Raw genomic sequence first — 727,365 nt, forward strand, 5'->3', positions numbered from 1 at the left:
GTATCCTGCACCCCTTGAAATTGAGACCACCTTCACGACATGGTCCTGAGCGGACCGAGGAGGTGGCGAGATGGCAACAGACACAACCGAACCGATTGAACGGTGGACGGCCAAACGGCGCGTGGCGCTGGTGGTCAGTCTCCTGAAGGGAGAGACGTCGGTGGCCGAAGCAGCCCGGCTGCATGGGCTGACGGTGGCCGAGATCGACGACTGGCGGGAGAAGTTTCTGGTGGGAGCGGAGAACGCGCTTCGGACTCGGCCACGGGACGAAGAGGCGCTTAAGGACGAGCAGATCAAGAAGTTGAAACAGAAGATCGGCGATCTGGTCCTGGACAACGACATCTTACGGGAGGCCTTGAAACCCTACCCTTTGGACCGGAAGACATCCGACGCGTGAGAGGCACGGTGTCGGGTGTCTCGGAGCGGCGGAGTTGCCAGGTACTCGGTGTCAGCCGCGCGGGCCTGCATCGGACGGCAGGGAGCGACCGGCGACGCTCTGTGGCGGATCCGCCGTGGACGGAGCGATTGCGGCAGCTGATCCAACAGTATCCAACGTTCGGATATCGGCGGCTGTGGGTGCTCTTGCGATTCGGGGACGGACTCCGCATCAATCGGAAGGCCGTCTATCGTGTGCTGAAACAGAAACGGTGGTTGGTGCATCAACGCGTCTCCACCCCACGTCCTCGCGTGCAAGGCTGGACGAGTCGGGCGGATCGCAGCAACGAACGTTGGGCCATGGATGTGACGCATATTGATTGTGGACAAGATGGCTGGGCGCATCTGGCGGCGGTGATTGATTGTCATGATCGGGAAGTGATGGGCTACGAGTTTGCCTTGCGCAGTCGGGCGAAGGAGGCTGAACGGGCGGTCGAAGCGGCGTGCCTACAGCGATTTGGGACCTTGCGTCCGGTGGGCGCACCGGTCCTCCGCAGCGACAATGGCCTGATCTTTCAGAGCCGTCGGTTCCGGCAAGCCTGTCGAGACTATCGGCTGCAGCAGGAGTTCATCACGCCGTACACGCCGGAACAGAATGGGATCATCGAACGGTTCTTTCGGAGTCTCAAAGAGGAATGTGTCTGGCAGCACGCGTTCCAGACGTTTGAGGAGGCGCGGCGGGTCATTCGAGACTGGCTGCGGTGGTACAACGAAGAGCGCCCGCATCAAGCGCTGGGCTATCGAAGCCCCGTCCAATATCGGGCCCAACAATCAACTCAGGTGGCTTGATTTTAGGGGAGCACTACACTGGGTCGCTCGCCTTGCCAGGCAACAATTCCTTGATCCGCTTCCATTGGCCGTCGCGGAGCTCGCGTCTCGCCATTCCTCCCCCTGGGTTTTGACCTGTACTGCGCCCAGTACAAGACAGCGGAGGCCTGAATGTCAACAGATCCTAGGGCATGAAGAGAATTATTATCGCGACGGTTTCTGCAGAAACGACCTAATCAATTGATGCTCACGCTCCGCGGTGCGTTGGGAGATTTGAGATCTGAACCACCTCCTTCATATGCGCCGATATCATGAGTTACTCCCTGCGGCCTAGGAACATTTTTAATGTCCACACGGACCTCGTCTAGGGCTACCCCAGCATCCATCGCAGGGCTGAAGGCCTGAATCCTGAAATCACGGGCAGTGGCATTGACGAACTTTGGATCGTCGATGACATTATGATCGATAACAGAGCCAACTCCCTTATTGATGATTTCGCCGGAAGTGTTTGCGAATACGATGTTATTTTGCACAATCGTATTAACTGGCATTCCATTGAGTCCAATCTGGATATTGACACCCCAGCCTTTGTTCCCATAGACCGTATTGTTCCAAACCTTTACATTCGCGGCGCCATTGGACACGAAAATACCACCCGCACCATTGCCATATACGATGTTATTGTAGAGATGCACGCCATCGATGATGGCCGTTCCATCATAATAGTCAGTATCCTCGAAAACCAAAATGCCTGGCACGGTAGATTCTGAAGAGGAGTTATTGTCATAGACCCTATTCCCTCTAATGATCGCATTCCGTATGGGCCCGGGAAATGCATGAATGCCGCCGCCATTATTACGGTAAATCTCATTCCCGTCAAGAATGACATTATCCCCATAAGCAAAGTAAATTCCGTACTTACGCGACTTGATACCTGGAGGCGGTTGATTGTCGTGGATCTTGCAGTTGAGCACGTGAATGTCACTGCCTTTGATGTGCAATCCGCTACTTTTGAAGTTCTTAATTTCAAGATTGCGAAGAATGAAATGATGATTACCATCACGCAGATTCCACGCGGTGCCGTTGCTACTATTAGTCCCATCCAGAATCAAGTTTTCAAACACAAAGTACGCCAGGTTACCTCGTGCTTTTATGGGGCCATAGCTATTGTCGACAGGATCAGTCCGCAGCAGTGTGACCGCTTCACCAGGATACCCAGCAATTGTTAGCCAGGCGTTCGCTATGCCAGTTTTGGGGGGATCTTGAAAATTCATCTGTTCAGTATATGTTCCACCACGGATATAGAGTGTATCTCCTGGCTGCAACTTGTTGATCGCTTGCTTGAAGGTTCCAAACGGCTGAGCTAACGTGCCTGGGTTGGAGTCATTTCCCGTCGTCGCGACATAGTAGGTAGCGCCCTGCACTTCGGTGGTCCCGAGCAGTGCAGCTATGAGCCACAGACCATACAGTTGAATCAGTCTTGTAGATGAAACTATTCTCCAAGAATTTTCCATATTTAGTCCCCATATCAATACGATTGTCATTATCCCAAGTATTGTGCCGCCGAAACAACTGGATCGAAAGACTTGAGCATGAGCAACTAATTTGAGCATATCCCATGCCGTAAGTTAGTCTCCTAAACTATTGACTTTAGGCATGACTTCTTGCCCTATTAGATAATAGACTTCACCGAAGGTTCAAAATTGTACAGTTGATGGGGCTGAACCGATTGAGGGGGTGATCCTGAAATTCTGACAGTATGATTAAGTGAGTGTCTGAGTGCACCGCAGCCTGGAGGCGAACCAAAGGAGCGGGGGGGGGGGGGGGGGTGAAAGGAAGGAGAGGGAATCACGGGGCAACCTTTAAGGGGGGGGGGGGGGGGGGGGGTGATGAAAGGAACGAGACGGAATCACGGGGCAACCTTTAAGACACAAGTGGCCCTGTCCCGATTGACTGCGGCCCAGGCCACCCACGAGGTGCCACTTACGAGCCCAGAGATTCTGCCCAGAGCAGTGTAACGCTCTCTAACTTCGCCGGCCCATCCGTATCGTGACCCCTTCGACTAACAGCCGCTGGATGAGATACTAGATGTGCCTGCACTCGAAGCGTTCCAGGGGAAGAGGGACTCTCAATGCTGAAAGGTGAGTAGTGATCTGACTACCCTCCGATACAGCACAGACGCCGATAAGTCGCAGGAGCGGGGGCATTCAAAGACAGGATTCTGCAATCGGATTCTATCACACAGGTAGGTCTTCTTTAGGAAGTCTGCAGATCACAATCCGAAACTTTCCACTTGGTCCCCGAGGAATCTCAGTCATTGGCTGCATAACTACCTCTATATCTCCCATTCTTTCTTTTAATCGCTGTACAATCACACGTTCATGATCTGAGTTAAAAGCCGGGGTGGGTACAAAGTTCACCCGTATACAGTCGAGCGTTTCCTGCACGATTTGCGCCTCCCGTAGGCCAAGATCGCCGTTAAATACTGCACCAAACCTACTAACCTGCCTTCCGTCCTTTGTATAAAGAACATCCCCTGTCCTTCCCTCCACCGACCCAAGAACCGGTAAGGTTCGTCCGCATTGGCACACCTCAGCACTATCGATAAGTCTCCCTCGATCACCAACACGATACCGGATCAGAGGCATATCAGGATTCAACAGGCCGGTGCATATCAGTTCGCCTGATGTACCGTTCGATACGGACTGCCCGTCTTGGATTACCTCCACCATTCCGATTTCAGGCCATAGGTGCAACCAGCCAAACGCACATTCGCTCGCCATAGCAACCATCTCTGCCATTCCATAGGTTTCACGAACCGGGCAGTTGAACGCTTCAGCAATGGCTGCTCGCTGATAATCATATACTGGTTCGGCGCTCGTGATTGCGACTGCCATTCGCACTTCCTTTCTACCTAACCCTAACCCCGCCTGAGCCAATGCATATAAAGACGAGGGATAGCCACTAAGATAAGTAACCCGATAGCGAGAGATTGCCTCCAGGTAAGAGCCAATGAGATCCGGCGCAAGGTGATAGGAGGACATATAGAGCTGATTCAACCCCTGATTCCACACCCAAAAGGGGGGCTTCCGCTGACTCACAGGAGTAACTAACCGGCCAGCGACCATCGCCAAGCGGTTGTGGCGCGAGAGTCCATTCCAACGGAGAGTCCTGGCCTCGTTCAACGCATACAACTCGCGAATCGTCTTTCGACTCTGCCACAAACTCAGCGGCTTGCCCGTGCTCCCACTCGTATGTTCCTGAAACATTTGCGTCACATCACAGTCATCTGCAACAAATGCGCGAGGGTTCTCTCTGAGCGATTCTTTTTCCAAGATTGGCCAGTTTTCCAGGTATTCCCAAGATGCCTTATCTCCTGCACGACGTCGTGCCACCCATTGCTCTCTATAGTATGGTACCTGTGTGGCTGCACGACAAAGCACATACCGCAGTCGCTCTTCTTGCGACACTTTCCACTGGTCAGGAGCCCAGCTTTCGCGGGTAAGCGCTTCTTGTACAAGGCGATCAGTCTCTGGGCCATAGCGCCAGGACTGGAGGTAGAAACCGCGAAGGCTCGCCGCTACTGACCGCAGTGGCGTAGGTAGAGCATGATAAGCTTTGAGGAGTGCCCCCTTCACGTTCGACCTTCTGCGGCGACCTTGGTTAAAAGTTTTTCCCATCTTGGGAGAATATGTGACCAGCCAAACTCCTCCACTTTTCTACGCCCGTTATGAGAAAGGCGCTGAGCCAATTCACCTTCAGTTACGATGCGCCGGATTGCAGCGGCCATCGCTGCTTCATCACCAGCAGGGACAATGAGCGCATCCCACTCGTCCTTGAGTAAATAGGGGATGCCTCCCACATTCGTACTCACAACGCATAACCCACAAGCCATGGCTTCGATTACGCTGACAGGTGTATTATCAACCTTCGCCGTGTTTAAAAAGATATCACCCTGCTGAAGCCAATGAGCAGTTGCACTCTTAGGAACCTTGCCAGGGCAGGTCACTCGATCATGAACTCCGAGTTCCCGAGCCAAACTCATCATCTTGTCACGACTTCCATCCCCCTTATCGGGGCCGATCATCTGTAGCCTCACCGATGAAAAATCTTTGGCCAGTAGCGAGACAACCTTCACAGCAAGAGAAGGGTCATAGATATCGTGAAAGGCCCTGAGCCACATTAAGTTTAATGTTGGGTGTGCGCGATGCTTAAAAGAGTAGTTTGTCAACTCTAATGAATTTGGTAAGAGCACGATGTCCTGCCGATAGGTGCACATCTGCTCCAAGAGATACCCTGAAGGAGCGGTGACTACAGAAGCACTTTGCAACAAGTGCGGAACTCGTTTCCCCGAGCGTTTTGCAAAGGCAGGAAGATTTCCGCCGTGAAGTGTCAACACATATGGCTTCTTCACGATTCTCAAGGCCAAACAAACCAATTCAGCCCACAGGAAGGCCGGCCCACTGAATACATCGACCTGCGCGACTTGATATCGGTTTCGATACCGCCACACAGTCAGCAGAAAGTCGACTAAACGTGCAAATCGACCAGGCCGCGAGGACGTCGTGGTGACTGACCAACCGGCAGCCTTGAGCCCCTGGGCAAGATCTTCACACACACCCCGCACACCTTTACTCGCAGATAGAAAATTTCCGACCAGTAATACCGATGGCCGGCTCTGTTTTTCAGAAGTCATGCACTACTCCAAAAATGATAAATCACTTATCTTCTGATTTTCCGATTAGTGTAACCCGACATTTATTTCATCCAGAGCATGGAGCAAGATTACCGGATGCTGACGGTTGGTGTACGTGGCTCAGCTCTCACCGGAGATAAGACTTAAGCGGAAACGGATTGTCAGCATACCCAAGCTTAGACTGGTCCTCCAGCTGCCACATGAACAGAAAGAAGGAAGACTATCCGTTGAGCTAGCGCCTCTCGCGACAAACCATCACTGAAAGAACCGTTGCAGAATGCCTTAACCATCGGCTCATAGCCATCCTGTTGAAAAAACTCCGGGAGCGGGCTGGATGGGCTCAGCAGGGATTCCCTGACTTGAGACCTAAATTCACCGTTCACCCACCGATCTAGCGGAACTCCGAAACCATGCTTAGGCTTCCTGGCAACACTGGATGGGAGCTGCCGAGCAGCAACTTCTCGAAGCACCAACTTGCACTCACGGGCTTTTACCTTGAGCTTATGTGGCAAGGAGAGTCCGAATGAGAACAGCTCCTCGTCCAACATTGGAACTCGCACCTCCAGACCTTCCCTCATACTGGCGATATCCACCTTAAATAAGAAGGCACTTGCCAATGTCACACGTGCGTTAGCTTCAGTTGCCAATGCAGACAATCGCTCAGTTCGATCTACATTGTGAGGCAGTCGGTGTTCCCATTGTTGTTCAAACAATCGGCGAATCGGCATCATTTTCTCATGGTCCAGACATAAACGGTGCAGTTCGTCCCTATGGATCCAGGTGAACAGATCCTGAACAACCTGCACATCATCCGCTTGAGCAACCTCCCGTAATCGACTAGGTATATGGGCTGGCACAATTGCTGGGTTTACTAAGGGGCCAAGCGCGAGAGCAATCGTTTCCCACACAACACCAGGTAATCGCTGCATCCGCGCAATTCTCGCCAGCTGCCAATAGACATCATACCCACCGAATCCCTCATCTCCACCATCTCCCGAAAGCGCTACAGTAACATGGCCACGCATCACACGGGATACGGCATTCACAGCAAAAATGGAAAGGTCAGCAAACGGCTGACCAACGTGCTTGAGCAAGCCTAAAACCTGTTCCCAGGTCCCCCGGCCCTCCTCCATATCAAGAGTGGTATGACGACTTCCGATATGCTTGGCCACAGCCAATGCAGCCGGCGTCTCATCGTACTTCTGGACCGAGAATCGAACATTGAAAGTTCTCAGCGTTCCTGCAAGCAGCCGTTGAGCAGCTGTGCTAACCAATGAAGAATCGATCCCGCCGCTCAGCAAGGCGCCAAGGGGAACGTCGCTTTCCAATTGGCGTCGGACCGCTGCTGTGATCAACTCCTCGACCTGATCAACAGCCTCCGATAACGATCTCCTTTGATCAGGTGCAATAACCCCCTTCCAATACTGACGCGTCTTCCAGGCGACCTCACCATCTTGCACCAGGTGAGCCTCAAGGATCTCTCCAGCTTGGACTGCGCGAATACCGCGATAGAAGGTCTCGGGAGCGGGAATATAGAGCAGGGAGGTGGAGTCATAGACTGCCTGCCGGTCAGGTCTTGTATCGATTCCTGGCACGCAAAGCAAGGCTCTAAGCTCACTCGCAAAAGCCAGCCACGCCTTCGAAGGAGCGTAAAAGATCGGTTTTATCCCAAAGCGATCGCGAGTGATAAAGAGTGTTCTGGTGCGACCATCGTAAATCGCAATCGCAAACATTCCTCTCAAACGCTCAACAAAACTGGCACCTAGCTCTTCGTACAAATGTGGGATAACCTCTGAGTCTGAATGTCCTTTGAAGGTGTGCCCTTTCCCCTCCAGATCTTTCCGTAACTCTCGATGGTTATAGATCTCACCGTTACAAATACTCCAGATTGTGCCGTTCTCATTTCCCATCGGCTGGGCGCCAGATTCCGATAGGTCAATAATGGAGAGACGCGTATGGACCAGAGTAGCAGACGGAAAAGACCTAATACCGTAACCGTCTGGCCCCCTGTGATGCAGCGCCTGCCGTATGCAGTCGGCAACTTTTTCGCCTCCTTCCTGATAACCGATCCACCCACCAATTCCGCACATCCTACTTGTCCTTCCAGCCTTCGGCCTGATAGGCCGCAAAGGTCTCAGACCTCAGGCGATCAATCCCAAACGCTTGCTCAGCCCTGACTCGACCGGCATCTCCCATTCGCTGACATAACTCGCGGTCCGCAGCAAGGATCGCAATACGGTCGGCAAGGGCACCCCCATCTTCCCTTGGCACTACAAATCCGGTCTTACCGTTGTCGATAAGATAGGGAACATCACCGGCATCTGTCGCAACAACGGCACGGCCGCAGGCCAGTGCCTCCATGACGACATTGGGACAGCCTTCATCCTCAGAGGTATGCGCCAGAAATGCCGCGCCAGCGAGTAAATCTGAAATATCTCGCCGAGCCCCCAAAAACCTGAACAGATGTTCCACATGAAGGTTCCTGGCCATTGCCTTCAGTTCATCGCTTAACGGGCCCGCTCCGACATGCACCACCTCTGGGCAAAGCCCCCTGGAAACAAGAGCAGCAACGGCTCGGATCAATCGGTCCCATCGCTTCCGTGCATACATATTCCCCACTGCCAGTATATATCCCCGTTCAGGATGAGGCCGAGGAGAGAAGTGATCCAGATCAACAGCGTTCCGAATGACGTAGATTCGACTTGAGCGAAAGAGTGTCGTCGTTTGCCGCGCATTCTGTTCCGCAGTGACACTGTTGAAAATCTGAGCAGACGGCCAGCGCCCACAGAGTCGCCCCAACACTCTCCCAGTTTGTCGACGGTCTAGAATGAAGTTGTTCCGAACCGACCCGATCGGTATGGCTCCCGTGCCTCGAGCTGCCCACCAGGCCACAATGTTTGTATAAAACGTGCAAGAATGAATCATCTCCGGTCGAACGGCAGATACCAGGCTACACAGCTCCCGCAGCTTAGCTGATCGTGTCACGCTTTCCCCTAGACGCAGCACCGGGACATCAAGCTCACAGAGTGCCCGAGCATACTGATCATCAGGGGAGTTGCCCCATACGGCTACAATCGGTTTGTAACGACATCGATCCATCGATCGAATGAGATAGAAAAGCTGGCGCTCTAATCCACCTAAACCCAACTGGCCTACCAGGTAAAGGAGGCGGCATCTCATCTGTCTGAGCTGATCTGGGGCCACCACGGATACAGCCGAGCTTGGCACAGCTTCCCACATCACCATACTCATCACTCTGTAGTTTCTAAAAAGAACGGCCCTGTGTTCTGCACACACTGCGCTTAGGCAGTTATCGATCTTCGACTGCCTTCAGCCTGGATTGCCCCGGCAGCCAATGCAAATATGACGACTGTCCACGGCGACATGAATGTGTAATCAAGTATCATTATTTCGAACAACGCGAACGCAACCAATGGAGGAACAAGTGCAGCTTCTCCTGCCTGGACTCTCTCCATAATACGCAGAGAGCCGATTGCTACCCTCGCCAAGTACCCCAGAAAGCAGATCAAGGGGATAATTCCTGCACCTAATGAAATATGAAGAAGTCCATTATGGGGATTCTTAAGCTGTTTCCCCGCTCCCCGGTAAATTTGGATTTCACCCAAACCGACACCGATCCAGGGTGAGTCGATTATCCTTTCTATGGCCACAGCAAATAGTGTTTCTCGCCCCGTCTTTTCCGCTCCTCGATTAGTGTAATAGGTGATCTCATCATCGAACACGCCGGACACATAAATCAGACTGATTAAGAGGACTAGAAACAAAACAGGGACAAAGCTACGCTTCAGTGCTGAACGAAATCCAACGACACAGGCTAAGGCAATAGCCAACACTGGCGCCCGACTAACCGTGATTGCAACAATATAGAAGCAGCCGAGTGCTGTAGCCCAGGAGGCAGCTCGCAGGATTGGCTTCTGAGATTGAAGCCCCGCAAATATAAAATGCACTGTGCAGAAACCAAACCACATCCCTAGCCCATTTGCGTTCATGCCTGTCCCCACAGCCGTAGCTCGCATAATTCCACCATCGGCCTTCAAGGATATAAACGGCAAGCAAGTGATACCTATTGCCAAAGCGAGTAGTGCAAACCGCTGCAAAAACCCAGGGCGCCGAGATAGAGGTTGAGCGGCAATCAGCATGGCCAGCCATTGGACAATAAATATACTTTCGGCCGATGCGCGCTGACTCCATTCATGGAAAACCAATTGTATTATTCCCATGAGGATGCCGGTACTGAGAGCCAATGCAACCGGTCTATAGACTCGCAATGAGTGACTCCCCGTGCTCAGAAAGCAACCCGCTGCCACAAGCACTAATGTCCCTGTGCCTAGTAGCGGGATGACAATACCTAAAGCCCCACCAAGCATTGCGTAGAAAACGCTCAGATACCAGGCATACTCCCAAAAAGCCGGAGGATATGATCCTGTTTCATAGGCACTCTGCTTAGCAATCTCCCCCTCATCATTTTGCAAATTACTTGTCGTAACCATCACACACCCACCAACACGACCACTAGCAGCATAGAGGTTGAAGCACTCCGCGATCGTCCATCTTGCATCACAGCGGCTTAAAACTCCCAGTCTTCTCAGCGACTCGTCGCTCTACGATGGCCAGATCAGAATCAAAGCTATACCCAAGAGCATGCGCATCGGCCAGTTCCTGCTTTGCCCGATCCAACTGGCCACCATGTATGAAGTACATAACTTTCGCTGCGTGGACATTCGCTCGCTTTTCGCAGCTCACGATTTCCATCGAATAGGCGAATGCCTTGTCAACCTCCTCGTCTGAGAACTGCGCCACGGACCACTCCTGTTTCAGTAATTCCTGCGGTAGCGCCCGACTTAGCCGAAATATCATGCTGCCGGATAAGGGTACGTCATACACCGGTTCGAAATAGTCTCTGAACCGATAGTGAATCGGGTGAATCCAGGAAGTGAACCAATGCGCAAAGTCTTGATGCATAATGAGGCTAACCTCAGGTATGAGAGCTGGGAAAAAATTCTGCACTACCCCAGTTGCTGCGCCCCAAGATTTCATCGCATCAATCAGAAGGAACTCGATCGGAGTTCCATACCACTCCCCCTTGGCAAGATCACCGGGACACGGCACGACATATCTGCGCCACTGCGCAGTCCTGCGTTCATATTCGTCCAGGAAAGAATCACCAGTCTGATACTTTCCTTCTAACTTTGTGCCTTTCACTCCGCTATCCATATAAGAACGCCAAATGAACTCATCATAACCGTAAATAGATGTCTTGAACGGAGCACGAGGATTATGTTCCACTCCCATTGCAAGCGAAATTGTCGTGCTGCCGAGCCAGCAACCAAGATCTACGATATGCCCCCTTCCGGTAAAAATGTGCTTGCCGTACCAGTACAAATATGCTCGCTCGCTTAACGCAATCATGCCCTGTAGCTGACGAAGCCTTGGTGAAAGGACCATCGCTTGAGAAGCGGCCTGCATAGCCACAGAACTACTAGTTGAATGGCGAAACACATGACTTAAATAGCTTATGCAACCACGAGCGAAAATTGCCACAACCTTTGCGCGTGACTTGAATCTCTTCATGAAGGGAGCAGTCACCGGTCGATCCGAAACGGTAGCCATCTGTACCTCCTCACACCTTCTGCAAATTTAAGCTCTCTCCGTTGAGAAGCGACGCCTCTCTCCTGCCATAGAGACGCTTGCGACCGCAGCTTCGAATGCTTGGACCGCGGAGGTGGGACTATGTGTTTCTTCCACGTGGAGTCGGGATCGCACCGCCATCTCCTGACGACGCTCTGGGGAAAGTATAAGGGCCTGCACCACCGCAGCGGCTTCCTCAACCGTCTCAGTCACCTTTCCCAGCTCACAGTTTCGAATCTTGTGATCGGGGTCGATGCGTATGCTCACCACCGGCGTTCCGGCAGCCCAAGCTTCTAAGAACACACTGGGAAACCCCTCTCCCTCCGACGTCGAAAGAAGCAGACTTGCATCCCCAATAGCCTTAAGAGTCTGGTCTGGAGCTACGTGGCCGCGATAATCCACATTTGGGAGAGATCGCAACTGTGTAAGGATTCCCTCAATCGTATTGGCATCCCACAAATGCAGCGTTGGTGCACCACATATGGCAAAGCGAATCGTCGGCAGCCGGCGCGCAATTTCGAGCAGGAGATCAGGGCGTTTAACCGGCCTGATGACAGCCGCCCAGACTACAGTTCCACTACGTTCTGAATGAGGCGTCACAGTGGGTGGAAGAGACACAATCCCCGGAAGAATATATGCCCTCTGCTTCCAGCGCAGAGGCAAATACTCTCGCTGCCCGGAATGTTGAATAAAAATGATATTGGAACGCTGAAGCCCCCACATATATATCGGCCACCAGTTCTTACGTCGCCATAACGCCCGTTGCGGCTGCACATCCAGATCATGCATTACTGAAAAAGCCGTCCGAACTCCTAGCCATCGAGCAACTTCCGCAGCTGGTCCCCATAGTGCATCGGCACACTGCCAAAAACACCAGTCCGGTCGTTCAATTCTGAGAAGTCTGTACCAAGTCAGCAGGGAATGCGTATGGCAGCCAAGGCCGAGAAATTTCACACCATCAACGACTCGCACCTCTCCATCTTGCAATGCAGATGACACTCCCACCGTGACTGACCAGCCTGCATGTGCCAACGCACGCATCAGATGCCACCCGTAACGCTCGGCTCCGCCGCACACAGAAGGATCTCCTGTCGCGTACCCATATACGGGATTGTTTAGATAGACGATCTTCATCTTACAACCTCCGACTGCCAACCTGAGGCAAAGTAGAGGGCTCTACATTCAATACCCGTTCGGGTGACGTACCACTTAAGGCGGCAATAAGATTTGAAATTTGTTGACTGCTCGAGTAGCCCTGACAGGCCGCACGATTTGGAACGAACCGTTCGAGGGTCCTGCTCGACCATGCATCGAGAAGCTGCTCAAAGACAGTGGCCACCTCCTCAGGAGCATCTGCATCCGCAATCAGCACGCTCCCAACTTGGTTAAGAATGCGGCGTGTTTCATCATGAGGCACAACTCCAATAATTGGCCGTCCTGCCTGGAGATAGCCGAATAGCTTTGCGCCCGCCACAAGTTCATGTCCTGTCCTCTGCGGGTATCGTCCCAATATCAAAAGCGCGTGTGCTTCTTGTTGGAGCCGACGAACTTCCGCGCTTGAAGTCGGAGGAAGAATCTCAACAACATTACGTAGACCTAGCCTCTCAACACGCTCTGACAGTTCCCGAAGTCCCTCACCAACAAACCGAAGCTTCAACCGAGCGGCACTCCCTCGATCTTTATGCCTTAGCTGGACAAGTCCTTCGAGGAGAGTGTCATAGCGATAACTGCTTAGCATGCCAGCATAGAGAACTATACACCGCTCACTCGGTACGTGAGTAAATGCTTCGACCTCTCCTTCGAAACCGTTTGGAATAATATGAATCTTGGTTTTGTCTAATGCACCCGGAAACGCCTGCAAATAGGACTCTGCGATGGATTCAAACAGAAACACGACAGCTTGAGCCTGCTTGAACATACTAGAAATGAACTGGTCGTCAATTCTCTTAGCCCACCCTGGGCGCTTGCGCTCTTCCGGATAATACCCAAGACCCCAGGGATCACGGAAGTCCAGGACATAGGGAATTCCCGTCGCAATCGATGCTCGATACGCAACCACACCAGACGAGAGCGGTCCGATAGTGGCCCATATAACGTCTGGCCGATTTCGCTGGCAGGCTGCTATAGCTTCTCGAGTTGTAGGTCCTATCCAGGGCATGGCCAGATCAGGGCGATACACGCAAGCCTCCAGCAACCTCACTCCCTCACGAAGCCTCGTGCGCCAGGAGGCATGATGTCCCGCAACAAGCTTCCGGGATTCTTCGACCGATGAACTAGCAAGCTTGCTCACAAGACGCACTTCGCGCCAGGACTGCATGGCTCGCCAGGGATCTCGCCCTTTGACTCGAATAATCGGAGTCAGTGGTGGCACCTGGCTCAAGAGCGTCGGATCATGCCGTTCATACTTGTACGGCTCACTGGAGATAACTGTGGCGCGCCAGCCTTGACCTACCAACGCCTTCAAGAATCGAAGAGGACGATACACTGCAGCATTCCCCTCCGGAGGGAAATAGTATGCGATCATGACAAGAGATTTGAAATCCATAAATATTAGAAACAGTGGGGCATGTGGCAACCAACAGGGGAACGGAAACGGCACCTATAGATACTCCAACGACACGTCCCATTTCTTTCCCAATTCGACATCCCATCTGCCAGGCTGCATCTTCATCATTCCAGCGGTAGGAGTAAAGGTCAACTCTCCGAAATAGATACGCCCGGCAAGGTTGTAGAGATCAACCCGAACGAACCCAAAACCAATGGACAGCCGGGTTGCGAGGGAAATCATCTCCTCCAGATGATCCGGTCTAGGCCTGTCTGGCCTGGACTTCCCAACGGAATACGAAAGATCCAACGCGTTCCATGACGTATCGTAGAACGAATGACTATCACGCGCGAAATTAATCACCTGAATCAGCTCCGGCACACCATTAAAGCACCAAATCTTATAGTCGAGCGGCAGGTTCCCATCATGATCCCGCAGACATTCTTCTAGCATTATCTGGGGTTGAATATTCAAATACTGGCCTTCCCGGGATACCCAGTAGAAATTGCCACCGATCCACTTCCTGCAGGTTGCAATGATCGCATCATGGTCAACTGGCTCCCTGGCCACGATCACCTGTCGGCTCGCATGATTTGATTTAACCACGTACTCAATCGGTAAGGCATTGAAGGGAATCAAGGCAGGATTTTGACCGTGCCAGAGAAGCAGTGGTAAGTACTTATTTCCAACCTTACTTGCCACATACTCCCTGGCAGAGAGCTTATCGGCTAACTGTACAAAGATGGGAGGCACGACTCGATTCCAGGCAAGCATCCTCCAATAGAGCTTTTCCGTGAAAGTCTGTGGATTCATATCGGTGAGAGGTCTCCCATGTACACAAAGATAGCGCTGCTTCAAAATGGCTTCACCATCCGATTGACGAGTCAACTGCTGCTTAATGCTTCGCAATCGGTTAAAGATAGCGTAGACCCAGGTACCGTGCAGACTGTCTCGAAAAGTAGAAGCTTCTATTGTCTTGAAGGAATGTGCCATCTTGAATGCTCTCTTCCGAAGTTCTAGCTAACCGCCAGCCAATCTCTTTCTCCAGGGGAAGCCCCCTTCGGGAAGGCGACTATTTCACTGTTAAATATCCCTGCAGTCATTCTCGGCTGAGGAAGAGAGTTTAATAGCTCTCAAGAACTCTTCCCATGCCCATTATTCTCCAAGCGTGGTTTCGGCACACCCTCAGCGGAATGAGACAACTTCCCCGCAATCCTCTTGAAGGTGTGTAGCGGATTCAATATCACATCAAGCACCTCAAGGATCACAGCCCTGATGACCCTTGCCATGTTCAGCGACTGGCCGATTCTACCCAGAGCAGTCTTCTGATATTCCCAAAACCCGTTCTCTTTATTTCGGAAGACCCGATCGCCGAGAAATGCGTAATACTCATCTCTCCGTCTTTTAAGCATGACCGTAAGTTCTTTCTCGCTCAAGTATTCCTGCCCATATTTCGTCACATGCTCAAATCTCCCGAATGGGGTGAACCCATACCGGCTACCACGACTGCTCTCCGATTGAGGATGCGAGCGTTCAAACGTCAACATCTGATGCACGAAACCGAAATCCCGCTCACGGAGGATATCGAGACACACCTCCATATCACAGTGAGGATTGGCCACATTATAGAAGTGTGGTCGTTTCCTCACCTCATCAGCATGAATCAGCATCGCCGATGGTGATCCAAAAACAGACGGCAGGCCAAGAAGCGTCATGCGGCAGATATCTCGACCAGAGATAACACGACTTGTATAGGGCAACGCCTGCACCGTTATACGTATGTTTGTCAGGCGATAGGAACTGACAATTGCAATGGTGGGGTGCGCCTCCGCCAGCTTCACCATTTCCATGAGACATTCCGGAAACATCCAATCGTCCGCTTGAACAACCTTGCAATACTTACTGCCCGGCGAGATCTGCTGAAAAGCAATGTTTCCATTTTCATCGCAGCCGACGAATTCTGAGTTGTTATGGATTCGAATCCGTTTATCTTTTTTGGCATAGGCTTTGGCGATCTCGAGAGTTCGGTCCGTACTACAATTGTTGACGATGCAATATTCCCAGTTCTGATAGGTCTGCCCCAGCACACTTTCAATGCATTCGGCCAAATATTCTCCTCCATTATAGACCGGTGTCACTACGCTCACTACCGGCTGGGATTCGGAGTTCATATTGATCAACGAATAGTTTATCATCAAATCATCAACGTCATGGAACACGCTCACAATCGAATGGGTACGCGCATTGCAGTGCTTTAGATGCCGAATCAGAATCTTTGATGAGTATCGACACTTAGCAGATTAGACTGAATGCTCTCGGAACCTACAAGAGTACTCCATTCTAGGAGCGGCCTTACCACACCTCGGAGCTTTCCTGCAAAATCACCACGCGCCGAGTCACCCTCACAGGTATCAACCACGGAGAAGGCCACCACTTGGCGTTCATAGAATTGCATCACCAGGGGATCTAAGGTCTCCAAGGCCACGCTCAGAAACATCGTCCCCTCAGTAAGGAAATTACCAGGAATCCAGGCCGTGCTTCGGTAGCGACCAGGCGGCCTGACACGCCCTCGCCACGCTGGATCAGTCTCAGGAGTGTCGAGTAGACACACCCCTTCCTCATTCCACAACATGATGGAAGGCATAAGTTTGTAGCCCGGCTTGAGCACGTCATATTCCATCTCAAGACCCACCGGCTTTCGGATATCAAACTTCTCCGCAGAGTGACCATCCTTGGTGCGAACCCGTACCGCTCGTAGCATAGCCACCTCACCTTTGGGAGCTTTAAGCGGGTCCAGCCATTCACGGGAGGACATGGTGCCAAGTTCCGAGTGCAAATACGCGTTGACCACTTCGTGAGAACTTCCATCTCGACACAGTTTCCCTTCTTCCAACAAGATTCCACGCTCACATAACCGTGTCACCGCGGGCATATTATGACTGACAAAAAAAATCGTACGCCCTTCTTTGGCCACTCCCTCCATCTTGCCCAAACATTTCTTCTGGAAGGCAGCGTCACCGACTGCCAACACCTCATCGACGATCAGAATCTCTGATTCCAAATGGGCCGCCACGGCAAACCCTAATCGCATGGCCATTCCACTGGAATACCGTTTTACCGGTGTATCGATAAACTGCTCTATTTCAGCGAACGCCACAATTTCATCGAACTTTCTGCTTATCTCAGCCCGCTTCATCCCAAGAATGGTTCCGTTTAAGTATATATTCTCCCGTCCAGTCAGCTCACTATGAAACCCTGTCCCAACCTCTAGAAGTGCTGACACACGACTATCAAGTTCGATCCGACCATCAGTTGGTTCCGTGATACGTGAGAGCAGCTTCAGTAAGGTACTCTTTCCAGCACCATTTCGGCCGATGATTCCCACCGCTTCACCACGTCTCACCTCAAACGATACATTCTGTAGAGCCCAGAAGAAGTCTGCATCACGCAGTGACTCAGAGGATTCACCGCATCCAGCACTTTTTCCTCCAAGATCGTTTCGATTCAGTAAGGACTTGAGGCCTGACATCAGATGATCACGCAAGGTGCCATGACCCTTTTGTCGTGCCCCCAGCCTATACCGTTTCGAGAGTCCATCGACGCGGACAGCGATATCACTCATTAGAATTTAAACTCTTGTTCAAATAATATCAGCAAACTGTCTCTCCATCTTCCTGAAATACACTAAACCTGATATCACCACAAGCAGAAGTACGATAACGCTCTCCACTATCAAGGTCCAGTCCGGAGCAGTCCGCCCTAACAAGGCCCAGCGGAAGCCTTCAATGACTCCCGTCATGGGATTGAGACCATAGAGCCATCTCCACTGTTCCGGAACGAGGCTGACCGGGTACACAATCGGCGAGAGATACATCCAGATCTGAATGACAAAGGGAATCGCATGCCCAACATCCCGATATTTGACATTCATAGCGGCAGTAAATAGGCTCAGACCAAGGGCGGTCAGCATCGCAAGCACTATAAAAGCCGGCAATGTGACCACTTTCCAGCTAAGCGGAATGCCTGCATAGAGGAGCAGCCCAAACAACAGCACCATGGACAGCGCGAAATCAATGAGTGGCGAAACAACCATAGCAAGGGGAAGCCATAAGCGTGGGAAGTAAATCTTGCTGACTATTTTTGCATTGGTAACGACGCTTTCACCCGCACGAGTCACCGCTTGCGCAAAATAGGTCCACGGGAGCAGAGCTGTGAGTGAAAAAACAGGGTACCAAACTCCATCGGAAGGCACCTTGGCTAACATGCCAAATATCGCCGTAAAGATCAGCATGGTGATCAACGGCTGCAGAATGACCCAGGCCACTCCAATCGCTGTTTGCTTATAGCGGACCGTGACGTCTCGCCAGATGAGGATGTACCCCAACTCTCGGTACTCCCAGAGAGCAGACCAGTCGATATCCAAGAGTCCGCTTCTCTTTTGTATGATCAACTTCCGCCTAGGAAGGCTTAGTCCTGCGTCCACGTGAACATTGCTCTCCATATTAGTCCCGCCTACTATTTCCACTCCGCAGTCAGAAAGAACCCAACCATATGGCGAGAGAATTGGTATTGAATAGAAGATGCGTCACTCTTGACATAGTTAAAGGTATACGAGATATCCGCAGTGATGTCTCTCGTCAGCTTATAGGTAAGACGCGGTGTTCCAGAAAAATTCTGAAACGTCGAATTAGTACTAATGGTCGGTTGGAAGAATTCGTTGTACCCAAAGGCAGCCTCTCCCTCAAGAGTGAGCCGTTCATATATTCGGTGACTGATGCCGACCTGCCCAACATTGCTAAGAACGGCGCCACCCACGAGAAACACTGATGGCCTAGCCTCCCGAAAAACTACCACCCGAAGTACCGTATCCCGCTCAATGTGGTTGCTGACTTGCATGCTGCCCGTAGGGAAAGTCCCACTACCTGGTTCGACAAAGGTCACTCCGGCTTCAACCTTGAACTCCCATTCCTGGATTTTCTTTTCGTAGTTCCCTGCCAAGGTAATTATGTTGGTAGCAAATGACCTACCACCGGATCGCGACTGGAGTATGAAACTCTGTCGATACACGGCTGCAATACTGTCGTTTTTCGAAAGCTGATACCGAGGCCCTCCAAACCAGGTATTGCTCGTAGTATTGAAGAATCTGACATCAGTATTACCATCTCCTCCCACAATACTGCCAAACCTTCTTATGCCTAATGTATAGCCTCCCTCCAATGCAAAGTCTCTCGATATTGGATATGAGCCAGTCACAGCCGTTGTGTTAGTGAAGGTATTCGCTCGAAACGCCTGGAGACCGGTAAAAAATGTATTATCCTGGGCAATTGCCTGCCTCACGCCGGTCACAAAACCAGGAGATTGCGGGGTATATCTAAAGTTTTCCGTGACGCGCAACCTGCCCCCCCTGACATACTGATCGACCCATCGATCCAATCCAATAGTGCCGTTGACCTTTGCATTAAAAAAATTCAGACTGGTATTTTCCATATACGCATTGAAGTCTCCTCCAAGCTTCAGCTTAGCATCAATATCCCGAGTCTCGTGCAACAATTCCACCGCTCCGCCAACGGCGGTCACATAGTCGTCCAGACGCGTACCTGATGGCAAGAACCCTGCTGGTCGTGACCATATATTCGTGTCGTAATACCCCGAGACGTGCGCGGATGGGATAACCGTTGTTTGTGCATATCCATCGCTTACCTGGAACAGCCCAGAGACAAGCATTGTAATGGCTATTGGTCTAAACAACCAATTCAGTTGAACATGGCTACGACAGAAAAATAACTTCACTAGTTTTCCTTTCAGAATTGGTCGTGAACTTACCAGGAACTAGGCGGTATATCTGTCGATATTACCCGCTAGATAGATCACAGAGGCATGGGAGTGGCTCATAATCCAACCATCACCCAGCAATGATCATGGCACAACCAGAGTATCACCAGACGCCAACACGATGTTCCCCGGCTCGCCACGACCACTCACGAGATCGTCGTAACGGAGTGGAATATGGATTTCTTGACGTTTATGGCCTGGGCTTTCAATCACTCGCACAACCTGCAGCCTATTCTTACTGGCATAATTTGTAAACCCTCCAGCCATAGAAATGGCCTGGAGCACCGTTACATACGACTTCAGTTGATACTTTCCAGGCTTTGTGACTTCACCCAACACAAACACTGAATAGCTATTAAGTTCCTTCACGTTGACCGAGACCGAAGGGTTTTGGATATAGCCTTTCAAGCGTTCCGTGATCTGGGCTGCAAGCGCATCAGCCGTAAGTCCCGCAGCCTGGATATCTCCAATAATAGGCATCGACACATACCCATCCGGCCGTATCAAGGTGACACGTGACAAATCCGGGTTCTTCCAGACATTAATCTCAATTTGGTCTTCAGAACCCAGGAGGAATTCTGTCGGTACGTCGGATGCCTTGTACTCCCTTGATGTAACTGGCCCGAGACAACCAACTTGAGCCACCATTGAACACACCACAAGGCCGATTGACAAAGCTCTTGGCAAAAGAAGAAGCGATCTTGCTGTCCTTCCTGCTCGCGCATAATAGTCCACTGTCGCCATCCTTTCTGGTAGTCTCTATCGACCAGGAAACACCACCATCGACTCACTGGGAACAACAAGAGTATCGCCAGGCTTCAGCTCAAAGTTGTCACTGATACCACTACGAAGCACAATGTCATCATAACTCGCGGTGAATCGCTTCATGCCCGGAGCTGTCTCAGTAAACCGGAAAATGACGATCTGATTTCTTGCGGCCGTTTCCTTAAATCCCCCTGCCATTGTAATTCCTTGCAAGAGCGTTGTCCTGCTCTTGAGTGGGTATTTACCAGGATGGGCGACTTCACCCAGGAGAAAAATATTGGAGCTATTGACCTCCTTCAAGGTCACTGCAACGACCGGGTTTTGAACATACTCCTTCAGCTTGTTCGTCATTTCCTCAGCCAATTTGGTGGGAGTCTTCCCTACAGCCACGACATCACGAATGATCGGCATTGAAATTCGTCCATCCGGGCGCACTTGCACCTGCCTTGACAAATCAACGTTCCGCCATACAGTAACATCCAACACATCTTCAGCGCCGATGACATATTCTGTACCAACCGCATTCGACAGCTTATCCATCGTGACCTGACTACTTGCTTTCTCGGTCTGCCCTGTGGTCGATGGCAAGAGGGGAACATCTGTTGGAATCTTTCCGCCATCAGGTTTGGGTAAACCCGATTCACTGAATGCGGTGCTAGAGGTGAATGCCACCGCTCCCAATAGAATCATATACCACAAGGCATATTTCATAACCTTGGTCCTCCTTGAATCAGACTTGCTAGGCATAGCGACGAAACACGGGCTTTACTGGACGACCAACAAGATACCTATCGAGCCCCTCATCCAGTGCTTTTCGGTAAACCTGCAACGCTTTGTCAATCACCTCAATCGTCCTATCGATATCGGTATCCGTGTGACTACTACTCACAACAAACGAAGGAGCGAGAACCCCTCCCTTGATTGTCTCCTGAAGAAAAAGAGTTCTGAACGCCTGAGATGGAGTCTTCTCGCCGTCTAGAGTGGCATAGATTTGACAACACGGCTTTCCCAATACCTTGAAGTATTCCTGCAAGTGATGCTCGCCTATTGACTTCCGTACTCCTCTTTCCAATCTCTCACCCGCCCGCCACATCGTTTCAATGACAGGTTCCCGTTTATATGTCCGAATGACCTCCATAGCAGCCGCCAGACTATGAGTTTCAGCACCGTGTGTCAGCGATAGTAAAAACACCCGCTCATGCTCATGATCCAATCCTCCAAGTCTCATGATCTCTCTTTTTCCGACTAGTGCCGAAACCGAGAAGCCGTTGGCTAAGGCTTTGCCAAATGTCGACAAGTCAGGGATGATCCGGTGATATCCTTGGCCACCGCCATTGTGCCATCGAAAACCACAAATCATTTCATCAAGGATAAAGACCGACCCATTCTTCCTACAAAGCTCCTGCACTTTCATAAGAAAGCCATCCACGGGCGCCGTCTCTTTCTCCGGCTCCAAAATGAGACACGCAATTCGTCCGGGATACTGCTGAAACAGCGCTTGAACACTTTCTATAGAGTTATAAGAAAACTTGACCGTGAGTTCTTGAGTCACCTTCGGAATACCAGTAGAAATCGGAGTGGATCCGATAAACCAATCATCCCCAGAAAAAAATGGATGGTCAGCACAAACAGCCACCAGGTCTCGTCCCGTGTATGCACGGGACAGTCGTATGGCAGCACTTGTGACATCCGAGCCGTTTTTCCCGAACTTCACCATTTCAGCCCCTTCTATAAGGCTGAGCATTTCCTCCGCACATTCAACCTCTATCGGCGAAGGTCTTGTAAAGCTACTGCCCTCCTGCATGTACTTGCGGGCAGCACCGAGGATACGCTCATCTGCATACCCCAAGGTCACGGACCGAAGCCCCATGTTGTATTCGATAAACTCATTGCCGTCGACGTCCCAGACATGACATCCACGCCCTTTGATGAGAAACCCTGGAGCTTGCTCAGGGTACTGATCATCACCCCTGGCATAGGTGTGACACCCTCCTGGAATGAGAGCATGCGCCCGATCTTGCAATGCCTTCGACTTATCAAATCTCATAGTCTGACTTCTACCCTACAATTGCCTACAACGTTAACAATACCACCATCACATCGAATATGGCCCAATAGGTCGGTCCCCGTACAGAGCAATACACTGATTTCCGCGCGCTCTCCGTTCCCCCAGTTATCCCCAAATACCAAATACTTATTCCAAATTCAGAAAACAACAGAGTCTACGCGGCACATCGTCAGACATATCTCAATAAATACTCCTTGAGTTTTGAGCTAGCAATCGACATCGCGACAACATCAACCATGTCCATCGTCTTAGCACCACATGTGGAGGGGGGACACTAGCTCAATGTCCGTCATCTGGCTCTTCAATAACATTATCAGTGTATCAAACCATCCGACGAGACCAAACAAAATGTTCTGAAGGCGACCAACAGCGAACTTCTCCGGCGCGAACAAGTAGCCTCAATCTGCTCCGTCACGTACGGTTGCCGCGATACAACCTCAGTGATCCTGCTTCTCCTCGACTGCGTAGACAAGCTTTCCTTCACCAACCGTTTCATCATCATAGAGTGCAACGAGTTCATCAGAAATGTGAGCCAAATCAGTCGCCCGCAAATAGTCCCTCATTGTGGTCCCAGAGCACTCTTCATCTACCCGAGGAGCGCCTTTCCGTTGCGCCACATCATCAAGGCTGACTACACGAAAGTCGATACTAAACCTCGTTTTCCCTGATGTATTGGGGACGCTCGAGTGCATCTGTGCTGCAGAAAACAGCACAATACCTCCCGCTGGCACGATCAAACGGACCTGCGGCTCCATCGAAAGAGGTTCTGTCGGCCTTGGCAAAGGCCGAGGATCCTCTTTCAAGAACTTTGCGACATGAGCCCCTCGATTTTGTTGATTCCATAAATAGTAGTTGTACCCTTTGGAACTGTTTTTTACAGGCGTATTCCAGTACTGGGGGTGAAACGCCATGGCGTTGGTCGACTGAATATCATAGATTGGAATCCACCAATTGATCTGACATGGGGGCGCCGAATACCACGTGTCCCGATGGGGATGCCACGCATACGCAATTCCAGTCGTCAAATAGTTATCGCTGGTGGAGCTTCGCATCTTCGGGACATCAAAGTATGTCTTTTCGAGATTACAACCCATCTCCTCAAAAATGTTCCGCATGAGCATCTTGGATTCAGGGTGATGGATAAAGCTTGGTTTGAGCTTTCCAAGAATGTCGGCATACTGCTCGACTGATAAATGGAATTGAGCCGTCTCCGGGTCATACGGGGCAAACGCCTCCCTGATCATTTTCCGAGCAAATTCAATAAACGCGAGGCTGCTCTTGCGCGGTGAATATACCAGCAGTTGACCATGATAGAGTTCGTCTCGACGTCGTTCATCTGAAAATGAAGGGTCATAATACACTGTGTTCATAGGTACTTCTCCCTTAGGCGTCGCCCGACCTTCGATACTCTTTCAACAGTCCAACTTCTACCAACGCTTCGGCCGCAGATTGAATCTGCCCGAATGGAAGATCCGCACGGCCTGCAATGTCTAGCAGCGCATGCCGCCCATCGGACATATTCAATACCCAAAGAAGCGCGAGCTCTCTGGACTGGTATTCTTGCTGCCCCGCAATGGTACGATACAGACCCCTCCGTCCCAATTGTGGTTCACATCGTGGGTTCTGATTCACATACACTCGATTCCCCTCCAGCAACTCGAAGACCGTTAGGCAATGCGTATAGGACTGAGTAAGGGACTTAGGCCGTATGAGGCTCAGATTGTCCGCAGACGAGTGATACTCCGGGTATTGGCTATGTGGTGTCCGCATAAAACATCCAACAGGCAAATTAAAGCCCGGAGAGCAATACTGCCGCTCATCATAGCCGTACGGGGAAAAGTCAATGATGGCATGCGTCTCCCCAGAATGTTTCAAGACATGCATCATCGCCCGATCGATCTCCGTATTGCCCTGACGACTTTTTTTATAGGTGACATTTCCCGCATCGCCCACCCCCGTCAACACAAGCCCATGCCGAATGCGAGACACCGCCTGCTCATTCTGAGCCAGCCATGTAATCGATCCAATAGTTCCTGGGACAAAGAGAAACCGGTATGAATATCGCCTTGAGCGAGCAGCCAGGGTTTCCGCGAGCTTCACGGCGACTGCAATGCCAGACAAATTGTCATTGCACAATGATGGATGGCACACATGGCATGACACGAGAATTTCATCGGAAACTTCACCCGGCAAGTAGAACTCGCCGTACGTCAGTGAACCAGAATGAAGTGTCGAATCAATGACGACATCGTACTCGCCATCAGAAAGCCTCTCAAAATCAGCGTGCCGAATGCAAAATCCCCAATTCTCCTTGTAATAGGACGTCCGATATGGAATCCACTCAGGATAAGCCGGCAGGCTGAACAGATGCGGACGCAATTCCTCGAGGGTCATCTTTTTTCGAACCGGCACGCTGTAACCCATGAGATGCAAATTGTGTGATTGAAAATCGATGACTCGTTTACCTGCCCCGTTCATCACATAAGCATCAGATACATTCCACTCCAAAGGAACCGTCCAATCAAATACCTTTGTCCCGCTAGGAACTTCCCGCATTTCCAGCGAAATACGTTGCCCAATTATCCGAAGAGTTTCTCGAACACCATTACCAGTAATACTCCGGCAAATTGGGTAGAGCTCTTTTATCAAACCAACTAGAGAGCAATCGGCTTCCACGTCACATCACCCGTTCAAATGAAACTGTGGCCACATTTGATCCTTCTCTGAGACAATCACGATAGGCTCGGGCCACTCAATGTGCAACAGCGGGTCATCCCATCGAATGCCACGCGCAGTAGAAGGCGCATGGAACTCCGACATGTGATAGGAGACTTCGGAGTTGTCTTGCAGCGTGAGAAATCCATGGGCAAATTGTCTTGGGATATAAAGAGATCGATAATTATCTGCGGTCAACAGTAGGCCAACATGCTGCCCATAGGTTGGTGATGCTGGTCGCAAGTCTACAATGACATCATAGATCGCACCTGCAGTACAGCGGACTAATTTCACTTCCTCGCTCGGGGCAGTTTGGTAATGCATTCCCCGCAGGGTCCCTTTGCGACGGTTTACGGAAACGCTCGATTGAACCCACCTGGAGAAAAGTCCATGCATCTCGAACTCTTTTTGGCACCAGACCCTTGCAAACATTCCCCGTTCATCAGACACAGGCTCAGGGTCAAGAACAAAAGCACCCTTGAGAGAAGTTTCGGCAAAAATCATGAATACACTTGCACCTCAGGGATTGGGACAACGAATTTTCCTCCCCACTCACGAATGTAGCTCATCTGGTGCATCACCTCCACCCGAATATTCCAGGGCAAGATCAGGAGATAGTCGGGCTTCGTGGCACGCACTTGTTCTGGATCATAAATCGGAATATGGACACCAGGAAGAAAATGGCCTTGCTTATGTGGACTCCGATCTACGGTGTAGTCGACGAAGTCAGTACGAATGCCGCAATAGTTCAGGAGTGTGTTGCCCTTAGCCGGAGCTCCATAACCCACGACACGTTTCCCCTCATGCTTAGCGGCAATAAGAAAAGATAGCAACTTTCTCTTTGTGGCCTCCACTTGTTGACCAAACGAACGATAATGACTAAGGTTACCAAATCCGATCGCTTCTTCTCGTGACTTCAGCTCCTTTGCCCGCGTCTCAGTCGGCTTCGATGTATCACTTTCATGGCAGGCATAGATTCTCAACGATCCCCCGTGTGTTGGTAGCTCTTCTACATCAAACAGTTTCATTCCATGGCGAGAAAATACCCGCTCAACCGCGATGAAGGAAAAGTAAGAGAAATGCTCATGATAGATCGTATCAAACTGATTTTGTTCCACGAGTTGAAGAAGGTGAGGGAACTCCATGGTAATAAGACCTGTTGGCTTTAAGAGCACTTTCAGTCCACTCACAAAATCGTTCAAATCTGGAACATGCGCCAATACATTGTTTCCAATTATCAGATCTGCGGCCCATCCATCGTCCACCAGCCCACCCGCCGTCTTCTCACCAAAGAACGCCACCTTCGTATTGATCCCTTTCTCCCTCGCGACCTCGGCCACATTTGCCGCAGGTTCTACCCCGAGCACAGGGATGCCACGCGAGACAAAGTTCTTCAGAAGATAACCATCATTACTGGCGATCTCTACCACTCTGGAGTTTTGATTAAATCTGAATCGATCGACAATCATATCAACATAGGTCCGCGCATGAGCGAGCCATGAATCAGAAAATGAGGAAAAGTATGCATAGTCTGAGAAAATGTCTTGCGGAGTTGAAAACTGTTCCAGCTGAACCAGCAAGCACTTTTCACACACATACACATGTAAAGGATAGAAAGGTTCCATCCGATTGGTTTGTTCTGGCTTGATATAAGAATTAGCCAATGGAGACATACCAAGATCAACGAATGTGCGTTCTAGACATGCTCCGCATGAGCGACACGCCGATGGCTTCATGCCGAGATCTCCTTCCTTCCTTTAAAGATTAAGGTAATACTGAGGTCTCACTGGCCTGCCAGTTCTTTCCATGCAAGCTGATCCGTCAGATGCCCACTCTCTCTTAGTCGCTTCAACGTGACTAAGCGTATCAACTCCCCCTTCCGAAACTCAGGATCGTGAAAGCTCATCGACATGAGCCCGTCACGAAGATCCTTCACGGCACTCTGAAGATCGACAACCGGAAGAAATCCCTGTGCAAGCTTGGAGAACTTATCGAAATTAACCCGGTAGGATCGCTTATCAGGCTGCGCGTCTCTATTAATTAAAACTTCGACACCTGGGACAAGTTGAGTGACCGCCATGGCTAAATCCTTCACCTGATAATTCCACGTATCGCTTCCCACATTGACCGTCAAAAACGCGCCGCCATCTCGACGGTCTCTCTGCACCGCCCAATCAATGGCTCTCGCCATATCCCTCACGTGAATTAATGGCCGCCATGGCGTTCCATCACTGAGGATATTGATTTGCTTCGACACAAGTGCGCCAGCCACAAAATCATTCAACACAAGATCCAACCGTAACCGATCACTCATCCCGCACGCTGTTGCAAACCGGAGACAGGTTACCGCAAACGATTCGGATGCGAGCGACGCCAAATCTCGTTCAGTACCGACTTTCGACTTTGCATAAGCTGTGAGGGGATTAAGCTCATCTTCTTCCCGACGAGGCCCTCCTTCTGCAAAGCCATAGACACTGCAGCTCGATGCGAACACAAACGCCTTGACCCCGGCTCGTTTTGCCTTGGCAGCAAGATCAATACTTGCTCGATAGTTGATATCAAGGGTAATGTCCTCAAAAATGGCTCCCATCGGATCATTTGAGATCGCACAGAGATGCACAATCGCATCAGCTCCCTGGAGGATCTTTTCAGGCACCTGCCTGATGTCCCCGAAATACTGGATATCAGCTCGGCTTTCAGGAAACCGCGCTGGACCAGTTAAGCAATGAGCAAAGTACCCAATATCGTATCCTATTAAGGTCGAGTCTGGATGCGACTCTCGTAGTCGACGTAGAACCAAGGGCCCAACATAGCCCATATTTCCTGTGATCAAAATTCGCATATTCATTCCTTGGTCTAAATATTAACCGAATTTGGTGACTCCCTGGGGTTACTTAGGCCGACGCAAGCAGAAGCGCAAGATTTAGAGATCACAAGTCTCATCTGCTGAAAGACTCACCCTACCATATCTTCCAAGGGGCCCGTGATGATTGCCAAAGATTCTCTAAATAGGTTTTTTCGCGCAGGGTATCCATACAGGACCAGAAGCGATCATGTCGGTACCCCATCAATTGACCATCTTTCGTGAGTTGTTCGATCGGTTCCCGCTCCCACGCAATTTCATCCCCTGTAATGTAATCAATGGCCTTATGCTCCAAAACATAGAACCCGCCGTTGATCCAACCTTCCTCAGCGCGCGGCTTCTCTTTGAAATCAACGATATGGTCCCGCTCAAACACCAGTCGTCCGAATCTGGCAGGAGGTAAGACCGACGTTACGGTAGCTAGTTTCCCGTGTGACTTGTGAAACCGTATTGCAGCCTGAATATCGACGTCTGAAACCCCATCTCCATAAGTAAAAAGAAATGTTTTGTCGTCCCCGATCCACCTTTTCAACTGCTTGAGCCGACCACCCGTCTGAGTGTGCAGACCAGTATCAACAAGATGGACCTTCCAATCCTCATGCTGCTTACCGTCATGAATCGTCGTTTTCCCACTTCCAAGGTCGACGGAAATATCTTTATTGAAGGCATAGAAGTTCAGAAAGTATTCCTTGATCATTTCCCCTTTGTACCCAAGCGCTATGATGAACTCCTTTATACCGTGAGCAGCGTAAATCTTCATGATATGCCACAGGATAGGTTTCCCACCAATTTCAACCATTGGCTTCGGTCGCAAAATGGTCTCTTCCGCAAGTCGAGTCCCCATCCCCCCAGCAAGAATGACGGCTTTCACGCTTGTTTCCTCCTATTCATGAACAAGATATACAGTGAACCCTCGAGCTCATTTCCTCTATCATCCTGAGGAAAAACAAAAGGCATCCGGGCCTACGCTGCAAAACCGATGGTAGTCTGATCCATGTCGATTACAGCACGAGATTGAATAGCCACCGCACGAAGGGGCAACATCGCTCGCTACCTCCCTGACATTCTCCACATAAACACCGCGGCTAATCTAGCCAAGGGACCATCCTGTGATTCGAACTAGCTGACCAGATTCCGCTTTCTTTGATTGTTCAATAGAATTAGGCCTTGGGCTTTGATATTCGATTCTTGGTCCCATCAAGTATCATGGAGCCAACTACTGCATTGCTGGGTCCGAATGTGACTAGCTCCCGAACCCCTCTCGTATAAGCCAGCACTCGGTACTGTTTCATGAGGTTCGCTCGAGCGAACAAAACCCTGGAAAGAGAGGAGTAATGACGAGCTTTGATTGATAATTAATGACCCGTTTTTCATCCAACAACGAAAAAAACACTCTATTCCAATACGTTCAAATTGTTGAGCTACCAGCCCCTCAAGTTTGGTTTTTGTGTTCAGTGCATACCAATGCACCCCGAGTGATTCCGTTCCCGTTATCCCCTCACCCCTCATGCCTAGCTTCATAAGTATAATCGGATCCAAAATATAAGCTACCCCCCCCCCGGTAGCCAGTGGCTTCCTAATCTAAATGGAGGCCACAATCGAATCTGGCTCTCTGAATCCTAAATCCCTGTATTGCGAATATTATTGGCTTACCAAGCTTTTACAGCACAAAGCGCTCTGATCTAAACCCTGGGCCCACGACAGACTCACAGTCCTAGACTTAAGCCCTAAAACAACGCACAGATCAAACTTTTCCATGAGTGAGCAATCATTCCCAGCCACAGTTATAATACTACCAGACTTAACATTTTTTGTTACCGACATCATAACAGGCTGATTCTCATTTTCTTTGCCTTGTAGTTATATACAACATATCTCTTCACACCTATACAAGCTCGATCCAAGATCGAGACAGTGCAGTGACGCGAGCCATTAAACTTCCCACCTAATTCTAAGCAAACGCTTTTACTAAGAACCGTCTGATTAATTCGGAGTTTCGATTGGAAACCAGTAGAGTCTCCAATGTTTTGAGTAGTGTTCGCCCAAGAATCTGAACTAATCAGCCTCCTTAGCCAAATCTAGGGCACACACTCATTTATTGAACTGTCAGCTGCCTAATCATTCAGCCATCGCACGAGTAAAAGGGGGTTACCTAACCGTGAAGATCGTCAAAGCATGTAAGTTTTTCTGCCTGAATACCCTGCATACTCAGTTTTGGAACCACACGTACCGATAAAGCAGACACGGCAACAACCGGTGGATCATCAGCGACCTCGCTCATGTGCTGTAATCTGGCGACCTCTAGAGAAAATCTTATTATAGCCAAGCCTATAATCTGACCCTCCCCTAATTCCGTGGACACCGGGTTACGCGACCGCCACTCTCGCTTCGTACTCGGCTGGGGAGTGATAGCCGAGGGTCGAGTGGCGGCGTTGCCGATTATAAAATACCTCAATGTATTCGAAGATGTCCTGGATCGCTTCGCTCCGCGTCCTGTACTGCCGCTGGTAGACGAGCTCGCGCTTCAGGGTCCCAAAGAAGCTCTCCACACAGGCGTTATCCCAGCAGTTCCCTTTGCGGCTCATGCTGGGGATGAGGCCGTACGCATCAAGCAAACGCTGATAGCTGGTAGCGGCATACTGACTGCCGCGGTCCGAGTGGTGCAGGAGCCCTGCCGTGGGAGTTCGGTTCGTCAACGCCATCGTGAGGGCCTGCTGGGCCAAAGCAACAGTTAACTGCTGTCCCATGGCCCATCCGACCACTCGGCGTGAGTACAGATCCAGCAGGACGACCAGATAGAGCCAGCCCTCCAGCGTCCAGACGTAGGTCAAGTCCCCGGCCCACACCTGATTGGGCGCCGCGACAGTGAAGGTCCGATCCAGGGTATTCGCGGCCACCGGGAACCGATGCTGGGACTGGGTGGTGGCACGCCACTTCGTCACGGTCTTCGCCCGAATCCCTGCCCCACGCATGAGCCGAGCCAGCGAGGGCGCGGCACATCAGGCGGATTGGATAGCGACGGTCGTATTCCCTGATCACTCGGTATCTCATCGAGATTCCTTCGCGAAGAACGCCGCCGCACGTCGTAAAAAATCCCGCTCCTGCTTCAAGACAGCATTTTCACGCCGGAGCTGGGTATTGCCGATCATCTCCTCTACCGGTGGAGAGCGGAGCAGCAACAGGCCGAGGTGCGTGGGCAGACCCGGCAATCCCTCCGAGTCGAGCAGGCGGAACTGGCCCAGATCCCGCGCCACCTGGGCCACGGGATGCTCGGACTCTCTGACCAAGCGCACCGCTTCTTCCTTGAATGTTTCCGTATACGACCGTCGTGTCGTCGTGCTCATCCTGTCCTCCAATTTCCGCATGCTCCCACTTATGAAGGTGTCAGTGAAATCGGGGGAAGGTCAATCACTGATAGCCTCATGGGTGGAACTCTGTCAGAATGAGGAGCATGAGATGTTCATTGGATTTGCCACAAGCGGGTAGTTGATTGTGTTCAGGATGGTGGAAGCAAGGCGGAAGCCGCCCAGCATTTTGGAGTCTCGCGCCATTGCATCTGGAACGCGCTGCACAAGATGGGATGGCCCCGGAAAAGAACGACAGGCGACAAAGAGCGCAGCCCAAGGCAACGAAGACGGTTCCTCCGCCGTCGGGCGCGGTACGTTGAGCGCGGTCTGCAGCCCGTCCATATCGATGAATGCGGCTTCGCGCCTTCTGTGAGTTGCCGCTATGGGTATGCGCCCAAGGGACAGCGCGTACCTCGCTGATCGCCACCCGCATCGGGCAGGATTGTGCAGAACCCTTCCTGTTCGAAGGCACCTGCGATACGGAGGGGTTCAACTCCTGGCTCAAAACCAGGCTGTGCCTGCACCTCACCCACGATCACCTGGGCATTATGGACAACGCCGCCTTTCACAAATCACCGGAAACGGTCCAGCTCATTGAGGGAACCGGTGCGACACTGCTCTTCCTCCCGCCGTATTCCCCCACCCTCAACCCCATCGAGCACGACTTCGCTGCGATCAAGAACAACAGGGAGTACGATGAAACTGCTTCCATTGACGAGATCGTAAGCGCATATCAATGATTAAGGGCTGAGCTATAATTCAACTTTTTAACCAACCAGCTCTCAAAACACTGGAGATTCGACTGGCCTGTGATCGAAATTTAGAATAAACCCGGATTCCGCAGTAGCGCTGTGCTTAAGGGGAGGCTCTTGGCGCGTGGGGTGACGGTTGGACTGTCGACACCGGGACATTCGCGGCGTAAACAGAGGTCTGATTCGTCTCATTCGTTTCGTTGAGATCCCACTCCAACTGCGCCGCAATCGGGAGCCCCTCGGAGAGTGTGCGGAGGCGCTGGAGAAACTCGGGTCGCTCCTCCGGGGGGACGGCGAATCGGATGCGCAGCCGTCGCGCATCGGGGATCAGATCGGCCCCGACGAGAAAGATCAGATCCCGGACGGCACGCAGCCGCCGTTCAAACCAGCACGACGGGAGCACGGTTTCCCGAAATCCCATCAGCAGATTGTACAGGACGCAGCCGGTCCGGAAGGCCGCATCGGTCGCGTCGAAGGACTGGAGGCCGAATGTATCGAGACTCAGGTCCTCCTTGAGTTCCTTGATGCGGTTCTCACAGTCGGCCCGGCCGGCATACATCCGGGTGACCAATTCGGCAGCAAAGGGGACCGTGGTGATGAACACCCGGTAGGTGTAGCCAGGACACTCGATCAAGCGCCGCCCACTGGCGGCGGGCCGCTCCGTCAAGGTCTGACGCCGACAGACAAACCGGCGAGCCTGGCCCCGCCAGGCCGGAAGTGTTGCCATCAGGTCCGCGACCGCAATCCCTCGCGTGACGGGCTGCCACTCCACTTCGGGGATGCGGTGGATGACCAGCTTCCGGACCAGCGGAGTGAGCTGAGCCACAATGATGTAGGGAAGTTCGCAGGATTCCAGGGCGGTGAAAAACGCCGTCACACAGAAGCCGGCATCGGCTCGTCCCAAACCGATCCGGTGTCCCGCAGGCAACATGGTGAGCGCCTGGGCCAAAAATTCCCGTACTCCGTTGGCCGCGTCCCAGCATGCCCCGCCCGTAAGGTCGCCCACAAGAGCCGCCGGCGTTCACTCAGCCAGGCCACCAACGGATGATGGGAAGGCCGCCCATGTTTGATCGGATTATGTCCCTTCAGACTGCCGTCTTGCTCGCCATAGCGACAGAACACGGTGGAATCCAGATCCAGGGTATGGCCCATCAGCGTCGGACGCAGGCTCCTCAACGACAGCCGCATCAGGGCCTCTGACACTTCAGTCGTGTGGCGATAGGTGAACCGCCCGAAGAATCGCCGCACCGTATCGGGCGAGGGAAACCGCGGCAGCCCCAGCAGCCGGGGCAGCAGCGGATCACGCCGATAGCGGGTCAGATGTTCAAACCGTTCGGCGCCCAGCGCCAGTCCGTACCACCAGGCCAGCAGGACGTCGACGACGGGAATCTGATGGTTGGAGGTCTTGGCCATCGGCGTCAGCACACTGGTGAGAGCGGTGCGAAGGTTCAGGAATTCGATGTACAACCGGAGCAGAATCACCCCCGCCCACACGGTGATCGAATGATCCGTAAACGCAAAGCGGAGCTTCGGGTAGAGCGGTGAGGCCGATGGCTGACGGGTGCGCATGCCAACCTCCTGGGTGACCAAGAGAAGATGGCTGCCCAGTCTACCTCAATGCACATCAACTGCGGAATCCTGGCTAAATCAGACTTTCCCTATGGTCTATTGACATTCAGCTCTCTCCTGGCCATTGGCGTGGCATTGTTCGACACCCACAGGAGGGGAAATGGCAAGACGCGAGCTACAGGATGATCAATGGAAGCAGATTGAGGAGTTGTTGCCTGGTAAGGCAAGCGATCCCGGGCGGACCGCCACCAATAACCAAAAATTCGTGGATACCGTACTGTGGATTGCACAAATCGGTGCACACTGGCAGGAACTGCCAGAATAGCTTAGCACCTGGAACAGCGTATTCCAACGATATAACCGGTGGGCCAATACAGACGTCTGGCAGCACGTGTTCCAGGCCCTGTCCGGCGATCCCGACTTTGAATATGTGAGGATTGACTCGACGATTGTTCGCGCCCACCAACACGCTGCGGGCATAAAAAGGGGCTCAAGAGACGGAAGCCCTTGGCCGCTCGAGGGGTGGGCTAACCACCAAAATCCACACCACAGTCGATGGCTTGGACAATCCATTACGCTTTATCCTGACACCAGAGCAGGCATCTGACTATACACAGGTGGAGCCGTTGCTGGCAGGATGGTCAGCGCACTACGTGATCGCTGACAGGGGGTACGACCGTCACGCGATCGTAGAAGTGATTGAACGTTCCGGAGCAACAACCGTGATTCCCTCGCGTGCCTGCGTCAATAAGCCGTGCGAGACGGATTTTGCCTTGTACACCGAGCGCTACCGTGTTGAGTGTTTCTTCAACCGGCTCAAACACTACCGAGCCGTTGCAACTCGCTACGCCAAACGCGCCCGCAACTTCGCCAGCCTCGTCTATCTTGCCGCAGCCATGCTCTGGATAAAATGAAGTCAACAGACCCTAGTAACAAATGCTCCTCTGAACCCAAATTCCGCAGTCCTATAGAGGCCCCCGTCTTGAGTAGCAGCCACGTTTAGAGTCCGGGTGTTACTGTAGCCGATTTTCTGGCCAATTGCCTCGCATAGACAGCTGGCGGCAGCCCGCCTAATCATTTTTTGGGTTGTTCCCCATTGTACTCACGCCGCCACGCTTCAATGACGGCTTGGGCATGCGCGAGGTTCAGGAACCAATGCTCATTCAGGCACACATCACGTAGGCGCCCGTTAAATGACTCGATTATAGGCATTCTGGCTGGGCTTGCCCGGTTCAATGAGGTGCAGTGTCACGGTGTGCGCATAGGCCATGGTCGAGCATGCGTTCTTGATGATTAAGCGCATCGTCGGCTAGGCCAAAGTGCGGTATCTGAGGTTGGCAAAAAACACACACTGGCTCCAGATCAGCGGCGGATTGGCAAATTTGTACGTGTCGCGGCGACATCTGTTGGCAGGAGTCTAGCAAACATGGTTCCGGACAGCCCGACAGCGGGCGCCACCCGATGATGACACTCTCAGTCCAGTGAGTTTCTAGCAGAAGGCCTGTATCGATCCATTTCAGAAACAGAGAACCTGGTGTAAACGGGAATTAATCAGACCTTCCTTAGAACATGAACCGGACTCCTACAAGATGGGCGGTAGAACTATTTGATCTTCCAAATGGAAGCATCCGACTCCAACGAACCTCTGCAAGGGTTGGGGTTTCAGCGATAGTGACAGGTGTCGGTACGTAGATCTTGAGAACCTGCTCAACCTTTGGTGCTTGTTCCATAAGAATCAACATACCACCACTGCTGATATTCAAAGACAGTGCCTTCCCCTTCTTGGCAAGGCTACCGCCTCCGCCTTCTTGAACCATGATTTCATACAATATTGGTCTCAGCAACGCAGCTCTCTCTCTGTGGCTTTCATGATTGTCCTGAATCGGCCACTCCCATTCCATTGGTGTCACCTCAATATCCTTCTACGCATATGACAATATTTCTCAATTCCCATTTCACCTTTGTTTCCCTAACCTGTGCCCTTGCTCAACAGCCAATGCCGACTCTAATCTAGATAGATCCATCACACACTCGATTACCCAAACCATTTCAGCCACTTATTACAATCAACCTGGGAGATCCTATGCACGGGTATCCAAATCGGCAATACCAATTTTGTAGGCTGCATTCTCAAAGGTATATGTTGACTCCCTCGAAAGGGTTAGGTACTATTCCGGTAACATGTGGCAAGACTCAGGCACTGGGTTACATCCAATATTCACTCCGTCTCAGGCTTAGAACAATTGATCTAGCTCTTTATGGCTGAATCACCAAAAGGGACTGAACAAACCGATGTTCTTGCCGACCAGAGAGCAGGCTCTGGAATTGTCGTCCTATCGACATCCATGCAACTACTTCACATGAATCGACAGGCTACCGAGCTCGCTAAAAAGATCACAGCAGTGGAACATGGAGGCAGTACAACTGTTTCAGCACGCGGAATACTCCCAACAGCCCTGACTGAGCTTTGCACAGAGATCATCAAAGCCCTCCACATACGGACAGAAGCTAAAGATTGGGAACAGTTTGAACTCAAGCGCGTCACGGGCGACCCCAATCAACCGATTCTACTAAGAGGCTTTGGCTTACCCGATCGAGGCGGGATTCAACATGCCCGACTTGTTGTAACCATGGAAGAGCTAGGGCGAAAACAGAACCTGAATGCGGAACATGCGCGAGAACGCTTCCAACTCACCAACCGAGAGCAATCCGTAGTGGAACACCTCTCAAAAGGCTGGACAAATAAAGAGATTGCTAACGCTCTACAAATTACCGAACAAACTGTCAAAGAGCATATCAAGCACATCATGCGCAAAACGAATTCCACCACCAGGACTGGCATCCTCGTCCAAATATTTAACGCTTAACCACCCTCTTCGCACAGCGTCCCCTTGTCACCCTTTCCCACTGTCACGCAAATAACACAGTGCGTCTAAATTACCACGGTCTAGTCAGGCCGTGTAGCAATTTTTATTTTTATTTTCAATGGCTTTCAAGATATAACAAACGGCCCGCGATTTGCAATTTGCTTCTCAAATTCTATCGGAGGTGACGGCTCAATGCGATCTAGATCTAATGGGAACCTGACAGTTCTGATGCTTGGATTATTTAGCTCAGCTTTCCTCTTCGCTGGATGCACAACTACACCTTCATCCCACACGAACGAATCGAGGGACCGTGGTTTCACCTCATTGTGGAATGCCTACGGCGACTGCAAATCGACAGCAGACCTATCTAAAGCGACAGCAAACTTGGACCACCTCCGATCGGCCAGTCTGCTTGGTCATGAACAAAATGGGTTCATATTGCCACTGCCAAATCGAATTGCTCATCTGGTTTCAACCCCAACCAGCCGGGCGGCAGTGGATGTTAAGGCTATGACCTCAGCCTGCGCTCTTCACACCGGGGAACTCGCGTTGAACCAGGGATACCTTGAAGTTGCACGGGATCTTTTTGTTTCAATTATCAGACTTCATGAAGGGCAACACTCCTACTACGCTGTAAAAGCAAGAACCTTGTTGGCAAAACTCGAGCAAGGACTCACCATTTCACTCAATGCTCGGTAGCCAGGCTCGCCTCACATCCTATCTCGCAACCGGCGATATAAATCCACATAGGCCCTTGCCGATTGACCCCACGATAGATCCGCATTCATTCCCGCAGTGACCAATGAGTGCCAAACCTCCTGTTCCTCATAAACATGAAGCGCGAGTAGAATCGAGGAGAGCAGGGCATCGGGAGAGGGATCAATAAAATGAAAACCTGTTGCGCATCTGGATTTGACCGTTGACGGACGAAAGGGAATAACAGTATCAGCAAGTCCACCTGTACGCCGCACGATAGGAACCGTACCGTATCGCAAGCTATATAGCTGACTTAATCCGCACGGCTCGTAACGAGACGGCATGATCAGCATGTCCGAACCCGCCTCAATCCGATGAGCTCGCCCCTCATCAAAACCAAGAGTAAGACCGATTGTCTGAGGATGCTTCTCCTTCGCGGCAAGGAATTGCTGTTCCAAATGAGTATCGCCAGTACCCAATACAACCAGTTGGAGATCGAGAGCCATAAGCTCTGGAAGAATATCAAGCAAAAGATCAAATCCCTTTTGGAACGTCAATCGGCCAATGACTGCCAGCAGTGGCACATTAAGAATCGGTAATCCTAGCTCCTGCTGCAACGCTCGCTTACACGCCTGTTTCCCTGATAGGTCGTTGGCGTGGTACTGAACCGGCAAGTAGGCATCGTGCGCGGGATCCCATGCAGTCTCATCAATTCCGTTTGCGATACCACTGACACCATTTGTACGGTTTGCCAATACGCCTTCAAGTCCACACCCATATTCCGCAGTTAAAATCTCCCTCGCATAGGTAGGACTTACCGTGGAAACAGCGTCGGAGAAGATGATGCCCCCCTTCAAACAATTAACTGCTCCGTAGAACTCAAGCCCACCCAGTGAGAAGAGCGATGAAGGAAGACCGGTTTTTATGAATTCCTCACCTGGGAATATCCCCTGGTAACCGAGGTTGTGCACAGTCAACAAGGTCTTGATCGACTGAAGACTATTATGCTCATGCGGTAGCACCTTGAGATAGACCGCGCACAATGCCGCCTGCCAATCGTGAAGGTGCAGGACATCAATCTTCTCCCGCTGTACGTCTACTAAGACATGCATCGCTTGAATAACTGCACGACAGAACAAAGTGAATCGGTCAAGGTTGTCCGGATAGTCGCGATGATCCTGCTGATAGAGTCCCGAACGATTGAAGTACGGATCGTGACACACGAACAACACTCTTACCTGATGCAATCCACCGATCACCGGCACATATTCTTCTTCAATGGACACATCCGCCGACGTCCCTTCCATAGGTACAGAGAATTGCATAGTGACCCGACGGTCCTTCTGAGCCAACCGAGTCCGATAGCCAGGCAGCAACAAGGTCACCCGATGGCCTAATTTCGTAAGGGCCATGGACAAGGCCCCCACAACATCCGCAAGCCCACCCGTTTTTGCGTATGGAACCGCCTCAGAGGCGACCATTACAATGTGCAAGCTATTATCTGAGATTTTTGACACCATGCAGGGCAACCAAGGCCAACTTATGGACGTGAAACTTCGTCAATCCCGGTCTTGAATCGAGCTTCATATACCCAGGTTTTTGCCAATGTTCGTAACTCATTGGGTTGGAGCTTTTCTCGATAGACAAGGTGCTCATCAAAAAACACCAACAACCAGCCTCGATCGGGGTAGGCAAAGTAGACGCCTTCGCCTGCGTGAACCCCACCTCTCCATCCCTTCGGCACCTCACCTGAGGCTACCCGGGATCGAGGGATAAGGCTCAAATCTGGCATCACAAAAAAATAGGCGAACTCGCTATGGTAAAAAGGAGGCCCTCCCCAGGCATTCACAACGGCTCTACTGGTGATTTGATCCAGCACAAGATTTTCACTTTGAACCAGCTGCTCTTGCTGCTCCAATGTCGGCATACTTTTGCAGCCGAGCAATAGCATGAATCCCACGAACACACTCAGCGTGGTGTTCATTAGACTGTTAGCGATGTGTCCCATGTCGTAGTCTCCCCTCACAAAAGTCGCCTGGACTTGACTTCAATTGGTTTAACCGGTTGACAGACATCACACTGACACAACCCCCGCAACAAAGTGTAGGAATAAATTCCCGTATCATGGCCATCGCTCCATTTGAATTGAAACGCATAGCGCCCAACTGGTTGAATATCCTGTAGCATGATCAACAACGGAACATCATCGGCCTGAAGGCGACGTGCTCCCGTCCATTCATCAACGCAGGCCGCACAGGGACAATGCTGTCGAAGCGAGCGGACTGGATAAACTGCCCGATGACCGTCGCTCCATTGAATTCCCAATACGCCCTTCTCAAGCCACTCTATATCCCGAGGCTCTAATGCAGCGGCTGTCATACTCACCCCTCTCTCCTGTGATCACGTCTTACGACACAGTAATCGACAAAAAATTCGCGGATGGGAGCCTCCTACCGGCCACAACCGTCACATACCCTTCAATCGCCGCCTCCACTTCTCCCCGCACTTGTCCACTGGCTCGTAATCGTGTCACGAGAATGGGATCAAGACGAATGGCCTGTTGGAGAAATGAGAGGCTGCCGCGTGATAGCGCGACACAGCGAACTCGCTGGTGCGCAACGCATGGTACACACACAAGCCCTCCTGCAACCGGAGAAAAGTGAGGTTCACCTACAAAATGTGTCTTCCCACATGAAGCACAATGGTCGGTCTGTGGACGAAATCCGGTGACACCCAGCAATCTGATTTGAAAAAGGAGCGCCGTAAAGGTTGGGTCTTCACTCTCGTGAAGCGATGCAAGCCCCTGCTCGAGCGTATCAAACAAAAGTGGATCCGGATCTCCATCCGGAGTAATCGCAGCCACCACGTTGACCATCCGTGCCGCCGAATCTATGAGACTGAGAGATTCCCGCAACTTTTGGGAAGACCTGACAAGATCAACGTGTGAAATCCGATATAGCGAGTCGCCGATTTTTTCGAAGAGATTCAACCGGCACAGACTGAACGGCTCAAGTGCCGCGCCAAAACGGCTCTTAGGCCGACGCGCACCACGAGCTACCCCTCGAATCTTGCCTTTCTCTTTTGCGTAAAATGTGACAATTCGATCGGCATCGCCCCACTTGCGACTTCGCAAAACGAGCGCTGTCGCCTTTACGAGTGGCACATCGCCCTCTCATCCCTGGCCCAACAATCTCCTGATGACCTGCTGAATTGTGTCATCGGAGATACTCCAAGAATATCGTGGCCAACGTTAAATAAATCGAAATCCCGGTGATATCATTCGCCGTGGTCACAAAGGGGCCGGCCGCGACGGCAGGATCTACTCCTAGGCGCTTCAACAGGATTGGCATAATCGTCGCCATACTGGTCGAGACAAAAAAGGCGATGATCAGAGAAACGCCCACGACCATCCCCAGAAACCCTTGATGCAAGACCCACGCAACCAGCGTCAACGTTACTCCGCACGCCAGCCCCATCACTAACCCGACCTTTGCCTCACGGAAAAACACCGGCCAGACATGGCTGAGCTCAACGGACCCGGTGGCCAATCCACGAATAATCAACGTTGATGATTGCAAGCCGACATTACCACCCATCGCGGCAATGACGGGAATAAAACTCACAATTGCCACAACTTCTTGAACTGTATAGCGGAAATACCAGAGGATTGCCCCGGACAGTAGACTCCCTACAAGGTTAGTAAATAGCCATGGCAATCGGAGTCTGGCTGACGCGATGCTTGATGACTTTGAAGCCGTATCTTCTTCAATGGCACCGGCCATCTTGAGCATATCCTCGGTCGCTTCTTCACGGATGACATCGACCACGTCATCAACCGTGATAATCCCCACAAGCTTCCCGTCTCGCTCCACGACCGGAATGGCCAACAAGTTATAATTGGCCACTTGCCTCGCCACCTCTTCTTGATCCATATCAATACTGACGCTCATCGCCTCCCGCGTCATGATGTTCTTCAGCGGAGTCGTGGGAGGCACCGTGAGAAGTTGCCGAAGCGAAAGCACGCCAACCAGGCGATCATCCTTATCCGTCACATAGATATAGAACACCATTTCCGCATCAGTGGCCTGTTGCAACCGGCGGATGGCCTCCTGCGCCGTGGCGTCCTCCGGGAGGGAAAAGAATTCCGTGGTCATGATGGCGCCGGCCGTATCTTTGGGGTATCGGAGAATGTCGGCCACTTCAGTCGAATCCTCCGTCTTCATCAGCGCTAACACTTCCTTACTCCGTTCTTCCGGGAGGAACCCAAGAATATAGGCAACATCGTCAGGGCCTAGATCCTTCAGGAGCCAGGCAATATCGGAGTGAAGCAGATCGGCGAGCACCTGTTGAATACTCTCCCCGTCCAGCTCGCTCAGCACCTGTCCGCGCTTTCGTTCGCCACGAACCAGCTCGAAAATTTCCCGTTTTTCCTTCGGCGAGGAGAGATGGGTCACTGCCTTAGCAATATCCGCTGGGTGCATACGCCCTAACATTTTTGACAGGTTCGTGATGGCTCCCCGACGCAGGAGCTTCTGCACGGATTGAATGACGATATCTGATTTTGTCTGCCCTCGTTCGGTCTGATCACGAAGGACTTCGCGCAGGATATCACGATCAGCGGGACGAGGACGTTGTTCCGGAAGGCGTGGTTCCGTTGGTCGGTCGGTTGGCTGCATGATTGTTGCGCGGGATCTTGAGACTTGCTCCGGTGGCGCCGCATGGAGCAGGCCAACCGCTCACTGGACGACACAGAGCAGATACTTCGTCTTCACTACCTACGGCCTTATTGGGAAGGCTGCTTGAACTGCTGCGGCATAGGGATGCCATCCGCTTTCTGTTACGAGTGCGTACCGGAAATCATCAATATCAAGTTCCCACCAACGATTAGTAGCCCAACTCCACAAGAGCCTGCTCATCCTCGCGCCAGTCTTTTCTGACTTTCACCCACAGCTCAAGAAACACTTTCATTCCAAAAATCTTTTCCATGTCCAATCGGGCTTGGGTCCCGATTGTTTTCAACCGCTCCCCGTGCTTTCCGATCAAAATGCCTTTCTGTGTCTCGCGTTCAACCATAATCGACGCCCGAATCTTCGCGAGTCTTCCCTCTTCAACAAATTCATCGATCTCGACCGCCGTCGCATATGGGACTTCATCCTCGGTCGCCTGGATGACCTTCTCCCGAATCATTTCGGCCGCCAACGTCCTCATCGTCTGATCTGTCACAACATCCTCGCCGTACAGTCCTTCCCCTGACGGAAGGTACGGAACCGTCACGGCAAGCAATCGCTCCACATTATCGTTGCCCTGAGCAGACACCGGCACCACTTCCGTCCAGGCAAACAGCTTGGCATATTGGTCAAGAACGGGAAGCATCTTATGCTTATTCACCAGATCGATTTTGGTCAGGACTAAGATCACCGGCCTCGGCTGCTTTGCCAAGGCCTCTTTCATGTATTTAATGGCAGACAAATCTCCTGGGCCTGGACGGCTTGTCGCCTCCATCAGCATGTACAACACATCCGCATCGTCTAGCGTTTCCATCGCCGCGCGAACCATCCGTCGATTCAACAAATGGTCAGGCTTATGCAATCCCGGTGTGTCGAGAAAGGCGATTTGCGCCCCTTCCGCGTGCACAATACCCATCACCCGAGTCCTGGTCGTTTGCGGCTTACTCGAGACAATCGCAATTTTTTCGCCGAGCAGACGATTCAGTAGAGTCGATTTGCCTACGTTGGATCGCCCGATGATGGCAACCGTTCCGAACTTCATGGCTTTGAGGAAGGCTCCTGTTGTTTCTCTGAACCTGGAATGAATTGATACACTGTCTCACCTTTCCGCACATAGCCTAACTGCTCACGGGCTAATTGTTCGATCTTGGTTGGATCATGCTGGAGACGCAGAATATCGTGCTGCAAGGTGACATTTTCTTTGCGTAATACCGACAGCTCTTCTTCCAAATTCTTGGCGTAATCCCGCATCGTGAGATACCGTGAAAGCCCCATTTCTCCATAGAAGAGTGCGACCCCCAGCCAAAGAACCCCAATCACTCCGCCCACCTGGGCAAGAGTGAACAGACGTCGCTGCCACTCCAGCCAGTCCCGACCACGATTTTGCTTAATAACCATTATTAATTAATCCTGACCATGGTTACAGAACAGGCTAACTCCGCACAGGCACGGCCTCTCGACCACGGTAGATTGCCGCAGCTCCCAACTCTTCCTCAATTCGCAGCAGCTGATTGTATTTCGCCACACGATCCGTTCGAGAAAGAGACCCGGTCTTGATCAACCCACTGTTCGTCGCGACGGCCACGTCCGCAATGGTCGTGTCCTCTGTTTCCCCAGAACGGTGCGAAATGATGGCCGTATAACCCGATCGCTTCGCGAGTTCAATGGCATCCAACGTCTCCGTCAATGTTCCGATCTGATTCAGCTTAATCAGGATTGAATTTCCAATCCCCTCCTTAATGCCCTTTGAAAAGATCTCAACATTCGTCACAAAGATATCGTCGCCGACGAGTTGGACCCGCTTCCCGAGCTTTTCCGTGAGCAATTTCCAGCCCTTCCAGTCCAGCTCACTCAACCCATCTTCGATGGAGAGAATGGGATAGCGATCGAGCAGTTTGCCATAGTAACTGACCATGTCTTCCGATGAACGTTCCGGATTCTTTTCTGCTTCAAGAATGTACCGTCCCTTCTCGTAGAGTTCACTGGCGGCACAGTCTAACGCCAGAGCAATATCCCGCCCGACCTGATAGCCTGCCGCTTCAATCGCCTCCGATATGAGGCTCAATGCTTCTTCGTTCGATTGCAGATCGGGAGCAAATCCTCCTTCATCTCCGACGGCCGTATTGAGGCCCTTCTTCTTCAAGAGCGCCTTCAATGAATGAAAGACCTCGGTGGCCATGCGAAGGGCCTCGCTGAATCGGTTGGCCCCCACCGGCATGATCATGAACTCTTGAAGGTCCAGCCGATTGTCGGCATGGGCTCCCCCGTTGATGATGTTCATAAGCGGAACCGGAAGTACGCGCGCATTCGTCCCACCCAAGTACCGGTAGAGAGGTTGCCCGGTTTCAATCGCCGACGCTTTCGCCACGGCTAAGGACACACCCAAGATCGCATTCGCGCCCAGCTTGCCCTTGGTCTTCGTCCCATCCAACCCAATCATGGCTCGGTCAATCCCGGCTTGATCGAATGCGTCCTTTCCCAGCAGTTCAGGAGCAATGACCTTGCTAATATTTGCAACCGCTTTGGAGACACCCTTTCCCATCCATCGCTTCTTGTCCCCATCTCTCAGCTCAATCGCCTCTTTTTCGCCTGTCGAAGCGCCGGAGGGAACGGCCGCTCGCCCAACCGCTCCACTTTCAAGCCTGACTTCGACCTCAACCGTCGGATTACCACGTGAATCGATAATCTGCCTGCCCCTGATTTCTCTGATGTCGCTCATACCGCTTGCCCCTCTCTCCAGTTAGACAATCAGCTTGTTTTTCAACAACGCATTCACCTTGCCGGGATTCGCCTTCCCCCCACTTGCCTTCATCACCTGACCAACAAGAAATCCTAAGACCTGCGGCTTCCCTTCCTTGAACTGCCCAACCTGCACCGGATTCTTACTCAAAACCTCGTCGATGATCTTCTGTAGCGCCCCTTCATCTGAGACCTGCGTCAACCCTTTTTCCTGCACAATCTGTTGCGGGGTCTTGCCGCTACGATAGAGCTCGGGAAAAATCTCACGAGCGACTTTTAAGCTGATCACCCCTTTATCCACCATCGTCAACAGATCGATAAGTCGATCAGGCGAGACCGGCGACACGGCGATATCGGTCCCCGAGTTATTCAATTCTCGGGTTAATTCCCCCATCACCCAATTACTCACGGTTTTAGGGTCTTTGAACAGCTTCAGGCAGGACTCAAAGTAATCCGCCATGCCTTTCGATGTCGTGATCACGCCCGCATCGTACTCTGGAAGACCATACTCGGTGATAAATCGATGGGTACGCACGGCTGGCAATTCCGGTAATGACGATCGAAATCCCTCGATCCAGTCCTCGTTCAACTGCAGCGGTACCAAATCCGGATCAGGGAAGTATCGATAGTCATGGGCCTCCTCTTTAGAGCGCATCACTGCCGTTTCACCCCGATCAATGTTCCAAAGTCTGGTCTCCTGATAGATCTTGCCTCCCTCATTCAGGACCTTGGTCTGCCGTTTGATTTCATACTCGACCGCATCCTTCACATATTTGAAGGAATTGATATTCTTGAGCTCAACCTTCGTCCCGAACTCCCGTTGGCCAACCGGACGCAATGACAAGTTTGGCTCACAACGGAAACTCCCTTCTTCCATGTTCCCATCGCACACATCCAGATACATCAGCACATCGCGCAACCCTTTCAGATAGGCTACCACCTCATCCGCTGAACTCATGTCCGGTTCCGTCACGATCTCCAGCAGCGGTGTGCCCGCACGATTCAAATCCACACGGCTTCCCGCCGTCCCAGCTCCGTGTACGTTTTTCCCCGCGTCTTCTTCCAAGTGCGCTCGCCGAACTCGAACTCGTTTTGCAACCGTCCCGACAACGACCTCAATCCAGCCATGCTGGCAGATCGGATCCTCGTATTGAGAAATCTGGTACCCCTTGGGCAAATCCGGGTAGAAATAGTTCTTTCTTGCGAATCGATTGTTTGCCGTGATCGTACAGTTCAACGCCAATCCGGCACGAACCGCCATTTCGATCGCCGTTCGATTGATCACGGGCAAGCTGCCTGGGAGACCAAGACAGACAGGACAAGTCTGGCTGTTCGCGGAGAGCCCGAAGGTCGTACCGCACCCGCAGAACATTTTGGAGTTGGTCCGCAGTTGTGCATGGACCTCCACCCCGATCACCGCCTCAAACATCATCCGCGCTCCGCTCCCTCATCTTGGACGTGTCCTCGTTCGCGTTTCATCGCCTCACGTCCGGCATCGAAGGCATCCCGCAGCACCGACCGTTTCGACTCGACGAACTCCCTGCCCTGATCGACGGCTTCTTCAAACACCTCACCAGCCCGACCAGCGAGATCTCGCAAATCGGTTTCCGCACGACGAGCATACCCTCGCAGTCGGTCACGCGACTCACTGCCCGTTTGGGGGGCCAGCAATAGTCCCATCACCGCACCCATGGCCGCACCGCTGAGAAACGCCAACAACACCGCCGTTGAAGCTCCCCGTTCATCCGCCATTGTGTGTCCCTCCCTCATGTTTCATGCGTTCCCGTACGACGTGCGTTGCGGCCTTGACGCCGGCAACCATACTCGCCACATTGCTCAATAGCGTTCCGCCTGAACCGCAGACAACAGTATGTACTTGCCGCACCGATTCACCAACCTCGCCTACGGCGTGCAGCAAGACCGATGCATGCTCGACACCCTCACGGGCCTGACTCGTCACGTCATTGAGGTTCTGGCTCACCGCACGCAATTCAGCCACAAGAGCCGGCAACTCCGTATTCATCTTCGCCAACAGTTGTTCGGACTCGGCAACAGTCTTTCGAATCTGCATCAAAACAGGCACGAGATATCCAACCAGCACTGCAAATACGACGGCGACGAGGAGTGCCGCAATTTCAACGATCGTCATAGTTGCCTCTCCTCCTGGTCAGTCATTGCATTCATCTCACTCATGACCCCATTTCTTTTTATCACCTTCGTCTTACCGTAGATTTGGCTTCTGGCGATGCCAGGCTGTGGATTGCTCATAGGCGTGTGCGGCGCGGAGCATCAGATCTTCCTCAAACGCCCGCCCAATCAGTTGGAGCCCGATCGGAAGCCCTGCCTTGGTGAATCCACAAGGCAGCGCGATCGCCGGCAACCCTGCCAGATTCACCGAGATCGTGAAAATATCTGACAGATACATCTGCAACGGATCTTCGCTTTTCTCGCCAAGCTTGAAGGCCGGTGTCGGCGTTGCCGGAGTGATAATGAGGTCTACCTCCTTAAATGCGGCGTCGAAATCCTGACAGACTAACGTGCGCACAGCCTGCGCCTTCCCATAGTAGGCGTCATAATATCCTGCGCTGAGCACATACGTACCAAGCATAATTCGACGTTTGACTTCCGACCCGAACCCTTCCTGCCTCGTTTTCAGATACAGTTCCAGCAGGTCTTTCGTTTCCTTGGCACGGAACCCAAATTTCACGCCGTCGAACCGGGCAAGATTTGAGCTAGCCTCCGCTGTTGCAATCACGTAATAAACCGCCACTGCAGCGTCAGTTCTGGGTAGACGGATCTCCTTGATCTCGGCACCAAGGTGCTTCAATTCCCCGATGGCGGCTCGGACGGCCTGCTCGACCTCCGGATCAAGTCCCTCGGTGAAAAATTCCACCGGCACACCGACCTTTAGGTTTTTGAGGTCACGCTTCTGTAACGCTTTCACGTAGTCCGGCACCGGACGATCAACCGAGGTGGAATCCATCGGATCATGGCCGGCAATGGCTTGGAGAAGAAACGCCGCATCAGGCACATTGCGTGTGATCGGCCCAATCTGATCGAGCGACGAGGCAAACGCCACAAGACCATACCGTGACACACGTCCGTACGTCGGCTTCACCCCCACCACGCCGCAGAATGCGGCCGGCTGCCTGATCGACCCCCCGGTGTCGGACCCAAGTGCCGCCACACATTCTTCCGCGGCCACCGCCGCTGCCGATCCTCCACTCGATCCGCCCGGCACACAGTGAAGATTCCACGGATTTCGGCTGGGGCCAAATGCAGAGTTCTCTGTCGATGACCCCATGGCGAACTCATCCAGATTGGTCTTGCCCACCAAGATGTACTCCTCCGAGCGCAGCCTCGAAACGACCGTCGCATCGTATGGTGGAACAAAACTTTGTAACATTCGAGAGCTACAGGTCGTAGGCACACCATCTGTGCAGATGTTATCCTTCACTGCGAGCGGCATCCCTGTCAGCGGATGAGTCTTTCTCCACACTTTGAGCTTTTGATCCAAACACTCCGCCTGCTGATAGGCAGCCTCTTTCGTTTGAGTGACAAAGGCCTTCACCTTCGGTTCCACCTGACTGATTCGGAGAAAATAGGCGCGCACGATCTCCGTCGCGGTCACTTCCCCTGCCGTGAATTTCTTATGAAGCTCAACGAGACCTAGTTTTTGGAGAGACATGACATGCTCATGACCAACGGGTATTCGCACAACAAACCGACACCGGCATCCAGTGCCGGGGTTGGGTCGGTTAGCTCCCCGTCACAATTCGATTTTTCTCATTCACGCGCACGATCTTGGGCACGTGCTTCTTGATTTCTTCTTCACCATAATACTCGTAACAAAAGATGATGATTTGGTCCCCGACTGCCGCTTTCCTGGCTGTGGGGCCGTTGAGAATAATTTCTCCCTTTCCTCGCGCCCCGTTAATGGCATAGGTCATGAATCGTTCGCCGTTATTCAGGTTTGAGCAGACAATAGCCTCGTATGGCAGAATGCCTGCCGCCTCCATCAAGTCTTGATCGATCGTCAAACTTCCTTCGTACTCGAGGTGGGCTCCAGTCACCGTCGCACGGTGAATCTTCGAACGTAACATTTGTCGAAACATGTATTGCCTCGTCCTCCGTCGATTGTCAGAATCTCATCCAGAATGGTTACGGATGAGACGGTCATGGACGGTTAACGTTCCTCTATGATTTTGGGAACGACAAATCCATCCGATTCACGTTCCGGCGCATTAGCCAACGCTTTTTCCACCGGCAACGAGAGACGCACAAGATCCTCTCTGAACACATTCAGTTGCCCGGTAACGGTCGCCGTCGGTTCAATGCCGGTGGTGTCATACTGCTTCAACTTGTCGACATGGGTAAGAATTTGAGTCAACTGTTTGGCGAATGTTTCCTTTTCAGCAGCCGTCACGGCTAACCTGGCTAGCTGCGCCACTTTTTCAACATCCTGCTGCGTGATCTCCATCCGTCTCTCTTCTTTAGAAGATGTTCAACATGGTCTTCCAGCAAGGCCGCTGGAAGCCATTTTCAACATCCGTTTATTCCACCGTCACACTTTTCGCAAGATTCCTCGGCTGATCCACATCCGCACCTCGCAACACGGCAATATGGTACGCCAGGAGCTGAAGCGGAATCGTAAACAACATCGGAGAGATCAGTGCATGGGTATCCGGCACCGTAAACACCGCATCCGCGATCTTCCCGAGTTCTCGCTCTCCTTCAGCCACGAATGCGATCACGGGGGCATGTCGCGCCTTGACCTCCATGAGATTACTCACTGTTTTGTCATACAGTCGATCGCGAGGCGCCAACACCACAACCGGCATATCCTTGTCGATCAATGCGATCGGGCCATGCTTCATCTCCCCTGCCGCATAGCCTTCGGCATGAATGTAGGAAATTTCTTTGAGTTTTAGTGCGCCTTCCAGCGCGATCGGATAATTGATTCCGCGCCCCAAGAAGAGAAAATTCCGTTTCTTGTAGTAGCGCTTGGCAATCGCCACGATTTCAGCTTCCCGCTGTAGCACACTCTCAACCAGGACCGGCAACCGCACGAGCCGATCAAGCCAGGCCTGACCATCCGCTACCTTCATCACATTCCGAACTCGCGCGAAATGCAAGGCCAGGAGATAGAGCGCCGTGAGCTGCGCAGTGAACGCCTTCGTCGAGGCCACGCCGATCTCCGGCCCGCAATGGGTATACAGAACTCCATCCGACTCACGGGCCAACGTACTCCCAACCACGTTCACAATGGACACGACACGCGCCCCCTTGGCCTTGGCCTCTCGTGCAGCGGCAAGCGTATCGGCCGTCTCACCGGATTGGGAGATTGTAATAAACAAATCCTTCTTACCGACAAGCGGATCACGATAGCGAAACTCGCTGCCAATATCCACCTGAACCGGCGTCCGGACCATTTCCTCAAACAGATACTTCCCGACCTGACCGGCATGCCAGGACGTTCCACAAGCCACGATCCAGATCCGCTCCAAAGACGCGAATTCTTTCGGTGTCAACCCAATGTCCGGGAGATCCGCCTCTCCCGTTTCATAGGAATACCGCCCTCGCATGGTATCCAAAATGGTCTGCGGCTGTTCATGAATCTCTTTCAGCATGAAGTGCGGATAGCCGCTCTTCTCGGCTGCAGACGCATCCCATGTGATCTTCGACGCCTTTCGCGAGACAGTCTGCCCATCAAAATCGGTCAGTTGCACATCGCCTTGGGTAACGACCGCCACGTCCCCTTCTTCGAGATAGGTCACTTCCCGCGTATGCGCCAGCATAGCCATGACATCCGAGGCGATATAGGATGCATGCGCCGTCCGACCGACGACCAACGGACAGCCTGACCGTGCAGCAATCAAGGTTCCCGGCTCCCGCTCCGACATCACCGCCAGCGCGTAACTGCCTTTCACGTCTTTTGTCGCCAAACGCACAGCATCGGCTAGCTTATTGCCTTTCTGAAGATATTTATCGATCAAATGGGCAACGACCTCCGTATCGGTCTCTGAGACAAACTTATAGCCGTCCTTCTCGAGCTGCTGTTTCAGCTGCTGGTAGTTTTCAATAATTCCGTTGTGCACCAACACACAGCCCTTAGATCGATGCGGATGGGCATTCTGCTCCGAGGGCTTGCCGTGCGTCGCCCACCGAGTATGGCCGATACCGACCGTTCCCGTGAGCCCATTGGCCTTGAGAGCGTTCTGAAGATTCACTAGCTTGCCGACACTCCGCTTGACGGCGATTTTCTCTCCCTGTAATACGGCTACACCCGATGAATCATAGCCGCGGTACTCTAACTTGGATAATCCTCCTATAAGAATCGGCACGGCTTCCTGGTTGCCGACATATCCAATGATTCCACACATGACAATACCTCGGCTTAAAATGGTTGGCAGACAACTACGCGCCGCTATCGTTCCGCGATCAGCCCTTCGATGACCGCCCAGCCCTTTTCTTGGACTTCGCCGCAGTGTTCTGTTTTTTTACCCTTACATGCTTCGCAGGGATCTTGACGGAAGCTACACTGGGTGCAGTCCTTTCCAACAAGGCCCGTCGTTTGGCCACCCATCCCATTCGATTGGTCTGAGGAACCCGGGCGATCGCCAGTGAATCGGCCGGCACATTCTGTGTGACGGTCGTCCCTGCGGCGATCACTGCGCCCTCCCCGATCGTCACCGGCGCAACAAGCTGAGTATCACTCCCCAGAAATACATTCTTCCCAATCACCGTGTGATACTTTTTCTGGCCATCATAGTTACAGGTGATCGTACCAGCACCGATATTCACTCCTTCAGCAATCGTGGCGTCCCCCAAGTAACTGAGATGATTGGCTTTGGACCCCTCGCCCAACTCGGTCTTTTTCATTTCGACAAAATTTCCGACTTTCGCTCGTCGCCTCACCACCACGCCAGGACGAAGATGAACAAACGGTCCCACATGTGCCTCGTCATCAACACGCGATTGACTGAGAACAGAGGAATCTAACAGCTCAACATGATTGCCGATTCTACAATCGGTGATCCGAACCCCTGAGCGAATCGTAGTCTCCTCACCAATCACCGTGTTCCCTTCGAGTACGACGTGGGGATACAGAACCGTATCCTTGCCGATCGTGACGTCTGCATCAATCCACACGGAACCTGGGTCTCGCATTGTCACGCCGGCATCCAGCCAACGTTCACGAATCTGATGCCGAACGACCTGCTCTGCCGCTGCCAGCTGCTGTCTGGTATTGACCCCTAACCCTTCATCGGGGTTCCGAAGCGTCACCGCAGACACACGCTGCCCTTGTGAAACTGCCATCCGCACGATATCCGTCAGGTAGTATTCACCCTGTGCATTGTCGGGCTCCAGCTTATCGAGCGCCTCAAAGAGAAACGCGCCGGACACCACATATGTACCCACATTGATTTCCTTGGTCGCACGCTCTGTCGGAGTGGCATCGCGATCTTCGACAATCTTCAGCACGTCCAAGGACGAATGCGCTTGCTCCCCCTGGTCTGCTTGACGACGAATCACCCGCCCGTAGCCACTGGGATCATCCAAGATCGCCGTCAGAATGGTGACGGTTGCCCCCTCTCGTTGATGAACAGTGAGAAGCTCGCGCACGGTGGATTCCTTCAACAAGGGGGTATCACCGTTTAGAATAAGATAGTGTACAGGACCCGCTGTACCATCTTGAGAGAACACGGAACGGCTTTGCATGACCGCATGGCCGGTCCCCAGCTGTTGCGCCTGTTCGACGATACGCACCGCCTGTGCTCCCGGCGTGCCGGTGATCCCCGCCTCAATGATCCGCCGAACCTTTTCCGCTTGATGCCCAACGACGACCGCGATTCGCTGACCTGCCACTCGAAGCGCCACATCCACCGCGTACTGCACCATCGGCTTCCCTGCAACCTGATGCAACACTTTGACATGGTTGGACTTCATTCGCTTACCCAACCCAGCTGCCATCACGATCACCCCAAGACCGGCAATAGGGGAATCCATTGCCTGCTGATCAGCCATTGATGTCATGCGCTGCATACTCCTCATAATGAGCGTTTCTCAAAGGAATCATCGGGGAATTCGATTTATCCGATCGGCACGCCAACATCCGGCTGTTTAATCTGACTCCACTTCGCCTCCGCCAACGCTGAGGCCATGGCACCGGTCGGTGTGTACAACCCCCCCGATACAATCAGCTTCATCGCCTCTTCAATACTGATGTCAACCGACGTGACCTCCCGTTCCGGCACCAGCAGAAAATAGCCCGACGTGGGGTTGGGAGAAGTCGGCACATACACATGGATCAATGTATCTTCCCCCAAAGCCGTCGTCTCACCTTTCGTCATGCCCGTCACGAAGGCAAAACAATAATGACCATTCTTGGGAAACTGGATCAAGACCACACGCCGGTATGACCCTCGCTCCGAAAATGAGAGAATATCCATCATGGACTTCAAGGTCGAATAAATTCCTCGGACCAGGGGTAACCGATTGAGCCAATCCTCCCAGTGACTGACGATCTGGCGTCCTATGAAATTGGCCGCAAACAACCCAACCAAGAAAATCAGCAACACCAATGTCACGATCCCGAGCCCGGGAATGTAGTGATCGGGCACCAGCTCAGCCATCGCATCGCCCAAAATACCGTCCAGTGCTACAAACAGAGTTTTCAGAACGAGAATCGTACCCCAAATAGGGGTGACAAGCAGGAGTCCTGTCAGGAAATATCGCCTCAAAGCCGTCTTAAGCATAAGAAAATCAGCCCATCCTCATGGGAGAACGATCCGTGATTCATCTTACAGAGTACCGAACAAACGTCGCAAGCGTTTTCTTGTTAATTTCAATGGGTTATACACACAAACGAGAAGGATCCCTGAATAGGTTCCATCTTGCTATTCCCCGCAACCTGACTTAGGATCCGCTTTCAAAAACGCGTGCGAAGAAAAACATTGATGAGTCCTGCCACACAAAAACCATCCGGTATCTTCATCACGCTGGAAGGCGGCGAAGGAAGCGGCAAAACAACCCAGGCCCGCAGGCTTTGTGACTGGTTGATAGCGCAGGGCCAGCGCGTCCTCCACACCCGAGAGCCGGGAGGAACACTTCTCGCTGAACGATTACGCAGCCTCCTCCTCGACCATTCCTCAGAAACCATTGCCCCGGAAACCGAGGCGTGGCTCATCCTTGCGGCCAGGCGCCAACATGTCGATCATGTGATCAAGCCGGCGCTCCAACAGGGCATGATCGTCGTGTGCGACCGCTTCTCGGACTCGACCATGGCCTATCAAGGCTATGGGCGTGGATTGGACCTCCGAACCTTGCGTACCATGAACAAGTGGGCAACCGGAAAACTTGTTCCGCATCTGACGCTGCTCTTCGACGTGCCGGTCCGTATCGGACTGACGCGACGCCGAAGCCAACGCTCTTCCCAGAATCGTCTTGATCGAGAAGTGACACAATTCCACGAGAAGGTACGAGCTGGATTTCGGACCCTCGCCCGGAAAGAGCCCCGGCGTATGATTGTCTTTGATGCCTCTCTTCCTCTAGAGTCCGTCCAGCAGAACGTGGAGGAAGTCATCACACGTTGGCTCAACACTCGCCGCACACAACAGTTGCGGCGGCGATAGTCTATGCCATTTACAGATATCACAGGCCACGAGCAATCCATCTCCTTACTCCAGGCCAGTCTCACCAATAAGAGACTCGCTCATGCCTACCTCTTTCACGGCGATGCCCACATTGGCAAACGGATGACCGCCGTGAGGCTGGCGCAGGTCCTGAATTGTGACCGCCCAGCTCTCACAGAGACCCCGGACAGTTGCGGTCAATGCCGCTCTTGCTTGCAGGTCGCGGCTCACACGCATCCCGATTATTTCGTCATCGAACCCGATGCGGAGGCGGCGACACCACAAATCAAAATTGAGCAGATCCGAGAACTCGAACAGCAGTTCATCTACCGACCCCTCGTCGGCGAGCAGAAGATCTGCCTGATTGACGATGCGGATCGAATGACCATCGGTGCGGCCAATGCCCTGCTCAAAACATTAGAGGAACCTCCAGGCCATAGTCTCTTTATCCTGGTCACCAGTCGGCTCCACGCACTCCCCATCACCATTCGGTCACGCTGCCAGGCGCTTCGCTTTACCTCACCGGCTCGAACACAAGTGGAGGCTGCACTGATTCTTAAGCGGGAGCTTCCACCCGATGACGCTCGATTCCTGGCGCTGCTCACCGACAGCCGCATCGGAGAAGCACTCACCACGAACGTGACAGAGGTTCGCGCGCGCCAACAAGAGTGCCTGACATTGGTGAAACCCGAATCATTGACCTCCAGCACCACCATCCTCTCTGCGTCGGAAACCTTGGCCAAATCAGACCGAGGAACGGAGACCTTGAGCTGGTTGACGCGATGGATCCGCGACCTAATGATTGTCCTCGTGGATGGAGATCGAGACCAGATCCTTCATCTCGATCAACTCCCCCAATTGCAGCGATTCGCCGACCGAGCGAACATTGACCTCCTCCTGACTCTCTTGAACGACATTGAGAAACACGCACAGCAAGCCACGCGGCACTTGAACGTACAAATGGCATTAGAGACAACGTTTCTTCGCCTCCGTGAGGCACTCGGGCTTGTCCCAGTCGGTTCACCGACCTAGCCAAAGACGGCGCCAACCTGATATCTTGCCTTGCTTATGTCGAAAAGCGATAGATTCTACCTCACCACCCCAATTTACTACGTCAATGACGTCCCGCATATCGGGCATGCCTATACCACCGTTGCGGCTGACGTCCTGGCGCGCTACTGGCGACTACGCGGGCGGGAAGTCTTCTTTCTCACCGGGCTCGATGAACATGGGCAGAAAGTGCAACAGGCCGCTGCGAAAGCCGGCATTGACCCGCAAACGCACTGCGACAAATTGGCGCCGCAATTTGAGAACCTCTGGAAGAAGCTGAATATCTCGAATGACGCGTTCATCAGAACGACCGACACGCAGCATAAGCAAGTCGTCCAACGATACCTTCAAGAGCTCTTCAACAAGCAACTGATCTATAAAGCCGACTACTCAGGCTGGTATTGCACATTCGATGAGCGGTTCTGGACGGAAAAGGATGTTGCTGACGGTCTCTGTCCAGACTGCAAACGCCCCGTCGAAAAGCTCAGCGAGCACAATTATTTTTTCAAAATGGGGCAATATCAGGACCGTCTCATCGAGCATATCAAGAAACACGATCGGTTCATTCGTCCTGAATCGCGACGGAATGAAGTCCTGGGATTCTTGCAAACCCAGAAACTCAGCGACCTGTCGATCTCCAGACCAAAGGCCAGGCTTTCGTGGGGCATCGAACTCCCCTTCGATACGGACTACGTGACCTACGTCTGGTTCGATGCACTGGTCAATTACGTTTCTGCGTTGGAGTATCTGCCTCGTGAGAAATCGGTTGGTCATGGTTTTTGGCCGGCCAATGTCCATCTCGTTGGAAAAGACATTCTCACCACTCATGCCGTCTATTGGTCCACCATGCTGATGGCGCTAAATCTTCCGTTACCGGAAACCATCTTTGCTCACGGCTGGTGGACCGTTGACGGCGAGAAGATGTCCAAGAGCCGTGGCAACGTCGTCGATCCGAATACGATGGTCGAGACCTATGGCGTGGATGCCTTCCGCTACTTCCTGCTTCGCGAAGTGCCGTTCGGGCAGGACGGAGACTTCTCGCAGGCCGCCATGGTCACCAGCATCAACAGCGATCTGGCCAACGGCATCGGCAATCTACTCAGCCGCACACTCACGATGATCGAACGGTTCGCGGACGGCAAAATCCCGGCCGGCGGCCCGCCCGCGCTGCCGGAACTCGAAGAGAAGATCGCCCAAGCCGCCACGCAATTGCCGACGACATTGGAACGAGGCTTCAGCACGCTGACCTTCCGCGACAACCTACAGGCGATCGGCGAACTAGTCAGCCTCTGCGACGAATACATCGACAAAGCTGCCCCCTGGAAGCTGGCCAAGCATCCGGAGGATGCGCCGAAACTGAAGACGGTCCTCAACCACTCCGCCCGCGCCCTGCGGCTGCTGGCTGTCTCGCTCTATCCCATCATGCCGCAGACGATGGAACGGCTGACAGGACAACTCGGGTACCACGCGGACTTCTCCAAAGCCCTTCCGGCCTCCGCCTATGAATGGGACAGCCCCGTGGCCAATCTCCCCATTGCCAAAGGCGCCCCGCTGTTCCCACGTATTGAGCCCCTCAGTGAACCGCACCGCAGCGAAGGTGAACTTAGAACAAAACTGATAAAAGGAGCCAAACCAGTGAGCGACACACCAGTACCCCCACAGCCGGTTCCCACGATAACCACAACAACTCCACCAACGACACCGGCAAGTGCGCCAACTCCAACAGCCGCTCCAACCCCTCCCGCTTCGCCACAGATCACCATCGACGACTTCATGAAGATTCAGCTCAAGACTGCGAAGGTGCTTTCCGCAGAACGAGTACCGAAATCGGAGAAGTTGATCAAGCTTCAAGTATCACTCGGCGTTGAACAGCGTCAGATTGTGGCCGGCATCGGCAAGAAGTATGAGCCGGATGCCCTTGTCGGCAAGACCATCGTCATCGTGGCTAACCTAAAGCCGGCAAAGCTGATGGGCATTGAATCCCAAGGCATGGTACTGGCGGCAGGGGATACGGACGTGCGTGGACTGCTCACCATCCACGAAGAAGTGGACCCTGGCACGAAGGTGAAATGACGCGATTTCCCCTCGTCTCAGGTAAACGAATCGTTTTACTCAGTCTGCTTTCTTGTCTCTCAATTCCAACTCCAGCCCAAAGCCAAACCCTTCCCAGCACCCCGCTCAACGGTCCTCAACCAACGACCGTGCTGGTTCGAGTCGTCGCACAGGGAGCCATGGTGCTAGGTCGTGAAGTCGGTGGCGCTCGAATCACGATCACCGAGGTAACCACCGGCCAGGTTCTGGCGACAGGAGTGCAGCAGGGCGAAGCCGGCGATCAAAATCAAATCATGCGCACACCCCGCATGATGGAAGAACCGATCTATAGCACGCGTCCTTCCGCTGCCCTCACGACCACATTATACATTCAGCAACCAACCCTCGTTGAAATCTCTGCCGAAGGACCACTGGCCTATCCCGGCGCAATCCAGAAGACGAGTCAGACTCTACTCCTGATCCCTGGACAGGGCCTGACACAAGACGGCATCGTGCTACACCTCCACGGATACCTGGTCCAAATTGAACGGCCCAAGCCATCCGAAGCATTGATCGCACGCGATGATGTAAAACTCCGCGCCTCAGTCAGAACACTTTCCGGTTCCTTGGTTCGCCCCCATGGAGATTGGGACTCACGGAAAATTCGTATTTACGGAGAGATCCTCATCGGTGACCGAACCATTGAACGACTCCAGATGTTTTATGATGAGGGGAGTCGCACTTTCGAAGCTCCGTTCTTTGTCCCGTCATTGAAGGACGTTCCCGATGGAGTCAGCTTGCGAGTGATCGCAACCGATCTTGCAACCGGCAACAGCGGGATGGATCAGGTCCACTATCCGGTCCTGAGCGAGCGCCTCTCCCTCAAGCCCGCTCACTAGCCTGCCACGGGTTTTCTCCAAACCTGCCGCAAGGCTTGCCGCATCACGTAGCCCGTGCGAAACTGTCATTCATGACGGCACTGGCTTCATACGCACATCTCCGATCTCGGCTCCAACTGGCCTTGGCTGTCAATGCCGTGATCATTGCTGCGGAATTCATCGGCGGCTGGATGCTGAATAGCACCGGCCTCATGGGCGATGCCAGCCACAACCTCGTCGACCAAGGGTCGCTCTTTCTCGCCCTCTATGCCCATATCCTCACGGCACGGCCCGCATCGGAGAACCGAACATTCGGCTACCACCGAGCCGGCATCATTGCCGCCTTTCTGAACAGTTTCATTCTCTTGTTGACCGCATGTGGTATTGCGCTCGTTGGCCTCAAGCGACTCCTACAACCGGTTCCAGTCGACGGTGGGTGGGTGATGGCTGTTGCCGCCGTCAGCTTTGTGGCGAACCTCGGGATCGCCCTCCTGCTTCAGCACGGAGCAAAAGACGATCTGAATATTCGAAGCGCGTTCTGGCATATGGTCGGAGATGCTTGGGTATCACTTGGCGTCATTATCAGTGGAGGTGCGATTCTCCTGACAGGGTGGACCATCCTGGATCCGCTTGTCAGCCTCCTGATCGTTGGCGTCATTCTTCGAGGAGCCTGGCCCATCTTTAAAGAATCGATGGAGGTCCTCCTAGAATCGACGCCACCTGGCATCAGCGCCTCTCGGGTTGCCGCTACGATGGAAGCCATCCCAGGCATCACAAACGTGCATGATCTGCACATTTGGGCAGTCGAGCCTCGGCTAATCATGCTCACCAGCCACGTGATGATCGAACAGCAGTGCAACCAACTAGAGTTATTGCGGCTGCTTCAGGATCGCATCACAACGGAGTTCAGCATCAAGCACATGACGATTCAACTCGAAACCGAGTGTTGCGATCCCAACGACATCCACTGCGACCTTCGGAAACTGACCGATCAGCATCAAGAAGCCCAGGCCTTTGCACACCATCACTGAGCGTGTATTTCTCTCTCTTAATCAAGCGACCATTCAATATGAGTAGGGTTACGAACTACATTGCACCCTCGCTCAACCCATTGCGAGACCTCTGTTAGCTCCCCAAATTGAGGCCTGACAAACGCTCACGTGTTTCTGGTATCCTGCTCCGGTTTCTTCGTCACCGGGATTTATTTCTCATAGCCTAAAGACCGTGCGAATCCACGAACCTCACGACCTGTGACTTTCTAAAGGGGGAAAGCGAATGTTTCCCAAATTGATCGGCAAGTCTCTCATAGTCATACCCTTGGTGCTATCCTTGGCGAGTTGCACCGCGCTCAATAATCCTATTGTTCATCCACCTGCGCCGAAACTCCTACCCGCAATACCGAACCCACCTTCGCCGGCTCAAGAATCCAGCATCAGCGTTCCTGTCCATGTCGATCTGTCACCGTTTCTTGCTGCTGCCAACGATGAGAGCGTAATCCCAAAGAAATTCGACCATTGGGGGAGCTACATCAGACATTCCAAGGGCACTGAATACAAATACTATGCGGAGCGAGACGATTTCGCGCTGGCGCCTTCCGGCGCCCACCAAGCCAACGGCTCACAGTCGGGACTGTCTCTGCATGATTGGTGGAAAGGGATCGAACTTTCCAGTTCCCACATATTTATCGGCACTGCCCTTCGGTATAAAATCGGAGCCCCCTCGCTTCATTGTGGCGATGGCAATGACTGGCCACGAAGAGGCACCGTGCACGGGAGTATCGCAACCGAACTGACTCCGACGTACGGGTTGTCTGCATCGGTCGCCAGCGTGGCCGTGAACCCCAGTGATCCCTGCCAAATACGAGTCGCGGATCTTGATGTGGCGCAGGAAGTCAGACAGAGACTAACAGACCTCGTTCGAGGAGGACTCAGCCGCACGGTCTCCCGTATCAATACGCTGACAGTGAAGTCTCACGTAGAAGATGCTTGGAATACATTGCGCAGCCCTATCAAGTTGGAACCGGATGCCTGGCTCCAGTTTAATATCGACAAAGTCCGCCACAGTGGCTTTTCGGGAGCCGGCCCCATGGTCAATGACACGATCCACATTACGGCAAAACCGGTCATCATCTTCGGCCAAGAACCACCTGCTGGAGGTGCAGCCCTTCCCCCACTTGATACTCCACCGACTTCTACGGGATTCCATGGCGCCGCCGACGCCCAGCTCTATAGTACGCTTCCCGCAACACTTGCGAATCGGCTCACTCCAACGGGATTCCACGTCTTCGCAGATATCCCCTTGGACTACGCCTCACTCTCCAAGAGTCTTGCGAACCGGCTCACGGGGAAACAGGTCGCGAAGAAAGGGTATTTCATTGCCATTACCAATGCTGCGGTCTTTGGCAATGGCGGCAACCAAGTGGTGGTGCGAATTGATTTCTCGGGAGACGCAGTCGGTCACGTGTATTTTGTCGGAAAACCAGAAATGAGTTCCCTCACACAGACGGTGTCGATCAGCGGCCTCCGTTATGACAGCGAAACAGAGGCGATCTTACAGGAAACGGCCACATGGCTAGACTTCTCGACGTTTCGAGACCTAGTCGCCAGCGAATCCATTCTCGGAGTGACGACAGCCACTGACCGTGTGCGAAGCTTACTGGCCACCACACTGAATCGAACACTCAGTTCATCCGTCTCGATACACGGAACCGTGGAGTCCGTCCAAGGCATCGGAGTGTTTGCGGATGTCAAGGCATTGCATGTCCGCACAATGAGCGATGGGACGCTTACGCTGACTGTCACCGATAAACCGTAATTCATCTCGGTCAAGCCCCCATACCTCGGTGTATGGGAATGGTTGGAGATCGAACAGAGGGGACCTATCGCAGAAACACAAACCAGAGGTAGACTGCACTGAGAGCCACCGATCCCATCATGACCGGACAGCCATACTTAAAGAACTGCCAAAAGGTAATCCGATACCCGGCCTTCCGAGCAAGATCCACAACCACGACGTTGGCACTCGCCCCGATGATCGTACCGTTACCTCCTAAGCACGCACCCAAGGCCAACGCCCACCAGAGTGGGATGATGTCTGCGTGATGAACCAATGTCGCATAATCGGTGATCTCCGGATGCAATGATCTGGCGAGGTCGACGATCAACGGATTCATCGCAGCCACATAGGGAATATTGTCCACCGCGGCGGACAGCAACGCCGATCCCCACAACACCGCCATGGTGGATCCTGCGAGGTTTCCCCTTGTCACGGATACCAATTGATCAGCAAGATATCGGATCACTCCGACCTTGACCAATCCTCCCACCAGAACGAATAGTCCTATAAAAAAGAAAATGGTCTTCCACTCTACTTCCGCCAGATACGTCAACTCCTCCGCATCTTCTTCGTGTCGACGCCTGGCATGTCCCATCACCATGAACAGACTCGCACCGAGCAATGCGATCGTGGCAGGTTCGAGATGAACAAGAGAGTGGAAGCAGAATGCCACATTGACGATCATGAGTAAAAACAGACAGCGACGCAAAAACGCCTTATCCGGTACCGCCTCCTGCGAACTCAACCTAAGAACCGACTCTCTCAGATGCGGGGCGACCGTCATCTTTCGCCCAAAGACGACCCACAGCACCGCGAGAAACAGCCCCATAATGACGACGACGATCGGCCCCATAAGGATGAGAAAATCGAGATAGCTGAGCTCCGCCTTGCTGGCAATCATGATATTGGGTGGATCGCCGACGAGTGTGGCTGTCCCACCGATATTGGAGGCCAATGCCTCTGTGATCAGAAATGTGATAGGGTTCAACTCCAAGCGCTTGGTGATCGCAAGTGTGACGGGCGCCATCAACAAGACCGTGGTGACGTTATCCAGCATGGCAGACAATACCGCCGTGAGCACTGCCAACAAAACCAGGAGACGGAACGGCTTCGCGTCCGCCCGCTGCGCGGCCCAAATAGCCAATACCTCGAACAATCCTGTCTCCCGTACGATATTCACGATGACCATCATACCAATCAACAAAAAGACCACGTTGTAATCGACTCCAAACTCGTGGGAGTAGAACGCCTCCTCTTGTGACACCACGCCCAAACTGATCATCACTGCGGCACCGAACAGCGCCACAATCGTCTTGTGGAGCCGCTCGGTCATGATGAGCAGGTAACACAGACCAAAGATGAGAAGAGCGAGGGTCAAAGAAGACATCTGGTACCTCGTGATGGCTTACAACCAATCGTCCAAGCCCCCGCATTATCCGGGGACGGCAGACACAATGCAATCAGAGTTGTCTGTGAGGCGCTTCCTGTCATCCTCAGAGAATCACATTTTCTCCTTCCTAATCGGCGTCGCCGTCAGTAGGATAGGCCTATGTCGAATGAGCCAACAGTTCAACAGGGTGATATCGATCGCCTCAGAACCGGGACACATTGGGATCCACACTCGGTTCTCGGCCCCCACGTAATCTCGATCAACGACCGCCCGCACCTTGCGATCCGAGCCTGGCAGCCGGGCGTCAAGGAGGTTGCGCTCCTCTCCAACTCCGTCTTGTGGCGCATGACACGCATTTTCGAAGAAGGCCTCTATGAGGCGCTGCTTCCGGATACGACATCCATCCCCTCATACCGACTTCGCATTACACAGCCTGACGGTGCGGTCACGGAGACATCCGACCCCTATGCCATTCCTCCGCTGTTGACGGATTTCGAATTGCACCTGTTTGCAGAGGGAACGCTGCTCAAAGCCTATGAGCACTTCGGAGCCCATATCCGCACCATCGCAGGCATCAGCGGTGTCCACTTTGTGGTATGGGCCCCGAATGCCACCCGTGTCAGCGTCATCGGAGACTTCAATGGCTGGAATGGACTCCTTCATCCCATGGCCAGCCGCGGAGAGACCGGAGTCTGGGAACTCTTCATTCCGGATCTCCCGGAAGGAACCCTCTACAAGTACGAGATTCGTCCGCAGGGGCCCAACGCGCTCTTGCTCAAAGCCGACCCCTATGCATTCGCCAGTGAGCTTCGTCCAAGAACGGCCTCAGTGGTGCGTGAGATATCCACCTATACGTGGCAGGATGAAACCTGGATGACGGCACGATCGACAAGAGATCCTCTCACGGCTCCGCTCTCGATCTATGAAGTGCATGTAGGGTCCTGGATGCGCGTGCCGGAGGAGAACAATCGGTGGCTGACGTACCAAGAATTAGCTGAGAAACTCATCCCCTATGCCAAAGATCTCGGATACACCCATCTCGAGCTGCTCCCCATCACAGAGCACCCCTTCGATGGATCATGGGGTTATCAAGCCACGGGCTATTTTGCCGCCACCAGTCGGTATGGAGAGCCACAAGGCTTTATGGCGTTCGTAGATCGCGCTCACCAAGCTGGCCTCGGCGTCATTATTGACTGGGCCCCGGCACACTTTCCGGATGATCCACATGGGCTCGCGCTGTTTGATGGAACGTACCTCTATGACCATGCCGACCCACGCCGCGGCTATCATCCCGATTGGCATAGCCGGATCTTCAACTACGATCGTGTCGAGGTGCGAACCTTTCTTCTGAACAGCGCCCTCTTCTGGCTGGACAAGTATCACATCGATGGATTGCGCGTCGATGCTGTCGCGTCGATGCTGTACCTCGACTACGGGCGAAAGGATGGTGAATGGGTTCCGAACGAGTTCGGCGGAAAGGAAAACCTTGGTGCGGTCTCGTTACTCAAGGAGCTGAATATCCTCGTCCATCGAGACTTTCCTGGGGCCATCACCATTGCCGAAGAATCGACGTCGTGGCCGGGCGTCTCGCGCCCCACCTACACAGGAGGGCTGGGCTTTACGTTCAAATGGAACATGGGATGGATGCATGACATGTTGGCATTTTTTCAGTACAACCCCATCTATCGCCGGTTTCATCAGAACCAAATCACATTCGGCTTGCTCTATGCTTTTAGTGAGAATTTCATTCTTGCCTTGTCTCATGACGAAGTGGTCTACGGCAAACGAACCCTGCTCGACAAGATGCCCGGCGATGTGTGGCAACGCTTCGCCAACCTCCGACTGCTCTATGGATACATGTACAGCCATCCCGGGAAGAAAATGCTGTTCATGGGTAGTGAGTTCGGGCAGTGGCAGGAATGGAACCATGATACCAGCCTCGACTGGCATCTCTGTGAGTACGAGCCCCATCGCGGATTGCAACGGCTCACTCGCGATCTCAACCGTCTCTATCGTCAAGAGCCTGCGTTACACGAGATCGACTTTGATTGGGATGGATTTCAATGGATCGACTTCAGTGACTCCAACAACTCCATCATCGCGTACATTCGCAAGGCAAGAAAGGCGAGGGAAGCGATCGTCTGCGTCTGCAACTTCACACCCGTGCCCCGGTACCGCTACCGCATTGGAGTCCCGGAGGGAGGGTGGTATCGGGAGCTAATCAATACTGATGGTATCGCCTACGGCGGCAGTAATCTCGGAAACGGCGGAGGGCTGCATGCTGAGGAGACTTCAAGCCACGGATTTCCTTACTCCCTGACGATGACGCTCCCTCCCCTCTCTGCTCTTTGGCTAAAGCGCCATAGCTAGGAGACCACTATTCAGGAGCCGAAGCTTTTTGATATCCAGAAAAAGCCGGTAACCTCACGATCCTGGTTCCGTTCCGATCTTCGGCATCCTTTCTCCGATAGTGAGTGTTTCCTTCCAGGAAATCTTTGAACGATATCCTCAGTGCACTCTTCAGGAGCACAGGCAACCGCGTATCCCTTGAGGGTTTAGCAATCTATAGAAAAGGTGGCCCCCGCAGAGCAAGTGCCACCCCTCGGTGAAGTTGGGAGTGCTAGTGATACCAGGATCGGAAAGGCCCCGAGTCTAAATGCACATAGGTTGAATTTCTATATGAACCGACTCCGCCATACTTCAATTGGAGTGCGGCCTCGCGAAGCTTCTTCAGTGGGATACCCGGAATGCTGAGGTCGATCGCCTGACCCTGTACATGCAGGCTGTTTCTGGCGGCTTGCTGCCCCGTTCGCACCAAGAGATCGTTGTATTCCGGAGACCGAAACCCTGAGATGATATGGATCTCCTGCTGCGTGCCAAGCTTTTTCTGCACCAAGTTGACGTGCTCTAGCACCCGCACATCGATCGCACCGATCTCCCCGGTCTTGTGGCAACGCAGGAGATAATTCACATCATCGAGCGCCGCCAGATCATAGCTACCGGAATCATCTCGATAGGTCACATCCAACCGCTCATCTGTCCAGATGTTGACCAACGTCAACCTACCTTCGGGAAGCTCGCGAGCTTGAACGGGCTGCGGACCAATCAACCGCCCACTTAGCAAGAGAGTCCCGACCAGAGAAACCTGAAGAAATGCTCGACGGGTCCAAGTCCATGTAGACTGATCGGCTCTATTCACGGACGCACCTTCCTACCTAATGTCCAAAAAATGAACAACTATCGTTTCAAAGCTTCAGGCTTGTAACAAAAAACAAAAGCTCGGTCAACCAATTATTTCAGCGGATTAATGGGTGGAATCTCCGGCAAAGTAGGTGGAGAGTGAACGCGAGATTGAATGTCGATACACTGCGGCGTGTCAGTCATCGGGTCAGGACAGGGATACTACTGAACTGATTGGCCCTCCCTCATCTATCCCATTTGCACCTAACCATCTAGTATCCTTTTATTTCTAGACAGTCCCACGCCCCCCAGGTAAGATCCAATCATAATAACGAGAGCAACTATGGCCACTATCCTAGTCATCGATGATGAGCAATCAATCAGAGGGTTGCTCAAAGGCGTTCTGGAAAAAGCCGGGCACCGTGTGCTTGAAGCAGAGGATGGCCGCAAGGGACTCACCCTCTACCAGAAGGAACACGTTGATCTTGTCATTATGGACCTTTTGATGCCGGAGACTGACGGTCTTGAAGCCACGCTTCAACTCACCCGCGAATACCTCGACGCCAAAGTGATTGCCATTACAGGAGCCCAAGGCGACCACAATTTCCTCAGTGTGGCAAAACTCTTCGGCGCTCGCCAAGCATTTGAAAAACCTTTTGACATCAATAAACTGCTTGATGCCGTGAAAGAGGAACTGGCCGCCTGATCGACTACAGGCTCTCTTCCCCTCAGTTACGACTCCTGATCTTCCTTCCGATTCGACATCATGCTGTTTCCCTTGTGGGCTGAACGCAGCTCAACACATCCCGACCCTAATCTGACCATTTTGTTCATCGTGTATACTTGTGACTCTGAATAGCTGATCTGATCCGTCAATGTCCTATGGGTAGCGAAGCATCCTCCCCAAACACGTTTCACACACGGTCGACTCTGAAGACCGGAACCATTTGGCTCTTACTCGTTCTGTTGGCAATTGCGCCTCTCTTCCCTTTGAACAATTTCGTTGGCCACCCACACTGGGAAAAGATTCGTTGGATTCCCTTTCAGGATTTCTCGCTCTCCTGGAATAAGCTCTTCGACGTCACAGGTAACACACTTTGGTTCGTCGTATTTGGATACTTGCTTCATGATCAACTAAGTCGGAATGCACACTCTCGTTGGACCCTTGTTACGACTATTGCCATCGCAGGCGGTGTCTCGCTTTCGGCTGAACTCTTCCAAGTCTTCTGCCACAACCGCATCTCCTCTATCACTGATGTAATATGCAATGTATTCGGCGCTGGCCTTGGTGGGTACGCGGCTGCGAACCAGTCCGCGACAACGTCAATAGAACTCTGGCTCGCTAGATGGCTGACATCAGTACTAGGTCCACAACGTTTTCATAAAACTGCCGGCATTTGCAGACACGATCCCCCGCTCGAGTAGCCTCGCGACGTTGATCACGGTCATGCCCGCAGTGTTTTTCGCGCTAACCCTCGCATCATCGCCGGATCGGCGTACCCAACTTCACTGAGAGCGTCCATCAGGTGTAAGCCCTTCGAGGATACCAAGTCCTTTGCCTTCGCATAATTCATTGCACTAAACCTCGCGACAGCCGGCTGACCGTTGACAATCTGACAGGCCAGCACCTCACCATCCACCTCAAGCGTCCCACCCTGCTGAATCAGCTCTCGGGCTTGAGCGACGGCAATGCCATGGAGCTGCGCGAATTCTTCAATCCCCCCAGTCTCAACCAGTCGTCCATCCGGCATGATACAGAGCCGCCTAAAATGCGGTGACCAGTCTTTCCGAAAATCGATGTACTTGATATCGCCACCTTTGGCGACGGCCCGATCCAACGTTCGGTAATCCAAGCCCAAATTTTTCTGCTCCAGTTTCACCCGTAGTTCAGCAGGCAGCCCCTTCCCAAACACCTCCCAGGCCGCCTCGACGAGTGCTTGCTGTCTGGATCGAGCCAAGTGCTCTGCTTCGGCAAACTGCACGAGATCAAAGGTCCAGGTGTATTTTATCCTCTCCCCCGTTAAATCAATCCTGCACGCGAACAATCCGCGCGTGAGGATACCGCCGATGTGTGGATAGACATAGGTCCCACCGGTCGTCAGCAAGGTGGTCATAGTTTCAAGAGGAACATCGTAGCTTTCGGCCAGGATCTTGGCATGGGCCTGCAGGTCCTCCTGCTCCGTCATGGCACAAACCGTCACATTGCCCGGCGCGTCAAACTCCGAGTAGTCCTCCACGATGTTATAGAGCACCGTCCGCTTCGGCTTGTCTGCCTTCCGCTTGATCTTGAACATCTCTCTTTAATCTCCTCCCCTCACACCTCACCCCTTATTCCTGACCAGATGTTCATAGGCTGGCAACATCTGCAATCGTCGGTCTTCCACCGGCGCACCGATCGTAAAATGATACAGCGACTGCATGGCTAAACTCTGGATTCCGACGATTTCATGAACCGGATCATCGAAAAAGCAGCCAATTCCCGTCGCCCGCATCCCTGCTGCTTCCGCTTCCAAATACATGATCTGCCCGAGCAAACCTGCTTCCCAAAAGAAACGTGGATACCACCAGGCGCCGCGCTCCCGCAAGGCTCCCTCAAACTCGGCCACCATGCCAAACGAGAAGGCACTGTCGCCCGCGATGTCCTGATGGCAACTGACCTGCACCGCCAATCGTTTTGAGTCGCCTTCAAGAAGCCAATACAGTAGAAGTCCATCCGGGCAACCAGGCGCGATCGTCCAGTCGAGCTCGGGGTTCATGGCTTGCTGAATGAGCGATAGCTTTCTGCTATCCCTCACAAGAAAATAGAGCCCGGGAGTCAGGCCATCAACACGATGGACGAAGATCAAGAGATGAATGGCTGGATCGTATGGCCAGACATCCCACGGCATCGACCGTTCTAACTGCGAACGTTCGGCCCAGGGCATGACCCGTTGCAGCATGTGAAAAAATGTCTCGGCAGAAATCGACGTCTTCCCATCATACGCGACGGCGCTTCGGCGTTGGTGAATGATCTGGCCAGCCGTCGGACCAGCGTCACTCGTCGTTCGTGAAGCGTGAAACATATCGGATGGGGGAAAGGTTTTTGCTTGAAGGCTAATTGCCGGCTTTTCAGCTTGTGCTTTCCATGACGCCTTGGCGGCTTCGTCGATGATGTCCCAATGGACTCCATGTTCACGACTCAAGCGATTGGCTTTCCCATACCATGTTCCACTAGCCACTTCCTTTACCATCGCTACATCGAGAAACAACGGCACTGTTGAATGCTCGCACTTCACGAACGACGCTCCATCCTCCACATTTTCAGAGGGCCAGATCACCGCCAGACAGTCCGGATGCTCCAGCTCAGCCTCGCCAAAGTCTTCCGTACGATCTGTTCCGAGCAAGGTCGCCACCGTATCCTGATCCATCCCGTCCAGCAGCACCATGTTCCAACCCAGCGTCGCCGCTGCAACCCTCGCAGTACCAATCGCATGGCCGACGTCATGATTGCAGTAGCGAAAGGCTCGTTCACCATATTTCCAGGCTTCCCTCCAATGCACCGATGTCAGCCCAAGAAGGAAGGCATTGGAAGGAAAGGCAGCCATGAGTCGAGCAACTGCGTCGGCTTGTAAATCGGCTCTCCGTTCCAATCCATGCTCTCTGGGTGCATAGTGAGACAGTCCCGACACCAGATCCAGTCCTTCAATCCGTGGCAAGACCACATATCCTTCCGTCGGATGGAGATTGCCGGACGACGGATTACTCCGCAACGCCCATTCCGACTCGCCGGCTTTCTTCCAGGCTGATAAGGCAAGAGCGAGCTCGAAAAAGCGAGAGAGGGTTCGCAAGTTGACAGGCTGACTGGGGACAGCGCCCCGTTCGTATATCGCGGCGTAGGCCGGCGACAGCGGCTCCTCATCAGGCTTGAGTAACGGAAGAGGGATCAGCTGTGCCCCTTCGAACCGTCTGAACGGATCAGGCTGGTTTGCCCAATCAAGATATCCCAATGAGCGGGCATAACGGTTGAAATGGTGCTTGGTCTGGACGTGATAGCGAATAACCCGGTTGACGTGATCATCCTGCGCAGTATGACAAGGTCGTTGAGGATTCATTTCCGGCTACAGCCAGTCTAACGAGGCACCGCAAGGAAAGCAAAATGCTTTGTGAGGCAACAAGTTGGATGCTAGCGTAGCACTCATCCTTCAACAAGTCTGACAATATAGGATTAATAAGAATGAATAATTACGTGGAAAATTTCTGACGAATTCTGTTTCCTAGCGAACCACCTCCCAAAGCACTGGAGGATCGATTGGCTTCCGCACAAAACTCTAATTCACTCAGAATTTTCCTCGACCGCGAAGCCATCGTTCGAGTACTGAGCGGAATAACTTTACTCCTGCTCATTACCAGTGTTGCCGGACAACTCATCAAGTATGTAGTTGGGTACGATGTTGCGCTTGGATTCGTCCGTCTCTTCTATTTGGATGCTGAAGCCAATATTCCAACACTCTTTTCCACAATTCTCTTACTCCTTGCCTCGCTCCTGCTCGCGCTGATCGCCATTTTCAAAACAACCTGTCAGGATACCTATCGCCGCCACTGGGTTTTTCTTTCGCTCATCTTGCTCTATATGGCAATCGACGAAGCCAGCGAGATCCACGAGATGCTCAACAAACTTGGCTGGTGGATAACAGGCCAAAAACGTACCGGAGGGATCTTCCACTATGGGTGGGTTATGTTCGGAATGGCCATGGCCATGGCCATAGCGGTTGCACTTTCATACCTGAAATTCTTTCTGCACCTCCCTAGTCATACCAAAATACAATTCGTTACAGCTGCAGCAACTTTCCTGAGCGGAGCACTTGGTGTGGAAATTCTAGAAGGTCTCTACGCCTCGTCGCATGGTGGGGAGAACACTTTTCAATACTCCATGTTCGTGACGATTGAGGAAGGCCTCGAAATGGCCGGTGTCATCATTCTCATCAACGCCCTACTCGCATACATTCGTACGTGCCAGATAGATGTACGGTTGAGATTCGATAAATCCACGGACAATCCGCTCGTTCTTCCTACGCAGAAGCATGCCGCCTAATAGCCTAAAGCCCTATTTTAAGATTTGTTGACCTGCTTACTTCTCCCGGCCTAGACTGCAAGCGTCTACTCTGAAGGGAATTCATGCGCTTTGATCCAGCCCTTGCGGCGCAAGAAGCTTTTGGCCAAGCTGAAGCCGAACTCGGCACAAACTGGGATACGGCAGTGGAACTGGAGAACACATTTTCCTACAATGCCGGAGCAACAGCACGCGAAGCCTATGAAGGTTTGCTCGCCCTGGCTCAGCAATACCCCAATGCCCATTCGTTTCAGGCCTTCTGCATTTACATCACCTGGCAGCAGGTAACGGAGGAGACTATTGCACGGCATTTCGAGACAGGACTGAGCTTGTCCGAAGCTTATCTTGCCTCTCCAGCAGATAAAAATCCGCGTGACATCGAGTGCGTCACTGAGCTCCATGGCTCGTTCAGGGCTGGATTGGGCCTGGGGGAACAGGATGAGCTGCAGATTGAATACAAACGAGACACGCCCAAAGGGGGCGATTAGCAATATACATATCTCGTGAAACGCCGTTCCCATCTTGCATCGAACATAGTCCGCTCTTGCGTTTCACACTTCACCAAATAACACTTCATGATCTCATGGCTGAGGATCATAAACATCGCGCCAGGATCTTTCTCCATCGCGGTGATCTGCTCCAGGCTCGCACGGCATGGGAATCGGCCGTCGCTGATGATCGAACTGCCGCCAATCCACAAGCACTCTCGGCTTCTCTCGGAAACCTTGGCAATACCTGCGCGCTGATGAATGAGCTTACCCGCGCAGAACAATGTTATCGGGAAGTACTCCAGATCCAACGAACCGAACGAAATCTCACTGCCGTGGCTCATACCTTGGTGAACCTCGGCAACCTCCATATTGCCTCCGACTGTTCAGAGAAAGCACGTCCCTACTATCTTGAAGCGCTAGACCTCCTGCGCGAGTTACAAGACGCTCGCGGGCTCGGCATCCTCTATACAAATCTTGCGCTGCAAGAGGCCCGCGCCGGTCAGTGGGATCAGGCCGTCACGTCATTCAAGCAAGCGCTCGATCATCATCGAATAGTCGGCAACGAGGAAGGGCTCGCCGTGACGTATAGCCAACTCGGCAAATGTTATCTCGACCAAGGTGATCTTCTGCAAGCTGAACGCTGCCTCAACAACGCCTCGGAACACTACATCAAACTCGGCAACGAACCAGCTGAGGCTGCGGTGCTTCGCTATCTGGCAGGCCTGTATGAAGCACGACGCGACTGGACGTCAGCCTTACGCTGTCTTGATCGAGTCGTATCTTTGGATCAACGCTATATGCTCCCTGAGCTACAGACCGACTTGAACCACCTCGCCCAACTGAAGCAAGCCGAATAGCACCACCTCAATCCTCTCAAATATTCGCTTACTTCGGAGCGTCGCCTCCTCTACGACCACCTGGACAGAACTCCATCTTCTGCCACCTCAAAACACGGCTCATCGAATCGCCTATCCATTAAGTTTTTGCCCACAGACTCCGACAGGATAGTGACAAGGAGAGAATATGGCCTGGTTCGCTCGCATCATACTGACGGCAATCTTGGGAGCGACACTGACGGTTTCTCGTGCACTGGCCTCGGATGTCTCGCCTGTGATCACCGTCGGGACACAGGAAGTCGGACTCACCGCTGGCTATATGTTCTCGCACCGACTGACCCACCTTCATACGACCAAACAGCACGGACCGGCATTGATGCCCTCCTGGATGATGACGATCACCGATCCCATCGGCGATAGTTGGTATCGGGGACAAGTCTCGCTCGGTGCGGAAATGGTCTATCTCGAGTTCCGAGAACCATTACTGACGCATGGCGTCGGATTCACGCCGAGAATCAAGTACACGTTCGTCGCCTTAGGTCGGTTTCGCCCCTATGTGGAATTTGCCGGTGGGCCGTTCTGGACGGATCTCGGCGGACGTATTCGTGAAGAAGCCAATCAGTTCAACTTCGTGCTGACGGGAGGGGTGGGCGTTTCATGGTTCGTCACGCCGCAACTCGCCTTCAACGCCGGCTACCGCTTTCATCACATTTCTAATGCCGGCACAGCGTTTCCGAATCTTGGTCTGAACGCGAGTCTGCCCTTCGGTGGATTTTCCTTTTATTTCTGAGGAGACGGTTATCATGACGAGACATGCTGCTCACTGGTCGCTCGTGGGTTTCGTCGGACTTCTGTTGTACATGAATACCGGATGCACGCGATCCATCGAATTGAAGCCTGCTTCGGCACATTCACAGTCGGCCGATACCCACTTGCTTGCCAACGATGAGCGGGTCCCGCTGGTGATGGACTCATTTCACCTATCACGAAACGGCGCACCACAAAATCCCTCGACTGAAGCCGAACGGCGGATTCTCAATAGGGTACAGGAGACTCACCTCTTTTCGACCTTGATTCCTCTTGGAGCACAGTCGGATTCCCTTGGCGACAAAACCGTGTCCGCACGTATCACACTGGACGAAACCATCGAACCTCACTCCTGGCTGTCAGCCTTCAAGGGTATTATCCTTGGCGGTTCCATGTTCCTTCTTTCGCCCTTCGTCGACTTTGAGTACGACTATGCGGCCAAGGTCGGTCTTGAACTAGAGCGCTGGGATGGACAGGTCAAGCGGTACGAAGGCATCTCATCCGGCACCGTTCAGTACAAATTATTCGGTGCAACACCGGTCATGATCGATGAGCTGAAGGGACATGTGACAGAAGCCTGCCTGGCAGAACTGACGACCCAACTTGTCCGCGACACAACGCTCTATATGGCCAGCAGCGCCCCGACCTCCGCCTCTGGTGTTCGTACAGTGACCGTGAGAGCCAAAAGGCCGACGACCACCTTTCCCACGCGCTCGACTATTCCTGCATCGCCCCCCTCACTCCCATGAAGGGTACCTGATCCCTTTCTCCCAACCGTGTTTCTCGTATGGCTGATTCTCCCACTCTAGTGCTATAGTACAAGTCCAATTTAAATCGTAGGCACTATGGACATTGATGCGTTCCGTCAGATGGTGGTCAAGAATCCCAAAGGATTCCTCGGCCGCTACGGGCTCGGCAACAAGATACTGCAAGAAAATGGGAGCCTGGAGGAAGCCGTTGAGCATCTGACGGTGGCCACACAGCTGGACCCAACCCACGCTGCTTCTCATCTGGCTTTAGGACGGACCTTGATCCGACTGGGAAGAAACGCCGAGGCCAAGCCCGTGCTCACAACTGGCATTGAGGCGGTTCTTTCTGGGCGTTCCAACGGCGGAAAGGATCTGGTCCCCGAGATGCAGGAATTACTACGCACGCTGTCATGACTGTGCTGCGACCATACAGGGAGGAAACTGTCCGTGACCCTCGACGATGCTAGGAAACGAATTGACTCAGCTGTTGCGCAATATGGTCAGCATGCCGCACCCGCCATTGATTTGGTCATGGCGGAGGTTCGCTCCGACCTCGGAGCCCGAGCCTTCAATGAACTCGTCGACGAGTTTGACCTTGAGTTGACGTACAACATCGCCCCCATGGAATCGGACCACTCCAATAGTTGAGCTCGTCCGTCTTCACTGGACGTCTCTCCTGACGCGCGCGCACCCTCTTTTATGCCGCTAATCTGGGCCGCCATCTCCGCACACGGATTCGGTCACGCCGCCCAGGTCGTGCCGGTGCTCAACGCATTAGGTTGTCTTGTTCCAGATCTCCGAGTGCTCCTACGCACCACGGTTCCTGCAGCATTCTTCGTCGATCGTCTCAAAATCCCATGGGAAATCAGTCCCGTCCAACAAGATGTCGGCTGCGTTCAACAGGGTCCCATGACCATCAATATCGAAGCGACCTGGCGTGAGCACCACCAATTCCACAGCACATGGAAGGAGCGACTGCAGACCGAAATTGAATCTATGCGAACGGCGAAACCAGATCTGGTTCTCGCCGACACCCCGTACCTCGCATTGGCGGCGGGAAAGGCCGCTTCGATTCCGACCATTGCACTCGCCAGTTTTACCTGGGACCTGATTCTGTCTGAGTACCAGGCTCCTCCTTGGATCGACACCCAACCAATCTTACAGTCCATCCGTCAGGCCTATAGGCAAGCCGATCTTGCTCTCCGAATTACTCCCTCCCCAGTATTGGATTGCTTTCAGCACCTACACATTATTCACCCGGTTGCAGAGCCGGCTTTGGCCGCCCGTGCGCAACTAGCCGAGTTTCTGTCCCTGAGGCCGGGGAACCGAACGGTTCTGATCGGATTTGGAGGAATTCCGCTGACGTCACTCCCCTTCGAGACCCTTGAATCACTTCATGGCTACCAATTTCTTTTGGACGGCTCAACTCCTCCGGAGAGTACGCGATGCACCTCCATCAGATCCCTACCGTTTTCGTTTAAGACCCTGCTCGCCTCGGTCGATGTCGTCATGACCAAACCAGGGTATGGCACTCTGGTCGAAGCCGTCGCCTTACAAGTCCCGATCGTGTACGTTCGTCGATACAACTTCGGGGACGAACAATCTCTCGTGGAGTACCTGCACCGCTACGGGAGGGGGATCGAGCTTTCCATGGACGACTTCATGAAGGGCCAATGGGCGACAACGCTGGAGCGAGCGATCAACCTCCCCGCTACAACTCCACCTCCAGAACCCAATGGCGCAAGCGAAGCGGCAACCATGCTCGTGCCATATTTCAAACGCAATCGAAGCTGACGCTGGGGTTGTCAGCCTCGCACGCTGACACCTTTCTCACAAGACTGCTCGTGTGGGCCGTCGCTTTCTCACCCCAGCACTCGCCGTATCGGCTTTGGGGTCTGATCGTGCCAAGAGCCCCTTTGCACTGACGGATCTGTCGTGCGATAGGCACTACTGAAAATCAACAACTATTCCATTTTTGAGCTTGCAAGAGTCGACATTCTTTTGCACGATTTCTTCTTGCAGCAGATTCGGGATGCTATAGTTGTGACCGGTTGATAGATCGTCTCCCTACTCCAGACCCTTATCATTCTATGGACACTGCCGCTCAATACGCCGCGTCAACGATTGACCCAAAAGTCGCCAGTCGAGCCGGCAAGGGAGACAACCATGCCTTCACCCAACTCTATGATCAATCAAGCACCATCCTCTTCAGCTTGGCATTGCGGATACTCGGTAGTCGAGAGGAAGCCGCTGACATCCTGCAGGCTATTTATGTTGATATCTGGAAACGAGCAGTTCGTTATGACGTCGGGCGTGGTACACCGATCGCCTGGCTCATCACGCTAACCCGCAGTCGAGCCATCGACCGACTACGAGCCTCCGATCCTCCACTGCGTCGTCAAACGGTGCCGACCGATGGCACCGAGTCTTCCGCCCTGCCCGGGCGATTTGAGGGTCCAGCCGACCAAGCACTACGGACGGTGATCAGCAAGGCACTCAGCGATCTGCCGAAGACGCATCGACAGGCAATTGAATTGGCATACTACGAGGGCCTGCCTCCAGCAGAGATTGCCACGCGACTCGACCAGCCGCTCGACGCGGTAATCACTCGCCTCAAGCTCGGCATGGCGCAACTACATGCGACCCTACACACGTACTGGGAGCAAGATCTCTCGGCATGACACATCAAGATCTTGAAGACACTGTCCCGTTCTATGCGATCGGCGCGCTTGAGAAAATTGAGCGACAAGCTCTGGAGGCCCATCTGCTTTCTGGATGTGTCCCATGCCGTACCATCTTGAAGGAGTACCAGTCGGTCGCGGTGGCGCTTCCCTTTGAACTCACGCTCGTCCCTCCACCCCGTCATCTTAAAGCAAAGATCATGGGGGCCCGCACTCTCCCTCAATCAGCAGAGGAGGCTGCCAATTCATCCGCCACTGCCAGCCTTGAGCCCGGAGAATGGATGAATCACCTCTTCCTACCATCTAGAACCTCCGCGCCGTCCTTTGGGAAAGGACTCAGTCTGGTGCTCCTCGTTATCCTCGGTATCTTGGCATTCGTGAGTTGGAATTCCTCTCCCCAAGAAACAGCCACCGCAAGTGGGATCACTGAACTGCAGGCACAAGTGGACGAGGTACATGCCAAACTAGCCACTCTCCAACAACAGCTTAAGGAGCGGGACGAGTCTCTTGCCCAAACGCAGGAAGAACTGCAGCGGAAGATTACGGAACTGGCGGAGGTGAAAGATCAACTGATCCAGCGCGAAGCCGAGTTGGATGACCTGAAAAACCATCTCCCTCCACAGGGCAGAAAATCACCCCCCCTACCATGAGAAGTATCAAATAGCGTTCGCTCACGAATTCTCCGCTCGCCTGTCGCTCTTCCCAGTTCCTATGCTAGCATGCACTGTGACTGTCACAGGCCTCGCAATATCGCCATCAAGCCAACCCGACAGCCATGATGGCCAGTTCATGGAGCTGGCGCTTCAACAAGCCCGACTGGCTCCCCTCGTCGGAGAAGTCCCGATTGGCGCCGTGTTGGTGTCAGACAACCACGTGATCGCGGCTGCTCATAACTATCGGGAGATCTTGCAGGATCCAACGGCGCATGCCGAGATCATCATCATCAGACAAGCCGCAGAGCAGTTGAAGACATGGCGCCTCACCGGCACCACACTCTATGTCACACTGGAGCCCTGTCCGATGTGTGCGGGAGCCATTGTGCAAGCACGTATCGCAAGGCTCGTCTTCGGCGCCTGGGATCCCAAGGCCGGAGCCTGTGGTTCAATCCTCGATATTCCTTCTGAGCGCCGTTTCAACCATCAAGTACAGGTGACCGGAGGGCTACGCGAGGAGGAAAGCCGAGGACTCTTGCAGGAGTTTTTCCGAACCAAGAGAGCGGCTCTTTCCGAACAGCGCAGGCTCTCAACGTCAGTCTCCCAAGGAGGGAGGTCTGATTGATTCTGATTTCGGTCAACCAGCTTTCACAGTACTGCAGAATAGAACGGCGTCCCCCCAAGCCGGTCAATTGATCAGAACTTCCAGCGATGTGGCGACCCTGCATCTACAATTCGACGACAGCCAATGAGCGGTCGTCGAACATTCTGCAATATATCAGCAGACACATTGCCCATGGACAGCTATATCGGAGGTGTGAAAAATGAGGTTTGGAGAACACAGAACATCAATGAGAGTTCTCAAATTGAGCACCATGGCCCTCGCTTGTGTATTTCTCGCAGGTTGCTTGCTGAAAGAATCACCAGCAGAAAGAACATCTTCTCCACCCTCTATTCCAACTCAGGTACCAAGTACAGCCGTGTACAGCGACGGTCACTACATAGAAACATGCCGTACGAACGGCGTCCCAATTCCGCCTGACTGGAACCGATCCTCATCGGAATGGAAGAGTCACGGCAATCTCAAAACCATACTCCTCACACCAAATAGTCTGGAACAGACTCCAGTTGATGAGACTTCCTTCGCAAGCGTCTGGTCCTATGCACCATCTCGAGGAAGGGGCGCCTGCATCGCACTCGGGAGGAATGGAGGATCATTTCAAATCATCTGCCAAAGCGCCACGACCGGACACGCTTGCTTTTGGGGTAACGACCCAACCTCTCCACACACAAACTGGAAACCAGAGACAACCGACGTTCCCATCACCTCACTCCGAGACCCTGTCCAGGGGTTTTCTCCGGGCACCGTCGCCTGTACCGAATGCCATCGTGGCAATAATGCCTTCCTCTATGCCCCTGACGATCCCACCTGGGCTACGGTATTGAGACCGGAGCATCCTCGACCAACATTTACCACTCGCGTTGAGCAATCCGCCCATCAGGGGCAACTCACGTTCGGCTCAACAGCCATCACGTATCCCCGTTTTATCCCTGTCGGGGGGAACTCCATGATCCTGAACAATCCCCTGACAACCACAACTGGGTGTTCGGGATCCTGTCACGAACTGCACATTGAAATACTGAAAAAGAATCATACTATGGAAGGGTACGTACGAGTTCCGCGACCCATGGGACCCAGCTGCGCGGCAAACTCGCCAGCGGATGACCCAACCAGGAACTGCTATCAGTAGTACGGGCGCCAGGTCCGACGTGTGAATACCGAGTTCAGATTAATAGAGTACGTCCATCAAAGAAAGCTTGCTTCAAGACCATAGCTTACGACGTACCTCCCCTGGTTATCGTGACAGGACAGGGGAACCAGGAACTTGCAAGGATCCATCGTTCGAGGGTCCACATTGGATGTGAACGCCCCACGACTGGCTGAATCAGACGCCACCTATTTCGTATCACGTCCCATGCCAGCCGATTATGGTACACCTGTGGCAACCTACCACCTTGAATTTGTAACGGACATAACTACGGACTAGCAGTTGATTGGTCTGTATTGTTTTGCGGTTATCTTTGGAAGTAACGAAGGTATAAACCTCCAGATTCAAGCCATCTCTTTTCCCTAGAACTTCGCAAGCAATTGAAACACCAAGCATTCCATCTACCTCCTTTGGGCACATATGTTGCTCCAACTCTCATTTTAAAGAGGAAGGTAGAGAGGAAGCTTGGGCCATTTCGTATACCTTCACCTCACCGATTTCATAGGGCCAAAATGAATATTAGAAGAACTTCAGAGGTTGCATCATGATGATAGAAACAGAGGTACGTCCAGCCATAGAGAATGATCATCCCACCATTCAACGTTTTGAGGATGCTCTCATCCCTGGGAAATTAGGCACATACTTTCACCGAGGTTCCAAGGCCATTCTCCTGGATGATCCTCGCGCAGCTTGGATTTGGAAGCAGATGATAGACCTTGCGCCACCAAGCCATACGTTAGGCTCAGAAATTCTCTCGCCTACGACTGATTTTCTCTTTCGAATCGCCCGCAATCACATAGCTGGAAATCTCAGAGCCGGTGATATGTTACGGTTCATTCCTGGCGGGATAGGACATGTTGCACGAAAAATTGTCATCAACCGTAAGGAGAATGGGCAGTTCGAAACACTCCCCAGACATTTCTCAGGTAGCACTATTCCCAATAACCTTCAGGATACAGCATGGAACCTCATGACGGACATCTTACGCAGCACATTTCCTGTACAGGCCGCCCTCCCTGCATATAAAGTAAGTATCGAACTATTGAAGTATCCTCACTCCTTCGAAGAGATTGAACACGTGGACAGTTTGCTCAGAGATAGTTGTGGTGAATGGGCCAGAATCGGAGTGGCAATGGACACCTGGAAAGCGCAGGCCGCCGGGCTATTTGATGTTAAATTTATTCGAGATTGCACTGCTTTCGCGTCACTACTCCCAGGCCTAAACAGGATTCTCTACACTACCAATAGATGGATGATCCCCTATAGCAAAAAGTCAATCCCCCCAGGAACCTCTATTATTGGAGCGCCTCATTGCGACGGCGGGAAGATAATAACAGCTTTACTCAGCGAGCGTGCAACACTGACCACGGAAGTATATACAGGGAATAAGTGGGAAACATTGCCATTAACCTCAGACCTTCTAGCGATTTTGCCTTCAGCACAACTCGATCCCCAGCTCGAAATATCCCCAACCTTGCACCGCATTTTGATCAAAGACCGTTTAAACGGTGAGCGCCCGGTCAAACCAAATATTACACTCCTCCTCACCGCCAGCTTGCAGGGATGAGGACCCCTGTCTCTTACACTGGGCCAAGATTTTCAATGGTATCGGCCTTTCCTCAAGAATGGCAGCTGAGCGCTGTCATCGCACGGTCGGTTGGGATCATTGCCATCGCACTCGGGTTCGTGATCGGAATGTATGGGCTGGATCATCCTGAATCGCACTGGCTTCGGACCTCACTTGGATTGCTCGTGACCGGAATGATCGCCCAAGGCTATGCTCTCTGCTGTTCGATCAAACGGGTACGACATCTGAACGCCTGAACCAAATCCTTCACCCTCGCCCTGCAAGCTGACACAACCATGTTCGCGACGAACTGGCCCAGACCTGGTGCACGGCCATACGGATAGCCTGTCCACCTGAGCAATCTGTGATCAGCCGAAATAGATATCGTCCGGGATATCCTCATGTGCCACAAATAACAGCGAACGAGTACGAATCCCTGAAGCGAGCGTCAGACCAAGCAGTACCTACTGGCGGTCACGCCTCTTGTAATTTTTACACGCCCTAAGCCATAGTATGACATCACGATATACTAAGTATTTTTATAACACCAACCCCTTCCATCAAGGCAGACCTCGATTATGGCCGCTCGGATCGTTCCATTTGGACTGTACGCATTATTTTTATTAATAGGCCAAATAGTCGGATGGCTGGGACAGGTTGCCGGATGGCCAGCACTGTCGGGAGATGCCGTTCTCTTATGGCTTTACCCGATCAAGACACTGGTCGTTGCCGCTGCACTAGCCTGGTTCTGGCGTCAGTATGATGAACTCCAGTGGCCACCCAAACTGCCAGTCCGACATCTGATGTTAACTACGGCCGCTGGAGTCCTGGTTTATGCAGCCTGGGTTCGGATGGACTGGGCATGGGCAATGCAGGGAGCACCTTCGTCAGGATACAACCCATTTACAGTTGACGGGCCGGCCAGCTATCTACTGACCGCGTTTCGCCTCTGTGGGGCAGCGATTGTCGTTCCGATTATGGAAGAATTGTTCTGGCGGTCATTTGTACTGAGGTACCTGATCTCATCCCGTTTTGAGGCGATCCCTATCGGAACCTTCACACCGATCTCATTCGTCGCGGTCGTCGCACTCTTTGGAGTAGAACATGATCTTTGGCTGGCAGGGATGATGGCCGGAACCGTCTATGGACTCCTACTGGTACAGACCAGGAATCTCTGGGCCTGCATTGGCGCACATGCCATCACCAACTTCGCTCTTGGGATACATGTCTTAGTGACCAGGCAGTGGTCTTGGTGGTAACGGCCAGGCTTGTTCTGCACACAAGCCTGATGCGCCCATTTCAGTCAGGCAAATCCTCACACTTCAACTCCATCTTGGTTCAAGACTCCCACCACCTATTCTCTTCCAATCTTTCTGGTTGGTCGCACCAGAAATTGAAGTAATTGGCCGTCTGTTGTTTTCGTCATCACAGAAACGGACCCAGGCATGGGATGACGGCGGATCTTCCATTCTCGGTACAAGACAACTCCGGCCACCATTACTACGAGCCCGCCAAGCAGCCACCAGGTGATCATGTGTCCTCCAAGATTGTCAGACTCAAAGCGCCTCTCGCCCTCGAGCAGAGTCACAGATGTGTTTTAGCACAAAACAGCAGATCAACCTTGCCATACCCTCTCATTGAGAAGGCATAACCCACCAGATACGATCGCGCCCCTCTTTTCTACCATAGTCGCATAGAATTGCATAACATCTGATGCAGCGGGACTCACCTTCAGCATGTCGGCGGATCATGGCACCGGCTATGTGCAAGTCGCGCCTCTCACGTACTGCGAACGGAAATCACTTGCACAATGGACGGATTTCTTTTAAGCCGCGTCAATCGATACGGCGCATGGTATGATTGCGTGTAACGGCCAGCTGCTGCAACACCTGACCGTTATCTAACACCATCCGTCTCCAGATCATGGCTTTGACTATGATTCAGTTGTAATGACATCCCCCCCCCTCGCACAGAGACAGTCTTCACTGCACCCGACAGCCATGTCGTCATTTACTGAGGCATGATGTCGACTGCAAAGCCACGCGTCTTGATTCTGGGTGGGGGATTCGGCGGGATGTATGCCGCGCTGGAATTCGAACGGGCACTTGAGCGGGGTGCGAACCTCGACGTCACCCTTGTCAACCACGACAACTTTTTCCTCTTCACCCCGATGCTGCACGAAGTGGCCGCAAGTGACATCGATGTCACCAATATCGTGAGCCCTATCCGCAAGTTGCTGTGTAAAGTGACGTTCTTTCATGGTGAAGTCGAATCTATCGACCTGGAGCAGAAGCGCGTTGGCCTGTCACATGGGCATGATAAACATTGCCATGCGCTGCCGTACGACCATCTCGTGCTGGCACTTGGTGCCTCCACGAATTTTTTCGATATTCCGGGCTTAGCCCCTCGTGCCTTTACTATGAAAACGCTCAGTGACGCGATTGCCCTGCGCAATCATCTCATCGCAAATCTAGAAGAGGCCGACTTTGAGTGTGGAGCCTCGCTCCGTACCGGCCTCATGAATTTCGTGGTGGCTGGAGGTGGGTTTGCAGGAGTCGAAACCATTGCGGCCATGAACGACTTTCTTCGAGAAGCAGTGCGGTTCTTTGCGCATCTGCGGGAAGATATGCTGCGAGTCATTCTGGTCAGTGCTGGGCCGGTCATCTTGCCGGAGCTCGGAGAGAAGCTCGGGACCTACGCACAGCGCAAACTGACCGAGCAGAAGGTGGAAATCCATGCGAACTGCAAAGTCACCGCCGTGACGGACCACGACATCACCCTCAGTGACGGAACGACGGTCACGACGAATACACTGGTCTGGACCGCCGGCATCAGCCCTCACGCGCTTTTGGGCACATTGCCCTGCCCAAAAACCAAGGATCGGATCCTTGTGAACGAGTACCTGGAGGTTCCTGGATGGTCAGGAGTCTGGGCCTTGGGCGACTGCGCGATGGTGCCAGACCGAAAAACGGGTGCATTTCACCCTCCGACCGCACAACACGCACTACGCGAAGGGCGGGTGGCAGCACAGAATATCCTGGCGACGGTTCAACAGGGATGGAAACGACCATTTGTCTACTCCACGATCGGGCTGCTCGCTCCGATCGGCAAACGGACCGGTGTCGCAAACATTCTGGGCATCAATTTTTCAGGCTTCATTGCTTGGTGGCTATGGCGAACGATCTACCTGCTAAAGCTCCCTCGCTTTGAAAAGAAAGTGCTCGTAGCCTTGGACTGGACCTTGGATGTGCTCTTTTCCAAAGATCTGGTCCACTTTCGAACCACACGCTCCCTCTCCTCACCACCGTCAACAAAGCCCTGAAAACCGAGCCGACTCCTATGACATCGCATCAGAAGGCCTGATCGGGGATCGGACGAGGCTCCACAAACCATGCCGTGGTACTCCCTCACCCAATTACAACGACAATACGATAGCGCCATACATCCTGTGCGAGCTCCAGCGACGACATCATCCATTGAGCACGGAACGTCTAGCAGTCTGCTGAAAAACTTAACATGTGTGCTTCGACAAGCTCAGCACGAACGGGAAACCCTAATAGTTTCAATGCTCTTCTCGCTCATCCTGAGGCTCTCAAAGGATGAGCAGAGGGTTTTTCAGCAGACTGCTAGTGCGCTTGTATGAGAACCACCCCGAAAGACCTTCAGAAAGGGCGGCAGCCATTACGAATGATACCTATATACAAGCATTCATAATATTTCCGACTAGAGAGGTCTCATCGCTCCCCCCCCGGTGGAGTTGGCCTATCATTACTCGCCTAAATGGCAGTAAACTATACAGAATGGTGATATATTAAGCGTCACGGTGAACTCTTTTTCCTACACCTCATACAGATCCGCCGTGAGTGCCCGTGCCATTCTAAAGTCTAAGCGATTGCAATCATGAGTCTTGTGCAATGCTGTTGATGGCACCCCTCATGCAGTAGCTCTTATGCCCTTACAGCGAGTACATCAGGTCAAAATGCTCACCGAGTCGTAATACCTCTCATGAGTAACGATATAACTACCCCTAACGCTTCTGCAAAGAGTTCCGACTGTCGACCATCAGCTTTTCGTACAGATATTGAGGGGCTGCGCGGCGTCGCCATCCTACTGGTCGTCCTATTCCATTGCGACATGCCTGGGTTCTTAGGCGGCTTTGTTGGAGTCGATGTCTTTTTTGTTCTGTCTGGTTTTCTAATTACGGGAATCTTGGTTCACGAGATTCAGACAACGTCAGGGCTCAATCTCGTGGAGTTTTATGCTCGCCGCGCGCGACGATTGCTCCCAGCGTTCGCCGTCACATTAGCCGCGACGCTACTGATTGGGACCTTCATCCTGACACCCCAGGAGTTGGACCTGGCTGGGCGTGCCGCTCGATCAGCTGCTCTTCATATGAGTAATGTGTTCTTCGACAAGAATAGTGGGGATTACTTCAGTCCAAACGTGCAATCCAACCCCTTATTACACACCTGGTCGTTAGCCGTTGAAGAACAGTTCTACCTATTTTGGCCCTTGTTGATCTTGCTCAGCGTACGATGGTGGCGCTCGATGGATGCGCTTCTCACTCTACTCGCCGGGCTGACACTGATCTCGCTGGGAATCGGAATCGGGTTCACCCTCAAAGGAGGAACATTTGCCTTTTACGAGCTGCCTGCCAGGGCCTGGGAGTTCGGTATCGGAGGACTCGCCCTATTCTTATCGCGCAAGAACCAACGCGCGTTCTCATCTTGGAGGCCCGCCATGGGCTGGCTCGGTTTTCTAGCGATTCTTGGTACCGCACACTTCCTCTCAGTTACGAGTGCCACGAGCTTCCCAGGGTGGGTTGCGCTCATCCCCACACTGGGCACTGCCGCAATACTGATTACGGGGACGGAGCAGCCGTATCGTGGAATTGGAGTCCTCCTGGCCTCTTCACCCCTGCAGCGGCTCGGAACACTGTCCTACTCCTGGTATCTCTGGCATTGGCCATTTCTGGTATTCAGCGCTGTACTTCTTCCATCCCTGTCTGCTCCTGGGAAAGTGGGTGTCGCCGCGATATCATTAGCAGTGGCGGCCGTCAGTCACCACTTTATTGAACGCCCGATTCGGTTCCATCGAGTCTTGCTCCATCGTCCGGCCTTGTCAGTAGGTCTTGCCGCAGCCGTTATGGTGTGCTCAATGGGTGCCGCATTGCTCTCCATGAAATTCGCTGAAGACATAGGGAACGAGCCAAGGATGCGCGCTATTACAATGGCAACTCAAACCACCACCAAACTGTTGACGGAACAGAATTGTTACCCGCCACTCGATTCACCGGAAGTCAGACGATGTGACTTTGGCCATCAGACGGCGAAAGTCCACATGGTCCTATTCGGAGACTCTCATGCCATGCAGTGGTTCAGCCCACTGAAACGAATGGCGGAACTGAACGGTTGGAAGTTGACCACGGTCGTAAAACCCTCATGCCCTGCCTTCGATATTAGACCCAGCACGTTTCAGTCCCAGGAGATCCAGCAAATAGAGACATCTACTAGCGCCTGTGCTCAATGGCGTGCGCAAGCTCTGGCTCTCATCAAAAATCTGCATCCTACGCTGGTACTCCTTGGGAATGCGACCAGTCACCTGGGGCAAAGCTATGACCACCTCTTTGCTATGGGATCCCAACCGTCGCTGGGTGAGTTGCGTAATGGGGCACGGCAGACCTTCTTGGCATTGAAGAACCACGCTGTGGTCGTCATGCGTGATAGCCCGCATTTTCCGTATCATGTTCCGACCTGTCTCGCCAGATCTATCCGTCAGGATCGAGATCCTCAGGCCTCATGTACCGCCGATCAATCAATCGTGCTCAGTCCGGATGTCTATGAGTCTGAGCGGGCCGGAGCCCACAACCTCTCACACGTCCACTTTATCGACTTGACTGATCTTCTCTGCCAGATGGGAACTTGCAAACCCGTTCAAGGGGACACCATCGTCTACAAAGACTTTGACCACCTGACGAGTGATTTTACAGGTTCGCTCATGACCGGACTGACGACCGCATTGCAGACGATTTTAGAGATGAACTCCTCTCCGAGCTAACTAGCAGTGTGTGGACAAACCCAAGAACGAGCTCGGAAATGGAGCCCTGCCTGAGGTCACGAACGTCTGGAGAATACCGCACAGGCTGTTCAGAAAGGCCATCCAGCAAGGCCGCAGCGAGCGAAGAGGCGGAATCGTACTCTCTGCCGTACGGTGAGCCTCTGAGCGAGGCGAGAACGCCGCTGGTGGACTTTGTCAACAGCCTGCTAGCGGAGCAACCCGCTGTGCCGTCAAGAAGCAGTCCGAGCGAGTCGTGGAATCACGCCACCCCGTCTCGCTCTCACGGTGAACGCCCATGAGTACACCGATCCACTTTCCGTCCTCTCTCAATCCCGGTACAATGGTCTCTGCTTAAACACAACTAAGCATGACCTTACATGCCCATCCCCTTCTACATCCTCTGCGGCTCACTCGGTGCCGGTAAGACAACGCTCCTGATGCGGCTATTGGGGCATTGGAAGGTCAATGGTCAGCGAGCCGGCGTCCTGATGAACGAAGCCGGGACCGTCAGCATCGATGGCCCTCGGGCCGGCACGCTCGCTGAACAGGTCATGAACCTTGCCGGCGGTTGTGTCTGCTGTGACACGAAGGAAGATCTTTCCTGGGGGATTGCGCAGCTGGTGCGGGACTATGCCTCGGATCTGTTGATTCTAGAATGTTCAGGGCTGGCCGATCCGGCTGAAGTGATCGACGCGGTGACGGATGCCTATACGGCGCGGTTGGCATCTCTTGAACGAGTCATCGCACTCGTCCATCCTGTCTCGACGGAAGAGAGCCATTCCAGTGCCTATGTGACAACGCAAGCGATCCGCTGTGCCGACGAACTCATCCTGAACAAGCGAGACCTCTATGTCCCTGGCCACTGGGAAGGATTCCGGGCTGGGATCCTCGAACAAAACCCCTATGCCCGCCTGTGGGAAACGTCGCATGCCAGGATTGATGTACCAAATCTCTTGGCGACCCATCCGTCAACCCACCAGCCGGCACTCACCAATGTTCTGTTTGATAAATCTCGACCGCACCATACGCAGCATGCAGCCTACCATCCTATCGCCACAACAATCCGATTGCCCGGGCCACTCAATCGCCAGCGATTCCTGGCGTGGACTAAAACGATCCCGAAACAACTGGAGCGTGCGAAAGGATATTTCCGATTTGCAAAAGAACCAGAGTTACAGGAGTTTCAATATGCGTTGCCAGGACAGGCTACGATCTCTCCGCTCACGCTGCTGGATGAACCAGAACCGGCACTCGTACTGATCGGACGGGGATATGATGTCGATCGCCTACGGGCTGATCTCTTAGCGACAGTGGAAAACCAACCGAGGACCTCGTGAAGATCAGGACTCGATTCCCGCTTCCTTAACGGGATTGGCGACCGACTCGAACCTCTTCCTGAACCGGGGCCATTGCAACAAGAACCAGGCCGTACCTCCGCCGATAACCCCTCCAAGCATCCACCCCCCAAGGACGTCCGTCACATAATGGGCGCCAATAAACACACGGGAGAATCCGACCACTGCCACGATCGGCCATGTGATCCAGCCTGACTTGGGGTACAAGACCTGGAGAAATGCTGCGAGTGTTGCAGTGTTGGCCGCATGGTTCGACGGAAAGCTGAACAACCCTCCGCAACCACTCGGCTCAATTTTCACCGCTTCGCTCATGGCCCGGCAGGGCCTCACTCGTTCAAACACCCACTTCAGCTGCCCTCCGCAGAAATCGGTTAGTCCGACCGATGCTCCCAAGACCGGGCCTCCCACGAAGGCCTCCCGAGGGTTGCGCCAAATCCAATAGGCGATCGCGCAGGCACCCGGAACGTAGAGCGTGCTGCGGTTCCCCAGTTGCAAGAAAAAGTAATCGGCAACCGCCGACTGACCAGCCAAGCCGTTGATAGCAAGGAAGAGAGTCTCGTCCCAGGTCATAATAGGTCAACAGTCACAAGTCATTGGTCATTGAAAGAAACATTATCAGGACTTTGTTCACTCCTGTCCAATGACCTTTGACTAATGACCAGTGACTGCTCTACCTGGTTCGAAAATGAATGCGAACCGTCAGCTCACCATCGATCGGATCATCGCCCTGCATTTGAGGATCGAATGTCCACCGACCAAGTGCCTTGACCCCAGCCGTCGTCAGTTCACGATGCTTACAAGGTTCCAGTACCACAACGGTGACCTTCGCTTGCTTGGAGACCAACAGGCGAGCCTTCATCCAATCATCGATTTCCTGCCCGTTGAGCGAGGTGGGAATAGCAGGCCAGGGAGTGGACTTAGCCACAGGACCCAACTGCTGATCTTTATTGAGAGAGAGGCCGTGCACATGCACTTCGGGTAGTTCAAGGACATCCTCCTCGTGGTCGCGCTCATGCGTAGCCTCGTCGCCAACCACGGCATAGGACAGAGCTGGCCACGCCAGGAGAACGGAAAAGAGTGTTCGAACAATCATTCCCATACATTCCATTCTACGCCATCAATAACCGCAGGCTCAAACAGGCGCATTGTTGCCGTAAATATCCGACAGTCCAGAGTAGACTCTGGACATGGACACAAGAACTCGGATCATTCTTGCAGCGGAACTGGCGACTCAAGGGCTCTCCGTTTCCGCGATCGCGGGCCAACTTGAGCGCCATCGAGAAACCATAGGACTCTGGCTGAAGGCGGTTCGAATCGAAGGACTCTCTGTCTTTCTGGATCGCTATGCTGCGGCCAAGACGGGGCCACGTCCGGCACGACAGGTCCCGGGAGCGGTCAAACGCCTTGTCTGGGCGATTCGCGCCCGTGAATACGACTGCTGTGGGCAGAAGATTCAGTACTTTCTGGCTCATGAACAGCATATCCATCTCTCTGTTCCCAAGATCTATGAAATCTTGGCTGAACGATACGTCTTACGGCCTCGGGGCCGGACCAATCAGCCACGCGGCGTTGTGCCGATTGCCACGGCTCCCCGCGCGGTCATTCAGATGGATACCGTGGTTTTTGGCGAGGTCTTCGCCTTTACCGGGGTGGACATCTATACGAAGGAAGCGGATGTCGTTCTGCGGACCGGACTAACAAGCGAGGATGGGGCCATGTTTTTGCGCACAGCCATGACTCGCCGCTTTACCGGGCCTGTGCAGATCATCCAGACCGATGGGGGCTCAGAGTTCAAAGGCGTGTTTGCCCAACAGGTGCTCCAGTATTGTACACGACATCGCATCGCCCGTCCCTATAAGAAGAACGAGCAGGCGTATATTGAGAGCTTCAATCGAACCCTGCGCAAGGAATGCTTGGGGTGGATCTCCTATCGAGTAGAAGAACTGCCCACACTCCAGGGCGAGGTGCGTGCATTTCTGGACCGGTATCACTATCATCGGCCGCATCTTGGATTCACCCCGATGCGACCGCCGTTATCGCCAAGCCGTGAAGGACCTGACGGACTGTCGGATATTTACGGAGAATAGTGCGACAGGCCACTCAACAAGGCCGCAGGCAATGTGCGAACCGGAGGCGTACCCTCTGGGGTACGTTGAGGATTCGCAACAAGCCGAGAACGCAGTCGATGGCCCGTTTCAGCATCCGACTAGAAGAACCATTGTCCGCGGAAAAAGAAAGATCGCGGCATACCGGCATGGGATACCCCAAGACCGATACTGCCTTCGCCCTGGTTGATGAAATACTTTTGGTCCAACGCATTGACGATATCAAACCCGATCAAGAACTTCTGTCCGTGCCAGGGCAATGGAATGACATGGCTAATCGAAAAGTTGTAGATCGTATAAGTGGGGCTATGGCTCGAGTTAGTCTTTGCACCTTCTTCTGCAGCCCGCAATCCCGATGCAAAGAGAACCTGCCCAGTGAAGGTTGTCCGATCGAATAACTGGTAACTCAGGATCCCCGATGCCGTCAGCGTCTGCTGATGATCGCAATGGACGCCGCTGCGAGAATTGATGTCCGCAATTTCTTCGAAATGCACCAGGTTATGCCCGGACTGCAAGCCATAGCCCTTACACTGTCCCCACGCGATGTTGCCGCGACCCGTCAGATTCTCCATGAGCCAGACCTTGAGCGCGGCATCGGCTCCCCTGGTCCATCCCCGCTCAAAAGCAATATAGTTCAGCAAGGGAGTCGTACCTAACTGGTGTGCGTCCGAAAGATAATTGGCGAGTTTATAATACCCCGTGAGCTGGAGAGTCGCCCAATCCGTGAGGGCATGCACGCTGCCGATTTGGAAATAATGGGCACGCTCGGCGCGCGGCTGATTATCGGTGGCATCTTCCGGAGCCGCCTTAGTTCCTTCTGTATTCAAACTGGTAAAAGCCACCCGCTCGAGATTCGGAGGGGTAAACATTCGCCCATAGAACGCATGGAAGGCATGGGCGGGGTTGTACCGATACGTCACTCCGATCCGTGGGCTGATCTGTCCTTCGCTCCGCTGATATTGGACCACATCACCACGGATCCCCATGTTAACGGTCCAGTGCTCATTCGGGCTCCATTGATCTTGAATCCAGAACTCTTGCCGCCACCCGATGAGCCGGTTGTCGCCACCGGCGTTGATCACCGGCCCGGTCGGGCCCGACTCTGGATTGTTCGGATTCAGTAGATTAAAGGTAGACAGTCTCGTCTTGTTGATCGCTTGGGTCCGATCGACTTGAAACCCAGCTTTGATCAAGTGTTCCTTGCTGTGAACATACGTGTAGTCCAAACGCACGCCACCGGAATAGCCCGTGCGGTCTTGACTCCCGGCCGAGAAAGGCTCCCCTACTTCTTCTTCCGGCACATAAGCGAGGACATTCAACGGATCTGTTCGAAAGGTGGCTCTGGTACGACGAAAATACCCGGCCAAGCTGAAAAAGTTTCTGGTGTTGATATCGCGCCGCCACACCAGATGGCCGTACTGGTTGTTCTCCTTTTGATTCTCATCAATCATTTCCGACGGCACTGGGGTAAATCCTCCGGGCAGCAGACCGAGAATAGTCGGGCTCGCCTCCAGTCCGGGGGTCGTCGGGATCTGATATTTCGCGATAGAGTTCAAGAACAAGAACGTAAAATTGTTGTTATTATCCAACTGATAGTCGCCACGGAACATCGTCTGGTTCCGCTCACTCTGGCCGTGAAAGATCGAATGACCAACTGTGGGCGGCTCGATGCCTCGATTCGTCGCCGTATGGGTGTTCAAGAAATAGTAGCGGAACTTCTCACCGATCGTGCCTCCATACTCAAATGAGGGGTTAATCGTTTTATTCGAGCCGCCGAACATCTGAACCGATCCGAATCCAGGCTTCGTGCCGCTCTTCGTCGTAATATCGATGAGAGCAGCCGTCTTGTTTCCCACATTGGCTTCCATCCCGCCCAGCACGATATCGGCCCGCTCCCAAGCCCGTGGTGTGATGACATCGGAAAAGGTCGAGGAGACCGTATCAGGAATGGGAACTCCGTCGATCCTGAGTTGCAGATTCGCATGGTCCTGCCTGATATGGACCTGTTTGAGCGACCCATAGGCCGCACCCGGGATGCTCAGTAACACGTCGTGCAGGTCATTGTTGTTCCCCCGCGGAAGGATATCGATTTCCTTTCGGCTGAGTGAATAGGTTTCGCTGGACGCCTTGGTTTGAATAGGCGGTAAGGGTGACACCACCTCCAGCGAGACTTCCTTGGTCTGTGAGAGGGTCAGGGTGACCGGTTTCAGGGATTCTTCTCCCACCGTCAGCACCACATATTCGCTCCGATACGTTTCTTGCACGGCACTGACGGAATAGGTACCGCCTTCAGGCAAGGTCACTTTGAACTCGCCGGCGTCATTCGACACTCCGGACGAGATGATGTCTCCTTCTTGATTCTTGATTTCGATGACCGCTTGCGGCACTCGCCGAAGGTCCTGATTTTGGACAACCCCATTGATCGTCTTGATCGGCTCTTGATCCTCAGCATAACTGATCGAAAACGTTCCACAAATGGCTGCGATGACTGTCAATTGAACCGTCACATTCAACGCATGTCTCACAAACGAATACATCCTGTCCCTCCTCGCTCACAAACCTACTCGTGAGAAACAGAAGTGGCAGAAAGGCGTACGCAGACCGCATAGCCCATCACCCCATCCTGTCTATTAGAATATGATCGCTCAGCTATACTTGCGGAGGAGCGCGGGAAGGACCGACGAACGAGAGCGTAGACGAGAGAACAATGGATTCAGAAGGAAGTTCCTGTTGTCGAACCACGTCACAGATAGCCAATCGAGGAACATCCAGATCAACCGACCCGGCAATGTGGTGCTGAACCCACTGACAGATGTCGGTGTCCGAATGTTCATGGCCATCCGTATCGGCAGCAGCCAATTCATGGTGGACGTCCTGGGCCACGGCAAACGGAGCCAGACCTAGGATGATACAGACCATCCCTAAGGCCACTCCGAATCGGAGTAACAATGAGAGGTCGCTGAGTCGTCTCACACACATGGCGGTACAATAAGCATCCAGTGCTCAGAATTGCAAGAACCCCTGAATTTAGGGTCGTCAGATGGCCCGATCCGGCCCACCCAGGAATCGATATGGACTTTTGCGGCGTAATTCGTTAGAGTGCTACCCCCTCAAGACCAAGGCGATTTAGACCGCTCGCAAGGACATGAGCATGTATGAATAGACCCATCGACAATCAACACATTATCGAGATCAAGGCACTGCCCTCTCCACGCGCCATCAAGACCAAACTCCCGATTACGGATCAGGCAGCGGCACTCGTCGTGGAAACCAGAGAGGCTATTCGCCGCATTCTTCATGGAGCGGACCGTGACCGACTCCTGGTCATCGTGGGCCCCTGCTCGATTCACGACCCTAATGCCGCGTATGAATATGCCGCCAAGCTGAAACCTGTCGCTGATACCCTGCGTGACCGCCTCCTGATCGTGATGCGAACTTATTTTGAAAAACCCAGAACGACGATCGGCTGGAAGGGTCTCATCAACGACCCTCATCTCGACGGAACCTGCGATATCGCAACGGGAGTGGAGTTGGCCAGAGCTATTCTCCTCAAGATCAATCAATTGGGCCTTCCTTGCGGGACAGAGCTGCTGGATCCTATCAGCCCGCAGTACGTTGCCGACCTCATCAGCTGGGCGGCCATCGGAGCCCGCACGACCGAAAGCCAAACCCATCGAGAAATGGCCAGCGGGGTATCGATGCCGGTTGGTTTTAAGAACGGCACTGAAGGCAGTCTCCATGTCGCCGTCAATGCCATGACATCCGCCCGCACATCACACAATTTTGTCGGTATCAACGCCGATGGCCAGACCGCGATCATCAGAACCATGGGTAACCCCGACCGCCATATCGTGCTCCGTGGCGGAGGCGGAAAAACCAACTACGAAGCAGAACAGGTCGCCAAGGCCGAAGCCGCCGTCGCCGGAGAAGGCATTGCCCGTCCCATCATGATCGATTGTTCGCATGACAACTCGAAGAAAGATCATACTCGCCAAGGATTCGTTGCCCAAGAGGTGCTGCGACAGTTCCGCGAAGGCCGCCAGACCATTATGGGGCTCATGCTCGAAAGCAACCTGAACCCCGGCAAACAGGCCTGGAAAGAAGGTGTGGCCCTCCAGCATGGTGTCTCCATTACCGATGCCTGTCTGGGCTGGAGTGAAACCGAACAACTGCTGCATGAACTGGCCGCTGCGATCACTCCCAAGCCGGTCTCCTGAGTGCTTTCCTCTCTCATCCCCTCACACAAATATATCGGTCACCCAACTCCCTCGTGGTAGGATCTATAAATGCTGATTGACACTCACACGCATCTGGATGATGCCCGCTACAACGACGATCGGGAGGCCATGATCGCCCGTGCACGGAAAGTGGGTGTAGAAGCTTTCCTCACCATTGGGTGCGATCTGGCAACCAGCCATGCGGCCGTGCGACTCGCAGACCAGTATCCGTTTGTTTATGCCTCAATCGGGGTCCATCCGCACGAAGTCAAGCACATCGGCGACGGTTGGTATGACGAGTTCCGTCAGCTCGCCCCCAATAAAAATGTTGTGGCGTACGGAGAGATCGGGTTGGACTATCACTACAACCACTCCTCGCCGAAAGAACAGCGCGAGCGGTTTCGTGAGCAAATTCAGCTCGCCCGGGAACTCAGGCTCCCCGTTATCATCCACACGAGAGAAGCTCAGGAGGATACGGTCGCGATTTTAAGAGAAGAGAAGGCGTCAGAAATCGGCGGGGTCTTTCACTGCTTCTCCGGTGATGCCTGGCTGGCCAAGGATGCGTTGGATCTTGGATTCTACCTGTCCTTTTCTGGCATCCTCACGTTCCCAAACGCCACCATGCTGCGCGACATCGCCAAAAACACGCCGCTGGACCGCGTGTTGATCGAAACAGACTGTCCATACCTCACCCCTGTTCCCTACCGGGGGAAACGCAACGAACCGGCGTACGTCTCACAAGTCGCTCAACAGTTAGCCTCCATCCACGGATTGCCACTAGATGACGTGGCCGACCAGACGAGCAAGAACGCAAAACGACTGTTCAAAATCGCTTGAGATGCCGGTCTCGCTGTCGTTGAGACTTCGGAAGCTTTCTCGGGTTCCCTTTTTTCTCAGGCCCGCGACGGGTCGCGAAGTCTTCTCCTGTATCCAGTTCTTTGTAGGGCACCCTCCCGCTTGGTGCCGATGATGTCCATAGCTTGGAGGCAAACTCCTGAGCGTTCATAACAAAGGCTCCATGGGCCCGAGCCGCATTCACGATTTCACGGTCTGAGCTGACCACTGCACAGTCGGGACCATACTCCCGCGCAAGTCGTTGGATGACCTGATCAGCCCGCTCTCCCCGCTTGGAATAAATGACCTGTACTCCAGCCCGATGTTCTCGTTGTTCGGTGAGTTGGCCCTGCTGCCACCCATCAAACACGACAGTGAGATGATGATTTTTGCGATGTCGGTAACTCGCTAAATCACGCAGCAATTGCTCACGAGCGGCTTCAAGGTGCCCGGAAAGTGCTCTCCCTCCTGACAGGAGGTTATACCCATCAATGATCAGGTATGTCGGCATACTTCACGCTACCACAGCCTTCGACCGAGCGTCACCGGGGATCTCATCGATCCAACTCGCGTAGTTCTTGACAAGGGGACAGACATCTGAGAATAGTTTCCCATTATCTACTACTGAAAAGGGGCCATACAGGTTCCATGCAAGAACGAGAGCCCCGGCTGTTTTCACTCAAGCCTCTCACGCTCATCGCGGCTGGTGTCCTCTTCTCTCTCTCCGCTGGGCTGGTTCCCCAAGCCGTGGCGTGGTCATCCGACAAACCACGGACACTATCGATACAGGGGTCGAAACAGAGTCATGTCAGGGGGACCACCGCTTCCCTCGCTCCGGTGACTATCCGTAATGTCCGCGCGACGACCAGTCCTGAGAAGATTAGGCTCGTTCTAGATCTTGATCGTCATGCCACAGTTATCGAACAGCGGGCAGTAAATGCCAGCCAGGTGGTCATTGCCCTTCCTGATGCCTGGCTCAGCCAAGCCGCACAGAGCAGGACACTGGACGGAACGATCCCCTCGCCCTTCATGGTGACTCAAATCACACCTCACGCGGTGGCCGTTTCCCTGCCAAGGACCTCGTTCCAATCATATAAGCACTTCCTTTTAACCGATCCTCCACGCTTGGTCATTGATGTCACCCTTCCCGCAGAGCAAGGCCTGAGCTCCACAGGTACGCCTCAAGAGGCTCCGAAACGTGTGGCCCCAACAGCTCCGCAGCCTTTTGCCCCACGAACAAAGGGTTACACCACCATTGTGATCGATCCAGGCCATGGAGGGAAAGATCCGGGTGCACGGGGAGTCAGAAAAACCGAGGAGAAAGACATTACGCTCAAAGTAGGGCTGCAACTCCGAAAACTCCTGAGCAAACACCCCGGAGTGCGAGTATTGATGACCCGCGACCATGATGTCTTTGTTGAGTTGGAGGAGCGGGCGAGGTTTGCCAACAGCAACGAAGCCGATCTCTTCGTCTCCATCCATGTCAACTCCCACCCCTCACGGACAGTCAAAGGGATCGAAATCTATCACTTTGGAGAGGCTAAGGACCAACGGGCGCTCGAGGTAGCGGCTCGAGAAAACGGGACCCCTATCAGCAACACCGGCGTTGGGTGGGAATACCTGGTGGCAGATCTCTTAACGACGAAGAAGATTGAGGAATCGCTGGAGCTCGCATGGAATGCCAAAGCCGCCATGGTGGCTCAGATGAACGGCCACTATGAAATCGACGATCATGGCGTCAAGACTGCCCCTTTCTATGTCTTGAGATTCACGAGCATGCCCAGTATTCTGGCAGAAATTGCCTATATTTCGAATCCCTTGGAAGAAGAGCTGCTTCATAAACCGGTGTTCGTCCAGGATGTTGCCCAATCACTCTACCAGGGTATTGTCGCCTTCCTCTCAGCAGGCAAGTCTGAGATACGCTAAGTCCATCCCGGTCAACCGTTTGCTTCATCGCTTAGTCCGAACATGCCCACCATAAAGCTCACCCTCGAATATGACGGCACAGCCTATGCCGGCTGGCAACGTCAGCCCGACCAGCCGACTATTCAGGCGGCCGTTGAAACTGCCATTTTCGGCGTCACGCAGATCACCGTACCGGTCATTGGTGCCGGACGGACGGATTCCGGAGTGCATGCCCTGGGCCAGGTTGTCAGCTTCCGCATCAATCGTGAGATGACTCCACGCGCATGGACGAGAGCCTTGAATGCGCACCTTCCTGAGGATATCGTGGTCAGATCGGTTGAGCTCATGCCGGACTCATTCCATGCAAGACATTCGGCCAAGGGCAAACTGTATGAATACCACATCCTCAATCGGCCAGGCCGTCCAGCAATTGAGCGAGCCTATTGGTGGCACGTCCACCAGCCCCTTGACGACGCGGCCATGAGTACCGCCGGAATCACCTTAGTTGGGACCCATGACTTTTCTTCGTTCCAGACACAGCCGACGGACAACGATGATCCTATCTGTCATCTTCAGCAATTCATGGTTTTTCTGGAAGGCGACCGACTACGGATTGCAGTGTATGCAGATCGTTTTTTAAAACAGATGATCCGCTCCATCGTCGGAACACTCGTGGAGGTCGGAATGAACAAACGCGCCCCGGGAAGCCTCACTGACATCATCAATGCACGAAACCGCTCGGCTGCCGGGAAAACAGCGCCGCCACAGGGACTGTTTTTAATGCGAGTTGATTATGACTGAACCGAACACGGTCAAGAAGTAACAGTGCGAGTGAGGAGTCCCCGATGACACACCCTGATAGAGGATTTACCCCTGAGACCTGACAAAATCCATGAATGCCTGCTTATTCTGGATCGGAGTCGTGGCCGGTCGACCCAAATCTTTTCTGGCCCCCCGGCGAACACGAATCTCCAGTAGACTAGGGCCGCTCGAGCGTTTGAGGTCTGTGAGACCGCTCGCAAGCTCCTGCTTCGTCTGAGCTCGTAAGACTTGTCTGTAACCGGATGCGCGAGCAATGCTGAGAAAGTCGATTGCCAACCCCACAGTCGGTTGACCACCTACCGAATCATGTGCCCCATTGTTCAGAATAATATGCTTGAAGTTTTTTGCTTTCAATGTTCCATTGAGAGAAAGTGCTCCCATATGCATCAGCGTCGCGCCATCTCCATCCAAACAATACACCGAACGGTCTGGCTGTTGAAGCGCAATACCGAGTGCAATGTGGGAAGCATGCCCCATGCCGCCTACGGTTAAAAAATCACGGTGATGGCCGCTCCCCTTTTTGCGCCTGTAGTCATAAACCTCACGGGAAGGCATGCCGGTGGTCGACACAATCACATCACGATCATCCAGTCCCTCGATCACCTGATGAATGGCCTCCTCACGCGACAGTGGGAACGACGGGCTCTCCGGCTGAAAAGCCGTAAACGGTTTGAATGTGTCCTTTTTGACAACAAGCGCGTAGGGAGTACTGGACGTTCGTGCATGTGCCACGGCATCTTTCAGGGTTGTATCCGCACGATCAAGTTCCGGACTCAACAGGGAGAATGGAATTTCCATCGCATCCAGCATGGGCAACATCACACGTCCCTGTTTCTTGTGTTGCGGCTCATCGTGGACGCCTGGTTCTCCCCGCCATCCGATCACAAGCAACATCGGAATAGCATAGACCTCCTGATCGGCCAAGGAGAGGAGCGGATTGATACTGTTGCCTAAACCAGAGTTTTGGAAGTAGACCAACGGAATATTTCCTGTCGCCAAGTGATATCCCAACGCCAGCGCAACAGCACCACCTTCGTTGGCGGCAACAATATGTTGATCCGCAGAACTTTCTTGTGCGATGCAGGAGCACAACTCTTTCAGGAGGGAATCAGGTACCCCGCTGAAAAACCCAACGCCATTCGCCCTCAGGCACGCAACAAATTCTTGTGGATCGATCATGCGTTCTTATCCATTCTTTTTTCAACCGCCTGTAGCTGACGCTTATTCGACCTGCACCACGCGAGGTCCCAGAGAGACGAAGGATCAGAAGTTCCCCGCCTGAACCAGATCATCGAGACTGTTGATATCGAGCCAGTGCCCCACGGTATACAACACACGAATTGGCAGTTGTCGCTTTAACAGTTCCTGCAAGAGATGAGGGATTCCGGCCTTGCGATTCGCAGGATCGGTCATCATCGTCGAAAGGAGGGCCTGAAGCTGGGTCGCCCCGGCCGGGGAAACTTTCAGAAACCCCATCCAGACTCCATGGGTCTGCTCTCTCTTGACCGTATTCCCAAGCTGCTTCAAATAGACTTTGGCATTAAACGCCTTCTTCGAATTCGGCAAGGAGCATTCGACAAACCCACCGAGGCGCACATAACTGCTTTGGTTCTGCCAATCGCTATCCACGAAGATCACAAAATCCTCGTTCTCCTGACAGAGCGCTTGCGGGATGTATTTATTGAACAGTACATCTCCATAAGAAATGATCAAGTCCTTCGATGGGCTTTTCAGCATGCTGAAGGCCTTCCGTAGTGAATCCAACTCACCGGTGTCGGCAAAGTCATCGTTATCCAAATACCTCAGGTTGGGCAGATTGACCGATTCCTTCTTATACCCACGGACGACCGTAATGTCCTTAATCCCTACAGCGTTGTAGGCGTCCACGATATGGGCGAGAATCGGTGTCCCCTGAATCTTGACCATCGTCTTCGGCTGATGCTCAGTCAATTCCCGGAGTTCCTCGCCACGCGAAGCTGCCAAGACGATGGCCCCGGTGTTTTCTGCTCCTCGAGGAAGGTACCGGTCTTCGGCATCCTGCAATTCCGCCGCATTCTGCAAGCGAAAGATCTCGGCAACAGGAGCCACTTTGTCCTCAATAGAGAGTAGATGCTCCTGTTCTTTCAACGTCGCGGCTGTTTTCTGCATGGCCGTGACGGCGGCCCGGAGCAGGTGATTGGCCCAAATGACGATCGAAAATCCATGCTGTCGAAACACCTCGGTCGGGGTCGCATAATACTTCGTCGGCACAATCACGACGGGGCCTCGATTCCCCCACTCCTGCTTGAACGACAGGATTTCATCAGGCACCGACAGCGCGCTATGGATGAGAATCCCGTCTGCTCCGGCCTGACGATACGCCTCGGCTCGGCGAAGCGCCTCCGCCAGCCCCCAGCCGCAGATGAAGGCTTCCACTCTGGCGATAATGCAAAAGTCAGCGTCAGTTTGTGCGTCTTTCCCCGCTTTGATCTTGCCGCAAAACTCCTGCATGTCCGCCATCGGTTGTGCATCCCCCTTGATAAAACTATTCGTCTTGGGGAACAACTTGTCTTCGATACATACGGCAGCAATACGCCGCTGCTCCAGTTTACGAACCAGCCGCTGCATGTTATTGAAATTGCCGTATCCCGTATCACCATCGAGCAGGATAGGAACCGTGGTCGCATCGGACATGAACTCCAGATTGTCCAAAACCTGAGTCCAGCTGGCTTCATTGTTATCACGAACCCCAAATTGAGCCGAGATCGAGAGACCACTGGCCCAAATACCTTTGAAGCCTGCCTCTTGAACGATTTTTGCACTGAGACCGTTGTGCGCTTCACAAATAAATTCCAACTGGTCCGACAAGAGAAGCTTTCGAAACTGATGCGCTGGTGTGACACCTGGGGTTGAGCTCATAACCGACCTTTCCGCTTATCGTCAAAGCAATCTGCGACAGACTGCAGGGGTAGAACTATACTGTGGTTTTTGGTCGGACAGCATATCCTTTTCTCAAAGAGAAATCATCTTTCTCCCCTCTGGTCACATCACCAATAATCCCTGGCATCACGTACGGGATTACGCTCCAACATATTACGTGTGAGGCTCACCTTGCCGATACTCCCCCCCATGACACGTAGGTATTTCTTTGCTATGATACACGCCAGTTGAGCACCTCACCTCTTATTCTACATAAGGAGATCCAACATGCGGAGAGTTCTATGCCCCCTCGCTCTGACATTCTTTGCGCTCACCCTTGGGGTGACTCCGTTTGCTCTGGCTGCACCTGAGCAACAGAACAAAATGAAGGCCTGCAACGAACAGGCAAACGTGAAAGGGTTTGGCGAGGGAAAAGGCGATGAACGGAAGGCGTTTATGAAGGAATGCCTTTCCGCCAAATCGGGGAAAGGTGGAGGCGGCAAGGAGACTCAGCAGAATAAAATGAAGACGTGCAATAAGGAAGCCGGCGATAAACAACTGAAGGGCGACGAGCGGAAGAAGTTCATGAGCGACTGCCTATCTGCATAAGCTGGAGTTACCCGGCGCGGCATCATGCCGCGCCGAGCTGACTCCATCCAACATACAAACTGACTGTACAATCTTCTATTGGCGGCGCGGTTCACCGTGATTTTCGAGCTTCTTCCGAAGCTCAATCAATTCCTGCTCTAATGCGATGAAGCGGTCACTGATGGGGTCCGGGAGATCAACTTGATCCATTGTGGCATCGGGCAAGCGCTCGCCCTGGGATTTGATGACGCGGCCTGGAACACCGATCACCGTTGAATTGGCCGCAACATTCTTCAAGACAACCGAATTGGCTCCAATCTTAACATTGTCTCCGATCGTAATCCCCCCAAGGATCTTGGCCCCTGCACCCACCACTACATGATTACCAAGCGTCGGATGCCGCTTACCACGTTCTTTTCCTGTTCCTCCCAGCGTGACCCCTTGAAAGAGCGTCACATAGTCACCAATTTCTGCCGTTTCCCCGATCACCACGCCCATGCCATGGTCGATGAAAAACCCCGTCCCGATCTTGGCGGAAGGATGGATCTCAACGCCGGTGAGCCAACGAGCCAACTGAGAAATCGCTCGTGGCAAGAAAGGAACGCCGATGGACCTGAGCCGGTGAGAAATACGATAGGCGAGCAAGGCATGAAAGCCTGCGTACGTGAGAATGACCTCCAGCTTACTGGTCGCTGCCGGATCTCGATCAAAGACCGCCTGAAGGTCCTGTTTGATGTGCGTCAACATCGGCGGTACATCCGACGGCACTAGGCCGGCTCGATCAAACAGACTGCGTGGGCGATCATCCCCTCCTCATGCCCTACTGCGTCTAATCCTTCTCCGCTCTTCACCTTCACATTCACTAGTCCAGGAGCAACACCGGCAGCTGCGGCGATAGACTCCTGCATCGTCGAGAGATGCGGTCCGAGCCTTGGCGCTTGAGCCACAATCACCGTATCAATATTTCCTACTCGATAGCCTTTCGTTGTCAGCTTTGACATCACGTCTTCCAATAACTTGAGGCTCGAGATGCCTTTGTACCTGAGATCAGAACTGGGGTAATGCCGCCCCAGATCTCCCTCTCCCATTGCTCCCAATAAGGCATCGCAGATGGCATGGACCAGCACATCGGAATCAGAATGACCGAGCAGGCCTTTGCCATGAGGGATTTCAACACCGCCAAGAATCAGCTTGCGCCCAGGTCCCAATGGATGGACATCATACCCATATCCGATACGGAATCCCTTGCTCATCTTGTCCCTTTCCTAATCCCCCAACTGACGAGAAGCGAAGATGGCCTCACCGATCACCATATCTTCAGGCCGTGTCACCTTGATATTCTCTCCACTCCCTTCCACCACCACAACCGGGTGCCCAGCCCACTCGAACAGGAATGCGTCATCGGTGGCATGCACTCCTTCCGCATGGGCTTTGCGATGGGCGTTCAACAACCAATCGCGTCTGAAGGCCTGCGGCGTCTGAGCCAGCCAGAGGGGTTTCCTATCAATCGTCCGTTCAATCCGATGCTCTATTCCAACCTGCTTGACGGTATCACGCATCGGCAATGCGATGATCGCTCCTCCTTCTCGGCGCGCCGCGTCAACCACCTCACTCACCATATGCTCCGTCAGAAACGGGCGTACCGCATCATGCACTACCACAAGCTGCGTGTCCTCCGGCACATGTTCCAGCGCATGTCGAACTGAATCCTGCCGCTCCTTTCCACCGGCCACCACCCGTCTGATTTTTGAAAATCCAAATCGTACGGCAAGATCATTCAGACAATAATCGAGATCGGCCTGCGGCACAGCCAAGATGATTTGATCGATGACAGGAGAGCGCTGAAGTACCCGAAGCGAGTGCACGACCAAGGGTTCACCGCCCAAAGCCAAAAACTGCTTGGGAACGGCGCCACCCATACGAAGGCCGCGTCCGGCGGCAGGAACAATGGCCACGGCTAACTGGGTCTGACGAGAAAGCGGGTCTGTCTGGTCCATCTGGTTTGCCGGTTCATGCGGGTGGCATCATGCAACCAAACCCACGAGATAGAGCAGATAGATCATCTGAACCTGCGCAGATCATGGACGAAGCGTAAGATAAATCGTCCGCCCCTGCCGTTTGAGCAACAGCAGCACCGCTTGATCTTTTGGCAGCTTGTTGGCAATCCGTTCAAACACCTTCACTGAGGTGACCGTTTGACGGTTCACCTCAAGCACGATATCACCTTCACGCACACCTAATTCTTCAGCTGTACTGCCTGGCTTCACTCGAACGATCACCGCTCCACGCTCGCTCGACTTCAATCCATAGCGACTGGCCAACTCTTCGTTCAGGTCACGTACGTCAAGGCTGGACAGTATTCCCGTCGGCGTCGCTGAATCTCCCCCATCTTCTTCGCTGCTTTGCGACATCGACTTTGGCTGCTCGACGATGGTGAGGTCGATGGTCTTGGCCTTCTTGTCCCTGATAATCTTGACGACTACCTTTTTCCCAACCGGTGTCTGTGCCACGGCATTACGCAAATGCGTCGGCGAATCCATCGGCTTCCCGTCATACTCAACAATGACATCGGCTCGCTCGAAACCGGCTTTCTTGGCCGGACTGTCATCCATGACATCACTGACGAGCACACCCTTCGTTTCAGTAATTCCAAACTGCGACGCCAATTCCGGCGTCAACTCCTGGATCGAGACTCCCAACCACCCACGTACAACTTTCCCGGTCTGTACAAGTTGCCCCATAATCGACTGAGCCATATTGCTCGGCACGGCAAATCCGATCCCCATATTGCCGCCGCTCTGACTGAATATGGCCGTATTGATCCCTACCAGTTCACCCCGGACATTCACCAGGGCTCCCCCGGAGTTTCCAGGATTGATCGCGGCATCGGTCTGGATGAAATCCTCATACTCAGCAATACCAGCAGCTCGTCCAAGTGCACTGACGATCCCCAGCGTGACAGTCTGTGTGAGTCCGAATGGATTGCCGACGGCCAGGACGAACTCTCCCACTTCTAACTTGTCCGAATCGGCCCACGGGACGCTCGGAAGCCCCGTGGCTTCGATCTTCACGACCGCCACATCCGTCTTCGGGTCGGTGCCGATCAACTTAGCTTTAAACTCACGTTTGTCCGAAAGGGTCACGCGGATCTCATCCGCCTTGCCGACGACATGGTTATTCGTAATGATCAACCCGCTCGACTCGACAATCACGCCAGACCCTAATCCTCGCTCTTTCTTCTCCTTGGGATGTTCGAACTTCCGAAAAAACTCGTCACCGAAAAACTTTCGAAATAGCGGATCGTCGAACGGGGTGGCACCAGACCCTTCCCCACGCCCACTCTTCGTCGCATAGATGTTGACCACCGCCGGCTTCACCGACTTGGCAATGTCCACGAATGTTTGGTTGCCCCCGCCCAGGATGGGCTGCGGAGCCGTCGAGACCGGTCTGACGACAGGAGGCGGTGGAGGCGCAATAGACGATGAATCAGGCACGGCATGACCATTTGATAACCATCCAAGGTCTGAGGCTATGACAAACCCAATGATGATCCCAGCCGTCAACAACGCCGCTGTCACAACCCAGCTTTTCTTTCCCTGTGGGGGCTTGGGACTGGACTCGAATTGATTCATAGTATTCATTCGATTTTATCCGTAACCGTGGGAACACTCACTGAATCGCGCCGCTGTAAATTCCCATGATCGTCTGGAGAAATTTAATGGCCTCTGCTTTAGGCCGTTGGAACGAGTTTCGACCGATGATGCTGCCAAACCCTCCCCCATCCCGAATCCCTCGAGCCTCTTCGAATACATTCTTATCTTCGCTCTTGGCTCCACCGGAGAAGATCACGATCCGACGCCCGTCGAATGAACTCTGCACCACATGCTTAACCCGCTCCGCCAGCGTCTTGATTGGAACTTGCGTGGACTCGTACACTTTCTTCGCCGCCGCCTGTTCCAAATGTGCAGTCGGTAACTTCACCTTGATAATGTGTGCACCTAGTTGTGCCGCGATCTGTGCCGCATAGGCCACGACATCCATCGCCGTCTCACCTTCCTTACTCAGTGCTGACCCTCGCGGATAAGACCACACCACGACAGCCAGGCCACTGGCCTTGGCCTCTTCTGCAATGGCTTGCAGTTGCTCGTACATCGCGCTGCAATGGGCGGACCCGGGATAGATCGTGAAACCGACGGCCGAACACCCTAACCGAAGAGCATCGTTCACACTGCCTGTGACAGACGGCAGCGGATCCTTGTCGTCATGCAACACATCATGATTATTGAGCTTGAGAATGAGGGGAATCTGCCCCGCAAACTCACTCGCTCCTGCTTCCAAAAACCCGAGCGGTGCCGCATAGGCATTGCAACCAGCATCGATGGCGAGTTGAAAGTGATAGTGGGGGTTGTATCCGGATGGATTCGGTGCAAAACTCCGAGCCGGACCATGCTCAAATCCTTGATCCACCGGGAGAATGACTAGCTTGCCGGTCCCAGCCAATTTCCCGGAACGCAGCATGCGGGCGATATTCGTCTTTGTTCCGGCATTGTCGCTACCATACCAACTGAGAATCTCTTGAACCCGATCTCCCATAATTCCCTCCAGACAGCTCCCACAGGTCAAAATGATGCGTGATTAGGCTTTCCCATGAATGTACGCCTCAGCCTGCTCGACATCGAGACGACTCCCGATGATCAGCGACACGCGCTGGTGTAATTTTTTAGCTTCAACGTCCAAAATTCTCGTCGTGCCGGTTGAGGCCTTCCCCCCAGCCTGCTCAACGACCCACGCCAGTGGATTCGCCTCGTAGAGCAGTCGCAGCTTCCCTTCAGGCCTATCGACTTCCCCTGGATAGAGATAGATTCCCCCTCCAAGCAACAGGCGGTGCACATCGGCCACCAAACATCCGGAATACCGCGCACTGTAGGGGCGCCCCGTCGCCTTATCAGTGACTTTAAGCGAATCCAAATACTTTCTTATTCCATCAGGCCACTTGTTATAATTCCCTTCATTGGCGGCATAGACCTTGCCCTTTTCAGGAATCCTCATTCGCTCGTGCGACAATAAATACTCACCGATATCAGGATCCAAGGTAAATCCATAGACGCCTTGTCCAACGGTGTACACCAACATCGTGCTCGACCCATACAGGAGATAGCCAGCTGCAACTTGTTCAGTTCCTCGGCGGATCAAATCGGCTTCTGTCGGTAATCGATCCGTTCGGCCGTACTTGAGCACGGAAAAAATGGCCCCGAGCGGCATGTTGTTGTCCGTATTGGACGATCCGTCCAGGGGATCGAAGAGCAGCATATACTTGCCATGCGGCCAATTATTCGGCAGCGAGAGCGGATTTTCCATTTCTTCCGAGGCCAGAGCGCAGACATGTTCGCTAGCTTGAAAGACCTTGACGAAGTCGTCGTTCGCGATGGCATCCAGCTTCTTGACGGTCTCTCCCTGGACATTGGTCTCACCGGTCGTCCCAAGGATATTGATCAACCCTGCACGCCGAAGATCTTGAGAAATCAGTTTACCGACCAGGCCGATTTGGGTTAACAGACTGGAAAACTCTCCAGTCGCACCTGGATACGATGCCTGACTCCGAATGATAAACTGACTCAATGTGGTGGGAAATTGTCTCATCCTGCGGCTCAGTATAACGGGTTTATCCTGCGTGAACAACAACCTCCTGTTCAAGACCCCGGCTTCACACTGCCGACTCTGGACCAACCATCAACGAGGTCGGCGACAATGGCCCCAAGCACGACTTTCGCTTTCATCCGAACCGGAGTCTTTCGTTCATCATTGGTGACCCAGACATGAATATCCCCTTTATTCATGAAAAGACCGTGAAACGGCATAATCACTCGCACTCGTACCGTCTCCACCCTTCCCCAGCCCCCTTCAAGGGTCTCGATTCCTTCCACCCGGACCTCAACCGGCCGGTTTTTCTTATCATGATACACATTCATCTTGAGTGAGGCTCCCGGCTTGGGTGGCAACATCGCACGTGTATAATAGAGACAGGATATGATGTCGTGAGTCCCGGTTGGAATGGACAGTGATTCGGTCGTTCCCCCTCTGACGGCGGTAACCGTTCCTTCCTTTTGGTGAAACGTGTATTCGATATCTTCTTTCTTTTTTCCTTCGCGCCGACGAAAGGTCAGATGCCCCGGCGTGAGCGTGTCCAAATCCAGTTCCGACTCCACTCGATTGTCCACCGGAAAGAACTTCGTGATGATTGGCGTGGACTGCGCCGTCCCAATCAACTTGGCGGTGGAGGAGGTACTCCCTCTCTCTTCCGTAGAAACCACCTCCATCACGGCGATGGCAGCAGTCAGATTGAGCCAGGAAACCTCGTAGGTCAGCCGTTCTCCAACGATGAAGGGACGCGCTGGTTCACCCAATCCTTCGGCGGCAGTTGTCTCAAGGGGAACCAAGAGAGTCAACAAAACGGCCCCTATAGCGGCAGGACAACCGATGCTGGTACGGAGACGAGCAAGACTAATCCACGTAGAGAGGGATTTCAGCACGCAAACGATCGTTTGGCCTCCCTCAGCTCCTCTTCGATGAGCACTCGAATGGCATTGAGTTGGTCGGAAGAGGTCGCTTCAAATCTCAGCACTAAGGCCGGTTGAGTATTGGACGCCCTGATGAGGCCCCATCCATCATCGAATATCGCACGGACCCCGTCGATCGTGATCAGATTTCTCAGTGCCAGTTTCTTCGGGCCAAGCCCCTGTTTGGTCTTCAGGTATTCCGTGAATTTGTTACGAACCCGCTCCACCACATCAAACTTGATCGTGTCTGGAAGATCCACTCGGATCTCAGGCGTGACGACCGACTGGGGCAGATCAGACACTAACGCTGAAAGCGGCTGCTGAGCTTTCGCCAAGATTTCCACAAGTCGACAGGACGCATACACGGCATCGTCATACCCAAAATACCGATCCGCAAAAAACATGTGCCCCGACATTTCACCAGCTAAGACGGCCGACTCCTCCTTCATCTTCGATTTGATCAACGAATGACCGGTCTTCCACATGATGGCACGCCCACCCCGCTTGGCAATGTCGTCATACAGGCTCTGTGACGCTTTCACTTCGGAGATGATCGTGCTTCCTGGTTTGAGCGCAAGAATGTCCCTCGCATAGAGCACCAATAAGCGATCGCCCCACAACACATTCCCCTGCTCATCAACGGCGCCAATTCGGTCTGCATCCCCATCGTAGCCGATCCCCACATCCGCTCGATGATCCTTCACTGCTTGCATCAGATCGGACAGATTCTCAAGCACCGTGGGATCCGGATGATGGTTGGGAAAATGCCCGTCCAGATCGCAATAGAGTCCTGTGACCTTGCACCCCAGTAATTCAAGCGCTTGCTTGGCGACAAGAGATGCCGCGCCGTTCCCGCAATCGATCACGACGTGGAGTTTCTGTGCCTTAACGTGCGGGAAACTTTTCTCAATGTACTTCAGATAATCCGGAATAATGGGGTGCTCAGAAAGATGCCCATTCCCCGTGCTGAACACACCCTGTTCCATGACTCGCCGAAGCTCTTGAATCTCTTCTCCATGGATCGCCGTTTTCCCAAGACAGATCTTAAAGCCATTGTACTCCGCCGCATTGTGACTCCCGGTGATCATGATGCCTCCGCCGACCGGAAGGGTAAATAACGAGAAATACACCAGCGGAGAAGAGCATATTCCGATATCAATGACATCCAGCCCTCCGGCTAACAGCCCGTGAAGCAACGCTTTCCGCAACGCGGGGGAACTGAGACGACCGTCACGGCCGACACTGATCGTCTTGACTCCTCGTTTGCCTGCATAGGTGGCGTACGCAAGCCCCACCCGCTCAGCTAACTCCTCTGTCAGTTCAGTGCCGACAATTCCCCGAAGGTCATATTCGCGAAAGAGTGCCATGGGCCTCCTAGGATAATGTTCAAGTCAGAAGGTCATCAAGTCCGAAGTTTTTGGATGTAGCGGTGACACCTTGAGGGCGATCCAACTTCCGAGTGTCAGTGATTTGTCCGGCCGTAATCATCCTTGAAGCGGACGATATCATCCTCGCCAAGATACGGACCATTCTGTACCTCGATGATATGCACGGTCTCACGCCCTGGATTCTCCAGGCGATGCCGCGTCTTCACCGGAATCGCCGTACTCTGCCCGACCTGCAAGTCAAAAATTTCTTCCCCTCTGGTCACGCGTGCAGTTCCAGCGATCACCACCCAATGTTCACTGCGCTGATGATGCATTTGGAGTGAGAGCCGCCCACCCGGGTTAACGGTGACTCGCTTGACCTTGAACCCCGAACCTTCTTCCAGCACCGTATACGTTCCCCATGGCCGCTGAACCGTCAGATGCTCGAGATGCTCGGGTGCTTTCTGCTGTTTCAGAATATCGACAATTTTCTTCACATCCTGCGCCCGCGACTTCGGACAGACCAACGTCGCATCCGGCGTATCCACCACGACCATATCTTGTAATCCGATCGTCGCAACAACCCGCCTGTCGGCATAGACAATCGAACGGCGACTTTCTAGGTCGACCACTCGCCCCGTCGTCACATTCCCGGCCTTATCTCTCGAGGCCACTTCATCCAAACTTCCCCAGCTCCCGACATCCGACCATTTGAACGCCACCGGAATCACAGCCGCCTTTGGCGACCGTTCCATCACACCATTGTCGATGGAAACCGGTTTGATGGATCGATAGAGGTCTTCAATGTCTGACTTCGGCGCTTGATTCACCCGAAGTTTCTGAATTCGAACCATGGCTCTGGCAATGGCAGGCTGGTGACGACGAATCTCTTCCAAAATCGTCGCGGCCCTCCAGATAAACATCCCGCTGTTCCAATAATAGTTGCCGGCCTTAAGATACTGCACCGCCTTAGCAAGGTTAGGCTTTTCCACAAATTGGTGAACCGAGAAACCCCGCAACTTCCCGCGTTTCCCCAGCACAACCTTGTCATTGGGCTTGATATATCCATAACCGGTTTCCGGGCGAATCGGCTTAATCCCGAAGGTCACCAAGAAGCCCGCTGCTGCTAATTGACAGGCCAGTTGAACCGCCGCTTCGAAATCTCGCTGACCGGTGACCACGTGATCGGCAGGAACAACCAACATCATCGCGTCAGGATCGCGCCGCTGTGCTTCCAGCGCAGCCAAGGCAATAGCGGGGGCCGTATTCCGGCCTTCCGGTTCCAGCACAAACCCGTCGGCAAGATCCTCTTTCCAATCGGCCAATTGCACACGAATAAGATCGGCCTGTGCCGCGTTGGTCGAAATCAAGACGTTGGCTGCCGGAGCACAGCCAAGCACACGCCGCATGGTCTGTTGAATCAACGTATATTCGCCGCCAATTCGCAGAAGTTGCTTAGGGAACAGGTGGCGACTCAATGGCCAAAATCTCGTTCCGCTCCCTCCGGCCATAATCACTGGGAATAGCGAGCTAGTCGTCTCCATACGTTCTCCTCAGCGTCGACGGTTACTGGGTTTCAGCTTGTCACGAGACAGTAGAATCATCTCCACAAGCTCTCGTACCGCCCCTTCGCCACCCTTCTGCCGGCAGATGTAATCGACGACCTTCAACACCTGGGGAAGGCCGTCTGCAGGAGCTGCTGAAAATCCAACCGCTTTCAAGGCTTCGATATCATTGACGTCGTCACCAATGTACGCCACTTGTTGAAGCGAGAGACTGTGTCGTGCAGCCATCTCTCGGATCACCGAGAGCTTATCCAGCACGCCCTGATGGAGCTCAGGGATGGCAAGCTTTTCCGCCCGCCTGGCCACCAATCGCGTTCGCTCTTGAGTCACAATGGCCGTAATGAGCCCTGCCTTCTGCAAGAGTTTGATTCCCATCCCATCGCGGGTGTTAAATTTTTTCCATTCGTCGCCCGACTCGGAATAGTACATACCAGCATCGGTGAGAACTCCGTCCACATCGGTAGCAAAAAGACGAATCCCTTTGAGGACGTCGGGAGACGGCCGCCGCCTTGAAGACTTGCCTGTTGTGGGTTTACTCGCCAAATCGAAGAGGCCTGCTTAGGTGGACTTCTATTGAACCTATCATACCCGACGGGCAGAACATTGCAAAACAAAAACACTGCCCACCGATCCTGCGTAACATAAGGCTCGTTCAGAGACTTCGGCCTCATACGTGCGAACAACTCCGACCAGGACCTCAGCTGGAACAATCACGTCGGCACATCTCCCCGTGAAAGCTGAAAAGGCCTTGGTGAAAAAGCTAGGTCTCGTGCGGCATCGCCATGATCAAATACCAAGTCACGGTTCATGCGTTCGGCCATTTCCGCCGTCCAATTGCGGTATCGCGGCAGCCGACGAAGTACCGTCACCGCCAGACGGAAGAGCCATCGGGGAATTGTTACGGCCTGCGGGCGTTTACCAATAGCGGCAAAGATTCGACAGACCATCTCCCGGTAGGACAAAGTTTCGCCGCCTGAGAGATTATATGCCCGATTCCCAGCCACAGGCACCGTGAGGGCTGACACGCAGGCCATTGCAACATCCTCCACATGCACCGGCTGACGCAAGCCATCAGCCTGTCCCAACAACGGGAAAAATCCCCATCGATGTGCAAAACAGGCAATCTCCGTCACATTCTTGTCCCGCCCAAACCCATAGATCAACGTCGGGCGTAAAATCACCCACTCAACTCCGTGAGCCTCTGCCCACGTACGCAGCGCCTGCTCACCGGCCTGCAGTCCTCGCACCAGCGCCTGTTCGTCCTCATCTGGCGAAGCCTTCTTTGCGAGAAGGCTCGTCGATGACAGGGCCACCACTCGACGAGCACCGCTCGACCCTATGAGCGGAAAATACTCCGGCAGCACCCAAATCGGAGCGACACATACCCATTCCGTGATGGATGGAACTTCACGAGAGGCAACCACAGAAGGCGAGAGCTGCAACCACGTCACCGTTGACTCAGCGTTGCCAGCATGTGCAGACCTGGAGAAGGCAACGATCTGGCGGCCACTTTCCCTCAGCTGCCGAATCGCGCATTCACCGACAAAACTCTGTGCCCCGAGCACACCGATCTTGGACGATTCATCCACGTTGAATCCCAAGATACCGCAAGGTGGACAATGCGAAGTGATATGAGGCGATGATACCAAAGCGCAGCCAGATGCCTAACGCCACCAGCCACATCAATGGGCCTGGGTACTGATGTTGAAAAAACTTGCGATAAAACCGCATCATCCCACGATGCTTATGCCATTCGACAAATATAGGTCGAGAACGGCTGCACACCCCTTGATCATGCACGACTCTCGCATCGGGCACGAACATGATTTTCCACCCCTTGCGCCGTAACTCCATGCACAAGTCAAGATCTTCACAGTGCAGGAAATAGCCTTCATCCCAGGATCCGACATCTCGCATCGCCTCACGACGAACCAACATACAGGCACCGGATATTGCCTCGACCTCAATAGGCTGAATCGGCAACGGTTGCTTATGCAGGTGAAAATCAAGAAACAAGCGTGGCCATCGAGCTGCCAAACGAGACAACCCAAATGCTCGCACAAGAGATCGCCAAGGCGTGGGAATAGCCCGCCGCCCCCCCACTTGTTCCGATCCATCGGGATTCATTAGTAAAGCACCCACCATTCCCACATCTGGATTATCGTCTAGCACCCGCATCAGATGCTTCACTGAGTCCGGTGTCAGCATACAATCGGGGTTAAGAAAGAACAGGCGACTGCTAATGGAATGTTCAGCCCCGATATTGCAAGCCGCTGCAAATCCAAGATTTTCTCGATTACGAATAATCTTTAACCTTTGATCACCAGGAAACGCTGTTGCAAGCTTTGCTAAACTATCGTCGCTTGAAGCATTATCGACCACAACCACTTCATCCACCTGACTCAAGGCAGATGAGGCGCAGGCCCCAAGAAAGTCACCCGCATTATAATTTACGGTTATCAATGATACGGTATTGGACATTGATCGTGTCTTAAGATTGCTTGCTCCGCATGGTGATGCGGGGAATGACCCGCCAGAACTCAGCCTGGTCAGCATCTTGGTTTCTCAGCAAACCCCGCTAGACCTTTGATTAAGACCTAGAACACGCTAGGCCTACGCACGTAACCAGCAGGCTGGCGTGTAAAGACTATACAGGGGAACTAGGGGGAGAACTACTTTTCACTTCAGGGTATGACGATGATTCCACTTGTGCTCTTCAGCTTGGTTTGTTTACTCAGCGACCAACTGCGTTGCAGTTAGCCTTTGCACCTTAGCCACATACTCCAAATTAACAAACCCATAACATCCAGGCGTGTCGGTAAATTTCAGTTTAGCAAGAGCGCGCCGCACATCCAGGAAGGTCTTCTCCCCAGCCTGTACATGGTGGCAACCGATGTTGAGGAAATACTCTCCGCCAACGACGTGTGAGCGCCAATGCAGCCGCACGAGCACGCATTCGCCGGCCGCTGCGGTCAGGTAAGGGCCTTCTGCCATTTCCGAGTTGGTTCCCGCAATGTAGGTTCCGTCCACCGATACCAGCGCGAAACCAAAGGAGACTCGCTCTAGGCTCTCTCGAAAATGCAGTTTTACCAGCAACTCGACCTCCGCATGCTTGGGGATCTCAGGCGGATCGATCATGTCGCCGACCACAATCTCAAAATCAACCAGCCCGACCGCTCCGCTGCCCATTCTCGTTTCATGCGGGTTGTACGCAGCCCTACTCGCCGTGTAATCCGTCGGGTCCGATGTCAGAATGTGCCGCTGTCCGACTACGACACGGCTCTTCACTTCAGCCGGTTGCTCAAGCGAATCGACCGTTTCCTGGCGAGGCACCTGATTACCGAACAGCAGTGCATGATAGTGCGTGACAGCCTCGGAGATGGGACCGACATGCACCACCCTCCCTGCATCAATGACCACTCCGCGGTGGCAGATTCGGAGCAGCGTATCAGTTGCATGTGAAACGACCAGAATGGTCTTTCCCTGCTCCATATATGCCCGGATCTTTTGATAGCACCGATGCTGAAATCGCGAGTCGCCGACACTCAGCGCTTCATCAACAATCAGTATTTCAGGATCGACGTGAATCGCTGCAGCAAAGGCGACACGAACATACATGCCAGACGAGTATGTTTTAACCGGCTGATCAAAGAACTCCCCGATATCCGCAAACGCCTCGATCTCCTGCATACGCCGAAGCATCTCGCCACGCGCAATCCCCATGATGGCACCGTTGAGAACCACGTTCTCTCGCCCGGTAAATTCTGGATTGAAGCCGGCCCCCAACTCAAGAAGAGCAGAAATGCGTCCATTCACGACAACCTCACCATGAGTTGGTTGCATCACCGAGCAAATGATCTGCAATAAGGTCGATTTTCCCGATCCGTTGCGCCCAAGGATGCCGACGATCTCCCCGCGACAAATATCGAAACTCACGCCCTGCAGGGCCAAGAACTCTCGATGATACTGCTTCCGAAATGGGTGTAGTGCTTCGATGAGCCGCTCTTTGGGGGAGGAGAATAGCCGAAATTTCTTCGTGACACCCCGAACGGAAATAGCAATTTTGCTCTTCACAAATAGCAGCTCACATCACGTCCGGGAATTCAGGCTTCAGGCGGCGGAATGTATAGCTGCCTATCATAACGACCACTGAGCCAACCAACCAAAAGTAGATGGTTTCCCCAATGCCAGGCCATGTAGTGGTGTCAAAACTCAACAGCCCTCGATACCCCTCAACGATGTAGTAAAGCGGGTTGAATGCCAATAGCTTTCGATACTGTTCCGGCATAATCTCAGGCGACCAGACAATCGGTGTGATCCAGAACCACATGTTAAGAATGATGGCCAGCCCGTGACCAATATCGCGATAAAATACCTGAAGCGCAGCGAGCAACCATCCCAGACCCAACAGCAAAACACAACTGCAGAAAAAGAAATACAGAACCGCTAGCTGCTCGACGCGAAATGAAATCCCGTAGAAGATAAGCAGACCTGCCAAGATGAACAGGAAAATGGCATGAGGCACCACCCCCGAGACAAGGTACACAAACGGCAGTATTTCCGTTGGGAACACTGTTTTTTTGACGAGATGTGAATTACTGGTGATCGACTTCGTGATCGCCTGCAGCGTTTCGTTGAAGAAGAACCATGGAACTAATCCGCAGACAAACCAGAGTATAAACGGAGCGTTCTCCGGACCTTGCGCCCGGAAACCGATCGCAAAGACAAAATAAAAAATAACGACGATCGCGACTGGGTGGACAAATGCCCATAATATGCCCCCCATAGTTCCAGCATAGCGAGTCTCTAGATCTCGCAGGGCCAACGCCCAGATCATTGAGAGGTGACGGCTAACAACATTGCAGGACAGATGGGAAGATAAAGACCTGAAACTCATTTGCCGTTCGCATTGCTCGGCACTGCCCTAGGATGGACGCTTTCTACAAGCGCTGTGGTGACACCGCTAAAACCTAATTCTTCGCAAAGGGCATCTAACCTAGGTGCAAATATCACCTTGATCTGATTAATCATGTGATAGTGCCACGACTTCAGCACATTGACGTGATCCCCTGGGCTCCCTTTGCGAAAATGCTTTCCTGTTCCCACCGCCGATATCCTCGCCTCACGCATTGAATTCAGACTTGAACTGTCAACAAGGCCACCAAGTAACTCATCAGTAAGCTCTACATTCAGAAAAGCAGCCAGCCGTTGGATTTCGCGGTGCTTGTTTTGAACGAGACTGTCATAAACCATAATATGACAAGGGTATTCTTTGGAAAATTGAAGAATCTCCTGAGTCTGGCGCAGATAGTACCCGAACCCGTGCCAATTGAAATGTTCCGATGTTGCCCCGGACAGCAAGAGGGCGATCCCCTCATCTTGGCCCATTTGCGAAAAGTAACCTGCCGTATGTGTAGCATAACCGATTTCGGCATCCACATCATGAGCAAAATGAAAATACTGGGATACTGCCAAGTCATAGATATTTCGAATCAGGAAAATGGGCCGAGCATGGGCCTCAATCAATCGCGTCTTGACAGTGTGGCTTGGCACATTGTGCCAGATAAAGAATTTTCCGCACTCGAAAACAATCGGGCCTGCGCTTTCGTAATCAGAACCAGCCGACATAGTCGGAGCGTTTATTTCAAGACCCGTGAGTTTTGCGACGATATGCTCCAACAATTTCGTCCCGGACTTGAATACCGTAGCGACAAATACGGGTCGTACATCCTGCCATCCGGGAAAGAGCGTCGGCAACGCGACGTTTAACGGAACGTCACGACACTCCAGTATATCCCGGCCATTTTTAGCAGGGCTTATTGGGACAAGTCGTTCTAAAGTCTGCGCCATTTTCAGCTCAATCATGTGACGCTGCGAGGCCAGCGCAGATGCCGTGGCCTGGGCCATTTCCGCCATGCTCTGCTCGACAACGGAACGCTGTGCCTCGAGCTCAAATGTCATAGTCTTGGTCGCAGCCTTGATATGCCTCGTTAATCTCCATACCAGTGCCATGAGGGCAAGAACCCCCGCTAGGAAGAGTAGCTCAATCGTTCCGCTCACAATTTGTACCCTAACTGCCGGAAGCTATCTTGGGCCTCCTGACTTACCAATTTTTCAAAAGCCTCAACTTTCCAGTCTGGCCATTCAGCCCTTAGGACTTGAGGCAACACGCGAAGCTTCATCTCCCCTCGAAACGGCGTCCAGACCCAATCATAGATCAAGTCCAGCAAGCGTTCATCGTATTTGATACGCCCGTGGGTGATGTAGTCGATGATCTTGCAAAATACTCCGCGATCCGTCACCACCTGTTCGATGGGAATCTGCTGGATTGGCATTTTCGAGTCACTCGCAACGTCATTCATCTTCCACATACCCTGATATGTGGTCCAGATTTCGATATCCTCTTTCTCGTAACGTCTGAGTTTAAGCCGCTTGAAAAGTTCGTGATCGCAGCCGTGAATCCATTCATGATCGAGCGGCCCCCCCTCCCCTCCCAACATTCGCATATTTGTAGTGCGCCAGCGCACGTGGAAAAATAACCACGCATATGGATGGCGGGTAAGCTGTACAACCCGTACGATATCCGGCCAGGCATCCAGCAATGCATGCATCATAGTCGGCCGGTAGGAATAGCAGTCTCCGATAGCAGTGTACGTCATACCTACATCAGCCATAAAACGCGTAAACTTAATGAGGTCTGGACGCTGCGCTCGTGATCGCTCTTCCGGAAAGTATTTTGGACGAGAGCCTTCATTGGCCAAATATGCCATGATTTCAGGGTTAGCATTGAGTGCCTTAACAAACCAGGCAAACCAGTGATCCGCACCATAGCCCCAGGATGTCACGTAAAAGACATGACTAAGAGCATCCTGAACCGCATCTTGAGTAATGGGCTTTAGCATCCTGTCGCTCCAGTATTTGCATAACATGAATGTTCAGCGTGGCAGGGCCATCGCGTAGCGTCCCCGGGCACGCAGCAGATCCTTCTCGCCTTCCGGATCTAGGGCATCAGCCCCACGAGGCCCTCGCAGTTCGAGCCAGGTGAGAACATCTTGGGCCGTAACAGCCAGCGGCCTAAAGCATAGACCTGTGGCAACCGCATGTGTATTGTCTATCGAATAGAGGTGCGCCATGGATGGGGATAGATCACTCCATTCGGCAAGATCCAACCAGCGCTTACCGGCTGAACTCGTGCGCAGGAATTCTGCATCCACCCAAATTGTGCGGGCATCGCTCCCAGCGGAAGACGTCAATTGCTGCATTAACTGGCTGGCTGATATAGGCTGTTCGGGCCCGACAACATTGAAAATCCCTGCGCGCTCTTCTTCAAGCATGCGGACGATCCACTCCGCTGCATCGCGAACATCTATGATCTGCCACACCTGATCGGGAGAGCCAGGGACCAGCATCGCCCCACCTGCAGCTGTCCGCCTCACCCAATATGTGAACCGATGCGCCTGATCATAGGGTCCCACTAGACAACCGGGACGCACGATCAGCGCACGATTGCCGTAAATCTCTTGGACGGCCTTTTCACAGGTGGCTTTGAGAGGGCCATACGTTTCCGGCGTCAATGGCGGATCAGATTGCGCGGCTTGAAAGATGGTTGCAGCACTAGAATAGCGCTCATTAACACCTCTGACACTAAAGTCCGCATACTGGTTGACACTCGAAATGAAGGCGTAGAGGGGAGTATGTGGATATAATACTTTCGCCGACGCTGTCACTTGCCGAGGGAAATAACCGCAGGTATCAACCACAGCATCCCAGGCCCTACCCCGCAGAGGCAATAGATTGAGATTACGGTCGCCGCGCAATTTCTCAACTTCTGGAAACAACCGCGTATTGCTCAGGCCACGGTTATAATGAGTAACGTGATGACCTCGCGATAAAAACACCTCCGTAAGGTGCCTACCCAAAAAAACCGTGCCGCCCAGAATCAGTATTTTCATACAACGCTTTGTGGTTCGGCCATGGAGTACCATCATCATTGATGGCCAGCTGAGCCCCGCGAATGGTCGCCTCGCACACAGAGGTTACAGCGAAAGCTGCATAACCCCATGAGTTGCGCAAACGGCGTCAGTGAAAACCGGCACGAACAATCCTGACTCCGCGAGTATGCCTTGCTGTTACCTACACGGATCAAACCACTACCCAACTTTCACCAGGGGAATTATCTTCGCATCATTTACCTGGCTGATCTCCTCAGATCCACATTTTGGGATCGCTCGTCTCAGAGGAGGGGGGTCGTCGCACCACGACCGGAAATATACAGAAGTAGACCCGTCAAAAGCGTGCTGGCCCTGTATCGATTCACGAAGCTCTATTGCCGGAATATAGCCAGGATGTAGTACGAGAGCCTGCTCCAAGTGCAGCAATGCTCCGCCGTTGCAACCTATCCGATGTAACGCACGCGCGTAATTAAAATGCAAATCAGGCCTGAATGGATCAAACGTAACTGCCGCCCCGTACGATCTGACCATATGCTCTTCAGGCCCATGAGTCTCATAAAAACGCGCGAGGAAGAGTCTCGCCTCTACACAGTTTTCGTGTTGACCAAGCACCTGATTGGCCAGATTATGGGCTTCGGCATATAACCCGATATCGAAATAAAATTGAGCCTGCCGAAGGGACGCAAAGGCCTCCCCTGGTATCGTTTTGGAGAATACACTTTCTCTGTATGGGGCATTGCAAATGTCAAACCGCTCCCTACATGAACGGCATGTCATTCTAATACTATTCTTGCAATCTTGAGGGATAATGAAATTCTTATAGTGGTTTAGATGACCGCAGCTAGCACACGCCCATTCACAGTCGTAAACAGGACCTCGGATGGATGTCGAGGCTTGTTCAAACCTGACAACCTTTGCTATACGTAACAAACTCTCAAAATACACATAGACCATGAATCGAACCATATCCATATCAAAATTATTCATCGAGGATATGTTCAAATTTGTAGGAATATCCTTGATGTAATCGACTCGATCCTTTTGGTCAATTAAGCCATCTCTTAAAGCTGCCATATAATCAGGGCTTCCGGGGAAAACGATTAGCGGTGTAAGATTAATTTGATACCGACGATTATGAGCCCACCAATCCATGGATTCATTCGCCGTCTCAATGGTTTCAGCAGAGTCGCCAAATAACAAGTTCCCTTGAATGCCTATCTTGTAATGATTTGTTAAGCGCAAGGCTTCCTCGACACGAGCTTTCTTCGACTTCTTTTGCATGGAGTCAAGAACGGATTGCGACATGCTCTCAATACCGTAACTGATATAGACACACCCGGAGTCAGCCATGGCCCTGAGAGTTTCATCGGACGCGCTGTTCACATGGAGTTGGACCATCCAGGCGATGTTATAGGGCTTGATCCTCTTGCAGAACTCAAGAAGGCGACTTCTACTGAGCGAGAAGAGTTCATCAACGATCCCAATCATATTTATGGAGAACCGTTCCTTTACCGACTCCAGCTCCCTAAAAAAATCATCTAGATCCCGCTCTCGATAGGTCTTCCCTGTAGGATGAAAGCAGAACGTACACTTAAAGGGGCATGATCGACTCGAGATCATATCGAGGGACCGAGGGTTATCATCAGGGGCAACGTGAAAAAAATATGAATCCAGGACTCGCTGATTCTCGATACTCTTCTGCAGATCCAAGATCTCATAGTTCGGCCAGCGTATGTTTTCAAGATCTTCCCGTTGAGGACGCTCACCGTTCCTGCGAATCCTACCCCTACTTGTTCTAACCACAACTCCTTTAATCTCACTTAAGTCTTCGCCTGCTCTCAGTTTATTAAGTATTTCGACAATCGTTTCTTCACCTTCATTGATAACCCCGATATCAGCGTCTATTGCCTTCAGAATTACATCCGGTTCCCCGCTAACAACTCCCCCCCCCAAGATCGTGAATATGCTTGGATTCGACTCCTTGGCGGATCGAATAATCTCATTAATCTGGTCGATGAAGACTGAGAGGCCTCCGGTTGCCAATACGTCGGGATGCAAGTCTTTGACCTTCATCCTGACGAGATCAGAAACAGATCCCTCACAATGGTTTAAATTCAGTCCATCAACCTTGTATCCGGCACTCTGCGCTGCCGCCGCAATATAGGCGAGGCCCAACGGGACTTGATAAAAATCACCAAAATTCCCGTAGCGTGGTACGACCATGAGCATAGTTTTTAGTTCAGACATAGATCCTCCAAAAGCTCACTGGCTCGGTGCTTCCATGAATGTTTCTGGAATACGTACTTTTGAGCCTCGGTCCCTATTTGATGTCGACACTTGCTATCGTCGAGATAGGCTTTAGCCACGTCTTTCAGGTTATCTAAGCCATTGTAGCCTATGTAATGCACACCCTCCTCGAATGCCGACTCAAGACTACCGTGAATCTTTTCCCTAGACCTGTGGTGAAGCAAGAAACCGCCCGCTGCCATAACGGCCAAGTTTCGGGAATGCAAACCAAGTCCATGGGTATTGTTACCGAGATTCACCCTACTATTCGCATAGACATTGGCCAGCGACTCTTCCGAATGCAAGGTGCCTTTATAATACCGCGAGCTAAAATCATGCCGATCCATACAATTGCCGTAGATATGAATGTTATCTGACACTTTGGCCACAGCTTCTATCAGCAGTCTTCTTTCGTAAATTCGAGGATATGTTTGACTCATCCAGTTCAGCAACCCTAAAAAATAAGCATCGAAATTATTGGGAGAACCAGATCCATAGCCGTACAACTTCTCCAAACTCTCCTCACCAACGACAGCCTTCAAGCATCGCTTGGGAACCAACCTGATCATAAACCATAAAATGTCATCGGCAATTCTGGCATTGTTAAAGAATGGCACAATCTCCGCCCGAAGCGCTTTTTCGATTTCGTGAATATCCAGAGATCCTTCTAAGGGTCTATAGACCTGCTCTGTAAGAGCTTTCATCCTCTTGATGATTTCTTGGTTGTAGTTTAGTCCGAAGAAATTCCTCTTCTTTGCCGCCAAAATAAGCTTCTGGAATAAGACGAACAGTACGGAATGTGAAATTCTTGACTGACAAAATCTAGATGGCTGACTCGGCAAATCCAATGGTAACCCAGCGCACAACGAAAAATCACACACTTCTGACGATTTACTCGCGCGATTCGTTTCATTGATGCCTGTATAAAACGGCTTGGTCATATACTTTTGCGTCTCAAGTCGCAGACCAAGCTGCTTCGGGGTTCCTAAGGTGTAAAGGATATCGTCGTCATGCAGGTTAACCTCACCCGAGGTATCTAAGAATACATCCTGATACCAGGATACGTATCTGGCATGATGTTTCGTCTTGTAATCTCTTGGTCGAGATTTATTCACTGCCAGGACGACATCAATTTTGACCTCATCGATCAATGGCACATACGCGTGCTCAGAACTGCGAGCCACAATATATTCATGGCCAAAACCTTTGAGCTCCTCACCTAGCGATCGCAGCATCCTAATATCATAGGGATTATCAACACTCGGCACGAGCAGAAATTTGTTTGATTTCATGAAAAATTACCTCACCTAAATATGAGGGCGTAGGATTCGCTGATTAATCCATCTTCAGCGTCCAAGTTTAACTAGCCAGATCTATTCACTACCCACCGGCACAAGGATCCGTTCGCCTCCGTCAAAACCTACGCTGTATCCCCGAACACAGGTTACCCTGAATGCCACAGTTATATTTCAAGGAAGATCCATGCCCCTATCAACACGGGCACACGCTCAAATTCTTCAGCAGGTGCCTAGACCTTTGAAGCCCTAGCAATATCCGGAGCCATACGCTCGCCATATGGAGTACCAGCTCTCGAGACGATCCATACCAACCCGCTTGCTCTCACTCGCCTTCTCTTCCCGACCGATCATTTCGAGATGTGCGGCCTTGCTCCTAGCGATTTCAGACTATGCCCCATTACCCATAACATGCCGAATAGCCTGTACTTCACAAAGGCGGCTGCATCGAATGGACGAAGAAGAATAAAAGCCAGCACCACCGCCAATCTCGATTTGGCGCCAAGTAGCGAGTTTGCAGCATGCACTAGTCGATACTGCACTCCGGACCAATTCCTATGGACCGTGATACACGATGCGCGCAAAGCAGCAAAGCGGATACGAAGCCTGGTTCGACTACAAAACTGATTGGTATAAAGCTTGGGAGAAAGCCCAAAGCCCCTAACTTCGATTTTTTCGAGTATCGCCTCAAGATTGTCGAGATCAGTCAGTGTTTTCCAGAGATATCCCCCCGAATGCATGCGCATGACTCCAAGTGGCTGGGGACAAAAAACCGCACCTCTGAGGCTCGACACCGTCAACGCAGCAAACAAATCGGCCAGACCGCGATATTCCGCATCAAATCCTCCGATATATTGGAGTGATTCACGGTGAAAAACCAGTGTCGTTCCAGTAAACCAGTTGCCAAGTTTCAACGCCAGACAAATGCATTCCTCCGGGCTGAAATAACTCTCCTTCAGTGCGATAACCGGTGACGGATAAATATACCTACACTGACCGTGTTCATCCGCTGCCCAAACCATGGCAGACCATACACCAGGCCATCCAAACTTAGCTATGGACGATTGGGCTTGCTCAATCATCCCATCCATAAGACTATCGTTGGAGGCTAAAAAAACCACATAGTCACAAGTCACCTGCTTCAGACCTTCATTGAGGGTCTTCATGGTGCCAAGACAAGAAGCATTCGCGAGAACTATGCCTCCCTCAACGCCATCGAGTTTGGCTCTCGCTTTGGCCAGACTGTCATCCAATGACTGGTCATCGACAAAAATAATTTGGTTCGGTCGAACGCTTTGCTTAAGTACTGATTCAAGGCAGGTAGTCAGGAAAGCAGAATCATTGCGATTGGGTATAACGACTGCGATGGTTGGCGTCGGCGAAACAGATCCCATCACCTACGCAGCCTCTTTAGATGGTTCATATAGCCTCCAAGACTGGTGCTCCATCCGGCATGGTGACAATCAAACAAGATACGTGAGAGCCATAAGTATTCAGGATGCTAAAAGTAGATCTAAGCGAAGAAGCAAGATCACGCTGCGAATGTTTTCCACATGAGCTATAAGAAGTTGTGATGCAACGGTTTACGTCCGCCTCCAGGTTGGATTCGGGCGATCCCCTTGGCGTGGTTGTCCAACGCGACACTGACATAATGCTGAATCGGAAGGGTACCCATCATCGTTTGCGCATCGAACGCCGGTGATGCCAGATAATCCATGGCGCGCCAGTACCGCGTCGACTTCCAGATATCCTTAAACCGCTCTTCGGTGAAGTTCCCGATGTGCAGCTTGGAGTAGCGCGCGTTAAAAAACATGCCGGATGGTGCCACCAGGCCGCTCCCGCTGATCTGCAACAGAAACTGCGGCCCATAGAACCGCTGATAACTTGGCTTGTCGCCATCCTTGATCTTCGTCCACTTGACGATCACCTTCGTCTGTTCATTGCTCATGGCCTCGGCTTGCTCCAAGAGGTCGTGCAGACTCTCGTACTGGCTGTAATCGATCCCGAGCGTGCCCTGCTCATCATCCGAGCAATGTTTAATGACAGCGTAATCCGCTCCGAGATCAAGCCCGAGCTGGGCGAACGGAATGATTTCGTCCTTTAGGTGCGGCATCAGGACCATCTGAATGCCGAGTGTGACGGGCAAATCCATTCGCCGCTTAAAATCAATGGCATGGCGGATATGTTCAATAGCACGATCAAATACCTGCGTATGTTCCGGCCCCTTGTACATGATACTCGCGTAACTCTCAGGGCGACCCGCCGCCACTGTGAACCGTACCCACGTCAAGAAGGGGAGGACCTGTTCAATCTTCTCGGGTCCCCACTCCCATGCATTCGTCGCATTCCCCACGTCGATGCCGAGCTTCGCCGCGTGTTGGATGAACGGCACGTACGCTTTCGACAACGTGCTCTCACCATCGGACACAAGCGAGACACTTCGAATGCCGATGTCAGCAAAATCGTCGAGAAGGTTCAACGCATGCTGCGTACTGATGCTGCTGCGCGCCTGGGACTCCTGCATCATTGCGTAACAGAATGAGCACATTGAACCGCAAGCACGAGTGAGAGACATGTCGACGCTGACAGGAGCGATTCTTGAACCGGCCTCCCATGCTTCAACGCGATCGTAATGATAGGACAGTTTGTGCGAGTCGAGAATCAGAGCCCCTGCTCTGGTTTGAACAGCAGTCGTCATGCTTTCACCTCGATTCCGCGAAGATTGCGGAGTGAATTTCTATCCCCTAGCGCTTCAACCCATACGGTCAACCCGCCATCCACGGCCGATTTGATATAGGCCTCGAAATCCAATAGCACGGTTCCTCGATCACCCGCCGAGAGAGGCTCGTTGAGTTGTACGATGACCTGACCATCATCTTTAGCCGCAACGATCACCAGCAACCTCCGGAACTGTTCCTTACCGGCGACCATCGCTTTCTCCAAACTGGACAGACGCTCTGCTTCGGACCGTATCACCCATTCGGGAGCAGGCATAGGGGTCTCGACATTGGCATGGAGCAGATTACCTCCCATGGATTCCCCCCTTGTTGGACAGACACGGTTAAAACGGACCGGAGAACTCGCGATTGGGAGCATCGTGCGGTCCTTTGCGAACCAGCCCGGCAGACATTCTCCCGTAACCATCCGCCTCTTTTGTTTTGCCCATAAGGTCGAGAGCTGCATCGGCAATTGTTTGAGGGCCTGGGTAGTAATCCTCGGCCATAAAAGCAGACGTCGGGGTCGGAAAGTCTGGGGAAGCGATCCGGACCGGAGGCGCCTTCAGAAACGAGAACGCCTGCTCGACAACCTGGCTGATCAGTTCACCGGCGATGCTGCCGGTCCGAAATGCCGTATCCGCAACAATGAGACGGCCCGTTTTTCGAACCGAAGTGAGTACGCTTTCCACATCGAGCGGGCGTACGGTCCGCATGTCGATGACATCCAACCCAATTCCCATTTCCATCGACATTGATTTCGCCGCAATCAATGCTTCAAGCGCCATGTACGAAAACGCTGCTACCGTCACATCGGATCCCTCATGCAGGGTCCGCGCTTGACCGATAGGAACCCGATAGTAGTAGTCCGGCACATTATCCGAGACGTGATGAAGCCATCGATGTTCGATGAACAGAACCGGATTGTCGTCTTCAATAGCGGCAATCATCATGCCTTTTGCGTCATGAGCCGTGGTCGGCATGACAACCTTAAGTCCCGGTACCATCGCAAACATGGCTTGCAGGCTCTGAGAATGCTGAGGCCCCTGCCCCCACCCTCGTCCCACAATCATCCGAACCACCATCGGAACCGACGCTTTTCCATTAAACATGTAGTGCCATTTGGCGGCGTTGTTGACAAGCTGGTCCATGGCCAACAAAGCGAAATCAATGCGCTGATGGATCATGACCGGCCGGATACCAGACAATGCCGCACCGATACAGGCCCCGGTAAGCCCGTTTTCCGACAGCGGCATATCGAACACCCGACGCGCTCCATACTTTTGACGCAACCCGGACGTGGTGTTGAAAATCGCTTTCGGATCAGGAACCCCCTCACCGATCACGATGACGCGCGAATCCTTCTCCATCACCTGATCCAGGCTTTCGCGTATGGCTTCAGCAAACGTCAGTTGACGCTCCGCGACATCACGCATACACCTTCTCCCAGGCATCCTTGATAGTCGGTTTGCTGCTCGCCAGGGCAAATTCGAATGCGGCGGATACTTCTTCCCGAATCTGAGCCTCGATCCCAGTACAGGCTTGCTGATCGAGACAGCCGCTCTGCATTAAGACTTTCTTGTACCGATCAATCGGGCAATTATTCAGACCCGATTCAATTTCCTGTACAGATCGGTACTTGAGATGGTCATCGAAATCAGGCCCGCAGTGTTCTCGCCATCGGTAGGCATCAAACTCCAAGAACTGCGGTCCGCGCCCATTGCGAGCATTTTCTACTGCTGTCCGTACGAGCGAGCTAACCATCTCCACATCATTGCCGTCTGCCGCGACAGCGGGCATGCCGTGGGCCTCGGCAATCCGATAGATGGGACGATTGGGCTGGCGTTCGTCGCGGCGGGTATATACGGAAAAATCGTTGTTCTCGCAGACAAAAACGATCGGCAACCGGTGTAATGCCGAGAAATTCAGCGATTCATGCACCACACCTTCCTCAAAACACCCATCACCCAAGAAGCTCACCGTAACATCAGGAGTTCCTTTGAGCGAGGCGGCCCACGCGGAACCAACTGCTAACGGAACCGTCCCACCGACAATCGGCGTGGCGCCCATAAATCCGACATCCAAATCAACGAGATGCATGGAGCCTCCCCGGCCTCCACAGCAACCTGTCACACGGCCATACAGCTCAGCGACCATCGCACTGAGATCACCACCTTTGGCCAGGTAGTGACCATGCGCGCGATGATTGCTGAACACTTTATCCTCTTTGCGCAGGGCGGCACACACACCGACGGCAATAGCTTCTTGTCCGATACACAAGTGCATCGGGCACCGCATCATCTGTTCGGCATAACGAGTCGCCAGCGCTTCCTCGACCCGCCTGATACGGAGCATGGCATTGAACAAGCTCCTCCTGGTATGGTCATACATCGGCAACCGTCCCCTCAATTATTTCAGCAAGGTCGATACGTATTTTTTTAGCGCAACGGGATCAATCGGTTCACGATTACACACGATTTGCACATCCATCGCCGCTGCCACGCTTCCCACAAAGGCGGCGACTTCGCTTGGAAACCCTCTGCCGAGGCAGAGCGACGTTAAAGAAAGGAGAGCATCCCCCGCACCGATACGGTCAATCACTCGGGATGACAGAGCCGGCACTTTGTGAAACACGTTTTCCTTGGCGTCAAACATCATCATCCCTTTGGTCCCACGCGTGATCGCCAAATGACCGGCACTGATATTCGCGGCGATGGATTCAGCGACCTTCTCCAATGGATCATGCCTATTGTGTGCCGCCAACCGCAGCTCCGGCTCGTTCAGCGACGCAAAACTTGCTGAAGGGTACCGATTGATGACGTGATAACCCCTATTCCCACTATTGATCTGCGTATTGACCGCAAGAAACCGCGACTTGGCACACAGCAATCGAACCATATCGTTGGAAATAAACCCATTGCCGAAATCGGCAACTACAACGACATCAAATTTTGCAAGATGGTCGGTCAACCACTGGTGAATGTACGCTCCGGAATCCTCCAACATCGGCTCGTCATGAAAAAAGTACACCTCGAAGAGCTTTGAGAGATCACTGTCGACAAACCGTCTTTTGGTGACTGTCGGCGCATTCTTGAAATACGAAAAGATCGGTGTAATGTTCTGATGCAACTTCTCTCGGATGAACCCCTCATGACTCTGGGTGTCACCCAACCCCGCAACCAAGGTCACCGATTTGGCAAATCGAGCGATATGGTTGGCAACCGCCATCGAGCCACCCGCAAATTGCTCCTCGGTGTCATACTGCACGGCCAGCACATTGCCCTTCCCGGTCTGTCCCAATGGGGACACATAATGATACTGATCGATGATGGCGTCACCGACAACCAATACATTGAGCGTATCAAGGACCTCGACCATACGGTGGATTTCACGATCAGGCCACTTCTCACGAAACCGATCAAGATAGTCCTTGGTATCGGGACTGAACACCCCGAAATGTTCGTTCAGCAGACTGCTGGAGCTAAATGTGATCTCATCGGTGTAAAAGATTTCACCGCCATGTGCCTGCACGGCCTCCTGCTCATGAATGATGTTTCCCGTCACATCATTGCCATGAGAGCGATACTCGCTTCCCTTGGCGTAGACGCTCGGCTTGATTTGATGCAGGGCGTCGACAGCAGTCACGGCATGGTTGATCGCGACGAAATCAACGCACTCCAATGCCGCGAGATTTTCGGCCCGTAGCAGTTCGTTAAAGATCGGACGACCAGGCCCCTTGTTGACGTATGCATCCGCGGTCACCGTCACAAGGAGGACATCGCCTTCTTTTTTCGCGCGTTGCAGATAGCGAATATGTCCGGTATGCATGAGGTCGAAGGTGCCATGACATAGAACGACACGTTTACCCTGCTCCCTGAATTCGTGGGATTGGCCTGCGAGTTCATCTAGGCTGAGAATCTTTCTACTCGACATACCGTATCAACCCACCAGACCTGCCCCGAACCTGTCGGAGAGATTGTGCAACAAGAACTGATGACCGACTTCCACCAATCCATAATCCGCCGAATTGATCCAGAGATTCAGATCACCGAGAAAGCGGAGCGGGTTGTCCTGCGCAAACCCACTGAAGGTCACAACGTAACCTCCCGCAATGGTCGCCTCCGTCACGGCATTCCTGATATTCATGGACTTCCCCGAACTACTGATGGCAATCACCACATCACCCGCTTTGACCAGTTGCTTGACCATTCGCCCGAGTGCGTTCTCGTACCCGAAATCATTCGACATGCAGGTCATCAGAGAACTTTCGTGCAACGTTGTCGCTCTCAACTTGGCAACGTTGAAGAAGTCGGTGACGGCATGGCTCGCCACGGCGGCGCTTCCTCCATTACCGATCACATAGAGATGCCCCCCATCATTACGGAGTTGATTCAATCGGCGCCAGAGATCCTCCATTCCCGCTTCAAGGAACAGAGCCGACCCATCCCTGTGGGTTACTTCACAACGAGTGATGAGATCAGAAAATTCAACCACCCGAGCAGCAAGAGCAATCTCTTGGATCACTATTCTTCTCCTTAGACACCCAAGTGCTGAAACCACGCTTGGGTTGCCTGGCTGATACTTGAAGGATCCCATACTGGCGCATCCTTCCAGTCGTTGATATTCCTCAACATCATTTCCACCCCGGCTTCAAACGTAACCTTCGCCTTCCAGCTCAGGAGGGTTTCAATTTTTTCGACGGATGCAAACGTGCAATCAGGTTCACCCGGACGCTTGGGGATATGCACGACCGATCCTCCCAAGAGTTCGACCAAACGATTGACGCTGTAGTGATTGCCGCTGCCCACGTTCATCGCGACACCCGTGACCGAGGACTCAGCCGCGGCAAGAAACGCGCCGGCAACGTCCGTCACGTAGGTGAAGTCACGGGTTTGCTTGCCATCGCCGACGACGGTATAGGGATGCCCGTTTAGCTTCTGTGCCAGAAATACACCGAAGACGGCCCCATAGGCCCCGCTTGTTCGAGAACGTGTTCCGTAGACATTGAAGAGCCGCAATGAAAGCGCGGGAAGTTTATAGACCTGAGCCCAATGCAGTACCAGCTCCTCGCCCAGATACTTCGTCAGCGCATAGGGATATTGCGGTTTGATCGGAGATGATTCTGGCGTCGGATAGATATCCGGAATACCGTAGCTTGACGAGGAGGCTGCGTAGACGAACCGCCTTGCACCGCACATCCGCGCACACTCAAGCACATTGAACGTGCCGGTGACGTTCGTGCTGTAATACTGTGCCGGCATTTCGATTGAGGGGACGATATCCGCAAGCCCCGCAAGGTGAAAAACCCAGTCCACTTCTCGAAAAGCCGGCTGCAAAGACGGGAGATCGCGAATGTCCGCCTGAACGAAGGTACAGCGTGGATTGCTGGTCGCAGCTTTCAGATTGCTCATCCGACCGGATGTGAGGTTATCCACAACGATGACATCATGCCCCTTGTGGAGCAAAAGTTCGGATAAATGACTTCCTATGAATCCTGCCCCTCCCGTGACCACACACTTCATACTTCGTTGTTCCTCATGAATGACTGGCGTAGCCGCATGGCTCAAATGAAATTAACGTGCTCGATTTTCTCTTCTCGCAGAGTGAATAAATATCGATTCACCTCATCCATCCGGCAATTCTTGCGACAGTCTTTAATATTCAATTCATGCCGCACATAATGAAAATTGGCTTTCCGTTCAGGGCCTTCCCAAATCGACTGAAACGTCCGCTCGTTAATGTTTCCATACGCGAAACGCTCATCGAGCAGATACGCACTACAGCCGTACACCGCGCCATCGGCCATGATATACGCCCAAAAGAACGGAGTGGCATTGCATTTGGTATAGCGCTCACTCTCATCTTGAGTGTATTTCCTCATCGTATTTTCCCGAAACACCACATGGAAGCTCTCGGTATTGAGAATCCGAAGCGCATCGGCCAGCGCCAGATAGTTGCTGTAGTTGATATCCTCGTACATGTGCGTCTCACTGAACAAGTGCTGAGAATATGGCTTGACAACAAGATAATCAAGACCGATTTCATCTCGGCAAATCTTCGCAAGGAGCTCCATCTCGTGTGCATTCTCGGGCAACAAAATCGCTTGTGCTCCCAACGCACACCGCAATCCGGCCCGTCTCTTGGCTAAGACCGCATGCTTAAGATTGGCGATTACTCGATCGAAGTCTCGCTCTTTGGTGCAATGAATCTTGGCATAATTCGCTGCCGTCCCCGCATTCAGCGACGTCTTGATCCACGAAGTCAGCGGAAGAGACCGCTCGATGAACGCCTCGTTCAGCGCCGTGGCATTGGTCGTAAACGAGATATCGATACCGGCAGTGCTGGTGGCACTGACGAGCTCATTGATGTTCCGATGAAGGAGCGGCTCGCCTTCCCCGGCAAACATGATGCTCTTGACTCCCAAACGCCCCATTTCAGCAACGCGCTCTGAGAACATCTCGACATCCAGCATTCGACTTTTGTAACCGATGTAATCAACGGCGCAGAACGTACATCGATGGTTACAGGCACCCACAGGGGACACCTCGATATAAATTGGGTAGACAGCCTTTGCCCTTTCCCAATCATCGCCTGCATCCAAAAACTGCGTGACACGTTGCGGATGATAGATAAGTTTATGGCTATCAATTCCAAATTTATCCATTTTAGCGCCCTTTTTATTAAGTACACCACAAGCGACACGTGGGAATTATACAAACCATCATTCCCCAATCCCAACTCTGCAGACTGAACTTTATCCACTTCTGTAAACGAATGGTGGGACTCTACCAAATCAGACCCCATTGGGCAAACAAGCCGAAGACTTGCTCCCCTTATCTCCAAAGGACATCCCTGATATATTCACAATTTCAGAAGGTGCTTACCACACGCCGTGTATCTTGATCGGCAACTGTTCAAAATATCGGATTACCGAAACTGTGCGAATGAGGCACTATCGCCATCAAATGCCCCGCCTGTACTATAAAGGCTTGGCCACCTTGGCACTACGACAACCACACTTCACGACACCTAAGAAAGTCTGATTATATAATTTGGAGCTTAAAACGAAACTAGTTGAATCTCCAGTATTGTGAGATGAGGGCAAGCAAAAGCAGGATTACCCAGACCGGCTTTAGACTGAAGCACCTGGAGCAGATACAGCTGCACCGGTTGAGATCTTCACAATGAGTACCGATACCGCTCATCGTTTGTTCTCGCTGTCTTGCGCAATCTTCGTAGACGAGACAAAACCACGTCGCATCAATTCGTCGATTACCCGTCTCGCACAGATCTCAAGAGATTCGGCTCCCGTCCTGACAATAAGTTCAGGTGTTTCCGGCGCTTCATAGGGAGAACCGATTCCGGTGAATTGGGAGATTTGTCCGGCTCTGGCCTTTTTGTATATACCTTTCACATCGCGTGATTCGCAAATTGTGATAGGTGCATCGCAATAAATCTCGATAAAGTCTCCTTGCGCAACCATGCCGCGCACCCGTGCTCGGTCGGCACAGTACGGCGAGATGAATGCGGTGAGAACGATCACTCCCGCTTCCATAAACAGCTTCGCCACTTCCCCAATGCGTCGGATATTTTCATGGCGGTCGTGAGGTGAAAATCCCAAATCACCACAAAGCCCATGGCGCACATTATCTCCATCAAGCACAAACGTTTGGCACCCAGCTTGATGGAGGATCGCTTCGACCGCGTGTGCCAACGTCGATTTCCCTGCCCCCGACAACCCGGTAAACCAGATAATTCCACCACGATGGCCGTTTTGCGCTTCTCGGAGTGTGCGTGTCACTGTGGCATAGTGCCAGACAACATCTGATGATGTTGGGTGAGAGGACCTACCGCTCATGAACGAATATTCCAGCAGGATTTGAGAACCGCACGTGACCTATCTAGGCAACGACACTTGAACTCTTTGCGATCGCTAGATGAAACGCGGCAACGGGTTAGGCATTCAATCAATCACATTCCCGTGATCGCTCGTAAAAGATATTGCCCATACCCACTGTTAATCAATGGTTGTGCAAGCTTTTCCAGTCGCTCCGCATCAATCCATTGCTGTCGATATGCAATTTCTTCTGGACAGGCTACTTTCAGTCCTTGGCGGCTTTCCAGGGTCGCAATGAATTGGCCAGCATCGAGGAGCGACTCATGCGTGCCGGTATCCAGCCAGGCATACCCTCGTCCCATGATCTTGACATTCAACGTGCCCTGCTCCAGATACAACCGATTCAAATCCGTAATTTCCAGTTCGCCACGGGTCGAAGGCATTAGACTCTTGGCCAACTCGACAACCTGTCGGTCATAGAAATAGAGACCGGTCACAGCATAGCTGGATTTTGGCTGCCTTGGTTTTTCCTCAAGCGAAAGTACCTTCCCCTCTTCATCAAATTCGACCACTCCGTATCGCTCCGGATCTTGAACATGGTAGGCAAAGATTGTCGAACCATTGACACGCGTCATGGCATTGGTGAGTAGATCATGAAAGTCATGACCATAAAAAATATTATCTCCAAGAACTAAGGTACAGGGATCATTGGCAATGAATGATTCTCCGATGATAAAAGCTTGCGCTAATCCTTCGGGCGAAGGCTGCACGGCATACCGAAGATTGACTCCCCATTGATGGCCATTCCCCAATAGCTGTTCAAAGCGAGGAGTGTCCTGGGGAGTAGAGATGATGAGGATGTCCCGAATGCCCGCCAACATCAATGTGCTCAACGGGTAATAAATCATTGGCTTATCGAAGACTGGTAGGAGCTGCTTACTGATGGCTAACGTAGCCGGATAAAGCCGACTACCTGAGCCACCGGCGAGGATGATGCCTTTTCTTTGGTGAGTGGCCAGTGGTGAGTGGTCGGTCCTGAGTTGAGTCATGTGGTTTACCTTTTACTACTTACAACTTGCGACCCACCATCATCCAGAATCTGTTGCAGCACATGCTGTACCCCATTCTGCCAATCAGGCAACTCGAAACCAAAAATCCTACGCAACTTGTCGGTATCCAACCGCGAATTAGCTGGGCGCTTAGCGGCGGTGGGATATTCTGATGAGCGAATCCCTCGAATGGCCTCCGGCACGAGCTTGAGTGGTTTTCCAGCGGCCAGGGCTTCCGAGACGACAAACCTCGCATACTCACACCACGTTGTATCGCCGCCTGCAACCAGATGGTACAAACCGTAAGAGAAACGATCCGCCCCCTCTCTCTGCCTTTGCCGGACCAATTGAGCCGTCACATCCGCCAGCAAGGCTGCCGATGTTGGAGCTCCAAATTGATCGGCCACCACATTCAACTGTTCTCGCTCAAGAGCCAATCGCAGAATCGTTTTCGCAAAATTGTTTCCATGGACTCCAACTACCCAGCTCGTCCGGAGGGTAAGATATCGCGCTCCGCTTTGCTGTAAGGCTATCTCACCATCTCGTTTGGTACGCCCGTAAACACTCAGCGGGTTCGTGAGATCTTCTTCGGTGTAGGTGCCCAGCTTGAGACCATCAAATACATAGTCAGTGGAATAATGCACAACCCATGCCCCTAACTTCACAGATTCTTCCCCAAGAATCCCAGGTGTAACAGCATTCACAGCGTGCGCCAGTGCGAGTTCTGACTCTGCATTGTCTACTGCGGTGTAGGCTGCAGCATTCACAATCAGATCTGGGTGGCATGATCTAACGAGGGCACGAATAGCGGATGCATCAGCCAAATCGCATTCTGCGGAATCCACAGCACGGACCGTGCCCAATGGAGCCAGCGCACGTTGAAGCTCAAATCCGACCTGGCCATGCTTTCCTGTTAACAAGATCCGCATTACGCTCCGGCACCGTACTGTTGATCGATCCACGTACGATAGGCCCCGCTGGTCACGTTGGCGATCCAACGTGGATTTTGGAGATACCAGGTCACAGTTTTACGCAGACCGGATTCGAATGTTTCGAGAGGCTTCCAGCCTAGCTCGCGCTCGATTTTACTGGCATCCATGGCATAACGGCGATCGTGCCCTGGGCGATCCTTCACAAAGGTGATCAGAGAACGGCAAGTGGCAGGTGGCAGGTGGCAGGTGGCAGGTGGGGCAAGCCCATCTAGAGTATCGCAGAGGGTCTGCACAACATCTAAGTTCGTCTTTTCGTTCCAGCCGCCGATGTTATACGTTTCTCCCACAAGACCGCCTTGAAGCACGAGGCTGATGGCTCGGCAGTGATCGTTCACGTACAACCAGTCCCGCACTTGCAATCCATCCCCATAGATCGGAAGTGGTTTCCCAGCTAATGCATTCAAGATGCAGAGTGGGATCAGTTTCTCTGGAAATTGGTAGGGACCATAATTATTCGAACAATTGGTGGTCAGAACCGGCAGGCCATAGGTATGGTGATAGGCGCGGACGAGATGATCGCTGGCCGCCTTGCTGGCCGAGTAAGGGCTATTGGGCTCATAGCGGTTCATTTCACTGAAAGCTGGCGCGTCATGTGTCAATGAGCCGTACACCTCATCCGTAGAGACATGCAGAAACCGGAAACGCTGTTTGGCTTCGCCTGCTAATGCACCCCAATACGCACGCACCGATTCAAGCAAGTGAAAGGTACCGACGATGTTCGTCTGGATAAACTCACCAGGTCCATGAATAGATCGATCAACGTGACTTTCAGCGGCGAAATTAATAACCGCTCTCGGACCATGCTCCTTCAATAGTTTATCGACAAGCGCGGCATCGCCGATATCACCCCGCACAAAGATATGCCGCTCATCGTTTCCGAGACTAACGAGACTCTCCAGATTGCCTGCGTACGTGAGCTTGTCGAGATTGACCACAGACTCATCATGCTGTGTCAACCAGTCGAGCACAAAATTGGCCCCAATAAACCCCGCTCCACCGGTGACCAGGATACTCATCTCTTTATAACCCGTTTATGGACCGCACCGAATCACACCACACGTATTGCACACAGGCGCCATACGGTCTCATCACGACACACGCTGGGGGATGGCAGGTTGAAAGCTCGGCACCAGGCGCTTGAGATCTTGAAGCAGCTCGTCTTCATCACAACGAGGGAGATTCGTTTGCAACATCTCCAGCCATTGATCCAGCTCGCCGACGGAAACCGGAGCACCACTCGCTCGATTGATTTTCGCATGAACCGTGCGTTCGGCCTGTTCCTGCTCCTCAAAGAGTTCTTCATACATCTTTTCTCCAGGCCTCAAACCGGTATAGACAATGTCAATGTCTTTCCCTGGAACCAATCCAGCCAATACAATCATATTCCTGGCCAAATCAGCCACCTTGATCTGCTCTCCCATATCGAGGACAAAGACTTCCCCTCCCCGCCCCATCGCACTCGCCTGGAGTACGAGTTGCACTGCTTCCGGAATGGTCATGAAAAACCGCTTGATCTCTGGATGGGTGACCGTCACCGGCCCTCCTTTGCGGATCTGTTCAGTAAACAGAGGGACCACACTCCCGTTGCTGCCCAGCACATTCCCGAACCGCACCACCGTGAACTTTGTGAGACCGGGACTATTGAACTCCTGCATCATATGCTCGGCAATTCTCTTCGTCACACCCATCACACTTGAAGGATTGACAGCCTTGTCTGTGGAAATCAGGACAAATCGGCCGACGCCTGCCTTGACAGCGGCCTCGGCAACAATACGGGTGCCTAGAATATTGTTGCGGATGGCTTCTTTCGGATTCAGTTCCATCAGCGGAACATGCTTGTGCGCAGCGGCATGAAACACAATGTCAGGGCAGGTCTGGCGAAACACTTCCGTCACACGATCCGGCACGGTCACATCTCCGATGATGGGGAGAATTTTCACCGTCGGAAAGGCTGCGTGTAACTCCAGCAATAGCGAATGGAGCGTATTTTCGTAACGCTCAAACAAGATCAAGGCCTTGGGCTTGTGCTGGGCAATCTGTCGGCAAAGTTCGGATCCGATCGATCCTCCTGCTCCCGTTACGAGGAGCGTTTTCCCGCTGATGTGAGGAGACAACTCTTGGGAATCCGTCCGAATCGGCTCACGCTGGAGCAGATCGTCGACGCTCATTGGTCGCACTTGTTGCAGTGAGACAGGATCACCGAGCAATTGCTTGACATCGGGTAACGTCTTGATCGGCACCGAACAGCCTTCTGAGGCTGCAAGAATCTTCTGTTTCACCGTTGTGGAGCCGGAAGGGATAGCCACAATGATCTCGTCGACCTTCAACCGTTCGGCGGCTCTCTTGATGTCTGCAATGACTCCTACGACAGGAACTCCATGAATGTTCATCTTGCGCTTGATCGGATCATCATCCACGAACCCCACCGGATAGCAGTGGTAATTCGCATCATACAGCATGTCCCTGACTAAGAGCTCGCCCGCATGCCCTGCACCGACGATCAAGACACGTCGCGCACTCGGATCAAATACCTGAATCCACTCCCGGAACCCTCGCACAGCCAATCGACTGCCTGCCAAATAGAGCGCCGTCAACAGGCCTGTTAGGATGATCACGGATCGGGGATATTGTGCCACGCCGCCGAATTGATGGATCACCCCATAAAACACCGCGGCGCTGCTCACCGAGGCCAGCAGGATTCTCCAAAGATCGCGAAGGTCAACATATCTCCAGAGCCCTCGCTGAATCCCGAACACCCACAAGCCGATACCGTACACCAGCAACACGGCAGGCATGAAATCCCACATGATCTTCCGATACGCGCGAGGGAGACTCGCATCGAATCGCAGCGCAAATGCCGTCAGGTTGGCCGCGAAAATCAGCAGCAGTTGCGTACTCAGGACGAGAATCGACCGGTACTCAAGGACCCGGCCTCCAAATCTCCCTGCGAGGAAATGGAATAGCTTTGCCGTTGACTGTTTCATACGCCAGTTGGCACTGCGCCGTTGTTTTCTTGTTCTCTGAGCAAGGCCTCAGCAGCCTGGATAACCCGATGCACGGATAATTGCTGGAGGCAATCACTCAGACTATTCACGTGACGATCACATCCTTCGGCAAGACAAGGCACGCAGTCTCCGTCGCCTTGAAGCAACCACACATTCCCTTGCCGCTGCGATCCCTGCCTCTGCCATGGGCTTTGTGCGGTTGAAGGAAAGTCCTTCGGCCAAGGCCCCCACTTCACCGGATTGGAGGGACCAAATAGAACGACGGAGGACACTCCAACGGCAGCGGCCATATGACTGACCGCTGTATCCGTTCCAACATACAACGCAGCGCGACTTAATAAATAACCAAGGGTCGGCAAGGTCACTCGGCCGATCAAATTGACGGCCTTGGGTAGCCCCTGAATGATCTGATCACAATACGACTGCTCAGCCGTTTCGATCCCCGTCACAGCGACGATGAGCCCACGATCAATCAACCACCGTCCAAGCGCCACCCACGCATCGACGGTCCACGTTTTGTAGGCAAACTTTGGTGACACATGCAGCACGGCGTAGGACTGAGCATTCCTGACATCAGGGAACAGGATGCTAACAGATCGTGCATCCTCATCCGTCCAGCTCACTACAGGAGTACCGAGTGGTGTAATACCCAACGGGGTAAGTAGCCTGAGATTCATGGCAACCGTATGTGTAAGAAGATTGTCAAACGGGACCCACTGATTCAACATCTTCCGCTTCCACCAGGATTTCTTGTCGGGCAACAACGTCCCAATGCAATACTGTCCTGCGACCCAGGCATGAAACGTCGGACGATCGCCTGCAAGAGCCGATATTGCTACGTCGTAGCGCCGCCACAGCGAGCACAGCAAGGCGAGATGGGGACGAATCGCCGGACGCTCGGCGATGGTCCAGACTCGGCGGATATCCGCATTGCCGGAGAGAATATCCTGCGTCCCTTCGAATACAAGCATGTCGATCATCACGTTTGGCAACGCGGCCTTGAGCGAGCGAATGACCGGCGTGGCTAGGAGCACATCCCCAATTCGACGCGTACATACGACTAACACACTGCGGGGATCGCACTTCATGGTGTTGCTCGTCGCGGCGAAGCGGACTGATAATCAAGCAACGTTGCATGGTATTGATCAAGTCCAGCGACGGCTCGAACTGCCGATGAACGAAGAAGGTCATTCAGGCGTTTCTGATTATCGGGCAATCTCATGCGATCCTGCTCTGGATGCCATAAATGAAACACCGTTGCGGCGAAGCGCGCGCTCTTATGCTTCACTCCGGCATGGAGCAGTCGAATGACCAAGTCAGAATCCTCGAGCCCCCATCCTTCATACGATTCGTCCAGCCCATTTACACGGATGAGGTCGGCACGCCATACAGAAAAGTTGCAAGTCTTGATGCCTTCCCAGCGGTAAGACCTCCATTTTCGAAACGGACCATCCGGCAATTCCATCAGCGGGAGCACGCGATTGACGTCTCGCTTCGACCAGGACAGGATCCAATCGAATACGCGCCAGGTATGAATCGGCACCTGTTGGGACAGAACACGATTCGTCAATCCAGCCGAGAGCAACACACGATTGGCTCCGAGGAAATAGCCCTGTTCAGCCAGCTGTTTATGGACACGCACGAAATGACGTGAGGGAACGCAGTCCCCATCCGTGAACACAATATAGTCGGCCCCAGACGACGCAACGGCACGATTGCGAATGGCAGCGGCTCGAAACCCCCGGTCCTCATGCCAGACATGTGTCAGCCGGAACGGTGCACGCTGTGCAAATTGCTGCACAACCTCCGCCGTGTCCTCCTTCGAACCATCATCGGCAACCACGAGGTCAAAATCTTGATCGCTTTGACGACAATACCCTTCCAGCACCGCTCCCAACGCATCCGGACGATTGTAGGTCGTCACGATCAGGGCTGTTTTCATTTGGAATGTGAATCGCCGGGGCGACGAAGAGGCGCATGCGTCGGGAGCGGCCAGAGCTCCTGTTGTTCAAACCGTTTGGCATACCGATAGAATGTGCCCTCAAAATTTCCGAAGGCGATGACAAATCCCGGCCAGCCATCGAGGAACCCCCGCTTCGCCAGATAGTGCTTGAGGAACGACCATACGCCGTGCCCCAGGGCCGCTCCCATCGACACTCGACGATCGGCGAGCTTGAGCGCACCCAGCGAGGAATAGCGATTGGCCTTTTTCACAACCTCTTCAAAGTCTCTGAACGGAACCTGCCAAATTGCCTGCTCCAAGCGGCCAACGGGCTTGCTTGTCAGCAATTCATATCCCTCGTGAACAGGCGACTCCGCGTACTTCATGGCCCCTTTTCGAAATAATTGTGGTTGGCGAAAATTGGGATACCAGCCGGAATGTTTGATCCAACGCCCCATGAAGTAATTCCGCCTGGGCACAAGATAGGCGTCGTGCGCGGGAGTTCCAGACAAAATCGCTAGGACTTCGTCCCTGACCTCCGACGTACATTGCTCGTCTGTATCGATGCTGAGCACCCAGTCGTGGGTGCACGCCTGGACCGCGCGATTCCGCAGATGGCCGAACCCTTCGAATGGAATCTGAACTACTCTCGCCCCCAACTCTCGCGCAATCCGGTCAGTCCCATCTGTACTGTTGGAATCGGCCACCACGATCTCGTCCGCCCATAGGACACTGTTCACCGCATCGGCAATTTTCCCGGCCTCGTTGTAGGCGATTATATAGGCTGAAATTTTCAGCATACTCGCTCCCCAACCATAAGCTCCCCCCATCCAGCAGGCACTATCGATGGAGAACTTTCACCTCCAAATTTGACCCAAAAAATGGCTGGAGCCCCAGGGCTTGACGCGGTTGGCCTTATCAAGAAGCCGCTCCTGATAGGTGGGCTTATATCTGAATGTGACACAGGTCTGTTGAAGTGTACGGGCGCCATCCTCATCCGCGATGGGTTGCCTGTAGCACATCATGAGCGGTTAATAAATCGCACTTTCCCATACGGTAACAGCCTTTATTTCCAAGAAAATCGACCATTCTCTCTTCCTCCATGCATCGACATGCCAAAATGGCGAGTCTCTTGAGCGCACCACGACTGTATTTGGCGAAGTTTTTTGATTTTCTTCAATTTTCGCTCCAGCCAGCCTTGTTGCAACAATCGGTAATTGCGGCGGTTGCCCAGACCGTCTTTTTCCGATAGTCCTCGTTCCTGCTTCAGAGCTGATTGAGTAATAGAGCCGTAGTGATGCAGCCAAGATCTACCGGTCATCCCGATAGGAATTCTAGCCTTATCCACTTCATGGAAAAACATGGTATCCTCATAACCCAGCAATTTTGGTATCGGCTGAAAATAACCGATCTCCAGCCAAACAGACTCATGAACAGCAAGACACACAGCATGCCGACCGCCTATTCGGAGAGCATCTTTCATTTTCGCCATAGCATCTTCTGCGAATGCATCAAAATCGTAGTCCAGCGGCCCCTCAATCAATGCCGGCGAAATGATTTTTAAACCATTTGCTTCGGCAACATCGATCAGGTTTTCGACCCACCCACGAGATACAAGCACATCGTTGTTCATGATAATTGTCCATTCGGATTGAAGCGCCAACGCGCCCTGGTTCCATGCAACACCACAGCCCAAGTTGGACTTATTAAATATCCGCCCACCCAATGGCAGAGTATTCAAATAGTTTTTTGTGTCGTCGCTTGACCCATTATCGACAACCACCAAGCGACTCACATCAAGTCCGTGCTTAATCATGCTGTCAATACAGTGCCGAGTGTAATTCACCTGATTGTAGCAAGCAAACGTGATCGAATATTTAAGTGGATTCATTTTTCTCACTACCCTGGCCTACAGCATGATGAACAAGCAACGAACTTATGAAACACGTAAACATGAGGGCATGGAAGGTGGCCGTGAATTTCAAATTGAACACCTCGGTGGTCATGCCGCTAATGAAGGTGCACACTAAATAACTAAGCGCAAGCAAAGCAATTCTCTTGATTTGCGGGGAAGGCGCACACAAACTTCGGATAAAAAACAGCGCAGGCATTAGAAAAAGCGCGCTACTCGACAGCAAGCCCCAAACCCCTGAACGAACCATATTGGTTGCAATTTCATTATGAAAACCGGAGTGCAGTGCAAATTCTTGAGTTTGTTGAAGCGCGTAACGATTCAAGTCAGGGCTGTTGATAAACGTCGCAAATCCATGATCACCAAAGCCTGACCATGGATTCTGAGCGAACAAAAAAACCGCCATGCGCAAAAAAGATAATCGATCTCCCACCGATGTCTGCGGGTTCAGCGAATCCCAGTGATAGGAGATTATTTCTTGCACAGCCACGTCCAACCGCTGCTGCAAGGTGGCGGATAAATAGTAACTCCCACTCGCCAGCAAAAGTATGCTTATGAACACTGGAGCTCGATAACGAGTCAGTCTCAAATGTGACCACATGTATAGAACTAGAGGAAGCGCCAGCCACCCGGTGCGACTGCCTGATAAAATTGACAAATACACGCCCACAATAAAGCCTGTGGTCTTATAAACTCTCACTCCCCAGTCATCGCGCCCATACAAATCAATTGATAATAAACAACACAGCCCCAAGGTCATATTCAAACTGCCAAATGTCAAAGGGTCGACAAAATACGTTGATGCGCGAAAATGAGCCGGATCGTTCAGATGCCCCCATGGGTTTTCAGGATTTAAAGTCACAACAATGCATGTAATAAATATGGCTCCAGGCATTACATAAATCATCGACTTGAGCACATCAAAACGATGCTGAAACAGAACCAACAGTATCGGTATGGATAAAACAAATCTTGAAGGACTGTCATAATCGCGCCCGCTGTAATCCTGCCGCCCTGTCTGCCCTAAAAAAATGGCTGCCACCGGCACAATAAATAGAATGATATAACACCATAACCAGTTATTGTTCCTCAGAAAGCTTGGCGAATGGCGCGCGTAGTCCACACACAACATGAAAACTGCTAACGCACTACTGGCAAAGAGAATCCCGCTTATCCAACCTTTTATTGTCAAGACAAACAATGGCGATACGGCCAGCAACGTTTGCAGCCCACAGGAGAGCTTGATCATCATCCAGCACTTTACCTCTCTGCTTGTTCGACCCAGTCGGCGAATTATTCAAATATTCAGTGCGGCTTACGGATGACGCTCTCAACCTTCATTGGAAGATCTGCTTACTTCTTGATTCCGGTCGTGAACCTCATCCGGGCTTTTCCTTCTTCGGCTGAGACCTTTCCGGTTCCCGCGCCTTCTGGCGATACTTCGTCGAACTGGCTAACCTTATGAATTCCTTCGAGACTTCTGGAAATCGCATTGCTGAATCCCAAGGCCTCGATTACCTGGCCACTGTGTGCGCGGATCTGTACGCCCTCAAACGAGGCCATGCCTATCGTACGGCTAGCGCAATCAGGGTTGCGGGCGCCCATCTCCGACAACATGCCTCCTGGTCGCAATACACGCTTGATCACCCAAACCGCTGGGAGAGGGAGACCGTGAGAACTCTTCTAACACCGAACGACAACCCACAGCATTGAACAAGTCGTCTGAACAAAGAATGACATCGGCCTCCACAACCGAGATCGGAAAGGCAATCCTCTTCACATATATTTCTGGGTACTCAGCAGCCTGATCTCGAATATCACGTAAATGGATAGCGAGGCGTATGGCCTCACTCTTTGTCTTCGGTTGGCACGATGTGAAATCGAGTCCGGTCAAGCTATGTATTGACTGTCACTCTGGAGGAGTCCTCGGCCGGCATAGCCTGTACCTTTTTCTTACTACCTGCCACCTGAGAATCCTGAACCGGGCAAGAGGTTGCCATCTTCAGTTCAAGCATATGCACGAGCATCGCCAATAGGACGAACATTCCCGCCCACACACCAAGGATGATGACTCGCACGTTGTCTGTTGAGTGATGATATGAAACGGCTAGCCCTCCGCACAGAATCATGACTCCGTACTCTGCAAGCACAGTCCGACGATGGCTCCACCCGCTCAGCACTACCCGCTGGTAATAATGCTCCCGGTGCGCTTCCCAGACCCTTTTCCCATGTAGAACCCGTTTGACCAATGTCACGGTCGCATCCACAATGAAGGGAGAGAAAATCATAATCGGGACCCATATCTCGAACAATCTGTCTCGAACCCCAAGAATCATCAATGTGCCTGCCAAAAACCCAACGGTGATGCTTCCCGCATCGCCCATAAAGATACGCGCGGGCGGAAAGTTATGCATGAGAAACCCCAGCGCACCCATCGCAACAAATGTGGAAATGATCAGCATGACCGGGAACTGTGCCTGCCATCCCAAATAGGCAAGAAACCCGAAGCCCCAAAACGTCATTCCACCGGCGAAGCCGTCCATACCGTCCATAAAGTTGTAGAGGTTGGCCATCCAAACCAGCAACAAGGCACTCACGGGGACTGCCGCCAGCCCGAGTTGAATGGTAGGCCCTCCAGGAATAGGGATAGCTGACACGGTTAACCCAACACCGGCGATAACGATACAGGCGGCGGCAACCTGCACGCTCAACCGGAGCGTGGCGGGAAGCCCAATACAGTCGTCGATGAATGACACCACGAAGACGAGTAACATCGATAGAATGATCCACAAACTGCCTGACGCCACTCCTTTCGGCAACACGGACTTCGAGGGTTGCGTAATGGCCAATAGACTCGCAACCAGAATAAGTCCGATCACGACGCTGCCGATCACTGCTAACCCTCCAGTCTGGGGAGTCGGCATGGCGTGTAAGGTTCGCTCGTTGGGATGGGCAAGAATAGACAGGAAAGATTTCGGTGAACAGAGTCGCTTCGTGATCCACCATGCGACCACAAACGCAACCAGAGCTGGAAAAGCCATCAACATCATCGCCCCATGGTACTCCGTGTTTGTGTCCTTGTCAGCATGTGAGCGTGCTGAGTGCGGATGATTCCCAAAATCATGGATGCGGTATCCACAGGGCGCGGCTGAACTGAGTCACGGGGCAATGCTCCATCTCAACCGCCGCCCTGTGTCATGCAACCATTACCCGTTTGGCCGCATGCGCACGGAACCAGTCGGCGGTCTCCGCAAGACCTTGATCGACGCAAAATGGAGGATGCCAGTCCAACTCTTGCCTGATTTTCGATGGGTTGACCTGGAGAGACTCAACCAGACGCTCAACCACCATCTGCTTTCCAACAACTTGCCCCAACCTACGGAGTATCGGGATAGGCAATGGCCAAAGACGTGCCCGTAATCCCAATGCCGCGCCGAGTCGCCGAATCAAGTCTGGAGTAGACAGATCCTCTCCGTCACTCACCAAATAGGTCCGACCTGCCGCTCTATCGTCCTCGACGGATCGGATGAGCGCATCAACCAGGTTCCCCTGGTAGATAAGACTGCGTCGGTTTTCTACTAGAGCAAACGGCAGCGGAATTCCCTTTTGGACAATCTTTAGAAGTTGCAGAAAATTGCCTCCCACACCGGGACCATACACAAGCGGCGACCGAATCACGACGATCTCAAGACTCGTTTGGGATGAGACCATTGCTAGGCCCCGCTCTGCTTCCCACTTTGAAACACCATACGGATCCTGCGGACTTGGGGAATCCTCTTCCGTAAACGGCGCGCTGCTCTTCTCGCCATGTACTTTGATCGAGCTCATGTACACGAACCGACGGACTCCTTGTGCCCCTGCGGCCCGGGCAAGCCGTTCGGTCCAGTCTGCGTTGATTCGAGTAAATTCGTGACGTCGATCGGACTCGTGGCCAGCCATAACGTGGACCCGCGCCGCCAAGTGGATGACCACATGCACCCCCTTGAGCACTTGTTGCAGTTCGGCCGCCGTCGATTGATCGTGTAAGACCACCCAGTTGAGACCACCGGGATGAGAACGTTCTTGCAGTGGTGTTTTGCTTGGATTTCGTATCGTCCCCCGCACCTCATACCCGGCCCTCAGAAGATTCAGACGTAACGCTCTCCCGATGAACCCCGTTGCCCCGGTAACGAGTATCTGTTGCCCCATCTTAACTCGGACATGCCAGGTCAGCCTGGTCGAATTGAGGCACTTCGGTATGATGAGAACTTTGCCCACCTGCCCACCGGCTGCGCAGGTCGACCAAATCGCCAAGACTGCAGATTCGGCTCTTCACTTCACCAGAAACTCCAATAACTTGGCGGGGTATTTCGAGGAAATCTTCAAGATGTTCGTGTGGATCCCGTTCTCGCGACAGGCGCGTAAGACTTCTCGATTGAGCAAGAGCGTACTGCGCCAACCGCCGGTGCTAATGCCGCCAACCCGCATCCGCACCAGCGTTTCCGGAAGATTGCGGTAGACCAACCTCTTCTCGTGAAAGATTCGTGCGCAATACTCAAAATCGCCGGCGATGCGGTAGTCTGTGCGAAACAGCCCGAATCGCTCATATACCTGTCGTCTGAGAAAAAGCGCCGGATGGGCCGGCATCCACCCCCATGCAATTCGGTCAGGTGTAAACCGTGCGGATCGATATCGGCGAACGGTACGCGCGGGATGCTCCGGCCGGAAAAACTCCACATCCCCCAACAGAGCATCCAGTCGTTCAGCTTCCATAACCGTCATCACGCGGGAGAGCACCGCCGGCCCAGCATAGACATCATCAGCATTCAGAAAGCCGATTACATCGCCGGATGCGAGCATCAGCCCCTTATTCATCGCGTCATACACCCCCAGATCCGGCTCAGACACCAGTCTCGAAATCCGCCCCGACGATTGCCGCGCGATCTCCACGGTCTTATCCTGTGAAGCGCCGTCAATAACAATGTGCTCAAGATCGGAATACGTCTGTACCGCGACCGAATGGATCGTACTCGCGACAGTCGACGCGGCATTGTAGGCAACTGTGACAATGGTGATCTTCATGACACGACATTCAACATGGGACAGTGACCGCCTTGTCCTGTCCGATCCAACACATTCAAATACAGCGCCCTATAACGCTCAGCGACGTCCCTGAGATCGAACTCAGCTTCGACCTTTTCACGTGCCCGTTTCGACAACGCACACCAGCGCTCTTTATTTTCCAAGACCCACTGCATGCCATGAGCCAGATCAAGCGACTCAAACGATCTCGCCAGATAACCGTTCTGTCTATGTTCGATCAAATCCGGCATCCCTCCGATATCGAACGCCACACAGGGCGTGCCGCACGCAAGCGCTTCCATCACAGTATTGGACAAGTTCTCTTGGAGTGACGGTACCACCACGACATCAACAGCTGAGGCCAACAGAGCCAGGGTCACGTCATCGTTCAAAATACCCATATAGTTGACCGGCAGACCAAAATCCGGCGGAGAGATCGGCCGTGATGCCCCTACGATAACAACTTCGCAGTCGTTTTGATGGTCCTGAGCCTTGCGAAATGTCTGCAGGGCTTCCTTCAGCTCTTGAGACCCTTTACGGTGGCCCATATTGGCATTGAGCGTGCCAAACAAGATCAGTCGCTTCCCAGTCGGAAGTCCGAGCAGTTCCCTCGCTCTCTGTTTATCAACCGCCCGAAATCGCGTGATATCCAGCCCGTTGGGAATAACCTCGATGCGCTTGTCGAAAAACAGTGCACTCTTTCGTGCGCACTCGGCAAGCCATCGGCTGGGGGTCACAACGGTCAGCGAAACCTCAGCCCATTTCCTCCGTTTCTGTTGCCACACCAATCGTGACAAGTCCGTCTCTCGAGAAGAGCCAAGCTCTGGGCACTTCCCACATGTTCCGATATACCGCCCACAGTTATTGTCATAGTGGCACCCACCTGTAAACGCCCACATATCATGCAGCGTCCACACGACAGGCGCTCCGAAATCGGTGAGAGCCGACGGATTCAGAAACCCCCCTGCCACCCAGTGCAGATGGACAATGTCAGGCTTCATCCGTCGCACACGCTTCACATAATTCCCAGGAAGCAGCCCCGGGTAATACACACCACTCCCACGCCTAGGGTAGAAATACGTCGGTAAAATATCGAATTGCGGCCTCATGACCCCCAACAAAGTCTCGAAACGGCTGCGCGGACCATCTACGTAGGGATCATCGCTGCTCTTTGACTGCACAAGCATCTGGGACTCGATGCCTGCCGCTCGAAGGCCACAGTGAAGCCGATACGCCGCTCGCGCCGCTCCGCCACGAATATCATACGTGTTCATCAGCAGCGGTCTCATGAATCGAACGTGTCGACTCCTAATCTGAAACCGTTCACAAGAAGGAACAACCCGCTTAACACAATATCACCCATTGAGCGCTCTCCATATCGGTCTCACCAATGCCTTGATTGGTTCGACGATGGGATGCACAACACGCGACCAGCTTTTCGAGAGCCGCTCCTGCCGACGCGCTTTCTCCCAGTTTGGCTCAGAATCGGTTTTCCGAAAAATCTGCGCATGCCTGACACCAGGAATGGTGCCGACATATGTGCAGCCAAGCGAAGGAACGATATGGCGGAACGCATACCGTAGATGGAAGGTTTGAGGAAGATGGCATTTAATGTCCGGGTAAAAGCAATTCGCCGTCACGATATATCCTCCCACATGGACATGATGGAGCAGGTGTCCGAAGACGTCTAATGGATCGACGATGTGCTCCAATACGTCTTGCGCGACAATGCAGTCCGCACGCCCTGACAATGCCGCGACAAAGGTCAGATTCGTAAAACTTCTGGAGACAGCGAGGGCAAGTTTTCGCGGGAATGGCTCAACAACCATCACTTGTGAATTTGGACAGAGGGCAGCAATCTTTCTGGCAAGGGAACCATACCCGCCTCCATAGTCATAAATCACCGCAAAGGCATGCCCAGCGAGCCACGCAGCAATCCGGTCCCGATGCCGCTTCGAATCTTGGTCACATTCCGTGAAAAGGCCATTGAGCAACCATACGGGTGACTCATAGAACTTTGAAACCGCCTCCTGGTCAGTCTCCGAATATCCGGCCCCAGCATTCTCCCATTCACAATCCATCAACTCCCATATTTTCGCCAGATCAAGCTCACTCCCTTGCAGGCGAGAGAGATACGCCAACTCGTCACCAGCCAACTCATGATCGGGGATATCAATCTGAAGAATACGCATCGCGCTAGTCGGCAGCGTACAGCAGCCTACCTTATCGAAACACCTGTTGACGATTAGCCCGTCCCGGAAGCTAAGTACCTCCGCGCCCATCGAAACATCGCACCCAACTGACCTCCCGTTTGCCTGAATAAAGCTTTCTTCACCAGCGCATAGTCGTGATCCACAACTTGTCTCAAACGCGGAAACGACACCGGCTCATCCGAGATCGGCTGTCGCGCCAAGGTCCATCGCAACACTCTCGACCCATGCGTGCCGCTTGCAAAACCGATGTTTCGCACAAGAGAACGTGGCGGAAAGAGCGCCATCCCGCCTCTCGAGAACACACTCAGATACCAGCGAATTGCCCACGAATCGATCTTTCCATCCAGCTGCATCTGCATCATCGTCGCATAGTCGAAATAATCGTCCAGATTGAAGCGCTTCCTCAATGTACGATCATCGCGAATCTTCTCCCATCCTTGCGCCGATGGATCGAACTGCTTCCACGCCCTTTCCCAAGTACCCCATCCCCAGGATGTGACAAACGGCACAAACAGCGCTTCCGTCCGCCTGGAAAATTCTGGCACATGGGCAATATGGCCTGAGATCTGCATAACACGGGCATCGTGCTCATAGACTGTCAGCGCATCGTTCATATAGGACAAAAACCTTGAAGACGTCACCAAATCATCTTCTACCACGATGACACAGCCATACCTCTCGCACAGACCGGTGACTCCATCGATTATGGAACGAGCCAACCCGTAGTTGATAGGACGCTCGATGAGCGTGACAGACTGGAACCCGCTGATGGTTCGGATATAGGATCGGACTTCCTCAACTGGCTGCCGTGGCGTTTCATCTGTTGGCGCGTCGGAAAACACGTAAAGCGGAGTCTCAACGGCAAGCGTATTGGCTGCTAATGCTTCTACGGTTTGCCGAGTGTGATCGGGACGGTTGTAGACAAATAAAGCAACGGGCGCGCGGAACACTACTGACCCTTCTGCGGCAACAAGACCGATTTGAACCAAAAGAGAATATAGGGCGCCAACCAAGCCAGGAACCACAAGGGGCCCTTATGCCGATAGGTAAACACCCCCCAGGCCTTGATTGGGAACCCCTTCGGCCCGAGCAGTTGTTTCCATCGCGTGGAAAGCGGCGTCTGACCGCCTGCATATGGACGCGGTTGGTCGTTGCTTGCGCACGTCCCGCAGTACCCAGGAGCAATGTAGATGCGACATCCATGCTTGACAGCTCGCAAGCCATAGTCGAGATCTCCCATCGTGTGCACGAAGGCCACATCGAGGTTTCCAATTCGCTCGACGACGGATCTTGGGATCAACACAATGTTGCCGTTCATCGTATCGCACGCGAGCGGTGTCTCCATATGCGGAGGTGTTTTTTTCCATGAGATCACGCCCGTTGGCTTAAGATATCGGCGCCACCCACCATACGTAAACTGGCCCGTCTTGGGATCACGGGTGCTGCCGACAACGATGGTTGCCTCACACGCATCGCGAGCAACTTTCCGGTAGGTATCGAACATTCTCACCAACGCACCCTGATCAAGAAGTGTGTCATCGTTAAGCCACAGGTAGAAATCGTAGTTCCGGTTGATGGCTTCCTCAAACGCCCAGCGGACACCTCCACACCAAAACAAGTTTCCATCCCCAGTGAGGATCGTGGCGTGAGGAACAAGATCGCAGACTGCTTGCGCCGTGCCGTCGCTTGACCCATCATCCACAAGAAACAGATCGACCGACGCATCTGGAATAGCCTGAGACTTCAAGAAACGGACGCTTTCAGTGGTGGATGCGACTCTGTTATGGCAGGCCATGAGGGCCGCAATGCGAACCATGGAAACACCTTGTCCGTGGTGCCCGCCGCCATCGCCCATAACGCTTATCGTTTCCTAAACTGTAGGACTAAACAGTCCTTTTCACGAAACGGAGATTCGATCACGCGCAACAGGAACATCAATAGGTAACGCATCGACGCTGCATCCAACCAATTTCGGTGCCAATCCAATCGGAATTCCTTTGAATAGAGAGCCGCCTTAAGATTCAGTCGGAACCACGATTCCGGTGTCCGGCTCCACGCCAGGAGCAGATCAAACCCATACTGGTTCGCCAACTTCTTCATTGCGTCACGCGTGTAATGAAAGAGATGAAATGGCGCAAACCATCCACTGACCCAATTGCATCCGAATACTTTTCGCCATATGCTGGCGGCATTGGGCATGGCAAGATACAGCATCCCGCCATTTCTCAAGATCCTCGAAAGTTCCTGAAAAAACCCATGAGGGTCACGAAGATGCTCAAATACCTGCATGAGGTAGACGATATCGAACTCACCCGATGGAAACGGAATATGAGAAAAGTCTTCCACCTTCTTCACATCGTAGCCATGTTTCCGACATGCTTCGACCGTATACGCCGCGATCTCTGCTCCCGAGATTGCCACTCCGCGATGATGGAAATCACTCAGGTATCCGGCATGACCGCACCCATAATCAAGGACTCGCGCCCCCGAAGGAACCTCTACGAAATCCCGTGGGTCCACATCGCCACTGACCCAATGAAACAGCTTTCTGAGGTTCGGATAGCGTGACCCCGCCCTCTGCGAGAAATCGATTTGGTTATCTTGTGAATAGGCATGGTAATACGAGGCCAATTGGTCGTCCGTCGGGAGTGGCACCATAGAAATGACCGTGCACTTTTGACACTCGGCAACTCGCCACACCCCAGGCAACCCCTTCCGTCTATCGCTCAGAAGAACCCCTCCGGTACTATCCAGTGCCTTTTCATAACAAACGGGGCAGCCAAGACCGATAGGAGGCATCTGGATGGAACCCGCTTGCCCTGCTTGTGTTTCAGAAACAATCACGTGGTGAATTTACCCGTATCGCGTAAGGAAAAGCACAACACTAATCGCCTACTTTCATTAGGATAATCAGGGCATGATCAGGGAATCGTGATGGCAACCCATTATATTTCTTCAGCGTCACCATCCTTTTAAAATGACTCAGCAGCGTCCTGTAGAAAGGATAGTTATACGCAGCAGCCGCATGGGTTGGAACCCAATTTTCAAGCTTGAAGTTAGATAGACTCTCGAAAAACAATCTGGACGGGAAAACAATATGCTCAGGATACTGGACATACCACCAATGAGCACCGGACGCCCTTGCACTCACGGACTGAATGTCGCCCGTCAGTACAATCAACTTGCCCCCCTTAACCAGCTTGTCATGGCAGTTACTCAGAAAGGTTGGAATGTCGTAGAGATGTTCAATCAAATCAAATGCCGTGATGATTTCAAACTGATCCGATATCTCGTCAAAAGCTTGATAGGGTGTATGCCCTTTGCCGCGTATGACCGCGCGACTGTCATCGGAATATTCCAATCCTGACGTTACACACCCGAATGTTCCAGCGAAGTCGAGTAGCTCACCGGTATTGCAGCCGACATCCAAGACCCGCCCTTTGTCTTTAAAGACTAGGGACATGGCATGCACAACCTCCGAGGTTTTTGACTGGTCAAATGGAATTCTTGACCAACGATCGCCAGCTCGGGACATCGAATATAAGGTTGTGGTTGTCGTCTCCGGAATAATATTTTGAACGAATCCAGAAGAACATTGCCCGCAAACCCAAATCTCAGGCTGGTGATTCAACCTGATCTCCAGGGAAGAAAAATTTACTGTTCCGCCATAGTCGGCAGAATCTACCTTGTGGACATTACTTGAATGGCATAGCGGACAGCCATTTCGCCTAAAACTATTATCGACTAGCGTGATATTCATCGTTCACAATCACGCGATAACCAGGGTTCTATTACGTCCCTTCCCCATATATTGCTAAATCCTCTGCGCTATCCACTTCGCCCCACTCTCCTGCGTACGGCAATGCACGGACTTTGACTCCATACCCTATGATCAGCCGTTGTAACATCCCTGTCATATCCAGCTTATCGCACAGTGTCGAAACCAGTCCTGCACGCAACGATTCGACTTGTCGCCACGAGCCTGGAGTGAATCGCAACAGCCCCATATATTGGCCTTGGACATCCTCGATATGCTTAGGCTTCTGTCCTATTTCAAGCAGATCACCATTGTCATCTATTCGGAAGGTTTCCGCATCTGATAGCGGATCTTCAAAACGGTCCTCCCATAACGCGCGCCAATTCCGATCATAGGTTATTGCCAATTCGGCATTCGCATCCATCAACATTCGTACGGCACTGGCATCATAAAAAATGTCCGAATAGCTCACCACACAGGGTACGCTTTTCAACCATTCCTGCGCACAGGCGAGGGAACTAACCATGTTAGTCTCAGCCCAGCGCGGGTTGTCGAATGGCGTGAGGGCAAACCCTTCGAGCATTTCTTTGCGATACCCCCGTACAATGCCAATTTCAGTAATTCCAGCTCCCTGCAGTGCCGAAATTTGCCATTGCAGTAGCGTCTTTCCGCGTAGCTCCACCATGCATTTGGGGCGTTCGTCCGTTAAGTATTTCATGCGGCTGCCCCGACCGGCAGCGAGAATAATGGCTCTCATCACAATTCCATCTCAAGTGAGAGGACGCTGGTCACAGAAGCAGCGGACAGTGCCATGTTCGGGTCCCTGTCAAAACGGTTCAGACCCTCTCGAGTCCACGCCACACTGCACGCCGAGCAAGCCCGGGCATTTCCAGCTACCACCTACCCCTGAATCAATGCTTGAAATCTGTTCATATCTGGGGGTGAAAAGGTGCTTTCACGTTCGGGATGCCACATCCAGCCTTCCCATGGCAGGACCTCATGACGCATAGCCTCAATCGTCCCGTCTTCAGCGCGGGCCATTACCACAAACCCCGGCGGGCAATCGGCCAAAGCAACATTATGGAAACTATTCACCTCGTCCGGCCACTCACCAGAGATTGCTACTATTTGCAAGTGATGACGGGTACGCACATGACCACTCACCGATATGAGGCTGCCATTCGCCCACACCGCCATCATCTGCATTCCCCGGCAGATTCCCAACGTAGGCAACCTTTGGTCCTTAGCATAGGCCAGCAAACAATGCTCGGTGCTGTCACGCTCAGGAACTTCACCGATATCATTGCCGCCTGAAAGCAACACGGCATCTGGATTTATGGCAAATAACCAATCTTGTAACCCCATCCTGTTATCATCGCGTTTAGCCCTTGGCATGAAGATATTGGGTACTGGTACTGGGATACAGCCGCTAGCCGTCAGCCACTGACACAACCGCTGATCCACTGCATCGCGCCGCTCGCCCCGCTCTGCCCATACATCAACCCTCTGGCTCACAGCCACTTTCAACCCCGTGCTCAAGCCAGTACCTCCACCCGGCGCCCGGCGCAATCCACGTGCAGACGAGTAGCCTGTGACCAACGCCGATATAGCATCTCTCCAGCACCGATGACGGCGGGTAAGCCCATTTCACCGGCACGGATTGCCATATGTGAATTAGCTCCACCCCAAGCCGTAATCAGCCCGGCTATGGGACAAGCAAATAACCAGTCGAACCCAGGATCGGCATTAGGGATACAGACAATCGCACCGACCAGTTTCTCGCGCACATTACATCCCGCAATTGGAGCCGTGACCTGCTTTTGAGTTATGAAATTGGGCGACGCTTCCGGCAATTCAAATGCCCACACATCTTCCGGTTGCGCGATTACAGGGGGCAGGGAAAGAGCAAGCGTCTCGCTGTAGCGAGCCGCTCCTTCCTCAATGGAGCGAGCAAGGAGGCCCTTTGGATCAGCAGCCGCCACATGGAGTTCCCTGAATACCGCAATGTCGCAGTAAGCAAGACTCTCCTTCGAAAATCCCCATTCCGCTCCACAACTGGACACCAAGGCGAGAACATCGGACAGGTTACGGGTGAAATGAAACTTTGCCAATTCTCTCAATTCAATTCCAGCTTGCAGGAAATTGAACAATTCAACAGGATTTGACTGCAGACCGTGGGCTTCCAACAGTTGTACTATCTCGCGCATCTGCGGCAATGTCATTGAGAAAGGTTCAGCGGTCTCTTCCAATGAGGGACGTTGATCCCAGTCAAAATACAACTCTGGCGCCTCATCATAGCGAGGCGACAAAATGTCATAGGTCCCAGGTCGTAAATGTCCGTAGCGCGCCAGAAAGGTGGCTTTGTCTAGGATTGCCCGGTCTCTGCCCAATTGGCTACTGACAGTGGACACACTCGCCATAAACGAATCGTAATCGGATTGTGCAAGTATCCCGACCGTAACCAACGATTTGAGCATTTGTATGGCGACAAAGCCTGCCCGCGCTAACCCGGCAAATGGCAAGGTCCCGTAACGTTTGGCGTCTTCCAGCAACCAATAGATTCGCTCCAGTGGGTCCGAGCTAGAAGAGAGTAGTTGCTCTCGGCGTTGTTTGAGAATATCCAATTTGGCAGCATCGGATCGCCACAAACCATCTTGCGGATGTACGATGCGGTTCGTGAGGGTTCGAAGGCTATCGGCAATGGTCTTTTGTTCCTCGGCTGAGAATCTCGCTTCCGTTAGGCGCTCAAGACGTGCCGGCAGATCCAATGTGTAGCATGAAAACACAATCTCGAACTCCACCTTGTCATGCAGAGTGGGCTCGTCTAACAATCGGTCGATGTAATAATCCACCAGACGTCCGGCCAGTTTCTCGTCCAAATCCGCCGGAATGAATGAATTGAAGGACAGCCTCACATCGATGTAGGGCAACCCGAAGAAGTGCGGCATCAGCGGGAAGCTACGCAGGTTCCGGTAACCATAGTTATTCCGCTGATATGCCCAAATGGCATCTGTCACTAGCTCGCGGTACAGTGACAACGCAAGCGGCTTAGGACGCACTCCGATAATTTCGGCAGGGTTCCAATCCGGCATCACACCATAGACTGTGCGCCGCCCCATCAGAAAAGGATGCGGACGCATCCCGCGTGCTACTTTGTCGGCGATCAATGTAATCCTCTGCGCCTGCACTTCAGGCAACTGACCGGCTGCTGGCATGACCAATGGACGCACCTGCAAGAGCCATAGGGTATCCGTATCATTTTTATGGGTGACAGCAAACTCGCAATCCAGCGGTACACCGTCAAACAGCGTCAGCAATTCATCCAACAAAGCCACCGTGCCACCCAATTCACGTGGAGGCGGAAACGGGGACAAAGCCGCACCCTGCCATATTCTTCCGTTATACCCTCCCGTCACCCTGGCAGTATCTGATCCTTCGGTCCAGTTCACCACTCGATAGGATGCGCACGTATTAGGATCATGGGAAAACGCCACCCCAGATCGGACAACGTGTTGCAACATGGGCTGTATCAGCACTTCATCGGCATCGACGGCTGCCCCATACGAGGCAATCACTTGCTCGATCGCGCGCTCCAGCCCTTCCGCCGGCACGTCCCGCAAGGTCAGATAAGCCCCGGCATTGGATCTGCTCGTACCGTCTTCCAGTTGGCAACTAGAGCGCACAATCCATGGAGCAGCACCCAGCGAAGCAGAAACCTGTGCGAGACAACTTCCGCGATCCCGCCGCCAGTCGGCCACGGTGAACTGCACAAGTCGTGCGATACGGGCAGACTTCAGTCTATGCTGTACCTGCGCCAACGTTCCAGCTTTGGTGGTGAATGTGAGGATCCTGGATGCCATATGCTTGCCTTACACTAATTGAGCAACCCAAATGTTGGTGGAGTACGGAATGCGGATGGTAGCTTGACCCAGCCCTCTTAGGTACTCCTCAATGGCCTGAACAACCTTTGGGAAATTTGCGCCAGCCTGGCGTGCTAAGGTTGCATGGGATCGCCACGCCTCCACACATTCCTCGATGGATTGCTCGTGTACCACACTGGCATCCACATGCACCACTGGGCCAAACAAACCGCTTTCCTCAATCACCGTTGTCTGATTTTCCCGGCGTGTACCATAGCCATAACCCGCCACCAACGCTTTGATAATGGATTCGATACGGTCCTGAATCGGATCATCCAATTGACGATGGTTCCACATACACGCAAACCAGCCATTCTGCTTGAGGATACGGGCAGTTTCCTTAAGAGCCAACTGACGATCACATACATTGAATGAACTGCCAAAGGTGACCATATGGAACGACTGGTCTGTTTGGCCCGTCTGTTCACCCGTGCCCTCAAACCAGCGTACATTGGGTAACAATGCGGTGCGCTTGATTCCGTTAGCACGCATCGCGTTATTGGGTTCCACTGCTGTGACATCAAATCCTCGAACCGCTAGCATCAACGTCAGATGAGCCACTCCAGCCCCGACGTCACAGATCGCACCCGACTTGAGACTGGCAATGGACAACATGGCATTTATAGCTGGATCCGCATAATCTGGGCGCTTGAGATAGGCATTCGCCAACGTGGTGTAATCCCATTCAGTTTTCATCGAAAGTTTTCCCTCTTGAGATGTTTCATAAACTCTTCCGCCACTGCATCAACCGATTTCGATGGGTCAAATTCAAGAACCCAATCTGCCGATTCAGGCTCATCGATGGGCAAGTCCAGTCCAGCCACATCTGAAAGTTCACCGGCATCGAAACGCCGGTATATACCTTTAGGGTCACGGCGACGAAGTTCTTCCACCGGCACTTTTAGATATACCTCAAAATAGCCAGGCAGGTTTGCCCGATTCCAAACATGGATTTCACGGAACAGGGAGATAGTGGCAATCACCACCGTCACCCCTTGTCCAGCGATGATTCGGCACAAATGTGCATACTGAAAGGCCAGGGCCAACCGTCCTTCTCGTCCATGGTTCTTGGCATTGGCCGCCGTCGCGCCAAATACATCGCGTAACTCATCTCCATCTAAAAATACAACCACTTCTCCACTGACACGCAGCTGCGCAACAATCTTGCCTGCCAGCGTTGTTTTCCCGGCTCCTGAAAGTCCCGTGATCCAATATACTGCCGCCTGCTTCACACGTTGTACCAACCATTAACCTCTTAAGTTCTAGCTCCAAGTGCAACGCTGCCAGCCCCTCATGGGCTATGGTGTTGCCATGCGAACACGATGCTCTCAACAGCTGAACGTGCAACCGTCAGTCTAGGGCTCGCCCAAGGGCATTCGCTCCGAACCCTGGCGCGGATTTGGGGACGGGCCCCGAGCCCTGTGAGCCGCGAGGTCGCTCGGAACCCGATACCCGACTGTCCCTCCCGGGCCTGTACGACGCAGCACCACGCAGATATTCGAGCTCACCGCCCACGGCGCCTTCGCAAACTCCGTGACCCATGGTTGTGGCCGTCTGTCTGGACGCACCTGACGGCGGGCTGCTCATCTGAGCAGATTGCGGGACGTCTGCATCGCCGGTATCCTGACGACATGAGCAAGTCGCTGTCTGCTGAAACCATCTAGGCAGGACTGTAGGTGCTGCCACGTGGCGCCTTGCGGACTAAATGGTTGACAGCCCTGCGCCAGGTGCGTAAGACCCGTCGACCTCGGGCGCGTAGGAAGGACCGACGCGGCCACTCGTGCAGTGCCGTGGCACTGGGAGGGCGACCGCCTCAAGGGAGCGCAGAGTGGTTCGACCGTGGGCACCCTGGTGGAACGGACGCCCCTCCTGATCCTACTGGCTCGCATGGACGGGACGGCTGCCACGAGAGCTTACCAGGGCTTCACGAAGATGCTTTGGCATGTCCCTACCCCACTGCGGAAAATGCTGACCTATGATCGGGGGGAAAGAGATGGCGGAGCCTGAGCGGGTAGCGAACCGCCTCTCGCTCCAGGTGTACGCTGCCGATCCGCACAGCCCCGGCAACACGGGCCCAACGAGACGACCAATGGCTTGCTGCGCCAATACTTGCCAAGGGCACTCCTCTCTCCACATCCACCCAGAGTGACCTGACCGCCATCGTGCATCAGCTCAATACGCGCCCACGAAAATGTTTGAACTTTGCGACGCCTCTGGAGGTTGACGCGCAGTGGCGTCAGTATTCACTCGTTGCACTTGGAACTTGATACCCCCTCCTTTTTAAAAGATTCCTGCACCGCCTCAGAGAGCCCCTCACACTTGAAGGAAGCTGGATATCATGTTTTTCCATAGCACGAACGATTCTCCACCAGGGCTTGACGGTATGCCGCCTGACCAGTCCTTGGATTTTTCGAATACCATCACCTTCTTTAATCCCGAGCATCAACTCTTCTAACCCCTTCAATAGCACAAATGTTTCATATCCGGATAAGCCGGATCTTTTGAGCATATCCTCGTCCAGCGACAAAACAAACTGGAGGGCTTGAGTTCTATTTGCCGAAATATCCGCGCCATCGCTTTCAGCGCGCCAAAAGTTTGGCGCAACCGGAAGGTGCTTATAAAAGCCAAGCACACTGGCATGAGGCATGTAATTTTTCTTGGCGACTTCCATCTGTTGCTCATAGCCAAAATATGCAAGCAATCTACCTGCACCTTCGGCAATTCTCGTGATATTCGCCGTCTCATCCGAAGATTGCCACGTACCGACTTGACTGGCCCGATTGATCAACTCCGTATCTTCAGGATGCTGCTCCCGATATTTCTTTTCAGCAGTGGCAGCTTTCTCAAACGTAGAGTTTTCCAGCGCATCCACAATTTCACGGTCTTCGGCTTGAATTCCCACAAAGTGCAGGACATCCCTGATCGTACGATCGGCGTCCCGTTTGTAATCTTCGAAGCGAAAACGCCTGACATTTGACTGCTGTAGCCAGACTTCGTTGAACAGACACCATGTATCGATCTTATTGCGCAAGGTGTATGGATCCGGAAAATCTAGAAACTCGCCGAAATCCATTTCCGGCAATTCGCGACGATAACGGGACAACAGCGCGTCACGCGGATCACGCACGAAATATATGATCCGATGCGCTTGATGCCTAGCGGTCGGCCATTGATGTGCCCACTCAATCTCGATATCTTTGCGGAAATTAAACGTATGTCGTGAGCTAAGAATCGGAAGCCATTTTTTCAATCTGACTTCAGCTGGGTTAAGCGTATAGCCTTCCGACTTGAAACGTTCCCACATGACACCCATAGTCTCTCGGTATGTCTTTATGCCAAGTTCAAGAAAGCAATTGATTAACCATGTGGCCCCTGACGGCTCACGCGGGGAAATGAGGTACAGTTTTTCCGGCTTCATCTGTCCTCACCTACTTTTCATCAAGAACTATGGCCAAGCCAACCCGTGGAAACTCTCATGATACGAATCGACAACGGTTCCAACATAAGCCAGCACAGAAATATTGCAGCAATCACGCTCTCCACAATCAGAACACCTGTGAGATCAGTAATGAAGTAACCAACGAGCGCAGCACACACGGAAACTGTGAGCAGTAATGTAGCACGCACCGCCACTCTTTGAATTTCCTGTTTGAATCCCACAATACCACCAATCATTTGGACAAACCGATGGTATTCAGCCCACGCGTTGTAGGCTGTGGTTAGCGATAACCCGATCCCTGCACCCCAAAGACCCAAAAATGGAATCAAGGTCAATGATACGATACAGTTGAGCACCGCTAGATTCAGATGCATCCGAAAGATAAAGCCTAGATCACGAATTCCAATCAGAGCGCTGTATAGAGGGCCGGCGAAGATGATCCCGATGCTGGACGGAATGAGAGTGACGTAGAAGACTGGTAGATAGTCCATTTCACCTCTCAGCCAATACCGTGAAACGAACACCATTAATACGCAGCCAATACCATGCATCAAGATGGCGGGGATTAGTCCGTAATGCACCACCTTGAGGTAGTCGTTGCCCCCCTCAATACTCAACTTACTCGACAATTGCAGAAACGTACGACATGCCCCTCCAAAGAGTCCTCGGATGCCCACAACTATTTTCATGGCAACTTCATAGGTGGAAACACTTGTCGGCCCAACAAATCGGTTAAGCAAGAATTTATTGAACGGGTCGAAGAATATGTTGACCAGATTCGCCCCCTGCAACGCGACGCCCTGATTCAATAAACCAGGAAATAATCTAATTGTTTCGGCTGATGGCTTGAATGAGCTCAGATGTTTCATCCTCAAGCGCACCCAAGTGGCCAGCAACAAGTCGATTACGCCACCTGCCAGCATAAATTTCCCAATACCAACGATGTTCAGCTTATGGGAAGAGTAAGAGCTAAACACAATCAAAGTAAAAACTGCTGGCGGGCCGAATAGTTGCGCCTGGGCCGCAAGGTCGAACCGGCCTAAACTCTCAATGACAGCCACATGACCGGCTCCTAGTATCTGACAAATCGCGATAAGCACGACGATCACAAGCAACTGTGAAAGTTGACTTTCGACTAGAATATCGCCCCCCCAGTAAATAAAGGTATGCAGGAAAGGCTGTCCGAGGAGGAACGCGGCGGAACCAAGAATGGCCACGCCTACTAGCGTCACCGTCCACACAGCAGAAAATAGGATGTCTAAACCGTGCCCTGAGTCGGGCTGACGCTGTAACTCGGCAGCATGCGTAACAGCAATGGTATGTATGCTGTTGAGTAAGGCCACATAAAACGCCGTGATTGACAGCATGAGGGTCAAGTAACCATATGAAACCGCTCCGGCTAGATTGATCGCCAAAAGGAGATTACCCAATCCGAATAGGAGGCGAACCACCGCCGAAACTCCTCCCCATGAGGCATTCCTAAACAAATTTGGCATGGATCAAAGCCCGTGCGCTAAAAACTGCCATGAAAATAGTGGCCGGCATGCCGGTTGAATTGCAGCCCGAACTCATTGCCTACCAAGCGGGAAGACCTGGGTTGAATGAGACAGATGTACTCTCAATCCACTCATCCGAGCCAGCAATGCTCTACCTTGATGAGAGGGCCTCCACCGTGGACATCCGCTGGGAGTCGATTAACTCGAGAGTTTTCCCCAACCTCCTAAATATAATGCTCCGTACCGACGCTCACCCTCCCACCACATCATTCACATCGATCTCCACTGCTGCCGCTTGTTGAATGAGATGCACTCCGATCACCAATCGATGTCGTTTCTCTTTCCGTAGCAGAATTCCGTAAATACCCTGCAAGGGACCACGAATGACCTCAACCTTCATCCCTTCGTGCAGATAGGGATGAGGATCATACGGAAGGACACTTGTCATCAAACGCCGTAGTGCGTCAATCTCCAGCTCTGGAATCGGTTCAGGCCGACTCCCATTGCCGACGATTTCAACCACGCCGATGGTCTTTTGTATGGGTGCTTTTTCTTGCTGGGAAAACCGTACAAAACAATACCCAGCAAACAGCGGGACCTCAATTTCTTTTTTTCTATCCTTCCACTGGCTCAATCGTTTGACCGTCGGAAGCAACGGCTCGATTCCTTGTTTATCCAACTGATCCCGTACCAGCTTCTCATGGCGAGACTTCGTTCTCAGGGCATACCAGTGAAGATTGCCTGTCTGATCCATCTGGTTTATCTCGCCTGTTTAGGCACCTGATCTATCTGGTGTACTTGGCTCATCCTCGCGAGAAAGACTTGATAGTCAGCTTCTACCATAAAGACCATTTAGGTACAGCTCCGCCCTCTCACTTACAGTGAAAAAACGGTGGTCTTGCGCGCTTACACCGACGTCAGCGCGATAATCTTGCTGACTGGAACCTGATGATGTTCCAGTTTGGTTCGGAGCCCAGCCGTCAGATCGAAGTGTGCCAGCAGCACCGCATCAAACTCCCATTCCTGCAAGACATCCGACGACCAGACCGGGTACGAGAGAAACGATTCCTGCCGTCCATCATCCACAAATCCCACCAACGTCATCTGCATCTCACGGAGCGACAAATAGGCCATTTCCGCAAGTTCACTGGTTCCATAAATCACGACCCGTTTCATTCCATTTTGAGCCATATGAGACAGGGCTTCTCGAAAGCGCGCGCGCATATCACGATAATGCGACAGGACATACTCTATATGAAGGGAAGTCAACCTCGACTTCTCCGCAGACCCTTCTGGTGTCAACACGTAACGGACACGGTGGGAAGGGATCGAGGCAATACTGATATACCCGTTTCGCACCAATCGCTTCAGGTACAGATTTGCAAGCCCCAGGGCGACCCCAAGCTTTGCCGCAAGGGAACGCTGTGTCACCCCGCCATCTCGCTCCACTTCGGTCAGCAAGAGCAGATCTCGTTGGTCTTGCAGATTCATAGAGTTATGAGTATCTCAGTAGATGCGTTCAGGATATGAACATATACGTGAAGTGGAGTCAAGACCAATACCGAGAAACCATGCGTCCAGCCGATAGTCGACCTCAGACGTGGTGTATGACGAGAGCCGAAGGAGCATCAATCACCAGCCTGATGGCAGTCGCCACCTTGTCGACCGTGAAATGATCAAGACAATCCCAGTATGAGCAGGCTTCACCGATACATTTGTCGCAGGTTGGAACATCCGGGCGTAGGACGACTCCCCTTCCAAGAGGCTTCCATCTCACGGGCAAATTGTTTCGGCGAGGATCAAACAGGCTGACTGTGGGGATTCCCAGCGCTGCCGCCATATGAGCTGGTCCCGTGGCTCCCGAAACGACCACATGGGCATGAACAATCACTGCCATAAGCTGGCGGAGCGACAGTTGCCCCATACAATTCTTGATCTCGGTTGGGATGTGCATGGGAGGCTGGGCATGGGATTCAAACTGTTTTCTTTCTGACTCGCTGCCAGTCAAGATCACCCCATAACCGGCTTGCGCCAACTCAGCAGCCAGATCCCGGTAATACTCCGGTCGCCATCGGCGTGCAGAAAAGCCTCCAGGATGAATGATGACTCGCGGGCTCGGCAAATCCGCCCAATAGGATACCCCAATGTTTCGCTCCTGCTCCGTCACGAACAACCTTGGAGGTTGAACCTCTCGAGGGGGCACCCCCAAGCCTCTCAACATCTCAACGTTGTATGCTGATTCATGTTTCGCAAATTCACTGCGATGTTCATAGATCCGTCTATTCGACAAGAGGCTATACCAACGATAGCCCGTCGCAATTCGTATCGGTACCCGCGCCAGCCAGGCCGCCCACATCAACCGGCGAAACGGCTTGAGAAACACCGCCACCTCAACTCCGTGTAAAAAGGCACGACGCAATTCTGCCAACGGATCTGTGAGACGAATGGTGCGGACAGCATCCACATCAGGATGGTGCTCAAGCAGCGGCGCCACTGTGGGACTGGTTAAGAACTCGACTCTGACACCCGGCACGAGTTCCCGTAGTTGCGTTGCCACGGGAAGCGAGAGGAGCACATCGCCGATACCGTCAGGTCGAACGATCAAGACGTTCATTGACATGGCGCGTGAGCCGTTAACCTCGGGTGAATAGCATCAACTACCTGGGTCGGCGTAATGAGGTGAAGACATTCCAATTCTGGAATATGTCGGCAGACACGGCTGAAACAGGGGCTACATGGAACCGGCCCACTCAGGATCTGATGGCCATCGCCATACGGTCCGGTCCGAATCGCACTCGTCGGTCCGAACAGTGCGACGACAGAAACTCCCAGGGCTGATGCAATATGCATCGGCCCAGAGTCGTTGGTCACCATGGCAGATGCTGTTGAAAGCAGCGCCGGTAAACATCCCAATGGGATTTCCCCACAGAGGTCGATAAAAGAACTCGCCGTCAGAGCCCTGAGCTGATTCGTATAAAAACGCTCCTCCGAACTTCCGATGACCACGACCGGCCCAAGCTGCGAGGCATACAGTTGGTCCAGGACCGCAGCGAACGCCGTGAGCGGCCATCGCTTTGTCGGCCACCGCGCCCCAATATTCATCGCAATCCATGGCCGATCGATGGCAAAACCTTGACGGTGGCAGACCGTTCGAACAGTGGCGATATCCTCTTCCAGGAGCTTGAACCGAAACTGGGGTTTCTCAGGGAGTCTCACCCCCAAGGCACTCAATAGGGAAAGGTATCGATCGACTGCGTGAACATTCAGATGTGTGACCGGAACACGGGTGGTATAGAACCAAGGACTACCCTCCCGTCCGTTCGCAAAACCAAACCGTGTCGGTGCACCACTCAACCAAGCCAGGACACCGCTTCGAAACAACCCTTGCAAATCAAGCGCGAGGTCAAACCGCTCAGCCCTGAGCGCCAACCCCTCCCGCACCCAACTGCTGACCGTCATGTCGATCGGCCAGATACGATCGATCCCCTCCGCTCGCTCAACGAGCTCAGCCCATTGGCGCTTCACCACCCATGTCAGATGCACCCCGGGCCACTGCGCCTTGATCGCCGACACCACTGGAAACGTATGGACGATATCTCCGAGCGAACTCGGCTTGATCAGAAGAATACGGGCGCTATCCCATAGGGAAAAAGGAGCCGCATCCAAAGAGGTGACAGATGACACCGGACAACCTTTCTGTCTTTGCAGCGGGGACAACATCGGAATACTGAGTCACGATGCAGGTCCCTCACCCGTACCGACACCATCTCTCTTCATGCACATGTGGGGACATGGGCCTGCACATGAGGGGCATAGAGGCCATCAAGTATCGCCTTACCGCTGCTCGAAGCTGCCGTTTCGCGTCGCTCTTCGAGCGACCGACAGAGACGTTGCCACACTCGCACATATGGGGAGGGACTGAGGTGATGCCGCAAAAACGTGTGTTGGCGCACAATTCTCGAGATCCACTCGCAATTTCCTGGAATCATAGCGGAGAATGGATCGGCAATCAGGGGCTCTTTTGGAGTGAAAAACATCGTGATATTCCCACCATCCTGGGAGATGAGATGCGAGGTTTCATACAATCCCTGTTTTTTGGCTAACCGGCGCAATGACACAACATTGAAATTGTAGAGGTGGGCTTCGTGGAATGTATTGCGAGGTGCCTGGCAGGTCGCCTCCACATTCGGAACCTCTACAACGAGTACCCCGTCAGGTTTTAACCAAGAACGGAGGCGTGCCAGAATGAAGCCCGGGTCTTCCGTATGTTCAAGGACATGCCAAATCGTCACGATATCGAACGAGGCGGGAGCAAACGTCGCGTCTTGTACGAATCCAACTTGAACCGTCAACCCATATTGTTGGATCGAATGATCAGCATACCCTCGATTCGGCTCGATCCCATTCACAACATGACCCAGCGATTGGAGTAAATAGGCGAACTCTCCGCCTCCAGTGCCGACGTCGAGTACTGTTTTCCGACTCGACAACAACTGCGTAATCTTCCCAAACCGTGACAGAGCGACCTTGCCCGCACGCACGACATGCTTGGGTTTCGGACTGTAGGTGTTCTTATACGCAAGGCGATACTCTGCTTCATAAAACTGTCGGGCATCGTGTGGCCGCGGATCCGACCATACGAGCCCACAGGCTTGGCAGATGACGGTCCGTAACGGGTTCCTGCTACGACTTCTGGTTGAAAGAATCGAAACCTCGGTCCCGCCACAGAGGTTACAGGGGATGGAACAATCCTTCGTACCTTGGTCCACGGCCATCACCATTTCTCCTCGAGTCGCACAACGCGCTGGGTATCGTATCCCGAGACAACTTACTCTCGCTGCGTAGCCAACACAAGTCCGGCCTTGTCCGGCATGCCGCACACTTCTCAAACCGTATGCTCGACCCAACCCGTACTATTCATGCTGTGATAGAGCTCCACGCTTCACATCAGACAACAACCAGTCCACAGCCTCGGTCAGGGAGGCTTCAACTCTATCCGGAATCAGCTGAGTGTCCGTCAAACCTTCCACGTCTTGCAGACGAGTCGCCCCGGTGGTCACGAGGACACTTCGTGCTCCCACCCGTTTGGCTAATTCGACATCACGGAGGTGATCGCCGATCACATACGACTGCTTCAGATCCACCTCCTGTTCTTGGACTGCCTGGTCAATCATCCCACGGTTGGGCTTTCGACACCCACACCCGTCATCCGGATGATGGGGACAAAAGTAGATACCGTCCAGTGTCGTGCCTGCCTGACCAAGCAGATACGCGAGCTTCCTATGGATAGCATCAAGATGCTGGCGAGAGAGGAGTCCTCGTGCGATACCCGATTGATTCGTCACAAGGATCAATCGGGCACCCGCCAGTTTCAACCGTCCGAGCGCCTCCGCCACGCCAGGGAATAATTCAAACTGGTCCGGGGAGTTGATATATCCAGGATCAGGATTGAGCGTGCCGTCTCGGTCAAGAAAGATGGTGTAGCCTTCCAGGAGCCGATTAGGCATCAGGTGCGAGGCGTGAAGCGCAGATGAGCTGTTCTTCGCTTGCCCTTCACCCGTTACCCCTAACCTACTCACTTGTCGCAGCGCCGCTTCGTATACCCGGTCAACGGAGATACGGGTCATGCATCGGTGATCAATCGGGCATTCCCGAAGCAGACAGGGCGCACAATCAACCGCTTCTCGAACCACCGACTGCTCCTGTCCATATGGAGAAGTCGTGCGCGAATCTGTCGGACCAAACACCGCAAGCACCGGCACTCCGCACGCAGCCGCCACATGCATCGGCCCTGTATCATTGGTGATGAGGAGACGACATCGCTTCACCACTGCCATCAATTCTCGAATCGTCGTGGCGCCGGACAACACCACTGTTCGTCCGTTGATTCGAGATGCGATGTCCTGACCCAAGGACTCCTCACCCTTCGCTCCCAGAATCGCCACGAGCACCTGCCTACCTTCGTCACGACCTACTTGTGCGGCAAGTCTGCTCGCGACTTCAGCAAACCGCTCCGGCAACCATCGCTTCGCGCTGCCGTAAGTCGATCCAGGATTGATCCCGATCACGATATCCGAGACACCGGTCCCAAGTGTTTCGAGTCTCGCATCCAACGCGTGACTCTCTTCCGCCGTTACATGCAGTGTCGGTTTTGGAGCACCACCAGACAAGCCCAAGGGTTTCAGCAAATTCCAGTAGTACTCGACTTGATGGACTGATTGGCGAGGCTCAACTACGGCGACCGGGTTGGTCAGGAAGAAGACTCGTCCATCCGTCGCATAGCCATACCGCTGATGAATGCCGGCGAGCCACGCAAGAAATGCCGCCTCAAAGGCGTTCTGAAACAGCACGGCGAGATCGAACCCATGACGCCGCAACAAACCAGCAAGCGCCCACTTCCCTGAGAGTCCGGCATGAGCCCCCTTATCCTCGTAGACCAGCACCCGATTCAGCTCTGGAGCGGCACGGAACAGCTCAGCAACAGCAGATTTGGCCAGCATCGTGACTTCTGCCTCAGGAAATAGCGACCTGAGACCTCGAAGAGCAGGCTCGCACATGACGGCATCGCCGATCCAATTCGGTGCCCGTAGCAGAATTTTTCGAGGCTGCGTTTCAAGCATGACGCTCCGCTGTGTGACGGCTTCGCGATAGAGGCCCATCTATCAGCTGAGACAACCGCTCTTCTCCTCGAACCACGTATGTTTCAAGCCGAAGCATCCACCAGGAAGCGTCGGCCTCGAGCAAGGGCTTCAGTTTCCCCCCATCCTTTTCAGTCGTCAACACGAAGTCACTCCCGCTACCCCGCACCTGATTGCGAACCTCCCCGATCTCACGTTGACTGTAGCGATGATGATCTTCAAACATGGTCTCGCCCACTATCTCGACTCCAACGGATTCAGCCGAGCGGCGGAACGAGGGGCTATTGCCGATTCCGCTCACCAACCAAGCCTTTTTCCCCTTCCCCCATTCAATGACCTGTGACGCCCCCGACCCAATCGCAATGAAAGACTCCGGTCGAAAGACCACCTCAATGTCATCATCGGAGCCACAAGGCATCCTGCGTAATCGGCTCCGAATGGCATCGACGTCCTGGCGAGAATCGGCTCGAGTGATCACCACCGCGCTCGCCCGATCCAATTCCTGCAACGGTTCTCGGAGTCTTCCCGCCGGGAGCAATGCGTCGAGTCCGACCGCATCGGTTGCATCCAGCAGGAGCAAATCCACGTCTCGATGAAGCGCGAGATGCTGAAACCCATCATCCAAAATCATACAATCGACGGGATGTTGCTGTAAGACCCAGCGACCGAGTGCCACACGATTTGCGCCCACCGCCACGACAGTTTGGGGACAACGCTGGGCCATTAGGAACGGTTCATCCCCCGACTCCGATGAATCAGCCAAAATGTGCGCTCCATCCGATACCAGAACATGCGATGCATGACTCGTCCGCTTATAGCCTCGGCTCAAGATTGCGACTCGCCAGCCCTTGGCCACTAATCGTTGGGCCAGAAAAATAACGAACGGAGTCTTTCCTGTTCCTCCGACCGTCAGGTTCCCCACGCTAATGACCGGACAAGGCAACCGTGCGGTTACCAGCCAACCATGTCGATAGCACCATCGCCGAACCTGGGTGGTGAGACCGTACAACCCGGCAATCCAGTACAGCCATGTACGGACCGGTTGTCCTGGAGACAGAAATGACATATCAGGGTTTGACCACCAGAGGCCCTGCCCCTGTTGTCAGAGAATGGTCGGAGTACGACGAAGCAGTACGGATGCACTGTTCTATCTGCTCCACACTCCGCATAAGTGCGCCTTGATTGTCCGACACCACCTGTTTCGCCACCTGACCATCTTGATTCCGTTTGTCAGGCTGACGTATCCATTCCTCAATCGAGACGACAAGATCCTCCACTCCCATCACCCGACGTCCTCCTCCGGACTGTGACAAGAGCGTCGCTATTTCGGCGCAATGGTCTGTATAGGGTCCGAACATCACCGGAGTCCCCCACACGGCAGGCTCGAGCAAATTGTGCCCTCCGACGGGAATCAACGTCCCTCCCACAAAAGCCACGACGGCGTCTCGATAGGCGCGAGCAAGCTCTCCTCTTGTATCTAAAATGATCACACGAGGGCCCTTGTGCGCCGATTGAATCCGGCTCCTCCGTTCGACGGCGAATCCCGCCTCTCGAAAAATGGCTTCGACTTTCTCGGCTCGTTCGATATGGCGCGGCGCCACCATCAAGACCGTATCAGGATGGTTCTTGACGATCTGTGCATAGGCCGAAGCCAGGAGTTCCTCTTCACCAGCATGGGTACTGCCGGCAAGAATCAATTGTTCGCACTCCTCAACCCCCAAACTCTGGCGGAGCGACGCCTCCGCCTTCATCTCCGGGAGCGGCTGATCAAACTTGATATTACCGGTCACATGAACACGTGAAGGTTCCGCTCCCAACGCCACAATACGCTCCTGATCCCTGTCCGATTGCATCAAACAGAGCGTCAGCGTTTGAAGAACCGTCCGATAGAAGGAGCGAATAAGAGGCAGATCCTGACGACCGAACGATCGGGAAGACAACCGGCCGTTCACGAGGACGGACGGCACATCGTGCTCATGCAGTGACCACAAGAGATTGGGCCACAACTCCGTCTCGACAAATACATACAGGATCGGCTGCATATGACGGATCATCCGCCCCACCGCCCAGGTGAAATCAAGTGGCGCATACCGATGTTCGGCAACACCCTTTAAGCGCTGCTCGACCGCTTCACGGCCAGTCTCGGTCACCGTTGTCAGGATATAGCGAAATTCGGGATGGTGTTCATGCAATGCCCTGACCAGCGGCGAAACAGCGACCACTTCACCGAGCGACACGGCATGAATCCACACCAGCGGTCGAGACGGTTGGGTCCCGTCAAAAATAGGTAGCTGCCAGCCCATGCGCTGCAGGAAACCAGGCCGGCAGCGTGGCTTGGCAAGGAGAACACCCACGATTACGGGCGATGCGAGAAGAAGGCCAATGTTATAGAGAAGCTTCCACATGGGAACGAAGTTAGACGTAAGAGGTAAAAGGTGAAACGTCTTGCAAAACTTCAGTACCTCCTACGCTTCACGTCTCACTGCTCACGCGTCACATCTTCTTCGGCCTGATCTGTCAACTGATTGAGGGCTGTCTCAAGTTCCGCCCGAAGGGTTTCAAGCATGGCAGCATCCGCCTCGCGCGGGACCCAGAGCGGGCTTCCATAGAGGAATAGGCCTCTGGAGAACGGGTACGGGACCATAAAGCGGTCCCAGCTCGCAAAGAGTTTTTTTTTGAGCAGGCAAAGATCATGGGCACGATGGGAAGCCCGCTGGCTTTAGCCATTTGAATGACCCCAAGCTTGACCACCTGCCGAGGGCCCTTAGGACCATCAGGAGTCACAGCGACATCTTGGCCAGACCGGCCGAGTTTGATCAACGCTCGCAACGCTCCCGCCCCTCCTCGGGTACTGGAGCCACGCACCGCCTTGTGACCAAATCGGGCCACGATGCGCGCAATGATTTCACCGTCGCCATGTTGGCTGATCAACGCTTGTGTACCCGTTCCACGGTAGCCGAACAGCATCATCAACTGCTGCCCATGCCAAAATGCAAAAATCGCGTGCTGCCCTTCTCGATACAAGGCATCCACCGCCTCATGGCCGCCCGTTTCACACCGCATCGACCAGGCGACTCCGCGCATGAGGGCGGCCGCCACCGGAGGTAGGACCGAAAGCTTCAACCATTTCACGAAGGGCGAGTGTTTCATCGGTTCAGCGTGGCAACTCCTCGGATTGGAACTGCATCGTATGGAGCCGGTGATAGGTTCCGCCCTGTCGAAGCAATTCCTCGTGTGTCCCAATTTCAACAATGGCTCCGCGTTCCAAGACCACAATGCGATCGGCATTTTGGATCGTGGAGAGCCGATGCGCAATCACCAGAGTCGTCCGATTCTTCATCAGATTCGCGAGCGCCAATTGCACGATCCGTTCAGACTCCGTATCCAGCGCTGAAGTCGCCTCATCCAGAATCAACAGCGGCGGATCACGAAGAATGGCGCGAGCAATAGCCAGTCGTTGGCGCTCACCTCCCGATAACTTGAGCCCACGCTCCCCGATGACCGATTCATAGCCCTCAGGAAGACGGAGAATAAAGTCGTGGGCATACGCCAGTTTGGCAGCCTGCTCCACATCCGCTTGGCTCGCACCAGTCCGTCCGAACGCGATGTTTCGTCGGATGGCATCATCGAACAAGACGATTTCTTGGGAAACGATGCCAATATGCGCGCGCAGTGACTGCAACTCATATGAGGCCAACGGAAAGCCATCGATGAGAATGCGCCCAGCTGTCGGCTCATAAAACCGTGGCAGCAAACTCACCAATGAGGTCTTTCCACTCCCACTGCTCCCCACCAGGGCAATCACTTCACCCGGCTTAATGACCAGATCAATATCGGTCAGGGCGGAAATCGTGTGGTTCTCATAGCGCAAGGACACGCCCTGAAATTCAATGGCCTGCTTGATCCCCATCAACGGGGCTGTCCCGTGATCGTGAGACTGTTCCGTTTTCATGTCCAACATCTCAAAAACGCGTTCCGCCGCCGCCAGTGCCTGCTGAATCAAGTTGTTCGACCCCGACAACTTTCGAATCGGTGTATAGGCTAAAATCATAGCCGCCATAAACGAAAAGAACGCGCCGGGAGTCATCGTTCCGTTGATCACGAGATAACCACCATACCAGATCAGTGTGGCGACGCTGATCACACCGATAATTTCCATGTGGGAATGACCGATCGCCCACACTTGATTCGTTTTTAACGTCGTGGAGAGATAGGCGCGGTTCCGTTCTCGGAATCGCTCCCCTTCCGCATCTTCACGGCCAAAGGCTTTGACGACTCGGATACCCGCGAAGATTTCTTGCAGCGTCGACGACATGTCGCCCATCTGCTCTTGTCCGCTGGCAGCTAATTTCTTCAACCGTTTCCCCACACGCACCATCGTCAGGCCGGCCAGTGGAAGCACGATGAGGGAGATACCGGCCAATCTCCAATCCTGATAGAGGATGATCCCGACCATGGCGAGAAACGTGAGTGCATTCTGGAAGGTGTCTTTGACGACGTTCGAGGCTGCATTCGCCATCAATCCCACGTCGTTGACGACTCGAGAAACCAAGCGGCCGGAGGTGTTCGAATCATGAAACCCAACCGGCAACCGCATGAGCTGCTGAAACAACTCTTGGCGAATATCGGCCACCACTTGATTGCTGACATAGGCCATAAGATAGTTCACCCCATAGCTGAACACCGCCTTCACGGCCGCGATCCCCAACAGCGCCAAGGGCAAGACCAACAGCAGCCGTTCATCTTTTTCGATAAAGATGCCGTCGAGCACCGGGCGAGCTAGCCATGCGTACACCCCGGTCGAGAGCGCCACCAGGCCGGAGCACACAAACCCGCCCACAAACCTCGCCCGATATGGGCGGACATACTGCATAAGCCGTTTAAACCGCTCTACGCCCGACATACCGCCAACACCTTCTCCGCCGCTCTGATTGAGGCACCCGGTGCGCCTAGCGCGTCTCGTACCTGTGCCAAGCTCCGCTTCATTTCAGCATAGGCCGTAGGATCTTCTAAGATCCGTAAGGTCTCTTCATAGAGCCGCTGACCGGTGGCCTGATTCTGCAACAACTCCGGCACGACGGATCGACCTGCCACGAGATTGACAAGCCCGATCCATTTGACTCGCATAAAGAATCTCCCGATCCACCATTGCCATGCGCTGATGTGATAGAGCAGCACCATGGGGGTTCCCACCACGGCTGCTTGCAAAATTGCCGTACCCGACTTGACTAGTGCAAAATCGCAGACTGCCAGTACTTCACTGGTCTGTTCTTTTATCACGGTGATCGGCACTCGGTTCTGTTGGAGAAACGGCTGCAGCAGATTATCCTGAATCGTGGAGGCTTGCGCGAGGAGAAACTTCGTCCCTGGCTTATGCCGTGCCAATTTCTCCGCTGCTGACAGGAGGATCGGCAGCAGAACCTGTACTTCATGCGCCCGACTCCCCGGCAATAAAGCAATCACACGTTCCTGAGGGGAGAAGCCAAACTTGGCACGCAACGTCGCCCGATCATAAGACCCGCCGACTGCATCAAGTATGGGATGGCCGACAAACGTACATCGCATACCCGCTTTCTCAAAAAGCGGTTTTTCAAAAGGTAGAATCACCAAGACCTGATCGACTCGTTTTCTGATCCAGTACATCCGCCATGGTCCCCAGGCCCAGATCTGCGGCGCAATATAATAGAGTACGCGCAACCCAGCACTTTTTGCAAAATAGGCATACCGTAGGTTTAATCCTGGGTTATCGACAAAGATCACCAGATCCCATGGTTCGGACCTAAACAACCGCCGCATGAAGAAAAACCGTCTGACGATCGCCACCAACGCCAACGGTCCGACCATGCCCATCACATCGAACTGCCCCATCTTGCAGACTAATTGCACACCAGCCGCCTCCATTGCTGCCCCGCCGATCCCAGCCAGCGAAACCTGGGGATCTTGGGCCTTGAGGGCCTTGGCAAGATTCGCCCCATGGAGATCACCTGAGGCTTCGCCCGTTACAATTAGAATGCGTGCCACGATGGTCTATCAAGCATAGTCGATACGATTATTGTGGTTGGATGAGTCTGGCTGACTGAACCTAATCCCACGGATTCGGGCACGGCTACCCAGACTGTTTTTGTTACTCCGCCACCTTGATTGCAGCCAGCACGCGATGCGCCAGCTCCACTGCGGCCGCGCCATCTTCGCCTGACACGACAGGGCACGTTCGCTCACGCACAGCATGAAGGAACGACTCGAGCTGTAATTTGAGAGGCTCTGCATCGCCGGCTTGAATCTCTTCCATTGCCATCGTCGGTTTTCCACCAGGCGTAAGCGATCGGCGCCCGACCATTCCTTGGCGAGACTGAAAATCGATCGTGACACACCCGTCGGATTGGAACACGCGCCATTGACGCATGGCCTTTGGCGAGATTCGACTAGCGGTGAGCTGTGCAACAGTGCCTTCCCTGAATTGGATGCGCACATTGGCGACATCATTGGTCTGAGAAAGCAGAATTCCACCGGTAGCCCAAACCGCCTCGACGGGACCAGGGTTGCAGGAAAGCAGGAGATCAATGTCATGAATCATGAGATCCAACACGACGTCGACGTCGGTACCCCGTTCACTATACGTGCTCAATCGATGACATTCGAACAAGATCGGAGTGTGGATATGAGGTCGCATCAACGGCAGGATGGGATTGAACCGCTCACTATGCCCCACCTGCAGTGTACAATCCTGACGGCTGGCCAACCCCACAAGGTCCTGTGCCTCACCCGACAACACCGCAATGGGCTTTTCCACAAGAACATGCTTTCTTGCTTGGAGACATGCCTTTGCAACAGCATAATGGGCGGAGGTGGGTACGGCAATGCTGACGATATCAACCTGTTTCAGAAGATCCGGCAGACTTCGGAATGCCTGTGTCCCGTAGTTCTGGGCGATCGCGGAGGCCCGTACATCATCTTGATCCAGGACACCAACCAGCATCGTATCCGGTGATGAGGCATAGAGACGTGCATGATGTTGCCCGAGATGTCCGACTCCAACCACGCCCGCACGAAGTTTGATCATACTGTCTTTGGAAACGCGTTAGAGAGTCTGCAATCCCACGAAGGATTGCCCCTCTCGGATCGACCGATCAACACCACGTCACATACTGACGATCACCTGTTCACTGTGGGTATCATGCTCGACTCTTCTTCTCGAGCCACGCCAACCACGGCGATTCCGGCATCCGCTGCATGGCGAAGGAGCACCTCTCGATCCAGCATCACCGACCGACCTGCTTCAACAGCGAGCACGGACGCCTTGACAGAGCGCATGACCTCAATGGTTCTAGGCCCGACAGCCGGTAAATCAAATCGGAGATCCTGCTGCGGCTTGCACCGTTTCACGACGACGACTCCATCTTTGGCGAGTGCACCTCCACGCTTGATCGCCTCATCGGTTCCTTCGACTGCTTCGACCGCCACAACGACTCGGTCCTTGATCACGACACACTGCCCGATGTCGAGGCGCCCCGTCTCTTTGGCCACATCCCATCCATAGCGGATATCGGCCCACTCTTTCTTAGTCGGTTGGCGGGAAGTCAGCGTCCCTTCCTCAACCAGGATCCCCTCCAAACCAAACGTCGACTCACAGATGGTGATGCCGTCCTTTTCTAGCTCAGCAGCAAGTGCGCGCAGAATATCGTCATCCTTCCCCAAGGCCAATTTCGCGGCCAGGGCCAACACGCGAAAGTCAGGACGGACATTGCTATAGATATGGGTTTTCTTGATGCCTCCCAACATAACAACCTGGTGAACACCGTCGGCCTTAAACGCATTGATCAATTTGTTGAGCTGACCAATCTTGACCCAATGGATCCGGTCAACATGCTGTTCAAGTTCCGGTTCCGTTTCACCTTCGTGGGCCACAGCAACGACTTGAAGCCCCATCTTGCGAGCGTTATCGGAAAAGATGATCGGGAATCGCCCGTTTCCGGCGATCACCCCGATTCGACCGTCCGCTATAGGCATGGTCAGACCCATACGTAATCGATGTCACACCGGTTGATCGAATTCACGTTCAAGGTCGGAGCTGACGGCCCTCGAGATTCCTCGTTTCGTCCCCTCCATGAACGCAAGAATCTTGGCCACATCCTCCTGCCCCTTGAACTCCTTTTTCGCCAACTTGACCGCCTCGGCCGTTCGATGACCTGTTCGAAAGAGCAGATCAAACGCCTTCCTTAACAAGGCAATGCGGTCTACGGAGAAGCCATGTCGTTGCAAGCCGACCGTATTGAGGCCATACAGATGCGCACGATATCCACCGGCCGCGAACGCAAACGGCGGGATATCCTGACCGATCGCACAACACCCTCCGACCATGACATAGTCTCCGATGCGCACAAACTGAAGCACACCGGTCAACCCCCCGATGACGGAATGATCTCCGATCGTGATATGTCCGGCCAAGCTCGCTGCGTTGGCCATAATAATGTGGTTGCCGAGCCGGCAATCGTGCGCCACATGCACATAGGCCATGAGAATACCCTTGGAACCTAGCGACGTCACACCACCCCCTTGGACGGTTCCCCTGTTGATCGTGACGTATTCCCGGAGGATGTTGTCATGGCCGATCGTCACCTTGGTCGGCTCGCCTTTATAGGCGAGGTGCTGAGGAGGCCCTCCGATGGAGGCAAAGGGGTGCACTTCGTTTCGTTCTCCAATCTCCGTCCACCCCTCGACATTCACATGAGAGTGGAGGCGGCTCCCCTTTCCAATGACCACGTGTTCTCCAACGACACAGAAGGGCCCTACCTCGACATCAGTATCGAGCGTGGCCTTGGGATGGACAATCGCTGATGGATGTATCTTCACACCTGCCCCCTTTAAAATTAGTCAGCCTTGAACCACGCTCTTCCGACCATATGCGCGTCCGACCTTGTGGCCCGGAGGTTGACACGTGACAATGATTGATTATTGCGTTTCGGCCTTTTCGTCCATCACCATCGCCGTGACCACAGCCTCGCACACCACCTCATTGTCGACGAATGCCTTCCCCTGCATCTTCCAGAACGGCGGACGCTTCTTGAGCACATCGATCTCTAACCGAAGCTGATCACCCGGCACGACCGGTTTCCTGAATTTTGCTTCTTCAACTCCCGTCAAATACATGATGGTTTTACCGACCGTCCCTCCCGACTTGAACACCAGCACCCCTCCCACCTGCGCCATGGCCTCGATCAACAGCACCCCCGGCATGACCGGGCGCCCTGGAAAATGACCTTGAAAAAACGGCTCATTGATCGTGACATTCTTGATCCCGATGATTCGCTTATGTGGCTCAAACTCTTTGACCCGATCCACCAATAGGAAGGGGTACCGGTGGGGAAGTAATGCTTGAATTTCAGCCTGCTCGACCGATGCCATTGCCCTGCCTCCTCTCTGTCCTTGACCTAAGGGTTTTGCCGATCAAATTCTTTGACGACCAATTCCGTCACATCCAATGCAGCCCGATGATAGAGCACGACGCGAAGCACCGAATCATTACCCTTGTCGAGAATGGCCGCATAGCCTTCTCTTTGAGCGACGGCTTGCGCAGCGGCCGCAATCTTTTTTGAATATTCCGCGACCATTTCACCTCGCTTCTGCTGAACCTCACGATTGAACTCTTGCACCCGATGCTGATAGGCCTCCACCTTGCCCCTCAACTGTTCTTCCTTCTCTTGCCGGACAGCATCGGCGAGCTTGGCGTTCGGGTCTTCCAGCGATTGCTGTAATTCCTTGAGTTCCTGCTCGTCAGAATTGATAATCTTCTGTCTGGTCTGGGCATAGCCCGCCATATCTTCCAACGCCGCCTTCCCCGCCTTACTCCGCTCAAAGACGAGCTGTTGATCCATCACCCCCACCTTAAGCGGATCTCCCGCATAAAGAGGCGCCGCCCATTGAGCCACAGACCACAGAACAGCCACCACGATCATTTTGGTACGATTCATCATGACCTACCTCCCGCAGACACTATGGATATTCGCGGTTAAACGCTTCGATCACTTGGTTTGAAATATCCAACCCCTCTTCATGATAGATGGTTGCCCCCCCCTTGCTCTTATCAACCACCACCTGCACGCTCAAACTCTTTGCGACCTTGGCGACCACCGCTTCGACCTTGTCACGAAACCCTTCCAGGACATCCTTCTGCTTTTCTTGAACTTCGCGATTCAACTCCGCGGCCTTTTGTTGATACTCCTGCATGCGTCGACGAAATTGTTCCTCACGCTCCCGTTTCGCCGTGGGACTCAGGACGGACGCTTGTCGTGCGAAATCCTCCTCCATCCGCCGCAACTCCCTCTCCTCCGACTCCATCAAGGCCTGTCGGTTCTTGGAGAAGGAGGCTAGAATATCCTTCGCCCGCTTCCCCGCGTTGGTTTCGTTCAGGAGACGCTGAGCGTTGATCACCCCTACCTTGCTCTCAAACTTGACTCCCGAACCCGCACATCCACCGACAAGCAACACGATACCCAATACTCCCGATATCCACCCAAGCCGCCATACCGAGTACCGTGACCACGTCCTATGCACACTCAACTCCCTCACAACAACACTCCCTTTAGAACAAGGTTCCGATCGTGAACTCGAACACGCCGGCTCGCTCACCGGTTTTCGCGTCGAGATTGATTCCGTAAGCCACTCGCAAGGGGCCGAAGGGAGAGATCCATCGACCCTCAAGACCCGCAGCGGGCCGCAAATTGATCGACAACGGCTCATCGTCATCAAACCCTTTGCCATAGTCGAAAAAAATGACACCGTTCAATTTGGCTTCCGCCGAAATCGTGAAGATCAACTCGCTGCTGAAAATCAACTGTTTGGCCGCACCGAAGGGCGCACGAGTCGTCGGAACGACGGGACCGGCTCGTCCGAACGCAAATCCGCGCATGGTATTGATCCCGCCCACGAAGAATCGTTCACTGAGTGGAATCCGCGTCGAGCCACCCATCGCCTGGACCTCTCCGTAGCGAGCCCGCAGCGACACTCGCATGTCGAACGGCAGCGGAGTGACCTTGATCACATCGACATGGTACTTAATGAAATTATTGGTCCCACCCATCAGCGGCGTCCCGATATCAAACCCACCGCCGATCCGCCAACCAGTCCGAGGGTCAAGGTAGTAGTCTCTCGTATCCCGAAAGAGCGCAAAACGAAATCCCGTCGACGACTGTGTTCCCAACTGGCGACAGACAATCGGCACTAGATCCGGGCAGACACCGAGCTGAGGATCTCGGAATGTGATTTGCTCTCCAAACATGCTGACACTGCCGGTGACGTACTCCGACAACCATCGACCCAGCGTGACATTTCCACCGGTTCGCTCTTCAAAATAGGAAAGATAATTCGTCATACTCCGATAACCATCCACCTGGAGCGACGTCAACGAATCATAGAGGTAGGGATTGCGGAAGGTAATGGACCCGAGACTTCGGCGCTGTCCCAACTGCCCGCGGATGCGACCGAGATACCCATACCCACCCAAATTCCCTTGCGTAATGTCGGCGATCGCCACAAGTCGATCGAGGGTGCTAAAGCCTCCGCCGAGACTAAACATGCCGGTCGGCTTTTCCTTCACGCGCACATTCAGATCCACCTTATCCGGCGCAACCTGATTCGGCAAAATCTCGACCGTCTCGAAGAAGTTCAGGTTGTTCAATCGCTGAAAACTCCGTTTCAGCGAGGCGGTATCGATCACATCTTGCTCATCGACTCGTATTTCTCGTCGAATCACGTTATCGCGCGTCTTGTCGTTTCCGTGGATATTGATCTGTCGGATCCGCATCATCTCGCCTTCTTTAAGACTGAAGATGATCGCGACAGTTCGTTCCTCATTGTTCGGATTGACGCTGGGAACCACCTCGGCGAAGGAATATCCCTTACTCCCATACAGGTCCGTCAGCCGTGTGATCTCATCCCGGATTTTGGCTCGTTGAAAGATTTCCCCATCTTTGATCTTCAACCCTTGACGAAGCTCAGGGTCATCGAACACCGTATACCCTCGAAACCCGACTTCACTGACTGTAAACGGTTCTCCCTCGGAGACGGGATAGCTGACAATAAACCATTTTTTGTCTTCGGTCAGCTCAACCGATGGCTGACCGACTCGAGCATTGAAATATCCCTTGTTGAGCAACACCTCCCTGATCCGCTCCACGTCGTTGTCCATCTCCTCACGTTTCAGCAGACCGGCATCAGAGAAGAAAGAGGGGAGTTTCAGTTTCGTGAAGACGCCATACCACGGGATCCACTCTCTGGTCGCCATCACACTGAGCAGCTCTGCCTTACTGGTCCCAGTAAGCCCCTCAAAAATCACCGTTTTGACCCGTGCTTTCTCTCCTTCTGTCACGTGAAAGAGCAGGCGCATTCGATCGTCATCGATCGCCTGAATCACCGGCGTGACCTGCGCACTATAGTATCCGTCCTGCTGGTAGGCGAGACGCAGCCGCTCGGCACTTTCCTTCACCTGTTGCTGATCGAGAAACGTCTGGCTCTTGATCGTCGTTTTTTCCTTCAACTTCTCGTCACTCAGATGCTCGTTTCCGTCAAAGACGACCTCACTGATGAAAGGTTTTTCCCGCACAACGAACGTCACCGCCATACCGGCCGGAACCGACTCAGTTTCCACCTGCACATCCTCGAAAAATCCCGTGTCGTACAGAATCCGAATCTGTCCACGCACATGTTCCGATGAATACGGATCGTCTGGCTTGAGAGTAAGACGACCAACAATAGCCGATGCCTCAATCCGTTTAGCGCCCCGGATGTCGATCGAGGTCACCTTTGGCTCGACCCCCTGCCCATAACTATCAAGCCCACCCCAAAAGACGGAAGCCACCAGTGCCAGAACCATCAGTAATCGAGATCTGTGGACGGCATGCCCGGTCACCAATGAGGATTCCTCTGATGCAAGACGGAGGTGGACGGTAGAGGCGACATCATCATAGTTGATCTCACACTATCCTTACGTAGCAAACCCAGCTGTCTGTGATCACGCACAGACAATAGACCAGTCCTTAGCCGGCAGTGTACTCACAGCAGATCCATGGCTCGAGACAGCTCTCAAGTACGCGTCTTGACGACGCACGGGCTCGCAAAACTCCCGGATTATATTGAGGTTGCCACACATTGTAAAGCAGCGATCTGACCTTCACTTTGAGATTCACCAGCGTCCTGCGCTCCTCATCGATCAAAGCACACACCGCACTGAATTGCGCCCCATGCGAGTTGAGCCCACTTGCTCGCTCTACAGCCCACCACCAGCGCGCGAATGGCTGATTGGAACTACTTGACCTAACAACTCATGACGGAACGTTGTAGAACAGCGGGCCATAATCCTAAGACCGCACAAGCCTGCCTGCTTCGTGACGATTGGTGACAAAACTGCCTAAGCCGCTATCCCCTGGGGCATCGTACGTGACGCATGAAACGTCCGAATTTCAAAACGACCGACGCTTCACGGTTCACCGTTCGGCGGGCACACGGCCCTGAATTTTCACGAATGGCGAACGATGAGCGATAGATACTCTATACAGCGACTTAATCAGCGGTTGCATGAGAATCGCCTGAAGATCAGAGAGGCTAGAAATAGGACCGTCACAGTCTCCAGACAAAGGCCCCGACAATCATCGTGTAGTCCATCCACTCAATTGACATTCCCTGCAATCAGTTCGTCTGTTTCTTGACTTCGCTCAATCCATCACATACTATCCTCACATGTCTCGTCTGGCAGTCAGAAAAGCCGTGATCCCTGCAGCTGGTCTGGGCACTCGTTTCCTTCCCGCGACCAAAGCCTCTCCCAAGGAGATGTTGCCTCTGGTCGACAAGCCGCTCATTCAATATACGGTTGAAGAAGCGGTGGCCTCCGGCATCGAAGATATCATCGTGATCACAGGGCGCGGCAAGCGTGCCATCGAAGATCATTTTGATCGTTCCGTCGAGTTGGAAGAAAATTTAAAGGGAACCGGAAAAAGCCAAGTCCTTCATCAGATTCGACAGATTTCGAACCTTGCGAACTTCTGCTATGTCCGCCAGTCAGAGGCATTGGGTTTGGGGCATGCTGTCTTGTGTGCCCAACACCTGATCGGCGACGAGCCATTCGCTGTGATTCTGGGGGACGAAATCATCGACGCCGACGTGCCGGGACTTGCTCAATTGATCCACGTCTATAAGAAACGACACGGGGCAGTTCTTGGAGTCCAGGATGTTCCGAAGGCGGATGTCAGTCGATATGGCATCGTCACACCGAAACGCCTCTCTCACGGGTTGCATCGCGTCGAGGATTTGGTTGAGAAACCATCGCCCGCCGATGCGCCTTCTACGCTCGCTGTGATCGGCCGCTATGTGCTTCCTCCGGAAATCTTTCCCATCCTGAGAAAAACAGCCCCGGGAAAGAACGGAGAAATTCAGTTGACCGATGCACTCAAGACACTGGCAAAAAAATCTCCGATGTATGCGATTGAGGTCGAGGGCCAGCGTCACGACGCTGGAGACAAGCTGGGATTTTTGATCGCCACCGTGGAGTTTGCCTTAAAGAACCCGACATTGGGGGCAGAATTCCGCGACTACCTCTCGACCAGAACGCACACCACATCGACTAGTCGTCGCGGATGATCCTATCGGTCATGATGTGGGGAGTCCGTCACAAGGACCCAGGTAACGCAGGCTTCTGCACGAAACTGGACCGTGATCGGAGTGTTCGCTCAGCACATCGCGCAAGCTCAAGTGACTCTTCTTTCTGAACGTTACGTACTACAATGTGAAGGAGCGGATCGTTCCATCATGCGCGAGTGGTAACAGTCTTCTGGTTCATTGAACCGAAGTTCCATCTGTCGATAAACAGAACAGGCCTATAGATATGACCGACCTAAACGAGCAGGATATCCAGCCTCCCCAAAACATTGAGGTTCCCAGCCAGCTCCCGATGTTGCCGGTCCGAGACATTGTCGTCTTTCCGTACATGGTCCTTCCATTGTTCGTTGGACGCGACATGTCGATCAAGGCGATCGAAGCAGCCTTGGCGGGCAACCGAATGATTTTTCTGGCCACGCAAAAAGCGTTGGACGTCGAGAACCCAGCCCCCAAGGACATCCACACCGTTGGGACCGCCGGCATCATCATGCGGATGCTGAAGTTGCCGGATGAACGCATCAAAATCTTGGTCCAAGGCATCGCGAAAGCCAAGATCAACAAGTACATCCAAACCGATCCGTACTACTCCGTTCGAATCGACAAAGTTCCCGACACGAAACCAACGGCCACACCACTGGAAGCCGAAGCCGTGATGAGGACCGTCAAGGAACAGATCGAGCGGATCGTCAGTTTAGGCAAAGTCCTGATCCCTGATGTCATGGTCGTCATCGAAAATCTTGAGGAACCTGGGCGCTTAGCCGACATGGTCGCCTCCAATCTTGGCCTCAAAGTCGACATAACCCAAGCCGTCTTAGAAATTGCCGACCCTATCCGACGACTTCGCCAGGTCAGCGACATTCTCGGGAAAGAAATTGAAGTCCTCTCCATGCAGCAGAAGATCCAGGCGCAAGCCAAAGGTGAGATGGACAAAACACAGCGTGAATACTTTCTCCGGGAACAGCTGAAGGCGATTCAGAAAGAGTTGGGCGAACTGGACGAACGAGCGGAAGAGGTCACGGAATTCCGCAAACGCATCAAAGACGCCAAGATGCCCGAGAAGGTGTTGAAAGAAGCGGAAAAACAGCTTAAGCGCCTTGAAAAAATGCATCCAGACACCGCTGAGTCCGCCACCGTCCGGACCTATCTGGAATGGATGGTCGAGCTACCCTGGTCGAAGCGGTCGAAGGACAATCTTGAATTGAAAGCCGCGGCCAAGGTGCTGAACGCCGATCACTACGATCTTGAAAAGGTCAAAGAACGGATTCTGGAATATCTGGCGGTTCGAAAGCTGAAGGAAAAAATGAAGGGACCGATCTTGTGCTTCGTCGGTCCGCCCGGAGTCGGCAAAACTTCGTTGGGCAAATCCATTGCCAAGGCCTTAGGTCGCGAATTCGTGCGGATCAGTTTGGGCGGTGTGCGGGACGAGGCGGAAATCCGCGGCCATCGCCGCACCTACGTCGGAGCATTGCCCGGACGTATCATCCAGGGCATGAAGCAGGCGGGCACCAGTAATCCCGTATTCATGCTGGACGAGGTGGATAAGGTGGGAATGGATTTTAGAGGCGATCCTTCTGCCGCCTTACTGGAAGTGCTCGACCCCGAACAGAACACGGCCTTCACCGACCATTACCTCGGGGTCCCATTCGACCTCACCGAAGTGATGTTCATCACCACAGCCAATTTGATCGATCCGATTCTGCCTGCACTACGCGACCGAATGGAGATCATCGAAATCCCAGGATATACGGAGGAGGAGAAACTCGGCATCGCCCAGCGCTACTTAATTCCTCGCCAACTCGACGAACACGGCATCACGAACAAACATGTGCAGCTCTCGGAACCTGCCATCAGACAAATCATCTCGCACTATACGAGAGAAGCCGGAGTCAGAAATCTTGAGCGCGAGATCGCAAACGTCATGCGTAAGGTCGCCAAGAAAGTGGCCGAGGGCAAGGGACAGGGATTCTCCATTGATCCATCAAATCTGAATAAATACCTCGGAGTCTCAAAATACGTTCCGGAAGCTGAGCTTGAACAAGACGAGACCGGCGTCGCCACCGGTCTGGCCTGGACCGAGGCGGGCGGCGATGTGCTGTACATCGAGGCAACCGTCATGAAGGGCAAGGGCCAATTGACCCTTACGGGACACCTCGGGGATGTGATGAAAGAGTCCGCCCAAGCAGCCCTCAGCTATGTCCGTTCGAGAGAGAAAAGCTTGAACATCGATCCCAGCGTGTTCAGTAAGCAAGACCTGCATATCCACGTCCCAGCCGGGGCCATCCCCAAAGACGGGCCCTCCGCCGGCATCACGATGGCCACGGCAATTGCCTCGGCGTTCTCTGGTATTCCCACAAGGCGTGACCTGGCCATGACGGGAGAGATCACCTTGCGCGGCCGTGTCCTTCCCATCGGCGGATTGAAAGAAAAGATCCTGGCGGCCAAACGGGCCAAGCTAACGACCGTCATCCTGCCTCGCCGGAACAAGAAGGATCTCGAAGAAATTCCCAAACACCTTCTGAAAGGCATTCAGCTGGCTTTTGTCGATACGATGGACGACGTCATCAAGATCGCACTCCGTCGACGGGGGAAGACGCCGCCAACTTCAAAAAAACAACCAGCCTCTCCAGCACCAGCCCGCATCCGTCCTCTACGGTCAGGCAAGGGGCGGCTGTCTCACGAACTACCAGCCACCGTGATGACCGACCGGGTCCCGGCGCGTTCATAGGATCGCCTTGTGGCCAATCGCAAGGCCAAGCCGGCCATTCAGGAATTCCCTCTGATCCGAGGCCTCGCGCACCGGTTCGCTCGCCGCGCGCCGAACCTCATCCAGGGCATCGGTGACGATGCCGCGGTCGTTGAACCGACATCACAGACCTGGTGGCACGTCACAACGGACCTGCTCGCGGAAGGCATCCATTTCAATTTTAAGTCTGCAGCCCCGGAGTCCGTCGGGTATCGGGCCGCCATGGCCAACCTCAGCGATCTCGCCGCCATGGGGGCCACCCCTCGCTATTTGCTCATCTCTCTTGCCATTCCAAAGACGCTGGCGTCAGCGCACATCTTCAAGCTCTACAGCGGTCTGATGAACGCATGCCGTCGTGCTCGCGTGGCGCTCATCGGTGGTGATACCTCCGCCTCCAAGGCTGGGCTTTTTCTCAGCATCACGCTCATCGGAACCACCCCCACACGGCAGGCCCTCTTTCGTCACGGGGCTCAAGTCGATGACCTGATCTACGTCACCGGTACACTCGGGGATTCTCTCGCCGGTCTTCGCCTCTTGATGCCGCTCCATAAGGCTCAACGTTCAAGCAAGAGCAGGATCGCCCTCTCCGCCTTACACCAACGATTTCTGATCAACCGCCACTTCCGCCCAACAGCGAGAGTGGCCGAAGGGCAATGGCTGAATCAGGAGCGGCTGGCCTCTTCCGCCATTGATATCTCCGATGGTCTATCGGGAGATCTTCGTCACTTGTGTGAAGCGAGTCAGGTCGGCGCCGAAGTAGAACTCGAGAAACTCCCGATCTCGGCAGCCTGCCGGGCCTACGGCAAAGCAGCTGGCCGCTCCCCGGTTCAGCTCGCGCTCAGCGGAGGCGAGGACTATGAACTGCTCTTCACCGCCGCGCCAGACTGCCGAAGTAAGATTGAACGGCAAGCCCGAGCCCGCGGCTATCGCGTCACCTGTATCGGCACGATTCGCCCGAAGCGATTTAGAATGCAGATGTCATCCGGCGGACAAAGACAACCGTTACCGGTCACCAGCTACGAGCATTTTCACTGATGTCCGAACTCAACACACAGCCAGTGAAAGGGGGCCGATCGTTTCGCGCACTCTTACGCCAAGTCCTTCATCTACAAGAATCCCCGCGCCGCACGGCCTTGGCCTTCGCCTTGGGGGTCTTTATCGCGTTTTCGCCGGCGTATGGCCTGCATACGGCCATGGTGGCGCTGTGCACTTGGCTGTTCGGTCTCAACTTTGTCGCGTTGTTTGCTGGAGCGCTGATCAACAATCCCTGGACCATCATTCCGATCCTAGGCGCGACGTATTGGACCGGAGCCTTCTTGCTAGGACGAACCGATACACCGACCTTCGACTGGCACGACTTGAGCTTCAGCGGCATCTATGACCAAGTCCTCCCCTATGCCGGCCCATTTGTGCTGGGAGGCCTCATCCTCAGTGTACTCGGCACTTTGGTTTCATACCCCGCCGCGTATTTCTTTATTGCGAAATATCGGCCTGAGTCGGCCTCCGATGGGGCTAAACCATTGCCGCCCTCAAACCGGGTGGGCTAAGATATTCATTAGCTATGGAATCAGTAGACCGTCCTGATGCCCCCTTTGATGGTTCCGCACTCATCGCCGACCCGATTCACAAGTACGTCACCTTTACCGTTCCCTTCGCGAACCCCGACCCACACGAACATACTGAGAAGGACCTGATCGATTCCCCTTGGGTTCAGCGACTGCGGTACATCTATCAGTTACAAAGTGCCCGATGGGTCTATCCGTCCGCCGAACACACCAGATTCGTCCATTCCTTAGGGACGATGCATGTGGCAGGACGATTTGCCCGACACTTGTACCCCTTTCTGAAAAATACCGTCAACGACGTGCCGTCGGCCAATTATGTTGAGGAGCTCTTGCGAATCACCGCGTTGGTGCACGACATCGGACACGGTCCGTTCTGCCATTTCTTCGACGACAATTTCCTCCATGGATTCGGCTTGACCCATGAACGATTGGGACAAATTATCATCCGCGACCATCTCGCCCCCTTCATCAAAAAGATCCGCCGCAGTCCCTCCGGACCCTTCGCCAAAGGTGAGGAATTGGACCCGGACCAGATCGCCCATCTGATCCTCAAAGAAAAGGGCAAGGACAACTCCCGGCTCCCTCGCTGGTTGAACATGCTCCAACCCGTCATCTCCGGAAGCTACACCGGGGACAATCTGGATTACGTTTTACGGGACTCCTATATGTGCGGCGTCGCGGTGGGACCGGTCGATCTCACGCGGTTGATTCATTACACCATCGTGACGGAGAAGGGATTCACCATTCATAAGACCGGCCTTCCCGCGCTCCAGATGTTCCTCAACACCCGGATGTATCTTTATTCGAATGTGTATTTCCATCGCACAACCAGAGCCATCGACATTCATCTTCGCGATATTTTCGGAGACACGATGAAGCTCATCTCTCCCCGTGATCCGCGAAAGAATATGAGTGGCTACCAAACGCTCACGGATTGGTCGCTCCTGGAAGAGGTCCGAGCATGGACACAGAGCCGCAACAAATCCCGTCGTCATTTGGGACAGGAGTGGACGAGGATCTTCAACCGTGACGTCAAATGGAAGATGGCCTACAGTACGACCTTGAAAGAAAAGGGACAGGAGCGCGGTATGGCCTTCCCCAACCATCGACACTTTGAGCAGCAAATTATCAAGGAACTTCCGACTCGTTTGAAGCGATATCCGTTTCGGGTGGACATGGCCCTGTTGGATCCACGGCCGGACCCGAAGGATTCACGGGGCAATCCCCTCTACGTCTATGATCCTGGCACAGGCCAGGTTTCAACTGAGCTATTGGAAGAATGCTTAGATCTACTGCCTACGAGACTGGTCCAGTTTCGGATTTACTCGACAGACCATACCCACGACGCCGCCCTCTCGCAAGCCGCCGCGACGGTGCTGAATAAAAGACCGACAAGTCTGGAGTCACACTACTGAACGCTGTTTATGGACTCGTGGGGGCTGAACGCAGGCCGCGGGGACGGAGAACGGATATGACGGGAGACACCTGTCACTAGGCCGACATCTTGAGCGGGAGACTCTTCATCAAGTGGGATTTCTTGCTGGTCATGAAGTCCCGCTGAGGCTCTAATGGGAAATGCGAGCCGCGCTTCGACCGTGGGAAGCGGCGCTCGAACTGTTCGATGACCTCAAGCGCTTCCGCCTCCTCTCCTGCCTGAAGCAAGAGTTGCACGAGCCGGAGATACGCGGGAACAAGCAGCATGAGGTGTCGCACTTCTTTCGCCTCATTGACCACATAACGATAGCCTTCGATCGAGACTTCCGGACTGCTTCGTTCAGACACCATGGCCTCGATCAAATAGATTGATACTCGATCCGTTTCTGCGCTGATACAACGTTCCCACTGCCCGTTCACCAAAGCACGGACTTCTTCGGCGGAGAGTTGAATGCCGCCCTTCTTGACGTTCTTACGCAGGTTTTCCAACACGCCTCTGGCCTCCAGCCACGCGCCGTACAGACCGAGTAGAACTCCGTTGCAGGGTGTCGGCCTGGTACATTCCCCGATGAGAGGAGAAAAATGTTTCTTCGCAACGTGAGAGGGTAAGAACACACGGCCGTGCGCAGCCTCACAGACCTCGCAAACATGATCGGCATCAGGCGCAACATAGATATACATTCGAGTGCCGGAGCGATCAAAGATATCCACGGCCAGGATACGCCCGGACAGAATTTGCAGTTGATAGTACTGCCAGAGAACCAGGAGGACAAGAATGGCCACCGCATAGATCGTCACGTCCGGAAATTCAAACCCGTCAAACATCAGCACGCTCCCCTATTTGTTGTGTGAGACTAACGACAACCTGGATTGTCCGATGTGGATCGCAAAAAATCCTCGTATTCTCCACACATACAAGACTGTATCGGTCACTTCGGCAGCACACTTGATCCCCTTCTGTTCCTTTGAGTCAGGGGCTTGGCCTCTGATGGACAATGGCATAGAACATGCGTAATCGCTCAGTTAACGAGGATGTACGCGCGCAAAAGAAAGGGACACCGCTATGGTGGTTCCTGTGAAGCGTCTGATTGCCGTTTGGGGGCTCTCACTCTGGTTCGTCGTTCCAACCTATGCCCAGGGTCAGCAGGAAGCCGCCAAGATCCTCCAAGGGATGTCTCCGGACATGCTGGCAAAGGTCCAATCGTTGGCCCAAATCCTCCAGCAAGGCATCAAGGAAGGACAACTCACGGACGATGAGATCAAGCGAGACATGATGTCGGGTCAGCTGGGGGAAACGCTCAGGCAAATGAACCCGGAGGCAGGTCAGTTGCTCCACGACATCAGCGAAGGCTCGAAGGAAGGGAAAGGACCAGGTGAAGAGAGCCTCATGCCGTTGATCGGAGAATTAGGTAACTCGCCTGAATAAAGAGCGCGCACAGCCATCGCCCATCAGGCAATACAGGTTCTATCGGGGGACCGCTTGCCGATTATCCGCTGATGTTAAAGCCTCTGAGAAAGAAATGCTTTTCTTCTCTTTGATTAGGAGATTTCATTATGGTTCCTCGTTCACTGTTTCACGCCGTTGTCATCATGGCAGTACTGTCCGCAGCAGACTCGATTCCTGCTCTTGCGGCAGATTCCCCACAGCAATTGAAAGCTGCGTGCGACAAAGGCAATGCGGCTGCGTGTGATTCCCTCGGATGGAGGTATTGGAAAGGGGATGGAGTAAAGCAAGATATCGCTCACGCCTCAGACCTATTCAGAAAATCCTGTGCTACAGGAGACCCGCATGGGTGTGTCAATCTTGGCGTGATGTATGGGCAGGGCACCGGTACTGGACCTGACCCCGTTCAAGCTGTGGCTTTATACAGAAAAGCCTGTGATGGCGGGGAACCCCAAGGCTGTTCTTATCTAGGCACAATGTATATGAAAGGGACCGGGGTGTTAGAAGACCACGCTCAAGCTGTGACCTTCTACAGGAAGGCGTGTGACCTCGGGGACATCAATAGTTGCGCCAGTTTGGGGTGGATGTATGCAGAGGGAATCGGTGTCGCGCAAGCCCCCTCTCAAGCTGAACCTTTCTACCGTAAAGCTTGCGAAGGTGGGGCACTGGAGACCTGTTCCAACCTCGGTACGATGTATATAACCGGAACTGGTGTTGCACAAAACCCCGGGCAAGCGGCAGGGTTCTACCGGAGAGCTTGTGATGGTGGGGAATTGGGTAGCTGTGGCAGTCTCGGTCTGATGTACGCGGACGGAATCGGTGTCGCACAAGATCCCTCTCACGCTCTGACCCTCTACAGGAAAGCCTGCGACGGCAGGAACCCCCAAGGCTGCCTTGGCCTTGGAGTGATGTATGTGAAGGGAATTGGCATCAAACGAGATCTCAGCCACGCCGCCCATATGTTCAGAAAAGCCTGTGACGGTGGAGAAGCGCTAGGCTGTACCAGTCTTGGGATCGCATATCAGTTTGGAGAAGGTGTGAAGAAGGATCGAGCCGAAGCGCTCAGATATTACGGAAAGGCCTGTGATCTGAAGAACCAAATGGGATGTGAGCGGCTTACCCTAGTGAAAACAGGAGGTCGATGAAAGGATTGAAAAACTATGTGGCGATCAAGGCCCCTTGCATGGCTGACATTATCTGGATGATTCCAATCGACCATTTTACCGTTGATCAGATGATTGGGTATCTGGCCGGAATAAGATACTTACATTGAACCAACCGATGAAGCCCTGCATGGCTTTATCGGAAGCATCTATCGATACTCCATCACTCCGTTATCTCGATAAGAACCGCACACGCCCCCCTCGAAAGCGAGAATGATCGTCACTGCGAGAGTTTCCGACTGACCTCGCCGGGGCGGGAAGAGTAGAATGGAAGCATGCCGGACGATTCCTCCCTCATAAGCTGTACTGAAAAGTTAGCCCTTATTACACCGTGGATCAATCCGGAAGAGCGGATCACCGTGCAGTTTGACGATCAAGGCGATATCAACACCGTCGTAGCCGACTGCACGGAACAGCTAGTCGATCTGGAATTGGAAACGCCTGTGCCCCATATGCGCCAGAAACTGTCCATCCCGCTTAGCGAACTTGATGTCTCTGAAGATCCCACCCACTATACGCGTGATCCCGATAAACCATTGCAATTCAAACGACTGCTGCTGATCGTCAAAGGGAAACGTCCGGCGATTGTGTATTGAGAGAACTTTAGCGTTCCAGGACGCCGCCTGCCTGCTGAAAGCACCTCACAATAACCGTCCAGCACCAATGTTGTATGGTTAATAACGATATCCGACCACGTATATTCCCCATATAAATGCGCCACTTTCTATCCACACTATTTAAATGCGGGGCAACAGGATGACAGACTTACATCAGAGCTCAGAGTAACGTGCATCAGCTCACCAGCCTCTGAAGCTCAGTCAGAGTTTTTGTGATGTGATCACGCGCTTGGTCCGGATTCCAACTTGAGGCAATGCTCCCAGACATCGATACTCCAATTCCGTTGCTGCTCTTATGGAAACGAGCCCAACACAACCCGCGAAGCAGAACTTTCACGCTCTCCACACGGGTCTGGTTGAAATACGACACGATGTCAGCGCTGACGTGTTCTTCGTTCGGTTTGAATATGGCATCCTCAGATACACGGGCGATCGTTCGGATCACGAATACACCACTTCGAATTGAACGAAATTCAATCTTGCCTGAACGGGTCATGCACGCGTCCAGCTCTATCAGCGATGTGGGACACAGAACGGTTAAGGATAGAGTTGTCGGGTTCGTATACGTCGCCCGAACTCTGACCGGCAACCCTCTCCAGCAACCATTGAGCAAACGGTCGCTCCAAATCCCCCAGCTCATACGTGGAGCTTCTAAACTGCTAGCCAAATACCCGATGACCCGCGTGTGGTGGCGGACCGACCAAACGATGATTCCAGCAATTACTGCAACGAACAGTCCCAAAATGATCAATACTTGGTTCGTCATAAAAAGTGCCCTGCCACAGAATTCCAACCGTCGTCCAACGCTGGCTTATGTTACTGCCTCTTTTAACCTCTGGACAGCTTTTTGAATATTGCAAAGATTAATTCGGCAGTTTACAGAGGATTCAGCTCATTTGAGTTTAATTCGCAAAGGATATTCACGGAGGTGGCAGTCACTTAGTATTCGCATGTTCAAGCCTATCACAAGACCGGGAACACACCGGAGTAAAGTGGCCCATTCTGTCTCGGGTTTAGGTCTGAGGACAATGCAAGTTGGATGTTACAGGCTGGTCAAATTCAGTTGTCTTTGACCAGCTTAGGCAGGACAAAATCCAACAAGATCGATCAAGTATTCTGCCAATTCGAGAAGATTCTTGGGACAAGGTTAAAAGCTAGAAAGAAGAACCTGTGAAAAGTTCTTCAGACGCAAACAAGTCGGTTCATAGAGCAATACTTTCTAATTCCTACTTGTCAGATCTCACCTTCCTTCACGACTCCTTTCCCTGCTCCACCGATTCTTTAACGTGGTTGAACCCGGCTGCTTTCCTCTCTTCCTTCTCAGTCTTCGTGTGTGACTTGAGATCGCGCTCGTCTTGATGGCCACCGATGAGCGCCCCGGTGATCAGCATTTGGATGCCGATGAGGAGGAAGAACAAGGCGCTCTTGTACTGCCCACTCGCATCGACCAGTGAAAACTTATGCGCCGAGATGAGAAGGGAGACTGCCGCGCACAGGAATAAGAAAGTTCGCATGACGGATGGCTCATTGTGAATAATGATGTTCCAAAGGGTATGCCCGCGGTGAGACTCCGGTCAACCGGAAATCACTCGGGGGGAAAGGACCGGAACAAGATGGAAGTTACGGAGATGGCGAACCCATACCGGAAACCGGTTCAGTATTCGACACAGGGGGTTGAGTTGCAGACGGTACGGAGCCTTTGAAAGGGAGATCAAGCAGTGCGTAAGGGTTCACGCGCGCGCCGTTGAGTTTCACACCCCAATGGAGGTGCGGACCAGTCGCTCGACCACTGGCGCCGACCTTCCCCACGATCTGCCCGGCTTTCACAACCTCCCCATCATTGACCAGCACCTCGGACAGATGGAAATACATCGAGTAGAATCCCAATCCATGATCAAGAAAGATACCCTTACCGGAGAAAAAATGATCAACAGTGAGCTTCACCACGCCATCATTTGTGGCTGCGACCGGTGTACCAAGCGGAGCCCCAATGTCTTCCCCATTATGCGGATTCCGTGGTTGGCCGTTCATGATTCGGACGCTGCCGAAAATCCCGGTGCGTTTCCCATTCACCGGCTCGACGAACCCAGGCTGCCACAATCGTGTCTGTGAATCACTCGCCAAGGCCGTCTTCACCTGCTCTTGCTCTGTCTTCCAGCGGGCGAGGGTCTTCTCGTCCAGATCGACCTTGTCTTTGGGCAGTGTAAGATGTTCGATGTGAAACTTCTCTTTGAGAACCGACACGTTGTAATTGAGTGTACGACTCTGTTCCCCCTGCTTCAACTCAACAATCAGGTCATGCGTTCCCGGCTCATCTTGCAGATCAATCCCGAGCAACCCCACAAATCCTTTCGGCTCTTCACGTCGTGGATCTGGAAAGAAGCGGATGGAGCGACCAAGAAACGTTCCCTGAACTGTGGCCGATTCATCATCAGCAGGCACTTTCACGACCAGCACTTGGCCCTGTTTTCCGCTATAACGGCCCTCTGCACCATGGGCGGTCGGTAGGGAGCTTGGTAAGAGAGCACCGACAAGGTTCGTCAGGAGCCCGACCACGAGAGCGAGCAGTGCCAGCCTTATGAGCCTTGTATGAAAGAGATTAGATAAGGGTCTCATCGGTAGAATCGGCCTCCGGAAACTTGGGAAATCAGTTCTTCAACTCGTCGATTTGTTGCACTAAAGGGGTCCATGCAGAGAATCGTTTCCTCCCAGTACCCATTCAGTTTCAAATAGGTCCAATCTACCGTGTAGGATCGATTCTTCGCCCGTGCGAAGCGAATGAAGTCGCCTCGCACCTTTGCCCTCGTCGTTTGCGGAGGGGTCGACATTGCCCGCTGAACGGCGTCTTCCTCCACAACTCGTTCGACCACCCCACGAGTCTCCATGAGATAGTACAACCCTCTCGTCCGCTTCACATCATGATACTGAAGATCCAGCAGCAACACACGCGGATCATCCCACCCGCAATTCTTCTTGTCGACGTAGGATTGGATCAGGTGTTTCTTCGTGACCCAATCGATCTGATGCATCAGCTGCATCGGATCCTCCTCCAACTGCTGCAACACCGTTTCCCACTTATTGCACACATCATCAAGAACTGGCTCATGCGTTTCTTGCGCCAGATAGTCCTTCGCCCGGCTCAGATAGACCCGTTGAATCTCAATGGCGGTCATCTGTCGACCGTCATCGAGCCGCACCTTCTTTTTCAATGTGGGATCGCGGGACACCTCTCGGATCGCCTTCACGGAGTCTTCGAGTTCCATCCCATGAACCGCATAGCCCTCTTCGATCATCGACAGGACCAGCGCGGCGGTTCCCACCTTCAGGTAGGTCGCATACTCGGACATGTTCGAATCGCCGACGATGATATGCAGACGCCGATACCGTTCCGCATCGGAATGCGGCTCATCGCGGGTATTGATGATACTCCGAGAAGACGTCGTCGACGACGATGTCTTCTCATGGATATGCTGCGCGCGCTGCGAGATAAAGTACTGCGGCTTCCCCGAGACCTTTAAGACTTTCCCGGCTCCGCTGAAGATCTGTCTGGTCACGAAAAACGGGATCAACTGTTCGGTGACCTTCCAAAAGTCGACATCCCGTCGCATCAGGAAGTTTTCGTGGCATCCGTACGTATTGCCCAACGAGTCCGTATTGTTCTTGAAAATATAGATCTCCCCGGACAACCCTTCCTCACGGAGCCGCTCCTCTGCGGCAGGCAAACAGGCTTCCAGGAGTCGCTCTCCCGCCTTATCGTGCACAACAAGATCCAGGATATTGTCGCACTCCGGAGTCGAATACTCCGGATGGCAGCCAGTATCTTGGTAGAACCGAGCCCCATTGACTAAAAAGGCGTTCGACGGCCAGCTGTTCGGAATCAGTCCTTCAAAGATGTATCCCAGGACTTTTTCCATCGGCAGATAAATCCGGCCATTGGGAGAAAAAATGAGGCCGTATTCGTTCTCGAGGCCATAAATCCGTTGTTTCATGGGACCCACCGTCATCATGCGCAAGCCACACTCAGATTATACGCCCAGGCCGGGATCTTCAACAAAGGACACCATTATGGACGGCCGAAGTTGTCAGGCTGTAGAGAAACTCAATCCGATGCCAACTGGAGAGCTGAAATATTCCAGAGGAGATGGATATCACAATACCGTCAGGATGCTCAAAAGGGCGTTGTTTCTCACCCACCCACCCCGTCGCGCCAAGAGTCGACTTTCACCAACCAAGGCCACACTCCCATACCTCGTGGCAAACAAATGACGCTTCACAAGCTATGTTTCACGCATGTGAAATCAACGCGAGAATGTCGCTGTCGGTCTTTTTGAGCATCCTGTTATGAGGAGAGCGCCTCTCGAATGTCACTGACTGCTAGGCGACGGAACTTCCGACCGGTCCGACTGCGGTCCAGCACTGCAACCTCCAACCCCTCCGGCTGGAGCTTTTGATTGGCCGTTTGATCGAGAGCTGTCACACAGAGGCGTAAGGCCTCGTCGAGATTCGGAGCATGACTGGGGCTTTTCTCCTTCAGAAAACCCTGTACCACGTCCGCCCGTCCCCCAATCACAGCAAAGTTCTTCTCGTCGATGATGCTCCCGTCAAAGGAGATACGATAGATTTCATTCGGATGGGTGTTGGTACCGGTCTGTACCACGAGAATTTCCACCTCCAGCGGTTTCATTTCCTGGCTGAAGACGGTCCCAAGACTTTGCGAATACCCATTCGCCAATGACCGACCGGTCACGTCTTCCCGGCTATACATGAACCCTTTGAGATCGGCGTGGCGAATGCCGGCCTTCCGAAGATTCTCGAACTCGCTATACTTGCCGGCCCCGGCAAACGCAATATTGTCGTAGATCTCAGAGACTTTATGCAGCGAGGCGCTCGGATTGTCGGCGGCCAAGAGAATCCCGTCGACGTACTCCATCGCGATGATCGATCGGCCCTTGGCGATCCCCTTCTTGGCGTACTCCGCCTTATCCTGCATCATTTGTTCAGGAGACACGTAGTAGGGCATCGGCATAGTTACGTCTCCCGTGAACGGCGAGCCGCCATGACAGCGTCACAGACCGTCCGGAGTGTGTCCTCCGAGACATCCGTGATGCCTTGATCGGTCACTAGCTTCGCGGTGGGATAAATCCCTCGCACGAGGTCGGGCCCACCAGTCCCAACATCGTCATCCGCGGCATTGTAGAGTGCTAAGACTGCCAGCTTGATCACCTCCGCCTCGGAAAGATTCCGCTGGAAGTGTTCCCGCATCGTATTGCGAGCGTCTTTTCCCCCGGACCCAATCGCATGGTAATCGGATTCTTCGTATCGCCCGCCGGTGATATCGTACTTGAAAATACGCCCCTCCCCGCGTTTCAGATCATAGCCGACATAGAGCGGCATCACGACCAACCCCTGAAACACCATGGGCAAGTTCGCCTTCACCATCTGGCCAAGCTTATTGGCCTTCCCTTCGCATGAAAGCGGCATACCTTCCAATTTTTCGTAATGCTCCAACTCAGTCTGGAAGAGCTTGGCCATCTCGATACAGGGACCGGCCGCCCCCGCGATCGCCATCGCCGACCACTCATCGATCTTGAATACCTTCTCAATCCGGCGATCAGCGATCTGAAATCCTTCCGTCGCGCGACGATCCCCGGCAATGATCACTCCCTGCTGATACTTGATCGCCAACACAGTCGTCGCAGTGGGCACCGTCACGGTACCGGCGGTTCGTGCCTGATCGGAATTCGAGGCGAGCCCTGAGGCTCCGAGCGCCAGGGCCGGATAATGTTGGGACAGGAACTCCACGAAACTCGATCCATCGTGGTCAGGGAGGTGGGGTAACTTCATCGTGGCCCTGACAGGAGGTTGAAAAAGTCCGCCAGCTTCGTGCTCGCGTCGTTCAGAGGCTCAACATACGGGACACCGTATGCCTCGCGGCTTCGCCCGCTGCGACCTTGCTGGACAGCCTTTTTGACCATCCCGTGAGCAATCTTCATTGATTGGCTACCTTCCATGGTTTTTGTGCTTTGCGGCTACGTCGAAGTAAGTTCCGGCAGCTTACGAAAACCACCGTTCGTCACACCTTGAGTTTGTCGAGAAGCACATCAACCGAATCGGAAGAATCCAGTAGCGCTCCAGTCAAGGCTTGTGTCCCACGATGGGGATCCATCAGGGGAACTTTCTTGATCGTGGTATCGCCGGCATCGAATAAGACTGAGGTCCAACTGGCACCGTACAAGGATTTCGAAAACTTGCTCACACAACGGCCACGAAAATACGCTCGCGTGCCCGTCGGAGGTTGGGACTCGGCCCGTTGGATTTCTTCCTCATCAACGATCCGCTCGATCAGCTGACTCCGCTCCAGCGTATAGAAAAGCCCTTTTTCAGGACGCACGTCATGGTATTGCAGGTCCATTAATTTTACGCGTGGGTCGTCCCATCCACAGCCTTTTCTCTCCATGTAGGACTCAATCAAGTGTCGCTTCGCCACCCAATCCAATGAATGGACCAACAAACGCGGATCCTGCTCGAGCTTGTTGAGAACCTCTTCCCAACGGAGCAGCACATCCTGAATGACGGGACCAGGTGCTTGCGAGGCATAAAATACCTTGGCCGCGTTCAAGTAGGCCCGTTGGACCGCCAGCGCCGTCGTGGGTCTTCCACCTGCCAACTTCACCGTCTGCTTGACTTCCAGGTCTCGCGATACCTGTTTGAACACCCGAACCGGCTCTTCAAGTTCCATCTGCGGCAAATCGGCACCAGCCTCCAGCAGATGCAACACAATGTCCAAGGTTCCGACCTTGAGATAGGTGGAGAGCTCCGCCATGTTGGCATCGCCCACAATCACATGCAGCCTCCGAAACCTGGCCGCATCCGCATGCGGTTCGTCGCGCGTGTTGATGATCGGGCGCTTGACCATCGTGTTCAGATCCATGAGACACTCAAAAAAGTCCGCCCGCTGAGAGATCTGATACTCCGCTGGGGTGGTCTGATTTTCAGCGCCGACTTTTCCCGCCCCGGCAAAGATCGGCCTGGTCACAAGAAACGGGGTCAGCACACGCGCAATCCGATCGAACGACACGGTCCTCGAGACTAGATAGTTCTCATGGTACCCGTAGCTGTTGCCCTTGCCGTCGGAGTTGTTCTTATAGAGGGTATAAACTTCAAAGCCTCGCGCGCGGGCCATGGTCTGCAGGCATGAAGCCAGAATACGCTCCCCTACTCGCTCAAACGCCACGATCTCTCGTGCCTGGGAACACTCGGGCGTCGAGTACTCAGGGTGAGCCCCGTCCACATACAACCGTCCGCCGTTCGACAATACCTTGTTCAGCTGTCGGTTATAGTCAGGGTTCGGGCGCTCACGCTCACCGTCGACCTCAAACCCACGTGCATCGACCAGGGGGTTCTCGTTTTCATAGTCCCAGATTGCGGTTGGAGCCGCCAGGTTCGGATAGTGCCCGATCACGGCAAAGGACCCGGACACCGGATCCATCGCCGAAGCATCTCTCGAGGCAATCCCGAACTCAGTTTCCGTACCAATCACCCGGGCGGAGTTCGTGGAAGTCTGTTCGTTCATCATGTCGCTAGAGATAGTGGCCGGTGCTCATCGTTTCAATCTGACGATGTTCCGTCGGTCCACCGCTGATGGTTCGTAGATGGATGATCTTCTCACCCTTCTTGCCGGCCACCTTGGCCCAATCGTCCGGATTGGTCGTATTCGGAAGATCTTCGTGCTCCTTGAACTCTTCACGGATGGCACGGATCAAGTCCTCCGATCGCAACCCGGTTCCCTCATTCGCGATCACCCGTTTCACGGCAAACTTCTTCGCCCGCGACACGATCCCTTCAATCAACGCGCCACTGGCGAAGTCTTTGAAGTACAGCACTTCCTTTTCACCGTTGGCATAGGTCACTTCGATGAACTTATTTTCTTCGCTGGCCGCATACATAGCTTCGACAGTCATCGCGGTCAAGCGTTCGACCAGCGCGTGCCGATCCCCTGCATGCCGCGCAACGTCTTCCTCGGCAAACGGAAGCGCTGTCGAGATATACTTCGAGAAAATGTCCCGTGCGGCATCAGCATCCGGACGCCCCACCTTCACTTTGACGTCCAATCGCCCCGCACGCAGCACAGCCGGGTCAATCAAATCCTGACGATTGCTCGCTCCGATGACGATGACATTGCGCAATCGTTCGACGCCGTCGATCTCGGAGAGAAATTGGGGAACGATCGTTGATTCAATATCCGAGGACACGCCGGTCCCACGGGTTCGGAAGAGCGCATCCATTTCATCAAAAAACACGATCACCGGATGCCCATCCTCTGCCCGCTCCTTGGCCTTCTTGAACACCTCACGGACCTGACGCTCCGATTCACCGACATACTTATTGAGTAGTTCAGGGCCTTTGACATGCAGGAAGTAGCTCCGAATCTCTTTCCCGGATCGATCACCCAGCTTTTTGGCGATCGAGTTGGCTACCGCTTTAGCGATCAGGGTCTTTCCGCAACCAGGCGGCCCATAGAGCAACACCCCTTTAGGCGCACTGAGCTTATACTCCGCAAAGACTTGTGGATGCAGAAACGGGAGTTCGACGGCATCACGAACTTGTTCCAACTCTTTCTGAAGGCCGCCGATGTGCGCATAGTCCACATCCGGGACTTCTTCCAACACCAGCTCTTCCGCTTCGGACTTGGGAAGCTTTTCAATCACGTAGCCGGAACGAGCGTCGTAAAGGAGGTGATCTCCCACGCTCAGCCGTTCGGCCAACAGGGGATCGCCCAGATCGGCCACCTTCTCCTCGTCAAAGTGGAGTGTGACCAATGCCCGACCCCCTTCCAGCACATCCTTGAGTCGAACAACCTCGCCTTGACTCTCGAATTCTTTGACCTCGATCACATTGAGGGCTTCATTCAGGACGACCTCTCGTCCCTTCCGCAACTCGGTCCGCTTGATCGAGGGATGAAGGCTCACCTTCATTTTCCGTCCGGATACATAGACATTGCCCGTTCCGTCTTCGTTCAGGCTGGAAAAAATGGCGTAGCTCGACGGAGGCGCCGTCAGCTTTTCCACCTCAGCCCGCAGGGCCTCGATCTGAGCCTTGGCCTCTTGGAGCGTCGCGACGAGTTTCTCGTTTTGTTTGGTCGCTTGGTCGAGTTGGTAGCGAGATTGATACAGTCGACGGATCTCTTCTTCCATCGACTGAATTTGGACGCGAAGTTTGTCGAGCTCTCGAGCCTGTTCACTGTTCTTGTGAATCATCTCCCCCTCCCCGTCGGACAACCGCTTTGTAATCTTCTTGACAGAATCTCGGAGGGACCGGAGCCGGTTTGGCTGACTCTTGCTATCCGCCATAGTGAGACGACACGATCAGCTCAACATATCGAGCCTAAGCGAGAGTACGTTAGGTGTGAGGGATTCTAACACCCGACCTAGGGGTGGTCAACTCCAACGGGTGTTCTGACGCGGGATAGACTCACTCGCCGTCACATCGCATCACATCTGCAACGCGTCCGTGAACTCCCGAAGCGCTTCACCGATATCATCACGCGTCAACAACGCCCCGATCACCGCGACTCCGTGAGCACCGGCTCGGCGAACGTCTCCCACCCGTTCGCACGTAATGCCTCCGATGGCAAATACCGGGACGGACGATCGACGGCAAACCTCGGTCAGTAATGCAAGCCCTAGCGGATGCCCGAATGCTCGTTTGGACGGTGTGTCAAAGATGGGGCCAAACACGACATAATCAGCACCCTGCTGATTCGCCCGTTGGACATCTTCGGCAGAGTGGGTGGAGACTCCAATCAATCGCCGCGACCCGACTAACTCACGAACCGGCTGCGCCGGCAGGCTGTTGGATCGAAGATGCACTCCATCAAGATTGAGCGCCATCATAAGATCCACACGGTCATTGACGATCAGAGGAACGGCGCGTGGCGTCGTGATTGACTGAATTTCCTGTAACAGCGGAAGGAGCTCGCCCGTCGGAAGATCACGTTCGCGCACTTGAATAGCCGGCAGACCTGCAACGACGGCGTGATGGAGAATCTCGGGAAGGGGACGCCCGCGCGTCTGATGACGATCAGTCACGAGGAGCAAGCGAAAATCAATGGGCGGCATCAGTAAAGGAATGAGACAAAATCGATGAGCTCACAAAGGCGATCTCTCCTCTCACATTCTGGCTACTCGTCATTGTTATACAACCACACAACTCTGGCTTCAGCCCTCACGACTGTCTTTAGAGCATCCCTTCGATCGGACTGCTGGCCGTGGCATACAGCTTCCGAGGAATACGGCCGGCCTTGTACGCCAGTCGACCGGCATGCACCGCATACTTCATGGCTTCCGCCATCGCAAGCGGATCTTGGGCCCCGGCAATCGCTGTGTTCATCAGCACCGCATCGGCGCCTAACTCCATCGCAAATGCGGCATCGGACGCGGTCCCCACACCGGCATCGACGATGATCGGCACCTTGATCATTTCCATAATGATTTTCAAATTATAGGGGTTGCGGATTCCAAGACCTGATCCGATCGGCGCCGCCAGCGGCATGACGGCGGGACACCCAACATCGACGAGTTTCTGCGCGACGATGGGATCGTCATTCGTGTAGGGAAGGACAATGAATCCTTCCTTAATGAGAATCTTGGCAGCTTCGATTAAGCCCGCCGTATCCGGGAACAACGTTCGCTCGTCGCCGAGCACTTCCAACTTCACTAAATCGGACACGCCAGCAGCGCGAGCCAGTCGCGAGTATCGCACGGCATCTTCCACCGTATAACATCCGGCTGTGTTGGGCAAAATCGTATATTTTTTAGGGTCGATGTAATCGAGAAGATTCTCCTTCGATCGATCGGTGATATTCACGCGACGGACCGCGACCGTCACGACATCGGCGCCAGACAGCTCTATCGCTTTTTTCGTTTCCGCAAAGTCTTTGTATTTTCCCGTTCCAACCCAGAGCCTGGATTTGAACTCACGTCCAGCAATTATCAGTCGATCGTCCATCATGCTGTCCTCTCAAAATGATCCGCCACCGATGAAACTCATAATCTCCACCCGATCTCCGTCCTTGATCTGGCGCTGACCCAAAGCTGCACGATCCAGAATTTCGAGGTTCAGCTCCACCGCGACCCTTTCGGTCTTGATGTCCAACTCTGTCAATAAATCCGAGACCGTTGCCCCACTACGACAGGTCCGCGCTTCCCCGTTCACATGGATTTTAATGGCATTCTGCATGCCTCTCATCCTATGGGACAGGAATTCACCTTGTCAATAAATGGGGCTTGCGCCGGTATCGGCGAAACCCGCACAATAGCCGGGTAAGAGTCTACCCATGCAGGACAACAATCAGCATCTCGCGGCGATTTTTCGCTCAATGGCCGATCTGCTGTCGGCTCAGCGAGCGAACCCCTATCGCGTGCGGGCCTATCGACATGCGGCGGAAGCGTTGCTTGCCCTTGAAGAAGATGTGGCAGTGGTGTCACAGCGCCAGGGGCTTGAAGAAATTGACGGGATCGGCACGGATTTAGCCAAAAAGATCGAGGAGTTTCTTGAGACCGGGAAGATCCGTTCCTACGAAGAGCTGAAAACTCCACTCCCCGAGGAGGTTAAGAGTTGGGCAACACTTCCGGGGCTGTCGGATTCACTCGTCTCGTACTTGTACTTCAGACTGAGTATCAAGACCTTGCCCGATCTGGCCCAACTCATCGAGTCTCACTTACTTCGAACTCTCCCGAGCTTCTCAGGATCAGAAGAAACGTTGTTACAGGCGGTCCAACAACGGATCCAAAATCCCGAGCATTAGGAGGTTAAGACCCAGTTAAGACCCTTGCTGCCCTTCAACCTCCATGAGGCGGAAGGGCAGTCTTGTTACTATCCCCGCTATGACGCCTTGAGTTCCTTAAATACCTTCCAGCTCTTTAACAATTCTACCGCCTTCTGCAGCTGCACATCTTGATCAAGAGAAAGCTCCCCACCCGCTTCAGGCAAGGCTGGTGGAGGCGTCCCGTTCTTCGATCCTCCCTCGTCCGGAGACTTCCCATTCTGTGGTGCGGCATCCTTCCCTGTCGGAGGCTTGACCGCTTTCGGCTCTGCTTCCTTGTCTCCAGATTTCCCTTCGGTCGCCTTGGCCACCACTGGCCCAGACAGCTTCACCACAATATCGGGGGTAATCCCGGTCGACTGGATCGATCGACCTTTCGGCGTATAGTACTTCGCGGTCGTGAGGCGAAGTCCCGACCCATCTCCCAAAGCCAAGATGGTCTGGACCGATCCTTTTCCAAACGATGTCGTTCCCACCACGAGACCCCGGCCCCAATCTTGGAGCGCTCCAGCAACGATTTCCGATGCGCTCGCTGATCCCTCGTTCACAAGGATAATGACAGGAAGGTCCTCCAATTGATCTTTTGCCTTCGCAACCCATTCATCCTTCTTCCCTTCTCGGCTCTTGGTATAGACCACCAGCTTTCCCGTCGGCAGGAATTGCTCGGACACATCAACCGCCGCCGTCAGTAGCCCGCCTGGATTGTTCCGTAGGTCGAGGATCGCGCCCTGGACCTTCTGCTCCTTAAATTGCTTGATCGCTTTGGCCAAATCCCTCCCCGTGGCTTCTTGGAACTGGGTGAGCCGAACATAGCCGAGGTTATCGATCACCTTGGACTTTACACTTTCAATTTTGATGGTGTCCCGAACGAGGGTAAACACCAAGGGATCTGTCGCACCATCGCGTTGAATGGTCAGATTGACTTTACTCCCCTTCGGCCCCCGCATCTTCTGCACGGCATCCATCAACGTCAAATCTTTGGTCGGATCCTCATTGACCTTGGTGATGAAATCCCCTGCCTTGATGCCGGCTCGATGAGCAGGGGTACCTTCGATCGGGGCAATCACCGCCAACCGATTATCCTTCACGCCGATTTGGATCCCGACTCCTCCAAATTCGCCTCTGGTTTCAACCTGCATCTCTTTGTACATCTCAGGCGTCATATAGGCAGAGTGCGGATCGAGCGTCGACAGCATCCCGCGAATAGCGCCTTGAATCAAATCTTTCGGTTTTGTCTCGTCGACATAGTGCTTCTGGACCTGGTTCAGCACTTCCGAGAAGGTCTTCAGCTCCTCATAGGTTTCGCTGGCATGTCCGGTCCGCTCCCAACCCTTCCCGATGATGACGCCACCAAGCAGGGCGAGTGCAATCATCGGCCCGACCACCCAAGATTTTCGCCGCGGTTGCTGTTCCATCATCTTTTCATCCCTTCTTTCTTACGCCATCGAACCATTCGGTCTGGAGGCGCGTTCACGACTTCCCTTTATTTCTTCGCCAGCCAGTGGAGCGGATCGACCGGCTCAGCTCCCTCACGCAACTCAAAGTATAATGTATTTTCTCCTGTCATGCCCGTGTCTCCGGTTTCCCCAATCGACTGGCCTTCGACCACCTGCTCACCAACCTTGGCCAAAATCTTGGATGCATGGGCATACAGCGAGAAGAACCCGTTGGCATGATCCAGGATTATAACGAGTCCGTACCCTTTCAACCAGTCCGCATAAACAATGCTCCCGGGCATCACGGCATGAATCTGACTCCCCTCGGTCGTACGAATTTCGATCCCTTTGCGTTGGACATAGGTGTCAAAGGTGGGATGCTTCTGCCGCCCGAAGAACGACACCACCTGTCCTTCGGCCGGCCAGGGCAGTGCTCCTCGAACGCCACGTGGGAGCGATGCCGTCGTCGGCGGGCGCATGGCCACGGCCCGCCGACGCGATTCCAAGTCCTGCAGCAAATGATCCACCCGTGAGGCTGACCGTTCCAGCTCTTCGACCGCACGATGATAGGCATCTTTCTGATGTGTAATTTTCGTCAGATAGAGGGTTTTCTCTTTTTGAAGCACTCGAATGTCGGCAAGCTTCTTTTCGATGTTTTGCTTGAAAACCACCAGCCCATCTCGAGCGTCAGCCCGCTGGTGCTCAGCCTGCTCCATCCGTGCCATGTCGGCTCGAAAACCTCGAAGCAGCTCGTAGTCCTTCTGCGAGACAGCGGAGAGATACTGCCCGCGGCGTTGAAGATCTCCGTAGGAATCAGCGGTTAACAGCGCCTTCACATACCCGAACCGGCCTTCCATGTACTGCACGCGAAGCCGGGCCAAGATGGCCTCCCGTCGCGATTGGACACTGGTCCGCGTCACCACCAACTGTTCAGTAATCTCATTCAGCTCATGATCTTTTTGTCGCAGTTTTCTATTGATATCCTGATGATCTTGTCGATGGTGGAGCAATCGTTCATCCAAGGATTGGAGTCCTTGTAGCACGGATTCCCTCTTTTTTTCGGCAGCTTCTTCCCGCTTCCGCTTTTCTTCAATTTTGTCTTTTAGTGCTTCAAGACGCTTTCGCTCACGCTGAATTTTTTCGGCGAGGGGATCCGTGGCTGCCTCAACGGGCATGACCCACCCCCCGAGTGCCAGAAACCCGGCCAGCAGAAGGAGGGGGAGTCTCATACACGTCCTTCTCTAATGCGCAGTAGCGAGACCACACTGCCGGTAAAACCCAGTGCCATTCCAGCGAGGACCAGTGCAAGACAAGCAGAGAGTGGGAAAAATGATATCAGCCCCTCCATTTCGCTGAAACGGCTGACGAACTGCACTTGTTGCCGGAACAGTTCGAACCCGACCTTGAGAATTCCCAGGGATAAGGCGCTGCCACACGCTCCCAGCACCGCCCCCTCGAGGAAGTACGGAACACGGATGAAGGTGCCGGTGGCCCCGATCGAGCGAAGAATTTCGATCTCTTCTCGTCTGGTAAACAAAGTAAGCCTGATTGTATTCCCGATAATCGTCACCGCGGCGGCTGAGAGGAGGATCCCCACGCCGAGCGCTGCCAATTCAATATAGCCGATGAGCTCGGCCAACAGGCTGATCCATTGCTGATTATAGTCGACCTTTGCCACTCCTCCCATGGTTTGAACTTGTTCCACCCATTCTTTAATGGCCTCGGGAGAGCGAGAGTTCTGAGCCAGCGTCACGACGAATGAGGCCGGGAGAGGATTCTCGCCAAGCCCCTCGAGCAGATGAGAATCATCGGGGAATTGCGTACGGAACTCCGCCAAAGCCTGCTCCTTCGAGATATAGAGCACACTTCCTACCATGTGATCGGACTTGAGCATCAGTTCAAGCTGCAGACGCCCATCTCGAGAGAGGCGGTCCTCCAAATACACCATAACCTTGACGTCTTCCTGAAGCCATCCCGCCGCATGCTGTAGATTCACATAGAGGAGGAGAAAGATTCCAACACAGGTCAACGTAAATGCCGTGGTCAAGATGGCAACGATGGTCGTCATGCGGTTCGTCCGCATGTTGGCCCAGGCCTCGCGAACCAGATAGAAGAGCCGCCTCATACGCCGACCCGGTCAGGCATCGCCCGTTCCGGGAGGACGACGCCTTGCATCAAGCTGATCACTCGGCAATTCACTTGACGCATGACATGATGATTATGCGTCGCCACAACCACCGTGGTACCCCTGGCATTGATCAGTTTAAACAGCTCGATGATCTCACCCGTGAGTTCGGGATCAAGATTGCCCGTCGGCTCATCCGCCAACAGAACGACCGGTCCGTTCACGATCGCCCGAGCGATACACACTCGCTGTTGCTCTCCCGTGGACAGACTACTGGGGGACTGGTCACGCTTATGCTCAACGCCGACTGCTCGCAACGCTTCCGTGACCTTACGTCGAATATCTTTTTCTGAGACACCCTGCACGATTAGCGGGAGTGCCACATTGTCAAATACTGATTTCTTCGGCAGCAAGCGGAAGTCTTGAAAGACCGAGCCCACCTTCCGTCGCAGGTATGGGATCTCAGACCGTTTCAGTTTCGTGACATTCTTACCTTGAACAAAAAGCTGTCCCTCATCCGGTTGCTCCTCCCCGATCAGCATACGTAGGATCGTCGATTTTCCCGATCCACTGGGGCCCATGAGCAGCACGAACTCTCCCTTCTCGATCTCGATCATGACGTCGGAGAGCGCGGGTCTTCGGTCGTACCATTTCGAGACATGGATGAGCTGAATCATCGCGTCCACGAAGACCCCTCTCGATAGAGATGAGACCTGTCACAACTCGGTGACATCGAACGCATTGGAGATGTGTTCAATCTGCCCCGGGGCCGATGGCTTTCCTTGAACCAAGACAACATCGAATCGACAGAGCTTATCAGACCAGTGCCGCTGCGCCAGATACTGCGCGGCCAGCTTCGACAGTTTCGCCTGCTTACGGCGATCCACTGCCGACAGTGCGCCTCCAAACGCCTCAGTGCTCCTACCCTTGACCTCGACAAAGACGACGACCCCCTGATCATCTGCGACGAGGTCCAATTCACCGATTGAGAGCCGCACATTTCGGTCAAGGATACGATACCCCTTCGCGATCAAGAACTGCTCCGCCCTCATCTCGCTGACCTGGCCGAACTGGTGACGCGGATCTGCAGCGTACATGGGATTATGCCTCGGATAACGTGGGACCCGTCGGATGAACCTCCCCCATCTTCCTGGCACTCATGGCAAGTTTGACTGGAGCAAAACTTCGACGGTGGATGGAACAAGGGCCGTGGTGCGCAAGCCGTTCCAGGTGTTCCGCCGTCCCATACCCCTTGTGTGAGAGGAACCCGTACTCCGGGAACGTGTCATGATAGCGTGCCATCAACCGATCTCTCGTGACCTTGGCCACGATAGAGGCAGCAGCAATCGAGATGGATAAGGAATCTCCTTTGATGATCGGCCGTGCTGGAATGCTGACACCGGGTAGGCTCACAGCATCGATGAGCACATAATCAGGTAACGGGACCAGCTGTTCGAGAGCCCGTCGCATGGCAAGCCGGGTGGCCTCAAGAATATTCAACCGGTCGATTTCTGCAACGTCGGCCCATCCGATTCCCATTCCCACCGCTTGCTCGCGGATCGTGATGTAGAACCGTTCCCGTTCACGCTCTGACAGTTGCTTCGAATCGTTCACCCCGGCAAGCCGACTGCGTACAGGAAGGATCACTGCAGCCGCCACCACGGGTCCCGCCAATGGACCACGCCCTACTTCATCAATCCCAGCGATACGGCGATATCCACAGAGTCGGGCTGCTCGTTCAAACTCATCAGTAGGTCCCATCAATCGCTCTCTACCGACGATCCTGCCGATCGGCCAGCCATGATGGAACGCCTGCGTAGAGCTGACCTACGCCGTAACCGCTCCTTCTTCGGATACCGCAGGCTGGGCAGAAGATTTGCTCTCTCCAACAAACTCCCGCTCCTCAACTTTGGCAAACCGCCCTTTCTTGCCGCGGAGATAGTACAGCTTGGCACGTCGAACGCGCCCCTGGCGCACGACATCGATCTTCGACACAATCGGAGAGTGCACGGGGAAAATCCGCTCGACACCCACGCCGTACGAGAGTTTCCTGACCGTGAACATTTCGGTGTTCAAGCTGCCCTTACGGGCGATGACCGTCCCTTCATACACCTGAATACGTTCCTTCTCGCCTTCCACGACTTTGACATGGACACGTACGGTGTCTCCTATCTCGAAGTGCGGAACCGACTTTTTCGTCAATGATCGCTGAATTCGCTCCAACTGATTCATGTCCTCAACCCTCCTCCTCGCATAATAACGGGGCCGTCAACAGGCCTTCATTCATCAACTCATCCAACAATTGTCGATCTTCTTTCGTAAACGTCCGATCCCGCAGCAAATCAGGGCGTCTGAGATACGTGCTACGCAAGGCCTGTTTGCGACGCCACAAGCGAATGGCCTCATGATGACCAGACAACAAGACCTCCGGCACCGTGATACCGTTGATCTCCGCCGGTCTCGTGTACTGTGGATACTCTAAGAGCGACTCAGAAAATGACTCATCGACGGCAGAACTTGGATCGCCCAACACGCCAGGAACGAGCCTTGTCGTGGCATCGATCAACACTAACGCCGGCAGTTCACCTCCCGTAAGCACATAATCTCCGAGTGAAATCTCTTCAGGCGCCAGAGCGAGACGGACACGCTCATCCACACCCTCATAGTGGCCACACAGAATCACCATCCGACGAGACTCGGTCGCCAACTCTTGCGCATATAACTGTGTCAACGGGCGCCCATGAGGAGTCGGAAACAGCACCCGAATCTCTTCTCCTTGCGACTGAGCCTCTCTCCGCACTGCGGAAACCGCCTGGAGAATCGGTTCGGCTTTCATGACCATCCCCGCACCACCTCCGTACGGCATATCGTCGACGACTTTGTGGCGATCCGCTGTAAAGTCGCGCAGATTGTGCACCCGCACGGTGAGAAGTCCCTTCTCCTGGCCACGCTTGAGCATGCTCTGCGCCAAAACCGGCGCAAACATACCTGGGAACAATGTCAGGACATCGAACCGTATCATGGCTAATCACCAAGCCCGTCGATCAACCGCACCGTCATGATTCGAGCGATCAGATCAACCGCAAGCACGAATTCTTTTGCCGCCGGGATCAAGACCTCTTTACTTCCATCGCGAACAACGATCAGCGAATTGCCTGGCAATTCCCATATCGCCTCCACCGTACCAAGCAGCTCCCCTGACTCCGTCTGGACGGCGAGCCCCACCAAATCGCACTCATAGTACTGCCCCGATGGAAGCTCAGGGATAGCCCCGCGAACTGTCTGAATCAATCCCCCACGCCAAAGGCCTGCTTCTTCTGGTGTGGTGAAGGCGGACAAGCCAAGGATAAAGCTCGTTCCCGCTCGCCTCACATGGGTCACGCCGGTTTCCAGCGTCCGTCCGTTTGTGGCCAGAAGGCTGACATGCGTCAACCCCTCCAGTCGACCTGGGACATCGGAGAGGGAGCGAACCTTGACCTCTCCACGAACACCAAACGGCCGCTCGATCCGTCCCACTGTGACGGTTTCCGGTTGACTCACCATCCCACGGTCAAGCTTTTGCTGAAGCCTTCTTCTGAGTGGACTTTTCAGCCGGAGCCTTCTCCTTTGCGGACTTTTCAGCCTCAAACTGCTTCCAGACCCCCGCACGACGCAGCAATGTCCGCACGGTTACCGTCGGTTGAGCCCCTTGGTGAAGCCACGTCAGCACCCGCTCCTGCTTGAGTTCCGGCACGCCAGCTTCTTTCAGCGGGTCGAAAATTCCAAGAATTTCGATGAAGCGGCCATCGCGTGCTTTCCGCGAGTCTGCCGCCACCACCCGATACATCGGTCGTTTATGTCGTCCTGTGCGAGCGAGCCTTAAATGTACAGCCACAACAATCCTCCTTTACCCTGGTTCAAGTCTTCTGAATCGATTACCGTGCACGCAAGAGCTGAGCGAGTTGCCGACGCCCTCCCGCACCGGTCATTGCCTTTGCCAACTTCTTTGCAGACAGGAATTGCTTGATGAGCCGATTCACATCCTGCACCGTCGTACCACTTCCCCGCGCAATCCTTTTTTTTCGGCTTCCATTAATGATCGTATGATCGCGACGCTCTTTCACGGTCATCGAATCAATCACAGCGACCACCCGACTGATCTCTCGCTCGGGTTTATTGCCCTCCATCGCTTCCTTGAGCTTTTGTCCACCGGGAAGCATGCCCAAAATCTGTTCAAACGAACCCATGCGATTCATTTGTCCCAACTGGGTCCGAAAATCTTCCAGCGTAAAGGTGTTACTGGTGAGCCGTTTCTGAGCGGCCTCCGCCTGTTCCCGTGTAATGCTTTCCTGTGCTTTTTCAATGAGGGACAGCACATCCCCCATCCCAAGAATACGGGAGGCCATCCGGTCCGGATGAAACGGTTCGAGCGCATCGAGTTTTTCCCCAACCCCCAAAAACTTGATCGGCTTTCCTGTGGCAGCTCGAATCGACAAGACCGCCCCCCCGCGCGCATCTCCCTCGACCTTGGTCAGGATAATGCCGGTGAGGCCGACCCGTTGATCAAACTGTCCGGCCATAGTGACAGCGTCCTGGCCGGTCATCGCATCCGCGACTAAGAGTACCTCATGAGGGGCCACGGCAGCCTTCACCGCGGTCAATTCCCCCATCAACTCATCATCAATATGCAACCGACCGCCGGTATCCAGAATGACCAGATCAAAGCCCTGCTCTCGGCCTCGATCCACACCGGCACCGCAGATCCGGACCACATCGGCTTGTGAAGCTTGAGTCTGATCGGCACGATGTACTTCGACTCCAAGATCTCGCCCCAATGCACTCAACTGCTCACCCGCAGCAGGGCGACGCGGATCAGCCGCCACCAGCAGCACTCGCTTGCCTTGAGTCTTGAAAAGACGCGCAAGCTTTCCGCTGGCCGTCGTCTTTCCTGCACCTTGCAGTCCGACCATCATGACGATGGTCGGCGGTTGGGAGTTGAGAGCGAGTCCAACTCGATCTTGCCCCATCATCGCCCGGAGCTCATCCCAGACGACCTTGACAACCTGATGGCCTGGAGTCAGACTCTGCAGGACCTCCTGCCCAATCGCCTTTTCGCGCACACGATCGATAAACTCTTTGACGATCTTAAAATTGACGTCCGCTTCGAGGAGAGCAAATCGCACCTCCTTGAGCGCTTCAGTAATATTCTGCTCGGTAAGCACACCTTGCCCACGGAGCTTTTTCAGAACCTTTTCGAACTTCTCACTTAATGCATCAAGCATGACACCGTACCGCCGCACAAAAAGAGGCTACCGAGGCCTTGCACCAGACCTCCGATTGCCTCGAAAATCCTAGATAAAGAGCACCGGAAAGTGTATAGGACCACAGAAAGCAAGTCAAGGTCACCAGAAGTCAGTAGTTTTATTGACATGCAGAAACCCTTCAGATATGGTGCCCCTGTGAGACCGTTCGACCTCACCACTCGCCTACAGGGAAGCCGTCAACGAGGAGAAGCCACGTGCGAAAATCGCCCTGGGTCCTGATCGTGTTTGTGGTCATCGGAGGTCTACTGGGCGGGATCCTTGGCGAAATTCTCCATGTGATGGCACCTCAGGGCACCATCCAAAGTATTTTCTCAACGCATTTCATGCCCGGCATTAATCCGCCCCTGACCGTGGATCTTGTGTTGATCAAACTCGTATTGGGGTTCAGCCTCAAAATCAACATATTGAGCATCCTCGGCATGTTTGTCGGCATCTATCTGTACAAGCACGTCTAAGCAGGGTGCTAAAAAACTCCGCCAGCGGCGTTCTCACATCGCTCAGAGGCTCACCGTACCGAAGCGTACGCCTCACCTCTTCGCTCGCTGCGGCCTTGCTGGACGGCCTTTTTGAACATCCTGAATTATTGTGGTCCGAGTGTTGTACGAAACGGTCTCGCTGCATTGTTGCGAATCACCAAGCTTTCCTGCAACTTATTAATCCTTCGCATCTAACGTCTGAAGTCGCAACGCCCTGATCCGATTCCGCAACTCTGCGGCTCGTTCGAAGGCCAGCTCCTTCGCAGCCGCTTTCATCTCGATCTCCAGTCGTTGAATCAGTCGATCGGTTGACTCTGCACTTCCATATTCCGCATCGGATTCCGCCGCAAGCGGTAATTGAACGTAATCAAGGTCTGTGACCGCGTACTCAAGCGACGGAATCCCTTTCGTAATACCGACCGGCGTAATGCCGTGGATGCGATTGTACTCGGCCTGAATCCCACGACGGCGAGTCGTCTCGTCAATGGCCTGCTTCATCGAATCCGTCACACCGTCGCCATAAAAAATTACCCGCCCTTCGAGATTGCGTGCTGCCCGGCCGGCCGTTTGGATCAACGCGCGGTAGGAACGCAGGTAACCTTCCTTATCCGCATCCAGAATCGCAACGAGGCTCACCTCGGGAAGGTCCAACCCCTCTCGCAGTAAATTGATTCCGACCAAGACATCAAACGTTCCACACCGGAGATCCCGGATAATCTCAGCTCGCTCAAGCGTTTTGATGTCGGAATGGAGATAGCGAACCTTTACGCCCAAATCGTGATAGTACTCTGTCAAATCCTCCGCCATCCGCTTCGTCAGCGTTGTCACAAGCACTCTTCCCCGCTTAGCCACCTCTGCACGAACTTGGCCGAGAAGATGGTCAACTTGCCCTTTGGCCGGTACGACTTCGATATGCGGGTCCATCAGTCCGGTCGGACGAACGATCTGCTCCACGACCTCATGACCTGCATGCGTGAGCTCGTAGGTGCCGGGTGTGGCCGACACATACACGACCTGATTGAGACACTGTTCGAACTCCACAAATTTTAACGGTCGATTATCAACAGCCGACGGAAGTCTGAATCCGTACTCCACGAGAGTCCGTTTCCGTGAAAAATCCCCCTCATACATGCCTCCGACTTGAGGGATGGTCGCGTGAGACTCATCGACGATCAACAGAAACTCCTTCGGAAAGTAATCCAGCAACGTGGGGGGCGCCTGGCCCGGATTTCTTCCGCTGAGATGCCGAGAATAGTTTTCAATTCCGTGGCAATAGCCCATTGCTCGGATCATCTCAAGATCAAACTTCGTACGCTGCTCAATCCGCTGAGCCTCCAAGAGCCGTCCGGATTTTCTAAAATAGGCAACACGCTCGTCGAGTTCTTCCTCAATACCGGTAATGGCCCGCTCATAGCGATCCGGCGCAATCAGATAGTGGGTATTCGGGTAGATCGCAACCTTGGGCAGTTTTCCCAAGGACTTCCCAGTGAGCGGATCAATTTCATGAATGGCATCCACCATATCCCCGAAGAGTTCGATGCGTACGGATTTCGCTTCCGACGACGCAGGGAAAATTTCGATCACATCTCCGCGCGCCCGAAAAGTTCCACGATGAAAATCCACATCATTGCGTTCATATTGAATATCCACCAACTTCGACAAAAGCTTATCGCGCCGTGCTTCGAGACCGACCTCTAGATAAATCAGCATGTCATGGTACACCTCCGGCGACCCCAGCCCATAGATACAGGAGACGGAGGACACAATCAGAACATCATTTCGTTGTAACAGCTCTGTCGTCGCGGAGTGACGCATCTGATCAATGGCGTCATTGATCGAGGAGTCCTTGGCAATGTAGGTATCACTCTGCGGGATATAGGCTTCCGGCTGATAATAATCGTAATAACTCACAAAATACTCGACGGCGTTATGGGGGAAAAACTGTTTGAATTCCTGGTAGAGTTGTCCGGCCAGAGTTTTGTTGTGCACGAGCACCAGCGTCGGCTTCTGGACACGTTCGACAAGATTAGCCATCGTAAATGTCTTGCCTGATCCTGTGACTCCCAACAAAACCTGATGCTTGGTTCCTGCGTGGATTCCGGCCGTCAGCTTGTCGATGGCGGCAGGCTGATCTCCACAAGGCTTGAAGGGGGCATCCAGCTTAAAGGGCGGCACGACACCCTCCCGCGATGCGACGGATCGCATACCCAATCAACATCAAAACCCTCCCACCATAGCCCTCAAAAGTAAAAAGGGCTGCCGGAACCTCCGGCAGCCCCTCATCGGCAACGAAACAGATCTCGGATTAACCGCGGCCTCCGCCACCGGAACGTGGCTCTTGAGGACGCGCTTCATTGACTGTCAGGGTACGTCCACCGAGTTGCGTCCCGTTCAACGCGGTAACCGCCGCCTGCGCTTCAGCATCGGAGGACATTTCCACAAATCCAAACCCACGAGATTGCCCGGTAAACTTGTCCGTGATGATCCGGGCCGAGGCCACAGACCCATGCGCCGCAAACAAGTCACTCAGCTGCTGCTCGGTCGTTGAATACGGCAATCCACCGACATAAATCTTCGCACCCATCAGGCTCCTCCTTTGACACAAGGATGTTGTTTTGGACTCGAGAAAGCAACGAGGAAGGAATGGGCCGAAGACGTCAACACCACGGCGGCTTAGCTCTGGCTTCCGATCAGATTCCCGGACTGGCCCAACACAACATCTATCCAGGCCTCATCACTTTCTGCGCCGAGCTTGCGCAGGCCTTTCACAAGCTGACGAGTGAATCGTACCCCAGATGCAAAGGCAAAGGCAAGTTTGAAGGCAGACTCAGGTGGCCGGTTGGCTCACACTAGTAAGCTGGAGGGGAGGAAAGTGGCCGGTGCGAAAAGAGCGGAACCGCGTGGAAACTATCAAACAGCATTGTGGACTTGTCTGCCACCACAAATCCGACCTGCCCCAATCCGAACGCTTGGTCCTCAACGGATAGCACGAGCGTGCCATCCACAAATACCTCGATGAAGTCTTTACTGATGATCGTATTGCGTTGCACTCTGAGAGTATGCCAATCAACCGATTTCAGATTGACGGCCGCTTGCCCGAGAACCGTAGCGACTCCGCTGGAAAGGCGAACGAATCTGACCTGCTGAGCTGCAAGGTCCACGGTCGCACCATAGAAATTTTTCGCATCACGTGCTCCGATCACCACTCCACCTGATCCAGCAATCCCGGGGGAGGCGTACAACCGAACGCTCACATCCGGATATTCATATTGCATCCCTTCCGCCAACAACACCTGATAACAAGACTGCCGACAACTCGACGAAGCAGCGACGACATTGGGTGGGGAGGGAGCCGTGGGATGACGTTGCACAACCCACTCGGCAAGCGGCTCATCACGGAACACGGCCTGCACAAAACCATGAGGCAGCCCGCCGATCGGTTCTTGATCGAAAGCCCATTGCTGAAAGAGCCCACCCTTTGCCTGTTGTTTCAGATTAGTGGCCTTTTCCTCTTGCGTCTCCCGTTGAACACCGTAGCTCAGGGAAGGCCCCATCATAGTAAAAACCGCTCCGGCCACTAACAACAACCCCAGCGTCGCCAACACTCCCCTCCCGACATGTGATGCGCGAATGACCATCAGCGTTAACACGGCTTGCCTTACTTGAAGCTCTCAGATTTCTTGATTTGAAGAATGTCGCGCTGCAGCCGGTCCCGTTCAGCAAGGAGCGTTCGTCGCCGCTTCCAGCGATCCCAAGTCCACCACCGCAGTTTCTCACGGAACGTCACTATCGGAGGCGCCGCACTTCCGCCTGGAGCCTGCTGGAAGGAGTAGCCCTCGTGGGTATGACGCTCCTCAAAAAACCGCCGGTACAAATGGTCGTACAACCCTTTCCCCTGTTCGCCCCCAGCCATCCCGAATCTCCATCCTCATGACATGGCCAACCATCGCCGCTGATGCTCGAATAGTACCTGGGCTCGGTAGCCCTCTGCAACCGGCTTCCCCACATGCTATGATTCGTCGGGATTCTACCGTTACACTCTGTGACCCACGCACCAGCCATGAATGCTATCGTAGCCTGGATGAATCGGGTACTCGCCAGAATAGTGATCTGCGCTACCGTGGCCTTCTTACTGCAACCTCAGATCACTCTCGCAGAAGCACCGGAGACGGCTTTTCAAGCTGCCCTAGAGTCACTCTCTCCAGAACGGATATTGGCCGACATCCGAACACTCAGCGGCCCCTCGTTCAACGGACGGCAAACCGGCACGAGCGCCGATCTCGAGTCTGCACGGTGGGTGGCGCAAGAGTTTCTTGCAGCAGGCCTGCGGCTCACACGGGTTCACAATGGATCGCTGATCGTACCGTTCTTCACTGGACAGGATGGGACTTCATCCGGTGCGATGGCCACGCTGATCCCCACACCAGTGCTCACACCGGATCCAATCCTACGCGTTGGACCGACAGATCATCTGATCACCAAAGCTCTTGGCTTGGACTATCTCCCCATTTTTGATTCGCCTTCCGCAGAAATCCAAGCCCCGGTCGTCTTCGTCGGATATGGCATCGTTGATACGACGCAACACATCGATGACTATGCCGGTGTCGACGTGAATCATTGCATCGTGCTGTTTCTACGAGGCAAGCCGGAACACTACAGGCAAACCATCAGCCACGCCGATAAGGTGCTCTACGCGCAAGAGCGTGGAGCGATTGGCTACTTGACGGCAACAGGCCCCATTCTCCATCCCTATGAAGTCCGTCGCGGCGTCACGGGGAAGCCCAGCGCCTTCTACGGCCAACTGCCTCAGGACCAGGCGATTCCCGGCGCGTGGATCAGTACTGCGCTGGCACAGGAACTTCTCCAAGCCGCAGATGGTCCTAATGCTGATCACCTGCGTGTCCTCCAAGAACGTCTGAACCAAACGACCTCATCACAAGCAACCAAGACCGAGCAGTTCGTATCGCTTCAGTGGAGGACAACGACTGAGGATGGACTGCTCATCAATGTGCTTGGAATGATCCCGGGAACAGGGCCGGAAACCGTGATTATCGGAGCCCATCGAGATCACTTCGGTCGTCCCGGTGGGATCCTCTTTCCGGGCGCCGACGACAACGCCTCGGGAACGGCAGTCATCCTAGAGATAGGACGGGTACTCGCCAAGCTTGAGAGACGTCCTTCCCGAACCATCCTCTTCGTCTCGTTCAGCGGAGAAGAACGCGACATGCTCGGCTCACGCCTGTATACCGCACGCCCCGCCGTACCGCTCCCGCTCACTAAAGCCATGATCAACATCGACCATGCCGGAGTCGGCAGTGGACGACTCACCGTCGGAGTAACTGGGATCGAGAAGGATATTGCCTTGGAGGCGGGTCAGTCTGCCGACCTAAAGGAGAAGCTGGATCTCTATGGGTTTTTCCCTGGTGGCGATCATGTCCCGTTTAAAGAAGCTGGCGTCCCAACCATTACTATCGTCAGCGGCGGCGTCCATCCACACTTCCATCAACCAACCGACGCCGCTGACACCATCGATCCCAAGATCCTCAAAGCCACAGCCCGATTCGTCTTGGCCTTGACGTGGCGATTGGCCTATGGATCGAAGGACATTGGAGACGAATCTAGCACCCTAGCTCCGTTACCATAGCAAACGAAGTGAGGCGCCGCACACCGATTGGCACGCACAGCTGCAACCGGGGAGCTTGCTCAATAAGGCAATGGTTCTAGCAACCCCGACTCAATCGGCGGTAATAAATCCGTCTGGCGTGGTGGCGGAGGTAGAACGGTGGGACTCCCGATCTGGTTCGCACCCTGGATCAGCCCAATGGACAATTGCGGACCAAACGTCATCATGGCTCCGCTCCAGGCTTGTCCCGTGGTTGGATTGCGAAAGTTGTACGATTGGAAATTTTGTCCCGGCGTGAAGAGAAATCCCTGCGTTCCCTGGTTATCAATGTAGAGACTACCATTGCCGAACTTGAACATCGGAGAAACGCCTCCGGCGAATGACCGAACGCTCGATGCATTCTGCGCCATCGCCGTTCCCTCGTCCGAAAGGGTACTGATGCTCAGCAGCCACAACAGCCCACCTACTGACCAGAGATATCGCACGCAGTACCTCCACATATCCATGACGTGAACCATCCAACCAAGTATAGTATGCTCTTCTCTCGGACCTTGATCAAGGAGACACCTATGAATAGCGCATCCTCGTTCTACCGATATCGTCTCACGATCATTGTGATCGCAGGATTGGCATGTGTCTCCTCGCCACACAGAAGTTGGGGGTTGGATATCACTCAACCGATCCCGACGGAGCGTCGTGAAACGATCTCTCTGGCCGACGCAGCCGTCCGCGCACTGCGAAGCAACCTCGACATCAGCATCAGTCGACAGAATCGCGAAAGTCGACTGGCCGATATCATCATCGAGCAATCAAAGTTCGACCCAAACCTGAGCATCAACGGCCAATACAACCGAACCGTGAATCCGCTCAATCGCCCCGTCTTCGGAGGAACCGTAGGAGTCCTCGACCAGATCACCACCTTCGATCAACGAAGCCATTCGCTGACGGTCGATGCACAAACCAACCTGATCACCGGCGGCAACTTCGACATCAACTATAGTCCGGCGCGAAACAGTATCAACCAAAACGTCGCACGCGGATTTCTGTTCAATCCAGCCTGGACGGGAGGGCTGGCGTTCACGTTCACCCAACCCCTACTTAGGAATGCGGGAATTGCCATCAACAAGACCTTCATCAAGGTCGCTCAAAACAACGCGATCGTCGAACAACATGTGTTTCGAGATCGAGTCATGACCGTCATCACCTCGGTGGAACAAACCTATTGGGAAGTCGTCTTTGCGAATGAAAATCTGAAGGTTGCCCAAGCCGCCTTGAAAGCCGCAGAGGAACTCTTGGCTGCCAACCGAGCCAAGACCAAGGCTGGGGTCATGTCGATTGTCGATGTCCTACAGGCCGAAGCCGCAATGGCCTCGCGAGTGGAGCAGGTGTTAGTGGCCGAGAAAGCCATCCGCGACCAAGAAGATCAGCTACGGCGGCTTTTGAATCCCGGCGAGGAGGATCTGCGGCAAGACGTCCGGCTCACACCAGTTGATCCTCCCATCACCGTTCTTGAACCCCTAAGCCTCCAAGAGGCCATCGACACCGCCATCGAACAACGGCCTGAAATTACACAGGCCAAGAAAAATGTCGAAACCGGCGAACTCAATAAACAGTTTGCGCGTAACCAGCTGCTCCCCACGCTCTCACTCCAAGGCACAGTCGGACTCGCCGGCCTGGGGGGGGACTATAGTGAATCCTTCACCAGAAACTTCAGCGGCGACTTTTACAATTATGGCGCGGGCTTGGTGCTCAGCTATCCGCTCGGGAACCGAGCCGCCGTCAACACTTATAGCAAGCGAAAGCTTGAGGCACAAAACGCTGAGGTGGCCCTCGCGAACGTGCGCCAGCAGATCATCGTCGGCATTCGTGAAGCAGTACGCCGAGTGCAGACGGATTTTAAGCGGATCGAAACCACCCGATCCGCACGCATCATGGCGGAGAAACAACTCCAGGCCGAGCAGGAACGGCTGAAAGTAGGACTCAGTACGACACGCTTCGTCCTCGAGTTCCAGCGCGATCTCGCCACCGCGCAAGGGAACGAGTTGCGTGCAGTCGTCGATTACAATAAGTCGTTGTCCAACTTGTCTCGGCACAAGGCGACCACCTTGGACCGCTATCACCTCGAACTCTCATAGCATGAGACCCGAGCCCCCCCGGCTCAATCATAGTCACCTAATTCAATGGGGAGCAGCACTCGCGTTGCTCCCTATCGGAGCCACCCTCGGCTATTACGCCCTTCCCGCTTCTCTCCAGACTCAGCTACTGACTCAATTCACCCCGCAGCTGCTGGCCTATCTGGCGATGGGCCTCTGGGCTTCGCGCACATCTCATATCTCAACTCATCTGGGATTGGAACGAGCAAAAGTCATCATCGGGCTGAAGTGGGGGCTTCTGACAGGACTGACCCTAGGCTGCCTGAATACCTTCGTGATTCTGTCGATCTATCCGTCGCTCGGTTACGACATCACCTTTTTGAAACAGACACCGCACGGCCGGCTGCCTGTCTTGCTGATGGTACCCTGGTTCATCTGCGCCATCGCACTATTCGTAGAAGTAAACTTTCGCGGATTCCTCTTGGGGCGCTTGGCCGAATATGAACGGCAATGGAGAGGGGCTTACTCTGGTGAACAGCTCGCTCCCCTTGCCCTGCTGGCCACAACGCTGACGTTTACATTCGACCCCTTCATGGTGAATACCTTTCGACACCTTCATTGGATCGCCCTCTGGGATGGAATCATCTGGGGAATCCTCCGGCTCAAGACTCGCAATCTCTGGATTACAATCATCGCTCACGCTGTCGAAGTGATCGTGCTATACAGTGCCGTGAGGGCAGCGTTAGGCTAGAGTACGTTTTGCCGCGCCATACCAGACGGGGCGAAGCCTTGAAGAGGGAAACGACGAAGCCGTTTCGAGGACGTAAGGAGAAAATATTCCGTGAGCGATCTCATGAAGTCTGCAGTCTACTTTCTGTTGGGCGGCACGATCGTCAGCATATCCACCTATCTCGGTGCCAAAGGCAATTCTTTTCTCGCAGCCATGGCCAGCACCTTTCCCGCCATCACCGCTGCCACATTCATCCTGCTCTACATGAATAGCGGCGGCGCAACAACCGTCGATTACGCTAAGAACTTGATGTGGTTCGTCCCACCCTGGATCGTCTATGTCACCGCCATGATCATGGGCATTCCGCGCCTCGGCTTCTGGCCGGCGATGGGCGGATCGCTCGTCTTGTATCTGGGATGCGTGGGGCTTGTGAAGATCATGCTGCGGTAAGCTCGCAGGCTTCGTTCACCAGAACTCCGGCTTGCCAGAGGACACCTCATTAGGTACTGGCGAACATACGATTTTGGTGGGGACTCCAGAGTTACCCTCGAATCCCAAAGCAGTACAGGCCTTCGAGAAAGATCGCAGGAGGCAAAGGCCAGGAACGTGCGGTCATTCAAAGATAGATTAGACAAGAACCCTAAAACACAACAGGAAGCGATTGGATCGAGATCTTATTGATTGACCACCACGAGCACCACCCATACGCCCACCTTCGCTCAGTTTTGGACAGACTGCTGAATCATTCCACAACCCAAACGCCGTGACGTTTGATCGCATCGTACATGGCGTCAGGGGCAAGATCAGCACCATTGGCCCATTGCACAGTCCCCATGAAGACCTGGACTTGGGCAAAGACTTCAGGGTTACGCAACGGCTCGAATACCGTACCTTGGATAAGGAGGCCATTGAGAAAATTGCACAGATCGACTGCCCCCGTTGTGCCATCGGCAAACGTCACATGTAAACGGTGTACAGGCTCAGCCCGCACCGACACGACACGCCACGGGGCGACGGGTTGAATAGCGGGTTCTACAGCAAGGGGTCGATTGGCTTGGGAGATTTGAGTTGGCTGCATAAATTCCAGTCCTCCAGAAGTTCATCACGATGCTCCGCTGCCCATTCCCGAACAAGCGCCATAGCATGACGGGGGATCGCACCACGCAGTACGTTCAGATCCCTCAGATCAAAAATGGCTTCATGCTCTCCCATACAGAGCATGGAAATGTGGAGGGTTGTGATCCCGCCAGAACATTTGAATCACGATACCATAGAAGATGCTAATCGTCGGCATGTCAGCAATTTAGCACACTACTGACTAGCAGGTGACGATATCGTCTTCATATATAGCCCATTCTACAGGGCAGCATCAGAACCTGCTACTCAAGCACCACCGCCGTCCCATTGGCACTGACCATCAGCATACTGCTATTGGCACCGATCGTCTCATAGTCGATATCGATCCCGACGATCGCATTGGCACCCAGGTTTTTGGCTTGTTCCTCCATTTCCTCGAGCGCAATGGCCTTGGCCTTCCGGAGTTCTTTTTCATAACCAGCCGAGCGACCGCCGACGATATCCCGAATCGAAGCAAAGAAATCGCGAAAGACATTGGCTCCCAGAATCGCATCGCCGGAAACTAATCCTAAATACTTCACGGTCTTCCTACCCTCAATATTGTTCGTCGTCGATAAAATCATGAGTCCTCCTGGCTTAGTGTTTGCAATCTTTAAGGGGCGATTTCAAGCTCCAAGTGCAACAGGTGAGTGATGGCGCAGTTGCGCATAGACCTCCAGTGGGGTTGCAAAGCGAAGGCATTTCCGTGGGCGTGTGTTAAGGCGCTGGCCAATGGTGTTCAACTCTTGTTGGGTGTAGACGGGCAGGTCAGTCCCCTTCGGTAAATACTGTCGTAGCAGGCCATTGGTATTCTCGTTGGTGCCGCGTTGCCAGGGGCTATGCGGATCAACAAAGAAGACCTGGATTGAGAGGCGGGGTACAACCCGTTCGTGGTCCGCCATCTCTTTCCCACGATCGTCGGTCAGTGTTTTCCGCAGCGGGGCAGGCACATATCGGAGCTTCTTGGTGAAGCCCCGGTACGTACTGACGGCATCCGTACCGTCCTTCCAGGCCAGCCGCACGAGCCTCGTGGTCCGTTCCACCAGGATGCCCACAGCCGAGCCATTGCGGGCGCCTTTCAGTAAGTCGCCTTCCCAGTGGCCCGGCCCGGTTCGGGTGGCGTCGTCGGCCGGTCGTTCGGTGATCGGAGTCATGTTGGGAATCCGGCCCCGGAGGCCTCGGCCGCGTGCCCGTGGGTGACGGGTCTTGCGAGCCTGCCGCAGGGTGGCCAGCAATTCGCTCCGCAAGCTCCCTCGCGGCAACACGTACAATGCCGTGTAGAGGGTTTCGGTCAAAAGATTTTTCCCCATGTCATCAGGATACGCGCGTCGAAGGCGACCCGCAATCTGCTCGGGCGAGCAGCCCTGGGCCATGGGTCAATTGTGTCGTGACATACTGCCACAACCACGGATTGAGGAGTTTCCGGACGCGTCGTGGGTGATGGGCTCGGGCTGTCGCATGGCGCTGCACCGTGCAAGCGCGATACGGATGGTCTCGAGTCGCATTCCGAGCCACTTCGTGACTCAGGGTGCTGGGGGCCTGGCCCAAGATCCGGGCCATCGCACGGAAGGAATGGCTGTAGGCTAGGCCCAAACTCAAGGACTCACGTTCTTCCACAGTCAATGTGTCGGTACGAGCTGATGTGCATGGCAACACCCTAGTCCATCGGGACTGGTCGTGTTGCACTTGGAGTTAGAACTCAAGCCTCATATCGCACGGAACGCTTCCGGCTCGATTCACCGCCGCAACAGCGGCATCAATACATGATCTCTTTTCAATATGCTGAGTGAATTTCGACGTGAGGCTGATGAACACTCGGAGACTTTGAGCCATCTTCACACTCCCAGCGATCGATACGTAGTGGCGCATTCTCCAGTTTCGCCCGACAAAGGCAACCCTTCGGCAAGCCTGCTCTGAGCTGGTCGAAGGACTCATGCTTCGACCGGCTCAGCACGAACGGAGATCGGAACAATTCTCTGTCGTTGAACCAACTCCCCACTATTGCTACCATGCTCGGTCATTCACCACGAGGAACCCTCGCTGTGCCGACCCCCCTGCTCCCTAAACTCTCAACAGATCACCTCATCATTGAGGGCGCCAGGCAGAATAATCTCAAGAACGTCTCGCTGCAGATTCCCCACAATCAGGTCACGGCCATTACCGGCGTGTCTGGATCCGGTAAATCGTCTCTTGCATTCGACACGATCTTTGCCGAAGGCCAATGGCGTTATGTCGAGTCGCTCTCGACTTACGCCCGTATGTTCCTCGACAAGGTGGCTCGCCCGGATGTCGATCGGCTGATCAATGTCCGCCCGGCAATTGCCATCGAACAGAAGAATCAAGTACGAACGGCCCGTTCAACGGTCGGCACGACGACGGAGATCGCCGACCTGCTGCGCCTGCTCTTCGCTAAGATCGGTAACCCGACATGCCCAGATTGCAAGCAAGAAGGCCGCTCGTTCCAGCCTGACACTGTAGCTGATGATCTGCTGACTCGATGGCCCGATGCTCGAGCCATGATTCTATTCCCTACTACCATTCCCAAACCTAAAGAAGAGGCAGCATTTGTTCAATCGCTTCTCACTCGAGGCTTCACTAGGCTCAAAACGCAAGACGATGTGATTGATCTGCATGAGGCAGAACAACCTCGACTCCACAAAGCTCTATCACTCCACGTCGTCCTCGATCGTCTCGTCATCCGAGACGACAACCGCACCCGTCTGGTTGAAGCAATCGAAACGGCGTTTCGTGAAGGAGAGGGCCGCTGTTCCGTCGACATCATCGACCATGGACGACAGTCTTACAGCACACAGTTTCTCTGCCAGGGTTGCGGCCGTACCTTTGAGCCTCTCCGGCCGATTCTCTTTTCATTCAACCACCCGCTCGGCGCCTGCCCGGAGTGCAAAGGGTTCGGCAACGTGCTGCGATACGACCCGGAGCTCGTCATTCCAGACCAGACCAAATCCCTTGTCGATGGAGCCGTCGAACCTTGGAGTAAACCCAGCACGGCCTGGTGGCAGAAGCAGATGCTGCAGGCGATGAAAAAGAAAGGAGTCGATAGCACGGTCCCGTTCAAGTCACTGCCCGCGGATATTCAACGATTGCTCTGGGAGGGGGAGAAATCATTCGACGGCATCGACGATTTTTTCGAGTACCTCGAAGGGAAGCGCTACAAAATGCATGTGCGCGTGTTCCTCAGCCGCTATCGCACCCCCTTCGACTGTCCCAGCTGCCATGGCAGCCGCCTCAAGCCGGAGGCCCTCTTCGTCAAACTCGCCGGCAGCGATATTCACGAGACCACCGAGCGAACCGTGGAGAGTCTTGCCGAATGGGTGGACTCCCTGCCCCTGCGCCAATCTGAACAGGAGATCGCGTCGGACATTCTCCGACAGCTGAAAGCCAAACTTGCATTTCTCCAGCGCGTCGGCCTTGGGTACCTGACACTCAATCGGCAAACAAAAACCCTCTCCGGTGGGGAAGCCCAACGAGTAGCACTGGCAAATCAACTGGGTTCGCGACTGGTCGGTACGCTCTACGTGCTCGACGAACCGACGATCGGTCTCCATGCACGGGATACAGACTTGCTCGCCGGCATCCTCCACGACCTCGCAGCGAGTGGAAATACTGTCGTGGTCGTCGAGCATGACCGCCACATGATTGAGTCGGCTGATTTCCTTGTCGAGCTGGGGCCCCAGTCGGGAGAAAAAGGCGGAGAAATCGTCTGTGCAGCTCCGACGAAAGAATTCCGGCAGGACCGTCGAGCCACAACTGCCCGATACTTGCGTGGCGACGAGGAGATCCCGCAACCTCGGTCGCGACGAAACGGGAACGGCAAGATGCTGGTGCTGGCCGGGGCGAGGGAACACAACCTGAAAGACCTCTCCCTCCGCATTCCCCTCGGCATGTTGATCTGTGTCACCGGCGTGTCTGGTTCCGGGAAAAGTACGCTGGTTGAAGAGACGCTCTATCGGGCCATAGCCCGAGCCTTTCGTGTGGCATCTCTCCCTATGGGGCAGTTCACAGCGATCAAAGGTATCGAGCACCTCAAGGGCATCCGCCTGATCGATCAACAGCCGATCGGGCGTACACCTCGCTCCAATCCGATCACCTATCTAAAAGCGTTTGACGAGATCCGTCAGCTCTTCGCTGCGGAACGGGAAGCCCAACGGCAGGGACTCACGCCAGGACACTTTTCCTTCAATGCATCCGGTGGTCGCTGCGAACGATGCGAAGGCAGCGGGGTAGAGAAGTTAGAGATGTACTTCTTCGAGGACATCTATGCCCCCTGCGAGGTCTGCGAGGGAAAACGTTTCAAAGCAGATGTCTTAAAGATACAGTATCAAGGCAAGAACATCGCCGAAGTCCTTGCCATGACGGTGGAAGAAGCTCTCTCCTTTTTCAATGGGGCCCTGAAGCTACAAGAAAAGCTGCATCTCCTGACGTCGATCGGCCTGGGCTACTTACGGCTTGGGCAGTCCGCGACCACCCTCTCCGGCGGCGAGGCCCAGCGGCTCAAGATTGCGGCTGAACTCAAAGATGCTTCTGCCAAAGACGTGCTCTACATTATGGATGAGCCGACGACCGGCCTGCATTTCGAAGACATCAAGAAACTGCTCACCGTCCTCCACAAACTCGTGAATGCCGGCAACACGTTGGTCGTCGTTGAACATAATCTCGATGTCATCAAATCCGCCGACTGGATCATCGACCTCGGCCCAGAAGGTGGTGCTGCGGGCGGACAGATCGTCGCCGAAGGCCGGCCGGAACAACTTGTAACAATTGAGGCATCTCATACTGGACGATTTCTGGCAGAGGCCATGAGATCACCCACTTCACACCAGAGTTCCTGACAGCAATCGTGTCGTCAATATCAGAATAACCACTATCAGTATCCTCCCTTTTCCGCTTGGCTTTCGTATCATGTTTGAGTATCTTGACTTGAGTGACAGAGCTGCCCACTGCTGATCAAACACACCACGACATACGGAGTAATACTGAGACCATGATCCATGACGCGATTGGAGATCTGCCATGATTATCTCTATCATCAACCGTTCCCTTACGATTCCGGATCCTGCGCTGCAACGGGTCATTCGGGCGATCAACCGTCAAATCCGTGAAGATTTCGAACCCTACTGGAGCTTCGGCGCCACCCTGCGGCTGGAGGGTAAGGTCGGCAAACGCCCGAACAAGGAATCGCTCTTAGACCTTCGGGGCGATGCGATCATTTACCTTTGGGATAAGCCGAACGTTGAGGAAGCTCTCGGCTATCACGACACTAACGCGCGCGGCATTCCCTATGGTTTTGTCTTCACGGAACTCTCGAAGAAACTTGACGAACAATGGAGCGTGACCCTGTCGCATGAGGCGCTCGAGTTGTTGGCCGATGCACAGGTCAATCTACTCATCCAAGGACCACATCCCGAAAAGCCGACCCTCGAGGTCTTTCATTGGTTTGAAATGTGCGATGCCGTTCAATCTCAAACCTACCAAATCGACGGTGTTGAGGTGTCGAACTTCGTGCTCCCGCTCTATTTTACGAAAGAAGAGCAAGAAGGCGGTCGAAACGACTTTTTAGGGATGCTCACAAAAAGAAACGGGCTCGCATCGTTCGGCGTGGCGCCTGGTGGTTACATCGGCTTCTTCAACCCAAGGACCCGCACGCACGAGCAGTGGGCCCCTCCGAAGGACGCCAAAGCGAGAACACGCCTCGCGATTAAAGGCGCCGCAAAGTATGGCCGCGGCTATCTACGCAGATACACACAAGCAACGTCCAGTCGCGAACGTGCTCATCGTGAACTCCTGCACCGACGCAAGGTGAAGACGATTCCTGCCCGTGCGACGGATGAGCGCGACCCGATCAAACATGTCGTCGTCCTGATGTTGGAGAACCGATCGTTTGACCACATGCTCGGGGGCATGACCAAAATCGATCCCATGGTCGAGGGCATCCAGCCGAACCAACCCGCAAGTAATACCGCGCCAAACGGGACCATCGTTCAGCAACAACCCATCGCAGACTGGGTTGTCCGGCGTGATCTCAACCATGAGCTTGATGGCACACTGAAACAAATCGGCCCCCCGGCCAAACCGATGTCGGGGTTCGTTACATCGTATGTCGATCGCTATCAAGATGCGTCCGATGCGGAACTCGATCAGGTAATGGCCTACTTCCCATTCGGCGACGAACCGAACACTGACAGCCTTCCCGTCTTACACGGCTTGGCCCGCAATTTTGCCGTCTGCGATCACTGGTTCGCCTCGATGCCTGGACCGACTTGGCAAAACCGGTTTTTTGCGCATAGCGGAACCTGTCTCGGCCATACGGAAATGCCATCACAAACGAATCCTTTAGCCATGCGTCTCTACTACCAAGAGACCATTTTTGACCGCCTTTCTGATTCAAACATTGACTGGGCCATCTTCCACGATGGCATTCCGCAGAGCATCGTGCTCACTCGACTCCTCACTCGATATCTGACCTTCCGAGGCTATGACGGGATGGAGGGCTTCTTTGATGCGACTGCAGGGGATGCGGCGGAATTTCCACAATACGCGTTCATCGAACCCCGTTACTTCGGATCGACCGAGAATGACCAACATCCACCGGCTGACGTGAGGCAAGGCGAACAGCTGATTGCTGATGTCTACAATGCCATTCGTCAGAACAAGGCTTTGTGGGAGTCGACGTTGTTGATCGTGACGTATGACGAACACGGAGGCTTCTATGACCATGTCGCACCACCTAACACGGTAGCACCGGATGATCACACCGCACACTGGACCTTCGACCGACTAGGTGTGCGTGTGCCGACCATTCTCGTCTCACCGTGGATCAAGAAAGGTGTCATCAAGACCGTCTTCGACCACACCAGCCTGTTGCGCTATCTTTGCGACAAATGGGACCTGGAGCCCTTGGGCGAACGTATGCAGGCCAGTGCCGGAAACAAACAAGCGAATACCTTTGCCGAAGAACTCCTGACACTCGACTTGCCAAGAACCGACACGCCGGAAACATTGACGGCTAAGTCACCCCCAATGGCAAGAAGCAGGAGAGTCCTTGCAGAACCGCCCATTGAGGGCTCCCGAGAGGCCCTGCTGATGTACGTGAATCAATTGCCCGAACAGGTATCGAGAACGAGCAAAGGGTCTAGGCGACCAAGTTTAGGCCGAGGCAAGGCAAAGGGAACGCGCGAGTTGCCGTCACCCCTGTCCATCGAACAGGCAGAAGCCAAACTCGAACGATTGCGGACAAAACGGAAGGCGGGTGAGTAGCAACAGTCTCGCACAGGAGGTCGATCCGCACGTACAGTCTCCCCAAACATCAAGGCGATGGCGGATGTGCGATCCGCCGCGCCTCGATGCGTTGGTTACGTGCTTCTCAGATGTTACGAGTAGTACGGTTTGCTCGCATCTGGATCTTTCTCTAACGTATTGATGCTGACGTGTGGCCATCTAATAAGACCAGGGCAGCAGCCTGGGAACCCGTCCCTCCGCGGAAAGAAATCCAACATAACCACCTGCAAATATTGCAGACGGAGCTTCGGATCTCCATACTTATCCTTCTCTGCTAATTCCTGAATCCAAAATATCGACTTCATGACGGTCGCATTAGCCTTTCTCACGACAAACGGAATGTTTGTAATGCCACCCGTTGGATTCGTCGTGTCAACAGTCAGTGTCGTTGTCCTATCAACAGCAACACCTTTGTTGGCAAGTTCAAGCAGGACATGCGTCGCCGTTGGGTCGAATCCAGGGAATCCTGGGGCGGTTACCGTTCCTTTGAACGGGCTGTCATGGAATTTCTTATAGGGGCTCAAGTAGCGGTTACCATCGAGGTCTTGAGTGACCCCTTCCGGCAAGCTATTGATATGGGGAATGCATGATGCACCCGTGTGTTCACTGCTCTGTCCTAAGGCCAACACCGAATCGCCATGGGGAATCGTCGCGAGACGCGCGATATTCAGGCCATCGGTGATCTGGTTCTTCAGATGCAGCCACAAGCCCGGCTCATGGTGAATTGCGAGGCCAGCAAGACCTGCCAACCCGCCGCTGTCAGGGGAATCGGTAGCCGCGACTTGCTGAATCGTCTGCTGATAATCTACCGTGACAACAAATTGATCGGTTTGGACGGTAGGGTTATTCTTCTCGACGCCGCGGTTCGGCACATTGTCATCCACCAACTTAAACTCAAGCTGTTCGTTATATTGATTGAGCAGCAGCCGATAATCCAGGGGACTCGGCGCCGTTGCAAACGGCAGTGCGATCATGTTCCATCCACGGCCCTCGCTTTTCCATACGCCAGGCAGTAGCTTTAGCGGTCCAAGATTCGGTTCATTCTTTTTTGCCTCTGCATGATCCTGAGGTGACATCGCAATATCTCCTTTTAAATTGATGAATTGAGCTCACGTTGCGACAACCCATATGCATCGATCCACACAGCAAGCCTCGCGAACTGCTTGATAAGGCTAAAGGCTGACCACCTCCTCCTTTCCTTGATTCCTCTATTTGCATGGCCTGCACATGAGCCCAACGGGAGTCACGAGCAACTCGACTCTTGCGTGGAGATCACATGCGCTAACAGCAAGCAAGATGCCAGTGGGATAACGAGCCGCAGCGGTACCGTGGATAGATCATTCGGATCTCTTTACTTTCAGCTGCATAGGCCTTGCGAGCTGTCATTCCCCGCCTAAGATTGGCTGCTCGGATTACTCGGCTCTGTATCGGATATGATTCAGGAGGTGTATCGAATTGTCTAACTCGCGCCCGACTGATCATGCTTTTTGATTCGGTGATGTAGCACGATACTCATGATGGAACGGTGAGGGTCAGCTTAAAGAGTGGAAAATCAATGAGGCGGTACTGTTCACCTTCGAGTCACTCCGACGGTGACCTATTCTTCAGACTGTTGGGGTTTGTTCGCTGGCGGTTCACTCGCTAGCTTCTTGTGTAAATAGTTTTTACTGAACGTTGTCACGGCGAAGGCAAGACCGATCGCGATAGGGACGAACACCGCCGAGGCAATATTCGCGTTCTTGAGCCAACCCATTTCCTGAAACCCTTTGAATACATATCCACAAAGTCCGGCCAGGTAATAGGCAATGACAATGACCGACAGTCCTTCAACCGTATGCTGGAGGATCACTTGGCTCTTCGTCGTCTTGTCGACGCTCTGGAGGAGCGTCAGATTTTGCGACTCCACGATCAAGTCGATACGAGTACGAATAATCGCAATGATGCCTTCAAATCCGCCGCGAAGCGTATCGATCCGACGCAAGAGTTGTTGATACCCGTCTGCCACGCCGGTAATACCTCCCAACACATAGTCGGAAATGGGACGGTAGGAGGCGGTGGGTTGCTCCGCCAATGATGCTAACGTGGCATGCACGATCTTATCATACGGAATCGAGGCCGACAGTTCGAAGTGCAACTTACCGGCCATACGATTGGTTTTCAGCAAGTCTTGCGTGAGACTGTTCAACCATCGCTGCAACGTCTCAGAATTGGCGTGCCCGATATGCCCCGTAATGATTTCTCGCTGCTGGAGGTGCACCTGTTCGAATTTATAGACCTGATCGATCGCGGCAGAGAACAGCGGTTTCTGCATCAGCAGGAGATGGTAGTAGGTTTCGATCCGCACGATCGCATCCACAATATCTTTTAACCGCGAGTGGTCCCCCTGCAATGGGCCAACGCTCACCCAGTAGCGTTCTCGCCCGTGGTTGTCCGGAGTAAAACTGGTGATGACAGCAGCCTGCTCATTGAAAATTCGGCTGCCGTACAGCACAGGCCCCGGCAACTGCCCTCGCACCTCATCCCGAGAAGGTAGAGCGCCCATTTTCAGAATGATATCCAACCGGCAGACGACAGAACCAAGGGGTGTCAACGATACGGGTGCAGCTGGGAACGTGAGTGGCCCAAACGTGAGCAGACTCGTCATGGATGAAGGCACATGCCAAAATTGGTAGTTGTAGTATTCCGTATGGGCTTGCCAGATGAGAATGAGGCGGTCTCCGTTTTCGGCCTCCTTCACTCCGTAGCCAAAATTGTCTCGCAGCTCAATCCGATCCTCAGGAACGTCGAATCGTTTCAGTAACGACTGAAATTCAGCTCGGCTGGCTGGGCGATCTGCGGGCGGATCGGACATGCGAAACGCTTCGAACTGTACATGGGCCGGCACACGAAGCCACTCGCTGATCGGCTGATGCGGTTGCTCGTGTAACTTCCGTAAGAAGGCGTCAGAACCCGATTGCACTCCGTCCGACTGACTCACATCGATTCCCTCCCCAATCCAATACTAGCCCACCACCCCACGCTTCCCATGCCACCGGCATCAGGCTACGGCAGGATTACGCTCCTGGAGAAACACCCCTGTCCCCACCCGGGTGCGGCTTGGCCAGGGAACAAGCCACAGGCGACCAAGATCTGCATGACCCTATCATCCGGCGCTGTCACGTTCAATGATTCGGTGGTCGGTTCAGCTGGTGACGGGACGAGAGAGTTTAATTGCAGGATGGATCGAACGGCATCTCCGCGTATGGCTGATAGGCTTCGCCCAACGTGCACAGGATGTCTCCCCACACACGCGTCGGATCCTTTTCAAACACCGCCTGTGGGTCGGCAGGGAGAATCATCCACGAGCCGGTTTTCATCTCGCCTTCCAGCTGCCCAGGTCCCCATCCAGAATAGCCAAGATAGGCCCTGAAGAATTCCTTGGTGCCGGTCTCAGTGAGAATGCGCTCAACCATCCCGATATCCCCACCAAGGCAAACTCCGTCAAAAACATGGTGGGCATTGTCCGGAAACTGGTCGCCCCGGTAGAGCAACATCACCTGGTTGGTTTGTACGGGGCCGCCAGCATAGAGGACATGCCCTGTACCTTCAAGAACTGGAATCTGCGGCAGGGCTTCAGAAATGGACATGGCCGTAGGCCGATTCACAATGACACCCAGTGCGCCCTCCGGTCCATGCTCGCACAACAACACCACGGTCTGGCGAAAATTTGGGTCGCGCAGCCCTGGAGCGGCGATCAGAAACATGCCCTTCCGGAGTTCCGTGCTCATGAGCGAAATCCTACCCTGCGCATGCGACTTGCGCAAGCTCTAGGCTTCTCTCGGCAAAATACATGTGAGAGGTTATAACTTGTACAGGGATGCACGTCGGTCGCGAAGCAAATCGTTGTAGCGATTAAGACTCTTATTGCGGGCTTCAGCCGGATCGATTTCAATGATGGTCAGTTCTTCTTTGTCACGAGCCGCTCGCCGTGTGATCACGCCTTTCGGTGTGACGATTTCACTCTGGCCGATATAGGTCAATGGATCCTTCCCACCGCGCGCTTCCCGACCGATACGATTGCACGTGACGGCAAAGACTCGATTTTCAAGGCACCGAACAGGCATTGAATCCGGGCAGTTCGGCAAGACGAGGTTCGAGGGATGGCAAATAATCTCGGCACCCTGTATCGCCAATGTCCGGGCAGCCTCCGGATAGTACCAATCGAAACAAATCATGACACCGATCTTGGCGACGCCGATATCCCACACCAGAAATCCGGAATCACCCGGTGTGAAGAACTGGGTCTCTTCGTAAAACAGATGGGTTTTTCGATAACATCCCAGAAAGCCCGAGGGCCCCACGACCACAGCGGAGTTATAACAGACTGATCCGGATCGCTCGGGAAGTCCTGCCACAAGATGCATCTTGCGGCGTTTTGCGATATCGACCAGCCGACGAACCGTCGGGCCATCGGGGACCGGCTCGGCTAATCTCTGGGCCTCTTCGCGAGACACGAATTGATAGCCTGACGCAAACAATTCAGGGAGCACGAGAAGGTCGGCGTCCGCCTGCTCCAGCTTTGCCGCCGCCGCATCAAGATTCGCGGCGACTTCGCCGAACTGCGGATCAAACTGGTAATACCCGACTCTCACAAAACGCTCCGTTTCATAGAAGAACGGGCAGGGCTCCTGCCCTACCCGTTCCGACTCACGGTTGTCAATCGACGACGATCAACTTTTGGAGTTACTTCACTTCAGCCAGATGCGTCGCGCCGCCGTCAGCATGTTCCGTGCAGGCATCCGCATGACCAGCTTTGCCATGCTTCACCGCTTCCGTCAGGTGCTTCACCCCTTCAAGTAAATGCGGGTTTTTCCCACCCGCAGCCGTCGCATGCTTCAGCGCCTCTTCTGCATGTTGCACACAGGCGTCCGCATGGCCTTCTTTGCCATGCGAGGCCGCACCCTTCGCATGTTCGACCGCTTCCGCCACATGCTTGTCACCGGCCAGCGCGAGACTATTCGACACCGGAGCCCCGAGCAACAAGCCCCCCCCAATCACCACTAATACACAACGAAGGATTCTTCTCATCATGGCTGCCTCCTTGATGGGTGAAGATTCATCATTCGCAATAATGCGACGACCTATGAATTCACCTTACACAGCGTGTCTCACGACTGTCAAGAATGTTGGGGGAACGAGGAAAATCCAAGAATTCTCTGCAGCGCCTGCAAATCCTTCTCGACCGGGGCGGCGAAGTCCCGACTCCACTCCCACCATGATCCTGGATAGTTGCTGACCTTTGGATACCCCACCAGCTTGAGAATAAAGTAGAGCCAGGCTGATCGTACCCCACCGGTACAGTAGCATACAACGTCTTGGTCGGGGTGGATTCCCTTGGCCAGCAACATCTCCTGAATCACGGTAACGTCCTTGATCGTGGCATCCTTATTTAAAAATCCGTTCCACGCCAGATGAATGGCTGATGGAATATGTCCCGGTCGTGGAATCCCCGACAATTCTTTCCCTAGATATTCTTCCACACTCCGAGCATCCAGAATGGCCGTCTGAGGATGGGGCATGTCCACAATCGTTTTCAGATCGTCTTTTACCATCATCAACGCGGGCACCGGTCGCGCTGTAAAGTTACCCATTGCTGACGACACCGGCCCATGCTCAAAGGGCCGCTGCTCTGCCGTCCATTTCACCCATCCTCCATCCAGAATACGCAGCCGTTGGTGCCCCAGATACTCCAACATCCAAAACATCCGTCCTTCATCGCCCCAATTGTCGAAGGGGTTCGAGTAGATCACGACATCGCTGTCGTGATTGATTCCAAGACGACGAAGGATCTCTTCAATCTGACGAAAATCTGGATTGAGCAATCCCTTCGCCACAGCCTTGGGGTCACTGTATTCATGCCACGTCGAATGGACGGCCCCCGGGATATGGCCACCGAATTCATAGGCCGCTCGGCCCCGCACGTCGATGACGACCAAACCAGGTTTCCCCAATTGCCCTTGAAGTGTGTCGGTATCGATCAAGAATGGGTGGTTCACGATATCATTCCTCTTATAAACCAGTTGTGCTGGATTCATGCACTCACTAAGGCTTTGATGTGGGCATCCACGGAGTAGGCCAACGCAGTGAGGTTGTAGCCGCCTTCGAGCGAAGACAGGATACGGCCCTTGGCGTGGCGCTTGGCGATCCCCACAACGATGTGTGTCAGATCGGTGTATCCAGCCTCCGTCAGCCCCATACTGGCCAAGGGATCGTCTTTGTGAGCATCGAATCCCGCTGAGATGATCACAAACTCCGGCTTGAACTCATCGGCTACAGGCACAAGCGCTTTGAGGAAGATCGCATGGTACTCCTCGTCCCCCTCCCCGGCCTCCATCGGCACATTGATGGTGAATCCTTCCCCAGATCCCTCACCTCGCTCTGTCCCTCGACCTGTCCCGGGATAATGCGGGTACTGGTGCGTACTGAAAAAAAACACGGAGGGATCATCCTCAAAACTGTGCTGTGTCCCATTGCCATGATGCACATCCCAATCGACGATCAGGACCCTGGTAAGCCCGTATTGTTTTTGGACATAGCGCGCCGCAATCGCAACGTTGTTGAAGAGGCAAAACCCCATCGCTCGACCGGCTTCGGCATGGTGCCCGGGAGGCCTGACCGCACAAAAGACATGGTCCACCTGATGGGCCATAATGGCATCGACCGCCGCCAATGCACCACCTGCCGCAAGATAAGCGGCATGCAACGAGCCCGACGACATCGATGTATCGGGATCGAGTGAGACACGTCCGTCCTTCGGCGCATGCCGATTCAGCGACGCCACATAAGCCGGCGTATGTACCTGTGTGATCCATTCATCTTCGGCTCGTCGAGGCTCGATGCGAGTCAGTTGAGCGGCAGTCCCACTCTCCTCCAATCGCTGCATGATCGCACGAAGCCTGTTGGGTGATTCCGGATGTCCCGGACCCATGTCATGCTCAAGATAGGCAGGATGATAAACGAGACCGGTTTTTCCCATGACGACGTCGCAAAACGAGAGATGGAAAAGGTACAACCCCAAGCTGATATATCGTCAGATTAGCACGCAAGAAAGTTCATAGACAATGTACCAACGGCGCTGCTATCGTCCTCACACGGAGGAAGACCATGCCGAATCCAAGGATTGAACCGCTCAAGAAAGTACTCGCCATCGATCCGAACGACGACGTAGCCTGGTTTGGCTTGGGGAAAGCCTATATGGACGATGGGAATTTTGAAGAAGCCGCGAAAGCCCTGCGGCAATGTGTGACTGTGAAACCCACCTATTCCGCCGCCTACTTTGCACTGGCGCAGTCACTTCACAAGCTGAACCAGATCGACGAATGCCGAGCCGTCTGCGCCACCGGCATCGATGTCTCGACTAAGAACGGCGATGCCATGGTGACAAAGAATTTGGAGATGCTGAGAACCTCGCTATGACCATTGTTCAGGATTAGAGAGGTAGGTTGATATCCTTGCCTCCCACTGCTCGTTTCCAATAGAGACCGCAACGACAGCACCGCAAGACTCAGAATAAGCGCTTGCCGGTATCGCGTTATTTAAGGCAAACCACAATGCTTCTTCAAGACTTTCGTCATCATGCCAAGTGGTCATAATGATCGTGCTATCCGATTCCATCTGACCCAATTTGACTATAGTTTCAACTATGGTTTCATCGATCACATCATGTACGTGCTCACAGCCTGCCCCCCATACACACACATACACAGCACCTTGATCCATGACCCAGTCCACAAGTGAAAAGAGCTTATCATCAGCAAGTGATGTCGCATCAACGGCAAGAAACAGCACGCAGTGCTGGCTATTGAATCCAAGAGTCTGAGGCAAGCGCTCTATGTGAGGAACAGCCAAAGACAGAATCTCTCTTTCCGAACTTTTTTGCCTTCCATGAGCTTGAACTCTTGAAGTCATTTATACTTTCTCGCGCATATTCAAGCTTGAGTGAACTAAATTATTTGTCGAACAATACTCTCTTGGTATTCGTTTAGACCAGCTAAGGCAGCCGGATTCTGAATCAACAACCGTACCCGTGGCTGGGTCTTCTGGTGCCGTGGACGCTCCACCAATTCGACATTGGCCAACCTAGTCGCCGCTTTTGACGGCAAGGACTCAACATCCCACAGTGAAATCATCACCGCGCTGATGGAACGGAGACTCATCAACAGGACCGTCACCGTGCCGGCCAACATCTTCAGGTCCAGCCAGATCGCTTCAGGCCTGGTCCCTCGGTCGCCTTGCAGATCGGCTCGCGGAATCGAGATCCCGAGAACGACGGGATCACAGTAATCGGTAAGTTGCTTGGCCTTCTGCCTGATGCGCGCGAGAATCCGGTGCGTCAGAATCACCCCTCGATCTTCTTCCTCACCCTCGACCTCATCGAGGTGAAGCCCACGGATCGGCAACCGTTGCCGTTCCGCTGATCCCACCATGGCGGTGACTTCGACAAAAAACCAGTCACAACCAATTCTGCACTCGAGATCCGCTGTCCGCGCACGCGATTCGGGCAAGAAGGTGACGCGGGCACCGACTCGAATCAACTGGGTGGCCAGTTCAATCTCGGCAAGTGCCGATTCCCTCACTCCATAGTCGGCATGCGTCAAACGTCGAATGAGACGGCCCAAGCGAAGATGGCTCGATTGATCCTCACAGTGCCGATGAAGGGTCGACCACCGCTCATGGAGACTACGCGGCAGGCCTTGTTCCTCGCGCTTCCACGCGGGTACTTGCGCTGAATGCTCACCGTGAAGATGTGCAGTCAGCCTGAACGTCGTTCGTGGGCGAAATCTCGCCATCGCTCATACCGGCGCCGAGTCTTCGTCATCGTTGGTCGACAAACCGAGGGACTCCGGCCGACGCTGTGCTACCTCTTCATACAGATCGTCCAGCCATCGTCCGGCGCAACCCAACACCTCACGGACGAGCGGTTCAGGCTGACCGGTTCGCCGGATCGTCCATTGCGACACATACTCCAAGAGCGTGTCTCGGTCAAAATGTCGACTGGACTGCGTGGCCAATGTCACAAGTTCACCTAATCCAGTATGCACGATCTCGGCGACCAGCTCTCTTCCGTACGAGGTGCTGGCCGTCACGTACTGAATCACGCGATTGATTTCTTGCTCAGTCATGGCAACGACATCGAAAACCTGTCACATTCCCGGCGCCTCCGTCAATGCAGTCGGCTGCGTTCGGCCTAGCATCTCATATTTTTCTCTTCTCTCGCGTGAGCCCGATGGTATGATCGACCATTATTCTACTCATCCATTGAAGGAGTACTCCATGGCCGGAACGCCCACGACACAACGTATCACCAGACGCAAACGTATGAAATTTCCTGACCGATGGGACCTGACGCAGCTGGTCAATGACCCAGCGACCGATATCGACGCCCAGTTGGCTGATCTGGAATCGAAGGTTGCACAAATAGAAGCCGCACGATCGACGCTGACCCCTTCTATGTCCAGCCAAGATCTTCTCACGCTGCTCCATCTCAGCGAGAAGATCGCGCAAGGTGCCTCACGGCTCGGGGCCTATGCCTATCTACGGTTTTCCGAAAACACAAAAAACGCCGAGGCACGTTCCCTCAAGACGCGGGTGGAAGAGCAACTGACAGAGCTCACAAATCGGCTGCTTTTTTTCGAACTCTGGTGGCAAAGCGTGGACGACGCCAATGCGGCACGTCTGATGGCGGACGCGGGTGACCTCCGCTATCACTTGGAAACCATCCGGCGTTTCAAGCCACATACCCTGTCCGAACCGGAAGAAAAGATCCTCAACCTCAAAAACGTCACCGGCCGAAGCGCGGTCCACACCCTCTACGACCTTGTGACCAACGGACTCACGTTCACCATGACCGTCGGCGGGAAGAAAAAGACGGTCAATCGGGAAGAGCTGATGACCTACGTGCGAAACCCGAAGGCCCCTGTCCGTCAGGCCGCCTATCAAGAGCTCTATCGCGTTTTTGCAACCCAGCGCGACTTGTTGGGAGAGATCTACAAAACGCTCGTGAACGATCTGAAATCCGAAAACCTCGGACTTCGCAGTTTTCCTTCTCCCATTGCCAGTCGCAACCTCAGCAATGACGTGCCAGACCAGGCCGTCGACGTCCTGCTGGCGTCCTGCGCGAAGAACGCCGACATCTTTCAGACCTATTTCAAATTGAAAGCCAAGATCTGCAAAATTAAGTCGATGAGCCGATACCATCTGTACGCGCCGCACCGGACAGAAACCCAAAAGTACCAGTACGCTGATGCCATCACGATGGTGCTCGACGCCTATCGGGGCTTTTCGCCTCGTCTGGCTGATTTGGCCGAGCAGGTGTTCCGCGATCGACATATCGACGCCCCAACACGCCCCGGCAAACTAGGTGGGGCCTACTGTTACAGCATCGTTCCAGGCATGACCCCCTATGTCATGCTGAACTACACAGGGGAAGCCCGAGACATCGCGACGATGGCCCATGAACTCGGCCACGCTGTCCATGGCATGCTGGCCAAGGACCATTCCACTTTCACCTTCCATTCAACTCTCCCCTTGGCGGAAACCGCATCCGTCTTCGGGGAACGCATTCTCTCCGATGCTCTGATGTCCCAGGAACGGAACAAGGCTGTTCAACAGGGACTTCTGTTAGGCCAATTGGACGATATTTACGCCACCGTGCTGCGGCAAGCCTACTTCGTTCGATTCGAAAAGCTTGCCCATCAGATGATTGCGGACGGCGCAACGGCTGAGCAATTGGCCAAGGCCTACGGCCAAGAACTGCGGCAACAGTTTGGAAAGGCCGTAAAGGTACCGGATGAATTTCAATGGGAGTGGCTGACTATTCCTCATATTTTTGCCAGCCCGTTCTATTGTTATGCCTATAGCTTTGGAAACTTACTCGTGCTGGCACTGTACCGCATGTACAAGGAACAGGGAACCTCGTTCGTGCCCAAGTATCTGGATCTCCTGGCTACCGGGGGCTCGCAGTCACCGCAGCAGATCCTATCCACCGTCGGCGTCGATATGACGTCAGAAGCCTTCTGGCAATCGGGGTTCGATACGATCCGGGAGATGGTGGAACAGCTGGAAGAAACGATGTGAGCCGCGGGATTGGTGGTGACAGAAATGGGCTCATCCGTCGGGTGAGGAGGAGGAGTGACGACTGGTTAGAGTAGTTATGTCATTCTCCCGTAACACACGCCATTCACCTGAGCTGAGATTGCCGAGTCGAACCGGCCCGATAGCAATGCGCACCAACCGCAAGGTGGGATGACCGACTGCCGCCGTCATGCGACGAACCTGCCGATTCATCCCTTCGTGGATCGTAATTTCCAGCCAGGCGGTTGGAACGTTTTTCCGAAATCTGATAGGCACTGGCCGCTCGGGTAGCACTGGTTCATTGGGCAATAGTACAACCTGTGCCGGCCTTGTTCGTTTTCCAGCAAGCACCACTCCTTGGGAGAGTTGCGTAATTGCTTGTTCAGCAGGGATCCGTTCAACCTGCACCAAGTAGACTTTTGGTAGCTTATGCTGAGGGTCCGTAATCCGATGGGCGAGAACGCCATCCGATGTCAAAATCATCAATCCCTCGCTGTCCTGATCGAGACGCCCCGCCGCATAGACATCAGGTATGCTGACATAGTCCGCCAACGTCGGCCTTCCTTCCGGGTCGGTGAAGCACGGCAACACCCCATAGGGTTTATTGAATGCGATGGTGCGGACAGACATGCTCACCTCGAGCGCTACGCTGATCGTTTAACCCCACCTGCTATCCATTTCCAACCAGCAAGAAGCGGAAATGGACACCAAGTAGGCCTCCAGTAGAGCGTTTTGCATGAGTTGACAGAATACCCACCATCTGGCATACTGAGAATGCTTCTCATAATCGCAGAAGGGAGAATTCCATGTACATGTGCTTGTGCAAAGGAATCACCGAGTCAGAAGTCCGAGCAGCGGGACGGGCCGGAATCGTGACGGCCAACCAGCTCAAAACCAAGTTTGACCTGAAGTGTCACGGCTGTTGCGGGCGCTGCGCCAAGAACATCCATGAATTCATCGAGGTCGCCGTTCAAGGAACTGGAGCCTCTTGCCCAAGACAATAGCCCTGGATTTCCCCTGAATCCTCACCCAAATATTCGCGACCTCAGCGCGTAAGGCTTTCCCTTCAGGTAACTTCCCTTCCGATTGTTTGACCATCGTTGTCGACGGGATGGTTTTTTACAAGAACCAGCTTACTTAGAAGAGGCGCTGCGGATCAGTGTAGCTACATCTGCGACTCGCTGGCCCAGAGCCCTTGCATCGGCAAGTTCCTGCTTGTCAATCCCCGGACTGTCGCCTTCTGTCGTGGCGGATGCGCCGAATGCACCCCCACCGCTCACCACGATCATCTGATTGCCCAGCATGGCAGCAAGAATCGTCAGCATCGTGACTTCCTTGCCACTGGAGACTTGTCCGCCGGTCGCAAACGCCGCACCGACTTTGTTTTTCATTTTGAACTCAGGAAACACCCCGAACTTGAACTGCCAATTATCGAAAAAGGTCTTGACCTCTCCTGACATGTTGGACCAGTAGACCGGTGACCCGACGATCACCGCATCGGAAGAGAACAGATCTTCCGCCGTCACCAGGCTGACACGTTTGAGGACCACCACAGTATTCGGCACAGACTGAGCCCCCACAACGACCGCCTCTGCCATCCGTTCCGTATGGCCGGAAAGAGAGTGATAGGTCACGAGAATCTTTACGACCGGAGAGGCCTCGTCCGCCCAAGACCATGAGGCGCAGCCGGTAGAGAGAGTGAAGAGCAGCAGAGCGATGGCAATGAAAGACAGAGGGGAGGCTGAAGAGGAACGTTGCGTGTAGAGTGCCGCCACGAGGTGATGGTCCAGATAGAACAACGGTCAGAGGGTCAGTGCCGGAATGTCTCTTCCTCCATATGCTCTTCCACCGACACTTCGGTCAGCGTTCCACGATAGGTACAGCGATGACATCGAATCCGCCACTCTTCGATCCATTTCTCCTGAACATAGGACTGGCGACATCCAGGGCACACAAACACGCCTTTTTTGTACAACACCCGCCGCTTCTCTTGCATAGGTTCCTCGCTTGATTCGATTGGAGAATCGCACAAGACACGAGAAGATTGCAACATGATGGTAGCCAGTACTACGCTCACAAAAACAGCCTTCTTGACTGGAGAAGGTTGCGATCATTAGGATGCCCTGATGCGCCAAAAACTCTCAGTTTGGCTTGCTCTTTCTATCGTCACCGCCGGTGGACTCCTTGTCAGTGACAGAGAGGCAGCTCGCGCCGCGGGATCCGATCTGGTTTCCATTCAAACGCCATCGGGAATCACGCTCAAGGCCGAAGTCGCCGACACGCCGTTAAAGCGCTCGGTGGGGCTGATGTATCGAGACCATCTCAAAAAAGATCACGGCATGCTGTTTTTCTTTGGCCAGCCCCAGGCCTGGAACTTCTGGATGAAGAACACCAAGATCGCGCTCGACCTCATCTGGATCGACGGGAAGAAACGTGTGACGCACATCGAGCGCAACGTGCCCATTTGCACGAAGAGTGATGACTCCTGCCCGCAGTATCGCCCGAATAGTGATGACGCGGTGTACGTCCTTGAGATTGCTGGAGGAACGGTTGACGGATATAAGATCGAAAAAGGATCAAAATTGCAGTTCGGCCAGCCCTAACGCTTCGTTCAATACCAGGCTCCCATCGCCTCCTCGACACATCTTCATCAGGATTAACGCTGCCACGACCGAATTCGTCGCGTCGTAATCACGCCATCAATCCGTTCAATGGTTTTCAAAACTCGATTCAGATGAGCCGTGTCGGCAACCTCTACAATAAAATCCAACTCGGCCTTTCGGTCTTCACGCGTGATGATTTCAGCACGACTGATATTCGCTTTACATTCAGCGATCGCCGAAGAAACATTCGCCAAAACACCCGTCCTATCTTCGGCAATGACGGCGATCTTAACCGCATGAAGGCTGGGTGCAGCGGTATCCCATTCCACCTCCACCAACCGAGCTCGGTCATAGTCCAAGGCCTCCAGATTCGGACAATCCACGGAGTGGATCGTAAGCCCCCTTCCTCGAGTGATGTAGCCTAAGATTCGATCACCGGGAACCGGATTACAACAGCGGGACAACTGCATCAGCAAATCACGTCCACCCTTAACCTGAACACCTTGCTCTCCGTCTCGGCTGCTCAATACCTTGTGGGATGTCGAGGGTTCAGGCAAAACCGGTGTGGTCTCGGATGCCGGTGTAATCAATCGATTCACAACCTGCGCCGTCGCAATATGCCCAAATCCAATGGCGATCGTCAGTTCATCGGTCGTCTCATATCCTTCTTGCTTGGCAACCTCAACCAATTCGCTCGACTTCAACACTTGGGCAGGAGCTAATCCATGCCGCCGGAATTCCGTCTCCAGCAAGCGCCGACCGATCTCGAGACTCCGTTTCTGCTCCTCGGCTTTAATCCAATGTTTGATTTTTGTCTTGGCTCGCGAGGTACGGACAAACTTGAGCCAATCTTTGTGCGGCGTCTGATTCGGCGACGTCAGAATTTCAATCGTGTCGCCGCTCTCCAGCTCATATTTGAGCGGCACGATCTTGCCGTTCACCTTCGCTCCTACACAATGGTCACCGACCTCAGTATGGATCGCATAGGCAAAATCGACCGGCGTCGAATCTTTCGGCAACTCTTTGACCGTTCCCTTGGGCGTGAAGACATACACGACATCATGGAACAATTCGAGTTTGACCGAATCCATGAACTGACGATTATCCGGCAAATCGCTTTGCCATTCGATGAACTGCCTCAGCCACCCAAAGGCTTTACTGTCCTTATCCTGGACACGCCCTTGCTCCTTATACTTCCAATGCGCCGCAATCCCGTATTCGGCGACCCGATGCATTTCTTCCGTTCGGATCTGGAATTCGACATGCTCGCCCTTGGGCCCGACCACGGTGGTGTGGAGCGATTGATATAGATTGGATTTTGGAATGGCGATATAGTCCTTAAAACGGCCTGGCAGCGGGCGCCAGAGGGAGTGAATCACTCCCAGCAGCGCATAACAGTTCATCTTCGTATCGGTAATGATCCGCAAGGCAGTGAGATCATAGACCTCTTCGAAGGAGATCGACTGCTTGTTCATTTTTTGATAGACGCCATAGAGATGCTTCGGTCGGCCATACACCGCCCCGGACAGACCATGTTCTCCCAACGCCTTTTCGACCAGCTCCCGCACCTCTTGAATGTACTGTTGACGATCTTCATCACGCTTTGCGACACGCACCCGTAACATCTCGTACACATCCGGCTTGAGATGTTTGAGGCAGAGATCCTCCAGTTCGTTCTTCACCCATCCGACCCCGATCCGATTAGCCAAGGGGGCATAGATCTCCAGAGTCTCTTGCGCAATCTCAAGACGCTTTCCTTCGCTGAGATGCTCCAGCGTACGCATATTATGCAGTCGGTCGGCGAGCTTAATGATCACGACGCGGATATCATCCGCCATCGACAACACCATCTTACGGAAGTTTTCGGCCTGCTTTTCCTCGGAACTCTTGAACGTGATCTTCCCGATTTTCGTAACGCCATCGACAAGATGCACCACATCCTTGCCGAACTCTCGTTGCAACTCTCCGGCTGTCGCTACCGTATCTTCCAACGTATCGTGCAGCAGCCCGGCGACGATCGCCGTCACATCGGTCTTCAATGAGGTCAGCACGCCGGCTACGGCGATGGGATGTTTGACATAGGGCTCTCCGGAACGGCGTGTCTGGCCTTCATGCGCCTTCGCAGAAAACTCGTAGGCCTTTCGCACCATCTCGAGATCAGCATCAGGCTGATACGATTGCACCCGCTCGAGCAGCTGATCGATCGTCGTGACCGTTTCGTACATCATCGGTTACTCGATTCCCGCCGCCCGTATGTCTCGAATGCGCAATTGGATTCGGTCATGACCGTTCCAGTGATTGAGCTCCGGCGTAAATGCGACGTCGATCGGCGTCTTGAGCGATAATCCCTGTTCTTCGAGGGACTTCATTCCGAATCCGATACTATCAAACGGCACCGATCTTCCCTGCCGAACCGTCATCTTCAAATGTTTCTCCCCCACGACGCGAGCTTGCAGGACGTTCAATCCCCTCACGGCGAAGGTCGGCTCTGGATTGCCCGCGCCGAACGGGTGCAGTGTTCCTATTTCTCGGATCAGCTGTAGCGTGACCTCATCCAGCTGCAGTTCGGAATCCAGATGCAACATCGGAACGGTTTGCGTACTGCACATCCACGCTTCCGCCGTCGCAGCAAACCGTTCGGCGAACTCGGGCAATCGTTCTTCTTTGATCGTCACTCCTGCTGCACTGGGATGACCTCCAAACGCGATCAGCAGGTCTCGGCATCCGGCCAATGCCTGATAGAGATCAAAACCCGGCACAGTCCTCGCTGAACCTTTGCCGATACCGTCTTCATTGATCGCAATAACGATCGTTGGACGGTGAAAGCGTTCCATGATTCGGGCAGCTACGATACCGACAACCCCAAGATGCCACTCTCGCGCATAGAGCACGATGCCTCCGGGCAACTCCCGCGCCGCAACCTGCGTCAATGCCTCATCAAGTATCGTCGCCTCAAGTTCCCGGCGCCTGTGATTCAGCTGGTCCAGCTCTTCAGCCAACTCGTGAGCTTCCTGTTCAGACTCCGTCGTTAAAAGTCTGACTCCTTTGATCGCCTCGTCCAACCGCCCTGCGGCATTCAACCGAGGCGCGAGTTTAAACGCGATCGTATCCGCCGCGCAGTCACGAGTCACGCCGGCGACCTGTTTCAAGGCTCGTAGGCCACAGCGTGCGCCACGCGAAATCTGCGTCAGACCTTCGCGAACAAACAGCCGATTTTCGTCCTGTAGCGGAACCACATCGGCGATGGTGGCCAGCGCCACCAAGTCCAACAAGGACTCGAGCGGCACCGAACCAGAACCATATTTCTTCTCATACGCCTGCACCACCTTGTACGCAAGACCACCGGAACAGAGCCCATGAAACGGATATCGCGCATCCGGCCGATAGGGGTTCATCACCGCTAAAGCCGGCACCATCTCCATGTCGCTCTGATGGTGATCCGTCACGATCACATCGATCCCTAGTTGACTCGCGAGAGCGATCTCACGATGCGACGTCGTCCCGCAATCAGACGTGACCAATAGCGTGATGCCTTCCTGCGCCAGGGCTCGAACCGCATGCTCATTGAGTCCGTACCCTTCACGCAGGCGATGCGGTATGTAGGCGCGAACCTGCGCCCCAAGATCGCGGAAAAATGACACATACACACTGGTCGCGGACATGCCGTCCACATCGTAGTCACCATAAAAACAGACGCGCTCATGCCGTTGCATAGCCTGATGCAAACGGTCAACGGCCCGCTCGATATCGGGGATCAAGAAAGGATCATGGGTTTGGAGCGGGGACATCCAGGCCACGGCCTGATCCACATTCGTCACACCCCGGTTGAGCAACAATGAAGCGGTTGCGGAAGAAATGGATAAGGCCTGCGAGAGACGGCCCCGTTGGATCGGGTCAACTTGCCGAAAGACCCAGAGTTTAGACTTCACCTCAGCCTCCTTCTCAACCTGGGCCATAGGACGATTTTGGACAAGCCACTCAGGAAAACCAGCCAGACTCTAATAAGTCACTGCTTCTTTGTCAAACAACACAGTGAGGAGAATACCGACGGGGTATCATCTAAGAGGGAATCAAAGAGATGCGAAGGGAATCAAGCGCTTATTCGCCTCCTTTTTGTACATAGTTCTTCACAAATTCCTCAGCGTTCTTTTCGAGCACATCGTCAATTTCATCCACCAGCTTATCGATATCTTCTTTCAGCTTCTTCCCGGTCTCCACGACCTTCGGGTTGGCTTTGACCTCTTCCTTGCTTTGTGGTTCGCGTCTCGGCTCTTGCTTTCGTTCTTGCTTTTCCATTCGAGCACCTCCTGTCATCCAGGGAAATCCTCGCGGTCAGCTCGCAACTACCTGATATACATGCACCTTACTCTAGGGAACGGAAACCCGTCAAGGCAAGGGCAGAAACGAAAAGCGCCGTTTCCCATCCGGGAAACGGCGCGTCACTCACTCCATCTCGAATCTTCTATCAGACGATCAACGAAATGATAAGCAGGGCCACAATATTAATGACCTTGATCATCGGATTCACCGCCGGTCCCGCCGTATCCTTATACGGATCACCAACCGTGTCGCCGGTCACCGCCGCCTTATGGGTGTCGGTGCCCTTCAACCCCTGCTCTTCGATAAATTTCTTAGCATTGTCCCAGGCACCGCCGCCACTCGTCATGGAAATTGCAACAAACAGACCGGTCACGATGCTGCCGACCAATACCCCGCCGAGCGCCTGTGGGCCAAGCACTAAACCGACGACGACCGGTGCCGCCACGGGAATCAAACCAGGGATCATCATCTTTTGGATCGCGGCCTGAGTCACGATATCGACACAGGTGCCATACTCTGGCTTACCCGTGCCTTCCATAATGCCTGGGATCGTTCTGAATTGCCGCCGCACCTCTTCCACAATCAGCCCGCCGGCTTCACCAACGGCCCTCATACACATGGAGCCGAAGATGAATGGCAACATGCCGCCCAGAAAGAGACCAACCAAGACTTTTGGATTCGAGAGATCGAAGGCCGCCAGCGCCGGATTATGTGCTGCGACTTCCCGCGAGTATTCGGCAAAGAGCACCACGGCCGCCAACCCGGCAGACCCGATGGCATAGCCCTTGGTCACCGCTTTTGTTGTATTGCCCACAGCATCCAATGGATCTGTGATGTCCCGAACTTCTTTACCCAAGTGCGACATTTCAGCGATACCGCCGGCATTGTCCGTAATCGGGCCAAACGCATCGATTGCCACCACGATTCCAGCCATCGAGAGCATGGATACGGCCGCCACCGCCACACCGTACAGCCCACCGGACTCAGCACCGCCACAGACCCAGTAGCTGCCGAGGATCGCCATCGAAATCACCACGACTGGAGCCGCTGTCGACTGCATGCCCACCGCCAAACCGGCAATGATGTTCGTCGCATGGCCGGTTTCACTGGCTTTCGAAATGTACTTCACCGGCTCATACTCCTTTGAGGTGTAGTAGTCGGTGATGAAGACAAGAGCCAAGGTGACGGCTAAGCCAAACAATGCGGCCATGTAGTAGCTGAATCCACCGACACCACCGACTCCGCCCATGATCATAAAGGTCACGGGCAAGAAAGCGAGTGCGGCAATCCCTCCGGCCACAAACAACCCCTTATACAGAGCAGGCATGATGTCGCCACCCGGAGCGACCTTGACAAAGAGAATACCGACGATCGTCGCAAAGATCGTGATGCCACCCAACGCGAGAGGATACAGAATAGGCGCCGTGGCTCCCTTGAACATGGTAAAGGCCAACACCATCGCCGCAACCGTCGTAACGGCATAGGTTTCAAAAAGATCCGCCGCCATGCCTGCGCAATCACCGACATTGTCACCCACGTTATCCGCGATGACCGCCGGGTTCCGTGGATCGTCTTCAGGAATCCCTGCCTCCACCTTGCCGACCAAGTCTGCCCCGACGTCCGCTGCCTTTGTGTAAATTCCTCCACCGACGCGCGCAAACACGGAGATCAAGCTTCCACCGAATCCGAGACTGAGCAATGCGTGAATGGCCTTTTCCTGACCGGCCATCGATTCGGCGATCGAATAGAACCCTGTAATAGCCAACAGCCCGAGACCGATCAATAAGAGACCCGTCACCGCGCCACCACGAAACGCCACAACCAGGGCCGCATTCAACCCATTATGAGCCGCTTGTGCCGTCCGCACATTGGCGCGAACCGCAATGATCATACCCACATAACCGGCGAGCGCCGACGCGCTCGCGCCGACCAAGAACCCTGTCGCCGTCAGCAACCCAAATTTATCTGAGACTGCGCCGGCTGCGGCCAGCACAACAAACAGACCTGCGGCAACATAACCGACGGTTTTGTATTGTCGATTCATATAGGCGCTGGCGCCTTCCTGAATCGCCTTTGCAATTTCCTGCATCTTTGCGTTGCCGGCATCAAGCTTGAACACCCACATCGCCAGATACAACCCATAGCCAATGCCCGCCACAGCCGCGATGAGGGCAAATGTGATAATCGCTGAGTCACTCACGGGAGATCCTCCTACTGGTTAAACGGATTCCTGATGTCGCACGGCTCTCCGTGGCTTCAACCCATCCAAAGTACATGCGCGAGTGGGTAAATCCTAAGGTGGGCAGAGTCGATTTTGAAGCGAGCCACCCGAAAAGCTGGGCTATTCTAATGGAGTCTCACGGGAGGGATCAAGACCAAATACGGTCACCTTGCAATCACCTCCCTAGTCTGATCCATACTGTCAGACGCTGCTCGGATATATCCTGGGGGACTGATACATGAGATCTCTCACCATCTATAGGGGCGAAAGAGGTGCTGACGGATAGGGAGGGAGAGAGACCGTTCATCTCCATAGAGAACAAGAGGTTACGCATGAGACTGTCCATCTTGATAATCCAGTGCTTGTACCTGGTCAGCCTACTCGCTGCATGCGGCAGTGAAAACCCGACAAGGAACTCGGCCTCAGCTCTGACTAGTCTCAAACTCCAAACGGTCACGAAGAATCTAAGCGCCCCGATACTCCTGACTGCGCCTCCCGGAGATATCGATCGCCTGTTTGTTGTGGAACAGGGAGGGACGATCAAGGTTCTCAACAGAACCACCGGAGCCGAGCTGGGAACGTTTCTGACCCTAGCCGGGATCACGAGCGGCGGAGAGCGCGGACTCTTAGGACTGGCCTTTGATCCAGAGTACAACGCCAACGGCCGATTCTACGTTTCCTATACGGATACCACCGGCACGATCATCATTGCCCGCTTTCTAGCCTCGGCAACGAATCCGAACGTGGCTGATCCGGCTTCACAGGCTATCCTGGTCTCCATTCCCCATCAGGCCTTTGCAAACCATAACGGCGGTATGATCGCCTTCGGGCCAGATGGGTGCCTGTATGCTGGAATCGGTGATGGTGGTGGGGCGGGAGATCCCAGCAATCAGTCACAGAGTCTCACAAGCCGACTCGGGAAACTCCTTCGGATCGATCCAACAACAGGAACGGCCTGTACCAACGGAACGCTCAACCCATTCGTCTTGGGTAGCGGCCATCCGCTCGTCTGGGGCTATGGACTACGCAATCCCTGGCGATTTTCGTTTGACGGCGAGGATCTCTACATCGGCGATGTCGGCCAAGATGCGCGAGAAGAGATCAATGTGTCAACAGGTCCTCATGCGGGCCGCGGGCTGAACTACGGCTGGCGGCTCATGGAAGGATCAGCCTGTTTCAATCCAACGTCGAACTGCGATCCTGGCACCCTCACCCTCCCGATCGTAGAATACACACACGACAAGGGAGCCTGCTCCGTCATCGGCGGCCATGTCTACCGAGGACAAGTGGTGCCCGCCATCCATGGGACCTACTTCTACGCCGATTTCTGTGCCGGGTTCGTCCGCAGTTTCCGCTTGAACAATGGCTCAGTCATTGAGCAAACCGAATGGCCGCTGCTCGGCAGCCCCTCCATCTCAAGTTTTGGTCAAGATGGCCTTGGAGAGCTCTACCTGACAACGCTCACTGGTACGGTGTTTCGGATCGTCCCGAATTAGGAATATCCCGATGGTGCAAGACTGGGTCATCGCCCAGTAGGTTTACGACGCTCGCTGACTTTGCTATAGTCCTGCCGGTAAAGAAACCTATGGGATTCGAACCAAACTATATTGTCGTCGACGGACAGGCATTCAGCAAAGCGAAGCTGGCCCTAGACAATCATGTGTATAAGAACTGCCAGATCGATGACTGCGATCTCTACTACAGCGGCGGGCAATATGAGCTGCTCGACACCCATATCACCAACTCACGCCTGATCCTGAACCACCCGGCTAAAGGCATTTACAATGCCCTGCAGATTTTCAAGATGAAATCCCCTGGCTCCCGCATCGTCTTCGAGTAACCTCCGCACAGGGTGTTGAAAAAGCCCGCCAGCTCCGTGCTCGCGTCGCTCAGAGGCTCACCCTACCGCCCAGCAGATGCCTCGCCTCTTCATTCGCTGAGGCCTCGTCGGACGATTTTTTTTGAACATCCTCCGTGTTATTCCTGTGTGATCCGGCATCATTCACCTTGTGGTACGGCGATGATGTCAAATTGGTTATTCAACAGGCTGCTGAAGGAAGCATCGTAGTCCTATACCTAGGACCACAAGAGAAACACCGCTCCTGACAGGGCTACCCAGCGACATTGGTGTACACTCAAGATGACGTTGACCCATGAGCCTGAGGACGAACACCCATGACTCATGAGTGCCGCTCCTGCCAGTGGCAGGAGATATCCCATGTTCAACGGGCTCAACACACACCAGACCGGCCAATCTGACTCGATTGCGGTCGGCCTCCGTACATCCGCCAGTTTGCCCATCGAACGGCTTCTCTATCCATATGCCTGTGCGTAATAGAAGGAATGAGCGTTCGCAGTAGAGGCTGCTCAGCCCTCACCGTTATGTCCGATAGTCCATTGATCCATCCAGTGACAAGACCCTTCAGAACAGGTGCGAAGATTCCGATAAAGAGATGACAGCCGGCAGACACTCCGGCTCTGGGCAGGTTATCACGTCAGCTTGCACCCAATGGACTGTGACCAGGCCATCAGGAATTTACAATAGATGAAACGTGTGGTCGTCTACGAGCTCTTGCCGGATATGGTGCTGGCAAGACCAATCACCAATTCCAATGGACTTCCCATCGTCGCTGCGGGAACGGTCTTGGACACCACGTTGATCGAGCGGCTCCAACAGCTGGGGTTACCATCGGTGTATGTCGAGGGCGATGCCCTGGACTCCGGTGGAAAGACTCTGGACGAATTGGAGGCCGAACTGGATCATCGCTTTCGACATGTCGCACACGATCCCATCCAGCAACTGATTCTCCGAACGATTCGCACGCACTTGCGCGCCACCCATGGGATGGGAACGGACGTCGAGAAGTCGGAGGCCGCATGACCCTCTTCAATCCAACAGACCTACGCAACCGGATCGAGCAGCTCGGAGACCTTCCCACACTCCCTCATGTCGTACAGCGGCTGGCCACCATGATTAGTCGTCCCACCGTGTCGGCCGAGGAGATCGGCAGTATCATCGAGAAGGATCAGGTACTGGCCGCAAAGGTGCTTCGCCTGGCGAACTCCCCCTTTTATGGGTTTCCTTCAAGAATCGGATCCGTCTCCCACGCCGTGATCGTGCTGGGCTTTAACGTCGTGAAGGGGCTCACGCTCTGCGCCTCGGCGCTGACCATCATGAAAGACGCCGGCATGGACCAGTTGTGGCGCCATTCGCTCGGTGTCGCCATCACCGCCAATCTCCTCGCGACGAGGCTCGAGATCAAGAACCCCGAAGAGCTGTTCGTCTCCGGTTTGCTCCATGACATCGGGAAGGTCGTCCTCTATGTAAAGTGGTCCGATGTGGGCACCAGCATTAAGGACGCACTGAAGACTCGCGCCGATCACTCACTTTTTGACGTGGAACAAGAATTGACAGGACTGTCACATGCGGAGATCGGCGGCTACTTGGCTGGCGCATGGCATTTACCGGTTACGCTTCGCGAGCCGATCCTCTACCACCACAACCCAACTCAGTCCAAGGACGCCACATTGCAAACGGCCATCGTCCATGTGTCAGATATCCTGGTCAAAGGTCTGGCTTTCGGCAACCCCGGCGATGACCTCATCCCACCACTGTCCAAGCCGGCCTGGGATCAGGTTGGGCTGGATGAACAGAGTCTTGCAGAATGCATCGACAAGGCCTCACAAGAATTTGTGACTATTGACGACTACCTATGAACCACTCCAGTGCCGGCCGAAGAATTCTGCTGCTGCACAATGAGCTGACCTCAACCCCGACTCTGACCTCGGCCCTGGAGAAAGCCGGGTTCCAAGTGATGGAAGGCCATCTACCTGAGCTCGCGCTCCATGAGCTTGTCCACGATCCTCCTTGTCTCGTCTTGGCTGCGGAGGGAACCAACGGGCACTCCGTGGAAACCCTCACGCGCAACCTCAAGCTCGATGCCTTTCTTGGGCGCCTGCCGCTCATCGTCTTCGTCCGGGACAGTCGGCTCAATGATATCGACTGGGGTTCGTTAGGGGTAGATGACTTCATCACCGTTCCCTATCGCGCAGAGGATGTCGTGCATCGCATCAGGCTCTGTCTCAGCCGACTCACTCGTTCACTCGACGCGAATCCCCTCACCCGACTACCAGGTAATACGACCATCCTCTGTGAAACCACGGCTCGAATCCAAAGCCGGCAACCCTTCGCTCTCGCGTATCTCGATATCGACAATTTCAAGTCATTCAACGACCGCTACGGCTACGGACGTGGAGACGAAGTGCTGATTGTGGCCTGTCGCATCCTCACGACAGTCGTCGGCGAGCTGGCGGGTTCGGAAGGATTTGTGGGCCATGTCGGGGGCGACGACTTTGTCTTCATGAGCCGACCTGACACCATCGACGCAATTTGCGAGACCATCATCAAGCGATTTGACCTGGTGATTCCGGACTTCTACGACCGTGAAGATCGTCTCAAAGGCTACATCGACTCGGTGGACCGCCGGGGCAATAAAGAGCAGTTTCCGATCATGAGCCTGTCGATCGCCGTCGTCACCAACGAACAAGTTCCCATTGCCCATCCCGGTGACGTGAGTAAGATTGCTTCAGAGCTTAAGAAAAAAGCCAAAGCCATAAAAGGAAGTGTCTACGTCAAAGACCAGCGAGGCCAGGTTGTCGAAATACCGTATGAAACAACGGACCCCACCAAGATTCTTACCGAACAATAAAATGACCGTTCCAATTCAACTTTTACCCGATTCTTCCAATGAGACTATAACTGCTACACACATATCTCGTACATCTGATGTGCTGAGATGCCCCACGATGATGATTCCCCCTACCAAACGCGGCATGCTGGGATGGTTACACAGTGGCAGTAGAAATCTTGTGGTAGCCCGCTCAATAGAGACAATCATGAAGCAAGCGCCCACCTCAAAGATTAGTTACAAGGGTATCCGACCCCTACAGGAGCTGATTACCGCCGGCATTCCTGAATTTGCGAATACAAAGAGTCTGCACTATTCCCCATAATGTGAGAATGATTCACGATGAAGTGCTCGAACCCATAGGAGACCTCCCGCCGAGGTTAATAAAACGAGAGAAATTCGGCCGTATAGCGTCCAAAGAAACTTGGCATGTTCCGGATTGGAACAAGTTTCCATGTGGAAGCAATGAGCAAGCACGACAATATAGAATAAAGTTCCGACGGAAATTAACGAAAAGGTGAGCCGCCACTTTCGCTTAATCGCACGTTCGAGGGCGCTTTCTTTGGCCGCCGCAAATACCAGAGCAATCATTTGTACAATCGAAAAAGCCGTGATCTGGTTTCCAAGCTCCCAGTATTTGGTGGCCATTTCTTCCATGGATCTTATCCTCGCTAAAGTTTATCTAACGGAAAGTAGAGGCCAGGTGTACCAAACAAGATTAAAGTGCATGCCAGACGCTCTCGAGGATTTTGAATAACATCCTTACTCCCTCAAAAATACCGTAGCCAACCGCTGCAGACACGAGTGCAAACTTGATCCCTGCACACCACCCCGCCGTTTTGGCCAACGCCTCAGTGGGACTTGAGCGAATCATCACAAGGAGCGCATAGTTTTCCACCGCATCCAACGGCCCAGCTAACAAAACCGCCCACGAGAGGAGCATGCCGATTGCAGCCAATGTACTATCTGGGGAATCTGCCAACATTCCACAGATCAGGGACAACAGAAGCGGATAGAACATCAGGAACGCATAGTCTAGCTGTAGTTGCTTACGCGCGACATTTTTCAGTTTCTCCCAAGAGTCAAGAATTTTTATGGCATCTGATCTGCTCCAGCTCAGTTGTAATGACACCATACCTTTTGGGGCATCCGGTGTTTTCAGATCTTTACCTTGAGCTTTCAACTTCCAAGCCAAGGGAACAACTGTCACTAACAGCACGGCCGAAAAGCACCATTGATACAACTCGGGGAGCCATGCAAAAGGATGCATCATCGGTCTCAACGAATTACTGTTCTTGCTTCAGTTGCTTGTTCCATGGCTAGAGAGGCGGCCGAACTCGCAACTCCGGAATCGGGATGGGTGTGAAAGGGATTGATTTCTCAAGATGCTCCATTTCCTGCGCGAGCTGCGCGAGCTTCTGCACGAATATGACGAGGTCGGCGCAATTTTGGCTCGTGATCTGGCTGGTATAACCGGGCGGGCATTCTTGCTTCATGCTTATCTTCAGATCGTTAAGCAGTTTGCAGAAATCGGTTGCATAGATGTTACTTTTGCTGTTGAGACCGACGGCGGAGACCACTCCCGGCGCTCTAGCAGCCAGCATTTTGAGCAAGACATGTAACCGGACGAACCGGTGCTCGTCCCATCCCGTCACAGAACTCCCGTTTTGAACTGAACTGAATTTTTGCAGTAATTGCCTAATAGCGTTCTTGCCACGAGCAGCAACCGCTTTAATATCGTGCTCATCCATATTCAGATTTAGCCCACCCTCAGTTTTATTTAGTCGGACTCGGGCTACTCTATCTCTGACTCCTGGCATGCGCGTAAGCGAATTGTCGTTCCAGTTCTGCATCGATCCGACAATCGCACCCATGAACCAGCCCAATGTACCGGCATCTTTTTTTTGCGCCACTTCATCGGAAAGATAATTCCAACGCTCTTCGTATCCTTCGTTATATGTTTTGGCGATAAATACGTCAGGCTGACCATCGACTTTTGGTTCTAAAGTGAGGCCGAATGTAGGCCACCGAGGCAGTAAATCGTCGAAGAGGTGTATGGGGAAATTAGAACTAATACCCCCATCAGAAAACCAGCAGCGTCGGGGTTGCTTGACAGCTGAGCCTGGGACAATGCAATGAAGTGGAATAGCTGTCAGTAGGAACGGGAAAGACAAACTCATGCGCGTCGCCAACAAAACTGGAAAATCATTGGGAGGTGGTAAGGCTAGGAGACCCTTTTTACTCTTTATTTCTCGATCGGATGGCGACTTCTCGATCATCCAGAGCACGACTTCTTCTGGCAGGCATCGTATCATCTCCTGTTCCATAAAAAAGAGTTCTTCTTTCTCTTCGAGTGGGAAAATATACGGCCGCCCATGCGAGAGGTTTGTAGAGAACATTTGAAGGTCGATTGAATGAGGCGTGGAGTCATCCGATCCATCGGCCTTTCGCAAGTCACCGAACGTCAAAGGTTTATCCTTGATCGTTCGACCGGCTGCGGCTTGAATAAGACCGTGCAACCACGGAGTGAGTGCTTCTTGCCCCAAACCATTACAGAGGCCTAAGTCGTTCTCGACTAGTCGCCTGGTGATGTCCACATAAACCCAATAGCTGATCAGAGCTAAGGCCGTGATCGTGAAGAAGGTACTGAAGACGAGAGAGGCGGCAAGGAACCCGTATAGACCTGTGTCGATATAGAGAGGTGGCTCCGGTTGGTTGGACAGTTTTTACCAGTTCATAAGTGGCGCCTGGCGGATTGCTGACTACGCGGCAGTCCGTCGTGTGGTCAGATTGTCATAATAGACCTGGTCGGGCGTCTGGCCATCAAGCGCCTGATGCGGTCGGGTCTGGTTGTAGAACAGCAGATAGCGCTCCAGCCCCTGATAGGCAGTGCTGACCGTGTCATACGCGTGCAAATAGACCTCCTCATATTTCAGGCTTCTCCACAACCGTTCCACGAAGACGTTATCCCGCCAGCAGCCTTTGCCGTCCATGCTGATCTGAATGCCGTGGTCTTTCAAGAGTCCCGTGAACTCCTGGCTGGTGAACTGGCACCCTTGATCCGTGTTGAAGATCTCGGGGCAGCCATGCTGCGTGATCGCCTCTCGCACGGCGTCGAGACAGAAGTCCGTGGTCAACGTATTGGAGAGCCGCCAAGCCAACACTCGGCGACTGGCCCAGTCCAAGATAGCGAAGAGATACACGAAGCCGCGTCGCATCGGAATATAGGTGATATCGGCCGCCCAGACATGATTGGGACGACAGATCGTGAGATCACGGAGGAGATACGGGTAGATGGTGTGGGCCGGATGCCGCCGACTCAGATGCGGTTTCCGATACAGCGCCTCAATCCCCATCCTGCGCATGAGGGTGACCACCTGGCGTCGCCCAATGGCATGGCCCTCCTGCTGTAACAGATCGCGCAGCATCCGAGCCCCGGCAAAGGGATAGTTCAGATGCAGCTCGTCAATCCGCCGCATCAACGCCAGCGTCGTCTCGGAGGTCGGCGTCAGCTGGTAATAGGCGGTCGAGCGGGCCAGCTGCAGGAGTTGGCATTGCCGCACAACCGGCAAGGGATGCGTGCGATCGATCATCGCTTTGCGCTCAGCAAGCCGGCCTTGGTGAGCGCGCCTTCTAAAAAATCATTCTCCAAGGTCAGTTGCCCGATCTTCGCGTGCAGGGTCTTGAGATCCGGAGCCTCCGCTGATGGTTTCGTCCCACCAAATACGTCCGAGGCTCGCGCCAGCAACTGCTGTTTCCATTCTGTGATCTGGGTGGGGTGGACGCTGAATTGCTCGGCCAATTCGGCCAGGGTCTTATCCCCTTTGACCGCGGCCAACGCCACCTGTGCTTTAAAGGTGGCTCCGTGATTCCGTCTCGTGCGTTTCATTGCCTCGCTCCTTTGTGTCGCCACCTTCCGGTGGCGTTGGTGAAGCCAGGCTCCCACTTATCACACTGTCCGAATTTCCGAAGCCCTCTCTTAGATGGGGTCAATGGCTTTACAGTAGAGGAGGACAATTCCCAGCGCAGAAGCCATCCCCGTTATTGTTGCGACCATGGTTGCCGGCCAATACGCCTTCATAAGCCCGAAAATGATATGAAGGATTCGCGAAGATGTCGTTCCTCGGTTTAAGGATGCTAAGAGCACGGAAAAAAGCCGGCTCAGATCAGGCTGAGGTTGAAACAAACTGAGCAGTTTGCTCTTGCCTGGGGCAACCAAACTGCCAAGCTCATCGGGAAGATCTTTTAAGAGTCCGAAGCCCTCCAGTGAACCGGTCTGTCGCCGTTGGTATTCCGCTGCGGCGGTCACTGCCGCCGCAATGGCACCGGCGGAAGTCCCCCCAATACTTTGGAAGCGATAGTGGCAGGAGAGTTCTGCAATCGCCGCGGGATATACTACGCCGCTTGCAATCCCACCCTTCATGACGAGATCGCAGAAGGGTAAGAGTTTATCTGTTGAGGTCTGAGTATCTGTCATAACAACCACCTTCTCGTTGCTTTCTCACGGTCAAGTTGAGGATACCCACAGGATTGCTGTGATCATTGAGAATCCCCTCTCCACAAACGACAATCTGTTGGCTCCCCTCCAACCATCAACGACTTCGTCAACGTCTAGTCTCTCAAGCCAGGCGTCATTTTCTGCTGTCTTCATATCTTATAATTTCACTCTTCGAGTTGTTTTACTTGGCCTCCTTCGGATTCGCCGCATCGCCAATAAATACGATCGCTTGTTCATATTGATCCAGGACGCGATTGCGATCGGTCAAAATGTCTGTCACCTGGCTTCCCACAACCTTGTTCACCTCGGCTACAGCCAACTCTTTGAGAGGATCAGACGCAACAGAGGATGGCATTTTCTTGATTTCCGCCGACAACAGCCTGCCGAGTCGAGAAAGGGCACCCACATCCTTCACGATAGCCTGTCCAGGATCCTGGTCCGTCTTCTCCTTTAATGTTGCGGCCATCTTATCCCACACGACGATTTCCGCCATTAATGCCTGATCCAATGAATCCTTAAATTCCTTCTTGTCCTTAATGTCTGTATGTGCCTCCCACGCCGCGATCAACGTGTCCCGGAGTTCCTTCGCATGCAGACGCTCGAGTTTAGCCTTGACCTCATCCGTATGGGTTTTATAGGCGCCCTGATGCTTTTCCAACACCTTCTGCAAGGTAGGTGTGCTTGGATTTTTCTCGAGCTCTTCTTTAGATGCAGATGCATCACGCAATGCACGAGGGAGATCGATCGGCATCTTGGCTCCCAAACTGAAAAGAGCCAGATTCTTAGCTGATTTTGCTATATCCTCGGTGTCTCCAAAGTAGCGTTTGACGTACCAGTTACCGACATCATCCTTCACCAACGCTTGGTTTGAGAACCCTACTCCCGACACACGTACACGATTGATATTTTGCCAGTATTGTTTATCTAGTTCGGAGGTCAATGTCCGATCTTGCTTCACCGAGGGGTTGAGAATATCCCGCAGTTCCGAAGAAAACGGAAGATTGCGAAGCCCTTGCTTCAGCAGCATATTATCCCAGGCCAAATTGGGATCTTCTTGTAGGGATGTCGAAGGAAAGCTGGTCCGCAGATACGCAGAAGATGGCCGGATGTAGATCATGCCCGCTCGATGACTGTAGGCATTTTCCAAGGCCTCCGTCGCCCGTTTGCTCTCTTTTGAGTCTTGACCAAAGCGCTGTGTCACATCCATCTGGTGATGGCGAAGGAAGGCGATTACCGCATCCATAACTTCTCTCGGACTTTTGAAGTCATTGGGGTCCAGCGGTGGTACCCCAGAGGAAGGGACACGTTTCAATAGGACCTCTTGAGTGTCTTGATATGGTTTCTTTTTTGCTGGATCTTGTTCCAGATCCTCTTTGTCCTTCAAGTAGGAAAGCAGCAACCCATATATCGTTTTGGGAGAGGTAAATGATCCGTGCTTCTCCGCCTGTTTGAGGACGTCGGCCTTGGCAGCTTCAATTTTCTCTTTGGCGGTCTGCAATGTGGCTTCCTTCTGAAGAGGCTCCCCTATCCGTTTTTCCAGCTGTGTCTTTTCCGTGTTCAACGCGACAATATCCTGTTCGAGACGATCAAACGCGGCCTGCTTTTCATCGCCTATCTTTTCGAGCCGCGCAACCCCCTGTGTTCGCTTGGTTTCCAATTCACCAATGTGTGAAACGAACTGGTCTAACAGGACGGGTCGGTCCTCCAGAGATGCCTGATTCTCACGCTTTCGATAGTCTGCAAAGGCTTGCGTGGCACCAGAAGACGCGACATGGTTCAAGGCATCAGTCCATCTCTGAACATCTTCCTTAGTGGGAGGAGTGCTGTTGTAACTTCCTCGAACAACCGCCAGTGCGTCCTTTAGCGATGGGCCACTGGCGCCTTTTAAAAAGTCATCCTCATCTTTTGGTTTGTCTACTCCCCATTGTGATTTGACCTGTGTGATCACGTCTTTCGTCAGGACAGCATGGATTGCTTCAAGTGTCTTGAGCGAATTGCGATAGTTATTCAGGTCTGTCTCGGCTTGCGATAATACTGTGGTGGTCTTGTCCTTTTCGCCATACAATCCCGTTTTAGGATTTGCGGTGGGATTACCAAGGCGAGTCTCTATTTCCGCCTTTCTGGCGTTGGCATCGGCGAGCGTCCTCTGAGCGGCCTGCCTGTCATTCTCCAGATCTTTGAGAAGATCATCCAAGACTTTCTTCGGATCCGGCGAGTATACGGAGCTGGCCGCCGCCACTTCAGCGGCCACTTTCTTCTGCCCTTGCTCGCGATACCGGTCCCGTTCGAGTAATTCATTGGCCGAGAACAAAATCGTGTTGCCGACCGCTTGCAACACTCGAACGTAGGACCGATTCCGATATTCAGGCAGCGTTTTAGTATAGGCGAGGTCTATTAGTTTGTCGCCAAGTAGTCCGCGAGCAAGATATTCCGCTCCTCCCAATAACAATCCGTTCGTACTTGGTGGTGAGACCAGTTCTTCATGGTTGGCTAAGAACAATATTTTTTGAGCGAACTCGACCAGGGCTTCAAGCAGCTTGGTTTCATCTTTATCGTCTGAGGTTTCGCTTATTCGACCGTCATGCGACTTGAGATAGACCTCCGTCAGCGCATGGATCCCCCTCGGCAATCGACCCCGCTCGAACCCTCCGGCCAAGATTCTCGTGAGCTCTCCGGCGGAGCGAACCATCCGTGCTTGGTCAGTTTGTTTGTCGCTGTCAACATAACTGCGATAGAGTCCTAATCGAACGATCCGCCGCGAGGCACTTTGGTTGACCACATCGATTAATTGTCCGATATCGCCGCCAGGAATCGCACGTTTCTCCGAGCGGTCAAGATCCAAAAGGAAATCGGCGGTGTCTTCCGGATCAGTGGTGAGCGCCCTCCCCAGGCTCCTCTCAAACCGCTCTGGATCGTTTCTGACCGATTCGTCGGTCCATAGGGCATTCTTCTCCGAGTCGGAACGGTTACACAGCAAGCCCAGCGCATCGACAGCCCTTTGCATGAGAGAACACTGATTCGTCCTTCCCACCCGATCGAGCGCAGAGACCACTTGGCGCACACTGGTCAACTCAACCACCAAGTTGACGGCGAGCTCTTTCAAGGAGCGGTAGCGATCCGTCTTTCCTTCATTCCGTTCCGGATTCCGTTCCAGTCGATCGATTTGGATGAGTAAGTGCAAACTCTCTTCCCAGAGTTCTCGTGTGGCCTGCCTGGAACTCCAATAGGCCTCGACCAGGTCTCGTATGCGCTCGTTGAGTCTCTTGTAAGCAGCTGTGCCCTGATCATCATCTCGGAATAATGCTTTGGTCTGCTTAGTCAGCGCCGGATGGTCGGCGTCTTCGCTTAGAAGTTTCCAGACGGCTCGAAACGGCAATCGGCGTTCGTAGGGATCGTTCTTGGTCTTGTAGACATCGGTTCCCTTCCATCCTTGAATCAATGCTTCTTCGATCGAGAGCTGCTCTTTCTTTTTGCTGTTGCCTTCAGCGGTCCTATCTTTTTTCTCACTCTTGCATTCAGCGGATGCTGCGGACTTCTCACCCAACGAAGCTGAGGCTTGCAGTGCATCCATCAGTTCCCCAACTTTTCTGACCGACGTTCCCGACTCTTCATCGCCAGGGACTAACAACGTTCTATATGCATCGAGCAGAGAGGTTGGTTTGGCCTTGCACTCCGTATTAGATGTGTCCTTTGGGGTAGCTCTCTTGTCTGATTGATCTTTCTTGTCTAATTGATCCTTCGGCCTAGCTTCTGTATCTGCTGTGCCTTGTGGCTTAAGTCCCTTTGCAATCTGATCAAAAACTTTTTGGTCCTTCTCCCGGTCGGCTTTGAGGGTAGATTGGGCAGCTTGCAATCGCTCCAACGCCTCGTGCAGCTTTTTTGCGTAGACTGCAAAATCCGGGCTAGCCAAATCCTCATAGAGATGAAGGATTCTGTTCACGCGACGCGCGACAGGCCGCTTCAAGCCGCACTCTTCTGTGTTATCTCCGCTCGTTTTGTCATCACTCTTCGTTTGAACTTTGCCGTTCTTCTCACCTACCATCAATTCGGGGATGTACCCATGTTCGTACCAATGCCCGTTTTTACCCGAACAGTTGTCACTATTTTTCGGAGGTACGCCATCTGTGTCTGGCCACTCGTGGTTGTTTCGGAGGGTAATCAACATCGGCTTGGCTGCCGTGGCCACCGCCACCAGTTGATGCAATTGCACATGCACTTCATTTACCAACGCGCCTTTATAGACATCGACATCCACGGTTAAGACGCCACAGCCAATCATCCCTGCCCCAAGCGCAAGTGCGAATCCCAGTCTCTTGATACCGACGAAGAGGTGCGACAGATTCATGGCTGCGCTCCTGTTTCCTTCGGAAATTGATCCTTGGCCGCCTCCAGCTGTGCCTCCACCAGGTGCTTTTCCGCTCGCACGTTCGTGATCGCTTCAAAGAGCAACCCATTCAGCGCGCGACTATCCTGATCGATCTTGGCTTGAGTCACAGCTCCTAGCGCTTCATCCATCGCCTTAAAGAACTTATCGGGGCTGGAGCCCATCAGAATAACCAACCGATGATCCTTCGGCACTTCTCGAAATCCTTCTGGACCGAACTGCATCAGGCGGCGTCCAATTGTCAACTTGGACAGCTCATCGGATTTCGCCTTAGTCATAACGATCTTGCCATCCTTCTTGTCGATCTCGACCGAGCTTCCCAATGAGTCGATCAACTCGGCCGGCACCCAGCCGGAGCCAAATCGCATCCAGCTGATGATACTGGCTTGCCCCCGTACTCGGACTCGATACAGCGCCGGTGGAACTTGTTCTTGAGGATCGAACGAGCCAAGGTAATACACCTGCTCAATATCATGACCAGGGATGACGGCCCCAACCCCCGTGCCAATCACCGCTCCAAGCGCCACGTTTTGTGGGATGGAGTTACATCCGGTGGTGAGGCTGACGGCAATCGGCAATAACAACCAGCAAGCGTTAACAGGAAATTTCATCTGCATCGTATAACCTCTATTATGGAAAGCGCTTTCGTCATGCATGTAGAGCAGCGGCATCCTAACGTTCTTCTTATGGAGAACCGGCTTTTTCTGATTTCTGCCCAGCTTCCGCTCCTTTTGCGCTCTTCCCAAACAAATACCCCGCGATGGCCCCAAGGATTCCAATGGGCGCAGTCAGTTGCTGATCTGACTTTGCAAGCGTGGCGACGAGTACCGTGGCAAAGATGACGAGGACGAGACCGCTTCCGGCCACGATGCTTTCAGGTGGGGCTCCTCGTTTATTCAGAATGGTTAGGACGAATGCCAGCGCAAGAATCGCCGTACCCATAATGCATAGCGCCAGGAGACGACGGTTGTCCTCTTCGGCAGCCCTGAGCAAGGAATATCCTGTGTCCACCTCACCCACACCCCCTACATCTGACTCTGCAGATGGTGCGCTAGCCGAGAAATGTTGCACTAAGCTGGAAACCTTTTCTGACTGGGGTTCCGCGTAGAGCGGACTAGACAATACGGAACCGAACATAACAATGCCAATTATCACTCTGTACATAATTATCCCTCACTCAATCTGGCGGAGCGCCTCGCTGTAATACTCGACTTGTGCCCAGTTTTTTGCCTTCGCGGCTGACTCAAGATTCTTTCTGAGCCCGTCCTTCAACTGTTGTTGTTCTGCACCGGAGAGCTTTTTGGCTTGCACAGAGAGATCCTCAATGCGCCTACGTTCTTGGGAAGACAGTTCAGGTGTGGTGCCCGGTCTCTGTACCATCGAACGTTGCTGTGCTGCCGAGGGTGGTGAATAGGGAAACAGTTCTGCCGACCAGGCTAGCCCCCCGATCGTTAACAATGCGGTGATGGTGAGCAGAGCGATAACAAGAAATCTGGTCAACAAATGCCTGTTGTGGTGGGGGTACGATGATGAGAGTGTGCCCTTAGCCTGCGCTAAGAGTATGAATTCAACCATGACAGCCTCCTCTACTTACAACGGTTCTTCCATCCTGTTGGGCGCGAGACAATACCAATCCCCCCGTATAAGCACGATTCCTCTTTGGAATAAGATAGAATGGCCCTGCGCGCACAGATCCTTAGTGCTCTATTTAATGTAGGTACTTATGTACCTATATCGCTACGAGATGCCATCCCACACGCTGCTATCCGCTCCCCCCAGCAAAGAACGGGCCGTGATGAAATGGTAAGAAAGACAGGAATGTTGAAGGATTGCACTGCTGCCCAAGGAAGGAGGAGACACTGAAAGTGAATCTTTTTCAATCCAGTGAATCTGAAAGGATTCAGCTGGAGGTCGCCCGCGATTGCGCCAGGCACAAGTCATGACTGCTCTCATCGGTCGTTAGACTCGAAGCAGTAAACTGAGTCGGCTCCGAGATCGAGAAACATCCCTGATCTTGGCTCCTTACACCTCAGGATTGATTCTTATTTTGGAACGTGGGCTCCGCTCACAACGTCTTCATATACTCGATCAAGGGCCAAACCTCTTGTTCCAAATCAAGCTCACCGCCATAGGTGAACGCATCATGTCCCGTATTCAAATTGCCTGACGTACCTGTATCCACCCAGGTTCCGCTCTTGTCGTCTTCTATGAAGCCGACATGCTTCGGATCAAACTGCCTCGTTCCGACGTAATACGGCTTTCGCTCTCCTGAAACCAGGAGCTGATAGAGATTGGGAACGGAGCCGTTATGTAGGTAGGGAGCTGTCGCCCAAATGCCATCGAGCGGGCGGGCCTTGTAGCGATCCAGCTTCGTCTCGTCCCTCCCAAAATCCAATCCCCATCGCCAAACGGCGGCAAGCGTTTCTCCCACAAACGGAAAGATCTCTCCGACATGGCTCCAACTGAACACAATATCCTTGACCGTGGGACCAGCGGCTACGGCAATCTTCTCTTGTCTGCCGTCTGAACCCCGCAATTCCCGGTGATCGGCATTGGCTACCATGTTGCCGTCCGTTTTCAGGTCTTTGACCGGGGTCATGGTGACCCGAAGGTATTTGAGTGGCTCTTCTCGCTTTTGATCGGCATGGCAACTCGCGCATTTCTTCTCAAAGACGACCCGCCCACGTTCCGCTTTCTCACGATCAATGGCCCCAAGGATATTCTCAGGCCATGCCGGAGATCGAAGCTTATGCACAAGGTGTTGTAACGTTCGTTGATTGCTGAGCGGAATCGTACTCGGCTCCTGGAACGCGCCGGCATGCGGATCATATTTGGCAAATGCGCCGATGCCCTGCGTGATATTGCGCACCATGGGAATGTCCGGAGCCACCCCGTTCCACTGGGTTTGATTGTGATGGGACGTGTCCCACAGAAACGGAAAGCTCACAGGGGCATCGTTCTTGGAAATCCCGACCGGCTCACTACCGGACATGAAGATGAGTTGATTGAAGATCAGCCCCACGGCATCAAGTCTCGCATAGCCTGGAGGAGTTGGAGGGTCGTTCCGGTGGTGCCACATCTCCCCTTCAGTCACGACGCGACCCAATCGCTCAAGCAGCACCTTGTCCCACTCTCCTGAAAAGTTCTTGGCGTACCGCTTGAACTTGTCCCCATTCTTCAGCCCGTCTTCATAGGTAGCCTTGAGCGCAGCTTGCAGATCCCACAGAAATTGGTTGAGATTGGCCATCGTGGGTGCACCGTCGATACGCATTTTCTTTCCTTGATACTCGATTTGGGCTGTATGACATGCCGCACAAGTTACACCAAGCCAGTTACCATGCCAGGCCTCCCTACCCGATGAAGTCGTGTTAATCACGAATCCGAGGGGCCAGTCTTGAACATCCTTGTCGATATCAGAATCCTGGTCCCTATCTGCCTTTTCCAATGGCAAGAACCGCCATCGATCAAAATTCGCTCGAGCAAAAAATTTATCGGTCGAGAGCGGCATTTCTAGATACTTGATCAACTCATAGGGAGCGATTTGACTCCCTTGATTGGTGGTGTAGAACCGGATTTGATCGGACTTGTCCCAACATTGCTGAAGATTGATGTGCGTCCCACTTGGATCCGGCCAGAGTTGGAGATTCGTGAGACAGGAGGTTGAAGTACATCCAGTCAGAATAAGGCACAGGCCCAATATGATCCAAAATTGCCTCATGCTTGTCTCCTTTACATAGGACATCGGAAATCGAACGCCGAGGAGGACAGGTCATTACCGTGCGAAGCGAAATACCATGCCGCCGCCCGAATGGTTGTCATAGTTCTTCCAACCATACCGTCCACTCCCTCTCTGCCTTTTAATTCATCACCGCTCAGAACCAGCAATGCCCTAACATTCCTGGTTCCTCAGCAAGGAACGGGCCAGCCATCACGTTCAGAAATCACTCTAATTTGCGGGAATTGCCGAGTTGCTTTCCGAGAAGGATCCTGCAGCGGTGGATCTCTTTTGATTCAGTGAACCGAAAAGGATTCAAAGTGCCTAGGGTGGTACCGATGCTGCCGCGGAGGGTTCTATGAGCAGTCTTGAATGATGGCTGTATCTAGAAGGAGGTGACTGTTCAGAAGCTATTCACACTTCTGCAGCAATGTTCCGAGGCATTTGAGCGTCCCCAGAGGATTGGTCAAGGACTTGCGCAGAACAGACCCAGGCGGGGGGTTGATCACATTACGCCCGGTGGTCGATAAGAAATTCTCGATCCCCTTCGTGCCTTCCTTCGCTCCATCGACGAGAACCCTCATGATCCGTGGCAACCACTGTATTGAGGGAAGCACAGGGGTAAGATCCGTTCAATCAAAACCTGGTTCAACCTCAACCGATTCCCTACTCTTTTGTAGCTCCCGTTACTCCCTCCCAACCCAATACATCGGGCGACGCTTCAGATTCATGACTGCAAGCACACGCACCCGATCTGATTTGATGGTATAGAGAAGCGCGTAGGGAAATCGGAGAAGGAGTCGGCGACGAATCGTCTCCGTGATCAGCGGAGCAGCTTCAGGGAAATTCGCAATGGCTTGAGTACAATGCTCGACTTCATCAAGAAACGCCGCTCCGAGACAAGGACTTTCTGACTCGTAATACTGGGCGGCTTCGTTCAATTCACGGCGGGCCAATCGATGGTACGAGACGCGCTCCATTCACTTCAGCTTGGCTCTCGCTTCACGAAACATGTCCTTCGCAGAAACGGCGGACTCTGGTTGAACATCCATCTCCGCTGATCTGCGCTGGGCCTCTTCAGCCCAGAGCCTAGCATTTTCCTCTTCGGACAGATCTTCCAAGCTCGCCAACAATTTTCCAGCCAAGCGGGCTCGGGACTTTGGATCAAGCTTCAGCGCCTCGGCTTCAAGTTCGGTGATACTCATGGACGCATTTTACTCCAAACCAGCTTCTTGAGCCAACGATATCATCTCGAAGTCTAGCTGACACATCAATCCTTCAACTGCGCTCATACTTCTCACAACAGAAATCACTCGCACTTCTGCAGCAACGTGCCGAGGCATTTGAGTGTCCCCATTGGGTTAAGCAGCGGCTTGCGTAGGACCGACCCAGGCGGGGGGTTGATCGCATTACGCCCGGCGGTCGACAAAAAGTTCTCGATCCCCTTCGTGCCTGTCCGTGCCCCATCGACGAGAGTCGCGATGACCCGCCCTAGCCCAAGGTCATGTTCGAACTCAACTCCCGCGACATGTACCTTGATCGGGTCCGGCTTGCCGCAATCCGGACCAGAAGGGAACGTCTCGTCCTTGTTGACCAATGCCGTGATCTCTTTCACTCGGTCTTCGGCGTCAACGTCATCACCCTCGCTCCACGAAGCCGACGTCAAAAACTCAGCCCGAAAACCATTTGCATCAGCGACAAACTGCGTCGGTGCATAGGTAACGGCCGCAAACGGTTTCGGCGCCGTGACGGTGACCGTCTTGATTCCACGAAGCACCTGATCCGCCTTCACCATCTTGGGAAGACCGATCAATGCAGGAATAAGGGTGGGCTTTCCCCCTCCCACGAATTGACTCAGTGTGACGCCAAGAGCAAGACCCTCATCATCCATGACCGTGATAGGGAACTTCGAACAGACAAGCTGATTCGCAATAACCAAAACCGGTACTCCTAGATAGGTGCGGAGTGCCAAGGACAGCGTACCAGCCAAGACAGGGGATGCGGTCCCTTCCAGTGTCGTGCGCTTCCCGACACCACCCCCAATTAATGGGTCAAAGTGGACATACATAATGGTGTTGGCCTCAATGTCCGCCGAAGCCGAATAGGCCAACCCATTTTCGCTCCATGCCGAGGTGACCTGCTTGAGGGTCACGGTTCCCCAGGCCGCATCACGACTATCCAACTCGACCGAAAACCCACCGGCTCCGAGCAGATTGTCCCGCCATTGTTTCTCAAATAGCTTGCCGCGGGATCTGATTGATTGAAAGGAGACGGTACGCTCATCGCTGGATCGCTCATTGAACTGCGCCGTGAGTTTCTCAAGCAACGGTTTCCTGACGATGACGGCTGAGTCACCGGATGCAAAGGTCAATCCGATCGCGGCGGCGCGAATGGCATAGGTCAACCGTCCAATTTCAGTCTCCAACTGCTCCGTCGGTACCCGGGCAACTGGTCTGGGTATATAGGGGGTCTTGTCGCCGTACCGTGCAAAAATCCAGAACCCCGAGTCGGTCATCAAAAACTGAGAATAGCGGGCCACGATCGGCATCTCGAACTTCGGACTGGCATAGGCGATCTTGATCTGAAAACCCTTCTCCTCGTCCTTCAGCACCTCACTTCCCGAAAGCCCCAACACAAGCTTGTCCAGCCTAGCTGTTGGTACCTTTACCACAAGGTCTTTTTCAATCTGGTCGATCATTCGGTTCCTAAGATAGTCGCGCACCGCCGCAATGTTGTGAAACCGCAGAGAATACCAGGAGAGATCGGGATGGAGCTCTCTCACCTTTACCCGAAATGCAAGTTGGTCTTCATGGGTGTCCGTATCCGGCTCGGGCGGCAGGAACAAGAGATCGCCTGTCATCGCTGCATCAAATTGGAGATGATTCGTGGGACTGGCAACGGAGACCTGAAGCGCTAGTTCACTGCGGCCGGCCCTACTGACCAGTTGAATGTCTTCTATCCTGATAGATAGATCTTCGAGACCCTCAGGTGGCTTGGCCGGAGTGATGATCAGCCCCTTGAGCAGCGACAGCAACTTGACCATGCCCCGATTCGAGATCCCGATCCCTAGGTCAGCCGCAGCATGTCCACCACCCTGCTGCTGAAGCTGATCTTGCAGCGCCAGGCTCTCATACACCGCCCGCTGATGGTCGACGATTAGTTGGCCTTCTCGGTCTGAACCACACCCAGACAGCACCATCGCCCACAGGGCTAGCAGCCACAGAGATCGCATGGAACTCTTGCTCATTGTTTTTCTATTTAACATCACATGCTGGGCATGTGGATGAACAAACAGGGGATCTAAGCTAGCCGCATAGTCGTCAGTATAACTGTTCACCCAAGTAGTGCGGTGCTACGGGTCGCTAGACTTCGCCCCTAGCCTTGGGACCAGGATAATCGTTACCCAAATCCCAACCAGCCGCGACACGTTGTCTAGCGTTCTGTAACAGCGAACGGTAATGAGGCATAAATGGTTCTACAAGGGAATCTTCCAAGGCCGCAGAGACTGCACCTAGCACTAGGAATTCAGAGACATCCGCAAATTCAAGACGATCGCTTTGTTTAAACCGCATCAAAAACTCGAAGAGAACTAGCGCTTCATCATTGGTGAGTTCGATATGCATACCATTACCCATGGCTACTTTCCTGTCGGCATATTCTCCGTTCGCTTCACGACCTCGATCGGCTGGAAGACGGGATCTTGTGACCGTTGAGACGATTCGGCTTCGACACGTTGGAGTATCCGACTACACCTCGCCCCTTATTTTATCTTCACAAGACCTTGTTTCGGATGTCTGCTTTGGCGGCCTCCCAATCGAGGAATTGAGATTGCCCCTCGGCAAGTCGTTGGCGGCGATCATCAAGGATATCGTTGTGCCACGCAGGGGACTCGATGGATTCTTGAAGATGTGTAGTGTCTTCCCTCAGAGACTCCATCGCAGCAAGCTTCTCATGGAGACTCGTACCTTTGAGTGTAAGATTATAAGGCATGGGGTCAAAACACCTCCCACCGAACCAGATTCAAGCCCGTAAGATTTCGCAGCTTCCCTTTATCATTCACGCCTACCCAGCTATTTGCCCACCGGAACATTCTCCGTTCGCTTCACGATCTCGATCGGCTGGAAGGCGGGATCTTGCGATCCTTGGGATGATTCGGCTTCGACACGTTGGAGGAATGTGGTCGGACCAGTCAGCGGTGCGTAATTGAGCCCAACTTCAACATCGAAGGTCTTGGTATCTTTGGGTGTGGGGAAGGTAAAGGTTTCCTCTCTCATCTCTTCTGGTCTCAGCACCGTATCCTCAGCCACCTTGACTGCTTCAAAGTCGAAGATCGTCGGCTGTCCCTGCGCGTCCAGATACGTCCGACCATAGACCCGCTTGTCACTGAACACCGTTTTGAGGTTCTTGCCCTTGACCTCCAGACTCAACACCACCGAAGCCCAAGCCGGATGGGTCGCCGGCAAGTTGTGTGGAACGAGACTTTGTACCTTCACCGTCACCATCGTATTGGCGCCATCGACTTTTGTCTGCACCGCTACCTTCGCCGCCTCCTGACGAAGCTTGCCCAAGCGCCCTGGGAAACTATGGTTTGCGACGGTCCGTTTCTTTTCCCCATTGGCTGATTCGCCTACTTGTTGCGGCATGTGGCAGGTCTGACATTCTTTACCGGACTTCACGGCCCGGCTCTGATCCCAATTCCCCAGCAAGTCGTTGGCCTTCCCAAGATTCACCGCTGATGGCACCGACTGATGACAGTTCAAACAGAGATCAGACTTCTGGAACAGACTCGATTCCATCGATTGATGGGCCAGATTCTGCACAAAGTCTTTGTAGGGTCCATAGAGTGTTTTTCCGCCGACTTCATACTTGGGCTCAGGAGGATGCTTCGCACGGTCCACGTGCTTGATCAAATGGCACTGACTGCAGGCCACGCCGTCCAATGACGGATCGCCACTCTTCGTTTGATCCACAAACAACTGGGCCTGCTCAGAGAACTCACGAACATGCGGCGCATGGCATCGGAAACACAGCGCCTGATCCTTTCCGCCAGGCGACTTCACATAGGCATCCAGTGCGGCACGGAACGCGGGAGAATGAATGGACTTGGCCAAGGGCGACGTTTCCCATTCTTCGTACACCCGCTCGTGGCAACGTTTACATTTATTGGAATGAGGAAAGGTCTTCTCGATCGCCGCTTGACTGCTCGAATTCTGAGCCTGCGCAAAAGCCGAGTCGCCACTCAACAAGGTCAGAATACCGGCTGTGATGACAATACAGAGCTTCACGACCGCTTTCATGCTCATGGGGCGGTGAGAAACTTGTCGACTAGTGAAGTTGTTTAACACGATAGGTCAGAAAATGTCGTTGTGTGTATTCATGGATGATCTTTCTCGCCTCATCACGATCCGCATCCGTCTGGAGCGAGCCAAGGTATTTCTCCTGTACCTCCGGTTCAGGAGCGGGAATCAGTGCATAGGTGAGCACTGCTTCAATCGACGAGGCAACTGTCCCACTCGGAAGTGTGAAGGCAAAAGGCACTTTTCTTGTATTGCCACCCTTGATGAAGGGATCCGGAATGGGGCCACGGAGAAGCTTGTCGTAGGACAATCCAAACCGCTGCGTCTCCTCCGTCAAGGTCTGCCCCTTGGCATCCTTCGCCGTCACGGTCAGGAAGAACTGTTTCAGCACCGGATCGCCATCGGGAAAGATGTGCGGCAAACTACCGACCTTCACAAGACTTCTTCCTTCCACAGTCGTGCCGGTCTTTGTCACCTCCACATCAATTCGAGGCATCCATTCCGCCTGTACGTTCCGATTCTTGAGCATCGTTCCGGCCACAACGACGCCGCGAAACCAATGGCGACCAATGGATCGGGTCATGGCACCGCGTCGTGACGTTGAACTCCCGGTTGAAGGCTCCATATGGCAATCCTGACAGATCGTACCTTCCAAGATTTCTCCGGGCAGATTCATTTGGGTGACATCTTTCACTTTGTCGAAGTGACAGGAGGCGCAAAAACTGGCTTCTCGAAATTGCGGCGATTGCACAGCCGGATGGACGAGATTCTCTTCTGGATTCGCATAGGGACCATAGAGCGTTCGTCCTGGCTGTAAGGTAAACGTCGGCGGCGAACTCGCACTCTTGTCCATTCCTGCCATCAAGTGACAGGCCGCACAGCCGATCCCTTCTACCCCCGACTTTCCGCTCAAGACTTGCCCGATGATCTTTTCGACATGTTCCGGAAACACCGTCACGGCAGGGGCATGGCACGACAAGCATCGCCGCTGCTCATCTGCTGTTGGATTCGTTTCTTTCCAAAGACCGAGGACCGTTCGAAAAACTGGTGATGTCAACGAGGTCCCGTGCAAGAGCGCGGCATCCACACGACCAAAGGTCTTCAAATCAGGCGTCTGCTCCCGGACGCCCTTCCACTCTTCATAATGCCGTTCATGGCACTGCTTGCAGTCTTCTGAACGGATGAAGACCTTTTCAATGTCCGCCACCCAATCAACCGCGATCTGGTCATTTAGCTTTTGCGTGTCTGCTTGCCCCTGAGCCAGACTGCTCAGGGGACTGACAAGTCCAACCAGCGACAGGAAACAGAGCGTCGCAATGCTCCATCTCCATCGTGCGCGACCACTCTGTGCGTTGGCCTTACCTCTCACACCTTACCTTTGACTTTTTACCGACCAGCGTTAGTCTCGTCTACATCCCACGAAGTGAAAATTCACTCCCCATCCGACCGGATCGCCGGGATCCGCCGCCTCATACGTTCCAACAGTCACGTTACACTCCTTCATGGCCTTTTTGATGGCTCGGCCGAAATCCGCCATGGTTCGAATCTCCTGTTTATTGATCTCCTTGATGACAGACCGCACTTTGATCCCGGCATAGTCTGCGCGGGAATTCCCAATCACCTCGAAGACCGCAACCCCTTGCGGTTTTTGAAGATTGAGTTCCTTCTGAATTGCCTCATCGACGGCACCGACGACGATTCCAAACTCTTCACCCAGCTTCGATGCTTCCTCCTCCGTCATTTCATCGGAGTGCGTCTCAGCCTGTGCCACCCAGACTGGGGCGACGAGGAGCACCGCCAGCAACACCACCCCCGGCAATCTCCCTCCGATCACATAACGCTCCTATGAACCGGCTCCCGGCTCATCTTGATTCGCAGGATGTTCAAATAGACTATTCAGCGAGGCCGCAGGGAGTCCGGCGACTGAGGCGTACCTTCTGGGGTACGTCGCAAGGAGACGGACGACCGAGAACAAAGCTGATAGTCTGTTTCAGCATCCTGCTAGAGTTTGGCGACAGGGTCGATGCTGAGCTGAAACCAAGGCGCCACCGCCTTTTGTCCGTTTCGCTCTTTATTTTCTCCGTTCCAGACAGAGAATGACACGGTTTGGATTCGTCCAGGAAGGAGTGTTGCTTCGTTCTCCTGCTCTTCGCTGAGGAGTGGACGTCGCATCATGACGTGCCACACTCCATCCCTCCAAAACCCTTGGCCCTGCACTCGCCCCTGTTTGTCTTTCGTCGTCAATGTGCTGAAACCGCCGCCGATGAGGTCTTCCACGGAAGACACTCGCCGTGGAATGACTTCGAACGTTCGCACGCCGCCTTCTTTCTTCTCCGGAGCGCGCGCGGCACGACGATCGATATCGCTCTGCCAGTCCGCCTTCCAATGCCAAATATTGATGTAGTGATCCAACTGCCCCATGCAAAAGAACGCCGGGGCATCACCGAGAGGGAACCCGATGGCCACTCCGTCCCGGAAGGTCCCAGGAGTCAGCCGATCGTTCTTGGTGTTGTCCTGCCACTCCAACAAAAAAGCGATCTCGGTTCCATTGTGAACGGTTCGCACGGTCAAGGCCCGAACCGTGGGCTCTGGCCAGACCGGCCTGGTAATGACTTGACCGCTGAGGGGGATCGTGATCGGTGAGGCCGTTTGCCAGACCGTATCATCGGCCGTCTTCGGCATCTCGCTTTGGATCAGGAACGATCGGATCGTCATCCCCTCGGAACTGACCAACGGAACCCCAAAGGCGCCGAGTACACTGGCAATGACGATCAGACACGATAAGAATCCAAGCACATGAAACCGAACGTTACCGATGGACGTCGTTCGCACCGTGCTCTACTCCGAGAAGTAATCGCACTCAGAATACCACAAACCTGATCGGGACACATGTGAGAAGACTGGAACGAGGAAGACTTAGGAGAGCTTCAACCGTCGGATCTTGTTTTCTCCGCGCTCGCAGATATAGAGATGGCCCTGCGAGTCCAACGCCAAGCCGACAGGAGAATTCACCACCGCCTCGATACCAAGCAGACCGTCGCCGTGCTTCAACTGCCCGGCCGATTCCTTCGCGACAAATCGAGCTGCGCCGCAGCCACCGATGTTCTTGTCTTCGTAGCCGCTGTCCCCATTTCCCGCGACCGTCGTGATCACACCGGTCTTGCCGTCTACCTTCCGCACACGATGATTCATGGTATCGGAAATGTAGAGATGGCCCTCTCGATCGAAGATCGCGGCTTCCGGAGCATGCAACATGGCTCGGACAGCCGGCTTCTCATCACCGTCATATCCATACCGACAGACCCCTGCAACGGTCGAAATCACACCGGTCTGGGCGTCAATCTTCCTGACACGATTGCTTCCCTTGTCGACGATGTACACATCGCCCTTGCCGTCGACCGTAATCCCGACGATGTCGTAGAGCCGTGCTTCCATCGCAGGCTTTCCATCGTCCAGATACATCGACATATCGAGCCCGTCGGAACAGACCGGCATGAGCCATCCTTGATCATCGCTGAAATCGATCCCGATCGCATCACCGGAGAGCACCACGAGGTTTCTGGCCACCAGGGGCTGCTCTCGCGCATCGTCCTCGGCCGTCCAAAATCCGGCGATCGTCGTCACCAGATCCGTGTGGGGGTCATACCGCCGAACCTTATGCGCCTGCGTGTCGGCAATGTACAACACATCATTCGGGCCGAATGCGATGGCTGCCGGCCAGGTCAGATTGACCTCGTGCGCTGGCCCGTCTCCGTTAAACCCATGCTGACCGGTCCCAACCACCGTCGTGATGATTCCCGTCTCATGATCGACTTTCCGAATCCGATTGCTGCCGGAGTCACAGATATAGAGATTGTTTCGGGAATCAAAGGCAACTCCCAGAGGCAGATAGAGGCCGGCCTCGCCACAGACTCCGTCATCGCCGCTGTAACAGGTTTCCCCAATCCCGGCGAAGTTGTGGAGCGTCCCTTCTTGCAGGTGCACACGTCGAATGCGATCCGATCCCGATTCCGCGAAATAGAACCACTGCTCCTCCCGATCGAGTGCCGCGTGATGAGGGAGCGGAATTCCCGCTTTCACTGCACGCTTGCCATCACCCGTGCTTCGGGCCTTCCCGTTACCAGCAAATGTCTCGATGTAGCCAACGGCCAATCCGAGTTCGGTTTCCATAAGTACGACGCTCTCTAGGGAACTGTTAAAAGATGATCTTACCGATCACGCACTTTCGACTCTCGGCGCAGAACGTTCAAAAAGACCTTTGCTCTCACCCTCCCCGAGCTGCTCAGGCAGCGCTAGCCCAGTGGTACGCTGAGCCTCTGAGCGAGGCGAGAACGCCGATGGAGGACTTTTTCAGCATCATATCCTGCTAGGCGCGAGGAGCAGGCTGCACCGTAGCCCCTGCAGACTGATTCAACGGAGCGCTCTGAGCCGGTGCGGCCGTGGCAACTTGAGGAGCCGCAGTCTGCTGCGCCGCTGCTTGGGCTTCGGCTTCGATGGCCTCTGCCTCATGGACGGACTTCTTAAAGCCCTTGATGGCCTTCCCCAGGCCTTCCCCTAACTGGGGAAGTTTCCCGGCCCCGAAGATGATCAACACGATCATCAGGATGAGGATCAGCTCGGTGAACCCTAGACTGCCGAACATAGGACACCTCTTCTAAAAAGGGGAGCCCCACGGCGTTACAGCCGTGGTCCCTTTGGTTTCTTCGGCGAAACTCGCCGAAGCTTGTCCTCCTTCGCCGAGGCTTGGGAGGACACTCGCTCGCATTCCTCCACAGCTTCATCCACCCTCCGTAGCAAGCTACTGCGAAGGACGAAGCAGCTGTGGCTTCCTGCTTAGGCGAGTGAATCAGGACTTCGAACCATCCTTGGCCTTCTTGGCAAACCTCTCTTTTAGTCGTTTCCTGGCCTCTTCCGCCTGCTCAAACATCTTGCACTTATCATACACGCTGATGAGATTGTAGTAGGCCAGCGGCTCGTCGGGATTGTGTTCCACCGCATTTTCCATGACCCGAATGGCCAAATCGGTCTTCTTATGATTGAGCGCGATTTCCATCAGCTTGAAGGCCGACTCCAAGTGCTTCGGGTCCAGCTCCAAAGTGCGAAGATAACACTGAATCCCCATGTCGATCGTGTTGTAATCGGACACCTGCGGATTATCGAGTTCAATATAGACCCCGGCGAGGTTGTACCATGCGATCGGATCGTCGGGTGTGATTTCTACGAGGCGTTCATAATACCCCTTCGCCTCCATGTACTGCTTCTTGTCCGCATAGAGTCTCCCCAGGTTGAAGAGCGCCAAGACGTCGTGGGGAAAGACTTGTAGCGCATGTTGGAACTGAGCCTCTGCCTCATCGGCCATGTTCTTCGTCGCATAAATCGTCCCCAGATTGGCATAATACATAGCCAGCGAACGATTCATTTCTGTGCGAAGGGATTCCGCCATCTCAATGGCCTTCTTGACCTCTGCCAATGCATCGTCGAGACGCCCTTTACTGAAATATAATTCCCCAAGCCGACAACGCGCCTGAAAATCATCCGGCTCACTGTCCAACAGCTTTTCAATCCCGGCGATTTCCTCATCCGGAGTGAGGGGCTGATCGGCAAGATCAACCCCGGTATCCCCTTGCGGGGGCAGAGAAGTAGGTGTGTCCATTATTTCACTCGTTCTGGGCGTTACGCCCGACCGGTCATCAATCCATCCGGTGCCGGCATCATTGGACCGGCACTCGTCGATACTGCTTCGGCCGTTGCTACTTTGGTCCGATCACAGGCCAGCAGCATCACCCCAAGCACCACCATCAACGTTAAGTTTGAAAACATCAACGCATAGCCGGCGATAAACATCAATCCGATTCCATAACCAGCTAATCTCCCCATGGCCACGAGCTTCATGACCGTGTAGGACCAACAGAGTAATCCTCCAACATAGACGGCAAAGGGGAGATAGAACGTATAGCCCATTCCGAACTGAAAGATCCACCCGATGCCTTGCGAGGCCTGCCGAAACGCGGACGCGAATCCTGGATCAATGCGTTCCAACAGATAATCGACCACAATGAGCGCCGTAAAGGTCCCCCCCGTGACCGCCCAAAACCAGATCGCCCGGCTGCGCTGTTGCCGATTCCTCGTTCGTAGCGAGAGGCTCTGACTCTTGCCATAGGCCAGAAACGCACAGAAACTGGCCAGTATCATCAAGGCCTCGCCCATGCGATGCGATTCGTACACCAGCGGAGGCTGCACGATCGTCCCCATCAGGCTATAGCTCGTCGATACGATCTGATAATACAGCCATCCCGATATGCCTAAAAAATAGGTCACCGCCAACACTCGTTGAAGCGGCTCGCGATGGGTCAGCACATAGTCCGACACAAATACGGCTAGCACCAACAAGGTCAATCCGTTGTAGATGATGGCGCCCAGCATCCCCGGCTGCACCACCAGAAACCCAACGGTGAGTAACAATAAAATGGCGATGCCGATGATCCCCAGTTTTACCAGCCGACTGTTGCCGGTCCCTCCCCATCGATTGACCATCGTGAGTGTAAGGGCTAAAAACAACAACACCGCCACAATGTTGAGGAGCCAGGCCCCCACTTCTGTCAAGGTCGTAAATGTCGGCGTAATCCATGGATGAGTCGCAGCCATCTTACTGAGATGCATACCCAGGCGCGACAACAAGCGATACAAGACGAGTTCGAGGAAGGACGCCAGAAGGACGAGCTTGATCGTATAGTCAAACAGCGGACCGAAGTCCGATACTTTCCCGATCACCCGTTCGCTCAGTGTCGCCGACTTCATAACTGAATCCATAGGAATAGGTATTATAGCCGCCGTCCAAAAAGAGGGTCAACGTGCGGCCATCGATGCCGGTTTCACTCCCGCTTTGGCCCGTGAGATGTAGAGTAACCCATCTGCCATGGCATAATTGAACGGCAGCTCGCACACCACCTCACTGATTCTTCCGTACACATATTGATACAACCGCTCCGCCTCATCCGGGGTCATACCTTCTTGCACCTCGTAGAAAAACCCAAGACTCAGATCTTCCGCAGACGGTCGCATGATTCGACGGATGCCATAGCCCCCTGGATCACTCATGATCGGCGCTTCCTTTTCCAGGTCAAACAAACAGGGCTGGCACGAAAAGCCGTAGGACTCGTGCAGCCGCTTGTTTTCAACGATGAAGTTCATGGTCTCAAGCGCTTCTTCTTCTTTCTCCGTGGGGAACCCGACGATGATGTAACAATGCATGGCGATACCGAGGTCCACACAGTCATCCGCCACCCGCCGCACCCACTCCTGCTTGATCCCTTTCTTCATGAAATCCATGATCCGCTGGTTGAAGGATTCCAACCCAAATACGATCTTCAAACAACCGGCATCCCGCATGGAGGACAAGAGCTCACGTGAGAGATTTTTTTCGAAGCGCATCTCGCAGGTCCATTTGACGTCCACCTGCTTGTCGATCAGCTGCTGGCACAACCGCTTGGTCGGCGACAGAGCAAAACACTCATCGGTGAAAAAGAAGTGGCGAGCCCCGTACCGCTGCTTCAGCCACTGCAATTCCTCGACCGTACGGCTCGGGTCCTTTTGTCTGAAATTCTGGTGGTCAAGGGTCAACGCACAGAACGCACAATCCTTGTAGTAACAGCCGCGCGAAAACTGAACCGGGAGAACCGGTTCAGGCGAGAGGTAGAGATCCAGCGGGAAGCCATCATAATTCGGGGCCGGGAGCTGATTCACATTCTCGGAATAGAACGGCTGGTTGACCGTGATCTTGCCGTTCTGCCTATAGATCAGGTTGGGCACCTTACTGTAATCCTTCTTGCCGGCCAGCTGGTTGACCAGTTCCAACAAGGCTGTCTCACCCTCAAATACGACGATATCGTCGGTGAGCTCGAACAAGCTGGGGCACCGGCGGATGTTATCGACCAAACGGGTAAAGATGCTGCCGCCGATTGTCACATGGAGATCGGGCGCAGCTTCCTTGATGAGCCGACACAGCGTCAACCCAGGAATGATCTGGGACGTGGCTGTAATCGACACGCCGATCAAGTCTGGTCGATGATTGATGATCGATGGGAGGAACTTGTCTCGGAAAAGGCTGAGGTACGGGTTCTGCGCTTCGTCCCGCACGACCCGCATCAAATCCTTCGAGGAATAGATCGAGTAGTTCCCAAACTGATTATCGACGACGGTCAACCGGGTCGGGAAGTAGACGGAGGATACGACCTCCAGCCATTTGTCGATCATGAACAGACTGGCGCGATAGGCGTCAGGATCGTAAAACCCTTCGCTCCGTAGTGTCTCTTTGGCCAACTCAATCCGATCGACCAGATACGCAAACCGATCAAGAGAGTCCGTCACCTTCCCATAATGCTCACGACTGCCGGGCCCCGTCTCGCCGGTTTGGCTCCGTTCCAACTCGCGTTGCTTGGCCGTCAACTGTTGGTAGACCTCTGCCGCATAACCCCTCGTCAGAATAGTATCCAACAATTCGATGCCAAGATCACGCTGGGAGACATTGGAAATCCCACCTTGGTGGAGAAATCCTGTCAGAGACGGCAAGCTAAGATAGGGCTGAGAAGGATGCCAGGTCGGAGGAAAAAGCAACGAGACGTTCATGGCTTGTGATGTCCTTTTGCTCTTGAAAATCAGTGGCTTCGATTTCTTGTTTTTTATACATTCCGTTCAGGGCGAAATGCAATCCTACCTGGATGGATCGATCGGATGGTATACATCGCCGCACAAAAAAAAGCCTCGGATCGTTCCCCCTTTCAGGGCATCAATCCGAGGCCTTCTTGAACGTCTATGGCGAGGCAGCTCAGAAGCTGCCTCGCCGAAACAGATGATTACAACTTCAACGTAAACCAGGTCGACAATGACTTCATACCGTTTCGCTCGATGTTGGCGCCGTCCCACACTGCAAACGCAATGGGCACGGACATCCCCGACTTGAACTGCACATCGTTCGTGTCACCGGTTTCCAATGTCCGCTTCACGACTACCCGCCAGGTCGGTCCGGTATACCCGCCACCCTTCACGGACCCTGATGGCTCCCAGACACCGTTTCCGAGCACATCCTGATGAGCTTGCGTCGTAAGGGTGCTGAAGCCGTTGGCACTCAAATCCTCAACCGAACTCACACGGAGCGTCGGGTCAGACATAATGTTTCCCGACCAGATGCCGGAGTTGAACGGCCCGAGGCTGCGACCGATACGATCAGGATAGGTCACGCCTCCCGCCGGCTCCTCAAAGTAAAAGTCCCAGAAAATGCCGGGATACTGATCGTCGACATCCCAGATTCCTGCACTGTCCTTGCCCAAGTCCTTCTGCCACTCAGCATTCCAGCGCCAGATGTTGGTGGTGCCCCCGGATTGGCCCATACACTGGAACGGCGGAGCTCCGGCCGTGTTCACCGGAAACATCAGCGCCACCTGATCGCGGAAATCCTGCGGGCCGATCGCCGTATCATTCTTCGTCTGATCAAGCCACTCCAACCGCAATCCCACTTCCTTGCCGTTGGTCATCGCTTTCACGAACACCGACTTCACCGAAATATTCGGGTGCATCGGAGTCGTGATCAGCTGACCGCTCAGAGGAATGATGACGCCCGGCACGCTCTCCCATACGGGATTGGCACCGTCCATCGGAATTGCACCCTTAACCGTCTTGGCCGGTATCGTCACCGGCTGACTGACGGCGAGTGGTACTCGCCCCAACGTCAGCATCAGGCCGACAGTGAGGGCGGAGAGAAGAATAGCAAACACCAATTTCTTGTTGGTCGTCTGCGCTACCCTCATAGTATTACTCCCTCCTCGTGAATTATTTAGTAAAGATGACGTCTACTCTCGAAACCATACCGACATGCTCACATTTACTTAGGCTGTTCCAGAAGGCCGCCCCTCTTCTTGATCCTTGTCCTTTTCTTTCACATCCATAAAGGACTGAGCTCCGACCTCGTTCAGCAACATGCTCAACTCATTCCCTTGGTCTTGCGCACCGCACTCATAGGTTTGACCTTCCGGCGAGCTGAACGTTGCGGGCCGATAATCGGTTTCCGTGTAGGGTTGAGGCGTCACGGCTAAGAACGCCGCCTCGAATTCCATCCAATCGGCTGTCATATCGGCCACCAACTTGAATAGGCCGGAGTCCGCCTTCTTGGCCAACATGCGGCAGAACAAGGGCACCCATCGACCGATATGATTCTTTAAGAATTTCTTTTGCGCCTCCACCACGATCTGGGTCTTTTCAGGCCCATCGTGACAGAGCGAGTACGACTCCTTGTAGGCCAGGAAATGCATGAACTCGAACTCCACACTGAGGTGGTCGAGCCGTTCATGAATATCCTTCGAAAGTTCGACTCCAAACGCCTTGTAGAATCCGGAGATGTCACCCATGACATGAGACTGGGCGAACACGTGATCGTTCCCGAACAGAGTTTCATAGGGCGGGCAATCGAGCGTAATCACGTTACTGAAGACGCGACGATGCTCTGACTGGAGATCACTCAGTTGCCAATTGACACATTCTGAAGAAATCAGCCCCTCCACCAATTCCAACTGCTTCTTCAGCGCGACCAGCTTGTCCTTGACACGTTGACTCCCATCGGCGCCAAGGGCAACGTCCAGCGCATCAAGAGCCGTCCGACCATCTTCGACAAATTCCCCACACCGCAGATAATCAAGAAATTCCTCGTCCTCTGGATAGAGGAGGCTCCAGGAGATCTGCAGATAGATCTTGCTGCGACTGAGTGCTCGCTCAACGGCCGGGGAATCCTTCAGTGTGGAAGGGGTCGGTAACGTGGCGGTGGCAGATGCAGAGACTCTGTGCATCGGCTGTTGACTCGTCATAGAAATCGCCTCCTGCCCATCATCACCTTAGTCTCCCAATCTCTGACATTCCAAGGTGTGATAGAAAAGCCATGTATGTATATGAAATGGCCGGTATGAAGTCAAGGGAGAACTCTACCGGCCGCTACCTGATGATGCAATTGCGCTGATCCAATCTCATGATTGAAGCACCACCGGCTCATAGAGCGCTCCTTTCCATTTGCCTAGCCGGGATCACACGAATCGCGACACGATCATTCACCGTCTTGCAAATCATCTCGCACATGCCGCAGCCCACACAGCTCTCCGGAGAAACCAACAGGCGAAGCAGGGCAAGATCCAAGGTGAGAGCGTTGGTTGGGCACTTCGAGACACAGGCATGACAACCCTGACCGGCCGTGCAAAATCGATGTGCCACCTCCGCCGTTCCCATTCGAACCTGGTCACCCTCACTGACCGGCAGGAGCGCATCCGTTCGGCATGCCGAGATGCATGGAAAATCTTCACATATCAGGCAGGGAGACTGATCGGCATAGAGGATAGGAGTACCATCAGCTGGATGCGCGGTAATGGCCCCAGGGGGACAGGCCGTGACACAATCATTACACGCCGTACAACGGTCCACGAACAATCCCTCTACCACAGCACCGGGAGGACGCAACCAATCCGGTCGAACCGAAGGTGCAGCAGCCTGGACAGGAGAAGCTTCCGCATGTTTGACGAGTTCCTGTGCAGCCCTGACGGTAGAGACGACGGAATCCTTCAGAAAATCTCGCCGACCATAGGAGGGATTGGTTGCCATGGGCAATATTGACAAAGGTTATGGATGGTCAAAATCGCTGTCCAGCGCGGCCGCAGCGAGCGAGAGGCCGAGGCGTACATTTTCTGTACGTCGAGGCCTTGAGCGACGCGAGAACAAAGCTGGTAGCCATTTTCACCATCCGGGCTACATCACGCCGTCAGCACGCAGCTTATACACCTCCACACACCGGTCACAGGCTCCGAATTCGACATCCCACCCAGGGTGATTCTCCCGAATGAAGTCCAGCACGTAGGACTCCAACTTAGTTCCCATATCTTCGACCCACGAATAGGTGGGGAACCGGCAGAGGGGACAGGGAAACCCCGGCATGAGCATGATTTTATTCTGAGTTTCCGGTACCTCGCCGCCTTCTACATCCACGGCCCGGTCCATCACGCGAAGGATGTCGGCGGCCATTTCGATCAACTCTGAGTGGGAGAAGTAGGAGGTCTGCCAGAGCCCCTCGAACACCGACTTCAGTTGAGGAGGCGGAATCTTTCGGTACCAGGACCGAAACTCCTTGAATCGATCCTCCTTGCTCAACATCGGTTCCTTGCCCGCCGCAACGAGCCGGCTATCCACGCTCAGACTCCAGAGCACACGATAGCGCTGAAGGATCAGGGTCTCTTCCCCAGGATTCAGTCCCACCTTGGTGTCGGGGTCGTAACCGAACGACGGATCAATCATATCGGAAATATGCATCAACTCATGCCGGCAGTACCGAGTAAGCGCCGGATCATAGAATCGACGGGGAATCAGCTTGATTCCGACGCCTTTCATCCCCTTTTCTTCAAACTCTTTCGCCAGGTCTCGTTCGACTGAACCCCATTTTCTGAGAATATCGACACCTTCCTGGTCTTCTTTCAAGACCCCTTTGACCAAGACGATGCCGACCTTCTCTCTCAGCAGTGGGTGCTCATTGAAGGAATCACGAACGATATCCGAAAACCCCCAGATACCGAAGAGGTACTGGTACAGCTTCTTGAACTCTGCCTCCCGATCTTCGAGGATGAACTTCTCATAGATCGGATCAGCATACTCGTGGAATTCCTTGTAGTAAGTCGGATCCCCTTCTCGTTCCGTCTTTTCCACAAACGAATCAATCACTTCCTGAAGCAACGCTGGTTGGAATCTAATTTCCATTGAAAGACTCTCAGTCACATGGAAAGAGGCTATTACCCTACTACCCGCCGAACCGTTCAGGTATAAAGCAACTTTCCGGTTTGAGATTTCGGTGACGTCCGCTGAACACCCTCGGCATCGATCTAGAGTCTGCTGTTCACACAAGACAAACCCGTCGAAGAGTTGACTTGATCGTGAGGCATCTCTTACGATCTGAATTATCGAAGAAATTATACTGGCCGGGTTGGTCACCAATCAAGGACCAGACAGACAAGGAAACGCACGACCTATGCCTGATCCAACGATGACTCCTCTTCTCGCACCCGGTTCTGTTGACATGCCATCAACCTCACCCATCGATTTCCTGGAATACTGGGGAACTGACTGTCGTGAGCTGAACACCTTCCGTGGGCATTCGCATGGAGTGTGGGCGGTTGCCTTTTCCCCAGATGGAACCATGCTTGCGAGCGGGGGCGCCGAACGCCTCGTCCGTATGTGGGATATTGAAACCGGTCGGCTGCTCCGTTCCCTTCGCGGCCATACTCACGACATCCGCGCCATCGTCTTCACCCCAGATGGGCAAACCCTCGCGACGGCGAGCGAAGACCGCACCATCAGGCTCTGGAACGGTAAGACCGGCGAACCCGTGAAGCTCCTCTTTACTCGATACGACCATAGCGTGTGCAGTTTATCTCTCTCCCCGGATGGACTCATGCTCGCGCGTGGGAGCCACAACAAAGACATCAAAATTTGGGAAGTCACCACCGGCACCGAGCTCATGACCCTTCTGGGAAAAGACGAATACGATCACCATTGGTCGGTGTGTGTTGCGTTCTCACCCGACGGCATCCATCTCGCCAGCGGAACCGACATCGGGAAAATTAAAGTGTGGGAAGTACTCCCAAGCGGCGAGGAAAAGGTTCTCCACGATGGTCATTGGCGAAAAGACGAAGTGGATTCGACCGAGACCCGTGGCTATTTTGTTGAAGATGACGGCGGATTCCAGAAGCCGATGGACTACTGGATCGGGGCCATGACCTTCACCCCGGATGCAAAACTCCTGATCACCGGTAGCCGAGACACCACCATCAAGCTCTTTGAGATGCCGACGGTGGTCGAGAAGAAAGCGTTGACCGGCCACAAGGGCTGGGTCCGTAGTCTCGCCGTCTCTCCGGACGGAAAAGTTTTGGTCAGCGCCAGCGACGACCAAACCATCAAGTTTTGGGATCTGTCCACCGGTCGAAACTTCCGAACCCTCAAAGGCCACAGTGGCCCAGTCCGCGGATTGGCCTTTTCTCCAGACGGCAAGCGCCTTGCCAGCGCTTCCTGGGATCGGACGGTGAAGTTGTGGGAAGGGGGAGAGAAAAAGGAAGAGTAGTCAGAGGCGACTGGCCACACCGGCAGTAGACGATCCGTTGAGCCCTGTAAAGTCAGATGATACAAGAGGAAGGTAGGATTCGACGTATTGCCTGACGAATCGCTCTGGCAACCTCAACAGCCCGAAGTGCCTCTGCTTGTTCAACCGGCTCCCACACTCCAGGATAGCGCCCTTCTATCGAATAGGGATTCAGCTCTTCGAGCGAGTGCACGTTGAAGTCTTTCAGCAGTCCATCCGGCAACAGCGCATAAAGTTCAGTCAGATCATGAATCTTCGGTGGGTCGATGTGCCGGGAAACCAGGAGCGCTTTGAGGTATTTCTCCGCGCATTGTTGTGCATGAAAACCAACGGTATCCCACGGGATCTCCCTCGCCGCGAGATTATTTTCGATATTGAGCAAGTCATGTTCGGCCTTGATAACCCAGGCCCGGACAAGATCCTCATCCTTAAGCCGCACGGTCATGCAGGATCTTTCCCTCTTGCCACGCGGTCCTTATCACAGTCCCTGGCGCATCGCGGTAAGCTTCAAATTCTTCAGGAGTCACGACAATGACATCTTTCGGAACGCCCATACCGGCCAGCAACCCATGGATCTCAACCGCTCGCCTTCGCTTAGAACCGTGTGGCTGCATTACGACAAGCAAATCGACATCGCTATGCGGACCAGCCGTTCCACGGGCATGTGATCCAAAGAGAATGATGCGCTCGGGATGGAATCGCTCGACAATACGTCGGACCATCTCGGCGATGGTAACTTGAACTGCGCTTATGTCCCTTGCTGGTTGCATCATCTTGTTTGCGAACTCCCCATCCTGAGAATACGCTTTTAGGCGGCAGAAATCATCCGCGAGGAGACTTTTCGCCTCAGCCTCTGGCGAGTCCGCGGGCCAGAATTTCACGAACCGCGGTGAAAGGTCTATCGGGGGTGTCCGAGGTGGTCTGGCCTTTTCCCCAGACGGCAAACGCCTTGCCAGCGCTTCCTGGGATCGGACGGTGAAGTTGTGGGAAGGGGGAGCAAAGCAAAGCGAGTAACTTAGCCACCTGATCATCTCACTTCGGCGCGATTTCGTAGACCAGCGTCACTGTGGCTTCAATCTTCAGTTCCCCTGACGAAATCGGCACATCACCGGCGCTAGCCTCCATGGCCATGCGTGCCATAGGCATAGGAGGTCGAATCGCCTGGCCTCCTTCTGTGACCGAAAGAACCCGCACAAGCTTTACATGAAGTGTTTCGCTCAGCACCGATGCTTTCTCACGGGCCTTGGCCGCAGCCTGTTTCAATGCGCTGAGCCGTACTGATTGTTCCTCGCGTAAGCTCCATTGCAACCCCTGAAAACTGTTCGCCCCGGCCTTTAGGATTTCTTCGATGACGATGCCAACTTTATCAAGGCTACGGATTTCGACGGTCACCATGTTGCTCACCACATAACCGATAATTTCCGGTGTAGCAGGCGATGCCTCAGTCGGACGGTTCGGCAGCGGTCGATATTGCGGAGAGACTGTGAATGACGAGGTTTGGATTCGCTCTTTGTCGATCTGTAAATCCCTCAAGCGCTCCATGACTTTGCTCATGGTCGCACTGTTCCGCTTTTGCGCTTCGGCGAGTGATTTACCAGCGGTTTCCAAGCCGAACGTCACGAAGGCCGTATCCGGCGCATGCGGGACAGTCCCCGTTTCGCTCACGGTGAGAGTTGATGTCGCGAGCATTGCCTCATCATGAGCAAACGTCACAACCGGAACCACCAACAGAATCAACAGCCAAAGACTCCGCATGGCCCGCCTCCTTTATTCTCAATGGCCACCTACCCTTCCCACAGCTCTACACCGGAAAACTCAGCATAGTCCCGCGACAACCATGACGCAAGAACTGCCCCATCATCGCCACTTGACCTCACTGTATACATGGGGCATCTTCTCCATGGGAAATACAACAAGAGGCTCTCTCATGGCCATGACTTCAACCATGCTCCCGATTGGAACCACAGCACCACCGTTCGATTTACAGGACGTCGTGACTGGACAACGCTACTCGCTCGACTCGTTTGCGACAAGAACAGGGCTACTCGTCATGTTTATCTGCCAGCACTGTCCCTATGTGGTACATGTGGAGCAGGAACTTGCCCGACTCGGACATGATTATCAGGAGACAAATTTAGGGATCATCGCGATCAGCAGTAATGATTCCAAGAACTATCCCGATGATGCCCCGCCGAAATTGAAAGAAATGGCCATACGTCTAGGTTTCACGTTTCCGTTCTGTCACGACGAGACTCAGGAAGTCGCGAAGGCCTATCGTGCGGCCTGCACCCCAGAGTTCTATCTTTTTGATCGTGATCGCCGCCTGGCCTACCATGGACAACTCGATGACAGCCGCCCCGGCAACAACAAGCCGGTCACGGGTCGTGACCTCCGCGCAGCCATCCAAGCCATGCTGACCGGCAAGCCCGTCGATAGTAATCAGAAACCCAGCATCGGTTGCAGCATCAAGTGGAAGCCGGGCCATGCTCCGCCTTATGCGTGAGAGGCCATTGAAGAAAACCCCTCCCAGTCGTACTCAACTCCTGAAAATCAACTCAACTCTTGACCCAAACCTTGTCAGAAAACGTCTATCCAGCTGATATCAATACCGTCCGCTAACACGACCCGCGCATGAGCTGCTAAGGAATCTAAGAATTCCAGACAGTTACCAAAATCCCGCCTTGTAGATTAGGAATGGCACGAGCATTTTCATTCCACATCTTCTGTGGATAGCCCTGTGTACAAAGTGCAGAATTCCATAAAAGACGGTGCAAATGGCGCATGTATTTACCAAAGTGCCTATTTTTTAGGCATCCGCCTCACTGTAATATCACCACAACTAATAGTGGCAACAGCCTGAGTTCATTGCGTTATTGCATATTCCTAGAAATAAAGCTTGACACAATCTAGACACACCGCCCTAATCCTGGCGCTCGCGTCATCTATCCAATGGTTATCCACAGGTTCAACACATTTCTGGGGATGACGGCTCCTGGCAACAGGAGCGAGGTTTCGTTTCTGTCAAGAGGCGAGGAGAAGAAAAGGCGGTTTCATCGAGCAAAAAAACAGATCTAGGGACCAAGTTCTCAAACCAGAGCCGAATGGACGACGCGATCCTCGATTTGGAATCGGCAGATACGATCCACTGTACCCATCCATACCGCGACTACCCCAACTCGCTAATTTTCTTGGTCCTACTCTTTTTGCAACCACCTGAACAGCACATCGACAATTGGAAAGTCTGTCCAACGCAGTGGCCGGCTGAAAACGCTAACAAGTCTGTATACAGACGCTGCCGAAACCGACCGGCATGTTCCGACCAACGCAGTCGGTTTACGCCGATCAGCATAAGAACCCGTTATAACTGGTCGATGGGCTCTAACTAATTGCGTCATCGTCGATGCTGGGATATTGTTTGGGATCACTTAAAGGTGCATTTCGCGGATAGAAAATGGCTGATCCGGTTCTCATTATGGATCCGCCTAACAATGTTAGAGGACTCAGCAGGAGATCACTATGGCGATACCTGACTACCAGACGGTCATGCTCCCACTTCTTCGTTTCCTGGAAGACGAGAAGGAGCACAACATCGGCGAGGTAGTGGAGTCGCTCGTGGAGAATTTCAACCTCTCGGCGGAGGAGAGTCAGCAACTGCTCGGTAGCGGCCAGCAGACTGTCCTTCGGAACCGCGCCGGTTGGGCGCGTACCTATCTGAAAAAAGCTGGCCTGATTGCCTCGACTCGTCGCGGGTTCTTCCGCATCACCGAGAGCGGTAAGAAGGTTCTTGCCTCGAAGCCTGAGCGAATCGACGTCAAATACTTGGAGCGGTTTCCGGAGTTCGTGGCCTTCCGCGAACTGCGTCACGAGCGACCGGATGAACCTGCGACGACGGCCAGCACTTCTGGTGATGCCACGCCAGAGGAAGCACTTGACTCAGCCTACCAGCGCCTCCGACTCAACCTCGAATCCGAGCTTCTGGATCAAGTGAAGGCGGCTTCTCCTGCATTTTTTGAGCGCCTAGTTGTCGAACTGCTTGTTCGAATGGGTTACGGAGGCACTCTTCGAGATGCCGGACAGGCGGTGGGCAAGAGCGGCGACGGAGGAATCGACGGCATCATCAAGGAGGATCGTCTGGGCCTCGACTTGATCTACATCCAAGCGAAACGCTGGGATGGCACTGTAGGCCGTCCCGAGATTCAGAAGTTTGCCGGGGCGCTACAAGGACACCGAGCACGTAAGGGCGTATTCATAACGACCTCGTCGTTTTCCGGAGATGCCATGGAGTTTACCTCGCGTATCGAAAGCAAGATCGTGCTCATAGATGGAGCGGCACTCTCTAAGCACATGATTGATCACAATGTTGGGGTATCCACTTCTCGCTCGTACGAAGTCAAGAAGATTGATTCCGATTACTTCAGTGAGGAATGAGCCAGGGCCTTCCTAACAGCAGTAGAAAGCGGAAGGCGCTGCGCGCCGCTGCTGAGGCGGTGATAGGTGCTCATGAACGATCTTCGCCAAAGACTCGTGGAAGCCGCTCTAGCATGGGAGCGGGCTTTTGGCATCGCGCCTTCCATCACATCTGCACTTTCAGAAGTTGACGCCGCCCTGTTGATCGGTTGCTCTGCCGAAGAGTATTCCACGTCAATGTGCGGAGCAACGGCAGTTCAGAAAGGCCACGACTTCATATTCAATAGCTCACGGTATCAAGTCAAAGCAAACCGTCCGAGCGGGAAGCCCGGCAGCTTTGTTACGTTGGTGCCAAAAGCGAAAAACTATGAATGGGACTTTCTCATTTGGATCCTCTACGACCAGCAATACCAGATCCAGGAGGCGTGGCTTTGGGAAGTGAGTGCGTACAAAGCAGCGTTTGATTCCATCAAACGACTTGCGCCTTCGCAATACCGAAAAGGCAAGCGCCTTGCCTGATCACGCATCTAACCCGGCGGTAGAGAGGGCTGAGAACCGCTTTATGGGGGTACGATCTCGGCGCCAACTTCAGCTCGTAGCCATTCTGCGACTCACGGCATCAGACCCAAAGCCGAAGTACAGGGCTTCAGTTGCCCTGATCTGATCGAATATTCCGTTATCCCGGCTTCTCCCCCATCCGCTGCCGCTGCCGGTCTCGATGTCTTCAGTGACATCCGGAAGTGTTTGGGGCGTTCATGGGTGGGGGTTCGAGCCTGAGTGTACTGGTTACGACATGCCTTGTTCGACCAACCCATTCTCGATCGTGACGCCCATTCGTTCTATCAGCCGAGTGAGTAATGTGAAATGGGCGCGCGAGTCAGTCGCAACGGCCAGCTGTCCAGCCGTCGCCAGTTGTATGGTGTACACCTGTGAGGCGGAGGTTTTCAGGAGGGCCAGGCCGTAGTCGAAGAGATCCGCTTCTCTGCCGATGAGCCGTCGCCGGCTGAGTTGACGAATACCGGCCACCGTAAAGGGAGTCGTCTCGAACGACACATCCTTCAGACGAACCATCAAAGGCTGCTCGGCATGGCCATCGTTGTGACGCCCAGTGATGTCTGTGCCGTCGAACAGACCGCGTTGGAATCGGCGATTCTCCACCAGCGCGCGATGAAAGAGCCCACGCCACGTTGAATCGGTGAGATCACGATCCACAGCGATGCAGGTGTCCGGCGTGAGCGGTCCGCTGACGTTGTACCCCTGCACCAGTCGCTGGCTGGCCAGGAGGTCGGGGAAGGCATCGCCCATCCGTTCGGGAAAGGCCGTGGTCCCGCAGAACGGACTGACTTGGATGGCCATATAGTCCCGGAAATGCACCTGCGGATACCGCTCCAGCAGCCACTGCAAGGTGCGCTCGTGGCACAGATGGAACGGATAAAATAGGACGCCGGATTGTGTCATGCCAGTGATGCAGCATAGCTGCTCTGCAACAGTATCCGCAAGCTGTCGTCCCAAACGGAAGCGGTGATAGTGCGCCACAGCGATTCTAACCATCAATAGAAGGCAGCGAGATGGGGGTCAGAAAACTATTTCGTTGCTCGTGAAGTATGAGGGGAAAGACCATGTTGACAGAATGCGGTGGGATTTCTCATGTACTCAAAAAAGTGCTAAACTGCATCAATAGTATGAAGAGGTCGGAGGTCTCACCATGGGAACGACACGAAAGACGATCACGGTGACAGAACAACAGGATCAATGGATCAAGGCCCAGATCGAATGTGGAAAGTTTACGAACGACAGCGAATACATCCGAGATCTGATTCGACGCGATCAGGATAGCGCCACATTTCAGACGTTGAAAGATGCTATTCAGGAAGGGTTGGACAGCGGAATCAGTGATCGTACTGTGCCACAGATTATGGAGGACGTCGAAGCGCGGCTGAGATCGAATGGCCGGTTATAACCTCTCGTCAAAGGCCGCTGCCGATCTCGAGAGTATCTACGAATATACGATCCTTCAGTTTGGGCTGGAGCAGGCGCGGGGTTATCTCTTTGGCTTGCACGAACGGTTTCAGGCGCTAGCAGCGCATCCAACGCAAGGGCGCAGGGCTGATGAACTTGCCCCAGGATTGCGGCGGGTTGAGTATCAGTCCCACATCGTCTTTTATATTTCCATGGACAACGGCATTCGAATCGTGCGTGTACTCCACCAACGCATGGACGTAACACGGCATCTGTAGCAACAGCATAGGAGGCTCTCCGAGAAATCCTGTAGTCACAACTCATTGAAACTACAACGGGCAGGCGTATTCTTCACACACCGTAGTACGGTCTTATATGGACGGAAACGATCGGATCCAGCTCCTACGAATCCGTCTAAACATTGTTCGCTGCAAGACCTATGGAATACGAGAAGTGGCGCGATGACATCTTTGGACAGCCGGTCGGTTCCGATCCGGTCATGCTCGATCTACTTCCGGAAACATATTCTGTCTCGCCCGACGAGCACTTCGCTCATATCGATCGCGCACTCTCGGACCCGCAAATCCATGAATTGTTCAACTCAGACCAGATTGGAACTGGGCTGCAATTGATCTATTCGAACTCGTGTAGTGACATTTGCTTCTGCTACATCAACGCGGGCGACGAGGCGCGTCGAGTTTCCGGGATCGCGAAGCTCAATGATTTATACGCCAAGTATTTCGATCGCTACTGTTTGTCACCGGTTGGCAGCATTGGCAATGATCACCTCAATGGTGGGATTGGCTATCTCTGTTACATGCTCTGGGATCTATTCGTCCTCTATCCCGGAAATGCCTCGCCTGCGATGGTGTCCGCGGCACTCGGGGTAATGTCTAACGCCTTACAGATGAAAAACGATAATTGCATCGTGTCTGCGATACATGGTCTGGGACACTGGGCAACGGATGTACCTCGCGCGCCGCAGGTGCTGCGACAATGGTTGCGGAAGCCGACGACGACAAATCCCACCGTAATCTCTTATGCGAAAGAGGCTACCACAGGCTGCATCCTGTAGGGCGGCGAACTAGGCGTTGCACACGAGCGGACGGCAACGTCGGTGTGGGGTCAACATCACATGTGCCCGCCTGGTGAACGCGGTCGTCAATGCACAGGGCTGAGGACCGCTTTATGGCGTTCCGATCTCGTCGCCGAACTTCCGCTTGTGGTCGAATGCCTACGGTCGCAAAGTGGAGCGTCAGACGTTCTGTGTAATAACCGGTCGGTCATTGCGCACCAAACGGCGGTGGAAGTAGAAGAGAACACCTTACGCCCGCATGAAGGAGGCGTCCCATGGACAATGATCTCCCCTCTTCCCTCTACGCCCTGGGTGCGACGTTCTTATATTTCCTTCCAACCTTTCTCGCCCTCGCACGAGGCCACCCCAACTCCTTCCTGCTTGCGATCGTGAATCTCTCGCTCGGATGGACCGTGATCGGCTGGGTGGGTGCGTTGTACTGGTCGCTCACGAAGCAACAACGGGGAGGGGAATCTTGACTGAGCGCAAGGTCGAAATGGCAGCAGCCTACAAGCGAAAGACGGTGAAGGATTTTCTGATGGCGAAGTAGAAAAGGGATCGAGCGTTGCGATCTTAACAAGCTGTCTCCCCCCACACTTCCGACTGATGACCGCTTTCAGGCTCTGCAACCTCGTCGCCGAACTTCTGCTTCTGGCCGGTTCTTCAACCATCGGACTCCAACCCAAAGCAGAAGTCCACAACTGACTGCTACTTGAAGAGGGGGGCCTTACTCCGATCCGCATAAGAACTTGCGGTAAGCGGTCCCACGGTTACAGCTCATTGAAACAACACCGGGCATGGCGTATTCTTTCCGAACTGTTGTGGCGTGTTATTCGGACAGAAAATGGTAGACCCGGTTCTGATGCTGATCGGCCTAAACCTAGGTTGGCAATCAGAACTTGAGCGATTGAGGCACATGGATGAAAGACAGTGCTGAGTTCTTCTTGCGGGACTACCCTTCGACGCTGTTTCCATTGAGAACGAATCAGTTTCTCGTAGAGAAATATGCAGTCGAGCTGAAGGCTTTCATAAAAGAAAAGATTATCGACGCAGGAGGATCGTTTCAAAACCAGCAACGCGTGTTTGCGACCAAACGAGGATGGTTTCTGCGCCGCACGGTCAAGTTGGATCCTGTAGCGGAGTTCTTTCTATATGATCTTGTCTACCGGAACCGGTCATTATTCAGAGCTTCAAGCAATAGTAAGAGAGCGGTTTTCGGATTTCTCATTGAGAGCGGCCAACCTGTCTCAACGCTAAAAGCATACGTAAATTTTAAAGAACGAGTAGCGTTAAATAGGGCGACCTACAAGCACTATGCGTATTTTGATGTGGCTTCGTACTTCAATCACATCTATCACCACGATCTTGTGAGATGGTTCGAGGACGTTGGGGCGACAGAGCCAGACTTAAGCCTCTTTGGCAAATTCCTCAGAGAGATATCTTCTGGAAGGTCGGTCGACTGTCTTCCCCAGGGGCTCTATCCAGCAAAGATGGTGGGCGCCTCATTCCTGTCTTTCCTAGAGGCATCCAACAGACTGCGCTCTGCGCAAACCCTGCGGCTGATGGACGACACGTGGATTTTCGACAACGACCCACGAAATTTGGTTTCTGACTTCACGCTCGTTCAGGCGCTACTAAGTGACAGAGGCCTATCCGTTAACGACAAGAAGTCGGTGGTACTCGAGGGATATGACGCTGCGGCAGAAATGCCAGCTGATTTAGATCAGATGAAGATCGACCTGCTGAGAAAAAGGCGAGAGGAACTGAAGGAGTCGGAAGGCTACGGCGATGAGGAAGAGTATGATGATGACGACGAGGATGAGGACCCCGACACCTTGGCGGAGCTCACGGAAGAAGAACAAGAGTACCTCCTCTCGCTTCTGAAACGGGACAACGTTCAGGAGGAGGACGCGGAGTTGGTTCTAACTCTCATGCGGGAGAACTCCGCAGACTTGATGAGCTTTCTGCCATCGCTCATGGCTGGATTTCCAGCTTTATCAAAGAAAATTTATCAGTTTTGTGGTGACGCTGAGGACAAGACCGCAATTACAGATATGATCCTCGAATATCTTGAAAGTTCGGCCCAAGTGACGGAGTTTCAGTTGTTTTGGTTTGGCATGACGGCAGAAGATCACCTCCTCAATACACCTAAAGCGGCAGAACTTCTCCGAGCTCTTTATGAAAACGATAGGGCAACAGCTATAACAAAGGCCAAAATACTAGAGATTGCTGACAAACGTTTTGGGTTGCCAGATCTAAGGGACGAGCATCTTCGCACGGGCCAATCGGACTGGCTGGCTTGGTCTGCTGCCATCGGAGCACGAGTTCATCCAAAAGGTCAGAGGAACCAGCTACTCAAGTACTTTCGCAAGTCGTCCCCGATGAATCTCCTGATTGGAGAATTTGTGGAGAAATGCTTTTAGACTAAGGAAAGCCCAACCATGCGCTGCACAGCGGATCGGCTCCAGCGCTAGCGCGTTTCCGGCAACCGGTGAGCAACACGGTATCGTTACAGGGCTGAGGACCGTTTTAGGGCGAGGTGATCTCGGCACCGAACCTCCGCTTCTGGCCGTTTCTACGACCGTCGACACCCGACCCAAAGCAGACGTACACGACTGACCGCTACCAGATGGGGGCTTACACCGATCCGCATAAAAACCCGTGATACATAGTCCCACTGGCCCAACTTATTGAAACGGCACCAGCCATGGCGTATTGTTTGCGAACAGTTGTAGCGTGTTACACCGTTAGCAATGAGCAGATTAGGTTTCTCCATAGATCCGCCTAAATTTGTTCGGATAACATGGGTATGCCAACCTGGGACAATGCTAAGCAGTTGTTGGCTGAGTACGATGGAATTGCCACTAAACTCTTCGCGGGCGGTCTTTCACTTTCTCAACTGCCTGCGGTCATGCCGCGCTCAGCGAACTGTCAGTACTGGCTGAGGTCCGTTAACGGCACAACGCAGCATCTCGAGGTCTACCCCTTGGTTAGACGCAACTACAGCGGCGCTCGAAATTACCCTCGCCCTTGTGTTCTGGAATCCGATGGCCCTTCCTCAGAATCTGACGGCTGTCGAGTGTGAGAAACGCGTGAAGGTACTGGAATCGTTAGCAGAAGCCTGTCGGACAGGCGCTCCCGTCGCCCCATGCATTCTGGCACCCGAGGACAACGGGTCGACGGAAGAACAACCTGAGAGACATGATGTGTGCGTGGTCGTATGGTGAGCCTCGGGGCCGTTAGCCTTGAAAAGGCGGAGGAGGTGAGCAGCATGACCGAAGACAACCCTGGTTATGGGGCAAGGTATGAGAAGAATTTGCAGCCGTTCCTTATCGAGATTTCGTCTGAAAAACTCCAAATGTCGAGAAATGTGTCATTTGCCAGTGCGGGTGTGGCATTGGCTGTGCTTTTGGCATCTTCGCAGATTAAACAGGATTCGGCTTTGATCGCCATCTCCTTAGCATCGGTCGCGACCTCAATCCCCTGGTTTCTGCTCAATGCAGTGGTTTCTGAAAATCACATCTGGGGTGGCCCCAAATGCTATCCTAACTACTCCGCCTGGGTACTGAAGCCAATCAGTAGTGCTATGATTCTCGGCCCTTTTTTCTTGCTCTTTCTCGGCCTATGTTGCTTTGTGTTATTTCTTAGCAAAATTGCGGGCGTCTTGTTCCTCGCTAGCAGTATATTTGCATTTCAATACAACTTGAGGGTTCAAGATGAACTCGCAGAGTATTTAAGAAGTACTCAGGGAAAAACCTAATAAATCGGTCCAACTTTTCGGGCCTCTGCTCTTCACTCGGACGTCCACGGTTGAGGTCCGCTTTATGACGGTGCTCTCTCGGCAGCGTACTTCAGCACTTGGCCGATGGCAGTCCTCGACCCTAAGCGGACGGTTGCTACATAAGATTGGCTTTAGCTGTATTCGTATTCACGAGCCTCATAACCCAATCTTTGACTCATACATTTCAGACGTTAAACAGGAGAAAGAAAATGAACATTCAAGGCGTATCCACTCAACCCGACCCCTACGCTCCGTACCTACTCTCGCAGGCGATAAAAACAGGGCCATTTGTATTCGTATCCGGTCAAGCTGGCTACGATGATAATGGGAAGATCGTAGATGGAGGTTTCGCTGCCCAAGGTGAACAAGCATTCTTGAACCTCAAACGCGCGCTTACGGCTGCGGGAAGCTCTTTGGATAAAGTAGTGAAAGTCACGATATTCGTAACTGACATGGGTCAGTTCAACGATGTGGTCGATCTACGCAGAAGGCATTTTTCGGTGCCGTATCCAGCAGACAGTATCGTTGAGATTAAGGCGCTTTATACGCCTGACGCAATGATTGAAATCGAAGCCATCGCGCTCACCAGTGATTCAGACTAGGTTCAATAGAACCTAGAACGAAAGGTCGTGAATTATTACGCCTGTCGGTTTTGAGATGTCAGATTAATGAAGGATTGCAAAGTGATATGTGCTTTCAATCAAAAGTGTCCTCTCGAAGGCGCTGCATGGTCCCCTTTTTATTACCAAAAGACTATAATCGCGTGATGCAGGATGGTAATTGTGTTCAGGATTGTTGACGGCGCGAGGAAGAGTTGGAGAAGCAAGAGCTGAGGCAGGGAGCCATGGCGATAAAACGGAATGGGGTATTCAGTAACACTTTACACTCACGCCTCTCCGATCAGCTGCCACTTTTTCTGGTGTCCGCTGTATCGACGGGTTAGGCGGCATCTTGATTGCTCCAAATTGTGTCCGGTTTTGGCCGATAGCGGGCATCTGGAAAGGTCAACTCTGCCGTTTTTCATTCAAAACTCTTGACCCAATCCAACAGCAAACGTCAGTTCAGGTGTGAGCTACTCACCGCAGATCTGAATAGTTCAACATTCCTGGCACGTTGCAGCAGCAGAATGCAGCAGCTGCAGAATGGTGGCTGCCTCCGGCACCGTGCATTTCACCTCCCTTTCCCTTAATAACGCTTGACTCTCACCCCTAATGCGCCCAGGGTGATGCTATGACGTATTGAGCCACGCCGACCGTCCTATCCTCGCGCGTCATTTTCACTCCCTCCCGTATCCTGCGCGACCGATTCCCTGGTCTCCGCCGCTTTTGCGCCGCATGTTTTTCGAACGACCTTTGTAGACGTCTTCCATCCAAGCGCCATCGTCGCTTGGGATGGCAGAGGTGTCCTCCGCACAGGAGTGGAGCTGAGGTCTCTCGACCACATCAGACAATTCAGAAAAGGAGCCATATATATGATCACCATCACACCGACAGCAGAAGGAAAGATCCGAGAGCTCATGCAGGAAGAAAAGGACACGCTTGGCCTGCGCGTCTACGTAAAGGGCGGCGGGTGCCATGGCTATCAGTACGGGATGGCCTTTGAGTCCGTCATGAGCGAAGACGACACCGTCATTGAAAAAGGTGACGTCAAGGTCATCATGGACTCGCAGAGCGCTCCGCTGCTGGCCGGCTGCGAAGTCGACTACATGGACAGCGTGCAAGGCTCCGGCTTTGCGATCAAGAACCCACAAGCCAAAACGACCTGCGGGTGCGGCAGTTCATTCAGCGCATAACGACATGGCACGGTGCGCCGGATCGCCGGCCACCGACGTCGATAGGAAGGGAGCCAGCTATGAGCGATCCAGTCATCATCGGAACGAAGAATAAGAAGGGGCAGGTCATCACCGATCCACGCATCATGATGAACGAGGCACCGCGCACCCCGTCGTTTTTTACCGGCAGCGAAGTCATCAAGGAGGCCGTCAGGCGTGCAAACGTCGATGTGATGGTGGCCTATCCCATTACGCCTCAGAGCGAAGCTGCCGCGCTGTGCGGCGAGCTCTTTGCCGAGGGCTATATCGGCGATTATTTCCGCGGGGAGAGTGAATTTGCCGTGATGTCCCAATGCGCCGGCGCCGCCTTCGGCGGGGCCCGTGTCTTCACGACCACCGCCGGGCCTGGGACCATGCGGGCCATGGAAAACTTTCCGATGTGGGCCGGATCCCGATTACCGATCCAATGTATCGTGACCTGTCGCGGCATCAACTCCCCCCTGTCGATCCAACCGGACACGATCGAGATTGCCTACCTCATGAATACGGGCATGCTCGTCTGGCACGCAGAAACCGCACAGGATTTTTACGACTGGATCCTCAAGGGCTACATGGTGTCGGAAGAGCCGGATGTGCATTTGCCCTTGGCCCTCTGTTGCGACGGCTTCTTTGTGACCCATACGAAAGACGTCGTCGACCTCACGCCGGTCGACATGTGCCTGCCGCCCTATGATCCCTATCGCTCACCCGTCCCCTGCATGGATATGGAATGTCCTCCGGTCCGGATGATGCGCGATCCGTTCGTGATGAAGAGCAACTACATCAGCTACGCCACACACGCGAGCTGGCAACAAGAAATCTGGGCCGCTGCAGAACGGTCACGCAAACATACGATCGCCTGGCTGGACGGCCTAATCGAGACAGAGGACGTGGATGCCGACATCCTCATCGTCTCCTCGGGCACTGCCGTCTCTCAGGGACGGGAAGCCATCCGCCTCCTGGCGGACGAAGGCATTCGCGTCGGATTGGTCAAGATCAAAACCCTGCGCCCCTGGCCGGAAGAAGAACTCATCGAGGCGACCAAGCATGCCTCACATATCATCGTGCCGGAGTTCAACGCCATCGGATGGATGGCCAAAGAAATCAAAGCCACCATCCCCAACAGCAAACGGGTCGTCGCCGGTCCGCGTGTCTGCGGCGGCATGACCTTGCCGCCGGAAGTGATCGTCGAGGAAGTCAAGAAGGCGATCGGCATGCGATCCGGCGTGCTGGCCGGACGTGGAGGATGAACGTGATGTCCCGACAGACCAGCAGGTAGACAGTTGACTAAGTAAGCAATGTAACCATCACCGCCGCAACGGCGGACAACAGCGAAAGCGAGGTACCTCATGAGTCTCGATTATGTAAAGTTCAGCCCCGGATTCGAATCCTTCATGCCGAAAGAATATCGGGACATGGTGGAGCACGGGCCCTTCGGAAAAAAGACGACCGTGTCGCAGATGGGGAGCTTCAAAGAAATCCTCGAAGAGCATCCCATGTGCGCCGGCTGCGCGATGACCCTGTTCATCAGGCTCGCCATCGTCGCGTTCCCAAATCCCGAAGACACGATTACCGTTGGGACGGCGGGCTGCGGTCGGCTGGCGATTTCCCAAGCGGCCATTCCGTTCGTGTACGGCAACTATGGAGACCAGAATGGCGTGGCGAGTGGACTGTCACGCGGATTGCGAGTTCGTTTCGGCGACAAGCCCAAGGATGTCGTCGTCATGGCCGGTGACGGCGGAACCGCCGACATCGGATTCCAGCAAGTCCTCCACTCCTGGTTCAGGAAGGAGCGCTTCACGACCATCATGCTGGACAACGAAGTCTACGGGAACACGGGCGGACAAGAAAGCGGCATGACGACGAAAGGCGCCGTGCTCAAGATGGCCCCGCTCGGCAAGAAGTTCGAAAAAATGGACATGGTTGCCATGGCGAAAATCGCCGGCTGTGCCTACATCGCCACCGTCGTGCCGAATAATCCGCGCCGAGTGGAAAGTTGCATCAAGAAGGCCGTGCTGATCGCTCGCGAGGTCGGTCCGACCTATATCCAAGCCTACACGTCCTGCAATATCGAGTATGCGATCCCGACCGACCAGGTGATGGCCGACGCCAAGACCGTTGAAGACGACCGGTACAAGTTTGCCGAGTATGTGAGCGAGGATGCCAAGGCCTATTTAGCCGAGCGATACGGGTACAAAGAGTTCGCCCAGAAGCCGGTGGCGGCCATCACGAACGCGTGATCAGAGGGGTGGAAGATTCCGGAGAAGGCCCTTACGGCGTGCTCGAATCTTCCACCCCTCAACCGAGACGCCCGGTTGTGGATTTGAGAGGAGAGCGTTCATGATGAACATTCCACCAAATAACCCGATTCCGAAGCCTCGCTATGCACTGAGTTATGGCTTACGACTGGACCAAGGCACAGCCAGCGAGCGCATCCATCCTCGCGTACCCGTTCGCCTGCCCAATGGATCGATGGGGAACATGACGCTGCACGTGGTGAACGGCACGGCGGATGAAATCAAGGCGCAGTTACTCCACAGCATCGACGCGTTCTTTGACATCTATGCCGACGGTTCACGCGCAACCAGCGGTGACTGAGGCATCATCACTCCGGGCCTTTCCTCCGCCTGAAAGAGAAAGCGACCGATCATGCAAACACTTGATATCCATCGCCCAGAAATGCAGGACCTTCAGTTCGTGCTGCTAGTCACAGCACTCTGCACCTCTCGTCTGACGGTGCTCAATATTCCGGAAACGCTCCGCGCCACCATATTTAATCGCTGCTGGGCGCTCATTCACGAAACCCCTCCGCCCCGCAGGCTGGAGGATCGGGTCTTGGACCTCCGTCCCTGGACCGAGCTCACAGTCGAGGCAATGATCGAAACGATACGCGCGGGACTGAGCGAGGCAGGAATCCGAACCTTAGCTTGGGACCATGCAGCAAGCGACCCAACCCGCACCAGCACGCCAGAAGCAAAACCCCTTATTGAACGACTCTCGACACTCTATCCTCAACCACCCGAGGACAGTCCCGACGACGATGCCATAGACACGACGTCGCACTGACAGGACGGCAATACAAGGCAAAAGCTGTTTGAGCCTCATGAGCTCCTCATCTGATTGTCATTGATCCGCCCTTACCATGCATAGGCCTCCGGTGCGGCCCCACCCGGACCAGGGAACAGGTCGTCCAGCTGCTTCATGGTTTCCTGACTCAGCGTGAGAGTCAGCGCCCGCATCGCGCCATCGAGTTGCTCCATGGTGCGTGGCCCAATGATTGGTGCTGTGACGGCCTTTTGATGGAGCAGCCATGCCAAGGCGACATCCGCCGGACGCTCGCCAATTCCAGCACACAGTGCTTCATAGGCTTCCAATTTGGTACGCGACTTCGCGATCTCTTTCTTCAGATCTTCATCCGCGCGGCGCCCGCTATTGGCTGGTTGCAGCACTCCGGCTAAGAGCCCCCGCCCCAGCGGACTCCAGGGGATCAGACCGATGCCATAGGCTTCACAAGCAGGGATGACTTCCAACTCAATCGTGCGCTCATTGAGGTTGTACAAACTCTGCTCTGACACCAAGCCCAGAAAACTTCGGTGACGCGCCGCTTCCTGCGCCTGAGCCAAATGCCACCCAGCGAAGTTACTGCTGCCGACATAGATCACCTTGCCTTCTCGGACCAACTGTTCCATCGCCTGCCAGATTTCGTCCCACGGTGTCTCCCGATCGACGTGGTGCATCTGGTACAGATCAATCCAGTCGGTTTGAAGCCGGCGCAGACTCGCTTCACACGCTTGCTTGATATGGCGGGCGGAAAGGCGAGACTGGTTCGGCCACTCCCCCATCCGGCCGAATACTTTTGTGGCCAACACCACTTTCTCTCGGCGACCTCCGCCCTGGGCGAACCACCGACCGACGATCTGCTCGGTCCAGCCTTCGCCGAGTTTCCAGCCATATACGTTGGCGGTGTCAAAAAAGTTGATGCCGAGATCTAACGCTCGATCCATGATGGCGAAGCTGTCCTGCTCACTCGTCTGGGGCCCGAAATTCATCGTCCCGAGACAGAGTCGACTGACTTTAAGCCCTGAGCGACCGAGATGGCAGTATTCCATAAGCAACCGATCTTCTTCAGGAGCAGCTAGAGAGAGGACTCACTCGGGAGAATGGAAACTCACTCACCATAAAAAACTCCCACCAACTCTGGCCAGCTATTGAAATCCTTTCTGGCATCACAGCACCAAACTGCAACAGGCAGTACCGGAACAGCCGACAGGATGTTCAAAAAGGCCGTCCAGCGCGGCCGCAGCGAGCGCAGAGGCGAAGCGTACTATGAGCCGTACGTTGAGCCTCTAAGCGATGCGAGAACAAAGCTGGCGGACTTTTTCAACATCCTGCTAATACCCACGTCCCGTACTTCCCCCACGCCCCATTCGGTCAAGCGGGAGCGCCTCGTAGCGCTGTTTCAGGTCTGGATGCTCGCTCAGGTACTGCTTGACCGCCGCATCATCCGCAAAGACTTCAGGGCTCCGTTTCCGATATTCGTCGAGCGTCAGATCATGCTTAGCCAGTACCGCGGTCAGTTTCGTGTTGATCTCGTCGCGCATCTTGTTCATCTGCTCGGGAGACGGCCGCTGTCCGTCCCCATACCCCGCTCCGCCCTGAAAATAGTTCGTCATCATCTCGCCGATCTCAATGCGGGAGTTGACGAATTTCTCAACGTCCGCCGGTTCCGCCGCTACGGCAATACCCGAGAACAGAAGCCCTCCTAAGACAATCACAATGGCCTGAGATCGAACATTCATCACGCTACTCCCTTCATGAATGAGTGACTCACACAATGACTCTCTTTTTTGTCCGCTGCCTTGCGTCAGAAGGCGCCCAACCTGCAGGAGACCCATCATCAGGCCTCATCGTCTCCTTCGCTGTACGCCGATGGGATCCCATAGCGCTTACACTTTTCCCACAAAGCCTTTCGGGACAACCCCAAAATCTTCGAGGCGGTCGTGCGGCTCCCGTCGACTCGCTCCAAAACAGACAGGATATAGTCTTTCTCAAATCCCTCTCGAGCCGTGGCCAACGAGGTCAGGGAGCCCGCCTGCTTTCTCTTCTCGCTGCTCAACCCTTCGTGACAGAACCCGCAGGCCTCCTGCGTACTTCCTCCAGCATAGGGGCAGGACTGAAATCCACAGAGGTCGTTCGGTTGAACCGTCGTCTGGTCTCGGCTCAAGGCGACGGCCCGCTCCACGAGATTCTGCAACTCTCGGACGTTCCCCGGATACGAATACCGCAGCAACAACTCTCGTGCCGGTTGGGAAAATCGCCGCAGCTGTTTATTGAGTTTCAGCGAACCGGTTTCCAATACATGTTGGGCAATCACCATGATGTCTTCTTGCCGTTGACGAAGCGGTGGCACGAGGATCGGCACGACGTTGAGTCGATAAAAAAGATCTTCCCGAAACCGGCCCTGCGCGACTTCCTTGCGCAGATCTTTTTGCGTGGCACAGACAAGCCGGACATCGACCTCAATCGGCTCATTACTGCCGACCCGCTCAAAGACTCGTTCTTGCAACACACGCAAGAGTTTCACTTGGACGACAGGAGAGATTTCTCCGATTTCATCAAGGAAGAGCGTCCCCCGGTTGGCCATTTCAAACCGCCCACGTCGCTGGCGTAAGGCGCCGGTAAATGCGCCTTTCTCATGCCCAAAGAGCTCCGCCTCCAACAGCGTCTCGGGCAAGGCCGCGCAGCTGACCTTAATCAATGGCGATCCCTTGCGCAGGCTGTTCTGATGGAGGGCATTGGCCACCAGTTCTTTCCCTGTGCCGCTTTCTCCGATAATGAGGACCGTGGAATCGGTTTCTGCCACCATCTTGATCTTGTCCAAAACCGCCCGCATCTGGCTGTTGGCCCCCAAGATACCGTGGAAGCAAAACTTGTCTTCGAGCTGATGTTTGAGGTCTTGATTTTCTCGCCGTAAGGCGATGATCCCGCCGATCCGCTCGATGATGAGCAGCAATTCATCCATCTGAAACGGTTTCGTGATGTAATCAAAGGCTCCCAACTTCATGGCGCCGACGGCCGTTTCCACGGACCCATGAGCGGTAATCATGAGCACTTCCGTTTGAGCGGCCTTCTCTTTGGCTGTCTTGAGTACCGTCAGCCCATCGGCTCCCGGCAACCGGAGATCGGTGATGACGAGATCAAAGGTCCGTTTGTCGATGGCCTCGATCCCTTCCAAACCCGTCGCCACGGCCTGCACGTCGCAGCCGACCGCTTCCAACGCATCCAGCATCGACAGGCGCATCAGCGGTTCATCATCGACCAGCAAAACCGCCAAGCCTTTCATGCGTCCTTCTCCACCAACGTGCGATCGCGCAAGATAGGTAAATACAGGGTGAACGTACTGCCCGTCCCAACTTCGCTCTCCACCGAAATTCTCCCTCCATGTCGCTCGACGATACCGAGGCTCACCGAGAGACCCAGCCCTGTTCCCTCTCCTTCGCCCTTGGTCGTGAAGAAAGGGTCGAAGATATGTGGGAGGACCGAAGCCGGAATGCCGGCCCCGGAGTCTTGCACATCCACACGACACACGCCTTCCGACACGGAAGTTCGCATGGTCAGTACGCCGCCGTTTTTCATTGCTTGCACGGCATTGAGGATCAAATTCATCAGCACCTGTTCGATCATGTGCCGGTCGACCATGACCGGCGGAAGGCCCTGTCCCTGTATGATCTCCAATCGAATGTGACTGGGAGCGAACAGATGAGTCGTCAGCGTCAGCACCTGATCGACGATTCGGTTGATATCGGCCTGGCTGAATTCCGGCTCATGCTGTTGCGAAAAATCAAGCAATTGGCGAACGATTTTTTGAACCCGTCGGACACCATGCTCCATCGACGCCCAGTATTCCTCCTGACGTGCCGGAGAGGGTGTCCCTTTTCGGAGGTTATAGAGACAGTTCAGGATCCCACCCAGCGGATTGTTGATCTCATGCGCCACGCCGGCTGCGAGTTTCCCGACCGATGCCAGTTTTTCGGCATTTTGAATCTGCCGTTCCAGCTTCTTGGTCTCCGTCATATCTCGCGCGATACCGAGCACTCCCAAGATATGACCATCCACCCCATGCAACGGTGAGACACTGACCATCACGGTGCGTAGCTCACCCAAACGAGTCACAATTTCGACCTCGTAGACCTGTTTGGCACCGATATCCAACGTGCTCTTCAGCCGGCGCCCACGATGACGCCGTGACAGAAGCAAGAGATAGGGACGGCCTATCAGATCATCCTTGCGATACCCCCAGGCATTGACCTTGCTGTTGACATAGGTGAACTGTTGATTCAGATCGAGCGTATAGATGACATCATTGGCGTTCTCAAGAAGATTCTCCAGGTATTGTTTTGTCTCTTCGATTTCCCGCGTTCGCTCGCTGACTTTCAGCTCGAGGTCCTCCCGATACGATTGAAGCTGGCGCTCGAGCTTCTTCCGAACGGTAATGTCTCGCAGTTGCACCATGACGAGAAGCGGGTCGGTTCCGCCGACTCGAATCAGGTCCATTTCCACGGGAACCTCATGGCGATCGGCATGGCACACGGCAATCTCTTGGGTCGTCACCTGCCCCCGCTCCGTACTGACATCAGCCAGCCAGCCTTCGAATACCCCATGATAGTCCGGGAGCAAGACATCGCGAATCGGCTTCCCGACAATCTCCGATTCCGCATACCCTAAGACCTGGGACTCCCGTTCATTTACAGCGACGATCTCTCCCGTCACGTCGACCATAAACACGGAATCCGCCACCACATCGAAGAGCGCCTTGTAGCGAGCTTGGGAAGCCGTTAACTGCCTGGTACGCTCCGACACAACCTGTTCCAACCCCACGGTATACCGCTGCAGCTCCTGCTCCAATCGGCGCCGTTCCGTCACATCACGCACAAAGGCGCGAGAGTGCACCAACCCACCCCGCTCATGATCGAACAGCGCCGTGGCATGAATTTCGACGTCGATCCGTCGACCGCTTTTCGTCAATAACACCGTCTCGATCGAACTCTGCCCCCGGCACACCAGCTGTTCGAGGTAGTGCAACACCCGGCCTTCCTGTCCTTGAGGCACCAGTTCCCACAATTTCATGCTCAACATCTCTTGACGGCTATACCCGAGCTTGTCGAGCCCTGTCTTGTTGACATGCACGAGCCGTCCGCCTCGATCCAGCTGGCAAATCATTTCCGGTGCATGCTCGATCAGGTCCCGATATTTCTCCTCCAGTTGCCTGATCTCAGCGATCCGCTGTTCCAATTGGCCAAAAGACAATTGAAGATTGGTCGCCATCTGATTGAACGCCCGCGCAAGCCCTTCGATTTCATCGCCGGTCCTCAGCTCCACCCGCTGGTCCAAACGGCCGCTTCCGATCTGCTGAACGCCGTCGTGCAACACACGAACAGGTTTCGCAATCCGACGAGCGACAAAGACTCCGATTCCGCCGAGCCCCAGTGACACCGCGACGCCAAACACGAGAACTTTCGCGATTAATTCTCCCAGCGGAGCGAATGTTTCCGCTGGATCCTGACGCACAATCGTCATCCAACGCTTTCCACCAAGACTTCCCGGTTCAATGAGATCGGTAAACCGCACCGGTGCCATCCCAATCAGCGCATCCTTGTTGCCGTGCCAATCGTCAGGCGCGATGATCCACCCTGGTTTCCCGGTAGCGACGGCTTCAAGGGACTCGGTATCGATCGAATGGGCTTCCGGTGCGAGGATCGGGCAAATCACGACTCCCCCATCTGTGGCCACCAGCATGGCATGTCCGGTCGCACCGAACGACTTCTCCGCGATCGATTGGAAGAGCGTATCGCGTCGTAACAGAATGGTAACGGCTCCGATCACCGCCTGACGGCGATCATCCAGAATCGGAGTTGCGACAGCCACCACATGCGTACCAAACGCAGGGTCGAAGGTGATGTCACTCACATAGGGTCGTCGGCCGCTGTGCTTGACGATTGCTTGCCACCAGGCCGTCTTGGCGTAGGAGTAGTCCACTTGCGGAATCGAGCTGACGACCAATGCACCCTGCCCGTCCGTCACCAAGATGCCGATATAGTCGGACTTTCGAATCTCGTGCCACTGAATCAAATAGTTGGTCACGATCCGGTTGACGAACAGCGGAAACTCACTTCGTTTAGCCCGCTGTCCCCATCGCTGCTGCCACCCCTTGATGATTTCCGAGATACTGTGCGCGTCCTTGCCTTCGTACGTCCGATTCGCCTCGGAGACGGCTGTGCGGACAAAGGGCATGGTCGCAAGCTGCTGGGCTTCGCTCATCCCTCGGGTGATCTGCATCTCGACCAGGCGAGCGGCTTCGACGGCAACTTCCTTGAAATCCGCCCCCGTCGTCTCACGCAGCACTCGTCGTTCTTCCGCATAGATCAGGATAAGCAGGAGGGCAAGTGGGAGGAGGCCGACCAGGACAATCGCGCCGATGATTTTCTGCTGGAGACTATATGACCGGCTCCAGATCGCCATGATGACACCAGGAGAAGCCGTACGGCGCCTCTCACGAAAAACGTTGTTGCGGCAGGCGTCGGCTCAGAAGCTCGTGCCCCTCCACGGTTCACCATGGACACGACGCAGGACGCGAATGAGGGACATGGCGCTACCGCACCACTCGATCAATTGCGTTTCAAGAGTCGGCCCTGCGTTCCGGGCCACAACAATAAGAGAGGGCTGGCCACAAATACCGATGAATAGGTCCCAAAAACCACACCCCCTAGCAGGGCCAATGAAAAATCATGGAGAACTTCTCCTCCTGCCAAGGTCAAGGGAATGAGGACGAGCACAACCGTCAAGCTCGTCACGATGGTCCTGCTCAAGACCTGGTTGACCGCGCTGTTGATCGTCGCTTCCTCACTCTCACGGCGCCGCTGCTTCAGATTTTCTCTGATTCGATCGAAAACGACCACTGTGTCGGTCAGCGAATACCCTGCCAGCGTCAAGAGTGCCGTGACGATCAGGAGTGTGATTTCTTTGTCCAAGATGTAAAAGACCCCGACGACGGCCAACACATCGTGAAAGGTCGCCAGCGCCGCCGCGACTCCGAAACGCAGTTCGAATCGGGCCGCAATGTACAGAATAATGCCCACAAACGAAATGACGACGGCCACGAGCGCATCTTCCTGAAGTTTCTTGCCGATGGTCGGGCCGATCTCGGTGGTGGAGTCGACCACGAACTTATTATTGGGGAACTCCTTAGAGAAGATGGCCACCACACGTTCCGCCACTTTTTCCTCAATCGTCGTGGACGCCTTGACTCGGATCAGCAACTTATTGTCCTGCCCGAATTCCTGTAACTCCGTCTCACTGAGACCGTTGGTCTCCAGCACCTTCCGCGCTTCGTCGATCCGAACCGGCTGGTCGAACTTCAGTTGAACCGCGGTTCCTCCGGCGAAGTCGATCCCCAGATTGGCCGCGCCTCGCGCAATCTGCACGAGCGCGATCAGCCCAAGCAGCACCATGATGCCCGAAAAGAGAAAGGCGAACCGGCGCTTACCCATGAAATCAAAGTTGGTTTTCCCTAGAATCTCTAACATGCGCGCTCCCTTTTGATAGCCCTGAGCTTCACCTTGGACAGTCAGTACCGATGGCGTCATGGTTAAATGCTCAGCGCTTCAACCTTCTGCTTCTGATACAAGAGATCAAAAATCACTTTCGTCCCGACCAATGCCGTAAAGAGATTGATCGCGATGCCTAAGCACAGCGTCACGGCGAATCCCTTGATCGGTCCGGTCCCAAAGAGAAACAACGCCACCCCTGTAATCAAGGTCGTGACGTGTGAGTCGATAATGGTGAGCAAGGCCTTGTCGTACCCGGCATCGATGGCCGACCGCACCGCCTTCCCACTTCGAAGCTCTTCTCGAATACGCTCAAAGATCAAGACATTCGAGTCGACCCCCATCCCGATCGTCAACACGATGCCGGCGATCCCAGGGAGGGTCAATGTCGCCGTTAAGGCCGACAACGCCCCCATCAGACAGATGAGATTCAAGGCTAAGGCGAAATCTGCAATGAGCCCGGACAGCCGGTAATACACAATCATGAACACGACGACCATGACCCCAGCGATCAAGGTCGCCCTGACTCCCTTGTCGATAGAGTCCTGCCCCAGCGATGGGCCCACCGTCAAATCTTGAACGATCTTCAGCGGTGCCGGGAGGGCACCGGCCCTCAGCACGATGGCCAGATCGTTGGCCTCCTGCGTGGTGAACGTCCCTGTAATTTGCGCTCGTCCTCCGGCAATCCGTTCTTGGATGACCGGCGCGGAATAAATCGTGTTATCCAACACCACGGCCATGCGCTTTTTGACATGTTCCGCAGTGATGCGCTCGAACTCTTGCCCACCCTTGGAATCGAAGGTGATCGACACGTACGGATCGTTGAATTGGCCGATGGCGACCCGCGCGTCGCTCAGAACATCACCGGTCAACATTACGCGCTTCCTGACCACGTAGGGAGCGCGAAACTCGACCCCCGTGTCCTTGTCGACTACCCGCTCGAACAAGATCTGATCGCCTTCGGGCAGTTTACTCTCAAACTGCTGCAGCACCTCAGCCTCTTTATCCTTCGAAACATGCCCGGGCAAATCCAGCCGGATGTCTTCATCCAACATTTTGAATTCGAGCAACGCCGTTTCTTTGATCAAATCCTTGGCACGCTTTGGGTCCTTGACACCTGGAAGCTGGACGACGATCTGCTTCAATCCCTGCCGCTGCACGATCGGCTCCGCCACCCCGAATTGATCGATTCGGTTTCGAATGGTTTCCAACGCTTGATTGATTGCGGAGTCCTTGATTCGCTTGGTCTCCGCCTCACGCAACACCCACACGACGGTTGCCGCGGATTCCGCCGATTCGTTCTCGACGAAACTCGGGAAGTTGTCGATCAGCTTTTGAGTCGGAGATTTGGCATCCGCATTCTGAATCTGGACCGTAATCTGTTCATGGCCGACGCGCTTCACCGAGTCGACGGCGATCTTCTTCTCCGTCACAAGATCTTGCAACGCCGTGACCGATCGATCCACGGCGATTTCCACGGCGCGATCCTCGTCCACTTCCAATACCATATGAATGCCGCCCTGCAGATCCAACCCAAGGGTAATGCCCTTATTCGGCAGCACCGTCTTCAACCAGCTCGGCATGGCTTGATAGAGCGGCGGGTAGGAGGGAAGAAATGAGACAAACGATCCCACCAACACCAGTGTCAACAACCATAAGCGCCCACCTACTTTTTTCATCTGGCCCCCAACCCCTTATCCTGTTTGACCGATGCGACTCTACTCCTTATCCTCGTCTTCCGTTCGCAGTCGAGAAACATTCTCCCGCTGCATCTTGATCTTGGTATTGTCCGCAATTTGCAAGGTAACAGTATCTTTCCCAAGATTGGTGACGGTTCCCCAAATACCTGAGGTGGTGATCACCTTGTCGCCCTTTTTAATGGCGTCCAACAACGTCTGTTGCTGCTTTTGCTTCTGTTGCTGCGGCCGAATAAGAAGAAAATAAAAAATCACAAAGATGAGCAGAAAGGGGACCAACGACAGAATCCCTCCTGCCCCGCCACCCGCTGCTGCACCGCCTCCACCCGTTCCCTCCGCCCATGCCAGTGATTCCATCAACATCGCACATCTTCCCTTCTATGTCTGATAACTGTTTTCGCATTCCTGGTGAGTGTTCGGCTCACCTTCCCCAGAACGTTCTCCCGCGGCCTGTCGATCACGGTGATGATAAAAGGCCTCGCGAAACGCTGGAAACTTGTTTTCCCGCACGGCCTCCCGAATACCACGCATCAGCTCGGCGAAATACCAAAGGTTGTGGATCGTGTTGAGCCGAGCCCCCAACATCTCCTTGACCATGAACAGGTGATGCAGATATGCCCGGGAATACCGGGCGCACACCGGGCACCCACAATCGGAATCGATCGGCCGTTCATCACCCGCATATTTCGCCTGCTTAATTACAACCCGCCCTGATGTGGTAAAGAGTGACCCCGTTCTCCCGTGGCGTGACGGAACGACACAGTCAAAGAGATCAACTCCTCGAGCCACGCCCTCGACTAAGTCTTCAGGAAGTCCCACACCCATGAGATACCGAGGTTTCGACTCCGGCAACTCTGGAACCGTGACATCAAGCATCCGATACATGTCCGCCTTGCTTTCACCAACGGACAATCCACCGATGGCGTAGCCCTCGAACCCTAAGGTCACCAAGTCTCGAGCCGATAGGACGCGTAGGTCAGCCTCCAATCCACCCTGAACGATCCCGAACAACGCCTGGTCCGTCCGACGACGAGCGGCTTGACAGCGCTCCGCCCAGAGCCTGGTCCGACGTACTCCCTCCTGCACAACCTCCCGGCCGGCCGGAAGCGCCACACACTGATCAAGCACCATCATGATGTCGGCCCCTAAGGCTTCCTCAATCTCGATCGCCTTCTCCGGGGTGATGACGTGCGTCGAACCATCGATATGCGATTGGAACGTGACACCATCATCAGTGATCGCGCACAATTTTGCCAAACTGAAGATCTGAAATCCTCCACTATCCGTGAGGATGGCCCCGGACCAACCGGTAAAGGCATGCAGTCCGCCCATATCTGCGACAATCTTGTGCCCAGGACGCAGGTACAGGTGGTACGCATTGTTGAGCATCAAGCCAAACCCTAACTCCTGAAGATCCTGAGGTTCAAGTCCCTTCACCGGACCCAGGGATCCTACCGGCATGAACGCCGGTGTCTCGATCGTGCCATGGCCTGTCGTCAAGCGGCCGATGCGACCTTTGCTATGTGAGTCACGTTGGTGAATGTGGTACTGCATCATGTACGTGGAAGGTGATGGCTACATCTGTTCAGGAGCTGAAAGACCTAATACGTCGAGCCCACTGTGAATCACCTGCTGAACTGCTCCCATCAAGACCAGCCGCGCTGCAGTACGGCTGGGTGTGAGCACCTCAGCCGCTACCGACTCATTCGTGTCAGGCTCCCCGGCGGGAGGGAGAATCCGGTGCTTGTTATAAAAGGTATGCAGGAGCGCTGCCAACTGCTGCAAGTAATAGGTCACCCGATGCGGTTCAAATGCCAAGGCACTCGTCTGAATCACCTCCGGATACGCAGCTAACTTCTTGATCAAACCCAACTCGTCCGGATCCGTGAGCACCGTGAGATCCACGTCTCTCGCGGATGGACGGGCAATTCCCCGCTCAGAGGCGACACGCCACAGGCTGGAAATTCTCGCATGGGCGTACTGCACGTAGTACACTGGGTTGTCGCTGGAACGCTGCTTGGCCAACTCCAAATCAAACTCCAAGTGGGTCTTGGAATCCCGCATGAGAAAGTAAAACTTCGCCGCGTCAGCCCCAACCTCATCAATCACTTCCCGCATGGTGATGAAATCGCCTGTCCGCTTGGACATCTTCACTTCAATGCCATCCCGGAGCAGCTTCACTAACTGCACCAACACGACGTGCAGTCGCTCTTTCGGATGGCCATACGCCTGCACCGCAGCTTGCATCCGGGGGATGTAGCCGTGGTGGTCGGCCCCCCAGACATCAATCAGCAGATCATAGCCACGCCGCAGTTTGTCGTGATGATAGGCGATATCAGAGGCCAAGTAGGTATATTCCCCGTCCTGCTTTTTAACGACGCGATCCTTCTCATCTCCGTACGTCGATGACCGAAACCACCAAGCCCCTTCTTCCTGGAACAAGAGATCCCGGGCCTTCAATTCATCGCAGGCTCGTTCCACCGCCTGCGACTCCAGGAGAGAGGCTTCGCTGAACCATGCGTCGAACTCGATGCCAAAGGCCTTGAGGTCTTCGCGAATGTGCCCCAGCAGTTCTTGGTACGCAAGCGCTCGGCAACGAGTCTGGAGGTCCTCCGAACTCAGCTCGCCAGCGACCCCATCAAGTTGGCCCTTTATTTTTTGCGCCACTGCCGTAACGTAGGCCCCGTGATACCCATCCTCCGGAAACGTGACGGGTCGACCTGACAATTCGAGGTATCGTGCGTACACCGACGCACCCAACAGTTTCATCTGCCGTCCGGCATCGTTGATATAGTACTCGCTCGCAGCATCATATCCGATGGCCTGCAACAGCCGCCCGACGGCTTGTCCGACCGCAGCCCCTCGGCCATGTCCAACATGCAATGGACCAGTTGGATTGGCGCTCACATATTCCACCAACACTCGACGGCCGTTCCCAACATCTGTCCGACCATAGGACCGGCCCTGGGCCGCGATTTCCAGGATAACTTCCTGCCAAAGCGTTGGCTTGACCGTGAGATTTAAAAACCCAGGCCTGACGATTTCCACACGATCAAACAGTTGGTCTCGCCCAACAAGGTTGTCGACAATGATCTGCGCAACGTCATGTGGCGCCTTCTGCTCAGAAGCCGCCAATGACATCGCCACGGTTGAGGCCAGGTCTCCCCATTCTGGCCGCTTAGGCGCGTCCAGGCTCAGCGTCGGCCAAACCGGCGTCCGGAGCTGCCCTTTTTGTTTTGCCTCATTGAGCGCAGTGAGCAGGGCCGATGTTACCTTTTCTTGCACGATACCTGGCGACAATACAATTCTCCTCAGCCGTGACAACCAAACGGAAATCAACGGAGCACTCTAGCATTATGAGATAGCCGGAGACAAGGCGGTTTACTTTGAATTCCGAGGGGTTCCGACGAAAACTACGTTAATCCAGCGGCTTTGAGCGACGTGAAAATCTGATCTGTCGGCACAGCTAAGCACGGCTTCTCGTGACATGCTCGCGCATCATCCCATGATGGGCAGCGACAGGATGGCCCTCGTACAATCGTCACATGATCCCCAAGCGGTCCCCATCTCGCTGGATCGGTTGGCCCAAAGACGGCAACCGTACGCACGCCGAGGAGAGCGGCCAGATGGGTCACACCTGAGTCATGACCGAGCAAGAATTGGGCTCGCACGAGAACACCAGCAAGCGTGGGGAGAGCAAGATTTTGAAGGATGAGGGGTCTTGAGTTGATGACCTGTAAGACGCGCTCAACCGCAGGCTGATCAGCCGGTCCCTCGACGATAACCGGGAACAGGCCATTTTGAACAAGCCGCTGAATAATATCCGCAATGGCGATTGGATGAAGACACTTATGCGCGCTGCCGCTTCCAGGATGCACCAGCACAAATGGCCGTCCTCTCGGAATCCCGATACGCTCAAGACAGGCGGTGCCTTCTTCGACAAGGTTTGGTGGGACCTGAATGAACCTCTCCAAGGATCCATCATCGGGTGGCTCCTCCACCGTTTCAAGAAAACGATGGCTCTGATGCCTCGTGTGCAAGACGGGAGAGAATGGGGACTGAATCCGTACTTCTGCGACCGCGAATTCTTCGAAAGTGGCACGAAGGGCGTCTTGCTTGTCATCCATCCAAGCAACTGCCATATCACATCGATTCAACCACCCCTTGAGTTTACAGGGCAGTGGAACGCCGCTTGAAAAAAGCCCAGTCACAGCTGGTCCATCCCACGACATCCAGTCATTGATGATGCCACAGGCAATGAGCAATCGACCGATCGACTCCTGAGCCACCAGTAGAATCTCTCGCCCGTTGTCCCGAGCTCCAAGTCGGCGGATAGCGGGTACTGCCAGCAGAACATCTCCCAAGGAACCTGGATGCACAATGACGAGCGATCGTGTCATGCGTGGTCCGAGGGGCACCCTATCGATCATCCATGAGCTCACCGCAGAGAGCGCGAGCTCGAACAAGGTCAGACGGTGTATTGACATTCAGAAACGAGCGCCCGTCGGGATCAATTTCGCGAACCTCATCCTCCGTGACCAGACGAACACGAAGCGACGGGTTGGCAAGCAGCCGCTGTAGTTTTAGGTCGCCGCTTCGAATAAGTTCCTCCACCACCGCCTGACAGTTTTGGTTGTAAACCGCATGAGTCGGCTGAGGTCGACCATTCCAATCGGCGAGAACAATATCCACGTCGTCTTTTTGGCCGACCATATACTGGACGAGGCCCTCATGGATAAAGGGCATGTCGCAGGCGGCGAGAAAGATATAGGGCGTTGTGGCTTGCTGTAGACCGGTATACATGCCTCCTAGACTTCCGGAAGATGGGATGAGATCACGCAAGACCGGGATCTGAGCCTCGAGGGGCGGACTATCCTGGGCGATGACGATACACACACGTTCAAAAATCTGAGAAAGAACAGTGCAGCTTCTCTCCAGCAAGGGCCGCTCCCCCACGGTAAGGAAACGTTTATCGGTACCCATTCGCCGACTCTTTCCACCCGCCAAAAGCACCCCGGTGACATCGGAGATCATGAAACCATCACAATCTAAAATAAAAAAGGGGGTGGGTTATCCCCACCCCCTTTCACAGAATAACACCTACTCGCAGTTCAAGGAAAAACTATAAGGTCTTTCCCTTTTTCCTATTTGAACGGCGGGTCAACACCCATCCCTCCAAGAGAACCACACCGACCGCGATGACGACCGGATAAATGTACGTCTCCTGTGGGACCGGCGGATTCATAAAGGTGTAGTAGAAGGCCGACACAGCCATCTTCCGTCCTGCATCACCATTATGACCATCCCAGGCAAAAAAGACGGTCGGGATGTATTGGCCCACTTCAAAGAAGGTATCCTCATCGTAATCCTGGTCCTTCTTATTTCCTACCGGCCGCTGCATCATGACGTACCACCGACCATTCTTCCATTCCGCCTTTAGCAGCTTCATGGCCTCTTCGTAATTGTCACGCTCTTCAAAATCCTTGTCCCAGCCAGTCCCTTTGAAGGCACGAAGAGATCCATCTGCTTCCCACTTCACGATATCCACGGGGAACTGCTCGTTCGTACCGAACAAGTAGCGTGGCTTAATCGGAGCTGGAAGTTCCTTCCACTTGACGGCGGTTTCAATGGCAATGGCGTCATTATAGACCGCGTAGTTATTTTGCTGAGCCGCGATGGACCCTTCTTCACCAGTCTTAGGATCCTGTTCTTTGATATCGATATTAACTTGTGTTGGAGCCCAAGGTAGTTTCCCTTCGGCCACACTCTTCGTTCGATCATCCCACTCAATCAGATAGACAATGTGTTTATCGTTGTAGAGCGATCTCACCCAAATATCATCCAGCCGATTTACAAAGTTCCTTGGCTTGTGGGTAATCTGTCCCCCCATTGCCACGTATCGCTTTGGAGCCTTTTTCCATGCCTCATGCTCAAGATCGGTTGGGATTTCCCCTTCCACCATATCCGATGGAATGACGAAATTAATTTTCGGCTTATCAGTCAAGGGATCGATTGGTAATGGGTTACCCAATGGATCTCTCTCACAAAGAGAGTTCACAAAGTTAGCAATATCCCAACGCTCGTCCACGCTGGTGTTATCCGCGAAGGATGGCATTGGAGTACCATTGACTCCGGTAGAGAAAGTTCGGAAGATATTACTTACATTGTATGGATCTTGCCTACTCCCTCTGAAGTTCCAACACTTGTGCCAGTTAGCCGGCTGAATGGAAAAGCCCCAGTCATCCTTTAGATTGAAGGCATTCCCATCGCCCCGACCTTCCATACCATGACATTCAACACATTTTTTTTCGACGATTAACTCACCACCACGCTTCTTACTTTCGTCGGTGGCAGGTTTCGGCTTCAAATCAGCCAATTGGAGTACGGTCTGGCTCTCTGACTGCTTATCGTTGAATTTTCTATCCTTGACGAGCTGCGTCGTCACAAAAGAAAGAACTTGCTGACGCTGTTCTTCGCTTAAGATACCTTCCCACGGGGGCATCGCAGAGCCAGGAAGACCGTGCGTGACCGTTTCGAACAAATCGTTCTGACCTGGAATCGGCTTTTTGGCGTCAAACAACGGCAATTCGCCGCTGGCCGTATGCCGGATCTTAAACGTTCCTTGATTGAAGTTACGTGGACGAGGCCAGAGACGATCAGCACCAGGCCCGTCACCTGCTCCATCAACCCCATGGCACCACACGCACTTGGTGAAATAGACTCGCTTCCCTGCTTCAATCATTTCTGCAGAGGGTTCAGGAGCCAAATCACCCTTCTTAAATCCCTCGGGCAGCCCTTGCGCTGAAACCGACGAATATCCAGCACTCGATACTAAAACCACTCCGAAGGCTGCAGCCGCGATGATCCCGGCCTTCTGAGTCATACTGTCCATCATGTTTGGCCTCATAATCTTCATTATGTTTGGTTTGGCATTCTCAGAGATATGGCGACTAATCCCAAGTCCGTGGATAGTAGCCGGTGTGCCAATATTCAAACAAAACGACTTTCCAAATTTCATCCACGGTCAAGTGTTGTTCCCATGGCGGCATGACTGAAGCCCACGGGAATCCTTCGTTGGGCAATCCGATACCGCCCTTCGAAACGCGCCAGAAGATAAATGTCTCTTGCAACTGCGCAATCGTGCCCGGATCGGTAAAGTTTGCAGGAATTGGATTGAAGGCAAAGGCGTGCAGCCCTCTCCCATTCAGGTTGTCACCATGGCAGAAATGGCAATTTTGAAAGAAAATCTCTCCGCCTTCTCTCACGTATTTCAGATAACCTTGGTTCTTCTCATCCCAGGGGTTGGCATTTGGTTTCATCAAACGCCCCATTCCCTGTTCCACAATATTGGCATTGGAGAATTCTTGATCGTACTTCCCTTCCGGATTAACTCGGTAAGGGTTCTGCGACGTTTGCAGCGTATACGTCTTCCCATGAACCTTCGTGCTGGCAGGAGGCGCCGGGTGAACCGTCCGAAGCTCAATAGGCTCTTCAGACTTCGGCATCATGGCATTGAAAGAAAATCCACCCACAAGGATTGGAATAAACACAAGGTATACGTACCTCAGGAGCCTATTCATTCCGGTCTGTGCATCAAGCACATTCATAATGGGCTGCTTAAACTTATTCCAGTCCTCTTCATTAGCAGACACCCACATGAACACCGTGACAAGACCCACCGTTCCGTACATCGCACGTACGCTGAAAGGGATCGGAGGATACACCCGGAACTTCAAATACATCATCAAGAAGACCCAGAATCCAATCCCTTGCCAGAACCTCGGGAGAGCCATCCCCATTGCACTCATCATGTAGCTCAGCCCAGTAAAACCGATCACAAAGCATGCCACTTCGAGCAGCAGCTGGATCGGCATATACCCTTCGACTAATCGCACAGTATTGGATGGAACAACGTCAAAGATCATCCCACCCAAAAGAAGCAGCCCCGCTACTCCAATCAAGGCTCCGAGAGACATCAATGCTTTCATCGGCAAACTCCCTTTACTCTCCGCATGACAAACAACCGGGTCCTAGGAAATCTTTGGTGGCGGCGCTCCGGTTTTCACTTGCGATAAGTAGTCAACGATTTTCTTCAATGCCCCAGCGCTCAATTTCTGACCGAAAATGGCCGGCATTGTTTTATCTGGGAATGGTTTAACAACGTACGCGCTTGGATCAACGATGGACTCCATAATATATTCCGCCGGTGATTTTGCGGTGCCCTTGTACGTTGGATCCTTTATGCGCTGTGCTGCAGTGGTCCCTTCCTCAAGCTTCGGACCGATGGTCCCCATGGCTCCAGGAATACCAGGGATCGTATGGCAAGAGACACACTGAGCTTTAGCGAAAATTTGATCGACAGGCTCTGATCCATCCGCCAGCAGTGAGGTGGCTCCTGCAGGCTTATCATCCGCCTGCTTTGGACGGTCGGCTTCAGGAACAAACTTCTCATACGACTTCACGATGTCATCGAATGATGGAGGCTCAACTCCCTCCCGGGCGTACATCCAAGTATCAACTGCCGCAAGCTCTGCGAGACTGAGCGATATCGGCGGCTTATGAATCGAGGGCATCGGGCTTTCTTTATCATTCGTACCTTTCACCCCATAACCAGCAACGACATAGCAACTAGGACAGGCATGAGATTCTGCAATGTATTCCTGCACAGTCTCTGCGGTGCCTGAACCAGGGAAAGCTTCCTTAACTGAATATTCACGCTTTGATGGGTTACCCTTGGAATACTTAGGATCCTCTAAGCGCTCTTTGCGAGTTGGTAGACCCAACAAGTTTGGCGCTCTCTCACCGAGCATACCAGCGTGGAAAGCATGGCAAAGTGGACATTGCCCTTTACCGATCGCACCTTGCTCCTTATTCTTTCCGACGCCACCAAAGATAATTTCCTCACCCTTGTCAGCCAGCTGCTGAGTGGTCATGGTTTCCCACGTCACCTTCTCCTCTACCGGCGGAAAACCACCTTCCACCTGAGGAAGCCAATTTCCATAGCCAGAAAGGAACGCAGCTACGAAGAACATCATGCCACCGATCTTCAGTAGGGCGCTCAGGTTGGTGAAGTACAACGCCATAATGAAGGTTGTCACCGTGATCATCACTAAGGAGACAGGTAGCAACCGGCTTTCGCCATAGAAGTTAGTTTTGTAATTGGCGATCGCCATAAAGAGAAGAAAGCAGGATACCATCCCAATGAACGTCTTAAAGACTGCGCGCTTCTTCGCAGCCGGGTCGCTGATGCTTACTTGAAAGTAAACAAGCAGACCCGCAATGATGGCCAAAGCCATCCAACCCATCGACAGTGCTTCTGCAATCAAGTTACCCAAGGTCGTGACCTCCTACAGCTACAACTCAAGTGGGGACATATCCCCACTCGATCCGTTGAGCCGACTATCAAAGAAGACACAGATTAATGACTGGTAGCCGGCTGCGGAACACTACCAGGTATTCCCGCCTTAGATTCCACAGGAACTTTCTTCGCCGTTAAGCTACCCAGCCAAAAAACAAATAGAATTGTAATCCAAAAGAACAACACATTCGCTGAAATCATATTGGCGGCAAATCCTACCGTATGGGTATAAGCCCAAGGAGAATTGTCTCTCATGATTTCATTGACATGCCAAAAGAGTCTGACGGATGAGCGAATATAGCCCATCAGTGCCATCATCCAGGTAAATGCTGTCGCCAACATAATAAGGGCGTATTGGGATCGAGCGGAAATCTTACCCCACTCGATCGCCCCCATTTGCTTAGCACCTCTCATCATGACGCTATTCAATGCAAACATGAAGAAGAGACAAGACAAGGTTGTCGCTACTTGAGGAACAGACAGACCCACACGAACGTTTGCCGGGATATAATATCCGTACACCGCAAGGAATATAATATTGAAATAGGCGCAGCCGAAGAACACACCCATAAAGATGTTACCGAACTTCGCCCAAGATACAGTTGAGACTTTATTGCCTCGCATATACCAGACGAAGCTCAACACCGTGGTTGTAATAATGACGTTAATGCCTCCGTTTTTCGCAGACATAACCCCATAGTTACCCAACACTGGGTGCTGCTGACCTCCCATGGCTTTTAACTCCGCTGGAGTCATCACCATGGTATGCGGAGTAATGAAGACCATATAGCCACAGGCAAGCAGAAAGACCAGGTACTTAATATATCGCTGATACTTCTCTGCACCACGCATACGCCCCATGGCCTGCCAGAGATAGTAATTTGTGCACAAAAACAGAATACCGATCATGGTGGCTTGAATAATGAACAACCAAGCAAGCAAACCACCCATCAAGGTGATACCCATTTGCTGACGATAGGCATAGACCTCGCGCATGAGCCAATATCCGGCAAATGGCAATGGGATCAGAAACGCCACACCCAAAGCCATAGCGATATAGCCCATCCAATCATAGTGGGCTCGATCCTCATCCGTTTTGGAAGCCAAAAACTTATACGCAGCATAGGCCGCAACCACGCCGCCACCAAACGCCATATTACCCAGGATTCGGTGCAGATTAAGCGGATTCCACAGTGCGGTATGAATCACATGCCAAATATTCCCAAGGTACCGCCCCTGCTCATCAACGCCGGCAGGCGACATCATGAAACCGATCCAAGAATTTGCAAGGAACATGAGCAATGTTCCTATCACGTTCAAAACCACCGACATGCTCAAATGGATCCACTTCAAGAAACCCTCTCGCATCTTGTCCCATCCATAGTAGTAGATGTAGAGAGTCCCACTCTCCGCCACAAACATCAATGCATAGATGTGCATGACAGGGCGGAAGATACCCGACAGATATGAGAAGAAGGATGGATACAGAGTCAAGAAGGTAAAGATCAGAATACCTCCTAGAATAGCAGTAAGAGAGTAGGCAGTAAGACTGATCTTAATGAAATCATAAGCCAATTGATCATAGCGCTTCGCGAGCGCTTTATCCTTCGTGACAACCCCCATAAACTCGATGATCATGCAAAAAATCGGAACGGCCAGCACGAAGCTGCCGTAGTAGAGGTGCTGCTGGTTCGCAAACCAGAGCAAGACTCGACTTTCAAAGTTATATCTCGGATAGTCCTTAACACCATCCGTCGTCTTAGGAGCGGGAGCACCAGACACGATTCCTTCTGTCTTATAATAGACATCCCGACCCTTTTCGACCTTATCTCCATCCTTCTTTGCCGCATCGCCCGAACGAGTCTCTTCACCGATAGCCAGTGAAGGCAACGCCACGACGACCGGAAGCAGAAGGAGGCCGACCATCATGCAGAGCGCCACAATCGAAAATACGCGCTTGCCGGCTAAAAGGCCCATGGAATACCTCCTTAATACCCTACGTTAAATGTATGATTTTCAGAATACTCGACAATACCTTCAGGAGGGCTTAGTTTTTGAAGAGATACCAAAAGTCCAGCCCCTGCATATCCATGAGGTAGTGATCAACCATCACAAAATAACCAACGACAATAACAAGAGAAACAACAAATGCAATGACTGGATTGTTAAGAGCGCTCATCTTCTTCCTCTCCTCTGTCGACCAATGCCATCAATCAGTTAAGCCGGACAGATCCCCCATGCAAGGCCAAACTCCGCACAAAACTCAACAAGGGCACTGAATACCGGCAAACCAATAGAAAAACCATAATCCGACAGCACAGGTAATATAAAAAATCATCTTTCCGATTTTTACCTTTAGTTCGCTATCAGGGGTAGCTGTTGCCATCGTCATTAACTCCCGATCAAAATAGTGAGTAAGGGCTAAATTTTGGAATTACCGCATTTTCTTGACAGGCATCCGGCCCTGTGTTATCAGAATTTCTCAACTTTCAACACGAATTAGCGAGGAAATTGTGTCGAAAAACTCAAAAGTGTTTGACATTATAGTTTTGGCTGGAATGGTTGTCAACATCATTTTGGCCGTGTTTTTGATCCTTTACTACTTTGATTTTCTGTAAGTTCTTCCGGCTTTCCCTTCTCTTCACCTACCGTACCGACAGGTGAATTTGCACAGCGAAATCCGATCGTTTCATCTCGAAAGTCTTGCATCATCTTGCTTCGACTGGTAATTCGAACATCGCCACCTGCCGTCGTATATCCTCCCCCACGAAGCACCCGGTAGGTGCCGTACTCAGGACTCGGTGGATTCTGATCCGGCGAGCTCTTATAGTAGGTCTCATCGTACCAATCCGCCACCCACTCCATGACATTACCGGCACCGTCCATCACTCCATAGGGACTCTTGTCGCTCTGAAATGTACCGACACGCGCCGACGCTTCATGACCATCCTGCACACGAGCCCAATTTGCCCCATCAGGTTGCTCCGTATCTCCCCATGGCCAGAGCCTTCCATCCGTACCGCGCATCGCCTTTTCCCACTCAGCTTCGGTAGGCAGCCGTTTCCCCTTCCATCGACAGTACCCGTCAGCGTCGTCCCATGACACATAAACAATGGGCTGATTGATCCCACGCACCCTGGCTCCGCTCTTGGCATAGCGTGAAGGAAGTCCTGGTTTTCGATGCCCTGTGGCCACAACAAACTGCTGATACTGATAGTTCGTCACCTCGTACCGGTCAATCGAGAATGCATCCAGATAAATGGTTCGTTGGGGACGCTCATCGAAACCTCCACCCTCAGTTCCACGAATGAACGCCCCTGCTGGAATCGTGACCATCTCACCCGAAAACGGTTCTTCTCCTGGCGCACTATCCGCCGTCGACACAACTTCAGCGACGGTATCAGACGTCGGCTTCTCATACGGAGTGACCGTCGTCCCTCGCATAATGGCGACAATGGGCATGGCCGCGCAGGCCAAGACCACAAACAGGAAGACCAGTTTAAATTTCGAATCGAGCATGCCGGCCTATCACTCAGCTCCCAGCTGAAGCTGGATCTAAATCGCTCGCACAGCGAACACCGATCGTGACATCGGTACGCCAATGCTTAGCGGCAAATCTCTTGGACAACCTTGCCTGATGCTCCGTCTCCCTCCAAGATCCTCCCCGTACGACTTTCAAATCTGCATTGTCCGGCCCCTTGGGGTCACGAAACGGAGATTTCTTGTAGTAATGCTCGTCGTAGGAGTCCTCGACCCATTCCGCCACATTTCCCGTCATGTCATGAATGCCGTAAGGACTGCGCCCACCCTCAAAGACTCCGGAAGGAGCCAAGTACTTATAGCCATCTTCCGTACCATCGACATTGGCCGCATTGACGACGAACTTGTCTCCCCATGGATATCTTCGCTTACTCTCGCCACGACCGGCTTTTTCCCATTCCGCTTCCGTAGGCAGACGCTTCCCCGCCCACTTGCAGTAGGCTATCGCCTCGTCCCACGAGACACTCATCGCCGCAAACTCGGGCTTCAAGATCTTTGATTGATCATCGTCAAACACCTCGATTCTCGGCATCCCCCGCTTCGTCATCTTGGCAAACCGCTGATATTCTTGTTGCGTGACCTCGTTCCGGTCGATATAGAACCCTTTCAAGTAGACCTGATGCTCGGGTGCCTCATCGGGATCACCGTCATTGCTTCCCATCGTGAAAGGCCCTTCCGGAACTTGCACCATCTCCCGCCCTTCGTCTCCGATTCTTGTCTTGTACATGGAGAAATCCTGAGAAGGCAGACTGCTGGCCGTCGGTCGCGCTTCGGACGCCACTGACGCCGCAAGCTGTTTCATCTGCTTGGCCTTGTATGATTCGTAAGCCAACAGACCGATCATGAGAAAGAAGGACGCAAACACAAAGATAATGGAGCCGACTAAGACACCTTTATTTTCCACAAACACCTCGACAATCAAGACCCATGAGCTCTACGACGGCGACGTTCCTGCCTGCTCTGCTGCCGCCGCCTTCCTCGCTGCACGCACATCGAGCAACATCGAAATCTGGACGCCAAGAAACCCGCCCATGGCTGCTCCAGCCCCGGCACCAACCCAGATCCGCTCAGCACCGGCCATCAACCAGGCCAACAATCCCCCGATAATCGTCCCGACCAGAATGCTCACGAGAAACCGGCGACCACCAAGAAAGCCGATCACCACACCCAGGCCGAGCCCAACGAGGATGGCGACCGGCATGAGCCCTCCACCCATCGTCGTCCCGATCAGGGTCCCCACCGTCCCCATCACAACGATTCCGAGGGCAATATCAACAACCGTACGACTCACCATCACATCAATCTCTTAGCGTCCGCGCATGCCTCACTTCCCTGGAAGGGCAACGAGTGGACCAAAATCGATCTCCACTCCAGGCGCGGCGATGATAGAAATTCCCCAGGCCTTCTCCGCCGGTTCATGCTTATGAATCCGCTTAAAGTCTTCGTACACATTGACCCGCTCTTCAAACCACTGTCCGATCTCCTTCGTCCCAGACTGGACAACGATCTCGGATCCACTGAACATCCCACCTTCGGTCAACGTGCCATCCGGTTTTGATTCACTCCAGACATACTTCGTGAACACCGGAATAAACAAAAGATCCGTATCGAGCGATGCATAGACGGCCGCGAGCGGCTCGTTTCCGGTCGCGGCTTTGGTCAGGCGCCAACGCCAGGTCAGAACCGGATAGGCTTTCGGATCCCAATCGATTTTCTTTTTCTTGATCCGTTGCCCCGCATCCTTGGCCGACAAAAAGCTGACCCCGTTCTCCGTCCGTACCTTGTACGCGTCACGGCCTTTTGCTTGGCTACGTTGATTTTCGTGATCCCACAACGAAGGAAAACCATCCGCTTCTTTTGCTTGAAAATCTTCCAGCACCAGCGTCGGCTCTCCCGTGATCGCAGGCGTCACCCCAATCACGAGAACCGTTGAGCCGAGCACGGCTGCCGCAGCCATCAACACAGTCCGTATCATGCCCTGAATCCCTTTCTTATGTTTCTTGCGATGGAATCGGAGCCAGTAACGGTGACTCTTTCTCACTCGCATCTTCTACCATCACCGGCTGCTGTCCCCGTTCGCACATCCAGAACAATGCGAGAACCGCCGCCCAGAACACCACCATATTCAGTGTCACCATTTTGGTCGCATATTGGAGGTCCGGAGTGAAGGCCCAGGGCGAGACATCGGCCATCAACTCGCTGACGTGCCATGATAACCTCCCCGAGGAACGGATGTATCCCATCAACCCCATCACCCAACTGAACGATGCCGCTAACCCAAATAATCCGACCATGCCACGCAGCGGAATCTTTCCCCACTGAATCGGGCCATGCACCATCGCACGCCGGAGCATCAACCGATTGATCACCACTCCGACCAGAATAACCGTGAACGTGGTGAAAGCCTGCGGAGCGGACAGACCGACGCGAATTTTCGCCGGCAAATAGAAGCCATAGATCGATAGCCAAATGATGTTCACTGCGCCGACCACATACAGCACCGTGATGAGGATATTGCCGGTCTTGATCCATGAGATAGTCATGGTGCGATTCGCACGACGATAATAGAGGAAGCTCAGTGCGGTCACGAGGATCAGGATATTGACCGCTCCGTTCTTAGCCGACATGACCCCGTAGTTACCGATGACCGGGTGTTGCGCACCGCCCATTGCCTTAGCCTCACTGGCAGAGGTCAGCAATGTATGCGGCGTCAACCAAATAAAGAGCGCCACCATCAACACGCCCAAAAGGAGTTGATAGTAAGGCTGATACCGCTCTCCACCCTTGATCCGCGCCATGCTCTGCCACAGATAATAGTTGATCCCCAAAAACAAGACACCGATCAAGAGGGCCTGCACCACAAAGAGCCAGGTGAGTAGCCCGCCCATCATCGTCACCCCCATGGTCTGGCGAAACATGAAGACTGACTTCATCAGCCAGTACCCGGCAAACGGCATGGGAATGAGAGCGCACACCGTGACGAAGAGGAACACGTATCCGACCCAATCAAAATAGGCCCGTTCCTCGTCTGTTTTACTGGTAAAAAATCGGTAACAGGCATAGGCAAGCACCACGGCCCCACCGGACATCATATCCGCCAGAAAGCGATGGACGTTCAGAGGATTCCAGAGTGCGGAGTGCAACAGATGCCACGCGTTTCCGAGAAACCGCCCCTGCGCATCAACCCCGGCCGGCGACATCATGAACGCAGACCAGGCGTTGGCCATCATCAATAATGCGGTCCCCACGATGTTCGTCAGAATACCGATCGCGGCATGAATCCATTTCATGCCACGGTCTGTCATCCGGTTCCAACCGTAATAATAGATCACCAGCAGCAGCGCTTCTCCGAAAAATACGGCGGCATAGGCCGGCATGAATCCCTTGAATGTTCCGCCCATATACTTCATGAAACTCGGATAGAGCATGATAAACATCGTCAGCATCAGACTGCCGATCAGTGCAGTGACCGACATGGCCAAGACCGCCACCTTCGCAAGATCTCTCGCCAAACTATCGTAACGAAGGGCCAAGGCCGGTTTGTTTGTGAGAAGCCCCAAAAACTCGAGCAATGCGCAAAACAACGGCAAGGCGAGAACGAATCCGCCGAAATAGGTATGCTGCTGTGTCACGAACCACACGAGTAGCCGGCTATCCAGTGACCCGACTTGGGGGTAGACCGTTTCTTGAGGTGTTGGAGCCGCCGGCCCCTGCGGAATTCCCTCGGTTCCGAAGTACACATCGGTGGAAGCGTCGGCATAAGACAGATCGGGGTCATACCCCAGAGAACCAAGGGTGATCGAGACGACTGCAATGCCCAGTGCCACACGAAGCAACAAACCATTTATTCTGAATCCTTGGCCCATAAACCTACCCCTTCATCCCAGTCTTATCGAGTGCCAATTCCCCAGATGCATCGGTGGAGCCGATAGTCTTGCCCAGAATGCCCATCACAAACGGGCATCGCAACATTCCACTGGACAGTTGAGGCGCTTGTTCGTCTTCCACATGGCGGCGATCACCAAGATAGTACCCGTACAACGCCATGATGGCTGTCACGATTGCCCCCATGGCCACTGCCGAACCGGTCGTGATCATCGGCTGACGCAGGACAAACAACAGCAACCCCATCGCGACCAGGTAATAGGTCGAGGCAAAGGCCATCCCAGGCCACCACCAGTATTTCACTAGCTCACCTGGTGCCATCCGGCGAAGCGTCTCCGCCCACGGAGTCGATGGATAGAGCCCACCAAAATACGCACAGAGTGTCAGCCCTCCGCCAAGAACGGTCACGGCGAACAACTGGACCAACGCCGCTCCCTGAACATCCTCAATGAGCATCCCCGGAAAGGCTGCCAGCATACCCAAACCAAGTCCGGCAAGGATCCACGGCCCCAGCTGCCCGATCTTGTGCTGTAGCAGCACCCGAAGCGGAGTGCCATCCGGAAACGTGAGAAAGGGCCGCCCCATCTGTGCGAGCCGACGCACATGCCCAATCTCAAATGCATCGCGTGCGACGGATGTACAGGAGATGATGATGGCCATCATCGCCGGTCCATCAGGATGCTGGAGATAGCTATAATTCATAATCCACAAGAGAGTCAGCACCAAGAGAGAAAGCTGAATACCATAGACGGCACCGATCCATCCGACGAGCCAACTGAGCAACCGGACGCCATCATGGCGTATGATCTCCGACCAGGGCGCAGCACGCCCGACCCGATAAGCCAAGACCGCCGTCACCATGGCGACCAGCGCACTCACAGCCAAGAGCACCAGCGGCTCAGCAATTGGAACAAGATGTTTGGCAAGGCGATAGACCCCGAAGGCAATCAGCCCAGGGACAAACATCACGATGCGTTTTTTCTTGCGCACGGCCTCTTCCGTTACCGCCAAACTCAAGCTCGGAAGTACCCGCAGCGCCATTCGATGAAGCATGCTGAACCTGTTAAACGTGAAAGATAAAAGGTGAGAGGTGAATCATTCTTGTCCTCCTACTTTTCACCTTTCACGTCTTTTGAGCGCCCATCCCAAAATATTTCGCTTTAATCTCTTCCATCAGCGACACGGTGATGCGAGACAATCCGCGATCTGTCGCGGTTCGTTCAAGTTCAACCCGTGCCATCGCGCGAACAGGGGCTGGCACCCGGTCCAATCGCCGTTCCGCTTCCGGGTCCCATTCGATGCGTTCTCCCGTACGGGGACGGAGCAACGTTTCATAGGTGACCACTCGTTCTCCTTGACTACGGAGATGTTGCTCCACCTCATCTCGAACCAGCGGTGCCACATAGGGCGGCATGCGGGCCAATCGATGCAGCGCCTCATCGGTCCAGAATAATCGATCGATGAGCCCTCGAGTCTGACCCTCCGGCACATCGACACCGACTTTCAACCCACAGCCTCGGCACTCCGAGCGGATGAACCAGAACGCACCAGCTTCACCACCACGTTCCTCAATCCCCTCGGTATGCATCCAGCGACCACACCCGCAGGTCAGCATAAATCCTCAAGCTGTCAGCTGACAGCTATTAGCTGTGAGCCATCATCCGATCTTGCCTGGGTACAGGATGTATAACATCGTATAGGTGAAACTTCCGGTCATAAAGAGCACACAGTAGATGACCATCGTGAATCGGCCCAGCGCCCGATGCCGCCGTGCGCCGTCCGGCCAGATTCGCTGGATCGTCATCTCAATCGCGAACACAAAGGCGACGAGTGCAAGGAAGATCAGGTAGACCTCCATCTTGCGCATCGAAAATCCGGCAGTCGCCACGCGCGAAAAAAACAACCCCAATACGATCACGGCCACGACACCGAACACGATTCCGATCTTCTTCCACGTGGTCATGAGCCGTGACTCCCGGAGCGACCGCACCCCGTCGATGAATTGCTGAGAACGAAACCCCAAGACCATCATATACACCGCCATGATCAGCCCGATGATGACAAGGATGATATGGAGCGTCAGGACAGGGATGAAGACGTAATCATAGAGCGATTGTGACCCACCGAACCCTTCCTTCCCCTCAAAAGCCAGAACCCCCAGCTGCCGAAAGAGATAGTACGCGATAAAGAAGCTCAACATGGCGATCATGCCGCCCAACATCAGCCAATGGTGCGCATCGGCCTTTCGCTTGCGTGCCTGAAACCATCCGATGACAAAGAGTCCGGTAAAGAGCGTGGCCATCAGCTGACTGAGGTCCGCTCCGACCGTCGCATGGGTCCCAAAGAATCCCGGTTCTCGCAACCAATCCATCGCCTACTCTTCGTCGCTCGTCGCTTGTGAAACGTATCTCGTCATCGTGCCCATAGTCGTCTTGCCGCAAGTTGCGCTTCACAAGCGCTACTTCACGTTTCACGCGATTTCACCCCCTGCACCACCGCCGTCTTCTCCAGTTCCACCACAGAGCTGAACCCGGCCGCGTAGAGCCATTGCATCGCTTCACTGGCTTGGAAGCAGCTCCCCTTCTGGGTGTTGACGAGAATGTGGACGGCAAAGGCCGTCGTCCAGGCAGGGCCTGTCCCGGCTTCGTCCAAGAATCGATCCTTAATGACCAACCGCCCACCCGGCACCAGAGCGCCATATACCTTTTTGACCAGATCCTGATTCATTTCAAAGGTTTGATAATGCAGAATATCCGACATCAGGACCACGTCGTAGGGTCCACCGAGCGGATTCCGATTGAAGTCGCCGGGGTGCAGGGTGATCCGTGATTCCAGACCTGCCTCTTTCACTGTTTTTTCCGTCAGCTTCAGCGTTTCCGGAAGGTCGAAAACAGTCGCATGCAGGTCGGGATACACCTGGCAGAACGCAATTGCATTCGTCCCGGCGCCACCGCCGAGATCACACATCCGCTCACGCCCAGCCAACTTCAACCGCTTGGCCAAATCAGGGCCACTCTGCTGGCCAATACGATTCAGTACCGCCAGCACATGGCTACCCAACTCAGGATCAGTCTCGAACACATGGCGATCCACCGTCCGCTTCCCCGTACGAATCGTCTCTTCCAGTTTGCCCCAGTTGTTCCACTCGGCGTCGTGTAAGAGCAGCAAATGGCCGACATACTGCGGCGACGACCGGACCAAATACTTGATCGCGATCGATGAGTTCCCGTACAGCTCCGCTTCTTTCGTCAGCAGCTTCATCGCGACCAGCGCATTTAAGAGAAGGCCCAGGGTAGGAGGATCGGCCTGCAGTCGTCCAGCAATGTCCTGATCGGATTTCGGCCGTTCATCGATGGCCGAAAAGACATCCAGTTTCACGGCCGTGAGTAGGATCTTGGTCTCCCAGTAATAGCCGAGCTGAAAGATTTCCGCGAGTGAGAGTTCTCGTGACACACCAGCCCCCTTGGACACAGAAAACAGCCCAGAAACAAGGATCTTACCTAGATCAGAAACGAAAAGACAAGGCAGGGGATTTGCCGCTTGAGGCTAACCCGATTACGTTGAAGCCCCTTGGAAACGACGAAAGGACTGGCTTTGGTAAAACGGCAGTCATCGGGAAATACACGACCCGTCACGCGTCTTCCAGCTGTATGACTTCCACATGGACTCTGGCGGTGCCCTGTTCCACAAACCCTAGTTGTTCAGCGGCGCCTCGGCTGAGGTCAATGACCCGCTTGCCGGAATCGGGGTTGTGATCACTCGGAAAGGGACCACGGTCATTCACTCGGACAACGATCGACTTGCCGTTTTCCAGATTCGTCACCTGCACATGGATCGGCAGCGGCAAATATTTATGCGCTGCCGTCAGTCCATTGGGATTGAAGAGTTCACCGTTCGCCGTCATGTGGCCGCCCGGCAGACGCCTGGTTTCCTCCCCGTACCACGAGGCCAAGCCCGTTTCCTCGTACGTCTGTGCATTCACCATGTTCATCGGCACGTACTGCTGGCCCTTGACGGTGTAGGGCGCCGCCTTGACCCGCCCTAGCCGGATCGCCTCTTTCACCGGAAGCCCATCGATGGTCTGAATATCATCTCGGATCAAGGGATACTCCAATGGGGCCCGGACCACTTCAAAGGTAAATTTCCCGATATGATAGACCAGCCTGCTCGCCCCCTTCGTCAACTCATACGCTCCGCTCACCACCCAGATCGTGCCTTTAACCGTCTTTTTCACGACACGATAGCCGGTTTTGGCAACCGAAAAGGTCCCCTTGAGTACGGAGAACGCCCCGTCAATGACGGAGCAGGAGGCATTAGTCAGAAGAGTAGGGACAAGGAGCAGTAGGAGGGCAAGCCTCGTTCGTCGCAGCACTTGATCCGCACCTCCGGCCATGAGGAAATGGAAGATCATAAACCGCCCCTCTCAACTGGATAATCCGGTCATGACCGCACTATGTATCACATCAAAAAGCTGAGACGGATAAAACCCTGAAACGAGAAAGCCTGTGTAGGAAGACTCTGTGGGGGAAATGGGCTGAAAACACGAAGGGCAGCGGGTTGCCCCGCTGCCCTTCGATGACTCAGACTTGCTGAAACGATCTTACTTGATTTCAGCCTGGAGCTTGGCAGCCCCACCATCAGTCACATCCACTTCGAACTCGACCTTCTTGCCCTTTGCGGCGAATGGATGCCAAGCAATCACCTTATGCTTGCCGGCCGGCACATCCTTGATCTCGAACGAACCATCGTCCTTCGCCACGGCGAAGTGTGCATTCGACACCGGGAGGAAGAAGGACTGCATGAACTCATGTTGGTCGCACTGCAAGCGGTAGTACCCTTCCTTCTCCGCACCGCCACGGAAGGTCACCGGCTTATCCAACTTATCGCCCTTCTTTGCGAGACCGATGTTGAAACCAGTCGCGGAAGAGCTTCCCTTCACGGTAAAGCTGTGGGGATTGTGCAGCACGCCGGCCACCGACTTAGGATCTTCGGCATCGGCATCGGTGTTTTCAACTTTGAATGGGCGGGTATTCACCACCACGCCACTGAACGGCTGGAAATCACAGAACGCTGCCACGACTTCCGTTCCGGCATAGCCGTCCATCCAGGCCTTATCCTCGATGTCCACAACGGCCACGACAGCACCCTTCAATCCGCCGTCCTTGCTCACTTCGATCTGCTTCAAGAACCGCTTATCGCCATCCGCTTTGCTCTTGTCAGGAATCTGGGGACAGAACTTCGGGTTCGGGAACTTGGAGAAGAGAAATTCCTTCTGCTCCGCCTTCCCGGCAAATGTCACCTTCCCCGAAATCGTTCCGCCGGCGTACGAGGTGAGAGGCGCCGCGACCAAGGCGACGGCTGCGACACCAAACATCATTGATAACGCACTCTTCATTGGACTGCCTCCTTGTAATTAACGAACATCCTGCCTCCGAACCAACCCGTCTCTCTGGTTTTCATTCACCAAAGTTCTTCTGATTCAGGCCCTATTGTACCCTCGGTCACACTGTGACGAGTCGAGATAGACCGAGTATGTATATGAAATCTTACCGTCCGCTGTCAACCGAAACAAGAGGGACCTGAATGGGCCATCCAGAGTAGCTATTTCCACATCGTCCTGGTACATTTGGCAGAAATTGCACGTCTAGGTGAACCTCCGACTCATGTCACATCCCTCGCGTGAACCACAATGATCGCGTCAACTGTCTCTACCGGCGGGCTTAAACGTACCTACCCGGTCTATGTCACGGTGATGCTCTTCAGCATTATCGTGGGAAGCGCCGTGATCGGAGTACCGTTATTTGGTTTCCTCTATGGATACACGTGGTTCGACTGGACGATGTTCGCGCTCCTCTATGTCATCACGGGATTAGGCATTACCGTGGGATACCACCGCCTCATCTCACACCGCAGCTTCAGCTGTCCTGATGGGATCAAGGCTGTCTTACTCATCGCCGGAGGATGGGCGCTTCAACAGTCCGCGCTCAAGTGGAGTGCCGATCACATCCGCCACCACGCGGCCTGCGACCAGGATGCAGATCCCTACAACGCGAAGCTTGGGTTCTGGCACAGCCACTGTGGATGGCTCTTTGCAGACAAGAAGTACTCGGACGAAAAATATGCGACCAGGCTTCGGCAAGATCCGGTCGTGATGTGGCAACACCGATACTACACCCTCATCTTCCTCTCGGGATTGGCGTTCCCATTCCTGGCAGGCTATCTGTACAACGGCTGGGTTGGGGGGATGAGCTGCTTTATGTTGGCCGGTATCGGCCGAACCTTCGCCGTACTGAATTCGACATTTTGTATCAACTCAGTCTGTCATCTGTGGGGAAACCAACCCCATGGCCAAGCAGATTCAAGTCGAGACAGCTGGGCAGTTTCCCTGCTGACATTCGGTGAGGGCTATCACAATTACCATCACACCCATCCAACGGACTACCGCAACGGTCCCCTCTGGTACAACTTTGACCCATCAAAATGGGTGATTTTCACCCTTTCCCTCCTGGGGTTAGCCTGGTCCCTTCGGACAGCCAATGCAGCTGACCCGCAGGCTTCGAACCTATAATCTTTCACCGAATCTCGCTCAATCAGAAAAGAGAACAGGGAAGGACTGCCTGCTTAGTATTTCCGTAATGAGATAGGCGGGAGCTTCAATACAGCTTCGCGAGCGGCGGCCCATAAGGCCTCCATCATCGCCAAGAGATCCGGAGCCGTTCTGGCCAAGAGCTTGACGGCAAGGCCTGGTACCGGTGGGGTTGAGACGCCGCCTAATACGGCTCCTGGCTTGGTATCCAAGAGCGCAGCAATGGTCGACTCCAATCCAGTCCAGACCTCTGGGGCCAGTGCGTCGTTCACGACGTAGAACGAGGCCACATAATCCCATTCCTCGGCCAGACCGACCACCCCTAAGTCCGTTGCCGGATCAAGGGCATATCGCTCGAGCAGCGAATTCCCGTTGGCCGTCGTGATTAGGATTTCGTTTTCCAGGTCGGTAAAGGCCCACCGTTCTCCCCTCGCAATGCGGCCTGAGGCAAGCGCATCCCACAAGAAGAGGGTTGCGCCAGGCCCAACCGTAGCCCTAAGACTCTGCCGAAACCGAGATCCGGCAAAGGGAATCGTATGCTCAGGAAACCATTCGAGAATCGCGCCGGGCTCGACCGCGATGGCGACATGCTGTTCAGATACCAGGCCTTCAGTTTGATACACCCGGTTGGCTGAGGGAGCTGAAATGATGACATGCGCATGCTGCTCCACCGTCATATCAAGGGACAGATGGTCACCCCCAACCAGACCACCGGATGGATTGACCAGTAAGGTATAGGCAGACCCGGTATCGTCGAGATAGATAGGGGGCAGCAGTTTCCAGGGCGTAGTGAAATACGAGTGAGAGATCACCGTACGGTGATCAAGCTTTGTGTACGTCAGCTTCAGCTCACCGACCCGTCCGACTAACTCTGTCGCAAACCGTTCAGGAGATTTTTTCTTCCGGACAGACGTACGTGTTCCAGACGATGCCCTTGGTTGAGACGTACCCGTTTTCCGAGCCGCCCGCTTCCGCTGTCCCTGCTCTGTCGGCATGGTCATGAACGCTTGACTCGTTGCGGGATGCGTTGCTCAACCCACGCCACCACCGCATCCATCCCCTCGCCGGACAGGATATTGGTGAAGGCAAAGGGAAGCTCCCCACGCATCTTACGGGCATCCCGATCCATGACGGAAAGATCTGCGCGCACATGCGGGGCCAAATCCATTTTATTGATGACGAGGAAATCAGATCGCGTGATTCCCGGTCCACCCTTCCGTGGAATTTTGTCACCACCGGACACATCAATCACATAAATGACATAGTCCACCAGTTCGGGGCTGAACGTGGCCGCAAGATTATCCCCGCCGCTTTCCAAGAAGATCAGCTCAACATCCGGATGCCGGCGCAACAGATCATCGATGGCTTCCTGGTTATGGGATGCATCTTCACGGATCGCCGTATGGGGGCAGCCCCCTGTTTCCACACCAAGAATCCGATCGACCGGAAGTGCGGCACGCTTGGTCAGGATTTCAGCATCAATTTTTGTAAAAATATCGTTGGTCACGGCTGCAAGGCTGAAACGATCGCGCAGCCGCTGACACAATGCTTCCACGAGCGCCGTCTTTCCCGATCCAACCGGCCCGCCAATACCAATGACCGGAATACCTTGTTTCCTCGCCTGAGTCGGAGTCCAATTGTGATTATGTTCACGATTGAGATCATGCATGTTTACGCCTTACGAGCAGATAGCAAAGACTAGACGAGCCCTCACCACCTGTTCCGTTCCTTTCTTAGGTCTGACGATGTTCGCAGGTCTCCCATTAAGAGCGAAACAGTCTCCACTCTAGAGAGCCATGACGCATCGCATAAATATCTTGGATAGGTGACCACGAGCTCATTGCCGTATCGAGGTCAACCTCCCGACTAATCCGTTCAATCAATGGAAGCCATTCGCTCAGGATACGCTGGCCCTCATGTTGACCGATAGGACTCAGCCGCATCGCGGAGGAGATGAACCCCACGGCCGTTTGGTACAAGAAGGCGCCGGCGGTTTCTTCAGGATTCCAGCCACACGAACCCATGGTAAGTCCAAACGTCACCGCGAGATGACCTGGGGCGCGATCGGCTTCTACTTCATCACGATATTCATTCAGGATCGACTTGGCTCGCATCTGATCCGCCGCGACCCTGATCACTTGTCGCCCCATCTGGCGGCTGGCCATGCGCGATTCTCGACCAAGCTTGGTCGCCTCAAGCGCTCGATCGATCTGAACCGCAACCTGCAGCAATCCCTTCGAAGCCGCGCGATTCGCTTGCTTGACGGCAAGCACCTCCCGGCGGCTCATCCCGCCACGCAGCAGATCCTCAACATACTTGGCCAGCTGATCGGACGTCTTGACAGCCCCGCCCTGGACCGCTGCTTCCAGCCCTGAGGAAAAGGCATAGCCTCCGGATGGGAAAAACGTATCGACGAACCGTAACCCTTCAAGCAATGCGGGGGTATTCATGTTACACGAGGAAAAGACAACAACAGCCGGCCGACTACCGTGACAATCACTCCAAACCAATAGTCGAGCCGGCTGTCTTGTTTCTTAGAACAGTTGATACCGTTGAGCCAACGGCAACACAATGGCCGGCTCACAAATGAGCGGCACACCATCCGCGGTCACAACGTAGGTCTCTGGATTCACTTCCATTTTCGGAAGTGCGTCATTCAGCTTGAGATCGCGCTTGCCGATGTTCCGGCAGTTCTTGACCGCCGCCACCCGTCGCTGCAAACCAAGCCGCTTTGGAATCTCATGATCTATAGCCGCCTGTGACAGGAAAGTGAAGCTGGTGCTCGTTAACGCACGGCCAAAAGCGCCGAACATCGGCCGACTGATGGTCGGTTCCGGTGTTGGGATGGATGCATTCGGATCACCCATCTGAGCCTGTGCGATAAATCCATTTTTCAAGACCATCTCGGGTTTTACCCCGAAGAACTCCGGCTTCCAAATCACCAGGTCCGCTATTTTCCCGACTTCTACAGAACCAACTTCATGGGCAATACCATGTGTAATGGCCGGATTGATCGTATACTTGGCCACATACCGCCTGGCACGGAAATTATCGTTCTGATCGGAGTCTCTCCCACTAACCGGCTTGAGGTGTCCCCGCTGAACCTTCATCTTATGCGCCGTTTGCCACGTTCTCGTGATGACCTCTCCGATGCGACCCATGGCCTGTGAGTCCGATGACATGATGCTGATCGCACCCATATCATGCAGGATGTCTTCCGCGGCAATGGTTTCACGTCGGATACGGGACTCAGCAAATGCGACGTCTTCCGGGATCCGTGAGTTGAGATTATGACACACGATCAACATGTCCAGATGCTCGTCCATCGTGTTGATCGTAAACGGCATCGTGGGATTCGTTGAAGACGGCAGCACATTCGGCTCTCCGCAAATCTTGATGATGTCCGGCGCGTGACCACCACCCGCACCTTCCGTGTGGAAACTGTGGATCGCTCGCCCCTTAATCGCCTTGATCGTATCTTCGATATATCCGGCTTCATTGAGTGTATCGGTGTGGATGGCGACCTGCACATCGTAGCGGTCAGCCACGCTCAAGCAGGTATCGATGGCCTTGGGGGTTGTTCCCCAGTCCTCGTGCAGCTTCAAGCCGATCGCGCCTGCTTCAATCTGCTCGTTCAAGCCCTCGGGACGCGAGGCATTGCCCTTCCCTAAGAACCCAAGATTGATGGGAATACCTTCCGAGGCTTCCAACATCCTATGGATGTTCCAGGGGCCAGGCGTACAGGTCGTGGCACTGGTTCCGCTTGAAGGACCCGTTCCACCACCGATCATCGTGGTCAAACCAGCCGATAACGCCTCCCAACATTGCTGTGGGCAGATGAAATGGATGTGCGTATCCAGTCCACCAGCCGTGATGATCTTGCCTTCGCCGGAAATCGCTTCCGTTCCTGGGCCGATTTCCATACCTGGAGTCACACCCGGCATGAGATCCGAATTGCCCGCCTTACCGATCCCGACGATCCGGCCGTCCTTAATGCCGATGTCAGCCTTGATGACGCCGGTGTAGTCAAGGATGAGGGCGTTCGTGACTACACAGTCGAGCTGCCCGCTGGCGCTGGTCGCACGAGCAGACTGCCCCATGCCATCACGAATGGTTTTTCCGCCGCCGAAAACGGCTTCTTCTCCGGGGACGGTCCGGTCTTCTTCGACTTCGATGATCAAGTCCGTATCGGCAAGCCGGACACGGTCGCCGGTCGTGGGTCCATACAGAGATGCATATTGTTTGCGTGGAATTTTCACCGGGCGCCTCCTTTTCCAAATCCGCGATCAGCGGCGAGTCCAACAGCCTTGGCTTTGACTTTCGGATCATCCAACAACCCTTCGGTCAATCCATTCACACCCTGAGCCAGCCGGTTACCGGCAAGAGCCACGAGCGCCACCTTCTTTTCTTCGCCCGGCTCAAAGCGGACTGCCGTGCCGGCCGGAATGGCGAGCCGGAACCCGAAGGCCTGCTCGCGGTCAAACTTGAGCGCGCGGTTAGACTCGAAGAAATGGCAGTGTGAACCGACTTGTATTGGACGATCACCCAGATTCTTGACTGTCAGGTCTTTCGTTTCCCGTCCCTTGAATACCTCGATATCACCGCCGACCGTCGTTATTTCGCCAGGGATGATCGGAGCGTTCAACTCAGCCTTGACTGCCGCAGCTAACGCTTCCCTTGTTCTCGTGGTTGCATCCTGGAGCTTCTTCTGCTTCGCCGCTCCCGCGCCACTGACCCTCGTAATCAAGGATTCATTTGCGGCAAACACCATACCAGGGTGAGCTGAATTGCTGAGGAACGACGCCGCTCCAACCCCAGCCGCCACACGTCCGCTGTTCGCGAGAAACTGGCGCCGGGACGGGCCAGCTTTCTCGGAAGCCGCTTCATTTCCAATATCCTTTCCAGGAACTTGGGGCTCGTTCATTTTCATGTCACGTCACTCCTTCTTCATGCCGGGTTGATATGCAACCCTTCGTTAAGGTTCCTACGAATTTACGGAATCGGATTGTGAACGGTCACGAGCTTGGTTCCATCTGGGAACGTCCCTTCGACCTGAAAATCACGAATCATCTCCGGCACGCCGGGCATGACATCATTGCGTGACAGAAGCTTCGTCCCGTAGGTCATCAATTCCGCAACCGTTTTGCCTTCACGAATTCCTTCCAATACGGCAGCGGTCATATAGGCGACAGCCTCCGGATGGTTCAGCTTGAGACCGCGCCTCTTGCGGTCGCCCGCAACCTGCGCCGCCACATAAATCATCAGTTTGTCCTGTTCTCTCGGACTTAGACGCATAGCTCCTCCTCTCTAACAGATGAGATTGGTTTCTACTTCAAGACACGCATCGAACGACACTAGACTACTGCTGAGAACAATGACTTGCACACACATCAGAATCTCTAACTAAAAGACCGCGCGAATAAATAAGCAATGCAAACAAAAATGTCAACAGCCAAACGGTTCACTTGTTGGCTTCTTTAGCACAGCATATCTCTAACTCAAATGACCCCCAAAGATAGCCCACAGGGTTCAGGAGCACAGCTTTCGCCCAATCCGCAGAAGCAAGCCTATCGCTATCCTATGCCTACTATCCCACTGTACAGAGCAGCTCGCAGGCTCAATTCCCCGTAGCCGACCGTGCCAACGTCACCAACATCCAGAGGCCTACCGACACGCTGGCAAGACTGGCTGCTCCCTGCACGCCCCTGAACAGTCGCTGATTGAGCGATCGTGAATAAATAACCGGAATACTGATCGTCAGACCGATCATCATCATACCGATGATCGAACCGATGCCGAAGATCAGAATCGACAAGAGTCCCGACGTCATATCGGTTGTCGTCGCAAGAATCATCAACATCAATGCCGCTGATCCGGCCAACCCGTGCGCCATCCCGATACAGAGAGGACGGATCGACTCCACGATCCAATGCCGATGACCGTGACCTTCTTGTCGTTGATGGCTATGGAAGTGTACGTGCTGCTCGCCATCGTGCTGATGGCTGTGCACGTGCCATCGCTCCCGATAGAGTTTTCTGGCGAGCGTCCCACCGAGAATAATCAGGAGCAGGGCGACTCCCGCTTCGGCGGCCATTTCGAATTGAGCAGGAATGTGCAGTCCCCAGGCAAGCACGACCGATCCGACAAGTAGCAGCGTCAGGGTATGCCCGATTCCCCACCATAATCCAACCGCTCCCGATGCCAGGAGCGAGGGTCGCTCGGCAAGCACAGTCGACACCGCCGCAAGATGGTCGGTATCCAAGGCATGCCGGAGCCCAAGCAGGAAGCCAACCCCAAGTAAGGTCAACAATTCTGTTTCAGGCATACAATGCTAAGAGAAGCTTGCTCATGGATGACCTTCTCCACTACGAGCAACCAGCCCTGCACGGAGCGCATACAGATATAACTGAACCTTCTAGTAAATCGCCCCATACAATAACACGGTTGACACCGTAGCCGAATCTACCAAAAATTTCAAATCTTTTTTTCCTCCCTGAAGATGCCATGACCTTTCTTCTGAGCCTGAGGGGATTGGCAACGCCTTGAACCTGATGCGACGTGGGGAGTTGAGGATCGGGATTTCGAAAGGACAAACCTTCTCGCTGAGCAGCCCTCACAATTTTCGCAAGCAAAAGAACGAATGAGGAAGGGGAGAAGTCGACACTTTCCACTTTTCCTCAAGGATTACTGCAGCACAGGCACGAACGCGCGGAACATTGAGTGGCCGTACGTGGCCTTACACCGTGAGGTGCTGCCTGACCATATCGGCGCTCAGCTCGTCGCTCTTGCCCTGCGCCATCACCGCTCCTTTAGCCATAATGACGTACTTCTCTGCCAGGCGCGCGGCAAAATGGAGGCCCTGCTCCACCAACAGAATGGCAAACCGGCGCGACTGTTTGAACCCGATGATGACGTCCTCGATTTGGTCGACGATCGACGGCTGAATGCCTTCAGTGGGTTCATCCAGCAACAAGAGTTTAGGGCTTGAGAGGATGGCCCGCCCGATCGCCAGCTGTTGCTGCTCACCGCCACTGAGCACACCCCCAGGCCGGTGAAGAATCTGCGTCAGCTTCGGGAACAACTGATAGACCTCGTCGAACGCGTCTTTTTCGGAGACGTCTCCGCTGATGACCGGACGATTCCAATAGCCGAGCTGCAGATTTTGGTACACCGTCAAATGCGGAATGATCTCACGGCCCTGCGGAACATACGCCAACCCTTGTCGCGCCCGGAGATCCGTCCGGTCATGGGTGATCTCCACCCCATCGAACGTGATCTTGCCTCCCCGCACGGGAAGCAACCCGGTCAGCGTTTTCAGCGTCGTGGTCTTGCCGACCCCGTTTCGCCCCATAAGACACACGACTTCACCCGGGTCAATCGTAAAGGACACATTCCGGAGAATATGGCTTTCCCCGTAGTAGGCATTGACGTTCTCCAGCGTCAGCGTGACCCGTTTCGTGTCCTGTACCATGCGTCACCCCACTCCTTTTCTCGACTAATGGGCGACTTTTGCCCGTCCAAGGTAGATGGCGCGGACGTGTTCATCCGCTTGCACGGTTTCGACCGTGCCTTCGCACACGACCGTCCCTTCAGCCAGCACGGTGACGATGTTCGCGATCTGTCTCACAAAGTCCATGTCATGCTCGATCACGACGATCGCTTGTTTCCCCGAGAGTTTCGTCAGTAACTGACCGGTCTGCTCCGTTTCCTTGTCGCTCATGCCGGCCACTGGCTCATCAACGAGGAGGAGAGATGGATCCTGCAAGATCACCATCCCGATCTCCAACCATTGCTTCTGCCCGTGCGATAAGGAACCGGCGCGATCATGGGCATGCTCCATCAATCCAATGGTTTCCAACGTCTCATCAATCCGTTCACGTTCCGCAGGAGTCGACCGTCCCATCAAGGTCGGAAATACGCCCTTGCTCGCTCGCTTGACCGACAAATCTAAATTCTGCCACACGGACAAGTTGGCATAGATGGATGGGGCTTGGAACTTCCGTCCCACGCCGAGCTTCGTGATGTCCTCCGCATTCTTGCCGACCAGATTGATCCCGTTCCCGAACAGGACCTTGCCCGACGTCGGCTTGGTTTTCCCACAGATCACATCCAGCAAGGTGGTCTTGCCGGCCCCGTTGGGACCAATCACGACACGGAGCTCGTTGTAATGGACGCTAAAGTTGCAATTGTTCAACGCCTTGAATCCGTCATAATCCATGACGACGTTTTGGCAGTTCAGAATCAGATTGTCGTCCGTCACGCTGCGGTACTCCCTTCCGCTTTGATCAACGGTGCTGGGGTCTTTTTTCGCTCGGTCAATTTCCTGATCATCCCGAGAAGCCCGTCCGGAAACATGGTCACCACAATCACAAAGAGCCCCCCGAGGATAAACGGCCAGGCCTCCGGGAAATAGTTCGTTAAGACACTGCGGCCATAGTTGACGGCCACCGCCCCCAAGATCGCCCCAATCAGTGTCCCGCGCCCACCAACCGCCACCCAGATCACCACTTCCAGCGACGGCAAGACCCCGATCTGAGCCGGGGTGATGATGCCGACCTGCGGCACATAGAGCATTCCTGATAGCCCCGCGAGCCCGGCTGCCACGACAAACACGAACAGCTTGAACATCCAGGGCGTGTATCCTGAAAAGGTCACACGTGATTCACTATCTCGTATGGCAATCAACACCTTCCCCGCTCGTGATGCGACAATCCATCGACAGAAGAGATAGGCCGCGCCCAGGGCCAACACGGTCATGATGTACAACCACCGTTGCGTCGAGGGATCGGACAGCCGGTAGCCCAACAACTGCTTGAAATCCGTCAGTCCGTTGGTTCCACCAAGTCTGGTCTCATTCCGGTTGAACACCAGCCAGGCCGCAAACGCCAAGGCCTGCGTGATAATGGCAAAGTACACACCCTTGATCCTGCTGCGAAACGCGAGAAACCCAAATATCGTCGCGAACAGGACAGGAACAAGAATCGCTCCCAAGAGAGCACCGGCAAAACTCTTGAACGGATACCAAAAAAACGGCAGTTCCTTGACCTGCGTCCACACCATGAAGTCTGGGAGCTCACTGCCATAGACGCTCTCTTTCCCGATCTGCAGCGCCAGATACATCCCCATGCAATAGGCGCCGAACCCGAAAAAGACACCCTGGCCCATGCTGAGCACACCGCAATAGCCCCAGATCAGGTCGAGCCCAAGCGCGAGAATGGCAAAACAGAGAAACTTGCCGAATTGATTCAATCGAAAGTCCGAGAGATAGAGCCAGGAATCTTCGCTAGGCAACACATTCAATACAGGCAAGACGACCAACAACACGAACCCTGCGACATAAAAGGATAACGTTTCGCGGTTGTTTTGGTGAGTGACCACTGGTTCAGGCATCAGCGTTGCGTCCTTTCGCGGCAAACAGGCCTTGCGGTCGCCATTGCAGGAATAAAATCACACCCACCAAGATAAAGACTTTTCCATAGACCGCTCCGCTGACCGGTTCAATCAATTTGTTCAGCCCGCCGATTCCCAACGAAGCCCAGATGGTTCCGGCCAGTTTTCCGACTCCACCCGTCACCACGACCATGAAAGCATCGACGATATAGTTCTGCCCGAGTCCGGGATCGACATTTCCCACCATCGTCAGCGCCCACCCTGCGATACCAGCCAATCCAGACGCGAAGGCAAATGTGTACGAATCGACTTTTCTGGTCGGAATACCGAGACACGCACTCATGTTGCGATTTTGTGTGACGGCTCTTACGCGAACCCCAAGATTGGATCGGAACAAGAGGAAATAGATCCCGAGGACACAGATGATCGACAGAATGATGATAAAAATTCGGTTAAAGGGAAGATACACCCCAACCATGACTTGCACTCCGCCTCGCAAGGCTTGTGGGGCAATGACAGCGGTCAAATCACCGAAGTACACACGAGCCGCCTGCATCAGGATTAAGCTCACACCCCAGGTTGCCAAGAGAGTTTCGAGCAGTCGCCCATAGAGAAAACGAATCACGGTGGCTTCCAGCACTAATCCGAACAGGGCAGCCGACAAAAACGCGACGGGCAAGGCCACGGGGAAATACCAATCGAAGCTCTCTGGAGAAAACCAGGCGATGAACGCCTGTTGGGTCACAAACGTGGCATAGGCTCCCACCATCATTAACTCGCCGTGCGCCATGTTGATGACGCCCATCAAGCCGAAGACGATGGCTAACCCCAGAGACATGATCAAGAGAATAGAGCTGAGGCTGATGCCTCGGAACAATGTTTCAACGGCACCTGCCCACCAACTCCAGGAATCGATTTGTCCGATGGACGCTTGGGCTGAATCCGCCAAGGCTCGCTGTTGCTCGGTAGCTCCACTTTGCGTTCCTGCTTCCAACAATTCCTTGAGCGCCGACAGCCCATTCTGACTCCTGAGTTCTCCGAGTTTCTTGACGGCTGACAGTTTGACGGCATGATCCTCAGACCGAAGCTGGATCAGCTGGGCAGACTCCTCCATCGTATACTTGACCCACCACACCTGTTCCTTTGCCGCAGCCTCTTCAAGCCATGTAGTGGCCTCCGGCCGGCCGGTGCCCACTAGATCTGCGGCGGCGGAGCGTCTGGTATCCGCCTGTTCACTGGTCAGATTTGCATGGTTCTTAAGCAGATCGATGACCGGCTTAATGGCTTGCCGAGTAGCCCGATCAGCCTCGGCACGAATCTCATCGAGTTTAGGCAGGAGACTGGCATCTCCTTTTTCAATGAGAAATGCCGCCGCCGCGCTCCGGACTGCCGCATCTTCACTCTTGATATCAATGAGCGCTTGTTCAATTGGATTGGCCGGCGAAACCAACCCTAAGGCGGCAGAGGGCACCCCATCGGCAGCCAGTGTTGACGTGGAGAGAATACCTATCGGGAGGATGGCCGAAAGAGCGAGTGTAAAGACATATTTCGAGACAGGGTCCAGACCTATCACCAAGATGACCTCCTTACAGGACAGCAACAGTCGGTACAGATCCGGAGACTGACCTCTCTCAATCGAGAGAGGTCAGCGCATCCCAACAAACACCGGACTCACTATCCAGAACGACCGTGACACTCAGAGCCGCTCTGCAGCCCCAGTCTTATTTCTTTTGATAGGTCCCTTGATGACTGATCCAGTCGCAACCCTTTTCCGGGTTCGTATACTCACTCCAGGGTTCAGGCTTGACGAGCCCTTTGGACCGGTGAACAACCTTAAATTGGCCGTTTTTCAAAATCTCACCGATCAGCACCGGTTTGTGGGTATGCTGGTTGCAGCAATCCATCATGATTTCCCCACCCGGTGCCAGGAACTTCTGGTTGTACACCGCCGCACGCACCTTATCGACTTCGATTGAGCCGGCCTTCTCAACCGCCTGCTTCCACACATACACGCCGAAATAGGCCGCCTCCATCGGATCGTCCGTCACCCGATTCTCGCCATCCGGCAGATTGTTCTTCTTGCAATAGGCTTTGAAGCTCGTCACAAACTTCTTGTTCTGCGGCGTGTCCACGCTCTGATAGTAATTCCAGGCGGCCAAATGCCCGACGAGTGCACTGGTATCCATGCCGCGCAGTTCGTCTTCCGCCACGCTGAACGCCATGATCGGGGCATCTTCCGCACGCAAGCCCTGGTTGCCGAATTCCTTATAGAACGGGACATTGCTGTCCCCGTTGATGGTACTGATGACCGCCGCCCCTCCACCGGCGGCAAACTTCTTAATCTTGCCGCAAATGGTTTGATAGTCCTGGTGGTGGAACGGGGTATATTCTTCCTCGATATTGGCGGCAGAGACCTTCTTGGCCAACAGCATCGCACGAAGAATTTTGTTGGTCGTGCGCGGATAGACATAGTCTGTCCCGAGCAGGTAGAACTTCTTGTAGCCGCCCCCTTCGGGACTCATCAAGTATTCGACCGCCGGCGCCGCCTGCTGATTGACGGCCGCCCCGGTGTAGAACACATTTCGGGAGCACTCTTCGCCTTCGTATTGGACGGGATAGAAGAGCATCCCATTATTCTTTTCGAAGACCGGCAGCACCGATTTGCGGCTGACTGAGGTCCAGCAGCCGAACACCACCGAGACTTTATCTTCGAGGAGTAACTGCTTGGCCTTTTCTGCGAAGAGATCCCAATTCGAGGCCGGATCGACGACTTTGGCCTCAACCTGCCGACCCATCACACCGCCCGCCTTATTGATCTCCTCCACCGCCATCAAGACGACATCGCGGAGCGAGACTTCGCTGATCGCCATCGTGCCGCTCAAGGAATGCAGGATCCCGATCTTAATCGGTGGGCCACCGGCCGCGTAAGACAGCGCATAGTTGCCCAGGTTCCCTAATAGCGCCGCCACGCCGACTCCGGCCGCGACTCTCCCGCTCCGTCCAAGAAACTCTCTTCTCGACGACCCAGTCTGTTCCGTAGTGGCAGTGGCTTTTTTGATGCCTGGTACATCTTGAGGCAGGGTTTTGTCCATGTTGCATCACTCCTTATTCGAATGCGTGAGTTGCAGACTTCCGGTGGATGCCGTTCTCCTCGAATCCTGTCCAGACCAGTCCCCTGCACGGGCGCCAGTGGTTCGTCCTTGAGCCTTGTTCAACACAATTTCGGCACAAGACTAGACTGACCGACTTGGCCCATGCTCAGACGCATTCCCTCCTTTCGCAACAGGATCTGAACGCTGGTGGAAATCAGGCGACACATACGTGAGGCATATGAACAACGCCTTAGAGCCGGCGTCACAGGCCATTGGGAGGTAGATTTACTCAAATCTGACATAGGCTCCGACACAAGTACGCCCATAAAGACTCGCCCGACAATTTGGATGCAAGAGTGTATACATTACTATTCACCGCGTCAAGGACTGTTCCTTATCGATTGAAAAAGGCTGCTGCTTGCAAAGCCAAGCTGAAAAACCACTCCCGCCAATACAACTATTTCGTCTTCCTCTTCAAAAAACAATCTCTACACGTGCGGTCAAGACTCCGTCGAAACCTCAGCGATCGGATGAGTGGCAAGCCGCCAGGTCTGCTGAGATCGGTTATCTGCACATCCTTCTCCGCAACAAAACGATCCAACCCTGCCGTCGAATACTTTCAACAGAGCCAGTCCATTAGGCCCCTCACCTATGCTCGTTTTGGTTCGTTCACGACGGGAAGATCGACCACACAGCACGAAGAAAGCCGACTCTTGATTGACGTACGAAGATCCGAGATCTGCCGAGAGTCGACACGGCACATTTTTGTTTTTACCGACTCTTCCTGCTACACTACGTATCGTTTTTCACACACGAGCACACAATACGATGAAGCACACACCATCCCGATCATTCACGTTGAAGTTGAGCCTGCTCATACTGGGCGGCCTACCTCTCTTGATGGCCGGGTGTGCCGGCTCACACCCAACGACCCCGATTCAGGAGACTTCCATTGGGTCGGTCTTCCTCGAGCCTGTTTCAGACAGCTCCTTCCAGGCGTCACACCCCATCAAGCTGTCAGAAACGACTGTTGGAGATGTCTTACGAGGCATCCACACTAAAGAAAAATCCGGACTTCTGTTACTCCTCGGCAAAGCCGCGAAATCGACGAACTTGAACGATATTCGGACGTTCTCCGAGGATGAGATCGCCTTCCTGACTCCGCATATTACCGCTGCCCTGGCCCAAGCCAATGCCACGCAACGCATTGGGTTCCGCATCTATTCCACACCGCACCTCGCCCCATCCGCCAAGACCGCTCAACAGCGGGAGACGACTGCGGGCTACCTGTTCGCGGACGGCCTGTCCTTGCATGTTACCTTGACGCAATACCGCCACTATCCGGGGAAGCGACCGACCGCAAGTCAAAAGGAGCCACGCCCGCTCCCGGACACCGATGGTCTCCGAGACCGAGAGGTGACGTTCTTGCCGGAAGGAGCGGTTCGCTCTGACGTCTATGATCGATCGAGTTGGATTGGAAAATCAGAAGATCGGTCGCTCGCCATCGATTATCAACTCTTGGCCAGGCTGCTCACGCCTCCTCCACCGCCCGTTCCAGCTCCACAACCGGTCCCGGTGGTGACGGCACCGCCTCAAGCCCAACCGGTCGTGAAGCAGGATACTGAGCTGCAGGCGTTTAAGGAAGAAATGAAGGCGCTGCGAAAGAAAGTTGACGAGCAGGAAGCTGAGCTTCAGCGATTGAAGAATCCACCGCTCAAGAAAAAGCCCACTCCGTAGCCAACTATGGCAGGCTCAGCATCAGGGGTGCAGCTCCGCTTCTGAGGACCGAAGCGAGGAGTGAGCCTACTCCTTATCTATTGCGATAAGTGTTGTTTCAGGATTGAGAGGTTGGGATCGGATCTAAACTCTCCTCGAGAGGAACAGCTATTTGCAGCTCACCGTTCATTGACGGTTCCGCCTCTGCATCGATCGTCTGGACCTCCCCATCTGCAAACTGAATGTCGCTACCATCCATCGGTAAGAGTGCCTGTTCGGCCTCGCCAAGCTCTTTGAACTCACGCAGGGGGGGCAATTGCGAGAGATCGCTCAACCCAAAGTGCTCAAGGAAGAACTTGGTCGTCCCGTACATGATCGGCCGGCCTGGGACTTCTTTGCGCCCGACGATTCGCACCAGCTTTCGCTCTAACAGCGTTCGCAAGACGCCGGAGGTTTCCACGCCTCGGATTTCTTCAATCTCTCCCCGCACCAACGGCTGTTTGTAGGCGATGATGGCCAGTGATTCCAATGCAGATCGTGACAGCTTTGCCGCCGTCTTGGCCTTGTCCAATCGTTTCACCCACGAGGCATAATCCTGTTTGGTCACAAGGCGATAGCCACCAGCGACCGCCACCAATCGCACGCCCCGCCCTTCTTGATCGAGCGCCCGGCCGAGATGGTGCAAGGCCTCCTCGATTTCCCCCTTCGAGACCGTGCCGATCGCAGCGACAAGGCGAGTTGCGGGCAGCGGCTCGGCTGAGATGAAGAGCAGTGCCTCCAGAATGCCTTGGAGCTCGGCCATACTTTGGGGCCGATCATCAGTGAAGCCCTCCGAATGCGGCGCTTCATTCACCTCTTCCACCGTCACGATATCTTCCGTACCCGCAGTAATCACAGCCTCGGTGTCCGGCACATCCATCTCATCAACCGCATCCGCCGTCAGTGGCGTCATGCTCCCCTCCATTCCGCATCAACATCGTCCAGCTCTGCTGGATCGGGCACCAACGAGAACATCCGCGAGACCAGAATCGGCCCGAAGGTTTCGGCTTGGAACACGCGGGCGACTCGCAACCGCATCAATTCCAGCAACGCCAAAAACGTCACCACCACCATCATCCGATGGATCGATCCTTCAAACAGCGCCGCGAACGAGACCGAGTCTTTGCCCTCAAGCGTTTCCAGGATGAGATTCATCCGTTCCCGCACCGTGAGATTGTCGGGCACGATCTCGATGAGCCGGCTGTCCGGATTACGCTCAAGCACTTTTTTGAGTGCATCAACCAGATCGAACAATGAGACATTTTCGAGAGGAAGATCCTCTTCAGCGACTGCTTCGATCTGATAGGCGTCCTCACGCCAAAAGATCTCACGCCACATTTTCTCTTGATCATCGAGCTGCCGCGCAGCCTCCTTGTAAGCCTTATATTCAAGCAACCGACGGACCAGCTCTTCCCGCGGATCAGGCCCCTCCTCTTCGTCGTCGGTGACCTCGTCAGCGGGCAACAGCATCTTGGACTTGATTTGCAACAGCGTCGCCGCCATCACTAAAAAATCTCCCGCGACATTGAGGTTGAGTTCTTCCATCGCCTCCAGGTACTCGATGTACTGCTGGGTAATCAGAGCGACGGGAATGTCGTAAATATTGATCTCATTTTTCTTGATGAGATGGAGCAGGAGGTCCAGTGGTCCCTCGAAATTTTCGATGCGGACCTTATACGGCAGCTCTGTTTGCTCAAACCCGTCGGCTTGGGATTCCACGGCCTGGTTATATCAACTTATGGGGAGGTGGGCAAGCCTGATTCTATATATTGGGGATAACTGACCGTACATCATTTGAGCCTTATCGCATAGGCCACAAGCAGCGCTGCCGCCACGAGCAACCCGAAGGTGAGGACATACTGACCATTCTTGGTCTGAAGGAAACCGTCAGGTTGCGGCGGCGCAAGCCGCTTTGCCTGAGTAAACAAGGGCGGATGATCGAAGCGTGCCTGAGCAAGATCGTCTTGTTGCCTGAACTCGGCATGCGAAAAATCTGCGGACCCCAGAAATTGGGAACCGGCAAACAGGGCTTCCCCCGTGAAAATCGTAAAGGTAAAGAAGGTTTCACGGCTGAAGATCGCGTCGCGAAAACTGATACGACTCTTGAAGTGACTGCCGGAAAATCCTGTCCCCAATCCGAACCTCGACCGTTCAAACTCCACCGGCTGTTCACCTGTGACTTCCAAAAATTCCGCCATCCCGTCGAAGAGCGCGCCGGTACAGTCCATCGAGCCTCGAAACGCCGATCGATGAAATCTCGTACTCGGACCGAACCTTGTCTCTCGACAGGCCAACGGGCCGACAAATTGTCCTTGAACAAAATGGGCCTCTTTTTCAAAGACAGCCCCGGAGAGATCAACCGCTTTCTGAAAAACCGACCAGGAGAGATCCACCCCTTCTTTAAATCGAGAGCCCTGAAAATCAACAGGCCCTTCAAACCGGAGGGTACTACTGACCGAACGATGACGTACCGCTCCCTGTACTATGGAATCTCGTATTCTCAGTCCCGCAGGAACCCGACGCTCCTCCTCGCTGCGGGCAGGCTTGCCCTGACTCGGGAGCTCGGATGTCATCGATGATTGAGGAATTGCCTGAGGAGTGAGGCGATCAAACAGGATATCCCCCTGAATAATCACCCCAACAAGATCGACGGAATGCCCTTTCCGAAGCGCATCCACAATCCTTTCGCCGCGTAGGCTATGCGCATCCCGCTCCGCCTGCGTACAGGTAGGCGGGAGATGGAGGACAAGTCCAACCTCTTCTGCTTTCGTCGCTTCTCCCTCGGCCACACAAGCGGCGCCGACGTCAGACACACCAAGACTGATCGCAAAGGTGACCACTAGGACCGCCCCTACATAAGTCTTTCTTTTCCTGAACATGAGAATCTGCACAAGCGCTGAGCGAGCGCGCCGACGGGGAGTCTTGTCTTCCAGCTGAATGACGAGGAGATACTGAAGAAACGCCCGAACATCGCTGCTGGATCGACTCATATTCCAGCAGCGATACAGGACAGTAAGATTAGACCCAAGGCTGAAATCCTTACCCGTACGATAGGTTCCGTGTACCTAACGGCGCGAGCAGAGACTGTACCGGGGCTATCACCAAACTCCGGCCAACTAACTATGCCGATAATCGTCGTCCAGCAATTCTTCGGACTTGTCGATAAGCTCATCCCCGTCATCATCCGTGTCGAGATCCAACTCATCTCGCACGTCGTCTTCGTCGAGCTCATCCTCCATCTCTAACTCATCATCAACGACATCTTCATCTTCCAAATCAGCCTCATCCGGCTCCATCGGCATGGCCGGCTTTACCGAAGAGAGAGCCTTTCGAGGAGTCATCTCCTCTTCATCCGCAACAGGCTTGGCCGGTGCGCTCGAAGGGATGGACTTCTGGGGCGTCTTCTTGGCTGGCCTGGCAGCCGTTTTCTTCGCCGATTTGCCGGCTGGTTTCTTGGCCGCCGGTTTCTTCTTCGGGGCGGGCTTGGACGCCTTGACAACCGCTCGCTTCTTCACGGCCTTCTTCACCGCTGCCTTCTTCGTTACCACTTTCTTAGCTACTGCTTTTTTCTTCGGCAACGATACGGCCTTTTTCGTCTTGGACGACGCTTTCGCGACGGCTTTCTTCTTTTTGTTCGCCATTCCGATCCTCCTCTTCGTTTCAGCGCGGCGCAACGGCCTCCATCTAGCATGAACGAACAGGCTCTTGCAACCACCTCCATCATGATTTCTACGACCCTCCGCAACTCTCATTACTTTGGGTCCAATCAGAAACTCGCGCGCCGCCGATGACGAGAAAGATGAACGCCGCCGGGCGCCTCAGACACACAGGTCAAACACTCAGACGGCAACATGCTATGATGAAGGCCCGGAGAAGACACAGCTGAATCCTTAGCTATTTTCAAGGCTCTTACTCAACTATCAATACATCGCACTGAGGAGTATGACCCCTGTGAACCGACTGCACATCCTGACCATCGCCCTAGGGATTGGGGCTACTGTGGGAGGGCCGGCCCTTGATTTTTCTCCAGCCACACAGATTCTTATGGAAAATGGCTCGCCCTATTACGTTCCGGCTGCCGCGACTGTGGTGAGTGGCACACCCATCCGCTGGGAGAATCCAACACCAACGCACCACACGGTGACGCATAATGGCTGTGTGAACGACGAGAGCACCTGCCTCTTCAATTCTGGAACGGTTCCCCCAGGGGGACAGTTTACCATTCAAGGCCTCCCTCCTGGTCGATATGCCTATCACTGTGGAATCCATCCCATTATGCGCGGGCAGCTGATCGTGACCGAGGATTCCTCAACCCCCGCTCGCTTGTAAAACAGCACCCATTGCCGGCTTGCAGAGATGCCGACCGCTCCTGTAGCTTACCGACTGTTCTACACAGAGAACTTGTGATCATGAAAGCCGTTGCCGCCATCCGCGATCCATTGATCCTGACCGGAGAAACACTGACCCTATTGGCCTGGCATATTCCGGACCTGGTCGCCTACCAGCACCAACCTGACGAATGGTGGTTGGCTCCACTTGATGACGACCTCCCGTTGATCCGGCTGAACCAGACCGGGTTGGACCTGCTCAAGGCCATGAATGGTCATACAGCCGTGGGAACTCTTCTTGAGCAATACGGCACGAAGATCTGCGGGCCCGATGGGCAGCCTGGGTCCTGGCACTTGGCACGATGGGCGACCCCCAACTATTCTCTCTGCTATTACGGGACTGAACCACCTGGAGGCCACAGACACAAAGCCAAGTGGGATGTCCTGCTTCAACAAGTCCGTGAAGGCTGGTCCGGGCAAGACGGCTTCGAAGGTGAGCACCACCTGGAAGAATTCCATCACCACGAGCTGACCGAGAGCTCGGAGGACGACGGCCATTTTGATCTGATTGAAACTACTGTCTCCCATCTCTTCCGAGAACCCAGCGAGGCTTTGGACAATCTGACTTATGGTCGACTGCTCATGCGACAACTCAGGCGACTCGGCTGGTTCACGCCTAAGCCGAAAGTCCTGCTGGAGATCGGGGGTGGCCTCGGGTACCTTGCACAGGAACTCGGGAAGGATCTGCTCCCATTTGAGAAGCAAGGGATCAACTACCTCTCGCTCGATATCACCCAACCATTTCTGAAACGCCAAGTTACTCGGGCCAAAGCAGGCGGATGGGCTGTCACCGGCACCAGAGCCAATGCTGAACAGCTGCCCTTTGCCGATCTCTCTGTTGATCTGGTGATCGACAATGAAAATATGGCTGACATGACGCCGGTGCAGCTGAGTAAGAAGGAACTGGTATCTGGAACCGGAGAAACCCCACAACATCAGGAAGCGCTCGATTGGATCAGGCGGCTTCGCCTCCCCATCGAGGTCAACCCACCGGACTCGGTGATCTTTAACGTAGGGCCGATTCGCTTTGTCGCCGAATTGTGGCGGGTCCTCAAACCGGGTGGGCGAGCGTTTCTGACCGAGTTCGGCATCGAAGAAGGCTGGCCGGCTCCTGTGAAGTTACCAGGCCACACCGAGTACGAAGTGCAATACAGTCACCTGCGACAAGCCGTGCGCTGGCTGGGGTTCCAAGAACGCTATCTATCACTCCCACAGTTTCTCGGCCTCAAGCCAAACACAAAAGTGCTCTGCACCGGTGCCACCTATACCATCCAGCGATTCTGTCAGGCCATCAACCATCCTTTCGCCGTGCGTGCCTACAGCGAAAAGGAATTACAACAGGCGCTAGGCGACATCCTCCCCAAGCTGCAAGGCCTCCATTACCACGACCTTGCCGACCCAGCCTGGTTCGGCCTGCAAGATTTTAAGGTGTTGCTGCTGGAAAAGCCGGGCGGCGCGCCAAAAGCCCAGTTCACCGAGAACAAAGGCTATCGGTGGTATTCGCAGAAGTGAGGGCTTGAGGGTAGCCTGGGTCGCTCTCAGTGCTCGCTGACCGCGCTCCCGTCGTACCCGATGGACCCAGAGCGGCTTTGAGAGAACTCACCAGAAGCATCTCGAGGCAAGAAGGCAAGCAGAGGACGGAGATGGCCTGGTCGTCTTCTCAGGAAGATCGACCAGGCCGCTGCGGTTATTTCGATCGCCCTTTTCCACCCCTGGTCTTCACCGTGTAGGTGACAGCTACCGTATTGCTCAGCCCCGACTCATTTCCCACTTGATCGACGGCAGTCACGCCATAGGTGTAGAGCGCCCCGCCTGTCCCCGTCCTATCGCTGTAGGAAAGTTCGGTAGTCGTCCCCAACAACACCCCGTTGCGGTAGATGTAGTAACTCTTCAGACCTGAACCACTGTCGGACGCCGCGTTCCAGGAGAGGGCCACCCCTCCAGTTTGCACGGCTGCCCCCGTCAACCCACTCGGAGCCGTAGGGGACGACGCATCGACATTGATCTGGGTCGTACCCACACCATCCTGACTGTGAATCGGATCCTGGCCGTCGCCATCATGAGCCGTAAGGGTCACAGTACCGGAACTCGTTGGAGTCACCGTCACGGTTGCCGACCCCACTTGCCCGGAGGTGAGCGGTCCTACAGATCCCGGATTCACGCTGCCGATCCCACTGGTCGACAGGACAAAGGTCGTCCCATTACAACCACTTGAGTCGCGATTCGTGATTTGCCCGCTTAAGGACACGGTACTTCCTGGTTTCACCCAAACAGAAGCCGGCGTAAGCGACACCTCTGGCGGGTTCGCGGCACAACCGAACGACACCTGTACCGTAGCACTGCCGCTCCCGTTCGTCACCGGCACGACGGTAATCCCATTCGCGTTGTCCATGAACAGTCCCGTCGTGGACAGGGATTGGAGGAAATAGGTGTAGCCATACCCTGATCCCTTATAGCGATGAACATTCACCCCCTGCGTGTAGGTGGAGGGCAGGCTTGCATCCCATCCTGTCGCCTGCCGATACGAGAGGTAGTAATACTCATTGGTGTTCGGCTTGAAAATTCTCAACGCCTGCGGGAGAGTGCCGTCCGGCGTCGTTCCGATAGCCCCCAGTTGATATGACCCGGACGTCGTGACCGTCTGCACGGCATTGGGAAAGACGTTGAGCCACCCCATCTGGTGCAGATGCGGGCTATTGAAGTTGCGCAGCGCCCTCGAGCTGCCCATAGGATCCGAGGAATCGCCATACTCCACGTTCATCACCCCGTCATTTTCCGGGTCTGTCCCAGCATGTGCCATATTGAGGTTGTGGCCCAACTCATGGGCATACACCATCATGGACTGGGGCTCAGCGATATAGGACTTACTACCACCAATATAGGCCAACCCAGCCCAGCCGCAGTCCGGCAACTGTGAATGGGGCGGCAACACATAGATACGGTGTTGATAGAGCGTCAAATCGATACCAGCCGCCTGAGCCGCGCTGTCGGCAGCATTCCCCCACGAGGACCAGTTACAGCCGACCTTGGATAGGGACAGGTTGAACGGTCCCACCACATCCGGCTGCCCGTTGCCGTCGGTATCGGTCTTGAACGTCACTTGCCCGTAAGAGCTGTTGAGATACAGCGCTCGCATAGATTGCGTCGCGGTAAAGATCTTGTCTCCCACGTAGGCCGGTGTATAGGTGCACGCCGTCACGTCACTGCAGAGTGTCGCGTCATTCAGATTGACGAGAATGGCGATGGCCGTCCGCTCGGACAGCACCGGCGCCGTCGCCGTGCTGTCCTGTGTGGTGGTACCACCGGAATCCAGTGCGGCCACATCCTTGACCCAGACCACGGAGTTCTGCTGCCGCCCACGCACCGTGACCCGTCGCCCCGTGAGCAGACCGACCGACGAAGGGTCATCGAAACCGAGCTCAAACAGTTCATGCGTCGTAACGTTCCGCACGAAATAGCGAACGAAGGAATGGGCGACGTCGGCACCATCTCCATGAATCACCTCCACATCGCCGTCGAATTTCACAGGCTGCCCACCGACAAAGGGCTGGGGCCTGCCTTGTCCCAGCAACTGATGGAGGTCGCCCTCATGCGCGTAGGCGGTTCCAAAGAGTCCTAGCATGAACAAACCGGTCACCATTCCACTCACTGCCGACGATCTCGTGCTCCGCGTCATACAACACCTCCGTGAGTTCGTAGAATCCCTCACATCGACTAGTCGCGAGCGCGTCGCCCCCTCAATCACTTCGTCCCTGGAACGGATCGAGCGACGCGGACGCATCTGACACGTGAAACCGGTGCGGCGAACGGCACAGCACGAGCGTGATCAATACCATCGATTCCCTCACTCTGTTAGAGATTGACGGATCAGAATACGTACGGTCTTGGGAGGTCAGCCCCCTTGGCCGCATGAGCGAGAGGAAAATGAGCAAGCGACGTGCCGGTAGGTTAGGCTTCCTAAAATCCACGAGTTCGAAGAATGGGCTCCACCCTGACAGCACAAATTCGGCAAGGGATCTGGAGTAATTGTACGGTCACACCTCCGGTGGTGCCCATATTTGAACAACCCAGAGCCGCGCACCGCGTCGGAGGCTCTGTCGGTTGAGAGCCATTCAGCATCATCTCAAGCGTACGATGTCGCAATTCACGAAGGGCGTCACCCGGCTCGCCGCGTGTGGTCACCTGTCAGCACGGGCTCAGTGGCGCCGCCTGACTCAGAGCCACAACGCGACTCCGCATCATTGAGGGATGATAAATCGTGAGAACCCGGCGGGCTAGACGGCAAGACAGGCACATGGAATCTGGCTGATTATGGGAAACGCCGGTTGGACGGGACAATGAGTTTCAGGATAAGTACGCAGACAGAGGGAGAGCTGCTTTCATGATCGCCACGTCTGGGGAATCCACCTCTCCGGCTGGAATCGGCTGTCGCCGCAGGATTGCGGCGAGGCTCAAGCCAGACATGCATTCACGTAACCCTGGCCGGATGGGGCCCTCAGTTCTGAGCCATCCACCCGTTGATTTCTTCTATATCCGTGCGCGTGAGGGTCCCGCCCCAAACCCGCAGGGCGACGAGCGACCGCAGATAGTCGTAGCGAGCCTTAGCAGAGGCGAACCGTGATTTCAGGAGGTTTTTTTTGGCTTCGAGCACGGCCACGATAGTCGCCGCCCCCAACTCATACCCCCGTTGCTGCCCATCCCGAGCCTTGATCCGCGCATCCACTTCGCGCATCGTCGAGGCGATCCGCGAGTAGCCCGTTTGCGCATTGAGATAGGCCGTCCTGGTCTCCCGTTCGACCTCCCGCTGCTTTTCCAGGTGCTTGTATTTGGTCATTTCGAAGCGGGCCACGGCTTCACGCTCGGCGGCACTCGTGCCTCCCCCGGAATACAACGGCACATTGAGCTGCACCCCCAAGGTCCCCACCGTGTAGGGATCGAGCTGGCGGTTGTCGAACCCCCCGTTTTTGGCATAGATCCCCGACATCTGCAGCGACACCTGGGGCAGATGGTTCGCCCACTGACTGGCAATGGTCTTGGCCGAAGCTTCCATCGCATACTGCAACGCCTGAATCGCCGGATGCCGCCTCACGGCGTCCGTGACCCACTGGTCGGCCTGGCCGGGCACCGGCGGCAACGCCTCGTTCGCGAGCCGCGCCAAATCAGCCACCGGCACGCCGACCACCTCCCGCACCTTTTCCAGCGCCACAGCCTTGGCATTGTGGATTTCGAGTTCGCGCGTCTTGAGCGTTTGATAGTAGGCCTCGACCTCATACAGATCCGTCACCTTCGCCATCGCGCGTTCGTACATGCGGCGGATCCGCTGCATCTCGCCGTCCGTCAAGTCCAGCTCACTCTGCACATAGCCGGCTTCGTCATGCGCCTCCAAGAACTCGAGGTACCGATCGACCAAATCCGTGGCCAGCTCCATCCGGGCGCTCTCCAAGTCCTGCTCGGCCTGCTTCACGGTGAATCCCGAGCCTTGATAGGCGCGAAACGACGATAGGTCGAAGAGGGCCTGGCGGGCCTGCACCACACCGCGTAGTCCCTGATACTGCGAGGTGACATGCCCGGTCTGCCCGGTGAAACGGTTGGGGATTTCCTGGGTGAATTCGTTCCAGGAGACGAACCCCGTGCCGGAGACTTGAGGCAACAGTTTGCTGCGCGCCTGATCTTTTTGCGCCTCCGCCTGCGCCACGCCATATTTCCGGCCTTCCACCACCGGATTGGTGGCCAGAGCCAGATCGTAGAGCTGCAGCAAATTCGTCGGTGGTCCGTCGGCCGCCGCCGCCGCCGGAAGCAGGATGGTGAAGAGCCAGATGAGCCGCAATCGATTCCACATAGGTGTCTCGTCGGTACTGGGCCGCGCCATCAGCATGCCGAACCGGCTTGCCGGGCCCCCGGTTTGTGCCGGCGTTTAATCCTCGATAAAGGAGCGTTTGAAGCTGTCCGTCAGGGGTTTCAGCAAATACTGCACCAGGGTCCGTGCCCCGGTGTTGATGAGGACCTCCACGGGCATCCCCGGCACCAAGTCGAGTTCGGCCCTGCGCAATGCCTCTAGTCCCTCTGAGGAAACTTCGACGCGGGCCAGGTAGTAGGCCGTCTCGCCGCCTCGGCTTTCCTTCTTGTCTTTGCTGTCCTCGACGATCCGATCCGCCGACACACTGATCAGCGTCCCTTCGATCGTCGGAAGATCGCGGCTCTTGAACGCGCTGAATCGCACTTCCGCCACCTGTCCCACCTTGACCCGATCGATGTCGATAGGGGCCACTTGGGCTTCGATGATGAGCTTCTCATCTTGTGGCACCACATCCAGCAGCCGCCCCCCTGGAGGGATCACCGCCCCGATGGTATGCAGGGTCAACCCCAGCACCATCCCAGAAACGGGAGCCTTGATGACCGACCGGTTGACCGTACTCTCCAGCGACTGGACTTTTTCCCGCACTTCGAACAAGCCAGACTGTACCTCGCTTAGCTCTTTGGCGACTTCCCGTTGGAGGTCCTTTTGCAATTGTAAGATTTTCAGCTCGATTTCCCCGATTTGTAACTCGCTCGCCGCAATATCAGAGACGAGTTCCCCCCGCTGCCCCTCACTCTGTGCCAAGGCACGATCCATTTCCTCGACCTTCTGCTTCTCGGTGAACCCTTCCTGCAAGAGGCTCCTGAAGTCGGTGACGTCACCCCGGTAAGACTCCACGAGACGATCCTTGCTGTGCTTCTGCGCCTGGAGCCCCTCTATCTTGGCCCGAAGTTGCTCAATCTGTCGGCCATACACCGCACTCTCCCCGTCGTTGGCCGCCTGGCGTACTTTGAAGGTCTGATCCTGCAGCCGCATGGCTTCCTGCACACGCGGATCGCTTCGGTGCGCCAGCAATTCCTCGGGATACCGCACAGCCCGGAGCCCGTCGCGCTGGGCCGCCAGGCGCGCTTCCTGCGCAACCAGGATATAGAGCTGCCCCCGCAGGACCTCGAGCTGCGCGCGGGGTTGGGTATCGTCCAAGGTGGCGAGGACTTGATCATACTTCACAGGGTCGCCATCATGCACCGCGAGCGTCCGAATGATGCCTCCCTCAAGGTGCTGCACGGTTTTGCGGTAATGTTGCACGGTGATGACTCCAGGCGCCAAGGCAGCACTGTTGAGCGGCGCGAGCGAGGCCCAGGCCCCGAAGCCGCCGAAGACCACCAGCACGAGCGCCAGCCCCTGTCGGCGAATCGCTCGATCGTCACTCAACAGGCGTGGGGGACTTGTCAGCAAGTGTTCAGCCACAAGACACCGTTCCCCTCCAGACAGCCATGAGCATTCCCCTTCCCACCTTCGGCCCCAACACCACGGGTATGACAGGATCCTAGGCCGCCCCGATCGCCGGTCGTGATTGGCTCCCCTGGGACTGGGCGCGGGCCAGCGCCGCTAAAACCTCATCACGCGGACCATACACAAGCAGTTTGCCGTCACGCACGACGGCAATCTTGTCCACCACTTTCAGCACGTTCGGGCGATGGGTGACCAGGATGACCGTGCCTCCGCTCTTCTGTACTTGCTTGAGCGTCGCGGTCAGCGCTTCTTCTCCCTCCGCGTCGAGGTTGGCATTGGGTTCATCGAGCACCACGACTTTCGGGTTCCCATAGATGGCTCGCGCGATCCCGATGCGCTGTTGTTGTCCCGCCGAGAGCGCGACGCCTCCCCCGATCAGGGGCGTATCGTAGGCCTGGGGCAAAGTCAACACCATCTCGTGGATTCCCGCCCATTGCGCGGCTTCGATCACCCGCTCGGCCTCCACGTCACCGAAGCGCGCGATGTTCTCCGCGACGGTCCCGTCGAGTAATTCCACGTCTTGGGGCAGGTACCCCACATAGCGTCCCAGCTGAGTCCGATCCCAATTATGCACATCCGCGCCATCCAGACAGGCCCGCCCCCGCGCCGGAGGATAGAGGCCCAGGAGCGCCCGTGCCAAAGTGGATTTGCCCGCAGCACTCGGCCCGATGAGGGCCACCGTCGTGCCTGGCTCGATCGTCAGCGTGATGCCCTTCAGAATGGGTTCCGTCCTGCCCGGGACGGCGACAACGAGCTCTTCCAAGGTGACTTGCCCCTGGAGCTCCGGCAACGTCATGTGGGACTCCCGCTCGGGAATCGTGCGAAGCAGCGTATCGAGCCGCTGGTAGGCCTCGCGCGCGCCGAGAAACCCCCGCCAGCCCGCAATCATTTGGTCGAGCGGGGCCAGGGCCCGCCCCAAGAGAATCGAGCCGGAGATCACCAATCCCGGGGAGATATCCTTCCGAATGGCCAGATAGGCCCCGAGCCCCAGCGCCAACGATTGAATCGTCAACCGATAGGTCTTGGAGAGGGCATTGATCAAGCCCCCCTTCGTACTGGCCTGGGCTTGCAGCGCTAAGACCCGCAGCTGTTTCTCCTGCCAGCGCGCCCGCAAGCGCGGTAACATGCCCATGGCCTCCACCACTTCGGCATTGCGAAGATTGCGCTGGGTGAACTGGGTGGCCTCGATCGATTCGCGGTTCGCCTCCGCGAGATCGGCGCGGGTCGACAGCTCATTCCAAATCGCCAGGCCCGCCAGAAAGAGCATCGAGCCGATCGCCACGAGCCCGAAGTAGGGATGGAAGAGAAACATGAGCCCAGCATAGATCGGCATCCAGGGCGCATCAAAGAAGGCCAGCAACCCCGGACCGGTCAAGAATTGCCGGATCTGTAAGAGATCGTTCAGCGGTTGTGAGGTCGCTTTGGCTCCACTGCTGGCCAACGACTGCCGGAAGATCGCGTCGAAGACTCGTTCGCCCAGGTGTTCATCGAGCCGCGCACTCGTCGCCACCAAGATCCGCGTGCGGATCCATTCCAGGCCGCCCAGCACGAGAAAGAGAAACACGGCGATCCCCGTGAGCATCATGAGCGTCGACTCACTTCCGCTCATCAACACCCGGTCGTAGATAGCCAGCATGTAGATCGCCGGCACGAGCATCAGCAGATTCACGAACAGACTGAAGAAGGCCGTCGTCAGAAACGACTGCCGGCAGGCCGCGATCGCCTTCCCCAGATCGGACAAGGGGCTCATTAAACTAGCTTTTTGGAGAGGCATGCGTGGATTCGTCATCGCTGCAGTGGGTTCATAAGACAGTGGGTGTTCGTCGGTAATTACTCACATTACGAGAACACGCATGTACCCAAGGTGTGTCACCTAATTGGAAGGCTTGATGATACCTCACTCACGCAAGCAAATTCAAGCCATTCAGCCATGCCATTTACACCTATTGCGCATGCTGACGATGGATTCGGCTCACAAATGGAAGAGATTCCTTATCGTACGAGTCGCGCTGCGGAGTCACTCTTCGTCCATCCGCCGAAGCTCTTCCAGATTGGGAACCCACCATGAGATCCCAAGCTCATGACATGGCTCTCCGGTTCCCCCTCTGCCCTCAACGATACCTGGCCCACTTGGACGGGCTCCACCGCAAATTTGGCATCCAACTTCGGCCCGGTCGTACCGCCCGGCTTGGTGGTGGTTGATCGTGACCGTGAGTGTGTCGAGCCTGGGATGGCGGCGGAGTGCGTGGTTGTTCTTCAGTCGGCTCATGGGTTAAATCCGGCGTCAGCGGCCCACGTTGCCACCCGCTCATGTTGGGGCGGCGTGAACGTGACACGACTGTGGTGAACTCCTCCGCGTGAGGCCAAGACACAAACACCTCGTCAGACCTGTTCGATCCAACGAGGCGTCTTTCATAGTAACTGTTCGCTTAGGCTATCGCGCGAACTCGGTAGCCACTACGCAGAAGCCGTCTTCTGCTGAGTACCTCGGGCAGGTGCGTTCTTTAGGAGCTGGTTCAACTGCTGCACCAGCTGCGCCGCCGTATCCGGTGGCAAAGCCAAGCGGCAGATGCGTTGGCCGCCGATCGAGTCGGGTGGATTGGCGCCGCTTCGTGCGGCCTTCGCCACTGCATTCAAGCCTCCCGGTTCGATAAACCCGAATTCAACGAGCACCAACCCGCCGGCATCCGCCACCCCACTGAAATTGCACAGCACCGGCTGCGTCGACGGCTCACTCGGCGAGAGGCGAATGCCCACCTGCACACGCCGATCTGTGCCCTCCTGACCAGCAACCTGCGCCTCACTCTTGACACTGTTACCTTTGTCGGCCATACGAATACCTCATCTCTGTTGAAAAATCCTCACCAAGACAGAACGACAGACATGCCTACACATCGCACACACCACAGGGGAAAATCTTGAAGATTTCAGCAGTACAACGCAACGCCCACCGGGCATTCATCAGACAACCACCACCTCGATCAAGCCGGCACACGTCCTCAAAAACTTGGGGGTAGGCCCGTTGGCCTACCCCCGCTGTCATTGAGAGGGACAGCTCTCGACTAACTACACCAACCCGTTGACGCCCTGCCAGTCGGCCCAGCTTGTGTTCTGGCTCGAGAGTCCGAGTAGGATAATGTCGTCGGGCGTCGCCCCGATGAGTTCCTTACCTTCCCCATCGTGCCCGCCCACCAGTCGACAATTGTTGAAGTCGTCGACGGCCTCGTGAATGATACTACCGGACAGGCCGCTCGTAAGCGTTTGCCATGCCGCATCGTTCGCCTTCACCTTTGTACCGTCAAAGACGTTCGTCGAGTCGTTGTAGTCGGCGATCCAATCGCCATTCGTATCGACATCGCCGGACTTACTGCCGAAGGTATCATACGGCGATTGCGCCGTTAACCACTTGGCTGCTTCCGTGATGAGTCCGTCCGGATCGACGACGCCGTTGTTGATGTTCAACTGCAAGGCGATCGCATCGCGTGACATCTTCACCCGTTGATCGGCGTTGATCGTCGATGCGCTGGCGTTGATGAGATCCTGCGCGTCGATCAGCTCAAAGAACACGGTTGTCTCACCTGCATCTTTCAGCCCATTGTGATTGAGATCGCCGACCAGGACGCCGGCTTGGTCATTCCCGTCGATGACGCCGTCTCGGTTCGAATCGACCGGAATCAGGACGTCTTCTAGCGTTAGGACATCGTCAGCCACCAGTTTCGAGGCTAGCGTCTTGCCTTGGCTGTCCACCTCCCCATCCGTGGACGAATTGCCATCCCAGGCCCACAGGTGCTGGCTCCAGAATCCAGGCGTCAGCCCGCAGACACCTGCATCGAAGCCAAAGTAGTTGGCATCGTCCATATCGCTGACCGTGCTCCCGTTAAAGGTGGTCGATGCCGTACCGGTATCGGTGTGTTGACCAACTGTAGCAGCGCTTTGCGTGTACAAGATGTCTACTGAACCACTCGGTGCGAGGGTCGCAATCTGGTACCCAGCCAGTGATCCATTTGCATCACCGGTGAGTCCACTCAGATCAAAATCACTGTCAGACACCGTGATATCCGACAATGTGACGTTCCCCGTGTTGGTCACCGTGAACTTGAACTGAACCGGTGTTCCTTCGAACGTATTCGGCCCGGTAGCAGTATCCGCATCCACAAAGGCAGTGGCACCGTCTACCTTGACCAGCTTATCGATCACCAATGCCGGGGTCAGATTCAACGGCACCACCTCGCTGTCACTGCTCGGCCCCGTCTGATCACTGTCCGCCGTCGCCGTGTTGTCGATGTCGCCATCGCCCCCGCCGTTGCCGTCCACGTCAGCCTGGCTGATCGTGTAGGTGCTGGCGAAGTCCTTGGACGCCCCCACCGCAATGGTCTCGGCGCTGATGTTCTGCCCCGTCAACGGATCCACCACCGTCACCCCCGTCAACGTCACGTTCCCGGTGTTGCTCACCTTCACGTTGTAGTTGATGACGTCGCCCGCATCGGTCAGCCCGTTGCCGTTGGTATCCGTCACCGACGCGACGGTCTTATCGATCACCAATGCCGGGGTCTGTTCGATTGTTGACGCAGGAACTTCGGCGTTTGCCGACTTCGGCCCAGTCTGGTCGGTATCAGCCGTGGCAACATTCTGGATCCCTGAGGTTCCGTTACCAAACGTGCCGGCCGTGTTAATGTCGTCCTGGGTGACCGTGTAGGTCGTCGAGTACGTCCAGGTCTCGGTGGTCTCAAGGATGTTGTTGCTATTGGTATCCCCACCTGTGCGCGTCACCGTGGTTGCTGTGGTACCCTCAACCAGGTCGCTCACCGTAACCCCTGTCAAATCGACATCGCCGGTATTATCAACGGTGATCGTATAGACAATCTTGTCTCCGGCTTGATTCACGGTAGATCCACCATCCGAATCGTCAGGATTGAGAATGTCCGCGACCACCTTGGTGATGGTGAAATCTGGGTTAGACGGCACCACCGCAGACGCAGAAAGTGACCGATCCTGATTGCCAAGTCCCTCTACAAGCCCATTCTCGGTAAGCGCCAACAAGCGCATATGATACGGTGACCCGCTGATATCGGACGCGGTTTGCACGGTTTCCCCCTGATCATCTCGCCAATCAAGGGATGACGCGATATGCCCCCCCCACGCGAGGACAACGGCATCCGCAGTGTCCCCAGAGCCTCCTGTGTAGGTAAAATTTACAGTAATGGAGGCCTTGGTCAAATCGGCATTGTACGAAACGCCGCTGGTTGACAGCCCTGCCACTGACCCAAAGAACGTAAAGGCTTGAGCTCCCGACGGTTGCCCGGATGACAAACCATCAGTGATGCCATGACCAAATCCCGTGAGCAACTGGGAATCGCTCGGAATCCCAACGGTGGACACTCCGTTTGAGCTTAATCCGGGATCACTTTGTGGCGTGAAGAAAGTCGGGTTCACATCTGGTTCGAGAGGGTGTTTGGTACCATCAAAGGTAAAGTTGTAGCTGGTGAGGTAATCAATAGCATAGGCGGCACTATCAACGGTGTCCCACTGAATCGTTAGCGCATAGACCGCATCCGGGGTTAAATCATTGAGCACCGCGCGATAAGGGATAGCCTCTCCTTCTGCATAATGGGCCCCCTGTTCATTCAAGTTGCCGTTTTGCCACACCTCATCATCATTCCCGGTTCCGTTAGCATCAGGCGCAGGGCCGTTTCCCCATTGATCAATAGTGGCGCTCACCGCATCCGTAAACGTTGTCGACGCGACCACGGTGCCGCTGTCATCGGTCGCGTTCAGATTGAGTGTCGCGTTGCTCGCGCTGCCGTCTGTGGGAACCGTCCATGTCGTGGTGATCTTGCCGTCAGCTGCTCCGTCGGCATCACCTGCACCGCCATCCACCGCCTGGAATGAGTAGGTGTTCACGACATTATCATCACCTGGATCATTGGGATCATCCGTGATCCTGAAGGTGTAAGTCCCTCCAAGCGTGATATCTACCAATGTAATAGTGACGACCTCACCGGGACTATAATCTTGCTTATTCGTAGAGACTGATGCCATGAGACCCTCCGTTTAAGGTTAATGATTTTAGATTCAAACTCTTCTCGATCACGATCTTGCCTTGATTCATTACCCTAGGCGCTTCCATTGCCCTGGTTCGCTCCCAACTTGCCGCAATAAAAAAGGCTGATGCCCGGCAATGCCGAAACCATCAGCCTTCGTGCCGCCAGTTGGTGCGGACCAACTACGTGTCGATCTGGCTAGAGACTATGCGTCCTGCTGAGGGGCGATGACTGGCCCCTGGTGCCATGGGCGTAATTCCTGATTCACGGCTAAGCTCTGTACCCCCCCTTGCGAGAAACGAATTGTGACGGTCCCTGTGATTTTCTTCCCTGCGAGCAACCGGAGCATCTGCTCTACCCATTGAAGGGTTGGCGTGGCGACTTCCATTTTTACCTCAGAATAGCCTTCAGCTCTGATGGCGCACCAGACACTCAGGAAACCGCCGCCGCCATCAGGCGGCGTGATACATACAGAACATGAGCGCGTTTTGTCAATATACGTAAGCATACGTCTGTCAGCAATCCTAATTACGTTGACTTTCATTTCAGAGCATCGCGTGCATCGGCCGCACTCTGGCATTGACCTTGTTGCCGCAAGTGCGATGTATGAATCATATTCATCCCTTGCATTTCTCCTTGCGACAGGCGCCTTACTACGATCCCCATCACATTCTGACCCAAGAGTGCCGGGAGTGTTCGCCTTATTCAGACAGGACGTTCGGTTCATGCGGACCCTAGAAGAAGCGAATTTCATACCAGCACTCGAAAACTCCGCGCGCTTCACCGTCGCCTACATAAATGACCATCAGCTTTCTCAGGAATCGGTCTAACATCTCGTATTCGTGACGTCTGTTTCGCCTGGCTTGTGATGCTCCAGCTCACTGACCCGGAGGTCACATGCGGCAATAGTCTTCCAGCACGAGTACCTGTATCCAAATAGATGCTGTATCTCTTTCCACTCACCCGATCGGCACAGTCGTTGAAACAGCGGTCTGCAGGGCGACGCTGACCATCCCAACCCAACTCAAGCGCGTGCAATGACAACGCGGCCGATCCTGGCTAGCTCGTCCTCCTTCATCTTCACCATACGGACTCGACACCACGGGATTCGGCCCCTTGCAGGCCATTACAACTTCACGCCGGCTGCGAGCGGCGCCGAGTGATCCACCCGTTTCCAGCCCTTGCGCTCCACACAGACTTGCCAGGGATCGAGACGGCCTTTCGCTTCTTTTACATATTGCGCCCAGGCCGGTGTCTGCAGCTCATGATTGCAGGTCTGCTGATCTTCCGCCAAGGCCCGCCTACTGCCGGCATTCTCAAAATCCATCGGCTCACCGCACCCAGTACCAAGAACCAGCACACAACATGCGGCAACACTCTTCCATGACCACACCATCTGATAGTCCATACTCAGGTTGCGATGCAGCGCTCCCCTGCTCCATGTTCTTGGCCAAAAGAAAGAGGGCGTCCGGCGCGGATTGAGCCGGACGCCCTTCTTAATGGGCTTTTTTGCCCACTGCGTTTCCTGAGTCTTCTTTTCCTACAACCAGATCTTTCGACGTATGACTTACGGAGTCACCGTAAAGGCTTGCCTAAACACTCCACCGGACCCAACGCGCACGTTCCACACCGGGTTGCGGCCCAACTGCTTCTTGTAGGGGATGGTGACCGTCGCCGTCAGCATATCTACCGAATCCGTATTCGAGATGATTTGCACCTGACTCGCGACGGGCCGTGGGCCACTGCCACCTTCAAACGTGACTGTAGTGCCGTCTGTAAACCCGTACCCGGTGATGGTAACCTGCACTGTCGTGCCGCGTTGAGCGCTGTTGGGCGAGATCGCGGTCACGGTCGAGCAACTGCCGCTACTATCCAATACGCGTACCGTACTTGGCTTCTTAATATCGAGCAACACGCAGGACTCGTTGTCGTTGTCATTGCTCTCAATAAGGTGGCGGTCCGGGTCAATGACGATCTTCAGAGAGTAAATCCCATCGGCATTGTCGGTGAAATCAATCTCCTGACCAGCCAGTGAGGCCCCGTAGGTGTCGCCCCAACCCACGGACATGCCTTGGATCGTTCGGCCACAGCTGCTGTAATGGGCCGAACCGGGCGCACCGGGCAACGACGTGTTGACGGCCGTCGTGTCCATGACGCAGAAGGTCGTCTTCTGGCCATAGCGCTCGGACCCGCCTGGGGCATTCACCGGCTGCAGGACATAGTCCGCGTACCCGTTAAAGTGGAAATGGTTATGGAGCTCATGCCACTCAAACCAGCCTGCCAAGAAGGTCGCCGATGACCCGTCATTATTAAAGATCCGCTGGTACACCTGCTGCTTCGGAGGATTTTGCCCGGTATCGACGCTCCCCGCCTCAAGCTGTACGGGGCCAGTCCCGTTGTTCCAACTCGTGGTGGCGAAGCGAAGATCCAGCGTCCCGTCTGCTTGAGTGACCAGTGAAAAGTTGGAGGCCGGCATCGGCTTCAGATTCGGCGGCAGCGCCGTCTGCGCGGCAACACCGGTGGCCCACAACAGGACGCCGGCAAGCATGGCGCCACGCGCGATTGTTTGACCATACGCAAGAACAGTATTCATGATGCATGTCTCCTCATCGTTACGAGTCTCATCCCATCAACAGGCGACTTGCTGCAGCCCCGTCAGCTTCTGGCCTAAGAATGTCGGGAGCGTTCATTCCACCCAGGCAGAATGTTCAGCTCGTGCCCATACCGGATCAAGCGAATTTCATACCAGCACCACAAGCTCCCGCCCTCTTTACCATCCCCCGCATTGGATGACCATCAGCTCCTCCGGCAATGCAGCTAACACATTGTATTCATGACGCCTGTTTAGCCTGCATTGCGTAGGGTTGACTTACTGGGTAGAAGATCACGAGTGGAGGCATTCATACAGTACGGAAACTTGTATCCAAGAAGATGCTGGATCTTTTTCGATTCACTCGATCTGCACAGCATCTGAAGGAGAGGAGGAGGGGTGGAAGATGTCGGAAGGCGGAGGTGCAAGACCCTGTCCGACTCACACCATGACTGGCATGCAGGTTTTTGTAAGGCTATGGAGGACCGACGGCCAATGTGGCACAGCCTGATCCGGCAAGAGGCTCTCGCAGGCCCAATCGCAAGGCGCAGAGATGCTCTAGGTTTTAGCGGATAGAGTGGTGCGGCAGAGCTTGGAGAATCAGGGCCTTCTCACCTTGTCAGACCCGACCTTGCCCCACGGACGATGACTACGGTCCCGTTATCGCCAGATTGATCAGCACACCTTCTCTTAATCCCGTATCACTCACCAAACATTCGTTCTGCCCCAGCGTCTCCATAATCGTCCGGATAATGATCGCGCCGGCGGCGATGACTTCTTCGCGATTCTTTTCCAAGCCAGGAAGTTCAACTCGCTCGGACTTCGTCCTGCTGAGGAGGGTATGCGCCAGATCTCGAATGGTTTCCAACTTGAGCCCATAGTTGTGGATTCGAGCCGGCTCATAGATCGGCAGCTTCTGAGCCATGGCGGCGAGAGCAGTGATCGTTCCGGCCGTCCCAACGAATCTCGCCTGCCGATAGTCGCCCATATTCGCCACAGCTGCTTTTGTCTCTCGCGCCACCCACTCGCGTGCCTGCCTGACTTCCTCATCAGTCGGAGGATCATGGCGCAAGAGACGCTCGCAGAGACGGACCACGCCGATATCGATCGAGCAAACGATTGGCTTCTGCCCTACCCGATCGAGAATGAATTCCGTACTCCCGCCGCCGATGTCCAAGGCCAGGATATCTGTCACCCCAATCGGCAAGCCGGAACGAATGCCGAGCAAAGTCCGTCGCGCTTCTTCCTCACCCGAGATGAGTTCGACCTGAAAGCCACATTCTGCATTGACTCGATCCAAAAACTCCCCTCGATTGCTCGCATCGCGAACGGCACTCGTGGCCACGACAGCGGTCGCTTGAACTTGATGACTATCGATGACCTTCCGCCATTCTTGGAGACAGTGAATCACGCGATCCATCGCCGCCGGACTTAGTCGTTTCGATTGATCAACGCCTTCTCCTAGTCGGAGAATCCGCCGTTCAGAGCGAAGTTCTTTGAGAGGATTCCCGGGGGTATGCTCTGCAATCAATACACGACAGGTGAGCGTTCCGATATCGATACCGGCCAGTCGTCGCGTACGCTTGGCCGGCTCGCTCATTGCTCGTTCCGAATGGCTTCCATCTCAGCTTCCATTTTTTTCTGCGACTCCTTCACAGCCTCGATCTCTTTGACGAGGCGCACAATCTCGGCATCGTAGACAACACGCTCGGCCGTTTCGCCACGCTCCTTGATGTCGACGGCTCGTTCACCGATATCCTTGTAGAGATCGGACAGTTGCCGATCGAGCTTGCGGAGTTCCAGCCGGATGCGGAGTAGTTCCGTCTCTTCCAGCGCCCGCCCTGCTGCATGGACAGTCCCGAGACGAAGCGTTGCGATCCCCGCCCGCAGATCGTCCTTTATCCGTTGAAAGAGTCCCATTATTCGCCTAACTTATCGATCCGAGCTCGAGCTTCTTCTCCCACTTGCGGAGCATGGCCTCGCGCAGCCCCTGATGGGCCGGTTCTTTCAATCCGGGATCAGCTTGTAGCAACGAAAACGCCTCCTGCTTGGCCTCCTCCAGCAGCTCACCATCGCGCACCAGATTGGCGACACGAAACTCCGGCACCCCCCACTGCCGCAGCCCAAAGAACTCACCCGGTCCCCGAATGCGCAGATCGTCCTCGGCAATGACGAACCCATCGTTTGACCGGACGAGCGCCTCCAGCCGTTCCCTTGCCAGCGACATTGGTTCTTCACTGCCCAGGGTCCGTCTGCTCGATTCCGTTTTCCCCCGTCCTAGATTCTGCGCCATCAGTAGACAATAGGCTTGATGGTTGCTCCGTCCGACTCGACCACGCAATTGGTGCAACTGCGCGAGTCCGAATCGTTCGGCATGTTCAATCAAAATGACCGTCGCATTCGGCACATCCACTCCAACCTCAATGACGGTCGTGGCGATCAACAGCTGAATGGTCCCCGCCTTAAAATCAGCCATCACCGCTTCTTTTTCAGACGCCTTCATGCGTCCATGCAATAGGCCGACACGAAATTCAGAAAATTCTCCATTCTGTAACTGTTCGGCGCCCTGGAGCGCAGCTTGAAGGTCGACCTTCTCCGACTCCTCCACCAGGGGATAGACGATGTAGGCTTGTTTTTCAGCCAGCAATTCATCCCGCACAATCTGGTAGGCCCTCCGCCGTTGTCCCTCACTAAACAGGAACGTCCGCACCGGCTTCCGTCCCGGGGGCAGGGCATCGATGATCGAAACATCAAGGTCACCGTAGACAGTCATCGCGAGCGTTCGAGGAATAGGAGTCGCGGTCAACACGAGCACGTCCGGTCTATAGCCCTTTTCAATCATTGCCTTCCGCTGCAACACGCCAAACTTGTGCTGTTCATCGATGACCGCCAAGCCCAGGTTCTTGAATGTGACACCTTGCTGCAGAAGGGCATGGGTCCCGATCGCCACCTGGACATCTCCCGCAGCCAGCTGCTCAACCTGCACATTCTTGATCGAGGCTTTCTCACCACCACGCATCAAAACCGTCCGCAGCCCCAAGGCCTGTAACATTCCTGAAAGGTTGCGATAGTGTTGTTCCGCAAGGATCTCCGTCGGAGCCATCAAGGACGCCTGATAGCCTGACCCACAAGCCATGACGATGGCCTGTAATGCAACAGCCGTCTTGCCTGAGCCCACGTCACCCTGGACCAATCGATTCATGGGGCGTGGCGAAATCATGTCTCGAAATATTTCGCGAATGACTCGTTCCTGCGCCGTTGTGAGCTGAAACGGCAAGAGACTCGTCAACCGTGCAAGCAGCGGGGTCCTGGGATTGAACCGGATCTCCTTCCGTTCGTCATGGACCGATCGGTGTCTGGACGCTAACGCCAGTTGCAACAGTAAGAGCTCCTCAAACGCCAACCGGCGATGGGCCGCCGTCTTTCCTCGCGCCAATAGATGGTCGTCAGTTCCCGCCTTTGGGAAATGAACATCCTGGAACGCTTCATTGATCGAGATCAACCGCTGCCTCGCGCGCAGCGACAGCGGCACATGATCGATAAGATCCATCCCATGGTCCGTCAGGAGGTTCCGCACGAGCACCCGCATCTGACGAGACGTCCACCCTTTGGTTTCATGATAGACAGGAACAATTCGGCCGACATGCAGCGCCGATTCCACCCCTTCTCCGACGATCTCGTACTGTGCGACGTCCATGCGAGGCACCATCCAGTCTCGTCGACCAGAGATCACCCGCCCACTCAACATCACGCGAGTTCCAACCGTCAGAACATCTTCCAGATAAGGCTGATTGAAGAACACCACCTGTAGGCGACCAGACTGATCTTCGACGCCGACCTCCAGTATGCTCAGCCGTCGATTTCTTGTCCGTTTTGCATCGCACTTCCCAACTATCCCGCAAATTGACGCCACCATCCCCGGAACAAGATTTCCGATCGGAGTCATCACCGATCGATCTTCATACCGCCAAGGGATGGTCCAGAGTACATCTTCTACCGTGTCGATACCCAGCCGTTGCAAGACAGTGGTGCGTTTAGGTCCAACCCCCTTGGCAAATCGAACAGGCTGTCGCCAGAGGTCGGATCGCTCCTCATCAATCGATTCGCTCACATGGATCGATCGCGTCGGCAAGGCCTTCGGACTGGCAGGCTGCGGCGAGGCCTTTCGAAGTGCCTGGATGTGCGCCCCCGCTACATGCAATCGACGACGCTGTTCATCCAGAGAAAGGGATGATGAAAAATCAACGAAGAGGTCACGGAGTGAAATCAGACGAGCTTCGATCGTCCTAGGATACGTCTGTTGGCGAAGAGCCGACAGGACTTGAGTGGAGATGAAATCACTCAGATTGGTGATGGCCTTGAGATGGGCGCCCTCATCTCGACTTGCGAATTCGATCGGCCGGGCAATGCGATCCAGCCACTCCTGAAACGGTACCAACGGACTCGATTCAGCCTCCGTCTGCATATGGTGGAGGATCGTAGCACAGCATAGTTCATCGCACAACGCAGCTGGCGAGCCTACGTCGATCTTATCCGCTGCTTTTCCTAGATTGCTTGGTCACATTTTCCTAGGGTGCTACACTCCTGTCACACCCATATGTACCGACGCAATATTCGCCACATCCTGATCCCGCTTGCCATCGGTCTGGCTCTCCTAGTCGGGTACAACCTCTTTCTGAAACCGCTCCATCCCTCGCTGACGATGAGTCCGACGGAAACCGTGGAATCCGTCCCTCCTCCACCGGCCCCTCCACAGAGCACGCCATCCGAAAGCGACTCACGATACGTTCGCACCCTCGATCAGACCGTCATCCCACCCACCCCACATCAGGCGCTGTTGGAAGGAATTCGTGATGAAGTCGAAAAGCACAATCTCTCCCTGGCAGAAAGCAAACTGAAGGCACTCCCGGCCTCCGTTCTATCGGATAGACAATCCAAACCCTTCGTCGCCATCCTGTGGAACAATCTCGGGTTGCAGCAAGAACGTCTCCAAGGTACACGAGCTTCAATCGGTGCGTTCAAGAAGGCAGCGGAACTCGATGACACAAACTCCGTCATCCTTATGAACCTGGCCCAAGCCTACTGGGAACAGCGCGACCGCGCACTAGATGCGGAGTTCTTGACGAAATTGATGAAGGTAGCCCCGGACGAACCTTTCCCTCATCTTGCCATGGCTGATTTGCTGCAGGAACAGGATGATCTGAATGGCGCGGCCACGCACTTGGCCCAAGCCACCCAACGGGCAAAGCAAGACCCGGCACTCCGATCCTATCTGGCCACCGTCACAGAACGGGTTCAGCGCACACAATCGGTCGAATCTCGCATGACCGCACGCAGCAGCACTCATTTTGTCGTGAAATTCAATGGAGAGGAAGACCACACCACTTGGACGTCAGTGTTGGAGATTCTCGAGGAGGCTTATCGGGATATCGGCCAGAAGTTTGGGCATTTCCCGACTAAGCCCATCATGGTCGTCCTCCACGCAAAAGAATCATTCCAAGGTTCGACTGGCAGCCCTGCGTGGGCCGATGGGCTCTATGACCCCACGCTCGGACGCATCCAAATTCCCACACAGGGAGCCACCACAGATCGGAAATGGCTTGCCACTGTACTCCGTCACGAGTACGTCCATGCCCTACTCCATGACCGGTTAGGATCACAGGCAGGAGCACTCCCAACCTGGTTGAACGAAGGCCTCGCCATGCAATTGGCTGGAGATTCATGGCCGGATCTCGATGAGGCCATACAAGGCGAGCTGAAGGTGATTCCGTTGGCTACTCTGGAAGGACCCTGGGGCGCATTCTCGGCCGATGCTTCTACGATAGCCTATCTAGAAGCTAATTCTGCAACCCACTATTTGATGGAGCGATGGGGCATGGCTCGCGTCGACGACCTGGTGAAAGCCTTCCAGGCGAAGGCCTCTATCGCAACCGCATTCCAGGACAAACTGCTAATTTCGTATGAGCAGTTCCAACGTCAATGGCTTGAGCGCTTCGAACAGACCCGTCCGTAATCTCCCCCGTGGCTTGTTCTTCTATCGATCAACCAGTATACACCGTCAAATCGGCACAGGAATCGATTCATCCTGAGGCTGATGTGGCCAGACGGGAAGTAAATCGGCTTGATCATTCAGCGCCCCCTGGGCGCCCTCTTCAGACTCTCGCTGAGACAATTGATCTTCCCATATAATCTTCTTCCCGCTCGGATCGTACATACGAATCATGAATTCGAACCTGTGGGAACTGTTTGCCGAAACTCGACCCAACATCGTGGACCGATCCACGATCGAATGGAGGTGTGGAGTTTCACCCAGCACCGTAGTGAACTCATCCTCCCAGACGAGAGAGCCGGTTACCGCGTCTACCGCACGCAACAAGAATTTCGGCTGTTCGGTTGCCTGCCGCTCCGTGCGGACTCTCGTGATGGTAGCGCGACCAAACTTTCGAGTTGAAATGGTTTGGCCCCTCCCCTTTCCGTCAGGTTGCACGAGGTTAAGTCGCCCTTCCCATTGGAATATCCCGGTATTCGCGTCGTAAACCCGCAAGACGAAGTTGGAGAGGTCTGTAGCCCCCTGTCCGATACCACCTGCAAAAATGCGGCCCCCCTCGTTCCTTCCTGCTCCATCACCTTCCTTGACCGTCAGTTCATAGACATCATCGGATATGATCGTGCCTGAGTCAGCTTCATAAACCTTTACCGAAATCGCGGATACAGAACCGATCTGATAACCGAACCCCGCCGCCACAATCGCCTTTTTCCCCGTAGTGACGTCACCCCAGGCCAGATCATTTCCACCATAGAAACTCCAAAACCCAATAAAGGCTACAAGACTCAGAATCCTTGAACAACCAAGTCCTAAGACCCGTCGCTTTTCATCTATGGAATGAGTTGAGTGGTGACAACCTTTCGAAACATCAGATGTTTGCGGCATGTATCCTCCTCAGAATGTGGATGCATTCTGATAGAGGGCTGGCGGCCGGTAAATTCCTCACTGATGGGATGAATCCCCTCTAAAGAGAGGGAACGAGACAACCTGGTGGTGATTGTGCCTATCGCCTGGCAGGTTGAGTGACGCCGAACCATCGATACCGATAGCGGGCTATGAGGCGATAGCCCCATCCCGCCAACTGCCGTACCCTGCCGATCCGTAACCCCCACTGCATCAGCGTCCCGTCAGGCAGATGAGGAAGAAGAGGGGAAAATGCATCAAGCCCCTGCAGAATCTTTCCGGAAGGTTGGATGCAGAAAGCTGTCTCAGGTCGACCAGGACGATATTGTTGCCCAAGAGCAGTTCTGGCCGCTTCGCTCTGATAGGGGACGAATCTGATACCCGTTCTTGTTTGACTAATTCCTCGTCGTTCAAAGTCATTTTTTACCGAGATACAGAGTCGACATTCCTCGTCATAAATCAGAAGACAAGCCTCCAGGGATACCGGCTGCTCCTTCTGATCCTTTGGCTCCATGATACAAGTTCGCTTTTTCAGAATAACCGCAACTACAAGGCACCCATTGCCGATCTTTTCCTCAACAGTCTATAGTCAGCCCATGCCACACAATCCTTTGCTTATTCTGTTACTCAGTACCTTCGTTGTAGAAACTGGATTCCTCTTCCTTGGGAATGGCCCATCCTTCACACAAGGCCTGGCCTGGAAAATGAGCTTTTTCGCTCTCATCCCCCTTGGACTGTCCCTACTCGTTTGGCTTCGATTTCGATGGAGCGCAGCTGTTTGCGTCTTCTATGCGACGATTGGGTTGGCTATAGACGTCGCCACAATAGTGCAGGCTCTATCCACGGATGCAGATGCTATCGCTTCCCTAATGGCCAGTCTCATCAGTGGGCTTTTCTATTTCTGCTTGATCCTTTTTGGTTGGCAATCATTCTTGGCCGTGGACCAGGAGCTGATGCCTCCCAAATTCCGTCCTCCCAATCCTCCGTTCCCTTCCTAATCGGAACGGGTTTGATACGGACAAAACCAGCTTGCTTCAGCCACTTCGCCGTCTCATTAACCGTATAGGTATCCCCCTGTTCAGTAAACAAGAGCATCGAGAGAGCAAACAAACTAGCTTCTGTCGGATACAGACCTTCGCGGTCGTGCAGAAAGGCATCTTGGATGATGAATCGGCCACCCGGCTTCAAGGCCGCACGAACTCTCCGAAAAATGGCCTGATTCGTTTTCGGTGAATAAATGTGCAGCACATTGGAGTACCAGACGACATCATACGTACCAGGGATCGGTTCTTGGGAGAAATCGAGCGGGAGATAGGAGAGTCGCTCCCTCGCTTTGTGGGTAGAAGCGATTTCTTTGGCCACCTCAAGCGCAGCCACTCGATCACAGACTGTGGCACGCAACCTTGGATTCTTTGCAAGAAATGCCAGTGCATAGGTACCAGGCCCACCACCGAGATCCAAGAGGTTTTGCGCGTGACCGAGATGCAGGTGCCCCGCAATTTCCGGAGCAATTTCCACCGTCCGGTGATGCATCGCCCAAGTAAATTGGCGCCGATGGTCCGGTCCATCTGGCACATCGTGATCAAGCGGCAGTCCACTTTGGATGGACTCCGCCAGCCGGATCCAGTCGGTCCAATGGCTCCTGATGAGATGAAGATAACCGCCTCGATAGGTGGGATGATTGGCATTCAGCGCTGTCGCCCCAAGCTTGCTATTTCTATAGACGCTCCCTTTCTTGTATAACATTCCAGCAGCGGCAAGATTGCGGCAGAGGATACCAAGGCCCCGCTCGCTGACTTTCAGTTTCTTGGCGAGAGCGGTCAGCGACCAGGTTCGATCACCCACCACCGTAAAAAGATCCATTTCGAGCGCGGCCAACAGCACTCTCGGCAATCGATAAGCGGAAATGGCATCACGAAATTCGTTGAATGTCGAAATCCGATTTATCACGAAGCCTTCCCAATGCGCCCCCGGCACCACCGCAGAAGATCTTCAAGCTTGGAACGATTGTGGAGATCGGCATCTCGGGTAAAGGTGACCGCCACAAACTCATCCGTGATCTCCGTCTCCTCGACAAATCCGGACTGAAGAAGAAGCGCTCGATATCGAGAGACAGCTGGTTGAAGAAAGTATTTCGCCTGCTTGGCAACCTCATCGGTTCCCAAGTCCTCCGGAGTTCCGTCCGACATGAGCGCCATGACCTCGTCCAGTGAAACCCCGTACTGGCAGATCACCTTGCCCTCGGGCTTGACTTCGAGAAGCCACCCATCTGCCCCAAGATCCATGAGGAGCGGTCCATCGGGCTCCAGTTCATAGAATTGCGGAAATGAACGAATTAAGTCAGCTCGAAGTTGCAGCCACGTTGGAGAAACCGATTCTGTCATGCGCTCATCTTTCGAAGGCCTTGTGACGGACCCGAATCTGCCAGGCGCAGACGGAGCATATTGAGACGCTGGATATTCTCTTCCAATTTTGGCAGCCGATACTTCCGATCCATATAAACGACCTGTTCGAGAAGATCGGTTGCCTCTTGGAGTTGCCCCAGTTCCTCATAGCACTGCACCAGCACGTACCTGGCACCGCCGGTGCGAAGTTCGTCATGCAACCGTTCGGCGATCGACTGACTCGTTTGGCAGCAGGCGATGGCCTCATGATAGCGCTTTTGAATCACGTATGTGCGTCCGATCATCCGCCAGGCATCCGCGACACCTGCCACATTCCCCAAGCGACGCATCAAAGCCAACGACCGTTCATAACAGCCGATGGCTTCCTCCATGTCACCGGTCTCACGGGCCACCAGGCCAAGATCGGACAAGAGCACCGCTTGCGCTGCCTCGTCATGGGTCTTGATCATAAGATCCATGGCTTCGAGATAATACGCTCGAGCTCGATCCCATTCGCCGGCATCGGCACGCAAGTTCCCCAAGTTGGCCAACGTCGTTCCGATGCCTTTTTCATCGCCGAAGATTTTTTGGAGCTCCAAAACCTCCTGATAATGCGCCTGAGCGGAATCTCGTCGTCCACTCACTGCACAGATATTGCCAAGATTACCAAGCGTCGCGACGAGGGCCCGCTGGTCACCACTCAGTCGGTCGCACTCCAACGCCTTCGCATAACAGGTGTAGGCCTCCGTATAATACCCCCTCGAAAAATGCTCATTCCCTTGTCGATTCAGTTCCTCGGACAGGCCGTTCCGTAACGTCATCGTGGCACCGCCAACAATTCTTCCACCTGTAGCTTTGCATCCACAAGGATGGAAACACCATCTCCGACCAGCAGGCTGTCGAAGTTGTACTTCAAGAGACGGCGGAGCCCCTTCTTCGCCTTAGCCGGATCCTCGTATTTTTCAGGAGGGAGCAAGCGAAGCTCACCTGATGGTTGACCGATCAACGCATCCCCCACGATCAGCACGCCTCGCCCTCGTTCAATAAACAGCGCGGATTCGCCAGGAGACTTCTGATCCGACAACTGAATCACCCAAATCCCGCCAGGCAGAAGTTCGCCGTCCTTATACGTTTTGGTCGGATTCACTTCCATCTGCGCTGCATCCAATTCAGGAACATACAGTTGGCAATGCCACTCAGCCTGATAGGTTGGCGCTTCTCGAAGGTGATCGCGGTTCGTCAACAGGATGTAATCGATCGGCTCATGACGCCTGACAATCGCTCGCGCCTCTGGAGTCATCGGTGGGGGATCTACCAGAATCGTGTGCTCACCGATCGTCAGCAACAGACCGTTGAAGTTCAATTGCTTTTCATCTGAAAACCAGGACCATTGCCAAATGTTGGGCAGGATTTGTTTCATACCGTAGGCCGTTATCACCTTTCGCGATGCACGACGCCGACGCCATCACAACGCGGCAACAACCTCTTTGATCATTTTGGTGATCTTCCCCTCGATGCTTGCCTCGTGGGGCAAGTCGATCACATCATCTTCTGACACCGTGATGAATTTACGATTCGCTCCCTTTGTCAGCGAGATCAAAAACAGGCTATTGGACGGCGTCACGGGGATCACTACTTGTACCAATTGATCAACCCCTTGCACCACTTCGAGGAATTTTTGCTTCCCCTCCTCCATCTCATCCATCGTAACGTGATCTCCTTACGCGTTCACCACCCATGGGTTCCTTCGAGCTCCAGCAGTCTTTCAATGTCTGCACAAATTATCTCGGCGCCCGTCAAATCCATACCACCAAGCCAGTCGATGGTTCATCGTATCATGGCAATTTTTCGAGCGGCAACCACGGGGTAGGACAAGAACCCCCTTCGGCAGGCTTTCTACTGGTTCAGCATGTCCTTGAGCTGTTCCTTGGCATCGCCTTCGAACCGCACAAATTCGAGACCGAATCGCTCCCCGTCTTTCCACCGGACGATCGCAAGGGCAATGATAATTGAGGGTCGGGCACCAGGAGGTTGCCTGTCACTTGTGATCTCGCCACCGGCGAGCGTCAGATTGGTCACGGTTCCCTGGCCTGATGCCTCATCGCCGGTGAATGACGCAGGATAATCGACCGGCACACGTGGGCGAGCTCTGGGCTGCACGGCTTTCTTCCCGTCGTTCTCTGATGTCGCCATGCGTTCCTACGGAACGTGTTCAGCGCGCTGTCTCAAACAGGCCGAGCTGCAGCTCTTCCGCGCGGGTGAATGGGATGGGATACCGTTCCGTAAAGCAAGCCGTACAGTACTGATCGGGTGATTTGGGTGCTGATTTCAACATACCGTCCAAGCTGAGATACGCCAAACTGTCGGCGGTGATGTACTTGCGGATTTCTTCAGTCGAATGGTCGGAAGCGATCAACTCCTTTTTGGTCGGTGTATCGATCCCATAGAAACAGGGCGAAATAATCGGCGGCGAACTGATTCGCATGTGGACTTCCGTTGCTCCAGCTTGCCGAATCATTTTCACGATTTTCCGGCTCGTCGTACCACGAACCAGCGAATCATCGATCACCACGACGCGTTTCCCCTCCAAGACTTCGGATACCGCGTTGAGTTTGACCTTCACCCCGAAGTGACGAATCGACTGCTCCGGTTCGATGAATGTCCTTCCGACATAGTGGTTGCGAATCAATCCTGCTTCGAAGCGCACACCCGCCCCTTCGGCATAACCGAGAGCCGCCGGCACACCGGAGTCTGGAACCGGGATGACGACATCCGCCGGCACCCATGCCTCTTGAGCCAACTGTCGTCCCAACGCCTTCCGTGTGGTATACACCGCTTCACTTCCAAAAATGCGGCTGTCCGGCCTGGCGAAATAGACATACTCGAACACACACATGGCCGGAGACGTCTTGGGAAATGGATGGTGGCTCTCCAATCCTTGATCGTTGATCACGATCAACTCACCTGGTTCCACTTCTCGAATATATTCGGCATCGAGCAAGTCGAAGGCACAGGTCTCAGAAGCCACAACCCAGCTACTACGAAGCCGACCGATACACAGCGGCCTCAGCCCATAGGGATCTCGTGCGGCAATGAGTCCGTTGTCGGTCATCAACACCACCGAGAACGCCCCCCGCACCTGATTCAGCGCATCGACAACTCTTGAGAGAAAGGAGCCTGCCCGCGAATGCGCGATGAGATGGATGATCACCTCACTATCCGACGTCGATTGGAAGATCGCCCCGTAGGCCTCCAGCTCATGCCGAAGCATCTGGGCATTGATGAGATTTCCGTTATGCGCCAAGGCGAGATTGCCAAGGGCAAAATTCACCGTCAGCGGCTGCACATTCTTCAAATCATTGCCGCCGGTGGTGGAGTAGCGGTTATGTCCGATGGCCATGTGACCTGGCAACTTCGCCAAGACCGACTTGTGGAAAATGTCGGCCACTAGGCCCATGCCTTTCTGAATGCAAAACTGCTCCCCATCCCCCGCAACGATCCCGGAGGCCTCTTGCCCACGATGTTGTAACGCGTACAGCCCCAAATAGGTCAGATTGGCCGCTTCTTCGTGACCATACACACCGAAAACCGCACATTCATCATGGAACTTATCAGGAGAAACGATCGGCAATTCTTTGTGCATGATCTTTTGTCACACAAACGATTAGACGTGATTCAGCGATCTCTCCAGAGCATATGCCCATCGATCCAACAATCCTGATACCGGCTGATCGATCAGACATTCTTCTGTTCCCTCATGTCTGACAGAGATGACCAAGCGATCACCAGAAACCCTGCCGATCACATCGGCCGGCACGCCGGACGATTTCGCATGGTCGAGCACCGCCTGGCGCTGGCTTGGTTTCACGGAAATTACAACACGGGACTGACTCTCTCCGAACAGGACCGCATCGTTGCGAAGTCGCCCCTTGGGCAATGTTACCACAGCGCCTCGAGTCCCTTCGGATCCCGAGATACAGCTTTCTGCCAACGCAACGGCAATCCCACCATCCGAGCAATCGTGTGCAGATTGCAACAGCCCGCCGCGAATCAGCGACAGGACACAATCTTGAAGTCCCTTCTCGGTATCCAGATTCAAGTAGGGAGGAGACCCCTGCTCGCGAGCCTGCACGACCTTGAGGTACTCCGACCCTCCCAAATCCTCCCGAGTGGGACCGAGCAAGATGATGTCGTCCCCTTCCGACTTGAACCACTGGGTCATTGTCCGCTCTGCATCCTCGATCAGTCCGACCATGCCCAGCATGGGGGTGGGGTAGATGGAGAGCCCGTTCGTTTCGTTATAAAAGCTGACATTCCCGCTCACAATGGGGATCTGGAACCGCTCGCAGGCATCCTTCATGCCCTCGATCGCCATCACGAACTGCCACATAATATCGGGACGCTCCGGATTGCCGAAATTAAGACAGTCAGTCAACCCGATCGGGGCGGCTCCAGAACAGACAAGATTCCGCGCTGCTTCGGCCACAGCGAGACGCGCGCCTTCATAGGGATTCAACAGACAATACCGGCTGTTGCAATCGACCGTCATGGCCACCGCTTTGTTCGTGCCCTTGATCCGCACCACTGCCGAATCGGATCCCGGACGGACCATTGTGTTGGTCCGCACCATATGATCGTACTGTTCATAGACCCACCGCTTACTGGCGATCGTGGGAGATTCAAGCAATGCCAATAACGCTCCATTCCCATCCTTGATGTCGGGAATCAGGTCATAATTCAGATTGGTCAACATATCTTGATACGCCGGAGGCTGGTAGGGCCGTTCGTAGCGAGGACCGTCGTCAGCCAAGGCTTTTGCTGGGATCTCGGCAACAACCACTCCTTGATCCATGACGCGCAAGATTCCGTCGGCAGTCACCTTCCCAACCACTGCTACATCCAGATCCCACTTCCGGCACACCGCAACACATTCCTCTTCCTTGCCGGCTTTTGCCACCATCAACATGCGCTCTTGAGACTCGGACAGCATGATTTCATACGGTGTCATCCCAGGCTCGCGTCGAGGCACGACCGTGAGATCCAACTCGATCCCATTGCCGGCGCGGGAGGCCATTTCGCAGGAAGAGCTTGTCAGCCCAGCCGCTCCCATGTCTTGAATCCCGACGAGGAGATCCCGTTCCATCAACTCAAGGCAGGCCTCCAACAATAGTTTCTCGGTAAAGGGATCACCGACCTGCACGGTCGGACGCTTTTGTTCAGAGGTGTCGTCGAACGAGTCGCTTGCCATCGTCGCGCCATGAATCCCGTCACGGCCTGTTTTGGAACCGAAATAGATCACAGGATTCCCGACGCCGGCCGCCGTACCACGGAAAATCCTGTCTTTTTTGGCAATCCCCAGACAAAACACATTGACCAACGGATTGAGCGCATAGATGTCGTTAAAGACGATCTCTCCCCCCACGGTCGGCACTCCCATGCAATTGCCGTAGCCGGCAATGCCGGAGACCACCCCTTTCATGAGATGCCGATTCTTTGGCGAATGCAGTTCTCCAAACCGGAGGGAGTCCAGCAACGCAATCGGCCTCGCACCCATTGTGAAGATATCGCGCAGAATGCCGCCGACCCCGGTTGCCGCACCTTGATAGGGCTCGATGAACGAGGGATGGTTATGCGATTCCATCTTGAAGACCACACAGAGCCCATCGCCAATATCGACCGCACCAGCGTTTTCGCCTGGCCCCTGAACGACACGCGGTCCGGTCGTCGGCAATTTCTTCAAGTGCACTCGCGAACTTTTGTACGAGCAGTGCTCGGACCACATCACGGAAAACATCCCGAGTTCCGTGATGTTCGGCTCACGCCCAAGGATAGCGACGATTTTTTGGTATTCCTCGCTGGTCAGATTATGCTGAGCGATAAGGTCTTGGGTGATAGGGGGCATACCGGCCTGCATTATGACCGAGCGGTCACAGCGACAATAGTTTCCACAGAATAATCTGACCTGCCTGAAACCCGCTCAAGAATGTGCACGCCACGGCGCGAGCGCTGCACAGCATGATTGGCGAGGCGCTTGTCCAGCGCCTCGCCGGTCCGATGGGTCTAGAAGTGGGTATGACCCCAAACTTTCTTACTGGACTTCCACTTTAACCGCTGCTTCAGCGGCTAAAGTTTGATGATCTTTGTCGGCTGCCACAACCTTGATTTCATGGGACCCAGGCGACATGCCCTTGACCGTCCCCTTCCATCCCTTCTGATATTCTCCATCCACGAAGCAATGCGCATGTGTCGCCTGGCTCCCCTTCGTGAGTTCATAGACGACTTCGACGTCGCTTCCCACCTTCGCTCCTGCGGCTGGGCTCTTGATCATGAGCTTGCTGCCGTCATCCGTCGCCGCAAAGGCCGCGAGCCCGGATCCCAATGTTAGCATCCCAACTGCCGCGAAAACTGCTACTGCTCGCTTCATCTCGACCCTCCTCATTATATGAATAAAAGATATGTATGACTGATCCATGCCAACTGACCCAATACTTTACCGTGCTATTTTCTATTCTTCAATCCTCTGAATAGACCCACACCGACCCTGATCGAGGATCAGCTACCGCACGGCCGCCAACTTCTTTCGCTCCAACGACATGATCATCGATTGAAAGAGCGCACGCCCATCGTCACGGCCTAGCAGGGCTTCAACACAGCGCTCCGGATGCGGCATCATGCCTAGAACATTCCCCCCCGCATTGCAGATGCCTGCGATATTATCGAGTGAGCCATTCGGGCTCGCCTCCGGTACCACCTTGCCGTCCGCCGTACAATACCGAAAGGCCACTTGGGCATTCGCCTGAAGACCGGCCAACGTCACAGGATCGGTATAGTAGTTCCCATCTGCATGCGCGACGGGAATTCTTAAAATCTGGCCCGGCTTCAATAAGCTCGTAAAGGGCGTAGCGGCATTCTCAACCCGAACAGAGACGTCTTTGCAGACAAAATGCAGCGAACGATTGCGCAACATCGCGCCCGGCAAAAGGCCTGCCTCAAGCAGAATTTGAAAGCCATTACAAATCCCGAGTACCAATCCGCCATCACCGGCAAATTGTTTGACGGCCTGCATGACCGGAGAAAACCGCGCAATCGCACCGGTCCGCAAATAGTCGCCGTAGGAGAACCCGCCCGGCAAGACAATCGCATCTAATCCGGCCAAGGACGCTTCCTTGTGCCACACCATCGTCACATCATGACCGAGTACGTCTTTGACGACATGAGCACAGTCATGATCGCAATTACTGCCAGGAAAAACGACGACACCGATGTTCATATGACCTCAAGAAGCATATGACGTATGGCTGACGGCACCAAACATGAACCAAGACCGTCTGCGATTTGGATCATACCCCATACGCTAGCAGCCATGAGCTCCTACCCCAACTCATACCGATACTCCTCAATGATGGTATTCGCCAGGAGCTTTTCACACATAGCCTTCACCTCAGTCTCAGCCTTGGTCTTATCAGTCTGATTAAGATCCAACTCCATATATTTCCCGACGCGGACATTGGCCGCATTTTTAAACCCCAACGAATCGAGTGCGTGTTCAATGGCTTTACCCTGTGGATCGAGAATCCCTTGTTTCAACGTAACGTGAATTTTAGCTTTCACAATCTACTCTCCCGCTTCTCTCCGGCATCATTCAGCCGATCCACATATTTCTTGATCCACAGAATCACAGCGATGGTGAGCCCGCCGCAAAACACCAATCCCACGAACGCCCACCGCCAGGGTGATTCGTTCAGCCGATAGGCCATCACACCGACAATGGCCGCCCAGACCACCACCGACGCGATCAGCCCATAATTCAAGTACGCCCGCGTCATCTCTCCATCTTCCTTTTGACTTTCCCTCCAAAAGAGAGGGTGGGGTTGTGCTGAACCCGCACATGCACCGAGCACCGCCCGCCTTGATACGCATTCAATGCGTCCAGCGTGCGCCTTACGCGAGCAAGGAGGGCAACCCCATCCATCCCTTACTACCCACACACCCGTTTCAACACCTCCTGATACGCCTCCTCGATCTTCCCCATATCCTTCCGAAAGCGATCCTTATCCATCGATTCGCCGGTCGCCATATCCCACAAACGACAGGTGTCCGGAGAGATTTCGTCTGCCAGGATCAATTTGTTATGAAACACACCAAACTCAAGCTTGAAATCCACCAGCTGCATCTTCCGCTCGGCAAAGAACGGTTTCAGGATCTTATTCACCGCGTGCCCCAGGTCGCGCAACTCGCGCAACACACCGGGTGTCGCGACACTCATCAGCCGCAAATGGTCATCGTTGACCAGTGGGTCGCCGAGTGCGTCGTTCTTGTAGTAGAACTCAACGAGCGCCGGATCAATCCGATTCCCTTCTTTCAATCCCAGCCGCTTCGCCAAACTACCGGCCACCGTATTCCGCACCACAACCTCGACCGGGACGATTCTGACCCGCTTCGTCAGCATTTCCCTTTCGTTCAACCGCTCGACGAAGTGGGTGCGGATTCCGCCTTGCTCCAAGAGTCGAAAAAGCCGCTCCGAAACCTTGTTATTGATCACCCCTTTTTCAACGATGGTGCCGCGTTTCTGTGCATTGAAGGCCGTCGCATCGTCCTTGAAATACTGGATGACCTGGTCCGGATTCCCGGTCGCAAAGATCTTTTTAGCCTTCCCTTCGTAGAGTAGTTCTCCCGTCGTCATGATCAGACCTCAGCCTTCAGTTCACTGGACCAACGATTCAATAACCTCGTCCACAGATTGCAGCACCCCTAGAAGGGTGGGATGACCGAGGCGACGAACATACTGGAACTCCTTCACCTTCTCAAGCGACAGCACCAGACTATGAAAATCATCAAGCTTCGATGTTTCAAAATAGGTGATGAAGTCCAGGTCGTCCAAACCCGTCGAGTGATAGAGTTTCCGCTTGACCGTCTTCAAGTACGGCAGAGCGGCTGCAGTATGCTCCTGCATCATGGCAACCTGCCTGTCACGATCCAGCCCCCACCACTCGGCTGATTTCTTGACCGGGAGGATGATCGCATAGGGCTTCGGACCTGGCTCGCTCGGTGACGTAAGATCTGTCTTCAGCTGCTCAGAAAACCCAGGTACATAGGTTGGTTTCTTGGTTAGCCCATGCATGATGCCGGCTATCTTAAGATGTCGCCCGAATTGGCTGCTCTTCAAGTCGAGTAGAAACGCTTGCGTATCACGCAATTCCATCGCATGAACGCGGAACAGCAGGTCGGCATGATCAGACAGGCCGCGAAGCAGATAGAGATCGATCGCCACATGCTCCCGATGCTGTTCCACTACCCCTTTGAGCGTGGCCAGACGAGCAATACGGACTGAAGAGTCGAGCTTCCCCCACTGGTCATCGAGCGCAAAGACGGCAAAACTTCCATAGACCCCCGAGTCGGTAAGAAGTTTCTCCCGATCCACCCCCGCAGAAACCGAAGAACACCAGAATCCCAGGGAGAGGAAGATACCCATCGCCGTCCTGAAGAACGCGCCCTTCATGATCTCGCTCTCTTCTTTTTGACACCGGACGATGCCTTGGCTCGTCTGAATACCCGCCGATAGATTTGGTCAAGGTGACGCAGATAGTACTGGGGATTGAAACAGGTGGCAATCTCACGCCCGTTCAAGTGTTGCAAGATAAAGGGATCCTTCTCGGCCAAATCTTGCAGTGCTCCTCCGCCCCGCCAGGACGCCATCGCATTTCGTTGAACCGCTTCGTACGACTCTTTTCGTTGCGCGCCCTTCTCGATGAGCGCCAACAACAACCGCTGGGAATAGACCAGTCCGCCGGTCAGCTCAAGGTTTCGCCGCATACGGTCGGGATAGACGACCAGATGCTCGATGAGATCCGTGACCTTGGCCAGCATATAATCGATCAGAATCGTGCTGTCCGGCATGATCACCCGCTCGACCGACGAATGGCTGATGTCACGCTCATGCCAAAGTGCCACATTTTCCATGGCTGCCACACTGTTCGCCCGTACGAGTCGAGCCAGTCCGCATAAGTTCTCCGAGACGATCGGATTGCGTTTGTGGGGCATCGCCGAGGATCCCTTTTGGCCTTCGGAGAAATACTCTTCTGCCTCAAGTACTTCCGTACGCTGAAGATGGCGGATCTCCGTAGCAAACTTCTCGATGCTGGCCGCCAGCAGGGCAAGTGCCGTGGCATAGGACGCATGGCGGTCTCGTTGGACCACTTGATTCGAGACGGGATCCGCTTTCAAGCCGAGCTTCGCACAAACATACTCTTCGATCTTGGGCCCCTGATGGGCAAAGGTCCCCATCGCACCGGACAACTTGCCGACCGCGATCTCGCTTCTGACCGATCGCAACCGTGCCTGATGGCGACCGACTTCCTCATACCAGAGGGCGAGTTTCAGGCCAAACGAAATGGGCTCTCCGTGAATGCCATGCGACCGCCCCACCATCACCAGATCTTTGTAACGGAAGGCCTGCTGCTCCAAAATAGTCCGCAGCCGTTCCACTCCACCCAGGATCAAATCGAGCGCCTCGGTCATTTGTATGGCCAACGACGTATCGACAATATCCGACGAGGTCAGCCCCATGTGAAGAAACCGGTGGTCTGGCCCTACCGTATCCATCAGTGATTCCAGAAAGGCGATCACATCATGTTTCGTGACTTTCTCAATCTCAGCGATCCGGTCGATGTCGATTCTGGCCCTCTTCCTGATTCTCGCCGCTACCCCACGGGGAGCCTGTTTGGTCTGCTCAAACGCCGCACAGGCCTGCAGTTCGACCTCCAGCCAAATCTCATATTTGTGTTTCAAGTCCCAAATGGCCTTCATTTGGGGACGTGTATACCGTTCAATCACCGTCGACTCTCCTCCATATCGGCCGATTCGGGTCCGCCCGCTTCGCGGCCAATCGCGACTCGGTTGCTAACGCCTTATCCAACACCGCATTCACAAACTTGGAGGCAGCGTCATCTCCGAAGCTCTTCGCCAACTCAATCGCTTCGTCCATCGTGACCTTCGCAGGGACCTCATCGACCCACAACAACTCGTAGAGCCCGGCACGTAAAATATTGCGATCGACGACCGGCATACGCTGTACCGTCCAGTTCGTCGCATACTTCGCGATGGTGGCATCGAGCTCCTTCCGATGCTCCAGCACACCCCGAACCAACCGTTCGGCAAAAGCCCGTGCTTCATCGGAAGCGGAGTACTCGCGCCAAAACTCATCCAGACGAAGCTCACCTTTCCCATGGATGTCGTGCTGAAAGAGAATCTGCAAGGCCCGCTCGCGAGCCTGGTGACGGCCACTCATAGGCTACGTCGTTACTGGTCGCGCAGCGACCGGTCGTCGTCGAGTCGATGAACCGGGACCAGCAGGCTGCCCTAAGGCCTTCACGCGCTGCATCACCTTCACCATCTCGATCGCAGATTGTGCCGCCGCACCGCCACGGTTGAATCGCTTCGGGTCCGCACGCTCCTCAGCCTGCGCCACCGTCTCCGTAGTTAGCACGCCAAAAATGATCGGCACCTCCGTCTCCATCGCGGCCTGGCCGATCCCACGGCTGACTTCCGAGCAAATGTAATCAAAATGGGGAGTGTCGCCTCGGATCACGGCGCCTAGGCAAATGACTGCATCAAAGCGGTTCGCCTGTGCCATCGTCCGAGCAACCAGGGGAATCTCAAACGCTCCCGGCACACGCACAATCTCGAGATCCTCCGTGCGAACGCCATGGTCGATGAGGGTCGCGACACAAGCATCCAGCAATCTGCTCGTGATTTGCTTGTTAAACTTCGCCGCAACAATGCCGATTTGCAACCCCGTCGCGGATCGCCCTGTTCGTCTAACCTTCATCGTGTATCACCGTGTCCTGACATGGTACGTCAGACCTTCTTCAGCAAATGCCCGAGCTTTGCCTTTTTCGTCCGAAGATACCGAACATTGGCTGCACGGGGAGCAATCTCAATAGGAACACGTTCGACGACCTTGAGGCCATAGCCTTCGATCCCGATGATCTTTCTCGGGTTATTCGTAATCAACCGAATTTGCTGGAGACCAAGGTTCGCCAAGATTTGTGCGCCGACACCATAGTCACGGAGATCGGCCTTGAACCCCAGCTGCAGATTGGCTTCAACGGTGTCACTGCCTCGATCTTGCAAACCATAGGCCTTAATCTTGTTAAGCAGCCCAATGCCTCGGCCCTCCTGATTCAAATACAAGAGGACGCCTCGGCCTTCCTTCTGAATAATCTCCATCGCGGAATGGAGTTGCTCACGACAATCGCACCGCAGCGATCCCAGCGCATCAGCGGTCAGACATCCGGAATGGACGCGAACCAGCGTCGGCGTCCCGCCCTCGACCCGTCCCTTGACCAATGCAATGTGAGTCACTCCGTCGATTTGATTTTCGAAGGCGACCGCCTCGAATTCTCCAAACATGGTCGGCAGCCGTGCACTCGTCACCCGTTTCACAAAGGTTTCCCGATGCATACGGTACTCGATCAAGGCCTTGACCGTCACCATCTTCAGCTTATGAGCCTTGGCAAATTTCGCCAACTCAGGCACCCGAGCCATCGTGCCATCAGCATTCATAATCTCGCAGATCACTCCGGCAGGCTTGAGCCCGGCCAATCGGGCCAGATCAACCGAGCCTTCCGTTTGTCCGGCACGCCGAAGCACACCACCTGTTTGCGCCTTGAGCGGGAACACGTGTCCGGGCCGAGCGAGATCCCTCGGTTTACATTTTGAGTCGATCGCCACATGAATCGTCGTCGCCCGATCGGCGGCAGAAATGCCGGTCGTAATGTCTTTACGCGCATCGATCGAGACGGTGAACGCGGTCCCGAATGTAGCGGTATTCTCTGCCGCTTGCTGAGGCAACTGCAATTCTTCCACCCGTTCAGGGGTCAGTGCCAAACAAATCAGTCCACGGGCATGCTTCGCCATGAAATTGATCGCCTGCGGCGTGACCTTTTCCGCAGCGATGACGAGATCACCCTCATTCTCGCGGTCTTCGTCGTCAACGAGGATGATAAACTTCCCCTTCTTGATATCACGGATCGCGTCTTGAATATGATTGAACGGACTAGGCATAAGGTACCCAATCTAGCATTTCAGACCGAACCTTGAATATGATTTTTTTGCTGGTCGTTTGACTTCACGGAGATGTTCAGGAAGGAAGATTCACCGGGGACGATCCATTCGGACGCAGTGCCGCTATCACGGTTCCCCATGCACAGACCGCAAGGCCGGCAAACAGCCAAAACCCTACCTCGTAGCTCCCTGAGAGTTCTCTCATCGTGCCGATCAGAATCGGCACGACAAATCCACCAACAGCACCTGCCGCACCGACCACACCCGAAACCAATCCGATGTCTCGGGGCAACCATTCGGCCACGAGCTGAAAGACCACGCCGTTGCCGAATCCCATTGCCGCCGTCGCGATCACCATCATCACCACAGCCATCGTGTACGAAGGACTGACCACCGCCACCACTGCCCCGGCAATTATAGGCATCACATAGTAGAGCGTCCGTACCCCCCCGTGCTGATCCGCCACAAAACCGCCGACCGGCCGGATCGCGCTTCCCACGAGCCCGCAGAAGGCTGCAAGCGTTCCAGCTTGAATCGCATCGACATGGTAGACATCATGCAGCAAGAGCGGCAGGAGGCTGCACAACCCCACAAAGCCACCGAACGTGATCGCATAAAGGAAACAGAGCCAATAGGCCGACCGCCGGCGAATCAACTGCGCCGCCTGATGCCACCATGCCACGACATCAGAAGAAGGATCCGGCGTGGTTCGTGGGACCGTGACCACAAATCCGACCGTCGCCACGGCCACCACGCAGGCCATGAGCCCACAGATCTGATGCCAATTCATGGCGATAGCCCAGCGCGGGGCCAAGAAGAAAATCAGCACGGTGCCGACATTCCCCGATGCGACCAAGCCAAGCACCAGTCCCTGCGCCGACGGTGGATAGGCTCGACTGGCAATCGGCAAGGCCACCGCAAAACTCGCTCCAGCTACACCCAGACCGACCGAAAAGACTTGTAGTGCCCCATACTCCATGACGCCAAGCCAGCCCCAGACCAACACCAGAAGCTCGACGAGGAGAATGACCAGCGCCGTGGGCCATGCACCGAGCCGATCCGCGCTCCAGCCGGCGATAATCCGTAAGACCGCCCCGCCGAGTAACGGCAGAGACACCAGCCAGGCAATCTCCGCATCGCTCAGCTGCAGAGCCGTCGCCAGCGGAACACTCATCGCGCCGACGAGCAGCCAGACCATGAAACTGACCATGAGGTGGAGCCACGCCCCCACCAGCGAGGGCCAATGGCCACTCCGCACACTGTGCCAAATCGTGAGCACTCCCTGCCTCCCAAGTAAAAAGTGCAATATAGGAGAGCGCTATTCCCGGGCGCAAGAGATGCACGTCCTGTCTTGATCGAGTTCTCGCGGCGAAGAGAGTGGCGCATTGCGCAATACCGTCATCGTTCGGGCCAAGTCGCCGCTCATCTGGGCGTGCATACATGCACCTACGACGGTAGTCCATGTGTAGGCCAAGTTGGTCAGAGTCACCTATGTGTGGGTTGGGAGGAGGATCGTTACAGAAGTTAGAAACGTATCACGCGCGTCGTTCAAGACCCATCAATACGCACGCCCCCGTCGACCTAGCCCGCATTATTCATGACGGTTCGTCACGAAACCGACAAGACGCCTTGCGAGACGGGCACGCGGAGGCCCGAGGGACCAAGGCGTACTTGAACAGTACGTCGAGGTCGCGAGGGACGAGCCTGCCCGCCTGGCCGCCGCACACGCGCAACCAGGCTTGTCGCAGCAGCGTCTTGGCGGTTGCAGTAGAAGTGTTCATGAATAATGCGGGCTAGGTGCACACTTTCACAATGGTCGATGAGAAGACCCGGAAGTCATCCAACTGCGTGGTAATGATGGAATGGACGACGTCAAGATTAAGGTGGGTATATTCATGAATCGCCACGTTGCGAAAACCGACCATCCGCTGCATGCGAAGTGCGAGGTCGGCGGGGAGCAGCCCCCCGGCTTGCAGGAGAGCATAGGCATCACGGCTGTCTTGAGGCACACCGAGCTTGCGTGTGCTGACCACATACATGGCAAGATCGATGGCTGTTTCACAGGCCCGCTGCAAATTGAGGATGATGGCATCCTGCTTCGTCTGATTCTCGATCAGGTTTTGCTCGTTCCCGGCATATTCGTCTTGAATGCGCCGAAGGCACCGCTCAATGCTGGCAGCCTTGTTGATGACCACATCGTCAGCCATACACCAACCCACGCTTAGTAATCCCCTTCAGAAGCTCCCGCCGTTCTTCATTCAGCCTGGCATAATCGGAGTAGACGTACATTTCGAAGACTCGACGCGCACCCTCGTCTTCCGCGGTGAGGCAGGTACCTGTGGAGAGGATCTGCATCCGCATGACCGTTGAGGCGGAGCGAAGATCGACCAGATCGATGTCCCGATGGAACTGAATCGCCAAGTCCTGGGCCAATTCGAAACGGCACAGTTCCGACACCACCCCTCGTGAAAGGAAGGCCAGATCGATATCACTATCGGGACGAACCGTATCGCGCGTTGTTGAGCCAAACCGATACAACGCAATCAGGTCAGGAAGCGCCTTACGGATATAGGCAACTAATGCTGAGTCGGTCATAGCAATATGCGGGACGGTGATGAACTCAGGCTACTGGTTCGATCCAGCCCTGTCAATCGAAAGGCAGGGACCCGCGATCGGAAGATGCCCCATGCAGAAACCCTCCGTCATGACCTTGGCCCTATTGCGAATGACGGCCAATAGTCGCTTCTCACAATTCCTCAGGTCTCAAACACCCACAACCTCCCCTCTTCAGCGAGACACTCCACCTCATATAGGGGATTCTCTTTGATTCGCGCAAGAGACGCCTGCCCTGTTATAGAGACACTCCACATCATGCACCTGATCTCGGAAATGCAGAGCCGACGCTGCCCCCCGACAAGACGAAAATCTCGTCAGATTCACACCGCATCGACCGCTCCTCAAACCTCAGCCATCCAACCTCCGGCTCTTCCGCAAGATACACTTTGGGCGGCTCATTTCTGCTATAGTCACGCTCGCGATGAGTGACCAGGACCAGGTACAAGACGAGTCGAGCGACACCCTAGAGCCAGAAATCATCGAGCCCCCAGATGACAGGGAGATCGAGGCCGACGCCGCGTCACTGGTATTGGATATCCCTGCCTCCGGGAGCTCCCAGCCCGTCGACAGCACCGCCGTGGTGCCGGTCACCGCACTGCAACAGTACCTCGCGGAAGTCCGCCGTCACCCTTATCTTTCAAAAGAAGAAGAGCTGCAGCTCTTTCAGGAATACCAGACGCACGGCAGCCGGGAAGCAGCGGTCAAACTCATCATGGCGAACCTACGGGTCTCCGTCTCGATTGCCGCCGAGTACCTCCATACCGGCGCCGACCATATGGACCTGATCCAGGAGGGAAACGTCGGCCTGATGCAAGCCATCAAAAAATTCGACCCCTCCAAGAACGTCCGCTTCTATGCGTATGCCGCCTGGTGGTCACGAGCCTATATTCTCCGATACCTCCTGCACACCTTCCGGCTGGTGAAGGTCGGTACGACGCAGGATCAGCGGAAACTGTTCTACAACCTCAAGAAAGAAAAAGCGAAGCTCGAACGAGAAGGCTTCTCACCCGACACGAAATTACTCGCTGATCGCTTGAACGTGCGTGAGCGCGACGTGGTGGAAATGGATCAGCGTCTCGGAAACTGGGAACTGTCGCTCGACCAACCGATCGGAGAGGACCAGGAACACACCCTGCTCGACGTCTTGCCGTCCCACCACGAACCAGCTGACGAACAACTCGCCGATCATCAGTTGAAGACCCTCTTTCGGGCCAAACTCGCGGAGTTCATCCACACACTGGAAGAACGAGACGAAGACATTTTGAGAAATCGCATTTTGTCAGACCATCCCCTGACCTTGGATGACCTCGGCGAGAAGTACGGCATCACAAAGGAACGGACCCGCCAATTGGAGGCACGCATCATCAAACGTCTTCGTGACTTCATGAAGAAAGACATCAAAGATTTCGACCACCTCCGGTCATAATACCCTGGGCCATTCCGCCCTACTCCCCTCGCCCAAATAGACATAGAGTATTGATATCCCGATGAGTTATGATGCGCGCGTATCAGAGGGGAGAGGAGTGCCTGGGCGATAAAAAACCTCGACTCCCCTCTTGACTTGGGTCAACAAAGGGCTATCTCCACACCAGTTGAAAGACTGCTGGGATCGTAAGCGAGTTCAGCTCAATTCCCAAACCGTCAACATCTAACGCGTTCACTTTCATCAGGAGGAGGTTCTGCTATGGGTACCGCTGAGAAGGAAAAGAAGAATATCGCCAAGGGTTTCCAACCCCTGGGCGAGCGAGTGTTTGTCACCTATACCGAAGAATTGGAACGGACTGCCGGCGGAATTTATGTGCCGGATTCGGCAAAAGAGAAGCCGCAACGGGGAGTCGTGCAAGCGGTCGGCAAGAAGGTGGAAAACGTCAAGGTCGGCGATCACGTCTTGTTCGACAAATATTCCGGCAGCAAGCTTCGCATTGAGGATGAAGAGTGCTTGATCCTCAAGGAAGAAGACATCCTTGGGATCTTTACGGCATAAGGCACGCAGTTGTCACAAGCCGGCAAGTCTTACGGTCGTCTCCAATATCATGGCATGATGACGTTTTGACTTTACCAACTCTTAGACTAACAACGGAGGAAAGATAATGGCAAAGCAACTTTTGTACGGCGATACAGCGCGCGCCTCCATCCTGAAAGGGGTGAACCAGCTCGCGGACGCCGTGAAGGCGACCCTTGGCCCGAAGGGCCGCAATGCGATTCTCGACAAGAAGTTCGGCGCTCCGACCATCACCAAGGACGGCGTCACCGTGGCGAAGGAAGTCGAACTCAAGAACCCGTACGAAAATATGGGTGCTCAGCTGGTTCGTGAAGTGGCCAGCAAGACCAGCGACACGGCTGGTGACGGCACCACCACCGCCACTGTGTTGGCCCAAGCCATCTTCCGGGAAGGCGCCAAGAACATCACAGCCGGCGCCAACCCGATGGAAATCAAGCGGGGCATCGACAAGGCCGTCGAGGCCATCACCGCCGAGCTCAAAAAGCTCAGCAAGCCTTGCCAAAACAAGACGGAGATCTCCCAAGTGGGCACCATCTCCGCCAACAACGACAAGACCATCGGCGATCTGATCGCGGAAGCCATGGAAAAGGTCGGCAAGGACGGCGTCATCACGGTCGAAGAAGCCAAGTCCATGACGACCTCGTTGGACGTGGTCGAGGGCATGCAGTTCGATCGCGGCTACATTTCTCCCTACTTCGTCACGAATGCCGAACGGATGGAATGTTCCGTGGAAGAACCGCTCATCCTGATCAATGAAAAGAAGATCAGCAGCATGAAGGATCTCCTCCCGCTGCTCGAGCAGGTCGCCAAGATGGGCAAGCCGCTCGTCATCCTCGCAGAAGAAGTCGAAGGTGAAGCGCTGGCCACCCTCGTGGTCAACAAGTTGCGCGGCACATTGAACGTGGTGGCCGTAAAGGCTCCGGGCTTCGGCGATCGCCGCAAGGCCATGCTGGAGGATATTGCCATCCTCACCGGGGGCCAGGTCATTTCCGAAGACATCGGCATCAAGCTCGAGAACGTCAAGCTGACGGACCTTGGTCGCGCCAAACGCGTCACGATCGACAAGGACAACACCACGATCGTGGAAGGCTACGGCGATGCCAAGAAGATCGAAGGGCGCGTGAAGCAAATCAAGGCCCAGATCGACGAAACTACCTCGGACTACGATCGCGAAAAGCTGCAAGAGCGGCTGGCGAAGATCGTGGGCGGCGTGGCAGTCATCAATGTGGGTGCCGCGACCGAGACCGAGATGAAGGAGAAGAAGGCCCGCGTCGAGGACGCCCTGCACGCCACCAAGGCGGCAGTGGAAGAAGGCATCGTCCCTGGCGGTGGTACGGCTTACCTCCGCTGCATCAAGGCACTTGACGGAATTAAGGATGTCCCGGCGGAGCAGAAGGTCGGACTCGATATCGTCCGGCGTTCACTCGAAGAGCCGCTCCGGCAGATCGCCTCGAATGCCGGTGCAGAAGCCTCGGTCGTCGTCGGCAAGGTTCGGGAAGACAAGAACGCCAACGGTGGCTACAACGCTGCCTCGGACGAATATGTCGACATGATCAAGGCCGGCATCATCGATCCGACCAAGGTATCGCGCTGTGCGTTGCAGAACGCAGCCAGCGTGGCGGGTTTGATGCTCACGACCGAGGTCATGATCACCGAACTCCCAGAAGAGAAGAAGGAACCAGCTATGCCAGGCGGCGGACACAGCCACGGCATGGAAGGGATGTACTAGATTCAGTACTGAGTCCTTAGGACTGAGGGCTGAGATAGTAAGGAACTGATGGCGATGAAGGGCCCGGTGGGAAACCACCGGGCCCTTCGTGTTTTCGTATCCCCTGGAATTCCATGGGGCCGGAGCTGAATGTTCTCATACTATGTGGATCGCTCTGTGCACAAACGCCTTGAACAATTGACCACGAGGAAGGGGAAGGCAGTGACAGACATGGTGAATCAGATATTTAAGAAGAACCTAGAGTGGTGGAGAGCTTGTGGTAGTTTTTTTGCACGGAGGAGATTTATGGCCCGCCAGCCAGCCATTCCTTGATCAGCTGTTGCGCCTCGTTAACTTGAGCAGGTGTCATCCGCTTGGTCAGTTCATCACGAAGCTGCTCCCCCTTCTTTTCGTCCTGCTTTGCTCCCAAGCTGTACCATTTATAGGCCCAGTACATATGAGATGGCAGGATTGCCTATCGATGGACCTTCTAGCCTCTCAGAGGAGCCTCGTCTACTTCGAGCCACTGATGAGACGAAGCGTCGCCTTGAGAACCGGCGAGGACTTTGGTTCTAGAAAAAGCAACTGGAAGGTACGGTGAACCATCGTCGTATGTCGTTGATGGTCGGCATGGAAGGACGCGACGGCTTTTTTACGATCCTCGGCCCTATACCCCATCCGAACCGCGCATTTTTCTAATTCGATATCATCATCCGGCAACGCATGAGTCTGGAGATCGTGAACCATCTGCAATTTGTGCTCAACATCTCGCAGGAATATATAGGCATCGGTCAGTTCATCGCGTTCTCGAATCGAGAGCAGTTTCTTGTTGGCCATTCGCTTGAGGGAACCGAGCGTACTCCGATCCAGCAGCGTTGGCACCTTCCGCCCAGCCAGAACCTGGATGGTCTGCACGAAAAATTCGATCTCCCGAATGCCTCCGATTCCCAACTTCACATTGCGTTGTGTATGGCCACGGTCGGTCATTTTGGCGTCGATCATGTCTTTGACTGCGCGAACGTCCTGCACAATCGCAATCGCTGTGTCTCGATCCAACTTTCCTCCGGTACCGAGCACAAACGGCTTGATCAAGCGGAGGAACGCGAGGCCCACCTCGTGCGAGCCGGCAACCGGCCAGGCTTTGAGCAACGCCAATCGCTCCCAGGCTTGTCCCCTCGCCGCGTAATACCGCTGATATTCCTCCAGGGAGCGGGCTAATTGCCCCACGGAACCCTCGGCCCTCAGGCGGAGATCGACCCGAAAGATGTGTCCTTCACGACTTGGTTCAGCCAATACCCTCGTCAACTCGCGGGCGAGGATCTCAAAGTACTCTTCGTTGGAAATACCGACGCCAGGGGGGGCGGGAGCCCGCCGACCGTTCGGGGCTCTGGTTTCGCCGCCGTGCGCCTCATAGAGGTAGATCAGATCGACATCGGAGCTGTAGTTCAACTCATGTCCCCCGAGCTTGCCCATCCCAATGACGGTGAACCCAGTCTCAACCCATCGCCCTTTTCCGGCCTGATGCATCGGCACACCATATTGTTGGCGCAGATCGGCATCGATGATCTCATACGCGGCATGGATCAGCACACAGGCCAGGTCTGACAATGAGGCGGTCGTCTCCGGCACCGTGGCCCGCTTGAGCAAATCCCGAACGCCGATGCGCAACATTTCCCGCCTTCGAAAACGGCGGAGAGCATCCAGCTTCGTTTCTTTTGCCGCCAGGTGCCCGATGCTTTCTCGAAGGGCCCGCTCAAGTTCTTTCCTCGTCGGCACCCGCGAGAGCACGTCTTCTTCAGCCAACCAGTACACCAACATCGGGTCTCGGATAAGCGTAAAGGCCAACGCATCGCTATTACCGAAAATAGCGCACAGTAGGTCAAGCATGCGCGGCCACGTCCGCAAGTAGTCGAGCAATGACGCACGCGAGACACCTCCGAACAGCCGCTCCCAATGATTGAGGGCCTGGTCCGGATCGGCTGTCCGCGAGATGGCCTCCAACATCATCGGCAGAATCTCAGCCAGCCGATTGCGCTGCAGTGGGTCACCGGCCATCGCCTCGAGATTCTGATCCGCCAGATCAAGATCCCGCAGACCGTAAGCGGATAAGATGGCTCGCACCTGGTCGGCATTCCGCTTGGTAGCCAGCAACACCGGTGTGGGGTCCGGCGCACGCGACGCGGTCGGTGCTCCCGGTACTTGCGCCTCAGGCCATATTCTTGGGATGCCTGCCTTCTCAGACTTTCGTTTCACGTTTCACGGTTCCTGGGTCTAGCGCGGCATTATACTGACAGGTTTCTCTACGCACAATGAACCCATTCAGGTATACTGACGTCCATGCCAACCGGCGCACCAGACCGCATCGCACTTCTCAACACGGTCCGTCCGCTCTGCTCTGATGTACCACCCGATATTCTTCAGGATTTCTTCGCCCGTCTGGATCAAGAATACTTCCAACGGTTCATTCCCCCAACGATTGCCGAACACGTCCGCCTCACGGCCCGACTGACGCCGGAGCACCTGTGCGAAGTGGTATTTGCCGAACAGCCTGACCAGCGGTGCGTGATCACACTCGTCGCCTATGACTACTTCTCTGAATTCGCAATGATTTGCGGATTGCTCTCAGCCTTTGGGTTGAACATTGAAGAAGGCGATATCTATACATTTTCAGAAAAAACTGCTCCCTTATCCGCTCGGACAAGTTGGAGCGAGTACGGATCGCGGGTTCGTCCCAAGGCCACCCCAGGCTTGACCCAGAAGAAGATCGTTGATGTGTTCCGTGTACATCCAGTCCCTGGGGTGGAGTTAGGAGCGGACCAACAACATCAGCTCACTGCGGCACTCTCCTCAGTGATCACCCTGCTGGACAAAGGACACTTTGAGGAGGCACGCTTGACCGTGAACCGTCGCCTCGTGGAACAGCTCGGCAAACGACGAGGCTCTTTCAGTGGCCTGCTTCATCCCGTGCAGATCACCTTCGACAACAGTCAATCACCAGCGGACACGGTTATGGAGATTCGGTCGGACGATACGCCGGCCTTCTTGTACGCCTTTGCCAATGCCCTTGCGATGCGGAATGTGTATATCTCCAAAGCGCAGTTTGATGTTGAAAACGGGAAAATTCATGATCGATTTTATGTCCGCAATCGCCACGGCCAGAAGCTCACCGATGCGACCGATCAGCAGCAGTTACGTCTTACAGCCGTCCTCATCAAGCAGTTTACCCATGCCCTCACCTGGGCTCCGGATCCGACCAAGGCGCTAGAAGCCTTCGACCAATTTCTCGATCTGACGGTCCAGCAGACAAAAGGCAAGGCCCAGCAAGAAGCCTTGGCCTTTTTAAGCGACAAAAAAACCTTTCCGCTGCTTGCCCGCCTGCTCGGCGCCAGCGATTTCCTCTGGGAGGACTTTCTCCGTCGCCAACACAGTAATCTTTTACCTCTGCTGCAAGACTACCGGGATGCTTCCCTCATCACTCCGAGAGCCACGCTGCGCAAGGAACTGGATCGTCTGGTCAACCGTGCCAAAACCGATGCAGATCGGAAAGCCGTGCTGAACAGCTTCAAGGACCGCGAAATGTTTCGTATCGACATGAAGCACATTGTCGAACCGGACACAGCCCTGCCTGATTTCTCCGCTGCCCTCACGCAGCTGGCCGAAACCATCCTGGATCGAAGCTTAAAGGACTGCCAAGCCAAGCTGAACAAATTGTATGGTCCACCGCGACTGGCCAATAAGAAGCCCTGCCCCTTCACCGTCCTCGGCTTGGGAAAATTCGGAGGGAAAGAGCTGGGCTATGCCTCCGACATCGAGGTCTTGTTCGTCTATGGAGATACCGGCCGGACCGGCGGGAAACGCCCCATCGACAACAGCGAATACTTTGAACGGCTTGGATACGAGCTCCTCCAATGGATCGAAGCGAAACAAGAAGGCATCTTCCATGTGGATGTCCGCCTTCGGCCTCACGGTGGAAAAGGCTCGCTCACGAATCCCTTCGATGAAATCGCCAAGTACTATAGTGACGAGGGGCTTGCCGCACCGTTTGAACGCCAGTCGTTGATCAAACTGCGCCATGTCGCCGGTGATCCGGATCTCGGGAAACGGGTGGAAATCCATCGCAACCACTATGTCTATAGCGGCAAAGCATTGGATCCAACGATCGTTCTCGATGCGCGCCGTCAACAGTTGAAGCAGCTCGTGGAACGAGACACCGTGAACTTGAAGCACAGCCAAGGCGGGATCGTTGACATTGAGTACGCCATCCAATACCTCCAGATTAAACACGGACAGCGCCTCCCCATCTTGCGGACCCCCAACACCATGCAGGCCCTCGCAGCGCTTGTCGATTGTGGAATGGTGACCAGACAGGACGGCGAGATGCTGCGCAAGGCCTACTTCTTTATCCGGATGCTCATTGACGGCCTTCGTATGGTCCGTGGTAACGCCAAGGATCGCGTCCTTCCACCTGTCGATTCGGACGAATTTATCTTCTTGGCCCGCCGCGTCGGCTACACAACTGATGACTGGCAAGCCGGCGCACGTCACCTTCACACAGACATTGCGCAGCACATGAACCTCACGAAAGAATTCTTCGAGCGGACATTCGGAAAGGTATAACCCTGTCTACCGGCTGATGCTCACTGAGCATTAGTCCCCAACCCACCACATGTTTCGCCTCTCCTGAGGGAATAGCCCCGGCATGTAGCGAGTACGTGGCTCAGAACGGACTTTGATCTGTATTCCCCCGCCGTCCTCACCAGTTTTTTGCCATCTGACAAGTTTCCCGTTGACCGCTATACTTACAAGAGACAGACCAGCTAGACAATGAAACCTTTCCTCCTGACCATAATCACGCTCTGTGGCGTAGGCTTGTCCACAACTGTATCTGCCGGTTCACTGATTGGAATTGTATCCAGTCCTGAAGTCATGCCCATTGGGAAAGTCCTCGAGAATCCCAGAGCCATCCACATGCAGTTGGTCCAATTGGAAGGCACGGTACGAGACATTGAGAGCCTCAAGCCACACGAACCCTACCAGCCCGGCGATCCATGCTTCGGAGCTTATACCTTCAATTTGAATGACCCTACTGGCACCGTGCGTATCGAGGTTCTGGGACATCGCCTCAACTGCGGCACTGCGATCGGAGAGGAGCGGCCAGAAGTTCACGACGGCGATCGCGTCCGAGTCGAAGTTCGCATCCAGGCGCCAGGCACCTACATCGACCGGATGATATCCCCACTGCCGGTCGAGAAATCCACGCTTCAAGCCATTGCCACCCGAATACGCCGCCTCAAGGAATAAGTCTCCCGATCGCCACACGCAAAACCGTCCAGGCAGGCATTCTACCAATCACTTTCCAGTACGGGCTTTCCCTTTCTTGCCGATTGACAGGCCTCCTCCGGAGCGGTAGCCTATTTACCCAGGTGAATCCGACTGACCCTACAAGCTGTAGAAAGGGATCCCAGCAATGACATCATCATGGCGCGTTCTATCTCTGTGCCTCTGCCTCGTCGCCGCCGGTTGCGGTGGAAACAGGGCTGAGATCAAGGAAGACCGGCTGACCGTTGGTAAGGTACAGGGCGAGATTAAAGTGGGCATGCCTGCCTCCCAGGTTGCGGAACTCTTGGGGAGTCCGAATATCGTGACGACGGACGAGAAGCGACGCGAGGTCTGGATCTATGACAAGGTGTCGACCGATCGCGTGGATACGTCCAGCTCATCCTTTGCGGGCATCATCATTCTCGGCGCGGCATCTCACGACAGCTCCAGTTCACAGCGCCAACGGACGCTCACGATCATTATCAAGTATGACGAAGAGAAGAAAGTTCGCGATTTTGCGTACAACTCCACACAGTTCTAGCACGCGTTGCGGGTCCGGGATTCGGCGAACCCTTGCGACAATGGCCTACCTTGCTCTGTCGAGCTCGTTCATCGGATGTGTGACACATACACAACAGGATGAACTGTTCCAGCTGAATCCGGAGAGCGCAGCCAACCGAGCCATGCAAACCCGTCTCTTCGAGACCAAGGATGCAACGGAGCTACTGTCCGCCTCAGCTGCCGTTCTCCAAGACCTGGGGTTCCAGGTCGAGGAAAGCGTACGCGAAGTTGGATTTTTGCGAGCCACGAAAGAACGAAGCGCTCGGGAGTACGGCCAGGACATCACCCGCTTTGTCATCTTTCTCCTGAGTACGCCGCTGGTGTTGGTCCAACAGCCTCCGATCGTCATGCCCGTCGATCTACATCAAAAAATCGCCGCCACGCTGGTTACCCGACCGGTCAATCCAGAAACCACCCGCCAGGAAGTCAGGGTCCTGTTCTACCGAGTCGTGTGGCAAGGCGGGGGATCATCTGGACAACAGGGCATTCCGCCGGGCGAACAGCGGATGGAAATGCTGCGCGACGCGGTGATGTACCAGGCCTTCTTTGCCAAATTGTCAAAAGCCGTGTTTCTGGAACCATTCGCACTCTGACCTCGAGGTGATGATGAAACTGGAGAACGTGGGAGGAATTCTTGCCGTCGTCGGTCTTGTGCTCTTCCATGGCTGCGCGGCCCCGCAACCCACTCCGGACCTCCTGGCCCCGACTGAAGCACAGATGAAGATTCGGAGCGTACAAACTCGGTCCTTCGATATCACGGATCGTCAAATGGCCATGCGTGGCGTCATGGCGGCGTTGCAGGACTTAGGTTTCATCATCGAGAGAGCCAATGAGCCCTTAGGGCTGGTGACGGCGGCGCGGTTCGCCGAACCAAACTTCTACGATGTCGTCGGCGTGACCGTCACAGTGCGTCAGGAATCCGAAGGGCGCATGCTGATTCGCGCAAACGCGATCTACAATAACAAGCCCATCGAAGATCCTAAGGTGTACCAGAATTTCTTCGCCACGCTGGAACGTTCGCTCTTTGTGACCAAGAATTAATGGACGTGGTCTCTCATCAGAGAAGTGTTGAGAAACACCTCCTACCTCTCCACTGGTTGGGCCGGCTGAACTGCTGGCTCCTCGTCCTCCTCTGCCTGTTGTTGCAGGGATGCCCGACACCCTACGAACTCCGGCATGTCAACCAATGGGACTCACGTGAGCAAATTTGGCGTTCCGAAGAAAGCCAAGTCAAGATTCGCGCCGCACAATCACGTGTGTTTGATACCGCGGATCGGCGCAAGATGCTGGCGAGGATCGTGTCCACGCTGCAGGACTTGGATTTCAAAGTGGAAGTGCTTGATGAAGAACTGGGCCTCGTATCCGGCAAGAAATATGTCGAAAATGAGCAGATTGATGACCTTGATGTGAGCTACCTGTTATATCAACCCGATACATTACTGGTTCTCAACCGTCATGACCGCACATGGGGTCCGTTCACTCACCGCAGTAATCTTGTCCGCTTGACAGTCACCGCTCGCACGCGCAACGCGTCGCAGCTCGTCGTACGAGCCAGCGCTCAATTTTATCTTCGGGCCGTCGAGGACCCTGCGCCCTACCAGCAATTCTTCCGCACGCTGGAGCAAGCCATCTTCCTGGAAGGCCACGCCGTAGAATAGCTCGTGTAGAGTCTCACAACCCCATTCGTTCAACGACACTCCGCCATCGTACTAGGCTGCCATGGTATAGGGTTGGACTATGGCCAGAGTCTCTTGCAGCTGGGTTCGAGCTTCCGTGAGGAGTGCTGGAAGGTTACTCAGCGCAAACCCTGTCGCGGCGATGGCCTGGGGGCTGGCCGGCAGGGCCGAAGGACGCCGAGTAGGATCGAGTTCTTCGTAGTCGGCAACGACACCGGCTAGATGAACAACAGATGCCAGCATAATGAATTCACCGGCATCCTTTGGACTGAGTTGACATCGGACCGCCTGTTCAATTTGTACAGGCAACCCCCAAGATCGGATGAGTTCCGCTCCAACCTCTGCAAAGTCACAGCCGATATTCGACTGCTCCACTTCAGCCAACGACGCCTCTAAATACCCCGCTTCAATGAGCGCCGACTGGGCCCGCTGCGGAACGGTCTGGTACAAGACACAGTGGCCGATATCGCGTAAGAGGCCTGCCAGGTACGATCGTTCATGATTATCAACACCACAGGACTTCGCGATTGTTCGAGCCAGCAGCGCGCAGAAAAGGCTTTTTCTCCAGAACTTGGATAGATCCATCAGATGAACCGGAATTCCTGCGAAGGTTTGCCCGATGGTCGTTGTTGCAACGAAGTCGCTGATAACCTGTTTCCCAAGGAGTCGAACTGCGCCGGTCACGGTGTCGATCTGCCTCAACGGTCCATACGGTGGATTGTTGGCCATACGAAGCAGCCTGACTGCGATGACCGGATCCAACTGAAGCGCCTTGACTTGATCTCCTATGGCTGCGTTCGGATCGTCCACCACATCTCGTACACGACAATACACTTCGGACAAGGTCGAAACCGTGGTGCACGCCTGAACCAATTCACTCGCCAGTGGCATGGTGGAGCCCCTCCTTCTTGCCTGTCGATGCAGACCGGCTCTCCAGCTTCTCTATCGGTTAGCAATGGGCAAAACTATCGTGGAGGCAGGTTACGAGCCTGATGACATTCCGCCGTTACATTGAATTCTAGTCCTGAGGGGCTGAATCGACCATCAGATTGCAGTTCTCTGCACGGGTCGATTCCTACGGGAGCGCCGTGACCAGCACACACTGAGATCGCGGTCGAAGCACTAATGGCGACCGCACGTCTCCTTACAGAGTTCCGTTCGTCACCCTTTCCCAATACCTCCTTCTCAAGCTGGACGGGATTCTCACCGATACACTCTCTAGCCTTTATCGGGGAACCCCTATGCCTTCGGCCACTGACTCAACCCTCATCCAGTCGATCCGCCCTCGGCTTCATCCAAAACTGAGGCCACTGTTCGACGAATCCAGCCGTTGCCTGCCGATCCTCCAATCCACTTGCCAACAAATCCTCAATGACACAAACCAGCAGTCCAGCCTCGATAATCTGGTCCAACTGATCAGCCGGGACCATGGGCTAACCTGCAAAGTCTTGCAAGTGGCCAACAGTATTGCTTACAGCCCGCAGCAGACCATCGTCGCCATTCCCCACGCCGTGAGCTGGCTTGGACTCGATACCGTTCGTACGCTGGTCGCTGCCGCACATCTGGTCGAACAATTGAAACATTGGCCGGCTCGCCAGCAGGAACTCCGAACCTTGATTGCCAAATCCCTTGTCGCCGCCACCTACGCCAGTGAGTTCGGAATGGCTCTCAACTACCCGCAGCCCGGTCAATTATTTACCGCCGCACTCCTGTATTCGATCGGAGACTTAGCCATTGCCTACCAGGATCCAGATTTCTTTGAAGCACTCCAGACGATTTCCAGGAAAGTGAAACACCCGGCCGAGCGTATTTCTCGGGAGACCCAGCTCATCGGTGTCCCTCGGATGACCTTGGCGAGAGCCTTGGTCCGATTGTGGATGCTACCGGACAACCTCGTGGACCTTTTTGACAGTGCCGGAGAATTGCCGGTTGGGCGTTGGCAGAACCTTCCACAGATGTATCGAGGCCTCGTCCTTGGTTCGATCCGGCTCGTCGACGCGCTCACGAATTCCGATTCCTCCACGGCTGTTGAAAATTCGAAACAAACACTCCAGCTCGGAAGCGGGCTATCTGCACGGCGGTTTTCAGATTTGATGAGCCAGGCCATGGACCGAGGTCATCAGCTCACCCGCTCCATGGGGCTGGCGGTCGACTCATTTCACGCCCCACTGGTGACGCCGAGCGGGAAGAACCTCACTGAATCCACGGCTCCCCAGCTATCAACCAAAACACCCCCCCCTGAGAACCCTATACCCGCTCCGCAGAAAGCCTCACGCAACCAGGAGGAGCCATCAGTCCCTATTCGGAACAACCCATTCGAAACACTTCAGGTCTTTCAGACCTCGCTACAGGGTGCGATTGACCTGAACAGCCTCCTTGGAATGTTTATCCAATCGCTGCACCGCGACGCGGGATTAGGCCGTGTCGGGTTGGCCCTTCTCAACCCAAATGATAGTGATCTTCTGGTCGGAAAGTTGGCGCTGGGTGTCACTCCTCTGGCACCGTATCTCTCCTCCCTTTCGGGTTCACTCAGCCGAGAACATCCCTTCTTTCTCTCGATTCTTAAACGTGTCGAGCCACTCCTGGCTCCAAACCTTTCAGACCAGCCGACAGGGTCCCTGAAGCAGGAATTTCGCGATGTTTGGCACCCCACCTCGGCAATTATCGCCCCACTGCGAGTGGGAGTGAGACCCATCGGCCTCGTCTACTGTGACCAGGGACCGGACCGCCCACCCATGCACCCTCAAGACTACCAGGCCTTCCAGTTGTTCTTTGCTCAGACGACATTGGGAATGAATCGCTTAGCCGGCATACTCTAGCCTGAGGCTGAAGCCGAAGCAGAGGGCAGGCGGTCGAACGATGGCAAAGACACGTCGCTACCACCTGACGACTAGGCGACGAACCGCGTGATCGAAGCTGGATTCGGTTCAGTTGTCGGACAGATTTCAGCTCAGCTATGCCGCTACGGCCTGCGGATAAACCAGTGCGAGCGTCTCGTTCAACTGGGTCTGAGCATCCCTCAGCAGTTCCGGTAGATCGGTCAGCACAAAACCTGTTTCCTTCATGGCCTGCGGGTGAAACGGCACTTCGGCAGGTCGCCGCTTCGGATCACGCTCCTCATAGTCAACGACCTCCCCGGCCAAATGCACGATGGACGCATGCTGGACATAGTCCCCGGCCTCGTCCGGGCTCAGTTGATGCCGGATAGCTTGTTCAATCTGTATCGGCATCCCCCAGGATCGGACAAGTTCAGCCCCCACTTCTGCAAAGTCACAGCCAATGTTTGACTGCTCGACCTCGGCGAGGGAGGCATCCAGATAACCTGCTTCAATGAGTGCGGATTGGGCCCGCTCCGGAGCATATTGGTAGAGCACATAATGCCCCAGATCTCTCAGCAGTCCTTCTACAAAGAACCGCTCGCTGTCCTGGATCCCACAGGACTTCGCAATCTTTCCGGCCAGCAGCGCACAGAGCACACTTCGATGCCAAAACTTCGAGACATCCATCAGTTGAATCGGCACTCCGGCAAAGGTCTTACCGACCGTCGTCGCTGTGACGAGGTCGATGATGGCCTGTGTGCCAAGCAGACTGACAGCGCGGGAAATCGTATCGATCTGTTTTGGAAACCCATAGATGGGGCTATTGACGATGCGGAGGAGTCTAGCCGAGATCGCAGGATCCAGCTTCAGGGTCTCCGCGAGGTCCTCCATGGTCGAATTGGTGTCGTCAACCACCTCCCGTACGCGGAAGTAGATCTCCGGCAAAGTGAAAATGGACGTACAGGACTGCACCAGTTCTTGTGCCGATGGCATGGTCGCGACTCCTCACCGTTAAGCGCTTCTCTCCATCCATATGGAGAGGCTCTCACCTTCTCTATCGGTTCAGAGCGGACGGAACTGTAGGGAGGCGGTGAAGGAGAAGAGGCCGACCTCATGGAGGCGCCAGGGGAAAACACAACCAACGCAAAGAATGGACTAGAGAAGGCTCAGTGAATTAGCCTTGAACTGACACTGCGCATTTGCTTTTTCAACCGATAACAAAGAGAGCCAAAAAAATATCGGATAAGAATCGTGATAATCAGGAATTTCGTTAGCGCATAGCCAAAAGGACCTCATACTACGATGCGCTGGTTATGAGGCCCGATATCGACGTGCTGCAAAGGTCATAATTGCTAGTCCAGTCAACAGCAGGAGAGCGGCCGATGGCTCCGGAACAGCACTGACAGTATTCACGTTCGCCACAACCGTTCCGCTATTATCCCCGTTATTGCTATCCCAATAAAAGAGCCTTAACGTCCCGCCAGTCGGAGCCACTCCAGAAAAATTGGTCCCTAACGCGAAGAAGGTGCTCCCCAGTTGCCCAACCAGCGTACCGAATGGTGCACTTAGGCCACCCTGGCTATGAAAACCCCAATTCTGCCCAATAAGCGTACCAGCCGGCTGCCCAGATTCATCTAAGCCGTTCGCAAACAAGTTACCAATCAGCCCATCAGCGTTCGACCAGCGCGGGAGGGCTCCTGCACTCCACAGATCATTGACCCCGGACGTAACTGTGAACGCATCTCCGGCTACCAATACAATACCGGTATTCAGTCCCGTTCCTCCCGATGAACTATTCGCTCGAGCATCAACCGTAAACGGGATGGCATAGGCATGAGTTACAGTGAGCAAACACACGGCAACAATCATTGACAGTCCGATGGTTTTCATCATGCGCTCCATTTCGTAACTTACGTGGCTCAGGCAGAGTAGTTACCCATGGGGTCATTAGGTTGTTATCGCCAACTGAAGCATGATGCATGCCACCGCTTCAGCTTCATAAGTGCTGGAATTAATGAATCGAACTCTTAGAGCCAGAATGAAAGTGTAAAGATATTTTCCATAAAAATGAATGCATTACTGAACATAAATAATGTTTATCGAAATATCAGTATGTTAGGTAACAATAGTAGTGTAAGGTTTCCTGACAGCATCGAGACGGAAAAGTTTACATGGAAGGCCACGTAGACAAAACCACTTCCCCGCAAACTCTACGCAGTGATAGTGCAGTTCAGTGAGCCCATTGAACCAACAATAGCTCTGCCCCAGAGGAATGGGGCTCTACACTCCCTACAAAATGTATGAGGTCGGCAGTGCCTTGGAATTCGACATCTCCTTCAAATGCCTTCACTACGTACGGCTGAAGCCTGGGCACGTTTTTCTTCCAGTTCAGCCCATCTGGCATAGAGCCTTTCAACGTCCGCTTGAGCAGCATGGAGTGCAGTGTATCGCTCTTGTAATTCACTCGAGGACGAGGTAATGGCTGGGTCATTGGCTGCGGCTTGACAGAAAGCCGCTCTTCCTTCCGCCTCCTGAATCGCTGTTTCGATCTGGTCCCATTCCCTTTGCTCCTTGTACGACAATCCTTTTCGCTTAGACCGCCCACCTGATGTGGTGCGCTCCTTTGATCCCTGAGCTGTGGTGTCGTCCGTTTGGTTTCTCCTCTGCCCAGCCTCCCATTGAGCATAGTCGGCAAACCATTCAGCGCGGCCTGTTCCATCCAGTGCCAACAGCCTGGTAGAGATACGGTCCAGCAGCCATCGGTCGTGGGTCACAAGAACAAGTGCCCCGGTAAATTCCAGGAGACTGTCTTCCAACACATCAAGTGTCGGGATATCTAGATCATTTGTCGGTTCGTCGAGGATCAGGAGATCCGCGGGCTGAAGCATAAGCCTGGCAATCAACAGTCTGGCCTGCTCCCCACCGGACAAGCGAGAAACCGGGAGATCCAGCTGCTCTGGGCGGAACAGAAAACGCTTGGCCCACGAAACCAGATGGATGGACCGATCCTGATACACCACCCCATCGCCACCGGCTGGAGCAAGAGCTCGCCGCAATGAAGCTTGTTGGTCCAGCGACTCTCGATGTTGCTCGAAGGTGACGATACGCAACCGATCCGCGCGAGTGATCGCGCCCAGATCGGGGGGCAAGGTGCCTGCCAACAATTTCAGTAGCGTGGACTTCCCGCTCCCATTCGGCCCGAGCAACCCAATCCGCTCACCAGGCCCTAGCTGCAGATCAAGATCACTCACGATCAGTTGCGTACCAAGTGTCTTCCCAAGACCAACTATCTCAATCAGCTTCTTGGAGCGTCGTCCTGAGGCGGTGAAATCGATCCCGGCAGACCCTTTGGATTGCCGCGCCTCGATATCAGTGAGTTCACTGATCATCCGACCCGCTTGGTCGATCCGAGCCTTGGCTTTGGTCGTCCTGGCTTTGGGACCTCGCCGCAGCCATTCCACCTCACGCCGAACTCGATTGGCCAATGAGGCCTGATAGTCGGCCTGCACCTGGAGTGCCGCATCACGTTGCTCTAAGAACTCGCTGTATCGCCCCTTCGCCTCAAAAAGGCCATTGGGATATTGGCGGTTCAACTCCCAGATCCGCGTGGTTACCGCTTCCAAGAATCGCCGGTCGTGACTGATCACGATGAAGGCATGGGGCTCGGCTTTCAGGAGGTCTTCGAGCCAGAGAATACCCTCGACGTCCAGATGGTTGGTCGGCTCGTCCAGGAGCAACACATCCGGCTCCAGCATCAACGATCGTACAATCGCTAGTCGCTTTTTCCACCCGCCGGACAGTGTCGCAACAGGTTGATCAGTGCTGGCAAACCCGCCCAGACCCAGGGCCCTGGCGATGCGTCCACCCTGTTCATGGGGGTCCAGCCCCTCATCGAAAAGCACCTGGGCCAGCGCATCTTCGACGGAGTGCTGTTCGGCAAACGAAGGCTCCTGCGGCACATAGCCGATCCTGAGCTGTCGACGCACAGAACGAGTCCCGCTGTCCGGTTCCTCAACTCCAGCGAGAATTTTGAGCAGCGTTGATTTTCCAGACCCATTCGGCCCAATCAGGCCGACATGATCCCCTTCGCTCAATCCCAGCGACAGGTCGGTGAACAACGGTTTCACCCCATAACTTTTCTCAAGAGACTCACAACTGAGTAGGATGGCAGGCGGCATAGTTAGCGAGAACCCATTTCCATGGCAACAGTGTTAGTCCAGTCCTCGTCCCTTCCCACGGACATGATCCACAACCTTCTTCAACTGACCTAAGCGCTGTAGGATGGTCTGGGCAATTGGATTGGCTGGTTAGGACAGTTTCAACTCTTCAACGGCACGGAGGAGATCGGAAACGGACAGTACGCCGATAATGGTGGCATCAGCCGTCACTGGAAGATGCCGGATCCCCTGCTTCTTCATGAGCACTCTCGCCTCGGATAGGGACTCGTCCTCTTCTATGGTGACGATGGAGCGGCTCATACAAACCGCCACTGTCGTCGTGTTCGGGTCCAGCCCCTTGGCGACCGCCTTCCTCGTCAGATCCGAATCAGTGACAATGCCGATATACCGTGAGCCGTCATCCACGATCAGCGAACCCACTTTGTACTTCTGTAAAAGCTGTCCTGCCTGTTTGATCGTGGCGTCTTTATGGATACTCCGTACATCATGCGACATATAGTCTTCGACAAGCGCCTGGTCGAGTCCCTTGCCTTTCCTCGTCGCCTGCAGACGGCGACGCAGCTCAAGATCCGCCAGACAGCTTTCCAACACTTGCCGACGCTGGTGGAGGCTTTCACGCTCCACATTGTGCGTCCCGCTCTCCTGTGCCTCTTCCGGCAAGAGTGCCGACTCACCGGACTTTGCAAAGAAGTAGGCTTCGGATTCATCCGATGCCGCGCCGAATACCTGTCCGATCAGCGCCTCAGCCGATTCATCAAACTCATCAATGGAAAGCGAGGTCCGCTTGCGTGAAAGGAAGGGCTGGAATTTTACGAGCTGCTGTTTGAACCGTTCGACATACCGGTCGAGAATATCACTCCGGGTCAACCCCGTGCGGACTCGTTTCGGCATCGGCGCCCTCCTTGGTTATGGACGAGAGGATACCCTATGTGAGGACGCTGCTCAAGCGATCCATGATGCAGAGATGAGCCTTCTGCCCTGTTCCATAAATTCCTGCTTGATTTTTCAGACCAAGACCCCGTATGTCCATCCCCTCCATCATTCATTCAACTAGGCGTTCGATGTCAAACCGGATAGCTCCCAGTCCATCTTGCTTTCTGACCATGGCACTGATTATCTGGGCTAGCCCAGTTTTCGCCGGATGGGTGGCGATCGAGAAACAGTACCAACCTGCTGGTCTAGAGACAATCTACTTTGATCCCGAACAGGTTCAGCGAACAGGCATTCGTGTAACCCTATGGCAACTGACGGATCTCAAGTGGAACAACACCACGCGCTTCCTGTCGTTGAAAACGCATAAAGAATTCGACTGTGCAAACTCACGAGTACGAACGCTCCAAGTAATCGAGTTTTCCCGCCAGATGGGCGCCGGCCGGTCACGCTCCGGATATATTGAAAATGGGAACTGGCAGGCAATTGGCACTCAAGGTGCCAACCATGCGCTTTCGAAGGCGGCCTGCGGGAAACCATAACGCGTGGCCGTTCCAAGCTCCCCGCCCATGCCGATGCTCGAGATGTACTAGACGTCGTAATACATGTAAAACTCGTACGGATGCGGACGCAGGCGCAGCGGGTCAATCTCTTTGCTCCGCTTGTAGCCGATCCACGCTTCGACGAGATCTTCCGTAAACACCTCTCCCTTGAGGAGAAACTGGTAGTCCTTTTCCAAACTGTTCATGGCCTCATCCAAGCTCCCAGGCATGGTGGGGATACTGGCTGCTTCCTTCGGATCGAGATCGTACAGGTCCTTTTCCGCTGGCTCACCTGGGTTGATCTTGTTCTGAATCCCATCAAGCCCCGCCATGAGCATCGCCGAAAACGCCAAATACGGATTGCAGGATGGATCTGGAAATCGCACTTCAATTCGCTTCGCCTTGGGACTCGGCGAATACATCGGAATACGGACGCCCGCCGACCGGTTCCGACTGGAGTAGGCCAACAGCACCGGCGCTTCGAATCCCGGAGTAATGCGCTTATAGGAGTTTGTCGTTGGATTCGTAAAGGCCGCCAGAGCCGGCGCGTGCTTCAGAATGCCGCCGATATAATACAGGCAGAGCTGTGAAATCCCAGCATAGTCTTTCCCGGCAAAGAGCGGCTTCCCCTCTTTCCAGATGCTCTGGTGCGTATGCATCCCAGATCCCGCATCGCCGAAGAGCGGTTTAGGCATGAAGGTCACCGTCTTCCCATGACGACGAGCCACATTCTTGACGATATACTTGTACATCATCATCTTGTCTGCCGTGCGCAGGAGCGTATCAAATCGAATGTCGATCTCAGCTTGGCCGCCAGTGGCGGTCTCATGGTGGTGCTTTTCTACCTCAATGCCGATCTTTTCCATCTCCAGAACCATTTCGCTGCGAATATCTTGCTGGGTATCGGCCGGCGCCACGGGGAAATACCCTTGCTTATGCCGAAGCTTTCCCCCGAAATTGATTCCCTCTTGTCCCATGTTCCAAGCGCCTTCTTCCGAATCTAGGTAATAGAAGCCGCTGTGGCTCGTCTGATCATAGCGCGCATGATCGAAAATAAAGAACTCTGCTTCAGGCCCCCAGAACGAGTTGTCACCAATCTTGGTGCTTTGGAGATACCGCTCCGCCTTCTGCGCGATAAACCGTGGATCTCGTTCGTAATTTTCACGAGAAATCGGATCCACGACATTGCCGGTCAAGCTGAGCGTGGGTACTGCGGTAAACGGATCCAAGAAAGCCGTCGCCGGATCAGGGACCACCAACAAATCGCTATTGTTAATCGCCTTCCAGCCACGAATCGACGATCCGTCCAGGCCGGAGCCGTCCTTGAACAAGGTTTCCGTCAGTTCGCTCACAGGGATGGTCATATGCTGCCACACACCCGGCAGGTCGATGAATTTCAAGTCCACCATCTGCACCCTGTGCTTCTTCGCGAACTCCAAGACCTCACGCACGTTCATTGCCGTCCTCCTTTGGAGATCTTCGGTGATGACTGTTCACCACTCAAGTCTCGTTCCCCTCACAGCGCCATCTCTCCTGTTTCGCCAGTTCGAATCCGCACCACATCGCTCAGTTCCCGCACGAAAATTTTGCCGTCCCCAATACTACCGGTCTTGGCCGTCGTCATGATGGCCTCGATGACTCGAGGAACTTGGGTATCCTTGACAGCGACCTCGATCTTGACCTTTGGGACAAACTCAATCGTATATTCTTGCCCACGGTAGGTTTCCTTGTGTCCCTTCTGACGCCCAAACCCCTTGACCTCCGAAACGGTCATACCCTGAATCCCGATCTCTAAAAGTGCATCCTTGATCTCTTCCAACTTGAACGGCTTGACGATCGCCTCAACCAGCTTCATGTCAGCCCCCTCCTTCACCCGTCCAGCTCAAATCCATCAAGGCACTGAAAGGAGCACCCTAGGAACACTCTCCGGCGAGCCGGGAGACCTGGGATCTTGACAGACTACTCCCCTCCTCATTCCTTCTGTCATCATTACTTTGGGGCGAGTATCATAGCCTATCCACAGCTGTCGCTCAATGTAGAAATCATAAAAAGGCCGTCCAATCGCTTGAAGCTCTCCCTGCCTGGTCCCGAATCGCTTTGCAGCGATAGCGCGACTTCACATCGAGCAAAAAGCACCCACCCACATGAGCGGTAACCATGCACAAGCCACTGAAAACAGGAAGAGAACCACTATAACCTCCGATATCCGTTGGTAATGGGCATCCGTCGATCCTTACCGAGCGCGCGAGGGGTAATTTTGGCGCCAATGGGTGCCTGATGACGCTTGAACTCGCTGCGATCGACCATCGTCACGACGCGAGCGACCGTGGCAGGATCAAATCCGGCTTTGATGATTTCGTCCGGAGAGCGATCCTCTTCAACGTATGCTTGAAGAATAAGATCGAGGACGGAGTAAGGGGGTAACGAATCTTCATCTTTTTGATCTGGTCGTAACTCGGCACTCGGAGGCCGGTCCAGCGTCCGCTGCGGGATCACAGGTGAGGAGCCGAGGCCATTCCGAAATGTTGCCAGCGCATAGACCATCGTCTTCGGCACATCCTTAATGACGGCAAAACCGCCGGCCATATCACCATAGAGCGTGGCATACCCAACACTTAACTCACTCTTGTTTCCAGTCGTCAGTACCAGATCCCCAAATTTGTTTGACATAGCCATGAGCATAGTCCCGCGAATACGTGCCTGTAGGTTTTCCTCAGTCGTATCGACCGGCCGATCGCCAAACGTCGAGGTCAGTGCGCGGCGGTAGGATTCAAACGTAGGGGTAATTGAAATCACGCTCAAGTCGATGCCCAGATGTCGTACAAGCTCTACCACATCCGCCTCACTTTCCCGTGATGTATAGGGAGAGGGTAGAAAGACCCCCCGTACTCGATCCGCTCCGATCGCATCCACCGCGACCACTGCCGTTAACGCTGAATCAACCCCACCACTCAACCCAAGCGTCACCCGCGCAAAGCCATTCTTCTTCACATAATCCTTCACCGCGAGAACCAAGGCCCGATAGATCGCTTCGACTTCCTCAACCGGTTCAGTCACGACCGATGTGATCGGAGGCCGCGTCTTCTGCACAGTCGGCATTTTCACCGAATAGCGATCGAAATCGGCACCGAGGGTCTCGGCTACCCGGGCCTTCCGCCTCTGTGTCCGAGCCTGACGCCCAGGCGGAACCGCACCCACGCTTACGTCTGCCACCACTAATTCTTCTTGGAACGCAGCACCGCGAGCCAACACTCCACCGGCTCTGTCAATGATCACGCTGCCCCCATCGAACACCAACTCATCCTGACCACCGACCATGTTTGTATACGTGACAATCACACTATTTTCTCGCGCGCGAGCTGCCAAGAACTGCTCTCTCGAGCGGTTTTTGCCACGATGAAAGGGCGAGGCATTGATGTTGACGATGACTTCCGCCCCCCCCTCAGCTTGCCTGCGGATGAGCCCGTTTGAACGCTCAAGATCTTCACAGAGAGTCAGCCCGATCAGCGCCCCATGGACACGGAGTAACGGGAGTCGTTGTCCTGGCTGGAAGTATCGACTTTCGTCGAAGATCCCTTGGTTCACCAGAGACTGTTTGTGATAGCTCCCAAGCAACCTACGATCAGCAATCAACGCTGCAGCATTATAGAGCACAGGACCACCTGCTCCGCTGCTCGATGACCTTGAATTGCGCTTCACATCTTGCCCCACATAGCCCACGATGGCCACCAGCCCACGACAGGCCGGAATGATCTCTTGCAAGGCCCGTCTATTCTCGCTCACAAACCATGGTTTTAGTAGAAGATCTTCCGGGTGACATCCCGTAATCGCCAGTTCAGGAAATACCACAAGGTCGGCCTTGACTTTCTTTGCCTCACGGACCCAACTCAGGATCCGACGAACATTTCCGTTGAGATCTCCAACCGTCGGATTCATCTGCGCCATGGCAATTCGTAAGGTCTTCATTACACTCCAAGTCAACCGACACTGGTGGGGGAACACTTCGCTGACAGAGAAACGGTGCAATCCCGCCGCGGTCAGGATGTCATTCGGTCAGGCCATTACGACTAAGCAGATACGTTGATCGAAGCGGCTCGTGACTCCGCCACCCACCGATCAAACACGTCTTTGCCTAGCGGAGCCATGCAAACCTCTCCAATGCGTAGGGGCCACACGCCAATCACCTGTCCGTCCGACACCTTTTTGTCGTGAAGCATGGCCTTCCAAATCTTCGTCGACGTCGCATGAGGCATACGGTCGCTCAGCCCTGCCTCGGTCACCATACGCCGAATGGCGTCGACAACCTCACGGGCACATACACCTTGGAAACATGCGAGATCAGCCTCCTGCACCAATCCGATGCCGACGGCTTCCCCATGCACAAGTGATGTGTACCCACCCAAGGCCTCAAGCGCATGTCCGATTGTATGGCCATAGTTGAGAATTCTTCGCCGGTCGGATTCTCGCTCATCCGCCGCCACGACCTCGGCCTTGATCTCACAGGATCGTCTCACCACACTGGCCACAACCTGGGGAACCTGTTTTTGCAATGCAGGCATCTTTCGTTCAAGGTACGTAAAAAACGATTCATCTGCGATGATCCCATACTTAATCACCTCGGCCAGACCGGCGACCCACTGGCGTCTGGGCAATGTACGCAGGGTCAGCGGATCAATCCAAACTGCACGCGGCTGATAGAACGACCCGATCAGGTTTTTCCCTAGTTGATGATCGACCCCGGTCTTTCCTCCGACGCTGGAATCCACTTGCGCCACGAGCGTCGTTGGCACTTGGATATATGGAATCCCGCGTTGGTAGATCGAGGCGGCAAACCCAGTCAAATCTCCGACCACTCCACCTCCCAAGGCCAAAAGATGCGATGAGCGCTCAAACCGGTGTCGGGCCAACACATTGAGAATGTGTTCAACCGTTTGTAACGTCTTGGACCGTTCCCCAGGCGCAAGGATAATCGAGACTGGTTCAAGCCCAGCCCGCTTCGCGGTCTCAACAGTCTTCTTCAGATAGTGCTGCGCAACATGCCGATCCGTGACAATTCCGACCTTCCCCTTCAGTCCGCAGCGCTTGATTTCCCTTCCGAGCTTCTCCAGAAGCCCGGCTTGTATGGCAATCTCGTAGCTCCGATCAGCCAGTGACACCGTAACAGTTGAGCCGACAGTCATATGGCAACCTCACTAATCATCATGCCGAAGAATGTCATCATGCTTTTCACCCCAATACGCTGCGCGATCTGTCGAATGCGGAGGCATGGTAGCACAGCATCGGAGAACTAAAAAGACAGGTACATTCTGTCACGAGTGCCTACCGATCGGGATGAAACGTCCCGATGTCGTTCTATGAAAGTAAAGGCCTGCCGATGCGGGAACGCATCCGGCAGGCCTTTGCTGATCACGGATATGGAGTCAGAACTAGGTCTTGATAATGCTCGGCGTGAGGAAGATCAGCAGCTCTTGCTTAGACACTGTCTCAGACTTATTCTTGAACAACCAGCCCAACACCGGCATTCGGGACAGATAAGGAACCCCCTGCACGTTGTTCCCCTGCGTATCAACGAAGACGCCACCGATCACCATGGTTTCTCCGTCTCTGACGATCACCTGCGTCGTCGCTTCTCGCCGGTCAATGCTTGGGCCAGCTGGATTACTCCTCGCACCGACGGCATTGCGAGTCGCACGCACACGCATTAGGATTCGCTTCGATTCTTCCTTTGGATCTCGCGAGGTAATCTGTGGGGTGACATTCAATTCCAAGTTTGCATCGACAAATGTCGTTTGAGTCCCTTGCAATGATGTGGTCTGGAAAGGGATCGACTCGCCCTGGGAAATCTTGGCTTCCCGTTTATCCAACGTGGTGATTTTAGGTGCAGCGATCACCTTACTTAGTCCCAACAATTCCCCGGCCGATAGCCGCATGTCCAGAGCAAAGTCTCCGCCAAGTTTTCCAAATGTCCATCCGATCGATGGAACGGCCGGCAACCCACCGACCTGCGCCGGTAAGTTGACTAAAAAGTTTCGATCAATCGTGCTGCTTCCTGTTCCGGCAATCTGGCTAAACGGACCAGTCAGATTCGAGAGCGCGAAGAAATCCGTGGGTGTCCGGTTCCCCGCCTGGAACCCCCATTGAATCCCCAACCCACGAGCATAAACCGTATCAGCCTGAACAATGCGCGCCTCAATCTGGACTTGCGGGACCTCAAGATCAAGCCCCTCGACAAGCTGTCGAATGATTCCCAGCTTGGTTTCTGTGTCCCTCACGATCAGCGCATTACTTCCGGCATTGAACTGCATAAGCCCACGTGGGCTCAGGTTCTGTCGCAGCGAGGTCATCAATTCTTGCGCCTGAAGATTTCTGATATAGAACACCCGATCGATGAGATCCTCCGCCTTGACCTTCGAATCTTTCGCCCGTGCCTCTTCGTCTTGCTGCTTGGCAAGGTTCGCTAAAGAATCGACCCACACAATACTCCCCTGCCGAATCATACCGAGTGCATTCATTTTGAGGAGCATTTCCAGCGCTTGATCCCATGGCACACTGACCAGCTTCATGGTGACTTTCGACTTGACCCCTTCACCGACAACGATATTGAATCCGCTGACCTCCGCAATCAATCGGAGGATATTGGTGATATCAGCCTGTTGAAAGTCGAGAGAAATACGACGCCCCACATATCGGGTTTGCCCGACCACAAGATCGTCGGACCGCTCGTCTTTTTCAGGAGAAACCGCCTCTCCCTCCATTTGTACTCGCTGTATTTTGAAGTGAGTGTGCGTCGGACTTACGATGCGTGCCGTCCGTTTTACTAAGCGAGCCGGCGGTTCATACAAACCTCTCCGAGCTTTCAGAACGACGTCTGACGGGCCCTTTTTCTCGAACGCTCCCGCGACCATAGCATGGGCTCGCCGCTCGCTCGGCTTCAAGGTAATGAACACCTTGTTCCCATCACGAGTCACGGAATAAATCGGACGTTCCGGCACATCGAACACCAGTCTCACTTTGTCGGCATGATGCCCCACCCGGATCTTCTTAAGTAGATAATGATCGGCCTGCACCACTGAACGCCGAATGGTGGAGGACACAGCTGGGACATCAATAATCAGCCTCGATTCATCCAAGAAATTGGTCTCCGGAAACAATTGACCATCCCCAGCAATGACAACCGTAACTTGGTCCGACTCCGGACGAACCTCGATCGAAGTCAGGGTCTGTGCCAAATATTGCAAAGACTGACTTTCAGCTGCCATCACATCCTTCGGCTTGTTGCCGCCGTTCATCTCGTCCGCCAGGGCAGGCATTTCCCCGACCGCGATCCAGCCAGCGATAGCCAGCCCGCAGGGCATAATAAAACGTCTCGCCGCCAGGATACTGTTGATGCCGGAGAATAGTGATTTCATTCTGCACCCTCTTTGGGATGTAGGAGCTTCACATGCTCCCGTTCCTGCTTCTTGCCATACACATCCGTAAATCGCTCTTGCACGATGATGCCGCGCTCGGTCACCGCACTGACCACCCCATTGTTCTGGCCGATTCGCGTACCCCGCCGAACGGTATATCCATGTCCTTCAGGAGTCTGTACCATTGCCGTGTATCCGTAGGCCCCCCATACAACGGCAATCAGATTGAGTTCCGTCAGCGTCACGCGTTGTAACGGGGGCAGCGTGCTATCCGTTTTTCCGACTTGAAGCTCCTGGATAATAGGGGCGAACGGATCACGACGCCCAGAAGGGTCATATCCCAACCCAGTCATTCCCTCGGCTAGCGGCAATTGGGATGGATCCTGACTGTTACCCGTCGGCAAGCCCGTTTCCATCGCGGGAGGAGCGGGAGGGGGCACTTCTGGCACAGCGGGTACCTTGATCGAGTCATGTCTCATTGGCGCAATCTGTCCAGGAATGGGGGAGGGTTCGGCTTGGACATGCTCACTCCCAAGAAAAACACCCCACCAACAGAGAGCACAGGCACCGACACACTGCGCGTACCACCTGACTCTCCGCTGACCTCGCTCAACCCCTAAGAAATACATCGGTTCAGCATCCTCTATTTAGCAGCTTGCGCCAACTTTGCAGCGTGCACCGGCTGCGCCGTTCCGGAAACTGCCTTCTCCTGCGGAGCTGCATAGGCAATGAGATCAAATGTTGTTTGCGAAACAAACCGTCCCTGCTCCATCCGAGGGGAGCCCATCTTGAGCCCCGACACCGTGATAATTCTGGGCAGTCGATTGATCCGGTCAAAAAACAACGCGGCAGTATGGTACACTCCCGCCACCTCTACACTAACCGGCATCTTGACAAACAGCTTCGACGGGTCTTCAGCTTGCGCCCCAGGACGCCACAACTTGATGTCCAGTCCGAGTCGAACCCCGAGATCAGAGACCTGCTTAAGCAACATAATGGCCTCTTCTTCGGGGGGGAGGCGTTCTTTCTTCTTGGCTAATTCGATTTCCAGCTGCTTGCTTGCCGCGACTAACTCATCGAGATGTTTCACCTTAATCGTCAACGTTTGAATTTCGCTCTCCAGTTTGGTGTTCTCCGCTTCGAGGGCCGCAATACTTTCGGACTTGGGTTCCGCAATGTAGAAATAGAAGCCGGCAATCATGCCGCCGACCAGGAGCAGCAACAGAGCCACCTTTTGAGAAGCTGGCACGCTGCGGAGTGCGTCAAGGTTAAGTTGAGGCAACGCCATAGTTATCCCTTTAGGCGAAATGCCAACCGAAATTGATAGAGGTTAATTTTATTCTCCACTGCAGCCTTACTTTCTTGCAGATTAATACCGGTAAAATAATCGGTTCGGCGCAAGTTGTTCACGAATTCCACCACATCATCGTTGGTGAGCGCCTTTCCTTCCAACTCAACCGTTTCTGAAGCAACACCCAGCTTGGTCAGCCACACCTTGAGCGGGTCGAGACTCTGGCTGACGTGGTCGAGCACCTTCACAGGTCCCATTCTTGACTGTTCAAGCTGATCAATGATCCGATTTTTGTCTTCAAGGAGTTTCTTCTTTTGTTCAAAATCCTGAACTTGCTTGACCTGCTCTTTCAGTTGAGCAACCTGTTTTTCCTTCGTCTGCTTCTCCTCTTGCCTGGCTTCCAACTCGTTGTCCAGCGCGGCGGAATACCACCAGCAACCGGCCAGCGTAACCACGACTACCCCCACACCAAGGATTGCTTGGGCCCGAACATCATGCTGCGGCTTTGCTTGCCGCCCTTTCGACGTGCCAGGGAGAAGGTTAATCCGTATCATCGGTCACCCACTGCTCGTAAGGCCAACCCAACCCCAACCGCCGCTGATGGCGCAAGCTCCGCAAGGAGATCTGGGTCCATCTCACACCCAGTGGTATCGATCTCGGCGAAGGGATCAGCAATTTCCACTGGGACTTGCATTCGATCACTCAACTGCTGAATCAGTCCTTTCGCCTTGGCAACACCACCGCAGACAAGTACGCGATTGAGATCGGCATTAGCACCGGAGGTTTTGAAGTAATCCACCGTTCGAGCAATCTCGGAAGCCACCTCGGCATTTACACTATCCAGGACGTTACCGACCGACATTCCAGTGGCTTCCCCACTTCCCTCCTTCTTCTTACTTTCCTCCGCTTCTTCAAATGAGAGCCCCATTTCCCGTTGAATCGCTTCTGTGTATCTATTCCCACCCAGCGGAATGTCTCGGGTAAATAGAGAGGAGCCAGCACGTATAATGTTCACATTCATCACACTGGCGCCGAGATTGACCAAGGCAGTTGTTTCTTCTTGTGCCAATGGATAGTTGATCCCGTGCATATTTTCGATGGCGAACGCATCGACATCCATGACCATCGGAATGAGCCTAGCAGTCTTCACCAACTCCGTCAGCTCATTGATTTTGTCCTTCTTCGCCGCGACAAGAATCACCGCCATATCCCCCTGGCCATCGCTTGTCGGGTCCGGGGGCAACACATGGAAATCGATATTGACTTCGTTGATATCGAAGGGGATATATTGCTCGGCTGCCAGCTTCACTTGACCTTCAAGTTCTTCATCCGGCATAGGGGGAAGACTTATCTTTTTTACGATCACGGCATGCCCAGAAATTGAGACGGCGACGTGCTTATTCTTGATGTTTGTTTCCTCAAATAGCTCCTGAATAGCCGAGACCACGCGCCCCTCGTCCATCACGGTCCCATCGACAATCACTTCTGGTTCAAGCGGTTTCACCCCGAACTTCTGAAGAAAGTACCGTCCCTTACTTTCCTTGAGTTGTGCGACCTTAATCGCACTTGACCCAATATCAAGCCCCACAAGTTGCCGACGGGGAGTCAACATTGAGATAACGTCTGTTTCAACAAGCTTTTTTAATGAACTCAGCATGTGTCACCTGAACTCTACACGACGCGTTTCCTAGCACAAATGACTTTCTCGATTTCATCCACGTTTTTCGGTGTATAGAGTCGCCAATTCCTCCAATCGCGTGCGGGTCGTGCAATCACCCCTTCTCGTTCCCATCGGAACAATGTGGCCTTGGAAATATCGAATAATTGGCATACCTGATTCGCCTTGATTCCCTCAGTGCTCTTATTATCGATACGTTTTTTACCCTCAGTATTTACACTCAACACGCCACCCTTAATATTCACAAAGGTAAGTATAGTCAATATGCTCGACCTGTCAAGGAAACTGCTGGAAGTGACGTTCTGGTGCGGGAACTGGATCGGCAGAAGGCCAACGATGGCCTAGGATTTGTCAATATCTCTATATTTGAGGCCCACTTGGTAGCCCAGAGCTGCAAGCCGCTCACACAGATGTCCGGCAATCGCCACTGAGCGATGCCGTCCACCGGTACATCCAATTGCAATTGTGAGATAACTACGTCGCTCGCGCTGATACAGAGGAAGGAGAAACCTTAAAAGCTCTTCGACATGTTGAATTAACGCAATCGCTTCAGAGTCCTCGAGTACGAACTTACGGACCGGCTCGTCTTTGCCGGACAGCGGCTTGAGATCAGCCACAAAGAAAGGATTCTTCAAAAAACGCACATCGAACAACAGATCGATATCGTACGGGACTCCAAACTTATACCCGAATGCTAATAAGGAGATCGTCAGACGTCGATCGGACGCGTTCTGCAAAAACTCTTTCCCCAGCAGATCGCCGAGCTCATGCACCGTGAGATCCGATGTATCAATGATGCGATCCGCCTGTCGTCGCAACTCAGCCATCCGTTCCTTCTCAAATCGAATCCCCTCCCCAACGGGTCGATGCGGCAAGAGGGGATGAGGTCGACGGGATTCTGAAAAGCGCCGGATGAGCACCTCTTCCCTAGCTTCAAGAAAGAGCACCTGTACGGCATGGCCAAGAGTTTTGATCCGTTCAAGAATCCCCACAAAATCCGCGAAAAATCCTCGCTCGCGCACATCAACACCGAGCGCGACGTTCGCGATTTCACTATGCTGCTGGTGACAGAGGTCAACAAAGGTCGGAAGGAGGGCAGGAGGAAGGTTATCAATACAGAAATACCCGGCATCCTCAAATGCCTTCAACGCATAAGATTTCCCGGACCCCGACAATCCACTAATGATGACCAGATTGAGTTGCGCCATGAGATTCCGCCCGTCTTCATGGATCACCAGATGACAATCCACGAACGAGAACACCCCAGGTCATAGTCTCCATCGAGGAGAAGCGCCATACAAATCCATCCGTAAACAGCGCTTACGCCAACCCGATAGCCCCTACAAACCAATGAGGCCAGACTCCCCACCGCACCGCTCCGGAGTAATCCGACTCAAGAAACTACTGTTCGCTTCTTTGGCTTGTCTGGTTTGTGACTAACAAGGCGCTCTTTCAATTTACGAAACTGCGCATCTACACGGTCAACGAGCGCATCAATGGTGGCATACATCTCCGACGTTGTAATCTTTGCCTGCACTCGCTTGCCGCTTACAATACCAGTCACTTCTGCCTTGTGTTGAAGCTTTTCAACTCCCAATATCACCTGTAACGACCCAACCTTTAACCCATAACGATCCAGCCGGCTCATTCGCGTTTCCACATAACTTTTCAGCGCTGGCGTAACATCCATGTGGCGGCCTGTGATTTTTAATGTCATGCCTACCTCCAATTTATTCCAGCCTGACGCAATACCTCTCTCATCAAAAAAACTGTTTCCGCTGACTTGCTGAAGCAATATTCAACTCTGCCCGATACTTGGCGACCGTCCTCCTTGCAATGCGCACACCTTGAGTAAAGAGCTTGGCTGCAATCTCTTCATCTTTCAATGGTCGCTTAGCATCTTCCTCAGCCACCATTATTTTGATCATATCGCGAACTGATACCGAAGAGTGCATGCCAGACGGCTCGTCGGCCCGCTGGAGTCCGGCATTGAAGAAAAACTTAAGCTCCAACATACCTTGTGGACAGTACATGTATTTATTGGCTGTCACTCGACTGATCGTCGACTCATGCATCCCAATATCTTCAGCTACCTGTTTTAGGACTAACGGCTTCAGATACTGCACTCCATGTTCAAAAAACTCCTCCTGAAACTTGACGATGCTCGAGACTACCTTAACAATCGTTCTATTGCGCTGCTCGATGCTTCGAATCACCCACTGTGCGGCCCGCATCTTTTCGTCCATGTATGCCTTCGTCTCAGGCGTACCACTCTGCCCCGACGAAATGAGCTGCTTATAATACGGGCTGATTCTCATCCGTGGCAGACCGTCATCGTTTAACAACACAACCCACTCCCCTTCATTTTTGACGACAAACACATCCGGCACGATGACGTAGTTTTGAGTATTGATGAATGGTCGCCCGGGTTTTGGCTCAAGCTCCCCAATTACCTTGGTTGCGTGAAAGACGTCCTCTACTGTAACGTTCAGGGCCTTCGCGACCTTTGCGTATTGTCTCCGCTCCAGATCCTTTAAATGGTGAAGCACAATTGCTTCAATCACTGATCCCTTGAGCGCCCCAGGAGGTGCACCGAGCGACCCGAAGGGATTACGACCTACATGGCGCAATTGCAAGAGCAGACACTCCGGAAGATCCCTAGCGGCAACTCCTGTCGGATCAAAGGTTTGAACGTCCTTCAGGACCGACTCCGCCTCCGATTCCGTAAAGTCCGTTCCCGCAATCACCTCAGCTAACGAAATGCGCAGATAGCCGTCATCATCTAAATTGCCAATAATCAAACGGCCGACGGTTTTCTCTCGATCCGTGAGTGTCGATAGAGACAACTGCCAGAGCAGATGTTCCTCCAGAGAGGTAGGCTTGGCCACAGTCTGCTCGTATGAGGGCAAGTCATCCTGCGCAGAAGCATATTCAGTATCCCCGCCTCGCCGATCTCTTCCAAAGTACTCTTCCCAACCTGAGGCAGAAAACTCTTCCGGTGATCCTTGTTCTTCCCGCGATTCATCCTGAACGTTCTGTTCCTGCCCAGCCGATGCTGCGACTTCCTCAGCCTTCCCCTCATTAACCGATGACTCCCCGTCCTCGACATCGGATTGGACCTCATCAAGCAGAGGATTCTCCAGGATGTGCTGTGTCAGGCTCTGTTGCAATTCAAGTCGCGACAACTGCAGCAGCTTAATCGCCTGTTGCAACTGTGGCGTCATGATGAGTTTTTGGCTAAGTTTCAGATCAAGACGCAGTTTCATGGCCGACCGTTTACTTTCCTACAATCTAAACTGTTCTCCAAGATAGACCGCTCTGGCGGTTTCGCTCCGGACAATCACATCAGGAGGGCCCGATTCCAAGATCACACCTTCATTAATGATATACGCTCGATCAACAATGGAAAGCGTTTCCTGGACATTATGATCGGTAATTAAGATGCCGATCCCTTTCACTTTCAACCGCGTAATGATTTGTTGAATGTCCGCCACCGCGATCGGATCAATTCCCGCAAATGGCTCATCCAGCAACATAAAAGATGGAGTGGCCGCCAGCGCACGCGTAATCTCCAATCGCCGCCGCTCGCCGCCGGAAAGGGCGTAGGCCATGCTTTTCCGAATATGTCCAAGATCCAATTCTTTGAGCAGGGCATCGACCCGTTCATTTCGATCTTGACGAGCATATCCCAGCATTTCCAGAATGGCTAGAACATTATCTTCCACCGAGAGACGGCGAAATACGGACGACTCCTGGGGGAGATACCCGATACCTTTACGTGCTCGCTTGTACATTGGCAGGCTCGTAACGGATTCTCCTTTGAAAGTTATCTCTCCTTCATCCGGCTGGCATAATCCAACCATCATATCGAAGATCGTCGTCTTCCCAGCTCCATTTGGCCCAAGAAGACCTACGACTTCACCTGCAAAGACTTCGATCGCCACACCTTTCACGACCTTTCGGCCACGAAAGCTTTTCATTAATCCGTTCGCCCGCAGTGATGTACCATTCTCTAGTGCCACGCTCTGCACCAGCCTGGTCGGTTCTTCCTCAACGCGTGGAGTCATTGTTCAGGCTGCCCCTCGCCTTCAATGCGGATATGGGACCCTCCTTCCACCACGCTACGTTCTTCGGCGAGAAAGAGAGTGATTTGCTTACCACTGACACGCGTCCCCTTTTCCCAAGCCACTGGATCGCCTGTCAATACAACTTTCTCGCCGTCTGCGAAGTAGACCGCCTTTTGGCAGGTCGCATGGCCATTTTCATACTTAATTTTGACATGGTGTGCCTCTCCAATCGCTTCAACACGATTCACCGAACGGCTCGACATCGTTGATCCTGAATGCCCTGGCTGAACGTTGGATAAGGCTTGAGCGGAGTCACGCTGCTCGTCTCCCTTTCGCACTGTTGCCGCACCTTGAGAGTTCTTTGGCTGAAACGACACCACCATCTTATCAGAGTGCACGACCAACGAGCCTCGCGTAAGCACCACTGCCCCCTCAAAGACAGCCTGGCTATCCTGATTCCGTACCGTCATCCGATTGGAAGTGATGGTCGTTGGAACACCAGGGGCCTCTACACTCCGCTTCAGACTCCCAGAGTCAGATGTGGGAGCGGCTGCCGAAGATCCTGACAATACAACACTAAGAAGCAGACACCAGATCCACATGGACATCTTTGAGTATCTCAAACTCTTCTGATGATATTCGCCCCATCAGCCCTTGCCCTCGGATCTCCAACCCATGGCCCACGATCCGAACCGGAGCCGTCGTCCTAATCTCTCTCATTGCCTCTACCCATTCTAGCCGGTTGGTATAAATAGTGTATCCACTCCTGGTTTGGACGACGATGGGAGTTTCTCGATTGGCTAATACAAAATCCTTGGTTACCGTATTAAAGGTCCCCTCTTCACCATGGACAGTCACTTCATCACCAGATCCCCCATAAAAAGTCAAGACAACCTCGTGCAGAACGGCTCGCTTTTCCTGCTCAAAGATCCGTGCCTGCCTGGCTCGGACCTGCCATTCCACGGCCTCCCCCTTCGATTGGGTAAAGGTAAACTCACCCAGTTTCGCATCGGCATCTTCAATCGCATTTGAGGAGACGGAAGCCCCACGAGAAGGGGACTCAGCATTTCTGAAGAGAAGGTAGCCAAGAAATATAGTCAGGAGGATACTCAAGGAAAGCAGGGCTCGGCGGGCGAAAATTTCCCACATTTCTGAATGATTCTCCAGGCATAGGAAGCTAGACCAGAGTCTGTATCTGGCACGATCTTAGCAGGTGGGATCAATCAAGTAAACGTCTCCCTTGAAAAGAAAAGCCCCCCAGGCCGTTCGGCCTGGAGGGCTTTGGATGTTAATACAGTTTGGTTTGACGGAAAGCTAGGTGGATGGGGTTGCCTCTGCCGGAGAAGGCTGTGCTTGGCTTGCACCAGACTTCTTCTGGGCTGTCGTCTCTTGACGAGCCACGAGCTCAATGGCGACCATTTCCGCAGCATCTCCCACACGACGGCGAGTCTTAATGATTCTGGTGTACCCACCAGGCCGATCTTTAAACCGCGCAGCAACGTCGTCAAAAAGCTTTGAGACGACGGTCTTACTGCGAAGAAATCCTAAGGCTCTCCGTCGAGCAGGAAGCGTCCCTTCCTTCCCGAGTGTGATCATGCGATCAGTAAATCCTCTGATTTCTTTGGCTTTTGCTTCCGTCGTTTCAATACGCTCGTGATCCAACAACGATGTGACGAGGTTTCGAAAAAGGGCCCCTCTGTGTTTCGTCTGGCGACCAAGTTGTCGTCCTTTTTTTCTATGTCGCACGGTGTTCCCCTTGGCTAAGAATCATCATTCTGATTTTGGACTTCCGTTGTGTGGAGACGACGACGCCTCAACCTTCGTTCCTAATGAAAGACCCATTTCCGTGAGTATTTCTTTGATTTCATTGAGAGACTTTTTACCGAAATTCTTCGTCCTGAGCATCTCCCCTTCAGACTTCTGAACTAAATCAGCAATCGTCTTGATATTTGCGTTTTTCAAACAATTGGCAGCCCGAACAGACAACTCTAATTCATTCACGCTACGAGAAAGGTTCTTATTCACCTCGCGATGAGACTCCTCGTATCCTGCCTCGCTCTTTCCTTCGTTGCGCTCTTCTGGATTGATGAAGATATCCAAGTGCTCGCGTAAAATCCCTGCGGCGTTGGAAAGGGCATCCCGAGGACTGATCGTACCATCAGTCCAGATCTCCACCGCCAGCTTGTCATAGTCAGTCATACGACCTACACGGGCATTTTCCACATGAAAATTTACCCGCTTGATCGGAGAAAACACCGAGTCGATGGCAATCACACCAATCGGCAACCCTTCTTCCTTGTTGCGTTCCGCTGGGACATACCCGCGCCCATGCTTGACCGTCATCTCAATATCCAGCGTGGCATCCTTGTCGAGGGTCGCGATGTGCAACTCTGGGGTGAGAATCGTCACCTCAGCGTCATGAAGCACATCGGAACCCTTTGCTTCGCCAGGCCCCTTCTTTTTCAACCGAATGGTCTTGGGTTTATCCGTATGGAGTGCCAAGCGTAGACTTTTAATATTCAGGATAATTGCCGTGACATCTTCGGTTACGCCGGAAATAGTTGAAAACTCATGAACGACCCCCTCGATCTTTACAGTGGTCACCGCAGCACCGGTAAGCGACGACAACAAAATGCGGCGAAGGGCATTACCAATCGTGGTACCGAACCCCCGCTCAAACGCCTCGGTTGTGAAGCGGCCGAATGTGGGGGACTGTGTATCCTTGTCGACTTCCACCCGCATTGGGATCTGAAAGTCCTTCATCGCTTTGATCATGACCCACCCTCCATACCATCGAGTGACAAACACATTGACGGCTTACACCTGACCGAATAGCAACCAGACCAGCGGGCTATCGAGAATATAATTCGACCACCATCTGCTCATTCACTGGCAACGTAATTTGGTCCTTAGCAGGAAGGGCCCGGACAATCCCTTTGAATGCCCCACGATCCAGCTCCAGCCACTCTGGGATTCCACGACTGTCGACTGACTCCAAAGCCGCCTGAATGGCCACAAGATCTCGACTCCGTTCCCGAATCTCGATGACATCGCCAGGCTTCACCAAGGCACCGGCCACTGTAATCTTTTTGCCATTCAATGTGAAATGACCGTGACTGACAAGTTGGCGAGCTTGCTTGCGCGAAGCCCCAAAACCTAGGCGATAGGCCACATTGTCCAAACGGCACTCAAGAAGACGCAATAACGCATCTCCGGTGACGCCAGTCTGCCGTTCGGCACGTTCGAATACTCCACGAAACTGGCACTCCTGAAGGCCATAAATCCGACGGAGCTTCTGCTTCTCACGAAGCTGCAGGCTATAGTCGGATGTCCGTTGACGCCCTTGTCCATGCTGGCCAGGGGGATAGCTCCGCCGTTCGATCGCACATTTTTCCGTCATGCAGCGCGTGCCCTTCAAAAAAAGCTTTTCACCTTCGCGCCGACACAACCGACAGACAGGACCACGATACTTTGCCACTGATGCCTCCTCGGAAAAGAGCTGCCCGAGTCGTTGACTATCCAGTCACCTGAAACCCCAAACCTCTACGACTCATTCGCTCGCATGAATTACACTCGACGTCGCTTGGGTGGACGGCACCCATTATGTGGGATGGGCGTAACATCACGAATCAAGTTGATCCGCAACCCTGCCCCCTGCAGAGACCGAATCGCCGACTCTCGCCCTGATCCAGGCCCATTCACATACACGTCAATCTGACGCATTCCACTTTCCATTGCCTTCCTCGCTGCCGCCTCCCCAGCCCGCTGAGCAGCAAAGGGCGTACTCTTGCGTGAACCTTTAAAGCCCTGATTCCCGGCACTGGCCCAGACCACCGTGTTACCGCTCATGTCGGTAATGGTCACAATGGTATTATTGAAAGACGCTTGAACGTGAGCCACTCCGCTCTGAACGATCCGGCGCTCCTTCTTCTTCCCTTTTTTCACACTCATACTCGCTCCTCTCGATGGCGGAGTAGACTACGGACGGGCTCCTGGTTTGCCTGCGGTTGGTCTTGGTTTACTACTCACACCGGCACGACGCCCTTTCCGGGTCCTTGCATTTGTTTTGGTCCGTTGACCCCGAACAGGCAAGCCCTTTCGGTGCCGGAGACCTCGGTAAGTCCCGGAATCTACCAGCCGCTTAATATTTAGTGACACCTCTTTTCGAAGATCACCCTCGACCCGGTAATCACGTTCAATGATTTCTCGCAATTTTACAATCTTGTCTTCGCTCAAATCTTTGACACGAACGGCGCCGTCAACACCGGCTTCAGCGAGAATCTGCTGAGCTGAGGTTCGCCCAATTCCGTAGACATAGGTCAACCCAATATCCGTTCGCTTATTCCTCGGTAAATCGACACCAGCAATACGTGCCATTCTTCCTCCAGATACGAGCATCAGGTGCGAGCCCGCAGGCTGCACCGCTCTCCTGACTCTATATGTTCAGAACTCTGCATCACTGTGCACTACTCCACAGCTACCCCTGCCGCTGCTTGTGTCGTGGATTCTTGCAGAGGATCCGCACGACACCACGACGGCGAACGACTTTGCACTTCGCGCAAATTGGCTTCACTGACGACTTGACCTTCATGGCAATCCTCAACTCCCGTTACTTAAATCGATAGGTGATTCGACCCCTGGTCAAATCGTACGGAGACATCTCCACAGTGACCTTATCCCCCGGCAAAATACGAATGAAATGCATACGCATTTTCCCAGAGATATGAGCCAATATGATATGGCCATTTTCAAGTTTGACGCGAAACATGGCATTCGGAAGCGTCTCGGCGACTGAACCTTGAACCTCAATAATATCTTCTTTTGCCATAACGGTGGCTATACCCTCTTGCTCACGGTAGTCTAGGGCCTCTCCAACTGACTCATGATGCGAGGAGCTCCTGCTGGCTGTATGGCAATGGTATGTTCAAAGTGCGCCGATAAGCTCCCATCCACAGTGACCGCTGTCCATCGATCATCGAGAACGCGAACGGCACTCCGCCCCATATTCACCATTGGTTCAATCGCCAAAACCATCCCAGATTGCAATCGAGGCCCTTGTCCAGACTTCCCGTAGTTCGGGACTTGGGGCTCTTCGTGCAGCTGTCGTCCAATGCCGTGGCCCACAAACTCCGTGACAACTGAAAACCCAGCAGCCTCTACATGAGCCTGCACCGCATGTGAAATATCCGTCAACCGATTACCAACAACCGCTTGCTTGATTCCAAGGTAAAGGGCTTCCCTGGTCACCTGTACCAACTTCTCTGTTTCATCAGGGACTCGACCAACTGCAACGGTCACAGCCGAATCCCCATAGAATCCTCCAACAATCGCCCCAAGATCCAAACCAATGATGTCTCCATCCTTCAGTTTACGTTTCGATGGAATGCCATGAACGACCTGCTCATTGACTGAAGCACAAAGCGTTTTAGGGTAGTTTCTATATCCTTTAAATGCTGGGATTGCGCCACGAGCTCTAATTTCCTTTTCAGCAATAAGATCGAGTTCGTCTGTGCTGATACCTGGACGAACAGACTGCTTTACGATCTCCAATGCCTCAGCAACCACTCGGGAAGCCGCCGCCATAACTTCGATTTCGGCTGGCGTTTTCAGAATGATCATGCCGTCTGATATACCGACAGAGTGCGTACAAGCTCTTGATAGACAGCCTCAACTGGTTCAGCGCCATTGAGATGGGATAATAATTGCCGCTGCTCATAGAAACTGATCAGGGGGGCAGTCTGCTCTTCATACACCTTGAGACGTGTCTCAATTGCCTCTCGCTGATCATCACTTCGTTGGACCAACAGTTCACCACAGCGATCACAAGATACACCATTCTTTGATGGAGCAAAGTCCACATGATAGGTGGCCTGACACTTCTGACAACTCCTCCGTCCACTCAAGCGCTTAATGATCTCTTCCCGGGAAACTCTAAAATTAATAACCCTATCGAGCTGGATCCCCTGTCCAGCCAACACTGCAGCTAGAGCCTCTGCTTGAGGAACAGTTCTCGGAAATCCGTCAAGGACAAACTTCTTCGGTTCTGATAGCTCTGTCAGTTTTTCCTTCACCAACCCTATGACCACTGAATCAGGAACAAGCCGCCCTTGATCCATGTGCCCTTTAGCTTCCAAGCCAAGCGACGTCTTATTACGAACGGCTGCTCGGAGCAAGTCCCCCGTTGAAATCTTGGCGATGTGATACTGGGCGACAATTTTATCGGCCTGTGTGCCCTTACCAACACCGGGAGCTCCGAGAAAGACAACCCGCATCGCTAACTACTTCTCCCTCTCAATGGTGCCATGCCCTTCCCCAGAAAACCCTCATAATTACGCATAAGCATATGAGACTCAATTTGTTGAGCCGTGTCCAAACCAACCCCAATGACAATCAGCAGCGATGTGCCACCAAAGTAAAACGGTACGTTTAACTTGTAAATCAAAAGCTCAGGGATCACGCATACAATGGCGAGGTACATAGCTCCGGCAAAGGTAATTTTCGTCAATACGCTATAAATATAGTCGGAGGTTCGCTGACCAGGCCGTATTCCTGGAATAAATCCTCCATACTTTTTCATATTGTCGGCCATATCGACCGGATTAAGCACGACTGCGGTATAAAAGAAACAGAAGAACACAATCAGGCCGACGTACATCAAGGTGTACAGAAGCGATCCTGGTGCCAGCTGCGCACCAATAGCTTGAACCCAAGGAGTCTCAAAAAATCCAGCGATCGTTGCGGGGAAGGCAATAATCGACGAGGCAAATATTGGGGGAATGACACCTGCCGTATTGATCTTCAACGGAATATGAGTACTTTGTCCCCCATACACACGTCGTCCTATGACACGCTTTGCGTATTGGACTGGTATTTTCCTACGACCACTTTCCAGAAAAACAATTGCCGCAACCACGGCAACCATCAGGAGTGCTAGACCAACGAGCAAAAAAGCATTAAGTTGACCGATTTCGTAGAGGTTGTACGTCTGGGCCACTGCGGCAGGCAGCCGTGCGACGATTCCCGCAAAGATGATCAATGATATTCCGTTGCCAATTCCCCGTTCGGTGATTTGCTCACCCAACCACATCAAGAATCCTGTGCCTGCAGTGAGGGTGATCACCGTCATAAGACGAAATCCCCAGCCAGCGTTCAGGACGAAGGCCCCTTGATTCATTTGCTCAAGTCCGATCGCAATCCCAAACCCCTGAATTAACGCAATACCAATGGTCCCGAATCGGGTGTATTGGATGATCTTCTTTCGACCCCGTTCGCCTTCTTTGGCAAGCTTTGTCAAATGAGGGATGACGACCGTCAGTAGCTGGAGAATAATTGATGCACTGATATACGGCATAATGCCGAGTGCAAAAATCGTCAACCGAGACAGAGAGCCCCCCGAGAAAATATCCAGAAAACCAAGTAAGGAGCCGCCTTGCTTTTGCAGGAAGTCGGAAAGGGCTTCACCGTTGATCCCGGGGGTTGGAATGTGGGATCCGATGCGATACACCACAAGCATGCCGAGCGTGAACAAGACTCGAGTACGCAGCTCGGGGATCTTAAAAATATTCTGAAAACTAGTCAGAAGACGTTCAAGCACCGCCGATAACCTCAACTCTCCCGCCAGCCGCTTGAATCTTCGCTTCCGCTGATTTACTGAACTTGTGCGCCTGAACGACCAGAGACTTCTTCAACTCACCGACCCCGAGGATTTTAATCGGAAGCCGTTTTCGCTTTACCAGTCCAGCGTCTACCATCGCCTGAGGAGTAACCGTCCCCTCCCCCGTCCACTGCTCAAAGCTCTTCAGATTGACAATGGAATATTCAACCCGTGATGGATTTGTGAAACCAAACTTGGGCAGCCTCCTAACCAATGGCATCTGGCCACCCTCAAACCCAGGACGTTTTCCTCCACCTGACCGCGCCAATATTCCCTTATGTCCTTTGGTCGCAGTCTTCCCATGACCAGAGCCAGGTCCGCGCCCAATCCGTTTACGACGTTTTTTTGATCCTGGTGCCGGAGATAAATTATGAAGGTTCATGGACGTCCAACCTCGAGCAGATAGCCAACTTTTCGAATCATCCCCTGAACTTGAGGCGTGTCTGGACGAATCACCGTCTGACGGATATGCCGGAGACCTAACCCGCGCAGAACAAGCCGATGGCTTTGCGGTGTGCCGATTGGACTACGTCGCAACGTCACCTGCACACGCTGCCCTTCAGGGGCTGCCTTTTTTTTTGCCGCTGTCGTTCCCATTAGACCATAGCCCTTTCATACCCTTCAACCGCCGGCTGCCGACGGTGACGAAGCACATCTTCTACATTTCTCAGTTGCGTGAGCCCATCGAGTGTGGCACGAACCGTATTGAACGGATTCCCACGGCCCAAGGTCTTTGCGATAACATTGTGAGCACCAACCAATTCCACCACCGCTCGAACCGCTCCTCCTGCAATAATCCCGGTCCCATCGACAGCAGGTTTTAACAACACATGCTCCGCCCCAAAGAGCCCATGAACTTCATGTGGAATCGTCCCACCCTTGAGCGGAACATGGACAAGATGCTTCTTCGCCTGTTCCACAGCCTTTGAAATCGCAACAGGCACCTCAGCGGCCTTACCTTTACCAATCCCAACCCATCCATGGCCATCTCCGACGACGACCAGTGCGCAAAAATTAAATCGCTTTCCACCTTTGACAACTTTTGCCACTCGGTTGATAAATACCACTTTATCTTTTAGGTTCAGTTCATCGGGATTGACTCGCACGCTCTCACCCCTCAGTCCAACGTTCAGTTAAATTCCAGAAAAGAGAATCATCACCGACCTGACTTGTTCATGCCATCAGAGTCTTCATCTAAAATTTCAGGCCGCCCTCACGAGATGCATCGGCCAATGCCTTGACACGGCCATGGTACATCCGACCGCCACGATCAAAGACGACCGCCGTTACCTTCACGGCTTTTGCTCGATCAGCAATCAACTTCCCGACAGCCTTGGCCGCTTCAATTCCACCGGTTGACTTCACCGTTGTGCGAATCGACTTATCAAGAGATGAGGCCGCGGCAAGAGTGGTTCCCCGAATATCATCGATGACCTGAGCATAGATATGGGCCGTGCTCCTAAAAACATTCAGACGAGGACGTTCAGTTGTACCAAGAATTGACTGGCGCACACGCTTGCGCCGCCGTTCAAGCTGTCGAAATTTATCTGCAGCATTCATTGTCAGTTCCTACTTCCCAGTTTTGCCTTCTTTTTTGCGTAATGTTTCGCCAGCATAACGAACACCCTTTTGCTTGTACACATCAGGGGGTTTAATGGCTCGTAGATCAGCTGCGACCTGACCAACCAATCGCTTATCAACCCCTTTGACATTGATGAGCGTTTGCTTATCAACCTTCACATCAATACCGGTCGGGATTTGATAAAGAACCGGGTTGATATATCCAACATTAAAGCTCAAGGTCCGCCCCTGAAGTTGCGTCTTGTAGCCGACACCGGTAATCTCAAGGGATCGCTCATATCCCTTCGTAACACCCTGGACCATGTTGCTCAGTTCAGCACGAGTGAGCCCGTGCAAAGCTCGTATCTTACGATCATCGCTTGATCGACCGATAAGCACCTGGCCATCCTTAACCGCCACATCAAGCCCCTGCACCATTGGCCACTCTAATTTCCCCAAGGGACCCTTCACCGTCACCGTTGATCCGACTGCTTTTACTTCCACTCCAGTTGGAATGGTGATCGGCTTTTTTCCAATACGCGACATGATCTCTTACACCCTTCACCCGAGGTCCGAACAACCGATATCCTTACCATACCGAGCAGAGAACCTCGCCCCCGAGATGACTTTTGCGAGATTCTTGATCCGTCATGATTCCCTTAGATGTCGAAAGGATAGAGACACCAATGCCATTCCGAACCTTTCGAATATCCTGACTGCCAATGTACACGCGACGACCCGGCTTGCTAATACGCTCAAGCCCCGTGATCATTGGCTGCCCTTCCCCTATATATCGAAGGCGCACATGCAGGACGGGATGCCCATCCTCGGTGCTGTCTTCAACCCCCTCAACATACCCCTCCCTCTTCAAAATCTCGAGGATAGCCCGTTTGAGCTTTGAGGTTGGAACCGTAACTGTCTCAAAACGCCGTTGGGCGCCATTTTTTAATCTAACGAGAAGATCGCCGATTGGATCGGTAACCATGCTATGTCCTTCTACCCCTCAGTGCTATTCGCTTGTTGACTGCCATCTACCCATGAACTCTGGCTACCAGCTTGACTTTCTCACTCCAGGGATCTCCCCCTTGAGTGTCAATATACGAAAGCAGATTCGACACATTCGAAACCGGCGCAAATACCCTCGGACCCTCCCACACACACCGCATCGATGATACTCCCGCGTGGAAAACTTCGGTTTCGCCGCAGCCTTATTTCTCAATGCTAAACGTGACACAGGAACTCCTTCCGTCCAACCAACACCCGAGACTTGTACCGTTTCTTATGTTCTGAACGGCATCCCGAGGTGCTTTAACAAAGCTCTTCCTTCATCGTTTGTTTTTGCCGTGGTGACAACCGTGATATCCATACCGTGAATCGATGCCACCTCGTCATACTTAATCTCTGGGAATATCAACTGTTCCTTCAGCCCAAGAGTATAATTTCCTCGGCCGTCAAATGCCTTCGGAGATATGCCCCGAAAATCTCGTATACGAGGAAGTGCCAACGTCACCAATCGATCAAAAAACTCGTACATCCGCCGACTACGGAGCGTAACTTTTGCTCCGATGGGTAGGCCCTGCCTGAGCTTAAATCCAGCAATGGCCTTTTTTGCGCGAGTCACAACCGGCTTCTGACCCGTAATCATGCCTAATTCAGTCACAGCACTTTCCAGAAGCTTGACATTTTGGATTGCCTCACCCATCCCAACGTTCAAGACAACCCGCTCAAGCTTGGGAACTTGCATGACGTTCTTATAGCCAAACTCCTTCATCAAAGCTGGCACGACCTGCTGTTCATAGACATCTCGAAGTCGTGGACGAAACTTTGACTCGGCACTTCCCTGATCCAGCTGTGGCGCCTCTTTTTTTGCCGATTTTCGCTCAGTGGCTTTACTTGTCGCTTTGCTTTTTGGTTCCTTAGCCATTGCCAACCCTATTCCAGAATCTCGTTAGATTTCTTACTAAAGCGTACTCGTCGCCCATCGGCTTGAGTTCGTATCCCTACCCGCGTCGGCTTCTGCGTGACCGGGCAGAAAAACATCACATTAGAAATTTGAAGCGGCGCCTCTCGCTCTAAGATACCGCCCTGTTTTGCCTTCTGATTAGGTTTCGTGTGTCGTTTAATAACATTCAGCTTTTCCACGACCACTTTTCCCGCTCGAAGGTCTACCGACATGACCTTCCCCGTCTTACCGCGCTCGCGACCGGAAATAACAACCACCGTGTCGCCTTTTCTAATTCTGCTTTTTGAGAGTACTTGCACAACGCCCCTCGCTCGTTCGACGCTATAAAACTTCTGGTGCCAATGAGATGATCTTCATAAACTTCTTCCAACGCAGTTCTCGTGCGACGGGACCAAAGATACGTGTACCAATTGGCTCGCCGTCTTTATTAATCAGAACACATGCGTTGCGATCAAACTTGATGTAAGAGCCGTCCTCCCGACGAACTTCTTTCGTGGTTCGGACAATAACTGCCCGGCTCACATCTCCCTTTTTCACACTCGCCTGCGGGATAGCCTCCTTCACAGCTACCACGACGACATCGCCCAAGGATGCATAGCGACGACGCGTCCCCCCGAAGACATGAAAGCACATGGCTTGTTTGGCCCCTGAGTTATCCGCTACGTCCATGTATGTATAGTTCTGAATCATTGATATATTCCTACGAATCTCAAATGCTGAACCGAGCCAAATGAACGTTTCTACTTTTCAGGCTGGCCTTTTTCCATCACCTGAACGACACGCCAGTTCTTTTCTTTGCTCAGTGGGCGGGTCTGCACCAATTTCACCCGATCCCCTATCTTACAGATGCCACTTTCATCATGAGCCTTTAATCTTGTCACCCTTCTCAGGACTTTCTTGTAGATTGGATGAACAACCGATCGAGACACAGTCACGACAACAGTCTTCTGCATCTTATTACTGACGACATCACCATACCAATGACGCCGCTTTACCACGTCAGCCATAGCATTCCTTACCTTTTCGACTCGTCAGTTTGGCTCCGAACCTCATTAAGGATGGTCTTCACTCGCGCGATATCACGCTTTGTCTTTCGAATTTGCATTGGATTCTCAAGACGACCCGTACCGAACTGAAAACGGAGCGTGAACAGTTCCTGCACGAGCTGCTGCTCCTTCTCCTGGAGCTCACCCGCAGCCATCCCTCTCAACTCTTTCACATCAAGCGCCATATCAGCTCTCCAAGTCCCATCCCAAGTTGACGTTTTGCCTTTTACCCGAACTCACCGCGGACGACTAACTTCGTCGCGACCGGCAACTTGTGAGAGGCGAGCCGGAACGCCTCCTTGGCAGTTTCTGGAGTGACTCCATCCATTTCGTACAAGATCCGACCCGGCTTCACCACTGCCACCCAGTATTCTGGATTGCCTTTCCCCTTTCCCATTCGAGTTTCAGCGGGCTTTTTCGTAATGGGCTTGTCGGGGAAAATCCTGGTCCAAACCTGTCCACCTCGCTTCACATATCGCGTAATCGCAATACGTGCAGCCTCAATTTGGCGGCTTGTTACCCACCCAGGCTCCAACGCCTTTAACCCAAACTCACCGAGAGTAATCTGACCGCCACGATAGGCCTTCCCATTCATGCGGCCCTTTTGCATCTTTCTAAATTTGACTTTCTTAGGGGCTAACACAGCTCAATCTCCTCACCCAAACCGTCTATCCAACGTTGACTCTGCCTTCATGGGTTGCACTGGTAGAAGCTCGCCTTTATAGATCCACGTCTTCACCCCAATCTGCCCCATGGTTGTATGGGCCTCCGCAAAACCATAATCAATTTCAGCACGAAGCGTATGTAGAGGCACCCGCCCTTCCCGATACCACTCAGTCCTGGCGATTTCAGCACCACCCAATCGCCCAGCTACCATAATCTTAATCCCTTGAGCGCCAAGCCGCAGCGCTGACTGCACACTGCGCTTCATCGCCCTCCGGAATGCAACTCGTTTTTCGAGCTGCGTCGCGACATTCTCACTGACTAGCTGCGCATCAAGCTCAGGCTTCTTGATTTCTTTTACCGTAACGTAAACCTGCCCTCCATACTGCTTCTCAAGATCAGCCTTCAGCTTATCGACTTCCGCACCTTTTCGACCAATGATGATGCCTGGCCGAGCAGTATGGATAATAACTCTTGTCTGATCGCCGGAACGCTCAATTTCTACCTTTGCCACCCCGGCATGATAAAGACGAGCCTTCACGACCTTTCGAATTTTTACGTCTTGATGGAGCAATTTGGCATAATCTTTCCCAGCGTACCAACGAGAGCTCCAGGTATAGTTATAACCAAGCCGATAACCAATTGGATGTGTTTTCTGACCCATGCTCGCTATGCCTCAATAAATTAAAATCAGCCTACTTCTTTTGCCCACGCCCCTCTGATGCCGTGACCGCTACCGTAATGTGACTAGTACGCTTCTGAATCGCATTGGCTCTTCCCATAGACCTAGCCCTCACACGCTTGTACATAGGCCCGCCATTTACAAATGCCCTCGAGACCACCATCGATTCACTATCGCCCAACTCCTTCAATTCCGCATTAGCTACAGCAGAACGTAAAAGCTTCTCAACCACGCGTGCCGCATGACGAGGAGTATGCTTCAGCATGGCCAGCGCCATCGGAACTTGCTGACCCCGAATCATATCTATCACTGGCCTGGCTTTTCGTGGCGCAACACGGACAAACCTGAGAATGGCATGTGCTTCACTCATCGTACAATCCCGTTACCCTTCAGCGTTCCGAATTCAAATAGTCAGATTCCACACCCAACAGTGATCACGACAACCCACCGACTACTTCAGTGCCACGGCTTTCTCAGTCTTCGCTTGACCATGCCCCTTAAAAAAACGAGTCGGGGCAAATTCGCCGAGCTTATGCCCGACCATATTTTCGGTTACGAAGACCGGGATGAATTTCTTACCATTATGAACGGCAAACGTATGGCCAATCATGTCTGGCACCACAGTTGATCGCCTTGACCATGTCTTGATCAGCTTTCGATCCTTAGTCTGATTCATCTGCTCGACTTTTCTGAGAAGATGGTCGTCAACAAACGGCCCCTTACTAACTGATCTAGGCATTGCGCACTCCTGACTTACGTCGGGCAATTATGAACTTATCGGTCTTCTTATTATGTCTCGTCTTATAGCCCTTAGTGGGGACTCCCCATGGGGACACCGGATGTGGATTGCCTTGCCCGGATTTTCCCTCTCCACCTCCGTGCGGATGATCAACAGGATTCATGACCACACCTCGAACATGCGGTCTTTTTCCCTTCCAACGGTTCCTACCCGCCTTCCCTACACTGATATTTTCATGATCCACATTCCCAACTTGCCCAACAGTTGCCATACAGTGACCCAACACTCTCCGCATCTCACCAGACTTGAGCCGAACCTGTACATATTCGCCGTCACGGCCCATAACCTGGGCGAATCCTCCGGCACTTCGTATCAGTTGACCGCCCTTACCGGCCTTGAGCTCAATGTTATGAATCGTTGTTCCAAGCGGCATATTAATCAACGGCAAGGCATTCCCAGGGCGAATTTCAGCCTGTGGACCTGATTGCACTTCATCATTAATGGCAAGACCGACAGGGGCCAAAATATAACGTTTTTCTCCATCGCGGTACTTCAAAAGAGCGATCCTCGCAGAGCGGTTTGGATCATACTCGATCGCGGTTACTTTTGCCGACACACCTACCTTATCTCGACGAAAATCAATAATCCGATAGAGCCTCTTGTGGCCAGCCCCACGAAACCGAACGGTTGTCCGCCCATCATTATTACGCCCACCGGTCCTCTGATGAAAAGAGGTCAATGACTTTTCAGGCCTCTTACTGCTCAATTCTTCTGTTCCCACTGCGGTCATCCCACGACGACCAGGGGACGTAGGGCGATATACTTTTATTCCCATGAGAACGACTCCTAAATTTCCGCTCTTAATTAACTACCCGCAAAACGGATACCGACTAGGCACTTTCGTACATCTCAAGCTTTTCGCCTTCCTTGAGCGTGACAAAAGCCTTCTTCCAGTCCGACCGCCTACCCGCAAATCGGCCAAGGCGCTTCATTTTTCCGCGTACGTTCATCAAATTCACTTTCTCAACCTTGACCTTCAACAGTGACTCGACTGCCTGTTTCACCTGGACACGATTCGCCTCAGGATGGACGACAAAGCCAACCGTATTGCTTTTCTCGCGAAGGCCCGTAATCTTCTCGGTCAAGAGCGGCTGAACCAGTATCCAATGCATACCCACATTCATGACCAGACCTCGTTTATCGCAACCAATTCATGCTCAGAAACCACAACAACTTGAGCACGAACAACGTCATAGACATTTAGCTGATCCGCACTAAGTACCTTCACGGACGCTAAATTCCCAGCGGCCTGAATAATGCCGGACTGACTCTTTCCTGCAATTAACAACACCTCTGCACCTCCGCAAAATCCAACCAACGCCTGCGCCAAAATCTTAGTCTTCGGTTGCTGCAGAGAAAGATCGGTGACTACAAACAAGTTTCCACCCGCCACTTTTGCAGATAACGCGCTCTGAAGAGCAGCGCGATACTTTTTCTTTGGCATTGAATACGCGTAGCTTCTTGGTTTTGGCCCAAACACACTGCCACCGTGACGCCATACGGGAGACCGAAGCGAGCCAGCCCTCGCACGTCCGGTATGCTTTTGCTTCCAAGGCTTCTTTCCAGAGCCACTCACCTCACCACGCCGCAATGTGGAAGCAGTCCCACGACGCTCACACGCACGCTGCATAACAACGGCTTCGTGCACCAGCGCAACTTGAGGATCACAGCCGAATACCTGAGCAGATAACTCGACTGTGCCAACCTTCTTTCTCTTCAAATCAACCAAATCAATCGTAGGCATGCTAGCTCTTCTTTGATTTTCGAACGACAACGATCCCATTTGCAGCCCCAGGAACCGCCCCGCGGATGAATAAAAGATTTTCCTCAGTGCGTGACTCAACCACTTTTAATCGCTGAACGGTCACTCGCTCGGCCCCCATGTGCCCAGGCAGGGTCTTTCCCTTCCACACCCTGGAGGGGAACGAACTCGCTCCGATCGAGCCAGGAGCGCGATGAAACATAGACCCGTGCGATTCAGGACCACCTGCATAGTGATGTCGCTTGACGACCCCCTGAAATCCTTTCCCTTTGGACACACCGATCACATCGACCCAATCACCCTTCTTAAATATTCCAACCGTAACTAATTGCCCAGCCGTCACATCGCCGTCTTTCTTAAACTCACGCAAGATACGGCTTGCGGGTGCCTGATTTTTCTTCAAATGCCCAAGCTCTGCCTTTGAAAGTCGGCGCTCTTTCACCTCTCCAAAGGAAAGCTGGACGGCCCCATGGTGATTTTGCTCTTTCTCGTGAACCGTCACCACTCGACAAGGTCCCGCTTCAATCACCGTTACCGGAGTGAGACGAGTTTCGTCAAAGACTTGCGTCATGCCGAGTTTTTTACCAATTAATCCGTTTGTCATATTGTCCCAATATGCTGTACGCTCAAGTCCGTTCTATTATAAATTCATCGTGGAGTAAGATTAGAACTCAGCGCTCACAACTTAATCTCAACATCCACTCCTGCCGCAAGGTTGAGCTTCATCAATGAATCCATCGTTTCAGGAGTCGCTTCCATAATATCGAGAAGCCTCTTATGCGTCCGCATCTCAAACTGCTCTCGAGATTTTTTATCTGCATGTGTCGATCGCTGAACCGTTATCTTCTCAATACGAGTAGGGAGCGGAATAGGACCAACGACTCTCGCCCCACTCCGACGGACGGTCTCAACAATTTCGCCTACCGATTGATCCAATACACGGTAGTCAAATCCTCTCAACCGAATTCTTATACGCTGATCGACTTTCACTTCATTACTCCTACGGTATCCATCAACCGTGCACGCTTCAGGCCAAGATTTCCGTGACGACGCCAGAGCCGACCGTTTTGCCGCCTTCCCGCACGGCAAACCGCAACCCCTGATCCATCGCAATCGGACTGATCAACTCCGCCGTCACACTCACATTGTCCCCCGGCATCACCATCTCCACCCCCGGATTCAACTGCACCACCCCCGTCACATCCGTCGTCCGGAAGTAAAACTGTGGCCGATACCCATTAAAGAACGGCGTATGCCGCCCACCCTCTTCCTTCGTGAGCACATAGATCTCCGCCTTGAACTTCGTATGCGGCGTGATGGTCTTTGCCTTACACAACACCATCCCCCGCTCCACATCTTCTTTCTTGGTGCCTCGGAGGAGCACGCCAATATTGTCCCCCGCCTGCCCCTCATCCAACACCTTGCGGAACATCTCAACGCCCGTCACCACGGTGGTCTGTGTCGGCCGCAGTCCCACGATCTCAATTTCGTCGCCCACCTTCACAATGCCCCGCTCACAGCGCCCCGTCACCACGGTCCCGCGGCCACTGATCGTAAATACGTCTTCGATCGGCATCAGGAACGGCTTCTCAATCGGCCGCTGCGGTGTCGGAATATAGGTATCCACCGCCTCCAACAACTTCATAATGGACGGCACACCCAACTCACCCTGGTCGGCTTCCATCGCCTTGAGCGCGCTGCCATGGACGATCGGCGTCTTGTCGCCCGGAAACCCATACTTCGTGAGCAGCTCCCGCACTTCCAGCTCCACCAACTCCAAGAGCTCTTTATCATCGACTTTGTCGGCCTTGTTCAAAAACACCACAATGTAGGGCACGCCCACCTGCCGGGCCAACAAAATGTGTTCCCGGGTCTGCGGCATGGGGCCGTCGGCCGCACTCACGACCAAGATCGCGCCATCCATCTGCGCCGCGCCCGTGATCATGTTCTTCACATAGTCGGCGTGGCCAGGACAATCCACATGGGCGTAGTGCCGGTTGTCGGTCTCGTATTCCACGTGACTGATCGCGATGGTCATAATCTTCGTCGCATCCCGCCGCCCCTGACTCTCCGAGGCTTTCGCCACTTCGTCATACGGCACATACTTGGCCATCCCGCGATCCGCACACACCTTCGTCAACGCCGCCGTCAACGTCGTCTTCCCATGGTCCACATGCCCGATCGTCCCAATGTTCACGTGCGGCTTCTTCCGCTCGTACTTCGCCTTCGCCATACCCTACTCCCTCCCTGATTCAGCAATCACTATTTTTTAATGATGGCTTCCGCAATATTCTTCGGAACTTGGTCGTAACGATCAAACTCCATACTATACGTCGCGCGCCCTTGAGTCCGAGAGCGAAGGTCCGTTGCATAACCAAACATTTCCATCAGCGGGACAACGGCATCAATCGCCTGAGCGCCAGCTCGGACCTTCATGCCCTGCACCTTACCCCTTCGCCCATTCAGATTGCCAATGACGTCACCCATGAATTCCTGAGGAACCAACACTTCAACCTTCATAATTGGCTCAAGCAGAACAGGGTCCGCCTTCTTACAAGCATCAGAGAAGCCCATAGAGGCGGCAATTTTAAAGGCCATTTCATTCGAATCGACATCATGATACGAGCCGTCGATGACCGTGACTTTCACATCACGGAGCGGATAACCAGCCACTACACCAGTCTCCATCCTTTCCCGAACACCTTTTTCAATGGCAGGAATATATTCCCTCGGGATCGCCCCCCCCACTGTCTTATTAACAAATTCCAAACCCTTACCCACTTCGGACGGTTCAACGGTCAGGACAACATGGCCATATTGCCCACGCCCACCGGTCTGCTTAATATATTTCGATTCAGCCTCAGCCTTCCTTCTGATCGTCTCCCTGAACGCCACTTCAGGCTTTCCAACATTGGCCTCAACCTTGAATTCCCGTAACATTCGATCAACAATAATTTCCAGATGCAACTCGCCCATTCCGGCAATGATCGTCTGAGCCGTCTCCTCATCCGTTCGCACACGGAAGGATGGATCCTCTTGCGCCAATTTCTGGAGAGCAAAACCCATTTTCTCTTGGTCTTGCTTAGTTTTTGGCTCGATGGCCATAGCAATAACAGGCTCAGGGAACTTCATAACCTCGAGCAGCACTGGCTGTTTTTCATCCGCCAAAGTATCTCCGGTGGTGGCGCCCTTAAGCCCCACCGCCGCAACAATATCCCCAGCATGAACTTCGTCGATTTCCTCTCGCTTGTTGGCATGCATCTTCAGAAGTCGACCGATCCGATCCTTTGCCCCCTTGGTGACATTCAAAACCGGAGTTCCGGTCTTAAGGGTTCCCGAATAGACCCGGAAATAGGTCAACTGACCAGCAAATGGATCAGACATGATCTTGAACGCCAACGCGGCAAAGGGCGCCGCATCATCTGATTTTCTCTCCACCTCTTTACCACTATTAGGATCTACCCCCACAACAGGAGGGATATCCAACGGGGAAGGAAGATAATCAATGACACCATCCAGGAGTTGCTGAACGCCTTTATTTTTAAAGGCGGATCCACAAAGGACTGGCGTGACCTTCATCGAAATCGTTGCCGCCCGAATCGCGCGGATGACCTCCTCTTCCGTCAAGGGATGACCATTTAGATACTTCTCCATCACTTGGTCATCAAACTCCGCAACGGCATCAAGCATCTTCTCTCGATACTCTTTCGCTTGAGCAAGAAGATCGGACGGAATCTCATCAACCTTATATTTCGCACCCAGCGTTTCGTCGTCGTAAAAATAGCCCTTCATCCGAACCAAATCTATCGAGCCACGAAACTCAGCTTCACGACCAATAGGGATCTGAATAGGAACCGGCCGTGCCCCAAGGCGGTCAATAATGGATTGAACACTGCCATAGAAGTCAGCTCCAATCCGATCCATCTTATTCATGAATGCGATTCGAGGAACGTGGTACTTGTCAGCCTGGCGCCAAACCGTCTCAGACTGAGGCTCAACCCCCTGCACGGAATCAAACGCAGCCACTGCTCCATCAAGAACACGGAGCGAACGCTCAACTTCAATCGTAAAGTCCACATGCCCTGGCGTATCAATAATATTGATCCGATGGTCACGCCAGAAGCAGGTCGTCGCAGCAGCCGTAATGGTAATGCCGCGCTCTCGCTCCTGCTCCATCCAGTCCATCGTGGCCGCACCCTCATGGACCTCACCCAACTTATGAGTCATGCCCGTGTAATAAAGAATTCTCTCCGTGGTCGTAGTCTTCCCTGCATCAATGTGAGCCATGATGCCGATATTTCTAGTGTGATCCAACGATGTTTGACGAGCCACTTCCACCCCTCTAAAAACAAATATGCCGCAGATCAAGCCGCATCACACTGCTGCGATGTACGAACACCCCGATCTGCGAATCGCAGCACGGCTCAACTGCAGCACAGAACGACGCTACCAGCGATAATGAGCAAAGGCCTTATTGGCCTCAGCCATCCGATGCACGTCTTCCCGCTTCTTGACCGCAGCCCCAGTGTTATTTGAAGCATCAATCAATTCGGCTGCGAGCTTTTCACGCATACTCTTCCCACCACGCGTACGAGCAAATTGCGACAACCAACGCAACGCCAGCGAAACACGTCGAGCCGGCCTGATTTCAACCGGAACCTGATACGAAGCGCCCCCAACGCGGCGAGACTTCACCTCAACAATCGGCTTCACATTATCTACCGCCGCCTTAAATACCTTGAGTGGATCGCCACCCGTTTTCTCCTGAATCGCATCGAAGGCTCCGTAGCAGATACGCTCAGTCGTGCTCTTTTTCCCGCTACTCATCAGGGCATTAATAAACTTTCCCACCAGTTTGTCTCGATAGCGAACATCCGGAAGCACTTCTCGCTGACCTAAAAATCTACTGCGTGGCATAGTGACCTATTCCGATATCTAGATTAAATCCATCACAACAAGATGTTTACTTTGGACGCTTAGCTCCGTACTTCGAACGACTCTGCTTTCGACCGGCAACCCCAACGGCATCCAATGCACCACGAACTAAATGGTAACGAACACCAGGAAGATCCTTGACGCGTCCTCCTCGCACGAGCACGATCGAGTGCTCCTGGAGATTGTGCCCCACACCAGGTATATAGGTCGTCACTTCCATTCCGTTCGTCAAACGCACACGAGCAACTTTCCTCAATGCCGAGTTTGGCTTTTTAGGGGTTGTCGTATAAACACGCAGACAGACTCCTCTTTTTTGAGGACATGACCTCAAGGCAGGGCTTTTCGTCTTGGACTTGACAAACACCCTCCCTTTTCGAACCAACTGATTAATCGTAGGCATTCCGTTCAGATCCTCTTCAAGATATCAACTACGTCCCATCATCTGCAAAGCCGCCGGATTATAGTGACGCGATCACCAACTGTCAAGGGGTGAACGACCACAACTTTGCTACGATCGAGTATTTTCTCCTGACGTGGTGGACACAGCTGGCTCTGATGTCAGAGCAGCGGCTGGCGTTCCAGCACCAACGGACAGGCCTTCCGGTTTTTCACTCATCACAAATGTATCTCGATACTCCTCAAACCCGGATCCGGCAGGAATGAGACGCCCGACAATGACGTTCTCCTTCAATCCCAAGAGATTATCCTCGCGACCATTGATAGCCGCTTCCGTCAAGACGCGCGTAGTTTCTTGGAAGGACGCCGCCGAGATAAAGCTGTCGGTCGTCAGGGCCGCCTTCGTAATACCCAACAGCACAGGCTTTCCTAAGGCCGGGGTTCCGTCTTTGGACAGTACTCGCTCATTCTCCCTCTCAAAGACCCCCTTACTCACCTGACTCCCAGGTAGAAATTGGGTGTCTCCAGGGTCCTCAACGCGAACCTTGCGCAACATCTGCCTCACGATGATTTCAATGTGCTTGTCGTTGATCGACACACCCTGTAACCGATAGACGTCCTGAACTTCATCCACCAAATACTTCTGCAACTCATTAGGACCAAGAACATCCAGAATGTCGTGAGGATTGGCCGACCCATCCATAAGGGGCTCGCCAGCACGAACCCAATCGCCCTCATGTACGTTGACGTGCTTTCCTTTGGGGATAAAATACTCCTTCACATCGCCCATCTTATTGTCGACCAACACCTTACGCTGCCCCTTCACAAACCCACCGTAAGAAACCTCGCCATCGATTTCCGTGATGACGGCCTGCTCTTTTGGCTTTCTGGCTTCAAAGAGCTCCACGACACGAGGAAGACCCCCAGTAATATCTTTTGTCTTTGTGGTCTCTCGAGGAATCTTTGCTAAGACGTCCCCGGGAAATACCGTGGCCCCCTTCTCAACGAAGATATGGGCCCCAACCGGCAATAAGTATCGTGCGACAGCATTCGAGCCGCCAGGCACCTTAGCCGTCTTACCACCGTCATCTTTGATCGACACACGAGGACGAAGTGTTTGACCGGTATGTTCAATGATTACCTTGCGCGACAAACCCGTCACTTCGTCAAACTCGTCCTTCATCGTGACACCTTCGACGATGTCCCCGTAGGCTATTCTCCCCCCCACCTCTGTTAGGATCGTAAGAGAGTACGGATCCCATTCAACGAGTTTTTGCCCGACGACAACGGGATCGCCATCTTTGATCTTGATCTTTGCCCCGTACACAACGGGGTACTTCTCTCGCTCTCGGCCACTCTCATCCACGATCGCAATTTTCGTATTGCGATTCATGACGACCCACTCACCATCTTTATTGCGAACAGCAATCCCAGCATTGTGAATGTCGGCGTTCTTCTTCGCATCAAAACTCATGAACTTGATCCGCCCGGCATGTTTGGCCTCGACCACCGTTTGCTCCACCACCTTACTGGCCGTACCACCAATATGGAACGTCCGCATGGTGAGCTGCGTTCCAGGCTCTCCAATTGACTGTGCCGCAATGACACCGACCGGCTCACCTTTCTCGACCAGACGCCCCCGCGCTAAGTCACGCCCATAACAGGCCCGGCACACCCCACGCGGCGCTTGGCAGGTCAGAACGGATCGAATCTTGACACGGTCCACTCCGGCCTCAACAACCGACTTTGTCAGCTCCTCAGTAATTTCCTCGTTCCAGGAAACAATGATTTCCCCTGTCACGGGATCACGAATGTCCTCGGCCGCCAACCGGCCAAGGATTCGCTCCTCTAAAGGCTGAATGACTTCCCCACCTTCCACGAGGGGGCTGACTGTAATGCCGTCGCGCGTCCCACAGTCGATCTCGTGAATGATCACGTCCTGGGCAATGTCGACGAGGCGACGAGTCAGATACCCTGAATTGGCGGTCTTCAGCGCGGTATCAGCAAGACCCTTACGGGCACCGTGAGTGGAGATAAAATACTGCAACACCGTCAGCCCCTCACGGAAATTAGCCGTAATCGGTGTTTCAATGATCTCACCCGATGGCTTTGCCATGAGACCGCGCATCCCACCCAGCTGGCGGATTTGCTGTGAGCTGCCGCGCGCACCGGAATCAGCCATCATAAAAATGGGGTTAAACGATTCAACCTTACCGGGATCGCCGCCAGCCCCAAGCTCTTTCATCATCTCATTGGAAACCTGTTCCGTGACGTGCGCCCAGATATCGATGACCTTATTGTACCGCTCTCCGTTCGTGATCAACCCTTCAGAATACTGCTTCTCTATCTCATTGACCTCTCGTTGCGCCTTCCCGATAAAATCTTCTTTCTTACTGGGAATGTGCATGTTGTCGATACAGATCGACAACCCGGCTTTTGTCGCATAGGTAAAGCCGATATCCTTGATCTTATCCAGAAATTCCACCGTGTCGCGATGGCCGGTCTGACGGTAGACCGCATCAATAAGTTTGGTCATTTCCTTCTTTGTCATGAGCTTATTCGCATTCGCGAATGGAAGCCCAGACGGGAGAATTTCAGAGAGCAGCACCCGGCCGACGGTCGTCTGCACCAGTGAGCCGGACAGGCGCACCTTGATTCGAGCATGCTCATCCACTTCACGCGCATCAAATGCAATCCGAACTTCTTCAGCTGACCCGAAGACCTTCCCCTCACCCTTGGCTCCGAGCCGTTCCTTTGTCAGCCAGTAACATCCCAACACCATGTCCTGTGAGGGCACGGCAATCGGTTTCCCGTTAGCCGGGGAGAGAATATTGTTGATGGCCATCATCAAAACGCGCGCTTCAACCTGTGCCTCCACAGACAACGGCACATGCACCGCCATTTGATCTCCATCGAAGTCTGCGTTGAACGCCGCGCAGACGAGCGGGTGCAAGCGAATCGCCTTCCCTTCCACCAACACAGGATCAAACGCTTGAATGCCCAATCGATGGAGCGTTGGCGCCCGATTCAGCAATACCGGATGCTCCCGAATGACCTCATCCAACACATCCCAGACCTCCGGGCGCTCTTTCTCTACCAACCGCTTCGCACTTTTAATCGTTGTCGCCGCCCCACGAGCCTCCAGCTTATGGAAGATAAACGGCTTGAACAATTCCAGCGCCATCTTCTTGGGCAACCCGCATTGATGAAGGCGCAACTCAGGGCCGACGACGATGACTGTACGACCTGAATAATCTACGCGCTTCCCGAGCAGATTCTGTCGGAACCGCCCCTGCTTTCCCTTGAGCATATCGCTTAACGACTTCAGTGGCCGCTTGTTTGGTCCACGAATGGCACGCCCTCTCCGCCCGTTGTCAAAAAGGGCATCGACCGCCTCCTGCAACATTCGCATTTCATTCCGGATGATGACCCCCGGCGCCTTCAGCTCCATTAAACGCTTCAACCGATTGTTGCGATTAATCACACGTCGATAGAGATCGTTTAGGTCAGACGTAGCAAATCGCCCACCATCCAGCGGAACCAATGGGCGTAGTTCTGGGGGAAGAACCGGGATGACATCCATGATCATCCACTCTGGTTTATTGCCAGACTTTCTAAAGGCTTCAAGTACCTTAAGTCGCTTCGCGTACTTCTTTTTCATCGCCGCAGAAGTGGACGCTCGGGCCTTTACCTGCAGTTCGTCCCACAACGCATTGATATCGATCTTCCTCAGCAAGTCACGGATGGCTTCAGCCCCAATCCCGACCTTAAACCCACTCGATCCATACTCCGAAACAAGCGTGCGCAACTTATCCTCAGGCACTAACTCTTTTTCCGAGAGATCCGTTGATCCGGGATCCACACACACGTAGCTTTCAAAGTAAAGAATCTTCTCCAACTGCTTCAGGCTCATATCGAGGAGAGTTCCGATACGGCTCGGTACACCCTTCAAAAACCAAATATGGGCGACAGGCGCAGCTAATTCGATATGTCCCATTCGCTCGCGACGAACCTTCGATTGAATGACTTCAACGCCGCACTTATCGCAGACGATTCCGCGATGTTTCATCCGCTTATATTTTCCGCAATTGCACTCCCAATCCTTCGTTGGGCCAAAAATCTTGGCACAGAAGAGCCCATCTTTTTCCGGCTTGAATGACCGATAATTGATCGTCTCCGGCTTTTTGACCTCACCATAGGACCAGGACCTTATTTTCTCGGGCGAGGCGATGCGAATACGCATCGAATCAAACGAGACAGAATCCCGCTGCTTTTCAAATAATGTATATACGCCTTCCAAGGTAATGACCTCCTCCGATGCCGGCCACTCGCCGACACACAAGCGGTTAGTCTTGCGTCTTCACTAACTCGACATCAAGTCCCAAACTCTGCAACTCCTTGACCAACACATTGAACGACTCAGGCAGCCCCGGCTCAAGGAAAGGCTCACCCTTGACGATCGCTTCATACATGCGAGACCGTCCAGGGACATCGTCGGACTTGACCGTGAGGAATTCCTGCAATGTCGACGCCGCTCCGTACGCCTGCAAAGCCCACACTTCCATTTCCCCTAATCGCTGGCCTCCGAATTGGGCCTTCCCGCCCAACGGCTGCTGCGTCACAAGCGAATACGGACCGATGGACCGTGCGTGAATCTTGTCGTCCACCAAGTGGTGCAGTTTGAGCACATACATATACCCGACGGTAACCGGGCTCCCGAACGGCTCTCCGGTTTTTCCGTCAACGAGATGTGCTTGGCCACTCGTTGGCAGCTTCGCCTTTTTGAGCAATTCCTTAATTTCTTTCTCAGAGGCTCCGTCAAAGACCGGGCTCGCCACTTTCACCCCTAATGCCTTTGCCGCCCATCCAAGGTGGGTTTCCAAGATCTGTCCGACATTCATACGAGATGGCACACCAAGCGGATTCAAGACAATTTCAACGGGAGTCCCATCCGGCAAGTAGGGCATATCCTCCTCCGGCAACACTCGAGACACAACGCCTTTATTGCCGTGACGGCCGGCCATCTTGTCGCCGACTTGAATCTTGCGCTTCATCGCAATATAGACCTTGACCAGCTTGATGACACCTGGAGGCAATTCATCGCCTCGCTTTAGCCGGCCGACTTTCTCGTCATACAGCGTTTGAAGGATCTCGATCTGCTCCTTCGCCCTCCGTTCGACATCCTCCAACTCCTTTTGCTCGTCTGGATCGCTCAGGATAATGTGCCGCACCGTGTCATCGGGCAATCGCTTGAGGATTTCGGCGGTCAATTTTCCCTTCTTCTTCAGAATGACATCGCCGCTTTCAGGATCCATCAGATCGCGTCCCACGACCTTACCGAGCAAGAGCTTCCGGATCTTCTTCGTCTTCTCTTCATCAATGATCCGCAGCTCTTCATGGTGATCACGCTGCAATTTCATTTGGTCGTCGGTTTCAATGCTCTTCGATCGTTCATCCTTATCAAGCCCTTTGCGTGAAAAGATTTTCACGTCGACGACAATGCCTTCAACACCAGGAGGCACCGTGAGCGACGTATCCTTCACATCGCCGGCTTTCTCACCAAAGATCGCCCTGAGCAATTTCTCTTCCGGAGTCAGCTGAGTCTCACCTTTTGGCGTCACCTTACCGACGAGGATATCGCCAGGCTTTACCTCGGCACCGATACGAATGATGCCGCTTTCATCCAAATTCCGCAGCGCCTCTTCCCCAACGTTGGGAATATCTCGCGTCACATCTTCCTTCCCTAACTTGGTGTCCCGAGCTTCAACTTCAAACTCTTCAATATGAATTGACGTGAAGGCATCCTCGCGGACCAACTTTTCACTGAGCAAAATGGCGTCTTCGAAGTTATATCCGCCCCAGGGCATGAACGCGACCAGCACGTTCTTCCCCAATGCCAACTCCCCATGATCAATCGCCGGCCCGTCTCCCAACACTTGGCCCTGTTTAACCGGCTGACCGATTCGAACCACGGGAGTCTGCGTAATGCAGGTGTTTTGATTTGATCGCTGGAACTTAATGAGATCGTATACATCCAGCCCCGAATCTTTCCCCTTCTTGCCGTCCTTTGCTTCGGCCCGCACGACGATGCGAGTCGCATCGACACTCTCGACAACACCCGGACGCCGAGCCTGAATCACATACCCGGAGTCTCTTGCGACCACAGCTTCCATGCCTGTCCCAACCAGCGGAGATTCGGACGTGACCAACGGCACAGCCTGCCGCTGCATATTGGATCCCATCAGCGCGCGGTTGGCATCGTCATGCTCTAAAAATGGCACAAGAGCAGTCGCGACACTTACGACTTGCTTTGGCGATACGTCCATATAATCGATTTTATCCGGCGCGGCTAAGACAAAGTCTCCACCATGACGACAAGACACGGTTTCCGACACTAACTTATTAGTCCCATCCAGCTTCGAGTTTGCCTGAGCGATGATGTATTTATCGCCTTCGATCGCTGAGAGAAATTCCATTTCATCCGTGACACGCCCTTTTACAACCTTTCGATAGGGTGCCTCAATGAATCCAAATTGGTTAATCCGCGCATACGTGGCCAGCGACGTGATCAACCCGATGTTCGGACCTTCCGGCGTTTCAATCGGGCAGATACGACTATAGTGAGACGGATGCACGTCTCTAACCTCGAACCCGGCACGCTCTCTGGTCAACCCGCCAGGACCAAGCGCGGACAGACGGCGTTTATGCGTAATCTCGGCCAGAGGGTTCGTTTGGTCCATAAATTGAGATAGCTGGCTACTGCTGAAGAATTCCTTGACCGCCGCAACCACCGGCTTGGCGTTGATCAGGTCGTGAGGGAGAACCGTTTCCATATCAAGGAGATTCATCCGTTCCTTGATGCTGCGCTCCATCCGAACGAGGCCCAATCGAAACTGATTTTCGAGTAATTCACCGACGGATCGTACACGACGATTACCCAAGTGATCGATGTCGTCGATTTCTCCCTTTCCGATCTTCAGATTCACGAGATAGCGAATGACTTCAACGATATCCTGGGCGGTGAGAGTCCGCTGTTCGAGCGGCAAATCTAATCCGAGCTTCTTATTGAGCTTAAGACGACCAACTGGCGACAGATCGTACCGCTTGGAGTTCAGAAAAAGATTATCGAACAAGGCCCGCGCGGTATCGACTGATGGAGTCTCCCCCGGGCGCAGACGACGGTAGATCTCCACCATCGCCTCCTCTTTTGACCCAATCTTTTCCATCTCCAACGTATCGAGAATCACCGGCGTGGCCGTGGCCATATCGAGATAGATCACCTTAAACTCTTCGACATCGCTCTCGACGATTTGCTCGACAATCTCGGCAGTCAACCGTTGATTCTTCTCCGCCAGCTTGTTTTTCTTTGAATCGACGACCTCCGTAAGAACGGCGCGGCCCACCAACTCCCCGGGAAGCATCGGGATTTCTTTCACTCCTGCCGCCTTGAGCTTGGCGATCATCCCTTTCGTCAGCCGAGCCCCCTCTCGCACCAACGGTTCCTTGCTATTCTTGTCCGTGACCTCAGCGGAACAGCGAAGTCCATGATGAATCTCGGCATCCAACTTGCGGAACATCTTGCCCTTCGATACCCGGATTTCCTCAACGGGATAATACATTTTGAGCAAATCGTCACTCGAAAAGCCGAACGCTTTCAACAAAATCGTGGTGGGCATTTTCCGCCGACGATCAATCCGGACATAAAGAATGTCCCTGGCATCAAACTCAAAGTCGAGCCATGAGCCTCGATAGGGGATAATGCGCGCCGAGTACAAAACCTTCCCGCTCGCATGCGTACGCCCCTTATCATGAATGAAGGAGGCACCAGGCGATCGATGAAGCTGACTGACGACGACTCGTTCGGTTCCATTGACGATAAAGGTCCCTCGTTCGGTCATCAGAGGTAATTCACCGACATAAACCTCTTGCTCCCGCACATCGAGCACCTTCTTACGAGGCCCCTTATCTTCCTTATCGAATACCACCAAGCGAACACGCAGCTTCAGCGGAACAGCAAAGGTCATCCCTTGCTCAAGGCACTCGCGTTCATCGTACTTTGGTACACCCAAGGTGTAACTTGAGAATTCGAGTACAGCCGTATTGTTGTAGTCTGGAATCGGGAATACGCTGGCCAACGCCGCCTGCAATCCATAATCTTTCCGGCGATCCGGCTCGACCTCAAATTGCAGAAACTCCTCGTAGGAGCGCTTCTGAATTTCGATCAGATCTGGAATATCGATATTGGTTCGAATGCGTGAAAAATCTTTCCGCTCGACGAACTCCTGCAGAGTCGTTTCGGACATTCCTACTCCTCCACACTGGTTGGCGGTGAACAGCAGCCACCGGTCACGACACGTGCAAACAGGTCAACAGCGATCGACCTGCCGCTCATGCACAATGACCAGTGACTATGACGAATGATGTTCCTACTTCACTTCGACTTTTGCACCGCTTTCTTCGAGCTTTTTCTTCATCGTATCCGCCTCTTCCTTGGCCACTCCGGTCTTGACCGGTTTCGGAGCGCCTTCGACCAGATCCTTTGCTTCCTTCAACCCAAGATTGGTCAGTTCTCGAACCACCTTAATGACCTGGATTTTCTTGTCTGCCGGTGCGGATGCAAGAATGACATCGAATGCCGTCTTCTCTTCAGCCGGTGCCGCCGCTCCTCCGCCAGCAGCCGGTGCCGCCGCTACCGCAACTGGAGCGGCCGCCGTAACACCGAATCTCGTTTCCAATCCCTTCACAAGCTCGGCTAAATCGAGCACGCTCATACCTTCGATGGCCTTGATCAATTCCTCTTGCGACAATTTTCCTTCTGTAGCTGGCATCTCCCCTTCTCCTTTCCGTTTATCCTGAATGGCTGCAATGACTCTGACAAACTTTGACAGCACCGCACTTAATGTATACACAACACCACGAATCGGCCCTTGCATGGCCGAGAGCAACATCGCAATGAGCACTTCCTTCTTAGGCAGTGCCGCAACGGCCACGAGATCAGCCGGCTGAAGAAGCTTGCCCTCCAGCACACCGGCCGTCATTTTAATCTTCTCTCCCCGCTTCTCCGCTCCGATAAAATCCTTCAGCACCTTGGTCGGCAATACCGGATCATCATACCCAATGACGACACCGGTCGGTCCCTTGAGATGCTCCTTGAGCCCGATCAACGCCGTCCCTTCCGCAGCTCGAGCCGCGAGCGTATTCTTCACGATTCGGTATTCGGCCTTGACCCCTCGGAGCTGTTTGCGCAATTCCGTGACCTCATTGACAGGAAGACCGACACATTCCGTCAAGATAGCCAACCTGGCGCGACCAAACTTTTCAGCCAGTGCCGTCACTGTCGTAACCTTTTCTTCCTTCTTCATCGCTCTCCTTCTACGAGGTTTCGCCATCTACCACTGATCGATCAGGACCTACCGGGCCTTCCAAATCGACCATTGATGACCGACGTCCTTCGTCTAACTCCACTGCTTCGTCAGTGCGATGGTATCCAACTTCACTCCCGGTCCCATCGTGCTCGTAATCGTGGCACTCTTGAGATAGCGCCCCTTACAGGAAGCAGGCTTTGCCTTAATGACAGATTCAAGAATGGCCGAGGCATTGTCGTAGAGCTTTGCCGGATCAAAGGACACTTTTCCGACCAGCACATGCACAATACCAGCCTTTTCAACTTTGAATTCAACCCGTCCCTTCCGAATATCGGCAACAGCCTTCCCGACTTCGAATGTCACCGTCCCCGTTTTCGGATTCGGCATCAAACCTCGAGGCCCAAGCTGCTTTCCGAGCTTTCCGACAGACGCCATGAGATCAGGTGTGGAAATGGCACAATCGAAGTCCATCCACCCGCCCTTGATCTTCTCCATCAAATCATCGGAACCCACGTAGTCCGCCCCCGCCTGTCTTGCCTCCTGCTCCTTTTCGCCCTTGGCAAAGACCAGCACGCGAACCTTCTTGCCCGTCCCATGAGGAAGCGCTGCCGTTCCGCGAACGAGCTGATCTGAACGCTTAGGGTCGATCCCAAGCCGAAGCGCCAGATCGACCGACTCATCAAACTTCGCAAACGCCGAGCGCTTCACGGTCTCAACCGCCTCACGCAATCCGTAGACACGCGGCTCAACATTCTTGAGCGCCGCATTCATCTTCTTTCCCATAGCCTGCCGCTCCTTCGGTCTCGAAAATTAACCCTGAATCACAACACCCATGCTTCGCGCAGTCCCTTCGATAATTCTGGCTGCCCCCTCCACATCGGCCGCATTCAGATCAGACATCTTCTTGCGCGCGATCTCATTCAGCTGCTGCCTGGTAATTTTTCCCACTTTATCTTTCTGCGGGACACCAGAGCCCTTAATGACCCCGGCCGCCTTCTTCAGTAAATCCGAAGCCGGAGGCGTCTTCATGATGAAGCTGAATGTGCGATCCTTATAGACAGTGATGACCACGGGGATGATACTATCCCCCTCCTTCTGGGTCTTGGCATTAAACTGCTTACAAAACTCCATAATATTGACGCCATGCTGGCCCAGCGACGGACCCACCGGAGGCGCTGGATTGGCCTTACCAGCCGGGATTTGCAATTTAATCTGTGCTGAAACTTCTTTTGCCATGTCTCCTCTCCCGAGCTTTCAGTTTTGAGCTTTCGGCCTTCATCCTACGCTGAGAGCCGACGGCTAACCGCTGACCGCTGCATTAAATCCGTTCAACCTGCAAGAATCCCAATTCAACCGGGGTCGACCGACCGAAGATGCTGACCATGACTTTCAATCGGCTATGATCCTGGTCAACTTCGTCCACCACGCCATTGAACCCCAAAAATGGACCATCGATAATGCGGACATTATCACTCTTGATGAATTTGACCTGCTCACGCGGTTCCGCTTGACCCGCATCAACTTGCTTGAGCAGGGACTCGACTTCCTCATCGCTCAGCGGCGTTGGCACAACTCCTCCGCCGACAAATCCCGTTACTTTAGGGGTCTCCTTGATCATCTGAAGCGTCTCGTCCGCCAACGGAGACTCCAACTCCACGAGAACGTACCCCGGGAAGAACTTCCGACGAGAAGTCCGCCGTTTCCCATCTTTTATTTCGATCACGTCTTCCGTCGGAACAAGCACCTGCCCAACCTTCTCCACAAGCCCCATTTGACTCGCACGTTCCATGAGGCTGGTTTTCACACGCCCCTCAAAACCCGCGTACGTATGTATGACGTACCAGTTCTTTATCATGCACCACCCTCAGGCCTTCGATGAAATACTGCAGCGCCTCTTCTTGACTGATTCAAATGAGCTTCCCAACCAACCAGGAGAGGAATGAGTCAACGACGGACAAGTAGACCGACATCAGGATACAGAACACAATAACGACTGTTGTTGAGCCAATCGTTTCTGCACGACTCGGAAACGAGACTTTCTTCATCTCGGTCCGCACGTCCGTTACAAACAACCGAATTGATTCTGTCATACGCTTGAACATCAGATACTCCGCGCGTTACTGCCCAACCAACACAAAGATCCCTACAAACCTATGAGCCACTCGCCCAAATTACCAAGCCCGATCGCACCCCCAGGCTCAACTTTCATCACCCCACAAAGCCTCTACCGCGCTCCTAAGGGCTACAGCAGAAGCACATCGAGGTTGGCAGGGGCACTAGGATTTGAACCCAGACTCTCGGTTTTGGAGACCGATGTGCTACCATTAACACCATGCCCCTCCCCTTTCAGTACCGAGCTACGAGCGTTGAGGGCCCACTTTCCGACGGTCCCTTCCACGACTCAGCCCTTATCATCTTCAGTACTTACTTCACTTCCTTATGAGGCGTGTGCTTTCGACAGAACTTACAAAACTTGTTCTGCTCCAACCGATCCGGATCGTTTTTCTTGTTCTTCATGGACGAGTAGTTTCTCTGCTTGCAGAGCGTACAAGCCATGTCGATAATCTCGCGCATCTCAACTCTCCTTAGCTGTCACATGACAGCTCTCAACTTCAGGCCAAGATTTCCGTGACGACGCCAGAGCCGACCGTTTTGCCGCCTTCCCGCACGGCAAACCGCAACCCCTGATCCATCGCAATCGGACTGATCAACTCCGCCGTCACACTCACATTGTCCCCCGGCATCACCATCTCCACCCCCGGATTCAACTGCACCACCCCCGTCACATCCGTCGTCCGGAAGTAAAACTGTGGCCGATACCCATTAAAGAACGGCGTATGCCGCCCACCCTCTTCCTTCGTGAGCACATAGATCTCCGCCTTGAACTTCGTATGCGGCGTGATGGTCTTTGCCTTACACAACACCATCCCCCGCTCCACATCTTCTTTCTTGGTGCCTCGGAGGAGCACGCCAATATTGTCCCCCGCCTGCCCCTCATCCAACACCTTGCGGAACATCTCAACGCCCGTCACCACGGTGGTCTGTGTCGGCCGCAGTCCCACGATCTCAATTTCGTCGCCCACCTTCACAATGCCCCGCTCACAGCGCCCCGTCACCACGGTCCCGCGGCCACTGATCGTAAATACGTCTTCGATCGGCATCAGGAACGGCTTCTCAATCGGCCGCTGCGGTGTCGGAATATAGGTATCCACCGCCTCCAACAACTTCATAATGGACGGCACACCCAACTCACCCTGGTCGGCTTCCATCGCCTTGAGCGCGCTGCCATGGACGATCGGCGTCTTGTCGCCCGGAAACCCATACTTCGTGAGCAGCTCCCGCACTTCCAGCTCCACCAACTCCAAGAGCTCTTTATCATCGACTTTGTCGGCCTTGTTCAAAAACACCACAATGTAGGGCACGCCCACCTGCCGGGCCAACAAAATGTGTTCCCGGGTCTGCGGCATGGGGCCGTCGGCCGCACTCACGACCAAGATCGCGCCATCCATCTGCGCCGCGCCCGTGATCATGTTCTTCACATAGTCGGCGTGGCCAGGACAATCCACATGGGCGTAGTGCCGGTTGTCGGTCTCGTATTCCACGTGACTGATCGCGATGGTCATAATCTTCGTCGCATCCCGCCGCCCCTGACTCTCCGAGGCTTTCGCCACTTCGTCATACGGCACATACTTGGCCATCCCGCGATCCGCACACACCTTCGTCAACGCCGCCGTCAACGTCGTCTTCCCATGGTCCACATGCCCGATCGTCCCAATGTTCACGTGCGGCTTCTTCCGCTCGTACTTCGCCTTCGCCATAACGTCACCCCTTTTTATCTAAAACCACTCAAAGGTGCTGACCCGCCGCTCATTCAAACCGCGGCAAGACGAGCAAACTTGGCCTGGAGCCCACGACGCGGATCGAACGCGTGACCTCGTCCTTACCAAGGACGTGCTCTGCCAACTGAGCTACGTGGGCCCCCTCGACTTCGTCTCGCGTCGTCCGTTATTCGTGAAGCGCACCCCTCTGCCACCCGACACTCTCTGCGCTTTACGGCTTCTCTGGAGCGGGCGATGGGATTTGAACCCACGACAGCCAGCTTGGAAGGCTGGAACTCTACCACTGAGCTACGCCCGCCTCTTCCCTTATAGTCCTGAGTGCTCAACGCTGAGTCCCACATCTGATACAGTGACCACTCAGAACTCAGCACTCACGACTGCCCGCTTCACAATCACCCCAGATACTCACACTTCCCTAACCTAGCACCCACCCAAAAACACCTACCAACTGCATGCCCACAGTCCACAATACCTGCAATCAACTCAGCGCTGCATGGTGGGCAGGCAAGGATTCGAACCTTGGAAGACATAAGCCAGCAGATTTACAGTCTGCCCCCTTTGGCCACTTGGGTACCTGCCCGCAATGTTTCATTGATCGATTCACACCAAACTCTGTAGCGCGAATAACAACCCGCTCAACAAAGACACATAGGCCTATCCGTGCACAAACTCCTTCCTCAATCCTCAATACAGATTGATTCCTTAGAAGTGCTCGGACAGGCTAGGTTACGAAATGCCGGATTCTATTGATGAACTTATACGATGTCAAGAGGAGAATTTGACCTCGGGCCTTTTTAGTTCGCTCTATCCTTCCCAGTCACACAGGTGGCTCGCCAGGCTGGACCGAACGATGCGTCGACAATCTTAACAAAATCACTCGAAAAACCAAATGCTTGCTCCATAATAGTGATGGCTTCTTCCAGGGATAGCTGTGAGGATTTAGCTAAGTACCGTTTCTGCGCAAGACGTCGTTCGTCCGGCTCTTCTGGGACATAGTACCCACGAAACTCACCGTTTTCAAAAGCCCTTTTAAACCGTGGAATCCATTGATAAGCGTCTTGCCCCCCACGAAACGTTGATTTCCCTCTCTGCTGGCGCAATTCCAGCTGATTCCACACCACCCAGCCGACAAAGACCGCCCACGTTTCATTCAAGGCCTCCCATGATTCCGCCTCCGTCAAATAGCGCGACTCCACTTCATCCATTCGCTGGACGATCGGAGTAATCATCACCTCTCCATAGCGACAAACCTGCTGTTCCTTCGCAAAACGCAGGAGTGTTTCTGAATCGCGCCCGAGCTCCCCGAGCTGAACATCTCTGACCGTGATGTAATCCATATAGGCATGAAACAGTTCATGGGAGAACACCTCCAACTCCTTGTGCGTCATCCTCCCAAGCGGCTTGAGCACTCTCCCCGCCGCATTGAGTGACAGAGTTCGGTTGAGAAGCATCCGATGCTCACCGGGATGGTACTCAGCAGCGTAGGTCCGAAGCTCATCGAACTCAAAATGGATAAAGTCTGGCGGGACCGCACGAAGAAACTTTGTCGGCACTTGTAAGCGTTCCGCCTCTACCAAAAGACGCTCCCAGGACCGGCTCCCATTTTCTTGCTCATCATGAGATCGGACCCCTGCCTCTACCGAGGCAGCCGACACCCACCAACAGCACCACAACAGGAAGCATCGAATCGTGAAGCATTTCATACGCACGGGGGGACAACCGGCACCAGAGAGTACTCGCATCAATAGGGGTCTTGTGCCATTCCCCAATCTCCTCCGCCCTCTTCAACAAGGGCGAGCATGTCGAGAAGGTCGGAAGACACATGATCGAGAAATCGCGACGGCTTCGAGAGCAACATCCCACTTGACCGATCATACACGTTAATGGGGTATGTCAAAAACAAATGCCGCTTGGCTCGCGTGACAGCCACATAGAACAGGCGCCGCTCTTCTTCCAATTCGTCATCAGCTACAAAGGAATAGGCGGATGGGAATCGGCCGTCGACCGCCCAAATCACAAAGACACATTGCCATTCCAGCCCTTTCGCAGAGTGGATCGTCGAAAGAACGAGCCGTTCATCATCACGATCAGGCGCTTCCACGTCCACAGCACTGCCGTCGGGGGGTTCCAGCGCCAGATCGGCTAGGAACTCATTGACGCCCTGATAGCCTTCAGCAATGGTGTGAAGATGATCGAGATCTCTCGTGCGCTTCGGATAATCGTCGTATTGGTCCTTCAGGATGGGAAGATAGTACTCGTAGATATGGTTAACTTGCTCAGCAGGCTTCGGGTCGTCCAATCGAGCCAGACTCTCCAGCGTATTAGCCAAAGCCTTGAGCCCCTGCCCGGAACGACCACTCGCCCCGCGTAGCACGTCAAACGGCTGTTCGGCCTTCACGATCGCCGCAAGTACATCCTGAGCCTTCTTTGGCCCGACACCTTCTACCAACATCAGCACGCGATGCCAGCTGACCGTATCGAGCGGGTTCGCCACGACTCGCACATGCGCCAGCAAATCCTTGACATGAGCTGTCTCGATAAACTTCATTCCGCCGCGCTTGATAAAGGGCAATTCCTTGCGAGAGAGCTCGATTTCCAAGTCAAAGGAATGGAAGCTCGAACGAAACAGCACAGCCACCTCACTCAGCGGCACGCCTTCCTCGCGAAGCTCAAGAATCTTCTGCGAGATGAATCGTGATTGCGCATTTTCTCCCGCCGCTTCCACGAGTGACGGCAGTGGCCCATCGATCTTTCTGGTAAAGAGGCGCTTCGTATATTTTTCGGCCGCTTCTTCGATAATGCAGTTGGCCAGGTTCAAGATCGGTTGAGTGCTACGGTAATTTTCTTCCAGCTTGTAGACCGTCGTGCCGGGGAACAGCTCCGGGAATTCCATAATATTCTTGAAGGTCGCACCCCGGAAAGCATAGATGGACTGAGAATCATCCCCGACGACCATCACATTCTGATGGGTCGTCGCCAGCTGACGAATGACTTCGGCCTGCAATCGATTCGTGTCCTGATATTCATCCACGAGGATATGGCGATACTGACGTGAAATGTTCGTGCGAGCGGCCTCATCGAATAAGAGCAGCTGTCGCAGCATGACCAGCAGATCGTCGTAGTCCAACAGTTGCTTCTGCCGCTTCGCCGCCTCATAGGCCTTCTGAAGCCGACCCAGATCCTCTGAGTGATCCGCGAAGTGACTGAACTCTTCTAGAATGATCTCGTCAAGGCTGCGCAACGTGTTCGCGCTCTTGCTGATCATTTCCATAATCGTCCCCTTCCGGGGAAAGCGCTTGTCTTTTTCGTTCAACCCCAGTTGCGATCGGACCAGAGCGATCAAATCCTCCGCATCACCACGGTCCAGAATGGTGAAGCCAGGCTCGATCCCGATTGACCGGCCGTACCGCCGTAGCAGCAAATTCGCCACGGAGTGGAACGTCCCCCCACACACGCGACGACTGCTCATCCCGATCAGTTCACCAGCCCGCTCCAACATTTCTTGCGAAGACTTACGCGTAAACGTCAGCAACAGAATATTTGAAGGATCAACTCCAGAATCAATCAGATACGCGACGCGATAGACCAACGTGCGCGTCTTCCCGCTGCCGGCCCCCGCAATGACCAACGATGGACCATCCCCCGCCGTCACCGCGGCCAACTGTTGCGCATTCAACGCAGCCGCGTAGTCGATGGACAACGTGCGCGGCGCAGTCTCCTCAGTGGGCCGTTTCAGTACATAGGTTTTCACGTCTCGTTCCATGGAAATAGGAAAAGGGCTGCTTCAGCAATTCACGTCTTCAGGAAGAACTGGTCCTATACCATAACTCGGCCTACCTTTTATACAGACAGAACGGTCCAAAGCCTGTAGACCAGCCAGATCATGAAGGCGATTGTCAGCAACAGTAGCGCCACTGTTCCGCCAATGATCCCGGCCACATAAAACCAATCGGCATGGGTTTCACGATCCGGCTTCTGGGCAGCCTCACGCAACAGCGCCGCATTTCTGGCATGGCTCCGAAACCAGACAGAGAAGAGATCTCCGACGATTGGAATGGCCCCGACTGTCCCGTTAATCAGCAGATTGAGACTCATGCGGGTCAGCACGATGCGTGGAATCTGTAAGCGGGTCGCAATGCCAAGAATAACTGTGCCGATCAGATTGGCAATGGCGTCACCGATCCCTGGAATCAGTCCAAGCAACGGGTCCAATCCAATCGACCATGATGTCCCAGGAATTCTGATCGATGTATCCAGCACCTTGGCAAGAATGTCCGCGATCGCGAGTAGATGCTCCCGCGCCTCATCACGCGGCAGTACTGTAACCCGAGGTTCTGCCTCTGTGCCTGTTACTGAGCTCAATCGCATGTCGGAACTTATTGCCCTTCCAGCGCTCACTCTATCGGAAGGGGGTGATGAGCAGCAATACAGTTGCAGAGCAAACTTGCAACAAGCATTCGATAAATTGTGCAGAACCTACAGACCCTGCTGCACTATCTCTGACGGGAAGCTATTTTGCGATACCATTTCAGGTGGAATAGGCTGGTAAAGTAAGTACGCAGTCACGGCACAATCAATGGACAAAACACCAACTAACTTTTTTGTTTAAGCTTGACCTTCGTCAGCCTCATACAAGAACTTTGGGCCAACATACCAAACACCTTCCAGACCTGGCTCTTTACACTGCCTTGAGATTTCAACATCAAATGTCTCGAGATTAATTTGGGCTTCAGTCGAATTATCCCAGTCGATGCTACCTTCGTTGACCGCCGCGTCCGCCAGAGCTCTTGCTTGAGAAGTGCTACTCGCAGTAAGAGCAATATTTTGAAAGAACCCTCCTAAAAGTTCCTGTTTCCCAGTTTCATCTTCTCCCGTGTACGGGACATCAAGCAAGACGCTAATGGTTAGCAGATACTGTTTCAACATGGGTGGAGCTCGTCTCTCGAAGCCACTCTCAATCTATCGGTTACACCCATAGAAATGGTACGCTTGAAGTCGAGAGCGAGCAAGAACTTGTAGAATCACCCTCTTTGCTCCCCACGCATGTCTCCGCTATAATCCCTCGCTCCTCGGAAAACCTATGGCTACCGTGACGACTGAATATAAAGACCGACTTCGCCAGTTGGCCGAACTGATGCTTGCCGTGTCGGGTGAATCCGTCACGATGATGAAGCGCAATGCCCCGGAACAGGCGCTGAAGCTCAAACGCCAGGATGAGTGGGGCATCTACCTGGAATTTCTCAAGATCATGTTCAACCTCACCGACCGCCTGGTGGCCCTGCACATTCCGTTGAAGGATCAGCTGGAATTCATGAACGGGCTCGAAGATGCGGTGACGCAACAATTGAAGCAGGCGCTGGAACCGGCCTTCGGCAACAATGCCGATCAGATGGAAATCGTGATGACGATCGGCACCACCGTGGCGGAAAGCCGGCAGACTTACGAGCACTACAAATTCCTGATCACCGAAGACTCCAAGACCAAGACCGAGATGTTCCGTGACTTCGGCGAGAAAATGGCCGACGCACTCGGCGCGCCACGCAACGCGCAGCTCAGCGCCGCCGCGTCGCTCTGCGCCAGTGCCGTTGTCCCGGCTCTCAGCGCCGTGCTCCAAGGACAGGCTCCGCCTGCGCAGGATGCTGCACCGCTGCAATCCCCCGCAACCGGGCGCTCGACCGAGCAGAAACCATCAACCGGCCAAGAGATCAAGCTCGTCAGCTTGATGTCGAGTGTGTCGGGCGAAGAAGTCGAGACCCGCTGGGGACTCCATCCTCGATTCCGAGACGATCTCACGCTGTCCGAGCTTCAACAACTCACCAAGCTCTTGAACCGTGTCGCAAAAATCCTTGGCGAACGGTATGCCGCCGTGGCATTCTCTAAAGAGTGGGCCACGTGGCATAAGGCCGGACACGCCTAGCTCTCACCGGCAGTCGCCCATCATTCGCTCATAACACATTGCTCGCCCTTGACCAAAGGAGTGTTTGTGGATTCTCCAAATTCGACGAAGAGTTCTCTCCCTCAGAACCTGAATCGTCTGCCTGAACTGGCACGGAACCTCTGGTGGAGCTGGACCCTGGAAGCTCGCCAGCTGTTTGAAACCATCGATCCAACCCTGTGGTTCCTGACCAACCATAATCCGGTCAAACTCCTCGCCGATATTCAGCCTAACCGGCTGACGCGCCTGGCTGAGGATCCTTCGTTTCTTCGCCAATACTCGGCCGTCTTCCGCCTGTTCGATGAATATCTGGCAAATAAGAAAAGTTGGGCCGGCACGCACCATGCCGACTTGGCAAAGAAGACCATCGCCTACTTCTCGGCTGAGTTTGGACTGCACGCCTCCGTGCCGATTTATAGCGGCGGGTTAGGAATCTTAGCCGGAGACCATTGTAAAGAAGCGAGCGATCTTGGACTGCCGTTTGTCGGCGTCGGATTCATGTACCCCCAGGGCTATTTCCGTCAGCGCATTACACCTGAGGGCTGGCAAGAAGCTGCCTATGCACCCTTTAACCGCGAGGAGTCGCCGATACAGTTAGCCCAGACGCCGTCCGGAGAATCCTGTCGGTTTACCGTCGACATGGGAAGCCGGCGCGTGACCGCTGCCGTCTGGAAGCTGTTAGTAGGCAGGATCACGCTGTTTCTCATCGATACGGATGTGCCAGAGAACAGCCCGGAAGACCGCGCCCTCTCCGCTCGGCTCTATGGCGGTGATCAAGAAATGCGGATCTGCCAAGAAATCCTACTGGGAATCGGCGGCGTGCGCATGTTGCGCTCGCTCGGGATCTCGCCGTCCGTGTGGCATGCCAATGAAGGACATTCGGCCTTTCTGACCTTGGAGCGGGTACGCGAGTTCGTTCAGAAGGGTTCGTCTCACGCAGAAGCCTGTGAGTTGGTCCGTCAGAGTACCGTCTTCACCACGCACACACCTGTCCCTGCCGGACATGATGTCTTCCCGCACCATTTGATGGACCGCTACTTTGCCGGATACTGGGAACAACTTGGCCTTTCACGCGACGAATTTCTCCGCCTGGGTGATACTCCTGAATCGCACGGTGGATTTAATATGACCGCACTGGTCATGCGCCTCTCCGCCCATGTCAACGGCGTCAGCCGGGAGCATGGCCGCGTCACACGCGAGATGTGGCAACACTTCTGGCCTGGATTGCCGATTGATCAGATCCCTATCCGGAGCGTCACCAACGGTATTCATGCGCCGACCTGGATCTCACCGGAGCTCCACCATCTCTACAGCAAGTCACTCAGCCCGACCTGGACACAGACCTGCGACGATCCCGCCATGTGGCAACGAGTCATGGATGTTCCCGACCATGAACTCTGGGCGGTTCGCCAAACGATGAAGCGGAAACTGATGGGCTTTATCCGCGACCGGGCCAGGTCTGGCTGGATGCATGGACATCTCCAACCTTCACAAGTACTCACACGCGGAACGCTCATGGACCCTGAAGCCCTGACAATTGGGTTTGCCAGGCGGTTCGCAACCTACAAGCGCGCCACCCTGCTTTTCCGCGATCTGGAACGGCTCAAAGCACTACTCCAAGACCGATGGCGGCCGGTCCAACTGATTTTCGCCGGCAAGGCCCACCCAGCCGATGAGCCGGGCCGGTACTTCATCCATGAAGTGCTGTCGTTCTGCCACGATCATAAGCTCGGCGGTCGCGTCGCGTTCCTTGAAGATTACGAAATGCATATGGCAAAGTACCTCGTGCAAGGCGTCGACATTTGGTTGAACACGCCTCGCTTTCCTTTGGAAGCAAGCGGCACCAGCGGCATGAAAGCCGCTCTGAACGGCGTGTTGAACCTGAGCGTCCTGGACGGATGGTGGGTTGAAGGCTACAACGGAGCCAATGGCTGGGGCATCCAACCGTTGAGCGAACAGGCAGACACGCAGGCCCAAGATCATCACGATGGAGAACAGCTTTATCGCCTGCTGGAACAAGAAGTCGTTCCACTGTTCTATCAGCGAGATCGTGACGGAATCCCTCGTGGCTGGCTGCAAATGGTGAAGGAATGTATTCGCACCACCGCGCCTCAGTTCTGCACCACGCGGATGTTGAAAGATTACGTCAGTCTGATGTACCGCGCCGCCACTGTGCGCATGCCTGCGACGTGGTAATTGGGTTCGAACGATCGAACCGGAGTCCGTTGCGCACGAGGTCTCCTCAGCCAGCTGCCGTCGCGATTGCGCTTGTTGGGCTGATTGCGTTTCTTGTTGGGGCACCTGTCGTTGCGACAACCGCAGGGGCACCTGCGTCTATTGAATCGAAGGCTACCGCCCTCTTCAAGGCGGGAGATTATCCGGAAGTTATAGCGCTCTACCGAAGTCTTCCGCCGGACGCGACGCCTCCCAAAGAACTCCTCCGTCTCGCCTTGCAGAGCTACGTCCGCCTTGGACGAACAGACGAAGCTCTCTCCATTTATTCCAAGCTGATCCAGCCTGGGCAATCGCACGATGCGGCGCTGCTTCGCCCCTTGGCTCTCGGCATGATCACCAGCCACGTACGAGACCGCAACGAACATGTTCGGATCGCCGCATACTCAGCCCTCGCGGAGTTGGGTCTACAGGAGACCGCGGCCATTCTGGAAGATGGATTGCTGGATTCATCCGTCGTCGTACGCGCACGGGCCGCCGAGGCGATCGGGAAAGCCGGCCTCGGAGTGACATCCGGCGCCTTGCGCCGCGCGTTACGAGATGCCATGCCGACCGTCCGCATCGCTGCGATGACCGCCCTCGGCGATGCAACCGCCACCGATGTTCGGCAACGATTGATTGACGTGGCTCGTACCGAGGATGGCCCTGAGTCCATTTTTGCTTCCGCCGCCTTGGTCAAGCTGGGCCATTCCGAACAGCTGGCTGAGATTATCAGTGCCGCAACGTTACCGGACGCTGAATCTCGGATGGCGGCATTGGGTGTCTTGGGACGCCTCAAACGCCCGGCAAGCCTCGCCGTCCTCGCACAAGCCGTCTATGATCCCGATCCATCAGTCCGTGCCTTTGCGGCCGGTGCGCTGGGGGAATTTGGATCCCCCGATGGCGCACCCCCGCTGACACATGCCATTGGAGACGAGAGCGCGATGATCCGCGCTGTCGCAGCCGCAAGCCTGGGTAGACTCGGCATCAAGGATACCCGACCGCTGCTCCTGGCACTGACTCGCGACCCCGACGCACACGTCCGTGCCAATGCCGCAGAGGGATTACTACGCCTCGGTGATGCCTCAGCCATCGCTTTGGCGGCTGAGTTGGCCCGACATCCTGATCCATCCATTCGTGGTGCGGCAGCCCAAGCCTTGAGTGCTTCACCGGATGAGCAGGCGCTCACACTATTGCAATCGCTTCTATCGGACCAACAGCCGCTCCCTCGACTGTCGGCGGCCAAGGCATTGCGAAAAAGCAACGACAGAGCCATCCCTATTTTGGTACAAGGATTACGTGACACCGACGAGGCGGTACGCATTGCGGCGGCGAACAGCCTCCTCCAGCAATTGGCCAAGCGCCCTGCATCAAAACGGCGCCGCTAACCCAGGACCACTATGGCCAAATTTCTCACAGTCTTGTTGCTTCTCGTCGGCGCGTTCGGGGCAGGCTATTACGTTGGACAACGGCCCGTCGGTACATTGCAGCAGTCCGTCTCCGACCTCCAGCACTCGCTGAAAGAGGTGTCAAAAAACGTGATGGATACCACGCTCGGAATCGAGCGCGATCTCCGTCGCCGTCAGGGGCTCGTCGAAGCCAAGTCTCGCTTCATACAAGCCAAGGTGTACGTGATCGACCAAAAGTATAGCGAGGCAGCGAAGGAACTCGCGGCAGTGATCGCGGCGATCGAAGCCGCGGCGAAGGGTGCAACGGTCGATGACACCACCGCGGCGCTGCATCACGTAATCGATTCGCTGCGAGACATTCAATTGGAACTGACGACGGGAAAACAGGTCTCGTTCAAGAAATTGGATGAGCTGCAACAACGAATGGATCAACAGCTGAACAAATAGCTCAGGCGTTGGCGGGCTCAGAGGTCGACTGCTTCTTCCACTTCGCCAAAATCCGCTCGACCCGCATTTTCACGACCATATCGGAGTCTTTGAGCAACGGTTTGATCGCCTCACGCCCACGATCGTCGCCGATTGACTCCAATGCCGCAGCTGCCGTCAAGCGTGTAAACCAGTCCTTGTCACCAAGCATTTGGATGAGAGGATCGATGGCCTCGCTGCTTTTGATCCGTCCCAATGCGAGGACGGCGCATTTCCGAACATTCTCATCTTTATCACGAAGCGCGGGGATGAGCTTCTCGACGGAGGGCGCACCCAATGCGACCAAGGCATCGATCGCATCGTCCTTAAACTCATCGTTCCGCAGCTGAAGCATTAAGGGATCCAGCACCCGCTCGTCGCGTATTTTTCCGAGGGCTGCGATGGCGTACTTGCGAACCTCCCAGTCACGGAGGAGCTTGAGCAGCGTCTCAACCGCAGGAGGTCCCACTTGGCCCATCGCTTCGATGGCGACTTCACGAACCTGCCAATCCCCATCACGCAACGCGCGGGCCAACGGTTCGACACACCGCTCGTCTCCCATCTCCCCTAGCGTAATAACGGCTTCTCGTCGGACCACCCAGTCAGGATCAGCCAATAGATCAATCTGGATATCGATCTCGTCCTTGACCTGCTCTTCTTCAAGCGCAACCATGCCTGGACCAGCCGTTTGCGGCTCGACGGTAACAGACCCAGCCGGTACGTCCTCAGCCATAGCCTCGCCGGACGGCTCGTCTCCAGTTTTCTGGTTGAGGGGATTGATATCTGCAGGGAAGCGGTCGATCTTAGAGTCCATAGAATCAGTCAACCTCTGACAAGATACCTTGCTGCGAGAGAGATTATGCCGAAGCGGCGGCTTTGCTGCCGGCTGCCCGTTTTTTCCGCTGCGCGAGAGCCCGCCGCTTACGCTGTTCCCGCTTCAATCGCTTTTTCAAGGAGCGGACGGCGGCATCCCCTTCCGGATTACTGTGATTGGTCGTCTTTGTGGCAATCTTCTTCTTTAATTTCACTTCATCCGATTCTTGCGCGCGCTTCTTGGCCATCGAATCATGCCTCCCCTTAATATTCACTCGTTATGATGGTCTTCGGCTGATGGAAAGTGTGCAGTCTAGTGGAGAGCTTTACATACTGTCAACCGGAATGGGCCCCACACCGTGTTCCCGAAATGAGCCTGCGTTACTTAAGAAGGGCGGCCCCCAAAGTTCCGCCTCTTCATGAACACCTGCTGACATTCTGTTAGAGAGACAAGCCGAAGCATCCCGAAGGGGACCAATCCCAGGGCTCTCAGCTAAGAACTAACGAAGCAACCGGAATCTGGATTGGATCTACCACGGATAACATGGCAAGAGCCCACCGGTTCCTCCTCGCAATCCAGAGATCGCCCGGGAAATTTCTCTCGTGAGACGTCATACCCTGCGAAGTCCGATCAACCGGAAGCATTCGACCGGTAAGAACCCATGACGCCGTGCCAGCGAATTGTTCCGCCATCAGCAGCAGCTCCGGACGGCGCTCACCGACCACCTCCACCTGCACATGTGCAACCCCTTCCCGTTCCATTCCCAGAAGAACGGCCGCCCCATGGGAGAGATCGAGAATCCGTCCCTTTTCATACGGTCCTCGGTCGGTCACTCGCACATGGAGATGTTTGCCGTTCGACAGATTGACGACGCGAACCACACTCCCGAGCGGGATCGTCCTATGCGCAGCCGTCAGCCCTTCCATATCGAAGATCTCCCCGTTCGCGGCCTGCCTCCCATGAAACTGTTCGCCATACCAGGAAGCAACCCCGCGATCCTTGATCCCGACATCCAGCTGGACCTCCCCTTTGGGAACCCAGGAACAAGCACCCAGGGACAAACACAAGGCCAAGGCAAAAGAACTCTTCGAGAAGAGCCGATTGTGGGGACCATCCGTGTGCATACTGGATCTACCTCCCTCTGAATGCTGACGTACTCTGATTTTCGATTGACTCAGAGTATGAAAGGTCTGGCACTTCGACAACACCGACGGGAGTACCCGTCACCCCCACCTCCGTATAAGGTTCTTTATTGTATGCTCACAGAACAACCTCGCCGCAAATTTGTGACGAGGGGGCGATTCATAGAGCCCTTATATAGCGGAGACACGTTATAAGTTCAACACCTGATAGTGATCGAGACGAGTTACAAGGTGTGAGAGGGGTGCCCGTGCTACTTCAGTACGCTCATTATTTCTGGATATATTCTGAGAGGCCACCGCCTGCTTCATGCCTTCTTACTCCAGTCGTGTGAGGAAAGCCAGGCAAACTGAATTCCGTCGCCATATTGACTGCATCGGACGGAGTGAGTAAGATCCCTCACAAGTAAGGATCGTTATTCTGAGAGCAGTACTGCTCCACATTCTCCACAGCTGTTCGCACCGACATCACTTTCGTGATTGACGTTCACAACATTACGAAGCGGTACGGCCATCACACGGCCATTGATCGTGTCACCTTTTCTGTCGCGAAGGGAGAAGTGCTGGCCTTTCTTGGCCCCAACGGGGCCGGCAAGACGACGACGATGCGGATTCTGACCGGTTTCATGCCCGCGACAGAAGGCACGGCACGCGTAGCAGGGTTCGACTGTACTGATCAACCCTTGGAGGTGAAGCGGCAGATCGGGTATCTCCCGGAAACGCCGCCGGTCTACCAGGAACTGACGGTCACGGAGTATCTGACCTTCGTCGGACAACTTCGTGGCATGACAGGACCAAACCTTACCTCGGCACTCGACCAATCCATCGGACGACTTGAGCTGGGTACTGTCCGGCACCGACTGATCGGGAACCTCTCCCGTGGGTTTCGCCAGCGCGTAGGATTGGCACAGGCATTGTTGCATGATCCTCCGGTCCTGATTCTCGACGAGCCGACTGTCGGCCTCGACCCAAAACAGATCATTGAGATCCGCGAACTCATCAAGAGCCTCGCTGGCTCGCATTCCGTCATTCTCAGCACCCATATCCTGCCCGAGGCGACGGCCGTCTGCCAGCGCGTGGTCATCATCAACAAGGGTCGGATCGTCGCAGAAGATACCCCTGAGCAATTGTCGGCACGCCTCCGTCAGTCAGAAAAAGTCTCTCTGACCCTGAAGTCCTGCCCTGTGGACTGTGAGGCGAAACTGCGGGCAATCCCTGGCGTGTTGCATGTACTCCCCGGACAGGGAGGCGGCACCTTCCTTATCGAATGTGAGTTAGGTCGTGACCTCCGCGACGAACTTGCACGTGTCGCCGTGACAAACCAATGGGGGCTGCTCGAACTCCGAACGGTATCCATGACCTTGGAAGACGTCTTCCTCCAGCTGACACGTCACGAAGACCATTCCACCGAAACCACAGAGGCCACGGTGAGCCTGGCCGCGACTGATAGCACGGACGGACGGGTAAGAAACGTATGACCCCAGTGCAAGCCATCATTGCCAAGGAACTACGCGTCTACTTTGTCTCGCCCATTGTCTACGTGGTCGGCGCGGTTTTTCTGCTGATTTTTGGGCTACTGTCCTACCTCTACGTCGGATTCGCGGGCGCGCAAGCCATCCAGTTAATGCAAATGCAAGGCGGGCCGGCGCAGATCAACCTGAATGATCTGGTCTTTCGGAATCTCTTTGCGAGCATGCGAATCGTGCTCGTGATCATCTTGCCTATCTTGACGATGCGATTGTTCGCAGAAGAGCGCAAATTGCGAACGTTCGAATTTTTACTGACCTCGCCGTTGAGGGTCAGCGACATCGTGGTCGGCAAATTTATCAGCGTATTTGTCATCTATCTTGGTCTGGTCGGACTTACCACATTGGTCCCGACCGTGCTGATGCTCTTCAGCGACTTTGACTGGAATCCCATCTGGACCGGCTATCTCGGCATGGTGCTGCTGGGAGCGCTGTTTCTTTCTGTGGGCCTGTTCGCATCGGCAGTCACGGAAAACCAAATCGTTGCCGCCTTCGTCAGCTTCGGCCTGTTGCTCACGATTTGGTTGATCGCCGGACTAGGCAGCCTCTTCGGAGATACCACGGCGGGTCATCTCATCTCCTACCTGTCCTACATGGAGCACTACGAACGACTCGTTCGGGGGCTGATCGACACGAGCGACCTGATGTACTTCGGAAGCGGTCTCGTGCTCATGCTGTTCTTGACACATCGAGTCGTGGAATCGACCAGCTGGAAATGAAACTCCAATCTTTTCCCCTCGGCATTCTCGGAATCCTGCTCGGCATCGGCGGCATGGTCGCCTACAGCCTTCGACCGGATTGGCTCTGGGCTGTGACCATCTCAGAAGGCTTCGCACTGGCCTGCCTGGTCTCGTTCTTTGTGCTCCATTTTGAAGCCGTCAAGGCTTTCTCCGGTCGGCGCTCAACCAAGATGGGATTGAACAGCGTTCTACTGATCGTACTCTTCACGAGCATTCTCGTGATTCTGAATTTTCTGGCAGCACGGCATTCCATCAGATGGGACCTCTCGGAAAACCAGAACTTCACCCTCGCGCCCCAAACCTATCGGGTGCTTCGGACCCTCCCGCGAGACGTCAAGATCACGGCCTTCACACGCGAAAAAGACCCTGGCTATCAAGCCTTCAAAGAGCGCTTGGAGAGTTATCGGCAAGCTTCGACCAAGCTGAGCGTGGAATTCATCGATCCGGAAAAGCAACCAAAGATGGCCCAGACCTACGGCATCTTTCGGACCGACACGGCCATCTTCGAGAGCAACGGGCAGACGATCCGCGTGACGTCCCCCTCAGAAATCGAGCTGACAGGCGCATTGATCCGAATCTCCAAGGACTCAAAAAAGCGGATCGTCTTCGTTGAGGGCCACAGTGAGCTGAACGTCGAGGACAAAGACCGGAATGGTTTGTTCATTGCGAAGGAAGCCTTGATCCGCCAAGGGTACGACGTTGGGACGGTCTCGCTCCTGAAGGAAGTTACCGTGCCGGACCATACGTCCGTATTGGTTCTCGCCGGCCCACGTCGCTCCGTTATAAAAGAGGAGCAGGATCGCATTCACGCATATGTTGAGAAGGGTGGCCATCTGTTAGTCTTGGCCGATCCCGATACCCAGACGGGGCTCGAGGCACTGCTCGCCCGATGGGGATTAGGCCTGGGCTCCGGCGTCTTGGTGGATCTCCAAGATCGGTTAGCGCAGGGAGACCTTACCGCACTGCTGGTGAGAACGTTTACAGAACATGAGATCACGCAAGACCTCACCTCAGCCGTGCTGTTACCGCTGTCACGACACATCACCTTCGACGAGCAGACCGGCAAAGACTGGGACTTTGTTCCCCTCGCCAGAACTTCGCCCAACAGCTGGGCCGAAACGAATATGCAAGGCCGCGTGGTGAGCCTGAGTGAAAAAGAAGACGTCAAGGGACCACTTCCGATGGCAGCTGCGCTGTCGCCCAAGAAGGCTCCGGAGGAAGGCAAACCTCATCCATCCATTGTGGTGATCGGCAACTCCACCTTCGCCTCCAATGCCTTTTTCAATTTTCCCGGCAACAGCGACTTTTTTCTCCGTACAATCAGCTGGTTGGCTGAGGAACGGGACTTGATCTCTATCGCACCACGAGAACCGGCGCTGCATCCCTTTACGCCCAATCCCACACAGGAGCGCGCGTTGATTTACATCCAGGTCGTCTTGTTGCCGCTCATGACCTTCCTGACCGGGCTTATCGTGTGGAGAAAACGCCGACGATTATGATGAATCTGCCTTCTACACTCTTCTCTGCAGGATGGTCACAATGGCTGTCCGATGAGGCCACAGCCAGTGAAAGGCCGAGGCGCACCCCCTGGGATACGTTGACGATGCCCGAATGCAGCCGGCGGCGATTTTCACCATCCTGATATGCGTTATTGGCCTACACTCCTGATGTTGTTGATCCTGGCTGGACTGGCTGGCTATCTCTACCTGGTCGAGTTTCCCGCCAAGCAACAGGAAGAAAAACAGGAGACGGCACAGAAGCAACTCCTCCCGTTCCCGGAAACCGCCATCACGGGCCTCTCCATCACCACCGCTCAGGGGCCGATTGAGCTGAAGCTGACCGAACCGGGGAAGTGGTCCATCGTAGCTCCACTTCGGACCGAGGCGGACACACGCGAGGTTCAGGCCCTCGTTCGCGCACTGGTTACGGGAACCGTAACAAGAACTCTGGAGGACCAGACTACACAGCTAGCCCCATTCGGTCTTGAACCGCCGGTGACCACCCTCACGGTGACAGCCGGCACGCGACAGGAAACGATTTCCATCGGCGACAGCGGCCCTCTGTCCAATACCCTCTACGTCTTGAGGAAGTCGGATCATCGCATCCTCTTAACGAGCCTGGCCCCGAAGGATTTTGTCAATAAGTCCTTGATGACCTTTCGGCGGAAGGAGCTGTTGAAGTTTGTTCAAAATGATATCGAGCGGGTTCGCCTGACCTATCCGACGACCGAAATCGTGATTTACAACATGGCCAAGGATAAGCCCAAACCTTCGTGGAAAATCCGGTATCCGATCGAAGCCGAAGCGGATCAAAACGAAGTTCGGTCATTGATGTTCCGCCTGGAAGATCTGAAGGCGCTCGGCATCATCGATCCGGGTCCTGAACGAGACAGCATGGCCAAGACCTTGACGACACCAAAAGTAAAGGTCACCCTGCATACAACCGCCGGGGACCAATCAGTCCGGCTCTACCAGCCAGACCCACAAAAAGGGGAAGCCATCGCAGAAACTACACCGGACGCGCCACTCTATCGCATTAACCCGGGACTGATCAGGGACCTGACGAAAGACCTCTTCATTCTTCAAGACAAGCGACTCTTCGGCCTCGACTACACGGATGTGGCCATGCTCTCGGTCAAAACCAGGGATCAGGAATACGTGTTGATCAACCAGAGCGGGGAGTGGGTCCTGGAGGACCAGTCCATGGAGAAGGTCAGTCAAGAGGTGGCAGATCTCTTCGTCAGTCGGGTGGCCAATCTACCGGCGGAAGAACGGGTCATGAAACAATCCGCACCGCTCGCTCCCTATGGGCTCTTGTCTCCGTCCGCAGAGTTTGTCGCCACAGCAAAGGACGGCAAGGCCACGGGGAAATTGACGTTGGGCAGCCAGTCGGGAAATCTGCTCTATGCGACAGGCCAGCGACTCTCCGGTTTGTTCCAAGTGCGCCCGGACCTCCTGGCCCAGATTCCCTCTAAAACCGAGCTCCTCGGCAAGGTGCCGAGCGGAACGCCGTCACGGCAGTAACATCAATCCTATTTATTAGATATGCTATTCAAGTACCTGAATCAGGTACTTGACCTGACTAGTACAATTCCGCTATACGTTCACCCCGTACCAATCGAGATATCTGGTAGTGCGCAATAAGGTCGAGTGGCCTCATCATCCCTAAACGCTACAGTTTGGGTTCACCATACGTGGCCAAGCACATCCTTAACGATCCTCTCCAACAGAAAGTGAGTGGTTCTACCATGATGCATCTGTGCACCCGTACCGGACGATCTCTCGCTGGACTGGTCCTGTTTTTAGTGGGTTTGAACGCCTACGGATGCGGGGACACAGGAACCCAAAGCCAACCGGCGGAGCTTGGAAGCCTATCCACCACCGCTGGCATACTGGAACCAAAATTCAATCCTGCAACAACTGCTTATACCGTGAAGCTGTTCGGCAATGAAACAAGCACAACCATCACTGTCAGCCCTCGAGTCGCCGGTGACAGCATACGAATCAACAACCAGGCAAGAACTAGTCAGGCCGTCACTCTCACCTCGATAGGAACAAATGAAGTCCTAAATATTGTTGTCACGGATACAGGCGTAGGGAACACGTCAAAGTCCTATACCGTTCGGGTAAGCAGAGAGGAGGAGGATACCACGTTACAGGCGCTCTCATCTTTGCCGGGAACCGTGGCTCCCTCCCCATTCGATAAGACCGAACTGGAACCGTCGATTAATGGCGTCGGGAGCAGCGTCACAAGCATTAGGCTCACCGCCACGAAGTCTGACTCCAATACCGTGATGGTGATTGATATACCGACTAATCCAGTCACCGTCCCTGCGGGAACTGCAGTAGGAGAAGCGACCGTTCAGCTCGGCGGAACAGGATCCTCCACAAAGGTTCCGATCACCATCACGGGACCGAAAGGGGGCAAGAGCACCTACCAAGTGACAATCAATCGGGGTGCATCGGACAATGCTTTCTTGGGAAGCTTGTCCATTTCGCCGGTGAATCTAAAAGACTTCAAGCCTAGCAACACGCTATATGAGGTTAGCGTCCCGAGTGGCACCGACAAAGTCACGGTCACAGGAAAACCTCAAGACGCGACCGCGAGCATGAAGATATTGGTAAATGGCGTAGAAGACCCCCAACCACCTATTCAATTGCTTGGTCCAGGCCAAACCACCCCCATCACAGTCCATGTAACCGCGCAGGATGGAAAATCCCAACAGGACTACGTTATTAGGGTCAAGCGGGATGCCCTAGCCGGGAACAACAATCTACAGAGCTTGGCCATCTCACCAGGCACCCTCGATCCCTCCTTTACTGCGAATACGACGAGCTATACGGTGGCTGTACCAAACACCCTGACAAGCGTGACCGTCACACCACGGCTCCAAGATGCCAGTGCGACCATAACCGTGAATGGTCAAGCCACGAACTCTGGACAGGCCCGAACCGTTGCGTTGAATGGAGCGGGATCAAATACCCTGGTCAATATTGTCGTGACCGCGCAGAATGGCACTCAGAAAACCTATACCGCAAACGTTGCTCGGGCTGCCCTGGGCGGAAATAATAATTTACAAAGCTTGGCCGTCTCGCCGGGCGCCCTCGATCCCGCCTTTGCCGCGAATACCACGAGCTATACAGTGGATGTGGCCAGCAGCGTGGCCAGCATCACGGTCACGCCCACACGACAGGATCCTGCTGCCACGATCACCGTGAATGGGCAACCCACAAACTCAGGTCAGGGTCCAACCATAACGTTAAATGGGGCAGGATCAAATACCTTGGTCAATATCCTGGTGACCGCGCAGAACGGCAGTCAGAAAAATTACGCCGTGAACGTCAGCCGAGCCGCCCTAGGCAGCAACAATAATCTGTCGGCCATGAGCGTGTCACCTGGCACTCTGAGTCCCACATTCAGGGCTGATCGAGTCGCTTACACGGTGAACGTCGGCAGCACTATCAACAGCCTCACCGTGACCGCTACGGTACAGGATGCCGGGGCAAGCTTGACCATGAATGGTCAAGGAGCAAGCTCAGGCCAGCCACGCTCGATTCCTTTAGATCAGCCCGGCACTACTACAGAAATTAATGTTGTTGTGAACGCTCCGAATGGCAATCCTAAAACCTACCAACTCGACGTGATTCGAGAGGCACTCGGAGGCAACAACAATCTGCAAAACTTGTCTGTATCACCTGATAGCTTGGCTCCCACATTTAGCGCGTCCACTGTGGACTATACGGTTTCGGTTCCGAGCGATGTCTCAAGCGTAACGGTCACTCCAACACTTCAGGATACAAACGCCACCATGACGGTTAATGGACAAGGGTCGAGTTCTGGGCAGGCGATCACCATCCCGCTTGGAGCTGAAGGATCAAGCACAAGTGTGGCTATTGTTGTGACTGCTCCCAATGGAAGTCAAAAATCCTATGGTGTCACCATTAACCGCGCAGCGCCCGCTGCAAAACCGGCAACGCCAACGGTTGCGCCGGACCTGATACCGGAAGACGACTCCTGTGAACCGAATCTTCCTCTTAATCCGAATGAGTGCTTTCCTCCTACCTCTCGTGAGGACAATATCACCGCCGTCAAAAGACCAAAATTCGGGATACCTCCGCCTGCAACGGGAACTCCAAGCCTTTATGTTGATACGAACAAGGATACTTCGGCATCGTTTGATTCCGGGACCAACACGCTCCGGCCATCAGCAAATCTCAGTGACGGAGATCACACAATTACCTACACACTGACGAATGCTGGAGGTGAGTCTGACCCAAGTCCAGCATTGACGGTGACCATCAACACTACCGCCCCTGTCCAGTAGTCCAGTCCGATCACCCCTGTGGCACGGAAGTACGTCGGCCACAGGGCAGTCCAGTCGATGTACTGGTCTGGTTCACGCTGAATCAGAGAAAGTCATCCGACACACCTGACTGCTGGATCATTTCCCTGGAGTGACCAGAAGCCTCAATCGTTAACTCACCATTCCACATTCACCTTCCACCGGGGATGGCTCAGAATCAACTGGTGCCTCACCAGCCTCCTTTTATTCATGTAGTCGACTGAAGCAGAACCTCAGCAACCAGTACTGTCCCCACCTTGGCTCTGACCTCCCTTACCTCTGTAGGTCTAGACCGTTTCCCCATCCTCTCCTAGCATCAGGACTCTGTTATTTGGGGTCGGCAAGGCCCAAGAAGTTACAAATTCTTGTACCAAAAGAAATAACCGGGACCACCATGAAACACCTTCTGACCTTCAGCAAGACCTGTTGCACCGTGTTTCTTGTCGCGGCAATCGGCTTAGCGACCTATGGATGCTCGGACAGCGTTTCGATCTCAGAACAAACCGTAGAAGTTCCCCTCTCTAGCCTCACAGTCACTCCTGGAACAATCCAGCCCGCGTTTTCAAGCAATACCACCACCTATACAGTTGACGCCCCAACCGGCACTGCAACGGTCACCGTGGTCGCCACCCCGAAAAGCAGCACAACACTCGTAACAATTGATGGCACGATAGCCTCACAACGCTCCATATCCCTCGGCTCTCCAGGATCGATTAAAATAATCCCCATCGTTCTAGAGTCACAGAATGGGCTCACGAGCACCTATACAGTCACGGTCACAAGACTCTTATCAGGCGATAACAATCTCTCGGCATTGAGCGTCAAAGCCAATAACGCAACTCCGCCCTTGGTTCCTGGCTTTGATGCAAATAGCCTGGACTACAAGGTGGATGTCCAGACAAACGTCGCGTCCGTGACGATCACTGCCACCAAGTCAGATCCGAATGCCGCGATGCTGGTCGGGTCTATCACTGTTCCGGCAGGAACAAATCCTGGAGTAGCGTCCATTACACTAGGCAGCCCCGGGACAACCACGCCTATCCCAATCGAAGTGACCGCACCAAATGGCAGCAAGAAGACCTATACCCTATCCATAAAACGACTCGCAGGAGATAACAACCTGTCGGCATTGAACGTCTCAGTCGGTACCTTGAATCCTGTCTTCGTCGCAGGCACTACACTCTACACAGTAGACGTGGCCACCCATGTCACCAGCGTGGATGTCTCGGCAACGAAATCCGACCCGAACGCCGTGATGTCTGGATCTTTATCTGCAGGAGTCGGAGTCAACCCCGGCCAGGCAACCATCTTCCTAAACGGACCAGGGGTACCAACATCTGTGTCAATCACAGTGACCGCACCTAATGGTGATTCAAAAGCCTATAGCCTCACTGTGAATCGAGCGTCATCGAACGACAACAATTTGTCTGGAGTAACGGTAGCATCTAGCGCTTCTCTTCTTCCCCTATCTCCCTCCTTTACTCCGAGCACTCAGGACTACGTGGTAGATGTGGCAAGCGACGTCGCTGAAGTTTCGGTGACTGCTACACTTGAAGATCCGAACGCGAGCATGACAATCGCGGGACAAGGAACCAGCTCAGGTCAGCCTCGTAACATCCCGTTGTTAGGTGCACCACCATCAAGCACAACAATTGACATCATCGTAATCGCACAAGATACCAGCCAAAAGCCTTACCGTATTACTGCAAACAGAGCTGCGCCATCGAGCGATGCCAATCTATCTGGATTGAGTGTGGTCCCAGGCACTTTAGATCAACTTTTTGCTCCTAATACCTTGGCCTACACAATCATAAACGTACTGACAGGTGAGACCGTCGTTCTTGTGACTGCTACTAAGTCTGATCCAAATGCCACAATGTCCTCAATGGGATCGGTTATCGCCTTCCCCGGGACCCCAGACGCTGTAGTACAAGTTCCACTGGGGTCAACGGTGGATATTACGGTGATCGCGCAAGATGCAGTAACGAGCAAGTCTTACGCTGTCACCTTCAACCCATAGCTATCCCCCCCCCCTAGGTCGGCATGGTCCCTCTCCTGGAGCATTCCTTTCGCGACTGTCCCCCTCGTCACCGCTGACCGACCTACACCAGACAAAAGCACTCTCTTTAATACGATGTATTCTCTGATAAGGTTTGAGCACTCCCATCAATGCTCACCACATTCAATTTGAAGTATTCACCCTGCCAGCTACACTTGCCTCTTCTCGCACACCCTGCTGATCCATACACAAGTAGGGATAGACCGATCGGGAATCCCTTTCGTAAGATCTGCATCTCCCGAGTTGGTTCACCGGGTGGCTGGACCCAGCAGAGTTTCCAGCAAGGCGCATGTCGTGGGTCCATCATGAAACACCGCTTCGCTTTCTATACACGATACCTTGCTCTCACTCTTCTCGCCGGGACTATCAGTTTTGAAATCTCTGGCTGCAATGACACAGGATCAATTGATCCAGGCCCTCAACTGGTCAGCCTTTCCGTCTCCGGCGCGTCGCTCCAACCGCCATTCGCCGGCGACACGACCAGCTATACGGTTGATCTGCCCAGCAACCAGCAAGACATCACCATTTCAGCAACGAAATCTGCAGCGAATGACGTATTGTCTGGTGCCATCATTGCTCCGGCAGGACAAGTCACCGGTCAGGCTACGATTCAAGCGCCCGGACCTGGATCAACGAAGGATGTCTCCTTGACTGTCACTTCTTCCGATGGAAGAGCGAAAATCTACACCGTGACCCTGCGGGCGATCACCCTTTCCGGAGACAACAGCCTTAAGACCTTGACGATATCGCCAGGCACCTTGGCTCCTGCCTTTTCAGCAGGCACTCAGGACTATACGGTGAATGTGGCCAGCACCGTCACCGAAGTGACCGTCGTGACAACTAAATCTGATCCCAATGCCGTGATCTCAGGTGATGTGCCTAACGAAGGGCGCGCGACACTCAAGCTTGATGGCCCAGGGACCACCAAGATTGTCTCGTTGATCGTCACAGCCCCGAACGGAACCTCGAGGACCTATACCATCACCATCAAACGAGCGAGACCCTCGAGCGACGATGCGCTCGCTGGCTTGACAGTCACTCCTGGTTCCTTAAGCCCTGACTTTGCATCGGATATCTTGAGTTACCGGGTGACCGTACCTAACAACGTGGAGAGTGTAACCATCTCTGCAACGAAGTCTGATCCCAATGCCGTGCTGTCCACACCTGGTTCCATAGTCGCGGCGGCAGGAACACCCGTCGGACAAATCTCCCTCCCCCTTCAGGAAAGACGCACTGAGGTGGAGCTGATCGTCACTGCACAGAACGGTGTGAATACACAGGCTTACGCCATCACTGTGATTCGGTCTCGCCGATAGGCAGTGGGCTGAGCCTCACCCTGACGTGGACATCATTCTGCCACCGTTTGCCCACTACCAACGATTCTCCGCAATCACTTCACTGACATTTTCACACAGCGAGCCCATCATCCTTTCTCAACTCGTCCGTTGACCCGACCGATCAGATCCGCTATATCAATTATCAGTTACTGCTCGATTTGCGAGCATCGTGAAGACCGACCTGAACCCGCTGAGACATTTCGTGGCTGACGGTTTGGATTCGGCAGACCAGATGGATCAGTTACGCCGTACAACAAAAGTGCTTTTGCGGTACCACTATGAAACCCCGGTTGATCATCACAAGAGCAGATTGGGTTGCTCTTTGCCTCGTTGTTCTCTGTGTGACTCCCTACGGCTGTAAAGATTCTGCATCAGTTTCAGATAAACCCGATGTCCCACTAGCCAGCCTCAGCGTCACACCAGCCACCCTTCTGCCGGCTTTTTCCAGCGAGGCCACGAGCTACACCGCCCAGGCTCCGACGACAGCTACCAGTGTCACGGTCACCGCTACCCCCCAGGACAGCACGGTAACGGTATCGATCGACGGGACTATCGGCACGCAGCGTTCCATTGCCCTCGACCAACCGGGATCGACCAAAACGATCCCCATCGTGTTAACAACACAGACCGGTACGGACAGCACCTATTCGGTTCGTGTGACACGACTACTCTCGGGTGACAACAATCTGAAGACCTTGACTGTCACACCAGGTTCATTGAGCCCTCTCTTTGATCCAACCAAGCCCGATTACACCCTGGACGTGGCCACCAACATCTCCACTGTCGCCATAGCCGCAACCAAGGCCGATCCTGGGGCGGTGCTATCGGGGACCGTGTCCAATGACGGACGCGCCACCATTCAGCTTGATGGGCCGGGAACAAGTAAGGCGGTCTCGATCATCGTGACGGCCCCAAATGGCGAGAGCAAGACCTATCGGATCACCATCAACCGCGCGGCTTCGAGCAACAACAATCTGTCAGCCTTGCGCGTGCAAGTCGGCACCGCTGATCAAACCTTATCTCCTGGCTTTACTTCTGGAGAGACCAACTACAGGGTGGATGTGGGGACCACGGTTACCAGTATCACCATCACAGCAACCAAGGCTGATCCCCTTGCGGTGATTTCTGGTGGCATTCCCAATGAAAGCCAAGCCACCATACCGCTTGACGGCCCAGGAACCAGCAAAGTCGTCTTGATTACGGTCACCGCCCAGGATGCGACCACCTCGAAAATCTACCGCATCACCGTCAACCGCGCGGCATCGAGCAACAACAACCTATCGGCCTTGAGCATAACGCCGGGTCCTCTAGAGCCCCTGTTTGCTGCCAACACGCTGGACTATACGGTCACTGTTGCTCACACTATTTCCGCCGTCGTCATTTCTGCAACGAAGGAAGATCCGAATGCGGTCATATCAGGGTCTGTGCCAAACGAAGGCCAAGCCACCATACCGCTTGACGGCCCAGGGACCAGCAAAGTCGTCTTGATTACGGTCACCGCCCAGGATGCGACCACTTCGAAAACCTACCGCGTCACTGTCAACCGGCGTGCATCCAACGACAGCTCGCTGTCGGCCTTGACTGTGAGTGCCGGCACATTGGATCCTCCCTTCGCCTCCAATATCTTGAACTATACGGTCCAAGTTGGTCTCCTCGTCGGCGGCGTCACTATCTCAGCAACCAAGACTGACCCCAATGCCACCATGTCCTCACTAGGCTCGGTGATTGCAGCACCTGGCAATCCAACCGGCCAGGTGACGGTCGCGCCAGGACTGGGGATTGGCGTGCCGGTTGATATTCAGGTGATAGCGCAGGATGGAATAAACACAACGACCCACAGGATTACTGTGAATCGAGGACTTTTCTAGAAACTGAACCTCTATGGTGAGCATGTGCTATTTCTCGGCCCTATCGATTGACCCGACCGAGCAGATTCGCTATACGTGTCATATGCTGACACACTGTTCTCGTGCATAGCAGGCAGACGATGGATCATCAGCGGTTAGCATGACCATCACATATGTACGCTTTTTACCGGAGCGGAGCAGGGTGCCTTCTCGATCCCTGAGAGGTTGACTACATGTCCATGAAGCACACGCTCATTTCTACAAGTTGCCACACCGCTGTCCTTCTCATCACCCTCTGCTTCAGTGCCTCTGGCTGCAAAGACAGTGCGTCAATCTCAGAACGCTCGGTAGAAGTACCCCTTGCCAGTCTAACCATAACCCCACCCGGTGGGCTCCAACCGGCCTTTTCTAGCAATACCACCAGCTATACCGCTAGCGTGCCCACTGCCGTGACCAGTGTGACAGTGACAGCCAGTCCCCAAAGTAGCACGACCACGATTATGATCAAGGGGGTGATCACCCCTGCAGGGCAAGGCCACCCTGTGCCACTCGGCCAGCCTGGATCAACCACCCCCATCGAAGTGGTCGCTTCCTCACAAAACGGGCTTGAAAGCAGGTACACCGTCACGGTCACACGGCGACTTTCAGGCGATAACCGCCTCTCAGATTTGAAAGTGACAACAAGTACTGTCCTGCAGCCGTTGTTGCCGAGATTTGATACCAATGTTCTGAACTATACGGTGAACGTGGCAAACACCGTTGAACAGGTCACGATCACCGCCACCAAGTCCGACCAGAGTGCCACGATGCTGATGAGTTCAGCGGCGAACTCCGTCAGTATTGGGCCAGGGATCAATCCCGGGCAATTACCGGTCACGCTTGGTAATCCAGGGACAACCACCTCTGTGTCGATTACTGTCACCGCACCCAGTGGAGCCGCCGAGACCTACTCCATCACCATCAACCGCCTCTTCTCCAACGACAGTCTTCTGTCTGCGTTACAAGTAAACGCGGGTTCTTTGGACCCACCCTTTGCGCCCGACACAGAGAACTATACCGTGAAGGTAGGCCTCCTCGTCCCCGATGTCACCATCACGGCGACGAAATCCGATCCGAATGCCACAATGTCGGCGTTGGGATCGGTGATTGCCACGGCAGGAACCCCAACCGGCCAGGTGATCATCTCGCCGGGGCTGGGCCCAAATCCACCGGTTGGAATAGCCGTCATTGCGCAAGACGGAGTGACCAGCACGACGTACAACGTCACTGTTATTCGAGGGCTCTAGCAGGTCATCTCGCCCGGGAACCGCTTAGTTTCTTTCCTAGCTTGGAGCCTGTCTCCTGTCTTAATTGCGGCGCATGCCATCCGCTCGCAACTGTTCTTGAAAGCGCAACATGCCGCCGAACAAAAGGCAGGTAAACGATCAATATATTGGCAGCAGATCTATCGTTTTGGGTCCAGCTCGATTAAACCTTTGCGGATGGCGAGAATGGCCGCCTGGGTGCGGTCGTACACTTGTAACTTGTGAAAAATATTCCTGACGTGATTCTTGACCGTCTTTTCACTGAGGTCCAAACTATTGGCGATTTCTTTATTGGTCTTTCCATCAGCGACCAACCGCAACACGGTAATTTCCCGCTCCGTCAAATCATGCTCGGCCCATGCCGACTTTTTCCCTTTTTTCTGCGCCATGAGCGAAAACTCGGCCAGGATTTTGCTGGCGACCGATGGGTGGATCAACGATTCTCCACGGTAGATCGCGCGGATAGCCGCCACGATCTGCGACGATTCAGAGTCCTTCAGGAGATATCCTGTCGCGCCTGCACGGACCAGGTCAAAGATGTATTGCTGTTCCTCATACATGGTCAACGCGACCACGCCGATGTGTGGGAATTCACGCTTGATCTGTCTGGTCGCCTCGACGCCGCCCATTCGTGGCATACTGACGTCCATCAGAATCACGTCCGGAAGCAAGGCGCGGGCTTTCTCCACCGCTTCCATCCCATCCTGCGCCTCGCCGAGGACATGAATATCTTCTTTCGTCTTGAGAATAGCGGCTAACCCTTCTCGGACGACCCGATGGTCGTCGGCGATGAGGACCTTAATCTTTTCCATGCTGTTGCTCCTCCTTCTGACCCAATGGCACTTCAACAACGATCCTGGTGCCTTTGCCTGGTTTGGATTCGACTCGCCCCTCCCCTCCGACTAATCGGGACCGCTCCAAGATACCTTTGATCCCGAAATGGTCCCATTTCTCAGGGTCGCGTAGCACGGTCTCCATATCGAACCCAATTCCATTATCAGTGATCGTGACTCGCAGCAGATCGATCTCGATATCCAGCTTAATCGTCACGCGATCCGCCTTGGCATGTTTTTGAACATTCCCCAAGGCCTCTTGAATGATGCGAAAGAGAAACATCTTCGTTCGAGGAAACAGAATCTGTTCGTCCCCGGAGAAGGCAAACTTGGTGGTGATGTGTGTCTGGGTCTGATAGGACTTGAAGTAGTTGGTCAGCGCCGAAATCAATTCCATCTTGTCATAATGCAGAGGACGCAAATTAAAGATGACCTGCCGGGCTTCTTGAATCGCCAGTTTCAGCTGAGCCTTACTCTCCTTGAGCGTCGCCAAACTCGCTCGGGGATTCTTTCGGAGGAGCTGCTGACACAGATCCAGTTTGAAATTGACCCCCGCCAAGATCTGCACGAACCCATCATGAATCTCACAGGCGATTCTGGTCCGTTCATCCGTCACCGCAGCGCCGGTTTCCTTCACATACAATCGGTAGAGAGATTGATACTTGTTCAACGTTTTTTCGATCTCCGCCGTCGCGCGAATTCTGGCTCCGATCAACTCCCACATGAACTTGGCACTGGCTCCTCCAATGACGGTCACGCCCATTCGATGAAAATCTTGGAGGAATTGCCAAACGTCCGGGTCTCCAGACACATCAATGATTAGGTCGACACGCTCCATCGTGAGCAGCTGTTGATAGTCGTGAGTGATCGGAATCTTCAACTGCGTGGCCAACTCAAGTCCCGGCGCACCAGGATTGACCTCCGCAACCCCGACGATCTGCACCAACGGGTCGTTCGCAAAGATCTCGATCAACGCAGTGCCTCCGCGACCAGCACCGATAATGGCGACGCTGGTTGCCGCAGACACCGATGCGTTTCGTTTCCCACGCTGAGATGGAGGCTTGATCGTCGGCATCGAGGTTCTAGGAGATTTCAACAAAGCAGTGTGGACGCTGCTCAGAGACGCGTGACTGCATGATCTTGTACGCGATCCCTTGCTCTACAGGATGTCCGGCAGAGCCGTTCCGCCGGGCCCCAATCGGCAAAGAAGTGAGGTGAACTCCTCGCCGCACCCTACCCGACTGATGGAAGCCTGACCCATGCAGGAGAGCTAGGGTTTCACTATCCGGCTCGTACTCGAATCACCCCTCTTGTCACCGTGTGGGACATGAAACGACCGAGACGGAACCACTCTGGGAAGAGAAAGGATCGACAACGGTCGGAGGTCAGGGCTCATTACGTTCCTGCGCCAAGGTCTTCAACTCATCCAAGAATTGGTCGATGTCCTTGAACTCCCGATACACGGACGCAAATCGGACGTAGGCGACCTGGTCCAACTGGTGCAGTTCCTTCATCACTTCTTCCCCGACGATCCGGCTCTCGATCTCCGTCTCGCCCATCTCTTGGATGTGCTTTTCAATACGGTCGGTCACGGCCTCAATGGTGCTGATGCTGATCGGCCGCTTTTCGCAGGCTTTCTTTAAGCCCACGAGAATCTTATTGCGATCGAACGATTCCCGCCGTCCGTCCTTTTTCACGACAACCGGGAGAATCTCTTCGACACGTTCGTAGGTGGTATAACGACGCTTACACCCAAGGCACTCGCGACGGCGACGGATGACCTCGCCTTCCTTGGCCATACGAGAGTCAACCACCTTGTCTTCGAGCTCATCACAGAACGGACATTTCACCGGTGGCGACCCTGTCCCCTTGCTAGTGGCTGGTTAGTACTGATGGATGAAGGGGAACCGACTGTTCAATGCCTTTGCCTCAGCCCGTACTGCTTCCAGCACCGCCGGCTCTTGCCGATGTTGCAGCACGCGGTCGACCAGCCCCACGATCTGCTTCATCTCAGGCTCTCGCATGCCGCGCGTCGACACGATCGGCGTTCCAAGGCGAATTCCGCTGGCCACGGCCGGTGGCTTCTCATCGTACGGCACCGCATTCTTGTTGACGATAATCCCCGCGGCATCGAGCGCCGCATCGGCATCTTTCCCCGTAATATCCTTGTTCGACAAGTTGAGGAGCATCAGATGTGTATCAGTCCCCCCGGAGACGATCTTATACCCACGCTCCACCAACCCCTGCGCCAAGGCCTTGGCATTGGCCAGGACCTGTTGCTGATAACGCTTGAACCCTGGAGAGAGAGCCTCTTGAAACGCAACGGCTTTGGCCGCGATCACATGCATGAGCGGTCCGCCTTGTAATCCAGGGAACACCAGCTTGTCGACTCCCTTGGCGTACTCGGCTTTGCACATCGTCACACCCCCACGCGGGCCACGCAGCGTTTTGTGGGTCGTTGTGGTCACAAAGTCCGCATAGGGAACAGGGTTCGGGTGAAGTCCCGCCGCGATAAGCCCGGCGATATGGGCGATATCGACAAGTAAATAGGCACCGACTGATTTCGCAATCTGCTGAAACCGCGGGAAATCGAGGATCCGCGCATAGGCGCTCGCCCCCACCACGATCATGCGCGGACGGCATTCCTCAGCTACCTTCTGCACCGCATCATAGTCGATGGTTTCGGTCTGGCGATCAACGCCATAGGAGAAGACCCGAAAGAGAATGCCGGAGAAATTGACTTTGCTGCCATGCGTCAAATGGCCGCCCTGAGCCAGATCCATCCCGAGAATCGTATCACCCGGTTTTAAGACCGACAGATAGGCTGCCATGTTGGCCTGCGACCCTGAGTGCGGCTGGACATTGACATGTTCCGCACCAAAGATCTGCTTGCATCGCTGAATAGCCAGGTCTTCGACGGCATCAGCATGCTGACAACCGCCGTAATACCGCTTTCCAGAGTAACCCTCGGCGTATTTATTGGTGAGCAACGAGCCCTGGGCGGCAAGCACCGCTGGGCTGGCGAAATTCTCCGAGGCAATCAGGAGCAACTTTTCACGTTGCCGGACCTCTTCAGACTCAATCGCGGCATAAACCGCGGGATCTACCGCTTTTAGTGCATCCAATGAGCCGATCGCGTCCTGCATCATGCTGTCATCACCCCTCAGTTATGAAGCGGAAGGTTCTTCTGCCTCTTGTTTCTTCACCACGCAAACCGTCACGGTCGCGACCACATCCCTGGGCATCTTAATGGGTACGGACACCGTGCCCAACTCCTTGATCGGGTGTGCGAGTTGGATCTTCCGCCGATCCACTGTGACACCCTGCGCAGCCAGTCCTTCAGCGATATCTTTGGTGGTAACGGAGCCGAACATCTTATCGTCTTTGCCGACCTGCGCCTCGATCGTCAGCGACACCGCCGACACTTTCTTGGCATGGGCTTCGATCTCCAGCTTCTCTTTCTTCGCCTTCTCAGCCGCCACCCGTTTCACATGCTCGAACGCCTTCATGCTTCGGCTGTCGGCTTCGACAGCCTTACGCCTCGGCAACAAGTAGTTTCTCGCAAACCCATCGGCGACGTTGATGAGATCGCCGAGATGCCCAACCCCTTCCAGGGTCTCTTGAAGAATAACTTTCATAGCCCTACTCCTTCACATAATAAAGTGCCAGAGAATACTGAGCTGGCCGCGAAATGTCAATTCGGAGGGATACGGGTGGGGACACCTATGGAATGATACCGAGCGCACGGCCCGCTTTGGAAAACGCCGCCACCGCCTGTTGAAGCTGCGGCTTGGTATGGGCCGCCGACATTTGGGTCCTGATCCTCGCCTGCCCTTGCGGCACGACGGGATAGCTGAAGCCGACGACATAGACCCCTTCGGTGAGCAGCGCCTCAGCCATTGAAGTGGCAAGAACGGCATCACCCAGCAGCACTGGGATAATGGGATGCTCACCTGGAACAAGCCGAAAACCGAGCTTGCTCAACTCACCCCTAAAAAATACAGCGTTGGCCCGCAGCTGTTGCCGGAGATGATCGCCTTGCTCGACGAGCCCAAGCGCACAGAGCGCCCCTGCCGTGATAGGGGGGGGAAGGGAGTTCGAAAACAAGTAGGGCCTCGACCGTTGCCGGAGAAGTTCAACGATTTCGGTTTTGCCGGAGGTAAAGCCGCCCGTCGCGCCTCCGAGTGTCTTGCCCAAAGTGCTTGTCATGATCTCGATGCGGTCTGCCACGCCAAAGTGAGCCGGGGTGCCCCTCCCCTTTGGACCAAGCACCCCAGTGGCATGGCTGTCATCGACAATTACAGCCGCGTCATACCGTTCCGCCAGCTCCACGATTTGATCCAGCTTGGCCAGGTCACCGTCCATCGAAAACACGCCATCCGTGACGATGAGTCGAAGGCGACAGTCACCTGCTTCCCGAAGTCGCGCTTCGAGATCTGCCATATCGGAATGGGCGTACCGAAATCGTTTAGCCTTACAGAGGCGGATCCCATCGATCAGACTCGCATGATTCAATGCGTCGCTGATGACCGCATCCTTCTCATCCAACAACACTTCAAAGAGCCCGCCATTCGCATCGAAGCAGGAACTATAGAGAATCGTGTCCTCAGTACCGAGGAACGCACTGACGGCCTGTTCCAGCTGCTTGTGCAGATTTTGCGTGCCGCAAATAAACCGCACCGAGGCCATGCCATACCCATGTGTGTCCAACCCCGTTTTCGCCGCCTGGACGATCGCCGGATGATTCGCGAGTCCCAGATAATTGTTGGCGCAGAGGTTCAACACCGAGCCCTGAGAAACCCGAATGTCCGAACCTTGTGGACTCAGAATGCGCCGCTCGGCTTTATACAGGCCTTTGGCGCGGATGTCGGCGAGTTGGGTCTCGAGAACGTATTTGAGCGATGTGTAGGCCATGATTAGAACAGGACTGAGAGATGAGGACTGAGTGGAGACCTCTGCTTTTCCCTCAGTCCTACTATGGGAATAACACTACTTTCCCGCATCGTCCCGACTGAATCAAGTCAAAGCCGGTCGCAAACTCTTTCAGTGGGAACGTATGGGTGATGACCGGCCGAATATTGAGGCCAGCTTTGAAGAGACCGGCCAGCCGGTACCAGGTCCCAAACAACCGCCGTCCGGTAATTCCATACACACGGATCCCCTTGAAGATCATTTCGTTGGGAAGATCAAAGGTCACGGGGCCGGTCGGAATGCCGAACAGCGTGACCCGCCCACCGTTCTTCACAGCTCGAAAGGCCTGATGCAGCGCCGTGGGGTCCCCTGACATCTCCAACGACGCATCAACCCCTTCACCGGCGGTGATCTCCATGATCGCTGCCGCAAGTTGTTCCGGAGATTCCGTCTTGGCGTTGAGGATATGATCGGCACCAACTTGCTTGGCCAACCCAAGCCGGTAGTCACTGATATCTGACGCAATAATCATCGCCGCTCCGGCGGTTCGTGCCACGGCCGCGGCAAACAAACCGGTCGGGCCACAGCCCGTAATCAACACCGTCTGGCCGGTCAAGTCTTCAGCCAGGGCGGCGTCGACGGCATTGCCGATTGGTTCCTGGAGACAGGCTAACTCAGGCGGAATGTTCGGATCTGTTTTCCACAGGACGCCTTCAGGTAACGCAACATACTGCGCATAGGATCCGTCTCGGTCGATTCCGAGGATCTTGTAATTTTTGCATACATGCGCCAATCCCGTCCGGCATTGAAAACAGGCCCCACAGGTCAGGTGCGATTCGGCGGCAACATAGTCTCCAATCTTGACGAGAGACACCTCGCGTCCGACCTCCACGACGTGGCCGCACAATTCATGGCCGATCACCCGTGGCGGATGGATCCGCCGTTGAGCCCACTCATCCCATCGATAGATATGGGCGTCGGTTCCACAGAGCGAGGTCGCAGCCACCTTCACCACCACATCATGTGGCCCAGGGACTGGATCCGCCCAATCCGTGAGTGTGAGGCCGGGTCCCGCAACCGTCTTGACGAGAGCTTGCATAACGGTATTCTATCGCACGTTGCTCGATTGGACACCCATGTTTCTAGAAACGCACTGGTTGCGTCGCTTCTCAGCCCTGGGTAGGATGCGGTATCAATAGTTCACACGGGCCAGACTAGAACAACCGAGAGGTGATGATATGAGACATAGGAGAAGCTGGATCCAGGGGATTGCAATAGCCAGCCTGTTCGCGTTTCTTCCGCTGGGCGCCCAAGCCGAGACCGCTCGTTGGGAGATCGATCCAGACCACTCGCTGATCGAGTTCCGCGTGGCACACATGGTGATCTCGAAAACCTCGGGGCGATTCACGGATTATCGTGGATTTATCGAAATGGATGCGGATGCAAAAACCTTCAAGGCGATTGAAGCGACCATCAAGGCCGAGTCCATCGATACGAACCATGAGAAACGTGACGGACACTTGCGCAATGCCGATTTCCTGGACACAAAACAGTTTCCGACAATCATCTACACAATGAAATCCGCGCAGAAGGCCGGAGAGAGTTACACGGTCGTCGGCCTTCTCACACTCCACGGTGTGACCAAAGAAGTGCCCCTCACTGGCACGTTGAACGGCATCACGAAAGACCCCTGGGGAAATACGAGAGCCGGATTCACCGCCGACGGCAAATTGAATCGCAAGGATTTCGGCATGGTGTGGAACAAAACCCTCGATACCGGTGGATTGGTCGTCGGAGATGAGGTGCAGATCCATTTGGACATCGAGTGCATTAAGGCAAAATAGCCATAAAACCTTGCAGGAGTTTCGTGTTCTCTGGTTCAGACACAAACCTTCTTCATTCACATTCAGCCCCGAAACCAGAAACCCGCAACTCGAAACTCTTACCCCGAGTGATTTATGAAAGCGATGGTGCTCGACCAAACGAGCGACGTCTCCCGTAACCCACTCCAGCTTCAGGATCGGCCTACGCCAAATCCAAAATCCGGCGAGATCCTCGCTAAGATTCATGTCTGTGGCGTCTGCCGCACGGACCTTCACGTCGTGGAGGGAGAGCTGCCGGACACAGCGTTGCCGGTCGTTCCAGGACATCAAGCAGTTGGGACCGTGGTGCGACTCGGCGCTGGGGTCTCGGAAGTGAAAGAAGGCGATCGTGTCGGGATTGCCTGGCTGCAAGGCACATGCGGACAGTGTGAATTCTGTACAAGTGAACGAGAAAATCTTTGTTTGGCAGCAAGATTCACCGGCTATCAGGTCGACGGAGGTTATGCGGAATATGCCGTCGTGCCAGCACGATTTGCTTATCTCATTCCGGCAATCTTTTCTGATGAGGAAGCCGCTCCGTTATTATGTGCGGGCATTATCGGTTATCGAGCGTTACGACTCAGCGGCATCAAGCCTGGTCAACGGCTTGGACTCTATGGATTCGGGGCCTCAGCCCACATCGCCATCCAAATTGCGCGTCACTGGGGTTGTCAGGTCTACGTGAGCTCGCTCAAACGGGAGCATCAGGAACTCGCCAGACAACTAGGAGCCGTCTGGGTCGGTGGAGCAACAGAAACGCCGCCGGACAAACTGCATGGGTCCATCATCTTTGCCCCAGCCGGTGAGATTGTCCCTCCCGCTCTGCGCGCACTTGAACGAGGTGGTACACTCGCGTTAGCTGGTATCCACATGTCGTCGATTCCTCCACTCGACTACAATCGTGACGTCTTCGGCGAACGAGTCATCCGCAGCGTGACCGCCAACACAAGACAGGATGGAATCGATCTCTTACGCGAAGCAGCAGCAATTCCCATCAAACCACATACGATCCGATTTCCGCTGGAAGAAGCGAACCGTGCCTTACAGGAGTTGAAGGCCGGAAGTTTTCAGGGAGCTGCAGTGCTGACGATGCCATGAGGCAATAACATTCGAAGCTGAGAACCGAGTTAGACGCATGAAGAATCGAAAACTGTTGGCAAAGGCACTCAGCGGCTCAAAGAGTCTTCGCTTTGGTGAAGTCACTGCACTTGCAAAGGCGTTTGGTTTCCGACTGTCACGAACTAAGGGCAGCCACCATATCTTGGTTCACCCGCATATCCGTGAATTGGTCAATCTCCAGGATGTTGATGGTAAAGCCAAACCCTACCAGGTTCGTCAATTACTTGAGATCGTTGAACGCTATAATCTACAATTGGGTACAGGTGAAGAGCGATGAAGGACTACCACATCAATATTTTCTACAGCGAAGCGGACCGAGGCTATATTGCTGACATTCCCGACCTGGATGCCTGTTCGGCGTTTGGGAAAACTCCTGCCGAAGCACTCAAGCAAGCAGAAGTCGCAAAACGCGCATGGCTGGCAGCCGCGCGCACAGAAAAGAAACCGATTCCCAAGCCCCGCTATCGCCCGGCCATCTATCAAACCGGCACATAACCTGGGCTTGGCCCCTCCTGCATCCCCATGCTGGACAATAATCGCGATGCCTTCGGCGAGCGAGTCATACGCAGTGTGACGGCGAATACGACACAGAATGGGATTGATCTCCTACGTGAAGCCGCAGCAATTCCGATCAAACCACATACGGTCCGTTTTCCGTTGGAAGAAGTGAACCATGCCTTACAGAAGTTGAAGGCCGGAAGCTTTCAGGGAGCTGCAGTGCTGACAATGTGATCACGGCGGGTGAATCTGATCAGGATTGTCCTCCTGAAAAAACAATCTTCAAGGGCAAGTAAAGAACAAACGGAGTCTCCCCGGGGAATATGGTGGGTCACTAGGACATCCTCAACTCGCCACCACTCAACACCTGCCTCTTCTTCTGAGGGGGTGGCATTCTCGTCTGTATATTGGACTTGCGTTCTGGGCAATCGAGGGAAATATGATTAGGCTGCAAGGCAGTCTTCTTTTTCTTGTCCGCGCAGGTGATGCATAGGTAGTGCATCGGCTCGCCATTTGCCATGTCTGCCTTCAGTTTGCATGCAAGGGTTTTGGTGTCCGAAAATTCAATACGCTGATAGCGTTGGATTTGATTTTTCCAGTCTTCCGTGTCACTCATCTGCACTCAAAGAGCTCATACCTGCTCGGCGAGTGTAGCTTGTTTTTATTGGCTCGCCAATGCAGACGCGATGGCACTGCGGAGCTTTAGTTGGGCATCGTTAACTGCCGCCAAAACTTCGTTGGAATTCGAGAGACCCTGAGTTGCCTTGACAAGGTCAAAGAGGATCTGTGCACTTTGGAAAGCAGCGGTAAATTCCGCATACATATTGAGACCTCCAGCTATGAAAGACCCCGCCTTCTTACGGGCATTGCCAAAGGTATAGAGGGCGGGAGTCGTTTTTTGCTTTAATTTCTCAACCGCTTCGAAAAGTCCAAACGTATCAGGCCTCATGCTGCATCAGGCATAAGATGAGCTCCACTCTCTCCTCAACCTGCTCACACCCCTCTTTCTCGAATCACCGCGTTTACTCCAGCTCTGCAATCGTTCCTACCAAGCCCACTTGTGGAACTCACCCGCAATCGGTACTCTGCATTTCCTCATGTCTACATCATCCGTGAATCAGCCGCACGCTATGGCGCATCCCCGTGATCCCCTGCACGGAATCACCTTGGAAACCATTGTCACGACCTTGGTCGCACGGCACGGATGGGCGATACTGGGTGCACGCGTACCCATTCGCTGTTTCCGCCATCATCCGACGATCCGGTCGAGTCTGACCTTCCTGCGCAAAACCCCGTGGGCACGCAAGCGAGTTGAACAGATGTTTATCGTGGAGCGCCACTCACATCCAGACTGACTCTATGGCATCGAACGCGACCATCTATAAAGCCGTGCTGCAGATCGCCGATCTGGACCGTCAGTACTTCCAGGACCATACACTCACGCTTGCGCGCCATCCGTCCGAGACCGAGGAGCGCCTGATGGTACGGGTGCTCGCTTTTGCGCTCCATGCAAACGAAGCCTTATCTTTCGGCAGAGGGATCGGCACGGAAGATGAACCAGCCCTGTGGAAACGGGATGATACCGGAACCATCGACCTCTGGGTCGAAATCGGCCAACCAGACGAGAAGACGCTGCGTCAGGCCAGCGGCCGCGCCAAACAAGTCATCGTCTATGCCTATGGAGCCCGGAGCGCAGAGGTATGGTGGGCGAACCAGCGCCAGTTGCTCGACCGGCTGAAAAACCTCTCCGTGACGCTACTTCCCATGGACAGCGTTCGTGCCCTAGCAGGAATGGCGAGACCCGCAATGCAGCTGCAATGGACGATTCAAGAGGGGCATCTCTGGATCGCGGATGGGACGCAGACGCTCCAGATTGAGTTACAACGATTGAAGGGCTGATGTCACGAAGTACCGCTCGCTCGCTGACTGATGATCGACTCTACCGCTTGCGGCCAAGAATACTCGCCGCCTGCTCAGACACTTCTTTTACCAAAACCCCCATCTTCGGATGTGACGGCTCGAAGTCGACCGGCCAGTCGAAGTGGCGCAACCGTTCGCTTGCGGCGGGCCCGATGGAGGCCACAACCAGTTTCTGCACCGCGTCATGAAACGGGATAACGTGTCCGTCCTGTTCCAACACCTGCATGACATGATCGATCTGCATGGCATTAGTAATGAGCATCACCTCCACCCGTCCAGCAATGATACTCTCGCAGGCGGCACGCATCGGTCCGAGATCCTCCGGTAGGGCCCATTGGTAGATCGGCACGGGGAAGACCTCTGCCCCGCGCTGTTCTAACGCCTTCACCAGTGCGGTATTGGGAATGCCATATTCCTGCACCGCGATCCGCACCCCGGGCTCGAGGCTGTATTCATCAAGGGCAGACACCAGATCGATCCAGGTATTGGGCTCCGGCACCGTGATCGTGGGGATGAGCCCCAAGGCCTTGAGAGCTGCAACCGTCTTTGCTCCCCGAGCAATGGTCACGATCTGTTGTAAGGCCTCAACAATTGACGGCCAGGGATACCTCGGTTTCAGGATTTCGAAGAGCGCCTCTGTGCCGACGCCGGTCAGCAAAACGAGCATATCAATCTGCCCCGCCATCAGTCGCGCTCCGAATTCATAGGCCACGGTGTTGCTCTCCAGCGGGACCTCGCGCAGCGCAGGAGCCACCAGCGGGCGCCCTTCGTACCGCTCAATCAGGTTGGCCAGTTCCGTCGCCATCCGGCTTTCGAATGCCACTACCGTCATTCCGTTGAATGTCATAGTCGTGACCACTCCTCCATGATCAGACACCAATCATACTACACTCGTCGACGCGAGTGAGAGCCGGTTTTCCGTTGACGGCTGCTCGTTGCTCTCCCTACTATACAGATACACGTTTGTTCACTGAGTGCGTGATACTTCATGACGGCACCACTGCATCGCGGCCTTCGGCACCTGGCGCTTCGCGTCATCGATCTTCCTCGATCACGTCGGTTCTATGAGCAGCTGCTCGGCATGAAGGTCGTCTGGGAACCGGACCCGGAGAACGTCTATTTCAGTTCCGGAGTCGACAACCTGGCATTGCATCAAATCTCGAAGCGTGAATTGGAGTCCTACGATCCCTCGAAGACCCAACTGCTCGACCACATGGGCGTGATCCTGGACAGTCCGCAGGCCGTGGATCAGATGTACCGTGAGATTGTGCCTTCAATTGAGTCGCTGGGTGGACGAATCACGAAAGAGCCCAAGCAGCACCGCGATGGCAGCTACTCATTCTATTTCTCAGACCCTGACGGCAATATGATTCAGGCCCTTTACGAACCAACTATCAGTGTATTGGAATGGATGAAAGGCAAGACGTGAGCAGTGAAATAACCTACCCTCTCTTACGTTTCACGTCTCACGTTTCACGCTCATGAAAGTCTGGGACACCCTGCCTCGCAACCATTATGTAAGTCTCGTCCCTTGGTGTTGGGCTCAACTGGAAAGTGCGGAGGCCCCGGGCCCCTTTCCATTCGTCGGCGGCATCGCCTCTGATATTGTAGCCAGCCTGCACGAGGCTCATGGTCTCCTGGCCAGCGCGATCGATACCGCAATCAGCGATGTCTTCTCGAAGCGGGCGCCGCTCGACGAGCCTGAACGTCGGCGACGACTCGAAGATGCCTATGCAGAGCTGATCAATGCCCGACCCTATCTTCAGCGACACATCCGCTGTGGCCGCCGACCGGACGGGACATTTCAGTGGGAATTCCCGACTGATCCGACTCAATCCGCAGCGGTTACGAACGGCGGCCTCCGTGTATTTCACGCGATCAACCACCAGGCCCTCCCGTTGGGATTCAATAATCGCCGTCTGGGCCCATCAATCGGCAAACTGCTCGGCCTGCTCGATGGCACCCGTTCTACCGATGAAATCAGCACGGTCGTGTCGTCCATGCCTCGCGACCACCAGAGTCTACTGACCACATTCATGGAACTCTTGCAACGTCATGAATGTCTGACTACATCGCCCACCGCGTCCCTGCGCCGCCATTGGTTCGATGTCGTTCAGGATCAAGATACCGTGCACCTCGGACATGCAGCCTTGCTCTACCGACAACGTGACACGGTGTTGCTCTTTGATCCATGGCTGTTGCCCTGGTTCGCAGAATCACCCTTGCCATCACTATGGGGCGGGCTGCTCCCCAAACCTGCCGCAGTATTTCTCACGCATGATCACGATGACCATGTGGATCCCCGCACCTTGCTCCATCTGCCGAAAGAAATCCCCATTATCGTCCCCAGCCGGCGCAATCGCACACAGCTGTTTTTTGACTATCGCTCACTCCTGGCAGAGCTGGGATTTGAACAGGTGATTGAGCTGGCTCATGGCGAGTGTTGGCCGTTTGAGGGAGGCACCGTCGTTTCCGTCCCCTTCTATGGGGAAGATCCCTGTGACCTCAACATGCCGAGGAATTGCTACCTGATTTCCGATCGCGGCCACAATGTCCTGATTCATGCGGACAGTGGCCCAACCAACGACGGACGGTCGGCCCTCAAAGATTCGGTTATTCAACAGTTGGTCTGTAAATACGGACCGATTCCCCTCGTACTGGCTTCCCAACAACAGCTCCTCGAGCTTCGGACCCATGCGGCCCATGCCGCCCTCTCCCAGCCCGGCCAATGGCTCGACGTCGGTGAGAACGGCTATCTGACGAACAGCTATCTGGCCGAACTCTGTGCCGCTGCTCGAGCACAGCTGTTTGTTTCGTATGCCACCGGTGGAGCGGACTGGTACCCCGACCACCTCTCCTTCATGTTCAGTCGCCGCAATCCCTCCAGAACCGCGCTCTTGACCGCGCACTGGGAACCGGCAGAAAAGTTGAATGACCTTCTCGCTTTACAGAACTGTCGCTATCATCATGCCCACGCCCTCGACATCTATCGACCCACGAATGGTGGAGCGATCGGTATCCACCCGACAGGAGAAACCCTTGCCCCACTCACGCTCTATCGTGTAGATCATGGCGACCCCCCATTTATGAAAACCGCGCAGCGACGATAGGCCATTATTTTTTTTGAGGAGTAGCGATGAGCGAAAGACCATCAACGATTCTTGTCACCGGAACCGCGGGATTCATCGGATTCCATGTCGCCATGCGTCTCTTGGACCGAGGCGACCATGTCATCGGCCTCGACAACATCAATGATTATTACGACGTCCGGCTGAAGGAGGCTCGCCTCGCGCAACTGAAGCCTCGTGAACGATTCACATTCGTTAAACTGGACCTCGCCAACCGACAAGGCATGAAAGATCTTTTTGCCAACCAGCCAGTCCGACGCGTGGTACACCTGGCCGCCCAGGCTGGGGTTCGCTATTCGCTGATCAATCCACATGCCTACACCGAGAGCAATATTGAAGGGTTCATGAATATCCTGGAAGGCTGCCGTCATAACCAGATCGAACATTTGGTCTATGCATCTTCAAGCTCCGTCTACGGCGGTAATACCCACATGCCGTTCTCGATCCATGACAATGTAGATCACCCCGTCTCGCTCTACGCCGCCAGTAAAAAGGCCAATGAGCTCATGGCGCACTGCTATGCCCATCTGTATCGGCTCCCCTGTACCGGACTCCGCTTCTTTACCGTCTATGGACCCTGGGGACGCCCCGATATGGCGCTCTTCATCTTCACCAAGGCAATCTTGGAGGGTAAACCGATCGACGTCTTCAATCAGGGCAAGATGAGGCGTGACTTCACCTATATCGATGATATTGTCGAAGGCATCATTCGGACCCTCGATCGCCCGGCAACGACCAATCCATCCTGGTCGGGGGACCACCCTGATCCCGGAACCAGCTCCGCTCCGGCGCGCCTCTACAATATCGGCAACCATCAACCGGTGGAACTGCTGCACTTTATCGAGGTCTTAGAAAAGGCGTTGGGTAAGAAGGCGGAAAAGAACCTGCTGCCTATACAGCCCGGCGACGTCCCAGCCACCTACGCTGACATCGACGATCTCACGAAGGATGTGGGCTTCAAGCCGAGCACCCCGATCGAGGTGGGGATTTCTCGTTTCGTGAAGTGGTACCGAGAGTTCTACAGAGTATGAGGAACTGACCTTGTCACGTTAAAAACACCCTACCGGCACAAACCCTGTCCCGAAGAGCCTCGACAACGCGATGTAGCGCGCATTGTCATAGAACGAATGGCTGGCCCCTCGCTGATTTCTCCCCGTGATGTCCCCCCCATAGGACGGATCGGTCCCGAAGAACATCCCTCCCCTGGTCTTCTGTACGAGGTGCATCCATTCCATATACAGCGTGCAGACTTCCGCCTGGACTGAGCCAGAAGCCGTGTTGCTCGCATACCAGTCACGTGCCCATTCCGGCACCTGCCGTCCTGCACCGACCGACTCACGGTCCCGAGCGGGAGGCAAATCAAACTGTGAATCCCTCGTTGCCTGCGGTCGAGGAATGGTCGGCATATTCACCAAATCAGGCACGATAGAAAGCGGTTTCAGATCCATCGCTTGGCACCCGGTCCGCTCTTTGTTGGTGTACAGCGAGGTCCCGTCTGCCTCGAGACATTTCCAGGTCGTTGAACTAGCTCCCATATCCCCCCGCGCTATTCCCGTGGACAGGACCACCAAAATGGTCGCAGAGAGGAACATTCCTTCAACCTGCCGCATGGGACACCTCCAGATCATATAATCAAGACAGGCGGTGCGTGAGCACCCCTGGTCACCCTCAATAATTGGTGCGCACACCCTACTCAATACTTTGTTTTCCGTCTATGCAGCTTTAGAGGGGGAATCACAACCTATGGCCCCTCGACCGACTGACATTTACCGTGGTTTCACCCGTCGCTCACCCCAAGCCCATGCGGGGCCGGCACCCAGCAGCCTACCTTTACATACCCGGGCTCCCTTACCCCAAATCGCTCCTGTCCCACACCCTGCATTACCTTGTCCGAGATAGAAACCTCAGGTATCCTGCCTGTCATAGGCTCGATACGCTGTTGGATAAAGCAACGTAGGCTCGTACTCTCACGTCGTCAGTAGTCTCTGGACACATTCATCAAGCAACGACGTACGATCGATACCAGCCCAGTATGACCGACTACAATGTCCTCACCAATCTGCTCTTCATCTATACCGTGTCGATTGCGGTGGTGTTTCTGTTTCATCAGTTCCGACTCCCCTCGATCGCCGGATTCTTAGTCGCCGGTGCGCTGATCGGCCCCCATGGGCTCAATCTCATTTCCGATATCGCCACCGTCCAGGTCTTGGCGGAAATCGGCATCGTGCTCCTCCTGTTCACCATCGGCATTGAATTCTCGTTGGTCCAACTCGCCTCCCTTCAACGCCTGCTGCTGATCGCCGCTCCGATCCAAGTAGGAGGCGTCATCGCCATCACATCGCTCGGCGGCACTCTCGCGGGATTACCAACCTCTCAGGCAATCTTTTGGGGGTTTCTGCTCTCACTCAGCAGCACCGCCATTGTGCTCAAAGCCTTGACTGCCAGTGAAGCAAGCGATTCAGCGCACGGGCGGGCGACGATCGGGATCTTGGTCTTCCAAGACATCGCCGTCGTACCGATGATCTTGCTCACACCCATCCTTGCCAGCCCTGGCGATGGGGCGCTTGTACCGGTGTTGCTCTCTCTGGGCAAATCTTTAGTCGTGGTGGCCTGCATTCTGGTCGGCGCGTGGTATGCGGTTCCGATCTTGCTTGAACACATTGTCCGCAGTCGAAGCCGAGAACTGTTCTTGTTGACTATCATCGTTCTCTGCCTCGGCATCGCCTGGCTGACCTCTCTCGGTGGACTCTCGTTGGCGCTCGGCGCCTTCATCGCCGGCATCGTGATCTCCGAGTCAGAATACAGCCACCAAGCCATCGCCGAAGTGCTGCCTTTTCGAGATAGCTTCAATAGCCTCTTCTTCGTGTCCATCGGCATTCTGATGGATTGGCATATCCTGCTGGAGTACCCCTTCGTCGTGACCGGCCTTCTGCTGATCGTCCTCTTGGTAAAATTCTTCGCGGGCGCAGGCGCCGTGCTTGCCGCCTCCATGCCACCCCGGTCCGCGGTCATGACCGGCATCGCACTCGCACAAGTGGGAGAGTTCAGTTTTATCCTGGCACAAGTCGGCCAGGAGGATCAGCTCCTGTCCGGGACACAGTATCAGATATTTCTGGCCGTCTCAGTTTGTTCAATGATCATTACCCCGATCCTCATTCAGCTGTCGCCGCATCTCGGTCGACGGGTCGAGGCCATTCAGCGACTCCACCGCTGGTTCCCCGAACAGACCATGACACATGTCCTCGAAGCGGAAGGGCGGCATCTACGCATCAAGGACCATGTCATTATCGTGGGATATGGATTGAACGGCCGCAACCTCGCTCGCGTCTTGGGCGAGACGGAGGTTCCCTATATTGCGTTGGATTTGGACGGTGAAACCGTACGCCGAGAGGCTGCGCATGGATTACCGCTCTACTACGGAGATGCGACCAATCCAACCGTGTTGCGGCATGTCAAAATTGAACAGGCGCGAGTCCTGGTTGTGGCCATCTCCGATCCCTTCATGGCGCGCCGGACCGTGCAGGTTGCTCGAGGACTGAATCCAAAGATTCATATCGTCGTCAGGACTCGCTATTTACGTGAGCTGGAAGAACTCCATCAGCTCGGCGCTGACGATGTGGTGCCGGAAGAATTCGAAACATCGATCGAGATTTTCGCGCTTGTTCTCCGCACCTATCAGATGCCGCAAGACTTCGTCATGCGCAAGGCGGAGCAGGTTCGTCGGGAAGGCTACGCGCTCCTTCGGCGAAGCGAACTGCCTGAGCTGGCCCACCACTTGCGCGGCGGCACTCTCGCCGACGTTGAAGTAGAGACCTGCCGGATTGAGGAAACCGCACCGGCGGCTGGGAAAACGCTCGCCCAGCTGGCACTGCGTCTGCGGACCGGAGCGTCGATCATTGCCCTGACCAGAGGTGGGGTGACGGAATCAAACCCGTCGGACAAAACGAAACTCTTGGCCGGGGATATCGTAGTCCTAATCGGATCACGCGATGAAATTCGTCGGGCGATGGAATTCATCCTCACGGATCAACCTGACCGATAACTTCAGACTCTCCGCGCTGTCTGGTCGTTTCTACGAGAAGTTCAACTTCGCCAGTGGAGCGTGACTCGTTCTTTGAGCGGGTGATCGAAGGGACGCCCGGTCTGAACCGATTCAAGATAGGCGGCTTTGAGCTTGTAGTACCATCGAGCCGGCATATCAGCGTCCCCCAGAAACATTGATGAGGGCTTGTGGCGGAGACCCACCGCTAAATGCTTCATGGCCCGTTCATCCTGGCTCAGAAACATCTTGGTCAGCGTACGAAAAATCAGATTGCCGAAGGGCAGCCAATGCAGACCAAACCAGTAAGCCGAAAAGTCAATGCGACATTCCATCTCGGATACCGGTGTGGCCATCAATCGATTGGCAACCCACGCGCTACCGCATTGCATCAGCTCGACCCGCTGATTCGGGAGGATAAAGTCGATCGTGGTCGTCATCGGCCCGCCGTAGATGCGCTCGACCCAATGAAACGGCCCGCTATTCTTCGCCGGCCGGTGCGCAGTCATCCGGAAGCCATAGGGGATCGGCTCAAAGATTTTCGTCTTCTCATGCATCCGCGCATCACTGCGCCACCAAGAATGGACGTACGGTCCATGAACAGGATCGATAAGCCCGATGACACCATCATCGGCCGTGCAGGTATAGGTCAGGGAAATGTGGAATGACTGCCGAGGCTCCGCAGGAAGAGGCATGCGCGGAGCAGGTGGCAACGGGTCCCTGTTCCCTCGTTCATCAGCCAGATATAACCAAATCATCCCGTCCGTCTCTTCAGCGGGATACGAAGTGACACCGACCTTCTCCGTTTGGAACGTGCTTCCGTCAGGTAACGCAGGAATTCGACGACATCGCCCCTGCGTGTCAAACTGCCAACCATGGTAGGGACATTCCACTCGTTCACCGTCAAACCGTCCGCATGACAACGGCATACCCCGGTGAGGACAGAGATCGCGCATGGCAGCCAGACGTCCCTCTCGATCGCGGCATAGCACGATCGGCAAACCCAACATCACCAGCCCTTTCATCGTCCCTGGCCTCAGGGTATGGCTCGGCACAGCCGGATACCAGAAGCCGAAGAGCGGAGCACTCCTAGATGATACGACTTCAGGTGATGGGGCTTGAATCATAACTGAACAGGAGGGGCACAAGAAGGCTTCCTAAGATCGGTTTATGACTATAGCGGGCGGCGGAGAGCAGGTCAAGCAACGAACGGACCAAGTAGGATAACCCTGTTCCTTGACACTCCTAAGAACCACATACTATTCTGTTTGACTACTGAGCACTCTGAGTTTTTGCATGATGTGAGGTGATACGATGATTGCCACACAGATCGAGCCAGCGGCGACGTTGGCACAGCTACAAGAATCCAAGCCAGAAAGTGTCACCATCGTCTTGTTGAGCGGTGATCTCGATCGGGCGATGGCCGCTTTCATCATTGCGACAGGCGCAGCCGCGATGGGGATGAAGGTCACGATGTTCTTTACCTTTTGGGGGCTGAATACCATCCGAAGAAAAGGCGCGACCAGTTCGGCGAAAGACTGGCTTCGCCGAATGTTTGGGCTGCTCAACAAAGGCGGCGCCGACAGCCTTCCGCTATCCCGTTTTCACATGGGCGGGTTGGGCACGAAGATGATGCAGAAAGTCATGAAGCAAAATCGCATGCCCGATGTACCTGAATTGATGCAGACCGCCCTGGATCTGGGCGTCCATTTTATCGCGTGCACGACGACCATGGGGCTCATGGGTATTACCAAAGACACCCTCATCGATGGCATCGATCAGTTCGCAGGGGTCACGACGTATCTGGCGGAAGCGAAACGGGGCAGCGTAAATTTGTTCATTTAATCTGACTGCTCTCAACTGAGCGTGAGGGATATCTTCATGATGCAGGCCGATGTGAAACTCGATACCTTAGGGTACTTTTGTCCCATGCCGATCATTCTGACGTCGAAGAAGATCAAAGAGCTGGCCCTGGGCCAGGTGCTGGAGGTCGTCTCCGACGATGAAGGCATCAAGAAGGATATGCCGGCTTGGTGCGAAACCACCGGCCATCAAATGGTGGGACTGGAAGAGGAGCAGGCGAAGTCGGGAAGGATTTACAAAGCCTTCGTCAAAAAGACAAAATAATTAGACCTTTTCGAGATCACCAAGACCAGAAGCCGGAAGGACCAGACGAAGTCCTCCGGCTTTTTCGTTTACGCTCAGACAGATGGCATGGACCAAATCATTGAATGTGTGCCCAACTTCAGTGAAGGCCGAAATCGAGCCACCGTTCAAGCCCTACTCAACGCGGTAACCTCGACACCCGACGTCGTACATTTGGACCACTCGATGGATTCAGATCACCATCGAGCCGTCCTGACCTTCTGCGGAACCCCAGAAGCAGTCGTCGATGCGGCTTTCCGTGCCATCTGTACCGCAACCAACCTCATTGATCTGCGAAACCATGCCGGTGTGCATCCTCGGGTGGGGGCCACAGACGTCGTCCCATTCATTCCAATCAGGGGTACGACGATGGAGGATTGTGTCCGGCTTGCCGCACGACTCGGAGAACGAATTGGACGTGAACTAGAAATTCCCGTCTTCTTGTACGAACGCGCCGCAACGCGAGCTGATCATGCCCCCTTGGAAGCGGTCAGACGCGGGGGCCTCAAAGGATTGGCGTTCCGAATGGCATCTGATCCGAATTGGGCACCTGATTTCGGCCCGCCTCGGCTCCATCGGAGTGCCGGAGCCATCGCCATCGGGGCTCGACTTCCGCTGATCGCCTTCAACGTGAACCTCCGCTCTCAGAACATCGAGATCGCCCGCTCCATTGCCAAGACTGTCCGACAATCGAATGGCGGCTTGCCCCATGTGAAGGCGATCGGTGTCGAACTGGCCAGCCGCGGCATGGTCCAGGTTTCCATGAACCTGACAGATTATCAGGTGACGCCAGTACAGTCTGCGTTTCAGGCTGTCAAAACTGAAGCAGAAAAACAGGGGATTTCAGTAGCCGGAAGTGAGTTGATCGGTTTACTTCCGCAGGCTGCGTTAGAGCACGCTGCAGTGACGTCGCTTCAGCTGGAACGATTCGATCCATCACATATCCTGGAAAAAAGAATTGCCGAAGCCATGGAGATAAAGGACACATCCGATCAGACTCTATCGGACTTTCTGAGCGCCGTCTCTGATACCAAACCCATTCCCGCAGGTGGAAGCGTCGCCGCTCTTGTGGGCGCCTTAGCTGCCGCGTTGGGAGTTATGGGCGCGCGCCTGGCTAAACAATCCGACGGAGAAAGAACCCTTCTGCGATTGAGTCGGCGGCTATACGACCTTGTTCAAGAAGATGCATTCGCCTATGGGGTCCTGATGGAGGCCTACAAGATTCCCAAGGAACACTCAGATCGTCCTGGTACAGTTTCGAACGCGCTCCTCAAGGCGACGGAAGTCCCTCTGGAGATTGCAGAAAGAGCCTGCGATGTCGCACGTGTCCTTCATGGCTTACGGCAGGTGGTCAAGCCAACAGTCTATTCAGACCTTACGGTGGGTATGATCCTGGCTATCGCGACTGCTGACGCAGGTCTCTTCACGGCACGGACAAATGTAAAATGCTCAACAAATCATTCTGTTATGGAATTAGTGCAAGCAAAAATCATAAAGACACGCGAAAGTCTTGAGGAGCTGAAGAGGTTGTGTTAGACTCCGCGGCTGCATTGTGACGAACCATCACCAACAGGCTGGATTGGCCTGAGAAAGTCGGTAGTTAGCCGGATGGAAATCAAGGTCTTCAATAACAACGTTGAAAAAGCACTGAAAGTTGCCAAGAAGAAGCTCGCAGGCGAAGGTCTGTTTCGTGAGCTCAAGCGTCGCCGTTTTTATGAGAAGCCAAGCGTGAGGAAGAAGGCCAAGCAACGCGAAGCCCAACGACGCCGGCAGAAGTGGTTGTCAAAGCGGAAGCCTGAGTAGAGACTCCCGTTAGGGTTCTTCACCCCCTTCATTCGCCTCCTCCTCGATCGTGCCTACGCCCTTATGCGTCAGGAGCAGATCCATGCCGCCATCCGCATCCTCAAGCGGGAAATTCGCCGATGGGAAGAGCCAGTCGTCGGCGTAGTCGCCAAGGAATCAGACCGGGATCCTTTCCTGATTCTTCTTTCCACTCTCCTCAGTTTACGAACCAAAGACAAAACAACCAGAGAAGCCGGTGATCGGCTCTTTGCTTTGGCTCGCACGCCAGCCACGATACTCCAGATACCGCTGAAGAAAATCGAACAGGCGATCTATCCGGTGGGGTTCTATCGGACCAAGGCGAAATCAATCCACGAGATCTGCCACCGGTTGATCAACGACTATGGTGGAGCCGTTCCAGACTCGATCGACGAACTGGTCAGCTTACCAGGAGTCGGGCGGAAGACTGCGAATCTCGTGGTCACGATTGGATTTAGAAAACCTGGAATCTGTGTCGATATTCACGTGCACCGCATCAGCAATCGCTGGGGCTACATCAAGACTAAGACGCCGGAAGAATCGGAAACTGTGCTCCGCCGTAAACTGCCGAAACAATACTGGATCATCTACAACGACCTTCTCGTCCCCTATGGACAGAACCTCTGTCTTCCTGTGTCGCCCCTATGCAGCACGTGCAAGCTGACGGACCTATGCGATCGCGTAGGAGTCACAAAATCGCGTTAAAGGTGAAAGGCAAACGGTGAGACCTAAAAAGGATATCAGATTCCTTCTTTACGTTTTACCTCGCCTCTAACACGCTAGCAGTGTGTTGACAAACCCTGGCTGCCTGAAGAAAGAATCTGTACACGTATGGTTGCTGAGCAGATCCGGATGGGCCGCAGCGAGTGAAGAGGTGAATCGTACTCTGCCCTGTACGGTGAGCCTCTGAGCGACGCGAGAACGCCGCTGGCGGTCTTTGTCAACAGCCTGCTAGATAAAGAGTTTCGTTTCCGCTTCGGCCGTTAACGACAGGATCGCGGGCAAGCCCATCACTTCGTCGACATTCTTTTCAACCGCGGAACTGTCCACGCCCATATATTCCAGGCCAGCGCTGCAGGCGATCAGCCGAAGTGCCCCGACGTGCTTCGCATCTTGGAACATTTCTGAAATCTTGGGGACCTTCTTCTCCTTGAGCAGCCGAGCGACCTCCTCTGCTGATCCCGCATACTCCGGCGGAAAGTCGATCTGATCGATCTTGCCCTCGGCCAGCTTTTTGATCGTCCAAAACAGCAACACCACGATCACGTCTTTGCCCATCGCGGCGGCCGTCATGCCGAGCGTCGCGACCTGATGCAACTTATCGTAGGTCGCATTGTGTGCGAAAATGACAAACTTGGGTTTGGTCGACATGGCTTACTTCTTCCGTACCCTGGCTTTCACACTGTTGACATAGTCTGTAATTGCAGCATCCACTTCATCAACCGTCATCGGACGATCATGTGTTTCACTTTCATCAATGAGATACCGGTCCTGCTCTTTTTCCTGTTTCAAAATGACGGCGTTTTCAGGGGTCACCTCAATCAGCATAAACCATTCCTTCACCCCCTGTGAGAGCACCACCTGCTTGCCGGCGCCCTTTCTAGTGATCTCAATCTGAAGCCCATCATCCGTTTCCGTCGAGGGCCAGACCCCGCTTGCAAACGACATATCCCCAATGACGACCGTCAAGATGCCTAAGAACGTTGCAGCTTTGAGGTTCACCTGACACCACACTGCCGTCACGATGCGATTATAGCGAGCATGGGGCGACTCCGTAAACCATGGAGATCTACCTTGTTTGCCTTGAGAGGCGTCGGAGCCCGTGTTAGGATGCCGCCCGATGGATGGACTCATTGCAACGGTTGAGCAGTATATCTCCACCGAAACACTCGTCACCCTGACGGCCCTCTCGATCGTCTTTTTTGTCGGATCGTTGATCGCCATCCCGTTCATCCTGGTCAGGTTGCCGACAGAATTTTTTGACACGCGTGTACCACGACGTTGGATGGAAAATCATCACCCGGTGCTTCGGCTCCTCGGCCATCTCGCGAAGAATGTGGTCGGCGCGATCTTTCTGTTCGCCGGATTCTTGATGCTCTTCCTCCCAGGTCAGGGCATTCTCACGATGTTAATCGGGATCACGATGCTGGACTTTCCCGGCAAGCGCAAACTCGAAGCCAAGATGATCGGGCAGCCCGCTGTTCTGGGCACCATCAACAACATGCGCCAGAAGTTTGGGAAGCCTCCGCTCACGATCGCGCCAGACCCCTGACCAGGACTGAGACAACAGTGCTGAGTACTGAGATGGGGCGTATGATCTCCTCTCAATACTCAGCCCTCAGAAGTCCGCACTGAAAGAGCTCCATGCCTGAGACATCACTCCAATCCAACAAGCGCCCCACTCTGTATTTGATCGACGGCAGTGCCTATATCTATCGCGCTTTTTTTGCCCTGCCGGCCCTCAATAACTCCAAAGGCCTCCAGACCAACGCCGTCTATGGGTTCATGACCACGCTTCTCAAGATCATCCGTGAACATCGCCCGGATGGCCTGATCGTCGCATTCGATGAGAAGGGGCCGACCCTCCGGCACGAGGAATTCAAAGAGTATAAAGCGCAGCGTCCGCCGATGCCCGACGGCATGAAGGCTCAGATCCCGTACATTCATCGAGCCGTGGAGGCACTGAATATCCCCGCCGTCAAACAAGTCGGCTACGAAGCTGATGATCTCATCGGCACCCTCGCTCGCCAAGCAGAACGGGCCGGCCATGATGTCATTATTGTCACCGGCGATAAGGACATGCTCCAACTCATCACACCGCACGTGCGCATCTACGATCCGGTGAAAGACAAATGGTCCAGCGATGCGGAATGTATCGCCAAGTTCGGTGTTGAACCGGCGCGTGTCGTCGAAATCATGGGATTGATGGGCGACAGCAGCGACAATATCCCTGGGGTGAAAGGCATCGGCGAGAAAACCGCTATGAAACTCATTGCTCAGTTTGGGACCATTGATGAGCTGCTTCGCCGACTCGACGAGGTGACACCCGCACGTATCAAGACCCTCCTGACAGAACAGGCGGACAATGCACGGCTGAGCCGGAAGCTCGCGACCATCGATACCCAGAGCCCGGTAGACTTCCAGCCTGAATCCTACCGGATCAAGCCACCGCACGACGAGCAGCTCGCCGAACTGCTGCGCGAGCTCGAGTTCATGTCGCTGTTGAAGAGTCTTCAGCCGTCCTCCAAACAGCCAGAGGCCAAAGCTCCTGCGCCAGTCGTCATCGAGGATGAGTCAGCCGCACAGCGGTTCGCTGAAAGTTTACCCAAACATACTCCGCTCGCCGTGCATTGCCTCTTCGCCGGACAACCAGGTGTGCATGCCGATCTGAACGGTCTCGCGCTCTCGAGTGGAGGCCACACCGTCTTCGTCCCGATCGATATTCACGCCTATATGCGACCGATCATGCCTCTCCTTCACGATCCACAGAGAACCAAAGTGGCACATGACCTCAAAGCCACCCTATTGGCCTTACATCGCCTGGGCGTGACCCTGGCGCCACCCTATGTCGACACCATGGTCGCCGATTATCTACTCAATCCCAATCGCCGAGACCATGGCCTCGAAACGATCGCGATGGAACGGCTTGGAGAGCGGTTCGGATCGGATAAGGGAAAAACCGCTCAACCTCAGTCGCTCTTTGACGTTGATTCCGGCTCCCGAGAGCAAGCCACAGAAGCCGCTTCGTGCTTGATACAACTCGAACCCATCCTCGCAAACCAATTGACGGGCCAGGGAAGCCTGCCCCTCTTTACCGATGTCGAGATGCCACTCATCCCGGTCCTGGCAGACATCGAACGGAATGGGTTCTTGCTCGATGTCGAAGCGCTACACACCTTGGGTAAAGAACTCGAACGGGAACTCGACCGCATGATGGACACCATCGCTGGAGTAGCCGGAGGCGAGTTCAATATCAATTCCCCGAAACAGCTGGCCACCGTCCTGTTCGAGAAGCTCGGCCTAAAACCCCTGCGGAAAACAAAGACCGGGTACTCCACCGATGAAGACACCTTGACCCAACTGGCATCGCAACATGACTTGCCTGCGCAGATTTTGAACTACCGTAGCCTCAGCAAACTCAAGTCCACCTATGTGGACGCCTTACCAGAACTCGTCAGGCCGGAGACGAAACGGCTCCACACCTCGTTGAACCAGACCGTTGCCGCAACTGGACGGCTGTCGTCGACCGATCCGAATCTGCAAAACATCCCCGTCAAAGGGGACTATGGTCTCCGCATTCGTGAAGCGTTCATTGTTCCGAAGGGTCATGAGCTGCTCTGCGCCGACTACAGCCAGATCGAGCCGCGCATCCTCGCCCATCTGTCACAAGATCCCAGGCTGCTCTCGGTCTTTGCCAAGGAAGAAGACATCCACATGGCCACGGCCATGGAAATCTTCGGGCTCCCCTCAAGCCAGATCACGCGAGATATGCGCCGCGCGGCCAAGACCGTCGTCTTCGGTATCGTCTACGGCATCAGCCCGTTCGGTCTCTCCCAGAATTTAGGAGTACCCCAGGCCGAGGCGAAAAAATACATCGAGACGTTCTTTGAGCGATTCGCTGCGGTGCGGGCTCTCATGGATCGAAACATCGCCGAAGGGCGAGAGAAGGGCTATACCACCACTATCCTTGGCCGCCGCCGGCCGATTCCTGAGCTCCAGAGCGGCGATCCTACACAACGGGGCTTTGGCGAACGCATGGCGGTGAATAGCCCCATCCAAGGTTCCGCGGCGGACTTGATCAAAGTGGCCATGATCAACGTCCACAAGACCCTGCACAAGGAACTGCCCCACGTGAAGATGATTCTTCAAGTCCACGACGAACTCATCTTCGAAGTGCCGGGCCACGATCTGGAGGAAACAAAACGGCTGGTGAAGCAGGAGATGGAAGGAGTAGGTAAACAGCTCGGCCTTTCAGCCCCGCTCAAAGTCGATCTCGGCGTCGGTAAAAACTGGCGCGTGGCGCATCCGTAATGCGATATCCTCATTCGGATCAAGCGCGTTGTGTTAGCTGCTCACTACGCATGCAGCGAAAACGCTCGAATTGCAACGGAGTTGGATCGCCTGACAGAGTTTGATGTCGACGAGTCGATCTTGAGCGACGTATCCGCTTCAGAGGTACTCCGCACGACAAACATCCAGCAAAGGCGTGAAGGCTGAAGCCTCACGAATGCCCGGTCTGCGACGAGAACGTCTATGACCGTGAGGCCATGCGAAAAATAGGCGCGCACTCACCAGATTTTTCAAAGGCTCGCGCTTCCCTGTTCATGCGAGCTCTTGGAGAGAATCGAGTCAGACATCCCTCGCCAACGCCATATCTCAAAGAGACACGAACAACTGTTTTTGAGGTTGACGGCTAAGATCCAGGCTGCGATGAGTCATACGAATCTCGCTTAGCCTGAAATCCCTTCCGATTTTCCGAGAACAAGAATAGCTCACTGAGGACTCGAATCCAATTCTCACCGTTGACACTTGCATCCTCGTCAATCAGCGGGTACATAGGAAGATAGCGGATGTCGGTAGGCAGATGAGATCATCCGCTTCGAGCAAGATCTATCTCGGCGTCGGAAGGAACTGACGCGTCGAATTCTCCCAGCCCACAACCGATGTGAGGTGACATATGCTGACCATACGAATTTCAGTCGCGTGGACGATAGCGGCCATCACCCTTGGAACACTCGGCATCTTATTCTTACTGGGCCAACCCTTCTCCGCAAAAGCCCAAGAGCCCAAACGATATCAGTACATGATCGTCGAGGTACTGCCTGATACCCAGAATATGCAAACCAAGCTGAATGAATTTGGAGCCGATGGCTGGGAGCTGGTGGCAGCCCCGATGGGGAACATGACCGAACCGAGACTGATTTTTAAGAAGTAGACTGAGAATTCATCCCCGCTGACTCTTAATCAGCGGGGATATTCTTTGAACTCTCTACCTTCCCTTGTTCTTTAGTTCCATTGTTCTACAACCGCTTGGAGCCGCACGTATGGAATTCTTGACTCCGGATCAGGCAAGGCCTAGGCTCTAAGCTGATCGTCCATGAGAACTCAGATGCCGACCCCCTAAGAAACAGGCCTTCGATATAATAAAGAAGCTATCTGCGAAAGCCACGTGGAACGATATCATGTTCGAAATCTTCGTCCGCAAAAAGATCGAGGCCGACGTCCAGGTTGCTGATGAAGGGAGGTCTATTCCGTACAAAGTTGTGAAAAAACGCTTCCTTCGGTAAGCACCTGTTCCTTGAGAACCGCCACGCGCAGCTGCAGGAGCTGGATGAAAAAGATCTTCGTCTCTCAGCATTTATTTGAAGTCGAAATGCGCAAGGAGCAGCTTGAGCAGGCCGGCATCCGGTGCCTGATCAAGAACCAGCGTTCATCCGGCTTGGCCGGAGAGATTCCTTTTACTGAAGTGTTCCCTGAACTGTGGGTCATCCAAGACGAGGCCGCCTATCGGGCGCGACAAGTCCTCGACGAAGAGTTGATTACTCAGCCGTCAAATCCAGGGGCTTGGGTCTGCACCGGGTGTGGCGAACAACACGAACGTCAATTTTCTGAATGTTGGAGGTGTGGAGGAACCAGCGTATCCCCGTGATGCAGCGCACTTGCATGCTCAGGCTTCACTACTTTTTCCCGCACAAAAATTTCCACACTGACTGCGCGAGTGTCCCTCGGGTGATGGGCACCCAGCTGGACTCACCAGATTTTTTGTAGATCGAGTGACCGGTCCCCATATTTCCGGCAAATCGCTCAATCGCCACAAGGCGAAACCGTTCCCTGGAACAATCGTGTTCCTCTTGGTTACGAGTGGATAAGAACGTGCTCAGCCCTCTGGTGCTGGCGGCCTTGAGATCATCTAACACTAGGGCCCTCACGATCTCCCCGTTCCGGCTGATGCTCTCCGAATCGACGTAGATCGCATCCTTCTCGTTACGATCGACCAACAGCCACTCCGCACACACCGCTCCTACACCCCACACCTGAAGAGCCATCAATACGAGAAAAATTCCAGGAGACGTCTGAAAAAACCTACGAGTGGACGGCACACACAACCTCAGTATACGCATGTTGGAACAGCACCACGAAGAAACGTGGCGCCAACGGAAGCGACACTCACTGACGGACATACCGTGTTGAGAACACGGGAATTCGTTGTCACTCAGATGGTGGCTTCATACCGAGCTCGTCGACCCGTTTCAAGCAGTCGTTGAATCCCTGCCGACGTTGGACAAATGACCAAAACAATTTGTACCGATTCAGCATGTCCAGCTGTTGTACATGTTCATCGCAGGTCTTCTGTTTCCAGGGCTCTACGTTGTCCGGCGGTGCGGTGACGACCCATGCTCCCCCAATCAAGGCCGAGACGAGCAGTACCGCACCACCGACGGCCATCATTCCTGTCTTGATGCTCATGAATCCCTCTTTCAGTACGTTGAACATCGGAGAGTCGGCCGATCTCTTTAGGATCAAACCTTACCCTCTTCATCAATATGGTGCCGGAGACCGGGATCGAACCGGTACGGGCCTTTTGAGCCCGAGGGATTTTAAGTCCCTTGCGTCTGCCTATTCCGCCACTCCGGCGAAGGGCGGATTGTATCATAGCGACCCTGGCTCTCTGCCACTATTCTCACGGTCCCGGCCCCTACCCATGGCATGACACACAAACACTGTGTGCGACAGACTGAATCGGCCACAGGATCGCATACCCGGCGATCGCGTCAGCAAGCAAGACGCCAAAAACTTTTATGAAATCACATCTGGGCCTGCGGTATAGTAATGGAAAATCAATTTCATCAAGCTCAAGAGTAGCAGTCTGAGAACCACGGTTTCACAATTTCTCCTCGCTGCCTTCCTCATCATAACGGCGATGCCGAGTGATGCGGTGAGCCAAGAGGCGGTTCTCGATATCCTTCCGCTCCGCCCATTCAGTTTCGACGCAGCCTTCAACCAACAAAACTTTGCACCAAAAAGCAGACTTATCTCCGTTAAAGGCGGATTCACCGCGCTTCGCTATGGCCCCCTTGAAGTACGAGGGATCTACCAGTATTTCAGTCTCCATAATCCCATTATAACTACTGACCAGCATCTTCTTTATGCGAACCCACGTTGGAATAATTTCATTGACGTATTGGATTTTCCAAGCGGCAAACCCATCAGTCGCATCCTGCGACATGTGCTCTTCGGTCCGCTGGAGCATCGGGCGGTACCCTATGTCGGCGCAATGCTGGGAGGCACCTTACCGGGGCGCGGCCCCCTTTCCCCCGGCTACCTATATGGAGGACAGATCGGTGTACGATTTCCTGTCGCTCAGGGATTTTCCGTCGATATGGGACTTCAGTACCTGCGATTTGAGATCGATGCCCAGAGTAGGTCCGACTTGGCAAAACAATGGCTCTTCACCATCGGCCTTCGGTTTTAAGCCGATGGTGCTGACGAGCTGTCGAGACATGGGAGATATGGATCGTGGGCGTTTCCGCCATTAAGAAATTCATCGGGTCACTTATGCTGGCGGGCCTCTGCACTCTTCTGCAAGGATGCGGTCTTGTCTATGATGCCGTCGAGCTCATACACCCATTGACCCAGGACGAACTGTCGGTCATCTGTGCCCGCGGGCGATTGCGTGTGGGGATTTCCGTTGAACCATTTCGTCCGTTCATTTTTCCCGCCATGTATACCGACGAGGGGATTCGAGTTACCGGACTGGATATCGAACTGATCCGAGAAGTCGCGGACGCTCTCACTGTTCACTGCGGCAAACAAACGCCTATTGTTCCCACCCTCCATGTCACTCGCTTCCCGGATCTCTTTATTAAGATGAACGAAGGGCAGCTTGATCTCTTTGTCTCATCCGTCAGCGGAACGATACCCGGCACGAGGCCGACCGGCCTATGGTTTTCGCTTCCGTACTTCTATAATGACGGCATAGCCGCTATCATCCAAAATCCAGACGTAGCGGACCGAATACGACAACAACTTCAACAGCAGAACGGGCAGGTGGATACCCTGGCTGCAGTCAGGAAAAGTTTTGCGAGATTGACCGTCGCCGTTCAAAAGGGACGATCCTCTCAACTGTATGCCGAGGCTAATCTCAAGCAGGCCCGCCTGGTGATCTGCGATTCACTTCCCGCCTCGATCGAAGCCAAGGATCTGAATATCGACGTGATCCTGACCAATCATTCCATTCTCGAGTATGTGACAAAACGCGTCTGGCAAGATTGGCGGCTGCTGACACAACTCGACGGCACCCCTATGATTCTGACTCATGAGAATCTTTCCATCGTGACCAGCGACGACCATAGGCAGTTACAATGGTTGCTGAACAATCTTCTGTTTCGCCTGGAAGAGTCGAATCGACTGAAGCATATGCGCTGGAGATGGGTGGACGAACCCTACGCGCCTACTCGGCGAGCAACCAGTGAAGGGCTACCCCTGGAGATCACGCAAGTTCCTCAGCATTACGATCAGGGGCAGTGCCGCGTTGCGGAGAGGCAATGAACAAGTCGGGGTGTTCATGATCGTCTTATCGAACGGATTACGATTGCTTGGTTTGATCCTGCCGCTTCTCTGTCCCCAAATCGGCTGGACGGAGGATTCGCCCAAGGAACATGAGAATACCGCACACCTTCTGACCGCCCTGCTCAATGCAGGACGTGTCGTCGTCCACCAAAACCAAGCCTTGATCAACGATCCGAGCAAAGGGGATAAGAAATTTACGCCCGAGATCTTTGAACGTCTACTCCGTGACGAGTTTTTCCAGCAAACCCACATCGATCTGAAACATCCGCCCTCGTCGTTGATGTCTTATACCAAGGAGCTGTTGGCCGCGCTGCTTCTCGCGAGTAAAGAGGTTGTGGGAGACGCGCAATTCGTGATCAATCAGCGCGGAATCGGATATAAGAATTTCATCCCGGCAACTTTCGGCAGCCAGACCGCACGGAAGTTTTCCAATCGATCACACGTGACGATCAAACAAACGACCCTCACTCCGAGAAACCTAAAAAACACTCCTGATCCATACGAGGAAGCAGTCCTGAGGCAACTTGCCCGTCAGACAGCCGTGACCAGTCCAACCGTTGAATGGATCAATGGCGGACAGTTGCTCAGGACCATGATGCCGATCTACTATTCGGAAGATTGTCTCACCTGTCACGGAAGCCCCAAAGGAATTCTCGATATTTCCGGCTATCCACGAGAAGGCGCCCAGGTAGGAGAACTGGCGGGAGCAATCAGCATTCAAATTCCCGTGGACCATCGGTAGCAGGCAGCCGGCACCGCCCAGGGGGAGGTGCCAGGCCGAGCTACTACCGATGATCGTCGGGGCAATCAGTTCATCATCGCGACGAGTTGTGGCCGTTCTGCTTCACAACTTTTCTCTTGTTCAGCCTTACGGTTCAGCGCTTCTTCCATTCCTGATTTGACGGCCCGTCCCCAGCGATTGGTCTGTGCCTGTGCCTTTCGAGCATAGCGGCTGATGGTTCGACGGGTCTCTGCACCGGTTTGTGGAGCAAAGAGGAGCCCGAGCCCTGCCCCAATGACCGCCCCACCAGCGATGAATGCAGCTACCTTGGCGACTTGCTTCTGCTGCTCCGACATGGTGAACCTCCTCGTGATGGTGAATGAGCCGGAAGATCGCTTCGCACCCCGTTTCTCTTGGAAGAACTATCAGCATGCTCCGTGCCAGGGTCGGACGCGATGTTGAGAAGCAGATTTCCGTGAAAAATCGCGGAGGGCGTTTTTTGTCAATGAGGAGTGACTAATTTTTGGTCTCCTTTTCTCAACAAATCTAGGGACAGCCGTCTCAGAAATCCAACAGCTGTCTCCTGTCGATCCTTGCCTGACCGCCATGGAAGCCGATTTGCCGACCATGAAACGTTAAAGATTTCTCATGGCCGATGCACTTGCATTGATACGTGAGCCTCCGTATTATCCACGGGCAAGTCTTGCCTAGCTCCCTCAGAGTCTGGCACATGACTGCTGGTTCGTGTTCCTTTATAAAAAACGGCACGCTCTTGCAACGGACGGTCTTGGAAAACGATTGATGGCCCCTCCAGCCGCGCTCCCGTATCCCAATCTTGACCCGATTATTGTCGCCCTTGGCCCCATTCAGCTTCGCTGGTACGGGCTGATGTACCTGATCGGACTCACCGCCGCGTATTTTCTCATTCAACGGAATGTGACCCGGAAGGAGTTGCCAATCCGGAAGGACCAGGTCTATGACATGGTTGTCTATGCTGCCTTCGGCGTGTTTCTCGGGGGACGGATCGGCTATACGCTCTTCTATAATTTTTCATACTACAGCCAAAACCCCCTGAAACTTCTCGCAGTTTGGGAAGGAGGGATGTCCTTTCACGGTGGGCTCCTGGGGACGATCATCGCCCTGATCTGGTTCAGCCGGAAGCAGGGGATTCCCGCCTACACCGTGGCGGACCTTGCGGCCTGCGTGACACCGATCGGCTTGGGGTGTGGACGAATCGGGAATTTCATCAATGGTGAGCTCTTCGGCCGGGCAACCGATGTCGACTGGTGCATGGTCTTTCCCGGGGGAGGGCCTGCCTGCCGCCACCCGTCCCAATTGTATGAGGCGACGCTGGAAGGACTCACGCTGTTTACGGTCCTCTGGTGGATCGACCGCCGCCCGACCCCACCCGGTACCCTCTTCTGGACCTTCATTACCGGGTATGGCCTCAGCCGACTCATCGTCGAGCTGTTCCGTGAACCGGATCAGCACTTGGGGTTCATTTTTGGACCGATCACCATGGGCCAGATCCTCTCAGTCCCTATGGTGCTGGTCGGGATCCTCATGCTGATCTTGGGCTATTACAAAGCTGCGCCCACCTACGCACCCTCAGCCAAGTCTTAAGTTTCGGGTTTCGAAACTCGCAACTCGAAACTGGTTTAATATGGCATCTCGTCATCGTCCAGGCCCACATGGTGGCCGAGTTCATGGACGACAGTGTCGTACACTTCTTGAACCACTTCTTCCGGACTCTCGCAGAGACGGAGAATTGGACCGCGGTAGATCGAAATCCGAGGTGGCGGCTCCCCTCCCGACCTAAAAAATGAATCAGCCGCGAGCGACTGGCCCTGGTAGAGCCCGAGCAAATCATCCTCACTCTTAAGCTCCAGATCTTCAAGAACGTCCTTCGGCGGCTCATCCTCGACGACCACGGCGATCGATTCCATCAATTGGGCATAGGGAGGCGGTAGGTCGGCAATGGCCTGTTGAACCAGCTCGGCAAAGGCCTCGGAAGACATCTGGTCATGCCTGGCCATATTCAACATCTCACAATCGACAACTCACAACTCTACAGCCATCGCACAGCGCAAGAACAAACAATGAAATCGCGGCTCCAGTTTCAAGCTTTGTCGCACCGCTGCTTTGTAAACTTCTCCCTGCGTTCGATACTGCTCGGCTCGAACTACCGCCTGATCAGATGAAACGACATCCGTCTTATAGTCCGCGATCCAGAGTTCTCCGTCGAATCGATAGAGAAGATCCATGACCCCCTCCATGACCTGCCGATCACCCCAGGGCATGGTGAACGGAACTTCACGGCCCACAATCTGGGACGACCGAAGCCTGTCATAGAGAGGTGACGCCCCAAATGTCGTAAACAGTTCATGAAGTGAGTCCGTCATGGCTGGAAACAGAGTCCGTTCTTCCGATTGGAGTACCTGTTGAAGGACGGGATCGATCTGCTCAATCAATCCACTCGGTGGGGACGAGAACTCCCACCGTTCCAAGATCCGATGCGCGGCAATCCCTGTCAGTCGTCCCACGTCACGGAACTGACCGTTTTGAGCGGGAAGAGGCTTGCGCGGTTTTGCTTGCCGAGTTAATGCAGTGGGCGTCAAATGCCAGTCTGTCTCCCCGACAGCACTCCACCGTTCTCTCCGCTGCTGCCACAGTCTGGCGATTGACGTCACATCGATCGAGATAGCCGGATCCTCAGGTGAGCATGACTGGCGCTGCCAGGTTCGCTCCGGCGCATGCACGATGCGATGGGGAATGATACTCGCTCCAATCGAGAGTTGCTCTGTGGTCATCTCGCCAACCTGCCCGTCGCCAATTTTCTGCAACCATTGGAATGTCGTTTCCCCGACCGATCGGGCCACTTTCCCACCAGACAACACCAACAGCTCCTTGGCCCTGGTCATCCCAACGTAGAATACTCGCCGTCGTTCGGCCTCTTCTCGTACGGCAAATTTTGCCTGAGCCAGGACCGCCCCGATCGTCCGTTTTGACCCGAGGGACAATCCATAGATGCCGCTCGACCAATCATGTGCCACATGTGGCACCGTGCGGTCCCGTCCTGTTCCTTGGTGCATTCCCGGCAAGACCACGATAGGGAACTCGAGTCCCTTGGCCTTGTGGATCGTCAGTATTTGCACTGCATCGGAAGATGCTTCAGCCAAAGGACTCTCTGCCTCTTCCGGTTGTTCGTCCAAGCGCGTCACCATCAACTCGATGAACGCACTCAAGGTCATCGTGGCCCGTTCGGCAAGTGAGGCGGCAGTTTGTTTCACTTTCAACAAATTGGCGACGGCCTGTTCACCATGCAGGGAAGCAGCCGCGGCCTCCAAGAGCGGGAGCCGATCGAAGATCAGTTGGATCGCGTCAGCCAGTGGAACCGAGGGAATGGCCTGATGAAGCCAATCCAATTGTTCATAGAGACGGCGAATCGCCGCAGCCCTTGGGTGGTCGAACGAGTCGAGACTTGTCCAGAGCTTATATTCCAATTGAGAAGCCTCATGGAATTCAAACACTTCGCGATCCGTCAAACCGCCCAACGGGGAACGCAACAGTCCCGTCAGGGCAATGCGATCATGCGGATGGTCAAGCACTCGCAGCACATTCACCAGATCGATCACTTCCTGGCGACGATAAAAATGCTTTTCCCCTTCAATAACATAGGGAATGTTGTGCCGGCGTAGGGCGTCGAGATAGGCATCGGCCTGAGTGAGCTTTCGAAAGAGCAACGCGACGTGGCCTGCCACAGTATGAGGGCGTGAGAGGATCTCATCCCTCAACCACCTCGCCAGCACTTCCCCTTCGGCTCGCACGGCAAGATCCGCGTCAAACGGTTCATTCCCCTCAGCCGGAGTCGTCACTAAGAGCCGGACTCCCGCCTCCATCGTTGACGGGCGACGTTGTGGGCGCACTTCAAGCCGGACATTGGCCGGTTGCACGAGTGGGTGCTGGACAAAGAGTCGGTCAAAGATGTCGTTGATCGGGTTGAGCACGGCTGCGGCGCTGCGAAAATTCGTCGTGAGCGTTTGGATGACACCACCGCCTTGGGTGATCTTGTCGACCACCCGGTCGAAGGCCTCAATGTCTGCTCGACGAAACGCATAGATCGACTGCTTTGGATCGCCAACAATAAAAAGCTTCCCGGGATCCAGCCTCATGTCTTGCCATGCGGTCTCATGACAGCCGAGCTGCTCTGACACCGCAAGAATGATTTCATACTGAATCGGATCGGTATCCTGGAACTCATCGACCAACACCGCCCGATACTCTCGCTTGATCCCTTCCCTGACTCTGGGATGCGCGTGAAGGAGACCTCTCGCCCTCGCCAACAGGCCGTCAAATGACAACCACCCTTTATCCACGAACGATGAGCGGATCGACTCAATCAGGGGACCAAGGAGCTTCAGCAAATCCCCGAACAGCAGATGATCGACATCCAAAAGGGACTGACTGGTTTCGATGAGTCGTTTGGCTTCTTGAAATTCTGATTCATCCCAATCCTTGACCTTACTTCCGATGTCCTTACTGAGCCAATCGCGAGTCGAGACATCCAACCGTTGTTGGAGAGCGCAGGGGCATTCGTTCACCACCTGAGTCAGCAACGAGAGACCGGCCCCAAGCATCTCCTCAATCTTTCGTCGCTTGGGACGATCGTAGGTCTTCAGTAATGCCTGAGCCTTGTCTGCACGTTCACCAACCCACCGAATGACACTCGGATTGACTGAGCCCTGGGCCAGCTGTGACTGCACAACGTTGAGATCCACCAGTTCGCTGCAGAGTGCATGGGCAAGGGTTTTGACCTCTTCGAGAGTCGTCACCTCCAGCAGGCGACGCCACTGATCATGGTTCGAGCCTTCTCGGCTCAACTCCTGATCGATCCACACATCCCACGCTTGCGTGAAATGCTCTTCGAATCGCAAGCCGTCATCTTCTTGAAAATCTGGATCGACACCGCTCTCCAACGGATGCAAGCGCAGCAGGTGCGCGGCAAAACTATGCAAGGTCCCGATTTGGGCTTTCTCGATATCGGCCAATCCAGCACGGGCACGCGCCGCGATCTCACTTCTCGTGAGCCCGTACCGTTCTTGCAGATCCTGAGCCGAGACGGCTCCACCGTCTTGTAGTCGTGCCCCATCGGTTCTCGGATCAGCCAGCCAGGTCAGTCGCTCACGCAAGCGCACTTTCATTTCCATCGCGGCTTTGTTTGTAAACGTGAGGGCGACCACCTGCGTGATGGACACTGGGCGTGGCTCTTTCATCACCAGATGCACCAGACGATTGACCAAGAGCGTCGTCTTACCGGTTCCTGCCCCAGCAATCACAACCAGGTTCCGGTCGAACGTCGTCTCAGCACCCTCACGGGCGGCACGATCAGAAATCTCGTGCTGATTACTCATCCTGCACCTTCATCGTTCTTAAGGATCGAAGATCTTTGGATTCCGGTGCACGATAGGACCGCCACCAGGTCAGCTGATGCTCGCGCCGACAGGCCACCCGGTACTCACAAGTCTCACAGTAGGTGCCCGGCAGGATAAAGAACTGGCCGGCCTTGAGGCCGGTCACCAGACGCTCGATTGTATCCTGGAGCAACGCGCCCGTGTTGCCGGACCAATCCCGTGTGGCGAACATCGAGCGATCGATTGGCTTTGACCAGTTTGGGGCCACAAAGAGCAGTTGCACTCCTTCAGTTGTTCCTCGCTCACCCAAGTCCAGTCGAGCATAGAACGGCGGCTGCAATCGATAGCCTCGAACCGCCGACTGGCGAAGATTCCGGTCCTCCGTCTTCATGGCGCTGCCGGTCTTGTATTTGTAATCGATGATTCGCAGGATTCCGCTGTCTCGATGTCGGTCGAGACGGTCTAGACGGCCTTGAATCTTCAGACCGACTGATTCCTCCTTGACCACAAGCGACAAGATCCCGGACGCCTCCTGTTCAAAGGCAATCGGCTGGTAAGGCAGCTCCGCGTAGGCCGCTTGATCGGAAGAAATTGTTGCGAGTACTAGGGTAACGGCCTGTTCCTTCGAAAATTCCCACAAGAGAAAATGCCCGGGTGGATACTCGCGCTCGCACTCCGCAGCCGCCCGTACCACGGCCTCCTCAGCGACTCGACGAACGCTGTCGCCCGGCAAGGCAGTGGCAGGCCATCCCTTTTCAACCAGCGATTCATACGCGCAGCGTAGTGCCGAGTGGAGCAGAATGCCCAACACCAGGGCATCGGGTTCTTTCCCTATCGCCAAACGAACCGGTTCGAGATGTAGCACGTCCGTCCCAAAATACTGGAAAGGACAGCGAGCATACCGTTCAAGCGGGGTCGGAGCCACCCCTCGTCGCATCATCCGTGACCAATGGGATGGGAGCGGCCCGGTCTGCCCATCGAACGGTGTGAGCGACGGCACGTCCTGTTCGATAGCCGCCACGGCCACCATTGCATGACTCCACAACTCACCATCTTCTCCCATTGCCTGAAAGAATGAAGCAGGATCCTGCCCTTTCAGCACCATCCATCTCACTAAATCCCTGAGAGGAAGATACTGGCGTATCGCGGGTCGCTGGGCCACTCGATCTGTTAGGCGGCGTGGAACCGTCTCTACCGGACACTCGAGGTGACCGAGCTGCAGAGAACCCTGCTCGACATAGGGCGAGACCACGGATACACGACCATTTTCATCGGCCCGCTGGTAGGAGAGAAACAACCGCTGGGTTGCAGCCTGACAGAGCAGGGTGAACAGCAACGTCTCCTCGTCGTAACCGGCTAGTTTTTCATCGATCTTAAACCCGAGCGTGCTATCGAGAACCGTACGATGACGGTCGCGCAGAAAGGGATCCTCGCGAATATAACGGGGAAAGTGTTTTTCATTCAGCCCGATGACAAACAACGCCTTGAAAGGAGTCCCGCGGGCGGCCATCGCATCGAGTATGGTCACACCTTGATTGGAGACGGAACTCACCGGCACAGAAGCACGCTCCACCGCATGCTGCAGCAGTGAAACAAATTCGGCCCAAGAGAGTTCTTCCCCCAGCACATCGAGCGACCGTAGCCCCTCCCAAGTCTGTTCGATAGCCTGCCAAATGGAGTTGAATCGCGTATCACCAGGGCTTTTCGTTTCTGAGCCCCCAGCCTCCTGACGAGACAGATGGCGGGAAACCAGCTGTTCAAGCGCGTCCACGTGTCCTCGGATCGTTGCCTGGACGGGCACCGCTTCACAGGATTGGAACAATTCTTCAACGACCTGCCAGCACAAAGCCGCCACTTCCGGTGCCACATCCAGCGATCCTCCCTGGATCTCCTCCTCCCTTTCATCGTGGAGCGTCAGCATGGACTGGCTCGCCCGTTTCACCCGCTCCCATTCACCACGGCCATGGGTGATACGGAGAGCAGAGACCATGGCCTTCCATTGTTCAGGTCGATAGTGGGGGTTCCCCTCTAGTGGCTCGGACGAGCGATAGAGCGGCGAGCCAATGATGTCGAGAACCGTCGTGCCATAGAAATCGTTGATGGGCAGGGACGCCAGCTGCAAGAGAAGCTTGGAGAGCGGCTCATGGATCAGCGGAGTGCCTCCGTTCGTCACGAAGGGAATACAATGCCGATCGAACACGCTTCTCAACAACCCGCTGTAGGGATCCAACGTCCTGCCTACGACGCCGATCTCGTCAAATCGGTACCCGTTTGTCTCGATGAGGTCGAGGATCTGACGACAGGTGAACGCCAATTCCTCTTCCGCCCCGATGACGCTGGAGATCGACAACGTCACAGAGCTGCCACCAATATCCACATCTCGCGGTGGCGATAGGACACAAACATGCGGACCTGCAACCAGCGGGTTGATATGCCGATCGAAGAAGCGTTGCGCGAACATGTAGGCGCTGTCCTGCTCCAGGGGAAAAAATAATGTGGTCTGGACGGTTGCACGTACTGCTTCAAGCAGCGAGAGTTGCACCTGCGTGAGATCGTAAAATCCGTAATAGAACAGATGCGTCAGTGAGGCCAGGAAGGGAGACGATGGAACGAATGGAATCAAGGACTCAGCAAAATCATCATCCGTCCCTACCCCAAGAGTCGTACCTACCTCTTCCACGGCCGCATACAAGGAGAAGAGGGCTTGGAGCTGATCGGATTCATCTTGGCCGAAATAGCCTTCCGTGGCACCTTGGATGGCTGCAGCAGGATCAACTCCGGCGTCCTTTAGGTCACGAATGCTCGACCAGAGGGCTCCCCATGTCCCAGAGGCATGTCCGATCCGTTGAAGTGGTGCTAACCCAGAGGAGCGACTCCTTGTGAGATAGCGGATGAGCTGCTCGAAAAACAGATCGTCAACAAGACGAATTCTCGTCGCCCGATCCTGACCATGGATCTCATCAGCGAGGCGAAGGGCGAACTGGTGAAAGGTAAGAAGGTGCACATTGAGCAGCGCGCAGTTCTTCTCAACACTAAGGAGCCGTTTGAGGCGAGCGACTAACGTGCTTGATGGGACAAGAATCGCAACCTGGGCGAATGGATTGCCAGTCTGTGCCTGCCGGAGCTGGGCAACGAGAGAGGACTCAAGAGATGGATGGAAGCGACCAGTGATAACCCGCAACATGGGGAGTCATTGTACGCTACCCAGTCTCCGGGCCCAAGAGCTCTCCGTTGCAATCGACACAGGCCCAGTCTCCATCGATGAATGACATGGGGTCGCCGCAGATTGGACAGTCGGGAGGAGGGCCCTTATCAATCCGGGGAAGATCTGGTAGCTCAAAATCCTCTTCTTCCATGATGCCTCTACCCTTCTTCCCGTTGTTTCATTTTCAATTGGAGCGCCTTCTCCGCGCTCTCCCGGCTCGGCACACCAACGAACGTCAGCCGCCCATCAATGATCGTCGCGGGCACAGCCCGCACAGAATGCCGATCAGCCAACTCCTGCCCGTCTTTCGTCGTGATATCCACTTCCCGATAAGAAAAACTGTATTTCACCTTCAATTGCTTCCACAAGCTCTTCGCTGATGGGCAGGCCCCACAACTAGGCGACACAAGTAACGTAATGTTTGGCATGATGTTTCCGTACCGATTTTAAACTATTCTGACGGTCGGATCTTAGCACCCGCTCAAAAGTCTGTGCAAGGACGGTCCACTGTCGCCTTCCGGAAATGCACTGGTGGTCGGCCATTCTCAGTGGTTCACAACAGGCTTGTCGAAGTACCTTCCGGAGGCATTGCGATCATCTTTTCCGCACTCAGAGAGCATCGTTGGCCGCTGGAAAGCTTACTGGAATCGGCGTATGGTATTGAGAGATGTTTCGCCGCACTTTTCATATCTTCCTCTGGCTTACCGCCATACTTGGACTCTTCCCGTTGCCGTCAATGGCTGAACCAGGCCAAGGTGCCCCGTCTCGCCTACGTGTCCTCACATACAATCTGCTGCACGATGGAGGATGGTCGGGATTCTTCGAAAGCGGCACGCACCTCGAGGAGCGGCTGGAGATGACTATTCAAGAATTGCGGCGGTTGCAGCCCGATATCATCGCACTTCAAGAAGCCTCAGAGAGCCGGAAGCATGGCAATGTACCGCAACGGATCGCCGAGGCGCTGGGGTATCAGATGGTATTCGCACCGGCCACGGAACGGATCTTCGGCCTCAGTTTGGTCGATAAGCTCATCACCGCAGCCATCGGCTTCAAGGAAGGATCGGCGATCTTGAGTCGATACCCGATCGCCACTTCAGAAGTCTACGACCTGCCCCGCTGTCAGCGTCGACTGGACCCTCGCATTCTCTTGCGGGCTGAGATCACCGCGCCGGATGGGCCGGTCCAGATCTTTTCCGCCCACACCGCAAAGGGAGATGACTGCCAGCTCCAACGAGTCGGCGAGTTGTTCCGTGAACACCAAGGAACGGGACGCGCCATCCTCATGGGCGACTTGAATGCGGGCGAGCAATCCCCGGTCCTCATGGGATGGCAAAAAGAGCCGGGACTCATCGACGTCTTCCGGGCCGTCAATCCAGGTGTATCAGGTGGAACCGTCTGGCAAAATATCTACGTTGATTGGCCCACCACTGATCGTCGCGTCGATTTTATTTTCGTCCTAGACGAAGGCACGGGGAGTAGTCCCGTTGTGCACTCAAGCACGCTGGCCTTTGACCAACCAGGCCGACTCCCGAATGGTGATGCGATCTGGCCATCCGACCACCGCGGCGTGACAGCCGAGATTGAGTTCCTCCCTCTCGACCGTCCACGAATCAGCCGGCTCCCCGACGCAAGCGCTCGTTAACAAGACAGCGTGCTTCTGAGAAAGTTGGCCAGCCTACGACGCTGACGCTACGTTGCAGAGATCAGGCTAGACTGGAGAGTTTCTGCTTAACAAATGTGCCTGGTGAAAGGATTACAATTCCTCGGAACGACCGCAATCGAAGGAGATCGGAATCTCCACTCACAATATAGTGGGCTCGCGCGGCCAGCGCACAAGCAAGCACTTCATCATCCGCTTGGTCGTTAGCGACAACACGCCTGATGCGCTGAGGGTTCATGAGGTAAGCTAATCGTGCGTAATCGGCTGTCAGTTCTGAGGCGCTGACCTGTAGCTCGCGAAGCCGTGAAGCAAACTTGGGACGGGTTAAGACTCCTGTGAGTTCACGGAGAAGTGCAGGAGAGGTATACAGAGTCAGGCGATCGTCTTCCGCAGCGACCAGGATTCTATGAGGACTACCGATCCAGAGCATGGCCGACACGATGACATTCGTATCGGCAACGACCCTCATGCCGAGCGGCGACGTTTCCGATAGGCTTGCACTTCACGCACCACAACCTTCATCGGAAGGGCCCGGCCTCGAGCGCGCAGGGCGAGTGACGAGAGTCGCGGACGCACTTTCTTGATGACCACGGTATCGCCTTCGGCCATCACAAGAACCGTATCATCAGGCTGAAACAGTCGCTTGGGAAGCACGATATGCCGGTCGGCGGCCACCTTCATCATACGCATCGAGCTTCTCCTTTCACGAAGAATCAGCACAGCCCACTATGTGCCACTATAGCCAACAATCCATAAAGTGGTCAAACTTACTCCGTAAAACAAGGACAGGGTGTAACAAAGGGCATGGGAGTCTCATAGTTTACCTTCACACCCCCCTCACCGCGGCGTGACAGCCGATATTGAGTTCCTCCCTCTCGAGCGACATCGGATCAGTAGGCTCCCTGACACAAGCGCTCGGCAGGCGGCTACCACGCTTCGTTGACAGCCCTATCAGAAGTCCGTGACAATGCCCATCTCCTATCCGTTGGCAATGGTGAAACGAAAGAGCGTCACTCATGAGCGAGATCCAAAGATTCAGGATGACAGCCTTGGCCGAAGGCAGTTCATTTCTCGCGTTGCTGTGTGTGGCGATGCCGATGAAGTAACTGATGGGAATGCCGAGAGTCGTCACCGTCGTCGAGGCAATTCACGGAGTCTTGTTTCTACTCAACATCGGCCAGTTGGCCAAGCTACGAACCACATACCAATGGGACAACAGGTTTTCGTTCCAGGCCTTTCTGGCGTCTCTTCTCCCGTTTGGGCCGTTTGTGTTTGATAAACACCTTCGTGAGAAAGAAACCGTCATGGGTTGAATCACCAAACCATCCCTCACGAACGAACCTTGAACCAAGCGCGAAGACAAGCTAACATCTCCCCACTTTCTTCTCATCGAATCTCTCAAAGAGATCAGGACCCTCGTGGCAAATAATTATCTTACTCCAGCAGTTTCCACACGAGGCATACAGCTTCCGCTGCTTGCTCCCGTCCGTCATCCATTGCCTATCTCACCCACCGAGTCCAAAGGCGTCGTCTACACAAAGCGTTGGGTGGTTGAACTGCTCCTTGACCTGAGCGGCTATCGTTCGGATGAGAACCTAGTTGACCGCCTAGCCATCGAACCAGCCGCTGGTGACGGGGCATTTCTTGGCCCGATGATCGAACGCCTATTGATGTCGTGCCAAAAACATGGTCGCTCCTTGTCAGACTGCCAGCGCTCCTTACTCGCATACGAGCTGGATGAGAATAGTGCGGCTCGCGCACATGCAGCCGCACAAGCCACCCTCATTCATCATGGCACACCCGGCCCTCAAGCAAAAGAACTCGCCGACGCCTGGGTTCAAACCCGAGACTACCTGCTCGATGCCGACCACCGACAAGCTGATTTTATTATCGGAAATCCTCCATATGTGCGCCTTGAGGATATTCCGGAAGAGACCGCCTCGGTATATCGAAGCACCTATCCGACGATGCGAGGACGAGCCGATCTGTATGTGGCATTTTTCGAGGCTGCCCTTCGGCAACTAAAGCCCAACGGGGTGTGCTCATTTATTTGCGCAGATCGGTGGATGCGCAATCAATATGGGGCAGAACTACGGCAGCTCATAAGTTCGGCATACAGCGTTGAAATACTCCTGAGCATGCACCACGCCAATGCATTCGATGATGACGTGGACGCCTACCCGGCCATCACGGTGATTCGATGTAGCACACAGCAATCAACAATTGTGGCCAGCGCAAATCATGAGGCCGAACACGTTCAGCCTGGCCAATTGGCGGCAACGCTCAAGACACACAACCGAACTTTCCTACCCCAAGGCATTCATCGCGCCGTGGTCAAAACATGGTTCAAGGGATCCGCCCCGTGGCCCTGTCATTCGCCGGAACAATTGGCGCTGCTTCGGCGCTTGGAAGACCAATTCCCCCCTCTTGAACTGAGCGCCAGGGTGGGAATAGGTGTGGCCACCGGACATGATCGCATCTATATCACAACAGATCCTGAGCTGGTGGAGTCTTCACGCCTGCTGAAGCTCGCACTTGCGAAAGATCTAACAGCTGGGACAGTGCGATGGTCCGGGCACTATCTCGTGAATCCATGGAAAGCCGAGGGACTCGTTGATCTGAGAGCTTATCCGAAGTTACAGGCTTACTACGAACATCACGCGGCTGCTCTGAAGAAGCGCCATACAGCGGAAAAGAGCGCCGACAAATGGTACAAAACAATCGACCGCGTCAACCACACACTCACCCATACACACAAACTGTACATCCCGGATATCAAAAATGCCCTCGAGCCAGTCTTAGATCGCGGTGAAACATATCCGCACCATAACCTATATTTCATTCAATCGGATGTTTGGGATCTGGAAGTCCTCGGCGGTCTCCTACTGTCGAAGGTCGGACAATTTTTTGTCGAATCCTATGGAGTCCGCATGCGTGGCGGCTATTTGCGTTTCCAAGCGCAGTACCTCCGTCGAATTCGAGTCCCTGCACCTCAGGCCCTCCCCACAATCCATTCACTTAAATTGAGAGAGGCCTTCCGACTTCGTGACAAGACTCTTGCAACCATAGCAGCGTTGGATCTGTATGAGATCGATGCACGAACAATGGAGGCTGCGCTTGAACATTGACAAGAGACTGCAAGCCGCCGTCCAAAATTACTGGAATGCCCGTCGGAAAAATAAAGAGAAACAGGTCCAATCAGGAAAAATTGACGCCGGAACTCGCGGCGAGGTCACAGGCGGAACTCAGATGGGTGCGCTGGAAGTCTTGGTGTCTGACATCCTGTGCGACGCCGGGCTGAAAAAAGTCGATATCCGCACAAGAACCTCGCTTGAGCTACCAGGCTATTTCAGAGCCACAAAGAAATGGGATCTCATCGTGGTCTCCAACGATGTGTTGGTTTTGGCCATGGAATTCAAATCACAAGCCGGGAAATCGATCGGCAACAATGTCAACAACCGGTCTGAGGAGGCGGTCGGCAGTGCCAAAGATATCTGGACGGCCTTCCGGGAAGGCCGATTCGGTCAGTCGCCTCCTCCCTTTCTGGGGTATCTGTTCCTTTTGGAGGATCGCGAGAACGTCAAAACCCCCGTTACTAACAAGGAGCCCTACTTCCCCGTCGATCCCGAATTTCGAGGGGAGCTATACCTCAAGCACAAGACATCCCTTCAGCGATATCACGGGGTCTCCTACAGCAAGCGATACGAACTCCTATGCCGCCGTCTGGTGCTGGAGCGGCTGTATAGCGCAGCCTGTTTCATTATGGCCACAAATTCTCCGAAAACAAAAATTACGCAACCCGCTGAAGATCTCAACTTCCATCGATTCGTTGCCGCTCTCCGAGGGCATGTCGTTACATTCCTGGGAAGCCAAAGCATGTAAGCCATAAGCATGAGTACATGGCCTACTTCCACTGCGAGAAAAAGCCGCAACAAACTGATCGTGTCAAACCAGTTCAGATTCCTATGGCTCCGCTTTTTGCCTCAACGGATTTGAGGCCATCACCGCCTTTCATTATAACCCCGCTCCGGCCAACATTCGAGCAATGCGATGTGTCTGTGAAGAGACTCAATTGTCACATGATCAACACGACTGCCGGTGTGCGCGATCAATTTCACATTCACGCAACAAGACATTTGACATATCGATGTCTCATCGATACGCTCTACTGCATGCGTACAACAATTCTACTGGATGACTAATTCCTCAAATCGGCTAAACGCTTGGCCTACGGCATCGTCAAATCGATGACGGCCGTCATCGAAGAGTCGCTCCGCCAAACACTGACCCAACGATCCACCACCAAACGAACCAGAAAACCGGTGAAGCTCACGACCGTTTCCGGGCTCGGAGTTCCCCCCGGCGTTGATTTGGACGATTCTGCTGCCCTCCTTAATTTGAAGAACTCGTGGTAAGTCCAGTCTTCCTACACCAATCACCGTTTTCCGTCGTACCCCCGATCCTTCCACTTCTCGAGTAATTGAATGCGCTTCTTGAGCTGTTCCACCGTTGCTTGATCGACACGGCTCCCGGTGCGGGCAATGAGTTCCGCATTCAGGCGGCGATGATCAATGCCGCTGGTTCTGGACACGGCGCTGACAAGCAATCGATGAAGATCTCGTAGGTCTTGTTTCTGTTCATAGAGCGAGACCGCCGGTTCCGTCACGACAGCCGTATCACCTTCCGCTCGCGTCTCCTCTTCCCCAATCAGGCTATCCATCCGAGCCACGGCCATCAAAGGCACATACTCATTCGTCGAGACCGTCACCCGCCCAAAGAGATCCCGCTGCCCTGCCGGCATGATCTCTTCCAACACATGATCGCGCTCCGCCTTGATCTGCTTGGCATAGTGCACCAAGACAGGATCTTTCGGCAGATAGAGCCAGGCCCGTTGCGGCTTCGGCAACCCCTCCTGCATTCGAACGAACCGGCCTACGACCTGCCGGAAATACATTTCCGTGATCACGTTCGTGCCATACACCCCAACACGGAGTCTTGGAATGTCGACACCCTCACTGACCATGTTGACCGCCACCAACCATTGTTGCTTCTTATGCGTGGCAAACTCTTCGATGGTACGTGACGCAGCCGGATCATCCGACACCGCCACCTCTGCCTTCGTCCCGGTCACGCGGGCAACCAGCTCTGCCACCCAGCGTGCATGGTCCTGATCCATACAGACAATCAGTCCACCGGCATCCGATTGCTCTTCTTTCCGAAGGCGCGTCAGTTGGGCATGGGCATCGGTGATGACGGGGCCGAGCCAGGTGTCTTGCAGGAGCGCCGTTTTCAACCGTTCACGTTGCCGATTGAATTTTAACCCGTCCTGAAACGTCGCCTGATGTTCACGGCCGTCGGACAGCCAGCTCAGCTCACCCTCATAGCTTGGGAAGACGATCGGCCGACAAACATTGTCACGGATCGCCTCGGTATACCCATAGGCAAAATCGGCTCGGCTTTCGTCATGCTCATATCGAATAAATGGAATTGGATTGTTGTCCGACCGGAACGGCGTACCGGACAAAATCAATCGAAAGACTGCCGGCTCGAATGCCGAACGAAGCGCCTTCCCCCAGTTCTTCCCGTCACCGGCATGGTGCAACTCATCAAAGATGAGCAGGGTTTTTTTGCTCTTGCAGACCCGCTGAAAGGTCTCCGGAGCCAGACAAACTTGCTGGTAGGTGACCACTGCACCATGGTAGTCGGAAGCTTCCGCCGGCTGATCGTTGGTCAGAGTCGGATCGAGCTGCAGTCCGATCTTCCCTGCGGCTTCCGACCATTGTGTTCGAAGGTGATTAGTCGGGCAGACGACCAGCACCCGCACTGCGGCCTGCTTGGCCATAAACTCATGCGCGACGCGTAGGGCAAAGCGAGTCTTACCCGCGGCAGGGGTAGCCATCGCCAGAAAGTCTTTCGACTGATTGGCACAGACCGCAGACAAGGCTCGTTGTTGCCAGTCACGAAGGGAGGCGGTCCAGGCAGGTAGTTGCTTCATGGCCGATGCACGGTGTTACCGGTTCGCAGAAGGAGGCTAGCCCACATTATTCAGACGGTTCGTAATGAAACCGCCAAGACGCCATGCGAGACGGGCACGCGGAGCGCTGAGAGACCGAAGCATACTTGAAACAGTATGTTGAGGTCGCGAAGGGGCGAGCCTGCGCGCCTGGCCATGATAAAACCATGGCCAGGCTTGTCGTAGCAGCGTATCGGCGGTTGTAGTAGAAGCGGTCATGAATAGTGCGGGCTAATCCAACCAATCCCGTTCCTGAAGCTTCTTCGGTAGGTATTTCTTGGTCAGGTACTGGAAATCTTTGTTGGCTAACGCATCAAGCTCGTATTTCAATCCACTCGCCAGCATACGCTTGATCTCCGCTTGCCAGGCCGGCTTCTTGAACCACTGATAGTTCAACAATTCCTTCGCACGGGCGATATCCTTGTCGTTGAGCTTGATGCCGACATTACGCGGCAGCTCATAGTTCTCTGGATCGGCACTCGACAGGCCCACGAACTTGGCCTTCGGAATGGCCATCCGTTCGCTCTCAAAGGCCAGGTTGATCGATCCCTGTTTGACCACGGAATAGATGTAGTATCCCCAGGGATCGTTATCGACCAGCACATAAACCGGTAACCGATGTTCCTCGTGCAGCCGACAGGCTAAACGCCGTACACCCCGAGGAGGCTGACCGTTTCCGGTCAGGAGGATGCAGTTATAGCGACGCCAGAACTTGTCCTCCGAGAGCCTGTTCCACTGCGTGCCCTTCTCGACGAGCAACACGAAGTCCGCCGTGCAGCGCCGAATCTCCAGATACTCCGGCTCGACGATCGAGGGAACGGAGTAGCCGCCCTTGCCGAGCTTCGAACAATCGACACGGTCCCCGTCATCACCGAAGATCACCGGCCCCACGATGCTGCCTCGATTTTCGGCACTGACATGGAGCTCCTCGCGAAGCGCGGCGAGCGACACCTCGAGATCCTCAATGACCGGATCGGATTCGTCCTGGGCATCGAAGGTATTCTCGTGAGAATCTTTGATCGTGTGTTTCGTGCGGTAGTAAATTTCTCGAAGCGACGTCGTGAGATCGGCGCGCTGCAACTCGGAGAGCGCATCCGCGACCAGGACCGTCTGCATGAAGCGCTTCGCCATACCGACGTTGAAGAACGACCGTTCCTGCTTCTTATTCCCCATCTCGATGAGGCCCTTCCGTTCGTTGAAGGACACATTCGAGAGGGCACGAATCGGAATCTGAAGCGTTGGATCCTTCGACCGCTCGGCCGCTTGGATGACGATATCCGCCAGACTGATTAACTTTTTCTCGACCACGGTGGGCTGCTTTGTCTTGGTCGTCATGATGTCCTATTTATGTTTCCGAGAAGCGGTGGACTTACCCGGTTTGGCAGGCTTCTTTTTTAAACCAGACTTGCCTGCCAGGAACGTGGTCTGCTCAGATTTTACGGCTACCTTCTTCAGTGATTTCTCAGCACGATGTATGTTGACCGCTTGTTCTTTCGAAGGCGGCGCACTAACAGACGGTATCTCCCCCAGCAAGTCCGATGTGGCTTTCGGCGCCGCTCCCGCTTGATCAGCCTCAACTTGACTGGCCACCGCCGTCTCGCCTTCGATGCCTTCAGCTGTGACGATGATGGAATGCGGCAGCCCTTCAGGACCGGCTCCGGTCTTACCCAAGGCCTGATCAGTTTTTTGGCCGCCGGTGCGGGTAGAAGCGATCTTCTGAAGCTGCGCCTTCAATTTTTCTTTTGGTAACTTGCCTCCCTTGAGCCGATTACATGCCTCAACGACTTCTTCGATATACAGCTCAAAGATATTGCGGCGACGAAACTCGCTCGCAGCCCGTTCTCGACGACGTACGAAGAGGCCGAGCCTCCGGCCACACTCACGAAGCGCCAGCGTGATTTCTTTTTGAATCTCATCGTAATCAGCGATCGCTTCTTTGGACTCGCTTGTAAACGGCACCCACACCGATGCCATATGCACGAAGATCACCATCGGCCCACCAGGCAAAGCTCCACGCGACTGGCTCAGCCCATAGTTTTTCCACGTCGTGCTGAGTACGGCCTTGAAGGTCGAGCAGGCTGATTGTTGATACAACAGGGGCACGCGATTCGCGTACCGAATCACGCGAGCAAGCTCTGAATCTTCCTCGTCGTCTTCACCTTCGGCTTTCGGCATGGTCGGCTGCTGTGGCTTGTGCTGATCTTGTGGCCTGTTGCCATAGGCCAGTCCGGCCTCGATGATGAAGGGATTCCCACGATAGACGGCCGGCGGCCGACTGACGGCCGTATAAAATTCACCCTTAATTTGCTTATAGAGTCCTGAAAGAATGGCCTTCTCACCGATCGGTGAAATGCAATTGGTGGGCGGCGCCATGAGCTTGGTCTCTTGCAGCGTCTTGTAGAGGGTTTCGGCCACAGGTCCCTTGAGCTCGCGTGGCTTGGCCTCAGGTGATACCTTTGCCGCCTTGCAAATCTCCTCGGCGATCTGCGTGGACACCCGACAAAAATCGCTCTCAAGAAACCCGGCAACTGTGTGGCTCTTCGTATCCTGCAGCATCTTGAGCAACATGCCGAACTCGATCCCATAGGGATGCGGCTTGATCTCGCGTGGCTGCGGCGGGAGCTCATGATAGGTGCGCGCGTATTCTTTCGTTTCCCCTTCCGGCATATGATAGATCAGTTTGACGTGGGGATTGGCGATCGAGGTCTGCTCCAACCATTCATCGACCGATGCACGCCCCTTCTGATACTTCCCTTCCACTTCCAGCGTGACTTGCGTACCGCGTGGCTGCTCCCAATCAATCTGCTTATTTTCATGAACCAACGGCTCATTCTTTTTCGTATCGATCTGGACTTCGAAGAAATGCGCGGCGGCCTTCGGTCCGATGCGGGAAATAATCTTGACCGGTTTGCCGGTCGTCAGCTGCCCATACATGCCGGCTGCTGAAATTCCGATGCCCTGTTGCCCACGGCTCATCCGCAAGCGATGAAACTTTGACCCATACAGCAGCTTCGCAAAGATCCGAGGAATCTGTTGGCGAACGATACCGGGGCCATTGTCGGTCACCGTCACACGAAATCGGTTCGCTTGGCTTGCCGCAACCGGTTGCCCGTTTGAGACGACCTCCAGTCGGACCGTCACATCAGGAAGGATCCCAGCTTCCTCGCAGGCATCAAGCGCGTTATCGACCGCTTCTTTCACACAGGTCAGCAGCGCCTTGCGTGGGTTGTCGAAGCCGAGCAGGTGCCGGTTCTTTGTGAAAAATTCCGAAACGGAAATTTCCCGCTGACGAGCGCCCATCTCCACCGCAGTGACCCGTTCCGCTGGTTTCGCTGCGGCTTTCTTGGTCGCGACTGGTTCGGGAGTGGAGCGAGGAACGGAAGATTTCGATTCAGCCTCTGCTGCGGATGCTTTCTTAGTGGCCATTCACCCTCTCTTGAAGACTAGCGTTGATTGTGTGGTATCACAAAACTTATTCGGAAACAATGGGACCGGATGGTGAACACCCGAACCAGAAATAGACCTGTGCTGGAAACGAATGCCTCTATCGAGTGACGGAGGGATCGCGCAGATAGTGAACCGGGGCCATTGTCTCAAGAGACCAGACCAGAATTTTTCGGTTGACCGTCGACACGATCAGGTGCTTCCCATCACTCGTCCAATACAGATGAGACGGCGTCCTGACATGAAAGGTCTTCCGTTTGGTTCGGGCCGACAGATCCCAGATGGAGATACGCTCTCCCACACGAGTCGCGGCCCATCGCTGTTGTGGATCGACGGCTATGGTTGTCCCCAACCCTATGGGCGGTCCATGATCAACCTCCGTATCTCGATTGGTGAAGGTGTCCAGGCTGGCCCACACGGCGTTGTGTTTGGGATCCCAAATCGCAAGCGTCATGGATTTCGGATCGCGGGTTCGCGTGGTCGTCCAGACAAGGGGCTGGTTCCATCCCAGACCGGACCAGACCTCCGGAATACCTGCCGGTTTCTCTACCTCGCGCCAGCTCGCGCTGTCCCACACGAGACGACCGGCTCGCGAGATTGTCATGAGCCACGCCGTCCCATCCAAGAGGCTCAACCCTTCGACGATCTCCCCCTGCCCAGCTCCCTTCTTTGCACAGGCCTTTCCAACACAAGGGGGTGACCGGCTGATATGCACCAGCTCTTTCACAACTGCCCTGGTGACGAGATCCACAATCGACACGTGTGGCTGTTCTCCTGCAATGACCAGAACACGGTTGCCTGGAAGAAATTGCAAGGCGTTGATCTGTCCTTCTCCACTTGTATAAGGGGGAAACTCTCGCCAGCTATGCGTCTCCCACAAACGAATCTCCCCTTGAGTGGTTCCCACCGCCAGGATAACGCCATCGGAGCTGAACGCGAGAGCACTGGCCGGAACAGGCAGTTTCAGTTGACGCAAGAGCATGCCCTGTCCTGGATCCCATATTTTCAGAAACCCGTCATCACTGGCAGTCACAAGCTGGTTTGCACCGGGAGAAGCTGCCACTGCACGCACCGCCATTGTATGAACAAACGCCGGCGCCGCAGTCGGCGCAGGCGAGGCCGCCGGCACCGGGTCTTGGGGCGCCGTTCGTTTTGCCAAGACCTTGGCCTGTGACTGGCCTGGATCCAATACCAGCTCTGGAGCATGTGACGAGACATCCCAAACGGAGACCTTTCCATCCACTTCTGGATTTAGGCCTCCCTGCAACACCATAACCACCTTGGCCCCGGCCGGTGACCATTTCAGCAGTCCCACACGGGTGCCCATTTGACGGCAATCATGTCCACACAGATCCGGCAACATCGTTCCCGTCGACAAGTCCCAAATCTGGAGCGTGGAGAGATGATCCGATTGTCCGACTAGATACTCCCCATCGGCCGTGATATCGACAGTATGCAGATGGCTCGGCACGCGCACTCCCCTCTCATGGTCTTCATAGAGAAACTCCGTCAAGGCGACTAACTTGCCTGTGCCGACGTCAATCAAGGCATAACTCGATTCACCATTCTCAGCAACCACCCGCTGGCTGTCACGCGAGAAGCGCTGAAGCGCCATCTGCGCCCCCGTTCCCTCTACACTTGGCAACGTCGTGCGAGCCGAGACCGTCGCTCCGCTTGTCTCAATGAACAGCACGGCACGACTCACGTTCACCGCAAGGGTGGCGCTGTTCGGTGCAAAGAGAAGCTCCTGCACAATGCCGTCGACGGTCACATCTCGAATGGTCGTCCCTCTCAAGTCGTACAGATGGATCGTATGACCTTGCGCAATCGCCAATTGCCTGGCATCGGGAGAGGCCGCGACCGACGACTGGTCTTTCTTCTGATCCAGCGCGATATGTTTCAGCGGTATAAGCTTCTTGCCCAGCTGCCAGACAGAGACCGCCTCGTTCCCATGACGGAGAATCAGCTGATCGGTCTCACTCGAGTAGGCAAGCAACTGATAGGGTTCGCGCGATTCTGAGGGGATCGTGGCGACGGCAACGCGATTCTTCCAGTCGTAGATGGTGACGCTGTGCCCCACGCACAGGACCCACCCCTCTTGCTTCATCAAGGCGATCTGTAGACAGGGAAGGTCTGGGATTTTCGCCAGAAGCGTCTTCGTCTCCAGATTCCACACCGCTAACTCCTCCATTTGGACTAGGAGGAGCCGGCCGTCATCAGAGAACGCAGCAGAGGCTCTGGAGACAGCCCCCGTCGCATTCTGCGGGGACAACGCGAGAAGGAACAAAACAGTCGCCCATGCGACGGTTCTGATCTTCTGTCCTGGCCATCCATCCATCATCATGGCTTCATTCTGTTGCTTGGCGACCGGAACGCAAGACGCCCGCAGCTTGCTCCTTACCCTTGCGTGTGGAGCGTGAGAGAGACGGGTCTTTCGTCTTGCTCCCCGCCTCTGCGCCGCCCTTCGCGGCCGGCAACACGTCGACAACGTGATCAAGACCCTGTTTATCCTTCCACGATTGGACTGGCGCTCTGGCGTCCCTTTCACTGCTGTCGAAGACTTGCCAAGGACTGGTCAACATGGCCTCAAAAGGGTTGAGCCCTTCGATCGTCAGCTGAATAGGGAGTTCTTCAGTAGCTGGAGAGGTCACGCTGGGGGCCGGAAGCGGGTGAGCCTCCGCACGAGGCGGCTCGGGTGCGGCTGAACGAACTCTGGTCTTCTTCGACAATGCAGATTGCGGAGCCGGCACCGCCGTCAGATTGGATTTCTTGTGCGTACCGGCAGGCGGTGCATCAGTAATGTGGAGAGCCCCCTGTTCATCGATCCATTTATAGAGCTCGGCATAGCTCACGATCGGGCATAAGAGCAGGCCAGCCACTATGCTCAGGAGAAACACGTTCATGATGGAGGAGGACCGCATAACCCACAGAGTGCATCAACCGAACAAAGTATAGCAGGTGCTTCCAGTTGTGCACGTAACTTCGCGTAATTGGATAGCGGCCACGCAAGAGAACAATGGCTCGGAAGAAGGAGAGCACGGGGGAGCGCATAGGGTGGGAGGAGCACGCACCTAACCGAGGACGATCAGGTACGGCGGAGATCTTGGGAGGATTTTAGGCTTCCCAGTCAACGCTGGGCTTGCACACCATCCTCTTTCACTCGACCCCCTTTTGAACCATATTCCCTCGGGGCGTTAACTCCTCCCACTCTGGTACCATAGGCCTCACACTGAAGTGAGTCAAGAGGCAGATGGAATTCGCTTCGACACAAGTGCCACGGTAGTGATTCCTCCTGACAGGTAGTATGTTAATTGATGTTCCGTTGTACGATAAGCCTCAAATTATTCAGAACCGGGAGGGCCATTGCCCATGGCAACCGCGTTGACCAGTGAAAACGTTCACGACGCATGGTCGGCACTAGCGAAAGAAGTTCGCACTGCCGTGCTGCTCACGATGCGAGCCGGACGACCATTTGGATCACATGTGCCCTATGTGTTCGGATCCGACTGGACCAGAGCGTATCTCCATCTCAGCCGCCTGGCACTCCATACACAGCATCTCTTAGCCGATCAACGAGTGTCGCTGTTCCTCGCCGAGCCCGACAGGCTCGAGAAAAACCCGCTGGCATTGCAGCGGATAAATCTCCAAGGCGAGGCAGTAGTGTTGTCGCCCAATGCGCCGTCCTATTCCGCGATGAAGGAACGGTATCTGGAACGGTTCCCTCAAGCTGAGATGATGTTTGGATTTGGCGACTTCGCTCTCTGGGAATTGAGACTCGACGACGCCCACTTCGTACTCGGCTTCGGCCAAGCCTTTATCTCCGCCGCTGACACTCCAGCTAGATGGGTGCATCAGAAAGTTGACCGGCCAGCTCCTAAGTAAGAATAACCCCTCTATTTCAGAATCAGTCGGGTCGCAGATTGATTCTGTGCAGCATAGGAAACACTTCGCTCAGATCTCTGAATGAGCTTTCAGAAGACTTCAAAGCCTACGCCTATTCGTCAATTCATGATTATTGCCCGTTCCCCCCAAGTATATTTGGGCACCATTGGAAATCCGGGAGGTTGTGACGGCAGGTTGTGTGCGGGGAATCTGGAATCTGGCTCAAGAAGGTAAATAGTGCCATCAGCCTCAATTTGATAGTGATATTCGCTCCTGGAAGAGTTCACTCTCCTTTTGTAGTTAGATGGCGGATACACCACATCATACGACCACTTCTTATTCACCGTGCCAGCCCCAAACGGCTGGTATCCTCTGGGACACTTTCGTATCCAGCCGTTACAAGCCACAGGTTGGTCAACAATTCCTGATGAATCCTTTTCAACGGTGGTGACTTCCTTTCCAAGATAAATCTCGATCTCGTAACCGCTGTTGTTGTAGAGAACCATGTCCGGAACTACAAAATCCACACCACATTGAATACCCAGAAGAAGAAAACCCAACACGGTAAAATTTACAACACTGAGGATGATGCCAACTCTCATCCCATCTTTTATAGTCGCTTCATCCTCAAGCGATTGCCGAGTGGCTTCTGCCTTCGGCTGTACAGTAGGACCATCCGCCTTCATGCATGTTCCTCCGATCGAGCGCAACACATCCGTCGCATCACACTTGCTGTTGCGTTCAGATCGGCTCCTGCTATAACAATTTCTAGCGAGAAGCCTACGGCTGGACACCAATTGGCACCAGAGAAAAAAGAATTGGTATCAGGAAGGGTTTCCCGGGGCAGTTTATGTAGAAGACGCGCTACTTACCTGTGTTTCGACGGAGCAGCCCCGAAGAGCTCCCTCGGGCGAAGCCACCTATAAAGGTCATGCCAAACATGGCGCGGATTGATGAGCCTGGCGCTCGCGGGCAGCAAAGACTGTATCAGCAGCCTTGGGCACTACTGGGTGCTCTTCGGCTACACCGTCACTGTGAATCCTCGGTTCTGAAGAATAGTCCGAATGGTATTCACCTGCGAAGAGGGATAGCCCAACCCAATCGCTGCGGTGACCAGCGCATTGGCCGCCTGATTGAAGGATGTGTCCGGGGTTAGCAGAAAATGATGCTGGAGAATCACCTTATCGGCGTTTGTTGCGCCGAGCGCGGCCCGAATCTGCCACAGGGCGGCGGACCACATTTCTCCATCGTCGTGGACCTCGCCGACGACTGACTCTGGGTAATGCTTGGTCCCGTCTAACCGGCGAAGACAGGGAGGTGTTGCCGATGAGTAAGAGGTCGCATCCCACTCGGCAAGACAGACGTCTTGGAACCCACCGCTGAGCTGAGTGCCAAGCGTACCTGCCCAATAATCCCCGAAACCCTCCCCGATCGAATCCGCTTCCAACGTCGTTCCATAGCCAGGAACCTGGTTATCGAGGATTGAATGACCATATTCATGCCACACGACATCGGCATCCTCCGCGTCGTCGACGCCACCGGTCCCATAAGTGATGCGCTTCGTGGACGATTGATAGAAGGAGTTATCTTTTTTATAGCGATCGATACTGAACACCTGTTGCCGATTGTTCACATTGGAAAATCCCAGGGATTGGATATAGCGCTGGGCATAGTCCAAATAGTAATAGCCCATGGTTTCGCTGAAGCCATCGGAGTTGCGATCGAACACAAACGTCTGGCTCGCCGAGGATACCCGCCGCTTCGAAGCGCTGCTGGAAGCATAGGTCCCGTCAAGAAAGCCGTTGCCATCCAATCCCGCCAGCGTCACGGAGCGGTAGGCTGACTGAGGGACAGCCGAAGCCGCGTCGGCCTGATCGCTCAAGTTATTGTCGCGTGTAGCCACGATTGCATTCACCAGAAACACCTGTCCCGTCCCGGTAGCATAGCGATTCAAATCCTGTGCAGGCGCGAGCGCTCTCCCTGTCTGTGCATGTACAAACACCTGCCAGGTCGGCCCAGAGGTAGGGATAACGACTTCCCATGCGAGCGCGGGCGTTCCCGTGTTGCCGTAGATGACCAGCTTGGCCGAAGGTCTAGGTCCTTCAACCGGCTCCTCTTTATCACTCAGCCCAGGAGGGATTTGTCCATGCGCTGTCTGGATAGCTTGCTCTGGCTTCAGTGAAGGAAACACCATGGGCAATTTCGCCGTCGGCACAGTCGTATTGGTGAGGCCGACAACGTGGCCAGCACGATCAAAATGAATCTTCAACTCTCCACCATACACCGGCACGCCATCTGGTCTTTGGCTAAACACATATACGCGGCCCATCGGCGTCTCACGGCTGCTGGCAAGAGAAAAACCGGTGAGCGCTGCATCGAGCTTGAAGAGAGCTGCCTGCGACGAAAGGAACTCGCGGGCCGCGGCTTCGGAATCTCCCGTCGCCTTTGATAGGATCCCGTACACAGCTTTTGGAGTACCCCAGAGATGACTCCAGCTAACTGATACGGGACCAGACGCCTTGCCCGCCAAAGCAGCCCAAAGCGGAAGGAGATCTAGATCTGGATGGCCTTGCGGCTGAGATTCGGTTGGACCTCCATGACGCTTAAGATGCCCATCATCAGGAGCAGTAGCTTGGGCAATCCCAATACTGACGATCATCACCACAATCGAAAGTAGAAACGGTCGGATTGAAGAATACGTGGTGCCGCGCATCTGATCCCCCTTAGGTAAACACTTCATGGAAGGACCAGGATCCTAGCAATGGAGGCGGAGAACGTCAACGGAAGGAGTGTAGTCTGGAGGTCTTTTTACTTCTTGTTTCGACAGAGCAAACCCAGCGAGCTCCCCAGGGCCAGGCCACTGAAGAAGGTCAGACCGAGGATCACGCCGAGCAGTGAGGTGGGTGGGCCCGCTTGGCGACGGATATAGCGGCCCGCCTGGGAACCAACGGTGGCTTCCCCACCGATCCAGCTGCGAGGATCGTCATACTGTGTTTCGTTCAGATGGTTCAGGGGCTTCATGACTGCCTTTCTTCATCCAACGCGATATAGTCGTCGATGAGCTGTTCCAATTCATCCAACTCCCGGGGTTGGAGATCGACAAATCGTACCCCAAAGGTTCGATCGACATTCCATTGCACCCGGGCTTGTTCAATCAGGATCGGGGTGTCGTCTCCTGGAACAACCAATTTGACGGCGATGTGCCTCCCTGGTTGAACCACGAGGGAACTTTCGATCTGGGCGCCGCTCAGTGACACATCCCGGGTCTCGCCTTCCACCTCGTGCGAGTTCACCCGGACCAGGCTTTTCACGTGAGCGGGAACCCGACGATGCTGACGACGCTCCATAGAATTGAGCATACCCCATCCAGACCTGGAAAAGCACCCGACATCCTCTCAAGTCGATGATTGTTCGGGCATTCCCTTGCAAGTCATCTAAGCTTTTCGTTAAGGTACGGTACGATGGACGGGGCTCGTTCGCGCCAACTCATCTTTGCCTGCGCGAGTGGGTTGTTTCTACCCCTCTGCTTCCCCAAGTTCGACCTGGGTTTACTGGCCTGGATCGTCCTCATTCCTCTTCACCTCGCACTCGACCAATGTTCCAAGCTACGGGCGTTTTGGATCGGCTGGCTGAGCGGATTGATCGGGTTCACCGGCATTATGGCCTGGGTTGTCACCGCCATGACCACGTACGGCAAGGTTCCAGAACCGGTGAGTTACGCCATCCTCTTATTGCTGACCTCGTACCTGGGACTCTACACCGGCCTCTACAGTCTCGCCGTCGTCTGGCTGCGCGACCTCATCCCACGCTATGGGATTTTCTTTGCACCATGCTTCTGGGTGGCCCTTGAGTTGCTCCGTACCTACCTCCTCTCAGGCATGCCCTGGTGCCTTCTGGGTTATTCTCAATACCGCGAATTGGAATTGATTCAGGTCGCAGACCATACAGGCGTGTACGGCATTTCATTCCTCATCGTCCTGGTGAATCTGGCTCTGGCGGAACTGGTCTTGTGGCTCATGCCCTTCTTCAGAGGAGTTCACCCGGTCAAGCTTCCCTGGGAGCTCCTCACAACCGCAGCTTCCTGTATGGTGCTCTCGTGGGTCTACAGCTCGGCGGTCTTGAACGATCGCAATACACGAGATCCGAACACTTCCATTACTGTTGGAGTCGTCCAGCCGAACATCGATCAAGCCGTGAAGTGGGACAAGGCCTTCCGTAATGAAACCATGCAGCGATTCGATCGGCTGACCGCCGAACTAGGAACCGGCACCGATTTGGTTGTGTGGCCAGAAGCCGCAACACCGTTCATCTTGGAGCGTGAAAAAGAGTATCAGGCGCAACTGGTCGCGTGGGCGGAACGCGCCCAGGCGCCCCTTCTCCTCGGGAGCCCGGCCTTACGGTTTTATCCTGATCGCCGCCCGTATCTCTTGAATAGCGCGTACCTGCTCGGGAGAGATGGGACACTGCTTGGGCGGTACGATAAATACCATCTTGTCCCTTTTGGAGAATACATTCCGCTCAAATCCTCGTTGTTATTCTTCCTCGATAAGCTGGTAGAGGGAATCGGTGATTTTGAGGCAGGCCCGGGGCCGACCACGCTCTCCTTCACGCCAAAGTCATGGGGAACAGAAGGTTCCCCTGGTTCACGACCCGTCAAGTTCGGTGTGGCAATCTGTTACGAAGTGATTTTCCCGGATTTGGTCCGTCAGTTCGCCGCAAACGGCGCGGAGTTTTTGGTGACGATCACCAATGACGGATGGTTCGGGCCATCCTCAGCTCCTGCCCAGCACTTTGCCATGGTCGTCTTTCGCTCCGTGGAGAATCATGTCGCCTTCGCTCGTGCCGCCAACACGGGCATCTCCGGGTTCATTGACCCCTTCGGACAGATCATCCACACGACTCCTCTGTTCACGGAACAGGCCTCCCACGCCGTGATCCCGACCAGGCATATTCCTACCTTCTACAGTTATTACGGCGATGTGTTTGCCTACGCCTGTGTTATACTCTGCGCGCTTTTGTGCCTGTTTGGATATTTCCGCAGCAAAGAACCAGTCATGACGGCCATCACACCGGCATGATCGAAGAAGGAGGATCGTGGCATGTTAGAAGAAGTAGACGCTCGTGTTCGGGTCCTGGCGGATCAGGTCTCGGAATTACGGGGGCATCTTTGACTTCGCTCACATGACCTCCGAGCTGCAAGAACTCGAAGCGCAAATGGGCCAGCCGCACTTCTGGAACGATGCCCGTGCTGCGGCTGCTGTGAGCCGAAAAAAGACGACGATCGAACGAGAGCTGCAGCAGTGGCGAGAGCTCGAAACAAAAATGGACGATGTGGGCGCACTGCTGGAACTGGCACGAGAGAGCGGGGACGCCGGCCTGGAGATGGAGCTCACGGCCGAATTGAGCCGGCTGGAACCGCGCTTGGCCACGTTGCGGGTCGAGCTGCTCCTGTCGGGTGAGCTGGATCCCAATAACGCGATTCTGGCAATTCATCCCGGTGCCGGCGGTACCGAGTCGCAGGATTGGGCGCAAATGCTCCTTCGCATGTATGTGCGGTGGGCGGAGCAGAAGAAATTCAAGGTGGACACGTTGGACCTGCTGGCCGGCGATGAAGCGGGCATCAAAAGCGTCACCATTTCAATCACCGGCCCCTATGCTTACGGGTACCTGAAAGCGGAAGCCGGCGTCCATCGTTTGGTACGCATTTCCCCGTTCGACTCCAACAAGCGGCGGCACACGTCGTTTGCGTCCGTTTTCGTATATCCGGAGTTGAGCGAGGATATCGACCTCGTGGTCGAAGACAAGGACCTGCGGATCGACACCTTCCGCGCGGGAGGTGCCGGAGGCCAGAACGTCAACAAGGTAGAAACCGCCATCCGCATCACCCATCTCCCAAGCGGGATCGTCGTGCAGTGCCAGAACGAACGGTCGCAACTTCAGAATCGAAACGGGGCGATGAAGATCCTGAAAGCGCGTCTCTTTGAACTGGAGCAGAAGAAAAAAGAAGCCGAATTTAACGCCATCGTCGGAGAAAAGAAAGATATCGCGTGGGGCAGTCAGATTCGATCGTACGTCTTCCAGCCCTACCAAATGGTCAAGGATCACCGAACAGGCCATCAGACCAGTGTGGTGTCCTCCGTCATGGACGGCGATCTTGATGGCTTCATTGAAGCCTATCTCACCAAAAAGATTACAAAAGGGAGCAGTCAGGCACCAGCACTGAGTGATCAGGATGACGATCTCTAGAAGCTGGTGGATGAACGCTGAAGACTTAGAGAGACCCAATGGATGAACTGAACGAACAGCGGCAGCAACGAGTGAAGAAACTTGACCTCTTGCGAGCGGCCGGTATCGCTCCGTATGGAACCCGCTTCGATGTGAAAGATCGCGCCGGGGACCTGCTCTCGCTGCACGGAGAGAAAAATAAAGAAACACTCGAACAGGAAAAGGTCTCCTGTACCCTTGCCGGACGTGTGGTTGCTCTGCGGCGTTTCGGCAAGGCGGGATTTGCCGTCTTACAAGACGGATCCGACCGCCTCCAGGTCTACCTCAAGAAAGATCTCCTGTCAGAACAGGCCTATACCGTTGTCGAACAACTCGATCTCGGTGACTGGATCGGCGTCACCGGAACGTTGTTTCGCACCAAGACGGACGAATTCACGGTCGAGGTTCATCACCTGACGTTTCTCAGTAAGGCCCTTCGTCCGCTGCCCGAAAAATGGCATGGGCTGACCGACGTTGAGACCAGGTATCGACAGCGCTACGTGGATCTGATCGCCAATCCCCAAGTCCACCAGATCTTCGCTACTCGGAGCCGTATCATCGCCGGAATCAGATCATTTCTCATCGAGCGAGGGTTTCTGGAGGTGGAGACCCCGATGATGCACCCCATTCCCGGGGGCGCAGCCGCAAAACCTTTTGTCACGCATCATAACGCGCTCGGCGTGGATCTCTATCTGCGTATCGCACCGGAGCTCTATCTGAAACGTCTGATCGTCGGAGGATTCCCACGAGTCTTCGAGATCAACCGCAACTTTAGGAATGAAGGTATCTCGACGATTCACAATCCTGAATTTACGATGCTGGAATTCTACATGTCCTATGCGGACTATCAGGATCTGATCGCCCTCACCGAGGAATTGATCTCCGGTTTGGCTCAACAGGTCTTGGGGAAAACAGTGATTCAATACCAGGGTAAAGAGATCGTTCTCACACCACCCTGGCGGCGCTGGTCCTACCATCAGGCCATTCTGGAGGTGAATCGCCTCGACTCGTCAGTACTCCATGATCGTGACAAGGCCCTGACGGCGGCCAAACAGCTGAATGTTCACGTGGACCCCAAATCCACCTTGTTCGCGATTCTCAACGAGATCTTCGAGGAAACCGTTGAGCCGAATCTTCAACAGCCAACCTTTATCACCGACTACCCAATTGAAATTTCCCCGCTCGCGAGGCGCAAGGATGCAGATCCGGCCTTGACCGATCGATTCGAGCTATTCATCGCCGGCAGAGAGATCGCGAACGCCTTCTCCGAGTTGAACGATCCGTTGGACCAACGTGAGCGGTTTGAAGGCCAAGCGGCTCAGCGTGAAGCGGGCGATGAAGAAGCCCATCTCGTCGATGAAGATTTCTTGCGGGCCCTCGAATTTGGCATGCCCCCAACCGCCGGAGAAGGGATCGGGATCGACCGTCTGATCATGCTGTTGACCGACCAGGCATCCATTCGAGATGTCGTCCTCTTTCCTCAGCTCCGACCGGAGAAATCTTAAGCGTGACTCTTCCCTTTGAAATCTTCGTCGGGCTCCGCTACCTACGCGCCAAGCGCCGGAACCGGACCATTTCGCTGAATACCTTCGTATCGATCGCCGGTATTACATTGGGCGTCGCAGCACTTATCGGAACGGTCGGCATCATGACGGGATTCCGGGAGGACATTCAAAGCAAGATTCTCGGCACCACCGCTCATATCATCGTTCAAGAACGCATCAAAGAGAATATGACCGACTATGATCGCTTGGCCGATAAAGTTCAGACGGTACCCGACGTGGTGGCCGCAACTCCGTTTGTCCTCAGGCAGGTGCTCCTCACGACACCATCAGGCGTGCAGGGGATCGTCCTTCGCGGGATCGACCCAAAACGAGAAGCGAATGTGACGGAGCTCGCCAAAAATATTACGGCAGGACAGTTAGTTGATCTCCTCACACCGATCAAGGTGATGCAGGTTCCTGCCGACGACCCCAAAGGGGAGCCGCGTCCCGTTGAAAAACCAGGCATCATCCTGGGCAAAGAGCTGGCTCTCAGGTTGGGGGTGTTTATCGGCGATACCGTGAATGTGGTCTCTCCCGTTGGACCAATCAGTGCGATGGGCATGGTTCCCAAGATCCGAACCTTTGCCGTCGTCGCCCTCTTCCATTCCGGCATGTATGAATACGATTCGTCTCTGGCCTACATCGAGCTCGGCGAAGCCCAAAAATTTTTCAATATGGCTACCAGCGTGAGCGGCGTGGAAGTCAAAGTCACCGACGTGTTTCGTGCCGCAGATATCGCTCGCACCATTGAACAGGAGTTAGGATTCAGTCATGGAGCCAGAGATTGGATGCAGATGAATCGCAACCTTTTTTCGGCGCTCAAGCTGGAGAAGACGATGATGTTTCTCCTCCTCGTCCTGATCACGATTGTGGCCTCATTCAACATCGTCAGTACATTGACCATGATCGTCACGGAGAAGCAGAAGGAAATTGCGATCCTCAAAGCCATGGGCGCGACCAAGCAGAGCATTCGCCGTATTTTCATGCTCAACGGGTTGATCATCGGATTCACCGGTACCGGCATCGGAATCCCGTTAGGTTATGCGTTTCTCTGGCTGATTCAAACGTTTTGGACCTTCGACCCGAGCGTGTATTACATCTCGACCATTCCCGTGCACGTGTTGGCAGAGGACGTGTTGCTCGTGGCGGGGTCGGCTATTTTGATCAGTTTTGTCGCAACGGTCCACCCGGCCAATCAGGCCGCAAAGCTGGAACCGGTGGCAGCGCTGCGTTATGAATAGACTCACGGGAGTGAGAATTGAGGGCAGAGAACTGAGTCGTCATTCCTATCTCAATCCTTCAAGCCTCAGGCTTCAGTCCTCATCACTCATCACGGAACATGATAAACGTCACCAATCTATATAAATCCTTCTCAATGGGATCCTATGAAGTACCCGTACTCAAGGGAATCAATCTTGAGATACAGCGCGGCGAGCTGGTGGCCATTGTAGGCGCCTCCGGGGCCGGTAAGAGCACCTTGCTCCACATTATCGGCACCCTCGATAAACCGAGCAGTGGAACCGTCACGTTCGACGGGCAAGACCTCTTTCGCATGACCGAGGCGCAGCAAGCGGAGTTCCGCAATAAACGGATCGGGTTCGTCTTCCAATTCCATCACTTACTCGCCGAATTCACGGCGTTGGAAAACGCCTGCATGCCGGCGCTCGTGCAACGTCGCGACCCCACTACTGTTAAAACAGAGGCCACCACCATCCTCACGGAGGTTGGATTGGGACATCGATTGCATCACAAGCCCGGTGAACTATCAGGAGGAGAACAACAACGAGTCGCCATGGCTCGTGCCCTCATGCAAAAGCCAAATGTCGTCTTGGCTGATGAACCGACCGGCAACCTCGATACCCACAGCGGGGATGGGTTGTTTGGATTGATGCGCACGTTGAGCAAGACGCGCGGCACGACCTTCGTGATCGTCACGCATAACGACAAGCTCTCTGCCCAGTCCGACCGCATTATTCACATGCAAGACGGACAAATCGTCTGAAGACGTCTCACCATCCGACGAGAGTCCTCTCTCGTTCGCATTCCTTGTGTATCTCGGGAGCCACCTGTTGGACGACCGCCTCATGCCCCTCACACTGGCCGGTGAGCAACCTGCGATTCCTTGACGAACATTTGATCCTTCTCTAGACTCGCGTAGATTCGCATTTACCTAGAGATTGACATGCACTGTCCATCGCCCTTCCGAACAAGCCTGATAGGCCTATTGTTGGCCCTGTCAGCATGGTCGTCACTCGCATCGGCGGCGGAATTTGTCATCTCAGGCCCTCGCGCCATGGGCATGGGCGGAGCCGGAGTTGCCGTCACAACCAATGCGCTCGCCACCTATTGGAACCCCGCCGGCCTGGCCATGACTCAAACCGTAGACGTTCGCCTTCAAGGCGGTGGGCAAGCAACGGATCGGCTCGGCATCGGGGATGCCTTACATGACCTGGAGAACTTCGATCGTAACGATCTCTCTCCGGCAAACCAGGTGAAAGCTCAGTCAATTGCCGACCGTATCAATCGACCAGGTGCGATGGTTTCGGTCAACGGATCAGCCGGGCTCTATTTCAAAGGGCACCTCGGTGAACATGCATTCGGATTCAACGTATCGGATGTCGCCACGGGGGGTGGATTCCTCGCAACGCCCGTTACGGTCACCCCACCAGCTGGGCCAGGATCACCGGTTACCGTGACTGGTCAGATGGCCCTTCGCGGCCTGGAAGCCAGGCAACTAGCCTTTTCCTATGCCTATGCCTTCGCCGACAAGACGTTTTCTATCGGGATAACGGCAAAGGTCATTCAAGGTGCGTCGTACAATGGCTCCACTGAACTCCAAGGGGGAAGTGGGGTCAGCACAACCGATCACTTCGGGAAACCGAACATCTCTACAACCTACGGAATTGACATGGGGGCAATTTATCGGCCATCCTCCTGGATTAGAGTCGGAGTTGTCGCGAAAGATCTCAACACCCCGACGTTCGATGCCGCCGGTGGGGGCACTTTGAAATTGGAACCCCAAGTCCGAGTCGGTCTCGCAGTGAACCCCTATTCGACTTTGACCTTAACAGCCGATGTGGATGCGACATCGAACAAGACCTTTGTCCCAGGGGTGAAGAGCCAGCTGTTGAGTTTGGGTCTTGAACAGACGATTTTGTCGGAATTTCTTTCGTTTCGGATCGGAACATTCAAAAATATGCAGGATGCATCAACTCCATTTATTCCGACAGCGGGCCTGGGGATGCGGTGGTTTAATTTCCGGGCTGATGCCGGTGGGGGGTATGACTTTCGTGAAAAGGGTGCGCTCGTGTCCGCTTCAATTTCCTTGACGTTCTAATGGTATACTAAACCTATGCGAGCTCGATCATCTGTGAACATCCTATCTCTCCTATTGTTTGTCACATTACTCAACGGTTGCGGGGGATTGCAGGAAGTGTGGGAAGGCCCCGGCGCCAGGGTATTTCGACCTCAGACCATCGCGGTCCTGCCACCGATGGCCAGCCAGTATGACAGCGCACGCGAGGATATTCAGGATGTCCTGGTGGGAGCACTGAACCGACAAGGCAATATTGAGCGGGTCGTCTCGCCTGAAAACGTCACAGACATCTTCCAGGCCTCGAAAGAGGCGTTTGATTCACTTGTGTTTTACTTTTCTCGTTTGGAGATGACCGGACAATCCGACAAAGATTCGGCCGTCAAGCTTGGGAAAGCACTGAACGTCGATGCATTCCTCGTGGTTCGCGTCAATTCTTGGGAATACGTCCGCAAGGAAGGTGATAACGTTGGACGAGTGGGACTGAGTCTTCGACTAATCGATGCTGCCACAGGCACGACAGTCTGGAAAGCCCGCCACGAACGGTCAGACAGTTATATGTTCATCAAGCCGAGTCTCAAGGACATTGCACGAGAGCTTGCCAGCGAGATGATCAAATACATGCCCCCGACGGCCAAGAAGTAAGACTCTCGCGTCATCTCCTCAATCCGCAACGCACACTTGTCCCATACTAGAAGCATGATTCATAGCAACTGGATCGGATTTCGTCTTTCTCGCCTATACTGAGCTCCGTCGACGCATTACTAACCCTACCGATGTGAGGGGTCACTAACCGGGCTTGTGCAACACCGGACCCAAGACCATCGCTCATGTTTTGTTCCAGTGAATACAAGGGATCGATCAGGAAATCTCGGATCACATTGAGCTTGAAACGAGAACGACCGGCCTCTTACGAAGCCGGCCGTTACACGACTAATCAAATTTGCTTTCTGTGCAGCTCTACCGGAGCCACTCAGAGAGCACTATCTGCTCCCTCTCAAAGAAGGAACTCAGAGTGGAACGCTTGACTGAAACGTCAGTTCCCCAGTTGCCGGATTGATCATATAGACAAAGATATCCTTCGTATCACGATGCACCACATAGACAAACTTTCCCGTCGGATCTACCGTAATACCCTCCGGGTCGCCGCTTGCAGCAACCTTTGGTCCCACTGTCAGCACGCCTCCCGCATCAATTGTATAGGTCGAGATAGTATCTGCCTGGCCATCTGTCACATAGGCAAACTTCCTGGTCAGATCAACCGTCACACCCTCCGGGCCACTCCCTGTGGAGACGGGCAGACCCGGCACCGGTGCTAGTTCCCCTGTTGGATTAATGCTATACGTCGAGACTGTATTCGATTTCTCATTTGTGACATAGAGAAATGATCCAGTTGGGTCTATCGCGATCGCATTTGGGCCTAAACCAGTTGCTAAAGGCACGTTGGGCACTGTCACATCCTCCAATTTTCCCGTTGTCGCATTAATCTTATAGGTTGAGATAGTGTCTGCTCTAAAATTCGCGACATAGGCCCGTGTTCCCGTGCTATTGATGGCGACGGCATCAGGACCTCCACCCGTAAGCTTATGCTCTACCAGTTCCAGCAACCCGTTCGCGACAATCCTATAGACCGAGACGGTATCCGAGTCAAAATTTGTGACATACACGAAGTTGTGCGCCCAATCCACGGTGATAGAAGCAGGCCTATTTCCTGCTGGAACCGGCGAACCCAGCGATGCCAGCGCTCCGTCCGTTCCAATCGCATAGGCCGACACTGTGTCCGAACTAAAATTCGTCACATACGCTAGCTTCCTGGTGCTGTTTGCTGCAATGAACGTCGGTTGAAATCCCGTACAGATTTCCCCACTCGATGTCAAAACTCCCGAGCTCTCGACCTTATACCACACGACCTTATGCGAAGAAGTCTTCACCGCATAGGCGAAGCCTCCAGTAACGGCAGGAGGTCCCTGGGGAACAGGAAAGCCTACAGGCGAGGAAGAAGTAGGGTCGCAAGGATTTCCTGAGGTATTAGTATTATTAGTGCTATTGTTAGCGGAACACCCAACTCCCGCCGCCACAAGCAGACACACAGACAGCCCTGACGACAGTAAACGAGAACGCTGCTGGAACATAGATTGATACATATCTCCTCCCCCCTCCAATAAGTTACAGATCGATCTCCGATTGAGCGTTTTGTACGTTAACCGAACTATCGCCGTGCCCTCAAGACACTCGGGCGTATCAATGCCCCTACAGAAGATGGGAAAAGGAAACTGATGTGGTTGCCGATCGTTAACACAGTCGGCAGCCCGACTCATACCTGTCTGAATGGTCAGGTCACACACCTCAAACCGTCTCGTGATCAGCTCCTCCACCCCGTCTATCTCCAAGACATTTACAAACCATTGACACAAATCACGAGCTAGCATACATGCTCAATGAATCAAGAACCGCTACAGACGCTCCGTCGACGTAACGATTCACGCGGTGATGACTACCTTCATTGCCACCGACAAACGTCTCGTCCTACTGGTCAGTCCACTGTGATATTCTGCATGAAGGAGCTGAGGCGGTGAGGATCACGATGACATACCCGTCACAGGTGCAACCACAGAAGCACTGCCCAAAGGGACCTCGCGCCAGAAGAGACCCCTCACTCAGCACGCGCGTCGATTGTCTGTTCTGCAATAGGCTCGGGCTCAGAAAGGTACTACACGCATGCGTGCGTTGAGGCTTCAGCTGTCAATCGTCGTGCCTACATTCAACGAGTCGCAGAATATCCCAGAGTTGCTGCGTCGCCTCGAAGTGACACTTAGCCTGACAGGCTGGGAAATCATCTTCGTTGATGATGACTCGCCCGATGGGACGGCAGCCGTCGTACGCGATATTGCACGGACTGATCCTCGGGTTCGTTGTCTGCAACGGATCGGCAGGCGCGGATTATCGTCGGCATGTATTGAAGGGATGATGGCGGCATCGGCGCCCACCATTGCGGTGATGGATGCCGATTTGCAACATGATGAAACGATTCTGCCCACAATGCTCACCGAGATCGAGGGTGGGGCGGATGTGGTAATCGGAACCCGTTATGCTGCTGGTGGTAGCACGGGTGATTGGAACGAATCGCGCAAGGTCATGAGTCAACTTGCGACGACTGCAAGCCGATTGATTCTTCAACAGCCCCTCTCGGATCCAATGAGCGGATTCTTCATGCTACAACGGAAGGTGTTGGAGTCAACCGTCCACCATCTCTCGGGTTTAGGCTTTAAAATCCTACTCGATGTTCTCGCCACCGCCAAGCAGCCACTGCGCATCACGGAAGTGCCCTACCGCTTCCGAGATCGTCTCGCCGGGGAAAGCAAGCTGGATGAGATGGTCGTCTGGGAATATGCCATGTTGCTGGCGGACAAGACGATCGGTCGTTATGTCCCCGTGCGCTTTCTCGCCTTTTCAGTCATCGGCGGTATCGGTCTCTTCGTCCACATGGCGGTACTGAGCGTTGTATTCCATGGACTGGACTGGGCCTTTACCACTGCTCAATCTGTGGCGACAGGCACGGCGATGACATTTAATTTTACCCTCAATAACGTTTTAACCTACCGGGACGCTCGGCTACGAGGAGTGGCCTGGTTCAAAGGGCTCGTGAGCTTCATGCTCGCCTGTAGTCTCGGCGCTTTTGCCAACGTCGGCATCGCCTCCTATTTATTTGAAAACCGAACACAGTGGATCATCGCGGCGCTTGCTGGGGTCTTGGTCGGCGCTGTGTGGAACTACGCGGTGTCTCAAATCTATACCTGGGGGAAAAAGTAGGGGAAGCTCCTTGCGCATCCTCATTTGAGATTAAAATTACTAGGCTCAGGACTCATTAAGTTTGTGGGTTCCCCCCGTAAGTGATTTGTGCTTCACTATGGCGGGAGGTAGCCATGAGTGAGAAGTTTCTGTTGACCAAGCAGCGGTTGTACGTTCAGTAGATCACGAACAGTTGATGCCTTACGACCATTACTGTTCCTTGCTGTCGTTGGCCTGTTGCTCGTGAGAGAGAAGCGGTGTGTGAATAAACGCTGATCGCACATGAACCTGAACATATTGCTCATGTGAGGGTTATGGATCGTCCTGTTGCGCTGAAACAACTTCGACGAAGGTCGATTGGTATCACATACTTGGTCGATTAGGCTCAGGACTCATTCTTTCAGGTAGAAGATGATGGTGGCTGCGAGACAGATTGCCGAGAAGAAGGTGTGAGCACACCGATCATACCGCATAGCAATCCGGCGCTAATCCTTGATCCGCCTGAACATGATCTCGATTTTGTGCCGTTGTTGGTAGAGGGTTTTGCTGTAGCGGTGCCGTATCGTTCGGTTCTTGCGTGGTGGAATGCATGGTGTGACACCCTGCTTCTTGAGGGCGGTGATGAACCAATCCGCATCATACCCGCGGTCGGCAATCAGATGTGTGGCAGGCGAAAAGTTGGGCAGCAGGCATCTCGCGCCAGTGTCATCGCTGGTGTGCCCGGCGGTCAGTAACAAATGCACCGGCTTACCCTCGCCGTCGCAGACTGCGTGGAGCTTGGAATTCAGGCCACCTTTCGTGCGGCCAATACCACGGGGTACTGCCCCTTTTTGAGTAGGGCTGGCTGCCGTTCAGTGAGCCTTGAGATGGGTGGCGTCGATCATGAGACAGTCTTTGGTTCTGGACGGTCTCGACAACTCGCGGAAGATCTTGTGAAAGATCCCCGCTCGGCTCCAGCGTACAACCCGGTTGGAGAGGGTCTTGTGCGGGCCATAGGCCGTCGGCGCATCCTTCCACTGAAAGCCGTACCGGATCACATAGATGATTCCGCTGATCACCCGCCGATCATCCACGCGCGGCACACCGTGCGACACCGGGAAATAGGGTGTGATCCTGTTCAACTGTTGTCTGGTTAACAGAAACTCGTCACTCATGGCCACCTCTCAGCCAGAGTGAAGCACCAATCAGTTCCCGGGGGAAGGCGAAACCTTAATGAGTCCTGATCCTAGATGACGGGTAGCACGTCCAACACGCAGTACGCGCATTCACCGACGCGTACTCCCAAGAGCTCCGGTTACTGGAACAGAAGCGTCAGTCTGTCAGGCCGATCGTTTGAGGGGAGGCTTATCGTCCAGGACACGTTTGAGGCCTTTGAATTCCTCTGCTTCTTCCCGCTGCGCTTGTGTGGCTTCATCACGCCGATGTTTGCGCTCACTGCGCGTAAGTTTCACCACCGGTAGCGGATCAAAATGCCGCCAGGCCGGCATGGTCGCCAAACAACTCGCCAAGATGGCGCCGCTCCGGAGCGCCCAGGCCACAAAGCCCACCGACAAGGTGGTGCCGGTCACCGCCGCCACTCGTGCCATCAGCTCATGGTGCTCTTGGGCTACATCCACGGCCTGTTCGAGCGAGACCGTCATCTCATCGAGCTTGGCCATGAGCAGATCGCTCACGGAGGGGGTGCGCTCTGGAGGGTCTGGCTCTAATGTAGGCACCGGCTCCACGGGTAAGACGCTGAAGAGCGGGCGGCCCTGGTCATCGTTGACAAGAAAGAGCGGGGTCTCTCGTTCATCGGCCGTTGGCCGTTTTGGCTCCTCGGGCACCCGCTCCACGGGACGGTTCGTGGACGGCACGATGAGCACTGGCCCCACAGTGACGGGTGCCCCCTCGAGCGGAGGCCTCATGGGTCCGGGGAGAACTGGCGGGGGGATCAGCTCCTTGTTAACCGAGGTGACCGGAGCAACCGGTCGAGATGTCCCTGGACCAAAAGTCTCCTCCCCGGGTAGCGGCAGAGGCGATACCAGGACCGGAGGAACAACCGGAGCCGGTGGCGATGGGGGGGGCGCGCTTTCGAGAACATCGGTGACCGTGACCTGAATAGTTTGGGTGGTACTGGCCCCTTGGCTATCGGTCACCCGGACTTGCACCACATACATGTTGTCGCCATTGGCGTCCGTCGCCGCCTCGAAATCCGGTGGCGCCGTGAAGTTGAGAGCCCCCGTCACCGCATTGATCGTGAACCGCGCCTGATCGACGCCCCCACTGATACTGTAGGTGAGAGCCTGGACCGGCAGATCCACGTCGGCCCCGGTCACGATCGTCACGGCACTCACATTCTCCGCCACGCTGATCGCCGCCGTGGTCCCACCCCCGTTGCTCGTGATCGTCGGCGCATCATTCACGGGCGTGATCGTCAGGCTCATGGTTGTGACGCCCAACGAGCCTCCGGCTCCGTCATTGACGGTGAAGGTGAAATTGTCGCTCGTGATTTCCGACCCGTCGTGCACATAGATCAGTCGATTCGCGACGATGTCAGCCTGCGTAAAGGTGGTGGCCGTGACGCCTGGAGCTGTAGTCAGTTCCAATCGGCCATAGAGCGGGCCAGTACCGATGGTATAGGTCAATTGGGCGGCGCTGTTATCCACGTCGGTGACGGCTAATTCGCTGGCGTCGATCAGGTCGATCCCGCCTTCAGCCACGGTGCTGCCAATGTTAGCCGTCAAGACCGGCGCATCGTTCACCGGCGTCACCGTCACACTGATCACTTGCGTTGCCGTATTGCCCGCATCGTCGGTGATCGTCACGGTGAAGCTGTCCGTCCCGTTCCAGTCCGCGATCGGGGTGTAGCTCCACAATCCAGTCGCCGGATCGATGCTCGCCGTCCCCTGCGTCGCGTTGGTGCTCACGGTAAATACCGTCCCGTCGCTCAAGCCCTCCACATCCGTCGCCGTCAGGGTCCCCGTCACCGTCGTGTCTTCGGTCCCACTCCCGCTCGTGCCCCCCGTCACCACCGTCGGATCGTTTACTGCCGTCACCGTGACCGTCACCGTCGAGGTCTCTGTCACCCCCCCGCTCGTGATGGTGTAGGTAAAGCTGTCGCTCCCAGTGAAGTTCGCATTCGGCGTATAGGTCACCGTCCCGTTCGCCAGGAAGGTCACGCTCCCATTCATCCCTTGCGTCACCCCCGTCAGTACCGGCGTCCCTTCAAAACTATCTGCCGTCGCTCCGGTCGTCCCCGTCAGCACGTTCGCACTGATCGCCGTGTCCTCCGCCGTCGTCAGGCTGTCATTGGTGATATCCCCCACCGCCGTCACCGTCACACTGATCACTTGCGTCGCCGTATTGCCCGCATCGTCGGTGATCGTCACGGTGAAGCTGTCGCTGCCGTTCCAGTCCGCCGTCGGCGTGTAGCTCCACAGCCCGGTCGCCGGATCGATGCTCGCCGTCCCCTGCGTCGCGTTGGTGCTCACGGTAAATACCGTCCCGTCGCTCAAGCCCTCCACATCCGTCGCCGTCAGGGTCCCCGTCACCGTCGTGTCTTCGGTCCCACTCCCGCTCGTGCCCCCCGTCACCACCGTCGGATCGTTTACTGCCGTCACCGTGACATCCACGGTATCGGTCGCACTGGAGAACGCCGTGGTCCCCCCGTTCGTCGCCGTGCTCACCTTCGTCCCCGCCGTCCCGCTGGTTTGATCCCAGGCTCGCAGCGTCAAGGCCCCGGTGCTCGTCCCGTTGTAGTCCGCATTCGGCGCAAAATAGAGGCGCGTGCTCGCATTGTCCGCGAGGAGAAGGGAGGACGCCGAGCTCACCGCCCCCACAACCGTCCACGTCGTGCCTCCGTTCGTCGTGTAGTACCAGGTCCCGTTCGTCTCGTTCGTCCCCGTGATCGCGACCCCCTTCGCCGCCCCGCTATCCACATCGGTGATCCCACCCGTAAACGCACTGATGAGCGAGCCCACCGCGCCACTCGGCGCCCCGGCATCCTCTGCCACGGTGAGCGCCAGCGCCGTATCCGCCAGCACCGGCGCATCATTGACGGCCGTAATCGTGACGGTGGTGCTACCCGTCGCAGTGAGCGCACCACCGCTTCCCTGGGCCCCTGTGTTCCCATCGTTGAAGGTCCAATTGATTTGGGCGCTGGACGGAGGGGCCTCGCTTGAGTTGCTGTAGGCAATCTGCTGCATCGCCGAGTTGACGAGGCTGTTCGTGGCATTACTGTTGAAGGTGAATACCAGCGTGCCGCCGCTGTTGGTATAGGTTCCTATGGTGGTGCCCCCCACCACGACATTCCCGCTGGCCGCAGTAATGGAGCTCAGCGTGCCGCTGCTGGAGAAGACATCTTCGGCATTCGCCCCGCCGTTGCGCGTGAGGGTCAGGGTCGCCCCGTTGAAATTGTTCAGCGCCGAGAGTTCCGCATCAACGATCTGCACATCGCCATCCAGAACGACCGGGGATCCGCCTTCAGTGAAGGTCGGCGTCCCATCCAGGGTGTTGACCGGATCGAGGGTGGTATCCAACGCACCGGTGCTGGTATACCGGGTCAACGCATAGTTGTACTCCCCGAGCGCACCAACCTTCGAGGTGCCTGACACCACAATGTGCCCGTCGCTCTGCACCACCACGCTATAGGCCCGGTCATCACTGGATGCCGTGTAATCCGTCGTGACAATCCCATCGCCGCTGAAGGTCGTATCCAAGGAGCCGTCGGGGTTGAGTCGCACCAGGCCAAAATCGTTTCCGTTGATCCCGGCCGTACCTGTGACGAGAATCTTCCCATCGGCCTGAATCGTGAGCCCCTCAGCGAGATCGTTCCCACCGAGGTTGAGGATCACCTGGCCTCCGGTGCCGAACCCGGTATCCAACGTCCCGTTGGCGTTGTAGCGGGCGATCGCAACATCGTTGGTACCCCCGGTGTCGCTCCATCCTGCCACCACAATCTTTCCATCGGCCTGGACCCGCACTTCGTTGCCCGTATCACTGCTGTTCCCGCCAAAGTCGGTCAACACCTTTCCGGTACCGTTGAAACTCGTATCCAGCGTCCCATCCGTGTTGTACCGAACCAGCGCGAAATCGAAGCTGGTTCCGTTGAACCCAAACCCTGCAAGCACCACCTTCCCATCGGATTGGATGGTGAGGCTGTCCGCACGATCCGTGCTCCCAGCGAGATCGGTACTGACGTACCCCGAGCCACCGCCATAGCTGGTATCGAGCGAGCCGTCGCTATTGAACCGCATCAGGTTGAAATTGTTGTTCGACAGGTCGGCCGCGACCAAGAATTTGCCATCGGTCTGAAGCGCCACATCCTTCGCCGAGCCATAGACTCCAGACGAGGCAATCCCATCGCCGCCACCGAAACTGGTATCCAGCGTCCCGTCGACGTTGAAGCGCACCAAACAGACTTGGTAGCCGCCATTGGTCGTGTACCCGGACAAGACGATCTTGCCGTCCGGCTGCAGGACCGCCGTTTCGGCGCGTCCGATGATGCCAGCCAGCGCAATGCCGTCCCCACCCCCGAAGCTGGTATCCAGCGTGCCATCGGCGTTGTAGCGCGTCAGGCTGAAGTCATCGCTGCCGCCGCTGTCACTGTACCCGGCGACGAGGATCTTGCCGTCCGGTTGGAGGATGGTTTCCTTGCCGAACTCCCAGCCCGACCCGAAGCTGGTCGTGGCCTGCCCATCTCCCACGCCAAAGGTCGGCGCGTCGTTGACGCTGCTGACCGTCACGGTCGTGTCGTAGTTGGCGCTGGTGCCGCCGTCGCCGTCGGTCAATACATATCGCACCGTTCTGGCCCCCGTCGTCGGGGCTGCCGTATCCGTGTTCTCGTAGGTGATGTTCTGTACCAGGGCCGTCACGGCCGTGGAGGTGGCATTGCTGTTGAACGTGATCACGAGGTTACTGCCGCTGCTGCCGCCGGTGAACGTCCCGATGGTGGTGCCGCCGTAAGTGATGTTCCAGCCGCTCACGCCGATCTGACCCGCCCCAGTCCCTTGATTGCGGATACTCAGCACGTCCTCCGCACTGTCGCCGCCCGATGGAATGGAGACAGTGAGGGTACCGGTATCGAAGTTGGTGCTGTCGACATCGGCCACCAGCGCATTGCCCCCTTGCTCGATCACCACCGCCCCGGCGCCTTCGTTGTAGCTCAGGCTGTCGCCGGAGAGACTGGTGATCGTCGGCGCATCGTTGACCGGCGTCACCGTCACGTTGATCACTTGCGTCGTCGTGTTTCCCGCATCGTCGGTGATCGTCACGGTGAAGCTGTCGCTGCCGTTGAAATCCGCAGTCGGCGTATAGCTCCACAAGCCCGTCGCCGGATCGATGCTCGCCGTCCCGCTCGTTGCCGCGCCGCTCACCGTAAACACGGTCCCGTCGCTTAAGCCCTCGACGTCCGTCGCCGTCAGGGTCCCGGTCACGGTCGTATCCTCGGTGCCGCTCCCGCTCGTGCCCCCCGTCACCACCGTCGCATCATCCACCGCACTCACCGTGAAGATGAGCGTATTGGGTGCAGCATCGTACGCGTTATTGCTGTCCCGTACAGAGAAGGTAAAACTCGCGTAGCCTGTGCCGCTGGCGTCCGCCACTGGGGTGAACACAAGGTTGCCCGCCGTGATGTCAGCCACAGCAATCACTTGCCCCGCAGTGACTGCCACGCCGGAGAGAGTCAGGCTACCGACGCTCGGCAGTGTATCAATCCGCACCGCACTCAAACTGTCCCCCGCATCGACGTCACTAAAGCCGAAGTTCCCCGTCGCCAGGGTATGGGAGCTATCCTCATTGATCGTAATCGTGGCATCGGCTCCGGTGGGCGCTTCATTCACATTTGTCAGATTGATCGTAAACGTCTCGTCGTAGGTTAGGCCGCCGCTATCCGTCACCCGCACCGTGATATTGTGGCTGGTCGCTGCTTCGTAATCGAGCAACGTACCGTTTGCTACAGTGATCTCACCAGTCGTGGCATTAACGGCAAACCGCCCGCCGGCGGAGTCGGTGAGGCTGTAGCTGAACGCCTCACCGGCATCGGGATCTTGTGTTGTCACAAAGCCAACGTGACTGCCGTTGGCACTGTTTTCCTCAATCGACAGTTGTGAATCGACGGCGCCTGTGGTGAACCCGGTACCGCTGGCATGCGCGATGCTGAGGTTGTTGCCACTGACGATATCGACCACCTGACTCGAGCCATCGAAACCGTCCATCTGCCAGTTGGCGACCAGCCCGATGGCGGCGGCTTCTGCCGGTGTCACATCAAGCTGCTGCTGATCATACTGGGCAATCTCACCGGCGGTGCGAACATCGTTCCAGATCCGGACATCATAGAAGGTGCCGGAGAAGTATTGCGTGGAATCATACCCGCTATTCTGGCCATCCTGCTCTTGTCCGAAGACAAACTGCCCATTGGTCGTATCCAGCGGGGTCCCCACATTGAGTCCGGTTCCCGATTCGATGACGCTCCCGTCGATGTAGACGGACCAATTCCCAGCCGTGCTATCCCATGCCACTGACAGCGTATGAACGGCACCATCTACCAGTGCCGCCCGATAGTCGATTGCACTCGCGAGAGCAACAGTGCCCCCACCAAAATCGAGCTCAAGATTGTTTGATGGATCATCAAGCTGGATGCTGAACTCGTCGCCGGCGGGGTTATTGAAGGACAGCAACACGGTCTCAAGGGGCAGATCGTTCGCAGCAAACCGAATCTCGACCGTTGTAGCCGTCAACGACTGTGACAACCCGGTATCCGAGATCAAATAGGCATCGTTTCCACCGTCTGTATTGAGTTCGATACCGCTCGACAGATCCGTCGGCGCGTCGTTCACTGCCGTCACCGTCACATCAACGGTATCAGTCGCACTCGAGAATGCCGTCGTGCCCCCGTTCGTGCTTGTATCGACTTTGGAGCCAACCGTCCCGCTCGTTTGGTCCCACGCCCGAACAGTCAAGGCTGCGGTGGAGGTGCCGGCGTAATCCGCGCTTGGTGCAAAATAGAGCCGCGTGCTCCCATTATCCGCAAGGAGGAGGGAGGACGCCGAGCTTACGCTCCCCACCGCCGTCCACGTCGTGCCCCCGTTCATCGTGTAGTACCAGGTCCCGTTCGTCTCGTCCGTCCCCGTGATCGCAATCCCCTTCGCCGCCCCGCTATCTACATCGGTGATCCCACTCGTAAACTCACTCATCAGCGAGCCCACTGCACCACTTGGCGCCCCTGCATCTTCCGCCACGGCAAACGTCAATACCGTATCCGTCAGCACCGGCGCATCATTGACCGCCGTGACCGTGATCGCGACAGTATCAGTGTCGGTCAGCGCAAGGTCATTTGCGAGGTCAGCGACCTCGGCGGCAGACAGCACACGGTTATAGACCCGCACATCATCAAGCATCCCGCCCATATAGAACGTATCGGCATTTCCGTGCTTCCCAATCGAGCTATTGGTCCCCAACGTATAAGAAATGGAGCCGGTAAAACTGGTAGTTGCCGTCAGCACGCCATCGATATAGATCTGTTGAGTATCGGCTGCATCGTTGAATGTATAAGCGACATGGTGCCATCCGGTCCCGGCTACAAACTGGCTAGAATCCGTCGTTTGCCATGTGGTGCCGTCATAAAAGTATCCATAGACCCCGGAGCCACCATCGAGAGACAGCCCGATACTGTCACCGAGGGAGATCATGTAATTGTCAGTCCTGCCCGCATTGAGATTCACCCAGCCGGTTAAGGTCACGGTCTGACTGCTGCCATACAGCCCGCTCACTTCCACCGAATCATCGATGCCGTCGAGTTGGACAACTTGGCCTCGAGTGCCATCTGTAATGATTGTCGCACCATTGGTCAATGTGCCGTTCTGTGCCGTACCTGGCGCCACATCGTTGGCCGTCCCCTCAAAGGTGTAGCGGGCTTGAAGATTGGCGTCGATATTCAGGGAGACAAGCGTGTTGTCGAGGGAGGTAATCGTCAGCGTGGCCCCACCGCTGTAGTCACTGGTGGGGTTGTAGGTGAGACCGTTCAGCGCGGTATTGATAGCCGTCACCGTCCCGCGAAACGTCATCGTGCTGTCACTGGTTCCATCACCGGCTGTGAATGTCAGTCCTGCGGTGCCTGAGAGCGTGAGCGTTCCGTTCGTTACCGCAACGGTGACCTCAAAACTGGCCCCACTCGAATCGGGATCCGTAATCGAGATCTGGTTCCCATTCGCTGATGAGAACACCTTACTGGTGTCTTCATTGGTGCTCTGGGCACTCGGCACTGAATTGATTGGCGCATCGTTCACCGCGGTAATCGATACGGTCGTGTTCCCCGTGGCCGTCAGGGCTCCGCCCGTACCTTGGCTGCCGCTATTGCCATCGTTAAACGTCCAGTTGACCTGCACAGAGCTTGGTGGTGCATCACTCGAGTTGCTATAGGCAATCTGCTGTATCGCCGAGTTGACGAGCGTATTGGTGGCACTGGCATTAAACGTAATCTGGAACGTGCCGCCGCCATTGGTGTAGGTCCCGATTGTGGTCCCGCCCACCACGACGTTGCCGCTACTGAGGCTGAGCGTGCCGCTGCCGGAGAAGACATCCTCAGCATTCGCCCCACCGTTGCGTGCGAGGGTCAGGGTCGCTCCGTTGAACGTATTTAGGCCACTCAGTTCGGCATCGAAGACCCGGGCAGTACCGGCCAACACCACAGGTGCTCCCCCCTCGGTGTAAGCTGCCGCTGTTTGCACGGCTACGACCTGCACATGATCGATGAGCAAACCTCCGGCATCCCCCCCTAAAGACGCGGTACCCGAAAGCGAGCCCTTCGAGATGATCTGGAGGGTGGACGAGGTGGACGTCGCTGTGAAGCTGACCGCATAGTCTTGCCAAGACGTGCCGGTCGTGAACCGGCCGATCTCAACACCATTGATACTGAGCGCCCCCCGATCCTGCACATTGACATCCATCCGCGTAATCGCAGAGAGGCTGACTACGTAGGTCTGCCCCACGACGGTCGTGAAGGTTTGTTCGACATAGCTCTCGGTGCCGGCCGGCGCATTTCCGCCTTCCACCTCAAGGAAGCCCGTTCCATCCGGGGGAGCGGGAATCCCATAATCCCCTGGTCTGGTAGTAGCTTCCACACCGGAATTCCCGGTCCAGCCAGTCCCCCCGCTTTCAAACGAGCCGTTCGTAAGCAGATTGGTGGCGCCCAGCGCCAAGACCGGCGCATCGTTCACCGCCGTCACCATCACGGTGGTGTCGTAGTTCGCACTCGTGCCTCCATCGTCATCGGTGAGGACATAGCGGACGGTGCGAGCCCCGGTCGTGGGAGACGCCGCATCCGTATTCTCATAGGTGATGTTCTTGATCAGCGCCGTGACGGCCGTGGGCGTGGCACTGCTATTGAGGGTAATCACGAGGTTCGTGCCATTGCTGCCACCGGTGAAGGTGCCGATGGTCACGCCGCCGTAGGTGACCGTGCTGCCGCTCACCCCGATTTGCCCCGCCCCGGTCCCTTGATTGAGAATACTGAGCACATCTTCGGCGCTGTCCCCGCCGGATGGAATGGAGATGGTGAGTGTCCCGGTATCGAAGTTGGTCGAGTCGATATCGGCCACGAGGGCATTGGCGCCTTGCTCGATCACCACCGCCCCGGCGCCTTCGCTATAGCTCAGGCTATCTCCACTCAAATTAGAGATGGTGGGCACATCGTTGACCGCCGTAACCGTGATCGCGACTGCGTCGGTATCGGTGAGGGATACATCCGCAGCGAGCGCCGCCACTTCGCTGGCCGTCAGTGCCCGGTTGTACACACGCGCGTCATCGATTTTACCGTTGAAGTCGAACGCCGTTTGGCCGTTGCCATGCTTGCCGATAAAACTATTGGCTCCCTGTGTGTACGAAATGGACGCACTGGCCGTCGCCGTCGCCACCGCCGCACCATCAATGTAGAGTGTGTTCGTGTTATTCGTGTCGTCAAAGATGTAGGCGATATGGTGCCATCCGGTGCCGGCGATGAATTGTCCAGTGGTGAGTTTGACCCAGGTGGAGCCGTTGTAGTACACACCTGACACTCCATTCCCTAAGCTCGGCTCATCAACCGTAAGCAGCACGCTGTCGCCCAACGAGATCACGTGGGAACCGAGGCTATCTGCGGCCGTCAGGTTCACCCAGGCCGCCAGCGTCACGTTGGCCGGATCGCCGAATCTCCCGGTAATCTGCACGTAGTCATCGACACCGTCGAGACTGAGCACTTGCCCGCGTGGCGCGTCCGTCACGTAGGTGGCATTCCCTCCCAGGGTACCGTTCTGCGCCGTGCCTGGAGCCACATCGTTAGCCGTGCCCTCGAAGGTGTAGCGAGCTTGGAGGTTGGCGTCGATGTCGAGCGAGACGAGCGTGCTATCGCGCGTAGCAACCGTTAGAGTCGCGCCGCCGTTGTAGTCAGAGGTTGGAGCATAGGTAAGTCCATTCAACGCGGTATTGATATTGGCCACCGTGCCGCGGAAGGTCATCGTCGTATCGGTCGTGCCGTCGCCACTGATAAACGTGAGGCCCGTGGTGCCCGCGAGTGTGAGGCTGCCATTGGTCACGGAGACCGTCACCTCAAAACTCGCACCGCTCGAATCAGGATCCGTAATCGAGATCTGATTACCGTTGCCCGCTGAGAACACCAGATTCGTGTCTTCGTTGATACTCTGCGCGCCAGGCAGGGCGTTGATCGGCGCATCGTTGCTCGTGGCATAGAGCTGTGCGACGTCTCCCTCGGTCAGCACTCGGTTGTAGACGCGGACATCGTCGATCAGTCCAGTCGTATACCACGTACCTCCACCAGAATCTTGGTTCCGCCCGATGGCCATCGAGTCGAGGCTGGTGACGCTGCTGAAGAAACTTTGTGTCGTTGCGTTGCCGGCGTCGTAGGTGAGTTGGCCCGCTGTTGCGAGAACTCCATCCACGTACAGACTGTTTCCGGAGGCCCCTACCGTTACTGCGACATGATGCCAATTGCCATCGTTAATGGTGGCACTGCTCCGATACACTGCCAGCTGCAGGACCCCGTTCTCCCTCACCTCGTAGGTGAGGTAACCCGAGGCACCGAGGAACAACGCCGCAGAACTCCCGGTGTCGGCTGTATCGGAGATCGAGAAGATTGTCTCAAAGGTGCTCGTGGTCTTGATCCAACCGGCAATCGTGCCCTGGGTGAGTCCGGCCAAATTGGCGCTATGGGCGGAGAGATCGACGTAGTCATTGACGCCATCTAAAGACAGCTTTGCTACTCCGACGATGTCCGTCGCATCGGTCGTGTCAATCGCCGCGCCGTTGGTCAACGTACCGTTATAGTTATTGCCACTGCTGTCAGTGGCATTCGTATCGAACGTCCAGTTGCCGAGGAGACCGGTGGAGATGTCCAGCAACCCGACCCAGTCCATCTGCAGGGCATCGGTCACGGCAATGTGCGTTTCAATGGCGCCGGTCTGGGTCTCTAAGATCCAGTCACCGCCGAGGCTCGCCGCGCCGGTCGCGTCGGTACTGGCCGCGACATCGGCGCCGGTCAATTGGCTCAGCAGAGCCACCGCGTCTTGCCCCACATCGCCTTCGGCAAAGTCGCACCCATAGACGAGGATGTCGGCCTGTTCCGAGAGTGCCTGTTGGATGATCGTGAGTTCGTCGGCATACTGGCCTGTCATGGATGCTTGCGTCAGTGTGCCTGTTCCCAGGGAAAGCTGGCCTTCGGCCCCGTGGCTAATAATATGAATGGCATCGATCCCGGTTCGGCCCGCAAGCGAGGCCGCGATCTGCTCCATGCCATCTTGCCCACCGTCCAACATGACAATCTGGACATTGGGTCCCATACCGGCACTGAGCGTTTGATAATCCGGCACGGTGGGATCGACGAAGGCGACTTCGGTCGTGGACTCACCCGGGCTATAGGAGGCAATCGCTTGGAGCAGGTCCTGCGACTCAGTCTCCGCCGCTGTCGGCTCACCTCCATTCCCCTCTGCGGACACTGCTGACTCAGCCTGTGCCTGCGCGACTTGCTCTTGATTCACTTCGGACGCAGTGGCCGTGGCGGCGGCGTCGAACATGAGACGGGATTCAAGGGAAAGGAGCGATAACTTCGGCGGAGCGGCATTGGGGTCGTTGGAAGCCGGCTTCGAGGAGCGGCTCGGCTGAGGAGGTGTCTGTGGCTGTGGCTTTTTCTTTCGCCAGAACATCGTTCGACTAGCCCCCCTCGGCCTACAAAAAATGGGTCTCGTCTTTATCGGCCCTAAATGGCCAGAACGAGAGATCCGATGCGAGGCCTACAAGGATTGGTCCAGTAAGCAACACATGGAGGCAGAAAGAACGCACATAAACCGCTAGGAACGACCTGGAAGAGCTACTAGTTGATGTGGTGAGGGGAACGGAATGTGTTTCGAGGGAAAAATACGGCAACCTGAATCGCGGGCCTACTCACTCGATCAAGACGACTTCGCGTCCCTGCGATTGGATGAGCAGGAGTCTTTTCACCATTGGGTCGGTTTAAACAGGAAGCGGGACCATTATTCCAGCCCCACGTCACGGATTACCCCATCAGGCAATGGCACCCAAAGCCGTGTAGTCCGGCAGGTGGGATTCCGACAACTGTCTTAGGCCGCATTATTCATGACGGTTTCTCACGACATCACGAAGTCTCATAGCGAGACGGGCATGTGGAGGCCCAAGAGACGACGGCGTACTAGAAACAGGGCCTCAAAGTCGCGAGGGGCGAGCCTGCCCGCCGTAGGCTCGGCATCGCAGCAAATCCACGATTGCAGTAGAAGCGCTGATGAATCATGCGGGTTAGGACTGGCCAGATTTCGGTGAGACCTTGCGATCGTTCCTGGATTCCTGTGGAACTGATTCTTCCTCATCTTCATTCGATTCCCCAGGTTTCGTCTCGGACGGAGGCCCTTGAGAAAGCCCACGTATCCGTCTGCTCATGACAGTCATCTTGTCTTTCATACCAGTACGTCCGTGCAGCATCATCATACCTGCTAACCCAGCCGCCATTGGCCTGTCCAGTCCGCTGGATTCGTCTGAGGTCCTCTTCATCTCTCCTGCATGCAGCACAGTCGGGTTGTGTGATTCCAGGCGGGCAACGTCCAGGTTCCCCGTTGCGTCGAAATTCATTGTGCCCCCTTCTCTCTTGTCGGAAGGAGTAGGTAGATGCTGCTTCCCTCCTAAAATAGCCGCCTGTTCAAGAACCACTGTATGAGCGAGGGGTGGAAGATTTTTTGCCGGAGTCATGATGGCGTCCACTCTGAATGACGGTTCAGGTCTCACTCCAATCGACATCCCCAAGCCATCCAGCGGATGGACTTCCACCTCACGAATTGTGTTTGCACTCTCCACTGCCGAAGCCACAGGCTGTGCAGCTCCTAGGACCGCTATCACCGTATTTGACTCCAGAGAACCATCCAAGTTCGGCGCCTCGTTCACATTGGTCAGGTTAATCGTAAACGTTTCGTCATACGTCAGGCCCCCCGCATCCGTCACCCGCACCGTCACGCTGTGGCTCGTCGCACTCTCGTAGTCCAACAAGGTGCCATCGGCCACGGTGATTTCGCCCGTGACACTATTGATCGCAAACCGCCCTCCGGCTGTATCCGTGAGGCTATAGCTCTTCGTATCACCGGTATCGGGATCGGTTCCCGTGACAAGGCCCACCACCGCCCCGTTCGCCGCGTTCTCCGCGACCATGTTCGCTGACAGCCCCAGGTCCGTCGGTGCCTCGTTCACATTGGTCAGGTTAATCGTAAACGTTTCGTCATACGTCAGGCCCCCTGCATCCGTCACCCGCACCGTCACGCTGTGGCTCGTCGCACTCTCGTAGTCCAACAAGGTGCCATCGGCCACGGTGATTTCGCCCGTGACACTATTGATCGCAAACCGCCCTCCGGCTGTATCCGTGAGGCTATAGCTCTTCGTATCACCGGTATCGGGATCGGTTCCCGTGACAAAGCCCACCACCGCCCCGTTCGCCGCGTTCTCCGCGACCATGTTCGCTGACAGCGCCAGGTCCGTCGGCGCCTCGTTCACATTGGTCAGGTTAATCGTAAACGTCTCGTCATACGTCAGGCCCCCCGCATCCGTCACCCGCACCGTCACACTGTGGCTTGTCGCACTCTCGTAGTCCAACAAGGTGCCATCGGCCACGGTGATTTCGCCCGTGACACTATTGATCGCAAACCGCCCTCCGGCTGTATCCGTGAGGCTATAGCTCTTCGTATCACCGGTATCGGGATCGGTTCCCGTGACAAGGCCCACCACCGCCCCGTTCGCCGCGTTCTCCGCGACTATGTTCGCTGACAGCGCCAGGTCCGTCGGCGCCTCGTTCACATTGGTCAGGTTAATCGTAAACGTCTCGTCATACGTCAGGCCCCCCGCATCCGTCACCCGCACCGTCACACTGTGGCTTGTCGCACTCTCGTAGTCCAACAAGGTGCCATCGGCCACGGTGATTTCGCCCGTGACACTATTGATCGCAAACCGCCCTCCGGCTGTATCCGTGAGGCTATAGCTCTTCGTATCACCGGTATCGGGATCGGTTCCCGTGACAAGGCCCACCACCGTCCCGTTCGTCGCGTTCTCCGCGACTATGTTCGCTGACAGCGCCAGGTCCGTCGGTGCATCATTGACGGCACTGACGGTCACAGTCGTATTGTAGTTCGGACTGGTGCCGCCGTCCCCATCGGTCAGCACAAACCGCACCGTACGCGCCCCCGTCGTCGGTGCATCGGTGTCCGTGTTCTGATAGGTGATGTTGCGCACCAGCGCCGTCACCGCCGTCGGCGTGGCACTGGCATTGAACGTGATGACTAAGTTGCTGCCGCTGCTGCCCCCCGTAAACGTCCCGATCGTCGTCCCACCATACGTCACCGTGCCGCCGCTCACGCCGATCTGGCCCGCCCCGGTGCCTTGATGCCGAATGCTCAGCACATCTTCGGCCGCGTCGCCCCCGGCCGGAATGGAGACGGTTAAGGTCCCGGCATCCAAGTTTGTCGAGTCCACATCGGCCACCACCGCGTTCCCACTTTCGATCACCACCGCCCCGGCCCCCTCGCTGTAGGCCCGGCTATCCCCACTCAAGCTCGTGATCGTGGGAGGCGTTTCGCCTGCCAACAGCCCGACCCAATCAACCTGGGTGTCGTAGCTGACAACCGTCTGCGCTTCGATGGTCCCGATGTGTAGTTCGAGGTCCCAATTGCCCCCCCATCCGGCATAGCCAGTGTCGTCGATACTCGCTGCCACATCAGCTCCGGTCAGTTGGCCAAGCAACGTGGCCGCATCCTGGCCGACTTGGCCTTCCGCAAAATCACAGCCATAGACCAGGATGTCAGCCTGCTCTGACAATGCCTGCTTGATGTTCGCAAGTTCATCCGCATACCGACCGGTCATGGATGCTTGCGTCAGCGTGCCGGTGCCGAGTGAGATCTGGCCTTCGACCCCGTGGCTGATGATGTGAATGGCATTGATCCCCGTTCGCCCTGCCAGTGACGCGGCGATCTGCTCCATCCCGTCCTGTCCACCGTCGAGCATGACGATCTGGATATTGGCCCCCATCCCCGCGATGAGCGATTGATAATCTGGCACGGTGGGATCCACGAAGGCGATTTCGGTGGGCGTCTCTCCAGGTGAATAGTTAGTAATCGCCTGCAATAGTTCTTGGTTCTCAACAGACGGCTGGCTCTCCGATACCGAAGTGTGGTCGCTCGATATCGCTGCCTCAGCCTGCTCCTGTGCGACTTGTTCTTGGTTGACTTCCACTTCCGTGGCAGCCGCCGCCGCATCGAACATGAGGCGGGATTCAAGGGAGAGTAGCGATGCCTTGACTCGGGACGCTGCTGGCGCCTTTAGCGCCGACTTCGGCCTGTTCTTCTGCGGCGAAGAGATGGGTCTTTTTCGTCCAAACATGGCTCGGATCTCGTGGTTTCAACAAGACGTTGTCAGGTCTTCATCGGCTCATTCTCTTCAGCACTGGAGATCTCGGTGCAGGTTTTGGTCCACATCAGTCCTCAGGAACGGGCATGAACCCACTCCAACGGTTCTCAATAGGACACTAACCAGCCACAAACAGCACCTGAACGTGCACAATGTGTCCAACAGCCTCACATGGCTCACGCCTTACACCAGATTCATCAAGATGTTTCCGCCAGCCACCGATACGACTGGTACAGTTCTCCGATCACTTCTCGAAGGAGTACGACACCATGAATCCTGTTTGGGAACAATCCACCCATTCACCGCTCCTCTCCGTGACCTGCCAGGTTCAGGTCCCGATGATTCTGAAAATTAACCAGGAGTTGCCGGCTTTCTTTCAGGAACAGCTCCGGAAAGACTATCCGCTGTTTCAGCCGACCAAAGATCGTCAAGGCTACCGTTTGGCCAGTCAAGACAACGATCATGAGATCCTCTTGCTCCCGGATTCGTTGACAGTCCGAACCAGTCACTATACCGGATGGCCACCGTTCCAGGTTCAGGTATCAGAAGCCGTTCGTGCCTTACAGGCCAGCTATGAACCGGCCTTCTGCGCCCGCGCCGGCCTGCGCTTCCAAAGCCTCTTGCGCCCGACTCTCTATGGTTTCACAAAGATTCAGTGGGCTGCGCTCATTAACGCCAGGGTACTCGGCCCCTTTTCGCTTCCAGGCCACAAAGGACAGCTCCAAGGCAGCCGCCATGAGGTGGTGGTGACGCTCCCTGCGAGCACAGACCGATTCCGTCTGACACATGGATTCGTCCAGTATCGAGATGCGAAGCAGGCCAATCAGCAGGGAACACCGGCTTACCTGCTAGACCAGGACTACTTCACGACTCAACGCGTGGAGTGGGACACGCTGATGGCGACGCTGGACCGCTTCGAACAGGAGGCAGGACAGTTCTTCCAGCTCTGTGTGACCGACCAATTTCACCAAGCTATGCTCGCCCAAGCGGCGTAGGGCCTCGCAAATCGTATCTCGTGAAGCATGAGGCCTTGAATCTGACCCAGACGTTGTCCGTTCCACTCGAGCCGTGCGACCTGGCCTTCCAACAGGATGTTCAAAAGGGCATTCCGGCAAGGCCGCAGCAAGCGAACGGCCGAGGCGTACGCGGTTGGTACGGTGAGGTCTTAAGCGACGTGAGAACGCCGCCGGAGACCTTTTCAACATCCTGTCAGAAGCCGCTCTCTCTGACCAAGGTCGCTGCCACCTGATCCCATGCCCGTTTGGCCACGCTCGATGGTTGGCCCTCGATCTGGACATGGCCGGGCAGGATTAGGCCAGGACCCATTGCCGCCTCGTCTAAACTCAACCGTACCCGATAGACAGAGCGTTCAGGTTTAAGTCGCCCCATATCATCTTTTCGCACAGGGATATCCCCGCCATATATCGAGGCGAGATAGGGCACCGTGAACTCTCGCTCGTCCACCTCCGCAATCTGCGTGACATGGGCTCTAACTGATGGCCTGGTGAGATCGAGCGGGATAAACCACGCTGGTTGCCCGATTGCCACATAGGCCAGCTCGTCGACCGGCACAAAGCTTTCAATCTCTGTCCGGTGCTCGTCTACGAGATATGCGAGCGGCACTTTCTGGTCTATCCATCGTCCGGTAGTCAGTGAATCCGCGCGATCACGCACAATTCCAGAGATCGGAGCCTTCAAGGTTAAGTTGGCTCGTTTCGCCTCAAGCCCCGACAGTTCGGCGAGTCCTGCCCGCAGTGATTCCCCGATCACCTGACGCTGATCACGATCCTGCCCGTAGCCGGCCAATCGGCCAAGGCGGTAGTCCCACATAGCGACTTTGGTTTCGGCCAGCCGTACGTCTTTGTCCAACGACGGATTTTCCAACACGACAAGCGCATCCCCCGCTTTGACGACCTGCCCATCGCGCACCAGCACCTCCTGAAGACGGCCTGCGGTCGGCGCAAAGATGGTCGCGTAGGATGAGGCTTGCAAGACAGCAGGGATCGAGATACTCGTCTGTACGGGAATCACTGTCATCGCTAACAGGGCCACCAGACAGGCGGTACTGAACCAAGCTCGTGGCGAAGCGGCATACAGCTTACGACTATTCCACCAGGCGGTCAGCTCCCGATAGATCGGCATGGCGATGAACCAGACAATCTCGACCAAGAAGAGAAGAATGCCCAGGGCTTTGAAGAAATAGTGATAGACCATCACCGCGATGCCGGTGAACAAGATCAGGCGATAGAGCCAGATCGCCCACGCATAGACCACCAGGGTGTGTTGCACCCGTGTCGACAGGGTTTCTGGAGCTGCGCCATGACGGCCGAATAACAGATTCCGCAATCGCCATTGTCCAAAGGCAAAGGCTCTATCTTGCAGATTCGGCAGACCCAATCCGTCCGCCAACACGTAGTAGCCGTCGAATCGCATCAGCGGATTCAGGTTGACGACCAAACTCATCGCGAGACTGGTCGTGGCTACGATGAAGGCAATGCTCCGCAACGTCCCTTCCGGCAAGAACCCCCAGGCAAAGAGTGCCAGTGCCGCGAGTCCGAGTTCGGCGATGATTCCCCCGGCCGCGATAAGGAGTCGCTTCCGTTTGGATGTCAGGCGGTACGAATCGGTCACGTCCGAGTACATGACCGGCATCATCACCATAAACGCCACACCCATAGTCGGTACTCGACACCCAAACCTGGTCGCCGTATAGGCATGACCCAACTCGTGCACGATCTTCACAGCACCGAGCGACAGACTGTAGAGGATGGCTCCACGCCAATTAAAAAAGTAGAGGAACGTCGAGACGAACGTGTCCCATTGCCGTCCCACCAGGATCAACCCGAAAAACCCCAGGACACCAAAGGTCGACCCAGCGATCCTTGTGTAGAACGGCTCCACAAACGGCAGGGTGGACTTCAGAAAGTTATGCGGATGGACCAGCGGGATCTTGATGAACAGATAGTGGTGGACCACCCACATCAACCAATTGTGTTCACCGGCTTGGGCCTGAGTCTGGTAATCCGTGTGCTTCCCGCTTGCGGACTGCTCCGTCAAATTATTCGTATAGAGAAACTTCACCAAGTCTTCTACATCCGCGATGGTCGTGTGGCAGGTCGTGTCCTTCGTCATCGCGGCATGGAGCTTCTCGATGGTTCCTGCGCTCCAGCGTTGGATCATCTGATAGACAGGCCACTCGATCTGGAAATACCGATTGCGAATTGGATCGACGATGGTCCAGGTCGGCACCCCATCAGGCGTAGGGGTTCCACGATTAAATTGCAGATTCGGTCGAAGGGTCGGCAGCTTCCGTTCTTGTGGCTTGGTGCCCGGTGCTTCAGGGGAACCCATCCTTTACCAGCCTATCCATTGCCGAAGCGCGGTGATTGGACGGCGCAGGAGCAGATAGGCCAGCGGCCCTTGCTCGCCATAGACCTTGGCCGTGCCCTGCCATCCAATGCGAATACGGGGATCCGGTGTGGCGAGCTTTGCGGTGACCCGGTACGCCAGGACGTCGCCGGGCAGAACCTCAGCGTGGTAACTGGCATGGACGACGGTCGCAGGAAACGATTCCAGTGCGAGCGCATTGAGGAAGATCAGCGCCTCGGCGCCTTCTTTGAGCACAATGGCATCGGCTACCGGCAGATCGATGCGCAGTTCGATCTGTTTGGGATCGGCGATCTCCATGATCCGCTCCCCCACAGTGACCGGCCGGCCGATCCAATCGGACTTGTCTGAATACAGCAGCAACCCGGCTTGGGGAGCGATGACCTCGACCTGATTGAGCATTTCTTTCGCGTACTGCAGCTCGGTTTGTCGAAGATCAACCTCCGCTTCTTTCAACGGCACCTCGGCTTTCCGTTGTGGATCGCCGAACCCTGCTTGGATGGATTGACTGTGCTCCGCCCGTGCGACAGTTAATTGTTTTTCCGCGACGAGGAATTGGTTCCGTAGCGTCGTATCTTCATACCGAAATAGTACCGTGCCGGCTTGCACGATTTGGTTCGGAGGCACAAGCACATCGGCGATCACCCCGTCGATGGGGGCACTCACGACGATGGGATCTTTGGCCATCACTTTGACCGGCGCCACGGATGAAATTCGGATCGGAATGCACAGCGCGGCGACGATGGCGATGGGAATCAACCACCAGGTCGGCTTCTTGATCTTCTTCGACCAACTTCGCTCCTTCTTCGAGAGGGCCTTCCACGCATAGGCATAGCTCCCCGCCAACCGATGGACGATGGCGACATCGTTCTCTGCCCACGGGAAATCCCGCTCGAACCACCACACGCCTAGCAGGGTTTCGTCAGGATGTTGTAACGGACACCAAAAGACTTGCCCCTTGACGAATTCCCGCCAGCCACTGCGGAGTGATTCCGGCAGCAACTCTTCCGTCACGACCATCGGTTGCTCGCTCGCGGCCCCGGCTTGGCGCAGCGCTTGCACCGCCTCTTCAAGCCACACGATCACTGGGGCATCGCGATCCACAACGGCAACGCTTGCTGCGTTCAGCAGACGATACGCCTCGCCCGTCGCACCGGAATTGCTGAACAGAAAGGCCTGATCGTAGGGAATCAGTCGCCGCGTCTCGTTGACAGAGAGAAACTGTAGTTCTTGAATGGTTTTCGCCGCCCGGACCTGCCCCTCCAAATGCGTCAGGGCCGCCAGGTGAATCAGTGCCGGGAGCTGCTGCGCGGTCGGTTCGGCCGTCGTTGCCATCGCTAGGGCTGCCCCATAAATTGCGCGGACCCGCTCATCCCACTCAGGACGTCTTTGGGAAGGGTGTCGAACACTCCGGTCACTTTCACGGTCTGACTCGCGGCATCGACCGCCGCTCCGATTTCCTTGACCTTCGCTGCATAGCCCAGGCCTGTCTCATCTACGATAAAAGTGAACCGTGCCTGCCTCTTAAGCCACGCCAACGCCGTGGACGGCAAGACCAGTTCAATCTCAAGACTCCTATCATCCAGGACACTCAGTAGTTTGTCGTTGGGGAACACGTTCTCGTGTTCATGCACCATCACATCGACGATACGCCCGGAAAATGGCGCGTCCAGATGGCACCCACGCACATTGATCTCCGCGATCCGCCTTGTGGCATCGGCCTTTTTGGCATCGGCCTCCGAGACCTCCAGATCCAACGTACTGACTGCATTGAGTTTGGCAAGCTCCTTATTGTTTAGAAACGTTTTGCTCTTCCCTTCGTACTCCGCAGCAGCCGCCGCCAATTCGGCCTGATACTTGTCACACTCCAATTGCACCAGTGTTGCCCCTTTGGCAAATCGCTGTCCTTCTTTGTACGGAACTTGATTGACCCGCCCCTGGATCTGGGCATAGAGCACGGCCCGTGAAACCGCCTTCACAATTCCCCGAGCCACTCCCACGTCCTGCTTTGTTCCCTGTGCCGATCGGTCTCCTTTCGACCACCCCGTCGATGGAACGCCCATCGTCATTGCGGTCAGGAGCACGGCTGCTACCACACTAGTGTGCTGCCGGTGTCGCATGAGGCTCCGTTCTCCTTTCTCCTCCCGACATCGTGAACCCACTGGGTTCCCAATACTCCCTGATCGCTTCCGTTAGTTGTGCCACACTTTGTTCAGCTATGCTGGAAGGAACCGCTTCTTCCCCCATGGTGGCCATCAGGGTGGCGTAGGCCGTTTCCAATCCGGCTCGCGCCGTGTCCAACCGGACATCGGCAGCGACATCGTTGGCTCGTTCTCGAATCAGTGTGAGATCGTTCGTGCGCTCAGTCAGCCACAAGTTCTTGGTCTGCTCCACAATTGCACTCTGTGTCTGCTGGTAATTCCTCGCATCCTGATATTCCTGCTTGGCCAGCACAAACTGTGTTGCGCCAACATGGACCTCCGTCAGAATGGACATGCTGAGCGCCAGGCTTTGGACATCCAGCATGTGGCCGTTTGCTTCGATTGCTTTGAGTTTGGCCGGCGCTCGAAACACCGAGAGCAGATTCCAGCTTGCCTGGGCGGCATAGCTGAGCCAATTCTGATACAAGAGGAAACTGTTGCTGTTATAGTAGCCGCCGAGCGAGACCTTGAGGTTCGGGAATAATTCCAGAAACACCGCTTTGGCTTCCTTGGCGTTAATGCGCTTCTTATAGTCGATGGTGCGCAACTCTGGTCTGAGCAAGAGTGCCTGCTCTTCCATCTTCTGACTATCCAAGTTGACGACGGGAATCGCGGTTTCTCTGGGAGGTACGACCAGATCAAACGACGTTCCGGGCGGCAAGCCGATCATGGAAGCCAGCTGCAGCTTCGCAGTACTGAGTTCACGAAAGAGTCGCCGCACTTCACGCTGGATATTGAGCAAATCTCGTTGATAATTGAGCGGCGTCAACGGCGCCTGAAGTTTCTGGCCGACAATCTGCCTGGTACTCTCCAGGGCTTTACTCACGGAATCGTCCAAGAACTGAATTCGAGGAAGCACCCGTTCCGCACTCACCGCCCGCCAATAGGCCCCTCTGACATCTTGGATCAACCGCACCGCCAGACGCCGTTTTTCCTCTTCTGCCACCAGCACATTGTCGGCTGCCTGTTGTGCGCGTACGAACGACAGGCCAAAGTCGAGCACATCCCAACTTAATGCAAGGTTGCCGGCCAGGACGTTCTTTTCGGATGAGGTGAAGGGTTCGATCGCCTGGCGCCCCGTGAGAATCGATTGCCCAACTCCGCCGGCAAAATTATTCCGTCCATCGAACCCGGCATTGGCGGCGACTTGCGGGAGGAGTGAATAGTGCGCCACGTTCAACTGCTGATGCGCCAGTTGGACTTGAATCGCTTTGACCTTCGCATCCAAGTTGTATTTGACCGCCCGTGCCATCGCCTCATACAGATCAATCGGCCCAGCAACCGGCTCGTCCACAGCGGAGATGGCAAGAAAGTCCTTGACCGCTCGAGCATGGATTTCTCCATTCTCCATCGGATGTGGCTTGATCAGACAGCCGCCCATCGTGAGCAGTATCATCACGGTTACGACAGCCCGAACGGCGGTGCGCATCGTTTGTAACTGACCACGTCGCAGCAGACAGATTGCCTGCACGATAATCCTCCCTGTAGACCAGAGCCCTGTGCAGTACCGATATCGGCTCAGCCTGCAAAGAACTTGATCAAACGGACGGAAACGGGCTTAAACTGTGATGGGATAATGAACAACCCAAATTATTCAACAAGATTGGACACAAATGGTTCTGTTCCCCCATACCGCTGGTATGTCCCCTCTCGCCCTCAGAATCGGTAGTAGAAGGCTTGGCAGACCCCATGAACAGTAAGCGTGCCTCCCCTGGAGCCCTGCTTCCGGAGTACTCCATTGGTGTCTACCTGTCCCTCGGCTGCTTGGCTACGCTTCTTCTAACAAGGACCAGCTGCTTCACCCCTTTAACCGGGAGAATGACCATGAGCTGCACACGTTGTCAGGGATTGATGGTGAGAGAGCATTTCTTGGATTTTGACGGTACTATTGGACATATGTGGGCCAGCGGCTATCGTTGTATGAATTGCGGCAATGTCCATGATCCACTCATTGAGGAACATCGCCGGACGAGGCCACACCCAGTACTCACCGGCTCAACCGATGAACTCGATTATGCTGAAGAGGAGTTTGATACGAATACGCATTCCGTCATGAAGCAAGCGGCATAGCAGAGTCTGACGGGATTGCCTGTGCATCCATCTGGCCACGGGGAGAGCAGCATGGCTTCGATCTTGATTGTCGATGATGACGATTCGGTCAGAATGCTCTTGCGTCACATCCTTGAAGGAGACGGGCATCAGATCCGAGAGGCCACAAACGGTCACGCAGGGCTCACACTCTATCGAGAGAGCCCCGCTGATCTGGTGATCACTGACATCTTGATGCCTGAACGCGATGGGATGGAGGTCACGCTGGCATTGACTCGAGAATTCTTGGACGCGAAAGTCATTGCCATGACCGGCGCAACCGGTGATCAGAACTTTTTGAACGTTGCGAAACTCTTCGGCGCCAGGCGGGTGATCCAGAAGCCATTCTCGCCAACGGACCTCCTCCGTGCCGTGCGATTCACACTGAGTCATTAGCCTGCCCGATAGAGCACTGACGAGGAGGCAGCATCCGTTCAAGAAACAGCCGACTGTTACTTTCCCTCCGCCCTCCTCAGAGGAGTTTTGTGTTGAGCCGTTAGAGACGGCAACAGCGATCCAATAATCATTCCAGCCCCCGCTACCACAAACCCAACCAGTTGCGGAGGCCATACATCGGTCGGTTCACTCACCAGTTCCAACAGCAGCCAACTCATAAGGCCGGCGACGATGGCGCAACAGGCTCCCTGTGCCGTTGCTCTCTTCCAGTACAGTCCCGCAAACAGTGGGATAAAGGCCGCTACCAACGTGACTTTGTACGTGCTCACTACAAGCTTGTAGATGGTCGCATCAGACCAGAGCGCAATGACCAACACCAGCAAGGCAAACGCCACCAAGACGATGCGCATCAGGCGCAAAAATTCTGAGTCATTCAGATTATGAAACAATGGCTTGAGCACATTTTCACTGAGCGTCACCGACGGCGCTAGTAAGGTCGCGCTTGAACAGCTCATCACTGCCGACAACAGTGCCCCGAAAAAGATCACCTGTGCAACCATCGGAGTATGCTGCACAATCAATGTCGGCAATACCAGCTGCGAATCCTGCTCCATCAAGGCCCCAAACTTGGCAGGGTCCACCAACGTGGCCGAGTACGCAAGAAACATCGGGACAAAGCAGAATGCGAAATAGAGCCCGGCCCCCAATAGCGCCCCCCGCACGGCGGTCTGCTCATTCCTCGCCGAGGTGATCCGCTGAAAGACATCCTGCTGCGGGATCGATCCAAGCATCATGGTCATCCAGGCTCCAAGAAATGGAATCCACTCCCTGAGCGTCGGCGGCGGAAACAGGTCGAGCTTACCGGCCTCCGCTGCATGGGTGATCACCGCTGACACACCACCCGCCAAGTCTCCGACGATCGTCGCTATGTAGAGGAGGCCTCCCATGATCACTGAGATTTGCACAAAATCGAGAACGGCGACTGAGAACATCCCTCCAAAGGTTGTATAGGTCAGCACAATCGCCGCGCCGATGATGATCCCAACCGACTGACTGACCTCACCTTCTGTCACCACATTCAAGACCAGCCCCAGTACCTTGAATTGGGCCGCCACCCACCCCACGTACGAGGCGACGATGCAGAGCGTGCAGAGGACTTCGACCGTACGGTTGTACCGATAACGATAGTAGTCTCCGACCGTCAGTAGATTGAGGCGATACAACCGAGGAGCAAAAAACAACCCAGCCAGCACCAAGCACATGCTGGATCCGAATGGATCGGCCACGACGCCGCGAAGCCCCTCTTTGACGAATGTGGCAGAGATGCCCAGCACGGCTTCCGCACCGAACCACGTCGCAAACACAGTGGCGATGACCACCGGCAAGGGCAGACTCCTCCCAGCCACGGCAAAGTCCTTGGAATTTTGCACGCGTGTCGCGGCGAACAGTCCAATGCCGATAGAGAGGAGGAGATAGAGGGTAACAAACCAGAAGACCACGCGGGCAGAATACGGCTATCTCGGCTTGCAATCAATTGTTAATCAAGAAACCTGCTGGCATTGAGAAGAACTGCTCGAGCATCTCGGTTGACGCAGGAGCGACAGCAATTCCACCTCTCTCTCGAAAGATTCCGAGCTGGGAGCAACCAAGGGATCGTTGACCTCGATCACCGTAGCCGGTTGATCTTGAGAAGTGGGACTCCGCGTGAGGCTCCACTGACTTCTCACTGTGACTTGTGATCCATCCCGACGCACATGGATGAGCTGCCCTACCCACCTCCCCTTTGCGCGAAGCTCCTCTTGAATCACATCAAGCGAAACAGGGAATACCGTCTTGAGCAGTCGATGGGAAGTGGTCCCCAAGACATCGTGAGGTTCCCATCCATACAGAGCCTTGGCCTCAGGACTCCAGTATCGGATAGTACCATCTAGGTTGCGGACCATGAGCGCCTCGTTACCAACAGTGCTGGCGTCGCCCGCTGTATCCCATCCCCGAGAAGGGGGGGCAGTGTGCTCTCGCGTCAACATGCCATGTGTCAATTGCGCGACGAGGACGGAACCTGGCGTGGTTAGATGAAGTCTATCTCCAAAATACACCACCCCGTCTTTCACCACATCACACTGAGATCGATCGCAGAACAACTGGGAGATATCGATAAACTCAAAACCAAACTTTTCAGACTCTTCAGAAAGGGCGGCATTCACAGCATCTAAGTCGTCCGTCCCTAACTTGAGAGTCTTGGGAATCCCTTGCTCAAACATCTCAAGCTTATAAGTATACCGCTGCACGTCGGCTGAGAGCCGGGCGACCTGAGAATAGATGATGACTCGATGGTCCTTCAATTTCTCAAATAACTCAGCGAGTTGAAGTCGAAATTCTTCGTTGCCGATTTTTTCATACAGCCGCAACCAGTTGGATGACACAATAATTGGATCCAATTTATGGTTAGGGACATAGTCATTCACAAACCAGTCGTAAAAATCAGCACACCGCCCCTCCGTCACACGCACGGCCCAGCAAGACCCACCTGTTAGTTGTATGATGCGATCCTCACCAAGCACACGTACAAGCCCTGGGTATAATTGGGCAGCGAGGCTATCTCCATACAATACAAATCGATTCGAGGGTCGGGACGTACCATCGTGTGTCTGAACGGAGGATGCCTCTGATGCCCCGTCACAGTGGTTCTGCAAGAGCGTAGTATAGGGCTGGTCCACTTCAAAAAAACATGTATAGATTCGCCATTGCGCTTCCATGTCTGTCGCGAGCTTAGTTTTCCCTTCCACGGTAGCCAGCTGCAAACCGACAGTGGAAACCACGAGCACCACCGCAGAAGCCAACGACACTCTCCACAGTAATTGTTTCGAGATGAGCGCCCCACGACGAAACGGCGTTTCAACATACCGCCACGTGACATAGGCGAGACCGAAGGCAAGAGCGACAAGGCCTGCGACAACCACTTCATCAGGCTCAGTCAGGCTTCGATGGCGGGCAAACGCCAACAACGGCTGATGCCATAAGTAGGCACTGTAGCTGACCAGCCCCACCCCAACGAGCACTTTACTCATCAACAACCGCCCAACAAATGTGTCCGGCAAGGCAAACACGATTATTAACCCGGCACCGACTGTGGGTATCAACGCATACACACCAGGAAATGGGGTCTCTTTGCTGAGAGTCAGGACTCCGACAACGATCAATCCGAACCCAATGAGACTGAGCACTTGTTTGAGAACCAGAGGGATCCGGTCACGCTCGTTCGTTTCCAGGTAGAACGCGATAAGGGAACCCACGGCCAATTCCCATGCACGAGTCGGCAATAAAAAAAACGCCGCGACCGGTTTCGCGCTGCTCAGATACACAGCTACCGCGAAGCTGAGGAGCGCCACAACTGCCACAAGTTTTACAATTCTCCTTCGCCCCATGCGCCAGGCAAACATCAGAACGAGTGGAAATAGGACGTAAAACTGCTCCTCTACCCCCAAACTCCACGTATGCAGCAGCGGCTTCAGCTCTGTACCGGCATCGAAGTAATTACTGTGCTGCCAAAAAAAGATGTTCGACGCAAACACCAACACCGCGATGGCACTGTTCGCAAACTCTATCGCGTCGCTCGGCATGAGCCACAAGCAGGCAAAGGGTAAACACACCGCCATGACGAGATACAACGCGGGCAGAATACGCCGGGCACGTCGTTCATAAAACTTCAGCAGTGAAAACTGACCGGCCTCAAGTTCCGCCAGAATAATCGTAGTAATCAAGTACCCGCTGATGACAAAGAACACGTCCACGCCTATAAAGCCCCCACTGCAAAGCTGAACACCGGCGTGGAATAATATGACGGGCAGGACGGCGATGGCCCGCAAGCCATCTATTTCAGGACGGTAACGCATGTCAATGATGTCACTGCCAATTGAAGCAAGCGAAAGCACAGCCTTCAGTCATCGGTCAGCATCAACCCCTAGGAAGATTTGATCCACTCTGTATATTGTCATCCAACTACTCAAACGCTGGAGATCCAACAAGTTTCCATACACAGTTGTAATACTAGCAGACTTAACATCATTTGCTGCTGATCCCTTGCACTGCCGTACAAGCTCGCGCTCATCAATACAACGTCCCAATCTTCTTGACTCTCCGCCACACTACCAACGCGCTTCCCTCCTCTAATTTACCAGAAGGCCGCATGAAGAACCATGCCCTGTTGATGCTGGTGATGGAGTTTCATCGATGGCCAGCAACAGACGGCGCCCAGCTCACCCCCCCTGCCAGGTGGGGAACTCCCGCGCATTTAGAATCAGAAGAAATCTGTCGAGACGCGAAAATACGCTGACTGGCTTGTTCTTTCTTGAGGCGGAGCCTTGCGGATCTTCTTACTGCGGGCTGAATGCCCAGTATCGAGATGTTCCCAGTAGGAGGCGACAACCGACTAGAAAGAGATTGCCGTGTGACTCAACGGGCAGGATCTTGCTCCACTGAACTTCATAAAGATTCACGGCATATTCCCACCGGGGCTGAGGGACATGAAGTTCCAGAAGCTGTTGATTGCCTGGCTGGCTACCCATTAATAGGAGAATCCCACACGCACTGCGGTTTAGACTGTAGACCTCTCCCTGTTCGATCATGAGCCGCTCACCTTCTATCGATTCGCAGAGACTGTAGGCACAAACCTTGGCCCCTTCAACCCGTACCTCTCGCCGGCGATCTGAACGTAGGCCCTTCGATTCTTTACTGGTAGCCACCGATAGAACTGTGAGATTCAGATTTCCCATATTGGCCATCACTCGCTTTTAGAGACGTTTCCCCTCGGACATCGCTTTATCACACAACAGTGTGCATGTTGAGCAAGTGTCGTACCTGTGAAACGTTCTTGGATTCCCCTACAATGATTCTACTGAAGTATTGCGGGGATTGCCTACTTCGCCTTGCGTTTTCTTTCATAAGGCTCCATCCATAAAGCGAAGGGAAATGAGTTCACTCTTCCGGTGGATTACCTTCCCACTTCATTGATTCTTCTAGATATTTTCAAATGAAGGAAAAGGCACACACAATTAGACGTATGACCACGCTAAAAAAGCGCCGCTTTCCCTAAATGAATTCACGCACCACCAGAAATGACTTCGGGCTTGTCCCTCTCACTCACTTGCCCAGAATTAGACCAGAGGGATCGAGCACACCAGCTTTTCCACGCGAATGCCAAGCAGGCGAATGAGTTGACGATGAGGATTTTCGCGACGGTCGAGGAACGGCATGAGTAACCTCAAGACCTCTCGGCGCAGCGTTGCCATATCGCCGGCTGGTTCCGCCATCGTATGGGCACGTGATGTAGTTTTGAAATCGGCGAATCGGACAGTCAGAACAACTGTCCGAAATGACTGAAATCCCTCCTGCTGCAACCGCTCCACCACACCCTGGCCGAGAAGTTCCAGTTCCATGAGTAGTCGCTGGCTATCGAGTGTATCGGCCTCGAAGGTATGCTGCTCGCTGATTGACTTGATCTCAGCATATTCTTCAAGCGGGGTAATATCTCGGCCACGAATCTTTTCATAGAGATCGACCCCGCGTTTCCCAAGCAATTCATCGAGTTGTGAGGCCGTCAACGATTTCATATCCTGTACGCACGTGAACCCTTGCCTCGCAAGCAGGGCTTCCGTCTTAGGGCCGATGCCAGGGATGGCCCGCAGTGGAAGCGGTGCCAGAAACGACTCGACTTCCTCCTCACAGACGACCGTCAGCCCGTCCGGCTTTGACATCCCCGATGCAATCTTGGCGATCAGTTTGTTCGGCCCGATACCGACTGAGGCTGTCAGCCGTACTGCCCTATGGATCGCAGCCTTCAACTCTCGGGACAGCGATGTTGCGGCTCGATAGGACTCCGTGAAACTCAAGTCACCATAGGTTTCATCGATGCTCGCCTGCTCCACGACGGGAATGAATCGCCTGACGATACCCATGATTTCATCTGAGACACGCGCGTACTTGGGCATATCGACCGAGACAAAAGCGACCGCCGGCCTTCCAGCCCGACGTGCAGCCTCTGACAGCCGCCACGCCGTGGAAATCGGTGTCGCCGAATGAATCCCGTACGCACGCGCCAAATAGTTCGACGTAGACACCACTCCGCGCCCCTTCCCACCCAGAGGGTCTGCCCCAACTACCAGCGGGATACCTCGAAGGGCGGGAGTATCTCGCTCCTCAATCGCCGCGAAGAACGCGTCCATGTCTAAATGGGCGATAATCCGAACCATCTTTTCCCCAGCTTCATTAAGAAGAAGCCCGCTATTTCCCCGTAGATTTTCTCGATCAACCTGACGTACAATTTCTTGCGATATTACTGCTGCAAGCACAAAGAAAAGCCGATATACCGACTGAGTCTGCTAGACCGCTAACGAAAGGTAGCTCCCGTGGCCATTCGCTGGTTTAACGTAATCGGATTTGTGATGCTGTTCAGTACACTCTTTTTCAATGAGGTCGTGTACCTCAACGTGTGGTACGATTTCAATCTGTCCACAATATTCCCAGCGATCATTTATCTCGCTGTCGGGATATGGCTTTCCTTGCGGGGAGAACCGACTTACCAGGAAGCGCGAATATGAGTTGGACCACTCATAACCTTCAAGAACCACAATTCTGGAGCGCAACGCAACGCCATCAGCAGCAGTTCATTATCAACAGGGGCCTACTAGCTGGGCATACCCCATCACTGAAAGGAGACAACCCATGGGCCTGAGTTTCATCAATTGGATTGGGTTCGTGATGCTGGTTCTGGCTCTTATTCTGAACGAGCTATTCCTTGGGATGAACGCATGGTATGAGCTCCACCTCGGGGCCATCATCATGGGCATCGTCTATCTGGTGGTTGGAGCTTCATTGTCTCTCTGGCCAAATGCCAGCGACACAACCACCTGACCAGGACCTGACTCCCGGCTTGCTCGTGACGCCCTAAGAAGGGGGGAGAGCTTGATCTTCCCTCCTTCTCGTGTTGTGAACCGTGCCCATCTACTGGGAATCGGGAAGTCCGTGTAGGACTGTCGTCGTCTCGTATTCATGTTCTCCCAGTCCACTGAGCTTACCCCCATCACATTCGTTTGCTGCCTCGCATAACCCTTCCCTCCAGAGAGTCACCACAAGTACCCCTGTTCCTCCACCAGCAGTATGTCTTGTCCTGAGACACCCCCACACCGAGTCGGACCGTGAATGCACAGCCACAGACCCTACAAGTCAAAGCCAACGCATATCAAGAGTTGATCTCCCTAGACGAATCCACTACCATCGCAGCTAACGTGAGCCGGACGAACGATTCTATACAACCCGAGTAGGGAACGTACGGTCTTGCCGGTAGGGTCCCACAGCTTCCCGGCCATCTGTACCAATCATCACGATCCCACTCTCAAACCAGAGGAGGAGAATCATGGCAGACAAACAGTACAAACAACTCGGCTGTCTGGACGTGCAACCATCCGGGGGCTGCGGGTTCCAAGTACGGGCTGAAACAGAGGCGGAATTGATGCAGCTCGTGGCCACTCATGCGAAGCAATGCCACAAGCTGGAGTCGATCCCACCGGAAATGGCAGCCAAGGTTCAGGCAGCCGTGCAAACTGTAACAGTCAAGGTCTAGTTTGCATTTCTCGTAAGCGAAGAACCTCCCCTGTCACGTCAGGTGATGGGGTGAGGTTCTTCCTGCTTAATCAGCCACTTGGAGAAAGGACCGCATATGGGATGGAACGGGCGACTCGTATTGATAGGGCTGCTCCTGTTGAGCACGAGCGGCTGTAGTTATCTCTTTTACCCTCATGCCAAGGAGTTTACCGCAAAGGCGAAGGGTGAGACCGGCGTTGAAACACTGATCAACCTGACGACGATGGCGGAAGCGACCGCCCTGAAAGCAAAAGGCGGCAAGGGGGTCGATCAGGCGTTCGACGATCTCCATAATCAGTTTCATGCTATCGACGATAGCGTCTGCAGCATCGACAAATCGACGAGACAACAGCCGACCTATGCCTTGGCCGTCACTCACAACAAGGAACTCAAGACGATCTTCAAACGGCTTTGGAAGTTCAAGGATGAACAACCACAACGGGACCAACATCTAGACCTTTTTGTGTCCGAGCTCCAAGAGATGCGCCAGACGCTACAATCACTGAGGTAATGTCCCCATGTCGCCATCACCTGAACAGGTCATTGAGAATCAACGACAGGATTGGAACCGCGTCGCCGGCGGCTGGGAAAAGTGGGACCGCTTCTTTGACGAACAGATGGCGTTCTTGAATCATCGGCTGGTCGCCGATGCTCGGGTACGGTCGGGTATGCGCGTGCTCGATCTCGGATCAGGGACCGGCTATCCTGCTCTGCTCGCGGCACAGACAGTCGGGGCGACTGGCAGCATCACAGGAATCGATCTGGCTGAACAGATGCTCGACGCCGCGAGACGAAAAGCCGCTTCACTGGAACTATCGAATACCACCTTCCGAACGGGTGATGTCACGACGTTGCCGTTTGAAGCTGCTTCGTTCGATGCGGTGACAACCCGCTTCTGCCTGATGTTCTTGCCGGAAATTCCCAAGGCAGTTGCCGAGATCGCCCGCATCCTCAAACCGAACACCTGGCTCGCGGCGGCGGTCTGGTCTGCGCCGGATAAGAACCCGTACCTCAAGATACCCATCGACATCATCAAACAATTCATTGAGATTCCGCCACCAGATCCAACAGCCCCGGGTATTTTCCGTTTGGCAAAACCGGGGGAACTCGCGGGTATGCTGCAGCAAGCTGGATTCACGGACATCTCTGAACACGAATTTCTCGGTGATGTCCAATTTTCAGCGGTAGAGGAATATTTCTCCAGCCTGATGGACATCGCCGCGCCGATTCAAAATCTTTGGGCGAAGCTCAGCCCGGCGCAACAGACCGAGGCCAGAGGAAACATCATCCAGACGGCCGGGCAATACCAGAAAGGGTCACTCATCGCCCTACCGATTGCCGTACGAATGGTTTCGGCACGAAAGCCCGGATGATGAATGGCGGCAAAGAGTGATGGCTTCAAAGATTTTGTCCTTGATCAATTAGCGGACCTGCGAGGCGTGACTGCTCGCGCCATGTTCGGCGGGTACGGACTCTATCGCAACGCCACATTCTTCGGCATCATTCACAAAGGTCGCCTCTATTTCAAGGTCACCGAGACCACGCTGCCTCGCTACAAGGAACAGGGCATGAAACCATTCCGGCCTAATGCCAAGCAGACACTCAAGTCCTTCTACGAAGTCCCGATTGATGTGCTCGAAGATGCGGAAGCCCTGACCCAGTGGGCAACAGAAGCGCTTGAGCGAACCTGAGCTCAGGCCTCACCTCTTCCAGACCATCCGTCATTCAGCAAGACCACCTCAATAAGCTATTGTTATTTCATGGCATTTCGAGTGGCTGCGAACTAAGAAGCCGTGGGTAATGGTGTAATGAATTTCCTTCATGTAATATGCAAATCGTCCGGGAATCTCTAAAAAGCGCGTATCAAGCCGTTTTCTCAACTTTCACCGCTGCACCCATTGATTCCAACACATGACGAATACCTTCTGTGTGCTTTGCTTCAGATAAATGGATTGTTACGCTTTTCTTCGCAAAAACCTGATCTGCTAACTGCTTGGCATCTCTACGAAGCATCCCAGCTTCGACTAGCCGCCTAACAAGATTATCCTTGGGCCAACTCGCCCATTTTTTATTGTCGTCCCACCCCTGTATTTCAATCTTGACCATAAGTCACAGTATCCTTAGACCTTGAACGCGAAGTTATGGGTGTTTCGAAGATGAGGCGATCGCATCACATTCAGCGAGTTCCTGTCGTTTTTCTTTCTCATTGGGCTAATTGCCTCGCACAACTTCCTTCCGTCGTTTAACCTTCTGGCTGCCAATGCGCCTTTTCAGAATCCGAAAGGCCATTACGCTGATCTCCTATGACCTGGAGTCTATCATGACACATCCCCACGATCAGATTTTGCTACCACACTGCTACCAGGACAGGACAAACCATCTCCATCAGCATCACCTATGCCGGACTCCTGATTTGTGGTTTCTCGTGGGGTTCGGTGGTCTGAGTTATCACTAGGAGAGGGTTGTAAACCGCAGGTCAAATCCGCTCTTCATCGCTGTCCATGTACCGCAACATATTTGCCCATGGGCGTCCGTAGGAAGCGAGGCGTTCTCCCTTTCCAATTCCCGACCTTTTACGGTTACACGCTCTTAAACTTTGTGAGCCTCGCAAACAGGATCGCTGAGAAGGGAATGATCAATCCGAGCAGCAACTGCACGATCAACAGCTCGCCGAGTTGGCTGTAATCCGCAGGGGTTTGGATGGTGCCAGTGGCTTGGTCCTTGACTCCTCGTGTGACGACAAAGATCTCATTGAGATATTTCGTGCCCAATTGACCGAGCGAAAGTGCCAGATTCGTGAAAGAGGCCATCACCGCAAAGAACGTGGCTTTGAGATTCGCCGGAGCCGAGTTGGCGATCCAGGCTAACATGGGGATCATAGAAATCTGCACCAACGGAGATTCTAAGGCTGTATCGACCAAGGCAATGAATCGCGCGTCGACGATTCCACCGGTGAGGCTCGCCGTCCATTCGTGCAGTCCGTAATACATCCCCGTAATCGGTAGGGCAAGGATCGTCCCCACGATGGTCAAAAACCCGACCACGTAGGCAATCGATCGCTCGGCCATAAAGCGACGAAAGACAAACATGCCGACGAGCGCCACGATGCCGCCGATGAGTGACAGCACAGAGAGAAACTGTTGATCGAATTTGAGATCGTCGATCATCCACCACGTGGCACCAGGACCCGACCCCGGAATCGCGCGTAACGAAAAGACCACCGCAGCGGTACCGACCAACGTGAGCCGCTTATCCGGCTCCAGCTCCCGCATCAGCCGTGACATCAAGAACAGCACGATGGTCATAGAGCCTGTAAAGACGATCTCCTCCCTGTACGGAAACCCGCCGAGACCGACCGTCAACGTGAACAGCACAAAGGCCAGGCTCCCACCCAGAATCCACCAATTGGGCTTCGTCGGTTCGCCTTCCACATCACGCACGTTGACCATCTGCTCGACCTGTTCGACCGAAAACCCTTGTTGGACAAGGTTCTGCTTCTGGCTTCGCTGTAACCACCAGGCCACCCCCACACCTATCACCGAAACGAAAGGAATGACCATCGCCATCAGGTAGATCCGCTTGTAGAGTTGAATGAGCTCCGCTTGCGGCATCCCCTCGGTTCCGCTGAAGACATACACATTCACCAGCGCGACCGCGATCCCGCCACCGACGATGGCGACACGGCCGAGCGTCTGCATCGTGGTGTGCATCAACTTACGGGTCTGATCATCAAACACTCGCCCTTGCTCGTCGACGCGAGGAACGGCCTCGACCGTCATGGCATCGGCCACCGCATCCTGAACGACATACCCGATGGGAGCCAGTAACACGCTGATCACATACCAGACCTCCGCCGGCAAGATGGCGGTCATCGCCTCTCGATCACCAATCAACGCAGCCATGATGGCAAGGCTCACCGTCAATAGCCCTGCACCAAGTCCGACCAGCCAACTCTTCCACCTCCAGAGCAGATCGACCGTATGACCGATCGGCATCTTGAGCGCCCAGGGAATCCCAGCCCAGAATCCCAACGCCGCGAGGAATGAGGCAGATAAGCCAAGATAGTCTTTGACGAAAAACGTCCCGACGATCCCGGTGAGACCGGAAATCCCGTAGGCGACGTAAACCATGAGCGGTGGGAGATACGACAGCCGCATGTCGCGGCCCAGGGAAAGAATATTGCGATCGATCCACTCAGTAACTGACATAGAACTCGTTAGGACGCGATACCACGTCGTTGACGACGTGAAACAAGAGCTTGTAACTGTGCCTGCATGTCCTCGACCGATAGGCGTACCCGGTCCCCGTGCCCAGCCAACACCCACTCAAAACGATGATCCAAGAGCTTCTCGATCGAATCAAGCAACGCTGCTTTGTTCCAAATCAGACGCGTGGGAGCCTCCAGCGCCTTTATATGGGGGTTCCACCAGAGATGATCGCCGGTAAACAGAAAGGTCTCCCGATAGAGCAATGCCATGCTGCCCGCCGTATGGCCAGGCACGGGAATAATCTGGAAATCCGATCCGATTCGGCTTGCCTCCTCTCCATCGACCATCTGTTCCTCAGTTGGGGCCGCGTTCCCATCCGCCCGATGAATGATTCTCTTGGCGCCGAAATGGGCCGCATACTTGTCCGAATCGGCCACATCATCTTCATGCGTGAGAAAGATATAGGCAATGCCGCCCCGTCGCTCGAATGCCTCAACGAGATGCTTGATATAGCGAGGAGAGTCGACCAACCAATTCCCATCCGGATGTTCGATCAAAAAGCTGTTGGCCCCGAACGACTTCTCGGAGTTGAAGCCGCAATAACTCACACCATCATCGATAGACAATGGAAAGCTTGCCATCGCTGTTTCAAGTAAGGCTTTGTCGCTCTGCTCGGTCCCGATAGCCCCGACAGGACAGGCGAGCAGGGCCTGATAGGCTCGATGAATGTCCGGTCCACTCATCGGCTGATGACTGACTGCCGAATATCTGCCGATTTCCTCAAAACTCACCGGCGCCAGCTGGCGACAGGTGTCGCAGTTGATACAGGTCGCATCGACATAAAAGTTGCCGGGGATGTTGGAGTCAAGCCGTTTGTTTCGATCCGCCATTACAAGACCTACTTCGCCTGCTTTTCCCGATCCGCCGTTTGCCAGAGATACCAAGCTGCTACTGTACGATAGGGCTTCCACCGTTCGCCATACTGAAATATCTGTTTAGGCGTCGGCATCGAGCGACGTCCGTACGCAATCCGAAATCCATTCCGCACACCAAAATCATCGACCGGAAGCACATCCGGTCGGCCGAGTGAAAAAATCAGCAGCATCTCGACCGTCCAACGTCCAACCCCTCGCACCTCGACCAATCGCTGGATAATCTCGTCATCTCCCAGCTTCTGAATGACTCGACTCGCCGGTACCGTGCCGTCGAGCGTCTTGGCGGCGAGATCACGCAGCGCTAAGATCTTTGCGCGTGAGAACCCGGCCGCTCTCATCGATCGCATGTTCATCGTAAGAAGGTCATCGGGACGAGGGAACTTCCGGCGGGGGAAGAGCGCGACGAACCGCGTGAGGATACTCTCGGCTGCCTTGTCATGAAGTTGTTGGTGGGCGATCGCGCGAACCAGTGATTCGAATGGAGACCGACGGAGGTTTGGCTGTAACGTGCAGGGGCCGATGCCTTCAATACACCGACGCATGACCGGGTCGACTGCCGCCAGATGCGCGACAGCGGGGTCGCTACCCGATAACGGCATCAGCTTCAATTTCTACGAGCATATCCGGGTCGATCAACCGCTTCACTTCGACCATCGTCGTCGCTGGTCTGATGGTGCCGAACACTTCTCCATGCGCTCGCCCGACCTCTTGCCATTGATCGATATTCGCCATGTAGATCCTGGTTCGGATCACGTCGGACAAGGACGCGCCGGCCTGCTGAAGAGCCGCTTCGATCGTCTTCAAGGTTTGAATGGTCTGCGCATAGGGATCTCCTTTGCCGACCAGCCCGGAAGGAGTCATTGCCGTCGATCCCGACACCGAGATATGACCACCCACCCGCACCGCTCGTGAATAGCCGATCTTCCCTTCCCACTGACCACCGCTTGAGATATTGTGTCTCGCCATCATCCCACCATCCTGTTACATGACGATGCCGCCACCAGCTTGTATCGTTTGCCCTGTCAGCCACCGTGCTTCTTCGCTGACAATGAATGCCACTACGTCGGCGATATCTTTCGGACTGCCAAGTCGCTTCAGTGGCGTTAGTTGAATACCGACCTGTCGGTATTCGTCTGTCATCATACCGGTCTCCGTAAAACCAGGTGACACCGTATTCACCGTCACTCCTTTCGGAGCTAATTCCTGTGCAAGCCCTTTGCTGTATTGTTCCAAAGCCGCCTTACTCCCCAGATAGGCCGTTGCCCCAGGGAAACTCAAATGCGTTCCGCAGGTCGAAATATTGACGATACGCCCACCCTCTTTGAGCACACGGGCTGCTTCCTGCATCGCAAAGTATGGTCCCTTCGCATTGAGCGCGATCACGCTCTCGAAGTCCTCCTCCGTCGTCTGTTCGAGGGATTTGGGCATAAACTTTCCCGCATTATTCACCAGAATATCTAGCCGGTTGAATTGTCTCACCGTATCAACCACGAGCCGACGCGCATCTGCGACCTGGCCCATGTCGGCCTGGGTTGCGAGGGCTTTTCCGCCCTTGGCTTGAATCACCGTGACCACTTCCTTCGCTTTGTCCTCGCTCCGATTGTAGTTCACCACGACAATGGCACCCTCGTCCGCCAATCGCTCCGCAATGGCGCGGCCGATTCCACTGGAGGCACCTGTCACAATCGCGACTTTCCCGCTCAATGATTTCATTGATACGACTCCTCGTTCAGATCGAGTATGGTGCTGTGCTCAGTACGGAGTTCCCCACTGACCTGAAAAAGTCCACTCGCCGATCGGGCGACGACTCCTCGGTTGGAGTTCCCGTTCGCGCAGTTGGTCGGAAAGGACATCTGGGTTACCAGGATAGCCGATTGCAATGATGGCAACCGGTTCATAGCCGGTAGGAATCTGAAGCTCCGCTCGAGCCTTTTCCACATCAAATCCCGCCATCTGACGGGCCATCAATCCATGGACCCCCGCTTGCAACACAAGATTCTGCGTCGCCAGACCCGTATCATGAAACGCATGCCGATTGGGTCTTCCATTGTACTGAAAATGCATGCTCGCGATAGAAAGCACCAAAACCGGTGCACGAAAGGCCCATCGGCGATTGCCTTCCACCAGACACTCGAATAGTCTGGCCCAATCCGCCTCATGATCCTTCGTCGCCACGATAAATCGCCATGGCTGTTCATTATTCGAGGAAGGCGCCCATCGAGCAGCCTCAAACAACATTCGTAATAGGTCGGTCTCGACAGACCGATCATCGAAAGCACGAGGGCTCCACCGACTGGCGAGTAACTCATGAATGGGGGGTTGAATATGCCCCTGCTGATCCACGTTAAGACCCTTTATTCTCCTCGGCTGACGGCTTCTCCGGATTCCATCCGCCACCGAGCGCCTTATAGAGCTGCACAGTCGACGCCAATAATAACCGGCGTGTACTCGTCAAGGCCAGCTCCGATTCGAAGAGATTTCGACGCGCCACCAGCACATCCAGATAATTCGCCAGCCCCCCCTTATAGCGCAATTCAGCCAACTTGAGCGCCGACTGTAATGCGGCAACCTGTTGCTGCTGCGCCTCACCCTGCACACGAGCCGTACGCACGGCGACCAGCGCGTCTTCAACCTCGCGAAAGGCCGTCAAGACCGTTTGTTGGTATTGCGCCAGCGCTTGCTTGCTTTGCGCCTCGACGGCTTCCTGTTGAAAGCCCAACACTTGCGCGTTTAAGAGAGGCGCAGCAAGTCCAGCGCCAAACACGCCAAAGCTCGAGGGATCATTGAAGATTAAGGATAATTCGGGATGAGCTAAGCCGGCTAGTCCGGTCAACGTAATTCTCGGAAACCGTTCCGCCTTGGCCGCGCCGATACGAGCCGTGGCTGCCGCCAACTGTTGCTCGGCGACCAAGATGTCAGGCCGCCGCTGCAACAACTCAGATGGGAGACCGGCAGGAATTGTGGGAGGCACGATCTGTTCATCCAATGCAAGACCGCGTGCAATACTAACGGACTTCCGTCCCAGCAAGACGCTCAAGTGATTCTCAGTTTGGCTCATTTGCCGCTCAAGCTCCGCCGTACGAGCTGCGGCATTCGCACGCTCCGCTTCAAACTGATCAGCGTCCAGTTTCGAGGTCATCCCTTGGCGCAGCCTGGCTTGGGCGATCCGTACCGACTCTTCCCACGATTGCAGCGTCCGCTTTGCGATATCGAGCTGCAGGTCGAACTGGCGCAAGTTGAAATACGCCTCGGCAACCGCACTGACCAGTTGAATCGTCACAGCCCGGCGGTTTTCTTCCTTGGACACCAGATCAGCACGCGCCGCTTCATTCATGCGCCTGACTCGACCCCACAGGTCAACCTCCCAGGCCAGATTACCAAACAGGTAATAATTGAATGGGCTCGCAAAACCAGGAAAGAGGAAGTTCGCTTTCCGGCTAGCCGGCAAACTCGCTGTGGCCGTAAGGCCAGGCACATAGTCCATTTTCGCAACCAGAGCCCTCGCACGAAACTCTTCGACGGTTGCGACCGCCCGCTGAAGATCCCGGTTTTCAGCGAGCGCCATCCGAATGAGCTGTTGAAGCTGCTCATCGCGAAGGAGATCCCACCAAGGCAAGTTGGCCAAGGACGGCAGTTCCGAAGAGCCGTCGGCCATTCGGAAGCGATCCTCGCCATCGGCCGGAGGTCGCTTGTAATCAGGTCCTATCGAACAGGACAGGAGCAGCAAAGACAGTCCGATAATCGTAATCGTACGCACGTTAGGCCTTCCCCTCTGGTGACGGCGCCTCAGCAAGCTGAGTTGCCGTAGCACCGGTATGAGCTCTACCTGGAGCCCACTTACGAATCACGGCATAGAATAGGGGAACAAAAAAGATGGCCAGGAACGTCGCTCCCAACATTCCACCCAACACACCGGTGCCGATCGATTGACGGCTTGCCGCTCCGGCGCCACTGGCGATGACCATTGGAAACATACCAAAAATAAAGGCCATCGAGGTCATGATAATCGGTCGGAAACGCAAGCGCGCGGCTTCGACGACCGCCTCAATGAGGGGGCGCCCTGCCTCGTATCGGGTATTCGCGAACTCCACGATCAGGATCGCATTCTTCGCCGTCAACCCGATCAAGGTCACCAGCCCGATCTGGAAATAGAGATCATTCTCGAATCCACGAAGCCACACGGCCGTCAGCGCACCAAAAATCCCGAATGGAACGGCCAAAATCACCGCAAACGGTACGACCCAACTCTCGAACTGGGCCGCCAAGACCAGGAACACCATCAACAATCCAAGGATAAAGACTTGATTGGATTGCCCGCCGACCCGGCGTTCTTGAAACGAGATGTTACTCCAATCAATAGCATATCCCTGAGGAACCAGCACCTCTTTCGCCACTCGTTCCAGCGCTTCCAACGCCTGCCCTGAGCTGAACCCTGGCGCGGCCGCGCCCAGGAGCAACGCCGTGTTGTACCCATTGAAGTGGTTCACCGGGTCCGGTCCGCTCTGGTACTCCGCCGTCACAATCGTGTCGAGCGGAATCATATTGACGCCCCGTGCACTCGAGGCTCTCACATAGATATTCGACAGGTTTTGCGGTGTCGCGCGAAACTCGACATCGGCTTCGGTCTGCACATGATAGACGCGACCGAACTTAATGAAGTCATTGATGTAAAAATTACCGAAGTACGCCTGGAGCGTATCAAAAATGTCAGAAATCGGTACGCCTAGCGCTTTCGCTCGCTCCCGATTCACATTGGCGTAGAGTCTCGGTGAGGAGACGCGGAAATTGGTTCCGACCCGCCCGATCGCCGGTTCTTTCTGGGCGCGTTCGACGAATTGCTGCGCCACCATGGCGAACTTCTTAAAGTCGCCGCTGCTGGGATCTTGGATTTGAGCAGAGAAACCGCCGACCGCACCGACACCACGAATAGCCGGAGCATTGAAGGCAAGAAGCAAGGCTTCCGGAATCTTCGCAAACTCTCCGTACGCCGCACCCACCAACGCCTTCGCATGGTACTGAGGCTCAGGCCGTTCATCCCAGAGTTGTAGTGGGACAAACATGGTCGCCGAGTTCGGTCCTCTCGTCCCGAAGACGAAATTCTGCCCCGTCAGTGCGTCGGTGGAATGGACAGCCGGAATGGCCTGAAAAAATCGTTCGATCTTTTCGAGGACTGCCACCGTCCGCTGCTTCGAGGCCCCGTCAGGGAGTTGCGCGATCACGATGAAGTACCCTTGGTCTTCCTCGGGTAAAAAACTTTTCGGCAACTTCTCAAACAGTCCGATCGAGGCAATCAGCAACAGCACAAAGACCGCCATGACACGAATCGGCCTCACGAGCAGCGCACCTGTGATACCTGTGTAGCCCTGCTGGGTCCGGTTGAATAGGCGATCGAACCAATCCCAAAACCCGCTCCGTTTCCCCTCGTGGGATGTCAACACCACCCCACAGAGCGCCGGGCTCAGCGTCAGTGCGACAAACCCGGAGACCGTCACGGAAATTGCGATCGTCGCGGCAAATTGTTTATACAGAGCTCCGGTAATCCCGCCGATAAATCCCACCGGCGCAAAGACAGACACGAGCACCAACACGATGGCGATGATCGGCTCAGTCACTTCACCCATCGCCCGCTTGGCCGCTTCTTTCGCCGTGAGGCGGCCTTCCCGCATATGCCGTTCGACGTTCTCCACCACGACAATGGCGTCGTCCACCACGATCCCGATCGCAAGTACCATTCCAAACAGCGTGATCGTATTGATCGAGAAGCCGAGGGCATAGAGACCGATGAATGTGCCGATCAGCGAGACAGGAACGGCCACGGTTGGAATAATGGTGGCGCGCCAAGTCTGAAGAAACAGATACACGACGAACACGACCAGCACCATCGCTTCCAGCAACGTCTTGACCACTTCCTTAATTGAAATCTCAATAAACCGCGTGGTGTCGTACGGTGTGTCATACGACACGCTGGGAGGGAAACTCTTGGCCAGTTCATCCATCTGAGCCCGCGTGCGCCGCACGGTATCGAGCGCATTCGCTCCGGGTGACAAGAACGTCAGAACAAAGGTCGTCGGTTTGCTGTTCCATCGACCTTCGAGGCCATAGGCTTGGGCCCCCAACTCAATACGGGCCACGTCCTTGAGCCGCACCGTCGAGCCGTCGGGAAGGGCGCGCACAATGAGCTCTTCAAAATCCTTGACCTCGGTCAAGCGGCCTTTGGTGATGATGGGGATCGTCAGCTCCGTCCCCTTTGGGGCCGGTTCACGCCCGATCGTCCCTGCCGGATAATCACGATTCTGCTCACGGATGATGGCCGTGATATCACTCGGCGTGAGATCCAGCTTAGCCATCAACAGCGGGTTCAGGATGATGCGCATGCTGTAGTTTTGCTGACCAAACACCAGCGCATCTCCGACGCCCTTGACGCGCTTCAGATCATCGACGATCCGCAGCGTGGCATAGTTAGAGAGAAAGACGGCATCGTGCCGAGGGTCGGTCGACTTGAGCGCCACCACCAACACAAGATCGGGGGACATCTTTTTGACCGAGATGCCCTGTCGGACGACTTCCGGAGGCAGCTGAGGTTCGGCGAGCTTCTCCCGATTCTGCGTCTGGACTTGAGCAATGTCAGGATTCGTTCCGATTTCGAACGTCAACTTGATCGTGACATGTCCGTCGTTACTGCTGGTCGACTCGTAGTACAGCAGATTGTCGATACCCGGCAGGGTGACTTCGATCGGACGTGCGACGGCTTCCGCCGCGACTTCAGCGCTGGCGCCTGGATAATCCGCATCGATCTGAACCACCGGTGGAGTAATTTCCGGAAACTGCGCGATCGGCAGAAACTGCATGGCCAGCAGTCCCATCACGACCACAAAAATCGACACCACCGAAGCAAAAATCGGCCGATCAATAAAAATGTGCGAAATCACGGTTGTTCCTTATTGAGGACGAGTAGGAGTAGGCTCCGCATTGGCGGCAACCCAGGGAACCGCATTGACTGACGCGCCAGGACCGATCTGCATGATCCCATTGACGACCACCCGATCGCCGGCATTCAGGCCGTGATCGATGAGCCACTGGTCCCCTTTCCAATCCGACGCCACGACGTCTCGAATCTCAACCTTTTCCTCACGGTTGACCACAAAGACGAACGGGCCCTGTGGACCTTGTAACACCGCTCGCTGCGGAACAAGGACCGCATTCGTTTTCGTATCGCCCGTGAATCGGACTTTCACAAATTGCCCTGGGAGGATGATCCGATTGGGATTCGGAAACGTGATCCTCGTTTGGCGTGTACTGGTTTCCGTCCGCAGGCCAGGCTCTAAGAGATCGAGCACGCCTTCCTGGGGATAGACCGTCCCATCCATGAGTGTCAGCCGGCCTCGCAATTGATAGTCTCCCGGATGAGCGATCAGCTTCGCTTCAATGTCTCGTCGACGTTTCAGGATGAACGTCTCCGGCACGTTCACCACCACGTACATGGGATCGACTCGATGGATCGTGGTCAAGAGATCGGTTTGAGCCGAGACCAACCGTCCTTCATAGTACCGACTGCGCTCGATAATCCCACTGATCGGCGCGGTGATAAGCGTATTGTCCATGTCGAACTGGGCCTTGATGAGATCAGCCTGCGCCCCTTGCAGCGCCGCATTGGCGGATAACTCTTGCGCGATGGCATCGTCGACATCTTTTTGGCTCACCGCCTGCTCCGCAAGCAATGGCTTGACCCGTGCCAAATCCTGTCTGGCCTGGACGCCACGCGCTTCCGCCTGCGCGATCTTGGCCTTGGCACTCGCAACCGCAGCCTTGAAGGGCACCGGATCGATTTGATAGAGGCGATCGCCCTTTTTTACATCGCGGCCTTCAGGATAGAGCACCGCCTTCAAAATCCCCGTCACTTGCGACCGGATCTCGACCGGACGGGATGCCTCCGCTCGACCGATAAACTCCGGTTCATCGGGAAGAACTTGGGTTTGAACCGTGACGACTTCCACCCGAGGCATCGGCTGCGCCGGCATCGAAGCGGTCTCTTGGTTACAGCCGGCCAGTCCAATTGCACCCAACACCCATAATGTTGCAATATGTGCCTTCAATTGATACCTCTTCTCCATACTACCGACCCCACTTGGCAATCCCTACGCCTCTTTTTCTCCGCACAGGAGAAAGGGAGCATTGTACTGAGGAGCATGCAACGGCGGCAAGTCCAAGCCAGATAGGCCTCCGCGCCGACTGACAATACGACGACAACCTAAACCAGCAAGATCTTTCGGCATCATCATGAAGTCATTCCATCTCCATGCTGCCCCACTGAATCAGTACGGCCCACCTTTGCAATATCCTTGATCAGACACCTCGTCAAACAGCCGGACCCCCGCAATTCCACTCCATGCTGCCACAGCTGAGTTAACAACAGCTTGCCCTCCGCATCAATAAACGTGACACCGGTCAAATCAATGTGTTTGCACGGCTGCTGATGTTCAACGATGCATCGGCAATAGGTCCGCAGCTCCTCGACCCAGGGACCAGCAAGGCGCCCTTCCAGTACAAGGGTCAGGCCTTCCAGCACCAGATCTTGTTGACTCGTGATCTTGAGCACCGCCTCCCCCCGTTCACCTAACCGTCTACCCCGCGAGGTCTGCACCCCAGGGATTGTTTTACCAATCCAGTATCGCAACTTGTGTTCCAGCAACCGATACGGCAATGAGTTGAGAGAAGTCATTGAATACATATGGACACTAGCCCTCGGAGAAGCAAAGAACTACCGTAGACCGTCATAAATACTGCCGTCCACACGGCACACTGCCGACCCATCGGCACCATATCGCTCGATCCCCAGCCGGACGGAGCAACGGAGAATATCAGTGAGACAGGGAACTGCCTCACAAGCTAGTCCAGCGTCTGTCGATACCGCTTCACCCCAATCATCAACACCACGAGGGCAAACAGCGCGATCTGCCAGAGTTGCAGCACCACTTCCTCCACTCCGTTTCCCTTCAGCATGATCCCTCGGACAATTCGCAAAAAATGCGTCAGCGGCAGCATCTCACCGATCGACTGCGCCCATTGCGGCATACCGCGAAACGGAAACATAAACCCCGACAGCAGCAGGGACGGTAAAAAGAAAAAGAAGGAGAGCTGCATGGCCTGCAGTTGGTTCTGTGCCAGCGTGGAAAACGTGATCCCCATCGCCAAATTCGCCACGATAAAGACCAATGCCGACACAAAGAGCATTGGAATATTGCCTGTCACCGGCACGCCGAACAAAAAATGCGCTGCCAGGAGAATGAGAATGACCTGGATATAGCCGACCAGGATATAGGGCAACACCTTCCCGATCATCACCTCAAACGGCCTCGTGGGCATCGACAGGAGATTTTCCATCGTGCCTCGCTCCCGCTCACGGGTGATGGCCAGCCCGGTGATCATCACCATCGTCATTGTCAGCACCACCCCCATCAGGCCAGGCACGATGTTGTACTGGGTGATGGCTTCCGGGTTATACCTGGCATGCACGCGCAACTCGATCGGCTCGTCTCCACGCGCCATATAGGCCAGTGCTCCCCGCAGATCCTGCTGGAGCGCCGTCGTGACCAACACACGTAACGAGCCGATGGCATTGCTCGTCGCTGCGGGATCGGTCGCATCCGCTTCGACGAGGATTGCCGGGCGTTCACCGCGAAGCACGTCCCGCGAGAAATTGGGAGGGATGTTGATGACGAACTGAGCTTCCCCCCGTGCCAATACTTCCTCGGCTTCCTGCTCAGTCTTCACCTCTCGAACAAATTCGAAGTACCGGCTGTTGCGAATCGCTTGCAGCAGAGTCCGCCCCTGAGCACCGTAGTCGGCCATCAGCACTGCCGTCGGCAGATGTTTGGGATCAGCATTGATCGCAAAGCCGAAGAGGACAAGCTGGATCAATGGGACACCAATCATCATCCCAAACGTCACGCGGTCGCGGCGCATCTGGATAAATTCCTTCACGACGATGGCCCAGAATCGGGATAGCCCAAATGGCGAATGCGTCTTCATGATGCGAAGTTGTCCGACGACTGTTCCATCAGATGGATGAAGACATCTTCAAGGCCTGCGTCGACCCGATGCCAGTCATAGGGACTGGTGCGATATGCTGCCACTGTCGCTTCGAGCGTATCCTGATCGACGCCGCTGACGTGGAGTCGATCTCCAAACGCGACGGCCTGCTGAACCCCGGGCTGCCTTCGAAGCTCCACCGCCAATTGATGAAGATTGGGACCGCTGACCGACCAAGTCGTCAGTCGTGCCTGTTGAATGACATCGGAGACTGTTCCATCGGCGAGCAGCTTGCCGTAGGAAATATACGCCAACCGATGGCATCGCTCAGCTTCATCCATATAATGGGTGGTAATCAGAAATGTCAGTCCATCTGCAGCTAACTCATGGATCTGCTCCCAGAACTCTCGTCTTGCTTTTGGGTCGACCCCCGCGGTCGGTTCATCGAGCAACAATAATCGTGGTTGATGGATCAAACAGGCAGCCAGTGCAAGGCGCTGCTTCCATCCCCCTGAGAGTTGTCCAGCGAGCTGTTCTCTCCGACCAACCAACCCTAACCGTTCGAGACTCCGCTCCACGGCAACTCGTCGATCAGGAATCCCGAACATGCGCGCCACGAAATCCAGATTCTCCGAGATACTCAGATCCTCATAGAAGCTGAAGCGCTGCGTCATATACCCGACAGCGCCTTTGATGGCTTCGCTCTGGCGAATAACGTCATAGCCTAAACAGGTTCCACTGCCTTCGTCCGCTCGAAGCAGGCCGCACAGCATGCGAATGAAGGTCGTCTTGCCGCTGCCGTTCGGACCGAGAAATCCATAAATCTCTCCGCGCCGCACTTGCAGGCCGATATGATCGACTACGGTACGGCTCCCAAACCGCTTGGTCATTCCGCTCACATCAATGGCCAATTCCTGTTTGTCGACGACGGCCGTCATTGAATCCCCTTGAACTGCACGTCCACCGGCTGACCAGGATGCAGATTGACCGCCACAGTCTGGTCGAACAGCACTTCGACCAGAAAGACCAGCTTGTCACGACTACCCTGGCTATAGAGCACCGGTGGCGTATATTCAGCTTTTGGTGAAATGTAGCCGACCTTTCCACCAATCGAGCCCTGCACCCCATCAACCATGACCTGTACGGTGTCACCAAGCTTGATCGTCCCAAGCTTCATTTGAGACACAAATGTGCGAACCTTGATGTGGTCGGGAGGCAACAGCACCACGACAGGTCGACCTGCCGGCACCCATTCACCTTCCCGATATAGGGTGTCAAAAACAAACCCAGCCTTGGGCGCGACTTGATGCTTTTGGGCAAGATCCCACTCCGATTTGGCGAGCGCTGCCTCCTTTACTCGCACCTCCGCTTCGGCCGCAGCAACTTGATCCGTGCGAGAGCCTAAGAGCGCTGTATTCAAATCTGCTTCGAGTTGTGAGACCCGCTGCTGGTTTTGATCCCGTACCGATCGGGCCCGGTCAACCTCCACCTCCACCGCTGCACCAGGCACCACCGTGAGCGCTTCCTGACGAGCCACTTCCCGTAGGGATAGCTGCAGCGCCGCTTGGGCTTGTTGTAATTGCGCCCTCAGAGAGGCAATCTCCGAGGGCCGTTTCCCTTTTCTCCGATCTTCGAGATTCGCCCGTGCTTGACTCAGCCTCCGCTCCGCTTCATCCCTTGCAGCCTTCTCTGACGCTTGCTCCAGTGCAAAGAGTGGATCGCCGGCATTGACCTGTACACCACGCCGCACAGATAGGGTGGCTAGGGCTCCGCCGTAGGGAGAGGCTACATAGACGTACTCTCCTTCCACATAGCCCTGAACGAGGTCGGAGACAGGCGGATCACAACCCATCAGAACCGTAACGACCGCCAACAGACATACAATGGAGCAGAATTCGTTCACACTCCGTCGTCGATGATCCATCAGGTTACCGCTTTCCCTTTGGGAAGCAACACACCTTCCAAGATGAGACGGATGACGGATGAATAGCCTCGCTCTACCGTTAGACCAAGCTCCATGAGCTTGGGTGGATTCATGATGCCTTGGACGGCACCTAGCAAAATTTCGATGATGAGGTGGGTCGGAATATCCGTTCGAATCACACCGGTTTCCTTGCCATCTTCGAACAGTCCGCCGAAATAGCGACGGATCAGCTCACGACGCCGTTGTTCGATGAACTGGAACAGTTCCGGCGCCTCGCGCCCGAGATCTCTGACAAAGGCCGGTTGAATTTCTGTCGTGTGCCGCTGTACACAATCGAGAAGCTGATGGAGCGCAACCTCGACATCGGCAACTTGATCCCTCGCCACCCGTTCGAGATCTTTTTCAACCTCGCTGAATTTGTCCTTCAACACGGCCTCAAGGAGCGCCGTCTTGCTCGGGAAACAGACATACAAGGTCTTCTTGCTGATGCCCAATTCGGCAGCCAGGTCATCCATACTGACGGATCGAAAGCCATGGGTGAGGAATTGGCGGCGAGCCACGGCAACCACTCTCCGAACCCCGGCTTGATCGACTGCTGGTTCTTGCGGTTTAGGCTTTCGAGTCGGCATAAGGCACAAGAGATACTACAGAAACTAATAAGGTGTTATCAGTTCCCTTGTGGATCTGTCAAATCATTCTCCATGGCAATCATGACCCGCAGATTCCCCAGTCTCCTGAAGAGCTTGAAATACTGGAGGTTCAGAAGCTGATGCTTTCCCTTTTGACAACAGAGGAGGATGGGCGTGCTAACCGGCTGGTTGAGTATGGGGATGTGTTTACGTGACGTATCGCGTCCTCTACATGGAAGAGGCTGCGCGTCGAATCGAAAAGCTGGAGGGCGCGGGCTGAAATTGGCAGACTACCGCCGTTACCTCCCCTTTTAACACCCTTGCTGAGTCGGCCACACCAGTAATAGAGTTCAAGCGCAGGCTCTATTCAGGGCGGGTGATACCGAATTTCTGCATCTTGGATTGGAGGGTGGTACGCTTCACCCCAAGCCGAGCGGCAGCACCGGCGGCCCCTCCGACGACCCACTTGGTCTCTTGCAAAGCACGTAGGATGTGGTCGCGTTCGGCTTCTTCAAGAGCCGTCATGGAAGAGACCGTCGACTCATTCGTTGTCTGCAGCTCACTGATTGGTACTTGTAGGTCCGTCCCTTGCGTGAGGATAACGGACCGTTCCACGAGATTTTCTAGCTCACGAACATTGCCAGGCCAGGTATAGCTAGACAGAATCTCCAGCGTCTTGGCAGGAACGGCCTGAATATTCTTTTTCATCCGACCCGCGTAGTGCTGGGTGAAATACCGGACAAGGGTCGGGATGTCTTCCCGTCGATCGCGCAAAGGAGGCATCGTGACTGGAAAGACATTGAGCCGATAGTAGAGATCGCCGCGAAACTGTTTCGCCTCTACCATAGTCTTGAGATCCCGATTGGTCGCGGCAATCAGACGTACGTTGACTCGAACGGTCTTCGTACTGCCCAACCGCTCGAACTCTTGCTCTTGCAAAACCCTCAGCAGCTTGGATTGTAACTCCAGCGGAATCTCTCCAACCTCATCAAGAAAGATCGTGCCTTTATCGGCCAGTTCAAATCGACCGGCTTTCTGCGTGATGGCGCCGGTAAAGGCCCCTCGCTCATGCCCAAACAGCTCGCTCTCCAGCAGGCCGGTGGGAATGGCGGCGCAATTCAACTTGACGAACGTCCGCTCACTGCGGCCACTGAGTCGATGGATGGCCCGGGCAATGAGTTCCTTGCCGGTGCCGGTTTCGCCTTGAATCAAGACCGTCGAATCGGTCGGAGCCACAACCTCCACTTGTTTCAGCACCTGCTTGAGGGCATCGCTGTCACCGATGATATCCTCAAAGCCATGCTCGAGCCGGAGCTCTTCTTCAAGATAGAGCTTCTCCTTGGCCAGCTTATCTTTGAGTTGGGCAATTTCCTGAAAAGCCAGCGCATTCTCCACCGCAACAGCGACCGGATTCGCCACTTGCTGCAGAAACTTTAGATCGGCTTCGCTATAGGCTTCTTTCTCCAAACTTACAAATCCAATAGCACCCAACCGATGTGCCGCCGTGGTGAGCGGCACAAAGCAGAACGAACGTGAATGGTCTTCCTGCATGAAGCGCATCACCTTCGGCCATCGCTTTTCCTTAGCGACATCAGGCACGAGCAAGGGCTGTTGAGTTTCCCACACCACCCCTGCCGGGGTTTCATCAATGGATTCCTCATGACCTCCCACCAGATCGGCCGGTACATTCGCCTGAACGGTATGCAACCGCATGGTGTTCTTCACTGGATCGTATAGGGAGAGCCCGACGAAATTCACTTGTACGACGCGAGGAAGGCGCTGCGCAAGCTCCCGAAAGAGATCGTCAAGATCTCGATGAGCGGAAACGGCTTGCGCCACTTCCAGCAAGGCTTGATAGCGCTCCGCAAGATCCGCACAGACAGAAGACGGTGGTTGATTCATGCGACTCAGTATGGCGCATAATCGAAGAACGACTCAAGAGGAACCTCCTATTCGAAAGATGGCTAGAAAACGTCCTATCTCAAAACAACGTTAGGCGACCTTTCTCAGCGATTGATGCGAAACCGCGTCGGCTCGCTCAAGCCAGCGAGCGATGACCCCATCTAACGCCCACTTCCCTCCGCCAATGAGGACGAGTGTCGCGCTCATCGCGATGATCAGAATGTGATACTCAAACCCTTCTCCCTGCTGCTGGCCGAACCAGTTCATGAAAAACCCCTGCGGCCAATGGACCATCGCGATCGCGCCGATCATGATCACAATGAAACTCGCCGCCGTGAATCGGGTAAGAAATCCTGCAATCAATCCCAACCCGCCGAGCGATTCTCCGATGATGACGAGAAAGGCCACCAGCCATAGCAGCCCCATCTTCTGAGTGAAAAACTCCATCGTTCCGTCGAAGCCGTTTCCACCGAACCAACCCAGTAATTTCTGTGCGCCGTGCGCGAAGATCACACCTCCAAGCCCAACCCGTAAAATAAGACCTGCCCACGAATCGTCCGTTTTAAAGAATGACATGTCACACCTCCCGTCGACGATTGATGGAATCGGGCGACCGCCGATAGGCAGCTACCCTCGCCCTCGTATTCTTGATCAGCAGTCTTGTCATGATGACCGGCAAGGTTGCGAGTAGGCCGTACCATAGACTCCAGAGAACCATCTCATTCATCACGTCACCTCCACGTATGTCTTCGTGCGATGCTGATAAGACCTAGAGCAAGGGACGTTCCAGGTCGCAGCGCCACCGAACTCATCGCCTAACACGTTGAACTCGCCGGGCAGGACAAGCTCTTTTCAATATGGATCGGTTACGCCGCCACCAATGTCACGAAACAGGGGTGACGATAGTTCGTCAGATGCCGAAGAGATTCGGCAGAGGGGTTGAGTCATCGGGAGCCAGACGGATCGCATGGATGGAAATAGGAGATGGGTCCCGCCACTTCTTCACGATCGCTATTTCTCCTTCACGTGCGGATGGGCAACAGCCCACTCATGCATCGCAAGCAAGATGGGTTCGAGGGACTGTCCTAGGGTCGAGAGGCGATATTCGACACGCGGTGGGTTCTCTAAAAAATCATGCCGTTCGACCAGACCGTCGCCTTCCAGTTCGCGCAATTGTTTGGTTAGCGTCCGATGGGTGATGCCATTGAGATCGCGTTGCAACTGGTTAAACCGCCGATCGCCTTTGAGCAACCAATAGATCACTAAGGCCTTCCAACGGCCTGAGATGAGGTCGAGTGTCTGCTCCGTCGGACAACTGATGTGCTTTGCCATAGGCGGTATCCTCCGAGACCGTACTTGAAACCTGTTGAGACGAACCTATACTACTTTTCGATCAGAGATGAAACGTCGAGGCGATGTCTCGAGAAAGGAGCAGCCATGAAGAAGATAGCCGGCATTCTGCGAGCAGACGGGGGTCATTGGGTCGGAGACGGGTTCCCCGTCAGATCATTGTTTTCCTACCACCATGATAGTGCGGACGTCAGCCCGTTCCTGCTGTTTGATTACGCGGGCCCGCATCGGTTCAGCCCCACCGACCAGCCGCGAGGCGTGGGGCAGCATCCTCATCGAGGATTTGAAACCGTGACGATCGTCTATGACGGTGAAGTGGCCCATCGTGATTCGGCTGGGAACGGAGGGACGATCGGACCAGGCGACGTGCAATGGATGACCGCGGCCCGCGGCATCATTCATGAGGAATTCCATTCGCCGAATTACAGCAAAACAGGAGGCCCCTTTCGGATGGTCCAACTGTGGGTCAATCTGCCGGCGAAGGATAAAATGAGCCCTCCCGGCTACCAGGCAATCACCAGCGCAGACATTCCGGTCGTCCCCTTAACGGGTGGAACGGCGCGTATCATCGCGGGTGAATTTCGCGGCGCCCATGGACCAGCTCGCACCTTTACACCGGTGAACCTCTGGGATGTGCGACTCGATCAAGCAACCGATCTCACGCTGGACTTTCCAGAAGGGCACAATGTCATGCTGGCGGTGCTCTCGGGAAGCGTGCTCATTAACGGGACGCAAAAGGCGAATGAGGCAGAGATCGTTCGGCTTGAGCGCGACGGAAAGGACATCACGATCCATACTGATGGCGAGGCGATCGTGCTCATTCTGACAGGCACGCCTATCGACGAACCGGTAGTGGGCTACGGCCCATTTGTCATGAACACGCAGGAGGAAATTCGGCAAGCCGCACTTGATTTCAACAGCGGCCGCTTTGGGCAAGTCACCGCGCCGCAACCAACTGCCCGGTAAGCCTCCTGTGCCAGGATGGTGCGGAGCGGTCGGTCACGCGACGGCGCTCAATCTCCTCGGTGATGGCGGAGGTTTTCCATCCGATCGGAAACCTCCGCCATCACGGCTCACAGGATTACTTCATATGCTTCGCGAAGAAGGCGAGAATTTTCTCAGGGTATCGTCCAAAGTAGTTGTAGCCATCCCTGAAGCGGTGGGTCATATCCTCAACCCAGATCATCTCCTTCTCCTTACTCCCAAGCATCTCGAACGTCTTCTGCCCGTCTTCCGGGTTCTTGGTCCACGCGTCGTTCTGCACCTGAAGCGACAAGTTAGGCATGGTGACCTTCGACGCATAGAGCTGCCCGGCCATCTCGGCAGCCGGGAAAGCGCCCATCTTCAGGAGCTCTAGATCAATGAGCTCCTGATACTGCGCAACCTTCAGCAACTCCGAAAACGCCTGAAAGACCGCCGTCATCGAAGGGACCAGCGGGCTGCACATACACGTGACGTTGGCAAAGAGTTCCGGACGCCTGGCAATGGCATTGTACTGCGAGATGCCGCCCATGCACTGACCGTAGAGTCCGACGGTCATCTTGCTGAGCTGCGGATGATTGTCCACATACTCTTTCACGCCCACACAGTCACGCCACTCCCACTGGCCGATCCCGCAAACACCATTGTTGGCAGCACCGCTGTTGCCGTGATTGCGGAAGTCATAGGTGAGCACATTGTCCCCGGCCTCGATCAGATGCTTATACTGAATGACGAAGTCGATTTCGACCGCTTCAAAGTTGCTCCACGGCTCGCCGAAATGCCCGGGGAATCCCGCGCGGCACATGGGCAACGCGCGATTGAAGATGATGAGTTTATTGCTCTCCCCGCCGTTGGCCGGGATGTATCAGGCTTTAAACGGCGTGCCGTCATCCGATAGGATCGTCAGGTCACGCCATCCCTTTAAATCATAGTCCTTCGGCGTTTTGAAGAGGAAACTGCGCGGCGTTTTGACGATGTTGGTCATCCCCTTGGCCTTCGCATAGTCTTCTTGGGAAATAGTCTTGAGGTGCTCTAAGGCCTTGTCCATTCTCTCTTTGGATATTCTCCCCATCATGACACCTCCTGTGATGTGAGTAACGATGCCTCCTGGCATACCCCTGCGTACACACGGAATGGAAACTCATTGAACTGGACTTGGGCTCGACTTTACCCGTAACTCTGTCTCCTTGATGAACCATTCTCAATCGATTATGTCGACCATTTCATCCGGACTGATTTGCTGCGTCATGCGGCCGCGACGGACGAATTGATGCTCGAACGATTGCACCCCTTGCTCCATGATCGTAGCCCTGAAGACATCGCTAATGCAGGCTCGAACTGACTAACGTAATCGGCTTCTCGCCGTCCCTGTGAGCCAAGCTAAATTTTGCTCAAGATGGAGATCATCTTCCTTAGCCCTGACCGACTTCTTTGAGAAGAGCCTTGGCCGCCGCCTTGCCGACATTATTGGAAGCAAAAGGACTGTCGCCCGTGATGAGCTTTCTATCCTGATGTGTTTGGCCTGTGATGTCGCTGTTGAGAATTTCCACACCAAGTTCTTTTAGCTTTTCGCCGATGAACCACGGCAACGAGCCAGGCATGTACCCAATCTCAGGAGTCTTCTTGTCGATGGCGTCCGGGAAGACGCAAATCTTGTATCCCTTGAAGATGTAGGTGTCCTTCGATTCGCCGACCGCCGCCGCCAGCAGTGATGCCGGGCCATGGCAGAGCGAAATAATATGCTTGTCCTTGTTCATCGCCCACTTCAGGACGGCTTTTACTTCCGAACTCTGTGGAATGCCTACCAGGGCACCGTGGCCACCGGGGATGAATACACCGATATAATGAGAGTCGTTGCCAAGATTCCGTTCGATCACGTCAGACAATTTGAGCGGGCGTTTCATTTTGTCGAGATATTCGTGGTAGATGTTCTGGACTGCCTCGTCCTCCTTCGGCAGCGCCCAGAGTTCCAGCTTGACGGGATTCCCCGACAACGTGGCGATGTCAAAGTCGAACCCGGCTTTATGCAGGTGATACATCGGCAGCAACATCTCGACGGGATGGTTGCCGGTCGAGAACATCGTGCCGTTTTGCATCAACAGATATCGCTCGTCTGTGGCGATAATCAGTACCTTCCATTTGCCTCCCCGGTAGGCGTTTGGGTAGTCCGTGCCGTCAAGATCGGATTTTGCTGACGTGAATTTTCCCAACGAGTAGGGAGAAGGAAAGAAGGCGTTGTCTTCGGCCTGATCGGGAGTGGGTCGTTTGTCGAGTTCTTCGGTCGCCATGGCTTCCTCCTTGTAATGATGTTGTGTTCAATGACGCAGCTAAACCGCATGCAACAGAAGGCGGCGTTCCATTATGCACGGATGCTCCGCTTAAAACACTAGCAAGAATCCCAGCATGAGCCACTCATCCGCTATGTGGATTTGAGCGAAGCCATATCGATAGAAAAGCGGTACTTCACATCGGACTTGAGAAGTCGATCGTACGCTTCGTTCACTTTATGGATAGGGATGACCTCGACATCGGCGGTGATGTTGTGTGTGCCGCAAAAATTGAGCATCTACTGGGTCTCGGGGATACCGCCGATCGGTGAGCCAGAAAGACTGCGACGCCCGAAGATGAGCCCGAAGGCTGAAAGAGCGAGGGGCTGCTCCGGCGCACCAACCAGGGTCAGGTTGCCGTCGCGGCCGAGCATGTTGAGATAGACATTGATGTCGTGCTCGGCGGAGACCGCGTCAAGAATGAAGTCGAAACTCCCGACATGTTTCTTCATCTCGCTGGCATTGCGGGAGACGACAACTTCGTCGGCGCCGAGGCGAAGCGCGTCTTCCTTCTTGTTGAGTGATCTTGGCGCCGATCGTCCTTCGGGAAATATTTTACCGCCTGCTTGTAGGCGATCAAGGTATGCATCTGCGTCAGACGGCATCGGCAGGAAGTCAGAGTCAACAAATCGCTCAGGCCATCTGTTGGTTGAAGGGTAGTTTCACCAGGTCATTCCGCATCGAGGATGCTCGCCAATCATGTCAACATGAGCACCTCCACCTTTCACCATCATTTTCGAACGATGACGGTGATGAGTCCTCTCCAGTACCAAAAGTGGCTGCGCTTGAACGAGGCTCGGCGGCTGATGCTCACCGAGCAGCAGGACGCCACAAGCGCGGCCGTTCACGTGGGGTATGACAGCCCCTCTCAATTCAGCCGAGAGTACAGTCGTTTGTTCGGCGCGCCACCGTTACGCGATATAACAACCTTGCGCGAAATGACCCGTTGACACGTGCCCTCGCGGTTTACCAGTAGTTGCATCGCCTCCTCTCTTTCCTCATTTCGAAGAGCGCTTAGACGACTATGAAAACTGCAGAGGAAGAGAGGGACAAAGCTCCGCGCATACGCCATCAAGCTTAGGGAGGGACGATACCGAGCTTTTGCATTTTGAATGGAGGGCAGTTCGCTTCAGCCCTAAGCGAACTGCTGCACCAGACGGCTCACCGCGTTCGTGTAACGCCCACAAAATTTGCCCCCGCTCGGCCTCTTCCCGCATCGGCGCAGAATTGAGAGCAAGACGAGTATCTGTCTGCAGTTCACCAATAATGTCTTCAAACCCGTGCTTGAGGCGGAGGTCCTCTTCCAGGTAAAGTTTCTCTTTTGTTAGTGTAGTGTTTCTTTAGTCCTTTGACATTGGCCGTTCGCACTGAGCTTGTCGAAGGGCAAGCGCTTTCAACTGATTCCGTTCATGCGGTGCGACGAGCTCACCCCAGAGTTCAACGGGTCGTTCCCGAGACAATCGAAAGACTCACCACGAACGGAAGGTGAATGAATTTATGAGACACTACACTAGCTGTGCCTTCACAGCGTCTGGTGTGTCCCGTCGCAGTACGGGGGTGTCTTGGTCCGCTTACATTGGCACAACGCCACTTCTTTCGTTTCGTCGACCGTAAATTCCATCGGCTCGAACCCAGTCCCTTCGTGCGACCCATCACAGAACGGTTGATCCCTCGATCGTCCACATGTACACCAGTAATAGGTACCTGCTTCCAGGGTCAGGACTGACGGCTCTTTTGCTGCCATGCGCGGTTGTCCCATGAGTACACCTCCCTCTGAATGGTTGAGACTGGCTTGCGCCGCCGAGTATATCGTTTCAGGACTAACTTCGCACGTCCTCTTGAACTATTCCCTTGTGCCTGGGCCTCTCTGGACCATCCCCTCCGGACGAGAACCTCCCCCTGACAGAACGATTAATTCATCAGGGCAACGCCATGTTTCACTCTTTTTATGGTATGTACGTGGCTCCGTATCAGCCATGGGACAGCCCATATCGGGTGCCTGTTCCTTAAGGAAGGGTCACCGTGCAACCCAATCCCGTCTTCTTTGACGACCTTGCCATCGTGTTTCTGGCCGCCGTTGTGGGCGGCATACTCGCTCGGATTGCTCGACAACCGCTCATTCTCGGCTATGTCCTGGGTGGTATCGCCATTGGTCCCTTTACCCCGGGGCCGACCATCTCGGAACCCCACGCCTTTGAGCTGTTCGCAGACATCGGTGTCATTCTCTTGATGTTCTCGATCGGACTTGAGTTTTCCGTCCAGGACCTCGTGCGCGTCAAATGGGTGGCCCTTGCAGGCGGCCTCCTCGGCATTCTTTTGTCGATCGGGTCAGCTCTCGTGATGGGCAACCTGCTCGGGTGGCCGACCACTCAAAGCATCATCATCGGAGCCGTCACGTCCATTGCGAGCACCATGATCCTTGTCCGTCTCCTGATCGATCGAGGAGAACTTCGTTCCATGCATGGACGGGTGATGATCGGCATCGTTCTGGTTGAAGACGTCGCCGTTGTGGCAATGACCGTGCTGATACCGGCCCTCGGAGAGTTTGACTCCGGACGGCTGTTGTTAATCGCTCAGGCGTTGGCAAAGGCCGTGCTCATTTTAGTGCCACTGGGCTACCTGGGTGCTAAGGTTATTCCTCACATCCTGACGCATGTGGCCAGAACCCAGAACCAAGAACTCTTCCTGTTGGTCACCCTGGCCATCAGCCTTGGAACCGCCGCCGTCACGCAGATGGTCGGACTCTCCCTCGCCTTGGGTGCCTTCCTGGCCGGCTTGATCATCAGCGCGTCCGAGTACGCGCATGAAACCTTGGCTCGATTGCTCTCGCTCCGTGACGCGTTCGTCGCACTCTTCTTCGTGACCATCGGCATTCTGATCGACCCACGCATCATCGTCGACAATCTTTCCCTCCTGGTTACGATGATTGGCTTGATCGTCATTGGGAAGTTTTTGACTCGCACCGTCGTCGTAAGGCTGTGCGGGTACCCATGGACGACCTCAACCCTGGTCGGGATCGGCCTCACACAAATCGGCGAATTCTCGTTCGTGTTGATCCAGACCGCACGATCGGCAGGTCAAATCGGCAGTGACGTATACAATGCCACGCTGGCCGCCTCTCTCATCACCATTCTGATCAATGCAGCACTCGTTCGATATGTTCCTCGTTGGATCGGTCGGAGACGTTTGGCCCATGCCCAGCTTGACGCGGCGCCCTGGCCCCCGGAAGGTGACACGCTTCACCAGCATGTCATCCTGTGCGGATTTGGACGGGTGGGCAGCTCACTTGGGAAAGCGTTGGAAGCGTTCAATCTTCCCTATGTCGTCATCGATCAAAATCCAGATGCGATCCGCCGGCTACAGATAAGAGGCACCCCCTGCCTCTATGGCGACTCCTCGCATCGCGAATTGCTGATCAAGGCCGGAACGGCGGACTCGTCTCTGATTATCGTGGCCTTACCTGACATTGAATCCTCTGCCCTCGCGGTGGCCCGCATACGCGATCTCAACGCCAGCGTTCCCATCTTGGCTCGTGTACACGGCCCGGCAGAAGCAGAACGGCTCACCGCTCTGGGAGTGAGTGAGATCATTCAGCCTGAGATTGAGACGTCGGCGACTCTCATCCGACATGCCTTGGCTTGGTTTGGAGTACCGAAGGACCGTATTCTGGACTATGTGGAGCGGTACAGGCAGCCTGTGGAAACCACGAGGCACCCGAGCTAACCGGGCAAAATGCTCATGACTCGACACAAGTATGGTCGCCATGGAGGTACGCGTCAAACCCTGGCCTAGCCACCCATCTCACCCTCACAAGACAGGTCTGCGGTCCAACGTTCCCCGATACCCTGTCGTTCAATCTTGATACCAGCCCCCCTATCCCGCAGGCTTACTGTTGAGTTTGTGTCCTACCCGGACAATAGCCTCGATGGCGAGGTGTCACTTCTCCGCCAAGATCAGTCAAGGCATATTCGACAGTGGGCGGAGAGGTGGCCATCACCTGCCGCGTGAGAATGCCGCCCCGCTCCAGTCGCTTCATGAGTGTGGCACAAAGCCTCAGAAGCGAGTCGGCAGCACACGAAGTGGACCGTTTAGTAGGCTGCTAGCCGAACAGTTTTGCTGCGACTTCGGCGATGCGCCGCCCCTGATAGCGTGCACCTTCCAGGTCGATCTCACTCGGCTGGCGACTGCCATCGGGTCCGGCAATAGTGGTCGCACCGTACGGGGCTCCGCCCACGATATCCTTGTCGTTCATTTGGCCGGCATGCCCATAGTCGAGTCCGACAATCGTCATGCCGAAATGCAGCAGATTGGCAATGATTGAGAAGAGCGTGGTTTCCTGCCCGCCATGCTGAGTCCCTGTCGAGGTAAAAGCCCCGCCCACTTTGCCGTTCAGGGCACCACGCGCCCACAATCCGCCCCCCTGGTCCAGGAACGCCGCCATCTGCGACGAGATGCGACCGAAGCGCGTGCCGGTGCCTACGATGATGGCGTCATAGTGCTCCAACTCGGCGATGGTCGCGATCGGAGCCTTCTGATCTAGTTTGTAATGCGCCTTCTGGGCGACGGCTTCCGGGACAGTTTCGGGCACCCGTTTGATGTCCACGTCTGCGCCTGCTGAACGAGCGCCCTCGGCAATGGCATGCGCCATGGTCTCAATGTGGCCGTAGGATGAATAATAGAGAACGAGAATCTTGGGCATGGTTACTCCTTGAGTGCAATGCGGCGGGATCTGCGAAGCCCCGCCTGCAGGATTACAAGATAATGATCAAACCACCTGACGAAGCAGGTGGACATAGTCTCGGCCAGCGATGTTCTTATCGCCATGGGCATGAACATGCTGAATATGGGGACCGTGGTGATGGTGCTTCTGCTGTCCGTTCATTTTTCCCAATGCTCGACGAACACGAATCAGCCCGGCGCCCCAGGATCCTCAAACAGGTCATAGCTGATGTTCACCGAGCTCGCGACGCGACGGCTCAACTAAGGCGGCAAGGTCGCGCTTGAGGAACCGGCCCCACCGCTACCTCTGGTGCATCATTCCACTTCAATCCTCACTGTCGCTTCGGTATTCAGCGCGTCATGATCTTGGCTCGCCGCCACAAGCTTGATCTCGTGTGAGCCACGCGCGAGTCCCTTGACCACCCCTTTAAACCCCTTTTGATACTCTCCATCCACATAACAATGGATGTGCGTTGCTTGAACGCCCTTCGACAGCCTATATCGCACTTCAACGGAATCTCCTTTTATCACCGAGCCCTGCGCCGGGCTCACGATCGTGAGTTGGCCGCGGTCGTCATCGGCCGTCCAACCGATCGTGCCGCCTCCTAATGACAACAGGCCGATCAGCACTGACATCACAACAACACGAATCATTTTGCACCTCGTTGAATGATGATTGATTCCTGACTTCGCGTGATCGTATTGCTCCAGCGCACCATAACAAACCTCCGTTCTGCCGACATTCCTCCCAACAGGGTCGCCTGGCGCTCGGCTGTCGGAGTCAGCCCGATGTCGGTCCGGCCCGTGTGCCGCATGGACGCACTCCATTCCATCTCACGATGACGAATCAGCTGGATTTGCTGAGTTGGCTCACTCATGTCCTAAATCCCACCCCTCATTCCATCCTCCGCTTCCAATGCCTGCCCTTCCAGCAGATTCTGCCGGTCATCTATCGCGTACTAGCCACCGCCGTCACGACACCTTCATCGCCAAGGCCTGATCAAGGTTGACGGCGGCGCTGATGAAGGACAAGTGAGTAAACGCCTGTGGAAAGTTGCCGAGCGCATCACCGCATGGGCCGATCTCCTCCGAATACAGCCCGAGGTGGTTGGCGTGACCCAACATGCGCTCAAACAACAGCCGCGCCTCTCTCAGTTTGGCGCGATCGACGCGCCCCGCTCGGGTCAATGCTTCGACCAGCCAAAACGAGCATATGGTGAACGAGCCCTCTTCCCCGGTGAGGCCGTCCTCTCCCGTTCCGCTGTCGTAGCGGTAGACCAACCCGTCCGACACGAGGCCTCCGTGTTTCGGCGAACGGTTGATGGCGTCCAGCGTTTTCAGCATTCTCGGATCGTTCGGGGACAGGAAAAACATGAGCGGCATGATGAGATTTGAGGCATCCAGCGCCTCACTGCCGTAGTATTGCACAAAGGCCTGCCTCGTGGAACTCCAGCCCTTCACCATGATCTCCTCGTAGATTTGGTCTCTGACCTGAAGCCAGCGCGCGCGATCCGCAGGAAACGACCGCTTATCGGCCAATCGAAGGCCTCGATCCATCGCAACCCAGCACATCAATTTCGAATACACGAAATGCCGACGGCCGCCGCGCACCTCCCAGATGCCTTCGTCCGGCTGCTGCCAGTTCTCACAGAGCCAATCAAGCTGGTTCCGGATGCGCGTCCACAGTTCATATCCGATCGGCATCACATGTTTGTTGTACAAATACACTGCGTCGAGGAGCTCACCGTAGATGTCCAGCTGTAGTTGGTTGTATGCGCCGTTGCCGATTCGCACCGGTCGGGATCCTCGATAGCCGTCCAAATGATCGAGCGTCTGTTCCGTCAGATCGCGGCGTCCGTCGATGCCGTAAGCGATTTGCAACGATCCATCTGACTCCGCCGCTCGCGCCTCTAGCCATCGCATAAAGCTGACCGCTTCGTCGGTAAAGCCGATCCGCAAGAGACTGTAGAGTGTAAACGCGGCATCCCGAATCCATGTATAGCGATAATCCCAGTTTCGGCCTCCGCCGACGGTCTCCGGCAAGCTGCACGTCGGGGCGGCAATGATGGCACCGGTCGGTTCGAACGTCAGGAGTTTCAGTGTCAGTGCTGAGCGGTACACCATTTCCCGCCAACGACCGGTATAGGTGCATTTGGACAACCAACGGCGCCAATAGTTTACCGTCTGCTCAAAGAGTTCATCGGCTTCACCCGCTGAAGGACAGGGACCTTGGTCTTTGTCGGATTGCATGCCCCCGAGCACGAACACCGCCGCCTGCTCCTCATGTAGGACAAAGACTGCCGCCGCCCCGCGATCATCTGCCGTGAGCGGAATATCCGTCGTAAGCCTCAAGCTAAGATCGGCAGAATGGAAACTCGCGCCTTGTGCGGTAATGATCGTGCGATGAGCTTCCCGCGCATAATCAAAGGCGGGATGACATCGCAGGCGAAACTCCATGCTGCCCTGCCTCACTCTCACCCGACGAATCAGTGAGTGCCGCCAGGCGGAACCGCTCGACAAGCCGGGCGGCATGAAATCTTCGACCTCGGCGATTCCACCCGCCGCGTAGAAGCGGGTCATCAAGATATTCGTATCCGGCCAGTAGAACTGCTTGGTCCTGACCCCCTCGTGCGTGGAGGCAATCTCAAATCGGCCGCCTTTGTCATGATCGAGAACGGCTGCGAACACGCTCGGAGAGTCAAAGTGGGGAAAACAGAACCAGTCGATCGAGCCCCCCATGCTGACGAGCGCCGCCGTGCGCATGTTCCCGATGATGCCGTAATTCTGAATAGGGTGATACGTCATCGGCCGCACCTCCTCTGCGTAGGGCCCCGGTGAATCGACGAAGTCCGAACCGACCCTCGAAGAACGGCTTCACGAGCATGGGCAGATGCCACCCATCGAACACGGTGGAGACGGTCGATGCGCTGTTTCATGTGAACATCTCCCGCCGCTACAAGCGCTTTTCTTCCAGATCGTACACATCAAACCATACGTAGACCGGACGATGGTTGGGCACGAACTTGGGAATATATTCCTCCAGGTACTGCTGTGCTTGGAGGTTCATGTCGCTGAGTCTCATATCACGCAACCGGTTGTTCCATTTCAGCACTTCGTCCGGATCCTTCACCTTGGACCGTTCGGTGATCCATTGAGCGATATCGTCGTCTGTCGCGCCGGTGGCGACCACATCTTTGAATTGCTCCGGCGTGATGCCGGTGAATGCAAACCATTGACTTGCCAAAGAACAGGGCCAATAACTGTACTCGCCGTGCATGTCCAGGAGGAACGCTCGACACTTATCGACGCACCGCGCCGCAATGATATAGCCACCCAGCTTTTCACGAGGGCTGCGCGGGTAGTCTACGCGGAGATCCTTGGCCAACTGTCTCACTTTTTCAAGATTGTCATTCATTGCAGTAATCCTCCTATCGATGTCACTCCTGAACCGACCAACGCCCTGACCTGAGCATGTGCCACACCCGCCTCACGCACCTGTTGCGACACATCGTGATACGACCAAGCAAATCCTTCGCCCATCTCCGATGAGGCCAGCAGCCTCCGCCTTGAATCCCTCACGCCAGACCAATCCTTGTTTGAATCTGCCTGTCACCCGGTGACGCGCCGTTCCCCTATGCCGAGGCGAAGCGCCTCGATATCCAGTTCGTGTTCCAGGCGGTGCAAGACTTCGTCGCTGATCGCGCCGTCGTCACGGAGCCGAATCAAGGCTGATCGTTCAGCCGCTAACGCGGCTTCTCTGAGCCGAAGCAGCACATCACGGGTCTCTTGTGTACACTCGGTGGCAACGGTCCCATTCGGCGCGAATCGCTCCAGCCGCCGGTCATAATGGACCCGCAATTGATCGAGATGGTCGGGCTTCGGCCAGGTTTCGTTCTTCAATTCGCTGAGCCGCGACAGGGCTGCATCGGCGGCATGCCGACGTGCATGCCGCTCCTCTTGTTCTCCTTCCACCCCTTCCGTGATGCCGAGTCTTCGGATGAGCGGCGCCAAGGTTAATCCTTGCAGCACCAACGTGGCCAAAATCACGGAGAAACTCAGCAGAATAATTTCAGCGCGAAAGGGAAACGGAGCCCCTGAGCTGGTCGACATCGGTAAGGCCATCGCGCCGGCAAGCGTGACGATGCCCCTCATGCCTGTCCATGACACCAGAAAGAGAGCCGGCCACGGCGGCATCGGATCACGCGCACGAAGCGACGCGCTGAGCCAACGAGGAATCATCGCGGCCAACGGCACCCAGCCCAGCCGCACCAGGATAGCTGTCACGCTGATCAGTACACCACCAAGAATAAGGGATCCCACGCGATCAGTTGGAACGGCCGCCCGCAACGCGCCAAGCTGGAGTCCGATCAGGATGAAGATCACACCGTTGAACAAAAATACGAGCACATTCCAGACCGCTCGTCCCTGAAGCCTCGTCGACGGAGCCACGATCCGGCTGATGTGCTGCCGCAAATATAAACCTCCCGTCACACATGACAACACTGCGGACGCATGAATGGATTCACCGAGGACCCACGCCACATAGGGTGCCAGCAACGTGACCGCGATCTCGGTGGAACTTTCGCCGATGACTTGGAGCGCCCATCGCGTGACCAACCCGACCAGCAACCCGACGGCGATACCTGCCACGGCGGCATACAGGAATTGTAAGAGCGTGTCTCCGAAGACAAACGATCCGCTGACGGCTGCTGCCACAGCGGCCCGATAGAGCACGAGGGCCGTGGCATCATTGACCAGACTTTCGCCTTCCAGGATGGTCACGATGCGACGCGGCATATTCAGCCGTTTCCCGATCGCCGTCGCAGAGACGGCATCCGGTGGAGACACAATGGCCCCGAGCGCAACCGCCTCGGCCCATCCGAATCCCAACAGAGCATGAGCCGCTGCAGCAACCGCCGCAGTGGTAGCCAACACAAGCCCCACGGCTAAGAGCGAGATCGGCCGAATGTTGTCGCGAAAATCCCGGAGCGACGTAAAGTAGGCGGCTGCCCACAGAATGGGCGGCAAAAATACCAGAAAGACCAGATCCGGGTTCAGCGTGACCGTCGGGATGCCTGGCACCATGGCCAGCACCAGTCCGCCGATGACGAGTAAAATTTGGATAGGGGATGAGAATGCGGCGTGCAATCGTCGTCAGCGCGAGCACAACGGCGAGCAGCAGAATGATGAGTTCCAGTTGATGTAGACTCTCCATCTATTGCAACAGACAGTACATTCAATTGATTGCGGGCAGTGACTCTCAGACGATTCGTCGTCGTCTTCTTTCAGCTTCCTCAGAGGCGCAACGGTTTGATCGGCGACACGACCGCTGTCGGATCATTCTTCCAAATCGACTCGTCGGCATCCACGTAGACTTCAACTTCGTTCCCATCCGGATCTTTGAGATAGAGACTTTGACTCACCGTATGGTCGCTCATGCCGTCAATGGAAATCCCGGCTTGTTCCAACTCCTGCTTGGCCTGACGCAGCTCCTCAAGACTATCCCCAACCTTGACCCCGATATGGTAGAGCCCTCTGCGACACCCTGTCGGAGGCCCTGGAGCATCCCCGACTTGGATCAACAACAGTTCATGATGTGTGCGCCCAGATGTCAAGGCAACGGCAGTTCCGTTAAAAATTCTTCCAACCTCTTTGAACCCTAGCAAACCTTGATAGAAGCCGAGAGACTGTTTCAAATCTTTCACATAGAACACAACGTGGCCAAGGTAATGGGCTTTCATCAGACTCACCTCTTGCTGGAAATAGATTGACCCAACAGCGCTTTAACCGAAGCATGTGCCAGCACGACATCGGGGCTCCGCTGCAGCGCATCGTAATATTGCCGAGCGAACCCCTCCCCTTCTTCGGCCGGAGTGAGAAGCGCCTGTACAGACTTCAACAGGTCCCGAAATATCTCACCGTCTGAGACTGCATCCGACTCGCTGAGTTCATCAAGCTCGGCGATGGACTGGGAAAGCGGACGCAACCAGGCGAACCACGCATCGTTCAACGCGAGTTGCAAAAACTCGCCGTTCGATGGAATGCGCCCGTGCACACGCTCATACGCCACTCGCTCATCGTCGAGCAAGGCTTTGTGCAGGCGAAGTAACTCCCTACAAATACTATCCAAAGAGGCGTCCCTGCTTCTTTGCTTCCACATGACAACCCTTCAGAGCCTGGAACAGTCCATCATTGCCGGGCCAGTCCTAACTGCTTCATGAACGTCTGGTTGTCCCAGAATAGCCACTCCTCAGCCATCGTGGTGCCCTCCCAACGGCCGATGGTGACCATGTCCAGCTTGAAAGATTTTCCCGTCGGTGCGATGGTCTTCCCACCCCCACTAGGCATCGGCCGTGTGAAGGTGCCCGTCATGGTACCCATCACTGCAGTCCAATTGCCTGATGCGATGCGGATCGGGTGATCGACAATCTTGTGATCGGGTGCAAACACGAACAGGGGCTTGAGCGCTTCGATGTGAGGATCCAACCCCTTGGTGGTGCTGCCGTCAGGATAGTGAACGATGATGTCCTTCGCATGGCTCCTTCCGAGTTGGTCCCACTTTTGACCGCTGTATACGTTGAAATCAAGGTCATCAAAGTTCGCCAGGTTTGCAGTTTCAACCTGTCGTTGTCGCTGAACCTCGGCGAGTTGCTGCTGCAGCAGCTCAATATCGGCATTCGATTGTGCCAGGACGATGCGTGGAGAATCAGCCAGCAGGACAAGGCCGAGCGCGGCAAAATACATCCGTAGCTTCATGAGAGATACCCTTTTCCTCTCCTTTTCGGGGCGAACATAATCCCCGCTTTTTGCACTTCCTGATACGGAAGCAGCCACACCAACGATTCATCGCTGAGATCTCCGACTTGAATGCGGTTGCCCCATGGATCACGAAAGTCACAGCGGAAGTCCGGATGCAGCTTTAACTTATACTTCTTCGTCAGCTTCTGCCGAACTTGTTTGATTTGTTCCGCATCGCGGACCATGAGCCCAAAATGTTTCGTTCGATCCGGCTGCAACGTCTCGACTTCAAAAATCGCCATAAACTGATGCTCGCCGAGCTTGCACCAGACCGCGCCTTCCCCCCCGCGCAGCATCTTCAGCCCAAATACATCCTGATAAAACTTCGCCGCTTTCTTGGCATCCGTCACTTCGATCACGACGTGGTTGCAGCCATAGACCTGAACGGCCATTACCCACCGGCCTTTCCCACCGCCGAGCCTGCGGCACTCTCTCTGAAAGCCGCCACCAACTGTTCAGGAGGCTGTGCCCCGGAAAGAGCAGAGGTTCCGTTGATCACGAAATAGGGAACGCCTCGAATGCCCAACCGATGCCCTGTCGATTCCTCCACTTTCACCTCTTCGACACCCTCATCGCCCGCCAGAAATGTTGCGGCGATGGCTCGATCGAATCCCGCATCAGCAGCGGCTTGTGACAAAGTGTCGATATGCCCGATATCTCCGCCCTCCAGGAAATAACGGCGAAAGAGCATCTCAACCATTTCATCCTGTTTCCCTTGCCGTCCCGCCCACCAGACCAGGCGATGCGCGGTGAAGGTATTGGGCGTGCGTGTCATCCGCTCAAAGGCGAACCGGATCCCTTCGGCAGCACCAGCTATCGAAACCTGGTCATAGATCGTTCGCGCGGCGGCAGGACCCCCGAACTTCATGTCAAGATATTGTCGTCGATCCATTCCGTTGCGCGGCATGGTCGGATTCAATTGAAATGGTCGCCAACGGACGTTCACAGGCGCACCATCCCAAACCTGTAGCGCCCTCTCAAGCCGCCGCTTGCCCACATAACACCAAGGACAGATGACATCGGAATAGATATCGATACTCAGTACTCGTTCATTCATGACAAATGCCCCATTTTGCCCGCCTTGTAGTCCTCGAGCGCTTGAACGAGCTCAATCTTGCTGTTCATGACAAACGGGCCGTAGCGCGCGATCGGCTCCTTGATCGGCTGGCCGCTCAAGATCAAAAGCCGGCTGTCCTCACGAGCCTCAATGACGACCGACGCCCCTGCCCGCTTGCAGACGATCAATTCCGCTTCTCCGGCATCGTTCGAGCTGTTTGCCGACACCAGTCCTCGCACGATAAAGAGGGACGTATTATGCCCATCAGACAAAAACACCTCTGCACGTCCTCCGGCGACCAACTCCAGATCATAGAGTTCAATCGGCGTCACCGTCCTGGCCGGTCCTTTGTAACCCTGGAACGCACCGGCAATGACGCGGAGACGACCTGCCCCTCCCGCTATCTCAACGGTTGGGATCTGGGCCTTCAGAATCGTCTGGTATCTGGGCACCGACATTTTCTGCGATCGGGGCAAGTTCACCCACAGTTGAATGGCCTGAAAGATCCCACCCTTCGTCGCCCAATCAGCCTCATGCAACTCTTCGTGCACAACCCCGGACGCCGCTGTCATCCACTGCACATCGCCCGGGCCAATCACACCGGCATTTCCGGAGGAATCTCGATGCGCCACAGCCCCCTGATACATAATCGTGACGGTTTCAAAGCCTCGGTGCGGGTGTTCACCCACCCCACGAGGATGGTCCGTCGGCTCAAACGCCTGTGGGCCCGCATAGTCCAACAGGAGAAAGGGATCGACAGCTTGGTCCAGCTCGTTGCTTGGGAAGAGATTCCGCACGGGAAATCCGTCACCGACCATATGGGCTGAGCCAGGCCGATAGACTCCGAGCACCTCTTTAGGAACCAGCGTGCTTGTCGTCATGATGTCCTCCTTACCCTACATGCTTCATGAACGTGCTCGTGTAACCCTGGAGAAGCCTCTCGAATCAGCTCAAGCTACACCATCCCCCGTAACGCTTCGGACAAGGTGACCGTGCCTCGCACGAGCTTGGCTGGGAATTCGTATCCAACGGCACCCTTGGAGAACGCCGTGTACATTTCTTCAAACAATTTCGCCGCTTCGTCAGACAACCCAAACGACTTGAACGTCGGCACCACCGCACTCAGGGGCGCATGTTGCGCCGTGACCGGCTTACCCAGCAGCTGCCCCAGCGCAGCGGCCACCTCATTGGGGCTGTATTCTTCCGGTCCAGCCAATTCCACGATTTGTTTTCCTCGCCCACCGGCCATGAGCTGCTCTGCGGCAATTCGACCGATATCGTTGGTCGAGATCATCGGAATCTTGACTGGAGGGGCGATGAACGTCGGTAAGTCCCCCTGGGCCTTTGCCGCTCCGATGACCGGCGCCCAATTTTCCATAAAGTAGGGCGGCCGCAGAATGGTGAGGTGCTTCACGGCACCTTCCAGTTTTCCTTCACCGTAATGGACCGCCCTGATAGGGCCTGTCCCGCTCGGCAACTGACCACCGATGGAAGAGAGATACACCACATGACTAACCGCACTTTTCTTGACCGCCTCTGCGGCTCGATCCATGCGGGCCTGTTGATCTGACAACCAGGCGGTCGCCCCATAATTCGGGGGCACCATCAGATAGAGACCTGTGGCTCCCTCAAAGGCCTTGGTCAAGGCCGGCACATCATCTAACGATGCGACCGCAACATCTGCGCCTTTTGCCTTCCACCCAGCCCCCTTGTCAGCCGAACGGACGACAATCCGCACCGACTGCTTCTGATTCAGCAATGTTTCCACAACCGCCGATCCTGTATTCCCTGTTGCACCAAGCACGACAAACATAGTGAGCCTCCCCTTCTCGTTTCGTATTAACGCAATCCTTCTGCTCTGTGCGGTAAACCTGTCAGACTACACATCACGCCTCTCACCACGACCACCGGAACAGAGTCACCATGAATCTTCACTATCGCAATAGGCATTCCAGTTTGGCTTCACCGACAAGAAGGGCTCAATCCCGTTGTAACTCATAGTTTTTTGTCGGGTGCGTCCAACAATTGGACAGAAAAGAGGATGATTACGAGTGGCGATAGACCGGCACCGTGCCGAATAGTCGGCTCCGGTCTGCTAGTCTTATCCTAGCCTTTAATGGGAGGCGCGAATGACCGCTTCACATACTCGCATCGGGCTTCGATCCCTCATTCTCATCCTGCCAGTGGTGATGACTGCTCATTCCGCATTCGCCTCAGATGAGCGCTCACTACCCTCCCGGGTCGGTTCCGTGAGAATGTCCATCTCCACGTATGAACGGATTCCGATCGCCGCACTATTGGCGCATCCGGATCGCTATCAGATGAGGGACGTACGAATCACCGGGACCATCATCGCGCTTCAGACAGATATCGTCCCGAATCGGATGATCTGCGGAAGCCCTCACGAACGGACAACGCTGACCTTGGAGGACGAGAGCGGACAAATCGAGGTGATTGACCAAGGAGCCTGCGGGAAAAACGTGGGGGCACTGAAAGCGCCGATGGTGAAGGCAGGGGAACAGGTTGATCTGCTTGTCCAGATTATGGTGACGAAGAATCCAGAGTCCAGAGAAACACTATTGGAAACAACGATACGGTTCCTGGACCGTGTGCGATACTAAATGTTTTGTCGTGGTGGATAGTCACTCCCAGCCACTGACTTCGTAGCCTTTGTCTTTCAAACACTTCGTGACGGCATCCGCATAGAGAGGATCTGGTTCCAGCGGTTTGAACGTGCCACCGAGTAACCCGACTGTGAACCCGATGGCACTACCGGCGGCAGCCCCTATCGCGATTCCAGGCAATCCTCCGACCACTCCAGCCGATGCACCGACCGCTCCTCCAAGTGTCAGACCCAACACCGCCCCTGTTGCCGCATTACTACTTTGGTTGGTCCCATGCTCCAGTCCAGAGTTGTCGGCTCGCTGCTGGCAGGAGTCGATCTCCTGCTGAGCCACCTGCCTCCCGTACATATGCAGTTGCTTATTGGATCGTAAGATAGGTTGCGGTCCGGCACAGGCAATGAGGCTGATGAGGAGCACACACACCATTAGCCATTTCCAGGCCCGGTTGATCACAACAATCCCTCCAAGGGAGTTCTACCCAGCTCCTCACTTCTCACCCTTCAAGAAAAATGTCGAGATTATTTCGATTGTGGACAGCGAGCGTCATCAGCCCGAATGACCCAGGATGTGCTTCGACAAGCTCCGTACGAACGGAAGACAGAGCGCCACATGACAAAAGAGGTTCCTGCTGCGTGCAGTGTCCGATCAGATTCCCCATTCCACTTGCTGCCCCTTCGGTCAGGCACTGAGGGTGTTCCCATTGCGCGCATCCAACGAGGGCCTTCTGAGGCCGCGCGTTGGGCGAGCACCGAAACAACCTCGGTGCCCAATTCCTCCTCTTACTGCCATCCCGTCACGTCATATCCCTTCTCTTGCAAACACCGATTGACAAAGCCCGTGTAGGCTTGGTTGGGCTGATGCGAGGGGCCGACGATCACAGAAAATAATCCAGTCAGAAGACCCCAGACTGCACCGCTGGCCGCGCCAATCATCGATCCTCGTCCCACAGCTCCAGAGATAGCCCCACCGACCGCCCCGCTAGCAGCACCGACACCAGCCCCGACGGCCGTCCCTGTCGCAACTCGCCCGGCTTTACCACTCCCTTCCGAAGCACCAGCTGATTCCGCTGCCTCCTTGCAGGCATCGATGTCTTGCTCGGCCACTTCCTTTCCCACGGATTGCATATGCGCGTTTGGATACAGCACCGGACGCGCACTCGAACAGGCCGTAGTCATCAGCACTGCCATCACCGCACCAATCCTGATCCCTTTCATGCCTTCACCGGTCCTTTCTCGCCTGGTGGCATTAGTCGAGCCCATAGCCACTCCGCAGTGACTCCTTTTATATGCAGACGTTTATGCCGAGACCCTGCCCCAGCCTGAATTCGCACATGTGTGCGTGGAACGGCACAGCAGCCGGCGATAAAACGGATCAGCTCATCATTGGCATCGCCATCATGAGGAGGAGCCGCCACGCGAATCTTGATCGCGTCGCCGTGGATTCCGACACATTCAGTTCGAGCGGCCTTGGGTTGGACATGCACCATGAGGACCACCCCACCCTCACTGTCTCTCACGATGGCATGCCGGGAAGTCACGGGAACGGGGACTGTTAAAAGATGGCTTTGACGAGTTCGAGTATCGCCCGCTGCATATCAGCATCATCGGTAATCGGACGGGCAACAGCCACGTCACAAGCTCTCGCCGCCGGAACCCCCTGCTTGATCAAGGTCCCGGCATAGATCAAGAGTCTGGTACTGACTCCTTCTTCGAGACCATGATTTCTGAGGTTGCGGACTTTTTGACCGAGCTTGACGAGATTACCTGCAATCGTCGGCTCCACACCGGCTTCACGCTGAATCACCCGCGCTTCAATATCCGGAGCAGGGTAGTCAAATTCGATCGCCATGAAGCGCTGCTTCGTGCTTTGCTTCAGGTCTTTGAGTACGCTTTGATACCCCGGGTTATAAGAGATCACCAGCATAAACTCGTCGGCAGCTTCCACGATCTGCCCTTTTTTCTCGATCGGGAGCACGCGCCGATCATCACTGAGGGGGTGGATGATAACCGTCGTATCCTTCCTGGCTTCGACCACTTCATCGAGATACACAATGGCCCCCTGTTTCACCCCGACCGTCAGCGGCCCGTCCATCCAGACCGTCTCTTGTCCCTTGAGAAGATACCGGCCGACCAAGTCCGAAGCCGTCAGGTCTTCATGACAGGCCACCGTGATCAAGGGTCGACCGAGCTTGTAGGCCATGTACTGAACAAACCTACTCTTCCCGCAACCGGTCGGCCCTTTGAGCATCACAGGCAGTTTGCGCTCTGCCGCGATGGTAAACAGACCTACCTCCTCACAGACTTCGGCATAAAACGGCTCCTGCCTGATCCGATACTGCGCCACATCGATTTCGCGTACCTGTTGCATGACTCCACGCCCTTGTATGGAAGACGACCGGAAACCGCCAGAATCATAGCCGGTGAAATACCCATCACCATAAACGGAACAAAGTGCCAAGATCAAGCAAAGGGGAAAGATTAGGAGGTTACTCGATCTGCGTTGCCATGCAGTACGATTCACCCTTTCCACCTGTATTGCCACCGCTCGTCCTGAGTCCACCAGGCTGTTTCTATTCAGCCACAGTGAGAAATTGCCGAGCTCCTACGAAAACAGTAGAATGTGTTTGATGTGCCCACAATCAATATTGTCCCTACGCCATACGATGTAGTCGTGATCCATCATCACATCACGCAATCGGCTGGGAGGAGTGAGATGTGTCCGATCCAGCTCCCTATCAAGAGGCCTGCATGAACGACGCGGATTGTAGTGGTCAACCACAAAGTGACATTGATCCGCAGGAAACCAGCGAATGGCTGGATTCCCTCGACTATGTCCTGGAACAGCACGGCATTGAGCGAGCGACGTATCTGTTCGAACGGCTTCGTGATCGCCTGGGCGAACGCGGAGCGCAGGTCTCCCACTCGATCAATACACCGTACGTCAATACGCTTCCGGTCTCTCAACAACCGCCCTACCCAGGCAACCTTGAGTTAGAACGCCGAATCCGCAGCCTGATCCGCTGGAATGCCATGGCCATGGTCGTGAAGGCCAACCAACAGCGGCCCGGGATCGGCGGACACATTTCTACTTTTGCATCGGCAGCCACACTCTATGAGGTAGCACTCCATCATTTCCTCCGCGGCAAAGACAGCCCCCAAGGCGGTGACCAGGTCTATTTTCAAGGTCACGCCGCGCCGGGAATCTATGCGCGCAGCTTTGTCGAAGGACGCCTTCCGGAGGAGGCACTCCACCGCTTCCGCGCCGAGTTGAACTCGGACGGGCGAGGCTTGTCGTCCTATCCGCACCCCTGGCTGCTCCCCGACTACTGGGAGTTCCCGACCGTCTCAATGGGCTTGGGACCGATCCTGTCGATTTATCAGGCACGGTTCAACCATTACCTCCAGGATCGAGGTCTCAAAGACACGAACCAACAGCGCGTGTGGGCCTTCATCGGCGACGGTGAAACCGATGAGCCGGAAAGTCTCGGCGCTCTCTCGCTCGCCGCCCGTGAACGACTCGACAATCTCATTTGGGTCGTCAATTGTAATCTGCAACGCCTCGACGGTCCCGTACGCGGCAACGGTAAGATCATCCAAGAGTTGGAAGCTATTTTTCGCGGCGCCGGCTGGCACGTCATCAAAGTCATCTGGGGGAGCGATTGGGATGCGCTGTTGTCGAAAGACGATGAGGGACTCCTGGTCAAACGAATGGGCGAGGTGGTGGACGGCTGGTATCAAAAGTATGTGGTGGAAGGCGGCGCGTTCGCGCGGCAACATTTCTTCGGCGCCGATCCGCGACTGCTCAAGTTGGTGGAGAACTATTCCGATGAACAAATCCACAAAATGCTACGGGGCGGACATGATCCGAGAAAACTCTACACCGCCTACAAAGCCGCTGTGGAGCACACAGGGCAACCCACCGTGATCTTGGCCAAAACAATCAAAGGGTATGGCCTCGGCGAGGCCGGCGAAGGACGCAACATCTCCCATCAGCAGAAAAAGTTGAACGAACAGGAGCTACGGGAGTTCCGGACGCGGTTCAGCGTGCCGGTACCGGACGCGCATCTGACGTCGACCCCATTCTACCGTCCACCGACCGATAGTCCTGAAGCGGCGTACCTCGAGGAACGGATTAAGATCATGGGCGGTCCGATTCCGGCACGGCGTGTCACCGTCGAGCCTCTCACCACACCGGCGCTCGACAGGTTCAAGGAGTTTCTCGAAGGATCGGGAGAACGCTCGGTCTCCAGCACGATGGGATTCGCGCGCATGCTGAGCCGCCTGCTCGGCATGAAGGATATCGGGAAATATCTCGTCCCGATCATTCCCGACGAAGGCCGTACGTTCGGCCTGGAGGCGTTCTTCCGACAGTATGGCATTTACTCGCACATCGGCCAGCTGTATGAACCGGTCGACAAAAGCTCACTGTTGCACTACTTCGAAGCGAAAAACGGGCAGATTCTTGAGGAAGGCATTACCGAAGCCGGAGCCATGTCGTCCTACATCGCGGCAGGGACATCCTATGCGACGCACGGCATCAACATGATTCCGTTCTACATTTTCTATTCCATGTTTGGCTTTCAGCGGATCGGCGATTTGATGTGGGCTGCCTGCGACATGCGCGCGCGGGGATTTCTGTTGGGTGCCACTGCGGGACGGACGACGTTGGAAGGGGAAGGGCTGCAACACCAGGACGGGCAGAGCCATCTCCTCGCCAGTGCCTACCCGACGATCGCGGCGTATGATCCGGCCTTCATGTTTGAGCTGGCGGTCATTCTCCAGGATGGACTGAAGAAGATGTACCAGGACCAACAAGACGTGTCCTACTATATCACCCTCTACAACGAATCCTATCAGATGCCGACCATGCCGCCGAACGTGGAGGAGGGTATCCGAGAGGGTGTGTACCGATTCAGACCCGCCCCGGACCGGGCCAAGCACCGGGCGCATCTCCTCGCGAGCGGTCCGTTGGTGAACGAAGCGGTGCGTGCTCAGAGTCTGCTGTTACGCTACGGCGTTGCAGCGGATGTGTGGAGCGTGACAAGCTACAAGCAGCTGCGGATGAGAACCCTCGAGACCGAGCGCTGGAATCTGCTGCACCCGGAATCGGCACCCCGTGTGAGCTTCTTGCAGCAGACCGTCGAGCAGTTTGACGGCCCTTGCGTCGCCGTCAGCGACTATGTGCGACTGGTTCCGCAACAGATCGCGCCGTGGATTCCAGGCGGCCTCCTCACGCTAGGAACTGACGGCTTTGGTCGGAGCGACACCCGCAAGGCATTACGGCGCTTCTTCGAGGTCGACGCCGAACACCTGGCGGTGGCGACGCTCTACACCTTATCTCGTCGAGGATCCGTGGCGGCGAACCTGGTCATGCAAGCCACCCGTGATCTCGGGGTTTCACCTGATGGGGAGGCTCCGTGGCATCGATAACCCAAACCGGCACATCAAGAATGTTAGGAATATGAGATGAATGTCGAACTTCCATTTCTTGCAGAAGGGATCGAAGGCGGCGATGTGGTCCAAGTACTGGTGCGTGAGGGGGAGCAGGTACGCGAAGGTCAGTCATTGATTGAACTCGAAACCGACAAAGCCACCGTGCCGGTGCCGGCGCCCGCTACGGGAACTGTCGTACGCCTACTCGTTCGGCCAGGCGATCACGTCAAGGTCGGGCAGGCGCTGATTGAGCTGAATGGATCCGAAGATGCACCGCAAAAGGCCAAGACCTTCTCGCCTGGGAAGTCGACCGCAGCACCAGCCCCGAATCCGGATCCGACCGAGAACGCAGGCCAAGCGAAGGTCATGGAGCCTCAGGAGCATGGACCGACCCATCCGATGACGCCGCTGCCGGAACCAGCACAGCCGTCCGTGGAACCAAAGCCTCCTGCAGCCCCTCCGTCGCCCGCCGAACCGGGGATTCCCGCTCCTCCGTCGGTTCGCCGACTTGCGCGAGAATTGGGCGTGGACCTTTCACATGTCAAGGGGTCGGAGGCCGGCGGCCGGATCACCGCCGATGACGTGAAAGCCTTTGTGCGGGAGCGGACCAAACGCGGCGCCTCCCCGAACGCCGGTAGCGGTACCTACTCCACCCCTTATGGGTCGGAACGACGGGAACCGCTGCCATCGATCCGACGGAAGATCGCCGCGAACATGACGCAGGCCTGGACCACCATTCCGCACGTGCATCAATTCCAGGATGCCGACATCACCGATCTCATGACACTGCATAAACGGTATGCGCCGGAATTTAAGAAGAAGGGCGCCACACTGACGTTAAGCAGTCTCTTTCTGAAGGCGATCGTCCATGCGCTGAAACTGTACCCGCAACTGAATGCGACCCTCGATCTCACCAACGGTGAGGTGATCTACAAAGACTATTACAACATCGGTGTGGCGGTCGACACACCGGACGGACTGATCGTACCGGTGGTTCATCACGTGGATCAGAAGGATCTTCTGCAAATTTCCTTGGAGCTGGCTGATCTGGCAGAGCGAACCCGCAAGCGAGCGATCAAGCTGGAAGAGCTACAGGGTGCGACATTCACACTCAGCAACATGGGAGGGATCGGCGCCGGTCCATTCCTGCCGATCATCAATCCTCCTCAAGTCGGCATTCTCGGAGTCGGCAAGGCGCGGATGACGCCGGTGTATCGCGACGGTCAATTCGTCCCGCGCCGAGTGTTGCAACTGTGCGTGGCCTACGACCATCGCCTGGTGGACGGAGCGATCGGTGCGCGCTTTACCAACGAGCTCGTCAAAGTCCTAGAAGATTTTCAGGGGATGTTTCTGGGACTGTAGTGCGCGAAGCATCGCCCGTGAAACGTTTGGGGCAGCGAGAGAGGGAGGTGGGGTATGGCTGAATCGCACTATGACGTGGCGGTGATCGGCGCCGGTCCTGGCGGCTATGCCGCCGCGTTTCATGCAGCCGACCTGGGCTTGCGCACGGCCTTGATCGATGAGGATCCGCAACTGGGTGGTACCTGCTTATTGCGCGGTTGTATTCCGTCGAAAGCTTTGCTGCACGCAGCCCGCTTGATCACGGAGGCCGAAGAAGCGGCAGCCTGGGGCATTCATTTCGACAAGCCACGCGTAGACCTGGAGGCATTTCGCGACCGCGTGCAGACGATCATCGGGAAACTCACAAAGGGGGTGCGAACGCTGGCGGGCAGCCGGAAAGTCGAGGTGATCCAGGGGCGGGCCATGTTGAAGGATGCGACGACCCTTCGGCTCTCCGACTCCAATACCCCGCGCGAACTCTCATTCGCTCACGCCATCCTCGCGACCGGCTCGCAACCCCGCATTCCAGTCTCACTGCAACTCGATGACCCGCGCGTGATGGATTCCTCGAGCGCGCTCCAGTTGACGGATGTTCCTGCCCGCCTATTGGTCATCGGCGGCGGCTACATCGGCCTTGAGTTAGGCACGGTCTATCAGGCCCTCGGCTCCGCAGTGACGGTGGTCGAGGCAATGCCGCGCCTATTGAACAGCGTCGATGCAGATCTCGTGAGGCCTCTGCATCAGTGTCTGCAACGCCGATTCAAGGCGATCCGATTGAACACCACCGTGGAAAGGTTGGAAGCTCGGGCGGAAGGTCTGGCTGCAACCTTCACAGATTCTCAAGGAGCCAGCACCGAGATCTTCGATCGCGTGCTCGTTGCCGTCGGGCGCAGCCCCAGTACCGGTCGGCTTGGGCTCGAACACACACAGATCACGGTCACATCGAAGGGTTTCATCCACGTTGATCGGCAGATGCGCACGACCGAGCGGACGATTTTCGCCATCGGCGATGTGGTGGGCGAACCGATGCTCGCCCACAAGGCCACGCATGAAGGATTAGTCGCTGCCCAAGTCATCGCCGGACGACAGACAATTTTTGATGCGGCGGCGATCCCGGCTGTGGTCTTCACTGATCCGGAAATCGCCTGGTGCGGGCTGACGGAAGAAGCGGCCAAGGCATCGGGACAAGTCGTGAAGGTCGTGCGGTTTCCTTGGGCAGCGTCAGGGCGCGCCACGACCTTGGGCCGTACCGAAGGCCTCACGAAGCTCATACTCGATGCCGCATCGGGCCGCGTCCTCGGCATGGGACTATGCGGCGTCGGTGCGGGCGAGTTGATCGCCGAAGGAGTCCTGGCGATCGAGATGGGGGCGCTTGCGGAAGATGTGGCCGCTTCAATCCATCCACACCCGACGCTGAGCGAGACGGTCATGGAAGCAGCCGAATCGTTCTCCGGATCACCGACCCATCTCTTCGTGCCGAAACGGTCATGACGTGGAGGCCTTTCGCTTGCTCGATCTCACCCTCCCCCGTCCAGTCGAGAATCTCGCACTGGATGAGGTATTGCTGGAAGAACTGGATGAACGGGGCGGGGCGCCGATGCTTCGGTTCTGGGAGAGCGATCGCCTATTCGTTGTCTTAGGTCGCGGCTCACGTGTGGGTGATGAGGTGGATGTCCCTGCCTGCGAAAGAGACGGCGTCCCGATCCTTCGACGCGCAAGCGGCGGGGGAACCGTCTTACAAGGGCCAGGTTGTCTCTCCTATGCCATCGTGGTGCCGTATCGGCTATATTCTGAGCTCAGAACCATTCGCACCACCAATCAATTTGTTCTTGAACGGATCGCCGCGGCGCTTCAGCGGTGGGAGCCGACGACGACCTTCCAAGGGACCAGCGACCTTGCCGTCGGCAACCTGAAGATTTCCGGCAATGCACAGCGCCGTGCCGGGAACGCGCTGCTCTTTCACGGGACCATTCTGCACTCTATGAGCGCCGATCTCGTTGCACAGTACCTCAAGCACCCCTCACGGCAGCCCGACTACCGATTGGACCGGCCTCACAGAATGTTCCTGGGGACAATCACCGCTCCCCCGCAGGCCATCAAACAAGCCATTGCCTCCGCATGGAACGCAGTACCGCTGGAGCACGGATGGCCCATATCCCGCATGCCCCATGCCATCGCGGCTGTCCTCGCACGAAGCCGAGATGAACCGTCGAGCGCTTCTTAACCCCATCCAACCGAACAACCACTGTTAGAGATTCTTACCATCTGGGGCGATGGTTTGGCGCATCTGTTCTTCCTCGAACGGGAGACCGGCCACGTCTCAGCACGATGCAAAGTTTGCACACGTCTCCCACACATGGAGTCTAAGACCTGCGAGTCTCGTGATCGCTTGTAATGAAGCTTCTGAAAAATCTAGCCGATATCGTGTCGATTCGCAGGGCATCCGAATTGCTTAGACAACCTTCTCGCGCAGTGAGGGCTCGACAGTTCCGGGCGGGCCTTCTTACAAACAACAGGGGAAACATGGACATAGAGCCCCCAGATAATCTGTGTGAGTCTTGCGGTTGTCCGATGCCTCGACTTGTCTTCGACGAGGTGCACAAGCTGCTTCTCTGTGGGCGATGCCTCGAAAAGCGACCATTTCGAGAAGACCGGAGCCAGCTGCCGAAATCGGAAACGTTCTAGCTCTGAGATGGGAGACTTACGCAGGGTTGCGTTTCCCAGCCCACACCGGTCCGCTACCGGCAGAGAGCCCAGGAGGATGCAAGCTCACCACATACTCTCCCCGAGAGTCGATGGCCAGGTCGTGAATGGGAATTGCGGACCGTCATAAGTTGTCGTATCCCGATGAGAACTGGGAGGAAACGTCTTGATCGCCTAAATCATCGCTCGGAAATCGACTACAACCAGATCGATGGTCAGTCATTAAACACAACGTAGAGGAGGTCCAATCGTGGAACAGTCAATCGGTGAATTACATGTTGGTCAAAGTCCCATCGTCAGGTACTGCGATCGTTGCGCGCGGCGGGCCTCGAAGCTTCTGTGCGACGACCTGACCTGGCAGGAACTCTGTCAGGAATGTTGGGAGCAGTTGAAACGAAAACGAGAATTGGCTAGCAGTCTCGCGATACTGAAGAAATGAGCGGTCCGTCTGGCGGCTGACAGAATCTTCACGGTTCTTGTGCCGAGGGGAATCGGGTGTGCGACAGGTGCTGTCCCGAACGCTCTGCTGCCCTGCTCGAACCATCGACGCCCACAGTCGTTCCGCCGCCATCCGCCCATCGGCACAGTTCCCGATTGTCAAGTTGACCGCGATCGGCTGCCGAAGTCTTCCGCAGGTTGTACTGCTCGGTGCAACGGCCGACCCGGGCGTGTTAGCATGAAAAAGATGCACACTTCTCTCTGACGCGGCGATGTTCAGGCCCATTCCAGAAGCCACGCTCTTCCGACGGATCCCCTATCGGTTGATCGTGTCCGTGCTCCTACTCCTCGCCTTGGTCGTATCCGTCATGTTGCTCGTCAGCCTCGAACGAGAAAAACTCTTGCTTCGAGGATTTACCGAGGGGTCGAAGGCTCCGACAGAACTCTTCCAGGCCCTCTGGCAATCGCGCAACGATCTGATCGTCGAGACTCTTCTCGGCTTCCTCGTCAGTGCGATCGGGATCGCGGCGGCCATGACGTTTTTTCACTATGACGCCACGAGAAGGACCCTGGAAGAAGTCAAGGAACTCGCGCGGAACATTCTCCAGGGCATCCCCACGGGTGTGCTCACGGTTAATCAGGAAGGACTCGTCAGCGCGATGAATCCGGCGGCTGAGATGGTATTGAATCGCGTCTCACCGAGCTTGCTGGGGAACAGCTATGACGCGATATTCCTCGAAGCAGATCCGATCCGACAGGCTCTCGACGAGGCGTTGAGAGCGCACCGACATGTCAGTCAGAAGGACGTCCTCTATGAGCGCAAGGACCTCCCCCCGAAGACCATTCGCGTGAGTACAGCGGAACTGACCGGGGACGATAAGAAGGCTGCGGGCGTGATTCTGCAGGTGCAGGACGTCACCGAATGGCTCGGTCTGGAACAGCGAGTCCGGGTCGCAGAAAAGTTAGCGGCCCTGCATACGCTGTCCGCAGGGATGGCGCATGAGCTGCGCAATCCCTTAAGTGCCATGGATCTGAATTTGCACCTGCTGGAGGAAGAACTCAAGGAGAAGGGAACGCCAGGACAACAAGGTTGGCAATACCTCCACGTCTTGAATGCGGAATGCCGCCGTCTGTCTGGGATTCTGGACAACTTTATGAGGTTCGCGCGCCCAGGCGCGGTAGGCCTGCACGATATCAACGTCCAGGCACTGATCGAACACATCAGGGCCTTGATGCAGTTTGAGGCAGAGGAACGTCATGTTCTGCTTGACTATACTGTGGGAAAGGATTTGCCGGCAGTGTTGGGGGACGACACCCAGATCAGCCAAGTCTTGGTGAACATCATTGTGAATGCGTTTCATGCCATGCCGAACGGTGGGCGCTGTCATATCGCAGCGGTGCGCCGGGAGGCGGATGGGAAATCGTGGGTGGAAATTGCGGTGGAAGACAGCGGCGTCGGGATTCCTCAGAAGGAACTTCCCCGATTATTTGAACCTTTTTACACAACCAAGTCGAGCGGGACGGGGCTCGGTCTTGCCATCGCGTACCGGATTATGCAGGATCATGGCGGCACGATTCAGGTATCGAGCGTACCCGGAAGTGGAACGACGGTGGTGACACGATTTCCCCTCGCGAGTGATCACCCGCACCACGTGGGTGTGGGATCATGACGCAAGCCGAGCATATTCTCATCGTGGACGATGAGGTGAATATTCGGAGTGCGCTGGTAACGATGTTGGAGAAAAAAGGCTATCACGTTGCCGGAAGAGGGACAGGGGAAGAAGCGTTGCAACATCTCGAGGAAGTCCGGGCTGATCTGGTGATCACCGACCTGAGGATGCCCGGGATCGGCGGGATAGAATTCCTCCGTCGCGTTAAAGAGCAATGGCCCGACACGGTCGTCGTTATCATGACGGCGTATGGGTCGATCGATACGGCGGTGGAAGCAATGCGGCTGGGAGCCTATGACTATCTGACCAAACCGGTCGACCGTGAGCGGCTTCCGGTCGTGGTAGCCAAAGCGCTCGAGCACCATGCCCTGGCCTTTGAGAACAAGCGCCTCCGCGACCGTCTCGACACGCGGTCACGATTCGAGCAGATGAGCGGCGAGAGTGCGGCCATGCAACGAGTCTATAGCCTGGTGGAGATGGTGGCAGACCGCGATGTGACTGTCCTGCTCACAGGGGAAAGCGGAACCGGCAAGGAACTAGTCGCGCGCGCGATCCACCATAAGAGCCTGAGAGCCGATGGGCCGTTCATTACCGTCAATTGCGGGGCCTTACCAGAGAATCTTTTCGAGAGCGAATTGTTCGGGTATGAAAAGGGCGCGTTCACCGGCGCCATGGCAACCAAGGTGGGGCGGTTCGAACTGGCAGACGGCGGCACCCTGCTGCTGGACGAAGTCGGCGAACTCTCCCTCAAGTCGCAAGTTGACTTCCTGCGTGTACTGGAAACGAAAGAATTCAGGCGCTTGGGGGGAACGAAGTTGATCAGAGTCGATGCGAGGATCATCGCCGCCACGAATCGCAATTTGGCTGAAGCGGTGAAGCAGGGGGATTTTCGAGAAGATCTTTATTATCGGCTGAACGTCGTGCCGCTCCATCTTCCGCCGCTCCGTGAACGAGGGGACGACATCCCGCTGCTCGTGACACGGTTTCTGGTGGAATGTTGCGCGCAACATCAACGAAAACCCAAGGAAGTTTCTCGGGAGGCCATGCGACTACTTCGATTGTATGCTTGGCCCGGCAACATTCGCCAGCTGAGAAACCTGATGGAGCGATTAGTGGTCACCGTGCCGGATACAACGCTTCACCCAATGCACCTTCCCGAAGAAATCCAGATCAGTAAGGAAGACCACCGCACCATGATGGTGACGCTCGGAACACCGATTGAGCAGATCGAGCGAGACGTGATCAGTCGAACCTTGAAGGAAGTCACCAACCATCGGGAACAGGCCGCAAAGCTGTTAGGGATCAGCTTGAGAACCCTCCAATATAAAATCAAAGAATACGGCATTCGCGACTGAGGGTTCTGACCCGTAGTCTCTTCTTACTGAACACCAACGCCCATCTGAGTAGCGATTCATTCATCCCGCATCGATATGACAGGATTCAGAACTCATGCCACAGGCGCAAGAACTGCACCCCTAATCGCCCTAGAACAGCTTAACTCTGCAATTCTTGCACGAAGGAGTTTTCGGCAAGAGAGATGATGTCCCCACTCTTCATCACGAAAACCATAACCCCTCGATAGATTACATGTCCGAGTAATAATCCTGTGCCTGTTCCACAACGGCATTATCCCTGCAAGAGCTTCGATGTGTGGAGGTCATGTGGCGATAAGAATGGCTTCGGCATGAAGTGGAGAGGCTTCCGTCAGCTTCCCATCCCATTCGTGGCAACGGCCCTCATGGGGGCGCTCACCGGTTGTGCGCAACCGCCTATCGAACAACTTGCGGCCGCCAAGAAAGCGGTGGAGTCGGCGCAGGCCGCCGGGGCAGCAGAGTATGCAAGTGAGAGCCTTGCCAAACTGGAACGAGAATTCGCGTTGGCGAAAGAGGAATTTACAGGACAAGAACACGTCTTCTCAATAGTTCAATCCTTTTCCGACGCAGAGGAATTGTTGATCAAGGTGCAGGAAGATGCCAGGCAGGTTGAGGCCACTGCGGTTCACAACAAGGAAATGGCCAAAACTGCAGCTCACACCATGGAGCAAGAGGCCAAGCAGATCTTAGCCTCGGCGAAGAGATTCATGTCGCACAGACCGATTGGACCGGCACGGGCTTCAAGGACAATCATCGAGCAGAAACTCACCGGCTTAGAGAAGCGTCTTCGTGCGGTGGGTCAATTGATCGAACACGAGGATTATCTCGATGCGGAAATGCAAGCCAGGGTATTGAAGGAGAACGGTATGGCGGTTTCCGAGCAAATCCAACAGCTCTCCCCAAAGGCCACGGGTGCATTGGGCCAAGTGAGGCAGAGATCGTGACAAGGGAAAAATGAAAGAGCCGGGAACCATGTCCCAAGTTCGTGAGCAGCAGATCTGGTTGTTGAACGTGCTCGAGTCTCTGGCGGCGGTGCTTGTTGTAGTCGGAGCTATCGCCTGGGGCTGGTATCGGACTCTCCTGGTTGCCTTCAGCCTAACCGTTTTGCCCTATGCCGTGTGGCGCACAATACGAAACCTCGAACAAGAACCCGATCCGTCTCGTCATCCTGAGGAACGACTTGCGAAAGAAGGATCAACCGCGCCAGGGCTGATCTCCTGCTGGCCGGTGGATTCAGAAATGAAACACGGTCGTACGAACCGAGTCAATCAACCAATGATCCAAACAGCCACAGCCATGGAACAGAAAGGAACGCTACATGAATCCATTGCATGCCGTCACGCGTGAACGTGTGATCGATGTCGGTCCGGCCGGATTTCATCCTCCCTCGGCGATGGAATTGGGGGTGACCCATCCTGACTCCGGGTTCGGGTTGTGCTACGGCCAGCATGCGCCGGCCGATGAGGTCATTGCCGAATCAGCGCGGCAATTATATACGCGAAAGAATCCCACGATCTTTCCTGGCCCCTTGTATCTCTGGGCTTGGAATCCCGACTGGATCGCTAAAGGACAGGCCCTGTTGCGGCTCGCCGCCGAAATTCCGAATGTGATGATCATTCCGATGCCGGACTATCGGCCGAAGTATCCCAAGATCGATCCGGAGGAAGGGATCAACCCCAATCATCCAAACCTCACGATCTGGCACAACAAGATCGAGGTTGCCCTGTTCATCGGCATTCATTGCCACTATGCCAACTTGGCGCTGCGCATGATACGAGCCGGAACGAATTGCCTCACGATCGCTTTTTGCCACGACATTCATGAAGACGCGATGCTCAGCCTCCAGGATCTCGATGTGACCTACATGAATCACGTCATCGAGATTTTTCGAGCCGTGCGCAAGGAGCTGGGCGTCGAAATGCCGCCGGACGGGAAGACCGTACGCTTGACCGGCACGCAGATGCGCGCCAACCACGGGGTGGAGTGCGTGCATCCGTGTCCAGGAGCCTGAGCGGATTGGGGGAAAGGGGTAGAAAGAAGAGGACTCGAAGGATGTCGGGACCGGAGAGAAACTCACGCGAACCGCGACGCAGGACGGACCCGTTTGGGAGCGAGGACTGGTTGGCACAGCTCATCCGACTTCAGGACGCGCTGACCCTGTGTCCCACAGACATCACCTCGCGCTGTGAGTTGGCGGCATTGCTCGAAGCACTCGGGCAGCCAGAGGAAGCCTTCGTCAATTGGAAAGCAGTTTTGAGCACCGATCCCAACAATCTCACGGCACGAGAGGGAATGGCGCGTTGTCACCGGAAGGTGGGACGGCCGCTTCAATCCAGCCTGTGAGAGGAGCACGGTGATGCCGGCGATCCGGGGCACAGTCGACCGAGTCGATACCAGTACCAGCTGTGTGCAGGTGAAGGCTCCCCTGTCCGAAAGCACGACGATTCGTGGCCGAGTCTTCGTGACAGCACACATGCGGATCGTCCGAGACATTGAGCGGATCGATCTTTCCAGTCTCTGTGTGAGGGAATCGGCGGAGATTAGCTACCATCATGGATGCAAGTGAATCATAGAAGCGGAGATGATTTCGATTCGATCCGACAGTGCGATCTGGCTGTTTCAGAGCGCCCCAGGGAAAAGTTCGTGCTCAGCCTTCGTAAGAAGTTGAGACGATCTCCGAATCACAACTGAGGAGGTAGCCCATGGCGACGAAACGGAAGGCACCGGCGAAAACGTCTATACGAACAACAGCCAGCAAGAAGAAGAGGAAAGGGAAAAAGCAATAGCCCGTTGAGAGGAGGGGTCTCACGATGTCAGGACATGCCGATATCGTTCTGGTGCAATATCCACGGGGCGCCACCGCTCTGGTGTGGGTCGATTTAAGCACAGGGCGGGTGATGACCAACCATGCCGGATTACAGGTCACGTTACGCCGAGGCGTGAAGAACTGGGCTGGCCAGGTTCTCCGTCCGCACGACGGCGCGCTCTTTCTCTCCGCCGTCTACGACCACTTTTTTCTCAGCGGGTATCCGGTCCACTGGCTTGGCGTTTCTGGGTTGAAGGGAGTGCAGAACACCTATCGTGTATAGGATGAACGCGATCGACATGGCTCCCTTCACCGCATGGCTGCCGGCTCGGCCCGATCAAGAGGTGGATCTCATCGTCAAAATCGTGGGGCCTACCGCCTCGGTGCTTGTGAAAGACTGGGCGGTCATCGCCCAATTCCTTATTCAGAAAGGTCTCTCGGTTATCCTCCAGAGTAGCCGAGTCGATGATGACCGTAGCCCATTCGCCCTCACGATTCGTTTGGCCACAAAACCCTTCTCTTCCATGGGATCCGGGTGCGATGTGCTGGTCGATCTCACTGGGACGGATCCGGAATGGCGACGGAAGGGACTTCAACCGGGCAGTGTACTGATCTGGGAACCTTCGCCGAATGAGCAGGCGCAGCGCTTCCTCTCTCAAGGGGTGGTGGCCTATCCGATTCCACTTAAGGAGTTGTCCAGCAGGCAGGGCGAGGGCGTTCACGGAAGGGCTTTTACTGCGTTAGGAGTACTCCTCCATCTGCTCGGCGTATCGGAAACCACGCTCTGTCGGTGGGCACCTTCTCTTTCTGCCCCCCGATCGTTTACTGCCGGGCATGACTATGCGCGGCAGTTTGTCGAGAAACGCGATGTCTATGCCCTTCCATCTCGCTCGGTCGCTCCACAGCGTGGCATGCTGCTCAGTGCGGAGAAGGCGATCTTGTTGGGGTTCGCAGAGAACGCTTGCGAAAATCGAAACGCTTGTGCGACTGAACTGATGACCACCCCTTGGCAGTGGGTCGCCCACCATCTCGACCGTGCCCAATCGATCGTATCGGTACTGAAAAGCGAGTGGTATCCGGGTGTGCAGACCTATCGAGCGCCAAACGGAAAGGTCATGGTCCTTTCCCGAGCGGACGCTTCTGCTATCGGCTCCTGCCTCAATGGCCTCAAGGCATCTCACATCTTCGTCGCCGCAGATATCGCGGATGCGCTGAGGCTGACAATGCTGGGACAGGATCTCATTCGTACCGGCGCCAGCGACGGAGTGGGGATCCTCGTGGAAGACACCATCGTCCTTCAGCAGCAGACGGTGGAGATTCGCTCTTTGGTCGAGATGATTCGTCGTCGACGTCTCGACGACAGCTGTGCACCTGACGAAAGCCTCGCACTCTGCGAGCAAGATGGAGACGGCAACGCCGAGGTGGGGTACATCGCCTGGGGTGCGGCGCAGGGCGTGGTGCGGGATGCGGTGAGACTCTGCCGAAGTGTTGGTCTGCGAGTGGCTGGATTCTATCCCAAACTGATCAGACCGTTTCAGCACCAGGCCATGGAGGCCTTCGCGAGAACCGTCGATCGGGTCGTCCTCGTCGAGTCTGATACGGCTCAGGGTTATTGGAATGAACTGCACGCAGGCTTCTCGTTCGAGCATTCGCTGCTCACGCCGCCAGCGGGCCAATCACTCACACCGATGGATATTTTTCTCAGAGAAGGGTTGGGAACCGAGTGACATCATACTGCATTCACATCGTAGAAAGGAGTCGCCAGAATGAAACCGTATGAAATGACATTGGGGCCGGAAGGATATCTCCCGCCATCCGTCTCGGAACGAGGTGTCGTAGGCCCCTCGAAGGACGAGGGGCTTGTGATGGGGAAACGGGTCCCTGAACAACAGGCCATCGATGAAGCGGCGCGTCGGCTCTTTCAAGCCAGGAATCCCACGATCTTTCCAGGACCGTTGGTGCTTTGGGCCTGGAACCAGCGGGCCATCCGCGAGTCCGAGGTGGTACGGGCGTTGGCCGAAGCGGTTCCGGCCAAGCTCATCCCGATGGCGGATTACCGACCGAAATATCCGAAGATCGTTGCCGAAAAGGAGATCAATCCGAACCACCCCAATCTGACGATTTGGAAAAATAAGATTGATGTCTGTCTCTTCGTCGGTGTCCACTGCCATCAATCCAATATCGCGCTCAAGATCATTCGTGGAGGCACGGATTGTTTCACAATTGCGCTGTGTACCTTCAGTGGAGACGATGAAGCCCACATCACGATCAGAGATTTGACCGCCGACACGATTCAGCGCATCGTCGATTCCGTGTACCGGCAGAAGCGACAGCGGCCTTCCTAGATACCGAGGGCGCTCGATAGTCTCAACACTCATGACGCGAGGTCTTGCGATGCGATACGTTGTACTTCTGGGGCTGATCGGGGTGACGACCGCAATGGGCTCCTCCGCCTGGCCTTATACTGAAGCAATCGTCACGGATGGTGGGCAAGTGAGTGGGACCGTCCGGCTCGAGGGCCACGTTCCAAAACCGAAAGGGTATAACCTCACGACCCTGCCGGATCCGTTCTACTGCGGTCGCATTTCCGATGGGCAAGGCTGGCGCATCTTGCAGCCGTTCAATGTGGGGCCGGCCGGTGCATTCCGAGAGGTCGTCGTCTATCTTGAAGGGGTTGAGAAAGGTAAACCGTTTCACGAGGCGGGCACTCCTCAAATCGAGGCGAAGGATTGTCTGTTCCTCCCATTCACGACGGTAGTGCGAGACGACCAATCGGTGACGGTCGTCAACATGGATCCCGTCATGCACGATATTCAGGCCTATGAAACGTCGCACCTGGGCGCACGGGTGTTATTCAACGTGCCGCTCCCGATGAATCCGCAGCACCCCCGCAACTTTAAGGACCATAGCGAGGCGGCGCTGTACCACAAACATATGGCCGGTGCGCCGACGAAGCAATTGGTCAACCTCAGTAAAGGGCGTCGGATCTTCGTCATGCAGTGCGGGTTTCATGCCTACATGGAGAGTTGGGGGGTGGCCGTCACGAATCCCTACTTTGCGAAGACGGACGAACAGGGGCGGTTCATGATTACGGATGTCCCGCCTGGGGCGTATAAATTAGTCGTCTGGCATCCTTACATTCGGACGGTACATGAGCAGACCGTCACCATCACCCCGAACGGAAGCGTGGAAACAACCATCGTGGTGCAAGCACCGACGGGGAGGCTGTATGCCAACGAGGTATTGGATCATGACTATGTCCGGTACAGCGTGACGGCGGAGCAGAAAAATGAGATCGAGCCGATGATTCATAAACAGGAGCACTAAGAAGCAGGTCGTGTGTTGGAGGCGGAATGCGGAGCGGAGGGTCGACCGAATGACGTCTGACCTCTGGTTCAAGGTCAACAGGAGGCTGATTGTGAACGACGACGATACACGGGCATGGCAAGCTTGGAAGATCACGTGCGGGACGGTGTTGGTCATTGCGCTGTTGTTAACTGTCGTACATCTCGTGATGGGACGTTGAAATAGAGAGTGTGTGCCCCGATGAGCGGTGGCATGCGCACACGGAAAAGCAATGATTTCTCTATCCTCATCTAATACTTTTTAAGGTTGAATCGCATTATCCTATAGACCCTGAGATAATGTGACACGAAGCTGGGGGGTTCAAATGGTCGCATGTTGAATCTGTTATGGATTCTTCTCGGCGGGTATGGGGCCGGGATACTACTTCCCATCTGCCTGCGGGAACGGCCAGAGTCTCAACGTCTCGCGACCAGTGTCGCCGCCATCGTAGCCACCAGTGCTGGTATCGTTTTGGGGCTCCTTGGCCTCATGTCTTCGGAACCCGTCATAGCCTCTTTCTCCTCCACCATCCCTCTGCTCACCGTAGCCATTCGACTCGACCCACTCTCTGCATTCTTCGTCTTGACGATCTCCCTGGTCGGTTTCGCCACGTCGATCTATGCCATCGGATATCTTCGGCATTTAGAGCGGTTTGCATCGACTTCCACGCTCGGAGCGCTCTTTAACGCCTATCTCCTCTGTATGACGTTCGTCGTCCTGGCGGACAACGGATTCTTCTTTTTGCTCATCTGGGAACTGATGTCGCTGTTGTCCTATTTTCTCGTGGTCACTGAGCACGAGAAGGCGGAGGTGCGGTACGCGGGATTGTTCTATGTGATCATGACGCATATCGGAACTGCGTTCATTGTCGTAGCGTTCCTGATCTTCTATCAGAGTGCCGGATCATTCTCCTTTGAAGCCTTCCGGCATCCGGAGCGCCCTTTACCCGAAGGTATGCGAACGCTCGTGTTTCTCTTGATGTTGATCGGGTTCGGCACAAAGGCCGGCATCGTGCCGCTCCATGTGTGGTTGCCCTATGCGCATCCGGTGGCACCGTCTCATGTCTCAGCCGTGATGTCCGGTGTCATGATTAAGACCGCGATCTATGGTCTGATCCGAGTGTATTTTGATTTCTTCGGTGGGCAGTTCCCGTGGTGGTGGGGGTTTGTTGTCCTGTTCCTCGGGGCGACATCTGCGTTACTCGGCGTGATGTACGCGTTGATGGAACATGACCTCAAGAGGCTCCTCGCATTTCATAGTGTGGAAAACATCGGCATCATCCTGTTGGGTATCGGAGCCGGTATGATCTTTCAGTCCTACGGATTGAAAGCACTGGCCGCTCTTGGAGTCCTGGCAGGGCTCTACCATACGATTAATCACGCCCTGTTCAAGGCCTTACTGTTCTTAGGAGCCGGCTCACTGCTCTATGCCACCCATACGCGCAATATGGAAGAGTACGGCGGATTACTTCGGCGTATGCCTTGGACAGGTGGCTTCTTCTTGATCGGGGCTGTATCGATCTCGGCTCTGCCTCCAACAAATGGGTTCGTGAGCGAATGGCTGGTATTCCAAAGTCTCTTTCTGAGCTTTCAAATTCCGACGGTGTTTCTCAAGCTGATGCTGCCGATTGCGGCAACGATCTTGGCCCTCACCGGCGTCCTGGCCCTGGCCTGCTTTGCAAAGGCGTTCGGCATTGCGTTTCTTGCACAGCCACGAAGTACGCACGCCCGTCATGCTGAGGAAGTTCCAATTCCGATGCGCATTGGGATGGGTATCCTGGCCACCCTTTGCGTAGCGTTGGGCATTGCCCCGATGGTGGTGGTGCCGCTGTTGGATCGCGTTGTCGCCCCTCTGACAGGGATATCGATCACAAGCAAGGTCTTGGCGATCGATGGATGGGCGCTGGCCCCGGTGAATGTCGAATTCTCAAGCCTGTCCACGCCGGTACTTGCGTTGATGCTTATCGTGCTGGCGATGTTGGGGTTAGGACTCGCCGTCGCACTCGGAGGTCGTCTGCAAAAACGGCATTCTAAGACGTGGGGCTGTGGGATTAACCTTACACCTCGGATGGAATATACCGCGACCGGTTTCGTCCAGCCGATCAAACGAGTATTCAGTACGATCTATCAGCCGACGGTGAAACTCGAAACGGAGTTTCTTGCCGAGTCACGATACTTCGCCAAACGGCGACACTTTGAATTCCACATTGAACCGATCTTCGAGAAATATCTTTACGAACCCTTAGTGGCATTCTTTGCGACGCTGGCCGACCGCCTGAAAGTCATCCAGGCAGGCGGTCTCCATCTCTACCTGACCTATATATTCGTGACCTTGATCGCCTTGCTGTTGCTCGCGGTGTAGCCGATGCTTCAATTGATCATCCTCCTCGTGGCTCAAACAACAGTCTTATTGGCCATCTCCCCGTTTCTCGTGGGGCTCATTCGGAAGGTCAAAGCACGATTGCAATTGCGGCGGGGCGCCAGCCTCTTCCAGCCGTACGCCGATTTGGCGAAGCTCTTCCACAAGCAGCCGGTGATCTCGACCACCACCTCATGGATCTTCACGGCGACGCCGTATATCGTATTTGCCTCAATTTTGACTGCGGGTCTGCTGGTCCCGACGTTCACCTCGCAGACGCCCATGAATTTTGCGGGAAATATCATTGCGCTGGTGTATCTCCTGGCGGTGGGCACGTTTTTCTTGATTCTCGCGGGACTCGATGCTGGGTCGGCCTTTGGCGGGATGGGAAGCAGCCGGGAAGCGATCGTGGCATCGCTGACCGAGCCGGCTATGATGCTCGCGATCTTTGCCATTGCTCTGACGAATGGGTCCACAAATGTGAGCACCATCGTCCATAAAACCGCGCTGTTGGAAGGTATCGTCACGGACCCGTCACCGCATCTCATGGCGTTGGCCGCCCTCTTCATCGTGGCACTCGCCGAGACAGGACGGGTGCCGGTCGACAATCCTGCGACACACCTGGAACTCACCATGATTCATGAAGCAATGCTCCTTGAATACTCAGGGCGCTATCTCGCCTTACTCGAATGGGCAGCCGGGCTGAAACTGGCAGTGTTCCTCTCTTTGATCGCCAACGTCTTCGCGCCATGGGGCATCGCGACGACCGTCACCCCCGCCGCGATGGGAATCGGGCTCCTGGTGTACGTGGTGAAAACCGCGGCACTTGCGGTGGTCATCGGAGTCATCGAATGCATGTTCTCCAAATTGCGGTTATTTCGGGTGACGGATCTGCTGGGCGTGGCGTTCATCCTCGCGCTGCTCGGGTTGCTGTTCTTCTATATTCTTCGGAGCTGAACGGATGCAGGGGCTTTCGTCTATTGGATTACAACTGGTCGACCTATGCTCGGCCTTGCTCTTGCTGACCTGTTTCGCGATTGTGGCGCAACGGCGGCTCTCGGCCTGTGTCGACCTGTTCGCCCTGCAGTCGGCCTTTCTCGTCGTCACCGCAGCGCTGGTCGCCTATCTGACGGGAAACCAACACATCTACATTGCGGCGGGACTGACCGGCATCATTAAAGTGATCGTCATTCCTCGAGTCCTCAAGAAAGTCATTGATCGCCTCAACGTCAAACGGGAACTGGTGATGCACGTGAACGTGCCGACCGGTCTATTGATTTGCGGTGGACTGGTCATGTTGGCATTTTTCATCGCGCAGCCGATCATTCCGCTGGGATCACTCCTCACGCGAGATTCTTTAGCCATCGCCCTCGCGATCGTACTCATCGGATTGTTTACGATGATCGCGAGACAAAAGGCGGTCTCCCAACTGATCGGCTTCCTCGTCCTGGAAAACGGGCTGTTTTTGGGTGCCACCGCCGCCACCCATGGCATGCCGTTGGTCGTCGAATTGGGCGTGTTCTTTGATGTGCTCATTGCGACATTGATCGCGGGAATCTATACGAATCGCTTACAAGATGCATTCGACAGTGTGGATACGGACCGACTCACCGTCCTGAAAGAATAGACGAGGCTTTCCTTGATGATCGCAGTCATGGTCTTGTTGATCGCTCCGCTTTTCGCGGGAGGACTAAGCCTGGTCGTCCACCGCTCTACATGGCTTCATGGGATCAATCTCGCAAGTATGGGTGCGCTCGTCACGGCAGAAGTGGTGATCACCCAAACCGTGCTGAGGAACGGTCCCGTGACGGCATTGGGCCAGTTGGTCTATCTCGACGCATTGTCGACCTTCATTCTATTCATTATTGGAGTGGTCGGACTGGCCTGTTCGTTCTATATGCGTTCGTACATGGACGAACAAGTCGTGCGGGGCGTGATCGCGCCCGGACGTCTCAACCTGTTCTTTTTTCTCTTCCATATGTTTCTCCTTGCCATGGTGGTTGCGACCATTGCGAACAGCGTCGGGGTCCAGTGGGTGGCCATCGAGGCGACGACGCTCGCGACCACCTTTCTGATTGCGTTTTGGAGGCGACGAGAGTCGCTGGAAGCCGGATGGAAATACCTCATTTTATGTTCGGTCGGCATTTCGCTCGCCTTGTTCGGCGTCGTGCTGTTGTATTACTCATCACTCCATGTGCTGAGCGATGCGAGTCAAGGGTTGAACGTGACGGAGCTACTTCCTGTGGCTGATCGGCTCAATCCCCAGGTGCTCAAGTTGGCCTTCATCTTCATCCTGGTTGGGTATGGCACCAAGGTGGGACTCGTCCCGATGCATAGTTGGCTGCCGGATGCCTACACAGAGGCCCCGGCGCCGGTCGTCGCCATGCTCGCCGGTGTTCTCGAAGTGGTTGCAGCCTATGCCATCCTACGGGTAAGAGTCATCGTTGACCACGCCGTTCCGTTTGCCTTTGCTGGTGGACTGTTGGCATTGCTTGGCTTTGCTTCATTTGTGACGGCGGCGTTCTTCATCCTCATCCAGCACAACTATAAGCGGCTGTTTGCCTATTCCAGCATCGAGCATATGGGTATTGCCATGATTGGGTTTGGGGTCGGAGGTGCGCTGGGAACCTTCGGAGGTCTGTTTCATCTCTTGAATCACGCCTTGGCGAAATCGATGGCTTTTTTTGCTGCGGGTAACATTCACCGTCGCTTTCACACCGTGGAAATCGCCGAGGTACAAGGGTTGGCCATGGCGCAACCTTGGACGGCCATGGCACTGATGATATCGGGATTGGCCTTATCGGCGCTTCCACCGTTTGCGGCATTTGGCAGCGAAGTCCAGATTCTCACGGCTTTGGCTTCGCAGGGGGTTCCGGGAACGGAGTTTGCCGGCACCGAGGGCATGGTAACGGTGACCTTATCGGATCAATTCGTTCGGATCGCACTCGCTTCAGTCTTTCTGGTCTCCGCGGTTCTTTCGTTCGGCGGACTACTGTATCGCATCACCGGAATGGTGTGGGGGACACCGCCTGAGGGAATTGTCCGGGGAGAAATCTGGACACTCGGCCATCTACCGATCATTCTGCTTACCGGAGCGCTTATTGGATTCAGCGTGTTTCTGCCCCAGCCCATACAACAACTCTTGGAACAAGCGACCAGAATTCTGGTGGTTCAATAGGAGAGGTTGAGCATGACCAAGACCGAGTTCTCTGACGATCTGCTCACAACTGCGTTCCCGAGTATTCTGAAGAATCGCCCGATCTGTGCGCAGTCTTCACATTTCGCGGTCCCCAAGGACCTTGTGCCGGCGATCACCCACTACATTCATACCCAACCGAGCTTGCGTGGCCGTTTGACGCTCCTATGGGCCTGTGATTATCGCCCCGTTCGTGAGACCTATGGGCTCTACTACTTGTTCACGCTAGAGCGTTCTCACCACTGGGTGGTATTGTCCACCGAAACGGCAGGCACCGATCGACTGTTTCCGTCTATTACCCCCCATCTTCATGCCGCGCAGTGGTATGAGCGAGAGATCCGCGACATGTTCGGGTTGATTCCCCAAGGGCACCCTGATCTGCGGCGTCTGGTACGTCATGAACATTGGCGAAAAGGGACACACCCGCTCAGAAAAGACTTCTCCTGGGACGCCACGCTGGGTCGACAGCAGGGTGAACATCACTTCCGCCATATTGAAGGAGAAGGGGTATTTGAAGTGCCGGTGGGACCCATCCATGCCGGGATCATTGAGTCGGGACATTTTCGGTTTTCCGTGGCCGGTGAACCGATTATGCAACTCGAGCTACGTCATTTTTGGAAACACCGTGGTGTGGAGAAACTTTTTGAGCAACAGCTGCTGATTGATGCGGTGCCGCTGGCGGAACGCGTGTCCGGAGATACGACAGTCGGGCACGCACTCGCCTATTGCCAGGCCGTAGAAGCACTCCTACACCTTGAAGTACCTCGGCGCGCCAAGTACCTCCGCGCGCTCTTTTTAGAACTCGAACGACTGTACAATCATCTCGGCGACATTGGAGCCATGTGCAATGACACAGCCTATGCGCTCGCTCACGCCCATTGTGGCCGTATGAAGGAACAGATTATGCAGCTCAATGATCGGTTGACAGGGTCTCGGTTCCTTCGAGGCGTCATCCAAGTGGGAGGAGTGACCCGGGACATAGAGAACACCCAACTCGCCAAGATTGTCGAGGAACTGACCCGAATCCAGTCCGACTTCTCCGAAGTGGGGGCCATCATTTTTGCGAACGCCTCCCTCACCGATCGGTTGGAGACGACAGGGATTCTCAATGAGCAAACGGCATGGGATCATGCAGTGATCGGCATCGTAGGCCGGGCATCGGGCATGAATTATGATCTCAGGCGTGATCGGCCGTTCGCCGCATATGACGAACTACCCGTAAATGTGGCCCTCTATCGCTACGGTGACGCGAGGGCCAGGTTACGCGTTCGCGGCGATGAGATCCATGAATCCATTCGGCTCATTCGCGAAATGCGCGATAAGATTCCGGACGGTCCGATTGCCGGTCAACCCAGTTCTTCGCCGAATCCCGGCGACTGGACACTGGCAGCGGTTGAAGGGTGGCGCGGCGAGATTCTGTATATGGTGATGGCAGGGGAAGACGGCCGGATTCATCGGTGCAAGGTCCGCGACCCGTCCTTTGTGAACTGGCCTGCTATTCAATGGGCGGTACTGGGCAATATTATCCCGGACTTTCCACTCATCAACAAGAGCTTCAACCTCTCATACGCCGGGAATGATCTGTAGGGAGACCGAACATGTTCCGTATCATCAAAAAGAGTCTGAAGATCGGAGTCGTGACGGGTCGTTATCAAAAAGCTGATAGGGCTGCTGTACCAGTGCCCCCTGAAGCGAAGGACAAGACAAGACCCTTCAAACGATCCCTCGCGATCCGTGAAGTGGATACCGGATCCTGCAACGCCTGTGAAATGGAAATGAACGCGCTCTTGAACCCCGTGTACGATGCTGAACGGTTCGGTATTCACATCGCCGCGTCGCCACGTCATGCGGATGCGTTGGTCGTCACGGGACCCGTCACTGTCAACATGGAGCGGGCGTTGAAAGATGTGCACAGGCAAACGCCTGATCCGAAGATCGTCATTGCGCTCGGCGACTGTGCAATCAACTGCGGCCTATTCAAAGGCAGCTATGCGGTTACGGGTCCGGTCGATCGTCATATTCCCGTCGATGTCAGAATTTCTGGTTGCCCGCCGCGTCCAGCAGAAATTCTTGAGGCATTGTCGGAATTGCGAGGAAATGGCCAGAAGGCGTAGCGGTGAAAAGTCTGGCATCGATCTGACGGGCCACGGTCGGTATAGGACCTGCGACAGGGTTGAACGTTAAGGAGTACGGGCACAGTTTTTTCAACAGCCCACTACGTCACCTTCTTGCCGTCAAGCACTTCTCGAACTTTCTGGGTGAGCACATTCGGCGTAAACGGTTTATGGAGAAAGGCGGTGTCCCGCCTGACCCCTCCCTGGTCGAACACCGGATGGTCAGGGTATCCCGACATGTAGAGAACCTTGAGCTCAGGCCGCACGACCGTCAACTTCTCCGCCACCTCCGGCCCACTCATCTGTGGCATCGCCACGTCGGTCAAGAGCAGATGGATCTGCCCCAAATGCTTGGCGCCCGTCAGAAGCGCCTCAATGCCGTGACGCGCGACCAACACCTCATACCCACTGAGGCGCAGGGTCTCCTGCACAAGGCCTCGAACCGATGGATCATCCTCGACCACCAGAATCGTCTCTCGTCCGGTCGCTCGACTGATCGATCCTCCGACGGTCGGAGCCGTCTGAACGGCCTCGTTCACTTTTGGAAAGAAAATCTTGCAGACAGTTCCCTGCCCCATCTTGCTCTCGATCGCGATCGTCCCCCCGCTTTGCTTCACGATCCCGTACACCGTCGACAACCCAAGCCCCGTCCCCTTCCCCTTTTCTTTCGTGGTAAAAAACGGCTCAAACAGATGTGATTGCGTTTCTTCACTCATGCCATGACCCGTATCCCGCATCTCAAGGAGCACGTAGGGACCTGGCTCAAGCATCACCGCATGACGGCGACTGCCCTTCCCGATGGTCACGTTCTTCGTCTGGATGGTCAGCTTCCCTCCCGTCGGCATGGCATCCCGGGCATTGACCGCCAGATTCATAATCACCTGCTCGATTTGTCCTGGATCCGCCTTAATGGCCCAGAGCTTCTGATCCAGATCTTCGGAAAGTTCGACGACGTCCTCTCCCAGAAGTCGTCTCAACATCTGATCCATATTCATGACCAGTGCATTCAAGTCCAGGACCTTCGCCGCCACAAATTGGCGCCGGCTGAACGCCAGTAGCTGGCTGGTCAAGCCTGCCGCCCGATCCGCAGCCTTCTTCACTTCATCCATCTCCCGTCGTGCCGGATCCCCTGGTGCCAAGCGACTCAAAATCAACTCGCTATAGCCGCGAATGACCGTCAATAAGTTATTAAAATCATGGGCCACACCACCGGCGAGCCGCCCGACGGCCTCCATCTTTTGGGCTTGCCGGAGTTGCGCCTCAGTCTGGCGTAAGGCCTCCTCGGCTCTCGTCCGCTCCCCGAATTGCCCGATCTTCAACCCGACATCGGCGATCATGCTGATTAACTCATTGTCCGACTCACGGACCTGATGGCTGAAAAACTCGATCACCCCCTCGATGTCCCCGCCGATACGGATCGGAAAACCGAAGGCGCTCCGCACACCCGTCTTAGCAGCCAGATCAGCCCGAATAAAGGCGGGCTCCGTCGTCACATCTCTGACCCAGACAGGACTTCCGCTCTCGAGAATCCTACCTGGTAATCCCACTCCCGGCTTGAAGACTTGAGACTGTACCCCGGTAATGAAAGCATCGGTCACACCCGTTTCGACTTGCCAATGATTGAGACAGCGCAAGGTCCCCGACTGTTTTTCCAGTCTCCAAAAGACCCCCAGGTCCCATTCCAGACTCTCACCGACTGCTTGGATAATTTTCGGAACCGCTTGCTCCAGTGTGATCGATTCCGAAAGCACCCGCGTCACCGCATATTGGGAAGCCAGACGTCGTTCAGCTTGACGGCGATCCGTGATATCGCGGACAAACGCACTGAAGATATAGGTTTCCCCGATCCGTGCCGGAGAGACGGCCAGCTCGACCGGAAACTCATGACCGTCCCGATGCCGTGCCGCAATCTCGATCCGCCGATTCAGCACCGGGCCGACACCGGTCTTGAGATACTCTCGGATCCCACCGGCATGGGCCTCCCGGTCACGTTCCGGAATAATGGTCTCGGACAGCAATCTCCCCATCGCCTCTTCTCTCGCCCATCCAAAAATGGCCGTGGCCTGCGCATTCCACTCCGTCACGATACCGGCCGCATCGATCGTAATCACCCCATCAAGAGCCGTATCGACGATGGCCCGATTCCGTTCCTGGCTCTGCAGCAACGCCGCTTCCGCGGCACGAGCCCACGCACTTTCTTGCTGGGCTTGCCGATATTCTGCCCGTAATCGACTGGTCGACCAGAGTAATAACACCAGAAGGGGAAGCCAGACGGCGGCAACGATGCCCCGCTCCACACGGGCGAGCATGAACGTCCCCACCCCAAGCGTAGTCAGCGTGAGAAGAACCATCACAAAGGTGATCCATTCATAGCGCCGAGTCGTTGAGGCTGTTCGCTCTTCCGAATGCGTCATGCGGCCTCCCTTGTTACGATCCAGGTCGCCAAGACCGAGGTTGGGTGATAGGCTGACTTTGCCGCACGCAGCCCTGGAAGCCCGGCATCATCCATGGCATTGATCCACACCGCTCCTTGCGCCGACGCCATGCGACAGGTTTCTCGGAAGACCCATTGGGCGAGACCGGGGATGGTGCGGTCCGCCACTTCAAAAAGAATGCACCAGGTGTGTGGCGTCAACCAGTACCCAAACGTGTACGCCGCGAGATCGTTATTAACCTTGCCCACGGTGCCCGACAGACCAATCTGGTCATATTCTTGAAAGACACGAGCATGGGCGGATTCCGCATCCTCCAAAAGCAACATCCCCATCTGATCGAGCTGCCCTCGGCGCTTCTGGTCAGCCCACCGTCGATGCAATGCCATACAGGCCTCACGATGTTCACTCCGGTACGGCTCGATCGTGATCGTCTGTTCCCGCGCTGCTCGATTGCAGAGCGCGCGCTGAGATTTATAGGAATCGCCCGCCAGAGTGGCCAGCGTCGATGCAGAATACAGGTAGTCACCGTCTTTCTTGTAGAATTGACATCCCTCGATACTCAATAGCTGTCGTTGCGCATCCGTCACATTTTCAATCCGACTCACCGGTGACGGTCCGTTCCATCGACGCATCAGCCCGAAGGCGTCATCCACGGATTGATCCAAGGGCCCTGGCCCGATCGGCGGCAGCGGCATGAACCATCCATCAGGAGATTGGGCAAAGAGAAACAAGGTATCAGCCCTGTCCAACCACCAACAGGGCAGCAATGAGGTCCAGATGTAATGATAGGGAAAGGCAAAAGCCGCCGGCGTGTCGTCCCGAAGTACCTGCGCTTGTTCAAGCGCCTTTGCCATATGCGATGCATTTAACAGAGTAAGTGGCTGGAGCCGCGGATCGATTTGTGCCGCTCGAATGCGTACCGTCACTTTCGGCAGTGGCTTCAGCACCACCACGTCATCCTGAAATCGTCCGATCAGTCGAGGATTCGCAGCCAGCTGTTCGATCATCGCGTCGCTCTGCAATACCTGGTCAACCTGTTCGGCATAGCCCTGAATCGAACGAGAAGGCTCGTCCCGCATGAACGGGCATTTCGTGTCCCAACCAAGGAGCACCTCTTGGCCGGATGCATCCCACATCAAGGCCAGTGGATACAGCTGACAGTCCAAGGGCCGGGCGTTGTAGATTCCACACTGACCAGACGCTGCATCAAAAGCCGGACAGAGATACCCTTCGCCATGTGGGTGCTTGACGAGATCGATTTGTGAACCAGACTTGTCTGGAAAGAGCGAATGCGGTACGCCGTGCGCCACGGCTTTAGTGATTTCTTGTCTCGTAAAGTAGGGACGAAGAAAACTATCCGCTTCTGGGAAACGGCAACAGACATCGCAGCGAAAACAGGTCGAGCCAGGTACGAGTTGTGGTAGGGGTTTTGTCAATTGTTTGGAATCCGTCGCGATGAGATCCATCGGGTCCCAATCATACGACGCATGCCCAAAGGTAGCAAGGAAGGGGTGCTTCCGAATCTATGGAGGCTGTACCTTTCTTGTCGCCTTACGAACCTCTTGTCGGGCATGGCACTGCGTGTTAGCATCTGGCTTCTCGCGGATTACCACAGTGTGTCCCGTATCTCGGACAAGAGGAAAGGATCCGTTCATTGGCACAAGCTGAGTCCGTCTGTCCCGGGCTTTCGACTGAAACGGCACTCGACCGCTGCGAAGCCATTCGGACACAACTCCAGAGCGCCAATCTGTTCGGCTCAGCTCCGTCATGGCGAGTCAGCCCCTGCCCGTTTTACCTGTCTACCGATCAATTGCAGTTCTTCACCGAGCTGGGGCCACATCTGCTCGCGTTCTATCGAGGGATGAATCGGCTTTACCAGGAGAGCGTCAAAGGAGCTCAACCGACATGGGTCGCCAAGTACCTCGACCAAGGGAAACCGGAAGCGCTCATACAGTATAGCCGGATGAAGCGGTTTCGCGATGCGCTGCCCGCCGTCATCAGGCCGGACATCATTCCGACGCAGGATGGTATGGTGATCACCGAGCTCGATTCGGTGCCTGGAGGCATTGGACTCACAGCCTGCCTGACTCAGCTCTATCACGACCTTGAGCCCAATCAATCCAGCCTCGTCGGAGGACGGAATGGGATGGCCCATGGGTTTGCCAGGATGCTGAAAACCATTCAACAGCAACGCGAAGGGTGCATTGCTATCCTCGTTTCAGAAGAATCCAAGGACTATCGTCCGGAAATGTCTTGGCTGGCTGCTCAGCTCCGAAACGAAGGAGTTCCCACCTGGTGCATTGAACCTCGTGAGGTGATCTTTACAGAAGAAGGTCTTCGGTGTCGTCCCGACGGCAAGGAGCACACGATTGCTGTCCTCTATCGGTTTTATGAGCTATTCGACTTGTTGAATATTCCCAAGGCCGAGCTCATCCAATACGCCGGGAAAAAAGATCGAGTCTCTATTACCCCTCCCTATAAACCGGCCCTTGAGGAGAAATCGGCTTTTGCGCTTCTCCATCACCCTATCTTGAGACCGTTCTGGGAACACGCACTGGGCTCCGACTGTTTGCGACATCTGCAAACGACTATGCCCAAGACTTGGCTGCTCGACCCAACTCCCCTCCCGGCCATCGCAACGATTCCAGACCTGTCCGTGGGAGGGCACTCGGTAGCACAATGGACAGCACTCGAAGGGGCGACACAAAAAGAACGCCATTTTGTCATCAAACCATCAGGATTTTCTGAGCTCGCGTGGGGAAGCCGAGGTGTCTCGATCGGACATGATCTTTCTCAGACCGAATGGAACCAGGCGCTTCGCACCGCACTCGCCGCCTTCCCGACGACGCCTTACATCCTGCAGGAATTCCATAAGGGTCGATTGTTTGACATGGATTTCATGGATGATGCCTCTCAGACCATGGTCCGCATGTCGGGTCGCGCTCGACTTTCCCCCTATTATTTTGTGTCCGATGGAACGGTTGAACTCGCCGGTATTCTGGCTACCGTCTGTCCGTCCGATAAAAAGATTCTTCATGGGATGAAGGACGCCATTATGGTCCCCTGTGCCGTTCGACCGGAGTAATACACGCCTTGTCTTCTCCCATAAATTGACCGTTTCACTTTCTCACTTTTCCTGGTAGCCTTATGCGAACATGGCCATGACGCTCTTTCATGTCGACTGGTGTCCAGACTGTCTTGTGGTTCGCCGCAAGCTGACCGACTTGGGAGTGACCTATGACGCCGTCGTTGTGCCGGACAGCAGACGCATGCGCACGCAGGTGTATGAGGTTTCCGGTCAATACTATGTGCCCGTCCTGAAGGACGGAGATCTCGTCCTGACGGAAACCGCCGATATTCTGACCTATCTCGACGAGCGAGCCAAAGCGGACAACACAGGAATTCCGGCATCCACACAGTTTCAATCGCAAGCCCGGACAACACCCGACGAACCAAGCCCAGACGACGAGCATCCGTCTTGCCGGATCACCTGATCACCCAAGGACCTTTTATGGAAGACTGGCAGAAAGTCCTGGCAAAGAGCATCGTGAAGCCCAAAGACCTGGCCAAGCGGTTCGGCCTGGATGAACAAGAGATCGAAGCCATTGTCGGTCCCTACCCCATGCGCATTACGCCGACTGTCCTCGAGACAATCAAGTCGAAGGATGACGCGATCTGGAAACAGGTGGTTCCAGATATCACGGAATTAGACGACATCGCGGCGGACGACGATCCGCTCGAAGAAGACCTCATGAGCCCGGTGCCCCACCTGGTGCATCGCTACCCGGATCGCGTGTTGCTCATGGTGACCAACCAATGTCCGATCTACTGTCGGTTCTGCACCAGAAAACGATTGGTCGGGAAACCCGGTTTTCTGAAAAAGGGTGAGCTGGACCGTGCGATTCAGTACCTGCGTGAACATAACGAGGTCCGTGATGTCATCCTGTCGGGAGGGGACCCCCTCCTGCTGCCCGATCATCTCCTTGATCGAATCCTGAAAGCGCTTCGGACAATTCCCCACTTGGAGCTCATACGGATCGGCTCACGAGTCCCCGGCAGTTTACCTCAGCGCATCACGTCTCGACTCTGTGAAATCGTCAAACAGTACCACCCGATCTACATGAATCTGCATTTCAACCATCCCGATGAGCTGACACCGGACGTGAAGGCTGCCTGTGGTCGTCTCGCTGATGCCGGCGTTCCACTCGGCTCCCAAACCGTCCTCCTCAAAGGCGTGAATGACGATCCGGAGATTATGAAGCAACTGGTCCATCAGCTTCTTCTTGCGCGAGTGAAACCCTATTATCTCTATCAGGCTGACTTGACCAAGGGAACGAACCATTTCCGCACAACGGTCGAAACGGGACTCAGGATCATCAAGGCGCTGCAAGGGCATACCAGCGGCATGGCCGTCCCTCACTTTGTGATTGATGCGCCGGGAGGAGGAGGCAAGATTCCTTTGTTGCCCGACAACTACCTGGTGCATCTGGATGAGGACGGGGCCGTTCTCCGCAACTACGAGAACAAGACCTTCCACTACCCCCAACCAAAGGCAGACGGTCGACGGGAACTCCCCATGGTTGGTGTAGGTTCCGCTGTCGACCAGACCGAAGAAGCCTATGCGACTTGCGGGGACAGCTATCCCGATCGCGACGGCTACGCCATGTGGGGAAACAGCTGCGGCGGAGATGCGGACGAGCTGTGACGACTCATTCACCCCGATCCGGGATTTTTCCCTATCAAGACATCAGGCGGTTGATCGCCAGCGGCGCCATCAGTGCCGCTCCAGCGATTGAAGACCGACAGATTCAACCAGCCAGTCTCGACCTCCGTCTCGGCCGCAAAGCCTACCGATTGATCAGCAGTTTCTTGCCGGAACTATCGGCGATCTCCTCCCGCTTGAATGTCATGGATTTCTATCAGTCGGATCTCGTGATGTACGAAATGGATCTGAGCGACGGCGCCATTCTCGAAAAAGGCCACGTCTATCTTGTTCCATTACTGGAAGAATTGGCGCTCCCTAAAACGATCCGTGCACGGGCGAATCCGAAGAGCACAACCGGTCGCCTGGATGTGTTCACCCGCGTGGTGACGGATCTCACTTCGGGATTCGATGAAATCCGAGCAGGCTATCAAGGGCAACTATTCCTCGAAGTAGTTCCCCGCTCATTTGCCATCAAAGTTCGTACCGGACAGTCGCTGAACCAAGTCCGATTTGTGCGTGGCGAGGCGACGGTTTCAGACCGGTCCCTTCATGCCCTCCACCGGACGACGCCGTTGCTGTATCACAACGTGGCGCCCACGAAGCGCATAGGCAATCAAGATGTTCGTGCTGAACGGGGTCTGTTCCTTCGCATTGATCTCACCGGTGGGGATCAGCGAGATTCCCGCGTGATCGGATACCGGGCGAAGAAGAATAGTCATGTCATTGACCTCGCCAAAGTGGGACATTATGCTGCAGCTGACTTCTGGGAGCCGCTCTACCGGCATCGTCACGACAGCTTGCTATTGGAGCCGGAAGAGTTTTATATCCTTGTGTCTAAAGAGCGCATCCGAGTGCCTCCCGGCTATGCCGCGGAAATGGTGGCGTACGAAGCAGCCTGTGGTGAGCTCCGGACCCACTATGCAGGGTTTTTCGACCCGGGCTTTGGGTATGGGTCAAAAGGTGAGATCAAAGGCACACAGGTCGTCTTGGAGGTTCGTCCGCACGACGTGCCGTTTTTGATCCACGATGGACAAACGTTTTTTAAAGTTCTCTATGAAGCCATGATGACGAACCCGATACAGCTCTATGGATCAGGCTTAGGCTCTTCCTATCAACGGCAGGCCCTCACGCTCAGCAAACATTTCAAGATCTAACCTATGGCGCCATCCGATTTCCCTTCTCATCATGAGGCCCCCGAACGTTCGTCGCCATCCACCGAACCGGAGGAGCCACCCGAAAACTCCGAACACCAAGTCCACGTCATCGGGCTGATGGTCGGCACCGCACTGATGTTTATCGGATTTCTCAATGTGTTTCTTTCCATCAGCGGCGGGTTTGAGATCAACATCGTGCCGTTTCTGATCTATTTTGGCGGCCTCGCGGTCTGGGCCAATGCAGCCGTTGAAACACCGGCCATTCGGTACGGTGTCATGGCGACGGCTGTCGCATTGGCCCTGGGACTCTTTCAGTACGGCGAAGTCCTCTTTTGGCACAAGCAACTGCTGTTCTGGATTACCATCATCATCGTCATGTATTTCATGTTCGTTGAGCCCAAGAAGCCGGCCGCGTGAGCATGATGAGTTCTAGAGGATGACGACGATCTCCGTCATCATTCCCACTCTGAATGAAGAACAGGCCCTTGGGCAGACACTGGCCAACCTTCCATCATCTCTCGTCCTTGAAATCATCCTTGTTGACGGAGGCAGCACTGATCACACGCAGACAGTGGCGAACGCCTTTTGCACCGCAACGCCCAATGCTCGTATCATAAGAGCGCCGACCGGACGAGCACGGCAGATGAACGAGGGAGCGAAAGCCAGCCGCGGAGCAGTTCTACTTTTCTTGCATGCCGATACACAGGTGCCGAACGACGCTCCTCGGATCATTGAGTCGGCGCTCACGGACCCGGCACTTGTGGGAGGGCGATTCGATGTCCGATTCGATACTTATTCCGGCTGGGGACGCCTCATCAGCACATTCATGAACTGGCGTTCTCGCACCAGCGGCATCGCCACAGGCGATCAGGGCATCTTTGTCCGTCGCCACACTTTCGAACAACTTGGCGGATTTGCTGACATCCCGTTGATGGAAGACATCGACTTCAGCCGGAGACTCAAACGAGCCGGATCGACTGTGGCACTCCGCCAAACAGTCAGAACCTCATTTCGCCGCTGGGAGCAGCAAGGCCCGCTGCAAACCATCCTCCTGATGTGGACCCTACGATTTCTCTATTGGGTTGGCGTCACCCCACATCAGCTCGCAAACTGGTATCAGACCGTGAGGTAACACGTGGCAACTCCTCGCCCTCAACCCTCACCCCTCAACCCTGCATTAATTGTCTTCGCCAAAGCGCCTATCCCAGGCCAGGTGAAGACGCGCCTCTGCCCACCTCTGACTCCAGACGAAGCCGCCACGCTCCATGGCAGTTTTGTCATCGATACGCTTGAACGAACAAAACTCGCTGCGACACAACTCAAATTACAGTTTGATCGTTACCTGGCCTGTGCACCGTCTTCCACGCACGTATTTTTCAAAATTATGGAAGAGAGACATGGCGTGAAGGTCATCGATCAAGTCGGCGATGACCTTGGTGCACGTATGAATCAGGCCTTCGACGTACTATTCAAAAAGGGATACCGACAAGTTCTGATCATTGGAACCGATGTGCCGACCCTTCCTCTTAATTACTTCAAACAAACGCTTGCCCTGCTGGACAGCCATGATCTCGTGCTGGGCCCGGCCCTTGATGGCGGTTATTACCTGATTGGCCTCAAGCGGATGGCTCCGGAACTTTTCGCCGACATTCCGTGGTCGACTGATCACGTCCTGAAACGCACACAAGAGAACGCTGTCACCCTCGGACTGAAAGCGGCGTTGCTTGAACCCTGGCGTGATGTGGATAGGTTGGAAGATCTGCAGGCCCTCATTGATGCCAATATTGCCGATAGCAAGAAGCCAAAGAACGACCGAACGTTTTCAAGTCGTACCGCTGGAGTGCTGGAAACACTCGCCAAGCGGCTTCGTTCAAGGGCATAATGAAGCAGACACAACTGTAGAGGGTAGATGGATCAACAGGTCGCACTCATTACGGGCGGAGCAAAGGGCATCGGCAGGGGAATCGCGCTTGATTTAGCCGCCCGACGGTGGAAGATCGCCCTTTGCTATCGAAACAGCGAGGCCGAAGCCAACGCGACTGCGCAGGACATCATGACACAAGGAGGACGATCACTGGCTATCCGTTGTGATGTCTCCGACCCAGTGGCTGCGAAAAGTCTGATTGCCAGGGTTGAACAAGAATGGGGCCGAATCGATGTCCTGATCAATGGTGCTGGCCCCTATCACCGCATTAACTTGTTCGATGAAACTGTCGAAGGCTGGAACGAGATGTTCGACGGTAACCTACACCCTATTTTTTACCTAGCACAGGCTGTTGCACCCGGCATGAAGGCCCGCAAAACCGGACGGATCATCAACTTCAGCATGGCCAACGCCGATCAATTGGCGGCTCAACCCGATGTGACCGGCCACTACATCGCCAAGGCCGGTGTCCTGATCCTGACCCGCACGCTCGCGAAGTTGCTGGCGCCCTACGGCGTCACCGTCAACGCCATCTCTCCCGGGTTCATCGATTCGGGAAGTGCTCCCCCTCAAGAGCTTGCCGCCATGACCAAACGTATTCCTGCCGGATACATTGGGACGGTGGATGACACTGTCGCAGCCGTCCGTTATTTGCTCAGCGACGACGCGCGCTATGTGAACGGCGCCAACATTCAAATCAGCGGAGGCTGGGGCATTTAAAACGAGAGGAGTCCCGCATCATGCGATCAGCGCAGGAACGAGAGAGTCATCGGCGATTCGTCCAGGCCCTTCAGCATGAACATGTGACCTGCGTGCAACCTGGCTGTGGCGGAGCGATGGACCTGGCCGATCACACTCCGCATAGTGCTCGCATCAAAACCTACGAAGCCACCTGCGAACGTTGTCACACCGTTGAGAAGATCACCGGCAAGGAGGAACACCATCCTTCCTGGGACGTGGCCTCCATCACTTTAATGGCGGAAACACACCTCCTGCATGACCAACCCACCTGTCCGTACGACGACACACCCATCACCTTCATCTCGCTACCCAACCCTCGTCGTAAAGCTCGGTATCGCCTCCAGTGCTACTACTGCGGCCGACACACGGAAATGAACTGGCCACCACCAGAGGCGAAACGGTAACGTCGTAAAGCCATCGCCTGAAAACATGTCACTCTTCAGTAGGTAAAATAGCCTTCTGAATAAACTCACCGATGCATCGGAAATAGGCGCCGTCTCCCACAAGATAGGCATTATTATGGTTGACCCTTTCGATCAGGCACCATTCCTTTAGTGGCTTGGCTACGTCGAAAACCTGGCGTCCCAGGATCGATTGGAATGATCTGGGGGGGCATTGTTACTACTTCCCTTCAGGTTGCACCACTACAGGCATGAGATTCTTTCCAAGAATAGCCGAAGCTGCGATGATGCCACCAAAAAGGGCTCCGCTTACACCAGGCGCCACCACATCCTGGCCCGTGAGAAAGAGGTTCTTGATCGAGGTATGTGCTCTCAATGCCTGCAAACAAAAACGTTCGGGCGTCGCCGCAAGCCCATAGGCCTCACCGCGCTCGTGTTTCATGAAGTGTTTTGCACTTAAAGGTGTCGAGAGCTCCACGTAATCCACCTTTCCCCGGATTGCGGGAACATACCGTTCCAATCTCTCCTGTATTCTCGTTGCAAGTTCCTGTTTAAGACGTCCATAATCGTCGCCACGCTTCATCCACCGTGTATGTTCCCACGCCGAAAAAGAATCGTAGGCCACTGGCACAACCGCCTCAATCGTTGCGCGATCCGGAAAGTGCCGTCCGAATTCTGGATCCTTCGCCGATGGGAAGGAAATGTAGAGCACTGGGAACTCTTCAGAAAGATCGCTATAGAATCGTTTCTCGTTACCATCGTGGTCAAAGGATGGACAGATCATGAGGTTTGTACCATCCAGCCCAAGCGCAGCGTCACTCTGCTTGATACCGACGTAGAGCGTCATGTATGCCATCGACCTCGCGATCTTATTCAATTCATTGCAAATCGGTTGTGGCTGCCTGACGAGACGACCAAACGTATTATGTGCGCCTGCATCACTCACGACTAAAGGAGCTTGCAGAATGCGTCCATCCTTCATACGCACTCCGACTGCCTTGGTGCTCTCAACGAGAATTTCATCGACCTCAGCATTGATAATCACCTGTCCACCGCATTGTGCAATCGTCGGGAGAAGCGCTTCAACGATACGTGAAGACCCTCCAACGGGATAACTTCCACCGTTGACATAGTGACTCACAAGATTGGCATGAATCGCAAAACTGCTTTGCGCTGGAGGAAGGCCGTAGTCAAACCACTGTGCGGTCAGAACGCCGACAAGCTCCTCATTCTGAGTACACTCACGTAATACCTGTAATGTCGTACGGTTCGCCCATCGCACAAACGGAGCTCGCATTGCTTGCTCAACCTTTTTGGATATGGCACTCGGAAGCGTCTGATCTGCCATATACCCTCGAGTAGCCAATCGCGCGCTATTCACGGCTCGAAAATAGCTGTCGATTCCTTGCTCCTCTTGAGGAAAGCTGCTTAGCAAGTTTCTTTTCAACGCTGCCTGGCCCGCCGGAAAGTCATACGTTTTTCCGGCAATAATAGCGCGGTCATAGACCTCAGGCATCGGATGCCATTGCAGTCGAGAGTCCGTCAGATAATCAAAGCCTGCACGCACCGCAGAACTCGGACCTTCACATTCGCCGACATAGTGAACTCCGACGTCCCACGCATACCCCGGCCGGGTGAACATATGGGTATACCCGCCAGCTCTGTAGTGCTGCTCCAAGATCAGAACTTTTTTTCCGGCTACCTTCGCCAACAACCCACCTGTTGTGAGGCCACCAACACCCGACCCGATAATAATTGCATCCCATCGGTCATCTTTGAGTTGATGATATGGACGCATCAGGGAACCTCCAATGTGGACGACGTCATAATTCGCTATGGACCGTACCGGTTAATTCCTTATGAATATGACCAAACACACCCACCGTCTTTTACAAGGTGCGTAGAACCCCTCTCCCGTACCCACAGTGTCCACGTCGCGCCGTGCCTCAAGACCGCTTAGTCATCATGATACACACCGCTTGTTCGATGTATTCCCAGCAAGCCTCTGTGCTAAAAGAATCGTACTAACCGCACCTGCACGTAATCGTCTCGGCTCGGACCAATCAAAATATCCGATTGAGGAATGTTAAAAAACGCCAAGGATTCCACCTCAATCTTCCAATTGTCCCCCAGCCGACGACTTCCTTTGATACTTGTAATCGTTGCCCTCGTATCGATGTCCACGGTGACCCCAAACAACACCTGGGAATCTTGTTCATCGTTGAGCGCGAGGCGCATACCGGCAAAGATGTCATTGTTATTGGGCGTCGGTAGGGTATTCGTGAGTGATGTTCTCGAGAGTTTCTCACGGCCATCATACTGATACTCAAGCAGGAGCCCCAGATCAACCCCACTCCCCCACACACCTGACTCGGTATATTCCAGCCCGGCAACGGCCGCCGCAAAACGTTTCCCCGGGGCATCACGAGTCATGGCTTCCAACTTGAACAGCCATTTCCCCACTGCGCCCTGGATATCCACACCGACCTGGTTAATAAGCTCGTAGATGGGAATCAACGCCGTCGGCCGTATCAATGAATTCGGCACGAGGCGTGGCTCCCTGGAAATACCGCTAAAATACGAGATCCCAACATCCCATCGCCCAAACGTATGGCTCCACCGTAGGGCCCAATCCGGATGCCAATGGTTGGCACCCCGGATTTGCGCATGCTCTGTATCCACTGGTAGCTCAAACCGCAATCGCCCTTTTACAGAGGGGTAGGTGCGTTCACGGAAGTAGGGAAGATACAACAGATTCAGATTTCCATACCGAGTCGCTACATTCAGATTCACCATCGGCTGCCCAAGCTTGTCTTCTCCTCGAATACTTTCTACCTCATCGGTTTGGTTAACGATATCAATCAAGTGCCTCGACTCTGTGACTCCCCAGAACACTTTCCCGACACCGGATTGAATAGTCCATCCATCACCTTTATGGAGCCAATTCGCTTCTCGCAAATCAAAATGCGATCTATGGCTGTCGAGACTGTCGTACCGCCCGAACGGAATCACCGTGGCACGATGGGCACCATTGCTCCACTCCTGGCGCAGTTCAGGCTGTATCCATACCGATGGATTCACCAGTCGAGCATTTTGTGCCGGAGATGCGACAGATTCTGTAAACCCTCGCAGATCCACCGCTGCAAAACCAGACAGATCTACTGCATACCCATTACATGTTGTAAGGAGTGTCGCACTAACCACGGCCGCAATGAGGTATCTCTTCATGACAAAACATCGCACTGGAGTGATCACTCAAGCGACCGCTCACTGCTTTCATTCAACCGTATACCCTTATGAAGTCGGACGGCTCACCTCCAGCCAGCTCACGACGCAACACGACCACGGATGGGAGCCCGGTGGTGTCCCATCTAATCTCAAATCCACCACTCACATGATTCGGCTAATGACTATAGCTAAGGATCACGGCCTCGATGGAATATGAGCGGCTCTGAAGATCACGACATTCACGTTTCATCAAAGTGGCATGCGGGACCAAGCACACGCCCCCACTTCCCCTTCCACACTTCTGAGTAGTACCCACTCCTGCATAATGCGGTGCCACTCCCATACCACTCCGGCAAGCCTTATCATTGCACGGACTTCAATGCGCTCTCTGAGAAATCACTATCCTTAAACCCATTCCGAAACTTGTAGTTCTTACGTGCCAACGTCGAACTTTTCCCATTCTGGTGATTGACCATCTCCAATCGGCTTGCCCGCCAATATTGGTTGATGTACTGCTGATAGTCATGAAACGTAAGCGTCTTGAATAAGGCATTTTTCCTGTCATAAAACTCGATCTTTCTTGGCTGATAGATGGTTTTATCAACCCATTCAATCTGCTTGGAGTAACCAGAGTATTCGTAGGCAGGAATATTTTCGACAACGAAGCAGTCATTCCCATCCACAACATCATCACGCAGGTACCGGTACTTATATTTATCCAATTCCCAGGAAGCAATATCTTCAAATGCGAATTCGCTGCCCACAAACGGCCCCGACTTATTAACTGAAGAAATCCTTTTAATACGTTTCAATTCCGGTAAAAACAGCCACTGGTCGTCCTGCTTCAGACCATGTGAGAATGTCAGTACCGCCGTCCCTCTCACATCGGCTGGCCTATGAAAAAATGCCATTTCTTTATCACCGTCTCCAGGCATCTCTAACGTTTTCATAGACAACTCCCGAATACTTTCTTCCCCTTGAGCATTGCGCAGTATGAATGTTGCATCGTTTGAACTATCGCCAAATCCCGAGTCGCGTTTGTCGGTTTCTTTGGAAATGGCGTAGCCCTTTTCTTCGGGCGTTTCTGCGTAAACTATAGGTGAGAGCAGGGCACAGACGATCAGACTAAGTCCAAGTCGGTTCATGTTGTCTCCTTTCACGATTGGATGACCGGCACAGGCTTGGATAACCAGCTTCGCAAGACACGCTTACCATCATGGGCGATAAGAATAATCAACGGCAACAAGAGAAACTCCGCAAATAGCCCAAGTGCAAAAATAATTGAGGTTAATAACCCCGTTTCGAAATTGATTCGAAACGGTGACAACGTGAGCAAGGAAAACCCTGCAATTAACACCGCAGATGTCACCCACAAGGCGTGCCCCACAGTCACAAAGGCATAGGACAATGCCTCTTGAGGCTCACAGTGCATCTCTCGCCTGGCATGTTGATACTTACTGAGAAAATGCACGGTATCGTCGACGAGAATCCCTAAGGTCATTGCTGCCACCACGGACGACGCCATCCCCACCTGTCCCACCATCAATCCCCAAATCCCGAACGCCATACCGGCCGGGAGCAAATTGGGAACCAGGCTCAATAATCCCAGGCTAACCGACCGCAACACTACAATCATGATGAGCGACACAATCACGATCGATATCAGCTCACCGCTGATCATGCTCACAATGTTGCGTTGTCCAATATGGGCAAAGAGGACGGTCGTACCAGTTCCATCTGCTCGTTTGATGAGCGGAGCATTCCCGGCCAACCACCCCTGTGCCCGTGTCTCCAAATCAATTATCTCCTGACTAGTGAGACTGCGCAGAGTCACCGTCATGCGCGTTGCGGAGTTGCTCACATTGACACGATTGCTCAAATCCAACCCGTACGGCAATGACATCTCAAACAACAGCATGTACTGCGCGGCCAACTCCCGGCTTTCAGGCAGACGATACCAGGCCGGGTCATCTCCATGCATGTTTTGATTCAGTCGTTTCAGAATATCGTTCAGGACATACACGTGGAGAACTTCTGGCTGCTGCCGAAACCATTGTGCGAACCGTTCTATCTGTTCAAGAAACGCTGGTTCATGAATCCCCCCATGCGCTCCCTGTTCAATGGAGTAATCGATGTTGTACATGCCCGTTAAATTTTTGGTGATGTAATCCGTATCGCTCCGGAAGGCAATGGATTCGTCGAAATACTGCACATAGAGATCATCGAGGCGATTCAGAGGAATACAGGCGAGAACCACGCCCATGAGCGTAGGCACGACGGCGGCCAAGACATAACGATGTTTGGCAATCATGCCGGCGAATCCCTCAAAGGTTGTGGCAACAGAAGGAGCCACCTGGCCCCGCTTCGCCGGCAACACCATCATCAGCGCAGGTAAAAAGGTAATGGTCAACACATAAGCCACACCAACTCCCATCGCCGTGATATTGCCCAAATCTCGAAATGGTGGAGCATCGCTGTAATTCATCGACCAGAACCCAACCGCCGTAGTGAGATTCGTGAAAAAGATCGCTTTGAAATTAACCTGGAGGCTTTCCCTCATCGCAGCCTGCTGAGTCAATCCTCGATTAAGGCCGGCATAATAACCCGTCAGGATATGGACCGAGTCGGCCACAGCCAACGTCAGCAGAATCGTCGGAGCAGGAATACTCGATGGCGAAAAGACAATCCCCAACCATCCCGCTAAGCCGATCGCACAAATCACCGAGAGGGTCATCATCGTCGCAGCCGCCGCCATGCCAATGAACGATCGGAGGAACCACCAGAGCCCCACGACAATAATTCCCAACATCGTAGGCGTCAGTGTTTTCGCGTCTCGCTCCGATGATTCCGCAAATGCGGTGTCAATCATGAGCGCACCGGTTAAGTGGAACGAGAGCTCAGGATGCGCCTGTTGCACCTCGTTCACGAGCTCACGAACAAACGTCACGGCATCCTTTGTTTCTGCATTCTGGTCCTTCCCAGGTCGCCGCACGATCAGGTTAAATCCCATCACACGACCGTCCGGCGACACCAGGCGATTACGTAACAACGGACTATTCACCGCGACCTGTTGGATTCGCACAAGTTCAGCGGGACTGAGTCGATCAGCCCCGTGAACTAAGTCACCTACGAATAAGTCGTCGCCTTGGGCCGTGCTATGTTGAAAGTTTGTGATCGAGTCTACTCGTGTCGCATAGGGTGTCTGCCAGAGATGTTGGGTGATGTATTCCGCAATGGCCAGATTCTTTGAAGTGAACACATTCCCATCTTGTGGGGTCACCACAAGGAGAATATTGTCATCTCGTGTATAGGTTTTCTCCAGCGCCTCAAACGCCCGCAACTGTGGATTGTCTTCGCTAAAAAACATTCGATAGTCATTCTTGAACTCGACATATCGCACCCCGTAAGCTGCTGTCGTCGCTATGACCACAGTCATGAGGATAATCAGCCAGGGCCATCGCACGATCGAATCGGCATACTTATTCAACACAGGTTCACGTCCTCTCATGTCAATGGCAAATAGGTTTGCTCAGCCTTGCTTCAAGGCTGCGAGCTCCTCGGCCAACGTATCCACCGTGTACACCACCTCGGCCTCGGTCAGATTACTTGTAATAAAAAATCGCAACCGCGACGCGGCTTCTGACACCGCCGGATACATAATGGGATGCACATTGATCCCGGCGCGCATCAGGCGTTGATTCAGCTGCAAGCACCGCATTGAGTTACCGACAATCACAGGCACGACACCGGTGCCTCCTGCTAAACCTGTATCCAATCCACGGTGCTTCGCACGCTCGAGAAACAACGAAGATCTGGCTCGCAAGCGTTCGGCGCGTTCTGGCTCGCGCATCATGATCTTGGCTGCAGTCAAAGCCGCACCGGCGTTCGCTGGAGAAATCCCCACGCTAAACAACACCGCACCGGGCGCATTGTATTTAATGTTATCAATCAATGCCTTTGACCCGCAGATATAGCCCCCGCAACTCGCAAACGACTTGCTTAACGTGCCCATCCAAATCTCTACGTCCCCGGCATTGACCCCAAAATGATCATGAGAACCAAACCCCCGAGGCCCAATCACGCCGGCGGCATGAGCTTCGTCAACCATCAACATGCACTTATGCCTTTCCTTCACTTCTATAAACCGCGGTAAATCTGGGATATCGCCGTCCATGCTGTACACACCCTCAATAATGATCAACACACGTTCGTGCCGACCACGGTGCTGTTTGAGCAGTGTATCCAGCACGTTCCAGTCGTTGTGCGGGAAGGCCAACCGCTTAGCACCGGAGAGCTGACAACCGGTAATAATGCTGTTATGGATCAACATGTCGTGCACGAGCAAATCTTGAGGCCCGAACAAATGCCCAATGACGGCCACATTCGTTGAGTACCCACTGACCAACGCCACCGCATCTTCTGTGTTATGGATACAAGCCAAGGCTGTTTCTAGCTCACGGTGAAGAGGAATTTCTCCGGACACAATGCGACTGGCGGAAACAGACGTCCCGTACTGATCGATGGCTTTCTTCGCCCCTGCGGACACTTCAGGGTGCCCCGATAAGCCCAGATAGTTATAGCCTGAAAAATTGATGTACTCTTTGCCACAGATCATGGTGAGATGATCGCTGATTCCATCATGTGCACTAAAATATGGATTCTCTACCGCCAGTGCCTTGAACATTTCCCCGGTTTCGGTTAACAGACGACATCCTGGAAACTTTTCTACACGGCACCACTCCTCCGAAATCTCTCCATTGACACCCTCTCGGCTCTTCTCATTCTCCTTACGAAGCCAGAGCTCCTTCAGCAAGGCCCGTTTTTGAGCCTCCGTCATCGCTGACACATCTGTTGTCTGTTTCATTATGCAGTTTCCTTTTCCTGCAACATTTTGTCGAGAAGGATGTCGATATCCAAGGCCGACATCCGATCAATGATCGATGGATCCTCGGTCTGCGGATCAACACTCTTGTTCGTTACAGCCTGAATTGTGCGCTCCATTAATAACTCCGCAAGATGAAGCAGGTTCTTGCTTCTCATGAGTTCCAATGTTGAAATCCGCACGCCAAACACCTGGTCGATCGCCGCCTGCAACTCGACGGACATCAGGGAATCCACTCCCATTTGCGCCAGTGAATGCTGTAGGTCGACCTGGGACAAGGGCATGCGCAGCACCCGTGCAACCTGCTCCGCAACGGCTTGCCCCATCGCAGCCGCACGCTCATGCACCGGCAGTTCGCTGATAGCCTGACAGCGCTCAGTCATTGAGTTGCTGTTCTCACCTCCACCTGTGAGCGTGGAAAACCTTGGTGCATTCCCGCCAGTCGGCTCGAATTCTCTCCAGCGTGGCCAACTACAATTCATGATCCCAACTTGCGGGAGATCGTTCTCACGCAGATGGGCCCACCCCTCTAAGGCCTGTTCGGCAGTAATGGCCGACATCCCCATCAATTCCAGATGCTTTACGACGTCATCGTTCTCAGTCGCCATCCCTGTTGCGATGGCCCCCCAATTCACAGAAACACCAGCCAAGCCCGCAGCAGAGCGATGATGCGCTAAGGCATCTAGGAAGGTATTCGCCGCTACGTAGCTCGCTTGCCGTGCATTGCCAATGAGCGAAGAGACCGATGAGAAGAGCACAAAATGATCAAGTTGAGACTTAAGCGTATGCGTATGCAAGTACCACGCGCTCAGGGCTTTCGCCTTCATGACTGTGGCGATACGATCTGGATTCAGCTCTGCGATTGGCGCATCATCCAAGATGCCTGCCGCATGAAACACACCCTTGAGGGGAGGGAACTGATTAGCTACTTGTGCCAACGTCTCCTCCACCTGCCTTTCGTCCGACATGTCCGCCGCAATTGCCAACACGTTGACCCCCTGTGACTCCAGGGACTGAACTGCGGCTTTGGCATGTTCCGCTGCGGCCCCACGCCGCCCCACCAAGGCCAGATACCTCGCACCACGTTTCGCCAACCACGTCGCCGTCTCCAGACCAAAGCCTCCAAACCCACCGGTGATCAAATATGTGCCGTCGGTTTTGAAGAATGGAGTGACGCGATCATCAACGACCTCAATCGACGCTCGATCAATGAGTGAGACGATAGCTTCGCTGCTTCCCCTTTTCTCATTCTCTCTAGATGGTCCGCTAAGCCCCTCTTCCACTGAGACAATCTGCGACACCGAGGGCGATCCAACTTGATGAGTAAGTATCTGTCCAACTTTGCCAAACAATTCCCCAAAAAGTTGAGGGGCCGTCAATGCCAGTTTCACCGCATCGATGATCGTACAGCTGCCCAGACCTCCCATTACTGACCCTCTGGTCGCCCCATCCGCAAAGATAAGTTCCTGTGTATCTGGTGACAGAGAATTGGCAATCAGCGTGTGCTCTTTGGTATGGATCCCATGGACCCATGCGCGGATATGTTGGAGTTGCCTAATACCCTCCGACCATGACGCACTGTCAGGTTTGTTGAACAAGAGCATCACAGGTTCGCCGTTTAAGCCTTCGAGCCCCTCCGTGGTAGTGTAGAGATAGGGTTTGGCACCCAACCAACGGGCAATTCGGTGAGTTGCGATGGCACGAGCTCCCAATGCGGCATCGATCAGCACGGTCTCCCCGGGAATAAGACGAGCAATCGCCTGCAGCGCATAGTACGCAGAGAAGAACGTCGTGGGAACTGCAGCCGTTTCTGAATCGTCAAACCCCCGGTAGAGATCGACTGAAAAGACCCGATCAATGGGACAGACGACATGCGACGCCGGTCGCCCTTCCGCAGCGATCAATACCTTGTCTCCAATCTTCCACTTGCCGACTGCTTCCCCGACGGCCGTAACCGTTCCCGTGGCAAAATACCCTCGCACCTCCTCTGTGGTTGCACCGGCCTCGAGCTGAACACTGCTGCTGTTGATGTATTCGAGCCCCACCACGACTTCACCGACTTGCGGGATCGGTATTGGCATCGCCTGAAATGTGGGACGCCCCGTTCCATGAAGGCGGAACGCCTCTACCGCATCCGCCATTACCGTCCTCCGGTCGGATACCGCTGCATCGACCGCCAACCGTTCCAGACGATGCACATACCGTCCATCGTCACGAAGCACCACGTCATCCTCCCGATCATCGGCAAGTATTTCGTGCGCTAATGCCCTGACATTGGGATCCATTGCCGCCACATCCACCAAGGTGCAGCGGAGAGCAGGATGCTCATTGAACGTCACTCGCGCAAGTCCCACCAACGAGGTCTGCGCCAGACCATGAATCCTCTCAGTCGGTGGGACGACCTGCGCCCCTTGCGTCACGATGTACAATCGTGGAGATCGTTCCTCAAACATACTGGTCAAGAGCTGAATGACTTGTACGGCAAGTCCGGTCCGAGCAATGCCGGCTGGATCATCGGTATCGGCAGGGTCCTGCGTTCCCCAGCAGTACACAACGCCATCAAGATGCCGCTCTTGAGCTTGCTGCAATACACTGCGTAACCGCTCGATCTCTCGTGATCCGAAGCTCGGGATCTCTTCACCTTCGTGCTCCGCATACGTGGGGTACGGCACACGGATTACCGTATTCTCAACATGTGTTTCCAGCGCATCGCACAGCGCATCACCAAGCCCGATCCTATCGGTAAGAACGATCCAGGTGCCTGTTTTTGCCTGACTAGGCGGTAGTGGTTGCGAGTTCCATTCCCAGGCATAGGCCCATTGCTTCAGCTGCTCAATCGGATTCCCATGTTGCGCGGCAAGCCCACGACAGCGCAGTCCCTCGACTGATACCCATACCTTGCCGGTATCATCGAAGAGCTGCAGTTCACCAACGAGGTCTTCGTCGGTAACAGTGGTAAGCTGGCCATGGCACCACAATGCCTTCCCCGGTTTGCCGTAATACGTCAGCCGCTTAATCCCTACAGGCATGTAGAATTTGTCGCTTCCCTCCAGCGTCACGATCAATGACTGGAAGCAGCCATCCAGGAGACTCGGGTATAAGTGATATGCGGCCTCGTCCCCGCTGAATTCCTGGCTCAACTCAATTCGGGCCAGCACTTCACCCTGCCCGCGTTGCAGCCCTCGAATGGTTCGGAACGAGGGTCCATACCACAAGCCGCGCTCGGCTAACCCCTCATACAACTTCTCAATATTCACGCTTTCGCCGCAGCGGCCAGTAATGGCATCCTTATCGATCACCAGGCTTTCCGTCTCCTGAATGGCAAAGATATTCCCCGACGCATTGAGTTGCCAGTTCTGTTGCTCGGTACTTTCATGGCTGTAAAATCCATACTCCCCACTGGTCTGATCAAGCTCCACATGCACAATCTGATCAGCCCCACCGGCATTTGGCATCAAGGCTTGATGAAACTGTAGTTGGACCAATGCGCATCGAGCATCCCCCGTGACCTGCTGAAATGCGGCCAACCCGGCCTCAACATAGGCGGCACCGGGCATCACGACTAATCCATCCACCTGATGATCATTGAGATAGGGGAGAATTTGCCCATTGACTGCGGCCTCCCACATTGGTCGTGGGTTTGGCACACGACGGTCCAGCAATGGATGAAGCGATTCGCCGATGCGATCTACTTGTGACTCCGCGTCCTCACTCCAATACACTTCTCGCTGCCAGGGATACGTCGGCAACTTCACATAGCGGCCATCAGCCGAGTACTGCCGGCGCCAATCAATCGGGCAGCCCGCGATATACAACTGGGCAAGCCCCATGGAGAAGGTGCGCCGTTCGGGTTTCTGGCGACGTAACGAGGCAATCGTTTGCGCCTCGACATTGCGATGCCGACAGCACTCCTTAATGGAAGTCGACAGTACTGGATGCGGTCCGACTTCCAAGAAGACTCGATGCCCATCCCGCAAGAGACTCGAAATTCCTTCCGCAAAATACACAGGTTCTCGAATATTGTCGCACCAATATTCGGCATCGTAGAGTACTCCGGTGACGACATCTCCGGTCACGGTCGAATAGAGCGGGATGGTCGGTTTCTGTGGTTTTAACTGAGCCAAGACCGAGCGGACCTCCGGTTTGAGCGGCTCCATAAACGGACTGTGATACGGAACCTCGACTTGCAGAAAGCGACCGGCTTCTCCGCGTTGAGCAAGATGCTCTTGAATGGCCTGCAATGCCAGGGCATCTCCAGCCAACGTCACGGCCGTGGGACTGTTGATGGCAGCAATGGAGACCTCGCCCTTCATCTCTTTTAAGAGGCTCGCGCATTGGTCTTGACTCAAGTTCACGGCCAGCATTTTCCCGGTACCGGCCGCCTTTTTCTGGATGCGACTGCGGTGGTAACTCACCAGTACTGCGTCCTCCAGCGTTAACACTCCGGCGACATACGCAGCAGTCACTTCACCAACGCTATGGCCGATAATTGCGCCCGGGTTGACCCCGCGAGACCGCCACAGAGCGGTGAGTCCGACCTGAATGACAAAGTTGGCCGGCTGAGCGATAACGGTATCCGCCATTCTCGAATCCTGCTCCGGCTTACGCATCTCTTCCAAGATTGACCATCCCGCTATATTCCTGAAGATGGCATCGCATTCCTCCACAGCTGCCCGATAAACCGGCTCCTTCTCGTACAGTTCCTGCCCCATGGCCCACCATTGAGGTCCCATACCGGTGTAGACAAAGACCGGGGGCTGTTCAGACTCATTGCCTCGCTTGCCCGATGCGAACCATTCGCCCATTCCCTGCTCGACAAATGCTTGCAGTTGTCCACGCACTTCCTCCCATGAAGCTCCAGTCACAGCGAGGCGATGATCATGATGACCTCGACGGCAGGATGCTGAGTAGGCCAAATCCGACAATCGCCTTTCCGGCCTTTCACCGAAGTACTCCAGCCAGGATTTTGCCAAGGCGGTTAACGCATGCTCACTACGCGCCGATAGCGGAAGACAGTGCACCGAGTCCAGTGGTGCTGCCAGGAGCCCGTCCGCCTCCACGAGGGGAGCGTTTTGTAGAACGACATGCGCATTGGTCCCGCCATAGCCAAACGAATTGACCCCTGCACAGACCTGTTCTGCACCAGGCGCGAGTTCCTCCAATTGCCGTGGCAACTTGAGTCCCAACGCTTCAAACGGAATATCAGGATTGGGAGTTTCCAAATTTGCCTGTGGCGGCACTTGTCGATGGGATAAACACAAGGCCGTCTTGATGATCGCGGCAACACCCGCTGCCGCCTCAAGATGACCGATGGTGGCTTTCACTGAGCCAAGTAGACATGGATCGTGCTCCTCAGGATGACCAAGCGCTGTCCCAAGTGCCTTCGCCTCCAAGGGGTCTCCCACGGGAGTACCAGTCCCATGGGCTTCGACATAGCGAATATCTCGTGAGTCGATCGCATATTGCGTACACACTCGCTGGATCAGGGCGGTCTGTGATTGCGGGTTGGGAACCGTGATGCCGTTTGTCCTTCCGTCTTGATTGACTCCCGTACCACGTATCAAGGCATAGATCGAATCACCGTCACGCATGGCTTCCGATACACGCTTTAGGACCACCACCCCAGCTCCTTCACCGCGCCCATACCCATTCGCCCTGGAGTCAAAGCTCTTACTGCGACCATCCGGTGCCAGAAATCCGCCCTTACACATCGCCATGGGATACTCAGGGCGCATCATCACATTCACACCGCCGGCAAGTGCCAAATCACACTCTCCCCGCCAAATGGCTTGGCACGCCAGATGGACCGCCACCAAGGACGAGGAACAGGCGGTATCCAGACTCATGCTTGGCCCCCGCAAGTCCAATACGTACGAAATGCGATTTGAGAGAATCGTCATGGTCGACCCGATGGCCGTATGTGTCCCAATAAGCTGTCGATTCATCTTGCCCATCTGGGTCAGTTTATGGTCGAGCGTAAACGCACCGATAAACACACCTGTGTTTGATCCCGCGAGGGCGCCATGCGGAATTCCCGCGTCTTCCAGCGCTTCCCAGCTGGTCTCCAGCAGCAGCCGTTGCTGTGGGTCGATGCATTCCGCCTCACGAGGTGCAATCCCAAAAAACAACGCATCGAACTCACTGATCCGTTGTCTTAAAAACCCGCCTTGTTTGACATACATTTTCCCCGGCTTGTTGGCATCCGGGTCGTAAAAGCGGCGCACATTCCATCGATCGGACGGCACATCGACTATCGCATCCTGCCCCGTCTTAAGAAGCTCCCAAAAACTATGGGCATGGGTGACTCCGCCAGGGAAACGGCATCCAATTCCAACCAATGCGATCGGCTCGGTCTGCGTCTGTTCGCTCACGGTGTGCGCGGTCTTCATCATTTATTCCTCCAGGTCATCGACTGTCAGGCTTGTCTATCGCGTACCCATTAACGCGACACCCTGCAGGCCTAGCAACACACGTGCCATCCCTCCCTCATGCCACCAGCTCATCCTTTTTGAGGTTTTCGATAAGATCCTGACGAGTTTGTACTTATTATGAATGCTAACCATGTATCACAATGGATACGCACTGAATCCAATTGGATTCTATTTTCTGAAACATCAGCATTTCGAAAGAATATATTTGTATGTATTTGTGATCTCCATTCACTTATTGGGAGTTCACTTGCCGCAAATGTCTCAGCGGCACAATCGGAATGTCCGGGCATGATCGAGGCTTTTGTCCATCCCCCAGGACAACAAGGCGGAACGACCCAAACCGAAGACGCACAACTCTGACAAATTGAACAGAACCCGCCAGCACGGTGAGACATCAACCGATGTGATCTCGGCCGATGACGACTCGCATTACAGCTATCGCGTTAGGGTAAGAGTGCGGTCGTCATGGATGGAAGCGACTCCCATAGAGCTCCGACACCCTCAATGCCGTGGAACTATTCGCTCGATTCGAGCAGGTATCATGCGACAGACCCATCTACCAGATGGATAACACTATTAGGCCTTGAGTCCAGCTCGATGATAGGCGTCGCTTGCCATCTACTGATAGGGGTACACCCAATGGCTGCTTCCTTGCGTGATGTACCATTGCCGCCACCACTGCCATGACGCGGCGCTGATATGATCCACTCCCGTCATGGCTACCCACCTGCTTCCTGTGTACCCACATCATGACTTGCAATAGCACGATGTGCTCATTTGCAAATGCAACTGAATCATTTTGCATTCATGAGTATCCAAATAGATTCATAGATTACGGCGGACAGTCATCGGATTTCACCAAACGCTCACTCATACCTATTGGGCCTTGTGAATATTTAATTGGTAATCGTACAACCGCACGCTCAACCTCTCACATGGCACACTTCGTGCTTTAGCCCAAGCACGACCGACACGTGGCAGAGACTTATGCCCTGTGATGGGGAATCGTCTATCAGTCAACCATCCGCTGAACTCCCATCGCACATCCTTTGTGTGCCGGGCGCCAGCATGTCATCGACGCTGCAGTAAGTAGGTGATTGTTTTATGCACAAAAGACGGTAGAAAGGAGAACCTCATGCCCACCGCAATGATCGACTGTACAGATCGACACTGTATCATTGGAGCAGGCCCATCCGGGCTCGCACAAGCCCGAGCCTTTCTCGCGGCAGGATTACCGTTTGATATCTTTGAGCGTCATATGGATGTCGGCGGCTTGTGGGACATCGATAACCCTGGGACTCCCGTTTATGAAAACACCCACTTCGTTTCCTCCAGACGAGAATCAGGGTTCATGGATTTTCCATTCCCTCCTGGCGGAGATTTCCCGAGACGTGACGAAATCTTCGCTTATTTGAAAGCGTTTGCTCATGCGTACGGGCTTCGCAAACACATCTACTTTTCAAGCGCGGTTGAACGGGTTGAGCCACAGGATGGTTTCTGGTTGGTCACGGTTCGGGGAGAAACTCGACTCTATCGAAGCGTCGTCTGTGCATCAGGGATGCATTGGACGCCGAACTGGCCCGAGATTCCCGGTACATTCGATGGCCTCCAACGGCACTCCATAGACTATCGAAGCTCTGAGGAATTTAGAAATCAGCGCGTCTTGATCGTCGGAGCAGGCAACTCCGGCTGTGATATCGCGACTGAAGCGGCCCGAAGCGCAAGGGCTGCCTACATCAGCATGCGCAGGGGCTACCACTTCCTCCCAAAGACCATGTTTGGAAAACCCGCCGATATCTATGAGCGAGAAAATGAGTGGATCCCGTTCCGTCTTAGGCAGTGGGTGTTTGGCCACATGTTGACCATCTTGCAGGGTGACCTCACACGGTACGGCTTGCAAAAGCCCACACATCGCGTCTTAGAATCTCAACCGATCGTTAATTCCGATATCCTCTCTTGCTTTGCCCACGGGGATCTCCACCCGAAGCCGGACGTCGAACGCTTCGCGGGTTCCACCGTGTACTTCGTCGATGGGTCTTCAATTCAAGTTGATCAAATCTTGTATGCAACCGGCTATAAAGCCGCGTTTCCATATCTTGACCCAGAACATATTGAATGGATGGGGCACGGAGTTGGCCATTTCATGACCTGTTTTTCCCGCAAACACCCCAATCTATTTACGCTGGGATTCTACGAGGGTAACGCAGCCGTATTCCCCCATCTTGAGCTGTTCGCGGCAACCGTCGCACAGTACCTGCTCAGTCAAGATCGGAATACCGGCCAAGATACACTTCTCCGTGAGATCGCACAAAAGGAACACGGCGATCTACGTGGACCGATTCAGATGATCGATTCTCCTCGCCACGCAGCCTACTGCGATTGGCTCACATTTCGAAAACGTATCCGCAAATTATATCGGACGGTAGGATGGTCCATGCCCACGGCGAACGACTACACGCGATTAAGACAGACACAAGAGTCCTCTATAACCTACCCCGACCGAGCAGACTGTGATGCCGGCTCCACCATACCAATCAAGCACCCGGCGTGACGGAAACGTTGTTAAGACGGCAAGATGAAAGGCGAAGGCAAATGCCGCATTCAAATTGACAACGGGATCAGGAGGAGGGAGGTGTGCCTATCCTCGGTGTGTTCCTGCATAGGGGCATGGCCGAGCCACGGCCTGCCGAGAATCACGTTGCAGTAGCGGTGCGAATGAACACCCCGAGCCGGTGCAAATACGCACGTCCGCCCACAAGATAGCTATTATTATGGTTGGCCCCTTCGATCACGTACCATTCCTTTGGTGGCGTGGCTGCGTCGAAAACCTGGCGTCCCAGCTCGATCGGCGTGATGTCGTCCTTGTCTCCATGAATGATCAACTTCGGAAGTGAGAGCTGGGGGAGGCGATCGATCAACCGATGCTCCGCTCCAAGAAGCCAATGAACCGGCAACCCACTATAATGAAATTTCGCCACAGCTTCGATGGAAGGAAAGGACGATTCAAGGATCAGTGCGGAAGCCGGTCGTTGTACGGCTAGTTCACCTGCCACAGTCGTTCCAAGCGATCGCCCAAACAAGACAATCCGTTCTGAGCGAATTTTTCTGGTGCGCGTAAGATAGTCATAGGCCCCATAGGCATCGTCGTACAGTCCCCTCTCACTTGGACGAACCGTCTGACTCCTTCCATATCCTCGATAGTCAAACAAAAACACAGATAATCCAAGTCGGAACAACAGCGTTAGATTCTCAAGACGGTGGCTGATATTTCCCGCATTACCGTGACACCAGAGCACAACCGGGCGATCAGCTGCTGATTCGACATACCATCCGAACAAGCGAGCTCCATCCGCTGCTTGAAACCAGACCTCTTCGAGCGGCAAACCACTGAGTCTTGCCCAGTCTCGGTCCTGCCAGGGTTCAGGATAGTAGACAAAGAATTGATCGAGGAAGCCCACGGAGGCAGGATACCGAAACTGGCTCAGAGAAGAAAGCATAAGCCCCACCTCAACCAGCTACCTTCAACGCATGAAGAAAGTCATAGTTTGCTTGTCCTATTTGCTAAACCAGGCTATAGCTCATGCCGTTAGAGCTTGCGGCTTACCCCAGAATGGAGGATCTGAGATGCTCAAGGCAAGTTCCAGTATGCTGTGCGGACTGTTTGTGCTGCTGACCCTATACGTACTGCTGACCCTCTCCGGGTGCTCTGTCATGACGGCGATGATCGGGGACAAGGAACCGGACTTTGAGCCTAGCAAGGTCGGAGCGAGCAAAGAGGAGAGCGATGTTGAATTTAACCATCCAAGAACGAACACACCCCACCCCACGCTCGAGCCAGACACCTTCTCCCGATTCCACCTCAAGCGCATCAAGTACTAATTCCCCAGCAGGACCATCCCGCACTCAAAAATAGGCCTGGACGCTGAAAAGGACATCATTATCCCGATCCCGATGATTGTATTCCAGCCTGACCGCCCAATTCTGCGCCAAGGTAAAACGTGACCCAACATACCACCGGATATCATCCGACTTATCCCCCAAGGGAAACCTCAGATACGAACCCGTCGCCATCAGTTTCCAACGCGCGGTGATATCGGCCAACATTCCGATGGTTGCCCCGCCGCCGATTCGATGCATCCCATCATACGCCTTACTGATACTCGCTTCAGTCTCTGCAAAGGCAAACACCACTTCCCGATTCAGCAAGTTCAATTCTTTGGCCCCGCCGATGCCCCCGTTGAAAAATCCGTTGCTGCAGAGCCGACAATCATTGTGCCGGATCGTATTCATGCCGACGTTGAGTTTCCACGAGGGAGCGTGAAAGACGGCGTCAATCGGCGAGAGGGAAAGAAGGTTGAGCAATGTCGCCCGTTCCACTCTGGTCTGATCCGCTCGGTTATAGTGCCGCACTGTGACCGAGGCCATTTCGATTTGCGCATCGGGGGTATACCCGACTTCTGGATCGAGCAAGTCGTGATAGCCACCGCGAAACGTCGCTTCTTCAAAGGTATCGTTATTACGCCAACCTCCTCCGATCGACACTCGATGCATCTTATGCCCGAGCTCCGGCTGCTTAGCGAATGGGCGCACAGGAAAATCCGTGAGCGGGAACCGGAGCTGACTGCGAGTGGCCAGAATTTCTTTCTTTCTCACATCCCATTCTGGTTTTCGATCATCTGTGGTGTCAATTCGATAGCGCAGATATTCCGATGCCAACTCCAACAGAAAAGCTTGTTTGGCTGCGGCCAATTTAGTAAACGCTGGTGAAGTCAATACCCCAATATCCTGAGTCACTCGATGAGCCAGATCTCGTTCCTCCGCTGGCAATGCTTCTCGTTTACGCTTGATGACCGTGCTGCGAGAAGGCCGATACGTGATATCAGACACCAGGCCCGGTTTTGACACGACCAATCGAATCGTATCGGCTGGAACCGTCCACCCAATAAACTCATCGGTCAAGTGCAATCCCGGATCGGCATAGTCCAAAAGCGCGAGAATATGATACGAGCAATTCTCCTTAAAGAAGAAATAATCGAAATAGGCATTTCCCAACTCCCAGGCGTGCATTAAAAAGCGCCTCAGCTGGTTTCCCGTGAGGTTCAGGCGATATTCCCAAATATCTCGGTTTTCGATATCTCGATACTGCTGCACCTTGAGATAGTAGGGAATCGTCGAAAAATACCCCTTATAGCTTCCAAAGATCCCTCGAATCGGATAGGCAAGACCGGCGTTGGGAGGCACCTCTGCCGCGTAGTTAATGGTGTACGCCAGGATTCTTGTCTGCTCTGTCTGCCCCTTCTGATCAACCCGGAACAAGGTATGGCCGAACATGGAGGCTGGGTTGTTCAAAAAGGCTGCGGGGAAAATCAGAGAGATCGATTGAACCTCAAAATCCTCATACCACTGATCAAACCGCTCACAGACAATGGGTGGGAGGCGGGCTGGGTCAAACTGCAATTGTTCCTTGAGCCAGTGATACCGCGCAATGAACGCGCATTGTGCAGGCTGCTTCGAGCGACCAACACCATCAGCGGAAAAGAATTGCGCAAGCGTCGCTGCAAGCTCAGCAGCAGGATCCGTCTTGCCTTTGGATGATAGGAAAAACCCAGGATCGTCCTGTTCGCTCTCATATCCCCCGAAGAGATTCTTCCGGTAGTGCAACAACAAATGCCATTCACGTTGCTCCGCAAGCCTGGCTTGTTCAGCCTGGCCGATGAGCTGCCGCTGATAGAAGTCCCGATCTGATTGCTGTGCATCGGATGGAGCCGGAGCGGCGAGACAGGCTAGAAAACCGATGAGGAGGAGCAGCACGGCGTAAAAGAAACAAGAAGGGCCCTGACGAGTATGCCAGGGCCCTTGCAACAACTTAGCGCACTGATGCTTGTGCGAGGACCGGATGGCCCGCGACCGCATCGTTGAGGGACTTCACCAATGCAACCGGAGAAGCCTCCCCAGCTTGAACCAAGGACGTATATCGCTCCTGGGTCATGGCGAAGAATTCTCCGTGACGCTCCGCAGGGATGCCCATCAGCGTCGCAAGCGAGGCCAAATGTTCGCCCTGCCCTTGCGCCATTTCAGCCGTGAGAGCGTCAAAGTTCAGCGAGGCAAACATGGTCGTCTTGTGCTCGCCCATAATTTTGCCGTCGTTCGTACATCCGGAGGTACCAGAGCTGATGCCGAATGTCTGGCTGCCGAATGTTCCGTTCGTGGTAGCCATCATTACCTGCGGGGCGATTTCCTTCTGCCCTTTGTAATCTCCCCAAGCCAGTTTCCCCAATCCACAGCCTGGACCGGTGTCTGGATTTGCCGCCATTGCCAGCCCTGCCTGGGCACCAAACAGGATCGCGACGGCTAATAAAAGCACCTTCTTCGACATAAGTCCTCCTCCGTTAGAAAGTGGTTAAGTACTCACACCATTACCAAAACACCGCAGAGTATAGCTGACTTCGTCTCCAATGTTTACAAAAATTTCATGTGCAACGTTCATCCACAAGGAGGAACCAAGGAATCTTGCCTGTAATGAAATGAGATGATCACCGTAACGATTTTTCTACTTCCTTACAGAGCATGCAATCTTGAATGGCGGGACGGCACAAAAACCTACAAGAAGCCAGGCTGCAAATCAAAGTACTGAACTGACCGGTATGACCAATCTTACCTATATGTATTTATCTAAATACACCTCTATTCCATCGTGTAAGCTCTCCAGTAAAGTGATCAGACAGTCCCGGCAGCTTCAGGGCGCGGGAGTGGAGGCCGACGACGGTGCGGCAGGTTCTAGCGAGAACCCCATCACAGCAGGGTCCTGTTCCCATGCTCCTGGTGCGACCAGACCAATCAGCGGAAGCAGAAGCACCGCTCCACCGATCACATCGACAATGCCTAAGGAACTCAGCTTTCTGGAGGTCTGCCGAAATTGGCTCTTGTACCCTGTTTTCTCCACTTCGACCAACAGGTCCCCGCGCCGCGAAACGTCACGTTGGAGCGGCGTCACACCAACCTCCTGACCATTGATCCGCACGGTAGCGCCCACTGGATTCGACGTGATTGAAAAACTCTGGGATGATCCGCCGAAAAGTGAACACCCGGACAGATACACCGCACAGATAAAGACTCCGAGTACTCGAGAAGGCGTTTGAAGAAGGCTGGTTTTGATTGGCATAGATCCCCTCACTCTTGCTTGCCCACTCATATCACGTCAGCGAGGTACGAGCAAATTCAGGTCGCAGGTGAATCTGTTCGCTATCCTTATCACATGTTACAGCCTCCTGACAGAGCAACTTTCAGATTGACGGATTTCACGTATATGACTATACTCCAGCTCGGTGACTCGCCTAGGTAGAGCTAGGCAGGCCACAAGGGTTTATCAAACTTCATCCACAAGGAGGATTCATGAAGCGGACGAGCCTTCTACTTTCTCTCGCAGTCCTCATCGGACTCAGCACATCAGGTTGCATGATTGTCGCATCTCCGATGTTGGGGACGATTTACACCGAAGCGAAGTACGGCGATACCGCCACCGACGCAACAGGAGCCTCCAAAGAGGGTAAGGCATGCGGCCAGTCGATCCTGGGTTGGGTCGCCACCGGTGATGCGAGTGTCTCAGCTGCAAAAGCGGCTGGCGGGATCACCACCGTTGCGGTGGTCGATCACTCTGCCAAGAACATTCTTGGCGTGATTGGCGAATGGTGCACGATCGTTCGCGGTAACTAGTCAGTTCGCGTTACGCGCTAGGTGATAAGGGCCTTCAGGATGCTCTCCGGAAGGCCCTTTCATTTTTCTGCCTTGACGCTCTTGTTGAGCCATGGGACTTGATTCCCTGGTACGATCCGCCGCGCTCCTGAGTGTACTGTCTTGCTGCCCCAGCCTTACCGACGTCGCATTCCCATCTGAATTCGGAGATATTGAATTAAGTGGATATGCCCTAGGCACGTTGCCCGGGAATCAGGATCTATTCAACCAAGGGACGACGGTTTCTGCCTCAGTTGAGCAGGGTTTTGGAGCGGGGTTCAAGATCGGAGTCTTTCCATCCGTCCTGAATCGAATGGCAGGTCTCGAGATGGACTCCAACATTCATGGCATGAATCTCGAGTTTCCCAATATCGCAAATGGACGTAATCGTGAAACTGGACGTTCGAGCTTGCTCATGATTAATACGACCTTCAACGTGATCCTCCGCTATCCGGGCGAACGGTTTCGCCCATACGTTGGCGGCGGCATTGGTTGGTCCCACGGCACACTTCTTAATCCAAACATCGCAGGACGCGACGACAAGGACTTTGACTCAGCCCGCGCCTTCACGCATCAATTTCTCGGCGGAGCACAAGTCGTGCTAACCCCCCACCTCAGTCTCTTCAATGCACAGCGAGATATCGCGGTTTTTTTGTTTGGCGAGTATCGGTATCTGTCGTCAAACTATCACTGGGAGGGACTGGCCGTTGATTTTCGTACTCACTATGGATTATTTGGAATTGGACTACGCTTTTAATTTTCCGCGTGAGCCTGATGCCGGCCGAACCGGCACCAGGCTAACTTTCAGCGCTTCCTTAGCTTCCCACTTCAGCACCCATTGCGAACCGATCCTCGGCGAGTGTTCTCAGCTGCTCCCGGCTCAACTCCTTCACAACCTGGCATTCACCATTAAGCAGGCGAACCGTCCCATCGGCAGCATACTCAGCTTCCGAGAGAAGATTCCCCTGTTCATCCACCAGGCGATAGCCCGTTGCGCTGGCGACGATCGTGGCCCGGCGTTCGACGATACCATGGCGCTCGAAGCTCACCATTGCACCGTCCTCCAACGGAGTCCATCGAATGGTGGTTTCGCCCACTGTCGCGACCTTGGTGCCATCGCTGCCGAGATCGGACTCCTTGATGGGGCTTTCCCCTGTCCAAAAATGCATCGAGTTGAAGATGAAGGTATCCAGCAATGCTGAGAACATATAGGCCGGGACAATCAACATACCGAAGAACACGATCTCTTTCATCCATTTGTCATTGACCTGGCCGTTACCTTTCACGTTGCTGTTCCAGCGATAGACATTCTTCGTGAGATTGAACGGACCGTAGCACGCAGTACTCATTGTCATTACGCTCAGCAACACCACCATCGCAATCGTTCTCTGACCCAATCTGCTCATCACCGCCTCCTTTTGTCAAAAGAATCCAGTCGTCTCACTTTTCGCGTAAGCTCTCCTAGCACAATCCACGATTTAGGCACAATCGCGCCTCATCAGAAATCGCCGACTCATACAACTCGATCGTTCAAACGAATGTGTCTCGGCGACAGCCGTGCACCGACCGTGATCATCCCCAGCATCCTGGGCAACGTAAATCGTTTGGGGCCGGCTGATCCCGGGTTGAACAACAATGTATCGTCAAGCCACGCGTTCATGGGCTGATGCGTGTGACCAAAGATGCAAATGTCCGGTCGAGTGCGATCAAGAAAAGCTCGTCCTCCATTCGTAAGCTTGCCGCTCGCATACAAAATATGCCTGATCGCAATCCGGAGCCCTGCGAGCTCGATGATCGCCTCGGACGGAACACCGCTCTCCTCATATCCGTCAACATTGCCGGAAACCGCCGTCACGGGAGCGATGTCTTTCAGACGTTGAATGACTGTAGGTTTGCCGATATCACCGGCATGAACGATATGATCGGCATGCTGGAAATGCTGCACAATTGCCGGATCGAACAGGCCGTGCGTGTCGGCGATGACCCCGATACGGATAAGCCCCGACCGGCTCACGGAGCAGAGCCTGATGACACGCCCAGCGCATCGCGAACCTTGACCCACTCGAACGAGAACGGCTCAGGCGTCTGCTTCGGCATCTCCGCGAGTCGCGCTTTGAGATGATCTGCTCTGGCACTGCTCATCGGGTGGGTGGAGAGCCACTCGACTCGCCCGTCATCCTTCTCAGCCAGTCGTTGGAAGAACGTGATCATACCTTCGGGGTTCACCTTGGCACGATGCAGCAAATCAAGCCCGGTGGTATCCGCCTCCGTCTCTTGCGCGCGGCCAAACTTCAACGTCATCAATTCAATGCCGAGCTGTTTCATGACCCCACCCAGGCCGGGCGGATTGCCCAACACAATCGACACGACGGCCACAAACCCCAGCTGTTTAATGATCCGTTCAAGACCATGCCGCTGGAGCACATGATTCAGCTCATGCGCCAAGACTCCCGCCACTTCTTCCGGACTGTCCGCCTTTTTCATCAAGCCCGTGAAGACGACGACATACCCACCAGGCAGCGCAAACGCATTCACGACATCGCTCTTCACCACAGTGACATCGAATCGATATGGGTTGTGGGGCACATGACTGGCTAGGCGCTGTGTCATTTCCTTGACCGCACCCACTGCGAGTCCATCTTTCATCACATCCTGCCCTGTCAGGAACTCACGATAGGCTGATTCACCCAACTTCTGTTCCCACTCGACCGGAATGCGATTGACGGCGAGTTCAACCAAGAGATCACTTCCGAACCACAATCCCAGAACCACCGCAAGGACCGATCCACCGACGAGCCCCCATACGACCCGATGCCGTTGTCGGACCTGACGGACTTGCTCGGCGGCTTGCTCCAGCGGTTGACTCAAGTGGGCAGGCGCCGCTTGCCGAAAGGCTCGAATGAGCTCGGGACCTTTCAGGTACAGCGTCCGCTGCCCAGCTGAACTCAACCATGCCGCAACGAGCTGATTATGATCTAACCCGCCCGCAGAGATCGTGAGGTCGGAAAATTCCACGAACTCCGAGCGGCTCTCAGCTCCCGCGTGATCCGAGAGAAACGTGATTGTCACTCCCTGTCCTTCAACATGGACAAGACAAGGGGCACCAGCGGCAGGGAACTCATCACCGAAGCAGAGTGCGTTAGGTTCAAGTTCGGTCATGGTATCGCCCTTGATTGATTCGTTGCGGAACGAAAATTCTCCCGCGGATGCTCAGACCGGCTGCCAACCAGGCCGCAGACAAGAAACAACCGGAGGCGTAACAGCTTTCACGCTCCCCACCCAAGCTGCCCAGACAGCTCCTTCCTCGCTCGGGATACGTTGAGGATGTTTCGAGCCAAGGACAAAGTTAGCAGCCAGTTTCAGCTACCGCTACTCAGACACAGGGATGAACTGTCGCACCCACGCTCCAAAGCCACCAGGATTCCGGCTCTGAATGTAGACAACACCCGGCCCACGGAATCGACAGACAAAGCCTTCGCCCGAGGTAAAGCTCGCCACCCATCCCGACGTGGCCTTCTCAATGTTGTAGGACGTTGTGGTCGACCAGGCGACCAGATGACTGTTGTCCACAATGTATTCCTGGCCTGGCTTCAATTCGATTTTGTGAACGGCCCCAAAGCTGTTGAGAAGCAGCATCCCCTTCCCACTCATCTTCAGAATGAAGAACCCTTCGCCACCCAACAACCCTCGACTCATACTCTGCATCTGGCTGTCGATGGTCACCCCATCCGCCCCGGCCAAAAACCCATCCTTCTGCACCATGTACTCATTGACCCCATCGAGCTCTAAGACAACAATTTCCCCTGGCACCGTCGGAGCCAGCAGGACTTCACCGGCACCTCGAGTGGCTTTGAGTGTCTGGAAAAAAAACTTTTCTCCGGTCAGAAACTTTCGTGAGAGGGCTCCCAAAAATCCCCCTTCCATCTTACTTTCAATGTCGATGGTCGGTGAGCAGGCCACCATCGCACCTGACTCCGCCTTGATTTGCTCTCCATTGCCTAACTCCACACGGGCCATGGGAAACGCCCCCGGATATAGGATTTCACTCTTCATTATCTCATCTCCTCTCTATTTTCCTGTCACACATTATGAACGAGGCTGGCCCATGTCTTGATTGTGCACATGCGCCAAACACCACCTCTTATTGGTCAACTATCCACATCATTCTTACGTGCGTGCTGAGCGGGCAGCGAACATGGGGCACCGGTGACCAACTCACCCCGCGATCCACCCATAGACCCGACGACTCGGCTCCGGCCCCTCCTCCAGATAGCTCATGCGGAGCCGGCCCAGGGCGTCACGTGGCACCTCGTGTCGTATCGTCTCCACATCAATCCCGAACACCGTCGCCGCATTGAGACCAAAGATTCGTTCTTTGACCTGCCTCGTCAGAGGTTGATAGTGGTGTTCTTGGATCAATACCTCGGGAATCTGGAATCGTCGAAAGGCTTCAATTTGCCATTGAGGTGTTCCATACCAGATCGAATCCGTTCCCCACAAGACGTGGTCAACGCCGAATGCACGAATGACCCGTCCCAGCAGGTGCGCACAAATCACAGGATAGGTGGTCACCAACTGAGCGAAGGTCGAGCCCAGCTCCATATAGATATTGGAGATACCAGGCTCAACTTCCTTCATCCGGCAGAATTCTGTGGTCCATGGAATTTCACCGGTCTTGGCGAAGATCTGTTCGATCGACGTGACACCTCGGAGACCCGAGTGATACACCAAAAAGTTAAGATCGGGAAAGTCTTTGGCCGCCCGAATCAAATCTCTCGGATGATTGTAGTCCGGCACAGGACCCAGTGGGAGTCCCTTGTGGACACAGATTCGCTTGATGCCTAGTTTTCTCGCTTGCTCCAGCATCGGATAGGCGATCCGTTCATCATCCATCCGCCAGCCTCGGTCGAATCCCTTCGGACAGGATCCGGTGTAACACTTCCAGGCCTCGACCTTGAGCGTCTCGGCTTGCATGGCCATGAAATCCAAATCGGCAACACCCAACTGGGGCGTCACCAGACCATGGGCCAACATCCGCTGTGAGCCGGCTAACCGATTAACCTCGTCTCGGATGTGGGCCATTTCCTTTGGCGGGACAACGGCTTCTTGTGGATAGGGCCCAGGCGGTGTACTGATCAGGCCAATCGCGGTTTCGCTGTCAAAAAAGACTTCCTTGATGAAATTCTCCCAGGACAAGTCATCGAGGGTACCCCGATCACCAGCCAATCGTGGATTGAGCCCGGACTCACGGATGGACCGCCGTAACGACAGTAACGCGTGCTTGGACACGGCACCTTTGCGATTCGCTTCCGCATCAGTAGGGTCATAGCCGGATCCGACATAGTGCGTTTGTACGTCGAAGATAAAATAGGGAGCGCCCTGTTGCTCCGCGAACGCGGCGGTCTCGAAGAGCTCGATTTCTTCAATATTAAAAAATCTGCCGAATGCGGTGTTCATGGCCAACAGCGCCGCAGCCATTCCACTGGTTGCGTTCAAGAACTCTCGCCTGGTCACTCCGCTACGAGTCACCGCTCGTTCTATCAGGCCCTCGGCTACTCGCTCGACACGGTGCTGCCGCCTCGTCTGAGGAATGGGGCGGAACTCTTCGTTCGAAACGATCTGCGTCGGAATCCGAGTCGGACAGACCGTACCCTTCTTCACGATGTGACCGCCTCAACTGATGGTGGTACGTACTCCATGGCCGTCCTTTCACGGTGAGCAGACCGCTGATTGTGTGAAATACTTTCCGCACTGTCAAGGGAGCGTCGATGAGGCAGCCCAGGAGTAGTCGGACCAGACCTATTTCGATTTCGATGAAGAGGCGGAGGATTTCGCCTGGCTGGCGGAGGTATATGTGCCAGGAAGCTCTACGACCACATCGACTTGTGGATCTGCATCTTGATCCTTCCCATCGTGGCCGACACTGTAAAGTAGACCCTTTTTCTGATTCACCAACATCGGGAGGCCCGTATAGGGATCGTAGAAATTCTGCCCAGCTTTGGCGATCTTGTTGGGAAGATCACCCTCTGAAGATCCGCGTCGCAACCACGCCTGTAAACTCGCCAACCTGAGATGGGCATCTGTATCCACCATCATTCCGTTGTACACATCCCATGCGGGCAGCGGGGCAATGCCGACCAGATTCTCAATCGGGTTGGCAAGATAATCCATCACACCAGCAGCAGGAAAACGCACATAGTCTTTCCACTTCGGTAGGGAATCATAATGCTTCTCTCCGGTGACTTGGTACGACGCTTCGTAATACTTGGCATAGTCATTGAGCCGGCGCTGTTTCGGTAAAGGCAGTGCCGATACCACCATCGCGGAGATTGCCTGACCTTCAGCTCTCGCAGCCTTCAACTGACTCTCGTAGGTCTTCCCAGCCGAAACTAGTTCGCTTTGCATCGGCCACCGCAACGACAGCTCGGCTTGGTCAAGAGGTCGTACAAACTTAGTGATGCGCCCTAGATGTTTTGTGTCGAAATCCGAACGGACGAGCAAACCCGAAGCGAGGACAATGTCGTCGTTGATCGCTTGCAGCGCCAACATTTTCACAGGAAGCGTCCGTGCCTGGCTCAGTACGACGCGCCACATCTCCATGTCGGTTTCAAGCCGATCAACCGCAACGTCCGTCCCTTGTACGAATCCATCGGCTACATGCAGTTGGTGGGCAAACACCATCGCCTCGCAGGGTGGATGGGCAGGTTGACCGTAGCCCCAGTCTTCGAATGGAAGCTTTTGCCATTGACGATACCGGTCAAGCGTCGCCTGATGTCGGCTCCCCCATCCTTGGATGGTCCCCTGATTCGACTTGAACTGGCCAATTGGGTCCGATCCTCGAACCCATCCACGCATGGTGCTGCCTGACGCGCTCGACCGATCACCTGTTTCTGCCCCAGGAGTTCCGAAGCAATCCAATGCGGTTGTGTGGTCTCCGATGGCCGATTGCCCCTCACCCCCAGCGCGTAGAGGATCTTGCCCCGCTGGGGCATCGATCCCAAGCAGTAGCGTGTACGCATTCTTTTGAGCCCCAAAGATGGTCTGTTGCGGCGTCGTCGTAAAACTCTGAAAAGTCGGTGACGGCGGTTCTTCCATGATCATCCATGTCAGGGCCAGCGCTCCAAGACCAAGCGCGGCACAGACCCCGATCAGCAGCGTCAACCCGACCGCAGTCCTCACGATGGCCTGAGTGGTCGAGAAGCAGTTACGCAGGAAGCCCAGGATCGCTATTCCCAGCCCATTTACAATTGCCGTCGATCTTTGTCTCTGTGCCGGTTCCTCAGCACGCGTTCTCGCCTCCGACGCCCTCTTGATCCTCGAAGATTCGACGAACGCGGCATCAGTCTCGTGAGCCGCCGGCAGTGGCTGGCTGACTTCCTGCCGCTCAAGAATCGCCGGGTCCGTTGGGGTGACGGAGATCGCACCAGGCTCTTGACCTGCCTGCATCCAGTCATCAGCCTCCATCCGCTCTTGTTGAGCATGTATGGGCTCAGGAATCGGAGAGCGTGCTTGAACATTCATCACCGCTGGAGACTGATCGTCGAGAAGCAACGCCCTTGATGCTTGCGGAGTCTCGGGCAAGCCCCTACCATCGTCTACAATGGACTCCGTTGCGCGTGGTTCGATGGGAGCAGGCTCAACAGCTCGAATGGTCTCGCTTTCCTCGGGAAGGGCCTTGTTGACAGGTTGAGAATCAGGCGTCTGGAGTTCCGCCTCGGGACCTTGCTCAATCTCCTCAGTCACGGCACTGGGGTGGGGCTGCTCTTGCTTGATGGAAAACTCGGTCGGGTTACCATGAACTTCGTGCTGATTCACGACCGAGTCTAGACTCGAGTCCTTGGTACAGGCTTGAGCTGGAGATTCCTGTGAGGGAATCGATACCACATCGTCGGTCTGCGATGATTGTACGAGGGAGAACAACGGCGCTGACTCCGCGATCTGCACTGTACCTTGGTCCGTCACGGATGGCTCGCCCGTCTCCACGGCAGAATCGTGCCCTTCCTCTGAGATCACGACCGGGCCATCTTGTGCAAACGTAAATGTGTCAGGCTCTGGAGCAGGACTCTTGGTCAATGGTGAAGGCGGCAGTTGACTCTCACAAACTTGTGGCGAGCTGTCTGGCTTTTGTGGTTGCTCCACGGATTGTTCGAGGTGCTCTGCCACAATTGGAGGATCCATCTCGACGGAAGGGATCGACAGCACCGATTCCTGCACCTGATCCCATGGCATTGGTGCAATCGGCGATTTTGCCGGCTCTTCATCTTTTCCCTGAGCTTCTTTCTCTTCCGTTGGAATCTCTGTTCCGGATTCCTGTATGAGCTGGTCCTGTGGGATTGGAACAGGGGGAGTGTCTGTAACAATCTTATCCAGGCGAGCCGGCGCTGGGCACGTTGACTCATCCTTTGGAGGAGATTGCTCCCCGAACTTCCAGGCTGTATCAAAGACGGATTTCCATGAAAACCCTGGTTGCTTCCAAGGCTGAGCTGTTTCATCGACCGCGACTGGTGCTGGAGCGATTGGCGAATCGGTAGAGCTGGCGGTCTCCTCTGGTTTCAGCGGCTCGACTTGGTCAGTCGAACGAGAGGCTTTCTCGTTGCTTGAGACCAGTATCGACGCTGAAAGTGATGCCTCTGTCCTAACAGATGGGATGGGCTCTTTGTCGGTCTCAGACTGAGGTGGCAGACTGGGCTCCACCATATCTGCGGAGAAACTGCCCGAAGGGTCGACTGCCTGTTCAGAATCCACCCTCGTCGCTGTCGATGCGGGAGAGTCCTTTATTACAGCCGTTGTCTCTGCAATTCCAGATGGCACCAGCTCCGGTGCCTGGAGCGTGGCAGAATCGGTATCCACCGCATCTCGATGAGTTTCAGGTGGTGCCACTGCGATCTCTACGGTGGAATCTACGGAGCTGAGCGAAGAAAGGGAATCGCCAGCCACCTCCTGCTCTCTGATCTCCGGTATAGTCGAGACCTGTCCAGCCTCTGGGATAGAGTCTTCGGCCTGTCGATTAGTTTGAGCGTTGATGCCCGTAGGTTCTGCCTCGGCAGGTGGAAGCTCTCGCGACTGGTCTAGACTGTGGTCGCAAGACTGAGCGTGTTGCAGAGAATCAGCACCGCGGTCTGATTGCGCAGCTGGTTGTTCACTTTCACCTGGAGACGACGTTGCACCCGATGGCCCCACCCCCTCAGGGGAAACGTGGACGTCCCATGGCATCACTCCAGCCGCTCCAGCAGGAGCGATCTGTTCCCGTGAATCTTCGTCAAGAAGGTCTTGATGTAGGGCAGTGTCGGTCCTGTGGACACTCGGTTGACGTGGCACTAACTGGCCGGTTTCCGCATCAAAAAAGGAAGCCAAGCGAAACGCCACAGGGCTCGCCGGGGCTAGTTCGCGTATTTTTGAATAGAGTTGCCCTGCATGATCCGGACGTTCGGGATCCGGGTCTTCAATTAAGATATCGACGGCCTTTCCGTACTCTTCAACGGCTTCAAGGACATTTCCCTTTTCTTGATAGATGGTCCCAAGTTTTTCAAGGTAGGGCACACAGCGCGGACCGGCGGCGAGGTACTCACGGAGTAAGGATTCTGCGAGCCAGTAGTCTTGGCGCTGAAAGGCTTCGGCAAGTAGGGTGTCGAACGCTTCTCTCGCCGGAATGAGGCTTCCTAGTCGAAGATGGAGGGTCGCGAAAAGCCGTCGCGCCTCCATATTCACTGGGTCGAGAGCCAGCAGTTCCTTGAGCGCAGCGGATGACCGGCCATACTTCCCTGCGTTCATTTGGGTGATCGCCTCTTCCAGCAGTGCACTCTTCCTGCTGTAGCCGACCACCCCACGCTTCGGCGTACGGATCGTCTCTGTCTTATCTGATTTTATTGAGGGTTTCTTATTCCAACGCACGGATTAACCTTAGCAGATCTCCAGTACCTAAGAGCCCAATGGACGCTCTTCCGAAGTCTCGCACTTGATCTCCCCATCAGGCCTAAGACCGAAACAATGATGCTCGGGAGTCAGAAGCCGTAGATATTCAACAAGCAGCCTTGTAACCTATTGATATCAAATGACCTGACTGCTTTCTTCCTTATATTTTTTGTCTGTGACTGCGTTAGCACCAGCGCGCCCACTACTGGTTTCCGGTACGAACAACGGACGTCCGGGCCCTACCTGCGCCAGTCGGCTCAAACGAGTCGCTCCTTGCTCTGTTCCTATACCCATCCTTTTCAATTGATTATCGGCTTTTTCATGAGATTCATTAGTTTAGGGAGTACAGACAAGACACTGCCACCTACTCCGTTTCGGTTGAACAGACAAGGGCTTGGAGATGCTCCACATCCCAGTTGGAGAGCTGGCAAATACGAGTATCAAGCTCGGACTACCACAAAATGTAATCCTGGTTGTGTCCTTGGATCTGCCTATGGTACGGTCAAACACAGTTGCTCACTTTCAGGAGAACCAGGGAATTCCTACCTCCATCGTGCAATTTCATCCACGCCTCCCACGTGTTTTACCTACTGCTAGATGGATGGGCACCTATCTGGTAGCGGCGGTCCTCTGCTGGTCGGCGCTCCTTCCACTCGATCTGTTCGCCCAAGGAACGGGCTCGCAACCGGCCAAGATCTCTCTGGATTTCAACGAAATTGATATTCCTGTCTTTGCCAGGTTCATTGGGGAGCTCACCGGCAAAAACTTCGTGCTGGACGAAACCATCAAAAAGCAAGGGGGAAAGATATCGGCATTTTCCCCAACCAAAGTCTCTCCAGACCAGGCGTTCAGCATGTTTGTGGCGGCACTCGAAGCGGCTCGCATCGCGGTCGTTAAAAAGGATGGCAACCTCTATCAAATCGTGCCGATGGGTGATCTCCCGCCTGAGCGGGGGGTGTTTGTCTACAAGCTCAAACACGCCAACGCCACAGATCTTGCTGCGGTTCTTACCAATTTAGTGGCCCGCTCTCAAACCGTGGCTCAAATCACACCCGGCGTTCGGCCCCCGATCAGGCCGCTGACGGAATTTGAAGCTCCTGTCCAGGTGTTTGCCGATAAGGCCACGAACTCAATTATCGTTAGCTCAACCAAAAATGCATGGACTCACATCCATGCCGTGATTCATGACTTAGACATCCGGCGTAAACAGGTCTTTGTTGAAGCCGTAATCTTGGAGGTTCAAGTTGACCGCTTACGGCAAATCGGCACCGACCCAACTCAGGTATTAGGCGCGGGAAAGTCTGGATTTCTGCAAGGGATCGGTGGATTCAACCGAGCGCCAGAGGAACTCGCGTCCGTTGCGCAAGCCATCAGTGGTGTGGCGGCAGGTGGGGCGACCGGCGGCGCGGTGACCGTACTGAACACCGTGAATGTACGGGCATTTATGAACCTTCTGATGAACCTCACCGATACGAACATCCTTTCCACCCCTCAGGTGCTGGCCGCCGATAATCAAAAAGCGAAGATCGTGGTCGGTGAAAATCGACCATTCCCAACCGGGCAAGCCCAAGGCATCACGGGTGGAACATTGGTGACGATCGAACGGAAAGACGTCGGCGTGACCTTGGAGTTAACTCCCCAAGTGCTTGAAGATGACCTGATCCGGCTGGAAATCAAGCAAGAAATTACCGCGATCGCGGAGAATGTCGCTCAAACGATCGGGGCAGGCTCAGCCAGCATCCCCGTCGGCCCCACCACCACCAAGCGCTCCATGGAGACGACAACTATCGCTCAAGACCAACAGACACTCGTTATCGGGGGGTTAGTGCGCGACAACATTACACTGAGCGAAAAGAAGATCCCTCTCTTAGGCGATATTCCATGGCTGGGGTGGTTGTTTAAGTCACAGAATCGCCAGACTGAGAAATTGAACCTGCTTGTCTTTTTGACCCCGCATTTGATTCGAGACGACGCAGACATGGCTGAGCTCAACGCGAGAAAAGCACGAGATGTCAATTCCTTACAGCGTGACAATCGGATTGAGGAACCGACAAGACTCAAGCAAGATATGCTTGAGCGCCTCGAGCCTCCTGCGGTTATGCCCCAAGGCTCCCCTAGTGACAAGCCCAGCAGACCCTAACCCTCCTGGTTCATAAGCGCTTCTGGCTACCACCATATCCACCGCTCGTTCTTCGCAAAGCGTGAGCTGGCGAGAGGCTTGTACGACAAGTTGCAAGGCCGCAGATCGAGATCCTGCATCACATTGAATATATTGACTATTTGTAGAATTAAAGCACGAATCAGATGGCGAGAGATCAGCCCCCGTAGCCCAATAGTGAGCATTGGACTAGTCCGAAGCCCCTCCTCAGAGGAATGGTACCTTGCTCTCCGCCTGGCTATGCTGCATCCCTACAGAGACTGATAGAGCAGGAAGGAGGCTAAACCAATGGCTAATACGATTGTGAACTGGCGAATTCATCATCGGCTTTCCGTTGCCTATCCGGTCATCTTCGGAGGAGCCCCATTTGTCGGAGAAGGAACCATCTCAAATATCTCCCTAACCGGCTGTTCCGTAAACTGCGGCCGGACGGTCTTAATGGGTAGCTATATTAAACTGAGCGTCTTCCTACCTAGCCCGACATCGTCTTTGTTCATCGAGCTCGGGAAAATCCGATGGGTACAGGACCAGACATTCGGTGTGGAATTCATCCGTGTGCCGACACTCACTCGCCACCGACTAGACCGAGTCGTGTCACAAGAACTGGCCCTAGAGACACACCTCCTGTCAGTGCCCGCCTAAGCTTCTTTGGTACCCACTCCCGCAGTCTGGCTATTTGAGAAGGAAAGAACAGTAGAGAAGAAATGTCGGGGGTTGATAAGCAGCCACACAGCCAGCCTTCCACTCAAAGGTCAAGCTGTGTGGCTGACATTGTGAACTGCCCTACGGCTTCCAGTCAAAGTGAAGCGATATACCGGCATGGATGAGGATCGTATTAATCGTGGATTGATAGGGATTATGAAAAGCCAGCCCTTGAAAAGTATCGCTTCCAAGGAATGGTTCGGTCAGCCCCAACCGATCCGACGTCAGCCGGCTGTGATCGGCATGGATATACTTCGCCTCCACAAACGCCGCCACATACTTAAAGAGATGCGCCTTGAGTCCTCCCACGCCTTGAAACGCGACCGTCGTATGCCGTTGTTCGGTGATGGCGGTGTAAAACCCAGTTCCCCCCATACCACCTGGCCTCGTTGCCATCTGATGCGCACCCACACCCACCCCGACGTACGGAAACCACCGCCCGTTGGGATAGGATTCGGAAATCGCCAGGGGATAGCGAACCATGAAATTGGTGCCGACGTAGATGGCCTGGATCTCCGTCGTGGTGCCCAACCCTGTTGAGGGATCACGATTATAATTGTCGATACAGCAGGCCACGTCCGGATACCAAATAAAGCCGTTGATTTCCACACCAAGATCGAATCCCAGCAACTTGTTTCTGGTGGGAAACCAGATCCCCGCGTTGCCGCCGTAGGAATGTTTCGTCTGATAGTTGATATCCTTAACCACCGTCGGGAGTCCAGACCCTGGGCCCTCGCCCGTAAACGTGGCATCCTGACTGAACGGCAGAGCGATACCCGCCATCACGGACAGGTAGGGCTCGAGCGTCCCGGAAGTCATCGTCGGGAGACCATCCGAGAGGGCATAGGGATCGGCGACCCGTTGGCTGTAGGGATCATCCGCCCGAGTAAGATCCGCAGAGCCGAGGAGACAGAGGAGACACATCACCGCCGACATTCTTGCTTTCATTCATTCTCCTCCTACGGTAAAGCAACCATGTGCTTCGACGAATTGGGATTGTGCAACCTGGAGCTCCCACAGCCGATCACGTGATCGGGCACAACCCTACGGCTTCCAGTCAAAGTGCATTGATAAGCCCGCATGCACCATGATCGTATTAATCGTGGATTCATAGGGATTCACAAAAGGACCTTCACCAGTAAAGAGTAGATCGCCGGCGGGTGAATTTCCATACCGATCCGTCGACAACCCGTTGTGCTGGGCATGAACATACTTCGCTTCCACAAACGCCGACACATACTTGAAGAGATGGGCCTTAATTCCACCGATCCCCAGAAACCCAACGGTCGTATCCCGTTGGGTGGTGATGGCAGTTAACAGACGTTGCCCTCGAGCTCCACCCGGCTTCATCCCCAGCTGATGGGCACCCACCCCGATCCCGACGTAGGGAAACCATCGCCCGTTGGGATAGGCCTCGGAAATGGCCATCGGGTAGCGAAGCAGGAAATTAGCGCCCACATAGGCAGCTGATATTTCGGTCGTGGTACCTCGATTGGCAATCCCACCCCTTTGGAAACTCCCCGTGGGGTCATTATTGTAAAAGTCCGTACAGCAGGCGACGTCCGGATACCACACAAAACCAGTGAGTTCCACGCCAAGATCGAAGCCCACCAGCTTACTTCTGGTGGGAAACCAGATCCCCGCGTTGCCTCCCCAGGTGTGCTTCATCTGATAGTCGACATCCTTGACCACCGACGTCGGCGGGCTCCCGTCCTGAAACGTGGCGTCTTGACTGAACGGAATCGCCACGCCCGCCATGGCGGAAAAGTAGAGCTCATACGTCCCGGACGACATATTGGGAAGGCCATCTGAGAGGGCATAGGGATCGGCGACCCGTTGGCTATAGGGATCTTCTGCCCGGGTGAGATCCGCTGAGCCGAGGACACAGAGGAGACACATCATCGCCGACATTCTCGCTTTCATCCATCGTCCTCCTACGGTAACGCACCCATGGTCTGCGACGAGTCTGGGTTGCACATCTGAGATTCTTCTACGGCTTCCAGTCAAAGTGAATCGACAGGCCCGCATGCACAAAGATCGTATCGATGGTGGATGAATAGGGATTCACAATTAAAAAGCCATCTGCTGGATCACTTGGTCCGGGGAACGATTGGATTGGGGATGCCCCGAACCGATCCGTCAAGAGCCCATCGTGATGGGCACGGACATACTTCACCTCGATAAATCCCGCCACGTACTTGAAAAGATGTGCCTTGATGCCGCCCACCCCGTGAAAGCCAACCGTCGTATTCCGTTGCTCAGTGATAGGGTTCGTACGTGTATTATCAAGGGCAAAATATGTCGTCACCCCGTGGGCTCCACCCGGCCTCATCGCCATCTGATGCATACCCACGCCGATCCCGACGTACGGAAACCACCGCCCGTTGGGGTAGGCTTCGGAAATCGCCAGGGGATACCGAACGAGAAAACTGGGACCGATGTAGAGACCTGAGATCTCCGTCGAGGTGCCTGCCCCCGTTGCGGGATCACGATTATAATTATCCTGACAGCAGTGCACGTCCGGATACCAGAGAAAGCCGCTGAGCTCAATGCCGAGATCGAATCCAGCTAATTTGCTTCTGGTAGGAAACCAAACCCCCAGGTTGCCGCCGAGCGAGAATTTCGATACATAGTCAACATCCTCGACTGTGGTTGGTGAGGTCCCGTCCGTAAACGTGGCGTCCCGAGTGAATGGAATGCCCACGCCTGCAAAAAATGACATGTAGGGCTCAAGCGTTCCAGAGGACATATTCGGAATACCATCTGTCGAGAGCGCATAGGGATCGGCGACTCGTTGACTATAGGGATCTTCCGCCCTCGTGAGATCCGCAACGCCGAGGGCACAGAGGAGACAAATCATCGCCGACATTCTCGCTTTCATTCATCGTCCTCCTACGGTAAAGCACCCATGTTCTGCGACGGATTTGTACTGCAAAATCTTAGGTCTGTCAGTCAATCGTCGTTGGTCAGTGCGGTGAGGCGAGTGCGCCTGTGTGCAACTCGACTCGACCCCCAATTCGGCGGTCACAGTTCTTGGCATGAGAGTCCACCCATCGCTCTTCTCAGAGCGATCAGGAGGGGATACTCCTTTCGTATACATTGGGCGAACGGCGCCAACAGTAGCAACCCCGCGTTCATTTTTTAAAATAGATAAAACGGATTTGAGCTATCGATAAATCCAATATGCCAGGATGACCATCATGAGATAATCGGCATGGTTCCCACTGTATCTGGGGCCATCCGAACTGACCTACCCCTCCCCCTCTCATCTCTGGAGCCTGTCAAGGCGTGATACCGGCTTTGCTTCCGAAAGACATGTGGCAGGGAAAAGAGGCGTGAGTCGACAGCCTGATAAAGGCATTTGAATTCAATAGGTTCTGGTGGTGCTACAACGAACATCGGCTCAGCCACTCACGGTGGCATCACGCGAATTGAGAGATGGCATGTTTCCGAACGGAAGTCCCGCTCGCCCTATATTCTTCGGCTGGCTCAAAGTAAGCCGCCACGCTGTTGCAAAACCAGCCAACGGCGCGCTTTCGTCACTCTGGAGCTCAACGTACGGGCGCAGAGAGAGTCGCCTCTTCCCTTACCGCAGCCTTTCTGAATGGCCTGTTTGGCATCCAGATCGGGCTAGCCAGCAGAAGCACGGATCCTTTTGGATGGTGGGGCAGGGCTTATCACTACCTGCGGGTCCAAGCCTGAGACAGTTTGATGAAACCGGGTGAACGGAGAGATTTGATACTGTCCGCTAGCAGGCTGTTGACAAAGTCCACCGGCGGTGTTCTCGCCTCGCTCAGGGGCTCACCGTACGGCAGAGAATACTATTCCCCTCTTCGCTCGCTGCGGCCTTGCGGGATGGCCTTTCTGAACAGCCTGTGCGGTATTCTCCGGACGTTCGTAACCTCAGGCAGGGCTCCGTCTTCGAGCTCGTTCTTGGGCTTGTCAACACACTGCTAGAATGCCTACCGTCCTAATGCCCTCTTCACTGCCTCTCCAATCTCAGCCGGATTCTTCACGACCGTGACACCGGCGGCTTCCAGGGTCTTCATCTTTTCAGATGCCGTCCCCTTGCCACCGGAGATAATGGCGCCGGCGTGACCCATGCGACGGCCAGGAGGTGCCGTAATGCCGGCAATGAAGCTAACGACTGGTTTCTTGACATTCTTCTTGATGAACTCAGCGGCCTTTTCTTCCGCATCGCCGCCGATCTCGCCGATCATGACGATGGCCTGAGTCTCGGGATCTTTTTCAAACAGCGGGAGGACATCCACGAACCCTGTGCCGTTCACAGGATCACCACCAATTCCTACGCACGTGGTTTCGCCCAAACCCAAGGTCGAGAGCTGGTGGACCGCTTCATAGGTCAAGGTCCCACTGCGCGACACCACGCCGACAACACCCTTCTTGTGAATGAAACCCGGCATGATGCCGATCTTGGCCTCATCTACCGTAATCACTCCTGGGCAATTCGGACCGACCAACCGGACATCGCGACCGCGCAAGGCCCGTTTCACTTTGACCATGTCATTGACCGGAATCCCCTCGGTGATGCAAATCACGAGTTTGATTCCTGCGTCAGCTGCTTCCAAAATAGCATCGGCACAAAACGGCGGCGGCACAAAGATCAGCGACGTATCGGCCTCGGTCTTTTTCACCGCATCCGCCACCGTGTTGAACACGGGGATCCCCTCAACCTCTTGCCCTACCTTGCCGGGCGTGACACCAGCAACCACCTTGGTCCCGTAGGCCTTACATTGAGTCGCATGGAACGAACCTTCTTTTCCCGTAATTCCCTGTACCACTACTCGTGTATTCTTATTGACGAGAATGCTCACGGCGCTCTCCTTATGCTGCTTTTCCTGTCAGTTTCACAATTTTCTGGGCGGCTTCCCACAGATCGTTGGCGACATCGAGCTTCAATCCTGAATCTGCCAACAGTTGGCGCCCCTCTTCGGCATTCGTCCCCTGCAGTCGGACCACGAGGGGCACGTTGATTTTCACTTCCTTGGCTGCTTCGATGACTCCGTGAGCAATACGTTCACAGCGCACGATCCCACCGAAGATGTTGATGAAGATGCCCTTGACGTTCGGATCTTTCAGCAGAATCCGGAATCCTGCCGCAACCGTCTCTTTCGTCGCGCCTCCGCCCACGTCCAGGAAGTTCGCTGGCTCGCTGCCTGCCAACTTGATGACGTCCATCGTAGCCATCGCCAGACCAGCCCCATTCACCATGCAACCGATGTTGCCGTCCAGTTTCACATAGTTCAGATTGTTCGCGGTCGCTTCGATTTCCAGCGGCTCTTCCTCGTTCAGATCGCGCATCTTTTGCACATCTTCATGCTTGAAGAGGCCGTTGTCGTCGAACGAAACCTTGCCGTCCAACGCCACGACGGTCTTTTCTTTCGTGATGATAAGCGGATTGATCTCGACCAAGGCGCAGTTCTTCTCCATGAACAAGCGGTACAGATTCCCCAGCATTTTAATGAACGGATTCATAGCCGTCGGCTCGATGTTCTGAAGCCCAAGGGCAAAGGCGATGTTCCGCCCGTTGTATCCCTGAAATCCCACGGCAGGATCGATCGGTTCCTTGATGATCTTTTCCGGAGTTTTGGCGGCCACCTCTTCGATTTCCATTCCGCCCTCTGTGCTGGCGATAAACGTCGGCCACCCCGTCTCGCGATCCACAAGAATCGATAGGTAGAGTTCCTTGGCGATGTTCGCCCCCTCCTCCATCAACAGCCGATGAACCTGGCGACCCTTCGGTCCGGTCTGATGCGTCACCAGCGTCTTACCGATGAGTTCTTTCGCAAAGCCTGCCACCGCCGCCTTGTCCTTGGTGATTTTTACGCCACCGGCCTTCCCTCGGCCGCCGGCATGGATCTGTGCCTTCACGACAAACACGGGCGTATTCAGTTCAGTAGCCCAGGCGGTCGCCGCTTCAGGAGACGTAATCTCCTTACCTCGCGGCACCGGCACACCGAATTGAGCAAACAATGACTTCGCTTGAAACTCGTGAACGTTCATATCGCTCCTTATCGTCGCTTCAGGACGGAGTACCGAGGACTGTGGACCGAGGGCGAACCGCGCCTTTACTCAGTCCTCATCACTAGCCAACTTTTCTTGTATACGCCGGCAAGATCATCGGCGAGATGACACCACTGGCGTTCCCCTGCTTCTTTGCTTCGGCACGGAACTGTTGCACATGCCTGAGGGTCAGCGCACCCTGTTTCATCGACTTGGCGCGACCGGCGGCCGTCAACCCAGATCGCTTGCCGAATACCATGAGGTCCAACAGCGAATTCCCCATGAGACGGTTTCGCCCGTGCAGCCCTCCGGAAGCTTCTCCCGCCACGAACAGATTCTTGACGTTGGTTTCTGAGTTCGTATCGATCTTTACTCCGCCGTTCTGATAGTGGAGTGTCGGATAGATCAAGACCGGATCCTTACTGATATCGATCCCGAAGCGCTCAAACTGCATCATCATGGCTGGGAAATGCTTCTCCACCGTCCCTGACCCATGTTCTGCATCCAGTAACGGCGTATCGAGCCAGACACCGACGCGGCCGGACATCGTTCTGATCCCACGCCCTTCTTCACATTCACGGATAATCGACGAGGATACGACATCCCGTGTGTCAAGTTCGTTGACGAACCGTTCGCCCTTCGCATTCACCAGGTGCCCGCCTTCGGAGCGAATTCCCTCAGTGACCAGCGCCCCGATCAATTGCTCTGGATAGACCGCGCCGGACGGGTGATATTGAAACGTATCGACATGCGCGAGTTTGGCACCCATGCGATAGGCCAGACAGAGCCCGTCACCCGTCGCCCCATAGTGATTACTCGTCGGGAATCCTTGAATGTGCAGCCGACCGATGCCACCGGTGGCCAAAATCACCGACTTGGCTGCGACCACTATGTGCCGCTGATTATCAAGATCTCTAAAAATAGCCCCGGTGCAGGTCCCTTGGCCATCGCTCAACAGTTCAACGGCGGCAGCGAACTCCAACAATTGAATCTTTTGATTAATGACCTCATCTTTCAGAACGCGCATGATCTCGAGGCCCGTGTAATCAGAACAGGTCAACAGGCGCGGCTTGGAACTCCCTCCGCCTTTCTTCACATGGAGATTGCCGTCGGCTTGGCGATCGAACAGCACACCTAACTCCAAGAGCCATTTCGCGATCGAGGGCCCATCTTCGACCATGACTTTGAGCAAGGCATGGTCGTTCTCCATGTGCCCGCCCTTGAGCGTGTCAATAAAATGCGTGACCGGGGAGTCTTCAGGGGCAACGGAGATCTGCATCCCGCCTTGCGCCATCACGCTATTGGAATCGCCGAGACGCAGCTTGGTCGCGAGAATCGTTTTTACACCGGCATGATGAGCATGCAACGCCGCGGCACAACCGGCGCCTCCACCACCGATAACCAAGACATCGCATGAATATTGGGGTGTGAGATCGGCGGTATCCTGGATCGAGCTGTCACCTTCGAGCAAGGTCGCGAGTTCGACGACGGTTTTGTCGCCTTCGTTCGGACCGAACTTGATCGGTCGGTAGGCGCTTGCACGAAAATCCGGATGGTACTTGTGAATCAGGTGGTCTCGGTCTGTCGGAGAAAACTTGGGGATGGTCTGCTTACGCCGGGCATCCCGAGTCTGATGTACGATCTGCTGGAGCGCGTGAATGTCCATGTCTAGCTTTCAGCTACCAACGTTCACCCACCGCGTCTCAGAAGCTGAGAGCTGATGGTCTGGCGGCTATTTCACCGTTGCACAATGTTCGGCCAATTCTTTCTCATTCATTTTGAGAATCTTGGCCCATTCGTTCTTAAACGTGCCATCTTGAATCTCTTTGATTCTGGTGTCGAGCCCGGCCGGCTTGTCAGTAAAATGCGCTCCCTGCGCACGGCTGACATAAAGGGCGACGAGATTCGGCGCAATGTCGGCAATGCAGACCGGCGTGCACATGCCGCACATGACACAATCCATAAACATCTCGGAAACGCTCTTGAAGTCGCCGAAAACGGCCTTCCAGACCCCTTCCCGCACATCGATTTTCTGCGGGCAGGCCTCGGTACAGGCATTACAATTTCGGCACAGCGGCGCTTCCGGATAGAGATTGAACAAATCTTGTTTGGGGTCTTGAAGTGCCTGAATGTCGTACGTGGCCTTCCGGGCTGGGAAGGGTGGCATCATCGTAAACGACATGCCGTCCTGTACCGCCATCTGACAGGCGAGGCAGGTTCTCACTTTTGGGTCATCTTTCGTCCGATAGTACGTGGCACAGGCGCCGCAGAATCCACCAAGGCAACCCACGCCACGCACGACATCGATCCCGGCATACCACATCGCACGGACGACAGTAATCCCCTCCGGTACGTCAACTTTCTTGCCGGCAATTTCGATCGTAACCATCCGAGGCTTCATGACCTCAGGTTGATCGATCACATTCTCGCTTGATTCTTGAGCCATTGTTAAAACCAGTGCGGGGTGAACGGTAAGGAGTGAGGTGAAACTCTACACCTCACTTCTCACCCCTTCCTTCTCATTTTTTACACAAATGAATCAATGATCTTATTCAACGTGGCGCTCGGCCGCATCGCCTTCGCCGCCTTCGCATCGTCCGGGTGATAATACCCGCCCACGTCCTGCGGCTTCCCTTGCGCTGCGATGAGTTCCTGATCGATTATTTTTTCGCTGTCCGTCAAATCCTTCGCGATCTTTGCGAACTTCTCGGCAATCTTCTTATCCGCCGTCTGCCCCGCCAAGGCCTGCGCCCAGTAGAGGGCCAAGTAGAAATGGCTCCCACGGTTATCGATCTCTCCGACTTTCCTGGCTGGCGATTTGTTGCTTTCCAGGAACTTAGCATTGGCCTGATCCAGTGCGTCCGCCAATATCTTCGCCACGGGATTGTTCCCGGCCTTTGCCAAGTGCTCCAACGAAGCGACCAGCGCGAGGAATTCACCCAGTGAATCCCAACGCAGGTAGCCCTCTTGCTCGAACTGCTGCACATGCTTCGGAGCCGATCCTCCTGCGCCTGTCTCGAACAACCCGCCTCCATTCAACAATGGGACGATCGAGAGCATCTTCGCACTGGTTCCGATTTCGAGAATCGGGAACAGGTCGGTGAGATAATCACGAAGTACATTGCCGGTGCAGGAAATCGTGTCCTTGCCTTCCTTCATCCGCTCGATGGAAAACCGGCACGCGTCGGCCGGTGACATGATCTTGATCTCAAGCCCCGCTGTATCGTGCTTCGGCAGGTAGGCATTTACCTTCTTGATCAATTCGGCATCATGAGCACGGTCCTTGTCCAACCAAAAAACTGCCGGCGCACCGGTTGCCCTTGCACGCGTGACGGCCAACTTGACCCAGTCTTGAATCGGGGCATCCTTGACCTGGCAGGCACGCCAGATATCGCCTTCTTCCACCTTATGCTCATGGATCGTCGCACCCGACGCATCCACGATGCGGATCGTGCCGCTGGCCGGGACCTTGAAGGTCTTATCATGTGAACCATACTCTTCCGCGGCCTGCGCCATCAACCCGACGTTGGGAATCGTCCCCATCGTCTTCGGATCAAAGGCACCTTTCTGCTTACAGAACTCCACCATCTCGTGATAGACCGGCGCGTAGCTTGCGTCAGGAATCACACATTTCACATCTTGAAGTTGACCCTGCGGATTCCACATCTTACCGGAATCACGGATTACCGGCGGCATAGAGGCGTCGATGATGATGTCACTCGGCACATGAAGATTCGTGATTCCTTTATCACTGTTCACCATCGCCATCGGCGGGCGCTTCTGATAGACCGCCTGAATATCCGCTTCAATTGTCTTCCGTTGCTCCTCCGGCAGTGACTTAATCTTGGCATACACGTCCCCAAGCCCGTTGTCCGGATCGACCCCGAGCTTCTTAAACGTTTCGCCGTGTTTTTCGAACACATCCTTGTAATAGACAGTCACGCCATGACCGAAGATCTTCGGGTCGGAGACCTTCATCATGGTGGCCTTCATGTGAAGCGAGAAGAGAACGCCCTTAGCCTTGGCATCCTCGATTTGCTCCTCTAAAAACTTTCGGAGCGCTTTCACGCTCATGAAGGTGGCATCGAGCACTTCCCCGGCCTGCAAGGCGATTTTCTCTTTTAGGACTGTCGCCTTTCCATCCGCTCCGACGAATTCGATCTTCGCCGTCGTGGCAGCGGTAATGGTGCGAGACTTTTCATTTGAAAAGAAATCGCCGCCCTTCATATGGGAGACATGGGTCTTTGAATCTGAAGACCAGGCTCCCATCTTATGCGGGTGCTTACGGGCATAGGCCTTGACGGAGAGCGGAGCACGGCGATCGGAATTGCCTTCGCGCAAGACCGGATTGACGGCACTCCCCTTCACCTTGTCGTAGCGGGTCTTGATGTCCTTTTCCTTGTCGTCCTTCGGATTCTCCGGATAGTCAGGCAGCTTGTAGCCCTGCTTCTGCAATTCCTTGATCGTGGCAACCAGCTGCGGGATGGAGGCACTGATGTTCGGCAGCTTAATGATATTGGCTTCAGGCGTCTTGGCCATTTCTCCAAGCTCCGCCAACGCATCATGCTGCTTCTGCTCCGGGGTCAGATATTCTGGGAAGACGGCAATGACGCGTCCCGCGAGTGAAATGTCGCGAAGCTCCACGGTCACGCCTGCCGCTTTTGTGAAGGCATTGATAATCGGCAAGAAGGAATAGGTCGCCAACATCGGCGCTTCATCCGTCTTTGTATAGATAATCTTGTCTGCTTTGCTTGCCATAACGCTCCCTCTTGGTGTGACTGTTTAGTTCAACGCATTGAGCGCCGAACCCGCCTTGAACCACGCGATCTGCTGTGCGGTGATGCTGTGGTTCGCCTGGATGGTGAGCGCGTTCCCATCCGCCTTGTGAATCGTTACCTGCACCGGCTTGCCAGGAGCCAGACTATTCAGCCCCGTCACACTGATGCGGTCCTGCTGCTCGATCTTCTCGTAGTCCTTCGGGTCAGCGAAGGTCAACGCCAAGATCCCTTGCTTTTTTAAATTGGTTTCGTGAATGCGTGCAAAACTCTTCGTAATCACGGCCCGCACGTTCAGAAACCTCGGCGACATCGCCGCATGCTCGCGGCTGCTGCCCTCGCCGTAATTTTCATCGCCAACCACGATCGATCCAATGCCCTTTGATTTATAGTCTCGAGCGATTTTCGCGATCGTCAGGTTTTCCTCACCAGTCAACACGTTGACCCCTTTCCCCGGCTCCGAAGCAAATGCATTATTCGCACCGAGGAACATGTTGTCACTGATCTTGTCCAAGTGGCCGCGGAACTTGAGCCAGGGGCCAGCAGGAGAAATATGGTCGGTCGTGGTCTTGCCCTTAGTCTTGATCAAGAGCGGCAGCTTGTCAAAATCCTTGCCATCCCATTTCGGGAACGGCTGCAATACTTGTAGCCGTTCACTGGTCGGCGGAAGATCGACAGTGAGTCCCTCACCATTTTCAGCCGGTGCCACATAGCCTTCTTCACCCTTCGCAAACCCCTTGGCCGGTAATTCTTCACCGACCGGAGCTTGGAGCTTGAATTCTTTGCCATCAGCGCCCTTGACCGCCTGATTAACCGGATCAAAGCCCAAATCACCGGTGATCGCGTATGCCGTGACGACCTCCGGACTTGCCAAGAACGACAGCGTTTCGCTGATCCCATCGTTCCGGCCAGGGAAATTCCGGTTGAAGGAGCTGACAATTGAATCGGCTTTGCCCTTGACCCCGTCCGCACGTTTCCACTGGCCGATGCAGGGACCGCACGAATTCGACAGGACGGTACCGCCGAGCTTTTCAAATGTCTCCAAGAATCCATCACGCTTCATCGTGTGGTAGATGCGCTCCGACCCTGGAGAAATGAGAAAGGAGGCTTTCGCCTTCAACCCAGCCTTCAATGCTTGCTGAGCCACATGGGCCGAGCGGCTGATGTCTTCGTAGGATGAATTGGTGCAGCTCCCGATCAAGGCTGCTTTCAATTCGACCGGATAACCTTTCTCTTGGGCTTCGGCTTTCAGCTTCGAAATCGGTCTGGCAAGGTCCGGCGTGTGCGGTCCCACCACATGGGGTTCGAGTTTTGAGAGGTCGATTTCAACAATCTGATCGTAATACTTTTCCGGAGCCTGCATCACCTCTGGATCAGCCGTCAACAAGGCCCTGTTCGCCTGGGCTACCTTCGCCAGATCAGCCCGATCCGTAATGGTCATATAATCGACCATCTTTTGATCGAATGGGAAGACCGATGTGGTCGCACCCAGCTCTGCGCCCATGTTGCAAATCGTACCCTTCCCTGTCGCGCTGATTGTTTCAGCGCCAGGACCAAAATATTCGACAATCTTATTGGTTCCACCCTTCACCGTCAGCAGGCCGCAGAGATAGAGGATCACATCTTTTGCAGAGGCCCAGCCACTCAGCTTACCGGTGAGCTTCACCCCGATCAATTTCGGATGGAGCACTTCCCAAGGCAAACCGGCCATCACTTCGCCGGCATCCGCGCCACCGACACCGATCGCCAAGCCTCCCAACCCACCGCCGTTCGGCGTGTGTGAATCGGTCCCGATGATCAAGCAGCCGGGGAATGCATAGTTTTCCAAGACTACCTGGTGGATGATCCCGGCACCTGGCTTCCAGAAGCCGATCCCGTACTTTTTGGCAGCGGACGCAAGGAAGTTATAAACCTCCCTATTTTCATCCAAGGCACGCGTGAGATCCTTCTCCGACCCCATTTCAGCACGGATTAAGTGGTCGCAGTGGATCGTACTCGGCACTGCAGCCTTTTTCTTGTTCGCCTGCATGAACTGCAGGACAGCCATCTGGGCCGTAGCGTCCTGCATCGCCACACGGTCCGGGCGCAGCGCCAACATGGCTTTGCCACGCTCCCAATTCTGTGTATCGAAGTTGTCAGCGTGCGAAACGAGAATCTTATCCGCCAGGGTCAACGGTCGTCCGAATTTCTTTCGAGCCTTTTCGAAGACTCCCGGCATCTTGGCATAGAGATTTTTGGCGAGATCCATGGACATGACTTATCTCCTTAGAGCTTGGAGTGCTGAGTGCCGAGAATAACTCCTCACTCAGAACTCAGCGCTGGTTACTCAGCACTATTTCAACGGCGGCACTTCCCGTCGCTTCGGGGCTGCATAATTCACCAGGTAATCGAACAGCCGGATCAAACGACTGTCCTGACGCTTCTGATCAACCCAGTGGCCGATCAATCCGATCGTGCGCGACAAGATGAAGAAGCCGTTCAAGCTGTCGACGGGGAAACCCAGGTCAACCAGAACCGCAGCCATCGTGCCGTCCACATTCAGAATCAAGTTATCTTTCTTCACTGCCGTGACTTGCTCAACAGCCAAGGCGAAATCGAGGCACGGCGTTTTGATGTGCAAGCTCTTCACGTAACCAACAAGCTCCTTTACCCGCTTGTCCGGATTACGCAAGCTCTTCACTCGGTGACCGATGCCCGGTACCGGGCCGACATTTTTCTTCATGTAAGCCAGAAACTCGTCCACATTCATCTTGTTGTCGACCGCGTACTTGAACCAACGACCGGCGTCCGTCACCGCGCCACCGAAACGGGGCCCGATCATAATCAAGCCGGCAGCCACCGCTTGCGACAAGCCGATACCGGCGCAAGCCGCCAGAATCGTGGCGTAGGCGCCGCTGACACAAGGCCCGTGGTCAGCCGAGAGCATCATGATGCGCTTGATGATTTCCGCTTCCTGCTTTGAGATGAGGCGCTTGTCCCAGAGTAGGCCCATGACATGTGGAATTTCGTAGCCCTTATTGATCAACTCGGAAGCTGGGTAACCGTCGTAGCAAGGTTCGTCACCGCGATCGTCGCTGATCGTGGTCCGGATCAGCGGAGCCACCATCACTTCATCTGCCTTCATCGCCTCCTCGACGGACTTAGGCAACTTCGGCAGAACCGCCGGCTCCACCGGCTCTTTCACCTGACCGGACTTAAGCAGTTCTTGATAGGTTTCCTTGATGACCGGACCAAGCGCACCAAACGTCGGGGGGACAACGGCACCGGCCTTCTTGAGTGCATCAGACTTGGAACGAGCCGACCCCTCGCCCTTCATGCCTTCCTTGGCGCCTGCATGGCCGAACTTCATGCCCTTGGGCAAACTCTCCTGACAGAACCCGGAGACCACGCCGATCAACTTCACGCGACGCTTCTTCGCGCCATACCACTCCGCTGCACGTTCCTCGAGATCGCCGCCCATTTCGCCGACAATGACGACCGCCTTGGTTTGCGGATCGTTTTCGAACATCTCGAGGTAGCTCACATAGTCGGTCCCAGGATAGGCATCACCACCGATCCCGATAGCCGTCGTAATGCCATCGGCGAACTGCGAGCAGATCCAGATAATTTCGTTCGAGAGACCGCCGGACTTCGTAATAACGCCGAACGAACCTTCGCGATACAACTTCGAGAGGACGAGATTGTCGAACGCACCACCGATCACACCCAAACGGCAGGCTCCCGCCGAGATGATGCCGATTGAAGATGGGCCGTTGAACACCTTACCGAGCTTCCGCGCATGGGCGCCGAGCAATTTCGCGTCCTTTTCGGGCACACCTTCAGTGATCATCGAGACGACCTTGATGTTCGGATCGTCCAGCGCCTCCATGCCGCCCTTCATGGCGCGGTCGGCTCCGATGTAGACGAGGCTCGTGTTGATGGCGGGATGATTCTTCGTCGCGTCCGCGATCGTCTTGTAGATAGGGATCGCGATCAGTCCGCTGCCGTACGGTACTTCATTGGTCTTGCCGGCATCGGGCGGGTAGACGAATGCCTCGACCGTGAGGGGGCGCTTAATCAGGTAGCAAAACTCCGCCATCCGGCGGGCTGCATTGACACCGGCGGCACCACCCTGAATCACTACGCGGGTGTCTTTATTGGCCAGAATACTCATCGAAAGTCCTCCAACAGTGAAGCGTCCAGCGCTCGGCATTCAGCCGACCGCTGATGGCTAATAGCTGATAGCTCGTTACTTTTGTAACGCTTTATCGACGATGTCCGTCAGTGGGGTGTTGCGGTCGAAGACGTTGATGTCGAAGCCCTCGTCCTTGAGTGCGCGCATCGCATCGAGACCTTCCTTCTCACGCGGCCCGCCTCGGCGCACCCAGATCTTCACGCCCTTTAACTTGCCATCGCCCTTCGCTTTGCGAAATCCGTTAATGATGCCGCCGAAGGTCTTCTTGACGTCGGTAAAATTCGCAATCGCCCCACCAACGATGATGTTCTTGATACCGGGCAACGAACAGACTTTTTCCGTCAGTACTTCCACGGCCCAGTCCGGAGGATCGCCGGAATACTCAGCGTAGTTTGCCAGCTTGCCGCCACGTGCCACGACGGCATCGGAATAATAGACACTCGCGCCGCCACCGGCCGGCAGCATGGCCGTGTCCCCGCCTGGAATCTCGATAAACTTTACTGAGCCCTTGATCTTGCTGTCGACCGCCATGACTTCTACTTCATCCTTGCTGTAGGAACGGCCGAACTCAGCTGCAAATTGAAAGTTCCAATCCGGATGCCTGAACTTGGCGTCACCGTCCAGCAACGTGACCGCATCGAGCGCGACCAACTCGCCATCACTCTCGCGTGTCACGACGGGATTCACCTCGAGATACTGCGCATCCTCGCTATCGAAACAGGTAAACATCTTGCCCGAAAAATCGGCCATCTTTTTCGCGAGCGGGCCCGTAAATCCAGCCTCTTTTGAAAGTTTTTCAAGTTGACCCGCCGAGGGGGCCTGTCCGACTTCCAAGCAGAGACGTTTCACACGATCCCAGTTCGACTCAACTTCGATCCCACCGCAATTGGCGACAAGGATCTCGCTGCCTTCGCGGGTAGACTTCACCGCACAATAGTATTCCTCTTTATGTGGAACCATCTCTGAAACAATGACCTGCGACACAGTGATGCTGCCGACCTGCCGACCGAGCATTTCCTTTGTCGCAGCGATTGCACTGTTGAGATCCAAACCAACCTTGACTAGACCGAGCTTAAAACGTGAGCCGAGTGCCTCGTGCGCCTTCGCCACCAACTTCGAGGTCTTCATCCAGTCATTGGCTTGTCCGAGCTTGGTCAGTTCGTCAACGGACGTGACGACGACATAGTTGGGGACGTGAATCCCCCACTTCTTCATCAGCCCCATGCCGGGGCCTTCCAACACCTTAGCCATGCGAATTCTCCTTCGTAGTAACTTAGGCAAATAGGGGAGCGGGATTCTAGCTGAAACTGACAGGATGACTCAAGACGCCAGAGGAACTAATGGAGAGGGGATCAAAAGGCCTAGCAATGGACGATTTTCCGGAGATCGTCCTAAGCATTGAAAATATAACAAGGTTTTACGACCTATGCATGTCGTTTCAATCGCAGGGCCTGACAACGGGGACAAAAATATGAGCTTCGTTCTCCCCGAAGGCGTTGAATCACTCCACCACAGTGATTCGGACAAGGCCGACCCTCTTTCCCATAGACCAGATGCCTCCGCTTGTATTGCCCCTCGCTCCCATCAGGGGCAAAAAAGTCTCGCACACTCGATCCCCCATGCCTAATCGCCTCATCCAGAACCTTACACATGATCATATAAAGTGTTTCGATCTTGCGCACCGATAGCTGACTCACCTGGAGATTCGGGTGTAGACCAGCCCGGAAGAGAATCTCGTTTGCATAGATATTCCCGATGCCGGCAATGACTTGTTGATGCATCAGGAGGGCCTTGAGCCTCCCACGTCGCTCCTGCAACAGTCGCACAAAATCTGGCTGAGACACAGCCAATGGATCGAGCCCAAATCGGCGGGTGCGATACCGATCCAATCCCTCTTTGTCTAAGAGCGATAGACGTCCGAATCTGCGGGGGTTCCAGTACCGTAATTCTGGTTCGCGGCCCCCCTCGAACGACAGTTTCACATGAACGTGCTGTGGATGTTTCGTCGCGGTTGATTGGAACAACAGCAGGCCGGTCATCCCTAACTCGGCCACGACATAGCGACAAGTGTGACTATTCACAAATCCCAAGGCGACACTTTTGCCGAACCGTTCAACGGATCGGAGGGTCCCACCGCAATACCACCGCGCGGTGTCATATCCCTCTCGAACAATATCCGCTCGTCCGATCCACACATCGGTCAGCTGTGCTCCGAGGAGACCTGCACGGATTTGTCGAGCGACAACTTCAGCTTCGGGAAGTTCAGGCATCCTGTCACCGTCTTCTGAGCGGAAAATGTGCGGCATTAAGCCACGAGGGGGAGGGAAAGGCAAGATTCTGGGATGAAATCGAGGATGAAGTCGAGAATGACGTTACAAACCAGTCTGGTGAGACGACCTGGAGCGGCGGAGTTGACGAACCTGCTCAATGGCGACTTGTAAATTCGGCAGCGGCATGGCACCAGGGTGCCGTGTCATGACGAGTTTCAGCACTTCGTCGTAGGACCTCCCTTCCACACAACACAGGTAGGCCATAACGACGGAAACCGATCGCCCCATGCCGGCCCGGCAACACACCAGTTTTCGCTCTGTCGGTGCCCGCAATTCAAGCCATTGCACCGCTTCCATCAACTTGGCAGGATCAGCCTTAGCAAACTCTCGAAAAGGAATGTGGCAGTAATCCATCCAGGGGGCAGGGGTGACAACCAACTCTTCAGCCACCAATAACAGCGTACCGACGACCGCCGGTGGCTGCTGTGCATCGTCAATGTTTCCAACCAAGAGCTGATCCGTAATCATGTGCATGGCATGGTGAGTATAGCCTGCTCTGAAGGAGCGTCAAGCATTCTCACGAGCATTGCCACCCCAGTTGCGATTTCTTTTCCTTGCCCGCTATACTCCTCTTATGGTCACGCTCACGCAGCAAGAAGTGGAACGGCGGTTGGACACGGTCCCGTGCGCGATCTGTAAGCAGTCGAGTTTTGCCATCGATGAACGCTCTATGGGAGCTGACGGAGACTGGCGAGGCATCTGCAAGAAGTGTTTTTATACGTTTCCAGTCCATACCGACATGGAGTTTTATCTGCGGACACAACCAGATGTGCCATTCAGGCTCAAGGAGATCTCCTGCACCGCCTGCAATCACCGGGGTGTCAACCTGGACCTTCGAGCCACCCTGTCAGTACGGGACGCTTACTACTTTGTGACCTGTCGTGGATGTCAGCGACAGTTCGTCGAGAGATCTTCGTTGGAAGCCTTTGAATAAATCCGCTCCTGCTCCCGACGTTAGTGTATACTGAAACTATGAGTGACACGCCAAAACAACCAGACCTCACGTCGGAAGACAAACCCAAAGTGAGAAAAGAAATCCCCGTGTTTGCCATTCAGGACGATGATGCCATCATGGCTCAAGAAATGGCGGATCTCTTCGAAGAAGACAAGGTCTCTCACCAGCACGGCAGCTCAGAACCGGAAGCGGACTAGCCGGTTTAGCTCACAGCTTTCAGCCATCGGCTTTCAGCGCAATCGAACCTTTCATTTACACCAATTATGGGCAGTACTGGTCATCTTGCTCAACTCTAACCGCTGCCGCAAGACAACGGCTATTTACTTATACACCCGATAATCATCTCGAAGGCTCCTCTCTTGAAGAGTAGAGTCGTTGCTAACGCGACGGGCTCATCCACTTTAACCGAGGAGGTTGCGATGATGTGTTATGCGGGCATTGATCTCCATGCCACGAATAGTGTGCTGGTCGTGATTGATGAAGCGGATCGAGTGCTGTATCAGAAACGCCTCCGCAATGACCTGGCCGTGATCTTCACGGCCTTAACACCGTATCAGACCACGCTGCAGGGCGTGGTCGTTGAGTCCACCTATAATTGGTACTGGTTAGTCGACGGGCTCATGGAAGCAGGGTACCGGGTCCACCTCGCTCATGCACCAGCCCTGCCGCAGTATAGTGGGCTCAAGCATGTTGACGATCAACACGATGCGCAGTGGTTAGCCCATTTACTCCGGCTAGGTTTGCTCCCTACCGGGTACATTTACCCCAAAGCGGAACGGGCCGTGCGGGACTTGTTGCGGAAGCGCAGTCAGTTGGTTCGGCACAAGACCATGGTCGTGCTGAGCCTACAAAGCCTGCTGACACGACTGACTGGCAATCGGCTCTCCCTCCCTCGGCTTCGACAGCTCACCCCAGAGGGCATTCAGGCACTTGTGCCATTTCCCGAACATGTGCAATCGGTCAGCAGTTCGTTGGCTGTGCTGCAATGTCTGGAGCACGAGATTCACACGATTGAGGGCACGGTTCGGGAAGCGGGGCGGACTCAGCCGGGCTATGTGCTCTTACAGACCGTCCCCGGAATCGGGCCGATCTTGGCGGGCACCATTCTCCTGGAAGCCGGTGACCTGCGGCGGTTTGCGACCGTGGGACACTTCGCCTCCTACTGTCGCTGTGTCGGCAGCGAACATGTGAGTAACGGCAAACGCAAAGGGGCTGGCAACACGAAGAACGGCAACAAGTATTTAAGCTGGGCGTTCATCGAGGCGGCGCACTTCGCCATTCGCTATGAGGCCGTGATTCGCACGTATTATCAGCGCAAGCAGGCACGGACGCATCCCCTTGTGGCGCTGAAGGCCGTGGCCCATAAATTGGCGCGGGCCTGCTATCACATGCTCCGTGCGCAGGTGCCATTCGATCTGTCCCGCGCTTTTGGCTAGGCGCGGCAGAGCTGGGGGGAGCTGGGAGCTCGCAAAGGGGTTGAGGCCACACCTCGCACTCCCGATTAGCCCCGGTCTTCCCCCTTCAACTCCCTCGCCACTGGCGTGGGGACTGAGACGCCTCGACCGTGAGCCATGATGGGGTTGGCGCCAGCCCGCTGGTAGCCAGACGTCCTGTGCGTAGGTATGCTGGACACGGCCGGGAACCGACGGTTGTCTGGGGCACGAGGTGCCAGGGGCTGGAGTGGATCCCCGACGGGGCTCGCTCCCACGCCTTGATCCTGATGGGTGACTGGTGCGGCTCAAATCCGAGCTGACACTGCTGACGACGACAACCGGGATGCGACGGAGTCACGCGACCACCATGGCGAGGGAAGACGTCGTCGGAGACCTCGCCCCGTTTGTAGGATACGGAGGGCATGATCGGCTGTGCCCTCTTGACCGGAGCCTTCCTGCTGTT

The 727,365-nt window shown here is 54.5% G+C and carries 676 protein-coding genes, 5 tRNA genes and 9 pseudogenes; 199 read left to right on the forward strand and 491 right to left on the reverse strand.

The genetic code is table 11. From position 1 onward, the window contains the following. The first annotated feature begins 70 nt into the window (after window positions 1–70). The gene (locus COMA1_RS08730) at window positions 71–397 is read left to right on the forward strand and encodes a helix-turn-helix domain-containing protein (RefSeq protein WP_090747029.1); all 327 of its coding nucleotides are present in this window, start codon (window positions 71–73) and stop codon (window positions 395–397) included. Continuing rightward, window positions 394–1,224, forward strand: a complete 831-nt coding sequence (locus COMA1_RS08735) for an IS3 family transposase (protein ID WP_090747032.1) — start codon at window positions 394–396, stop codon at window positions 1,222–1,224. Before COMA1_RS08730 ends, COMA1_RS08735 begins: the two co-directional genes overlap by 4 nt. 215 nt (window positions 1,225–1,439) lie before the next feature. Here COMA1_RS08735 and COMA1_RS08740 read toward each other — a convergent pair whose 3' ends face one another. The 24 genes and pseudogenes from COMA1_RS08740 to COMA1_RS08855 form a co-directional block, all read right to left on the reverse strand. Then, a complete protein-coding gene (locus COMA1_RS08740) occupies window positions 1,440–2,717 on the reverse strand; it encodes a right-handed parallel beta-helix repeat-containing protein (RefSeq protein ID WP_176697955.1) in 1,278 nt (425 codons plus the stop codon). Window positions 2,718–3,440: 723 nt separating this feature from the next. Continuing rightward, window positions 3,441–4,598: a phenylacetate--CoA ligase family protein gene (locus tag COMA1_RS08745; protein WP_176697956.1), complete on the reverse strand. Its 1,158-nt coding sequence runs from the start codon at window positions 4,596–4,598 to the stop codon at window positions 3,441–3,443. Between the two features lie 239 nt (window positions 4,599–4,837). Next, entirely contained in the window at window positions 4,838–5,899 is a 1,062-nt protein-coding gene (locus COMA1_RS08750; RefSeq protein WP_090747042.1) for a glycosyltransferase family 4 protein, read from the reverse strand. Between the two features lie 176 nt (window positions 5,900–6,075). Beyond that, window positions 6,076–7,989, reverse strand: coding sequence for an asparagine synthase (glutamine-hydrolyzing) (asnB, locus tag COMA1_RS08755; protein ID WP_090747045.1), 1,914 nt, complete (start codon window positions 7,987–7,989; stop codon window positions 6,076–6,078). Window position 7,990: 1 nt separating this feature from the next. Further along, window positions 7,991–9,079 carry a glycosyltransferase family 4 protein gene (locus tag COMA1_RS08760; RefSeq protein WP_176697957.1) on the reverse strand — a complete coding sequence of 363 codons (1,089 nt, stop codon included), beginning with the start codon at window positions 9,077–9,079 and terminating at the stop codon, window positions 7,991–7,993. 122 nt (window positions 9,080–9,201) lie between these two features. After that, window positions 9,202–10,410, reverse strand: a complete 1,209-nt coding sequence (locus COMA1_RS08765) for an O-antigen ligase family protein (RefSeq protein ID WP_090747051.1) — start codon at window positions 10,408–10,410, stop codon at window positions 9,202–9,204. 67 nt (window positions 10,411–10,477) lie between these two features. Further along, on the reverse strand, window positions 10,478–11,530 hold the full coding sequence (locus COMA1_RS08770) for a hypothetical protein (RefSeq protein WP_090747054.1): 1,053 nt from the start codon (window positions 11,528–11,530) through the stop codon (window positions 10,478–10,480). Between the two features lie 27 nt (window positions 11,531–11,557). Continuing rightward, window positions 11,558–12,682: a glycosyltransferase family 4 protein gene (locus COMA1_RS08775; protein WP_090747057.1), complete on the reverse strand. Its 1,125-nt coding sequence runs from the start codon at window positions 12,680–12,682 to the stop codon at window positions 11,558–11,560. Between the two features lies 1 nt (window position 12,683). Continuing rightward, the gene (locus tag COMA1_RS08780; RefSeq protein WP_141654280.1) at window positions 12,684–14,093 is read right to left on the reverse strand and encodes a glycosyltransferase; all 1,410 of its coding nucleotides are present in this window, start codon (window positions 14,091–14,093) and stop codon (window positions 12,684–12,686) included. A 54-nt stretch (window positions 14,094–14,147) separates the two neighbouring features. Beyond that, window positions 14,148–15,086: an ATP-grasp fold amidoligase family protein gene (locus tag COMA1_RS08785; RefSeq protein ID WP_090747064.1), complete on the reverse strand. Its 939-nt coding sequence runs from the start codon at window positions 15,084–15,086 to the stop codon at window positions 14,148–14,150. Between the two features lie 140 nt (window positions 15,087–15,226). Next, window positions 15,227–16,288: a glycosyltransferase family 2 protein gene (locus COMA1_RS08790; RefSeq protein WP_141654281.1), complete on the reverse strand. Its 1,062-nt coding sequence runs from the start codon at window positions 16,286–16,288 to the stop codon at window positions 15,227–15,229. A gap of 71 nt (window positions 16,289–16,359) precedes the next feature. Then, complete coding sequence (locus COMA1_RS08795; RefSeq protein WP_090747072.1) at window positions 16,360–17,715, reverse strand: ABC transporter ATP-binding protein; 1,356 nt, start codon at window positions 17,713–17,715, stop codon at window positions 16,360–16,362. 18 nt (window positions 17,716–17,733) lie between these two features. Next, complete coding sequence (locus tag COMA1_RS08800) at window positions 17,734–18,543, reverse strand: ABC transporter permease (protein WP_245630966.1); 810 nt, start codon at window positions 18,541–18,543, stop codon at window positions 17,734–17,736. Between the two features lie 65 nt (window positions 18,544–18,608). Continuing rightward, window positions 18,609–19,700 (reverse strand): outer membrane beta-barrel protein, encoded by a 1,092-nt coding sequence (locus tag COMA1_RS08805; protein WP_176697958.1) that lies wholly within the window; start codon window positions 19,698–19,700, stop codon window positions 18,609–18,611. Between the two features lie 309 nt (window positions 19,701–20,009). Further along, complete coding sequence (locus COMA1_RS08810; RefSeq protein WP_176697959.1) at window positions 20,010–20,573, reverse strand: polysaccharide biosynthesis/export family protein; 564 nt, start codon at window positions 20,571–20,573, stop codon at window positions 20,010–20,012. Window positions 20,574–20,684: 111 nt separating this feature from the next. Then, a complete protein-coding gene (locus COMA1_RS08815; RefSeq protein WP_218055345.1) occupies window positions 20,685–21,401 on the reverse strand; it encodes a polysaccharide biosynthesis/export family protein in 717 nt (238 codons plus the stop codon). A 28-nt stretch (window positions 21,402–21,429) separates the two neighbouring features. Continuing rightward, window positions 21,430–22,737, reverse strand: coding sequence for a glutamate-1-semialdehyde 2,1-aminomutase (locus COMA1_RS08820; protein ID WP_090747084.1), 1,308 nt, complete (start codon window positions 22,735–22,737; stop codon window positions 21,430–21,432). 458 nt (window positions 22,738–23,195) lie between these two features. After that, on the reverse strand, window positions 23,196–24,128 hold the full coding sequence (locus COMA1_RS08825; RefSeq protein WP_090747087.1) for a phytanoyl-CoA dioxygenase family protein: 933 nt from the start codon (window positions 24,126–24,128) through the stop codon (window positions 23,196–23,198). 13 nt (window positions 24,129–24,141) lie between these two features. Continuing rightward, window positions 24,142–25,434: a DUF4910 domain-containing protein gene (locus tag COMA1_RS08830; protein ID WP_090747089.1), complete on the reverse strand. Its 1,293-nt coding sequence runs from the start codon at window positions 25,432–25,434 to the stop codon at window positions 24,142–24,144. A gap of 6 nt (window positions 25,435–25,440) precedes the next feature. Further along, a complete protein-coding gene (rfbC, locus tag COMA1_RS08835; RefSeq protein WP_090747093.1) occupies window positions 25,441–25,977 on the reverse strand; it encodes a dTDP-4-dehydrorhamnose 3,5-epimerase in 537 nt (178 codons plus the stop codon). Continuing rightward, complete coding sequence (locus COMA1_RS08840) at window positions 25,974–27,209, reverse strand: class I SAM-dependent methyltransferase (protein ID WP_090747096.1); 1,236 nt, start codon at window positions 27,207–27,209, stop codon at window positions 25,974–25,976. The genes rfbC and COMA1_RS08840 overlap by 4 nt, the downstream gene beginning before the upstream one ends. 47 nt (window positions 27,210–27,256) lie before the next feature. Continuing rightward, complete coding sequence (locus tag COMA1_RS08845; RefSeq protein ID WP_090747100.1) at window positions 27,257–28,315, reverse strand: NAD-dependent epimerase/dehydratase family protein; 1,059 nt, start codon at window positions 28,313–28,315, stop codon at window positions 27,257–27,259. Between the two features lie 118 nt (window positions 28,316–28,433). Continuing rightward, window positions 28,434–29,207 carry a glucose-1-phosphate cytidylyltransferase gene (rfbF, locus tag COMA1_RS08850; RefSeq protein WP_090747103.1) on the reverse strand — a complete coding sequence of 258 codons (774 nt, stop codon included), beginning with the start codon at window positions 29,205–29,207 and terminating at the stop codon, window positions 28,434–28,436. Window positions 29,208–30,702: 1,495 nt separating this feature from the next. Beyond that, window positions 30,703–31,680 (reverse strand): annotated as a pseudogene (locus COMA1_RS08855) (IS3 family transposase). Window positions 31,681–32,033: 353 nt separating this feature from the next. On the opposite strand from COMA1_RS08855, the gene COMA1_RS08860 reads away from it, so the two are divergent. Further along, entirely contained in the window at window positions 32,034–32,423 is a 390-nt protein-coding gene (locus tag COMA1_RS08860) for a transposase (protein ID WP_090747106.1), read from the forward strand. 115 nt (window positions 32,424–32,538) lie between these two features. On the opposite strand, the gene COMA1_RS08865 is transcribed toward COMA1_RS08860, so the two are convergent. Both COMA1_RS08865 and COMA1_RS08870 read right to left on the reverse strand, forming a co-directional pair. Then, window positions 32,539–33,366 (reverse strand): transposase, encoded by an 828-nt coding sequence (locus COMA1_RS08865; RefSeq protein WP_090747109.1) that lies wholly within the window; start codon window positions 33,364–33,366, stop codon window positions 32,539–32,541. Continuing rightward, window positions 33,309–34,004 carry a transposase gene (locus COMA1_RS08870; RefSeq protein ID WP_090747112.1) on the reverse strand — a complete coding sequence of 232 codons (696 nt, stop codon included), beginning with the start codon at window positions 34,002–34,004 and terminating at the stop codon, window positions 33,309–33,311. The genes COMA1_RS08865 and COMA1_RS08870 overlap by 58 nt, the downstream gene beginning before the upstream one ends. A gap of 160 nt (window positions 34,005–34,164) precedes the next feature. Between COMA1_RS08870 and COMA1_RS22000 the strand changes: the two are divergent. Next, a pseudogene (locus COMA1_RS22000) lies at window positions 34,165–34,918 on the forward strand (IS5 family transposase). A gap of 85 nt (window positions 34,919–35,003) precedes the next feature. Here the strand turns inward: COMA1_RS22000 and COMA1_RS08885 are convergent. Next, window positions 35,004–35,271 (reverse strand): annotated as a pseudogene (locus tag COMA1_RS08885) (integrase core domain-containing protein); the annotation flags it as partial. Window positions 35,272–35,566: 295 nt separating this feature from the next. Then, a complete protein-coding gene (locus tag COMA1_RS08890) occupies window positions 35,567–35,905 on the reverse strand; it encodes a PilZ domain-containing protein (protein WP_090747119.1) in 339 nt (112 codons plus the stop codon). 357 nt (window positions 35,906–36,262) lie between these two features. Here COMA1_RS08890 and COMA1_RS08895 point away from each other — a divergent pair, with 357 nt between their 5' ends. After that, window positions 36,263–36,871, forward strand: coding sequence for a response regulator transcription factor (locus COMA1_RS08895; protein WP_090747123.1), 609 nt, complete (start codon window positions 36,263–36,265; stop codon window positions 36,869–36,871). Between the two features lie 710 nt (window positions 36,872–37,581). On the opposite strand, the gene glgA is transcribed toward COMA1_RS08895, so the two are convergent. The 17 genes from glgA to COMA1_RS08985 form a co-directional block, all read right to left on the reverse strand. Continuing rightward, window positions 37,582–39,087: a glycogen synthase GlgA gene (gene glgA, locus COMA1_RS08905; RefSeq protein WP_090747129.1), complete on the reverse strand. Its 1,506-nt coding sequence runs from the start codon at window positions 39,085–39,087 to the stop codon at window positions 37,582–37,584. Window positions 39,088–39,107: 20 nt separating this feature from the next. Continuing rightward, window positions 39,108–39,575 (reverse strand): hypothetical protein, encoded by a 468-nt coding sequence (locus COMA1_RS08910; protein WP_141654284.1) that lies wholly within the window; start codon window positions 39,573–39,575, stop codon window positions 39,108–39,110. 14 nt (window positions 39,576–39,589) lie between these two features. Beyond that, window positions 39,590–39,946 carry a gamma-butyrobetaine hydroxylase-like domain-containing protein gene (locus COMA1_RS08915; protein WP_090747135.1) on the reverse strand — a complete coding sequence of 119 codons (357 nt, stop codon included), beginning with the start codon at window positions 39,944–39,946 and terminating at the stop codon, window positions 39,590–39,592. A gap of 28 nt (window positions 39,947–39,974) precedes the next feature. Further along, a complete protein-coding gene (gene recO, locus COMA1_RS08920) occupies window positions 39,975–40,730 on the reverse strand; it encodes a DNA repair protein RecO (protein WP_090747138.1) in 756 nt (251 codons plus the stop codon). Window positions 40,731–40,782: 52 nt separating this feature from the next. Continuing rightward, on the reverse strand, window positions 40,783–42,243 hold the full coding sequence (gene mgtE, locus COMA1_RS08925; RefSeq protein WP_245630968.1) for a magnesium transporter: 1,461 nt from the start codon (window positions 42,241–42,243) through the stop codon (window positions 40,783–40,785). Window positions 42,244–42,451: 208 nt separating this feature from the next. Beyond that, complete coding sequence (gene era, locus COMA1_RS08930; protein ID WP_090747141.1) at window positions 42,452–43,336, reverse strand: GTPase Era; 885 nt, start codon at window positions 43,334–43,336, stop codon at window positions 42,452–42,454. After that, window positions 43,333–43,692 (reverse strand): FtsB family cell division protein, encoded by a 360-nt coding sequence (locus COMA1_RS08935; protein WP_090747144.1) that lies wholly within the window; start codon window positions 43,690–43,692, stop codon window positions 43,333–43,335. The genes era and COMA1_RS08935 overlap by 4 nt, the downstream gene beginning before the upstream one ends. 34 nt (window positions 43,693–43,726) lie before the next feature. Beyond that, entirely contained in the window at window positions 43,727–45,013 is a 1,287-nt protein-coding gene (gene eno / locus COMA1_RS08940; protein ID WP_090747147.1) for a phosphopyruvate hydratase, read from the reverse strand. A gap of 21 nt (window positions 45,014–45,034) precedes the next feature. After that, on the reverse strand, window positions 45,035–46,465 hold the full coding sequence (gatB, locus tag COMA1_RS08945; protein ID WP_090747150.1) for an Asp-tRNA(Asn)/Glu-tRNA(Gln) amidotransferase subunit GatB: 1,431 nt from the start codon (window positions 46,463–46,465) through the stop codon (window positions 45,035–45,037). Continuing rightward, window positions 46,462–46,785, reverse strand: a complete 324-nt coding sequence (locus COMA1_RS08950) for a YtxH domain-containing protein (protein ID WP_176697961.1) — start codon at window positions 46,783–46,785, stop codon at window positions 46,462–46,464. Before COMA1_RS08950 ends, gatB begins: the two co-directional genes overlap by 4 nt. Further along, the gene (locus COMA1_RS08955) at window positions 46,775–47,182 is read right to left on the reverse strand and encodes a DUF948 domain-containing protein (RefSeq protein ID WP_090747156.1); all 408 of its coding nucleotides are present in this window, start codon (window positions 47,180–47,182) and stop codon (window positions 46,775–46,777) included. Before COMA1_RS08955 ends, COMA1_RS08950 begins: the two co-directional genes overlap by 11 nt. Before the next feature lie 72 nt (window positions 47,183–47,254). Beyond that, the gene (gene gatA, locus COMA1_RS08960; RefSeq protein ID WP_090747159.1) at window positions 47,255–48,721 is read right to left on the reverse strand and encodes an Asp-tRNA(Asn)/Glu-tRNA(Gln) amidotransferase subunit GatA; all 1,467 of its coding nucleotides are present in this window, start codon (window positions 48,719–48,721) and stop codon (window positions 47,255–47,257) included. Window positions 48,722–48,791: 70 nt separating this feature from the next. Further along, window positions 48,792–49,148, reverse strand: coding sequence for an aspartate 1-decarboxylase (gene panD / locus COMA1_RS08965; RefSeq protein ID WP_090747161.1), 357 nt, complete (start codon window positions 49,146–49,148; stop codon window positions 48,792–48,794). Window positions 49,149–49,219: 71 nt separating this feature from the next. Further along, on the reverse strand, window positions 49,220–49,513 hold the full coding sequence (gene gatC / locus COMA1_RS08970; protein ID WP_090747164.1) for an Asp-tRNA(Asn)/Glu-tRNA(Gln) amidotransferase subunit GatC: 294 nt from the start codon (window positions 49,511–49,513) through the stop codon (window positions 49,220–49,222). Between the two features lie 73 nt (window positions 49,514–49,586). Beyond that, window positions 49,587–51,416 (reverse strand): glutamine--fructose-6-phosphate transaminase (isomerizing), encoded by a 1,830-nt coding sequence (gene glmS, locus COMA1_RS08975; protein WP_090747167.1) that lies wholly within the window; start codon window positions 51,414–51,416, stop codon window positions 49,587–49,589. Window positions 51,417–51,474: 58 nt separating this feature from the next. Continuing rightward, window positions 51,475–53,031, reverse strand: a complete 1,557-nt coding sequence (gene glmU, locus COMA1_RS08980; RefSeq protein WP_456236547.1) for a bifunctional UDP-N-acetylglucosamine diphosphorylase/glucosamine-1-phosphate N-acetyltransferase GlmU — start codon at window positions 53,029–53,031, stop codon at window positions 51,475–51,477. Window positions 53,032–53,126: 95 nt separating this feature from the next. After that, window positions 53,127–53,792 (reverse strand): DUF502 domain-containing protein, encoded by a 666-nt coding sequence (locus COMA1_RS08985; RefSeq protein WP_090747170.1) that lies wholly within the window; start codon window positions 53,790–53,792, stop codon window positions 53,127–53,129. A 201-nt stretch (window positions 53,793–53,993) separates the two neighbouring features. Between COMA1_RS08985 and tmk the strand changes: the two genes are divergently transcribed. From tmk to COMA1_RS09015, 6 genes are all read left to right on the forward strand, one after another. Beyond that, entirely contained in the window at window positions 53,994–54,668 is a 675-nt protein-coding gene (tmk, locus tag COMA1_RS08990) for a dTMP kinase (protein WP_090747173.1), read from the forward strand. Between the two features lie 3 nt (window positions 54,669–54,671). Next, the gene (holB, locus tag COMA1_RS08995; protein WP_090747176.1) at window positions 54,672–55,700 is read left to right on the forward strand and encodes a DNA polymerase III subunit delta'; all 1,029 of its coding nucleotides are present in this window, start codon (window positions 54,672–54,674) and stop codon (window positions 55,698–55,700) included. A gap of 36 nt (window positions 55,701–55,736) precedes the next feature. Continuing rightward, a complete protein-coding gene (gene metG / locus COMA1_RS09000; protein ID WP_090747178.1) occupies window positions 55,737–57,791 on the forward strand; it encodes a methionine--tRNA ligase in 2,055 nt (684 codons plus the stop codon). Then, window positions 57,788–58,648: a hypothetical protein gene (locus COMA1_RS09005; protein WP_090747181.1), complete on the forward strand. Its 861-nt coding sequence runs from the start codon at window positions 57,788–57,790 to the stop codon at window positions 58,646–58,648. The genes metG and COMA1_RS09005 overlap by 4 nt, the downstream gene beginning before the upstream one ends. A 71-nt stretch (window positions 58,649–58,719) precedes the next feature. Continuing rightward, on the forward strand, window positions 58,720–59,658 hold the full coding sequence (locus COMA1_RS09010) for a cation diffusion facilitator family transporter (RefSeq protein ID WP_090747184.1): 939 nt from the start codon (window positions 58,720–58,722) through the stop codon (window positions 59,656–59,658). A gap of 244 nt (window positions 59,659–59,902) precedes the next feature. Further along, window positions 59,903–61,441, forward strand: a complete 1,539-nt coding sequence (locus COMA1_RS09015) for a DUF4403 family protein (protein WP_090747187.1) — start codon at window positions 59,903–59,905, stop codon at window positions 61,439–61,441. A 64-nt stretch (window positions 61,442–61,505) separates the two neighbouring features. On the opposite strand, the gene COMA1_RS09020 is transcribed toward COMA1_RS09015, so the two are convergent. Beyond that, a complete protein-coding gene (locus tag COMA1_RS09020; protein ID WP_090747189.1) occupies window positions 61,506–62,849 on the reverse strand; it encodes an ArsB/NhaD family transporter in 1,344 nt (447 codons plus the stop codon). A 162-nt stretch (window positions 62,850–63,011) separates the two neighbouring features. On the opposite strand from COMA1_RS09020, the gene glgB reads away from it, so the two are divergent. Further along, on the forward strand, window positions 63,012–65,222 hold the full coding sequence (gene glgB, locus COMA1_RS09025) for a 1,4-alpha-glucan branching protein GlgB (RefSeq protein WP_090747191.1): 2,211 nt from the start codon (window positions 63,012–63,014) through the stop codon (window positions 65,220–65,222). Window positions 65,223–65,472: 250 nt separating this feature from the next. Here glgB and COMA1_RS09030 read toward each other — a convergent pair whose 3' ends face one another. Then, a complete protein-coding gene (locus COMA1_RS09030) occupies window positions 65,473–66,051 on the reverse strand; it encodes a YcbK family protein (protein WP_090747194.1) in 579 nt (192 codons plus the stop codon). A gap of 324 nt (window positions 66,052–66,375) precedes the next feature. On the opposite strand from COMA1_RS09030, the gene COMA1_RS09035 reads away from it, so the two are divergent. Continuing rightward, entirely contained in the window at window positions 66,376–66,738 is a 363-nt protein-coding gene (locus tag COMA1_RS09035; RefSeq protein WP_090747197.1) for a response regulator, read from the forward strand. A gap of 176 nt (window positions 66,739–66,914) precedes the next feature. After that, window positions 66,915–67,457 (forward strand): VanZ family protein, encoded by a 543-nt coding sequence (locus COMA1_RS22175; RefSeq protein WP_090747200.1) that lies wholly within the window; start codon window positions 66,915–66,917, stop codon window positions 67,455–67,457. A gap of 20 nt (window positions 67,458–67,477) precedes the next feature. On the opposite strand, the gene COMA1_RS09045 is transcribed toward COMA1_RS22175, so the two are convergent. After that, window positions 67,478–68,326, reverse strand: coding sequence for a hypothetical protein (locus tag COMA1_RS09045; RefSeq protein WP_090747204.1), 849 nt, complete (start codon window positions 68,324–68,326; stop codon window positions 67,478–67,480). Window positions 68,327–68,353: 27 nt separating this feature from the next. Next, window positions 68,354–70,123 carry a SagB/ThcOx family dehydrogenase gene (locus tag COMA1_RS09050; protein ID WP_090747206.1) on the reverse strand — a complete coding sequence of 590 codons (1,770 nt, stop codon included), beginning with the start codon at window positions 70,121–70,123 and terminating at the stop codon, window positions 68,354–68,356. 197 nt (window positions 70,124–70,320) lie between these two features. Here COMA1_RS09050 and COMA1_RS09055 point away from each other — a divergent pair, with 197 nt between their 5' ends. The 14 genes from COMA1_RS09055 (at window position 70,321) to COMA1_RS09125 (ending at window position 81,933) form a co-directional block, all read left to right on the forward strand. Beyond that, window positions 70,321–71,103, forward strand: a complete 783-nt coding sequence (locus COMA1_RS09055; protein WP_090747209.1) for a hypothetical protein — start codon at window positions 70,321–70,323, stop codon at window positions 71,101–71,103. Between the two features lie 83 nt (window positions 71,104–71,186). Continuing rightward, window positions 71,187–71,609, forward strand: coding sequence for a hypothetical protein (locus COMA1_RS09060; protein WP_090747211.1), 423 nt, complete (start codon window positions 71,187–71,189; stop codon window positions 71,607–71,609). 95 nt (window positions 71,610–71,704) lie between these two features. Beyond that, on the forward strand, window positions 71,705–72,469 hold the full coding sequence (locus tag COMA1_RS09065) for a tetratricopeptide repeat protein (protein WP_090747213.1): 765 nt from the start codon (window positions 71,705–71,707) through the stop codon (window positions 72,467–72,469). A gap of 166 nt (window positions 72,470–72,635) precedes the next feature. Next, a complete protein-coding gene (locus COMA1_RS09070) occupies window positions 72,636–73,238 on the forward strand; it encodes an acyloxyacyl hydrolase (protein WP_090747216.1) in 603 nt (200 codons plus the stop codon). 13 nt (window positions 73,239–73,251) lie between these two features. Next, window positions 73,252–74,004: a hypothetical protein gene (locus tag COMA1_RS09075; protein WP_090747219.1), complete on the forward strand. Its 753-nt coding sequence runs from the start codon at window positions 73,252–73,254 to the stop codon at window positions 74,002–74,004. A 96-nt stretch (window positions 74,005–74,100) separates the two neighbouring features. Then, window positions 74,101–74,418: a tetratricopeptide repeat protein gene (locus COMA1_RS09080; protein ID WP_090747222.1), complete on the forward strand. Its 318-nt coding sequence runs from the start codon at window positions 74,101–74,103 to the stop codon at window positions 74,416–74,418. A 33-nt stretch (window positions 74,419–74,451) separates the two neighbouring features. After that, the gene (locus tag COMA1_RS09085; protein ID WP_090747224.1) at window positions 74,452–74,652 is read left to right on the forward strand and encodes a hypothetical protein; all 201 of its coding nucleotides are present in this window, start codon (window positions 74,452–74,454) and stop codon (window positions 74,650–74,652) included. Between the two features lie 51 nt (window positions 74,653–74,703). After that, window positions 74,704–75,798: a glycosyltransferase family protein gene (locus COMA1_RS09090; protein WP_090747227.1), complete on the forward strand. Its 1,095-nt coding sequence runs from the start codon at window positions 74,704–74,706 to the stop codon at window positions 75,796–75,798. 296 nt (window positions 75,799–76,094) lie between these two features. Further along, the gene (locus COMA1_RS09095) at window positions 76,095–76,685 is read left to right on the forward strand and encodes a sigma-70 family RNA polymerase sigma factor (protein WP_090747230.1); all 591 of its coding nucleotides are present in this window, start codon (window positions 76,095–76,097) and stop codon (window positions 76,683–76,685) included. Continuing rightward, the gene (locus tag COMA1_RS09100) at window positions 76,682–77,335 is read left to right on the forward strand and encodes a hypothetical protein (RefSeq protein ID WP_090747233.1); all 654 of its coding nucleotides are present in this window, start codon (window positions 76,682–76,684) and stop codon (window positions 77,333–77,335) included. Before COMA1_RS09095 ends, COMA1_RS09100 begins: the two co-directional genes overlap by 4 nt. 76 nt (window positions 77,336–77,411) lie before the next feature. Then, window positions 77,412–77,963, forward strand: a complete 552-nt coding sequence (tadA, locus tag COMA1_RS09105; RefSeq protein WP_245630969.1) for a tRNA adenosine(34) deaminase TadA — start codon at window positions 77,412–77,414, stop codon at window positions 77,961–77,963. A 1,688-nt stretch (window positions 77,964–79,651) separates the two neighbouring features. Then, complete coding sequence (locus COMA1_RS09115) at window positions 79,652–80,674, forward strand: hypothetical protein (protein ID WP_090747243.1); 1,023 nt, start codon at window positions 79,652–79,654, stop codon at window positions 80,672–80,674. A 35-nt stretch (window positions 80,675–80,709) separates the two neighbouring features. Beyond that, window positions 80,710–80,931 carry a hypothetical protein gene (locus COMA1_RS09120; protein ID WP_090747246.1) on the forward strand — a complete coding sequence of 74 codons (222 nt, stop codon included), beginning with the start codon at window positions 80,710–80,712 and terminating at the stop codon, window positions 80,929–80,931. A 321-nt stretch (window positions 80,932–81,252) separates the two neighbouring features. Next, window positions 81,253–81,933, forward strand: coding sequence for a CAAX prenyl protease-related protein (locus tag COMA1_RS09125; protein ID WP_090747249.1), 681 nt, complete (start codon window positions 81,253–81,255; stop codon window positions 81,931–81,933). A gap of 95 nt (window positions 81,934–82,028) precedes the next feature. On the opposite strand, the gene COMA1_RS09130 is transcribed toward COMA1_RS09125, so the two are convergent. Further along, window positions 82,029–82,208, reverse strand: a complete 180-nt coding sequence (locus COMA1_RS09130) for a hypothetical protein (RefSeq protein WP_090747252.1) — start codon at window positions 82,206–82,208, stop codon at window positions 82,029–82,031. A 486-nt stretch (window positions 82,209–82,694) separates the two neighbouring features. On the opposite strand from COMA1_RS09130, the gene COMA1_RS09135 reads away from it, so the two are divergent. The 3 genes from COMA1_RS09135 (at window position 82,695) to COMA1_RS09145 (ending at window position 88,068) form a co-directional block, all read left to right on the forward strand. Beyond that, window positions 82,695–83,996, forward strand: coding sequence for an NAD(P)/FAD-dependent oxidoreductase (locus tag COMA1_RS09135; protein WP_090747255.1), 1,302 nt, complete (start codon window positions 82,695–82,697; stop codon window positions 83,994–83,996). A gap of 683 nt (window positions 83,997–84,679) precedes the next feature. Continuing rightward, window positions 84,680–86,731 carry an acyltransferase family protein gene (locus tag COMA1_RS09140; protein WP_090747258.1) on the forward strand — a complete coding sequence of 684 codons (2,052 nt, stop codon included), beginning with the start codon at window positions 84,680–84,682 and terminating at the stop codon, window positions 86,729–86,731. Between the two features lie 377 nt (window positions 86,732–87,108). After that, window positions 87,109–88,068 carry a CobW family GTP-binding protein gene (locus COMA1_RS09145; RefSeq protein WP_090747261.1) on the forward strand — a complete coding sequence of 320 codons (960 nt, stop codon included), beginning with the start codon at window positions 87,109–87,111 and terminating at the stop codon, window positions 88,066–88,068. A gap of 3 nt (window positions 88,069–88,071) precedes the next feature. On the opposite strand, the gene COMA1_RS09150 is transcribed toward COMA1_RS09145, so the two are convergent. Both COMA1_RS09150 and COMA1_RS09155 read right to left on the reverse strand, forming a co-directional pair. Beyond that, a complete protein-coding gene (locus COMA1_RS09150) occupies window positions 88,072–88,656 on the reverse strand; it encodes a phosphatase PAP2 family protein (RefSeq protein WP_090747264.1) in 585 nt (194 codons plus the stop codon). A 100-nt stretch (window positions 88,657–88,756) separates the two neighbouring features. Next, a complete protein-coding gene (locus COMA1_RS09155) occupies window positions 88,757–89,185 on the reverse strand; it encodes an energy transducer TonB family protein (RefSeq protein ID WP_176697963.1) in 429 nt (142 codons plus the stop codon). 88 nt (window positions 89,186–89,273) lie between these two features. Between COMA1_RS09155 and COMA1_RS09160 the strand changes: the two genes are divergently transcribed. Beyond that, complete coding sequence (locus tag COMA1_RS09160) at window positions 89,274–90,173, forward strand: integrase core domain-containing protein (protein WP_090742504.1); 900 nt, start codon at window positions 89,274–89,276, stop codon at window positions 90,171–90,173. Between the two features lie 119 nt (window positions 90,174–90,292). Here the strand turns inward: COMA1_RS09160 and COMA1_RS09165 are convergent, their stop codons facing one another. Continuing rightward, window positions 90,293–92,728, reverse strand: coding sequence for a TonB-dependent receptor (locus COMA1_RS09165; RefSeq protein WP_090747267.1), 2,436 nt, complete (start codon window positions 92,726–92,728; stop codon window positions 90,293–90,295). A gap of 112 nt (window positions 92,729–92,840) precedes the next feature. Then, window positions 92,841–93,170, reverse strand: coding sequence for a hypothetical protein (locus COMA1_RS09170; RefSeq protein ID WP_090747272.1), 330 nt, complete (start codon window positions 93,168–93,170; stop codon window positions 92,841–92,843). A 176-nt stretch (window positions 93,171–93,346) separates the two neighbouring features. Between COMA1_RS09170 and COMA1_RS09175 the strand changes: the two genes are divergently transcribed. Together COMA1_RS09175 and COMA1_RS09180 are read left to right on the forward strand one after the other, a co-directional pair. Next, the gene (locus COMA1_RS09175) at window positions 93,347–94,408 is read left to right on the forward strand and encodes a 3-deoxy-7-phosphoheptulonate synthase (protein WP_090747275.1); all 1,062 of its coding nucleotides are present in this window, start codon (window positions 93,347–93,349) and stop codon (window positions 94,406–94,408) included. A gap of 69 nt (window positions 94,409–94,477) precedes the next feature. Continuing rightward, entirely contained in the window at window positions 94,478–95,245 is a 768-nt protein-coding gene (locus COMA1_RS09180) for a TatD family hydrolase (protein WP_090747279.1), read from the forward strand. Here COMA1_RS09180 and COMA1_RS09185 read toward each other — a convergent pair. Continuing rightward, the gene (locus COMA1_RS09185) at window positions 95,232–95,753 is read right to left on the reverse strand and encodes an NYN domain-containing protein (RefSeq protein WP_090747282.1); all 522 of its coding nucleotides are present in this window, start codon (window positions 95,751–95,753) and stop codon (window positions 95,232–95,234) included. The genes COMA1_RS09180 and COMA1_RS09185 overlap by 14 nt on opposite strands. A gap of 137 nt (window positions 95,754–95,890) precedes the next feature. On the opposite strand from COMA1_RS09185, the gene COMA1_RS09190 reads away from it, so the two are divergent. Both COMA1_RS09190 and truA read left to right on the forward strand, forming a co-directional pair. After that, complete coding sequence (locus COMA1_RS09190; RefSeq protein WP_090747285.1) at window positions 95,891–97,168, forward strand: N-acetylmuramoyl-L-alanine amidase family protein; 1,278 nt, start codon at window positions 95,891–95,893, stop codon at window positions 97,166–97,168. Window positions 97,169–97,210: 42 nt separating this feature from the next. Then, entirely contained in the window at window positions 97,211–97,948 is a 738-nt protein-coding gene (truA, locus tag COMA1_RS09195; protein WP_090747288.1) for a tRNA pseudouridine(38-40) synthase TruA, read from the forward strand. A 66-nt stretch (window positions 97,949–98,014) separates the two neighbouring features. Here truA and aepY read toward each other — a convergent pair whose 3' ends face one another. Together aepY and aepX are read right to left on the reverse strand one after the other, a co-directional pair. Further along, entirely contained in the window at window positions 98,015–99,148 is a 1,134-nt protein-coding gene (gene aepY, locus COMA1_RS09200) for a phosphonopyruvate decarboxylase (protein WP_090747291.1), read from the reverse strand. 84 nt (window positions 99,149–99,232) lie between these two features. Next, window positions 99,233–100,867 (reverse strand): phosphoenolpyruvate mutase, encoded by a 1,635-nt coding sequence (aepX, locus tag COMA1_RS09205; protein WP_090747294.1) that lies wholly within the window; start codon window positions 100,865–100,867, stop codon window positions 99,233–99,235. Window positions 100,868–101,155: 288 nt separating this feature from the next. Between aepX and COMA1_RS09210 the strand changes: the two genes are divergently transcribed. Beyond that, window positions 101,156–101,476 carry a PsiF family protein gene (locus COMA1_RS09210; RefSeq protein WP_090747297.1) on the forward strand — a complete coding sequence of 107 codons (321 nt, stop codon included), beginning with the start codon at window positions 101,156–101,158 and terminating at the stop codon, window positions 101,474–101,476. A gap of 75 nt (window positions 101,477–101,551) precedes the next feature. Here COMA1_RS09210 and cysE read toward each other — a convergent pair whose 3' ends face one another. The 53 genes from cysE to COMA1_RS09475 all read right to left on the reverse strand — a co-directional run bounded on the left by cysE (window position 101,552) and on the right by COMA1_RS09475 (window position 158,123). After that, window positions 101,552–102,202 carry a serine O-acetyltransferase gene (gene cysE, locus COMA1_RS09215; protein WP_090748821.1) on the reverse strand — a complete coding sequence of 217 codons (651 nt, stop codon included), beginning with the start codon at window positions 102,200–102,202 and terminating at the stop codon, window positions 101,552–101,554. Between the two features lie 20 nt (window positions 102,203–102,222). Next, window positions 102,223–102,708 carry a 2-C-methyl-D-erythritol 2,4-cyclodiphosphate synthase gene (gene ispF, locus COMA1_RS09220; protein WP_090747300.1) on the reverse strand — a complete coding sequence of 162 codons (486 nt, stop codon included), beginning with the start codon at window positions 102,706–102,708 and terminating at the stop codon, window positions 102,223–102,225. Between the two features lie 12 nt (window positions 102,709–102,720). Further along, window positions 102,721–103,452, reverse strand: a complete 732-nt coding sequence (gene ispD / locus COMA1_RS09225) for a 2-C-methyl-D-erythritol 4-phosphate cytidylyltransferase (protein WP_090747304.1) — start codon at window positions 103,450–103,452, stop codon at window positions 102,721–102,723. 81 nt (window positions 103,453–103,533) lie between these two features. Next, window positions 103,534–105,096, reverse strand: a complete 1,563-nt coding sequence (locus COMA1_RS09230) for a DegQ family serine endoprotease (protein ID WP_090747306.1) — start codon at window positions 105,094–105,096, stop codon at window positions 103,534–103,536. A gap of 28 nt (window positions 105,097–105,124) precedes the next feature. Next, window positions 105,125–106,048, reverse strand: coding sequence for a class I fructose-bisphosphate aldolase (locus COMA1_RS09235; RefSeq protein ID WP_090747309.1), 924 nt, complete (start codon window positions 106,046–106,048; stop codon window positions 105,125–105,127). Window positions 106,049–106,090: 42 nt separating this feature from the next. Further along, entirely contained in the window at window positions 106,091–107,095 is a 1,005-nt protein-coding gene (gene fbp, locus COMA1_RS09240) for a class 1 fructose-bisphosphatase (protein ID WP_090747312.1), read from the reverse strand. Between the two features lie 50 nt (window positions 107,096–107,145). After that, window positions 107,146–107,985 (reverse strand): DUF3108 domain-containing protein, encoded by an 840-nt coding sequence (locus COMA1_RS09245; protein WP_176697964.1) that lies wholly within the window; start codon window positions 107,983–107,985, stop codon window positions 107,146–107,148. Continuing rightward, entirely contained in the window at window positions 107,979–109,379 is a 1,401-nt protein-coding gene (locus COMA1_RS09250; protein ID WP_090747318.1) for a phosphomannomutase/phosphoglucomutase, read from the reverse strand. Before COMA1_RS09250 ends, COMA1_RS09245 begins: the two co-directional genes overlap by 7 nt. Before the next feature lie 95 nt (window positions 109,380–109,474). After that, window positions 109,475–110,923, reverse strand: coding sequence for a mannose-1-phosphate guanylyltransferase/mannose-6-phosphate isomerase (locus COMA1_RS09255; protein WP_090747321.1), 1,449 nt, complete (start codon window positions 110,921–110,923; stop codon window positions 109,475–109,477). A 9-nt stretch (window positions 110,924–110,932) separates the two neighbouring features. Beyond that, complete coding sequence (locus tag COMA1_RS09260; protein ID WP_245630971.1) at window positions 110,933–111,487, reverse strand: KdsC family phosphatase; 555 nt, start codon at window positions 111,485–111,487, stop codon at window positions 110,933–110,935. Window positions 111,488–111,654: 167 nt separating this feature from the next. Then, window positions 111,655–112,533 carry an NAD-dependent epimerase/dehydratase family protein gene (locus tag COMA1_RS09265; RefSeq protein WP_090747324.1) on the reverse strand — a complete coding sequence of 293 codons (879 nt, stop codon included), beginning with the start codon at window positions 112,531–112,533 and terminating at the stop codon, window positions 111,655–111,657. Further along, window positions 112,526–113,425 (reverse strand): glycosyltransferase family 2 protein, encoded by a 900-nt coding sequence (locus COMA1_RS09270; RefSeq protein WP_090747327.1) that lies wholly within the window; start codon window positions 113,423–113,425, stop codon window positions 112,526–112,528. The genes COMA1_RS09265 and COMA1_RS09270 overlap by 8 nt, the downstream gene beginning before the upstream one ends. Before the next feature lie 249 nt (window positions 113,426–113,674). Next, window positions 113,675–115,018: an ABC transporter ATP-binding protein gene (locus tag COMA1_RS09275; protein ID WP_090747330.1), complete on the reverse strand. Its 1,344-nt coding sequence runs from the start codon at window positions 115,016–115,018 to the stop codon at window positions 113,675–113,677. Between the two features lie 10 nt (window positions 115,019–115,028). Further along, complete coding sequence (locus COMA1_RS09280; RefSeq protein ID WP_176697965.1) at window positions 115,029–115,781, reverse strand: ABC transporter permease; 753 nt, start codon at window positions 115,779–115,781, stop codon at window positions 115,029–115,031. Window positions 115,782–115,837: 56 nt separating this feature from the next. Then, complete coding sequence (locus COMA1_RS09285) at window positions 115,838–117,004, reverse strand: sulfotransferase domain-containing protein (protein WP_090747337.1); 1,167 nt, start codon at window positions 117,002–117,004, stop codon at window positions 115,838–115,840. Then, window positions 117,001–117,846 (reverse strand): hypothetical protein, encoded by an 846-nt coding sequence (locus COMA1_RS09290; protein ID WP_090747340.1) that lies wholly within the window; start codon window positions 117,844–117,846, stop codon window positions 117,001–117,003. The genes COMA1_RS09285 and COMA1_RS09290 overlap by 4 nt, the downstream gene beginning before the upstream one ends. A gap of 33 nt (window positions 117,847–117,879) precedes the next feature. Then, window positions 117,880–118,896: an NAD-dependent epimerase/dehydratase family protein gene (locus COMA1_RS09295; RefSeq protein WP_176697966.1), complete on the reverse strand. Its 1,017-nt coding sequence runs from the start codon at window positions 118,894–118,896 to the stop codon at window positions 117,880–117,882. A gap of 198 nt (window positions 118,897–119,094) precedes the next feature. Next, window positions 119,095–121,143 (reverse strand): B12-binding domain-containing radical SAM protein, encoded by a 2,049-nt coding sequence (locus tag COMA1_RS09300; protein WP_090747346.1) that lies wholly within the window; start codon window positions 121,141–121,143, stop codon window positions 119,095–119,097. Next, window positions 121,131–122,474 carry a glycosyltransferase family protein gene (locus COMA1_RS09305; RefSeq protein WP_090747349.1) on the reverse strand — a complete coding sequence of 448 codons (1,344 nt, stop codon included), beginning with the start codon at window positions 122,472–122,474 and terminating at the stop codon, window positions 121,131–121,133. Before COMA1_RS09305 ends, COMA1_RS09300 begins: the two co-directional genes overlap by 13 nt. A gap of 353 nt (window positions 122,475–122,827) precedes the next feature. Then, window positions 122,828–123,871: a glycosyltransferase family A protein gene (locus tag COMA1_RS09310; RefSeq protein WP_090747352.1), complete on the reverse strand. Its 1,044-nt coding sequence runs from the start codon at window positions 123,869–123,871 to the stop codon at window positions 122,828–122,830. A 164-nt stretch (window positions 123,872–124,035) separates the two neighbouring features. Continuing rightward, window positions 124,036–125,175 carry a radical SAM/SPASM domain-containing protein gene (locus COMA1_RS09315; protein WP_090747355.1) on the reverse strand — a complete coding sequence of 380 codons (1,140 nt, stop codon included), beginning with the start codon at window positions 125,173–125,175 and terminating at the stop codon, window positions 124,036–124,038. After that, window positions 125,172–125,510, reverse strand: a complete 339-nt coding sequence (locus tag COMA1_RS09320) for a hypothetical protein (protein ID WP_090747358.1) — start codon at window positions 125,508–125,510, stop codon at window positions 125,172–125,174. The genes COMA1_RS09315 and COMA1_RS09320 overlap by 4 nt, the downstream gene beginning before the upstream one ends. Window positions 125,511–125,538: 28 nt before the next feature. After that, window positions 125,539–126,627: an alpha-ketoacid dehydrogenase subunit beta gene (locus COMA1_RS09325; RefSeq protein ID WP_218055348.1), complete on the reverse strand. Its 1,089-nt coding sequence runs from the start codon at window positions 126,625–126,627 to the stop codon at window positions 125,539–125,541. Continuing rightward, window positions 126,620–127,546 (reverse strand): thiamine pyrophosphate-dependent dehydrogenase E1 component subunit alpha, encoded by a 927-nt coding sequence (locus COMA1_RS09330; RefSeq protein WP_218055349.1) that lies wholly within the window; start codon window positions 127,544–127,546, stop codon window positions 126,620–126,622. The genes COMA1_RS09325 and COMA1_RS09330 overlap by 8 nt, the downstream gene beginning before the upstream one ends. Window positions 127,547–127,600: 54 nt before the next feature. Further along, window positions 127,601–129,124, reverse strand: coding sequence for a PfkB family carbohydrate kinase (locus tag COMA1_RS09335; protein ID WP_090747368.1), 1,524 nt, complete (start codon window positions 129,122–129,124; stop codon window positions 127,601–127,603). Window positions 129,125–129,130: 6 nt separating this feature from the next. After that, window positions 129,131–129,715, reverse strand: coding sequence for an SIS domain-containing protein (locus COMA1_RS09340; protein ID WP_176697967.1), 585 nt, complete (start codon window positions 129,713–129,715; stop codon window positions 129,131–129,133). A gap of 11 nt (window positions 129,716–129,726) precedes the next feature. Next, the gene (locus COMA1_RS09345) at window positions 129,727–130,713 is read right to left on the reverse strand and encodes an SDR family oxidoreductase (protein ID WP_090747374.1); all 987 of its coding nucleotides are present in this window, start codon (window positions 130,711–130,713) and stop codon (window positions 129,727–129,729) included. A gap of 41 nt (window positions 130,714–130,754) precedes the next feature. Then, window positions 130,755–131,855, reverse strand: a complete 1,101-nt coding sequence (locus COMA1_RS09350; RefSeq protein WP_090747377.1) for a radical SAM protein — start codon at window positions 131,853–131,855, stop codon at window positions 130,755–130,757. A 537-nt stretch (window positions 131,856–132,392) separates the two neighbouring features. Further along, window positions 132,393–133,049, reverse strand: a complete 657-nt coding sequence (cysC, locus tag COMA1_RS09355) for an adenylyl-sulfate kinase (RefSeq protein WP_090747381.1) — start codon at window positions 133,047–133,049, stop codon at window positions 132,393–132,395. Between the two features lie 113 nt (window positions 133,050–133,162). Beyond that, window positions 133,163–134,077 carry a glucose-1-phosphate thymidylyltransferase RfbA gene (gene rfbA, locus COMA1_RS09360; RefSeq protein WP_090747386.1) on the reverse strand — a complete coding sequence of 305 codons (915 nt, stop codon included), beginning with the start codon at window positions 134,075–134,077 and terminating at the stop codon, window positions 133,163–133,165. 5 nt (window positions 134,078–134,082) lie between these two features. Beyond that, entirely contained in the window at window positions 134,083–135,006 is a 924-nt protein-coding gene (gene rfbD / locus COMA1_RS09365) for a dTDP-4-dehydrorhamnose reductase (RefSeq protein ID WP_090747389.1), read from the reverse strand. After that, entirely contained in the window at window positions 135,006–136,085 is a 1,080-nt protein-coding gene (gene rfbB / locus COMA1_RS09370; protein ID WP_090747392.1) for a dTDP-glucose 4,6-dehydratase, read from the reverse strand. Before rfbB ends, rfbD begins: the two co-directional genes overlap by 1 nt. Window positions 136,086–136,157: 72 nt before the next feature. Next, the gene (locus tag COMA1_RS09375; protein WP_090747395.1) at window positions 136,158–138,053 is read right to left on the reverse strand and encodes a polysaccharide biosynthesis protein; all 1,896 of its coding nucleotides are present in this window, start codon (window positions 138,051–138,053) and stop codon (window positions 136,158–136,160) included. Continuing rightward, window positions 138,050–139,162 (reverse strand): glycosyltransferase family 9 protein, encoded by a 1,113-nt coding sequence (locus COMA1_RS09380; protein ID WP_090747397.1) that lies wholly within the window; start codon window positions 139,160–139,162, stop codon window positions 138,050–138,052. Before COMA1_RS09380 ends, COMA1_RS09375 begins: the two co-directional genes overlap by 4 nt. After that, window positions 139,159–140,016 carry a glycosyltransferase family 2 protein gene (locus tag COMA1_RS09385; RefSeq protein WP_090747401.1) on the reverse strand — a complete coding sequence of 286 codons (858 nt, stop codon included), beginning with the start codon at window positions 140,014–140,016 and terminating at the stop codon, window positions 139,159–139,161. Before COMA1_RS09385 ends, COMA1_RS09380 begins: the two co-directional genes overlap by 4 nt. Next, window positions 140,013–140,816, reverse strand: a complete 804-nt coding sequence (locus COMA1_RS09390; protein WP_090747404.1) for a glycosyltransferase family 2 protein — start codon at window positions 140,814–140,816, stop codon at window positions 140,013–140,015. The genes COMA1_RS09385 and COMA1_RS09390 overlap by 4 nt, the downstream gene beginning before the upstream one ends. A gap of 266 nt (window positions 140,817–141,082) precedes the next feature. Next, complete coding sequence (locus tag COMA1_RS09395) at window positions 141,083–141,907, reverse strand: glycosyltransferase family 2 protein (protein WP_090747407.1); 825 nt, start codon at window positions 141,905–141,907, stop codon at window positions 141,083–141,085. Continuing rightward, window positions 141,894–143,180: an O-antigen ligase family protein gene (locus COMA1_RS09400; protein WP_090747410.1), complete on the reverse strand. Its 1,287-nt coding sequence runs from the start codon at window positions 143,178–143,180 to the stop codon at window positions 141,894–141,896. Before COMA1_RS09400 ends, COMA1_RS09395 begins: the two co-directional genes overlap by 14 nt. Before the next feature lie 101 nt (window positions 143,181–143,281). Beyond that, the gene (locus COMA1_RS09405) at window positions 143,282–143,491 is read right to left on the reverse strand and encodes a hypothetical protein (RefSeq protein ID WP_141654286.1); all 210 of its coding nucleotides are present in this window, start codon (window positions 143,489–143,491) and stop codon (window positions 143,282–143,284) included. Window positions 143,492–143,823: 332 nt separating this feature from the next. Beyond that, window positions 143,824–144,978, reverse strand: coding sequence for a glycosyltransferase family 4 protein (locus COMA1_RS09410; RefSeq protein WP_090747417.1), 1,155 nt, complete (start codon window positions 144,976–144,978; stop codon window positions 143,824–143,826). 145 nt (window positions 144,979–145,123) lie between these two features. Next, window positions 145,124–146,116 carry an NAD-dependent epimerase/dehydratase family protein gene (locus COMA1_RS09415; RefSeq protein ID WP_090748825.1) on the reverse strand — a complete coding sequence of 331 codons (993 nt, stop codon included), beginning with the start codon at window positions 146,114–146,116 and terminating at the stop codon, window positions 145,124–145,126. Between the two features lie 123 nt (window positions 146,117–146,239). After that, a complete protein-coding gene (locus COMA1_RS09420) occupies window positions 146,240–146,989 on the reverse strand; it encodes a glycosyltransferase family 2 protein (RefSeq protein ID WP_090747420.1) in 750 nt (249 codons plus the stop codon). After that, window positions 146,986–148,263, reverse strand: a complete 1,278-nt coding sequence (locus tag COMA1_RS09425) for a glycosyltransferase family 4 protein (RefSeq protein WP_218055350.1) — start codon at window positions 148,261–148,263, stop codon at window positions 146,986–146,988. Before COMA1_RS09425 ends, COMA1_RS09420 begins: the two co-directional genes overlap by 4 nt. Before the next feature lie 81 nt (window positions 148,264–148,344). Then, the gene (locus COMA1_RS09430; protein ID WP_176697968.1) at window positions 148,345–149,181 is read right to left on the reverse strand and encodes a class I SAM-dependent methyltransferase; all 837 of its coding nucleotides are present in this window, start codon (window positions 149,179–149,181) and stop codon (window positions 148,345–148,347) included. 53 nt (window positions 149,182–149,234) lie between these two features. After that, on the reverse strand, window positions 149,235–150,152 hold the full coding sequence (locus COMA1_RS09435; RefSeq protein WP_176697969.1) for a glycosyltransferase family 2 protein: 918 nt from the start codon (window positions 150,150–150,152) through the stop codon (window positions 149,235–149,237). Continuing rightward, window positions 150,152–151,018 (reverse strand): glycosyltransferase family 2 protein, encoded by an 867-nt coding sequence (locus COMA1_RS09440; protein WP_176697970.1) that lies wholly within the window; start codon window positions 151,016–151,018, stop codon window positions 150,152–150,154. Before COMA1_RS09440 ends, COMA1_RS09435 begins: the two co-directional genes overlap by 1 nt. Window positions 151,019–151,062: 44 nt before the next feature. Further along, window positions 151,063–151,860, reverse strand: coding sequence for a class I SAM-dependent methyltransferase (locus COMA1_RS09445; RefSeq protein WP_176697971.1), 798 nt, complete (start codon window positions 151,858–151,860; stop codon window positions 151,063–151,065). Between the two features lie 226 nt (window positions 151,861–152,086). After that, window positions 152,087–152,962 carry a methyltransferase domain-containing protein gene (locus COMA1_RS09450; protein WP_090747440.1) on the reverse strand — a complete coding sequence of 292 codons (876 nt, stop codon included), beginning with the start codon at window positions 152,960–152,962 and terminating at the stop codon, window positions 152,087–152,089. Window positions 152,963–152,993: 31 nt separating this feature from the next. Continuing rightward, the gene (locus COMA1_RS09455) at window positions 152,994–153,716 is read right to left on the reverse strand and encodes a phosphocholine cytidylyltransferase family protein (protein ID WP_090747443.1); all 723 of its coding nucleotides are present in this window, start codon (window positions 153,714–153,716) and stop codon (window positions 152,994–152,996) included. A gap of 143 nt (window positions 153,717–153,859) precedes the next feature. After that, the gene (locus COMA1_RS09460; protein ID WP_218055351.1) at window positions 153,860–154,324 is read right to left on the reverse strand and encodes a gamma-glutamyl-gamma-aminobutyrate hydrolase family protein; all 465 of its coding nucleotides are present in this window, start codon (window positions 154,322–154,324) and stop codon (window positions 153,860–153,862) included. Window positions 154,325–154,494: 170 nt separating this feature from the next. Continuing rightward, window positions 154,495–156,819, reverse strand: a complete 2,325-nt coding sequence (locus tag COMA1_RS09465; RefSeq protein WP_090747445.1) for a PEP-utilizing enzyme — start codon at window positions 156,817–156,819, stop codon at window positions 154,495–154,497. Window positions 156,820–156,828: 9 nt separating this feature from the next. Beyond that, a complete protein-coding gene (locus COMA1_RS09470) occupies window positions 156,829–157,575 on the reverse strand; it encodes a class I SAM-dependent methyltransferase (protein ID WP_090747448.1) in 747 nt (248 codons plus the stop codon). Beyond that, window positions 157,572–158,123, reverse strand: a complete 552-nt coding sequence (locus COMA1_RS09475) for an adenylyl-sulfate kinase (protein ID WP_176697973.1) — start codon at window positions 158,121–158,123, stop codon at window positions 157,572–157,574. The genes COMA1_RS09470 and COMA1_RS09475 overlap by 4 nt, the downstream gene beginning before the upstream one ends. A gap of 78 nt (window positions 158,124–158,201) precedes the next feature. Here COMA1_RS09475 and COMA1_RS22180 point away from each other — a divergent pair, with 78 nt between their 5' ends. Beyond that, window positions 158,202–158,543, forward strand: coding sequence for a helix-turn-helix domain-containing protein (locus COMA1_RS22180; protein ID WP_090747454.1), 342 nt, complete (start codon window positions 158,202–158,204; stop codon window positions 158,541–158,543). A 572-nt stretch (window positions 158,544–159,115) separates the two neighbouring features. Here COMA1_RS22180 and COMA1_RS09490 read toward each other — a convergent pair. From COMA1_RS09490 to bamA, 20 genes are all read right to left on the reverse strand, one after another. Then, window positions 159,116–160,297: a sulfotransferase domain-containing protein gene (locus COMA1_RS09490; protein ID WP_090747463.1), complete on the reverse strand. Its 1,182-nt coding sequence runs from the start codon at window positions 160,295–160,297 to the stop codon at window positions 159,116–159,118. A 20-nt stretch (window positions 160,298–160,317) separates the two neighbouring features. Beyond that, on the reverse strand, window positions 160,318–161,769 hold the full coding sequence (locus COMA1_RS09495; protein WP_090747466.1) for a lipopolysaccharide biosynthesis protein: 1,452 nt from the start codon (window positions 161,767–161,769) through the stop codon (window positions 160,318–160,320). Window positions 161,770–162,064: 295 nt separating this feature from the next. Continuing rightward, window positions 162,065–162,568, reverse strand: coding sequence for a UpxY family transcription antiterminator (locus COMA1_RS09500; RefSeq protein ID WP_090747468.1), 504 nt, complete (start codon window positions 162,566–162,568; stop codon window positions 162,065–162,067). A gap of 152 nt (window positions 162,569–162,720) precedes the next feature. Continuing rightward, window positions 162,721–163,305, reverse strand: coding sequence for a winged helix-turn-helix transcriptional regulator (locus COMA1_RS09505; protein WP_090747471.1), 585 nt, complete (start codon window positions 163,303–163,305; stop codon window positions 162,721–162,723). 103 nt (window positions 163,306–163,408) lie between these two features. Beyond that, window positions 163,409–164,434 carry a glycosyltransferase family 9 protein gene (locus COMA1_RS09510; protein WP_090747474.1) on the reverse strand — a complete coding sequence of 342 codons (1,026 nt, stop codon included), beginning with the start codon at window positions 164,432–164,434 and terminating at the stop codon, window positions 163,409–163,411. After that, window positions 164,425–165,498, reverse strand: coding sequence for a lipopolysaccharide heptosyltransferase II (waaF, locus tag COMA1_RS09515; RefSeq protein ID WP_176697974.1), 1,074 nt, complete (start codon window positions 165,496–165,498; stop codon window positions 164,425–164,427). Before waaF (COMA1_RS09515) ends, COMA1_RS09510 begins: the two co-directional genes overlap by 10 nt. Window positions 165,499–165,587: 89 nt before the next feature. Then, complete coding sequence (locus tag COMA1_RS09520; protein WP_090748831.1) at window positions 165,588–166,589, reverse strand: class I SAM-dependent methyltransferase; 1,002 nt, start codon at window positions 166,587–166,589, stop codon at window positions 165,588–165,590. A 138-nt stretch (window positions 166,590–166,727) separates the two neighbouring features. Beyond that, complete coding sequence (waaF, locus tag COMA1_RS09525; protein ID WP_090747481.1) at window positions 166,728–168,473, reverse strand: lipopolysaccharide heptosyltransferase II; 1,746 nt, start codon at window positions 168,471–168,473, stop codon at window positions 166,728–166,730. Then, a complete protein-coding gene (lpxK, locus tag COMA1_RS09530) occupies window positions 168,427–169,518 on the reverse strand; it encodes a tetraacyldisaccharide 4'-kinase (protein WP_090747485.1) in 1,092 nt (363 codons plus the stop codon). The genes waaF (COMA1_RS09525) and lpxK overlap by 47 nt, the downstream gene beginning before the upstream one ends. A 1-nt stretch (window position 169,519) precedes the next feature. After that, complete coding sequence (locus COMA1_RS09535) at window positions 169,520–170,755, reverse strand: 3-deoxy-D-manno-octulosonic acid transferase (RefSeq protein WP_176697975.1); 1,236 nt, start codon at window positions 170,753–170,755, stop codon at window positions 169,520–169,522. Window positions 170,756–170,969: 214 nt separating this feature from the next. After that, window positions 170,970–171,602, reverse strand: coding sequence for a lysophospholipid acyltransferase family protein (locus tag COMA1_RS09540; protein WP_176697976.1), 633 nt, complete (start codon window positions 171,600–171,602; stop codon window positions 170,970–170,972). 4 nt (window positions 171,603–171,606) lie between these two features. Next, window positions 171,607–173,355 (reverse strand): lipid A export permease/ATP-binding protein MsbA, encoded by a 1,749-nt coding sequence (gene msbA, locus COMA1_RS09545; protein WP_090747494.1) that lies wholly within the window; start codon window positions 173,353–173,355, stop codon window positions 171,607–171,609. Beyond that, the gene (gene lpxB / locus COMA1_RS09550; protein ID WP_090747497.1) at window positions 173,343–174,473 is read right to left on the reverse strand and encodes a lipid-A-disaccharide synthase; all 1,131 of its coding nucleotides are present in this window, start codon (window positions 174,471–174,473) and stop codon (window positions 173,343–173,345) included. Before lpxB ends, msbA begins: the two co-directional genes overlap by 13 nt. A gap of 103 nt (window positions 174,474–174,576) precedes the next feature. Beyond that, the gene (locus tag COMA1_RS09555) at window positions 174,577–175,512 is read right to left on the reverse strand and encodes a Gfo/Idh/MocA family protein (RefSeq protein ID WP_090747500.1); all 936 of its coding nucleotides are present in this window, start codon (window positions 175,510–175,512) and stop codon (window positions 174,577–174,579) included. A gap of 92 nt (window positions 175,513–175,604) precedes the next feature. Then, window positions 175,605–176,459 (reverse strand): LpxI family protein, encoded by an 855-nt coding sequence (locus COMA1_RS09560; protein WP_090748833.1) that lies wholly within the window; start codon window positions 176,457–176,459, stop codon window positions 175,605–175,607. A gap of 24 nt (window positions 176,460–176,483) precedes the next feature. Next, complete coding sequence (gene lpxA, locus COMA1_RS09565; RefSeq protein ID WP_090747503.1) at window positions 176,484–177,302, reverse strand: acyl-ACP--UDP-N-acetylglucosamine O-acyltransferase; 819 nt, start codon at window positions 177,300–177,302, stop codon at window positions 176,484–176,486. A gap of 99 nt (window positions 177,303–177,401) precedes the next feature. Next, entirely contained in the window at window positions 177,402–177,854 is a 453-nt protein-coding gene (gene fabZ, locus COMA1_RS09570) for a 3-hydroxyacyl-ACP dehydratase FabZ (RefSeq protein ID WP_090747507.1), read from the reverse strand. 26 nt (window positions 177,855–177,880) lie between these two features. Continuing rightward, on the reverse strand, window positions 177,881–178,423 hold the full coding sequence (locus tag COMA1_RS09575) for an OmpH/Skp family outer membrane protein (protein WP_090747510.1): 543 nt from the start codon (window positions 178,421–178,423) through the stop codon (window positions 177,881–177,883). 19 nt (window positions 178,424–178,442) lie between these two features. Next, window positions 178,443–179,003 carry an OmpH/Skp family outer membrane protein gene (locus COMA1_RS09580; protein WP_176697977.1) on the reverse strand — a complete coding sequence of 187 codons (561 nt, stop codon included), beginning with the start codon at window positions 179,001–179,003 and terminating at the stop codon, window positions 178,443–178,445. Window positions 179,004–179,031: 28 nt separating this feature from the next. After that, window positions 179,032–181,356 (reverse strand): outer membrane protein assembly factor BamA, encoded by a 2,325-nt coding sequence (gene bamA / locus COMA1_RS09585; protein ID WP_245630974.1) that lies wholly within the window; start codon window positions 181,354–181,356, stop codon window positions 179,032–179,034. A gap of 827 nt (window positions 181,357–182,183) precedes the next feature. On the opposite strand from bamA, the gene galU reads away from it, so the two are divergent. The 5 genes from galU to COMA1_RS09610 all read left to right on the forward strand — a co-directional run bounded on the left by galU (window position 182,184) and on the right by COMA1_RS09610 (window position 188,821). Continuing rightward, window positions 182,184–183,080, forward strand: coding sequence for a UTP--glucose-1-phosphate uridylyltransferase GalU (gene galU, locus COMA1_RS09590; RefSeq protein WP_176697978.1), 897 nt, complete (start codon window positions 182,184–182,186; stop codon window positions 183,078–183,080). 244 nt (window positions 183,081–183,324) lie between these two features. After that, window positions 183,325–185,823 (forward strand): endopeptidase La, encoded by a 2,499-nt coding sequence (lon, locus tag COMA1_RS09595; RefSeq protein WP_090747516.1) that lies wholly within the window; start codon window positions 183,325–183,327, stop codon window positions 185,821–185,823. A 9-nt stretch (window positions 185,824–185,832) separates the two neighbouring features. Then, on the forward strand, window positions 185,833–186,876 hold the full coding sequence (gene thiL, locus COMA1_RS09600; protein ID WP_090747520.1) for a thiamine-phosphate kinase: 1,044 nt from the start codon (window positions 185,833–185,835) through the stop codon (window positions 186,874–186,876). Continuing rightward, window positions 186,876–187,388, forward strand: coding sequence for a DUF2062 domain-containing protein (locus COMA1_RS09605; protein WP_090747523.1), 513 nt, complete (start codon window positions 186,876–186,878; stop codon window positions 187,386–187,388). The genes thiL and COMA1_RS09605 overlap by 1 nt, the downstream gene beginning before the upstream one ends. A gap of 14 nt (window positions 187,389–187,402) precedes the next feature. Continuing rightward, window positions 187,403–188,821, forward strand: coding sequence for an HD domain-containing protein (locus tag COMA1_RS09610; RefSeq protein ID WP_090747527.1), 1,419 nt, complete (start codon window positions 187,403–187,405; stop codon window positions 188,819–188,821). Window positions 188,822–188,897: 76 nt separating this feature from the next. Here the strand turns inward: COMA1_RS09610 and COMA1_RS09615 are convergent, their stop codons facing one another. After that, window positions 188,898–189,665, reverse strand: coding sequence for a hypothetical protein (locus COMA1_RS09615; protein WP_090747530.1), 768 nt, complete (start codon window positions 189,663–189,665; stop codon window positions 188,898–188,900). Between the two features lie 238 nt (window positions 189,666–189,903). Between COMA1_RS09615 and COMA1_RS09620 the strand changes: the two genes are divergently transcribed. The 3 genes from COMA1_RS09620 (at window position 189,904) to COMA1_RS09630 (ending at window position 192,043) form a co-directional block, all read left to right on the forward strand. Further along, entirely contained in the window at window positions 189,904–190,266 is a 363-nt protein-coding gene (locus COMA1_RS09620) for a hypothetical protein (protein WP_090747533.1), read from the forward strand. 128 nt (window positions 190,267–190,394) lie between these two features. Next, window positions 190,395–191,429 (forward strand): SEL1-like repeat protein, encoded by a 1,035-nt coding sequence (locus COMA1_RS09625; RefSeq protein ID WP_090747536.1) that lies wholly within the window; start codon window positions 190,395–190,397, stop codon window positions 191,427–191,429. Window positions 191,430–191,722: 293 nt separating this feature from the next. After that, a complete protein-coding gene (locus COMA1_RS09630; protein ID WP_090747539.1) occupies window positions 191,723–192,043 on the forward strand; it encodes a hypothetical protein in 321 nt (106 codons plus the stop codon). 1,271 nt (window positions 192,044–193,314) lie between these two features. Here COMA1_RS09630 and COMA1_RS09645 read toward each other — a convergent pair. The 10 genes from COMA1_RS09645 to thiS all read right to left on the reverse strand — a co-directional run bounded on the left by COMA1_RS09645 (window position 193,315) and on the right by thiS (window position 203,302). Beyond that, window positions 193,315–193,578: a hypothetical protein gene (locus COMA1_RS09645; protein WP_090747547.1), complete on the reverse strand. Its 264-nt coding sequence runs from the start codon at window positions 193,576–193,578 to the stop codon at window positions 193,315–193,317. 106 nt (window positions 193,579–193,684) lie between these two features. Further along, window positions 193,685–194,680, reverse strand: coding sequence for a M23 family metallopeptidase (locus COMA1_RS09650; protein ID WP_090747550.1), 996 nt, complete (start codon window positions 194,678–194,680; stop codon window positions 193,685–193,687). Next, on the reverse strand, window positions 194,677–196,053 hold the full coding sequence (gene pafA / locus COMA1_RS09655; protein ID WP_090748839.1) for a Pup--protein ligase: 1,377 nt from the start codon (window positions 196,051–196,053) through the stop codon (window positions 194,677–194,679). The genes COMA1_RS09650 and pafA overlap by 4 nt, the downstream gene beginning before the upstream one ends. 350 nt (window positions 196,054–196,403) lie before the next feature. Beyond that, complete coding sequence (prcA, locus tag COMA1_RS09665) at window positions 196,404–197,090, reverse strand: proteasome subunit alpha (protein ID WP_090747557.1); 687 nt, start codon at window positions 197,088–197,090, stop codon at window positions 196,404–196,406. Window positions 197,091–197,092: 2 nt separating this feature from the next. Then, the gene (prcB, locus tag COMA1_RS09670; protein WP_090747560.1) at window positions 197,093–197,908 is read right to left on the reverse strand and encodes a proteasome subunit beta; all 816 of its coding nucleotides are present in this window, start codon (window positions 197,906–197,908) and stop codon (window positions 197,093–197,095) included. Between the two features lie 229 nt (window positions 197,909–198,137). Continuing rightward, the gene (dop, locus tag COMA1_RS09675; protein ID WP_245630976.1) at window positions 198,138–199,640 is read right to left on the reverse strand and encodes a depupylase/deamidase Dop; all 1,503 of its coding nucleotides are present in this window, start codon (window positions 199,638–199,640) and stop codon (window positions 198,138–198,140) included. 4 nt (window positions 199,641–199,644) lie between these two features. Then, on the reverse strand, window positions 199,645–201,414 hold the full coding sequence (gene arc / locus COMA1_RS09680; RefSeq protein WP_090747563.1) for a proteasome ATPase: 1,770 nt from the start codon (window positions 201,412–201,414) through the stop codon (window positions 199,645–199,647). A 141-nt stretch (window positions 201,415–201,555) separates the two neighbouring features. Continuing rightward, on the reverse strand, window positions 201,556–202,182 hold the full coding sequence (gene thiE, locus COMA1_RS09685; RefSeq protein ID WP_090747566.1) for a thiamine phosphate synthase: 627 nt from the start codon (window positions 202,180–202,182) through the stop codon (window positions 201,556–201,558). Between the two features lie 118 nt (window positions 202,183–202,300). After that, window positions 202,301–203,074, reverse strand: coding sequence for a thiazole synthase (locus tag COMA1_RS09690; RefSeq protein WP_218055353.1), 774 nt, complete (start codon window positions 203,072–203,074; stop codon window positions 202,301–202,303). A gap of 9 nt (window positions 203,075–203,083) precedes the next feature. After that, complete coding sequence (gene thiS, locus COMA1_RS21385) at window positions 203,084–203,302, reverse strand: sulfur carrier protein ThiS (RefSeq protein WP_245630985.1); 219 nt, start codon at window positions 203,300–203,302, stop codon at window positions 203,084–203,086. Between the two features lie 97 nt (window positions 203,303–203,399). On the opposite strand from thiS, the gene COMA1_RS09695 reads away from it, so the two are divergent. Beyond that, complete coding sequence (locus COMA1_RS09695) at window positions 203,400–203,870, forward strand: histidinol-phosphatase (protein ID WP_090747569.1); 471 nt, start codon at window positions 203,400–203,402, stop codon at window positions 203,868–203,870. Between the two features lie 77 nt (window positions 203,871–203,947). Here the strand turns inward: COMA1_RS09695 and COMA1_RS09700 are convergent, their stop codons facing one another. The 11 genes from COMA1_RS09700 to ffh form a co-directional block, all read right to left on the reverse strand. Next, window positions 203,948–205,306, reverse strand: coding sequence for a S41 family peptidase (locus COMA1_RS09700; protein WP_245630987.1), 1,359 nt, complete (start codon window positions 205,304–205,306; stop codon window positions 203,948–203,950). A gap of 65 nt (window positions 205,307–205,371) precedes the next feature. Further along, window positions 205,372–206,553, reverse strand: a complete 1,182-nt coding sequence (locus tag COMA1_RS09705; RefSeq protein ID WP_090747572.1) for a murein hydrolase activator EnvC family protein — start codon at window positions 206,551–206,553, stop codon at window positions 205,372–205,374. Then, window positions 206,550–207,449 carry a cell division protein FtsX gene (locus COMA1_RS09710; protein ID WP_090747575.1) on the reverse strand — a complete coding sequence of 300 codons (900 nt, stop codon included), beginning with the start codon at window positions 207,447–207,449 and terminating at the stop codon, window positions 206,550–206,552. The genes COMA1_RS09705 and COMA1_RS09710 overlap by 4 nt, the downstream gene beginning before the upstream one ends. Further along, complete coding sequence (ftsE, locus tag COMA1_RS09715; protein WP_090748845.1) at window positions 207,446–208,126, reverse strand: cell division ATP-binding protein FtsE; 681 nt, start codon at window positions 208,124–208,126, stop codon at window positions 207,446–207,448. The genes COMA1_RS09710 and ftsE overlap by 4 nt, the downstream gene beginning before the upstream one ends. Window positions 208,127–208,165: 39 nt before the next feature. After that, window positions 208,166–208,546: a YraN family protein gene (locus COMA1_RS09720; protein ID WP_090747578.1), complete on the reverse strand. Its 381-nt coding sequence runs from the start codon at window positions 208,544–208,546 to the stop codon at window positions 208,166–208,168. Window positions 208,547–208,550: 4 nt separating this feature from the next. Then, complete coding sequence (locus COMA1_RS09725; RefSeq protein WP_090747581.1) at window positions 208,551–209,210, reverse strand: ribonuclease HII; 660 nt, start codon at window positions 209,208–209,210, stop codon at window positions 208,551–208,553. 66 nt (window positions 209,211–209,276) lie between these two features. Further along, a complete protein-coding gene (rplS, locus tag COMA1_RS09730; protein WP_090747585.1) occupies window positions 209,277–209,681 on the reverse strand; it encodes a 50S ribosomal protein L19 in 405 nt (134 codons plus the stop codon). Between the two features lie 4 nt (window positions 209,682–209,685). Then, window positions 209,686–210,471 (reverse strand): tRNA (guanosine(37)-N1)-methyltransferase TrmD, encoded by a 786-nt coding sequence (gene trmD / locus COMA1_RS09735; RefSeq protein WP_176697979.1) that lies wholly within the window; start codon window positions 210,469–210,471, stop codon window positions 209,686–209,688. A 2-nt stretch (window positions 210,472–210,473) separates the two neighbouring features. After that, window positions 210,474–210,992, reverse strand: coding sequence for a ribosome maturation factor RimM (gene rimM, locus COMA1_RS09740; RefSeq protein WP_090747587.1), 519 nt, complete (start codon window positions 210,990–210,992; stop codon window positions 210,474–210,476). Between the two features lie 7 nt (window positions 210,993–210,999). After that, window positions 211,000–211,323, reverse strand: a complete 324-nt coding sequence (gene rpsP / locus COMA1_RS09745; RefSeq protein WP_090747590.1) for a 30S ribosomal protein S16 — start codon at window positions 211,321–211,323, stop codon at window positions 211,000–211,002. Between the two features lie 40 nt (window positions 211,324–211,363). Beyond that, window positions 211,364–212,710: a signal recognition particle protein gene (ffh, locus tag COMA1_RS09750; RefSeq protein WP_090747594.1), complete on the reverse strand. Its 1,347-nt coding sequence runs from the start codon at window positions 212,708–212,710 to the stop codon at window positions 211,364–211,366. Window positions 212,711–212,946: 236 nt separating this feature from the next. Here ffh and COMA1_RS09755 point away from each other — a divergent pair, with 236 nt between their 5' ends. Then, window positions 212,947–213,207, forward strand: a complete 261-nt coding sequence (locus tag COMA1_RS09755; protein WP_090747597.1) for a DUF4321 domain-containing protein — start codon at window positions 212,947–212,949, stop codon at window positions 213,205–213,207. Between the two features lie 198 nt (window positions 213,208–213,405). Here the strand turns inward: COMA1_RS09755 and uvrB are convergent, their stop codons facing one another. The 4 genes from uvrB to COMA1_RS09780 form a co-directional block, all read right to left on the reverse strand. Continuing rightward, entirely contained in the window at window positions 213,406–215,433 is a 2,028-nt protein-coding gene (uvrB, locus tag COMA1_RS09760) for an excinuclease ABC subunit UvrB (RefSeq protein WP_090747600.1), read from the reverse strand. A gap of 100 nt (window positions 215,434–215,533) precedes the next feature. Beyond that, window positions 215,534–215,812 carry an RNA recognition motif domain-containing protein gene (locus tag COMA1_RS09765; protein ID WP_090747603.1) on the reverse strand — a complete coding sequence of 93 codons (279 nt, stop codon included), beginning with the start codon at window positions 215,810–215,812 and terminating at the stop codon, window positions 215,534–215,536. Between the two features lie 265 nt (window positions 215,813–216,077). Continuing rightward, window positions 216,078–216,878 carry a hypothetical protein gene (locus COMA1_RS09775; RefSeq protein WP_141654291.1) on the reverse strand — a complete coding sequence of 267 codons (801 nt, stop codon included), beginning with the start codon at window positions 216,876–216,878 and terminating at the stop codon, window positions 216,078–216,080. A gap of 8 nt (window positions 216,879–216,886) precedes the next feature. Further along, window positions 216,887–217,141 (reverse strand): hypothetical protein, encoded by a 255-nt coding sequence (locus COMA1_RS09780; RefSeq protein WP_090747612.1) that lies wholly within the window; start codon window positions 217,139–217,141, stop codon window positions 216,887–216,889. A 147-nt stretch (window positions 217,142–217,288) separates the two neighbouring features. Between COMA1_RS09780 and COMA1_RS09785 the strand changes: the two genes are divergently transcribed. After that, the gene (locus COMA1_RS09785; RefSeq protein WP_090747614.1) at window positions 217,289–218,872 is read left to right on the forward strand and encodes a M28 family peptidase; all 1,584 of its coding nucleotides are present in this window, start codon (window positions 217,289–217,291) and stop codon (window positions 218,870–218,872) included. 59 nt (window positions 218,873–218,931) lie between these two features. Here COMA1_RS09785 and COMA1_RS09790 read toward each other — a convergent pair whose 3' ends face one another. After that, on the reverse strand, window positions 218,932–219,336 hold the full coding sequence (locus COMA1_RS09790; protein ID WP_090747617.1) for a hypothetical protein: 405 nt from the start codon (window positions 219,334–219,336) through the stop codon (window positions 218,932–218,934). Window positions 219,337–219,420: 84 nt separating this feature from the next. Between COMA1_RS09790 and COMA1_RS09795 the strand changes: the two genes are divergently transcribed. The 3 genes from COMA1_RS09795 to COMA1_RS09805 all read left to right on the forward strand — a co-directional run bounded on the left by COMA1_RS09795 (window position 219,421) and on the right by COMA1_RS09805 (window position 222,124). Beyond that, on the forward strand, window positions 219,421–220,986 hold the full coding sequence (locus tag COMA1_RS09795; protein WP_176697980.1) for a TolC family protein: 1,566 nt from the start codon (window positions 219,421–219,423) through the stop codon (window positions 220,984–220,986). Between the two features lie 64 nt (window positions 220,987–221,050). Further along, window positions 221,051–221,695 carry a CPBP family intramembrane glutamic endopeptidase gene (locus tag COMA1_RS09800; RefSeq protein WP_176697981.1) on the forward strand — a complete coding sequence of 215 codons (645 nt, stop codon included), beginning with the start codon at window positions 221,051–221,053 and terminating at the stop codon, window positions 221,693–221,695. Window positions 221,696–221,785: 90 nt separating this feature from the next. Next, entirely contained in the window at window positions 221,786–222,124 is a 339-nt protein-coding gene (locus COMA1_RS09805) for a DUF3147 domain-containing protein (protein ID WP_245630989.1), read from the forward strand. Window positions 222,125–222,416: 292 nt separating this feature from the next. Here the strand turns inward: COMA1_RS09805 and COMA1_RS09810 are convergent, their stop codons facing one another. The 4 genes and pseudogenes from COMA1_RS09810 to COMA1_RS09830 form a co-directional block, all read right to left on the reverse strand. Further along, a complete protein-coding gene (locus tag COMA1_RS09810; protein WP_090747625.1) occupies window positions 222,417–222,752 on the reverse strand; it encodes a DUF2442 domain-containing protein in 336 nt (111 codons plus the stop codon). After that, window positions 222,707–222,968 (reverse strand): annotated as a pseudogene (locus tag COMA1_RS21820) (DUF4160 domain-containing protein). The gene COMA1_RS09810 and the pseudogene COMA1_RS21820 overlap by 46 nt, the downstream one beginning before the upstream one ends. An 85-nt stretch (window positions 222,969–223,053) precedes the next feature. After that, the gene (locus COMA1_RS09825) at window positions 223,054–223,374 is read right to left on the reverse strand and encodes a heavy metal-binding domain-containing protein (protein WP_090747634.1); all 321 of its coding nucleotides are present in this window, start codon (window positions 223,372–223,374) and stop codon (window positions 223,054–223,056) included. Window positions 223,375–223,416: 42 nt separating this feature from the next. After that, window positions 223,417–224,438: pseudogene (locus COMA1_RS09830) on the reverse strand (IS30 family transposase). A gap of 394 nt (window positions 224,439–224,832) precedes the next feature. On the opposite strand from COMA1_RS09830, the gene uvrA reads away from it, so the two are divergent. After that, complete coding sequence (gene uvrA, locus COMA1_RS09835; protein ID WP_218055356.1) at window positions 224,833–227,640, forward strand: excinuclease ABC subunit UvrA; 2,808 nt, start codon at window positions 224,833–224,835, stop codon at window positions 227,638–227,640. 181 nt (window positions 227,641–227,821) lie between these two features. Next, window positions 227,822–230,065 (forward strand): alkaline phosphatase family protein, encoded by a 2,244-nt coding sequence (locus tag COMA1_RS09840; protein WP_090747640.1) that lies wholly within the window; start codon window positions 227,822–227,824, stop codon window positions 230,063–230,065. 113 nt (window positions 230,066–230,178) lie between these two features. Here COMA1_RS09840 and COMA1_RS09845 read toward each other — a convergent pair whose 3' ends face one another. The 7 genes from COMA1_RS09845 to COMA1_RS09875 all read right to left on the reverse strand — a co-directional run bounded on the left by COMA1_RS09845 (window position 230,179) and on the right by COMA1_RS09875 (window position 237,101). Beyond that, window positions 230,179–231,162: a heme-binding protein gene (locus COMA1_RS09845; protein ID WP_090747643.1), complete on the reverse strand. Its 984-nt coding sequence runs from the start codon at window positions 231,160–231,162 to the stop codon at window positions 230,179–230,181. 521 nt (window positions 231,163–231,683) lie between these two features. Continuing rightward, window positions 231,684–233,063, reverse strand: coding sequence for a DUF3422 family protein (locus COMA1_RS09850; protein WP_176697983.1), 1,380 nt, complete (start codon window positions 233,061–233,063; stop codon window positions 231,684–231,686). Between the two features lie 229 nt (window positions 233,064–233,292). Beyond that, on the reverse strand, window positions 233,293–233,853 hold the full coding sequence (locus COMA1_RS09855) for a YqgE/AlgH family protein (RefSeq protein ID WP_090747649.1): 561 nt from the start codon (window positions 233,851–233,853) through the stop codon (window positions 233,293–233,295). A gap of 72 nt (window positions 233,854–233,925) precedes the next feature. Beyond that, window positions 233,926–234,717, reverse strand: coding sequence for a nitrilase-related carbon-nitrogen hydrolase (locus COMA1_RS09860; protein ID WP_090747652.1), 792 nt, complete (start codon window positions 234,715–234,717; stop codon window positions 233,926–233,928). A gap of 91 nt (window positions 234,718–234,808) precedes the next feature. Further along, a complete protein-coding gene (gene smbP, locus COMA1_RS09865; RefSeq protein WP_090747655.1) occupies window positions 234,809–235,156 on the reverse strand; it encodes a small metal-binding protein SmbP in 348 nt (115 codons plus the stop codon). 86 nt (window positions 235,157–235,242) lie between these two features. Then, window positions 235,243–236,121, reverse strand: coding sequence for a sulfurtransferase (locus tag COMA1_RS09870; protein WP_176697984.1), 879 nt, complete (start codon window positions 236,119–236,121; stop codon window positions 235,243–235,245). 35 nt (window positions 236,122–236,156) lie between these two features. Further along, the gene (locus COMA1_RS09875; protein WP_090747661.1) at window positions 236,157–237,101 is read right to left on the reverse strand and encodes a histone deacetylase family protein; all 945 of its coding nucleotides are present in this window, start codon (window positions 237,099–237,101) and stop codon (window positions 236,157–236,159) included. A 128-nt stretch (window positions 237,102–237,229) separates the two neighbouring features. Here COMA1_RS09875 and COMA1_RS09880 point away from each other — a divergent pair, with 128 nt between their 5' ends. Further along, window positions 237,230–237,541 carry a tetratricopeptide repeat protein gene (locus COMA1_RS09880; RefSeq protein WP_090747663.1) on the forward strand — a complete coding sequence of 104 codons (312 nt, stop codon included), beginning with the start codon at window positions 237,230–237,232 and terminating at the stop codon, window positions 237,539–237,541. Here COMA1_RS09880 and COMA1_RS09885 read toward each other — a convergent pair. From COMA1_RS09885 to COMA1_RS09895, 3 genes are read right to left on the reverse strand one after another with little or no spacing between them, the layout of a single operon-like run. Beyond that, window positions 237,536–238,033 (reverse strand): DUF7684 family protein, encoded by a 498-nt coding sequence (locus COMA1_RS09885; protein ID WP_090747666.1) that lies wholly within the window; start codon window positions 238,031–238,033, stop codon window positions 237,536–237,538. The two genes, COMA1_RS09880 and COMA1_RS09885, sit on opposite strands and share 6 nt — an antisense overlap. A gap of 35 nt (window positions 238,034–238,068) precedes the next feature. After that, the gene (locus COMA1_RS09890) at window positions 238,069–238,914 is read right to left on the reverse strand and encodes a hypothetical protein (RefSeq protein ID WP_090747669.1); all 846 of its coding nucleotides are present in this window, start codon (window positions 238,912–238,914) and stop codon (window positions 238,069–238,071) included. A gap of 3 nt (window positions 238,915–238,917) precedes the next feature. Further along, window positions 238,918–239,247 carry a hypothetical protein gene (locus tag COMA1_RS09895; protein WP_090747673.1) on the reverse strand — a complete coding sequence of 110 codons (330 nt, stop codon included), beginning with the start codon at window positions 239,245–239,247 and terminating at the stop codon, window positions 238,918–238,920. A 151-nt stretch (window positions 239,248–239,398) separates the two neighbouring features. Here COMA1_RS09895 and COMA1_RS09900 point away from each other — a divergent pair, with 151 nt between their 5' ends. Next, on the forward strand, window positions 239,399–241,201 hold the full coding sequence (locus COMA1_RS09900) for a M3 family oligoendopeptidase (protein WP_090747676.1): 1,803 nt from the start codon (window positions 239,399–239,401) through the stop codon (window positions 241,199–241,201). Window positions 241,202–241,231: 30 nt separating this feature from the next. Here COMA1_RS09900 and COMA1_RS09905 read toward each other — a convergent pair whose 3' ends face one another. Next, entirely contained in the window at window positions 241,232–241,828 is a 597-nt protein-coding gene (locus COMA1_RS09905; protein WP_176697985.1) for a pseudouridine synthase, read from the reverse strand. 176 nt (window positions 241,829–242,004) lie between these two features. Here COMA1_RS09905 and COMA1_RS09910 point away from each other — a divergent pair, with 176 nt between their 5' ends. Continuing rightward, on the forward strand, window positions 242,005–242,202 hold the full coding sequence (locus COMA1_RS09910) for a (2Fe-2S)-binding protein (protein WP_090747682.1): 198 nt from the start codon (window positions 242,005–242,007) through the stop codon (window positions 242,200–242,202). Between the two features lie 129 nt (window positions 242,203–242,331). Here the strand turns inward: COMA1_RS09910 and COMA1_RS09915 are convergent, their stop codons facing one another. Continuing rightward, the gene (locus tag COMA1_RS09915; RefSeq protein WP_141654292.1) at window positions 242,332–242,973 is read right to left on the reverse strand and encodes a flavodoxin family protein; all 642 of its coding nucleotides are present in this window, start codon (window positions 242,971–242,973) and stop codon (window positions 242,332–242,334) included. 35 nt (window positions 242,974–243,008) lie between these two features. Next, window positions 243,009–243,194 (reverse strand): hypothetical protein, encoded by a 186-nt coding sequence (locus COMA1_RS09920; RefSeq protein WP_090747688.1) that lies wholly within the window; start codon window positions 243,192–243,194, stop codon window positions 243,009–243,011. A gap of 130 nt (window positions 243,195–243,324) precedes the next feature. Here COMA1_RS09920 and COMA1_RS09925 point away from each other — a divergent pair, with 130 nt between their 5' ends. Next, window positions 243,325–243,801 (forward strand): DUF192 domain-containing protein, encoded by a 477-nt coding sequence (locus COMA1_RS09925; protein ID WP_090747691.1) that lies wholly within the window; start codon window positions 243,325–243,327, stop codon window positions 243,799–243,801. A gap of 53 nt (window positions 243,802–243,854) precedes the next feature. On the opposite strand, the gene COMA1_RS09930 is transcribed toward COMA1_RS09925, so the two are convergent. The 4 genes from COMA1_RS09930 to COMA1_RS09945 form a co-directional block, all read right to left on the reverse strand. Beyond that, the gene (locus COMA1_RS09930) at window positions 243,855–246,029 is read right to left on the reverse strand and encodes a RelA/SpoT family protein (protein WP_090747694.1); all 2,175 of its coding nucleotides are present in this window, start codon (window positions 246,027–246,029) and stop codon (window positions 243,855–243,857) included. A gap of 3 nt (window positions 246,030–246,032) precedes the next feature. After that, on the reverse strand, window positions 246,033–247,730 hold the full coding sequence (gene recJ / locus COMA1_RS09935; RefSeq protein ID WP_090748851.1) for a single-stranded-DNA-specific exonuclease RecJ: 1,698 nt from the start codon (window positions 247,728–247,730) through the stop codon (window positions 246,033–246,035). Window positions 247,731–247,899: 169 nt separating this feature from the next. Then, complete coding sequence (locus COMA1_RS09940) at window positions 247,900–248,097, reverse strand: ubiquitin-like protein Pup (protein ID WP_090747696.1); 198 nt, start codon at window positions 248,095–248,097, stop codon at window positions 247,900–247,902. Window positions 248,098–248,266: 169 nt separating this feature from the next. Beyond that, the gene (locus COMA1_RS09945; protein ID WP_090747699.1) at window positions 248,267–250,321 is read right to left on the reverse strand and encodes a sodium-translocating pyrophosphatase; all 2,055 of its coding nucleotides are present in this window, start codon (window positions 250,319–250,321) and stop codon (window positions 248,267–248,269) included. 353 nt (window positions 250,322–250,674) lie between these two features. Between COMA1_RS09945 and COMA1_RS09950 the strand changes: the two genes are divergently transcribed. The 5 genes from COMA1_RS09950 (at window position 250,675) to COMA1_RS09970 (ending at window position 255,051) form a co-directional block, all read left to right on the forward strand. Continuing rightward, window positions 250,675–251,838 (forward strand): PQQ-dependent sugar dehydrogenase, encoded by a 1,164-nt coding sequence (locus tag COMA1_RS09950; protein WP_090747702.1) that lies wholly within the window; start codon window positions 250,675–250,677, stop codon window positions 251,836–251,838. Between the two features lie 89 nt (window positions 251,839–251,927). After that, on the forward strand, window positions 251,928–252,182 hold the full coding sequence (locus COMA1_RS09955) for a hypothetical protein (RefSeq protein ID WP_090747705.1): 255 nt from the start codon (window positions 251,928–251,930) through the stop codon (window positions 252,180–252,182). A 705-nt stretch (window positions 252,183–252,887) separates the two neighbouring features. Then, window positions 252,888–253,223 carry a hypothetical protein gene (locus COMA1_RS09960; RefSeq protein WP_090747708.1) on the forward strand — a complete coding sequence of 112 codons (336 nt, stop codon included), beginning with the start codon at window positions 252,888–252,890 and terminating at the stop codon, window positions 253,221–253,223. Next, window positions 253,220–254,059 carry an HDOD domain-containing protein gene (locus COMA1_RS09965; protein ID WP_090747711.1) on the forward strand — a complete coding sequence of 280 codons (840 nt, stop codon included), beginning with the start codon at window positions 253,220–253,222 and terminating at the stop codon, window positions 254,057–254,059. The genes COMA1_RS09960 and COMA1_RS09965 overlap by 4 nt, the downstream gene beginning before the upstream one ends. Beyond that, window positions 254,056–255,051 (forward strand): GGDEF domain-containing protein, encoded by a 996-nt coding sequence (locus COMA1_RS09970; RefSeq protein WP_090747714.1) that lies wholly within the window; start codon window positions 254,056–254,058, stop codon window positions 255,049–255,051. The genes COMA1_RS09965 and COMA1_RS09970 overlap by 4 nt, the downstream gene beginning before the upstream one ends. 291 nt (window positions 255,052–255,342) lie before the next feature. Here COMA1_RS09970 and COMA1_RS09975 read toward each other — a convergent pair whose 3' ends face one another. The 29 genes from COMA1_RS09975 to COMA1_RS10115 form a co-directional block, all read right to left on the reverse strand. Then, window positions 255,343–255,687, reverse strand: a complete 345-nt coding sequence (locus COMA1_RS09975) for a hypothetical protein (RefSeq protein ID WP_090747717.1) — start codon at window positions 255,685–255,687, stop codon at window positions 255,343–255,345. A 61-nt stretch (window positions 255,688–255,748) separates the two neighbouring features. Then, window positions 255,749–256,303 (reverse strand): hypothetical protein, encoded by a 555-nt coding sequence (locus tag COMA1_RS09980; RefSeq protein WP_141654293.1) that lies wholly within the window; start codon window positions 256,301–256,303, stop codon window positions 255,749–255,751. A gap of 46 nt (window positions 256,304–256,349) precedes the next feature. Continuing rightward, window positions 256,350–257,483, reverse strand: coding sequence for a patatin-like phospholipase domain-containing protein (locus COMA1_RS09985; protein ID WP_141654294.1), 1,134 nt, complete (start codon window positions 257,481–257,483; stop codon window positions 256,350–256,352). 309 nt (window positions 257,484–257,792) lie between these two features. Beyond that, a protein-coding gene (locus tag COMA1_RS09990; protein ID WP_090744497.1) for an IS3 family transposase occupies window positions 257,793–258,919 on the reverse strand; the annotation gives its coding sequence in 2 pieces (ribosomal slippage) (window positions 257,793–258,664 and window positions 258,664–258,919; 1,128 coding nt in all). Between the two features lie 90 nt (window positions 258,920–259,009). Then, the gene (locus COMA1_RS21825) at window positions 259,010–259,507 is read right to left on the reverse strand and encodes a patatin-like phospholipase family protein (RefSeq protein ID WP_090747727.1); all 498 of its coding nucleotides are present in this window, start codon (window positions 259,505–259,507) and stop codon (window positions 259,010–259,012) included. 202 nt (window positions 259,508–259,709) lie between these two features. Then, complete coding sequence (locus COMA1_RS10000) at window positions 259,710–263,873, reverse strand: hypothetical protein (RefSeq protein ID WP_090747730.1); 4,164 nt, start codon at window positions 263,871–263,873, stop codon at window positions 259,710–259,712. Beyond that, the gene (locus COMA1_RS10005) at window positions 263,870–264,529 is read right to left on the reverse strand and encodes an AbrB/MazE/SpoVT family DNA-binding domain-containing protein (RefSeq protein WP_090747732.1); all 660 of its coding nucleotides are present in this window, start codon (window positions 264,527–264,529) and stop codon (window positions 263,870–263,872) included. The genes COMA1_RS10000 and COMA1_RS10005 overlap by 4 nt, the downstream gene beginning before the upstream one ends. A 67-nt stretch (window positions 264,530–264,596) precedes the next feature. Further along, on the reverse strand, window positions 264,597–264,923 hold the full coding sequence (locus COMA1_RS10010; protein WP_141654295.1) for a hypothetical protein: 327 nt from the start codon (window positions 264,921–264,923) through the stop codon (window positions 264,597–264,599). Between the two features lie 162 nt (window positions 264,924–265,085). After that, complete coding sequence (locus COMA1_RS10015) at window positions 265,086–265,487, reverse strand: hypothetical protein (RefSeq protein WP_090747738.1); 402 nt, start codon at window positions 265,485–265,487, stop codon at window positions 265,086–265,088. A gap of 490 nt (window positions 265,488–265,977) precedes the next feature. Further along, window positions 265,978–267,630 carry a di-heme-cytochrome C peroxidase gene (locus COMA1_RS10020; RefSeq protein ID WP_090747741.1) on the reverse strand — a complete coding sequence of 551 codons (1,653 nt, stop codon included), beginning with the start codon at window positions 267,628–267,630 and terminating at the stop codon, window positions 265,978–265,980. A 407-nt stretch (window positions 267,631–268,037) separates the two neighbouring features. Continuing rightward, window positions 268,038–268,211 (reverse strand): hypothetical protein, encoded by a 174-nt coding sequence (locus tag COMA1_RS21070; RefSeq protein ID WP_176697986.1) that lies wholly within the window; start codon window positions 268,209–268,211, stop codon window positions 268,038–268,040. Window positions 268,212–268,313: 102 nt separating this feature from the next. After that, window positions 268,314–268,607, reverse strand: a complete 294-nt coding sequence (locus COMA1_RS10025) for a type II toxin-antitoxin system RelE/ParE family toxin (RefSeq protein WP_090747745.1) — start codon at window positions 268,605–268,607, stop codon at window positions 268,314–268,316. Further along, complete coding sequence (locus COMA1_RS10030; protein ID WP_090747749.1) at window positions 268,608–268,832, reverse strand: addiction module protein; 225 nt, start codon at window positions 268,830–268,832, stop codon at window positions 268,608–268,610. A gap of 104 nt (window positions 268,833–268,936) precedes the next feature. Then, entirely contained in the window at window positions 268,937–270,859 is a 1,923-nt protein-coding gene (locus COMA1_RS10035) for a putative periplasmic lipoprotein (RefSeq protein WP_090747752.1), read from the reverse strand. Between the two features lie 130 nt (window positions 270,860–270,989). Next, a complete protein-coding gene (locus COMA1_RS10040; RefSeq protein ID WP_090747755.1) occupies window positions 270,990–271,262 on the reverse strand; it encodes a hypothetical protein in 273 nt (90 codons plus the stop codon). Window positions 271,263–271,398: 136 nt separating this feature from the next. Next, window positions 271,399–271,617, reverse strand: coding sequence for an addiction module protein (locus tag COMA1_RS10045; RefSeq protein WP_090747758.1), 219 nt, complete (start codon window positions 271,615–271,617; stop codon window positions 271,399–271,401). Window positions 271,618–271,697: 80 nt separating this feature from the next. Continuing rightward, on the reverse strand, window positions 271,698–272,930 hold the full coding sequence (locus tag COMA1_RS10050; protein WP_090747761.1) for a multiheme c-type cytochrome: 1,233 nt from the start codon (window positions 272,928–272,930) through the stop codon (window positions 271,698–271,700). Window positions 272,931–272,952: 22 nt separating this feature from the next. After that, a complete protein-coding gene (locus COMA1_RS10055; RefSeq protein ID WP_090747764.1) occupies window positions 272,953–274,293 on the reverse strand; it encodes a multiheme c-type cytochrome in 1,341 nt (446 codons plus the stop codon). A 30-nt stretch (window positions 274,294–274,323) separates the two neighbouring features. Then, window positions 274,324–274,758, reverse strand: coding sequence for a PDZ domain-containing protein (locus COMA1_RS10060; protein ID WP_090747766.1), 435 nt, complete (start codon window positions 274,756–274,758; stop codon window positions 274,324–274,326). Window positions 274,759–274,925: 167 nt separating this feature from the next. Continuing rightward, entirely contained in the window at window positions 274,926–275,756 is an 831-nt protein-coding gene (locus COMA1_RS10065; protein WP_090747769.1) for an ethylbenzene dehydrogenase-related protein, read from the reverse strand. Window positions 275,757–275,840: 84 nt separating this feature from the next. Further along, complete coding sequence (locus COMA1_RS10070) at window positions 275,841–277,094, reverse strand: NHL domain-containing protein (RefSeq protein ID WP_090747772.1); 1,254 nt, start codon at window positions 277,092–277,094, stop codon at window positions 275,841–275,843. A 196-nt stretch (window positions 277,095–277,290) separates the two neighbouring features. Further along, window positions 277,291–277,566 carry a twin-arginine translocase TatA/TatE family subunit gene (tatA, locus tag COMA1_RS21830; RefSeq protein WP_090747773.1) on the reverse strand — a complete coding sequence of 92 codons (276 nt, stop codon included), beginning with the start codon at window positions 277,564–277,566 and terminating at the stop codon, window positions 277,291–277,293. 204 nt (window positions 277,567–277,770) lie between these two features. Further along, complete coding sequence (locus COMA1_RS10080) at window positions 277,771–278,577, reverse strand: tetratricopeptide repeat protein (protein WP_090747776.1); 807 nt, start codon at window positions 278,575–278,577, stop codon at window positions 277,771–277,773. 20 nt (window positions 278,578–278,597) lie between these two features. Then, complete coding sequence (locus tag COMA1_RS10085) at window positions 278,598–279,722, reverse strand: hypothetical protein (protein ID WP_090747779.1); 1,125 nt, start codon at window positions 279,720–279,722, stop codon at window positions 278,598–278,600. 48 nt (window positions 279,723–279,770) lie between these two features. Beyond that, window positions 279,771–281,549, reverse strand: coding sequence for a B12-binding domain-containing radical SAM protein (locus COMA1_RS10090; RefSeq protein WP_090747782.1), 1,779 nt, complete (start codon window positions 281,547–281,549; stop codon window positions 279,771–279,773). A 227-nt stretch (window positions 281,550–281,776) separates the two neighbouring features. Further along, the gene (locus COMA1_RS10100) at window positions 281,777–282,727 is read right to left on the reverse strand and encodes an ethylbenzene dehydrogenase-related protein (RefSeq protein ID WP_090747788.1); all 951 of its coding nucleotides are present in this window, start codon (window positions 282,725–282,727) and stop codon (window positions 281,777–281,779) included. A gap of 78 nt (window positions 282,728–282,805) precedes the next feature. Beyond that, window positions 282,806–283,777, reverse strand: coding sequence for a TorD/DmsD family molecular chaperone (locus COMA1_RS10105; protein WP_090747792.1), 972 nt, complete (start codon window positions 283,775–283,777; stop codon window positions 282,806–282,808). A 178-nt stretch (window positions 283,778–283,955) separates the two neighbouring features. Beyond that, a complete protein-coding gene (locus tag COMA1_RS10110) occupies window positions 283,956–284,558 on the reverse strand; it encodes a 4Fe-4S dicluster domain-containing protein (RefSeq protein ID WP_090747795.1) in 603 nt (200 codons plus the stop codon). Between the two features lie 144 nt (window positions 284,559–284,702). Then, window positions 284,703–285,701: a hypothetical protein gene (locus COMA1_RS10115; protein WP_090747798.1), complete on the reverse strand. Its 999-nt coding sequence runs from the start codon at window positions 285,699–285,701 to the stop codon at window positions 284,703–284,705. Window positions 285,702–285,969: 268 nt separating this feature from the next. Between COMA1_RS10115 and COMA1_RS10120 the strand changes: the two genes are divergently transcribed. Then, window positions 285,970–287,058 (forward strand): WD40 repeat domain-containing protein, encoded by a 1,089-nt coding sequence (locus tag COMA1_RS10120; protein ID WP_090747801.1) that lies wholly within the window; start codon window positions 285,970–285,972, stop codon window positions 287,056–287,058. Between the two features lie 52 nt (window positions 287,059–287,110). On the opposite strand, the gene COMA1_RS10125 is transcribed toward COMA1_RS10120, so the two are convergent. Next, complete coding sequence (locus COMA1_RS10125; RefSeq protein ID WP_090747804.1) at window positions 287,111–287,521, reverse strand: HEPN domain-containing protein; 411 nt, start codon at window positions 287,519–287,521, stop codon at window positions 287,111–287,113. Beyond that, on the reverse strand, window positions 287,505–287,849 hold the full coding sequence (locus tag COMA1_RS10130; RefSeq protein ID WP_218055357.1) for a nucleotidyltransferase domain-containing protein: 345 nt from the start codon (window positions 287,847–287,849) through the stop codon (window positions 287,505–287,507). The genes COMA1_RS10125 and COMA1_RS10130 overlap by 17 nt, the downstream gene beginning before the upstream one ends. Window positions 287,850–287,997: 148 nt before the next feature. On the opposite strand from COMA1_RS10130, the gene COMA1_RS22185 reads away from it, so the two are divergent. After that, the gene (locus tag COMA1_RS22185; protein WP_407921318.1) at window positions 287,998–288,090 is read left to right on the forward strand and encodes a hypothetical protein; all 93 of its coding nucleotides are present in this window, start codon (window positions 287,998–288,000) and stop codon (window positions 288,088–288,090) included. 18 nt (window positions 288,091–288,108) lie between these two features. Here COMA1_RS22185 and COMA1_RS10140 read toward each other — a convergent pair whose 3' ends face one another. Then, window positions 288,109–288,831 (reverse strand): SIMPL domain-containing protein, encoded by a 723-nt coding sequence (locus tag COMA1_RS10140; protein WP_090747806.1) that lies wholly within the window; start codon window positions 288,829–288,831, stop codon window positions 288,109–288,111. 172 nt (window positions 288,832–289,003) lie between these two features. Here COMA1_RS10140 and COMA1_RS10145 point away from each other — a divergent pair, with 172 nt between their 5' ends. From COMA1_RS10145 to COMA1_RS10155, 3 genes are all read left to right on the forward strand, one after another. Further along, window positions 289,004–289,579 carry a thioredoxin family protein gene (locus COMA1_RS10145; RefSeq protein WP_090747808.1) on the forward strand — a complete coding sequence of 192 codons (576 nt, stop codon included), beginning with the start codon at window positions 289,004–289,006 and terminating at the stop codon, window positions 289,577–289,579. A 1,013-nt stretch (window positions 289,580–290,592) separates the two neighbouring features. Continuing rightward, on the forward strand, window positions 290,593–291,504 hold the full coding sequence (locus COMA1_RS10150; RefSeq protein ID WP_090747811.1) for a restriction endonuclease: 912 nt from the start codon (window positions 290,593–290,595) through the stop codon (window positions 291,502–291,504). 72 nt (window positions 291,505–291,576) lie between these two features. Then, window positions 291,577–292,002: a hypothetical protein gene (locus COMA1_RS10155; RefSeq protein WP_090747814.1), complete on the forward strand. Its 426-nt coding sequence runs from the start codon at window positions 291,577–291,579 to the stop codon at window positions 292,000–292,002. 267 nt (window positions 292,003–292,269) lie between these two features. On the opposite strand, the gene COMA1_RS10160 is transcribed toward COMA1_RS10155, so the two are convergent. Next, on the reverse strand, window positions 292,270–292,941 hold the full coding sequence (locus tag COMA1_RS10160; protein WP_090747817.1) for a hypothetical protein: 672 nt from the start codon (window positions 292,939–292,941) through the stop codon (window positions 292,270–292,272). 247 nt (window positions 292,942–293,188) lie between these two features. Between COMA1_RS10160 and COMA1_RS10165 the strand changes: the two genes are divergently transcribed. The 12 genes from COMA1_RS10165 (at window position 293,189) to COMA1_RS10225 (ending at window position 303,174) form a co-directional block, all read left to right on the forward strand. Next, a complete protein-coding gene (locus tag COMA1_RS10165) occupies window positions 293,189–293,443 on the forward strand; it encodes a type II toxin-antitoxin system ParD family antitoxin (RefSeq protein WP_090747820.1) in 255 nt (84 codons plus the stop codon). Further along, entirely contained in the window at window positions 293,430–293,720 is a 291-nt protein-coding gene (locus COMA1_RS10170; protein ID WP_090747823.1) for a type II toxin-antitoxin system RelE/ParE family toxin, read from the forward strand. The genes COMA1_RS10165 and COMA1_RS10170 overlap by 14 nt, the downstream gene beginning before the upstream one ends. A 161-nt stretch (window positions 293,721–293,881) precedes the next feature. Further along, window positions 293,882–294,517: a hypothetical protein gene (locus tag COMA1_RS10175; RefSeq protein WP_090747826.1), complete on the forward strand. Its 636-nt coding sequence runs from the start codon at window positions 293,882–293,884 to the stop codon at window positions 294,515–294,517. 275 nt (window positions 294,518–294,792) lie between these two features. Then, a complete protein-coding gene (locus COMA1_RS10180; protein WP_090747829.1) occupies window positions 294,793–294,996 on the forward strand; it encodes a superinfection immunity protein in 204 nt (67 codons plus the stop codon). 441 nt (window positions 294,997–295,437) lie between these two features. After that, a complete protein-coding gene (drt5, locus tag COMA1_RS10185; protein ID WP_090747832.1) occupies window positions 295,438–296,940 on the forward strand; it encodes an antiviral reverse transcriptase Drt5 in 1,503 nt (500 codons plus the stop codon). Between the two features lie 848 nt (window positions 296,941–297,788). Beyond that, window positions 297,789–298,277, forward strand: a complete 489-nt coding sequence (locus COMA1_RS10195) for a hypothetical protein (RefSeq protein ID WP_141654296.1) — start codon at window positions 297,789–297,791, stop codon at window positions 298,275–298,277. Window positions 298,278–298,507: 230 nt separating this feature from the next. Continuing rightward, window positions 298,508–298,900, forward strand: a complete 393-nt coding sequence (locus COMA1_RS10200) for a RidA family protein (protein ID WP_090747841.1) — start codon at window positions 298,508–298,510, stop codon at window positions 298,898–298,900. A gap of 869 nt (window positions 298,901–299,769) precedes the next feature. After that, entirely contained in the window at window positions 299,770–300,090 is a 321-nt protein-coding gene (erpA, locus tag COMA1_RS10205) for an iron-sulfur cluster insertion protein ErpA (RefSeq protein WP_090747844.1), read from the forward strand. Between the two features lie 59 nt (window positions 300,091–300,149). After that, window positions 300,150–301,358 carry a transketolase C-terminal domain-containing protein gene (locus COMA1_RS10210; RefSeq protein WP_090747847.1) on the forward strand — a complete coding sequence of 403 codons (1,209 nt, stop codon included), beginning with the start codon at window positions 300,150–300,152 and terminating at the stop codon, window positions 301,356–301,358. Between the two features lie 99 nt (window positions 301,359–301,457). Then, the gene (locus COMA1_RS10215; RefSeq protein WP_090747850.1) at window positions 301,458–302,348 is read left to right on the forward strand and encodes a thiamine pyrophosphate-dependent enzyme; all 891 of its coding nucleotides are present in this window, start codon (window positions 301,458–301,460) and stop codon (window positions 302,346–302,348) included. A gap of 100 nt (window positions 302,349–302,448) precedes the next feature. Beyond that, complete coding sequence (locus tag COMA1_RS10220; RefSeq protein WP_090747852.1) at window positions 302,449–302,706, forward strand: hypothetical protein; 258 nt, start codon at window positions 302,449–302,451, stop codon at window positions 302,704–302,706. Window positions 302,707–302,757: 51 nt separating this feature from the next. Then, complete coding sequence (locus COMA1_RS10225) at window positions 302,758–303,174, forward strand: hypothetical protein (protein ID WP_090747855.1); 417 nt, start codon at window positions 302,758–302,760, stop codon at window positions 303,172–303,174. Window positions 303,175–303,245: 71 nt separating this feature from the next. Here COMA1_RS10225 and COMA1_RS10230 read toward each other — a convergent pair whose 3' ends face one another. From COMA1_RS10230 to COMA1_RS10355, 27 genes are all read right to left on the reverse strand, one after another. Beyond that, entirely contained in the window at window positions 303,246–304,217 is a 972-nt protein-coding gene (locus tag COMA1_RS10230; RefSeq protein ID WP_090747858.1) for an aldo/keto reductase, read from the reverse strand. Window positions 304,218–304,499: 282 nt separating this feature from the next. Then, the gene (locus COMA1_RS10235) at window positions 304,500–304,907 is read right to left on the reverse strand and encodes a hypothetical protein (protein ID WP_090748858.1); all 408 of its coding nucleotides are present in this window, start codon (window positions 304,905–304,907) and stop codon (window positions 304,500–304,502) included. A gap of 98 nt (window positions 304,908–305,005) precedes the next feature. After that, complete coding sequence (locus COMA1_RS10240) at window positions 305,006–306,451, reverse strand: sigma-54-dependent transcriptional regulator (RefSeq protein ID WP_090747861.1); 1,446 nt, start codon at window positions 306,449–306,451, stop codon at window positions 305,006–305,008. Beyond that, complete coding sequence (locus COMA1_RS10245) at window positions 306,448–309,627, reverse strand: PAS domain S-box protein (protein WP_090747864.1); 3,180 nt, start codon at window positions 309,625–309,627, stop codon at window positions 306,448–306,450. Before COMA1_RS10245 ends, COMA1_RS10240 begins: the two co-directional genes overlap by 4 nt. A gap of 146 nt (window positions 309,628–309,773) precedes the next feature. Continuing rightward, the gene (gene secF, locus COMA1_RS10250; protein WP_090748860.1) at window positions 309,774–310,691 is read right to left on the reverse strand and encodes a protein translocase subunit SecF; all 918 of its coding nucleotides are present in this window, start codon (window positions 310,689–310,691) and stop codon (window positions 309,774–309,776) included. Window positions 310,692–310,753: 62 nt separating this feature from the next. Next, entirely contained in the window at window positions 310,754–312,391 is a 1,638-nt protein-coding gene (secD, locus tag COMA1_RS10255; protein WP_090747867.1) for a protein translocase subunit SecD, read from the reverse strand. Between the two features lie 39 nt (window positions 312,392–312,430). Beyond that, a complete protein-coding gene (yajC, locus tag COMA1_RS10260; protein ID WP_245630993.1) occupies window positions 312,431–312,772 on the reverse strand; it encodes a preprotein translocase subunit YajC in 342 nt (113 codons plus the stop codon). A gap of 15 nt (window positions 312,773–312,787) precedes the next feature. Then, complete coding sequence (gene tgt / locus COMA1_RS10265; RefSeq protein ID WP_090747870.1) at window positions 312,788–313,966, reverse strand: tRNA guanosine(34) transglycosylase Tgt; 1,179 nt, start codon at window positions 313,964–313,966, stop codon at window positions 312,788–312,790. A gap of 18 nt (window positions 313,967–313,984) precedes the next feature. Beyond that, complete coding sequence (gene argS / locus COMA1_RS10270; RefSeq protein ID WP_090747873.1) at window positions 313,985–315,709, reverse strand: arginine--tRNA ligase; 1,725 nt, start codon at window positions 315,707–315,709, stop codon at window positions 313,985–313,987. A 113-nt stretch (window positions 315,710–315,822) separates the two neighbouring features. Next, complete coding sequence (locus COMA1_RS10275; RefSeq protein WP_176697987.1) at window positions 315,823–316,809, reverse strand: glycosyltransferase family 9 protein; 987 nt, start codon at window positions 316,807–316,809, stop codon at window positions 315,823–315,825. A 19-nt stretch (window positions 316,810–316,828) separates the two neighbouring features. After that, window positions 316,829–317,443: a molybdenum cofactor guanylyltransferase gene (gene mobA, locus COMA1_RS10280; protein ID WP_090747881.1), complete on the reverse strand. Its 615-nt coding sequence runs from the start codon at window positions 317,441–317,443 to the stop codon at window positions 316,829–316,831. An 88-nt stretch (window positions 317,444–317,531) separates the two neighbouring features. Further along, window positions 317,532–319,304, reverse strand: a complete 1,773-nt coding sequence (locus tag COMA1_RS10285; protein WP_090747885.1) for a c-type cytochrome — start codon at window positions 319,302–319,304, stop codon at window positions 317,532–317,534. Window positions 319,305–319,359: 55 nt separating this feature from the next. Then, a complete protein-coding gene (locus tag COMA1_RS10290; RefSeq protein WP_090747888.1) occupies window positions 319,360–320,397 on the reverse strand; it encodes a c-type cytochrome in 1,038 nt (345 codons plus the stop codon). A 42-nt stretch (window positions 320,398–320,439) separates the two neighbouring features. Further along, the gene (locus COMA1_RS10295) at window positions 320,440–321,744 is read right to left on the reverse strand and encodes a c-type cytochrome (protein WP_090747891.1); all 1,305 of its coding nucleotides are present in this window, start codon (window positions 321,742–321,744) and stop codon (window positions 320,440–320,442) included. Between the two features lie 83 nt (window positions 321,745–321,827). Next, window positions 321,828–323,744 carry a cytochrome ubiquinol oxidase subunit I gene (locus COMA1_RS10300; protein ID WP_090747894.1) on the reverse strand — a complete coding sequence of 639 codons (1,917 nt, stop codon included), beginning with the start codon at window positions 323,742–323,744 and terminating at the stop codon, window positions 321,828–321,830. Window positions 323,745–323,814: 70 nt separating this feature from the next. Next, window positions 323,815–323,946, reverse strand: a complete 132-nt coding sequence (locus COMA1_RS21835; RefSeq protein WP_281176244.1) for a hypothetical protein — start codon at window positions 323,944–323,946, stop codon at window positions 323,815–323,817. 392 nt (window positions 323,947–324,338) lie between these two features. Beyond that, window positions 324,339–325,286 (reverse strand): formylglycine-generating enzyme family protein, encoded by a 948-nt coding sequence (locus COMA1_RS10305; RefSeq protein ID WP_090747897.1) that lies wholly within the window; start codon window positions 325,284–325,286, stop codon window positions 324,339–324,341. A gap of 13 nt (window positions 325,287–325,299) precedes the next feature. Continuing rightward, window positions 325,300–326,211, reverse strand: coding sequence for a formylglycine-generating enzyme family protein (locus COMA1_RS10310; protein ID WP_141654297.1), 912 nt, complete (start codon window positions 326,209–326,211; stop codon window positions 325,300–325,302). A 30-nt stretch (window positions 326,212–326,241) separates the two neighbouring features. After that, window positions 326,242–326,601 carry a hypothetical protein gene (locus tag COMA1_RS10315; RefSeq protein WP_090747903.1) on the reverse strand — a complete coding sequence of 120 codons (360 nt, stop codon included), beginning with the start codon at window positions 326,599–326,601 and terminating at the stop codon, window positions 326,242–326,244. Between the two features lie 30 nt (window positions 326,602–326,631). After that, the gene (locus COMA1_RS10320; protein ID WP_176697988.1) at window positions 326,632–327,282 is read right to left on the reverse strand and encodes a DUF3047 domain-containing protein; all 651 of its coding nucleotides are present in this window, start codon (window positions 327,280–327,282) and stop codon (window positions 326,632–326,634) included. Between the two features lie 16 nt (window positions 327,283–327,298). Continuing rightward, entirely contained in the window at window positions 327,299–329,173 is a 1,875-nt protein-coding gene (locus COMA1_RS10325; RefSeq protein ID WP_090747909.1) for a cytochrome ubiquinol oxidase subunit I, read from the reverse strand. Between the two features lie 4 nt (window positions 329,174–329,177). Further along, the gene (locus COMA1_RS10330; protein WP_090747911.1) at window positions 329,178–330,245 is read right to left on the reverse strand and encodes a hypothetical protein; all 1,068 of its coding nucleotides are present in this window, start codon (window positions 330,243–330,245) and stop codon (window positions 329,178–329,180) included. Between the two features lie 70 nt (window positions 330,246–330,315). Next, window positions 330,316–330,807 carry a PCP reductase family protein gene (locus COMA1_RS10335; protein ID WP_090747914.1) on the reverse strand — a complete coding sequence of 164 codons (492 nt, stop codon included), beginning with the start codon at window positions 330,805–330,807 and terminating at the stop codon, window positions 330,316–330,318. Window positions 330,808–330,849: 42 nt separating this feature from the next. Then, window positions 330,850–331,563 carry a DUF420 domain-containing protein gene (locus COMA1_RS10340; protein WP_090747917.1) on the reverse strand — a complete coding sequence of 238 codons (714 nt, stop codon included), beginning with the start codon at window positions 331,561–331,563 and terminating at the stop codon, window positions 330,850–330,852. 92 nt (window positions 331,564–331,655) lie between these two features. After that, window positions 331,656–332,645 carry a methyltransferase gene (locus COMA1_RS10345; RefSeq protein WP_141654298.1) on the reverse strand — a complete coding sequence of 330 codons (990 nt, stop codon included), beginning with the start codon at window positions 332,643–332,645 and terminating at the stop codon, window positions 331,656–331,658. Window positions 332,646–332,823: 178 nt separating this feature from the next. Continuing rightward, the gene (locus COMA1_RS21840; RefSeq protein WP_218055358.1) at window positions 332,824–333,603 is read right to left on the reverse strand and encodes a septal ring lytic transglycosylase RlpA family protein; all 780 of its coding nucleotides are present in this window, start codon (window positions 333,601–333,603) and stop codon (window positions 332,824–332,826) included. A gap of 189 nt (window positions 333,604–333,792) precedes the next feature. Beyond that, window positions 333,793–334,587 (reverse strand): hypothetical protein, encoded by a 795-nt coding sequence (locus COMA1_RS10355; RefSeq protein WP_090747923.1) that lies wholly within the window; start codon window positions 334,585–334,587, stop codon window positions 333,793–333,795. Between the two features lie 294 nt (window positions 334,588–334,881). On the opposite strand from COMA1_RS10355, the gene COMA1_RS10360 reads away from it, so the two are divergent. Next, window positions 334,882–335,760, forward strand: a complete 879-nt coding sequence (locus tag COMA1_RS10360) for an acyl-CoA desaturase (protein WP_090747926.1) — start codon at window positions 334,882–334,884, stop codon at window positions 335,758–335,760. A gap of 53 nt (window positions 335,761–335,813) precedes the next feature. On the opposite strand, the gene COMA1_RS10365 is transcribed toward COMA1_RS10360, so the two are convergent. The 12 genes from COMA1_RS10365 to urtA all read right to left on the reverse strand — a co-directional run bounded on the left by COMA1_RS10365 (window position 335,814) and on the right by urtA (window position 348,260). Then, window positions 335,814–336,779: an urease accessory protein UreD gene (locus tag COMA1_RS10365; RefSeq protein WP_090747929.1), complete on the reverse strand. Its 966-nt coding sequence runs from the start codon at window positions 336,777–336,779 to the stop codon at window positions 335,814–335,816. Further along, entirely contained in the window at window positions 336,776–337,447 is a 672-nt protein-coding gene (ureG, locus tag COMA1_RS10370; protein ID WP_090747932.1) for an urease accessory protein UreG, read from the reverse strand. Before ureG ends, COMA1_RS10365 begins: the two co-directional genes overlap by 4 nt. A gap of 94 nt (window positions 337,448–337,541) precedes the next feature. After that, window positions 337,542–338,228, reverse strand: a complete 687-nt coding sequence (locus COMA1_RS10375; RefSeq protein ID WP_090747935.1) for an urease accessory protein UreF — start codon at window positions 338,226–338,228, stop codon at window positions 337,542–337,544. 84 nt (window positions 338,229–338,312) lie between these two features. Further along, the gene (gene ureC / locus COMA1_RS10380; RefSeq protein WP_090747938.1) at window positions 338,313–340,037 is read right to left on the reverse strand and encodes an urease subunit alpha; all 1,725 of its coding nucleotides are present in this window, start codon (window positions 340,035–340,037) and stop codon (window positions 338,313–338,315) included. Beyond that, window positions 340,034–340,708 carry an urease subunit beta gene (locus tag COMA1_RS21845; protein ID WP_281176245.1) on the reverse strand — a complete coding sequence of 225 codons (675 nt, stop codon included), beginning with the start codon at window positions 340,706–340,708 and terminating at the stop codon, window positions 340,034–340,036. The genes ureC and COMA1_RS21845 overlap by 4 nt, the downstream gene beginning before the upstream one ends. A 62-nt stretch (window positions 340,709–340,770) precedes the next feature. Then, window positions 340,771–341,073 (reverse strand): urease subunit gamma, encoded by a 303-nt coding sequence (locus COMA1_RS10390; RefSeq protein ID WP_090747941.1) that lies wholly within the window; start codon window positions 341,071–341,073, stop codon window positions 340,771–340,773. Between the two features lie 322 nt (window positions 341,074–341,395). After that, window positions 341,396–342,103, reverse strand: a complete 708-nt coding sequence (locus COMA1_RS10395) for a HoxN/HupN/NixA family nickel/cobalt transporter (protein WP_090747944.1) — start codon at window positions 342,101–342,103, stop codon at window positions 341,396–341,398. Between the two features lie 411 nt (window positions 342,104–342,514). Continuing rightward, window positions 342,515–343,249, reverse strand: coding sequence for an urea ABC transporter ATP-binding subunit UrtE (gene urtE, locus COMA1_RS10400; RefSeq protein ID WP_090747952.1), 735 nt, complete (start codon window positions 343,247–343,249; stop codon window positions 342,515–342,517). A 24-nt stretch (window positions 343,250–343,273) separates the two neighbouring features. Continuing rightward, window positions 343,274–344,038 carry an urea ABC transporter ATP-binding protein UrtD gene (gene urtD / locus COMA1_RS10405; RefSeq protein ID WP_218055359.1) on the reverse strand — a complete coding sequence of 255 codons (765 nt, stop codon included), beginning with the start codon at window positions 344,036–344,038 and terminating at the stop codon, window positions 343,274–343,276. Further along, a complete protein-coding gene (gene urtC / locus COMA1_RS10410) occupies window positions 344,035–345,168 on the reverse strand; it encodes an urea ABC transporter permease subunit UrtC (RefSeq protein ID WP_090747955.1) in 1,134 nt (377 codons plus the stop codon). Before urtC ends, urtD begins: the two co-directional genes overlap by 4 nt. Continuing rightward, window positions 345,161–346,741 (reverse strand): urea ABC transporter permease subunit UrtB, encoded by a 1,581-nt coding sequence (gene urtB, locus COMA1_RS10415; RefSeq protein ID WP_090747958.1) that lies wholly within the window; start codon window positions 346,739–346,741, stop codon window positions 345,161–345,163. The genes urtC and urtB overlap by 8 nt, the downstream gene beginning before the upstream one ends. Before the next feature lie 148 nt (window positions 346,742–346,889). Then, complete coding sequence (gene urtA, locus COMA1_RS10420; protein WP_090747961.1) at window positions 346,890–348,260, reverse strand: urea ABC transporter substrate-binding protein; 1,371 nt, start codon at window positions 348,258–348,260, stop codon at window positions 346,890–346,892. Window positions 348,261–349,088: 828 nt separating this feature from the next. Here urtA and COMA1_RS10425 point away from each other — a divergent pair. After that, window positions 349,089–349,997, forward strand: a complete 909-nt coding sequence (locus COMA1_RS10425; RefSeq protein ID WP_090747964.1) for a hypothetical protein — start codon at window positions 349,089–349,091, stop codon at window positions 349,995–349,997. Between the two features lie 97 nt (window positions 349,998–350,094). On the opposite strand, the gene scpB is transcribed toward COMA1_RS10425, so the two are convergent. The 4 genes from scpB to COMA1_RS21075 all read right to left on the reverse strand — a co-directional run bounded on the left by scpB (window position 350,095) and on the right by COMA1_RS21075 (window position 353,656). Then, window positions 350,095–350,928 (reverse strand): SMC-Scp complex subunit ScpB, encoded by an 834-nt coding sequence (gene scpB, locus COMA1_RS10430; protein ID WP_176697989.1) that lies wholly within the window; start codon window positions 350,926–350,928, stop codon window positions 350,095–350,097. Next, a complete protein-coding gene (locus COMA1_RS10435; RefSeq protein WP_090747971.1) occupies window positions 350,925–351,734 on the reverse strand; it encodes a segregation and condensation protein A in 810 nt (269 codons plus the stop codon). Before COMA1_RS10435 ends, scpB begins: the two co-directional genes overlap by 4 nt. Before the next feature lie 71 nt (window positions 351,735–351,805). Further along, window positions 351,806–353,005: a pentapeptide repeat-containing protein gene (locus tag COMA1_RS10440; RefSeq protein ID WP_090747973.1), complete on the reverse strand. Its 1,200-nt coding sequence runs from the start codon at window positions 353,003–353,005 to the stop codon at window positions 351,806–351,808. 126 nt (window positions 353,006–353,131) lie between these two features. Next, complete coding sequence (locus COMA1_RS21075; protein ID WP_176697990.1) at window positions 353,132–353,656, reverse strand: hypothetical protein; 525 nt, start codon at window positions 353,654–353,656, stop codon at window positions 353,132–353,134. A gap of 310 nt (window positions 353,657–353,966) precedes the next feature. On the opposite strand from COMA1_RS21075, the gene COMA1_RS10450 reads away from it, so the two are divergent. Further along, window positions 353,967–354,344, forward strand: coding sequence for a cupredoxin domain-containing protein (locus COMA1_RS10450; RefSeq protein WP_176697991.1), 378 nt, complete (start codon window positions 353,967–353,969; stop codon window positions 354,342–354,344). An 80-nt stretch (window positions 354,345–354,424) separates the two neighbouring features. Next, window positions 354,425–355,915, forward strand: coding sequence for a class I SAM-dependent methyltransferase (locus tag COMA1_RS10455; RefSeq protein ID WP_090747979.1), 1,491 nt, complete (start codon window positions 354,425–354,427; stop codon window positions 355,913–355,915). Window positions 355,916–356,090: 175 nt separating this feature from the next. On the opposite strand, the gene COMA1_RS10460 is transcribed toward COMA1_RS10455, so the two are convergent. The 13 genes from COMA1_RS10460 to recG all read right to left on the reverse strand — a co-directional run bounded on the left by COMA1_RS10460 (window position 356,091) and on the right by recG (window position 374,808). Then, entirely contained in the window at window positions 356,091–358,079 is a 1,989-nt protein-coding gene (locus COMA1_RS10460) for a hypothetical protein (protein ID WP_176697992.1), read from the reverse strand. 819 nt (window positions 358,080–358,898) lie between these two features. Beyond that, entirely contained in the window at window positions 358,899–360,242 is a 1,344-nt protein-coding gene (locus COMA1_RS10465; RefSeq protein ID WP_176697993.1) for a TolC family protein, read from the reverse strand. 75 nt (window positions 360,243–360,317) lie between these two features. Then, complete coding sequence (locus tag COMA1_RS10470) at window positions 360,318–361,667, reverse strand: HlyD family type I secretion periplasmic adaptor subunit (RefSeq protein ID WP_090747987.1); 1,350 nt, start codon at window positions 361,665–361,667, stop codon at window positions 360,318–360,320. A gap of 79 nt (window positions 361,668–361,746) precedes the next feature. After that, window positions 361,747–363,486 (reverse strand): type I secretion system permease/ATPase, encoded by a 1,740-nt coding sequence (locus COMA1_RS10475; protein WP_218055360.1) that lies wholly within the window; start codon window positions 363,484–363,486, stop codon window positions 361,747–361,749. Between the two features lie 243 nt (window positions 363,487–363,729). Further along, the gene (locus COMA1_RS10480; RefSeq protein ID WP_090747991.1) at window positions 363,730–363,981 is read right to left on the reverse strand and encodes a hypothetical protein; all 252 of its coding nucleotides are present in this window, start codon (window positions 363,979–363,981) and stop codon (window positions 363,730–363,732) included. Window positions 363,982–364,169: 188 nt separating this feature from the next. After that, window positions 364,170–364,544: a hypothetical protein gene (locus tag COMA1_RS10485; protein WP_090747994.1), complete on the reverse strand. Its 375-nt coding sequence runs from the start codon at window positions 364,542–364,544 to the stop codon at window positions 364,170–364,172. A gap of 234 nt (window positions 364,545–364,778) precedes the next feature. Beyond that, window positions 364,779–367,751 carry a DUF7507 domain-containing protein gene (locus COMA1_RS10490; RefSeq protein WP_090747998.1) on the reverse strand — a complete coding sequence of 991 codons (2,973 nt, stop codon included), beginning with the start codon at window positions 367,749–367,751 and terminating at the stop codon, window positions 364,779–364,781. Window positions 367,752–367,958: 207 nt separating this feature from the next. Beyond that, the gene (locus COMA1_RS20620; RefSeq protein WP_141654300.1) at window positions 367,959–368,141 is read right to left on the reverse strand and encodes a hypothetical protein; all 183 of its coding nucleotides are present in this window, start codon (window positions 368,139–368,141) and stop codon (window positions 367,959–367,961) included. Window positions 368,142–368,879: 738 nt separating this feature from the next. Further along, a complete protein-coding gene (locus COMA1_RS10500) occupies window positions 368,880–369,149 on the reverse strand; it encodes a hypothetical protein (RefSeq protein WP_141654301.1) in 270 nt (89 codons plus the stop codon). 171 nt (window positions 369,150–369,320) lie between these two features. Next, complete coding sequence (locus tag COMA1_RS10505; RefSeq protein WP_090748006.1) at window positions 369,321–370,346, reverse strand: lysyl oxidase family protein; 1,026 nt, start codon at window positions 370,344–370,346, stop codon at window positions 369,321–369,323. Window positions 370,347–370,992: 646 nt separating this feature from the next. After that, window positions 370,993–371,943 carry a Ppx/GppA phosphatase family protein gene (locus COMA1_RS10510; protein ID WP_090748009.1) on the reverse strand — a complete coding sequence of 317 codons (951 nt, stop codon included), beginning with the start codon at window positions 371,941–371,943 and terminating at the stop codon, window positions 370,993–370,995. Further along, window positions 371,940–372,263, reverse strand: coding sequence for a hypothetical protein (locus COMA1_RS10515; RefSeq protein ID WP_090748011.1), 324 nt, complete (start codon window positions 372,261–372,263; stop codon window positions 371,940–371,942). Before COMA1_RS10515 ends, COMA1_RS10510 begins: the two co-directional genes overlap by 4 nt. A 7-nt stretch (window positions 372,264–372,270) precedes the next feature. After that, on the reverse strand, window positions 372,271–374,808 hold the full coding sequence (recG, locus tag COMA1_RS10520; RefSeq protein ID WP_090748014.1) for an ATP-dependent DNA helicase RecG: 2,538 nt from the start codon (window positions 374,806–374,808) through the stop codon (window positions 372,271–372,273). A gap of 132 nt (window positions 374,809–374,940) precedes the next feature. On the opposite strand from recG, the gene COMA1_RS10525 reads away from it, so the two are divergent. Next, a complete protein-coding gene (locus COMA1_RS10525; RefSeq protein ID WP_090748016.1) occupies window positions 374,941–376,356 on the forward strand; it encodes a peptidase MA family metallohydrolase in 1,416 nt (471 codons plus the stop codon). Window positions 376,357–376,401: 45 nt separating this feature from the next. Here COMA1_RS10525 and COMA1_RS10530 read toward each other — a convergent pair whose 3' ends face one another. The 23 genes from COMA1_RS10530 to mntA all read right to left on the reverse strand — a co-directional run bounded on the left by COMA1_RS10530 (window position 376,402) and on the right by mntA (window position 395,336). Continuing rightward, window positions 376,402–377,274: a hypothetical protein gene (locus COMA1_RS10530; protein ID WP_090748019.1), complete on the reverse strand. Its 873-nt coding sequence runs from the start codon at window positions 377,272–377,274 to the stop codon at window positions 376,402–376,404. Between the two features lie 118 nt (window positions 377,275–377,392). Continuing rightward, window positions 377,393–377,806, reverse strand: a complete 414-nt coding sequence (locus COMA1_RS10535; protein ID WP_090748022.1) for a thiol-disulfide oxidoreductase DCC family protein — start codon at window positions 377,804–377,806, stop codon at window positions 377,393–377,395. Window positions 377,807–378,174: 368 nt separating this feature from the next. After that, window positions 378,175–379,242, reverse strand: coding sequence for an SAM-dependent methyltransferase (locus tag COMA1_RS10540; RefSeq protein WP_176697994.1), 1,068 nt, complete (start codon window positions 379,240–379,242; stop codon window positions 378,175–378,177). Next, complete coding sequence (locus tag COMA1_RS10545; protein ID WP_090748028.1) at window positions 379,239–379,676, reverse strand: hypothetical protein; 438 nt, start codon at window positions 379,674–379,676, stop codon at window positions 379,239–379,241. The genes COMA1_RS10540 and COMA1_RS10545 overlap by 4 nt, the downstream gene beginning before the upstream one ends. Next, entirely contained in the window at window positions 379,673–380,497 is an 825-nt protein-coding gene (locus COMA1_RS10550; protein WP_090748031.1) for a tetratricopeptide repeat protein, read from the reverse strand. The genes COMA1_RS10545 and COMA1_RS10550 overlap by 4 nt, the downstream gene beginning before the upstream one ends. Next, on the reverse strand, window positions 380,494–381,096 hold the full coding sequence (locus tag COMA1_RS10555) for an MBL fold metallo-hydrolase (RefSeq protein WP_090748037.1): 603 nt from the start codon (window positions 381,094–381,096) through the stop codon (window positions 380,494–380,496). Before COMA1_RS10555 ends, COMA1_RS10550 begins: the two co-directional genes overlap by 4 nt. Window positions 381,097–381,141: 45 nt before the next feature. Continuing rightward, the gene (locus COMA1_RS10560) at window positions 381,142–381,381 is read right to left on the reverse strand and encodes a hypothetical protein (protein WP_090748040.1); all 240 of its coding nucleotides are present in this window, start codon (window positions 381,379–381,381) and stop codon (window positions 381,142–381,144) included. 191 nt (window positions 381,382–381,572) lie between these two features. Beyond that, complete coding sequence (locus tag COMA1_RS10565) at window positions 381,573–381,869, reverse strand: PilZ domain-containing protein (protein ID WP_090748043.1); 297 nt, start codon at window positions 381,867–381,869, stop codon at window positions 381,573–381,575. A gap of 19 nt (window positions 381,870–381,888) precedes the next feature. Further along, window positions 381,889–383,319, reverse strand: coding sequence for an amidophosphoribosyltransferase (purF, locus tag COMA1_RS10570; protein ID WP_090748046.1), 1,431 nt, complete (start codon window positions 383,317–383,319; stop codon window positions 381,889–381,891). Between the two features lie 21 nt (window positions 383,320–383,340). Further along, window positions 383,341–385,578, reverse strand: coding sequence for a phosphoribosylformylglycinamidine synthase subunit PurL (gene purL / locus COMA1_RS10575; RefSeq protein WP_245630996.1), 2,238 nt, complete (start codon window positions 385,576–385,578; stop codon window positions 383,341–383,343). Window positions 385,579–385,764: 186 nt separating this feature from the next. Next, a complete protein-coding gene (locus tag COMA1_RS10580; RefSeq protein ID WP_090748052.1) occupies window positions 385,765–386,100 on the reverse strand; it encodes a hypothetical protein in 336 nt (111 codons plus the stop codon). A gap of 132 nt (window positions 386,101–386,232) precedes the next feature. After that, the gene (gene purQ / locus COMA1_RS10585; RefSeq protein WP_090748056.1) at window positions 386,233–386,946 is read right to left on the reverse strand and encodes a phosphoribosylformylglycinamidine synthase subunit PurQ; all 714 of its coding nucleotides are present in this window, start codon (window positions 386,944–386,946) and stop codon (window positions 386,233–386,235) included. A 101-nt stretch (window positions 386,947–387,047) separates the two neighbouring features. Continuing rightward, the gene (gene purS, locus COMA1_RS10590; RefSeq protein WP_176698013.1) at window positions 387,048–387,290 is read right to left on the reverse strand and encodes a phosphoribosylformylglycinamidine synthase subunit PurS; all 243 of its coding nucleotides are present in this window, start codon (window positions 387,288–387,290) and stop codon (window positions 387,048–387,050) included. Then, complete coding sequence (locus COMA1_RS10595) at window positions 387,284–387,502, reverse strand: hypothetical protein (RefSeq protein ID WP_090748062.1); 219 nt, start codon at window positions 387,500–387,502, stop codon at window positions 387,284–387,286. The genes purS and COMA1_RS10595 overlap by 7 nt, the downstream gene beginning before the upstream one ends. Window positions 387,503–387,654: 152 nt before the next feature. Further along, window positions 387,655–388,359, reverse strand: coding sequence for a phosphoribosylaminoimidazolesuccinocarboxamide synthase (gene purC, locus COMA1_RS10600; protein ID WP_090748064.1), 705 nt, complete (start codon window positions 388,357–388,359; stop codon window positions 387,655–387,657). A 21-nt stretch (window positions 388,360–388,380) separates the two neighbouring features. After that, a complete protein-coding gene (locus tag COMA1_RS10605; RefSeq protein ID WP_090748067.1) occupies window positions 388,381–389,175 on the reverse strand; it encodes a chlorite dismutase family protein in 795 nt (264 codons plus the stop codon). After that, window positions 389,172–390,509 (reverse strand): adenylosuccinate lyase, encoded by a 1,338-nt coding sequence (gene purB, locus COMA1_RS10610; RefSeq protein ID WP_090748070.1) that lies wholly within the window; start codon window positions 390,507–390,509, stop codon window positions 389,172–389,174. The genes COMA1_RS10605 and purB overlap by 4 nt, the downstream gene beginning before the upstream one ends. Next, complete coding sequence (nusB, locus tag COMA1_RS10615; protein ID WP_090748073.1) at window positions 390,502–390,963, reverse strand: transcription antitermination factor NusB; 462 nt, start codon at window positions 390,961–390,963, stop codon at window positions 390,502–390,504. Before nusB ends, purB begins: the two co-directional genes overlap by 8 nt. 3 nt (window positions 390,964–390,966) lie before the next feature. Then, window positions 390,967–391,503 carry a 6,7-dimethyl-8-ribityllumazine synthase gene (gene ribH / locus COMA1_RS10620; protein ID WP_090748076.1) on the reverse strand — a complete coding sequence of 179 codons (537 nt, stop codon included), beginning with the start codon at window positions 391,501–391,503 and terminating at the stop codon, window positions 390,967–390,969. A gap of 29 nt (window positions 391,504–391,532) precedes the next feature. Continuing rightward, on the reverse strand, window positions 391,533–392,741 hold the full coding sequence (locus tag COMA1_RS10625) for a bifunctional 3,4-dihydroxy-2-butanone-4-phosphate synthase/GTP cyclohydrolase II (RefSeq protein WP_090748079.1): 1,209 nt from the start codon (window positions 392,739–392,741) through the stop codon (window positions 391,533–391,535). A gap of 76 nt (window positions 392,742–392,817) precedes the next feature. Then, the gene (locus COMA1_RS10630; RefSeq protein WP_090748086.1) at window positions 392,818–394,020 is read right to left on the reverse strand and encodes an MFS transporter; all 1,203 of its coding nucleotides are present in this window, start codon (window positions 394,018–394,020) and stop codon (window positions 392,818–392,820) included. 514 nt (window positions 394,021–394,534) lie between these two features. Then, window positions 394,535–394,948 carry a type VII toxin-antitoxin system HepT family RNase toxin gene (gene hepT / locus COMA1_RS10635; RefSeq protein WP_090748089.1) on the reverse strand — a complete coding sequence of 138 codons (414 nt, stop codon included), beginning with the start codon at window positions 394,946–394,948 and terminating at the stop codon, window positions 394,535–394,537. Next, the gene (gene mntA / locus COMA1_RS10640) at window positions 394,941–395,336 is read right to left on the reverse strand and encodes a type VII toxin-antitoxin system MntA family adenylyltransferase antitoxin (protein ID WP_090748092.1); all 396 of its coding nucleotides are present in this window, start codon (window positions 395,334–395,336) and stop codon (window positions 394,941–394,943) included. The genes hepT and mntA overlap by 8 nt, the downstream gene beginning before the upstream one ends. Window positions 395,337–395,778: 442 nt before the next feature. On the opposite strand from mntA, the gene COMA1_RS10645 reads away from it, so the two are divergent. The 3 genes from COMA1_RS10645 to groL all read left to right on the forward strand — a co-directional run bounded on the left by COMA1_RS10645 (window position 395,779) and on the right by groL (window position 399,088). Beyond that, the gene (locus COMA1_RS10645) at window positions 395,779–396,783 is read left to right on the forward strand and encodes a sigma-70 family RNA polymerase sigma factor (protein ID WP_090748096.1); all 1,005 of its coding nucleotides are present in this window, start codon (window positions 395,779–395,781) and stop codon (window positions 396,781–396,783) included. A 258-nt stretch (window positions 396,784–397,041) separates the two neighbouring features. Next, entirely contained in the window at window positions 397,042–397,341 is a 300-nt protein-coding gene (locus tag COMA1_RS10650) for a GroES family chaperonin (protein WP_090748100.1), read from the forward strand. Between the two features lie 106 nt (window positions 397,342–397,447). Next, window positions 397,448–399,088, forward strand: coding sequence for a chaperonin GroEL (gene groL / locus COMA1_RS10655; RefSeq protein ID WP_090748103.1), 1,641 nt, complete (start codon window positions 397,448–397,450; stop codon window positions 399,086–399,088). Window positions 399,089–399,371: 283 nt separating this feature from the next. On the opposite strand, the gene COMA1_RS21850 is transcribed toward groL, so the two are convergent. Further along, window positions 399,372–399,497, reverse strand: a complete 126-nt coding sequence (locus tag COMA1_RS21850; protein WP_281176247.1) for a hypothetical protein — start codon at window positions 399,495–399,497, stop codon at window positions 399,372–399,374. A gap of 83 nt (window positions 399,498–399,580) precedes the next feature. After that, window positions 399,581–401,320 (reverse strand): [protein-PII] uridylyltransferase family protein, encoded by a 1,740-nt coding sequence (locus COMA1_RS10660; RefSeq protein WP_090748106.1) that lies wholly within the window; start codon window positions 401,318–401,320, stop codon window positions 399,581–399,583. Between the two features lie 84 nt (window positions 401,321–401,404). Between COMA1_RS10660 and COMA1_RS10665 the strand changes: the two genes are divergently transcribed. The 6 genes from COMA1_RS10665 to COMA1_RS10690 all read left to right on the forward strand — a co-directional run bounded on the left by COMA1_RS10665 (window position 401,405) and on the right by COMA1_RS10690 (window position 406,605). After that, window positions 401,405–403,684, forward strand: a complete 2,280-nt coding sequence (locus COMA1_RS10665) for a [protein-PII] uridylyltransferase family protein (protein WP_090748109.1) — start codon at window positions 401,405–401,407, stop codon at window positions 403,682–403,684. 252 nt (window positions 403,685–403,936) lie between these two features. Continuing rightward, window positions 403,937–404,368, forward strand: a complete 432-nt coding sequence (locus COMA1_RS20625; RefSeq protein ID WP_176697995.1) for a hypothetical protein — start codon at window positions 403,937–403,939, stop codon at window positions 404,366–404,368. Window positions 404,369–404,534: 166 nt separating this feature from the next. Next, window positions 404,535–404,927: a hypothetical protein gene (locus tag COMA1_RS10675; protein WP_090748114.1), complete on the forward strand. Its 393-nt coding sequence runs from the start codon at window positions 404,535–404,537 to the stop codon at window positions 404,925–404,927. Window positions 404,928–404,967: 40 nt separating this feature from the next. Further along, window positions 404,968–405,540 (forward strand): hypothetical protein, encoded by a 573-nt coding sequence (locus tag COMA1_RS10680; RefSeq protein ID WP_090748118.1) that lies wholly within the window; start codon window positions 404,968–404,970, stop codon window positions 405,538–405,540. A gap of 10 nt (window positions 405,541–405,550) precedes the next feature. Continuing rightward, window positions 405,551–405,988, forward strand: a complete 438-nt coding sequence (locus COMA1_RS10685; RefSeq protein WP_090748121.1) for a hypothetical protein — start codon at window positions 405,551–405,553, stop codon at window positions 405,986–405,988. Between the two features lie 5 nt (window positions 405,989–405,993). Then, window positions 405,994–406,605, forward strand: coding sequence for a hypothetical protein (locus COMA1_RS10690; RefSeq protein ID WP_141654303.1), 612 nt, complete (start codon window positions 405,994–405,996; stop codon window positions 406,603–406,605). 51 nt (window positions 406,606–406,656) lie between these two features. On the opposite strand, the gene COMA1_RS10695 is transcribed toward COMA1_RS10690, so the two are convergent. After that, complete coding sequence (locus tag COMA1_RS10695; protein ID WP_090748127.1) at window positions 406,657–407,514, reverse strand: HDOD domain-containing protein; 858 nt, start codon at window positions 407,512–407,514, stop codon at window positions 406,657–406,659. 368 nt (window positions 407,515–407,882) lie between these two features. Beyond that, on the reverse strand, window positions 407,883–408,053 hold the full coding sequence (locus COMA1_RS21595) for a hypothetical protein (protein WP_245631054.1): 171 nt from the start codon (window positions 408,051–408,053) through the stop codon (window positions 407,883–407,885). Here COMA1_RS21595 and COMA1_RS10700 point away from each other — a divergent pair. Beyond that, entirely contained in the window at window positions 407,988–409,442 is a 1,455-nt protein-coding gene (locus COMA1_RS10700; protein WP_245631045.1) for an HDOD domain-containing protein, read from the forward strand. The two genes, COMA1_RS21595 and COMA1_RS10700, sit on opposite strands and share 66 nt — an antisense overlap. Window positions 409,443–409,577: 135 nt before the next feature. Here COMA1_RS10700 and COMA1_RS10705 read toward each other — a convergent pair whose 3' ends face one another. From COMA1_RS10705 to COMA1_RS10720, 4 genes are all read right to left on the reverse strand, one after another. After that, entirely contained in the window at window positions 409,578–410,435 is an 858-nt protein-coding gene (locus COMA1_RS10705) for an HDOD domain-containing protein (RefSeq protein ID WP_090748133.1), read from the reverse strand. Between the two features lie 318 nt (window positions 410,436–410,753). Then, window positions 410,754–411,335, reverse strand: coding sequence for a PEP-CTERM sorting domain-containing protein (locus tag COMA1_RS10710; protein WP_090748136.1), 582 nt, complete (start codon window positions 411,333–411,335; stop codon window positions 410,754–410,756). 443 nt (window positions 411,336–411,778) lie between these two features. After that, entirely contained in the window at window positions 411,779–413,620 is a 1,842-nt protein-coding gene (locus COMA1_RS10715) for an ABC-F family ATP-binding cassette domain-containing protein (RefSeq protein ID WP_090748138.1), read from the reverse strand. A gap of 129 nt (window positions 413,621–413,749) precedes the next feature. Next, window positions 413,750–414,511 carry a CBS domain-containing protein gene (locus tag COMA1_RS10720; RefSeq protein WP_090748141.1) on the reverse strand — a complete coding sequence of 254 codons (762 nt, stop codon included), beginning with the start codon at window positions 414,509–414,511 and terminating at the stop codon, window positions 413,750–413,752. A 170-nt stretch (window positions 414,512–414,681) separates the two neighbouring features. Here COMA1_RS10720 and COMA1_RS10725 point away from each other — a divergent pair, with 170 nt between their 5' ends. Next, window positions 414,682–415,092, forward strand: coding sequence for a surface-adhesin E family protein (locus COMA1_RS10725; protein WP_141654304.1), 411 nt, complete (start codon window positions 414,682–414,684; stop codon window positions 415,090–415,092). Between the two features lie 47 nt (window positions 415,093–415,139). On the opposite strand, the gene glnA is transcribed toward COMA1_RS10725, so the two are convergent. From glnA to COMA1_RS11065, 69 genes and pseudogenes are all read right to left on the reverse strand, one after another. Further along, window positions 415,140–416,549: a type I glutamate--ammonia ligase gene (gene glnA / locus COMA1_RS10730; protein WP_090748147.1), complete on the reverse strand. Its 1,410-nt coding sequence runs from the start codon at window positions 416,547–416,549 to the stop codon at window positions 415,140–415,142. A 59-nt stretch (window positions 416,550–416,608) separates the two neighbouring features. Next, window positions 416,609–416,947 (reverse strand): P-II family nitrogen regulator, encoded by a 339-nt coding sequence (locus COMA1_RS10735; protein WP_090748150.1) that lies wholly within the window; start codon window positions 416,945–416,947, stop codon window positions 416,609–416,611. Window positions 416,948–417,282: 335 nt separating this feature from the next. Then, on the reverse strand, window positions 417,283–419,058 hold the full coding sequence (locus COMA1_RS10740) for an NAD+ synthase (protein WP_090748152.1): 1,776 nt from the start codon (window positions 419,056–419,058) through the stop codon (window positions 417,283–417,285). 101 nt (window positions 419,059–419,159) lie between these two features. Continuing rightward, a complete protein-coding gene (gene aroB, locus COMA1_RS10745; RefSeq protein ID WP_090748155.1) occupies window positions 419,160–420,272 on the reverse strand; it encodes a 3-dehydroquinate synthase in 1,113 nt (370 codons plus the stop codon). Window positions 420,273–420,518: 246 nt separating this feature from the next. Then, entirely contained in the window at window positions 420,519–422,501 is a 1,983-nt protein-coding gene (pilQ, locus tag COMA1_RS10750) for a type IV pilus secretin PilQ (protein WP_090748158.1), read from the reverse strand. After that, complete coding sequence (locus tag COMA1_RS10755) at window positions 422,498–422,950, reverse strand: pilus assembly protein PilP (RefSeq protein WP_176697996.1); 453 nt, start codon at window positions 422,948–422,950, stop codon at window positions 422,498–422,500. Before COMA1_RS10755 ends, pilQ begins: the two co-directional genes overlap by 4 nt. A 194-nt stretch (window positions 422,951–423,144) precedes the next feature. Continuing rightward, on the reverse strand, window positions 423,145–423,789 hold the full coding sequence (locus COMA1_RS10760) for a type IV pilus inner membrane component PilO (protein ID WP_090748164.1): 645 nt from the start codon (window positions 423,787–423,789) through the stop codon (window positions 423,145–423,147). A 2-nt stretch (window positions 423,790–423,791) separates the two neighbouring features. After that, window positions 423,792–424,346 carry a PilN domain-containing protein gene (locus COMA1_RS10765; protein ID WP_090748168.1) on the reverse strand — a complete coding sequence of 185 codons (555 nt, stop codon included), beginning with the start codon at window positions 424,344–424,346 and terminating at the stop codon, window positions 423,792–423,794. Then, entirely contained in the window at window positions 424,343–425,449 is a 1,107-nt protein-coding gene (gene pilM / locus COMA1_RS10770) for a type IV pilus biogenesis protein PilM (RefSeq protein ID WP_090748172.1), read from the reverse strand. Before pilM ends, COMA1_RS10765 begins: the two co-directional genes overlap by 4 nt. Before the next feature lie 14 nt (window positions 425,450–425,463). Then, on the reverse strand, window positions 425,464–425,715 hold the full coding sequence (locus tag COMA1_RS22190; protein WP_407921319.1) for a MerR family transcriptional regulator: 252 nt from the start codon (window positions 425,713–425,715) through the stop codon (window positions 425,464–425,466). 96 nt (window positions 425,716–425,811) lie between these two features. Next, the gene (rapZ, locus tag COMA1_RS10780) at window positions 425,812–426,720 is read right to left on the reverse strand and encodes an RNase adapter RapZ (RefSeq protein ID WP_245630998.1); all 909 of its coding nucleotides are present in this window, start codon (window positions 426,718–426,720) and stop codon (window positions 425,812–425,814) included. A 143-nt stretch (window positions 426,721–426,863) separates the two neighbouring features. Then, the gene (gene hpf, locus COMA1_RS10785; protein ID WP_090748178.1) at window positions 426,864–427,187 is read right to left on the reverse strand and encodes a ribosome hibernation-promoting factor, HPF/YfiA family; all 324 of its coding nucleotides are present in this window, start codon (window positions 427,185–427,187) and stop codon (window positions 426,864–426,866) included. Between the two features lie 43 nt (window positions 427,188–427,230). After that, the gene (rpoN, locus tag COMA1_RS10790) at window positions 427,231–428,736 is read right to left on the reverse strand and encodes an RNA polymerase factor sigma-54 (RefSeq protein ID WP_090748181.1); all 1,506 of its coding nucleotides are present in this window, start codon (window positions 428,734–428,736) and stop codon (window positions 427,231–427,233) included. Window positions 428,737–428,754: 18 nt separating this feature from the next. Then, on the reverse strand, window positions 428,755–429,537 hold the full coding sequence (lptB, locus tag COMA1_RS10795) for an LPS export ABC transporter ATP-binding protein (RefSeq protein ID WP_090748185.1): 783 nt from the start codon (window positions 429,535–429,537) through the stop codon (window positions 428,755–428,757). After that, window positions 429,534–430,145, reverse strand: coding sequence for an LptA/OstA family protein (locus COMA1_RS10800; protein WP_090748188.1), 612 nt, complete (start codon window positions 430,143–430,145; stop codon window positions 429,534–429,536). The genes lptB and COMA1_RS10800 overlap by 4 nt, the downstream gene beginning before the upstream one ends. Next, complete coding sequence (lptC, locus tag COMA1_RS10805) at window positions 430,114–430,686, reverse strand: LPS export ABC transporter periplasmic protein LptC (protein ID WP_090748191.1); 573 nt, start codon at window positions 430,684–430,686, stop codon at window positions 430,114–430,116. The genes COMA1_RS10800 and lptC overlap by 32 nt, the downstream gene beginning before the upstream one ends. A gap of 165 nt (window positions 430,687–430,851) precedes the next feature. Then, complete coding sequence (gene rplQ, locus COMA1_RS10810; protein WP_090748194.1) at window positions 430,852–431,283, reverse strand: 50S ribosomal protein L17; 432 nt, start codon at window positions 431,281–431,283, stop codon at window positions 430,852–430,854. Window positions 431,284–431,307: 24 nt separating this feature from the next. Beyond that, on the reverse strand, window positions 431,308–432,312 hold the full coding sequence (locus COMA1_RS10815) for a DNA-directed RNA polymerase subunit alpha (protein ID WP_090748197.1): 1,005 nt from the start codon (window positions 432,310–432,312) through the stop codon (window positions 431,308–431,310). A gap of 76 nt (window positions 432,313–432,388) precedes the next feature. Then, window positions 432,389–433,015, reverse strand: a complete 627-nt coding sequence (gene rpsD / locus COMA1_RS10820; protein WP_090748200.1) for a 30S ribosomal protein S4 — start codon at window positions 433,013–433,015, stop codon at window positions 432,389–432,391. Between the two features lie 89 nt (window positions 433,016–433,104). Next, a complete protein-coding gene (rpsK, locus tag COMA1_RS10825; RefSeq protein WP_087475759.1) occupies window positions 433,105–433,488 on the reverse strand; it encodes a 30S ribosomal protein S11 in 384 nt (127 codons plus the stop codon). 27 nt (window positions 433,489–433,515) lie between these two features. After that, window positions 433,516–433,914: a 30S ribosomal protein S13 gene (gene rpsM, locus COMA1_RS10830; RefSeq protein WP_090748203.1), complete on the reverse strand. Its 399-nt coding sequence runs from the start codon at window positions 433,912–433,914 to the stop codon at window positions 433,516–433,518. A 100-nt stretch (window positions 433,915–434,014) separates the two neighbouring features. Further along, window positions 434,015–434,128, reverse strand: coding sequence for a 50S ribosomal protein L36 (rpmJ, locus tag COMA1_RS10835; protein ID WP_086418833.1), 114 nt, complete (start codon window positions 434,126–434,128; stop codon window positions 434,015–434,017). 18 nt (window positions 434,129–434,146) lie between these two features. After that, window positions 434,147–434,365, reverse strand: a complete 219-nt coding sequence (gene infA / locus COMA1_RS10840; RefSeq protein WP_090748207.1) for a translation initiation factor IF-1 — start codon at window positions 434,363–434,365, stop codon at window positions 434,147–434,149. Window positions 434,366–434,397: 32 nt separating this feature from the next. Continuing rightward, window positions 434,398–435,156 carry a type I methionyl aminopeptidase gene (gene map / locus COMA1_RS10845; RefSeq protein ID WP_090748210.1) on the reverse strand — a complete coding sequence of 253 codons (759 nt, stop codon included), beginning with the start codon at window positions 435,154–435,156 and terminating at the stop codon, window positions 434,398–434,400. Further along, window positions 435,153–435,809, reverse strand: a complete 657-nt coding sequence (locus COMA1_RS10850) for an adenylate kinase (protein ID WP_090748213.1) — start codon at window positions 435,807–435,809, stop codon at window positions 435,153–435,155. Before COMA1_RS10850 ends, map begins: the two co-directional genes overlap by 4 nt. A 2-nt stretch (window positions 435,810–435,811) precedes the next feature. Further along, window positions 435,812–437,131, reverse strand: coding sequence for a preprotein translocase subunit SecY (gene secY, locus COMA1_RS10855; protein WP_090748216.1), 1,320 nt, complete (start codon window positions 437,129–437,131; stop codon window positions 435,812–435,814). Further along, window positions 437,124–437,573 (reverse strand): 50S ribosomal protein L15, encoded by a 450-nt coding sequence (rplO, locus tag COMA1_RS10860; RefSeq protein ID WP_090748219.1) that lies wholly within the window; start codon window positions 437,571–437,573, stop codon window positions 437,124–437,126. The genes secY and rplO overlap by 8 nt, the downstream gene beginning before the upstream one ends. Continuing rightward, on the reverse strand, window positions 437,570–437,788 hold the full coding sequence (gene rpmD / locus COMA1_RS10865; protein WP_090748222.1) for a 50S ribosomal protein L30: 219 nt from the start codon (window positions 437,786–437,788) through the stop codon (window positions 437,570–437,572). The genes rplO and rpmD overlap by 4 nt, the downstream gene beginning before the upstream one ends. Beyond that, a complete protein-coding gene (rpsE, locus tag COMA1_RS10870) occupies window positions 437,788–438,297 on the reverse strand; it encodes a 30S ribosomal protein S5 (RefSeq protein WP_090748225.1) in 510 nt (169 codons plus the stop codon). Before rpsE ends, rpmD begins: the two co-directional genes overlap by 1 nt. An 88-nt stretch (window positions 438,298–438,385) precedes the next feature. Next, entirely contained in the window at window positions 438,386–438,751 is a 366-nt protein-coding gene (gene rplR / locus COMA1_RS10875) for a 50S ribosomal protein L18 (protein ID WP_090748228.1), read from the reverse strand. 9 nt (window positions 438,752–438,760) lie between these two features. Further along, the gene (gene rplF, locus COMA1_RS10880) at window positions 438,761–439,297 is read right to left on the reverse strand and encodes a 50S ribosomal protein L6 (RefSeq protein ID WP_090748231.1); all 537 of its coding nucleotides are present in this window, start codon (window positions 439,295–439,297) and stop codon (window positions 438,761–438,763) included. A 43-nt stretch (window positions 439,298–439,340) separates the two neighbouring features. After that, window positions 439,341–439,736 (reverse strand): 30S ribosomal protein S8, encoded by a 396-nt coding sequence (rpsH, locus tag COMA1_RS10885; RefSeq protein ID WP_090748234.1) that lies wholly within the window; start codon window positions 439,734–439,736, stop codon window positions 439,341–439,343. Window positions 439,737–439,799: 63 nt separating this feature from the next. Further along, entirely contained in the window at window positions 439,800–439,985 is a 186-nt protein-coding gene (locus tag COMA1_RS10890) for a type Z 30S ribosomal protein S14 (RefSeq protein WP_090748237.1), read from the reverse strand. A 45-nt stretch (window positions 439,986–440,030) separates the two neighbouring features. Next, on the reverse strand, window positions 440,031–440,675 hold the full coding sequence (gene rplE / locus COMA1_RS10895) for a 50S ribosomal protein L5 (RefSeq protein ID WP_090748240.1): 645 nt from the start codon (window positions 440,673–440,675) through the stop codon (window positions 440,031–440,033). Between the two features lie 8 nt (window positions 440,676–440,683). Next, window positions 440,684–441,013 (reverse strand): 50S ribosomal protein L24, encoded by a 330-nt coding sequence (rplX, locus tag COMA1_RS10900; protein ID WP_090748243.1) that lies wholly within the window; start codon window positions 441,011–441,013, stop codon window positions 440,684–440,686. Between the two features lie 22 nt (window positions 441,014–441,035). Continuing rightward, a complete protein-coding gene (gene rplN / locus COMA1_RS10905) occupies window positions 441,036–441,404 on the reverse strand; it encodes a 50S ribosomal protein L14 (RefSeq protein ID WP_090748246.1) in 369 nt (122 codons plus the stop codon). Window positions 441,405–441,454: 50 nt separating this feature from the next. After that, window positions 441,455–441,721, reverse strand: coding sequence for a 30S ribosomal protein S17 (rpsQ, locus tag COMA1_RS10910; protein WP_090748250.1), 267 nt, complete (start codon window positions 441,719–441,721; stop codon window positions 441,455–441,457). Between the two features lie 8 nt (window positions 441,722–441,729). Continuing rightward, window positions 441,730–441,945, reverse strand: coding sequence for a 50S ribosomal protein L29 (gene rpmC / locus COMA1_RS10915; RefSeq protein WP_090748253.1), 216 nt, complete (start codon window positions 441,943–441,945; stop codon window positions 441,730–441,732). A gap of 41 nt (window positions 441,946–441,986) precedes the next feature. Beyond that, window positions 441,987–442,403 (reverse strand): 50S ribosomal protein L16, encoded by a 417-nt coding sequence (gene rplP / locus COMA1_RS10920; protein ID WP_090748256.1) that lies wholly within the window; start codon window positions 442,401–442,403, stop codon window positions 441,987–441,989. A 12-nt stretch (window positions 442,404–442,415) separates the two neighbouring features. Next, window positions 442,416–443,087: a 30S ribosomal protein S3 gene (gene rpsC, locus COMA1_RS10925; RefSeq protein WP_090748259.1), complete on the reverse strand. Its 672-nt coding sequence runs from the start codon at window positions 443,085–443,087 to the stop codon at window positions 442,416–442,418. Window positions 443,088–443,118: 31 nt separating this feature from the next. Continuing rightward, on the reverse strand, window positions 443,119–443,475 hold the full coding sequence (gene rplV / locus COMA1_RS10930) for a 50S ribosomal protein L22 (RefSeq protein WP_090748262.1): 357 nt from the start codon (window positions 443,473–443,475) through the stop codon (window positions 443,119–443,121). An 81-nt stretch (window positions 443,476–443,556) separates the two neighbouring features. Further along, window positions 443,557–443,844: a 30S ribosomal protein S19 gene (rpsS, locus tag COMA1_RS10935; RefSeq protein ID WP_090748265.1), complete on the reverse strand. Its 288-nt coding sequence runs from the start codon at window positions 443,842–443,844 to the stop codon at window positions 443,557–443,559. Then, window positions 443,837–444,679, reverse strand: coding sequence for a 50S ribosomal protein L2 (gene rplB, locus COMA1_RS10940; protein ID WP_090748268.1), 843 nt, complete (start codon window positions 444,677–444,679; stop codon window positions 443,837–443,839). Before rplB ends, rpsS begins: the two co-directional genes overlap by 8 nt. Before the next feature lie 55 nt (window positions 444,680–444,734). After that, window positions 444,735–445,028, reverse strand: a complete 294-nt coding sequence (locus tag COMA1_RS10945; protein ID WP_090748271.1) for a 50S ribosomal protein L23 — start codon at window positions 445,026–445,028, stop codon at window positions 444,735–444,737. After that, a complete protein-coding gene (gene rplD, locus COMA1_RS10950) occupies window positions 445,025–445,648 on the reverse strand; it encodes a 50S ribosomal protein L4 (protein WP_090748274.1) in 624 nt (207 codons plus the stop codon). The genes COMA1_RS10945 and rplD overlap by 4 nt, the downstream gene beginning before the upstream one ends. A gap of 1 nt (window position 445,649) precedes the next feature. After that, on the reverse strand, window positions 445,650–446,270 hold the full coding sequence (rplC, locus tag COMA1_RS10955; RefSeq protein WP_090748277.1) for a 50S ribosomal protein L3: 621 nt from the start codon (window positions 446,268–446,270) through the stop codon (window positions 445,650–445,652). 74 nt (window positions 446,271–446,344) lie between these two features. Continuing rightward, the gene (gene rpsJ / locus COMA1_RS10960) at window positions 446,345–446,656 is read right to left on the reverse strand and encodes a 30S ribosomal protein S10 (RefSeq protein ID WP_090748280.1); all 312 of its coding nucleotides are present in this window, start codon (window positions 446,654–446,656) and stop codon (window positions 446,345–446,347) included. Window positions 446,657–446,693: 37 nt separating this feature from the next. Further along, entirely contained in the window at window positions 446,694–447,899 is a 1,206-nt protein-coding gene (gene tuf / locus COMA1_RS10965) for an elongation factor Tu (protein WP_090748282.1), read from the reverse strand. A 29-nt stretch (window positions 447,900–447,928) separates the two neighbouring features. Next, window positions 447,929–449,998: an elongation factor G gene (fusA, locus tag COMA1_RS10970; protein ID WP_090748871.1), complete on the reverse strand. Its 2,070-nt coding sequence runs from the start codon at window positions 449,996–449,998 to the stop codon at window positions 447,929–447,931. Between the two features lie 114 nt (window positions 449,999–450,112). Next, window positions 450,113–450,583: a 30S ribosomal protein S7 gene (gene rpsG, locus COMA1_RS10975; RefSeq protein WP_090748285.1), complete on the reverse strand. Its 471-nt coding sequence runs from the start codon at window positions 450,581–450,583 to the stop codon at window positions 450,113–450,115. A gap of 46 nt (window positions 450,584–450,629) precedes the next feature. Next, entirely contained in the window at window positions 450,630–451,001 is a 372-nt protein-coding gene (gene rpsL / locus COMA1_RS10980; RefSeq protein WP_090748288.1) for a 30S ribosomal protein S12, read from the reverse strand. A 108-nt stretch (window positions 451,002–451,109) separates the two neighbouring features. Continuing rightward, window positions 451,110–455,297: a DNA-directed RNA polymerase subunit beta' gene (rpoC, locus tag COMA1_RS10985; protein ID WP_090748291.1), complete on the reverse strand. Its 4,188-nt coding sequence runs from the start codon at window positions 455,295–455,297 to the stop codon at window positions 451,110–451,112. A 46-nt stretch (window positions 455,298–455,343) separates the two neighbouring features. Continuing rightward, on the reverse strand, window positions 455,344–459,300 hold the full coding sequence (gene rpoB, locus COMA1_RS10990) for a DNA-directed RNA polymerase subunit beta (protein WP_090748296.1): 3,957 nt from the start codon (window positions 459,298–459,300) through the stop codon (window positions 455,344–455,346). Between the two features lie 123 nt (window positions 459,301–459,423). Beyond that, window positions 459,424–459,825 carry a 50S ribosomal protein L7/L12 gene (gene rplL, locus COMA1_RS21600; protein ID WP_245631049.1) on the reverse strand — a complete coding sequence of 134 codons (402 nt, stop codon included), beginning with the start codon at window positions 459,823–459,825 and terminating at the stop codon, window positions 459,424–459,426. 27 nt (window positions 459,826–459,852) lie between these two features. Continuing rightward, a pseudogene (rplJ, locus tag COMA1_RS21605) lies at window positions 459,853–460,386 on the reverse strand (50S ribosomal protein L10); the annotation flags it as partial. A 66-nt stretch (window positions 460,387–460,452) separates the two neighbouring features. Then, window positions 460,453–461,145: a 50S ribosomal protein L1 gene (rplA, locus tag COMA1_RS11000; protein WP_090748302.1), complete on the reverse strand. Its 693-nt coding sequence runs from the start codon at window positions 461,143–461,145 to the stop codon at window positions 460,453–460,455. A gap of 27 nt (window positions 461,146–461,172) precedes the next feature. Further along, window positions 461,173–461,598 carry a 50S ribosomal protein L11 gene (rplK, locus tag COMA1_RS11005; protein ID WP_090748306.1) on the reverse strand — a complete coding sequence of 142 codons (426 nt, stop codon included), beginning with the start codon at window positions 461,596–461,598 and terminating at the stop codon, window positions 461,173–461,175. A gap of 82 nt (window positions 461,599–461,680) precedes the next feature. Continuing rightward, on the reverse strand, window positions 461,681–462,217 hold the full coding sequence (gene nusG / locus COMA1_RS11010; RefSeq protein WP_090748309.1) for a transcription termination/antitermination protein NusG: 537 nt from the start codon (window positions 462,215–462,217) through the stop codon (window positions 461,681–461,683). 52 nt (window positions 462,218–462,269) lie between these two features. Next, on the reverse strand, window positions 462,270–462,452 hold the full coding sequence (gene secE / locus COMA1_RS11015; protein WP_245631003.1) for a preprotein translocase subunit SecE: 183 nt from the start codon (window positions 462,450–462,452) through the stop codon (window positions 462,270–462,272). A gap of 175 nt (window positions 462,453–462,627) precedes the next feature. After that, window positions 462,628–462,702 (reverse strand) — tRNA-Trp (locus tag COMA1_RS11020). Window positions 462,703–462,786: 84 nt separating this feature from the next. Then, window positions 462,787–462,936 (reverse strand): 50S ribosomal protein L33, encoded by a 150-nt coding sequence (rpmG, locus tag COMA1_RS11025; RefSeq protein WP_090748314.1) that lies wholly within the window; start codon window positions 462,934–462,936, stop codon window positions 462,787–462,789. Window positions 462,937–462,974: 38 nt separating this feature from the next. Further along, window positions 462,975–464,180: an elongation factor Tu gene (tuf, locus tag COMA1_RS11030; protein WP_090748282.1), complete on the reverse strand. Its 1,206-nt coding sequence runs from the start codon at window positions 464,178–464,180 to the stop codon at window positions 462,975–462,977. An 84-nt stretch (window positions 464,181–464,264) separates the two neighbouring features. Further along, window positions 464,265–464,340, reverse strand: a tRNA-Thr gene (locus tag COMA1_RS11035). A gap of 84 nt (window positions 464,341–464,424) precedes the next feature. After that, a tRNA-Gly gene (locus tag COMA1_RS11040) sits at window positions 464,425–464,499 on the reverse strand. A gap of 196 nt (window positions 464,500–464,695) precedes the next feature. Beyond that, a tRNA-Tyr gene (locus tag COMA1_RS11045) sits at window positions 464,696–464,781 on the reverse strand. 214 nt (window positions 464,782–464,995) lie between these two features. Next, on the reverse strand, window positions 464,996–465,943 hold the full coding sequence (locus tag COMA1_RS11050; RefSeq protein WP_090748317.1) for a hypothetical protein: 948 nt from the start codon (window positions 465,941–465,943) through the stop codon (window positions 464,996–464,998). Then, window positions 465,943–467,952, reverse strand: coding sequence for an ATP-dependent helicase (locus tag COMA1_RS11055; protein ID WP_245631004.1), 2,010 nt, complete (start codon window positions 467,950–467,952; stop codon window positions 465,943–465,945). Before COMA1_RS11055 ends, COMA1_RS11050 begins: the two co-directional genes overlap by 1 nt. A gap of 89 nt (window positions 467,953–468,041) precedes the next feature. Continuing rightward, on the reverse strand, window positions 468,042–468,569 hold the full coding sequence (locus COMA1_RS11060; RefSeq protein ID WP_090748322.1) for a DUF4112 domain-containing protein: 528 nt from the start codon (window positions 468,567–468,569) through the stop codon (window positions 468,042–468,044). Between the two features lie 237 nt (window positions 468,570–468,806). Further along, entirely contained in the window at window positions 468,807–469,127 is a 321-nt protein-coding gene (locus COMA1_RS11065; protein WP_090748325.1) for a hypothetical protein, read from the reverse strand. Between the two features lie 196 nt (window positions 469,128–469,323). Here COMA1_RS11065 and COMA1_RS11070 point away from each other — a divergent pair, with 196 nt between their 5' ends. The 4 genes from COMA1_RS11070 to COMA1_RS11085 all read left to right on the forward strand — a co-directional run bounded on the left by COMA1_RS11070 (window position 469,324) and on the right by COMA1_RS11085 (window position 474,203). Next, window positions 469,324–470,118: a hypothetical protein gene (locus tag COMA1_RS11070; RefSeq protein ID WP_141654305.1), complete on the forward strand. Its 795-nt coding sequence runs from the start codon at window positions 469,324–469,326 to the stop codon at window positions 470,116–470,118. A 66-nt stretch (window positions 470,119–470,184) separates the two neighbouring features. Then, window positions 470,185–472,332: an alpha-glucan family phosphorylase gene (gene glgP / locus COMA1_RS11075; protein WP_245631006.1), complete on the forward strand. Its 2,148-nt coding sequence runs from the start codon at window positions 470,185–470,187 to the stop codon at window positions 472,330–472,332. 29 nt (window positions 472,333–472,361) lie between these two features. Then, window positions 472,362–473,735, forward strand: a complete 1,374-nt coding sequence (locus COMA1_RS11080) for a HEAT repeat domain-containing protein (RefSeq protein ID WP_176697999.1) — start codon at window positions 472,362–472,364, stop codon at window positions 473,733–473,735. Window positions 473,736–473,747: 12 nt separating this feature from the next. After that, window positions 473,748–474,203, forward strand: coding sequence for a hypothetical protein (locus tag COMA1_RS11085; protein ID WP_090748335.1), 456 nt, complete (start codon window positions 473,748–473,750; stop codon window positions 474,201–474,203). A 1-nt stretch (window position 474,204) separates the two neighbouring features. Here the strand turns inward: COMA1_RS11085 and COMA1_RS11090 are convergent, their stop codons facing one another. The 3 genes from COMA1_RS11090 to COMA1_RS11100 all read right to left on the reverse strand — a co-directional run bounded on the left by COMA1_RS11090 (window position 474,205) and on the right by COMA1_RS11100 (window position 476,159). Then, window positions 474,205–475,035: a HEAT repeat domain-containing protein gene (locus tag COMA1_RS11090; protein WP_090748338.1), complete on the reverse strand. Its 831-nt coding sequence runs from the start codon at window positions 475,033–475,035 to the stop codon at window positions 474,205–474,207. 43 nt (window positions 475,036–475,078) lie between these two features. Further along, the gene (locus COMA1_RS11095; protein WP_090748342.1) at window positions 475,079–475,282 is read right to left on the reverse strand and encodes a hypothetical protein; all 204 of its coding nucleotides are present in this window, start codon (window positions 475,280–475,282) and stop codon (window positions 475,079–475,081) included. Between the two features lie 241 nt (window positions 475,283–475,523). Next, window positions 475,524–476,159, reverse strand: a complete 636-nt coding sequence (locus COMA1_RS11100) for a septal ring lytic transglycosylase RlpA family protein (RefSeq protein WP_090748345.1) — start codon at window positions 476,157–476,159, stop codon at window positions 475,524–475,526. 491 nt (window positions 476,160–476,650) lie between these two features. Between COMA1_RS11100 and COMA1_RS11105 the strand changes: the two genes are divergently transcribed. The 9 genes from COMA1_RS11105 (at window position 476,651) to COMA1_RS11145 (ending at window position 490,811) form a co-directional block, all read left to right on the forward strand. Continuing rightward, window positions 476,651–477,652 (forward strand): ABC transporter ATP-binding protein, encoded by a 1,002-nt coding sequence (locus COMA1_RS11105; protein ID WP_090748348.1) that lies wholly within the window; start codon window positions 476,651–476,653, stop codon window positions 477,650–477,652. Next, on the forward strand, window positions 477,649–478,419 hold the full coding sequence (locus COMA1_RS11110; protein WP_090748351.1) for an ABC transporter permease: 771 nt from the start codon (window positions 477,649–477,651) through the stop codon (window positions 478,417–478,419). Before COMA1_RS11105 ends, COMA1_RS11110 begins: the two co-directional genes overlap by 4 nt. Then, window positions 478,416–479,939: a GldG family protein gene (locus COMA1_RS11115; RefSeq protein ID WP_090748354.1), complete on the forward strand. Its 1,524-nt coding sequence runs from the start codon at window positions 478,416–478,418 to the stop codon at window positions 479,937–479,939. The genes COMA1_RS11110 and COMA1_RS11115 overlap by 4 nt, the downstream gene beginning before the upstream one ends. Before the next feature lie 144 nt (window positions 479,940–480,083). Then, the gene (locus tag COMA1_RS11120; RefSeq protein WP_090748357.1) at window positions 480,084–481,463 is read left to right on the forward strand and encodes a DUF4340 domain-containing protein; all 1,380 of its coding nucleotides are present in this window, start codon (window positions 480,084–480,086) and stop codon (window positions 481,461–481,463) included. 224 nt (window positions 481,464–481,687) lie between these two features. Continuing rightward, a complete protein-coding gene (locus tag COMA1_RS11125) occupies window positions 481,688–484,264 on the forward strand; it encodes a cadherin-like beta sandwich domain-containing protein (protein ID WP_090748360.1) in 2,577 nt (858 codons plus the stop codon). Between the two features lie 412 nt (window positions 484,265–484,676). Next, on the forward strand, window positions 484,677–486,302 hold the full coding sequence (locus COMA1_RS11130; protein ID WP_090748362.1) for a cadherin-like beta sandwich domain-containing protein: 1,626 nt from the start codon (window positions 484,677–484,679) through the stop codon (window positions 486,300–486,302). 344 nt (window positions 486,303–486,646) lie between these two features. Continuing rightward, entirely contained in the window at window positions 486,647–487,657 is a 1,011-nt protein-coding gene (locus COMA1_RS11135) for a cadherin-like beta sandwich domain-containing protein (RefSeq protein ID WP_176698000.1), read from the forward strand. A gap of 299 nt (window positions 487,658–487,956) precedes the next feature. Then, on the forward strand, window positions 487,957–489,546 hold the full coding sequence (locus tag COMA1_RS11140) for a cadherin-like beta sandwich domain-containing protein (RefSeq protein WP_090748368.1): 1,590 nt from the start codon (window positions 487,957–487,959) through the stop codon (window positions 489,544–489,546). A 212-nt stretch (window positions 489,547–489,758) separates the two neighbouring features. After that, a complete protein-coding gene (locus tag COMA1_RS11145; protein ID WP_090748370.1) occupies window positions 489,759–490,811 on the forward strand; it encodes a cadherin-like beta sandwich domain-containing protein in 1,053 nt (350 codons plus the stop codon). A gap of 158 nt (window positions 490,812–490,969) precedes the next feature. On the opposite strand, the gene COMA1_RS11150 is transcribed toward COMA1_RS11145, so the two are convergent. The 7 genes from COMA1_RS11150 to tdh all read right to left on the reverse strand — a co-directional run bounded on the left by COMA1_RS11150 (window position 490,970) and on the right by tdh (window position 497,672). Continuing rightward, window positions 490,970–491,641, reverse strand: a complete 672-nt coding sequence (locus COMA1_RS11150; protein WP_090748373.1) for a response regulator transcription factor — start codon at window positions 491,639–491,641, stop codon at window positions 490,970–490,972. After that, window positions 491,628–492,737 carry an ATP-binding protein gene (locus COMA1_RS11155; protein ID WP_090748377.1) on the reverse strand — a complete coding sequence of 370 codons (1,110 nt, stop codon included), beginning with the start codon at window positions 492,735–492,737 and terminating at the stop codon, window positions 491,628–491,630. The genes COMA1_RS11150 and COMA1_RS11155 overlap by 14 nt, the downstream gene beginning before the upstream one ends. A 310-nt stretch (window positions 492,738–493,047) precedes the next feature. Beyond that, window positions 493,048–493,512 (reverse strand): transcriptional regulator NrdR, encoded by a 465-nt coding sequence (gene nrdR, locus COMA1_RS11160; RefSeq protein WP_090748380.1) that lies wholly within the window; start codon window positions 493,510–493,512, stop codon window positions 493,048–493,050. A 33-nt stretch (window positions 493,513–493,545) separates the two neighbouring features. Next, on the reverse strand, window positions 493,546–494,787 hold the full coding sequence (locus tag COMA1_RS11165; protein ID WP_245631050.1) for a serine hydroxymethyltransferase: 1,242 nt from the start codon (window positions 494,785–494,787) through the stop codon (window positions 493,546–493,548). A 42-nt stretch (window positions 494,788–494,829) separates the two neighbouring features. Beyond that, window positions 494,830–495,300: a 50S ribosomal protein L9 gene (gene rplI, locus COMA1_RS11170; RefSeq protein ID WP_090748383.1), complete on the reverse strand. Its 471-nt coding sequence runs from the start codon at window positions 495,298–495,300 to the stop codon at window positions 494,830–494,832. An 85-nt stretch (window positions 495,301–495,385) separates the two neighbouring features. After that, on the reverse strand, window positions 495,386–496,576 hold the full coding sequence (locus COMA1_RS11175) for a glycine C-acetyltransferase (RefSeq protein WP_090748386.1): 1,191 nt from the start codon (window positions 496,574–496,576) through the stop codon (window positions 495,386–495,388). 61 nt (window positions 496,577–496,637) lie between these two features. Next, the gene (gene tdh, locus COMA1_RS11180) at window positions 496,638–497,672 is read right to left on the reverse strand and encodes an L-threonine 3-dehydrogenase (RefSeq protein ID WP_090748389.1); all 1,035 of its coding nucleotides are present in this window, start codon (window positions 497,670–497,672) and stop codon (window positions 496,638–496,640) included. 139 nt (window positions 497,673–497,811) lie between these two features. Between tdh and COMA1_RS11185 the strand changes: the two genes are divergently transcribed. The 5 genes from COMA1_RS11185 to COMA1_RS11205 all read left to right on the forward strand — a co-directional run bounded on the left by COMA1_RS11185 (window position 497,812) and on the right by COMA1_RS11205 (window position 500,286). Beyond that, window positions 497,812–498,417: a YceI family protein gene (locus COMA1_RS11185; RefSeq protein ID WP_090748393.1), complete on the forward strand. Its 606-nt coding sequence runs from the start codon at window positions 497,812–497,814 to the stop codon at window positions 498,415–498,417. Window positions 498,418–498,531: 114 nt separating this feature from the next. Further along, the gene (locus COMA1_RS11190; RefSeq protein WP_090748395.1) at window positions 498,532–499,533 is read left to right on the forward strand and encodes a zinc-dependent alcohol dehydrogenase family protein; all 1,002 of its coding nucleotides are present in this window, start codon (window positions 498,532–498,534) and stop codon (window positions 499,531–499,533) included. Between the two features lie 37 nt (window positions 499,534–499,570). After that, window positions 499,571–499,831 (forward strand): type II toxin-antitoxin system HicA family toxin, encoded by a 261-nt coding sequence (locus COMA1_RS11195; RefSeq protein ID WP_090748398.1) that lies wholly within the window; start codon window positions 499,571–499,573, stop codon window positions 499,829–499,831. Further along, a complete protein-coding gene (locus COMA1_RS11200) occupies window positions 499,828–500,049 on the forward strand; it encodes a type II toxin-antitoxin system HicB family antitoxin (RefSeq protein WP_090748401.1) in 222 nt (73 codons plus the stop codon). The genes COMA1_RS11195 and COMA1_RS11200 overlap by 4 nt, the downstream gene beginning before the upstream one ends. A gap of 27 nt (window positions 500,050–500,076) precedes the next feature. Then, window positions 500,077–500,286, forward strand: coding sequence for a hypothetical protein (locus tag COMA1_RS11205; protein ID WP_090748404.1), 210 nt, complete (start codon window positions 500,077–500,079; stop codon window positions 500,284–500,286). Between the two features lie 100 nt (window positions 500,287–500,386). Here COMA1_RS11205 and COMA1_RS11210 read toward each other — a convergent pair whose 3' ends face one another. After that, a complete protein-coding gene (locus COMA1_RS11210; RefSeq protein ID WP_141654306.1) occupies window positions 500,387–500,668 on the reverse strand; it encodes a hypothetical protein in 282 nt (93 codons plus the stop codon). Between the two features lie 45 nt (window positions 500,669–500,713). Then, window positions 500,714–501,001, reverse strand: coding sequence for a hypothetical protein (locus COMA1_RS11215; RefSeq protein WP_090748410.1), 288 nt, complete (start codon window positions 500,999–501,001; stop codon window positions 500,714–500,716). 148 nt (window positions 501,002–501,149) lie between these two features. Here COMA1_RS11215 and COMA1_RS11220 point away from each other — a divergent pair, with 148 nt between their 5' ends. Beyond that, on the forward strand, window positions 501,150–501,407 hold the full coding sequence (locus COMA1_RS11220; RefSeq protein ID WP_245631009.1) for a VF530 family protein: 258 nt from the start codon (window positions 501,150–501,152) through the stop codon (window positions 501,405–501,407). Between the two features lie 4 nt (window positions 501,408–501,411). After that, the gene (locus tag COMA1_RS11225; RefSeq protein WP_090748416.1) at window positions 501,412–501,951 is read left to right on the forward strand and encodes a YaeQ family protein; all 540 of its coding nucleotides are present in this window, start codon (window positions 501,412–501,414) and stop codon (window positions 501,949–501,951) included. 40 nt (window positions 501,952–501,991) lie between these two features. On the opposite strand, the gene COMA1_RS11230 is transcribed toward COMA1_RS11225, so the two are convergent. Continuing rightward, entirely contained in the window at window positions 501,992–502,819 is an 828-nt protein-coding gene (locus COMA1_RS11230; RefSeq protein ID WP_090748419.1) for a uroporphyrinogen-III synthase, read from the reverse strand. A gap of 141 nt (window positions 502,820–502,960) precedes the next feature. Between COMA1_RS11230 and COMA1_RS11235 the strand changes: the two genes are divergently transcribed. From COMA1_RS11235 to COMA1_RS11245, 3 genes are read left to right on the forward strand one after another with little or no spacing between them, the layout of a single operon-like run. Next, the gene (locus COMA1_RS11235; protein WP_090748422.1) at window positions 502,961–503,401 is read left to right on the forward strand and encodes a VOC family protein; all 441 of its coding nucleotides are present in this window, start codon (window positions 502,961–502,963) and stop codon (window positions 503,399–503,401) included. Window positions 503,402–503,453: 52 nt separating this feature from the next. Then, complete coding sequence (locus COMA1_RS11240; RefSeq protein ID WP_090748425.1) at window positions 503,454–505,082, forward strand: MBL fold metallo-hydrolase; 1,629 nt, start codon at window positions 503,454–503,456, stop codon at window positions 505,080–505,082. 26 nt (window positions 505,083–505,108) lie between these two features. Continuing rightward, the gene (locus tag COMA1_RS11245; protein ID WP_090748428.1) at window positions 505,109–506,131 is read left to right on the forward strand and encodes an NAD-dependent epimerase; all 1,023 of its coding nucleotides are present in this window, start codon (window positions 505,109–505,111) and stop codon (window positions 506,129–506,131) included. Between the two features lie 18 nt (window positions 506,132–506,149). Here the strand turns inward: COMA1_RS11245 and COMA1_RS11250 are convergent, their stop codons facing one another. Continuing rightward, window positions 506,150–506,710, reverse strand: a complete 561-nt coding sequence (locus COMA1_RS11250) for a hypothetical protein (protein ID WP_090748432.1) — start codon at window positions 506,708–506,710, stop codon at window positions 506,150–506,152. A gap of 422 nt (window positions 506,711–507,132) precedes the next feature. On the opposite strand from COMA1_RS11250, the gene COMA1_RS11255 reads away from it, so the two are divergent. Then, a complete protein-coding gene (locus tag COMA1_RS11255; RefSeq protein WP_090748434.1) occupies window positions 507,133–509,142 on the forward strand; it encodes a monovalent cation:proton antiporter family protein in 2,010 nt (669 codons plus the stop codon). Between the two features lie 41 nt (window positions 509,143–509,183). Here the strand turns inward: COMA1_RS11255 and COMA1_RS11260 are convergent, their stop codons facing one another. After that, entirely contained in the window at window positions 509,184–510,266 is a 1,083-nt protein-coding gene (locus COMA1_RS11260; RefSeq protein WP_090748437.1) for an aromatic ring-hydroxylating oxygenase subunit alpha, read from the reverse strand. Window positions 510,267–510,453: 187 nt separating this feature from the next. On the opposite strand from COMA1_RS11260, the gene COMA1_RS11265 reads away from it, so the two are divergent. The 5 genes from COMA1_RS11265 (at window position 510,454) to COMA1_RS11285 (ending at window position 513,810) form a co-directional block, all read left to right on the forward strand. Then, window positions 510,454–510,984, forward strand: a complete 531-nt coding sequence (locus COMA1_RS11265; RefSeq protein ID WP_090748440.1) for a DsrE/DsrF/DrsH-like family protein — start codon at window positions 510,454–510,456, stop codon at window positions 510,982–510,984. Between the two features lie 36 nt (window positions 510,985–511,020). Continuing rightward, entirely contained in the window at window positions 511,021–511,266 is a 246-nt protein-coding gene (locus tag COMA1_RS11270; RefSeq protein ID WP_090748443.1) for a sulfurtransferase TusA family protein, read from the forward strand. Window positions 511,267–511,353: 87 nt separating this feature from the next. After that, on the forward strand, window positions 511,354–512,820 hold the full coding sequence (gene ftcD / locus COMA1_RS11275; RefSeq protein ID WP_090748446.1) for a glutamate formimidoyltransferase: 1,467 nt from the start codon (window positions 511,354–511,356) through the stop codon (window positions 512,818–512,820). A 72-nt stretch (window positions 512,821–512,892) separates the two neighbouring features. Further along, on the forward strand, window positions 512,893–513,087 hold the full coding sequence (gene rpsU, locus COMA1_RS11280; RefSeq protein ID WP_087473173.1) for a 30S ribosomal protein S21: 195 nt from the start codon (window positions 512,893–512,895) through the stop codon (window positions 513,085–513,087). 63 nt (window positions 513,088–513,150) lie between these two features. Next, complete coding sequence (locus COMA1_RS11285) at window positions 513,151–513,810, forward strand: endonuclease III domain-containing protein (RefSeq protein WP_090748449.1); 660 nt, start codon at window positions 513,151–513,153, stop codon at window positions 513,808–513,810. Between the two features lie 246 nt (window positions 513,811–514,056). Here the strand turns inward: COMA1_RS11285 and COMA1_RS11290 are convergent, their stop codons facing one another. Both COMA1_RS11290 and COMA1_RS11295 read right to left on the reverse strand, forming a co-directional pair. Further along, window positions 514,057–514,476 carry a hypothetical protein gene (locus tag COMA1_RS11290; protein ID WP_090748453.1) on the reverse strand — a complete coding sequence of 140 codons (420 nt, stop codon included), beginning with the start codon at window positions 514,474–514,476 and terminating at the stop codon, window positions 514,057–514,059. Between the two features lie 3 nt (window positions 514,477–514,479). Beyond that, window positions 514,480–514,827 (reverse strand): hypothetical protein, encoded by a 348-nt coding sequence (locus tag COMA1_RS11295; protein WP_141654307.1) that lies wholly within the window; start codon window positions 514,825–514,827, stop codon window positions 514,480–514,482. A 118-nt stretch (window positions 514,828–514,945) separates the two neighbouring features. Here COMA1_RS11295 and COMA1_RS11300 point away from each other — a divergent pair, with 118 nt between their 5' ends. From COMA1_RS11300 to COMA1_RS11315, 4 genes are all read left to right on the forward strand, one after another. Further along, window positions 514,946–515,377 (forward strand): PGPGW domain-containing protein, encoded by a 432-nt coding sequence (locus COMA1_RS11300; RefSeq protein WP_090748459.1) that lies wholly within the window; start codon window positions 514,946–514,948, stop codon window positions 515,375–515,377. A 92-nt stretch (window positions 515,378–515,469) separates the two neighbouring features. Continuing rightward, on the forward strand, window positions 515,470–518,136 hold the full coding sequence (gene polA, locus COMA1_RS11305; protein ID WP_090748462.1) for a DNA polymerase I: 2,667 nt from the start codon (window positions 515,470–515,472) through the stop codon (window positions 518,134–518,136). A 646-nt stretch (window positions 518,137–518,782) separates the two neighbouring features. Beyond that, window positions 518,783–519,040 carry a hypothetical protein gene (locus COMA1_RS11310; RefSeq protein ID WP_090748465.1) on the forward strand — a complete coding sequence of 86 codons (258 nt, stop codon included), beginning with the start codon at window positions 518,783–518,785 and terminating at the stop codon, window positions 519,038–519,040. A gap of 396 nt (window positions 519,041–519,436) precedes the next feature. Beyond that, complete coding sequence (locus tag COMA1_RS11315; RefSeq protein ID WP_090748468.1) at window positions 519,437–519,754, forward strand: putative signal transducing protein; 318 nt, start codon at window positions 519,437–519,439, stop codon at window positions 519,752–519,754. Between the two features lie 28 nt (window positions 519,755–519,782). Here COMA1_RS11315 and COMA1_RS11320 read toward each other — a convergent pair whose 3' ends face one another. The 3 genes from COMA1_RS11320 to COMA1_RS11330 all read right to left on the reverse strand — a co-directional run bounded on the left by COMA1_RS11320 (window position 519,783) and on the right by COMA1_RS11330 (window position 520,740). Continuing rightward, a complete protein-coding gene (locus COMA1_RS11320; protein WP_141654308.1) occupies window positions 519,783–520,226 on the reverse strand; it encodes a surface-adhesin E family protein in 444 nt (147 codons plus the stop codon). Window positions 520,227–520,314: 88 nt separating this feature from the next. Then, window positions 520,315–520,572 (reverse strand): hypothetical protein, encoded by a 258-nt coding sequence (locus COMA1_RS11325; RefSeq protein ID WP_141654309.1) that lies wholly within the window; start codon window positions 520,570–520,572, stop codon window positions 520,315–520,317. Window positions 520,573–520,650: 78 nt separating this feature from the next. Beyond that, window positions 520,651–520,740: transfer RNA gene (locus COMA1_RS11330), tRNA-Leu, on the reverse strand. A 286-nt stretch (window positions 520,741–521,026) separates the two neighbouring features. Here COMA1_RS11330 and COMA1_RS20630 point away from each other — a divergent pair. Genes COMA1_RS20630 through COMA1_RS11350 form a run of 3 tightly spaced genes read left to right on the forward strand, consistent with a single transcriptional unit; the run spans window position 521,027 to window position 523,417 of the window. Continuing rightward, on the forward strand, window positions 521,027–521,578 hold the full coding sequence (locus COMA1_RS20630; protein ID WP_141654310.1) for a hypothetical protein: 552 nt from the start codon (window positions 521,027–521,029) through the stop codon (window positions 521,576–521,578). Between the two features lie 44 nt (window positions 521,579–521,622). Further along, window positions 521,623–522,654, forward strand: a complete 1,032-nt coding sequence (locus COMA1_RS11345; protein ID WP_090748484.1) for a substrate-binding periplasmic protein — start codon at window positions 521,623–521,625, stop codon at window positions 522,652–522,654. A 16-nt stretch (window positions 522,655–522,670) separates the two neighbouring features. Continuing rightward, window positions 522,671–523,417, forward strand: a complete 747-nt coding sequence (locus COMA1_RS11350) for a Tll0287-like domain-containing protein (protein WP_141654311.1) — start codon at window positions 522,671–522,673, stop codon at window positions 523,415–523,417. 65 nt (window positions 523,418–523,482) lie between these two features. Here COMA1_RS11350 and COMA1_RS11355 read toward each other — a convergent pair whose 3' ends face one another. Next, window positions 523,483–523,752: a YtxH domain-containing protein gene (locus COMA1_RS11355; protein ID WP_090748490.1), complete on the reverse strand. Its 270-nt coding sequence runs from the start codon at window positions 523,750–523,752 to the stop codon at window positions 523,483–523,485. Between the two features lie 445 nt (window positions 523,753–524,197). Between COMA1_RS11355 and lgt the strand changes: the two genes are divergently transcribed. After that, a complete protein-coding gene (gene lgt / locus COMA1_RS11360; protein ID WP_090748493.1) occupies window positions 524,198–525,019 on the forward strand; it encodes a prolipoprotein diacylglyceryl transferase in 822 nt (273 codons plus the stop codon). 35 nt (window positions 525,020–525,054) lie between these two features. On the opposite strand, the gene COMA1_RS11365 is transcribed toward lgt, so the two are convergent. The 4 genes from COMA1_RS11365 to COMA1_RS11380 form a co-directional block, all read right to left on the reverse strand. Continuing rightward, on the reverse strand, window positions 525,055–525,432 hold the full coding sequence (locus COMA1_RS11365; RefSeq protein ID WP_090748874.1) for a metallopeptidase family protein: 378 nt from the start codon (window positions 525,430–525,432) through the stop codon (window positions 525,055–525,057). 24 nt (window positions 525,433–525,456) lie between these two features. After that, the gene (locus COMA1_RS11370) at window positions 525,457–528,807 is read right to left on the reverse strand and encodes a UvrD-helicase domain-containing protein (protein ID WP_090748496.1); all 3,351 of its coding nucleotides are present in this window, start codon (window positions 528,805–528,807) and stop codon (window positions 525,457–525,459) included. Further along, on the reverse strand, window positions 528,800–531,991 hold the full coding sequence (locus tag COMA1_RS11375) for a PD-(D/E)XK nuclease family protein (protein WP_090748499.1): 3,192 nt from the start codon (window positions 531,989–531,991) through the stop codon (window positions 528,800–528,802). The genes COMA1_RS11370 and COMA1_RS11375 overlap by 8 nt, the downstream gene beginning before the upstream one ends. A gap of 179 nt (window positions 531,992–532,170) precedes the next feature. Beyond that, window positions 532,171–532,440 carry a glutaredoxin family protein gene (locus COMA1_RS11380; protein WP_090748502.1) on the reverse strand — a complete coding sequence of 90 codons (270 nt, stop codon included), beginning with the start codon at window positions 532,438–532,440 and terminating at the stop codon, window positions 532,171–532,173. Window positions 532,441–532,679: 239 nt separating this feature from the next. Here COMA1_RS11380 and COMA1_RS11385 point away from each other — a divergent pair, with 239 nt between their 5' ends. Continuing rightward, complete coding sequence (locus tag COMA1_RS11385; protein WP_090748505.1) at window positions 532,680–533,654, forward strand: endonuclease/exonuclease/phosphatase family protein; 975 nt, start codon at window positions 532,680–532,682, stop codon at window positions 533,652–533,654. Between the two features lie 61 nt (window positions 533,655–533,715). On the opposite strand, the gene COMA1_RS11390 is transcribed toward COMA1_RS11385, so the two are convergent. Next, window positions 533,716–534,141 (reverse strand): putative toxin-antitoxin system toxin component, PIN family, encoded by a 426-nt coding sequence (locus COMA1_RS11390; protein WP_090748508.1) that lies wholly within the window; start codon window positions 534,139–534,141, stop codon window positions 533,716–533,718. Beyond that, window positions 534,138–534,362: a hypothetical protein gene (locus tag COMA1_RS11395; protein WP_090748511.1), complete on the reverse strand. Its 225-nt coding sequence runs from the start codon at window positions 534,360–534,362 to the stop codon at window positions 534,138–534,140. Before COMA1_RS11395 ends, COMA1_RS11390 begins: the two co-directional genes overlap by 4 nt. 419 nt (window positions 534,363–534,781) lie before the next feature. Between COMA1_RS11395 and COMA1_RS11400 the strand changes: the two genes are divergently transcribed. The 3 genes from COMA1_RS11400 to COMA1_RS11410 all read left to right on the forward strand — a co-directional run bounded on the left by COMA1_RS11400 (window position 534,782) and on the right by COMA1_RS11410 (window position 537,554). Next, window positions 534,782–534,985 carry a DUF3817 domain-containing protein gene (locus COMA1_RS11400; protein WP_090748514.1) on the forward strand — a complete coding sequence of 68 codons (204 nt, stop codon included), beginning with the start codon at window positions 534,782–534,784 and terminating at the stop codon, window positions 534,983–534,985. A gap of 105 nt (window positions 534,986–535,090) precedes the next feature. Continuing rightward, a complete protein-coding gene (locus COMA1_RS11405) occupies window positions 535,091–536,800 on the forward strand; it encodes an Eco57I restriction-modification methylase domain-containing protein (RefSeq protein WP_141654313.1) in 1,710 nt (569 codons plus the stop codon). Beyond that, a complete protein-coding gene (locus tag COMA1_RS11410; protein ID WP_090748518.1) occupies window positions 536,790–537,554 on the forward strand; it encodes a PaeR7I family type II restriction endonuclease in 765 nt (254 codons plus the stop codon). Before COMA1_RS11405 ends, COMA1_RS11410 begins: the two co-directional genes overlap by 11 nt. A 305-nt stretch (window positions 537,555–537,859) precedes the next feature. Here COMA1_RS11410 and COMA1_RS20640 read toward each other — a convergent pair whose 3' ends face one another. The 6 genes from COMA1_RS20640 to COMA1_RS11440 all read right to left on the reverse strand — a co-directional run bounded on the left by COMA1_RS20640 (window position 537,860) and on the right by COMA1_RS11440 (window position 546,032). Further along, entirely contained in the window at window positions 537,860–538,111 is a 252-nt protein-coding gene (locus tag COMA1_RS20640) for a hypothetical protein (protein ID WP_141654314.1), read from the reverse strand. Continuing rightward, on the reverse strand, window positions 538,108–539,667 hold the full coding sequence (locus tag COMA1_RS11420) for a DEAD/DEAH box helicase (protein ID WP_090748524.1): 1,560 nt from the start codon (window positions 539,665–539,667) through the stop codon (window positions 538,108–538,110). The genes COMA1_RS20640 and COMA1_RS11420 overlap by 4 nt, the downstream gene beginning before the upstream one ends. Before the next feature lie 249 nt (window positions 539,668–539,916). Beyond that, window positions 539,917–541,020, reverse strand: coding sequence for a DNA topoisomerase IV subunit A (locus tag COMA1_RS11425; RefSeq protein WP_090748527.1), 1,104 nt, complete (start codon window positions 541,018–541,020; stop codon window positions 539,917–539,919). A 6-nt stretch (window positions 541,021–541,026) separates the two neighbouring features. Then, complete coding sequence (locus tag COMA1_RS11430; RefSeq protein WP_245631013.1) at window positions 541,027–543,111, reverse strand: DNA topoisomerase VI subunit B; 2,085 nt, start codon at window positions 543,109–543,111, stop codon at window positions 541,027–541,029. 118 nt (window positions 543,112–543,229) lie between these two features. Beyond that, the gene (locus COMA1_RS11435; protein ID WP_141654315.1) at window positions 543,230–545,473 is read right to left on the reverse strand and encodes a WD40 repeat domain-containing protein; all 2,244 of its coding nucleotides are present in this window, start codon (window positions 545,471–545,473) and stop codon (window positions 543,230–543,232) included. A gap of 4 nt (window positions 545,474–545,477) precedes the next feature. Next, window positions 545,478–546,032, reverse strand: coding sequence for a DUF4124 domain-containing protein (locus COMA1_RS11440; protein ID WP_176698001.1), 555 nt, complete (start codon window positions 546,030–546,032; stop codon window positions 545,478–545,480). A 466-nt stretch (window positions 546,033–546,498) separates the two neighbouring features. On the opposite strand from COMA1_RS11440, the gene COMA1_RS11445 reads away from it, so the two are divergent. Next, the gene (locus COMA1_RS11445) at window positions 546,499–547,011 is read left to right on the forward strand and encodes a HugZ family pyridoxamine 5'-phosphate oxidase (protein ID WP_090748536.1); all 513 of its coding nucleotides are present in this window, start codon (window positions 546,499–546,501) and stop codon (window positions 547,009–547,011) included. A gap of 119 nt (window positions 547,012–547,130) precedes the next feature. Here the strand turns inward: COMA1_RS11445 and COMA1_RS11450 are convergent, their stop codons facing one another. The 4 genes from COMA1_RS11450 to COMA1_RS11465 all read right to left on the reverse strand — a co-directional run bounded on the left by COMA1_RS11450 (window position 547,131) and on the right by COMA1_RS11465 (window position 550,370). Beyond that, window positions 547,131–547,697, reverse strand: coding sequence for a hypothetical protein (locus COMA1_RS11450; RefSeq protein WP_090748539.1), 567 nt, complete (start codon window positions 547,695–547,697; stop codon window positions 547,131–547,133). 335 nt (window positions 547,698–548,032) lie between these two features. Next, the gene (locus COMA1_RS11455; RefSeq protein ID WP_090748542.1) at window positions 548,033–549,751 is read right to left on the reverse strand and encodes a M36 family metallopeptidase; all 1,719 of its coding nucleotides are present in this window, start codon (window positions 549,749–549,751) and stop codon (window positions 548,033–548,035) included. A 68-nt stretch (window positions 549,752–549,819) separates the two neighbouring features. Then, a complete protein-coding gene (locus COMA1_RS11460) occupies window positions 549,820–550,032 on the reverse strand; it encodes a hypothetical protein (RefSeq protein ID WP_090748544.1) in 213 nt (70 codons plus the stop codon). Then, entirely contained in the window at window positions 550,029–550,370 is a 342-nt protein-coding gene (locus COMA1_RS11465; RefSeq protein WP_090748546.1) for a PilZ domain-containing protein, read from the reverse strand. The genes COMA1_RS11460 and COMA1_RS11465 overlap by 4 nt, the downstream gene beginning before the upstream one ends. A 102-nt stretch (window positions 550,371–550,472) precedes the next feature. On the opposite strand from COMA1_RS11465, the gene lnt reads away from it, so the two are divergent. The 7 genes from lnt (at window position 550,473) to COMA1_RS11500 (ending at window position 558,777) form a co-directional block, all read left to right on the forward strand. Further along, on the forward strand, window positions 550,473–552,089 hold the full coding sequence (gene lnt, locus COMA1_RS11470; RefSeq protein WP_090748548.1) for an apolipoprotein N-acyltransferase: 1,617 nt from the start codon (window positions 550,473–550,475) through the stop codon (window positions 552,087–552,089). Window positions 552,090–552,110: 21 nt separating this feature from the next. Next, window positions 552,111–553,257 (forward strand): peptide chain release factor 2 gene (prfB, locus tag COMA1_RS11475; RefSeq protein ID WP_218055362.1). Its coding sequence is split into 2 segments (ribosomal slippage): window positions 552,111–552,179 and window positions 552,181–553,257, totalling 1,146 coding nucleotides; the frame shifts between segments, so codons are not numbered across the junction. 38 nt (window positions 553,258–553,295) lie between these two features. Then, entirely contained in the window at window positions 553,296–554,780 is a 1,485-nt protein-coding gene (gene lysS / locus COMA1_RS11480; RefSeq protein WP_090748550.1) for a lysine--tRNA ligase, read from the forward strand. A gap of 2 nt (window positions 554,781–554,782) precedes the next feature. Continuing rightward, window positions 554,783–556,060 (forward strand): lipoprotein-releasing ABC transporter permease subunit, encoded by a 1,278-nt coding sequence (locus COMA1_RS11485; protein ID WP_090748552.1) that lies wholly within the window; start codon window positions 554,783–554,785, stop codon window positions 556,058–556,060. 98 nt (window positions 556,061–556,158) lie between these two features. Further along, complete coding sequence (locus COMA1_RS11490) at window positions 556,159–556,821, forward strand: ABC transporter ATP-binding protein (protein ID WP_090748554.1); 663 nt, start codon at window positions 556,159–556,161, stop codon at window positions 556,819–556,821. 180 nt (window positions 556,822–557,001) lie between these two features. Next, window positions 557,002–558,156, forward strand: a complete 1,155-nt coding sequence (gene traF / locus COMA1_RS11495) for a conjugal transfer protein TraF (protein ID WP_090748556.1) — start codon at window positions 557,002–557,004, stop codon at window positions 558,154–558,156. A gap of 33 nt (window positions 558,157–558,189) precedes the next feature. Then, entirely contained in the window at window positions 558,190–558,777 is a 588-nt protein-coding gene (locus COMA1_RS11500) for a hypothetical protein (protein WP_141654316.1), read from the forward strand. Window positions 558,778–559,142: 365 nt separating this feature from the next. Here COMA1_RS11500 and COMA1_RS21080 read toward each other — a convergent pair whose 3' ends face one another. Next, window positions 559,143–560,063, reverse strand: a complete 921-nt coding sequence (locus COMA1_RS21080; RefSeq protein ID WP_176698002.1) for a lactonase family protein — start codon at window positions 560,061–560,063, stop codon at window positions 559,143–559,145. A gap of 787 nt (window positions 560,064–560,850) precedes the next feature. On the opposite strand from COMA1_RS21080, the gene COMA1_RS11510 reads away from it, so the two are divergent. Further along, on the forward strand, window positions 560,851–561,942 hold the full coding sequence (locus tag COMA1_RS11510) for a glycosyltransferase (RefSeq protein WP_090748562.1): 1,092 nt from the start codon (window positions 560,851–560,853) through the stop codon (window positions 561,940–561,942). Window positions 561,943–562,313: 371 nt separating this feature from the next. On the opposite strand, the pseudogene COMA1_RS11515 reads toward COMA1_RS11510, so the two are convergent. The 3 genes and pseudogenes from COMA1_RS11515 to COMA1_RS11525 form a co-directional block, all read right to left on the reverse strand. Beyond that, window positions 562,314–563,075 (reverse strand): annotated as a pseudogene (locus COMA1_RS11515) (IS5 family transposase). A gap of 165 nt (window positions 563,076–563,240) precedes the next feature. Then, entirely contained in the window at window positions 563,241–575,090 is an 11,850-nt protein-coding gene (locus COMA1_RS11520; protein WP_090748565.1) for a tandem-95 repeat protein, read from the reverse strand. Window positions 575,091–575,697: 607 nt separating this feature from the next. Further along, window positions 575,698–578,811, reverse strand: a complete 3,114-nt coding sequence (locus tag COMA1_RS11525) for a DUF4347 domain-containing protein (protein ID WP_090748567.1) — start codon at window positions 578,809–578,811, stop codon at window positions 575,698–575,700. 296 nt (window positions 578,812–579,107) lie between these two features. On the opposite strand from COMA1_RS11525, the gene COMA1_RS11530 reads away from it, so the two are divergent. Continuing rightward, a complete protein-coding gene (locus tag COMA1_RS11530; protein WP_176698003.1) occupies window positions 579,108–579,833 on the forward strand; it encodes a TIGR04255 family protein in 726 nt (241 codons plus the stop codon). A gap of 214 nt (window positions 579,834–580,047) precedes the next feature. Here the strand turns inward: COMA1_RS11530 and COMA1_RS11535 are convergent, their stop codons facing one another. The 4 genes from COMA1_RS11535 to COMA1_RS11550 are packed head-to-tail and all read right to left on the reverse strand — an operon-like array spanning window position 580,048 to window position 585,897. Beyond that, the gene (locus COMA1_RS11535; protein ID WP_090748571.1) at window positions 580,048–582,189 is read right to left on the reverse strand and encodes a site-2 protease family protein; all 2,142 of its coding nucleotides are present in this window, start codon (window positions 582,187–582,189) and stop codon (window positions 580,048–580,050) included. 3 nt (window positions 582,190–582,192) lie between these two features. Beyond that, entirely contained in the window at window positions 582,193–583,560 is a 1,368-nt protein-coding gene (locus COMA1_RS11540) for an efflux RND transporter periplasmic adaptor subunit (protein ID WP_090748573.1), read from the reverse strand. 2 nt (window positions 583,561–583,562) lie between these two features. Continuing rightward, on the reverse strand, window positions 583,563–584,345 hold the full coding sequence (locus COMA1_RS11545; RefSeq protein WP_090748575.1) for an efflux RND transporter periplasmic adaptor subunit: 783 nt from the start codon (window positions 584,343–584,345) through the stop codon (window positions 583,563–583,565). Beyond that, a complete protein-coding gene (locus COMA1_RS11550) occupies window positions 584,323–585,897 on the reverse strand; it encodes a TolC family protein (protein ID WP_090748577.1) in 1,575 nt (524 codons plus the stop codon). The genes COMA1_RS11545 and COMA1_RS11550 overlap by 23 nt, the downstream gene beginning before the upstream one ends. Window positions 585,898–586,250: 353 nt before the next feature. Here COMA1_RS11550 and COMA1_RS11555 point away from each other — a divergent pair, with 353 nt between their 5' ends. Further along, the gene (locus tag COMA1_RS11555) at window positions 586,251–586,496 is read left to right on the forward strand and encodes a hypothetical protein (RefSeq protein WP_141654317.1); all 246 of its coding nucleotides are present in this window, start codon (window positions 586,251–586,253) and stop codon (window positions 586,494–586,496) included. A gap of 51 nt (window positions 586,497–586,547) precedes the next feature. After that, window positions 586,548–586,910, forward strand: coding sequence for a response regulator (locus COMA1_RS11560; RefSeq protein ID WP_090748581.1), 363 nt, complete (start codon window positions 586,548–586,550; stop codon window positions 586,908–586,910). A 56-nt stretch (window positions 586,911–586,966) separates the two neighbouring features. Here the strand turns inward: COMA1_RS11560 and COMA1_RS11565 are convergent, their stop codons facing one another. From COMA1_RS11565 to dinB, 4 genes are all read right to left on the reverse strand, one after another. Further along, complete coding sequence (locus COMA1_RS11565; protein ID WP_090748583.1) at window positions 586,967–588,409, reverse strand: high affinity choline transporter 1; 1,443 nt, start codon at window positions 588,407–588,409, stop codon at window positions 586,967–586,969. 42 nt (window positions 588,410–588,451) lie between these two features. Beyond that, entirely contained in the window at window positions 588,452–590,803 is a 2,352-nt protein-coding gene (locus COMA1_RS11570; RefSeq protein ID WP_141654318.1) for an acyltransferase family protein, read from the reverse strand. Window positions 590,804–591,283: 480 nt separating this feature from the next. Beyond that, on the reverse strand, window positions 591,284–591,682 hold the full coding sequence (locus tag COMA1_RS11575; RefSeq protein WP_141654319.1) for a hypothetical protein: 399 nt from the start codon (window positions 591,680–591,682) through the stop codon (window positions 591,284–591,286). Between the two features lie 381 nt (window positions 591,683–592,063). Then, window positions 592,064–593,158: a DNA polymerase IV gene (dinB, locus tag COMA1_RS11580; protein WP_090748589.1), complete on the reverse strand. Its 1,095-nt coding sequence runs from the start codon at window positions 593,156–593,158 to the stop codon at window positions 592,064–592,066. Between the two features lie 472 nt (window positions 593,159–593,630). Here dinB and COMA1_RS11590 point away from each other — a divergent pair, with 472 nt between their 5' ends. The 5 genes from COMA1_RS11590 (at window position 593,631) to COMA1_RS11610 (ending at window position 596,239) form a co-directional block, all read left to right on the forward strand. Then, window positions 593,631–593,819, forward strand: a complete 189-nt coding sequence (locus COMA1_RS11590; RefSeq protein ID WP_090748593.1) for a hypothetical protein — start codon at window positions 593,631–593,633, stop codon at window positions 593,817–593,819. Between the two features lie 502 nt (window positions 593,820–594,321). Next, window positions 594,322–594,528 carry a DUF1059 domain-containing protein gene (locus tag COMA1_RS11595; RefSeq protein WP_086425849.1) on the forward strand — a complete coding sequence of 69 codons (207 nt, stop codon included), beginning with the start codon at window positions 594,322–594,324 and terminating at the stop codon, window positions 594,526–594,528. Window positions 594,529–594,624: 96 nt separating this feature from the next. Further along, window positions 594,625–595,059 (forward strand): hypothetical protein, encoded by a 435-nt coding sequence (locus COMA1_RS11600; protein WP_090748596.1) that lies wholly within the window; start codon window positions 594,625–594,627, stop codon window positions 595,057–595,059. Between the two features lie 7 nt (window positions 595,060–595,066). Next, a complete protein-coding gene (locus COMA1_RS11605) occupies window positions 595,067–595,921 on the forward strand; it encodes a class I SAM-dependent methyltransferase (protein ID WP_090748598.1) in 855 nt (284 codons plus the stop codon). Window positions 595,922–595,924: 3 nt separating this feature from the next. Then, on the forward strand, window positions 595,925–596,239 hold the full coding sequence (locus COMA1_RS11610) for a TfoX/Sxy family protein (RefSeq protein ID WP_090748600.1): 315 nt from the start codon (window positions 595,925–595,927) through the stop codon (window positions 596,237–596,239). 172 nt (window positions 596,240–596,411) lie between these two features. On the opposite strand, the gene COMA1_RS11615 is transcribed toward COMA1_RS11610, so the two are convergent. The 20 genes from COMA1_RS11615 to COMA1_RS11705 form a co-directional block, all read right to left on the reverse strand. Further along, on the reverse strand, window positions 596,412–596,654 hold the full coding sequence (locus COMA1_RS11615) for a hypothetical protein (protein ID WP_090748602.1): 243 nt from the start codon (window positions 596,652–596,654) through the stop codon (window positions 596,412–596,414). A gap of 473 nt (window positions 596,655–597,127) precedes the next feature. Beyond that, window positions 597,128–598,756: an MFS transporter gene (locus tag COMA1_RS11620; protein WP_090748605.1), complete on the reverse strand. Its 1,629-nt coding sequence runs from the start codon at window positions 598,754–598,756 to the stop codon at window positions 597,128–597,130. A gap of 8 nt (window positions 598,757–598,764) precedes the next feature. Further along, window positions 598,765–599,646, reverse strand: coding sequence for an MBL fold metallo-hydrolase (locus COMA1_RS11625; RefSeq protein WP_090748607.1), 882 nt, complete (start codon window positions 599,644–599,646; stop codon window positions 598,765–598,767). A gap of 8 nt (window positions 599,647–599,654) precedes the next feature. Next, entirely contained in the window at window positions 599,655–600,290 is a 636-nt protein-coding gene (locus tag COMA1_RS11630) for a DNA-3-methyladenine glycosylase family protein (RefSeq protein ID WP_090748609.1), read from the reverse strand. Further along, complete coding sequence (locus COMA1_RS11635) at window positions 600,274–600,657, reverse strand: Rid family hydrolase (protein WP_090748880.1); 384 nt, start codon at window positions 600,655–600,657, stop codon at window positions 600,274–600,276. The genes COMA1_RS11630 and COMA1_RS11635 overlap by 17 nt, the downstream gene beginning before the upstream one ends. A 15-nt stretch (window positions 600,658–600,672) precedes the next feature. Further along, window positions 600,673–601,404 carry an SDR family NAD(P)-dependent oxidoreductase gene (locus COMA1_RS11640; protein WP_090748611.1) on the reverse strand — a complete coding sequence of 244 codons (732 nt, stop codon included), beginning with the start codon at window positions 601,402–601,404 and terminating at the stop codon, window positions 600,673–600,675. 39 nt (window positions 601,405–601,443) lie between these two features. Next, window positions 601,444–602,034 (reverse strand): nitroreductase family protein, encoded by a 591-nt coding sequence (locus COMA1_RS11645; protein WP_090748614.1) that lies wholly within the window; start codon window positions 602,032–602,034, stop codon window positions 601,444–601,446. A 1-nt stretch (window position 602,035) separates the two neighbouring features. Next, on the reverse strand, window positions 602,036–603,448 hold the full coding sequence (locus COMA1_RS11650) for an efflux transporter outer membrane subunit (protein ID WP_090748616.1): 1,413 nt from the start codon (window positions 603,446–603,448) through the stop codon (window positions 602,036–602,038). Window position 603,449: 1 nt separating this feature from the next. Further along, window positions 603,450–606,620, reverse strand: coding sequence for a multidrug efflux RND transporter permease subunit (locus tag COMA1_RS11655; protein WP_090748618.1), 3,171 nt, complete (start codon window positions 606,618–606,620; stop codon window positions 603,450–603,452). Between the two features lie 9 nt (window positions 606,621–606,629). Continuing rightward, window positions 606,630–607,802 carry an efflux RND transporter periplasmic adaptor subunit gene (locus COMA1_RS11660; protein WP_090748620.1) on the reverse strand — a complete coding sequence of 391 codons (1,173 nt, stop codon included), beginning with the start codon at window positions 607,800–607,802 and terminating at the stop codon, window positions 606,630–606,632. A 24-nt stretch (window positions 607,803–607,826) separates the two neighbouring features. After that, a complete protein-coding gene (locus COMA1_RS21085; protein ID WP_176698004.1) occupies window positions 607,827–607,970 on the reverse strand; it encodes a hypothetical protein in 144 nt (47 codons plus the stop codon). Next, window positions 607,967–608,410, reverse strand: a complete 444-nt coding sequence (locus COMA1_RS11665; protein ID WP_141654320.1) for a hypothetical protein — start codon at window positions 608,408–608,410, stop codon at window positions 607,967–607,969. The genes COMA1_RS21085 and COMA1_RS11665 overlap by 4 nt, the downstream gene beginning before the upstream one ends. Before the next feature lie 167 nt (window positions 608,411–608,577). Then, on the reverse strand, window positions 608,578–609,720 hold the full coding sequence (locus COMA1_RS11670; protein WP_090748624.1) for an ABC transporter permease: 1,143 nt from the start codon (window positions 609,718–609,720) through the stop codon (window positions 608,578–608,580). Further along, a complete protein-coding gene (locus COMA1_RS11675; RefSeq protein ID WP_090748626.1) occupies window positions 609,717–610,658 on the reverse strand; it encodes an ABC transporter ATP-binding protein in 942 nt (313 codons plus the stop codon). The genes COMA1_RS11670 and COMA1_RS11675 overlap by 4 nt, the downstream gene beginning before the upstream one ends. After that, on the reverse strand, window positions 610,655–611,644 hold the full coding sequence (locus COMA1_RS11680) for an HlyD family secretion protein (protein WP_218055363.1): 990 nt from the start codon (window positions 611,642–611,644) through the stop codon (window positions 610,655–610,657). The genes COMA1_RS11675 and COMA1_RS11680 overlap by 4 nt, the downstream gene beginning before the upstream one ends. Further along, a complete protein-coding gene (locus COMA1_RS11685) occupies window positions 611,644–612,273 on the reverse strand; it encodes a TetR/AcrR family transcriptional regulator (protein ID WP_090748628.1) in 630 nt (209 codons plus the stop codon). The genes COMA1_RS11680 and COMA1_RS11685 overlap by 1 nt, the downstream gene beginning before the upstream one ends. Window positions 612,274–612,636: 363 nt before the next feature. After that, window positions 612,637–614,175, reverse strand: coding sequence for a sigma-54-dependent Fis family transcriptional regulator (locus COMA1_RS11695; RefSeq protein ID WP_090748632.1), 1,539 nt, complete (start codon window positions 614,173–614,175; stop codon window positions 612,637–612,639). Between the two features lie 90 nt (window positions 614,176–614,265). Beyond that, complete coding sequence (locus COMA1_RS11700; RefSeq protein WP_090748634.1) at window positions 614,266–614,751, reverse strand: DoxX family protein; 486 nt, start codon at window positions 614,749–614,751, stop codon at window positions 614,266–614,268. A 1-nt stretch (window position 614,752) separates the two neighbouring features. Next, entirely contained in the window at window positions 614,753–614,902 is a 150-nt protein-coding gene (locus COMA1_RS21090; RefSeq protein ID WP_176698005.1) for a hypothetical protein, read from the reverse strand. Window positions 614,903–615,186: 284 nt separating this feature from the next. Next, on the reverse strand, window positions 615,187–615,507 hold the full coding sequence (locus COMA1_RS11705) for a winged helix-turn-helix transcriptional regulator (RefSeq protein ID WP_090748636.1): 321 nt from the start codon (window positions 615,505–615,507) through the stop codon (window positions 615,187–615,189). A gap of 105 nt (window positions 615,508–615,612) precedes the next feature. On the opposite strand from COMA1_RS11705, the gene COMA1_RS11710 reads away from it, so the two are divergent. Next, entirely contained in the window at window positions 615,613–616,491 is an 879-nt protein-coding gene (locus COMA1_RS11710) for a pirin family protein (protein WP_090748638.1), read from the forward strand. 115 nt (window positions 616,492–616,606) lie between these two features. Here COMA1_RS11710 and COMA1_RS11715 read toward each other — a convergent pair whose 3' ends face one another. The 4 genes and pseudogenes from COMA1_RS11715 to COMA1_RS11725 form a co-directional block, all read right to left on the reverse strand. Continuing rightward, entirely contained in the window at window positions 616,607–617,311 is a 705-nt protein-coding gene (locus COMA1_RS11715; protein WP_218055364.1) for an alpha/beta hydrolase family protein, read from the reverse strand. 60 nt (window positions 617,312–617,371) lie between these two features. Then, on the reverse strand, window positions 617,372–617,581 hold the full coding sequence (locus COMA1_RS21400; protein ID WP_218055365.1) for a hypothetical protein: 210 nt from the start codon (window positions 617,579–617,581) through the stop codon (window positions 617,372–617,374). A 337-nt stretch (window positions 617,582–617,918) separates the two neighbouring features. Then, entirely contained in the window at window positions 617,919–618,794 is an 876-nt protein-coding gene (gene hchA / locus COMA1_RS11720; protein WP_090748639.1) for a glyoxalase III HchA, read from the reverse strand. A gap of 131 nt (window positions 618,795–618,925) precedes the next feature. After that, a pseudogene (locus tag COMA1_RS11725) lies at window positions 618,926–619,357 on the reverse strand (zinc-binding dehydrogenase); the annotation flags it as partial. Here COMA1_RS11725 and COMA1_RS22015 point away from each other — a divergent pair. Further along, window positions 619,357–619,783, forward strand: a pseudogene (locus COMA1_RS22015) (helix-turn-helix domain-containing protein); the annotation flags it as partial. The pseudogenes COMA1_RS11725 and COMA1_RS22015 sit on opposite strands and share 1 nt — an antisense overlap. A 572-nt stretch (window positions 619,784–620,355) precedes the next feature. On the opposite strand, the gene COMA1_RS11735 reads toward COMA1_RS22015, so the two are convergent. Continuing rightward, complete coding sequence (locus COMA1_RS11735) at window positions 620,356–620,592, reverse strand: CDGSH iron-sulfur domain-containing protein (RefSeq protein ID WP_090748641.1); 237 nt, start codon at window positions 620,590–620,592, stop codon at window positions 620,356–620,358. 263 nt (window positions 620,593–620,855) lie between these two features. On the opposite strand from COMA1_RS11735, the gene COMA1_RS11740 reads away from it, so the two are divergent. After that, window positions 620,856–622,556 (forward strand): cation:proton antiporter, encoded by a 1,701-nt coding sequence (locus tag COMA1_RS11740; protein WP_090748643.1) that lies wholly within the window; start codon window positions 620,856–620,858, stop codon window positions 622,554–622,556. A 163-nt stretch (window positions 622,557–622,719) separates the two neighbouring features. On the opposite strand, the gene COMA1_RS22020 is transcribed toward COMA1_RS11740, so the two are convergent. From COMA1_RS22020 to COMA1_RS11810, 15 genes are all read right to left on the reverse strand, one after another. Further along, window positions 622,720–622,869 carry a winged helix-turn-helix transcriptional regulator gene (locus tag COMA1_RS22020; RefSeq protein ID WP_090748645.1) on the reverse strand — a complete coding sequence of 50 codons (150 nt, stop codon included), beginning with the start codon at window positions 622,867–622,869 and terminating at the stop codon, window positions 622,720–622,722. Between the two features lie 63 nt (window positions 622,870–622,932). Next, a complete protein-coding gene (wrbA, locus tag COMA1_RS11750; protein WP_090748647.1) occupies window positions 622,933–623,532 on the reverse strand; it encodes an NAD(P)H:quinone oxidoreductase in 600 nt (199 codons plus the stop codon). A gap of 335 nt (window positions 623,533–623,867) precedes the next feature. Further along, window positions 623,868–624,206 (reverse strand): hypothetical protein, encoded by a 339-nt coding sequence (locus COMA1_RS11755; protein WP_090748649.1) that lies wholly within the window; start codon window positions 624,204–624,206, stop codon window positions 623,868–623,870. Further along, a complete protein-coding gene (locus COMA1_RS11760; protein WP_090748651.1) occupies window positions 624,203–624,430 on the reverse strand; it encodes a histidine phosphatase family protein in 228 nt (75 codons plus the stop codon). Before COMA1_RS11760 ends, COMA1_RS11755 begins: the two co-directional genes overlap by 4 nt. Window positions 624,431–624,524: 94 nt before the next feature. Next, window positions 624,525–626,357: a glycoside hydrolase family 15 protein gene (locus COMA1_RS11765; RefSeq protein ID WP_090748653.1), complete on the reverse strand. Its 1,833-nt coding sequence runs from the start codon at window positions 626,355–626,357 to the stop codon at window positions 624,525–624,527. A gap of 148 nt (window positions 626,358–626,505) precedes the next feature. Then, a complete protein-coding gene (locus COMA1_RS11770) occupies window positions 626,506–626,967 on the reverse strand; it encodes a DUF5069 domain-containing protein (protein ID WP_090748655.1) in 462 nt (153 codons plus the stop codon). After that, entirely contained in the window at window positions 626,964–627,131 is a 168-nt protein-coding gene (locus tag COMA1_RS21095) for a hypothetical protein (protein WP_176698006.1), read from the reverse strand. The genes COMA1_RS11770 and COMA1_RS21095 overlap by 4 nt, the downstream gene beginning before the upstream one ends. A 30-nt stretch (window positions 627,132–627,161) precedes the next feature. Then, window positions 627,162–628,637 (reverse strand): Na+/H+ antiporter, encoded by a 1,476-nt coding sequence (locus tag COMA1_RS11775; protein WP_245631026.1) that lies wholly within the window; start codon window positions 628,635–628,637, stop codon window positions 627,162–627,164. A 209-nt stretch (window positions 628,638–628,846) separates the two neighbouring features. Further along, on the reverse strand, window positions 628,847–629,293 hold the full coding sequence (locus COMA1_RS11780; RefSeq protein ID WP_090748657.1) for a VOC family protein: 447 nt from the start codon (window positions 629,291–629,293) through the stop codon (window positions 628,847–628,849). Window positions 629,294–629,298: 5 nt separating this feature from the next. Then, window positions 629,299–629,682: a hypothetical protein gene (locus COMA1_RS11785; RefSeq protein WP_245631028.1), complete on the reverse strand. Its 384-nt coding sequence runs from the start codon at window positions 629,680–629,682 to the stop codon at window positions 629,299–629,301. 59 nt (window positions 629,683–629,741) lie between these two features. Further along, a complete protein-coding gene (locus tag COMA1_RS11790) occupies window positions 629,742–630,308 on the reverse strand; it encodes an ester cyclase (RefSeq protein ID WP_090748661.1) in 567 nt (188 codons plus the stop codon). Further along, window positions 630,305–630,742, reverse strand: a complete 438-nt coding sequence (locus tag COMA1_RS11795) for a VOC family protein (RefSeq protein ID WP_090748663.1) — start codon at window positions 630,740–630,742, stop codon at window positions 630,305–630,307. The genes COMA1_RS11790 and COMA1_RS11795 overlap by 4 nt, the downstream gene beginning before the upstream one ends. Next, complete coding sequence (locus COMA1_RS11800) at window positions 630,742–631,407, reverse strand: DsbA family oxidoreductase (RefSeq protein ID WP_090748666.1); 666 nt, start codon at window positions 631,405–631,407, stop codon at window positions 630,742–630,744. Before COMA1_RS11800 ends, COMA1_RS11795 begins: the two co-directional genes overlap by 1 nt. Next, the gene (locus COMA1_RS11805; RefSeq protein ID WP_090748668.1) at window positions 631,404–632,288 is read right to left on the reverse strand and encodes a pirin family protein; all 885 of its coding nucleotides are present in this window, start codon (window positions 632,286–632,288) and stop codon (window positions 631,404–631,406) included. The genes COMA1_RS11800 and COMA1_RS11805 overlap by 4 nt, the downstream gene beginning before the upstream one ends. A gap of 74 nt (window positions 632,289–632,362) precedes the next feature. Further along, the gene (locus tag COMA1_RS11810) at window positions 632,363–633,220 is read right to left on the reverse strand and encodes an NmrA family NAD(P)-binding protein (protein WP_090748670.1); all 858 of its coding nucleotides are present in this window, start codon (window positions 633,218–633,220) and stop codon (window positions 632,363–632,365) included. A gap of 442 nt (window positions 633,221–633,662) precedes the next feature. On the opposite strand from COMA1_RS11810, the gene COMA1_RS11815 reads away from it, so the two are divergent. Beyond that, entirely contained in the window at window positions 633,663–634,028 is a 366-nt protein-coding gene (locus COMA1_RS11815; protein ID WP_141654321.1) for a hypothetical protein, read from the forward strand. A 21-nt stretch (window positions 634,029–634,049) separates the two neighbouring features. Here COMA1_RS11815 and COMA1_RS11820 read toward each other — a convergent pair whose 3' ends face one another. The 4 genes from COMA1_RS11820 to COMA1_RS11835 all read right to left on the reverse strand — a co-directional run bounded on the left by COMA1_RS11820 (window position 634,050) and on the right by COMA1_RS11835 (window position 636,398). Then, on the reverse strand, window positions 634,050–634,457 hold the full coding sequence (locus COMA1_RS11820) for a hypothetical protein (RefSeq protein WP_090748675.1): 408 nt from the start codon (window positions 634,455–634,457) through the stop codon (window positions 634,050–634,052). Between the two features lie 353 nt (window positions 634,458–634,810). Further along, window positions 634,811–635,245 (reverse strand): glycine zipper family protein, encoded by a 435-nt coding sequence (locus COMA1_RS11825; RefSeq protein ID WP_090748677.1) that lies wholly within the window; start codon window positions 635,243–635,245, stop codon window positions 634,811–634,813. After that, entirely contained in the window at window positions 635,242–635,547 is a 306-nt protein-coding gene (locus tag COMA1_RS11830) for a DUF167 domain-containing protein (RefSeq protein WP_245631030.1), read from the reverse strand. The genes COMA1_RS11825 and COMA1_RS11830 overlap by 4 nt, the downstream gene beginning before the upstream one ends. Before the next feature lie 35 nt (window positions 635,548–635,582). Next, window positions 635,583–636,398 (reverse strand): CbbQ/NirQ/NorQ/GpvN family protein, encoded by an 816-nt coding sequence (locus COMA1_RS11835; protein ID WP_090748679.1) that lies wholly within the window; start codon window positions 636,396–636,398, stop codon window positions 635,583–635,585. Window positions 636,399–636,778: 380 nt separating this feature from the next. Here COMA1_RS11835 and aceE point away from each other — a divergent pair, with 380 nt between their 5' ends. From aceE to COMA1_RS11945, 23 genes are all read left to right on the forward strand, one after another. Then, window positions 636,779–639,460 carry a pyruvate dehydrogenase (acetyl-transferring), homodimeric type gene (aceE, locus tag COMA1_RS11840; protein ID WP_090748887.1) on the forward strand — a complete coding sequence of 894 codons (2,682 nt, stop codon included), beginning with the start codon at window positions 636,779–636,781 and terminating at the stop codon, window positions 639,458–639,460. Window positions 639,461–639,496: 36 nt separating this feature from the next. Continuing rightward, window positions 639,497–640,825, forward strand: a complete 1,329-nt coding sequence (locus tag COMA1_RS21855; protein WP_090748681.1) for a dihydrolipoamide acetyltransferase family protein — start codon at window positions 639,497–639,499, stop codon at window positions 640,823–640,825. 54 nt (window positions 640,826–640,879) lie between these two features. Next, entirely contained in the window at window positions 640,880–642,295 is a 1,416-nt protein-coding gene (lpdA, locus tag COMA1_RS11850) for a dihydrolipoyl dehydrogenase (RefSeq protein WP_090748683.1), read from the forward strand. A 16-nt stretch (window positions 642,296–642,311) separates the two neighbouring features. Beyond that, entirely contained in the window at window positions 642,312–643,028 is a 717-nt protein-coding gene (locus COMA1_RS11855) for a lipoate--protein ligase family protein (RefSeq protein WP_141654322.1), read from the forward strand. 729 nt (window positions 643,029–643,757) lie between these two features. Beyond that, the gene (locus COMA1_RS20645) at window positions 643,758–643,946 is read left to right on the forward strand and encodes a hypothetical protein (protein ID WP_141654323.1); all 189 of its coding nucleotides are present in this window, start codon (window positions 643,758–643,760) and stop codon (window positions 643,944–643,946) included. Window positions 643,947–644,004: 58 nt separating this feature from the next. Beyond that, a complete protein-coding gene (locus tag COMA1_RS20650; RefSeq protein WP_141654324.1) occupies window positions 644,005–644,187 on the forward strand; it encodes a hypothetical protein in 183 nt (60 codons plus the stop codon). A 30-nt stretch (window positions 644,188–644,217) separates the two neighbouring features. After that, window positions 644,218–645,615, forward strand: a complete 1,398-nt coding sequence (locus COMA1_RS11865) for a two-component system sensor histidine kinase NtrB (protein WP_090748689.1) — start codon at window positions 644,218–644,220, stop codon at window positions 645,613–645,615. Beyond that, a complete protein-coding gene (locus COMA1_RS11870) occupies window positions 645,612–646,970 on the forward strand; it encodes a sigma-54-dependent transcriptional regulator (RefSeq protein ID WP_090748691.1) in 1,359 nt (452 codons plus the stop codon). Before COMA1_RS11865 ends, COMA1_RS11870 begins: the two co-directional genes overlap by 4 nt. A gap of 329 nt (window positions 646,971–647,299) precedes the next feature. Then, window positions 647,300–647,932 carry a hypothetical protein gene (locus COMA1_RS11875; protein ID WP_090748693.1) on the forward strand — a complete coding sequence of 211 codons (633 nt, stop codon included), beginning with the start codon at window positions 647,300–647,302 and terminating at the stop codon, window positions 647,930–647,932. A gap of 28 nt (window positions 647,933–647,960) precedes the next feature. Continuing rightward, window positions 647,961–648,335 (forward strand): hypothetical protein, encoded by a 375-nt coding sequence (locus COMA1_RS11880; protein WP_090748695.1) that lies wholly within the window; start codon window positions 647,961–647,963, stop codon window positions 648,333–648,335. Then, window positions 648,307–648,999, forward strand: a complete 693-nt coding sequence (locus COMA1_RS11885) for a carbon monoxide dehydrogenase beta subunit family protein (RefSeq protein WP_176698007.1) — start codon at window positions 648,307–648,309, stop codon at window positions 648,997–648,999. Before COMA1_RS11880 ends, COMA1_RS11885 begins: the two co-directional genes overlap by 29 nt. Before the next feature lie 41 nt (window positions 649,000–649,040). Beyond that, window positions 649,041–649,331: a tetratricopeptide repeat protein gene (locus COMA1_RS11890; RefSeq protein ID WP_090748697.1), complete on the forward strand. Its 291-nt coding sequence runs from the start codon at window positions 649,041–649,043 to the stop codon at window positions 649,329–649,331. A 13-nt stretch (window positions 649,332–649,344) separates the two neighbouring features. After that, window positions 649,345–649,554, forward strand: coding sequence for a hypothetical protein (locus tag COMA1_RS11895; RefSeq protein WP_090748699.1), 210 nt, complete (start codon window positions 649,345–649,347; stop codon window positions 649,552–649,554). Window positions 649,555–649,798: 244 nt separating this feature from the next. Beyond that, entirely contained in the window at window positions 649,799–650,077 is a 279-nt protein-coding gene (locus COMA1_RS11900) for a hypothetical protein (RefSeq protein ID WP_090748702.1), read from the forward strand. 1 nt (window position 650,078) lies between these two features. Continuing rightward, a complete protein-coding gene (locus COMA1_RS11905) occupies window positions 650,079–651,521 on the forward strand; it encodes a hypothetical protein (protein ID WP_090748703.1) in 1,443 nt (480 codons plus the stop codon). Window positions 651,522–651,560: 39 nt separating this feature from the next. Next, on the forward strand, window positions 651,561–652,139 hold the full coding sequence (locus COMA1_RS11910; RefSeq protein ID WP_090748705.1) for a carbon monoxide dehydrogenase beta subunit family protein: 579 nt from the start codon (window positions 651,561–651,563) through the stop codon (window positions 652,137–652,139). Between the two features lie 49 nt (window positions 652,140–652,188). Then, window positions 652,189–653,121 carry a carboxypeptidase regulatory-like domain-containing protein gene (locus tag COMA1_RS11915; RefSeq protein WP_245631032.1) on the forward strand — a complete coding sequence of 311 codons (933 nt, stop codon included), beginning with the start codon at window positions 652,189–652,191 and terminating at the stop codon, window positions 653,119–653,121. A 351-nt stretch (window positions 653,122–653,472) separates the two neighbouring features. After that, window positions 653,473–655,500: a hydrogenase 4 subunit B gene (hyfB, locus tag COMA1_RS11920; protein ID WP_090748708.1), complete on the forward strand. Its 2,028-nt coding sequence runs from the start codon at window positions 653,473–653,475 to the stop codon at window positions 655,498–655,500. A 3-nt stretch (window positions 655,501–655,503) separates the two neighbouring features. Then, window positions 655,504–656,454, forward strand: coding sequence for a respiratory chain complex I subunit 1 family protein (locus COMA1_RS11925; RefSeq protein WP_090748710.1), 951 nt, complete (start codon window positions 655,504–655,506; stop codon window positions 656,452–656,454). A 4-nt stretch (window positions 656,455–656,458) separates the two neighbouring features. Further along, a complete protein-coding gene (locus COMA1_RS11930; RefSeq protein WP_090748712.1) occupies window positions 656,459–657,124 on the forward strand; it encodes a hydrogenase in 666 nt (221 codons plus the stop codon). Between the two features lie 15 nt (window positions 657,125–657,139). Beyond that, window positions 657,140–658,675, forward strand: a complete 1,536-nt coding sequence (locus COMA1_RS11935) for a hydrogenase 4 subunit F (RefSeq protein ID WP_090748714.1) — start codon at window positions 657,140–657,142, stop codon at window positions 658,673–658,675. A gap of 12 nt (window positions 658,676–658,687) precedes the next feature. After that, window positions 658,688–660,280, forward strand: a complete 1,593-nt coding sequence (locus COMA1_RS11940; protein ID WP_090748717.1) for a hydrogenase large subunit — start codon at window positions 658,688–658,690, stop codon at window positions 660,278–660,280. 11 nt (window positions 660,281–660,291) lie between these two features. After that, window positions 660,292–660,807 carry an NADH-quinone oxidoreductase subunit B family protein gene (locus COMA1_RS11945; RefSeq protein ID WP_090748719.1) on the forward strand — a complete coding sequence of 172 codons (516 nt, stop codon included), beginning with the start codon at window positions 660,292–660,294 and terminating at the stop codon, window positions 660,805–660,807. 101 nt (window positions 660,808–660,908) lie between these two features. On the opposite strand, the gene COMA1_RS11950 is transcribed toward COMA1_RS11945, so the two are convergent. Together COMA1_RS11950 and COMA1_RS11955 are read right to left on the reverse strand one after the other, a co-directional pair. Further along, window positions 660,909–663,221, reverse strand: coding sequence for a PAS domain S-box protein (locus COMA1_RS11950; protein WP_090748721.1), 2,313 nt, complete (start codon window positions 663,219–663,221; stop codon window positions 660,909–660,911). Next, window positions 663,218–664,708, reverse strand: coding sequence for a phosphatidylglycerol lysyltransferase domain-containing protein (locus COMA1_RS11955; protein ID WP_090748723.1), 1,491 nt, complete (start codon window positions 664,706–664,708; stop codon window positions 663,218–663,220). The genes COMA1_RS11950 and COMA1_RS11955 overlap by 4 nt, the downstream gene beginning before the upstream one ends. Before the next feature lie 188 nt (window positions 664,709–664,896). Between COMA1_RS11955 and COMA1_RS11960 the strand changes: the two genes are divergently transcribed. From COMA1_RS11960 to COMA1_RS12000, 9 genes are all read left to right on the forward strand, one after another. Further along, window positions 664,897–666,327 (forward strand): hypothetical protein, encoded by a 1,431-nt coding sequence (locus COMA1_RS11960; protein WP_090748725.1) that lies wholly within the window; start codon window positions 664,897–664,899, stop codon window positions 666,325–666,327. Between the two features lie 70 nt (window positions 666,328–666,397). Beyond that, a complete protein-coding gene (locus COMA1_RS11965) occupies window positions 666,398–666,736 on the forward strand; it encodes a glutathione S-transferase N-terminal domain-containing protein (protein ID WP_090748727.1) in 339 nt (112 codons plus the stop codon). 17 nt (window positions 666,737–666,753) lie between these two features. Continuing rightward, window positions 666,754–667,947, forward strand: a complete 1,194-nt coding sequence (locus tag COMA1_RS11970; RefSeq protein ID WP_090748729.1) for a KamA family radical SAM protein — start codon at window positions 666,754–666,756, stop codon at window positions 667,945–667,947. Next, on the forward strand, window positions 667,944–669,101 hold the full coding sequence (locus COMA1_RS11975) for a 2'-deoxycytidine 5'-triphosphate deaminase (protein WP_090748731.1): 1,158 nt from the start codon (window positions 667,944–667,946) through the stop codon (window positions 669,099–669,101). Before COMA1_RS11970 ends, COMA1_RS11975 begins: the two co-directional genes overlap by 4 nt. A gap of 3 nt (window positions 669,102–669,104) precedes the next feature. Continuing rightward, the gene (locus COMA1_RS11980) at window positions 669,105–669,518 is read left to right on the forward strand and encodes a hypothetical protein (protein WP_090748733.1); all 414 of its coding nucleotides are present in this window, start codon (window positions 669,105–669,107) and stop codon (window positions 669,516–669,518) included. A 19-nt stretch (window positions 669,519–669,537) separates the two neighbouring features. Then, a complete protein-coding gene (locus COMA1_RS11985; protein ID WP_090748734.1) occupies window positions 669,538–670,233 on the forward strand; it encodes a TIGR04283 family arsenosugar biosynthesis glycosyltransferase in 696 nt (231 codons plus the stop codon). 3 nt (window positions 670,234–670,236) lie between these two features. Next, window positions 670,237–670,983: a TIGR04282 family arsenosugar biosynthesis glycosyltransferase gene (locus COMA1_RS11990; protein WP_090748736.1), complete on the forward strand. Its 747-nt coding sequence runs from the start codon at window positions 670,237–670,239 to the stop codon at window positions 670,981–670,983. A 27-nt stretch (window positions 670,984–671,010) separates the two neighbouring features. Further along, window positions 671,011–671,745 carry an SDR family NAD(P)-dependent oxidoreductase gene (locus tag COMA1_RS11995; protein WP_090748738.1) on the forward strand — a complete coding sequence of 245 codons (735 nt, stop codon included), beginning with the start codon at window positions 671,011–671,013 and terminating at the stop codon, window positions 671,743–671,745. 20 nt (window positions 671,746–671,765) lie between these two features. Beyond that, entirely contained in the window at window positions 671,766–672,170 is a 405-nt protein-coding gene (locus tag COMA1_RS12000) for a hypothetical protein (protein WP_090748740.1), read from the forward strand. A gap of 217 nt (window positions 672,171–672,387) precedes the next feature. Here COMA1_RS12000 and COMA1_RS12005 read toward each other — a convergent pair whose 3' ends face one another. The 6 genes from COMA1_RS12005 to COMA1_RS12030 form a co-directional block, all read right to left on the reverse strand. Continuing rightward, window positions 672,388–673,965 carry a phytoene desaturase family protein gene (locus tag COMA1_RS12005; protein WP_090748742.1) on the reverse strand — a complete coding sequence of 526 codons (1,578 nt, stop codon included), beginning with the start codon at window positions 673,963–673,965 and terminating at the stop codon, window positions 672,388–672,390. Between the two features lie 212 nt (window positions 673,966–674,177). After that, the gene (locus COMA1_RS12010) at window positions 674,178–675,395 is read right to left on the reverse strand and encodes a hypothetical protein (protein ID WP_090748744.1); all 1,218 of its coding nucleotides are present in this window, start codon (window positions 675,393–675,395) and stop codon (window positions 674,178–674,180) included. A 362-nt stretch (window positions 675,396–675,757) separates the two neighbouring features. After that, a complete protein-coding gene (locus COMA1_RS12015; protein ID WP_090748747.1) occupies window positions 675,758–676,540 on the reverse strand; it encodes an outer membrane lipoprotein-sorting protein in 783 nt (260 codons plus the stop codon). A gap of 11 nt (window positions 676,541–676,551) precedes the next feature. Further along, complete coding sequence (locus tag COMA1_RS12020) at window positions 676,552–678,885, reverse strand: efflux RND transporter permease subunit (RefSeq protein ID WP_176698008.1); 2,334 nt, start codon at window positions 678,883–678,885, stop codon at window positions 676,552–676,554. A gap of 39 nt (window positions 678,886–678,924) precedes the next feature. Continuing rightward, a complete protein-coding gene (locus tag COMA1_RS12025) occupies window positions 678,925–680,259 on the reverse strand; it encodes an aminotransferase class I/II-fold pyridoxal phosphate-dependent enzyme (protein ID WP_090748750.1) in 1,335 nt (444 codons plus the stop codon). Continuing rightward, a complete protein-coding gene (locus COMA1_RS12030) occupies window positions 680,259–686,669 on the reverse strand; it encodes a type I polyketide synthase (protein ID WP_090748752.1) in 6,411 nt (2,136 codons plus the stop codon). The genes COMA1_RS12025 and COMA1_RS12030 overlap by 1 nt, the downstream gene beginning before the upstream one ends. Before the next feature lie 1,174 nt (window positions 686,670–687,843). Here COMA1_RS12030 and COMA1_RS12035 point away from each other — a divergent pair. Next, window positions 687,844–689,259 carry a flavin-containing monooxygenase gene (locus COMA1_RS12035; RefSeq protein ID WP_090748754.1) on the forward strand — a complete coding sequence of 472 codons (1,416 nt, stop codon included), beginning with the start codon at window positions 687,844–687,846 and terminating at the stop codon, window positions 689,257–689,259. A 142-nt stretch (window positions 689,260–689,401) separates the two neighbouring features. On the opposite strand, the gene COMA1_RS12040 is transcribed toward COMA1_RS12035, so the two are convergent. After that, window positions 689,402–690,205: an alpha/beta hydrolase gene (locus COMA1_RS12040; RefSeq protein ID WP_245631034.1), complete on the reverse strand. Its 804-nt coding sequence runs from the start codon at window positions 690,203–690,205 to the stop codon at window positions 689,402–689,404. A 127-nt stretch (window positions 690,206–690,332) separates the two neighbouring features. Here COMA1_RS12040 and COMA1_RS12045 point away from each other — a divergent pair, with 127 nt between their 5' ends. Continuing rightward, window positions 690,333–690,587 (forward strand): hypothetical protein, encoded by a 255-nt coding sequence (locus COMA1_RS12045; RefSeq protein WP_090748756.1) that lies wholly within the window; start codon window positions 690,333–690,335, stop codon window positions 690,585–690,587. A 24-nt stretch (window positions 690,588–690,611) separates the two neighbouring features. Here the strand turns inward: COMA1_RS12045 and COMA1_RS12050 are convergent, their stop codons facing one another. The 3 genes from COMA1_RS12050 to COMA1_RS12060 all read right to left on the reverse strand — a co-directional run bounded on the left by COMA1_RS12050 (window position 690,612) and on the right by COMA1_RS12060 (window position 693,870). Beyond that, window positions 690,612–692,573, reverse strand: coding sequence for an Lnb N-terminal periplasmic domain-containing protein (locus COMA1_RS12050; RefSeq protein WP_245631035.1), 1,962 nt, complete (start codon window positions 692,571–692,573; stop codon window positions 690,612–690,614). A 1-nt stretch (window position 692,574) separates the two neighbouring features. Continuing rightward, window positions 692,575–693,084: a DUF3015 domain-containing protein gene (locus COMA1_RS12055; RefSeq protein ID WP_090748762.1), complete on the reverse strand. Its 510-nt coding sequence runs from the start codon at window positions 693,082–693,084 to the stop codon at window positions 692,575–692,577. A 360-nt stretch (window positions 693,085–693,444) separates the two neighbouring features. Then, the gene (locus COMA1_RS12060; RefSeq protein ID WP_176698009.1) at window positions 693,445–693,870 is read right to left on the reverse strand and encodes a PEGA domain-containing protein; all 426 of its coding nucleotides are present in this window, start codon (window positions 693,868–693,870) and stop codon (window positions 693,445–693,447) included. 230 nt (window positions 693,871–694,100) lie between these two features. Here COMA1_RS12060 and COMA1_RS12065 point away from each other — a divergent pair, with 230 nt between their 5' ends. Both COMA1_RS12065 and COMA1_RS12070 read left to right on the forward strand, forming a co-directional pair. Beyond that, a complete protein-coding gene (locus tag COMA1_RS12065) occupies window positions 694,101–694,421 on the forward strand; it encodes a TRL-like family protein (protein ID WP_090748766.1) in 321 nt (106 codons plus the stop codon). Between the two features lie 91 nt (window positions 694,422–694,512). Continuing rightward, the gene (locus tag COMA1_RS12070) at window positions 694,513–695,196 is read left to right on the forward strand and encodes an outer membrane protein (protein WP_090748768.1); all 684 of its coding nucleotides are present in this window, start codon (window positions 694,513–694,515) and stop codon (window positions 695,194–695,196) included. 58 nt (window positions 695,197–695,254) lie between these two features. On the opposite strand, the gene COMA1_RS12075 is transcribed toward COMA1_RS12070, so the two are convergent. From COMA1_RS12075 to COMA1_RS12100, 6 genes are all read right to left on the reverse strand, one after another. Next, window positions 695,255–695,845 (reverse strand): DUF3332 family protein, encoded by a 591-nt coding sequence (locus COMA1_RS12075; protein ID WP_090748770.1) that lies wholly within the window; start codon window positions 695,843–695,845, stop codon window positions 695,255–695,257. A gap of 107 nt (window positions 695,846–695,952) precedes the next feature. Beyond that, window positions 695,953–696,453: a metallophosphoesterase family protein gene (locus tag COMA1_RS12080; protein ID WP_176698010.1), complete on the reverse strand. Its 501-nt coding sequence runs from the start codon at window positions 696,451–696,453 to the stop codon at window positions 695,953–695,955. After that, window positions 696,450–697,598 carry a M48 family metallopeptidase gene (locus COMA1_RS12085; protein ID WP_090748774.1) on the reverse strand — a complete coding sequence of 383 codons (1,149 nt, stop codon included), beginning with the start codon at window positions 697,596–697,598 and terminating at the stop codon, window positions 696,450–696,452. Before COMA1_RS12085 ends, COMA1_RS12080 begins: the two co-directional genes overlap by 4 nt. Window positions 697,599–697,808: 210 nt before the next feature. Further along, on the reverse strand, window positions 697,809–698,492 hold the full coding sequence (locus COMA1_RS12090) for a TIGR00266 family protein (protein ID WP_090748776.1): 684 nt from the start codon (window positions 698,490–698,492) through the stop codon (window positions 697,809–697,811). Window positions 698,493–698,654: 162 nt separating this feature from the next. Beyond that, a complete protein-coding gene (locus COMA1_RS12095) occupies window positions 698,655–700,100 on the reverse strand; it encodes an amidohydrolase family protein (protein ID WP_090748778.1) in 1,446 nt (481 codons plus the stop codon). Between the two features lie 138 nt (window positions 700,101–700,238). Further along, window positions 700,239–704,330 carry a tetratricopeptide repeat protein gene (locus tag COMA1_RS12100; RefSeq protein WP_090748780.1) on the reverse strand — a complete coding sequence of 1,364 codons (4,092 nt, stop codon included), beginning with the start codon at window positions 704,328–704,330 and terminating at the stop codon, window positions 700,239–700,241. Window positions 704,331–704,952: 622 nt separating this feature from the next. Here COMA1_RS12100 and COMA1_RS12105 point away from each other — a divergent pair. Both COMA1_RS12105 and COMA1_RS12110 read left to right on the forward strand, forming a co-directional pair. Further along, a complete protein-coding gene (locus COMA1_RS12105) occupies window positions 704,953–706,491 on the forward strand; it encodes a secretin N-terminal domain-containing protein (protein WP_176698011.1) in 1,539 nt (512 codons plus the stop codon). Between the two features lie 306 nt (window positions 706,492–706,797). Further along, window positions 706,798–707,151 (forward strand): PilZ domain-containing protein, encoded by a 354-nt coding sequence (locus COMA1_RS12110; protein ID WP_090748785.1) that lies wholly within the window; start codon window positions 706,798–706,800, stop codon window positions 707,149–707,151. Window positions 707,152–707,292: 141 nt separating this feature from the next. On the opposite strand, the gene COMA1_RS12115 is transcribed toward COMA1_RS12110, so the two are convergent. From COMA1_RS12115 to COMA1_RS12175, 13 genes are all read right to left on the reverse strand, one after another. After that, on the reverse strand, window positions 707,293–708,159 hold the full coding sequence (locus COMA1_RS12115; protein WP_141654325.1) for a hypothetical protein: 867 nt from the start codon (window positions 708,157–708,159) through the stop codon (window positions 707,293–707,295). Between the two features lie 96 nt (window positions 708,160–708,255). After that, a complete protein-coding gene (locus COMA1_RS12120; protein ID WP_090748789.1) occupies window positions 708,256–709,134 on the reverse strand; it encodes a hypothetical protein in 879 nt (292 codons plus the stop codon). Between the two features lie 67 nt (window positions 709,135–709,201). After that, on the reverse strand, window positions 709,202–710,092 hold the full coding sequence (locus tag COMA1_RS12125) for a hypothetical protein (RefSeq protein ID WP_090748791.1): 891 nt from the start codon (window positions 710,090–710,092) through the stop codon (window positions 709,202–709,204). Window positions 710,093–711,173: 1,081 nt separating this feature from the next. Next, window positions 711,174–712,046: a succinate--CoA ligase subunit alpha gene (sucD, locus tag COMA1_RS12130; protein WP_090748793.1), complete on the reverse strand. Its 873-nt coding sequence runs from the start codon at window positions 712,044–712,046 to the stop codon at window positions 711,174–711,176. Window positions 712,047–712,056: 10 nt separating this feature from the next. After that, complete coding sequence (gene sucC / locus COMA1_RS12135; RefSeq protein ID WP_090748795.1) at window positions 712,057–713,235, reverse strand: ADP-forming succinate--CoA ligase subunit beta; 1,179 nt, start codon at window positions 713,233–713,235, stop codon at window positions 712,057–712,059. A gap of 82 nt (window positions 713,236–713,317) precedes the next feature. Next, window positions 713,318–714,901, reverse strand: coding sequence for an FAD-binding protein (locus COMA1_RS12140; protein WP_090748797.1), 1,584 nt, complete (start codon window positions 714,899–714,901; stop codon window positions 713,318–713,320). Between the two features lie 66 nt (window positions 714,902–714,967). Next, entirely contained in the window at window positions 714,968–715,681 is a 714-nt protein-coding gene (locus tag COMA1_RS12145; RefSeq protein WP_090748799.1) for a 2Fe-2S iron-sulfur cluster-binding protein, read from the reverse strand. A gap of 80 nt (window positions 715,682–715,761) precedes the next feature. Continuing rightward, complete coding sequence (locus tag COMA1_RS12150; RefSeq protein ID WP_090748801.1) at window positions 715,762–717,993, reverse strand: NADP-dependent isocitrate dehydrogenase; 2,232 nt, start codon at window positions 717,991–717,993, stop codon at window positions 715,762–715,764. Between the two features lie 24 nt (window positions 717,994–718,017). Further along, window positions 718,018–720,264 carry an aconitate hydratase gene (locus tag COMA1_RS12155; protein ID WP_090748803.1) on the reverse strand — a complete coding sequence of 749 codons (2,247 nt, stop codon included), beginning with the start codon at window positions 720,262–720,264 and terminating at the stop codon, window positions 718,018–718,020. 78 nt (window positions 720,265–720,342) lie between these two features. Then, the gene (locus tag COMA1_RS12160) at window positions 720,343–722,163 is read right to left on the reverse strand and encodes a citrate/2-methylcitrate synthase (protein WP_090748805.1); all 1,821 of its coding nucleotides are present in this window, start codon (window positions 722,161–722,163) and stop codon (window positions 720,343–720,345) included. Window positions 722,164–722,238: 75 nt separating this feature from the next. Then, a complete protein-coding gene (locus COMA1_RS12165; RefSeq protein ID WP_090748807.1) occupies window positions 722,239–723,435 on the reverse strand; it encodes an ATP citrate lyase citrate-binding domain-containing protein in 1,197 nt (398 codons plus the stop codon). 173 nt (window positions 723,436–723,608) lie between these two features. Beyond that, the gene (mutM, locus tag COMA1_RS12170; RefSeq protein WP_176698012.1) at window positions 723,609–724,454 is read right to left on the reverse strand and encodes a bifunctional DNA-formamidopyrimidine glycosylase/DNA-(apurinic or apyrimidinic site) lyase; all 846 of its coding nucleotides are present in this window, start codon (window positions 724,452–724,454) and stop codon (window positions 723,609–723,611) included. 102 nt (window positions 724,455–724,556) lie between these two features. Then, on the reverse strand, window positions 724,557–724,988 hold the full coding sequence (locus COMA1_RS12175; protein ID WP_090748811.1) for a dual specificity protein phosphatase family protein: 432 nt from the start codon (window positions 724,986–724,988) through the stop codon (window positions 724,557–724,559). A gap of 64 nt (window positions 724,989–725,052) precedes the next feature. On the opposite strand from COMA1_RS12175, the gene COMA1_RS12180 reads away from it, so the two are divergent. The 3 genes from COMA1_RS12180 (at window position 725,053) to COMA1_RS12190 (ending at window position 726,905) form a co-directional block, all read left to right on the forward strand. After that, window positions 725,053–725,448 (forward strand): hypothetical protein, encoded by a 396-nt coding sequence (locus COMA1_RS12180; protein WP_245631043.1) that lies wholly within the window; start codon window positions 725,053–725,055, stop codon window positions 725,446–725,448. A gap of 38 nt (window positions 725,449–725,486) precedes the next feature. Further along, window positions 725,487–725,666 carry a hypothetical protein gene (locus COMA1_RS12185; RefSeq protein ID WP_090748813.1) on the forward strand — a complete coding sequence of 60 codons (180 nt, stop codon included), beginning with the start codon at window positions 725,487–725,489 and terminating at the stop codon, window positions 725,664–725,666. A 222-nt stretch (window positions 725,667–725,888) separates the two neighbouring features. Next, the gene (locus tag COMA1_RS12190; RefSeq protein ID WP_090742717.1) at window positions 725,889–726,905 is read left to right on the forward strand and encodes an IS110 family RNA-guided transposase; all 1,017 of its coding nucleotides are present in this window, start codon (window positions 725,889–725,891) and stop codon (window positions 726,903–726,905) included. Window positions 726,906–727,365 lie beyond the last annotated feature (460 nt).

The organism is Candidatus Nitrospira nitrosa (genome assembly GCF_001458735.1).
In the GTDB taxonomy this organism is placed as follows: domain Bacteria; phylum Nitrospirota; class Nitrospiria; order Nitrospirales; family Nitrospiraceae; genus Nitrospira_D; species Nitrospira_D nitrosa.

Bases quoted from the DNA above. Each gene is read 5' to 3' on its own strand.
- COMA1_RS08730 (WP_090747029.1), top strand. From the start codon at position 71: ATGGCAACAGACACAACCGAACCGATTGAACGGTGGACGGCCAAACGG.
- COMA1_RS08740 (WP_176697955.1), bottom strand. From the start codon at position 2,717: ATGGAAAATTCTTGGAGAATAGTTTCATCTACAAGACTGATTCAACTG.
- COMA1_RS08750 (WP_090747042.1), bottom strand. From the start codon at position 5,899: ATGACTTCTGAAAAACAGAGCCGGCCATCGGTATTACTGGTCGGAAAT.
- asnB (WP_090747045.1), bottom strand. From the start codon at position 7,989: ATGTGCGGAATTGGTGGGTGGATCGGTTATCAGGAAGGAGGCGAAAAA.
- COMA1_RS08760 (WP_176697957.1), bottom strand. From the start codon at position 9,079: ATGAGATGCCGCCTCCTTTACCTGGTAGGCCAGTTGGGTTTAGGTGGA.
- COMA1_RS08765 (WP_090747051.1), bottom strand. From the start codon at position 10,410: ATGGTTACGACAAGTAATTTGCAAAATGATGAGGGGGAGATTGCTAAG.
- COMA1_RS08770 (WP_090747054.1), bottom strand. From the start codon at position 11,530: ATGGCTACCGTTTCGGATCGACCGGTGACTGCTCCCTTCATGAAGAGA.
- COMA1_RS08775 (WP_090747057.1), bottom strand. From the start codon at position 12,682: ATGAAGATCGTCTATCTAAACAATCCCGTATATGGGTACGCGACAGGA.
- COMA1_RS08780 (WP_141654280.1), bottom strand. From the start codon at position 14,093: ATGGATTTCAAATCTCTTGTCATGATCGCATACTATTTCCCTCCGGAG.
- COMA1_RS08785 (WP_090747064.1), bottom strand. From the start codon at position 15,086: ATGGCACATTCCTTCAAGACAATAGAAGCTTCTACTTTTCGAGACAGT.
- COMA1_RS08790 (WP_141654281.1), bottom strand. From the start codon at position 16,288: ATGATAAACTATTCGTTGATCAATATGAACTCCGAATCCCAGCCGGTA.
- COMA1_RS08795 (WP_090747072.1), bottom strand. From the start codon at position 17,715: ATGAGTGATATCGCTGTCCGCGTCGATGGACTCTCGAAACGGTATAGG.
- COMA1_RS08810 (WP_176697959.1), bottom strand. From the start codon at position 20,573: ATGGTGGCTCAAGTTGGTTGTCTCGGGCCAGTTACATCAAGGGAGTAC.
- COMA1_RS08815 (WP_218055345.1), bottom strand. From the start codon at position 21,401: ATGAAATATGCCTTGTGGTATATGATTCTATTGGGAGCGGTGGCATTC.
- COMA1_RS08820 (WP_090747084.1), bottom strand. From the start codon at position 22,737: ATGAGATTTGATAAGTCGAAGGCATTGCAAGATCGGGCGCATGCTCTC.
- COMA1_RS08825 (WP_090747087.1), bottom strand. From the start codon at position 24,128: ATGAACACAGTGTATTATGACCCTTCATTTTCAGATGAACGACGTCGA.
- rfbC (WP_090747093.1), bottom strand. From the start codon at position 25,977: ATGATTTTTGCCGAAACTTCTCTCAAGGGTGCTTTTGTTCTTGACCCT.
- COMA1_RS08840 (WP_090747096.1), bottom strand. From the start codon at position 27,209: ATGAAGCCATCGGCGTGTCGCTCATGCGGAGCATGTCTAGAACGCACA.
- COMA1_RS08845 (WP_090747100.1), bottom strand. From the start codon at position 28,315: ATGCGAATTTTGATCACAGGAAATATGGGCTATGTTGGGCCCTTGGTT.
- COMA1_RS08860 (WP_090747106.1), top strand. From the start codon at position 32,034: ATGCGGCTTCGCGCCTTCTGTGAGTTGCCGCTATGGGTATGCGCCCAA.
- COMA1_RS08865 (WP_090747109.1), bottom strand. From the start codon at position 33,366: ATGTTGCCTGCGGGACACCGGATCGGTTTGGGACGAGCCGATGCCGGC.
- COMA1_RS08870 (WP_090747112.1), bottom strand. From the start codon at position 34,004: ATGCGCACCCGTCAGCCATCGGCCTCACCGCTCTACCCGAAGCTCCGC.
- COMA1_RS08890 (WP_090747119.1), bottom strand. From the start codon at position 35,905: ATGGAATGGGAGTGGCCGATTCAGGACAATCATGAAAGCCACAGAGAG.
- COMA1_RS08895 (WP_090747123.1), top strand. From the start codon at position 36,263: ATGGCTGAATCACCAAAAGGGACTGAACAAACCGATGTTCTTGCCGAC.
- glgA (WP_090747129.1), bottom strand. From the start codon at position 39,087: ATGGTGTCAAAAATCTCAGATAATAGCTTGCACATTGTAATGGTCGCC.
- COMA1_RS08910 (WP_141654284.1), bottom strand. From the start codon at position 39,575: ATGGGACACATCGCTAACAGTCTAATGAACACCACGCTGAGTGTGTTC.
- COMA1_RS08915 (WP_090747135.1), bottom strand. From the start codon at position 39,946: ATGACAGCCGCTGCATTAGAGCCTCGGGATATAGAGTGGCTTGAGAAG.
- mgtE (WP_245630968.1), bottom strand. From the start codon at position 42,243: ATGCAGCCAACCGACCGACCAACGGAACCACGCCTTCCGGAACAACGT.
- era (WP_090747141.1), bottom strand. From the start codon at position 43,336: ATGAAGTTCGGAACGGTTGCCATCATCGGGCGATCCAACGTAGGCAAA.
- COMA1_RS08935 (WP_090747144.1), bottom strand. From the start codon at position 43,692: ATGGTTATTAAGCAAAATCGTGGTCGGGACTGGCTGGAGTGGCAGCGA.
- eno (WP_090747147.1), bottom strand. From the start codon at position 45,013: ATGAGCGACATCAGAGAAATCAGGGGCAGGCAGATTATCGATTCACGT.
- gatB (WP_090747150.1), bottom strand. From the start codon at position 46,465: ATGATGTTTGAGGCGGTGATCGGGGTGGAGGTCCATGCACAACTGCGG.
- COMA1_RS08950 (WP_176697961.1), bottom strand. From the start codon at position 46,785: ATGGCGGATGAACGGGGAGCTTCAACGGCGGTGTTGTTGGCGTTTCTC.
- COMA1_RS08955 (WP_090747156.1), bottom strand. From the start codon at position 47,182: ATGACGATCGTTGAAATTGCGGCACTCCTCGTCGCCGTCGTATTTGCA.
- gatA (WP_090747159.1), bottom strand. From the start codon at position 48,721: ATGTCTCTCCAAAAACTAGGTCTCGTTGAGCTTCATAAGAAATTCACG.
- panD (WP_090747161.1), bottom strand. From the start codon at position 49,148: ATGTTTCGACAAATGTTACGTTCGAAGATTCACCGTGCGACGGTGACT.
- gatC (WP_090747164.1), bottom strand. From the start codon at position 49,513: ATGGAGATCACGCAGCAGGATGTTGAAAAAGTGGCGCAGCTAGCCAGG.
- glmS (WP_090747167.1), bottom strand. From the start codon at position 51,416: ATGTGTGGAATCATTGGATATGTCGGCAACCAGGAAGCCGTGCCGATT.
- COMA1_RS08985 (WP_090747170.1), bottom strand. From the start codon at position 53,792: ATGCTTAAGACGGCTTTGAGGCGATATTTCCTGACAGGACTCCTGCTT.
- tmk (WP_090747173.1), top strand. From the start codon at position 53,994: ATGAGTCCTGCCACACAAAAACCATCCGGTATCTTCATCACGCTGGAA.
- holB (WP_090747176.1), top strand. From the start codon at position 54,672: ATGCCATTTACAGATATCACAGGCCACGAGCAATCCATCTCCTTACTC.
- metG (WP_090747178.1), top strand. From the start codon at position 55,737: ATGTCGAAAAGCGATAGATTCTACCTCACCACCCCAATTTACTACGTC.
- COMA1_RS09005 (WP_090747181.1), top strand. From the start codon at position 57,788: ATGACGCGATTTCCCCTCGTCTCAGGTAAACGAATCGTTTTACTCAGT.
- COMA1_RS09010 (WP_090747184.1), top strand. From the start codon at position 58,720: ATGACGGCACTGGCTTCATACGCACATCTCCGATCTCGGCTCCAACTG.
- COMA1_RS09015 (WP_090747187.1), top strand. From the start codon at position 59,903: ATGTTTCCCAAATTGATCGGCAAGTCTCTCATAGTCATACCCTTGGTG.
- COMA1_RS09020 (WP_090747189.1), bottom strand. From the start codon at position 62,849: ATGTCTTCTTTGACCCTCGCTCTTCTCATCTTTGGTCTGTGTTACCTG.
- glgB (WP_090747191.1), top strand. From the start codon at position 63,012: ATGTCGAATGAGCCAACAGTTCAACAGGGTGATATCGATCGCCTCAGA.
- COMA1_RS09035 (WP_090747197.1), top strand. From the start codon at position 66,376: ATGGCCACTATCCTAGTCATCGATGATGAGCAATCAATCAGAGGGTTG.
- COMA1_RS22175 (WP_090747200.1), top strand. From the start codon at position 66,915: ATGGGTAGCGAAGCATCCTCCCCAAACACGTTTCACACACGGTCGACT.
- COMA1_RS09045 (WP_090747204.1), bottom strand. From the start codon at position 68,326: ATGTTCAAGATCAAGCGGAAGGCAGACAAGCCGAAGCGGACGGTGCTC.
- COMA1_RS09050 (WP_090747206.1), bottom strand. From the start codon at position 70,123: ATGAATCCTCAACGACCTTGTCATACTGCGCAGGATGATCACGTCAAC.
- COMA1_RS09060 (WP_090747211.1), top strand. From the start codon at position 71,187: ATGCGCTTTGATCCAGCCCTTGCGGCGCAAGAAGCTTTTGGCCAAGCT.
- COMA1_RS09065 (WP_090747213.1), top strand. From the start codon at position 71,705: ATGGCTGAGGATCATAAACATCGCGCCAGGATCTTTCTCCATCGCGGT.
- COMA1_RS09070 (WP_090747216.1), top strand. From the start codon at position 72,636: ATGGCCTGGTTCGCTCGCATCATACTGACGGCAATCTTGGGAGCGACA.
- COMA1_RS09075 (WP_090747219.1), top strand. From the start codon at position 73,252: ATGACGAGACATGCTGCTCACTGGTCGCTCGTGGGTTTCGTCGGACTT.
- COMA1_RS09080 (WP_090747222.1), top strand. From the start codon at position 74,101: ATGGACATTGATGCGTTCCGTCAGATGGTGGTCAAGAATCCCAAAGGA.
- COMA1_RS09090 (WP_090747227.1), top strand. From the start codon at position 74,704: ATGCCGCTAATCTGGGCCGCCATCTCCGCACACGGATTCGGTCACGCC.
- COMA1_RS09095 (WP_090747230.1), top strand. From the start codon at position 76,095: ATGGACACTGCCGCTCAATACGCCGCGTCAACGATTGACCCAAAAGTC.
- COMA1_RS09100 (WP_090747233.1), top strand. From the start codon at position 76,682: ATGACACATCAAGATCTTGAAGACACTGTCCCGTTCTATGCGATCGGC.
- COMA1_RS09115 (WP_090747243.1), top strand. From the start codon at position 79,652: ATGATGATAGAAACAGAGGTACGTCCAGCCATAGAGAATGATCATCCC.
- COMA1_RS09120 (WP_090747246.1), top strand. From the start codon at position 80,710: ATGGTATCGGCCTTTCCTCAAGAATGGCAGCTGAGCGCTGTCATCGCA.
- COMA1_RS09125 (WP_090747249.1), top strand. From the start codon at position 81,253: ATGGCCGCTCGGATCGTTCCATTTGGACTGTACGCATTATTTTTATTA.
- COMA1_RS09130 (WP_090747252.1), bottom strand. From the start codon at position 82,208: ATGATCACCTGGTGGCTGCTTGGCGGGCTCGTAGTAATGGTGGCCGGA.
- COMA1_RS09135 (WP_090747255.1), top strand. From the start codon at position 82,695: ATGATGTCGACTGCAAAGCCACGCGTCTTGATTCTGGGTGGGGGATTC.
- COMA1_RS09140 (WP_090747258.1), top strand. From the start codon at position 84,680: ATGAGTAACGATATAACTACCCCTAACGCTTCTGCAAAGAGTTCCGAC.
- COMA1_RS09145 (WP_090747261.1), top strand. From the start codon at position 87,109: ATGCCCATCCCCTTCTACATCCTCTGCGGCTCACTCGGTGCCGGTAAG.
- COMA1_RS09150 (WP_090747264.1), bottom strand. From the start codon at position 88,656: ATGACCTGGGACGAGACTCTCTTCCTTGCTATCAACGGCTTGGCTGGT.
- COMA1_RS09155 (WP_176697963.1), bottom strand. From the start codon at position 89,185: ATGGGAATGATTGTTCGAACACTCTTTTCCGTTCTCCTGGCGTGGCCA.
- COMA1_RS09160 (WP_090742504.1), top strand. From the start codon at position 89,274: ATGGACACAAGAACTCGGATCATTCTTGCAGCGGAACTGGCGACTCAA.
- COMA1_RS09165 (WP_090747267.1), bottom strand. From the start codon at position 92,728: ATGTATTCGTTTGTGAGACATGCGTTGAATGTGACGGTTCAATTGACA.
- COMA1_RS09170 (WP_090747272.1), bottom strand. From the start codon at position 93,170: ATGTGTGTGAGACGACTCAGCGACCTCTCATTGTTACTCCGATTCGGA.
- COMA1_RS09175 (WP_090747275.1), top strand. From the start codon at position 93,347: ATGAATAGACCCATCGACAATCAACACATTATCGAGATCAAGGCACTG.
- COMA1_RS09180 (WP_090747279.1), top strand. From the start codon at position 94,478: ATGCTGATTGACACTCACACGCATCTGGATGATGCCCGCTACAACGAC.
- COMA1_RS09185 (WP_090747282.1), bottom strand. From the start codon at position 95,753: ATGCCGACATACCTGATCATTGATGGGTATAACCTCCTGTCAGGAGGG.
- COMA1_RS09190 (WP_090747285.1), top strand. From the start codon at position 95,891: ATGCAAGAACGAGAGCCCCGGCTGTTTTCACTCAAGCCTCTCACGCTC.
- truA (WP_090747288.1), top strand. From the start codon at position 97,211: ATGCCCACCATAAAGCTCACCCTCGAATATGACGGCACAGCCTATGCC.
- aepY (WP_090747291.1), bottom strand. From the start codon at position 99,148: ATGATCGATCCACAAGAATTTGTTGCGTGCCTGAGGGCGAATGGCGTT.
- aepX (WP_090747294.1), bottom strand. From the start codon at position 100,867: ATGAGCTCAACCCCAGGTGTCACACCAGCGCATCAGTTTCGAAAGCTT.
- COMA1_RS09210 (WP_090747297.1), top strand. From the start codon at position 101,156: ATGCGGAGAGTTCTATGCCCCCTCGCTCTGACATTCTTTGCGCTCACC.
- cysE (WP_090748821.1), bottom strand. From the start codon at position 102,202: ATGTTGACGCACATCAAACAGGACCTTCAGGCGGTCTTTGATCGAGAT.
- ispF (WP_090747300.1), bottom strand. From the start codon at position 102,708: ATGAGCAAGGGATTCCGTATCGGATATGGGTATGATGTCCATCCATTG.
- ispD (WP_090747304.1), bottom strand. From the start codon at position 103,452: ATGGACCAGACAGACCCGCTTTCTCGTCAGACCCAGTTAGCCGTGGCC.
- COMA1_RS09230 (WP_090747306.1), bottom strand. From the start codon at position 105,096: ATGAATACTATGAATCAATTCGAGTCCAGTCCCAAGCCCCCACAGGGA.
- COMA1_RS09235 (WP_090747309.1), bottom strand. From the start codon at position 106,048: ATGGGAGATCGGGTTCAAGAGATTCTCAGTTGGTATGGTAGCGACAAT.
- fbp (WP_090747312.1), bottom strand. From the start codon at position 107,095: ATGAGACAATTTCCCACCACATTGAGTCAGTTTATCATTCGGAGTCAG.
- COMA1_RS09250 (WP_090747318.1), bottom strand. From the start codon at position 109,379: ATGGCACTCTTTCGCGAATATGACCTTCGGGGAATTGTCGGCACTGAA.
- COMA1_RS09255 (WP_090747321.1), bottom strand. From the start codon at position 110,923: ATGGAGACGACTAGCTCGCTATTCCCAGTGATTATGGCCGGAGGGAGC.
- COMA1_RS09270 (WP_090747327.1), bottom strand. From the start codon at position 113,425: ATGTCCAATACCGTATCATTGATAACCGTAAATTATAATGCGGGTGAC.
- COMA1_RS09280 (WP_176697965.1), bottom strand. From the start codon at position 115,781: ATGATCTGGGCGTTGGCCCTGCGAGATCTAGAGACTCGCTATGCTGGA.
- COMA1_RS09290 (WP_090747340.1), bottom strand. From the start codon at position 117,846: ATGCTAAAGCCCATTACTCAAGATGCGGTTCAGGATGCTCTTAGTCAT.
- COMA1_RS09295 (WP_176697966.1), bottom strand. From the start codon at position 118,896: ATGAAAATACTGATTCTGGGCGGCACGGTTTTTTTGGGTAGGCACCTT.
- COMA1_RS09300 (WP_090747346.1), bottom strand. From the start codon at position 121,143: ATGTCTGAACTAAAAACTATGCTCATGGTCGTACCACGCTACGGGAAT.
- COMA1_RS09305 (WP_090747349.1), bottom strand. From the start codon at position 122,474: ATGAAATCAAACAAATTTCTGCTCGTGCCGAGTGTTGATAATCCCTAT.
- COMA1_RS09310 (WP_090747352.1), bottom strand. From the start codon at position 123,871: ATGGGATCTGTTTCGCCGACGCCAACCATCGCAGTCGTTATACCCAAT.
- COMA1_RS09315 (WP_090747355.1), bottom strand. From the start codon at position 125,175: ATGACGACTGCTGTTCAAACCAGAGCAGGGGCTCTGATTCTCGACTCG.
- COMA1_RS09320 (WP_090747358.1), bottom strand. From the start codon at position 125,510: ATGGGAGGTAATCTGCTCCATGCCAATGTCGAGACCCCTATGCCTGCT.
- COMA1_RS09325 (WP_218055348.1), bottom strand. From the start codon at position 126,627: ATGCGTGATGTCGCGGAGCGTCAACTGACGTTTGCTGAAGCCATACGC.
- COMA1_RS09330 (WP_218055349.1), bottom strand. From the start codon at position 127,546: ATGCTCCGTATCAGGCGGGTCGAGGAAGCGCTGGCGACTCGTTATGCC.
- COMA1_RS09335 (WP_090747368.1), bottom strand. From the start codon at position 129,124: ATGTCGAGTAGAAAGATTCTCAGCCTAGATGAACTCGCAGGCCAATCC.
- COMA1_RS09345 (WP_090747374.1), bottom strand. From the start codon at position 130,713: ATGAAGTGTGTGGTCACGGGAGGGGCAGGATTCATAGGAAGTCATTTA.
- COMA1_RS09350 (WP_090747377.1), bottom strand. From the start codon at position 131,855: ATGGATAAATTTGGAATTGATAGCCATAAACTTATCTATCATCCGCAA.
- cysC (WP_090747381.1), bottom strand. From the start codon at position 133,049: ATGAGCGGTAGGTCCTCTCACCCAACATCATCAGATGTTGTCTGGCAC.
- rfbA (WP_090747386.1), bottom strand. From the start codon at position 134,077: ATGACTCAACTCAGGACCGACCACTCACCACTGGCCACTCACCAAAGA.
- rfbD (WP_090747389.1), bottom strand. From the start codon at position 135,006: ATGCGGATCTTGTTAACAGGAAAGCATGGCCAGGTCGGATTTGAGCTT.
- rfbB (WP_090747392.1), bottom strand. From the start codon at position 136,085: ATGAGTATCCTGGTCACCGGTGGAGCGGGGTTTATTGGGGCCAATTTT.
- COMA1_RS09375 (WP_090747395.1), bottom strand. From the start codon at position 138,053: ATGAAACAGTCAACGGCAAAGCTATTCCATTTCCTCGCAGGGAGATTT.
- COMA1_RS09380 (WP_090747397.1), bottom strand. From the start codon at position 139,162: ATGAAGTGCGATCCCCGCAGTGTGTTAGTCGTATGTACGCGTCGAATT.
- COMA1_RS09385 (WP_090747401.1), bottom strand. From the start codon at position 140,016: ATGAAAACAGCCCTGATCGTGACGACCTACAATCGTCCGGATGCGTTG.
- COMA1_RS09390 (WP_090747404.1), bottom strand. From the start codon at position 140,816: ATGCTGAAAATTTCAGCCTATATAATCGCCTACAACGAGGCCGGGAAA.
- COMA1_RS09395 (WP_090747407.1), bottom strand. From the start codon at position 141,907: ATGAATCCACTTAAATATTCGATCACGTTTGCTTGCTACAATCAGGTG.
- COMA1_RS09400 (WP_090747410.1), bottom strand. From the start codon at position 143,180: ATGATGATCAAGCTCTCCTGTGGGCTGCAAACGTTGCTGGCCGTATCG.
- COMA1_RS09405 (WP_141654286.1), bottom strand. From the start codon at position 143,491: ATGGCCTCGTTTGAGGGCGTACAGATCCGCGCACACAGTGGCCAGGTA.
- COMA1_RS09410 (WP_090747417.1), bottom strand. From the start codon at position 144,978: ATGATGTTGATGGCTTTTCCAGCTCTGGTTGCGTTTGTGGTCGCATGG.
- COMA1_RS09415 (WP_090748825.1), bottom strand. From the start codon at position 146,116: ATGGGGCAACAGATACTCGTTACCGGGGCAACGGGGTTCATCGGGAGA.
- COMA1_RS09420 (WP_090747420.1), bottom strand. From the start codon at position 146,989: ATGAAGATCACCATTGTCACAGTTGCCTACAATGCCGCGTCGACTGTC.
- COMA1_RS09425 (WP_218055350.1), bottom strand. From the start codon at position 148,263: ATGAACACGTATGATATTCGTGGCGGAGCGGCGCGAGCGGCGTATCGG.
- COMA1_RS09430 (WP_176697968.1), bottom strand. From the start codon at position 149,181: ATGCGTATTCTTCAGATTGATATCCCCGATCATGAGTTGGCTGGTGAC.
- COMA1_RS09440 (WP_176697970.1), bottom strand. From the start codon at position 151,018: ATGGTTCGCATTGCGGCCCTCATGGCCTGCCATAACAGAGTCGCATCC.
- COMA1_RS09445 (WP_176697971.1), bottom strand. From the start codon at position 151,860: ATGGTGCCACTCCCGACGGACGACCAATTGGCCTCGTATTACCATGCC.
- COMA1_RS09450 (WP_090747440.1), bottom strand. From the start codon at position 152,962: ATGAATATCACGCTAGTCGATAATAGTTTTAGGCGAAATGGCTGTCCG.
- COMA1_RS09455 (WP_090747443.1), bottom strand. From the start codon at position 153,716: ATGAGAGCCATTATTCTCGCTGCCGGTCGGGGCAGCCGCATGAAATAC.
- COMA1_RS09460 (WP_218055351.1), bottom strand. From the start codon at position 154,324: ATGGGGTTACAAGATTGGTTATTTGCCATAAATCCAGATGCCGTGTTG.
- COMA1_RS09465 (WP_090747445.1), bottom strand. From the start codon at position 156,819: ATGGCATCCAGGATCCTCACATTCACCACCAAAGCTGGAACGTTGGCG.
- COMA1_RS09470 (WP_090747448.1), bottom strand. From the start codon at position 157,575: ATGAAAACTGAATGGGATTACACCACGTTGGCGAATGCCTATCTCAAG.
- COMA1_RS22180 (WP_090747454.1), top strand. From the start codon at position 158,202: ATGCTCTCAACAGCTGAACGTGCAACCGTCAGTCTAGGGCTCGCCCAA.
- COMA1_RS09490 (WP_090747463.1), bottom strand. From the start codon at position 160,297: ATGAAGCCGGAAAAACTGTACCTCATTTCCCCGCGTGAGCCGTCAGGG.
- COMA1_RS09500 (WP_090747468.1), bottom strand. From the start codon at position 162,568: ATGGATCAGACAGGCAATCTTCACTGGTATGCCCTGAGAACGAAGTCT.
- COMA1_RS09505 (WP_090747471.1), bottom strand. From the start codon at position 163,305: ATGAATCTGCAAGACCAACGAGATCTGCTCTTGCTGACCGAAGTGGAG.
- COMA1_RS09510 (WP_090747474.1), bottom strand. From the start codon at position 164,434: ATGTCAATGAACGTCTTGATCGTTCGACCTGACGGTATCGGCGATGTG.
- COMA1_RS09520 (WP_090748831.1), bottom strand. From the start codon at position 166,589: ATGGCCGTGGACCAAGGTACGAAGGATTGTTCCATCCCCTGTAACCTC.
- waaF (WP_090747481.1), bottom strand. From the start codon at position 168,473: ATGGGCCTCTATCGCGAAGCCGTCACACAGCGGAGCGTCATGCTTGAA.
- lpxK (WP_090747485.1), bottom strand. From the start codon at position 169,518: ATGTCATTTCTGTCTCCAGGACAACCGGTCCGTACATGGCTGTACTGG.
- COMA1_RS09535 (WP_176697975.1), bottom strand. From the start codon at position 170,755: ATGGGCTGGCAGCTACCTATTTTTGACGGGACCCAACCGTCTCGACCG.
- COMA1_RS09540 (WP_176697976.1), bottom strand. From the start codon at position 171,602: ATGAAACACTCGCCCTTCGTGAAATGGTTGAAGCTTTCGGTCCTACCT.
- msbA (WP_090747494.1), bottom strand. From the start codon at position 173,355: ATGTCGGGCGTAGAGCGGTTTAAACGGCTTATGCAGTATGTCCGCCCA.
- COMA1_RS09555 (WP_090747500.1), bottom strand. From the start codon at position 175,512: ATGATCAAACTTCGTGCGGGCGTGGTTGGAGTCGGACATCTCGGGCAA.
- COMA1_RS09560 (WP_090748833.1), bottom strand. From the start codon at position 176,459: ATGCCTATAGCGGACGGTCGAATCGGGGTGATCGCCGGAAACGGGCGA.
- fabZ (WP_090747507.1), bottom strand. From the start codon at position 177,854: ATGGCATCGGTCGAGCAGGCTGAAATTCAAGCATTACTTCCCCACCGG.
- COMA1_RS09575 (WP_090747510.1), bottom strand. From the start codon at position 178,423: ATGATGAATCGTACCAAAATGATCGTGGTGGCTGTTCTGTGGTCTGTG.
- galU (WP_176697978.1), top strand. From the start codon at position 182,184: ATGTCTCGTCTGGCAGTCAGAAAAGCCGTGATCCCTGCAGCTGGTCTG.
- lon (WP_090747516.1), top strand. From the start codon at position 183,325: ATGACCGACCTAAACGAGCAGGATATCCAGCCTCCCCAAAACATTGAG.
- COMA1_RS09605 (WP_090747523.1), top strand. From the start codon at position 186,876: ATGTCCGAACTCAACACACAGCCAGTGAAAGGGGGCCGATCGTTTCGC.
- COMA1_RS09610 (WP_090747527.1), top strand. From the start codon at position 187,403: ATGGAATCAGTAGACCGTCCTGATGCCCCCTTTGATGGTTCCGCACTC.
- COMA1_RS09615 (WP_090747530.1), bottom strand. From the start codon at position 189,665: ATGTTTGACGGGTTTGAATTTCCGGACGTGACGATCTATGCGGTGGCC.
- COMA1_RS09620 (WP_090747533.1), top strand. From the start codon at position 189,904: ATGGTGGTTCCTGTGAAGCGTCTGATTGCCGTTTGGGGGCTCTCACTC.
- COMA1_RS09625 (WP_090747536.1), top strand. From the start codon at position 190,395: ATGGTTCCTCGTTCACTGTTTCACGCCGTTGTCATCATGGCAGTACTG.
- COMA1_RS09630 (WP_090747539.1), top strand. From the start codon at position 191,723: ATGCCGGACGATTCCTCCCTCATAAGCTGTACTGAAAAGTTAGCCCTT.
- COMA1_RS09645 (WP_090747547.1), bottom strand. From the start codon at position 193,578: ATGCGAACTTTCTTATTCCTGTGCGCGGCAGTCTCCCTTCTCATCTCG.
- COMA1_RS09650 (WP_090747550.1), bottom strand. From the start codon at position 194,680: ATGAGACCCTTATCTAATCTCTTTCATACAAGGCTCATAAGGCTGGCA.
- pafA (WP_090748839.1), bottom strand. From the start codon at position 196,053: ATGAAACAACGGATTTATGGCCTCGAGAACGAATACGGCCTCATTTTT.
- prcA (WP_090747557.1), bottom strand. From the start codon at position 197,090: ATGCCGATGCCCTACTACGTGTCTCCTGAACAAATGATGCAGGATAAG.
- prcB (WP_090747560.1), bottom strand. From the start codon at position 197,908: ATGAAGTTACCCCACCTCCCTGACCACGATGGATCGAGTTTCGTGGAG.
- dop (WP_245630976.1), bottom strand. From the start codon at position 199,640: ATGATGAACGAACAGACTTCCACGAACTCCGCCCGGGTGATTGGTACG.
- arc (WP_090747563.1), bottom strand. From the start codon at position 201,414: ATGGCGGATAGCAAGAGTCAGCCAAACCGGCTCCGGTCCCTCCGAGAT.
- thiE (WP_090747566.1), bottom strand. From the start codon at position 202,182: ATGCCGCCCATTGATTTTCGCTTGCTCCTCGTGACTGATCGTCATCAG.
- COMA1_RS09690 (WP_218055353.1), bottom strand. From the start codon at position 203,074: ATGATGGACGATCGACTGATAATTGCTGGACGTGAGTTCAAATCCAGG.
- thiS (WP_245630985.1), bottom strand. From the start codon at position 203,302: ATGCAGAATGCCATTAAAATCCATGTGAACGGGGAAGCGCGGACCTGT.
- COMA1_RS09695 (WP_090747569.1), top strand. From the start codon at position 203,400: ATGCAGGACAACAATCAGCATCTCGCGGCGATTTTTCGCTCAATGGCC.
- COMA1_RS09700 (WP_245630987.1), bottom strand. From the start codon at position 205,306: ATGATGGAACAGCAACCGCGGCGAAAATCTTGGGTGGTCGGGCCGATG.
- COMA1_RS09705 (WP_090747572.1), bottom strand. From the start codon at position 206,553: ATGAGACTCCCCCTCCTTCTGCTGGCCGGGTTTCTGGCACTCGGGGGG.
- COMA1_RS09710 (WP_090747575.1), bottom strand. From the start codon at position 207,449: ATGAGGCGGCTCTTCTATCTGGTTCGCGAGGCCTGGGCCAACATGCGG.
- ftsE (WP_090748845.1), bottom strand. From the start codon at position 208,126: ATGATTCAGCTCATCCATGTCTCGAAATGGTACGACCGAAGACCCGCG.
- COMA1_RS09720 (WP_090747578.1), bottom strand. From the start codon at position 208,546: ATGTACGCTGCAGATCCGCGTCACCAGTTCGGCCAGGTCAGCGAGATG.
- COMA1_RS09725 (WP_090747581.1), bottom strand. From the start codon at position 209,210: ATGGGACCTACTGATGAGTTTGAACGAGCAGCCCGACTCTGTGGATAT.
- rplS (WP_090747585.1), bottom strand. From the start codon at position 209,681: ATGAATCAGTTGGAGCGAATTCAGCGATCATTGACGAAAAAGTCGGTT.
- trmD (WP_176697979.1), bottom strand. From the start codon at position 210,471: ATGATACGGTTCGATGTCCTGACATTGTTCCCAGGTATGTTTGCGCCG.
- rimM (WP_090747587.1), bottom strand. From the start codon at position 210,992: ATGGTGAGTCAACCGGAAACCGTCACAGTGGGACGGATCGAGCGGCCG.
- ffh (WP_090747594.1), bottom strand. From the start codon at position 212,710: ATGCTTGATGCATTAAGTGAGAAGTTCGAAAAGGTTCTGAAAAAGCTC.
- uvrB (WP_090747600.1), bottom strand. From the start codon at position 215,433: ATGCGATCCGTCGCATCGCGGGAGGGTGTCGTGCCGCCCTTTAAGCTG.
- COMA1_RS09765 (WP_090747603.1), bottom strand. From the start codon at position 215,812: ATGGGTGCGAAGATTTATGTCGGTGGATTGCCGTATTCAACGACCGAG.
- COMA1_RS09780 (WP_090747612.1), bottom strand. From the start codon at position 217,141: ATGGCTGGGGGCGAACAGGGGAAAGGGTTGTACGACCATTTGTACCGG.
- COMA1_RS09785 (WP_090747614.1), top strand. From the start codon at position 217,289: ATGAATGCTATCGTAGCCTGGATGAATCGGGTACTCGCCAGAATAGTG.
- COMA1_RS09795 (WP_176697980.1), top strand. From the start codon at position 219,421: ATGAATAGCGCATCCTCGTTCTACCGATATCGTCTCACGATCATTGTG.
- COMA1_RS09810 (WP_090747625.1), bottom strand. From the start codon at position 222,752: ATGCAGCCAACTCAAATCTCCCAAGCCAATCGACCCCTTGCTGTAGAA.
- COMA1_RS09825 (WP_090747634.1), bottom strand. From the start codon at position 223,374: ATGATTTTATCGACGACGAACAATATTGAGGGTAGGAAGACCGTGAAG.
- COMA1_RS09840 (WP_090747640.1), top strand. From the start codon at position 227,822: ATGATTATCTCTATCATCAACCGTTCCCTTACGATTCCGGATCCTGCG.
- COMA1_RS09845 (WP_090747643.1), bottom strand. From the start codon at position 231,162: ATGTCACCTCAGGATCATGCAGAGGCAAAAAAGAATGAACCGAATCTT.
- COMA1_RS09855 (WP_090747649.1), bottom strand. From the start codon at position 233,853: ATGAGCACGGAACTCCGGAAGGGCATGTTTCTGATCGCCGCTCCAGGG.
- smbP (WP_090747655.1), bottom strand. From the start codon at position 235,156: ATGATGAGAAGAATCCTTCGTTGTGTATTAGTGGTGATTGGGGGGGGC.
- COMA1_RS09875 (WP_090747661.1), bottom strand. From the start codon at position 237,101: ATGGGAAAAACCGGTCTCGTTTATCATCCTGCCTATCTTGAGCATGAC.
- COMA1_RS09880 (WP_090747663.1), top strand. From the start codon at position 237,230: ATGCCGAATCCAAGGATTGAACCGCTCAAGAAAGTACTCGCCATCGAT.
- COMA1_RS09885 (WP_090747666.1), bottom strand. From the start codon at position 238,033: ATGACTTCAAGAGTTCAAGCTCATGGAAGGCAAAAAAGTTCGGAAAGA.
- COMA1_RS09890 (WP_090747669.1), bottom strand. From the start codon at position 238,914: ATGGCGAGATTTCGCCCACGAACGACGTTCAGGCTGACTGCACATCTT.
- COMA1_RS09895 (WP_090747673.1), bottom strand. From the start codon at position 239,247: ATGACTGAGCAAGAAATCAATCGCGTGATTCAGTACGTGACGGCCAGC.
- COMA1_RS09900 (WP_090747676.1), top strand. From the start codon at position 239,399: ATGGCCGGAACGCCCACGACACAACGTATCACCAGACGCAAACGTATG.
- COMA1_RS09905 (WP_176697985.1), bottom strand. From the start codon at position 241,828: ATGTCTGTCCGCACCATCGCATTCAATAAACCCTATGGGGTGTTGCCG.
- COMA1_RS09910 (WP_090747682.1), top strand. From the start codon at position 242,005: ATGTACATGTGCTTGTGCAAAGGAATCACCGAGTCAGAAGTCCGAGCA.
- COMA1_RS09920 (WP_090747688.1), bottom strand. From the start codon at position 243,194: ATGCAAGAGAAGCGGCGGGTGTTGTACAAAAAAGGCGTGTTTGTGTGC.
- COMA1_RS09925 (WP_090747691.1), top strand. From the start codon at position 243,325: ATGCGCCAAAAACTCTCAGTTTGGCTTGCTCTTTCTATCGTCACCGCC.
- COMA1_RS09930 (WP_090747694.1), bottom strand. From the start codon at position 246,029: ATGATGTACGAAACGGTCACGACGATCGATCAGCTGCTCGAGCGGGTG.
- COMA1_RS09940 (WP_090747696.1), bottom strand. From the start codon at position 248,097: ATGGAAAAGCAAGAACGAAAGCAAGAGCCGAGACGCGAACCACAAAGC.
- COMA1_RS09950 (WP_090747702.1), top strand. From the start codon at position 250,675: ATGAGACTGTCCATCTTGATAATCCAGTGCTTGTACCTGGTCAGCCTA.
- COMA1_RS09955 (WP_090747705.1), top strand. From the start codon at position 251,928: ATGGGATTCGAACCAAACTATATTGTCGTCGACGGACAGGCATTCAGC.
- COMA1_RS09960 (WP_090747708.1), top strand. From the start codon at position 252,888: ATGAAACGTGTGGTCGTCTACGAGCTCTTGCCGGATATGGTGCTGGCA.
- COMA1_RS09965 (WP_090747711.1), top strand. From the start codon at position 253,220: ATGACCCTCTTCAATCCAACAGACCTACGCAACCGGATCGAGCAGCTC.
- COMA1_RS09970 (WP_090747714.1), top strand. From the start codon at position 254,056: ATGAACCACTCCAGTGCCGGCCGAAGAATTCTGCTGCTGCACAATGAG.
- COMA1_RS09975 (WP_090747717.1), bottom strand. From the start codon at position 255,687: ATGGAAGAAATGGCCACCAAATACTGGGAGCTTGGAAACCAGATCACG.
- COMA1_RS09980 (WP_141654293.1), bottom strand. From the start codon at position 256,303: ATGATGCATCCTTTTGCATGGCTCCCCGAGTTGTATCAATGGTGCTTT.
- COMA1_RS21825 (WP_090747727.1), bottom strand. From the start codon at position 259,507: ATGACAGATACTCAGACCTCAACAGATAAACTCTTACCCTTCTGCGAT.
- COMA1_RS10000 (WP_090747730.1), bottom strand. From the start codon at position 263,873: ATGAATCTGTCGCACCTCTTCGTCGGTATCAAGAGACTGGGATTCGCA.
- COMA1_RS10005 (WP_090747732.1), bottom strand. From the start codon at position 264,529: ATGCAGATGAAATTTCCTGTTAACGCTTGCTGGTTGTTATTGCCGATT.
- COMA1_RS10015 (WP_090747738.1), bottom strand. From the start codon at position 265,487: ATGGTTGAATTCATACTCTTAGCGCAGGCTAAGGGCACACTCTCATCA.
- COMA1_RS10020 (WP_090747741.1), bottom strand. From the start codon at position 267,630: ATGAGGCAATTTTGGATCATATTGGGCCTGTGCCTTATTCTGACTGGA.
- COMA1_RS21070 (WP_176697986.1), bottom strand. From the start codon at position 268,211: ATGAGGGTTCTCGTCGATGGAGCGAAGGAAGGCACGAAGGGGATCGAG.
- COMA1_RS10025 (WP_090747745.1), bottom strand. From the start codon at position 268,607: ATGGAGCGCGTCTCGTACCATCGATTGGCCCGCCGTGAATTGAACGAA.
- COMA1_RS10030 (WP_090747749.1), bottom strand. From the start codon at position 268,832: ATGAGTATCACCGAACTTGAAGCCGAGGCGCTGAAGCTTGATCCAAAG.
- COMA1_RS10035 (WP_090747752.1), bottom strand. From the start codon at position 270,859: ATGCGATCTCTGTGGCTGCTAGCCCTGTGGGCGATGGTGCTGTCTGGG.
- COMA1_RS10040 (WP_090747755.1), bottom strand. From the start codon at position 271,262: ATGGGTAATGGTATGCATATCGAACTCACCAATGATGAAGCGCTAGTT.
- COMA1_RS10045 (WP_090747758.1), bottom strand. From the start codon at position 271,617: ATGCCTTATAATCTTACACTCAAAGGTACGAGTCTCCATGAGAAGCTT.
- COMA1_RS10050 (WP_090747761.1), bottom strand. From the start codon at position 272,930: ATGAGCATGAAAGCGGTCGTGAAGCTCTGTATTGTCATCACAGCCGGT.
- COMA1_RS10070 (WP_090747772.1), bottom strand. From the start codon at position 277,094: ATGGAAACCGAACTCGGATTGGCCGTTGGCTACATCGAGACATTTGCT.
- tatA (WP_090747773.1), bottom strand. From the start codon at position 277,566: ATGTTCGGCAGTCTAGGGTTCACCGAGCTGATCCTCATCCTGATGATC.
- COMA1_RS10080 (WP_090747776.1), bottom strand. From the start codon at position 278,577: ATGGACACACCTACTTCTCTGCCCCCGCAAGGGGATACCGGGGTTGAT.
- COMA1_RS10085 (WP_090747779.1), bottom strand. From the start codon at position 279,722: ATGAAGTCGGCGACACTGAGCGAACGGGTGATCGGGAAAGTATCGGAC.
- COMA1_RS10090 (WP_090747782.1), bottom strand. From the start codon at position 281,549: ATGAACGTCTCGTTGCTTTTTCCTCCGACCTGGCATCCTTCTCAGCCC.
- COMA1_RS10100 (WP_090747788.1), bottom strand. From the start codon at position 282,727: ATGAGGGTAGCGCAGACGACCAACAAGAAATTGGTGTTTGCTATTCTT.
- COMA1_RS10105 (WP_090747792.1), bottom strand. From the start codon at position 283,777: ATGACGAGTCAACAGCCGATGCACAGAGTCTCTGCATCTGCCACCGCC.
- COMA1_RS10110 (WP_090747795.1), bottom strand. From the start codon at position 284,558: ATGGCAACCAATCCCTCCTATGGTCGGCGAGATTTTCTGAAGGATTCC.
- COMA1_RS10115 (WP_090747798.1), bottom strand. From the start codon at position 285,701: ATGGAAATTAGATTCCAACCAGCGTTGCTTCAGGAAGTGATTGATTCG.
- COMA1_RS10120 (WP_090747801.1), top strand. From the start codon at position 285,970: ATGCCTGATCCAACGATGACTCCTCTTCTCGCACCCGGTTCTGTTGAC.
- COMA1_RS10125 (WP_090747804.1), bottom strand. From the start codon at position 287,521: ATGACCGTGCGGCTTAAGGATGAGGATCTTGTCCGGGCCTGGGTTATC.
- COMA1_RS10130 (WP_218055357.1), bottom strand. From the start codon at position 287,849: ATGATGCAACCAGCAAGGGACATAAGCGCAGTTCAAGTTACCATCGCC.
- COMA1_RS10140 (WP_090747806.1), bottom strand. From the start codon at position 288,831: ATGCGGAGTCTTTGGCTGTTGATTCTGTTGGTGGTTCCGGTTGTGACG.
- COMA1_RS10145 (WP_090747808.1), top strand. From the start codon at position 289,004: ATGGCCATGACTTCAACCATGCTCCCGATTGGAACCACAGCACCACCG.
- COMA1_RS10150 (WP_090747811.1), top strand. From the start codon at position 290,593: ATGGCGATACCTGACTACCAGACGGTCATGCTCCCACTTCTTCGTTTC.
- COMA1_RS10155 (WP_090747814.1), top strand. From the start codon at position 291,577: ATGAACGATCTTCGCCAAAGACTCGTGGAAGCCGCTCTAGCATGGGAG.
- COMA1_RS10160 (WP_090747817.1), bottom strand. From the start codon at position 292,941: ATGACACAATCCGGCGTCCTATTTTATCCGTTCCATCTGTGCCACGAG.
- COMA1_RS10165 (WP_090747820.1), top strand. From the start codon at position 293,189: ATGGGAACGACACGAAAGACGATCACGGTGACAGAACAACAGGATCAA.
- COMA1_RS10170 (WP_090747823.1), top strand. From the start codon at position 293,430: ATGGCCGGTTATAACCTCTCGTCAAAGGCCGCTGCCGATCTCGAGAGT.
- COMA1_RS10175 (WP_090747826.1), top strand. From the start codon at position 293,882: ATGGAATACGAGAAGTGGCGCGATGACATCTTTGGACAGCCGGTCGGT.
- COMA1_RS10180 (WP_090747829.1), top strand. From the start codon at position 294,793: ATGGACAATGATCTCCCCTCTTCCCTCTACGCCCTGGGTGCGACGTTC.
- drt5 (WP_090747832.1), top strand. From the start codon at position 295,438: ATGAAAGACAGTGCTGAGTTCTTCTTGCGGGACTACCCTTCGACGCTG.
- COMA1_RS10195 (WP_141654296.1), top strand. From the start codon at position 297,789: ATGACCGAAGACAACCCTGGTTATGGGGCAAGGTATGAGAAGAATTTG.
- COMA1_RS10200 (WP_090747841.1), top strand. From the start codon at position 298,508: ATGAACATTCAAGGCGTATCCACTCAACCCGACCCCTACGCTCCGTAC.
- erpA (WP_090747844.1), top strand. From the start codon at position 299,770: ATGATCACCATCACACCGACAGCAGAAGGAAAGATCCGAGAGCTCATG.
- COMA1_RS10210 (WP_090747847.1), top strand. From the start codon at position 300,150: ATGAGCGATCCAGTCATCATCGGAACGAAGAATAAGAAGGGGCAGGTC.
- COMA1_RS10215 (WP_090747850.1), top strand. From the start codon at position 301,458: ATGAGTCTCGATTATGTAAAGTTCAGCCCCGGATTCGAATCCTTCATG.
- COMA1_RS10220 (WP_090747852.1), top strand. From the start codon at position 302,449: ATGATGAACATTCCACCAAATAACCCGATTCCGAAGCCTCGCTATGCA.
- COMA1_RS10225 (WP_090747855.1), top strand. From the start codon at position 302,758: ATGCAAACACTTGATATCCATCGCCCAGAAATGCAGGACCTTCAGTTC.
- COMA1_RS10230 (WP_090747858.1), bottom strand. From the start codon at position 304,217: ATGGAATACTGCCATCTCGGTCGCTCAGGGCTTAAAGTCAGTCGACTC.
- COMA1_RS10235 (WP_090748858.1), bottom strand. From the start codon at position 304,907: ATGAATGTTCGATCTCAGGCCATTGTGATTGTCTTAGGAGGGCTTCTG.
- COMA1_RS10240 (WP_090747861.1), bottom strand. From the start codon at position 306,451: ATGAAAGGCTTGGCGGTTTTGCTGGTCGATGATGAACCGCTGATGCGC.
- COMA1_RS10245 (WP_090747864.1), bottom strand. From the start codon at position 309,627: ATGGCGATCTGGAGCCGGTCATATAGTCTCCAGCAGAAAATCATCGGC.
- secF (WP_090748860.1), bottom strand. From the start codon at position 310,691: ATGTTAGAGATTCTAGGGAAAACCAACTTTGATTTCATGGGTAAGCGC.
- secD (WP_090747867.1), bottom strand. From the start codon at position 312,391: ATGAAAAAAGTAGGTGGGCGCTTATGGTTGTTGACACTGGTGTTGGTG.
- yajC (WP_245630993.1), bottom strand. From the start codon at position 312,772: ATGTTGATGGAATCACTGGCATGGGCGGAGGGAACGGGTGGAGGCGGT.
- tgt (WP_090747870.1), bottom strand. From the start codon at position 313,966: ATGATGCAGTACCACATTCACCAACGTGACTCACATAGCAAAGGTCGC.
- COMA1_RS10275 (WP_176697987.1), bottom strand. From the start codon at position 316,809: ATGACACGATCGCTCGTCATTGTGCATCCAGGTTCCTTGGGAGATGTT.
- mobA (WP_090747881.1), bottom strand. From the start codon at position 317,443: ATGATCTCCGATGTCACCGGGGTGCTTTTGGCGGGTGGAAAGAGTCGG.
- COMA1_RS10285 (WP_090747885.1), bottom strand. From the start codon at position 319,304: ATGATGGACAGTATGACTCAGAAGGCCGGGATCATCGCGGCTGCAGCC.
- COMA1_RS10290 (WP_090747888.1), bottom strand. From the start codon at position 320,397: ATGAAAGCATTGATGTCTCTCGGAGCCTTGATTGGAGTAGCGGGGCTG.
- COMA1_RS10300 (WP_090747894.1), bottom strand. From the start codon at position 323,744: ATGGGCCTTTTAGCCGGCAAGCGCGTATTTTCGATTGTGGCGCTCTGC.
- COMA1_RS21835 (WP_281176244.1), bottom strand. From the start codon at position 323,946: ATGAGCGCTCTTAACAATCCAGTCATTGCATTTGTTGTTTCTCTTGTT.
- COMA1_RS10305 (WP_090747897.1), bottom strand. From the start codon at position 325,286: ATGCTCGATTCGAAATTTAAACTGGTCTTCCTGTTTGTGGTCTTGGCC.
- COMA1_RS10315 (WP_090747903.1), bottom strand. From the start codon at position 326,601: ATGGTGAGTCGTACGGTTGTTGATATTGCCCTCGGAATCGTTGTGATG.
- COMA1_RS10320 (WP_176697988.1), bottom strand. From the start codon at position 327,282: ATGATACGGACTGTGTTGATGGCTGCGGCAGCCGTGCTCGGCTCAACG.
- COMA1_RS10325 (WP_090747909.1), bottom strand. From the start codon at position 329,173: ATGGGCCAAGGATTCAGAATAAATGGTTTGTTGCTTCGTGTGGCACTG.
- COMA1_RS10330 (WP_090747911.1), bottom strand. From the start codon at position 330,245: ATGCTTCATCGAATGGCGCTGCGGGTACTTCCGAGCTTGAGTTTGGCG.
- COMA1_RS10335 (WP_090747914.1), bottom strand. From the start codon at position 330,807: ATGCTGACCTGCGGGTGTGGTCGCTGGATGCATACCGAGGGGATTGAG.
- COMA1_RS10340 (WP_090747917.1), bottom strand. From the start codon at position 331,563: ATGGATTGGTTGCGAGAACCGGGATTCTTTGGGACCCATGCGACGGTC.
- COMA1_RS21840 (WP_218055358.1), bottom strand. From the start codon at position 333,603: ATGATCTTCCATTTCCTCATGGCCGGAGGTGCGGATCAAGTGCTGCGA.
- COMA1_RS10355 (WP_090747923.1), bottom strand. From the start codon at position 334,587: ATGAAGAGTGCGTTATCAATGATGTTTGGTGTCGCAGCCGTCGCCTTG.
- COMA1_RS10360 (WP_090747926.1), top strand. From the start codon at position 334,882: ATGATCGCGTCAACTGTCTCTACCGGCGGGCTTAAACGTACCTACCCG.
- COMA1_RS10365 (WP_090747929.1), bottom strand. From the start codon at position 336,779: ATGACCATGCCGACAGAGCAGGGACAGCGGAAGCGGGCGGCTCGGAAA.
- ureG (WP_090747932.1), bottom strand. From the start codon at position 337,447: ATGCATGATCTCAATCGTGAACATAATCACAATTGGACTCCGACTCAG.
- COMA1_RS10375 (WP_090747935.1), bottom strand. From the start codon at position 338,228: ATGAATACCCCCGCATTGCTTGAAGGGTTACGGTTCGTCGATACGTTT.
- COMA1_RS21845 (WP_281176245.1), bottom strand. From the start codon at position 340,708: ATGAAAATGAACGAGCCCCAAGTTCCTGGAAAGGATATTGGAAATGAA.
- COMA1_RS10390 (WP_090747941.1), bottom strand. From the start codon at position 341,073: ATGCGTCTAAGTCCGAGAGAACAGGACAAACTGATGATTTATGTGGCG.
- COMA1_RS10395 (WP_090747944.1), bottom strand. From the start codon at position 342,103: ATGCCTGAAACAGAATTGTTGACCTTACTTGGGGTTGGCTTCCTGCTT.
- urtE (WP_090747952.1), bottom strand. From the start codon at position 343,249: ATGGTACAGGACACGAAACGGGTCACGCTGACGCTGGAGAACGTCAAT.
- urtC (WP_090747955.1), bottom strand. From the start codon at position 345,168: ATGCCTGAACCAGTGGTCACTCACCAAAACAACCGCGAAACGTTATCC.
- urtA (WP_090747961.1), bottom strand. From the start codon at position 348,260: ATGGACAAAACCCTGCCTCAAGATGTACCAGGCATCAAAAAAGCCACT.
- COMA1_RS10425 (WP_090747964.1), top strand. From the start codon at position 349,089: ATGAAGCACACACCATCCCGATCATTCACGTTGAAGTTGAGCCTGCTC.
- scpB (WP_176697989.1), bottom strand. From the start codon at position 350,928: ATGACGCCACTGACGGCGGATGCGGTTGATGAGATGGATGTGCCGGAC.
- COMA1_RS10440 (WP_090747973.1), bottom strand. From the start codon at position 353,005: ATGAGTCGATCCAGCAGCGATGTTCGGGCGTTTCTTCAGTATCTCCTC.
- COMA1_RS21075 (WP_176697990.1), bottom strand. From the start codon at position 353,656: ATGGCGAACAAAAAGAAGAAAGCCGTCGCGAAAGCGTCGTCCAAGACG.
- COMA1_RS10455 (WP_090747979.1), top strand. From the start codon at position 354,425: ATGAAAGCCGTTGCCGCCATCCGCGATCCATTGATCCTGACCGGAGAA.
- COMA1_RS10460 (WP_176697992.1), bottom strand. From the start codon at position 358,079: ATGACGCGGAGCACGAGATCGTCGGCAGTGAGTGGAATGGTGACCGGT.
- COMA1_RS10465 (WP_176697993.1), bottom strand. From the start codon at position 360,242: ATGTGGAATCGATTGCGGCTCATCTGGCTCTTCACCATCCTGCTTCCG.
- COMA1_RS10475 (WP_218055360.1), bottom strand. From the start codon at position 363,486: ATGCCTCTCCAAAAAGCTAGTTTAATGAGCCCCTTGTCCGATCTGGGG.
- COMA1_RS10480 (WP_090747991.1), bottom strand. From the start codon at position 363,981: ATGAGCCGACTGAAGAACAACCACGCACTCCGCCGCCATCCCAGGCTC.
- COMA1_RS10485 (WP_090747994.1), bottom strand. From the start codon at position 364,544: ATGGCCGACAAAGGTAACAGTGTCAAGAGTGAGGCGCAGGTTGCTGGT.
- COMA1_RS10490 (WP_090747998.1), bottom strand. From the start codon at position 367,751: ATGGCATCAGTCTCTACGAATAAGCAAGATTATAGTCCCGGTGAGGTC.
- COMA1_RS20620 (WP_141654300.1), bottom strand. From the start codon at position 368,141: ATGGAAGTCGCCACGCCAACCCTTCAATGGGTAGAGCAGATGCTCCGG.
- COMA1_RS10500 (WP_141654301.1), bottom strand. From the start codon at position 369,149: ATGGTGTGGTCATGGAAGAGTGTTGCCGCATGTTGTGTGCTGGTTCTT.
- COMA1_RS10505 (WP_090748006.1), bottom strand. From the start codon at position 370,346: ATGAATACTGTTCTTGCGTATGGTCAAACAATCGCGCGTGGCGCCATG.
- COMA1_RS10510 (WP_090748009.1), bottom strand. From the start codon at position 371,943: ATGAGCGAGCCGGCCAAGCGTACGCGACGACTGGCCGGTATCGATATC.
- COMA1_RS10515 (WP_090748011.1), bottom strand. From the start codon at position 372,263: ATGGGACTCTTTCAACGGATAAAGGACGATCTGCGGGCGGGGATCGCA.
- recG (WP_090748014.1), bottom strand. From the start codon at position 374,808: ATGCAGACGGAGGCTGAATCGAGTCCGTTGGTACCGTTTCAGGAGTGG.
- COMA1_RS10525 (WP_090748016.1), top strand. From the start codon at position 374,941: ATGTACCGACGCAATATTCGCCACATCCTGATCCCGCTTGCCATCGGT.
- COMA1_RS10530 (WP_090748019.1), bottom strand. From the start codon at position 377,274: ATGCCGCAAACATCTGATGTTTCGAAAGGTTGTCACCACTCAACTCAT.
- COMA1_RS10535 (WP_090748022.1), bottom strand. From the start codon at position 377,806: ATGGAGCCAAAGGATCAGAAGGAGCAGCCGGTATCCCTGGAGGCTTGT.
- COMA1_RS10545 (WP_090748028.1), bottom strand. From the start codon at position 379,676: ATGACAGAATCGGTTTCTCCAACGTGGCTGCAACTTCGAGCTGACTTA.
- COMA1_RS10550 (WP_090748031.1), bottom strand. From the start codon at position 380,497: ATGACGTTACGGAACGGCCTGTCCGAGGAACTGAATCGACAAGGGAAT.
- COMA1_RS10555 (WP_090748037.1), bottom strand. From the start codon at position 381,096: ATGAAACAAATCCTGCCCAACATTTGGCAATGGTCCTGGTTTTCAGAT.
- COMA1_RS10560 (WP_090748040.1), bottom strand. From the start codon at position 381,381: ATGGATGAGATGGAGGAGGGGAAGCAAAAATTCCTCGAAGTGGTGCAA.
- COMA1_RS10565 (WP_090748043.1), bottom strand. From the start codon at position 381,869: ATGGCGACATCAGAGAACGACGGGAAGAAAGCCGTGCAGCCCAGAGCT.
- purF (WP_090748046.1), bottom strand. From the start codon at position 383,319: ATGCACAAAGAATTGCCGATCGTTTCTCCTGATAAGTTCCATGATGAA.
- purL (WP_245630996.1), bottom strand. From the start codon at position 385,578: ATGCCCCCTATCACCCAAGACCTTATCGCTCAGCATAATCTGACCAGC.
- COMA1_RS10580 (WP_090748052.1), bottom strand. From the start codon at position 386,100: ATGAAGCGAGCAGTAGCAGTTTTCGCGGCAGTTGGGATGCTAACATTG.
- purQ (WP_090748056.1), bottom strand. From the start codon at position 386,946: ATGAACATCGGTGTCGTCGTTTTTCCTGGCAGTAATTGCGATCATGAC.
- COMA1_RS10595 (WP_090748062.1), bottom strand. From the start codon at position 387,502: ATGACGCGGGCGTACTTGAATTATGGGCTGATCGCGTCGGTGGTGGTC.
- purC (WP_090748064.1), bottom strand. From the start codon at position 388,359: ATGACGACGGGAGAACTACTCTACGAAGGGAAGGCTAAAAAGATCTTT.
- COMA1_RS10605 (WP_090748067.1), bottom strand. From the start codon at position 389,175: ATGAAGGGCGCGTTCTTCAGGACGGCGATGGGTATCTTCCTCTCCCTG.
- nusB (WP_090748073.1), bottom strand. From the start codon at position 390,963: ATGAGTGGCCGTCACCAGGCTCGCGAGCGGGCCTTGCAGATTCTCTTT.
- ribH (WP_090748076.1), bottom strand. From the start codon at position 391,503: ATGAAGGTTAGACGAACAGGGCGATCCGCGACGGGGTTGCAAATCGGC.
- COMA1_RS10625 (WP_090748079.1), bottom strand. From the start codon at position 392,741: ATGCCTAGTCCGTTCAATCATATTCAAGACGCGATCCGTGATATCAAG.
- hepT (WP_090748089.1), bottom strand. From the start codon at position 394,948: ATGGCTGACGATGTGGTCATCAACAAGGCTGCCAGCATTGAGCGGTGC.
- mntA (WP_090748092.1), bottom strand. From the start codon at position 395,336: ATGACCGACTCAGCATTAGTTGCCTATATCCGTAAGGCGCTTCCTGAC.
- COMA1_RS10645 (WP_090748096.1), top strand. From the start codon at position 395,779: ATGAGTGACCAGGACCAGGTACAAGACGAGTCGAGCGACACCCTAGAG.
- COMA1_RS10650 (WP_090748100.1), top strand. From the start codon at position 397,042: ATGGGTACCGCTGAGAAGGAAAAGAAGAATATCGCCAAGGGTTTCCAA.
- groL (WP_090748103.1), top strand. From the start codon at position 397,448: ATGGCAAAGCAACTTTTGTACGGCGATACAGCGCGCGCCTCCATCCTG.
- COMA1_RS10665 (WP_090748109.1), top strand. From the start codon at position 401,405: ATGCCAACCGGCGCACCAGACCGCATCGCACTTCTCAACACGGTCCGT.
- COMA1_RS10675 (WP_090748114.1), top strand. From the start codon at position 404,535: ATGACATCATCATGGCGCGTTCTATCTCTGTGCCTCTGCCTCGTCGCC.
- COMA1_RS10680 (WP_090748118.1), top strand. From the start codon at position 404,968: ATGGCCTACCTTGCTCTGTCGAGCTCGTTCATCGGATGTGTGACACAT.
- COMA1_RS10685 (WP_090748121.1), top strand. From the start codon at position 405,551: ATGATGAAACTGGAGAACGTGGGAGGAATTCTTGCCGTCGTCGGTCTT.
- COMA1_RS10695 (WP_090748127.1), bottom strand. From the start codon at position 407,514: ATGCCACTGGCGAGTGAATTGGTTCAGGCGTGCACCACGGTTTCGACC.
- COMA1_RS21595 (WP_245631054.1), bottom strand. From the start codon at position 408,053: ATGGTCCCGGCTGATCAGTTGGACCAGATTATCGAGGCTGGACTGCTG.
- COMA1_RS10705 (WP_090748133.1), bottom strand. From the start codon at position 410,435: ATGCCATCGGCACAAGAACTGGTGCAGTCCTGTACGTCCATTTTCACT.
- COMA1_RS10710 (WP_090748136.1), bottom strand. From the start codon at position 411,335: ATGATGAAAACCATCGGACTGTCAATGATTGTTGCCGTGTGTTTGCTC.
- COMA1_RS10715 (WP_090748138.1), bottom strand. From the start codon at position 413,620: ATGCCGCCTGCCATCCTACTCAGTTGTGAGTCTCTTGAGAAAAGTTAT.
- COMA1_RS10720 (WP_090748141.1), bottom strand. From the start codon at position 414,511: ATGCCGAAACGAGTCCGCACGGGGTTGACCCGGAGTGATATTCTCGAC.
- COMA1_RS10725 (WP_141654304.1), top strand. From the start codon at position 414,682: ATGTCAAACCGGATAGCTCCCAGTCCATCTTGCTTTCTGACCATGGCA.
- glnA (WP_090748147.1), bottom strand. From the start codon at position 416,549: ATGAACGTGCGTGAGGTCTTGGAGTTCGCGAAGAAGCACAGGGTGCAG.
- COMA1_RS10735 (WP_090748150.1), bottom strand. From the start codon at position 416,947: ATGAAGCTGGTTGAGGCGATCGTCAAGCCGTTCAAGTTGGAAGAGATC.
- COMA1_RS10740 (WP_090748152.1), bottom strand. From the start codon at position 419,058: ATGAAGACCTTACGAATTGCCATGGCGCAGATGAATCCGACGGTTGGA.
- aroB (WP_090748155.1), bottom strand. From the start codon at position 420,272: ATGACTGTCGGCTCAACTGTTACGGTGTCACTGGCTGATCGGAGCTAC.
- pilQ (WP_090748158.1), bottom strand. From the start codon at position 422,501: ATGAAATCACTATTCTCCGGCATCAACAGTATCCTGGCGGCGAGACGT.
- COMA1_RS10760 (WP_090748164.1), bottom strand. From the start codon at position 423,789: ATGGCGTTGCCTCAACTTAACCTTGACGCACTCCGCAGCGTGCCAGCT.
- COMA1_RS10765 (WP_090748168.1), bottom strand. From the start codon at position 424,346: ATGATACGGATTAACCTTCTCCCTGGCACGTCGAAAGGGCGGCAAGCA.
- pilM (WP_090748172.1), bottom strand. From the start codon at position 425,449: ATGCTGAGTTCATTAAAAAAGCTTGTTGAAACAGACGTTATCTCAATG.
- hpf (WP_090748178.1), bottom strand. From the start codon at position 427,187: ATGACATTAAAAATCACAGGCCGCCACATGGATGTTACGCCAGCGCTG.
- rpoN (WP_090748181.1), bottom strand. From the start codon at position 428,736: ATGAAACTGCGTCTTGATCTGAAACTTAGCCAAAAACTCATCATGACG.
- lptB (WP_090748185.1), bottom strand. From the start codon at position 429,537: ATGACTCCACGCGTTGAGGAAGAACCGACCAGGCTGGTGCAGAGCGTG.
- COMA1_RS10800 (WP_090748188.1), bottom strand. From the start codon at position 430,145: ATGTCCATGTGGATCTGGTGTCTGCTTCTTAGTGTTGTATTGTCAGGA.
- lptC (WP_090748191.1), bottom strand. From the start codon at position 430,686: ATGTGGGAAATTTTCGCCCGCCGAGCCCTGCTTTCCTTGAGTATCCTC.
- COMA1_RS10815 (WP_090748197.1), bottom strand. From the start codon at position 432,312: ATGATCAAAGCGATGAAGGACTTTCAGATCCCAATGCGGGTGGAAGTC.
- rpsK (WP_087475759.1), bottom strand. From the start codon at position 433,488: ATGAGTGTGAAAAAAGGGAAGAAGAAGGAGCGCCGGATCGTTCAGAGC.
- rpsM (WP_090748203.1), bottom strand. From the start codon at position 433,914: ATGGCACGTATTGCTGGTGTCGATTTACCGAGGAATAAGCGAACGGAT.
- rpmJ (WP_086418833.1), bottom strand. From the start codon at position 434,128: ATGAAGGTCAAGTCGTCAGTGAAGCCAATTTGCGCGAAGTGCAAAGTC.
- infA (WP_090748207.1), bottom strand. From the start codon at position 434,365: ATGGCAAAAGAAGATATTATTGAGGTTCAAGGTTCAGTCGCCGAGACG.
- map (WP_090748210.1), bottom strand. From the start codon at position 435,156: ATGATCATTCTGAAAACGCCAGCCGAAATCGAAGTTATGGCGGCGGCT.
- COMA1_RS10850 (WP_090748213.1), bottom strand. From the start codon at position 435,809: ATGCGGGTTGTCTTTCTCGGAGCTCCCGGTGTTGGTAAGGGCACACAG.
- rplO (WP_090748219.1), bottom strand. From the start codon at position 437,573: ATGAACCTTCATAATTTATCTCCGGCACCAGGATCAAAAAAACGTCGT.
- rpmD (WP_090748222.1), bottom strand. From the start codon at position 437,788: ATGGGAACGACAGCGGCAAAAAAAAAGGCAGCCCCTGAAGGGCAGCGT.
- rplR (WP_090748228.1), bottom strand. From the start codon at position 438,751: ATGAATGCTGCAGATAAATTTCGACAGCTTGAACGGCGGCGCAAGCGT.
- rplF (WP_090748231.1), bottom strand. From the start codon at position 439,297: ATGTCGCGTATTGGAAAAAAGCCGATCACCATTCCAACTGGAGTGGAA.
- rpsH (WP_090748234.1), bottom strand. From the start codon at position 439,736: ATGGTTACCGATCCAATCGGCGATCTTCTCGTTAGATTAAAAAATGGC.
- rplE (WP_090748240.1), bottom strand. From the start codon at position 440,675: ATGGCTAAGGAACCAAAAAGCAAAGCGACAAGTAAAGCCACTGAGCGA.
- rplN (WP_090748246.1), bottom strand. From the start codon at position 441,404: ATGATTCAGAACTATACATACATGGACGTAGCGGATAACTCAGGGGCC.
- rpsQ (WP_090748250.1), bottom strand. From the start codon at position 441,721: ATGGCTGACGTGGTAAAGCGGCGTCATTGGTATGGTGATGTCGTCAGT.
- rpmC (WP_090748253.1), bottom strand. From the start codon at position 441,945: ATGGCGCTTGATGTGAAAGAGTTGAGAGGGATGGCTGCGGGTGAGCTC.
- rpsC (WP_090748259.1), bottom strand. From the start codon at position 443,087: ATGGGTCAGAAAACACATCCAATTGGTTATCGGCTTGGTTATAACTAT.
- rplV (WP_090748262.1), bottom strand. From the start codon at position 443,475: ATGAGTGAAGCACATGCCATTCTCAGGTTTGTCCGTGTTGCGCCACGA.
- rpsS (WP_090748265.1), bottom strand. From the start codon at position 443,844: ATGCCTAGATCAGTTAGTAAGGGGCCGTTTGTTGACGACCATCTTCTC.
- rplB (WP_090748268.1), bottom strand. From the start codon at position 444,679: ATGGGAATAAAAGTATATCGCCCTACGTCCCCTGGTCGTCGTGGGATG.
- COMA1_RS10945 (WP_090748271.1), bottom strand. From the start codon at position 445,028: ATGAATGTGGGTATGCATTGGATACTGGTTCAGCCGCTCTTGACCGAG.
- rplD (WP_090748274.1), bottom strand. From the start codon at position 445,648: ATGCCTACGATTGATTTGGTTGATTTGAAGAGAAAGAAGGTTGGCACA.
- rplC (WP_090748277.1), bottom strand. From the start codon at position 446,270: ATGACAAACGGATTAATTGGTAAAAAACTCGGCATGACGCAAGTCTTT.
- tuf (WP_090748282.1), bottom strand. From the start codon at position 447,899: ATGGCGAAGGCGAAGTACGAGCGGAAGAAGCCGCACGTGAACATTGGG.
- rpsG (WP_090748285.1), bottom strand. From the start codon at position 450,583: ATGCCACGCAGTAGATTTTTAGGTCAGCGAGAAGTGCTTCCGGATGTT.
- rpsL (WP_090748288.1), bottom strand. From the start codon at position 451,001: ATGCCTACGATTAATCAGTTGGTTCGAAAAGGGAGGGTGTTTGTCAAG.
- rpoB (WP_090748296.1), bottom strand. From the start codon at position 459,300: ATGTCCGAAACGACTCTGCAGGAGTTCGTCGAGCGGAAAGATTTTTCA.
- rplL (WP_245631049.1), bottom strand. From the start codon at position 459,825: ATGCCAGCTACAGAAGGAAAATTGTCGCAAGAGGAATTGATCAAGGCC.
- rplA (WP_090748302.1), bottom strand. From the start codon at position 461,145: ATGGGAAAGAAGATGAATGCGGCGCTCAAGAATGTTGAGCCGCGTGTC.
- rplK (WP_090748306.1), bottom strand. From the start codon at position 461,598: ATGGCAAAAGAAGTTTCAGCACAGATTAAATTGCAAATCCCGGCTGGT.
- nusG (WP_090748309.1), bottom strand. From the start codon at position 462,217: ATGATAAAGAACTGGTACGTCATACATACGTACGCGGGTTTTGAGGGG.
- secE (WP_245631003.1), bottom strand. From the start codon at position 462,452: ATGACAGAATCAATTCGGTTGTTTGTAACGGACGTGCGGACCGAGATG.
- rpmG (WP_090748314.1), bottom strand. From the start codon at position 462,936: ATGCGCGAGATTATCGACATGGCTTGTACGCTCTGCAAGCAGAGAAAC.
- tuf (WP_090748282.1), bottom strand. From the start codon at position 464,180: ATGGCGAAGGCGAAGTACGAGCGGAAGAAGCCGCACGTGAACATTGGG.
- COMA1_RS11050 (WP_090748317.1), bottom strand. From the start codon at position 465,943: ATGCGAGTACTCTCTGGTGCCGGTTGTCCCCCCGTGCGTATGAAATGC.
- COMA1_RS11060 (WP_090748322.1), bottom strand. From the start codon at position 468,569: ATGCGATTGAGCTCAGTAACAGGCACAGAGGCAGAACCTCGGGTTACA.
- COMA1_RS11065 (WP_090748325.1), bottom strand. From the start codon at position 469,127: ATGTTGAAACAGTATCTGCTAACCATTAGCGTCTTGCTTGATGTCCCG.
- COMA1_RS11085 (WP_090748335.1), top strand. From the start codon at position 473,748: ATGGCCAAATTTCTCACAGTCTTGTTGCTTCTCGTCGGCGCGTTCGGG.
- COMA1_RS11090 (WP_090748338.1), bottom strand. From the start codon at position 475,035: ATGGACTCTAAGATCGACCGCTTCCCTGCAGATATCAATCCCCTCAAC.
- COMA1_RS11095 (WP_090748342.1), bottom strand. From the start codon at position 475,282: ATGGCCAAGAAGCGCGCGCAAGAATCGGATGAAGTGAAATTAAAGAAG.
- COMA1_RS11100 (WP_090748345.1), bottom strand. From the start codon at position 476,159: ATGCACACGGATGGTCCCCACAATCGGCTCTTCTCGAAGAGTTCTTTT.
- COMA1_RS11110 (WP_090748351.1), top strand. From the start codon at position 477,649: ATGACCCCAGTGCAAGCCATCATTGCCAAGGAACTACGCGTCTACTTT.
- COMA1_RS11115 (WP_090748354.1), top strand. From the start codon at position 478,416: ATGAAACTCCAATCTTTTCCCCTCGGCATTCTCGGAATCCTGCTCGGC.
- COMA1_RS11120 (WP_090748357.1), top strand. From the start codon at position 480,084: ATGCGTTATTGGCCTACACTCCTGATGTTGTTGATCCTGGCTGGACTG.
- COMA1_RS11125 (WP_090748360.1), top strand. From the start codon at position 481,688: ATGATGCATCTGTGCACCCGTACCGGACGATCTCTCGCTGGACTGGTC.
- COMA1_RS11130 (WP_090748362.1), top strand. From the start codon at position 484,677: ATGAAACACCTTCTGACCTTCAGCAAGACCTGTTGCACCGTGTTTCTT.
- COMA1_RS11135 (WP_176698000.1), top strand. From the start codon at position 486,647: ATGAAACACCGCTTCGCTTTCTATACACGATACCTTGCTCTCACTCTT.
- COMA1_RS11140 (WP_090748368.1), top strand. From the start codon at position 487,957: ATGAAACCCCGGTTGATCATCACAAGAGCAGATTGGGTTGCTCTTTGC.
- COMA1_RS11145 (WP_090748370.1), top strand. From the start codon at position 489,759: ATGTCCATGAAGCACACGCTCATTTCTACAAGTTGCCACACCGCTGTC.
- COMA1_RS11150 (WP_090748373.1), bottom strand. From the start codon at position 491,641: ATGGAAAAGATTAAGGTCCTCATCGCCGACGACCATCGGGTCGTCCGA.
- COMA1_RS11155 (WP_090748377.1), bottom strand. From the start codon at position 492,737: ATGCCGACGATCAAGCCTCCATCTCAGCGTGGGAAACGAAACGCATCG.
- rplI (WP_090748383.1), bottom strand. From the start codon at position 495,300: ATGAAAGTTATTCTTCAAGAGACCCTGGAAGGGGTTGGGCATCTCGGC.
- COMA1_RS11175 (WP_090748386.1), bottom strand. From the start codon at position 496,576: ATGGCCTACACATCGCTCAAATACGTTCTCGAGACCCAACTCGCCGAC.
- tdh (WP_090748389.1), bottom strand. From the start codon at position 497,672: ATGCAAGCTCTCGTCAAGACGGTTGCGGGACCCGGCCTCACACTCACG.
- COMA1_RS11185 (WP_090748393.1), top strand. From the start codon at position 497,812: ATGAGACATAGGAGAAGCTGGATCCAGGGGATTGCAATAGCCAGCCTG.
- COMA1_RS11190 (WP_090748395.1), top strand. From the start codon at position 498,532: ATGAAAGCGATGGTGCTCGACCAAACGAGCGACGTCTCCCGTAACCCA.
- COMA1_RS11195 (WP_090748398.1), top strand. From the start codon at position 499,571: ATGAAGAATCGAAAACTGTTGGCAAAGGCACTCAGCGGCTCAAAGAGT.
- COMA1_RS11200 (WP_090748401.1), top strand. From the start codon at position 499,828: ATGAAGGACTACCACATCAATATTTTCTACAGCGAAGCGGACCGAGGC.
- COMA1_RS11205 (WP_090748404.1), top strand. From the start codon at position 500,077: ATGCTGGACAATAATCGCGATGCCTTCGGCGAGCGAGTCATACGCAGT.
- COMA1_RS11210 (WP_141654306.1), bottom strand. From the start codon at position 500,668: ATGAGTGACACGGAAGACTGGAAAAATCAAATCCAACGCTATCAGCGT.
- COMA1_RS11215 (WP_090748410.1), bottom strand. From the start codon at position 501,001: ATGAGGCCTGATACGTTTGGACTTTTCGAAGCGGTTGAGAAATTAAAG.
- COMA1_RS11220 (WP_245631009.1), top strand. From the start codon at position 501,150: ATGTCTACATCATCCGTGAATCAGCCGCACGCTATGGCGCATCCCCGT.
- COMA1_RS11225 (WP_090748416.1), top strand. From the start codon at position 501,412: ATGGCATCGAACGCGACCATCTATAAAGCCGTGCTGCAGATCGCCGAT.
- COMA1_RS11230 (WP_090748419.1), bottom strand. From the start codon at position 502,819: ATGACATTCAACGGAATGACGGTAGTGGCATTCGAAAGCCGGATGGCG.
- COMA1_RS11235 (WP_090748422.1), top strand. From the start codon at position 502,961: ATGACGGCACCACTGCATCGCGGCCTTCGGCACCTGGCGCTTCGCGTC.
- COMA1_RS11240 (WP_090748425.1), top strand. From the start codon at position 503,454: ATGAAAGTCTGGGACACCCTGCCTCGCAACCATTATGTAAGTCTCGTC.
- COMA1_RS11245 (WP_090748428.1), top strand. From the start codon at position 505,109: ATGAGCGAAAGACCATCAACGATTCTTGTCACCGGAACCGCGGGATTC.
- COMA1_RS11250 (WP_090748432.1), bottom strand. From the start codon at position 506,710: ATGCGGCAGGTTGAAGGAATGTTCCTCTCTGCGACCATTTTGGTGGTC.
- COMA1_RS11255 (WP_090748434.1), top strand. From the start codon at position 507,133: ATGACCGACTACAATGTCCTCACCAATCTGCTCTTCATCTATACCGTG.
- COMA1_RS11260 (WP_090748437.1), bottom strand. From the start codon at position 510,266: ATGATTCAAGCCCCATCACCTGAAGTCGTATCATCTAGGAGTGCTCCG.
- COMA1_RS11265 (WP_090748440.1), top strand. From the start codon at position 510,454: ATGATTGCCACACAGATCGAGCCAGCGGCGACGTTGGCACAGCTACAA.
- COMA1_RS11270 (WP_090748443.1), top strand. From the start codon at position 511,021: ATGATGCAGGCCGATGTGAAACTCGATACCTTAGGGTACTTTTGTCCC.
- ftcD (WP_090748446.1), top strand. From the start codon at position 511,354: ATGGACCAAATCATTGAATGTGTGCCCAACTTCAGTGAAGGCCGAAAT.
- rpsU (WP_087473173.1), top strand. From the start codon at position 512,893: ATGGAAATCAAGGTCTTCAATAACAACGTTGAAAAAGCACTGAAAGTT.
- COMA1_RS11285 (WP_090748449.1), top strand. From the start codon at position 513,151: ATGCGTCAGGAGCAGATCCATGCCGCCATCCGCATCCTCAAGCGGGAA.
- COMA1_RS11290 (WP_090748453.1), bottom strand. From the start codon at position 514,476: ATGTCGACCAAACCCAAGTTTGTCATTTTCGCACACAATGCGACCTAC.
- COMA1_RS11300 (WP_090748459.1), top strand. From the start codon at position 514,946: ATGGATGGACTCATTGCAACGGTTGAGCAGTATATCTCCACCGAAACA.
- polA (WP_090748462.1), top strand. From the start codon at position 515,470: ATGCCTGAGACATCACTCCAATCCAACAAGCGCCCCACTCTGTATTTG.
- COMA1_RS11310 (WP_090748465.1), top strand. From the start codon at position 518,783: ATGCTGACCATACGAATTTCAGTCGCGTGGACGATAGCGGCCATCACC.
- COMA1_RS11315 (WP_090748468.1), top strand. From the start codon at position 519,437: ATGAAAAAGATCTTCGTCTCTCAGCATTTATTTGAAGTCGAAATGCGC.
- COMA1_RS11320 (WP_141654308.1), bottom strand. From the start codon at position 520,226: ATGCGTATACTGAGGTTGTGTGTGCCGTCCACTCGTAGGTTTTTTCAG.
- COMA1_RS11325 (WP_141654309.1), bottom strand. From the start codon at position 520,572: ATGAGCATCAAGACAGGAATGATGGCCGTCGGTGGTGCGGTACTGCTC.
- COMA1_RS20630 (WP_141654310.1), top strand. From the start codon at position 521,027: ATGCCGAGTGATGCGGTGAGCCAAGAGGCGGTTCTCGATATCCTTCCG.
- COMA1_RS11350 (WP_141654311.1), top strand. From the start codon at position 522,671: ATGATCGTCTTATCGAACGGATTACGATTGCTTGGTTTGATCCTGCCG.
- COMA1_RS11355 (WP_090748490.1), bottom strand. From the start codon at position 523,752: ATGTCGGAGCAGCAGAAGCAAGTCGCCAAGGTAGCTGCATTCATCGCT.
- lgt (WP_090748493.1), top strand. From the start codon at position 524,198: ATGGCCCCTCCAGCCGCGCTCCCGTATCCCAATCTTGACCCGATTATT.
- COMA1_RS11365 (WP_090748874.1), bottom strand. From the start codon at position 525,432: ATGGCCAGGCATGACCAGATGTCTTCCGAGGCCTTTGCCGAGCTGGTT.
- COMA1_RS11370 (WP_090748496.1), bottom strand. From the start codon at position 528,807: ATGAGTAATCAGCACGAGATTTCTGATCGTGCCGCCCGTGAGGGTGCT.
- COMA1_RS11375 (WP_090748499.1), bottom strand. From the start codon at position 531,991: ATGTTGCGGGTTATCACTGGTCGCTTCCATCCATCTCTTGAGTCCTCT.
- COMA1_RS11380 (WP_090748502.1), bottom strand. From the start codon at position 532,440: ATGCCAAACATTACGTTACTTGTGTCGCCTAGTTGTGGGGCCTGCCCA.
- COMA1_RS11385 (WP_090748505.1), top strand. From the start codon at position 532,680: ATGTTTCGCCGCACTTTTCATATCTTCCTCTGGCTTACCGCCATACTT.
- COMA1_RS11390 (WP_090748508.1), bottom strand. From the start codon at position 534,141: ATGAGGGTCGTTGCCGATACGAATGTCATCGTGTCGGCCATGCTCTGG.
- COMA1_RS11395 (WP_090748511.1), bottom strand. From the start codon at position 534,362: ATGCGTATGATGAAGGTGGCCGCCGACCGGCATATCGTGCTTCCCAAG.
- COMA1_RS11400 (WP_090748514.1), top strand. From the start codon at position 534,782: ATGGGAATGCCGAGAGTCGTCACCGTCGTCGAGGCAATTCACGGAGTC.
- COMA1_RS11420 (WP_090748524.1), bottom strand. From the start codon at position 539,667: ATGAAGCAACTACCTGCCTGGACCGCCTCCCTTCGTGACTGGCAACAA.
- COMA1_RS11425 (WP_090748527.1), bottom strand. From the start codon at position 541,020: ATGACGACCAAGACAAAGCAGCCCACCGTGGTCGAGAAAAAGTTAATC.
- COMA1_RS11430 (WP_245631013.1), bottom strand. From the start codon at position 543,111: ATGGCCACTAAGAAAGCATCCGCAGCAGAGGCTGAATCGAAATCTTCC.
- COMA1_RS11435 (WP_141654315.1), bottom strand. From the start codon at position 545,473: ATGATGATGGATGGATGGCCAGGACAGAAGATCAGAACCGTCGCATGG.
- COMA1_RS11440 (WP_176698001.1), bottom strand. From the start codon at position 546,032: ATGAACGTGTTTCTCCTGAGCATAGTGGCTGGCCTGCTCTTATGCCCG.
- COMA1_RS11445 (WP_090748536.1), top strand. From the start codon at position 546,499: ATGGCAACCGCGTTGACCAGTGAAAACGTTCACGACGCATGGTCGGCA.
- COMA1_RS11450 (WP_090748539.1), bottom strand. From the start codon at position 547,697: ATGAAGGCGGATGGTCCTACTGTACAGCCGAAGGCAGAAGCCACTCGG.
- COMA1_RS11455 (WP_090748542.1), bottom strand. From the start codon at position 549,751: ATGAAGTGTTTACCTAAGGGGGATCAGATGCGCGGCACCACGTATTCT.
- COMA1_RS11460 (WP_090748544.1), bottom strand. From the start codon at position 550,032: ATGAAGCCCCTGAACCATCTGAACGAAACACAGTATGACGATCCTCGC.
- COMA1_RS11465 (WP_090748546.1), bottom strand. From the start codon at position 550,370: ATGCTCAATTCTATGGAGCGTCGTCAGCATCGTCGGGTTCCCGCTCAC.
- lnt (WP_090748548.1), top strand. From the start codon at position 550,473: ATGGACGGGGCTCGTTCGCGCCAACTCATCTTTGCCTGCGCGAGTGGG.
- lysS (WP_090748550.1), top strand. From the start codon at position 553,296: ATGGATGAACTGAACGAACAGCGGCAGCAACGAGTGAAGAAACTTGAC.
- COMA1_RS11490 (WP_090748554.1), top strand. From the start codon at position 556,159: ATGATAAACGTCACCAATCTATATAAATCCTTCTCAATGGGATCCTAT.
- traF (WP_090748556.1), top strand. From the start codon at position 557,002: ATGCACTGTCCATCGCCCTTCCGAACAAGCCTGATAGGCCTATTGTTG.
- COMA1_RS11510 (WP_090748562.1), top strand. From the start codon at position 560,851: ATGCGTGCGTTGAGGCTTCAGCTGTCAATCGTCGTGCCTACATTCAAC.
- COMA1_RS11520 (WP_090748565.1), bottom strand. From the start codon at position 575,090: ATGTTCTGGCGAAAGAAAAAGCCACAGCCACAGACACCTCCTCAGCCG.
- COMA1_RS11525 (WP_090748567.1), bottom strand. From the start codon at position 578,811: ATGTTTGGACGAAAAAGACCCATCTCTTCGCCGCAGAAGAACAGGCCG.
- COMA1_RS11530 (WP_176698003.1), top strand. From the start codon at position 579,108: ATGAATCCTGTTTGGGAACAATCCACCCATTCACCGCTCCTCTCCGTG.
- COMA1_RS11535 (WP_090748571.1), bottom strand. From the start codon at position 582,189: ATGGGTTCCCCTGAAGCACCGGGCACCAAGCCACAAGAACGGAAGCTG.
- COMA1_RS11540 (WP_090748573.1), bottom strand. From the start codon at position 583,560: ATGGCAACGACGGCCGAACCGACCGCGCAGCAGCTCCCGGCACTGATT.
- COMA1_RS11545 (WP_090748575.1), bottom strand. From the start codon at position 584,345: ATGCGACACCGGCAGCACACTAGTGTGGTAGCAGCCGTGCTCCTGACC.
- COMA1_RS11555 (WP_141654317.1), top strand. From the start codon at position 586,251: ATGAGCTGCACACGTTGTCAGGGATTGATGGTGAGAGAGCATTTCTTG.
- COMA1_RS11560 (WP_090748581.1), top strand. From the start codon at position 586,548: ATGGCTTCGATCTTGATTGTCGATGATGACGATTCGGTCAGAATGCTC.
- COMA1_RS11570 (WP_141654318.1), bottom strand. From the start codon at position 590,803: ATGCGTTACCGTCCTGAAATAGATGGCTTGCGGGCCATCGCCGTCCTG.
- COMA1_RS11575 (WP_141654319.1), bottom strand. From the start codon at position 591,682: ATGGGAAATCTGAATCTCACAGTTCTATCGGTGGCTACCAGTAAAGAA.
- dinB (WP_090748589.1), bottom strand. From the start codon at position 593,158: ATGGTTCGGATTATCGCCCATTTAGACATGGACGCGTTCTTCGCGGCG.
- COMA1_RS11590 (WP_090748593.1), top strand. From the start codon at position 593,631: ATGGGCCTGAGTTTCATCAATTGGATTGGGTTCGTGATGCTGGTTCTG.
- COMA1_RS11595 (WP_086425849.1), top strand. From the start codon at position 594,322: ATGGCAGACAAACAGTACAAACAACTCGGCTGTCTGGACGTGCAACCA.
- COMA1_RS11600 (WP_090748596.1), top strand. From the start codon at position 594,625: ATGGGATGGAACGGGCGACTCGTATTGATAGGGCTGCTCCTGTTGAGC.
- COMA1_RS11605 (WP_090748598.1), top strand. From the start codon at position 595,067: ATGTCGCCATCACCTGAACAGGTCATTGAGAATCAACGACAGGATTGG.
- COMA1_RS11610 (WP_090748600.1), top strand. From the start codon at position 595,925: ATGGCGGCAAAGAGTGATGGCTTCAAAGATTTTGTCCTTGATCAATTA.
- COMA1_RS11615 (WP_090748602.1), bottom strand. From the start codon at position 596,654: ATGGTCAAGATTGAAATACAGGGGTGGGACGACAATAAAAAATGGGCG.
- COMA1_RS11620 (WP_090748605.1), bottom strand. From the start codon at position 598,756: ATGTCAGTTACTGAGTGGATCGATCGCAATATTCTTTCCCTGGGCCGC.
- COMA1_RS11625 (WP_090748607.1), bottom strand. From the start codon at position 599,646: ATGGCGGATCGAAACAAACGGCTTGACTCCAACATCCCCGGCAACTTT.
- COMA1_RS11630 (WP_090748609.1), bottom strand. From the start codon at position 600,290: ATGCCGTTATCGGGTAGCGACCCCGCTGTCGCGCATCTGGCGGCAGTC.
- COMA1_RS11635 (WP_090748880.1), bottom strand. From the start codon at position 600,657: ATGGCGAGACACAATATCTCAAGCGGTGGTCAGTGGGAAGGGAAGATC.
- COMA1_RS11640 (WP_090748611.1), bottom strand. From the start codon at position 601,404: ATGAAATCATTGAGCGGGAAAGTCGCGATTGTGACAGGTGCCTCCAGT.
- COMA1_RS11660 (WP_090748620.1), bottom strand. From the start codon at position 607,802: ATGGAGAAGAGGTATCAATTGAAGGCACATATTGCAACATTATGGGTG.
- COMA1_RS21085 (WP_176698004.1), bottom strand. From the start codon at position 607,970: ATGATGATGCCGAAAGATCTTGCTGGTTTAGGTTGTCGTCGTATTGTC.
- COMA1_RS11665 (WP_141654320.1), bottom strand. From the start codon at position 608,410: ATGACTTCTCTCAACTCATTGCCGTATCGGTTGCTGGAACACAAGTTG.
- COMA1_RS11670 (WP_090748624.1), bottom strand. From the start codon at position 609,720: ATGAAGACGCATTCGCCATTTGGGCTATCCCGATTCTGGGCCATCGTC.
- COMA1_RS11675 (WP_090748626.1), bottom strand. From the start codon at position 610,658: ATGACGGCCGTCGTCGACAAACAGGAATTGGCCATTGATGTGAGCGGA.
- COMA1_RS11680 (WP_218055363.1), bottom strand. From the start codon at position 611,644: ATGGATCATCGACGACGGAGTGTGAACGAATTCTGCTCCATTGTATGT.
- COMA1_RS11685 (WP_090748628.1), bottom strand. From the start codon at position 612,273: ATGCCGACTCGAAAGCCTAAACCGCAAGAACCAGCAGTCGATCAAGCC.
- COMA1_RS11695 (WP_090748632.1), bottom strand. From the start codon at position 614,175: ATGAATCAACCACCGTCTTCTGTCTGTGCGGATCTTGCGGAGCGCTAT.
- COMA1_RS11700 (WP_090748634.1), bottom strand. From the start codon at position 614,751: ATGTCATTCTTTAAAACGGACGATTCGTGGGCAGGTCTTATTTTACGG.
- COMA1_RS21090 (WP_176698005.1), bottom strand. From the start codon at position 614,902: ATGAATGAGATGGTTCTCTGGAGTCTATGGTACGGCCTACTCGCAACC.
- COMA1_RS11705 (WP_090748636.1), bottom strand. From the start codon at position 615,507: ATGGCAAAGCACATCAGTTGTCCGACGGAGCAGACACTCGACCTCATC.
- COMA1_RS11710 (WP_090748638.1), top strand. From the start codon at position 615,613: ATGAAGAAGATAGCCGGCATTCTGCGAGCAGACGGGGGTCATTGGGTC.
- COMA1_RS11715 (WP_218055364.1), bottom strand. From the start codon at position 617,311: ATGTGCCGCGCGGGATTCCCCGGGCATTTCGGCGAGCCGTGGAGCAAC.
- COMA1_RS21400 (WP_218055365.1), bottom strand. From the start codon at position 617,581: ATGATGGGGAGAATATCCAAAGAGAGAATGGACAAGGCCTTAGAGCAC.
- hchA (WP_090748639.1), bottom strand. From the start codon at position 618,794: ATGGCGACCGAAGAACTCGACAAACGACCCACTCCCGATCAGGCCGAA.
- COMA1_RS11735 (WP_090748641.1), bottom strand. From the start codon at position 620,592: ATGGGACAACCGCGCATGGCAGCAAAAGAGCCGTCAGTCCTGACCCTG.
- COMA1_RS22020 (WP_090748645.1), bottom strand. From the start codon at position 622,869: ATGAAGCGACTGGAGCGGGGCGGCATTCTCACGCGGCAGGTGATGGCC.
- wrbA (WP_090748647.1), bottom strand. From the start codon at position 623,532: ATGCCCAAGATTCTCGTTCTCTATTATTCATCCTACGGCCACATTGAG.
- COMA1_RS11755 (WP_090748649.1), bottom strand. From the start codon at position 624,206: ATGATTCGTGTTGTTGTGATGTCAGTGCTGATCGGCCTGTTGTCATTA.
- COMA1_RS11760 (WP_090748651.1), bottom strand. From the start codon at position 624,430: ATGAGTGAGCCAACTCAGCAAATCCAGCTGATTCGTCATCGTGAGATG.
- COMA1_RS11765 (WP_090748653.1), bottom strand. From the start codon at position 626,357: ATGACGTATCACCCTATTCAGAATTACGGCATCATCGGGAACATGCGC.
- COMA1_RS11770 (WP_090748655.1), bottom strand. From the start codon at position 626,967: ATGAATGACAATCTTGAAAAAGTGAGACAGTTGGCCAAGGATCTCCGC.
- COMA1_RS11775 (WP_245631026.1), bottom strand. From the start codon at position 628,637: ATGGTGCCAGGCATCCCGACGGTCACGCTGAACCCGGATCTGGTCTTT.
- COMA1_RS11780 (WP_090748657.1), bottom strand. From the start codon at position 629,293: ATGAAAGCCCATTACCTTGGCCACGTTGTGTTCTATGTGAAAGATTTG.
- COMA1_RS11790 (WP_090748661.1), bottom strand. From the start codon at position 630,308: ATGAAGCTACGGATGTATTTTGCCGCGCTCGGCCTTGTCCTGCTGGCT.
- COMA1_RS11795 (WP_090748663.1), bottom strand. From the start codon at position 630,742: ATGGCCGTTCAGGTCTATGGCTGCAACCACGTCGTGATCGAAGTGACG.
- COMA1_RS11800 (WP_090748666.1), bottom strand. From the start codon at position 631,407: ATGAATGAACGAGTACTGAGTATCGATATCTATTCCGATGTCATCTGT.
- COMA1_RS11805 (WP_090748668.1), bottom strand. From the start codon at position 632,288: ATGACGACAAGCACGCTGGTTCCTAAAGAGGTGCTCGGAGTCTATCGG.
- COMA1_RS11810 (WP_090748670.1), bottom strand. From the start codon at position 633,220: ATGTTTGTCGTGCTTGGTGCAACAGGGAATACAGGATCGGCGGTTGTG.
- COMA1_RS11815 (WP_141654321.1), top strand. From the start codon at position 633,663: ATGTCCATCTCCACGTATGAACGGATTCCGATCGCCGCACTATTGGCG.
- COMA1_RS11820 (WP_090748675.1), bottom strand. From the start codon at position 634,457: ATGGTGTGTGTGCTCCTCATCAGCCTCATTGCCTGTGCCGGACCGCAA.
- COMA1_RS11825 (WP_090748677.1), bottom strand. From the start codon at position 635,245: ATGAAAGGGATCAGGATTGGTGCGGTGATGGCAGTGCTGATGACTACG.
- COMA1_RS11835 (WP_090748679.1), bottom strand. From the start codon at position 636,398: ATGCAACAGGTACGCGAAATCGATGTGGCGCAGTATCGGATCAGGCAG.
- aceE (WP_090748887.1), top strand. From the start codon at position 636,779: ATGAACGACGCGGATTGTAGTGGTCAACCACAAAGTGACATTGATCCG.
- COMA1_RS21855 (WP_090748681.1), top strand. From the start codon at position 639,497: ATGAATGTCGAACTTCCATTTCTTGCAGAAGGGATCGAAGGCGGCGAT.
- lpdA (WP_090748683.1), top strand. From the start codon at position 640,880: ATGGCTGAATCGCACTATGACGTGGCGGTGATCGGCGCCGGTCCTGGC.
- COMA1_RS11865 (WP_090748689.1), top strand. From the start codon at position 644,218: ATGTTCAGGCCCATTCCAGAAGCCACGCTCTTCCGACGGATCCCCTAT.
- COMA1_RS11870 (WP_090748691.1), top strand. From the start codon at position 645,612: ATGACGCAAGCCGAGCATATTCTCATCGTGGACGATGAGGTGAATATT.
- COMA1_RS11875 (WP_090748693.1), top strand. From the start codon at position 647,300: ATGAAGTGGAGAGGCTTCCGTCAGCTTCCCATCCCATTCGTGGCAACG.
- COMA1_RS11880 (WP_090748695.1), top strand. From the start codon at position 647,961: ATGTCCCAAGTTCGTGAGCAGCAGATCTGGTTGTTGAACGTGCTCGAG.
- COMA1_RS11885 (WP_176698007.1), top strand. From the start codon at position 648,307: ATGAATCCATTGCATGCCGTCACGCGTGAACGTGTGATCGATGTCGGT.
- COMA1_RS11890 (WP_090748697.1), top strand. From the start codon at position 649,041: ATGTCGGGACCGGAGAGAAACTCACGCGAACCGCGACGCAGGACGGAC.
- COMA1_RS11895 (WP_090748699.1), top strand. From the start codon at position 649,345: ATGCCGGCGATCCGGGGCACAGTCGACCGAGTCGATACCAGTACCAGC.
- COMA1_RS11900 (WP_090748702.1), top strand. From the start codon at position 649,799: ATGTCAGGACATGCCGATATCGTTCTGGTGCAATATCCACGGGGCGCC.
- COMA1_RS11905 (WP_090748703.1), top strand. From the start codon at position 650,079: ATGAACGCGATCGACATGGCTCCCTTCACCGCATGGCTGCCGGCTCGG.
- COMA1_RS11910 (WP_090748705.1), top strand. From the start codon at position 651,561: ATGAAACCGTATGAAATGACATTGGGGCCGGAAGGATATCTCCCGCCA.
- COMA1_RS11915 (WP_245631032.1), top strand. From the start codon at position 652,189: ATGCGATACGTTGTACTTCTGGGGCTGATCGGGGTGACGACCGCAATG.
- hyfB (WP_090748708.1), top strand. From the start codon at position 653,473: ATGTTGAATCTGTTATGGATTCTTCTCGGCGGGTATGGGGCCGGGATA.
- COMA1_RS11925 (WP_090748710.1), top strand. From the start codon at position 655,504: ATGCTTCAATTGATCATCCTCCTCGTGGCTCAAACAACAGTCTTATTG.
- COMA1_RS11930 (WP_090748712.1), top strand. From the start codon at position 656,459: ATGCAGGGGCTTTCGTCTATTGGATTACAACTGGTCGACCTATGCTCG.
- COMA1_RS11935 (WP_090748714.1), top strand. From the start codon at position 657,140: ATGATCGCAGTCATGGTCTTGTTGATCGCTCCGCTTTTCGCGGGAGGA.
- COMA1_RS11940 (WP_090748717.1), top strand. From the start codon at position 658,688: ATGACCAAGACCGAGTTCTCTGACGATCTGCTCACAACTGCGTTCCCG.
- COMA1_RS11945 (WP_090748719.1), top strand. From the start codon at position 660,292: ATGTTCCGTATCATCAAAAAGAGTCTGAAGATCGGAGTCGTGACGGGT.
- COMA1_RS11950 (WP_090748721.1), bottom strand. From the start codon at position 663,221: ATGACGCATTCGGAAGAGCGAACAGCCTCAACGACTCGGCGCTATGAA.
- COMA1_RS11955 (WP_090748723.1), bottom strand. From the start codon at position 664,708: ATGGATCTCATCGCGACGGATTCCAAACAATTGACAAAACCCCTACCA.
- COMA1_RS11965 (WP_090748727.1), top strand. From the start codon at position 666,398: ATGGCCATGACGCTCTTTCATGTCGACTGGTGTCCAGACTGTCTTGTG.
- COMA1_RS11970 (WP_090748729.1), top strand. From the start codon at position 666,754: ATGGAAGACTGGCAGAAAGTCCTGGCAAAGAGCATCGTGAAGCCCAAA.
- COMA1_RS11980 (WP_090748733.1), top strand. From the start codon at position 669,105: ATGGCGCCATCCGATTTCCCTTCTCATCATGAGGCCCCCGAACGTTCG.
- COMA1_RS11985 (WP_090748734.1), top strand. From the start codon at position 669,538: ATGACGACGATCTCCGTCATCATTCCCACTCTGAATGAAGAACAGGCC.
- COMA1_RS11995 (WP_090748738.1), top strand. From the start codon at position 671,011: ATGGATCAACAGGTCGCACTCATTACGGGCGGAGCAAAGGGCATCGGC.
- COMA1_RS12000 (WP_090748740.1), top strand. From the start codon at position 671,766: ATGCGATCAGCGCAGGAACGAGAGAGTCATCGGCGATTCGTCCAGGCC.
- COMA1_RS12005 (WP_090748742.1), bottom strand. From the start codon at position 673,965: ATGCGTCCATATCATCAACTCAAAGATGACCGATGGGATGCAATTATT.
- COMA1_RS12010 (WP_090748744.1), bottom strand. From the start codon at position 675,395: ATGAAGAGATACCTCATTGCGGCCGTGGTTAGTGCGACACTCCTTACA.
- COMA1_RS12015 (WP_090748747.1), bottom strand. From the start codon at position 676,540: ATGAACCGACTTGGACTTAGTCTGATCGTCTGTGCCCTGCTCTCACCT.
- COMA1_RS12025 (WP_090748750.1), bottom strand. From the start codon at position 680,259: ATGAAACAGACAACAGATGTGTCAGCGATGACGGAGGCTCAAAAACGG.
- COMA1_RS12030 (WP_090748752.1), bottom strand. From the start codon at position 686,669: ATGATGAAGACCGCGCACACCGTGAGCGAACAGACGCAGACCGAGCCG.
- COMA1_RS12035 (WP_090748754.1), top strand. From the start codon at position 687,844: ATGCCCACCGCAATGATCGACTGTACAGATCGACACTGTATCATTGGA.
- COMA1_RS12040 (WP_245631034.1), bottom strand. From the start codon at position 690,205: ATGCTTTCTTCTCTGAGCCAGTTTCGGTATCCTGCCTCCGTGGGCTTC.
- COMA1_RS12045 (WP_090748756.1), top strand. From the start codon at position 690,333: ATGCTCAAGGCAAGTTCCAGTATGCTGTGCGGACTGTTTGTGCTGCTG.
- COMA1_RS12055 (WP_090748762.1), bottom strand. From the start codon at position 693,084: ATGTCGAAGAAGGTGCTTTTATTAGCCGTCGCGATCCTGTTTGGTGCC.
- COMA1_RS12060 (WP_176698009.1), bottom strand. From the start codon at position 693,870: ATGCCAATCAAAACCAGCCTTCTTCAAACGCCTTCTCGAGTACTCGGA.
- COMA1_RS12065 (WP_090748766.1), top strand. From the start codon at position 694,101: ATGAAGCGGACGAGCCTTCTACTTTCTCTCGCAGTCCTCATCGGACTC.
- COMA1_RS12070 (WP_090748768.1), top strand. From the start codon at position 694,513: ATGGGACTTGATTCCCTGGTACGATCCGCCGCGCTCCTGAGTGTACTG.
- COMA1_RS12075 (WP_090748770.1), bottom strand. From the start codon at position 695,845: ATGAGCAGATTGGGTCAGAGAACGATTGCGATGGTGGTGTTGCTGAGC.
- COMA1_RS12085 (WP_090748774.1), bottom strand. From the start codon at position 697,598: ATGACCGAACTTGAACCTAACGCACTCTGCTTCGGTGATGAGTTCCCT.
- COMA1_RS12090 (WP_090748776.1), bottom strand. From the start codon at position 698,492: ATGAAGAGTGAAATCCTATATCCGGGGGCGTTTCCCATGGCCCGTGTG.
- COMA1_RS12105 (WP_176698011.1), top strand. From the start codon at position 704,953: ATGGGCACCTATCTGGTAGCGGCGGTCCTCTGCTGGTCGGCGCTCCTT.
- COMA1_RS12110 (WP_090748785.1), top strand. From the start codon at position 706,798: ATGGCTAATACGATTGTGAACTGGCGAATTCATCATCGGCTTTCCGTT.
- COMA1_RS12115 (WP_141654325.1), bottom strand. From the start codon at position 708,159: ATGAAAGCAAGAATGTCGGCGGTGATGTGTCTCCTCTGTCTCCTCGGC.
- COMA1_RS12120 (WP_090748789.1), bottom strand. From the start codon at position 709,134: ATGAAAGCGAGAATGTCGGCGATGATGTGTCTCCTCTGTGTCCTCGGC.
- COMA1_RS12125 (WP_090748791.1), bottom strand. From the start codon at position 710,092: ATGAAAGCGAGAATGTCGGCGATGATTTGTCTCCTCTGTGCCCTCGGC.
- sucC (WP_090748795.1), bottom strand. From the start codon at position 713,235: ATGAACGTTCACGAGTTTCAAGCGAAGTCATTGTTTGCTCAATTCGGT.
- COMA1_RS12140 (WP_090748797.1), bottom strand. From the start codon at position 714,901: ATGGACATTCACGCGCTCCAGCAGATCGTACATCAGACTCGGGATGCC.
- COMA1_RS12145 (WP_090748799.1), bottom strand. From the start codon at position 715,681: ATGGCTCAAGAATCAAGCGAGAATGTGATCGATCAACCTGAGGTCATG.
- COMA1_RS12150 (WP_090748801.1), bottom strand. From the start codon at position 717,993: ATGGCAAGCAAAGCAGACAAGATTATCTATACAAAGACGGATGAAGCG.
- COMA1_RS12155 (WP_090748803.1), bottom strand. From the start codon at position 720,264: ATGTCCATGGATCTCGCCAAAAATCTCTATGCCAAGATGCCGGGAGTC.
- COMA1_RS12160 (WP_090748805.1), bottom strand. From the start codon at position 722,163: ATGAGTATTCTGGCCAATAAAGACACCCGCGTAGTGATTCAGGGTGGT.
- COMA1_RS12165 (WP_090748807.1), bottom strand. From the start codon at position 723,435: ATGGCTAAGGTGTTGGAAGGCCCCGGCATGGGGCTGATGAAGAAGTGG.
- mutM (WP_176698012.1), bottom strand. From the start codon at position 724,454: ATGCCTGAACTTCCCGAAGCTGAAGTTGTCGCTCGACAAATCCGTGCA.
- COMA1_RS12175 (WP_090748811.1), bottom strand. From the start codon at position 724,988: ATGCACATGATTACGGATCAGCTCTTGGTTGGAAACATTGACGATGCA.
- COMA1_RS12185 (WP_090748813.1), top strand. From the start codon at position 725,487: ATGAGTGACACGCCAAAACAACCAGACCTCACGTCGGAAGACAAACCC.
- COMA1_RS12190 (WP_090742717.1), top strand. From the start codon at position 725,889: ATGATGTGTTATGCGGGCATTGATCTCCATGCCACGAATAGTGTGCTG.